The organism is Amycolatopsis sp. lyj-84 (assembly GCF_046549075.1).
Lineage (GTDB): Bacteria > Actinomycetota > Actinomycetes > Mycobacteriales > Pseudonocardiaceae > Amycolatopsis.
Window position 1 is genome coordinate 276,985 of record NZ_JAJPWO010000001.1, and the last position, 819,276, is coordinate 1,096,260.

An 819,276-nucleotide genomic window follows, 5' to 3' on the forward strand; every position below is an offset into this window, starting at 1 on the left:
CTCGAGGGTTCGCCGCCCGCCGGTAGCTGGCTGCCGTTCGGCGGCGGCGCGCGGCGGTGTCTCGGCGCGGGGTTCTCCCTGATGGAGGCCACGATCGTGCTGCGGGAGCTGTTCGGCCGGTTCACCGTCGCCCCGGAACACGCGCGCCCGGAACGGACCCGGTCGCGGCCGATCACCCTGGAACCGGCGCGGGGCGCCAGGATCAAGGTGACCGGCCGCTGAGCTACCGCTTCCTGGTCCGCAGGTAGTCGCCGACCACCGCGGCACCGAGTCCGTCGAGGTCGGGAGCGACGACCCGGCCGCCGGAGCGGCGCGCGATGAGGTCGACGAACTCCGTCAGCCGCGGATCGTCCCCCAGCCGGAACACCGTGACCGACGCGCCCAGTTTCGCCATCCGGTCCACTTCGGACAGTGTCTTGAGCAGCGTCCTCGGCTGAGGCGGGTAGTCGAATTCCGCCGTTCCGTCGGGTTCCAGGTGCGCCGTCGGCTCGCCGTCGGTGACCATCAGGACCACCGGCTGCGCGTCGGGATGCCGCCGCAGATGCCGTCCGGCGAGCAACAGGGCGTGATGGGCGTTGGTGCCCTGCTCCCAGGCGCCTTCCAGGCCGACCAGCTCGGCCAGTTCGACCGACGTGGCATAGCGACCGAAGGTGATCAGCTGGAGCGCGTCGTTACGGAACCGGGTGCTGATCAGCTGGTGCAGCGCGAGCGCCGTCCGCTTCATCGGCAGCCAGCGGCCCTCCTGCACCATCGACCACGAGGTGTCCACGAGCAGCGCGACCGCCGCGCGCGACCGGTGCTCGGTCTCGATCACCTCGACGTCGGAGACGTCCATCCGGACGGACCGTTCGCCCACCGAGACCGAGCGCAGTACCGCGTTGCGGACCGTCCTGGAGACGTCCCACGGCTGCATGTCCCCGAACCGCCACGGCCTGGTCGCACCGGTCGGCTCGCCCGCCGCGCCCGCCGATTCGGTCTCCCGCTGACCCGCCTTGCCGCGCAACGCGGCCACGACGTCGGCGAGCGCCGTCTCCCCCAGCCGTCGCAAAGCCTTGGGAGACAGCCGGAGCGTGCCGTCGGGCGCGCGTTCGAAGAGACCTTGCCGCCGCAGTTCGCGTTCCAGTTCGGACAGCCGCCGCGCGTCGACTCCGGCGTCCGGTCCGAGCTGACGTTCGAGGGCGTCGACGTCGATGTCCTCGAGCCTCGCGCCGGGGTAGGACTGGCCGAGCTGTTCGGCCAGTGCGTCCAGTTCGGCGAGGTCGGACATCGCCCGGGCGCCCTCGCCGAGACCGAGTGGATCGTTGCCCCGGAAGCGTTCCGACGACGTCCAGTCCTCGCCGGGCCGCAGCGCCTTCAGTTGGGAATCCAAAGTGGACAGCTGCTGCGCGAGCCGGGGATCGCCGAACGCCTGCTGTGACAACTCGGCCAGTTCGGCGCGCTGCTCCGGCGTCATCGAGTTGAGCATCCGCTGCGCGGCCGCGGCGCGAGCGGCGAGGACGTCGATCAGTTCCTCGACGCTCTTCGGGTTCTCCGGGAAGAACTCGCCGTGCTCGCGCATGAACTCCGCGAACCGCTCGGGGACGTCCTCACGACCCTGAGCGTGCGCGGCCAGCAGGCTGTTGAGGTCGGCGAGCATCCGGTTGGCGCGCTCGACGTCCTCCGGCCCGGCGTTCTGGAGTGCTTCCTTCATCCCCTCGAAGCGGGAATCCAGCAGCTCGCGCCCGAGCAGGTCGCGGATCTTCTCGTAGTTCTCCCGGCCCTGCTGAGAGCGCCAGTCGTACTGCCCGAGTTCGCGGACGGCCGCCGCCGTTCCCGGCGGAAGCGCGTCCAGCTGCGCCTCGCGGAAGCGGGCGTCGTCGTCCGGGTCGGGGAACAGCTCGCGCCGCTCGGCCTCCAGCGCCTCGTCCAGCAGCCGCTGGACCTCCTGGAGCGTGCCGTCCAGCCGGTGCCGCCGCTGGATCTCCGACCGTCGCTGCCAGAGCCGCCTGGTCAGCTCGTCCAGCCCGGCGGTGCGCGGGGTGCCGCGCCGCAACAGTTCTTCCAGCGCGGACCGGGGCGAGGCGCCCGCCATGACGTCCCGGCCGATCTCGTCGAGCGCGTCCCGCAGGTCGGCGGGCGGCGCCAGCGGATCCGGGCCGTCGTGCCACGGCCCGTACGAATACCCCTCCGGGACGGTGCTCATCGGCCGTAGACGGTCGTCGTGTCGTCCGAATCCTTGGCGAGTTTCCTCGACAGGAACAGGGATTCCAGCGCCAGTTCGACCGCGGCCGCGATCCGGCCCGCCGGTTCGTCCGGGCCGACGCCCGCCCGCGCGGCGACGTCGTGGAGCACCGGAAGTTCGGGCAGGGCGGCGAGGACGTCCTTGCCGGGTACGCGTTCCCCGGTGGCCACCAGATGCCCGCTCTCGACGGCGTCGGCCAGCGGCACGAGATCCAGTCCGGCGAACCGCGCGCGGGCCGTCTCCGCGACCGCCCGGCGCAGCAGGTGCACGAGGTGCTCGGTCTCGCGTCCCTCCTCCCCCGGCTCGAATTCGAGCTTGCCGCGCAGCACGGCGGGCACCGCGTCGAGGTCGACCGGCCGCGCCACGGCGGGCTCCTCACCGGTGAGCGCGGACCGGCGCAGCGCCGCCGCGCCCACGGTTTCCGCCGCCGCGACGGCGAACCGGGCCGAGACACCGGACCGCTGGTCGATGGCGGGCGATTCGCGCAGGTTCCGCACGAACCGGGCGAGCACCTCCAGCAGCGGCTCGCCGACCTCGGCGACCAGATGCGCCTCCTGCCGCACGACCGCGATCTCGGACTCGACGTCGAGCGGGTAGTGCGTCCGGATCTCCGCACCGAAGCGGTCCTTGAGCGGGGTGATGATGCGGCCGCGGTTGGTGTAGTCCTCCGGGTTGGCCGTCGACACCAGCAGCACGTCCAGTGGCAGGCGCAGGGTGTACCCGCGGACCTGGATGTCGCGTTCCTCCATCACGTTCAGCAGCGCGACCTGGATGCGCTCGGCGAGGTCGGGCAGCTCGTTGATCGCCACGATGCCGCGGTGGGCGCGCGGGACGAGTCCGAAGTGGATGGTCTCGGGGTCGCCGAGGCTGCGGCCTTCGGCGACCTTCACCGGGTCGACGTCGCCGATCAGGTCACCGACCGAAGTGTCCGGGGTGGCCAGCTTCTCCGTGTAGCGCTCGTCGCGGTGGCGCCAGGTCACCGGCAGGGCGTCGCCGAGTTCGGCGGCACGGCGGCGCGATGCCGGGGTGATCGGGTCGAGCGGGTGTTCGGCCAGTTCGGCGCCCTCGATGACGGGCGTCCACTCGTCGAGGAGTCCCGCGAGGGTACGCAGCAGCCGGGTCTTGCCCTGGCCGCGTTCACCGAGGAGGACGACATCGTGCCCGGCCAACAGCGCGCGCTCCAGCTGGGGCAGCACGGTGCGCGAGAACCCGACGATCCCGGGCCACGGGTCTTCCCCGGCGCGGAGCTTGGCGAGAAGGTTGTCGTGCAGTTCTTGTTTGATCGAACGCGGCAGGTGGCCGGCCGCGCGAAGGTCCCCGGCGGTCCGGGGCAGAGTTGCGGGAACATCGTTCACCCGTTCGACGCTACGTCGCGATCATGGCCCCTGTCGACGTGAAGCAACTCCAGCTCTGGATCAACCGAACGGTGGAGGGAACCTCAAGAGGTCGGTTGATGTGGGAGCGGGCGGCCGCGCAGCAGACTGGACCCGTGCCCCGGCGGTGGGCCGCACGCTGATGAAGGAGGTGGTGGATGAGCGTCGAGCCGGAGGCAAGCCCGGTAGTGACGGTGCTGTCGTTCGTACTCTTGGCGATCCTCACTGCTTTCACGTTCGTGGCCGACGGACCCCTGGTGAAGGAGCTCGTCCTGTGCGGGGTCGCCGCCGGCTGGATGCTCGGCATGCTCGTGGCACCCCGGTCGTGGCGATCGAGCCTGCCGGTGACGGCCGTCTTCCTCGGCGTGCTGACCGCGATCACGCTGGTCCTCGTGGTCGAAGCGCCCTGGTTCGGTTGCTTCACGCCCGTGCTGTACGTGTACGCGTTCCGGCTCCTGCCGTGGCCCTGGCTGGTACCCGGCGTCGCCGCGGCGGCGGTGGTCGCCGGGACCGCGCAGGCCTACGGCGTGGACAAGACCACGGTCGCCGGGGTGCTGAGCTACCTCGCCGTCCTCGCCGCCAACATCGGGCCGATGTGCGCCTTCGCCTGGTTCGCCTGGCGCGGCGACGAACGGAACCGGCAACGGGAGGAGGCCTTGCGGGAGCTGGCCGAAGCCAACTTGAGGCTGGAGGCGAGCCTGGCCGAGAACGCCGCCCTACACGAGCAACTGCTCGCCCGTGCGCGCGAAACCGCCGTGCACGGCGAGCGCGAACGGATGGCCAGGGAAATCCACGACACGCTGGCGCAGGGTCTCACCGGGATCATCACGCAGTTGCAGGCGGCCGAGCACGATCCGGACTCCTGGCGGCGGCGCACCACGGCGGCGACGGCGCTGGCGAGGGAAAGCCTGACCGAAGCCCGGCGTTCGGTGCACGCGCTCCGGCCCGAACCCCTGCGGACGTCGCGGCTGGGCGAGGCGCTGGACGGTGTCGCGGAACGATGGTCGGCGCTGCACGGCGTCGCGGTGCGGGTCACCACGACCGGGACCGCGGTGCCGCTGTCCCCCGAGACCGAGGTCGCGTTGCTGCGGACCGCGCAGGAGGCACTGGCGAACGTCGCCAACCACGCCCGCGCGACCCGCGCCGGCGTGACGCTGTCGTACTTGGAAGGTGAGGTGGCCGTGGACGTCCGGGACGACGGCAGGGGGTTCGATCCGCTGAGCCCCCGGGGCGACACCACCGGGACCGGCTTCGGCCTCACCTCGATGCGGCAACGGATCGAAAGTCTCGCGGGAACGCTGCGGATCGAGTCGGAACCGGGCGGGGGCACCGGGATCTCCGCGTGCGTCCCGCTGGGAGGAGCCCATGCCTGAGTCACCGATCCGGCTGCTCATCGCCGACGATCACCCCGTCGTCCGCGATGGTCTGAGCAGCATGTTCGCCCGCGATCCGGGCTTCGAGGTCGTCGGCGAAGCCACCGACGGCGCCGAAGCGGTCCGGCTCGCCGAGAACCTGCGCCCGGACGTCGTCCTGATGGATCTGCGAATGCCGGGAACGGACGGCGTCACCGCGATCGGCGAGCTGGCCGAGAGGGGAAATCCGGCGCGAGTACTCGTCCTGACCACCTACGACGCCGACACGCATGTGCTGCCCGCCATCGAAGCCGGTGCGACGGGCTACCTGCTCAAGGACGCGCCCCGTGACGAACTGCTCCGAGCCGTCCGCGCGGCCGCCCGGGGCGAGGCCGTGCTCGCGCCGTCGGTCGCGGCCACGCTGATGGACCGGATGCGCACGCCCGCGCCGGGGCCGCTCAGCGAGCGGGAACTGGAGGTGCTGCGGCTGGTGGCGGCCGGGAACACCAACCGGGAGGCCGCCGCGGGGTTGTTCATCACCGAAGCGACCGTGAAGTCCCATTTGCTGAACATCTACGGAAAGCTGGGCGTCGGTGACCGGGCCGCCGCGGTGGCGGAGGCCTTCCACCTGAGGCTGCTGAAACCGAAGGGTCCGTGAGGAAAGGGCGACCGTGCGTGTTCGGGCGGGATGGGCGTTCACGGGTGATCGGGCGGCGATCACACGAGTTCGCCGTCCGAGCACGCGAGATCCGTGTCCAATCACGCGAGTCTCGCGCTCGCTCACCTTGGGTTCAGCCACAACGCCACCTTTGCCTTACCCCTCACTAAGCCGAATCGCCACTCACGACCCCCTCGGGCGGACCGGCGCGATGGCAGGCCACCAAGCCCGCGCCCGTGCACGACACCTCTGCTTCACCCCTCGATAACGTGCCCATTTCCCGGTTTCGTAGAAAGCACGACTAAAATCAACGCGGTGTGCCGTCCTAGTGCGACCCTCGCGGTCTGGTCTTCGGCGTGGCTGAACGGAGCCGCCGCCTCCGACGACGTCCTTGACGCCCTTCAGGTCTGGGGCGAAGCCCACGACGTCGTCGCCGCGGATGCCGCGGCCGCCGAGGCGTTCGACCTGCCGCTGGCGTTCAACCGCGCGGCGACTCCGGTCCAGTTGCTCCTCGCCCTGCGCTCGCAGGGCGCGAAGAGCCTCCACCTGCTCCTCCCGGTGCCCGGCGACGTCCGCGGCCTCGGCGGTGGCGGCCCGTTCACCGAGGCCGCGCTGCGGACCGGCGAGGCCGTCGTCCTGCCGGATCTCGGCTACGGGCTCGTCCCCGAGGCGATCGCCGAGGGGTTGATGCGGTGGACCGTCTATTCGGTGCCGACGCCGGGTGTCCTCGAGTACCGGCCGCTCGGCGAGTCGGAACACGGCCTGACCGACGCGATCCGCGCGAGCGCCGGCGCGCTGCAGTCACTCGACGTCGCCCGCGACCGGCCGGGTGTCCGTGCGGAACTCTCGGCGCGGCTGCGGTCGGCCACCGACGCGCCCTGGCCCGCCGGGATGCCCAGCCGATCGCTGCGGGTGCTTCAGCGGGCGGAAGAGATCGCGGCGATCCTCGCGATCGCCGAGTCCGACGATCCGGGCGGCGCGCTGTCGGCATCGGCGGCGCTGCGGCGGGCCGAGGCGTTGCGGCCGCTGGCCGATGCCGTCAGGGGTGCCCGGTACGCGGCGATCAACGAAGCGGTGCGGGTGTTCGCGGACCAGGCGGACCGCCACCCGTAGCCAGAACTTTCCCGGCATATCGGACGGACCACAGCGAAAGCCCGCCGATGACGGCGATGAGCAAGACCACGCTCACCCCGTTCATCACGTCGGCCGACAAGGTGTAGACCAGCGGCACCCGCACCACGGCCTCCACGAGCAGGGCCACTCCCCACACCGCGGACATCCGGGTGAACGCGCGACGGAAGCCGGGCACCTCGCCGGCGAGCCGGTCGATCTCGGCGCGTTTGGCCACGCTCGACCCGGCACGCACGGCGATGAGCACCATCGGAGTGCGGCTGAAACAGCTCACCAGCAGCACGATCCCCGCGGTCGCGGTACCGAAGGACTCTTTCAGCAACAAGAATCTCGCGTCACCGGTGAACAGCGAAAGGACGAGCCCGACGCCGAGGACTCCGGCCAGCAACGCGGCGAAGCCGTCGAACGAGCGGTCCCGGACAGCGACCCAGACGATCCGGAAAGCGGCAATCGCGGCCCCCGCCAGCAGCGAGACCTGCTCGCTCTGTCCGGCGAGCCGAAGCCCGTAGTAGGCGGCCAAGGGCAGCGCGACATCCCAGAGCAGGAGCACGAGCGTCGGATTCCGGCCACCGCGCGCGGTCACGACGGCGCGTTTCCGATGGCTTCGCAGTCGGCCAGGAAAGTCAGCACACGCGCATTGACCTCCGCCGCCGCTTCCCCCGCGATGGCATGGGTCGCCGACGGCCATAGTTCGACCTCTCCCCGCGGCAGCAGGTCCCGGGCGCGCGCGGCCGCACGCGCCGGGTGGTGGATGACGCTGCGCCCGGCCACCAGGGCCAGCACGGGCATACGCAGCGAACGCAGCTGATCGTCGGTGATCAACCGGGGCAACGGCAGGGCGATGCGGTAGGTCCGCATTCCCTCGTCGATCACCCGCGCGACCGGATCCGTGGCGTCGACCTCCGCACCCCCGGAAATCCATCGGAGGAACGACGGGCGGGCCCATCGGTCGACGACGGGGATCGCGGAAAGCGTGGCACGGACGACCAATCCCACGGTCAGTCCGCCGAACGTCAGTACGGGATCGATGAGCGTGACCGACTTCAGCCGTCCCGGCGCTCGCGCGGCGAAGTTGGCCGCGAGCCAGCCACCGAACGAGTACCCCATCAGGTGCACGGCCGTCAGATCGAGTTCCGCGAGCACCGTCCCGAGCCAGGCGGCCTGATCCGCGCCATCGCGGATGGGAACCGTCTGTTCGCTGCGCCCGGGTTCGCCGATGAGGTCCACGGCGTACACCTCGCCGTGCCGGAGCAGCGCCTCGAGATTGGGTGCCCACATCACCGCGGTACCCGCGCGTCCGGGCAGCAGCACGATCGGCGTGCCGCCCGGCCGCCCGAACCGGTACACCCGCGCCACCCCGAACGCCGTCGGGACGTCGTGGATCCCGGCCGGAGCGGGCAAAGCCGCCAGACCTCGTTCGTAGACGGCCTCGTACTCGGCTCGCGCCTCCGGCGTGGAAAAACCGCCCACCTTCATTCGCACCCCTCCTCGTTACGGTACGATCGGATTGTAAAGCGGTTGGTGACAAGTTTGCAATCCGATCGGACCGCAAAGGAGGCGGGGTTGCCCAAACGAGTCGATCACGAGGAACGGCGTCGGCAGATCGCCGCGGCCGTCCGCCGCATCGCGGCCGACCGGGGACTCGAAGCGGTCAGCCTGAACGAGGTCGCGGCCGAAGCCGGCATCTCGAAGGGGTTCGTCCAGCACTACTTCGCGTCGAGGGACGACATGCTGCGTTACGCGGCGACGACCTTGCGAGGCGGAGTCGAGGAGCGCATCGCCACGGCCGGCGAACCCGGCGTCCGGGATCTGCTCGTCGCACTGCTCCCCCTCGACGACGCCGCCCGGAACGGCGCGCTGGTGGCCAACGCCTTCCTGGTGCGCGCGCTCAAGGACCCGGAGATCGCCGGTCACTTCCGGACCGGCCACGGCCAGCTCCGCGACGCGGTGGCGGCCATGCTCTCAGCCGCACGGGACGACGGTGCCCTCGTGTCCACTGTGGACCCGCGCGCCGAGGCCGTCTCACTCCTGGCCTTGGTGTCCGGACTGGGAGACGCGGTGTTGCTGGGCTACCAGACCGGCGAAGAGGCCATCGCCCTGATCGACCTGCACCTGTCACGGATCACCGCCACGCGAAGGAAAGCCCGATGAACCGCCGCGCCGCACCGGCCCTCGCCGCCGCGTCGATCGCCCTGCTCAGCGCATGCGGGCCGCGATACGACGAAGCCAGTACGGAACCCGTCCCCCACCTCGGCGGCCGACTACGGGGAACTCCGCGCGAACTCGCGAACAAAGTCCAGTACGAGATCAAGGGACGGGCGGAGGACATGATCGGTGGGCCGAATCCCGGCCTCACCCTCCAGTGCGGTGAGTTCTCCGGCAGTTCCTTGAGCATCGCCTCGTGAGTGGTACGGGCGGTTAGGGCGGACCGGTGTTTGCCTACCCACGCGTGACCAGGGCGAAGGTGACGTGGCGGCGGCGGCACAGTCGAGCGTGAAGGAATCGGGACGTTGAGTGTCCCAAATCCTTCATCGTCGAGGAGTGTTCCGGCCTCGAAACTTGATCAACGGAAGATCGGGGACACTCAACGTCCCCAAACCTCCGTTGATCAAGCCCGGACACTCCAGCACAAGCTCACCAAGACGACATCAGCAGCCAGCGGGCAGGCAAATACGGGACCACCAGAACCGTCCTCACCACTCACGAGGGGCGACCGACTACGGACGCGCGGGGCGCTTCGCAGGCTCGCAGCAGCCCACAGCGCAGGGCGCGCCGTTCACCGTGCACCCGGCGGCCGGGAACGGTGACAACTTCCGCGCCGGAACCCCCTCCGTGTGCTCACGGACCAGCTCGACGACCAGCTCAGCGAAGCGCGGATCCGTGTCCGGAGTCGCCGCCCGCGCGAAGCCCATGCCGTGTTCGGCGGCCCGTTCGGCGGCCTCGTTGTCGAGGTCCCAGATCACTTCGAGGTGGTCGGACACGAAGCCCACCGGGCAGACCACCACCGAAGTGACGCCGTCCGCGTGCAACGCGTCGATGTGGTCGACGATGTCCGGCTCCAGCCACGGCACCTGCGGCGGGCCGGAGCGCGACTGCCAGACGACGTCGTAGGTCTCGATCCCCGCCTCGGCCGCGACGAGACGGGCGGCCTCGGCGATCTGGCGCGAGTAGCGGTGGCCGCCTTCCGAGGGCGGCCCGGCCGCGGCGTCGGCCGAGTCCGGCACCGAGTGGGCGCAGAAGACCGTCCTGGTTCCGGGCAGGTTCCCCAGTTTCGCGTGCGCGGCGCGAACGGCGTCGGCGAAAGCGGCGATGAACAGCGGGTGGTCGAAGAACTGCCGCAGCTTCACCAGTTCCGGCGCACCGTCGCCGACCGACGCGCGGGCGCGCTCGATGTCCTCGTCGTACTGACGGCAGGCGGAGTAGCCGCCGTACGCGCTCGTGGGGAACACCAGGACACGCTGAGCGCCCGCTTTGGTGATCTCCGCCAGCGTCTCCTCGACCATCGGCCGCCAGTTGCGGTTGCCGAAGTGGACGGGCAGGTCGATCCCCGCCGTGGCGAGCTGTTTCTCCACCGCGGAGATCGCGTCCCGGTTCAGGCGGTTGATCGGCGAAACCCCGCCGAAGTGCTGATAGTGCTCGGAGACCTCGAGCAGCCGTTCCCTCGGGACCCCCCGGCCCCGCGTGACGTTCTCCAGGAACGGCATCACTTCATCGGGCCCCTCGGGACCACCGAACGAAAGCCAAAGCAGCGCGTCATAACCCACCCTGTCATCTTGCCGCTGTGGCGCCCCGCACGCTGACTCGGCCCGTTTTGAACTGAGCGATCCAAAACCTGGTACGGTCGTTCCCATGGCCAGGCCGAAGGAATTCGACGAGCGCGCCGCGGTCGGGCGCGCCATGGACGCGTTCTGGGTTCGCGGCTACGAGGGCACGTCGACCCAGGCCCTCTGCGAAGCCACCGGCCTGGGCCGCAGCAGCATCTACAACACCTTCAGCAGCAAGCACGAACTGTTCATGCGCGCGCTCGATCACTACGCGGAGCGCGGGATCGCGGCCAGGACGGCACTGCTGGAGGACGCCATGACCGGCGTCGAGCGGTTCCGGTCGCTGTTCTCGTACACGATCGACGAGGAAGTCGCCCACCAAGGCCGGGGCTGCCTCGTGGTCAACACCGTGGCCGAGTTCGGTGACCGTGATCCCGAGATCAAAGCGCGGATCGACGCCGACACCGAACGACACCTCGTCCTTCTCTCGGCCTGCGCCAGAGAAGGGCAGATCGACGGGACCGTCGACGGCTCCCGCAAGCCGGAAGACCTCGCCGAGTTCGCGCACAGCACCGTGGCCGGGCTCCGGCTGATGTCCCGGCGCGGCGCCGACCGGACGGCGATGGAAGCGGTCGCGGGCATCGCACTGGACGCGATCGCCGCGAAGTAACCGAAACAAGCCCCGTGCGCAACGCTGCCCACATTTTGGACTGATCAATACAAAACTGGAGGGAAGACCCTTGCCTTTGGCAGTCTGCGTACTCGGACTGAGCGTGTTCGCGCTCGGCACGTCCGAGTTCATGATCACCGGCCTGCTGCCGGGGATGGCGGCCGATCTGAACGTCGGCATCCCGGAGGCCGGGCTGCTCATCTCCGCCTTCGCGATCGGCATGGTCGTCGGCGCTCCCCTGCTCGCGATCGCGACGTTGAGGGTGCCGAGGCGCGCCACCCTGATGACCCTGCTCGTCGTCTTCGGGCTCTCGCACGTCGTCGGCGCGCTGGGCACGGGATACGCCCTGCTCTTCGCGACCCGCGTCGTCAGCGCCGTCGCCTGCGCCGGTTTCTGGGCGGTCGCGGCGGCCACCGCGGTCGCGCTGGTTCCGGTTGAACGCCGTGGCCGCGCGCTGGCCATCCTGGTCGGAGGGCTCACCATCGCGAACATCGCCGGCGTGCCCGCCGGGACCTTCCTCGGCCAGCACGCGGGCTGGCGGGCGGCGTTCTGGGCGGTCACGGCACTGACCGTCGTCGCGTTGATCGGCGTCTTCGCCCTCGTCCCGGAAACCCAGAACGGCGACGACAAAACCGACGTCGCGACCGAGCTCCGCCTGTACCGCGGCGGCCGGTTCTGGCTGGCACTCGGCGTGATCGCCTTCGCCCAGGCGATGATCTTCGCGACCTTCAGCTACCTCGCTCCCCTGCTGACCGAAGTCGCCGGACTGCCGGAAAGCTGGGTGCCGGGAGTGCTCTCCCTGTTCGGGCTCGGCGCGCTGATCGGCATCACCGTCGGCGGGCGGCACGCCGACGCGAGGCCTTTCGCCACCCTCTACGGCGGCCTCGCCCTCGCCCTGCTCGCCCTGGTCCTGCTCGCGCTCTCCGGCCCGGCGACCCCGGTCGCGATCTTCGCCGTCTTCCTGTTCGGCGTCGCGGGCTTCGGGGTCAACCCCGCTTTGAACGTCCGCGCCTTCGCCGTGGCGGGCAACGCGCCCACCCTCGTCGGCGCGAGCACGACAGCCGCGTTCAACGTCGGCAACACCGTCGGCCCGTGGCTCGGCGGCGAGTCGATCGACGCCGGACTCGGCTATCCCAGCGTCGCGTGGGTGAGCGTCGGGCTCGGGGTCGCCACAGTGCTCACGCTCACCTTCGCCGCCGGTGTCCAGCGCACCGACGACACCCGACTGCTCCGCGAACCCGTTACCCAGTAAGGAGAAATCATGACCGACCGAACACGATCCACTTTGGACGAGTTCTTCCGCCGGATGTCCACAGGGGACACCGATGGCGCGGCGGACCTCTTCGCCGACACCGTCGAGTGGGACATCCCCGGCGCGACCGAGCTGGTCCCGTGGATCGGCCCGCGCCGGAACCCGGCGGAGATCCGCGAGTTCTACGACCTGCTCGACAAGGGCCTCATCAAGGACCGGTTCGACATCGAACGCGTACTCGTCGACGGGCCGCACGCGGTCGCGATCGGCCGCCTGCGCTCGATCATCCGCAGCACCGGCAAGGTCATCGACTCCGCCTTCACCATCCAATTCGAGGTGAACGACGACGGCGCGATCACCAAGTACCTGCTGCTCGAAGACTCCTGGCACGTCGCGAACGCCGTCCTCCCCTGAAACGCGTGAAGGCCCCCTTCCCTCGGTTCAGCCGAGGGAAGGGGGCCTTCACGCGCGAATAAGGACCTCAGAAACCGGTCGCGTGCAGACCGCCGTCGACCATGATCATCGAGCCGGTGGTCGCGGGCAGCCAGTCCGACAGCAGGGCGCAGACCGACTTCGCGGTCGGGTCCGGGTCGGAGCTGTCCCAGCCGAGCGGGGCGCGGTCGCCCCAGCCGTTCTCCAGGTCGGCGAACCCGGGGATCGACTTCGCGGCCATGGTCTTCATCGGGCCGGCGCTGACCAGGTTGACCCGGATGCCCTGCGGGCCCAGGTCACGGGCCAGATACCGGTTGACCGACTCCAGCGCCGCCTTCGCCACGCCCATCCAGTTGTAGGCGGGCCACGCGACGCGCGCATCGAAGTCCATACCGACGATCGACGAGCCACGCGAAAGCAGCGGCAGGGTCGCGACCGCGAGGGACTTGAAGGAGAACGCCGAGACGTCGACAGCCACCTTCACGTCTTCACTCGGTGCGTCCAGGAACGGCGCGCCGAGGCAGGACGGCGGGGCGAACCCGATCGAGTGCAGCACGCCGTCGAGCCCGTCGACGTGCTCACGGACCCGGTCGGCGAGCGAGTCGAGGTGCTCCTGGTTGGTGACGTCCAGCTCCAGCACCGGCGCCTCCTCGGGGAGACGCTTGGCGATGCGCTCGACGAGCGACAGCCTGCCGAAGCCGGTGAGCACGACCTTCGCGCCCTCCTGCTGCGCGATCTTGGCCGCGTGGAACGCGAGCGAGGCGTCGGTGATGACGCCGGTGATCAGCAGGCGCTTGCCTTCGAGCAGTCCTGGCACGGGACCTCCAGTCCGGAATGATGCGGTCGGTAAGGGAAAACGGGGGACGTCAGTGGCCCATGCCGAGGCCGCCGTCGACCGGCAGCACCGCGCCGTTGACGTAACCGGCCTCTTCGGAGGCGAGGTAGCGGACGGCGGCGGCGATCTCCGACGGCTCGGCGTACCGGCCGGAGGGAATCTGGGCGAGGATCTCCTTCTTGCGGTCCTCGCCGAGCTCGTCGGTCATGTCCGTGGCGACGAACCCGGGGGCGATGACGTTCGAGGTGATGTTGCGCGAGCCCAGCTCACGCGCGAGCGAACGGGCGAGACCGACGAGACCGGCCTTGCTCGCGGCGTAGTTGACCTGGCCTGCCGACCCGGTGAGGCCGACGACGGACGAGATGAAGATGTAGCGGCCCCACTTCCCGCGCAGCATGCCGCGGGAGGCGCGCTTGGCGACCCGGTACGCGCCGGTGAGGTTGGCGTCCACCACGCGGGTGAACTGCTCCTCGCTCATGCGCATGAGCAGGGTGTCGTCGGTCATGCCCGCGTTGGCGACGAGGACCTCGACCGGACCCTGGTGCTCCTCGACGAGCTTGAAGGCGGCGTCGATCTGCTCGGCGTCGGTGACGTCGGCCTGCACCCCGAAGAGGCCTTCGGGCGCGCCGGAACCGCGGTGCGTGATCGCGACCTGGTGTCCCTGCGCCGCGAGGTCCTTCGCGATCGCCAAACCGATGCCGCGGTTGCCGCCGGTGACCAGTACCGACCGTCCCACAGAGCTCTCCTCGCCTCGTCTTCGTCCCGCTGACGCCCTGAGGTTATCGGCTCACCCGGGACCGGCCGGAGCCGCGCCACCCCTACCTCCGGGTAACCGCGACCGTCCTAAGCGGATGTTAGGAACCGGGCCGGGACCTTGCCCCGTCGTCACGGATTGTTCACCGTGAGCCGGAACACAGGAGGTCAAAGATGACAACCCGGATCGGTGAAACGTCGCCGCCCGTAAGCGAGAGGCGAGTCGTCGGCAACGTGCTGCGCGGCTCGATCGGCAACCTGGTCGAGTGGTACGACTGGTACGCCTACGCCGCCTTCACCACGTACTTCGCGAAGTCCTTCTTCCCCACCAAGGACACGACGGCGGCCTTCCTCGGCACCGCGGCGGTGTTCGCCGTCGGATTCCTCATGCGGCCGCTCGGCGGGTGGATGCTGGGCCGGTTCGCCGACCGGTTCGGGCGACGAAGCGCACTCGTGCTTTCCGTCACGTTGATGGCGGCCGGGTCGCTGATGATCGCGCTGACCCCGACCTACGCCACGATCGGCATCGCCGCGCCGATCCTGCTTCTGGTCGCACGGCTCATCCAGGGCCTCTCGGTCGGCGGTGAGTATTCGACCTCCGCGACCTATCTGTCCGAAGTGGCCACTCCCGGCAAACGCGGGTTCTACTCCAGCTTCCAGTACGTGACGCTGTACGGCGGCCAACTGCTGGCGCTCGGCCTCCAGCTGCTGCTGCAGGCCGTCCTCACCGAGCAGCAGCTGACCTCGTGGGGCTGGCGGATCGCGTTCGTCGTCGGCGCGCTGGCCGCGGTCGTGGTGATGTTCCTGCGCCGCGGGATGGACGAATCGGCCAGCTTCGAGGAGGCCAAGGCGTCCGGCACCGGCAAGGACGCGGGTGACAAGGGCACGCTGCGCGCGCTGATCAAGTACCCCAAGGAGATCGCCCTCGTCGTCGGCCTCACCCTCGGCGGCACGGTCTCCTTCTACACCTTCGCCACCTACAGCCAGAAGTTCATGGAGAACACCGCGGGCATCCCGCGCCGGACGGTCACGCTGATCCTGTTCTGCGCGATCCTCGTCGCCGCGATCCTGCAGCCGTTCGCGGGCAAGCTCTCCGACCGCATCGGCCGCCGTCCGCTGCTGATGTTCTTCGGGATCGCGGGCACGCTGCTGACCGTCCCGATCATGACGCTGATGGGCGGGACCAAAGAGCCGGTGCTCGCCTTCCTGCTGATGCTCGCCGGCCTGGTGATCGTCACCGGGTACACCTCGATCAACGCGATCGTGAAGGCCGAGCTGTTCCCGACGAAGATCCGCGCCATCGGCGTCGGCCTCCCCTACGCGCTCACGGTGGCGATCTTCGGTGGCACCGCCGAGCTCATCGCGCAGGCGTTGAAGGGGGCGGGCCACGAATCGGTGTTCTTCTTCTACGTCGCGGGCTGTGTCCTGGTGTCGCTCATCGTCTACGGCACAATGCGGGAAACCTCGAAGACCTCGGAGCTCGAGAAGAAGCCGGAGCCCGAGCTGGTTTCCGGCCGAGAAGGCTAGGCGGAAGGGTATGGCCGTGCGGGTGCTGCTCGTCGAAGACGACACCAGTGTCGCCGACGCGCTCGCCGAGACACTGCAGACGCGCGGCCACACCGTCTCCCACGCGATCCGGGGCTGCGACGCGCTGCACCGGCACCGCGAAGCCGACGTGATCCTGCTGGACCTCGGCCTGCCCGACATGGACGGGCTCGACGTCCTCAGGAAGGTGCGTCAGGTGTCGCTGGTGCCGGTGCTGGTCCTCACCGCGCGCGGGGACGAGCGGTCCGTGGTGCGCGGGCTGCGGCTCGGCGCCGACGACTACCTGACCAAACCCGTCCGCCTCGCCGAACTGCTGGCGAGGATGGACGCGGTCGTGCGCCGCGCCGCCGTCTCGTCCGCGCCGCAGGACGACGTCGTCCGCGTCGAGGACGTCGAAATCGATCTCGCGGCACGGCGGGTGCTGGTCGGCGGGAACGACATCGGGCTCACCACGAAGGAGTTCGCCGTCCTGGCGGTGCTCGCCGCGCGGCCCGGCACCGCGGTGAGCAGGCAGCAGCTGATGGACGAGGTCTGGGGCGACGCGTACCTCGCCGTCTCCCGCTCGCTCGACGTGCACCTGACCCAGCTGCGCGCGAAACTCGACCGGCCGGGGCTGCTGACCACGATCCGGGGTTTCGGCTACCGCTTCGGCCGGGACTGACCGGTGCGCGCCCGGCTGCTGGTCGTCCTCGTCGCGCTCGCGCTGACCGTGGTCGCCGCGTTCGCGATCCCGCTGTTCGGCTCGACCGCCGCGCAGCGGACCCAGCAGCTGGTCATCGCCCGCAACGCCGACGTCGACCGGTTCGTCATCCTCGCCCAGCAGGCCGTAGACGCCGGTGACCCGACCGCGCTGGGGGTCGACGCCGCGCGGTATTCGTCGTTATACGGCGAAGCCGTCGTGGTGGTCGACGCGCGCGGGATGCCGCTGGTGGAAACCGGTGGGATGACCGCCGCGGAGCCGGTGGTCCGCTCGCTCGTCGAGTCCGCGCTTCGCAACCAGCCCGCGAAAGGCCCCGAACAGCTGAGCCCGTGGTCGGTGGATCCGGTCTGTTTCGCCCGTCCGGTCGGCACCGGGACCCGGGTGGCCGGGGTGGTCGTGCTGCGCGCGTCGGTGACCACGGCGGCGGCCGACGTCGCCACCCGCTGGGCCGCGATCGTCGCGGGCGCGGTGCTGGTCGCGGCGGTGTTCGTGCTGCTCGCGGTCCTGCTGGCGCGGTGGATGGTGCGGCCGCTGCACGAACTGGAGACCGGCGTGCGGGCGGTGACCGGCGGGCACCGCGCGCAGGTTCCCGACAAAGCCGGGCCGAGGGAGCTGCGCTCGCTCGCGACGTCGTTCAACCGGATGTCCGACGCCGTCGTCGAAGCGTCCGAACAGCAGCGGCGGCTCGTCGCGGACGCGTCGCACCAGCTGCGGAATCCCATGGCGGCCTTGCGGTTGCGCGTGGACTCACTGGCCGCGCAGATCGACGGCGACGGCCAGCGGACCTACCGGGCGACCGTCGCGGAGGTCGAACGCCTGGAGTCCCTGCTCGACGGGCTGCTCGCGCTGGCGCTCGCCGAAAGCGCCGCGACCAGGCTCGCCGCGGGCGAAGCCGACGACGAACCCTGCGATCTCCCTTCCGTGCTCGCCGAACGGGTCGACGCGTGGCGTCCGTCGGCCGACGACGCCGGAGTCGGCCTCCCCGCCGCCGAGGGCCACCACACGCCGGTTCCGGTGCGGTGCACGGAAGGCGATCTCGCCCAGGTGCTGGATGTCCTGCTGGACAACGCGGTGCACTACGCGGGCCGGGGCGCGACCATCACCACCGGCTACGAGACCGGCGACACGACCGCCACGGTCTTCGTGTCCGACAACGGCCCTGGACTGTCCACAGAGGACCGTGAACGCGCGACCGAGCGGTTCTGGCGTGCCGGTGGCGACGGAGCGCCGCGGGGAACGGGGCTCGGGCTCGCGATCGCGAACCAGCACGTGCTCGCCCGCGGCGGGAAACTCGAGCTACGGGCAGCGGAACCGCACGGGCTCGAAGTCCGCGTCGAACTTCCCCTCGCCACCGGGGAGACGCCATGACCGTCACCAGGCGTACCGCGCTCCTCGCCGGGCTCGCCACGCTCGCGGGCTGCTCGACGGCGGGCTACCAGGGCCCGGAACGAGAGGTCGTCATCGCGGCGGGCGAGAGCGGCGGTTTCTATCTCGCCTTCGCGGAGCTGCTGGCCCAGCAGCTGAACAGGGCGGAATCGCGGCTGCGCGCCACGGCCGTCGCGACCGAGGCCAGCGTCGAGAACCTGCGACGGCTGCGGGACGGCCGGGCCGACCTCGGTCTCGTCCTCGGTGACGTCGCCGAATCCGCCTTCGCCGGGGCGGAGCCGTTCTCCGTCCCGATCGCGTTCTCGGCCATCGGCCGCGTCTACGAGAACTACCACCAGCTCGTGGTCCGCGCGGACGGCGGCGTGCGCTCACTCGCCGACCTGGCCGGGCGGCCGGTCGCGATGGGCGCGAGCGGATCCGGGGTCGCGGTGTTCAGCACCCGGCTGTTCGCCCGCGCCGAAGTCCCGGTGAACGCGAAGAACCTCCTGCTCGGGGAGGCGATCAACGCACTGGTGGCGCACGAGGTCGACGCGCTGTTCTGGTCCGGCGGGATCCCCACGCCCGCGCTCACCGAGTTGAACCGGACCACCCCGATCACCCTTCTCCCGCTCGATGCGCACCTTCCCGCTCTGCGCGCGGGCTACGGCCCGGTGTACGACCTGGTCCACGTCCCGGCACAGGCCTATCAGGGAGTCGGCGAACTGCGGACGATCGGCGTCGCGAACCTCCTCCTGGCGGCTCCTTCCCTGCCCGACGACGTCGCGGCCGCCGTCGCGCGGGTGCTGGCCGCGCACGCCGCCGACCTCGTCCCGGCACCTGCCGTCGGGACCCAGTTCCTCGACGTCCGGACGCTGATCGGGACCGGCAAGGTGCCGCTGCACCCTGGTGCCGCGTCGGCCTACCGTGCCCTGCACGGGTGATCAGGGCTCCACCTCCAGAGGGATGCGCGTCACCCGGTGGCGCTGCCATGGTCGGAAGGGAGGCGGTCGTCGGACCGCCCCGATCCGGAAGGACTCCAGCAGTGTCATCGAGACACACCAGGGTGGTGCGGGGTTCGGCACTCGTCGCGGGCCTCGCGCTCGCGGGCGGGCTCGCCACCACCGCCCCCGCCGTCGCGGCGGAGCAGGTCAAACTCACCGCACCCGCCCTCACCGGCCAGTACGAGGTCGGCACCACCGACCTCCACCTCGTCGACCGGTCCCGGCCCGATCCTTGGAAACCGGACCGGCGCCGGGAGGTCATGGCCACCGTCACCTATCCGGCGGACCGGTTCGCCCACGGCCCGCAGGCACCGTGGCTGACGCCGGGTATGAGCGCCGTCATCGACCAGGCTCTGGCGAACCCGAACGACCTCGATGTCCCGGTCGGCTCCGTCGACTGGACGTCGTCGAAGCGGCGGGCCGAGATCGGCGTCCCGGCCGCGCCCGGCGCGCCGAAGCCGGTCGTGCTCTTCTCCCCCGGCTTCGGGGGACCTCGGGAGACGTACTCGGCGATCGTCGACGACCTCGCGAGCCGCGGCTACGTGGTCGTCTCGCTCTCGCACACCTACGAGAGCGCCGCGGTCGAGTTCCCCGGCGGGCGACTCGAAACGGCGCTCCCGCCGGGCGAGGGTCCCGAATTCATGAAGAAGGCGCTCGACGCGCGAGTCGGCGACAGCCGGTTCGTCCTCGACCAGCTCACGAAGATCACGCGGGGACAGAACCCGGACGCGGAGAACCGGCAGCTCCCCCGCGGCCTCGGCTGGTCGCTCGACCTGTCGAAGGTCGGTGCCTACGGGCATTCCTACGGCGGGTTCACGGCGGGCGAGACGATGGTCCACGACCGCCGGGTCGACGCCGGGATCAACCTGGACGGCGCGATGGCGACGGCGTTCGGCTACCCGCCGGGAAGCGCCTACATCCCCGGAGAGGTGACGAAGCGCGGTCTGGACCGGCCGTTCCTGCTGATGGGCGCCGAGGGTGTCGGTCCGGACGGGAAGCCGCTCGAGCACACGCACCGCACCCCGGAATTCGACCGCAGCTGGGCGGATTTCTGGGCCAACCAGCGAGGCTGGAAGCGGGACCTGCTCCTGCGCGGCGGCAGCACGCACATGTCCTACAGCGATCTGCAGGTCGTCGTGCCGCAGCTCGGCGCGCTGGTGACGCCGGAGAAGCGGAAGGCGTCCATCGGCACCATCGATCCCCGTCGTTCGCTCGCCGCGCAGCGGGACTACATCGGGGCGTTCTTCGATCTGCACCTGAAGGGCCGTAACCGGCACCTGTTCGACGGGGAATCCCCGCGGCACCCGAATATCGACTTCATCGAGTAGGGCTGAAGGGGACTTTCCCCGCATGCCATCGGGCGAAGGGCGCTTTCACCGCATGCGATGCGGTGAAAGCGTCCTTCAGCTCCTACATTGGCAGGGTGACCGAGCCACGGAAACCGATCGTCGAAATGCCGCTTCGCGTGCGCTACCACGAGTGCGACGGACAGGGCATCGTCTTCAACGCGAACTACCTCGCCTACGTGGACATGGCCATGTTCGAGGTGGAAAGAACCCTCTACGGCTCCCACGAAGCGGCGCTGGCCCTCGGTGTCGACGTCGTCGTCGCCGAATCGAACCTCCGCTACCGCGCGCCTTGCCGCTACGACGACGAACTGGTGGTCTCGGCGTTCCTGAACCATCTCGGAACCACGTCGCTGATCATCGACTTCGAGATCGGCCGCGACGGCACGGTGTGCACCGAAGCGACCAACCGCTACGTCTTCGTCGATCCGGCGACGCTCAAGAAGGCGGCGCCACCCGCGGTCGTGCGCGAGGTGTACGCCGCCCTCCTGCCCGCTCAGGCGGACTGAACGCCGGGGCGCCGGTCCTCGACGACGTAGCTGGCCCGCGTGCTGATCGGCGCGCCGGGGGTGTTGACGAACGGCACCACCCGGAAGTCGCTGCGCCAGCGCTGCCGGTTGACGTTGACCCGGACGTACCCGCGCTGGTTGTTGAAGAACTTCATGTGCGGGTTGGCCTTCAGCAGGTTCTCACCGGCGGGCGTCATGTCGGCGCCGTTGCCGCCGCTGGTGATCGACGTCCCGACGAACTCGCTCGCCACGGTGGGCGAACCGGGGTCGCCGAAGTCGCGTTTGAGGTCCCAGGCGTAGTTCTGGTGCCTGTCACCGGTGATGACCACCAGGTTCCGCACGCCCCGGTCCTGCGCCGCGGCGAGCACGCGGTCGCGGTCGGCGACGTAGCCGTCCCACGGGTCGAGGTAGACGTTGGTGGCGGCGCCCGCGTCGGTGTCGGTCTGGCCCATCGGCGCCTGGTTGCCCAGGATCTGCCAGCGAGCGCGGGACCGGGAGAAACCGTCGAGCAGCCAACGCCGCTGCTCCGAACCGAGCAGGGTGCGGTCCTCGTCGAAGCGCTCGGTGCAGTTCGCCGACTGGCCGTCGCCGCACGGCTGGTCGTCGCGGTACTGGCGGGTGTCGAGCATGGTGAAGTCGGCGAGCGTGCCGTAGCTCAGGCGCCGGTGGAGACGCGCGTCCGGCCCCTTCGGCAGCTGGGCGATGCGGTACGGCAGGTGCTCGTACATCGCCTGGAAGGCCTGGGCGCGCCGCTGGCGGAACACCGCCGGGTCCTGGTCGGGCTCGTTGTCGGCCTGGGAGAGGTCACCCGCCCAGTTGTTCTCCACCTCGTGGTCGTCGTTGACGTGGATCCACGGGAAGGCGGCGTGCGCGGCCATCAGCGGCGCTTCGGACTTGTAGAGCGCGTACTGGAGCCGGTAGCGGGCCAGGTCGAAGGTCTCGCCCTTGAACTGCGGACCCACCGGCGTCCCGCGCCCGACGCCGGTCACGCCGCTTTCGTAGAGGTAGTCGCCCAGGTGCACGACCAGGTCGAGATCCTCGGCCGCCATGTGGTCGTACGCGGTGAAGTGTCCCGCCTCCCAGCTCTGGCAGGACGCGAACGCGAAGTTCAGCTCGCGCGGCGACGACCACGCGACCGGCGCCGTCCGAGTACGGCCGACCGGCGAGATCTCGCCGCCCGCGCGGAAACGGTAGAAGTACTGGTGATCCGGCGCGAGGCCGTGGATCTCGGGGTGAACTGAGTGACCGAGCTCGGGAGTGGCGACCACGGAGCCGCGACGGATCACGGCGCGGAAGCGCTCGTCCAGCGAGACCTCGTACTCGACGCGAACGGGCTTGCGCGGCATCCCGCCGAGGCCATCGGCCTCGTAGGGCTTCGGCGCGAGCCTGGTCCAGAGCACGACACCGCCGGGCAACGGGTCACCCGAGGCGACGCCCAGGGTGAAGGGGTTTCCGGAGCCGCTCGCGAGCGGCATCGCGCCGGCGGCGTTCCAGGCGCCGGTCCCCAGCAGGACGGCGGCCGCGCCTGCGGAGCCATAACCGAGGAAGCGACGCCGCGACAGGGGGTGAGGGAGCGAAGGCATGAAGCCCTCCTGTGGTGGGATGGTCACGGGCGGCCTCATGCTCGTCCGCGTATATGGCCTCCCGGCCGCCCTCAGGCGAAGCGCCCGTGAACGAAAGACGATCAACCCTCGTGTTCCGCATCCTGTTCTACCGCCCGGAAATCCCGCCCAACACGGGCAACGCGATCCGCTTGACCGCGAACACCGGCTGCGAGCTCCACCTGGTGGAGCCGCTCGGTTTCACGCTGGAGGACAAGCAGCTGCGCCGCGCCGGCCTCGACTACCACGACCTCGCGCGCGTCCACGTCCACGCGGACCTCGACGCGGCCTGGGCGGCTCTGCTGCCCGCCCGGGTCTTCGCGTTCAGCGCCTCCGCGACGCGGCTGCACACCGACGTCGCGTACGAGCCCGGTGACGTGCTGATGTTCGGGCCGGAGTCGGCGGGGCTGCCCCTCGACGTCCAGGAGTCCTCCCAGGTGACCGACCGGGTGCGGCTGCCGATGCTGCCGTCGAGCCGGTCGCTGAACCTTGCGAACACCGCGGCGATCAGCGTTTACGAGGCTTGGCGGCAGAACGGCTTCGCGACTCCCTGACCGCTTCCCCCAATGCTATGAATGGCCCGTTACTTGCAAATTTTGCAAGTAACGGGCCTTTCATAGCGCGCTCGGGCGCAGGATCTACGGCAGTCGTTGCCCCAAGAAGAGCGAAGCGGCGGCGCCGATCATCAGCACCAGCGTCCCGAGGATCACCCAAGGACGACTCGCGTCGGCGTCCTTCAGCTCGTACCCGATCTGCTCACCGAGATCGTCGTACACGCGTTTCAGCTCGTCCGCGCTCGCCGCCTTGTAGAAGTCGCCGCCCGAGAGCCGCGCGATCTCCTCCAGCGATTCGTCGTCGACCTTCACGTCCTGCGGTTTGCCGTCGATGTCGACCGAGCCGTGCGTGGTCCCGAACGAGATCGACGAGATCGGCACCTGAGCCTGCTTCGCCGCCTGCGCGGCCGTGTAGCCGCCTCGAGGTGCGTACAGATCGTCCGGGACGGTCTGCTTGCCGTCACTCATCAGGACGATGCGGGCGGGCGGCGGGCCTTCCGCGCCACCGACGATCGCCGAGAAGCTCTCGATCGACTGCAGCGCGGCGAAGATCCCTTCACCGGTGGCGGTCGACTGCGCCAGCTTGAGGTTGTCGATCGCCTTCACGACACCGCCGCGATCAGTGGTCGGCGCGACCAGCACGGTCGCCGTCCCCGCGAAGGAGATCAGCCCGAGGTTCACCCCGGGCGTCATGTTCTGCGCGAACGAGCGCGCCGACTCCTGGGCCGCCTTCAGCCGGGTCGGGGCGACGTCGGTGGCTTCCATCGACAGCGAGGTGTCGATCACCAGCACCACAGTGGCCCGGTTACGGGGCACCTTCTGCTCGGCCGTCGGCCCGGCGAGCGCGACGGTGAGCACCAGCAGCGAGAGCACGATCAGGATGGCGGGAACGTGCCGCACCCAGCCCTGGCTCTTCGGCGCGACCTTGTCCAGCAGTTCCAGGTTGGCGAACCGCATGGTGCGCTTGCGCCGCACGCGCTGGGAAAGCACGTAGCCCACGGCCACCGCGGCGACCGCGAGCAGCAGCAGGAACCACCACGGCGAGGCGAATCCGGTCAGGCTCACGCGACACCACCGGACCAGCGGCGCTTGCGGGCCACCACGAACCGGACCATGTCCGCGATCCAGTCCGAATCGGTGCGCAGCACCAGATGCGCGGCACCGGCCCGCCGCAGCGCGGCCGCGACCTCCTGCCGGTGAGCATGCGCCGCGGCGCCAAATTCCTTGCGCAGCAAGGCCGAAGCGTGCACTTCGCGCTGTTTCCCTGTCTCCGGGTCGGCCAGCACGACGGTGCCCACGTCGGGCAGGTCGATGTCGCGCGGGTCGAGGACTTCGATGGCGATGAGGTCGTGGTGCCCGCCGAGCGCGCGCAACGGGCGCTGCCATTCGGTGTCACCGAGGAAGTCGGAGATCACGACGGCGAGCCCGCGACGGCGGGGCGGACGGCGCAGCTTCTCCAGTGCCGCGGCGAGATCCCCGCGGACACCTTCCTCGGCACGAGGGGTCTCGGCGAGCTTGCGGACCAGCCCCCGCGCGTGCGGGATCCCACCGCGCGCCGGGATCCGCGTGATGCTGCCCGCCCCGTTGGAGACGAGCGCGCCGATCCGGTTGCCGCCTCCGCCGGTCAGATGGGCGACCGCGGCCGTCGCGCAGACGACCAGGTCGCGCTTCTCGCACAGCGCGGTCCCGAAGTCGAGGCTCGCGGACACGTCCGCGACCAGCCATGTCTCCAGCTCGCGGTCGGCGACGGTCTCCCGGATGTGCGGGCTCGTCGTCCGCGCGGTGACCGCCCAGTCCATCCGGCGGACGTCGTCACCGGGCTGGTACGGCCGGGCCTCCCCCGGTTCCGAACCCGGACCCGGCACCAGGCCGAGATGGTTTCCCTGCAGCAGACCGTCGAGACGGCGGCGCACGTCGAGTTCGAGCGTGCGCAGGCCCGCCTCCATCCGCTCCCCGCGGAGTACCGGCGGTGCCCAGGAAGGACGTTCGCCCTTCTCGTTCTTCACGCGGATTCCTTACCTGACCGGTGCGCCGGCCGGGACCGGGCCGCCCTGCCCGGTGCCGCCCTGCGGACGGGCCGAGACCTGCGGCAGCGGCACGGTCTGGAGCACCCGCGTGATGATGTGGTCGATGGGGACGCCGTCGGCCAGCGCGTCGTAGGACAGCACGAGCCGGTGACGCAGCACGTCGGGAACGACGTCGACGACGTCCTGCGGCAGCACGTAGTCCCGGCCGCGGACCAGCGCCAGCGCCCGGGAGGCGGCGATGATGCCGAGGCTCGCACGTGGCGAAGCGCCATAGGACACCCAGCCCGCGACGTCGGCGAGACCGTGGTCGTTCGGCGTACGGGTGGTGAGCACGAGGCGGACGACGTAGTCGACCAGCGCGTGGTGCACGAAGACCTGCGAGGCGACGTTCTGCAGCCGGACCAGCTCGCCGGGGCTCAGCACCTCCTGCGGGGTGGGCGCGGTGACGCCCATCCGGTAGATGATCTCCCGCTCTTCCTCGGCGGTCGGGTACTCGACGACGATCTTGAACAGGAAGCGGTCGCGCTGCGCCTCGGGCAGCGGGTACACACCCTCGTTCTCGATCGGGTTCTGCGTGGCGAGCACGAGGAACGGGTCGGGCATCGGGAACGTCTGGCCGCCGATCGACACGTGCCGCTCGGCCATCACCTCGAGCATCGCCGACTGCACCTTCGCGGGCGCGCGGTTGATCTCGTCGGCGAGCACGAAGTTCGCCACCACCGGGCCGAGTTCGACGTCGAACCGCTCGGCGCCCTGGCGGTAGATCCGGGTGCCGAGGATGTCGGCGGGGACCAGGTCCGGGGTGAACTGCACCCGCGAGAACGAGCCGCCGACCACTCGCGCGAAGGTCTCGACGGCGAGGGTCTTCGCGACACCGGGAACACCTTCGAGCAGGAGATGGCCCCTGGCCAGCAAGCCGACCAGCATCCGCTCGACCAGTCTGTCCTGGCCGACGATGATCCGCTTGACCTCGAACACGGTCCGCTCCAGCAACTGGGCGTCCCGCGCCGGCGTTCCGGGCTGCTGCTGCGCGCCGTCGGCGTAGCCGGGCTCGGTCACTCGTGCCTCCTGTGTTCCCCGCTTGCGTTCTTGCGTCCGGATGTGACCGTAGTGGTCGGTGGCACAGCCGTTCGTGAAGGTAGCCAACCCGACCACCGGTATGACGGCTGTGAAGGGCCCCGGTCTACTCTCCCGAACCCCGCCCCTTCCGGAATTCCACCAGGTCGTCCCACGCCTGCCGTGGGTGCATGGCCATCCGCTGCCGGACGACGGCGAGCCGGTGCAACCCGGGGCTCAGCCGGTCACCGGTCAGCGTGTCGTCGAAGACTTCCAGCACCGTCGCGCAGAACAGCACGAAACAGCCGCTGTGCCATCGCAGATCGCTGATCGGCGCGGCGGTGTCCTCTTCGGTCCGCACCAGGCGGCCGGCGATCTCGGCCAGTTCCTCCGGTGCGTCGGTTCCCGGGATACCGAGCAGATCCGTGGTCAGCGCGACCAGTTCCGGCGACCGTTCCAGGGTGGCCGCGGTGGCGGTGAAGGCCCGGGTCTTGCCGGTCAGTTCCCCGGCGACGAGGCTCCGCGCGACGACCTCCAAGGACGGCTGGTAGATCTCGCTCGCGAGATCCGCCATTTCGACGGCGCAGCGTTTGAGGTCGCGCGGCAAGCCGCCCGAAAGACAGTGCGCCAGATAGCAGAACTGCTCGGAGACCCCCCGCAACCGCAAGGCGATCCAGAGCCTGCTTTCGTCCAAAGTGAACGGTTCGAGCCGCACCATCTCCGAGAACGCGCTGTCGAAGACGTCACGGACGCCGAGCCCGCGCTGTTCGAAGCCGAGAACGGCGTCGTCCGAAACGGACACGAAGAACAGGCATCCTGGGACGTCGAAGACACCTTTCACGTCGTTGATGAACTGGTGCGCCTTGTCGGGCTCCCCGATCTTGTCCAGTTCGTCGATCGCGATCACGACCCGCCCAGCGAGGTTCACCGCGGCGAGTTCGGCGAACTCCCGGAACTTGTCCACGACCTCCGGATGGGTGAGTTGCTGCTCGGCGCGCTGAGTCGACCACGTCCGGCCGGCTTCCCCCTTCAGCGGCATGCTGAGCTTCCCGGACCATCCGGTCGTGTAGGTCTGCAAGAACCGGATCCGATCGAGCTGCTGTTCGGTGACGCGCCGGAAGCCCGCCAGGCGGACATCGCGGCGGCGCGCGATCAGCAGGCGCGTGACCGTGACACCGGCGGCCAGTACACCGATCACGAGCCGCAGCAGGAACATCGACACCAACCCGAGCGCGATGAGCCGTGCTGTCGGCTGCCCTGTCCACAGCTGCTGAAGCGTCACACGTCCGTTCACGACCTCGACCGCCAACGTCCCGAGGTCCTGCGCCGCCGTCCCGCCCCACAGGAGCCGGACGGCGACCGCCACCACTCCCCAGAACACCAGGAACGCCAACGACGTCCGGAGCAACCGCCCGAACGCCGCCCGCCGCCGAAGACGGCCGGGCACGGCTCGCGATCCCTTCGAGATCTTCGCCAGCACCGCCTTGCAGAGCAGCGCGTGCAGGTGCAGCACGAAGTCCCGTGCCTCGTACGCGGCGGGCGCGGAGGCGACCACGACCAGCGGTGCCGCCTGATCGGATCGGCTCAGCAAACCCTGTTCCAGCGACCGGATCGACGTGGTCTTGCCGGTCCCCCGGTGCCCGGCCAGTGCGACGGCCACCGACTCCGCCCGGTCGACGATCCGGCGAAGCCGCTTCACCGCGGCGGTCCGGACGAGACCCGCTTCCAGCTCCGCCGAGGCGTCGGGATCTTCGAAGACGAGGTTCACCCGGTCACGGATCCGCCGGTGATCGCGGATGTGGTCACGCAGCTCCGGCAGGACGATTTCGTGCAACACGAACTCCCACCGGTCACCCAGCCCGATCATCTCGGGATGGGCCCGGTCCGTCCCGCGTTCCCTGCCTTCGGTGACGAACAGACCGGGGATCCGGCGGCTGATGACCAGGACGGCCATCCCGATCACCGCCCCGAGTCCCAGTACCCCGACCAGCTGAAAACCCAGAGGCATCGCCTGCCACGACAGCTGCAGGATCCGGAGGTAGCCCACCAGCAGCGCGCAGGTCACGGCCAGCCATCCTGCCTCCCGGAGGGTCATTTGCCGGAGCGGGAGCCGCCGGGGACGGTCGAAGACCACACCCGCCCGTTCCCGTTCCATCCGGATCCGTGCGAGAGCGGTGGCGCTGCCGAGGACGGCGTTCCTCGCGTCGTCGGCACGCAGACCTTCCCGATGGAGACCGGCGGCGATCTCCGGCTCGCCGAGCGCCTCGTCGAGTACGTCCTCCAGCGCGAGCAACGACAACCAGGTGTCGAAATCCTCGATGAATCCTTCGCCGTCACGCAGGACGTCCGACTCGGTTTCGTCAAGATGGTGGTCGCTCACCGGCTTATGATGCCGAACCGCGTCAACGCGTTCCCGGGAACGCTAGGAGAACCGGTCCAGATCCTCCGGGGTGTCGATGTCGTCGCTCTCCCCCGGTTCCTCGGCCACTTCGACGAGCTCCAGCCCGCCCAGCGCCCGCCGCAGCGACGCGTTCTCCACCTTCTCGGGCAAGGCGCCACGCAGCGCTTCCGTGCGCCAAGCGCCCAGCAACCACTGCCGCTCCCCCGCGGCGTCGACCAGAACCGCACCGGGAGCAGACCCGAGCGCGGCCACCAGCCGTTCCACAGTGGACTTCCGGACGCCGGCGAGATCCCCGGCCAGCACCACGACGACCTCCGTGCGCACCAGGGCGAGTCCCGCCGCCACCGCGGCCACCGGCCCCGTTCCCGGCGAAGACTCCCGCGTCCAGAGGACGTCGCCGAAGCCCGGTCGTTCCGGGCCGACGACGATCACCGGATCCGCGTCGGCGAGAGCCGCGAGAGCCTTGGCGAGCAACGGTTTCCCGCCGACGGTCAGCGCGGGTTTGTCCACACCGGACAGACGGCGCGCGGCGCCGCCCGCCAGCACGATCCCCGCGTAGGCCACGCCTAGCCGATCAGGCGGGCCGCGTACGGCATGATGCCGCCGTAGCGCACCGGCGCGATCCGGACCCGCAGACCCGATTGCGGAGCTTCGACCATCTGCCCGTTCCCGAGGTACATCGCGACGTGGTGGATACCCCGCGCGCTACCGCCCCAGAAGAGCATGTCGCCGCGGCGCATCTGCGAAAGCGGCACCTTCCGCCCGGCGTTGTACTGATAGCCGCTGTAGTGCGGGAGCGACCGCACCCCGGCGAACGCGTAGATCATCAGCCCGGAGCAGTCGAAGCCGATCTTCATGTAGTCGCCGTAGCGATCCGCCGTGCCGCCGTCGCGGATACCGCGTGTCGGCCCGGAGCCGTTGCCGCCGCCCCACGCGTACGGAAGTCCCAGCTGCGACAAAGCCCGCTGGACGACGGCCTCGACACTCGAACCGGCGGGAGCCGACTGGGCGGGCCTGCCGCTCGACGGACGGCCACCGCCACCCTGGCCGGGGCTGGGCCGAGACGCGGCGAGAGCGGCCTGGCGAGCGCGTTCCTCGTCCTCGCGGGCCTTCTGCGCCTTCCAGTCCTCGTAGCGCTGTCGCTGCCCCTGAAGACCGCTGACCTTCTGCTGTGCTTCGAAGAGCTGCTTCTCGACGTTCGTCTTGTCGGCTTCCAGCAGGCCGTTCTGCGTGGCCTGGGTGTCCTGCGCGTGCTGCGCGGCGCTTTGGGCGTTGTCGGCCTCGTGCTTGGCCGCCTCGGCCGCTCGCTTGCGCTCCTGCGCGATTTCCAGCTTCTTGCGCGCTGTCGCGTCCTTGTTGGACTTCTCCGTCTGCGCGCGCTTCATCGTGTCGAGCGCGTTGAGCCTGCTGCCGCCGACCGCGTCGAGCATCTGGGCGCGGCCGAGGAGTTCCTTGGGGCTGTCGGCGGTCAGATACGCCGACACCGAACCGACCGTGCTCCCCTGCTGGAAGCTGGCGGCGGCGAACTTGTCGAGGTCCGCGCGCGCCTTGTCGATGGTGGCCTGCGCGGCGTCGGACTCCGTGCGCGCCGACTGCGCGTCGCGGTCGGCCTGCGCGGCTTCGTCCTGCGCGGTGTCCGCGTCGACCCGGGCCTTGTTGGCCTCTTCCATCTTCAGCTCGACCTCGTCGTTGAGCTGAGAGAGCTTCGACTCGGCCTGGGCCAGCTGATTGGTGAGCCTGCCGACATCGCCCGCCTTGGCGTTGGCGTCGGCCTTGCTCGAATTGATTTCGGAGTCGCTGGGGTTCGGCGGGGGCGGCGGGACCGCGAGGCCCGTGCCGGTCACCCCGAGCAACAAGGCGACGCCGAGCGCCCCGATGGTCATGCCTCGGCGGGCACTGGTCCCGGACCCGGTCTCACCACGCACGATCCGCCCACCTCCTGATCTTGTAACAACGAGCTCACTGTGCCACTGCTGCAACAGCATTACCAGAAGCACCACCAGGAACTTACACACCGTAGGCACCATTTCCCCTCAACGGGGGACGAACAGACGAACGTTTCGTCACTCGAATGGCCGCAGGTCGGTGAGACGTTCCCTACGCGCGTGTCGGCTTGCAAGCCAAAAAGGACAGGCGTACTGTTTGTGGAGACGAACGAGGTGTGCCATCCCGGGTCCGGACCTACGGTGGGGGTGCGCAACACTCGCTCCTGGTCGACCCGAACGACCTGGAGAACACACCGAACTGACCCGCCACTGGAGTTAGAAGTGACTGCACCTGCCAGCAAGGACAGCTTCGGCGCCAAGGACACGCTGAAGGTGGGCGACGCCTCCTACGAGGTGTTCCGCCTGAACAAGGTCGAGGGCTCTGAGCGCCTTCCCTACAGCCTGAAGATCCTGCTCGAGAACCTGCTGCGGACCGAGGACGGCGCGAACATCACCGCCGACCACATCCGCGCGCTCGGCAACTGGGACGCCAAAGCCGACCCGTCGATCGAGATCCAGTTCACGCCCGCCCGCGTGATCATGCAGGACTTCACCGGCGTCCCCTGCGTCGTCGACCTCGCCACCATGCGCGAGGCCGTCACCGACCTCGGCGGCGACCCGGACAAGGTCAACCCGCTCGCGCCCGCCGAACTGGTCATCGACCACTCGGTCATCATCGACGTCTTCGGCCGCGCCGACGCCTTCGAGCGCAACGTCGAGATCGAGTACGAGCGCAACCGCGAGCGCTACCAGTTCCTGCGCTGGGGCCAGGGCGCCTTCGACGAGTTCAAGGTCGTCCCGCCGGGCACCGGCATCGTGCACCAGGTCAACATCGAGCACCTCGCGCGCACGGTGATGTCCCGCAACGGCCAGGCGTACCCCGACTCCTGCGTCGGCACCGACTCGCACACCACGATGGTCAACGGCCTCGGCGTGCTGGGCTGGGGCGTCGGCGGCATCGAGGCCGAGGCGGCCATGCTCGGCCAGCCGGTCTCGATGCTCATCCCGCGCGTCGTGGGCTTCAAGCTCACCGGCGAGATCCCTACCGGCGTCACCGCCACCGACGTCGTGCTCACCATCACCGAGATGCTGCGCAAGCACGGTGTGGTCAGCAAGTTCGTCGAGTTCTACGGCGAGAGCGTCGGCGCGGTGCCGCTGGCCAACCGCGCCACCATCGGCAACATGAGCCCGGAATTCGGCTCCACCGCGGCGATCTTCCCGATCGACGAGGAGACCGTCCGCTACCTCAAGCTCACCGGCCGGTCCGAGGAGCAGGTCGCGCTCGTCGAGGCCTACGCCAAGGAGCAGGGCCTCTGGCACGACGCGTCGCACGAGCCGGAGTACTCCGAGTACATCGAGCTCGACCTCTCGACGGTCGTCCCGTCGATCGCCGGCCCGAAGCGCCCGCAGGACCGCATCGAGCTGACCGACGCGAAGAACTCGTTCCGCAAGTCGATCCACGACTACGTCGGCGGCGAGCAGCCCCCCCACACCAACGTCGACGAAGCCGTCGAGGAGTCCTTCCCGGCCAGCGACCCGGCCGCCCTCTCCTTCAAGGACGAGGGCGCGGTCGACATCCAGTCGGCGGCGAACGGCCACAGCGGCCGCCCGACCAACCCGGTCGAGGTCAGCACGTCGGACCGCGGCGAGTTCATCCTCGACCACGGCGCCGTGGTGATCGCCTCGATCACCTCGTGCACCAACACCTCCAACCCGTCGGTCATGCTCGGCGCGGCGCTCCTCGCGCGGAACGCGGTCGACAAGGGCCTCGCGGTCAAGCCGTGGGTCAAGACCTCGATGGCGCCGGGTTCGCAGGTCGTCACCGACTACTACAACAAGGCCGGTCTCTGGCCGTACCTCGAGAAGCTGGGCTACCACCTGGTCGGCTACGGCTGCACCACCTGCATCGGCAACTCGGGCCCGCTGTCGGACGAGATCTCCGCGGCGATCCAGGAGAACGACCTCACCGCGGTTTCGGTGCTCTCGGGCAACCGGAACTTCGAAGGCCGGATCAACCCCGACGTGAAGATGAACTACCTCGCGTCGCCGCCGCTGGTCATCGCGTACGCACTCGCCGGCACGATGGACTTCGACTTCGAGAACCAGCCGCTCGGCCAGGACACCGAAGGCAACGACGTCTTCCTGAAGGACATCTGGCCCGCGGCCAAGGAGATCCAGGAGACCATCGACTACGCGATCACGCAGGAGATGTTCACCAAGGACTACGCCGACGTCTTCGACGGTGGCGAGCGGTGGAAGTCGCTGCCGACCCCCGAGGGCAAGACCTTCGACTGGGACGCGGAGTCCACCTACGTCCGGAAGCCCCCGTACTTCGACGGCATGAAGGCGGAGCCGTCGGCGGTCACCGACATCTCGGGCGCGCGTGTGCTGGCGAAGCTGGGCGACTCGGTCACCACCGACCACATCTCCCCCGCCGGCGCGATCAAGCCGGGCACCCCGGCCGCGCAGTACCTGACCGAGCACGGCGTGGAGAAGAAGGACTTCAACTCCTACGGCTCGCGTCGCGGTAACCACGAGGTCATGATCCGCGGCACCTTCGCGAACATCCGGCTGCGCAACCAGCTCCTGGACGACGTGCAGGGCGGCTACACCCGCGACTTCACCCAGGACGACGCCCCGCAGTCGTTCATCTACGACGCGGCGCAGAACTACGCGGCGCAGAACATCCCGCTGGTGGTCCTGGGCGGCAAGGAGTACGGCTCCGGCTCGTCGCGTGACTGGGCGGCCAAGGGCACCTCGCTGCTGGGCGTGCGCGCGGTGATCACCGAGTCGTTCGAGCGGATCCACCGGTCGAACCTGATCGGCATGGGCGTCATCCCGCTGCAGTTCCCGGCGGGCGAGTCGGCCTCGTCGCTCGGCCTCGACGGCACCGAGACGTTCGACATCTCGGGCATCACGAAGCTGAACGACGGCGAAACCCCCCGCACGGTCCACGTCACCGCGACGAAGACCGACGGCACCAAGGTGGAGTTCGACGCGGACGTCCGCATCGACACCCCGGGTGAGGCGGACTACTACCGCAACGGCGGCATCCTGCAGTACGTCCTGCGGAAGATGACCCAGGTGTAAGCACCACACGCGAAGGCCCCTTTCCCCGCACTTTGGGGAAGGGGGCCTTTCGCGATTTTCGGTACCGTGACGGGTATGCCCAGCGGGAGAATTCCGGTCGAGAACGGCGAACTGGCGTACGAGCTCCGGGGTGAGGGTGATCCCGTCATCCTGCTGCACGGCGGGATGCTCGACTCCCGGATGTGGGACGCCGAGATGACGGCGCTCGAAGGCCGCTACACGGCCATCCGCTACGACGCGCGGGGACACGGCGAGTCGTCCACGCCGACAGAACGGTTCAAGCACTACGAAGATCTCCGCGCGCTGATGACCGCACTGGAACGCCCCCGCGCTTCGCTGGTCGGGCTGTCCGGCGGCGGCCGGATCGCGGTCGACTTCGCGCTGACGTATCCGGACCTCGTCGAGAACCTCGTCCTCGTGGCCACCGGCCTCAGCGCGATGACGACGAAGGACCCCTTTGTCCTGGAGCAGAACAAGAAACTCGAAGAAGCGGGTGCCAGAGGCGATCTTCCGGCCGCCATCGAATGTGTTCTGCGAACGTGGGTGGACGGCCCCCGGCGCGCACCGGCGGACGTCGATCCGGAAATCCGCCGCCGGTGCCAGGAGATGTACACGCACACGATCACCCGGCACCGCGGCAGCGGCTTCATACTGATGGACGAACTACGGGCCATCGAACGCGTCGGCGAGCTGAGCCCGCGCACCTTGACGCTGGTGGGCGACCTGGATTCCTCGGACATCCTCGACATCGCCGACCAGATCGAACGCGAGGCGCACGACGCCCGGGAAATCGTGGTTCCCGGGGTCGCGCACATGGTCAATCTGGAGAAACCCGCGGAGTTTTCCCGGATCCTGCTGGATTTCCTGGACTGCTGACCGCCAAGCGCTCAGGGACGTTGGTTTCTCTGGTCTCTCAGCGGTTCATGTTCCCAATGTCGCATTTGAGACGCTCAGTGACTCAAATGCGACATTGGGAACATGAACCGGGAATCCCGCCGGGAGACGCCGCTTTCCGGCCCCTGCATCTCGTCAAGCCGTTTCGCGCTCTTCCTGCTCCGAGCACTCTTCCCGGTTCTCGGGGCGACGGTCCAGCACGTGGCCGAGCGGGCGCAACAGCACGTTGACTCCGACGATCACCGCGGTCCCGGCGAGCGCGACGACGTAAAGTCCCGCTCCCGCAAGGGATCCGACGGCCGCCGAGCACCACAGCGTGGCGGCGGTGTTGAGCCCGCGCACGTTCAGCCCGTCCCTGAGGATCACGCCGGCGCCGAGGAACCCGATTCCGGAGACGATCTGGGCGGCCACCCGCGTGGGGTCGGCGTCACCACTGGTGTTCAGCCCGCCGAAACCGTGGGCGGACAACAGGACGAAAAGGGTGGCGCCGACGGCGACGAGCGCGTTGGTGCGGAGTCCGGCCATCCGGGCGCGGTACTGGCGCTCGATGCCGATGACGGCGCCCAGTCCGACGCCGGTGCCGACCCTGAGCAGCATTTCGAAGGTGTTCATGATTCCGGCTCTTTTCTGGCGTGCGTACACAAGGCCAGACAGGAAAAGGCGACCGGAAAGGTCAGCGCACCGCGCACACGGGTGAACGGCGACCGCTTCCGGTCGTTCCAGAACTGTCTTCCGGCATGTGCCGCTCACCTCGCTTTCGTACTCGAACGGTGTTGATCAACCTTCGGGACTGTACCACCGGACCGCCGTCCGGCCACCCTCACGTGGAAGGGCTCACACACGCCTCGGGAGCAGAAGGCGTCGGTCAAGGTGGTCGTGAGTGGCGATTCGGGCTAGAGCGGACCGGTATTTGCTTACCTGGGCGAAGGTGAAGTGTCCGAGATGACACGGTCGAACGTGGAGCGGGGAAGATTTGAGACGGTCAACGTCCCAAATCCTCCCCACTCACCCACATCAGCATCCAGAACAAGCTCACCAAGATGACATGAGGATCCAGTGGGTAGGCAAATACGGGTCCACCAGAACCCGAATCGCCACTCCGCGACACCTGGACCGACACGGTCCGATACTCGCGGCGGGCCAGGTGAGTGGACAGGATTTCCGTTAGGACAGCGCGTCGCGGATCGTTTCGCGCAGCCAGCGCTGGGCCGGATCGGCGTCGAGCCGGGCGTGCCACAGCAGGCTCACCTCGATCTCCGGGAGGTCCGCGGGGATCGGGAACCAGCGGATGCCGAGTGCCCGGCCGTACTGTTCGGCGAGCCGCTGGGGCGCGAGTCCGATGTAGTCACTAGACGCGACGAGGAACGCGGCGACGGCGGACGTCGGAACGGTCGCCGCGACCCGGCGATGGAGACCGGCGGCTTCGAGCACGTCGTCGAGCGGTCCCCTGACCCGGCCGCGCCGGGAAGCGGAAACGTGGGGGTGGCGGCAAAGCTGCGCCAGCGTCGGGTGGCGGATCCGGCCGAGCGGACCGTCGGCGCGGACGATCCCGACCACTCGCTCGTGGTACAGCAGCATCGAACGGATGTCGGGGGACGCGATGTCGCCGGCGCCGATGTCCAGATCGACCGAACCGTCTCGCAGTGCCTCGGCGCTCTCGGCACCTTCCCCGACGAAGCGCAGGACCACACCCGGCGCGACGGCGGCGGTCGCCTCCACGGCCGCCGTCGCCAGTGTCGCGGCCACGCCGTCGTTGATGCGGATGGTGAAAGTGCGCTCGAGAGTGCCGATCGCGAGCTCTCGATCGGCACTGATCAGGGCCGACGCCTCGTCGAGCAGTGACCGCACGCGCGGCGCGGTCCGGAGCGCGAACGGGGTCGGCACCATCCCGCGGCCGGCACGGACCAGGATCGGATCCCCCATCGCCCGCCGCAACCGGCCCAGCGCCCGGCTCGCCGCCGGGATCGACAGGTGCAGGCGCTCGGCCGCCGCCGTCACACTCCCGTCCTGCATCAGCGCGTCGAACACCCGGAGCAGGTTCAAGTCCAGCTGGTCGGCCATAGTTGCATCGTACGCAACTAGTCGTTGCCAATGTTGCGTGGCACGAAGTACCCGCTGGTCCATACCGTCATGGACATGCCACTCCGACTCACCATCCGCGACGAATCCCAGGCTGCTGCGAGCCGCCCGGTATCGGGGCGCGGCCTGCTGACCGTCATGTGCGCCTCCGTCGTGCTCGTCGTCGGAATGGTCGCCTCGATCAACCTCGCGGTCCCGATGCTGGCCGCGGGCGACCTGCGGCCGTCCGCGTCGGCGCTGATCTGGATCGTCGATACCTACGTCGTTTTCTTCGCCTGTCTCGTGATTCCCGGCGGCGCCGCGGGCGATCGCTTCGGCCGCAAGGGGGTCCTGCTCGCCGGCCTGGTGCTGTTCGCCGTCGGCGCGCTGCTGTCGGCGGTCGCGCCGAACGTGCCCGTGCTGCTGGCGGGCCGGGCGATCACGGGGATCGGGGCCGCCGCGGTGCTGCCCAACACCCTCGCCGTCCTGCTGCACGCCGTACCCGCCGAGCGCAAGGGCGTGACCATCGCGACCTGGGCTTCGATGACCGGGATCGGCGGTGTCGTCGGCAACGTCGGCGGCGGCGCGGTGCTGTCCGGCGGGTCGTGGCGCTGGCTGTTCGCGGCCGCGGTCCCGCTCGCCCTGGTGCTCGCCGCGGCCGTCGCCCGGATCGCGCCGGTGTCACAGCGTCACGACCGCCCCCTCAGTCTTCTCGGCGCCGCCCTGCTCGTCGGTGCGACTGTCGCGCTGCTGCTGGGCATCGTCGAAGGACCCGAAGCGGGCTGGAGCAGCCCGATCGTCCTGACCGGGTTCGCCGGCGCGGTCGTGCTGTTCGCCCTGTGGACGTTCGTGGAACTGAAGGCCGAGCATCCACTGCTCGATCCCCGGTTGTTCCGTGTCCCCGCGCTGCGCAGCGCCTGCCTGGGCATGACGGCGATCTTCTTCGGGATGTTCGCGCTGTTCTACGTCAACGCGTCCTTTCTGCAGTACGGCAAGGGATTCAGCGTGCTGATGACCGGGCTGGGGATCATCCCGATGACCGTTCCGGTGATCGTCGGCGCGCGGCACGTGGGGCGGCTGGTCCAGCGCATCGGCGTCGACGCCACCATCGCCGTCGCGTTCGCCTTCAGCGGCTGCGGCCTCATCGGACTGTCCACAAGCGACGCTTCGACGCCGTATCTCGTCTACGCGGCCTGGCTCGTGGTGACCGGTAGCGGGGTCACGCTGGCCCTTCCGACGCTGTCCGCCGCCATCTCCGGTTCGCTGCCCCCGGCACAAGCCGGTGTCGGCGCCGGGCTGCAGGCCACCACCCGCGAGTTCGGCAGCGCCCTCGGCGTCGCGGTCATCGGCACCGTCCTCACCGGACGGTTCGTCGACGCGCTGCCGCCGGACATCCGCGCGAACCACGATCCGCACACCGTGGCGCAGGCCCTCGCCGTCACGACGCCCGGCCGCGCCCCCGAAGTGATCTCCGCGTTCGTCGCCGGCACGAGCACCGCCTTGCGGGTGATCGGCGTCAGCGTGCTCGTCCTCGGGGCGCTCGTCGTCCTGCAATCACGACTTTCCCGCACCCGCGGGAATCAGTAGAAGGAGCAGTTCCATGCATGTTTTCGTCACCGGAGCCACCGGCTGGATCGGCTCGGCCATCGTGGACGAGTTGCTCGACGCCGGTCACGAGGTCACCGGTCTCGCCCGCTCGGACGCTTCCGCCGCCACCCTGGAGCGGAAGGGCGCCCGCGTACGCCGCGGTGACCTCGACGATCTCGACGGCATCCGTGCCGGCGCCGACGAGGCCGACGGCGTCATCCACCTGGCGAACAAGCACGACTGGGGCAACCTGGCCATGTCCAACCGGACCGAGCGGGCCGCCGTCGAGACCATCGCCGGCGCGCTGACCGGAACCGGACAGCCCTTCGTGCTCGCCTCTGCCCTCTCGGGTCTGGCCAAGGGCCGCCCTGCCACCGAAGCCGACCCCTCCCCCGCCTTCGGACCCGATTCCATGCGCGGCGGAAGTGAAAACCTCGCCCTCGAATACGCCGAGAAGGGCATGCGGGTCATCAGCGCCCGTTTCGCGCCCTCGGTGCACGGCGTGGGCGACCACGGTTTCGTCTCCTCCCTCGTCGCGGCCGCCCGCAAGCACGGCGTCTCGGCCTACATCGGCGAAGGCACCGCGTCCTGGGCGGCCGTGCACCGCACCGACGCGGCCCGGCTCGTCCGGCTGGGGCTCGAAGGCGCGCCCACCGGCTCGCTGCTCCACGTCGTCGACGAAGAAGCCATCACGACCCGCGAAATCGCCGAAGCCGTCGGACGGACGCTCGGCGTCCCGGTGACGTCCGTCGCACCGGAAGACGCCGGTGAGCACTTCGGCTTCGTCGGCAGGTTCTTCGCACTGGACATGTCCGCGTCGAGCACGCGCACCCGCGAACTCCTCGACTGGGCCCCGTTCGGACCGAGCCTCGTCGAGGACATCGAAGCCGGCGCTTACGCCTGACCCAAAGGAAACACCATGTCAGAAACCACCGAAGTGACCGCCTTCATGCTGGTGAAGACCACACCCGAATGGCTCGGCCTCACCGTCGAGCAGCGTGTGGAGGCCTTCACGACCGAAATCCTCCCGGCGATCGAGAACAAGGTGAAGGGAGTCCGGTCCCGGTTCTTCGACACCGAGTTCTACTCCGCGCGAGTGACCGACGTCTGGGTGTGGGAGGCGCGCGATCACCACTCGTACCAGCTTCTCATCGAGGTGCTGCGCGAGACGCCGTTCTGGGACCGGTACTTCGAGATCCTCGACCTTCTGGTCGGGGTCGAGAACGCGTACGCCACGAACTACGGGCTGAACGCCTACGCGAGCATCGACGCGTGAGCTAGCGAGGAGCGGCTCGGCCACCGCACACGGACCTCTTCCCGCGTCCGGAGACGAACGCCGTGAAGGCCACCTTCAGGACGGTGATAGTCCCGAAGGTGGCCTTCACGATTACGTGCCCGAGGTTCAGGCGGTGGTTTCGAACGGCTGCACGTTCGGCTGGAACACCTGACCGTTGGCCGGAACCTTCAGATCGATCAGGTAGTCGGCCGTCACCTTGTCCACGCCGAGCGAGTCACCCAGGATGCAGTGCCCGAAGGCGTCGACCGACAGCAGCCGGGCGTTGCCCAGCTGGTTGGCCATCCGCTTCGAGAACAGGTACTGGGTGGCCGGGTCGTAGTAGTTGCCGACGACCAGCACCGGGGTGTCGGTCTTGGCCTGCCACGGGCCGCGGTAGACGTCCGGCTTCTTCGCGGGCCACACCGGGCAGCCGGCGACGTCGGAGAAGGCCTGGTAGCGACCGAAAGTGGGCGATTCCTTTTCCCACTTCGCGGCGATCTCGGGGACCTTGTCCTGCTTGATCGTGATCTTCTTGTCCGAGCAGTTCACGGCGAAGTACGAGTCGTCACCGACGTACGGGCTGTCCGGATCCGCGTCCGCACGGCCGTTCGCGCCCGACCGCAGCACCTTCAGCTCGACGGCCTGAGCCGTCTGCGTCTGCGCCGACGGCGGGTGGACGACGTTGTACAGCGCCTGCAGGTCGTCGGCCAGCGGCGGGAACGACGTCGGCGAGTACAGCACCCCGGACACCGTGCTGGTGAACGCGTTGATGTCGTAGCTGCTCCCGTCCGGCAGCTTGATCGGCTGCTGGCGCAGGTAGGTGCGGATCTCGTCGAACTTCTCCCGCGGCGTGCCCGAGCTGAACGAGCACTTCGGCCCGACCTGGCCGCACTTGCGCAGGAAGGCGTCCAAGGCGATCTCGAACCCGCGAGCGCGCTCACGGTCGTACTGCACGCCGTCGCTGGTGCGCAGCGCCGGGTCGACGTTGCCGTCGATGACGATCGCGCGGCTCTGCTTCGGGAACATCGACGTGTACGTCGACCCGATCAGGGTCCCGTACGAGAAGCCGACGAAGGTCAGCTTCTGGTCGCCGACACCCGCCCGCATCTTGTCGAGGTCACGCACCACGTCCTTGGTGGACATGTGGTTCAGGAGCGCACCCGCGTTGTTCTTGCAGAGCTGCCCGTAGTCGCGGTACGACGCCAGCGTGCCGGAGATCTCCTGCCGCGACAGCGGGACGGGGATCTGCGCGGCGAAGACGTCGTTCGCGTCCTCCTGCGTGGTGAAGCATTTGAGCGGGTTGCTGGCCCCGACCCCGCGCGGGTCGAAACCGATCAGGTCGAACCGGTCCAGCACCTGCGGCTGGAAGTAGTTCGCCGCACCGATCGGCATCCGGAACCCGGAGCCCCCGGGACCGCCCGGGTTGAGGAACAGCGAGCCGACCTTCTTGTCGGGCGTCTTCGCCGCCCGCTTCAGCATCGCGATGTCGATGGTGCCGAGCGCCGCGTTGTCGTGGTCGATCGGCACGCGATACCGCGCGCAGCTGTAGAACTTGGCCTGGTCGGCGGGAACGCCGCGGATCTGGTCCGCCGTGCAGGCGCCCCAGTTCACCGCCGCCGTGGCCCCGACCTGGGCGGCGGCTGTCCCGCCGTCCTGGGCCGCGACCGCGGTACCGGACGAAAGCCCGGTCAGCGCGGCACCGGCCACGAGTGCCCCCACCAGTGCGAGCCCGCGCACCGGCCTCCTTGTGGAACTCGGCAAAACGACTCCTCCCTCGGCTGACGACGTGACAGGACACGTCGCTCGGCGCGCCGTAGCCATCACGGCGCGTAACACCAAGCGAGCCTCGCACAAGCCGGTTACCCAGTCACCGGCCGAAAGGATGGCATGAACCTATCGAGTGGTGGTCTTTAATTCGAAAATCGGTAACACACGGCGAGCGGCTTTCTCCTCCATGGAGTAGCCCGGCCAGAAGTCCAGGAGGAGCTTCCACATCGCGTCGTACTCGTCGCCGAGGACCTCCCTGGCCCGGACCGGGATCTCCTTGCCGGCCAGCGCGACGACCGCGTCGGGATGCGAGCGCAGGTTGTGTGTCCACGCGGGATCGTTCGGCCTCCCCCAATTGGAGCCGACGAGCACGAAATCCCCCTCGTGCGGGAAGTACAGCAGGTTGGTGCTGCGGGGCAGCCCGCTCTTGCGGCCGGTCGTGGTCAGCCGCAGGGAAGGGAGCCCGGCCAGTGCGACCAGGCTCACCTTCCCCTTGAACAGCCGGTGGAGCCTTTTGTCCACCCAGATGATCCCGCCCGCGAGCCCCATCAGCCACGGTTTCGTGCCGAGCGCGCGAGCGAGGAGCGTAAGAGGGTTAGCCACGGACAGATCTTGCCAGGCTCACCCCGAACCGCGATTCGGAGTCCGTCCACCATTTCTCCACCGAGAAACCGGCTTCGGCCAGTTCCTCTGCGATGCCCTCCCGCCGGAACTTCGCGGAGATCTCGGTGCGCACGTATTCGCCCTCGGCGAACTTCACCTGCAGATCGGCGCCCGGGATGTCGACCGTCAGCGGCTCACGGGCACGCAGCCGCATTTCGATCCATTCGTTCTCTTCGTCCCAATACGAAACGTGGTCGAAGGCGGCCGGGTCGAAGTTCGCGCCGAGACCGTTGTTGATCACGTGGAGCATGTTGCGGTTGAACTCGGCCGTGACCCCGGCCGCGTCGTCATAGGCACGCTCCAGCGTTTCCCGGTCCTTCACCAGATCCGTCCCGAGCAGGAGCCACTCCCCCTCGTCGAGCACTTCGCGGACCGAACGCAGGAACGTCGCCCGGTCCTCGGGGAGGAAGTTGCCGATCGTGCCGCCGAGGAAGACCACCAGGCGGGGACGGTCACCGGGCAGCAGGTCCAAATGCTGGGTGAAGTCACCGACGACGCCACGGACTTCTAGAGACGGATAGTCGGCCGTGATGGCTTCGGCGGCTTCGGCGAGCGCGGTTTCGGAGACGTCGAGTGGCACGAACTCCTTCAACGTGCCGTGGCTCGTGAGCGCGTCGAGCAGGAGCCGGGTCTTCTCGCTCGATCCGGAACCGAGCTCGACGAGGGTGTGCGCGCCGGAGCTTTCCGCGATCTCGCCGCCGCGTCCGCCGAGCACCTCCCGTTCGCTGCGGGTCGGGTAGTACTCGGGAAGGGCGGTGATCTTCTCGAACAGTTCGCTGCCGCGCGCGTCGTAGAACCATTTGGGCGACAACCATTTCTGGTCCGCCGCCAGGCCGGCGCGGACGTCCGCGCGCAGCTGCTCGGTGATGTCCGACTCGCTGTGGTGTACGTCGAGATCCACTTCGGTCATCGTGCCTCAGGGCTCCGATCGGCTTCGAGGGGGAGGATTCGCACGCCTTCGCCGGTGACCCGGACGGCGTGGTGGTCGGGAACGGGGATCCAGCCGGGGTCGCCGTCGCACGGTTCCGACGCGACGAGCACACCTCCGCCGGTGTCCCGATAGGACAGGGAATGCGTCCACGCGGTACCGATGAGGGTCCGGCCGTCGGTCAGCAGGAGGTTGAGCCTCGAACCCGGCCCAGCCTCCTCGACCGCACTGGTCAGCCACGTGACGGCGGCCAGCGGGTCTTCGCCCGCTTCGAGCCGCTCACGCAGCAACGCCCACAGCAGTACCGAATCCGTGGTCGCCTCCAGCGTCAGCAGGCGGGTGATCGGCAGTTTGGCGGCGAGCTCGGCCATCGAAGCCGGCCAGCCCTTCACCATTCCGTTGTGGCTGAAGAGATAGCCGCCGCCGGTGAACGGCGCGTTCGCCGCCTCGACCACCGGCATCCCGGTCGTGCCGTTGCGGACCGCCGCCATGAAGGCGTGCGACCGCACCGACCCGGCCAGCGCGGGCAGGTCCCCGTCCGTCCACAAGGGAGCGGACCGGCGCAGCCGCAACGGATCGGGACCTTCGGCGTACCAGCCGAGGCCGTACCCGTCCGCGTTGACCGAGCCGCCGCCCCGCATGTCCGCCGGGGCGTAGGACTGCACGAGCAGGGAATGCGGGGCATGGAAGAGCATCTCGGCGGGCGAACGCGGCTCGCCGAGATACGCGAGGTGACGGCACATGCCGGTCAGGCCACCTCGCCCGGCCGCGCGTCCCGGGCACAGCGGAACCCGGAGAAGATCTGCCGCCGGATCGGGTGATCCCAGTTGCGGAACGTGCCGCGGATGGCCGCCGCGTCCGTGCCGAACGAACCACCGCGCAGGATCCGGTAGTCCCCGCCGAAGAACACCTCCGAGTACTCCTTGTACGGGAACGCCGCGAAGCCCGGGTACGCCTCGAACCCGCTGCTGGTCCACTCCCAGACGTCGCCGATCAGCTGGTGCACGCCCAACGGCGACGCACCAGCCGGATAAGCGCCCACCTCCGCGGGCCGCAGGTGCCGCTGCCCGAGATTGGCGTGTTCGGGGGCGGGTTCCTCGTCACCCCAAGGGAACCGGCGCGAACGCCCGGTCGCGGGGTCGAACCGGGCGGCCTTCTCCCATTCCCGCTCGGTCGGCAGGCGCCGCCCGGCCCATGCCGCGTACGCCTCGGCCTCGTAGAAGGAAACGTGGACGACGGGCTCCGCGGCGGGCACCTTCTCGTAGACGCCGAACCGCGTCCGCCACCAGCCGTCCTGCTCCCGCTTCCAGAAGCGCGGCGCGTCGATGCCGTGCTCACTGCGGTACGCCCAGCCTCGCTCGCTCCACCACTTCGGATCCCGGTAACCGCCGGAGTCGAGGAACTCCCCATAGGCTCCGCAGGTGACCGGGGTGGTGTCGATGAAGAACGCCTCGACCTCGACCTCGTGCGCCGGGCGCTCGTTGTCCAGCGCCCACGGCTCGGCGGAAGTGCCCATGGTGAAGGCGCCGCCGGGAACGAACACCTCCGCGGGCAGCCGTCCGGACCGTGACGGCGGAGGGGACGGCGCGTGCAGCACCGGATCACCCTTGCGGAGCTGGTGGGTGGCCAGCATCGTCTCGTCGTGCTGCTGCTCGTGCTGGGTGATCATGCCGAAGGCGAAGGCGTCCTCGGTGAGCCGCCTGCCCTGCAGCGGAACGTTTTCCAGGATGTCGAAGGACTTCTCCCGGACTTCGCGGACGTACTTGCGCGTCTCCTCCGGGCCCAGCAACGGCAGCTCCGGACGGGACGCGCGGGCGTGCTGGAACGCGTCGTAGATGTCGTCGATGTCCGGGCGCAGGGCCTCGCGGCCGCCGACGTCGCGAACCAGCCAGAGTTCCTCCTGGCTGCCGATGTGCGCCAGGTCCCAGACCAGCGGCGACATCAGTTTCGAATGCTGACGGACCAGTTCTTCGTCGTCGATGTCGGTCAGCGCGACACTGCGCTCGCGGGCCCTGGTGAGCGCCTCGGCCGCGTGAGCCCGCAGGTCTTGCGGGCTCAGCGCGCGAAGCGGGTTGGTCTCGGTGCTTTCCACGCTCATGACTGGTGGCTCCTCGAACCGTGCACGAGGGACTGCACACCCTCGCTGATCTCGCTGATGGTCTCCGGCGGCAGACCGGTCATGCCGAGTTCGGCACAGCCGAGGTCCACCACCTCGCTCGCGACGGCGGCGATCGCCCGGTCGGCGAGGCCGAACCGGGCCGCGCACTCCCACCTGCCCACGACCGGTTCGCACAGCCCGAGCACCTTGTCCACTGTGGACGGGCGTGCGAGCAGCGCGGTCAGCAGGGCGACCGGATGCAGCCACCTGGCGGCGGGCTGCGCGTCCAGATAGCGGATCTCCAGGTAGCCCTGTGGCCGGACCGGGGTGAACATGGTCGTCAGGTGGTAGGCCAGGTCGTCTTCCGTCGGCCTGCCCAGGCCCGTTTCGCGCCCCTCGATCCAGTCCGCGAAGGTCAGCGCCGGCGGCGCGTCCCAGGAACCGTCCTGCCGGGGAAGGACCATCAAGGGGGTGTCCAGGATCCGCCGGGCCCAATCGCCAGCGGGGTCCCGCTCGGACTCGGCCGAACGGGTGCGGGCCCTTTCCGTGTTCATGACGGCCAGCCAGCGCGCGGACGCGTGACCCGTGTCGCGTCCGGCGTGGATCCGGGAGTTGGCGAAGGTGGCCAGCAAGGGCGGGCCGAGCGCGTGGACGGCGGCCCAGCGGTGGGGCAGGTCGTCCACCTCGCCCGCGTCCACACAGATCTGCAGGCCGGCGGTGTTGCACATCATCGTCGCGCCCCCATCGCCCATCGGGGCGAAGCGGCGTTCCATCGCGGCGTAGCGGGGCGTGCCCAGTTTGCGGACAGGGGCACGATGCCCGTCTATCCCGGTGTCACCCAGGTACAGGCCTTGGGCGGAGAGAAGGCTTTCGAGGTGGGCCAGATCGGCCGAGACGACGGCGTCCAGGTGGCGCAGCGTGGTCTGTGGTTGAGCGGAGATCTCCACCTGGCATCCGGGCTCGAGGCTCAGCGGTGAACCTGCCGGAAGCGGGAGGGCGGGGCTGTCTGGGCGCAATGTCCGCGGGGTGTGCGGGCCGAGCGCGGTGGCGAGATCGTCGGGGTCGAGAGGCCGGGCGGGCTCGTCGGCGTAGTGCACGGTGAATTCCAGCTCTACGCCGAGAAGTCTCGGTGGCCCGTGCTTGAAGCACACGGAAGCCACATACGCCTCACCTTCGGCGCGGTCCGACAGGACCTTCGCCGTCGCGTTCGACGCGCTCCCGGACTTCTCGGGGAAATCATGAACAGTTGTCATCTTCCCGCCGTCCAGTCGGTAGTCCGATCAATGAGAAACCTTGACTTCGGACGCTACACGCGGGGTCCGACAAATTCAGGTGCGTTCCTACCGGGCTGGATCTGCGGACCACCTTTTAGGACGGGACGAATCAGGGCAAAGCGGGCTCGGTACCCAGTCCCAGCGCAGCTGCCGCGTTGCGCACGGCCTCGATCACCAGCTGCAGGGCGGGCCGCCGCGACGACGTCGTCCGGTAAGCGATCGAAACCGTTCGGAGCAACGGTGTGGTCAACGCGACGACGTCGATCCCCGGTGGACGGAGGCCGAGCCCGAGGTCGGACACGAGGGTCACCCCCAGCCCCGCGCGGACCATCGCCATCGCCGTCGACTGCTCTTCGACCTCGTGGTTGATCTTGGGGTCGAACCCGTTCCGGTGACACGCCGTGCGCACCGCGCGGCCGAAGTGGCTCTTCGGGCTGGCGAGGATCCACGGATGCTCGGCCAGTTCGAGCAACGACGCGCTTCCGGCGGGCACGGCGCCGGCGGGCACCGCGGCGTGCAGCCGTTCGACCGCGATCACCGCACGCTCCAGGCCCGCGTCCCACGGCATCGGCGCGTCGGAGTAGTCGATCACGAACGACAGGTCCAGCTCGCCGTCACGCACGGCGTCGGCGGTGTCCTCGGGCGCGAGTTCCCGCGTCCGGACCTGGATCCCCGGATGCTCTCCCGCGAGCACGGCCAGCGCGTTCGGCAACAGCCCCGAAGCGACGGAGGCCCAGACACCGGCCATGAGCCGGACCGAGACCGTCTCCTGCGCCTCCTCCAGCGCCAGTGTCGCCCGTTCGACCGACCCCAGGATCTCCTCGGCGTGCTCGGTCAGCAGCAACCCCAGTTCGGTCAGCTGCACCCGTCTGCCGAATCGTTCGAACAACTTCGCGCCCACGTCCCGCTCCAGCTGAGCCAGCTGCTGTGACACCGCCGAAGCGGTGTAGTGCAGCGAAGCGGCGGCCGCCGTGACTGTGCCGCGCCTGCTCAGCTCGCGGAGCATCCGCAGGCGGTGCAACGAAAGCTCCATGTCTCCAACGTAATCGGGCGCGGTCGCGGATGCCGGATGGCGCGTTACACCAGTTTCTCTGCACGTCATCGTTCAGATTCGGTAAATAGACGCCCGTGCCCGGTGGGGCGCACCCTCGGAAGTGGCGCAGCACGACCCGAATCCCGAAGGAGGTGGCCGCATGGCCGCGAGGAACGCCGAACCGCTGATGAGGCTCATCTGGACCGACCCCGTCACCGGTGCCACCGGCTACCTCGTAGTGCACAGCCTGGTCTCCGGTATCGCGACCGGCGGGACCAGGATGCGCGCGGGCTGCACGATGTCCGAGGTCGAGGACCTGGCGAGGGGGATGGCGAACAAGACCGCGACCTTCGGCCTGCCGGTCGGCGGGGCCAAGGGCGGTATCGACTTCGATCCGAAGGACGAGCGGGCTTTCGGTGTGCTGGAACGGTTCTGCTCGTTCCTGCGGCCGTGGATCGACAACCACTGGGTGACCGCCGAGGACCTCGGCGTGCCGCAGCATCTGATCGACGAGGTGTTCGCGAAGCTGGGGCTCGAGCAGTCGTACCACGCCGCGATCCGCCGTTCGGCCGATCCGTCGCAGACCCTTCGCCGCGTGCAGGCCGGTTTGACCACCCCGGTCCCCGGCGGGCTCCTGCTCGGCGACGTCATCGGCGGCTACGGCGTCGCACAGGCCTGTCTCGGCGTCGCCGACGCGTGGGAGTGGCAGGCCGGCAAGACCACGGTCGCCGTGCAGGGCATCGGCACCATGGGCGGCGGCGCGGCCTGGTACCTGCACGAAGCGGGCATGCGGGTCGTCGCGGTCGCCGACGCGGCCGGGACGCTGTACCGGCCCGAAGGCCTCGACATCCCGGCGCTGCTGGAACTGCGTGACGCGTACGGCGAGATCGACCGGAGCAGGCTCCCAGCGGACGTCCAACTGCTCCCCCGCGACGAGATCGTGGCGACGGAGGCCGACATCTTCGTCCCGGCGGCCATCTCCTACGCGCTGCGCGCCGCGAACCAGGGCTCGGTCAAGGCGAAGGTCGTCATCGAGGCGGCCAACGCGGCGACCACGCCCGACGCCGAAGCGGGCCTGGAGGCCCGTGGCATCCCGGTGATCCCGGACTTCGTCGCCAACGCCGGTGCCGCCGCGTGGGCCTGGTGGCTCCTGCTCGGCCAGGTCGGCGCCGACCCCGCCGATTCCTTCCTGCGACTCCGGACCGAGATGCGGGCGAAGGTGGCGCTGCTGCTGAGTTCGTGGAACCTGGACCGGATCGCTCCGCGCACCACCGGCCTGCGACTCGCCGAAACCACCCGTTCGGACGCCGCCACCGCACCCGAAACCGCCCCCGTTCTCGTCATTCCCTGACCGTGCGCGTGAAAGCCCCCTTCCCTCGGCTCAGCTGAGGGAAGGGGGCCTTCATGCGGACTCAGGAAGCGAAGCGGTCGGTGGCGCCGATGAGGACCTCACGCATCGGCTCGTCCTGCGTGCTGTGGCCGACCTCGTCGATGACGACCAGTTCACTGCCCGGCCAGGCGTGCGCGAGCTCCCACGGGGTACCGATGAGGTTGCCCAGGTCGAGGCTTCCTTCGGCGAGCACGGCGGGGATGTGGGCCAGCTTCTCGGCCTCCCGCAGGACCACGCCTTCGTCCAAAAAGGACCCTTGGCTCCAGTAGTGCGTGACCAGCCTGGCGAAGGCGAGCCGGAACTTCGGCGTCTCGAAACTCTTGTACGGCGGCGAAGTCGGGATGATCGCGTCCTCCCAGGCACACCATGCGGCCGCCGCCTTCTCGTGCACCGCAGGGTCCGGGTCCATCAGCAACTCGAGGTACGCCGCCGCCAGGTCGCCGTCTCGGTCCGCCTCGGGAACACCGTCACGGAACGTGGCCCACGCCTCGGGGAAGACGCCACCGAGGCCGCGCGTGAGCAGGTCGGTCTCGCTCCGGCGCCCGGTGGCCAGGCCCATCAGGACCATCTCCGAGACATGGTCCGGATACCGCTCGGCGTAGACCAGCGCGAGCACGGAACCCCAGGATCCGCCGAAGATCAGCCACTTCTCGATCCCGAGGTGCTCACGCAGTTTCTCCATGTCGGCGAGCAGGTGGTCGGTGGTGTTGGCGGAAAGATCCGCCTCGGGCTCGCCCGCGTGCGGCGTGCTCCGGCCGCAACCCCGCTGGTCGAACAGCACGACGCGGTACTTGGCCGGGTCGAAGTAGCGGCGCAGGCCCGCGCTGCAGCCGGTTCCCGGACCGCCGTGCAGCGTGACGGCCGGTTTGCCGTCGGGGTTCCCGCAGACCTCCCAGTACACGAGGTGCCCGTCGCCGACGTCGAGCATCCCGTGGTCGTACGGTTCGATCTCCGGATACAGCCGTGTCATGTCCTCGTCCTCCCAGACCCGCCAGAAATACAACAGCGCTGTCACAATAGCCCGGAACGAAGACTCGATGCGCGCGGTTTCTTTGACCCGAGTACGTGAAGGCCCCCTTCCCTGCGCTAGACGCAATGAAGGGGGCCTTCACGTACTTGCCGGTCGCTAGCCGCCCAGAGTGCTGGAAACGTGCCGAAGCGCGTCCGCCAGCTCCGGAGGTCCGGCGGGTCCGATGTGGACCACCGCGTCGTTGCCTTGCCCGGTCGTGTAGCTGAGGTACCGGCCCCAGTCGGTGTCGGCGAAGTGGAGCGGATCTTCCACAGCCACGTGCCTGCCGACTTCGTCCCGCTTGCCGACGTAGAGCTCGCCGCTCCCCTCGACCGGCCGCTGCACGAGGCTGACGATGTCCGCGATCACCGGCGGCAGTGAATGCGTGTCCGGGCCACGCCGCGCCGCCTCTTCGAGCTCGTACGCCCGGACCGTGCGAAGCCTGCCACCGCCCGCGGGAACGGGCGGCAACTGTTCGATCAGCGTTTCGGGCAGCCGTCGCCGGTCGATCTCCTGCAGCCCGACCCAGTCGCCGGACGCCACCGCCAGCACCGCCTGCATGCCCAGCGACGCGGCGAGGACGCCGTAGGTCTGGCCGCCGGCGTTCACCCAGCCGTAGTACTCGATGGCCGGTTTCGTGAGCACCGGAAGCCAGTCCAGGAAGTCGACCGACGCGCGGCCGCTCGAGTCCAGCAGCCCGGCTTGCGCCAAGGCGGCTTCCACTCGCTTGTCCGCCTCCGCGCGGGCCGTCCTGGACAGCCAGCGCGGTTCGGGACGCAGCGTGATGTGCAGGTCGCCGACGCGTTCGCGTTCGGCGAGCACCGCCAAGGCTTCGACCGGGACGTCCACCCGGCCTGTTCTGACGGTCATCCGCTACTCGCCGATGACCGGCGGGCTGGTCCGCTGGTCGGTGCCGAAGATCGCGTCGGGGTCGGCCTCGATCAGGTAGTCGGGACGCTGGTGCTCGTCGTCCTCGTCGCCTTCGGCACGCCTGCCGCCCGCGCCCATCGGTCCCATCTGACCGCCGCCGCGGCCCGCTCCTCCACGGCCACCCGCCAGGTCGGCGCCACCCATACCGCCGCCGAGGCCGCCCATACCGGAGCCCCTGCCCGAGCCGAGGCCACCGGAACCGGGTCCACCCGGCCCACCGGGACCGCCCGCGCGGCCACCGGTGCCACCTTCGCCGCCGAGAAGCCTGCCCGCGGCCGTGTTGGGCCCGGGAAGGTTGCGTCCACCGCCGGTTCCGGGCTGGTTGGGCCCGCCGCCACCGGGGCCGTAGTTCTGGTTGAGGCCGTTGGTCAGGCCGAGGACGTCTTCCGGGTCGCCGGTGCCGCGCCCGGGATTCCGGCCCGGGATCTCCGTGGTCCCGCCGCCGGGCTTGCCCTTGCCGCCACCGGACGGGAGCGTCGTGTCGCCAGGACCGGGCTTCCGGGTCGGCGTCGTGATCTCCGGACCTGGCCGGTCCTTCGATCCTCCGGGACGGTCCTCGCCGGTGCCCGGTTTGTTCTGGTTCTGATTCTGGTTCTGGTCGTTGCCGCCGGTGTGATTCCGGTCGGTGCCGTTGCTGTCCGTGCCGCTGGTGTCGGTGCCGTCGTTCTCGTCACCACCGCCGCGCTTCGTGGGGCGCTTCGGCGGGATGTAGGGCGGCGGATCGATCGGGCCGGGCCCATCGCCGACCTTCACACTCACGTTCGCACCGTCGTTCTTCAGCACGCCGTAGTCGGTCGGCAGGCTCGCGCTCGTGCTGCTGGTGACCGAGTCGTACTGGTCCATCACCCGGACGTTGTTCTGGTTCGCCGCCTCGTGCTTCGCGACGCCCTCTTGGTAGTTCTTGATGTCGTTGTTGACCATGAACGGCCCGGCGATCGGGATCGCGCCCTTGAGGCCGGTGGTCCAAGGGTTGGGCTTGTCCGGCTTCGGCGGAACGGGGACGACCGTCTGCCCGGAGTCGTCGAAGCTGTCGGCCTGCGTCATGACCGAGGCCTTGGTGGTGAACAGCGGGTCCGCCGTCTCCTTGAAGGCCTGCTCGAGAGGGCCGGCACCGGCGTTGGCCGCGTCGGCGGCCGAACCCGTCCAGGACGCCGACATCCGCGACTGCAGCGACTTGATGGCCATGCCACGCTCGACGTAGGCGTCCGAGAGTTCTGCGACGCGGTCGGCCGCGGTGCGCAGGTTGCGGGTGTCGCCCTGGGTGAAGTTTTCGTAGATCTGTTTGCCGTCCACCCTCATGCCCCCTTGAGTGTCTTGATCACGGCCGACGCGAGTTTCTGCGCCTTCCCACACGAATCCTGCTCGTTGTCGTAGCCCTTGGCGAGGGTGCTGATCGACAGATCGTCGGCGACGCCCACCGCGAGGTCGCAGTTGCCACCCGCTCGCCGATCCTGGATTCCGTAGTAGACGGTCGGATAGCCGTCGACGTCCGGACCTGGCTCCAGGAACCTCAGCTGCCCGGCTTTCTTGGCCTTGTGCAGTCCGGCCAGGCCACCCATGCCCTTTTCACGGTTGCCGCTGCCGAGGATGATCAGCAGGCTGTCGGCCTTGCCGCGAATCTGCCAGCTGCAACCGGGATTGCTGCCTTCGCCCTTCGACTCACCGGGCGCGGTGAACCCCAGTTCCGCGGCCGCGGCAGGCGGGAGCAGCTTGCAGACGTCACCGACGTACGCCGAAGCGTCCAGCGGATTCGCCACCTTCGGCACGTCCGGGTCCTCCGGCGCGGCGGACGACCCCGACGACGGAGAGGTTCCCTGAGTAGGCGTAGCCGTCCCGGGAGTCTCGCCGGTACAGCCGGCGACCACGACGGAAACGAGCACGAGCGCCGCCACCGCGGCGCGATTCCTCAACACGTTCGGCATCCTCAGGTCGTGCGCAGGGTGTTGGCCTGGTCGGTGGCCATGATCTTCGTCCGGGCGATCTCGAGCTTCGCGATGTAACCCTCGATGTAGGCCCTCATCGATTCGTTCTGCTTCTGCAGGCCGAGTAAGGATTCGACACCGGAGTCGACGTAGCTGGAGCTGGCCTCGTCCTGACCCGGCGGCATCAGGTCACCGACGATGAGGTCGATCTTGTCGCCGTCGTCGACGACCTTCTTCAGCTCGTCTTCCCACAGCCCGATGACGGTCTTCAGCTCCTCGGGGCTCATCTCGAACCCGCCGCCTCCGCCGCCCCCACCGCCGTAAACGGTCGGTTCCTTCGGCGTGGTCAGGTCACCCCAGACGGCCTTGATCGCGCTCGCGGCGTCGCCGATGATGTTCACGCCCGCACCTTCCCCTCAGCACTCACTCACCGTGATGGACAAAGAGTAGCCAAGTGGCCGACGGCGTGTCAGCCGATCCGGCCGAGTGTTCGGACGTGTTTCGCGGCCGCAAGGTTCCCGGACGGATCAATCATCCCGCGAACTGGTCACAGTACGTACGTACGGATTGCATTAACCGGGTCCCCGGTGACAGGATTCCAGGATGCCACGGGTCAGCCAGGATCACCTCGACGCACGCCGGCGCCAGATCCTCGACGGTTCCCGCGTGTGCTTCGCACGTTACGGCTACGAGGGTGCCACTGTACGGCGGCTCGAGGAGGCCACCGGCCTTTCCCGCGGCGCGATCTTCCACCACTTCCGTGACAAAGAGTCCCTCTTCCTGGCCTTGGCCGAGGACGACGCGGTCCGCATGGCCGACGTCGTCGCCGAGCAGGGCCTCGTCCAGGTGATGCGCGACCTGCTGTCGAACCGCAGCGAGCACCCCGCCGACTGGCTCGGCACGCGCCTGGAGGTCTCCCGGCGGCTGCGCACCGATCCCGAGTTCCGGGCCCGCTGGGCCGAGCGGTCCCAGCAGCTGACCGCCGCGACCCGCCGCCGCCTGCTGCGCCAGCGCGACGCCGGGATCCTGCGCGACGATGTCGACGTCGACGTCCTGACCGCATACCTCGAACTCGTCCTCGAAGGGCTCGTCTCGCACCTCGCGATGGGCCAGCCGGGCGACGATCTCGGCCCCGTCCTCGACCTGGTCGAGGAGAGCGTGCGGCGGCACCGCGCCCGCGCGGCCGGGGGAACGCGTTAAGATTGTCCTATCGCCGCAGTACAGCGGCGGTGTCTGTTGATCCCGATTGAGGAGTGACTCTTTTCGTGCGCGACGCGCAGTCACCTGGTGACAGTATCGAGCCGGGTGGCACACCCGGCTGTTCCAAGGACCTTCCTGCCGACCCCGTCCCCGCCGGCAGGAAATGATGGAAATCCTGTTCGCCGTTCTCGGCATTCTCCTGTTCCTCCTGCTGACCGTCGGCACCGGCCTCGCCGTCGCCGCCGAGTTCTCCCTCACCGCGCTCGAGCGCAGCACGGTCGACGCGAACGTCCGCCAGGTCGGCGACAAGCGCGCACACACCGTGCAGAAGGCGCACCGCACACTCTCGTTCCAGCTCTCCGGCGCGCAGGTGGCGATCACCATCACCACCCTGATCACCGGTTACCTCGCGGAACCGGTGATCGGTGACCTGCTGCACCCGCTGTTCACCGCCATCGGGTTCTCCGAAGGCGTCGCGAACGGCGTGTCGCTGGCGGTCGCGCTGATCCTGGCGACGTCGCTGTCGATGATCCTCGGCGAGATGATGCCGAAGAACCTCGCGATCGCGCGGCCGCTGCAGACCGCGCGCGCCGTCGCGGGGTACCACTCGCGGTTCTCGTCGCTCTTCCGCTGGCTCATCACCCTGATGAACAACAGCGCCAACTTCCTGGTCCGCAAGTTCGGTGTCGAACCGCAGGAAGAACTGCGTTCGGCCCGGTCGCCGCAGGAACTCGGCTCGATCGTGCGTTCCAGCGCCGAAAGCGGCACGCTCGACACGTCGACGGCCGAACTGCTGGACAAGTCGCTCCGCTTCGGCGAGCGGACGGCCGACGAGCTGATGACGCCGCGCGTCCAGTTCGAATCGCTGACCGTGGACGACACGATCTCCGACCTCATCGAGATCTCGCGCCGCACCGGCTTTTCGCGTTTCCCGGTCTACACCGAGGACCTCGACGACGTGCAGGGCGCGGTGCACATCAAGCAGGCGTTCACCGTCCCGGCCGCGCAACGCGCCACGGTGCGGATCGGCTCGGTCATGCGGCCGATCCCGACCGTGCCCGAATCACTGCCGGGCGACTCACTGCTCAACCGGCTGCGCGATTCCCGGTTCCAGCTCGCGATCGTCGTCGACGAGTACGGCGGCACCGCGGGACTGGTGACGCTGGAGGACGTCGTCGAGGAGATCATCGGTGACGTCCGCGACGAGCACGACGACCGGGAAGCGCCCTCCTCCCAGCAGGTCGGCGCCGACAACTGGCTCGTTTCCGGGCAGCTTCGCGCCGACGAAGTCACCGACGAGACCGGCTTCCGGATGCCCGACGGCGACTACGAGACCATCGCCGGGCTGATCCTCGAGCGGCTCGGGCGGATCCCCTCCCCCGGCGACGCCACCGACCTCGACGCCTGGCGGCTCACGGTGACCAAAATGGACCGTCTCCGCATCGCCGAGGTCGAAGTCCGCCGGGTCAGCGAGACCGCCACTTCCGCCGAGCAGGAGCCCGCCCGATGAGCGACTGGTTCAACATCTTCCTCGTCGTGGTCCTGTTGCTGGCCAACGCGTTCTTCGTCGGCGCCGAGTTCGCGCTGATCTCGTCGCGGCGCGACAGGCTGGAGGCCTTGCTGGAGCAAGGAAAGACCCGCGCCAAGATCGTGATCAACGCGAGCAAGAACGTCTCGCTGATGCTCGCGGGCGCGCAGCTCGGCATCACGATCTGTTCGCTGCTGCTGGGACGGCTGGGCGAGCCAGCCATCGCGCATCAGCTGGCCGGCTTCTTCGAGCTGCTCGGGATCCCCGAGGTCCTGCTGCATCCGATCTCGTTCGCGATCGCGCTGGCGTTCATCACCATCCTGCACGTCCTCATCGGCGAGATGGTGCCGAAGAACCTCGCGATCGCCGAGCCGGAGCGGCTGGCCCTGTGGCTGGTCCCGGTGCACGTGGCCTGGGTGAAGATCGCCAATCCTTTCATCTGGCTGCTGAACTTCGTGGCGAACTCCCTGCTGCGGTTGTTCAAGGTGGAGCCGAAGGACGAGCTCGAGACCGCCTACACCTCCGACGAGCTCGCCGAACTGCTCAGCGAGTCGCGGCGTGAGGGGCTGCTGGAGCACTCCGAGCACCAGCGGCTCAGCAAGACGCTGTCGTCGGTGGAGAAGACGGTGGCCGACGTCCTGGTCCCGACGGCGCAGCTCACCACACTGCCCTGCTCGCCCACGCTGGGCGACGTCGAGCGCGCGGTGTCCTCGACCGGGTTCTCGCGCTTCCCGGTGTGCACCGACGACGGGACGCTGACCGGATACATCCACGTCAAGGACATCCTCGACCTCGTGGGCGAGGACCCGACGACCGTGGTCCCGTCGGACAAGACGCGTGCGCTGACCGAACTGCACGCCGATGCCCGGCTGGACGAAGCGTTGTCGGCGATGCGCAAGGAAGGCAGTCACCTGGCGCGGGCGCTGAGCCCGGCGGGAGCGGCCGTCGGCGTCGTCGCGCTGGAGGACCTCGTCGAGGAATACGTGGGAACTGTCCGCGACGGTACCCACGTCATGTCATGACCGGCCTGATCGTCCTTCCCGAGTCCGTCTGGCGGGCTCGGGAGGACGACCACGTCACCCGGATGCGGCGCTGGACGACACCGCACCAGCGCCGCCGCTCGCGGGGCGAGAAGCATCCGGTGCTCGACTTCCTCTTCAGCTACTACTCGCACCGTCCCGGACACGTCGAACGCTGGCAGCCGGGGCCGGGCTTCGCGCTCGAAGGCCGGTCCGCACACCGGTTCCTGGAGCGGAAGAGCTACGTCGAGACGCCGGACGGTGTCGTGCTCGATCCGGCGGGTTTCACCGAGGGCCGGGCCAAGACCGCCGAATTCGTCCTCGGCCTGCTTTCCGCGACCGCGTCCCGTGCGCCGAGGCTCAGTTGTTTCGGGCTTCATGAATGGGCAATGGTTTACCGGGAATCGGCGAATGAGGTTCGTCACTCACAACTTCCGCTCCGGCTCGGTTCGGCCGGAACGGACGGCGTCGTCGAGTCGCTGGAGATCCGGTGCGGACATTTCGACGCGTTCCGGTTCTTCACCGAGCCCGCCCGGCCGCGCAACACGCTGCGGCCGGAGCGGGAGAACCAGATCGAGTTCGAGCAGCCGGGCTGCCTCCACGCCAACATGGACCTCTTCAAGTGGGCCTACAAACTCGACCCGTTCGTCCCCGCCGAGCTGGTCGGGGACTGCTTCGAGCTGGCGGCGGACATCCGGGAGCTGGACATGCGGGCGAGCCCCTACGACCTCGCGGCGTTCGGGTACTCGCCGGTGCCGATCGAGAGCCCGGAAGGCCGGGCCGAGTACGCTCGCGCCCAGGCCGGTTTCGCCCGCCGGGCCGCGCCGCTGCGTGAGCACCTGATAGCGCATTGCCAACGACTGCTCACCGAGCTAAAGAAGGCGCCCGCGACACGCGGAAAACAACTGTGAGTCGTCGCATTCCCCGTAACATCCTCCCCTGTTAGAGTGATAACGGTTTGATTGCATACGCAGCGCGAGCGCGCACGTTTCGAAAGGACAACGATGGGGCGACACAGCGTGGCCGAGGAGCCGGTGCCGCACCCCCTCGACCCGCCGAAGCGGCTCGAGGGACGCGGCGAGGCGACCGGTTCGCACCGGATCGTCGGGAAAAAGGCCCCGCGACGCCGCATCGCCAAATGGCCCATCGCCTGCCTGGTCCTCCTGGTCCTGGTCGCGGTCGGCGTGTTCGGCTGGAACTGGGCGGACGGGGAGCTCAACACCCGCGCCGAAGCCCAGGCCAAGGCCTGCAGCGCCGGTGACACCCCGATGCGGGTCGTCGTCACCCCCAGCATCGAGAAGCCCCTCCGGGCGGCGGCCGAGCGGTGGAACAACGCCGCGACCGTGGTCCGCGACCACTGCGTGATCATCCAGATCGACGCGCTGTCCTCCGCTTCCGTCCTCGACGGCCTCGTCGGGCGGACGAACCTGGACTCCATCGGCGGTCTCCCCGCAGCCTGGATCCCCGAGTCCTCGTACTGGGTGACCGAGCTGAACACCGCCAAGCCCGAGCTGGTCGGTTCGCCTGCCCAGTCGGTCGCGACCGCTCGGTCCGCCGACTACCCGCTCGTCGGGCTCGCGGGCAAGAACATCGACGAGGTCCAGATGCGCGCCTCGCAGACGTTCCGGCAGTACCTGCAGCAGCCCGCCCAGCAGGCCGACTTCGCCGCCGCGGGCATCAAGGCCACCTGAGCTCACGGAATACGGGAAAGGCCCCTTCACCGCTCGGGAAGGGGCCTTTCCCGTACCTGGGAGTGTCACGAAAGGCTCGTGAGTGGCGAGGACGGTTAGGCCGACAACTTGTTTATGACACACCAGGTTTGTGACTGTCCGTGTCATGACCCGGACAGTCATTACACAGGCAATCATCTACCTACGGCTCTCTGACCTGCGGCAGGAGGATCTGAACGAGGACGGCACTGGCCGGACGTTCGGCGATCGGGAGCGGAGGCTTCGCGAACTCGCTGACCGGTGGGGCTGGCAGGTCGTGAAGGTCGTGGTCGAGAACGACGTCGACCCCCGGACCGGCAAAGCCCGACCGGCCTCAGCGTTCAAGCGCCGCAAGGTCACCCTTCCCGACGGCTCTACTGTGATGCGCGTCATTCGGCCCGGTTACAGGGGCATCCTGCGGGATCTGAAGTCGGGTGTCGCGAGTGGCCTGCTGGCCGAGGACCTGGATCGGGTGCTGCGTGATCCGCGGGATCTCGAAGACCTGATCGACGTGGCCGAGGCCAAGAAGATCAACGTCAGGTCCCTTACGGGGAGCTTGACCCTCACCGACGGCGGAACTGACGCCGAGATCACGCTCGCCCGCGCCATGGTGGCGTTCGCGAACAAGTCGTCGCGGGACACCTCCCGTCGCGTCTCTCTCGGCCGGGAGCGGAAGGCCATCGCGGGCGAGCACGGCGGCGGAATCCGGCCCTTCGGGTTCGAGCAGGACGGAGTCACCCCGCTTGAGGTCGAGTCCGACTTCCTGGCGTATGCCTCGACGCGCGTGCTTCAGCTGAACAAGAAGACGAGGAAGCCGTGGACCCTGGCCTCGCTGGCGGCCGAGGCGCGAGACGCCGGAGTGCTGACGAGTACAGGGCTGCCGATGACGGCGGAGGCGCTGCGTCAACTGCTGTTGCGTCGACGGAACATGGGCGTCCTCGTCTACAACGGGGAGGAAGTCGGCAAGCTCCCTGGCGAGCCGATCGTGGACCCGGAGGTGTTCCGGGCCGTGGTCCGGTTGCTCACCGATCCGTCCCGTCGCTGCAATCCACAGGGACCGGCCCCGCGCTGGCTCGGGTCGGGCATCTACGGGTGCGGCATCCATCTGGACGGCACGACGTGCAACGTCGGCATCGGCGACCGCTCGCCCCGGTACAAGTGCAAGGCCAGTTCCCACTTGACGCGGAACGCCGCGCACCTCGACGCCCTCGTGCAGGCGACGCTTCTTCAACGGATCGCCAGGGATCGCGGGCTTGTCGAGCAGTTCGTCTTCGAGGCCGACAAGGTACCCGTCGTGGATCTGGGTGCGCTTCGGGCGGAGGCGGACGCTATTCGGATCGAGTTGGATGGACTTGCCGAAGACCGGATTCGCGGCCAGATCACACGATCTCAGATGTTGAGAGGGACTGAATTGGGCCTGCTTCGACTGGAGGCGATCGACCAGCAGATTCGGGACGCCGCCGCTGTGGAATCCCCTCTCGTTCAGTTTATCGAAGTGAGAGACGTGGCTAAGCTGTGGAATTCGCAGCCGTTGAGCGTCAAGCGATTTGTTCTCGACACTTTGATGGCGGTGACGATCATGCCGGTCGGCCGCACCGGTCACGCGTTCGATCCCACGGGCGTCGAGCTGCGGTTCAAGTCGCCTGGTGAGCTACCGGTGGCGGCGTGACCATGCGGCCGATCGGGTGATCCGCTCCGCACACCCGATCTGAGTACAACTGCTCCATTCGGAGTACCTGCGAGAAAGTAAGTGGCGCGGCGGCCGATCTCCCCCAAGGCCGTCGCGCCGCTTACTCTCCAGATACAGAATCTGGACGTTTATCACCCGATCGTGTAACGGCACTTCATTCGGTTGCCGGGTTGATCATCACCTTGTAAAACTCCCATTACCCCTCGCAACGCAATGGAACAACACAATGAGTGAATCCCCGACAGGGAGTGTTGCCTCACATGGTGACCCGCCAGAGAACGCTGATCGTCTTCATGAACGAAGACGACGACCAGCGCTCATCCCCCGGCGGCCCCACGGCCGCCACGATGTACGAAGTGGATCTCGACGCGGACGAGGCAGGGGTGGTCTGCCGCCTCCTCCGCGATCGAGGGAAAGGAGAGCCGCACGAAGCGGACGACGCCACGATCAGGGCGTGGGCGCTACGGCGGAAGCTGCCAGTCAGCGCCCGCGGGCGCGTTCCCGCGCAGATCCGCCGGCAATACGACCAGGAACATTCCGATCCACCTGGTCCGGACACAGTGGCCGATGTCGCCACCGACCAGGGCGATCCGGAGAACGTGGTCCAGCTGAAGCGCCGCCAAGACGGCGCCGAGACGTAGCCGGGAGAGAGATGGCACAGAAGATCGAAACCATCGTCAGCTATGTCGATGACGTGGACTCCTCGTGTGAGGCGACCACGGCCCGGACGTTCGAGGTGGGCGCCCGGTCCTACGTCATCGACCTTGGCGACGAGAACGCCGCGAGGATCGACAGGGACTTCGCGGAGTGGACGACAGGCTGGCGGAAGCGCACCTTCGCCTACGGTCGCAAGACCTACACGCGGTGGCTGCGGCCGGACGAGGTCGAGCGCTTCGACACGGTGATGGCCTTCTGGACGAAGGCTGCCCGGCGGCTGAAAGAGGACGAGACCAGCCAAGATGGACAGCCGGTGGCCGACGGCCGCTCCGGCGGGCCGCTGCCGGTCATTACGCCGGTTCCCGCGCAAGGTCAGCAGTGGTGGATGGATCCGCCGCGTCCCTTGAGCAGGGAAACCACCCGGCGGTTCTCAGAGGCTCGCCGGGCTGTCCGGGAGTGGGCCAGGGACAACGGCTGGGACGACCTCGGTACTCGAGGCGTAGTTCCCAGGTCCGCCTACGAGCGCTGGTTCAACGAGGTCTGGTCCACGATGGCCGATCCGTCGTGGGAGAACCTGGCACACCTCCCCGTGCCAGGGACCGCGAAGACCGGCAAGTCACGGCGGCGGACGAAATGAGCCGAGCACAACCGCGATTGGACACCATGGCATCGCACGATGACGAGCAGGTCACCGACCCAGACGAGTACCTGCGCAGCAATCCGACGTTCGCGAAATGCCGCAAGGGGCACGCCTTCCCGCACGAGGACGACGTTCCACTGCTTGAGGCCTACAGCGACCCGGAGGCGACACACGAGAAGACATTCGTGTGCAGCCGGTGCAAGGCCAAGAAACGGGAACGGTTCCTCATCGGCCTGCGGCGTGGCCGGGTCGTCAGCTACGTCAGGCTGGACAACCGTTCCGACTACAAGAACGCGGAAGGCTACCTCGCGAAGGGGGTGCGGATCAGCCGCGCCTACGCGACCGAGGTCTCCATCCGTGCCGAACTGGAGGACCCGGCATCGAGCGCGTCGACGGTTCGCGCTCATCGCCGTAAGAAGGCGACACCTCCCGCAGTGCCGAAGCAACGGCAGGCGGGCAGGAAGGCCGCCGTCGCCTGAGAGGCAGGAAGGCGTTCGGCATCTGAGACGCACCTCCAGCCCAGGTTGACGCGGGTAGAGGTGTCGGGGTCGCGAGTGCTGTAGGGGGCATCGGCGGGATCTCTGATTCGGCCCGGACAGAGGTTAGAAAGATTCCGTCGTTTCTCGCGGTTCTGTTTGGGGGTCCGGCAAGTCACCGGTGACGGCGGCTTGCCGGACTCCCGAGGTGATGCCGGCGCCGGTTCGGCCAAGGCGCATGGGTACAGCGAATCCCATTGGCGGATCAACCGCGACAGGTCATCGAGCGATCCTCACGCCGAGCATCGCTGAGACGCAGGTTTCGCGTCAGAGGACGGACGCGCTAGAGTGTTCTCTGTCGGATCCTGGTGAATGACCTTGTCCGGGCCATTTGTGTATGGGTTGCGGCAGACGGCCCCCGTGTGCACGCCCGGGGGCCGTCCCCATTTCACGGTCAGAGCAGTCGGCCCCCGTCCGGACATTCGGGTTGCGGTTGTTGTCCGTTTTGCGATGGCGCACCTACGATTAAGAGGTGCCCATACGGTGGGCGCAAGGCCCGGACAGCCTTCACAACCATGCTTTTCGTTGGCATACCGCATAACCACGCTTGCCGCATCGTGCCCGCACAACGGCCTGCGTGATTGCTGTGGTGTGTTCATCGTGTGGTCGTGAGGGTCCTCGTTACCCATACACAGAACAGGACCCGGACAATTATGACTTGCACTGACAGCACGGCAATCGCCGTGCTAGCAACCGTGTTCATCGATATAGAGGAACAAACGGACACTCCGCGCTTCCAGGCGTATCTGCGTGAACCGTGGGGCATCGGCGAGAACATCGAGCCGTTGTTCCCCAAGGCGATCGCCGAGCAGGTCGTGGCCTGGATGAACGGGATCACCGAGAACGACGATGAGTCCCCGATTTGCGAGTGGTCGCCTGAGGGCTACGTGCTCGTGTTCGTTCCGGAGATGCCGCACGAACCCTTTGCTGTGATCCAGCCCGACGACGACGGGTTGTACGCGTTCGGCCTCGGCTGGGCGTGGCAGGTCGAGGAGGTCTTCCAGTGAACGAACTCCGTGGCCTCGTGGTCACTCCCGACGGCGCCGTGAAAGAACAGCGGTTCCCTGCTACCAGCGACCATCTGTTGGAAGCGCTTAGCGCGGTAATCAACTGCGACAACGTGGACGTCGTACGCCTGGGACCCGAAGGCAACAGCGCCGCGATGTACGTCGATGAAAACGGAATGAACATCGATCTGCCGATGGTCAATGAGTACGCCACCATCCTCGTGTACGGCCTCAACCTGAGGCTGAATCAGTTTTACTACGGGACGGCAGTGTTCCTCGGCGGGGTGGACGACGGAGGAGACGACACTTCGTTGTCCGACGAATCGGTCGAGCGAATCCGCGATCTCATGGACAGGGTCAAGCGCGGCGAAATCAACATCGACGCTCTCAAGAGGGGGTTGGGCTGATGCCGCAGGTGCCGAATCAGATTCCGGGCGAGTCGTACGCGTTCGAGATCGGAACAATGAGCCTGACCGGGTCCGTGCTCGATCGTGGCGACGGCTTGTGCACGGTGCGCGGCCGGTTCGAGGACGCGGCGACCGTCAACGATCAAGGATTCGAGATCCGTTCCGTTCCTCGGCAACAGCTCGCTGACCTGTTCCGTTCGTTCGCGGACAACATCGCGCCTGTCCACGACGGCGTGTACAGCTTCTGGTGCGACCTGCACGTGGCCGAGCTGGAAGGCGAGCCAGTCTTCGTCTTCGCCGAGGACAGCGAGACATGGACGGTCATCCTGGATCGGATGAAGTGCAGTCACGCCAACGAGAAACAGTCGTGCCGTCCGACGTGGCGTATGGGCTCGGTCGCCCTCGATGGAGGCGCACAGTGAGCCACGAGGACCTGGTAGCGCGGCTTGTGCAACACCAGTTCGCGTTCTCATGGCCTGCTCAGGCCAGCCAGTACCCATCCGCCGGTGATCACGGCATCAGGTACTTCAAGGGCGTGCTGCCCAAGGAAGAGTTCGGCAGCGGAGCCTACGTGAACTGCCTGCTCTTTCGGGACGAAAGTGGTGTTCTCACAGGGATTCTGAACCACTATCCCCAAGACATGGTGCCCTACGTGCTCGCAGGGGAGATCGCGATCCAGGTCCGCCCCGACCAACGCCGCGCGGGGATCGCCACGCGGCTACTACGGGAAGCTCTCACGCGATGGACGATCGACCTGCACGCCCAGCGGACCACTCCGGACGGTCAAGTGTTCCTGGAGAGCTTCCTGGCGGGGGAAAACACCAGGCTCCATCGAGGAGGCCGCCGTGGTTGACGAACCCTGCCAGGTCGAATCCTTCTTCTGGGAGAAGAAAAGGCCGTGCGGCAAGGAGGCCACCTACTGGGTCGCGGACATCGACAACGACGAAGGAGGGGTGTACAGCTGCCGGTCCCACCTTCACGGCGCCATCGTCGAGGTGCTGGGTGATCCGGACACGAGCAGGCGTATGGACGCCGTGGTGAGCCGGGTCCGCAAGCGGTCCTGATTCGTTCCGCGTGGATTCCGCCGTCTGCCTCTCCCCGGAGAGGCAGACGTGCGGTGTCCACAGGGGACTGTGGACGGCCCGGACAGGTCACGAAAGGAATCACATGCATCCGGCACTACCACCCGCGCTAGCGGCGCGACCCATCGATCCGCAGAGGCGATTGCCCGTCCCGTGGATGAACGAGCACGACCAGGGTGACAGCTCTGTACACGTGGACTTCACCCTCGTCAGCGACATACGGGCAATCGAGAGCGCCCAAAGCGGACTGTGCGGCCTCTGCGCCAACGAACTCGATCCCGAGGTCGCGTTCCTCGGCGGCCTCCAGTCGATGTTCCTGCGCACCTACGGCGATCCGCCCATGCACGAAGCCTGCGCGATCGCGGCATTGACGCTCTGCCCGCACCTCGCGATACAGCGGCACAATCGGCCGCCACGGGACAGCGTGTACCGCAAAGTCCTGTATGGCCCCAAATTCTGGACCGACCAGAAGCCGGACCAATGGTTCCTCGGCGTCACCCGCGACTTCCGTCTCTTCCGGATCAACGGGTATGCGGTGTTCCTGGCGTTCCCATTCGATCGCGTCCGGACCTTCGGCTACGACGAACAAGGCCATGTGACCGAGCAGTGGGCAGAACAAGCACCGGAGAAAGGCGACGACATGGACGAGGCTCGGCGGTCGATCAAGGAAACCCGCATGGCAGAAGCGGATCCCCAGGTGATCCGGGACCAGCTAGGGGCGGCGCTGCGGACCGAGATCTCCGCACGCAACCTCATCGGCATGGAGGACGGCCTGATGTTCCACTTCGGTCCCGCCGGCACGAAGCTCCGCAAGATGTTCATCAAGCTCAACGGACTTGACCTCTACGAAGTCGAGGTCGGATACACCTCGCGGAGCACCGGAGAGTGGACCGTCGTCGGGCAGGAGTCCGATGTGCACGTCGAGGCCCTGCGTGCCAGCGTCCGAAAGCTCGCCGCGAAGGGAGTCGACGCGTGACGGCCCGCGCTGGCCACGGCAGCTCACTGGAGCCGAACCCGATCAAGACCGCGCTCCGGTTGGCGGACCTGCCGCTGATCGAGGACTGCGTCACGGGTCTGGCCGACCATGAGTTGAAGGTCCTGGCGGCCATCTTGGACAACGTGGTGGTCCGGGTCCGTGCCGAGCAGGACGCTCGGCGGCGAGGCCGGTCCGGTCACGGCCTCGCCCGCCTCGGCGCACGCACGACGTGCGTGTTCTGCCGAGGGGTGTACGTGGTCGAGGTCCTGCCCGGTCACCTCCTGCTCAACCACGGCCGTGAGCTGCGGAGGTGGTGGACCACCCAGGCCGTCTAGACGAGACCGAACACAGGAAGGAACCCCCGGTGCCGAGGCATGGCGCCGGGGGTTCCTGCTGTCGAGCGAGTGGCCGCCTAAACCGTCGCTGCCCGCTCGGCGAGGTTCGCGGCGACGTCGGCGATCTGGATCTGGCTCTGTTCGCCGGACTCCATGTCCCGCACGGTCACGGTCTTGGTGTCCTGTTCATCCGGACCGTAGAGCAGGACCCAGCGGGCGTGCTGGTCGTTGGCCCATTTCATCTGCTTCGCGAGCTTGCCCGACGAGCCCAGGTAGACACCCGTTCGTAGCCCGCGGGCACGCAGCCGCCCGGCGAGGCGCACGATCTCCTCTTCCGCGCCGAGTACGGTCAGCGCGACGTCGAGTCCTCGTGCTGCCGGCGCTTCGGCTTCCTGGATCGCGAGGATGCGTTCCAAGCCGATCGAGCCGCCGCAGGCGGGCATGTCCGGGCCGCCGAGCTTGGCGACCAGCTGGTCATAACGGCCTCCCGAGGCGATCGAGCCGGGGAAGCCTTCGGCGGAGACTTCCCAGATGGGGCCGGTGTAGTAGTCCAGCCCGCGCACCATGCGCGGGGTAAACCAGACCGCCCCTCCGAAAGGTCAGCGGTGAGGGCGAGCAGACGGTCCACCTCGGCTAGACCAGCCCGGTCACGCTCGGTCGCGGCCAGCCGTGTCCGGACCTGCGCGCCGTCGAGGGTGGTTACGTCAACGACCGGAGCCTCGGCGACAGTCGTGGAGAGGCCCCGGTCGGCTAGCTCGGCCACCACAACCTCGGGAGTCACTTTGTTCAGCTTGTCCAGGACCCGAGCACCTGCGCGCCGTGGTCGTCCGAGGTTACGAAAAGCGCTGTTGACCAGGACTCTGGGCTCGTTAAAGGTTGAACACGAGCGGCCAGGGCAGCTCGGCCGCCGATACGGGAGCGTTGCGCTGTACCGTTGAAATATGGACCTGCGACTCGAACACTGAGAGTGAGCAGATATGGAAACGCTGGGTAGTACAATCGGGGAGCGCATCCGCACTCTGCGGGACGGGTGGATGTCTCAGCAGGAACTGGCGGCAGCTGCGGGAGTGAGCGTCGACCTGATCCGCAAGCTGGAGCAGGGACAGCGCCACGCCGCCCAGATCGGCAGCCTTCATCGGATCGCCCGCGCCCTTGATCGAGAGGTGGCAGATCTTCTCGGCCGCGAAGCGTTTCCAGAGGCAGGAGAGGACGCGGGGGTCCTAGCCCTGCGTAGGGCAGTAACGGATATTAGCGACCTGCTAGGAACATTCGAAGGCGAGCCCGTTCCGGTCGGCGATGCTGAGCGGACTGCGAAGTATCTATGGGGCTCGTACTGGTCCGGAAAATACGACGTGCTCACCAGCCTGATCCCGGTTGCACTGACGGATTTACAGGCCACTTTGCATGACGCCGATGACGAGGGGCGCCCAAAAGTAGCCGATGCACTTGCACGTACATTCTGGGTAGCCGCGTGCACACTGGCTCATCTGCATCAGCCCGACGCCGCATTTATCGCTGGCCGCCGTTCGATCGAATTTTCCGGTAGTGCTGGCGACGAACTATTAACGGCGACACTGCGTGGGTCGATTTCATGGCAGCTTCTTGTTTCGGGAAGGTACAAGGAGGCTGTAAGCCTCGCCACGAAGACCGCAGAATCCATTGAACCTACTGGAAAAGTTACGGCTCCACATCTGTCGACCTATGGATCCCTGATTACTACTGCCGCTACGGCCGCAGCGCGTAATGGTCGAGCTGTGGCCGCCACCGATCTACTCGCCGAGGCCGACGAGGTTGCACGACGAATCGGCCATGACCGAGATGACTACCAAACGGCATTCGGACCTTCTCAGGTTGCAATGCAAACCGTGGACGTTCACGTCGTCACCGAGGACTACGGTGCCGCGTTACGGGCAGCTAAGAAAATGCCGCAGAATACCGGATTGCCGCTCGCCGCCCAGGCAAGGCACATGACCGACCGTGCCCTTGCACACACGCGAATGGGGCATGACAACAAGGCCCTGCAAATCTTGCTGGCTACCGAGGATATGGCGCCGGACTGGATGCAGCACCAAAGTCTTGCCAAGCAGGTAACCCGAGAATTGCAGGTTAGGGAAACGCGGAAGTCAAATAAGCTTCGCGACCTCGCGATACGAATCGGCGTAGGTCGGGAAATCCCACGCGGCTAGCTATTCACACGGACGGGGGTAGGACACGGTGTCCTACCCCCGTCCGTGTAGTAGGACACGGTGTCCTACCCTGACCAACCTGGAGATTCTTAGGTTGGTTTGGTGATTGATCTTCAAACACCAACCTTTGTGCTCATGGTCATGGCTGCCGTGGTCACCGTGCCACTAATTTCCGCCGCGTGTACCTGGGCTAGACGTCGCATCCAGCTTCGCGCACTCAGCAACAGTTCCCTCGTTCCGACTGTTGGACATGCTTTACGGCAGGACGGCGCCGGCATTGGGTCGACTGCCATGATCCCCAGGGTTCCGAGCCGAGTCGCCTTGGTGGCACGTCGAGCTGCTCAGCATGGCCTCGGGCGTGATCGGCGATGACCATTGCGCCGGTATCTCCGCTCGCCCCTATCTGGGATTCGCCCGCGTTCGAACACTTGGCGGCATTGGTGTCTCGTGGCTGGCTGTTCTCGCCGTCCTTCGACGACGAAGGCTGTCTAGACCGTGTCCTGGGGGCCTACACCTGGATTGCCGAAGGTGCCGTCGATGCGATCCGGATCAAGGGGCCGGACGACTCAGGTGCGTTGCGTTGCGACCACGCCAACGGCTTGCTGTGGGAGCGAGAAGGCTCTCTGACGTACGTACTCGAAGAACTGCTCGTTCTCCCCTGTCCGAGTGACCCGCTTGCGCCGAGGCTCGTTCTGGCTGCTGCTCCGCGGTTGTGGACTCCGTGATGCGATTCCGGCGGCGCCGTCGAGCGCGGCGGAGGGTGGCGCTCGGGCTCGCCCGATCTGGGCTGGCGAACCTTCCGCGCTCGTACCGGTCTAGCGCCGACGAAGGACACCGCCTTGGGCTCAGATGGTCAGTGCACCGGCTGGGATAATGATCGTTCTGGGTAGCGAAGGGGTGTTCCGTGTCGCGTGGTGTTCCGTTGCGGTCGGTGGAGCGTGAGTTGATCGCGTTCGGGTTGAGGCAGGGGAAGTCGTTTCGGGAGATCGGGGCTTGGATTGGACGGGATCATTCGGTGGTGTCCCGCGAGGTTGACCGCAACGGTGGACGGGAGGCGTATTCGCCGTTGGTTGCGCAGCGCCGGGCTGATCGACTACGGAAGCGTCCGAAGGAACGCAAGGTGCTGAAATCGCCGTTTCTGACTCGCGTGGTGCATGAGGGGTTGCGGAGGAAGTGGTCACCGATGCAGATCGCGTACAGGTTGCGGCTCGACCATCCGATGGATCATTCTCGCTGGGTGTCACATGAAGCGATTTATCAGGCGTTGTTCGTGCAGGCGAAGGGGACGTTGCGGGCAGAGGTGGCCGAGGGGTTGCGCCAAGGCAGGATCAAGCGACGGGCCCGGTCGCGAGGGGCGGAGCTGCGGGGCAAGATCAAGGACATGGTCCTGATCAGCGAGCGGCCGGCCGAGGCCGAGGACCGTGCCGTGCCGGGCTTCTGGGAAGGCGATCTGATCGTCGGCGCGAACAATCAATCGCAGATCGCGACCTTGGTCGAACGGCGCACTCGATTCGTCATGCTGGTGCGTATTCCTCACGATCGCACGGCCGAGAACGTTGCCCCGCGGCTGGCCGCCAAGATGAACACCTTGCCTGACGTTTTCAAGAACAGCGTCACCTGGGATCAGGGCGGCGAGATGGGCGGCCACAGGAAGTTCACCATGGCCACCGGCATGCCGGTGTATTTTTGTGATCCGCGCTCGCCCTGGCAACGTGGCAGCAACGAGAACACCAATGGGTTGCTGCGCCAGTACCTTCCCAAAGGAACCGACCTATCCGGATATTCACAGGACGAACTCGATGCCATCGCAGACGAACTCAACGACCGGCCGCGACAGACACTGGGTTGGCTTAAGCCGATCGAAGCGTTCAGCAAAGTGTTGCTAGACTAGAGGTGGTGCACTCACCAGTTGAAACCACCCGCCAGCTGATCGCGATCCGAACCTCTGTTCGCGAGGCACTTCGCGTGACCCGGCGGAGGTCAGCGGTAGGCCGCCTACTTCACGAAGCAGATCGATGGCTGTCGCATTGGTTGCGCCTGGTCGAAGGAGAGGACGCAGGGGCTACCCCTGCGCACATGGCGGGAATGTACCAGCAGATGGTTGAGCATCTTCTGTCCTTATCGGACCGGCTGGCCGGGACGGACAGCGGGATCACAACCCCTTTTCAGCAAGACTTGCCGCCTGAGCGCGGATCTGCCTAGCGAAAATATGACCTGTCTCGTCCGCCAAGCCCCCCGAGCGGTCGAGATAGTGCCCCGCCCGTTGCTCATTGAACCCACCTTTGAACGACGGGCGGGGTTTCCATAACTCATCGGAGATGATGGTCTCATGACATCCACAGTGCCGAAGTTTGACCTTGATTGGGCATTGAAGAACCTGTCTCCCAGCGAGGTTCGAGCGCACCACATCCATGGCCCAGAGTTACGAAAACGCATTACGCAGGCGTATGAATGCAACCAAGGTCTTGGAACTGAAGCTCTCGCCGAAGCTTACAACTGCTCGCCGCACTGGATAAAGAAGGTGATCAGAGAATCCGATGTTGCGATTCGCCCCGTAGGCAGAAGGCGCGGACCGCGTCCGTACACTGATGCGCAATTGCGACAAGAATATGTCGACAACAAAAGGTCGGTGCAGAGTATTTCTGTGAAGTACTCCGCAAATCCATCTGGCATCTATCGTGATATTACACGACTGCGAATAGAGCTGCGCAGCATTAAAGAACAGTTCGAATTGGATCGATTGAATCATGGCGCAACGAGCAAGCCTTTCGAGTATTGAGCGAACGGTACTGATGGTGCTGGCGCGAACGAAGTTCGGCCTGACTTGCCGACAGATTGCACACCTGGAACGTCTGCCCGTAGACGATGTTTATCACGGTCTGGCTGGACTCAGCCGAAAAGGATTCACCGTGAAGCACACTCTAATCACCCTCTCCGGAGGGATTGCATTGGTGCATTCCTGTACGACGCAGGGAAAGGATCGCCTTATGACTCGTTTGCAGCTGGAGTACAAAGATGCGCTCGTCGGCTTCGATTCCATACGGGAGGCGTTGTGAAGCAGTTCTTGGGCTTGCCATGGGATTCGTTTAAGGAAGTCAACGACTTCTACATGACTCAGCGAGGGTGGCGGTTGAATCACTCACCCCGCGGCAATGTTCAGGAGTTCGATTTTCCGGAAAGCTTTCAAGGGGCCTTGGCGCGCCACGAGGTGATCACACTAGGAACAACTCTTGTGGCAAAGCTTGCGTGCTATTTCACGCGAACACCTGGCGGTCTGCGTGTGAGAGTGAATACCTGCGGTGTGCTCGATGGCTGCCGGGAGCACAGGAGCGTTTCGTTCAGGTTTGCGGTGCCGCAGATCCATTCATTGCGCCGCTTCTTGGAGTCCTTGGAGAGGCGGGCGACGACGCGGATGCCGATCGAAGCGGCCTATTGCCTGGTGTTCGGAGAATGCGGCGAGCGCGTGTCAGTTGAACTGGAGGCCGCAGCGACCCGGCATGAGACGGAGCGGGTCTAGGTTGTGGGGCTGGAGGCTGGGATCGATGGACTGGTTTCAGTCTCCATCTGAGCGAACGGTGCCGTTCTGGCCGGTCGGGCGTATTCCAGAGCCAGACGTGAGCTATTTGTACCCGTCCCCGAGCGCCAAGCGATTGCATACATGGCAACGCGATCAACAATGGCCTGTCGAAGACCCAGACGCCCCGCCTACAGCTGAAGCTCTGCGGCATAAGAGTGCCAGGGAAAGACCATTCATCTATCCGGGACCAGCTGTGTCCGGCCCGGCCAACAGCGGGATTATCGTGAGTTCATCCAGGAAGAATCATAGAGAGTCCACCTTGGACAACCGCCGCATGGCATGGGGCGTTCAGGCTGAGAAGGAAGGCAACCGGTGACGACCGACGCTGTTCTTCCCGACCGAGTGTCTGCATCAGATGTGGAGCCCAAGCCGAAGGAAGGCGACATCAGGGCGGCGTTCACCGAGGCATGGTTCGACTTGGAGCTATCAATCGTTGAAATCAAGGAATTGTTCGGTTTCGGTGACACAAGCATGTACCGGCACGTCTTCGTGTTCGGCCTTCCTAAAAGGCCTCTCCTGCAACCAGCCGGGAAGCGGAAGCTCCGTCAACTGCTCTGTAAGGATGAGAAGACCGTAGCGGAGATCGCGGAAGTACTGGGGCATAGGAAGATCGCGGTCACACGGGCTCTCCGATTCCATGGTCTCCTGCCTGAAGGTGACCAAGCCGGGAGCGACGGTGGGGCACTGCCGGATTCGATGACCGCGTTCACCGACGGGTCCATGACTGTAGAGCAAGCCCTCGGTCGGGAGTTGCGGGATTTGAGGCAGCGCCGGGGATGGACTCGGAAGATGCTACTTGCACACATGGAGTCCGACGTGTCGCTGCAAACGCTCGCCACGTATGAGCTGGGCACCCGGAAGTGTTCGGTGACGCGCCTGTTCGAGCTGTGTTTGGCGTTGGACGCCCGTCCCGTGGATGTGATCGCGGCTGTTCAGGGTCGGGTACTCGTGGACGATCCGTGGCGAATCTCCCTGGACCTTCGAGAGGTCGTCGCCGACTTGCGACCGGAGCTAACTCCGCTGCACCGCTGGGCCGAGAACATTCTCAGTCAGAAGGACGCTCCCGATCACTTCATGCTGGAGGGATCAGCGTTGCCTCAGCTCGCCAACCTATGCGGAATACCGGTGGACGACCTCGAATCGATGCTCCGAACGATGTCTACTCACCTTGCCTTGTAGACAACCCCATGCCGGTGGGCCAGCCATCCTTTGGCCCACCTCGGTGACGTCCCGGCTTCCCCCTTCTCGCCTCCGCCGGGGCGTCACCACCCGAACGATTGTGAACCTCGACAAGGAAAAGCTATGTGTCTCAAGTGGCTGGTCCCCTCATACGATCCCGCTTCGCTCGGCCACGCGTGGTCTCGGGATGAACTCGCCGGCATGTCGGCGGCGCTGTGCGGGTTCGAGTGTCACGAGCGGCATCTTGAGTCCTTCCGCCACAAGCGGCTCTGTCAGCGTTGTGTCGAGGCCGCCCGCGGGGCCGGGTACCGCGATCCCCTTATCCAGCGGGCCGGGCACGCCGTCCAGTTCGCCGCCGTTCTCTTCATCCTCATCGCCACCATCACTATCCTGATACTGAGCTAGGAACCCGAATGAAGAAGAAGAATCTCACGGTATCGATGTGGGAGGCCGCACTGTTCGCTGTCGGGCACGGCTGGCCCGTCACGCCCGCCACTTTCCCGGACCCTGGTATCCCCGACCACGTCGACGGCGGGTTCTGCAAGTGGTCAGGATTCCCAGCGGCCACGCGCCTTCAACCTGTGCTCGCCACCTGGTGGCGGAAGCCATTGTGGACACCGGACGATGTTGATGCGTGCTGGGCGACCTCGCCGTTCGGGACGCTGCTCGTCTGCGGCCACGGGGTCGACGCTCTTGACCTTCCGGTCGAGGTCTTCGATCACCTCGATGCCACCATGCCGGAGACCTTGCGGACGTATCCTTCCATCGCTCTGCCTCGTGAACGACGAATCGTTCTTACCTCGGGCACTTCTGCCGTCCTCCATGACGTGATGCTGCCGCCGGAGTGCCGTTGGCTGGCGGGCGCGCGGTGGGTTCCGCTTCCTCCGACTCTTGTCTCCCGGTCCGTGTCGGCGACGTGGGCGAACCCGCCGGATGGGCAACTTCGACTTCCCGAGCCTGACGTGCTCGTCGAGGCGATCGTCGCGGACTACAAGCAAGGACATTTCATGCCGAAGGGCGATCCGGGCACCGCGAAGGCCAGGGTTTAACCACGGCATTCTGCGCTTGTGTTTTGTTCGGACACAGCAGAATGCCCCCTCGCTGCCACCTGATCCAGGTGGCAGCGAGGGGGCCGAACGTCCTACATCATCGATGCCAAGTGGAAGGTGTTCTCATCGTGCCCACACCAATTCCAGACTACCAATTCGTGCTCATGGCGGCGGCGCTCGCTTCGCCACGCCGGTTACGGATGCTGGATCTGCTGCGAAACCTCGACAAGCTGCCAGCCTCGAATAGCGAGATCAGCGAGCACGGCCTCAATCAGAGGGGCATGATCCGCCTCTGCCCAGATATCAACGCGACGGCCTCGGTACGACACCTGAACACGCTTACCGCCGCAGGGTTGCTCATCAGGACTAGCGCCTTCCACCTCGGATACCGGCGAACCTTCTACCGACGCAACGACGAGGCGATTATCGCGTTCGCGTACACGACGGCCCGTCGGCTTTGCCAGGCGGGTTAGCGCTTCTTGGTGAGGGTTTCGATGCAGAGTCCGTACGGGAACTCGGACTTGACGAAGACCGTGAACTGATCCACTCCGGACGGGGCCTCGATCGCGGGCCGGGTGGCGTCGTGGGCGACGTTGGTCCAGGTCTTGTCGACCGGGTACCCGGCTTTGGTGCCGCTGGAGATGGCCATGAGCCGGACGGACTCGGCCGGGCCGATGGCGGCCTTGAACGACAGCCAGGCGCGTTCCACGACGGCGCTGACGGATCCGACGGGGATCGGGAGGACGTGGCAACGTTCGTGGAGCTTGCCGTTCGCGTCGCGGCCGGTGCCGTCGAAGGTGTACGGGATGGCGGGCATGTCGTCCTCCTCGGACAGTGACGGGCTGTTGGTGTCGAGCCGGAGCGCGGCGAGGTCGTCTGTCCAGTTCAGGTCGACGTCGCCGGTGATGCCGGCAATCCGGCCGACGCTGGTGTACTGGTGCAGGTCGACGCGTCCCCGGTAGTGGGTGATGGCGTTGCGGCGGCCGTTGTTCGGCCCGTACTCCGCGCACCAGGTGCGGTCCCACGGGTACGGCCAGGTGTCCGGTTTCAGGGACGCGAGCCAGGACCCGGAGGCGTAGAGGACGACGACCGGGTATGCCTCCCGCACGGTTTCCAGGAATCGCCTGGCGAAGCCCGCGCGGGCGGTGAGCGGGATTTCGCCGGACTCCAGGTCCAGCGCGGGCGCGAGCTGCCCGCCCAGTCGCCGGTACTGGGCGAGGAAGGTCCGGGCCTGGGCTACGGGGTCTCCGGCCTGGGCGAAGTGGTAGCCGCCGTGCGGGATGCCGTTGTTGCGGCACCCGGTCACGTAGGTGTCGGCCGGGACCTGGGCGCCGCCGGTCCCGTCGCTGTATTTGATGTAGGCGCCGGACACCGCGCCGGACAGGGCTTTCCAGTCGGTGACGCGGTTCCAGCGCTGGTAGAGGTCAACCAGGAGGGGCACGGTCTCACTTCCCTGGGTTGGCGCAGTCGCGCGGGGCGTAGGCGGTGCTGATGTAGCGGCGGAACTGCTCGATCTGCTGTGCCCGCTCGGGAGTCTGGTTCTCCGGGTCCTTGGTGACCTGGTCCAGGACGTAGGCCCACAGGGACACCGACACCGCGCGGGCGGCGTTCCCGGCCTCGCACGAGGAGACCTGTGCGCGCCGGTTCTGCTCGGCCAGCGAGGTGGCCTGGGCCGCTTCTACGGCGACGACCGCGACGACGACCGAGAGAACGACGTCGAGGAGCAAGGAGACAGCGAGGCCGACAATCCAGGCCCTGTCACGTTTGCTGCGCTGGTTCAGGGCGGCGATGTCGGTGCGGAGCGCGGACATGCCGTCTTCCAAGCTTGCGGCGGCACGCAGGGTCTCACGGGGATCGGGGTCAGGCGTCGTCATCGGGGTATGCCTCTCGCAGCATGGTCGACATTCGGTTCACCACGGCGTCCAGCTCCTCCAGGATCAGATCGGCCCGTGTGGCCAGCTCGGTCACGTCGCTGTCCTGAGTGGCCGGTCGACGTGCTTCACGCCGGCGACCTGTCCACGGGATCTTCATTGGCCTTCTCCTTCGGAGCTGGCGGACAGGAGCTTGCGGGCCATCTCGTCCATGACCTCGTGCAGCTCGTCGAGGAGGTCGGCGGCGCGACTGGTCAGGACGTCGACGTCGTCGGCGCTGTACTCAGGTGGTGTGTCGCCGCGGGCTTCGGGCGGAGGATCGGGCTGTGGGCGCCGGAAGATGTTCAACGTGCTCTCCCGTCCTGGCGATCTCGTGCAGAAGGGGCACCATCTGCTGGAGTTGCTGGATCTCTTGCAAGATCGGCATCAGCGCTTTGGTGGTGGTGATGAAGTCGCTGACGACGGGAAGAAGGCGGTCCTGGAGGACTTGGGCCATGGCGTCCCGCTGCGCCTCGGCGCGGTCCTTCTCAGCTATGGCTCTCTGCTTCTCCTCGGTCAGCCGGTCGACGCTCGGGCGGGTCCAGAGCCAGCCGGTGAGCAGGGAGACGACGAGCAGACCGAGGACGCCGAAGTTCAGGTAGGCGGTCGGGTCGAACTGCGCCTGCGCCAGGGATTCCGCGTGCGCGGTCATGGGCTACGACGCCGGGATCGGCGGGGCGCCCGCGATGGTGTCCCAGACCGAATTGACCGTGTACTGGATATCGGAGTCGCTGGAGGCGAGCGTGATCACGGGGTTGGTCGCCACGGCCCACGCGAACCGGCTGCCGTAGTCGAGGGGGTTGGCGAAGACGTTGGTCGCCAGCGCGCGGCGGAGCTGGGTCCTGTTGGGGAAGTTCGGGTCCTCGGCTTCGCTGCCGACGGCTACGGCCGCGATGGACACGGCCGCCAGGACCCGGCGGGTGAAGGTGGGGAACGCGGCGATTTCGGCGCTGTCGGCGAGAGTGGAGGCCATGACTTGTTCGTCCTTCCTATGCGGTTTTCCCGAGCACCAGCCACGCGCCGGGCACGGTGGCGTCGATGTGCACGACGTCCCCGGCGGTAGGGGTGTAGCTGGCGAGGCGGGGAAGTTCGAGCGATCCGCCTTGGACGGACACGATGACCCGGTTGCCCGACATTCCCGTGACGGTGCCGACTTTCCTGCGGGCGGTCAGCGCCTCGTCCACGAGGCGGGCGACGGCGTCGGCGATGTTCAACGGCCGGTCCTCCTCGGTCAGGTCTCGGCAGGCAGCTCGTCCGAGCGGGTGGCGATGGACTGGGTGCCGTCCGGGGTGAGGGGGATGGAGAGTTTGTCGATGATGTGGCGGGTTTCCCCGGTCTCCGGATCGAGCAGGAGCAGGACGTCTCCAGCGTCGAGGGCCGGATTCACCAGGGCCTCGATCTCGACCTGCGCGCCGAGGCCGCGCGTGCGGGCCAGCAGGGCGTCCGCTGTGGCCTGGCATTGCGCCGTGGTGGTCAGCAGTTCCGAAGTGTAGAAGCGGTTCTTCCTCCCGAACGGCCCGCCGTAGTAGGCGGGGCTCGTGGTGTCGGTCGCGGTGGCGTAGACCGCGGGCACGCCGTCGGTGCGCTGCCCGGACGCGACGACGCGGTTGTAAACCTGCTCGCGGCCGCGTTTGTCCTTAGCGGTGAGCAGGCTTCCCCGGTTCCCGGTCCGGATTGTCCAGACGGGGCTCCGGGACAGTGTCGGTTGTGGCCGGATGACCAGGCGCCCGAGCGGGTCGAAGAACGGCTCGGACGCCAGGAAATCGCCCAGTTTCTCGACGACGTCCCAGCGCTCCCGTTCGATGACGATGACCGAGGCGACCGCGCCGGACCCGGTCTCGTCGACGACGTCCAGCTGCGGGCCGAGGGTGGCCTTGACCAGGCGCGTGATCTCGCTGACGGCGGGAGCGTTGGCGATGGTCTGCGCGGGCACGTCGAGCCGGTCTTCGGCAACCCGCTGGGACGGGTCTGCGACCTTGACGGTGATATCGCCGGAGCCGGTCACCGGCCTAGTCCGGGAGGTCTCGTCCAGGTGCCCGGTCATGAGCGGGATCCACTCGGTGGCGCCGCTGGGCAGGACGATGCCGTAGTCCACCTGGCACGTCGAGCCGTACGGGGCGAGCAGGTCCGTCGGCGAGCGCGGCCACCAGCGCGGATCGGCCTGGAGGCTGGCGGTGCGGCGGACCTTGCTGGTGGCGTCCACCTCGACCGAGCCCCCGGAGATCGGCAGGGTCAGCACCCCGTAGGTCGGACTGGACACAATGGCCCGAGCCCGCACGGAATGCGACTGCGCGAGCGCGATCCGGGCTTCGGTGGACAGCGGCCACATCGGCGCCCACCTCCACCTCAGACGGCGAGTTCGCTGGGTGCTTCGACCTCGTGGAATGGCGCGGTGAGGATGCGGGTCTGCTGGTAGGCGCGGCGGTTCCCGGCGTCCTCGGTGAGGTCGCCGAGCGCGAGCCACATCCCCGCCCCGTACCCGAACTCGGCCGGGGTGCGCAGATACACGGGCTGGAGATCGGCGAACAGGTCCAGCAGGTGATCGCGTTCGCGGAAGGACAGGGCGCCGATCGTGAGGTCGCCGGTCGCGGCGCGTCGTTGCGCGGAGGACACGATGATCGGGTGGGTCGCTCCGACGGGGTAGAAGATCCCGCGCGCGGCCTCGCGGGTACGGGACGGGACCGAGCCCACGTGGACGGTGACCGGCTTGCCGGGCCGCGACGGGTGCGTCAGCCAGGTCCGGCCCAGGCTAAGCAGGGTCGCGCTCTGGCTGGTCATCGTGCCGCCGGTGGGCGCGGGGTTGACCAGCCGGTACCGGATCGGGACGTCGAGAGGACATTCGGCGTCGTCCAGCACGAGCAGCGGAGCCACTGTGGACTCCGACAGGCCGGCGGATCCGACCCACGTTCCGCCGTAGACCGCGCCATCGAAGAACGCCCCCGCCGTCCTTTGTGTCTCCACGGTGATCCCGTCGAGCCCGAGGACCGCGCCCGCGGGCAATCCGTCCGCGAGGACTTTCATCGTCGGCGTGACCGCTCCCGCTGGAGGGGTGAGCGTGACGACGTGGCGGGCGAACTGCCCGATCGAAGCGTTGACCTGGTCGGCGGTGAGGTCCGCGCTAGCCGGGGGAAGTGCCACGCCTCCGGCGGTCGTCCAGGTCACCTGGATGGTGACCGACGCCGGTCGGTGCGAGATCCGCAGGTCCAGGCCGATCGTCACCTCAGGCCCGTACGGGACCGAAGTGGGCACGGTGACCCCGGCGGCCCCCGCCTCGGCGATGGTGGCTGTCAGGTACGCCCCTCCTCGAGGAGCGGCCGGGCCGGTCACCCGCGCCAGGACCGGGTTCCCAGCGTCGGGGACGTAGCCGTGCAACCCGACCTCGACCGAGGGGTTGGTCGCGTGGTTGTACCGGGTGGGTTCGCTGACTCCCAGCGGGTTCCCGCCGCGCACAGGCCACAGTGTCCCGTCGGGGTGCTGGCGGATGAGCTGCACGACCGAGGCGTTCGGCCACCACGCCGTCACCCGCATCACGCCGTCCTGCGGGACGGGCAGGATCGAGATCCCGCCGCCGGGATACGGGAGCGGGAACACGCTCCCGGCCCAGGCGCGGGACGCGTAGGCGGGCATCGGGTTCGGGGCGTAGGTCCACTTCGCCGTGCCGCCGGGAATCGGCGGCGGGAGTTCCTGTTCCCCTGGCAGGGAACCGGACTCCGGGCCGACGCCCGAGGCGAACGGATTGCGGGCGTAGCCGCCCCGAGCCCACGACATGACCAGTCCCCGTCCCGTCAGGCCCGGCTACCTCGGGCGATCGCGGTACCGGTGGCTTGGTCGTGCTGCTCGATCCGGCCGTCCACGAACACGGTGAGGCCGTCGTCCGAGATGGACAGTTCACCGGTCAGCCGCACGGGTTCGGTGTTGCCGGCGAGAGCGCCGATGACGTTCTTCGCCGTGTCGTGCGGAAGGACCAGCTCCGGCTTGCCGGTGCCGTTGTAGACCGGGGTGAAACCGGGCTGCAACCAGCCACCTTGGTCATACCAGTGGTGGGCTTCCCAGAACGATTTCGCGCCGAGCGGGTTGCCGTAGCGGCTGGAGATGTACCGCAGTCCCCACTCGGCTTGCCCAGCGGCGGTCGGTTCGACCGGACCGTGCACGCTCTCCATCTTCTGGAACAGACCGCGGGCGCTCGACCTCGGGTTCGCCGCTGCCGGGTTCCAACTGGACTCGTGCCCGATCAGCCAATCCAGCGCGTTCCACTGTGGCCCGGTGCCCCAGCCGTAACGACTGGCGACCGCGCGAACAGCAGCGACCACATCGGCCGATCCGCCCGCCGTGGTGGTGGCCAGCAGCTCGGAGATCCGGTCGACGGCGAACCTCTTCGCCCCGTCCGCCGCCTGCCTCGCAACCCCTTGGCCGTGGTGGGCGGCGATGCTGCCGGGGAAGACGCGACCGGCATCCGCGATCAGGCGGTACGTGTCGGCGAACGCCCCGTCGACCAGGGCGGCCGGGTCGAACCCGGACCCGCCGGACACGAACTGTCCGCCGAGTTCGGCGATGTGGAAGTGCATCGGGAACTGGCGGTGGTCCGCCCCGGCCGAGGGCGGCCCGAACGCGACATAACCATGGGCCCCGCCGGACTCGGCGTTGATGCCCGCGACGGTCCCGGCGGTGTGACCGGGGTTCCCGTGGGTCACACCGATCGCGAACGTCCCGTCGATCCCCGGTACGAACCCTGGTGGCGGGCTGCCCGCGCTGACACCGCCGGTGGACCACTCCCGCCGCGCGTACGGCTTCTGGTCCAGCGCGGCCCGCTTCAGCATGGCTTGCCAGCCGGAGCAGTCCGTCCCCTCTGTCGAGGACCCGCCCCACACGTAGGGGCGCCCGCTCATCGACCGGCCGAAGGTCACGACGCGGGCGATGGCGGCGTCCATCGCCGAGCCGGTGTCAGCGACGAGCCCACCGGCCCGGTAGCCCGGCACGACCTGTGCGCGGCGCAGGTCGTCCCCGAGCAGCCCTTCCAACCCCCGGAAGTTGCCGTGCAGGGCGGCCATGTGCGCGGCCCGGATGTTCCCGACACCCCAGGTCTGCACGACCTGTTTGGGGAGGACGTATTCGCCGGGGGTGAGCATCGCCGGGACTTTGTCGGTGTTCCCGGCGCCCGGAACCGACCCGCCGGAGGCGAACCCGATGGGTACGGGACCGATCGCCTTTCCCAGCGAGAAGTCCGAGTTCAGCTTGTTCCAGGCCGCGACAAGCCCGGAGTTCACCGGCCACTGCAAGATCCAGCGAACAGGATTGCCCGCGTGCGCCTGCATCTCCGCGAACCGGTCTCGCACCCACCCGGCGGTGAACGCGACGGCGTTCCTCAGCGCGGCCAGGCCGTTGCCGAGGGCGGTGAAGGCGGTGTTCTGCGCGGTCGCGGACGCCCAGACGACCGCGGAGATCCCCGCCCACGACGCGGACAAGTCGGCTTGGAGGCGGAGTTGCCGCGCGGTGATCTCGCCCGCGCGCAGGACACTGTGGCCGGTGATCGCCGTCCACACGGCGACCGAGGTTGCTTGCAGGGCAAGCAGACTCGCCACCGCGATCCCGTGCGCCTGCGGCAGCAGCAGCGACGTGTGCCGCTCCAGCTCGGCCAACGCCGGCAACAGCACCGTCGTGACCGTATCGGCGAGCAGCGCCGAGGCAGCGGTGAGCGCGTCGGTAGCCACAGTGGACGCGGCCGGATCCGGCGTGGTCGCCGTGACCGCCGTCGCGGTCGTGGCGGTGCCGACGATCCCGCCGCCCGCGAACCGCCCGACCAGGCCACCCCGCGAGTACGAGGCGCGGCCCTGCATGGCGGCGGCGTTCGCGGCGAGGATGGCGGCCGGTCCGATCGCGCGCACCAGCTCCGGCACCAGCACGGCCTCACCCGGCGACAGCAGCGCGGGCACGGTGTCTCGCCCCGGCGCGTAACCGGGTAGGACCCCGCCGCGCGCGAGCCGCAGTTCCGGCAGCTCGTCCACACCGGGGATCAGCGCGGCGGCCGAGTTGTAGACCTTGCGCAAGCCGTCGTTCCAGATGACGTCGATCACGAACTGGACCGGGGTCTTGATGAACCCGGCGATCGTGTCGAACACGCGCTTCGTGGTGTCGGCCAGCAGCTCGAACCCGCGCTTGGCGTCGGCGAGCCGATCAGCGAACCAGCCGAAGACCGGCTTGATCACATGGTCATAGACCCACGACAGCGTGCCCGAGATCGCGTCGAACGCGGGCTTAAAGGCTTTCGCGTAGAGCCACGAGGCCGCGTCTCCGACCAGCCGGAACGCGAGCACCCAGCCGTCGAAGTACGGCTTCAGCAGCGTTCCCCAGAGCCAGCCGAAGAAATCGCCCAGCGCTCGGAAGGTCGGGCCGAGGGCGTTGACCCACAGCCAGGTCGCGACGTCGGCGACCAGCCGGAACGCGAACACCCACGCGTCGAAGTACGGGCGCAGCAGCGTGTTCCACAGCCAGCCGACAAACGCGCCCAGCGCGGAGAAGGTCGGCTCCAGCACGGTCGACCACAGCCAGGTCGCCACGGCGGCCAGCGCCCGGAACGCCAGAACGGTTGGTCCGATCAGGACGGTCAGCAGGATCGGCGCGAGGAACGCGGCGGCTTTGCCGATGAAGCCGAAGACGGGTTCGAGGATGGTGGACCACAGCCAGCCCGCGATCTGGCCGAGAAACCGCAGCGCCGCAACGATTCCGTCGAAGGCGGGACGCAAGACGTTCTGCCACGCCCACAGCGCGGCGGTCTTGATCGCGTCCCACAAGCCGATCCAGAAATCGCGGAACCCGGCCGAGTGGTTCCACAGGTACATGAACCCGGCGACGAGCGCGACGACCGCGGTAATGATCAGCCCGATGACGTTCGCGCGCATCGCCGCGTTCAACCCGTGCTGCGCCGTGGTCAGCGCTTGGACGACGCTGACCACAGTGGACGCGAACATCATCGCCCGCATAGCCAGGGACCAGGCGCGCATGGCGAGGACACCCGCGCCGAAGGCCGCCAGCAGCGGACCGAGCGCGGGTGCGAGGAACTGGATTCCCGACACCAGAAGGGGAATCAGGTCAGCGGCGAGGTAGGCGGCGTCGACCAGCAGCGGCGCCACCGCGACCGCGACGGCGGAAAAGGCGTTGGCCAGTGGCGGCAAGGTCGGGCCGAGGGCGATCACGCCCTGGGCAAGGGCACCTAGGACAGCGTGCAGACCGGGTGAGAGCCCAACGACTACGTCGTGCACGGCGGTGAAGAACGCGATCAGCGCGCCCGCGCCCTCAGGTGTTTTCAGGAACGTCGCCAGCTCGCCGGACAGGTAGACGAGGGTGTCCAGTAAGGACCCGCCCGAGGTGTTCGCGGCCCCGAAGACCGACCCGAGGATTGAACCGATGCTGCCCGCGACGGCGGCGATATCGCCGAGCAGCGACAGGCCGTTGACCATGATCTGCTGGAGCTGCCCGGATTCGCGCAGTCGCGCGATCATGTCGCTGAACGCGCGCGCGGCCTCGGCCGCGCCGCCGGTGAGGTTCGGGAGCAGCTGCGCGCCCACGGCTGAGATGTCGCGCAGCGCGGGCAGCAGGTTCACCGCCGCCAGACCGAGTTCCCGCATGGCGATGCCGGAGTCGCCGAGCATCGCGTTCACGTCATCGACGGTGCGGGCCTGCCGGGTGAACGCGATCGCTTGCAGGGCAGCCGCGTTGTACCCGGCGGCCAGGAACGTCAGCTGCCGGTTGGCCACGGGAAGGTACTGGTTCGCCAGCGGGCGCAGTTCGGCGGACACACCCTCGAACAGCTTCTGCTGGACCGCGTCCTGCATGGCGGAGAACTGGGGCTTCAAGGCCGCCATCTCGCGCACCAGCGCGGCGGCCGACGGCGCCATGCCGGACAGGGCCTCGTTGAGCTTCTTGGCGTCCCCTTCGGCGACGGCCTTCATCGCGTCGCCCATGCCCTGGACGCCGAGCACGAGCGTGCCCACGGCCGCCACCCCGGCGAACGCAGCACCGGGCAGGACGAGCGCGGCACCGGAGGCGGTGGCGATCGCGCTGGCCATGCCGCCGATCCCGAGCGCGGCGTGGCCGAGCAGGGACACCGCAACGGCGGCGCTGTAGGCCCCGGCCCCGAACCCGATCATCGACTTGTGCGCACGGCGCAGGTTGACGTCGTCGACCTTGCCCAGGGCGCCGCCGAGCTTGTCCATCGTGGCCGACGCGTCGTCACCGGAGAGCCGCATGGACTCGGTGGCTTCGGTGGCGTTGCGCTGTGCCCGCTCGTAGTCGGTGGTCACGGTGGTGACCCGCTCCTGCACGCGCGTGTGGTTGCGCTGTGCGGTGGCGAGGCGTTCTTCGGCGGCGGCCACTTGGGACGCCCGAGTCCCGCTCTTGGCGCGAACCTCGGCGAGCTGCTGTTCGGCGACCCGGACCCGTCCGGCCGAGTCAGCTTCCTTGTCGCGGGCGGCCTTGAGCTGGTCGCCGATCTTCTTGACCTCGGCCTCGGCGGCGGCCATGGCATCGGCCAGGTTCTTGCCGGCAGTCCGCCCGGCCTTCGCCGAGGCGCTATCGAGTTCCTTCGACAGCTGGTCGCCCGCGCGCGCTTGCCCGCGCCACTGGCCTCTTTGGCCAGCATGGTTCCCCAGCGCCGTGCCGAGGGAAGGACCTCGACCCAGTACACCTCGCCGGACTCGGCCACTGTGGACACCTCCCCGCGGGTGTCTCAGCCAGCGGCGGCGGACCGATCCGGTTTGAAGGTGTCGAGGTAGGCGATGACGTCTTCGGCGCTGCGTCCGGCCCGGTCACCGATCCGGCCTTTGTGCTCGTCGCCGGGGCGGGGAACGGGTTTCGGCCGGTGCAGGCCCTTCATCTGAGCGCCGCGCCCAGTCACGAACGTGCCTTCGGCGACCCGGTCGGCGATGACCGCGAGCAGGTATTCGACGTCGGACCACGCATGCCCGTGCACCGTGCGATGGAACGCGGAATCGGGCGGCAGGTGCTCGATCAAGACCCGGAGATGGCGCAGGGTGATGTCCCCGCGCCAGAACTCCGCGATCGGATTACGCGGCGCGTAGGTCGCGCACAGTGCGGCCTCTATCGCTTCCGGCGCTTCGGCGAGGAGGTCCGCCGCCGTGTAGGGCGCCCGTCCTCCTGTTCCTGCCGCATCGTCTGCATGTAGGAGTTGATGGCCAGGATCACGTATCCGGCCCGGCCACCCTCCTTCACAAACGTCTTGTACTGATCGGAACCGAGGTAGTACTCGGCTACCTCGACGTCGGTGTCCAGATCGAGCAAGCCGTCTTTCCAGTCGTCGTCGGCGGTGATCGGGTCCATGCAGACCCAGTCCTTGCCCTTGAACACGAACTTGAAACGGTCGGCGGATCCGGTGGCTTCCTCGCGCTGGGCGAGGATCGCGTCCATGTCAATGGTGGACACTCGGGTTCTCCATCCGGTGAGCGTTGGTGAGCAAGAGAAAGGGAGCCGATGTGGACCGCTCACCAGTTGTCCACATCGGCCCCCGCTGGAGAGGGGTCACGACGGCGTGGGAAGTTCCCAGCCCTCCTTGAAGACCCGCAGTGCGGAGTAGCCGTCAGAGCCGGGGTAGGCGGTGATCGTGACCTCGTAGCCGATCAGGGTGTCGGACTTGTAGGTGAGTTCGCCGCGCTCGGTCACCTCGGCCAGGGGCAGGAAGACCCGGCGGTGGTAGGCGCCGTCGATGACGTCGATCCCGAAGCACCGCAGATCCCGCTTCGGCTTTCCCTTGTCCATGAAGGAAATGACCGCGTCGGCACCTGTGCCGGTCTGTGTCATGTCCTCCTGGCCGACCCGGTAGTACAGCGAGATCGTGTCGAACTTGCTCTCCCAGAGCGTGGCCTGATACGTCTGCGTCGCCTTGGTGATCTCCGAGCGGATCGGAGTCGCGCTCTGCCACGGCACGAACTCCTCCTTGTCCTCATCGACGCCCTCGACGATGCCGTCATCGCTGATATAGCCGAGGTCGCGCATCGCGGGCGCCCACGGCCCGAGGGTGGTCGCGCTCGGCGCCGTCGTCCCCACCGCGCCGACGTAGAGCGCTCCGGTCACACCCAGGCGCGCGAGGGTGCTGTTCAATGCCACGGGTTTCTCCCTTGTGGTTGCGGAGTCCCCTGGCGTACGAAAGAGCGGGGCGGTTCTTGGCGGGCTAGTCGGCCCGGAGAGTGAGTTCGACGGTCAGCCCACATCGGCGGACCGCCGTGTTGTAGTCGGGTCGCCACGCCGGACCAGCCGGTTCGGCTACGGCGGAAACGTGCCCCCACGGGCTGCCCTGCCCGGTCAGCTCGTGCAAGTGCCCGGCCACAGTGGACGCCAAGTCGAACGCGGCGGCTCGGGACGTGGCGAACACGTCGACGTCCACACGCGGGCGCCACAGCAGCGGATGCCGGTGGTTCCACGGGCGCGTGTCCTTCGGTCCCGGCAGGGCGGTGACCTGGACTACCGGGAGGTGCCGTTCGAACTCGGCGGGCAGCTCGGCGACGACGCGGGTTCCGTCGAGGCGCCCGGCGAGCCAGCTCACGACCAGGGCCTCGACGTCGCTCACTTCTCGCCGATGGCCTTGGGCGCGGGCTTGCGGACGGCGTTGATCTGAACAGCCTCGTCACTGTCGTCTGCGAAGCGGGCGCGGCCTTCGGCGACCATGGTCACGGCCTGGTCGTCGTCCACGGTCACGGTCTTGCCGACCTGGGTGTGGTCGTGGTGGAACGCGATGATCACTCGGGCCACGGGAACCTCCTTCTACTTGCCGCCGATCGCACGGCCGAGCGCGCGATGGCGGGGAACGTCTTTCGTGCCGAACTCGCCGAACGGGTCGTCGTGGATCACGCGTGCGTAGCTGCGTCCCCTCGGCCGGATGCCTTCCTCCACGGTCACCTCGGCGTCGACCCTGGCGGCGGCGAGGTTCGCGCGGGTCCGAGCGGCGACTCCGTCGGCGACGCCGCGCAGTCGGGCGCGCAGCCCAGGAAGGCGCATGAGTGCGCGGAACTCGCGGTTTGTAAGAGCCATCAGCCAGTCACCTTCTCGATGTCGACTTCGCAGTGGTGCACCGCGCCGGGGCGGATCGGATGGGGCCAACGGGCGATTTCGCCGACAACCTCGCAGGTCCGGCCCGCCCATGCGATCCGGTCGACCGGGGTCACGTCGAGGTCCAAGCCCGCCGGGGTGTAGATCCGCCACCCCGTGGTGACCATCGAGCGGGCGTCGCTTGTGTCCCGTGAGGCGCTGGTGGCCTCCGTGGACGAACGCGGCTGGACGCACACCCCCGTCACGACCGTGCGAGTGCCGGCGTCGTAGTCCAGGACGTCGGAGCCGTACCGGTCCCGGCCGATCGCGGGACGGATGATCGTGATGGTGTCGCCGAAGATCACGGCAGGTCCCCGCGGTGGAGCTGGTACCGGTCCACCGCCCGTGTCCAGGCCAGTGGCATCGTCGCGGCCGGGCTGGCGAACGCCACGGACTCGCCGCCCACGGTCATCGAGGTCACGCCCGGTTGGACGGTGAGCAGGTAGCGGGCTTCGCCGATGACCGCCTCCGAAATGTCCTCCGGGATGGGCTCGTACCCATGGGTGTAGACGACGCGGACGGAGTCCAATTCGTCCGGCCAACCGTGCCTGCGGCGCAGCAGCCCGACTCGTGACCAGGCGAAATCCGTGACACGGGTTCCCTGGACCTCGACCAGGCTCACCGCCACGACGGGGGCGGCGGGCAGTGCCAGCACGGTGCCGCCGTGCCCGTCGAGCCGTACCTCGTCATCGGCCACACGCGACACGGGATGACGCACCTCGCCCCGGAACCGTGCTGACGCGGCGGTCAGTGCGTCCCGTACAGCGTGGTCATCGGCGGGCCGGTTCATCCAGCGGGCCAGGACCTCGACGTCGGCAAGCGGCGGAAGAGGCATCGTCGTCCTCCTCCATGCCAGGTGCGCGTGGTACGTCGAGGCCAAAGAACATCGGCAGGAAGCGGCGAATAGCTACTGCCGGCGGAAGTCCCGGCCACGTCGCAGGTCTCGATGAACCGCGGGATCATGAGCAGGTCGTCCACGAGCGGCTGTTCATCCAGCACTCGTGCGGCGGCGGCCACACAGGACACCCGCGTCTGCTGCGCTGCGGTAAGCGAGTCCATCCCGGCTACTCGCCATCCTTGTTCCGGATCGCGCGAGCCTTGTTCGGCGGGTCGGCGCGCTGCTTGGCTCCGGGTTCGGCCTCGGGCTCAGGGCTGGGGTCGGGGTCGAGGAGGACGCCGCCGAGCCGGGTGGCGTCCTCCTCGGTCAGATTCATGACGGTCGGGTGGCCGTTGACGGTCACTCGGTACTCGCGTAGCTCTGCCATGGCTGGCGCCTCTCCTGTTCGCTCATCTACGCCGGTGGTCGACGTGGTTGTCCCGCAAGAGAAGTCGCGGCTTCCGCAGACGGGACAACCGACGTCGCCGAGCATCAGACGAGGGTGACCTTGCAGAACGCGGACGGCTGGACGATGCCGAACGCTGCGCGCATCTCAGCCAAGATGGCCGCGAGGTTGCGGACGAAGAAGTCCGCGTGGCTGTCAGTCACGGTCACCGACGCCTGCTGGCGGTCCCACAAGATGGCCTTGCGGAAGTCACCGACCCACGCCTGTCCCGGTGTGGCGGCTTCGGACTCGATGACCGGCAGGCCCCACAACGGCGAGGTGCCGTTCGTCCCTGCTGGGCCGCCGAAGTAGAACCTTCCGTCCATGTCCGAGATCTCGTCCATGGCTTCGAGGTCCAGCGGGTGGATGACGACGCCGTTGGCGACTGAGCGGCCCGCGATCCGGACCTTCGTCTTCGCGCGCCGGACCGCGAGGAGCTTGCCGAACCCCGGAGGCTTCCCGGCCGGGTCGGCGACGGCGGGCTGTGTCTGGGTACCGGACACATGGGCCAGTCCCTCGAAGTCCTCGCCGACGCCCGTTCCGGCGATCATCTGGTCTTCCAGTTCTTCCTCAAGCCCTACCTCGAGGAAGTTGTCGATGAGGGTCCGGACCTGCGCGGCGTCGGACAGAGCCCTCTTGGTGACGGGCATCCAGTGGGCGATGGTCCGCACGGGCGTGGTGACCCGGACCGTGGAGAACCCCGACTCGGGTTTCACCCCTGCCTGGGCGGGTGTGACCGCCGGGTCGCCCGAGCCCACGGGGGCCGAGGTGGTGGCCTCCGGGACCGGGGCGGCCCTGTTGGACCAGCCGGTGATGCGGGCGTACTCGACCTGGTCGGAGGTCGTGGTACCGCCGGTGACGAGCTGTCGCAGTGTCAAGGGCCGGAAGAACTGCTCGGGACCGACCAGGACACCCCGGTAGTCCTCGGTGCGGAGCGCGCCGCCCGAGGTGGGGCTCAGGCCGGTGACGAGCTCCTTGACCCCGAGCGGGCGGCTCTGGACGCGCATGTCCTTGGCGAACATTCCGTTCGGCGCGGACCGGAGCATGTCCTTGTATTGCTCGGAGGTGACGAACGTTTCGCCGATGCTGGTCCGGGTGCCCGTGTAGCCGTCGCGGGCGGCCTGCTCGCGGCGGGTCTTCTCCTCGGCTTGCGCGTCGGCCAGGCCCACGGCGTCGCCGAGATCCTGGATGGCGTCGCGGACCGCGTTGTCGGCCTTCGCGGCGTCCAGCGCTCGCTTGGCGTCCTGGGCCTTGCTCATCGCGGCTGTGACCGCGGTCCGCTCGTCATCGGTGAAGTCGCGCGATTCCTCTTCGGCTTTCGCCGCGAGGGTCTTCGCGTCGTTCAGGTGCTTCTTCAGCTCGTCGGTGAGCTGGGAAATCTTGTCACTCAAGGGAAGTCCTCAGTTCGTGCGCACGCGCAGACGAAGAGAGGCGGTTCCCGTGCCGAGCTGGCGCTCACCGTCGAGACGACGGGAGCGCGGGCGGGGTCGGGCGTGGCCGTGGTACGTCAGGCTTTTCGGATGGGTGGGGCGGTGAGCGGCTACGACTCGGCGTCCAGCAGAGCCAGCGAGGCCCGCAAGCGGACCGAGCTGGCCTCCGTGGACGGTGCCGCGTCGGCTGGTGCCGGCGGATCGGGCCGGGAGACCTCAATGGAGGTCGCGGTCTTGTCGTCCTCGTCCTCGTCGTCGCTGTCCAAGCTGGACAGCACTGATTCGAGGGCGGCGGCCCCGTCGGCGATCTTCGCCAGGGCCGCACGGAGGTCGGTCGTGTTCTTCTTCGACAGTGCCAGATCCGCCTTCGCGGGTAGGGCGTCGGGCTGGGCCGGGGCGGGCGGGGTCTTCACGGTCAGCAGCTCGGTGTCCTGGTTCGCGCCGATCAGGGTGGGGCCGACCTCGTAGAGCTTGAGTTTGCGTAGTTCGTAGTAGCTTTCGTCGCCGTCCTCGTCGCTGGTCTTGTCGATCCAGCCGCCCTCTTGAATGTCGTAGGCGAACGAGAACTGCCGGACCCGGCGGCCTTTCAGCAGGCGGTAGATCTTGCCCGCCTTCGGCTCGTCGAGGTCGATACGGGCGCGGACCCACAGGCCCTCTTCCCGTTCCTCGGCGTCCTCGACGTAGCCGATGTGGTAGTCCGGGTCGTGGGACATGTGCGACCACAGGACGGGGATCGGGTCCCCGGAGGCTTTCCACTCGGCGAGGGTGTCGGCGAACGCTCCGGGCACGATCTTGTCCCCGACGCTGTCCACGTTGTAGGCGGCCACAATGGCCTCGAAAACGCCGTCTTCGGTGCCGTCTTGTTCTCCGGCCGCCTTGATCCGGACCGGGCAGGTCTTCGTCTTCTTCATTACGCGGCGCCCTCCTGGAGTCTCGTGGCAGCGGCGAGCACGGCTTTGGGTTCGGGTGCGCTGTCGGTCGGCGAGGATTGGCCGCCGGTCAGCACGTTCAGCGGGGTGACCAGCTCGTCGCCGCCCTCGACCTGAGGGAGGTTCACGCGGGCGCGAGCCTCGTTGCGGGTCATCCACGGCGCTCCGACGCTGGTCTGGAGCTGGGCTGCCTGTTCCTCGAACGAGCCACGTAACTTCTCGGCGAGGTTGAATTCGAGGTAGAGGTCTTGGGATTCCGGGAAATCCGGGAGAAGTTGCAGGCCGAATTCTTCGGTGATCATGGTCAGCCACGGTCCGAGCGTGTCCTGATACAGGTTCCGGTGCTGTTCCTGGATGTTGCTGTAGGTCGCGTGGTCCAGGATTCCGACCATAGGTAGCGGGATGTGGTACGCGCTGGCTACCTCTTCCCGCGTGAGTTTGCGGGCTTCGATGTACTGCGCGGCTTCCGGTGTCACCGACGCGGACACCCATTCCATGCCGTCCTCAAGGATCGGTGTGCCGCCCGCCCTCGCCCCGCCGCCGGTGTACTGCTCCTGCCACGACCGGCGAAACCGCTCGCGGGCGTTCTCGCCCCAGTCCGGCGCGTCCAGCGGCCTTCTGAGGTAGCCAGCGAGCCGGGCGCCGTTGCGCCAGAGCTGTTCGCGGTACCGGGCGGCCTCGAACTCCTCGCTCAGGATCCGCCGCAGGGTCTCCATCGGCGAGCAGCCCCAGCGAATGTCGACCGGGTTGTATCCCCGGAAGTGAACGACCTGGGAGGCGGGAATGTCGCGGTGTCCCGTGGTTCCCCGGTACCGGTAGGTCTCGACCGCGAATTGGCTGCTGGAGATCGGGGTGACGAACCGCGGATCCAGCCGGACGAGCCCGACGCCGTCCACTTTGGCCAGAATCGCGTTGTCGTAGATCGCGAGGTCCGACACTAGGGCCTCGATCAGCCGGTACCGAGTGGTGAACGAGTTCGGGCGGGACAGCAAGGTCGCGATCGGATGGTCGGTCACCCGCGTGCGGTCCACCTCGGACTGCCGGCGGAACACGTGCAGGCCGAGTTGGGAGATGTTGCGCGCCAGGAACGAGACGACGGTCCGCACTTGCGGCTGCGTCTTCCAGATCGTGGCGTAGTCCTGCGCGAGACCGTCGGCGAGGGACACAGCGCCACCGACGGGGATCGTCGCGGTCTGGTACTGGTGGACCGATTCGAGAATCCCTTGGGACACCACGAAAGCCATCAGGACCCCGCGATCTGGACCCAGTTGATCCGGTCGCGTTCGATCACCACGTCACCGTCCATCCGGACGGGCTCCCGGCCAGGCTGGACGAGCGAGGCGGACCGCAGGACGACGAGCCGCCGGTGAGTGAGCCACAGGACACCCGTGACGGCCTGGTCGTCCACCAAGTTCACCACGACCCGGCGACGAGACAGTGTGCAACGGGTCCGGATTTCCTCGACGCCATACCAGATCACGACCGCCACGAGGACAGCGACGATTGAGGAGAGGACCACCACCAGCAGCGGCATTGACCCGACCCCCTACACGATTTCGAGGTCGCCGTCGTCGTAGGCGCTGCGGCGGGGCGGGGTGTAATGGACGGCGCGGTCGAGGGCCATGATCGCTGCAACAACGCCGTCGATCTTGTCGCCGGAGTTTCGCTTGCTGGGCTTGACGTTTCCGGCCGCGTCCATCTCGACGGCGAGGTTGTCGACTTGCCAGCGGAGCGCGGGGTTCCCGCCGTGCCGGAGCCGGGGCACGTCGGCGGTTCCTTCGAGGGCGAGGCGCTGGAATTCCTTGGTGGGGCTGGACATAGTGGCGAAGCCCTGGCGCATCTTCGCCATGGGCACGCCGTCGCCGAGGAGGTCGGTCACCAGCTGGGAGGCGTTCCAGGGGTCGTAGGCGATCTCGCGGACGAGGAACGTTTCGCGGTCGGCGTTGATCTGGGCGCGGATGTAGTCGTAGTCGGCGACGTCGCCGGGGGTCACGGTGAGCAGGCCACGTTGAGCCCATGCGGACGCCTGTCCCGCTGTGCGGCGGTCCAGGGCTTCCAGGGCTCGTTCTGGGCACCACAGGCGCCAGATCAGGTCGTGGCCGCCGGTGCCGTCGGGGAAGCACCAGCACAGGGCGCACAGGTCGCTGGTGGAGGCGAGGTCGAGCCCGCCGTAGCAGCTGCCCCCGGCGAGGCGCTGTTCGTCCACGATGGAGGCGTTGCGGTCCCAGACGTCGAGGTCGAGGTAGCGGGTCTGCTGGCGGGTGCGGATTCCCAGGTGCAGGCGCAGGAACTTCGCGAGGTCGACCGGGGAGTTGCGGGCCTCTTTAGCGGCATTCTCCAGGTAGGACTTCGACGGCGAGATGCCGTATCCGGGGTTGGCCTTCTTCCAGGTGGACTCGGCGAACGGGTCGTCGTCCACATCGGCCGCCCACACGACCCCGTACATCGACGGGTCGCGCAGGGCTCCGCGTGCGATCTGCTCGACGTAGTGCCGGCGGCGGGCGTAGATGGTGGTCGTCCGGCCGTCGTCGGCGGTGGTGATGGTGAAGACGAGCGGCTGTGTCCGGGAGCCGGTTCCGGTCTCGACGGCTTCCACGAGGTCCGCGGTCTTGTGGACGTGAAGCTCGTCGATGATCGCGCCGTGCACGTTCGCGCCGTGGAGCAGATCGGCCATCTTGGACACGACGGCGAAGTAGGAGCCGGTGGGCTGGTGAATGATCCGGCTCTGCAACGCCTTCACATACGGCGAGAGCGCCGGGGACTTCTGGGCGAGCTGGCGGACCGGGTCGAAGCAGAACCGGGCCTGGTCCCTGCCGGACGCGACGGCGTAGACCTGTGCGCCCTGCTCGTGGTCGGCGCAGGTGAGGTAGGTGGCGAAGCCGCCGGAGAGCGTGGTCTTGCCGTTCTTGCGGGGGACGTCGACGTACACGCGGCGGGTGACGCGAACCCAGTCGCCGTCGGAGTCGCGGTACACCCAGCCGAACACGGGGGCCAGGACGTAGGCGACCTGCCACGGGTCGGGGCGGAGCGGCTGTCCGGCCCACTTCCCTTGCGTGTGGCGCAGCCGGGAGAAGACGTCGAGCACCCGGTCCACACGGGCCGGATCGAACCGGGCGCCGCGCCGGACACTGCCCTCCGGGGTCTTGATGGTGGGCGGGCAGTCCGGGAGCGGGATACCTCGCGAGTGCAGGTACCAGCCGACCTCTGGGGAGATCCGGAGGCGGTCCAACGTGGCTCGGCTTGGTGCGCGCTTAGCCCGCGCCCGCGAACGGGTTGCCTGCGTCGCCACTGCCGGCCCCGTCCTTCTGCTCGATCCGGGTCCGCGCGGACGGGGTGAGCCCGAACTCCTGCGCGAAAGCCCTGATCACGTGCGCAGAATCCCGCTGGATGATCAGCGCGGGGTTACGCACGAAGCCGCCGTGGAGTCCTTTCTGCAGGACGCCGCTTTTGGCCACGAGCGCCGAGGCGCGGCGGTGCGCGACCACGGCTTCGCAGTAGACGAGCAGGGTGTCCCGGTCGCAGGGGTGGGCGATGCCCATCGCGTCCAGCTCGGACACCGTGTAGTCCCAGATCTCCCGGACCGCGTCGGCCACATCGTCCGGACACTCCGGACGCCCCGAGCGCGGGATGGGCTCGTGGTGGTTGTACCGCTCGGTGTGCTTGTCGCCTTCGATGATGCGCAGGGCGGTCGGCTTGGGCGGTACTCCGCGTCGGCCCACGTGATCAGCCTCCCCGGTGCATCTCCCAGAGCTGGTCGCGCAGCTCGGCGTCCGTGGCGAAGCGGCCGGTCAGGCTGGTGGTCACCATCGACGCGCCCTGCTTGCGGATGCCGCGTTGTGTCATGCATCCGTGCTCGGCGCGAACCAAGCACGCAGAGCCCTCGGTCTTGAGGTGCGCGTCGAGGGCATCGGTGATTTGCCAGGTCAGCTGTTCCTGGACCTGGAGCCGGTGGGCGAACGCGTCGAGCAGGCGCGGGAGTTTCGAGAGCCCGACGACCGGCGCGCCCGCGACCGGCAGGTACGCGATCGTCGCGGTGCCGGTGAAGGGCATCAGGTGGTGGGCGCAGACCGAGGTGAACGAGACTCCGGTGACGGCGATCAGGCCGTCGGCCCGGTCGACGGGGAACGTCCGTGCCAGCAGCTCGGCCGGGTCGTGCCCGTAGCCGGAAGTGAGTTCGTTCCAGGCGCGCGCGACCCGCGCGGGGGTGTCGGCCAGGTTCGGGTCATCGGGATCAAGCCCGCGGTCGCTCAGCCACGAGCGGATACCGGAGATCAGGGCGTCGGTGCTCATCGTCGTCTTTCCTTCCCCCACAGCAGGGCGTGCAGCCGGGTACCGACGTTGAAGCCGTGATCGATCGCGGGTTCGGCCACAGCCTTGCCGTGGAACACGACCTGATCGATCTCGGTGCCCTCCGGCGAGATCCACACCGACGTGGGCGGGATGCCGTAGCTGTGGGCCAGCTCGGCAGCTTCGTCCACATCGGCCGCCGTCGTGCACACGAACTTGAAGACCGCGCGTCCCGACGCGACCAGGGCGGCGAGCGCTTCCGGGCGGATCCGCTTCTCCATAGGGTCACCGGAGTGCGTCAGCTTCGGGGAGCAGTTGAACCGTGCGCCGGAGGCGAGAGTGTCGGCGGTGGGCGCGATCGTGCCGTTGGTCTCGACCTCGATATCGGCCCCGGCGTCCGTGAGCGTGTCGAGCAGGACTGTCCATCCGGGCTGGTGCTGGTGCATCAGCGGCTCACCACCGGAGATGATGACCAGGCCGGGACTGCCGGCGAGAGCCCGCGCGGCGATCGCGTCGACGGGCAGGCGCCGCAGCTCGGCGCGCAAGTCGTAGCGGGAGCTGTCCCAGGTGTAGGCGGTGTCGCACCACGAGCAGGAGAGGTTGCAGCCCCCGAGCCGGACGAAGCTCGCGCGGCGACCGGTGGTCGGGCCTTCTCCCTGGATGGTGGGGCCGAACACCTCGGAGACCACGAGTGTGTCCGTTGTGGCCGGTGCCTCGGTGTACGTCATGACGCTGCCCTCCATCCGGCCCGGTTCACGTGGGTTTCGCGGACGTCGACGGCGGTCACGCGGGTCCCGGCAGCGTGCGGGACGTCGGCCAGCAGGGCCACGGTGATCTCGGCGAGGTGGTGGGCGACGGCTTCGACGGTCGGCCAGCCGGGCATCACGTAGACTTTGCAGCCCTCTGTCCGGAGTGGCTGGACGAGCGGGTCGTCCGGCCCGAGGAGGACGCCGTGGTCGAAGTGCTGATCGATCCAGCCGCGCACGGCCTTCTTGAACTGGCCGAACTCGACCACCATCCCGGCCTCGTCCAGGGCGGGCGCGGAGACCGTGATCTCGGCCCACCACGAATGCCCGTGCAGCGAGACACATTTGCCGGGCAGGTGCGGGAGCCGGTGAGCGGTCTCGAAGTTGTGGTCGATCGTCACGGTGGCGGTGCCGCTGTCCATTCAGTCCACCGCCGTCAGGGCCGCGCCGGACTCGCCGTCCTCGGACACCTCGATCCGCACGGGGCTCAGCTGATAGCCGTCTTCCAGGACGTTCCATAGGTCCTGGGCGAGGTCTTCACAGCTCGCGGAACCACACTCACGGGCACCCGCCCCCCACCACGCCCGGATGACGTCTTGCAGGTCGTGGAACTCGAGGTACCGGTCGTTGTGCTCGACGGCGACGTGCGCGGTGATGTGGAACAGGTGCCGGTGCCGGTCGGCCAGATAGGACCGGAGCCCGGTAGCGGCGGGCCAGCGGTGGAAACCGGGGGCGGTCACGGTGGTCCACACGGTCACGGTCTCGGTCACGACGGCATCAGCTCGCCTTCACTGGGGTTGCGTTCGGGGTGCGCCGGGGCGCCGAGTTCGGTGTGCAAGGCGTCGAGTGCCTGCCAGACCTGGTTGGTGTGGTCCATGACGTCGGCGTGCATCTGGCACGCCTCGTCCCGGTTTCCGCCCGGCCCGTAGAGGAAGCGGTGGCCCATCTCGCCGAGGCGCCGGAGCGCGGCGGACTCGGTGCGCACCGACGGGTACCGGAGGCTGTTCAGCCAGGACGACGAGTCGCAGGAGTCCGGCGGGCACGGCAGGCACCATTCGCAGGCGGACAGCCCGAGCACGTGAACCCACAGGTCCGGGTACTGGCGACGTCGTTCCCACATCGTGTGCAGCAGCCGGATACGCGTCGGGTGGTTGGCCTGGACGATGTTGCCGAAGCACAGGCGGTCGTAACCGCGGGCGAGGTCATCGAAGTAGTCCCACCCGTCATTGAGCGGGTGGTAGACCGGGATGGGGTTCAACCCGAGGCCGTGGAGTCGTTGGCGGGTGCGGATCTTGTTGGCCCGGCCGCCCTGGTCCAGCTCGATGTAGCCCCAGAGCCGGTCTTCGTACCGTGTGGCCAGTTCGACGTACCGGTCGAAAAGCCGGTCGAATCCGGTGATCTCGTTTGGCGGTAGCGACAGTGCCTCGTCCATCGTGCAGCCGGTGGCGCGCTTGTGCTCGTTGGTGAGGTTGAAGATCCCGCTGTCGAGCAGGATCACGTGTCCCTCGTCCAGCAGCCGGACCATGCGCTGTTCCTGGGAACGGTGATAGAGGTCGTTGACCGCGAGCAGCAGATGACGCGGGTACGCCGAGGAATCCCCGGCGGCAAAGTAGATCGGCGCGGCACTGCGGTCGAACGTTCCGCCGGCAGTACGGATCACGCCGCACGCCCCGAAGCCACAGTGGACACCAGCACCGGTTCCTCCCCAGAGATCCGCTTCCACTTCGTCAGCAGCCACCCCGCCAGGTACGGCAACGGCTGCACCATCACCACGCGGTGCGCGTCGGCCTTGTCCGTGAACGGCGCCAGCATCGTCGGATAGGGCCAGAACAGGTCGCCTTCGCCGAGAAGCGGTGTCCACAGTGGCCAGCTCTTGTGGACGTCGGCGACGACGAGGACGTGGCGGCCGACGTTCCAGACCTGCCCTTTCTCGGTGTCGTAGTCGGGCTCGCCCACGGTCACTCCGGCCAGTCGGAGCGCGTCTCCCTTGTCCAAGGGTGCTTCTCCCGCGCCGTCTCCGTCGTCGTCGGGGTCTGCGGTCAGCGCGTCTTCCAGCGCTGCGAGGTCGTCGGCCTCGTAGCCGGTGAGGTCCAGCATTTGCGCTTCGCCGAGATCGTGCAGCATCTCCGCGAGCAGGTGGTCATCCCAGCCGCCTTTGACGGTCAGCTGGTTCGACGCGATCAGGTACGCCTCGGCGTCATCGTCCGAACGCGACGCCCATCCCCGGATGACCGGCATCAGCCAGCGGCCGTCCTCATCAACCCGCACGCCTTCCGGAGCGTCGCGTCCTTCCTCGGCCCACTCGCGCAGCTGGAGATACCGGCCGTGCCCGGCGACCAGACGGCCGGTGCGCTCGTCGATGAGCGGCAGCTCGGCGAGTCCAAAGTGGCCGATGCTGCGGGCGATACCTACGGTGTCGTGCTGCTTGGCGTTGCGGGCAGCCGGAACGACGTCATCGACCGCCACGTATTCCACGTAACGCTCGCTCACCGGTCGCCACCCCCGCTCCAGCACTGAATGCCGATCATCGGACTCCTGACTGTGAACGCTCGAATGGATCAATGATTTCTCGGCGACGTCGCTTGTCTTGCTCGCGCGCAACAGTCGAATGTTGTTAGCAGCGGGGGGCACACAGGCCCACCACCTACACCACCAGGGAGAAACACCATGGCTACCAACACCAACACCACCAAGGCCACCACCAGCAAGACCGCCCTCAAGGCGGCCCCCAAGCCCACCGCGCCCGCCCCCAAGGCGGCCACCACCCCGGCCCCGGCCACCCCTGCGACCGAGGCGGCCAAGGTGACCACCAACGGGAACGGCGACCTGTACAGCAAGCTGGCCTTGGGTGCCACTAAGGCCGAGGCGATGCCGTTGCCCACCAAGGGGAACCGCAAGCCCAACCCGCTGGCCGACTTGGTCCAGCAGAGCTACGACGAGAAGACCCCGTTCGCGCTGCCCCCCATGGAGAACGACCAGAAGCTCGTGGACTCGGTGAAGGCCGCCGTGCGCCGTGCGGCCGGTAGCCGTGACCTCGGCGTGAACGTCACCCAGCAGGTGCAGGGAGACGGGCAGGTCATCGTCTTTCTTCAGGGCAAGGAAAAGACCGTCCGCTAAGTAGCTGGTCAAGGATCCCCCACGGGCACACCGTGGGGGATTCCCTTTGCGTGCAAGTAGATCGCACCGTCGGTGGCGTGGCCTACGGAACACGATTGGAACCGAAGATCGCTGGTCTGATCGCGCCCGGAGAGCTGATCCTGATATCAGCAACGAAGACCCGGACAGGAGATCAGGGCCATGAACATTCAGTGGGAGCAGGAAATCCCCGCCGAGGACGGCACCGAAGCGTGGACCATTTCGACCGACTACGACGACCACGCCGAGGAATTCTGGGCCGAGATCGTCGGCAGCGGCCCGTACACGTGGGAGGTCGGCGAGTGCTTCCCCGGCGGGCGCGTGCTGGAGACCGGCGAGGCGACCACCCTGGAGCAGGCACAGCAGCAGGCCGAGCAGGCGTTCTCGCGGGCGGTGAACCAGTGACGAGCCGGGACCTCGAATTCGGGTGGTGGAAGGACATCGATTCCGACGAGGGCACCGACGTGTGGTTCCTCATGGCGGAAAGCGACTACCTCGCCGAGAACTACTGGGCAAAGGTCGTCGACGGTGGTGCCTACACGTGGGAGGTCGGCATGGGCTTCCCCGAGGGCAAGGTCTTGGCGAACGGTGAGTCCGACACGCTAGAGCAGGCCCAGCAGCAAGCCGAGCGGGCATGGACCCGAGTGGTGAACCAGTAGCCTCCACACACGTCACCCCCACGGCACGCCGTGGGGGTTTCCTTTTGCCCGAAGCGAAGAATGATCTGCTGGCCTATCTGAGGCCCATGTCCTCAACCCAGAACGCCCGCTTGTTCGCCGCGTTGACGTCGCCCGCCGCACCGGCGGCAAGGATCGTCAGCACGGTGCCGCCCGACGCCGCACCCGATTGGGCGGTGCATCCGAGCTGATAGGTGCCGTCTGCGGGCACGGTGAAGATCGTCTCCACGACGATCCCCGGACTGGTGTACACCTGGTTCACGATGCCTTGCGACCGGATCGCCGGGTCGTTGATCGAGACCGTCGCCCCGACGGCGCTGAGCCGGATGTTCGCGGTGCCGTTCGGCGGGTTGACCGCTCCGGTGGCGTTCGTGTTGAACGACCACGTCGCCTTGTAGTAGCGGGTCGTGCGCATCCCCGGAATCGTCAGCGTCTCGAACAGTCCGTCCACCTGGGACGAATTCTGGTCCTGCACGTTCCGCTTGATCAGGCCGAGGATCCCTTTGCCTGCCTCCGGTGCCCAACCGCCAGGGGTGCCCCACTGGAGAACCTGCTGTGTGTCCTGGAGAAGCACACGCAACCCGGCGTGCGGATCGGCTGGCAGCGACGCCGCGTTCGGCACCGGCAGCACCGCGTCCCGCAACGTTGGTGCGCAGGCCCACAGAGTCGATGCTGGCCACGCTCGTGCTGTCGATCCTTCGCGGCCGCGCACCACGGTCACAGTGTTGGAGCCACCCGCGTGCGCGGTTGCCCACACGATCTCGAAGACCTTGTTCGCCGGATCCTGAAGCGTGATCGGCAGATACGTCGTCGTACTCAGGCCCGATTGCAGGGCAGCGAAATCGGTCGACGTCAGCGAGGTGTCGGAGATCGCCGCCGCGTTGGTCAGCTGGCCGAACGCATAGTTCGTCGGAACCCGGAGCTCGTACACGATCACCCCTCGAAGTCTTTGCGCCAGAAGGGAAGCGATCGCCGGAAGAGCACGCGCTCGGAACCTGATTGGAATCCGCGGTCGCTGGTCTGAACCCGCCGCACGAGCTGATCCTTAAATCAGCAACAACGGCCCGGACAGCCACAGCAGCAAAGGAACCGAACATGAACAGCAGCAACGGAAACCCCGCCGCCTACGACGAGGACGAGGTCGTAGAGGCCGTGAACGGTCCCATCTGGGAACTCGACTTGCCCGACTGGAACGGCGCCAACGTGTGGATCATGTCGACCGACTACACCGATCAGATCAGCGAGTACCACGCGATGGTCACCGGTGAAGGTCCCTTCGCGTGGCGAGTCAGCGAAGCCACCGGCGAGGATGCCGACCTCGCATTTGGCGAGTGCTCGACGCTGGAGGAAGCCCAGCAAGACGCCGAAGCAGTTTGCAGGTACCTGATCGAAGCCGCGCACGCAATCCCGGACGCTTCCTGCACAGGTGCCATCGACGGCGACGTGTGGGAAGTCTCCCGGTTCGGACGGCTGCTCCTGATCACCGAGACCGGCGAGGACAGCGAGATCCAGGTCTGGGAAAGCGGTGAAGCCGCACGCACCCAGTTCGGCACGATCCTCGCGGGCTACCTCTCGCGGTTCACCCTGTAGCACGACGTAACCGAACGCGAAGCCCTCACGGCATAGTCGTGAGGGCTTCGACGTGCACGGCGGCCACCTCGACTCTTTCGAGGCGCTCTTGAGTCCAGGTTGGCCGCGACGTACGTTATCGAACATGGGTTCGAAACGACGTGGACGATGGACGCCACGACCAGCCATGGACGGCGAGGCGAAATGGGACTCCAACCTGCGGAGATGGAGCACACCTGCCGCCTGCCGTGAGGGGCATCCACTCGACCTCAGCATGAGGACTAGTCAGATTGACTGGTTGGAGTACCGGTGCCGTCGTTGCGCCGAGGATGGAGTGGCCGACCCTTTCCTCCGGCTGTCGAAGCCGCTCGGCGGCTTGACGAGCACCCCATAGCGGACGTGCGCGCCCGCTCACCGAGTTCGGGAAAGGTGGGGCGCCACGTGCGGCACCACCGGCGCGGTCTGGGGGCCGCCACCCTCTGGTGATCCCGACCCCCTTACCCCTTCATGACCTGCGGGAACACTCCCGCAAGTCGATCTCCGAGGTAGCCTCTCGTCGGACGACGCTCTGGGGAGGGCACGTGGGACCGCTGCAAGAGATCGCCGCTGGCGTGCGAACAGCACTCGCCAAGATGAAGGCGGCCACGGCGGCGCTCAAGCTCGCTGGTCAGGAGCTTGAAGCCGCAGGTGCGAAGTGGGCGGAGGTCGCGACCGGCACCTCGGATCCCGAGGTGCAGCGCCTGCCGGGTCTGGCCGAAGAGGTGAAGGGCTCGTCGGAGACGATCTCCGGCCTGATTGGCCAGTCCTCGGACCTGCTCGACGGGTATCTCCTCAGCTTGGGAGTGCCGGCGGAGTCCACTTCGACTGGAGCTTCTGGACAGACCCATCCTTCTGGTCCGGCCACTTCGTCCAGTGATCGAGACAGGGACGAAGAGGACGAAGACACCCTGATCGAGCGGTTACGGCGTGAGCTGCCGCCGGGACCGACGCCCGGCATTCGCGGGGTGAAGACTCAGGGCCAATGGTTTGCACCTGGCAAGAAGGCCGAGTCCATCACCAGCGGACTGGATGACCGCACGGACCGGGTGGACGAGATCCTGAAGGAGTCAGGGTGCACCATGAGACCGGTGACGGCGGCCGCGGACGTTGAGCTGAAGCTCGCTGCCGAGATGCGGGACAGCGGTATCACAGAGGCGTCGGTGGTCTTAAATAATGAGCCGTGCACGGGTAAGACGAGCTGTGACGGCCTGCTGGGGATCATCTTGCCGAAGGGCAGCACGCTAACGGTTTACGGGACCAACGGGTTTAAGAAGACTTACGAGGGAGGCAAGACGTGGCAGTGGTGAAAGCCTGGTACGACCCAGGCCAGCGGGAGCCGTTCGATCTGGCTGACGCGGCCCAGGTGGATGCTCTGCTGGACCGGATGCTGGTCGAGGCGACGGCGGCGCCGGTGGGCGTGATCGCCGAGCTTGCCTGGGAGGGCGAGGATCACAGGTCGATCCTCCAGTTCGGGGTACGCACGGATCAGGTCGGGTTCGTTGGCTACATGGGCCGGGGCGAGACGAGCGTCATCAGCACGTCGGGCGCGACGTCGCCGGAGCCGGTGGCCTATGACTACCAGTCGCATGAACGCGCGGTGCCGAGCAACGCGGAGATCTCGTGGTCCGTCGTGCGTAAGGCAGTCCATGACTACGTCGCTTCCGGAGGCGCACGGCCCTCTGCGGTGACATGGCGGGTCGTGGAGGGCTGACCGAAGTGGCGAACTTCCGCACGACCTATGTAGAGTACGGCCTATGCGAGTTACCAACGCGCTAGTCCAGGTCGCGGCAGCCATCATGGCCGACCGCGAGAGTCGACTGTGGGGCTATGGGCTCAGTCGTACGTCTGGGGTCCGTTCAGGGGTGCTGTATCCGATTCTTCGTCGCATGCTGGAAGAAGGATGGCTCACTGACGGCTGGGAGTCGCAGGACGAGGCCGTCGGACGCCCGCCGCGCCGGTACTACCTGGTGACAGACAAAGGTATCGCGGAATTAGGTGCGGTTCTAAGGCGAGCACAGGCTGACATTCGCTTTCGCGGCTTGGATCTGGGGTTCGCCTGATGGATGAATACCTAAACTCTGCCACTGCCCTGAGTTTGCTGCTGCCAGCTTTGCTAGTCTACGGTTTCGCCCCCGGTTTCGTCCTTCGCCTGACCATACTGCTGTACCCCAAAGGGCATGCGCGGCGAGACGAGTTGATTGGTGAGCTATATGCAATTCCGCGTCTTCAACGCCCAATGTGGGTGATGGAGCAGATTGAAACAGCACTCTTCGAGGGCACAGGTCAACGCTTTAGGCGATGGCGAATTGCGCAAAGGATCAGGCGAGGTGAAAAATTTCATCACCTTCGAGATCTGGAAATGCGCAGCCCTATGCTGGACACGGTGGATTACAGTCAAGAGCTGATCATATCGTATCTCTACGATCTTGCCGACATGAATGAACTATCCGGCCACTTTAAAGTATCCAAGAGGAAGGTTGTACGCGAACTGGCGCAAGTCTTCGATGACCTAGAATCTAAGATGCAAAGGCGGATTTGATGATCCAGGTCGCCTGGGCGATCTTCGCGGCACTTATCTTACTGGTCACTCTCGCCACTGTTGCGCCAGCTTTAATTCTTCGACTGCTACTAATTGCCTATCCTCGCGGCCACGAGCAACGAGACGAGTTAATTGCAGAGTTGAGTGCAGTTCGTTTTTGGGATCGTCCAACCTGGGTTCTGGAGCAGTTTGAGACCGCGCTTTCGGAGGGAATTTCCGAGCGTAGGCTGGCCGCTCGTCGCAGGCGTGCCGACAAGAACGCACCCAAGCTCATGCAGGATGAACCCTCATTCGAAGAAGAGTCTTGGCCAATCAGGCCGTCTGACACGGAGTCTCTGATCGGAGATCTAGCTGTCGAAGTGGAAAAGATCAACATAAGGGAACTATTAAAAGCAGACAAAGCAACTAGATTTATTCATCCGGATGGCGTAACGCCTCCGTTTGACTTTATGGGCCCTGTCGACGAAGGCATTCATGTCAAGTATCTACCTGGCGATTCCAGCCACCTGTAGAAGTGAGCCCGGTGTGCCGGTCGTGACACGGCTTGCAGAGCGGCCGTAGCCGGTACCAGGCGTCGGGGTCAGCCACCCCGCGGGCGACGAGGGAGCGTCGGGTTTCGGGGTGGTGGTCGGCCACTGTGGCCGGTTGCCGGCACTGCGCGCAGAGTCGGTGTTCGCAGAGGTAGGCGGCGCGGTTTTTCTGCCAGTCTCTGCCGTAGCCGCGTTCGGCGGCGGTGCCTCGGGCTTGGTCGGTGTCGCGGCGTTGTTCGCGTCGGCAGGTCGGGCAGGGTCCGGCGGGGACGGTGCGTCGGCAGGTCGGGCAGACGCGGCCTGGCTGGCTCGGCATGTCTTCGCCGGTCAGGTGTCTGGTCCGGGCCGTGGTCGGCGGTGCGCCCGGTCGGCGTCGGTGTCGGCCTGCCAGTCGCTCCAGCGGCGTCCGTTCTGGAGGCGGGTGAAGCGCGGGATGTGGTTCGCGGGGATACCGACGGGCGCGGGCCCGAGGACGGCGAGCAGGTCGGATTCGGCTTGGGAGTGCCATCCGGCGTCCTGAATGGCCTGTTCGTCGGGGAAGACGTCGGCGACCCTGTCTCGCTCGGGGTCGAGGTCGCCGTCTTGGGTGCCGCCGTAGGAGTAGACCCAGCGGAAGTTCGGAGGCGGGTCGGGCTCGACGTGCTCGCGAAAGAGGGCGAGTTCCTTTGTGTAGCAGTAGAAACCGGTCTCAGGCGTGGATCGCGCGATGTCGAGCCAGGCCAAAAGGTAGGCCGCGCTGTGGAAATCACCGCTGTCGTGGACGCGGACCCAGGCGCCGGTGAACTTGGGGTGGTCGAGTTCGTCGAGCATGGCGGCTTTCCAGCCGTTGAGGTCGTCGAGGGTGTGCCGGAGGTTCGCTTCGTGCCGCGCTAGGACTGCCGGGATGCGGTAGGTGCCGTTTCGGGCGTAGCAGGTTTTGGCGCAGATGCCGGCGCTGGGGCAGGCGTTGTAGGTGCGGCCGTCTTCGAAGCGTCCGGCCCAGGCGGGCAGGCTCCAGTTCCAGATGCCGTGCTGTTTGAGCCGGTTGTTCTGCCGGAGCAGGGGCATGACACCCCCGCGCGTGCTCGGCGTTGGCCGCTGGCGCGGAAGGGTGGCTTGGTCTCGCTGGGCTACTCATCCCGTAACACGAACGTCGGCATCGTGGATATCAACCAAGCGGCAACTTGCCACCTCGAATGCGCGACAGGAGCGGAAGATGCAGACAGTACTGATCAGTGCACTGACTGCTGCAATGGTGACGCTGCTTATTGAGTACGTCGCGAAACCGCGACTTGAGACGCGTAAGGACCGCATTGTGGAGGCGGCGCGAGTGCGGCGCGATGTGCGAGCGAGAATGTTGGCACTCAGCTACAAGATTTCCTTGTTTCAGATCTATATCGAAGACGACCGCGCCCTTGAGATTGAGGTAGTCAAGGCTGCGAGAGCCGAAGCTCAGGGGCTCGCTGACGACACGATGAAGCTCGAAAGGGCACTTGGTGGACGCTGGATGGTTGTCGTTCAACCGCTTGTTTCCGTGCAGTACCGACTAGGAGCCTTGCTTGAAATTCTCGATCGCGCATCGAAAGACGGGGCAGCCGGTTCACGCGACGTCATTGACGAACTAATAAAGCAAGCAATGACGGCCAAAATTAAGCTCCTGCGAGCCTATGCCCTCTTTATCGTTCCGCGCTGGCGGGTAACTACCTGGAAGCGTGCAGCTTCGAAGGCGGAGTCCGAAGCTGACTCTCTGCCTGAGGACCCAGTCCAAGTCTAAATCGTGGCGCGGGCACACTGGTGCTTGCTGTGCAGAGTAGTACAGTCGCGCGCCGCCGCGCCACTGGGGCGGTCATGAATCCTTTGTCATATCAGGTTTTACGGCTGCTTGGGCGCGTCGGCGTCGTCGTCCGGCGTGGTAGTCGAGGACGTCGGCGACGCGGTAGCGGAGACCGTCCGGGGTGTCCTGTGTGGCCAGTCCTCGGCGGCGCCATTGCCGGATGGTGCTGGGCTGCACGTCGCACATCTCGGCGACCTCCTCGGCGCTGAGAAGGTCGTCGGGGCCGAACGTGAGCGGCTTCGGCACGACCCAGGTCTGTCCCAGGTCGCGGCATTGGGCGTCGAGGTCGACGCAGGTGTCCGGCGCGGCGATCATGAGCGCTTCCCGGTAGGTGCGGGCGATGCGGCGTGCACGGTCGAGGGGGTTGTCTCCGCGCCAGGGCCACGGGTCTCGCCGGTTCACGCGATGGCCTGGTGCTCGTCGGCGAGCAGGGTGCATTGCCGCTGGTATTCGTCCCAGGTGTAGGTGTTCCGACAGACGCCGCAGGTGATGGTGGCGGACCCGTCGGGGCGTTGGAGGGCGACACGGTCGCAGCGGGGGCACGGGGCGGCGAGGCGGTTGATGAGCCGCCGTTGGCCGGTGACGGATTCGACGCGGTGGTGGAGGCCGAGCAAGACGTCCGCGCTGTCGAGGCCGTCCCGGTCGAGCGTGGTCCACTCGCCGTCGATCCAGCCTGTGTGGACGACGCCGCGCAGGGCGAGCAGGACACTGACGGAGTTCTCCAGCAGGTGGGCGGCTCGCTCGAGTACAGGGCCGGGACGGCTGTCGCGGGCGGCCTGGGTGTCCCACCGGACGCCGAGGACTTCGGCGGTGGACTCGGCCCAGCACTGCGCTTCGTGCACCAGCTCGGCCTGGAGGGCGGCGATGGTCAGCGACAAGGGCACGGGCAGGTCGCGGGTTCCGCTGACGAGCTGACGGAGCCCATCGCGGGTTCCGCCGAGGACGGCTTCGAGGTCGAGGTAGTCCTGCGGCATGTCCACGATGGCCTGGCGCAGGTGGCGGGTGCAGGCGTCGCAGAGTCCTTCGGCCGCGTTGATCGGCGCGCCGCGCTTGATGGCCGGGTGGTCGGGATCGGGTTCGCGGTGGGCGCATCGTGCCCCGCGGTAGCAGCGGTGGAAGTCGAGCATGGTGGGTCTCCTGGGTCATCGGCCTTTGTGGCCGGTCACGGTGTCGGCGACGGCGTAACAGCAGGTCTGGGCGGTGCGACGTCAGAGGGTGAGGAGGTCGCGCGGCATGGACAGGATTCGGGAGCGGCGGGAACGACGGCGTCGCCTGGAGGGGATGTTGCTGGCGTGGAGCGCGGACGTTCGGTCCGTGCCACTGCCGGCGTTCGACGCGGCCCGAGTGGACGAAGTCGTCCGCTGGCTGCGGGCTGCCGACCGTCCGAAGGCCGGGTAGGTCGTCACGGACCTTCCTCGCGGTCGCAGGCGGCGAGCAGCGTGAGGGCGAGGTCGCGGGCGTCACAGGTGTTGAGGGCGATCATCGTGGATTCGCAGCCGACGCCGATGCGCGGGGGAACCCCGCCACGGCGCGGGAGCCACAGGACGTCGAGCGGACCGGCGACGTTCCAGGCAGCGGAACCGGCGCCTTGGAAGTCGGTTTCGGTGGGCTCGGGCAGTTCGTCGCTGGAGACGATCACGGTCACGGGTGGAAGCCTTCCTCGGTGGGGCGCGCGGAGCCGTGTCCGGCGGCGTGCAGCAGAGGGACCAGGTCGGCGAGCATCGTCCGGACGGGAACGTTCAGGTGTGGCTCGGGAACGGTGAGCACGTCAGGGTTCCTGGCGGCTTCGGCGAGGGCCAGGAGGTCGCCCGCGGTCATCCAGGTCCACCATCGGCCGGGGTCGGCCGCGCCGTTGCGGCGCTGGATGACGACGGCGAGGTCGGCGCCGCTGGCGACAGCCTGGTTCGCTGTGGCGGCGAGGACGCGCAGGACACGGGTGTCGGTGAAGTCTTCGACGGAGGTCTTGACCTGCCAGCAGATTCCGGGGGTCCCGTCGATATCGCCTCGGTCGCGGGAGTGGTGCTCGCCGGATTTCCATCCGGTGCGGACGGTCCGCTGCGCGTCGGGCCAGCCGTTTTCGCGGAGGTAGCGGGCGACGGCTTGTTCGGCGTCTTTGCCCTTGCGGTTGGCGGCACGGCCGATCTCCCTGCGGCTGTGGCGGTCCAGAGGAGTCTTCATGCTGGTCCCCATTCCTGGTCTGCGGCGAGGTCGGCGCGGTGCTCGGCCTGCTGAAGTTCGGCCCAGGCGCGGTTGTCTGCGTCGGTGTCCTGTGTGGCCAGTCCGATGGCGAAGCCGGGGATACCGAGCCCGAAGTCCGGGTCGGCGGAGGCTGGGCGCAGCGGGGCGCGGAGTTCGGTTTCGTCGATCGACACGCAGGGCCGGTCCGGGAGGAGTCCGGCGGGTGCGCCGATCCAGCGGAACTGTTCGCCGCACTGGCCACAGTGGACGAGCACTTCGGCGGTGTAGGCGAGGGCGGGGCCGTCGTCGGTGGCGGTGAGCCGGTGGACGTTGACGTCGGCGACGAATTCGTCGTGCGGGCAGGGACGGTCGAGGTCGAGGGTGGTCATGATGGCTCCTGGTTGGTGGCCCAGCCCATGGTCTGGTTGAGCAGTTGCCGTCCGCGCTGGGCGCGGTCTTCGGCGTCGGGGTCGTGGTTGCACAGGGCGGTGCCCCGGTAGCCGTGGTCGTCGCACATCGGGCAGTCCGCGATGGCGCGGCGTTTGTCGGCGGTGGTGGCGCGCAGCTCGGCGCGGCGGGTCTCGACTCGGTGTTCGTGGTCGGCTTGCTCGGCCTGGTGGCGTGCGCGGGCGCAGGCGCCGCAGCGGGGCGGGTCGTCGTCGTGCTCGTGCTCGACGCACCGGGCGTCGCGCGGCGACGACGGCGGCGGTGTGCGGATGCGATTCAGTGAGGGCTCACGGCCTCGCGCGTGTTGGACGGAGTCGACAGACACACCCCCTCCGAAGGAGGGTGTGTCTGTCTCCGTTCCCTTCTCCGTTTCCTTTCCTGACGTGAGTGCTCCGTGAGGACGACGTGACGGCTCACTGAATCGGCCATTGTGGCCGTGACCTGGAGAATCGCCGGAATCGATTCCCGGAGTGGTTCGTGAGGGCTCAGTGAGCGCTCCAGGAGGGTTCTGGTCCCGCCAGCACCGCGCGCAGTGCCGGTTTTCTCCCGGTTCGGGCACCCGGATCGAGCCTGGCGGCGGGGCCGGGAAGAGGGTCTTGCCGGGCCGGTTCACGCTCTGGTGGAAGTGCCAGGACGTCACCGCGAGCAGGCGCTGATCGTCGCGGCGGTAGCGCACGATCCGCTTGTGCTTGGCCAGCTCGGCGAGGTCGTCTTCGACGTCCTGAAAGGACAGCTCGTCCAGCGGCCACACGGCGGCCTTGATCAGACGGGTGTTGTCCTTCCCGCGCCCGTGGTCGTCGCAGTAAGTCCATAGCCCGATCCAGGTCAGCCGTGCCCGGAACGACAGCGGCGTCACGTCGTCGCTGCTGAAGAATCCGGGTTTGATGCTGCGGATGCGCGCCATGGCTCACGCGTCCAGTTCGGCGAGGACCGCTTCGAGGGTCCGTGCGGGGTCTTCGCTGTCGAGGACGTGGGCGAGGATGTCGATCGCCTGGGACGCCTCGTTTTTCGTCATCTCGCTGGAGGAGCCGAGCTTCCGCCGGACGAGGATGCTGACGGTCGTGAGCTTGTCGGCCCGGTCGGTCACCTGGAGGTCGCCGAGCTGGGCGTGGAGCTTGTCCAGCTGGGTCCGCGAGACCGTCTCGGCGTCGTCGTCCTCGTCGGTCTCGTCCTCGTCGTCGCCGGGGAGCGGCGGTGGAGTTGCCGGCGGATCGGGCGGCGTCTCCTCGGCGTCCCCGCGGGCGTTCTCGGACGCGGTGGACGGGCGCGGTGGTTCCTCGGCGGGGGCAGCCTTTTTCGGCCCTGTACGGCGCCGTGCGGTGCGTTTCGCGGGCGGGGTTGCCTCGGGCGTGGCGGGGCCGGGCGGGCCGGTCTGAGGGGCGCTGGTGGTGTCCGGGTAGTCCCCGTCTTCCAGTTCCTCGACGGTGAGGGCGATCCCACCCACGACGTCGGCGAACTTGCGCCTGCACAGCCGGGTGGTCGCGCGCGCGTACAGCTTGTCCTCGGGGTAGCCGCCGAGGTCGATTTTCGCCCGGCGGGCCTGGTCTGCGGTGAAGGTGACGCGGGTCCAGACTTCTTCGTTGCTGCGGCGGCCTTCCAGGATGACGCGGGTGTCGTTGACCTCGACGTCGCGGAGGTGGTGCCCGGCGGCCAGGACCATGCCGCGCATGATTTCCGCGCTCTTGCCGGGTTTTCCCTTGACGATGTGGATGTGCTGGAGGCTGGTGAGCGGGCCGAGTCCCATCTCGCGGCCGGTGAGGATGGCGGCGGTGACGGCGGCCGGGTTCCCGCGATAGGAGTCGGGAACGAATGGGGTGTCGGCGATCTGAGCTGCCAGCCTGGCCACATCGCGCACGACCAGCACCCATTGATCGATCTCGGTCGGGGCGTGGAAGTCGGGCCGGGTGGCCACCTCGGAGCCGGTGGGGTCGTGTCGTTGAAGTTCTCCGCTCACGCGGTCACCTCCAGCGCGGGCGGGAGCAGAGCCTCGCCCACGTAGTCGCGGGACCGGTCGCACGCTCGGGAAACCTCGCGGATGTAGCGGAATTCCCTCAGTTGCTCCGGTCCGGCCTGCATCGGGTAGAGGTCGAATCCGTCCGCGCGGACGTGGATGACGGCGCACCCGTCGACCTCGATCATGGGCTGTTCCTCGCCCTGGTCGTCTACGTAGGCGTCGGCGAACCGGTAGGCCGCGAGCTGCCAGGCGGTTTCGCCGAACACACCGGACCGTGAGGTCTTGATGTCGCACAGCAGGCGCTGCCCGAGCGTCGGGAAATCCGCGATCAGGTCGCCGGTTCCTGCCCAGCCGTAGGAATGGGAGACCACGACGAACTCGGTCAGGACGGGTTCGACGCGGTAGCGGTCCAGGAAGTCCACATAGGCTTCGACATGCCCGGCCAGCTGCTCGGGGACCTCGACCTCGTGGCCGGACACCAGCTGCTCGGCGAGACCGTGGACCTCGGTCCCGCGCTTCGCGGCGGCGTCCCGGTCGGCGAACCGCGCGCGGGACAGCTCTTTCAGCCGTGCGGTCGGCGGGAGTTCGGCGAGCCGGTCCCAATGGTCGATCGCGTAGTCCGCGGTCGTGTTCGCGGCCCAGCCGATCAGCGCGGGCTTGGGGACACCACCGGACAGGATCGTCGTGACGCCAGGGACTTTCGCGCCGTTGGCGTCTACGTAGCTGTGTCCCTTGCCGTGGTTGCGCCGCCGGATCGGCGGGGTGAAGTCGTTCACGCGGCGGCCCCGTGCCTCCCGGTCCGCCGCGCGCGGGCGCGGACGATGCCGGGAGCGCAGAAGATCCGGTCGCCGTGGTTGACGTAGCGGCCGGGCGAGAACCACAAGACCGGGAATCCGCACCACTCGCAGGTGATGGAGGACGGCGTCCGGTACGCCCGGCCCTCGTGGACGGTGCGGGCCTGTCGAGGTGGCGGGGTGCTCATCGCTGGGTGTCCGGGTCGTCCTGAGACGCCGAGCCGCCGCCGGCATCCGGGGTGGAGGGCCGTAGCGCGTCGATGGCCTCTTCCAGTTCGAGCGGGAGTTCGACCTTGCCGGTTCGGCGCTCGTGCTGACGTCGCAGCAGCCGGTGCAGGGTCGCGGCGTCCGCCGTGGTCCCGGTGAACGCCTCGGCCGCCAGGATCTCGGCCGTGGGCACGACGTCGCCGGTCCGGGCGTTGGTGCGGATCTCCTTGGTCCGGACAAGCAGGACGGCGACGTGCACGTCATCGGGGCGGTCGGTCAGCGCCGGGGCGATCGACGCCATCCCGTTGCGGTCATCGGCGGGGAACGCGGGCGAAAGTTTCACGGACACGGCAGTTCCTCCTTCGTCGGGAGTGCGGGCACGCGGGTCACGCTGAGAGGGCGTTCCGGAGCTGTTTGAGACGCCGCTCGGCGCTCTGGGCGCGGGCCTTCCACTCATCGCGGTCGGCCGTGATCGCGTCCAGCTGGTCCAGGCGCTTGAGCAGGTCCGTCAACGGCAGGTTGAGCGCGCCCGCCTTGTCCTGTGTGGCTCCGGCTCGGCGCGGGCCGTTGTGCTTGCCCAGGTGCGGGCGGATGCTGCGCGGGTTCGCGCTGGTGTAGTCGCAGTGGGCGCAGCCGTAGACAACCGAGCCGTTGGCGAGGGTGAGGACGCGGGTCTGCGGCTGGTAGATCGGGTTCCCGGACCGGTCCGGGAACGGGGCGGTGCTCGGCTGGTCGTCCACCACGGCCACGCCGTCGACGTCAGTGGCGGTCACTGGTGTTGTCCTTTGTGGCCGGTGCGCGGTCGGGCGCGCGATCGAGGTAGATGGTGTAGGCGAGGACGAGGTCGAACACGACGAGCAGCCATCCCCAGCTGTCGTCGGCGCGGGTGAGGTCCAGGACCAGGAGCCGGAACACGAGCAGGTAGGCCAGGATGCGGAGGCTGAGGGTCATGCGGACGGCCTTTGCTGGTCATCGGGGTTGCGGGTGCGGCGGCGGGGGAACTTGAGGCGTTCACGGCGTCGTTTCGCCGGGTACTGCTGCCACAGCTCGGGGCGTTCCTGGCGCAGCCGGGGAAGGTCGAGGCCGTTGCGGATCTCGACGTCGCGGACGACGACCGGCTCTCCGTCGATGGTCCCGACGTCGTTGTTGCCGAGCAGGGCGAGGAGTTCGGCTTCGAGCTTGTCCACCTCGGCTCGCGCGAGGCCGGCAGTGGTCCGCGCCTGCTTCCAGCGGCGAACGAGGTCAGCGGAGGCGTCGAGCGGTATCTGTCGCTTCGGGCCGGTTCCGCGCGGGGAAGCCCGCGGGCGATCTGAATCCTGTGGTGATGGCGAGGTTTCGTGTGGCTTCACTGTTCAACTCCGGTACGCGCGGCACGGTGAATACGGGGCCGGTGGGGACCGGGAGTCCTACGTGGACGCGTCGGCAGACGGATCGGCGTCGTCGGGCTCGTGCCCGGACTCGGCTGCCGGGGCGGCCGTGGTGTTCGGCGGCCAGCCGGTGCACACGTCGGTGAGCACGTCCGCGTCGTACTCGGCGAGCAGCTTGGTGAAGATCGGGGTGTCGCGATCGTCCTGGGAAAGGATCTCGGCGAGGTCGAGGTCTTCGGCGAGGTCGGACATGGACTGTCCTTTCTGGATCAGGTGAGCAGAGTGATCAGGACTGTCGCGAGCACCAGGACCAGCGAGGTCACGGCGGCCACGAACGCGGCGAGATGGCGCTGGGCGGGATCGGAGTCGCGGTAGGCGTCGAGGTAGCGGGCGGCCTTCTCACCCGTCGCCGCGAGAGCAGTGCTGGTCGTGTTCGCGGCTCGCCACAGCAGCCACAGGGGTACCTCGATCACGGCGGGACGGATCGTGAGGGCGTGAGTCGGCCGTTCGGCCATAGTGGATTGCCTGCCTTTCGCGTCGAAGGAATGGAAGGCGTGCCCGCCCCAGGGGAAGGGGGTCTCCTGGACCGGGGCGGGCACGCCAGCGCGGCCTGGCGCTAGGCCGCGCGTTCCGCTCGCCGACGCGGCGGACGTCTCCGCGCGCTCGGGGTGCCAGCGGGCGGCGCCTGAGGAAGCTTGATCGGCTGCACGACGGCCGCGATCTGCTCGGCGACGTCGTCGGGTACGGGCGGGGCGGTACTCACCGCCTGCTCGATGGTCGTCCATTCGGGATCGAGCAAGGTCAGTCCCCGTTCGGCGTAGAACGCCTCTGTCCACGCGCGATCCAGACCGGCGGTCATGCCGCGTCCCGGCGGGTGTAGGGGCTGACGAGGTCGACGTCGGTGAAGACGAACAGGGTGCCCCGGTCGACACCGAGCGCGTCTTCGACGCGAGCGGCGGTATCGACCCGGACGGTGTCACGCCTGCCCTGCAAGAGCAGGTTGATCGCGGTGGCGCTCATCCCGATCTTGCGGGCTAGTTCTCGTTGAGTGCCTTGGGTATTCACCAGTTCTACGAGCGCAGGCAGGCTGCGCACGCACACGGAGACCGTCATGCGAGTGACCTTTCGTCTCACTCAAGCGCAACGGTCGGCAGGTGTCTGGGCGTCTGCGTGAAGCGCGTGGTCCGTTGAATGTGGACGCCACCGTAAGCATGATCGACTTTCCCCGTCAACACGGGAAAAACTGTCCCGAGCGTTTGCGGAAAGCTGGCATGGCCTAGCGGATCGGTCTCTCTCCGTAAAGTACTTCGCCCGAGTGACAAAGCCTTAGTTTCGCCTAGGAGCTGACTTCTCCGAGGCGTAGCGGCATTTTTCGGGAGCCTTACTTTCCCGCGTGTGCCGCAGATTCTCGCTCAGTACGGAGGTAAGGCAGGTTTGTGCCCCCTTTGAGGGAACGGCGCACGGAGAACGAGCCAGGTCCGGTGTGGTGGTTGTCATCCCCGCGTAACCCCCGGACCACCTCGTCGGCGCACGACAGAGCCCCCGGTCACCTAGTGACCGGGGGCTCTGTCCTCTATAGATTAACGCTTGCTGATCAGCTTCCACGCCAGGTTCGCCATCGCCACGACGGGCATGGTGACGAACTTGTCGCGGAAGGTCGGGTGAGCCGCGATCTTCGGGTGATCGTAGACGGCGACGATCGCGTTGGCGGTCTGCACGTCGACGACCGTCCCGTCGATCTTCACCATCGCGAAGTCCGCGACGGCCTTCCGCAGGATCGTGATCCGGTCCGGCTCCGTCTCGGTCGCCTCCGGCAGGCTGTCCACGATCTCGGCCATCTCCGCGTGTTCCCGCCAGTGCTCAGTGTCCCGGCAGCGATCGCAGGTGACCTCCCGCGGATCACCGGACAGGATCGGCTCGGTCAACCTGGTCGTACAGGCCGTCTTCTCCGGGTTGCCCGGCGAGAGGAAGTGGATGGTGCCGCCGCTCTCGACGTACGCCGCCCTCCACCCCTCCTGGAAGGCCAGCATGATCGAGGCCGCGCCGGTGCCGACCTCCATGTCCTTGATGGCCTCGCGCACGGCCGGGTTCAGCGCGGGAGCACCGTGCTCGCCAGCGAGGAACGCCTGTCGGCCCACCTCAAAGAAAGTCGCGAGCTCACTCTTCACCGTTCCTCCTTCACTGGGGTGCACTTCGAGAATCCGTTCCCGGTTGACCTTGTGCGGCCACGGGAACCCCGCCTCCACGCCTACCGTGACCCGGTTGACTTTGAGCAGCCGATACCAGCCGTCGTCGGTACGTACCGCCTTGGCGGCCTTCAACTCCTCCTCGGTGTACGGGACCGGCACCGCCCTTCGTAGCCTGGTCACCCGCGCGAGGCGACCTCGATAGGTCTGGTCCGCGCTCTGGAATTCGTTGTACGCGTCCAGATCCAGTTCCATCTTCCGGTCGGCGCGCTGCCGCTGCGTCCCAGTCGTCCGCCGTCGGATACCGGACACAATGGCCGGATCGGTCTCGAACTCCGAACGCGGCGCCGTGCGCCTGTCGAACTTCTCCTCCAGGCGGTCCCGTTTCTCCTTCGCGGTCTTCATCGCCGCCTCGGCGACCTGCAAGACCTCGGCGTAGCTGTCGACCGTGACGTTGGTGTGCAAAGTGACCATCAGGCACCACCCCTCGGCATCGTGAGGTCGTGCAAGGAGACAGGCAGGACATGCCCGAACAGCTCGAACCACTCCCGACCGCAAGCGAAATGCACGACATAGGCTCCGCTTGCCGCATACGCGGTGTGGCCCGAAGGCGGGTCGTTCGCGGGTCGAACCGCCAGATCCCCGGCCCTGGTCTCCTTCAGTAACACCAGCGGGAAGCCCTCGCGGACAGGCTGGGCCTTCGGCACATCATCGCCGACGATGAACACTTCGCCGACCGTAGGATCGCTGCTGATCACCCTGCTGTGATCCGGTCGGGGAAAAGTGAGCGGGCGAAGGACCGTGGCTCGCAACCCGTACAGAACTGGCCGGTCCTCACGTTTCCTGCCCCATCGCTTGGATCCATGGCTCTGGATCGCGTGGGAGACAGCGTTGGTCACCATCCACCGACGTTCGGCATCGGTCACGAGTTCTCCGATATCGGCCTGGCCAACGTGGAGATCGCGTGGCAGCCCCGGCGGGCGCCACTCGACACCTGTGAACTCCTCCGAGCCGATCAGCATCCCCGCGCGGTCGTATACCTCGGCGACCAGCATGAGGAAGACGAGGCGCTTCGCCAGGAACTCGTGCTGGTCGTGGGCCGTGTACTTGCCCACTTCGAACGTCAGCGGTGACACAGTCTGGTCAATCACGTCCGGCCTGATCGTGACAGTCCAGCCCTCGCCAACCCGCAAGTCCCACTCCGCCAGCACCTCGGGCGGCACGACCTTCTCGCCGTCCTGAAGCTCTCCTCGGATCACGACCGCACCTCCCAGCTCAGCGCGGGAGAAGCCTGGAGCTCATCGTCCACAAGCTCCGCACGGAAGCGCGTGACGACGTGACCGGGCGCGATGATCCGCCCCAGCCGAATGCCGGCAATCCACCCCGCTTCATCCGATGTGGACGCGTTCGGCCACGTCCCCACGAGATGCTGCCGACGGTCAAACTCGGTAGACCGGTCGTCTATTACGCGGCACACCTCTGCCGCCTGATCTTGAAAGACCAATTCCTCGGGTCCTTTCACTCCTGTCCGGGCCTAGCCCAGGGAGACCCCTGGGGCGGAAAGGAGTGTCCCGCGAAACCGCCTTTTAGCCTCTCTATCAGGTAAAACGTCCCTCGGGAGCGATCAAGGAAATGATGGTTGCCGGACAACGCCAGGCGAGCACCGCTTCAATCCGGGTGGACGGAGCGAAAGCCCAATCTTGCTTGACCACCAAGACCCCATTAACCTACCCTTCAAGGGGGACTTAGAGTCTTCAAGAGGAGCGCGGGATGTCAAACACAAAGTGGGTCAACTTCACAGCAACAGTGCCGGAATGGGCTGTTACCGCGATGGCCGAACACGCCCTTCGATACACCGAAGAAGCGGTCAAACAAGACGCCTCTAAGGGGGAGGTCAGCGATGTAGCCGCGCTGGCGGCGAAGGCGTACCGGACCGGCAAGAGCCCGCATCGGCGGGCGCTGCTCAAGCTGCTGGCGCATGCGGGGATGGCGTCGCCGCCGCGCTGGGTGTCCTGGCAAGAGATCTGCGACGGGCTGAACATCAACGGGTCGACGGCGTCCGGCGTGCTCGGCGCACTGACTCGGGACCTGAAGGGCCATCTACCGTTCGAGCGCGAGAACGTCAACGGCATAGCGTCACTGCGGATGCACCCGAAGATGGCGAACGAGATCCTGAAGCTGGTCGAGGCCGACGCCGAGGCGACGCTGAGGGCGGCCGGGGAGTAGCGAGGAAAGCGGCGAGACGAACTTGGCCTGCTCGCCGCCTTGCCTCGTCCATTTCATGCGCTTGAACTGGCCAAACCCGCCCCGCTAGGCCACATGGGTGCTTGTGTGTCCTAATCCCGGTTTGGTTAGAACCGTCCTCGCCACTCACGAGTCCTCAGACCAGGTCGAAGGTGTCCGGGTCGGGGCCGGTGCGGGTCCCGTCGTCGAACTCGGCGAGCGCGGCGAGATCGTCTTCGGCGAGTTCGAAGTCGAAGACGTCGAAGTTCTCGCGGATCCGGGACGGGGTCACGGATTTCGGGATGGCCACGGTGCCGAGCTGCAGATGCCAGCGCAGCACCAGCTGCGCCGGGCTCTTGCCGTATTTGGCCGCGAGGGCGGTCAGGGTCGCGTCCGAAAGCAGCGATCCCTGCGCGAGCGGGCTCCACGCCTCGGTGACGATCCCGTGCTCGGCGTGGAACTCCCGCAGCGCCTTCTGCTGGAGCCGGGGGTGCAGCTCGACCTGGTTGACCGCGGGCACGATCCCCGTCTCGCCGAACAGCCGCCGCAGATGCGGGACGTGGAAGTTCGACACCCCGATGGCGCGCACGCGGCCGTCGGCGTAGAGCTTTTCCAGCGCCCGCCAGGTTTCGACGTACTTGCCGCGCGTCGGCATCGGCCAGTGGATCAGATAGAGGTCGACGTGCTCGAGGCCGAGTTCCGCGAGACTCGCGTCGAACGCCCGGAGCGCTTCGTCGTACCCGTGGCCCGGATTCGGCAGTTTCGTGGTGATGAACAGTTCGTCGCGCGGCACGCCCGCCGAGCGGATCGCCTCGCCGACACCGGCTTCGTTCCGGTACGACGCGGCGGTGTCGATGCTGCGGTACCCGGTTTCGATGGCGGTACGGACGACTTTGGCCGTGTCGCCCGCGGGCACCTGCCAGACGCCGAAACCGAGTTGGGGGATGGCTACCTCGTTGTTCAGGACGACGGAAGGCACGGCCATGGAAGGGAAATCCTCACTGGAGTCGGTGGCTGGGCTTCTTGCCCGGCATCATCCCACCCCGCGCCCGGCGTACGCGCGCAAGTACTCCGCCGTGGCCGTGTCGGCCGGGAAGAACGACTCGATCATCAGCTCGGCGACCGTGATGTCCAACGGCGTCCCGAAGGTGGAGACCGTGCTGAAGAACGTGAGATCCACGCCCTCGTGCCGCAGTCGCAGCGGGACGAAGATGTCGCCAGGGCCGGGAACCTCCACCTCGGGGACGGGATCATCGCACGGATAGGTGAGCAGTTCCTCCAGCAGCTCCGTCAGCGCCGGGTCCGCCGTCTGGGTGACCTGGCGCCGCAGCCTGCCGAGCAGGTGGGCACGCCACTCCCCCAGGTTGAGCACGTAAGGCGCCATGCCTTCCGGATGCAGTGTCAGCCGGAGGACGTTGGCGGGCGGGGCCATCAAGGTGGGTGAGACCAGGTCGGTCATGATCGACACACTCGCGTTGGCGTCGACCAGGTTCCAGCCGCGATCGACGACGGCGGCCGGATAGGGCTCGTGACTCGTCATCAACTGCCGGACAGCCTTGCGGACCGCCGCCATTTCCGGGTCGCCGAGCCCGCTCTCGGAGTACGCGGGCGCGTAGCCCGCCGCCAGCAGCAGCTGATTGCGTTCCCTCAAGGGCACCTCCAGATGCTCGCCGAGCCTCAGCACCATGTCGCGGCTGGGCTTGGACCGCCCGGTCTCCACGAAGCTCAGGTGCCTGGTCGAGATCTCCGCCGAGATGGCGAGGTCGAGCTGGCTGATCCGGCGGCGATCACGCCATTCCCGCAGCAGTTCGCCGACGGATCGGCCGGCGCGGCTCGCGATCACTGTGGTCGTCACGATCACGAACTTACGGCCACGTGCGCCGGGCCGCCATTACCTCCCGCGTAATCGACGTGACCCACCTTCGACGGACAGAGTTGCGGCATCGGTTACCCCACAACGAAAGAGGACACCATGTCGGACATCCAGCGCGTCGCCGAGCAGTACATCGCCGTGTGGAACGAGACCGACGCGGACCAGCGCCGTGCGCTCATCGCCGAAGTGTTCACCGAGGACGCCGCCTACACCGACCCGCTCGGCGCGGTCACCGGTCACGACGGTGTCGACGGCTTCATCGCCGGCGCGCAGGCCCAGTTCGCCGGTCTGAAGTTCAGCCTGCCCGCGGCCCCCGACGCGCACCACGACATCGCGCGGTTCCAGTGGTACCTCGGCCCCGACGGCGCGGCGGAACCGCTGGCGATCGGCTTCGACGTCATCACCGTCGAGGACGGGCGGATCAAGCAGGTGCTGGGCTTTCTGGACAAGATGCCCGGCTGACGATCAGGCGAAGGCCTCCGGAGGCGGGCAGGAGCAGACGAGGTTGCGGTCACCCGCGGCCCCGTCGATCCGCCGCACCGGAGGCCAGATCTTCGACGCCGTGAACCCGGCCGGGAAGACCGCGATCTCCCTGCTGTACGGGCGATCCCACTCGCCCGCGAGGCAGCGCGCGGTGTGCGGGGCGTTCCGCAGCGGGCTCTCGGCCACCGGCCACTCCCCCGCCGCGACCTTCTCGATCTCGCCGCGGATCGCGATCATCGCGTCGCAGAACCGGTCGAGTTCGCCGAGGTCCTCGCTCTCGGTGGGCTCGACCATGAGCGTGCCCGCGACCGGGAAGGACATCGTCGGCGCGTGGAGGCCGTAGTCGGCCAGCCGCTTGGCGACGTCGTCGACGGTGACGCCGGTCCGCTTGGTGAGCGCGCGGAGGTCGAGGATGCATTCGTGCGCGACCAGACCGTCGTGGCCGGAGTACAGCACCGGGTAGTGCTCCGCGAGGCGTTTGGCGACGTAGTTGGCGTTCGCGACCGCGGTCATCGTCGCGCGCCTCAGGCCTCCGGCACCCATCATCCGGACATAAGCCCAGGAAATCGGCAGGATCGACGCGCTTCCCCACGGGGCGGCGCTGATCGGGCCCACGCCGGTGGCCGGGCCCGCGTCCGGCTGCAGCGGGTGGTTCGGCAGGTACGGCGCCAGGTGCGCGCGGACGCCGATCGGGCCGATACCCGGTCCGCCGCCGCCGTGCGGGATGCAGAAGGTCTTGTGCAGGTTGAGATGGGAGACATCGGCGCCGAACCGGCCGTACTGCGCCACCCCGATCAGCGCGTTCAGGTTCGCTCCGTCGACGTACACCTGGCCGCCCGCGTCGTGCACCAGCGCGCAGACCTCGCGGACGGTGTCCTCGTACACGCCGTGCGTGGAGGGATAGGTGATCATGATCGCGGCCAGGTCGTCCGCGTGCTCGTCCACTGTGGACTTGAGGTGGGCGAGGTCGATGTTCCCCTCGTCGTCGCATTTCACGACGACCACCCGCATCCCCGCCATGATCGCGCTGGCCGCGTTGGTCCCGTGGGCGCTCGACGGGATCAGGCAGACGTCCCTCGCCGCGTTCCCGCGTTCGCGATGGTAGGCCCGGATCGCCAGCAATCCGGCGAACTCGCCCTGGCTTCCGGCGTTCGGCTGCAAGGAAACCGCGTCGTAGCCGGTGATCCCGGCCAGCCACTGTTCCAGATCCTTGACGATGGACAGCAGACCGGCCGCGTCCTCGGCGGGCGCGAACGGGTGCAGGCCGGCGAACTCGGGCCAGGTGATCGGCTCCATTTCGGCCGTGGCGTTGAGTTTCATCGTGCACGAGCCGAGCGGGATCATGCTCCGGTCGAGCGCGACGTCCTTGTCGGACAACGCCCTCAGGTACCGCAGCAGTGCCGTTTCCGAGCGGTGCGTGTGGAAGACGGGATGCGTCAGGTAGTCGCTGGTGCGGCGCAGGTCCGGCGGGAAACCGTCGGCGGTGTCCGCGTCGAGTGAGTCCACATCGGACACCGCGACACCGAACGCTTTCCACACCAAGGAAAGATGCTCGCGGGTGGTCGTCTCGTCACAGGCGACGGCGACGTGGTCCGCGTCGACCTGCCGGAGGTTGACACCGAGTTCCCTCGCGGTGCCGACGACGCCGGTCGCGCGGCCGGGGACGGAGACCATGACGGTGTCGAAGAACTCGCAGTGCACGACGTCCACGCCGCTTTCGGCGAGCCCCGCCGCGAGCACGGTGGCCATCCGGTGCGCGCGGTTGGCGATGGCGCGCAGGCCTTCGGGACCGTGGTACACCGCGTACATCGAAGCGATGACGGCCAGGAGCACCTGTGCGGTGCAGATGTTGCTGGTCGCCTTCTCCCGGCGGATGTGCTGCTCACGGGTCTGCAGGGCGAGCCGGTACGCGGGGGCGCCGTCGGCGTCCTTCGACACTCCGACGAGCCGGCCGGGCAACTGACGTTCGAGCCCCTGCCGGACGGCGAGGTACGCGGCGTGCGGGCCGCCGAAACCCATCGGGACACCGAATCGCTGCGTCGATCCGACCGCGACGTCGGCGCCGAGCTCGCCCGGCGACCGCAGCAGGGTCAAGGCCAGCGGATCCGCGGCCATCACCACGGCCGCGCCCAGCGCCTTGGCCTCGGCGATGGTGTGGTCCCATTCGCGGACGACACCGGACGCGCCGGGATAGGACAGCAGCACTCCGTAGAAGTCGCCGCCGAGACCGAGTCCGGTGATGCCCTGCGACAGGTCGGCGGTCACCAGCTCGATGCCGAGCGGTTCAGCACGGGTGCGCAGGACCTCGATCGTCTGCGGCAGCGTGTCTTCGTCGACCACGAACCGGTTCGATTTCGCCTTGCCCGCCCTGCGGACCAGCGTCATCGCCTCCGCCGCGGCGGTCGCCTCGTCCAGCATGGAAGCGTTCGCGATCGGCAGGCCGGTCAGGTCGGCCACCATGGTCTGGAAGTTGAGCAGCGCTTCGAGGCGGCCTTGCGAGATCTCCGGCTGATACGGCGTGTACGCGGTGTACCAGGCCGGGCTTTCCAGCACGTTCCGGCGGATGACCGGCGGGGTGACGGTGTCGTGGTAGCCGAGGCCGATCATCTGGACCATCGGCCGGTTGCGCGCGGCGAGCGCGCGGAGCTCGGCGAGCGCGGCCGTCTCGGTGGCGGGCGGAGGCAGCTCCAGCGGAGTCGCGGATTCCCGGAGCGACGCGGGGACGGCGCGCTCGGCCAGTTCGTCGAGGGAACCGACGCCGACGACGTCGAGGATGCGCGCGAGTTCCTCCGCGCCGGGACCGATGTGCCGGTCCGCGAAGGGGGTTCCGGATTCGAGCGCGGCCAGTGAATCAGGCTCCATCGGGGACCTCCCAAGACGCGGGGGTGGGGCCGGGACGGATTGTCCCTGGCCCTCCCCACTCTGTCCGTACCCCCGTGGGGGCGCCTGAGAGTTTCGCCCGTGGGTTGAGTCGGGCTTGCACCGTCGGCGGAGCCGCCAGGTGGTGACCTGACGATTCACTTTCCAGAGGCGTCTAGTCCGCGCGGTCCAGGGTGCCTGAGAGGTTCCGGGGAGGACTTGCTCCTTCGGCGCCGGGCCGTTATCGGCTCGGTCTCTCCCGCGCGGATTCGTCGACCGCGGAAGTGAGCCTACCCTGCCGCTCGCGCGGCTTCATGATCAGCCGGTGCGACGTGCGTTACGGCGCTGCGTGAGCTCGTCGGGCGTGACGGTTTCGATCACGCCGCCGTCGGCCCGCTCGGCCGGGAACTCGTGGATGGTCCCGCTGATCTCCTGCATCGCCCCGCTGACCGCGATGCCGAAAACGCCCTGCCCGCCCTGGAGTAAATCGACGATCTCTTCGGGCGAAGTGCACTCGTAGACGGTGGTGCCGTCGGAGAACAGGGTGACCTTGGCCAGATCGCGGACACCGCGCAAGCGCAGGTGGTCGACGGCGACCCTGATGTTCTGCAACGAGACACCTGTGTCCAGCAGCCGCTTGACGACCTTCAGGACGAGGATGTCCTTGAACGAGTAGAGCCGCTGCGAACCGGATCCGTGCGCCGTGCGGATGCTCGGTGCGACCAGCTTCGTGCGGGCCCAGTAGTCGAGCTGCCGGTACGTGATCCCGGCGATCTGACAGGCGGCGGGACCGCGGTAGCCGACGAGTTCGTCCGGGAGGGAAGAGTCGGGGAACAGCTCGCCCTGCTCACCGTCAGCAACCGGAACGAGCGACTCTTGAGGGCTACCAGCCTCGACCACGCCATGCCTCCCCTCGCCCGACCTGGCGGCCGGCGAACAAAGCCGCGCGGACCCACGTGAGTCCGCACCGGAGTTCATCGTCAAGACGGATGCCCCAGACATCCGAATCACACCTTGGCGATTTACCTCCATTGACGGTAAGCGCGTCCGGCAAGGCGGTCAACGCGACGCGCGGTCAACCTCAAGCTCTTCTTGAGGCTTGTCGGAAACAGTCCCCCGTTCGGCCGCGCGCTTGTCAGTTTTACTCAGCCGTGTTAATTTTTACTCATGCAAGTAAATCCTTCCACCCAAAGCGCCATGCAAGAGGTGCAGGCGGAGCTCGGGCTGTCGGTCACCGAAGCCGCCCGGCGGGCCCAGATCGTCGGCGCCACGATCGCGACGATCTCCGATCTCGGCTACCACAAGACGTCGTTCGCGAAGATCAAGGAGCGGGCAGGGCTGTCCAGCACCCGGATCATCTCGTACCACTTCACCAACAAGGCCGGCCTGATGCAGGCCGTGGTCACCACCGCGACCGGGATGAAGGACAAGTTCCTCGAGGAGCGGATCCAGGGCACGACCGACCGGGCCGGGCTGCTGCGCGGCTACATCGAAGCGGAGATCGAGTTCCTCGGCTCGTACCCGGAGCTGGTGCGGGTCATGGTCGAGATGGCTTCGAGCGGATCGGACGCCGAAGGCTGGTTCATGTCGGCGCCGATCGTCGAAGAGTTCCGCACCGGCCGGCTCGAGCGTCAGCTGCGACAGGGACAGCAAGAAGGCGCTTTCGGCGACTTCGCGCCGGACGTGATGGCGCTGTCGATCGCCCAGGCCATCGACGGCGTCGCCGCGAAGTTCGCGGCCGACCCGAAGCTGGACCTGGAGCGGTACGGGCGGGAACTGGCGGACCTGTTCACGCGGGCCACCGCCGCACCAAAGTGACCCGCCTGACGCAGCACCACGAAGGTGACCGAGGTCTTTTGATCTTTTGAAGTCGCGCGCCTTTTGGCCGACAGGCCCCGGGATCGCGATGGCAGGGCGCCCTTCGGGAGAACGCGAGTTCACCTGCCAAGGCGCGCCCTGGCAGCGCGATCCCGGTTAGCGCGATTAAGTGTCCGCGCCGCGGAAGTCCTCCGGCGAGACGGAGTCGAGGAACTCGCGGAACTTCTCGACCTCGTCCTCCTGCTCGTCGGGAATGATGAGGCCCGCCTCCTCCAGCACCGCGTCCACGGCGTGGATCGGAACCCCCACCCGCAGCGCCAGGGCGACCGAATCGCTCGGCCGCGCCGAAACCCGGATGTCCCCGTCGAAGACCAGTTCCGCGAAGAACGTGCCTTCCTTCAAGTCGGTGATGACGACCTGCTCCAGCTCACGGCCCAGCGCCCCGATGACCTCCTTGAGCAGGTCATGGGTGAGCGGACGGGCCGGGCGGACTCCCTGCTGCTCCAAGGCGATGGCGGTGGCCTCGACCGAGCCGATCCAGATCGGCAGGTAACGCTCGCCTTCGGTTTCCCGTAGCAACAAGATCGGCTGATTCGCGGGTAGCTCCACCCGCACGCCGACGACGCGCATCTCGCTCATCGGGCTTCGCCTCCCTCTCGTGCGCACGGGCTGCAACGCTTGTCTCGACGATCAAGCGACGGTGATCCCGACGCTACCCGTCTTCCGAGCGCTGTGCTCGCTGTCCTGACATTCTCGGTTCGCCCGTGGCAAACCCGACTCTCACGGTACGGCATAGGGTGCCGAACATTCAGTCATTGACAAGTGGCCTCACAAGGGTTCCTGTGTCCCCGGAGCCGCTCAGCCGCCCGTGACGGCGCGTATTCCGGCCTTCACCAAGAGCGTATGTAACGCCACGGTCAGTGCGGCGAGCTCGCGGACGACCTCGTCGCCCCTCGCTTGGGCGTCCTCGTCACGGTGCCGATACACCGGGGTCACGATCTGCTCCAGCAGGCCGACTTCGCGGTCGGCCGCGGCCCGGAAGGCACGCAGATGTCTCGGCTCGATACCGAATTCGGTCATCGCTTTCACGGTCTTCGCCACGAGGACCGAGTCGGGGTCGTAGAACCCCGCCGCGCCTGGGCGGACGAGACCGTATTGCCGCAGCTCAGCCAGGGTGGCGGCGTCGATGCCGGCCTGGCGGAGCAGATCTTCCTCGGTCAGCCTGATCTCGCGATCGGTCTCGAAGTCCCCGGGGGACGGCAGTCCGCCGTTTTCCCCCGGGGACTCGAGCGAAACGAGTTTCCGCGGCGGTTTGGGAGCCGCCGCCGAAGGCGCGGCACCCTGATCCGCCGCGTCGAGCTGTTCCTTGATGACCTTCAGCGGAAGGTAGTGATCCCGCTGGGCGGACAGGACGAATCGCAAGCGCTCCACGTCCGCCGGAGCGAACTGCCTGTACCCCGACGGGGTCCGGCCCGGCTGGACCAGACCTTCCGCTTCGAGGAACCGGATCTTGGAGATGGTGACGTCGGGGAAGTCGCCGCGCAGTTGTGCCAGCACGGCCCCGATGCTCAACCCATCGCGCTGCGACGCATCCCGATCAGGCCGCCCGGCCGCCGTCACCGTGCCCCCTGGCCCCCGGAACCCGGGCCGGTCAGGAAGACCAGGCGGAACTTGCCGATCTGCACCTCGTCGCCACCGGCGAGGACGGCCTGGTCGACCGGCTCGCGGTTGACGTAGGTGCCGTTGAGGCTGCCGACGTCGATGACGACGAACTCGCCACCCTCACGGCGGAACTCGGCGTGCCGCCGGGAAACCGTGACGTCGTCGAGGAAGATGTCGCTGTCCGGGTGCCGTCCCGCACTGGTGGTGTCGCGGTCCAGCAGGAAGCGCGAACCCGCGTTCGGGCCGCGCTTGACGACCAGCAGCGCGGAACCCGCGGGCAGCGCGTCCACACCCTGGACGGGGGCCTCGGCAGCCGGAGGAGCCTCAGTGCCTTCGACGTCGGCCAGGAAGTCGGCCCGGAAGACAGAAGTCCGCTCCGGAGACTGCTCCGGGGGAACGCCGGGCCCGTCGTTCGTGCTCACCTGAGCTCTCCTAACGCATGTGTGTTGCCACTACTCAAGAACGTGCAGAGGTCAAACGTACCGTGCCTGATCGAATCTCCGGTCCGCGGCTCCCCCTACTCTCGCGGGAGGGCCGCGGCCTGCGGCTATTCCTTGATCAGCGCCTGGTACGCCTCGGCCTCGAGCAGCGAATCGACCGAGCTCGCGTCGTCGAGACGGAGCTCGACCAGCCAGCCCTCACCATAGGGGTCGCTGTTGATCAGTTCGGGCGACTCGGCCACCGCGTCGTTGACCGCGACCACCTCGCCGTCGAGCGGGGCGAACAGCTCCGAAACGCTCTTGGTCGACTCGACCTCGCCGAAGGCGTCGCCGGAGCCGACCTGCTTGCCGACCTCGGGGAGGTCGACGAACACCACGTCACCGAGCTGGTCCTGGGCGTACTCCGTGATGCCCACGCGCACGAGCCCTCCGTCGCGTACGGAGACCCACTCGTGCTCCTCGGTGTAGCGCAGTTCTTCTGGAGTGGACAACGCCGCTCCCCTTTCTCATGCCCTCGCTCGAAACCGACGCGCGCAGTTTCGCATCCCGCCGGGGCACGCGCCCGGCGCCTCCCGCTAGCTAGCCGCGATCGGCGGATCGCAGGGCCCGCACCGTCTGGACGACGTACAACACGCCCGAATAGACGTACAGGACCGCACCCCACGCCGTGAAGGCGTACCCGATCGGACGCGCGAACGCGGCGATGTCGGATCCGCCTTGGGTGAGCAGCAGGAACGGGAAGGCGTACATCAGCACGAAGGTGGCGCCCTTGCCGATGTAGGTGACCTCCGGCGGGGCGAACCCGCGATGCCGCAGCAGCAGCACGCAGACCCCCAGCACCGCCTCGCGGGCGACCAGCGGGACCACCACCCACCACGGGACGATGTCGCGGATCAGGAAGGCGATGAGGGTCGCGAGGATGTAGAGCCTGTCCGCGGCGGGGTCGAGCAGTTGACCGAGCCGCGACATCTGGTTGAGCCAGCGGGCGAGTTTGCCGTCGAGCCAGTCGGTGAGCGCGCTGAACACGAGCAGCGCGAACGCCCAGCCGTCCTCCTTCGGGCCGAGGAGCAGCCACAGGAAGACCGGCACCCCGGCGAGCCGGAGGATCGAAAGCATGTTGGGAACGTTCAGGGCCTGCCGCAGCAAAGACGGCTCTTCGCTGGTCACGCTCGGTTCGGGGGGCGTACTCACCCGCTCAGCCTATCCAGCGGCGGCAGGTCCTCCCGCGTCAGCTGGCCCGGGTGTGGCTCCAGCCGCGGCGTTGCAGGTCCGCGCTGGTCAGCGCCACGGGCCTGCCCCGGTAGTCGGTACCCATCCAGCGGGTGTGCCCGGAGGAACTTTCCAGGACGTACGGGCGGCCGCCGCACCAGACGACGGTGCACGGTGCCGTGGGTGGCAGCTCCGTGCTCGCCGGCGCGGTGGCCTCGAATGACGCGGGGTCGTTCTGTTCGTCGGTCTTCATCGCTCTCACGGTTTCGGTGACGGGGACTGGGACACGCCGGAGCGCTACCTTTGTTTTCGGCAGAACAGGGCCCGGCGTTAACGCCCGGGCGCCGGATTCGTCCGATCGGTTCGCGACGACAGCAGGGTGTTGTCACGGTGTGAACGGCATGTTAATTGTCCACAATGGACAGTGATTGGGCGGTCCTCGCGTACCGTCGCGCCGTCGGCGCGATAACCTCCCGCGAATCGAACGTGGCTCAATGCCACGGCATCGGGCTCGCCCAGGTCAGAATGGGCAGGCCAGGAACGGCCGACGAAAGGATCGCCTTGCCCGTCTCGACGACCACGGGAACGTGGCGGCGCCTGATCGCGGTCTGTGCCGCCACGGGAACGCTCGCCGCCTGTTCGGGCGAAGATCCGCCACCGCCTGTCACCTCCATGTCGGTCTCACCGCCCGCGCCCGTTTCGAACGTCTCCAGCGCTCCGGTACCGCCGATCCCGTCTCAGACCGCGCCGAGTTCGTCCGCTGCCCCGAATCCCGCTCCCAAGCCGAAACCCGCTGAACCGGTACAGGGTTCGTGTGGCACGGTCACCGCGGCGAGCGGGCTGACCCTTCAGGTGCTCAACGGACCGGGCGTCTCGTGTGCGGACGCGACCGGGATCGTCGGCTCGTTCCACAAGGCGATCGCCGGCCGCCAGTCCGCGGGTTCGGACGAGCCCGTGAGCGAGACCGTCGACGGGTGGCTGTGCGTCTCCGGCGCACCTGCCGCCCAGGGCGGCACCAGTTGCAGCAAGGGCGACCACAACGTGTTCGCCGCCGTCGTCCCCGTCGAATGAACCATCCCCGAGAAGAAGGGCCCATGAAGAGCCTCGCCGTACTTCCCGCCGCGCTCGCCGTCGTCCTGCTGAGCGGCTGCGGCGCCGATCCCGCCCCGTCGGCCGCACAGGCCCCGTCCTCCCCCGCCGTCACACCGGCACCGCCCGGAACACCGTGCGGCGAGGTCGCCGGGCTCCAGGGCGCGAAGAACAAGGTCGTCGCCCACGGGAAGACCGACTGCGCCGAAGCGACACAGGTGCTCACGGACTACTTCACCAAGCTGACCCCCGCCGAAGCCGCTTCGCCGCAGGGCCCCGGGCCGGTGGTGATCGGCGCTTGGACGTGCGGGAGCGGGCCGAACGATCCAGTGACGAGCTGTTCGACCGAAGACGAGCGGCAGATCGAAGCGACGCGGGTCTGAGCGTCGGGCGGCGTCAGTCCTCCTGACGCCGCCGGACCGCGTCCAGCCGGTACAGGACGCCGAGGCCGATCGCCAGGCCCAGCAGCACCACGCCGAACAGGCCGACCATCGACATCCTCCAGATCAGCGCGGACTTCGACCGGTAGACGAATCCGTCCCCGGCGAAGATCCTGTCGCCCTCCGCGGCCTTGTCGCCCTCGATGCGCCCGCGACCGGTGCTCCCGTCGTCGAACCGCCACTCCCCCGAACAGTAGGGAATCTGACCGCTCATCGGCGCCCCCTCCTCGGTACACCCCGAGATCCCGGTGACCGCGACTTCCTCACCGGTGTTCACTTCACGTACGTGGTTACCGAAGTATCCCCAGGCGACACACAGCAGGAAGACGTACGGGACCCCGGCCAGCAGCGCCCGAAAGAGAACTTGGGAATTCTGCGGTTTGCCCGGCACTAAATTCCTTCCTCGAGTCACTGGAGTGTCAGCAGGACTTCCCGGTCGAGTTCTCCGACGACAAGGTACTTCGGCTGATATCCGGACGGGACCACGAAACAGACGAGACCCGCGGTGCCGTCGAAAGCACCGGGAGCGCCCGCGCAGTCCTTGACCCGCCGCGGGGCGCCATGTTCGTCGGCCGACAGCTCCAGCGCCGTGTCTCCCAGGCGGGACGCCTCGACTCGCAAGACGAGGACGTGGAATCCGCCCAGCCATGCCTCGGCGCCTTCGGGCGGCTCGGCTCGACTGTCGAGCACACGCACGGTCGAGTCCCCCGACACCGCGGCCTGTCCCTTGCCGATCACCGGCGGCGGACCCCAGGCCTCGCGGCGGTATTCCCACAGGTTCGGAACGGGATCGGCCGCCTCGCGGTACGCCGTCCAGCCGAAACCGAGCGGCGCCAGCACGACATACGCGCCGAAGACGAACCCTGCCAGGAAAGACAGCGACTTCCGCACGGTCACCGGTCTCGTCACCGAGAACGCCACGGCGACGCCGAGCACCAAGACCACTCCGCCGATCGACATCGCCGTGATCTTCTCCCACGGGTGGTGGGCCTCCACGACTTCGTCGGCCCCGCGCACGGACAACACCCGGTCCGTCAGTGAAGAAAGCCGGACGACCACCGGCTCCGCGAGACCGAACGCTTCCCCCGTCGGCAGTTCGACGGCGCGGCCGTTTTCGGCGACGGCGACGATCTCGTGAGTGGTGTGCGGGCCATTCTGCCCTTCGGTGGTCGTGGAATCCGCTACCGAGATCACCGCGCGCAAGTCGTACGTACCGGCCATTCCCTCGGCGGTCCACCGCCCGGCGAAAGCCGCGATGAACCCCAGGACGATTCCGGTCACGAGCAGAACGGCCACCCACTGGTTTTTTTGCGACTCTTCCGGAAAGGTCACCACCCCCTGTTCGACCACTCAAGTCTATTCTTCGAAGCGGTCGAACCGCACGGGATTTGTACCTACACCACCATTTCCGTATTCAATTCGTTCCTCGACCGTCGAGGACGAGCGCGCAGCACCCCCTTGCCAGCCGAGGTAAGAGTCGTCTAGACTCAAACCATGCTCACCAGGGACGACGCCGTGACGACGATCGAGAACGCGGTCGACGCGGCCACTCTGTTCGCCCACCACCGCTACCGCGAATTGGCGGCCGTACTCCATCCCGACCGGAATCCCGGCGACCCTCGGGCCCATAAGGCGGCCGCCACCCTCAATCGCCTCCATGCCGACTGGAAGCAATCCCGGCGCCAAACGGTCACCACCGCCACGGCGGCTTACACGCTCACCACTCCGCACGCCGTGGGCAGTGTCGCGACCACCTATCGCACCACCGGCCCCCATCTGGTCAAAATCGTGCGCGACCCGGCGCTCAACCCGCTGATCCACGCCGAGTGGGCGGCGCTGCGCACGCTCGACGGCTTCACCGAACGGCACCGCTGGCTTCGCCCGTACTACCCGCGGCTGCTCGACACCTCGGGCCCGGTGGCGCGGGGCGACCGCGCGTTCAGCGTCCTCGATCCGCTCGTCGACGGGTTCACCACCCTCGCCGACATCGGGAAAGCCTTCCCGGCCGGTCTCGACGGCCGCGACTACGCCTGGATGCACCGGCGCCTGCTGCGCGCCGTGGCTGGCGCGCATCGCGCGGGTGTCGTCCATGGCCATCTCACCGCGGACAACGTGCTGGTCCACCCCGGGCAGCACGGCATCGTCCTGGCCGGCTGGTCCTTCGCCGTCGAGGACGGTGTGCTCCCGCTGGCGGCGGACAAGTCCGTCGGCTACCCGCCCGAAGTCCACAAGGGACTGCCGATGACCGCGGCCACCGACGTCCACATGCTGCACAAGTTGATGCTTTCGCTGCTGTCACCAACGGAAACCTGCCAGCGCGAGTTCGCCACGTGGTGCACCCAGGAGATCCCGGGACAGCGACCCGAAGCCGCCGACCTGCTCGACGAGTACGACGACCTGCTCGGCGAGTTGTACGGCCCCCGCACCTTCCGACCGTTCATCATCCCCGAGACAGGAGCTTGATCATGGGACACGGACACTGGGACGACAACGCCTACGCCGCCGCGAAGACCTTCCGCGCGGCCAAGGGCGAGGACGATTTCGGCTACAGCGCCGGTCTCCGCAAGAAGCCCGCTTCCGCGTGGAAGGCCGCGGCCGCGCTCGACCCGAAGAACGCCGTCCGGGAGTGCCGGGATTCGGCCGACCACGCCGATTCGACGCCGATCGCGGTGTTGTTCGACGTCACCGGCTCGATGCGCCGGGTGCCGCGGATCATGCAGGGCAAGCTCGGCAAACTGCACGGCCTGCTGAAGCGCCGGGGCTATCTGACCGACCCGCAGGTCCTGTTCGGCGCGATCGGCGACGCCGACAGCGACCGGGTGCCCCTGCAGATCGGGCAGTTCGAATCGGACAACCGGATGGACGAGCAGCTGCGCACGATCTTCCTCGAAGGCGGCGGCGGCGGACAGAAGAGCGAGTCCTACGAGCTGGCCGCCTACTTCATGGCCAGGCACGTGGTCACCGACGCGTGGCAGAACCGCGGCCGCAAGGGATATCTGTTCCTCATCGGCGACGAGCTGAACAAGCCCGCGCTGGAGGCCCGCCACATCCGCCGGGTGATCGGCGACGACGTGCGGGAGGACATCGATCCCGCGTCGGTGTACCGGGAGCTGGCCCGCAAGTGGAACGTCTACTTCGTCCTGCCGAACCAGTCGTCGTACTACAACGACCCGGAGATCGGCGAGCACTGGAGCGGCTTGCTGGGCCAGCACTTCCTCAAACTCGACGACCCCGGCGCGGTGTGCGAACTGATCGCGGCCACGATCGGGCTGGAGGAGCAGGTCGTCGACGTGGACCGGGCGCTGGCCGACCTCGCGGACGTCGGTTCGGCCGCCGAAAGCGCGGCGGTGGGCAAGGCTCTCGCGAGGCTGGGCACCAAAACGGTCGTCACCTCGGCGGTCCCCGACCCGGGCGGCCCGAGCGACGTGGTGCTGCGATGAGCCTCCTGGACGGGCACGTGGTGGTGGTCGGGCTCGGCTTCGGCGACGAAGGCAAGGGAGCCGTGGTCGACGCGCTCTGCGCCGACCGGCCGACCACCGCCGTCGTCCGCTTCAACGGAGGCGCGCAGGCCGCGCACAACGTCGTCGCGGACGGGCGGCACCACACGTTCAGCCAGTTCGGGGCGGGCACGTTCGCCGGCGTGCCCACCCACTTGTCGCGGTTCGTCCTGGTCGAGCCGTTCGCGCTGGCGGCGGAGGCCCGGCAGCTCGAAACCGACGGCGTCCGGAATCCGCTCTCGCTGCTGAGCGTGGACGGCCGGGCCCTGCTCACGACCCCGTTCCACATTTACGCCAACCGGGCGCGGGAACAGGCTCGCGGCGCCGGCCGGCACGGCTCGTGCGGAAAGGGCATCGGCGAGACCGTCTGGTACTCGCTGCTGTCCGGGGCGAGCCCGGGCGAGGTGGTGGAGAGCCAGGAGGTGATCGGGACACCGGGTGACGCGCCGACGGTCGCCGACTGCGCCCGGCCGTCGGTGCTGCGGCGCAAGCTCGACGCGCTCGCCCGGTTCTACGCCCCGCTCGCCGCCCCGTCACACGACGTGGACGCCTTGGTGACGCTGTACCGCGACTTCGCGGACGCGGTGCGGATCACCGACGGGGACGAGACCGGACGGCTCGCGGACTCCGGACGGCTGGTTTTCGAGGGAGCGCAGGGGGCTCTCCTCGACCAGCACCACGGGTTCCACCCGCATACGACCTGGTCCACCACCACCCCGCACAACGCCCGTGAACTGCTGGGCGGCCGCCGTCACGCCGTTCTGGGTGTCACGCGGACCTACCTCACCAGGCACGGCGCGGGGCCGCTTCCCACCGAGTCCGCCTCGATGCTCGCCCGCTTTCCCGAGGCGCACAACGACACCGGCGAATACCAGGGCGCGTGGCGGGCGGGCGATCTCGACGAGGCGCTGCTGGACTACGCGATCGCGGCCTGCGACGGCGTGGACGCGCTCGCGGTGACCCATCTCGACGCGACGGGATTGCGGGTCGTGCCCGCTGACGGCTCCCCCGCAGTCGGGCTGCCGGACCCTTTGGCGTGGTTCGGTGCCCGGCTGCCGGTGGCCGTGACCGGATACGGCCCCGACAGGGCCGGTTACCGGGTCGCGGGGGCAAGGTCGACAATCAACGCGTGATCGAGTCGACGCCGGTGTCCGTGGACGTGCTCGTGGTGAGGTTCGCTCCCGGCACGCGGACCGTGCTGCTGGGAATCGCGCCGCGGGGCGCCGAACCGTTCGAAGGGGAGCTCGCGCTGCCCGGGGTCTTGCTCGGGCGCGGGGAGCGGTTGCGGGACGCGGCGAGCCGGGCGGTGGTCACCAAACTCGGACTGCCGGCGGACGCGCTCTCGGCGACGGGGCAGCTCACCACGTTCGACGAGCCGAACCGTGATCCCCGGGGGCCCACGCTCTCCATCGCCTTGTGGGCCACCACGGATCCCGCGCTCGACGAGCCGGGGAACGTGCTGTGGACCCCGCTGGACGCGGTCCCGCCGCTGGCGTTCGACCACGACCGGATCGTGGCGGACTGCCGTCCGCTGCTGGCCGAGCGGCTGTGGCGGGACGTCGCCTTCACCGCCGGGCTGCTGGGACCGCTCTTCACCACGGCACAAGCGCTGGACGCGACCGAAGCGCTGACCGGGGACCGCCCCTATCCGGCGAATCTCGGCCGGACCATGGAGCGGGTCCCCGGGCTGCGGCGGACCACCGAACACGCGGCCGCCCTCCCCAAGGGAGGACGGCCGCCGTCGTTGTGGCGCTGGGAGTGACGGATCAGATCCCGCAGGAGGACGCCGACCAGAACCGGTTGGACCGGTGCGCCACGTGGGTGTGATCGCTGTGGCCCGGGTAGCCCGGGCCGAGGATCTCACTGAACCCGTGGTTGCGGGCCTGCTGTGCCAGCGCGCAGAAGCCCTGCGCGCCCGCGCCGAGGTCGACCGCGTCGCCGTAGAGATGACGGCTGGCGGCCGCCCCGCCGACCGCGTTGTTGCAGGGGACGCTGCGGAAGCCGCCGTTGACGGCGATCGGCCGGTCGCCCATGGCGTGCCGCATCGCCTGCAGCTTCCACATCGAGACCAGCGCGTTGGCCTTTGCCGTCGCGGCCGAGACGTTGCCGCCCGACCAGTCGGAGTTGCACCGGTTCAGCTCGGCGTAGGTGAAGTTGACCGGCGTGCAGTCGTCGTCCTGCAACGCGTAGATCTTCGTGAAGGTGGCCGACCCGGCGACGCCGTCCGCGCCCAGCCCGTACGCCTGCTGGAACCGGGTGACCGCGGCCTTGGTGCCCGCGCCGAACTGGCCGTCGATGGCCAGCACGCCGCCGAAACCGGGATAACCGGCCACGCGGATCTGCAGCTGACGGACGTCCTCACCGGACGCGCCCTCGGACAGCGTGCGTCCCCAGGAGTAACAGGCGTCGGCGACGGACACGTCTCCCGCCGTCACCGGGCCGGGATCGGCGGCGGCCGGAGCGGCCACCGCGGTACCGAGGCCGGCCACGAGGGCGAGCATCGGCAGTAAAAGACGAATGCGCATGACAGGAACACCTTTCGAGGCAGGGAAGGTGAGAGACCCGTGACCCCCACGGGTTGTCAACGATTCACTGCCTCGGATGCTAACGCGGTTCCGGGTACCGCGCTGTGGGTCGTTCGACCCACACGGCCCGCCCAGGTGGTCGTGAGTGGTAAGGACGGTTAGAACCGTCCTTACCACTCACGAGAGCCGGGCCGTCAGCCTTTCAGCTGCGGGAAGTCTTCCTCGCGGAACTCCCCCGCCGGCCGCTCGGCCGCGTCGTTCTCGCGTCCCCGCAGTTCGACCCGCCGGATCTTCCCGGAGATCGTCTTCGGCAGCTCAGCGAACTCCAGTCGCCGGATCCGCTTGTACGGCGCGAGATGCTCCCGGCAGAAGGCCAGGATGGACACCGCGGTCTCGGCGGTGGGCTCGTGACCGTTCGTGAGGACGACGTACGCCTTGGGCACCGCGAGCCGGATCGGGTCAGGAGCCGGGACCACGGCCGCTTCGGCGACCGCGTCGTGTTCCAGCAGGACACTTTCCAGCTCGAACGGCGAGATCCGGTAGTCCGACGCCTTGAAGACGTCGTCCGTGCGGCCCACGTAGGTGATGTAGCCGCGTTCGTCGACCGAGCCGACGTCACCGGTGTGGTAGAAGCCGTTCGCGAAGGCCGCGGCGGAGCGCTCGTCGTCGTCCGCGTAGCCGGTCATCAGGCCGACTGGGCGCTTGTCGAGGTCGAGGCAGATCTCGCCCTCCTGCGCGCGTTCACCGGTGACGGGATCCACGAGCGCGACGGTGAAGCCGGGCAGCGGGCGGCCCATCGACCCCGGCACGACGTCCTGTCCGGGGGTGTTGGCGATCTGGACGCTGCTCTCGGTCTGCCCGAAACCGTCGCGAATCGTGACGCCCCAAGTCTTTTCGACCTGGTCGATCACTTCGGGATTGAGCGGTTCGCCGGCGCCGACGACCTTGGACGGCGGCGTCTTCAGCACGGTCAGATCCGCCTGGATGAGCATCCGCCACACCGTCGGCGGGGCGCAGAAGCTGGTGATGCCACACCGCTCCATCTGCGCCATCAGGGAGACCGCGTCGAAGCGCGCGTAGTTGTAGAGGAACACCGTCGCCTCGGCGTTCCACGGCGCGAAAACGTTGCTCCACGCGTGCTTCGCCCAGCCCGGCGAGGAGATGTTCAGGTGGACATCTCCGGGTTCGAGGCCGATCCAGTACATTGTGGACAGATGGCCGACCGGATACGAGACCTGGGTGTGCTGCACCAGTTTCGGCTTCGCGGTGGTACCCGAAGTGAAGTACAGCAAGAGCGGGTCGTCCGCCGCCGTCGGTCCGTCGGGCGTGAAGGCATCCGCTTCCTCGTAGGCGTCCACGAAGGACTGCCAGCCCTCGACCGGTTCGCCCACGGCGATCCGGGTGTAGTCGCCGTCGACGTTCTCGAACTTGTGCGCGTCGGCGGAGCGGATCACCACGTGTTTCGCCGCGCCCCGCTCGACCCGGTCGGTGAGGTCCGCCGGACCGAGCAGGGTCGAGGCCGGGATGATGACCGCGCCCAGTTTGATCGCGGCGAGGATGGTCTGCCACAGCTCGCCCTGGTTGCCCAGCATGAGGATCAGCCGGTCGCCCCTGGCCACGCCGAGCGAACGCAGCCAGTTCGCGACCTGGTTGGACCGGCGCGCCATCTCCGGGTAGGTCCAGCGGTTCTCGATGCCGGTCTCTTCGACGATCCACAGCGCGTACCGGTCCTGATTGGCCGGATCGGCCGCGACGACGTCGAACCAGTCCAGCGCCCAGTTGAACTCGGCGGGCCGGGGCCAGGTGAAGTCGCGATACGCGGTTTCGTAGTCCTCGCGATGGGTCTGCAGGTAGTCCCGTGCCTCGCGGAACGTGCGGTGTGCCTCCGAAGCGCTCACGATCGTCCTCCTGGTCCGCTGGTTGGCCGCCGGTTCTTTCTACTCTCCCTTGAACTCGGGCGCGCGGCGCTCGAGGAAGGCCTGCACGGCCTCGCCGAGGTCCTTGCTGGGCAGGAACGCCGCGTTCCAGGCCGAGACGTAGCGCAGGCCGTCGGCGACCTGGCGTTCGGTGTTGGCCGAGAGGACGTTCTTGGTGCCCTGCACGACCAGCGGCGGGTTCGTGGCGATCTCCCCCGCCAGCTTGCGTGCCTCGGCCAGCAGCGCGTCCTGATCCGCGTGGACGTCGTTGACCAGGCCGATCTTCTCCGCGCGGGCCGCGTCGATGTCCTTGCCGGTCAACGCCAGTTCGCGCAGGTGTCCTTCGCCGATGATCGGCGCGAGCCGCTGCAGGCTGCCGAGGTCGGCCACGATCGCGACCTTGACCTCGCGCACGCTGAACTTGGCGTCCGCGCTCGCCAGGCGGATGTCGGCGGCCGCGATGACGTCGACGCCGCCGCCGATGCACCAGCCGGAAATAGCCGCGATGACCGGTTTGCGGCATTCGGCGATCGACGACACGCTCGCCTGGAGGGTCTTGACCTCGTCGAGGAACTTCGTCCGGGGGCCCGCGAGCGCGTCGCCGCCGAGCATTTCGCCCCAGCTCGGCATCATCGCGGGCAGGTCGAGCCCGTAGGAGAAATGCTTGCCGCTGCCGGTCAGCACGACCGCCCTGACCTGCGGGTCCACGTCGAGGGCGCGGAAAACGATCGGCAGCTCACGCCAGAAATCGGGGCCCATCGCGTTGCCCTTGGACGGACCGAGCAGCGTCACTTCGGCGACGTGCCCGTCGATCTCCACCTTGAGCGAAACGAGATCGGGAAGACTGTCAGCTGTAGCGGTCATGAGGTCATCTTGACTCATGTGGTTGACAGCCTGCCAACGGCCACTGTGCCACGGTGGCCACGAGATGCTTTCCTGGTACTACCGGTGAGTACCGACGATCGACGAAGGACGGTGGGATATGAGCCCGGCCAGCAGCGCCGCCGCGGTCGCCGACCTGCCCGCACTGATCCCCGGACGGCGGGAGCGGGAACGGTCCTCGCGGCCGATCGAACTCTCGGGATCCTTCACCCACGAAGGGCATCGGCTCGCGTACACCGAGTTCGGCTCCGGCGACCGGGTGGTCGTCCTCAGCCACGGGATCATGCTGACCAGGCGGATGCACGCCCCGCTCGCGCGCAAGCTGGCGCGTGCCGGTTTCCGGGCCGTGACGCTCGACCTGCTCGGCCACGGTGACTCGGACCGGCCCACCGACTCGTGGCTGTACTCCATGCCCGCGTTCGCCGAGCAGACCATCGCGCTGCTCGACCACCTGGACATCGACGCCGCCGTCATCGGCGGGACGTCGCTGGGCGCGAACGTCGCGCTCGAAGTCGGTGTCGCCGCTCCCGAACGCGCGCTCGGGCTGATCGTCGAGATGCCCGTGCTGGACAACGCGATCGTCTCCGGGCTGATCACGTTCGCGCCGCTGCTCATGGCCGCCCGGTTCCTGCCGGTGACCGTGCAGGGCGTGGCGCTGGCGGCGCGGCTCGTCCCGCACGGCAACCAATGGATCGACGTGGTCACCGACACGCTGTCCCAGCAGCCCGCGCCGATGGCCGCGCTCCTGCACGGCGTGCTCTTCGGCCGGATCGCGCCGCCCAAGTCGATCCGGCGGAAGATCGCGACGCCGGCCCTGGTCATCGGGCACGAACGCGACCCGATCCACCCCTTCGGCGATGCCGACACGCTCGCCGCGGACATGCCGGAGGCCGAGTTCGTCCAGGCCCGCAGCCCGGTCGAACTGCGTTTCGACCCGAGCCGCCTGACCGAGGCCATCACCGACTTCTCGGCGCGCTGTCATGACCGTTGAACCGGCGCCGACCCGGGACACGGGCGCGGAGGAGATGCGGACCGGACGGCTGGTCCTGCGCCGTCCCGCGCCGGAAGACCTCGACGCGATCTTCGCCCTCCACACCGATCCGGAGGCCTGCGCGCACAACCCCTCGGACCTGCTGGAGACGCGCAAGGAGGCGGAACTGCTGCTGCTCCGCTGGTCGCACCAGTGGGACCGGTACGGGTTCGGGTACTGGACGATCCTGCGGCAGGACTCACCGGAACCGCTGGGGTTCTGCGGGGTGAAGATCGTCGGTTACCGGCGACGGGCCGTTCTGAACCTCTTCTACCGGCTCTTCCCGTCCGCCTGGGGTGCCGGGTACGCCAGCGAGGCCGCCGCCGCGGCGGTGGACTGGGCGCGCACCCACCGGCCGGACGACCTCGTGATCGCCCGCGTCCGGCCGGAGAACATCGCGTCGCAGCGGGTGGCCCAGCGGGCAGGCCTCGTCCGGGCGGAGGAATTCGACATCCCCGGCGACGACGGGGCCGACTGGTTCTACACCTCGGACGGCTGAGCCAGCCCCGCCACCGGACCGAAGACGATCACCGCGGGCGGCCGCACCCCGGCCGCCGCGGCGTCCTCGACCACAGTGTCCAAAGTGGAGCGAAGAACCCGCTGCGTGCGCATCGTGCCGTCCTCGACGATCGCCACCGGCGTGTCCCCGGGCCGCCCCTCCAGCAGCGCCTTCGTGAACAGCGGCAAGCGTTCGACACCCATCATCAGCACGATCGTGCCGCGCATCTTCGCCAGTAGGTCCCAGTCCACCAGCGACTTCTCGTCGCCCGGCGCGACATGGCCGGACACCACCACGACCTCGTGGGCGACACCGCGGTGGGTCACCGGGACGTCCGCGGCGGCGGGCACGGAGAACGCGCTCGTGATGCCGGGGACCATCGTCACCGGGATGCCCGCCTCGGCGCAGGCGAGGACTTCCTCGAACCCGCGGCCGAACAGGTACGGATCGCCGCCTTTGAGCCGCACGACGAACTTGCCGGCCTTGGCCCGGTCGATCAGGGTCGAGTTGATCACGTCCTGGCTGGCCGCGCGGCCGTACGGGATCTTCGCGGCGTCGACGATCTCGACGTGAGGCGAGAGTTCGTCGAGCAGCTCTCGCGGGGCCAGCCGGTCGGCGACGACGACGTCGGCCCTGGCGAGGAGGCGACGGCCGCGGACGGTGATCAGCTCCGGGTCGCCGGGGCCACCGCCCACCAGCGCGACGCCGGGGAGCTCGTCACGAGCGTCGGGCACGCGGCCGTCGGCCACGGTGCCGGCGCGAAGGCCGTCGAGGATGCTGTCCCGGACCGTGGCCGACCGCAGCGGCTCGCCGCCGGAGAGGACGCCGACCAGCAGCCCGCCGTGCCTGCCCGAGGCCGGGGTGACCGCGCTGCCGCGTTCTCCGTCGTCGGCGCGGACGCAGAACACCCGCGCCCGTTCGGCCTCGGCACAGATGGCGGCGTTGACCTCGGGGTCGTTCGTGCACGCCAGCGCGTACCAGGCGTCGGTGAGGTCGCCGTCGGTGTAGCGGCGCTCGTGCCAGACGATCTCCCCGGCGTCGGCCATCGCGCTCACCGAAGGCGTGGTGTGCGGCGAGACCAGTTCGACCCGCGCGCCGGCGCCGATCAACCGCGGCAGACGGCGCTGGGCGACCGTCCCGCCGCCGATCATCACGACACGACGGCCTGCCAGGTCGAGGCCGGAGAGGTAATGCGGGTCATCCATGCGGGGCAGTGTAAAGAGACAGCCGCCCGAACCGCGATCCGAGTGAGAACCGCCTCAGCTCTCGAGCAGCGCCAGCAGTTCGGCGTTGCCGAACATCTTGGCCGCGTCGATCGCCGACGGCTCCCCCGCCCTCGGGTCCGCACCGCCCTCGAGAAGAGCCTTCACGACCTCGGGCACGTTCTTGAACACCGCGCCGGCGAGCGGGCTCTGCCCCTTGTCGTTCTCACGGTTCGGATCGGCGCCGCGCTCGATCAGCGCGGCGACGGTCTCGGCGTGCCCGTGGTACGCGGCGAGCATGACCAGCGTGTCGCCCCGGTCGTTGGTCAGGTTCGCCGAGATGCCCGCGTCGACGTACGCGGTGAGCTCGGCCGTCGCGCCGGAACGGGCGAAGCCGAACACCTTCGCCCACAGCTCCAGCAGTTCGGGATCGAATTCCTCGGCCTGTCCGGGGTTCTCCGTCATGCGGCCGATTCTTCCACAGGAACAGCGGTCCGGGCGGCTTGTCGCACCGCCCGGACCGGTGGCGTCAGCGGCCCGCGTTGGGGTAGGGCAGCAACGCCATCTCACGGGCGTTCTTGATCGCCGTGGCGACCTGCTTCTGCTGCTGGGGCGTCAGCCCGGTGACCCGGCGGGCGCGGATCTTGCCGCGGTCGGAGATGAACTTCCGCAGCAGGTCGGCGTCCTTCCAGTCGACCTCGGTGATCTTGTTGGCGTGCAACAGGTTCGTCTTACGCTTGACGGGGCGGTCCCGGTTCGGCTTCACCAGCTCGACTTCGTGACGCCGGGCAGTTCGCCGTTGTGCGCCATCTGCCGCATCCGGACCCGCGAGAGCCCGAACTTCCGCAGGTAGCCGCGCGGGCGGCCGTCGGCGGTGTCGCGGTTGCGGATCCGGGTCGCGCTGGCGTCGCGCGGCATCGCCTGCAGGGCCGACACCGCGGCCGCCTTCTCCTCGGACGACGCGGACGGCGAAGCGATGGTGGCCTTCAGCTCACGGCGGCGTTCGACGTAGCGCGCCGCGATCACCTTGCGCTGCTCGTTCTTGGCGATCTTCGACTTCTTGGCCATCAGCGCTCCTCCTTGAATTCGACGTGCTTGCGCGCGACCGGGTCGTACTTGCGCAGCACCATGCGGTCCGGGTCGTTCCGGCGGTTCTTCTTCGTGACGTACGTGTAGCCGGTGCCCGCGGTCGAACGGAGCTTGATGATCGGCCGGATGTCGGTGCTCTTGGCCATCAGAGCTTCACCCCTTTCGCACGGAGCTCGGCCACGACGGCCTCGATCCCCCGCTTGTCGATGGTCTTCATGCCCTTCACCGAAACCCGCAGCCGGACCCAGCGCCCTTCGCTCGGCACGAAGTACCGCTTGGCCTGCAGGTTCGGCTCCCAGCGCCGGGACGTGCGCCGATGCGAATGCGACACCTGCTTCCCGTAGCCCGGTTTGCGGCCGGTGACCTGGCACACGGCGGACATACACCCTCCCAAGTTGATATCGGTTGTCGTTTTCATTTACTCTACACAACCGAACCACAACGCCCTCGACGCCCCGGAGCTTCAGTGACCGACAACCCCCGCGTGCCCCTCGTCCTGATCAGTGGCCTCGCACCGGGACCGAACGCCGACCTCGCCGAGCGGCTGCGCCTCGCCGAGCCCGGCACCGCCGTCGTGCACCACGACCTGAGGCAGATCCACTCCGGCGTGGTCCGACGGCGGATCCGGCTCGGCGACCGCGACCAGCTGACGGTCCTCGAACTCGCCCACGGCTGCGTCTCCTGCACGCTGCGCGAAGACCTCCTGCCGTTGCTGCGCAAGCTTTCGCAGATGCCGCAGGTGCGGCGCATCGTGGTCCGGCTCGACGAGGCCATGGAGCCCGAACCGGTCAGCTGGGCGCTGCGCAACGTCCTCGTCGGCGAGCGGCCGGTGATCGAGGACGTCGACCTCCAGGCCGTACTGGCCGTCGTCGACTGCGCCGGCTGGCTGGCCGACAGCACCGGAGACGACACGCTGGCCGAGCGGAACCTGCTGGCGAGCCCGGAGGACGAGCGCACCGTCGCCCAGGTCGCGCTGGCCCAGGTCGAGTTCGCCGACCTGCTCGTGCTGGCGGGCGCGGCGACCGACGCCTGGTCCGCGGCGAAGGCGTCGGCCGTGCTCGACCGGGTCGCCCCGTCGATCCCCCGCGTCGAACTGTCCGCCGTGGACGGCAAGACCGTGCTCGACGCCGTCCCGGCCGGAGCCCGGCGCGGCGAGGTCACCGACATGCACGGCCCGCTGCTGCGCGGCGAACCGCCGGTGCACACCGACTGCGGGATCGGGCTGCTCACCTTCACCTCGCAGCGCCCGTTCCACCCGGAGCGCCTCCACGACGCGATCGACGTCCTGCTCGACGGCGTCGTCCGGAGCCGGGGCCGGCTCTGGGTGGCGAGCCAGCCGGACATGGCGCTCTGGATCGAGTCGGCGGGCGGTGGTCTCGGGATCGGGCACGCCGGGGCGTGGCTCGCCGCTCCCGACGGGCCGGACTGGGCCGACGTCTCCCCGGAACGCCGCACGCTCGCCTCCCTGCGCTGGGACCCGCTGTTCGGCGACCGCGCGCAGGAACTGGTCGTCGTCACCGACCAGGCCACGCCCGACGAGGTCGAAGCCGCCCTCAACGGCGCGCTGCTGACCGACGAAGAACTCGCCGCCGGGGAACAGGAGTGGCTCCGCTACCCGGATCCGTTCGGCGAGTGGCACGAAGAACCGTGTGAGGACACGGAAACCGACCCTGAGAAGCACGACGTGAACGTGTCGAACCGAAAGGACGAAACGCAGTGAAACCGGGAATCCACCCCGACTACCACCCCGTGGTGTTCAAGGACCTCTCCACCGGGGACGCCTTCCTGACGCGCTCCACCGCGACGTCGGAGCAGACCATCGAGTGGAGCGACGGCAACACCTATCCGGTGGTGAACGTCGAGATCAGCTCGTGGTCGCATCCGTTCTGGACCGGCAACCAGCGGATCATGGACAGCGCGGGCCAGGTCGAGAAGTTCCACCGTCGCTACGGCCGCCGCGGAGGTGCGAAGTAATGGCCGTCCCGAAGCGGAAGATGTCACGCAGCAACACCCGGTCCCGGCGCTCGCAGTGGAAGGCGGCCGTGCCCGATCTGGTGCCGATCAAGGTGAACGGGGAGACGAAACTCGTGCCGCGCAAGCTGATGAAACACTTCCACGAGGGTGGGAAGTGACGACGCCGGTCACGGTGCTTTCCGGGTTCCTCGGCGCGGGCAAGACGACCGTGCTCAACCACGTCCTCGCCAACCGTGAAGGACTGCGGGTGGCGGTGATCGTCAACGACATGAGCGAGGTCAACATCGACGCCGCGCTGGTGCGGGACGGGAACAGCCTGTCCCGCACCGAGGAGCGGCTCGTCGAGATGACGAACGGGTGCATCTGCTGCACCCTGCGCGACGACCTGCTGGAAGAGGTGTCGCGGCTCTGCGCGGACGGCCGGTTCGACTACCTGCTCATCGAATCGAGCGGGATCTCCGAGCCGATGCCCGTGGCGGCGACGTTCTCCTTCCTGGATTCCGCGCGGCTGGACACGATGGTGACCGTGGTCGACGCGGTGAACTTCGAGCGGGAACTTGCGGCCGGGGACGCGCTGACCGAACGCGGGCTGGACCAGTACGAGGACGACGGGCGGACGGTCAGCGACCTGCTGATGGACCAGATCGAGTTCGCGGACGTCCTCTTGCTGAACAAGGCGGATCTCGTACCGGCCGTCTCCCTCGAACGGCTGACGGCGGTGCTGCGGCGACTCAACCCGGCGGCCGAAGTCATCGTCTCGACACACGGCCGGGTCCCTCTCGGCAGGGTGCTCGGCACCGGGAGTTACGACGTCGAGCGGGCGCAGGAAGCACCCGGCTGGGTGGCGGAGCTCAACGGCGATCACGTTCCGGAGACCGAGGAGTACGGGATCTCCAGCGTGGTCTTCCGCGCCGGACGGGCGTTCGATCCGGAACGGCTGTGGGACTTCCTCGGCAGGCTCGACTCCGGGGAGTTCGGGACCGTTCTGCGGTCGAAGGGGTTCTTCTCGCTGGCGTCGCGGCCCGGGGTGACCGGGCTGTGGTCGCAGGCCGGTTCGGTCGCCCGATTCGAGCCGCAGGGTGTCGAGGAGGTGCCGCGGCAGGAACTCGTGTTCATCGGGGTGGGACTGGAGAAGGACGCTCTGCTGGACTCGCTTCGGGGTTGTTTGTCCGATGTGGACGCTTTGGCGGGTGCGGATCCGTTTCCGGAGTGGGAAGCGGTGCACGTTCACTGAGGTGCCGGGTCAGGGTGGCGATGGGGTGAAGGGCCATCCACCCCGGCTTGCCACTCGACGTAGCTGGTGAGCACGAGAGGTCGCCCGGAGTGTGGGGTGTGTGGAAATAGGGACGTTGAACGTCCCTATTTCCACACACCCCACACAACTCCCGTTACCACTGGACCAGTCAGGCGGGGCCGTGTGGATTTCTGGTCGTCCAACGCACCAAAATCCACACGGTCGGCGTCATGCTGCTGGACACGGCGTAATCTACTCCGCCGGATGCTTCGTCCCACCCAGTTGCCGATGCCCACGTGCCGTGTCCATGTACTCGCGTACGCGGTGGATCCGGTCTTGACGCAGCACGAAAACGAAGCAGTAGTCGTTGTGATACCTGCCGCCGTCCGCCAGCGTCGCGGTCATGGTCTCCTCGACCACCACCGTGTCGCCCGCCGGATGGAAGCCGTGGAACTCGATGGCGACGTCCGAGACGAACACCTTCCGGAAGTCCTCCGCCAGGAACCGGACGATCGCCTGCCTGCCGACCAGGTGACCGGAACCCGCCAAGGCGACGGCGGTCGCGTTGCCCGGCGGGGCCAGCCACTCGGCGTCCTCGGTGAACACTCCGGCGATACGTTCCGGATCGTAGGTACCGAAAGTCTTCCAGGCGTTCTGGACGATCCGCAGGCTGTCCGTTGTCATGCCCGCCAGTCAACCGGGCCGTCCGTCCGATTACTGGCGACTTCGCGACGTCATCCCGAGCAGCAGCCGCCCGCGGGCGCGGCCCCCTCGTAGGCGTCGTGCCAGTTCCACCACTCGTAAGGCGGAGTCTGCGGATACCCCTCCGGCGAGTCCTCCCACTCCTCCTGCCGCCCCAGCGCGGTGATGTCGAGGTAACTCCACGTGCCTCCCATCACCTCGTCACCGCGATCGTTGACGAAGTACGTGCGGAACACCTGGTCACCTTCGCGGATGAAGGCGTTGGTGCCGTGCCATTCGCCGACGCCGTGATCGACGTCGAAGTCGCCGGTGATCGTGTACCACGGCATCGTCCAGCCCATCCGCGCCTTCAGCCGCGAGATGTCCGGTTGCGTGCCCCGCGAAGCGAAGGCCAGCGTGGTGTCGCGAGCGTTCAGGTGTGCGACGTGCGCGACCTGATCGGCCACCAGCGAGCAGCCTTTGCAGGCGTGGTCGGGGAAACCCTCCACGCCGGGATCGAAGAAGGCCCGGTAGACGATCAGCTGCCGCCGCCCTTCGAACAGGTCGAGCAGCGTCACCTTGCCGGACGGGCCATCGAACTCGTACGGCTTTTCGACCGCGACCCATGGCATCCGCCGCCGCTCGGCCGCCAGGGCGTCGCGCGCGCGGGTCAGCTCTTTTTCCTTGACCAGCAGACGAAGCCGCGCTTCTTCCCACTCCGCCGGCGAGACGATGGTCATCCCGCCAGCTCCGCGGGCAGGACGCTTCGCCGGTTCGGCTGCCCCTCACCGGTCGTGATCAGCTCGCGCAGGCTGGTGCCGACGTAGAAGGTCCATGCCTTGTGGCAGACGTCGAAGCATTCGTACTCCGGGACCAGCCCGTGGTGGGTGAAGCGCGCTTCGGTCTTGCCGTCCTTCTCGGTGATCTCGAACGTGATCGTGGTGCCGACCCACTCCGTCTTGTCACGGGTGAAGCCGAAGTGGTTCTCGAGGACCAGCCAGGAGACCTTGCGGCCCGGCACGGACTCCGTGATCCGCATCCGGCAGCGGTGGAGCTCCTCGTGGTGGTACTCGAACTCGTCGCCAGCGTGCACGACCTCCTCCGACCACCACCCGCGGACGTCGGTGAACGCGTCGAAGACCTGTTGTGGCGTCTGTTCCACGGTAAAACTCGTCGTAAAGCTCATGATGAACCCTCCAGGTGCTCTTTCAGAGCCGCGAGCGGCCCGTCCCAATCTCGGGCGAGCGCGGCGAGGAACTGCTGGGCGACCTGCATCGGGGCCGAGCGTAGCCGGTATCGGACGCGGCGCCGCTCCCCTTGCTCCGGGGTCACCAGCCCGGCTTCGGTGAGCAGCGCGAGATGCTTGGCGATGGCCTGCCGCGTGATGGGCAGCCGATCGGCCAGATCCGTCGCCGTCGCGGCGCCGCCCGAGGCGAGGGTGGCGAGGATGCTCCGCCTGCTCGGGTCGGCCAGTGCGACGAAGACCTGTTCGGCGATCGCTTCGGTGTCAGGCGGCATCGAGGTATTCGATCAGTTCGCCCAACTCGGCCGCCCACCCCTTCGTGTTCCCTTCGAACGCGACGCTGTGGGCATCGTCCGGAAGCTGGGAGAAGCCGGACTCGACGACGGTGAGCCGCGTGCCCGCATCGACCGGTTCGAGGGTGAACTCGACATAGGTGCGACGAGGATCGTCGTCGGGCAGACCGTAGATGTTCCAAGTGAAGCCGAAGATCTCCGGCTCTTCGACGCGCTCCACACGCATGTGCGCCTTGTGCCCCTCATCCCATTTCATCTCGGCGTCACCACCGGGCCTCAGGTCGATGCTCGCCTGGTTCCCGAACCAGGTGCCCAGCCCTTCGGCCGTGGTCAGCGCGGCCCAGACCTTCGCGGGCGGATGGGCGATCTCGACGGTGCGTTCGATGCGGTCGGGGAATCCCATGACGGCCTCCTCAAGTAGCAATCAGTCGGTTGCTATAACTTTGTATAGCAACCGACTGATTGCGTCAAGGCCGGATCAGGAAGCCGTGTACAGCGCGCCGAGGAACTCCAGCAGGAGCCGTTCCCGCAGCGGACCGGGTGCCGTGGCCAGCAAGGCGTTGATCTCCGCCATCCGGGTGGGCAGTCCCGCGTCGCCGCCGAGCCCCGCGGCCGCCAGCAGCCCGGCGAACTGCTCCGGCGTCAAGGTCGCGGGGGCCAGCGCGGCGACGAACTCCGCCACCTGTGGGTCGACGACGACCGGTCCGGACTCCTTGGCGGCCACGACCGAAGCGGCGAGGCTGTCCAGGAACTCCTTTTCGATGCCCCGGTTCGCCGCGGTCACGGTCAGGTGCAGGTTCGCGGGCGACGACTCGTGGGCGAACTGGGGCTGGACGTACCAGCCGCGCTCGCGCATCTCGTCCGCGACGGTGAACAGGTCGAACCCCGCGCCGGGCTCCACGGTGAACGCGAGCAGGGTCGACACCGGATCGCCGAGGACACGCAATCCGTCCAGCGCCTCGATTCCGGCGCGGATTTCGACGGCCGCCGCACGCGCGGCCGAAGCCAGCTTCACGTAGCCCTCGTCGCCGACATGGCGCACGACCGCCCACGCCGCGGCGAGCGGACCACCCGAACGGGTGCTCTGCAACGTGGTGTTCAGCATCGTGTAGCCGGGCCAATCGGCGCTGGCGAAGTACTGCGGCCGGCGCAGTCCCGCGTCGGCGTGCAGGAGAACCGACACGCCCTTCGGGCAGTAGGCGTACTTGTGCAGATCCACCGACACACTGGTGACACCGGGAACGTCGAAGCCGAACGGACCGGGCTCCAGGTACGGCAGCACCCAGCCGCCGATGCAGGCGTCGACGTGGAACCGGACGCCGTCCAGCAGCGCGGCGATCTCCGGGATCGGGTCGAGGACGCCGTGCGCGTACGACGGCGCGCTCGCCACGACGAGCACCGTGGTGTCGTCGACGGCCGCGGCCATCGCTTCGGGCACGGCGCGGAAGGTCACCGGATCGACCGGCACCGCCACCACGCGGACCCCGAAGAAGTGCGCCGCCTTGTGGAACGCGGCGTGCGCGGTCGTGGGCAGCACGATGCTCGGCGACGCCACGTCCGGACGCGCGTCGCGGGCGGCCAGGACGGCGAGCATGCACGACTCCGTGCCGCCCGAGGTCACCGAACCGACCGTCTCCGCCGTTCCGCCGAGCAGGCGCGCGGCGGTGCCGACGAGGTCGTTCTCCATCCGCAGCAGGCTGGGAAAGGCTGTCGGATCGAGGCCGTTGGCCGACGACGCCAGCGCGTGCGCCGCGGCGCCGAGTTCGTCCACTTCGGACAGACCGCTGTCGTAGACATAGGCGAGTGTCCGGCCACCGTGTGTCGGCAGGTCCCCCGCGCGCAGTTCCCGCAGCTCCCGGAGGATGTCCTCGGCGGTCACGACCGGCGCTCCAGCACCGACTTGCGCAGCAGCGGGATGCCGAGCGCGATCAGCACGGCGGGCAGGATCGACGCGCCGAACAGGATCGCCGTGAGCGCGCTGTCCGGCTGCACGGCGTCCGCGCCGAGGCCGGACTGATAGCCACCGAACTGCAGCACCAGGCCCCAGATCCCCGGCCCGAGCGCGAGTCCGAGCGTCTCCGACGCCGTCCAGACACCGGCGGCGACCCCGGCCCTGGTCTCACCGGTCCGCTCCTCCTCGTCGCTGATCAGGTCCGGCAGGATCGCCAGCGGGAACACCGAGATCCCCGCGTACCCGACACCGCAGAAGGCGACGAACACCATCGTGACGGGGATCGTGAACACCTTGGCGCCGAGCAGGCCGAGGAGCCCGATGGCGAACGCGGTGGTGGCGAGCCGGAACCCGGTCAGCTTCCCCACGGTCGCGCCGAGTTTGGGCCACAGCGGCATGGTCAGGAGTGCCGGGCCGACGAAACCGACGAACAGGAGCGTCGAGTAGCCGGAGCTGCCGAGGATCCGCTCGGCGAAGAACGGGATCGCGGCCAGCACGGTGCCGATGCCGAGCGCCTGGATGAAGTAGACGCTCAGCAACCAGCGGAACGGCCGCCACTGCGCGAGCGTCCGGAACAGCTCACGCGGGCTGACGGTGTTCGGCCGCAGCGCGCCGACCGGCGCGTCCTTCAGCCCGAAGTACACGCCGAGCGTCGCGAGCAGGATGATCACGGCGATGAACACGCCCATCACCCGGTAGCCCGCGATCCCGCCGACGAGTTCGGTGATCGCCGGGGCCCCGCCGCCGCAGATCAGGATGGCGACCGCGAGGAACCCGATCCGGATGCTGGTCAGTTTCGTCCGCTCGTCCGCCGAGTCCGTCAGCTCGGCGGGCAGCGCGTTGAACGGCACCTGGAAGAACGCGTACGCGGTGGCGCACAACAGGAACACGACGACGACGTAGATCGCGTCGGGCACCGGGCCGCCGAAGCCCGGATGCGCGAAGAGGGCCGCGAAGAGGATCGAGACGCCGATGCCGCCGAAGAGCAGGAACCGGCGGCGACTGCCGGTGCGGACCATGTCCGCGTCCGACAGCCTGCCCGCGATCGGGTTGAAGAGCACGTCCCATGCCTTGGGAACGAACACGATCAGGCCGGCCACGCCCGCCGCGACGCCCATCGTGTCGGTGAGGTACTTCAGGAGGAGCAAGCCGGGAACCGTCCCGAACGGGCCGGTGACGAACGAGCCGAGCGAGTAGCGATACCTCGTCCGTGCTGGCAGGGCTGCCAATGATCCTCCTCGAGGCGATTCTCCCGATGAAGGCCTCAGTATTGGATCTTGGCCACCACCGGGTAGTGGTCGGAGGGAATCGTGCCACCGTCGTAATGCACGAGCTGTACCGGGCCGACAGCGGCGAGTGGGCGGCCGCCCGCCTGCACGGCTCCGACGTAGTCGAGCGAGTCCCGGTAAGTCGCCGGAACGGACTTCGCGGCGTTCGGGTTCGTCGCGGCGTCGAAGGTGTACGCGCCTGCGCCGGCCGTGCGGAGGACGCCGCCGAGGAAGGCTTCGCCCTGCTGGACCTGGGTCCGGCCTTGCGCGTCCTTGCGCGCCTGTCCCGCCCAGTACTCGATGTTCAGATCGCCGGCGATCACGACCGGCTCGCCGACAGGCGCGTATTTCGTGACCAGGTCCCTGATCTCGCCCAGTTGGGCCATCCGGATGTCGTGCGCCTTCGGCAGCGTCTCCGGTCCCTCGTCGGCCTGCATGTGGGTGCCCGCGATCCAGAGCGGCTTCCCGTTCACGACCAGCCGCGCGAGCGCGGCGCCCTTGTTGGACAGGTAGTCCGCCGTGCCCGAGTAGGAATTGCGGAAGACCAGCTGGTGCTGTTCGGTCACCGGCGCCTTGCTCAGCACGGTGACCCCGCCGTTGACCACGATGGGTGAATTCGAGCAGTTGCCGTTGACCGTGGTCCAGCCCGGCGACGTCTTGCAGTACTGGCCGACGAGCGGGGTCTGGTGCGGCCAGACGTCCTTCAGCCGGTTCCGCATCTCCTCCGCCTGCGCGCTGAACGCCTCGTCCAGGACGACGACGTCGGCGTCGTTCGCGCGGATGACGGCCTCGGCCGCGCGGGCCCTCGCCTGCTTGTCCGAGGTGTTCGGGCTGGCGATCCACGGCAGCTGCCAGATGTTGAACGCCATGACCTTCACCGAGACCGCGGCTTGGGCGGGGACGGCGGTTCCGGCGAACATGGCGGCGGCGATGGCGAGCACGGCGAGCTTCCGCACGAATGACCCTTCCGATGTCAGGAGACGACGAACGTCCGGGAAGTCCCGCTGAACGCGGAGATCGCCCCGTTCCAGCCGTTCTTCCAGTTGCCGAAGTGGACCACGCGGTATTTGCCGATCGGGGCGTTCGCGGGGATCTTCCAGTGGACGACGGCTTTCGATTCGGCGACGAAAGTCCTCGCCCAGTGGTACTTCGTGTCCCAGTCGCCGTCGTCGGCGTGCCGGGTCCACTTGCCGTCCACCAGCCGCTGGATCTCCAGGAACGTGCCGCCGCGCCGGAGGTCGTTCTTCGGATGGCCGGTGACGAACTCGACGGCGACCTGCTCGCCGCGCGCGTAGGTGCTCTTCGCGTCGCTAAGGACGTCGCCGAAGGACTTGAACACGGGCGCGCTGTCGAAGACGACGCCTGGCTGGAAGTTGATCAGCTTGCCGCGCAGGTCGCGCGGCGTCGGCCCGTGCGGCACGGTCCGGCCCGTCTTCATCGCGGCCGCGAGTTTGGCGAATTCCTGCTGGTAGGCGGGAAGCGTGTACCGGCCGTAGAGGGTCGACGCGCCTTCGTACTGCTGCGAGTCGTATTCCTCGGGCGTGGTGACGTACTGGCTGTAGGCGTTGGAGTAACCCTGGACGAGCACGTTCTCCAGGGGGACGCCGAGTTCCGCGGCGACGGTCCGGCGCAGGCGCAGCCCGGACACGATCGTCAGTTCGGCGGGCACGGCCACGAGGTGCAGCTGTCCGATCCGGACGATCTGCAGCGGCAGGACCTCCGGCGTCCACGGGTACGGCTTCATCGCGCCGAACGGGACGGCGACCACCTTCGGCGCCTGCGCGTCGGCGAGCGCCTGCGGGATCGGCGCGTCGATGCCGCCGAGCCAGTCGATGAACGGGTTCTTCACGCCTTCGGGGAGCGGCAGGCCGGGGCCGTCTTCACGGCTCCCCGCCAGCATCGAGACCCCGATCGCGGCCGTGCAGGTGTGCTGCGGCCGCCCGTTCGGCGTGTACTTCGCGTCGACCGCGACGTCGGACATGTCGACGTAGCACATCCGGTGATCGACACCGCCCGTCACGGCTTCGGCGGCCGCGTCGAAGGCGCTCTTCGCCGCGCGGAACTGGAGGTCGCCGATGGTGCGGGTGTTCTCGAACTCCGTCTCCGGCGTCCCCGGCGAGAGATTCAGGTTCGGGCTCATGTCGCCGGTGTTGGTCTGCGGGAACGCGGCGACGAACCGCGGATTCCCGTCGAGGTAGCGCACGCCGGCGTGGTCGTGCTCCCACTCGTAGGCGGCGTACCCCTTGTTGTCGCCGCTGATCAGGTGGTTGCCGTTGCTCATCGACGTGCCGTGCGTGGCGAACCAGCTGATCGCGCCGACGTCGGCGCCGTTCTGACTGAACCGCAGCACCGTGACGGCCGGGTCGATCGCCAGCGGGAAATGGTCCTTGTCCGCCTGCGGGTTCAGGTCGAAGGCCTTGCGGGAGCGGTTGACGCTCGCCTTGGTCAGTTCCGCGCGGCCGAGCCGGATCGACCCGGGTGCGAGGTTCGCGTGCGCCCGGCTGATCGCCTCGAAGATCCCGTCGACGACGGCGTCGTAGACCTCTTGCTGGAACCCGAGGATCGCCAGATCGTAGGCGGCGTAGTGGGAATCGCCGCCGCACGCGGAGTGGGTGTGCGTCGCGTTGAGGAGCACGTTCTGCTCGGTGTAGAGCTCGCCGTAGGCGGCTTTGAGCTTGCGCATCACGCCCTGGTGGACGGACTGGAACAGGGCGCCGAGGTCGGCCGTGACGAACGCGATCCGCTTGGCGCCGTCGTCGACCACGAAGGCCCTGGCCCGGGTGCGGAGGTGGATGCCGGCGGTCTGCTGTTGCGGCATCGAGTAGCCCATCATGCCGTTCTCGGCCGCCGGGCCGGTGACATCGGAGATGCCGACGCCGACGCGGAAACCCTGCTGCCGCGGCGTTTCCGCCCGCGCGCTCTGGGCACCGAGCACGCCCGCCGCGACCGGCAAGGCCGCCGCACCCGCAAGAACCCGCCTCCGGCTCACCGCCATGAGATGCACCTCCCGGCCACGAACATGAACCGACTTCATGTTCGTGGCGGGGACGCTACGTGATGGGCCTCACGGTCGCAACCCACGAACGGCCGGGGGCTGAAGGGCGCTTTCCCCGCATGCGACGCGGCGAAGGACGCTTTCCCCGCATGGGATGCGGGGAAAGCGTCCTTCAGCTCCAGCTAAGAGAGGGTGTCGGCGACCTTCGCGAGCGTGGCGGCATCGCCCCTCAGCAGCAAGGTGGTCACCACGGTTTCCTCCCAAGCGGCCAGTTCGTCGCGGATCTTCTCCGCGGGCCCGATCAGCGAGGTGTCCTCGACCAGCGACGTCGGGATCGCGGCGATCGCTTCGTCCTTGCGCCCGGCCAGATACAGCTCCTGGACCTTGTCGGCGACGTCCTCGTACCCCATCCGGGCGAAGACGTCGTGGTGGAAGTTGACCGATTTCGCCCCCATGCCACCGATGTAGAGCGCCAGCGACGGCTTGATCCAGCTCGCGGCCTCCTCGACGTCGTCGTGGACGAGCACCGGGACGGACGCCGCGACCTCGAAGTCGTCGAAACCGTGCCTGGCTTCCGGGCGCGAGAAGCCCTCTTGCAGCGCCGTCCGGTAGAAGGCGTCGCTCTTGGGCGAGAAGAACAGCGGGAGCCAGCCGTCACAGATCTCCGCCGACAGCGCCACGTTCTTCGGCCCCTCGGCGGCGAGGAAGATCGGGATCTCCTTGCGGAACGGGTGCACTGTGGACTTCAATGCCTTGCCGAGCCCGGTTCCGCCCTGCAGCGGCAACTGGAAATGCTGCCCGTCGTGGGTCACCGGCGCCTCACGCGCGACGACCTTCCGCACGATGTCGACGTACTCGCGGGTTCGGGCCAGCGGCTTCGGATAGGGCTGCCCGTACCAGCCTTCGACCACCTGCGGCCCGGACGCGCCGAGCCCGAGCACGAACCGGCCGCCGGACAGATGGTCCAGGGTCAGCGCGTGCATGGCCGTCGCGGTCGGGGTGCGCGCCGACATCTGGACGATGTTGGTGCCGAGCTTGATCCGGCTGGTCGACGCGCCCCACCAGGCGAGCGGGGTGAAGGCGTCCGAACCGTAGCCCTCGGCGGTCCACACGGAATCGAAGCCGAGTTCTTCGGCCTTCAGCACCGCGTCCAGCGCGCCCTCGGGCGGACCGGAGGACCAGTAACCGAGGTGGTAACCCAGCTTCATCGAGGCTCCTAATCAGACGTTCGGCGAGTAGTGCTCGGGTTTGCCCCGCTCCGAAAGCGGCGGAAGGTTCCTCGCGGGAGTCTCGACCAACGGCGCGTCCGTGGCCAGTTCGCCACGCTCCCGGCGCCAGCCCGCCCTGGCGCGAGGGTGGTAGCGACGATCCCGCGGGACCAGCCTGAACGCCGCGTTGATCAGTTTCCCGGTCCGCCGGTGCCGTCGTTCGTCGCGTTCGGTCCAGGTGTACCCGAGCCGTTCGCGGATCGGCGGGTCGTACAAGCCGACGGTCAGCCAGACGAAGTTGCGCGCGACCTGCCCGCGCACGAGCTTCCACGCGAAATCCGGCAGCCACGGCAGGAAATGCGGTTTCGGGAGCTCTTTGATGTCGAGGACGTCGCGCGTGGCCTTGTTGTCCTCCAGGACGTCCTCGCACATGCGCTTCCAGTACAGCTGGAAGTCCTCCCACGACTCCGGCACCGGCCGCATGCTCATGCCGTACATCTCGTACCACTGGACATGCTCGTCGAACAGCTTCCGCTTCTCGGCCTCGCCGATACCGCCGACGAAGTTGTCGGCGATGAGGATCGCGCTCATGAAGAACGTCGAATGCGCCCAATAGAAGGTGTCCGGGTTGAGCGCGTGATAGCGGCGCCCGTGTTTGTCGATGCCCTTGATCCGATCGTGGTAACCGCGCACTTCCAGCGCGGTCTGCCGGGCGCGCGGGCCGTCGTAGATCACTCCCCCGATCGGGTACAGCGAGCGGAACAGCCGTTGCCAGCGCTCCTCGAAGAACCGCGAATGCTCCTCGACGCCCGCGCCCAGCTCGGGGTGCATGTTCTGCATGGATCCGGCCCAGAGCGCGATGAGCAGCCCACGCCAGTCGCCGAAGTACTTCCAGGTCAGCGAATCCGGTCCCAGCGGCCGCGGCTGCGTCATCCCCGGTCTCCTCAATGAGCTGGTTAAATTGACCACAACTGTTGTCAGGTTAAAGTTGACAACGGCCGTAGTCAACATCGCATTCAGGACGAGGAGCCGATCATGGCCGGCCGCAGCTGGGCAGGCACGACCCTGGACGACCGCAAGGCCGCGCGGCGGGGACAGCTCGTCGACGCGGGCCTCGACCTGCTCGGCACCCAGGGCAGCGCCGGGGTGAGCGTCCGCGCGGTGTGCCGTCACGCCAAGCTGACCGAGCGGTACTTCTACGAGAGCTTCACCGATCGCGAGGAACTGGTCGTCGCGGTCTACGAGCACATCGCCGAGCAGGCGCGACAGGCCCTCGTCGACGCCGTCAGCGACACGGCCGAACCCGCGGAACGGGCGAAGGCCGCTGTTCGCGCGTTCGTCGGATTGATGCTCGACGACCCGCGCAAGGGCCGAGTGCTCCTCCTCGCGCCGATCACCGATCCCGCGCTGACCACGCGCGGGGTCGCGCTCCTCCCCTCGTTCGCGGAACTGGTCAGCGGGCAGTTGTCCCACGGTGACGCGGCCGAACGACAGATGATCTCGATCGGGCTGGTCGGCGCGCTGAGCAACGTGTTCATCGCCTATCTCGACGGCTCGCTCAAGGTGAGCCGCGAGCGCCTGATCGACCATTGCGTCCGCCTCGTGCTCGGCGCCGACGCTCAGCCCTGATCCCGCTCGGCGGCCAGTTGCAGGGCGATGTCGATGATCATGTCCTCCTGCCCGCCCACGTACTTCGCGGCACCGACGCGGTAAAGGATTTCGTGCGCCGGGACGTCGTACCGCTCGGCGGCGCGCTCCGCGTGCAGCAGGAAACTCGAGTACACCCCCGCGAAGCCCTGCACGATCGACGACCGGTCCATCACCGGCAGCCGCGTGATGTAGGGCTTCACGACGTTCTCGGCCGCGTCCATCAGCACGTCCTTGTCGACGCCGGTGCGGATCCCGAGCCGTTCGAACGTCGCCGCGAGGACCTCGGTCGGCGAGTTCCCCGCGCCTGCGCCGAGCGCCACGAGCGAGCCGTCGATCTGCCGGGCGCCCGCGCGGTAGGCGAGCACCGAGTTCGCGACGCCGAAGCTCAGGTTCTGGTGCCCGTGGTAGCCGACCTGCGCCTGGTCCCCGAATTCCGCCACCAGCGCGGCGACCCGGTCGCCCGCGTCCTCCAGGATCAGCGTGCCCGCGGAGTCGACGACGTACACGCACTGGCAACCGGCGTCGACCATGATCCGGCCCTGTTTCGCCAGCGCCTCCGGCGTGGACATATGGGACAGCATCAGGAAACCGACCGTCTCCAGCCCGAGGTCCCGTGCCGCGCCGAAGTGCTGGACGGAGACGTCGGCCTCGGTGCAGTGGGTCGCGATCCGGACCGCGCCCGCGCCGAGGTCGGCCGCCGCCCGCAGGTCCCCGACCGTGCCGAGTCCCGGCAGGAGCAGCACCGCGATCTTCGCGTGACGTGCTTCGTCGACCGCGGCGGCGATCAGCTTCCGTTCGTCGACCAGGGAAAAGCCGTAGTTGAACGTCGAGCCGCCGAGCCCGTCGCCGTGGCTGACCTCGATCAGCGAGATCCCGGCGTCGTCCAGTGCCCGGACGGTGTCGCGCACGTTCTTCTCGGTGAACTGGTGCGCCATCGCGTGGCTGCCGTCGCGCAGGCTCGTGTCGACCAGCCGGACCGCGCGATCGATCTCGTCCCACTTCACGCCGCCACCCCCTGAGTGGCCAGCAGGTCGCCGACGCGGGCGGCCGCGGCGGTCATGATGTCGAGGTTCCCGGCGTACTTCGGCAGGAAGTCCCCGTTGCCGGCGACCTCCAGGAAGACCGCGACCCGTGCCTGCCCGCTCCAGCCCTGCCGGGGTGGGTCGTACTGGGGATCCGCCTTGAGCGTGTAGCCCGGCACGTATCCCTGGACGGTCTCGACCATCCGGTGGACGGATTCGGTCACCGCGTCGAAGTCCGCGTCGGGGTCGATCGCGCAGAACACCGTGTCGCGCATGATCATCGGCGGTTCGACGGGGTTGATGATGATGATCGCCTTGCCCCGGCTCGCTCCCCCGACGAGCTCGATCCCGCGCGCGGTCGTCGCGGTGAACTCGTCGATGTTCGCCCGGGTGCCGGGCCCGGCCGAGCGGGACGAAACGGACGCGACGATCTCGGCGTAGGGCACCGGCGTCACCCGGGACACCGCTTGCACGATCGGGATGGTGGCCTGGCCGCCACAGGTGATGAGGTTGACGTTCGGCACGTCCAGCCGTTCGGGCAGGCCCACGGCGGGGCAGGTGAACGGGCCGACCGCGGCCGGGGTCAGGTCGATCGCGCGGATCCCGGCGGTGGCGTAGCGCGGCGCGTTCGCCAGGTGCGCCTTCGCCGAGGTCGCTTCGAACACCAGGTCCGGCAGTTCGTCGCGGGACAGCAGCCAGTCGACGCCCCCGGCGGACGTCTCCAAACCCAGTTCGGCGGCCTTCGCCAGCCCGTCCGAGTCCGGGTCGACGCCGACCATGTACCGCACCTCGACGTGGTCGCTGCGCCTCAGCTTCGCGAGCAGGTCGGTTCCGATGTTCCCGGGACCGACGATCGCGGCCACCGCTTTCCGTTGCGCCATGTCAGGTGACGCTTCCCGAGCGGATAGGGCACACTCAACCCATGCGTGCCGCTGGGCGGAACGACGACCCGGAACGAACCGGAGCGGACGGCCTCGTCGCCGCCCGTGTCACCGCGCTGCTCTCGGCCTTCCGGCCCGGCGACGACGCCCTCGGCGTTTCCGAGCTGGCGCGGCGGACCGGACTGGCGAAGTCGACCGTCCACCGGCTCACCGGTCACCTGGTCGCGACCGGGCTGCTCGAACGCGAGGACTCGGCGCTGCGGCTCGGGCTGAAGCTGTTCGAGATAGGCCAACTGGCGGTACGGCGCCGTGGGCTGGTCGAGGCGGCACGCCCGTACCTCGCCGATCTTCGCGAGGCGACCCGGAACACCGTGCATCTCGCGGTCCTGGAAGGCACCGAGGTCGTCTATCTCGACATCCTGCGCGGACCGGACGCACCGTCGCTGCCGTCCAGGATCGGCGGCCGTTTTCCCGCGCACGCCACCGGCGTCGGGAAAGCGATCCTCGCGTTCTCTCCGGAATCCGTTGTGGCACAAGTGATCGATGCTGGATTGCCCCGCGTCAGCGTCCGGACGATCACCGCCGCCGGCCTTCTGCGCCGTCAGCTCGCCAAGGTGCGCGGCGACGGGATCGCGTTCGAACGGGAGGAGTCCGGCGTCGGCGTCGTCTGCGCCGCGAGCCCGTTGCTCGACGCGAAAGGCGTTGCGGTGGCGGCGTTGTCGATCTCCGGCTGGGCGAATCGCATGCACACCAACCGCGTCGCGCCCGCCGTCCGCACGGCCGCGTTGGCGCTGTCCCGTACTTTGTAAGAAATTCTCCACGGCCGCAAGGTTTTCGCGCCCGGATGGAGCAGTCGCGAACCCTTACCGGAGCGGGATTCCGGGACTACGCTTTCGCGGGTGGCCCAGCACCGGGGGGACGCGCCACCGGGCCGAGCCCCCGCCAGTATCGACGGCCGTCGCCGGGTGGAGACGGCCGCCAGGCGCCTGCTGTCCATCGACGTCGTCCTCACCCTCCTCGTGGTCACCGGCGGCGTGCGCGTCCTCGATCTGGCGTCGACGGCACCTGCTCCTGCCACCGAACCGGCGACCGTCGCCCACGTCTTCGCCCTGAGCCACCTCACTTCCTTCACCGGCACCGGCGGCACCGGGACGTCACCGTTCGGCTGGGCGCAGCTCGCCGGGTACGCGCTGGTGTCGCGAGCGTTCGAGCGGAACCTCGTCCCGGTCACGGCGGTCCGCGAGACGATGGTCGTCGCGGCCGTGCTGTGCGCGGTCCTGCTGTGGATCCTCGCGCGGCGGCTGGGCCTGCCGTTCTGGGCGGCGACCACGGCCGTCGTGCTGATGGCGGTGTCTCCGCTCGCGATCGGGCTGCAGCGGGTGGCGATCGTCGAGCATCTCGCCGTCACCTGGGTGCTGGCCGCCCTCGTCCTCGCCGCGACACCCCGCGAGCGAGCACGGCCATGGCATGACGTCCTGGCCGCGTTGTGCCTGCTCGCGGCCGTGCTCACGGCACCGCTGGCCTTGCTGGCGCTGCCCGCGGCGGGCTGGCTGCTGGTCCGGCGGCGCGAGGACTCGCGGGTCGCGTTCACCGCCGTGGTGTTCACGCTCGGTCTCGGCATCGCTTTCGGCCCGGCGGGCCCGGCGCTGCGCCCGGAACTACCCGAACCAGGGCCGCCGGGGATCGCCGCCTGGGTCGCGCTGGATCCGGTGTTCGTCGTGCTGTCGATGGTCGCGATCGTCGCCGGGATGGTCCTGCCCCGCACCCGTCCGCTCGCCGTGTCGGCGCTGCTGATCGCCGCTGTCCTCGCCTTGCCCGCGATCCCCGTCGAACTCCCTCTCGCACTCCTGGTCCCGCTGACCCCGCTGCTCATCGCCGAGGTCGCGGCCACGGTCGCGGTGGGCAGGCGGCCAGCCGGGCACCGCCTGGTCCCGATGCGCCATCCCGTGTCCGCTCTCGTGCTGGCCGCGGTGCTGACCCTCGTTTCGGTCGCCGGCTGGGTGCACGGTTTCGGCAGGCTGAGCTCGGCGCCGTCCGGCGGGGTCGCGCTCACGCAGGCACGGGATTGGTTGTGGGACAATGCTTCCGGCGCCGTCGTCCTGGTCGACGACGCGAGCTGGACCGAACTCGCCGCACACGGCTGGCCGACCGGTTCCCTGATCACGATCGGCTCCTGCGCGGCGACCTGCGCGACCCCGGAGTGGGCCGTGCTGACTCCCTCCGGGCAACGCGACGGACCGCGTTTCCCGGCAGCGTCGGCGTTTCTCGCCGGTACCGCCAAGGTCGCCGTCTTCGGCTCGGGACCGGACGCGGTCACCGTCTCCCGCGTCGGCGAATCCGCGGATCCGCTCGGCGAGACCGAGGAGTCCGGAGCGCGCACCCGCGCCGGTGCGGCCTTGGCGTCGTCGAAACAGGTTCAGTGCGAGGGGCGCACTCGCGACGCGCTGAGCGCGGGCCAGGTCGACCCCCGGCTCATCGCCACCGTGGCCGCCCTCGCCACGTTCCAGCCCGTCCGCCTGGTCGACTTCCCTTCCGCCACCGGCGAAGTCGCCGCAGGTCAGCCGCTGCGCCGTCTGGTCGTCTCCGGTAACGACGAAGCCGCCATCGCCGACTTCTACACAGGCCAGCGCGCCACCTTCGAACCCGCGTCCGTCACCCGGGTGCCGGGCGGGGTGCTCGTGACGTACCCGCTGTTCCCGCCGCCCGGGCTGCTCACGCCGTTCTCCGCGCCCTGATCCCGGCAACGAAAGGTCCCCGCCATGCGTCCCCTCACGGCTTTGCTGAGACCCGCCGGCGTGCTCGCCGCAGCCCTGCTGCTGCTCGGCGGTGTGCCGCTCACGGCGAACGCCGCCCCCGGTCCGGGTGTCGGCTGGATCCGCGTCGGGCACCTCTCCCCCAAGGTCCCGCCGGTCGACGTCTACTTCGCCGCTTTCGGGAAGCCGGAGAAGGTCGTCGTCCGCAAGGCGGGCTACGGCGCGGTGACGCCGTACTCCTCGGTGGCTCCCGGCGCGTACACCGTTTCGATGCGGCCCGCCGACGCGGCCGCGTCCTCTCCGCCCGCGCTGAGCGCGACGATCGAGATCAAGGAAGCGAGCGCGTACTCCCTGCTGGTGTTCGCGAACGGACCCGGCGGCGGTCTGAAGGGCGATCTGGTCCAGGACGACCTGACCGCGCCCGCGGCGGGCAGCGGGCGGGTGCGCGTCGTCCAGGGTTCGGCCGCGCTGACCCCGGTGAGCATCGCCGGGCCGGACGGGAAAACCGTGGCGAGCGAGGCCGCGTACGGTGTCACGACGCCCTACATCGACCTCCCCGAAGGACGCTGGCCGCTGAAGCTGACCTCCAACAGCGCTACGTCGGAGTCCACAGTGGACGTCAAGGCCGGGTCGACCACCAGCCTGCTGGTGACGGAGAACGGAACCGGACTGAAGACCCAGCCGATCGCCGACGGCGCCACCCTGCCGGACCCGCCGAAGCTCGGCGTCGAGACCGGTGGCGGCGGGACGTCCTCGGATTCCTTGCCATGGTGGGCTTTCGCGGCGCTCCCGGTGCTGGCCGCGCTGGCTCTCCTGGCGATCCGGCGGCGCCCGGCGCATGATCGCTGACCGTGTCGTATTCGTCCTCTTAGGACTCGCCTCGCTCACCGCTTGCGCGCCCGCCGCGGCCCCTCCGCCCCCGGCGGCGACGGTCGCGCCCGCGGTGTCCGGCCCGCTTCCGCTCCCAGCGAGGGCCGAGGTGTCGCCGGTCCGGCTGACCATCCCGGCGATCGGGTTCGACCAGACCGGGCTGATCCCGCTCGCGCTCGGCGCCGCGGGCGAACTCCAGGCGCCCGAACGGTTCTCCGACGTCGGCTGGTACGAGGACGGTCCGGTGCCGGGCGACCCCGGCCCCGCCGTCCTCGCCGCGCACGTCGACTCGCGCACGGGACCGGCGCCGTTCTTCCGCCTGCGCGAACTGCACTCCGGCGACGAAGTGCGGGTCTCGCGGTCCGACGGAGGCGACGTCGTGTTCCGGGTCGACTCGGTCCAGCGCTACCCGAAGAACGAGTTCCCGACGCAGGCCGTCTACGGGCCCGCGCCGGGGAGCGCACTCCGGTTGATCACCTGTGGTGGAAGCTTCGACGCGGCGAAACGGTCCTATCGGGACAACGTCGTCGTGTACGCCTCACAGCGCTGGGACTAGTCCCCTGCGCACCAACTCGGGCCGGACGCCCTCGCCGAACCAGTACGCCTCCTCCAGGTGCGGGTATCCGGAGAGGACGAACTCCTCGATGCCGTGGGCGTGGTACTCCTCGATGAGATCGGCGACCTCACGGTGACTGCCGACCAGCGCCGTACCCGCGCCGCCACGCACCAGACCGATCCCGGCCCACAGGTTCGGGTGGATCTCCAGCCCGCGGACGCCGCCGTCGGTGTTCCCCTTGTTCAACGCCGCCATGCGCTGCTGACCGACGGACTCACTGGCGGACAGCTGTTTCTGGGTGTGGGCGATCCGCTCGGGGTCGATCGCGTCCAGCAGTTTGCCCGCCTCGGCCCAGGCCTCCGCCGACGTGTCACGGGAAAGCGTGTGCAGCCGGATGCCGAAGCGGAGCTTCCGGCCCTGTTCCTCGGCGAGCTCACGGACCTTCGCGATCTTCTCGGCGACCTGCGCGGGCGGCTCGCCCCAGGTCAGGTAGACGTCGGCGTGCCTGGCCGCGATCGGCAGCGCCGCTGCGGACGAGCCCCCGAAGTAGATCGGCGGAACCGGGTCCGGGGCCGCGCGCGAGGTCGCGCCCTCGACTTTCAGGTGCTCGCCGTCGAAGTCGAACGGCTTGCCGCTCCACACTCCTCGCACGATCTCGAGGAACTCGCCGGTGCGGGCGTAGCGCTGGTCGTGGTCGTGCCAGTCGCCGAAGCGGCGCTGCTCGACCGCGTCGCCGCCGGTGACGACGTTGAGCAGCACGCGGCCCTGCGAGATCCGCTGGAACGTCCCGGCCATCTGCGCGGCGAGCGTCGGCGAGACCGTCCCTGGTCGGAACGCGACCAGGAACTTGAGGGTTCTCGTCTCGCGGATCAGCGCCGCGGTCGTCAGCCAGGCGTCCTCGCACCAGGTCCCGGTCGGGGTCAGGACCCCTTCGAAACCGTTGGCTTCGGCGGCGCGGGCGACCTGGGCGAGGTACTCGAGACTCGGCTCGCGGGCCGCGGTCGCGCCGGCGTCGCGACTGGCGTGGAAGTGCTCCACGATCGTCCGGCCGTCCCCGGTGGTGGGCAGGAACCAATGCAGCTTGAGCGTCACGGTTCCGAGCTTCGGCTTCCGGGGCGGGCCGGGTCAATCGGCGGGCCTCGCGTCCCGCGATCTGGACGCCCGCCGCCCCGCCTCGCTCAGCCGCCGAACATCCGCCGCCATTCGTCCGGAGACTTCGGCTGGAACACGAAGTTCGTGTCCTTCACTCGTGAAAGGTTCGCCGACGGTTCGGCCGAGTACTGGTGTCCCGGGTAGACGACCGGATCCCCGTCCAGTCCGGCGAGCCACTGCAGGCTCCGGTAGATCGCTTCCGCATCACCGCCGGGGAAGTCGGTCCGTCCGCAGCCTTCGAGGAACAACGTGTCACCCGAGACGAGCCGGCCGTCGACGAGGAAGCACTGGCTGCCGGGCGTGTGTCCCGGCGTGTGCAACAGGCGGATCGGCACCGCGCCGACCTCGAGGACCTCGTCGTGTTCGTGCGAGCGCAGATCGGCTCCGGAGACGCCGGTGGTGCGGCGGACCCATTCGGCTTCCGCGCCGTTGACGTGGATCGGCACCTGGACCCGCTCCAGCAGTTCGGCGATCCCGGGCAGTGAGAAGCCCATCATCTCGCCGCCGACGTGGTCGGGGTGGTGATGCGTGGCGAGGACGCCGGTGAGCCGCATGCCGTCGGATTCCAGCAGGTCGAGCAGATCACCCACGGCGTACGCCGGGTCGACGACGACGGCCTCGTTCGTCTCTCTGTCGCCGATCAGGTAAGCGAAGTTGACCATCTGCGTCGCGACCGGATCCCCCACCGCGAAGTCACGGCCCGCGAGCAACTGCCGGAAGTACAGCCTGTCAGCCATGCGCACACCTTACGGCGCTATTCGCCGACCGTGCCGTCGGCCAGCTCCCGCAAGACGTCCAGGTGCCCGACGTGCCGCGCGGTCTCCTGCAGGACGTGCGCGAGCACCCATCGGACGGTGAACTTCCCCGACCGGCGCGCCCGCTCGTCCGGCGAGACCCCGGCCAGCGACGACTCCGAAAACGCCCACTCGGCCCGGTAGGCCTCGACGACCGAGCGCGGGTCGTCCGCGTCGGTCAGGTCCCAGCTCGGATCCGGTGAGCCTTCCCACAGCGACGGCAGGTCTGCGCCGCCCGCCTCGATCGAAAGCCACCAGCGCTCCACCGCGGTCAGGTGTTTGAGCACTCCCAGCGCGCTCGTCCTCGGGGACGCGGGCAACGGCGTCGCGGCCGCCTGTTCCCTGGTCAGCCCCGCGACCTTGTTCACCGCGGTGGCGCGGAGGAAGCGCAGGAAGTCCCACTGGATCCCGGCCTCGTCTTCGGCGATGGCGTCCGGCCAGGACCGATCCACCGGCCCGGCGACACTCGAACTCGTGTTCGACATCCGACCACCTTACACATCGGACAGGACTAGGCTGACTCTCCATGTGGTGGGGACTTGTCTGCGCGTTCTTCGCGGCCTGTGCGTACGGCGTCGCTTCGGTGATGCAGGCGATAGCCGCGAAGGCGACTTCCGGTGACGAAGATCGTGTCGACCCCAAGCTCCTCGTCCGCGTGCTGCGGCAATGGAAGTTCGTCGCGGGCCTCGCGCTGGACGTCGTCGGTTTCGTCGCGCAGCTCGCCGCCCTGCGCGTGCTGCCGCTGTTCGTGGTCCAAGCCGCGCTGGCGGGAAGCCTCGCCGTGACGGCGGTCGCGGCGCGGACGCTCGGTGTCCGATTGGGACGTCGCGAGTGGACGGCGGTGGCGGTCGTCTGCGCCGGGCTCGCGCTGCTCGGCATGTCGGCGGAGAGCGAGGGCTCGGCGGCGACCGGGCTGGGCTTCCGGCTCGTGCTGGTGGGCGCGGTGATCGTGCTCGGCACCGCCGGGATGCTCGCCGGCCGCGCGCCGCGGCGGATCCGGACACCGGCGCTGGGCCTGATCGCCGGGCTGTGCTTCGGCGTGGTCGCCCTTTCCGGCCGCGTGCTCACCAGCCTCGCCCCGCTGGACCTGCTGACCGACCCGGCCACCTACACGCTCGCCGTGGCGGGCGCGCTGGCGATGTTGTTCTACGCCACCGCGCTGCAGCGGGGCAGTGTCACCACCTCGACCGCGATGATGGTGATCGGCGAGACCGTCTTCCCTTCCCTGGTCGGCGTGATCGTGCTGGGCGACACCACGAGGCCCGGCTTCGCGGCCGTGGCGGTGGTCGGGTTCGCCCTCGCGGTTTCGGCGGCGCTGGCGCTCGCCCGCTTCGGCGAACCCGCGCCGATCGAGCCGGTCAGCGCGCAGACCGGCTGACCCCGCGCCGGGACACCAGCAGCCAGGCCAGGTACAGCCCGCCGATCGCCCCGGTCACGAGACCGACGGGCAGCCCGGCGAACAACTGCTGGGTGATCAGGTCGCTCATCACCAGCAGGAGCATGCCCATCAGCGCGGCCGCGGCGAGCCCGGGTCCGGACGAGCGCGTGAGCCGTTTCGCCAGCTGAGGCGCGGCGAGGGCCAGGAACGCGATCGGACCGGCGGCCGCCGTCGCGATCGAACACAGCCCGACGCTGACACCGAGGAGCACCAGCCTGCTCCGTTCGACCGGCACGCCGAGCCCCTTGGCCGAGTCGTCGCCCATCTCCAGCAGGGAAAGCCTTCTGCCGTAGACGAAGGCGGGCGGGAGCAGGACGGCGATCGCGATCGCCACCGGGACGACGTGCTCCCAGCCGCGTCCGTTCAGCCCGCCGACCAGCCAGGCCTGCGCCGCCAGGCCGTCCTGCTGGGCGGCCCGGGTGATCAGGTAGGAGTTGAACGCGATGAGCATCGCGTTCACGCCGATCCCGACGAGGATCAGCCGGAAGGCGTGCACGCCGCGTTTGAACGCGAGCAGCGCGATCAGCGCCGCTGTCACCACTCCGCCGACCAGCGCGCCGAAAGAGACTTGGAGCATCCCGCCGTGCACCACGACGATCGTCAGCAGCGCGCCGGCTGCGGCGCCTTCGGTGAAGCCGATGAAATCGGGGCTGCCCAAGGGATTCCCGGAAAGACTCTGCAGGATCGCGCCACTGACCGCGAGCGCGCCGCCGACCAGCAGCGCGGTCAGCAGCCGCGGCAGCCGCAGGGTGGTCACGATGAACTCGGTGCTCCGGTCGCCGAAACCGAACAGCGTCTGGATGACCTCGCCGACGGACAGCGGGTAGTCGCCGGTGGTCATGCTGACCGCGCCGACGAAGAACACGGCGACGGCCAGCACGACGACGACGATCGCCGCCCTCGGGGTGACCCGCAGGGAAAGTCCGCCGCCCGGGGTGCGCAGGACGCGGGTGCTCATCGGTGGGTGCTCCTTGATCGCGGTCACAGCCGGGCCAGCTTCCTGCGTCGGCAGAGCGCGATGAACACCGGCGCCCCGAGGAACGCGACCACGATGCCCGCCTGCAGTTCCTCCGGTGGGTTCAGCACGCGGCCGACGACGTCGGCGCCGATCAGCGCGATCGGCGCGAGCAGCATCGAGTACGGCAGGACCCAGCGCTGATCCGGGCCGACCAGCAGCCGCGCGGCGTGCGGCACGGCGAGACCGAGGAACAGGACCGGCCCGATGGCCGCGGTACCCGCGCCGCAGAGCAGCATCACCACGATCGCACCGAGCACGCGGGTGCGGCCGACGTGGGCGCCGAGGGCCTTGCCGGTCTGGTCTCCGAGCGCGAGGACGTTGAGCGGCCGGGCGAGCAGCAGCGCGATGATCGCGCCGACCACGACGAACGGCGAGATCTGCCAGAACACGTCCCATTTCCGGCCGCTGAGCGAGCCGACGTTCCAGAACCGGAACTGGTTGAACGTCTCGGGCATCAGCAACAGGACACCGACGATGTAGGCCTGGAGCACCGCCATCACGGCCGACCCGGCGAGCACGAGGCGATCCGGGGTGGCGCTGCGCCCGGCCGAGCCGAGGACGTACACCAGGACCGAGGCGAGCGCCGCGCCCGCGAAGGCGAACCAGATGTAGCCGAGCACGCTGGTGACACCGACGAAAGCGATCCCCGAGACGACCGCGGCCGCGGCGCCGGTGTTGACCCCGAGCAGGCCGGGGTCGGCGAGCGGGTTCCGGGTGAGCGCCTGCATCACCGCGCCCGCCAGGCCGAACGCCGCGCCGACGACGACCCCCAGCAGGGTTCGCGGGATGCGGAGGTCGTGGATGATCACCGCGTCGGTCGAGCCGTCGTTGTGCCACAGCACCGACCAGGTGGAGGTGAACGGGATGCTCTTCGACCCCACCCAGATGCTGAGCAGGAACACGAGCGCCAGCAGGGCGAGCCCGAGCACCAGACCGCCCGCGCGGAACGTCCGCGCCGCCGTGCCCGGCGGGGACGCCGCCGCGGGCGCGCGTTCGGTGACGACCACGGAACCTCCTTCGAACGAGGCGAGCTGACCGAACGCCGGAGTCCACCTCAACGAGCTACCTACTTAGACTAGCCTTACCTACCCCTGGGCCAGTTGGCGGAGCCGGGGCAGGTTCACCCACTGACGAAAGAGAACGGAGGCGCCGGTGCCCGCAACGGCCACCACCAGCCGGAGCGTTCTGCGCCAGGCGATTTCCGGGCAGCGACGGCAAGTCACCCTCGCATCCGTGCTCGCCGCCTGCCATCAAGGCGGTGAAGCACTCGTCCCGGTGATCATCGGCGTGGTCATCGACCAGGCCGTCGCCGGCGGTTCGGCGGGCACGCTCGTGTTCTGGCTCGCCGTACTCGGCGTGGTCTTCGCGGGACTGTCCTATAGCTACCGGTTCGCCGCGCGCGCGGCCGAAGGCGCCTCGCTCCGGGCGGCACACGACATCCGTCTCGCGATCAGCAGGCGCGTCCTGCATCCCGGTGGCGGCGCCGAAAGCGGCAAGCTGGCGGGCGAACTGGTCAACATCGGCACCAGCGACGCGCAACGGGTCGGGGTCGTGAACGCGGCGCTGCCGTTCGGGATCGCCGCGCTCGCCGGTGTCCTGGTCAGCGCCGTCGCCCTGCTGCGCATCTCGCTGCCGCTGGGCCTCCTGGTCCTTCTGGGCACACCTCCGTTGCTGTACCTCGCGCATCTGATCGGCAAGCCGCTGGAACGTCGCAGCGAAGCCGAACAGGAGCGGTCGGCGCACGCTTCGGGGGTCGCCACGGATCTGGTCTCCGGCCTGCGGGTCCTCAAAGGCATCGGGGCCGAACCGGCCGCCGTCGCCCGCTATCGCGAAACGAGCCAGAACTCGCTCCAGGCGACCTTGCGCGCCGCGCGGGCCAAGGCCTGGCACGACGGCGCGGTGCTCGCGCTGACCGGGATCTTCATCGCGATCGTCGCCCTGGTCGGCGGGAACCTCGCGTCGTCGGGGTCGATCAGCGTCGGCGACCTCGTCGCCGCTGTCGGGCTCGCCCAGTTCCTGCTCACCCCGTTCCTGATCTTCGGATGGGTCAACGGCGAACTGGCCCAGGGCCGCGCCTCGGCGTCCCGGGTCGCCGACCTCCTGACCACGCCGACCGCGGTCGAGGCCGGTGACGGCGAACTCCCCTCGCCCGCCACCGGGAACGTCCGCTTCACCGAGGTCTCGTACGGCAGCCTCCGCGGTGTCGACCTCGAAATCCCCGCCGGTCAGCTGATCGGCGTCGTCGCCACCGACCCGGCCACCGCGACCGACCTGCTCGACTGCCTCGGCCGCGCGGGCGATCCCGCCGAGGGCAAGGTCCACGTCGACGGCGTCGACCTGTCCACTGTGGACCCCGAGCGCGTCCGGGAAGTCGTCCTGGTCGCCGCGCACGACGCGGACCTGTTCGAAGGAACGCTGGCGGAGAACGTCCACGCCGGCGGCGTCTCTTCCGACGAGGCCTTGGCCGCGTCGGCGGCGGACGAGGTCGCGGCGGCGTTGCCGGACGGCACCGCGACCGCGGTCACCGAACGCGGGCGCTCCCTTTCCGGCGGCCAGCGGCAGCGCGTCGCCCTCGCCCGCGCGCTCGCCGCGGACGCGCCGGTGCTCGTCGTCCACGACCCGACCACGGCGGTGGACACGGTGACCGAGGCGAAGATCGCCACCGGGCTCGCCCGGCTACGACAAGGACGGACCACGATCCTGGTGACCACGAGTCCCGCCCTCCTCGCCGTCACCGACCGCGTCGTCGTCCTCGACGGCGGCCGGGTCACGGGTGAGGGCGGCCACGCCGACCTCGCCCGCGATCGCGCCGACTACCGCGCGGCGGTGCTGTCATGACCCGCGAGCTCCTCCCCACCGCCGACGGCAAGCGGATCCGCGCCGTCCTCGGCGAACTGCTCCGCACCTCGAAGGGCCGTGCCGCCGGCGCGCTCACGATGCTCGTCGGCGCGACCGCGATCGGGCTGCTCACCGCCCGCCTGCTCGGCCAGATCGTCGATCTCGTCGTCGAGAAGCGCCCCGCGACCGAGCTGACCACCCCGGTGGTCGCGCTCGTCCTGGTCGCCGTCGCGCAGGCGATCGCGACGGCGGTGGGTGTCTCGCTGACCGCGAGGCTCGGCGAAACCCTGTTGGCGGAACTGCGCGAGCGGTTCGTCGACAGGGCCTTGAGCCTGCCTCTTGAGCAGGTCGAACGCGCGGGCTCCGGCGACCTGACCGCGCGGGTCACCAACGACGTCATGGTGGTCGCGAGGGCGGTCCGCGACGCCTTGCCCGAGCTCGGCCGCTCGGCGCTCACCATCGTACTGACGCTCGGCGCCCTCGCCGTCCTCGACTGGCGATTCCTCCTGGCCGCGCTGCTGGCGACGCCGATCCAGCTGCACACCGTGCGCTGGTACGTCCGCAACGCCGTCCCGTTGTACGCGAAGCAGCGGATCGCGACGGGATCGCAGCAGCAGCAACTGCTCGACACGATCGGCGGCGCGAAGACCGTCCGCGCGTTCCGGCTCGCCGACGCCCACGTGGAGCGGGTCCGGCAGCGATCCGAGGGCGCGATGGAGCTGATGCTGCGCGGCGTCCGGCTGATGACGACGTTCTTCGCCCGGCTGAACCTCGCCGAGTTCGTCGGCCTCTCGGCGGTGCTCGCGGCCGGTTTCCTGCTGGTGGGCGCCGACGCGGTGACCATCGGCGCGGCGACGGCGGCGGCGTTGTACTTCCACAGCCTGTTCGGGCCGATCAACACCGCGCTGGCGCTGGTGGACGACGCGCAGGCGGCCGCCGCGAGCCTCGCCCGGCTGATCGGCGTCGCCGACCTGCCTGCCCCGCGCGAGCCCGAACGGCCCGCGAAACCCCTTGACGCGTCGGTGAAGGCGGCCGGGGTCTCCCATTCCTATGTGGACGGACACCCGGTACTGCGCGACGTCGACCTGAGCCTCGCCCCCGGCGAGCGGGTCGCGCTGGTCGGCGCGAGCGGAGCCGGGAAGACGACGCTGGCCAAACTGATCGCCGGGATCCACACCCCGGGGTCGGGCACGGTCTCCGTCGGCGGGGTCCCGCTCGACGAACTCGGGCCGTCCTCCACCCGGCAGGCCGTCGCGCTGATCAGCCAGGAGGTGCACGTCTTCGCCGGTTCGCTGTCGGACGATCTCCGCCTGGCCAAGCCCGGCGCGTCGGACGCGGAACTGCTGGCGGCACTGGAAAAGGTCGGCGCGCGCGGATGGGCCGAGGCGTTGGGCGACGGTCTCGCGACCGTGGTCGGCGAAGGCGGGCATCAGTTGACCGTCACCCAATCCCAGCAGCTGGCGCTGGCCAGGCTGGTCCTCGCGGACCCGCCGATCGCGATCCTCGACGAGGCCACCGCCGAAGCCGGAAGCGCGGGCGCGAAAACCCTCGAAGCCGCCGCGGCCGCCGCACTCGAAGGCCGGACCGGTCTCGTCGTCGCGCACCGGCTGACCCAAGCGGCGGCCTCGGACCGCGTCGTCGTGCTCGACGCGGGCGTGGTCGTCGAAAGCGGGACGCACGACGAGCTCGTGGCCTCCGGTGGTCAGTACGCAACGCTGTGGGCGGCCTGGTCGGACAACCGTTCACGGACGTGACCCGGGACGCAGCGTCGCCGGTTGCAATCGGCCGTTCGGCGTCTTAGGTTAGCCAAACCTGAATTTCGATTAATCCGGCATTTCGCCGGGTCACCGATCAAGAAGGACGGACGATGGCCCGAATCTCCACCCTCTCCGCTGCGCGGGGGCGCCTGAAGACCGCCGGCGTGCTGGCGTCCACCCTGGTGCTGGCCGCCACGCTCACCGCATGCGGAGGTGGCGGAGAGTCGGCCACCCCGGCCGCGCAGAACTCCGCGGGCGGCGCCGTCGACGCGAACGCGTTCCCGACCACGATCGAGCACAAGTACGGCAGCACCACCATCACCCAGGAGCCCAAACGCGTCGTCACGGTCGGCCTGACCGAGCAGGACGCGCTGCTCGCCCTCGGCGTGGTCCCGGTCGGGGTCACGGAGTGGCTCGGCAAGTTCCCCGGCACCATCGCCCCGTGGGCGACCGACAAGCTCGGCGGCGCCGCGCTGCCCGAGGTCCTCAAGGACGTCGACGGACCGCAGTACGAGAAGATCGCCGCGCTCAAGCCGGATCTGATCATCGCGCTGTACTCGGGGCTCACCAAGGAGCAGTACGACAAACTGGGCCAGATCGGCGTCCCGGTCGTCGCGCAGCCCAAGGAGTACAACGACTACGGCATCCCGTGGCAGGAAGCGACCAAGAAGGTCGGCCAGGCCGTCGGACGCTCGACCAAGGCGAACGAACTGGTCAAGGGCGTCGAGGACAAGTTCGCCCAGGTCCGCAAGGAGCACCCGGAGTTCGCGGACAAGTCGGGCTTGATGGCCTCGACCTACGAGGGCTACTTCGTCTACGGCAGCCAGGACCCGCGCTCGCGCATCCTCGAATCACTCGGCTTCAAGCTGCCCGCCGACCTCGACGCCGCGATCGGCGACAAGTTCGGCAAGGCCATCAGCGCCGAGCGGACCGACCTGCTCGACCGCGACGCGCTCGTGTGGCTCATCGACACCCCGGCCAAGGCGCAGGAGATCTTCGGCAAGGACGCGCTCTACACCGGCCTGAAGGTGGCGAAGGAAAAGCGTGAGATCCTGATCGAGAACGAAGGCACCTACGGCAGCGCCGTCTCCTTCGTGACCGTGCTGAGCCTGCCTTACGTGGTCGACCGGATCGTCCCGCAGCTCGCCGCCGCTGTCGACGGCGATCCGAAGACCGAAGTGAAACCCGCTTCCTGAGCCGTTTTGGGTAGGAACAGGGCCGCGAGCTTTCCGCTCGCGGCCCTGTTTCGTGCTGTGGGTCTTTGTCGAGCCCGCATTTAGTCCTCTAAATGCGGGGGTGGCGGGGCTGAGGAGTCGGTACAGGTGGTCGTGAGTGGCGATTCGGGTTAGAACCGAAGGGGTCTTAGGTACCTGCTGTTGTGGCTGGAGTTGGTCGCAGGTCCGTGAAGGCCTCCTTGCCTACCCTGAAGGTAGTGAAGGAGGCCTTCACGGACTACGTGATCTCCCTCCACAGTCTCAGCGACACCCGCCAGCCCAGCAGTCACGGGCGGCGGCGCGCAAAGGACCCCTTCCCCGAGTACATGAAGGCCCCCTTCCTGTACCTAGGCGCAAGGAAGGGGGCCTTCATGTACTGCGGGGGCGAGCCAGAGCGGCAGTGGCGTGGTGGGTCGAGTCTCGTGAGGGCCACGCCAGCCAGTCCGGGTGTCGCGAACTTGCGAACACTCGCACGCAAAATCCAGTAGGCACCTAGGGCACCCTTGGCTGGAACCCGAATCGCCACTCACGACCAGCCCGACAGAAGCGGGTCAGGACTCCATGGCCTTGACGAGCGAAGCGGGCCGCAGGTCGGTCCAGTTGGTCTCGACGTACTCGAGGCACTCCGGACGCGAGGCCGGGCCGAACTTCGTGGTCCAGCCCGCCGGGACCTCGACGAACTCGGGCCACAGGCTGTGCTGTCCCTCGTCGTTGACCAGCACCAGATACGTGCCGTCGGGGTTCTCGAACGGATTCGTCATGCCTTGTTCTCCTCGTGTGTATCCGGTGAATCAGCCCCGGCCGGGTCAGGCGGGCCCGATGCCGCTCACCGCGTACTCGGGCCGGGACGCGTCGGCGGTGCGCCGGTCCACAATGGACTCCAGGATCTCGCCGACCCGGACGGCGGTGTTGGACAGCAGCGACGACGTGATGCCGTGCGAGTGTTCGGTGCCGCCCTGCAGGTAGATCCCGCCGTCCAGCGGCGGTTCGGTGACGATCCGGTAGTCGCGTTCGATCCGGAGCCTGCCCTCGTCGTCACGCAGGCACGCGGAGGCGAGCTCGCCGAGCAACGGGGTCGGATCCGCCGGGCTGTACCCGGTGGCGTACACGACGAAATCGGCGTCCAGCCGGGTCCGTTCCCCGGTCTCCAGCGCCTCGATGGTGACCCGGACCTCGGATCCGGTGTCGGTGACTTCGGTGGGGCGGGAGACGTTGATCAGCTTCAGCCGCTCGATCCCCTGCACCTTCTCGCGGTAGACACGGCGGTACAGGTCGTCGATCAGGTCGATGTCCACGGCCGAATAGTTGGTCGCGCCGTGGTAGCGCATCAGGCGCTCCTTGACCGCTTCCGGCGCCGCGTAGAACCGCCCGACCGCCTCGGGGTCGAAGATCCGGTTGGCGAACGCGCTGTCGTCGGCCGGGCTGTAGCCGTAGCGCGCGAACACCGCGCACACCTCGGCCCGGGGGAAGCGGTCGTGCAGCAGCGCGCTGACCTCCGCCGCGCTCTGGCCGGCGCCGACGACGACGAACCGGCGCGGTTCTTCGGCGGCCATGCCTTCGAGGCGGTGCAGCATCTCGCTGTTGTGCCAGATCCGAGTGCCCGGCGTCACACCTTCGGGGAGGTTCGGCCGCAGCCCGGTGCCCATCACCAGGTTGCGGGCGCGCAGGTTCACCAGTTCACCGTCGGTGCGCGCGTGGACGTCGAAGAACACGATCTCGTCGCCGTCGAAGACCGGCGTGACCGAAAGCACTTCGGTGCCATAGGAAACCAGGTCGTCGACCTTCTCCGCCGCCCATTCGAAGTAGTCGTGGAACTCGATCCGCAACGGGAACAGGTTCTTGTGGTTGATGAAGTCGACCAGCCGGTCCTTGCTGTGCAGGTACGACAGGAAACTGAAGGAACTCGTCGGGTTCCGCATCGTCGCCAGGTCCTTGAGGAAGGAGACCTGCATGGTGGCGTTGTCGATCAACATCCCGCGGTGCCAGCCGAAACGCGCCTGACGCTCGAGGAAGTGAGCCGTGACGGTCTCCGCTCCCGGCGTGGCGTTGTGTTCGGTGACGGCGATGGCGAGCGCCAGGTTCGACGGCCCGAACCCGACTCCGACCACGTCGTAGACCGGAACCCGTTCGCCGACCACTGCTCGTGCCATCGTGAACCCCTTGCGCGGCTCAGCCGCATCTCGTTAGCTCGCTATGAAGACCAGGGAACCCTAACCTAAGTTAGGTGAGGCTCAACTAGTACTTTCAGTGGTGATGTTCATCCCTCGACCAGGAGGAGGCCGGTCCCATGCGGGTCGCCATGTTCGGATACCAGACCTGGGGACACCGCACCCTGCGGGCGTTGATCGACGCGGGCCACGATGTCGCCCTCGTCGTCACCCACCCGAAGAGTGACCACGCCTACGAGAAGATCTGGTCCGACTCCGTCGCGGATCTCGCCGAGGCCAACGGGATCCGCGCGCTGCTGCGACAGCGCCCCGACGACGCGGAACTGCTGGCGGAGCTGAAAGAAGCCGATCTCGACCTGATCGTGGCCAACAACTGGCGCACCTGGCTGCCGCCCGAGATCTTCGAGATGCCGCGCCACGGCACGCTGAACGTCCACGACTCGCTGCTGCCCGCCTACGCCGGCTTCTCGCCGCTGATCTGGGCGCTCATCAACGGCGAGCCGGAAGTGGGTCTCACCGCCCACATGATGGACGCGGACCTCGACGCGGGCGACATCGTGCTGCAGCGGTCCGTCCCGGTCGGACCGAAGGACACGACGACGGATCTCTTCCACCGGACGGTCGATCTCATCGCGCCGATCACCACCGACGCCATCGAGATCATCGCGAAGGGGGACTTCACGCCGGTCAAACAGGACAGGTCGAAGGCCAGCTTCTTCCATAAGCGCGCCCTCGAAGACAGTCTCATCGACTGGTCCTGGCCCGCCGAGGAGATCGAGCGGCTGGTGCGCGCGCAGTCCGACCCCTATCCCAACGCCTTCACCCACCACCGCGGCAAGCAGCTGCGCGTCGTCCGTTCCTCGGTTTCCGTGGGCTGCTACGGCGGAACCCCCGGCCGGATCTTCATCCGCGAGGGTGAAGGTGTCGTGATCGTCGCAGGCCCCGAATCGCGCCGCGGCCGGTCGCACGGGCTCGTCATCGAACGGGTCCGGACCGAGGACGGCACCGAGCTGGCCGCCGACGAGTACTTCCGCACCATGGGCGGATATCTCACCAACCGGCCCTGACCTGCGGACTCATCGGTCCCGCGAAAAAAGTCATCGCGGGACCGATGAGTCCGGCCGGAGGGCGCCGTTACATCGGGTAAGAACACTCGATGGGAGGCGCCATGACCGAAACGATCGCCGCGGCGAAGGCAGGGGACGAATCCGCCTTCGCCGTGCTCACCGAACGGCACCGGCGGGAACTGCACGTCCACTGCTACCGGATGCTCGGCTCGTTCGACGAGGCGGAAGACGTCGTCCAGGACGCGCTGCTCAACGCCTGGCGCGGGCTGGACACGTTCGACGGCGGGAACTTCCGCGCGTGGCTGTACCGGATCGCGACCAACGCGTGCCTCGACGCGATCCGCAAGAGCGAGCGGCGGGTGCCGTCACTGCGCTCGTTCGCCGAAGTCCCCTGGATCCAGCCGTATCCGGACAGGCTGCTCGACGAGATCGCCCCGCCCGAAGCCGGACCGGACGCGCTCGCCGTCGCCAGGGAGACCATCGAACTCGCCTTCCTCGCGGTCCTGCAGATGCTGCCGCCACAGCAGCGCGCGGTGCTGATCCTGCGCGACGTGCTCGGCTGGCAGGCCAGTGAAACCGCCACCCTGCTGGACCTCTCGGTGCCCGCCGCGAACAGCGCGCTGCAGCGCGGCCGGGCGACCCTGCGCGAACGCCTTCCGCAGCAGCGCGGCGACTGGTCCGCCTCGGCACCGTCCGAAGAGGAACGGGCGCTGGTCCGGCGCCTCATCGAAGCCCACGACAGCGGCGATTTCTCCACACTGAGCAGCCTGGTCCGCGACGACGTCCGCGTCACCATGCCGCCGGAGCCGAACTGCTACATCGGGCTCGAACACCTCGCCAGGCACGGCAGGATCGCCGAATCGATGGGCGAATGGCGCGCCGTCGCGGTCGACGCCAACCGGATGCCCGCGTTCGCCTCGTACCTGCGCCGCCCCGGCGACACCGAGTTCCGCGCCTTCAAACTCGACCTCGTCCGTGTCGTGGACGGCAAAGCGGCGGAGTTCACCACGTTCGACAGCCACCTGTTCCCGGCCTTCGGCCTGGACACGATCCTGAAGGGATGAAGCAATGCCGGAGAAGATGACCGACGAGCAGCGCCGCGCCTTTCTCGCCGAAGGCACTCGCACAGCCGTCTTCGCGACGGTCCGCCCGGACGGCAGACCGCACGCGGTCCCGGTCTGGTTCGCCCTGGACGGGGACGACATCCTGGTCAATCTGGGCGCGGACACCGTCAAAGGCAAGGCGCTCAAGGAGAATCCGCGCGTGTCGGTGGTCGCCGACGACCCGCTTCCGCCGTACTCGTTCGTGAGCGTCGAGGGTGTCGCGGAGATCGTTTCTGATCCCGACGGGGTGCGTCGCGGTTCGGAGCTGATCGCGCGGCGGTACCTCGGGGAGGCCGGACAGGACGCGATGGAGGGCTGGCTGGCCTACGCGACCTCACCGGGGAAGGTGCTCGTGCGGGTGCGGCCGGAGCATTTCGTGGCGATCGCGAAGGTCGGCGGCTGACAACGTCCGGTCCCGTCTCGTGAGTGGTAAGGACGGTTTTTGAGGGGTAAGGCAAAGGTGCCTTCGCCGGTCCGATGCCGAGCGGCGTGCTTTCGCGACGCCCCGGAAAGGCTGGTGCGACCCTGAACCCAACGTGAGCGAGGGCGTGACTCGCGTGCTTGGAGCCGGATCTCGCGTGATCAGACCCGGAACTCCGTGATCACCACCCGATCACGCGAGGTCCGGCTCCAAGCACACGTGATCCGTCTCTGATCACGGGTGATCGCCACCCGATCACACGCGAACGCCCATCCCGCTCCACACGGTCTGAACCTTCAACCCCGGCCAAGAACGGCGTCACCCAGGACAACACGAGCGCGCCACGCTTGCCCTTCTCCTCGATAGAACCGTCCTTACCACTCACGAGACCCACCGCCCGATGTACCGCTAAGCGGAAGCCGCCTGGCCCCTGTCACCATTCGGCACCAAGATGGCCTCGTGGCCGAGATCGTTTTCGACGAGAGCACCCGTTCCTGGCTCATCCGCACCGCGGCGACGAGCTACGCGCTCAGGCTGACCGAGGACGACACGCCCGCCCACGTCTATTGGGGTCCGGCGCTCACCTCCGACCAGCTCGCCGACGTCCTCCCCCGGACCAAAGCGCGCTGGGACGCCTTCAACGATCCCAACGAGGGACTGGACGAACTCGCCGCCGACGGCGGGACCCGATACTGGACCCCCGCCCTCCAAGTCAGGTTCGCCGACGGCACCCGAGCCCTCGAATGGCGGTACCTCTCCCACGACATCGACGGCGGAGTGCTGCGCGTCCACTTCCGCGATCGCCACTATCCCCTGCGCATCATGCTCGGCTATCGCGTCCCGGCGGGCACCGACGTCATCGAGCGCTGGACCGAACTCACCCACGACGGCACGGAAGACCCGATCGAGGTCATCCGGGCCGACTCCGCGACCTGGGTCGTGCCGGTCCGGCCGGACTACCGGATCAGTCATGTCACCGGCCGTTGGGCCGCCGAGAGCCAATTGCTCCGGGAGGCGGTGCCCCACGGCGAGACCACGTTCGGCAGCAGGCGCGGGATCACCGGTCATCATGCCAATCCGTGGGTGATGCTCGACGACGGCGAAGCGACCGAGCGCCACGGCGAGGTCTACAGCGCCGCGCTCGCGTGGAGCGGTTCGTGGCGGATCACCACCACCCGCTCGTCCACCGGCCGCCTCACCGTGACCGGAGGCTTCGGCCAGGACGGCGTCGTCCCCCGGCTCTCCCCCGGCGACACGCTGACCACGCCTGTCTTCGCCGGGCTCTACGCCGAAGGCGGATTCGGCGCCACGAGCCGCGCCTGGCACGCGTACACGATCGGCCACGTCCTCCCGCACCCCGGCGAACTCCGGCCCGTGCTCTACAACTCTTGGGAGGCAACGGGTTTCGACGTCACCGAAGCAGGCCAGCGCGCACTGGCGGAACAGGCGGCCGCCCTCGGCGTCGAACTGTTCGTGATGGACGACGGCTGGTTCGGCGCGCGGGACAACGACCACGCCGGACTCGGCGACTGGCACGTCAACCGCGACAAGTTCCCCGACGGCCTCGGGCCGCTCATCGGCGAGGTGCACCGGCTCGGCATGAAGTTCGGGCTCTGGGTCGAACCCGAGATGGTCAACCCGGACAGCGACCTCTATCGCACGCATCCGGACTGGGTCCTGCACTATCCACAAAGGACACGCTCGGAACTGCGGCAGCAGCTGGTCCTCAACTTCGCCCGTCCGGACGTGGCCGAGTGGGCGTTCGGCAGCCTCGACTCCCTGGTCGGCGAGCACGGGATCGACTTCCTGAAATGGGACATGAACCGTCCGTTCAGCGAAGCGGGCTGGCCCGCCGACGACGACCCGGACCGGCTGTGGGTGGAGCACACCCGCGCGGTCTACCGGATCATGGCCCGGCTGCGGGCCGGGCATCCCGGCCTGCGGATCGAGGCCTGCAGCGGCGGTGGCGGGCGGATCGATCTCGGGATCATGGCCAGGACGGACCAGGTCTGGACCTCCGACAACACCGACGCGCTCGACAGGCTCGTCATCCAGCACGGCTACGGCCAGGTGTACCCGGCACGCGCGATGGCGGCCTGGGTCACCGACGACCCCAACTTCGTCACCCACCGCTCCACCCCGCTGCGGTTCCGGTTCCACGTCGCGATGGCGGGAGTGCTCGGCATCGGCGGCGACATCGTCAGGTGGCCCGCGGACGACCTCGCCTACGCCCGCGAACAGATCGCGCTGTACAAGGAGATCCGGCCGGTCGTCCAGCACGGCAGGCTGTACCGGCTCGTTCCCCCGTCCACCGACGGGGTTTCCGCCTTGCAGTACGTCGCGGCCGACGGCGGGCGCGCGGTCGTGTTCGTGTTCCGGCAAGCGGCACATTTCCCCACTCCCGAACGACCGGTCCGGCTCGACGGTCTCGACCCCGCCGCCCGCTACCGCGACGAGGACACCGGGAAGGTGTGGCACGGCGCCGCGCTCCTGGCACACGGCCTGATGGCGGGCCTGCCGGAGGGCGATTTCGCCAGCGCGGTGATCCGGCTGAGCAAGCTCTGAGCACGCCGATAGATCAGATGTATCGCCCGTTTCGGGTGCCAGAAGGCGCATCAAGCCGCTTGACATCGCCCTAGACATCCGATCGAATGCCGTCGCAGATGAGACGCCGTGCATCGCCGCGAGAAGGGTGACTGGGGCATGAAAAGGTCCTTCGCGTTGGGAGCGGCGCTACTCGTCGCCGCGAGCCTCACCGGCTGCGCGGTCGGCGGCGGGACGGGGACTTCCGGCGGCGAGATCTCCTTCCTGACGTTCGAAACACCGAACCTGCCGCCGTCCTACTGGGACGCCGCCATCAAACGCGTGACGGACCGGAATCCCGGTCTCACCGTGAAAAAGCTGGTCGCCCCGTCGACCGATCGCACCGGGTACGCCAAGCAACTGCTGCAGTCCGGGCAGTTCCCCGACGTCGCCATCGCCGTCGACTCGGCCGGTTTCGCCGAATCGGGCAACCTCTACGCGTGGACGCCCGAGGAGCTCAAGGACTTCCAGTTCCCGGCCGCCAACCCGATCAAGGGCGGGCACCACCAGTTGCCCGCCAACACTCAGACCATCCCGCCGATCTACTACAACAAGAAGCTCTTCGCCGACGCCGGGATCGCGTCGGCGCCGAAGACCTGGGGTGAACTCCTTGCCGCGTCCGAAAAACTGAAGGCGAAGGGCATCACGCCGTTCACCATCGGCGGCGGCAAGGAGGGGTTCCCGTCCGCGATGCTGCTGGACGGACTGGTCAGTGTCGAGGTCTATGGCAAGACCCCGGACTGGCTTTCCCAGCGGCGGGCCGACAAGGTCAAGTTCACCGACCCGGCCTTCCAGCAGGCGTTCGGCAAGTTCGCCGATCTGGTGGCCAAGGGCTACGTCGACAAGACGCAGGTCTCGCGGGACTACTCGGCGACCGAAACGGCCTTCCTCGACGGCGAAGGCGCGATGTACCCGATGGGCAACTGGTTCGCCGCCAGCGCCGACGCCAAGAAACCGTCGTTCGACATCGGCGTCTTCAACTTCCCCTCCGAGAACGGGAAACTCGTCGTGCCCGCCTACACCGGCGGCGGCATCGTCGTGAACGCCAAGTCCCCGAACCTCGACGCGGCGAGGAAGTTCGCGCTCGCATTCCAGCTCGACAAGGAGCAGATCGACGCCTCGGTCAAGGCCGACGGCCTGTTCCCCGCGATCAAGGGTTACACGCCACCGTCCGACGCGGGCCCGGTTTTCAAGGCGGGCTACGAGCTCTACCGGGAGGCCGTGGCGAAGAACGCTGTCGTGAACGCCTTCAGCTGGGAGACCGCGGACGACGGTCTCCTGCCGGGGATGAAGGACAAGGTCTACCAGGCCGCCCAGGACGTCATCACCGGCCGCAAGACGGTGGCCGACGTGTGCGCGTTCCTGGACGCCGAGTGGGCGAAAGCACGCTGACGCCACGATGCGGAGAAAACCGATCCTGCCGCGGGTGTGGCACTTCGCCTCGTTCGGCGCACCCGGCGTCCTCATCTATCTCTGCTTCGTCATGGCACCGATCCTCATCAGCTTCGGCTACAGCCTGACGAACCACAACCCGTTCAACCCGCCTTCGGAGTTCGTGGGCTTGGAGAACTACAAGCTGCTGTTCCAGGACGAGCAATTCCTGACCGCGCTCTGGGTCACGACGATCCTGACCGTGATCGTGGTGGTCGTGCCGAACGTGCTCGGCCTCGGCGTCGCGTTGCTGCTCGACCGGAAAGGCTGGCTGTACAACGCTTTGCGGAGCGTGTTCTTCACACCCGTGATCCTCAGCTCAGTCGTGGTCAGCATCATCTGGACGAAACTGCTCGACGACCGGGGCCCGGTCAACGACTTCCTGCGCGCGATCGGTGTCGACCATCCGCCGGGCTGGTTGTCGGATCCGGATCTCGCGCTGTACTCGGTCGCGTCGATCGTGTGCTGGCAGATGCTGGGGTTCTGCGTGGTCGTGTACCTCGCGGGCCTGCAAGGCGTCCCGGCCGAACTGCTGGAGGCGGCGGAGATCGACGGCGCCGGGCCGGTCCGGCGGTTCCGCGCGGTGACCTGGCCGCTGCTCGCGCCGTCGTTGACGATCAACACGGTCGTCCTGCTGATCTCGGCGTTCAAGACCTACGACTACGTCAAGGTCGTCACCAACGGCGGGCCGGGCTCGGGGACCACAGCCACCATCGCGTTCAACGTCCTCGCCACCGGCCTCGACGCGAACCACGTCGGCTACGCGTCCGCGATGGCCGTGGTGATGCTGGTGATCGTGGCGACGCTGACCACGATCGTGCTGCGATTCCTGAGGCGGCGGGAGGTCGACCTGTGACCACAGTGGACGGTTCACGGCGTTCCTGGCTGCGGCCGACCGTGGCGATACTGGTGAGCGCGATCTTCTTCGTGCCGCTGTACTACGTGCTCGTCAACGTCTTCAAACCCGGCGATCGGATCGCCCAGGAGCCGGCGTCGGTCCCGCTGCCACCGACGCTGACCAACATCCACGCCGTGCTCACCCGGCCCGACGGCCTGTTCTGGGTGAGCCTGGCGAACAGCATGCTCGTCACGCTGCTCTCGATCATCGTGCTGACGGTGCTTTCGGCCATGCTCGGGCACTACCTGGCACGGTCCACCAAGCGATGGACCAAGGTGCTCGCGCTGATCCTGCTGGCGGGTTTGATGATCCCGCCGCAGGTGATCCTGATCCCGGTCACCGAAGTGCTCCGGCTGACCGGGATGATGGCGACGCTGCAAGGCCTGGTGCTGTTCAACGTCGGGTACTACGTGCCGTTCGGGGTCTTCGTGTTCACCGGGTTCATCCGCGGGGTGCCGGTCGAACTCGAGGAGGCCGCCCTGCTCGACGGTGCGAACCGGATGCAGGTGTTCTGGCGGATCGTGTTCCCGCTGCTGCGCCCGGCCACGGCGAGCGTCCTGATCTTCCTCGGGGTGTGGATCTGGAACGACTTCATCGACCCGCTGATCATCCTCGGCCCCAGCCAGGGGACCACGGTCACCACCGGGATCTACCGCTCGATCGGCCAGTACCAGGCCGATCTCGGCAGTGTGTTCGCGCTGATGTTCCTGGCGACCCTGCCGGTGCTGATCTTCTACCTGGCGTTGCAGAAGCAGTTCGTGAAGGGACTCACCGGCGGCGCGACCAAGGGCTGACCGAGGTAGACCGCGTTTAGTCCTCCGGTTGCGGTAGTACGTGATGCCGACTACCGCAACCAGTCCTCTAGATGCTCAGAGTTCGGTGACCTTCCCGTCGGCCACTTCCAGCCGCCGCGTCGTCGCGACCGCGTCCAGCATCCGCCGGTCGTGTGTCACCAGCAGCAGTGTCCCCGGGTACTCCGCCAGCGCCGACTCCAACTGCTCGATCGCGGGCAGGTCGAGGTGGTTGGTCGGCTCGTCGAGCACGAGCAGGTTGACGCCGCGCGCCTGCAGCAGCGCCAGCGCCGACCGGGTCCGCTCCCCCGGCGACAATGTGGCCGCCGGCCGCAGGACGTGCGCGGCCTTCAAGCCGAACTTCGCCAGCAGGGTCCGCACGTCCGCGTCGGCGAGCTCCGGGACCTCGCGGGCGAAGGCCTCGACGAGCGGCAGGTCACCGAGGAACAGTTTCCGCGCCTGGTCGACCTCGCCGACCACGACACCGGAGCCGAGCGACGCGGCGCCCTCGTCGACCGCGATCCGGCCGAGCAGGGCGGCGAGCAGGGTCGACTTCCCGGCGCCGTTGGCCCCGGTGATCGCGACCTTGTCCGCCCAGTCGATCTGCAGGTCCACCGGACCGAGGGTGAACCCGTCCCGCCGCACCGTCGCGCCGCGCAGGGTCGCCACGACCGCACCCGCCCTGGGCGCCGCGGCGATCTCCATCCGCAGTTCCCATTCCTTGCGCGGTTCCTCGACGACGTCCAGCCGTTCGATCATGCGGTCCGTCTGGCGGGCCTTCGACGCCTGCTTCTCCGTCGCCTCGCTCCGGAACTTGCGGCCGACCTTGTCGTTGTCGGTGGCCTTGCGCCGGGCGTTCTTGACGCCCTTCTCCATCCACGAACGCTGCATCGCGCCACGGGCCTCGAGCGAGGACCTGGTGTTCGCGTACTCGTCGTACTCCTCGCGGGCGTGCCGCCGCGCGACGGCGCGTTCCTCCAAATAGGACTCGTAACCGCCGCCGTAGGTCCGCACCTGTTGCTGGGCGAAGTCGAGTTCGACGACGCGGTCCACCGTGCGCGCGAGGAATTCCCGGTCGTGGCTGACCAGCACGGTCCCGGCGCGCAGCCCGGTGACGAACCGCTCGAGCCGCTCCAGCCCGTCGAGGTCGAGGTCGTTCGTCGGCTCGTCGAGCAGGAAGATGTCGTAGCGGCTCAGCAGCAGCGAGGCCATCCCCGCCCGCGCCGCCTGCCCGCCGGACAGTGACAACATCGGCTGGTCGAGGTTGACCGTGAGCCCGAGGTCCGCGACGACCTCGGCCGCCCGGTCGTCCAGGTCGGCCCCGCCGAGCGCGAGCCAGCGATCGAGGGCGATCCCGTAGGCGTCGTCCGATCCGGGTTCGCCCGCGGTCAGCGCCTCGGTGGCGGCGTCGAGCGCGGCTTGCGCGGCGGTGACACCGGTACGGCGCGAGAGGAACGCGCGAACGGATTCCCCTTCACGGCGTTCCGGCTCCTGTGGGAGGTGACCGACGGTGGCCGTCGGCGGGTTCAGCCGGACGCTTCCCTCTTCCGGCGGTACGAGGCCGCCGAGAGTCTTCAGCAGGGTCGACTTGCCCGCGCCGTTCACACCGACGAGACCGATCACTTCGCCCGGGGCGACGACCAGGTCGAGACCGGAGAACAGAACACGGTCGCCGTGGCCGGCGGCGAGATCCTTGGCAACGAGTGTGGCGCTCATGAGATCAGTAAGTCTACGGGGACCGATTGAACGACTCGTGGTCCCTCGGAAGAGTGGCAAGTATCCAAGCGATCACGGAACGTGGGTAACCTGGTTGTTCTTCTGGACCCGAACGAATCCCCGAGTATTGAGGTCGGTGACAGCAAATGGCGGACTCCGCCACCCCGGTCCCCGTCGTCCACCAGCAGAAAGGCGGTGCCCGAAGGCCGACGATGAGCAGGCGGCGGGAAGTCAGTCATGCCAGCGCGCGGTCGCTGCTGATGACGATCCTCGGCGAGTACGTCCTGCCGCGTGACCAGGCGATCTGGACGTCCACGCTGGTCGAAGCGCTGCGCGTGCTCGACATCGAAGAGAAGTCCGCGCGGCAGGCGCTGGCCCGATCCTCCGCCGAGGGCTGGGTCGTCTCCGAACGTGTCGGCCGAAGAGTGCGCTGGTCTCTCACCCCACCAGGCAGACGCCTCATGACCGAGGGCGCGGAACGGATCTACGCCTTCGGCAACGAAGAAAAGGCCTGGGACGGCCGCTGGCTGATGTTGATCGTCTCGGTCCCCGAAGCGAAGCGGGATCTCCGGCACCGGCTCCGCACCCGCCTGACGTGGGCCGGGTTCGGTTCGCCGGTGGCGGGCGTCTGGGTCAGCCCGGATCTGAGCCGCCAGCGGGAGGCCCAGCAGATCGTGCAGGAACTCGGCCTCGACGCGCAGGCGATGTCGTTCACCGCCGCGTACGGCGACGTCGGCGATCAAGAGACGATGGTCGCGCGGTCCTGGGATCTCAGCGACCTCAAAGACCGTTACGAGGACTTCATCGACCGCTTCACCGGCACCCACCCCTCCGGTGAACACGGCATCCTGCGCGCGCAGACCGAACTCGTCCACGAATGGCGCAGCTTCCCGTTCCTCGATCCCCGTCTTCCGCTAAAACTGCTCCCCGACGGTTGGAGCGGCGTGCGCGCGGCGGACCTTTTCCACCGGCAGCACGTCGAATGGCGACCAGAAGCACAGGCCCAATGGGACGAACTCGCGGACGCCTCCGGCTAGGGTCACGGAAAACGATCTACGGAGGGACCCCGTTTTGGCCACCTCGATCCGCCTCGACCGCGAGGACGACGTCGCCGTCCTGACCATCGCTTCGCCGCCGCTGAACCTCTACACCGCGGTACTCCAGCAGGAATTGGGCGAGGCGATCGGCGATCTGGAGGCCACCCCGCCGCGAGCGGCGATCATCCGGGCCGAGGGCAAGATCGTCAGCGGCGGAGTCGATGTCTCCCTGTTCGACGCCCAGTCCTCCGCGGCCGAGGCGAAGGTGCTCTTCGACGAGATGCTGGCGATCCCCGACCGGATCGCCGCACTCCCGTTCCCCACCGTGTTCGCCGCCCACGGCCTGTGCCTGACCTGGGCCTTCGAGGTCGCGGTCGCCTGCGACATCATCCTCGCGACCGAGAAGGCCAAGTTCGGGCTCGTCGAACGGGTCGTCGGCCTGACGCCGACCATGGGCGGAACCCAGCGGCTCGCCGCCCGCGCCGGTGTCGGCCGCGCGAAAGAGTTCGTGATGACCGGCGCGACCTACGACGCCACGACCCTCGAACGCTGGAACGTGGTGAACCGCGTGCTCCCGGCGGACGGTTTCGAAGAGGCCGTCCGCGCTTTCACGAACGACCTCGCGCAGGGGCCGACCAGGGCGCACGCGGCCACCAAGAAGGTCCTCGAACACTACGAGCACGGCGGCGTCGCCGAGGCGAACGAGCACATCACGACGATCGCCGCCGGGCTCTTCGACACCGAGGACCTGCGCGGCGCGGTGAAGTCGTTCCTCGCCGACGGACCCGGCAAGGCGACCTTCACCGGCCGCTGATCCGCTACGGCCGCTGACCGACCGCGTCCACCACGCCGGACGCGGTCGCGGCGGTCGAATTCGTGCCCAGGTACTGGAAAGTGTCCGCGGCGAAGACGATCACGACCGGTTTCGCCACCTTGGGGTCGTCATGCGGCCCGAGCGGCCAGGTGATGCCGACACCGGGCCTGCCCGCCGCGTCCTTGGTGTGGTCGACGGCGCGCAGGCCTGACACCTTGGCCGCCGCGCCGTACAGGGCCGCCCGGACCGCGGGCGGAAGGTGGTTTTCGTTCGCCAGCGCGAGGACGTCCTTGCCCAGCGCGTTGTAGTCGCCCTTCTCGCCGCTGTGGTCGGCGTTGAGGTAGGCGAACATCGCGTCCGCGTCGGTGGGGAGATCCACCCGGTAGCCGGGCCGTGGCGTGCATGGCTCCGTGACACCCTTCAGCGGCTCCTTGCCCTTGTACGCCTGCGCCTGCCCGTTCCGGCAGCCCGGAAGCGGGAAGGAACTTCCGTCCGCCCTCTTGATCATCCCGTCGCGGGTACCGTCCGCCGAAATCCACGATTCCCGTTCACCGTCGGGCTGCTTGGTCTTCGTGTAGATGAACTGGTCCGGTTTCGGCGGTGTGTCCGGTGTCTTCAGCGCGGCCGCGGCGGCACTGCGCAGCACGGCCTCGGGGTCCGCCGTGGCCGCGGGCGGTTCCAGGCCGGCCGGGGTGAGCGCCACGACGGCGGTGATGGCCGCGGCCAGACCTGACGCTCCCACTCCGGTCCAGACCCAGCGCCGCCGTTTCTTCAGCGGCACCACGTTTTCCGTCTGGACGGCGCCGATCTCGGCCATCAATCGCGCGCGGGCCGGGCCGAGTACGCCGGATTCCGCCAGGGGTACCGAGTCCGTCCGCTCGGCGATCAGCTTCAGCTCATCCATGGTTGGCGATCTCCTTCGAAGTCGTGATGTCCGGACGCCCCAGTGCTTCCCGGACCTTCCGGCGCGCGCGATTCAGCCGCGAGCGGACGGTGCCGAGCGGGATGTCCAGCGCGGCGGCCACCTCCTCGTAACTCAGGCCTTCCCCCGCGAACAGCGTGAGCGTGTCCCGGTCGCCGTCCGCGAGTTCCGCCAGCGCGGAGTCCAGCAGTTTCCCCATCGCCTCGGCCGTCACCTGATCCGCGACACGCTCGGCGTGCCCTTCCTCGTCGGGCGGCGGGCCGAGAGCCTCCCGGAGCTTCAGCTCCCTGACCTCGTCACGACGCCGCTGCGCCACGAGGTTGGTCGCGATCCCGTAGAGCCAAGGCCGGGCCTCGCGGCGCTCGGTGTCGTACCCCTCGCGTTTGCGGAACGCCACCAGGAACGTCTCCCCCAGCGCGTCCTCCGCGGCGGCCGGGCCGACGCGTCTGACCAGGTAGCGGTGGATGTGCGCGGCATGCCGGTCGAAGATCGCGGAGAACCACTCAGGCGCGGTCACCGACCTCGCGATCAGTTCCGCGTCGTCCCAGTCCCCCGGATCCGCCCCAGATGAACTCATGAACCGCCCTTCGCCGTCCGTCAGTGTCACTTGTTGTCCGCATCCGGGGCCGAACAGGTTCACGACCGACGAATCGGTCTAGACCTTTTATGCGAGCCGCGCTACATTCAAGTGTGGTCTAGACCACACGCGCCAGTTTCAGCACAGGTCAGTCTCGCCGCCTCTTTTGGAGAGAACCGCCATGAGACGCACCAGAAAACGACTACTCAGCGCACTCACCGTGACACTCCTCGCAGCCGGGCTCCTCGTGGCCGCGGGTACTCCGGCGATGGCGGCGGGCCGCCTCCGCGCCGCCTTCACCCTGACCGGGACCACCGGTGAGTACACCGTCACGAACCCCAGCAGCGAAACCGTCGCCGACTGGTCCATCACCTTCACTGTCCCCGCCGGCGTGACCGCCACGAGCGGTTCCAACGCCACGGTTTCCCAATCGGGCAATCAGGTCACCCTCGTCCCGGCGTACTACATCAAATCCCTCGCGCCGGGCCGTTCGACCTACCCGTACAGCCCGTCGTTCCGGCTCAGCACGGCGGTCAACCCGACCACGTGCCGGATCGACGACGCCAACTGTGACGGTTCGGGCGACGCCCCGCCGTCGACCCCGGCCAACCTGCGCCTCGTGGCCAAGACGACCACGACCGCCGCGCTGGCCTGGAACGCCGCGGCACCGGGTTCGCTGCCCGTCACCGGCTACGACGTCTACCAGGGCACCACGCTGGCGGCGTCGGTCACCGGCACCGAAGCACGGATCACCGGGCTGACGCCGAACACGGCCTACAGCTTCACCGTCGTCGCCAAGGACCGGAAGGACGCCAAGTCCCCGCCCACCCCGGCGCTCGCGGTGACCACCAACAACCCGGGCGACGACACCCAGGCACCGACGGCGCCGTCGAACCTCCGCTCGACCGCGGTCACGTCGAGCTCGGTCTCCCTGGCGTGGAACGCGTCCACCGACAACACCGGCGTCGTCTCCTACGACGTCTACCGCGGCGCGGACCTCGTCACCACGGTGGCCGGGACGACCGCGACGGTGAGCGGGCTTTCACCGTCCACTTCGTACTCTTTCACGGTCAAAGCCCGTGACGGGTACGACAACGTCTCCGCGGCGAGCGCCGCCGTCAGCGCTCGCACCGGCGACATCGTGAACGGGTACGCCCGGGTCGGCTACTTCGTCCAGTGGGGTATCTACGGCCGCCAGTTCTTCGTCAAGAACCTGGTGACCAACGGATCCGCGAGCAAGCTGACGCATCTGCTGTACGCGTTCGGCAACATCGACCCGGTCAACCACACCTGCCTTTCGGGTGTCACCAAGGGAACGACGTCCAATCCCCAGGACCCGAACCAGGGTGATGGCGCGGGCGACGCGGAAGCCGACTACTCACGGCCGATGTCCGCCGCCCAGTCCGTCGACGGCGTCGGCGACACCGGCTGGGAAACGTTGCGCGGCAACTTCAACCAGCTCAAGAAGCTCAAGGTCAAGAACCCGAATCTGAAGATTCTCATCTCCTTGGGCGGCTGGACCTACTCGAAGTACTTCTCCGACGTCGCGGCCACCGCCGCGTCGCGGCAGAAGTTCGTCGCGTCGTGCATCGACACCTACCTGAAGGGGAACATCAAGGCGTACGGCGGGGCCGGCGGGCCGGGAACGGCCGCGGGCATCTTCGACGGCATCGACATCGACTGGGAGTGGCCGGGCAGTCCGGACGGGCATCCCGGAAACCACTGGAGCGCCAACGACAAGACGAATCTGACGGCCCTGCTGGCCGAGTTCCGCACGCAGATGGACGCCTACGGCGCCACCACCGGCAAGCGGTACGAACTGCAGGCGTTCACCCCCGCCGACCCGGCGAAGGTGAGCGGTGGCTGGGAGATCCCGAAGATCTTCGACTACCTCGACGTCGCCAACGTGCAGGGCTACGACTTCCACGGCTCGGGCAGCGACAACTCGTGGGAGCCGAACCGCACCGGCCATCAGGGGAACCTCTACGCCGACGCGGACGACCCGTACAACTTCAAGTTCAGTGTGGAGTCGGCGATCAACGCCTACACCAACGCCGGGGCCAATCCACGGAAACTGACCCTCGGGCTCGCCTTCTACGGGCGAGGATGGCAAGGGGTCGCGGACGGCGGCAAGAAGGGCGAATGGCAGAGCGCGACCGGAGCCGCGCCGGGCCAGTTCCCCGAGGAAGCAGGTACTCGTGGCTACGCGAATCTCTTGGCCAGTGTCCCGAACTGCACTGTCCAGCACGACACCGCGGCCGTGGCCACGGCGTGCTATACGGGCAACGGCGGGCAATGGTGGACCTTCGACGACGCCTGGTCCATCCAGCAGAAGGTCGCCTGGCTCAAGACCAGAGGACTGCTCGGAGTCATGGCATGGGAGATGTCGGGTGACACCGGATCCCTCATGACCACAGTGGACAACTCGCTGAAGTAAAGGTTCCCGGGGTGCCGGTGTTCCGTCACCGGCACCCCGGGCTCCTTGGTCGCGGACCAGCCGCCGGCCGAGCGCGACCAAAGCTCCCTTGCTCGCCGCATACACGGGCCTCTCGGGCAACCCGATCAGGGCCACCGCGGCGAGCTGAGACCATTTATGTCGCACGGCCGTGGTGCGCAGCGCAAAGGGACTACACGGTGCTTCTTTGAGCGTATTCTCCTCTCGTGGAGGAGTTCCCGGATCCGTCTGGTCCGCCTTACCGCTACGAGTACCCGCTACCCGAGCAGGTCAAGGCGGAGCATCGGCGCGCCGAGCAGCACTTCGGGCGGAAGCTCGATTACTGGAGGAGCCTCCAGACGGCTCCTGCCCAGATATGTGTGTTACTCGCCGGAGCATGGGTGGCCACTGAGGACGATTACCTGTCGGGGTCGGCGCTGGTCATCTTGCTAGTCGTCTGTGGCTTGTTGCAGCTGGCCCTGGGCTACCGGGTCATGGTGTTGTCCAGCGCGAAGAACAAGCACTCGAACCTGCTGAAGGCCTATGGTGTTCTGGCTCCTGGCACCGAAAGAGCGGCGCTGGTCGCGGAGTCCAAGGACTTCGACAGGATGCACGAGGTACTCGGCAAACCGCTTTCCCCCGAAGAGGCGGCACCTCAGCCGACACCGCGAAAACCAGACCAGAGCCTCTACGGCGAAACGCCCCTGAACGGGAATCCGTACAGCGGGGTGATCCGGCTCCGCTCGCCTCGGCCGCTCCGCGAACTCGATCAATAAGAAAGCTCCGAACGCGGACCGTGAAGTCGAGCGCAATGCCTGCCCTGCCCCGACAGGATGCATCCAAGATCAACTTCACGACCGACCTTGGTCATGAAGAAGGCCCGTGAGCAGTGGGTATGCTGCTCACGGGCCTTGCGTCTTCCGGTCGGGCTGACAGGATTCGAACCTGCGACCCCTTGACCCCCAGCGGAACACTGGGTTTCCGCAGCGGTCTTGCTGAGTTCAATCCGTAGGTCAGCGTCCAGAAGAAGTCCAGGTCAGGGCCTCCAATACGGCTCCGTCCCACCAGTCCGTGAGACAGGTGTGAGACGGAGCCCGGTACCGGAGGTCCACAATGGAGTCCCAATATCCCCGCAAATCTCACAGCAACGTCCCGCCGCTGCACCATGAGCCGCGTCGGATCCGTCCGCCCTTCGACGCTGGTGGCTACGACCTGAGCGGAGACCAGCGAGCGGAGGAGCCTTCCAACGAGTGGCGCGAGCGTCGGCAGCAGGAGAGGGTTGCTGCGCTCACGGAGGCGCTCGACGGCGTCGAGTTGGGAGACCACGACCGCCGGATCGTCGCCTGGCTTGCTGGCTGGGATGTCCCGACGGTCGGCACCGTTGCCAGCCTGTTCTACCGCGCTCGTGAGGCGGGTGGCCAGCAGCGACCATCCGAGGGTGTTCGCCGCGGAACGGCGGTGCAGCATGAGCATTGAGGCAATTCACTGGGCGCTCAACGCCGCGCCGATTCCCCGCGAGCGCCGCGACGCGTCGAGCCTGGCTGCGGTTCTGGTCGGGTTGTCGAACCACGCCGATCCGGATGGCCGCAACGCGTTCCCCTCGCTGGCGAGGCTGGCGCGGTACACGCGGCTGTCCGAACGATCGGTTCGCTACGCCTTGCGAGGGTTGCAGGAACTCGACCTGATCCGCCCCTCGGACCCAGGCATCGTGGCCGCGTACGTGAAGCGTGCAGACCGGCGGCCCAACGGGTACGACCTCGCAATCGATCGGGTCGAAGTGCTTGTGGACAACTCGGTCGACGAGGGGCAGAGTCTGCCGCCCGCTGAGCGGCACGAGGGGCAAACTCGGTCGGCACGAGGGGCAAACAGCGACACGACGGGGGGGGCAGTGCTTGCCCCCGAACCGTCCTTAACCGTCCTGGGAACCGTCCAGTGCGGGAGCGCGCGCCCGAGGCGCGCTCGCCAATCCCGCCGCCATGCGGGCAGTGTGATGCCCGGCCCACTGATCCGGTCTCGGCTCGCGTGGTGTGGCTGGATGCCGATCACGTTCGCTCGGTCCGTTGTCCGCGCTGTCACCCTGCCGTCGACGGCTCGACGGGAGGTGCCCGATGACGGTGACCAACGGAAACCTGGTGACCCAGATCCGGCAGGCGCTCGACGCGGCGCGCGAAACTGGCCAGCCGTCGCCAGGGCGGCCGACGCTGGTGAGATTGACCGGGGCGACCGATCACGCGGTCCGCAAGGTGCTGGCGGAGCTGGCGACCGAGAACGCCAACGCTGGTGAGCCCGGCAGCCAGCAGCCGAGCGAAGGAGGCGTGTGGCCAGTCGACGCACGCGGTGCCTACGCCGACCAGCAGACCGACATTGGGGACCTGCCCACGGGTTTCACCAGTCCTGGCGACCGTGGTGATGGGGTGGCGTCAGATGTTGACCGGCCCGGCAGCGCTGACGACGACGCGTCGACTCCGGCCACGGCGGGAGGTCGGTTCGTCGCATGGGCGGGGTTCGTGTTCGGCTCGGTGATGTCGATCGCGGCGAACGTGCTGCACGTCTGGCTGCCTGCTCCGCATGAACCACCCGGTTGGGTGCCGGGGATCGCGCCCCAGGTCGGGGCGGCCGTGTGGCCGGTCGGGCTAATGCTGGCTGTGGAGGCGTTGTCCCGGATTCCGTGGCCCAAGGGGATGTTGTGGGGCCTGGCCCGGTACGGCGGAGCCGGTGCCGTCGCGGTCGGCTCGGCGGTCATCTCCTACGGGCACCTGCGAGGCCTGATGCTCGCGTGGCAGTACGACCCGGTGGCGGCCGCTGTCGGCCCGCTGGTGCTCGACGGCTTGATGGTGGTGTGCGGCTTCGCCCTGCTGGCGATGAGTCGCACCAGCCCTGGCGAGGCTGGCGGTGAACGCCGATGACCATCACTCACGGAGTCGGTCACACCGGCGCGCTCGAGCAGCCCGCTGAAGCCGAGGATTCCCCAGCGGTCACCAACGCTGGCGAACTGGAGAAGGCTGGTCCGGTCCTGGAGAGCGAACTGCTGACCGACGACCAGTACCGCCGGGCGCGACGGCTGGCGGAGGCGGCTATGTCGCGGCTACCCGCTCGATGGCACGACCGCGACCAAGTCAGCCGACTGCGCACCGAACTCGTCCGCCAGGTCGTCCTGGCTCCGGTCCGCTATCCGGCCGCGGTAACACGGGGAGTACCGATCGCGGTGCGCGCCTGGTGGTCCTGGGTGTCGGTGAAGGACTTCTACGACGCGGCGAAGCAAGCACAGCAGCTAGCGAACCGGTACGAGGAGATCCACCGTTTCCGGGTACGACGCCGCTGGTGGATGCTCGCCACCACGGTGGGGGGTGGTGGCGGCCTCACGATCGCGAGCCTGGTGGAAGGCCCAATCGTCTGGTGGGGCGCTGGTGCCGTCATGTCTGCTGGGCTGGCGGTCGCCGGACGCCGTAAGGACAAGTCCGGTCGGTCGGCGGTGATCCGGCCGCGCAGCATCGCGTGGGCAATGGACGGCAACAACCTCGTCACCGCCTTCCGCGAGGCCAAGCTCATTGACAAGGACGAAGGGCTCGCCTTCGTTCAGCTGCCGAAGCGCGACAGCGCGGGCTGGGCCGTCGTCGTGGACCTGCCCGCCAGCCGCAAGGCCAGCACCGCGATCGCGAAGCGCGAAGACCTCGCCTCCGCGCTGGCTGTCGACGAAGTTCAGCTCATCGCTGAGCGTGTCCGAGGTAAGGGCGGGCACGCGGGTCGGCTCTCGCTGTGGATCGCCGATTACGACCCATACGCGGCGAAGCCGGTCGACTCTCCCCTGGGGGAGGTCGAGAGCTGGGACTTCTGGCAGCCCACCTCCTTCGGCACGACCGCCCGCGGCCAGGTCGTGCACCTGCCTCTGGTGTGGACGTCGCTGCTGGTCGGCGCGATCCCGCGCATGGGCAAGACCTATGCTGCCCGGATCCCGGTCACGTCCGCCGCCTTGGACCCACACGTCCGGCTGATCGTGGCCGACGGGAAGGGCGGTAAGGACTGGAAGGCGTTCGAGCTGGTGGCCCACCGGTTCATCCCCAACGCTCGCGCCGAGTCGATCGTGCGGCTGATCGCCGTGCTCGAAGAGGTCGCGGCCGACGTCGAGAACAGGTTCGGACAGCTCGCCGAGATGGACGACGAACTCTGCCCGGAGTCGAAGGTCACCCCGGAAATCACCCGCAACCCGGTCTACGGCATGCCGCTGACAGTGATCGCCATCGACGAAATCCAGAACTACTTGGAGGACGAAACACCCCTCGACCCGAACCAGCCCAAGGGCAAAAAGCGCGGCCAACGGGTCCTGGAGCTGCTGACATTCATCGCCAAGACCGGCCCCGCCGCCGGGTTCGTACTGATCCTGGCAACGCAGAAGCCAGACTCGCAGGTCATCCCCGACAAGCTACGTGGCCAACTCGGCACCCGCTTCGCACTCAAGGTCATGACCTACCAGGCCAGCGAGACGATCCTCGGCGCCGGAACATACAAGGCCGGAATGGACGCCTCCAAGCTGCTCAAGTCCCACCGCGGCGTGGGGCTCCTCCTTGGCGCGGACGGCGAAACCGACCTCGACGCCGGCGAGGCGCTCACCGTGCGAACCCACCTGCTGCACATCAAGACCATCCGAGCGGCCTGCCATCGTGGCCGTGCGTTGCGTGAGCTGGCCGGGACGTTGACCGGTGACGCGGTCGGCGAGCGGCAGATCCGGGAGCTCCCGGACGAGGTAGCGCAGCGCATCCAGCAGTCTGCGGCCGTCAACGAACCGTCCGTTTCGCCGGAGGACTTGGAGGTTCCTGAGCTTCCTGAGGTGCTGGGTCTCCTGGTCGACGCCATCGATGACGCTGAGACCGGTCTGGTGGCGACAGCGGATCTCTCGGCTCGGATCGGCTGGGACGCCAAGCCACTCGGCGAAGCACTGCGCAGGCACGGTGTGCCACCACCAACGCCGTCTCGTCAGCGGATCAACGGGTCGCTCCACCCAGTATCGGTCGTCGACTTGAGCGCCATCCGCGCTGTGGTCGGCAACATCGAACGATGAGTTTTGAGTTGGGTCCGCACAGCAGTGTGCGGACCCAACTGTCACCGTCGTGCGGACCGAAGCACCGCCTTCGTGCGTGCAGCCAGGCTCGATAGCTGGCTGTGCGGGTCGAGCCGACCTAAGCTGCCAAGCTCAAACGTCCGCACAGGTCTGCACAAACTCGTCCAGATTGCTGTGTAAGCGAAGATCTTCGCCAAACAAGACCACGTGGGCCTGTTCGCTGAACGAAACGGGCCAGATTCCGGGAGTTGCCTTTGGCGGGCAGGGTGAGCCGCTTTCGTGGTTCTGTTGGTCAGATGCGACCGCGTTTCTCCGTGGCAACCGGCCGCATCCGGTTTGGAGGAAAGGCTTGTATTCGCGAAGCTCGACCGCGCCCCGGTTAGCGGCTCGCGTGACAGGCACACGTCATCTTTCCACGATGCCTGCCATACTTCCCCCTGTTGCGTAAGATGCAGGCTCAGGTGCTCTCCTTGACCCACCCATGACGGGATCACAAAGCATACAGATCAACGGCGACGACAAACTGAACGTCCGGACGCGCTGAGAAGTGTCCCGCTATTAAAGCGTGTGGCGGTGCCTGCCCCTGCGCGAGCCGGTGACTCTACGCCGTTCTCTGTGAACTCCAGTCGCTCTGAGGCCCGAGTCAGCACACGTTGCACCTGCCACCAACTGTTCCCAGGTCACCGCAGCCACCCGAAGCACATAATCTAACGGGCGCTACTAGGAGCCGAATCTGTCACCCCCGGGGTCGTAGTAGACCAGGCGCCCCTCATTGTCAATCTCGTCAAGCGCAAAAGGGGGTGTCGAACTGTAAACTAGGCGTGTGAATTCTACATCTCGAACCGAACCTATATAGTCCGCAATATCGCGTTCTGGACAAGCGGACTGAGCACTTTCGCTAATTACGAGGATATGAAGACGCGTTTCTCTAATGTTTGCGGTTTGCTCATTGTAGTCACGCCACTCAATGCGTCGTTCTATCGCTTTGGCGTCCAGCGACTCCAGGGGAGTGTAGATAAAGTCTACAAACATAACATCGTGGCCGATTGTGGTCATATAATTCAAGCCATGAAAGTCATGTGGCGTCTCAAGAATGGGGTGTATATAGATTTCTCGACTGTAGCGTTCCTGCAAGTATCTTGGAATAAGGAGCTCTATGATATCAGTATGCTGCAGCGAGCCGGCAATCCGAGTCAGGGTGCCTATTTCGCCTTCGTCCAGAATTTGGCTGCTCGGGACTTTGACAGTCCACCCATTTGTGCCGCGAGTGATATTGGATTCGGTAATCTGAACCCAGAATACTTCGTCAGTTTGCGGATTGCAGAGGCAAACAATTACGGGAAGAGAGTGGCTAAGCCAATATGAGAGATGTTTCTCCTGGCCGCGGTAGAGCCACCCTCCCTCAATCTCTTCGTCGAACCATGAGAGGCCACATTTGATCTGAAGTGCAAGCAACCTGCCGGTCCCCTTCCCGGCCTGGACGATCTCGACCTGAGCATCGATGCCGAGGTCAACACGGAACTGCTCCCGGAAGATCCATCCCAGCTTGTCGCCAATCGCAGCATCAACCATACGTACGCCCTTGTCAGACGTCTTGGCCTGTGCCGTATAGCGCGGTCGGGACGTCGGCTCGCCTGTCATGCATCCATTGTCGCAGTACTGCGAGCTCGCTCATCGAGCGACTGCTCGGACAGCGACCCGAAGAAGAGTCGAGGGCAATGGCCGAGAACGCTACCAGCGTCTATACCAAGCCCCAGTGTTCCGTCCTTCTCGCGGTGCTGATAACGGAGCCTTGTCGACGACTTAGTCGCAAGACGCACTCCCTGTCGGTTGCCGCCAGCCAGGAGTAGGTCGGATCGTCCTGGCCGCGTGGACGGGGTTGTCACGAGAAGCACTCTCAAGCCGCGTAGCGATCGTTCACTGGCCCAGCGTTCACAGATCGCCAGCGCGATAGTTTGTTCCACTCCACACTCTTGTCGGCAGCTCACAGCCAGCAAGGCGGTAGTCCATTGACAGACACGCGACAAAGGTAGAGTCCCCGAAGCGGAGCTACGAAAGGCGGTCGGCGAGTGAAAGAGTTGATCAGTACGAGCACTCGTGGCCTGTTCCGTGACCTGATGACAGATAGCACCGTTGGTGCCATCACTTCAGCGTTCCAGGACGAAGGTTTCGCTCCAAACCCGGACTGCCGCTACGACGACACCAGTGTCCGACGTACTGCTGCCCAGGAACGCCTCGAATCCGTCGACTGGACTGACTCCGGCCATGTCGCCCGCGCCTGCCGGGTCTTCGAGCGATTGCTGATCGACTGGGAAGACGGCCCGTATCTCGACCGCTTCTACAACTCCCTGCGCAGGGACGGCTGCTCAGTCGACTATCCCGGCACAGGCCTGATCACTCCGCCCACCGCCTCCGGTCACTTACGACCGATTCGGTCACTGGCTACGCTCACCGACCCTTCCGCGATCCAGGAACAGCTCGACCGGATCCAGCGAGCGATCATCGACGACCCTGCCCTGGCCATCGGCAGCGCTAAAGAACTGGTCGAAAGTACCGCCAAGGTCGTACTCATCGAACGTGGTCGGCCAGTCAACGACAAGGATGATCTCCCCGCACTGGCCCGAGCAGCCCAGGGAGCTCTCAGCCTGCACCCCTCGTCGAGTGCGCCCGGCCCCGATGGCAGCGACGCGGTCAAGAAGATCCTCGGCGCGGTCACCACCATCACCGCCGGGCTAGGTGAACTCCGCAACCGCGGCTACGGCACCGGACACGGACCAGCCGCCACGCGAATCGGGCTTCGCCCACGGCACGCACATCTCGCTGTCAACGCCGCGGTCACGTGGTGCCAGCTGCTGCTCGACACTCTCGCCGACCCCGACGCGCCCTGGCGCAAGACATCCTGACTACGTAGAGACAAGATCGGCGACGGCCAGAAAACAGCCAGCGACTTCCTAGTGCTACGACGCCCCCGGCACTGCGGGAAGGGACACCACGAGGCGACTGTGGCGTTTGTCGACGATGCGCGCGGAGCCAAGCTGATCATCGGGAGTGTCGGCTGGGTACGCCGTGATGACAGGGCCGGTCGTCCGCGCGGAACCCCAGGCACGGATCTGGTCGGACAGCCGCTCAGCCAGGTCGGCCCCAGCAGGCCCGTGGCCGATCGCGCCCAGCTCCGACCGCCGCCCACCGGCGTCGTCAATACGGCGGAAGGTGAAGTACGCCAGCGAGCCCTTCTCGACAAGGGCAGGACTGCGGGACGGGATGGCGGGAGTAGCGAGTCCGGCCTCGACAGCGGCCGGATCGGCTGCAATGCGGCAGGTTCCCGGCTCGGTGCCGGTCATCCGCAGCCAGACTCCGTCGAACGGCTCGGTGTTGCCGACGGTCACCCCAGACCACACCGCGGTCTTCGGAGTGGCGAGGATCCCGTCGAGCCGATCAAGGCTGATGTCCTGGTCGCCGTCCCAGTAGAGAGTGACGAGACCTTCAGGGTCCAGGTGGCCGGACAGCTCACTATCCTGGCCAATCATCGGAACGAAGCCACACAGCTGGACAGAGTCCGACCGGAGTCGGTTGCCTTCCCAGACGAACGCGACGCTGCGCGTCTGCCCCCGCCAGCGCAGCGGCACGACCAGACGTCCACCGGGCCCAAGCTGCCTCCACCACGCCGGCGGGAGGTCGAACGCGCCAACGGTCAGGATGATGCGGTCGTAGGGAGCGTGCTCCTGTGCGCCGAGCGAGCCGTCGCGCGTGATGACCCGAACATGAGGGAAACCGTTCCCGTCCAACGCTTCCCGCGCACCGGAGGTCACCTCGTCGTCGATATCAACGGTAGTGACCTCTCCTCCCGGCCCGGTCAACCGGGCCAGCAGGGCGGCGTTGTAGCCGGTTCCGGCGCCGATCTCCAGGACACGGTTGCCTGGTTGGACGTCGAGTTGGTCAAGCTGCATCGCGACCACGGTGGGCACGGACGCGCAGCTGAGCGCGGAGCCGTCGCCGGCGCGTTTGGTGATGACCGCCTTGTTGGCGTAGGCGTCTTCGGCTGTGGCGGCGGGCACGAAACGATGGCGCGGAATCTCGCGCAGAGCTTCTTCGACAGCCTGATTGCGGGCGTGACCGGCCTGTTTGACATGGTCGACCATGGACGCGCGCAGCGCCTCGGGCGAGGTGCCGGTGGTGGTGTTGTTCATCGTGTCCTTCCATGCGGGCGGTGCGGATGCTATCCCGGTGCGGTCAGAGACTCTCGGGAGTTCGGCGGGTGTCAGGCCTCCAATAGCAGGCAGGCATCCCATCGAGTGATAGGCGCGGCGTTCGTGGCCAGTTGCACCAGCTGTATCCCGGTCCGGCCCTCGAGCAGCCCCTTCCCGACGGGTGGTCCGTGCTGGTGCAGGTGGTCGAACAGACGAGCTTCGAGACCAGGCAGTAACTGAGCGAGGCTGCCGCCCGGCGGGACATCCGCGGCGACCCGCCTGGTGGCGTGGATCAATCCGGCCCAGCCGTGGCACACCGACGCATCCCTTAGCAAGTTGAGCTGGCGCTCATCGCGAAGGCATCCGGTGAGAGCGTCTTCGGCAGTTTGCTGACGTCGGGTGTCTGCCAGGGCCAGCGCGGCGAGTTGCTGGGCGCGGACGAGGCCCGGAGTGCCGTAACACCATGACGGCCGCTGCGGGCCGGACTGGCGAACTGTCGCGGCGCGCCATTCCGCGCGCGAGATGACGCCCGGCCACCACACACGGCCATCGCTGCCATGACGCCACTCGTCCAGCCACACGGTGATCCGCTCGATTGCCTCGACCTGCCCTGGAACGGTGATGCCACGTCTCAACGCCGTCGCGAGCAGTGCCAGCGGTCCGCTGATGCCGTGAGCGATCCCCAGGTTGGCATGCCCTCCCCGCCACGCGTTCGTGGTCTGGCCGCGAGGGCCGGTACGGCACCACCATCCAGGAAGCAGGTCGCCGTCATGGCGCACGGGGTCGGTCAACCGCACGAGGTAGCCGAGGACCTGCACCAGCAGCGTGCTGTGACCGTGACGGCGCAGCAGACCGGCACCGATGCCGGTCAATCCACTGATCAGATCGAATTCTCGGAGCACAGGAAGTTCAGCCCGATCTATCCGTTCATGAGCATTGGCCAACCGAGTCTGGGCGAGTACGGCAATGTGCTCGTCGAAGTTGCGCAGTGCGGTCCCATAGCCAGGGTGACCGGCCGCGTGCAACGCGAACGCGATGGCCGGAACTCCGCGGTAGAGACCGGCCGCGTCGGGGCGTGCGGTCACGGGGCCACGGGTCATCGCGGCGAACCATTGGCGGGCGAGTCCTTCAGGTCCGGTACCGGTGCGAGCGTTCTCCCAGTGCAGCAGCGCGATGCCGGGCGCACCGTCTGCCAGCGACTGACTCCATCCTGGCGTGGGCTCCACCACCGGCGGGATGGTCGCCTCGAAGACGGTCATTGGCGGTTGTCCTGGTAGCGGGCATGCCAGGCCAATGCGGCGTGGCGGGCCAAGCGGCGGCAGCCGTTCTCGCCGTCGCGGTCGATTCCGATCGCCCGGTTGTGATGCATGTGGAGCAGGGCTTCCAGCACCGCGTCGGTGTCGGCAGCGGGATCAAGTCGCGCACGATAGGCCGCCAGGGCGGCGGCGCGGGCTCGCCAATGCCCGGCGACGTGGTCAGCCCAGCCTGGCACGCCTTCCAGCCCGTCGGTCCGGGTGAGCCCGATCACTTCGTTAAGAACGGCCCGGTCGACGGCGGCAGATTCCGGTGCGGGGTGGTTGCGTAACCAGTTCATTGCCGCGGCACGAGTGCCGAGAAACCCGGCGGCGGTGTCCACGATGCCCAGTGCGACGAACCCTGCCGACCCGGCAATCCCGGCGGACAGGTGACGGAGCTGAGCCGCCACGACGGCAGAGTCTGCGACGAACACCGCCTCGGCCGCGTCCATCGCCGTGCGGTGCCCATACCGGCCGGTTTCCGGTAGGTACGTACCGATGGTCAGTTGCCGGATCGCGCCGTCGCGGCGCAGCCCAGTCGCCCAGTCACCGAGCGCGGCCAAGGTTCGTGCGTAGGACGCGCTGTCCGGGGTTCGCAGCCGGAGGCGGAGGTGATCTGTCTCGTGCGGGCTGCGGTAGCGCACGAACCAGAACTCCGGTGACGGGTCGAGCTCACCGAGCAACTGGGGAAGCTGATCGGCGATGATCTCATCGATCCGTTCAGGGTGAGTGAAAACGCAGGCATGCAGCCACTTGGCGCCCTCGTTACCCGGCAGCTGCCCGTGGCCGCTGTTGGTTACTACTGGGCTCCCTGCGACGCGCGGGGATGGTGTCGGCGGTCGAGTGGTGAATAGCGGTACGGCGATCTCATGGACATGACCGTTGGCCCAGCCGAGCGCGGCCTCGTCGGGTGTCTCGCCAAGGACAGCATGACCGTGACGGGCCAGGTGAGCGTGCAGGATCGCCCGATGCGCGGGCTCGGCTAGGTCGAGTGGCAGAGACCGGTCAGCGTCGCGCAGTTCAACTGCGGACGGACACTGCCATCGGTCCGCCCAGGCCGACAGGGCCACGATCCATGGGCTGTCGTTGGATCCTGCGGCCGGAAGATCGGTGGTATCGAGACGCCAGCGCGCCGAGGACAGGATCGCGCGCCGGTAGCGCACGCGAGGCAGGAACGGCAGTCTCTGCACGGCCGGGCCCCAGTCGAACTGGTGCCAGGTGGCGCCCAGAGCGCGGGAGAGGTGGGCGAGAAACCGGGCCAGCGGTGGTGGTTGCTTCTCCAACGCGAGTGCGTGCACTACCTGCGGTTCAAGCACCTGCGCTCGGGAGAGGCTGACCAGGTGAAGTCCGCTGCGGGTCGCGGTGACCGCCAGATCGTCCAGCCCGATGAGCGCACTTTCGGCGCCGAGCTGGCTGGCCATGAGCGCTAAGTCGCGATGTTCGCCGAGGGGTAGCAGGTCCGGCAGGTACTGCGGGACGCGGCAGACGTTCTCGCCGTTTGGGTAGACCGGCGGGAACGACAGCTGCACCGGCACCCCTCCTTCGACCGTCGTGGGCAGGTCTGCGAATACCCGTTCCAGCCCGGCGTCGGGCGCGAGCGTGGTGAAGCGGGAGGTGAACGTGCCTGCCGAACGTCCCGGCGCCACCGTGACCGTGAAGTCACCGCGGTTCAGCTGTTCGACGCTGCCGCACTGGATGCGGCCAGCGAGCTCCACGTGTGGCGGTAGGTTTCGCTCGATGGCCGGGTCGCCGACGGTCAGCGAGCTGATCGTGTCCTCTGTCAGGACGATCTCGCCGCTCCGATCGGCCAGAGCTGTGAACGCCAGCGCGAGCAAGATCTCGTCCCGCTCCGAAACACCCGCGTGCGGTGCGGGCAGAACACTGCCGGGATAGCCGTTGGGCAGGCCCAACCCACTGTCGGGGTCGACCACGTCGGCTAAGGGGACCAGGGTGCCAGTTCCGTAGCGTTCGCAGAACGCCACGTAGAAGCCCCGCCAGTGGGCGTGCCCGGTCGGCTGCCGAGTCAGGCGTATCAGCGCCGTCGCTGCCCACTCCATTTCCCGGACCACCGTCTCGGGTAGCACCACATCGACGTCCAGCCGCAGATCCAGTGCCACCGGGATTCGCCCGGCTGACGACAGCGTCCGCATCCGCCCGGTCAGCTCGTTCCGCAGGCGACGTTGCTCAGCGCGGCCGATGCCGGGCCGGTTGTGGCGACGCAAAGCCGCCATGATGGCCTCAAGCTCTGCGAGCGTCATCGCGGCCGTTGCGACGGTGTCCACGCCAGCGGCGTGCAACCGGGCGATCAGGTACGCCAGCGGATCGGTGACAGTGCATGGGGCTCGCAGGCTTGTGACCAGGAATCCCTTTTTGACAAGGGATGTGAGCATGGCGCTAATGGTTCCTGACGCCACGCTCGGGAAGCTCTCGGCGAGCGTGGCGGCCAAGTCGGCGAAGCAGATCGGCGAAACTGCGGCGGCCCGGACCGCACACACCGCGCTGGTGTGCCGGACGCTCACTCGATTCGGGCCGTGCGGTACTTCCAGCCGCTGGCCACGAAGTGTGGCCAGGTTGGAGAACACCACCTGTAGCCGCCCAAGCAACTCCGGGTCCGATTCCAAGCGGTCTATGACATCGGCAACCCACTGCGTATCGGCGCGGGCGGCGGGGTGATGCTCACGGCCCCACCGTGACTTCGCGACCGATCCGATCGACGCTGGGGCGACCCCGGCGAACAGCCCGAACGGCGTGTGACGGCCGGAGGCGCGCAGGAGATACCGCATGGTCGCGACGGTCGCACGGCGTACCTGCTTCGCCGTCACCTCGGCATCGCCGAGAACATTCTCGATGCGCAGGGCGAGACCAGAGCTGGCGACGCTAATGGCGTCGGCGATCTCGGGTCGTGCCCACGCCGTAGCCAGCCAGGCGCGAGACGCCTCGATGTCGTCGAGGTCGGGCCACGTCTCGGGGTTTGAGCTCACGGGAGCGGCCGCCGCGCGGAGCAACGCGGCTCCACGATGGCAGTAGAGCGGGGCAGGCATTAGTCCTCCAGCACAGCCGTCGGGGTGGGCCGGGCAACAAACCGCTGCCCGGCCCCGCTGTCACCGGTCAGGTCATGCGTTGCTGGCGCAAGACGACGCGCAGGTGGGGTCACACCCGTCATCGGTGCCACAAGGTGCGGCCACGCCGGGGTCGACGTCGGTGAGGATGGTGAAATCCAGGTCGAACTCCGCGTCAATAGCGGCGGCCGGGACTGCTGTGGCGGTCATGAATTACTCCTAAGTGGACAGTTGTTACAAGGGATTTGACGCAGAAGACGGTTGAGCTGGTCTATGCACGACACGGCGGGGATCGGCCTCGCGCCTCGCTACCAGCCGTACCAACGTGTGCGCGCAACTTCTCCTCCTTTCCCGCAGGTGAGCGGTCATCGGCACGGGCTCGGTGAGGTCTAGGAAGCGGTGAGCAGATGGCGGTGCGTGATGTTCCATACCGAGCAGGGATGCCGCCGAGGGCGCAGCCAACCTGAGCACTGTTTGCAGCGGCCTCGCTCGTCGGATGAGTGCTCAGCCAGCAGCGCGCGGAACGCATAGGTCAACCGGACGATCTTCGTGTCGGCGAGCGCAGCCTTGCTCAGCTGGTCGCTCTCGCCAGCGAGCTGGTCGAGGTAATCGAGGTAATCGAGGTAATCGAACACGGCATCCCGCAGCGCGGCAGTCAGCACTTCGTCCATGATTACGTTTCCTCACTCGAAAGCCGGACCGGACGGCCACACAGGCGAGACCGGCTGCGCAGACGACGGCCAGAGGCGGGGATGCAGGTCCAGGGGTACGACGTCGCCGACGCGCAGCCGGGCGGCGTGCACGCGGGAGGCCGCGTCGTCGAAGACCGCGCACGGCCAGAACCTGCCCGCACACGTCGGGCAGAAGTCCGGCTCACCGGGATCGGGCAGGTGCCTGGTCAGATCATTGATGGCCTCGGCGGCCCGTCCTGTCGGGCTGCCCGCGGCGACAAGGATGACCTCCATCGGCCGGACTACTGCCTCCGCCACTGGTTACACCGTCCTGTCCGGGCCCGTGGGCGTCTGCAACACGGGTAGCCGACGATGCCCGAGCTGCAGATCCGTGACCAGATCGTCGTAGGCGGCGCCCAACTCGCCGAGCTGCGCCGAGGCGAGCCGAACTCGTGGATCGCTCGCGCCGACGTAGGAATCGGCAAGCTTCTAACCACGCATCCAGACCGTCACCATCCGCTCGATCAGTTGCCCGAGCGATTCGGTGTGCAGAACCCCTGCCCGGCCTTCAGTGAACTCGATTGCGGCCCACCGATCGATGCGGTCGATCAGAACCGCGCAGGCAGCGTCCCGCGCACATGCGGTCCGGGCTGCGGCAGCTACCAATGGATCGTCGGCCCGAGGATCGCCGACGATGGCGTCGACGCCGACGCGCAGCCGGTGCTCGATGGCCAGCTCCGCCGCCACGACCAGCACAGGATGGAGGTCGTCGTCAGGAGAGGTGGCGAACGCGCGGACCACCTCGGCGGCGCGCGGCAGTTGTGGGCCGGTCGCCGACGCGGTTATCGGAGCAGCGGTCAGGATATTCACGAGGCCAACCCATTCGGCCGGTCAAGAACAGGAACAGGACGTCCGGACGTCTCCCACCAAGTGAAGTGGACAACGATGCGGTCCCACAGCCCCGAGGCGCCGACTTCGGCACAGTGCATCCGGAGGCGGTGGCTGCGGTCGTCCCAGCAGGCCAAGATCCGCACACCAGTCCGGGCAGGAACGTCGAGGAAGAGATGCTCGTCGATGCGGCGATGCAGAGTGCAGCGCTGGTACTCCACAGTCGGAAGACCAGCCTGCACGATCGCGGCGGCAGCCTGATGCTCGATGCCTGGCACGACCACGGCTGGCGCTAGCCGGGTTGTCCGAAGCTCGGCGATCAAGTCGGCACGCCGCTCTTCGCGGCCGCCTACTTGCACTGACGCGTCGACGAGGTCAGACAAGGTCGTCTTCAAAGAAACCAAGGTCGTGGCCGTCAAGCGAACGCTCCTTCGCAAGTGGGCGGCGGATACCTGAGCTGGTGGGGAAGCAACGTCAGGACCGGCTGCGGGCAGGAGAACCCGCAGGTGAGTTCGACGGCAGGCGACGCCGAAGCACCGCTGCACGGAGAAAGCGCACGCCCCCGGTACCGTGTTCAGAATCGGAGTGACGTGGGTCATGATGACGACAGTACATCTGACGATCGTCAAAATGGATACTCCGATCGTGTGCGCTCGCGCATGCGAAACTCCGACAAGCGCGAGGGCGCTACCGGGAAGAGAGGAGCAGTGCGTGGCCACGACTAGCCCGACTGCGCTGAGGTGGTGGTTCGCCGTCGCGATGCGACGCCTGCGTGAAGCAGCCGGCGTCAGCCGCGAGGCCGCCGCCCGAGAAATCCAAGGCAGCGTCTCGGCGATCGCGCACATCGAGAACGGTCGATCGCTCCCGAAACCCCTGGAGCTGAAGAGCCTGCTGGCGCTCTACGGCGTCGCCGAGCAGAACGAGAAGTTCCAGAGCCTGCGAGAGCGCGCCCGCAAGGGTAAGGACTGGTTCATCGGCTTCGACCAGAACGAAGTTCCCGCCGACTTCGGCCTGTTCCTCGGCATGGAATCCTCAGCCAGCCAGCTCGAAAGCTGGGACGCTCAGGTCATCCCAGGCTTGCTGCAAACCCGCGCCTACGCCGAGGCGATTATCCGCGGCAGCGACGCCGAGCTACCTGACGACGAGGTCGCCAGCCGCGTAGAGCTGCGCATGGCACGTCAGCGCATGGTCTTCGAGGAAGGCGAACGCCCACTCGTCTGGCGGGTGATCGCCAGGCCGGCGCTGGACTGGCTCGTCGGCGGAGTCGAGGTCATGCGCGAGCAACTGGAACACCTGGCCGTCCTCGCCACACGGCCCGGGATCAAATTACAGGTACTCCCCACGTCGGTCGGCGCGCACACTGGTGTCGAAGGCACCTTCACTATCCTGTCCGCGCCGCCGGAACTCGAGGACTACCACGGCTGCGTGTACGTGGAGACACTGGTCGAGCCCTACTACTACGAGGAGCTGAGGAAGATCAGGGCCTACCGCAATGCCTTGGCCGAACTCCGGGTCAAGGCCAGCAAGCCGGAGACGACACCGGCGCTGTTCCGCCAGCTAGCAAAGGAACTGTGAGCACGATGAACAACGAGGACGCCGTTGCCGCACTCGCCGCCACGACCAACTGGCGCAAGGCCTCCTACAGCAAGGAGAACGGCGGCTGCGTCGAGGTCGGGTCGATCCCCGGAGCAGTCGGGGTCCGCGACACCAAGCTCGGTGCCGCGAGCCCGATCCTGGCGTTTGCGCCCGCCGAGTGGGAGGCGTTCATCCGGGGCGTCAAGGACGGCGAGTTCGACATCTGACCAGCATCGACTGACGGTGTGAGACTGCCCTGGGCGCCCAGCTCGGCCGGGGCACTCTCCGTCCTCAGGCTTCTTGCGTCGAGGCCAGCTCAACGAGAGAGTAGTTCTTCCGTTCCGTTCCAGTTACGAGAGAACGAATCGTGGTGACGTCGAAGGTCGCTTCGACGCGACGCGTGTAGTACCGCCCGAGCTCGGGCACAAGTTCCTCAACGACTCTCGCCCGGATGACAGCACCACCGACCTGCTCCAGTTCGACGCTGTTGCGGATGTCGCTGACACCAACAAGCCTGCCCTCGATGGATAGCTGCAGCGGGAGGTCGATCAGAGCCGACCAACCGTTACAGGGCGGTACCGACCAGCAGGCTTGTGCATAGCGACCTGGACCATCACCACTGACCAGCGCGGCCAGCCAGTTCGGTGGCACGGACGACATGGGTCCCGGAAGGCTGTTATCGCGGCACTGCCGGACCGGAGGCGCTGACGATCTCGACACTCCCACACACGGAAACTGACCGGATTGGACTCGACAACAGCGGCCCGCCCCCGTTGTCCGGGCTGCCTTCCTGTAACGCACTGTTCGCGATGTACGACTCCGAGAAATGACCGACGAGCAACGTGATGTCACGGCGTCCTTGCCTGCGCACGAGCAGCTCGTCATGCCGCCTGGCGGCGGGTTCCGGTTTGCGGTCGGAGTGCCTGACGGCCCGAAGTCCACTGAGTACAAGGTCTTCTCGGCCAAAAACTCCAGCGACCTCTATCTCGTGATCATTCCGACCGCGGAGACCATGAAAATCAGCTTCCACGAGTCCGGCGACTGGCAGCATTCCTTCCTGTCCCAGGTGGCCATGCAATATGTCGACCGCAACGCCGACCGGCACGTCGACCGCTGGACACGGCACGAGCCTTTTAGCCCGGGATGGCGCCGCGCCTACGTGATCACCATCCCTCGTAGCGAGCTTCGGCGAACCGACTCCCATGAGCGTGACAACGTCCGGTGGATAAGCGATCCTGGCGCCGGATACTGGATCAACATCCACATCTTGTTTCGCGACGCCGGTTCCGACACGGCACTCCAACTACGGGGAGCAGCGCTGGTCGGAGAACTCTCCCTCGTCGACGGCCGACGTGCTGTCGTGCTGGCGAACGCGTTCAAGCCCCAGCCGGACCACGCCAGGAACATCGCCCGCGACCGCGACATGATCCTGCGTAACGCCGAAATGCGATCACAGATCGCGGACGCTAATCATCCCGTCGTCGGACTCCATGGTCACGACCACTCGGGCGTCCGCGGCACGACGGAACTGTCTCTGACTCCGCCACCCGTCGGGTTCACCGAGATCTGCACCGGCGACTACGCATCCCTCGACGACGCCGGCCTGACGTTCCGTCGACACAGGGGCGAGTAGCCGCCTGCCAGTTACCTACGTGGGCTTCAGGCCCGTACCAGCCGTTGCTGAGCTACCAGTGAGAAGAAGGACTACGCGGTTAGCCCGCGCAATAGTCAACTCGGAGCGATACGAGCAATCGAAAGACACCATCGGGCCACGTAACTCCAGCCTGACGTAAATATGTCCGCGAGTTTCTACCGCACTTGTTCGTGGATTCTGACCGCACATGTTGATCAGCTGTCATGATTAAAGTCGCCGAGTTTCGAGCGCACTATGGCATTACTTGTGATCAAGTCTGGCCGCCACCTGACGCCTCTTCAGATCGTTCGTCCTCCGCTTCGCGCCGGGCGTTTCACCTGTCGTTTCCTCATTGCAGGGCCACCAGGTCGCCAGTCGTGGGGCGACCGACGGCAGTGCGGAAGTGGAACGGGTCACCGCGCTGGCGGCTGGCGAACGCCGCCTTCGCGAACGACCGGTAAGCGGCTATGAGAGTGTGCGTTGAGGGCAACTTGCGTTACAGATTGAGGCGGAGGTTCACCCGATTGGGTGTCGTAGATCTGTTGCGACCTGCGTGCTTTCTTCTTCACGGTAATAGTGCGGGGCGGTGCTGCGACTGAGTGGAGCAGGTAGCCCGTGGCCGGGACTACAGCCGGGGTGTCGGGTTGTACCTGCGCACCAACGGGGAGGGGGTCAGTCGTGACCGAGACCGACGTCTTCTCGGTGGTGATACCAGACGTCCCCTTAGTGGACGTGGTGTTCCTGCACGGTCTGGGTGGGGATGCACGCAAGACATGGGCTGCCGGCGAGGCCTTCTGGCCGGACTGGCTGGGCCAGGACGTAGCGGGCGTCGCGGTGTGGTCGGTGGACTATGCGGCCTCGCCGTCGGGGTGGCTCGGACGGGCAATGCCGATCCAAGGCCGGGCGGTCAACATTCTGGCGGCGCTGCAGAACGCGGGTGTGGGTGAACGTCCACTGGTCTTCGTGACCCACAGCATGGGTGGGCTGCTGGCCAAGCAAATGCTGCGGCACGCCGACAGCAGCCCCACGTACGCATCGTTCGCCACGGCCGCGCGGGGCGTGGTGTTCCTGGCCACCCCGCACATCGGTGCCGACATGGCCAAGGTTCTGAACAGGTTGAAAACCGTGCTACGCACAACCGCGGCCGGCAAAGACCTGCAACGCAACGCCGCACATTTACGGGATCTCAATCTGTGGTACCGGAACTGGGCACTCAAAACCAGCATCCGGAACCTCGTGTTCTACGAGGCCTACCCGACCTTCGGCGTGCACATCGTGGACGCCGGCTCGGCCGACCCCGGCCTCGCCGGCGCCGACCCGATCCCGATCGACGCCGACCACTCCACCATCTGCAAACCCACCAGCCGCACCACGCTGGTCTACGGCCAAGTACAACGCTTCCTGACCAGCATCCGCGACACAATCCCGACGGCTGATCCGGACACCACGCTGCCATCCACCCGCGACGCCGTGAGTCGCACCGCGGACAAGGCGTCCGGGAGCTGGCCGGTCCCACCGCGAGGTGCCGGGTACCGGTTCGAGGCCTTCGGCCGCCCCGTCCCGCGCCCCGCGTCCTACCAGCACGCCCCCAGCTACCTGCTCGACTCCAGGTATGAAGTGGTCCCCTTCCGCGACCGCGGTGAGCGCCAGGTGTTGGAGGACTGGCTCGACGACCCCGCCCCACGCACGTCCGTGCAGCTAGTGCACGGCGAGGGCGGCCTGGGCAAGACCCGACTGGCGATGCAGGTCGCCCGGCGCGCCGCTGAAAGCGGCTGGCACGTCATCCAGGCATTTGAACGGGCAGGCTCGGCCGTGCCACGCGGGGAGCGCGCCGTGGCGGGGCGACTCCTCGTAGTCGTGGACTACGCCGAGCGGTGGACGGTGGACGTTCTAGAGCGGATGGTGCTGGACCTGGCGGACCACGCCGGAGTGCGGTGCCTGCGGGTACTGCTGCTGACCAGGTTGGACTATGGGCTGTGGGACCTGATCACGTCGACGATGGACCGGCAGGTCGACCACCTCGCGGTTCCCGTCCGCCTGGGCCGGTTCACCACCAGCGCACCGGAGCTGACCACCGCATTCAACTCGGCGGTCGCCGCCTTCCAGTCCGCGATGCAGCTCCAGCCGGTGGAGCTGGTGGCCCCCCGCACGTGGCAAGGTACGGGCCGCTCGCCGCTCGGCCTGCACATGGCAGCACTCGCCGCGGTGTGGGCGCACGAGAACCGGCGCGCGGTCCCGTCAGACGCCGACCTGTCGGAGTTCCTGCTGACGCACGAGCGGAAGTACTGGTCAGCCGGCTTGGCCGTCGGCCTGCCTGCGTTAGAGGCATCAGCGCAGGTCAACCTGGTGTCGAGGACGGTGTTAGTCGCGACGCTGTTCGGCTCCCTCACTAACTCGGCGGACGCGCGGCAGCTGCTGCGAGCTGCGCACCTCGCCGACAGCGCTGCGGACGCCCAGTCCCTGATTGACCGGCACGCCCAGCTCTACCCCGCCGAGCCTGTAAGCACGACCCGGGGCCGGGCGGTCAGCCCGCACCTGCGGCCGCTGCACCCCGACCGCTTCGCCGAGGACTTCGTGGCCTGGTGCGTGCGCCGCCCCGCCGATCGTGCCCTCACCCTCGACCTCATACGCGAGGTCACGTCCAGCGGCACGGAGAAACTCCAGAGACGCGCTCTCGCCTTCTTGGCCACAACCGCGGCTCGACACCCCGACGTCGACGAACTGCTGGATGAGCTCCTCGGCACGTTGGACGCGTACGTCCACGTCAACTCACGAGGAGTCGCGTACTACCTGCACCGCACCGAGGTGACTCTGCGCGGTGGCAAGCCCCAGACCATCTACTTCTTTGCGAAAGTCCGTGTGAACGCCCAAGGAGAACCGACCGCACTTCCGAAGGATCGCATTGTCCGGGAAAACCCGAGGAATGGGTTCCTCACGATCTCGAAGAAGAAAGACGATCCGCCAGAGAAGGAGGACGTGGCCGCCACGGTTTAGCTTGAGTCTAATAATCGAGAGCTAGGCGGCCCACCCCTGTTGATCATGGGTGTAGCCCAATGGTGCCATCAACGGTCCAAGTCCACGCATCCGATCATCGGCAAGACAGTGCTTTAGGTGTCAGGTTGCGGACGCCATGTACGCCGCCAGAATGTAGTTCGGATGCCGGTCGAGATTCTTACGAGCGCGGTCGTAGCGCATGGTCGTACGTGGGTCGCATGGCGAGTTGCGATCTGGACGTCGCGTAGGTCGACGCCCGCGTCGAGCATTGTGGTGACGAAGGTGTGGTGGAGCATGTGCGGGTGCATCCGCGGCAGCCGCTCCACCGAGGCCTCGGCCAGCCGGCGTAGTCGGCGGGCTGCGCAGTGCCGGTCCATGCGGACGCCTCGTCGCTTGAGCAGGATCGGACCGTGATCGCGGTCGCCAACGGCTCGGTCGATAGCCCGTCCGACCGCCGGCGGTAGGGGCACCAGCACGGCCTTGCTGCCCTTGCCGACCACCCGCAGCACCCGGTGTCCGTGTTCCTCGCCGAGGTCGCCGATGTCTGCGCCGCAGGCCTCGAATACCCGAAGTCCGAGTAGGCCGAGCATCGCGACCAGCGCGAAGTCGAACGGGTTGACCGATTTCCGGGCAGCGGTCAGTAGGGCCTCGAACTGCAGGTGTGACAGGCCGAGGGTCGGTGACTCGCTGGGCACCATGGGGCGTCGGACGTACTCCGCTGGCGAGTGCTCGAGCACGGTGTCGATGACGCAGGTGCGGTAGAAGCCGGTGACCACTGACATTCTGCGCGAGACCGTGGAGGGCTTGAACCGTCGCACCTCCTGCATCCAGCGCACGTACAGCGCAATCTGCGCCCGGCGCGCTGCCAGCGGAGCGAGGTCGCGTTCGCCGCACCAAGTGAAGAAGATCCGCAGGTCCGACTCCGAATGCGTCCGCGAGACACCCGAGTAGCGTCCGAGGTACGCCGTAGCCGCCAGTCGTAACACAGTTTCGTCCAGGTCTGAGGGCTCCATGACATCCGATGGTGGGAGGAATCGCTCCTTACACAAGACCGGGGAACGCTCCACCCGCGGCATGAGAGCGCGTCGTGGATCGAGCCTGGTCACGTGGAATTTCACGATCGGCCGACGGTCGGGTGTGAGCTTCGCCAGGCGAGCTGGAATACTTCACGGACCGATCCGGGGGATGTGGATGATGATCGAACTCACCGTCGACTCTGTGAACGCCGAAGACGACCTAGTCTCTCTTGCGCATTGGCTGCAGGTAGAACGCGATCTCGTGGGACGCGTCAACCTGGTGCGAGGGGCGATCCGCGAGTACCAGCTAGGTGGCGCCTTCGAGCTCATTACGGTGGCTCTGGGGTCTGGCGGCATCGGCAGCGTGCTCGCGAGCTCAGTCACCTCATGGCTGCAGAACCGTCCGAAGACGACTATCAAGATCACCCGTGATGGCACGAGCATCGAGATCGACGCGAACAGCTTGAAGCGAGTGCCTGAGCTCGTGGAGAAACTCTTGGCCGACACCAAAAGTCCGGACGCGTAGTGCCCGATTTCGCCGAGTCGCGCGCTGTACTCATCGGCGTCTCCCGCTACGACGACATCGAGATGCCAGATGTACCGTCGGCGGCGAACAGCCTCCGGGACATGTACGGTCTCCTGACCGACCCGGACCTCTGCGGCTGGCCGGAGGACCGTGTTGTCCCGTTCAGAGATCCGGCAAGTGGAAGCGATCTCGCACAAGACCTGCGCGAGATCGCGAGAGAAACCTCCGACACGCTGCTGGTCTACTTTGTCGGCCATGGAATGCTCTCCGACTCCGCTGAGCTGTGCCTCACGGTCAGCCGAACCGTTCCCGCCCATCCCGACCTCACCGGTCTCGAGTATCGGTACCTCAGGGACGCCGTGCGCAGAAGCCCGGCCAAGTCCAAGATCGTCATCCTGGACTGCTGCTATTCCGGACGGGCCATCACGGCCCTCTCAGCCACAGGCCTCTCGTTGAGGGATGCCGCCGACATCTCCGGCGCCTACGTGCTCACTGCGTCGGACGCAGTGGCCCACACCCCGGTTGCGACTCCTGACGAGCAGCTCCGGACTTCTTTTACCGATACGTTCATCGACGTGGTTCGGCGCGGTGTTTCTGACGCCGAGGAATTGCTCGAACTCGGGGAGATCTACGAGGAACTCGTCCGCCGTCTGCGCTCCAAAGGGTTGCCTCGACCGAATCAGAACGGGAACGGGAACATCTTGAGGTTTCCGTTCTCGCGCAACGTCGCGAATCGCACGCGACCCGGCGAGGCGGTCACCCGCTACGCCTTGAGCGTCGCGGACGACACACTCCGCTTCGAGTTCGCCGAGATCAACCGCCAGGTCATGAGGCTACTGCGTGAACGGCCAAGTATTCCGCTGCGCGGTGACCAGGTAAGCACCCTGCAGAATCTACCTGGCATCTACCAACTGTCAGTCCAGCAAGGCGAGTCGGAGGAAGTCGTCTACGTCGGTGCAGCCGACCAGAACCTCCCGAGCAGACTGTCCATGCACTTGATGAAGCTTTCCGGACGACAGTTCATCTCCTCGAACAGCGTCTGCTTCCGTTACCTACACTCCGAAGCGGACGTTGGAAGGTTCATTGATCTCAGGCGGTCCGCCGAACGACCACCGGCGTGGAATATGAATGGGTTCGGCAACAAGGACCCAGGCCGCCAACGCGATAGAACAGTCCTGCGCCGCAATCATTTTGATGCGCTACATCCCATCGATCTCGACTACTGGATCGGGCCTCTGCCCTGCGGCCCGCAGCCGCTGAACCGCATACTTAAGGAGGCCAAGGCCACGCTGCCCTACGTCTTCAGGTACGACCACTACGTGTCGGAGTTCGACGGGGTCTCCATCGTGATGCCGGATGGCGTCATCACGGCTGACGAGCTGTTTCGCCAGATCGCCGAGGCGGCAGGCGATCGCTGGCAGCTCACGGCGATGCTCGGCTACATCATCCTCTACCGAGAGAATGCGGAGTACCGCTCTGCATTGCGGGTGTACCGCGGGACCACAGTTGCGGACCGTCGTCCGGAAACGGTGTCGGACCCGTTCGATGACGACGGGCACTAAGCGCTCAGTGTCGAGACCACCCTCGCGGACTCGGTCATCTCCGTGACCCTCTGCTGTGGTCCCGGCCTCCGCGAAGTGGCGAAGGGGGCTGGGGCCGCAGACTGCGGATAGCGGGCTGTCGCAGGCCGCCGCCACGTCCAGCGCCACCTCCTCCAACGACGCCACCCGCCCCTCTCGTGGAAGCAGACGCAGTGTCGCAAGAGCGCGGGCACGGTGCGAGGGTCGCCTACAGACCTGGAGCACAACGACACCCGGCCGACACGGCTGCCGGGCGGTGAATATCCGGGTCGTCGGATCAGGCTAACGTCCCGTTGCGACGTCCGTCTGGGCAACCATAAGGGCCGCAGCCGCACAACCTCCTGGGAAGCGTCTCACGACACCCGTGACCCGGCGCGTCGTTGCCCGTGATGATTGGCGTCGGTAGAGAGCGACGCAGGGAACAGCAACCTCCCAACGTCCTCAACTCAGCATGAGCGGACGTCGGGACGGCTCGATCAGCGGCAGGGGCCGAAGTAATACCGACTGATGTCGATCATCGAATCGTTCGTGAACACCCGGCCGCCTGCGGGGGGGCGAAACCTGCACATTCTGTGTCAGAAACTCTAGTTGCGAGGCATCCACCCAGTGTGTTCCCACGTCGGCCGCAGCGGCCGACGCTGGATGCCGTGTCGCTCGAACACCTCGTTGAGCACTCTTTCGGAGACAAAAACCATCCAGCCACCGATGAGCATCGCCAGAGCCGTGGCACCTATCGTGGTCACCACAGCGGCCGAACCCGGCCAGGCGCGCACCACCTGCCAAGTCGCAACACCCAAGAGAACCCCTGCTGCGCACTGGCCGACAAGTTGCCACAGCAGTCCGCTGATACGACGCCGAATCTGGTCGTCGCCGGCGAACAGTTCGCGGCGCAACCGCGTGATCGTGTTCAGGTAGGCGCCTCCACCGAGGCCGATGAAGATCGTCATGACTACCCACCACGCGGTCCAGCGTTCCATCAGGAAGGCGGGCACGATCTCACCCACGCCGAGGAGCAACGGGACGACGGTGTCCCGGAACGTTGGCACCCACCGCATGAGTGTGGTGAACCACAAGTACTCGTACGCGACGACCACAATCGTGACAAAGGCAAGCAGGGCCTGCGCGAAAGTCGCGACCACGGCCGCGGTACCGCGGCCTCCGTCGATGACGAGTGGCACCGTTTCAGCCAGCAGTACGCTCAGGGCCACGCCCTGAATGATGCTGATGATCGTGAGGTAGCCCGCAGGGAAGATGTCTACTGCACGGCGCACGAGCACGCTTCGGTCGAGCGGTTCCAGCGCGACGGTCAATTTTTCCGCGACGGCAGGCTGTTGCTCGTGTGGTTCCGGCAGGCGAGTGGTCGGCCGCTCACGCATGACAACTATCCCTAGACATACCGCTACAAAGAGGACTTCCCACCAGCCCTGCCCGCGCGAACGAGCTGCCATGTCGCCTCGTTTCCTCGATACCGCCGGAGTGGCACAATTACAGTGAGAGTCCGCGTCAGGGAGATCGAAGTTGCAGAGTGCAGCAGAATTCACCTTATCGATATCGGCAGCCAACCACTTGCTGCCGCTCGAACGTCGGTTCTGACAAGCTGCTGAACGTGGCGAGGCGGGTCTCGATCGCGAAGGGCATCTCTCACCTGAGTTCTCCGCTGCGCGAGGCAATCTCATCGGCATTGCCGGGCCGCGGTCGCCATCGCCATGATCGGTCCGCACAGCAGATCTGGAACACGTTCTCTTGACAGATCGCCTGCCGTTGATGGTTCTACCGGCCGGCAACGCGGTGATCCCGCAACCGCTGGCAAACGGGACCTGCTCGGTTCGCAGCAGCCAAGAGTGGAAGGGAACGCGAAGTGACGGAGTGCCCGTCTCACAAGCCAGGGATCAAGTGCGGTTGGGCCTCACGAACACAAGTCTCCCCACCGAAACCTGTGCGGTCGGTCGTCACGGAGAAACATGGTCGCATCTCGCGAACAAACCAAGCCTGATGACCTGTGGTGATGTGATTCCTGCCTATCGAGATCGACTTTTAGGTGCTGCGGCTTGGGCTGGGGTGTGCGTTGCGGCCCGACGCAGAGGTTTAGTCGTCGTCCGAGCGGGGTCTGTTGAGCGCACGTTTGCAATTGTGTTGTTGATCTTTCGTCCGGACTCGGCTTCGACAGCGGGATGACCATACAGTTCATTCCACGCATCGGCGATCTGCCTCCGGGCGACGATCCGAACGTGATGTTGCTCGGCGAAGTAGTCCAACGCCTTGATGATTCCGTAGAGCAGCAGTACGACGGCGGCCAGCATCAGTGGGGTCGGGGTGTTGCACTTGGCCGCCACTCGGACAGCATCGAGGAGCAACGGTGCGACGACACCCGGCTGTCGGTAGCCGCGTGGGCGTTGGGCGGCGCGGGCGAGTTGGTCGTGTACGCGGTGCAGTTGCGCCGGTGGGTTTTCGAAATGGATCAGTACCGCGGCGAGGTCAGCGGTGTGTTCGACGGCCTGGTACCAGCGAGCGGGTTCGGTGGAGTCGGCGAGGTTCTGGTGCAGCTCGGTCTCCGCGTCGGTGAGCTGCCTGCGAAGAAATCGCCAGTTGTTTTGACGAGCGTTGTCGACGAACCTGGTCGTGGGTATCTCGCCGGTCCACGCAGGTACAGCAAAGTGGTCCCAGGCCCCCGGCGGGGCCTCCCATCGAGCGCGGAGCCGAGGCAGGGACAGATCGCGGCGCAGGCTGGACCCTGCCAGCCAAAGGCGCTCGGAACCGTCTCCTCGATCGAGGGCGACTTTGTAGCCCGTGACCTGGCCGCCGGAGATGTGCGGCGCGTACAACACTCTCGCGTCATCGACTCTTGTCTGGTCTAGCAGGGCGACGAACTGAGCTTCGTTGATCGCTTCGGCCATAGCGTTGCTGACTGCTTGGGTGAGCAGCTCCCGGTCGGTTGCGCCTGCTGTGGTCGCGCGTTTGAGTTCGGGGCGTGACGTGGCTTTGCGGCCTTCTCCGGCGGGCGCGGTGCGGGTGATGTCGAGGCGTTCCTCGACGGCGTTGCACCAGGTGCGCCATCGGGGCCAGTCGCGGTAGGTGTTGGCGATCCGGCCGTCGCCGCGGACGAGGTTGACGACCAGGTGTACGTGATCGTTGCCTTCGGTCGAGATTCCATGGTGGACCGCGACCCAACGGCATCCGCCCCTCCCGTCCGAATCCGGGCCGAAGCCCATGTGAGCGACCGCGTCCTCAGCCAGCTCACGCCAGAGCGCGTCACCGAAGAACCCGGTCGCTGTATTGCTGTCGGCGGGCGGAACGGACAGCGCGACGTGGTACACGTGACCGCCGTCCACTTCGACCTCATGTCCGGTCATCGCCGCGTCGATGTCCCGGCCGAGTTTGGCCAACCAGCCGTGCTGCCCGATCTGTTCGGCGAACACACCATCGGCCAGCCATTCCGGATCCCACGACGCAACCAGATGCGGATGGGTGTGTTCGTTCGCCTTGCCGGGGCCGAGCAGGTACCGCAGCAACCCTCCTGTGTTCGTCCCGCGCTTGCCGTTCGCCGGAGCTTTGGCGATCACGCCCGCGGCCGACGTTCGGAATCGGACGGATCGATCGCGTCGAGGATCTCTTCGTACCGCTGCACCGCCGCGCGAAGGTAGCCAAGCGCGCCAGCCAGGCCGGGGTCCACGTCACCGGTCGCGTTGGCCACAGTGGCGATCTGGTTGAGGTTGACCCCGATCCGGATCAGCCGTGTCTCCACCACATCGAGCCGTTCAGTCCACCACCGTTGCTGCCGCAGGCTCCACTGCCCGGCCTCATCCCGCAGCCCCGACTCGATCAGATACCGCGGCACGCTCAACCCAGCGGCTTCGGCGCGCTCCTCCAGCCGTCGATAAGTGGGCTCGATGGTTCGGCAGTTGATCCGCTTCTGCGACCCGCCCGGCACTCGCCGCTGCCGTCGCTGAGCACGATCCGTCATGACGCATTCCCCCTGAAGCGTCAGCGTGGGCCGCCCCCACGGCCCACTCCTGATCGCGACCCTACGTGACAGAAGTCGGTGACGCTACGTGGTGTGCGGCCGAAGGCTGCACACCACGTAGCGTCTGGTCAGGACACCGTCAGGTGCCCTGACCTCTAACTTGCTGTGTAGTGGCTGACTCCGTCCGACGTGGAGCGTTGAACGCGTACAGCCCAAAGACTGGCAAGGATTCTGGGTTTGCAAGCCCGTACGTACAGTCGTTGACGCTACCGACGGGCATGCCGCCGCCAGCGTCGGGTGGGTGTTGTTCCTGGCCTACTGTCGGCGGTGAATCGCAGGGTTCACCTCGTGACGCGGGCTCGGCGGTCTGCCGGATTGGGACGCTGGACGTTGAGGCGGTTCCAGTGGTCGTACACAGCCAAGGTCCGCCAGTTCCGCGATCGCGGCGCGGACAGCATCGACGTCCTTCGCCCACTCCTGGCCGCCTAACGCGCGGCGAGCACCGCGCACCGTGAACGTCTCGATGTGCTTTCGTCGGAGCCAGTTCAGCACTGCTTGGGCGTGGTTCATCCTGCTGTACCGGCCTGACATCACACCAAACGCTCGCTCGGCGTGGGCGACGAAGTAGGGACTGAGGCTGATAGCTTCCTCGAGCCAGCACTCGTCGACGGTGTGGATGTCCGGCTCATCGAATAAGGCGAGCAAAGCTGCGACACGTACGAGTTGACCGGGCAGCTTTGCAGCCCAGTCGGCGATTTCTGCGAGGCTGCCGAACTCCTGATGTAGGTGCGGTTCCAGCTCTTCTCGGTAGTCGTTGAGACGCTTGATGGCTCCCTCGGACAGGGACACCTCGACGACTTCGTTAGGCCAGGCGGTGTTCGCGAGGCTCTTGACCGCAGCGACGTAGTTCTCGCGCACGTCGTCCGGGATGGGCGTGGTGTCGATGCTGCGAGCGCCCACCAGGGACTTTGGCAACGCGTAGAAGAAGCGGCCGAGGAAGCCGCTGTGGCGGAGTTGCCGGGTCTCAGCGAGGCCTTCGAGAGTCTCCGGTTGTACTGTCAAACCGATCGTGAGGTGCGGATTGGCGATGCTCAGGTCGCCACGGGAGACCCGGCCGCTATCCCAGTGATCCCCGGACCACGCCTTGAGCGCCAGGTCCAGGTTCGGCATGCCGCTGCTGTATCGCCCGCTCAGCGTGCCGAAGATCCCGCCTTCTGCGGAGAACAAGCTGAACCGGCCCTCCTGCTCAGCCATGGTCATCCCGAGATACTCCGGCGTGACGTCGTCGCCGATGAGCTTGGGAACCGCAGTGACAATGGCGGCGTCCAGCTCTGCAACGGCGGAGTCCAGATCGGCCAACTTGGTTTCGGAGGTGTCCGTCGACTGCTTGAGCTCCGCCACCTTGTTTGTCAGTACCTCATGTCGGGCTTCCTGTTGTTTACGCTTCACGCCGGCGGCGAGGCGTATTTCGTCCTGGACTTCGTAGAGCGGCGCAGTGATGGCCTTGAACACCGGAGACTTCCGGGTTCCTGGTGGGAGAGCAGTGACGGTGTACATCGAGGTCTGCTCCGTCCAGTCAGGACTGACTCGAATGATTCGGCGTCCTCCACAACACGCTGACAGAATTGACAGAACCAGGAGGAACGGCAGATCACGCGGCACCTGGTACGACTCCGCCACGGCGTCGACCATCGCCCACAACGCAGTTGGGCGGCATTCGGACGATGGTTGCAGCGGCATTGCGTCAATATCGTCAATGGTTTCGAGGGTTGGCCACGATGGTGCGCGCTCGTGAGGTGGCAGATCCGGCGGCGCGGTGGGCGCCGCCGGATCTGGTTGGACACTCACAGCTCCGCGCCCTCGGAGAGAACCTGGATGATCGAGGCGGTCACGACCCGCAGGCGATGACCTACCCGGAGCACTTTGGCTGGGAACTCTTCATGCTTGATCAGTGCGTAGGCCTGGCTGCGCGAGATCCCGAACGCGGTCGCTGCCGTCGGCACGCCGACGCTCGCCGGCCAGCGCCGAACCTCGGCCAGCGTCGGAGGCCTCGTCTTGTCATGGCCAGTGTTACTGGGCATGGCCGCGGCCTCCGTGCTCGATGAGCCGAGATAGGAAGCGGTGGTACGCGACGATGTTGCGGCCGCGAGGTAACCGATTCCCTACTTCCCACCTGTGCACCGTGGACGCTGCGACCTCACAGTCGTGTCCGGCGGCAGCCTGGCTCAGACCAGCGGCTACGCGCAGTTGGCGGGCTTGGCCTGTACCAATCCATTCGTGAAGCTGAGCGACGCGGTCGGCCAGCGTTTGTCCCCCATGTGTCATGTCATAGACGATACATGCAATGGCATTGCACTGTCATGGGCGAAGCTCTAGTCTTGAAATGGAAAGGAGAACGTCGCTTACATGAGGAGGGTTTATGGCATCGACATCTCACGTGTTGCCACGTCAATGTCGTGGCACGTATCGTCTCGACGTGCCTCGCCAGCCTAAGAACTTCGAGATCGCCTGGGTGTCCATCGAACCGCGCGGGGAAGGGGGATACTTGCGCACGGGGCCTGACACTGCTGTGCCGACGCGCTTCGGTGCCTCTTTCGCGCTCGTCGTTCCGAACGCGGCCGTTCAGGTCGAGGTCTTCGTCGGTTCGGATCTCCGTCCGCGCGTGATGGAACTGACGCTCAGGTCGAACGTCCAGACCCCGATCACCACGACCGTCCTCCGGCAGGTCCTTGTTGACCAGCTCCTGCGCGAAGCCCTAAGCAAGGCAACCGTGGCGTGGGCCGACGTCCCGAAGGCGGTTCGGGAGGAGGCGGTGGGGTTCGCACCTCCTGCGGACGAGGCCTTGCGCGAGAACGCCGAGGAACATGCTCGAACGGCTGCGCGGATCTACTCGGACGCGGTGACCGGGGGGAGTAAGGCTCCAGCGATGGCGGTTGCCCATGCGATGAATCGCTCCCGTGCCCAGGTTGCCCGCTACATCCGCAAAGCCCGCGAGCTGGGCTTGTTGCCGTCTCTGGACTCGTCGCCGGGCGGTGCGGGTAACCAGGAGGGGACGGAAGCCCGGTGAGTGACCCGATCAAGAAGATCACTCTGAAGGACGGGGCGGTCAGGTACCGCTTCGTGGTGGACATCGGCCGTGAGCCGAAGACAGGCAAGCGCAAGCAGTTGACCAAGACGTTCGACACAAAGAAGGAGGCAAGAGCGGAGTACGCCCGGATCAGGCATCAGACTGACGAGGGGACGTTCGTATCGCCCGACAAGATCACTGTCGCGACCTGGCTCGACACCTGGCTGAAGTCGGCGACGATCCACGTCGAGAAGGCCACGGCCCGGAACTACGCGGACGCCATACGTCCGGCCCACGAACGCCTCGGGGACAAGCGGCTTCAACTGCTCACCGAGGAGGACGTCGACGACCTGGTGGAGTGGATGCTCGCTTCCGGCCGTAAACGCGGGGGCAAGCCAGGTACGGGGTTGAGTGCTCGATCCGTACAGCTCACCCTCGGGCGGCTCCGGTCGGCGCTCACCGTGGCGGTACGACGGAAGCTCGTGGTGCGCAACGTTGCCCAGTACACGGAGATACCGCGGGAGGCGCGTAAGCAGGCGCGTGCGGCCAAGGCTCAGCGCAAGCCGTGGGATGCGGAGGAAGTCAAGACCTTCCTCGCGCACCTGGCCGACCACCGGCTGGAAGCGGGCATGCTGCTGACGTTGATCGGGCTGGGACCCGCTGAGGTCTGTGGGCTGAAGTGGGATGAGCACGTCGACCTCGACGCAAAGTCTCCGACCATCAAGGCCGGCGAGAACACCCGGACGCTCGTCTGGGGCGAAAACGGCGGTGAGGTCGAGGAGAAGGGTGGGAAGACCGAGAACCGTCCACGGAAGCTACCGCTTCCGTCGCCTGTCGCAGAGGCGCTGCGTCGCGCCAAGGCACGGCAGGCTCGGGAGAGGCTGGCCGCTGGCGAAGCCTACGGGAACTCCGGCTATGTCCTCGTTGACGAGCTGGGCCGGTCGTGCCGTACTGACTGGCTGCGTCGCAGAGCATACGAGCTGATGGAGGGCGCTGGTGTGAGACGCGTGAGGTTGTACGACGCCCGACATGCTTGCCTGACCTACCTGCGGATGGCGGGAGTGCCTGGCCCCATCGTGTCCGCCTGGGCGGGCCACGGGGACCTGACGATCGCAGATCGGGTCTACGTCCATCCGGATGTCGCCCACCCCGAAACCGCAGCTAAGCATCTCGGCGCGTTGCTTAGCTGACAAGCAGTACAACCGTTCGTGTGAAAATGTGAGACAACAGGCCCCAAACGCAACTCAAGGCCTTGTCTCACCGAAGTGATCCAAGGCCCTGACCTGGGCTTCTTACTGCTCTTCCGGTCGGGCTGACAGGATTCGAACCTGCGACCCCTTGACCCCCAGTCAAGTGCGCTACCAAACTGCGCCACAGCCCGGACCCGCACTCCGTGGAGTGCGATATGAGTACTTTAGCGGGTCCCGAACAGGGCCTTGCAACCAGGGGTCACTGTGTGTCTGAGCTGGGAAAACGGACCGTGAGGGCCACCCTGCCGCAATCGGGCGGCCCTCACGGAGTCACTGTGGGTTGTCGCCGTGCGTGAGGGTCTGCCAGGAGACGAACAGGCTGTTGGTGCCCGCCGGGCGCTGGCGGAGGGTGAGGGCCTCGGTGTTGCTCATGGTGTGTCCGAGGCGCGCGTGGAGGTGGTTGTAGCCGACCTCGGTGATCGGGCCGAGGCCGAGCTTCAGGCTGCCGCCACAGAGCCACGACGGGACGGCGGCGCCCATCTGGTACTTCGCGTGGAAGCCGAGACCTTCGCGGAGGCGGTCGGCGATCTCGGGATAGAGGTCCTGGCCCTGGATGCGGCTGGTCTCGGCGAAGTTCGCGATGGCGGCGAGGCCGTAGCCGGTGTGGGTGAAGTCGCGACAGGTCTCCTGCGAGAGGCCGTTGACGAACGTCGTCTGGCCTTGCCAGTACTTCACGATCTTGTCGCGGGTGTCCAGGCCGCTGCCGGGCGCGGTCTTCGGGAGCGCGCCGTCGCTGGTCAGGTAGAGGTAGGCGGGGACGCGGGTGCGGAACTTCGCGACGGCCTTGTCGTAGCTCGCCTTGTCGTCGAGGAACACCGAGATGCCGATCGCGGCCTCGGCCATGCTGAGTTCCCAGTTTCCGTTGCTGTGACTGCCGTTGATCACCTCGGGCAGGTACACGGTCCGGAGCATGGTGCCGAAGCGGCCGGAATTCGGCCAGCTGGTGTAGGTGTGCTTGATGATCTCCGCCGCACGTGGCCACGAGGAGGCCGACCACGCTGATTGCAGGGGCGCGTTGCTGTTCGTGTGGTCCTTCAAGACCGCGGACCAGGCGTCCATGATCTCGATCGCCTTCGTCGCGTATTTCGCGTCGCGCGTGATGTACCAGGCGAGGGAAAGGGAATACGCCGCGATCGCGTCTTGCCGTTCATCGGTACAGCCGAGATTCGGATTCGAATAGGGGCCGCATTCGACGACGGCGCGCGGTTTCGGTGACCGGGACAATGAGGCGTACGAGCTCGACATCATCGCGTCGTAAGCCTGTTTCCACGGTTGCGCGCCGGCCTGGACCTTGGTGCGCACGAAGTCCAGTTGCGGGCGGCTGACCAGTACGCCTGGGTGGGTGAACGTGGCCGGTGCTGCTTGCGCAGGGGCACTGAGAAGGCCCAGTGCCAACGGGACGAGCGTGGTCAGGGCGAGCAGTTTCCTCGGTAGGGACATGGTTCTCCTCGGGCGGGTGTGAGCCAGGTCACCGGCGGCGCGTGATTCAGTGTCATGGTCTGAACCAGTTGCGTCAAGACCTTAGTTCGCCCTCAAAAGAAAGGAGGTCCCGCTGATCGGAATCAGTGCCGCCAAGGGCCGACGAATGCCGGGCTTCCGATCGGATAGCTGCCGATCAAGCGCCAGGTCGCGAGTTCGTAGGCTTGGACCACGTGTTCACTCTGCGACGCGACATAACAATGCTCGCCGACGACGGAGAAATGTCGTGGCCATTCGCCGGTCCCGTGATCGGCGACGGCCTTCGGGAGGACACCGTCGAAAGCGAACTCCGTGATCGTTTCGGGGCCACGGTTCGACAGGAAGAGCCGATCGCCGTGCAGGACGAGCTGTCCTGGGAGGTTCTCGCCGCCGGGCTCGAGCGTCGCGGGAGTCGAGTTCTCCACGGAGAACGTGCCTGGCGGTTCTTCGCGCACTGTCACCAACGAGGCGGCCAGTTCACCGACGACGTATGCGTGGTTCGTGCCCGGGCGCCGGACCAGCTGCCGGGGACCGGTCCCGGCGGGCAGCGCCGACACCGAGACGGGGATCAGTTCGCCTTCTTCGCCGAGGCGGTAGCTGCGGATCTCGTCGGTGCCCAGGTCGACCGCGCTGACCAGCGTCCCGGTCTCGTCGACCACGGCCATGTGCACGTGTGCGGCTTCCTGCCGCTCCGTGTTGGGTCCGGTGCCCTCGTGCTGGACCAGCGCTGTGCGCACGGTGGGAACGCCGTCGAGCCCCAGTGCGAACACGGCCAGGCTGCCGCCGCTGTAGTTCGCGCACACCAGGAACCGGCCATCGGGAGTGATCCCCAGATGGCACGGATCGGCCCCGCCGGTCGGGAGCGAGTTCAGGGCCTCGAGGGTGCCGTCCTCGCCGACCGCCACGGCGGTGATCGCGCCTTCGGCCGTTTCGTTCGCGGCGTAGAGCACCGGCAGCGTCGGGTGCGGGGTCAGCCAGCTCGGCGAATCCAGTTCGAGCGAGCCCGCCGGGGTCAGTCGCCCGGTCCGCCCGTCGCGCCAGAAGGTGCCGATGCCTTCGCCGTCGCCGTTGCTCGCGGCGGTGTAGGAGCCGACGATGAGCAGTGTCCGGTCGTCGTTCGCAGGAGTCACCAGGCACACTGTGCAGCAACCCGAGGTGGAGGTGAATCCCTTTTGACCACATCCTGTGCGATCGTTTCGGGAGCGGCGTCCGTCGCCCACCTGGCAGCGGCCGGCCTCGCCGGGCGGACCTGCGCCGGAGCGACTCAGAAACTTCCCTGTGCCATCCCGGACAGCGGCCCGGCAACTCCGGACTACAGGTCGAACTCCCCCGGCGCGAGGCTGCGTGCCAGGCAGAACTCGTTTCCTTCCGGGTCGGCAAGTACCACCCAGGGCCGACCGTCTCCCTGTCCCACATCCGTCTTGGACGCGCCGAGCGCGAGCAACCGCTCGAGTTCGGTCTGCTGGTCACTGTCGATCGGGCAGACCTCGAAATGCAGCCGGTTCTTGGCGATGGTCTTGGCCTCGGGAACACGGACGAAGACCATGCTCGGCACAGCGGGCCCGCCACGCAACGCGGCCAACCGCTGTTCGTCCGGCTCCTCCGGATCGGGCCCGATCTCGACCGCGGCGCCGTTCTTGTCCTGATAAATGACATAGCCCAGTACGCCGCACCAGAAATCCGCCAATCGCCGCGGATCCACGCTGTCGATGGCCACCCATTCGAACCGACTCGTCATACACAATGCCTTTCCATTTCGGAGCTACCGAGCCCCGACGGTGACCGACGGCGACGAAGCCAGGGGAACCAGCAGCCGCGCCCCTCCGGTGCCGTCGGCCGGCACGGACCAGATGTCGCTTTCCTTGCCGCTCCCCCGTGGCAGGCTGTAGGCGATCGTGTCCTTGTCGAGCCAGACCACCTGGTCGTCCACGCTGCGCGTCTCCGCGAGCGGGGTCTCCCGCATCGTAGCCAGGTCCAGCACGTGCTCCCGCCAAGGCCGGGCATCGCCGTCCGCCACGCGCTTCTTGAACGCGAGTTTCGTGCCGTCCGGCGACAGCGACGGGCATTCCGCGTTCTCCCGCAGGGTGCGCGCCTTCCACGCCTCGTTGTCGCCCTGCACCAGGAATGTCCGCCCGCCGGTGGCGACCGTGGCGAAGAACGTCCGCTCGTCGGGGGCGAAGGTGACACCCCAGTAGTTGACGTCCTCGCCGCGGTGCTGCTCGTCTCCGATCCGCAGCGGGATGCCCTCGATGTTGCTCGACAGCTCGTTCCGCTCGCGGTCCATGATGGCCGTCCGGGTCGAGAAGGTGCCGGGTTTCGAGTAGGAGTCGCCGGTGACGAAGGTGGTCCAGCTGCCCATCCGGCCGCCGGGCGAAAGCTTGGCGCGGTTGGGGATTCCGGGGACGTCCACCCGCTTGACCTCGCCGAGCGCGGCGTCGACGAACCGGGCGACCGCGCCGGCCATCGGCGTGGGTTCTTTCGCCAGGCACAGGCCACCGTCCGCCGCGGTGTAGAACCGCTCGCAAGCGAGCGAACTGATTCGTCGCGGGCTCCCTGGTTCGAAGACGGGGACCGAGGCGACGTTGCCGTATCCCGGCCCCGGAGCACCGTTGCGGAACAGCAGCCTCCCCGGCTCCCCCAGCGAAACGGGTTGTGCGGAATCCACCTCGATCGCCACGTCTGACGTCTGCCGCTCGGGGCTGTTCGCCTTGGCCTGCATCACGTACACCACCGAGGCGGCGGCGAGTGCGACGACACCCGCCAGCGCCACGACGAACTTCACCGGAAGCTTCACGCCGTCTCCTTCCCCGTCACCGGCAGCGGTACGGGCCTGCTTTGTCGAGCAGTTCCCCGTTGGTGCCGATGATCTCCCAGGAATAGGTCTTTCCCTTGAGCACCAGCTTCATCACCCCGTGTTTGCCCAAGATCTTCTCGACGCCCTCCCGGGCCTTGTAGTCGAGGTACAGGCTGTCGCCGCCGATCCCGGCGATGACCGACCGCACGCCGTTGGCCTCGTCGACGTGCCCGTTGGCGTCCAGGGGCTTCGTCCGCTCGTAGTGGTGATCGTGCCCGGCGAAGACGACGTCCGCCTTCGCTTTGGCCAGCTCGTTCCACAGCGGCGCGATGCTCTTCGCGTCTCCGGCGTTCCCGGAATTGAACCGCGGATGATGCCAATATCCGACGACACAGGACTTCTTGGTCCTCGCGAGGTCCTTGCGCAACCACGCCACCTGTTCGGCGCCGCCGCCGTTGTACACCGGGTCCGAATCCAGCGCGACGAAGTGGAAGGCGCCGACGTCGAAGCTGTAGTACGGCTTTCCCTTGGGTGTCGCGATCTTCCCGAAGTACTGCTTGTATCCCGCCAGGTCGTTGTTCCACTCGTGGTTGCCCGGCGTCGGTTTGGTGATCCTCTTGAACTTGCCCCAGGTCTTGTCGTAGTAGGACCGGAACTCTTCGATGGTGCCGTCGACGTACTGATTGTCGCCGACCGTCAGCACGTACCGGGGTTTGATCTTGCCCACCAGCTCCGCCGTCCGCTGGTGCTCCGACGGCAGCTCCGCTTTCGCGATGTCGCCGGCGAGGGCGATGACGATGCCATCGGACGCCGACGGCCGGGTCGACGCCTTCACCGGCGAGGTCGATCCGGACAAATTCCCCGCCGCGTCCCGCGCCCGCACCGCGTACTGGAAGTCGAAACCCGACGCCAGCGACGTATCGGTGTAGGAGGTCGTCGCCGACCGGCCGATGACGTTGCCGTTGCGCAGCACCTCGTACTCGACGACGCCGACGTTGTCGTTCGCCGGGTTCCAGCCGAGCGTGATGCTCTCGGTGGTGGACGACTTCTGCCGGAGCCCGGTCGGCACCGACGGCGGCTGGATGTCGCCGTCGCCGGTCCGGACGCCGTAGACCTCCAGTTCCCACAGCGAGTACCCGTACTCGGTCGCCCGTGCGGTACCGAAGATCCGGACGTGCCTCGCGGAGGTGTTCAGGCCGGCGAACTCGTCGAGGCCGCCGTCGCTGGCCACGACGGTCTTGACGTCTCGCCAGGTCTGGCCGTCGTCGGATGCCTGGATCTGATAGTCCTTCGCGTGGGCCGATTCCCAGAAGATCTTGACCCGGCTGATGTCCGCGGGACCGCCGAGGTCGACCGCGATCCACTGTGGATCGCCCTCCAGGCTCGCCCAGCGGGTCGTCGAGTCACCGTCGACGGCGAGCGCGCCGCCGAAACTCTCGTTCTCGACCGTGGACGTGGTGGTGCGTTTGTTGACCGACAGCAGTGATTCCACCGGTCCGGCCGTGGCGCTGGACGCGGTCACGGGCTGAGCGAGCAGGACGATCGCCGCGATCGCGGCGATGCCCGGCTTCACCATTCGATTCACCTGTACTCCTGGATGGGCCTACGTCGTCGTGGACAGCAAGCCGGGTCCGGTGCCGCGCATGGCACCGGACCGCGGCCGTCAGCGGCAGGTGTACGGACCTGCCTTGTCGAGCACCTTCCCTGCGGTGTCGTAGATCTCCCAGGAATACGACTTTCCGTTCAGCACCAGCTTCATCACGCCGTGCTTGGCGAGGATCTTCTCGACACCTTCGCGCGCCTTGTAGTCGGTGTAGAGGTAGTCGCCGCCGATGCCGGCGATCACCGACCGCACGCCGTTCGCCTCGTCGACGTGCCCGTTGACGTCCAGCGGCTTCGTCCGCTCGTAATGATGGTCGTGCCCGGTGAACACCACGTCCGCCTTCGCCTTGGCCATCTCGTTCCACAGCGGCGCCATCTGCTTCTTGTCACCGGAGTTCCCCGAGTTGAAGCGCGGGTGGTGCCAGTACCCGATGACGCAGGACTTGGTGTTCTTCGCCAGGTCGTCGCGCAGCCAGGCCACCTGTTCGGAACCACCGCCGGTGTAGATCGGGTTCGAGTCCATCGCGACGAAGTGGAAGTCACCGATGTCGTAGCTGTAGTACGGCAAGCCCTTCGGGTACGCGATCGCGCCGAAGTACTCCTTGTATCCCCTGAGCTGGTCGTCCCACTCGTGGTTGCCCGTCGTGGGTTTGGTGATGCTCTTGAACTTGCCCCACGTCTTGTCGTAGTGGGCGCGGTACTCGGAGATGGTGCCCTTGTGGTACTGGTTGTCGCCCACGGTCAGCACGTACTGCGGGTTGATCTTGGCGACCTGGTTCGCCGTTCCCTGGTGTGTGGAGAAGAGTTCGGGGTTGGCGATGTCACCCGCCAGTGCGATGGTGACGGCGCCGGTGCCCCCGGGTTTGGTCGCGGCCCTGATCACCGGACTCGCCGCGGAGACGTTGCCCGCCGCGTCCCGTGCTCGCACGGAGTAGCCGAACTCCGCTCCGGACGCCAGCCCGCTGTCGGCGTAGGTGGTCGTCGCCGTGGTTCCGACGACGTTCCCGTCGCGGAGCACCTCGTACTCGGCGACCCCGACGTTGTCGGTCGACGCGGTCCAGCCGAGGGTGACGCTGTCCGCGGTGGTCGCCGTCGCGGCGAGGCCCGTGGGCACCGTCGGCGCCTGCGTGTCGCCGCCGCCGACGCGGTCGCCGTAGACCTCCAGCTCCCACAACGAGTAACCGTAGGTCGTGCCGCGAGCCGTACCGTGGACGCGGAGGTGGCGTGCGGAGGCGTTGAGGCCCGGGTGTTCGTCGACGGCGCCGTCACCGCCGGTGACCGACTTGATGTCGGTCCAGGTCCTGCCGTCGGCCGAGCCCTGGATCTTGTAGGTCTTGGCGTAGGCGGCTTCCCAGGTCAGTTTGACCTTGGTGACGGTCGCGGCGCTGCCGAGGTCCACGGCGATCCACTGCGGATCGACCGCCTCCTCGCTCGCCCACCTGGTCGTGGCGCTCCCGTCGACGGCGTTGGCGCCCTCGAAGCCGGAGCCCTCGACCGACGAGGTCGTGGTCGGTTTGCCCGCGGACAGCAGAGATTCCGCTTGTGCGGCGGTGCCCGAAGAGATCAGTGTCTGCCCCAGCAGGGCCAGGGTCGCCACCGCGACACCGGCCAGGGGTGTTCTCCGTTTCATGCGAACTCCTCGACGTTGCGGAGTCGCGAGTACCGGCGTGGGCGGCGTCGGGTCGGCCGGAGTCGCTTCGTTAAGTAAGTTTCCTAACGATCGCAGTGTAAAAGGTTCTTAAACTCCCAGTCAACGGGTGACCGCGCGGTGCCCTGCACCATTCGGTGGCAAGGTCACCGCGCGATCCCCTGGGTCATGCCCGGTCAGCAGTTGACGTTGTAGAACCAGGTCGGGTTGTACAGCCGGATCCACTCACCGGGCTTGTAGGACTCGCCGCGGAAGATGATCTTGCACTTGACCGACCTGACGCAGTCGGTGTCCTTCCAGTAGTTGTTCGAGTCATCGCCGGACTTGAGCGTCCGCCGGTGGTCGCCGGACAGGTTGTCGCAGTTCCAGTGGGACTTGGCGTCCCGTTCGATCTGCAGGTCCTTCCCGGTGCGGTTGTGCGCCCGCCCGCAGAGCGGCATGGTGCAGCTCGTGCCGTACGTCTGCACGGGTGCCGCGGTGGCGTCCCCCGGCGCCGCTTCCTCGACCGCGATCACGGTCGGCGTCGCTTCCGCCGGGGTCGCCTGTGCCATCCCGGTGAAGCCCATCAGCAGGCCGGTCGCGGTCGTCGCCGCGACCAGCCCGATCCGTTTCGTCAAGGCCTGTCGTCGCATGGTGCTCCCCTCGTCATCGCGGCGCCCCGATCGGCCGCCGCCCCGGAAGTACCGTCTCTGGACGGCGGGCCCGGATCAAGGACTTCGCGTCCCGACCCTGGATGGGACGCCGTTTCACCCTCTGACCTGCGGATCCACCCCGACCTTGAGACGGCCTGCCGCTTCCCGCGATTCCTCGGTCGCGGGACAGGCGTTTCGCTAGCATTCGTCCGGGGAGGGCGGCAGGTGGACATGGAACCGCAGGACGACATCGCAGGGCTGCTGTCGCAGTTGAAGCGTCGCAGCGGTCTCAGCTATGCCGAGCTCGGCACGCGACTGTATGTGAGCAGGTCGAGCCTGCACCGGTACTGCACCGGACGGGGCGGGCCGCCGAACTACCGGCTCCTCGTCGGCATCGCCGAGGAGTGCGGCGCGACCGAGGAGGAGCTGAACGAACTGCTGCGCAGGTGGCGCCGCCGCGAGAAAGGCGCCCCTGCGGCCGAGCCGCGACCGGAAGTCCCCGCGACGGAGTCCGGCTCCCCACGAGTACGGCTGGTCGCTGTCGCGCTCGTCCTGCTCATGGTTTTCGCCGCGACATCCAGCGCCCCGGACGGTGTCGGTGCCGACGCGAGCGCCGCGGCGGGCGCGGAGATCACCGCACCGCCCTGGCAGGCACAACCGGTCCCGGTGTCACCCGAGTTGTTCGGCGTGACCATCAACAGCGCCAGCGGAACCATGCCGGCGTTCCAGACGGGCAGCGTGCGCTTCTGGGACAGCCAGACCCGCTGGGCGAACCTGCAGCCCGCTCGCGACCGGTTCGACTGGGCCACGCTCGACCGGCTGGTCGGCGGCGCGGAGAAGGCCGGTCTGCCCACGCTGTTCGTGCTGGGCGGCACACCCGGGTGGGCGGCACCGAACTCGCCGAAGGGCGCCTACACCGACGGTTCACGAACCGGTGCGCCCGAGAACCTCGCCGACTGGGACCGCTTCGTTCAAGCTCTCGCGTCCCGCTACCGGGGCAGGATCGATGCCTACGAACTGTGGGTGCAGGCCACGCACCACATGTACTTCTCCGGGTCGGTCGAGCAGCTGGTCGAGATGACCGAGCGGGCCGCGAAGATCGTGCGGTCCAGCGATCCGGACGCCACGCTGGTCTGCCCCTCGATGGGGCAGCTCTGGCAACCGGAGGCGCGGGAGATCCTGAAGCGGTTCGCCGATCTCGGCGGCTACCACCACTGCGATGCCGCGGGCGTGAAGCTGTACCAGCGGAACGCTGCCGACCCACCGGAAACCCTGGTGCGGCTCCTGGGCGAGATCGACGCGACGATGCACGCGGCGGGCGTCCACCCACCGTTGTGGAACACGGGCACGGTCTACGACGTCCCGCTACGGGAGCCGCTAACCCCGGCGCGTTCCGTCGACTACGCGCTCCGGTTCTACCTCGCCGGCCTCTACGGCAGGGAGTTCAATCTGCGGCGGATGTACTTCTACAACTGGGGCTCCGGCAAGCTTCCGCTGGTGCTGCAGGTCGAAGGAAGCCCGCCGACAGACGCCGCCCTCGCCGTCGAGACGCTTCAGCGCTGGCTGGCCGGTTCCCGGTTGCGAGGCTGCGGGCAGGGGCTCCCCGCGGGGCTGCCCGCCAATGTCTGGCAGTGCGAATTCCTCGACGGGGCCGATCGGCTGAGGGTGATCCGCTGGACTCACTCGGGAACCGCGTTCACGGCGACCGGCCCCGGAGCCGAGTCCCACGTACGGATCGACGGCGAAACCACGGCGGTGCGCCCCGGCGAATCCCTCCGGATCACGGAAACCCCGTCTTTGATCACCTATGCGGCCCGCACCGGGCCGGGTTGATCCGCGCGACCGACAGCGGGATGCCGAACCGGAGGGTCCAGCCCGCGAACCTGGATCGTGAGTGACGATTCGCTGCCTGATAAGGCAGGAGTCGCCGCCCCTAAGCCGCCATTCAGGACGTTTCGCACCGCCCGTCGAAATGTAAATTCGGCTCGTACTCCGAATCACTGCGAACAGGGGGCTGACAAGAATGCCGAAACATCAGAGGACCCGAAGGCTGGTCGGACGATTGCTGGCGACCGCCGCGGCACTGACGCTACTGACGTCCCTCGGCACCGGGACCGCGCACGCCGGAGTGATGCAGTTCCAGGACGGCTTCGAAGTCGATCCAGCGGCGAAATGGGCCATCTTCGGCAGCCAGTCGCCTGCCGGTGGCTTCAACATCAACATGCCTGCCAACGCTCGCAGCGGCAACAACTCCGGCTGGCTCGGCGCCCAGCCGGGCGGCTGGTCGGTCCAGCAGATCGAGGTCCGCACCGGCTCGGTTTCGGGCATGCCCGAAACGAGCTGCGCGGCCGCCGTCTGGATACAACCGCTGGTCATTCGCCAAGAAGTGGCGATCGAGATCTGGGACCTCTTCGGGAACATGCTCTACCGGAAATCGGCCATGTACGCGGGGAGCCAGAATTACCAGCAGCTGTACACGGATCGATGGAATCTGAACGGCAGGACCTCGGTGCTCGTCCGAACCGTCGATTACGGCACCACGGGACAGGGTGGAACGATCCGGCTGGACGATCTGCTCTTCCAGTGCTATTTCAACGGCTGAATTCCGCTCGAGTGAGCCGGGCGAAGAAAGGCGATCAGGTGCTTGTCCGGCCATCCACTGTCACACTGGATGGCCGGACGCCGAGGGGGACAAAACCTGATGACCGCCGATCTTCCGCCGTGGGCCCGGCGCATGCGCACCCTGCGCGAGGCACGCGAATGGACGCCAGCCGACGTCGCTCGGCGAATGCGCGAGCACATCGGCGCCCCGTTGCCGGAAAACGACGACCTCTGCCGACGCTGGGAGGCATGGGAACAAGGCGACGACATGCCCGACGCCTCCCACCAGCCGATGATCGCGGCGACGCTCGGCACTGTGACAGCAGCCCTGTTCCCGCCACCCGGACGTCCGACCGCAACCTTCGATACCGGCATGGACACGCTGGAGGTCGTTAGCCGGCTTCAAGCGTCCGAAGTCAACGAAGCCACTCTCGAAGCTGTCCGGATCGTCGTCGACAAGCTGTGTTCCGAGTACTCCCGACGCCCGCCGGCCGAGCTGATTCCCGAAGGTCGCCGGTGGCTTCGTCGGCTGATCGGGATGCAGAGACTGCCCCTTCGGCAGCAACGGAACGTGCAGGAACTGGCCGGCTGGCTCGCGCTGCTGGTCGGATGCCTCGAGTACGACCTCGGCGACCGGGCCTCGGCGGAAGCCAGCCGCAACACCGCCCTCGGTCTGGGGAAGGCTTCCGGCAGCGGCGGAATCATGGGCTGGGCTCATGAGATGCGCGCCTGGTTCTCGTTGACGCGAGGCGACTACCTCGACGTCACGATCGCGGCGGAAGCCGGTCAAGCTGTCGCTGGCAAGCACAGTGTGTCGGTCCAGTTGGCAGCACAAGAAGCGAAAGCCTGGGCTCGCATGGGCCGCGGGGAGGAGATGCAAGTCGCTTTGGAGAAGGGGCGCACCCTTCTTGAGGCGATGCCGTACCCGGACAGTATCGACAACCACTTCGTGGTGGATCCGAGCAAGTACCGATTTCGACCGCTGGCCGATGAGAGTCTCCGAAGCTCAGATCACCCTCGGTGTCGTCGCGGCTCGCGAAGGAGACCTCGACGAGGCGATCGGACGCGGTCAACGTGCGCTCGACGGAGAGCGCACGTCGCTCCCCTCTCTCCTCCTCGTGGCCCGCGATCTCTCCGGGATCCTGCGAGAGAGGTTCGCCGGTGAGTCGGAGGCCGCGTCATTCCTCGACCGCCTTCACACCATCGAGCGGCAGATGTAGCCCGACCGGGTCAGCCGCCCAGCGCCGGCCCGATCCAGCGACGGACGAGCGCGCGCAACTCCTCATCGGTGTGCGCGGGCTCCGAGGGGTACTGCAGGAACGAGAGGAACAGCCGCATCAGCATCTCGGCGAGCCCTTCGAAGTCCTCATCGGACTCGACGCCCGCCGCGGCCCAATCGACCGGCACGTTCCGCAGGATCCTCGCGCCGAGAGAGAAGGACTGTGACGACGTCACCGCCACGGTGAAGACGTCGGCTTCGCCCGCCTTCAGCAGCAGTCCCAGGTACGGCTCGGCGGGAACCACCCGTACGCCGAACACCACGGATTCCACGGCGACCTCAACGGCGGTGCCGAATGTGGCCAGGTGCCGCTCCATCCGCCCGGCGAACTCCTCGACGCGGTCCAGCGCGACCGCGCCGAGGATGTCGGCCAGGCTCGCGAAGTAGCGGTAGACGGTCTGCCGGGTGATGCCGGCCTCCGCGGCGACGTCGGAGAGGCTGGTCTTGGCGAGGCCGACGCGGTCGATGCAGGCCGTCGCCGCTTCGACGATCCGGCGGCGTGCCTCGCGCTCGGTTCCGGGCGGGTTGCCCTGCCATCCGTGGTGCCCCATGACCCCATCTTCCCCGAAGGAGAAGCTCAGACGGCGGCAGGTGCCTCGCGCCGCACGCGGTACAGCGCGGCGAGCATCAGCCCGGCGCCGAGGAAGCAGGCGAGCGCGTAGAGGCCGCTGCCGATCGGGGTGCCGGCTTCGGTGATGCCGCCCTCGGCGGCGAGGAAGGAAGGCAGTGCGCCGAGCCAGAACACGGCCATGACGCCCAGGTAGACGGCGGGATAGAACCTGGCGAAGGCGGGCAGGGGGAGGCCGGGGCCTCGGTGCCGGACGAAGATCCACGTGCCTGCCAGCCACAGCAAGGCCAGTTCGGCGCCGAGCACCCAGGCCTGCGCGGTGGTGTTCCCGGCGAACAGGCTCGACGGGAGTCCGGCGATCGCCATGGTCAGCGGGGTGAGCACACCGGCCAGCAGGATGCGTGCCGCGAGGGACCATCCGCGTCGTGTGCCGGTCAGGCGTACGACGAGGTAGGTCATCGCCCCCATGGAGACGGAGGCGAAGAGCAGCATGCTGTTCATGGGCACCGCGTCCAGCGCGGGCTGGTTGACGATCCGGTTGTTCCCGTTCCAGGCCCACCATTTCAGCTGGGGCCCGAGGTGATCGAAGACCTCGTAGAACACCTGACAGGCGAAAGCGACGGCCACCGATCCGATCAGCGCGCCGCGGGCGCGGAAGATCCCGAGTGACCGTACGAGCTCGTAGGCGAGCTGGCTGATCATCGGATAGAACGCCACGATGTAGAGCGGCAGCCGATCCGCCATGAACTGCACGCTGAACCGGTTGTGGGCGAAGATGAATCCGTACTGCCGCTCGAGGCCGAACCACTCCGGGAAGTACAGCGGCGGCTCGATGACGAAGAGGTAGACCAGGGAGGCGCACCACAGCGCCAGGTTGACCGGATCGCCCGCGCGGTGACGGCGGATCGCATGCACCAGCGCGAAGACGGCGCCGCCGATGACGAGCAGTTCCAGCAGCGGCATCGTCCAGTGCGCGGCTTCCCCAGGAGGGCGGATCGAAAGCCAGGGGGAAACGTCGTGGCAGTCGAACCCGAGACCGCGGGTGACGGCCTCCGCGTCCGGCCCGCAGACGGCGCTCATCGCGAAGCCGCCGGCGAGTAGTCCGTGACCGGCGGCTCGGCACGGGCATCGAAGTCGAAGGGAACCCGGTGCCGCCCCAGCGCGGCGCGGATCCGGTAGCGCAGGAGCCCCGCGAGCACCCGAGGATTGGTCATCATGTCGCGCAGTGACTCGTCGAGGTTGAACACCTTCGCGAAGTGCTCGTCCACCACGTCGTCCTCGCGGGACGCGCCGACGATGAGCCGGAACGCCGGGCCGGACACCGCCGCGAGGAGACGCCGCTTCCACTCCCCCGCTTTTTCGGTACCCACCGCGCAGGCATATCCCTGATCCCTCGCCATCGCCAAGCTCCAGGGCACGGCGAGCAGTTTCCGTTGCGCGGCCAGGAAACGGGCGGAGAATCGGGTGTCGAGACGGTCGGCACCCGCGAGGTGCCCTCGCAGCAGCAGCGCCGAACCGGCGGCGGAACTGATTCCCTGTGCGTAGAACGGGTTGAACGCGCAGATCGAGTCACCGACGAACGCCAGGCGCCCCGGCGGGGTGCGGAGACGGTCGTAGCGGCGCCATTTGTTGCCGGTCGACCGGGTCAGGTGCACCTCCGACGTCGGGGTGGACCGGTCCATCGCGGCCGCGAACAGCGGCGCCCGCACCCGGCGGGCCGACTCGACGAACGCCTCGGTGGTACGCGGCATTTCGAGTCCCCACGAGCCCATGCACGCGATGACGCGGTTCTCTTCGATGGGGAAGAAGTTGACCAGGAACTCGTGCTCGGCGGGATGCTGGCCCTTGTCGGGGGTCGGCATGATCACCAGGTGCCGCCACCACCAGGACGCGGGCCGCTCGTCGCGGGACGGCAGGTCGTACCAGCGCGAGGTGTAAGTGACCTTGGCGTCGAGGGTCCGCACCTCGGGCTCGGGCCACCCGGCGGCCGCCAGCCAGGCGCCGACCGAGGAGCCGCGGCCCATCGCGTCCACCACGAAATCGGCGTCGACGTGCTCGTCGCCGTCGCGTGTGGAGAACCCGACCCCGGTGACGTCGCCGTCCCGGGTGGTCAGGCCGCTCACCGCCACGCCTTCGCGGATCACGACCCCGGGCAGGGCACGGACCTTGTCGCGCAGCACGCGCTCGATGAGGATCCTCGAGCTGTAGATCATCGTCATCGCGCTGCGTTTCCGCGCCGACCAGCCCGCCCCGTCGAGATAGGCGGCGTCCATGGACGGCATGAGATGCAGTCCCCCGGCGGCGATGAGGTCGTCCTCGAACCCGGGGAACAGCTCGCCGATCGCGCGGCGGCCGGAGTTCAGCAGGAAGTGCGGGTGTTTGCTCTGCGGCACTCCGCGCCGGTGTTCGGCCTCGGCGGGCAGTTCGTCCCGTTCGAGCACCAGGACCTGGTCGAAGTAGGGGGCGAGTGCGCCCGCGGTGCAGAGGCCGGCGGCACTGCCACCGAGGACGACGGCGGTCTTGCCGAGTCGCATGAGGATCAGCTCCCAGCGTCATTCATACAAAGTGACAACGCCTGCATGAATGTATGAACGACGCCGGGAGCTGTCAAGAGCTCGAACTCAGTAGTCACGCTCCTCGTCGAACCACGACAGCGCGAGTTCCTCGGTGACGCCGAACGGCTCGCCGTCGACCAGGAGGGCGACCGCTTCACCGAGGTCTTCCCGTTCGATCGTGTCGATGTCGGGCCGGGTGTTGAACGCCCGGACGAAGTCGCGAACGACTTCCGCCGTCTCCGCCACAGACTTCGCGTTCTTGATGCCAAGCGCGGCGGCGCGGTAGGTCTTGGTGGCGAACCGGCCTGTCTTGGCGGGCCATTCGGAAAACGGCAACCCGTACTCCGTGACGAACCAGGCAGGGGCACGTAATTGCGACACTCCACTGTGTTCCCAGGTCCGGCCGGAACTCTTGGTCAGCCCGCGCAACTCGGATCGCAGGCGCTTTCCGGCTTCCTCCTCCACGTTCCAGGCCATGAACTGGTGCAGGTTCGGGAACTCTTCCAAAGCCGGAAAGGACGACAGATCGGGGCTGTCGGACAAGCGGAGGCTCTCCAGGTTTCTCAGCAGGGCCAACTGCTTCCAGGTTCACGAGGCGGCCGCTCAAACTCACCGACCTGGCGCCGGCGAACTGCGCCAACCCAGCGCAATCGAAGGCCTGACGCAGCGACGCACAGCTGACACTGACATTCGTCGCGGCCGCCAAGGCCGGGAAGTCCGGCAACCGCACCGGTTCACCGGCCAGGCCAGGCCGGATCGTGGGAGAGAAGGCCACCGACCCTGGCCCTGGATCCGAAGACGTCTTGGACGTGATGGCGCTGAGGAGCGAAAGGTCCCCTGCCACCGCGAACTCGTGGCGGCCGTCCGGTGACCGAGGTACGGCCACCTCCACCGGCGCCGTACCCAAACGAATCGTGAACACCGAGATCTTGGCCTGGCCCGCATCGACGGCGGCCGCGGTCATCGGAGCCCAATCGAACCGCTCGATCCGCCGGGTGCGGGCCCACTCCAGGAAACCCGTGTCATCGCCCCGGTAGGTGAAGTACCGGGGCCAGGGGTGGCCGACGGGCCCCGTGAAGTGATCGAAGACCGACCAATCGATCCGATCCCGAGGATCGACGATCGCGTCGGGCCGTCCACCGTCGCCGGTGGACGGCCCGATCACCAGGTTTCCCTGGCCCGGGGCGAGTTTTATCACGTGACTGTCCGGCCCCGTGAGTGACAGGACCAAGCGTTCGGCGTTCGGCACCGCTCCATGATGGCGAACAGCACCGACAAAACCCGCCACGCCGATCTCGGGCGGTCAGCGGATGTCGCGGACGAGGTCACCGATGGCGACGTCGACGTCCTGCCACTTGTACTCGTCCGTGTTGATCAGGAAGGTCACGGACCGCTGGCCGTCCTCGGTGACGGCGTTCCTGAACTCGTGGCCGCTCGGCATCCCGCCGCTGTGCCCCCAGGTCACGAGACCCGGCGTGAGCTCGTAGCGCTCGACGCCCAGGCCGTAGCCCTCGCCCGAGCCGTCGTCGACGGTCTTCTTCATCTCGGCGAGCTGGGCGGGCGCCAGCAGTTTCCCGGTCAGCAGCGCGTTCCAGAAGACGGTCGCGTCGGCGCCGGTCGAGATCAGCGCTCCCGACGCGTCGGGAGCGGACGTGTTCCATTCCGTCCTGTCCGCCAAGGCCCCGTTCCTGACCACGTAGCTCCGCAGTTCAGGCTTGGGGAGCGTGGTCCGGTCGCCGGGCCAGCTGGTGCCGCACAGGCCGAGGGGCCTGATGATCCGCTGGGTGATCTCGGTGCCGATGCTGCGGCCGGTCACCTTCGTGACGATCATGCCAGCCAGGTTGTAGTTGGTGTTGGAGTAGGCGAAGCCCGACGGGGCCCGGTCGTCGGGCGGGGGCAGGGCCAGCGCCTGCCGGACCGTCTGCAGGGGCTCGATGTGATCCCAGCGGTGCGCTTCCTCGTCTTCCCAGAACGGCGCGTCGAGGAAGTCGGGCAGGCCGCTCGTCTGCTGGAGGAGCTGCCGGACCGTGATCTTGCGCCCGTCGTAGTCCTTGGTGCGGATGAGTTTCGGGAAGAAATCCTCGACGGTGTCGTCGAGATCGATCCTGCCTTCGCCGACGAGCTGGAGGACGACCGTGGCCGTCCAGGTCTTGGTGTTGCTGCCGATCCGGCTGTGTTCGCCGCCGGTGACCTTGCGGCCCGTCGCCCGGTCGGCGACACCGACGCCGCCGGTCCACACGCCGCAGCGCGGGCTTTTCACCGTCACGGAGACCCCGGGGATACCGGCTTTCTTCAGTAATCCCAACGCGGTCTGGATGGGTTGGGGGTCGCATCGTGGCACCGCGGACGACGAGACGGGCACCGCCACCAAAGAAGCCGTGACCGCCAAGGTTGCGGCGACAGTGGTCCAACCTCGCATGATGTCTCCTTTCACTGTGGGTACAACTTCCGTGTCGTGACGGCGTAGCGATCGAGCACCGCCGGTAGCACGGTCGCTCCGCTGCCCGGACCGTCCGGAACGGACAGTGAGCCGCCGTCGAGCCGGAACGCTTCGGTGAGATCCTCGGCGTAGTAGCGGCTGGAGGCGGAGATGTCGTTCGGCAGCACGAATCCGGGCAGCGCGGCGAGCGCCAGGTTCTGCGCGCGACCGATCCCGGTTTCGAGCATTCCGCCACACCAGACGGGGATCCCCTGCGCCACACAGACATCGTGGATCCGGCGGGCCTCGAGGTAGCCCCCGACCCGGCTGGGCTTGATGTTGACGATGCGGCAGGCGCCCAGCGCGATCGCGGTGGCGGCGTCGCGCGCGGAGTGGATCGACTCGTCGAGGCAGAGGGGTGTGCGCAACAGCTTCGCCAGCTCGGCGTGGCCGCGCAAATCGTCCTCCGCGAGCGGTTGTTCGATCTGGACCAGGCCGAAGTCGTCGAGGCGGCGCAGGTGTTCGGCGTCGGTGAGCGAGTAGGCGGTGTTCGCGTCGACCTGCAACGCGGTGCCGTCACCGAACTCTCGGCGGACGGCGCGGACGGGCTCGAGGTCCCAGCCCGGTTCGATCTTGAGTTTGATCCGGACGTAGCCCTGCTCCAGATAGCCGGACACCGTTTCCAGCAGGTCCGCGATCGTGTCCGTGATCCCCACGGACACCCCCGCGGCGACGCGGTCGCGCACCCCGCCGAGGTAGGTCGCCAGCGGCATCTCGTGCGCGCGGCATTCGGCGTCGAGGATCGCCGTTTCGAGCAGTGCCTTGGCCATGGGGTTGCCTTTGACCGGGACCATCGCGCCGGCGATCCGGGCGGCGGTCGGCCGGTCCAGCGCGGTGACCCTCGGCACGAGATGATCGGTGAGGACACGTTCGGCCCCGGCGGCGAACTCCGCGCTGTACATCGGTTCGGGGTCTCCCCCGAACTCCGCCCAGCCTTCGGCGGCGTCGGTCACCACGTGCAGCAGCAGGGTGCGCCGCTCGGTGTCGATCCCGCACGAAGTCCTGAAAGGACGGACGAGGGGAAGGCGGACCTCGACGAGTTCGACGAGCTCGATCTTCACGGCTGCTCCGTTCTGGTCAGGCGGTACCAGCCGGCCCTGCTGAAGCCGGTCACGGTGAAACCCGCGTCGAAGGCCGGGAGCAGGACACCGCGGACCGCTTCCCGCCATGCGGCCGCGAGTTCCCTGTCCTCGCGGCGGGTGGCGACGATGTCGGCGGGAATCCGGCACCAGTGACCGTTTTCGTCCCGGGCGCTGAGCGCCCTGCCGTCCGGCGCGCGGGCCGCGTCGACCTCCGCGCTCCCGAAGTCGGGTCCGACGACGTGATCCGGTCGCGGCTCGGCGAGTGACCAGACGGCGGTGAGCCGATCGGTCTCGTCGTGCCCGTTGACACCGTCGTCGATGTGGCCGAAGAAGTTCACCCGGTACTCACCGGCGGTCGCGCCGAGTTTGGCCAGGTTGAAGTGGGCGTTGCGGCTCACCAGCGGATCGAAGGTCCAGATCATGGAGGTCGCGCCGTGGTCGAGCGCCCACACCCGCTGTGCCTGCTTGAGGGCGAAACCCACTCCGCGATCACTCGTGCGTGCGGCGGCGATCATCGAGTAGACGGCTCGGGAAGCAGGTCGGCAGAACAACAGCACGGAGGCCGCGATGACCTCGTCCCCGTCGCTGGAGTAGTGCACGGCGCCGCCGGCGTGCGCGAAGGCGCGCAACGCGTCGACTCCGAGCGGTGGCTGGTGTTCGGGTGTCTGCCATACCCCGGCGAGGAAACGCGAAACCGCCTCGACCGTGACGAGGTCTTCGGCCAGCCGGATCCGGACACCCGCACGGGCCGCGGCACGCGCGGCGACTTCGACGGCACTCGCCCGGGCCGCCGTGGGTACTGTCGTCGGGGCGGCCCGCGGCGCCCTGCCTGGAAGGTGCATGCTGACAGCCTCACGTCCACACTGGCCACCCGCCTACGAGTGCCGGTCCAGAGAATTCGTGAATGTTTTGTGCGACCGGCTAAAGAGGTGAACATGCTCGACACTGAGGAACCGGACCTCGGACAGGTCCTCGACGCACTGGGCGCTTCCCTGGTCCGGCCGTTGACCGCGCTGCCGGACCGGCCGGTCCCGGTCTCGAGCGTGCTCATCCACGAGCGACGTTCCCCGCTGCCTCCGGTGAAGGGCGCGATCCTGCTCGCCGTCGGGGTGGGCACGGCCGAGTCCCAGGCGAAAGACCTTGTCGAAGCCGCGGCCGAGGCCGGTCACGCGTGCGTGGTGGTGAAGAGTTTCGGCGAGCCGGTCGCGGAACTGGCCGAAGCCGCACAGCGGTCCGGTCTCGTTCTGCTCGCCGCCGACGAAGCCGTGGCCTGGCACCATCTCGACGCCATGATCTCCTCGGCCCTCGCCTCCGCGGCGCGGGCCACGCAGGGCACCGGCAGCCCGGCCGTCGGCGATCTTTTCGCACTGGCCAACGCGATCGCGGGCATGGTCGGCGGGGCGACCACGATCGAGGATCCGTACCGGCGCATCCTTTCCTACTCGACGCTGCCCGGTCAGGGCATCGACGAGGGCCGCCGCCAGGGCATTCTCGGCCTCCAGGTGCCGGACGCCCCGGACCATTACGACGAGCAGTACCAGGCGCTCACCCAGGCTCGGCGCACCTGCCGGTTCCCGGCCATTCCCGGCGGTCTCCCCCGCCTCGGCGTCGCGGTTCGCGCCGGGAACGAGGTACTCGGGTCGATCTGGGTCGTCGACGCGGAGAACGGTCTCGATCAGGCGGCCGATCAGGCCCTCTTCGACGCCGCGGACATCGCCGCGCTGCATCTGCTCGCGGCCCGGACCGCGGACGACGCCGTCCGGCGCCGTCGCGCGGACCTGGTGCGGCGGCTGCTCGCCGACCCGGGCAGTGTCACCGCCGTGGCCCCGCAACTCGGCCTGGACCCGAACGCCGGGGTGGCGGTGGCCGCGTTCGCGATCGGTCCCGAAGACGCCGACGAGGTGCTCGCGGTCCACGCGGCCACCCGGCTCGCCGACCTGGTGAGCCTGCACTGCGAGGCCCACTACGGCAAACACGGCTGCGCGCTGATCGACGGCACGGTCTACGCGCTGTTGCCGGGCGGGCCGGCGCCGAACGCGCACCGCGATCTCGTCGCCGGGATCGCCCGGCGAGCACACGGCGCGCTGCGGGTGCGCGTCCAAGCGGGTCTCGGTTCGCTGGTCCCCGACCTCCGCTCGATCGCGAACTCGCGCGCCGACGCGGACCTGGTCCTCCGCGCGCTCACCGAACGGCCGGGCGAGCCGGAGGCCTGTCAGGTGGCCTCGATCGACGAGGTGTGGGCAGGCGCGACGCTGTCCGCCCTGGCCCAGATCCTCGTCGCGCACGAGGCGCTGCCCCGCAGGCTCGGGCCGTCGATCCGCGCGCACGACCTCGAGCACGGCACGACCTACGCGTCCACCCTCCTCGCCTACCTGGACTCCAACAGCGACACCGCGGCCGCGTCCAGCCTGCTTTCCGTGCACCCGAACACGATCCGGTACCGGCTGTCCCGCGCCGAGGAGATCTTCGGCTTCGATCTCGCCGACCCGGACGAGCGCCTGGTGCTGTGGCTGCGGTTGCGGCTGGGCGATCAGCTCGGCTGGTGAGCGTCACCGGCGCCGTCGGAGCGCCCGTCCGGCGAGTGTCCCGGTCGGCTTGCCGTCCTGGAACGCGATACGGCCGTTGACCAGGACGTGACGCATGCCGTCGGCGTACCGGTGCGGCTCGAGGTAGGTGGCGTTGTCCTGGACCTCTTCGGGCACGAAGACTGTCAGATCCGCGAAGGCGCCGGGACGGACCACGCCGCGATCGGCCAGCCTGAGGTTCTCCGCGGGCAGGCTCGTCATGCACCGCACGGCTTGTTCGAGGGTCAGCACTCCCTCACGGACGTAGCGTCCGGCCACGCGGGCGAAGGCGCCGTACGTGCGGGGATGGATGGAGGTGTCGGTGAACGGCGGCTCCGCGGCGAGGGCCTCCGAGTCCGTGCACACCGACACCCACGGGAACCGGAGCGCGCGCAGGACGTGTGCCTCGGACGAGGTGAACTCGGCCACCAGGAGCTTCGGATGCGCGGCGACGATGTCGAGCAGGGTGTCGAGAGGGTCGCTGTCGCCCCAGGTGGCGCTGACCTCGGCGAGTGTCCTGCCTTTGAGTTCTCCGTCGCCGAGCAGGAGGATCCCGTCCGCGCCGCCCGATCCGAGGTACAGGTTGTCCCAGTCCGTCCCGGGACTGCCGATGGCCGTCTTGATCGCGGCCCTGGTCTCCCCGTCCGCGATCCGGGCGGCCAGTTCACCGTGACCGCCCTCGTGGAACTTCGGCGGGATGAACGCCGAAAGGAACGTGGAACCCGCCTCGTACGGGTAGACGTCCGCGGTCACCTGGATCCCGGCCGCTCTCGCCTGCTCCACCCGTTCGTACACGCTGTTCATCGCGGGCCAGTTCTCGCGGCCGGAAGCCTTCAGGTGGTAGATCTCCGCCCGGGCGGTGGACTCCCTCGCGATCCGGATGAGTTCGTCGACGGACTCCAGGAGCCTCTCGGACTCACCCCTGATGTGGGAGATGTAGAGCGCGTCGTGCCGGGCGAGGACCCGCGCGTACGCGATCAGTTCCTCGGTGGAGGCATAGCTTCCCGGCGAATAGATCAACGCGGATCCCACGCCGAGGGCACCGTCGGCGAGCTCGGCGTCGAGCAGCTCGCAGGCGGCGGCCAGTTCGTCGTCGGTCAACGGCCGGTCCTCGTTGCCGGCGAAGGGCATCCGCAGGTTCTCCGCGCCGACGAAGCTGCCGACGTTCAGGCCGACCCCGGCCTTCTCGAGGTAGCCGAGAAAGTCACCGAGACGAGGCCAGCTCGTCCGGACGCCGTACTGCTGCGGCTCGCCGCCGACGATGTCGGCCATCTTGCCGGTGACCGGTCCCAGCGACCGTCCCTCGCCGAAGATCTCCGTGGTGATCCCCTGGTACAGATCGGAAAGGCCCCGGGGGTCCAGTTGCAGGGTTTCGTAGCCGTGGCTGAGGACGTTGATGAACCCCGGCGCGACCACGCAGCCCTCGGCGTCCAGCACCGGGCAGCCGGAGTCGGGAAGTTCTCCGACGGCTTCGACGCGGTCCCCGGAGATCGCAACGTCGGCCCGACGGGCGGGGGCTCCCGTGCCGTCGACGACCGAACCTCCCCGGATGACGAGTTCTGGAGGCACTGTGTGTCCTTTCTCGAGTGGGCCTCGTGAGTGGTAAGGACGGTTAGAACCGCCCTTACCACTCACGAGATCAGGCGTGCAGGCAAGCGACTTCGTGGCCGGAATCCGCGTCCCCCGGTCCGGCCCGCAGTGCCGGATCCGAGACCTCGCAGTCGTTTTCGCCGACCGGGCAGCGGGAACGGAACCGGCATCCCGGCGGGATGTCGACCGGATCCGGGGTCTCGCCGGTGAGCAACCGCGGCTTCGTCCGCTCCCCCGGCTCCCGTTTGGGCACGGCGGACAGCAATGCCTTGGTGTAGGGATGTTTGGGGTGGTGGACCACGTCGTGGGCGCGTCCCTGTTCGACGATCCTGCCGAGGTACATCACGACGATCCGGTCGGCGAAATGCGCGGCCGTGGACAGGTCGTGGGTGATCATCAGGATCCCCGTGTCCCGGTCCTTGCGGAGGGTGTCCAGCAAGGTGAGCACCCCGGCGCGGACGGAGACGTCCAGCATCGAAACCGGTTCGTCGGCCAGCAGGACGTCGGGATCGAGGACGAGTGCGGCGGCAATGGCGACCCGTTGCCGCTGGCCACCGGAGAGCTCGTGCGGGTAGCGGTCGAGGAATGCCTTGGCAGGCGCGAGTCCACTGCGTTCGAGGGACTCCTCGATCAAGGTGGCGCGCGCCTCCTTGGAATCACCGATGCCGTGGATCAGCATCGGTTCCTCCAGGATGTCCCGGACCCGGCACAACGGATCCAGTGACTCGTACGGATCCTGGTAGATCATCTGGACCCGGCGGCGAACGGGTCGTTTCGCGCGCTCGGAAAGCCCGCTGATCTCCGCGCCGTCGAGCCGGACCGATCCGGCCGTCGGCCGGACGAGCCCGCAGATCGCCGAGGCGGTGGTGGACTTCCCGCAGCCGGACTCGCCGACGACGGCGACCATCTCGCCGCGGCCGAGGCGGAAACTGACGCCGTCCACCGCGTGCACGACGCTTCGGGGACGTCTGGCCAGCGCCTGGACGACGCCGCGCCGCACCGGGTAGTGGATCGCGAGGTCCTCGACCTCGAGCAGGGCCTGATTCATCGTGACTCCACCGGTTCTTCGTTGCGGAAACAGGCGGCGCGATGGCCGGGCCCGGCGGTGCGCAGCAACGGATGCTCGCCGCCACAGCGGTCCATCGGCACGTCGCACCGGGGCCGGAAGGCGCAGCCGGTGATCTCGGCGTCCAGCCTCGGCGGCGCGCCGGGAATGGAGACGAGCGGTTCCCGCCCGTACAGATCCGGCGTGGCCGCGAACAGCAGCCGGGTGTACGGATGCCGGGAGGCCGACGTGAGCTCGTCCGCCGGACCGTCCTCGACCATCTTCCCGGCGTACATCACCGCGGCCCGGTGACAGAACTGCGTCACCACCGGCAGGTCGTGGGTGACCAGGACCAGCGCCATGCCGAGTTCGTCGGTCAGCCGGGTGAGCAGTTCGAGGATCTGCGCCTGGACCATCACGTCCAGCGCCGTCGTCGGTTCGTCGGCGAGCAGGATCTTCGGCTCGCAGGCCAGCGCCATCGCGATGGAGAGCCGCTGGCGCATGCCACCGGAGAACTCGTGCGGATAGCGGTTCGCGGCCGCGGCGGGGATGCCGACGAGTTCGAGCAGCTCCCGGACCCGTTCGCGGGCCCGCTTCCCGCGGGCGACGCCGTGGTGGGCCATCGGTTCGGCGATCTGCCAGCCCACCGTCTTGACCGGGTTGAGCGCGTTCATCGCGCCCTGGAACACCATCGCGATGTCCCGCCAGCGGTGGCCGCGGACCGAGTCCTCGCCGTCGGCCAGGATGTCCGTGCCGTCGATCCGGACCTGGCCGGAGACCGACGCGGTCGCCGGGAGCAGTCCCATCAACGCGAGGATGGTGGTGGTCTTCCCGCAGCCGGACTCTCCGACGAGGCCGAACCGCTCGCTGGGCTCTAGTGCGAAACTCACGCCGTCGACCGGGTGGACCTGGCCGCCGTGCGGCAGATCGAACCAGACGTGCAGATCGCTGACTTCCAACACGCTCATCGGGCGTTCGCCCCCTTCGCGACGAGGGCGCGCAGACGCCAGCGCCGCCCCGAGAGATGCGAGACCTTGAGCCGGGGGTTCAGCGCGTCTTCGATGGCCCGCCCGAGCAGGAAGCACCCGATGCTCACCGCGGCGATGACGAAGCCGTCGGGCACGATCGCCCACCAGGCACCGGAACTGATCGCGGTCCGCGCGAACGCGTGTTCCAGGATCGTGCCCCAGGTCGTGACGCTGGGATCCTGCAGGCCGAGGAAGGCCAGCGCGGTCTCCAGGTAGATCGCCGCCGAAACGGTCAGCACGGTGTTGGCGATCAGCAGCGGTCCGACGTGGGGAAGGATGTGCCGGACGATCACCCGGCCGTTGCTCGCGCCGAGTCCTCTCGCGCGTTTGACATAAGCCCGTTCGCGCAACGACATCACCTCGGCGCGGACGATCCGGGCGGTGGAAGTCCATTGCAGCAGGCCGATCACCAGGATCACGTGGAACAGGCTCGGCCCCCACACCGCGGCGATCACCATCGCCAGCACCAGATCCGGCAGGACCAGCAGGACGTCGGTGACGCGCATCAGGACGGTGTCGGGCCAGCCCCCGAAGTAGCCCGCCACGATGGCGACCGTGCCGCCGATCGCCATCGAGACCAGGGTCGCGGTGAACGCGACGACGAGCGAGGTCTGCCCGCCGTGCATGAGCAGGGAAACCATGTCGACGCCGCCGTCGTCACAGCCGAGCCAATGCCGCGCGGACGGGGGTTCGAAGACGGCGCAACTGCTCTCGACAGCGCTGTGCGGCGAAAGATAGGGCGCGAGAATCGAGACCAGCACAAAAAGCGCGATGAGCGCCAGCCCGACCGCCGCGGACTTGTGGTCGCGCAGCACTTTGCGGAAGATCCCGGCCCGGCCGTCGGCCCCGGTGTCACCGATGCGGACGCTCATGCGCTCACCCTTCGATCGAGTCGGAAACAGACCAGATCGGCGACGAAGTTCAGCAGGATCACCGAGACGGTCAGGATCAGGAAGGCGCCCTGGATCATCGGGTAGTCCCGCTGGCCGATCGCGGTGAAGGTGGCCATGCCGAGGCCCGGCCAGCTGAAGATCACCTCGACCAGCACCGCGCCGCCCACCACGTAGCCGAGGTCGAGCGCGACCATGGTGACGATCGGCAGCAGGGCGTTGCGGACGGCGTGACGCCAGACCACCCGGCGGGCGGGGATCCCCTTCGCCCGCGCTGTCAGTACGTAGTCCTCGCCGAGTGTCTCCAGCACCGAGGACCGGACGACCAGCGTGTAGCCGCCGTACGCGGTGAGGATCATGGTCGCCGCGGGCAGGACCAGGTGACCGCCCACGTCCGCCGCGTGCTGCCAGAACGGCGGGCTGTCGAACAGGAACTGGTCCGACATCCCGCCCGCCGGCAGGACCCCGGCGAAGAGGATCAGCAGGACGAGGCCGAGCCACTGTGCGGGGAACGAATAGACCAGGGTCGCCACGCCGGTGTTGAGGTGGTCGAGCGGAGAGGATCGTCGCCAGGCGGACATGACGCCGGAGAGGATCCCGATGAAGATCGCTCCCAGCGTGCCGACACCGGCCAGCACCACCGTGTTCTCGAGGTCGTCCAGCAACAGATGACTCACGGATTCCTGGTAGGTGAAGGAAACCCCGAGATCACCGTGCAGCAGGTTCTTCAGGTAGATGAGGTACTGGTCCCATTTGGACTTGTCCAGGCCGAACCGGACCATCAGGGCGTGCTGCAGCTCCGGGGTGGAATGGGGCACCTTGGCCAGATTGCTCACCGCGTCGCCGGGCAGCACCCGGAACAGGAAGAAATTGCCGGTGATCGCGAGGAAGATCGTCACCAGGGAGAAGATCCCCCGGCGCAGTACGTACTCCAGGACGCGCATGGCTCAGCCCGCCCGTCGCACGGAAAGAAGCGGGATCTTCGACTCCGAGGAGAACGAGTTGCCGCCCACCTGCGGGAGATCGACCCACTCCCGCGAATGCGCTTCGATCGAATCGGGATAGGCGATCACCAGCAGTACCCGTTCGCGGGCGGCGAGCCGCTGCATCTCGTCGACGATCCCGTGCCGTTCGGCGGGCGTCATCGCGGCGCCTTGCCGCGCGTACAGGTCGTCCCATTCCTCGCTGCAGTACCCGGTGTCGTTGAGGATCCCCCAGCTTTGACAGGTCAGGTAGTTGAGCGTGTCGTCGGGATCGCCCGTCCCGCCGCTCCAGCCCCACATGGTCATCGCGAAGTCCTGGGACTCGTTGGCCATCACCGCCTCGTTGGCCGCCGCGTTGTCCAGCAGCTTCGCGGTGAGGCGCACGCCGATCTTCGCGAAGTCGGACCGGATGATCTGGAACGAGCGCAGGCCCGCGCCGCCGTAGGTGTCCTCCGGCAGGATGACCGGGTAGTCCATCGGGTGGCCGTTCGCGATCCGGGTCCCGTCCGGGCCCCGCCGGTAGCCGGCCTGGTCGAGCAGCCGGTTCGCGGCGCCGAGGTCGAACGGGGTCGGCTGGAGCGAGCGGTCGGCCCAGTTCGCGGTACCCGGCGGGATGATCGACGCCCCGGGGCGGCCGTGTCCGAGCAACGAGGTCTCGACGATCTGCGCGCGGTTGATCGTGTGGTCGAAGGCCTGGCGCAGCAACGGGTCGGCCAGCTCCCGGTGCTCGGGTCGCTGCTTCGGGTTCGCGTTGACGGTGATGCTCTCGAATCTCAGTCCCGGCGAGGAGATGACCTCGAACCCCGCGGACTCGAGGTTGGCGACCGAAGTGGACGGTACCGTCCGGACGGCGTCGAGCTGGCGGCTCTTCAGCGCCGTGATCATCGCGTCGTCGGAGCTGAAGAACTGGATCCCGAAACCCGCGATATGCGGTTTCGGTCCGTAATAGGCCGGATTGCGTTTGAACAAGGCGACCTGCTTGGGTACGTGCCGGACGAGGACGAACGGACCACCGGAGACGACCGGGGCGTTGTTCGGGAAGGTGGTCAGTGCCTCCCCGTCGCCGCCGGCGTACTCGCGCCAGACGTGCTCGGGCAGGATCGGCACGCTCATGAGCCGGTTGAGCACGTTCGCGACGGGACGGGAATACCGCAGTACCAAGGTGTTCGGGTCAGGCGTGCTCGCTTCGTCCAAATCGGACACATAGTTGGCGAGGCCCGCGGTAGGCCCGTCCTTGAACGCGGCGATCGTGTTCAAGGTCCACGCCGCGTCGGCTGCCGTGAGCGGCTTGCCGTCCGACCAGGTGGCACCGGGATGCGTGCGGAAGGTCCAGGTCCGCCCGTCCTCCGAGGTGGTCCAGGTGCTCGCGAACTCGGCGACGAACCTGCCTTCCGGATCCAGCTGGACCAGCGTCGGATAGATCTGCTCGTACACCGCGAACGCCGTCGTCACCACGGAGACGAACGGGTTCATCGAGTCGATGGCCTGATCGGAGCCGAGGCGGTAGATGTCACCGTCGGCGGTTTGACTTCCGGCACGGGCGCAGGCGCTCAGGCCACTGCAGGCCAGGAGCACCGCGGCGAGTGCCGCTAACGCTTTTCTCATCGATTCCACCTACGGGGTGAACGTGCGGTACAAGGGACATCCGGAGTAGTCGGCGCGGATCGCGGCCCCGTCGATGACGACGTCGAAACGCAGCCGCTCGGGCGACCGCTCGTCGGATCCGACGCGGAAGGCACCGTCCGGCAAGGGAACGAGCTGTTCCGGCTCGCCGCCGCAGACCGAGACCCACAGCTTGTCCCCGGATGCGTGGACGTGGAGATTCGACAGCCAGGGGTTGTGGCAGCGGTAATGCCCGACCAAGGCCGCCCATCGCTCCGGCGGGTTCTCCGCGGCTGGCGGTGGAGCAGGTTTCTTCAGCGGCGGCGTGAACTCGGGCGACGGCACACCGTCACGCTCCGCCCGCTCGGCCGCGACCAGGTGCACGGCCAAGTCCAGCCACGGTCCGACACCGTTGGCCAGGACGGCGGCGCCGATCCCCGCGTCGAGGTCGCAGGCGATCGCCGCGTGGTAGCCGATCATCCCGCCGGTGTGCCAGGTGTGCGGACGGCCGTCGAGGTCACCGACCTGCATGCCGAGCCCGTACGCGCAGCCCGGGTAGTCCTCCTCGTCGAGGATGGCGGGCGTGAGCATCTCCCTCACCTGCCCCGTGTCCCTGCCGATCAGGAGCCGCAGCCAGGCCGTCATGTCTCTCGCCGTCGCCGCGACACAGCCGTCCGCGGTGGCGTTCTCGATCCAGGTCGCGGGGACGACGCCGTCTTCCCGGACGGGGTGACGGTCGTCGTAGCGCGGTTCGTACCCCACCGCCAGGCGCGACCGGAGGTCATGGGTGACCGCGGGTGCGGAGGCGTGCATCCCGAGTGAGGCGAGCAGCTCGCCGAGAAGCTCGTGATACGGCCGCCGGTGGACGGCCTCCAGCACGAGGCCGAGCGCCTTGTACCCGGCGTTCGAATAGTGGAACCAGGTTCCCGGCGGCGTCGTCGCCTCCGTGTCCCGCAGCGCCCACACCTCGAAGGTGGCGTCCGGGGAGACGTCCGGACCGGCGATGATCCCCGCCGTATGGGTCATCAGGTGGCGGAGCGTGATCGGCTCGTGGCTCGATCGCACGGAGAACCACGGCAGGTAGGCCGTGACCGGGGAGTCCAGGTCGACGAGGCCCGCGTCGCGGGCACGCAACAGCAGGACGCAGGTCATCCCCTTGGTGATCGACCCGATCTCGAAGAGCGTGTCCCCGGTGACCGGCGAACCGGCGGCCTGGTCGGCGTGCCCGAACACTCCGGACGAGACGACTTCCTCGCGGTCGGTGACCGCCACGGACAGGCCCGTGGCGAACGACCGATCGCACAATGTCTTTCGGCAAACTTCGTCCGGCACGAAGGACGCGGCTGCGCTCATGCTGACTGGAACCTCCGGGACCTCGGCGTCCGATGGGGCGCCAGTATGTGTCCCGGCCGAAACAGAGCACTTTGGACGAGCCGCCAGAGATTCGGGCACGGCCTTGTGGGCCCGGCCATAGCAGCGTCGGACCGTCTACTGTGGACCGCGCCATGGCGGGGATGGAAGATCCCGAACAGGAGGAGGACTTCGCCGACAGGATGCGGCAGGACGACAAGGTCGCCGAACCGTGAAGGCCTCCTTGCCTACCTTGAGGGTAGGGAAGGAGGCCTTCACGGACGTTCAGCGCTTCGACTTACTCCGCTGGAGGCTGGTAGTTCGGGTTCTCCCAGACGAAGTTGATCTTATTGCCTTCCGGATCCGCGACATCGGACAACTTGATGAAGTCGTAGTCCTGGATGGGGCCGCATTTCACGCCCTGGACGGCGAGAGTGCCGACGGTTTCATCGATGTCCTCGACACCGATGACCACGGAACCCTTCCCGGCGGCCTCCGGCGCATGGGCGACCTGGATCCACGCGTTTTCGACGAGTTGCCACTCCGCGACGCCGTCCATGGGCTCGGCATCGGGGCCACGCCCGATCCACTGCTTGTACCAAGCTACCGCGGCGGCATGGTCGGAGACCGGGAGTACAGCGAGAACATTCTTGAACCTCGGCACGAAAGGTGATCCTTTCAGTAGTTTCGGATTGCTCGTCACGCCACTGGCAGGCACTGTTCACGGGTCGCGACCACTGTATAGCGGCCGGTCGATCCCGCAAGCGCGTCATGATCGCAGTCCGGCGCTAGGACGAAGTCCTGAACGAAAGATCCATCGGAGTTCTGCACACCATCCGACTTGAAGACGAAATTGATCCGGGTGGCGATTCGGGTCCGCGCAGTCCGTGAAGGACGCCTTGAGGGACCCTGGGTCCCTCGAAGTTCCCCTCACGCGCCCCGGCCGCGCGAAGGCCCCCTTCCTGTACCAAGGCGCAAGGAAGGGGGCCTTCACGTACTTCGGATGACCACCTGTACCGACGCCTCACCGCGCCCCGAACTCGCCGTGGCTTTACAAGGCCACCTTTACTCTGCAGTCCGTGCCCGGCGGAAAGACAGCGACGACGGCCGCGCGGCTTCTCGCCGTGCTGGCCGTGCTCACCGCTGTCGCCCTGCTGCAGAGCGCGCTGTGCAGCGACGGCGCCGCGGCGGCGGGCTCACCCTGCGCTCCCCTGTTCGCAGCCGAAGCGACCCACGCCACGAACCCGGCGAGCGAATGCGACCCGGCCACGTCCCACCTGAGCGCCGACCACGCCGCCTGGCTGGTCCCGGCCGAACCGCCGCACAACCACCTCGACGACGTCACGGGGATCGGCGCGGCGCTGCTGGCCGCTCTCCTCGTGCTCGTCCGGCGCAGCCGGCCCGCGACAGCGGGCGTGCCGCCGGGCACCCGGGCGTTCAAACGTCCGACGGCGACACCTCTTCTCGTCCAGCTCTGCGTTTCCCGCACCTGATCGGCAGCCCCGGTCGTGACCGGTCCGCCCTCGCATCGAGGGCGGACCGGTCATGCCCCACGCCTTCAGTTGCCCGGATCCGAGCTAAGGACTCAGCAGAATGACCAAGAACGCCAAGGTTTCCCTGACGGTCGTGGCCGTCGTGATCGCGGTGGTGGCCGCGTTGCTCGTCTTCACCAGGCTGGGCGAGGACGCCCCGACAGCGCAGGCAGGCGGCGACGGCGCGCCTCCCGCGGTACCCGCGTCGATCCTGGTCCGGCCGGACAGCCATCGCCTGTCCGATCCGGCCGGTGCCAAGGTGACCGTCGTGGAGTTCCTCGACCTGGAGTGCGAAGCGTGCGGCGCCGCGTATCCCGGCGTCGAGCGGCTGCGTGCCGAGTACGGCGACCGCGTCACCTTCGTGATGCGCTACTTCCCCATTCCCAGCCACCAGAACGCCGAGCTCGCCGCGCGGACCGTGGAGGCCGCGGGCAAGCAGGGCAAGCTCGAACCGATGTACCGCCTGATGTTCGAGAGGCAGTCGCAATGGGGCGACCAGCGGGTCTCCCACCGCGAGACCTTCCTCGGCTTCGCACGCGAGCTCGGCCTGGACCTGCCCGCCTTCGAGGCCGCACTGGACGATCCCGTCACGCTCGGCCGGGTCGTGGCCGACCGCACCGACGGTGCGAACATCGGCGTCGAGGGCACGCCGACCTTCTTCGTCAACGGCGTCAGGTTCTCGGGGTCGCCGTCCTATCAGGCTCTCAAGGCCGTCATCGACGAGGAACTGGCGAAATGACGCCCTTCGCCACCCGCGTGACGCCGTGGGTGCTGCTGGTCGGCGGCGCCGTCGGCCTGGTGGCGGCGTTCGTGCTCACCATCGAGAAGATCAAGCTGCTCAAGGATTTTTCCTACATCCCGACCTGCAGTATCAATCCGGTCCTCAGCTGCGGATCGATCATGAAGACCCCGCAGGCGGACCTGTTCGGCTTTCCCAATCCGTTGCTGGGGATCGCCGGGTTCAGTGTGGTCGTGACGACCGGTGTCGCGGTGCTGGCCGGCGCACGGCTCCCTCGTTGGTACTGGCTGGGCCTGCAAGCGGGTTCGTTGCTCGGCGTCGTCTTCGTGCATTGGCTGATGGTCCAGAGTCTCTACGTCATCGGCGCGCTCTGCCCGTACTGCATGGTCGTCTGGGCGGTCACCATCGCCGTCTTCTGGTACACGACCCTGCACAATCTCCACAAAGGACGGATGGTCGTCCGCTACCACAGCGTGGTCCTCGTGGTCTGGTACGCGGTCGTCGGCGCAGCGGTCCTGCAGGCCTTCTGGAACTACTGGAAGACGCTCGTCTGACACCGTCGCGAAGGCCACCGGCGTCCGGTGGCCTTCGCGACGGCACTACACCGAGACCAGACGCCTGCCCCGGTCGAGAGCACGCAGCCCCACCGCACAGGCGACACCGAGCACCGTCAAAGCGAGCCAGGGGATCTCCGGCCAGCCCGCCCGGCGCGCGAGGTCGAAAACGGTACCGGTGAAGAGATTCCCGAGCAGGATGCCCACGCCGACGATCGTGTTGTAGAAGCCGTAGTGCGTGGCGACCAGCCGGTCACCCGACAGCCGGACGACGGTGTCCATCTCGAACGGGAAGACGACGACCGTGCCGACGGCCAGCAGCGCGGCGGAGACGAGCAACCCCGCCCCGGCCGTGACCGGACCCGCCCTGGCGACCGTCAGCGGCGCGACGAACGCCGCGGCCATGAACACCATCCCCAAGGCGAGACACGTGCCGGGCGACCACCGGTTCTTGAACCAGGCGGTGATCTTGAGCTGACCGGCGATCGCGAGACCGCCCGAGATCACGAACAGCCCGGCGATGAGCGCGGTGGCCGACGTCTCCGAGCCCGTGATCCGGCGCGCCTCCATCGGAAGTGCCAGATAGGTCTGGAAGGAGAGCACGTACGAGCCGATCATGACCAGCGCGAAGAGCAGGAAGGCTCGGTTCCCGGCGACGACCCGCCAGTCCGCCCAGATCGACGACCGTTCCCCCTCGCTTTCGTGCGCGGGCAGCGCCCGCACCTGCACCACGGTCAGGACACCGAAGACCGCGGCGGCGACCAGGCAGGTCAGCCGGAAGTCGACGGCCGTCAACGCCAGCCCGACCACCGGGCCCGCGAGGATCCCGCCCTGGTAGAACACGTTGAACACCGAGAAGGCCTCCAGCCGCCGCTCCCCCGCGTCCACCGCCAGATAGGCGCGGACAGCCGGGTTGAACAGGGCTCCGGCGAAACCGGTGGCCGCGGACGCGACGATCAGCGACGGCAGCGAGGACGTCACGCTCAACAACGCGAAACCCGCCGTCCGCAGCACGCATCCGGCGACGATGAGCGGTTTGTAGCCGAACCGGTCGGCGAGGGTGCCCCCGACCAGGAACATGCCCTGCTGCGAGAAGTTGCGGATGCCCAGCACCAGGCCCACGGCCCAGCCCGCCAGTCCCAGCGGGCCGGCGAGATAGCCGGCGAGGTACGGCATCAGCATGTAGAAGCCGACGTTGATGGTGAACTGGTTGACCATCAGCACTTTGCTCGGCCGGTCGAAGGACCGGAACCGCGCCGGAAATCCCGTCACAGCGCGGGATCCACGATCGTGCGGCACCGGGTCCAGCGTTCCACCACCCGCTCGCCGGGATGGCCGACGACGTCCGGTTCCCCGGCCGGGACGACGTCGAGCAGGCCGTGTCCCGCGCAGTAGTCGTCGTTGTAGACGGTGTCGAAGTAGCGCTGCGGGCCGTCCGGGAAGATCGCGGCGATCCGCACGTCCGGATCGTGCGTACGGGCCAGCCAGGCCGCGACGAGGGCGACCGCGCCGACACTCCAGCCGCCGGTCGCGTACTGGGCGGCGGCGAGACGGCGGCAGGTCCAGACCGCTTCGGCGGGCGCCACCCAGTGGATCTCCTCGAAAGCGTCGTAATCGACGTTGCGCGGATGGATGCTCGACCCGAGCCCGCGCATCAGCCGCGAGGTGGCGGGTTGCCCGAAGATCGTCGACCCGACGGTGTCCACGCCGACCAGGCGCAGATGCGGGAAGTACCGCCGCAGCGCGCGGAAGGTCCCTGCCGAATGCCCGCCGGTGCCGACCGAGCACACCAGGACGTCGATCCGGCCCAGTTGCGCGGCCAGTTCGTCGGCCAAGGTCGCGTACGCGGCCACGTTGTCCGGGTTGTGGTACTGATCGGGGCACCAGGAGCCGGGCCGCTCCTCGAGCACCCGCTGGACGCGGTCCCGGCGCGCTTGCTGCCAGCCGCCCGCCGGATGGGGCTCGGTGACGAGGTCGACCCGGGTGCCGTGCGCGGTGAGCATGCGCCGCACGATGGGCTCCATCCCCGGATCGGTGACCAGGGTGACCGGATGGCCGTGGACGATCCCGGCCAGCGCCAGCCCGAGCCCGAGCGTCCCGCTGGTCGACTCGACGATCATCGCGCCGTCCGCCAGGTCGCCGCGGGCCTTGGCCGCTCCCACCATGTGCAACGCGGGGCGATCCTTCATGCCGCCGGGGTTGAAACCCTCCAGCTTGGCCCAGAAGCCCTTGCCGGAACCGGTGAGCCGTTCGTCGATCCACAGCACGGGCGTATTGCCGACGGCCAGCGCCGGGGACACGCAGCGCGCGGCGGTACTGAGGAGGCGGGAAGGCGCGAGAGGTTCATGAGGGAGGACAGCGTTCATCGAGGATTCGTCTTTCTGTGCTGTGCGAACAGGACCGGACCGGCGCGGGAACGGTCACGTCCGGGAGACGCACAGCTCGGTGAGTATCCGGGGGCCACTCCGGTCGAACGCGATCGACCGGGGGCGCTCCCTCACCGGGAACGAAAGGACGGGTGACGAGGCGAGCGGAGGCAGAGAATCCGGGGTGGACGGCGAGGCGTCGCTTCGCACCGCGACCGCGGCGAGCGGTCGGGAGTGCAGGTGTCCCTCGCTCGGCGGGCACGACGAATCGTGCGAGGCCGCCGCGACGACGGCCGTTTCGCCGGGCCCGTCGAGGCAGCCGTACGCCTGCGTTCCCGCCACGACCAGCAGCAGCAACGCCACCACGAGCCGACGAAGAGTAGCCGGAGAGACACTCACGGTTCCCACCGTAGCAAAGATCGACTCGAACTCCCATGACGGCTAGTACTAACTGATCTAGTAGGACTTCACCGGGCGCTCACACCGGTCCCCGTACTACTAAGCGCGATAGTTGAACCTGTGCGACAGGAGATTCGGCACCCGTGACACCCCACCGGCGTTCGCCGCGGCACCCCCTCGCCGCCACCGCCGCCCTCGTGATCCTCGGCTTCGGCGCGCTCCCCGCGAGCGCGCAACCGGCACCGCCGCCGGACGGCCAGGACCCGATGCGGCGCTACCAGGAACTCGGCGCGCAGGCGGCCAAGGCCGACGAGGATCTGCTGGAATCACAAGACCGATTGAAGGCCCGCGAGACCGAACGCGACCAGGCGACGACCGCCCTGGGCAGGGCCGACGGCGATCTCACGCGGGCGCAGTCGGCCATCGACCGCTTCCGGCCGCAGGTCGAGGCGATCGCCCGGTCCGCGATGAACGGCCACCAGCTCGGCAACGCCGTCCTCCTGCTCGACAGCGGCAGCAGGCAGGAGTTCCTCGACCGCTCGTCCGCGCTGTCGGTCCTGGCCGAAGAGAAGGCCAAGGCGTTGAACGGCCTGCGCGACGCGCTCGGTTCCGCGCAGGCCGCCCGCACCACCGCGGCGAACGCGCGGGAGACGGCCCAGCTCGCGGCGAACGACGCGACCGTGGCACTGGACCAGGTCCGCACCCGCAAAGAGGACCTCGACAGCCGGATCGTCGAGGTCAGGAACGCGCTCGGTGACCTGCCCGCGTCGGACAAGGCGAAACTCGGCAAGGTCCAGGACAAGGGCTCCTATCTCGGCCCGCCCGGCGCCGCGAACGACGCGCTCCAGGCGGCACTGTCCAAACGAGGCTCGGAATACCAGTGGGGCGCCACCGGACCGGGCGAGTTCGACTGCTCCGGCCTGACGTCGTGGGCGTACAAGCAGGCGGGCGTCTCGCTCCCGCGCACCAGCCGTCAGCAGTACACCGCGGGAAAGGCCGTCCCGCTGGACCGGCTCGTCCCCGGCGACCTCGTCTTCTACGACGACGGCACCGGCGATCCGGGAGCGATCCATCACGTCGGCATGTACGTCGGCAACGGCAAGATGGTCGACGCGCCGACCGAGGGCCAGCTGGTCGACGTCCGGTCGGTCAAGGGCGACGGGCATCTGATGGGCGCGCGGCGCATCGTCGGGTGACCGCGGCGCACGCAGTATCCTTCCGTGCGGAGGTGTCATGCAACGGCTGGGCGAGCTCGAAGCGTCGGTGATGGACGTGCTCTGGAATTCGGCGGAACCCTTGCGGGTCCGCCAGGTGCTCGAGGCGATCAACCGGGATCGCGAACTCGCCTACACCACGGTGATGACGGTGCTGGACAATCTGCACCGCAAGGAATGGGTCGTGCGCGAAATGGAGAATCGCGCCTACCGCTATCGCGCCGTGGCGACCCGTGAGGAAGCCACCGCGCAAAGCCTGCGCGAACTCCTCGACTCCTCGGAGGACCGCGAATCGGTGCTGCTGCATTTCGCGCGCTCGGTCACCGAAGAGGAGTCCGACATCCTGCGACGGGCGCTGCGACGGAAACCCAAGCGATGATCCTGGCGGCGGTGCTCCTGTTCGGCGTCGCGGTGATCGGCTGGTTCTCGCCCCGGTTGCTCGGCAGGCTGACCGCCGGCGGGATCAGTCCCGGTACGGCGCTCGCGTGGTGGCTGCTGACCGCCCTCGGCGTGCTCGCCGGCACTCTCGGCGCCGTCCTTCTCCTCGTATTGCCGGACCACGGTCCCGCAGCGGCGATCACCCGGTTCCTCCACGATTGCTGGGCGGCGGTCGGGCACAGCGGCCTGCCCGGTCTCGATCCCCTCGTCGGCGTTTTCGCCGGGGCGGTCGTCGTGGTCGCCGCCACCCGGCTCACCGTGACCTGGGCCCGGCGCAGGAAACGCAGCACCCTGCTGCACCGGCGTCACCGGGACGCGCTCAGGCTGACAGGCACCCGTGACGAGCGGCCGATCGCGACGCTGTGGGTTCCCGACGAGCGGCCGATCGCCTACAGCCTCGGCGGCCGCGACGGCCTGATCGTCGCCAGCCGGGGCCTGGCGGGCAGGCTCACCTCCCGGGAACTGAACGCGGTACTGGAGCACGAACGCGCGCATCTGCGCGGAAGGCATCACCTGCTGGCCGGATGCGCCGAAACACTCGGTCGCACGTTGCGGTTCGTCCCGCTCATGCGCGAACTCCCCGGCGCGGTCCGCCTCCTCGTCGAACTGGCCGCCGACCGGGCGGCCGCGGCCGGGCACGGACCGGAAACCGTGCGATCGGCCCTGCTGTCGATCCACGCCCCGGAAGGCGGCGACACCGCGCTCCGGTTGCGATGGCTCGCGCGGCACCCCTGCGGTCCGTCACGGTTGCCGGACCGGGTGCGGGCCGTCGCGGGCGGAACCCTCGCGTTGTTCGCCCCGCCCGCGCTCACCGTCGGCCTGATGTTCACGGCGGGACTCCTTTCCTGCTGGTGAACGAAAGAGACGCGTTCGTCACCAAGGAGAGCGAACGGGTTCAGCGCCGGACACAATCAGGTGATACGCCGTTTCTCGACGTTCGCCCCTTTTCCCGAACGGGTGGCCGAGCGTCGCTTATTGTCGTGTGCGACTGGACGAACCGGGGACGGCAATTCGGGCAAGCTCCACTCACAAGAGTGAGCAATGCCGGGAAATCCCCGTTCCATTGAGCCGGTAAGGCGAATTGCCGGTGCAACTCAAATGGCGGCATTCGGCCGATAGCCCGTTGTCGTAACGTCGGACGAGAGGCGCTTCTCAGTACACACCCCGCAACGAATTCCGCAATCCCATGGAGGTTTTCGTGATCCGACGTCCTCTGCGCACCATGACCGCGGTGATAGGTGCCGCGGCAGCCGTCACCGCCTTCGCGACCCCGGCTTCGGCGGCGACACCGGTGCTGAACGAAACGGCGGGTCCGGCCACGCTGGCCGCCTCGCAGCAGAAGATCGGCGCTTCGCTCGGCGCCGCGTTCGCCGGCTCCTGGCTGGACACGACGACCGGTGAACTCGTCGTCGGCACCGCCGACGCGAGCCGCTCGGCCGCGATCCGTTCGGCGGGCGCGATCCCGAAGGTGATGAAGCACAGTTCCGCCGAACTGAAGAAGATCCAGTCCACATTGGACGACAGAACCGCCGGCCTTCCCGGCTCGGTCGCCGGCTGGTACGTCGACGCGCCCGCGAACGAGGTCGTGGTCGAGGTGGTCGGCGGCGACTCCGCGGGCCGGGCCTGGGCGGCGGCCGCCGGTGTCCCGGTCCGGGTGGACCAGGTGAAGAGCGCGCCACGGCCGTTGTGGAGCGTGGTCGGCGGACAGGGTCTCTACTTCAACGGCGGCGCCTGTTCGGTCGGGTTCAACGCCCATGACGACGACGATCATTACGTGATCACCGCGGGCCACTGCACCGAACTCGGCGGCACCGTGCACGGCGTCGACGGCACGATCGGCCCTGTCTCGAAGTCGTCCTTCCCCGGTAACGACTACGGGACCGTCAAGGTGACCCACTCCGACGTCTCGACCCCGCCCCGGGTCGACCGGTACGGGGACGGTACCGACGTGCGGATCGAGGGCTCCGAGGTCGTCGCCGTCGGCGGCCGCGTCTGCCGGTCCGGGATCACCACCAAGTGGCAGTGCGGGCGGGTCGAAGCGCTGGACCAGACGGTGAACTACGGCAACGGCAACATCGTGCGGGGCCTCACCCAGACCAGCGCCTGCGCCGAACCGGGCGACTCCGGCGGCTCGTACGTCAGCCGTCCCTCGTCGGGTTCCGGGACGAAGCTGGTGCAGGCACAGGGTATGACCTCGGGCGGCTCCGGCGATTGCAACGAAGGCGGCACCACCTTCTTCCAGCCCGTCAAGGAGGTGCTCAACCGCTACGACCTGACTCTCGAGAAGGACTGATCGCCGAAGAGGGGCGGCCGGTGCGACGGCCGCCCCTTGATCTCCCCGGCGAGTTCGCGTGCTTCGCCGACCAGCGTCTCGATCTCGGTCCATCGGCGGCAGACCCGCTCGTGATCGATGACCAGCGTGCCGGAAACCATGCCCAGGAACAGGTTCGCGTCCGCCCCGATCTCCGCGAGCCGCAGGAAGGGACGGCGGTCCGCCGCTGTTCCCGCGCCGTGCGCCGCCGCCCATTCCCGGGCCCGCAGCCCGGCGTCGTGACAGGTGTCGACGAGGAAGGAACGGATCTCCTCCGGCCGGTCCCCCGGGCTCGCGGGCGGTTTCCCCATCAGCGGGAAAATGTTCCAAGCCACCGAGAGCAGGCAGTCGGCCACGTCATCCATCGACTCCACGTCCACCCGGGGAGTGTTCAGGCCCGCGCCTCCTGCCAGGCGGAATGACTCGCGTGAACGACAGGGTCGACCCGATCAGGTGAGTGGCGGTGTGGGGCCACCGCGCACGTCGACGGCAGGCTCCCGGTCCGGGCTCTCGATCTCGCGCAGGTCGACGATCGCCAGTCCGGCGACCAGTCCGGACAGTCCTTTGTGGCCCAGAGGCCGGATCGCGAGGATGCCGCTGACGAAGAACAACAGGTTCGCCAAGGGCTCGAATCCGCTGTTGACCGCGGACGCCAGGGTGAGCAGCGTGAAGTAGCCGCCGGACCCGGCCAGGAATCGCACGATCATCCGCCACAGGGCGGGCTTCCCGCCGTCCGGCCCGGCGGGCCGCAGCAGCACGATCCGCTGGCCGAAGCTGGCGCCGTTGCCCGCGACGGGGATGACGAACAACAGGAGCACGGCGGGCAGCAGGGTGCTGGTCAGCGCCGCGACCACGGTGTTCGGTTCGCCCGCCACCAGGGTCGTCACGATCCCGATGGTGGTGCCGAGCAGCACGACCGAGACGAAGTCGACGGCCATCCCGAGCAGACGGCGGCGCGCGGTGACCGGTCGCGGCGTTCCGGGCGGTGCGGACGGCTCGTTGCCCGGCAGCAGCCGCAGCAACGGGGCGAGGCCGAAGCCGACGGCGGCGCCGAGGGTGTTGGTCAGCAGGTCGTCGACGTCGGCGAGCCGGTACGGGCAGTCGAACAGGAACCAGACCCCGGTGAGCTGGGTGCACTCGATGAACAGGGAGACCGCGAACCCGAGGGCGACGGTGACCGCGAAACCGCGCCGGAAGAGGTGCCGGACGAACATGCCCAGCGGCACGAACAAGGCGACGTTGAAGACCGCCTGCTGGACCGCGGGATTGCGCAGGAACGCGCGCAGGCCCGCCCCGCTCTGTTCGCGGCGGATGTCGGCGACGAACTGGAACGGGCGCAGTTGCAGGTGACTCGTCGCGTGCTCGGCGCACCACGCCGCCGTCGTCTGCGGGATGGGGAGCAACGTGTACGTCCACAGTGACATGGCGTAGACCAGGAACCCGAACACCAGCAGGACCCGCCACAGCCCGAGTTCGCCGCGGCGCCGGTAGCTCGCCGCGATGTACGGGACGGCCAGGATGCCCGCGAGCACGAAACCCGCGAACACCGCGATGACCGCGGAGACGGTCGGATCAGTCACTCGCGGAAGCTAACAACGCTCGCTCCGGCGCACCCGGTACGCCACCTGGCCGGGTGACGGACTCGGCCGGAGCGAGAGCTCGCTGGTGCGCGAGCGCGGCGATGGCGAAGGTCAGGTGGACGACGACCCAGTTGCGGTCTTCGTGGTGGATCCGCTGCAACAGGTCGAGAGTGGCGTCGCCGGGACTGCGGCCCTGACGGCAGGCGTCGATGTACGCCTGGGTCAGCTCGTCGACGTTCCGCCGGAACTCCGCGAAGGGGTCGGCGGAGTGGCTGTCGGTGCAGAAATCCACGGTCACGTCACTCAGCGTTCCACAACGCGACACAAAGTTACGACTTGACGGTTCCGGAATCACTCACGTGAGGTAGTCCCGGGCTGATCTCTGTGCTCTGCGTCACGCCGACGCGAGCGAGGCGGGCATCCGGGGTTCCCGTTCGGCCGTCTTCACCCGGCGGGTGACCGGGAAGCGCTGGTCGAGTTCGACGAGCAGCGGGGTCGCCGCCATCAGCGCCAGCAGCGCGAGCCCGGCGTATGCGCCCAAAGTCGCGATGATCGTCATTTCGGCCTCCTCGATCCCCGTACCGCCTGTTCCGGCGGCCTGGAACCAGGATCGCTTCCCGGCGGGGTGCGGCGGATCGGTCATCCGGCGGAGGTGCCTCGACCGGTCGGCCTTTTCGGCACTGGCCGCATCCCCGATCCCGGACGGCGATGCAGCAGATCGAACCGCGACCACATGGCTTCGGCCGCCTCGATGGATTCGCCGGTGCGGACGGGATCGACGGCGGCGAGCTGCGCGACGATGGCCTGCACCAGGCTCATCCCCGCGGTCAGCGACGGGAAGAAGGTCACGCCTTCGGCCGGCACCATCAGTACCTGCTCGACGGCGCCCGCCAGCGCGGGACTGGCCGCGTCGGTGATGGCGAACGCGCGCGCTCCCCTCGCCTTCGCCTCGTCCGCGGCGAGCACCGTACTTTCGTACAGGCGCCAGAAACTGATCGCGATGAGCACGTCGTCGGCGGTGAGTTTGGCCGTGGCGTTGGCGAGTTCGGCGTCGCCCGCGGTGATCGCGTGGACGTCGTATCCGGCGAGCCGGGCGTTGTGCGCGAACGCGATCCCGACGGCGGCATAGCTGCCGTCGGCGATGACGAGCGTGCGGCGCGCGGCGGCGACGGCCTCGGCGACGTTGCGGATCTCGTCCTCGGTGACCCGCCGGTTGAGCAGGGCGAGGCTGTCGAGGTCGCGGCGCAGCGACGCCGAGCCCGGCGAGTCCACGTCCCGGTGTTCCTCGGCCACCTGCGGCGCGCTCAGCGACGACATGTACCGCGCCCGCAACTCCTGTTGCAGCGCGGGCCAGCCGGCGAAACCGAGCGCCTGCGCGGTGCGGGTGACGGTGGCGACGTTGACCCCGGCGAGCTGGGCGAGCTCGGCCGTCGATCCGAACGACGCCCGGCGCGGTTGCGAGACCAGCACTTCGAGCACGGCGGCCGACTTCGGCCGCAGGCCGCGTTCCGGCGTCCGATCCCGAAGCCACGCCTCGAAACCGTCACCGGTTTCCGTCTCTGTCACGCACACCCTCCCTCGACCGCGCCACGGTAACGCATCGTGCCCGTCGAACCACCTGCAACAACCATTGCAGTTTTACGGAAACGCAGTATACGTTGTCCGCACTCCTCGTCGCCCGAACCACGGAAGGCGTTCCCCATGACGCTTCTGGCTCGACTGGACCGGCTCCCGCTGAGCCGTCCCCACTATCTGCTCCTGCTCATCGGCGGGCTCGGTTACACCTTCGACGGCATGGACTCCGCCGTGGTCGCCTTCCTCCTGCCGAGCGCGAAAGCGGTCTGGGGTCTCGACAACGGGCAGCTCGGGCTGATCGGTTCGGCGACGCCGTTCGGCTTCCTCTTCGGCGCGATCGCCGCGGGCCTGCTGGGCGACCGCATCGGCCGCAAGAAGGTCATGATGTACGCGCTGGCCTTCTACGCGGTGTTCTCGGTGCTCGCCGCCTTCTCCCCGAACTACGAGATCTTCCTGGGCGCCCGGGTGCTGGCCGGGGCGGGTGCGGGTGCCGAAAGCGCGATCATCGCGCCGTTCCTGTCCGAATTCGTCCCCGCGAAGCGACGCGGCTGGTTCGTCGGCGCGCTCGCCGGGTTCTTCTCGTTCGGCTTCGTGATGGCCGCGCTGATCGGGCGGTTCGTCGTGCCGACGGTGCCGGAGGGCTGGCGGGTCGCCCAGCTGATCACCGCGCTGCCCATCGTCATGCTGTTGTGGTGGCGCCGGTCCCTGCCGGAATCGCCGAGGTTCCTCGTCGCGAACGGGCGTCACGCCGAGGCGGAGAAGATCGTCGCGAAACTCGAGCGGGACGTCGAAAAGGCGACCGGGCAACCACTTCCGGCCGTGGCCGAGACCGATGTCCAGCCCGCGAAGGAAACCCCCAAGGTCAACCTCTTCAGCGCGCTGAAGTTCCTGTGGAGCCCGGCGATGGCACGCCGGACCGCGGTGATCTGGACCGTCTGGTTCGTGATCACGTTCTCCTACTACGGCTTCTTCTCCTGGATCCCGACGCTGCTCGTCGAACGCGGGATCACCGTCACCAAGAGCTTCGAGTTCTCGATCATCATCTACCTGGCGCAGATCCCCGGGTACTTCTCCGCGGCCTGGCTGTCGGAACGGCTCGACCGCAAGCACACCATCGCGTTGTACCTCGCGGGCTCGGCGGTGAGCGCGTTCTGGCTGAGCCAGATGGACGCGCCGTGGTCGATCACCCTCGCCGGGGCGGTGCTGTCGTTCTTCCTCAACGGCACCTACGCCGGTGTGTACTCCTACACCCCCGAGGTGTTCCCGACCTGGATCCGCGCCAGCGGCACCGGCCTGTCCAGCGCGTTCGGCAGGCTCGGCAGCATCCTGGCCCCGACGATCATCGGCCTGTCCGCCGCGAGCCTCGGCTTCGCCGGCGTCTTCGGCCTGACCACCGCCGTCCTGGCGGCCGGGGTGGTGTGCGTGGTCGTGTTCGGCCTGTCCACCGCCGGCCGTTCCCTGGAAGAACTGACCGAACACGGCGCGCCCGTGGAAACCGCCAAGGAGATGACGAAGTGACCGTGTCGCTGTCCATTGTGGAGGACAAGACCCGAGCGACGATCGGCGTGAGGCTGTTCACCGTGCTGGCCTGGGTGCCCGAACGGCGGGCGCTGCGCCGCGTGCACAGCAGCCACCCGGCGGAGTACCCGGTCGGCGGCGAAAAGACCGTCGAGGTGGCGGCGGGCTGGCTGGAGCGGTGCATCACCGGACAGGAACCCTATTTCGGGCCCGACAGCGCGGCGGTGCGGGAGATCTTCGCCGACCACGAACTCATCGACCGGCTCGGCTGCGGCGCGGTGATCAACGTGCCGGTGGTGGACGACGGGCGCACTCTCGGCGTCCTCAACATCCTCGACGCCGAAGGCAGCTACGACGACGATTCCGTCACCGCCGCCCGATCTCTGGCACCGTTGGCGGTGCCCGCCCTGCGCGAAATCCTGGAGGCCCGATGAACGGCTCACTGCTGCTGCGCAACGCCCGTCTGCTCGACCCGGTCACGGGCGAGTACACCGAGGGCGATCTCCGGTGCGCCGACGGCCGGATCGTCGAGACCGGCACGGGTCTCGCCGCCGGCGACGTCCGGACCGAGGACCTGCGCGGCGCGTTCGTGCTGCCCGGCCTCGTCGACGCGCACGTGCACGTGACCGCTTCGACAGCGGACCTGGGGTCGCTCCCCGCGTCGTCACCGTCCTATGTGACCGCGCACAGCGCCCGCACCATGAGCCTGATGCTGGACCGGGGCTTCACCACGGTCCGGGACGCCTCGGGCGCCGACTACGGTCTCGCCGACGCGCAGGCCGAGGGCTTGTTCCGCGGTCCCCGCCTGCTGTTCTGCGGGCGCGCGCTGAGTCAGACCGGCGGCCACGGCGACAGCCGGACCCGCGGCGCCAACGCCAGCGACGACCACCCGTGCTGCGCGGGGCTCGGCCGCGTCGCCGACGGTGTCGACGCCGTCCGCGCCGCGGCGCGCGACGAACTGCGCAAGGGAGCGCACCACATCAAGGTGATGGCCTCCGGCGGCGTCGCCTCCCCCACCGACCGGGTCGACTCGACGCAGTACTCCGCCGAGGAACTGCGCGCGATCGTCGAGGAGGCGGAGGCGGCCAACCGCTATGTCGCCGCCCATGCCTACACCGCCCGTGCGGTGAACCGCGCGCTGGAGCTGGGCGTGCGGTCGATCGAGCACGGCAACCTGATCGACGACCTCAGTGTCGAGCTGTTCCTCCGGCACGACGCGTACCTCGTGCCCACGTTGGTCACGTACTGGGCGCTGAAGGAGGAAGGACGCGAGCACGGGCTGCCGGAATCCAGCTGGCGCAAGGTCGACGACGTCCTCGGCGCGGGTATGGCCGCGCTCGAAAAGGCCGACCGGGGCGGGGTGAAACTGGTGTACGGCAGCGATCTCCTCGGCGGGATGCACCGGCACCAGAACCACGAATTCCGGCTGCGCGGCGAGGTCCAGCCCGCGGTGGACGTGATCCGCTCCGCGACGTCGACGGCGGCCGACCTGCTGAACCTGACCGGCGAGATCGGCACGCTGGCCCCCGGCGCGCACGCGGATCTGCTCGTCGTCGACCGGGATCCGCTGGAGGACATCGGCGTCCTGGCCGAGCCGAAGGGCTTCCGGCACGTCATCCAGGGCGGGACGGTGGTCTCCGCCTGACGCGTTTCGTGGGCAGGTCAGCGGCCTTACCCTAGGACGCCGACCGGGGCGAAGGACCCCTTCGGCCTTTGTCAGGCGCGGGGTCGCGGACCAGCAGGTGCCCCCAATGCCGCATCGGGGACGTTGAGCGTCTCCAATGCGGCATTGGGGGCACCGAACGCGAAGCGATCGCGTGAATCGGGGCGTCTCCGTTTGCGGGGTGGTCCCGGTGTCCTGAAGGCCACCTTTGCCTGACGCGTTTCGTCCTCTGGTCGCGGTAGTAGCGCGTGCAGGTAGCGCAACCAGAGGACGAAACGCGGGGTCAGGAAAAGCGTTGCGGGACGCCCCAGGGGTTGTCGTCCCGCAGCGGTTCGGGCAGCAGATGCGAAGGCCAGTCCTGATAGGACACCGGCCGCAGGAAGCGGTCCACCGCCGCCGTCCCGACCGACGTCGACGCCGGTGAGGTCGTCGCCGGGTACGGGCCGCCGTGCTGCATCGCGGCGGTCACCGCGACCCCGGTCGGCCAGCCGCCCCAAAGGATCCGCCCACTGCGGTCGGCCAGCACCGGACGCAGCGCCTCGACGTCGCCCGCCTCCGAGTCCAAGGCGTGCACGGTCGTCGTGAGCTGACCAGGCAGCGCCGCCAAAATCGGCACGACGTCGGAGAACCGCGAGTACCGCACGATCACGCCCAGCGGGCCGAAACACTCCTCCGCAACGTCGGGGACGAAATCGGCCAGGTCGATTTCGAGCAGCCGGGCCCCGGCTCCCCCGACGATCTCGCGCATCCCCGGAATCGCGGCCAGCCGCTCCGCGACGGTCTCGAAACCGGAGGCGATGCGATCGTTCAAGAAAGACCCCACCGTCACCGCTCGCAAGCGTTCGGCGACGAGATCCACGAACGGCCCCGAGGACGGCGCGAACACCAGGCCGGGGTTCGTGCAGAACTGGCCATTGCCCAGCGTCAGCGAACCCGCGTAACCCGTCGCCAGTTCTTCGGCACGCGTCTCGGCGGCACCGGGCAGGACGATCACCGGATTCACGCTGCCGAGCTCGCCGTGGAACGGGATCGGAACCGGCCGGTCGGCCGCGATCCGCGCCAGGGCGAGCCCGCCCGCCACCGATCCGGTGAAGGCCGCGGCCGCGACAGCCGGATGCCGCAGCGCCTCCACTCCGGCGGTTTCCCCCTCGACAAGACCGAGAAGCGCACCCCACCGCTCGAGCGCCTCGACGACGATCGACGCCGTCCGGCGGGAAAGCTCCGGATGCCCCGGATGCGCCTTGACCACCACCGGGCATCCGGCCGCCCATGCCGCCGCGGTGTCCCCGCCCGCCACGCTGAACGCGAAGGGGAAGTTGCTCGCGGCGAACACCAGGACCGGTCCCACCGCCGTGCGATACCGGCGCAGATCCGGCCGGGGGCCGGGTGGCCACGACGGATCGGCGCGATCGATCCGGACGTCGTAGGACGAACCGCTCTCGGCCGCGAGCAGGCGCAGCTGGAACGTCGTGCGGGCCAGCTCACCGGTCAGCCGTTTCGTCCCCAGCCGGGTTTCGGCGTCGGCGATCGCGATCAGCGCCGGGCCCGCCGCGTCCAGCGCGTCGGCCACGCCGGTGATCACCGCCGCGCGCGTCTTCGGGTCGGTGGCGGCCCACGCACCGGCGATCTCCGCCGCCTGGACGATTTCCTTCATTGGTCCCTTCCTCTCCGGGGGCTGAAGGGGCCTTTCCCCGCGTCGCATGCGGCGAAGGGCGCTTTCCCTGCGTGGCATGCGGCGAAGGGCGCTTTCCCTGCGTGGCATGCGGGGAAAGGCCCCTTCAGCTCAGAGCACGAAGCCCGCCGGGAACGGATCGTCCGGGTCGAGCAGGTAGGTGGCGTTGCCGGTGATCCACGCGCGCCCGGAGAACTCCGGCACCACGGCCGGGACACCCCCGACGGTGGTCTCGGCGACCAGCTCACCGGTGAACGTGGTGCCGATGAACGAGCTGTTCTCGAACGGCGTGTGCAGCGCCAGCTCGCCGCGGGCGTGCAGCTGGGCCATCCGGGCCGACGTGCCGGTGCCGCACGGCGACCGGTCGAACCAGCCGGGGTGGATGGCCATCGCGTTCCGCGACGCGCGGGCGTCCGAACCCGGGGCGAGGAACTGGACGTGCTTGCAGCCGCCGATCAGCGGATCGGCCGGATGCTTGGGCGGGCGCTGGTCGTTGATCGCCGCCATGATGTCCAGTCCCGCCGCGAGGATCCGGTCCTTCTCCGAGCGCTCGAACGGGATGTCCACTCGGGACAGTTCGAGGATGGCGTAGAAGTTGCCTCCGTAGGCCAGGTCGTAGCGCACCTCGCCGAGCCCGGGCACCTCGACCGACGCGTCCCGCTCGGCGAGGAAGGACGCGACGTTGCGCAGCTTGACCCGTTCGGCCCGGCCGCCCCGGACGTCGACCTCGGCGTGCACGAGCCCGGCCGGGGTGTCCAGGCGCACCACGGTCTTCGGTTCGGTCACCTCGACCATGCCGGTCTCCACCAGCACCGTCGCCACGCCGATCGTGCCGTGCCCGCACATCGGCAGGCACCCCGACACCTCGATGTACACCACGCCCCAGTCGGCGTCCGGCCTGGTCGGCGGCTGCAGGATCGCGCCGCTCATGGCCGAATGGCCGCGCGGCTCGTTCATCAGGAACCGCCGCAGGTGGTCCAGGTGCTCCATGAAGTACCGGCGGCGCTCGGCCATGGTGTCACCGGGGATGACGCCGACCCCGCCGGTCACCACCCGGGTCGGCATGCCCTCGGTATGCGAGTCGACGGCGGTGATCGACCGGATCGACCGCACCTACTCCACCCCCAGCGAGGCGAGCGCGCGGCGCATGTCGGCGGTGACCTGCTCGCGGTGCTCGTCGGTCAGCGGTCCGCGCGGCGGACGGCAGGGTCCGCCGTAGCGGCCGACGAGGTCCATGCCGAGTTTGATGGCCTGGACGAACTCGGTGCGCGAGTCCCAGCGGAACGCGGCCACCAGCGGTTCGTACAGCGCCCTGGCCTCCTCGAGTTTCCCCGCCCTCGCCAGCTCGAACAGGCGCACCGACTCGGCCGGGAACACGTTCGGGAAACCGGCGAACCAGCCTGTCGCGCCCATCAGCAGGCTTTCCAGCACGACGTCGTCGGCGCCGCTGATCACGTCCAGGCCCGGCGCCTGCTCGCGGATCTCCAGCACCCGCCGGACGTCACCGGAGAATTCCTTGACCGCCACCACGTTGTCGATCGCCGCGATCTCGGCCAATAGCGCGGGAGTGAGATCGACCTTGGTGTCGATGGGGTTGTTGTAGACCATCACCGGCAGGCCGACCGACGCCACCGCCTCGAAGTGGGCGAGGACTTCACCGCGGTTCGCGCGGTACATCGTGGGCGGCAGGCACAGCAGGCCGCCGGCACCGTCTTCGGCGGCGATGTCGGCCCAGTGCCTGGCCTGATGCGACCCGGGACCGTGGACGCCGACGACGACGATGCCGTCCTTCCCCACGGTTTCGATCGCGGTACGGGCCGCGCGGCGGCGTTCGTCGTCGGTGAGCGACGAATACTCGCCGAGGGAGCCGTTCGGGCCGACGCCCCGGCAGCCGTTGTCGATCAGCCACCGGCAGTGCGCGGCGTAGGCGTCGTAATCCACGGCCAGCCCGGCGGGTGCCGATGCGTCCGCCCGGTACGGGAGGGCGGTCGCGACGACGACGCCACCGAGGTCGGGGGTGCTCATTCAGGTTCTCCTTCGGTTCGGGCGGCGAGTTCACCGAGCCGGATCGGCTGGGCGATCGGGCGGTGGTGCCGTTCGGTACCACCGCAGAGTTCGGATACGGCCGGACCGCACATCCGGCCCTGGCACGGGCCGAGGCCCGCCCGGGTGCCGAGTTTCAGCGCGTGCGGGCCGGGGCAGGCCGGGTCGGCGGTCGCGCGGACGAGCTCGCCGTAGGTGGTTTCCTCGCACCGGCAGACGATCGTGTCCTCGCGAAGCCAGCGTCGCCAGGCCGGGCCGATCGGATGCGCCGTGGCGAGGCGCTCGGCGAACGTGTGGGCGCGGTCGCGGGCACGGATCAAGGCCGGGCCGGGCGTTTCCCCCGCGGCGACACGGCCCGCCACCGCGCCCTCGGCCGCGGCGGTGACCGCGCCACCGATACCGGTGATCTCGCCCGCGGCGAAAACACCATCCACTGTGGTGCGTTGGCCGCCGTCGACCCGCACGAACCCACCACCCAGGACGCAGCCCGCGGCGACGGCCAGTTCGGGTTGCGGGACGAATCCGTGGCCGACGCAGACCGCGTCGACCTCGTACGTCCGCTCGGTGCCGGGGACGACCGACCAGTCCGCGCGGACCTCGGCGGTCACCACCTCGCGGACGCTGTCCGCGCCCCGCGCTTCGATCACGGCCCGGCCGAACCGGTACGGGACACGATGGCGGGCCAGCGTCGCGGCGTAGCGGGCCAGTTCGCCCGCCTTGCCCGCGTGGGCGGCCAACCGCCACGGTCGCGCCGACCATCCTTTCCGGACGGTCGTGAACGGGTTCGCCTCCAGGACCGCGACCACCTCGGCCCCGGCGTCCAGCAGCGATTCCGCGACCGGCAGCAGGAACGGCCCCGCCCCGGCGACGAGTACCCGCCCGCCGATCGCGACCCGCTCCCCTTTCGCCAGCGCTTGCGCCGCGCCCGCGGTGTACACGCCGGGCAGTTCCCAGCCGGGGAACGGCAGGGTGCGGTCGTGCGCACCGGTCGCCAGGATCAGCGCGTCGGGAACCAACGTGAGCCGCTGTCGTCCGCCACCGTCGGACTGTCCTCGCAGGACGTGCACCCGGTTCTCCGCGCGGTCGAACGCCCAGACGGTGGCACCGGGCCACCACTGGCACCTCGGATGCGCGAGCAGACGGCGGCGCCGGGTGAACTCCGGTCCGCCGTGTTGTGCCGCGTAGGCCTCCGGCGACATGCGGTAGTACTGGCCGCCTGGCGATTCCGCCTGGTCCAGCACCGTGACGCGGGCACCGGCCCGCAAGGCGTGCTCGACGGCCGCGAGTCCGGCGGGCCCGGCGCCGACGATCACCACATGCCGGCTCACGCGTTCTCCTCCCGTGACTGGGTGCGGATCTCGTCGCCGTCGGCGGCCGGACGGCGGCACGCGCGGACGTCGGGCACATCGTTGACCGTGAGCACGCAGTCGAAGCAGGCGCCGATGCCGCAGAACACACCGCGCGGCGCACCGGAACGCGTGGTGCGCCAGGAGATCCGGCCCGCGGCGAGCAGCACTCCCGCCACGCTCTGGCCCGCGATCCCGGTCAGGGCTTCGCCGTCGACAGTGATCCGGATCGGACGGCCGCTCACGCGGCCACCCCGGCCAGTACCGCGGGACGATCCACGGTGAATTCTCCGACGGGCATCGCAGGCTCCGCCCCGGTGAGCAGTTCGCGCAGCAGGCGCGCGGTGCCGACGCTCAGCCCGATTCCGGCGCCTTCGTGCCCGGTGGCGTGCCACAGGTTTCCCAGCCGCGGGTCCTCTCCTAGCACCGGGAGGTGATCGTCCACGTAGGGCCGGAAACCGCCGTACGCCCGCATGATCGCGGCGTCGGCGAGCGACGGGAACAGCCTCAGGGCCTTGACCGCGATGGCGCTCAGCACGTCGGGGCGGATGGCGTCGTCGAACTCCACCCGGCGGCGGGACGAGCCGATCAGCACGGTGCCGCCCCAGGTCGACTCGACGACGGCGGAGGTCTGCAACTCCACCGAGTCCGCGCCGACAGCGCCGACGTAATCGGCGTCGTAGACCTTGTGCCGGACGACGCCGGGCATCGGGGTGGTCACCAGCACCTCGCCCCGGCGGGGGCGGATCGCGATCGGGGCGCCGAGGCGCGCCGACACCTGACCGGCCCACGGACCCGCGGCGTTCACGACGACGTCGGCCTCGATGACCTCGCCGGGTACGCGGACACCGGTGATCCGTCCACTTCGGACGGACGCGCCGAGGACCTCGGTGTCGGACCGCAGCCGGGCGCCGTGGCGCAGCGCGGAGCCCAGCAGGGCCAGCGCCGCGCCCGCTGGCTGGACCTGAGCGTCCTCCGGGTAGAGGAACGCGGCGGTCACCTCGCGGGTCAGCGCGGGCTCGGCGTCGGCCAGTTCCTTGGGAGACAACGGTTCCGCGCGGACCCCGAGTTGCGTCCCGGCGAACGACGTGAGGGCGCGGGCGCCGTCCTCGGTGGTGGCGACCACGATGCCGCCCTTGGGGTCGTACTCGATCGCGGCGGCGGCCCGCGCGTCCTCGTCGGCGATCTCGGCGACGACACGCGGCCACATTAGGGCCGAAAGCTTCGCGAGTTCGAGTTCGGCGCCCGGTCCCTTGTCGGAGACGAGGATGTTGCCTTCACCGTGCGAAGTGGTGCCCCCGGCGGCACGGCCGCGATCCACGACCACGACGTCGAAGCCTGCCAGGCTCAGCTCACGGGCACACGCGGCGCCGACGATACCCGCGCCGAGTACGGCCACACGCGTTCGGTTCATCGACCCTCCAGCGTTCGGTAAAGCGAACGATCGGAGAGTAGGTTCCCTCCCGGAGAGGTGTCAATACCTGGGGAGCGGTCAGCCCTTCAGCACGGGATGCGGCCTGCCGTCGAGCCGTTCGTCGGCGCGATACTGCAGCAGCAGGACCGAGTGCACCGGCCCGTCCGGCGCGGTGTAGCAATGTGGCTCGCGGGCATCGAAGGCCACGTAGTCACCAGGGCCGACCTCGACGGTCTTGCCCGCCACCTCGACCCGCAGCGAGCCGGACTGCACGACGGTGTGCTCGATCCCGACGTGCCCCTGCGACCGCTGCGGCGCGTCGCCGCGCACCACCTGGTCGTACACCTCGAAGACGCCGTCACCGGTCTCGATCCGGCGCAGCGGCCGGAGATCCACTCCCTCGCCGCTGAGCACCTCGACGTCGGCGCCGCGCACCACGGTGAGCGCGCCGCCCGCGCGATGGTCGAGCAGATCGGAGATCGCCACCTCCAGCACCCTGGACAGGCTGAACACGGTCTCGATGGTCGGATTGCCGCCGCCGGACTCCAGCTGCGACAGCGTCGCCTTGCCGATCCCCGACCTGCGGGACAGCTCCGAAAGCGAAAGGCCCCTCGCCGCCCTGGCCGCGCGCAGGTTGACCGCCAGCATGTCCCGGATCGAGGGCGTCTCGTCCTCCACCGCTTCTCCCCTGTCGTTCGTCAAACCGTACGACCCGACGGCGAATCGTTCGCTTTGCCGATCGAGTTCGCGGACATCATGACACGCCTTCCGACGGGGAGGGCATAGCCGCGGCCGATGGGGCGACGCGATGGTGGGCCGTGGCGGCCGCGATGAAACTCCTTCACCAACCGGTGTGTCACCGTCGACACAGGGTCACGGGCCACACCGCCCTATCTCCGTATCCCTCGAGCGAGGAGATCCCCGTGCAGCTGATCCGTAGATCCTCATCGGCCGGAAGACGGCTTCGCGCGTTCGGCGCGGTGCTCGTCACCGCTCTCGGACTGACCGCGGCAGTGACCACCGCACCGGCCACTGCCGCCGCGAACGCCTGTCTCACCGGCACACTCGCCTTCGACCATCTCGACGCGGAGGCCGGCCCGAGCAAACCCGTGCGCACGCAGGTGGCGCGGAACGCGAACTGGGAGCTGTGGGGCCGCACCGGCTCCGGCGCGGCGACCCGGCTCTCCAGCGGCATCACCGGCGCGTCCGACGGCCGGTTCTCCGCCTGCCACCCGGCTTCCCTCACCGAGGCGTACGTCAGGTTCCGGTCGAGCAGCACCTCGATGTGGCGAGTGGTCAAGGCCACGAACAACACCACCGACTACACGTTCGACTCGGCACGCCGCACGAACCTGTCCGGCACCCAGGACCTCGGCACGGTAAAGGTGCCCTCCGGCCTGCAGCGGGCGTGGAAGGTGGTCGACACGCTCAACGTCCTCTATTGGAAACGCGCCAACCCCAGCTCGTCCTGCTGGACGAGCCGCCAGTCAGACGGGCGCTGCGACCAGATCACCTTCGTCTGGGATCCGAAGGTCGCCGACGGCGGCTATTGGGACTACCCGAACACGAACTACGTCTTCCTCGGCAACACGATGCCGGATTCGAAGCACCTCGTGCTCCACGAAGCCGGGCACTGGCTGCAATGGCAGCTCTACGGGCGCGGCTTCCCGGTGGTCGAGGACTGCAACCCGCACTACATCGAGAAGCACAGTTCGGAGTCGTGCGCGTGGACCGAAGGCTTCGCGGACGCCGTCGCCGCCTACGCCCTCGGCGACTATCGCTACGTCTACGACAACGGCAACTCCTCCAGCTTCCAGAACGACGCCTCGACGCCGGGCTGGGACCGTGGTGACACCGTGCAGGGCCGGGTCGGCTCCTCCCTGCTGGACCTGTGGGCCGCGAACGGGCCGGACGGCGGGAACTGGAACCGCACGATCGCGCTGATGACCCGCGACTTCAGCCAGGACTTCCGTGAGTACTTCACCGAGGACAGGCCCGCCGCCGGCCTGTCCACGACCGGTACGGCGCGGCGGATCCTCGCCGGGCACACCATTTCGTACTGAGCTGAAGGGGACTTTCCCCGCATGCCATGCGGGGAAAGTCCCCTTCACCGCGTGAGACGCGGGGAAAGCGTCCTTCAGCTCCTGGCCGCCCGGACCCAGGCGGAGATCTCGTCGGCGGTCGACGGGAAACCGCCGGAGAGCAGGTCGTGCCCTGATCCGGTGACCACGACGTTGTCCTCGATGCGGACGCCGAGGCCACGCAGTTCGGGCGGCACGGTGCGGTCGCCGGCGTGGAAGTACAGGCCGGGCTCCACCGCCAGCGCCATCCCCTCCGCCAGCGTGCCCTCGCGATAGCCGGAGGGATGGGCGGCGGCGCAGTCATGGACGTCCAGGCCGAGGAAATGGCCGGTACCGCAGACGATGTAGCGCCGGTGCTGCTGCCCGTCCGGCGACAGCGCTTCGTCCACCGACACCGGGAGGAGGCCCCAATCGTGCAGCCCCGCCGCGAGCACCCCCAGCGCCGTCGTCTGGAAGGCGGCGAAGTCCTGACCGGGGCGCACTTCCGCCAGGGCCGCGACCTGCGCCTTGTGCACCAGGTCGTAGACGTCGCGCTGAGCCGTCGTGAACTCCCCGCAGACCGGGAAGGTGCGGGTGATGTCGGCCGTGTACAGGGACTCCAGTTCGACTCCGGCGTCGAGCAGCAGCAGGCTGTCCTCGGTCACCTCGCCGTCGCAGCGCGTCCAGTGCAGGATCGGCGCGTGCGGCCCGGCGGCGACGATCGAGGTGTAGCCGGGACCGGTGCCCTCGGTGCGGGCACGCCGGTCGAAAGTGCCCTGCAGCCAGCGCTCCCCGCCGCCGCGGACCGCCTCGGGCAACGCGGCCAGCACGTCGGCGAACCCGAGGGCGGTCGCGTCGACGGCGTCGCGCAACTGGCCGATCTCCCAGTCGTCCTTGATACGGCGCAGGTCCGCGAGAACCGTCCGGAGCTGTTCGCTGTGGCCGAAGCCGAACGCGTCGAGCGCCGGGTCGACCCCGGCACCGACCAGGACGCCCGGGTTCCGCCCGCGCAAGCCGTGCGGGAGGTCCTCCAGCGGACGGCAGTCGATGCCGAGCGCCCGCCCGTACGCGGCGGGCCCGGCGGCGGTGCCGACCCACAGCGGGCTGGTATCGGCGTCGCCCACGAAGTCGGGCTCGTCCGCCTCGGCGGGCCGAGGGACGTACAGCGTGGCGTGGTGGCTGTCCCCGGCCGGGGTCAGCACCAGGATCGCGCCCTCACGCTGGCAGCCGGTGAGCCAGACGAAGTCGCTGTCGGCACGGAAGCCGTGGAAGGTGTCGTTGGAGCGCACCACGGCCCGGCCAGCCGCGAGTGCGATCCGTCGTCCGGGCAACTCCGCGGACAGCCTGCCGCGATGAGCGGCGGCGGCCTCGGCGGTGCCGGGCGGCACCTCGACCACGTCGTCGGCGGGCTCCCAGCCGTCACTGATCCAGTTCCGGAACCCCTTGGCGGCCAGCAGCGCGCGCAGATCCGGCCGGGTTCGGTCGCCGGTCATCGGCTCCCCCTTCAGGTAGTCGGACTTCTGCCCGCACCCTCACACCGCGAACGGTCCGGCCGTAATGACCGGCGGCGATAGACTCCGCCTATGGCCCTGGAGATCCGGCACCTGCGGGCGATCTGCGCCATCGCCGAAGCGGGCAGCCTCTCGCAGGCGGCCGCCGCGCTGGGCATGTCCCAGCCGTCGCTGACCTCGCTGCTCCAGCGGCTCGAACGGCAGATCGGCGCGCCGCTGTTCGTGCGGAGCCATACCGGCGTGACCCCGACCCCGGTGGGCGAGCAGACGCTGCGCCGCGCGCTGACCCTGCTCGTGGAGTTCGACCGCTTCGAGAGCGACCTCCTCGGCGCGCTCGGCGACGGCCCCGTCCGGCTCGGATCGTCCCAAATGGACTGTCTGCCCACCTTCGTCGAACGGCTGGACGACGCGCTGCCGGGGCTGGACGTGACCGTCCATGTGGAACCGTCCAGCGCGGTACTGGCCCAAGCACTGGCCCGCGCGACCCTCGACATCGCCGTCATCGCCATGTCCGACGACCAGGAAGTGCCGCTGGCGAAGCATCTGGGACACCGGGTGCTGTTCTCGTGGCTGCCCGTTTTCGTCGGCCTTCCCGCCCGGCACCGGCTCGCCGACGGCTTCGAGGTCGACCTGGCCGACCTCGCCGACGAAGCGTGGATCGGGCCGCCGGGTCCCGAAGACGGCTCGCTGACGTCGCTGCGCGCGGCGACCCACCGCGCCGGGTTCACGCCTCGGATCCGCTTCGAATGCCCCAACGGCGGCGGACGGCACCTGATCGCCGCCGGGCAGGCGGTGCAACTCGTGGAACCGACCGCGCCCGAACTGCCGGGCATGGTCGTCCGTCCGCTGAAGGGCGACCCCATGCGGATGCGGCTCGTGCTCGCGTGGCGCAAGGAGCGGATGACGTGGGACCAGGCGGAGAACGTGTACCGCGCGGTGATGACGTCGTACACGCGGCACGCGATGGCGTCGACGCCGTTCCGGACGTGGTGGGAGCGGCGGCGGAGTTCGCAGTCCTGGGACGGGCTGGTGGACTTCTTCCGGGTGACCGGTACTTGACGCCCACCGCCAGGAAACCACCGCTTTCGAACAGGCTGTAACCACATGCCGCCTCGTTGCGATTGACCCGGTACCTGCGAACGGAGACGGGGGATGATGGCGCAACGGCTCTGGCTGGGCCTGGCGGTCGTCTACACGTGCACCGCCCTGATCCAGCTCTACCTTCTCGCCAGCACCGGCGCCGTCTGGGCCGGGACACTCACCGCGCTCGGCTTCGTGGCGGCACTCCTGTGCACGCTCGCCTCATGGCGGGCCTCGAAGCGAGAACGGGACGACACCAGGGAAATCGACTCGCACCATTCCTAGCGATCGGGGTACGGGGCCGCCCACGACTCCTCCTCCAGACCGATGCCGTTGGCCACGTAGGCGATCGTCCGGTACCAGCCCGCGAGCACGAGGAGTTCCAGGAGCTGCTTCTCCGGATAGTGCCCGGCGAGCGCGGCCCACGCGTCGCCGGAAACCGTTGCCGTGTCGTGGAGTTCATCGACGGCGGCGATCAGGGCGCGATGCCGGACCGACCAAGCCGGATGCGCGGGATCGCCGGAGACGGTCGCTTCGACCTGTTCCGGTGTCAGCCCGACCACCGGTGCGAAAACCGCCGCGTGGACACCCCATTCGTAGCGGCATCCGCAGCGTGCGGTCACCCGCGCGATGACGATTTCCCTGTCCAGCGCGGGTAATTCCCCGTGCGCGAGCAGGCCGGCGCCCAGGACACGCATTCGCGAGGCAAGCTCCGAGTGGTGTTGCAGCAACCTGAACAGCGCCAACGGTTCCTGCGCCACACCGGGCGGCATCCATTTGCGAAGTGCCTTTTCGACGTCCGCCTCGTAGGGCGGGATGAGCGGCGCGATCCGTGCCATGACCACCTCGAGTGCTTCGACTTTCGAACCACTATGCTGCTTCGAAAGTCGAAGCACAAGGGGGTGTGATGCCCGAAGACCCGATCCCGCGCCCCGGACGACCGGTCCGGGGCTCCGAAACCGGCCGCCCGCTCATGGCCGCCCTCGACCTGCTGGGACGCCGGTGGACGCTGCGGGTGATCTGGGAGCTACGCCAGGGCCAGGTCGGATTCCGCGAACTCCAGCGGCGCTGCGAACGCATGTCGTCGAGCGTGCTCACCACCCGGCTCGGCGAGCTCACCGAAGCCCGCATCGTCACCATCGGTGAGGACGGCTACACGCTGACACCATTGGGCGAACAACTCCTCGACGCGTTGCACCCGCTGGAAAAGTGGGGTCTCACCTGGGAAAAGGCCTTGCGCGAGTGACCATGCGCGAGGGTGAATGCCCGTTGTTCACCCGGCGCGGTCTTGCCAGGTGCGGTGAGCAGCGTACGGTGACAGGTACGTGAGGTTGAGTCCACCAGCCCGCGCGAACGACCCGCACGTCCGCGGCCCAGCTCTTTCACAGGGCGACGCGGCGGCGAGTTGACTTGCGCAGCCGTTGTGCAGGCTTACCCGTTGTCCGTCTCGTCCCGGCTATCCGGGAGACCAGCATCATGACCGACCGAATTCCGTCCACGCGGGGCAGCCGCGACGGTCCCGCCCTGAAGACCGTCGTCCACGCGACCGTTCCTCAACCGCGCCCGTCGGACGACCACCTGTTGCGGGTCCGGCGCACCCGATGGAGTGAAAACCTGCTCGTCGTCTCCGCCGCGGGCGAAATCGACCTCGCCACCGCCGGACGGCTCGAGCACGCCCTGCGGGGCGATCTGCCCGCCGCCACCGTGCTGGACCTCACCGAGGTCACCTTCCTCGGCGTCGCCGGGCTGCGGGTCATCGAAACGGCCGCCGCCCGCGGTCACGCCGAACACCGCACGACCGGTGTCGTCGCCAGCACCCGGCCGGTACTGCGGCTGCTGCAGTTGTTCGGCGTCGACGCCCACATCCCCGTGTACCGCCACCTCGCCACCGCACTCCGCGAAGTGCCGAAAGCCCTGCCCGCGCACGGAATCTGAGCCGCGAGGGCGCTCAGGATCCGGCGAGTGGCAGCAAAGTGGAGAGGCCCGTCTTCAGCGCCAGTCGCCGGATCGTCGGCGACGGCAGGAAACTCAGGTCGACACCTTGGGTGGTGCACCGGTCGTTGATCCGGACCAAAGTCGCCAGCCCGGTGGAATCGCAGAAATCGACGTCTTCCAGGTCGACGACGAGGCGGCCGGGCACCGGTTCCAGCGCCTCCTCGAAGCTCTCCTTGAGATCTTCGGACGTCGTGAGGTCGATTTCCCCCGCCACCGCCATGACGACCTGAGCGCCATCCGGCCTGGCGACGGTCACCGAGAACGGCACCTCCCGGCTGTCGCCGTCTCCGCCCGTCACCGTCACACTCCCTCACGATAGGCACCCCGCCAGTCCCGAAGATATCGGATGGCGGCCCCCGCCCGCGCGGCACTCGCACCCCGATCCCGGCGGTGCCTTAGCCTTGACGGTAGATCCGGCGGTCGTGGACCGCGGCGGACGAGGAGGAGAAGCTCCGTGATGCCGATCGACGAGCCGGTGCGGCACAGCACCGACGAGCTGGTCCTCCAGGTCGCCGCAGTCCCCGCCCAGGCCGCCGCGTTGCGGGACGTCCTGGCGAACTGGGCCCTCGAACGGGGCCTCCCCCGTGAGCTGGCCGAGGATCTCAAACTCACCGCCTACGAGGCGATGACCAACGTCGTCAAGCACGCCTATCCGGACGGCACCGACGACAACCTCATGACGATCACCGCCGCGTACGCCGACGGGCACGTCAAGATCACCGTCGCCGACGAGGGCCGCTGGCGCGACGGACGCCGCCCGGACGGCGGACGCGGCCTGCCGATCATCCGCGCCTTCGCACCGGAGGCCTCGGTGACGAGCACGCCCACCGGGACGATCGTCCGGCTCGCCTGGCCCTGCCCGTCCCTCTGACCCGTTCGCCCGGTCAGCTCACCGGAGGGTCGGCGAGGATTCCGTTGACCCAGCTGCCCGGATGCGTGGCGGCGTCCTGCCGCAGCACCGGCAGGCCGGACGGCCAGTCCGCGCTCAGCGCCTCGGTCTGACCGGGCGGGATGGTCACCAGCTTCGCCGGCGTCCAAGAGGTCGAACCCCCGCTGCCGACCGAACCCGGTTCCGGCGTCAGGACGGTGACCGTCGCGGTCGCCGTCGAACCCGCGGGCACCTCGTTGACCCGCACGCCGTTGTCCACGCGCGGCAGGTGGTAGACGGGTCCGTTCGGGTCGTCCGGGCCGACCAGGTCGACGCCGGGCACCCCGTGCAGGCCGCAGGTGTGCGACGAGATGTTCTTGAAGGTCACCGGAACGTCGTACTGGCCTGTCGCCTCTTCGAGCTGCTTCGGCTCACCCAGGGAGACCGCGAGGTCCGCCGTCGCGCACCGCGGCGTGGCGGCTTCCGCCTGACCGGCCACCGTCAGCGCGAGCGTTCCGGTCAGCACGGCGACACCCAGGGAACAACGCTTGATCTGCTTGCTGGACATGGTTTCCTCCCTCGATCGGCGAAAGTCAGGCGGTGACGGCGGTGACCTGGACGGTGGCACCCTTCAGCGGCTCCCCGGCAGGCCAGTCCGCGACGACGGGAACGCCACCCGGCCCGGTCGGCAGGTCGAAGGTGATCGTCGTCGGTGTGCGCGGGTTCGATGCCGCGGCCGAGGCCTGCACGATGCGCGACACGGCCGGGCGCCCCTCACGCAGGTTCACCGGCGCCGCGTTCGCCGCTGTCGCGTCCGGCACGGCGGCGACGTCGTCGATCAGCTGCCCGTCGGCGACGAACGTCAGCGCGGTGGGCGCGCCCTGCAGCTTGCAGTTCGTGGTCGGCGAAGCCGCGGTGTAGGTGAGGACGTAAGCCTCGTGGCCCGCCGCGTGCGACGGGTCCGGTGTCACGGACACCTCGACGTCGGAGGCACCGCAGAGCTTGTCGCTCGGCATCGCCCCGGCGACGCCGCCCGCGACCAGGAGCCCGCCCGCGACCAGTCCCCCGACGGTCATCGCCGTGGCGGCCTTCTTCACCTGGACGTTCATGACATCTCCTCCCGCTCGGTGGTCGATTCACGTTGATCGAACTCACTGGGAAAGATGCCCACGTAGCCCGGGAAGATGCGTGAAGATGATGTTGATCCCCCGAAAGCAACCCCGAGGAGTGACGGGCGTCTTTAAGAACGTCGGGTCGCGTGCGCGGCTGGCGGCCGTGTCGCGAAAGCCACTTTCGGGACGTCTGATGTCCCGAAAGTGGCTTTCGCGACACCGGGAACGGCTGACGTGGCCGCACCCCTGACTGTCCACTCGGGACACTTCAGGTAGGTGAATGTCTGGTTGACCGCTTTGCGACGGGGTGGTCGTGAGTGGCGATCACGAAGGTAGTGAAGGCCTCCATCACTACTCTCAAGGTAGGCAAGGGGCCCTTCACGGCCCGCCCCCCGTGAACGACCGCAGCCAGAAGCCGGTAGACACCCTCGGCCCTAACCCGAATCGCCACTCACGACCCAGTCGTATCGCGCCATCAGAAGGTCTTCACAGCCCGGCAGGCCGAGACCGCCGGCAAGATCACCGGACGACGTCGTAGACCAGCTTCTGGACACCGTTGCCGTACGCCTCGCTCTCGACGAGCTTGAGGCTCTGCTTGTCCTTGTCCGTGTCGCTGAACAGCTTCTTGCCCGCGCCGAGCAGGACCGGGAACAGCAGCAGGTGGTAGCGGTCGATCAGGCCCGCGTCGGCGAGGTTCCGGTTCAGCTCCGCGCTGCCGTGGACGATGATCGGCCCACCCTCGGTCTCCTTGAGCTCGGCGACGTCGTCCAGCGAACGCAGGATCGTGGTCTCACCCCAGTTGTCGACCAGCTCGTCTTCGCGAAGCGTGCTCGAGACGACGTACTTCGGCATCGCGTTGTAGCCGGCGAACTCCACGGTCATGTCCGGCCACACCGGCGAGAACGCCTGGTAGCTGACCCGGCCCATCATCATCGCCGTGGCCTCGCCCTGCTCACGGCCCTTGAGTTCGTAGGCCGCTTCGTCGAACTCGATGCCGTTGAAGGTCCAGCCGGAGTTGCGGTAGCCCGGCTCCCCGCCGGGCCCCTCGACGACGCCGTCGAGCGAGACGAACGCGGTGGCGATCAGGGTGCGCATCTGGTTTCTCCTTGGTCGATCCGAACTGCTTTCGACACTACGTCGACCGGGAACCGGCGGATTCGACACGGCACTCGAAAAAGTTTTCAGCCCTCGGCGTCGCGGACCAGCAGGGCGATCTGGACCCGGTTCTCGACGCCGAGTTTGGCGAGCATGCTGCTCGTGTGGGCCTTCACCGTCGCGACGGTGATGTCCAGTCTCCGCGCGACGTCGGTGTTGGACAGTCCGTCGGCGATGGCGGCCGCGGTCTCGCGTTCGCGGTCGGTCAAGGTGGCCAGCAGATCGCGGGCGGTGCCGCGGGACGCCCGGCGCGCGTCGGACGAATGCGGTCCGGTGGCCGCGGCGATCAGCCGGGCCGTGGCCGCGGGCGAGAGCGCGGGTTCCCCGGTGGCGACCGTCCTGACGGCGGCCAGGATCCGCGGCGGCGGGGTGTCCTTGAGGACGAACCCGAGCGCGCCGACGCGCAGCGCGCCCAGCACCATCTCGTCCGAGTCGAACGTGGTGAGCACCAGGACCCGCGGCGGCTCCGGGAGCTTGAGGATCTCCTCGGTCGCGCTGAGCCCGTCGCGACCGGGCATCCGGACGTCCATCAGGACGACGTCGGGCCGCTGCTCCCCCACCACGGCCACCGCGGCGTCGCCGTCGGCCGCCTCGCCGACCACGACGAGGTCGGGTTCGCCGTCGACGATGAGCCGCAACGCCATCCGCACCAGATTTTCGTCGTCGACCAGCACGACCCGGATCCGCTCGCTGTCCATTCACTCGCTCCCTTCGCGGACCGGCCACGGTAGCCGCGCGGCGAGGACGAACCCGCCGCCGGGCTCCGCGTGGTGGTCCAGTTCGCCGCCTGCCAGCTCGACTCGCTCGGAGAGGCCGAGCAGGCCGAATCCCGAGACGGGCGGGCCCGTGGCCTTCCGCGAGGCACCGGAATCCCGGACCGTCGCCCGCAAACCGTCGCCCGCCGTCCCCTCGACGGTGACCGACACCCTGGCTCCCGGCGCGTGTTTCCCCGCGTTGGTCAGGCCTTCCTGCACGATCCGGTAGACGGTCCTCGCGATCGCGGCAGGCGGTTCGCCTGTCGTCGTGGCCGTCAACGTGACGTCCAGGCCCAGCGACCGCGCGTTCGCGACGAGCGCCGGGAGGTCCTCGAGCGAGGGTTGCGGTGGTTCCAGGCCGTCCGGGCTCGCCCGCAGCACACCGAGGACGTCCCGCAGTTCCTCCAGAGCCTGATGGGAACCCTCGGCGATGCCGCGGGCCAGTTCCGCGACCTGATCGGCGGGCAGGTCCGGGCGGTGCCCCAGCACTCCGGCCTGCATGGCGACCAGCGAGACCCGGTGCGCGAGGACGTCGTGCATCTCGCGGGCGATCCGGTGCCGCTCCATGATCCGCGCCTCGGCGGCTCGGGCGGCCTGCTCCCGTTCCGCGCTCGCGACCTGTTCCCGCAGGGAGCGCACCTCCTCCCGCCGCGCGCCGATCGCGGCGCCCACGGCCACCACGATGCCCACCATCAAGGTGGGGAGACTGATCACCAGCCACAGCGGTCCCGTCGACTCGCGGTGCGGGTAGAAGTCGGCGGTCAGCACCGCGGTGATCACGGACAACACGGCCGCGACCACCGTCTCCGCCGGTCGCCGCCGGGTGGCGAGCGAACAGAGCGCCAGCAACGACGCGCCGCCCGCCAGGACCGAAACCGTCGAGGCGAGGATGACCGAGAGCGTGATCGTGACGGGGAACCGGCGACGCCACAGCAGCGCGATCAGGCAGGCGAGGGCGATCAGCGGATCACCGGTGATCATCCAGTCGATTCTCGGTCCCGTCGCTCCCACCGGCAGTTGCGACGCCGTGACGATCCAGATCAGCACGCCCATCGCGGCCGCGGCCAGCAGGCGCCAGGCCTGTTCCCACAGCCGGACGGGCGGCGCGGTGGCGGGGTCGGTGATCACCGGCCCATCATGGTCGACCCGGCCGCCGCGGCGCATGAGGGCACAGGACGATCCCGGCTCCGACCTCGGTCGCGGCCGGGATCGACTTTGGTCGGACAAGGCGCGCGACGCGGCGCCGATGTGCCGGCCGCCCATCCCGGCGATGCTGGGCCCTGACCGTGAAACAGGAGGTAGGGAGCATGACCAAGGGCGGCTATCTGGGGCTGCAGATTCTCGGGATGGTGGCCGTCGCCGCCTTCGCGCAGGCCGCCATCCGCAGTCTCTTCGATCATTCGGCGGCCCAGTTGTGGGGAGCGTTCGAGTGGGTACCCGGTGGGTGGGGCGGCAGGCTGATCGTGTTCCTGCTGCTCGCGGCTGCCGGAGTGGTACTGGCGGGCTGGGCGCACGACCGCGGCAAGCAAGTGTCCCGCTAGGGGAACGCCGGTCCGCTAGGATCCGCAGCCGGGCGACTTCCGTCTACATCGGACGGAAGTCGCGGGGCTCGTCGATCGCGGGAGAGTGCATGGCGGACGGAGTTGGCTCGCTTTCGGGGTGGTCGGGCGATCCCACCGAAGTGACCAGCTACGTGGGCCGCGACGTCGAGACCGGCGAAGCGCGGCGCCTGCTGGAGGTCTCTTCGCTGGTCACGCTGACCGGACCGGGCGGCGTGGGCAAGACCAGGCTGGCGTGGCGGATCGCGGCGGCCCACCGTGAGGCGACCGCCGACGAGGTCGCGTTCGTGTCGCTGGCCGAGCTGCGGGAACCCGCGTTGCTGGTGCCGACCGTGGCGAACGTGCTCGGCTTCGGCGACCGTTCGGCGAAACCGGCCATCGAGGTCGTCGTGGAGGCGCTGCGGGCGAGCCGCTTGCTGCTGGTACTCGACAACTGTGAGCATCTGGTCGACAGCTGTGCCTGGTTCGCCGACACCATCGTCCGGGAATGCCCGCAGGTGACGGTGCTGGCCACGAGCAGGCAGTCCCTCGGCGTGGCGGGCGAGCGGGTCCTGCCCGTGCCGCCGCTGGCGGTGCCGGAGCAGGGCGACTCCTTCGAACGCGTGGTGAGCGACGAGTCCGTGAGGCTGTTCGTGGATCGCGCGACCGCGGTGGCGCCGTCGTTCCGGCTCACCGAAGACGACGTCGAACCGCTGATCAGGCTGTGCCGCAGGCTCGACGGGCTGCCGCTGGCCATCGAACTGGCCGCCGTCCGCGCGCGGGCGTTGTCCCTGCGTCAGCTGGCCGACCGGCTCGACCGGCAGTTCTCCGTGCTCACCAAGGACCGGCGGGGCCGGCCGGAACGGCACGAGACCATGCGGGCGCTGATCGACTGGAGCCACGACCTGTGCACCGGTCCCGAACGCCTGCTGTGGGCGCGCGCGTCGGTGTTCTCCGGCAGCTTCGACCTCGACGCCGCCGAACAGGTCTGTTCCGGCGGCGAGCTGCCCAGCGAACGCGTTCTCGAAGTCGTCGACGGGTTGCTCGACAAGTCCATCCTGCTGCGCGAGGAGTACCCGGGCGGCGTGCGGTACCGCATGCTGGAGTCGGTGCGCGAGTACGGCGTCGACAGGCTGAGCGAGGCGGGCGGGACGGCGGAGCGCCGGAAACGGCACCGTGACTGGTTCGCCGAACTCTCCGGCCGGTACGCCGCCGAGTGGCTGGAGACCGATCAGCTCGGCTGGATCGGCAGGCTGCGGCGCGAACACGCGAACCTGCGCGTCGCACTCGACTTCTGCACCGGCGGTCCCGAGGACGCGGTCATCGGGTTGCGGATGTTGCGCGACGTCAAGGAGTTCTGGATCGTCCGCGGGCTGAACACCGAGGGCCGGATGTGGGTCAGGCGGCTCGACGAGGCCGCGGCGGCGGATGTCCCGGAGCGGGCACACGTGCTGTGGCTGTCCGGTTTCCTGGCGCTGGTGCAGGGCGACATGCCCGCCTATCGGTGCATGGTGGACAGGGCGGCCGTCGAGGCCGAGGCCGGCGGTGACGAGCTCGCCGCCGCGTACGTGCTCCACGTCCGCGCCTACGCCGCGCTGATCGGCAACGACATGCCCCAGGCGTCGCGTCTGTTCGGCACGGCCATCGACCTCTTCCGCGCCCACGGCGACGAGGGCGCGGACCTCTGGGCGAGCTACAACCACGGGCTGGCCATCTGGCTGGACGGCGACATCGACCGCGGCCGGGCGGTGCTCGCCGAATCCGTCGAGCGCTGCGAGCGGCGGGGCGAGGTCTTCTGGCGGGGCTGGGCGCTGTGGTCGCGTGCCGCCGCCGAGTACCTCCAGGGCGATCTCTCCGTGGCGAGCCGCTGCTGCGAGCAGATCCTGCGCCTGCATCCCCGGGTGGACGACCGGGTCGTCGTCGGGTTCACGCTCACCGTTCTGGCGGGCTGCGCGGCCCGCACCGGACGTCCCAACCGGGCCGCGATCCTGCAGGGCGCCGCGATGAACGTCTGGCGCACGGTGGGCGCGTGGCCGACGCGGTACGAGGCGTTCACCGAACCTCTCCAGGCCGACACCGACGCCGTGACGGCGGCGCTGGGCTGGGAGGTCGCGATCAAGGAGTTCGCCGACGGCGCCGCGATGCCCACCGGCGACGCCATCGCGTACGCCCTCGAAGAGCGCTCCCTCGCGCCGCGGAAACAGGCCGCGCAGGTGCTCACCAAACGCGAGACCGAGATCGCGCACGTGGTCGCTGAGGGGCTGACGAACCAGGAGATCGCCGACCGGCTCGGCATCGCCCGCCGCACGGTCGACACCCACATCGACCACATCCTCACCAAACTCGGCTATTCCAACCGCGTCCAGGTCGCCACGTGGGTGACCCGGTCCGCGGACTCGGCCTGAGGCTCACGCCGCCCTGATCGGGGTGGCCGGCCGGGCCGGTTCGGAAGCGAGCAGATCGGCCCGCAAGGCGATCCGCAGGTCCAGTCGCTCCTCGGGATCGTCGAGCCGGGCACCGAACAGGACACGGAGACGGCGGAGGCGGTTGCGGACCGTCTGCGGGTGGACGCCGAGGTTGTTCGCGATCTCGGGCGCCCCGCCGCGGGCGGCGAGCATGGCTTCGAGGGTTTCGGCGAGCTTGGTGCGCTCGTTCGGCGGCAGATCGGCGATCGGCGCCAGGCTGCGCGTGACGAGCGCGCCGGTGAGCACCTCGTCGGCGAACAGCCAGTGCGTGGTCAGGTGATCCGACCAGCGCACGAGAGGGCCGTCCTCGATCACCTCCCGCCGGACCAGTTCCAGCGTCCGGCGGGCCCACCGCAGGGAGGCCGCGGCCTCGGCGGGCGCCACCGCGGGCCCGACCGCCGCCCGTGTCCCCGCCAGGATGCCGCCGATCTCGACGTCGTCGGGCACCAGGAGGTGCGGATATTCGCCGGTGAGGTCGGCCAGTACCTCCGGGCCGAACGAGGCGCGGATCGCGCCGGGCTCCGCGGCGATCGCGACCACCCGGGCGGGCGGGACCCAGCCCGCCTCGGCCGCGAGGGCGACCCACTTCGCGGGCGGTCGGCCGCTCAAGATCTCCTTCAGCAGGTCGCGGCGCAATTCGGCCACCGAAGGCGTGTGCGCGGCGCGGTAGGCGGTGGTGGAAAGCCGGATCAGGACGTCGGCGCAGCGGAGCAGGGCCTCCACTCCGGTGTCCATCAGGGCCGATCCGGCCCCGGGCTGCCGTGACAACGAGGCCAGCACGGGCAAAGCGCCCCGTCCCGCCGAGTGGTAGGCCCGCGACAGCCGGTCCAAGCCCTTGCCCGCCGCGTATTCGGCAACCCCGAGCTCCCTGAAGGCGTCCGCACCGGCAGCGATGCCCAGCGCGGAGTCCATCGCGTCGTACTCCAGGACCAGCGCGACGAACTCCGTGGCGCGCGTGTCGAACAGGGGCGCGTGCTCGGGAAGGGAATGCCGGATGCCGTCGACGACCGCGCGGGCGATCACGAGGGCTGCGGAGCGGGCCGGGGTGGCGCGGACGGGAGCGGAGACAGGGCGGACTGGAGCGTGGGACGCGGTCATCGTCGACCTCCGGGGCAGCGGGAATCGTCGGGCCGCCGAGTCTGCTACCGCGGAGTAGCGGGGCACATCGGGTGAATTACGTACTCGCGCCCATTCGGCCTATGGATCACCCGTTCGTGGTGGTCAGGCCCGGGAGCTGAAGGGGCCTTTCCCCACATTGGATGCGACGAAGGGGCCCTTCACCGCGTCGCATGCGGTGAAGGGCCCCTTCAGCCCGGCGTCAGGCGTTCGGATCGAACGGGATCCCGGCGGGCTTCGCCTTGGCGAGTTCGCCGTTGAACGACGAGTCCCGGATCCCGAGCTGGGCGCTGCCGAAGTCGTGCCCCGTCAGCTTGTCGCGCAGGCCCGGGCGGGTAGCCGTCCCAGCCGACCAGCGGCGGATACTGCCACTGCTTCTTGTGGTTCTCCGGCTCCTCGCCGAAGCCCGCGTGCCGGAAGCAGTGCGTGCCGATCCCGTCCTTGTGGTAGATCACCTTGGGGTGCTTGCCCGTCTCGTCCCACGGGACCTGGTCGCGATGCCTGGTCGTGTACTTGCCGTGGGCCGACGTGGACACGTACCTGCCCCAGTCGCCTTGCACCCACACGACGACGTGCTCCCAGTCGTGCCGGTGACCGGCACTCCCGGGGCCCAGCGCGGCCTGGTCCTTTTCGAAGTAGAGCGCGTACAGGTAAGCGCACCAGCCGTTGTTGCACTTCACCCGCGAGTACGCGTTGGTGTTGTCCAAATCGGACAGGTCGCGGCACTGGCCGTTGACGTCACCGCCCAGCGCGAGTCCTGGCGCGAGAGTGCCGTCACGGCCGATCCCCGGGGTCGGGTAACAACCGTCGCCGTCGTAATCGAAGGCTGGTTCGTAGATCCGGTCGGGCCAGGGCGCCGACCAGTCGAGTGCCTGTGGCGGCGCGGCGAAGGCCGTGCCGGTCACGAGAAGGAGGGAAGCGAGCGTGCCAAGGAGGACCGTGGTGAACCGTCGCATACCGTTATTAATTCACGACTTGATTCAACACGGAACCTTCCTTGGTCGGCTTACTCGCAAACGGCCCCGTGCGCGGCACTCTGGACGACCTTGGCGTACTTGCCGAGCACTCCGCGCGTGTACGCCGGAGGCTTGGGCGCCCAGCCCTCACGGCGTGCCTCGATGTCGGCGATCTCGACTTCGAGGGTCCGGTTCGCGACGTCGAGCGTGATCGGGTCCCCGTCGCGCACGAACGCGATCGGCCCGGCGTCGACGGCTTCCGGCGCGATGTGGCCGACGCAGAGGCCGGTCGTGCCGCCGCTGAACCGGCCGTCGGTGATGAGCAGGACGTCCTTCCCGAGTCCGGCGCCCTTGATCGCGCCGGTGATGGCGAGCATCTCGCGCATGCCCGGCCCGCCCTTGGGACCTTCGTACCGGATGACGACGACGTCGCCGGCGACGATCCTGCCCTCGGTGAGCGCGTCGAGTGCGGCTCGTTCGCCGTCGAACACCCGCGCGGTGCCGGTGAACGTCGATTCGTCGAAACCCGCCGACTTCACGACCGCGCCTTCCGGCGCCAGCGATCCTTTGAGGATGGTCAGCCCGCCCGTCTTGTGGATCGGGCGGTCGAGCGGGCGGATGATCTCGCCGTCGAGACCGTCGGGTGCGATGCCCTCGAGGTTCTCGGCCATCGTCTTGCCGGTCACGGTGAGCACGTCGCCGTGCATGAGCCCGGCGTCGAGCAGCGCCTTCATCACCACGGGGATGCCGCCGACCTTGTCGACGTCGTTCATCACGTACTTCCCGAACGGCTTGAGGTCGCCGAGGTGCGGGACCTTGTCGCCGATGCGGTTGAAATCGTCGATGCGCAGATCGACCTCGGCCTCGCGCGCGATCGCGAGCAGGTGCAGGACGGCGTTGGTCGAACCGCCCAGCGCCATCACGACGGCGATGGCGTTCTCGAACGCCTCCATCGTCATGATCTGCCGCGCGGTGATGCCCTGGCGGAGCATGCCGACGACGGCTTCCCCCGACCGGTGGGCAAAACCGTCACGGCGCCTGTCGACGGCGGGAGGGGCGGCCGATCCGGGCAGCGACATGCCGAGTGCCTCGGCCACCGACGCCATCGTGTTGGCGGTGTACATGCCACCGCAGGCACCCTCGCCGGGGCAGATCGCGCGTTCGATCCGGTCCACTTCGGCGCGGGTGATCTTGCCCGCCAGGCAGGCGCCGACGGCCTCGAACGCGTCGATGATCGTGACGTCCCGGCCGTCGACCTGACCGGGCATGATCGAGCCGGCGTAAAGGAAAACGGAGGCGAGGTCGAGCCGGGCAGCGGCCATCAGCATCCCCGGCAGCGACTTGTCGCAGCCCGCCAGCAGCACGGAGCCGTCCAGCCGCTCGGCCATCATCACCGTCTCGACGGAGTCGGCGATCACCTCGCGCGAAACCAGCGAGAAGTGCATGCCCTCGTGGCCCATGGAAATACCGTCGGACACCGAGATCGTGCCGAATTCGAGCGGGTAGCCCCCGCCCGCGTGCACGCCGTTCTTGACCGCCTTGGCGAGCCTGTCCAGCGACAGGTTGCACGGGGTGATCTCGTTCCACGAGGACGCCACCCCGATCTGCGGTTTGGCGAAGTCGTCGTCGCCCATCCCGACCGCGCGGAGCATGCCGCGGGCCGCCGCGCGCTCCAGGCCGTCGGTCACGTCGCGTGAACGAGGCTTCAAATCGGGCTGGTCTTCCGGCATCGGGACACCTTTCTCCGTGGTGGGACACCGGGCACGCTGCCAACCGGAGGCGCCCGGCGCAACTCACCGCTCCGCATTCGCTCCACGATGCAGCGCCACGCGCGTGATCGCGTGATGCTCGACGCCGAGCACCTCGGCCGTCCAGCCGGAGACCACCACCCGGTCGCCCGGCTTCTCCGGGATCCGGCCCAGGATCACCAGGATCAGCCCCGCGATCGTCGCGTACTCCCCCGGCGGCGTGTCGCCCAGCTCGACCCCGACGTCGACGAGGTCGTGCACCGGGAACGTGCCGGGCAGCACCAGCGAACCGTCCTTGCCGTCGCGGACGGCGAGCACGTCACGGTCGGTCTCGTCGTAGATCTCGCCGACGATCTCCTCCAGCAGGTCCTCCAGCGTGACCATGCCCGCGACGGCGCCGTGCTCGTCGACGACCAGCGCCATCTGCTCCCGCTCGGCCTTGAAGCTGCGCAGCGCGTCCGAGACCCGCAGCGAATCGGGGAACACCACGGCGGGCCGGACCACTTCGGCGAGATCGTCGCGGTCTTCGAGCAGATCGCGCAGGCTCACCACGCCGACGACGTCGTCCAGATGCCCGCCGCGGGCGACCGGCGCCCGGGAGTGGCCCGACTCGGCCAGCTGCCGCCGCGCCGACTCGAGGTCCAGCTCGGCCGCGAGTGTGAACACCGCGCGGCGGGGAACGAGCACTTCCCGCAGCCGTCGTTCGTGGATCTCCAGTGCGCCGTTGATGATCATGCGCTGCTCGGCGTTCAGACCGCGTTGCGCCGAGACCAGTTCCCGGAGTTCCTCGGGCGACATCTGGTCCGGATCGGCTTCCGCCCGTCCGCCCAGCGCGCGCACGACGAAGTTCGTCGACGCGCTCAGTGCCCACACCACGGGCCTCGAGATCGTCGACAACAGGTTCAGCGGACGCGCCACCAGCAGCGCCCACCGCAGCGCGTTCTGCATGGCCAGCCGCTTCGACGCCAGCTCGCCGAGCACCAGGGTCAGGAAGGTGAGGACCATGGTCACCAGCGCGACGGCGACCGCTCCGGCGGCGTCGCCGAGGAAGCTCAACAGCGGAACCACGGGTTCGGAGAGGGACACCGCCGCTGTCGCCGAGGCCAGGAACCCGGCGAGCGTGATGCCGATCTGGATCGTGGCCAGGAAGCGATTCGGGTCGCGCGCCAGCCGCGCCAGCGTCCGGGCGGACGCGCGGCCGTCCCGCTCCAAGGCCCGCAATTGGCCCTCGCGCAACGAGATCAGCGCCATCTCGCTGCCCGCGAACACCGCGTTGACCACCACCAGCACCGCGACCAGCGCGATGTCGAACCCGTAGCCGCCCACACGCACTCCCCCGGCCCGCCGGAAGTGCAGAACATTACCGAGGGAAACCCCGGCCCGCAGATGTCGGGCCACTCGCTACTGACACGTCGTTCCGATACCTTCGAAGGACCCGCACGGACGGAGTCCTGATGTTCGCACTCGAGACCGCTCCCGCCCGGAACCTCCGGCGCCGGGCGGAGGAGATAGCCAAACCGGTCACCCGCTGGAGCATCGGCCACGCGATCCCCCGGTTGGCCCTGCGGGCCGCGGCGCGCCGGGGCGATCTCCAGGGCAGGCTGTCGGTCGAGGCGAGCGGCGGAACGGACCTGACCGGGTTGTTCGACGAGATCCGCTCGCACGGCGCCATCGCCACCACCCGGGTCGGGCACGTGACCACGCGGCATTCGGCCTGCAAGGAAATCCTCACCAGCGACGCGTTCAAGACCGTCCGATTCGTTCCGGACAACCCGCTGCTCAACCGGCTCGTCGCCTGGTCGGCGTCCGGGCTGATCCATCCGATCGAACCGCCGTCGCTGCTCGCCAGCGAGCCGCCCGACCACACGCGCTACCGCAAACTCGTCACGCGCGTCTTCACCGCCCGCGCGGTCGAGCAGCTGCGGCACCGCACGCAGGCCATCGCCGACGAACTGCTCGACGGCCTCGACCCGGACGGCCCCGTCGACCTCGTCGAGCAGTACTGCGGGCTCCTGCCGGTCACCGTCATCAGCCAAATCCTCGGTGTCCCGCCCGAAGAACGGGACAAGGTGCTCGCGCTGGGCGGCGCCGCGGCCCCGAGCCTCGACCTCGGGCTGCCATGGAAGACCTTCCGGACGGTCGAAGCCACGCTGGCCGAATTCGACTCGTGGCTCACCCTGCACCTGGAGAAACTGCGGGCGAATCCCGGCGACAACCTGCTCAGCCAGCTGATCGCCGCCCGCGAGGACGGCGTCGGCCTGACCGAGCGGGAACTCAAGGCCACCGCGGGACTGGTGCTGGCGGCCGGGTTCGAGACGACCGTCAATCTCCTCGGCAACGGCATCGCCCTGCTCACCCGGCATCCGGATCAGCTGGGGAAACTGCGCGGGAACCCGGAGCTGTGGAGCAACGCGACCGACGAGATCCTCCGCTACGACCCTCCCGTCCTGCTCACCGGTCGGCTGAGCGCCCGCGACACCGAGATCGGCGGAAAGCCCATCGGCCGCGGGGCGATCGTCAGCACCGTGCTCGCGGGCGCGAACCGCGATCCGGAGATCTTCGACGACCCCTCCACCTTCGACGTCACGCGGGCGAACGCGCGGGACCACGTGTCCTTCGGCGCCGGACGGCACTATTGCCTCGGCGCGTCGCTGGCGAGGATGGAAGGCGAGATCGGGCTGCGGTCGATCTTCGAGCGCTTCCCCGACCTGCGGCTCCAGGGTGGGGCGCGGCGGCGGCAGACCCGGATCCTGCGCGGCTTCGAAACACTTCCCGCGACCCTCTCGTGAGTGGTAAGGACGGTTGGAACCGTCCTTACCACTCACGAGAAAGTACCGAATGACCTCCGCCACGCTCCCGGCTCTCTCGGTCCTGGACACCTCCCCCATCGTCCAGGGCTCGATGCCGCGCCAGGCCCTGCTCAACACCGTCGACCTCGCGTGCCTCGCCGAAGACCTGGGCTACCACCGCTACTGGGTTCCCGAGCACCACGGGATGCGCGGCGTCGCGAGTTCCGCGCCGGCGGTCCTCATCGCCCACCTCGCGAACGCCACCCGACGGCTGCGACTCGGTGCGGGCGGGGTGCTCCTGCCGAATCACGCGCCGCTCGTGGTAGCCGAGCAGTTCGGCACCCTCGCCGCCTTGCATCCCGGCAGGATCGACCTCGGCATCGGACGCGCGCCGGGCGGATCGAAGGCGGCTTCCGCGGCCTTACGTCCACAAAGGACAAAGGACTTCGGCGTGCAACTCGACGAACTCCGGGGATTCCTGAATCCACCCGAGGACGCCGAAGTGAAGGCGATCCCCGTCCTCGGCGGCAACATCCCGGAACTGTGGCTGCTCGGCCGCTCCCCCGAAAGCGCCGCGCTCGCCGCCGAACGTGGCATCAAGTACGCCTTCGCGCACCACCTGGCACCGGACGCACCGGCCAGGGCGGATCTGGTCAGCGTCTCCGTCATCGCCGCCGAGGACGACGAACGCGCCGAATGGCTCGCCGGGTCCACGCGCCTGAAGGTGCTCAGCCGACTCCGCGGCAACCGCATCCGGTTGCCCAGCCCCGAGGAGGCCGCAGCATTCCCTTACACCGCCGATGATCGCGCGGAAATCGCGAAACGGTCCGGCGCCGTGCTCACCGGGAGCCCCGAAACACTCGTCCCGAAACTGCAACGGATTCTCGACGAGACCGGCACCGCGGAAATCATGGTGACCACGCCGCTCTTCCACCACGCCGACCGCCGCCGGTCCTACGAACTGCTCGCCTCGCTACCCGGGCGGCTCACGGCGCGTTCGAACATGTCCTCCAGTTCGGCCAGCGTCTTCGCGCTCTGCTGCTCGAACCAGCTCCGCGCGGCTTCGGCGTCCCTCGACGCCGTGGCGATCTGGCCGATCGCGATGATCTCGGACGGCCGCTCCGTGAAGTAGAACACGAAGCCCTCGATCAGGGCGCGCAGTGCGGCGGCGTAGCTCTCGGCACGCGCGCTCAGCGGAATGAACGCGAACAGGCCGACCACCTCGCCCGCCTGTTACGTGTTTTCGACTCGGCGGGCCTGCGGGGCGCGCACGCGTACACGTTCATCGCGCCCAACCTGCCGCATTATCCGTCACAACCGGAGCACGACTACGACATGGCGTCGTTCAGCCTCGTGAAGACGCTGCGGGAGCAGCATCACGACGAACAGTCGCCGTACCGGTTCGAGCGCAAGCGGTCTTTCGACGCACTGGCCCGGCACAACCGCGGTTATTGAGCAGAAGGGTGAACGTGGCGTGCTCGTGCGTTTTCGGTGTCGGGTGACGCCGTTCCTGGCTGGGACTGAAGGTTCAGACCGTGTGGGCCCAGCCACAAAGCGTACACATGAGTCTAAATCAGACATTTTCCCGGTCAGAAGTGTCCGATGTGGACAGCCGGAGTGCGGTCGCCCCTCGTCGGCCAGTCCAGATCCGACCCGACCGCGAAACAGGACATGGTCGCCTTTCCCCTCACTAACGAAGGCCCCCGGGATCGGCGTCGAGCGCTTCGAGCACGGCGTCACCGTTCGCCCTCGCCCACTCGGTCAGGATGTGGATCGGGTCGATCAGTGTCGCGCCGAGAGGGGTGAGTTCGTACTCGACGCGGGGCGGCGCCTCGGCATACGCGTGACGGCGGACGAGTCCGTGCGCTTCGAGTCGTCGAAGCGTTTGGGTGAGCACCTTGCGGGAGATGCCGCCGATCAGGTCGACCAGCTCGCCGTGGCGCACCGGGCCCTCGCTGAGTCCGGCGAGCACGACCACCGTCCACTTGTCGGCGATCACTTCGACCGCCAGACGTGCCGGGCAGTCGGCGAGGAAGAGATCACCGGAACCGAAATCGCTCACGGCGTCAAAGGTACCTGTGGGTTCCTATCGGAAACCTAGCTTGGCGTCATGCGAGTCATCACCCAGCAGAAACTCGGCGGTCCCGAAGTGCTCACCTTCGTGGACGCGCCCCAGCCCCGGCCACTTCCGACCGAGGTTCTCGTCCGGGTCAAGGCGATCGGGCTGAACCCGCTGGAGGCGCGCTTGCGCGCAGGCGAATTCCCCCTGCTCGGCGAGCCGCCGTTCGTCCTCGGCTGGGACATCAGCGGTGTGGTCGACGAGGCGCCGCGGACCTGGCGGTTCAGGCCCGGCGACGAAGTGTTCGGAATGCCGCTGTTCCCGAGGGCGGCCAACGCGTACGCCGAATTCGTGTCGGCGCCGGCCTTGCACCTGGTACGCAAGCCGGCGTCGCTCTCGCACGTCGAGGCGTCGGCGCTGCCGGTCGTCGGGCTGACGGCGTGGCAGGGCCTCGTCGACCTCGCCGACGTGAGCGAGGGCGACCGCGTCCTGATCCACGGCGGCGGTGGCGGGGTCGGTCACGTCGCGATCCAGATCGCGAAAGCGCTCGGCGCGCACGTGATCACGACCGCCAGTGGAAGCAAGCGGGAGTTCGTCGAGGAGTTCGGCGCCGACGAGGTGATCGACTACACGGCGGTCGACTTCGCCGAGGCGGTCCGTGACATCGACGTCGTGTTCGACACGATCGGCGGCGACACCGTCGAGCGGTCGCTCGACGTGCTCCGCCCGGGTGGTCACCTGGTGACGGCGGTCGCCGAGGAGGATTCGGAACTCGCCGCCAAGTACGGGGCGGCCGGTGTGCACTTCAGCGGCGTCGCGGTCGACCCCGATCCGGTCGCCCTGCGAGGTCTCGTCGAGCTCGCCGAGCAGGGCAAGCTCCGGGTCCATGTGCAGGAGACGTTCCCGTTCGAGCGCGTCGCCGACGCGCACCGGCTGCTCGACGGCGGGCACCTCCGGGGCAAGCTCGTCCTCACCGTCTGACCCGCCAAGCGGGGATTTTTACCGGACCGGCCGGGAAAACCGGTCAGTAACGTCTCGCCGGTGACGACGGACCGCGAAGGCAAGGAAGCGCCGGAGTTGCCCGTCTTCACCGGGTTCGGGTGCCTGATGGGCTTCTTCATGACCGTGCTGGCCCTGATCGGCCCGGCCCTGCTGTGGATCAGCACTCGCTTCGCGCCCGGCGATGACGACGGCCTGGTCGTCCTCGCCATGGGCATCGTGTTCACGATCGGCGGCCTGGCGACCGTCGGCTCTCAGCTCTGGCAGAACGCCAAGGCCCGCGAGACCCACCGCACGCTCGACCGGACTGGCGTCCGCGCGACCGCCGAAGTCGTTTCCAGCAAGCGGATCTGGGTCGGCGAGGTGAGCACTCCGGCGGACGACGTCGATCTCGTCGTCACCGGTCCCGGGGTGACTCCGTTCAGCGCACGGGTGCTCACCGAGGAGGTCGGCCGCTACGAAACGGGCACGGTGGTACCCGTCGACGTCGACCCGAGGACTCTCCTGTTCCGCCTCGCCGACTGACCTCGCGGCGATCATTGCCCGGCAGCATCGTATCGCTTATCGTATATGAAATTCACCCCCCGATGCTGCGAGGTGACCTCGTGACCACCGCCACCGCCGACCCGACCACGACCATGGTCGCGCGAGATTTCACTGATTTCCGCACGGTGGTGTCGCACTCCTTCGTGCCGCTGCACGTGACGAGCGAGCACCGTGACCACTTCCGCGGCCGCATCCGCTCGTGCGGCGCCGACGACGTCCAGCTGACCGAGGTGACCGCGTCCGCGCACGTGGTCGAGCGGACGCCCGAGCTCATAGCCAGGGCGGACAGGCACTATTACAAACTGAGCCTGATCCTGTCCGGGACCGGGCTGCTGGTGCAGGACAACCGCGAGGCGATGCTGCGCCCCGGTGACGTGGCGTTGTACGACACACACCGACCGTATTCCCTGGCGTTCGAAGAGGATTTCCGCACGCTCGTGGTGATGTTCCCGCAGCGCCTCATCGATCTCCCCCGCGACCTGGTCGGCCAGCTGACCGCGGTCCCGATGTCGGGCAAGCGGGGTATGGGCAACGTCGTGGTGCCCTTCCTCGCGCAACTCGGCAGCAACCTCGACCAGCTCGGCGGCCCGGCGGGCGTCCGGCTCGCGCATACGGCGGTCGATCTGCTCGCCACACTGTTCGCGAGCGAGCTCGACCTCGCCCGCGCGACGGCCGGACCGCACCACGAACTGATGCGCCGCGTCCTCGCCTTCATCGACACGAACCTCTCCTCCACCGACCTCGGCCCGGCGCAGATCGCCGCCGAGCACTACATCTCCACCCGGCATCTGCACGGCCTCTTCCACGAACAGGGGACGACCGTCTCGGGCTGGATCCGCACCCGTCGCCTCGAACACTGCCGCCGCGAATTACTGGACCCCGTGCACGCTTCACGGCCCGTCGCCGCCATCGCGGCGAAGTGGGGTTTCGTCGACGCGCCGCATTTCAGCCGGGTGTTCAAGACGGAATTCGGCTGCTCGCCGAGCGAACTGCGCCGCGGCTTGACCGTGAGCGATCGGTTGTTGCCGCCCAGCGCGTGACAGCTGGCCCCGCCGGGGCGGTCGCCTCGACGATGACCGCATGCCCGAAGCACCCGAGGAACAGTGGCGCACCTATGACGAGTTCGCCGCCGGAATAGCCACCTATCGCCTGCCGAACGCGGACCTGTCGGGACGCGAGCTCACCGTCACCCTCGACGACGGGACGGCGCTCGCGCTGCGGTTCGAGGACGCGGAAACCGTCACCTGCAACGGCATCAAGGATCCGTACGACGCGGTCGCCGTCCGGGAAGACGTTTTCTTCGTTAATCTCCCCCATGCCAGCGTGGAAGGTGAAGCACTCACCGTCGTCTTCTCCACGACGACACATCGCGCGCTCGCCGTGCGTTCGGTGATCGGCACCGAAGACGTCGAGGGTGTTCCCCGTGTCTCCCAGACGTTCTGGTCCGGCACCACCGACGCGGGCACGCCGACCGGCGAGCAGCCGGGGCCGTCGCGCGACCTGATCGGCAAGCGCAACATCTACCGCTACAGCCCGGAGCACCTCTACGAGCACGTGTACGTGTCCTCGCAACGCTATGCCTGGCAATGCCTCGAAGGCGTGCAGCGCGGCCACGGGGACATGGACCTCTCGACGGTCTGGAAGTTCCAGGACGGTCTCTACCTGTTCTGCTTCCGCGAATTCCGCATCGCCGTGGCCAGTGTGTGGCTGCACGACCTCGGCTACGCGCTGAAGACCACCGGCGTCTTCCTCGGCCTGACCGGCGACGGCCGGTCGGAACACTCCCGCGGGGGCGGGCACATCTACCCACTCGGCGCCGTCGCCTACCCCGACGCGCAACCGGTCTAAGGAGCTTCAAGTGTCCAATTTAGACATCATCGCCGCGCACTACGCCGCGAGCGACCGAGGCGATCTGGCGGGCATGCTGGCCCCGCTCGGTCCCGAAACCACCTGGACGGAGGCGGCCGGCTTCCCTTACGCCGGTACCTACACCGGTCCGGAAAAGGTGCGGGACAACGTCTTCGGCGCGATCGCCCGTGACTGGGACGGCTACGGTTTCGCTCTCGGCGAGCTCGCCGACGCGGGTGACACGGTGATCGGCATCGGCACCTACCAGGGCAAGCACCGCGAGACCGGCCGCTCGTTCACCGCCCGCGTCGCGCACGTGTGGAAGTTCGAGAGCGGCAAGGTCGTCTCGTTCGAGCAGATCGTCGACTCGGTGCCCGTCGTCGAAGCCATGGAGAACCAGTGAAACCCGCGCGGCGCCTCGTCGCCCTCGCCGCCGCCGTCCTGCTCGCGACGGCGGGCTGTGCCGGGGCCGAAAGCGGTGCGAGCGGCCCGATCAAGGTCGGCTCGGTCAACGCGCTGAGCGGCGCGGCCACGTTCCCCGAAGCCTCCCAGGCGGCCAAGGCCGTCTTCGACGCGGCCAACGCGAGCGGTGGCGTGAACGGGAGACAGATCGAGTACAAGGCGCTCGACGACAAGGGTGACCCGGCGGCCGCCGCGGCCGCGGCCCGTGAGGTCGTCGGCCGCGACGAGGCGGTCGCGCTGGTCGGCTCGTCCAGCCTCATCGAGTGCGAGATCAACAACAAGTACTACGAACAGCAGAAGATCCTGTCCATCCAGGGCATCGGCGTCGACCCGGCGTGCTTCTCCAGCCCCAACATCGCCCCGGCCAACGTCGGCCCTTACCACGACATGACGCTGACGCTGCTCTACGGCTCGGAAACGCTGAAGCTGAACGACATCTGCGCTTTGCTGGAGATCGCGGGCAACACGCTGCCCTCGTACCAGGCGGCGATCGACGAGTGGTCGGCCATCACCGGCAAGAAGCTCAAGTACCTCGACGCGACCGTGCCCTACGGCGGTTCCGACTACACCTCCTACATCGTCAAGGCCCGCAACGCCGGGTGCAAGGCGATCACGGTGAACCCGGTCGAGCCGGACTCCATCGGGCAGCTCAAGGCCGCCGCCGCACAGGGCTGGAACGACGTCACCTGGCTGCTGCTGACCAGTGTCTACAGCGAGAACTACGCCAAGGCCGTCACCAACGCGGGCGCCGGGGTGTACGTGCCCGCCGAGTTCTACCCGTTCACCGACACGGCCAGCCCGCAGAACAAGGACTGGCACGACCTAATGACCAAGAACAACATCCCGCTGACGTCGTTCAGCCAGGGCGGTTACCTGGCGGCGAAGTACTTCCTCGAAGTCGTCCGCGGGATCAGTGGTGACGTCACCCGCGAGTCGGTGACCAAGGCGCTGCGCGAGATGAAGCCGATCACCGATCCGATGGTCGGCACGCCGTATGTCTTCGGACCGGGCCAGACACACCACGACAACACCGCGGGCTGGCCGATCAAGCTCGCCTCCGGCACCGGCAAATGGGAGCTCGTGGCGAACGACTGGCTGCGGATTCCCAAGAAGTAACTGGAGGAAACGATGCTGCAGGGAGCGCTGGCCGGCCTGGCCGCCGGCGGACTGTACGCGGTACTGGCGGTGTGCCTGACGCTGATGTCGCGGTTGGTGCGGGTGGTCAACTTCGCCCAGTCGGCCACCGGGATGTTCGGCTGCTACGTGGCGGTGTTCCTGTCCGTCGACTGGGGACTGCCGATGTGGCTCGCCACGATCGCGGGGATCCTGCTCGGCGGGCTGCTCAGCGCACTGCTCGGCTGGATCGTGTCCACCTGGCTCGCCGAGGCGGACACCGGCACCCGCTCGGCGGTCACCGTGGCCGTGCTGCTCCTGCTGATCTCGTTGTCGTTCATCCTGTTCGGCAACAAACCGCAGCCGTTCCATCCGATCCTGGACGGGCCGGCGGTCACCGTCGGCGGGGTGGTGATCAGCCAGGTCACCGTGGTCACCGTCGCGCTGGCGGTGCTGGTCGCGGTGGCCAGCCGGATCGTGCTGAGCCGGACCCCGGCGGGGGTCCAGCTCAGGGCGCTGTCCGAACGCCCGACGACGGCGGAGCTGCTGGGCATCCCGGCGAAACGGCTCAGCATCGCGGTCTGGGCGGTCACCGGCGTGGTCAGCACGCTGGTCATCTCGATCGTCGCGCCGTCGCAGTCGAACGACGCGACGTCGCTGGCGATGCTGGTGGTCCCGGCCTCCGCGGCGGCCCTGCTCGGCGGGTTCCGCCGTCTCGACCTCGCTGTCGCGGGCGGGCTGGGCCTCGGCCTGATCCAGGGTGCGGCCGCGCAGGTCGACGGCCTTTCGGTGGTGCGGTATTTCCTGCCGTTCGCAGTGATCGTCGCGCTGCTGCTCTGGTCGCAGCGCAAGGAGGTGTGGGATGCGGCTCGCTGAACGCGGGATACGCACCGGGGTTCCGTTCGTGGTCGCTCTGGTGGCGATCGCGGTGGGCTACGGACTGAGTGTCGGGCTCGACGGGTACTTCGTCTATCTGGGCATGAGCGCCGTCGTCGCCGGGATCTCGTTGCTCGGGCTCGGCGTGGTCACCGGCAGCGCGGGGATGATCTCGCTGTGCCAGCTGACCTTCGGCGCCGTCGGTGCCTGGACGGTGTCCGCGCTGAACGAGGCGCAGGCACCCGGCGGGTTCCTCGTCTGGCTGCTGCTCGGCGGGCTCGCCGCAGGAGTGGTCGGGATCCTCGTCGGGCTCCCGGCGTTGCGGCTGCGCGGGATCAACCTCGCCGTCGTCACGCTGGGGCTCGCCGCCGCGGCCGACCTCGCGCTGGTCCAGCTCCAGTTCCCCGGTGTTTCCGGCGGGATCTCGGTGGAGCGGCCGGACGCCTTCTCCGACGACCGGTCCTACTTCCAGCTCGCCGTCGTGGTGCTGGTGCTGTGCTGCCTGGCCGTGTACTTCCTCCGCCGCGGGCGCTGGGGCAGCGCCTGGCAGGCGGTGGCGTTCTCCGAGCGCGGGACGGCGGCCGCGGGCACGAGCGTGCGGACGTCGAAGCTGACCGCGTTCGCGGTGAGCGCCACCCTCGGCGGGATCAGCGGCGGTCTGCTCACCGGGCAGGTCGGATTGGCCTTCCCGGCCAGTTTCACCGCGATCCAGTCGCTGGCGCTGTACGTGCTGGCGATCATGTCGGGCGCGCATCTGATCGACATGGCCGTGTTCGGCGCGGTGCTCTGGGTCGGAGTGCCGGAACTGCTGAAACGCTGGGGAATCCCGCAGGACTGGGGCTTCGTGGTGTTCGGCGTGCTCGGTGTCCAGGCGCTGGCCAGTGGCGGGAACCTGGGCACCACGGTGCGGCAGGTCTGGTACCGGCGGTCCAAAAAGGAACCGGCGAAACTCGATCTCGCCGCCGGGGCCGTGGAAATCGAGTCCAAGGCCCCTGGTCCGCCGGTGCTCACCGTGCGCGGGCTGAGCGTGAACTTCGGGCACGTGGCCGCACTGTCCTCGGTGGACATAGCCGTGCCGGAACACGGGGTGCTCGGCGTGATCGGGCCCAACGGCGCGGGGAAGTCGACGCTGGTGGACGCGATCAGCGGGTTCCTGCCGAATGCCGACGGCTCGGTGGAACTGGGCGGCAAGCCGCTGACCGGGTCGCCGTCGAACCGGGCCCGTGCCGGCCTGCGGCGGACGTTCCAGCAGGACCGGGTCCCGCCGGGACTGACGGTCGGCGCCTACCTCAAGTTCCTCGCCAGGCGACGGCTCACCGCCGACGAGATCGGCGACGCCCTGGGCTTCTTCGGCTGTCCGGCCGCCCGCACGCCGCTGTCGCAAGTGGACGTCGGCGCCCGGAGGCTGGTCGAGGTCGTCGGGCATCTGCTGGCGCGGCCCCGGGTTCTGCTGCTCGACGAGCCGGCCGCGGGTCTCCCGCACGAAGAGCACGTCGCGTTCGGGGAGCGGCTGAGGCAGGTTCCCGCGCGGTTCGGGGTGTCCGTGCTGCTCATCGAGCACGACCTCGATCTGGTGCGCTCGGTCTGCGACACGATCACCGTCCTCGACTTCGGCCGCGTGCTGGCCTCGGGCCCCCAGGCCGAAGTGCTCGCCGATCCGGCCGTGCTCAAGGCGTACATGGGTGAAACGGAGCTGCTGTGAACGCATTGCGGATAGCGGGGCTGACCGTCACCCGCGGCGCGGGCCCGGTGATCCGGGACGTCGACCTCACCCTCGAGCCGGGCCGGATCACCGCGCTCGTCGGGCCGAACGGCGCCGGGAAGACCAGTCTGCTGGAGGCCGTCTCCGGCGTCGTGCCCGCCTCGGCGGGGACCGTCCACATCGGATCCGACGAGATCACCAAGCAGTCGCGGGTCAACCGCGCGCGGCGGGGCCTGGCGCATATCGAGCAGGGACGCGCGGTGTTCGGTGGCCTGACCGTGCTGGAGAACCTGATGCTCACCGCACGCACCCGCGCGCGGGCCGATGAACTGTTCGAATTGTTCCCCGAACTGGAGAAACGCCGGGACTCGCCGGCGGCGCTGCTGAGCGGTGGCGAGCAGCAGATGGTGGTGCTGGCCCGCGCTTTCGCCGCGCGGCCGTCGTTCCTGCTGATCGACGAGATGTCGCTCGGCCTCGCGCCGGTGGTGTTCACGCGGTTGCTGCCGATGGTGACGCGGTTCGCCGAGGAAGGTGCCGCGATCTTGCTCGTCGAGCAGTTCACGCACCTCGCCCTCGGCGTGGCGAGCGATGCGCTGGTGGTGTCTTCGGGGCGTGTCACCTATACGGGTTCCGCGCAGGGCCTGCTGGACTCCCCCGGCACCCTGCACTCGGCCTACCTGGGCGAGTCCTGAGCCCGGCACCAATCGTGTGGGTGACGTAGTGAAGGCCTCCTTGCCTACTTTGAGAGTAGGCAAGGAGGCCTTCGCGGACTGCTGCCCGCCTGCACTCTGGGCATGCCTATCACCTACCGGGCCCGCTCAGCTGTCGTGAAAGCCACCTTCAGGACACGGGACAACGCTTCGTGATCACTCCCTCCAGCGAGCAGGCGTTCCCAATGTCGCATTTGGGACGGTCAGCGCCTCAAATGCGACATTGGGAACGCGACTCGGCAGAGCCACCTAACGGCTAAGAGCCCATGCCCGCCCGTTCGAAGGCCAGCGTCGGGAGGTCGACGGCGTGCGCGCCGCCGTCGGCGACGATCACCGCGCCGGTGATGTACGACGACTCCGAGGAGCCCAGGAACCTCACGATCGACGCGATCTCCTCCGGCTCGGCGGGACGGCGCAACGGGACTTCAGCGGTGACCCGGCGGTAGCCCTCGGCGTGCCCGCCGGTGAAGCCCGCGGCCTCGGCGAACTGGTCCATCTCGCCGTCCGCCATCGGGGTGCGCACCCAGCCGGGGCAGACGGCGTTCGCGCGGACGCCCTTCGGCCCGTAGTCGCGGGCGATCGAGCGGGTCAGCCCGATCAGGGCATGCTTCGCAACGGTGTACCCGGCGACGTTGGGCCCGGCGAACAACCCGGCCAGCGACGACACGATGACCACCTGCCCACCGGTTTCGACCAGCGAGGGCAGCGTGGCCCGGCAGAAGACGAAGGCGCTGGACAGGTTCGAGCGCAGCGCCAGCTCCCATTCCTCGTCACCGGTGTCAACCACCGAAGACAGGCCGTGCCCGCCCGCGTTGGCCACCACGACGTCCAGCCTGCCGAACTTGCCGACGATCTCCGCTACGGCACTCTCGGCCGCTTCGCGTTCGCTGGCGTCACAGGTGACGACGTACGCGCCGGTTTCGGCCGCCACCTTCTCCAGCGGCTCGCGCCGACGTCCGAGGACCACCACCTGGGCGCCCTCGTCGGCGTACCGGCGGGCGACCGCCGCGCCGATACCGGTACCGCCACCCGTGATCGCGACAACCTTCTTCACTCGCATGAGTCCTTTCTAAGCGGGAAAACCCGAACGGGCCGAGACGCCGAAGTCGGCGAGCACGGCCTGGCCGTTGATCGTCCGCGAACGCGCGGACGCGAGATAGAGCACCTGGTCGGCGACGTCTTCAGGAGCCTGCACCGGGAAGGCGGGATCGTCGAGAGCCTCGCCGAGATCGCCGCGCGCCATCGGGGTGTCGACCACCGACGGGCAGACGCAGTTGACCCGGACGCCGGGCAGATCGACCGCGAGCGCCCTGGTCATCGCGACCACGGCACCCTTCGAGGCGCAGTAGGGCACCATGCCGGGCGCGCTGGTGAACGCCGAGTCGCTGGCCAGCAGGACGACCGAGCCGTTCGCCGCGGTGAGCCACGGCGCGGCGTGTTTGACCAGCAGGAACTGGCCGGTGACGTTGACCGCCATCAGCTCGGTGAAGTCCGCCGCCGAGGTTTCGGCGACCGGTGTCCCCACCGGGCCGGAGATCCCGGCGCAGCCGACGACGACGTCGATCCCGCCGAACCGGGTGGCCACGGCGTCGACCGCGGCGGCCACCGACCGCTCGTCGGTCACGTCGGCGTGGACCGCCAGGAGGCCGTCGGCCAGGGTGGGCACGGGTGCCCGGTCGAGGGCGCCGACCCGCGCGCCTTCGGCCAGGAACGCCTGGACGCAGGCAAGGCCGATACCGGACGCCGCGCCGGTCACCAGCACGGCCTTGCCCGCGAGATCCAGTCGCATGGCGCCATCCTGCGGTCCGGGCCGCTCGCGGAGGTTGGCCGTCAGTGCATCCTTCTTGTCCGCAGCCGCACGACGGCCGCGCGGTCTTTTCAGTCGGGGGCGGACCGGCAAGACTGCGAAGTATGACCAGGCCGCATCCTCTCGACCCGCTGACCGCCGACGAACTCTCCGCAGGCCGCGAGATCCTGGCCGCCGAGGGCCTGCTCACCGCGACCACGCGGTTCCCGGCGGTACTGCCGGTCGAGCCGGACAAAGCCGACGCCGGTGCCGATCGGCGCGTCCAGTACACGCTCCTGGACACCGCGACCGGGCAGGCCCGCGACGTCGTCGTCTCGCTGACCAAGAGCGCGCTCGTCTCGTCCGAGGACTGCGGCGACGGTCAGCCCGCGTACCTGTTCGAGGAGTACGACCTCGCCGCGTCGATCACCAAGGCGTCGCCGGAATGGCAGGCCGCGATGGAGCGGCGTGGGCTCGCCGACCGGATCGAGCACGCCTTCTGCGCTCCCCTGGCGCCCGGTTTCTTCGGCAGGCCTGACGAAACCGGGCGGGTCATCCGGTCGCTGACGTTCCTGCGCGACGACGAGTCAGACAGCCCGTGGGCGCATCCGGTCGAGGGCCTGATCGTGCACATCAACCTGACCGAGCAGCGCGTGCTCCGGGTCGAGGACGAGGGCGACGTGCCCGTCCCGCCCGAGCACGGCCGCTACGGCGGTGTCCCGGCCCGCACCACCCTCAAGCCGATCGAGATCACCCAGCCCGAGGGCCCGAGTTTCACCGTCGACGGCCACGAGGTCACCTGGGAGGGCTGGAAACTCCGCGTCGGCTTCAACGCCCGCGAAGGCCTGACGCTGCACGAAATCAGCTTCCAGGACCGGTCGGTACTGCACCGCGCGTCGGTACCGGAGATGGTGGTGCCCTACGGCGACACCGCGCCCGGCCGGTTCTGGATCAGTTACTTCGACGCGGGCGAGTACCTGCTCGGCAAGAACGGCAACGACCTGCGGCTCGGCTGCGACTGCCTCGGCGTCATCCACTACTTCCCCGCGTTCGTCGCCGACGACCACGGCCGCCCGGTCGAGATCCCGCGCGCGATCTGCATGCACGAGGAGGACTACGGGATCCTGTGGAAGCACACGGATCTCGACGGCCGCGCCGAGGTGCGCCGCTCGCGGCGGCTGGTGATCTCGTCCATCTCCACCATCGGCAACTACGACTACGGTTTCTTCTGGTACCTCTACCTCGACGGCACCGTCGAACTGGAGGCGAAGGCCACCGGGATCGTGTTCGCCGGCGCCGCGCACTCCGGCACGAAACACCCGCACGCCAACGAGATCGCGCCCGGCCTGTTCGCGCCGGTGCACCAGCACCTGTTCTGCGCGCGGCTGGACGTGGCGATCGACGGCGAACGCAACTCGCTCGTCGAGATCGACGTCGAGCGGGTGCCGATGGGCGAGCAGAACCCGTACGGGAACGCCTTCACCTGGAAGGAAACCCCGCTGCGGACCGAACGGGAAGCGCAGCGCCACGCGGATCCGGCCAAGGCCCGTGTCTGGGAGATCCGCAGCTCGGAGCGGACCAACCGGCTCGGCTCCCCCACGGCGTATCAGCTCGTGCCCCGGCCCTCCGCGACGCTGATGGCGCAGCCGGAATCGAGTGTCCACCAGCGGGCGACCTTCGCCACCCGTCACCTGTGGGCGACGCCGTACCGCGCGGACGAGCGCTTCCCGGCGGGCGACCGGCCGAACGCGCATCCGGGCGGGGCTGGCCTGCCCGCCTGGACCGCCGCCGACCGGGACCTCACCGACACCGACCTCGTGCTGTGGCACGTCTTCGGCCCGACCCACATCCCGCGTCCGGAGGACTGGCCGGTCATGCCGGTCGACTACTCCGGTTTCACCTTGCGCCCCTACGGCTTCCTGGACCGAAACCCGGCCCTCGACCTGCCTTCCGGTGCAGCCGACGATCACTGTTCCGCCCACGAGCACTAGGACCTCGAATGCCCGAACTGACCCTGTCCGACACGTCCACCTGGCTGCCTCTGGACGGCCTCGCCCCCGGTTTCGACGCGAACAAGGCCCCCACGGTCGGCGACCTGCACGGCCGCACCTTCGAACTCGCCTGCGAAGACGGCACCAGGTTCACCGCGGGCTTCTCCGGCACCCGGATCGAGTGGACCTACCGCGGCACCGGCACCGACCGCTGCGAGACGTTCCTGGTCGACGACGACCTGTACTACGTCCAGTTCCACCCGCAGGCACGGCAGGAAGAGGCGTTCACCCTGCTGCTCGACCTGCGCCGCGGCCGCGCGCTCCTCGTGCTGAGCAAGATCGGTGACACCGCGCCCCGGGTCACGCAGACCTTCGTGGCCGCCACGATCGGCGGCATCGAGCCCAGCGGCGAATCGCTCGCCCCGACCACGTCGCTGGTCGGGCGCCGGGTGCTGTGGGTGTACAGCACCGCGCACGCTTACGAGCACGTGTACCTCAGCCCGCACTGGTACACCTGGCAGTGCCTGGCCGGGCCCGAGAAGGGACTCGCGGACACCGACGAGAACTCGGTCTACGAACTGCGGCCGGGTATCTACGTCTTCGCCTGGCGGGAGAAGGTGATCCCGTGCGCCTCCGTGACCGTCGCCGATCACCGCGACGCGAAGCGGCTGCGCTCGCACGGTGTCCTTTTCGGACTGGACGCCACCGGGAACACGCCCACCCACTTCACCTTCGGCGCGCACGGCAAGCTGCTGAGCACCACCGTGCACCCCGAGGCTTACGACCCCGCCGGGAGCTGAGCCTTGACCGCCGACCTCATCCTCACCAACGCCAAGGTGTACACAGTGGACGGTGCCCGGCCCTGGGCGTCGTCACTGGCGATCAAGGACGGCCGGGTGCTGTCCCTGGAGGACATCGAACGAGGCCCGAACACCGAGGTCGTCGACCTCGACGGCGCGTTCGTGATGCCCGGTCTGGTCGACGTGCACAACCATCACGCCCTCGCCGGGCGCTCGGCCCTGTTCGAGCTGAACTTCGGCCTCGACGCGGGCCTGGACGACATCCTCGCGGCGGTCCGCGCGCGGGCGGCCGGACTCGGCCCGGACGAGTGGGTGGTCGGCGGTGCCTGGGCGTCCACCCTGGTCAGCACCCTCTCGCGGTCTTCGGCCCGTCTCGCGCTCGACGAGGCCGCGGGCGGACGGCCGGTCATGCTCTCCGACGACAGCAGGCACAACCGCTGGGTGAGCAGCCGGGCACTGGAGCTGGCGGACGTCACCGCTTCGACGCCCGATCCGGCGGGCGGGGAGATCGTCCGCGACCCTTCGACCGGCGAACCCGTCGGCGTCCTGCTCGAGGCGGCGGGTGTGCCCGTCGAGCGGGCGCTCAGCGAGACGCGGACCCTCACCGCGGAGCAGCACGTCGCGGCGTCGCGGCACGGGATCGGCACCCTGCATTCGTACGGGGTCACCGCGTTCCAGGACGCCGGGGTCTCCGCGGACATCCTGGGCGCACTGAAATCCCTCGACGACGCGGGCGAACTGCGCGCGTGGGTCGTGTCGTCGCTGCTGATCAACGACCCGATCTTCGGTTTCGACCCGATCGGCGCGCCGCTGCTGGAGGTCGCCGGGCAGTACCGCAGCGAACACCACCGGCCGGACTTCGTGAAGATCTTCCTCGACGGTGTCCCGCCGACGCGGACCGCCGCCTTCCTGGAGCCGTACCTTCCGGACGACGCCCACGGCGCCTGTCATCACGGCGCCACCACCATGCCGGGCGACGAGCTCGTGGGCTGGCTGCGCACCGCGGCCGCGGCGGGGCTCTCGGCCAAGGTCCACTGCACCGGGGACGCGTCGGTGCGCGCGACGCTGGACGCCGTCGAGAAGGTCCGCGCCGAGGGCTTCACCGAGGCGCGGTTCCAGGTCGCGCACGGCCAGTTCGTCCACCCCGACGACCTGCCGCGCTTCGCCGCGCTGGGGGTCGCCGCGGACATCTCGCCGTTCCTGTGGGTCCCCGGGGTCATCCCGGCGGCCATCGCCGAGGTCCTGCCCGGCGAGCGGGCGGGACGGATGCAGCCGAACCGGTCGCTGCTGGACGAGGGCGCGCTGGTCGCGGGCGGTTCGGACTGGCCGGTCAGCGAGTCCCCGAACGCGTGGGAGGGCATCCACGGCCTGGTGACCCGCCGGGACCCGACCGGCGCCTTCCCCGGGGCGCTGTGGCCGGAGCAGGCGATCACGCTGGCCGAAGCGGTCGAGGTCTTCACCCTCGCCGCCGCCCGCGCGATGGGACTGGGCGACGTCACGGGTTCGCTGGTCCCCGGGAAGTCGGCCGATTTCGTCGTCCTGGACCGCGATCCGTTCCAAACCGATCCTTCCGCGCTCGTCAAGACAAAGGTGACGCAAACGTGGTTCGCCGGGCACCGCGTGTATCACCGCGCCTGATCTCCTACACTGGTAGAAGAACCAGTGTGGGAGGTCTGCCGATGCCGAAGATCATCGACCACGACGAGCGGCGAAGTCACATCGTCGACGTCACCTGGGATTTGATCACCCAGGGCGGGATCGAGGCCGCCACCATGCGCGAGATCGCGGCCGCGGCCGGCTTCGCCAACGGTGCGCTCAAGCTGTACTTCCCCAGCAAGGAAGACATCATCCAGGCCACCTACGAACGCGCGCTCGGCATGATGCGCGAGTACGTGGAACTGGACGAACTGCGCGGGCTGGTCGCGCTCCGGGAGCTGTGCGTCTCGTCGATGCCGATCGACGAGGACCGCATCGCCGCGGGGCGCGTCCTGCTCACCTTCTGGCAGCTTTCGCTGACGAACCCGAAGCTGCAGGACAAGTATCTGGAGCACATCCGCTCGTGGCGGGGCCTGCTGCACCGGTATCTGGCCGAGGGCCGGGAGGACGGCGACATCGTCACCGAGACGCCCGACGAGCAGCTGGTCGACGAGGTCGTCCTGATCAACGCCGGGGCGAACGTGATGAGCCTGGTCGCCGGGGAGTTCTCGACGATCGCTTTGCAGGGGCAGCACCTCGAGTCGTTCTTCGCGCGCCTGGCCCGCCCCTGAGCTGAAGGGGACTTTCCCCGCATCCGACGCGACGAAGGGCGCTTTCCCCGCATCACATGCGGGGAAAGCGCCCTTCAGCTCTTACTGGTCGCGGCCGAACACCCGGGTCAGGAAGCTCGCCACGTGCGCGTGCGAGCGCGGCGAAGCCGGGAGATCGGTGTACAGGCCGTAGAAACCGTGGATCTGCCCCGAATACCTGGTCATCTCCACCCGTGTCCCGGCGTCGGTCAGGCGCCGCGCGAACTCCTCCCCCTCGTCCCGCAGGACGTCGTACTCGGCGGTCAGCACCAGCGCCGGCGGGAGCCCCGTCAGGTCCGAGGCCCGCAGCGGCAGCAGGTACGGATCGTTCAGCTGCCCGGGATCCGACACGTACTGATCGAAGAAGAACCGCATCGCCCCGGCCGTCATGCCGAACCCCTCGGCGAAGTCCGTGTAGGACCGGAAGCCGTCGTCCGGGTGACCGTAGACCGGGCAGATCAGCACCTGCGCGGCCAGCGGCGGGCCGCTTCGGTCGCGGGACATCATCGAGACCACCGTCGACAGGTTGCCGCCGGCGCTCTCCCCGCCGATCGCGATCCGCCCGGCGTCCACCGCGTCCCCGGCGCCGCCCGAAGCGAGCCATTCGACGACGGCGTAGCAGTCGTCCGGGGCCGCCGGGAACGGGTGCTCGGGCGCGAGCCGGTAGTCCACCGCCACGACGGCGACCTTCGCCGCGTTGCACACCGCGCGCGACGCGACCTCGTTCTCGTCGATCGAGCCGATCGTCCACCCGCCGCCGTGGATCCACACGAAAGCCGGGACCGCCCCGGCGGCGTCAGGCAGGTAAAGCCGCACCCGGACGCCTGAGGGCAGGACGTGATCGGTGACCGAGGCGACCTCTTCGACCGTTTCGGGAGCCTGCCACGAAGCGGCGAAAGCGGCACGCAACTCGGCGGCCGTCGGTGGAAAGGCGGGCGCTTCGGGCGGCTCGCTGCGGGCGAGCAGCTCCTTGACGGCGGGATCGAGGGTCACGGTCACACCGCTTCCGCGACGAGCACCCGCGGGCTGCCCGGCAGCGCGAGCCGGTCGGTGACCCGCCAGCCCGCCTCCGTCAGCCATTCCCGGACCTCGGCCTCCGGGTAGACGACCGTCCCGTCGATCACCAGGTACTCCCCCGCGTGCAGCGCGTCGATCGGGCGCTGGTGCTCGTCGTCGTCGAGGAAGAAGTCGAGCAGCAGCAGACTCGCCCCCGGCGCCGCGGCCGCGCGGGCGTTGCGCAGGATCTCCGCGTTCTGCTTCGCGTCGAAGCGATGCACGACGTGGTTGACCATCACCAGGTCGAACTCGCCCTCGGGACGCGCGGTGGGCGTCTCCGCCCCGACGACGGTCGCCCGGTCCGCGAGACCCGCCAGGGCCGCCGCGGTGGTGACCGACTCGGTGAAGCCCGGGTCGAAGACGAACGTCGTGCGCAGTTCTTCGTTGGCCTTCATGGCTTCGACCGCGAACGCGCTCGACAGGCCGCCGAGGTCGAGCAGCTTCCGGTGGGGACCGAAATCGAACGCGCCGGCCAGCATCTTGGCGTGCAGGGCGTTGTAGGTCATCACGCCGGACATGAACGTGCCCCAGCGCGCGTCGTCCATTTCCAGTTTCCCGGGCTCGCCGCTGTCGGCCGTGTGACCGAACTGCAACCAATGCGGGTAGCTGATCGTGTCCAGGAAGGTCAGGAACGGCGCCAGATCGAGCTCACCGCCGCCGAGGTACTCCGCCGCGTCGGCGGCCAGCTCGTACCGTCCGTCCACACGGGACAACAGGCCGAGTGATGACATGGCGTCACCGAGGATGCGCGTGATCTTCTCCGGTTTGCCGGTCTTCCCGGCCAGCTCGGACGCCGTCAACGGCCCGGCGGCGAGCGCGGTGAACAGGCCGATCCGGCTCGCCGCGAAGAGTTGCTTGGCCGCCATGTACCCCACGGCGATGTCCACGATCCGCTCGGGACCGGCAGTCTTGGTCGACCCGCTCACGGGTGCCCTCCTTAGCTCGTTTCCGCCGAGAGTCTACAGATGTAGACAAAAGAATCCAGCGCAAGTTTTCGCCCACTGCCAGGCAAAACCTGCCGGATATCAACTTCCTACATTCGTAGAATATACCCATTGACAGTGCCGTCCCCCAGTGTCAACATGCGTAGAACTACCCCCGCCGGAGGCCCGTTCCCCGGCTGTGCGGTCCGCTTCGGGCGGGCTCGGGAAAGGGGATTCATGACCCTGCTCGAATTACGAGAACTGACCGTCGGTGTGATCGCCGACGAAACCGAACGCGAACTGGTCCGCGAACTTTCGTTCGACCTCGAACAAGGCCGGACACTCTGCGTGGTCGGCGAATCCGGCAGCGGTAAAACGGTGACGGCCTTGTCGATCATCCGGTTGCTGGAGTTCGTCGCGCCGGTGTTCACCCGCGGTGAGATCACCGTCGACGGCGTGGATCTCACGCGCCTCTCCGCCGACGAAATGCGCGCCTACCGCGGCCCGCGGATCGGGATGATCTTCCAGGAGGCACTGGATTCGCTCAATCCGAGCCAACGGGTCGGCAAGCAGCTGATCGAGGCCTACCGCAAGCCCGGTTCCTTGCCGCGACAGGCCGCGCGCAAGGGCACGCCGTTGCACCGCGAGGCCGAAGCGAAGGCGCGCGGACTGCTGCAGGAGGTCGGGCTCACCGACACCGACCGGGTGCTTTCCCTGTACCCGCACCAGATGTCGGGCGGGATGCAGCAGCGCGTGATGATCGCGCTGGCCCTGATGGCCGACCCCGGCCTGCTCATCGCCGACGAGCCGACCACGGCCTTGGACGTGACCACGCAGGCGGAGATCCTCACCCTGTTCGACCGCGTCCGCCGCGACCACGGCACCGCGTGCGTCTTCATCACGCACGACATGGGCGTCGCCGCGCAGGTGGCGGACCGGATCGCGGTGATGTACCGCGGCGAACTGGTCGAGCTCGGGTCCAAAGAGGACATTCTGCACGCGCCGAAGCATCCCTACACCAAGGCGCTGCTCGACTGCGTCCCGAAGCTCGGGGTGAGCAGGCGCGACGGCTTCCCCACCATCTCCGAAGCACTGCTCGAAGCCGCGATGAACGGCGATTCGGCGGTCGCGACCGAGACCCGGCCCCTGAACCGCGCCAAGGCGGACAACGCGGGTGAAGGCACCGCGCTCGTGATCGACTCGGTGTCCAAAGTGTACGGACGCCGCAGCCGGTTCTCCCTGAGCCGCGAATCCGAGGTGCACGCGGTCAAGGACGTCTCGCTGGAGATCGCGCCCGGCGAGTTCTTCGGCCTGGTCGGGGAATCAGGTTCGGGCAAGACGACACTCGGCCGCCTGGTGAGCGCGCTGGAGACCCCGACCGAAGGCACCATCACCTTCGGCGAGCACCGGTGCACCCAGTCCGGGCTCGACGGCGACGAGCGCTCCTTCCGCCGCCGCGCGCAGCTCATCTTCCAGGACCCGCAGAGTTCGCTCGATCCCCGGCACACCGCCGCCCGGATCATCGCCGAACCGCTGCGGGAGCTCACCGGCCTGCGCGGCGCCGAACTCGACCGCCGGGTGACCGAGCTGATCGACGAGGTCGGTCTCCCCTCGGACACCGCGAAGAAACTGCCCTCGCAGCTCTCCGGCGGACAACGGCAGCGTGTCTCGATCGCCCGCGCGATCGCCGCCGAACCCGACCTCATCGTCGCCGACGAGCCCACCTCCGCGCTCGACGTCTCGGTGCAGGGCCAGGTGATGAACCTGCTGCTCGAACTGCGGCGAACCCGTGCGCTCAGCTTCCTGTTCATCACGCACAACCTCAGCCTGGTGCTCTCGGTCGCCGACCGCGTCGGCGTGATGTACCGGGGCGAACTGATCGAAATCGGTGACCCGGACGAGATCCGGCTTCGCGCCCGCCACGACTACACCCGCCGTCTCCTCGCGGCGAACCCCGAACTGCCCGCCCACCCCCACACTGGAGTGCGGAACCCATGAGACGAACCCTGACCTCGGCCGCCCTCGGCTTGGCGACCGTCCTGCTGCTCAGCTCGTGTATGGGAGGGCAGGCAGGCGGTGGCGCCGCCGACGGTCCCCCGAAGCCCGGCGGCAACCTGAACGTCGCGGTGCCGACCGACCCGCAGTCGCTCGACATGGTCGCGAACCCCGGCCAGGTGACCGCCCACATCGGCAACATGATGTACGAGAAGCTGTTCGAAGTGGACCGCGGCTTCACCGCCCGGCCCATGCTGGTCGAGGACTTCACCACCAGCCCGGACAGGCTCACCTACACCTTCAAGCTGCGCCAGGGCGTCACCTTCCACGACGGGAACGCGCTGACGTCCGAGGACGTCGTGGCGAGTCTCAAGCGCTGGCAGCAGGTGCACCGCACCGGCCAGCTGGTCACCCCGGACATCGAGGCGATCACGCCGACCGACCCGGCGACGGTGACCATCAAGCTCAAGCAGCCGCGCTACCCGCTGATCAACGAGCTCGCAGGCGCGGGCACGGAGATCTACGAGGCGAAGAACCTCACGGGCGTCGCGCCGACCGGTTTCGCCCAGGACAAGGCGATCGGCACCGGGCCGTACAAGCTGAAGAGCTGGGACATCGGCCGTGAACTGGTGCTGGAGCGGTACTCCGGCTACAAGTCCCGGACCGAGGAGGACTGGGGCGGCCAGGCGGGCGCCAAGCACGCGTACCTGGACACCGTGACCTACAAGGTGGTCTCCGACCAGGACGCGCTGATCAACGGCCTGCAGACCGGGCAGTGGGACCACATCATGCCCACCAACGACCAGTACGAGACGCTGCGCAACAACCCGGCCGTGGTCGTGCACAACCTCCCCGGCGGCAATGACAACGTCGTGATCCCGAACTTCAACACCGGTTCGAAGTTCGCCGACCCCCGGGCCCGCGAGGCGCTGAACCTGTTGCTGGACAAGCCCGCGATCAACGCGGCCACCGGCGGCAGCAAGGACCTCACCCTCGAGACCGGGGCCTTCGCCTCGCCGGACAACAAGCAGTTCTATTCCACCGCCGGCGAAGAGGTCTACAAGAAGCACGACCCGGAGAAGGCCAAGCAGCTGCTGGCCGAGGTCGGCATCACCGCGGGCGCGACGATCCGCATCGTCACCACGAACTCGTACCCGGAGTTCGGCAAGTGGGCCGTGCTGATCCAGGACAGCCTGTCGAAGATCGGCATCAACACCAAGATCGACACCTTCGACTTCGCCACCATGCTCGGCACGCTGACCAAGGAACCGGGCGGCTGGGACATCACCACGCTGTTCTTCGACTCGGCGCTGACCTCGCCCGCGCAGATGCCCGCGCTCACCCTGGGCACGCTGAACGGTTCGTCCTCGCCCGAGCTCGACGGGCTCATGGCGGAGTTCAACGCCTCGACGACGCCCGAGCAGGCGAAAGCGGTGGTGGACAAGCTCCAGGGGTTCACCTGGAAGCAGCTGTCGGTGATCACCTTGAGCCAGTCCAAGCTGTACGCGGCCTACTCCCCCAAGCTCAAGGGCTACGGCGACTTCTACCGCGTCTTCTGGAACACCTGGCTGGCATCATGACCGGTCTGCTGCTGCGCAGGCTGCGCGATCTGGTGATCATCCTGGTGATCGTCGGGACGATGATGTTCTTCGTCATCCGGCTGATCCCCGGCGACCCGGCGCAGGCCATCCTCGGCCCGACCGCACGACCGTCCGATGTGGACGCCCTGCGGGAGAGCATGGGGCTGAACGGACCACTGTGGGAGCAATACCTCAGCTGGGCCGGGAACGTGCTGCACGGCGACTTCGGGACGTCGATCACCTATCACGCGCCGGTGCTCGGCGTGGTCGCCGACCACATCCTGCCGACGCTTACCCTCGCCGTGCTGTCGACGGTGATCAGCTTCTTCCTCTCCGTCGCGATCACGTCCTGGCAGGCGGTGTCGCCGCGCAACCCGGTGGCGCGGGCGCTGGACCGGCTCTCCGCGCTCGGCATGGCGATGCCGGACTTCTGGATCTCGCTGATGCTCGTGCTGGTGTTCTCAGTGACGCTGCGCTGGTTCCCCTCCAGCGGTTACGAAAACCTGTTCACCGACCCGGCGACGGCGGTGCCCGCGCTGGTGCTCCCGCTGACCGTGCTGGTCATCGGGCAGACCGCGTTGTTCGTGCTGACGCTGCGCGAGAGCCTGCTCGGCGAGCTGCCGCTGGCGTACCTGCGCACCGCGAGGGTCAAGGGGCTGTCCGAGCGGCAGGTGATGACCAAGCACGTCCTGCCGAACGCGCTGATGCCGCTGATCACCCAGCTGGGCAGCAACTTCGCCATGCTGGTCGGCGGGATCGTGATCATCGAATCCATCTTCGTCGTGCCGGGGCTGGGCCATCTGCTGATGGGTGCGGTGTCCACTCGCGACTTCCCGTTGATCCAGGGTGTGACGCTGTTCGTCGCGGTGCTGTTCGTGTTGGTCAACCTCCTGGTGGACCTGTCGTACGCGCTGCTCGATCCGAAGGTGCGTGTCTCGTGAGCGTGGCTCTGGTGGAAAAGACGTCCCCGGTGCGTGAAGCGCCCTCGGCCGGTCGCGCGGCCAAGCTGTTCCGGCGCAACCGGATGCTGGTCATCACCACCGCGCTGCTGGCGCTGATCGTCCTGACCGTGATCGTGCTGCCGTTCTTCCTGCCGAGCGTCAGCGCGACCGACCCGGTCAACCGGCTGCTGCCGCCGTCGTCCGCGCATCTGCTCGGCACGGACTCGTTCGGGCGCGACGTGCTCGCCCGGCTGGTGTCCGGTGGCCGGGCGTCGCTCGGGCTGTCCGCCTTGATCACCCTCTGCGCGGCCTTCACCGGCCTGGTGATCGGGCTGATCAGCGGGTTCTTCCGTGCGGCCGACGCGGTGCTGATGCGCTTGATGGACGCCTGGATGTCGTTCCCGGCGATCATCCTCGCGATGGCGCTGGCGATCTCGCTCGGCGCGAGCATCTGGACCGAGTTGATCGCGCTGACGGTGATCTTCACGCCGTTCACCGCCCGGGTCATCCGCAGCCGGGTGCTCGGGATCGCGGGCCGTGCCTACATCGGCGCGGCGCGGGTCTCGGGGATGAGCAAGTGGAAGATCCTCGTCGTCCACGTGTTCCCGAACGTGCTGCCGCTGGCGCTGGTGCAGGTGGTCATCCTGTCCGCGGCGGCGATGCTGGTGGACGGCGCGATGAGCTTCCTCGGCCTCGGTATCGCTCCCCCGACCCCGACCTGGGGCAACATGATCGCCGAGGGCCGGTCGTACCTGGTGCAGGCGCCCTGGCTGGTGATCGCGCCCGGCGTGACGATCATGGTGTGCGTCTTCCTGCTGAACCTCATCGGATCGTCGCTGCGCATCGCCGTCGACGCCCGCGCGCGGACGCTGAGCGAAATGCAGCGTCTGCGCACCCGACGTCCCTCCGGCAGCTGAGAAAGGATTCCCTTTGTCTGCCACTACTTCTCTGGCCGTGCGCCGGTTCGTTCCGCAAACCGTCTCGGGACCGCCGGTCCTGCTGGTGCACGGATTCGCCTCCGACGGGCACACCGACTGGATCACCACGGGATGGCCCGCCGCACTCACCGCCGCGGGCCGCGAGGTGCTCGTTCCCGACCTTCCCGGGCACGGCTCCAGCCCCGCTCCCGCGGGCTCGCTGGGTGCCGTCGCGATCACCGGCGAACTGACCCGGCTCGTCTCGGGTCTGTCCGAAGTGGACGTCGTCGGCTATTCGCTCGGTGCCCGGCTGGCTTGGGAACTGCCAGCGCAGGCGCCGGTCCGGCGGCTGGTGCTGGCCGGAGTGAGCCCGTTCGAACCGTTCGGTGCCGTCGACGTCGCGGCGGCGCTGGCGTTCGCCGACGGCGGGAAGGCGCCCGCGGATCCGCTGACGGGAATGATCGCGCACATGATCACCGCGCCGGGACGCAATCCGGCCGCGCTCGCCCGGTGCATCGAAGACCTGCGTGCCGAGCCTTTCTCGCCGGTGGCGGGTGCGGTCTCGGTGCCGACGCGGTTCGTGGCGGGTACCGACGATCCGATCAGCCAGGGCATCGAGACTCTCGCCGAGCTGGTGCCCGGGGCTTCGCTGGTGCGGGTGCCCGGGGATCACGGCGGCGCTTTGCGGGGGCCGGAGTTCAAGGCGGCCGTGCTGGAGTTCCTCGGCTGACGCTCCGCTCGCGCGCGCTATGAAAGGCCCGTTACTTGCAAATTTTGCAAGTAACGGGCCTTTCATAGCACCACCGACAGCCCTCAGAAGGTCCCATCGGCGGCGACCGAGCGGTCCAGCCAGAGATCTTCGAGAGCCGCCCGCACCTCCGCACCGTGCGCGGAAGCCAACTCGACAGCGCCCAAGTTGTCCTCCAGTTGCGCCAGCCGGCTCACGCCGAACAGCACGTTCGCCACCGGCTCGTAGGCGAGACAAAACGCGAGAGACAGCTGCGAAGGACTCACCCCGAAGTCCCCGGCCACCTCGGCGACACGCGAGGCGGCGTCCCGGATCGACTCCCGGATCCCGCCCGGATCCGCGCCGATCTTGCGCTCCGGGGTCTTGCCGAGCAGCACGCCGCCCTCGAAGATGTCCGACGCCTGCAAGGTCAGCCGTCCGGACTCGAAATGCGCGCCATAGAACGGACCTTCGGCCATGGAACGCCGCGCGACGCTGTACTTCAGCTGCGCGAACGAGGGTGCCGGAAGTCCTTCGCGAGAGGCGAATTCCAGCGCGCGATCGAGATCCGACGCGAGCCAGTTGTTCACGCCCCAGACGTCGAAGCGACCGACGCGGATCTGCTCCGCGACCTCGGTGACGATCCGCGGGATGTCCTGGTCCCCGAAGTAGTCGCCGACCACGACGGCTTCCGCGTGGACGACGCCGATCCGGTCGAACGAGGTCGCGAGCTGCTCGGCGAATCCGGTGTTCGGGTAGTCCCAGAGCCAGAGTTTCCCGCACAGCTGGTACTCGTCGCGGTGGATCCCGGCGGCCCGGATCGCCTCGCCGAAGAGGATGTCCGTGCGCGACTGTTCGGAATGCGGTCCCATGTTGTAGTGGGCCACGTCGAACAGCGTGACCCCCGCGTCGATCGCGCGCCGGATCAGGCGCACGGCGTCGTCGAAGTCCATGCGGTCCCAGGTGTTCCAGGAGCCGAGGCCCAGCGCCGAAGTGGCGAAGCCCAGTCCGTTCTGTTTCTCGTGCACGAGTTTTCCTTTCGCTGGCAACGGAAACAAGTTTTAGTCTACGATTGTAGAATGAACAAGAGACTCGTAGTGGTGACCGGCGGTGCCAGTGGCATCGGCCGCGGTGTCGCCGAAGCCTTCCAGTCCGCGGGCGACCGCGTGGTCATCGCCGACGTCGACGCGCGCGCGGCCCACGACCTGGCGGATGAGCTCGGCGCGGAGCACGTCGAACTCGACATCTCCGATCCGGGATCGGTCGACGCGGCGCTGGCGCTGATCACCGGACGGTTCGGCGCGGTGGACGTCCTGGTCAACAACGCAGGCCTCGCCGGCGGCGGCGGCCCGTTGGTGGGACTGGACATCGGCGTCTTCGATCTGTGCATGCGGGTGAATTTCCGCGGCACCTTCCTGATGACCCGCGCGGTCGGCGCGCACATGCTCGAGGCGGGCACCCGCGGTTCCATCGTCAACATCACCTCCATCGGCGCCCGGCAGCCGACCCCCGGGCTCGGCCATTACGAGGCCACCAAGGCCGCTGTCGAGGCCCTCACCCGCTCGGCGGCGCTCGAACTGGCCCCGCACGGCATCCGGGTCAACGCCGTCGCGCCCGGCCCGGTGCTCACGCCGATGACCGCCGGTTTCGCCTCGGACACCGCGGCCCGCGCGGCGTGGGAAGCGAGGATCCCGTTGGGGACCATCGCTTCCGTCGCCGACGTGGTGCCGTCAGTCCTGTTCCTCGCCTCCGCCGACGCCGGCCATCTCACCGGGGTGAGCCTCCAGGTCGACGGCGGGCAACTGCTCACCTGAGTACACGACGCGGCCGCCGGACACGGTGAGTTCGACACCGACGTCCGGCAGGTCCGCGAACGCGACCTCGAGCGGATTCGCCGCCAGCACGCAGAAGTCGGCGACCCGGCCCACGGTCAGCGATCCCTTCCAGTCCGCCGCCCCGTCCTGCTCGGCGGCCGCGACCGTGTAGCAGCGCAGCAGCCGGGCCATCAGCGTGGGGTCCACATCGGACACTTCCAGCATCCGGGCGGCCGCGGCGATGTGCACCCGCCAGTCCGGGGTGACCACCGGCGCGTCACTGCTCAGGGTCAGCGGGACGCCGGAGTCCAGCATCTCCGCCAGCGGCCAGGCGCGGGCACCGACTTCCGCGCCGAGTGCGTCCGACAGCATTCCGCGCATCGCCACCGCGATCGCGGGCTGCGTGGTCAGGCCGACCCCTTCGGAAGCCATCCGCGCCAGCTGATCCACCGTCACCAGGTCCCCGTGCACCAGGTGGTCACCCCGGCGGAGCGAGCCGAGCGCGGCTTCGATGCTCCGGTCGCCCGTGGCGTGCACGGCGACCACCATCCCGGCTTCGTGGGCGAGGCGAATCATCGCGACGAGGTTGCCCGCGCGCCCCGGGTCGTCATCGCCGTCGACGAGCAGCACGCCGTGGGAACCGTCGGCGTAGCAGTGATGCGTCCACGCGGACCGCATCGGCGGGATGCCGTCGGCGAAGATCTTCACGCCGGGCACGTTGAGCCACAACGGATCCGCGGACGGCGACGGCGTGGCCAGCCCGCGTTCGAAGTCCGTCAGGGAGCTCGCTCCGTCGAGCAGGCCGAACAGCCGCAGCGCGGTCACCCTCGCCCGCAGAAGTCCTTCCCGGGCGAGCGCCGCGTATTCCTCCAGCACCTCGGCGCCGAAGCAACCCGTTTCGCCGGGACCCAGACCGGGCTCGGTGTAGCTGGTGATGCCGAGTGACGCGCACAGGTCACCCGCGCGGAGGATGGCGGCCCGTCGTTCGGCCGCACTGCGCACCGTTTTCTCTTCTCCCCCGGTGAATCCCGCACCACCGATGAGCGTGTCCGGCCACCGGGCACCCAGCCAGGTCGCATGGAGGTGCGCGTCGTTGATACCCGGCAAAACGGTTCTGCCCGCCAGGTCGATCACCTCGGTCTCCGGACCGACGTGATCCAGGGAGACATCGCCGAGGGCGACGATCCGGTCGTCGCGGACCGCCATCGCCGACACGACGGTGCCCGCCGGGTCGAAAGTGAGCACGGGACCGCCGCGAACCACGAGCGATGCGGGACGAATACGTTGCGACGGCATGCTTTCCTCCAGGATCTGGACTTTTTCTCCTACGACTGTAGACTAAAAAGATGGTCAACAGAACCGAAGCGGCGGTGCTCACCGAACACGGCTCCGCGCTCACCTTGCGGGAACTACCGCTGCCGGAAGAGCCGGAACCGGGCGCCGCGCTGGTCCGGATCACCTGCACCACCCTGTGCGGCACCGACGTGCACATCTGGTCCGGCCAGATGACCTTCCCCGGCATGCTCCCGATGGTGCTGGGACACGAAATGGTCGGCGAGGTGGTGGCCGCCGGACCGGGCACCACCGACACCCTCGGCCGCGAGATCACCGAGGGCGCCCGCATCGGCTGGTCCGAATCGACCTGCGGAAAGTGTTACGGCTGCACGATCCTGCGCGAACCGGTCGCCTGCGAGAAGCGCGGCTACGGCTTCCTCCAGCGTTCCGACGTCTTCCCGTACGCCACGGGCGGTCTCGTCCGGTACTGCTACGTGACCCCCGGCGCGGCCAAGCTCCTGCTCCCGGACGACGTCAAGGACACCTGGGCCTCGATGTCGGGCTGCGCGGGCAAGACCGTGCTGCGGGCCGTCTCGCGCTCGGGCGGGATCCGTCCCGGTGCGACGGTCGTCGTCCAGGGCGCCGGCGCGCTGGGCGTGTTCGCCACCGCCGTCGCCCGGATCTCCGGCGCGGGTGACGTCATCACCATCGGCGGGCCCGCCGACCGGCTGGAGACCGCCGAACGCTTCGGGGCGACAGCGACGATCCCGGTCGACGGCAGCGCAGAAGAGCGCGTCGAGCGGGTCAAGGAACTCACCGGCGGCCGGGGCGCCGACCACGTCTTCGACTTCGCGGGCGGGCCCACTATCGGCGAGGAGGCCGTCGCGTTCGCGGCGCAGCGCGGGACGATCGCGATCGTCGGTTCCACCGGCCCCGTACCCTCCCCCGTGGCGCTGGGCACCGTGATGGGCAAGGAACTCACGGTCGTCGGCTCCCTCAACGGCGACATCGCCGATTACCACCGCTCGGTGGACTTCTTCCGCACCTTCGCCGATCGGCTGCCCTGGGACGACCTGTTCAGCGCACCAGTCGGCCTTTCCGAAGCGTCCAAGAGCGTCGAGTCGATGTCGCGGCTCGGCGAACTCAAAGCCGTCATCGATCCCCGTCTTCCCTAGGAGACCCCATGCCTGTCATCCCCCAGCGCCGCATCGGCCGCGACGGCCCGCTCACCGGCGTGCTCTCGCTCGGCTCCTGGCACACCTACGACCGGATGGACTTCCGCGAGGCGGTGACCCTGGTCCGCACCGCGGTCGATTCCGGGATCACGCTCTTCGACGTCGGTGTCTACGGTTTCCCCGGCGCCACCCCGGTCTACACCGACGTGCTGTTCTCCGCCATGGTCCGCGCGGCCGGGATCAAGCGCGAGGACTACCTGCTTTCGGCCAAGCTCTGGCTGGAGGGCTACCCGGAGTACAACCTTCGCGACCAACTGGACAACGCGCTGTTCCGCGCGGGCGTCGAGCACGCGGATCTGGTGGTGCTGGGCGATCTCCGGCGCGAAGACACCGATCTGCACCGGCTCGTCCTGGATCTGAACGAACTCCGCGAGGCCGGGCTCATCCGGCAGTGGGGCGTGAACAACTGGTCCGCCGGCGCGATCAAGGCCCTCCACGACTTCGCGGCGGCGGAGAACGTGCCCGGCCCCGCCATCGCGCAACTGAAATACAGCGTCGCCCGGCGGTCCATTCCGGACGGTGAACCCTTCAAGCAGATCTTCGGCGAACTCGGGGTCACGCTGCAGTCCTCGGACATCTTCGAAGGCGGGATCCTGCTGGGCAAGAACAGCGGCGCGCGGCAGGTCGGCCGCGACCCCGGCGACATCCGCGAGCGCATCGCCGCCTCCGCCCCGGAACTCGCGAAGATCGCGACCGAACTGGGGACGACACCGGCGCAGCTGTGCCTGGCCTTCACCCTCACCCACCCCGCCAACACGACGACGCTCTTCGGCGCGACCAGCACCGCGCAGCTCGAAGACAACCTGGGCGCTGTCGACCTCGTCGAACGCGTGGGCGCAGAAGAACTTCGCGGACTCGTCGAGCCGTACTGGGCCGACCGCGACATCGTCGACCCGGAGGGACCGTGACAGCCTTCGATCCCGAACTCGCCGAAGCGCTCGTCGGCGTGCCGTCCGGACCGCCGCTGAGCGCCGAGTCCCTGGCGGGAATGCGGCAAGCCATGGCCGAGATGAACCTGAGTTGCGCCGAGGCGATCGGGGACCGGGATCTCGTCTGGGAAGACCGCACCGTGCCCGGCACCGACGTGGTCGTGACCGTCGTCAAACCGCGGAATGCCCAGGGCGCACCGGGGTTCTACAACATCCACGGCGGCGGCATGGTGCTGGACAACCGGTTCGCCGACCTGCCCCGCATGGTCGCGCTGGTCGAGGAATTCGGCTTCGTCGCGGTGACCGTGGACTACCGGCTCGCCCCCGAGCATCCGCATCCGGCGCCCATCGAGGACTGCTACGCGGGCTTGACCTGGATGGTCGAGAACGCCGCCGAACTCGGCTTCGATCCCGCGCGGCTGATCGTCGGCGGCGGGAGCGCGGGCGGCGGGCTAAGTGCCGGAATCGCCCTACTGGCAAGGGATCGTGGCGGACCGGCACTGGCAGGGCAGCTGCTGCTGTGCCCGATGATCGACAGCCGCAACGACTCCGCGTCCACGAAGGAATTCGCGGAACGCGGGGTCTGGAGCCGGGAAGCCAACGAGTTCGGCTGGCGATCACTCCTGAATGGACAGACATCGCCGTACGCGGTCCCCTCGACCGCGACCGATCTCACCGGGCTCCCGCCCGCTTTCATCGAGGTCGGTGCGGCCGAGATCTTCCGCGACGAGGACGTCGACTACGCGCGCCGCCTCTGGCGAGCGGGTGTGCCCACCGAACTGCACGTCTGGGCGGGCGCGTACCACGGTTTCGACCGGTTCGCCCCGGACAGCGAAGTGGCCCGGGCGGCGCGCGCCACCCGGGCCTCCTGGCTGCGCCGCACTATCGGCCGAGCATGAACCGAGCGGCCTGCTCGCCGACCAGCACCGCCGGCGCGTTGGTGTTGCCCGTGGTCACCCGCGGCAGCACCGACGCGTCGGCGATCCGGAGCCCGCTCAGTCCGTGCACGGCGAGTTCCGGATCGACCACGGACTCCGCGTCGGTCCCCATCCGGCAGGTCCCGACCTGGTGGTGGTAGGTGATGGCGGTCCGCCGGACGTACTCGCGGACGTCGGTGTCGGGCCCGGGGTACAGCTCGCGGGCACCCCACTCTTCCGCCAGGGCGGCCGCCCGGCCGATCTCCCGGCACTGTTCCACCGACGCGACCAGGCTCTCGAAGTCGGCCGGGTCTTCCAGCGCGGCGAGGTCGATCAGCGGCTCGTCGAGCGGGCTCGGCCCCGAAAGCCGGAGACTGCCCCGGCTGCGCGGCGTCACCAGGCCCGCCATCAGCGAGAACCCGGTTTCCGGGCCGGTCATCCACGATTCGTACATCGGCACGCTGAAGTGGATCGGCTGGGTGTCGGGCACCGCCAGCCCGGGACGGCTGCGCCAGAACAGATGGGTCTGCGTGACCGAGCGGCCGGGCGCGGGCGGCTCGACCTCACGCCGGTCGGTCGCGAAGATGACCGGGGACAGCAGGTGGTCGTGCAGATTCTTCCCGACTCCGGGTAGCTCGGCGACGACGTCGATGGCGTGCACCTCCAACTCGTCCACGGGGCCGATACCGCTGCGGAGCAGGATCGCGGGCGAGGCCAGGGCCCCGGCGGCGAGTACGACCTCGTCGGCGAAGACCTTCCGCAGTTCGCCGTCGATCTCCGCCAGCACCCCGGTCACCTTGGTGCCCTCGATCAGCAGCCGGTGCACCAGCGCTCCCGTGTGGACGGTCATCCGCTCGGCCGCGGGCTGCCCGTACGCGAGCCAGGTGTTGAGCCGCTTGCCGTCCCGCGTGGTGACACGCTGCACCGAGACCCCGTCGAGCTCGTCGCCGTTGTAGTCCGGGTTGAACGGGAGACCGGCCTGCACCGCCGCGTCCACAATGGACTGCTGGATCGGGTGCAGCGGCTCGTTCGGGACGACGTCGAGCAGATCCTTCTCGATCCGCTCGAACACCGGGCGCACGTCGTCCCACCGCCAGCCGGGCAGGTCCCAGCCGTCGTAGTCGGCGGGGGCGCCGCGTACCCAGATCATCGCGTTGAGCGCGTGCGACCCGCCGAGCACCTTGCCGCGCGGCAGGTGCAGCCGCCGGTTCGCCGCGTGCGGCTGCGGCACCGTGTAGTAGTCCCAGTCCTCCGGACCGTGCCACAGCTCTCCGGCCCGCGAAGGGTCGTGAATGGCCGGGTTGGTGTCCGGCCCGCCCGCTTCGAGCAGGGTGACCCACGCCCCGGAGTCGGCCAGTCTCCTGGCGACCACCGAACCGGCCGAACCCGCTCCTACCACGATGACGTCCATGTCCCCCACCCTCGCAAGTCGGGACCCGGTGCGGCGGATTCGGTTCGCTGGCCGACAATCGGCGTGCCCTGGCGGGCAAGACCGAAGAGCGCGTGGCGCCCGATACTCGATCACACACCGGTCGAGGAGGAGCTAGCCATGGCCACACGCCTGTTCATCGACGGACAGTGGACCGCCGCCGGAGGCGGATCCCTGCCGACGTACGATCCGGCCACCGGCCAGGTGATCGAGGACGTCGGCACCGCGTCGGCCGCCGACGTCGACGCCGCCGTCGGTGCCGCCCGCAAGGCATTGGACGACCCCGCCTGGGCGGGGCTGCTGCCCGTCCAGCGAGCCGCGCTGCTGTTCAAGCTGGCGGCACTGGTCGACACGCACCACGAAGAGCTGGCCGCGCTCGAAACGCGCGACCAGGGCCAGCCGATCGGCATCTCCCGCCAGGTCAGCGTCACCGGCGCGGCCGAGCACCTGCGGTACTTCGCGGGCTGGGTGACCAAGATCCAGGGCACCACCAACCCGGTGTCCTTCCCGGACACCCTGCACTACACCCGCCGCGAGCCGGTCGGGGTCAACGCGCTGATCACGCCGTGGAACTTCCCGCTGATGATCCTGGTGTGGAAGCTGGCGCCCGCACTGGCCACCGGCAACACCGTGGTGATCAAGCCCAGCGAGGTCACGCCGCTGACCAGCATCCGGCTGGTGGAACTGGTGGACGAGGCCGGGTTCCCGCCGGGCGTGGTCAACCTGGTCACCGGCGACGGCGCGGTGGGCGCGCTCCTGAGCGGGCACGGCGATGTCGACCACCTGTCCTACACCGGGTCGACCGCGGTCGGGAAGCTGATCACGGCGGCGAGCGCGGAGTCCAACCTCAAACGGCTCACCCTCGAACTCGGCGGGAAGGCGCCCAGCATCATCGCGGGCGACGCCGACATCGACGCCGCCGTCGCGGGCAACCTCGCGGGCGCGACACTGAACAGCGGTCAGGTCTGCGCCGCGTACACCCGGTTCTTCGTGGACCGCAAACGCGAGCAGGAGTTCGTCGCGAAACTGGCCGCCGGGCTCGAGGGGCTCAAGCTGGGGCCAGGTCTCGACGAGTCCACCCAGCTCGGGCCCCTGGTGTCCGCGAAGCACCGCGAGCACGTGGACTTCCTCGTCTCGACCGGCCGTGAGCAGGGCGCGGAGCTGGTCACCGGCGGCCAGGCCGTCGACCGTGAAGGCTACTTCTACTCGCCGACGCTCTTCGCCGGTGTCGCCGACGACATGACGATCATGCGCGAAGAGATCTTCGGGCCGGTCCTCGCCGTCACCGCCTACGACGATCAGGACGAACTGCTGGCGCGCGCGAACGACACCGAGTACGGGCTCGCGGCCACCGTGTGGACCCGCGACCTCGGCGTCGCGCACCGGTTCGCCAACGGCATCCGGGCGGGCGCGGTGTTCGTCAACATGCCGCCTATCCCCGACATGGCCGCGCCGTGGGGCGGGTACAAGGCGTCGGGCTGGGGGCGTGAGATGGGTCCGTGGGCGATCGACGCGTACACGGAGATCAAATCCGTCTGGCTGCACTACTCGTGACCGCAGGCGACGCGGTGAACTCGACCGCGATGAGCAAGTCGCAGATCGCCTATCACTGGATCAAGGCGCGGATCGACGACGGCACCTTCTCCCCCGGCTACCGCCTCGTGTTCGGGCAGATCGCGCAGGAACTCGGGGTCAGCACCGTGCCCGTGCGCGAGGCGGTCCGGCGACTGGAGGCCGAGGGGCTGGTGACCTACGAGCACAACATCGGCGCGCAGGTCGCGATGGCCGACGAGAGCGACTACCAGCACACCATGCAGACGCTCGCGCTGGTCGAGGGCTACGCCGCCGCCTTGGCCGCGCCGTCCTTGCCCGGCAAGGCACTCGACGAGGCCAAGGGGATCAACGCGGAACTGACCGCCTGCCTCGACAACTTCGAGCCGTCGCGGTTCACCGCGCTGAACCGCGACTTCCACCGCGTCCTGTTCGGCACCTGTCCCAACCCCCAGGTGCTCGACCTGGTCAACCGCGGTTGGAACCGGCTGGCCGGGCTGCGCACCTCGACGTTCAGCTTCGTGCCCGGTCGCGCGCACGAATCCGTGCAGGAGCACCAGAACATCCTCGACCTGTTCGACCGGAGCGCACCGGCCGGGGAGATCGAACTGGCCGTGCGCGAGCACCGATTGACCACGTTGGAGACGTTCATGGCCTGGAGGCATCCCTAGGACGGCACGGTCTCCGGCGGCGGGAATGCGTAGAAGCGCACGGAAAGCTCCTTCTCGCCCGCCGCCGGACGCCGCCGCCGGTGGCAGTACCGGTTGATCAGCTCGCGGTATTCCGTGTCCAGTTCGCGGAACTCCTCTTCGGTCAGCCGCGCCGAGGTCCGCTGAGCCGTCGACCACGGGCCGAACTCGTCGCGGTGCTCGGCGGCCCAGGACAGCAGCGCGACCTCGTTCGCGTACTTCGCGTCGAGGAACGCGGTGACCCGCTCCCGGTCGGCGCCTTCGTAGTCGTCCGGCTTCGGCTCGCGCAGGTCCTGCGGGATCGCGATCCAGTTCCCTTTCCGGTCACGGCGCACGAAGCCGTTGTCCTGCAACGTCTTCAGGCATTCCGCGACATCGGCTCGCTCGAGGCCCGTCCTGCGCGCCACCTCGTCGGTGCCGGCGGGAAGCTCGCGGGTGACCTGCTGGTATCGCCGGTCCTCCCGCATCGCGATGTCGCTCAACGTCACCGATCGTCGCGGCATCGCCTCGCTCAGCAGCCGTCGCGCGGCGAGGGCCAGCACCACGGCGACCGGGATCTCGACGAAGACGGCGAGAGCGACACTGGCCCACCGCTCGGCCGACGTCCAGCCGAGCATGACGTCGAACCACGCGTCGCAGCACAGCATCGCGGCCGTCGCCGAAAGCAGCGGGACGGCCGCCCGGCGGCGGCGCAAGCCCAGCCAGGCCCCGGCGGCGAAGCAGAGCAAGAGGGCGACGTCGAATCCGACCCAGGCCGCGCGCCACTGGCCGGTGTCGTACCGGTCGGGCAGCGTGTGGGCGAGGTAGACGGTCCAGGGCACGAGGCAGACCGCCGTGCCGGCGAGGAGGGCCAGCAGCATGCGTCGGATCATGATCATGAGGTTAGGGGCGGGCGTCTTCGGGGACATCCGGGCTTTCCCCGGGTCCGGTCTCAGGGTCGCCCGACCGGACCAACTTGGCGGAAACGCCGACTTCTTCGCTCGAGCCTGGTCAGAATCGGTCCATGCGATCGAAAACGCTCGTCCTCGCCGCGATCGTCGCACTGTCGGCCGGTCTCGCCGGACCGGCCACCGCCTCGGCCTCCGGGCCGCGGCTGGAGGATTCCCGGGCCTGCCCGCACGACGCGCGATTCACCTGTTCGACGTTGACCGTGCCGCTCGACCATCGCGGCCGCACACCCGGCACGCTGAAACTCCAGGTCGCCACCGCGAACAACACGAACGCGCCCAAGGGGGTGCTGCTGTTCCTCACCGGCGGCCCCGGGCAGCCCGGCGTGCCCTTCAGCACGAGGGTGTCAGACCGGATGCCGGAGGTGTTCAAGGACCACCGCCTGGTGATGATCGACCAGCGCGGCACCGGCGCGAACGCCCTCGACTGCCCGGAACTGCAGGCCCAGGTCGGCAGCTCGGACATCGAACCGCCGACCCGCGCGGCCGTCGACGGCTGTGCCGCCGTGCTCGGCACCAAGGCCCGGTTCTACGGCAGCGACTCGACGATCGCCGACCTCGACCTGCTCCGCCGGGCCCTGGGTGCGCGGAAAATGGTGGTGGACGGCGTCTCCTACGGTTCGCTGACCGCGGCGCGGTACGCCGTCGCGCATCCGCGCAACGTCGCGAAGGTGATCCTCGATTCGGTTCTCCCCCACCACGCGACGGTCGGCCAGTCGCTGTACCTCCAAGCGCTGAAGGCGACCGCGCGGGTGCTGCGCAGTGCGTGCGCCAAGCCGCCCGCGTGCGGATCCGATCCGGCCGAGGACCTCGCGTGGCTCGTCCGGAACCGGGACACCGCGGCCGGTGTCGCGCTGTTCGACATGATCGTCACCTACGAATTCGTCGATCCGAGCTATCGGGACCCCTCGGTGATGGGGACCGACCTGATCACCGCGCTGCGCACCGCGCGCGGTGGTGACACCGCGAAACTCGACTCGCTGCTGCGGAACCTCGCCTCCGGCGGCGACCCGCTCGCCTCCTTCAGCTCCGGACTGCACGCGGCGACGCTGTGCGCCGACATGCGGTTCCCCTGGGGCGACGCCGGAACGCAGGGCTTCGTCCGCGAGCCGCTGCTGAAACTGGCCGAGAAACGCTTGAGCGCGCGGGAAACGTGGCCGTTCAGCCCAGCCGTCGCGACCGGACAGGGATTCATCCAGACCTGCCTGCCTTGGCCAGTCGAGCCGCCGAGCTCGAACCCTGGCGGGAAACTCCCGGACGTCCCGGTGCTGCTGCTCAACGGCGACCACGACCTGTCCACGCCGATGGAGTGGGCGTACGAGGAGGCGAAGGTCGCTCCACGCGGGAAGGTCGTGATCGTCGAGGGAGCGGCGCATTCGATCCAGAACCGCGAGCCGGGTGACGCGGGGCGGAAGGCCGTGGCGGAGTTCCTCGCCGGGTGAGCCGTGCTCGCTCTCGTGAGTGGTGAGGACGGTTCTGGTGGACCCGTATTTGCCTGCCCACTGGCTCCTGATGTCATCTCGGTGAGCTTGCGCTGGAGTGTCCGGGCTTGATCAACGGAGGTTTGGGGACATTGAGTGTCCCCGATCTTCCGTCGATCAAGCTCCGAGACCGGAACACTCCTCGACGATGAAGGATTTGGGACACTCAACGTCCCGATTCCTTCACGCTCGACCGTGCCGCCGCCGCCACGTCACCTTCGCCCTGGTCACGTGTGGGTAGGCAAACACCGGTCCGCCCTAACCGCCCTTACCACTCACGAGGACTTGAGTCTCCACCCACTGGAGCCTTTAGCGTCTCTTCCATGACGATCAAGGTTCTCGACACCTACCCGGCGATGCGCGGGATCCTGCGCGCGCCGCGGGCGGACCGCGCCGCGCTGCTCAAGGCGATGGTCGAACCCGCCGCCGGGATGTACCGCTACTTCCCCGGCGACGTCGACCTCGTCGCGATGCACGCGATGAGCTCCGGCTTCCCGCTCGACCGTGACGAAGAGCGCTGCCTGGAGGCCCTCGAAGCGCTGCACGAGGCCGACGCCTGGAACCGGATCCGGCGGGCGCTCGACGACGCCGTCACCGCGCAGGTCGCGGCGACGCCGGGGCTCGCGGTACCGGACATCACCGTCCTCACCGTTCTGGGTGACCCTGGCGACGCGCACTTCATGGGGCCGAACCTGGGGATGTCGGCGAACGGCAGTATGTCCGGCTACATCTACCTCAACTTCTGGCCGTATCCGGAGAACCTGGCGCGGCTGGAGGCCACGGCGGTCCACGAGCTCAACCACAACCTCCGCTACAGCCCCGGCGGGGTGATCTGGGATCCGACGACGGTCACCGTCGGCGAGCAGATCGTGTCCGAGGGGCTGGCCGACGCGTTCGCCCGCCAGTTGTACGGCGACGAACTCGGCTACGCCCGCATCGGCGTGCCGCATCTGCACGACGACGCGGTGTTCGCGAAGGTCGTCTCCGGGCTGGAGATCACCGGTATGCAGAACTTCGTGGCCTGGGTGCACGGTGACGAGAGCGCCGTCCGCTACGGCGGCACGCCTGTCGGACTGCCGACCGGTGCCGGATACGCGGTCGGCAACCGTCTCGTCGACGCCTACTTAGCGGCGACGGGCCGCACCGCCGCGGAGGCCCTGCTGGCGGACCGCCGCGACATCATCGACACCGCGCTCGCCTAGGACTCGCGGCGCCTCGACCGGAGGGTGATCGCCACCAGCGCGCCACCGAGCAGCAGCAGGAACAGGCCGGGAACCAGCAGGCCGCGGATCTCGCTGCCGGTCGAGGCCAGCGGGCCGCTGTCGGACGGCCCGCCGCCCGGCGTGGTCGCTCCCGGCTGCCCGGGTGTGGTGCTCGCCGTGACGCCGGGTCCCGGCGTGGTGCTCGACGTACTGCTGCTGGTGGTCGGCGAAGTGCTGCTGGACGAGCTCGACGACGGCGTGCTGCTGGAACTCGTCGGGCTCGACGACGTGATGCTGCTGCTCGAACTGGTCGGGCTCGACGAGGTCGTGCTGCTGCTGGACGTGGTGCTGGAACTCGTCGGGCTCGAAGAGGTAGTCGAAGACGAGGTGGTCGAGGACGAAGTCGTCGAAGACGAAGTGCTCGACGATGAGGTAGTCGAAGACGAGGACGTGGTGGTCGACGACGAGGTCGTCGTAGAACTGCTGCTCGTCGGCGAACTGCTGGTCGTGGTCGGGCTCGTCGAGGTCGAAGACGATGACGACGTGGAGGTCGAACTGCTCGGCGTCGTGGTCGGTGTGGTGCCGCAGTCGGGCAGATCGCCGTTGAACGGGTAGGCGTGGAACTCCTGCCCGCCACCGCCGGTGGCCTCGGAGGAGTGCACCAGCGTGCCGGTGGTGAAGAAACGGCCGTTCATCCCGGACGCGGTGACCGTCGCGGTGCTTCCCGGATCGCCGATCAGCACGCTTCCCTGGAACTGGGCGCCACCGGCGATCTTCACCTTGGTGGCGTCCGGGAAGTTCCACAGCAGGCGTTCCCGCAGCTTGTTGATCGGGTCGGTGTCGCCGGGATCGCCGGTGAAGGTGTTGATCGTCCTGGCCGCCCCCACCATGTTGACCAGAATCGTCGCCCCGGCCGGGATGCCTTCGAACTCGATGCCCTGCATACCGCCGTTGGCCGCGGTCACGTCGAAGTCCACGGTGAACACCTGCAACGCGGATTTCCCGTCCCCGGTGAACAGGGTGCGGTATCCCTCGTTGCGCGCCGTGCCCGTGGCAGGCCGCGGCGTGGTGCCTTCACGTGCGTAGCACTGGCTCGCCACCCGAAGATCCTCGCGCAGGCCGACATAGGGCTTCGCCGCGTCGGCATCCTTGGTGAGCGTTCCGTCCACCGTCCCGGTGACGGTCCCCGCGTGCCGGACGACACCGTCGTCGGCGACCAGCCGTTGCGGCGAGGCGACACTCACGTTCCCGCCGGTGGTCAGGAAGTCCGCGCCGTCGGAGGGCGGGACCCGCGAGCCGACGCCGGCGATGCCGACGTTGTAGATGGCGGACACGCCCTCTCGTTTCGCCATGTCGAAATTGCCGAGGACGACGACTCGGCCTTCGGCTTCCGCCGCCGCTTCGCGTACCTGGAATTCACCGCCGACGAAGACATTGATGCCGTTGTCCCGGCCCGCGTAGTCCTCGTTGTTCACCGGCGGGTACTTGCCGGGGCAGGCTGCACCGACGCACGGTCCCAGACCGCCCGGTAACGGGGCGGCGACCGCGCCGTCGGCGACCACGAGGGCCGCCACGCACACCGCCGCGGCGGCACCGGCAGAAATAGAGGCGAACCGCCTTGCACGCATGGGGTGATTCTTGTGCCCATCGACCGGATGAACACAATCGAAATCCGGAAATACCCCCGACCGGGCGAGGTGGGTAACCCGACCCATTCGTGTTATCCGGACAACTAAATTGCTGGTGAAACGCCGAATCCGGCGGTGGACGACGTGGTCAGGTCCAGCTCCACCGGATTCCGTACTGGCCAGGGAGCGGATCGAGCGTGATGAACTGGAAAGTGCCGGTTTCCCGGTCGAAGGACGCCTCACCGCGTTCTTCCGGCGGAGAAGCGGTGCGCGGCTGGAAGAACGCGGTGCAGTGCCGGGGCAGGCACGCCGGATCGAAGGAGATCTGCAGGACCATGTCCCTGGCGGGCCGGTAGATGGCCATCTGGGCGTGCTCTCCGTTCTGTCCCGGCGGGAACCGGACGCCGAACTCCACGACGGCCAGCTCCCCCGCGGCCAGTGTCCGGTCCAGCGCGAATTCGAACGCGCAGGTGGACGACGGCACGTCCGCGCGGAACCGCGCCGGACTGCAGCCCTCGGTGAACAGCACCACCGGCTCCCTGGTGAGACTGGAACACCGGATCACGAAGAGAAAGCGGGACGTCCCGTCGTGATCGGCGCGGACCAGCCGCCGCACCCGCATCGACTCCTCGTGCCCGGATTCGTCGACACGGAACGACACGTACTGCGAGAGCCGGTGCGGGGTATCGAGTTCCTCCGGCGTCGCGTCCACTTTGGCCAGTGCGCGCGCGATCGTCTCGGGACGGCGCCACACCTGGTCGTAAGCCACCATGCGATGGTTCGACCTGCCGCGCGGTCTTCGCGGTCCCAACAGTCCGGTGAGCGTTTCCGGCCGCTGACCGAGAATGGTTTCCAGCGCGGTGACGGCGGCGAGCGAACTCGCCCGTTCGGGCCGGTTCTCCCCGTTCTGCCAGTAACTGAGCGCGCTGATGCTGACCGGCGTCTCCCTGGCTCGCAGACGACGGCTGATCTCGTTGAGACTCAGCCCGCTGCGCTCGATGGCGGTGCGCAGCGCTGGTCCGAATTCCGCCGGAACGGTGCTCGTCATGAAAGCGCAGAGTACCGCCCGGAACGCCCGACTTTCGTCGGGTGAACCGGGCCCCGTTCAGAGTTGTCCAGCGTCTCGCACGGCTTTTCGTTGACGGGGAACCGACCGTGATTAGGGTCGGAAGAATCCCGGATTTCCCTGCCCCGTTCCCGAATTTCTCATCCCCCTGCCTAGCCGGAAGAGGATTCTCATGCGCTCAGCGACACGACAGCGACGATGGCACCGCCGGACGCTCGCCATCGCGACCTCCGCACTGGCGGCCGGCGCCTTCCTGGTCGCCGCACAGTCTTCGGCGGGCGGAGCCGCGCCCGCCGTACCCGAAGTGGCCGATCAGGTTCCGCAACTGACCGAGGCGGGCGTCACCGGCGGCCCCGCGTCGGTGACCGGTGGCGCGTCTTCGCAAGCCTCCTCCGCTCGCTCCGTCTGCGCTCCCGGCGCGCAGTGGCTCCGCGTCCGGTTCACCGAGCTTGCGTTACGCGGCCACGACTCCGTGACACTCACCGGCAGCGGCTCCGGCTCGTTCACGCTCACCGCGCGGAACTGGCCGGGCAAGGCGTTCCACACCCGTGCCTTCGAGGGCGACTGCGTGCGGGTCTCGGCGGCGCTGGCCGACCCCGCCAGCCGGTTCGCCATCGACTCCTACCAGGCGGGTGACCGGGCGCTCGCCGCGGCGACCTCGACCGTCGCCGCCGTCGGCGACGTGTGCGGCGCCTCGTGCAACCAGACGGCGCCGCTGGTGAAGAACATGAACCCGCAGGCGCTGATCCTGGCCGGGGACAACGCCTACAGCTCGGGCACGCTGTCCGAGTACAACAGCAACTACCACCCCTACTACGGACAGTTCAGATCCATCACCTACCCGACACCGGGCAACCACGAGTACAACACCTCCGGCGCGGCAGGCTACTTCGACTACTTCGGCAAGCAGGCGGGCGAACGCGGTACGGGTTATTACAGCTTCGACGTCGGTGACTGGCATTTCGTCGCGCTCAACTCCAACATCACCCGCACGGCGGGTTCGGCGCAGGTGACCTGGCTGAAGAACGACCTCGCGGCGAGCACCAAACCGTGCACGGCGGCGTTCTTCCACCATCCGCGGTTCAGCCGCGGCACCCACGGTGACGACACGTCGGTGACACCGTTCTTCCAGACGCTCTACGACGCGAAGGCGGATCTGGTCGTCGTCGGCCACGACCACAACTACCAGCGGTTCGCGCAGTCGCGGCCCGACGGGAAACGTGACGACGTCAACGGCGTCCGCCAGCTGCTCATCGGCACCGGCGGCCGGGGTTACTACTCCTTCGACCAGTCGTCGGCCGCCGAGCAGGAAGTGGGTAACACCAACACCTTCGGCGTGAGCAAACTGACGCTGACCGCGACCGGCTACCGCAGCGACTTCGTGCCGGTGTCGGGCCGCACCTTCACCGATTCCACGACCGGCAAATGCAAGAAGGCCGCCTCCTCCCCCGCCTTCTCCGTCGGCACCAGCCCCTCGTCGGTGTCGGTGAAACCGGGCGGGACCGCGTCGGTGTCGGTGACCGTCGCCAGCACCGGCGGCTTCACCTCCGCGACCGCGCTTTCGGTGTCGGGCCTGCCCTCGGGGGTGACCGGGACGATCTCGCCGTCGTCGGTCACCCCTCCGGCCAACGGCACCGCGACCGCGACGCTGACCTTGACCGCCTCGGCCGGGGCGACCGGTTCGGCAACCGCCACGCTCACCGGATCCTCAGGTTCGGTCAGCCAGACCGCGACCGTGGCGGTCAGTGTGGGCTCCGGTGGTGGTGAAGCGTTCTCCGACGACTTCGAGACCGACAAGGGCTGGCGGGTCGACGCGGCCGGTTCGGACACCGCCACCTCGGGCAAATGGGAACGCGGTGATCCCGAGGAGACCACCTCGACCTACAGCGACCAGGTCAAGCAACGCGGTGACACGACCAGTGGCGCGAACTGCCTGGTCACCGGTCGGCTGGCCGGATCGGAGTACGGGGCCAACGACCTCGACGGCGGCGCCTCGTCGATGACCTCGCCGTCGTTCACCGTGCCCTCGGGCGGGAAGCTGACCTTCTCCTACACCTTCGCGCACGGCGACAACGCGACGTCGGCCGACTACCTGCGGATCCGCGTCCTCGACGGCACCACACCGACGACGGTCTTCGAGAAACTCGGCTCCGCGACCGAGGTCGCCGGAGCCTGGCAGACCGCCGCCGCCGACCTGTCGTCGTTCGCCGGACGGAGTGTCCGCCTGCTGGTCGAAGCCGCGGACGCGAGCACGGCGTCGCTGTGGGAATCAGCGGTCGACGACCTCCGCGTCACCGCGTAGCGCGGGAAGGCCGGACATGTACGTCTCCAGCGTCCGCTCCACCGGTCCAGCCCTGCCCGGCGGCCGTGCGAAGCACGCCGTGCCCGCCACCGTGGTCGGTCTGGGCGTGGTCAGCCTGATCACGGACATGTCCGCCGAGATGGTCACCGCCGTGCTCCCCCTCTATCTCGTCTACGGGCTCGGCGTCGGCTACCTGCAACTGGGCGCGATCGACGGGCTCTACACGGGCGCGACGGCGTTGTTACGGCTGGCGGGCGGCTACTTCGCCGACCGCCTCGGCCGCCCGAAGGCCGTCGCCCTGGTGGGCTACGGCCTCTCGGCGGCGACCAAACTCGCGTTCCCTGCCGCGGGGTCCTCGCTCGGCGCGATCGGCCTGGTGATCGGTGCCGATCGCGCCGGCAAGGGCATCCGCACCGCGCCGCGGGACGCGATGATCACCCTCGCCACCCCCGACGGCGGGCTGGGCCGCGCGTTCGGCGTCCACCGCGCGATGGACACCGCGGGCGCGCTGCTCGGGCCGATCATCGCGTTCGGCCTGCTGACCGTCCTCGTCGGCGACTACCCGGCGGTGTTCGGGGTGAGCTTCTGCCTCGCCGTGATCGCGGTGATCGTGCTGGCGGTGTTCGTCCGTGCGCCCGCCGGGGCGGTCGAGCGGTCGCGGGTACGGCTGCGGGCGGGTTTCGCCCTTCTGCGGCAGCCCGGCCTGCGCGGAACGTGCCTGGCCGCCGCCGCGCTCGGTGTCTGCACGGTCGGCGACATGTTCCTCTTCGTCGGCGTGCAGCAGTCCGCCGGGCTGCCGCCGGGGGCGCTTCCCTTGCTGCCGCTGGCGACGGCGCTGGCGTTCATGGCGCTGGCGTCGCCGATCGGGCGGCTCGCCGACCGGGTCGGCCGGTGGAAGGTGTTCCTCGCGGGTCACGTCGTGCTGCTCGCCGCGTACGTCGTCTTGGCGGCTTCGGCCGTCGGATGGGCCGTCGCGGCCGTCGTCCTGGCGGCACACGGCGTGTTCTACGCGTGCACGGACGGCGTCCTCATGGCGCACGCGTCGCCGCTGGTGCCGGAGTCGTTGCGCGCCACCGGCCTGGCCTTCGTCCAAACGGGACAGTCGCTGGCCAGGGCGGCGGGCGCGGTGGTGTTCGGCGCGCTCGCGGCCGGGACGGCGTTGCGGCCCGCGTTCGCACTCTTCGCCGTCGTGCTGCTGGTGTCGGTGCTGGCCGGAACGAGGGTGAAATGAGACGGACCTGGGCAGGAATCGCCGCGGTCGTGATCACGGTGGCGGCAGGGGCGGTCTTCGTCGGCTCTCGCACCGGCGGCGCGGTGGCGGAACAGCCACTCGACCTGGCCCGCGGCGGATTGCTGTCCGTGGACGAGTCGGGCCGGGTCCGGCAGGACGACCGTGTCGGGCCGTCCTGTCAGCGCGTGGACGTCGCGGCGGGGACGCTGGCGTGTCTGCGCGCGACGGCGGTGCCCGACCAGGCCGAGCTGGTCGTCACGAAACCGGGCGCCGGACCGCGGACGATCTCCGAATGGGGAACGCCGTCGCGGGTCCGGGTCTCGCCCTCCGGACGGCTGGTGGGCTGGACGGTGTTCCGTTCCGGTGATTCCTATCTGGGCGGAGCTGGCACGTTCTCCACCACCGCCGGGATCTTCGATCTGGACACCGGAAGCCACTACGGCTCCCTTGAGGACTTCGCGCTCACGGTGGACGGAAAGCCGTACCCGGCGGAGGATCTGAACTACTGGGGAGTGACCTTCGCCCGGGACGACCGGACGTTCTACGCCACCGTCAGATCGGCGGGCGGCACCTGGCTGGTGCGGGGTGACCTCCGCGGCCGCACGCTGACCGCGCTGCGGCGCAACGTCGAATGCCCGTCGCTCTCGCCGGACGGCACGCGCGTCGCCTACAAGTTCCTTGAAGGCGATCGCTGGCGGCTGCACGTGCTTTCCCTGGCCGACGGCCGTGACGTCCCGCTCGCCGACCCCGCGCATCTCGACGACCAGCCACAGTGGCTGGACGATCGGACCGTCGCCTACGGCCGCGACAAGGCGATCCACGCGGTGCCCGCCGACGGGACCGGCGCGCCCGTCGTCGTCCGGCCCGCCGCCTCCTCCCCCGCGGTGGTGCGGTGACCCTTTGCCTGCTTGACTGCTGCCCGTGCCGTCAGATCGTGAGACCTCCGTAGAAGCGGAGTTCTTGACGGTGGTCGGCCGGTTCGCCGGCCCGGCACGGGGCGCCGGGCTGCTGGTGATCAGCGTTTTCGGGGTGCTCGCGACACCGACGGGCGCGCTCCCGCTCGGCTTCGGCCTGCTCGCGCTCGCACTGGTCACCGCCGTGGCCGAGCATCTGGCTGGCAAGACGGGCCGGGGCAGGCCGGTGGCGTTCGCGCTGACCTTGGTGCGCGCGGCGGCGATCTGCGGAACCCAGTTCCTGACCGCGCCCGAGGCGGGCGAGCTGAACCAGTGGGCGCTCAACGTCCTCACCGTCACCGCGATCACCCTGCAATGGGAATGGCCGCCGAAGATCACCGTGCCCGCCGTCGCCTGCCTGCTCGCGATAGAGGTGGTGCCGCTCGGCTTCGAGGACGGTCTCTCGGTGGTGCTGCGAGTGCTGCTCGAAGCCACACTCGCGCGGGGCGCCTTCCTCCTGCTGTCCCGCACGACGCGCCGGATCGACCGTCTCCGCGCTCGCAGGGCCCGGCTGGCGCGCGAGGAATCCCTTGCCGTGGAACGACGACGTCAGGAACGGGAGTATCTGGCCGTCCTGCACGACACGGCGGCGGCCACTTTTCTCACCGTGGCCCAGCGCGGGGAGACCGCGGGACCGGCCGAGGTCGCCGAGTACGCCCGCCGGGATCTCGCGATCCTCACCGGCGAATCCGGTCGCGGCGGCGAGGTCGACCTCGAGACCTCGTTGCGCGGCGTGCTCGCGCACAGCCCGGTGAAGGTCGAGTCGCACTGGGCGCCGGTCCCGCCGATACCCGCGGCGGCCGCGCTCGCGCTGGTCCGGGCCGTGCGGGAGGCGCTGGTGAACGTCGAGAGGCACGCGGGCGTCGGCGAGGCCCGGCTGACGGTCGACGCCGGTGTGCGCGTGACGGTCCGGGACGAGGGCCGCGGTTTCGATCCGTCGCGGACCCCGGCGCACCGGCGAGGTGTCCGGGGATCGCTCGTCGAGCGCATGGCCGCGGCGGGCGGCCGGGCCGACGTGACTTCCGCGCCCGGGGCCGGAACCACGGTGGAATTGGTGTGGCCCGATGGGTGAGACGGCGGACAGGGTCCTCGGCGGCTGCCGGATCGCGCTGCTGATCGTGACCGCGGTGATCCAGGTCGGCCTCAGCCTGCCCTTGGTGAGCGGCACCGCGAGCGGATCCGCCTTCGCGGCGCTGGGGGCGGTGCTGGTGGTCGCGGCGTTCTGGGTACTGCGCGGCCGGGCGGTCCCCTGGCCCGCGGCGATGCCGATGGCCGTGGTGGTGCTGGCGGCTTCGGCGATCGCGACCTGGGCGGTGCCGTCCGGCGAACTGTTCGGCGAGCGGCACTGGGTCTTCGGCCTGGCCGGCTGGCATCTGCTGGTCCTGCTGCTGGACCGTCCGGTGGCCGCCGTCGTCGCCCTCGGCGCGCAACTCGCGCTCACCCTCGCCCGGCTCGTGGCGTCCGCGCCCACCGACCGGTTCGAGATCGGCGGTGTCGTGATCGTCGGGCTCAGCGTGATCACCTTCCAGGTCGCGACGCTGGCACTGGTCCGGGTCGTCAACCGGCGGGCGGGCGAAGCCACGGAGGCCTTGCTCGAACGGGACCGGCTGGCCCACCGCAAGGCGCTCGCCGAGCAGCAGGAAGCCGACCAGAAGAGCCGGTTCGCCGGTCAGCTCGGCGCCACGCTGCCGCTACTGGCCGGACTGGCCGACCGCACTTTGGACCCGCGTGACGAAGTGGTCCGGCAACGGTGCGCGCTCGCCGCCACACAGCTGCGGCGGCTGTTCGCGGAGAACGACGACGTGCCCGACCCGCTGATGCACGAGGTGTCGGCGTGCGTCGATCTCGCCGAGCGGCGGGGCCTGACGGTGACGGTGGCGGTCAGCGGCGAACCGGCGCCCGTGCCGACGGCGGTCCGGCGCGAACTGACCGGCCCGCTGATGACCGCGCTCGTCGCCGCCCGGTCGCAGGCGCGCGTCAGCGTGCTCCGCACCGGCGACGAAATCCGGGTCGCGGCGATCACGGACGGTGAACCGGACGCGCGGCCGAACGGATCGGGCGCCGTCGACGTCGAATGGCACGCACTGGGAGAACGATCGTGGATGGAGGCGAAATGGCGTTCGCGACCGAACTGACCGCGGTGGTCGTCGACGATCATCCGGCCGTGCGGGCCGGGGTCGTGCACTGGCTGTCCTCGGGCACCCCGCCGGTCACCGTCGTGGCCGAGGGCGAGGACGTGCGGGCCGCCTGGATCGGCGAAGGCGCGCAGGCCGACGTCGTCATCCTCGACCTGCACCTGAACAGCACCACCCCGGCGATGGGCGATCTGCGCCGGCTCACCGAGGCGGGCCGGCGCGTCGTCGTCTATTCGATGCGGGCGGACGACGAGACCGTCCTGCAGTGCCTCGAACTCGGCGCGCTCAGCTACCTCACCAAGGCCGAGGGCGCCGAACATCTCCTCGAAGCCGTGCGCGCGGCGGCCGCCGACCGGTCGTACACGCCGCCGTCGCTGGCGGGCGCGCTCGCCGGGGACCGCTCGGAGCGGCGTCCCGCCCTCTCGGCGCGGGAAACGGAAGTGCTCATCGAGTGGTTCCAGTCCGAGTCGAAGGACTTCGTCGCGCACCGGCTGGGGATCTCGCCGAACACGGTCAATTCGCATCTCGAGCGGATCCGGGTCAAGTACGCCCAGATCGGCAGGGACGCCCCGACCAAGGCCGCGCTCGTCGCGCGGGCGATCCAGGACGGGCTGATCGGCGTGAGCGATTTGTGATCGCTTGTGGTGTGAACGGGCCACACCGGCGGACCTCCTCGACGATTACGGTGCGTGGCGGGTGCAAGGACAGCCCGGTCAGCTGGACGAAGTGACCACCGCTGGGCTGATCAGCGCAACCGATTCGTGATCGTTTGTGGTGCTAACGGCCCACACCGCACTGCTCCCGTGTCGATTACGGTGCGTGGCGAGCACGCCTGAGCCGAATTCGGCGAGAAGTCCGAGGAGATCCATGAAGTCCCACCGCATCGCCCTGTTCGCCACCGGCTGCGCCGCCGTGCTGCTGCTTTCCGCGTGCGGCGGCAAAGAGGAACCGGGCAACGCGAGCCCCGCACCTTCGCCCGCTCCGACGTCGGCTCCCGCGTCCTCGCCCGCGACCAGCGGCACCGTCCCGGTCTCGAACGCGGACGCCACCGCGCCCGGCAGCGAACTCAAGGTCGGCGACCGCGCCGTCGTCCCGTTCAAGTACGGCACCGACAAGACCGGCACCGTCGCGATCACCGTCAAGTCGATCGAATTGGGCGCGAAGGAAGACCTCGCCGCCTACGGCGAGAAGGCCAAGGGCATGACGCCGGTGTACATCCGGATGTCGGTGGAGAACGTCGGCGGCACGGACCTCACCTACAGCACGGTGCGGCTGCGCGCGGTGGGCCCGAACAACAAGAGCACCGGCGTGATCATCACCGGCGAGACCCCGCAGTGCCAGTCCGAAACGGCGAAGAAGGACTTCAAGGCGGCCGGCGCGACCTACGAAACCTGTGAACTCCAGGCCATCCGCGACGGCGGCGAGGTCGGCGGCGCGACCTACACCGACAGCGACGGCTACAAGGACAAGCCGGTCATCTGGAAGAAGTAGGGAAACATCTCTCCGTGAAGGCCCCCTTCACTGCCTCGAGCGCAGTGAAGGGGGCCTTCACCTACTTCCGGCCACTCTGCGGGTCGCGGTGCCCCTGAGTACCGTTGCCGGATGGTCCACGTGCACCGGACGATCACCGTCCGAACCCCTGTCCAGACCGTCGTCGACTATCTGAGGGACTTCGCGCACGCCGAGGCCTGGGACCCCGGCACCGTGTCCTGCACCCGGTCCGGCACCGGCCCGATCGCCGTCGGGGCGCAGTGGCACAACGTGTCCGAGTTCCGCGGCAAGAAGACCGAGCTGACCTACCGTCTCGACCGGCTCGAACCGGGACGGATCGTGTTCGTCGGCTCGAACAAGACCGCCACGTCCACCGACGATCTGACGGTGACCGAAGAAGGCGGCACGACGACCGTCAGCTACCACGCCACCATCAAGTTCCACGGGCTGGCGAAACTCGCGGACCCCTTGCTGAAGCGGGAATTCGAGAAGATGGGCGACGAGCTGGTGCCGGCGATGAAGGCGACGCTGGAAGCTCTCTAAACCCGAGGCGACTCGAGAGACCGCCGCCTCGGGTTGCTGAGCCGCCGCACCGCGTTCGCGCAGGCGAGCGACTCCAGCAGCGGCACCGTCCGTTCCCAGCCGAGGCACGCGTCCGTGATGCTCAGGTCGGGCCGGGGCGGCACGGACCCGACGTCCTGTCTGCCGTCGGAGAGGTACGACTCGATCATCACGCCCGCCAGCGCGTCGTTGCCCGCCGAGATCTGGTCCGCCAGATCCGCGACGACCACGGGCTGGCGGTTGTGGTCCTTGCCGCTGTTGCCGTGCGAGGCGTCGACGACGAGACGGTGCGGCAGGCCGGCGGCGGTCAGCGCGTCGAGGGCGTCCGCGACGGCGTGGGCGTGGTGGTTCGGTTTCGGGCCGCCGCGCAGGACGATGTGGGCGTCCGGGTTCCCGGTACTGCGCAGGATCCGCGGGTGCCCGTCGGCCGCGGAGCCGGGGAACACGTGCGACAGCCCGGCCGCCCGCACAGCGGCGACGGCCGTGTCCAGCCGCCCGGAGACGCAGTTCTTCATGCCCACCGGCATCGGCAGCCACGACGCCAGGTGCCGGTGCGGCTGGCTGGCCACGGTCCGCGCGCCGATCGCGCCCCAGCTGATGGTGTCCGCGAAATAGGGCGCCAGGAACGGGTCGACGAACTCGTACGCCAGCGGCAGCCCGGTCGCGGCGGCGTCGACCAGGAACCGCCGTCCGATCCGCACGCCGGACGCGAGATCGCCCTTGCCGTCCAGGGTGGGGTCGGGCACCAGGCCGGTCCAGCCCGCGATCGTCCGCGGTTTCTCCAGGTAGGCGCGCAGGACCACGACGAGGTCGTCGTCGAAGCGCCGGGCCGCCTCGGCGAGCCGGTGCGCGTACTCGAGAGCACCGCCGGCGTCGTGCACCGAACACGGGCCCACGACGACGAGCAGCCGGGAGTCGCGCCGGGCGAGGACGTCCGCGACGGTTTCGCGGTGCCGCGCCACGTCGTCCGGCACGACTCCGCTCATGGCCACCTCGGCCGGGCTGGGCAGGGTGTCCTGGTCAGGCATCCGCGTGACCTCTCTTCTTGTCGGGGGCGGCCACCCCGGCCCGGGGCAGCCGCGTCGCACCGGCGACCGCCACGACGGCGAGGCCGAGAACACACCAGAAGGCGTCGGCGAAGGCTCCGGCGACGTCCTGGCCGCGCGCGGCCAGGCGGGCCTGCAGCACCACGGCCAGCACCGCGGTGCCGATCGATCCGCCGAGCGTGTTGAGCAGGTTCAGCGCCCCGGCCGCACGGGGCAGCCGGGCGGGTTCGACCCGGCGGTAGACGATCGTCATCACCGGCGCGCCGATCAGCGCCGCGCCGAAACCGCGCAGCAGCAGGGAAACCACGATCACCCAGTCCGGGAAGCCCGGGCCGAGCTGGGTGAAGGGAGCGGTGCCCGCCGCGACCAGCGCGATCCCGCTCAGCACCAGGGTGCGCGGCGAGATCCGGTCGACGAGCCGGTTCACCAGAACCGACCCGGCCGCCGCGCCGATGCCCTGGGGCACCAGCAGCAGGCCGGTGTCCCAAGTGGACAGTCCGGCGCCACGCTGGAGGTAGAGCGGGAGCAGGAACATCGTGCCGAACACCGACGCGCCGAGCAGGACCAGCGCCAGCGCGGCGACCCCGAACGGCGGTTTGGCGAACAGCCGCGGGTCGAGCAGCGGCGCTTCGGCCCGCAGTCCGTGCCGGACGAACGCCGCGAGCATCACCACGCCCGCCGCGACGGCGAGCCCGGCGAGCACCGGGCTCCCCCGCTCGAACCAGGTGAGCCCGAACACCAGCACCGCGAGACCCGGCGAAAGCAGCAGCGCGCCCCGGAAATCGAACCGGTCACCCCGGCCGCCCGGTTCGCCCGCCGGGACCCAGCGCCGTGCCAGCAGCACGGCGACCACACCGACCGGGAGATTGACGTAGAACAGCCACGGCCAGTCCGCGACCGCGAGGATCGTGCCGCTCGCCAGCGGGCCGAGCACCGGTGACAACAGCGGCACCAGGCCGACGACGCTGATCACGCGGCCGATCCGGTCCGGTCCGGCGGCCCGTGCCAGCAGCGCCTGCCCGGTCGGCGGCAACAGACCGCCCGCGAGCCCTTGCAGGACACGGAAGGCGATGAGCGCGGGCAGGGTCGGTGCCAGCGCGCACAACAGGGACGCCAGCAGGAACACGACGACCGCGGTGAGCCAGACGCGACGGCCGCCGAACCGGTCGGCGAGCCAGCCCGACGCAGGCACAGCGGTGACCACGGCCAGCAGATACGCCGTCGTCACCCACTGGACGCCGGTGACCGGCGCGCCGAACTCCTCGGCGAGCGTGTCGACGCCGACCGAGACGATCGTGCTGTCCAGGGTCGCCATGAAGGTGCCGAGCACCAGCACGGCGGCAGTCCGCCACAGCGCGGCGTCGACCGGGCGCGCGGTCATCGCTTCCCCGCGAATCCGGCGGCGTCGCCGTCCAGCCACGACGGCAGCTCCCGGAGGAACCGGACCAGTTCGTCGGCCAGCGGCCGGGCGTCCCGCGCGTACAGGACGCCGTCCCAGCCGTCCTGGCCGGGAACGACGGTGACGCTCACCGGATGGTGGGTCCGTTCACGGAACCGGGTGCCGGTGACGGTCAGGCCGGGCGCCGGTTCGCGCAGCTTCGCCGGATCCACCGGGTAGTTCTCGAAGACGAGCAAGCTGTCGAACAGCCGCTCGCGTCCGGCGAGCGACGCGAGTTCCGGCAGGCCGATCCGGTGATGCCCGGCCATCGCCTGCTGCCGTGCCTGCAGATCGGCCAGCGCTTCGGCGACCGTTCCAGTGAACCTGGCCCGGACCGGCACGCTGTTCGCCAGCAGGCCGATGATCTCCTCGACACCGTCCACTTCGGACGTCCGGTTCGAGGTCATCACCCCGAAGCTGACGTCCGGGCGCCCGGCGCGCGCCGCGAGCACGGCCGCCCACGCACCCTGCAGCAGCGTGTTGACCGTGAGCCCGCGTGCCGCACCCAGCCGGGTCAGTTCCGCGACCAGCGGAGCGTCCACAGTGAACAGTGCGGGCTCGGCCTGGCCATCGGTACGCGGCAGGTGGTCGCCTTCGGGAAGGCCGTCGAGTTCCGCCCGCCAGGCCCGGACGTCGGCCGAGTGGTCGGCCGCGGTGAGCAGGCGGGTGTACCGGGACGGCGGAACCGGCTCCGGCAACGGCTTGCCCGCGTAGAGCGCGAACAACTCGCCGAGGATGCGCGGCGCGGACCAGCCGTCCGACAGCAGGTGGTGACTGGTCAGCACCAAGGTCTGAAGACCAGGCCCTTGCCGCAGCACCGTGACCCGCCACAGCGGTCCGTTCGCCAGATCGAACGGTTCCGCGAGCTCCTCGTCCAGCGCTGGGTCCACTTCGGACACTTCGGCAATGTCACGGACACGGAACCCCGCCTCCGGAGCCGCCGGGATCACCTGGACCTCGTGCGACCGCGGGAACACGGCGCCCAGGTTCGGCTGCCGCCGCACCAGTGCGGTCGCCGCCGCCCGCAGTGCCTCGACGTCGAGGTCACCGGACAGCGTGAACGCGGCTTGCACCGGGTACGGATCCGCGTCACCCGCCGCCCGCGACTCGCGCAGGATCACCTCCTGCAACGGCGTCAGCGGCATGATCTCGCCGGGTCCCGGCACGTCGGCGGCGAGTTCGTCCAGCTCGCGGCGGAAGTGCTCGCCCAGCACGGTGATCTCGTCGGCGGTGAACAGCGCGGACGGCCAGGTGAAACGGACGCCGAGCGTACCGCCGTCGGGGACCATCGCGTTCACCGTCAGCGCGTACGGCAGCGGCAGGTCCGCGCCGCCGCCCGAACCGAGCGGATCGGCGTCCGGCGGGCGCTGCCACGGCGTTTCCGCGACCGGGGCCGCGGGGAACCGGCCGAGATAGTTCCAGGCGACCTCGGGCCGCGGCCCTTCGACACCGAGGATCCCATGGCCGAGGCCGTCGCCCGCCGCCCGCAAGTGGTCGCGCACCGCCCGCAGCGCGGACGGCAGCGATCCGGCGGGCGGGGCGATCCTGGCCGGATGCACGGCGGTGAACCAGCCCGAGGTCTGCGCCAGGTCGACGGTGCCCGCGAAGTCCGGGGTGTGTCCCGGCCGGCCGTGGCTCTCGACGGCGACGAGCAGATCGGCCCCGGTCCCCCGCCACGCGGCGACCGCGCGGGCGAGCGCGGTCAGCAGCACGGTGTCCGGGCCGGTGCGGTAGGCCGCGGGCAGCGCGGTGAGCACGGCGTGGGTGGTGTCCGCGCCGATGTCGATCCGGTGATGCCGCGCGGTGGCCACGGTGTCGCGCGCCGGATCGAGCCCGGCGCGGCCGAGCCTGGTCACCGGCGCGGCGGCGATCCCTTGCCAGTAGGGCAGTTCGTCCCGCCGGTGCGGTGCGGCGGCACGCAGCGAGCGCGCCCAGCCCAGGAAAGACTGCCCGCGCCGGTGCAGGGTGTTGCCGTGGAAGGCCTGTTCGACGTCGTCGAGCAGCACCCGCCAGGTCACCGCGTCGGCGACCAGATGGTGTGCCACCAGGAGCAACCGTCCCGGCCGCTCCTCGCCCGCGTCCACCAGCACCGCCCGGAGCAGCGGCCCCGTGCGCGGGTCCATCCGGGACACGATCTGCTCGACCTCCGCGTTCAGCACGGCGCGCGGATCGCCGGACACCCGGAAGGTGGTGAGCACCGAGTCGGCGGTCACGGCCCCGACGTCCGGGATGCGCAGCGCGTCCTCGGCGAGGTGCGCGCGCAGGACGTCGTGGCGGGCGAGGACGGCGTCGAGCACCGAGCGCCACCTCGCGACATCTCCTGCCGAGGGCACGCAGATCTCGACCCACTGGCAGAACCCGTCGGCCGCCTTTTCCGCGCGCAGCAGCAAATCGCGCATGACCGGCGTGAGCGGTGCGTCGCCGACCGCGGGCGCTTCCTCGGCCCGCTCGGGTTCGCCGCAGCGCGCCGCGATCCCGGCGACCGTGCCGCCTTCGAGGACGTCGCGCGCGGTCAGGTGCAGTCCTTCACGGCGGGCGCGGGAGACCACGCGCAGCGACGCGATGCTGTCCCCGCCCGCTTCCAGGAAGCCGTCGTCCAGGCCGACACCGGGACCGAGCAGGTCGCGGACCACCCGCAGCAGCACGGCTTCCGCCGGTGTGGCGGGCTCCCGCCCCTCCGCGGACCGGGCTTCCGGTGCCGGCAACGCCGCCCGGTCGAGTTTGCCGCTCGGGCCGAGCGGCAACCGGTCCAGCGGCACGAACGCGGTGGGCACCATGTACGCGGGCAGGTCCGCGGCGAGGTGTTCGCGCAGTGCGGCCGGGTCGGGTTCGGCGCCGTCCACCGGGACGACGTAGGCGACCAGCCGGTCTTCGCGGACGATCACCGCGGAGGCGCGCACGTCGTCGTGCGCGGTCAGCGCGGTCTCGATCTCGCCGAGTTCGATCCGGAACCCGCGCAGTTTGACCTGGTGGTCGGCGCGGCCGAGGAAGACGATCTGCCCGTCCGGCCGCCAGCGGACCAGGTCACCGGTGCGGTACATCCTCCCACCCGTCACCCGACCACCACCCCCCACGGAGGCGCTACGCGCCGCGGTGTTTTCGGGCGGCCCGAACGGGTCGGCCACGAACCGTTCGGCGGTCAGTGCCGCCCTGCCGACATAGCCCTGCGCGAGCTTCGGCCCGGCCAGGTAGAGCTCGCCGGTGACGTTCGTCCCGACCGGGAGCAGCCCTCCGTCGAGGACGTACGCGCGGACTTCGGGGTCCGGGCGGCCGATCGGCAGCGGACCGGGATCGGCCGGGTCGTAGTGCCAGGTGACCGAGTTGATGGTGACCTCGGTCGGGCCGTAGGCGTTGAACAGCGCCCGCCGGTTCCCCCAGCGCCGGGCCAGTTCCGGGTCGAGCCGCTCGGCGCCGACGACGAAGAACACGTCCGGGTCGACGGTCGCGTCGTCGGGCATCGCGGAGAGGAACGAGGGCAGCAGGTTGAGCCCGGTGACGCGGTGTTCGGCGGCGTAGGCGAGCAGGTCGTCGCCGGAGACGCGCACCTCCTCCGGGGCGATGACCGAGGTGCCGCCGGACAGCAGCGGAAGCATGAACTGCCAGAAGGCGACGTCGAAACTGGTCGAAGCGAAGTGCAGGTACCGCTCGGCGGTCCCGATGCCGACGATGTCCTCCTGCAGCGCGATCAGGCTCGGGATCCCGCGGTGCGGCACCGCGACACCCTTGGGCTTGCCGGTGGTGCCGGAGGTGTAGATGACGTACGCGAGCGAATCGTCGGTGACCGGCACGGACGGATCGGTGTCCACAAGGGACAGTTCGCCCGGATCGATCACCGGGAGCCCGTCGACGTCCGCAGTGGACACGGCGGCGGCGGGCCGGATGTCGCCGAGCATGTAGGCGAGCCGGTCGGCCGGGTAGTCCGGATCCATCGGCACGTGGACCGCCCCGGCCTTGAACACGCCGAACAGCGCGACCACCAGGTCGACGTCGCGGCGCAGCAGGACCGCGACCGGGTCCTGCGGTTTCACCCCGGCGTCGATCAGGCTGTGCGCGAGCCGGTTGGCCCGGCGGTCCAGTTCGGCGTAGGTCAGGCTCCGGTCGCGGCAGACCACGGCCTCGGCGTCCGGGGTTTCCCGCACCCAGCGGCCGAACTCGGCCAAGGCGCCGCCGCGCTCCCGTTTCGGTTCCGGCCCTTCCCCGAGGCGCAGCATCGCGCGTTCCTCGTCGGCGCCGAGTGCCCGCAGCCGGGCGACCGGCCGCGCGGGATCGGTGACGATCTCGTGCAGGACGGCTCGCAGCCAGCGGCCGTAGGACTCGGCCTCGTCGCGCGTGAAGGCCTGCGGCTGGTAGCCGAGCCCGACGGTGAACTCGTCGCCGGGCAGCACGATCACCGTGAGCGGGTAGTGCGTGGCGTCGGTGATGTCGACCCCGACGAGGTCCAGCCCCGGCGCCAAAGTGGTGCGGGCGCGACTGGAGAGCGGGAAGTTCTCCATCACCAGCATCGTGTCGAACAGGTCGCCGACACCGGCCGCGCGCTGGATGTCCGGCAGCCCGGCGTGATGGTGATCGGTGAGCCGGACGCTTTCGGTGTGCACGTGCTCCAGCACGGTGACCGCGGTGTCGGCCGGGTCGAAGCGCACCCGCACCGGGATCGTGCTGCCGAGTTGCCCGATCATCCGCTCGACGCCGGGGACATCGGCCGGGCGGCCGGACACCGGGCAGCCGAAGACGACGTCGCGGCGGCCGGTCAGCCTGGCGAGCAGCACTCCCCACGCGGTCTGGAACACCGTCGTCGGTGTGATCCCGCGTTCGCGGGCGAAGGCGCGCAGCCGTTCGCTGAACTCCCCGCCCAGTTCCACGGTGACCCGCTCCGGACGCTCCACAGTGGACTCCAGGCTCGCGGGTGCGAGCCGGGTGCCCTCGTCAAGTCCGGCCAATGCCTCGCGCCATGCCTCCAGTGCGGCGTCCGGGTCGCGTTCGCCGAGCACCCGGTGGTACTCCGAAAGCGGCGGGGCGACCGGGGCCGCCGGGCCGCCGCCGAGTTCGGCGTAGGTGGCCAAGAGCGTCCGGCCGACCAGCGGCATCGACCAGCCGTCGAGCAGCGCGTGATGGTTGGTGAGCACCAGACGGTGCTCGGCCGGGCCGAGCGTCAGCAGCAGGAACCGGATCAGCGGCGGGGTCGCCGGGTCGAACGGGCGGGCCAGTTCGACCCGGCATTCGGCCGCGACCTCCTCGGGCGTCGCGGCCGAGTGCCGCCAGTCCAGCGAAACCGCTTCCGGCACCACCTGGACGACCTCGCCCGCGTCGGTGGTGTGCAGGTGGACGCGCAGCGCGGGATGCCGCCGCAGTACTTCCGCCGCGGCCTCGCGCATCAGGCCGGCGTCGAGCGCCCCGCTGAGCAGGGTGACGGCCTGCACCACGTAGACGTCGGTGTCGTCGGCGCCGCGCGCCAGCGTGTGGAACGAAAGCCCGGTCTGCAGCGGGGTCGCGGGCAGGACGTCCTCGATGCGGCCCCGGCGTTCGAGCGCGTCGATGTCGGCCTGGCCGAGACCGACCAGCGGCAGATCCGACGGCGTGAGACCGCCGCCGTCCGGACCGATCCGGGCGACGTGCGCGGCCATCGCTTCCAGCGCTCTCGACCATGCTTCCTGAAGCGCCTCGACACTGTCCGGCGGCAGGATCGCACTCGCGGCGGTCCACTCGACGGCCAGTCGCGGACGTCCGTCCTCACGGACGAAGCAATTCAGCGCCAGCACTTGTTCCAGCGACTTGGCGTCCGGTTCGGTGACCGCGAACGGGTCTTCTTCCGGCAGTTTCCAGCCGGTGCCGGGCAGGGCCGCGAACCGGCCGAGGTAGTTCAGGACGACGTCCGGCGGCGGGACGGCGGCGAGTTCGTCCCGGGTGAGCGGGTCGAGGTGGCGCAGGACGCCGAAGCCGACACCGCTGTCCGGCACGGCGCGTTTGGCCTCTTTGGCTGCCCGCAGCAGCTTTCCCGCCGCGTCACCGCCCGCGAGCGCGCTCTCGAAATCCGACGTCGTGGCCACCGCTGTGGCGGGGACGCGCAGCGGATGCTCGGCGGTGAACCAGCCGACGGTGCGCGACAGGTCCAAGCCGTCCTGGTCCCGGCCGTGTCCTTCGAGGGACACGGTTTCGGCCGTGACCGGAGCGGCCCGCCACGACCGGAGGGCGAGCACGAGCGCGGCGAGCAGGACGTCGTCCGGCCCGGCCCGGTAGGCCGCGGGCAGCCCGGTGAGCACCGCGTCGGTCTGCTCCGGCGAGGCGAGAGTGACCGAGCGCCGCGCGGTGGCGACCGTGTCGGCGGTCCGGTTGAGCGGACGGTGACCGAGGCGCGGCCCGTCGAGCGCGTCGCGCCAGTGGCCGAGTTCGCCGCGCCGGGCACCGGAAGTCCCCTGTTCGGCGAGGCGGAGCGCGTGCCGCCGCCACGACGTCCCGGCCGGTTCGAGCTTCTGGCCCGCGCAGGCGGCGCGCAGGTCCGGCAGGAGGATCCGCCACGAAACGCCGTCGATCGCCAAGTGGTGGATCACGATGACGAGATGGTCCGGGAGCAGCGCGACCCTGAGCACTCCGGTCCGGAGATCGAGTGAGTCCGCGAGATCCTGGGCGACGTCCTTCGGATCACCCGTCGTTTCGACGACGATGTCGGCGGCGTGCACGGAACCGCGTTCGCGGACCCGCATTTCGTCCTCTAGATGCAGCCGGAGGGCGTCGTGGTGGTCCAGCAACGTTTGCACGCCCTCGATCAGCAGGTACGGCGGCAGGTCCTCGTCGAGCCGGATCGCGGTCCATTGCGTGTACCCGTCGACCACCCTGACGTCAGGATGCGGGTCGAGCAGCGCGCGGACGATCGGCGGGGCGGGCACCTCGCCGACGGGCTCGTCCGGCGCTTCCGCCGGGCCGCCGATCTCCGCGCTCGCCGCCGCCAGCGCCTCGAAACTGCGCCGGGCCAGCAGATCGCGCGGACGCAGGTCGAGGCCGTGCGCGCGCAGCCTGCTGCTGACGCTGATCGCGGTGATGCTGTCGCCGCCGAGTGCGAAGAAGTCGTCGTCGACGGCAACCTCGTCGACGCCGATGACCTCGGCGATGGTCGCGCACAGCAGCCGCTCGCGGTCGGTGGCCGCGGTCCGGCCCGCCGCCGCGCGCGGGGCGGGCAGCGCCACCCGGTCGATCTTCCCGTTGGAGGTCAACGGAAGCGTGTCGAGGACGACCACAGCGGCGGGAACGAGATGCTCCGGCACGCGCGTGGCGAGTTCCGCGCGGACGTCGTCCGGGACGACCTCGCCGACGACGTAGCCGACGAGCCGCGGTCCCCGCACCGCCGCGGCGGCCGCGCGCACCCCGGGGACGGTGGCCAGCGCCGCCTCGACCTCGCCCAGTTCGACGCGGTGGCCGCGCACCTTCACCTGGCCGTCACGGCGGCCCAGGTACTCCAGCCCGCGGCCCGGCACCCAGCGGGCGAGGTCGCCGGTGCGGTACATCCGGTCGCCGGGCGCGCCGTAGGGATCGGCGACGAACCGTTCGGCTGTCGCGGCGGGACGCCCGAGATAGCCGCGCGCCAGATGCGGTCCGGCGAGGTACAGCTCGCCCGGCGTTCCCGCGGGCGCCGGGCGCAGCGCGGCGTCGAGCACCCGGACGGCCGTGCCCGGCACCGCGGTCCCGATCGTCGGTTCCCCGTCGTCCAGCCAGGATCCGGCACCGTCCACAGTGGCCTCGGTCGGGCCGTACATGTTGCGGGCACGGACACCCGACTCCGCGACGCGGCGCCACAGCGCGGGCGGGGTCGCCTCGCCGCCGAGGACGAGCAGCGCGGGCGGGGTCGGTCCGCCGAGCAGTCCGGCCTCGATCAGGGGCGCGGCCATCGACGGTGTGGTGTCGACGACGTCGATCCGGTCGCGGGCGAACGCGGCCAGCAGTTCGTCGGCGTCCCGGGCGACGTCGGTGCCGTAGACGTGCAGTTCGTGGCCGAACAGCAGCCACATCAGCTGGTCGAGCGCGGAGTCGAAGGCGAACGAGTAGGTGTGCGCGACCCGGAGCCGCCTGCCCGCGGCGGCGCGTTCGGTTTCGGCGACCGTGGTCGCGCGGTGATGGCGCAGCAGCGTCGCCAGCCCGCCGACCCGGCCGAGCACGCCCTTGGGACGGCCTGTCGAGCCGGACGTGAAGATGACGTACGCGAGATGTTCGGGGTGACGCGGAATCGACAGCGGCGATCCGGCCAGTGTGGACAGATCGGTTTCGCCGAGCAGAAGGTGCGGTCCCGGCACGATCTCCGCATCGTGGGTCACCGTGAGGACAGCACCGGCTTCGGCGGCCAGCTCTCGCAACCGCTCGACCGGATGGGCGAGATCCAGCGGCAAGAAGGCGGCACCGGCGTCGAGTACTGCCAGCAGGGCGACGACGATATCCGCCGAGCGCGGCAAGGCCAGTGCGACGACGTCGTCGGCCCCGACGCCGCGTGCCCGCAGCGCCCGCGCGAGCCGGTGGACCTTCGCGACGAGTTCGCCGGCGGTCAGCCGCTCGTCACCGGACACCAAAGCGGTCTGCCCGGGATCGAGTTCGGCGAGAAGTTCCGGTACGCCAAGGAGTTCAGCGGCGGGAGCGGGGGTGGACCACGCGTCCAGGAGTGTGTCCCGCTCCCCCTGCGGGACCAGGTCGGCTCCCCCGACGGCCGGGCCGTCCGGGTCGGTCAGCGCGGTGATCAGGCAGCGCAGCGCGGTCAGCTTCGCGTCGACGGCGGCCTGGTCGTGGGTGCGCGCGTCGACTTCGAAGCCGAGCAGCAGCCCGCCGTCCGAGGTCGGGAGCACGGACAGGCCCATGTCCTCGGGCGGTCCGCCCGCGACGTTGCGCATGGTGCCGTGCGAGCCCGCGAAGTCGAGCTTCAGGTCGAACGCCTTGAGATTGATGCCCCGGCCGTGCAGCAGCGCGCCGGCGCCCGGCACCGCCAGATCCTGCGGCAGATCCTCGCCGCGGTAACGCTGGTGCGCGCGCATCTCCTTCAGCGCGACCGCGACCCGCGCGGTCAGGTCCGCGGCCGAGTCGTCCGGACGCACCGTGACCCGCAGCGGCAGCACGTTGACCGCCATCGCCGGAGTCCGCAGCGCCGTTCCCTCACGGCACATCAACGGCAGCGCGAACACGACGTCGGTCCGGCCGAGGACGCGGTGCAGGAAGGCCGCGTAGCAGGCGATCAGCGCGTCGCCCCAGGTCGTCCCGGCGCGTTTGCCCAGCTCGCGCAGCCGCGCCAGATCCGACGCGGGCAGGACCGACCGGGCGGTCACCGTGCTCTCGGGAGGCCCCGAGGATGCGCTGCCGTCGTCGACATCCGGCAACGGCGTGAACCGCTCTCGCCAGTACTCCCGGTCCCGCTCGAACCGTTCGCTCTCCCGGTAGGCGCGATCCGCCTCGACCAGGTCGGCGAACGGAGCGAACGCAGAGGGCGGCACGTCCTTCCCCGCCACGGCGGCGGTGTAGCGGGCCGCGCTGCGCCGCGCGAGCATCGCGGCGGTGTACCCGTCGAACACGAGGTGGTGCCCGAGCTGGGTGAACCACACCTCCGAGTCCGAGAGCCGCAGCACGAGATGACCGAACAGCGGCCTGCCGACCATGTCGCGGCACGCCTCGGCGACGCGGCGGCGTTCGGCCTCCACCCGCTCGTGCGCCGCGGCCACCGGATCGGCCGCGTCGCGCAGGTCCAGCACCTCCGGCGTCGGCACGGGATCGGCCGACACCTGCTGGCGCGGGCCGTCCGGCGTCTCGAAGACCCGCAGCCGCAGGCTGTCGGCCTCCTCGACGGTCGCCCGGATCGCCTCGGCCAGTGCGGCGACGTCGACCGGACGCTTCCCGCGGACCTCCACCACGTCGCCGACGACGTAGTAGGGCGAGTCGGGTTCCAAGCGCTGCGCGGTCCAGATGCCCAGCTGGGCTCCGGTGAGGCTCAGCATGACGGCACCACCATCGGGGTTCCGGTCACCGGATCGGGCACGACGACACAAGGGAGATCGAAGACCTCCTTGATGAGCTCGGCGTCGACGATCTCGGCGGGCGCGCCTTCGGCGACGATCCGGCCGTCTCGCAGTGCGACGAGGTGGTCGGCGTAGCGGCAGGCCTGGTTGATGTCGTGCAGGACGGCGATCACCGTGCGCCCTTCGTCCCGCAGGCGCGCCAGCAACCCCAGCAACTGGTACTGGTGCGCGATGTCGAGGAACGACGTCGGTTCGTCGAGCAGCAGATACGGCGTCTTCTGGGCCAGCACCAGCGCCACCCAGACACGTTGCCGCTGCCCGCCGGAGAGCTCCTGGACCGGCCGGTCGGCCAGTCCCGCCACCCCGGCCGCGGTCATCGCGTCGAGCACCGCGCGTTCGTCCTCTTCGGACCACGACGCGAACAACGACTGGTGCGGGAACCGGCCGCGCGCGATCAGCTGCCGGACCCGGACGTCCTCCGGCGCGACCGGATCCTGCGGCAGGAACCCGAGTTCCCGTGCCAGACCCTTGCCGGGGAAGGAACCGACGTCCTTGCCGTCGAGGAGGACCTCGCCCTCGGCCGGGCGCATCAGCCGGACGAACGCGCGCAACAACGTCGACTTGCCGCAGGCGTTCGGTCCGACGACCGCGGTGAACGCGGCGTCGGGCACGTCGAGGTTCAGCCGGGTCGACACGACCCGGTCGCCGTAGCGCAGGGTCAGATCCCGGGCGGTCAAGCGAGCACTCATGAGCGCCGCACCTCCTTGGTGAGCAGCCAGATCAGGTAGCCGCCGCCGATCACGGTGCTGACCACGCCGACAGGCAATGAGACGGGCGCCAGCAGCATCTGGGCGGCCAGGTCGGCGCCCGTCAGCAGCACGGCGCCGGTGAGCGCGGCGGGAAGCAGGCCGATACCGGGGGTGCGGGCCAGCCGCCTCCCGATCTGCGGCGCCGCCAGCGCGATGAACGCGATCGGCCCGGCGACGGCGGTGACCGTGGCCGTGCAGCCGACCCCGATCAGCACCAGCAGCAGCCGCAGGCGGTCCCAGCGGACACCGGTGGTGACCGCCAGCGCGCCGCCGAGCGCGGCCTGGTGCAGCGCGGGCGCCCTGGTGAACAGCACGACGAACAGCACCGCGAGCACACCGAACGGGATCGCGACGTCGTCCCAGCCGACCCCGTTGAGCGAACCGGCGTGCCAGCCGACGGCCGCGATCGCGACCTCCAGTTCGGCACGCAGGACGATCCACGAGTTGAGCGCGGTCAGCATCGCGTTCACCGCGATGCCGATGACGATCAGCCGCAGTCCGGACAGCCCGCCGCCGAGCGACAGCGCGTACACGACGGCCGCCGTGATCACGCCGCCGAGCACCGAACCGATCGTCAGCTGCGTCGAAGTCCCCGAAAGCACGGTGATCGCGAACAGCGCGCCGGTGTAGGCGCCGGAGTCGAGGCCGATCACGTCCGGGCTGCCGAGCGGATTACGGGTGATGTTCTGGAAGATCGCGCCCGCCAGGCCGAGCGCGGCGCCGAACACCAGCCCGGCCAGGACCCGGGGCAGGCGCCATTCGCGGATGACCACTCCCGGGCCGCCGCCGGAACCGGTGAGCGCGGCGAACACGCGGGCGGGACTCGCCCACGCCGCGCCGTAACAGAGCCCGAGCAGCGTCAGCCCGGCGATGACCACGGCCATCACCACGAGGAACCAGAGGGTGCGGCGTTCCAGCCGGGCGGAGAACCGCCCGCGCCGCAGGACGAATGCGGCGTTCACAGCGGCGCCGCCCCGTACTTGCGGACGGCCCAGATCAGCACCGGGCCGCCGAGGAACGCGGTCACGATGGCGACCGGCACCTCACCGGTCGGCAGCAGGACCCGGGATCCGACGTCCGCGGCCAGCATCAGGACCGGTCCGAGCAGGACGGCGAACGCGATCAGCCACGGGATCGACGCGCCGGCCACCCGCCGCGCCAGATGCGGCACGATCAGCCCGACGAACAGGATCGGCCCGGCCAGCGCGGTGGCCGCGCCCGCCATCAGCGTGATCAGCAGCAGGGTGAACGCCCGGACACGCGCGACGTTGGCGCCGAGCGTGTGCGCGACCGTCTCGCCGAGCGCGATGGCGTTCAGCTGACGGCTCACCGCGAACGCGCCCAGCAGCGAAAGGCCGATGACGATCAGCGGGATCGTGGTCGGCGCCTGTTCGCGGCCGGCGAGGGAACCCACCGACCAGAACCGGTAGACGTCGAAGGTGTCCGGGAACAGCAGCCTCAGGCCGAGTGTGAGGCCCAGCAGCACGGCGCTCAGCGCGGTGCCGGCGAGCACCAGCCGCAGCGGCGACCGGCTGCCGACCGCGTAGACCAGCGCCACGGCGCCGACCGCGCCCACCACCGCCAGGCCGACTTCGGCGGGAGCCGACGCGGTGAGCCCGAAGGCCGACCCCACCGCGATGGCGAATCCGGCGCCCGCGGTCACGCCGAGCACGCCGGGTTCGGCCAAAGCGTTGCGGGACAAGGCCTGCACGAGCACCCCGCCGACGGCGAGTGCCGCGCCGACACCGACCGCGAGCACCGCCCTCGGCATCCGGATGTCCAGGACGACCGCCCGGTCACTCGGATTCCCTTCGCCCAGCAGGGCGCGCACGACCTCGCCGGGGGCGATGGCGTGCGCGCCGATGCCGACGCTCAGCACGGCGACCACGACGAGCCCGAGCAGTGCGGCGCCGAGCAGCGCGGACCGCCCGGTGGTGGTCACTTCGTGAGCAGCGGCGCGAACGCCTGGTCGATGGCGTCCAAAGTGGACGTCGCGGCCCGGTAGGTGGCGGCCTCGGTGTAGCGGAACGGGTAGACCTTGCCCGCCTTCACCGCGGGAAGTTCCTTCCACAGCGGCGAGTCGAGGACGTACTTGACCGGCGCCGGGACGGCACCGTCCGGGCCGACGGAGTAGGTGATCGCGTCGGCCTCGGCGAACGCCGTCGAGAGCTCTTCGATCGACGGGTACTCGCTGACGTCCTTGGAACCGCCGCCCTTGACCTTGACCTGGCCGTAGTAGGTGGCGCCGAGGTCCTGCGCGATGTTGGTACCCCAGGAGCCGTTGAACTCGCGCTGGAAGTTGCCCTTCGCGACCTCGCCGTAGGCACCGACGTGGCCGAGCTTCAGCTGCGGCACCACGGCCTTGTACTTGTCGGCCAGGCCCTTGGCCTTGGTGTCGTACGCGGTCTTGATCGCGTCGAACCCGGCGGCCGCACCGGCGGCGTCGGCCTGCTTGCGGGACAGTTCACGCCACATCGACGGCACCGACGGGCCGATCGCCACGACCGGGGCGATCGCCTCGAGGCGCTTGAGGTCGATGTCGGCGAGCACCGGCTTCGGCACACCGATGACGATGAGGTCCGGATCCGCCTGCGCGATCGCCTCGTAGTTCGTCTCCGAGGCCGCCTCGCCGGCGACCTTCGCCAGCTCGTCGTACTTCTTGCGCTCCTGCTCGTTGAACAGCGGGATACCGCGCTTCCAGCTGGACACCCCGACCAGCGGCGCGCCCGCTTCGAGCAGGGCGGGCACGGCGTAGCCGGTGGCGATGACCCGCTTCGGCGAGACCGGGATGGTGATCTGGCCGTTGTCGGCGGCGAACACCCGGGTCTGGCCGCCTCCGGCCTGCCCGGCGTCGTCGCCGGAGCCGCAGGCGGTGGCCGCGGTCGCGACCGTCAACGCGAGGGCGATCGCTCCGGCGAAACGGCGGGTTCTGGTGGTGCTCATGGGTTTTCCTCGGTTTTCTTGGTGGGGATCAGTGGTCGTGCTCGTCGTCGAAGTCCGCGACGCCGCGCTTCCAGTAGCCGGTCACGTCGTGGTCGTCCTTGCCGAGCCCGAGGTCGTTCTTGAGCCAGCGGCGCAGGGGCTTGAGCTGCCCGGCCTCCCCGGCGACCCAGGCGTAGAGCCGTTCACCGGCGGGGACTTCGATCGTCTGCACCGCGCGGGCGAGGACGTCGGAGTCACCCGCCGCGACGTCACCTCGATGCAGCCAGTGCACCTCGACGTCTTCGGGCGCGGACAGCTCGATCTCCTCGCTCGCGTCGGTGACCTCGATGAACGCCCAGCCCGCGGCGGTGCGGGGCAGCTCTTCGAGCCAGCGCGCGATCGCGGGCAGCGCGGTGATGTCCCCGGCGAGCAGGTAGCGGTCGTAGGTGTGCGGCACGATCAGCCCGCCGGGCGGACCGGCGACGTGCACCGGCGTTCCGGGGGTCACCTTCTCCGCCCATCCGGAACCGAGTCCGCCTTCGTGCAGCGCGACGTCGAGATCGAGTTCGCCGGTGGCCGGGTCGTAGCGGCGGACCGTGTACTCGCGCGACGTCGGCGACGGCTTCGGCCAGCGCAGCATGTCGCCGTCCTGCACCGGCAGCTTCGGCTCGGCGTCGAGCTCCGGGAACAGCAGCTTCACGTGCTCGTCGGGCGAATGCGCCTCGAACCCCGCCGTGCCGGACCCGCCGAGAGTGACGCGGAGCAGTCCGGAGCCGATCATCTCGGTGCGGACGACTTCGGCCTGCCGGACGCGGATCGGGTACGGCACCTTCTCCGCGTGCTGACCGGCGCGGACCTCGGCGATGCGTTCGAGGTGCCGGTGGCGGTGGTCGGCGCGGCTCACGCGGCGTTCCCGGTGAGGAGCTTCGTCCAGTGGCCGAGGTTCGGCTGCTCGGCAAGATCGGCGAACTCCAGGTTCTCCGCTCCCTCGGAGCGCCACTGCTCGACCAGGCCCATGATCCGCATCGAGTCGAGGCCGAGGTCGGTGAGATCGGTTTCGGGCTTCAGCTCGGCCACGTCGCAGCCGAGCAGTTCCGCGACGTCCGCGTGGATCTTTCCGGTGGTGAGGCTCATCGGGGTACTCCGGCGTGGATCGGGGCCATCGCGGCGAGCGCGGCGGCGGTGGTGGTCAGGGCGCCACAGCGCTGAGCGACGTACTCGCAGGCCTGGTCGTGGCGTTCCCGGGAGAAGTCCGCGACCGCGTCGCCGACCAGGAACGGCTGGATGTCACGCATGAAGGCCTCGACGGCGGTGGCCTGGCAGCCGATGTGCGCGTAGACGCCGGTGATCAGCAGCTGGTCCCGGCCGGCTTCGGCGAGCTGTTCGGTGAAGGTGCTGCGCTGGAACGCGCTGTAGCGCCACTTCGTCAGCACGATGTCCCCTGGCTGCGGGGCGAGTTCGTCCACGACGTCGGCGGCGGCGGGGTCCTCGTCGATGACCGCGCCGATGCCGTCGCCCCAGAACTCGGTGAGCAGGCCGCGGTCCTCGGCGGCCTGGTGGCCGGGCTGGGCGGTGTAGAACACCGGAACGCCCGCCGCCCGGGCTGCTTCGGTCAGCGCGGCGATGTTCGCGACCATCTCCGGCACCGGGGAGCCCTCGTACGGCGCGAGGAAGTACCGCTGCGCGTCGTGCACCAGCAGCGCGGCGCGGGCGGAGTCGGGTTTCCAGCCGACCCGCCCGGCGGGCAACTCGGCCTCCGTCGGCAACGAGTAGGACCGGATTTCGGGTAGTGACACGACTTTCATCCCTCCTTCGCCAGGGCGGCCAAGGCCGCCCGGAGCTCACGTTTGCTGGTCTTGCCGACGCCGGTCACCGGGAACTCCGGCACGACCTGGACCAGATCGGGCACCTTGAACGCCGCGACCCCGCGCTCGCGCACGAACCGCCGCAGTTCCGCCGCGGCGGGCTCGGCACCGGCCGCGGGGACGACGTAGGCGCAGGTGCGCTCGCCCAGATACGGGTCGGGCACCGCGACGACGGCGGCGTCGAGCACGCCGGGGTGGGCCATCAGGTGGTTCTCGACCTCTTCCGCGGCCACCTTCTCGCCGCCGCGGTTGATCTGTTCCTTGGCCCGGCCGACCACTTCGAGGTGTCCCGACGGGTGCTGCCGCACGAGGTCACCGGTGCGGTAGAAACCGTCCTCGGTGAAGGCGGTCTTGTTGTGCTCGGTGGCGCGGTAGTAGCCGCGGATCGTGTACGGCCCGCGGGTCAGCAGCGCGCCGATCTCCCCCGGCGCGACGACATCGTCCGAAGTGGACAGTGGGTCGTCCGGGTTCACCACCCGGATCTCGTCGTCCGGCGAGATCGGCCGCCCCTGCGTGGCGAGGACGTACTCGTCCGGGTCGTCGAGCCGGGTGTAGCAGACCAGTCCCTCGGCCATGCCGAACACCTGCTGGAGGCGGCAGCCCAGCGCGGGCCCGATCTTCTCGGCCAGTTCGCGGGCGCATTTGGCGCCGCCGACGAGCAGGACGTCCAAAGAGGACAGATCGCGGGTGGTCCTCGCGGCCGCTTGCGCCCACGCGGCGGCCAGCGGCGGTACGAGCCCGGTGATCGTCACGCCTTCGGCCTCGATCAGCCGGAAGGCGGTGTCGGCGTCCGGACGCGGCGCGAACACCGTGGCCGCGCCCGCGTGCAGCGCCCCGAGCAGGCCGGGTGAGCTGAGCGGGAAGTTGTGCGCGGCGGGCAAGGCGGCCAGGTACACGCTTTCCGGGCGCAGGCCGCAGATCCGGGCGCTTTCCCGGACGCTGTAGAGGTAGTCGTCGTGCGTGCGCGGGATCAGCTTGGGCAAACCGGTGCTGCCGCCGGACAGCTGCAGGAACGCGACCCCGGCGGGATCCGGATCCGGCAGCGCTCGCGGCGTGGTCGCTTCGAGCGTGGCGAACTCGTCCGTGCCGACGACGAAGACCTCCCGCACCGAAGGGATTTCTGCCGCGACCGAACGCGCCATGGCGGCGTGGTCGAACCGTTCGTGCTCGCCGACGGTCAGGATCGCCGCGGCTTCGCTCTGTTCGGCGAAGTGCCGCAGTTCGCTGGCCCGGTGCGCGGGCAGCGCGAACACCGGCAACGCTCCCGCCCGCCACAGCCCGAAGACGACGGACGCGAACTCCGGCACGTTCGGCAGCTGCACGACGACCCGGTCGCCCGCCTGGATCCCGGCACCGGCGAACCCCGCCGCGAGACGGTGCGCCCGCTCGTCGAGTTCGGCGAAGGTCCAGCGGGCGGTTTCGCCGATCACGGCGAGACGTTCGGCGTACGCCTCGGCGAGGCCGGTGAGCAGCTTGCCGAAGGTCTGGCCGCGCCAGTGGCCCGAGGCCCGGTAGCGCGCGGCGGTCTCGGGCGGCCAGGGCACGTGGTCGGGGTTCACGCCGCTCCCTCCAGGCCGAGCGCCCGAAGCAGGGTGCCGAACTTCGCGCCGGTCTCGGCGAGTTCGGCCTCCGGGTCCGAGCCCGCCACCACACCCGCTCCGGCGAACAGCCGCACGGTCCGGTCACGGACCTCGGCGCAGCGGATGGTGACGACCCATTCACCGTCACCGTCCTGATCGGTCCAGCCGACGAGCCCCGCGTAGTAGCCGCGATCCTCGGGTTCGAGCGCGGCGATGGTGTCGCGGGCGAGGCCGGTCGGGACGCCGCAGACGGCGGGCGTCGGATGCAGGGCTTCGGCCAGCGCGAGGGCGGACGAACCGGCGTCGCCCGCGTCGGCGAGCCGTCCGCTGATCCTGGTCGAGAGGTGCCACATCGTGGGAGTGCCGATCACCTCGGGTTCGGCGGGGACGTCGAGGTCGACGCAGAACCGGCCCAGCACCTCGGCCACCTGCGCCGCGACGTGGGCGTGTTCGGCACGATCCTTTTCGGACGCCAGCAGATCGGCGATCCGCCGGGCGTTCTCGGCCTCGTCGGCGACCCGCGGCCGCGATCCGGCCAGCGGGTTGGCGGTCACGATCCGCCCGCGGCGGGAGACCAGCAGTTCCGGGCTCGCGCCGATCAGGGTGCGCGGCGCGGGATCCCCGGGCGCGCTGACGTCGACGGCGAAGGCGTGGGCCGTCGGGTCTGCGTGGACGAGACGGGCCAGCAGCCGCGGCACGGCGATGGGGTCGCCACCGGTGACGTCGAGGCAGCGGGCCAGCACGATCTTGCGCAGGTCACCGTCGCGGATCTCGTCCAGCGCCTTCGCCACGGCGGTGGTGTAGACCTCAGGCGCGGGCCGGGGAGACACCGACCAGCTCCCGCCACCGAGCGGAGCCACCGGCCTGCCCGCCCCCGGTGCGCCGGCCCGGCGCACCACCGCGGGCACCACCAAGCTGCTCGGGGCATCCGGCCGGAAGCCGATCGCTCCCGCCACCACGGGCTCGGTCACGCCCGCCACGAGGGCGGCGTCGAGGACCTCGGCGGCGGCACGGGCACGCCTGCCCGGCGCCGCGTGGACCGGGGAGTACACCCCGTCGGCGAGCAGCGATCCTCGAGCGGACGAGAAGTAGAACGATCCGGGCAGGTACGCCGCCAGCAGATCGGCCGCCTGGTGGACCGGCCTTGGTCGGGCCGGTGCAGGTGAGGACACGACAGGATTCCCTTTCGCAAATACCACTGATCAGGCAGGTAATATTCGGTTAGCCTAACCTAATCACACCACTCCGAGAAGTCTTCGTTGCGTCATCGAGATCACGCCCGGAGCGTGGCGCCGCCGTCGACGTAGAGGTTCTGCATCGTGATGTGCCGCGCTCGATCAGAGGCCAGAAACAGGACGGCGTCGGCGATATCGGCGGGTTCGGCTATCCGGCCCAGCGGTATGCCGACGCGGTATTGCTCCGGATTTCCCGCGATGACACGGTCCGCGCCGTTTTCGTCCGTCCACAGTAGACGCTGCATCTCGGTGTCGGTCGAACCGGGCGAGACGATGTTGCAGCGGATGCCGGAACCGGCGAGTTCGAGGCCGAGACAGCGGGTCAGCATCGTCGCGGCGGCCTTCGAAGCGGCGTAGGCGGCCATCCCGGTCCTCGGGACACCCGCGGCGTTCGACCCGACCGTCACCAGCACCCCGCTCCGGCGGGGCAGCATCCGGCGGGAGATCTCGCGGAGCACGGTGAAGACGCCGGTGGAGTTGACCGCGAAGGTCGCCGCCCAGTCCTCGTCGCTCGTCTCGCAGACGGACCCCGGCTTCAGCACACCCGCGACGGACGCCCCGATCCCGATCGGCCCGAGTTCGCGTTCGACCTCGCCGACCACTCGCGCCACAGCCGCGGGGTCGCCGACGTCCGCGACGAACGAGGTCACCCCGGTCCGGGACGGCCCTTCCGTCAGGTCCACCGCCGCCACGATCGCACCCGCTTCGGCGAGCCCGTCCACGACGGCCGCCCCGATTCCGCGCGCGCCTCCGGTGACGAGCGCGACCTTGCCCTCGATCCCTTCCACGCCACAACCACCCCACGTCCCATTGCTTAGCCTTGCCTAAGCTAGCTGGCGAATCCGGACAAAGCGAGGGAACGACACCGGTGATTCGGGCCACTCCTAACCCGGCAGCGGGCAGGACAGCGGCCCGCGTTGTGTTCCTCCGCCCCGCAAGGTGATCTGCGCGGCTCCGCCGAGCGAGTCCCTGGCGGTGCAAACGATCTGGTCGACGGCCCTCGCCGACAGCCCGGCGACGTCGACCGAAAGGGTCAGCGTCACCCCGTTCGGTCCCGCCGTCTGGTCGAGAACAACGGTGCCCGGCGGGACTTCGCTGGTGTAGCGCTGTTCCCGCTCGCTCTCGTCCGGTCCGGCGGCGAGCAGGTCGACGGGGCTGGCCGGGGGCAGTTCCCCGGCGATCGGGCGCAGCACCCTGGCAGGCTGCCCGCCGGACACGAAGTAGAGCACCGCGCCGTTGGCCGGGCCCACCGGCGCGGGCGCGCCGGGGATCACGCCACTGGGCCGGACGCCGCAACCGGTGACCACCGACACGATCAGGAGCAGGACGAACCAGGTCTTCCTCACGCCGTCACCACCTGACGGGGCAGACGCAGCGTGAACACCGCGCCACCGTCCACGCCGTTCTCGGCGATCAAGGTCCCCTTGTGCAGACGGGCGTTCTCCCAGGCGATCGCGAGGCCGAGCCCGCTCCCGCCGGAACGCGCCCTGGCCGAATCCGCCTTGTAGAACCGGTCGAACACGTGCGGCAGCACCTCCGGCGCGAGCCCCGGCCCGCGGTCCGCGACCTCCAGCGTGATCCACTCCCCCGCTTCGGAAAGCCGGAGCGAAACGGGCTTTTCCCCGTGCCGCAACGCGTTCCCGACCAGATTCGCCACGATGACGTCCACCCGCCGCGGATCCAGCCCGGCGAAGATCCCGGCGGGCAGGTCGCCCTCCACTTCGGCGGTCCAGCCGCGGATGCGCAGGCTCGCCGCGACCACTTCGGCGACGTCGACCTCCTCGGGCGCGAGGGCCGCGGCCTTGGCGTCGAACCGGGACACCTCGATGAGGTCGTTCACCAGCCGGGTCAAGTGGTGCGTCTCGTCGATGCTCAGCCGCGCCGCACGGCCGGCGTCGCCCGGCAGTTGTGACGCTTCCTGCTCCAGCACGTCCGCGACCGCGGTCATCGCGGCCAGCGGAGTGCGCAGTTCGTGCGAGACGTCCGCGACGAACCGCCGCGCGTCGGCCTCCATCCGTTCCAGCTCACCGACGTGACGTTCCAGTGCTTCGGCCGTCTCGTTGAACGTGCGCGCGACTCCGGCCAGTTCGTCCGAGCCGCGGACGCTGATCCGCGCCCGCAGGTCACCCGAACCCAGCCGGTGGGCCGCTTCGCCCAGTTCCCGCACCGGCCGCAGGACGCCGCGGGCGGCCAGCAGCGCCAGACCGATGGCGAAGACCAGCGCCGCCCCGCCGATCAGCCAGGCACGGGTGGCGAGTTCGGCGATGCTCTCTTCCTCCGAAGCCATGCTGCGTGCGATGTAGGCCTCGATACCCGAAGCCTGCCGCTTCCCGCCCGGAAGCTCGACGGTGAACCTGGTGCCCACCACCAGCATCGGGACACCCTTGGTGACGACACGTTGCCACGCGACATTTCCCGACCCGACCTCTTCGCGAAGCTCGGGCGAGATCAGCGATCGGAGCTGCTCGTTCCCGCTCGACTGGTCCTCGTACAGGACCAGGGAACTCAGGTCACGGTCGGACAGCTCGCCGCTGATCCGGTCCAGCGTCCCGCCCGCCGGCGGCAGCGGGCCGAGCGGGTACAGCGCGGTGGCCTTGTCGACCAGGACGCGGGCGGTGGCGTCCTGCGCCTGCTGGAGGATCACCGTGCGGGACTGGACATAGGCACCACCGGCGACCGTCGCCGCGGTGATCACGACCAGCAGGCTGAACGCCAGCAACAGCCGGGTACGCAGACCCCAAAGCTTCACAGTGGCCCGAACCGGTAGCCGAACCCGCGGACCGTCTGCACGAACACCGGCGCGGAAGAGTCGTCCTCGATCTTCGCACGCAGCCGTTGCACACAGGCGTCGACGACCCGGGAGTCACCGAAATAGCCGTGCTCCCACACGTTTTCCAGCAGGTACTGGCGGCTGAGCACCCGGCCGGGCACCTGGGTGAGTTCCAGCAGCAGCCGCAGTTCGGTCGGGGCGAGGGCGACGGGCTTGCCGCCCTTGGTCACCGTCAGCGCGGCGCGGTCGACGCCGAGGTCGCCGTGCTGTTCGATCTCGGGCTGCGCGGGCACGGAGGGCGGCGTCTGCCCGCTGCGGCGCAGCACCGCGCGGATCCGCGCCTCGAGTACCTGCGCCCTGGCGGGTTTGACCACGTAATCGTCCGCGCCGGCGGCGAGCCCGGCCACCACGTCGATGTCCTCGTTGCGCGCGGTGAGCATGATGATCGGCAGATCACCCGTGGCCCGGATGCGGCGGCAGACCTCGAAGCCGTCCAGTCCCGGCAGCATCAGGTCCAGCACGACGATGTCCGGCGGCCTCGACGCGAGCCGCGCGAGACCTTCCTCTCCGGTGGCCACCGCGTCGACCGCGTGACCCCGTCCGCCCAACGCCATGCTCAACCCCTCACGCACGGCTTGGTCGTCCTCGATGAGCAGCACCCTGGGCATGCCGACGACTATCGCAGCGCCGGACGGAATCCGCTCGTCCATGACACGCCATGGTGCCCGCCCGGCTTCCACGGAGCGTCCGCGGAATGTCTTCGTTCTGTCACAGCGTGGTCCGTGCGGAACGGTGACATTTTCGTCGGCGTCCGCGCACGCCGTCGCGATCGGCCTCGGACAAGCGCCGTCGACTGTGGACGGTATGAAGGAATTCGTTCTCGCGGTGATCACCCGCGTCCTCGCGGTCTTGCTGCTGATCCCGGCGTGGCTGCGCTCCCCCGGCCACGCCAAGCGGCTCGCCTGCGGATGGGCGCTGTCGCTGCGGTTCCCCGCCGAAGACCTGGCCGGGCTCACCGGCGGAACCCTCGCCGCGTTCACCGCAGCCAGGACCGAAGCCTTCTGGCGGCACCGGACGCTGCTCGGCCTCACATCGGGTCACCGCGATGCCGCCGAGCAGCATCGCCTGTTCCTCGACGAGGCCAGGCGGGACGGGAAACGCGTCCTGCCGCCGCAGGATTCGGCGCACGTCCGGGGTACCGCGCTGGACGTCCGGCCGCGTGAAGGCGCGCAGTGGCTGGAAGACCACGGCGCCCGCTTCGCGCTCTACCGGATCTACGACAACGAGTGGTGGCATTTCGAGCACCGGCCCGGGGAAGCCCCGCCCGCCCGGCTGCCGTATCCCGGCTGGCAGGTGGGAGTCACGCGGTGACGGTCACCCGGGGAGCCAGCGCCGCCAGGAAGTCCGCCGCGTCGAAGACCTCTCCCGCCGAGACGACGCCGGTCGCCTTGGTCCGCCCGTCGAGCACCCGCTGCACCGCCTCCACCACCAGCGGCGCGGTGATCGCGTAGATGTCCTGGCCCTGGGCGACGATCCGCCGTTCCGCACCACCGGACCGCACGACGACGTCGACCACGAACGTCTGCGCGGACGGGCCGTCCGCCGCGGGCGCCGGGGTCTCGGGCGTCATCACCTCACTGGCCGCGTTCACCGTCATGTACGTGGTCACTTCGGGGATGGCGAGGTGGCTCGGGACGGTGACGACGTCGGCCATCGTGAACTCGCCGAGCACGGCGCGGGTCCCGAGCGGCGCGGGGAAATCCCAGTCCAGGGCGGGCAGCGCGTCGTCACGGTGTTCGATCCGGCCGCCGGAGAAGCGGATCCGCCGACCGTTGCGGCGCTCCCGCGAGACCTTGCCCGCCGCGCGGGTCCCCTCCGTCGGATGCCAGCTGCTCAGCGCGTAGGCGATGTGCGCTTCGTCGGCCGACGTCCAGTCGCCCATCGCGGCGGTGACCAGCAGGTCGCCGAGCCCGCCGAAGAACGCCATCGCCGGGATCACCGTCGCCCCCTCGGCCCGGTCGCCGAACTTCGCGAAGGTGTCGATGTTCGCTTCGAGCTCCGCGGCCACGTCCAGGTACGGGACGCCCGCCCGCAGCGCCGCTTCGATCACCGGAGCGGCGGTGTCGGCGAACGGCCCGGCGGCGTTGATCACCGCGTCCGCGTCCTCGAAGGCACGGTCGAGCGAAGCCGGGTCGTAGACCGAGGCCTGCCGGATCTCCAGGTCCGGCCAAGGAAGGCCGCGCAGTTTCGCTTCGTCGCGGCCGACCGCCAGCACCCCGAAGCCCCGCTCGCGCAGCTCCGCCACCACGAACCGGCCGGTGTGCCCGTAGGCCCCGAACACCGCGACGTCATACCCCGTACCCATGGGTTTCTCCTGCCCTCGGCTGATCCACTGTGGACCATCCTGCCGACGGGAACCGCCCGTCGACAGTGTCCGGAACGCCATCATGCGTACACTTTCGGACATGAGCACGGTCGCCCTCGCCGCCACCGACGGCATGCTGCAGTTCGAGCTCGCCATCGCCCAGGAGGTCTTCGGTTCGGGCCTGCCGGGCTACGACGGCTCCTGGTACGAGCTCACCGTCTGCGGTCCGGCCCCGGTGAAGGTCGGCCGGTTCCTCCTCGAACCGGATCACGGCCTCGACAGGCTCGTGAGCGCCGACACCGTCATCGTTCCCGGTTGGGCCGACATCGACGTCGACCCGCCCGCCGACCTCGTCGACGCCGTCCGAGCCGCCCACGAAGCGGGCGCACGGGTGGCGTCCCTCTGCACCGGTGCCTTCGTCCTGGCGGCCGCCGGTCTCCTCGACGGCCGCCGCGCGACGACGCACTGGGCGCACACCGACGTCCTCGCCGCCCGCCATCCGCTGGTGGAGGTCGATCCGGACGTCCTCTACGTCGACAACGGCAGCGTGCTGACCTCGGCGGGCAAGGCCGCGGCGATGGACCTGTGCCTGCATCTGGTCCGCTCCGACCACGGTTCGGCGGTCGCGAACACCGTCGCCCGCCGCCTGGTCGTCCCACCGCACCGCGCGGGCGGGCAGGCCCAGTTCGTCACCGCCCCGGTTCCCGAGCAGGACGACCATCCGCTCGGCGGCCTGCTGCCCTGGGTGACCGAACGGCTGGACCGGCCGCTGACCGTCGAAGACCTCGCCCGGCACGCCAACATGAGTTCCCGCAACCTCGCGCGGCACTTCCGGTCGGCGACCGGGACGACCCCGTTGCGCTGGCTGCTGATCCAGCGCATCCGCCGCGCGCAGGAACTCCTGGAGCGGACCGACGACAGCGTCGACCTCATCGCGGAGGCCACCGGGATGGGCACAGCCACGACACTCCGACGGCATTTCAACCGGACCGTCGGAGTGCCGCCGGACAGCTACCGCCGCACCTTCCGGGCTCAGGCGGCTAGCGGAGCCGTGCGGTGATCAGGTCCGCGACGGCCACCATCCCGGCCTCGTTCGGGTGGTAGGGAACGCGTCCCGGTGCGGTCGCGTACCGCTCCATCCAGGGAGTCGCGGCGCAGCCGTCGTGGTGCGCGCTCGCGGCGGCCGCCGGGACCAGGGTGGCCCGCTCGGTGCGCGCCGCCCGCCGGGTCGCCGCCGCGAGCCTGTCCGCGACCTCGCGTTCGAAGACCAGTTGTGCCGGGGTGAGCGGCACTCCGTCGCAGGCGGGAGGGGTGCGCGGCACGATCGTCAGGTAGTCGACGACCAGCACCCGGGCCCGCGGCGCGCGCTGGTGGACCGCGGCGACGACGGCGCCGATCTTCTCGTGCACCGTGGCGAGCGCCGCGCGGACGGCGTCCTGGTCGACCTGGCCGCAGTTCGCGCCGCCGGTGTTCTGGCAGGCGTAGGTGAACAGGCTGCCGACGTAGCCGACGTCGTTGCCGCCGATGGTGACCGTCACGAGCCGGGTGTCCGGTGTGACGGCCTCGATCTGCGGCGGCTGGCCAGCCTGCCCGGCGGTGAGGATGTTCGCGGTGGTCGCGCCGCTGCAGGTGACGTCGGTGAGGGCGAATCCGCGCTCCTCGGCCACGAGACTCGCGTAGTTCTTCGTCGACCGTCCGCACGCCGTCGGCGTCCCCGGCCGCTGCGGCGGGATTCCCGGCCCCGCCGCGAAAGAACTGCCCATCGCGACATAGCGGGCGGCGCCGGCGGCTTGGGCGGGTGGAGCGATCAGGAGGGCGAGCGCGACCGCGGTGAGCACCGCGACGGGTATCCGCTTGAACATTCCGAACCCCTTGTCTCACGAAGGCTGTACGACCGGGTCAACCACGGAGTGCCCGCTTGAGGACCTTGCCCATCTCGTTGCGCGGCAAGGCTTCCAGGTAACGGACCACCCGCGGCCGTTTGTGCGGCGAGAGCAGACCGGCGACGTGGTCGGCGAGTTCGCCCGCCGTCGGCCTGACCCCGTCGGGGACGATCCAGGCGACGATGCGCTCGCCGAGGTCCTCGTCCGGTTCCCCGGTGACGGCCGCCTCGGCCACCCCGGGATGCTCCAGCAGCGCGTTCTCGATCTCCCCCGCGCCGATCTTGTAACCGCCGCTCTTGATCAGGTCGGTGGCACGGCGGCCCACGATCCGCACGTAGCCGTCCGGATCGCGCACCGCCATGTCACCGGTACGGAACCAGCCGTCGTGCAGCGCGGCTTCGGTGGCCTCCGGCCGGTTCAGATAGCCGAGGAACAGGTTCGGGCCGCGGACCTCGATCTCCCCCACTGTGTCACCGTAGAGCGGTTCTCCGGAATCGTCGACGAGACGCAGTTCGACGCCGGGCACCGGCGGGCCGACCGAACCGGGCCGACGATCGCCCGTGGCGTGGACGCCGCAGTTCATCAGCGTCTCGGTCATGCCGTAGCGCTCGGCCACGCGCTGCCCGGTCGCGGCGGCGATCCGCTCGTGATCGGACGCGGGCAGGGCCGCGGAACCCGAAACGAGCAGCCGCGCCGCGCCCACTCCCGCGGCCAGCGCGGGATCGGCTTCGCAATCGGCCGCCAGCCGGTGGTACATCGTCGGGACACCGAAGAGCATCGTGCCCGGACCGGCGAGTTCCTTCGCGGCCGCTTCACTGCTGAACCGGCCGAGATGATGCAGTGAGCCACCCCGCCGCAGCGGGCCGACCACGCCCAGGATCAGGCCGTGCACATGGAAGAGCGGGAGGGCGTGCACGAGGACGTCGGCGTCGGTCCAGCCCCAGATCCCGGCGAGCGCGTCGAGATTCGACGCCACCGCCCGTCGCGGGAGCAGGACTCCCTTCGGCGGCCCGGTGGTCCCCGAGGTGTAGATGACGAACGCGGGCGTCTCCGGATCCGGCTCGTCGCCTTGCCACGGCGTGCCCGAAGCGTCCAGCTCGACCGAACGCCGAGGCAGCGCCCCGAGTTCCGCGGGCAGCACGGCGTCCGGCGCGGCCAGCACCAGGTCGGGCTCGCTGTCGGCGACGATATGCGCGAGTTCGCGCGATCCGGCCTTCGGGTTGATCGGCACCACCGGCACCCCGGCGGTCAGCGCGGCGACGATCGCGACGCAGGTCCGCAGCGTCGGTGTCGCCCATACGGCGACCCGCTCACGACCGGCCAGCCCGGCGGCGACCGATCCCGAGACGGCCGCGAGTTCGCCGTAGGTCAGGGATTCCGCACCGAACCGCAGGGCGACGCGATCGTTCCCGGCAAACAGTCCTGACAGCATCGATCTCCTCCTCAGCCCCAGTTGGGCACGACGAACACGAGCCAGGCGATCAGCGGCACGACGGCCACCACGAGCGCCCCGTAGACCAGCAGCTGTTTGAAGAACTTGTCCCGGTCGACGTCCTTCGCGTTGGCGAGGACGAGCGCGCCGTTGGTGGAGAACGGGCTGACGTCCACCATCGTCGCCGAGACCGCGAGCGCGGCGATCATGCCGACCGGCCCGATCGTGCCCTGGGCCAGGAACGGCACGGCGAGCGGGATGAGCGCGCCCATCAGCCCGACCGAGGACGCGAACGCGGAGACGACACCGCCGATGTAGCAGAGCAGAAGCGCGGCGAGCAGCGGGATCCCCACGGTGGTGACCGCGTTGCCCACGTAGTCGATGGTGCCGATCTCCTTCAGCACGGCCACATAGGTCAGCACGCCGCAGATCAGCAGCACGGTCGGCCAGGTGATCTCGGAGACGGCGGAACGGCTGGTCTTGGGCCACACGACGCTCAGCAGGACGGCGACGGTGATGGCGGTCAGGCCCGGATCGAGGTCGAACACGAGGGTGCCGACCACGAGCGCGATCAGCCCGGTCAGCGTGACGATCTTGGGGCCGTCCAAGGGAATCCGCTGCTCGTGCGGCAACGGTTCCTCGTCGGTCTCCGTCGCCGCGCCGCCCGCGGTCACGACCTGGCGGCGCCGCAGTCTGGTCCCGCCGAGCACGACGAAGAGGACGGCCGCGATGGCGAGGTTCATGCCCAGGCTCGCGAAGAACAGCACCACGGGGCTGCCCGCGAGGTTGTTGCGTTCGACGATCCCGTTGACGATCGAGCCGTAGACGCTGATCGGCGAAAACCCGCCGCCCTGCGCTCCGTGCACCACCATCGCGCCCATGAGCAGCGGGCTGATCCGGTAGCGGGCGGCGAAACCGAGGGCGATCGGCGCGACGATCGCACAGGCCGCCGGGCTGACCGCGCCGATCGCGGTCAGCGCGCCGGTGACCACGAACATCACCCACGGGATGAGCGCGATACGGCCGCCGACGAGCCGGACGGCCGCGGCCACCAGCCAGTCGGTGGTGCCGTTGGCCCGCGCGATGGCGAACAGGTAGGTGACCCCCACCAGCACCACGAAGATGTCGCCGGGGAAACCGGCGAAGATGCCGTCGGTGTCCAGCCCGCCGGCGAGGGTGCCGACGAGGAACGCGCCGGCGAAGGCGAGCGCCCCCATGTTGATCGAGCGGGTCGTGGCGAGGGCGAAGATCACCACGAGGACGAGGATCGAGATCAGCTGGGCGGACATGACCGTCCTCCTTGACGGCGGGAGCCCTGGCGGCGGCCAAAAGAACCGGCGGCTCAGTGGACTAGTGGCTCAGCCACTTTCCCTGTGACGTCGACCACCTGTCAACCCGTGAGTGGTAAATTGGCTGAGCCACTTGTCCAGTGCGAGCTAGGGGGGCCAGTGCCGGAGGCGTTGAGCCGGTTGAACCGGGCGAAGCTCTACGAGCAGGTCGTCGAGCGGATCAAGGCGCACGTCGAGGAATCCGGTCTGCACGCGGGCGACAAGCTCCCGAGCGAACGCGACCTCGCCGAGCGGCTCGGCGTCAGCCGCGCGTCGGTCAAACAGGCCATCGTCGTCCTGGAGGTGCAGGGACTGCTCGAGTCCCGCCACGGCGGGGGCACCTACCTGCGCAACGACCTTCTGGACGTCGAGCCGGTCGACGTCCTCGTCGCCCGGCGCAGCAGGCTTCCGGAGGTACTCGAAGCCCGCGAAGCGATGGAGACCAAGCTCGCGGAACTCGCCGCGCTGCGGCGGACCGACGCGGACCTCGCCGCCATCGACGCCGCGCTGGCCTTCATGACGACCGAGATCGACGAGGGCGGGCACGGTGCCGAAGGCGATCGCCGGTTCCACGAAGCGATCACCGCCGCCGCGAACAACGGTCTCCTCGCCGAATTCATGCGCTCGATCGACGCACAGATCGCGGAAAGCCGCACCGAGTCCCTGCGTCAGCCCGGCAGGCCGTCGCGATCGCTCGGCCAGCACCGGAAGATCGCCGACGCCATCCGCGACGGCGATCCGAAGGCGGCCGCGAGCGCGATGCGCCGGCACGTCCAGACGGTCAGCAAGGTCCGGCTGCTGTCCTGGGACCCGCAGAGCGATTAGCTCCCCTAGGCTCGGTCTCGTGCCTCTCGTGGAAATCACCTACTCGCCCCATCTTCCCGAAGCCAAGCTGCATGAGCTGGGTTCGGTTCTGCCGCACCTCGTGTCCCTCGCGGTGGAGTGCCCCGAGGAGCCCTACGACGGCGATCTGCAACCGGGCGACGTCGAACTGCGCTTCCGTCGGCCGGGACCGTTCGACCGCTTCGGGCTCGACCTCCTGGTCGAGGTCCGGTCCAAGTGGTTCCCGAGCCGGGCGGACAACCGCCAGGAACGGGTGGACCTGCTCCGCACGAGCATCGAAGCCGCGACCGGGATCGACGACGTCGGCGTGTACCTCTCCCTGCCCGTCGCCGCCTGGTCCCAGTCGGACTAGCGCTCCCCGAACACGTTCCGCCGGACGAACGGGGTCCGGAACTTGCCGTCCGGGTCGAGTTCGACGGCCAGCGCCCGGAAATCGGCCAGCTTCGGGTAGTCCGCCGCCTGATGGAAGAGCTTCCCCCAGTGCGGCCGGACCCCGAAGGGCGCCAAGCGTTCCTCCATCACCGGGAGCAGGGCGCGAACCGCGTCCTCGTCCGGCTGCCAGGTGAAGTGCAGTGCCACCCGGTCGCCGCCGTGGAACGGGCTGAGCCACAGGTCGTCCCCCGCGACCGTGCGGATCTCCGAGGTGAGCAGGACGGGCGCCAGCCGGTGCCCGATCCCGCGCATCGCCTCCATCGCGGCGACGGCGTGCCGGACGGGCACGAAGTACTCGGTCTGCAGCTCGTTCCCGACGCTGGGCGTGAAGTCCAGGCGGAAATGCGGGATCCGTTCGTGCCACGGCCCCGCCACCCCGAGCTGCCGCGTGCAGTTGTCCGCCCGGATGCCGGCCGCGTGCGCCGGATGCCGCGGCCCGTCCGCCGCCTTCGCACCGAAGAAGTCGGCGCCCGGCCGTCCCGGACCCTTGACCCAGACCTGGTCGATCTCCTCGCGGGCCCAGTTCGTGAACAGGCTGACGCTGTACCCCGCGTCCTGGATCTCTTCGAAATGCTCGTAGGCCGACTCCCAGGGCAGACCGTCGAAGACGTCCTGGCGGAGGTCGAAGGACGGCACCAGGTCGAGGGTCAGCCGGGTCACCACGCCCAGCGCGCCGAGCCCGACGACCACGCCGTCGTGCCCTTGGTAGGTCCGCAGGTCGCCGTTCGCGGTGACCAGCTCCAAACCGGACACTGCCGACGCGAGGCTCTGGTTACGCCGTCCGGATCCATGGGTCGCCGTCGCGACGGTGCCCGCCACCGTGCAATGAGGCAGTGAGGCGAGGTTGGCCAGCGCGAATCCGGCCGCGTGCACCTGAACGGCGATGTCGCCATAGCGCGCCGCGGCGGGCACCGAGATCGTCGCGGACTCCGCGTCGAGTACCGCCTCGGTGTCGAGCGCGGACAGGTCGAGCTGGACACCGCCCGGACAGTCCGCGAGGTCGTTGAAGCAGTGCCTGCTGCCGAGCGCCTTGATCGCTGTAGCTCCGGCGACCGCGTCCTGGACCTGTTCGACCGTGCGCGGACGAAGGATCCGTTCCGCGGTGAAGGTCAGATTTCCCGCCCAGTTCGTCTCGCGCACCCTGCCCAGCCTAGATTGCCGAAGTCGGCTTCACACCGAGGAGGTTCGCACTGACAGGCATTCCCGGCGAGATGGTGTCCATCGCGCTCCTGCTGGTCGTCCTGGCCTTCGCGGTGATCCGGCCACGCGGTCTGCCGGAGGCCGTCGCCGCCGTTCCCGCCGCCGTGATCGTGCTGGCGGTCGGGGCGATCTCGGTTCCCGACGCCCTCGACGAGGTGGCCAGACTCGCCCCTGTCGTCGGTTTCCTCGCCGCGGTGCTCGTTCTGGCCCGCTTGTGCGACGACGAAGGGCTGTTCCAAGCGGCCGGGACGCTCATGGCCCGGTTCAGCCGGGGAAAGCCGCGGCGGCTGCTGCCCGCGGTGTTCGTCGTGGCGGCGGCCGTCACCGTCGTGCTCAGTCTCGACGCCACCGTCGTCCTGCTGACCCCGGTCGTGTTCGCCACCGCCGCGCGGATGGGCGCGCGGGCCAAACCGCACGCCTACGCCTGCACGCATCTGGCGAACTCGGCTTCGTTGCTGCTGCCGGTGTCCAATCTGACCAATCTGCTCGCCGTCGCCGCGACCGGTATCTCGTTCCTCCGGTTCACCGCGCTGATGACCTTGCCCTGGCTCGCGGCGGTCCTCACCGAGTACCTGGTGTTCCGCCGGTTCTTCGCCGCCGACCTCGCGGCGAAGCCTCGCGGAGGAAAAGAGGTCCCGGCCGGGAAGGTCCCCACGTTCGTCCTGGTCGTCCTCGGCCTCACGCTGGCCGGGTTCGTGGTCACGTCGCTGCTGGATCTCAGCCCCGCTTGGGCCGCGTTCGCCGGTGCCGCCGTCCTGGCCTGCCGCGCCCTCGCGCAACGGCGGACCTCCCCCGCCGCGATCGTGCGCTCGGCGAGCATCCCCTTCCTCGCGTTCGTGCTCGCACTGGCGATCGTGGTCCGCGCCGTCGTCGACAATGGACTGGACGAGGCGCTCAGCCACCTCGTGCCGACGTCCAGCACCTTCCTCGGGCTGCTCGGCGCCGCCGCGGTGGCGGCCGTGCTCGCCAACCTGATCAATAACCTGCCCGCGGTGCTCGTGCTGCTGCCGCTCGCCGCCGTGGGCGGGACGCCGGTGGTGCTGGCCGTGCTGATCGGGGTCAACCTCGGCCCGAACCTCACCTACGTCGGCTCGCTGGCCACGCTGTTGTGGCGGCGGATCCTGCACCGGCACGACACCCGGGCCGATCTGGGCGAGTTCACCCGGCTCGGGCTGCTCACCGTCCCGGCGTCCATCGTGCTCGCCGTCGCCGGGCTTTGGGTCGGGCTGGCTCTCCTGCCCTGATTCCGCTCAGTGAGAGAATGACCGGATGCCTGGGAACCTCTCCACGCCGGGAGCCAGTGTCACCTCGCGGGCGTTCGCGCTGCTCGGCGCCTTCGACGTCGACCACCGCGAGCTGTCCCTGACCGAACTCGCGAACCGCGCCGGTCTGCCGTTGCCCACCGCGCACCGGCTCGCCCGCGAACTCGTGGGCCTGGACGCGCTGGAACGGCGCGAGGATCGCTACGCCATCGGCAGACGGCTGTGGAATCTCGGCCTGCTCGCCCCCGTCCAGTTCGAACTGCGGCAGGTCGCGGCCCCCTTCCTCCAGGATCTCTACGGCGCGACCGGTGCCACCGTGCATCTCGGCGAGCGGGACGGCGGTCAGGTGCTCTACCTCGACCGGCTGTCCGGGAACGCGTCGGTGCCGGTGGTCAGCCGGATCGGCGGGCGGCTGCCGCTGCACGCCACCGGGGTCGGGAAGGTCCTGCTGGCCTGGGCTCCGGAGGACGTCCAGCGGCAGGTGCTCGCCTCGCTGACCCGCATCACGCCGTACACCATCACACAGCCCGGGCGGCTGCGTGAGCAGTTGCGGCGCATCCGCCGCGAGGGCTACGCGCAGACCGTCGAGGAGATGAGCCAGGGTGCTTGCTCGGTCGCCGTCCCGATCCGGCCGTCCACCGGCGGCGACGTCGTCGCGGCGCTCGGCCTGGTCATCCCGGATCTGAGCCGCGGCCGGGCACGGCTGGTATCCGCGCTCCAGGTGGCGGCCGCCGGCATCGGCCGGAGCCTACGAGTTTCACTGAGCGGAAGCGAACGCTAGGAGTTCGTCGGCCACGCGACCACACTCCGGTCATGCGCACCCCAGTCGCCATCGTCGGTGCCGGCCCCGCCGGCCTGCTCCTGTCGCATCTGCTCGATCTGGCGGGTGTCGAGTCGGTGATCGTGGAGACCCGCTCGCGCGAGTACGTCGAGGCGCGGATCCGGGCGGGCATCCTCGAACAGTCCACAGTGGACCTCCTCCGCGAGGCCGGGCTCGCCGACCGGCTCGACCGCGAGGGCGACGAACACCGCGGCATCTACCTGCAATGGCCGGAGGAACGGCACCATCTCGACTTCGTGGACCTCGTCGGGCGAAGTGTCACCGTGTACGGCCAGACCGAGGTGACCAAGGACCTCGGCAAGGCACGCGCGGCTGCCGGGCAGCAGATTTACTACGAGGTCACCGACACAGCCGTGCACGACCTCGAAACGGACAAGCCCTACGTCACCTTCACCGGCCCGGACGGCACACCGGAGAGGCTGGACGCCGACGTCGTCGTCGGCTGCGACGGCTCCTTCGGGCCCTGCCGCACCGCGATTCCCGACGCCGCGAAGCAGACTTGGGAGCGCACCTACCCGTACTCGTGGCTCGGCGTCCTCGCCGAGGTCGCCCCATCGACCGACGAGCTGATCTACGCCTGGCATCCCGACGGTTTCGCCATGCACTCGATGCGCTCGGCCACCGTCAGCAGGCTTTATCTGCAGGTGCCCAACGGTACCGACATCGGCACCTGGTCCGACGAACGGATCTGGGAGGCACTCGCGACCCGGCTCGGCCACGGCCAGGACGGCTGGACCCTCACGCCCGGGCCGATCACCGACAAGAGTGTGCTGCCCATGCGCAGTTTCGTGCAGCAACCCCTGCGCCACGGCCGCCTGTTCCTCGCCGGGGACGCCGCGCACATCGTGCCGCCCACCGGCGCCAAGGGCCTCAACCTCGCCGTCGCCGACGTCGCCCTCCTCGCCCCCGCGCTGACGGCTTTGCTGCGGGACAAGGACTCCACGCTCGCCGACGCTTACTCCGACACCGCACTGCGCCGGGTCTGGCGGTGTACGCACTTCTCCTGGTGGATGACGACGATGCTGCACCGATCGGACGACCCGTTCGACCGGCAGTTGCAGCTATCGCAACTGCGCTGGCTGGCGCGGAGTGAGGCGGGCCGGGCGGGGCTGGCGGAGAACTACGCGGGGCTGCCCATCGGGTTCTGAACCTGGCGGGCCCGGGTTCCGAACGCGGGCTGGTCCTGGAGGGCGCGCGGCTGGTCTCGGATGGGGGGATGTTGCCGTTCCGCGGCGACGACCAAAGAACCGGAATCCAAGTTTCGCCACTTGGTGGCAACACGCCACCCGCACTGCGTGAACCAACCGCAGCTTTTCCGTTTCGCGCAGCCCACAACGCCGAGCTTGAACCCGGCGGCGGCCAAGGTTGCGTCAGCCACCCAACGCGCCTCAGGCAAGTCGCGCGCACGTAGCCGTTTCGCGGCAACGCACTCACCCGTGCGGCAGAGGAACCCCAGCACGCTCGAAACGCGAAAACCCGCCTTCAACGTTGCCGTTCCGCGGCAACAGCTCAACAGCCAGCAGCATCCAGCACTCGATTCGCCGCACAGCGGCAACGGCTCAGAACGGCGGCCGTCCCTGCCGTGGTTCGTGCAGCGGCGGGGGTGTGCTGGTGTGGGTGTGTCCGGTCGGGGTGGTGACGGTGAGGCTGCCATCGGGGTCGAGACGGTAGATCCAGCCGGGTTCGTCCTTCAGCCGGTGGTCACGGGTGCAGTAGCTGACCAGGTCGGCGACGTTCGTCTCACCCTGGAACTGCCAGGGAATCGAGTGGTCGAGTTCGCAGGAGTGGGCGGCCCGGTCGCAGCCGGGTCTTCGGCATTCGCGATCCCGCACGCGCACGAACTCGGCCGTTGCCGCGTCGGGGCGATACCGCGTTCTGCCGAGGTCTTGGGCCTGGCCGCTGAGCGGGTCGGTGATGATGCGCCGGAGCACGGTGTTCGGCCCGCCGGCGATGTGGCGGCCCAGCTCCGCGGGGAGGTAGCCGTGCCCGGCCATCTTCACCGGATCGTCGTTCATGCCCAGATAAGTGGCGAGGTCCATGTACAGGAACACCTCGGTGCGCTCGGAGACCCCGCCCTGACCACCCAGAAGCAGGTCCAAGGCGATGTCGGCCCGGAGCTGGTCCATCGTCCTCGTGTCACCCTGATTCCGCAGCGCGCGGGCCTCCCGGTGGATTCGCTTGTGGGCGGCGGTGACCTTCTCGACCGGACCGTCCACCACCTCGATCGACGCGACTCCGGCCTCACCTTGCGACACGGACAGGCGACGGCCTTTCCTGCGCTCGGTCGCGTGCCTGTCGGCACCGGATCGGTCGGCCTTCATCGCCGCGTAGCTCGCCGCCTTGCGGACCTGCTCGCTGTTCTTCTCCGGCAGCCTCGACTCCAGCATCGCGTCCGCAAGCAAGGAGTCCTCATCGGACAGCCACGCGGTCGCCTCGGCCACCTTCTGCGCGGCGAAACCACCTACCTTTCCCTGATCCATCAAGGACAACGTCCGCGGCAACCGTGACGTCAGCGCGACTCCCGTCGCCACCAGGGAGCCGGCGAAACCGTCCACGAGGAACAGGTTCATCGCCACTTCCTGCACCACACTCCGCGCGCCGCCACGCAGCTCGCTCAACCGCGACAAAGCCCGGAACCGGACAGCCTCAAGACGCGCGAGAGCGGCACTGACCTCTTTCGCGACCTGCACGGAATCCTTGTCGTCCAAGGAACCCACTAAAGCATTGATCTCCTCCAAACGGTCCGGACCGGTCATTTCCTCGAATATCGCCGAAAGTTCGGCATGGGAAGTAGCCACGGACGGAACCTACAACCGGCCACCGACAAAACTAGCGCGCCAGACTCAGTCGTCGTTCCCGATGCGCCGTCATGTAGACGGGCGTGTTCACGACGCCGTACCCGCGATACCCGCCGATCCGTTGCACCACCTCGAAAAACACCCGCGACCCGACCAGCTCGGTACAGAAATGCAGGAACTCACCGGACGGGTCGCGGTCGTACAGCACCGAGTTCTCCCGCAATTCGGCGGCGAAAGGCAGGTCGAACCGGGCATCGAGATCGTCGTAGTAGTTCCCGGGAATCTCCAGCAAAGGCGCACCAGACTCTCTCATGGCGCGCGCGGCGGCGAGAGCGTCCTCGCAGGCGAAAGCGATGTGCTGCGGCGAAGGCACTCCCGGCGCCCACTCTCCTCGCCGCACCAGGGCGCTGTCCAACGTCAGACGAACGCCCTGATCGCCGACCGACCGGCTGCGCACGAGCCCGAACGGCGCCGCGAACTCCGAGACCGCGTCAGGCCTCAGCCCCAGCACCGAACGGTAGAACAGCGTCGCCTCGTCGAAGTGATCGAAGGGTTGCGTCAGGGCGACGTGGTCGATGCCGGTGATTCCCATGCCCGCCGAAGCCGTCTCGGCCGGAACGAAGTCGCGAAGCCATTCATCGTTGTCGCAGAAGACGATTTCGGTTCCGTCCGGCGCGGCGACGGCGGGCCGGGGCGACACGGGCGCGAGCAACGCCTCCGCTCGCCGCGCGGATCCGGCCGGGTCCGAACTCACCAAGCCAAGAGCGCTGATAGCGCCGTCCGCGGTAGTCTCGTTCACCAATACCCGCGCCGATCCCTGCTGCCACAGCTGAACCGGCTTCGTGCGGTGTGTTCCGGTATGCGTGAAACCGAGAGTCGTGAGCACCGTTCCCGGAACGGAGAGTTCCGGGAACGCGTGCCCGTCCAAGCGAGGCGCCTCGGGAACCTCGAGCATGCCAACGGATTCCCGCAAGGCGATCAGGGAACGCATGGCATCGACGGCCGCAGGACGCGGATCCGCCTGCCGGAAGACGTCGTTGAAGACCTCCAGCGAAAGCGGCCCTTGATAGCCCGCTGCCAGCACATGACCGGTGAACGCGGCCAGGTCGAACGCGCCCTGGCCCGGGAAGAGCCGGTGATGCCTGCTCCAGTGCAGCACGTCCATGTCCAGCAAGGGCGCGTCGGCCAGCTGCAGGAAGAAGATCTTCTCCCCCGGGATCGTCCGGATCGCGCGGGGATCACTGCGTCGCGAAAGGATGTGGAAACTGTCGAGGCAGACCCCCAGGGCCGCGTGATCGGCCCGCCGGACGATGCGCCACGCGTGCTCGTAGGTGTTCACGAACCGGCCCCACGCGAGCGCTTCGTAGGCGACGCGGATTCCGCGCTCCCCTGCCGCTTCGGCGAGCTCATGCAACTGCGAAGCGGCGAGGTCGTCGTCATCGACGGCGTCGGGCGAGACCGACGAACAGACCAGGACGGTGTCCGCCCCGAGTTCGGCCATGAGGTCGAACTTCCGTCGCGCCCGGCGGAGATTCGCCCGGAGCACGTCCGGCGGCACCGCCTCGAAATCGCGGAAAGGCTGGTAGAGATCGATCCTGAGCCCGAGATCGGCACAGAGCCGCCGGATCTCCGACGGCGACCGCCGTGACGCGATCAGGTCGTTTTCGAAGATCTCGACACCGCCGAACCCGGCCGCGGCGGCCGCGGCGAGTTTGTCCTCGAGGGTGCCGGACAGGCAGACGGTCGCGATGGCGGTGTCACCGGACATGGGCGGGTTTCCCTTCCAGCGCTTCGAAATGCCGGAGCATCCGGTCGGCGTCCGGCTCCGCGCCGGTGAACAGGCGGAACGAGTCCGCCGCCTGGAAGACCACCATGCCGCCGCCGTGCAACGTCCGGCATCCGCGCTCCCGCGCCTGTTTCAGCAACGTCGTCTCCAGCGGCCGGTACACGATGTCGGCGACCCACATCCCCGGGCGCAGCGACTCGACGGGAACCGGCGATCCCGGATACGCGGCCATCCCGGTCGGGGTCGCGTGGACGAGACCGTCGGCGGCCCGGATGTCGTCCAGGGAGCCGGAAAGTGCCCTGTCGTCACCGAAACGCTTCCGCAGTCCGGCCACCAGGGTCCCGGCACGCGCGGAGTCGACGTCGTGGACGATCAGCCGCCCGGTCCCCAGCGAGAGCAGGGCGTGGGCCACGGCGGCGCCCGCACCACCCGCGCCGAGGAGGACGACCGTGTCCATGTCGGCGTCGGGCAGCCCTTGGGTGAGGTTGCGGGCGAACCCGGTCGCGTCGGTGTTGTGCCCGGTCGCCAGCCCCTCGCGGAACACCACCGTGTTCACCGCGCCGAGCGCCGCGGCGTCGGGCGCGATCTCGTCGAGGTACGGCAGCACCCGCTGCTTCACCGGATGCGTGATGTTGAGCCCGTCGAAACCCGTGGCCCGCGCGGCGGCCAGCACCTCGCCGATCGGCATCCTCAGCACGTCGAGGTCGAGCCGCCGGTAGAGATAGCGCAGCCCGAGTTCATCGGCTTCCCGTTCGTGCAGCGCGGGGCTCAGCGACGGCCCGATGCCGGTGCCGACCAAGCCGATGAGATGACTGGTCACCAAGATCCTCCCTTAATGTACGAACTAGTGAGTTCACTGTAGCTCGAACGGGCCGACGCGAGAAGGGCTGCGCTAGAGTGGGGCCCCACCAGCGGTTCGAAGGGAGTCAGGTGGCCGCACCGTCGTCCGAGGTCGAGCGCCAGCGCGACAAGGAACGCACCCGCGCCGAAATCCTCGCGGTGGCCACCAGGGAGTTCGCCGACAAGGGTTACGCCGGCGCGAGGGTCGACGAGATCGCCGCGCGCACGAGCACCACGAAGCGGATGATCTACTACTACTTCGGCGGCAAGGAACAGCTTTACGTCGCCGCGCTCGAGCGGGCGTATGCCACCATCCGCGCCCTCGAACAGGACCTGGACGTCGATCACCTCGAACCCGAGGACGCGATCCGCCAGCTGGCCGAGCTCACCTTCGATCACCACGAGGCGAACCCGGACTTCATCCGCCTCGTCAGCATCGAGAACATCCACCACGGCGAGCACATCGCACGCTCGGAAGCCTTGTCCGGCATGGCGAATCCCGCACTCGACGTCCTCGCCCGCATCCTCGGCCGCGGCCGTGAAGCCGGCCGGTTCCGCGACGACGTCGACGCGCTCGACGTGCACATGGTGATCAGCTCGTTCTGCGTGTTCCGCCTCGCGAACCGGCACACCTTCTCCGCGATCTTCGGCCGCGACATGCTCGACCCCGCGCGCCGCGATCACTATCGCCTGATGCTGGGCGACCTGGTGATCGAGTACCTGACGGCCTGAAGCCCCGGCTCTTGACAACCAGGGCACCGTCTCGCACGCTGTATTAACTAACTAGATCGTACATAAACTCAGGAGCGCCGACGTGGTCCCTCCCTCCCCTGTCACGCAAGGCATGCCCCGCAAGGCCGCACTCGCCGCCTGGATCGGCAGTGCGCTGGAGTACTACGACTTCTTCATCTACGGAACCGCCGCCGCGCTGGTGTTCAACAAGGTCTTCTTCCCGGCTTCCTCCCCCGCCACCGGAACACTGCTCGCGCTGGCGACCTTCGGCGTCGGGTACCTCGCCCGCCCGGTCGGCGCGTTCGTGCTCGGGCACGTCGGCGACCGGCTCGGCCGCAAGAAGGTCCTGGTGTTCACGCTGTTGCTGATGGGCGCCACGACGTTCCTCGTCGGCTGCCTGCCGACGTACGCCTCGATCGGCGTCCTCGCCCCGGTCCTGCTGGTGGTTCTCCGCCTGCTGCAAGGACTTTCGGCCGCGGGCGAGCAGGCCGGTGCCAACTCGATGTCGATGGAGCACGCGCCGCCCCACCGCCGCGGCTACTACACGAGTTTCACCCTCAGCGGCACGCAGGCGGGCCAGATCCTCGCCACCGCCGTCTTCCTGCCGATCGCCGCACTCCCCCAGGAGCAGTTGCTCACCTGGGGCTGGCGGATCCCGTTCTGGTGCAGCGCGGTCGTGGTGGTGGTCGGGTTCGTGATCCGCCGCAAGATCGACGAGACCCCGGTGTTCGAACAGAACAGGTCCGACGTCGCCAAGCTGCCGGTCGCCGTGCTCTTCCGGACACACTGGAGGGACGTGCTCCGCGTCGTCGCCGCGGCCACGATCGCCTCCGTCAGCACCATCTTCACCGTCTACGCGCTGAGCTACGCGGTCAACACGATCGGACTGGAACGCGGGCCGATCCTGTGGGTCGGCGTACTGGCCAACGTCGCCGCGTTGCTCGCGATCCCCTTCCTGGCGGGGCTTTCCGACCGGATCGGACGCAAACCGGTGTTCATCGCCGGCTGTCTCGCCTGCGCGGTGCTGATCTTCCCGTACCTGTGGTCGATTTCGGACGGTGCGTATCCGCTGATCTTCACCGTCGGCATCCTGCTGTTCGGGGTGGCCTACAGTGCCGTCAACGGGGTGTGGCCGTCGTTCTACGGCGAGATGTTCAGTGCCAAGGTCCGCCTCTCGGGGATGGCGATCGGCACCCAGATCGGGTTCGCCATCGCCGGATTCGCCCCGAGTGTGGTGGCCGCGATCGGCTCGGGGAAGGACGACTGGCTCGGCGTCGCCGTCTTCACCGCCGCGGTCTGCCTGCTCAGCGCGGCCGCCGCGGTCACCGCGCGCGAGACGCACGACGTCCCGACCGAGGACCTCGGCACGGCGCACGTCCGGCGGGTGAAAGAGCCCGCTTCCGCGACGCGTGGCGGATGAAACCGGGCGGCCGGGGCGGCCACACTCGGTGGCAGAACCTCATGCCACGTCAGGAGTGCGACCGATGACCTACGCGTTCGATCCGGAAATCGCCCCGGCCGTCCCGCTGCTGCCCAAGGTGTCCCTCGACGACATCCCGGCCGCCCGCGAACTGCTCAAGACCGTGTTCGCCGAGATGCGGGGCGAGGTGGACACGACGGGAGTCGCCGTCCGCGACGAACTGATTCCCGGCCCCGAGGGTGCTCCTGACGTCCGGGTGCGGATCTACACCCCCGACCGGATCGCCGCGCCCGCCGCGATCCTCGACGTCCACGGCGGCGGATTCATCGTCGGCGACCTCGAGATCGACCACTCGAACAACGTCCGGTTCGCCCGGGAACTCGGTGTCGTGGTGGTGGCGGTCGACTACCGGCTCGCACCGGAAGCGCCCTACCCCGCACCGCTCGAAGACTGCTACGCGGCGCTCACCTGGGTCGCGAAGAACGCTGCCGAACTCGGTGTCGACCCGGCCCGGATCGCGATCCACGGCATCAGTGCCGGTGGCGGGCTGTGCGCGGCCCTCGCACTGCTGGCCCGCGACCGGGGCGGCCCGGCGATCCTGTTCCAGTACCTCGGGGTGCCGGAACTCGACGACAGGCTGGAGACGCCGAGCATGCGGGCGTTCGTCGACACTCCACAGTGGAACCGGCCGCGGGCCGAGGTCAGCTGGGACTCCTACCTCGGCAAAGGGGTCCGCGGCGGCGCGGACGTCCCGGTCTACGCGGCGCCCGCCAGGGCGGTGGACCTGAGCGGTCTGCCGCCCGCGTACGTCTCGGTGATGGAGTTCGACCCGCTGCGCGACGAAGGGATCGCCTACGCCCAAGCGCTGCTGGCGTCCGGGGTCACCACCGAACTGCACCTGTTCCCCGGCACGTTCCACGGTTCGTCCGCGGTGGAGCACGCCACCGTGAGCAAACGCGAGGCCGCCGAAGCACTCGCCGTGCTCGCGCGCGCCCTCGACGTCTAGCCTCGCTGGGCAAGGCGGCGGGCGAGCAACGCGAGGCGGGCGCGGAAGCGGTCGCCGGGTTCGTCCAGCCGCCAGCCCAGCGCGTCCTCGACGTGGGCCAGGCGCGCCGACACCGAACTGTGGTGGCGGTGCAGCGCGACGGCCGCCTGCCGTAGCGATCCCGTGCGGCAGAACGCTTCCAGCGCCGCGACATCGGCCGCCCCGGTCGGTGTCGCGGCGAGCGTGTCCAGGGCCCGGACGTCGTCCTGCTCGCGTAACCGTGCCACCGAAACCTCGGCGAGCAGGGTGAGCGAACCCAGGTCACCGTGCACCACAACCGGCTCCACCGCGGGGACGGCGAAGCGTTCGGCCAGCCGGGCCTGCAGCCACGACCGGCGGGCTTCGAGGCCGGGCACCGCGTCCCCGACACCGACCCGCACACCACCGGAGGTGTCGCGTTCGCGTGCCCGGTCGGCGAGCGCGGACCGCAGCGAGGCGACCGCCGAGTCGTCGCGCGGTTGCATCAGGACCGCGGCGACCTCTCCGACGGCCGCGACGTGCAGCCGGGGCAACGAACCGCCCCGGGCCAGGAGCCCGACCGCGGCCACCCCGGGATCACGCTCGTCTTCGGTGCCGACGGCCACCACCCGGACCGGCCGCCCGGCGTCCAGTCCGAGCAGCCGGAGCGCCCTGGCGCGGTCTTCCTCGGCGGCTCGCTCCCCCAGCAGCAACTCGACCAGCGCGGGATCCGCCAGCTGCGGCGCACTCCCGCCGGGTTCGGCACGGCCGAGGACACGGGCGGCCATCGCGAACCGTTCCAGCACGAGATCGTCGAGCGGTCCCGGCGAACCGGCCCGCTCCAGCCAGGCCTTCCCCAGTGGCTCACCGAGATCGGCCGACGCGGGTTCGGCCACCGCGTCGGCGGCGCGCTCGCCGTCCGGGGTGAATCGCAGTGGCGCCGGGAGCCCGTCCCGGCTCAGCCCGGCCACACAGTCCGCGAGCGACGCGGTGGCACGCACCAGATCGGACAGGCGGGCCTGCCGGGCCACGAGTTCGTCGAAATAGGCGATGACCCGGACCGCGGCTTCCGCGTCGGCGTCCACCGCGGACAGTCGCAAAAGCAGACCCTTCATCTCGCCAGGCTAGCCGCTCAGAACCCCGGCCAGCCCCTCCTCAGAAAGACGAAGGCGGCGTCCAGCGCCACGGCCGGAGCGGGCTCCGTGCCCGCCAGGTCCGGGATCTCCAGGACATAGCGGGCCAGCAGCCGGACGGAGAAGTCGTCCTGGCCCGACTCTTCGGCGATGACCTTCGCGAGCGAGTCCTCGCAGCCAGTCCACAGTGTCCTGGCATAGGCGCGCAACGCCGGTGTGGCGATCACCAGATCCGCGACCCGGCGCGACAGCGGGTCGGGAGCCGGGTCGAACGGGCCGCGCGTCGCGAGAAAGTCCCGCAACGCCTGCAGGATCGAGACGCCCTCGGCGCGGTCGCGCACCGCCGTGGCCAGCGCCGCTTCCCGTTCCTGCCCGTGGCCGAGGATCAGCGCCTCCTTGCCACCCGGGAAGTGCGCGAACAGCGTCGACACGGCGGTGTCCGCGGCATCGGCGATCTCCGCGACGGTGACGTTGTCGAAGCCCCTCTCCAGGAAGAGTTCTCGCGCCGCAACGGAGAGGGCCTGACGGGTCGCCGCCTTCTTGCGTTCACGCCTGCCCGGCTCGGTCTGTCCCATGCGACCCACAATACATCGAACCCACTCCGAACTCGGAGCGTGTGTATATTCGGAATGACTTCGACTTTGAACAGGGGCCAGCATGACACACTGGGACGTCCACCACCTGCCTCGCGCCGACGGCAAGACCTTCCTGGTCACCGGCGGCAACGCGGGGATCGGCTATTTCGTCGCCGAACAGCTCGCCGGAACCGGCGCCACCGTCCTCCTGGGCTCCCGGAACGCCGCCAAGGCCGACGCCGCGATGGCGTCGATCCGTTCCCAGGTGCCGGACGCGAAACTCGGGCACCTGCGGCTGGATCTCTCGGATCTTTCGTCCATCAAATCCTCTGTGGACACTTTGACTGCCGAGCGGCTCGACGCCGTCGTCTGCAACGCGGGCGTGCTCCTGGAGGAGCAGCCCAGGCAAGAGACCGCCGAGGGCCACGAAATGACGTTCGCCACCAACCATCTCGGGCATTTCGTCCTGGTGCACCACCTGATGCCGTTGCTCGAAGCGGCGGAGGCGGGCCGCGTCGTCACCACGGGCAGTTTCGTGGGCAAGTCCGCCGAACTCGACCTGGACGACCTCCAGACCAAGCGGGACTACCAGCCCAAACGCACCTACGCGCGCTCGAAGCTGGCACAGATGCTGTTCGCCTTCGAACTCGACCGGCGGCTGCGCGCGGCCGGGAGCACGGTGCTCAGCGTCGTCGACCATCCCGGCGGCGCGCTCGACTCCCTGACCCCGTCGAGGCCGGTGCACCCGGCGCCGGGCGGGCGGAAGTTCCCGGCCGGGCTTCTGTTGCAGGGCAAGGAAGCCGGGGCGTGGCCCGCCGTCAGGGCGGTGCTCGACCCGGCCGTGCGCGGCGGGGAGATGTTCGGCCCCCGCGTGTTCGGGCTGCGCGGCGAACCCCGGCTGGAACCCGTTCGCGGGAGGCTGGCCGACACCGCGCTCGCCGCCCGGTCGTGGGCGGCGAGCGTCGGTCTCACCGGCGTCGAGGTCACACGGTGACGTCGGTGGTGTCCGGTTTGGACCGGCGGCCGGACCGCAGGCCCAGCAGCAGGTCGATCACCAGGAACGCCAGCAGGCTGATGCCGAACAACGGCACGAACCAGCCGATCGCGGCGGCGAGGACGACGAGTCCCACCACCAGCGCGGGCGGCGCCTTCCGCCATTGCCCGCGCGGGATGGGCCGCCCGAAGGTCAGCCCGGTGGCCCGGGTCGGCCTGCGCTGCCACCACATCCGGTAGCCGAGGACGACCAGCGTGACCAGACCGGCGCCGAGCAGGAGCAACGCGATCTGGTTGGGCCAGCCGAAAAGCACGCCCATATGCGCGTCGATCCCCCAGCGGGCGAGCTTCGCCATCAGCGGGTAGTCGTCGAACCGCACCTCGCCGAGGATCTGGCCGGTGGTGCCGTCGACCGCGACGGCGTCGACCTGTGTCGGCCAGCCGCGTTCGACTTCCGCCACCTGCCAGGGAGAGCCGGGTTTCGTGGGCAGCCCGATCTCGACCGAGGCCGCGTCGATCCCGGCGGCGCGGGCGGAGGCCAGCATCGCGTCCACGCTCTCGGGCCGCGCCGGGACGGGCGCGGAGGGCGCTTCCCCGTGCCCCGAGTGACCGGCGTGCTCATCGGTGCCCGTCACCTTCAACGCGGGAGTGGACCAGCCGAGGGATTCACGCAGCGAAGAGACGTTCTCGCCCGCGTACGTCGACCACGTCAATCCCGTCGCGGACAGGAACAACGCGCCGAGCAGCACCCACAGGCCGACGGATCCGTGACGGCGCACGGACTTCCCGCGCGGAGACTCCGCTTTCGCGGCCTTTTCGGCGCGGCGGGTCCGACGGCGGCTCACCCACAGCACGAGACCGCCCAACGCGACCACCCACAGCCAGGACGCGGCGAGTTCGCTGTAGAGCCGTCCCGGTTCGCCGAGCAGCAGGTTGCGGTGCAACTGGTCGAGCGTGGTCCGGAGCGGCAAGGCGCCGCTCGAGCCGTACGCGACGAGATCACCGCGTACTTGCGCGGTGGCGGGGTCGACGAAGACCGCGCGTCGTTCGGACTCGCCGAGTCCTTCCTCGGCGAACAGCACGCGGGTCGTGTCGCCCGGTTCGGGGGCGGGGCGGACCGCGACCAGATCACCGCCGGGGTTGGCCGCTTGTGCCGCTTTGACCTGATCGGCGAGCGAGACCTGGTTCAGCCCGACGGGTGCCCGTAGCTGGTCCGAGTAGACCCAGGACTCCATCTGAGGGGTGGCCGCGTACAGGACACCGGTGAGTGCGGCGATGAGGACGAACGGGCCGACGAGAACGCCGGCGTAGAAGTGGAGCCGGAGGAACAGTCCGCGCCAGGCTGACGCGCGCGGTGGGCTCGTGGTCGGTTCGGTTTGTGTTGCCATGGGGGAACTCCTGAGGCGTCGGTGGGGAGGCGTGCGCCTGCGCCGCGCGCCGGGGTCGTCACGGCACGCGTGCTGAGCCCTGCCTGGACGGGGGTCTCGGCAGGGTTTCGGGGATCAGGCGAACGACACCGGCGGGCCGCGCCGAGAAAGCACGTCCCGCAGGAGTGCCTCGGTCGCGGGGTACTTCACCGCGAGCGGGACGTGGATGCGCAACGGCGCTGTCGCGGGCCGCGGCGTCAGGCGGCGTGGGAGGACCGACGCGATCAGCGTCATCAGGGCGAACAGCATGCGCTCGGCGCCGGCCAGCACCGTGACCACCACGAGGGTCGCGGCGGCGTGCCCGGCCGTCATGAGCAGGCCGTTGTCCGGGGTTTCGGCGTGGTGCGTATGCGATTCCCAGGTCAGGAAGGCGAGAGAGACGTGCATCGCCGCCTGCCCGCCCGCCACCAGGCAGAGGATGGCGAGCGGACCGCGCTGCCGTCCCGCGAACGCGTACGCCACCCAGCTCAGCAGGGCGACGAGCAGCACGATCACGCCCAGGTCGGGGACGCGGCCGCTGGTGCCGAAGTGGGCACCGGTCGCCAAGATGCCGGTCAGCACCCCCACGGCCCCGCCCCGGAGGCGCCGGACCGGGCCTCGGGCCGGGGTCAGCATGCGCACGGGAGGCAGAGTAGAGCGCGACCGGGCCCTCTGTCGCGCATCGATGACGCCCCGGGCATATCCGGTACTACGGACTGGGATCGGTCGCGGATCACCGCGTTATCTGTTCGTTATCCTTTCGGCTCGCTCCCCGGTAGCGGACGGAGAGACGGCCGTCCTGGTCAGGGCCGATTTCGGCGTCCACTTCGAATACTTCGCGCAGCGAAGACGCGGTGAGGACGTCCTTGGCCGGGCCGTCCGCGACGATCGTTCCGGCACTCATCAAGACCAGACGATCGCAGTATCGCGCGGCCAGTGTGAGGTCGTGCAGAACGATCACGACGGTCTGCCCGGTCCCGGCGACGAGATCCATCAACTCCAGCTGATGGCGGACGTCGAGATGGTTGGTCGGCTCGTCGAGCAGCAGCGCCCAGGGACGTTGCGCGAGCGCCCGCGCCAGATGGGCGCGCTGGCGCTCCCCGCCGGAGAGCTGTTTCCACGGCCGGTCGGCCAGCGCTCCGAGGTCGAGCCGCTCCAGCGCCGCCGTGACGATCGCCCGGTCCGTCGCGTCCGGCGCCCGCCACCGGGACCGGAAGGCCGTCCGGCCGAGCATCACGACCTCGGCGACGCACAGGTCGTTGTCGGTCTCGGCGCTCTGCTCGACGAACGCCGTGTGCCGCGCCCTCGTCCGCGCCGACCAGGTGGAGATGTCGGCCCCGTCGTAGCGGATCGCGCCCGCCGTCGGGGCCCGCAGTCCCGCGAGACAACGCAGCAGTGACGACTTGCCGGAGCCGTTCGGCCCGATCATGCCGACGGTCTCCCCCGCCTCGACGACGAGATCGACGTCGCGCACGATCGCCTTGCCGGGCACACCCCAGGCGACCCCGCGGGCTTCGATCCTCACAGTTCTCCTCGTTTCCGCAGCACCAGCAGGAACAACGGAACGCCGACCAGCGCGGTGAACACCCCGACCGGCACTTCCAGCGGCGTGAACAGGACTCGCGCCACCGCGTCGGTCCACACCAGGAACACCGCCCCGGCCATCGCCGAAAGCGGCAGCAGCAGCCGGTGCGACGGCCCGGCCAGGAACCGGACCCCGTGCGGGACGATCAGCCCGACGAACCCGATGGCACCCACCGCGGCCACGGCGACCGCGGTCAGCAGGGACGTCGTCACCAGCAGCACGGTCCGGGTCGTACGGACGTCGATACCCAGCGACGCGGCGGTGTCCGAGCCGAACGCGAAGCCGTCCAGCGCCGCCGAGCACGACCAGATCACCAGCAGCCCGATCGCGGCGGCGACGGCGCAGACGACGACCGACTGCCACCGGGCGGGCGCCAGCGAACCGAGGAGCCAGTGGGCCAGCGCCCTCGTGCTGTCCGCGTCACCGGAGGACATGATCACCAGCGAGGTCAGCGCGGCGAACAGTTCGGCGACCACGACCCCGGTCAGCACGATCCGCATCGAGTCGACGCCCCGGCGGCGCAACAGGAGCATGAGCAGCCCGAACGAGATCAGCGCCCCGGCGAACGCGCCACCGGTGACGCCCAGCTGGGACCCGGCGAACCCGAGCACGACCACGACGACCGCGCCGGTGGACGCGCCCGAGGAGACGCCCAGCAGGTACGGATCCGCGAGCGCGTTGCGGGTGACGCTCTGCAGGGCCGCGCCGCAGACCGCCAGCACCGCTCCGACCAACGCCGCCAGCAGCACCCTCGGCACCCGGAGATCCCAGATCAGCGAATCGGCCAGCCGGGGCAGTGGCTGGACGGGAAGACCGAGCCGTACGCCGGCGGCCCGGCCGAGTTCCGCCCAGCCGATGCCGCTCCCCAGTCCGGCGCGCGTCGCGACGACCAGCGACACGATCAGCAGGACCAGCCAGGCCGCGAAAAGCAGTCCGTGACGCCGCGCCTTCGCCGGTGCGGCGGGACGGTCCTCGACGACCGGATCGACGGCGGGGTCGAGCAGCGCCGGGTCAGCCATGACCGAGGGCGTCGAGCCCGGAGCCGAAGGCGCGCAAGGCGTTGACCGTCCGGACGGAGGCGTCGAGTTCGATCCCCGGCAGCTTGATGATCTTGCCGTCGCGCACCGCGGGCAGGTTCGAGAGGACCGGATGCGCGCGCATCATCGCGAGCTTTTCGTCGGCGGTGTCACCGGGGTTGCCCCGTTCGGACAGATCACCGATCACGACGACGTCGGGGGCGCGGTCGGCGATCGCCTCCCACGAGACCTCCGGCCATTCCTGGTCGATGTCGTCGAAGACGTTGGTGACGCCGGAAATCCGGCTCATCTCGCTCGGCATCCCGGTCCGCCCGGCGACGTAGGGAACGTCCTTGAACACCGAGTAGACCCACGCGACTTTGAGGCCCTGCGGTCGTTTCGCGGCCTTCCCCCGGGCTTCGGCGAGCAGTGCGCGCTGAGCGGTCGCCAGCTCACCGGCGCGATCGGCGACGCCGAGGGCCTTGCCGAGGTTCTCGTAGTCGCGGAACAGCCGCTCGAACGCGCCGGTGGTGCCGTCGGGACAGTTGACCGCGCTGACATAGGTGGGAACGCCGAGGGCCTCCAGTTCGTCACGGGTGCCCGCGCGGTCGGCGGTGAAGAGCTCCTTGAAGGAGGCCGTCACGAAGTCGGGATTCGCCGCACGCAACGGTTCTGCGGTGAGGACCTTCGGCGAGAGCACCGGGATCTTCGCGTACTCCGCGGCGTGCTCCGGCGAAACCTTCGTCTTCAAGTTGGCCGTCCCGGCCATCTTGGCGCCCGCGCCCAAGGCCAGCAGGGTCTCGGTCGAGGACTGGTCCAAGGCGACGACGCGGTTCGGCACGGCGGCGAACGTCGAGCGTTTGCCGCAGCTTTCGATCGCGCCCGGTGCGGCGGCGCCTGGCGCGCCCTGATCAGATGTGCCGGTGGCGCAGCCCGCGACCAACGCCATGACGACGGACGCGGTCGCCAGCCGTACGGGAAATGCCATGGTTCCTCCAGCCTTCGAGTGTCACCCGATAGGCTTACCGACAACGATTACCGATTTCAAGTGAGTTGAGGTGCGATCCGCGTGACCGACGACACCGTGCAGACCCGGACCCCGGTGTTCCGCAGCCTGTCGTTCGTACGGCTCTGGACCGGGAACACCGCCTCCGGGCTGGCGACCTGGGCGCTGCCGTTCATCCTCGGACTGGCAGTGCTCGAACGGTCGCTTTCGGCCGTCGACCTCGGCATCGTGCTGGCCGCGCGCACCGCGGGATTCCTCGTGGCCGTACCCGTGGCAGGGGTGCTCGCGGACCGGCATTCCCGCCGTCAGGTCGTGCTCTGGGCAGGCCTCATCGCGGGTCTCGCCACTCCCCTGATCGCGGTCGGCATGGGCCGGTCCGTTCTGCTGATGGCCGCCTCGGCCGCCGTCGTCGGCGTCGGCCAGGGCGCGTGCCGCCCGGCGTTCCAGGCGCTGACCGCCGAAGTGATCGCCGAGGATCAGCGCCAGCAGGCCAACGCCGCGATGACACTGGCCGTCCGGGTCACGACGCTGGTCGCCCCTGGTCTCACTGCTCTACTCGCCGCTTTCGCCTCGACGTCGGTCCTGGTGATCGGGACCGGGGCGCTCTGGCTGGGCGCGGCACTGATCCCGCCGCGAGGCACCTTCACGCCCACCCCGTCCGCGACCAAGACCCGCTTCTTCGGCGAGTTCGCCGACGGACTCCGCGAAGCCCGCCGTCACCCCTGGTTCCTGGCCGGGCTCGGCGCGCTGACCGCCGTGATCGCGACCGGCTACTCCGCGACCGGCGTCGTCCTGCCGCTGGTCAGCCGCGACCGCTACGACACCGAAGCCGTCCTGGCCGCCGGACTCACCGCGTACACGCTCGGCGCGCTCGCGGGCGCCGTCGTCATCGCGCGCTGGCGCCCGAAGCGGCAAGGCTGGGCGGCACTGATCGGACTCGGCTGTTACGGCTTCGCGCCACTGAGCCTGCTGTTCCCGGTGCACCCGGCCTTCGTCATCGCCGCCTACGCCGTCGCCGGTCTGGGCATCGAACTGTTCAACGTCCCGTGGTTCACCGCGACCCAGCGGGAGGTCGAGCCGGGGAAGCTCGCGCGGGTGTCCTCTTTGGACTTCCTGTTCTCCTACGGCCTGGCGCCCGCCGGGCTGGCGTTCATCGCGCCCGCGATCAGCCAGTTCGGGGCGGCGCCCGTGCTGGCGGTGTGCGCCGTGGTCTGTTTCGCCGCTCCGGCCGCCGCCGCGCTCGTTCCTTCTTCCCGGGATTTCCGGGTCGCGAAGGAGCCCACCGCACCGATCAAGAATGTCTAGGTCTTGCGTTCGCTTGCGGTAAAGTTTCACGCATGACGCGTCGTCTTGCCGAAGTAGCCCTCAAGGTCGGGGTCAGCGAAGCCACGGTCAGCCGGGTGCTCAACGGCCGGTCCGGGGTCTCCGCCAGTACCCGGGCCGCCGTCCTCACCGCACTGGACGTGATGGGTTACGAACGGCCGACCCAGCTGCGCGGCGACCGCGCGCGCCTGGTCGGGCTGGTCCTTCCCGAACTGCAGAATCCGATCTTCCCCGCGCTGGCCGAGATCATGGGCAACGCCCTCGCCCAGCAGGGTTTCACCCCGGTGCTGTGCACGCGGACGGCAGGCGGGGTCTCGGAGGCGGAGTACGTCGAACTGCTGCTGCAGCAACAGGTTTCCGGCGTCGTGTTCGCCGGCGGGCTGTACGCCCAGGCCGACGCGGTGCACTCCCACTACCACCATCTCGCCGAGCGCCGCCTGCCGACGGTGCTGATCAACGCCGCCGTCGACCACCTCGGGCTGCCGCAGATCTCGTGCGACGACGCCGTCGCCGTCGAGCAGGTCGTCGGGCACCTGAGCTCACTAGGGCACGAGAAGATCGGCCTCGTCCTCGGCCCGACCGATCACGTGCCCTCCCAGCGCAAACTCGAGGCGTTCCGCGCCTACGCCGGGAAACTCGGGCTCCCGGTCCTGGACGAACTCATCGAGCACGGCATGTTCTCCATCGAAGGCGGCCACGCCGCCGCGGCCCGGCTGTACCCGCGCGGTGCGACGGCCGTCCTGTGCGCGAGCGACCTGCTGGCGCTGGGCGCGATCCGCGCGGCCCGGCGGCAAGGACTGTCGGTGCCCGACGACATCTCGGTGGTCGGCTACGACGATTCGGCCCTGATGAACTGCACCGATCCGCCGCTGACCACCACCCGCCAGCCGATCGAGGCGATGGGTCGCGCCGTGGTGGAACTGCTGGTCAAGCGCATAAACGGCGGCGAGGTGGCAGCCGAGGAACTGCTGTTCGCGCCCGAACTCGTGGTGCGAGGGTCCACCGCCCGCCGGTAGGCCCACCCTTCGCGTGTGAAGGCCCCCTTCCCTCGGCTGAGCCCAAGGGAAGGGGGGCCTTCACGCGCTTGCGGTCGTCCAGCGAGAGTCATTGTCGGCAAGTTGCAAGTTCTCATCGAGTTATTGCGTAAATCTGGGCCTTCACTTTAGAGTGACCGCAATCACGTGACAGCCGTCGCGATCCCGAGATGAGGCTTGAAGATGAGCAGCACTTGGTCCCCTGCCGTGCGCCGCCGGATGTTCTGCCTGCTCCTTGCGGGTGGACTCACCCTGGGGGTCGCCGCCTGCGGTTCCGGTTCCGGCGAAAGCACCGGGGCCGGGGGCAAGGTCAAGATCACCGTCACCGGGCAGCCCCCGACCAGCCAGCCGTTCGAGCGCAGCGTGTTCGACGCCGACGTCAAGGAGTTCGAGGAGACCCATCCGGACATCGACATCGAGCCGCACGAAGGGTTCATGGATCCGAAGACGTTCTCCGCCAAGCTCGCCGGCGGTCAGCTCGAAGACGTCTACTACGTCTACTTCACCGACCCGGCGCAGATCATCGCGCGCCGCCAGGCCGCCGACATCACCGAAGCGGCCAAGGGCCTGAAGAACTTCGGCGACCTCAAGCCCGAGCTGCTGGACAACTTCCGCGGCGCCGACGGCAAGCTCTACGGCCTGCCGACGATGAACTACAGCATGGGCCTGCTCTACAGCCGCCCGCTGTTCCAGAAGGCCGGGCTCGACCCCAACAAACCGCCGCAGACCTGGGACGAGGTCCGCGAGGCCGCGAAGAAGATCGCCGCGCTGGGCAACGGCACCGTCGGGTACGCCGACTACAGCAAGAACAACCAGGGCGGCTGGCACCTGACCAGCTGGCTGTACTCGATGGGCAGCGAAGTCGCGCGCAAGGACGGCGACAAATGGGTCGCCGCCTTCAACAACGACAAGGGCAAGGCCGCGCTCAACCAGCTTCGCGCCATGCGCTGGGACGACGACACCATGGGCAGCAAGCAGCTGCTCGAAGCCCAGGACGTCCAGCGCATGATGGGCGCGGGCCAGCTCGGCATGTACATGGCCGCCCCGGACAACGTCCTGGTGCTGGTCAAGCAGTTCAACGGCAAGTACGAGGACTACGGCGTCGCCGGGATGCCGGGCGGGCAGGGCACGCTGCTGGGCGGCGAGGGCTACATGGTCAACCCCAAGGCCTCGCCGGAGAAGATCAAGGCCGGCCTGGAATGGGTCCGCTGGAAGTACCTCAACCCGGAGCGCTTCGAGAAGCACGTCCAGCAGTACGTCGACGGCAAGCAGCCGGTCGGCCTGCCCGCCGAGCCGACGCCGGACATCTGGCAGGGCGCCGTCCGCGATCAGCAGCTCGCGCTCAAGACCAAGCACGCCAACGTCCCCGCCGAGAACTTCCAGTCCTATGTGGACGCCAGTGCGCGGATCAAGGGCAGTATCGAACCGCCGAACGCGCAGCAGGTCTACGCCGTCCTCGACAGCGTGATGCAGGCGGTGCTCACCGATCGGAACGCGAACATCGACCAGCAGCTCGCGTCGGCCGAGTCGAAGGTCAACAGTGTCCTCGCCCAGGTCAAGTAGCCTCCTCGACTGGCCCGCGACGTCCTCGTCGCGGGCCGGTCGCCCGGTCGCGTCCGCGGCCGAACGCCGCCGGAACCGGTTGCGCCGCAAGCTCAAGGAGAACCTCACCGCATACGGCCTGCTGTGCGCCGCACTCGTGGTGTTCGCGCTGTTCTCCTGGTACCCCATCGTGCGCGGGGTCCTGCTGAGCTTCCAGCAGGTCGACTTCGTCAACCCGCCGTCGTGGGTCGGGTTCGACAACTTCACCCGCCTGTTCGAAGACCCCCTGTTCGGGGTCGCCTGGCGCAACACCCTGCTGTTCACCGTGCTCGCGCTGGTCTTCGGGTTCGTGGTGCCGTTCCTGACCGCCGTGCTGCTCAACGAACTGCGCCACGCCAAGGCGTTCTTCCGGCTCGCGGTCTACCTGCCGGTGATGCTGCCGCCGGTCGTCACCGCCCTGATGTGGAAGTGGTTCTACGACCCGGGTTCCGGTCTGTTCAACTCCGCGCTCGGCGCCGTCGGCCTGCCCGGCGGCCAATGGCTCGACTCGAGCGACACCTCGATGTTGTCGCTCGTGTTCGTCTCGACGTGGGCGAACATGGGCAGCACCACGCTGATCTACCTCGCCGCGCTCGGCACGATCCCCGGCGAGCTCTACGAAGCCGCGGAACTCGACGGCGCCGGACTGTGGAAACGCCTGATCCACGTCACTTTGCCGCAGACCCGGTTCGTCCTGCTGGTGCTCCTGTTGCTGCAGGTCGTCGCGACCATGCAGGTGTTCACCGAGCCGTATGTGATGACCGGCGGCGGACCGGACGACTCCACCGTCACCGTGCTCCTGCTGCTGTACCGCTACGCCTTCGTCTACAACGACTTCGGCTCGGCCAGCGCGCTGAGCCTGCTGCTGTTCGTCGCGCTCGGGGTGTTCTCCGCGCTGTACGTGCGCCTGACCAGGAAGGCGGATCAGTCGTGAGGACGCTCGTCTCCCCCGGCACGCTCCGGAGCCCCGGCGGCAAGATCGGGTACGCCGTCATCTTCGGCTGCACCCTGCTCCTGTTCGTCATCGCGTTCTTGTTCCCGCTGTACTGGGCGGTGACCGGGGCGATGAAGTCACCGCAGGAGCTCGCGCAGACGCCGGCGACGTTCATTCCGAACGAGTGGCATCCGGAGACCTTCGGCGACGCGTGGGACCAGCTCAGTCTCGGCAAGTACTTCCTCAACACGATCATCGTCGCGGGCGGCGCCTGGCTGGCCCAGCTCGCCATCGACGTCCCCGCGGCGTTCGCGTTGTCGAAGCTGCGGCCGAAATTCGGCAACGTCGTCCTGGGGCTCATGCTGGCGACGTTGATGCTGCCGGCGGCGGCGCTGCTGGTGCCGACCTACGTGACGATCACCGATCTGCCGCTGCTGCACGTCAACCTGATCAACTCACCGGCCGCGGTCTGGCTGCCCGCCGCCGCCAACGCGTTCAACATCTATCTGCTGAAACGGTTCTTCGACCAGATCCCGGACGAGCTGATCGAGGCCGCGCGGCTCGACGGCGCCGGGCCGGTGCGCACGCTGTGGCGCATCATCCTGCCGATCTCGCGGCCGATCCTGGCCGTGGTCTCGATCCTCGCGGTGGTGGCCGCGTGGAAGGACTTCATCTGGCCGCTGCTGGTGTTCCCGGACACCGAAAAGCAGACGCTGTCGGTGATGCTGCAGCGGGTGGCCATCGACATGCCGCTGAACGTGCTGGTCGCGGGCATGGTGCTGGCCAGCCTGCCGATGGTGGCGCTGTTCCTGGCCTTCCAGCGGCACATCCTCGCCGGGCTCACCGCCGGCAGTGTCAAAGGCTGATTTCCCGCCGCATTCGGGGTTTCCACAACGATCGAGGAGGGCATTTCCGTGACCGCATTGGGGCAGTCCGCCGGATGGTGGCGGAGCGCGGCGATCTACCAGGTCTACATCCGCAGTTTCGCCGACGGGAACGGCGACGGCGTCGGCGATCTCGCCGGGGTCCGCTCGCGGCTGGACTACCTGGCCGAACTCGGGATCGACGCGATCTGGTTCACCCCGTGGTATCCGTCGCCGATGGACGACGGCGGCTACGACGTCGCCGACTTCCGGGAGATCGACCCGCTCTTCGGCACCCTCGCCGAGGCGGAGGAGCTGATCGCCGCGGCCCACGCCAGGGGTATCCGCGTGATCATCGACATCGTGCCCAATCACTGCTCCGACGAGCATCGCTGGTTCCAGGATGCGCTCGCCTCGGAACCGGGATCACCTGAGCGGCAACGGTTCTGGTTCCGTCCCGGCCGCGGTCCGGACGGCTCCGAGCCCCCGAACAACTGGAAGTCGCGCTTCGGCGGCTCCGCCTGGACTCGGGTGCCGGACGGCGAGTGGTACCTGCATCTGTACAGCTCGCGCCAGCCGGACTTCAACTGGGACAACCAGGACATCCGCGCGGACTTCGAGGACGTCCTGCGGTTCTGGTTCGACCGCGGGGTCGACGGCTTCCGCATCGACGTCGCCGACGGGCTGGTGAAGGACCCCCGGCTGCCCGACGTCGATCCCGGCGACGAGACGCCGTTCTCCGATCAGGAGGGGCTGCACGAGATCTACCGGTCGTGGCGCAAGATCGCCGACAGCTACCCGGGTGACCGCGTGCTGGTCGGCGAGATGTGGCTGCCGGACATGTCGCGTGCCGCGCGGTACCTCCGCCGCGACGAACTGCACGCGGCGTTCAACTTCGACTTCCTGGTGTGCCCCTGGGATTCCGGGCGGTTCCGAGACGTCATCGAGCGGACGCTGACGGCGCACAAGGAGGTCGACGCGCCCGCGGCCTGGGTCCTGTCGAACCACGACGTCACCCGGCATGTGACCCGGTACGGGCGCGACGGTGATACCGGCTTCGCCTTCGCAGACCGGCTTCACGGCACTCCGGTGGACCGGGAACTCGGGACGCGGCGGGCGCGGGCGGCGGCGCTGCTCACCCTCGCGCTGCCCGGCGGTCTGTATGTCTACCAAGGGGAAGAGCTCGGCCTGTGGGAGATCGAGGACGTCCCGGACGAGCTCCGTCAGGATCCGGTGTGGGCCCGGACGAACGGCGCCGACCCCGGCCGTGACGGTTGCCGTGTCCCGCTCCCCTGGTCCGGCGTCGCTCCTCCGTTCGGTTTCGGCACCGGCGGAACGTGGCTGCCCCAGCCGGAGGAGTGGCGCTCCGATACCGCGGAAGCCCAAGCAGCCGATCCTGCGTCGATGCTCCGGCTCTACCGCACAGGTCTGCGCCTGAGGGCGGAACTTCCCGCGCTCGGACCCGGCGATCTGGAGTGGCTGCCGCTGGGCGACGGGGTACTCGCGTTCACCCGGGAGCCGGGGTTCACCTTCGTGCTGAACTTCTCGGACACGCCGGTGCCGCTTCCGCCGCATCTCGGCGTCCTCCTGGCCAGCGGCCCGGTCGAGACGGAACTCCCGACGGATACGGCGGTGTGGTTGCGCACCTGATCAGCGGGCGGCCGTGACCCGGCTGATCCGGCCGCGCATCCGCGCGCGGCCCGCCGGGTCACGCCACCGGAGGTGCCTGTCGAGCACCTCACGGAGCACGCCGCCGAGGACGAGGCCGTGGGTCGCGGCCTCGACACAGGGATGGTCGCGGAGCCAGTCGAACAGCTCCGACGACCGTCCTCCCGGCAGCACGGACCGGAGGAGGTCTTCGGTGGTGTGCTCCGCTTGCGCGCACACGTACAGCGCCCACCGGTGCGCCTCCGTCGGCGGATCACCGGCCAGGTGGGCGTAGACGGTGTCGATCACGTAGCGCGCCGCGTCCGCTCGGGGTGACCTGCTCACCTCGGCGGCGAGGGAAAGCGCGAACGGGTTGCCCGCCGCGAAGTCCACAATGGACTTCCGGAGGTCCGGATCGACGTCGCGGGCTTCGAGCAGCGCCGCGGACTCGGTTTCGCTCAAGGCTTCGAGTCTGCGCAGCCTGATCCGCCTCGACCAGGCCGGATCGACCAGCACCGTGGCGCCCGGAGCGTTCCGTCCCGCGATCACGACGGTGGCGGTTCCGGGCAGGCGGCGGAAGAAGGCGGCGGGATCTTCGACGTCCTCGAACCCGTCGACCACCCGGACGGGTCTGCCCAGGGCGGCCGCGTCGTCGGCGAGCCTCCGCAGCAGCGTCGACTTCCCGATGCCGGGGGCGCCGGTGAAGAACAGCACTTCGACGCCCTTGGCCGGATCCCTCGCGAGCAACCGCCGGAACTCGGCGCGTTCACGCTCGCGGCCGACGAACAACGCATCCGGCTCGCGGAGACCGGGCATCTGCTCGTCCTCGGCGCGAAGCACCTTCTCGTGGAGCGCCCGCAGTTTCGGTCCCGGACGGACTCCGAGTTCTTCGTCGAACAGGTCGTGGACCGCCCGGTAGAGCTCGAGCGCCTCGGCGCGGCGCCCGCCGCGATGGAGGGCGAGGAGATAGATCTCGTACAGCGGTTCCTCGAGACGGTTGCGCTCGATCAGCGCGGGTGCCTCGGCCATCACCTCGGCGTGGTCCCCGAGCTCCAGTCGCAGCCGGAGCAGCTCCTGGGTGGCGGTCAGCTTCAGCCGTTCCAGCCGCGAACGCTCGTGTTCGGCGGCCTCGCCGGGGACGCCGGCCAGCGCCGTTCCGGTCCAGAGCCCGAGCGCACGCTCCAGCAGGTTCGCCGCCGTCTCCACGTTGTGCGCCTGACGGGCGCTCTCGACCAGCCGGGCGAATTCGGTGGCGTCCACCTCGAACGAATTCTGGTCCAGCTTGTAGCCGCCGGACTGGGAGACGATCGCGGATCCCAGTCCCTGCAGGGAAAGAAGCCGCCGGAGACGGGAGATGTAGGTCCGGATGACGGCCTCGCCGGTCGCGGGTGCCCGCTCACCCCAGAGCCCGTCGATCAGCTCGCCGGTCCGGACGAAACTGCCAGGGTTCGCCAGCAGCAGCATCAAGACGGCCTGCTGCTGCGGCGAGCCGAGGTCGAGCCGGGTGCCGCCGCTCGTGAAGCCCGGCGGGCCGAGGACGGTGAAGCGGTACCGGACTTCCTGCGGCAGGTGGGACATGAGCGGAAAGGTAGGCGCGCCCGAGCGGCCCTCGCGACCGTCGGACGACGTCGTCGGCGTACGTCGTCCGACGATGACGTACAGAACTGACGTCGTCCGACGGTCGCCGCGATCCCGGCCGGATTCCTACGGTTGCGGCATGTCTGAAACCACGTACACCGCCGTCGCCACTTCGACCGCGGAAGGCCGCAACGGCGGCCGGGCGACCTCCGACGACGGCGCGCTCGACGTCGGCCTCGCCGTGCCGAAGGCCTTCGGCGGCGCCGGCGACGGCACGAACCCCGAGCAGCTGTTCGCCGCGGGCTGGGCGTCCTGCTTCGTCGGCGCCGTCCGCCGGGTCGCGGGCGTGAAGAAGGTGCCGCTGAACGACCTCGCGGTCGTCGCCGAGGTGACGCTGCACCACGACACCGACGCGGGCGAGTTCCGCCTGAGCGCCGCGCTGCACCTGGAAGCGACCGGCATCGACCAGGCCACCGCCGACGAACTGGTCCAGGGCGCGCACCAGGTGTGCCCGTACTCGAAGGCGACGTGGGGGAACGTCGAGGTCACGTTGGACGCCACCGTCGCCTGAACCCCGGCAAGTAGTCCTCTAGTCGCGGTGGTCGCGCGCGCAACTACCGCAACTAGAGGACTACTTGCGGCAGGGAACTCACGACATCTTTCAGTTCGGCCCGGGATTTGACGCCCAGTTTCGGGAAGATCCGGTGCAGATGCGTGCCGACCGTCCGGTGTGACAGGTAGAGCCGCTGCCCGATCTCCCGGTTCGTCAGGCCCTCCGCGGCCAGGTGCACGATGCTCAGCTCGTGCGGGGTCAGCTTCTCGCGCGCGTCCGGGCCGCGGTTCGGACTGGACTCCCCCGCGCTCCGCAGTTCGCGACGCGCGCGTTCGGCCCACGCGGTCATGCCGAGCGCGTCGAACGTCTCCCGCGCGGCGCGCAGATGCGCCCGCGAGTCCACGACGCGGCGCTGCCGCCGCAGCCATTCGCCGTAGGCCAGCCGCAGCCGCCCCCGTTCGGCGGGCCAACCGTCCAGCTCGGCCCGCAAGGCGGTCTCGAACAGTTCCTCGCTCGGATCGAGCACGGCACGGGCGTAGCGCAATCCGATGTGCAAGGCGGGTGCCGGGGTCGACAGCGCCAGTTCTTCCATCTCCGCGACGATCTCGCGCAGGGCTTCGACCTGGCCCGCCCGGATCGCGACCTCGGTGAGGTCCGCGACGAAGTAGACCCGCAGGGCCAGCTGGAAGGCGGGATCGGCGGGGTCGAACAACCGCCGCAGGTCGGCGAACGCGTCGTCGAACCGGCCCTCGCTCGACGCCGTGATGCCCCTCGCGAGCTGCACGGTCGCCAGTACCGGCCGGGCACCGGCGGCGAGCCCGGCCCGTTCGGCCTCGTCGGCCAGTGCCTTGGCCTGTTTGTGCTCGCCCCGCAGCGCGGCGATCTCGGCCTGGACCGCGGTGGCGAGGCCGTACATGAACGGCTGCCCGGTCTCCTTGGCGAATTTGGCCGCTTCCGCCGCGACCGGTACGGCCGCGGCGAGGTCGCCGAGCCGGACCCGGCTCCACGCCTGGACCGCCAGGGCGCGGGGCAGCAGTCCGAGCCTGCCCTGCGCACGCAGTCCCGGTGCCGCGGCCGCGGAGAACCGGGCGGCCAGGTCGACCGCGCCGACCTGAAGCGACGCACTGCCGAGAAAGCGGTCGACTTCGGGATCGGCTCCGGTGGTGGCGGCGAGTTTCCGTAGCTCGCCGAGTACGGACTCGGCCCGCTCGAACGGCGCCACGTACGCGGCGACGGCGACCAGGCGCGGATCGGAGTTCTCGATCGGGAGACTGTCCGCGACGGCGAGCAGCGTCCGCCGCGTTTCCGGGCCGGGTTCGGCCCAGAAACAGCGCATGGCGGCACCCCACAGGACGCGCATCGCCGGATCCGGGTGCCCCTCCTCCGCGACCGACTCGGCCAGCCGCGCCAGCTCCGTGACCCGGGAAAGATCCTCGCGGACGCCGTCCTCGAAGCCACTGAGCAACCAGCTCGCCATCGATCGTTGCCGCGGTGTGAGCTCTCCCGCGCGGGCATTCCGCACGAGCCGTTCCGCCGTCTCGCGGCCACCGGACTCGACGGCGAGCTCGGCCGCGCGCAGCAACCGGTCCGCGCGGCGTTCCGGAACGGCGCTCAAAAGGGCCGCCTGCTCCAGCGCGGCGACCGCGGCCGTCGCTCCGCCCCGATGCCGGGCGCGGTCGGCCGCGCTCTCCAGCGCGCCCGCCACGTCTTCGTCGGCGCCGGTCGCCGCGGCGGCCTGATGCCAGGCTCGGCGGTCCGGCTGCTCGCGCAGGATCTCGGCGAGGCTGAGGTGAGCGCGTCGCCGTTCCTCGGGCGGCGCCGACGCGGGGATGGCCGAACGCATCAGCGGATGCCGGAACGAGACCGTCCGGGGTTCGAGGTCGACGAGCCTCGCCTCGGCGGCGGGTGCCAGGGCCTCCGGCTCGACGTCTTCACCCAGCAGCGCCCCGGCCGCCGCGAGCGTCTCGGTGAGCGAACCGGTCTCGTTGAGCGCGGCGACCAGCAAGGTCGTGCGCGTGGGTTCCGGCAGGGCGGTGAACCGGGCGCCGAAGGTGCGCTCGAGCCGCTCGGTCAGCGGCAGCACGGAATCGGCCTGCCCGGTCACGGCCGACGGCAGTTCGGTCAGGGCGAGCGGATTCCCGGCGGCCTCGGCGAGCAGCCGGGACCGGACCGCGGACGGGAGCCCGGGGGCGACGGAGTCGAGCAGTTCGGCCGCGACCTCACCGGGCAGGCGTTCGAGGTCCATTGAGGACAGTCCCGCGTCACGCAGCGGCGACGGCTCGCCCTCCCGGAGGGTCGCGATCAGGACGATCGGTTCCGTCTCGACGCGCCTGGCGACGAACGCGAGGACGTCGGCGCTCTCGCGGTCCAGCCAGTGCACGTCCTCGGCGACGATCAGCAACGGCCTGGCCGCCGCCTCCTCCGAGAGCAACGTCAACGCGGCGAGGCCGACCAGGTACGCGCTGGGCTCCGCGGCCTCGGCGAGCCCCAGCGCCGTCCAGAGCGCGGACCGCTGCGGCGCGGGCAGGGTGTCGGCACCGGCCCGGAGCGGAAAGAGCAACTGGTGCAGGGCCGCGTAGGCGAAGTTCCGTTCGGCCTCGACCCCGGTCGTGCGCAGCACTCGCAGGCCCCCGACCGTCGCCGCGGCGACGGCCTCCGTGACGATGGCGGACTTGCCGACCCCGGGTTCGCCCTGGACGAGGACGCCACCGCAGCCCGCGGCTGGTCCGTCGACGAGCTCGCCCAGGTCCTTCAGCTCGGCTTCCCGTCCGAAAAGCGGCATGGTGCGGCATTCCTCCCCTCGGCCATGGCTGGCCGCCCGTCCGACGATACCCAAACCGTCCGGTTAGGACTCTCGAGCGGCGTCCACAGGATGTAGACGTCCTGTCAACACGATCGGCCTAGCTTCGGGAAAGTGATGAGACGCAAGAAGATGTTCCTCGCGGCGGCCCCACTGGCCGCCCTGCTGCCGCTGGTGCTGACCTCGGTCACCCAGACGGCGCCCGCCGAGGCGGCGACGTCGTCATCGTGTGCGGCAGTCCCCGTTCCGGCACCGGCGGGCGCGCGGATCGAATCGGTCCAGGCGGCGGCGAAACCCGCCAAAGCCGACGTGCCCGCCTACTGCGAAATCACCGTCACGCTGACCCACGGATCGGCGGGTGACCACGTCAAGGTCGCCGTCGCGCTGCCCCTGACCGGGTGGACCGGCAGGCTCCAGGCGGTCGGCGGCAGCGCCTACACCGCCGGCGACTTCGGCGCGCCGCTCGTCCAGGCGGTCAAGGACGGCTACAGCGGCGTGACGACCGACGCCGGTGTTCCCCTGACCTTCCTCGACACCTCATGGGCACTCACCGACAACGGCGAGATCAACAAGCCGCTGGTGACGAACTTCGCGACCCGTTCCGTGCACGAGGCCGCCGTCATCGGGAAGGACGTGACGCGGAAGTTCTACCAGCGAGCCGTCTCCTACTCGTACTGGAACGGCTGCTCGACCGGCGGTCGTCAGGGCTACTCCGAAGCGCAGCGGTATCCCGGGGACTTCGACGGCGTCCTGGCGAACGCGCCCGCCGTGCACTGGGCGGAGTTCGCGGTCGCGACCCTGTGGCCGCAGGTCGTGATGAACCAGGACAAGACCTTCCCCTCGGACTGTGTCTTCTCCGCCTTCCGGCAGGCCGCGATCGAGGCCTGCGACGGCCGGGACGGGGTCACCAACGGCATCGTCGACCGGCCCGACGAATGCGGCTACGACCCCCGTTCGCTCATCGGCACCAAGGTGCGCTGCGGCGACGAAGAGGTCGTCGTCACCGCGGCGGACGCCGAGGTGGTGCGCAAGATCTGGGCCGGTCCGACCGACGAACACGGACGGCGGCTCTGGCCGGGTCTCCCCAAGAGCGCGGAGTTCGGCCCGGTGACGAACGCCCCCGGTTTCCCGGTGGCGTTGGGCTGGGTGCGGACCTTCCTGAAGAAGCAGCCCGGGTTCGACGCCTCGAAGATCACCTATCGCCAGTTCGCCGAGCTGTTCCGCCAGTCGGTGCGGGAGTACGACGACGTCATCGGGACCTCGGACCCCGATCTGTCGGACTTCCGCCGGGCGGGCGGCAAGCTGATCACCTTCGTGGGCACCGACGACCAGCTGATCCCGCCGGGCGGCACGCTGCGGTACCGCCACGAGGTGGAGCGCGAACTGGGCGGCCCGAAGCGGGTCAACGAGTTCTACCGGCTGTTCTTCGCTCCGGGTGTCACGCACTGCGCCGGCGGCGCGGGTGCCGCGCCGACGAACGCGCTGGGCGCGCTCGTCGACTGGGTCGAACACGGCAAGGCGCCGTCGACCCTGCCCGCGGCGAACGGCGACAAGACCCTCACCCGCGATCTCTGCCCGTATCCGCAGATCTCGCGGTACCGGGGCCACGGTGATCCCGCGGTCGCCACGAGCTACCGCTGCGCCGCTCACTGAGGTCCGCCACACCCGTGTCCGTCGTGCCGGCGCCCCCTCCGGCACGACGGGCACTTCCTCACCCTGTGAGAAGTTCCGGCGCACCCTTTGCCCTACCCCTCAAAAGTACGGTATTGACGTCTGGAACACTGCGGCGAACCGAATCGGACACGACGGACATCCCGCGTTTCCCGGCGGCTGAAACCTTTGCGCGGCAACGGAATTACCGGCAGGATCACCATGCCGGACCGCCATATCACCCCACGCTCAAGCCGGGCGATATGACCCAAATGGTATGTACCAGTCACGTGATGCGCCTCGTACGGTCGGGAACGAATCTCCCTCCCCCGCCAGTTCGAGGAAAGCGTTGACATGAATAGAAAGATCCTCGCCGCCACAGCCGCGGCCATAACCGGGGCAGGCTTGATAACCGCCATCGCGCTCACCCCCAGCGCGAGTGCCGGTCAGCAAGCCACCCCGGCCGACCAGGCACAGTCCGAAATGCTCGCCGCCCTGTCGCGTGACCTGAAGATCAGCCCGGAGCAGGCCAAGCTCCGGCTCGCCAGCGAACAGCGCGCCGCGGTCACCGACAACACGCTGAAGAAGCAACTCGGCACGTCGTACGCCGGATCCTGGCTCGACGCCACCGGAACCACGCTCACCGTGGCGGTCACCGACGCCGCACAGGCCGACCTGGTCCGCGCCGCGGGCGCGACCCCGAAGACCTTCGCCCGCAGCGCCGCCGAACTCGACGCGGCGAAGCTGCGACTGGACGCCAAGTCCACCAAGGCACCGGCGACCGTGCCCGGCTGGTACACCGACGTCACCACCAACTCGATCGTCGTGCTCGCCAACGCCGGTGGCGAGGCCGCCGCGAAGTCCTGGGCGGCCGAGTCCGGCGTCAAGGCCGACCTGGTCCGCGTCGAAGGCAGCACGGAGGACCCGCGTCCGCTGATCGACATCATCGGTGGCAACGCCTACACCTTCGGCTCGGGCCGCTGCTCCATCGGTTTCGCGGTCGAAGGCGGCTTCGTGACCGCTGGCCACTGCGGTACCACCGGCACCCGCACCTCGAACCCGAGCGGATCCGTGGCCGGCTCCAGCTTCCCCGGCAACGACTACGCCTGGGTCCGCGCCGACGCGGGCAACACCCCGCGCGCGCTGGTCAACCGCTACCCCGGCACCGTGCCGGTCGCCGGTTCGACCGAGGCCCCGGTCAACTCGTCGGTGTGCCGCTCCGGCTCCACCACCGGCTGGCGCTGCGGCACCATCCTGCAGAAGAACACCTCGGTCACCTACCCCGAGGGCACCATCACCGGCCTGACCCGGACGAACGCCTGCGCCGAACCCGGCGACTCGGGCGGCTCGTGGATCACCGGCGACCAGGCGCAGGGCGTCACCTCCGGTGGCTCCGGCAACTGCACCTCCGGCGGCACCATCTACTTCCAGCCGATCACGGAGATCCTGAGCGTCTACAGCCTGCGCCTGACGGTCAGCGGGAACCCGCCGTCCAGCACCACCACGACGCCGACCACTCCCACCACGCCGACCAGCCCGACGACCTCGAACCCGCCGGGCGGTACCTGGGCGCCGTACACCTACTACGGCTCCGGCGCGACCACCACCTACGGCGGTAGCACCTACCGCGTGATCCAGCCGCACACCTCCATGCCCGGCTGGGAACCGCCGAACGTGCCCGCGCTTTGGGAACTCGCCTGACCTGGACCGCCCCCGGCGCACTCACCTCGCCGGGGGCGGCTCCTCCCCCTGACAAAGGCGCGCTGACGGCGGATCTCGAATCCCTCGTTCCCCGCGCCCGTCGCGGCGACCCCGCCGCGACCAACGAGTTGATGAGCATCGTCCAGCCGGTCGTCGCGAACTACTGCCGGAGCCGGATGGGCGGATCCGACGTACGCGTGATCGCCGCCGAGGACGTCGCACAGGAGACCTGTCTCGCCGTGCTCACCGCGCTGCCCACCGCCCGGGTCACCGGCGGCTCCTTCCTCGCCGCCGTCCTCGGGATCGCCGCCCGGAAGGTCGCCGCCGCCTTCCGGGGGCGAGCGCGGGACCGATCCGACCCCACGCCCGATCCGCCCGACCGGGCGACACCCGAGCCCAACGAGCCCGAGTGGCAGGCCCTCGCCGCCGACGGTCACGAACACCTGACCCGGTTGATGAGCGCCCTGCCCGACATCCAGCGGGAGATCCTCCGGCTGCGCATCACGGTCGGCATGTCCGCGCCCGAGACGGGCGCGGTCCTGCGGGTGAGCCCCGGCATGGTCCGGGTCGCCCAGCACCGCGCGCTGCACAAACTCCGCACGATCATCAGCGAGGACGACCGGTGATCAGTCCCCTGATCGGCCCCGGAGACGGCCATACTTGGCCGGTGGAAATCGACGTCCGGCATTTGCGCCTCCTCGACGCGATCGCGTCGGCGGGCAGCATCGCGAAGGCCGCGACCTCGCTCGGACTCTCCCAGCCCGCACTGAGCGCGCAGCTCCACCGGGTCGAGCGGGCGCTGGAACGGACGGTGTTCGAACGGGACCGCAACGGCGTGCGGCCCACCGCGCTGGGTGAGGTGCTGCTGAACCACGCGCGGCGGGTCCTGGCCGCGGCGGACGACCTCGACCTGGCGATCCGCCGGTTCCACCGCGCCCCGGCCGACGGCCTGCTCCGGATCGGCGCGCTCCCGACGGTCTTCGCCGAGACCCTGAGCGGCGTGGTCGCCTCGGCCACCCCCGGCCGTCCGGTCGAACTGCTCGCGCTGACCAGCAGGACGGCGTTGTTCTCCGCGTTGCTCGACGGCACCGTGGAACTGGCGCTGTACGTGGATCACCCCGGCCAGGAGCTCGTACCGCCGGACGGCGTCCACGTGCTCCCGGTCGGGACGGAACCGGTCTTCGTGATCGTGTCCCCGGAACATCCCGTCGCCGGTCGAGGCGAGGTGTCCCTGGCGGAGCTCGGCGGGTCGGCCTGGCTGGCGGTGGCGGGCGGGGACGACGAGTTCCACGACCATCTGACGGACCAGTGCGCCCGCGCCGGGCTCGGCACGATCACCGTGCAGGAACTGGAACCGATGGTGCTGCGGCAGACCGTCCAGCGGGATCCGCGCGCGGTGGCACTCGCCCAGTCCCTCGATTCCGGCTCCACGATGCCCGGTTCGGTGGTGGCCCTGCGAGGTGTGCCGCTGAGGACACGGCATCTCCTGCTGTGGCGCGACGGCTCAGCGATCGACGTCCCGGCCGTCCGGAGTGGACTGGTGCTCGCGATCACCGAGCTGGCCGCGATCCGGCACCGGCTCCCCGAGTGGGCGGCGGCCAACCCCGGCTGGCTCGGCACCTGACCGTGCTTCGCCGAACGAGTCCACAGTGGTCGTCCACTGTGGATTTCCGGCGAGCCAGGAACGGTACGGCTCCGGGGTTTCCATGACGGCGTGCTGTGCCCGGACGAGTTCTTCCCACAGCACACGGACGGCGTCATCGGACAGCGGGCCGCGTTTGTGCCAGTACAGCCGGGTGGTCATGCGCAGCGGGTTGCCGCGCAACGGGACGACCTCGATCCCACCGCGGCGCCGGGCGGCGGGCACCATGGGCAGGACGGCTTCGCCCAGCTCGCACAGCTGCGCGCAGACACTCGCCGGCAGGGTGCGGATCTCGGGGGTGAACCCGGCAGCCCGGCACACGTCGGCGAGATAGCCGGTGAACTCCGTGTCGGCGAGGTCCGCGGTGTCGGCGACGCTCAGCCAGCGTTCACCGGCGAGCTCCTCCAGCGCGATCTCGGTTCGGCCGGCGAGCCGGTGATGCTCGGCGACGGCCACGAACAGCGGTTCCATCGCGACCGTCGCCCGCCCGATCTCCGGCGGCGGATCGTGGGCGTGGCCGGGGAAGTCGACCACCACGAGCACCTCGAGCCGGTGATCGGCGAGCAGGTCCAGCGCCGCCGGGACACTCAGCGCGCCCCGCACCTCGACTCCGGCCGACAGCACCCGAGGCACGGCGATCGCCAGATTTCCCACCAGCTGCCCGGGGATCCCGCAGACCCGGACGGGATCGGGAAGCGTGCCGTACCGGTTCTCGTCCAAAGCGGATTCCAGTCTGGCCAGCGCGTCCAGCACGGTGCGCGCGTGGGCCAGCACCAGCTCGCCGAGCGGGGTGATCCGCGCGCCGCGCCGGTCGCGATGGAACAGCGGGCCGCCTGCGGCGCGTTCCGCCCGGCGCAGGCAGTCGGTGACGGCGGGCTGGGTCAGGCCGACGACGGCCGCGGCGGCGGACAGCGTCCCCGTCTCGGCGATGGCGCGGACCACCCGCAGCTGCCGGAACCCGAGTTCCATAGACGAACGCTATACAAAGCCGGGAGTTCTCCGGAAGCCCCGCCGCGGCGAGGGTGATTCCCACACATCCCCTTCAACGTCGAGGAGGACTCCCCTATGAGACTGCGTACCTTGCTGCGCGCCGCCCTGATCCCGCTGATCGCGGGTGCGGCGGCGCTGTCCGTGTCGTCGCCGGTGACGGCCCAGGAACCCGGGCAGGTCGGCCCGGCCATCGTCGGCGGCGGACAGGCCTCCGGCGACTTCCCGTGGATCGCTTCCCTTCAGGTCAACGGCAGCCACGGTTGCGGCGGTTCGCTGATCGCGCCGCAGTGGGTCGTGACCGCGGCGCACTGCATCCCGCAGCAGGCGCTGCGGCTGCGCATCGGCTCGAAGACCTGGCAGTCCGGCGGGGTCCTGACCTCGGCGTCGCGCATGATCAAGCATCCGAACTACAGCGGGCAAGCCGGGCCGTACGACATCGCGCTCGTGCGTCTCGCGCAGCCGGTGCAGAACACCCCGATCCGGATCGCCGGCAGCTCGCCCGCGGCCGGAACCGATGTCACGCTGTACGGCTGGGGTCAGACCTGCCCGCAGCGCGGTTGCGAGCCGAGGCCGCCGTCGAACCTCAAGCAGCTCGACACTCGCATCGATCCGGACAGCCGGTGCCAGGGCATCCAGGGTTCCAGCGAACTGTGTGTCTACAGCACGAACTACCAGACAGCCTGCTACGGCGACTCCGGCGGACCGCTGGTCGTCCAGGGCACGCTGGCCGGCGCGACGAGCCGCGCGGGGCACAACAGCCCGTCGTGCGGTACCGGCGACACGATCTACACCGATGTCGTCGCACACCGGCAGTGGATCGCCTCGGTCACCGGGGCGTGATCTTCCCGGTGCGGTGATCCGGTGATCCGCACCGGGAAGGGGAGCCGGGTGGGCGCGTCGCAGGGACGCCCACCCGGTTCCCGCTCAGCGCTGGATACAGTCGAGGCCCAGCCCGAAGCCCGTCATCACGTACTGGCAGATGTGTGTCGCGTGCACTTCGTCGGTTTCCAGGCAGCCCACCGGAACACCCAAGAGGTCGACGGCGCACGACGCATAGAACTTGTTCGGGCTGCCGGGCACCGGATCCGCGACGGCGGGCGACGCGGCGATGGCACCCGCGGAGACCAAGAGCGTGACAGTGGCCGCCACGGCGGCGATACGAGACTTCATCGTGCTCTCCCTTGCTTCCGCCCCCTGCTCGATGTCTCTGGTATTCCCCGGATCCCGCCGGTTCACCTGGACATCACCGGAACGTGTCACGGTGACGTACACCGATGACGTCGTCCGACGGGCGCCGCGCTCACCTTGGCCGTCTTAGCGTGATTTCATGCCCGTTCTCGGGAAGTTCGCCCTCGCAGCCGCCACCCGCGCTGGTCGTCGACGCGCCGTTGCCCGAGTGGTGCCCCCAATGTGGCATTGGAGACGCTGAGTGTCCCCGATGCCACATTGGGAGCACCTGCCGCGAGGAACGTGACCGTCGCCGTTTCGCGGCAACACGCCACCCCGATCCGCCAAAAACCTCGCGGTATAGGGCGTTATACGACGCCTAACCGCGAGGCCAGCCCCAAGGAGTGGCGCTCACCCGGTCGTGGATCGCGCGCAGCCAAGGCTGCCGGACGGCCGGAAGCCGCGCCAAGGTGTGCAGGAAGACGTCCGTCGAAGGCATGAAGAACCCACGCGGGTGCTTCGGCAGCGGATCGTCCCGCAGGACACCGTCCGGCATGGCCCCGGAGACGGGAGCGGTCACCGGGTCGTGGCCGAAAACGAGCCACGTCCACACTTCGGCCGCCACCGGCACCACGTCGGCGGCGCCGGAATGCGGCCACGGTCGCCCGGTCACCGGATGCCGCGGTATGAGCGCGACATCCTCGGCGTCCGGCAGACCCGGTCCCGCGAGGGTCAGCGTCCGGCGCGCCGGGCCGGACGTGAGCAGGGCGAGCGCCGGTTCGAAGATCGCGGCGACGAGGCCACCGCGGACGCCGATCGCCCCGCCGCCCGATACCGCGAGCAGATGCGCCAGCGCGTCCCCCGCGGCCGCCTCCCAATACGGGCTCCACGCTCCGCCGGGCTCGACCGGCGGCACGCCCTCGAACGTCCAGTCGAGTGCTTCCGGAGGCTCTCCGGCAGGGTCGAACCTCACGGCGTCCGGGACGAAGCGCACCACTTGCCAGTACGAGCAGTCGTCGATGCGGGTCCCCACCTCCAGACCGCATCGGGCACAGGCGAGGTTGGGGCCGTCCCGCCCGTCCACTCCGTAGCAGTAGCCACCGCATCGCTCCGGGATCAGCTCGGTTTCGCGGGTGTCGCCCGGCGCCAGCACGATCGATCCGGCGGGCCCGTCCGAAAGCAGGCCGTTCGGGGCGAAGATCCCGCGGGCTTCGGCTTCGGTCTCGTTCCACGGCCGCCTCGGCGCGCCGAACGGCTCGGGATCGACGGCGTAGGTTCCCGACGGCATGAGCGGCGGAAGCAGCATGTGCCCGTAGCGGTTGTGGGCGTGGACCGGGAGCGCCACCCGCGAGACCGGGACACTCAGCTCGGCGGCGCACCCCGCGCACGCGAACACGGTCACCGGCCTGCCCCCAGGAAGTCCCCCACGACCGCCGCGAACTCCTCCGGCTTCGAACCGTGTACCCGATGCCCGGCGTCCTCGATGGTCACCAGGCGGCAGTCGGCGATCAGCCCGTTCATCCGCTCCAGCGACTCGCGCGTGACGTGGCTGGAAGGTCCGCCGCTGACCAGCAGGGTCGGCGCCGTGATCGCGGCGAGGCGCTCCCACCAGCCGGGGTCGGGCGTGCGGAGTCCGGCCATGATCGGGTCGATCAGCCGCCAGTCGAACGGCAGCGGCTCGGGCGGCTCCGGCGTCGGAGGCAGCGGTTCCTTCACCGAGGCCGGAGGCGGCGGGGCGTCCTCGACGACCAGCCGCCGCACGCGTCCGGGCAGGCGCTGGGCCAGCAGTACGGCGACCCGCCCGCCCATCGAGTGGCCCACCAGGTCCGCCTGGTCCCCGAGGAGATCGGCCACGTCGTCGGCCATGGCTTCGAGCGAGTACTTCTCCGCCCACGGACTGTCGCCGTGTCCCGGCAGGTCGACGGCCAGGACACGGCGCCCCAGACGCGAGGCGAAATCGTCCCAAGTGCCGGATTTGCTGCCCAAGGCGTGCAGCAGGACCACGGGGACACCGGTTCGTGGACCGGTGGCCCGGAAGGCGAGTGTCACTTCGCCAGACTAGGCCCGCAGGTGAGCCCGGTCCGGCGCGACCGAGTGCTGAAGCGGCTGGCCGAGCACGAACCGCCGCAGCTCGCGCGCGACGAGCTCGCCCATCCGCGCGCGTTCCGCGCCCAGCGCGCCCGCCAGATGCGGGGTGAGGACGACGTTCGGCAGCGTGTACAGGGGCGAGTCCGGCGCGGGCGGTTCGGGCCAGGTGACGTCGAGTATCGCCGTGAGGTCCGGCCGCTCGCCCAGCACGGGGACGACCGACGGCTCGTCGACCACGGCGCCGCGGGCGGTGTTGATCAGGGTCGCCCCGATGCCCATCCTGGCCACCAGCTCCCCGTTCACCAGCCCCTCGGTCTCCGGCAGCAGCGGCGCGTGCAGGCTGACCACGGCGCTCGTGGCGAACAGCTCGTCCAGTTCCACCAGCCGCACGCCGAGTTCGGCGGCGGCCGCGGCGTCGACGACGGGGTCGCTCGCGAGCACTTCCACGTCGAAACTCCGCAAATGGGACGCGACGAGAGCACCGATCTCGCCGAGACCGAGGAGGCCGACCCGGGAGCGGTAGGCCCCGGCGACCCTCGGATCCGGCGGATAGGCCTTCCGTTCCCGGATCTCGCGGGAGATCCGGTGCACCTGCTTGAGTCCTAAGAGGACCTGGGCCAGGGTGAACTCGGCGACCGGGACGGCGTTCGCGGCCGCGGCGGACACGATCGGGAGCTCGCGAGCCCAGAACTCGGGCGTGGTCAGCGGCCGGACCGAGCCGGCGGCGACGAGGACGGCGCGCAGGTCCGGCGCGTGTCCCAACAGGACCGAGTCCAGCACCGGCGCTCCCCAGCCCGAGAGCAGGATTTCGACGCCTTCCATGGCCGCCGGATCCTCCGCCAGGCGCTCGCGGGTGAGCGGCTCACGCAGGTCCACCAGCGTCCCGATCTCCTTGCGCACCGCCTCGGGGTAAACGTCGTCGCGGCGGCGTTCCTCCATCACGAGAAGCGCCGTCGGGCGGTGTTGCAGCTCGGTCATCCCTACCTCCGTCGGCGACCATACATCGGATGCTTAAGCCGGTCCACGCGCGGCGAGTGCCACACAGAGGCGAACCCGGCCGATTGAAATTCGTAATCATCGGACCATTGACCAGACGCCGGGAAAGCGCTTACCGTCCCACTGGAGTAGACAGCGTGGTCCACAGTGAACAGGAGATGCGATGCGGAAATCGCGGTGGATCGGCGTGGGACTCACTGTCTCAGCGCTGGTCCTTTCGGGCTGCTCGGCAGGCCCCGCCGGAACGAACGTCGCGCAGGACACCAAGGCACCCTTGGAACTGTGGACCCGGACGACCCCCGGCGGCGCCGGCGAGCAGGCCACCAAGCGGCTCGCGGAAGCCTTCGAGAAGGCGACCGGTTTCAAGGTGCAGGTCACCGCGATCTTCGATGACTTCGAAACGAAGCTGGCCCAGCGCGCCGCCCAGCGCGACCTGCCGGACATCGTGATGAACGACGTCACGCAGGTCGGCACCCTCAAGAGCCAGGGCCTCGTCCGTGAGGTCGAGCCGGGCAAGATCAAGCACGCCTCGGAACTCACCGAGCAGGCGCTGAAGTCCAACCAGACCCCGGACGGCAAGCTGTACGGCCTGCCTTACAGCGCACAGGCTTCGGCGCTGCTGATCCGCAAGGACTGGCGGGAGAAGCTCGGCAAGGCCGTGCCGCAGAGCTGGGCCGAACTGGCGGATCTCGCCAAGGCCTTCACCACCGGCGATCCCGACGGCAACGGCAAGAACGACACCGCCGGGCTGACCGCGACGCTGTCGACCAAGCGGGGCTACGCCTCCTGGTACTTCTCCAACTTCCTGTGGGCGGGCGGCGGCGACTTCATCACCGAAACCGGTGGTGGCAAGTACAAGCCGTCGATGAGCACGCCCGAATCCGTGGCCGCGGTCCAGTGGTTCCGCGACCTCGGCTGCAAGGACAACGTGATCCAGCCCGGTTCGGTCACCATGCCCACCCCGGCGACCAACGAGACCTTCGAAGCGGGCAAGGCCGGGATGTACGTCGTCGGCCCGTATCTGCTGCCGCGGTTCGACAAGTCGCTCGGCAAGGACAAGTACGAGGTCGTCCCGATGCCGGCGGGCGCCAAGAACGCCGACGTTCTCGCCGAGGGCCTCTCGATCTACATGATGGCGGGCTCGCCGAACCAGGCCGGGCAGGACGCCTTCGGTGACTTCGCGATCTCGACCGATGGCCAGAAGATCGGCATGGAGGGCGAATCGGCCTTCATCGTGCAGCTCCCGGTGAACAAGAACGTCGACATCACCCAGGTCCGCTCGGACCCGCGCTGGAAGACCTACGCCGACATCTACGCCAAGTCCGGCCACTACGCGCCGTCCATCCCGAACTGGACGCCGGTCCGTCAGGACACCGCCGACACGGTCAGCGCGCTCGTCGCCGACTGCAAGCTCGACACCAAGGCGGAACTGTCCAAACTCGACACCAAGCTCACCGCGACCTTGCAGCAACAGGGGATCAGCGCGTCATGACCGTAGATCACGCCAAGCCGGCGGCCGTCGGCGCGGACCGTCCCGCCGTGAAGCGGACGCCCGCGCCGAAGGCCCGCAGGCGCAGCGACCGCGACGGGAAGTGGTGGACGCCGTGGTTTTTCCTGGCCCCCGCCCTGATCCTGTTCGTGTACTTCAAGTTCATCCCGATGATCACCGCGGTGACGATGTCCTTCCAGGACGTCCAGCCGTACCTGGGCAACCAGTGGGTCGGCGGGGAGAACTACAGCACCGTCCTCGGTGACGAGGCGTTCCACTCCGCGATCTGGCACACCGTCGTGATCGCGGTCGGGCAGACCGTGGGGTCGATGGTCATCGGCCTCGCGCTCGCCCTGCTGATGGAGGGCCAGAGCAAGCGGCTGAAGTTCCTGCGGTCGGCGGCGTTCCTGCCGGTGGTCGTGCCGATCGCGGTGGTCGCCGAACTCTGGCGGATCATGTACCACCCGACCGAGGACGGGATGCTCAACTCCATCCTCGGCATGGTTGGGCTGGGCCCCTCGGGCTTCATCAACGATCCCGACACCTCGATGATCTCGGTCATCATCACCGGGATCTGGCGCGGCGCCCCGTACGACATGATGATCTTCCTCGCGGGCCTGGCCGGGATCGACCGGGGGCTCTACGAAGCGGCCACTGTGGACGGTGCCTCCCGCTGGCGCAAGATCCTCCACGTGACGCTGCCGGGTCTGCGGTCGGTGTTCTCGATCCTGTTCGTCCTCGCGGCGATCCGCGGCCTGCGGGTGTTCACCGAGGTGTTCCTGCTGACCAACGGCGGGCCGAACGGCTCGACCGAGGTGGCGATGACCTTGATCTACAAACTCGGACTGGAACAGAACCGGCTGGGCGTCGGCGCGGCGGGAGCGGTCCTGCTGTTCCTCGCGACGCTCGTGCTGACCCTGTTCGTCCAGGTGCTCCGACGGAGGCGAGACGCATGACCGCGGCCAACGATTCGGCACTCGGCCTCGACGCCGTCAAGTCGCCGGGCGGACGGATCCTGAAGTACGCCGTGTACGCCCTGCTGCTGGTGGTGTTCGCCGGCCCGCTGCTGGCGCTGCTGGTCAGCGCGTTCAGCGACGTGTCCGACCCGACGGCGCTGAGCGTCATCCCGTCGAGCCCCACCCTGGACAACTTCGGCATCGCGTTCGACCACGGCGTCGGGCTGTACCTGCTCAACTCGTTCCTGGTGGTCGGCTTCGGCCTGCTGCTGCAGGTCGTCATCTCGGTGCTGGCCGGATACGCGCTGGCACGCAAGAAGTTCCGCTTCATGACGTTCGTGCTGGTCGCGATCCTGGCGACGCTGATGCTGCCGGAGGAGATCCTCGCGATCCCGCTGTCGCTGATCCTGTCGGATCTGCCGGTGGTGCACATCAACCTGATCGGCAGCCTCGCCGGGATGATCGTGCCGCTCGGCGCGTGGGCCTTCTCGATCCTGGTGATGACCGAGTTCATGAAGGACGTCCCCCGCGAGCTCGAAGAGGCCGCGCGGATCGACGGCGCCGGCGACCTGCGGATCTTCGCGCAGATCATCCTGCCGATGTGCAAGCCCGCGCTCGGCGTGATCGGGGTCTTCGGCTTCACGATGATCTGGGACCAGTACCTGCTGCCGATGCTGGTCTCGTCCGACGCCTCGACCTACACGCTGCCGCTGGCCCTGCGCACCCTGCGCATCGACGCGGACGTGACGCCCGGCGTGATCATGGCGGCGTCGCTGCTGGCACTGCTGCCCTCGGTCGCCGCGTTCCTGTTCTTCCAGCGTTCGTTCGTCCGCGGCCTCGCCTCGGGCGCACTGAAGGGCTGACCCACCGTTCTCGAGGAGAGATCCTGAAGTGAGTTCCACCGCCTGGTTCACCCACGACCGGTTCGGGATGTTCGTCCACTGGGGACTGTATTCGCTGGCCGCCCGGCACGAATGGGTGCAGAACCGCGAAAAGCTGACCGACGAGCAGTACCGCGTCTACTTCGACCACTTCGAGCCGGACAAGTACGACCCGCGCTCCTGGGCGCGGGCCGCGAAGGACGCGGGCATGACCTACGTCGTGCTCACCACCAAGCACCACGACGGTTTCTGCCTGTGGGACAGCGATCTCACCGACTTCAAGGTGACGAACACGCCCTACGGCAAGGATCTGCTCGGCCCGTTCGTCGACGCCTGCCGCGAAGAAGGCCTCAAGGTCGGCTTCTACCACTCGCTGATCGACTGGCACCACCCCGCGTTCCCCGTCGACGGCACCCATCCCCGCCGTGACGACGCGGAGTACATCGCCGCGCACCAGTACGCCGGCATCGCCGAGTACCGGCTCTATCTGCACGGTCAGATCCGCGAACTGCTCACCCGCTTCGGCACGATCGACTACCTGTTCTTCGACTTCTCGTACAAGGGCCGCAAGGAATGGTGGGGCGGCAAGGGACCGGACGACTGGGACTCCCCCGGCCTGCTCGACCTGGTCCGCGAACTGCAGCCCGGCATCCTGGTCAACGACCGCACCGGCATCCCCGGCGACTTCATCACCCCGGAGCAGTACCAGCCGTCCGGGCCGATGACCCGCGACGGCGTCCCGGTGGTGTGGGAGGCGTGCCAGACCCTCAACGGCAGCTGGGGTTACGACCGCGACAATCTCGACTACAAGAGCCCCGAGCTGCTCATCAGGATGCTCGTCGACGGCGTGTCCAAGGACGGCAACCTGCTGCTCAACGTCGGGCCGAACGGCCGGGGCGAGATCGACCCGCGGGCCTATGCCACCCTCGCCGAACTCGGCCGCTGGATGGACCGGCACGAACGCTCCATCCGCGGTTGCGGTCCTTCCGGGTTCACCGCCCCCGCGGACGGCCGCTACACCCAGCGCGGAGACCGGCTGTACCTGCACCTCTTCAGCTGGCCGATGAACCACGTCCACCTGCCGGGGATGGCCGGTCGGGTGCGCTACGCCCAGTTGCTCGACGACGCCTCGGAAATCCGGCAGGTGCACACCGATCCGGGGCAGACCGCGCAGAACACGCAGATGGGCGGGCAGCCGGAAGGCACGCTCACCCTCAAGCTCCCCATCCGGAAACCGGACACCCCGGTCCCGGTGATCGAGTTGTTCCTGAACACAGAGAGCCCCGCCGCCGCCACCCTCCCCACCGATTGAGCACGGAGGCATCATGGATCGCAGAAAGTTCCTCAGCGGCGCCACTCTCGGCGCCGCGCTGATCACCGTCCCCTGGGTCACCGCGGGAACGGCGTCGGCCAAACCGCAGGGGCTGTGCGCGCTGAACGTCAGCTCGCTGACCGAACTGCAGAACGCCATCAACTCGGCCGCCGCCGGTGCCGTCATCACCCTGAACAACGGCACGTACACCGTGCCCACGGGCAAGCCGATCAGCATCAAGGGCAGGCGTGGCACGAAGGACAACCCGATCACCATCGTCGCGCAGTCCCGCGGCGGCGTGACGCTGAACGGCGAGCAGAGCTTCGTCTTCGACGACTCCACCGGTGTCACGATCAGCGGGTTCAAGTTCCGTCAGAGCACCACGATCGAGATCCCGCCGAACTGTTCGGTGATCCGCCTGACCCGCAACGACTTCCAGCTGGCCGACATCGAAGGCCTGCACTGGGTGATGGTGCGCGCCGACAAGAGCAAGATCGACCGCAACCACTTCCACCACAAGACCACGCTCGGCGTCATGCTCTGCATCGAGGGCGCGGACGAAGACAAGATGGCGTCGGGCGTCGAGGTCTTCCGGAACTACTTCTCCGACCACACCTTCCCCGGCGACAACGGCGGCGAGCCGATCCGGCTCGGTGTCAGCCCGCGTGCGCTGAGCACCGCCGGCGCCAAGATCGAGTTCAACCTCTTCGAACGCGCGAACGGCGATCCGGAGGCGATCTCGGTCAAGTCGTCGGGCAACTTCATCCGCAACAACACCATCCGGAACAGCCTGGGCGGCATCGTGCTGCGCCACGGGAACAAGTCCGTCGTCGAATCCAACTTCATCCTCGGCGGCAAGGAAGGCATCCGGATCTACGGCAACGATCACAAGATCGTCAACAACTACATCGCGGGCCTCTCCAGCAGCGCGCTGGTCGTCGGCAGCGGCTCCGTCCGGGACCACTTCCCGGGTGAGTCGAAGGAATCGCGGCGCGGCAACGACGCGGCGGACCGCGTGCTCATCGCGCACAACACGCTGCTGAACAACAGCGGCACGCTCTCCGGCGAGACCAAACGGACGATCGAACCGCGCGACTGCACGATCTCGGACAACCTCTTCGTCGGCAGCAACGGCGATCTGGTCGCGATGAGCACCACGGGCAACTTCACCTGGTCCGGCAACATCCTGTGGGGTTCGGGCGGGGACGGCAACATCCCGGCGGGCACCTTCCGCCGGATCGACCCGAAGCTCGTGCAGGGCACGGACGGCGTCTCACGGCTCGCCTCGGGCAGCCCCGCGATCGACACGGCGACCCTCGCCACGGCACCGGTCACTTTGGACATCGACGGCCAGGCTCGCGGCAGCAAGCGTGACGTCGGTGCCGACGAGTACTCGACGGCGGCCATCGCCAACCGGCCGCTCACCACCGCGGACGTCGGCCCCGCCGCTCCGTAGCAAGCCCGGGCTCACGCCGGCGGCCGTCCTCGCCGGCGTGAGCCCGTACCACCCGAGGAGGAACCATGCCGCAGCGTGCCGCGGGTTCGGTCACCCTTGCCGACGTCGCCCGTGAGGCGGGAGTGTCGCTCGCGACGGCGTCGAGAGCGCTCAACGGCGGGACCAGACAGGTCAGCGGGGACCTGCGGGAATCGGTGCTGCGGGCCGCGGAACGGTTGCAGTACACGGCGAACGTGCCCGCGCAGGCGATGGCCCGCGGGCGCGGCAACGTCGTCGGGCTGCTGGTGCACGACATCGTCGACCCGTACTTCTCCTCGATCGCGTCCGGGGTCATGCGCGTGGCTGCCCGCCACGGGCTGACGGTCACCATCGCGAGCACGGAAAACCGCCCCGAGAAGGAGCTCGAGTACGTCACGACGCTGCGCGGGCAACGGGCGCGAGCGGTCATCCTCGCCGGGTCGCGCAACGAGGACAGTGCCCTGCAACGGAATCTGACCAAGGAACTCAAGGCTTTCGAGGCCGCGGACGGGCAGGTCGTGGTGATCGGCCAGCGGAAACTGCCGTTCGACACCGTCATGCTGGAGAACCGGGCCGGGGCGGCGGACCTGGCCGGGCAGCTCGCCGCGCTCGGGCATCGCGAGTTCCTCGTCCTCGCCGGGCCACCTGGCCTGATGACCTCGCGAGACCGGGTCCTCGGCTTCCGTGACGGCCTCGCCCGGCAAGGCATCCCGTTGCCCGAGAACCAGGTACTGCGCGCGGAGTTCACTCGCGACGGCGGTTACGCGGCGATGGTGAGGGCGATCGAGAACGACTTCCGCGGCTGCGTCTTCGCGGTCAACGACGTGATGGCCGTCGGCGCGATGGCCGCCTGTCGCGACCACGGCGTGCTCGTTCCCGCACATGTCGCGATCGCGGGATTCGACGACATCATCACCTTGCGCGACATCAGGCCTTCGCTGTCCACCGTGCGCGTCCCGATCGAGCGGATGGGCGAGCGGGCGCTCGACTTCATCCTCGACACTCGCGCCGACAACCCTCGCGTCCTGCCGATCACCGGCGAGGTCGTGCTGCGGGAAAGTACTCGACTGTTGGAGGGAAAATGATCCGCCCGGGACTGTGTTCGGTGACGCTGCGGCGGCTGGACGCCGACGAGGTCGCCCGCCGTGCCGAGGAGGCGGGGCTGCAGGTGATCGAGTGGGGTGCCGACGTCCATGTCCGCCCCGGCGACGACTGGGCGGCCGACCGCGCGTTCGAGGCCATGACACGGCACGGGCTGGCCTGCGATTCCTACGGATCCTACTTCCGCGCCACCCCGATGGAGGCCGGGAAGTTCGGCGACATCGCCGCCACCGCGGCCCGGCTCGGCGCCTCGCGAATCCGGGTATGGGCGGGCAAAGCGGGCTCCGCGGACGTCGACCCCGAAGAACGTGAGCAGGTCGTCGCCGGTCTCCGCGAGGCCGCCGACGTCGCGAACGAACACGGCCTGGAAGTCGCGCTGGAGTTCCACGGCGGCACACTGACCGACACCGCCGAATCGACGGTCCAACTGCTGGAGGAGGTCGGCCGCGACAACCTCGGCACCTACTGGCAGCCGCCGCAGGATCTTCCGGACGAGCAGGCGCTGGCGGGGCTGGAACTGGTCCTCGACCGGGTTCGCGCGGTGCACGTGTTCTCGTGGTGGCCCAGCAACGAACGGCACCCGCTGACCGCCAGGACGGAGCTGTGGACGCGCGCGTTCGGGCTGCTCGCGAAGACGGGACGGCCGCTCGACGCGCTGCTGGAGTTCGTCCCGGACAACGATCCGGACCTGATCCCCGGCGAGGCCGACTCCCTGCGCAAGCTGATCGAGGCGGGCTCGTGAGGTTCACCGAAGCCGATCGGCTGCTGTTCGCGGGCGATTCGATCACCGACTCCAGCCGCGACCGCGCCGATCCCGCGTCGCTGGGCAAGGGGTATGTCCGGCAGATCGCCGAGCTCCTGCCCGACGGCCCGGAAGTGCTGAACAAGGGACTCAACGGCAACCGGATCTACGATCTGGAAGCCCGCTGGACCACCGACGTCCTCGCGCTGCGCCCGACGGTGCTGACCGTGAAGATCGGCATCAACGACACGTGGCGGACCTTCGACCGCGACCTGCCGAGCCCGATCGGGAAGTTCCGGGGCGCCTACCGCAGGCTGCTGTCAGGCGCACGACAGCACCTTCCGGCCGAGTTGTACGTGATCACCCCGTTCCTGCTGCCGGTCGAACCGGAGCAACGCGACTGGGTGGCCGATCTGGCGCCCCGGATCGAGGTCGCGCTGGAGGTGGCGGCCGAGTTCGGTGCTCGTCTGGTCCGCGCGGATCTGTTCATGCCGCGGGCGGCCGAAGAACACGGAGCCGCGACGCTGGCCCCGGACGGCGTCCACCCCAGCCCGCTCGGCCATCGGCTGCTCGCCGAAGCCTGGCTCACGGCGGCCGGTGCGCCGGTCGAGGAGGCTCCACGCCCTAGCCGATAAAGTCGTCCCCGTGAACCGGACCGCCATCGGATCCGTGTTCGGCGCAAAGGGGGCGGCGTGACACGAGAAGGTGAGCTCGTCGCCGGACGCTACCGGCTGGAGCGCAAGGTCGGCCGGGGCGCGATGGGCGTCGTGTGGCGGGCGCGGGACGAACGGCTCGGCCGCACGGTCGCGGTCAAGCAACTGCTGCCGGACAACTCACCGGACGACGCCCCGTTCCGCTCGATCGTGCGCGCGATGCGGGAGGCCAGGGTCGCCGCGAGGCTCAAGCATCCGCACGCCGTCACCGTGTACGACGTCGCCGAGCAGGACGGAACCCCGTTCCTGGTCATGGAGTTCCTGCCGTCCCGGCCGCTGACGGACCTCCTCGCGGACGACGGTCCGCTCCCGGCGGGCCGGGTGGCGGAACTCGGCGCGCAGATCGCCTCGGCGCTGGCCGCGGCCCACGCGGACGGGATCCTGCACCGGGACGTCACGCCCAACAACGTCCTGATCACCGAGGACGGCCGGGCGAAGATCGCCGACTTCGGCCTGTCCCACGCCACCGGCGAAGGGACCATGACCGGCGGCGGCCTCGTCGTCGGCACTCCGGCGTTCCTCTCCCCCGAGGTCGCCGACGGCGAGGAGCCCGGCTACCCGTCGGACGTCTTTTCCCTCGGTGCCACGCTCTACACCGTGCTGGAAGGCGCGCCGCCGTTCGGCACCGACGGCAACCAGATCGCGCTCCTCAAACGGGTCGCCCGCGGCGAGATCACCGCGCCGCGGACCACCGGCCCGCTCACGGACGTCCTGCTGCGGCTGCTCCGGCGCGATCCCGCGGAGCGGCCGGACATGGCCGAAGCCGAGCGGATGCTCACCGCGGTCGCCGACGGCCGCCCGGCGATCCTGTCCGGCACGAAACGGCTTCCCGCCCCCACCCGCCGCTCACGGTTGCCGTTCGCCATCGCGGGCGGTGTGGTGGTGGCGGGTGGTGTCCTGGCGGGAATCCTCCTGTTCGACGGCGACACCCCCGAGGCTCCGGCGGCGGCCGCTCCACCCGCGAGCACGGTGGCGGAGAAGCCGGTGTGCGAAGCGAGCTACGAGGTGACCAACCGCTGGCCCGGCGGCTCGGAGATCCGGGTGTCCGTGCAGAACTCCCAGGACACACGGCTCACCGGCTGGGAGGTGAGCTGGACTCTGCCGCCCGGGACCCGCATCGCCAATCTGTGGAACGGTTCCCTGGCCCAGGAGGGCGACCGCGTGCGCGTGTCCGAACTCGACTGGAACGCGGTCCTGCCCGCCGGCGGGACGACCACCTTCGGCTTCATCTCGACCACCGGCGACGACGGCGGGGACGCGCCGGTCGCGGTGTGCCGGAGTTCCTGAGCCAAGGTCTCGGGACTTATCGCAACCAGAGGACTACTTGCGATTGGTGGATTCCCGCGCGTTCAGCCGCACGGGCACCTCGATCCGGCGCGGCCCACCCTCCGGTGTGCCGCCCTCGATGAGGTCCATCAACGCCGTCGCCGCGCGGCCGCCCACCTCACGCGGGTGGACGAACATCCCGGTCACCTGCGGCGAAGTGAGCCGCAGCGAACCGCTGTCCACCGCGCTGCAGATCCCGAGTTCACCCGGGACCGCGAGCTGACGGCGACGAGCCTCGTGGAGTACGCCGAGGGCGAGGTTCTCCGACGTCGTGAAAACGGCGTCCGGGCACACACGCCGGTCGAGCAGCCTGCCCAAGGCCTCGGCCGTGCCTTCGGTGGTCGGCGGTTCGTCGATCTCGGCCACCACCGGCTCCAGCCCCCGGTCTTCCGCCCAGCCGGTGTATCCCGCGACGAGGTCGGCCGCGTAGGAGCGGCTGGTGTCGGTGGTGATCATGGCCGGTCGCTCGTAACCGTTGTCCGCCAGGTGATCCAGCATCAGCCGGGCGGCCGCGACCAGGTCGTTGTCGACGACGACCGGTACCGGGCACGGCGCCGCCAGCGGGCGGCCGGTGGTGACCAGCGGCCGGTCGCGGCACCAGCCCGTGGCGAAGAACGGCTCGTCGCCGCGCGGGTCGACGAGGATGGCACCGTCGACGGCGAAGGCGTTCAGCCGGTCGAGATCGGCGTCCGGCGGCGTGAGAAGCAGGGCGTACGACCGTTTCGACGCGGTTTCGGCCGCCCCGTTGAGGACTTCGAGAAAGTAGTCCGAGTTCGGCACGAGCGCGCAAGCACTGCTCGCGTCGACCGAATTCGCGAGCTGGATCGCCAGGGTCCGGCTGCGCCGGGTGACCAACTGCTGTGCGTGGACGCTGGCCTGGTAGCCGAGTTCCGCCGCCGCCCGCGCGACGCGCCGCCGGGTATCCTCGGAGATCCGGCCCTGCCCGCTGAGCACGTGGGACACGGTGGTGATCGAGACCCCCGCCGCGGCGGCGACGTCACGGATGGTCGGCGACACTCAGGCCTCCACGGGCGGTCCCCAAACGCGGTTCGGCCGGTCGGTGTCCAGCCGATAGTCGGTGACGTGGGCGTCGCCCAGCCTACGTCCGAGGTCGGCCGCCGCCTCCAGCGGCCGCGCGGGATCGCGCTCGACCTCGCCCCGGCTGTTGCCGACGCCGACCACGATCCCGGCGAGGTCCTGGCGCAGGTACCGGGTGAGCTCCTGGAACTGGGCTTCGAGGCCGAGTGTCGCGCCGCGGTAGCTCTCCTCGCAGGAGATCAGCACCGCGGCGCGTTTACCCATCAGTCCCGGCACGACCTCGGCGGTGTGCGGCGAACTGCCGGACGTGTAACAGAAAAGCCGGTCGAAGAAGGACTTGAGCCGCCCGGTCATGCCGTACCAGTGCAGCGGCGTCGCGTACACGATCGCGTCCGCCGGGCGCACGTGGTCGAACAGCAGGCGCTCGTAGCCGTCGGCGATCCCGCAGGACCGGTCGCTCAGCCGGCAAGCGCGGCAGTCCCCCAGCGGCGACTCGACGAAATCGGAGAGGTGGGCGAAGCCGACCGTGTGCCCGGCTTCTTCCGCCCCCTTGGCCAGCGCCTGGGCGAGTGCCCAGGAATTGCCTTCACGACGCGGGCTCGAATCGAGCACCAAGACCTTCACGTGGTTCTCCCCGGAGAGGCTGCAAAAACGCTTTTGCAGTCTCTCCGGCGGAGGTTTCCCCTGTCAAGCGGCCGAGGTCAGGCGACCTTGGCGGCCGCCGCGAGGATGACCTCCGCGACGACGTCCGGCCGTGACACCGAGACGGCGTGCGAGGCCTCGACCCGGGTGACCTCCGAACCGGCGCGCTCGGACATGAACGCCTGCGCGGCGGCGGGGATCGCGTGGTCCTGCTCGGCGATCAACGCCCAGGACGGCACGTTCTTCCACGCCGGCTCGCCGTCGAACGGCGTGGCGAGCGCGCGCTCGGTGACCGGACGCTGGGTGACCGCCATGACGTCGGCGGTCTCCGCGGGGACGTCGGCCGCGAACACGTCCGAGAAGCTCTCGAGCTTGATCGAGAGCTCACCCTGCGAGGCGAGGACGTTCGTGGTGTCCGGGCCGAGCTTGCTTCCCTCGAACCGGCCGGACAGCTCGAACACGCTCTCCCCCGCGTCCGGCTGGAAGGCGGCGATGTAGACGAGCGCCTTCACGTTCGATGCGGCAGCGGCCGCACGGCTGATCACGACGCCGCCGTAGGAGTGCCCGGCCAGCACGACGGGGCCATCCACGCCGTTGACCACGTCGGCGACGTACTCCGCGTCGGACTCGATCCCGCGCAGCGGGTTCGACGCCGCCAGCACCCGGTAGCCCTGCTCGCGCAGCTTCGGGACGACGCCGTTCCAGCTGGACGAGTCGGCGAAAGCACCGTGGACCAGGACGACGGTGGGCTTCTGGTTGCTCATGGTGGCTCCTTCAGAGCTAGGGAGAATGATCGGTCTTTCTCCATGAACCATGCTCGCCGCGGATGCCTTCCGCAACGTGACGAAGGCGACCTGGTGGAATGACCGTTCTTTCTCTAAGGTGGGGCCATGCCGACTGTCGACCGGGACGTTCATCCGAAGGTCAGGCTGCTCGAGACCGCTTCACGCCTGTTCTACGCCGAGGGCATCCACGCCGTCGGGGTGGAGCGCCTGGTCTCCGAGGCGGCCGTCACCCGGGCGACCTTCTATCGCCACTACCCCACCAAGGACGACCTCGTCGCCGCGTACCTGAGCGCCACGAGCGAGCAGATCCGCGCGGGCGTCGGCGCGGTGACGCGCGGCAAACCCGCCCGCGAAGCGTTGCTCGCCGCACTGGGCATCGTCGGCGACCGGACGCTCGACGACGACTTCCGCGGCTGCCAGTTCCTCAACGCGGCCGCCGAGTACCCCGATCCCGCGCACCAGGTCCGCCAGGTCATCGACGACCACCGGGACTGGTTCTTCGGCGTGCTTCGCGACCTGGCGCGCGACGCGGGTCATGCCGACCCCGAGCACGCCGCCCGCGCACTCGTCCTCCTTCGCGACGGCGCGCTGCACGGCGGAAGCCTCGACGACGCCGAAACCGTGCGCGCGACCTTGCGCCGCGCGGTCATCGACGTCGTGAGCTGACCTTCCTCGCGGCCGCGTTCCGGACCCGCTTGGTCCGGCCGCGCTCGGCGAGGACGGCCAGCGCTTCCGCCGAGGCGGAGCTGTCGGAAACCTTGCGCTGCAGCCAATCCGTGGCTTCGGTCAGGTCTTCCGCCTGCCACGGGTCGCCGAGCGCGATCGCGCGGAACAGCGTCCACTCCCCCAGCCTGCGCACCAGGAACGGGCGATCTTCGATCAGCTCCGCGATCGTCTCCGACCAGGCCGGATACGACGGCAGAGGGTGCAGCGCGGCGGCCCTGGCATCGATGTGCCCGGCGATCGCCGCTTCCGCCATCACGCGGTCGGGATCGTCGAGCACGGCGCCCACCAAAGCGGCCTCGTCGTGCTCGGTCACCGCCGCCAAGGCGAGCCGATGGCGTTCGTAGCGCGCGTGTTCGGGCGGTTCGTCGTCCACAGGGGACATTCTGTTGTGAACGTTCGCGAACCGCTTGTAAAGCTTGTTACAGTCGATTTGTGGAGAAGATGTACGCGGGTGCCCGGCTGCGCCAGCTGCGCGAAGGCCGGTCCATGACGCAGTCCGAACTGGCCAGACTGCTGGAGATCTCGCCGAGTTACGTCAACCAGCTCGAACACAACGGCAGGCCCCTGACCATGCCGGTCCTGCTGAAGCTCACCGAGACCTTCGGCGTGGACACGGAGTTCTTCGCCGCCCGCGACACCGCCCGGCTGGTCGCCGACGTCCGCGAGGTGTTCGGCGACAACACCGTCAGCGGCGCGATCTCCGCGGGCGAGGTCGACGCGCTGACCACCACGCTGCCCGAGGTTGCGCGGACGCTCGTCGCGCTGCACCGTCGCTACCGCGAAGCCGTGGAGAACATCGCCACGCTGGTGACCGAGCAGGGACTCGACCGGTCGACCGCGCAGCAGCCGCACGAGGAGATCCGGGACTGGTTCTATCTGCGCCGCAACCACGTCACGGAACTGGACGCTCCCGCGGAGAAGCTGGCCGCCGAGTTGCGTCTCCACCCCGGTGAAGTCCGCAGTGGACTGGCCGCCGGACTGCTGGACCGTCACGGCGTCAAGGTGGTCTCCGAATCCCTCGGCGCCGATCAGCACCACTTCGACACGCGCGAGAAGACGCTGCGCCTCTCCCCCGCGCTGCGCCCCGGTCAGGCCGCGTTCCGGCTCGCGTCCGAGCTGGCGCTGCTGGAGGCAGGCGACGTGATCGACCGGCTCGTCGACGACGGGAAGTTCAGCGGCGACACCGCCCGGCGGCTCGCGCGGATCGGTCTGGCCAACTACTACGCGGGCGCGCTCGTGCTGCCGTATCGCGTTTTCCTCGGCGCGGCGGAACGCTACCGCTACGACATCACGCGCCTGTCCGACCACTTCGGCGTCGGCTTCGAGACGATCTGCCATCGGCTGTCCACTTTGCAGCGACCGGGCACCCGCGGCGTGCCGTTCTCCTTCGTACGGGTCGACCGTGCGGGCAACATCTCGAAACGTCAGTCCGCCACCGGGTTCCACTTTTCCCGCGTCGGCGGCTCGTGTCCACTGTGGATCGTCTACGAGGCGTTCAGCTCACCGGGACGGATCCTCACGCAGGTCGCCGAACTCCCGGACGGAAAGAAGTACTTCTGGCTGGCCCGTACCGTTTCCCGCGCGGCGGGCGGGCACGGCGATCCCGGCAAGACGTTCGCGATCGGGCTCGGCTGCGAACTCCGGCACGCGCGGCGGCTCGTGTACTCCGACGGGCTGGCGCTCGGCACCGGCGCGGCCGTCACCCCGATCGGAATGGGGTGCAAGGTCTGCGAACGGCCCGCGTGCCCGCAGCGCGCCTTCCCCGCGATCGGGAAACCGATGCGGGTCGACGAACATTCGTCCAGCCTGCTGCCCTACCCGCCACTCTCGTGAGTGGCGGTTTATCGAGGAGAAGGGCAACCTTGCGTGCTCGTGCCGTCTTTCGTTCGCAGGGTGGGCGTTGGCAAAGCCACTTTCGCAACGGTGAAGGTTGGGAAAGTGGCTTTCGCAACACCGCTGTCCCCGGGTGACCCCGTTCCTGGCCGGAGCTGAAGGTTCAGACCGTGTGAGGCGAGGTGGTCGTGAGTGGCGATTCGGCTTAGAACCCGAATCGCCACTCACGACCGAAGCCACTGATCCCGGCCACCGTGAAGGCCACGGCCGGCAGCCGGGCGGGGGATACCGCCCCTACCACTCACGAGACCCATCGCGTACCTGAGGCGTACGCCACACCCTTGTCCTCGACATAGTCGGACTTCCTACTTTATGGTGTCCACAGGTCTGCGGTGCAGGGAAGCCGGTGAAAATCCGGTGCGGTCCCGCCACTGTGACCGGGGAGCGGCGCTCCCGCAGAGAAGGCCACTGGCGCGAGCCGGGAAGGCCGGAGCCGCCGCGGATCCGGGAGCCAGGATACCGGCCGCAGACGTGTCGTGTTCGTCCACGAGGATGGAGCTGAACGCATGCGGATTCTTCCTGCCTGCGCGAAAGTCGCCGACCCGCCACCACCCCGGCGGTAAGTCGTCCGTACTCCCCTGCCCGGCCGCCGATCGTGGTCTTCGGGCGGCTTCGTCCTGCGTACTTTCGGAAAGGGCTTCCATGAGCACCGAACTCAGCCACTTCGTCGGCGGTAAGCCGGTATCGGGTACGTCCGGCCGGTTCGCCGACGTCTTCGACCCCAGCACCGGCGCCGTTCAGGCCCGCGTCCCGCTCGCTTCGGCCACTGAGGTCGCCGCCGTCGTCGCCGACGCGGCGCAGGCCCAGCTCGAATGGGCCCGCTGGAACCCGCAGAAGCGGGCCCGCGTGCTGATGAAGTTCGTCGACCTCGTCCGCGCGGAAGAGGACTCCCTCGCCCGCCTGCTCTCGTCCGAACACGGCAAGACCGTTCCCGACGCGCGCGGCGACATCCAGCGTGGCCTCGAAGTGGTCGAGTTCGCCATCGGTATCCCGCACCTGCTCAAGGGCGAGTACAGCGACAGCGCGGGCACCGGCATCGACGTCTACTCGATGCGGCAGCCCCTCGGCGTGGTCGCCGGCATCACGCCGTTCAACTTCCCCGCGATGATCCCGTTGTGGAAGGCCGCCCCGGCGATCGCCTGCGGCAACTCCTTCGTGCTCAAGCCGTCCGAACGCGACCCGTCGGTCCCGCTGCGGCTGGCCGAACTCTTCCTCGAAGCAGGCTTGCCGCCGGGCGTGTTCAACGTGGTCAACGGTGACAAGGAAGCCGTCGACGCGCTGCTCACCGACCCCCGCGTCGAGGCCGTCGGCTTCGTCGGCTCGTCGTCGATCGCCGAGTACATCTACACGACCGCGGCCGCGCACGGGAAGCGCGCGCAGTGCTTCGGCGGCGCCAAGAACCACATGATCGTGATGCCGGACGCCGACCTCGACCAGGTCGTCGACGCGCTGATCGGCGCCGGGTACGGCTCCGCGGGTGAACGCTGCATGGCGATCTCCGTGGCCGTCCCGGTCGGTGAAGCCACCGCAGACGCGCTGGCCGCCCGGCTGACCGAACGCGTCAAGACGCTGAAGATCGGTGCTTCGCTCGACGAGACGGCCGACTTCGGGCCGCTGGTCACCGCCGAAGCCGTCCAGCGCGTCCGCGACTACATCGACGTCGGCCTCGCCGAGGGCGCGAAACTGCTGGTCGACGGCCGCGAGACCACTGTGGACGGTCACGAGAACGGCTTCTTCCTCGGCGGCTGCCTGTTCGACCACGTCACCAGCGACATGCGGATCTACCGCGAGGAGATCTTCGGCCCGGTGCTGTCGATCGTGCGCGCGGCCGACTACGAGGAAGCGCTGCGGCTGCCCAGCGAGCACGAGTACGGCAACGGCGTCGCGATCTTCACCCGCGACGGCGACACCGCCCGCGACTTCACCTCGCGGGTGAACACCGGCATGGTCGGGGTCAACGTGCCCATCCCGGTCCCGATCGCCTACCACACCTTCGGCGGCTGGAAGCGCTCCGGTTTCGGCGATCTCAACCAGCACGGACCGGACTCGATCCGGTTCTACACCAAGACCAAGACGGTCACCTCGCGCTGGCCTTCGGGCACCAAGGAAGGCGCCAGCTTCGTCATCCCGACGATGAGCTGAGGCCACGATGAGACTGACGGACGAACAGCGGGCCCTGCGTGAGACCGCCGCGGAGTTCGCGGCGGAACACCTCGCCCCGCACGCGATCGAATGGGACCAGGCCAAACACTTCCCGGTCGACGTCCTCCGCAAGGCCGCCCAGCTGGGCATGGGCGGCATCTACCTGCCCGAAGACCTCGGCGGCTCCGCGCTCGGACGGCTCGACGGCGTCCTCGTGTTCGAGGCGCTCGCCGGCGGCTGCCCGTCGCTGGCCGCCTACATCTCGATCCACAACATGGTCGCGACCATGATCGACAAGTTCGGCGACGACGCCCAGCGGCACCGGTACCTCCCGCGCATGTCCACGATGGACGCGTTCGGCAGCTACTGCCTCACCGAGCCGGACGCGGGTTCCGACGCGGCGGCGCTCTCCACCCGTGCCCGCCGCGACGGCGACCACTACGTGCTCGACGGCGTCAAGCAGTTCATCTCCGGCGCGGGCACTTCGGACGTCCACGTCGTGCTCGCCCGCACCGGCGGTCCCGGCGCCCGGGGCATCTCGGCGTTCATCGTCGACCGGGACACGCCCGGGGTCTCCTTCGGCCCCAACGAGATCAAGATGGGCTGGAACGCCCAGCCCACCAGGCAGGTCATCTTCGAGGACGCCCGCGTCCCGGCGTCCGCGCTGCTCGGCGGCGAGGGCAACGGGTTCCGGGTCGCCATGTCCGCTTTGGACGGTGGCAGGCTCAATATCTCGGCCTGCTCCCTCGGCGGCGCCGAAGCCGCGCTCGGCATGGCCGTCCGGCATCTGTCGGAGCGCTCAGCGTTCGGCGAGAAGCTGTCCGAGAAGCAGGCATTGCAGTTCCGGCTGGCCGACATGCGGACCGATCTCGAAGCCGCGAGGACCTTGTTGTGGCGGGCGGCGGACGCGCTCGACCAGGGCGAGGACACCGCCACCCAGCTTTCGGCGATGGCCAAGCGGTTCTGCACCGACACCGGGTTCGAGGTGGCCAACCAGGCGCTGCAACTGCACGGAGGCTACGGCTACCTCGCCGAATACGGGCTGGAGAAGATCGTCCGCGACCTGCGGGTGCACCAGATCCTCGAAGGGACCAACGAAATCATGCGCGTGATCATCTCGCGCCGGATGCTGCAGGAGGCTTCGTGAACGACGTCCACTTCCTCGTCCACAGTGGAATCGGCCGGATCACGCTGAACCGGCCGCGTGCGCTGAACTCGCTGAACCACGACATGGTCCTCGCCATGCTCGAGCGCCTCGAAGCGTGGCGTTCCGATCCGGCGGTCCGCGCGGTGCTGATCGACGGCGCCGGCGACCGCGGGCTCTGCGCGGGCGGCGACATCCGCGCGATCTACGACGACGCCCGCACCGGTGGCACCGCGTCCCTGCGCTTCTGGGCCGACGAGTACCGGCTCAACGCCCTCATCTCGCGGTACCCGAAGCCGTACCTGGCGCTCATGGACGGTCTCGTCATGGGCGGCGGGGTCGGGGTCTCCGCGCACGGCAGCCACCGGATCGTCACCGAACGATCCCGGATCGGCATGCCCGAAACCGGCATCGGCTTCGTCCCGGACGTCGGCGGCACGTACCTGCTGTCCCGCGCCCCCGGTGAACTCGGCACGCATGTCGCGCTCACCGCCGGGTCGATCTCCGGCCCCGACGCGATCCACTGTGGACTCGCCGACCACTTCGTGTCGAGCGAACGGGTTCCGGACCTTCTCGACGCGCTCGCGTCGCGCACTCCGGACAACGCGCTGGAGCTGTTCGCCGAGGCCGCGCCGCCGAGTGTGCTGGCCAAGGACGCGGACTGGATCGACCAGTGCTACGCGGCCGACACCGTCGAGGAGATCCTCACCCGGCTCCACGCCGGAGGTGACGCGGCGGCCACCGCCGCCAAGGAGATCGAGGCGAAGTCCCCCACCGCGCTGAAGGTGACCCTGCGCGCGCTCCGCAGCGCCGCGGCGCTGCCCGATCTGGAGGCCGTGCTGGCGCAGGAGTTCCGGATCTCGACCCACGCGCTCTCCTCGGCCGAGTTCGTCGAGGGCATCCGGGCCCAGATCATCGACAAGGACCGCTCGCCGAAGTGGTCGCCTGCCACCTTGCCCGAGGTGGCGGACAAGCTCGTCGATGCCTACTTCGCCGATCTCGGCGACGCGGAGTGGAACGGGGTGGCCCGATGACGATCGCCTTCCTCGGTCTCGGCAACATGGGCGGCCCGATGGCCGCCAACCTGGTCGAGTCCGGTGAGACCGTCCACGGCTACGACCCGGCTCCCGCCGCCCGCTCCGGAGGCGTGGCCAGGTTCGACACCGCGAGCGCGGCCGTCGCGCGGGCCGACGTCGTCATCACGATGCTGCCGAGTGGCAAGCACGTCCTCGACTGCTATCGGGAGATCCTGCCGTCCGCGCGGCCCGGCACGATGTTCGTCGACTGCTCCACCATCGACGTCGCCGACGCCCGTCAGGCGGCCGAACTGGTCCTGGAGGCGGGGCACCGGGCGGTCGACGCGCCGGTTTCGGGCGGCGTGGTCGGCGCGGAGGCCGGAACGCTGACGTTCATGGTCGGCGGCGATCCGGAGGCGTTCGCCGCGGCCGGGCCCCTGCTCGGCGTCATGGGTGCCAGGGCGATCCACTGTGGAGCGTCGGGCGCCGGTCAGGCGGCGAAGATCTGCAACAACATGATCCTCGGCGTCTCGATGATCGCCGTCTCCGAGGCGTTCGCACTCGGCGAAGAACTCGGCCTCACCCACCAGGCGCTGTTCGACGTCGCCTCGACCGCGTCCGGCCAATGCTGGGCGCTGACCACCAACTGCCCGGTGCCCGGCCCTGTCCCGGCCAGCCCCGCCAACCGTGACTACAGCGGCGGATTCGCCAGCGGCCTGATGCTGAAAGACCTGAGGCTGGCCGAATCCGCCGCCCGGGACAACGACGTCGCCACCCTGCTCGGCACGAGGGCCGCGGAACTCTACGCGGCGTTCGTCGAACGGGACGGTCCCGGCCGGGACTTCTCCGCCATCATCACCGCCGTCCGCGACGGCCTTCTCGGCAAGGAAACCACCGCATGAGCGAGTACGAGACCATCACCGTCGAGCGGGCGGGCGACCGCGTCGCCCTGATCACCCTCAACCGCCCCAAGGCCCTCAACGCGCTGAACCTGCGAGCGATGCGGGAGATCACCGGGGCGGCGGGCGAACTCGGCCAGGATCCCGACGTCGGCGCCATCGTCCTCACCGGTTCCGCCAAGGCCTTCGCGGCGGGCGCGGACATCAAGGAGATGCAGCCGCAGTCGTTCAGCGACGTCTACGCGGCCGACTGGTTCGCCGGCTGGGACGCGCTGTCCCGCGTGCGCGTCCCGCTGATCGCCGCAGTCTCCGGCTACGCGCTCGGCGGCGGTTGCGAACTCGCCATGATGTGCGACGTCCTGATCGCGGCGGACAACGCCAAGTTCGGCCAGCCGGAGATCACCCTCGGCGTCATCCCCGGCATGGGCGGCTCGCAGCGGCTCACCCGCGCGATCGGCAAGGCCAAGGCGATGGACCTGTGCCTCACCGGCCGCATGATCGACGCGGCCGAAGCGGAGCGGTCGGGACTCGTCTCCCGTGTCGTCCCGGCGGAGAACCTGCTCGACGAGGCCCTCGCGGTCGCGGCGAAGGTCGCGAGCATGTCCCGCCCCGCGGCCATGATGGTCAAGGAGGCCGTCAACCAGGCCTTCGAGACCGGTCTCGCCGACGGGCTCCGGTTCGAACGGCGCCTGTTCCACGGCACCTTCGCCACCCAGGACCAGAAGGAGGGTATGGCCGCGTTCACCGAAAAGCGCGAGCCGAAGTTCCTTCACTCCTGACCGGTGAGCACCCGGTAGAGCGGTCGCAGCAGGGCGGTGACCGAGGTGCCGTCCACCGTGGCCTTGAGCGGCGGGACCTCGTCGAGCAGCCCCAACGGATCCCCGGCCGGGGGTCGTCGCGTGTTCGTGACGTCCCCGGCCGGGCCCCAGCCGAAGAAGTCGTCCATCACCTCGTCGAGGGCGGCCGTCTCGGTTTCCGCCGACGGCGCCGTGACCCGGGCGCCCGCCTGCCGTCCGATCTCTTCGAGCAGCGCCGTGCGGTCCCGTCCGCGGAGCGCGAAGATCGCGAACGGGTCCGTTTCGTCCGCGAGCGCGATCAGTCCGGCGACGAGGTGGTCGCACGGGACGCGGGTGCCCGGGCACGTGCAGTCCAGCGACAGTTCCCACGCCGCTTCGGGGAACAGCGGTACCTGCTCCGCGGCGAAGAAGCGGTCGATGTCGTCCGGGACCCGCCCGTCGAGCAGGGCCGTGGTCGTGGCCTCGTCCGCGACCACGGCGGCGATGACCGCCGTCCACACCTGCTTGCCGAACGTCGGCAGGCCGACGCGGACCTCGTAGAACCGTTGCCGTGTCACCCGCACCTGGGCGATGGCGGCGCCGGGGCCGATCGTCAGCGTGTCGACCCGGCAGGGCGGCACGAGTCCTTTGTGGACGCCGAGTTCTTCGAACGCCCGGCGGAATCCTTCAGTCATCGGCCGCCTCCCGTCCCAGCGCGAAGACCTCGCGCAGCGAAGCGGTGGACAGCTCCGTGAGCCAGTCCTCCCCGTCGGTGACGACGAGACCCGCCAGCGCTTCCTTCTTCGTGATGACGGCGTCGATCCGTTCCTCGATGGTGCCGGGGCAGACGAACTTCCGGACCTGGACACTCCGTCGCTGGCCGATGCGGAAGGCCCGGTCGGTGGCCTGCTCCTCGACCGCAGGATTCCACCACCGGTCGAGATGCAGGACGTGGGTGGCCGCGGTGAGCGTCAGCCCCGCTCCCCCGGTCTTCAGCGACGCGAGCAGGATCGGCGGGCCTTCGCCCGACTGGAAATGCTCGACGATCGAGTCGCGGCGGCGCTGCGACAACCCGCCGTGCAGAAAGGCGATCTTCGCGTTCAGCCGGTGCGAAAGATGCGGCACCAGCAGGTGACCGAACTCGGCGAACTGCGTGAAGCAGAGCACGCGGTCGCCCGACTCCAGGATCTCCGCGAGGAGTTCTTCGAGCCGGTTGACCTTGCCGGACCGGCTTCCGATCGGCGAACCGTCGTGCAGCAGATGCGCGGGGTGGTTGCAGATCTGCTTGAGTTTCGTGATCGCCGCGAGGATGTTGCCGCGCCGTTTGACCCCGGCGCTGTCGGCGATCTTGGTCATCATCTCGTCCACGGTCGCGCGATACAGCGTCACCTGTTCGCGGGTGAGGCGGTACTCCTGGAGGATCTCGATCTTCTCGGGCAGGTCGGCGAGTACGGTGGGGTCGGTTTTGAGGCGCCGCAACAGGAACGGCCGGGTCAGCCGGCGCAGCTCGGTGGCCGCGGCGAGATCGCCCCGGCGTTCGATCGCCACTTCGAACCGCTCACGGAACTCTTGCCTGCCACCGAGGACGCCGGGGTTGAGCAGATCCGAGAGCGACCACAGATCGGCGAGCCGGTTCTCCACCGGCGTCCCGGTCAGCGCGACCCGGTGGCCGGCGGGGATCCGGCGCAAGGCCTGGGCCGGTCCGGTGTTCTGGTTCTTGACCGCCTGCGCCTCGTCGAGGACGAGCCGGTGCCACCGGGTGCCCGCGAGTTCGTCGGCGTCGCGGGCGGCGGTCGAGTAGGTGGTGACGACGAGGTCCGCGCCCTCGATCCGCGCCGCCAGCCGCGCCCCGTGCTCACGATCGGCGCCGTGGTGAAGGTGGACGCGCAGTTCCGGCGCGAATCTGGCCGCTTCGCGTTGCCACGTCCCGAGCAACGACATCGGGCAGACGAGCAGCGTCGGCCCGGTGTTGTCGTCCTGTGCCCGTTCGATCGCTTCGAGCGCGAGAAGCTGGACCGTCTTGCCGAGCCCCATGTCGTCGGCGAGGCAGGCACCGAGCCCGATCGACGTCATGAAGGCGAGCCAGGCGACGCCCCGGCTCTGGTACGGCCGCAGCGTCGCCAGGAACGTCGGCGGCGGCTCGACCGGCTCGAGGGTGCGCTGGACACGCCCGGTGAGGAAGTCGTCGATCCAGCCGTCGGTCGTGACCTCGGTGACCGGCAGCGGCGCTTCGAAGCCTCCGCGGAGCAGGGCCAGCAGGTCCGCCGGGGTGGGCAGCGGCGGTTTCTCGCGATCCGGGTCGCGGCGCAGGTACTCGAGACCGGCGCGCAGCAGTTCGGGGTCCACGCTCACCCAGCGGCCGCGCAGCCGCACCAGTGACGACTTCGCGGCGGCGAGCCCGGCCAGTTCCTCGTCGGTCAGCGCGTCTTCCCCGACGGCGAGCGCCCAGCGGTAGGAGGCGAGCTGGTGGCGGCCGAGCCGGTGCACGGCGGCCTGGTCGACGGGCGCCCCGCGGACGGACAGCTTGAGCGCGAGCTTCCGCCTGCCGCCCCAGCTCGCCGGGAGCTGGACGTCGAAACCGGCCGCGACCAGCTGTTCCGCGCCACCGTCGAGGAACTCCACGGTTTCGGCGACGGTGAGATCGTAGATGCCCGGCTTCTCCACCCGGATCGCCGGATCGAGCAGCGGCAGCACTCCCGCCGCTCGTTCCAGTTCGGCGGCGAAAAGCCCTTCGGGGTCGGTGAACTTCGCGCCCGCGTCGCCGGACCAGACGTCCTCGGCCGGGAGCAGGAGGCTGGGATCGGCGGCGGAGCGCAGGAGGAAGTGCAACTGCCACTTGGTTCCGTCACCGGTCTGGTCGTCCGGATCGTCCGCCGGGCCATGCAGCGTGGGGACCTCGTCGAGCCGGAGGCAGACGGTGCCCTCGGTGAGGTCGGTGTCGCCGACGGCGTCCCAGGCCGCGATGCCCTCGGCGACGATCCCCATCCGTCCCGGTGCCTGGCCGATCCGGTCGTCGGCGCTCTTCAGCGCGTGCAGCCACGACCCGAACGGCCCTTCGCGTCCGTCGCTCTCCGAGGCGTGGCCCGCGGCTGCCAGACGATCGCGGACGGCGGCGTCGACCAGGGTGTGGAGCGCGTCGGTGACCAGCGCCGCCGGGCCGGGCCGGGTGTGTTCGGCCCGGCCGACCGGCGGGGTGGCCGCGATCAGTGCCCGGAGTGTGACGGCGTCGCCGCCCCGGGCCACCGGCCGCCACCGGGCTCGCGCCACGATCTCGTTCCGCACGAGCGTGGGCAGCACGCGGCCGCGGCGCACCAGGTCGTCGGCCAGCCGGACGACGGCGCGCAGGTGGCGGACCGAGGTGCCGTAGCTGACGGTGTCCGCCAGGTCTCCCAGCTCGGACGGGTCGATCAGGAGCGCCGGGACCGACCACGGCTCCAGCGACAGTTCTTGCTGTGGACGGCCGCGGGCGCCCAGCTCGGGCGAGGCGACCGGGCCGCCACGCCGTGACGGCAGCAGCAGGACGGCCGACGCCGGTTTCCCGGGGTGCAGCTCGGTCAGATCCGCGACCGACGCGGCGAACGGATGCGGCCGCGCGGCGCTCGACGGCCGCATCGACGTGGTCGCCGGGCGGTCTCCGTGTTCACCCCACAGCACGATTCCGCGGCCACGGGACCACAGGCCGTGCACGACGAGTGGCGACATGGTCTCCCTTCCGCGGTCTGGTTCCCTCCAGCATGCCCGGGGCCGATCAGCGTCCGGTCAGCGAGGGTCACACCATCGTGTAGCTAGGCGGACGCCGCCCGCTCTTCTAGCCTGATGTGCTCGTCCCCACACGGAAGCGATGCATTCGATGACCGACGGAGAAGCGCGCGCGGGCGTGCTGTCGAAACGCGCGCTGGTGATCGCTTCCCACGCCGTCGAACGGGCCGCGCTCGCCGAAGGCACCGACGAGAACATGGTCGTCCTCGCGCTCTTCCAGCGCCTGCCGTACTTCGAGCGGGAACGCGAGGTCTACGCCAGGATCGCCCGGCGCGCGGCCGTGACCGTCGTCGGCATGGTCGATTCCGGCCGCCCGGACCTGCCGCACGGCGTGACCCCGGTACTGCTGCGCGCCGACGAGAACCTCGCCCGCGAATGGTCGGTCGCGGTGCTCACCCCGACCTTCGGCGGCTCGGTCGTCGCCCAGGACCTCGACGACGTCGACCCCTCGGCGACGTCCGTCGAAGCGGCCCGCCGTTTCCAAGGCCGCTGGGGTTTCCGCCGCGACGAGGCCTACGCCGAAGTCGTCCGGTTGCGTGACGCGCTCGGCGATCGGCTGCCGCCCACCGCGCGGATCAAGATCGACGAGGTCCTGAACAGCGTGACGACCCCGGCGGCGGCGCCGGTGGAGAACCGCGCGGAAGCGGCTCTGCGTCACCTCGCCGCCCGGCTGGAGCGACGGCCGTCGCCGAAACCGGAGGAACCGGCCCTCGCGACCGATCCCGACACCGGCCTCGCGACCATGGCCGGGATCGCCGGCTGGCTGGGCGCGTCGACCGACACCGTCCCGCTCGGCCTGATCCTCATCACCGTCGACGACCTCACCGAGGTCGGGCGGCGCCATGGCGACCGGGTCAGGATGCACACCGAGCAGAACATCGCGGATCTGATCCGCGAGGACCTGCGCCCGCTCGACCAGGCCGTCCGGCTGGGCAGCGGCGAGTTCCTGCTCGTCCAGCCCGCGCTGGGGTCGGCCGACCTGACCGAACGCAGCCTGCGGCTCGAACGGCGGCTCGGCGCGCTCCACGCCACGTACCCGTTCGTGGACCTGCACCCGCGGACGACGACCATGCTCACGCGGAAACGGCCGCTGCCGGTGCATTCCCTGCGCGCGCAGCTGAAACAGGTGCCGACGGCGGCGTTGTGGCCGCCCAGTCACGGCATGCTCCCGTCGCCGAACGGCGGCGGTTCGACCTGGTTCCGCTGATACGGTCTCCCCGGTGAAAACCGTCCTGGACACGATTGATCCACGCGAGGCGCTGACGATCCTCGGCTGCTCGAAGGGCAAGACCCGGGGCGGTACTGAGCCCGAAACCGGCACTGTCTGGCCGGAGGAGATGCTTCGCGCGCGGGCCGAGGTCCTGGCGAGGTCCAAGGTCGACAGCGGCGGACTGCGGCCCGCGTGGCTCCGCTACAACGGGCACTTCTACCGGAACGTCGGCGGCGCGCTGGGCGAGGCCGTCGAACACGGACGGACGCTGATCCTCAGCGGTGGCTACGGAATCCTGCGCGCCGACGAGCCGATCTCCTACTACGACCGGAAGCTGAAGCTCAGCGACTGGCCGTCCGGTGTACTCGAAGACGCCGTCATCGGGGAAGCGCGCCGGATCGGAGCGACCAAGGTGGTCACGTTCGTGTCCGCCAGCGCCGACTACGCCAAGCTGATCCGGCGAATCCCCTGGGGTGACACGGAAATCGAAGCCGTGCTGGTGACGATCGACTTCCACGACGGCGGGGCGCAGATCGAGGTGCCGCGGCGGCTTGCCCAGGCTTTCAGCGCGTGGTGGCACCGGACGCCGTCCGGTTACCCGGCGGGGATGGTCACCGAGGTCCTGGCGTAGGCCCCCGGGTCACGGCCATCGCGCTTCGGAAAGCGCGAGCGCGGCGCGGAGGAACGCCTTGCGGTCGGCGGCGGGGAGCTGGTCGAGGAGCCGCTCCTCCTGCTCCTGGATCCGCGACTGGGCCGACCTTCGCGCGGCGCGGCCGTCTTCGGTGATCCCCAGCAGCCGGACCCGGCGATCCTTCGGGTCGGGCTCGCGGGTGATCAGGCCGCCTTCCTGGAGGGTGTCGAGGGTGCCGATGATCCGGGTCTTGTCCGCGCCGATCGCCTTGGCGAGCGCGGCCTGCGTGCGGACGGGCCCGTCGTCGAGGGCGCTGAGCACCACGTAGCCCCACATCGTCAACCCGTGCTCGGCCAGCACCGGCGTCTCGGCGGTCATCAGCCGTCGCATCAGCCCGCCGAGCATCGCCGCGAGATCCGGCCTCCTCTGCTCCGCCATGCGCAGACCATACCGACCGGACTCGCGAAACCGGTTGACGAACTCGTACGCACATGTAGATGATGTGCGTATGCCTATCGATGAACTCCGCATCCTCGACGCCATCGTGGTCCGGGCGAGCCTCGACCTCGTCTCCCAGATCACCCCCAGCGACCTGGAAAAACCGACCCCCTGCACCGCCTGGACCCTGCACGGCCTCCTCGCGCACATGGCGACCCAGCACTACGGCTTCGCCGCCTCGGCCGACGGCGAGAGCCACCTCGACTACTGGCGCCTGGTCCCGCTGGGCGAAGACCCCATCGCCACCTACCGCGACTCGGTCAAGCGGGTCCTGAACGCCTTCGTGCCCCACGACCTCGACGCCCGCAAGTTCGCGCTTCCCGAGTTCTCCACCGAAATCACCTTCACCGCGGAGCAGGCACTGGGCTTCCATTTCGTGGACTACCTGGTGCACTCCTGGGACGTGGCCAAGACCCTCGGCCTCCCGATCGAGTTCCAGCAGGAGGTGCTCGACGCCGGACTGAAGTTCGCCGAGTCGATTCCGAACGGGCAGAACCGGAAGGCACCGGGCGCCGCCTTCGGCCCGGCCGTCGACGGCTCGGGACCGTCCGATTTGGACACGATCGTCGCACTGCTGGGACGCTCCCCGTCATGGCCGGACGTCACGCCCCGGAACTGACCGGTGCGGCCTCGAGGATCCGGGCGGTGACGAGTCCGGGTTTCTCGAGGGACAGTCCGTGGGTGGTCTTGGGCACGACCTCGACGCGGAGGTGCGGGCTCAAGGATTCGAGCCGGGCCGCCACCGCGCGGGCATCGTGGATGACACTGCGTTCGGCGACGACGATCCGGGTGGGTACGTCGATGGCGTACAGCTCGTCGTCGCCGAACAGGTGCATCTCGGGGAGGTGCTGCTTGTACTTCAGAGCAGCGAAAAGCAGGGGTCGCATGGTGTGCCGCACGTCCGGATCCCCGGACGCCACCAGCCGGAGCAGCCATTTCGGCAGGAACCAGCGGAAGATCTCACGCAAGCTCCACCAGATGAAGCTCCGGCCGATCACGCCGAATCCCGAGGCTTCGAAGGTGACGACGCCGGCGATCCGGTCGGTCGTCCGGGACGCGAGATTCAAAGCGAGCCAGCCACCTCGCGACACTCCGGCGAGATAGACCTTGTCGTGGCCGGTTCCCGCGAGCACCCCGTCGACGACCTCGGCGAGCCAGCCCGCGCAGTCCTCTGTGGACTCGATCGGCGCGGTCTGGATCGACCGCCCCGGCTCTCCGATCGTGTCGACGGCGTGGATCCGGTGCCGCACGGCGAGTTCCGCGACATGCGGATACCAGGACAACGACGTTCCCATCCCGCCGGGAAGCAGGACGACCGGCGGGCCGTCTTCGGGACCGCAAGACCGAACGCGGGTCGGGCCGAATCTCGTCTCGACGTCCAGTTCCTCGGCGGGAACCGGCCACTTCCGCAGGATCGCGTCGTAGGTGGCGAAGAAGCGCTCTTCCGCCTTCTTGTCAGTGAACTCCCCCAGCATCGTGCCTCCTCGAAGTTTTTATGGTGCACTTGCACCATAACAGTCCGTGGCCGCTCCGGCCACCTCTCGACGACATGGCAGAGTGATCGCGTGCCGAAACGTGTCGACCACCAAGAGCGCAGGCGCGAGATCGCGGAGGCGCTCTTCCGGATCGCCGCCGCCCAAGGCCTGCAGGCGGTCACACTGCGTGCGGTCGCCGCGGAGGCGGGCATCTCGATGAACCTGGTCCAGTACTACTTCCCGACCAAGGAGGAGATGCTGCGGTTCGCTTGGCAGCGGATCGTCGAACTGACCGGCGAGATCGCCGGGAAGACGATCGGCAAGGCCATGGAGACCGGCGGCGAACGCGCCATCGTGCGCGCCTACCTCACCGGAGTCCTCCCCGAAGGCGAGCGCGGCCGCATACTGGCCGCCGTGCAGATCGCCTACTTCGCCGTCGACGTCACCCGCGGAAGTCAGGATCCCGACCAGGAACCGCTGCTGCCCCACTTGATCCGCGCGCTCGCGGATCTACTCGGGAAGGCGCAGGCGAAGGGTGCCATCTCAGCCGACGCCGACCCCCGCCTGGAAGCTTCCACCCTCGCGACGATGTCCGCCGGGCTCGTCACCGGCATCCTGGTCGGCGCCTACGACACGGCACAGGCCGCGGAACTCGTCGACTACCGGCTCGACCGGTTGTTCACCGGCTGACGATCAGCGCCTCGATGCCGTCCAGGATGCGGCCGAGGCCGAATTCGACGTCGCCGTCGTCGATGCCGTCTTCGCCGTAGGCCTCACCGGAGATCACCGCGGCGACGCGCGGGTAGCCCCGCTCCCGCAGGCGCGGCGCGAGGAACTCGGTCAGCGCCAGGGTCCGGTCGGGCGCGCTCGCGTTGACGTCACGCACCAGCGCCGCGGTGCTGCGCACCCAGCCGTCGACGAGCACCACGCAGCCCATCACGTCGCGGGTGCTCAAGCCCGTGTCCGCCATCGCTTCCAGGAAGTTCTCCAGCCAGCCCAGCAGGTTCGGCGTGGTCGGCGCGTTGCGCACCGGAAGGTCGATCAGCCACGGGTGACGACGGCAGCGTTCGAGGAGCGCGCGGGCCCAGGCGGTGACCGCGCCCCGCCAGTCGTCGTCCGACGACTCCGGCGGCGGCCCCCACGCCGATTCGGCGACGAGGACGAGCAGCTCTTCCTTGGAGCTCAGGTACCGGTAGAGCGCGTTCGCGGTGATGCCGAGGCGCTTGGCGATCGACGGCATGGACAGGGCCGCGTAACCCTCCGCGTCGGCCTGCGCGATGGCCGCGTCGACGATCTGCTCGAGGCTGTAGCCCGGTTTCGGTCCGCGCCGGGGCGCCGGGGTGTACCCCCACGCCGGCGCGGTGCCCGGCGGCAGCAACTCGATCTTGTCGTCGTCCATCGGGGCATTGTTGCACCCAAGACAGGTAAAGGCATACACTGTTCATGGCATACACAGTTTACTTCCGATTGTGGGGGATCGACCATGAACGAACCGAACAGGCGGAACGTGCTCCGGGGAGCGGCGGCACTGGCGATCGGCGGGGTGGCCGCGACCTACGGGAACAGCGGATCCGCCTTCGCCGCGCAAAGTCCGGCGAAGGCTCGCTACCCGTTCGTCGAGGGGGCCTTCGCGCCGGTCAAGGAGGAAGTGACCGCGTTCGGCCTGCCGGTCACCGGGCGCATCCCGAAAGACCTCTGCGGGCGGTACCTGCGCACTGGCCCGAACGTCCTCGGGCTCGAAGACCCGCGCGCTCATCACTGGATGCTGGGCGAGGGGATGGTGCACGGCGTCCGGCTGCGCGACGGGAAGGCCGAGTGGTATCGCAACCGCTGGGTGCGTTCTTCCGGTGTCGCGGCGAAACTCGGCGAGCGGTACCCGTGGCCCGTGCCCGAGCAGGACTTCGCGCCGAACACGCACGTGATCAGCCACCACGGCCGCATCCTCACCCTGCAGGAGTCCGGCGCCCCGCCGTACGAACTCGACGGCGAGCTGAACACGTTGGGCCCGTTCGATTTCAGCGGCTCACTGGAGGGTTCCTACACCGCGCACACCAAGTTCGACGCCCTCGCCGACGAACTGCACGCGGTGACCTACCACCCGACCTGGGACCACGTGCGGCATCTGATGGTCGACCGGACCGGCCGCGTGGTGCGGACGACCCGGATCCCGGTCACCGACAGTCCGATGATGCACGACTTCGGGCTCACGAAGAACTATGTGGTCGTCTTCGACGTGCCGGTCACCTTCGACCCGCAGCCCGGCAAGATCGTGCCCTACAAGTGGAACACGCATCATCCGGCCAGGGTCGGGGTGATGAAACGCGACGGCGGCCCGGTTCGCTGGTTCGGCGTGGATCCGGTGTTCTATTCGCATACGCTCAACGCCTACGAGCAGGGCTCCACGGTGGTGGTCGACCTGACGACGATGCCGGCGCCGTTCGAGGTGGCGGGCAAGCAGGGCTTCGGTGGTCCGTCGGCGTCGGGCCCGCCGGTGCTGGAGCGCTGGACGATCGACCTGGCACAGGGACGGGTGCGGCGCCGCGTCCTCGACGACCGGCCGCAGGAGTTCCCGCGAGTCAACGAAAGCCTGGTGTCACGACGGCACCGGTACGGCTACTCGGCCTCCCCCGGCGAGTTGTTCGACGTCTACCTCGACAAGCCGGCCGACACCTTCGGCAACGCGCTGATCAAGCACGACTTGTTCAGCGGGCGGTCCGAGGTGCACCGCTTCGGCCGGGGCGCCGACGCGAGCGAGGCGGTGTTCGTCCCGTCGTCGCGCGGCAAGTCCGAAGACGACGGTTACGCCCTGGCCTACGTGAACAACCCCGACCGCAACGCCTCGGACCTGGTGATCCTCTCGGCGCAGGACTTCACCGCGAAGCCGTTGGCCCGCATCCACCTGCCGAGGCCGGTACCGCTGGGCTTCCACGGCAGCTGGGTCGCGGACTGAGGGATCGGGTGGTCGGCCGGCTGTCCGGCCGACCACCCTCCGGCGTCATGCCCCGGTGAGCACCTCCTCCAGCGCCGCGGCGGTGTCCGGGTACTGGCCGAGCAGCGTCAAGCCCGTGGGCCCGACGCTCCCCCATGGCTCGTCGCAGCCCAGCAGATCCGCCACGGCGTCGCAGGTCGCCGGATGCGCGGCCAGCAACGCGAGGCCGCTTCCTCCGGCGTTCCTCGCCACCGCGACCGGCTCCGGCTCGTTCTTCCAGGGCGGAACCCATTCGTCGAGCGCCGCGAGCCTGCCGGGGAACAGCCGTCCGGCTTCGCGCACGAGGAGCGGCACGAGCTCCGCACCTCGTGACCGCAACGTCGTGATCAGGGTCGGCAGCCACGGCAGCAGCAACCTGTCCGGGAGCTCGGCGAAGGCGTTCGACACCGCCTCGACGACGAAGTCGGCCAGCCCCGGAGCCGGTTCCAGCGCGTGGACGAACCCGCTGAGGTAGCGCGGATAGGCCGGGAGCACCATCGGGTTGGCCAGCAGCCCGGCGCAGCGCTCACGCAGTTCCGCGCGCGAGAGATGCCCGAGCTGCACCTGCGCCGCCCACAGCAGCGCCACCTTCGACGGCTCCTGCGGATGCGATCCGGCGATCGCCAGCTCCAGCTGGGTGCGGTCGCAGCCCAGCGACAAGGCGAGCGCCTCCATGCTGAACAGGAAGCCCAGCATCGCGGCGACCTGCTCGACGCCGGCCTCCTCGTCGGTGAAGGCCGCCGGGAGAAGCGTGCAGTAGTGCGCGTACCCCGTCTTGACGAAGTCCTCGATCCACCGGGGCAGTACCGGCTCGCTGGTCCGGTAGTGCGCCAGCAGCCGCCGCACCCGGCGCAGGACCTCCGGCGCGCCGTCGACGGTGCGCTCGGTGGCCAGCACCTCCAGCGCACGCGTGCCCAGCTCTCCCGCCAGCCGGGCGCTGCGCAGGTAGAGCGTCGCGTCCTCGACGGTTCCGAGCACCTTCGCCGCGGTGGCCTGGGGGTGATAGGCCGCGCGCCGAAGACGTTGTTCCAGCACCTGTTCGATGCTGACGCCTTCATAGCCCAGCTCGATGAGGGCTCGCTGGTGGGTGCCCAGCGCCAGATCCCACGACTCCTGGATCGGGCGTTCGCCGAGCCGCCGCTCCCCCATGATCGGCCGCGCCGCGCCGTGCGGCATCAGGTAGCGCAGCATCCACAACAGATCGGAGCAGGGTTCCAGCTCCGGCCGCGAGGCGATGTCGAGCAGTGCCCGCTGCACACCTCGTTGCTGCAGCTTGAGATCCAGGGGTTCGAGCCTGTCGTGCACGTCGCGAGCCAGCGGCGGCAGCGCGTCGTAGCCGACCTGGCCGATCCGGTCGCCGCCCATCATGATCTCGACGATGCGGCGCACGTCGCGTCTGCCCGGTACGACGTCCTTCTCGATGCACGTGACCGCCGCGTCCTGGAAGTCGTACGGCGTGGGCTTCGCCCGGTCGCGCAGCCCGGCCAGCAGGATCGAGGTCTCGAACACCGCGATGGCGTCGGCCGTCGAGGACAGATAGCCGTTGCAGCGAGCCGCCCGCACGACCTCGACCGACCATCCCAGCAGTTCGGCCTCGTCCAGCTTGTCCAGCACCGGAGGCCGTTGCAGGAAACCGGAAAGCTGGTCCGACGCCACCGGATCCGGTGTGGGCGAGGGCAGCTCCGCGGCCTTCTTCCGCTTCGGGCCGCCCACCTGCCCGTCCAACTGAAACTGCTTGACCTTGGTGCGCTTGAGGTTCTTCGCCCACTCGTTCGCGGCGATCGAGACCGATCCCCCGGCGAGGCCGAACTGCGCCTCGATCGACGTGTGGCTCGACGGGATCAGCCCGTACTGCCAGGTGCTCGCGCTGCGCGGGCTGATCACGAACCCGTCCGTGCCCTCGACGCCGAACTCCGCGACCCGGCTGGCCGCGTGGAACGCGCCGCAGACGTAGAGGCAGTCCGCGGGATCGGCGCCCGAAGCCGCGAGGTGCTCACGCATCCGGGTCCACATGTAGCGCTCACGATCCTCGTCCACCCGCACGCGGCGGGTGTCCCCGGGAGCGAGACGGCGGAACAGGCTGCCGATCAGGAACATGACCTGGCGATAGGTGTCGTGGTCGCTGTCGCCGAGCGGCAGTTCGACGTACTGGTGCCACCACTCCGACCAGTGCCGGACCCGCCCGTGCCGCAGCAGGTGTTCCTCGAGTTCGGCGAACCGCGGCCGCAGATCACCGATCTCGACGCCGACCGCGTCACCGTGCAGCGCGGCCTCTTCCTCGGCGGGCGGCGCGTCCGGATCAGGGGACGGCTCACGCTCGTCCCACTGGAAGACGTGGTCGGCCGACCGGTCGACGAGGACGAGTTCGACGCCCGGGGTGTCGAGGGCGTACGCGATCGCCTGGTACTCCGCCGACGCCTCGGTGATCGGCGCGACCACCGACAGCGGCGCCCACTCGGCCGGGAAGCCCTTCACGTCCGTCGCGAAAGCCTGCACCGCCACGGGGAGACGGCAGTTGCGCAGCTCGGTCAGCAGCGGCGCCATGTCTTCGCACAGTTCGAGGTAGACCACCTTCGGCTGCTTTTCCCGCAACCGCCGCGCCATCGACACGGCCGAAGCCGGGGAATGGTGGCAGACCGGGAAGATCTCCAGGGGCTCCCGCACCGCGCGGTCGACGTCGTCGACGAGCCCGAGCAGGATGCCCTCCAACGCGCCGGGCCCGTCGGCGAAGGCGGCCGCGGCCTCCTGCAACTGGCCGCGCAGCGCCTCGAAGGCGCCGCTCACGAGAGGGTGGCGATCGCGTCGCGGCCGCCGTCGAGGAACTCCGGCCAGTCTCCGCCCTCGTCCTTGCTGCGCGGCTCGACGACGCCGTGCAGGTACTTGTTGAGGATCGCCAGGTCCTCTGGCTCACGACGAGCGAGTGAGCCGACGAGCGAAGACGCCAGCGCGCGGGCCGTCAGTGCGCGTTCCCCGAAGAAGTTGCTGTGCAGTACCGCGTCTTCGAGCACGCCGATCTGTTCGGCGGTCGACAACGCGGACTCCAGCTTCTCGTCGTCGCTGCCCGCCGACGCCGCCGCGGCGCGCAGGTCGCCGAAGCTGCGCAGCAGGACGTCCAGCAGCGTCGGTGGCACGTCCAGCTCGATCTGGTGGCGGCGCAGGAGTTCCTCGGTGCGGAAGCGGACGATCTCCGCCTCGCTCTTCTTGTTCGTCACCACCGGGATGCGGACGAAGTTGAACCGGCGCTTGAGCGCCGACGACAGGTCGTTCACGCCGCGGTCGCGGCTGTTGGCCGTGGCGATCACCGAGAAGCCCGGCTTGGCGAAGACGATGCCGTCGCTGTCCAGTTCCGGCACGGAGATGTACTTCTCCGACAGGATCGAGATCAGCGCGTCCTGGACGTCGCTGGTGGACCGGGTCAGCTCCTCGAACCGGCCGATCGAGCCCGCCTCCATCGCGGTCATGATCGGCGACGGGATCATCGAATCGCGGGACTGGCCCTTGGCGATGACCATGGAGACGTTCCACGAGTACTTGATGTGGTCTTCGGTGGTGCCCGCGGTCCCCTGCACGACGAGCGTGGAGTTCCGGGAGATCGCCGCGGCCAGCAGTTCGGCGAGCCAGCTCTTGCCGGTCCCGGGATCACCGATCAGCAGCAACCCCCGGTCGGAGGCGAGCGTGACGATGGCGCGCTCGACGATGCTCCGGTCGCCGAACCACTTCTGGGAGATCTCGCGGTCGAGACCGTCGGCGCGCTCGGCGCCCAGGACGAACAGGCGGACCATCTTCGGGGACAGGCGCCAGGCGAACGGTTTGGGGCTGTCGTCGACCGACTCCAGCCAGTCCAGCTCTTCGGCGTACTTGAGTTCGGCGGGGGCGCGCAAGACGTCGGACATGTCGTGCCTTTCGGGAAGTTCAGGAGGTGAGGAAGGTCTTGAGTTCGTGGACGAGCTTGGTGATGTGGCCGGAGATCACCGGGGTGCCGAGGTCCTTGAAGCGCTCGCGGAACCACGGGTTCACGCTGCCTCGTCCGGCACTGGTGACCGAGCCGACCGGGATGAACTTCGCCCCGGACCGGTGGATCGCGGCCATGCTCTCGAAAAGCTGCTCGACGCGGGTCTCGTAGAAGTCGGAGATCCACACCACCACGGTATTGGCGGGCTCGGCGATCTTCGGCTGGGTGAGACCCATCGCGACCATGCCGTCGTTGCCGCCGCCGAGGTTGGTGCGCAGCAGGGTTTCGAAGGGATCGTGCACCCACGGCGTGAGGTCGAGAGCCTGGGTGTCGTAGGCGATCAGGTGAACGTCCACTTTGGGCAGTCCGGCGAAGATCGAGGCCAGCACGGCGCAGTTGACCATCGAGTCGACCATGGAACCGGACTGGTCGACGACCGCGATGAGCCGCTGCGGTGTGGTCTTCTTCGCGGTCTGCTTGTAGTAGAGGCGATCGACGTAGAGCCGTTCCTCTTCCGGGCTCCAGTTGGTGAGGTTCTTCCAGATGGTGCGATCGAGATCGAGGTTGCGGAACACGCGCTTCGGCGGGACCGAGCGGTCCACCTTGCCGGTCGAGGCCTTCTCGACCTGGGTTCGCAGGACCTCGGCGATCTCGTCGACGTAGCGGCGGATCAGCGACTTGGCGTTGGCCAGCGCCACTCCGGACAGGTTGTCCTTGTCCCGCAACAACTGTTCGATGAGCGACATACTCGGGCTCAGCTTCGCCGCGAGCGCCGGATCGGCGAGGACCTCGCGCAGATGCATCCGTTTGACGAGGTCCGCCTCGATGCCACCGAGTTCCGGGCCGATCGCCGGGAGCAGCGTGCTCAGGTCGGGAGCGCCGCCCCCGCCGGTGCCGCCGAGCCCTGTCGGGGCTCCGCCCGGGCGTCCGCCACGCAGCTCGCCCGGACGGCAGCCCAGCGCGCGCTCGAACCAGCCCGCGTCGGCCTGCCAGCAGGACAACTGGCTGGCGGTCACCGTGTGGGGCGCCGGGGCGAAGACGTTGAGCAGCACTTTCGACACCAGTGCCGCGCGACGCACCTCCGCGGCCTTGTCCCGGCCGTCCTCGGCTTCGGGAACCATCAGCCCGTCGAACTCGGCGGCCAGCTCCGGATGGCGCTGGACGATCGAGTCGACGGCGACGTTCGGATCCAGCAATGCGGACGGCAGGCCGATGTCCTCGACCACGGCCACACTCGCCGACTCGAGCGCGGCCTGCTCGTCGTTGTCGAAGAGCCGGGCGAGCAGCCGCCAGTACAGGACCTGGCGGCGGTTGTCCTCGGAGTCGGTCATTTCCGCAACAGCCTTCCGGCACGCTCGCGCAGCACGGCCGCGGCGTCGGTGGCCGCCTTCTCGGCTTTCACCCCGGCTTTGTCCGTGGTGCCCCCGGCCCACGCTCCGGCGTGGACGGCCGTGGTCTTCTTGCGCACGGTGGTCTCCACGGCGAGCGGCTGGAGCCGGAAACCCCCGTCGTCCCACCGGATCAGGCCGATGCACGCGCTCGATCCCGCGACCGCCTTCGGGGTCAGGGGACCGGCGGCGGGGATCCGGTCGGTCTCGACAGTGAGATGACTTCCGGCGAACGTGAACCTGAGCGCGTCTTCGTCGCCTTCGGTGCCGTAACCCTCCAGGAAGACGGGAACTGAAATGCGCGCCGGATGCCGGTCCAGCGGCACGACCGACGCCGTGCCGGCCTTCGGCAGGATGACACGCGCGGTAGCGAAAGCGTCCGCGAGTTCACCGGGACGAGCGTGCTCGTCCCGCCAGAGAAGGTCGCCCTCGGCGGTCATCGGCATCTCCGCGAGGTCCATCGAGCGTCCCTCGCTGACCGCTGCGAGCAGGGACAGATGCGGCCGCAGCAGCTGCCAGATCCCGGCTCCGATGATCGTGTCCGGCTTCGGCACGGTCACACTCGCGCGCACGAGACGCGGCGCGGTGCCGTCCTCCGGTTCGAACACCGCATGGACCTGGGCCTGCGCGGCCGTCGAGTGTTCCAGCAGGTCCACCCCGAGCGGGAGCAGACGGCCGGTGACGGTGCCGATCGCAGGTGTCGCCACCACACTGGGCACGGTCAGCAGCATCCCGCGCGACCACAGGTCACCCCAGCGCCGGACAGGGATACGATCCTGCGCCGCACCAGGACAGGACGCCGCAAGCTCGGCCGCGAACCCGTCGAGCAGGACGGCCAGCCGTCGAAGGCCCGGTTCCGCGAGCAGCGCGGAAATCACCGGAGCCGAGGCCGAAACCAGATCGTGGTCGATCCCCTGCCAACCGGCCCGGGCCAGGTCCGACAGCCAGGAACGAGCCGCGGCCAGCAAGTTCGGCGACTCGGCACCAGCGGCGCCCGGAGCCGTGTCCTCATCGGACGTTCGGCCGGTCGCCTCGGCCACCCGGGCAGCTAGGGCGTCATGCACCGAGCCGAACACCGCGATCCTCGCCGCGGCAAGGGAAACGAAGTGTTCCTCCCCCGCAGCTCCGGCCGCGGTCTTCTCGGCCGCCTCGGCGACCCGCGTCGCCAGCGGTGACCCGGCGACGGCGTCCGCCAGCTCGGTCAATCCAGTGATCCGCTGAGGGCGCAGCAGCCCGGCGACGAGTACCTGATCGAAGGAATCGACGGTCGCCAACGCCTCGTCGAGACCGGCGATGGGGTCGGTGAGCAGGTCGGTACGCATCACACCACCGCCCTGGTCGGCGGGAACCACTGAAGTTCCGGCACGGGCGCCGTCGAGGGCTCGAATTCCAGGTACGCCAAGTGCCGCAGGAACTGGCTGAACACGGACGCGGCGGCGGTGTTGTCCCCCTGGGACGGCCGGGTCGCGCTCGTGGTCTGCGAGATGGCCTGCGCGGTCAATTCGTCAGGCTCCACACGCAAATAGCGCGCGACGCGCTCGGCGCCGTACTGAAGGGTGGCTTCGTTGAGCAAGGCGAGGATGTGGTTGCAGAACATCCCCCGCGCCCCGCCGCAAGGCCGGTTGTTGTTGGTACTGCAGGCGAATTCGTACGTACTCGCCGCGACCGACGAGACGTACACCCGCCCGATGTCCGATCCGCTGGACACCACGCCCTGCACCCGTCCGTCGGCCAGTTCGACGAACGGGACCTTCGCGAGCTTGCGCGGGCGAGCGGGCGCCAACACCCGTGCCGTGCTCGCTCTTTCCCAGTCTGACAACGCATCTTCTCCTTGCGGGGGTGCCTCGGTGGGGACTGGGATGAACCTAGCGGGAGGCACCGACAGTTCTGATCACGCGTGCCGTTCGCCGAGCTGAGCGGCCAGATCGAGGAGGTCGTCGGCGTAGAAGTCGAAGCGATCGGTCTCCGACGGAGGGTCCCCGACGGGCCTGGCGACGTAAGCGGTCCGCAGACCGACGCTCTGCGCACCCCGCAGGTCCCACGCGTGGGCGGCGACCATCAGCAGCCGCTCCGGTGGGGCGCCGGACACCTTGACGGCCAGTTCGTAGACCGCGGGGTCCGGCTTGTAGCTCCGCACCTCTTCGGCGGAGAGCGCTTGATGCCAGCGGAGGCCCGCGTGGGCGTTCATCCGGAGCAAGGTCGTCCGACTGGCGTTGGAGAGCCCGATCAGGGGGTAGCTCTCCGCCAGCCGGGCCAACCCTTCGACGGTGTCGGGCCAGGGCGGCATCCTGCGGCCCGCTGTCGCGAGCGCATCCGTTTCGGCGGCTTCGCGGTCGAGGACGTCGCTCGCGGCGTACGGCCTGTCCCCTGCGACGATGCGGCGCTGCTCGGTTTCAAGGTGGCCAAGCCATCGCTCGACCAACTCGTCCGCGTCGGCATACGGCTGGGCTTGCTGGACGGCCGCGCGAATCCCGGCCGGTTCGTCGACGAGCGTGCCGAGTATGTCGAACACCAAGGCGTCGATCTCCACGGACAACCTCCCGGTAAGGGTTAAAGTAGCGGTTAACCGTGAACGTACGAGAGGCTGGTAAGGGATGCAAGTAGCGTTAGACGATTACGTCTGGGCGGCGGGCATCGCTACCGAGCTGGTCAACACCGCTCCTGAGGTCTGGCACGGCGAAGAACACCTGCCCGACCTCGCCGCCTTCGCTGACCTTCACTCTCTACCCGCGCCCAGCCGCCCCGGTGAGCTGCGCGCTGTCCATCGGCTGCGCGCCACGGTGCGGGAACTGATCGATCAGCCGGATCGGGCGCGCCTCATCGCCGGAGCTTCCGCGCTCACTTCGCCGGCCGGTGCTGTCACCCTCGCCACCTCGTCTGGCCGTTCTCGGTGGGCTGTTTCCCCGCAACCGGGTGCGACGGTCGCCGACACGCTGTCCCTGATCTGCGGCGTCGGGATCCTCGGTGTCGTCCAAACCCTCGGCGCTGAACGGTTCCGCGCGTGTGGCGCCCCTACGTGCCAAGGCGCGTTCATCGACACGACACGGCCGGGGCGGCGTCTCTATTGCATGCCGGGGTTGTGCGGGAACCGCGTCAATGTGGCCAAACACCGCGCACGCATCAAGCGTCGCGACGCTTGAAGGCCGCCATCGACCAGGGCGATGTACGAGCCCATCACCAGCATCGCCCCGATCGGCGAGAACGTATGTGTCGTTCGTTCCCTGAGCCGAAGCGGGCATTGGGCCGAGGTCTGGACGGCGACTGATCCTACGGTTGTGAAGACCTATTTCGGGCAACTGCTGTAGAGATCCCAGCGATCCTTCACCTGTATCCGAACGCGAGCTTCCCCGATGAAGACCGGGTCCAAATCAGGATGGACCACGTCAGCCCGTTTCCACATTTCCTCGGCCAGGCCAGCGGCACCTCGGTCCACGGCAACATTGCCCATCCCGGTGTAAGCACGAGCCGTTTCGTAAGGGCTTCCGTAGGCTGTCGCTCGATCGCCGCGTCGCTATAGGCCTCGTTCGCGCGGTCTTGGTCTCCCGCGTGGAACCACGCCCAGGCCAGGCAGTTGAGGGCAACCACCGCATCGAGATCCAATCCTAGTTCACCGAAGACAACCGAAGCTTCTGCGACAAGGTCTGCGGCGTCGACGGCCTGCCAAAGCGCTGTCAGCACTAGAGCGATGCGGAGTGTGACGATCGCAGCGCAACGTCGATTGCCAATACGCAAGTAGTGAACATGCGCGCCGAAGGTCCCTCAGCGCATCCGCGTGCTCACCACAGCAGAAGCGGACCCACGCGCTGAGCGCCAGCGCGGCGTGCTCCCCATGATCGTCGCCGATTCGGCGATACAGTGCGATTGCCCCACCAAAGCAGCTGGACGCCTCATCGAGATCGCCACAATCGGCGAATGCCACGCCCAAGCTTGCCGTCACGGCAGCTAATACCCGGCTCTCACCGAGCGTTTCAGCCGACCTGCACGCCCAACGATGGCTAGGATCCACGGATCCCACAATTTTGCATGAAGAAGAAGCGGCAAAGTAGGTATGCGAGCTGCCAGCATCGCTCATGCTCACCACGTTCACGGGCAACTCTGCACAATTCGACCAAGCCCCTCCACTCGCATCGAAACCAAGCGAATGCCGCGTCCGCATCATCCAGTCGCACTATTTCTGGAACGGATTCACCGAATTCAATTTCGCACCGGAATCGATGCGGGAAAAGCAGACGGTCCGCCTGCGCCGCGCTTCGCACGGCGAAGTCAATCAACCGTCGGAATGCGATCCTGCGCTGCCGATCAGTCATGGCAGCGAGCACAGACTCGGCGGCGAACAGTCGCAGCAGGTCGTGGAAGCTGTACCGGCCCGCACTGGGTTGGGTAAGCAGATACACGTCATGGAGCCGGTCGAGCAGCCGATCGACCTCTCGAAACGGACGCGCGAGCAGGGCACTCGCACTGTAAACGTCGAAATCCTTACCTGGATGCAGCGCGAGCAAACCGAAGAGGCTGACGTCTTCGGAGCTGAGTTGTCGCATGGACAACTGGAAGGTCGCTTGCAGAGAGCGCTCGCCGTCATCGAGCTCGCTTAGCCGTGAGACTTCGGCGTCGAGCCGCCGATCCAGCTCGCGGATGTCCCAAGCCGGGTGAGCGCGAAGCCGTGCCGCGGCGATCCGGATCGCCAGCGGCAGCCCAGCGCAATGGTGAACCACTCTGGCGACAATTTCTCCTGGGGACATGCGGACGAGAGAGACGAACAGTTCAGCGGCCTCGGGCTCGTTCAGCCCGTCCAGGAACACGTGTCGAGCGTCATCCAGCGAAGTCAGCCTGGACCGGCTTGTGATCAAGACCCGACATTTCGATTCGGCGGGCAGCAGAGGCCGCACCTGCTCAGCGCTGACCACGTTGTCCAGGACAAGCAGCAGGCTACGTCCACGCAGGCAAGATCGGTACACCGCGGCGCGATCGTCCGGATCATCCGGGATCCGTTCTAGGGGAACGTCAAGTGCACGCAATATCCTGCTGTGCATGACGGTTGAACCGGCGATCGGTACGTCGACACCACACCCACGCAGATCAAGGAACAAGCATCCGTCGACGAATCCGGGCGCAAGGCGGTGTGCACAGCGGACGGCGAGCTCCGTCTTACCGATACCACCCATGCCGGATATCACGCAGACGCCACCGGCCACTTCAAGGGCATTACGGACCGCCCGCACCTCCGCGGTCCTACCAGCGAACACAGCAGCGGCAGCGGGCAGCTCGTACGGCCGAAGAGTCGAACGGCTCGCGCGGCAAGGCGAGCTCCTCGGCAGTAATGCGGTCAGCACCCCGACCGCCCCGAGTTCGGACTCGCACAACGCGGCGAGCGCGGGATTCGGTGTGGCGATCCCGGTTTCAACCTTACTGAGGTAGCCCTTGCTGTAGTGAGTGCGCTCAGCAAGCGTCGTCAGCGAGAGACCGGCCTCTTGACGGCGACGTCGCAACTCGGCTCCGAAGGTTGCTTGTTCGCTCATGTCAAGCCAATTCCGAAGCAGTCGAATGGATCTCGTCCAGCAATGTTCGCGCGGCCATCTTCCACGTACGCTTCTGCGCCATCAATCGCCGGATCTCTTGAGCCGCGGCGAACGCCACTTCCGGGTCGCTTAGCAATGTCGCGATGGCGTGACCCCATCGTTGGCGGTCCTTGAGGGGTTCTCCGGTGATCGGGATGGTGACCCGATGGGCCAGCGACCCGGGTAGTTCCTCGCATAACAATCGTCCCAAGCCGCTTGCTCGGCTGACCAACACCGGTGTTCCGGCGACGATCGCCTCCAACCCTGCCAACCCGAACCCTTCGGCACGTGAAGGCATGAGCAGTAGCAAAGCTCGTCGGAGATCGCCTCGGAGTGCCTCAGTAGAAGTCGAGTATCCGCGCGGGAGCACCCGCAGCCCTGGGCACCCAGCCCATTCCCGCACCCTAGCCTGCACTTCCAGCCCCTCTCCATCGGGTACGCCGCGCACGACAAGTTGCACCTCTTGATCGTCGGAGTCGCGCAACTCGAGTGCGAACCCAATCGCTTCAGCAGCCAGGTCCAGCCCCTTGATCGACATTTCCTGCTGACCCATCCGGCCTACCATCAGGATCTGCTCCGGCTCGCTGGGCTGGTATAACCGGTCGGCATCGTCATTCGGATCGAATCCCGGATCGAGCCGCAACGGCGGACTACCCGCGTTGCCGAGATATTGGCGTAACCACTCATGCAGTACAGGACCTACACCGACGGCGCGGAAGGCTCCCCCGGCAAAGGCCAACTCATCGACAGAACGTTCCTCCGCCAGGAGCATCGGGTCGCGGTCGTCCGCGATCTTCTGAAACTCCACCTCGTCGGAGACGACGTGGAGAAAGTGGATCCGTTTGGCGTCGTGATAGTGGTCTTCCACCAGTTGGACCGCGAAGTGACCGGTGATCCGGCCATGTCCGATCACGACATCCGGTACCACGCCGGTAGGCAAGACAGGGCGCCGTGTGAGCGGCTCGGACGAGACCCTGGTCATCGGCTGCTTGCCAACGACCAACGTGACACCCGCGGCCGCTGCTTCCTTCCGCTCCTGCTCCGAAGCATCCCGCACAAAGCAATAGACGTCGGCCCCCTCGTTGGCAAGGGCCGTACACAACAGCCGGTTGTAGGTGCTGAGTCCTCCGTGCCGGGACGACCACTCGTCATTGACCGCGAGCACACGAAGAGGCGGCTCGACGACGCGAAGGTCGCTTGTCCCGGGAGCAGGCTGTTCCTCAGCCTTCTTGTCGTCCCTCGGAGTCACCTGCTCGACTCGATAGGCATTGAGCCTGTCCGCGTCGGGTGCGCCGATCGCCTCGTAGAGAGACTGCGCGGCGGTCTTGTGCATCGCTGCTTCGTCATTGCGGCCAAGCGCCGCCGAGGCGCTGCCGAGCCCTTCCAGCGCCCACGCCTCTTCATAGAGCCCGCCTCCCTGCCGGGCGTACCCGATGGCGGCCCGGTAGTGATGCGCGGCGGTGGCGTACTGCTCGCTCTCGATCATCACGCGTCCGAGCTGCGAGTGGATCTGAGCGATGTCCACCGGCGGGAAGTCAAGCTCTATGAAAAGGTCGAGCGACTCTTGAAACCGCGCTGTCGCCGCCTTGAGCATCCCTAACTTGAGCTGGGCTCGTGCCATACAGTCGATGGCGATCGCGGCGTTGGATCGGCTCTTCGTCGACGCGTAGAATTCCAAGGCACGCTGACTCAGTGACAGAGCGTTGGCGAAGTTGCCCCGCGAGTACTCCAACCATGCGAGGTTGTGCACCGTGTTTGTCGCGCCATGAAGATCCTCTGCGTCTGTGAACGCCTTGTGCGCCAGGTCGTAGTACGCGCTTGCCGAACCCTTACGCCCGAGCTCATCTGAGGCCAGTCCGAGATTGATCAGGATGATCGCCTCCGCCCTGCGGTCGCCGAGCCTGCGGGTCGCGGTCAGCGCCACCTGGTAAGTCTTGATCCAGATGCCCCATTCCTTCGATACGAAAAAGTATCCCCGCAGGCAATATGCGAACTGCCAGCAGGTCTCTTCATGCCCAACCAAGTTCATTCCCTCAACCATGGGAAGGAAATTTTCAAGCTCATCGACCATCCATTTCGTCGCGGAGTCGCAATCGGAGAACTCGACTTCGAACTTCGGGTCGGATGACAGTGACAGGGAGATGCGGTAGCGATCCTTCGCGATGATCGAGTCAGCGACGGCCGCTGTGCGGAGGTAGTGATCGAACAGCGACCGTTGCACAACGATCCCTTGCCCTTCGGCCAGTGCCGAAGAACAAACCTGCCGAAGGTATGCCCTGATCAAATCGTGAAACCGGTATACACCGCGCGCACGACGCTCGACCATGGCCGCGCCGACCAGTGCGTCGACCGTACGCTCGGCAGCAGCCGGTGCCATACCGAGCATCGCGGCCACCCCGGCGGTGCTGATACGAGTACCCGGATGCAGCGCGATCAGTGACAAGGCATGCTTCAAGTCGGACGGCAGGGCGGCGTAGGAGGTAGCGAGTGCAGTAACCACGCTGCGGTCGCCGTCGTCGAGCTCTCGCAGTCGCGAATGCTCGTCGGCCAGCAGAACCACGGTGTCGTCCAGAGTCCGAGTCGTGTCGTCTTTCAACCGCGCGGCCGCGATGCGGATAGCGAGCGGTAATCGCCCACACAACTCGACGATCCGCCGCACCAGCACCAAGTCCCCGCGCTCAGACGAATCACGGGGAAGCCGGGCGACGTCATGGAAAAGCTCGACTGCGTCGTCCGACTCCAGGCTGTTCACGGATCGCCGGAAGGCGTCGTCCAGCGCCAGCAAGCGGTCGCGGCTGGTGATCACCACAGCCGAGCTGGCATTGGGCGGCAGCAAGTAGAGCACTTGCTCCAGGCTGCGGACGTTGTCCAGCAGCAACAGCATGCTTCGGCCGAACAACAGATCGCGGAACAGAGCCGCGCGCTCATCCAGTTCCGACGGCATGTGCTTCCCCGGGAAGCCCAGTCGACGGATGAGCCGGCCAAGGGCATCGTCCGGCATGAGTGGTCCACTGGTCGGGTTGTAACCGTGCAAGTCCAGGTAGAGACACCCATCGGGAAAATCGGTGCTAGCCCGCCGGACCACCTCGGTAGCGATCGCGGTCTTGCCCACTCCGGCCATGCCGTGCAAGACCGCGACGCCAGGCCCTTTCGAGGCGTCGCCGCCGGTGCGCAAGTACTCGAGAAGAGGCGCCACGTACTCATCCCGACCGATCAGCCGGGCGGGCCCCACAGGGGGGTCGAAGCGGGCCTCCACTTGCCTACGCCGATCCGCGGCGAGTTGCACCAGCTCACCAGTAGTGCCGAAGACCTGGTCACAGGCTGCTGCGAGCGCGGTCGTAGGTGCGGACTGCCCCGTCTCCACACGGCTGATCTGCGCCTTGCTGTAGAAGATGAGCTTGCTCAGCTCACCGATGGACACCCCCGCAGCAGTGCGGACCTGCCGCAGTTTAGTCCCGAAGGCGCCCTCGTCCACCACCCTCGCACCCCCTCGTAGTCGAACCTGTCCTCGGGTTTCTTAGTGTGACTGGCCCGGGACACGGCTTGGGCTGTTTGCCCCAGCTGAGTCGTTACGCGTTGAACTGGGAACGATGAGATCCTCCAGGAATCCTCACCGGAGTCGATGCTGTGTTCAGAGGGATTTGAGAGAGGATATTCGTGGCAGTTGTGACACCTCTGGTAAGCCGCAGCCGAGCGACCTACTCAGCCGAGCCTCGACACGACGTCTTTTTGTCGTTCGCAGGACCTGATAGGGAACCTGGGCGTGAGCTGGCCGAAAACTTGCGTGCGATCGGCCTGCGGGTCTTCTTGGACGAGGACGGGATCGGTCACTTCAGCGGCATCACCACCTCCATCGAGAGCGCGTTGGGCTCGTCCAAGTGTCTTGTCGCCTACTACTCCGCCACATACGCCGTTCGGCCGGCCTGCCAACTCGAGCTGATGGCGGCGTTCTTAGCAGGGCAGCGCGAAGGTGACGCGTCGCGTCGCATCCTGGTGATCAATCCTGAGCGTTCCACGGCCCATCTCCAACCTGTGGAGCTCGCCGACGCCAAGTATGCCGACCCGCCCATCACGGGAGACGACGCGAACGTCATCGCACACGAGATTCAGCGTCGGATCGGTTCTCTCGACGGCGTCATCGGTGAAGCGTCCCTGAAAGCGCGCCGTCGGTGGTTCGGCCGCCGTCTCGCCGGCGGCCTGGGCTTTTCCGGCAGGTACCGAGAACTGTGGTCGCTACACAGTTCCCTGCACTCCGCCGACTTTCCGTTGATCTTGGAGCCTTACTACGGGACGGCTGTCGCCGTCTATGGTTTGCCGGGAGCGGGCAAGACCGCCTTGGTCATGGCCTACGCGTGGCAGTTCGGCGCTGCCTATCCCGGCGGCGTCTACTGGCTCAGCCTTTCCGGAGTCACGGGATCACGGTCCGAAGTCGTTGAAGGCTACCGCCGCGAGGTCCGCCGGATCGCGCCGTTCGTCGGCGTCGACTCGGCTGGTGAGCACGAAGTTTTCGCCACCGTAGCGGACACCTTCGCACGTTGTCGGCAGAAGAGCCTGTGGATCATAGACGATCTGCCTACCGGCCTCGACCCGTCAGCGCTGGATAGCCTGCTCCTACCGGCAGGAGGCGATGTCCGGACCGTGCTCATCAGCCAGGAGGACGTGTTTAGCGCGGTCATGCCATCGGTAAGAGTCGGGCCGTTGACCGCCGACGATGCGCACGCCGTACTGGCACGGCGGCGACCATCCGAGAGTCACACCGAACGGGCGGCACGTGATCGCTTGGCCAGTGCTCTCGGTTACCACGCGGGCGCGATGGTCGCGATAGGCGATCACTTGCAGGATCGGCAGGGGTTGACGTCCTATTCGGAGTTCGAGGGAGACGTGTCGACGGGGAGAGCTCATCTCGCCGGGCTGGCCGAAGTGCGTGAGCTACTTGAGCGGCTATCCACGGATGAGCGGTTTCTTCTAAACCTGGCCGCAGCATGTCAGTCCGAAGTCCTGCCCACGAGCCTCTTGAAGCAGGTTTCGTCTTGCCACGACATCGACGTAGGAGCCGCCTTAACGGACCTTCGACGTCGCGCAATAGCGGAGCGTGAGGGTACGAGTTGGCGCATACACCCTTTGGCCGTGACGCTCCTGGCTGAGACCTGAGCAGTGAACTCACCATCGTGGGCAGGCATCGCCTCAGCCGCGAGGTGTGCCCTGAACATCTCCCAGTAGCCACCCGATAGCAGGCTGGTATACAGCGCACGCTAGGCAGGACAGCGCGGAGCCCTCCCCGGCAACCACCGAGAAGGGCTCCGCTCACACCAAAGGATCAGACGCCGGCGATCTGCTGGATCCAGGGCCGGTACCGCGTGATGTTCGTGTACGCGGTCGTCGTCTGGCGGTCACTGGTCGACGCGACGCCGACCTGGCGGCCGGAAGCGAACATCGGGCCACCCGAGTCTCCACCGGCGGTGATGCCGTCGCCGCGGCTCGCGCACACCGCGATGCCGCCGTTGTAGTCACGGCAGGCGACCGAGGTGACCCGGACGTTGGCGACCTTCAGGTAGCGCGACTGGCAGTTGATCTCCGAGCCGCACTGGCTGGTCGCGCCCCAGCCGTAGACCTGCACGGTCTGGCCGACGGAGACGTTGGCGGTGGTGCCCAGCGGCGAGTACGTGGCGGTCACCGGCGCGGTGAGCTTCACGATCGCGAGGTCCGCGCTGGCGTGGCGGGTCACGGTCGAGCCGGTGGCCATGGTGCCGCCGCTCTGCTGGTCGAGGCTGCCGATCCGGAAGGTGAACGTGCCGGCGCTGGCCACGCAGTGCTTCGCGGTCAGGATGTATTGCGGTGCGATGATCGTCGAGGTACACGTTTGCCGGCCGTTGGCGAAGAGTCTGGCTGCCCAGGGGCCGCTCGACGCGTTCTGGCCGCCGATGATCATCGGCTGGACATCGGAGGACGGTTCCGCGGCGGACGCCACGGGGGCGGTCACGCCGAGCATTGCCGCGAAGGCGGTGCCGGCGATCAGGGCGAATGAGCGCAGTCGCATGGTTCCGACTCATTTCTGCGGCGAGGGGCACTGCCGCGTGCCGAGGGAAGGATCGGCCGATTCTGTTACGCGGCAAAGGAAATCGGACACCTCCGAAAGTCGCGTAGAAGGTACCTATCTTTCCGTTTCGGCCACCGTTAGGTGTTTGGTCCAGGTATCCGGGCCATGCCGTCTACGCCGGCCGGGCGATGTATGGCCCGATCGGCGGCCACCTACGGAGACAGATGGCCGCATAACTCTAGGGACATAGCACCAAAATGAGTGGCCCAAGGCAATCCGCCTGCGACGTTCGCGCGGCGATGACCGATGCGACGTTCCGTCTTTGGAACGGGAAGATGGGCGACGAGGAGAACGGCTGAGGTGGCTCTGACCTGGCTGACGAGCTCGCCGAGCGCGCCGCCGACTGGTTCCCACGCCCGAAGAAACGGTACTGAGCACGACAAGGCTTCCGGAAAGCCCCGTCCACCACCACAATCGGGATCATGACCGCAGCACAGTGGACCCCGACCTATGGCGACCCCTTCGAGCCGGTGGCCTACCACCCCGCCCGCATGTCCGCGGACGAATCGCTGGCCACCGCCGCCGATCTGCGCCGCCGCATGGACACCCGCCGCACCGTGCGGATGTTCTCCACCGACCCGGTGCCCGAGCAGGTGCTGGTGGACGCCATCGCGGTGGCCTCCACCGCGCCCAGTGGGGCGCATCAGCAGCCGTGGACCTTCGCCCTCATCAAGGATCCCGCGACCAAACAGCGTATTCGCGAGGCCGCCGAGGAGGAGGAACGTGTCTCCTACGAGGGCAGGCTCGGCGAGGAGTGGCTGTCCGCCTTGCGGCCGCTGGGCACCGATGCCGTCAAGACCCACCTCACCGACGCCCCGTACCTCATCGTGGTCTTCCAGCAGCGCTACTTCCTCGACGAGGACGGCACCAAGCACAAGCACTACTACGTGGACGAGTCGGTAGGCATCGCGGTCGGGATGCTGCTCACGGCGTTGCACCTGTCCGGGCTGGCCGCGCTGACGCACACGCCGTCGCCGATGCGGTTCCTCGGCGAGCTTCTGGAGCGGCCGCAGAACGAGAAGGCGTTCGCCGTCATCCCGGTCGGTTACCCGGCGGACGACTGCGTGGTGCCGAACCTCGTGCGCAAGTCGATCGACCAGGTGCTGATCCGCCGCTGACCCCGCGCGTGACCCGGGTGCGTACGCGCACCCGGGTTGCGTGAAACATCCGATTCTACACAGTCAAACTGCGCATTAGTGCAGTTTACTGCTCACTTTGACGCATCTCTTGACATATCTGGCGGCGATTGGACACAGTCTGGGCACCGAAGGCGACACGAAGGAGTGTTCTTCATGGCGGACCTGCCCTCTGTTTCCCGGCGGACCCTGTTCGGTGGCGCGCTCGCCGCCGGAGCGCTCGCCGCGATCCCGGTGAGCGCCGACGCCGCAGAGACCACCGGTGCGGAAAGTTCACCTCGCCGCCCTGGTCAGCGCAGCATGATCGGGGTGCCGTTCGAGCGGCACCAGACCGTCCGGATCGGGCTCATCGGGCTCGGGAACCGCGGGATGTCCATGATCGGCGGGTGGAGCGCCGTACCGGGCGCGGTGGTCACCGCGGTCTGCGACATCCGCGCCGAGCGGGCGAAGGCCGCGGCGGACAAGCTCGCCGCCGACGGGCGACCGCGGCCGGCCGAGTACGGCGGTTCCGCCGACGCCTACAAGAAGATGCTTTCCCGCACCGACATCGACCTCGTCTACATCGCGACGCCGTGGGAGTTCCACTACCCGCAGGGCAAGGCCGCCCTGGTCTCCGGCAAGCACGTCGGGATCGAACTGCCCATCGCCACCGAGCTCGACCAGCTGTGGGATCTCGTCAACACCAGCGAGCAGACCCGCAAGCACCTGTTCCTCGCCGAGAACTGCAGCTACGGCCGCAACGAGCTGGCCATCCTCAAGATGGCGCACGAGGGTGTCTTCGGCGAGGTCACCAACGGGCACGGCGGCTACCTGCACGACCTGCGCGAGCTGCTGTTCTCCGACACGTATTACACCGACGCGTGGCGCCGCAAGTGGCACACCCGCAGCACCGCGAGTTTCTACCCGATGCACGGTCTCGCTCCCATTGCCGCCTGCATGGACGTCAACCGCGGCGACCGGTTCGCCACCCTGCGCGCCACAGCGACCGAGCCGAAGGGGCTCGCCGACTACCGGAAGCGGCACATGCCGCCGGGTCACCCGTCGTGGAAAGAGACCTATATCAACGGTGACCTGGTCAGCTGCTTGATCGAGACCGAGCAGGGGCGGATCATCCGCGCCGAGCACGACGTCAGCTCGCCGCGTCCGTACAGCCGCATCAACAGTCTCGCGGGCAGCCGCGGCATCGTGGAGGACTATCCCGCGCGTATCTACGTGGAGCCCGACCACAGCGGTCACGCGTGGAAGGACTTCGGGCCGTACCGCGAGCGCCACGATCACTGGCTCTGGAAGAAGCTCAAGGACGACCCGAACCTCGGCGGTCACGGCGGCATGGACTACGTCCTGCAGTGGCGGATCGTGCAGCAGATGCGCGCCGGGCTGGTGCCCGACATCGACGTCTACGACTCCGCGGCCTGGTGCTCGCCCGTACCGCTGAGCGTGGTCTCGCTGGCCCGCGGCGGCAAGCCGGTCGCGGTGCCGGACTTCACGCGCGGCGGCTGGTCGAAGCCCCGGGCGGGGCTGGATTCGCAGCCGTCGGACATGCCTAAGTAGCCGAATAGCGAGGTACGACGCGGTAGACCTGGAGATCCTTCGGGGTCCCCTTGGCACGGAAGTTCCGGCGCGGGCGCACGATGACGGCGTCCGCGTCGAGTTCTTCCACGACGCTTCCGCTGGCCAGCACCTCGTCGCCGTCCGCGGCCGCCATGATCCGGGCGGCGATGTTCACGTCGACGCCGAGGTAGTCGTTGCCGACCCGCTGTGGGTTGCCCCGATGCAGGCCCGCCCGCAGGTGCGGCAGGTAGCCCTCCGCCTTGATCACGCTCACGGCGGAACACGTCTCGTAGGCGGCGTTCACCGCCTCGCCCGGGTCGGCGAACACGGCCATAACGCCGTCGCCGAGCCCCTTGACGACGCTCCCCCGGTGCCCGGTGACGATCGACTCGGTGACGTCGGCGACCGCGCGGAGCAGCTCGAGGACGCGGTCGTCGCCGGCGTGCAGCGCCCAGGTCGAGAAGCCGACGAGGTCGGTGAACAGCACCGTGATGCCGTTGGCGGCCAGCGGCTGGTTCCCGGACCGGCGGACGGCCTGCCAGGCCTGCACCGCGGCCAGGCCCAGCTCACGGGTGGCGCTGGGGCGATCGGCTCCCGCCTCGGTGAGCAGCCGGGCGAGTCTGTCCGACGAACGGCCGGTCGACGGCGCCAGCGGGTCACCGGGCGCGTCTTCCCCCGGGACGAGCTTGCGGAGGAACCTCGCGCCGCGCACCAGTTCGCCACGCTGGTCCGTCGCCCGCAGGAACTTGCGGGTCCGGAGGTGCCATGGCTCGGGTCGGTCGGTCACGATCATGACCATAGCCGGTCACCTCGTGACCGGAGCACCTGTCACCGGGGTGACAAGAATCGCCGCCTCATTTCCCCTTTGCGCTTTCACGTGACAATTAACGTTCCAGCCATTCCGCATACGCGTGACAAGATCGGCACGTAAAGAAAATGCACGCGATCTTTCCCTTTCCTCGTTGGTGACTTTCCACCTAGATTCGGCGTCGAGCCCATTCAACGACGAAAGGACCTGACATGACGGAAACCCTCGTACGAAAGGGTGTTCGCCGGTTCTGCGCGGCCGGGATCGCGGCCGCGGTCGCCGGAACCGTAATGCTCACCGCGGCGGGAACCGCGGCCGCCGTCGAAAAGAATCTCACGTACAAGGGCGGCTTCCCCATCATCGGCGACCAGCAGGTGGCCGTGGTCGTCAAGGCGGAAATCCCGGCGACCGCCCAGGCCGGAACGCCGATTTCGGTGCCGTTCACCCTCGACGTCGATTCCGGGCAGGCCGCGGGCGACGGGCTCCGGCTGGTCGGGGCCAAGAAGCTCTCCGGCACGATCACCTCGAAGGTCAACATCGCGCTCGGCGAGCAGCAGGTGTCGATCCCCATCGAGCTGCCCATCCCGGACACCGAGGTGCCCGCCGAAGGACCGCTGAAGTTCACCGCGTCGGGCCAGGTCGACTTCACCATCCCGGCGGGGACCCCCGCCGGTGAGGCGACCAGCAGCGTGGACCCCGCGGCGACCTCGCACATCGTCACCGACAGCTCGCTCGGCGAGTTCGACGTCCAGCTCGCGCTCGACCCGCCCGACCAGGACGCCGTCCTCGGCAAGACGACCGTCAGCTGATCACCCGTCTTCCCCCGGCTCGCCGAGCCGGGGGAAGACGCGTCTTGACCTCCAGCGCGCTGGAGGTTGCACGCTGTCGATCATGTGGATTTGCGACAGGTGCGGTATCGAACATCCCGCCACCCCGGAGCCGCCCCGGTGCGTTCTCGACCGCGGCGAGGTCGGCATCGAGGAAGCCGGTGACCTCGGCGCGCACACCGGACGCTGGTGGACGCACGAGGAACTGATCTCCGCGCCGCACAAGACCTTGCACCGCGATCACGGCCGCGGCCTGCACAGCATCAAGCGAGAGCCGCATTTCGCCATCGGACATTGGTCGTTCGTCGCGGTGACCCCGGCGGGCGCTCTGCTCTGGGACCCGCCGTCCTGGTTGGACACCGAAGTGCTCGACCTCGTGCGCGGGCTCGGTGACGTCACCGCGATCGCCACCAGCCACCCGCACATGTTCGGCGCCCAGCTCGGCTGGAGCCGCGCGCTGGGCGGAGTCCCGGTGCTGGTCAACGAACGCAATCGCGAGTGGCTGCCCGCGCCCGATCCGGCGTTCGAGTTCTGGGACGAGCACGCCGAACCCTTGCCCGGCCTCGAACTCGTCCGGCTCGGCGGGCATATGCGGGGCAGCGCCGTGGCCAGGACGCCGGACGGCAGCATCCTGGCCGGCGACACGATCACCGGTGGGCTCGCGCCGGACTGGGTTTCGTTCCAGCGGAACTTCCCCAAGCACATACCGATGTCCGCCGCCGTCGTGCGCCGGATCGTCGACCGGCTCGACGAGTTCTCCTACGACCGGCTCTACACCCTCGGCGGCGACACCATCGACCGTGACGCGCGCGCTGTCGTGCGCCGAAGCGCCGAGACCCACATCCGGTGGGTCCGCGGCGACTTCGACCACCTCACTTGATCGCGTTCTGTTCCTTGCGGCGGAAGGACAACGCGATGAACCCCGCCATCGCCATGAAGAACGCGACGGCCCACATCCCGGCGCGGAAGCTGCCGGTCAGGCCCTGCAGCCAGCCGGTGAGATAGGGACCGACGAAGCCCGACAGGTTGCCGAACGAGTTGATCAGGCCGATCCCGGCGGCGGCGCCGACGCCGGTGAGGAAGGCGTTGGGCAGCTGCCAGAACACCGGGATCGCGGTGAACACTCCGATCGCACAGAGGGTCACCGCGATCATCACCAGCAGTGGCGAACCCAGGTACAGCGCGACGGCGATCGAGACCGAGCCGACGAACGCGGCGATGGCGACGTGCCCCGCCCGTTCGCCGGTGCGGTCGGAATGGCGCGCCCACAGCACCATCGCCACGGCGGCCACGGCGTAGGGAACCGCCGTGATGAGCCCGATCTCCACGACGCTGTACGTGGTCTGGAACTGCTGCTGGAAGCCCTTGATCACCTGTGGGAGGAAGAACGCGAGCACGTAGAGGCCGAAGATGATCCCGAAGTAGACGGCGCTCAGCGCGAGCACGCGCGGATCGGTCAGTGCCGATCGCGTGCTCACCTCCTTGCCGACCTCGCGGGTGTCCTCGGCGTCGATGGCCGACTGCAAGGACGTGCGCTGCACCGGAGTCAGCCATTTCGCGTCCTTCGGCCGGTTCGGCAGCAGGAAGAACACGGCCACGCCGAGCAGGATCGAAGGCACTCCTTCGGCGAAGAACATGAAGCGCCAGCCCGCGTCGAAGCCGAGGACGCCTTCGCCGTTCTGGATGAGCAGGGCGGAAACCGGACTGCCGATGACCGACGAGAGCGGCACCGCGAGGAAGAACAGTGCGACGATCTTGGCTCGTTGCTTACGCGGGAACCAGTAGGTCAGGTACAGGATGATGCCGGGGAAGAACCCGGCCTCGGCGATACCGAGCAGCACCCGGACGATGTAGAAGCTGACCTCGCCCTGGATGAACGCGGTGGCCGAGGCGACGATGCCCCAGGTGACCATGATCCGCGCGATCCAGATGCGGGCGCCGACCTTGTGCAGGATGACGTTGCTGGGTACCTCGAAGAAGAAGTACCCGACGAAGAACAGGCCGGCGCCGAGCCCGTAGGCGGCCGAGCTGATGCCGAGGTCGGCGTTCATCGTGAGCGCCGCGAACCCGACGTTGACCCGGTCCAGATAGTTGAGCAGATAGAGCAGCCCGAGGAACGGGACCAGCCGGATCATCGCTTTGCGGACCGCTTGAGAGGTGGACACCTCTGCCGTCTGTTCGTCCATCCGCGGGAGTGTAGAGGGCGGTCAGAACATCGGGGGCAGGAAGGCACCGAGGTTCCCGCCCGCGGCCCGATCGGCCGGGTCCGGATCGATCTGGACCGAGTCCGGATTTTGCGGGTCGTAGGTGACCTTCACCGTCGAACCGCGGGACGGGGCTTGCAACGGCGGCGTGATCATCGTCGAAATGACCGTCCGCTCCCCGGCGTCCGTCGGGAACCGGACCTGCACGGTGAACCTCGGATTCCCCATCACCCAGACGTTCGTGAACTCGACGCCGATGACCTGCCCCATCACCTGGACCCCGGACTGGGCCAGCGCCTGCGCGCGGTCGTCCGCCTCCGCCTTGGTGACGAACGCCCGCCCCAGCACCATGACCATCACCAGCGCGGTCACCCCGGCCACCGCCGGCACGAGATACGGCTCGTAGTAGACGACCCAGTCGACGTCGGTCCACGGTTCGGCCGCGCCGCCGCCGGACGGCAGCCGTTGCCCCACCGACTCGGGCGGTGTCCACGAGGGAATCGCGGCGCCGCTGCCCAGCGCCACCCCGACGGACGCGGCCAGGCTGCTCGCCCGGAAGCCGAGGCCCATCCCGCGCAGTGACATCCCGCCGCCCCACAGCATCGCGAACCCGAGCGACGAGGCGACCGTGATCGAGATGCTGAAGAGCAGGACGAGCGAAACCGCCGGGCCCGCGTCGGCCCCCCACGCGTCGACGCGGTTGAGCGACATCAGCCGGAAGCCGTCCAGCAGCCCGAGGGAGCCCGACCAGCCCGCGACCGCCCAGGCGAGCGTCGTGGGCACGCCGAGCAGCCACAGGCGCAGGCCGGGACGGCGGGCCTGCCGGGGGTCTCCCGGCAGGCCGAACTCGAAGGATCCGAACATCGTCGCCGCCTATCTGTTTGTTGGAACCCGCGACCGCGATCGACATCGGCAGGGCGCGGCATGGCAAAGCACGTCACGTGAGCAAAACGGCGCCCTGCCACCGCGATAGCGGGGCCTTCGGCCGGGCGGGTTCACGCGTCTGGTCACTTCTCCGAAGTTCTCTCAGCTCCGCCAACCGGCGCTAACCGATCGGGCCGAACACGGCGACCTTCGCCGGGTCGGCGGGGTCGACGCGGGCTTCGTGACGGGTGCCGGGCGCGTACTGCTGGATCGTCGCCAGCGGCGTGATCAGCTGGGCCACCGTCTGATACGTGGTGCCGTCGGCGCGGGTGACCTCGAGCGTCGCGGTGTACTGCGCCTGCCCGGCGATCCTCCGGCCGGTCGGCTCCAGCCCGCGGATCACCAGGGTGGCGGGCTCGCAGGTGTCGTAGAGCCGCCGCAGTTCGGTGCCGTAGGCCTGGAGTTCCTGCTGCTGGCGCAGCTGCTCGTCCATCGGCAGCGCCAGGAACGCCGCCATGTCCGGGTCCGCGTTCATGTTCCGGAACGCCTGCGCGGCCAGCTGCGGGGTCGGCAGCTGCGGGGTGATGTCGTGCCCCTGCGCGGCGGCGGCCTGCCGGAACTGCTCGGCGTGCCGCTGGAAGTCCTGCTCACCCCGCGCCATGCCCTGCTGCGTCGCGTCGTTGATCTTGTCGCGGATCTTCTTGAACATCGGGTCCCGCCTTTCGCTGTGTCGTTCTCGATGAACACAGCTTCGGCCGGGTGGACCGCTACCGAACCCAGGTTTTCCCGTCGTCGGTCGCGTCGAGGCAGGTCAGGGGCGCCCAGAAGACCGGAGAGTTCGCGGGTTCGGGCTCTTCGCGCCAGCGGGCGAGCCGGGACCGCTGCCAGGCGTTCAGCTCGGTGACCGGATCCTCACCGGCGAGCGCGGTGTCGACGGCGATGACCAGTTCGGACATCGGGTCCGAACCGGGCACGGCGGCCGAGGTCGGCAAGGCCCAGACCGTGGCCGCGACCAGCCCCGCTCCGGCCGCGACGGCGGCGAGGAGGACGCCGAACGGTTCGGCCAGGCCGAAATCGCTCGCGCTGGCGCAGCCGATCAGCGCGACCCGCGCGGGCATGGTGTCCACTTCGGACAGTGCCAGGTCGGCGGCGGTGTACGGCCGGTGCGGTCCGATCGGCGCGGCCGATCCGGGCAGGTCGGCCGGACAGGACAGGTGCAGCGCGGTCTGCGCGCCGTACTCGTCGCGCACGCGGCTGACGTGGCCCACGAACACCAGCCGTGAACAGGGTCGTGACAGGAGTTCTGCGAGCAGACGGCGGTCGGTGTCGGTGCGGCGTACCAGGTCGAGCCCGCGTGCGGCCTCGGGAAGGACCGGGCCGTCGGCGAGCCGCGCGTCCAGATGGCGGATCAGCGGCGACGTCGCGTCCTGCTTGCCGAGTACGGAACCCAGCTCGCCGAAGGCACTCTGACCGGGGATCCGGGGGTCGAGCAGGTAGACCGGCGGGCCGTCGGCGGCGGGCGGGCGGCGCGGGATCCCGGCCGGGGCGAGCAGCGAGACGTCGGCGACGTCGACGACGCGTTCGTCGCTGTCGAAACAGGTTCCGATCTCATCGATGTCGAGGACGTGGTCGGCCCGCCGGTCCGGCAGGGCCAGCAGCCCCCAGGGGACACCGGCGAGGCTCGGGGACGGCTGGATCCGCAGGAGCGGGCGGTTTCCTTCGGCCGCGGAACGCCGGAGCCGCCCGACCAGGTCGGCGGGCAGAAGATTCAGGGCGAGGACACGGGCCAGGCGTTGCTCACCGGCGAGGCTGCCGAAGGCCTCTTCGCCCAGTGAGCGCCGGACGGCGTCGGCCACGCTCTCGCCCTCATGCGGTGTCGGGGAGGCGGCGTCCAGGAACTCGCGAGCCGTCCCGACCAAGGCGAACTCGATCGGATGAGTGTGGACGGTGTCGAGATCTTCGGTGGTCCGCCAGGTCAGGAAGGTGTGCCCGGCGTCGGCGAAGCGCAGGAGGAACGTCTCACGCCCGGGCCGGGCGGCGGGCCAGGTCTCGACGGTTTCGACGGCGAGCCCCGGCAGGCGATACCGCTCGCCGGCGAGGCGGTGCCACCGATCCAGCTCCATGGGCGAGGACGGCGACCAGCGCAGGGCGGGTGGCGGAGCGAGCCGGAGCGGGAGCGAGGACGTGACGGAACCCAGTGCCGCCAGGGGAAGCCGATCGTCCTCAGTGGACGGGAGGACTTCCAGGGTCGGCAGCGTCCCGGTCAGGCCGAGCGACGGCCCCTCGACCCCCGTGTACGCGCCGACCGCACAGGTACGCTCGATCAGCTCGGCCGCGAGCCTCGGCTCCTTCAGCTGGGTCAGCAACGTCAGCGCCAGCCCCATCGTCGGAGCCGCGATGTCCCGCGCCCAGGCCGTGCGCGCCTGCGGCGAGACGAATTCGAACCGGTACTCCGCCGCCGCGAGCGCCAGCGGGAGCACCAGATCCAGCACCGCCCGCAGGTCTTCCCCGCGGGCGAACCCGATCGTGGCCGCCACGAAATCCGTGTGCAGGTGGTCGGCCCACTCCCCCGACTCCCGCGCCGATTCCCTGGCGCGGGTCGCGTAGTCCTCCGCCGTCGCCCAGTCGCCTTCCGCCGCCGCGCAACGGGCCAGTGCCGTGTCGACGAGGCGCAGGCCCTGGGCGTCACCGTTGGCCGTCCGGATCGTCTTCGCGTGCTCGAACTGTTCCCTCGCCTGCGCGACGTCGCCCGTGTACAGCAGCAACATTCCCAGCGCGTGGCTCGCCTCCGCGACGTCGCCGGTCAGGCCCGCCGCGGCGAGTTCGTCACGGGCGGCGACGATCGCGGCGACCGCGCCGGGGAAATCGCCCGCCAGGGCACGAGCCTCCGCCAGCCCGATGTCGGCCTTCGCGGCCACCGGGGCGCCCGCGTGCTGAGCGCTCAGTCTGAGCAGGTCGGCCCGCGCGTCCGCGTCCTCGCCACCCGCATGGCGGATCCGGGCACGTTCGGCCCTGGCCATGGCCTGCTGCTGGATGGTCCGCTCGCGGATCTCCTCGATCCCCGCCATCGCGTCCAGCGTCGTCAAGATCTCCTCGAGTGCCGTCCGCGCACCCGCCAGATCCCCGGCGGCGATCTGGACACGCACCTCGAAGATCCGCAGTTCCATCTCGTCGGAACCGTGGACGTCCAGCAACTCGGGCGGATACTGGTCCGGCCCCGCGTCCTTGCGGAACGCAGCCCGGCGGCGCTGCCCGGCGATCAGCTCGCGCGCCTCGGCGACGTCGCCCGCCTCCGTGGCCAGGGAGACGAGCACGCGCTCGGCGACCTCCCGTGAGCCTTCGATCATCCGCGCCTCGGCGAACTGTCCGAAGTGGACGATGGCGGCGGCGCTCACCTTGAAGACCTGGAGCACGGCCTCCGCGCATTGCCTCGCGTTGCGCAGGTCCCCCGCGGAGTAGCAGACATGGGCCAGATCGCTGACCGCGGCGAGTTCGAGGTCGGTCCGGTCGAGCTTCTGCGCGATCTCCCGCATCCGGGCGTACTTCCGGTGCGCGCCGGCGACGTTCCGCAACGCGGCGAGCTGCTTGGCCTGGTCCTGGACCTTGGCGGCCTCCATGAGCAGCTTGCGGTACTGGCGTTCGGACAGCGAGCATGCGGGCACCTCGCCGTACGGAGCCGGGTCGAGCTCGAAATGCCTTGCGACACAACGACAGTTGTAGCCGTGTGAAGTCGCGGGACTCAGTTCGGGCGGGAGCGGGCGGTCCGGCGGGGTCTGGGGCGGCGGCATGCCGACGAGCACGTCAGAACTCCTCTTCGGCGGAAGTGGCCGCCGCCCGTTCGGCGAGTGTCCGGTCTTCCGGCGGGCGAGCCCGCACGAGCGCGACCACGGCCGCCCGGTCCTCCGCCGTGGTCCCGGCGACCCCTTCCGCGGCAACACCGACGACGAGCCCGATACGTCCACTGTGGACGCTCGCCGCGAGACGGGACGCGGCGTCGTCCAGGTCCGCCGTCCCGGTGAACCGCCCGGCGCCGAGTGCCAAGGGAACCTCCGCGAACCGCTCGCCGTCATGGGTCGCGACAGCGGTGAGCGCGGCGTCGGCGAACGCCCCCGTGACGTCGACTTCGAGCCGGGTGGTGGCCGCGGCCGTGACGATCCGCCAGGTCACCGTGCCTTCGGCGGCATCCAGGACCCCGGGTGGAACCCGCGCCCAGTCGACGCTCGCGCGTCCGCTCGTCAGTAAGCCTTCGCCGGGAACGCCAGATTCGGCGCCCGCGGCCAGCGCGTACGCACGCTGCCCCGGTGCCACCGTTTCCAGACGCACCAGTACTTCCGCCGCGGCTTCGGCGCGCACGACGTCGTCCTGCTCGTCGAACCAGGCCGCGAGGCGGGTGCACAGGCTCCGGACGTCGGCGGCGACCGGCGGCGCGGCGGCGAGGAGAGCGCCGTCCGCGATCGCCGTGTCGAACAGTTCGGCGGGGGAAGCTTCGAAAGCGTCGAGGAGGCCTTCTGCCAGGTCCTCGACCGCTGCCGTCGCGACCGCCGTTTCGAGGTCCAGCAACGCCGGGTCGAGCGACGGGACTCCGAGCGAAGGACTGGCCGGCCACCATCGGCGCAGCCAAAGCAGCAGAGCGAGTCTGCCCAGTTCCGGGCTCGCGGGGAGATCCGACTGCCCCTGGCCGAGCACGGTGAGACTGGTTTCCGCGCCCACGAGCCGGGTCAGCCACGGTTCGGCGGCCCCGGCGTCGCTGAGTTCGATCCGCATCGAGGACGTCCGGCCGCCGAGCAGGTCCGCGAGGGCGAACCGGATCAGGGCGCCGTCCGCCGCGACGACGGGGTTGTGCACCGGATGCGTCACGACACGGCCTCCAGATCCGGCAGGCGGGCCACGAGCGCGCGGCGCACCTTCGTCCGCAGATCCAGCGAGGTCGACCGGACCACGCCGGTGACGAGGTCGCGGACGTCGGCGGCGTCGGCGGGCAGATCGCCGCGGACGTCGAACCCGTGCAGCCGGACCCACAGCCTGCTGAGGAACTGCTTGGCGAACTCACGCAGATCGCGCAGGAGTTCGGCGTCGGGCCGTGGGGTGAGCGGCGTGGCCCCGGCCAGGGCGCGGCGGGCGTGCAGCACGTAGCCCTCCCGCGCGACCTGGGCGTTGAGCTGCCGCGCGAATTCGGGGACGCCCGCGGGCGCGGCGCCGTCGAGCGGCCGGAGCGCGGGCGCGAGGACGACACCGAGCGCGAAACAGGCCGCCAGCGCGGGAAGGCCGAGCCCGAAACCGGCCGCGACCCGGGCCAGTTCGTCGTCGACGAGGTCGGCGACGGGAGCCCGCTCGTCCGGGGGAAGACGGCGCAAGGTCGCGCGGACCCGCCGTTCGACGCTGCGTTCGAGAAGTTCGGCGCCGGTTTCGTCACGCCGGTTCAACGGCGGGACGGCGGTGCGGTCCCCGCGCTGAAGGCCGAGGTCCGGCACGGGCAGCCCGGAGATCTCCTGAACGGCCGTGCGCAAGGTTTTCGCCCCGCCCGGCCTTCGCAGCGCGAGCCCGAGGGCGTGCCCGGTCTCCGAACCCGCGAGGGCTCGCCAGGTGGTGTCGGAAAGGCTCTCGACGAACGCCTGGAGCGCGGTGATGTCCTGCGGCACGACGGACTCGGCGTGCCAGCGGCGATGCAGTTCCGCGGTCAGATCGGCCGACAGCCGGGGATCCGCGAGGTAGCCGGTGAGCTGATCGACGCCCGCCACGCCGCCCTCACCGTGCAGATCGCGCAACGCCGCCTCGGCCGTCGCCGTCGCGTCCGGGCCCGGTGTGCCGAAACCGGTCGCCAGCTCGTACGCCAGCGGGAAGCACACGTCCTGGACGTTGCCCGCCGTGATGCGCAGGGCGCGGCGCTGCCGTTTCAGGTGGGTGAACCACGCGGCCGTCGCGCGCAACCTGTCCGCGTCGGCCAGCAGCAGTTCCGTCAGCTCCGCCGCGGCGGCCGGGTCCAGCACGGGACGGCCGAGCCGGGGACGCGCCGCCGTCCGGATCACCAGCGGGTCGATGATCTTCTTGATCGTCCGGGTGAGCGGGCCGCCGTCCGCCGACGACAGGACCTCCACCCCGGGGACGCTCGCCCATGCCTGCGCGAGAACGGCCGACCGCAGCCGGGACTCGCCCGATCCCGTCGTCAAACGCCCTCCCCTCGCTCTGACCGCACTCTAACCGAGCAGACGACGCGGACGGCTTCTCCCGGTCTTTACCCTGGGAGACCGGGGGCGGGAGGAGTGCCTGGATGCCGACGCCGGCGAACGATGCCGTACCCGTCGACTACGAGACCGATCCCGACCGCTTCGCCGCCAATGTCCTCTCGACGGCGCGGTTCTCCTCGTACGGCGACGTCCATCCGGAGATCGCTCGCCGTCTCGAAGACTGCTCCCTCGTGCTGGACGTCGGAGGCGGCACCGGGGCGCTCTCGCGGTTGCTCACCCGCAGGCGGGTTCCGACCGTGGTGGCCGACCTCTCGTCGCACGTGTCCCGGGCGCCGGGGTTCGCGGTGCGGGCGGATGTCGCCGGTCTCCCCTTCCACAGCGGGACCTTCGACGGCGCCGCGGCCCTGTGGATGCTGCACCACGTGCCCGAACCGGTCGAGGCGCTCGCCGAGGTGAGCCGGGTCCTCACCCCCGGTGGCCTCCTCGCCGTTTCGACGTCCAGCCGGTGGAACGACCCTGAGCTGGCATGGGCGCTCCCCCGCTGGGGACGGCCGTCGAGCTTCGACGCCGAGGTCGCGGAAACCCTTTTGGGCAAGGTGTTCGAGGTGGAATCGGTCCGGACGTGGGACGCCCCGCTCGTGACGCTCCCCGATCACGCCGCGGTCGCGTTGTTCCTGCGCGGCAGGGGTCTTCCGGAATCGACCGCGCGGCGGCTCGCCCGCGCGGTGGAGGTTCCGTTGTCTCTCACGAAAAGAGGGCTGGTGGCCTGGGCGCGGAAGCGTTGAGGCGCGGGGACGAGTGGGTCACCTCGCCTTGATCCGCCGAAGCCGCGCGTACACGTCCGCCGCTCTCGGCGCGCCGAGTTCGTTGAAGATCTTCAGTGCGTCCCCCCAGCAGCCCTTGGCCGAATCGACCTTGCCCTTCGCTTCCCAGAGTTGGCCGAGATGGTCCAGCGCCGCCGCTTCGCCATAGCGATCCCCCATCTCACGCCGGAGTTCCAGCGCCCGGTCCAGCTGTCCCGCCGACTCCCCGCTCCGGTTGATCTTCTGGAACACGAGCGCGAGCCCCACCAGCGTTTCCGCCTCACCGTAGCGGTAACCGATCCGATGGCGGATGTCCAAAGCCTGCCGAAGGTTCTCGTAGGCCTGATCGAACCGGCCCAGCTCGTGGTTCGTGAGACCGAGGAAGTGCAAGGTCTGCGCCGCTCCCCATTCGTCGCCGAGCGCGCGGAAGACCGAGAGCGCGTCGGCGTGGTGGTCGAGGGCCTCGGCGAACCGCCTCTGTTCGTGGTAAGCGATTCCCAGGCTGATCAAGGCCTGGCCCTGTCCCCAGGAGTCGCCGATCCGGCGCCGGATGGCGAGCGCCGACTCCAGGTACTCCAGCGCCTCTTCGAACCGGCACAGGTCCCGATGAGCGATCCCCAGTCCCGCCAGAAGGGACGCCTCGCTGAACTGGTCGGAACATCTCCGAGCCGCCTCCACCCCGGTCTTGTAGGTCGCGATCCAGTCGGCCCACGGTTTGCGCAGCGTGAAGAACGCCCACAGCGCGAGCGGTAACCGGCACGCGATCACCGGCCAGTCCGCGGCCAGCGCGGCGTGCACCGACGCGACCAGATTGGGTTGCTCGGCCTCGCACCAGGCGAGCGCGTCCCCGTAGGTGCCGAATTCGAGCCTGCCGGAGACGGCGGCGGAGAACTCTATTTCGGTGCGCCGTCGCATGGGGGTGAGTACGCGATCCGCGGAATCGGCGCAGGCGAGATACCACTCCAACAACCGTTTCGGCGCGTTCTCCCGCTCTTCGGCCGATTCCTCGGCTTCGACGCATTCCTTCGCGTAAACCCGCAGCAGGTCATGGAACCGGAACCGGTCGCGATCGACTTCGAACAACAGACATCCGCCGGTGAGATTGTCGAGCCTGCGCCGGACCTCGGCCGAGGGCATACCGGACAGCACGGTCGCGGTGGTCACGCTGATGGTCGGACCCGGATGAAGGCCGAGCAACCGGAAGACACGGGCGGTCTCGGGATCCAGCGACCGGTACGACCACGAGAACACGGGCCGCAGGGCGGACATTTCGTCGTCACCGGTTTCGAACGCGTCCAGCCTTCGCGCTTCCGAAGCGAGCTCGGCGAGGAGGTCGGCGACTCGCAGGTACGAATGGGCGGCCACGCGTTCGCCCGCGATCCGCAGCGCGAGGGGAAGGTGCCCGCACAGATCGGCGAGTTTCGCTGTCGCCCCGGGTTCCTCGTCCGCCCGGCCCGGCCCGATCGCCTTGCGCAGCAGGGCTTCGGATTCGGCCGGGGACAGCATGTCCAGGGTGATCCGCCGCGCGCCGTTGCGCACGACGAGACCGGACAGGCTGCTGCGGCTGGTCACCATCACGAAGCAGCCGGAAGTACTGGGCAACAGGGCCCGGACCTCGTCCGGCGAGGTGACGTTGTCCAGGACGATGACGAACCGGCGATCATTCACCATCGAACGGAAAAGCGCCGATTTCGCCTCGAGGCTCCGCGGAATCATCTTCCCGGGAACCTCGAGCGCCAGCAGAAACCCCGCAAGGACCTCGTGCGGCGTACTCGGCGGCCCGGGCGCGTAGCCGTGGAGATCGCAATAGAGATCTCCGTGGGGAAACCGGTCGCGCTGCCGGTGCGCCCATTGCACGGCCAGGGCGGTCTTTCCGGCGCCTGGCGCGCCGGCGACGATCGCGACCGCGACCGAGTGGCCGTCCTCGCCCCGGTCCGCGATGTCGCTGAGCGAAGCCAGTTCCGTCTCCCTCCCGACGAAGGTGGCGGTCACGGCGGGCAGCTGATGCGGCGTCAACGGAGAACGGGCCGCGGAGTCGTCGTCCCAACGATCCATATCCAAGAGTCGCCCGGGAAACGCCCACTGTCGCGGGTTGTCCCCGTTCCCACCTGAATGGCGCAAGCGCGTGGCCCACGTCACAGTGGACTCCCTTGACTGACCGTCGGTCAGTGGAACTAAGGTAACCCTAAATCAACTAGCGAAGGGGGTGCCGGTGGGACGCATCATGACGCTGGCGACCGGAGTACGCGGCTATCTCGCCGTCGGCGTTCTCCTGCGCGTCGCCGTGACTTGCACCTACATCGGCCAGGGGCTGCTGCTCGCCAGGGTCCTGGAGCAGATGCTGACCGGACACGGGATCGGCGAACAGATCCGGCCGCTGGCGGGCGTCGGGGCCGTCGCTCTGCTCCGATTCGGGCTGACGTGGATCGCGGAGATCGTCAGTCAGCTCACCGCGGCCGCGACCAAACAGGAACTGAGGACGCGGGCGTTCGCGAAACTGGCGGAACTCGGCCCCGGGCACACGTCCGGTGAACGCACCGGCGAGCTGAAAGGCGCGCTCGTCGAGGGCATCGAGTCCCTGGAGGCGTACTACGCCCGCTACGTGCCCTCACTCGTCGCGGTCGCGGTGACGCCGGTGATCGTGCTCGCGGTGCTGGCGGGACACGACCCGTGGTCCGCGGTGATCGTGGCGGCGTTCGTCGTCGCCGCGCTGATCCTGCCCAAGCTGTGGTCGCGGATGCTGAAGCGCCGCGGCGACGAACTGATGACGGCCTATCTCGGGATGGGCGCGACCGTGCTGGACACGCTCCAGGGTTTGGTCACGCTCAAGGCGTTCGGCGCGGCCGGGCGGCGCCGCGAGGAACTGTCGACCGTGTCGGGCAAGCTGATCACCGGCTGGAACCGGGTGATGGCGGTCGCGCTGATCGCGCAGATGATCTACACGCTGGCGATCGTCGGCGGGGTCGCGGTGACCGTCGCGGTCGCGTCCGTCCGGGCCGCGAGCGGATCACTGGACGTCGCCGCGTTGTTCGTCGTGCTGGTGCTTTCCGGTGAGGCATTGCGAGCGGTCGGCGTGCTGGCAACGTCGTTCCACGCCAGTTACGACGCCGCGAGCGCGGCCGACGTGCTGCACGGGTTGTTCGCCCGGCGGCCACCCGCTCCGGAGCGCCCGGGGGTCGTTCCGGCGGAGGGGGTGACGGCGTCGGTCGGCTTCGAAGACGTGTCCTTCGCCTACACGGAAGGCGAGACCGTCCTCAGAGGACTCTCCCTGCGTCTGGCGCCGGGCGAGACGGTCGCCGTCGTCGGCCCGTCGGGTGCGGGGAAGTCCACGCTCGTCGCGCTGCTGCAACGCTTCCTCGATCCCGGCGCCGGACGGGTGACACTGGGCGGGCACGACCTGCGCGATCTGCCGCTCGGGCAGATCCGGTCGATGATCGGGCTCGTCTCGCAGGACACCTATTTGTTCGGCGGCACCATCCGGGACAACATCGCGCTCGCCCGCCCGGACGCCTCGGACGAAGAGATCGCCGCCGCCGCGAAGGTGGCCGACATCCACGACTTCGTCACCGGCCTGCCGGACGGCTACGCCACCGAGGTCGGGGAACGGGGTCTGCTGCTCTCCGGCGGCCAGCGTCAACGGGTCGCGATCGCCAGGGCGGTCCTGCTGGACGCGCCGATCCTGGTGCTGGACGAGGCCACGGCCAGCGTCGACGCCGCCACCGAGGCGTCGATCCAAGCGGCACTGGGGAGACTGACCCGGAACCGCACCACGCTGGTGATCGCGCATCGGCTCTCCACCGTGCGCGACGCGGACCGCATCGTCGTGCTCGACGCGGGTGTGGTCCACGAAACGGGAACCCACGACGAACTCCTCGCCCGCTCCGGGCGCTACGCCGATCTCCTCTCCGCACAAGGAGCCTCATGAACGCCGTCGTCACCTCCCCGCTCCGCGCGACGCTGAATCGCGCGCGGCAAGGGAAAGCCACCCTGGTGCTCGCCTTGATCGGCGGCGTCGCCCAGCACGCCGGGGCCGTCGTCGCCGCGGCCGCCGGCGCCTGGCTGATCGCGACCGCCGTGACCGGCGCCGGACCCGGCGGCCTCTCCCCCGGCCTGATCGTTCTCGCCGCGGCCGTCGTCGTCGCGGGCGCCGGGACGTGGGCGGCCGCGCAATTCGGGCACGCCTTCGCCTTCCGGTACCAGGCCGATCTGCGGCTGGCGCTCTACGACGGCTTGGAACGAAGTGCGCCCCGCGAATTGCAGGGGCGGCGGACCGGCGAGGTCGCGGCGATCGCGATGGGCGACATCGAGCAGCTCGAACTGTTCTTCGCGCATCTGCTCCCTGGCGTCCTCAACGCGGTGACCATCGGCGTCGCGAGCGTCGCCGCCCTCGCCACGATCGACGTCCGGCTCGCGGCCGCGGCGGGGGCAGGCATGCTGCTGACCAGCCTGGTGCCGATCATCGTGGCGCGCCGGACCGAACGCGGCGGGCAACGGCTCCGGGAGGAGATCGGCGGCCTGAACGGCGACGTCGTCGACGGGGTGCAAGGAATCCGCGAGCTGCTGGCCTTCCGCCAGGTCGGCGCGTGGCAGGCCAAGCTCACCGCACGCACGTCGGCGATCCGAAGTCACCAGCTCGCGCACGGACGCGCCGTCGGCTTCCAGAACGGCGTGACCGACTTGCTTTCCTCGGCCACCACGATCACCGTGCTGATCACGGCGGTCGTCCTGAGCGCGTCGGGCGGGATCTCACTGGTGACCGTGACCGTCGCGGTCGGCCTGGTCATCGCCGCGGTCCGCCCGGTCACCGAAGTGGTCGAGATGGCGGGACAACTGTCGCCGCTGCGCGCCAGTGCCCGCCGGGTGGTCGAGCTGATCGACCAGCCGGCGCAGGTTCCGGACTCCGCGAACGCCACGCCGGCGGTGAGCTCCCCCTCCGTGCGCTTCGATCACGTGTCGTTCTCCTACGAACCCGGTCGTCCCGTGCTCGACGACGTCTCGTTCGAAGTCCCCGCGGGCTCGACCGTCGCGATCGTCGGGCACTCCGGAGCGGGCAAGTCGACCTGCGTCAATCTGCTGCTCCGGTTCTGGGATGTCGGCCGGGGCGCCATCACCCTCGGCGGCAACGATCTGCGGGACTTCCCGTTGGCGGGACTGCGGGACCACATCACGGTCATCCCCCAGGACGTCTACCTGTTCGACGCCACCATCGCCGACAATCTCCGCCTCGGGCGGCCCGGCGCGACCCTCGCCGAACTCGAAGCCGCCGCCCGTGCGGCCAACGCTCACGGCTTCATCGAAGCGCTGCCCGAGGGATACGACACGAAAGCGGGTGAACGGGGACTGCGGCTCTCCGGCGGTCAGCGGCAGCGCCTCGCCATCGCCCGCGCGCTCGTCTCGCCCGCGTCGGTCCTGGTCATGGACGAGGCCGCCTCGAACCTCGACACCGAAAACGAACGGGACATCCAGGCGGCGCTGCGGAATCTGCGCCGCGGGCACACCACGATCGTCATCGCGCACCGCCTGTCCACCATCCGCGGCGCCGACCGCATCGTCGTCCTCGACGCGGGCCGGGTCGCCGAAATCGGTACCCACGAAGACCTCCTGGCCAGGGGCGGTCCCTACGCCCGGCTCATCGCGGCGCAGCACGGCGGCGTCGTCGGAGCTTGAGCCGTCCTAAGCTGGGGGCATGAAGAGCACGGCACCCAGGACCAAGCCCTCGGACGAGCGCCGGACCGATCTGCTCGACGCGGCCGAGGAACTGGTCCAGAACCAGGGGGCCGAGCGGTTCACCGTCGAGGACGTCACCACGGGGGCAGGCGTCGCGAAGGGCACGTTCTATCTCCACTTCACCAGCAAGGGAGATCTGCTGGACGCGCTGCGGGACCGCTACGTACGCCGGTTCGCCGAGGTCCAGCTCTCCGCCGCCCGCGTGGAGGGCGGCGTCGCCGGGGTGCGGGCGTGGATGCGGGCGGGCGTCACGGAATACCTCCGCGACGTCCGCCTCCACGACGTCCTCTTCCACCCCTCGACACGCGGCGAGCGGGACACGCCGAACACGGTGGTCGACACGTTCGCGGAGTTCCTGGCGTCGCTGGACTCACCGCCCGCGGATCCGGAGACGACGGCTTTGATCCTGTACTCGGCGATGCACGGGGTGACCGAGCACATCGTGCACACGCCGGGGACGGATGACCGGCTGCTGGCGGGGCTGGACCGGCTCGTGGTCTCGGTGCTGGAGGTCTGACGGGTCGTGAGTGGCGATTCGGGTTCTGTTAAAGGGTAAGTCAATTGGGGCGTGACCAGCCTCTGTGGTGAAGGACCCCTTCGCTGGCCTCAAGGTTGGGAGGTGGCCTTCGTGGTGTGGTTCTGGACCGGTCTGCGGGCGCCAGTCGTTCCCTGAATGTCCCCTGTGGACAGTCAGGGTGCGACCGGTCCAGATCCTCGACACTGAAGGCTCCCTTCACCGCATCGGACGCAGCGAAGGGAGCCTTCAGCCCGGCACGACCCGTCACGTTCGAGCACCTTGGCCGCCTGGCAGTCCGTGAAGGCCTCCTTCCCTACCCTCACGGTAGGGAAGGAGGCCTTCACGGACCTGCGACCAGGCGCGGCGCGACCATTAGGACTAACTTTCGTCCGAGTTGTACACACTTTCGTTGACTTCGGACGAAAGTCCTCTTAGGTTCAGCGACGTCACAGAGGTGCTCCGCCGCCGACCCGAGGAGCAACGATGCTTCCGTCCGTCCGCAAGCGCTTCAACCGGTCCATCGTCGCCTCATTGGCGCTGGTCACGGGCCTGTCAGGGCTGGTCGCAGCCCCGGCCGAAGCGGCCATCCCACCCCAGCAACCAGGTGTCACGCTCCGCACGTACGACCTCCAGCGCGAGATCACCAAGCTCTGCGTGATCAAGTCCGGTCAGACGCCCAACGTCGACAAGCTGATGCCGACGATCAACTGGACCGGCACGGCCGACTTCGGGCTCAACGAGCAGTTCGTCTCCGAGGTCATCGCCAACGTCAACATCGCCACCGCGGGCCAGTACGAGTTCCGGCTCACCAGCGATGACGGCTCCCGGCTGCGCATCGACGGCCAGACGGTGATCAACCACGACGGCCTGCACTCGGGGACACCGGCGACCGGCTCGGTCCAGCTGGGCACGGGGTATCACGCGCTGCGGATCGACCACTTCGACAACACCGCCGACCAGCAGGTCACCCTCGAATGGCGGCCGCCGGGCGCGGCGGGCTTCGCGCTCGTGCCGAATTCGGTGCTCAGCACCGACGCCGACGTCGTCCGGGTGACCTCGCCGGGACGCAAGGAGTGCGAGGGCGCCGCGGATTCACCCGGTGACGGCCTGCCGCTCAACGCCGTCCACCCCGGCTTCACGCTGACCAACCTGCGCCCGAACGGTTTCCAGCCGCAGGTCACCGGGATGGACTGGCTGCCCGACGGGCGGCTCGCCATCGCCACCTGGGGCGGGTCCGACAAGGTCCTCGGCGAGGTCCACGTGCTGAGCAACGTCAGCGGCAACACGGACCCGAGCAAGGTCCAGACCAAGCGGGTCGCCAGCGGGTTGAAGGAACCGATGGGCGTCAAGTACGTCGACGGCAAGCTGTACGTGTCGGAGAAGACGCGGCTCGTCGAACTGAACGACACCAACGGCGACGAAGTAGCCGACAACTACCGCACGGTCGCCACCTGGCCGTTCGGCGGCAACTTCCACGAGTTCGCGTTCGGCCTGCTGTACAAGGACGGCTTCTTCTACGCCAACCTTTCCGTGTCCATCAACTACGGCGGCGCCACGACCGACCCGCAGCCCGCGCCCAACCGCGGCACGACGATCAAGGTCAACAAGGCCACCGGCCAGGTCTCCTACGTCGCCGGCGGGCTGCGCACGCCGCACGGTATCGGCTGGGGCCCGGAAGGCGACGTCTTCGTCACGGACAACCAGGGCGGCTGGCTGCCGGCGAACAAGCTCGTGCGGGTCAAGCAGGACCGCTTCTTCAACCACTACACCAATCCCCCCGGCCCGTTCGACTCGAAGCCGGTGACCGCGCCCGTGTTGTGGCTGCCGCACAACGAGATCGCGAACTCGCCGAGCAACATGGTCATGCTGTCGCAGGGCCCCTTCGCCGGGCAGATGGTGTACGGCGACGTCACCTACGGCGGGCTCCAGCGGGCCTTCCTGGAGAAGGTCAACGGCGAGTACCAGGGCGCCGTTTTCCGCCTCACCCAAGGACTCGAGTCTGGCGTCAGCCGGATCAGCCTCGGGCCGGACGGCGCGATCTACACCGGCGGGATCGACGGCGGAGGCAACTGGGGCCAGCCCGGCAAGCTCGCCTACGGCCTCCAGAAGGTGACGCCCAACAGCACGAACGCCTTCGACATCCGCGCGATGCGGGCCGTCGCGGGCGGATTCGAACTCGAGTACACCCAGCCCTTGTCGGCCGCCACCGCGCAGAACCTCGCGGCGAAGTACCAGGCGCAGCAGTGGCGCTACCAGCCCACCGCCGCGTACGGCGGACCGAAGGTCGACGAGCAGACCTTGTCCGTCACCTCCGCGAGCCTGTCCCCCGACCGCAAGAAGGTCACGCTGCAGGTGGCGGGGCTGAAGGCCGGGCACGTGGTGCACGTCCGGTCCCCGCGTCCGTTCGCCGCGGAATCCGGCGCGGCGCTGTGGAGCACGGAGGCTTGGTACACGCTGAACTCACTGGTCGGCGGCCCGCCGGCGAGCACGACCTACGAGGCGGAGCGGGCCGCGCTGAGCGGTGGCGCCGCGACCAACACGAACCACGCCGGCTACGCGGGCACCGGGTTCGTCGACGGATACTGGAATCAGGGCGCCGCGACGACGTTCACCGTGAACGCGCCGAAGGCCGGTGCGTACAACGCGGCGTTGCGCTACTCGAACGGCCCGGATCCGGCCCCGGGCACCAAATCCGTGACCGTCTACGTCAACGGCACCAAGGTCAAACAGGTCAGGCTCGCCGGCACCGGCAACTGGGACACCTGGAACTCCCAACCGGAAACCCTCACCCTCGCCGCCGGGAACAACACGATCTCCTACCGCTACGACAGCGGCGACGCGGGCAACGTCAACCTCGACAGCCTCACCGTCACCGAGTCCCAGCGCATCCAGCTGTTCAAGGGCACCGATCTGAACGCCTGGGAGAAACGCGCTGGTGGCGCCGCGACCTGGCCGGTGTCCGGCGGTGCGATGGAGTCGAACGGCGGCGACATCCGCACGAAGCAGCAGTTCGGCGACTTCCGGCTGCACGCCGAGTGGAACGAGCCGAACTATCCGCCGGAGGTCACCGGACAGCAGAGGGGCAACAGCGGGATCTACCTCCAGGAACGCTATGAACTGCAGGTGCTCGAATCCTTCGGGGACACCACGCTCGCCAACAACGAGGCAGGCTCGATCTACTCGAAGAAGGCGCCTGACCGGAACATGGCGTCGGCTCCCGGGACCTGGCAGACCTACGACGTCACCTTCCGCGCCGCCCGGTTCGACGGCGCCGGGAACAAGACCGACAACGCCCGGGTGACGGTGGTCTGGAACGGCGTCGTGGTCCACAACGACGTGGCGATCGACGGCGGCACGGGCGACAACATCCCGGAGAGCGCGGGCCCGGGGGCGATCCGCCTCCAGGACCACGGTGACCCGGGTGAGAACCCGAAGTTCCGCAACATCTGGATCGAGCCCATCGGCTAGCCCGGGCTGACCGCCTGTGCAACGCACGTGTCCACGCGTGCAACGCCGGTTCCCCCGGCGCGCACAGGCGGTCAAGCTCGTTCCATGACCAAGCTGACCCCGGAGCAGATCGCCCGGCACGCCTACGACGCCGGTTTCCGGGGTGACGGGCTGACCACGGCGGTGGCGGTCGCGCTCGCCGAGTCCGGCGGGAACACCCGCGCCCACAACGCCACCCCGCCCGACAACTCCTACGGGCTCTGGCAGATCAACATGCTGGGCGCGATGGGGCCGGAACGGCGCAGGCAGTTTGGCCTGGACTCGAACGCCGAACTGTTCGACGCCACCACCAACGCCAAGGCGGCCAACAAGATCTCCGGCGACGGCAAGTCGTGGACCCCGTGGTCGACTTACACGAACGGCGCCTACAAACGTCACCTGCCCGCGGCGCGCAAGGCGGCCGAGGCCGTGCGGAAACATTCCAGCGGACATTCGACCGGCACCGGCATGGGGCGGATCCGGGTCGACAAGCAGACCCTCGACGGCTTCGTGCGGCGCACCCGCCGGGTCGGCGACGCGCTCACCTCGGCCTCGGGAAACCAGGTCAAGGACGTCCGGTCGATCGCGGACGACAGCTTCGGCAAAATCGGCAAGGAGTCCGGGTTCGCCGACGCGCTCGGTGACTTCGGCGCCGCCCTGCAGAGCCAGGTCAAGGCGGTCGGCACGTCCGCCGACCGGCTCGCGGACGCCGCCGCCAAGGCCGGGAAGGCCTACCACGACCGCGATTCCTCGGCAGCCGCGCGCCTGGACCGGCTCGCCTGAAAGCGTTGGAGACTCCGATGGACACCCTCGCCACCGCCCGGCATTTCGCCGCCGACATCCTGGCGCACCGCAACAAGCTCGCGGGCAAGGCCGAAGACGCCGCACGCGTCCAGTTCGCCCTGCACCAGGTCTCGAAGACCCTGCACGACCAGCACGACCTGCACAAGAAGGAGACCGACGTCGTCCTGAGCCATTGGGACGGCAAGGCTTCGGAGGAGTTCGAGCGCACCACCATGCGGCTGCGCAAGGACATCCGCACCACCGCCGACGCGAGCACCGACGCCGAACGCGTCGTCGCCCGCGTCATGTCCACTGTGGATGGTGGGCACACCGCCGTCCAGCGGCTCGCCGACGAGTACATCGGCAAGGCCAAGAAGCTCCTCGACGACGCCGCCGGGGTGGGCTCGCGGGCCGCGATGGTCACCGCGATCGCCGCGGCCGCCGATCTCGCGCCGCGGTACACGAAGCAGTCGGCCGCGACGCTGCGGAAGGTCGACGGCGAACTCACCGACGCCGCGAAACGGCTGCGGGCGCTGCGCAAGGAACTCCGGCACGATGGCGTCGCCGACCGTGCGGTCGCGGACCACTCGTCCGGCCACGGGAAGACCGAAGCCGCCAAAGCGTCCACTCGCGGGCAGAAGGTCGTTTCCGCGGCACGCAAGGAGCTCGGCACGCGGGAGAACCCTCCGGGCAGCAATCGGAATCCCTACGGCCCGACGGCACCGTGGTGCGCGTCGTTCGCCACCGCGATGTGGCGCAAGGCCGGGGTGAAGATCCCGATCCTGCCCTTCACCGGCGACGTCTACCGCTGGGGTCAGCAGCACGACAAGGCATACGGCAAGAACTCGTTGAAGCAGGCCAAACCGGGCGACGTGCTGTTGTTCGGGACCGGGCCGCAGAGCCCGTCGACGAGCACCCACATCGGCATCGTGGAGAAGGTGGAAGGCGACAAGGTGACGATGATCGAGGGCAACTCGGGCGATTCCGTGCGCCGCAACACGCACACGTTGTCCAGCGCCACCTTCTACGGCGGAGTGCGCCCGTGACCACCGGAAGCGCGCGGGACCGCGTGATCACGGTCGAGGTCGAACCGGGCGGGGCTCTGCGGGATCTGCGGATCGAGGAGGGTGCGCTGCGGCTCAGCCCTCAGGAGCTCTCGAGGCGGATCCTCGGTCTCGTGGAGCGGGCGACGGCGCAGGCGAGCCGACGTCTCGACCTGGACGACGCGGACTCCCTGGGCCTCGGCACGAGCGCTGAACTGGCCGAAGCGATCGAAGAGACGACTCCGGAGACCTGGAGGGTGCAGTGATCGACGAACGCAGTGTCGAGCAGTTGCTCGAAGACGCCGAAACCCCGGACACCGACTACAGCGGACGACTGGCCGCGGTCACCGGCGAGGCCAGCAGCGACGGCGTCACCGTGACGGTCGACCTGTACGGGAAGCCGGTCGGGCTGCGGTTCGACCGGCTCGCGCTCACCTCGCGCGCGAGCGACCTGTCCGCGCTCGTGCTCCGGCTCGCCGCGACGGCCACCGTCATGGCACTCGACGCCGGTGAGTCCGTTGTGGATGGTCTCGCGTGGTCATGAGACGTCGTCGATCATCGACGTCAGGCGTCCGGCGAGCCAGTCCGCCTCGGCCGGGGTGACCATCACCCACGGCTCCCCGCCGACGTTCTCGTGGGTGACGGCGTAGCGGCCGGCCTCGGTGTCGAACCAGCTGAGCACCGGGCTCCGGCCGTGGCCGCCGGTGACCGCGAGTTGCCCGGCCCCGTACCGCGCCGACGTCACCATCGTCGCCAAGGGCCGCACGCTCCGCCCGGTGATCCCGGCTTCGGCCAAGGCGCGCTCGAAACCGTCGTAACCCGCTCTCGCGAAGCCGTCCATGGCCGCCGAGAAAGCGGCTCGCGGCAACCGGATCTGTTCTCCCGGCCCGGGCACGCCGTCACCGAGCATCCGGCCGACGGTGACGATCAGGTCGTTCGCCCGCAACGGTTCGAGGACCAGGTCCTTTTCGTCGAGCACCGCCAGCACGCCATGGGCACCCCGGACGGCCGCGAGCATCCGCCACGGCTGTTCGCCGAGCACGAGCGCGTCCACCGACAACGCGGGTGAGCCCAGAAGGACGAACAGGTCCTCGATCGCCGGGTCGACGTCATCGCCGCTGGTGAACCCTGCCTCGGCCAGCCCGGCGAAGACTTGTTCGCCCAGTTCGTCCCGTTCGTCCATGGTTTCGCCGTGCGAGGCCACTTCGAGCGGGTAGGGCAGCTCACCGTTTCCGAGGTCGGCCCACAGCAGGTCGAATTCCCGATGTGACAGGACGATGCCCGCCGAACTGCCCGAACGCCGCGCCATGGCCATCCCTCCCCTTTTCGCCGTCACTCGGCGGGCACGATACCGATCGAACGGTGAAGATGAACGCGCAATCCCGACGAATCCGCGAACGGTGCCCATGACCGAACCAGAAGTCGCGACCGGACAGCTGATCGTCCGCGCCTCCGGCGCCGCGGCGGCGCGTGCGGCCATCCTCGGCGACCGGAAGACCGGCCCGGACGGCATCCAGCTTCTCCTGCGGTGCACGGTTCCACGGGCTGTCGCCGAAGAGGGCGCGAAACTCGGCTTCGCGGGCTGTGTCCTGCACGTGCTGCCGGTCGGCGGACACGACGGCGAAGCGCCCGGCAGGCGTGGCGTCGTCATGCTGACCCTTCCGGCGGCGGAACTCTCGTTGTCCTTCACCGAATTGCGCCCGCTGATGTTCCGCCCCGTCGACGTCGACGCGCCGCTGCGAACGTTGTTCTCCAGCTCGATCGCCCATGTCCTCGCGGTCGGCTCGTCGCTCGATCCGCATGGCCTCGCGCACCATCTGCGCGGACTCGCGGAACTGGTGCTGCGCAGTGTGCTGCGGGCCGAGCTCAACCGCGCCGACGCTCTCGCAACCCGCCGACGCGAGGCCGTCCGGTACATGCGCGACCATCTCGCCGATCCCTCGTTGAGCGCGGATCAGGTGGCCGAGGCGCTCTACATCTCGCGACGTAGGCTCTACCAGCTGTTCGACGACGGTCAGGGCATCTCCGAACGGATCAAGGGGTTGCGGGTCGAGCGGGCGAAGACCCTGCTGGCGGATCCGGCGAAGGCCGCGCGGGGGATCGCCGAGATCGCCAAGGACTGCGGCTTCGCCAGCGCGGCCCACTTCTCGCGTTCCTTCCGGAAAGCTGTCGGGGAAACACCCCGGGAGTTCAGGGAACGCGCGCTGGAGCACTGAGGTCCACCCCCGCGACGAGGGTGCCCGCGAGCGCGGCGACGTCCAGCCAGCCGCGGCCACCGGGCGAGTGCAGGGTGAACACCGCGACGCGCGGGCGTTCCGGGTCGAGCACGACGGCCTGCAACTGAGCGCCCGGCCCGTCCACGGCGATGCGCTCGACGATCACCACCGGATATCCGCGAGCCGTCGTCGCGGTGCTGACCTCGCGAATCCCCGGCGTGGTGTCGGCGGCGAACCAGCTCAGTTCCGCGGCGGCCTCGACACCCAGCGGTCGTTCGACGGGGATCGACCCGGCGAGCAGCAACGCCGGGTCGGCGTCACGATGCTCGGCGATCGCCAGCAGTCCCGCGCGGTGCTCGTGGGCGCGTTCGGCGGCCTGGATCGCGGCGGACTCCAGCCCGAGGTCGCGTTCGGCGTCCGGGCCGCGGAGCCGGATGAGCAGCGCGTGCAGTTCGGCCGTCGTGCGTTCCACCGACGCCAGGGAGACCGGGGTGATTCCCGGGACCGCGGTGAGTTTCACCGGCCACCCAGGGAAACGGCCGCCGCGAAAGCACCGACCGCGCCGGACGGCGGGGTGAGGGCCGGACCGGGAGCGCGGGCCAGCGAGGCCGCGAGTTCTTTGCCCAGCGAGGAGAATCGTTCCATGCCACTGGTGACTTCCGCGAAAGACGCAGTGCCGTCCGGCGTCTCACCCAAGGCTGTTCCGGGCTCGCCGAGCGCCCTCAGCCGGCCTTCGACGCGCGACGCTTCGGCCCGGTGAGCCGCTTCCAGCGCACGGGCTTGCTCCAGGACGCGGTCCAGTTCACGCCGCACGTCCTCGTGTCGCGCTTTCGCCGCCGTGAGTTCGGCCTGTGCCACCGCGCCGCCGGCGGCGAACTGGACGGCCGTTTCCGCGATCTCGACGGCGTCCTCCGCGTCGGTGAGCGCGCGCCGCAGCGTCACGGCCCGCCGGTCGAGTTGCTCGGCGCGCCGTACTCCGGCGACGACCATGCCCGCCCATGCGGTGAGGATGTCCGCCGTGGCACGAAGGACGGCAGGCGCGGGTTCGAGCACCGTCCTCGCTGCGGCGGCACGGGCGGCGACGGTTCCGGAAGCGTCCCCCTCCCATTCACGCGGCATTTCGATCCGGATGACGGTCGCCGCGTCGAGTTTCGCGGCCGCCTCCGAACACCGCTGGGCAGCGGCCGCGACGGCGTCCGCGTCGCCCTGAACAGGGTCGAAACCGAGACCCCTGAACCCGGGCATCAGGGACCCCCGTCCGCACGCCGCAGTGCCCGGACGGCGTCGTCGTCGGTGTCCTCATAGGACTTCGCCGCGGTGAGGATCCCAGCCGCCGCACCGGCGAACTCGGCGTGTGCCGCGGCGAGGGAACCCGACCAAGGCCGGATCAGCCCGTCGAGGGCGGCCGCGATCCCGGGCGGGCCCAGATCGCCCGCGGCGACGCCTTCGGTCAGCCGCGCGGCGTCGCCCAGGTCCTCCGCGACGTCTTCGAACTGCCGCGCGAGCGCCCGCAGTCGCTCCGGCTCGGCACGGTAGCCGCTCATTCGCCGAACACCGGCGGATAGGCGGGCGGGAGATCGTCGAGGAGGTCGTATCCGCTGCCGTAGCGGTCGCGGTGTTCCTTGTCCTCTTCCCGCTGGCTGCCGGTCATCGGCGGGTACATGCCGAAACCCGCTCCCCCGGCGCCACCGCGGGCACCCGCGGCGCCCTGGCCGAATCCTCCGGCGGCCGGAGCGGCCGCGCCACCGAAACCGCCCGCGAAACCCGCGCCGGTCCCTCGGCCGCTCCTGGCGGCGTCCTCGACGGAGAGAACGCCACCTGGCAGGGAGGAGCCAGGCCCGCTCACCCCGGTCGTCCCTCCGGACGGGAGGTCCACGACTCCGGCCGAGGCCGCGTACGTGGCACTGTCGTCGGGGTTCACGACGTCCGGTCCCGAGGTCTCCGGTGAGGGAACCGGGACCGGGCGCGGCGGAACAGGCTCGGGCCGGGGCGGCACGGGCACGACAGGTGCGATGGGCCGAGCGGGAAGTGGCTGTGGCGCCTGGATTTCGGCCGCTTTCGGCGGGGCCTCGAACATCGGCGGCAACCGGTGCCGGACGCCCTGGCTGGCCTCTTCGTACTGGTCCATCACCCGGACGGCTTCGGCCTTGGCCCGGTCCGCCTCGCGTTTGGTCGGGAGCTTGTCGTCGAGGAGGTCGTCCATCATGTACGCGCCGTTGGGTCCGTCGAGCGCCTTCACCGCGTAGCCCTCGCGGAACCAGCGCTCGGCGTCGTAGTGCACCGGCTCCGGCATCTTCCGGCGCGCTTCGGTGATCGCCGAGGTGTACGCGTCGAGCCCGTCGCCGATCTGCCGGGAGTTCTGCGCGGCCTCGCTGGCCCAGGCGGTGAGACGGTGCGCGGACTCGGCGGCCTGCGCCGAAGACAGGCCGCGCCAGGAGAGCAACAGCTTCTGCACGATGGTGCGGACCTCGGCGGTCGCCGTGTCGACACCCTTGGCCAGCTCGCCCCAGCGATGCGCCTGCTCCCCCAGTTTCGGCGGCTCGGCGGATTTGATCATGTCCCACAGCTGGCGGTGCTCGTAGCACTCCCAGTTGATCTTCCCGAGCGCGCCTTCCTTCAGGTTGGCCTCGCGGCGGCGGACCACCCTCCGCCGCTTCGCCCGCGCCCGCGCGCTCAGCGGATGCTTGTCGGTGTAGTACTCACCGCCCATCGGTCCCCCTCGCCACGGTGTCGACGGCGGACGCGTTCGCTTCGTCGGTGCGGACGTGCTGCTCGGCGACCAGGCCGATCGCGGCACGGAACGCGGCGAGCTCGGCCAGATAGGACTCGAGCGCGACCTGCACGCCCCCTTCCTCCGCCCCGCCCCGGCGGGCGAACGACCGGCGCATCGGCACGGACACGGGACCTTTGCCGTCGGCCAGCGGGGTTCCCAGCTCGCGGGCGTCCGCCAGATGCGCCTCCAGCACCCGTTGGCGCTCGTCCAGCGCCTTCAACGCCTCCGCGATCTCCGCGTGGTCCAGTTCGATGCGGTCCGAGCCGTCGGCGACGATGGCCGCGGCACCCTCACCCGTCGGTTTCTCGACCTGACCGGCCTTGCCGACCGGACCGGACGGCCGCCGCTGCTCGCGCAGCTCTTCGCGGATCCGCTCGGCCTCCGCCTTGCCGTGCACCTTGACCATGTCGCGCGCTCCCTCTCGTCACCGACGCGGACATCCTCGCCGTTCCGGCGCGCCAAGACCAGTGCCGGATACACACCGGGACACGAACCCTGCACAGCCGGTCAACCGGCACGGTATGGCCTCAGGTCACCGGCAGCGGCCGATCCACCGCATCGCCCGTGAGGACGTCGCGGGCGACGAGCACCCCACCGACGAAGCCCATCGGCATCACGATCAGCGCGGCGAAAGGGATCAGGCACAGCAGCGACACGGGAAGCCCCAGCCCCAGGGCGAGCGCGCGGCGCTTGCGCAGCAGTCGCCGCCGCTCCTTCAAACCCATCCCCCGCCGGTAGAACGGCACGGCGATCAGTTCCAGCGCCAGGAACCACGCCGTGACCAGTGCCAGCAGGACCGGCACGACGGTCTGGCCCACCACGGGGATGAAGCCCGCGATCAAGAGCGGGATCGTGAACATCAGCGAGCGCAACACCAGCGACAGCCCGTCCTTCAGGCCCATCACCAGCAACCGCCACCCCGACAACTCCACCGCGCCGGGAACGCCGCCGAGATCGTCTTCGACCTTCTCCGCGATGTGCTCGTAGAACGGCCCGCCGATGGCGAGGGTGATCGCCGTGAACCCGATCATGGCGATGGCCAGCGCCACCCCGAACACCGCGGCACCCGCCGCCACCCGCACCGCGGTCCGCAAACCCTCGTCCCAGTCGTCCGCGAAGGGAGTGAGCAGCAGCGCAAGATCGTCGATCCAGAACGCCAGCGCGACGACTCCGCCGAGGAGCAGCAGCGTGGTCAGCACCGCGGGCAGCGCCCCGATCAGCAGCAGTCTCGGTGACCGCAGCAGGATGCCCAGGCCTTGCCCGAACATCCGGAAACCCTTGAAGAAATCCCGCATCGGACATTTCTACCAGGGGCCGTGATCACGACCGCCCTCACCGGCCGCGTCGGCATACCGCGGAGATAGGCGATTTTCACCGACGCGAGCGCGGGGGCGCCGCTGCGAGGTTGGTGGCGTGACGAACCGAGCAGCCGCCTTGACGCCGACGCGCCTGGCCCGCGGCACCGTGCTGGCGGCGGCGACGCTGACCATCATGGCCGCGGCGATCATCGCGCCCAGCCTGCCCGCCATGCGGGAGGTCTTCGCCGGTACGCCCGGCTCGGGACTTCTCGTGCGGCTGGCACTGACCGTGACCTCGCTCGCGATCGCGATCAGCGCGCCGCTGTCCGGGATCTTCGCCGACCGCGTCGGGCGCCGTCCGCTGCTCCTGACCGGGCTCGTGCTCTACGCGATCACCGGCACGGCCGGGTTCTTCGTGAGCGACCTCTCCCTGCTGCTGGTCACCCGGGCCGGGCTCGGGCTCGCCGTCGGCGGGATCATGACCGCGGTCAGCACCCTGATCACCGACTGGTTCGAAGGCCCCGGCCGCGCATCTTTCCTCGGGCTCCAGCAGGCGTTCGCGAGCCTGGGCGGTGTCGTCTTCCTGCCGCTGGCCGGGCTGCTGGCCACGGTGAACTGGCAGGCACCGTTCTGGATGTACTCGGCCTCGGCGATCGTGGCCGTCTTCGCGACCGTCTCCCTGCGTGAACCGCCGCGGAGCGATCCCACGGTGCGTGAAGACCAGCGAGCCCGGCTGCCCGGGCGCATCATCGGCGTGTACGTCCTGGCCCTGGTCGCGACGCTGGTCTTCTACATGGCGCCGACGCAGTTGCCGTTCCTGCTGGAAGGTTTCGGCAGCGGTCCCGCCGCCATCGGCGCCGTGGTCGCCGGGAGCACGCTGACCAGCGTCGCCGGCGCTCTCGCCTTCCCTCGCCTGCGCAAACGCCTGAACTCCACGGCGATCACCACCGTCAGCGTCGCGCTCCTGGGCGCGGGCTGGCTGGTCATCGGAACGGCGGGCACCGTCGTCCAGGTCGTGGCCGGACTGCTCGTCGGTGGTTTCGGCGTCGGCTTCGTCGTCCCGAACCTCAACCTGCGCCTGGCCGAGTTCGCCGGTCCCGCGCAACGCGGCCGGGTACTCAGTGGCCTGGTCACCGGGATCTTCCTCGGGCAGTTCCTGTCCCCGCTCGTCGTCCAGCCACTCATCCAGACCATCGGCATCGACGGTGCCTTCACCTCGACCGGCATCGCGATGGCGACCGGAGCGGCACTCGCCGCTCTTCTCTCGAAACGAAAGGAAGCACGATGATCTACCACGGCAACCGTTTCACCCTCCGGCCCGGCGCCTCGCCGGAACAGGTCGAGGAAGCCTTGGAAAGCCTCCGCAATCAGGGCCGGGTCATCCCCTCGGTGAAATCCTTCGTCGTCGGCCGCGATTTCGGCGGTGAGTACGAATGGGGCGCCGTCTTCGCGATCGAGGATCTCGAAGGCTACTGGGAATACCTCATCCACCCGGCGCACCGGAACACCGACCGGGTCGGACTGCCGCTGGTCGACAAGTTCGCGTCGTTCGACATCACCGACGACCCGGACCCCGAGATGGCCGCGAAGATCGCCGAACTGCACCAGCGCCGCTACGACAACGACGCCGAGCTGACCAAGCTGGTGTCCGATCTCGGCGAGTACTCCGGCAGCGCCGCGCCCGGAAAGCACGGTGACTGACGATGGCGGGCCAATTCGCGAAACTGGCCGAGTCCTGGGTGGCGATCTGGAACGGCGACCTGGCGCTGACCGAAACCACCGTGCCCGAGGACTTCACCTGGCACGCGGCCCCGCTCGACGGCGGGCCGGTGCGGGCGACCGTCGGCAGGGAGAACCTGAAGACCTGGGTGGGCGGCCTTCGCGCGGCGTTCCCGGATCTGCTCTTCACCGTCCACATCGGACCGATCGTCGACGGGGACGTCCTCGTGCTGCGCTGGCTGGCCGAAGGGACCTACCGAGGCGGGTTCCCCGGCGCGGACGAAGAGCAGGTGGGCCGCCGCGTTTCTTTCCACGGCACCGACATCCTGCGCGTGGCCGACGGGCTGATCGCGGAATACTGGATCAACGCGGACATCCTCTGGCTCTTCGAGCAGCTGGGAGTGCGTGAACTCCCCGTCAGGACACCGTGAACGCGCTCAGCACGGCCAGGTGGTCCGACGGCCAGCCCGACCCGCCGCCGAAGGTCCGGGTGCTCTTGGGCGTGATCGATCCGCCGCGGTAGAAGACGAAGTCGATCCGGTCCTGCGGCTCCGGCCTGCCCTGGTTGTCCTTGACCACCGGCGACCAGGTGTCGCCGGGATCGGCGACGGGGTCGGGCCGCAGCTTCCGGTACGAATCGGTGAAGCCGCGAGCGGTGAACGCCTTCGTCGTCGGCCAGGCCACCTCGTAGCCGCAGTGCCGGGACTTGGCGGCCGCGGTCCAGTCCTGATGGGACGGGCTGTTGAGGTCCCCGGCGACGATGCCGGGGCTGCTGCCCGTCCATTCCGCGATCTGCTCGGCCTGACGACGGCGGTTCGTCTCGTCGGCGAGGATCGTGCTGACGCCGTCCTTGTCGAAGCACGCGTTGTACGGGCCGTATTTCGTGTAGTCCAGGTGGATCGAGTAGACCCAGACCCCGGCGATCTTCGCCGTGATGGCCCGCGCGCCCGTGTCGTTCCACGATTTCCAGTCGGTGTCCTGGATCGGCAGCGCGCTGATCACGTCGATGTCCCAGCCGGGCTCGGTGTGCTGCCAGCCCAGCGCGTCGGCGATCGCTTCGGTGGCGCCGCCGCCGGTCTCCGAAAGCGCCACCACGTTCGCGCCCGAAGCCCGGATCTGGTTCACCACCGAGCCGATCCCGCCGTGCGAGCCCTGCAGCCAGATGTTGAAGCTCAGCACGGTCAGGTTCGTGGCGGCCGAGGCCGGAGCGGCGGTGCCGGCCATCGTGAGCAAGAGGACGGCGAGAACGCCCGCGAGGCGGCGTTTGGCAGAGGTCACGGGATCTTGGTCTACCGGCGGGACGGGGCGAAGTCCAGCCGTCAGACGAGTGTTCAACGACTGGACACTTCGGGTGAACGCGCCGCCGTCCGGCTGTGTCGTGAGTGGCGATTCGGGTTGTTGACGGGCAAGTCAAACGTGTCGCGAAAGCCACTTTCGGGACGTCTGATGTCCCGAAAGTGGCTTTCGCGACGCCAGGCATGGCGACCGCGCACAGCCCTGAGTCACACTCCGGCCAGGCGAGTCGTGAGCGGGTAAGGACGGTTGAGGGGAAGGGCAAGGGTGGCATGCCTGGTCGAGTTGGTCGTGAGTGGTGATTCGGGTTCTAACCCGAATCACCACACTCACGACCGCTAGCCACCGTCCGCGAGTGAGCCGCTCCCGCCGGGACCGGTCACGATGACGCGGCTGCTCACGACGTTCCCGAACGGGACGATCGTGACCTGCCAGGTCTGCGGCGAGCCGACGTCGATCGTAGTCGTCGCCCGCTTGACCAGGGCCGGGAGGCCGTCGACGGCCAGGGTGCGGAGGTCGAACCGCGGCACCTGGGCGTCGGTCGGCGCGAAGACCACGGTCAGCCGTCGCTCTTCGATCACCACGGTGACCACCTGCGAAACGTCCGCGGCCTCCGCCAGCGAGTCGATCGCCCGGCGCAACTCCCCCTCGCCCAGCAGCGATTGACCGACGGTGACGGTGGCCGAGCCCGACGAAGACGTGGTCACGCTGGACGACGTCGAGGACTGCGTCTCTTCCGACCCGGTACGCGACTCCGGGCCGAACAGCTCCGCGCGGAACAGGAACAGCACGAGCGCCGCCCCGAGCAGTAATCCGAAGAGCGTGAGCGCGCCGTACCCACAGCCCTCCGCCTGCTCTTGGACCAGACTGGTCTCCGGAGCGGACTCGATCACGGCGCCGGCGGCACGGCGCTCCCACTCCGGCGAAGGCCGGTCCACGATCTGCGCCTTCCACGGCCTGTTCGGCGGGTACTGGACGACGAGGATGCCGCCGGGCCGGTGGTTCGGGATGTCCACCAGGTTGACGCCGTGCTGGATCTTGACGCGGTACGTCGCCGCGCCGTCGGGGGCGACGGTGAGGACGAAGTCGACCGGGATGTCGCCCGTTTCCGTGCCACTGGCCCGCAGGCTCTCGATCTTGGCGAGCGCGACCACCGGGACGATCGCCGCCTCCCGGGCGCGTCGCGGCGCCCCGGCGAGGTAGAGCAGGATTCCGTAGACGACGGGCAGCCCCAGACCGGCGATGATCAGCGGGACGTACTCGATGATGATGCCGACCACGAAGGCACACAGTGTCGTCCCGATGACGATCCCGGACAGGAATCCGCGGACGAGGGCGAGCGGGCCGGGGCGGGTGGGTTCGGGGACAGCCGACATGAACGTGACTCCAGACTTTCAGGCCGCGGGCAGCCAGTCGCTGAGGGCGGGGCAGCGCCGGAGCGCCACGAAGATCTTCTTGTCATCGGCCGGTGACGCCGGATCGAACAGCACTTCGGCGGTGGCGATGGTGGTGTCCCGGGTCCGGCGGGTCACCCAGTGGCGGACCCCCGCGACGTCGACGAAGCACAGCGTGACGGTGGTGCCGACGACCCGGGTTCCCGATTCGTCCCCGCCGACGTGCACCTTCACGTCGACGATCCGGGCGGGCACCCGGCGGCCGTAGGCCAGCAGCCAGTCCCTGGTCCGGACCATCTCGGAGTACCGGCGCGAGACGCGGACGGCGTACCACAGCACGAGGAAGGTCAGGACGAGCATGAGCGCGGGCACCCACCGGTCCGCGTAGTACAGCAGCCATCCCCAGAATCCCCACTTCTCGTCCGTGTGGAAGACCGGGTCGACCGCGATGCCGACGGCGAGCGGCGGAAGCCACTCCCGCGACGATTCCCAGGTGCCGAGGGTACTCGCCGCGAACAGCAGGACGACCGGGAACACCGGCCCCGACGGGCGGCCCTGGTAGCGCGTCATGGCGACATTGGCGAGGCTCACCCCGGCGATACCGCCGAAGACGGCGAAGGTTCCCCACACCACGCCGTAGGGCGGGTCACCATCGGAGCGGTCGTCGAAAACGCTGTCGATCGCCATGGTCCGGAACACCTCGACGAAGGAGCCGAACCCGTGTCCGGCCACGAATCCGCTCACCAGGGCGACGGCCGAGGCCACGATCGCGCCGGCGAGCAGGCGCCGGTCTCCCCTCCAGCGCTCGATGCGGTCGCGCCGGGCCTGGGCCGGGTCCACTGTGTTCATCACGCTCACCTCCGTTCGGGCTGCGCCCAGCTTCCGTCAGGGCGGCCGCTACCGAACCCAGGTTTTGCCTTCCTAAACACATTAGGCAAATCCCGAATGGACTATGGTAGGCTGGCGAACATGGTGCGAGCAGGGCTGACCACGGAACGCGTGGTCACGGTGGGAGCGGAGATGGCCGACGAGGTCGGCTTCGAGCAGGTGACCCCGACGGAAGTCGCCAAGCGATGCGGCGTCAAGACGGCGAGCCTGTATTCGCACGTGAAGAGCGCCCACGAGCTGAAGACCGGGATCGCCCTGCTGGCCCTGGCCGAACTCGCCGACCTGGCCGCGACAGCGGTGGCAGGCTTGGCAGGCCGGGACGCGCTGATCGCGTTGGCGAACGTCCACCGCGATTACGCCCTCGCACACCCGGGCCGGTTCACCGCCGCGAGGTTCCGGCTCGCACCGGAACAGGCCGTCACCAGCGCGGGCGTCCGGCACGCCGAGTTGATGCGCGCGATCCTGCGCGGTTACGACCTGGCCGAACCGCACCAGACACACGCCGTACGGCTGCTGGGCAGTGTCTTCAGCGGCTTCGTCGGACTGGAGTCCGTCGGCGGCTTCAGTCACAGCACCCCCGGCTCACAGGAAAGCTGGATCGAAATCCTCGACGCGCTCGACGTCCTGCTGCGCGCTTGGCCCCGAAGGAAATGAACAAGGAAATGCTCACTACCCCGATCACCTCCGACCTCGTCCGCGGCGCCGTCGACCTGGAGCGCACGGAACGCGGCGTACTCCCCCACCGGTTGCCCGCGCGGGCCCGGCAGCAGATCCCCGACGGCCAGCTGGCCATGGCGGAATCGCAGCCGTCCGGTGTCCGGCTGGCCTTCCGCACCACGGCCACGCTCGTCGAACTGGACGTCATCGCCACCAAGCGGGTCTACGTCGGCGTGCCGCCCCGGCCCGACGGCGTCTACGAACTGCTCGTCGACGGGAGCCTCGCCGGACGAGCCAGCGTGGCCGAAGGCGACACGCTCACCATCGACATGACCGACGGCAGCATGCGAACCCAGCCCGGTCCCGTGCGCACCCTGCGCTTCGCCGGCCTGCCCGGTGACGAGAAGGACGTCGAGATCTGGTTGCCGCACGACGAAACCACTCAGCTGGTCGCCTTGCGCACCGACACGACCGTCCACAGTGCACAGAACGGCGGTCGCAAGACCTGGCTGCACCACGGCAGCTCCATCAGTCACGGCTCCAACGCGGCGACCCCGACCGGAACGTGGCCCGCCGTGGCCTCGGCCCTCGCCGGGGTGGAGCTGGTCAACCTGGGTTTCGGTGGCAGCGCGCTGCTCGACCCGTTCACCGCCCGCGCCATGCGGGACACGCCCGCCGACCTGATCAGCGTCAAGATCGGCATCAACCTCGTCAACTCCGACGCGATGCGCCTGCGCGCGTTCGTCCCGGCCGTGCACGGTTTCCTCGACACCATCCGGGAAGGGCACCCCACCACGCCGCTGCTGGTCGTCTCGCCGATCCACTGCGCGATTCACGAGCACACGCCGGGCCCCTGCGCCGTCGCGATGAGCGACGGAAAGCTGCGGTTCAAGGCCACCGGCGACCCCGCCGAGACCGCCGCGGGAAAGCTGACGCTCACCACGATCCGCGGCGAGCTCGCCCGCATCGTCAAGGAGCGAAGCGCGACCGATCCGAACCTGCGTTACCTCGATGGCCTCACCCTGTACGGCGAAGCGGACCAGGCCGCCATGCCACTGCCCGACGAACTCCATCCGGACGCGGCCACGCACCGGCTCATCGGGGAACGCTTCGCCCGGCTCGCCTTCGACGACTGATCCTGGACAAGGGAAACGCTCACGACCCCGTAGAGAACCCCGTATCCCCACACGGATCTGTGGTACGGAGAACGATCTCTAGGCCGGGCGTGTGATCACATCGGTGTTACGGCGCCGTTTGCTGTGCGCGAATAGGTCGGTAGGCCGATCGGTGCGATACCTATCTTTCTTCCTGTCCAACGAAAGTCGGTACCCCGCGCCGGTCGGCACGATCACCATGATCGAGACCGGATCACCGGTGCCGGGCCATCTTGGCCGTGCCCGGCCACCCACCGCGTCCAGCGCGGCCACCCTTCGCGCTGGATCCTCCCTCGCGAAAGTGAGTTCCCGGTATGCGCACAAACCCCTTAGCCCGTACCGCCACCACCATGGTGGCCGCAGCCGCGGTCATCGGCTTCCTGGCGCCATCAACGGCCACCGCCACCACCATCGAGGGCTACTCCCCCACCGTGCAGAGTGAAGCGGTGACGTCCCTCGCTTCGGACGCCGGGGTCAGCCAGGCCGCCGCCACGAACTTCCTGCGGGCGCAGACAGCAGCTGCCGAAACGGTGCAGAAGGTCACCGCCTCCCTCGGTTCCCGTGCCGCCGACGGCTACCTCGACGACTCCGCCCGGCCCGTGGTGAACGTGCTCGACCAGGCCGCCGCGGACCAGGTGACCGCGACCGGCGCGCAGGCCCGCGTGGTCAAGCACTCCAGCGCGGCGCTTTCGAGCGCGCAGAACGCCTTGCAGGCGCTGCCCACGGTCACGCACACGTCGATCGGCCTCGACCCGAAGACCAACCAGGTAGTACTGACCGTGTCCGACGCCGCCAAGGGCTCCGAGGCCCTCGTGAAGGCCGCCGAAGCGCTCGGCGACCGGGTCCGCGTGGAGCGGACCACCGGCGAGATGCACACCGCGATCTACAACGGTGAGGCCATCACCGGCGGCGGCACCCGCTGCTCGGTCGGGTTCAACACCAACAAGGGCGGCCAGAACTACATCCTCGACGCCGGCCACTGCACCCGCGCGGTCTCGCAGTGGAACGTCGGGCCGTCGCAGGGCGCCAGCTTCCCGACCAACGACTACGGCCTGATCCGCAACACCTCCGGCAGCGGCCCCGGCGCGGTCACCCTGTGGAACGGTTCGACCCAGAAGATCTCCTCCGCCGGTTCCGCGACCGTCGGGCAGCGGATCAGCAAGAGCGGCAGCACCACCCGCCTCACCTCGGGTTCGGTCCAGCGGCTCAACGTCACCGTGAACTACGCCGAAGGCTCGGTGTACCAGCTGATCCAGACCAACGCGCTGGTCAACCCCGGCGACTCGGGCGGCTGCCTGTTCTCCGGGAGCATCGGCCTGGGCATCACCTCCGGCAAGGGCGGCGGAAGCTCGTACTTCCAGCCGATCGGCGAGGCCCTGAGCGCCTACAGCGTCACGCTCAACCCGTAACACCTCCCGAAGCCGGGCCCTGGTCAGCGACCGGGCCCGGCTTCGGCCTGTGCGCGGAAGTGTTCGACGGTGTGCTCCCGAAAGCGCCGGGCGGCCGCGGAAAGGTACGTGTCCTCGCGCCACGCGACGCTGAGCACGCGACGGCATTCGGGGTCGTCGACCTCGAGCCACACCACCGTCGGGCTGGTGTCGGCCCGCAGGCCGAGGGAAGGCACGAGCGCGACGCCGAGACCCGCGTCGATGAGCTGGAAGAGCACGGCGGCTTCGTCGCCCTCGCAGACGATGTGGAGTTCGAGGCCGGCCTTCGCGAAGAGGTGATCCACGAGTGCGCGCTGCCAGTAACCGGGCCGCGTGGTGAGGAACGGCTCTCCTTCGAGGTCCGCGAGACCGACGCGGCCACGTCCGGCCAGCCGGTGACCGGACGGCACGCAGAGCATCACGACTTCGTCGAGCAACACCCGGCTTCGGATGTCGTCGCCGGACAACGGTTGCGACGTGATGCACAGATCGACGTCACCGGATCGGAGTCTTTCCGCCATCCCCTCCGCCGACGACTGGGACAGCCGCACGTCCACCAGCGGATGACCGGGAATGAAGGTGCGCAGCGGTTCGGTGAGGACGAGCAGGCTTTCGGCCGCGACGGTGACCGTGCCGCGTTCCAGCCCGGCGGCGTCGTCGAGTTCCTGCCGGGCGTCGTCGAGTTCGGCCAGCACCCGGTCGACGCGGCGGAGGAACGCGGCACCGAACCGGTTGAGCCGGATCCGGCGGCCGTGCCGGTCGAACAGGGGAACGCCGAGGTCGTTTTCCAGCCGGGCCAACGTCCGGCTGAGCGAGGGCTGCGCGATACGCAGCTTCTCGGCGGCACGGCCGACGTGTTCGAGCCGGGCGACCGTCTGGAAGTACCGGAGCGCCAGAAGATCCACTGCTGATGCCTCACCTGTTATGAACAGATAACCGATCTTGTCTTGGACAGCATAAGGCTTCGGCTCTTACGTTCGTTCGCGTGAGTGGAACCGTGACTACGCGAAGCCGGACGCTGGTGGTGAACAGGGTGCTCGTGAGCGCCCACGCCGTCGCGATCATCGGCCAGCCGGTGTTCGCCGGCGGCTATCTCGGCGGCGACTACGACATGCTCTGGCTGCACAAATGGGGCGCCGACGCCGTGTCGTACCTGGCCTACGCCCAGATTCTGGCGGCACTGGTGCTGTGGCTGGTCCGCGGTCCGCGCTGGCTGTTCTGGGTCAGCCTGCTGCTCGCGGCGGGCGAGACCGCGCAGTACCTCGCCGGGAAGGCGGGCGCGCTCGACCTGCACATCCCGCTCGGCGTCGCCCTCGTCACCGGAGTGGTGCTGACGACCATCGGGATCTGGCGGGTGGACCGATGAGCCGCGGGCTCCCCCGCCGGACGTTCCTCGGGCTCGCCGGCGGAGCGGGTGTCCTCCTCGCCGCGGGGCTCACCGCTCCCCGGCTGCTCGCGCAGGGTTCGCCGGGCACCGGCGAGTTGCTGCGCAGCGGGCTCCCCTTGCCGGAGCCGTTCCGGGTACCGCTGCCGATCCCGCCGGTCTTGCGTCCACAAAGGACAGCGGACGCCGATCACCACACGATCACCCAGCGCGCGGCGACGGCCGAGATCCTCCCGGGCGTCCGGACACCGATCTGGGGCTATGACGGGATCTTCCCCGGCCCGACGATCGAATCACGGCGGGACCGGACCGCCGTGGTCCACCATCGCAACGAACTTCCCGTCCCGACCGTCGTCCATCTGCACGGCGGGCACACGCCCGCCGACTCCGACGGCTACCCGACCGACCTCGTCCTGCCGCTGTCCGGCTGGAACGCCGGTCATGCCGGGCACGGCATGACCGATGCCCGCGCCCGGCTCTCGAACGGCTCGCGTGACTACGTTTTCCCGTTGCGGCAACGGGCCGCGACCCTCTGGTACCACGACCATCGCATGGACTTCACCGGTCCCGCCGTGTACCGGGGGCTCGCCGGTTTCCATCTGGTCCGCGACGACGAGGAAGAGTCACTGGGGCTGCCGTCCGGGGAGCGCGAACTGCCGCTGATGATCGCCGACCGCTCCTTCGACGAGCACGGCGCCTTCGCGTATCCGTCTCTCGATCGGACGCTGCGGACCACGCCGGGAGTGGAAAGTGCTTACGTGGAGGGCGTTTTCGGTGACGTCATCCTCGTCAACGGCGCGCCGTGGCCGGTGCACGAGGTGGCGGCCGTGCGATACCGGCTCCGGATCCTCAACGCCTCCAACGCCCGCCGCTACGACCTGGCGCTGGATCCGCCACCGCCCGGCGGGGGCGGTTTCGTCCAGATCGGCGCCGACCAAGGCCTCCTCGACACACCTCGCGAGCACGACCATCTGCCCATTGCGCCCGCGGAACGGTACGACCTCGTCGTCGACTTCGGCCGGTATCCGGTGGGGACCGAAGTCACCCTGGTGAACCGGCTCGGCACCGGCCCGACCGCTCGGGTCATGCGGTTCGTCGTCGCCCGCCGCGCGCCGGACGAAAGCCGGGTCCCGGCGAAACTCAGCGAAATCCCGCCGCTCACTCGCGAGCAGGCGACGACCACTCGCGAGTTCTCGTTCCGTGCCGGGACCGTCCACGGGCGAGAGGGCTGGGTGATCGGTGGGGAGCCGTTCTCACCGGATCTGATGTCGGCGAGCCCGCGCCTCGGCGAGGCGGAGATCTGGCGGTTCGTCGCCGACATCCATCACCCCGTGCATCTGCACCTGGTGGGGTTCCGGATCCTTTCGCGCGGCGGACGCCCGCCGGGACCGTTCGACGGTGGCATCAAGGACACCGTCGATCTGAGTCCCGGCGAGTCGGTCGAGGTCATCGCCCGCTTCGACGGCTACCGCGGCCGCTACGTCTTCCACTGCCACAACGCCGAACACGAGGACATGGCGATGATGGCGAACTTCGAAGTGGTCTGACGGAGGTCAGGAAAGGGGCTTTCAAGACGTTTTTCGTCCTGAAAGCCCCTTTCCTGACACGTCCGAGGGTCAGCCCACGCCGAGCAGCGTCGCGAGCGCCTGGACCAAGGACGCCGAGAGACCGGCGATGGTGCTGTCGAGGTACTCGGCGATCGGCGTCAGCTCCGCCGCGGAGGCCGAGCCACCGAAGACGGCGAGCATCGGCACCGCCAGCAGGCCGGCGGCCAGACCGCGCTTCGTCCACCGGCGGGTGGTGCTCCGGGTGTCGCTCATGGTGTTCATCCTCTCGGCTGGGGATGTGCGGACAGGGGACCGCACGCCGAGGAGGATGTCCTGATCATCGAAGGCCGGACAAGGCATGTCACCGCCATTTGATGATCATGAAACAGCTGTCGCTCGTTCGAGTGAAGTCCGTTAACCTCAACGACTACCCGCGAGTAACACGCAGTTCACGACACCCTCAGCGGAGCCTCGGCGAGTCGGTCGAAGACACTGCACGGAGGTCAAGGGCCGTGACCACCCGGACCGAGGTCTGGCCGGGTGGTCGCCAGAAGGTGCTGTTGAGAAAGAGGCTTTCGTAACAGCACCCTCCCGCGTGTCGCGAAAGCCACTTTCGCGACGTCTGATGTCCCGAAAGTGGCTTTCGCGACACGGCACCCGGAAGGTACCGAGACACCCGTGACCCTGATCGTCCTCACGACACCCTCAGCGGACCGGGTTGGTCAGCTCACCGATTCCCTCGATGGCCACGGTGACCTCGTCCCCCGGCTTCATCGGCCCAACGCCCGCGGGGCTGCCGGTGAGCACGACGTCGCCGGGGCGCAGGGTGAACCAGCGGGTCACCCACGCGAGGATCTCGGGCACGCCGAAGATCATCTCCCTGGTACTGGACCGCTGGACGATCCGGTCGTTGATCCGAGTGGTCACTTCGAGGTCTCCCTTCTCGATGTCGGTGGTGATCCAGGGCCCGAGCGGTAGGAACGTGTCGGCGCTCTTGGCCCGTGCCCACTGGCCGTCGGCCCGCCAGTCGTGCGCGGTCACGTCGTTGGCGCAGGTGTAGCCCAGGATGTGCGCACCGGCGTCGTCGGCGGTCAGGTTCTGCGCGGTCCTGCCGATGACGACGGCGAGTTCGCCCTCGTACTCCAGGCGTTCGACCTCGGGCGGGTGCAGGATCGGCTGCCCCGGGCCGGTGACGGCGTTGGGAGCCTTGAGGAACAGCGCCGGCTGTTCCGGCCGGGGACGGCCCTTTTCCTTCAGCTGGCAGGCGTAGTTGCTGCCGACGCAGACGATCGTGCGCGGATCGCACGGCGCGAGCAGCCGGACACCGGACAGCGGGCCGACGATCTCGCCGGGACCGGTGACCGGGTCGTAGGCGCGGACGACGTCGCCTTCGACGCACCCTGTCCGGGCGGTTCCCTCGGTATCGAAGCGAATCAGGCGCATCACGAACCACCTAGCGCTTCGCGGACGAGTTCGAGCGGGTGCCACGCCGTCCGGCCCGCTCCGTGGAAGATCTGCTGGCGGCACGAAACCCCGGTGGCCGCGACCAGCGTCTCCTCCGGTTCCTTGTCCAGCGCCGGGAAAAGCCGGTCACGGCCGACGGCCATCGACGTCTCGTAATGCTCGGCCTCGAAGCCGAACGAGCCCGCCATCCCGCAGCATCCGGAGTCGATCTCGGCGACCTCCAGCCCCGGGATACGGCGCAGGAGCGCCATCGTGGCGACAGTGCCGACCTCCGCCTTCTGATGGCAGTGGCCGTGGAAGACCACGCGTCGCCCGCTGAGCCACGATCGCTCCGGCAGCTTCAGCCTGCCGTCGTCGATGGCCTCGACGAGTAATTCCTCGACCTGGCGGACTCGCTCCTTGACCTGCCGCGCTTCGGGAAGTTCCGGCAGCAGCGCCAAAGTCTCGTCCCGCAGGGTGAACACGCACGACGGCTCGCATCCGACGATCGGCGATCCGGGTTCGGTGTCGCGGGCCAGCGACGTGACCAAGCCGGTGGCCTTCTTCTTGGCGTCGTCGAGCAGGCCCTTGGACAGGCTCGACCGCCCACAGCAGCCGCCGGAAGCGAGTTCCACCGCCCAGCCGGCGCTTTCGAGCAACTCGATGGCCGCCTTGCCGATCTGCGGTTCGGTGAAGGTGGTGAACGAGTCGGCCAGCCAGTTCACCGTGCCCGCCGTCCCCGCGGCAGTGGTACGACGGCGGTTCCAGCGCACGAGGTTGTCCCGGACGAACTTCGGCAGCGGACGCTCGGCCTTGATCCCGACGGTCCGCTCCATCACCTTGCGCAGCAAGCCGATCCGGCCGGGCACATTGGACAGTGGCGCGGTGGCCGAGCCCATCCGGTTGAGGAACCGGATCGAGCCGAAGATCCGCGACCGCAGCGGGGTGCCGTGCTCCTCGTGATGCTGGTACAGCGTCTCGGCCTTGAGCGACGCCATGTCGACACTCATCGGGCATTCGCTCTTGCATGCCTTGCACATCAGGCACAGATCGAGGATCTCATTGAGCCGCTCCCCGCCGAGCGCGGCCTTCGGGTCCGGCTCCGAGAGCGCCTTGACCAAGGCGTTGGCACGACCGCGCGTGGAATGCTCCTCCTGCAAGGTGACCTGGTAGGACGGGCACATCACGCCGGCGGTGGTCTTGCGGCACAGCCCGATGTTCATGCAACGGTCGGCGGCGCCCCGCATCCCGCCTCCGCCGATGACCTCGAACGACAGCATGGTCCGCAACGGCGGCGCGGGCGGCAGGGCGTCGCGGTCACGGAGGTTCTCGGTCATCGGGGGCGCATCGACGATCTTGCCGGGGTTCATCGTGCCCGCGGGGTCGAACAGCTTCTTGACCTGGCGCATGGCTTCGTAGAGTTCGTCACCGAAGATCTCGCGGTTGAACTCCGAGCGGGCCAGGCCGTCGCCGTGTTCGGACGAGTTCACACCGCCGAATTCGGCGACGAGGTCCTTGATCTTCTCCGCTACCACGCGCATCGTGTCGACCTGAGCGGGATCGGTGAGGTCGACGAACGGCCGGATGTGCAGGCAGCCGACCGAACAATGCCCGTAGAACCCGGCTTCGAGGCGGTGTTCGTCGAGGATCCCCTTGAACCGCGTGGTGTACTCCGCCAGGTGCTCGGGGTCGACGGCGGTGTCTTCGATGAACGCCAGCGGCCGTTTCGTGCCCTCGCCCGCCGCCATCAGCAAGCCGAGACTGGACTTGCGCACCTTGAGCAGCGCCGCCTGCTCGGCGGCCGTGACCAGCTTGAGCGTGTGATAGCCGTGCCCGTCGCGCTCCCAGAGTTCGGCGACCTCGTCGAGTTTCGCCGCCAGGACGGTCTCGTCGTCGCCGGAGAAGGACACGAACAGCAGCGCCGCCGGGTCGCCGACGAGATGGTTGCCGAGATCGGCGTACTCGATCTTCTCCCGCGACAGATCGAGGATGGTCTTGTCCATCAGCTCGACCTGATGCGGCTCGCAGCTGAGCGCGTCGAGCGTGGCCGAGATCGCGCCATGTGTGGTGTCGAAATGCCCGACCGCGTAGACGGTCTTCTTCGGCTTGGGCACCAGATCGACTTCGATCCGGGTGGCCAGCACGAGGGTGCCTTCGGCGCCGACCACGAATTTGGCCAGGTCGAAGGGATTGCCGTCGCCGTACCCGGAGAGGCGGTCGAGCCGGTAGCCGCAGGCGCGCCGCCAGAACACCGGCATGCCCTTGGCGATGGCGTCCTCGTTCGCGGTGACGAGTTCGGGCAGTTCGCGGTAGATACGGCCTTCGAGGGTGTCCGCCTCGGCACGACGCACGCGTTCGGTCTCGCTCACCGGTTCCAGGCGGGCGGTGGAACCGTCGGCGAGGACGACGTCCAGCGCGCGGATGTGGTCGATGGTCATGCCGAAGGTCAATGATCCGGAACCCGCCGAGTTGTTGCCGACCATCCCGCCGATGGTGGCGCGGTTGCTGGTGGAGGTGTCCGGCCCGAACATCAGCCCGTGGGCGGCCGCGGCCTTGTTCAGCTGGTCTTGGACGACACCGGGTTCGACGACGGCCGTGCGCGCCACGGGATCGAGATCGAGGATCCGGTTCATGTACCGGGAGAGGTCCAGCACCAGCCCGGGCCCGACGGTCTGCCCGGCGAGGCTGGTGCCCGCCCCGCGCGGGACGACGGGCACGCCGAACTCCGCCGCGGTGGCGACGGCCGCGGCGACGTCCTCGTGATCGAGGGGGAACACGACGCCGCGCGGCATGATCGAGTACATGCTCGCGTCGCGGGAGAACAGGTGGCGCGTGTAGTCGTCGAAGGCGACTTCCCCCTTGATCCGCGCGGACAGCGCGTCTTCGAGCGGGCCGGTACGGGTCAGTTCGGCTGTCATCGGCGGGTCCTCAGTCGTTCTGCAGCAGTTCGAGGGCGTCCTGCAGCCCGCGTGGGTCGGCGGGGACACCGGCGAGCGTGAGTCCCATTTGGACTCCCGCGAGGGTTCCGGCGAGTGTGAGGTCGTTGAACGCGCCGAGATGCCCGATCCGGAAGATCTTCCCGGCGAGTTTGCCCAGCCCCGCGCCCAAGGACATGTCGAACCGGTCGAGGATGATCGCGCGGACCTTGTCGGCGTCGACGTCTTCGGGGACCAGGACCGCGGTCAGTGATCCGGAATGTTCGCGCTCGTCCTGGCAGAGGACCTCCAGCCCCCAGCCGCGCACGGCGGCTCGCGTGGCGGCGGCGTGCCGGGCGTGGCGCGCGAAGACGTTCTCGAGACCCTCGTCGTAGAGCAGGCGCAAGGCCTCCCGCAGCCCGTACATGAGGTTGGTGTTGGGCGTGTAGGGGAAGAAGCCACGCTCGTTCGCGGTGAGCATCGGCCCCCAGTCCCAGAAGATCTTCGGCAGGCACGCGGTTTTGGCGGCGTTGAGGGCCTTGTCGCTGATCGCGTTGAAACTCATGCCCGGCGGGAGCATGAGGCCCTTCTGCGAGCCCGCGACGGTGACGTCGACCCCCCATTCGTCGTGCCGGTAGTCGATCGAGCCCAGCGAGGAGATGGTGTCGACCAGCAGCAACGCGGGGTGCCCGGCGGCGTCGATCGCGGCGCGGATCTCCGGGATCCGGCTGGCGACACCGGTGGAGGTCTCGTTGTGGACCACGCAGACGGCCTTGATCCGGTGCGCGGTGTCGGCGGCGAGCCGCTCGGCGACCACCTCGGGATCGGCGCCGTGCCGCCAGTCCCCCGGCACGAAGTCGACGTGCAGCCCGAGGCCCCGCGCCATTTCCTGCCACAGCGTGGCGAAGTGGCCGGTCTCGAAGGCGAGGACGGTGTCGCCGGGGCTGAGCGTGTTGGTCAGGGCCGCCTCCCACGCGCCGGTCCCGGTGGCGGGGTAGATGACCACCGGGTTCGTGGTGCCGAAGACGGGCTTGATGTCGTGCAGCAGCTGCTTGGCCAGCTCTTGGAACTCGGGTCCGCGGTGGTCGATGGTGGCCGCCGACATCGCCCGGAGCACCACGTCCGGGACGTTCGTCGGGCCCGGGATCTGCAGGAAGTGACGTCCGGCTGCGTATGTCATGTGCGCCTCCACGCTCGGCATCGAGATGTTCCACAAAGCGAAACCTTGGTCTCGCTGCTTGAAAGGTATACCGTGTACCGAACTCCGTCGAGGGGGTACCGGCACCAACTTCAAGTCCCTGGATGTGTCAGCGCCGACCGCAGAGGATTCAGATGTCCATACAACTCGTCACAGTCGTGGCGCTCGCCCTGGTGTTCCTGATCGCGACCGTGCTCCCCGTCCACATGGGAGCGCTGGCGTTCGTCGCGGCGTTCGTGATCGGCACGGCGTTCGTCGGGGAAAGCACCGACGACATCGTTTCGGGGTTCCCCGGCGATCTCTTCGTCATCCTGGTCGGGGTGACACTGCTGTTCGCGATAGCCAAAGGCAACGGCACCGTCGACCGGCTGGTGCACCTGGTGGTGCGCGCCGTCGGCGGGCGGATCGCCCTGATCCCCTGGGTGATGTTCGTGGTCACCGCGACCTTGACCGCGGTCGGCGCGGTGGTGCCCGCCGCGGTGGCGATCATCGCCCCGATCGGCATGGGTTTCGCCCGCCGCTACTCGATCAACCCGATGCTGATGGGCCTGCTGATCATCAACGGCGCCAGCGCGGGCGGCTTCTCCCCCATCAGCATCTTCGGCAGCATCGTCAACGGCGTCGTCGCGCGCGACAACCTGCCGAGCAATCCGGGACTGTTGTTCGCGTCTTCCTTCGTCTTCAACCTGCTGCTGAGTGTCATCGTGTTCTTCCTCTTCGGTGGCCGCGAACTGATCCGCCGGTCTTCGGCCGCCAAGACCGAGGTAGTCGCTCAGCCCGCCGCGGCGCTCGCGCTCAGCGGTGCTTCGGCCGGCGCGACCATGACCGAAGTCCCGGCGCCGTCGCCCACCAGCGGTGGAACCGACGAGCCCGAGGAGCGCCTTCCGCTCACTCGCGACCATGTGTTCACCCTGATCGGACTGGCGGCACTCGCGGTCGGCGCGCTGGTGTTCAAACTCGACGTCGGGTTCACCGCGCTGACCGTGGCGACGGTGCTGTCGCTGGTCTCGCCGGGTTCGGCGAAGGCGGCCGTCAGCGAGGTGGCGTGGCCGACGGTGCTGTTGATCTGCGGGATCGTCACGTTCGTCTCGCTGATGGAACGGGTCGGCACGATCGACTGGCTGGGCAACCTGGTGACGCGGATCGGTTCACCCCTGCTGGCCGCGATCCTCATCTGTGCGATCGGCGCGGTGGTTTCGGCGTTCGCGTCGACGACGGGGATCCTCGGCGCGCTCATCCCGCTCGCGGTGCCGTTCCTGCTGGCGGGCGAGGTCGGCGCGGTGAGCATGATCATCGCGCTGGCCATCTCGTCTTCGGTCGTCGACTCGTCGCCGTTCTCGACCAGCGGCGCCCTCGTCGTGGCCAACGCGCCGGCCGGTCAGAACGACAAGACGTTCCGGGGACTGATGATCTGGGGATTCAGTATGTGCGCGATCGCGCCCATCACGACCTGGCTGCTGTTCATCCTGCCCGGCTGGGGCTGAGGTCACTCCACATCGGACGGTCTGCCCAGACCGTCCGATGTGGACTCACTAGCGGGATCGGCGCTCGGCCAGCCACTGCTCGGATTCGGGACTGCCGCCGTCGAGCTGATCGACCACCGCGTCGAGGAAGCTGCCGTGCCCGTGGTCGGCCAGCGCCTTCAAGACCGCCTCGGGATCGCCCTCCTCGATGACGGCGAGCAGTTCGCGATGCCTTTCGACGTTCTGCATCAGCGATTCGCCGTCGCGGCGGGCACTGCGGTTGAGCGCCATGCACAGCTGCATCTGCAGGGAAAGGGCGCGATACGCCTCGGTGACACGCTCATGGCCTGCCAGCGCCACGATCGACTGATGGAAGTCGTACTTGCGCTGCGTGAAGACACCCTCGTCACCGTCGAGGCCGGCTTGCTCGAAGGCGGCCAAGGCGTTCCGGCAGGCTTGCAGCCGCTCCGGCGAACGGACCGGGATCCCGATCCGGACGGCGAAGGCTTCGAGTTCTTCGCGCAGGGTGATGATTTCGTACACGTCGTGCCGGGTCAGGGGGCGGACGATGACACCGCGCCGCGGATGGGGCACGACGAGCCCCTCGAAAGCCAAGACCTGCAACGCTTCGCGCAGCGGCGGGCGGGAAACGCCGAGCCGCTCGGTGAGCTTGGCCTCGACCAGCCGCGTGCCGGGTGGGAGTTCGCCGGAAAGGATCATCGCGCGCAGCGCCTGGGTGGCCAGATCGGCCATACTCGGTGGTGCGACGATCCGGCCGTCTTCGTGCCGCACCACGTCAGCCGAAGCCGCGGTCGTCGAACTCGTGGTCATCGAGACCCCTCCCTTTCCGTATACGGTATATCAATCACTTCCGACCTGCGTGAGCGGTACGTCACTTTTCGCTCGCTTGGACTTTTAGTCCAACACTTATACAGTCAGTCTCGTGACCAACGAGCATCCGTATCCCCCGGCCTTCCGCAGCGGTGACCTGGTTTCCGTGTCCGGACGGCTCGGCGTGACCGAGACCGGTGACCTGGTGCCCGGCGGATTCGACGCCGAATGCCCGCAGGCCTTCGCGAATCTCGACGCCGCGCTGCGTTCGGTGGGCGCGAGCCGGGCCGACGTGGTGAAGGTCGTCGTCTATCTGATCGACATCGTCGACCGCGACGGCCTCAACCGCGTCTACGAAGAGTTCTTCGCCGAGCCGCGGCCCGCCCGCACATGCGTCGGCGTCGCGTCGCTGCCCTACGGTGGCGCCGTCGAAGTCGAGGCCCTCGCCCGAGTACGCGATGTCTGAGCAGGACGCGATCCTCGACGCGCTCGCCCCGGTCGCCGACGGCATCGCGGCGACGCTGGGCTCGTTCTGCGAGGTCGTCGTCCACGACTTCCGGCGGCCGGAGAAGTCCGTGGTGGCGATCGCCGGCTCGGTCACCGATCGCAGCGTCGGCGGGTCGATGAGCGAGATCGGCATGGGCCTGCTCGCCCGCGGTGACGAGGCCGAAGACCAGCTGAACTACGTCACCCGGACGGCGTCCGGGAAGCTGGTGAAGTCTTCGACCATGCTGCTGCGCGACAGCGGCGGCTCCGTGTTCGGCGCGCTGTGCGTGAACCTCGACGTCACCGTGCTGGGCCAGCTGCGGACGCTGGTCGGCGAACTCGCCGACGTCGGCACCGCCACCGAAACACCGACGACCACCTTCGGCGACGACGTCGACGCGGTGGTGGCCGCGATCGTCGACGAGCATCAGCTGCGGCTGAACAAACCCTGGGCCGCGCTCAGCCGCGAAGAACGCCTCGACCTGTTCCGCAGCCTGCACGCGCGCGGCGCCTTCGCCGTGCGGCGGGCGGTGCCGCAGGTCGCGGCCCGGATCGGCATATCACGCGCGTCCGCTTACAACTACCTCTCCGAAATCCGTGATCAAGGAGCATCATGACCGCCCCCGTGACCATCGACGACATCCGTGACGCCGCCGCCCGCCTGGCAGGCGTCGCGCACCGGACCCCGGTCGTGCGTTCCCGTACCCTCGACGACCTCGTCGGCGCCGAGGTCTTCATCAAATGCGAGAACCTCCAGCGTGTCGGGGCCTTCAAGTTCCGCGGCGCGTACAACGCCGCCTCCCGGCTCTCGCCGGAACAGCTGGCCAAGGGCATCGCCGCCTACTCCTCGGGCAACCACGCCCAGGCCGTCGCGCTCGCCGCGCGGGAACTCGGGAGCAGCGCGGTCATCCTGATCCCGGAGGACACCCCGCAGTCCAAAAAGGACGCCACCGCGGGCTACGGCGCCGAGATCGTCACCTACGACCGCTACACCGGCGACCGCGTCGCGATCGGTGAAGCGCTGGCGGCCGAACGCGGCCTGGCGCTCATCCCGCCGTACGAGCACCCGCACGTGATCGCCGGACAGGGCACGGCGGCGCTGGAACTGCTGGAGGAGACCGGTTCGCTGGAGACCCTGGTCGTCCCGGTCGGCGGCGGTGGCCTGATCGCGGGCAGCTCGACCGCCGCGAAGGCCGTGCAGCCCGGTATCCGGGTCGTCGGTGTGGAACCCGAGGCGGGCGACGACACCAAACGCTCACTGGAAGCGGGCGAACGCGTCTCGATCCCGGTCCCCCGGACGATCGCCGACGGCCAGGCCGCCGAGATCCCCGGCGAGCTGACCTTCTCGATCAACCGGAAGCTCGTCGACGACATCGCGCTGGTCACCGACGACCAGGTCCGGGACGCGATGCGGTTCGCGTTCGAGCGGCTGAAGCTCGTCATGGAGCCGAGCGGGGCGACCGGTCTCGCCGCGCTGCTCAGCGGTCAGGTGCCCGTCTCGGGCCGGGTCGGGGTGATCATCAGCGGCGGGAACGTCAGCCCGGAACGCTTCGCGGAACTGATCGCGCGCTGAAACCCTCGTGAGCGGTAAGGACCGTTCTTGAGGGGTAAGTCAAAGGTGGCGGGCTCGGTGGCGGGGCAGGCTCCCCCGGAAGACCTGAGGAGCCTTGACTGTCCTTAAAGGACACATTTTATGATGCAGTTGCCCGGTTTGGGTGCTTTGCGTGCTTCGTGACAGGGGTCGTGAGTGACAAAGAGGGTTATTGAGGAGAAGGGCAAATGTGTCGTGTTCGCGGTCGGGTCGCGCCGAGCCCTCAGCGTCGAGAATCTGGCCGGCCGACGAGAGCCTCCCAGACCCCGACTGTACATAGTGGACACCTTCAAGCGGGCAAGTGTCCGATTGATGCCCATCTGAACGCTTTGCAACAGAGGTCGTGAGTGGTAATGCGCGTTCTAACGCTCTTTATCACTCACGACCCCCTCGAAAATCGCACATCCAGCCATCAACCGGACATGCGGCCGTCAGAAAGTGGTTCCTGTGGAACCTCGGGGAACGACTGGCGCCCGCCGACCGGTCCAGAACCACGCCGCGAAGGCCACCCTCGGCCTTGACACCAGCGAAGGGACCCCATCATCGCAGAGGCTCGATCACGCCACATTTGACTTACCCCCACTAGAACCGCCTTTACCACTCACGAGGCCCGGTCAGAGGCCGAGTCCGCCGGCCAGTACCGGCCAGGAGTTGCGCAACGCCCGTTGCCAGTAGGGCCAGCTGTGGGTCCCGTCGCCGTAGTAGTCGACGGTCACCGGAATCCCCTTGGCCTTCAGCCGATCCGTGAAGCTCACGGAAGACGTCAGCGCCGCCGGTTCGAAGAAGTCGGACTGCCCTGGCGGGTCGAGCGGGCCGGTCTTCCCGGTTCCGCACGAGACGTAGAGTGCCGTGCCGCGCAGGTCGTCGACGTGATCGAAGGGGTTGTTCGCCGTCCACAGCGGCCGCATCCCCCAGCTGTCACCCCAGAGTTCGAGGTAGTTGAAGATCCCCGCGCGGGCCAGGATTCCCTGGATGAACAGCGGTGCCCCTTGATTCAACGTGTTCGGCACACCGCTGTACGACGCCGCCGCGGCGAACATCCCCTTGTGCTTGAACGAATACGCGAGCGCGCCGTACCCGCCGATCGACAGTCCGGCGATCGCCCGGCGGGTGCCTGCCCGGTAACCGCGTTCGACGATCTGCCGTACTTCCAAGGTGTGGAAGGTGTCCCAATCCGGAGTGCTCTTGAGCCCGAAGTTCCACCACTTGGTGTACATCCCGGCGGGACCGCCGGTCGGCATGACGACGAGGGCGTCCTTGTCCGCGGTGAACGCCTTGGCGTCGGTGAACTGGTCCCACGACCGGTAGTCGACCGGTTCGCAGCAGCCGTGCAGCAGGTACAGCGTGGGCCAGGTCCGCGTGGGTTGCGCGGCCCAGCCCGTCGGGACGAACAGGCGGACCATGCCGGTGGTGCCGAGCGCGGGCGAGCTGATCTTGAGGTCGACCGTGCGCGCGTCCAGCCAGGTCTCCTCGACGACCTTCGCGCCGTTGTCCGCAGTGGCCCGCGTCGGGGCCGCGCTCGCGGGGATCGAGCTTCCCAGCACGGCGACCATGGACAACACCAGCAGCCCCCACCGCCACGTTCGGTTCATCGCTTCTCCTTGCTCACAAAGGGATGTTTCCGTGCTTCTTGGCCGGGAGGGTCTGCCGTTTGGTCCGCAGCGCGCGCAGCGCCCTGGACACTTGCAGGCGGGTCTCCGACGGCGCGATGACCTGGTCGACGTAGCCACGTTCCGCGGCGAGGTACGGGTTCGAATGCCGTTTGCGGTACGCCTCGGTGAGCCGCCGTTGTTCGACGGACCGCTGTTCCGGAGGCAGCGCGGCCAGTTCACGCCGGTGCAGGACCCGCACCGCGCCCTCGGCGCCCATCACCGCGATCTCCGCGGTGGGCCAGGCCAGGTTGACGTCCGCGCCGAGATGCTTCGAGCCCATCACCGCGTAGCCGCCGCCGTATGCCTTGCGGATCACCACGGTCACCTTCGGCACAGTCGCTTCCGCGTAGGCGTAGATCAGTTTCGCGCCGCGGCGGATGATGCCGTGCCGTTCCTGGTCCGCGCCGGGCAGATAGCCGGGGACGTCGGCGAGGGTCAGGATCGGGATGTTGAAAGCGTCGCAGAACCGCACGAACCGCGCGGCCTTCTCCGAGGCGTCGATGTCGATCACGCCCGCCTGATGTCGCGGCTGGTTGGCGACGACGCCGACCGTGCGGCCCTGCACCCGGCCGAACGCGCAGATCATGTTGGGCGCGAAGGCACTGTGCACCTCGGTGTACTCGCCGTCGTCGACGAGGCGCAGGATCACCTCGGCCATGTCGTAGGCCTGGTTCAGCGAATCGGGAATCAGCCTGTCGAGCTCGAGATCGGCGGCGGTGAGGTCGGGAGCGGTCTCGTCGGCGTAGTCCGGGACGGGGTCGAGGTTGTTGGACGGCAAATAGCCGAGCAAGGTCTGCACCCAGTCGATCGCGTCCTGCTCGCCGACCGCCCGGTGGTGAGCGTTCCCGGAGATCTCGCTGTTCACCGCGGCCCCGCCGAGCTGCTGGGCGGTGACCCGCTCGCCGCTGACGGCGTGCACGACGTCCGGCCCGGTGACGAACATGTGCGCGGTCTCGTCGACCATCACCGTGAAGTCGGTGATCGCCGGCGAGTAGACCGCGCCACCGGCGCAGGGGCCCATGATCAGCGAGATCTGCGGGATGACGCCGGAGGCCAGCGCGTTGCGCCTGCCGAGTTCGGCGTAGTAGGCCAGTGAGACGACGCCTTCCTGAATCCGGGCGCCGCCGGAATCGTTGATCCCGACCACCGGGCAGCCCAGCGTCATCGCCAGGTCCATCACCTTGAGGACCTTCTCGCCGAAGACCTCGCCCATGCTGCCGCCGAACACGGTGAAGTCCTGCGAGAACACACAGATCTGCCTGCCGTCGACGGTGCCGTGCCCGGTCACCACGCCGTCGCCGTAGGGCCGGTTGGCGTCCATCCCGAATTCGGTGCACCGGTGCCGGGCGAACTGGTCGAGTTCGACGAAGGAACCCGGGTCCAGCAACAGGTCGATGCGTTCGCGCGCGGTCAGCTTGCCCTTGGCGTGCTGCCGGTCGACGGCTCGCTTCTCGGCGATCCGGACGGCCTCTTCCTGGCGGGCGGCGAGATCGGCGATCCGGAACGCCGTCGTCGGAGCGAACGGGACGTCGGTCATGGCCGCGCCGCCCTCGGTGCCGCGAGCCGGGCCGCGAGCGCCGCGGCGACCACCTCGACGTGCGGCGGGTCGATCATCGACAGGTGGTCGCCCGGGACCCGCACGACCTCGAGGTCGGCGCAGAAAGCGTCCCAGCCGAGGGTGTCGTCGGTGCGCAGGTAGCGCGGGTCGAGGGTGGTGGTCAGCGGATGCGGCTCCTGCGCGCGCATCAGCAGCACCGGCCCGGCGTACGGTTCCGGGTCGTAGCGTTCGGCCACCCGTGCGTCCACATAGGACTCGTACTGGTGCCGCAGCACTCCCTGCCCCATCCCGGGCACCCGCGTGGCCAGCCTGTTGATCACCAGCCGGATCTGGTCGTCGTCGCCGAGCTGGACGAGCTCTTCGCGCGGGATGTCCAACGGGACGCCGTAGGTTTTCTCGACGTGCTCGGCGAACCGGTCGAATCGCTCCAGCAGGATCTCGTGCGCCGGTTTCCCCGGCGCGGGCAGCGGCAGGATGCTGTCGATCATGAACACGACGTCGACCCGCTCCCCCGCCGCGGTCAGCCGCCGGGCCGTCTCGTAGGCCAGGCAACCGCCGAACGACCAGCCGCCCAGCCGGTACGGGCCCCGTGGCTGGATTTCGCGGATCAACTCGAGATAGCACTCCGCCTTGCCCTCGATGGTGTCCTCGTCGTCGATCCGTTCGAGGCCGTAGACGGGCCTGCCCTCCGGCAGCAGCCGGACGAGCCCGTCGTAGACGCTGGTCGGTCCCCCGGCCGGATGGAACAGGAACACCGGATCGGTACCGCCTTCGCGCAGCGGACGGACCGGGCAGCCTCCGCGTCCCTCGATCCGGTCACGCAGCAGGTCCGCCATCGCGGCGATGGTGGGCGTGGCGAAAAGCCGGTCGGGGACGGCTCCGAGCTGCCCGGCGAACACCGCGCGCAGCCGCTCGGCGGCGTCGGTGTCGCCACCCGCGTCGAAGAAGTCTTCGTGGACACCGGGTTCCGCGCCGCCCAGCTCGGCCTGCCAGTGCCGGGCGACCCAGCGTTCGGCCGGATCACGGGGCCCGATCGCCACGTTCGGGGCGGCGGACCGCGGAGCCGCCCCGAACCCGGCCTCTTCGGCGAGATGGTCGGCGAGTTCGGCGAGGCTGGCGCCGCGCAACAGCAGCGGAATCGGCAGCGGCAGGCCGAAATCGCGTTCCACGACGCCCCTCGCGCGCATGGCGGTGAGGGAATCCAAACCGAGCCGGGTGAGCGAGACGTGCCTGTCGATCTCGTCCGCGGCGAGGCCGAGCATTCCGGCGACGAGCCCGGCCAGGTAGTCGGCGAGCATCTCGCGGGCGGCTTCCGGCAGGACCGCCCGCAACGCGTCCAATCCGTCCCAAGTGGACGGTCCGGCGGCCGGTTCCTCGCCGGGTACCAGGATTTCGAAGAACGGCCGTCCGGCCAGCCGCGGGAACAAGGCCAGTACGGTTCCAGCGTCCACGCGGGCGATCCCGGTCACCCCGCGATCACGCGCCAGCACGGCGTCCATCGCCGCCAGCGCCTCCTCCGTACCGAGCGGTTCGAGCACCGGGTTGCGGCTGCCGACGGCCGCTCCCGCCTCACCCCAGGCTCCCCAGCCGATGGTCGCCGCCGGGAGCCCGGCGGCCCGTCTCCACTCGACGAGCGCGTCGACCCAGGCGTTCGCGGTGGCGTAGGCGGCCTGACCCGGCGACCCGAACAGCGCGGCCGCCGACGAGTACGCCAGCCACCAGTCGAGTTCGTGTCCGGCGGTCGCCTCGTGCAACCGCCACGCTCCCAGCGCTTTCGCCCGCCAGACCGCTTCGACGGCCTCGGTCCCGAGGGTGATGGCGGCGCCGTCGGACAGCACGCCGGCCGCGTGCAGCACACCGCGCAGGGGCAGACCGCCTTCCGTGGCCGCCTCGACCAGCGCCTCGGCCGTCCCCGGTTCGGCGATGTCGCCCGCGACGACGCGGATGTCGGCGCCCAGGTCACGCAGGTCCGCCAGCATCGGTTCGACGTCGGCGCTCGCGCCGCGGCGTCCGGAGAGGACCAGCCTGCTCGCGCCGTGTTTTGCCAGCCACTCCGCCGCGACCAGGCCGAGGCCTCCCAGACCGCCGGTGATCACGTAGGCACCGTCACGCACCACGGTTTCGCGACCGGGTTCGCCGAGTTCCGGGCGGGCCAGCTGCCGCGTGTAGCGGACGCCTTCGCGCCAGGAGATCTCGTCGTCCGGCGCGTCCGCGCGGATCTCCGCCACCAGCCTGCCGATCCACAGCCGGGCGGGATCGGGCTCGGCGTCGAAGTCGACCTGGCTCGCGCGCAGCTCGGGATGTTCGAAGGCGAGGACCCGGACGAGGCCGCGCAGGCATGCCTGGCCGGGGTCACCGCGCTCGCCGGGTTCGACGGCCGACGCGCCCGCGCCGACCAGCCACAAACGCGGGGCGGACGCCACTTCGGCCAGTTCGGCGAGGACACCGGAGAGCGTGGCGACCGCACGCGCGGCGCTCATCGGATCAGGGCCGTCCGTGGTGGGGACGCACGCGAGGACGCCCGTCACCTCGTGGGATCGCAGGAGTCCCGCCAGCGCGGCGCGGTCTCCGAGCGGGGCTGTCACCAGCTCGTCCCCGAACTCGGCGAGCTTGTCGCGCAGCGCCGTCAGCCAGGGAACGTCGTCGTGCAGGACGAGCCAGCTGCGCGTGCCCGGTTCCGCCGCCAGCAGCTCGGCCTGTCTCCAGACCGTCTCGAACAGCAGGTCCGCCATCGGTACCGGCAGCGCCGAACGCTGGAACCGGCGGCAATAGACCTCGCGGAACTCGACCAGCACGACGTCGTCGGCGTCGACCAGCTGGACGCTGCCGACCAGGCCGTCACCGGCCGGATCGAGCGAGTCGAGGACGGCGTCGACGCGGACACCGCGGCGTGGGTCACCGGCGAGGACGACCTCGCCCAAGGTCAGCGGCAGGAAGACGCCGTCGGCTTCGCGCAGCGTGTCCCCTCCGGCCGCGGCCAGCGCGTGCAGGCAGGCGTCGGCGATCACCGGGTGCAGGACGTAGGCCGGGTGGTCGGCGGGCATGGCGATCGACGCCGAAGCCCGGCCTGGCGCCGCCAGAACCCCGCGCAGCCCTCGGAAGGCGGGACCGTAGCTCTGCCCCATCCCGGCGAGCACCTGGTAGAGGTCGACAGGACGGGCATCGTCCGCGACAGCCCCGAACGGCACCACCGCGGTCTCCCCGTCACGGACGCGGGCGGTGGCGTGCCGGATCCAGCCGCCGTGCGCGGATCGGGCATAGATGTCCACTTCGGACTGTCCGGAGCCGGTGCCGAGGCTGGTCGTCACCTCGGTGTGCGCGGCGAGCGGGAGCACCCGGTGCAGTTCGAGGCCGCCGACGCGAAGCTGCCCGCCGGGCCTCAGGACCGCCTTGGCCGCCGCGAGCGCCAGCTCCAGGAAACCGGCGGCGGGGAACAACGGGACCCCCATCGCCGCGTGGTCGGCCAGCCACGGCAGCGCCGCGGTCCCGAGGTCGGCGTGCCACAGGTGCCCGCCGCCGGTCGGCTGTTCGATGTGGACGCCCAGCAACGGATGCGCGCCACCGGATCCGGACCGGGAGGCCGGGCGCCGGGGCCAGAACCGCTGGTGACGCCAGCGCGGGCCGGGCAGCGCCACCGGTACCGGACGGGGGCCGCGGGCGTCGAGCACGCCGGGCAGTCCGAGTGTGTGGAGGCGGGCGAGCGTGGTCAGGAACGCCTTCCGCTCGTCGACTTTGCGGCTCGCCGAAGGCAGTGCCAGCGCCCCGGTGCTCTGCTCGATCGCGGCCAGTGCCACCGGATGCGGCGAGATCTCGACGAACACGCCGTAGCCGTCGGCGGTCGCGGCCGCGAGTGCCTGGCTGAACCGCACCGGACGGCGCAGGTTCGCCGTCCAGTACTCGACGTCGAACACCGGTGTCCGCTGCGGATCGTCGAGAACGCTGCTGTAGCAAGGGATTTCAGCAGGCCGTGGCGAGAGCCCGCCGAGATCGGCACGGAACCGGCCGAGGACGGCGTCGACGGCTTCCGAATGGCCCGCGCCCCCGACCGGCAGCCGCTTCGCCAGCCTGCCGAGGCTCTCGACGTGCGAGACCAGCGCCTCGACCTGCTCCGCGCCGCCGCTGACGGTGCACTGGACCGGCGAGGCGTAGACCGCGACGGTGATCCCGGGGAACTCCGCTTCCAGGTCGGCCAGTTCGGCCGGGGACAGCTCGACCACGGCCATCGCCCCGTCGCCGGTCGCGTCGACCTCCGCGAGCAACCGGGCCCGCGTGGTCATCACGCGCAGGCCGTCGGCGACGTCCAGGGCACCCGCGACGACGGCGGCCGCGACCTCGCCCATCGAATGCCCGAGCACCGCGGCCGGGGTGACGCCGTGCGCACGCCAGAGTCCGGCCAGGGCGAGTTGCATGCCGAACAACGCGAGTTGTGTCGCGCAGAGATCCGGGAGGTCGCGCTCGCCGGAGAGCACCTCGCGCAGGGAGAACCCGGCCTCGACCTGGAAGACGGGATCGAGTGCCTCCACCTCCGCGCGGAAAGCGGGTTCGGTGCTCAGCAGGCGGCGGCCCATCCCCGGCCACTGGGAGCCGTAGCCGGAGAAGACGAACACGACGCCGGGCACGGGCCCGGTCTCCACGGCGGTCATGTCCCGCAGCGCGGCGGCGACCTGGCCGCGTTCCCCGGCGACCACCGCGCCGCGCACCGGCAGATGGTCCCGGCTCCGTGCCAGCGTCGCGGCGACCGTGTCCAGCGGCACCGCGACGTTGGCCGGGTCCTCGAGCCAGTCCGCCAGGTCGGCGGCCCGGGCACGGAGCGTTTCGGGCGACCCTGCCGACAGCGCGAACACCCTCGGGCCTGCGGTTTCGGTCCCGCGGGCGGCGAACGACGCGGCCGGCCACTCTTCGAGGACGACATGCGCGTTGGTGCCGCCGAAGCCGAAAGCGGAGATCCCGGCGCGCGCGACACCGGAGTATCGCGGCCAGTCCGTGCCGGTGCCGACCACTCGCAGGCCGAGACCGGCGAAGTCGATGTGCGGGCTGGGTTCGCGATGGTGCGGGGTCGGCGGCAGCCGCCGGTGGACCATGGCGAGGACGACCTTGATCAGCCCGGCGATCCCCGCCGCGCCTTCGAGATGCCCCAGGTTGCCCTTCACCGAACCGATCAGGAGCGGGCGGCCGGGTTCGCGGCCGGCTCCGAGCACCTCGCCGAGCGCGACGGCTTCGATCGGATCCCCCAGCTCGGTGCCGGTCCCGTGCGCCTCCACATAGTCCACAGAGGACGGTTCGACGCCCGCCGCGGCGTAGGCGTCCCGCAACAACGCGGCCTGCGCGCCGGGGCTGGGCGCGACGAGACCATTGGACCGGCCGTCGGAGTTCACCGCGCTGCCGCGGATCACCGCGAGCACCCGGTCCCCCGCGCGGCGCGCGGCCTTCAGCGGTTTGAGCACGACGACGCCGCAGCCCTCGCCGCGGGCGATGCCGTCGGCGGCGGCGTCGAACGGTTTGCAATGACCGTCGGGCGCGAGGACCCCGGCGCGCTGGAAAGTCGCGGTGACGGCGGGTGAGAGCAACAGGTTCACCCCGGCGGCGAGCGCAGTCCCGCATTCGCCGCGACGCAGGCTCTGCACCGCCTGATGCACCGCCACCAGCGAAGACGAGCAGGCGGTGTCGAGCGTGAGACTGGGCCCGCGCAGGTCGAACAGGTACGAAAGCCGGTTGGCGGCGATGCTCGTCGCGGCTCCGGTGGCGGACCAGACGTCGACGGCGGTGGCGTCGGCCATCGTCAGGTGGCCGTACTCACCGGCCGAGAGCCCGACGAACACCCCGGTCCGGGTCCCGCGCAGGCTCGACGGCGGGATCCCGGCGTGTTCCAGCGCCGCCCAGGCGACCTCTAGCAGCATCCGCTGCTGGGGGTCCATCGCTTCGGCCTCACCCGGCGTGATGCCGAAGAACCCGGCGTCGAAACCGGCGATGTCGTCGAGGAATCCCCCTCGGCCGGGCACCCAGTCGAAGTCGTCGCCGAACGCCTCCCACCGGTCTTCGGGGACGTCGCGGATGCCGTCGCGCCCGGCGTCGAGGAAGTGCCAGTACCGCTCCGGGGATCCGGCCCCGCCGGGCAGACGGCAGCCGACCCCGACGATGGCGATCGGCTCCTCTTCCCGGCCTTCCGCGGTCGTCACGGCATCACCGTCCGCTGTGGACAGACGCTCGGCGAGAGCGGCGATCGTCGGGTACTGCCACACCAGGGTCGGCGCCAGCGGACGGCCGAGGTACCGGCCCAGATCCGCGGCCAGCTCCATCGACTCCCGTGAGGAAAGCCCGCTTTCGTGCAGCGGCCGGTCCGGGTCGACCTGGTGCGCGGCCAGGCCGGTCCGCTCCGCCACCCGCGCGACGAGCCAGGCGCGGATCTCCGCGGTCACCCGAGCCGCCGTGCGGTGAGCGCACCGTCCAGATAGGACTTCCGGCACAACGCCCGGCTGATCTTGCCGCTGGAGGTGCGCGGGACTTCGCCCGGGGAGAGGAAGACGACGTCGTGCGGACGCAGCCCGTGCGCGGCCGCGACCGCCCTCCGGATCTCCCCTGCCGCCACCGCGACGTCGGCGTCGATCGCCTTGGCCCGTTCCACCACCACGACCGCCGCCTCGCCGTCTCCGTGCTCGATCGCGAAGACCGCGGCGGAATGCGGCCGGACCGCGGGATGCGTCTCGACGGTCTGTTCGAGGTCCTGCGGGTAGTGGTTGCGGCCGTCGACGATGACGAGGTCCTTCAACCTGCCGGTCATGAACAGCTCACCGCCGTGGCGCACGCCGAGATCCCCGGTCGCCAGCCAGCCCGCGCCGGACTCGGGATCGATCGGCGGCAGGCCGAAGACGACGGCGGACTCGCCGGGCCGTCCCCAGTAGCCCGCGCCGATGTTCGGGCCGTTGACCTGGATCTCCCCCACCCTGCCCGGTTCGACGAGCGCGCCGGTGACCGGATCGGCGATGCGGACCCGCTGGCCCGCCGGGAATCCGCAGGAGACGAGCGTGGTGGACGCCGCGCCGGGGGCGGCGGGGATCGCGATCCCGGCGGCGAGCCGCTCGCGGTCGAAGGTGACCTGCCGCGGTGCCTTGCCCGCCTCGGTGACGGCGACGAGCACGGTGGCCTCGGCCAGCCCGTAGGAGGAACGGTGCACTTCGGGACGCAGCCCGCAGTCCTCGAAGGCGTCGTGGAATTTCGCGATGGTCGCGGGCAGCACCGGCTCGCTTCCGTTGATCAGCGAGACGACCCGGCTCAGTTCGAGGTAGCTCTTCTCGTCCTCGGTCACGCGGGAAGCGCTGTAGGCGTAGGCGAAGTTGGGCGCCGCGCTGATCGCGCCGGGGCTGGCGGTGAGCGCGCGCAGCCACCGTGACGGGCGTTCGAGGAACGCGAGCGGATCCATCAGCACCGAAGCGGCGCCCGCGGCCATCGGCGCGCCGATGCCGAGGATCAGGCCCATGTCGTGGAAGAGCGGCAGCCAGCTGACGGTGGACGTCGTCCCGGTTTCGATCGCGTAGGCGTCGCAGGCCTGGCGGGCGTTCGTGAGCGCGTTGCGGTGGGTCAGCATCACGCCCGCCGGGGTGCGCGTCGAACCGGACGTGTACTGCAGGTACGCCAGTCCGTCCGGTTCCGGTCGCGGCCAGGAACGTTCACCGGCCGCGACCGGAGATGGGGTGTCGACGGCGAGCACCGCGGGGCGCTCGATGTCCGTCGAGGAGAGGAAACCGGAGACGTCGTCGATGCCGTCGGCGGTCGTGAGCACGATCCGGGGCGCGCAGTCGGCGAGCACGGCGGCCAGCCTGCCCGCGTGCCCCGGGAGGTCCGGGGCGAACAACGGGACCGCGACCAGCCCGGCCCGGATCGCGCCGAGGAACGCGACGACGTAGTCCGCGGACTGCCGCGCCAGGATCGCCGCCCGCTCACCCGGGGCGGCGAAGACGGCCAGCCGGGTGGCGAGGACGTCCACCCGGTCGTCGAGTTCGCGCCACGAGAGACTGATCGCGCGGCCGTCCGCGCCGGCACGGTGGTCGAGATAGGTCACGGCGATCTCGTCGCCGAGCCGCCGCGCCCAGTACTCCAGCAGGGTCGCGAACGACTCCCCGCCGGGAGCGTGGTCCCGCCCGTGGGCGGCGACGACCGTTTCCGAAATGGTTTCCATAGCCCCTCGTTTGACGACGTGAGCAGGAGCAGGTGAATTCTGAACGGCACCGTTGCCGAAAGCGGATTCCATTCCGGAGACCGTTCTTGAACTGCCCGGAACTGTATGGATCACCCGGGAAGGGTGTCAATGAAAGGAGCGGGAAACGCCGACGGCGCCGCGGCCATGCTCACCGGGAAGAGAGAAACGTGGCACCCCGCTTGTCACTTCGGGACGGACTTTGGCCGGCCCGGTCGTTCAGCAGCCGGAGCGCGAGCAGCGCGCCGAGGAGTTCCAGCCCCGCCGCGGTCAGCAGGCCCGCCGTGTAGCCACTCGCCAGCGCGGACGCCGTGCCGTCGCCGAGATTCGCCGTGCGCACCACCGCCAAAACCGTCCCGATCAGCGCGACACCCAGTGCGCTCGACAGTTCCCGGGACGCGGTGAGCAGGCCGGAGGCGGTGCCCGCGTGCCGCTCGGCCACGATTTCCAGGGCGTACGAGGTCAGCGGCGTCGTCAGGGCCGATCCGGCTCCGATCAGCACCAGCCCGGGGATCCTCGGCGGCACTTCCGGCAGATGGTTGACCGCGGCGAGGACCAGCAGTCCGGCGGCCACCGTGGCCAGCCCCGCCGCGACAGTCCGATGTGGACCGAATCGCGGTACCGCCCAGGGCACCAGCGGTGTCGCCGCGACGACCGCGACCGCCACCACGACCAGCGGCAATCCGGCGAGCACCGGCCCGAGTCCGAGGGATTCCTGGTGCAGCAACGGCGTGAAGAAGAAGACGCCCGAAACCCCCAAACCCCACAGCAGTTGCACGGTGAGCGCGCCGACGAAGACCCGCTGACCGGTCAGTTCCGCCGGTACCAGGCGCTCGCGCGCGCGTCTTTCCCTGAGCACGAACCAGATCGCGAAGCCCGTTCCCGCCGCGCCGAGCACCGCGGGCAGCAGCGCACCACCCTCGCCCAGTTCCACCACGGCGGCGGTGACCAGGACCATCCCGGTCGTCACCACCAGCATCGAGAGCACGGCAGGTTTGCCTGTCGCCGGATCGCGACCGGCGGCGGCGACCCGGCGCAGCAGGAACAGCATCGCCGCCACGAAAGGGAGATTGACGAAGAAGATCCAGCCCCAGCCCAGGTATTCGCTCAGCACGCCGCCGAGTGTCGGGCCGAGCGCCAGCGCGGCCGCGAGACAGGCCGTCCACACCGTCGCTCCGACAGCCCGTCTTCGCGCGTCGAGATTGGTGCGCAGCAGGCTGAGCAGGGCAGGTACGAGGAACGCGGCGGCGGCGCCCTGCAGTACCCGGGCGGAGATCACGAGCCACGCCGTCGTGGCCAGCCCGCCCGCGATCGCGCCGGCGCCGAACGCGAGCAGCCCGGCCCTCAGGGTCGCGGCCTGTCCCCAGCGGTCCACCAGGGTGCCCGCCACCGGCAGCAATCCGGCGAACGGGAGCATGTAGCCGATACTCACCCATTGCAGGGCGGGCAGATCCAGGCCGAGGTCACGGGCGATCGAAGGCGCGCCCGCCGCGACGATCGTGTTGTCGAGGGTGGTGACGAACGCCCCGAGCGCGATCATGACCAGCGTCGGAATCATTTCTCACCTCGTGAGTGGTAATGACGGTTAGAACCGTCTTTACCACTCACGAAACGCGACCCCTGTCCCAAGTGACAATTTCCGCCGTCCTTCTTGGTACCGGCGACATAAACCCCCTACGGCGGTTGCCAACTTCCTCACCCGTGTGAGTACATGTCGTGCGCGTACGTCGTCGTGCGGCAAGGAGTAGCCATGACCCGAACGGCCACGAATCCCGGACGGGATCTCGTCCCGCGGCCCCGAGGAGCGGGGCAGGCACAACTGCTCTGGTGCTCACTGCCCGCCGAGGTGGCCCGGCGTTTCCGGCCGCACGCCGATCCGCTCGCGCGGCGGATCCTGGAAGAGATCCAAGAGGCCGTCCCCGAGTACGGGAAACCACTGGACGGTGAGTTCGGCAAGATCATCGTGCGGGCGATCGAGCAGGCGGTGGTCAGCTGCATCGACAGCATCGGAGGGCTCGGTTCGCCCCCGGACGACTGGGTGCGGCTGTTCGTCGAAGTCGGCAAGCGCGTGCATCGCGACGGCGGAAGCCTGAACACGCTGCAGGCCGCTTATCGCGCCGGAGGTCGCGCCGCGCTTCGCTACGTGGCGAAGTTCGGCCAGGCACATCGTCTTCCCCCGGCCGTCCTCTGTATCGGCGCGGAGGCGATTTTCGCTTACGTGGACGAGATCTCGTCCCATTCGGTGGAGGGCTACACCCTCGCGCAGGCGACCGCGACAGGCACACTCGAACGGCGGCGGAGACGGCTGCTCGAACTGCTCCTCGCCACTCCTCCGTCCTCCCCCTCGACCATCGCGACGATGGCGAAGGCCGCGCAGTGGGAGATGCCGGAATGGATCTGCGTCGTCGCGCTCGACCCGCGCGCCGAACAACACCAGATCCCCGCTCCGCGCGTCCCCGACGACGTCCTGCTCGATCTGGAGGGCAACGAACCCTGTTTGCTCACCCCGAATCCGGGTCGCGATCTGCGCGGCCTCGACGGCAGGCTGCCGGGCTGGCGTGCCGCCGTCGGCCCGCGGGTCCACCCCGCCGACGCCGCGAACTCACTGCGCTGGGCCAGAAGCACCCTCGACCTGGTGAGCCAAGGTGTGCTCGAAGACCGGCCGGTGACCCGCACTTCGGACCACCTCGCCACCCATTGGCTCCTGCTCGACCGCTTCCTGCTCGACGAGGTGTCGAACAAGGTGCTCGCGCCGTTCTCCGGTTTGACGGTGAAACAGCAGATCCGGCTCGCGGAGACGTTGCTGGCCTGGCTGGAGCACAACGGGAGCACGCCGGACATCGCGCAGGCGCTCGGCATCCACCCGCAGACGGTGCGCTACCGGGTCAGCCAGCTGAGCGACCTGTTCGGCGACCGCCTCGCGGATCCCGCGCAGCGCCTGGAGATCCAGATGACCCTGCGGGCACACCAGCTCTTGGGCACGCGCCCACCGGAAGAGTCCACTTCGGACGATCAGAGCCAGCGCTGACGCGACGCCTGCGCGCCGAGCTGGAACCGGGTCTGCGCGCCCAGTAGTTGCTGCAGCCGGCTGATCCGCCGGAGCACCGTGCGTTCGCTGATGCCGAGCTCGCGGGCGATCGCCTCGTCGGTCATGCCCCCGCTCAGCAAGGCGAGCAGACGGCGGGTGGCGAGCGTCGGTTCCTGTGCCGCCTCCGCGTCGTCCGGACCGCCCGCCCGGACCGGTACGGCCATCCGCCAGAAGGATTCGAACAGTTCGATCAACGCGCTCAGCAGCATCGACGGGTGGATCAGCAGCGCCAGCACGTCACCGGCGTCGGAGTTCGGGACGGCGATCAGCGCGCGGTTGCTGTCGGCGATGACCAGCTTCAGGGGCAGTCTGGGGAAGACCCTCGCCTGCTCCCCCAGGGCGATACTCGACTGCACCTGGGCGAAGCCGTCGTCGTCTTGGAGCACGGACGAGTCGTAGACGACGCGGTAGCCGATGCCGCGCGCCATCGATCCCGGCTGCACCGTGCTCACCTCGGGTTTCGGGCTCATGTACGACCCGGGGTCCAGCGCGACGATGTCCACGCCCGACTGCGTCTGCATGGCCTCGAAGGTGGCGATCACCTCGTCCCGGCTGCGGAGCACCTCGACGAAGTCCGCGTCCCTGCCCGTCCTCAACGAGTACGCGGCACCGAGTACCTCGGCCGCTTCCCGTGCGCGGATGGCCGCGGCCTCGTGCTGTGCGGCGAACGCCGACAGCGCCGCCCTCGGCGGGCACACCTCGACCCCGGCCGCACCGGCTCGAACCAGGCCGAACCGCTCGAGCTCGGCCAGCTCGGCGCCGGGCGTGATCGGGCGCCCGTCCAGCATGGCCCGATACAGCTGCTCGGCCTCCATCGACAGGCCCCGCGACTCGGCGAGCATGACGCTTCTCCTCCCCCACCCCAGGACTCAACCGCTTGACATCGATGTCAAGCCTCGCGGAACCACTGTTTCCGCTCACTGTTCTTGAGGGGGAAAGCGCCGGGTTCGTGCGCCTGAACCGGTAACGAAAGGATCACAGATCCACGCCGAAGAGACTCCCGCGAACCAGTACGGCTCGCGGGAGCCTCGTTCAGCGCCTTCGGGGACTAGCTGTTGGCGGGCATCCCCTTCTCGTCGGCCTCCGGTGTGGCGGTGCCTTCGAGCAGTTCACGGACGATCTCGTTCGCCTTGCGCACCTGGGGCGTGATCATCTTGATCTTGATCTTCCCGTCGTGCCCGAGGTTGCCGCCGACCTCGACCGTCTTGTCCTCACCCGGCAGGGGCAGGCCCTGGCAGCCGGTGAACTTCTTCTTCGGCGTGAGGCCGGTCTGGAAGTAGGCGACGATCGGGTCGTCGACGCAGTCGGTGTTGTACGGGAAGATCCCGTGGCTGCCTTCGTTGTCGACGCTGATCATCTTGGCGCCCGGCAGGCCGTTCGCGGTGGCGAGCGCACCCTCGTACGGCGTGGCCGCGTCCAGTTCGGTCTGCGCGATCAGCAGCTTCGGGAACGTCTTCGCGTCCGGGGCAGGCTTGGCGTTGGTGGTCTGCCAGAACGCGCAGAGCGGGGCGCCCGACTGAGCCATGATCGGCGCGATGAAGGGCGCGTTCACGGTCAGGTCGGCCTGCCAGAAATTCCAGTAGTGCAGGTTCTGGTTCCACTGGCCGTCCTGGCAGCGGATCGCCTCGAACGCGGCGTCCCAGGTCTCGACTTCGGCGCCGCCCTGGTAGGAGGCCTTGCGCTCGACCGAGTCCTTCTTCGCGATGGCCTCCAGCGCGTTGCCCTTGGCCTTGTTCAGGAACGCCTTGTTCGCGTCGGTCAGGCCGGGCGTGGTCAGCGCCTCGGCGACGACCCGCTCGAGCTTCTCCGCGTCGGTTCCGGTGGTCGCGGGCTTCTTGGCCAGCGCGGCGACCATCGAAGCGGCCGACGGGTACTGCGTGGTGTCGTACATCGCCGGGATGATGAACCAGGCGGCGTAGAGCATGCCCGCGAACTCCCGGGTGCCACCGGCCTTCTCCCAGTTTCGGCGGATCTCGAGCGGGTCGGTGCCCGTCTTGTACTTGGCGTCGTTGCGCGCCATGTACGGCAGCAGGGCCTCCTGGAACTGGCGGTCACGGCTGCGCGGCTGCAGGTCCCAGGTCTTCTCGAGCGTCGAGCGGCTCGCGTCGGTCGACGAGTCGAGCAGGAACCGGTGCGCCTTGCTCGGGAACGTGGTGGCGTACCAGGTGCCGAGCCACGTGCCGTACGAGTAACCGATGTAGCTGGTCTTCTTCTCGTTGAGCAGCACACGGATGAAGTCCATGTCGTACGCGGTCTGCTCGGTGGTGATGAACTTCGTCAGCGGGTTCTTCAGGCAGCCGTCGACCTTCGCCCGGCTGATCACGTTCTGATCCGTACTGTCCGGGACGGTGTAGGTACAGGTCAGCGGGGTGCTCTGACCGACGCCGCGCGGGTCGAAGCCGACGAAGTCGTACTGCGAGGCCAGCACCGGGCTGCGCATCGCCATCGCGGCACCCCACGGCAGGCCCTCGCCGCCGGGTCCACCCGGGTTGACCAGCGCGATGCCCTGGCGGCCCGTGCCGGGGTACGCGGTCGCGGTCTTCGAGACACGGACGCCGATGGTGTTGCCGTCCTGCGGGTTGTGCCAGTCACGCGGCACCTGGACGGTGGCGCAGGCCAGCCCCTTGACCTTCTTCAGCGCGGCTTCCGTCGCCGGGGCGACCGAGGGGAACGAGCACTCGCCCCAGGCCACGGCCTGCTTGGTCAGCGCGCCCGCGAGCGCCGCGGTGTCCGGGTCGGCGGGAGCCGCACCCGCCGCGGGAGCCAGCACCAGGCCCGAAGCCAGGAAGGCGCCGGCGATCACCGCCACCGTGCCTCTCCGCGTCTTTCTCGTACTACTGATCACCATGATCCCTTTCCACAGGAGCCCCCGACGTCCGTACGTGAAGTAAAGACCGGTGATCAGCTTTCCTACACGGCCCGGAGATGGCGGATACCCGACATGGCAGGATCTCGACACCTCCGGTTCACCCGGGATTGGACCAGCCGTGTCGCCAATATCCGGCGAAGGAGATGTCCGCTTTAGCCGCGCCGCGCTCGGACACCAGGTGGCGGCGCACCGCTGTCGCGAGGCGGGACTCCCCCGCGACCCACGTGTAGAACCGGCCGGGCGGCAGCGACGCCTGCTGGACCGCCTCGAGCGCGAGACTTCCCGGACGCCGTCCCGGATCGTCCCGGCCGAGCCAATGGATCCGGACGCCGTCGGTGCTCTCGTACCGGCGGATGTCGGCGGCGGTGGGCACTTCCAGGAAGACTTCCGCGGCAAGGGATTCCGGGGCGTCGTCGAGAATCGCCAACGCGGCGGGAAGAGCACTCTCGTCGGCGACGATCAGCTGCCTGCCGACGTCGTCCGGCGGCCGGTAGGTCGTGCCCATGTCGAAGATGCCGGCCGGATCCCCTGGCCTCACCCGCCGTACCCAGTCGCTCATCGGCGAACTGCCGTGGAGGGCGAACTCGATGTCGACCTCGTCGTCGGCGGGCCTCGCCCGGCGGATGGTGAGGGTGCGCACCCAGGGCCGGACCGACTTGGGCAGCAGCAACAGCTGCGGCATCCAGGCCTCGTTCGAGAAGGTGGGCATCCGCAGGCGGTGCTGACCTTCGCGAGGGAAGAACAGCCGCACCGTCTGATCCGCGCCGGTCACGACGAGGTCCTTCAAGGCCGGGCCGCCGAGGGTGACCGACGCGAAGTTCGGGCTCAGGCTGACGCGCTTCTTCACTTCGAGCGTGATCATCTTGCGCGAGGTCGGGGCCTGGAGGCGCGGGATCACTTCGTGCCCCAGATGTTTTCGCAGGTCATGACACTATTATGAGCATTTCCTCAGTTCTTGGGTACTCGCTTTCACCGGCGCGCGGGAGGTGTCCGGACCAGGGCTTGCGCGGCTGGCGGGGGCGGGTTGCTCACGTTTGCCGGGCGACCGGGGTGGCGGTGAGGCGTGGGTCGGGACCGTGGTCCGTAGACAGCAGCGCGGCGCCGGAGGGCACTGGGTCGGGGTGGTCGTGAGTGGCGATTCGGGTTGGAGCGGGCCGGTGTTTGCCTACCTACGCGTGCCCAGGGCGAAGGTGTGGTGCGGTAGTCGAGGGGGTCGCTCCGGTCTCGGAGTTCGACGACACCGGAATCTCATCGCGGCAGGTTCGAGTGTGGAGCTCACGCGTGTGCCGGGCGTTGACGATGAAGGAATTGAGACGTTGAACGTCCCAATTCCTTCATCGTCGAGGGGTCGCTCTGGTCTTGGTACTTGATCAACGGAGGATCGGGGACACTCAACGTCCCCGATCCTCCGTCGATCAAGACCGTGCCACCCCCGCAACCTCGCGGACGGCAGCCGAGTGGGGAGGATTTGGGACGTTGAACGTCTCAAATCCTCCCCACTCGCCCACATCGGCATCCAGAACAAGGTTTACAAGCTCACCGAGATGACATCAGGATCCAGTGGGTAGGCAATGCAGGTCCACCAGAACCCGAATCGCCACTCACGACCACCTGGACCCACGCCTCACCGGACGCACAGCGCGGCCTACGGAGACTCGTCCGATTCCGGATGCAGGCCCGGCCCGTGATCGGGGCCCTCCAGCCGCGCGATCGGAGTCGGACTGAGCGACGCTTCGTCCTCCCCCTCCTCCAGGAGGGTCGCCGCGGCGCCGACCACCTTCAGATCCGGCTCGCCGACGGTGTCCTTGTCCTTGTCGGCGTAGTCGACGCGCGCGAGCACGCTGCGCATCGCCTCGACGCGCGCGCGTTTCTTGTCGTTGCTCTTGACCACCGTCCACGGCGCGATCTCCGTGTCGGTGGAACGGAACATCGCGACCTTCGCCTCGGTGTAGGCGTCCCAGTGGTCCAGCGATTCGACGTCGTTGGCACTCAGCTTCCACTGGCGCACCGGGTCGACCTGCCGGATCAGGAACCGGGTGCGCTGCTCGGATTTCGACACCGAGAACCACAGTTTCACCAGGATGATCCCGTCGTCGACGAGCATCCGCTCGAAGGTCGGCGCCTGCCGCATGAACCGTTCGTACTGGTCGTCCGCGCAGTACCCCATCACCCGTTCGACGCCGGCGCGGTTGTACCAGGACCGGTCGAACAGCACGATCTCGCCCTCGGTGGGCAGATGGTTCGCGTACCGCTGGAAATACCACTCACCCTGTTCGCGCTCGGAGGGTTTGCTCAGCGCCACCACCCTCGCGCCGCGCGGGTTGAGATGTTCGGTGAACCGCTTGATGGTGCCGCCCTTGCCCGCCGCGTCCCGTCCTTCGAACAGGATCACCATGCGGCCGCCGGTGGCCTTGATCCAGTACTGCAGCTTCAGCAGTTCGATCTGCAAAGACCGTTTCACCACGTCGTATTCCTCGCGCGACATCCGCGCCGGGTGCGGATAGTTCTCCCGCCACGTGTCGATCGGGGAACCGTCCGGGCGGCGCAGCACCGGGTCGTCGGCGTCCTCGTAATCGACGACGAGGTGTTGGTCCCTCAGTTCCGGGAAGTGCGCGGCGAGATCAGGCGATGGGTCGAGCACATGCCGCTGATACCCGTGTCCGGCGGCGCGCAAACGTGGCGATCAACCGCCGAGGCTCTCGGCAAAGCGCCGCGCCGCTTCGAGATCGTCCGAGCCAGGGCGGTTCTTGCTGATCCCGCCGACGAGTTCGAACGGGAGCCAGGTGTCGAAACCCCGGCACGAAAAGGTGCCCACCACGTCGAACCCCTTCCGGCCGAGGAGCCGCGACAGACGCCCGGTGTAGCGCCGGAACCGCGGCTCCGGAAGACCGCTCGTGCTGAACACGAACGCCTTATGTCCCAGCTTCTCCGGCATCTCCCGCACGAACCGGCTCAGCCGCGGATGGAAGTCCATGCCGAAGATCCCCGAGCCGAAACCCACGAGGTCGCAAGAATCGAGGTCGGCGAGGTCGACCTCCTCGGGACTGACGACGCGGGCGCCGAGTACCTCCGCCATGACCTCGGCGACCCTCTCCGTATTGCCGTGGGACACCGAAACACACACGATGACGACCTTCATCCGATCCTCCACTTCGCGGTCCTTTCCTTGTGGACCGGACAGAGGCCGAGACCGTGACACCCAGTGCCGTGTCGTGCGTCACCTCACCCCGCGCGCAGGTGGTCGCGCAGAGCCCGCGCCACGCGGGCCATCAGCACCTCGGCCTCCGGCTGGATCGCCGCGGGCACCCGGGATTCGGTCAGCGCGGCGATCGCGTAGATGCCGCCGTCGGCGTGTTCGACCACCCCGACCTCGTGCCGCAGGTTCAGCAGCGTGCCCGTCTTCGACGACCATTTCGTGGCGTCGGAGACGAAGTCGGGACTCAGCCGTTGACGCAACAGGTTGAGCCCCATCAGTTCACGCACCCTCGACGCCACCTCGTCGTCCACTTTGGACGGTGTCCACAGCGCTTCGAGCAGGCCCGTGAACGCGCGGGCCGAGCCGGAACTCGCGCGCGTGACGTCGAGCTGCGGAACGGGATGTCCTTGCCCCGCGGTGCCCGCGTTGATCGCGAGGGCGTGCGCGAGGTGGACGTCCGTGGGGTCGAAGCGTTCCGCGGGCGTGTCGCTGAGGTCCGCGACCGAATGCCGCGCGGTGATCCCGGGAACTCCCCAGTCGCGCGTCATCCTGGTGACTTCGGCGGGCGACGTCAGCGCGAAGAGGGTGTCGGCCGCGGTTTCGTCGCTGATGGCCATGCTGAGGTAGAGCAGGTCATCGATCGCCACCCTGGCCGGATGCCGGAACCGGGTCAGCCCGGTCGGCCCGGGCGCGGTGGCGCGGCCCGGCTGGACGTCGATCGGCGCCGAACCGTCGAGTTCGCCCCGGCGGATCCGCTCCAGGGTCGCCGCGGCGAGTGGGATCTTCACCAGCGAGGCGCTCGGGAACTCCAGGTCGGGGTCGATGCCGATCTCGTACCCGGTCCGCAGGTCTCGTACCAGGAAAGAGCCCCGCAGCCCGCCGTCGTCCAGTTCGGCGCGCAACCGCGAAAGCAGCGTTTCCGCGTTCATGTCGTCTCCTCGGTTTCGTCCGCGCCGAGACACCGGGCGATGTCGGACCACAATCGTGCACGGAGCCGCTGCGCGTCCTCGCCGAGCCCCGCCGTGATCTCGAAACCGCGGGCGAGCCGGATCTCCCCGATGGGCTGCCAGGCCAGGCCGAGTTCGACGGCCTGGGCCGTCGAACACAGCAGCAGATCGTCCGAGCCGTACACGGCCGCCGCGGCAGCGGTGAGCGAATCGGCGACGGCGACCTGCGCCGGCCGCAACCCCACCGAGTCGCGAATCCGGAACAAGCGGTCGCGGAGATGCGGGACGTCGTCCTCCGGCTGGATCCAGACCCGCCGGGGCGTCCGGCCGGACCGGCCGACACGCAGTGTTTCCAGGTGGAACGAACCCGTTCGCGGCCTGCCTCCACCGGCGACACCGAGAGGGACGCGCCACACGCCCTCTTCGGCGGGAACGGCGGTGAGAGCCGCGCGGACCTCTTGGGTGCGCACGAGTTCGGCCCGTTCCCGCGGCGGGGCCTGCCGGAATTCCAGGAAGACGTCCAGCGCCCGCGCCGCCGCGTCGAGTTCCGCGAGTTCGCGGGTGGGGCAGGTTTCCGGCATCGCGAGCCGCAGCGGGCGCAGTTTGGCGCGTTGCGCGTCGTGCTCCATGGCGTCGGCCAAAGTCACCAGCCGTTTCGCCGACGGCAGCATGTCCCTGCCGAACGGGGTGAGCCGGGCGCGCCGGGTGGAGCGGTCGAACAGCCGCTCGCCGAAATGCCGTTCCAGCGCGGCGATCCGACGGCTCGCCACCGGTTGGGGGATGCGGGCGATCGCGGCTCCCGCGGTGAAGGTCCCGGCCTCACTCACGCTCACGAACGCCCGGCAGCTGCCGATCAAGTCCACGACCACATACTATGCGGCTTTCGCATGGAACAGGTCATTCATGTCTTGGACAGCATGAACGGTGATGGCCAGACTGCGGACATCGAACGATCTTGAAAGGAATCACCGTGTCCGTCACTTCTCGCCGGTGGACAGGCCGAGCCGCGCTCCTGGTGCTCTCGGTCGTGTCACTCGCCGCGTGTTCCACTCCCGCTCCCGCGCAGCCGCCTGCCGCCCCCGCCGCCACCCCGGTCGCCGCGGACGGGCGAGCCGACTTCGAGCAGCTGGAACGCGCCTTCACCGCCAGGCTCGGGGTGTACGCGGTGGACACGGCGACCGGCCGCGAGGTCGCCTTCCGCTCCGAGGAGCGGTTCGCCTACGCCTCGACGCACAAGGTGTTCACCGCGGGCGGTGTCCTGCAGCGGACGCCACTCGCCGATCTGGACCGGACGGTCACCTACAGCCAAAAGGACCTGGTTTCCAACTCGCCGGTGACCGAGAAGCACGTCGCGACCGGTATGCCGCTGCGCGCCGTCATCGACGCCACCCTTCGCTACAGCGACAACACCGGTGGCAACCTGCTCTTCCGCGAACTCGGCGGCCCCGAGGGCCTCAACGCGGTGCTGCGCGGGATCGGCGACACCACGAGCCACGCCGACCGGATCGAACCCTTGCTCAACGACACCGCTCCGGGTGATCTCCGGGACACGAGCACTCCTCGCGCCCTCGCCGTGAGCTTGCGCGCCTTCGCCCTCGGCGACGCGCTTCCCGAGGACAAACGCAAGGTTCTCGTCGACATCATGCGCGCCAACACCACCGGCGACACGAACATCCGCGCCGGGGTCCCCGGCTGGCCGGTCGCCGACAAGACCGGCACGGCGGGCTACGGAACACGCAACGACATCGGTGTCGTGTGGCCGCCGGACCGGGCCCCGATCGTCATCTCGGTCCTGACCGACCGGGCCACCGCGGACGCCAAGATCGACAACAAGCTCCTCGCGGAGGCCACGGCGGCGGCGGTCAAGGCGCTTTCCTGACGCACCGGCCGGGGCGGACAGAATTCCTGTCCGCCCCGGCCGGCTTCACCGGATCAGCGGCGGCAAGGGTTGCCCGCCGGATGCGCGGCGGTGCCGTGCACGTCGGCCTGGGATTCCGCGAGCACGATCTTCGTGAGCACGGTTTCCAGCGCGACGGCCTGCTGCTTCACGACGCCGTTCGCCACGGTCTGGCCGTTGAGCTTCAACGAACCGATGACCAGAGGGATGGTCAACGGGGCCGAGCCCACCGTGATCGCCTGACCGTTGATCTTCAGCGAGGCGACGTTCGAACTGCCCGCCAGGACCGGGGCGAGACCGCCCGGCGCCGGCTGACAGGTCGCCGTGGCCTGCGACTGGATCACGCCGAGTTCGACGGTCAGCCCGAGCGTGCTGATCACCGTCTTGTCGATCTTGGCCGACGCCAGCGCGCGATCGCCCACGGCCGGGGCCACCGACTGGTTGTCCGGCGTGAGATCGGTCGACGCGGTCAGCACCTGGGTGTCCACCTTGATCAGACCCGCGTTGAGCGTCGCGGCCGCGACGGTGCGGGAGTCGTCGGCACAAGGCAGGTTCGCCGGGTTCGCCTGGGCCACGATCACGCCGAGCACGTTCGCCGCCGTTCCCGTGCAGGAGAAGACGCCGTCACGATCGTCGTCGAGGATCGTGCCCACACCGATCGGATCGACGAGGCCCGCACCCGACGGGGCCGAAAGGTTCACCGTGAACGTCTCGTTCGGCTCGTCGACGGTGTCCGGGACGACCTGGACGGTCACCGGTTTGGTCGTCTCGCCGGGTGCGAAGGTCACCGTGCCACTCGCCGTCGAGTAGTCGGCGGGCGCGGTCGCGGTGCCGTTGGCCGTCGAGTACTGGACCGTCACCGGGTTCGGGCTCGGGCCACCGAGCAGCGAGACCGTGAAGGTCGCCGGGACCGGCGCTCCACCCGAGCCTTCGTTGACCGTCACGTCGTTGATGCTCAAGCCGAACACGCGCACGGTCGTGGTCTCGATGTACCCGCGCGAAATGCCGTCGACCTGGTAGTCGACCACACAGTGGTAGGTGCCGGGAGCGGCGCTCGCCGACGCCGCGATCGTCTCGGTGAACGTGGCGACGTCGCCGCTGGTCACCTTGACGCTGCTGGGGACGTTCGTGACGGTGAGCTCCGGATCGCAGCTGGTCACCGTCGGGGTCACCGTGACCTCGATGGACTTGATGCCGTCCAGGATGGCCTGGGAAACCTGGCCCGCGGGGACGTTGTTCAGCAGCACGCCACCCGTGGCCGAGGTGATGGCGCTGGCCTGCCCGGTGGCGTCGAGGCCGCCGACGTTGACGGCGACCACGCGGATCTTCGCCGCCTGCAGTGCCGCGATGGTCTGCGCCAGGGTGTGCCCGCCGCTCGGATCGTGCGACGGCGCGTCGCCGAACCACGCGATGATGCGGGTGCCGTCCGGCCGGAAGGTGACCGCGCCGGTGGCCAGCTGGAACAGGGCGTTCAGGTTTGCTTCCGGCGTGTCGCCGCCGCCCGACGCCGCCCACTGGTTGATGCCGGTTTGGACCGCAGCGGTGTTCCCGGTGATGCCCTGATTGACCTTGAACGGCACCGAGTCGGTGAAGTCCTTGTACTCGGCGACGCCGAATTGCGCGGTCGGCTGCGCGGCGAGCACGTCACCGGTGATGGCGTTGGCGTTCGCCCGCACGTTGCCGATCGGGCCGCCCATGCTGCCCGTGGTGTCCGCGAGCAGGACCAGGTCGGGGTTCGGCGGCACCGCCGAGGTCGTCACGTTCTTGGTCACGGTCGTGCTCTGCCCCGCGTTGAGGGTGAGATCGACCGTGGCCGGGTCCACCCCCGGTGGGGCCGCGGTGGCGACCGCGGTGGAGGCGAGCATCGCCGTCACGGCGGTCAAAACGACGAGCAGTGGTCTTCGCGTCATGGACTTCCCTTTCGAGAACCGGCGGCGGCCGGATTTCCTGTGGGTTGCCTGAGAAAGACGGAATACCCGGCTTTTCGTTAGCGCCTGACCCGGATGTCACCCGGAGCGCCGTATGTCAAGGCGCTCAACGAGTCATCGGCGTGAACGCGGGCTACGCAGACCATGTCCGCACTGCGCCGTCCTGTTGAAGGACTTTCGGCGCCTCTCACTCTTTGGTGTGAGAGGCGCCGGATACTTCTGCGTTTTCCGTGATCACCTCGCCGGACGAAAATCGCGTTCGTCCGGAGTTCACCGGCGAGTATTCACCGAATGTCGCAACGCCGTCCGCCCGCCGATATCTCAGCGAGACACGATTTCGACGCGGTCACTGTCCTTATCGGAGAGAAACGACGCCAGTTCCTGTCCCTGATCCGCGATCGCGGCGCGGTCGGCGCGGGCGAGCTCCCGCAACGGGGTGACGACCACAGTGCCGTCCACGACCGTCCACTTCGCGGCGACCCGGCCGTCGACCAGGACGACGCGTTCACCGGCGACCGACAGCCCGCGGTGGACGTCGTCGATGATCCGGCCGCGGTCGTGGTAGCCGAGGATCGCGTTGTCGAACGCGGGCAGGAACCGCACCGGGGCGGGGATATCGGCGCCGGGACGTGGCGCGCCGGGCAGATCCAGCAGCTCCCGGCCGCGCTCGTCGCGGAAGGACACCAGCTCTTCCCGCATCGCCGCCACGGCGGCGGGCAACCCGGCCACGCCGCACCAGGCACGCAGATCGGCCGAGGCGGCGGGACCGAACGCGGCCAGATAACGCCGGACCAACGCCTGGCCCACCGGATCGGAACCGTCCGAAAAGGCCTGGTCGACGTCGCGCCCCAACCAGGAGGACACCATGGCGTTGCGGACTCCCGCCTTCGTCCGCCACAGTCCGCGCGGCGGCAGCTGCACCATCGGGACGAGCGCGGCGACCAGTACCTCCCCCAGTGCCCGCGTCCCCGGCTCCGGCCAGCGTTCGGCCACCGCCCGCGCGAGTTCGCTCATCGACCGGGGCTCGCCGTCGGCCAGCACCACGCGGCCCGCTTCCGCGAGCTCGTCGAGGTCCACCCCGTCGAGCTCGCGGCGATAGACCCCGAGAACCCGCTGAAGGAGCATGGGATCGTGGCGAGCACGCCAGGCGAGGACGTCCTCCGCGGTCAGGAGGTGAACGGTGCGGCGCATGAGATGGGTCCGCACCACCCGCCGACCGGTCAGCAGGTCCGAGAGCGCCGCCGGGTCGAACGCGCGCAGCCGCGACCAGAGCCCGACGAACGGTTCCTGCGGCTCCTGCGCTTGCAGACCGCACAGGTGCGCGACGGCGTCGAGGACCGGCATGTCGGCGCGATCGAGCAGCAGCTGCCGGGCCAGCGTCGCCCGGTTGAGCGCCCGGGTGTCCAATACGGTCATCGGGTCACGAATTCCTCACCGTCGAAGGGGTTGCGACAAACTATCGCAGGAGAAGCGGTCAGTTCGTGTCCGCTTCTCCGGGCCATACGCGGTCAGCACGCCGACGCCCGCCGAAACCACCGCCAGCACCGCGAATCCCCAGGGCGGCAGCAGCGTCGCCCCGTCGGGGTGGGTGCTCACGACGAGCCACGTCGAGACGGCGGCCGCGACCGCGATACGCGGGACCGTCCACGCGGCCGCCGCCCCGAGCACCAACGGCCAGGCGAAGTACCAGGGAAAGACCACCGGCGCCAGCACTACCGTCGCCAGCAGCGCCAGCGCGGCTCCTCGGACCGCCGCCGCACCGCCCGCCCGTGAACGCCACCACAGCCACGTCACCAAAACGGTGAGGGCGACCCAGCCCGCGATCCGGCACGCCGCGACGGCGTCCACGGAGCCGGGCAGCACCGCCCTGCCGAGCTTGCCGAACGCGGTCGGGATCGACAGCCAGGGTTCCAGCCGCGAATTCCCGCTCAGCGCCCGGATCCAGCCGAGATCGACCCCGGCGACGACGGTGCACAACCCGAACGTGGCGACCACAATGGACACCGCAGCCGCGCACACGACGAAGAAACCGCGCGGCGAAACCGGTCCGCCTGATCGCCTTGCCGCCCATACCCACACCAGGAACGGCAACGCCACAGCCGCGGGAACCTTCACCGCCGCGGCCAGCGCGGCCGCCGCGAACCCGGCCACCGGCGCATGAGAAAGCACGAACGCCGTGCCTGCCGCGAGCAGTCCGGCCATCAGCAAGTCGTTGTGCCCGCCCGAAACCACGCAAAGCACCAGCAGCGGATTCGCCACCGTCAGCCACAGCGCATTTTCCGGCCGGGCACCGAGATGCCGGCACAGGACAGGCACCGCGAAACAGAGCAAGGCCAACCCTGCCGCCATCGCCAGCCGGGTCAGGAAAGCACCGAGGACCAGGTTCTCCCCGGTCACGGCGAGCACGCTCTTCACGATCAGGAGGTGCAGCGGCCCGTACGGCGACGAAATGTACGACCAATCGCCGGTGGCGTTGGCGGTGATCGGACCGGGCACCTCGGCGGGAACGTGCGTGTACGGATCGAGGCCGGCGTGTGCCACCGCACCCTGCGCGAGATAGGTGTACAGATCGGTGCTGAACAACGGCGGCGCGCACAACAGCGGGACGCACCACAGCCAGGCCGTCCGCACGACCTCACGAGCGCTCGTCCGGCCCGCGCGTGTCGAGTGTCCTAACCGGACCCATGTCACCAGCAGCACGACGAGACCGAGGTACAGCACGGCGGTGGCGAGAGTCCGGACGTGCCCGGACAGCACGGGACCGTGCCGCAAGGTCGCACCAGCCCCGAACGCACCGAGCGAGATCAGCACGGACCCGGCCGTCCCCACGCTCTTTCCGTCGAAGATCATGCGGCAGGTCTAGCCAGCCGGTGATCCCGGGCCGTTAAGATCGGCTTTTATCGGGCCTTTATCCGTCCGGCCTTCTACTGAGGCACGTGGGGCATGGTTGATGCGCGTACTCGTGGCCGAAGACGAACGGATGCTGGCGGACTCGATCACCGAAGGTCTGCGGCACCTGGGCATGGCGGTGGACGTCTGCTACGACGGCGATGCCGCGCTCGAACGCGTCGCGGTCCACCGGTACGACGTCGTGCTGCTCGACCGCGACCTCCCGCTGGTGCACGGCGACGAGGTCTGCCGGAAGATCGCCGGAGGCGACGGGGAGACACGCGTGCTGATGCTCACGGCCGCGGCGGGCATCCGTGACCGCGTCGACGGGCTCGGCCTCGGCGCGGACGACTACCTCACCAAGCCGTTCGCCTTCGCCGAACTCGTCGCCCGGGTGCACGCGCTGGCCCGGCGAGCCCGTCCGGCGCTGCCGCCGGTGCTGGACCGGGCCGGCGTCGAACTGGACCCGGCGAAACGGTTCGCGTCCCGGGACGGGCGGCCCTTGCCGTTGTCTCCCAAGGAGTTCGCCGTCCTGGAAGTGTTGCTGCGGGCCGAGGGACGGGCTGTCAGCGCGGAAGAGCTGCTGGAGAAGGCATGGGACGAACACGCCGACCCGTTCACGAACACGGTGCGGGTCACGGTGATGACGTTGCGGAAGAAACTCGGCGCACCACAGGTGATCCACACGGTGCCCGGCGCGGGCTACCGGCTGGGTACCTGAGGCGGGCACGGGCGTCGATACGAGGCCGAGTCGAACTGGTTTTCCTCGGTGCCCTGCTCGCGCTCCTGCTGCTGGGCTACCCGCTCGCCAAGTCGGCGGGCATGGTGCTCGGGACCTTTGCGGACCACGACTTCTGCCCGCGGGACACCGGCTGCGCCGATGTGGCGGGCGGGCTCTTGTGGAGCCTGCCGCTCGTCGCGACGGCCGTGCTCCTGATCTGGCTACGGCGTCCGGTGGCGTCGTGGGTGCTGCGGCCGTTACCCGAGCTCACCGCCACCGTCGAGCTGCTGGGGCCGCAGAACCTCGGCCAGCGCATGCGGCTGGAGCAGACCGACGGCGAAGTACGGGCGCTGGCGGACGCGGTGAACAGGATGCTCGACCGGGTGGCGGCCGGTTTCGAAGGACAGCGCCGATTCGCGGCGAACGCGTCGCACGAGCTGCGTACACCGCTCGCGGTGCAGAGGACGCTCGCCGAGGTCGCGATGGTCACCGGCGGGGGCGACGACGTCCAGCGGCTGGCGGCGCAACTTCTGGTGGTCAACGAACGCAACGAGCGGCTGATCGAAGGACTGCTCGTGCTGGCCGAGGCGGACCGCGGGCTGCCCGGCAGCGTGCCGGTGCGGCTGGACGAACTGGTGGACTCGGTACTCACGCAGTTCGACGAGCGGCTGGCCGAGCACGAGCTCACCCTGCGCCGCGAGATCGCCGAGCGCATCGTGTCCGGTGAGGCCGTCCTGCTGGAACGGCTGATCGCCAACCTGGTGCACAACGCGATCAAGTACAACCGGCCGGGCGGCCGGGTCGAGGTGGTCGTCGGGGACGAGCCCGCGCTGAGCGTGCGCAACTCCGGCGAGCGCGTGCCCGCCGAAGCGGTCGGCTCGCTCTTCCAGCCCTTCCGCCGCCTCACCGCCGATCGCACGAACCACCGCGACGGAGCAGGCCTCGGACTGTCCATCGTGCGCTCGATCGCCACCGCGCACCACGGCCGGGTGACCGCTGTCCCCGGCGAGGACGGCGGCCTGCGGGTCGACGTGGTTCTGCCCTGATTCCCCGTCAGGCGGCGAAAACGGTACGGACGACGGACTCGAGGTCGCGGAGCCGATCTGCGAGCAGATTGGTCGCGATGCCGGGGAGTCCGTCGATCAGGTCCCGGTACCGCGCGTGCACCGGGCGTGCGTGACAAGCTCGAATTTACCGGAAGGCCGAGCCAAGAGGGGGCCCGTCATGGCCGATAGCGCGCGACCCTCCTGGGTCGACGACAGCCTGTTCCCGTTCAAGAGCCGCTTCGTTGATATCGACGGGCACACCGTGCATTACGTCGACGAGGGTTCGGGTCCGACTTTGCTGCTCCTGCACGGCAATCCGACCTGGTCGTTCCTCTGGCGCGACGTGATCAGTGCGCTGCGCGACGACTTTCGTTGCGTCGCTCTCGACTATCCGGGCTTCGGGTTGTCGACGCCGAAACCCGGCTACCGATATCTGCCCGAGGAGCACGCCGACGTGGTCACCGGGTTCGTCGACGCGCTCGGCGTCGACGGGGTCACCCTGGTCGGGCAGGACTGGGGCGGCCCGATCGGCCTGGCCGCAGCGCGGCGACGGCCGGATGCCTTCGACCGGCTGGTGCTCGCCAACAGCTGGGCCTGGCCGGTCAACGGGATCCTCCATTTCGAATCCTTCTCCCGCATCGCCGGCGGACCTCCGATCCGTTTCCTGGCCCGGCGGTTCAACCTCGTGGTCAAAGCGTTCGTCCCCCTGGGCCACCGAAGGCGCAAGGTGACCGCGGCCGAGATGGCCCACTACCGCCGGGCGATGGACACCCCCGGGCGGCGTCAGGCCTCGGCCGTACTTCCCGGCCGGATGATCGGCAGCCGGGCCTTCTTCACCGAGGTCGAGGCCGGTCTCGCCGACCTCGCCCACCTGCCGACCCTCATCGTGTGGAGTGCCGCCCAAGTCGGGTTCCGCACCCAGGAACGTGAGCGCCTGGAAGCGTCCTTCCCTGAGCACAAGACCGTGATCGTCGAAGGTGCCGGCCTCTACGTGGAGTCCGACGCACCCGAGGAGTTCGTCGCCGCGATCCGCGACTGGACGGCGGCACTGCCCGGGTCGTGACTACCCGTGTGGGCGGAGACCGTCGACGAGGATCGACAGCAACCGCGGCCCTCGCGCGTCGAGCTCGGCGTCGTCCAACCGCGACAACCAGCTGATGAGCACGATGACATCGCGGGCTTCGGCGTCGTCGCGGACACTGCCCGCCGAGCGCCCGGCGGCCAGCAGCAGTTCGATCGCCTCACCGATCGGGCCGAGGCTGTGGGCGGCGAGGTCACGCCACGTCGCCGCCTCGACGGCGGCGAACACGTCACGCTTGACCCTGGCGTAAGCGGCTACCCGGTCGAACCATGCCGCCAACGCGTCCACCGGCTTGTGAGCGGCCAGCAGACGCGGAGCCGCGGCGACCAGGTCGTCCACTTCGCGGCGGTACACCTCGACGAGAAGGTCCTCGCGGGTCGGGAAATGCCGGTACAGCGTGCCCTGTCCGATGCCGCAGGCCTTCGCGACCGCGTTGAGCTTCAGCTCCCCTGGTTCCCGCACGAGTTCGTGCGCCGCTCGCAGGATCCGTTCTCGGTTGCGCTGCGCGTCCGCACGCAGCGGACCGCCGCCCTTGACTGAAGCGGACACGTGTCCGCTAGGCTCGCCGGGGTAATCGGACATGTGTCCATTCTAAGCGGAGGATCCCTCGTGACCATTCACGGCAAGGTCGTGGCCATCACCGGCGCCAGCAGCGGGATCGGTGAAGCGACGGCTCGCCACCTCGCCTCACTCGGCGCGGCCGTCGTCGTCGGCGCCCGCCGCACCGACCGGCTGGACCGGCTGGTCGCCGAAATCGAAGCCGCCGGTGGCAAGGCGGCCGCCATCCGCGTGGACGTCACCGATCCCGGCGATCTCAAGGCGCTGGTCGACGTCGCCGTCGAGCGCTTCGGCCGCCTGGACGTCTTGGTGGGCAACGCGGGGATCAGCAAGATCAGCACGATCGCCGACCTGGACGTCGAAGGCTGGTCGGCGATGGTCGACGTGAACGTCAAAGGGATCTTGCACGGCATCGCCGCGGCCCTGCCGGTGTTCCGACGTCAAGGCAGTGGCCACCTCGTCACCGTCGTCTCGACCTCCGGGCTGAAGATCGTCCCCACCCAAGCGGTGTACGCCGGGACGAAGAACGCCGTGCGCACTCTCTTGGAGGGCCTGCGCCAGGAGAGCACCGACGGCGTTCTCCGGACGACGTCGATCTCCCCTGGCTACGTCCGCACCGAGCTCGTCGACAACGCCGTCGAGGATCCGGCCGTGCGCGAACAGGTCCGGCAGAGCATGGCCGATCTCGGGATCGACCCCACGGCGGTGGCGCGGGCGATCGCCTTCGCGATCGACCAGCCCGAGGACGTCGAAATCGGGGACCTGACCATTCGACCGGCTCGCCAAGGCTGAGCATTCCGCTTGTCGGCATACGAGGACGTGCGATGCTCGGATCATGTCCGGCCGCGGCGATGACCTTCCTGTGCTCATTATCGACGGAGCCCGCTTCTCCGACTTCGACGGATTCACCCGCGAGTTCTCCCGGCTGCTGAGTCACCACTCCTGGCGCGGGAACCTGGACGCCTTCAACGACCTGCTCCGAGGTGGCTTCGGAACGCCGGAGAACGGATGGGTCCTGCGCTGGGTCAACTCCGAGTCGTCCCGGTCCGCACTCGGTCACGCCGAGACGGCCCGACAGCTGGAACGACTCGTTCTCACCTGTCACCCGTCGAACCGTCCTGGCATCGAGGCCAGAATCGACAACGCGCGGCGCGGGGAAGGACCGACGCTGTTCGACGAAATCGTCGATATCGTCCGTGAACACGGCCCCAGTGGTGACGAGGCGGAGGACGGCGTCGTCCTGGAGTTGTCCTAGGTGACCATGACGCGGCACCGGGGAGGCTGCATGGTGACTGCCGAATTGCGCGACCTGACCGTCCACATCGACACCAGCCGGTGGAGTGAGACTGTTCTCGACGCGGTCGACCTTGCCTTGCCAGAAGGCCGGATCACCGCTCTCCTGGGCAAATCCGGGTCCGGCAAATCCATGATCGCCGACGAACCCGCCGCCTCTCTGGACACAGGCCTCGCGTACGAGGTGTGGCGCGCCCTGCGCGAGTACGCGAACTCCGGTCCCGCGGTACTCGCCATCACGCAGAAGGTGCCCTTGCTGACCGCCACCGATGTCGCCGACAGCATGGTGTTCCTGCGCAACGCGCCGGATTACCGTCGCCGGGCCCACGACAAAGATCCGCTGTCTCACCGATCCGTACGTACAAGGCTTCTTCCGCGAGTTCGGGCGATAACCCCATCGGCATGAACTGCAGATGGATGACTCTAACTTTCCGATTCTCTCGCCCAGTCGAACGGAGGAGGTGTGCCCGGTGTTATCACGAAGTTCCCGGGGTAGGTGGCACCGCAGACTCCGCACTGCGCACGAAGATCGTTCATCCGGGTCCACGGGCTGCCGTGCTCGTCCGGAATCGCGGGCATCGAATAGCCGTTTTGCACTGTGACCAGCGACGGCCACCGCGGATCGCAACGACATCCTTTTCGCTTCAGCCGCCTGATGGCCATCCCCGCCCCCTTGCCGACAGTCGCCGCCACGGCGCGTTCCTGGAGCGTATTGCGGGATAAGGCAAAGGGGTCGTTGGGGTGCCCGGGAACTCGCCGCCGAAGCTGACCCCAGGACGCGGGGTGCAGTCAAGGACGCGACCTCAGCGGCATGACCGGACAGCCACTCGGTGGACCGGGCGAGTGCGGGGTGAGTGTCTCGGTCCTCGCGACGTTTTTCGCTTGGCGTCCTGTTATCCGGCCGCGCGTCCATAGGCTGCGGGTACGGCTGAACACGGCAACGCTTGATCGAACGTGACGAGCCCGGACGCCTGGTCTCGTCCCGGGAATGGCCGGGCTTCTCCGCGTCTTCTGTGTGGACGGCGTGAGGCTGCCTGGTTGTCGTGGCTCATCTCGGTCGCGTCTGTTCGGTCCGTTCCGCGGCGAGCACGGCGTCCACCAAGCCTGGGTAGAGCTCGTCGAGGTCCTCGCGGCGTAGCGACAGGTACCGTTCCCGGCCACGCACCCGGGTGTATGTCCAGCCGGCCTGGCGCAGGATCCGGCAGTGGTAGCTGCCGGTGGCCCGGGTCACCGGCAGGTTCATCTCCGCGGCCGTCACTTCACCGCGTTCGGCCAGTACCGCGAGCATGTGCCTGCGGATCGGGTCGGCCGTGGCCTGCAGTACGGCGTCGAGCCTGATCTCGTCGATGTCCGGCTGATCCGCGTCCGCTGCGGCCGCGCGGTGCGCCCCTGTGTCCCGCATCATTTAGAGAACCTTCTAACTATTTGATACTGTCGCGACAGTTCGATAATCCTCTACCAATGCCTGCGTGGCAAGCGAAGGGAGCGGCATGTCCACATCCGGTCAGCTGCGTGTCCTGTTCCGTCTCTGGGTGACCCGCGAGTTCTACGCCGCCCCGGCTGACGAGCAGACCCGGGTCATCGAGGCGCTCCCGCCGGCGTTCGACCGGCTCGGCGAACGCTTCGGCATCACCGTGCTCGGAACCCTCGACGAGGACCTCCTCCAGGTCGGCACCGGCGCGCGTGAGCCCGTCTCCTATGTCCTCGCCGACGCACCCGACCTGACCGCCGTGCAGGCCGTCTGCGGGATCGTGCGCACCGAGCGGGTCGACGGGTTCCCGCTGTGGCGCTACCTCGAGATCGACGCGCGCATCGGCCACGACCTGTTCTTCGCCACCCACTAGCACCGGGAACACCACATGAACATCCTCGACCTCTCCGGCAGGACGGCCATGGTCACCGGGGCCGCCCACGGCCTCGGTGCCGCCATCGCCGACGCCCTGCACACCCACGGCGCGCAGGTGGCACTGCTCGACCACGACGCACCGGCCAACCGCGACACCGCCGCACATCTCGGCTCCCGCGCGGTCGCGATCACTGCGGACCTGGCCGACCTCGACCGGCTCGACAACGCCTGCGCCGAGGCCGTACAGCAGCTCGGACCGGTCGACATCCTCGTCAACAACGCCGCCATGGCGCCCATGCGCGGACTATGGGACATCGACCCCACCGAATGGGACGCCGTATTCGCGGTCAACGTCCGCGCCGCCTTCTTCCTCACCCGCACCATCGCCGCAGGCATGCGAGCACGCGGGTTCGGCCGCATCGTCAACATCGCCTCACTGTCCGGCCAGCAAGCCCGCCCCACCGGCGCACACTACGGCGTGTCCAAAGCCGCGCTGATCGCCATGACCCGCAGCTTCGCCACTGAACTCGCGCCCGATGGCGTCACCGTGAACGCCGTCGCACCCGGCATGATCGAAACCCCCATGGTGCACACCATCGGCACGGACAAGAAGGCGGAACTCACCGCCCAGGTCCCGGTCGGACGCATCGCAGCGCCCGCCGAGATCGCCGGGCTCGTCACCTACCTGGCCTCCGACGCCGCGGGCTTCATCACCGGCGCCACCTACGACATCAACGGCGGCGTCCTCATGCGCTGACCCGCCACGCGAGGTGAAGCAGGACCACGAGGCACTCGCGTCTCACCGAAAGAGACTCACCGCCGACCGTCGGGATGTGGTCCGTACCGAGGGCCGTGGCACCTGCGCGCAGGGTCCCGGTCAGAGGTCGATGATGAGCTTCAGGACCAGCTCTGAGGCGTTGCGCATGAAGTTGTGCGTGGTGTCCCAGGCATGCACGGTGACTTGTTCGTCGGCGCGTGCTTTCGCCGTCACCGTCGCGAGCGGGGATTCGCCAGGCCACGCTGTTGCTTCGACATAGTGCTTGACAGGTACGCGGCGCCACGCCCCCGTGAGTTTCGAGGCTTGCATCAGTGTGGCCAGCGGGTGCGGGCGTGCACGCTTATCGAAAAACGGCAAGGGATCAACGAAAGCTCCGGTACGGGCCGACCCGTCGACGTACCAGGAATGTTCCTCGTCGTTGGTCATCGACCAGCTGGAATCCCCATTTTCGGGCATCAGAGCGTCCAAATAGACCAGTGCTCGGATTCGGTCGCATTCGGCGTCCGCGACACCGCTGATGATGCTTCCGCCGTAGCTATGGCCGACGAGGACTGCATCGCGCTCGCCGTCCGCCTCCGCCGGAACTGCCCGCAGTGCCTGGATGGCCTGGTGCACATGGTCGTCCAGGGTGATCACCCGTGATGGCGGGTTCGCGTCCGGATCCAGGCCCAAGGGAGTGAGCGCGATGACCGTGTGCCCGGCCTCCCTGAGAGCAGGGACCACGGGGTCGTACCACCAGCCGCCGTGCCAGGCGCCGGGTACAAGCAGATAAGTGGTCACGGGTGGATCTCCTTCCGGCGCGGGCCAGCGATCATGATAGACACGCTGCCAGTACGCGCGTCCGTACCGGACACTCAGCCAAGCGAATTCTCGGATAACCGCGGGGCCGGCCCACGCGCCTTCGGACGGCATGACACCCAGCATCCCTTGCCGCCGAGAACCTCAAATTCCGTAACACTCGCTCAGCGGCAGAAGAGTGCGTTGGTTCTAGTCGGCGAGCCTCTGGATGATCGTCGGGGCGCCGCACTCATCCCGCACCACCAACCAACAGCCGGTATGAGCCCAGGTGGCGATGCGACTGGCCATGGGTCTCCAGTCCACTATGGACGGTGCAGGTGTCGAGCAGGAGGCGGCCAGCCCGTCGGAGACCACCAGCTCAGGGACAGTCCCGCATCCACCGAGGACCAGGCGCCCGACCATCGGTCGTGACCTGACGGCGAACCGTCTCCAGGTGACGAAGCAACGCCCACCGCTATATATCGGCTTGTGATATATATGGACTCATGGCGGATCGAAGTATGTCCGAGCAGACGTTCCTGGTGCTGATCGCGCTGGCGGACGAGCCGCGGCATGGCTATGGAGTCGTCCAGCGGGTGCAGGAGCTGTCCGAGGAGCGGGTGCGCCTGCGGGTCGGCACGCTCTACGGCGTGCTGGACAGGCTGGTCGCCGACGGCTGGGCCGAGCACGACCGGGAGGAGATCCACCAGGGCAGGCTCCGGCGCTACTACCGGTTGACCGGAGCGGGTGACGCGGCGCTGGCCGATCAGACCCGCAGGCTGGCCGCGAACGTCGAGGCCGCCAGCACGGTGTTGCGGGCCCGCGGCCAGTGGCCGCAGGCGGCGGAGCTGCGGGCATGATCGGCGCCGAGGCCCAGTACCGCACGCTGGTGCGGGTACTCCCGGTCTGGTATCGCGCCGAACGCGGCGACGAGATGGTCGGCACCCTGCTCGACCTGCACGGAGAGCGGGCGCGCGCGGCACTGTGGAGCGAGCTTTGGGCCCTGCTGGCCTTGGGTGTGCGGACACGGCTCGCGGGCCGGGCGGCACCCGCCCGCACGGTCGCGCTGGGTGACCTGACGCGGGTGGGTGTGCTCCTCGGCCTGCTCTGGGGCGTGCTCAGATCCGCGGGCTACGCGGGCGACCGGCTCTGGCTCGTGCTCGCGCATCCCGGCGGGGACCTGTCCCCGTTCATGCACTCCGCACTGAGGTCCGACCTGATCAGGCATCTCGTCCTGCTGGCGGCCGCCCTGGTCCCGCTCGCCCTGCTGGTGGACGGGTGGCGCCGCGCGGCACGGATCGCCGCCGTCGCGATTCTGGCGGCCGGGGCGCTCTGGGGCCTGACCAGGTACTCACTCAGCCTCGGCCCGGATCTGGTCGTGAACTACGCCCCGCAGTGGCTTCCGCTGGTGCTGTTGCTGCTGGCCTTCCATGCCGACGCCCCGCTGCCGCCGGCGCGCCCGTGGTGGTGGGCCATCGGCGGAAGCCTGGTCGCCGCCGTGACAGCCGGGTACCTCTTCGCGGACGACCTCAGCGGGCTCGCCGGGCTGTCCCCGCTCGTCTGGCTGTGCGCGCTCTCGGGTACCGGATACCTGCTTCTCCGGCGCCGCATCGACCAGCGCGCGGCGGCGTGGACGCTGGCGCTGGCCGTGTGTCTCGCGCTGGTGGTGGCGCAGACCCTGGTGCTGAAGCGCGGGATCATCACTTTCGACCTGCTTACGATCGCCCAAGTCAGCCTGGCCGGGCTGGTCGTGGCGGCTCTGACCGTCACCGGAATCCGTGACTACCGCCGGACCGTCGTGAATCGCTGAGCTTTCTCGGTATCTTTTTCTTCTCACGCAAGGATTTTGTTCTTATGAGCACCATTCCTGTGGCGCCCTCTCACGCCCGATTGCAGTCACTCGATCTACCACGATCGCGGGCGCTCCCGCTCGCGAACGGGCCACGACGAGTGGCCACGGCGGTGTTCGTGGTCGTGTTGCTGCTCGCGGGCTACACCGGCTTCCGATCGCCTTCGGACTGGGCCGTCACGCTCGAATCCGTTTCGCTGACCGACGGGTTTCACCGCCGGTTTCTCGTCGGCACCGTGCTGCGGCCGTTCGCGGCACTGTTCGGGTACCACTACGTGGTGTACGCCGTCGCGGGCTTCGCCGTGCTGCTGATGGTGCTGGCGGCACTGGTGGTCGCGTTCTTCCGCGCTTCTTCGGTGAGCAGGCGATTCCTCGTGATCGGCTGGCTGCTGCTGCCGACCGGCGGCTACCTGTTCCACGAGGTCGGTTACCTCGACCAGGTGGTGTACCTGTTGCTGTTCGCCGCTTTGTGGGCGCTGCACCGCAAGCGGCCGCTATCCGCCGGTGCCTTGCTGGTGGCTTCCGTGCTGACGCACGAAATCGCGTTGCTCACGGTGGTTCCGGTCTTCGGCTTCGTGGCACTGCGGAAGCTCCCCTTCCGGAAAGCCTGCGCGGTTCTCGCGCCGTCCGTGGCCGCCGGGCTGGTGGTGCTGGCGGTGCCGCCTGCCGAGGCGGGTGCGGTGCAGAAGTTCCAGCAGGTACTGGCGAACGCGGGTTTCCCTTACCGCGCCGACGCGCTCGAACTGTTCGACCGCACCCAGGCGCAGAGCTGGCAGCTCTACTCGATCACCGGCGTCCTGCTCTACCTGCTGCCGATCCTGCTGGTGGTGGTGGCCGGTTTCCTGATGCTGCACCGGCCTTCGGCGGCGACCCTGCTGTCGCTCGCCGCGGTGGTGGCGCCGGTGCTGCTCGCCTTCGGCGGATGGGACGAGGCCCGCTGGGGATTCCTGCTCATCACGAACTTCGTCCTCGTGCTGTGGCTCCGGTTGGGCAGCCGGGAACTCGACCTGCCGCGGTTCGGTGCGCTGGCCGTGATCCTGCTGATCCTCACCCACCCGCCGATGCCCTACTTCGACGGCTACCGGCCCCGCGACGTCACGCTGGTGGGCCCTCCGCACGCCGGTGGGAACGTCAGCTGATGAAACCCGCCGACTTGAGCCAGTCGCGGGCGACCGTGGCGGCCTTCTGGCCGTCGACGCTGACCTTCTTGTTCAGGTCCGTGAGCGTCGCGGTGTCGAGCTTCGCGGCGATCGGCGTGAAGACCTGTTCCAGCTGCGGGTATTTCTGAGCGATCGGCGTGGCGATCGTGATCGCGGGGTTGTACGTCGGGAAGAAGTGCTTGTCGTCTTCGAGAACGGTGAGGTTCTGCGCGGCCACGCGTCCGTCGGTGGAGGCGACCGAGCCGAAGCCGCAGGGGTCCCCCTTGCCGATGCTCGGGTAGACGACGGCGTCGTTGAGCAGGTGCACCTGCGGGTCGGGCAGGGTGAACCCGTAGGTCTTCGCCAGGCCGGGGAACCCGTCGTCCCGGCTCTTGAACTCCGGGCCCATACAGGTCGCGGCCGCGGCCGGGTCCCGCTTCACCAGGGCCGCGTAGTCGGACAGCGTCTTGACGCCGGTCCGGGCCACTGTCGCCGGGTTCCCGGCGAGGGCGTAGGTGTCGTTGGCCGGCGAGCGTGCCCACCAGGTGACGCCGTTGGCGGTGTCGGCCTGTTTGACCGCGTCGTACTGCGCCTGCGGATCACTGATCGGCTTGGTCTGGTTGAGGTAGCTGATCCAGGCGGTGCCGGTGTATTCCCAGTACAGGTCGACAGCGCCGCTGGTGAGTGCCTGTCGGACGTTGCTCGAGCCGGTGATGTTGGTCTTGTCCTCCGGGCTCGCCCCGGCCGCCTGCAGTGCGACGAGGGCGATCTGGCCGAGCAGCAACTGCTCGTCGAACTCCTTGGAGCTGACGCGGATCTTGGCGCCGTTCAGCGCGTCGATCTTCTGGATGGATCCCGCGCCCACCTGGGCGCCGGTCTCGTCCTTGCCGATCGTGCAGCCTGCCGTGAGCGCCGTTGTCACGACGAGCGCGAGCACGGCGGCGGTCGTGCGCTGGAGCATCCGCATGGGTTGGTCCTCCTTGAAGTCGGTCGAGCTACATGCCGCGCGGGTGCAGGACCTCCTCGGCGACCAGCCCCAGCCAGTCGACGAAGAGCGCCAGTGCGGCGACGATGATGCCGAAGGTCAGGCTCAGGATCGGGCGGTACAGCCCGATCCCGGCGACGAGCCCGCCGCCGAGACCGCCGGCGCCGATGAACGTCGCCAGCGTCGCGCTCGCGACGGTGAGCACCAGCGCGGTCCGGACACCGGCGAGAATCACCGGGACGGCCAGCGGCAGTTCGATCCGCCACAGGATGGCCGCCTTGCCCATGCCCATGCCGCGCGCGGCGTCGACGAGGGTCGGGTCGACACCGTCGAGCCCGACGATCGTGTTGCGCAGCACCGGCAAGGTCGCGTAGACGACGAGCGCCGCCACCGCCGTCGCGGTGCCCGTGCCGATCCAGAGCGCGAGCAGCACGACGAGCCCGATCGACGGGATCGCCTGGCCGAGGTTGCCCAGCCCCAGGCCGATGGGCCGGGCCCAGCGGGCGCCGGCGCGGGTGAGCAGGATGCCGAGCGGGAGGGCGATGGCGATGGTGCACACCGTCGAGATCAAGGTGAGCTGCAGGTGCGCGCTCAGTTCGGTGAAGATCTCGCCGGGGTTGAGAAAGCGCTGTTCGATCGAGTCGAGCGGTTGCGCACGCACGATCAGGAAGAGCGCCAGTAAGGCGAGGGCCAGCAGGACCGGGCGCACCAGCAGGCCGAGCCGTCGTCGGCGAGGCCGCGCGGGCACCGTCGTGTCCGGCCCGGGCGCCTCCACCGCGTCAGGGATCGCGGGCGCGGGCGCCTCTTCGGTGGGTCTGAGCGCCGCGACGAGACGCGGCACATCGCACACCCCCTGCGCGGTGCCGTCCTCGGTGACCACGACCGCGGTGCTGCCGGTCCGCACCATCACGTCCAGCACGTCCCGCAGGGTGTCATCGGGGCGGACAGAAGGCAGGCCGTCCGGCTCGGCCGACGGCTGGAGGTCCAGATCACCCACCCGGATCAGCGCGAGCCGTTTCAGGTTCCGCTTCGAGCCGACGAAGCTCGCGACGTAGTCGTCCGCCGGCGCGGCGAGGATCGCCTGGGGCGTGTCGTACTGAGCGATCACCGACCGCGGCCGCAGCACGGCGATCCGGTCGCCGACCTTCAGCGCCTCGTCGAAGTCGTGCGTGACGAACACGATCGTCTTGCGTACTTCCCTTTGCAGGCGAAGGAATTCGTCCTGCAACCGGGCACGCGTGATCGGGTCGGTGGAGCCGAACGGCTCGTCCATCAGCATGACCGGCGGGTCCGCGGCCATTGCCCGCGCCACCCCGACGCGCTGCTGCTGACCGCCGGAAAGCTCACGCGGGTACCGGACGCCGTGCTCGCGGGTCAGGCCGACGACGTCGAGCAACTCGCGCACACGGTCGGAGACGCGGCGTCGAGTCCAGCCGAGCAGCCGTGGCACCACGCCGATGTTGGCGTCCACTCGCAGGTGCGGGAAGAGCCCGATCTGCTGGATGACGTAGCCGGTGTTGCGCCGGTGTTCGTCGAGGTCGAGCGCCGACACGTCGGTGCCGCCGATCGTGACGACGCCCGCGGTGGGCTCGACGAGCCGGTTGATCATCCGCATGGTCGTCGTCTTCCCGCACCCCGACGGCCCGGTCAGCACGACGATTTCGCCCGCGGGGATGCGCATCGTCAGGCTTTCGACCGCCGGTACCGCTCGTCCGGGGTAGAGCTTGCCGACGTCCCGCAGCTCGATCGTCTCACCGCCCTTTCCGGCCACTCCCCCCGGCGCAGCCGAAGCCGGCGCTCTCAGGGCACGGGGACGTCGCCGGGTGGTCAGCTTGCCGACCATCACGAAGGCCAGGTCGAACAGCAGCGCCAGCACCATGATCCCGAGCGTTCCGGTGAGTACCTGGTTCAGCGAGTTGACCGAGCCGAACCGGCCGAGCCCGTCGAAGATCTCGTTGCCGAGGCCGGGGCCTTTGACATAGGCGCCGATGGCCGCGATCCCGATCGTGATCTGCGTCGAGACCCGGATACCGGACAGAATCACCGGCCAGGCGAGCGGCAGCCGCACGCGGAACAGCAGCCGCGTGCGGCCGAACCCCATCCCGCGTGCCGCGTCCACCACGGCCGGGTCGACGCCACGCAGCCCGACGATCGTGTTGCGCGTGATCGGCAGAAGCGCGTAGAGCACCAGTGCGAACAGGACATTCGTCAGCCCCAGCCCGAACGGGCCGATCAGGATGCCCAGCAGCGCGATCGACGGGATGGTCAGGAACGCCGCCGTCGTCGTGGTCGCCATCGCGCCGAGCCACTGCCGCCGGTAGGTGAGCAGGCCGATCGTCATGCCGACCAGCACGGCCAGCGCCATCGCCGCCAGGGTGAGATCCACGTGCAGGATCGCGTCGTTCACGACGTCGATCCAGTTCTCTCGGAGGTACTCCCACAGGCTCAGGGCGCCGCTCCTCGACATCGCAGGGCAGAAAACAACCGATCAGGCCGGGTTCGGCCGGGTCTCAGCCCAACACGTCCGCGGGGCTCCTGTCCACAGCCCGGCGTAAACCGCACGTGAGCGGCCGGTCACCTTCGGCCGAATCACGCCGTGATCGCCAGGGTGACTTTCAGGACGTCGATGCCGACCGGGGTGCGGTGGGTGTCCAGGTCGGCGATCCGCCAAGTGCGGGCCAGCAGGGCTTCGAGGGCGATGCGGACTTCCATCCGGGAGAGATGGGCGCCCAAGCAGAAGTGGATGCCGTGACCGAAGGACAGGTGAGGGTTGGGTGTCCGGCCGGGATCGAAGGTGTGCGGGTCGGTGAAGACCCCGGGGTCACGGTTGGCCGCCGTGATCATCGCGACGACTCTCTGGCCCGGTTGGAGTTCCCGACCGCCGAGGGTGGTGGGCCGGGTGACGAACCGGTCCGTCCCGCCCGTGGGCGGCGAGTAGCGGAGGACCTCCTCGACGGCCGAGCGGACGTCGGCCGGTTTCGGTTGGGCGGCAAGGCAAAGGACGGCGTTCACGAGCAGGGTCTTGGTCGTCTCGTGGCCGTTGATCAGCAGCAACGCGCAGAAGTCGATCAGCTCGCGCTCGGTGAGATCCGACGCCATCAGGGTCGCGATGATGCCGGCCGGGCGTTCGAACTCTTCTCGGAAGTAGTCGCCCATTTCCGTCAGTGCCTCGTGGAAGGCGGTCCGGCGGGCCTCGTCTTCGGTGAACCTGCCGAAGTACGACGTGATGGCTTCGGTCCACCGGACGAAATCGGGCCATCGCGACGGCCGCACGCCGAGCAGACCCGCGATCGTGTGCACCGACAACGGGTTGGCCAGCTCTCCGATCAGGTCGAAACTCGGCCCGGCCGCAGCGAGCAGGGCGTCGACCCTCGCCGTGATCGACGGCTCCAGCGACGACACGGCCCGGGGAGTGAAGACCCGGCTCACGATCCGGCGCAACACATGGTGCCGGGGCGGATCGATCGCCTGCAGTCCTCGCGACAACGGGTTCGAGCCGTGCGGGACCGGCCGGGCGCTGTAGCGCAGCTCGTCGGACGAGAACACCTCGTGCTCGGTGAGCACTCTGTCCACGTCCGCGTACCGGGTGACCACCCAGCCGCTGAAGGGCTCGGCGAACCGCACCGGACCCACCTCTTGTGTGTGGAAAGCGAAGATCTCCTCAAGGGACATCCGCACAGAGTGCTATCCGCCCGCGGCCGCGGCTTGGAAGAAACGAACACACGACGCCCAGTCCGGGACCGAAGACGACCGGGCCAGCGCCATCGCCCGATGCAACCGGACGACTCGCGCGTAGGCCTTGGGGCTCAACCCGACGGCCACCAGGAATCGCCGCCGCAACTGCCGCTCGGACAACCCGGCCGCGACCGCACCTCCGTCAACGGCTCGGTCAGGCTCCCGGTTCTGGCTTCCGTCTCCGGCCCGGCCAACCACAGCGACCCGTCCGCGAACACGAGCAGGTCCACGGACGGCTGCGGCAACGCGGGCGGCAGTTCCCCGCTGCGCCGCCACATTCGGCTGACGCGGTCAGCCAGGTCGGCGGGTACGAGGTAGGTGTGGACGGGAGAGACGCTCATAGGCCATCACCACCACTCCGGCATGCGGCCAAGGGCGCCTGATCGGCGAAGCGGTCACATCCTATTTCCGTGGCCGAAGCGCTCACTCCACCAGTTCGGTCCGCACGGACCGCCACTGCTCCCAGCATCGCTCAGGGTCGAGGTCGGTGTAGCCGCGCTGTTCAGCCATCGCCTCGGACAGAGACTTCGGCGAGCGGATACATGTTGCCCCGTCACGGATTTCGATGACCTCCTCCTCCGTGAGGGGTCCTCCCTTCGAGCGCTCCGCGGCCAGCAGCAGCGCGATCAAAGGCGGCACGAATTCGATGACGAGGTCGTCTTCCCCAGCCCTGTCCATGTCCGGATGCTAGACGTCCCGGGGTGGTTGCCGGGTCTCGGGCGCCCAGCCTCTCGGGATGATCCGCGCCAGTTCGTCCAAGTGGGATCTGGCTTCCTGCGCGCGTGCGGTGTCGGCGGTGTCGAACAGCCTCTCGAGTTCGAGGAGTGCGGCTTCCGCGAGTTGCGTGGGCGACGGTGGCGTCCCCGACTCGTCGGAGCTCGCCCATTGCTCTCCCCAGAGTGCCGACCCTTCCTGGCTGATCGCCGACCGGAAGATCATTTGCTCCACCGTGTCCACGGTCAGGTCGAGCTTCTCCGACCACGACCCCAGCAACGCGACATACTTTTCGTAGACGGCCGGCCGCCATGCGTCGATGTCCAGGCGCAGGCCTGCGTGAGTGGCGAGCCAGCGACGGACGACGGCGTCCAGGATCGGGGCGCCGGCGTCGGCGGGAGCCAGCGCGGTGGTGACGAACCGGAGATACTTGGTACCGAAGGCGACACCGAGATACCGCAGCGGCCGGGCCGCCAGATCGTGGAACGCGGCGACACCGCCGCGATCTCGAGCGACGAGGGCCACCTCCGCCAGCCGATCGACCGCGTGCGGGTTCTCGGCCAGCACGCGCGCGGTGCGCCAGGCGCCGTAGCCGACCGATCCGTATCCCCAGATCATCGCGACCAGGAAGGCCCCTTCGGCGCCCTCCGGTGTGGTGGCGCGCTCGGCGTACCGCGTCGCTTCGGCCCGATCGATGTGCTCCGGCAGGGCGTCGAGGAACGAATGATGCTCCGGGAACCGCTTGAGCCAGGAACCGCGGGACCAGCGGGAAGCCGGCTGCGACGGTTCGCCGTGGTCCCGCCATCGCCGGACGGCATGGGTCAACGCGGACGGTATCGGCGTCTCACACGGTTCGGCTGTCACACGTTCCTCCTGGCAAAGAGGGTCGGCCTAGGCGAGGTCGGCCGGCCTCGTCCGCAGCTTGGCGGCGATCCGGGCCAGCGCCTGCTGATCCTCGGCGGTCAAGGGGTCGAGCACGAGGTCCCGCACGGACCGGACGTGCGTGGGTGCCGCGGCCACCACCACGTCGTAACCGTCGTCGGTGAGCGCGGCGAGAGTGTACCGGCCGTCGTCGGGGTCGGGCGAGCGCTCCACCCACCCCCGCTGCTCGAAGCGTTTGACCACATTGGACAGACGCGAGAGCGAACCGTTGGCGAGATAGGCCAGCTCGCTCATCCGCAGACGCCGTTCCGGAGCCTCCGAAATATGACTGAGGGTCAGGTATTCGAACAGTGTCAGCCCCGCGTCGTGCTGCAGTGGCGACTCCAGCTTCCCCGGCAGCAGGAGGACCAGCGAGACCAGCCCGGTCCAAGCCTCCTTTTCGGCAGGGTTCAGCCACAACGCGTCGTCCTGGTCGGAGGTGGCCATGGCGGAACCTTACCCAGGATCGCGCAACTTCACACGTGAAGTCATTCCGTGCTACGTTGACTTCAAGGATGAAGTCAACGAAAGGATCCACCATGACCGAGCCGGAGTTCTTCGCCACCCCCGGATACGGCGACCGGCAGCTGGCCGAGATGCGCTACAGCCAAGCGGTGCGCGTCGGCGATCGCGTCGAGATCTCGGGACAGGGCGGCTGGGACGACGACCTCACCTTCCCGGAATCACTGGAGGACGAGATCGTCCGGGCCTTCGAGAACGTCGAACGGACCCTCGCCACCGCGGGCGCCACCTGGCGCGACGTCATCGCCGTGAACTCGTACCACGTCCCGGAATCCCCCGGTTTCATCGGCGAGACCCACAACCGAGTCATGGTCGAACAGTTCCGCGAGCACCTGGGCGACCGGGCGCCGATCTGGACCGAGATCGGCGTTCCCGCCCTCGGCGCCCCGAAGATGCGAGTGGAGATCCGGGTCACCGCGATCGCCGATCCCGCCCGCGTGTGAACCCCGTCCTCCTTGGGTACTCCCCCACTGCGCCCATGCTCTTGGCCCAGCTGGGAAACCCGCTAAGGAGACACGCGTGGGTACAACCGGAACAAGGCAAGCTTACGAATTCCCCAGTGGTGTCGCCCCGCCGCTGGGAAAGGTCCGGGCCTGGCTGCGAGATCAGCTGAACGGCGTCGGGCGAATCACCATGGCGGACACCGAACTCCTGACCACGGAACTGCTCACCAACGCGCACGAACACGCGGACGGCGTCGCCGAGCTGAGGGTGTCCGTCCCCTCCGGCCGCGACGTGGTCCGCGTCGAAGTCGACGACCGTCGCCCGCGGCTGAAGCCACGCCGCGTGACGAAACAGGATCCGGCGAGCCCCCACGGGCGAGGGCTCGCGCTGGTCGAGGCGATCAGCACCACCTGGGGTGTGGACACCGGCGCCGGGTACAAAACGGTGTGGGCGGAGATCCCGGTGCTCTGACACGATCATCGGGTGACAGGCTCGCGAAGCACCGAACGCCGCGTCCTGGTGGCACCGATGCTGCGGCCGGGTGATCGCGTTCGCCTCGTGTCCCCCGCCAGCTTTCCGAGCCGTGAGCTGCTCGCCGAGTCCGCGGCGGTCCTGGAGGGCTGGGGCCTGGTGGCCGAAGTCGGCGCGCACGCGCTCGACCAGTGGGGGTACCTGGCGGGCCGGGACCAAGACCGCCTGTCCGATCTCGACGACGCGTTCCGCGATCCCGGTGTCCGCGCGGTGATCGCCACCCGCGGCGGCGCGGGCGCGTACCGCATCGCCGACGAGATCGACTTCGCCGCGGTCCGGGCCGACCCCAAGCCGATGGTCGGTTTCAGTGACATCACCGCCTTGCACCTCGCGCTCTGGCGGCAGTGCGGACTGGCCGGAATCCATGGCTTCCTGGCAGGCTCCCGGTCCGCGAACGCGACCCGGCGGTTGCTGATGAGCAGCGAACCCACCACCTTGCACCGCGACCCGCGCGCCATGACCGTCGCCGCCGAAGTACCCGGCATCGCCGCCGGCAACCTTGTCGGCGGCAACCTCGGCACCCTCGCCCACGCCGTCGGCGTCGGATTGCCTTCCCTGGCGGGAACCATCCTGTTCCTCGAAGCCGAGCGCGCCATCGGCCTCGGACACGTCGACCGGCAGCTCACCCAGTTGATCCGATCCGGCTCACTCCAAGGCGTGCGGGGTGTCGCCCTCGGCCGGTTTCCCGGTTTCGAGGGCTATGTCGATCGCGAGTGGACTCTCGTCGACGTCTTCAAGGACCGGCTGGGCTCACTGGGGGTGCCGGTGCTCGGCGGGCTCGACGTCGGACACGGCCCGGACCCGCTTTCCCTCCCCCTGGGACCGGCCGCCGTCCTGGACACGAAGTCGGGAACGCTCACCGTTGAACCGGCGGTGCGCTGAGATCTATTGAGGGGTAAGCCAAAGGTGACTTGTGGGTCCGGTTGGTCGTGAGTGGCGTTTCGGGTTAGAACCCGAAACGCCACTCACGACCAACCCGACCCACCCGGTACCGGTGCCCTGGTCGCTTGAAGTACGTGGCTGGCGATGCCACTGGGGCTAAAGGTGCTGCTCGAGACAGCCGCCGAAAATCGGTAGGACGGCTTCTTACGCTAGTGGCATGGAGATCATCGGGCCGGACGACGCCCTTCCCGTGCGGCGGATCCGGCGGGCCGCGGTGGCGGGTCCCGCCGGATCCGGGAAGTCGACACTGGCGCGGACCCTGTGCGAGCGCATGGGATTGCCGTATGTCGAGTTCGAGTCCTTTTTCCACGGACCGAATTGGACAGTGCGGGAGACCTGGCAGGCAGACGTCCTGAAGTTCCTCGACGGCGATGAGTGGGCCATCGAGTGGCAGGGCGAGGAGGTCCGGGAGCGGATGACCGAACGGCTGGACGTACTGGTCTGGCTCGATCATCCGCGGGTGATGACCATCGTCCGGACACTGAAGCGCAAGGTCGGGCGCGGCTCGAAGATCGCGGGCGGCAACGTCGAGGGGCCGCTGCACACGTTCTTCACCGACCCGGACCACATCGTCAAGCTCGCCTGGCGCTACCACCCGATGATCCGGGCCCGCGTGCACAAGGTCATCGAGGAGAACCGGTATCCGGGCCTCGTCATCGTCCGCCTGCGCGGCCAGCGCCAGGTCGACCGCTGGCTCGACGGGGCCTTCGCCCGGAACCTCCGCTAGCGAAGACTCCGGACGCGCCACACCACACCGAGCCCGGGGTCCCCTGTGGAACTCGGCTCGATCCCATCCACGGTGAAACCCTCGCGCTCGTAGAAGGCGCCCGCGCGCTCGTTGGCCACGAAATGCTCGATGTACAGCCGCTCGGCGTCCGAGGGCAACTGTCCGATGAGGACGTCGAGCAGCCGGACACCCAGCCCGCCGCCGCGATGAGACGGGTGCACGTAGAGCTTGTAGATCACGTGGTCGTCGCCGTCGAGACCGCGCTGCCCGACACCGGCCAGGTTCCCGCCGTCGTCCGCGACCACCACCGACCCGCGAGCCACTGCCCCGGCGATATTCGTCTCGTGCCACCACATCCGGACTTGCCGGGCTGCGGCTTCCTCACCGATCAACGGCGCGTAGTGGGCTCGGACGTGCTCCTCGCCGAAGTGGCAGATGGCCATCACGTCGTCCCTGCGGGCAGGCCGCACGACCGGTCCGCTTCCCATCAGGTCCCCCTTTACGTACCAGAGCCCCGCACCTCGATCGGTACGGGGCTCCGGTGGCCGTCATTCCTCCGGTTCGTCCTTCGGCGGTTTTTCGTTCGCCGCGGGCGGGATGCCCTTCGTCAACTCGACGATGGTCTTCCCCGCCATGCCCGAGGCACCGTAGGTCGGGTCGCTCAGGATCTTGGTGACCTTTTCGATGTTTTCCGCCGTGGTCTTGCCGAGCCTCTTGGTCAACTCGGGCATCGGCATGCTGGACCAGTAGTCGAACCGATCCATCAGCTTCTTCGTCGCGGCCTCGGACAGCTCGCCCTTGGCCCGCAGTTCCTTCAACAGCTTTTCGCGCACGATCCAGCCTGCCTGGTCGCCGAGCTTGTCCGGTTTGGGCTTGGCCAGCGGGTCGGGTTTCACGTCCTCGATCCGCGGAGCCCCGGGCGGGGCGGCTTCTGGTGGCGGCTTCTTGCCGCCGCCCACCGGGACCTTGATCTTGTCGATGTTGCCGCTGAGCTTCATCTTGACGACGTCGTCGGCCGCCCCGCGCGTCTTGGCCAGGATCTTGAGCATCTCGGCGAGCCGCTTGGCGATGTCGGCGATCTGCTTGGCGATCTTCGCGATCGCCACGCCGACCGTGGCCATGATTGATGTGATCGCCGCGATGATCGAGGCGCCGAAGGTGACGGGCGCCAACGCGACAGCCACGATCGCGGCCTTGAGGATGCCTGCCAGGGTCATGGCGATGATGTCGCGGACGATGCCGCGGACGGCGCCGATGATCGCGCCCGCGATGCCCATCTGCTTGCCGGCGAGGTTGATGTAGCCGGCGAGCGCGTCGAGCTGCTCGGCGACACCCTCCATGTCGGACCGGAACGCTTCGGCGGCGTCGCCTTTCCAGGTCTCCAAGAGCTTGCTGGCGGACTGCTTGTGGTCTTCCGACCACTGCTTGACCGTCTTGCCCTCTTCGTAGATCGCCTCTTTGGCCGCCTCGATGCCCTTCGGGTCCCCCAATAGGAAGTCCAGCGGCCAGCGGAAGATGACGACGTGCTCCATCAGCCAGCCGATCCCGGCGGTGAGCAACGACCCGATCGGGTCGAGGACCATGCCGAGGATCTCGATCCCCATCCCGATCGAGGCCATCGTGATGGAGAGGGCGTCACCTTCGTTGGTCGCCCGTTTCAGCGCGAACGCCGAATCGAAGAAGCCCGCGCCCGCGGTGTCACCACTGCCCGCGAGGAAGTTGTTCTTCTCGTCCTTGAAGTCTTCGGCGCTGACGCCGCTGTTGCTCCCGAAATCGTTCCGGTGGTACTCGCTCACTTGACCTTCACCTCGTCGATCCCGTCGCCGGCGGCGGTGATCAGCTTCTCCGAGTCCTGCTCGTTGGACTCGTACAGCTTCGCGGCCTCGTGCATCTTGTCGGAGAACTTCTGCATGTTCTCCGCGTACTTGTTCAGCTGGTCGCGTGCCTCGCCACAGTGCATGCTCGCGCCCGCGCCGTAGGCCTGGCCGCCGAAGATGCCGAAGAGGCCCGGGTCGGCGACACAACTGCCCACCATGTCGGCGCTCTTCTGCAGCGATTCCTCGAGCCGGTCGAGGTGCTTGGCGAATTCCCTCAGCGCCGCTGTCGTTACCTCGCGTCCAGCACTCACCACGGGCTCATTTCGTCGTCGTCGGGAGTGGACGGCCGCCGGGTGCGCGGCGGCGGCGCCGGCGGGTTCGGGGGCCGCACGGGGCGGCCCGGCTGCGGCGGCATCGGGGGACCGGCCTGCGGCCTGGCGCCACCCGGCTGCTGCGGCGGCGTCCACCGGCCCGGCTGCGGCGGCCGGTCCTCGTGGTGCGCCTCCGGCGCCCACTTCTCCTGTTCGGGGCCGTCCTGCGCGCCGCCCTCTTCGTCCTCGACCTTCGGCATGAAGGTGCGGACCAGTTCCGCGGCCTCGTCGTTGCCGTTGATCTCGGTGTAGGACTCCGTGACCTTCTCGACGGTCCTGCGCTGGGCCTCGCGCACGGTCTGCATGACGAGTGAGGAGAGTCTGGCCGGTCCCAGCGTGAGCGCCCGGTTGCTGAACTCGATGGAACTCAGCGAGCCGTTGGCCTCGACCTTCACCGTCACCGAGCCGTCCGCCGACTGCGCGGTGGAGGCGGACGCGGCGAACGCGGCGGTCAGCGCGCTGGCTTTTTCTTCGAGTTTCTTGGCTTCCCGCTCCAGGAGGAGGGCGAAATCCTCACCGGCGTCGAAGTTGGGTTGCATGGGCCGCCTTGCTCGCTCTGGACAGGGTCACCACCGGGGGCACGGCTCGACGACGCGGACAGCCGTCAGGCCGTTCACCACGCCTCAAGCCGAAAAAGAGCATAAAACACCGTTCCTGCAAAGGCATCCTAGGCAGCACCGCGGATCCCCCGGAGCACCGGGCGCAAGGCTTGCCCGTACGAACAAGCCTCACTGCCCGAGAACGCAAACCGGCCGCTCAGCGGCGGACCCGGCGGCGCGCGTACCGCAGCATCCAGGCGCCTGCCAGCAGCGCGGCGAAGGCCAGCGCCAGCAGGTCGGCGGTGTGCGATCCGGTGGAGGCCAGCGGCCCCGTACCGGGTGGCCGGACCGGATCGCCGGGCGCCGCCGGATCGGGCTTGACCGGATCAGGATGGGCCGGATCGGGCGGTGTCGGCGGCTCGCCGGGGGTGACCGGTGTTTCGGTCGAGCAGCCGGGTTCGGCCGGGGTGAGGCAGTTCGCGCCGGGGGTGGTGGAGGTGACCGCGTTGCGCAGCTTTCCTTCCCCGGATCCGGCGGTGACCGAGTACGTCACGACGACTTTCTGTCCGACTGCGAGTTTGCCCTGCCAGCGGAGCAGTTTTCCGATCAGCGCGACCGATCCGCTCGTCGCCTTCGCGTCACCGTTGTACGTCGCTCCACTGAGGACTCCGGCCAGGTCGTCGGTCACGGCGGCGTCGTCATAGATGCCGGTGCCGGTGTTGGTGATCGAGAGCGTGTACGTGACCTTGCCGCCCGGCGCGACGTCGGAAACCGGCGACGCCGTCTTGGCGATGACCATCGACAGCACCGGGGTACGGGTGGAACAGACAGGGTCCGCCTGTCCTGACGGCGGGCAGTTGGTCCCCTCGTCGCCCGTGACGGCGTTGTCCAGAAAGTGGTCCCCTCGAACGGGTTTCGCCACGGTGACCGAGTAGGTGATGGTCGCCGCGGCGCCGGGCGCGACCGTGCCCGTCCAGGTCAGCTTCGGCGCCTTGTACGCCACGGTGCCCGCGGTGGCCCGCGCGTCGTCGTTGTAGGTCGCGTCGTCGAGGACCTTGGTCAGGTCGTCGGCGAAAGCGGCGCCGGGATACGGAGCTTGACTGGTGTTGCGCACCATCACCGTGTAGGTCACCTTGCCGCCCGGTGCGGCCACCGCCGGGGCGGCCGACTTCGTGATGCGCAACGCGGGGGTGGGCAGTTCGTTGCGGCAGTCGGGGTCTTCGGAGCCCTCTTCGCAGTTGGAGCCCGTGCCGGTGACCACGTTGACCAGGCGTTTGTCGCCCTTGTTGGTCACGACGACGGAATAGGTGACGGTGGCCTTGTCGCCGGGGGCGAGAGAACCGCTCCAGGTCAGGGACGGCTTCACGACGGCGACGGTCACCGTGCCCTTGTCCGCCTTCGCGTCACCGTTGTAGGTGGCGTCGTCCAGCACACCGGTGAGGTCGTCGGTGAACGACGCGGCGGGATCCGTTGCCGCGCCGACGTTTTCGACGGTGACGGTGTAGGTGATCGTGTCGCCGGTCTTGACCTCCTGCGGGGTGGCCGTCTTGCGGATCTCCAGCGACGGCACCGGCGTGACCGTCCCGCAGTCCGGATCCGCCGAACCCGGCGGGCAGTTGCCGTCCGGGGTGCCGGTGACGGCGTTGGAGAGCTTCTTGTCGCCGCCGGGCGGGCTGTTCACGGTGACCGAATAGGTGATGGTCACGGTGGCACCGGAGGCGACATCGCCGGTCCAGGTCACCACCGGGGCCTCGTAGCCGGTGGTGCCGCCGGTCGCCGCGGCGTCGTCGTTGTAGGTCGCGTCGTCGAGGACCCCGGTCAGGTCGTCGGTGATCCGGGCTCCCGGGTAGGCCGCGGTGCCGGTGTTCTGGACGCGCACCGTGTAGGTGACCCGCTCGCCGGGCCGGGGCGTGGCGGGGGCGGCGGTCTTGACGACCCGCAGGGCCGCGACCGGGGTGACGGTGGAGCAGTCCGGGTCCGTCGAGCCGGGCGGGCAGGTCGAGTCTTCGGTGCCGGTCACGGAGTTGCGCAGCGTCCGGTCCCCGGCGGGCGGTTTGTTCACGGTCACCGAATAGGTGATAGTCACCGTGGTGCCCGCCGGAAGGTCCGCCGTCCAGGTCAGCTTCGGCTCCGCGTACGTCACGGTGCCCGCGGTGGCCCGCGCGTCCTGGTTGTAGGTCGCGTCGTCCAGGGCCCCGCTCAGATCGTCGGTGAACCGGGCGCCGCGATAGACGCCGGTTCCGGGATTGCTCGCGGTCACGGTGTAGGTGACGACCTGACCCGGCTTCGCGGTCGCCGGTGCCGCGGTCTTCGCCAGCACCAGGACCCCGATCGGGGTTTCGGTCGCGCAGTCGGGATCCCCTCCGCCGTCCGGGCAGGTGGAGCCGTCCGGTCCGACGACGACGTTGGTCAGCCTGCGGTCCCCGGCGGGCGGTTTGCCGACGGTGACCGAGTAGGTGACCGTGACCGTGCTCCCCGCGGCGACGTCACCGGTCCAGGTGAGTTTCCGGCCCGGCTCGTCGAACGTGGCCGCACCCGAGGTGGCGGAGGCGTCACCGTTGTAGGCGGCGTCGTCGAGGACGCCGGTCAAGTCGTCGGTGAACGAGGCACCCGGGTACGCCGCCGTACCGACGTTGCTGACCTTCACGGTGTAGGTGACCTTGTCGCCGGGCATGGCCGAGGCCGGGCTCGCCGTCTTCTTGATCTCCAGTGCGCCGATCGGGGTCACCGTGCCGCAGGCCGGGTCCGTGCTTCCCGGCGGGCACGACGAGCCGTCCGGACCGGTGACCGCGTTGCGCAACACCTTGTCCCCGCCCGGTGGCGTGCCGACCTTCACCGAATAGGTGATGGTGACGGTCTTCCCGGCGGGGACGTCGCCGGTCCACGTCAACGTCGTGGTCGCGCTGTCGTAGCCGGGTTGCGCCGGGGTGGGCACGCCATCGGCGGTGGCGGCGGCATCACCGTTGTAGGCGGCGTCGTCGACGACGCCCGACAGATCGTCGGTGAGCGTGACACCGGCTGCGGCCGAACCGTCGAGGGTCCGCGCGGTCAAGGTGTAGGTCACGACGTCGCCGGGTTTGGCCGTGGCCGGAGCGGCCGATTTCGTGATCACGAGTCCGCTGATCGGCTCGTCGGTGCCGCAATCCGGGTCCTTGCCGCCTTCGGGGCAGGTGGAGCCGTCCGGGCCGACGACCGCGTTGGTCAGCCGCTTGTTCCCGCCCGGTGGGTTCGCCACCGTCACCGAATAGGTGATCGTGACGGTGCCGCCCTTCCCGACGGTGCCGGCCCAGCGCAGGGTGCTGTCACCCTCCAGATAGGTCACGATGCCGCCGGTCGCGGTGGCGTCGCCGTTGTACGCCGCGTCGTCGAGCACATCGGACAGATCGTCGACGGCGGTGGCGTCCGTCCAGTCGGCCGTGCCGTCATTGGTGAGCTTGACCGTGTAGGTGACCTTCTGGCCCGGCATGGGCTTCTTCGGCGCGCTGGTCTTGACGATCTTCAACGTCGCCACGGTGACGAGCGCGGCGCAGTCCGGGTCCTTCCCGCCCTCGGCGCAGTTGCTGCCCGGCACGGTCACGACGTTCTCGAGCTTCTTGTCGCCGCCCGGCGGGCTGTTCACGGTGACGGAATAGGTGATCGTCACGGTCGCGCCGGCCGGGATCTCACCGGTCCAGGTCAGGCGCTTTCCCGCGGCGTCGTACTGGGGTTTCGCCAGCTCGGAGCCGCCCGAAAGGGCTTTCGCGTCGTCGTTGTACGCGGCGTCGTCCACCACGCCCGACAGGTCGTCGGTGACGACCGTCCCGGGTGCCGCCGCCGTTCCCTCGTTGGCGACGGTGACGGTGTAGGTGACCTTTTCGCCCGGTTTCGCGTCGGCCTTGTCCGCCTTCTTGGCGACCACGATCCGTTTCGTCAGATCCGGGGCGATCGAGCAGCTGGCCAGGTCGGTGATGGGCCAGGTCCCGCCGGATTCGGAGGTGATCCGGCCGACCTGGTTGGAGTGCGCGTTGCCGCCGGGGACCTGCTGGGACACGCCGGTGCGCGGATCGACCTTGTACAGCGCGCCGCCGTAGTAGCCGAGATAGATCGAGCCGTTCAGGAAGGCCATGCCGTAGTTGTTGAAGCCGTTGGACGAGCCGGGTCCGGTGACCTTCACCGCCTGGGTGGTCTCGCCGGTGTCGGGATCGAACCGGTAGACGTAGCTCTGCCCGCCGTAGACGATCCCGTAGTACACGCCGCCGGAGGAATCGACGAACAGGTCGGGCACGAGCGATCCCCCGGCGAACACGGGGTCGTTCGCCGGAACGGGCTTCAGCGTGGATCCCCGGGAGAAGGTCTTCGTCTCGCCACCGGCGAGATCCATCGCGAACAGCACCGGCGCCCCGCCGTTCTGCGCGCCGTAAAGCATCCCGGTGGCGGGATCGGCGCCGAGCCCGCCCCAGTTGACCCCGGCGGGAAGCTTGCGGGGCGCTCCCCCGGCGATCTCGTCGGTGACCGTGTTCGTTCCCGACACATGCTTGTAGAGCGTGAGATTCCCGGTGGTGTAGCTGGAGTAGAACGCCGCCACCCGGCCGGTGTCCGGATCCTTGCCCAGCGCCATGTTCGTCGACCAGTAGTCCGGCGGGGCCGCGCCCGCCCGCTTGCTGATCACCGTGTTCTGGATCTCCGCGTCACCCGAGGCGCCGGTGCGGAACTGCATACCGGACCGGAAGTTGCTGTAGTACAGGTGATCGCAGTCGAACGTCGACGGATCGTTCTCGCCCTGCACCGGCCACGTCGCCGCCTGCGCCGCCCCCGTCGGGACCAGGGCGCCGAAGAGGAGGGCCGCCACTGCGCCGAACGACAAAACCCGTCGTGACAACGGTTTCAGTACACGGCGCCGGCACTGTGCGACGACCACGAAGAGCCTCCCGGTGACGAGCGAACTCAGCCCGACGCTACAAGCCGCGCCACCACACTCAACTCGAAAGTCCGGGCATCACCTGAACGTGTTCGATCATGGGTGAGACGAAGTCGGTTCCGCTCCGGCCGTCACTGTGCTTTCGTTCGGATCATGACTGAGCGGGTGAACATCTCCTCCGGTGGGGACTTCGAGCAGATTTTCGGCTACAGCCGGGCGGTGCGCGTCGGCGAGCACATCCACGTTTCCGGTACGACGGCGCGTGAGCCGTTCCGGTCGGGCGACGCGTACGAGCAGGCGTCGGCCGTGCTTTCGATCATCGAGACCGCGCTGCGGGAGGCCGGTTCGAGTCTCGCCGCGGTGGTGCGCACGGTCACCTACGTGACCGACATCAAGGACGCCGACCTGGTGGCGCGGGCCCACCGCGAGGCCTTCGGCGACGTACTGCCCGCGGCCACCATGGTCGAGGTCTCGGCGTTGCTCGACCCGAAGATGAAGGTCGAGATCGAGGCCTACGCCATCGAGAAGTAACCGAGCCCAGGTCAGGCCTCGTGAGTGGTAAGGACGGCTAGATGGTCGCAGGTCCGTGAAGGCCTTTCCCCAAGTACATGAAGGCCCCCTTCCTTGCGCCTGGCGCAAGGAAGGGGGCCTTCATGTACTGCAGGGACGAGGTCACCTCCCGAACGACCCGACCAGTGCTTCGGGAGCCTCACGCGTCGCGTAGAGCTTCCAGAAAGCGTCGGCGAAGACATCCGGGTGGATCACCTCGGGTTCGAAGTCCAGCGGGCTCGAGGTGAGCACCCGATGCGGGACGCTGCCCTCGATCAGCGCCCCGATGTTGACGGCTCCGGCGTAGACGCCCTTCTCGGCGAGCACCGCGTTCAGGTTGTGGAAGTAGTTCCGCAACGCCGCCTGCGCCATGCCCGCGTTGCCGAGGAACGGCGCCGGGTGCAGGCCGGATTGGCCCGCGGTGAACAGGATCGCGCCGTCGCCGCGCTCGGTCATGGCGGGCAGGACCGCCCGCACCAGCGCCACCGCCGACACCAGGAACCGGTCCAGGATCAGCCGCAGGTTCTCCGGGTCGACGTCGAGCACCGGCGCGATGCCCTCGCCCATGCCCCCGCCGCCGGGGTTGAACGCGACCGCGTCGATCCGGCCGATGGCGGTGACAGCGGCCTCGATCTGGGCCGGTTCGTAGACGTCGGCGACGTGTCCGCTCGCTTCGATGCCGTCGCCGTCCAGTTCGGCGACGAGCGCGTCGAGGTTCTCGGTGGTGCGCGCGACGAGGGCGATCCGGAAGCCTTCGCGGCCGAAGCGCCGGGCGAGCGACAGTCCCAGCACCGGTCCGGCGCCGAAGATCGCGAGCGTCTTGGTCATATGTCCTCCCAGAAGCTTAAGTTGAGGATGCCCTCAACTTATTCGAAGGTACACACAACTTGAGGCCACCTTCAACTTGACTACCATGTCGTCATGAGAAAGGACGCCCAGCGCAACCGCGACCTGCTGATCGAGGCCGCCAGGGGGCTCTACGCGGCGCGCGGCCTCGACGTCGCGCTCGAAGAGATCGCCAAGACCGCCGGCGTCAGCATCGGCACCCTGTACAACCACTTCCCCCAGCGCGCGGATCTGGTGAACGCCGTGTTCGCCGACCGGACCGAAACCGTCGCGAAACTGGCCGAGCACGCGCTGTCCCTCGACGACGCCTGGGCCGGGTTGACCTCCTTCTTCGAACGGATCTGCGAACTGCAGGCCGCCGATCGCGGCTACAACGAACTGGCCTCGACGCGGCCGCCCTTGGCCGAGGATCTCGAACGCGGATACGAACTCATGACCCGCGTCGTCGAGCGCGCAAAGGAGAGCGGAGCCCTGCGCGCCGATCTCACCCTCGAGGACATGGCCTTCGTGACGTGGGGGATCGCGCGCACCGTGGAGGCGACCGCGGCCGTCCGGCCGGAGGTCTGGCGACGCCATCTCGCCCTGCTGTTCGACGGGATGCGAGCGCCCGCCGCGACCCCGTTGCCGGAACCGCCGATGCTGCCCACGGAGCTGGCGCGGATCATGGGCGACTGCGGCTGAAGCCCTCAGGCAACCCCCGGCCCCTCCGGAACGTGTTCACCCCGGAGGGGAGATCCGATGAAGACGAAAATTCTGCTCGTTTCCCTGGTGGGGGCCCTGTTCGCGACGGCGGCGTGTTCCGGGGAGCCGCCACCGGCGCCCGTGACGGTCACCGCCACCCCGTCGTCCACGGTGCCCGCGCCGCCCGCCGGGCCGGATGCCAAGACCGTCGCGTGGCTCGACGGGGTCTGCGGCGCGGTGTACGGCTTCATGAAGGCCCACGACGAATACTCGCGCAAGCAACAGTCCGGGGTCGAAGTGACCCGCAACGCGCTGAAGGAAGAACTCGGGATCCGAGCGGGATTCGCGGGCAAGACGGTCGACGACCTGAACGCGCTGCCCGCATCGCCGATCCCCGGCGGTGACGCGGTAAGGAAGTCCCTTGTGGACCAGTACACCGCGGCACGGGACGCGGCGGCCGCCGGGAAGCAGCGTTTGGAGAAGTCCGGGAACGAAGCCGCCATGGACGCGGCGATCAAGGCGATGGACGCCGTCCAGAAACCGGTCACGGACACTCCCGATCTCATGCCCGCACTCAAGATCGAGACGCAGGAGCTGATGGCCGCGGCGGCCGCGGCCAAGAACTGCGCGTCTCCCCACTAGCCGGAGCGTCACCCGCGAACGGAGTCCCATGAAGCCGAAAACCCTGCTTGTTCCACTGGTAGGGGCCCTGTTCGCGGTGACAGCCTGTTCGGGAGAGGCACCGTCCGCTCCGCCGAAGGTCACCGTCACGCCGACGTCCACCGCGTCCGAACCGGACGTCCGGACGGTGGCCTGGCTGGACGGGATGTGCGGCGCGATCTACGGCTTCGTGAAGGCCAGCAACGAGCACGCGAGCAGGCAGAGTTCCGGCGTCGAGGTGACGCGGCCCTGGCTCAGCGACAACCTCGGGGTCCGCGCTCAGCTGGCGGGCAAGGTCGTCGAGGAACTGAACGCGCTGCCCGCGTCACCGATACCCGGCGGGGACACGGCGAAGAAGTCCCTTGTGGACAGTTACACGACGGCGCGGGACGCGGCGGCGGAAGGGAAACGGAAGCTGGACTCCTCCCAGAGCCAGACCGCGCTGGACGCCGCGCTCAAGGCCCTGGAGTCGGCGCAGAAGCCGCTCTTGGAGACCACCGACCCGTTCGCGTCGGTCAAGATGGAGACACCGGATCTGCTGGCCGCCGTGGCCGCCGCCAAGAAGTGCGTGCCCGGCGCCTCGTGAGCTGCTCCGCCTCCGCTCGATTGTCGCGCGACCGCGAGGTTCCCCATGTCGCATTTGAGTCGCTGAGCGTCTCGAATGCGACATCGGGAACCTCAGCCGGGCGAACCTCAGCTGGGCGGGGTGGCTCCGGGCGGCGTGACCATCGGCCGTCCGGTGTTCAGGCCGCCGTCGACGAGGACGGAAGTCCCGGTCAGGTAGGCGAAATCCGGTGACGCCAGGGCGAGAACGGCCGAAGCGATCTCCGCGGCCTCACCCATCCGCGGCAGACCGTGGACGTTCAGCGGACCCCAGGCCTGTTTGAACTGCGCCCACAGGTCGTCCGGGATGCCCGGCGGGCGTACCAGCCGGGTGTCGGTCGTGCCCGGGTCGATCGAAAGCACCCTGATCCCCTTCGCGCCGTAGTCCAGCGCGGCCGCGCGCACCAGACCCTGCACGGCGCGTTTGCTCGAGGTGTAGGCGGCGTGCCCCGGACGGGTCTGCTCGGCCTGCGCCGACGCGGTGCAGACGATCACCCCGCCGCCCGCTTTCAGCAGGTGCGGAACCTCGTACTTGATCGAGAGGAAAACGCCGCGCGCGTTGGTGCGCTGCACGTCCTCCCACTCGTCGACGGAGATCTCGTGCAACGGTTTGCCGAGGTGGATTCCGGCGTTGTTGAACGCGATGTCGAGCCTGCCGTACCGGCGGACGACACCGTCCACGAACGCCTGGACCTGTTCGGGGACCCGGACGTCCGCCCGGAGATAGGCCGCCTCCCCGCCCGCGCGCCGGATCTCCCGTTCGACCTCGCGGCCGAGTTCTTCCCGCCTGCCACAGAAACCGACCTTGGCACCGGCCGCGGCGAAGGCGATGGCCGCCGCCCTGCCGATGCCCGACGTCGCCCCCGTGACGATCACGACTTTGCCCGAGAACCGCCGGCGGTTCTCCTGTGCCGTGGCGGTGTTCCCGGCCAGCATCGCGACACCGGCCGCCGCCGCGCCCCCGAGCACGGCGCGTCTGCCCACTGCTTCGCCCATAGTCCCTCCAGATGGATAGCTCTACTTCCCAAAACAGAAAGTAGAGCTATCCATCTGAGAGGATTCTCAAGAAGTGATCTCCGGCGTGACCCCACCCGCCGCCGCGAGCGCGCGATGCAGCGCGAGCTCCGCCGTCGGCCCTTCGGCCAGCACGATCCCCGTACACGACCGCTGATCCGCGAGGTGCCGGATCTCGTCACCGGGGCTCGCCGTCGGGTACCACTCCGGCGCGCCGGGCAGGCCGGACAGGCGGTCGAGCCCGGACCAGCCGGTCAGCACGCCTTCCACGGCCGGGTACGCCAGGACGAACGCGACGCCCGGTCCCCCACCGATCTCCCGCGTGAGCAAGGCGGGTTCCTCGCCCAGCGCCATCGAGATCATCGCGGAATAGACGTTGGTGTCCAGCGACCGGCACAAGGCCTCGCCGAGCATCGCCCCGCCGATCCGGATGTTGATCTCGACGACCTCCGGCCCCTCGGCGGTGAGGACGAACTCGGTGTGCGCGAAGCCCTGCTCGTGTCCGGCGGCCTTGAGCACTTGGCCGATCCAGTCGGCCAGTCCGGCGTACTCGGTCTCGGGGAAGGCCACCGGGAACGCGGCGGCTTCCTCGCGCCGCACGGGTTCGGGCGAAAGCTGACGGGAGAGGATCCCGAGCAGCCGCGTCCTTCCTTGCCAGGTGACGGTTTCCGCGCTGTAGAGCGGACCGGCGAAATACGGTTCGGCGATCAGGTGCCCCTTGAGCGGCGTGTCCTTCGCCTCCCGCCTGGCCTGCTCGAGTTCGGCCGCGTCACGGACGAGCCACACCCCGCGCGACGACGTCCCCGATGAATCCTTGACCACCAAAGGGAATCCGAGCTCCTCGGCGATCATGACGGGTACCGGGCGGCCGCGGGTGAGCCCGTGGTCGTACAGCAGATCGCGCACCGCACCCTTGTCCCGCAGCACACGGACGGCCGCAGCGTCCGGACCGGGCAGGCCGAGCCTGGCGGTGAGTTCCGCGCCCGGCAATGCCCAGGTGTCGGTCGAGTTGATGATCCCGGCGAGGTCCGGGATGGCACGCAACGCCGCTTCGCAGGCCGCGATGTCGGTGGTGTCGATGTCGACGACCTCGACCCTGTCCGGCCCGAGGGTGCCGAGTTCGTAGCGGTAGATGTCGCGGTTTCCGGTGAACAGCACCAGTTTCCGCCCGGCTTCCGCCGCCGCGTCGGCCAGCCTGCCGAGGCCGAAGGTGAGTGCTTCCAACAGGACGACGGTCATGACACCCGCTCCTTCCGGTACGACAGCTGCGAAGGTATCCCGAATTTGCGGCGGCGCCACTCCATCGCCGCCCACGGCAGGGCGAGGTCGTCGAGTGAGGCGATCTCCCGTGGCGCGAGCCCCGCCGGGTCGACGGCTTCCCGGTGCCGGGCGAAAACCCTTGCCGTGTAACGGTGCCCGGTGTCGGCGCCGATGACGACATGCGTCCGGTCCGGATTCCGCGCCGCCTCCCAGCCCGCGACGAGGTACGCGGCGCCGGTGGAAAGCCCGGCGAAGACGGCGTGGTCGCGCATCAGGCCGACGGTCGCGGCCATGGCGTGCACGAAGTCCAGCCAGTGGATCCGGTCGTACAGTTCGTGATCGACGTTGCCGAACGGGATGGCGGAGCCGATGCCCGCGATGATCGCGTCCGGATCGGTGAACCGTTCACTGCCGAAGGTGACGCTCCCGAACGGCTGGACCCCGGTCAGGCGGACGTCCGGATCGCGTTCGCGCAGCGACCGGGCGATCCCGCCGGTCGACGCGCCGGTGCCCACGCTGCCGACGACGGTCAGCGGCCCGGACGGCAGCGCGCGGGCGACGAGATCGGCGACCTCGCCGTAGCCGAGGTAGTGCACGGGATCGTGATACTGGCGCATCCAGTGCATGTCCGGATGGCGCTCCAGCAGCTCGTGCACGCGCGCGACCCGGCGCCGCTGGTCGAGCCGGAGGTCTTCGGACGGCGGCATCTGGTCCACCGTCGCGCCCAGGATCTCCAGTTGCGAACGCATGGTGAGGTCGACGGTGGTGGACGCGACGATATGGCAGCGCAGACCGTAGCGGTGACAGGCCATCGCCAGCGCGAGCGCGTAGATCCCGCTGGAACTGTCGATCAACGTCTGTCCTTTTCGGACGGTGCCGTCGGCGAGCAGCGACCGGACGGCGCCGAGCGCCGCGTAGACCTTCAGGGTTTCGAAGCGGATCAGCACGACGTTCGGCGTGAGCCGGATCAGCGCCGGTGTCTTGATCGCGTCGGTGACGTGCTCGTGGACCAGAGGGGCGGTCTCGACGGGCATCGCGTTCACCGGCCGATCGATCGGAGGTACGCGGCCAGGGACTCGGCGCCCGCGGCGTTACGCGGTCCGCTCACGAGGTCCCCGTAGGAAACGACGTGGAACCGGTTGTCGCGCACGGCGGGCGTGTTCTTCAGCTGTGGCGCGGATTTGATGAACGCGATCTTGTCCTGCGCGGGCTGGTCGGCGTAGTCCACCACGACGATCACCTCGGGTTCGGTCTTCACCACCGCCTCCCAGCCGACGCTGCCCCAGCCTTCCTGGAGGTCGCGGAAGACGTTGGTCCCGCCCGCGGCGTCGATGATGTCGTTGGGAGCGGCGTGTTTCCCGGAAGTGAAGGGTTGGTCGGTGCCGGAATCGTAGACGAACACCTTGGCGGGCGGGGTCTTCGGCGCTCCGGCGCGGACCTTGTCGAAGCGTCCTTTGAGTTCCGTGACCAGTTCGTCGGCCCGCTGGCGGACGCCGAAGATGTCGCCGAGGTTGCGCAGGTCGGTGTAGAGCGCCTCCAGTGGTGTCACCTCGGCCTTCGCGGTGGGATACTCCCAGCAGGTCTCGGTGTGCAGATAGCTGCGGATGCCGACCTGGTCGAGCAGCTTCGGGGTGATCCCGCGCTCCTCGCTGAAGCCGGAGTTCCAGCCGGCGATCACCCAGTCCGCCTTGGCGTTGACCAGGATCTCGCGGGTGACCCGGGAAGTGCCGAGCCGTTCGACCTTGGCGTAGTCGTCCTTCCACGGCGAACCGGCGATCGACGGGTCGCCGAGCGAGTTCATGACGTAGCCGCGCATCCGGCCGGCGAGCCCGAGCGCGAACATCTTCTCCGCGCCGGAAACGTCGTAGGCCACCGGACGCTGCGGCGCCGGGAAGGTGACCTGCGCGCCGCAGTTGGTCACTGTGGCCTGTGCCGGTGCGGCCGGTCCGGCCTCGACCTGGGCGCCACAGGCGCTCAGGAGCAGCGCCGCGGTGAAGAGCGCGATCACCCTGGACGGCTTCATCGTGAGATCCCCTCGGTTTCTTCGGCGGGAAGGTCGTAGAGCAGCTGGAGGGCGCCGGTCACGGGATGGGTCACCTGGGTGACCTCCACGCCGAACACCGCGCGGACCGTTTCGGGCGTGAGCACTTCGGCGGGGGTGCCGCAGGCGGCGAGCGATCCGCCGCGCAGCAAGGCGATCCGGTGGCAGACGGCGGCGGCGAGGTTGAGATCGTGCAGGGCGACGAGCACGGTGAGCCCGCAGTCGCGCAGGAACTTCAGCAGTTCCACCTGGTGACGGACGTCGAGGTGGTTGGTCGGCTCGTCGAGGACCAGCACCTCGGGTTCCTGCACGAGCGCCCTCGCCACCAGGACCCGCTGCCGTTCGCCGCCCGAAAGCGTCAGCACACTGCGCTGGGCGAGATGAGTGATGTCCAAGCGCCGCAACGCTTCCCGGCACAACGCGCGTTCGCGGGCCGACAACCGGAGGTTGCCGCGCTGATGCGGCGACCGGCCGAGCGCGACGACCTCCTCGACGGTGAAGTCCAGATCCGCTCGGCTGTCCTGGGTGAGCGCGGCGATCCGGCGGGCGGTGTCGCGCAGGCTCTGCTCCGCGAGATCGGTGCCGTCGAGCAGGACGGCGCCGCCGGACGGCGTCAGCGCCCGGTAGACACAGCGCAACGCCGTCGACTTACCGCTTCCGTTGGGACCGAGGAGGCCGACGACCTCGCCCGCGCCGACGTCCAGCCGCAGCTCGCGGATCAGCGTCGATCCGGCGACCTCGACGGAAAGGTCCTTCAGGGACAACATCAGCGGCCCCCGAACGCGTAACCGCGGCGCCGCATCACCACGAGGAAGACCGGGACGCCGATCAGCGCGGTGATCACGCCGAGCGGCAGCTCCTCGGGCGCGACGAGGGTGCGGGCGAGCAGGTCGACCCACACCAGGAAGACCGCGCCCACCAGCGGCGCGAGCGCCAGCACACGGCGATGTCCCGAACCGGCGACCATCCGCACCACGTGCGGCAGGACGAGCCCGACGAACCCGATCGAGCCGCTCACCGCCACCAGCAGGCCGGTGACGACCGCGGTGAGCAGGAAGAGCCAGCGGCGCAACACGGCCGCGTCGGTGCCGAGGCTCATCGCGGTTTCGTCGCCCATGGACAGGACGTCGAGCGCGGTGCCGTAGCGCAGCAGGACCACGATCGCGACGGCCACCCCGAGCGCGGCCAGCGGCAGTGATGCCCAGGTCGCCGCGCCGAGGCTGCCGAGCAGCCAGAACAGCACGGTCTGCGCGGCCTGGCCGTTCGGCGAGAGGTAGACGAGCACGCTCATCACGGCCTGGAAGGCGTAGGTGAGCGCGACCCCGGTGAGCACCAGGCGCAACGGCGTCAGGCCGAATTTGCTGCGGGCGGCCAGATAGACGAGCGCCGTCGCGCCCAGCGCCCCGAGGAAGGCGGCGGTCGACAACGCCAGCACGCCGAGCCCGGCGAACAGGCCGAACACCACGACGGCGGCGGCGCCGACCGAGGCGCCCGAGGAGATCCCGAGGACGAACGGATCGGCGAGGGCGTTGCGGACCAGGGCCTGTACCGCGACCCCGACCACCGCGAGTCCCGCGCCGACCACGGCCGCGAGCAGCACGCGCGGGGTGCGGACCTGCCAGACGATCGAGTACCCGGTGACCTCGTCGCCGGTGATGGTCCCGCCGGTGATCGCCTTTCCCAGGTAACGCAGGACATCCGGGAGGGCGACCGTGGTCGGGCCGAGCGCGATGCCCGCGATCAGCGAGATCAGGAGTGCCGCCGACAGCAGGATCACCGGTCCGGTGAGCCGCAGCGGGCGGGCGGTTCCTTCGTCGGGCTCCGCGAACAGGCGGAGTGTTTCAGCCGGCACGTTCACCACGCACGATCAGGCGGCGCGCGTGGTTGTCGTAAGGCGAGCCGTCGAAATCGCCGAAGCACTCGACGTCCGTGAACCCCACCGTCTCGAACAGCGCCTTCAGTTCCGCCGCGCTGTACAGGAAGGACAGGATCGACGCCTGCTTCGCTTCACCACCGCGGACCAGGGTCCAGTCGGTCTTGAGCCGGGACCAGTCGTCGAGGATGGTGTCGCGCATGAACACCGTGCCGCCGTCGATGTCGACCGCCTTCGGGCGGCCGACCCACCCGGCCAGCACCTCCTTGCCGAGCACGTCGATCAGCAGCCTGCCACCGGGCGCGAGGCTGGCGTGGGCGTTGCGCAGCACGGTGAGGTTGTCGCCGGGCTCGGTGAAGTAGCCGAACGACGTGTACATGTTGACGATCAGGTCGTACGCGCCGGGCTCGACGTACTCGAGCATGTCGGCCTGGATCAGTTTCGCGGCGACACCCGCGTTTTCGCAGGCCTCGCGCGCGCGTTCGAGCATGGCCGGGCTGAGGTCGACGCCGGTCACGTCGGCGCCTTTCCTGGCCAGCGGCACGACGTGGATCGCCGGGCCGCAGGCCAGGTCCAGCACCTTCGTCTCTTCGGTGACCGCGAGCAGCGGCGACGTGGCCGTCAAGCGTTCGGCCTCTTCGGACCGGCTGGGCGGGAACATCACGTCCGCGAAGCCGACCCACAGGTCGTCGTCCTCGTACCAGTGCATCTCTCTCCGCTCGCCGGGCCGCACGATTCAGCCCCACAAGTCGTCGGGAAGCCGTCCCTGGTTCCCGGCTTTCCCAGCTTTCTCGTGGAGTGATCACGGAGGTACGGATCGGCACGCTTGGTTAAGATGCGAGTGGTCTGGACCGGTCAAGGGGGCGGGATCAGGTCGATGAGGAACAACTGGTCGGGCGCGCCGGAGCAGCGTTCCCGGACGACTTCGGTCCCCGCGGCGGTGTCCTGGTCACGCAGGCCGAGACACTGGCTGGTCCCGACGGGGCTGATGACGTATTGGGCCGCCTCGGGCGGGCCTGCCGGTCCGATGGTGAACAACTGGTCCGCACTGTCGTCGCCACAGTCGTCGCGGGGTTCGATCAGGTCGTGTCCCATTCCCTCGTTGACGACCGTGAGGCAGCCGACCCCGGTGTCCGGATGGTGCCACTGGATCTGCACGGCGTTCACGTCCCCGACGGGGTCGATGAACACGCGGGGCGAGGTGGCCTCCCCACAGGGTTGCTGGGCGACGACGGTTCCCGAGTAGAGCTGGGTCCGGTCCTTTCCCTCGGCGAGACAGAACTCGGGCGAGCGGGCGGGCCGGATCTGCGCCCAGCTGCCTATCTCGCGGAGGGCGAGCCCCGGCACCGTGGCCTCGGCGACCTTGTTCTTCGAGGACGTGTTGAAGGGCCAGGTCAGATATCCCAGCGCGCCGACGAGGACGATGCCCACGATCGCGACCACGATCAACGGCGCGCGCCAGCGCTGCCAGCGCCGCGGTTCCGGCCGCGCGACGGCGCTCACCACCTCGTCGCCGGCGATCCGTTCCTCGACACGCGGCGGGCTTCCCAGCGCGATGCGTGTCCTGGCGTCGAGCCACCGCCGCACCTGCTCGTCACTGAGTCCGCACGCGCGCGTGAACGCTTCGACGAAGGATTCGCGAGGCAATGTGGTGCGGCCGAGAGTGGTCGCGATCGTGCTCGCCGGAAGCGCTCCCCCGAGTTCTGTCGCCTTTCCGGACAACTGCCGATAAGTCAGTCCGGACCATGTTCTCAATACGCGCAGTGCCGCTGTGAACTCAGCCGGTGAAGTGGCCGGGTCCGGTGGCGGAACTTCTGTCGGCGACTCCCCGTCGTCGCCCCCCTCTTCAACGATCATCGCTCTAGATTGACTGAGGCCGTCTCGGCCGCGATACCGCCAATCAGCGGCGCCGGAATCTGCTGTTCGGGCGCGCTCGAACGGTTTCGAACAAGCCCGAACTGGCCGAAGGTTGCCCACGCGCTGGTCAGGAAGTCAGGCTGACCTCTGTTGGTCCCACATCGACCGCACCGGGGGAGGCGCGGAAATGGCTGGGCTCCGAAAGTGAGCAATCGAAAAGAACCGGCGGGATCATCGTCAGTGCCGACGGGAAACTCGACGGAAACACCAGGGTTACCTCGGAAGGCATCCACGGGAATTCCCGCTTTGAAGACCGGGTGACGCTCGTCGCCACCCGCATGGGGGAAGCGATCAGGCCTGCTCGGAGGGTGAACGAGCGCTCGTCCGCTCGATCCCGGCGGCGGATCGACAGTTCGCAGACATCGGTGTCCCGAATAACTACGCCGAATCGGTGACAGTGAGCCGATAACGGTGAGTGCGGACACCGTCACTCAGCATGCCTGCCGGCGGCCCGGCTCGAAATCGGTCGATCAAAAATGGCGAACACCGGATTACCTGGAGCGTTGTTGATGCACAGCGGGCAAAGTGATGTGACCGAGAGGCAGGTCGTCATTGTCGGAGCGGGTAATGCCGGTCTCTGTGCGGGTATAGCCGCACTACAGGCGGGCGCCACCTCCGTCACCGTCCTCGAAGCCGCACCGAAGGAACTGCGCGGCGGGAACAGTTCCTTGACCAGGACCATGCGTTTCTCTTGGCAAGGAAGATCATTCATCTCCGGCCTGCTCCGGGAGGCCGACAAAGACCGGGCCGAAGAGATACTGGCCGGCCGATCGGAATACACGGACGAGCAGTATCTCGGCGACTGGTTGCGGGTATCCGGAAGTCAGGTGGACGTCGCGCTGATCGAATCGATCATTCGCCGTTCGACGGAAACGATCACCTGGATGCGCGATTTCGGCCAGCGCTGGGCACCGAGGCCGACTCCCCTTCCCGGCGATGTGCCGATCGTTCTCGACGGCGGCGGCCAGAGCCTCCAGGACCGGAACTTCGCCCGGTTCGACCAGCTCGGCGGAACGGTCTTGTACGACAGCGCCGTCACCGGCTTCGAGAAGACCGACGGCGACCGGTATCTGCTCCACGGATCGGGGCCCGCTTTCCCGATACTCGCCGACGCGCTGATCCTGGCGTCGGCCGGCTTCGAGGCGAACACGCGGTTGCGTGAACTCCACCTCGGAGAGGACTGGCGGGACGTCAAGCTGCGGGGTGTCCCGTTCAACGAAGGCGCTCCGCTGGCGGCGGCCGTCGAACTCGGCGCAGACACCGCGGGCAACTGGGAAAAGTGCCACACCACGCCGCAGGGCGTGAAACTGCCCGACTACATGCTGCCGGGGCAGATGCACAAATCCCACGGCCTGGCCAGGTACGCCTTCCCGCTGGGCGTCGTGGTCAACCGGGAAGGGCATCGGTTCTTCGACGAGTCCGGCTACAGCAACCTCACCTACGTCACGCTGGGACAGAAGATCCAGGAGCAGCCGGGGAAGATCGCGTTCCAGATCTTCGACGACCAGGTCGTCGCGGCGGGCGCGCTCCCGGACGGCTACCTCGGTGACCCGGCGGCGGTGAGTGTCTCCTCGATCGAGGAAGGCGCCCGGCGGCTCGGTATCGACGCCGCGACCCTGACCGCCGAAATCCGGCGCCTGAACTCCGATCGAACGCCGAAACGCCTCGACACGCCTCCGTTCCTGTTCGTTCCGGTGGTCTGCGGCCTGACTTTCACCTACGGCGGGCTGTCCGTGACCGCCGACGCCGAAGTCCGTGGCGGCGGCGAACCGATCAGCGGCCTCTACGCGGCGGGCGTGATCGCCGGTGGCCTTTACGACCAGGGATATCCGGGCGGCACCGGGTTGATGGCGGGAGCCGTGCTGGGCCGGGCGGCCGGTACGTCCGCCGCGGGCCACGCCCTTCGGTCGAGGGGAGGCAAAGCCCATGCGGTCACCGTCGCCGACTGAACGGGAGATCGTGATCGTCGGACTCGGCAAGATCGGGTCGCTGTATGCCGCGTGGTACGGCGAAGCGGGTCACCGGATCCGCACCGTCGATACCGGGAACAGCGCCGACTGGGACCGGGTGGCCCGCGTGCCCGATCCCTCGGGCGTCGATGCCTGGGTGGTCGCCACACCGACCGCCACCCATCTTTCCGTCGTCGGAGAAATCCTGCGGATACAGCCGGATGCCCGCATCCTGCTCGAGAAACCCGCCTGCTACCCGGAAGACCTCGCCGGTCTCCAGCTCGTGATCCGGCGGAATCCCCGTGCCCGGATCATCGTCAACGACGTCTACTCCCACAGCGAGGCCGTGCGGCACTTCGCGGAGTCGGTACGGAACCTCGGCGAAGCCGATCCAATCAAGAAGATCACCGTGGAGTTCACCAAGAACCGGGAGCTCGACGTCGCGAACGGCAGGTTCGTCGACACCCAGTACGGCGAAGCCGGCTACGAGGGTTTCCACATGTTGAGCATTCTGCGCGCGATCCTTCCGGCCGAGCAGTATCGGACGTATCTGCGCACGGTGCCGATGTCGGTGACCGCCGAAATGCGGGTACGGACCTTGGCCGCGGGCCTGCCGGAAATCGAGCTCTACACGTCATCGACCGGCACCATCGCCTTCGCCGGTCTGGCTGGATTCGCGTTCTCCGAGGGCGTTTCGAGGAGTTACCTCACCCCCGCCGTCATTCCGTACGGGTCCGAGTTCCGATATCGCTTCGCCGACGTGGAACTCGCTTCCGGCGAACACGTCACCCTGGTTTTCGAGCCGTTCTTCGACTCGGAGCCCGACTACAAGAACCTGCACGTCGTCCACGTCCGGAACGCCACGCGGCGTTCCGTGATCGCCGTCAACCATTTCAAGGAGGCATTGCTGGCCCAGCTGGAACTCTTGCACCGCATCGACGAGGGCACCACGGCGATACGGCCTGCCGAGCACCGGTTCCTCGCGGCGCTGGGTTCGGCCATGTTCACCGGAACCTTTCCCCGCACCACGGAAACCGATCACCAGGAAAACGAAGAGAAGTTCGCACGAATTGGGAGCGAAGCATGACGCAGATCATCGAAGACCTTTCGACGCTGTTGCGACCGGCCAAGGACATGCTGGCCGAAGTATCGGACAGGGAAGCGGCAGTGGCCCAGGTGACGAGCCAGATCAAGAACGACGACGCGGCCCGCGCGTTGTTCGCGCAGGTGTGCCGTTTCGAAGCTCCCTTCACCGCGAGCTGGGTCCACGGACCCGGTGACGATTCCCCTTACCTGTCCTTGGAGCTGGCCGCGGCGTCGCTGGACGACGACCGGTATCGCGCCCAGCTCGCCGACATCGTGCTGTCGACGTCGACCTCCATTCCTTTCGACTACCGGGCTCTGGCGGCGGAGAAGCTCGTCCAGGTCGGAGCGGGCGAGTTCACCGGCGCCCTCAAGGAGGTCGTGGACTCGTACGAGCCGCTGCCCGTCCGCGGCCTGCAGGCGAAGATCGCCGTCCCCACCGACGGCATCGACCACCTTTTCGACATCCCGGACACGGTGACCGGCAGGCTCAACATCCTGATCGCGGCCAGCAGGGCGAAAACGCTGGAGAGCCGGTACCTGCTCGCCGGGCGGGTCCTCGGGAACGGGGTCGCGGAGACGGCGCCGGCGGGTGAGCCGGAACGGCTGATCCTCGAGGACGTCGGGACGACCATGGTGTCCCCTTTGGACTACCTGGTGCCGTGGGACCAGGAGTTCCCCGGTGAGAACGGCAGCAACCTCACGCTCGCGGAGTTGATGCGCATCACGCTGATGTGCGGGGAATTCCAGCTTCCGGACACGACCGTGCGGCCGATCCTGGTCGACTTCTACCGCTCGGTGCTGCGGACCGGCGGCCGCTCGATCATCGGCCTCGCGGCCGGTGTGTTCCATGTGGAGCACGGCACTCTCGCCACGCCCTCCTACTACTACCAAGGCCGCGACGCGATCCTCGGCAAGGGCTGCGTGATCGACTGCGTCGGCGGGGCGGTCCTGCAGGCCGGTTCGTTCCTCGGCGGGGGCTACATGCCCATCCTGATCCACACCCACAAGCACATCCGCAAGAGCAACCAGGCCGCCGCCTCGGAGCGGAAGCAGATCCTTCCGTGCATCTTCGCGGCCGAGGCGGGCGCTCGCTATCCGATGGACGCGATCGGGCTGTTCGAAACGGTGGACTACCTCGGCAGGGAAACCCCCTACGAAGGCATCCGCGCGATCCCGCACGCGAAGTAACGCGTCCGAACACGAAGTCCGCATCTCTCGATGCCACCGGGCAGGACGGCTCCGTCCTGCCCGGTGGCATCGAAAACAGGAGGGTCAAAGGGAATGAGTGCAATGTTCGGGACCAAGGTCGCCGTGATCGGCGCCGGTTATGTCGGGTTGACCACAGCCGCCTGCCTTTCGTCACTGGGACATCAGGTCGTGTGCGCGGATGTCGACCGGGAAAAGGTCGACGCCTTGAGCCGCGGTGAGGCGACCATCCGGGAGCCGGGTATCTGCGAGCTGGTGGTGGACGGGCTGGCGTCCGGCAGGCTGGGATTCGTCCTCGGCGCGAGCGCGGCGGTGTCCGAGGCGAGCATCGTGATCCTGTGCGTGCCGACACCGATGAGCGCCACCGGTGCGGCGGATCTGACGACGCTGGAGTTCGTCGTGGCCGAGGTGCGGGAGCTGCTGGCGCCCGGATGCGTCGTGGTGAACAAGTCGACGGTTCCCGTCGGCACGGCGGCCCGTGTCGCGGAACTGATCGATCGGGCGGACGTGGCCGTCGTGTCCAATCCCGAGTTCCTCCGCGAAGGGTCCGCGGTCCACGACTTCCTGAACCCCGACCGGATCGTGGTCGGTTCGGCCGATCGTGACCCGGTCTCCGCCCAGCGTGTCGCCGACCTGTACGGGAAGCTCGACACTTCCGTGCTGGTGACCGATTCCGCGAGCGCCGAGATGATCAAATACGCGTCCAACTGCTACCTGGCGACCCGTCTGTCCTTTGTGAACACCGTCGCCGAGTTGTGCGAGTACCTCGACGCGAATATCGACGACGTGACACTGGGAATGGGGTACGACGAACGGATCGGCAAGTCCTTCCTGCGGCCGGGTCCGGGCTGGGGTGGTTCCTGCCTGCCGAAGGACACTTTCGCGCTCCTGCACACCGCGGAGTCGGCCGGCAGCGATTTCGCCCTGCTGCGGGCGGCGATCGAAACCAACCTGAAGCAGCAGGAACTGGTGGTCGACAAGGTGCGCAAGGCCGTCGGCGGCGATCTGGCCGGCGCCCGGATCGGCCTGCTGGGCTTGACGTTCAAGGCCGGGACGGACGATTTGCGGGACTCCCCGGCGCTGGCGGTCGCCGGGCGGCTGGCCGCCGAAGGCGCGGAACTGTTCGGCTACGACCCCAGCGTCCACGCCCCGGTGCCGGGGGTGACGGACGGTGTGCGGATCACGGGAACCGCCTATCACGCGGCGAACGGCGCGGCGGCGATCGTGCTGCTGACCGAGTGGCCGGAGTTTCGCGCTCTCGACTGGGCGCGGATCGCCGACCGGCTGGACGGCCGGGCCGTCATCGACACCCGGAACCTCCTCGACCCGCTCATCGTGGCCGGGACGGGCCTTTCCTATCAGGGCATCGGCCGCCCGGCGGTCGTGCCACGCGCCGGTGACATCGTCCGGCAGGCAGGCTGACCGGGGGTGGACGGCGAGCGACCCGCCCCCGGGCCTCACTCGTCGTCCCCTCGCCGTCGAGGACGGGACGACCGATGACGAAGCGAGTCAAGCCCTGGTCCGCGCTTTTCGCGCTGTGCCTGGGTTTCTTCATGGTCATGCTGGACATGACCATCGTGAACACCGCGGTGCCGTCGATGGTGCGCGAACTCGGTACCGAACTGACCGCGGTGATCTGGGTGACCAGCGTGTACCTGCTCGCCTACGCCGTTCCGATCCTGCCCGCCAGCAGGCTGGGTGACCGGCTCGGTCCGAAACGCGTCTTCGTCGCCGGGCTCGTGGTGTTCACCGGGGCGTCCTTGTGGTGCGGGCTTTCCGGTGACGTGGAAACCCTGATCGCCGCCCGCGCGGTACAGGGTCTCGGCGCCGCGCTGATGACGCCGCAGACGACGGCCTTCATCACGCATCTGTTCCCGCCGGACGAACGCGGCCCGGCACTGGGAGCCTGGGGCAGTGTCGCGGGCGTCGCCATGATCACCGGTCCGGTGCTCGGCGGTGTGCTCGTCGACCGGTTCGGCTGGGAATGGATCTTCTTCGCGAACGTTCCGATCGGGCTGCTCGCCCTGGCGCTCACCGCCGTCCACGTGCCCGACTGGAGACCGGGGAACTCGCACCGCTTCGACGTTCCCGGCATCCTGCTCTTCGGCGCGGGTCTCGTCTGCCTCGTCTTCGGAATCCAAAATGGACGGACTCACGGATGGGGGTACGCCGGGGCGGGAGTGCTCCTGCTGGGCGCTTTCGTCCTGTGGCAACGGGTCAACCGCCGCGAACCGCTGCTGCCGTTGCGGATCTTCCGCAACCGCGACTTTTCCCTGGGGGCCGCGACAGCGGTGCTGGTCGGGTTCGCGATGACCAGCACGCTCCTGGTGCTGGCCATCTACCTGCAGTCGGTGCTCGGCATGTCCCCGACCGGCGCGGGCCTGCTCACCGCGCCGCTGGCCCTGATGTCCGGCGCCGTCGCGCCGTTCGCGGGACGGTTGTCGGACCGGACGCACCCCAAGTACCCGCTGATGTTCGGCCTGTTCTCGCTGTGCGGCGGCCTGTGCGTCCTCTCGCTGGTGATCATCCCGGCGAGTTCGCCCGCGGCGCTGATCCCCGGGCTGCTGTGGTGCGGTCTCGGTGTCGGCTTCATCTTCTCCCCGATGAGCAACGTGACCATCAACTCGGTCGAGCGGTCGCTGGTCGGCAGCGCGTCGGGCATCTTCAACACGGCGCGGCAGATCGGCGGGGTCCTCGGCGGCGCGGCCGTCGGTTTGGTGCTGCAGGCACGGACCAGTGCCCCGATGGCGGGCAGGGCGAACGAGGCCGCGGACGCGGTCAAGACCGCCTTCCTGCTCCCGATGGGCGTGCTGATCCTCGGGCTGCTGTGCTCGGCCGCCCTGCGCCGTTCCCGGCGGGAACCGCGGCCGATCGGGCAGGACGGATCGCCCGATCGGATGACCGCGGCCCCGTGATCACCGGCTCCGTCCTGGCTACCGTCGTCTCATGACCCTCGTACCGACGATCGACCTGAGCGGCTGGGACGACGGAGACCGCGCGGAGCTCGCGCACACCGTCGACGAGGCTTTGACGCGTGTCGGGTTCCTGCAGCTCGTCGGGCACGGCATCCCGCGGGCGACGATCGACGGGATGCGCGAAGCGACAGCCGCTTTCTTCGCTCTCCCTGTCGAGGAGAAGCTCCGCTCCGCGCCTGCCGACCGCGCCTCGGATCGCGGGTACGCGGCCGAAGGCACCGAAGGGCTGGCGTACAGCCTCGGCGAGACGACGCCGCCCGACCTGTCGGAGTCGTTCGTGATCGGCGCGGAAGACATCGACGGTGAGGACCCGTACGGCTTCTTCGTGCCCAACATCTGGCCCGGTCTGCCGGAACGCCTGCGGCCGGCGCTCACCGCCTACGAGGCGGAAGCGCACCGCGTCGCGAAGGTCCTGCTGGAGATCTTCGAGCAGGCGCTCGGGCTCCCCGGCGGCTACCTGGGGGCGTACACCCGGCATCCGACGCGCACCTTGCGGGTGAATCACTTCGAACGCCGCGCCGGGGCGCCCGAACCGCTTCCCGGGCAGATGCGGCTCGGCGCGCACACCGACTACGGCATCGTCACCGTCCTGTACGCCGATCCCGTCCCCGGCCTGCAGATCCACGGTCCCGACGGCGCCTGGCACGACGTCGTCCCCGCCGAAGACGCGCTGGTGGTGAACCTCGGCGACCTCACCGCGCAGTGGACCAACGACCGCTGGCGCTCCACGCTGCACCGGGTCGTGCCGCCGTCCGGGCCCGGGCCCTCGCGGCGCCGAAGCGTGGCGTTCTTCTTCGACGGTGATCACGACGCGCTGTTCGAATGCCTCCCGACCTGCCACTCTCCCGGGAATCCGCCGAAATATCCGCCGGTCCTCGGCGGGGCGCACCTCTACGCCAAGATCACCGGCGGGCGGACCCTCGAACCGGCCGACGCGATGAACACCGCCGCCGACCGCGGCTGAGGGAGAATTCCCGGCGAACGATGTCCGGTCCTGTCCGGCGGCTCCGACGTCTCCGGCAGAAGGCACCGAAACGGTGCCCGCCGAGAGGAGACAACCGTGAAGTACATGATCATGATGTTCGGGTCGCAGCAGGATCTCGACGGCATCGGCGGCAAGTGGAGCGCGGACGAGGTCACCGCCCTGCACGAGTTCATGGCCAAGTGGAACAACGACCTGGTCGAGTCCGGGGAGTTCGTCGACGCGCAGGGCCTTTCCCAGCCGGCGCACGCCCGCCGCGTCTCCCTGCGTGACGGCGCGCCCGTGGTGACCGACGGGCCGTACGCCGAGACGCAGGAGGTCCTGGTCGGCTACACGACCGTCGACTGCGCGAGCTACGACCGCGCGACCGAGATCGCGGCCAAACTGGCGGCCACCCCGCATCCGGAAGGCACCGACTTCGGCCGCGAGTGGTACGTCGACATCCGGCCGTGCGCCGACAGCTTCGAAGAACTGGAGCTCTAGGTGCCGGACAGCGGCGTCGAGGACCTGCTGCGCACGCTTTCGCCGCAGGTCCTCGGCGCCGTCGTCCGCCGCTATGGTCACTTCGACCTGGCGGAGGACGCGACACAGGAGGCGCTTCTCGCGGCCGCGGCGCAATGGCCCGCGGAAGGGCGGCCCGATGATCCGCGCGCGTGGCTCATCACGGTCGCCTCGCGGCGGCTGACCGATCTGCTCCGAGCCGAGCAGGCGCGGCGCCGTCGCGAGGACACCGTCGTCCAGCGGACGTTGCCCGAGGAACACCTCGCGCCCGCGGCGGACCGGCGGGCGGCCGACTCCGACGACACGCTCATCCTGCTTTTCCTGTGCTGCCACCCGTCCCTGTCACCGGCGTCGCAGATCGCGCTGACGCTCCGGGCCGTCGGCGGCCTCACCACGGCGGAGATCGCCCGCGCGTTCCTGGTCCCCGAAGCGACGATGACCCGGCGGATCAGCCGCGCGAAAACGGGAGTCAAGACCAGCGGAGTCCCGTTCGGCATGCCACCGGAAGCCGCGCGGGCGGCACGGCTGGACGCGGTCCTCCACGTGCTGTACCTGATCTTCAACGAGGGTTACGCCAGCACGTCCGGCCCCGACCTGACGCGGAGTGAGCTGTCCACCGAAGCCATCCGGCTGACCAGGATCGTCCACCGGCTCCTGCCGGAGGACAGCGAGGTCACCGGACTGCTGGCGCTGATGCTGCTCACCGACGCCCGCCGCCCGGCGAGGACGGCGCCGGACGGTGCGCCGATCCCGATGTCCGAACAGGACCGGAGCCGCTGGAATTCCGGGTACGTCACCGAAGGGATCGCGCTGCTGTCCGAGGCGTTGCCGCACGGGCCGACCGGGCAGTTCCAGATCCAGGCCGCGATCGCCGCGCTGCACGACGAGGCGCCGACTGCCGAAGAGACCGATTGGCCGCAGATCGAGGCCCTCTATGACCTTCTGCTGCGGCTCTCCGACAATCCCGTGGTGGCGCTGAACCACGCCGTCGCGGTCGGGATGGCCCGAGGTCCGCGAGAAGGGTTGACGGCCTTGGAAAAGCTCGGCGACCGGGTCTCCGGTGACCATCGGTTCCACGCCGCCCGCGCGCATCTGCTCGAACTGGCCGGGGACCCCGCGGGCGCCGTCGAGTCCTATGTGGAGGCCGCCCGGCGTGCGACGAACCTGCCGCATCAGCGCTATCTCCACGCTCGCGCCGCCCGCCTGCGCTGAGGAGGGGTCGCTCTCAGGGCGGGTGTTGCGAAAGCCACCTTCGCAACGCTGAAGGTTGGGAACAAGGCTTTCGCAACACCGTCGCCCTCCGTAAAACGTCACCCCATCACACGAGATCCGGCTCCAATCACACGCGATCGCTACCCGATCACGCGTGAACGCCCATCCCGCCCGGACACGCCACCTCTCGACAAGTACGTGAAGGCCCCCTTCCTTGCGCTAGACGCAAGGAAGGGGGCCTTCACGTACTTGCCTAGCAGCTGAGCAGGAGCCCGGTGATCGCGGTGCAGGTCGACGACGCGGTGTTGTTGGCCGCGTTCGGGTCGGCGACGGAACTCTGCGTGATCTTCGCGGTCGTCTTGACCGGTCCGATGGTCAGCAGTCCGGCGGCCACCGTGAACTTGGCCGTGCCGCTGGTGCCGGTCGCGAGCGACGAGAAGTCGCAGTTGACGACCTTCGAGCCGCTCGGGTTCGAGCAGGTGGACGAGCCGGTGAAGCGCAGCCCGTTGCCCAGTGTCGACGCCACCCGGATACCGGACGCCGCGCCCGGACCCGCGTTGGTGACCTTGACCGTGTACTCGATCGACGACGTCAGGATCCCGCGCGGGGACGCGGTCAGCGTGACACCGAGGTCCGCGGCGCTCTGCGCGCCGGTGACGGTCAGCACGGGGCCGTCGAGGATCTCGAAGCTGTAGTTGTCACCGACGAACTGGTGCTGCAGGGTGACGCTGCCCAGCGGGGCGTCGTCCTTGACCCGGAAGGTGAACAGCACGGTCTTGCTCTGGCCGGGGGTCACAGTGCCGACCCCGCCGCGGATGCTGCCGCCGAGCATGTCGCAGGCGAACGCGCCGGGACAGGACACCAGGTCGACGATCCCCGGAAGCGAGGATTCCTTGCCGTAGAGCGTCGCCTTGCCGCCCTCGATGGTCGAGGTCGCGTCGGCGTTGTAGACGGTTTGCGAGACGGTGAACGTCTGTCCACGTTGGACAGTGGTCGGCGAAACCTCCACCGCGCTGGTCGGCGGTGCCGCGAGGGCGGAGGCGGGCGCCACGAGCATGATCGTGGCCACCGCGGCCACCAAAGACAGAACTGAGGCTCTTCGAAGCTTCATCGGTTCTCACAATTCCGGTCGGGGGCGTCGCGCCGATCGGTGCGGACAACGATCAGTCGCCCAGGAACGGACATTCGTTACCGGTGTCTCCCGCCGGGTGGCCCGGAGTTCTCACCCGCTCGGAGTAACCCCGCCGCGTGTTCCCAGGTCCGGAAGACGCGGGTTCGATCAACACCGGCATCGCCTCGTTTCCAAGCTGTGACAGAACGGGCCGTTCACGGGGACGGCGTTCCCGCTCCGCGGAGCGCCGGGAGCAGATTCGCCTCTTCGTAGGCGAAGTGTTCCTCGAGTCCATTCGCGACCCGCTCGAACTCCTCACGCAGTGCGGCGGTTTCGAGTTCCCCCTTACCCTGCAGCAACCCGTCAAGATCGAGCAACGCGCGGGACACGGTTTCGTGCTCTTGGCGCAGCCGGGTCAGGGCCGGCGCGAGTCCGGAATACGCCTTTTCGATCGCCGTGAACGCCCCGTCCTCGCGAAGATGGTGCATCCGCAGGCCGTTGCAGAAAGTGACACAATGACCGAGCAGCTCGCGCCGCACTCCCGGCCGCCCCCGCACCGGCTCGCCGTCGAGTTCGGCCCGCGCTTCCGCCAGCGCCTTCCGGAGCTCGTCGTGGTGGACGAGCAACTGATCGGCGATCGCCCGCCCGCGGGCGGCATCGACTTCCAGCAGATGCAGCACGAAACCCTGCTCCCCGCCTTCGAGCGGCACGGCATACGCGGCATGCGGAACCCCGCCGATCCCGAGTGTCGCTTGTGGACTGACGAGAAGGTCGCGATACCAAGGAGAATCGGCGTCCGGCGCGTACGCCAGATACCGGCTCCCGTGACTGCGACAGGCGACGGAGGTCGTGCGGGGACGCCCCGTCCCGGCGTCCATGGTGGTCATCGACAGCGATTCCACGGTACTCCCCAGGTAGCATCGTCCTGAAAGCCATTTTGCTTTGCAAGCAAAGCCTCTTTGCTTGCAAAGCTATCCAGGAGGGTGCCCGGTGTCAACCGAGGACATGGAAGCCGACGATGCCGTGCGCGCCTTGCTGCTGCTCATGCCGCGGATGGTCGGCCGCGCGAAGCGGATCAAGATCCCCGACGAACTCCAGTCGCTGTCGCTGGCTCCGCGTCACTTGTCGCTGCTGTCGTACCTGCTCTTCGACGGTCCGATGACGGTGAACGAGCTGGCCGAACGGCTCGAGGTCGCCCCGACCACGGTGAGCCTGATGGTCGGCGAACTGAGCAAGAAGGACGTTCTGGACCGGCGTGAGGACGAGGCCGACCGGCGTCGGCGGATCGTCGCCATCACCGAGCGCATGCGTCCCGCGATCGACGGCTGGCTCGCGCAGGGCGCCCGCGCCTGGCAGAAGGCGCTCGCCCCGCTGACACCGGCGCAGCGCCGCCTGTTCATCGACACGCTTCGGGCCTACGAGGACGGGCTCACGGACTAGGCCGCGTCCTGCAAGTCTTGTTCGCGGTCTCCGCGCCCAGGCGGTCCCTGACGGCACGGGCGGACGCGGCCGAGTACGACCCGGTACGAGGCCGATCCGCCCGCACCGTCAGGAACCACCTGGATCACGAAGCCCATCGAACAGACTCACAGGACACGACCTAGGAGAACCGGTGCGATACCTGCTCATGCTCTGCGGGGACGTCGGCGACGAAACGCCCGGCACGGACATCACCGAGCCCTGCCGCGCCTGGCGCGAAGAGCTGACGCGGCGCGGGATGCGCGTCGACGGGATGGGCCTGCACGCGCCGGAGTCGGCGACGACCGTTCGCGTCCGCGACGGCAAGGCGCTGCTCACGGACGGCCCGTTCGCCGAGACGAAGGAACAGATCGGCGGCATCACCGTCCTCGACTGCGAAAGCCGGGAACAGGCCGTCGAGGCGGCGAAAAGTCATCCCTGGGCCGCGATCGGGACGATCGAAGTCCGCGAAATGCTCTAGCCGGTGATCCGGACGGTGACCTGGTTGTCGGCGTAGGTGTAGGCCACGTATTCGAATTCGGTGCCGGTGCGTTCGACGTATTCCAGCCACGCCCGGTGTTCGTGCCGCTGCCAGCCGGGGTAATTGAAGAACTCGTCGAAGTGCACGATGCTGCCCGGCCGCAGACGCGGGCCCGCCAGGTCGAGTACGGTTTTCGCCGAGCTGTACAGATCACCGTCCACGTGAAGGAAATCGACGGCACCTTCGTGCCGCTCGAGAAAACCGGGAAGCGTGTCGGCGAAAAGACCGACGACGAGTTCGGCGCCGGGGACGTCCGGCAGATCTTCGCGCGCGAACGAACCGGCGGGCATCCCGTTGAGCCAGTTCTCCGGCAGACCCTGGAACCAATCGAATCCGTAGGTTTCGGCACCGCCGCGCGCCTTGGCGATCACGCGCAGCGTGTTCCCGCTCGCGACACCGAATTCGAGGGCCATTCCCCCTGACGGGGCAAGGGAAAGTGCGTACGCGAGCGTCTCTTGTGGACGGGCGAAGTGGCGGGTCCCGGTCAGGTGCTCACGGGCGAAGCGGTTGCTGTCCCGCGCCGCGTCCTGATCACCGGCGTAGATGATGTCGCGACGGCTCCGGATTTCGAACTCGATGACGCGATCGAAACAGCGATCTCCTTGCCGGACGATCTCCGCGCGCAGTTCCCCGGCGACCCGGTTCAGCTCCTCGGTATAAGGATCATGGAATCGCCGGGCGAGCCGGTGCAGGCCCCGGCCGAGAGTGCCGCGGGCCGATCGGCCCAACGTGTACAGGGCTGAATGGGGTACCAGGTGACGCATTCCGGGACGATACACCAGCACCATTCGGGTGAACGGACTCAGAACATCGAGGGGCCGGTTTCGTTGCGGTAACCGAGGGGCCCGCTCCTACCATCGCGTTCGCCGCCGGTGATCAGGTACCGGCACGGGAAAAGGAGCGCGATGAGCAAGCTCGTCATCTTCGGGGCAGGCGGACGTGGAGGACGCCGGGCCGTCGCCGAAGCCGTGAATCGCGGGCACCGGGTGACCGCCGCCGTCCGGGATCCCCGCCGTCACGCGGATCTCGCCGGTGACGCCGTCACCTTGATCGCCGCCGACGTCACGGTGTCCGACGACGTCGCGAAGGCGGCCGCCGGGCACGACGCCGCGATCAGTTCCATCTACCGCGCGGATCTCCCCGCGCGGGAGTACTACCCGGCCGCCGCGCACGCGCTGATCGACGGCCTCGGCCAGGCAGGTGTCACGAGGCTGGTCGTCGTCGGCGTCGGGTCGGCGTTGGAGATCGCGCCGGGCGTCGCGTTCCACGACCAGCCGGGCTGGCCGCCGGAACACCGCGAATTCTCACTCGGGCACACGGCGGAGCTGGAGGTCCTCCGTGCGTCCGGCGGCGCGCTGGACTGGGTGGTCGTCGCGCCACCGCCCGCGATCATCGACGAACACGCCGAGCGGACGGGCGAGTACCGCAGCGGGGACCACCGCGTATTGCCGCGCGCGGAAGACGCGGGGCCGTTCTCGTACGCGGATCTCGCGGTCGCGCTGGTCGACGAGATCGAACGGCCAGGGCATTCGAGGGAAATGGTCGCCATCGACCACTGACCGGGCAACCTTCCGCACGGGTGGTTCGTAAGGAGTTCACAGCACTCCCTGCGACAACTGGAAGGGTCCCAGATGCAAGGCGTAGCAAGACGATCCACGCTGACCGTGTCCGGTCTGGTCCTCGGCCTGTCCGGCCTGCTCACGAGTACGGCGTCGGCGAGCGAGGGCTGGCGGCTGGAACAACCGCTGGACAGCACGGTGAACCGGATCTACTACGGCGTCACGGCCACCGGCGTGAACGACGCCTGGACCGTCGGGAGCACCTGGACCGGCAGCGCCGAAGTCCCGGTCGCGGTCCGCTGGGACGGCACGAAGTGGGCCGACACCACCCCGGCCCCGATCACCGGCACCAGCGCCCGGTTCACCCAGGTCTCCGCCTCGGCACCGGACAACGTCTGGGCCGCCGGTGACCGCACGGTCGAGGTCGGCACCCGGCAGGTCGCGGATCCACGACGGCCGCGTCCCGCCCGCGTGGCGGCGACCGGCTCGTCGACGCTGGTCCAGCGATGGGACGGCAAGACCTGGACCGACATCGAACGCCCGAAGCCGCCGGCGGGCATGGAGGGCTTCACCAGCGACATCGCCGCTTTCTCGCCGAAATCGGTGTGGCTGGTCTCCTACGACTACGACTTCAAGACGAACAAGTCCGTGGACCATCTCGAACACTGGACCGGGAAGACGTGGGAGCAGGTCGAGATCCCGCAGACCGGCGCCCGCCCGCTCCGGCCGTCCCGGGTCGGCGGCACCGGTGACGACGACCTGTGGGTCTCCGCGTCGTCGGTGGCGGCCGACGGGAAGGAGACCCCGTTCCTGCTGCACTGGAACGGCGCGGGCTGGCGGCAGATCGAGGTTCCCGTGCCGTCGGACTACCGCACCGGGTGGCTGGTCAACCACGTCGTCCCCGACGGCCGCGGCTCGGCCTACGTCGTCGGCAGGGTGAACGAATGGAACGCGACCGGCATCCCCGCGTTCGTCACCCGCTGGGACGGGCAGAAGTGGAGCTCCCTGCCGTCCGGCCCGTTCGACGAGATCAACGCGGCCGCGCTCGACGGCTCCGGGAAGCTGTGGACCGCGGGCTGGGTGCCCGGTGACGCCCACGTCCTGATGTCCGTGTGGAACGGGACCGAATGGCGGAAGGACGCGCTTCCGCCGGAGGTGGCCAAGACGGCCGACGGCAGTTCGATCCTCGGGTTCGCCGCCGTCCCCGGGACGCCGGGCGTGCTGACCTCCGGGGTCGGCAGCTCGGGCGGGCTGGAGAGCACTTGGGGCGTGCTCGCTTCACTCGACCTGCCCTGATCCGCCTCGTGAGTGGTAAGGACGGTTAGAACCGTCCTTACCACTCACGACCAGGGCGAAGGTGAGGCACGGTAGTCGAGGGGGTCGCTCCGGTCTCGGAGCGCCAGAAGTCCGTGAAGGCCTCCTTGCCTACTTTGAGGGTAGGGAAGGAGGCCTTCACGGCGATTCGGGACAACCGAACCGCTCAGCGCTCCGGGGTGTCGCCACCGTTCTGCTCGGCGAGGAACCGCTCGAACTGGCTACCCAGCTCCTCCGCGGTCGGCATGTGCTCCACCGACTCCGCGAGCAGGCTTTCCTTGCTGGACGCCTCCATGAAGGTGTCGTACTGCTGCTCCAGCGCGCGCACGACGTCGGCGACCTTCTCCGACCCGGCGACCTGGCGCGCGATCTCGGCCTCCGCCTCCTGCGAGGCCTCCCGCAGATCGCCGTCCGGCAGGTTCAGCCCGGTCGACTCGGCGACGGCCTCCAGCAGGTGCAGCGCGGCGCTCGGGTACGTCGAGTCCGCCAGGTAGTGCGGCACGTGCGCGGCGAATCCGGACGCGTCGTGCCCCCACTCGCCGAAGCGGAACTCCAGCAGCCCGGCGACGCTGCCCGGCACCTGCATCCGGTTGGGCAGCGGCCGGTGTTCGCCGACCAGCTCGTCCCGCGTCGCGTGCGCTGTCACACCCAGCGGGCGGGTGTGCGGCGCGCCCATCGGGATGCCGTGGAAACCGGTGGTGAGCCGGACGTCCCAGCGTTCGACCAGCGCCCGCACGGCCGCGCAGAACCGCTCCCAGTCGTGGTCCGGTTCCGGGCCCGTGAGCAGCAGGAACGGCACGCCGTCGGCGTCGTGCAGCAGGTGGACGACCAGTTCGGGGGCGTCGTAGGCCTCCCAGTGGTCGATGGAGTAGGTCATCGTCGGGCGGCGCGAGCGGTAGTCGATGAGGCGGTCGACGTCGAACCGCGCGATCACGCGGCGTTCGGGCGAGTTCAGGAGGTGCTCGGCGACGAGTTTGCCGGCCGACCCCGCGTCCATGAACCCGTCGAAGTAGTGCAGGAGCACGGCCCCGCCGAGGTCAGGGACGTCCGAGTCCACCTCGTACAGGTCTTCCGGGTCCAGCGCCACCAGATCCTCCAGGTTTCGTGCGTACAACCGTCTACGGGTGGCAACGCCCCGATAGGGGGCATCCATTCCGCCGATGGTGGCCGAGATCCTATCGGTCCGTGACAGGTGTCGTGGGCGGTCCGTGCCGGGGTGGTGCACGCTGAAGAGGTGACAGAAGAGACAGCACCGCCCGAGCGGCTCACCCTGCGCCCACCCGCCAACCGGGTCAGCCGTCGTGCCATCGGGTACTGGACGGTGTGGGCCGCGGTCGGCTGGGCGGTGCTCATCGGCGTGCAGGCGGTGTTCGTGCTCACGAGCGACGACCCGCCGACGTGGCTCACGGTCACGCTGACGATCTCGTGCGTGCTCGGCCCCCTGCATCTCCTGGTCATGCCGCAGTGGCGCTACCGGATCCACCGCTGGGAGGTCACCGGCGAGGCCGTGTACACCCAGGAAGGCTGGCTCAAACAGGACTGGCGGATCGCGCCGATCTCGCGGATCCAGACCGTCGACATCGAACGCGACCCGGTCGAGCAGTTGTTCAAACTGGCGAAGATCACCGTGACGACGGCGTCGGCCGCGGGCCCGGTCAAGATCGCCGGTCTCGACCACGCCGACGCGCTGGCACTCGCCGCGGAACTCACGAAGACCACGCAGGCCACCCCCGGTGACGCGACATGAGCACCGAGGCACCACCCGGCGCCGCCATCGATCAGTGGCACCGCCTCGACCGCCGGATGCTGCTGATCCGGCCGGTGCTCGACGTCGTCAAATCGCTGCCGGTGCTGATCGGGACGGTGCTCCTCGGCCAGGGCAACGGCTGGGAGTGGATCGGGCTGGGCGTCACCGCGCTGACCGTGCTCGTCGGCATCTCGCACGTGCTCACGTCGCGCTATCGCATCGCCGACGGACAGGTGGAATGGACCACCGGACTGTTGTTGCGCAAACATCGCGCGATCCCGCTCGACCGCGTCCGCACGGTCGACGTCACCTCGGAGCCGAAGCACCGCTTGTTCTCCCTCAGCGCCGTGCGCATCGGCACCGGACGGCATTCGGCCGTCCAGGGCGCGGGCAGCGACCAGCTCGTCCTCGACGCCGTCAGCGCGACCGAGGCACATCGGCTGCGCACGGTTCTCTTGCACCGCAAGGAAGTCGCCGCCGAAGCCGAGTCCGCGCCGCCGCCGGAGCAGATCGTGGCGGAGGTCGACCGGAAGTGGGTGCGGTACGCGCCGTTCACGCTGTCCGGGCTCGCCGTGGTGGGCGCGGTGTTCGCCGCGGTCTGGCATTTCGCGCACCAGCTGAACATCGACCCGGAGAACGTCGGTCCGCTGCGGGACCTGATGGACGATCTGGCGAACACCGCGGTGTGGCTGATCGTCGTCGTCGCGGCGGTCGCCCTGCTGGTGCTCGTCTCGCTGCTTTCCGTCGGCGGCTACGTGCTGTCGTTCTGGAACTTCAAGCTCACCCGGGAGACGGAAGGCACCCTGCACGTCCGGCGCGGGCTGATCACCACACGTTCGGTGTCCATCGAAGAGGACAGGCTTCGCGGCGTCGAGGTGAAGGAACCATTGCCGCTGCGGATCGCGGGCGGGGCGCGGCTCACCGCGATCGCGGGCGGGCTGCGCGAGGGCAAAGGCGGGGACAAGGGCGGCGGGCTCCTGCTGCCGCCCGCGCCCGTCGGCCGGGTCCACGAGGTCGCGGCCGAGGTACTGCGGGAGAACTTCGACCCGGCCACCGTGCCGCTGAACCGGCATCCGCGGCGCGCGCTCACCAGGCGGCTCACCCGGGCCGTCGTCGGCGTGCTGTTCCTGGCGGCGGCGCTGTTCGGCCTGGCGTGGATCGATTTCCTGCCGGACTGGATGTGGCAGGTCGCGCTCGGGCTGCTGCCGTTCGCCGTGCTCGTCGGCTGGGACGGCTACCGCAACCTCGGCCACGCGATCGTCGGGCGGTATCTGGTCAGCCGCTCCGGTTCACTGGCGCGGGCGACGGTGGCGATCCGGCGCGAGGGGCTCACCGGGATCGTCATCAGCCGCTCGTTCTTCCAGCGCCGCGGCGGGTTGATCACCGTGACCGCCCCGATCGCGGCGGGCCGGGGCGGCTATCAGGTGGTCGACGTCGGCGAATCGGCCGGGCTGGCGATGGCGGAGCAGGCCGCGCCCGGCCTGCTCACGCCGTTCCTGCGGCGGGAGGCTCAGCGGTAGCCGGTGACGTCCGCCGGTTTGCCCGGATCCTGGACCTCGACGAGATAACGCCAGCAGTCGGGGCGGCTGCCGTCGAGGTCGGTGAATCCGTAATCCTTCGCCAATTCGCCGCTGGACACCGATTTCCCGTTCCAGCGGGCGACTTCCGCGTCACCGGCCAGCGCCGCGATCGCCCTGCCGACGAACGCCGGGCTTTCAGAAATGGCGAAATGCGGCTGCACCTTCGTCGCGTCCCGCCAATTCTCTTCGGTGACCTGATAAGCGTCGAGCATCGCTTCCGAACGAAGCCAGCCCGGCGTGACCGCCACCGCGGTACCGCCATGCGGTTCCAATTCGTGGGCGAGGGCGAACGCCATCCGGTTCACCGCGGTCTTGGCGAGGTCGTAGAAGAACGAAACGCGGTAGTTCCCCGAGTTGTACGCGGTGGTCCCGTCGTTGACCTCGATGACCAGCGACCCCGGTTTCCTGATCATGAGCGGGAGCGCGAAATGGCTGGTGATGGCATGGGTGTCGATGGCGAGGCGCAGCGTCCGCAGTCCGGTGTCCAAAGTGGACTCCCAGACCGTTTTGCCCCATTCGATGGGTGCGCCGTAGATGTCGTTGACCAGGACGTCCAGCGCTCCCTGCTCGGCGTCGATCCGTTCCACCAGCTCGCGGACCTCGTCGGCCTCCAAATGGTCTACGCCGATCGCGATGCCGCGCCCGCCCGCCTCGTCGACGAGTGCCGCGGTCTCCTCGATCGTCTCCGGGCGGTTCATTTCGGATCTCCGGGAACCGGTGCTGCGACCGGTCACGTAAACGGTCGCGCCCGCGGCCCCCAGCTGGACCGCTATTCCCCGCCCGGCTCCGCGGGTCGCCCCCGCGACCAACGCGATCTTGCCCGCCAATGGCTTTTCCATGGTCCGAACCTAGCAAGAAGTCCGTTTGTTCGTGGACCAAAGTCCCTGGTCCGCAATTCACACAATGTGCTACTTTCTTGACTCTTTGTGATTGCCCCGGCGAGAGGTCGAGATGACGCCTGCCGCACGATCCCTGGACACCACCGCTCCCCCGAAACGCACCCCCGGCGCCAGCAGCTCACGCAAAGTCCTGCAGCTGCTGCTCTCCTTTTCCGAACGCCGCTGGGACGCGAGCGTCGCCGAACTCGCCGCGAGGATCGGCACCCCGGTCGCCACGACGTATCGCTATGTCGCACTGCTGAAGGAACTCCAGCTGCTGGAGGAGGGCAAGACCGGGCGCTATCACGTGACGAGCCAGGTGATGCCGCTCGCGCGGGCCGCGCAACTCGCCAACGACCTCGCCCGGCTGGCGCGCCCGGCGATGGAAGAGGCCGCTCGCGACCTCGGTGAGACGGTCCTGCTGTTCCAGCATTTCGGCGATTCCGCGGTCTGCGCGGACCGCGTCGAATGCGAACGCGCGATGCGCTTCACCTTCCAGCCGGGCCATTCCGTCCCGCTCGGCGCCGGCGCGTCGGGCAAGATGCTGCTCGCCATGCTGCCGGAAGGCGAACGGGAACGGCGGCTTTCGTCGATCGTCCAGCGTCGCGGGCCGACCGTGCGGGAAGAGGTCAAACGCGCGGGCATCAACCGGTATTCGGTCAGCTGGGGCGAACTGGACGACGGCGTCTGGTCGTGTTCGGTGCCGATCCCGAGCACCGGGCACCGGCCCGCGGTGCTGAGCCTCGCCGCCCCCGCGACCCGGATCAGCGACGACGCGAAACGGGCCGCCATCGTCGCGCTCCAGTCGTACGCGAGCAGGATCCACCGGGCCGTTTCGTCGTTTTCCCTCTGACGCGGCGGTAATTCGCGCGCGCCCGCCCCGGCGCCGGGGTAGAACTCGACCCGTGATCCGACCAGCCGTACCCGAAGACCTGCCCAGGCTCCAGGACATCGAGCGCGCCGCGGGCGAGCCGTTCCGCGCCCTCGACATGGCCGCGATCGCCGACGACGATCCGCCGTCGCTCGAGGACCTCGCGGCCTATCAGCGCGCGGGCCGCGCCTGGGTCTGCGACACCGGCGACGGCCCGATGGCGTACCTGCTCGCCGAGGTCGTCGACGGCTACGGCCACATCGAGCAGGTGTCCGTCCATCCGGACCACGCGCGACAGGGTCTCGGACGGCGGCTGATCGAGCACGCCGCGGAGTGGGCCTCGCGCGAGGGGCTCGCGGGACTCACGCTGACGACGTACGCCGAGGTGCCGTGGAACGCGCCGTACTACGCCCGGCTCGGCTTCGCGACGCTCGGCGAGGAAGACCTCACCGATGGCCTGCGAGCGATCCGGGAGCACGAAATCGCCCGTGGACTGGACGTGTGGCCGAGGGTGACCATGCGGCGATGACCCGCGCGGGGGGTTCGGTTGGCCACGTCTATCGAACGTGTGTTCTACTGTCCGCGCCGGCCCCGGAGGGGGAAGCTCCGCGGGCCGGCACCGGAGCAGAGGAGACACGGATGGCGGTCAAGATCACCCATCTCACCAACGGCCAGCAGGTGCGCTTCGCCAACGCGGACGGCGCCCGCCGCTACGCCGAGATCATCGGCGGCGGGGTCGACAAATGGCGGTTCACCGTGGTCAGTGGGTATGAGCTCCCGGAAATGTCGGGACGGGTGGTCCATGTGCCGGTATGGCGGATGACCTCCAGGTGACACCCGGACCGTTCGCCTGGATCACCACCGCGGACAACGGGGGCGACGAACTCCGCCTCTGCTGAGGCGGGCCCTTCATGACCGAGCGCGAGCCCTCGTGCACGTCGCGAGGCGTGACATGAAGGGGACTTTCATAGCGAATTTTGCTATGAAAGTCCCCTTCATTGCGCTAGACGCAGTGAAGGGGCCTTCACGCGGCATCGTCGTGGCGGGTGAGCCTCCGGATCTGGTGAGGGGACCTTGAGGGACCCTGGGTCCCTCAAGGAGTCCTTCACGGACTTGCGCGGCCCCACCTCAGGCCTCCGGCAGGATCCCCCGCCGGAAGGGCTCGACCCCGACGACGTGCCGAACCCGGTCCGGCTCGACCAGGATCTTGACCCGCCGTTCCCCCGGAATCCGCCATTCGTAGTGATCGGTTCCGACGTACTTCTTCGCCAGCCGGTCCATGCAGCGGTCCGCCTCGTCACCCTCGACGAACTCGACGGCCCGGCCGTGGATCACGACCCGGTCGTAGGGATTCTCCGCGTCCACGCACGACAGCGACACGCGCGGATCGCGGCGCAGGTTCTCTTCCTTCACCCGGCCGACGGCGGTGTTGAACACGATGTGGTCGCCTTCGACGTCGATCCACATGGGCGACACCTGGGGCGAACCGTCCCGGTTCACCGTGGCCAGATGCCAGAAGTTCGGCGCCGCGACCCGGTCACGGACCTGCTCGCTCAACTCGGCCATACGGCCCTCCCGGTGAAGTCGCGTGCCTAGACGAGCCGGTCCAGCGCGCGTGGCAGAGCCGTGGTGAGCAGGTCCAGTTCGGCTTCCCCGGCGATCAGCGGCGGCGAGACCGCGATCCCCTTGGCCAGGTTCCGCACGAGGACGCCCTCGTCTCGCGCAGTCCTCTGCAACCGGTTCGGCGCGCCGGCGTCGGACGCGAGGAAGTCGGCCTTGAGCTCCACCGCGCCGAGGAACCCCAGCCCGGCCCGGACCTCCGCGACCAGCGGATGCGAAGCCAGCCCGGAAAGCGCGTCCGCCAGCGGCTTCTCCAGCTCCCGCCCGCGCGGGATGAGCCCGTCGCGCTCGTAGATGTCCAGTGTCGCGTTTCCCGCGGCGCAGGCGACCGGATGCCCCGCGTAGGTCGCACCGTGCCGCAGCACCGGCGCGCCCGGTTTCCCGGTGAAGAACGGCTCGGCCACCCGCGGCGCGACGATCAGCGCGCCCAGCGGGATCGTCCCGCCGGTGATGCCCTTCGCGGTGGTGATCATGTCGGGCTTCACGTCCCACCGGTCGATCCCGAACCAGGTCCCCAGCCGCCCGAACGCGGCGATCACACAGTCGGCGACGAACAGCACGCCGTGCTTGCGGCAGATCCCGGCGACCGCCTCGATGTACCCGTCCGGCGGCAGCAGAACCCCGCCCGCGCCGATCACCGGTTCGCAGAAGAACGCCGCGACCCGCTCCGGCCCGACGCGCTGGATCTCCGCTTCGAGTGCTTCCGCGCTGTCGTAGGGCACGTGCGAGATGTCGCCCGGCAACGGCCCGAAGTTCGTGGCGTTGGCCGCGATGCCGCCGACGGCCGTACCGAAGCCGTGCGTGCCGTGATATCCCTGCACCCGCCCGATGACGTGCACCTTCTCCGGGCGGCCGGTATGCGCGAAATGCGCCCGGGCGATCTTGACCGCGGTGTCGATGACATCGCCGCCGCCCGAACCGAAGAACACCTTCGAGCCCGGTTCCGGCGCCAGTGCGGAGACGCGCTCGGCGAGCCTCAGCGCGGGCTCGTTGGCGTTGTAGCCGAACAGGTTGTACGAATCGAGCGTCCGCAGCTGGTCCGCGACGGCCACCGCGATCTCCTCGCGTCCGTGGCCGAAGTTCGCGTACCAGAGCGACGCTGTCGCGTCGAAGTAGCGCTTCCCCTCGTCGTCCCAGACATAGGAACCCTCACCGCGGGCGATGACCAGCCGGTCGCCGTCGACCGCTCCCATGTCCGCGAAGGGATGCCACAGCGGATTGTGCGCGGATGCCGACGACACCATGATCTTCCTCCTCGAGTCCGTGCCCCCATCCTCACCCGGATCCGGCCGCGACGCGAACACTCCATCGTGCACAGTTCGCGCCGCGGACCTGTCCGGTCTGTCGCCGCAACCTCCGGTGAATTTCCGACACCATCCCAACGGCTCTTGACCAGCGCTGGCCGATCCTGTTGTTTGATGAGTGAGTTTGTTCAAAGTTGAGCATTCTGGGAGGAACTTATGGGTCGTCTCGCTGGCGCGCTCGTCGCCGCCTGCACGCTCACCGCCCTCTGCGCCGTTCCGGTGGCGGCCGTCGAAAGCCCGCCACCGGTCACGACACCGCCGATGGGCTGGAACAGCTGGAACAAGTTCGGCTGCGACATCACCGAACAGCTGATCCGGGAAACCGCCGACGCGATGGTGACGTCGGGGATGAAGGCCGCCGGCTACCAGTACGTCAACCTCGACGACTGCTGGGCCGAGAAGAACCGCACCCCCGACGGGAAGTACGAACCGCATCGGACCCGGTTTCCCAGCGGCATCAAGGCGCTGGCCGACTACGTGCACGGCAAGGGCCTGAAGCTCGGCATCTACACCAGCGCGGGCACGGAAACCTGCGCGCGGACCATGCCAGGCTCGCTCGATCACGAAGAGGTCGACGCGCGGACGTTCGCGGACTGGGGAGTCGACTACCTCAAATACGACAACTGCCACAACCAGGGCCGTCCCGCGCTGGAGCGGTACACGAAAATGGGCGAGGCACTGAAGAAGACCGGCCGCCCGATCGTCTACGCCCTCTGCGAATGGGGCGAGAACAAGCCCTGGGAATGGGGCAAGGACGCGGGGGCGCAACTGTGGCGCACCACCGGCGACATCAGTGACACCTGGTCGAGCATGACGAACCTCCTCGACCAGCAGGTCGGCCTGGAAGGCTATGCCGGGCCCGGTGGCTGGAACGACCCGGACATGCTCGAAGTCGGCAACGGCGGCATGACCGACACGGAATATCGCTCCCACTTCGCACTCTGGTCGCTGCTCAACGCCCCGCTGCTGGCGGGCAACGACCTGCGTTCGATGTCCGGCGCGACCAAGAAGATCCTGCTGAACAAGGACCTACTCGCGGTCAACCAGGATTGGGGCGGCAAGCAGGGACGCAAGGTCCGCGACGACGGCGACACCGAGGTCTGGGCCAAACCGATGTCCGACGGCTCGAACGTCGTCGTCCTGTTCAATCGCGGCGGCGCGCCGTCGACCCTGTCCGCCACCGCCAAGGAGATCGGCGCCCCGGCCTCGTCCGGCTACCGGGTCCGGGACCTGTGGACCGGCGACGAGACCGAGTCCGCCGGAATTCTGCGGGCGGGGCTGCCCAGTCACGGTTCCGCGGTCTTCCGGGTCTGGCCGTCGAGCCGTCCGAAGGCCGCTCCGCATACGACACTTTCCTTGCGGTCGCCCGAATACGCCGCCACCGACAAGCCGTTCACCACGACACTGCAGGTGTTCAACGACGGCAGGACGCCGCTGAGCGAGGGCAGGGTGAAGCTCACCGTCGGCGCGGGCTGGAAGCCGGACGGCGGCACCGAAGTTCGGATTCCCGCTGTCGCACCGGGAAAGTCGTGGGAGCGCACCTGGACCGTGCGCCCGTCGTCTCCCGCCGGTGACCACGTCGAGGTCTCCGGGCGGATCGACTATCGGACGTCATCAGGGGCGCGATCGTTGTCCACGACCGGCAGCGCTCCCCTTGTGAAACCCCCTGCCGCCGGGACGAACGCGCTCTCGAAGGCGGCGTTCATGACGGCGGACAACGGCTACGGACCGGTGGAGCGCGGGACCAGCAACGGCGAATCGAGTGCCGGTGACGGCCACAAGATGAGCATCGGCGGGGTGACCTACGACGACGGACTGGGCGTCCACGCGCCGTCCAAGGTCCGGCTCTACCTCGGCGGCGGCTGCGCGTCGTTCGCTTCGTCCGTCGGCGTCGACGACGAGAAGGCCGGGGGCAGTGTGGCGTTCGAGGTCCTCGGTGACAGCAAGCGGCTGGCGAACACCGGCGTGCTCAAGCGCGGCCAGGCGGCGCAGACGCTTTCCGTACCCTTGAGCGGGGTGCAGGTGCTCGATCTGGTCGTCACCGATGGCGGCGACGGGGTCGATTCCGATCACGCCGACTGGGCCGGTGCCGCTCTGAACTGCTGACGCGCGTGCAATGAAAGTCCCCTTCATTGCAAATTTTGCAATGAAGGGGACTTTCATTGCACCCCCCGAGGCTCAACCCCGCCGGTCATAAGCGGCCAGAAGCTGCTTCTCCGCATCCCGCAGGTACTTCTCCAGCGCCGTCTCCGCGGGCCCGAACCGCCCTCGCTCCAGATCCCGCAGGATCCGCTCGTGCCGCTCCAGGAACGGCTCGAAGAACGCGCGCGTGTTCTCGGCCAGCACGAAGAAGAGCCGCGTCTCCGCCAGCACTTGCCGCATCGTCGTACTGACCCGCTCGCTGCCGGCCAGATCACCGAGCGCCTGATGGAACGCGATGCTCGCGGTCCCGACGGCCTGCCAGTCGCCTTCGCCGGCCGCGGCACGGCCTTCGCGCACCGCGAGGGCGACGGCGGAGAGATCCACAGTGGACAGTTCGGACGCGCGCCGCAGCGAGCCGCATTCGGTGACCCGCCGCATGACGTAGAGATCCGAGATGTCCTGCGCGGTCAGTTCCCGCACGAACACGCCGCGGTTGAGTTCGTGCACCGCCAGCCGTTCGTGCGCCAGCAGCTGGAACGACTCCCGCAGGGTGTTGCGCGAAACGCCCAGCGCGGCGCTGATCGACGGTTCGGAAAGCCTCGACCCCGGCGGGAAGACGCCTTCGGTGATGCGCTGGCGGAGGATCTCGGCGACCCGTTCCGCTGTCCCGCTTCGTTCGAGCAGTGGCCTGTCGCGGGCAAGTGTCTCCTCGGCATCCACGGTGGACACGGCGTTACCTGACGCCGAGTTCGAAGTCGAGACTGTACCGGTTGCCCGGCATGGCACCGGCGGCCTTGGCGCCGTCGATCGGGAGCGCGACCCCGTTGATGAACCTCGATTCGTCGCTCGCCAGGAAGACGACCGCCTTCGCGACCTCCCACGCCTCGCCGACCCGCCCGGCGGGCGTGCTCGCGGTCAACTGGTGTTGTTTCGCCTCGAAATCTTCCGGTGACGCGAGCGTGCCGCGCAGCATGTCGGTGTCGATCGCGCCCGGGTTGACCGTGTTCGCACGGATCCCCTGGTGCGCGTGCGCGACGGCGATCGACTTCGTCAGACCGACCAGCGCGTGCTTGGTCGCGTTGTACACCGGGTCGCCGGGGCGGCCCATCACGCCGCCGTTGGACGACGTCGTGATGATGCTGCCCGCCTTGCCCGCGATCATGTGCGGCAGCACCGCCCGGATGCCGAGGAAGGCGGCCCGCACGTTCAGCGCGAAGATGTTGTCGAATTCCGCCAGCGTGGTGTCGGACAGGGGCTTCCCGAGGTGGATGCCGACGTTGTTGAACAGCACGTCGATCCGGCCGGTTTCGGCCAGCACCCCGCGCACGAACTCGTCGACCTGTCCCTCGTCGGTGGCGTCCACAAGGGAGTGCCCGGCGCCTTCGACGGCCTCGGCGGGCTCGCGGATGTCACTGGAGAACACGGTCGCCCCCTCGGCGACGAACTCCTTCACGGTGGCGAGACCGATGCCCCTCGCGCCGCCGAAGACCACCGCGACCTTGCCGGCCAGCCGACCCATGCTCATCTCTTCCCTCTCGACGAAACCGCTGTGTAGTCCTCCGGAAGCCGCACCAAAGCCCCCGGTTCCCCGTGATACGTCACCTCGACGCCGTACAGTTCGCGCGCCGCTTCCACCGAGACGTAACCATCGACGACGTCGGCGAGTACCGCCTCCGGCTCCCGTTCGCACGGGTCGCCGTATCCGCCGCCGCCGGGCAGGATCACGTCCACGACGTCGTCCGGCCGCAGGTTCACCCGGCTCTTCGACGGCAGGTCCGCGCCACCGGAAAGGGTGAACCGGCCGACGGCCCCCTCGTGTCCCGAGTCCACACCGGACGCCGGTCGGCGCACCCGGTCGATGTTCCCGTTGACACTCCAGGAAATCTCGCCGCGCGCCGCCATCGACGTGCGCTGGCCGAGGCCGCCGCGCCGCCGTCCGGCGCCTCCGGAGTCCACTCGCAGCACTCGTTCGCGCTGGACCAGCGGCGCCATCGTCTCGATGACCTCCGTCGGCGTGGACCGCAGCCCGCTCGGGAATCCCGTCGTGCTGAGGCCGTCCTTTGTGGACCTCGCGCCGATCCCGCCGGTCTGGAAGACGTTGAGCATGAACTCGCCGCCCCCGGCTTCGGTCCCGCGCCAGATCGTCATCCACAGCGCGTCCGCGCTGTGCGCCAAAGTGTTGCCCGGCAACGCCTCGTGCAGCGCGGTGATCAGCAGTGACGGCAGGAAGTGCCCGATCAGATGCCGGGACGCGACCGGCGCGGGCGGCGCGCAGTTGAGCACCGAACCCTCGGGAGCGGTGACGTGCACCGGACGGAACGAGCCCGCGTTGTGCGGCACCTCGGGGGAAATGGCCGCCTTGACCGCGAACGAGGCGTACGCACGGGTGTAGTTGAGGACGACGTTGATCCCGCGACGACTCTGCGGCGAGGATCCTCCGAAGTCGAGGTGGATCTCGTCGCCGTCGATGGTCACGGTGACCTTGAGGACGACCTCTTCGTCGTCGAATCCGTCGGTCACCAGTTCGCTGGTGTACCTGCCGTCCGGCAGTTTCGCCAGCGCGTCCCGCAACGCCCGCTCGGAGCGGTTCATGATCTCGGCGGCGACGTCGTCGAGCGAGTCCAGCTCGAATTCTTCCAGCAGCCGCACCAGACTGGCGGCGCCGACCTCGTTCCCGGTGACCTGGGCGTACAGATCGCCGAGGGTCTCCTCCGGGGTGCGGACGTTCGCGCGGATCAGCAGTTCGAGATCCGCGTTGACCTCGCCCGCGCGGAGGAACTTCATGATCGGCAGCCGGAGGCCCTCTTCGAAGACCTCGTTGGCCTCGGCCGAAACCAGCCGTCCGCCGATGTCCGGGGCATGGCAGCAGGAAGCGAACCACGCGACCAGCCGTCCCCGCAGGAACACCGGTGTGGCGACGGTGATGTCGTTGATCTGCCCCGCCGTCTGCCACGGGTCGTTGGTGAGCAGGACGTCGCCTGGCGCGAGGGTCTCCGGCGGGTACGCGGCGACGAAATGGTGCATCCCGGTCGCCATCGCGTTGATGTGGCCGGGGGTCCCGCCGACGGACTGGCCGATCATCTCGCCGCGCGAGTCGAACACCGCGCAGGCGAGATCGAGCGATTCCCGCACCACGGAGGAGAACGCGGTGTTGACGAGCGCGTTCTGCTGCTCCGCGAGGATCGAATGCAGCCGGTTTCCCAGCACTCCCACGAGGATCGGGTCGACGCTCATACCGTCACCACCAGGCTGGCGTCTTCGCCGACCACGCAGTGAGCGCCGGGCGGAACGACCACGGTGGACTCGCGCTCCTCGACGATGGCCGGGCCCTCGACACGGTCACCCGGCTTGAGCCGGTACCGGTCGAACACCGCCGTGTCGACAAATCCACCTTCGGCGGGAAAGTACGCCGGACGACTCCCCTTGCGCGCGTCGCCTTCGGCCACCGCACCCGCGAGTTTCAAGGCGACCTCGGGTACCGGACCGCTGGAAACGACCCGCCAGTTGAGCACCTCGATCGCGACGTCCGGCCCGGTCCGCCGGTACAGCGTCCGATAGGTCCCGGTGAACGCGTCGACCAGCGACTCCGGCCAGTTCCCCGGTTCGACCGGCACGCGGATCTCGTAGCCCTGCCCGGAATACCGCATCTCGGCGATCCTGCGATGCGTCACCTTCGCACCGTCCACACCGGACTTCTCCAGCAGTTCCCCGCCCTCGGTCTCCATCTCGGCGAACAGCTCGTCGACCTGTTCCCATGAGAGATCGAGGACCGCCGAGCGCGCCGAGCGCACGAAGTCGAAGGCCAGCGGCGCGGTCAGGAATCCCGCCGCGCTCAGCACTCCGGCGGCGGGCGGGGCGACCACCTCGGGCGCGCCGAGCGCCCGCGCCACGCCGACGCCGTGCACCGGCCCGGCGCCACCGAAAGTGAACATCGGCAGCTTCGCCGGATCCTTGCCACGCTCGACGGCGTGGACGCGGGCGGCGTTGGCCATGTCCTCGTTGACGCTCGTGTGAATACCCCAGGCGGCCTCTTCGACACTGACGCCGAGCGGTCCGGCGATCTTCGAACGGATCGCCTCGCGCGCGCCCTCGGCGTCCAAAGTCATTCCGCCACCGAGGAAGTAGCCGGGATCCAGATAGCCGAGCACGAGGTCGGCGTCGGTCACGGTCGGTTCGGTGCCGCCTCGCCCGTAGCAGACCGGGCCGGGTTCGGACCCCGCCGAATCCGGGCCGACGGTCAGCAGGCCGAGTGCGTCGATGCGGGCGATCGAGCCGCCGCCGACCCCGATTTCGATCATGTCGGTGACCGGGACCCTGACCGGCAGCCCCGACCCCGGCAGCAGCCGGTACTTCCGGTCGACCTCGAACTCGTGCGTCACCAACGGCGAGCCGCCGGAGATCATGCACAGTTTCGCCGTCGTGCCGCCCATGTCGAAGGCCAGCAGATCCTCGACACCGGCCGCGGAACCGATCGCGGACGCGGCCAGCGCCCCACCGGCCGGGCCGGATTCGAGGATGCGGATCGGATAGCGCGCGGCCGTGTCGACGGTCGCGATCCCGCCGTTGGACAGCATGATGTGCGGCGACGGCCGGACCCCGGCCGCGTGCAGGCGCCGTTCCAGATCACGCAGATAGCGTTCGGTGAGGTCCTGGACGTACACGTTCGCGACCGTGGTGGACGCGCGTTCGAACTCGCGGATCTCCGGGACGACCTCGCTGGACAACGCGACCCGCAGCCTCGGCGCGACGTCCTGGAGTATCTCGGCGGCCCGCCGTTCGTGCGCGGGATTCGTGAAGGCGTGCAGGAAACAGATCGCGACCGCGTCGATCCCGCGGGCGTCGAGCTCGCGGCCGAGGCGGGCGACGTACTCCTCGTCCAGTCCTGTGTGGACGGTTCCGTCGGCGAGGATCCGCTCGGGGACGTCGAACCGCAGGTGTCGCGGGACCAGCGGGTCGGGGAGCTCGATGAGCAGGTCGTACAGTTCGTACCGATGTTCGCGCCGCATCTCCAGCACGTCACGGAAACCGGCGGTCGCCAGCAGCGCGGTCCGCGATCCCTTGCGTTCGATCAGCGCGTTCGTGACCAGCGTGGTGCCGTGCACGAACTGCTCGACGTCGGCCGCCTCCAGCCCCGCGTCGGCGAGTGTCCTCCTCAGACCTTCCTCGACGGCACGAGCGGGCTCGTCGTGCGTCGTCAGGACCTTGCCGACGGCGACGACACCGGTTTCGTCGAGCACGCAGAGATCGGTGAACGTGCCGCCGATGTCCACGCCGACGCGAAGCCCGGTCACGAAGAACCCTTGCGATACCAACGCGGAGACGTGTTGAGCGGCGGCGCCATCTTCGCGCGGACGACCAGCACGTTCGGCTCGTCGGACTCGACGAACTCGCCGAGCAACCGGCGGAACGCGCGCCCGAACCCGGAGACGCGGTCCGCGTGCACCCCGAAGGACCGGGCGAGACCGACGAAATCGGGGCTGTCCCAGTCGACGCCCCGGCGCGGCAGGCCCGCGCGATCCTGGTCGTAGCGGAGCATTCCGTACCCGCCGTCGTCGACGATGATCACCGTGACCGGCAACTGTTCCTGCGCCAGCGTGGCGAGGTCACCGCAGCCGAACAGGAATCCGCCGTCACCGCTGACGCAGATCGCGCGGCCGGTGCCCGCGGCACCGGCGCCGAGCGCGGCGGGGAAGCCGTAGCCGAGGGTGCCCCAGCCCATCGGATACGCGAGCTTGCGCGGGGCGCGGACGCGGTGGAATCCGCCGATCCAGTACCCGGCGACGCACATGTCCGCGACCACGACGGCGTCCTGCGGCAGCACTTCGTCCAAAGTGGACAGAAGGTCCGCGGCCTGCGGCTCTTCTTCCTTGATCCGCCGCCGGACCCGGGCGGAGACCTTGGCTAGCCTGCCGACGAGCGCCGCGATACCCGGCCGTTCCTCGACTTTCAGCGCCTCGGTGAGCACCCGGGCGTCGCCGACCAGCGTGATGTCCGGCTGGTAGTTCTTGGCCGCGTCGTCCGGGTCGACGTTGATCGCGATGAGCTTCTTCGGCTGCGGCATCAGCCAGTTCTGCGTCATCAGCCCGTCGAAGTCGGTGCCGATGGCGAGGACGACGTCGGCCTCGTCCCACAGCGCGCCGACCTCGGGCGCGTGCACCGGGTTCGGGGCGAGACAGGGGTGGTCGACCGACAGGAGCCCGCGAGCGCCGAAGGTGGTGAGCACCGGAGCGGCCAGCCTCTCGGCGAGTTTGCCGATCGCCTCACCGGCCCCGGCGCGCAGCGCGCCGCCTCCCGCCCAGATCAGCGGCCGGGCGGCGGTGGCCAACAGGGCCTCGGCCTCGGAGAGATCCGGGATCTCGGACGGCCGGGCGTGCGACCTCGGCGGACGGCGGGCGGGCGTCCGCTCGGACAGGAAGTCGGTGGGGATGCCGAGGTAGACCGGACCGCTCTGCGGCTGGAGCGCGAGGCGGGCCGCGCGGTGCAGGGTGGCGGCGACCTGGTCGGCGCTCGTGACGGTGAACCCGGCCTTGGTGACCGGCGCGAACATCGCCTGCTGATCCGACGTCTCGTGCAACACGCCGCGGACCACGCCGGGCCGCCGCAGCGTGGACGGGATGTCGGTCGCGATGACGAGCATCGGCGCGGCCGACGCCATGGCCTCGCCGACGGCGGCGAGCGTGTTCGCCGCGCCGGGTCCCGTGGTCACCATGGCGACGCCCAGTTTCCCGGTCGCGCGGGCGTACCCGTCGGCCGCGTACCCGGCCGTCTGCTCGTGCCGGACCCCGATGAGCCGGATGTCCGAATCGGCCAGCGCCTCCCATAACGGCAGGTTGTGCACCCCGGGGAGACCGAAGACGACTTCGGTCCCCAGAGCGGTCAGCGCGTCGGCGAGATGCTGGGCTCCGGTGGGTGCAGGCACCCCGCCGATAGTGCCAGATCGTTCAACGATCCAGCAACCGTGACCTCCTGCCTCGTGAGCGGCACGGACGGTTAGAACCATCCTTACCACTCACGAGGTCAGTACAGACCGGCCGAGTACTTGCTCGGCTCGTAGTACGCCTCGAGCTCGGCGATGCTGTCCTCCGGCCGCTCGAAGGTCTTCGAGATGACCGCCCTCGACGGCATCGCGCCGGGTGTCCAGCTCTCGGGCGACCAGAGCTTCGACCGCATGAACGCCTTCTGGCAGTGGTGGAAGATCTCGTCGATGTCGACCACCAGCGCGAGCCGCGGCCGGTTGCCCCGCACGATCATGTCGTCGAAGAACGGCGCCTCCCGCACCAGGCGCGCCCGGCCATTGATCCGCAGCGTGTCGCCGCGGCCGGGGATCAGGTAGATCAGCCCGACGTGCGGGTTCGACAGCACGTTGCGGAACCCGTCCGCGCGGCGGTTGCCGGGACGCTCCGGGATCGCGATCCGCGTGTCGTCCAGTACCAGTGTGAACCCGGCGGGGTCGCCCTTCGGCGAGACGTCGCAGGTGCCGTCCGCCGCCGACGTCGCGATCAGCACGAACGGCGACTCCGCCAGCCATCGCCGGTCCATCTCGTGGAGCGCGGGCCGCGCCTTGTTCGCCGTCCGCTCCAGCGGCGGCGGCAGGATCTCCCGCAGCTCCGCCTCGCTGGTGACCTCGATGAACCCGTCAGACAATGTTGTGCTCCCTCGTCGCGGCCCGGTCGCCGGCGAACCGGCGGACGTCGAGCCCGGTGATGTCGATGGCCGGGACCCGCCCCAGGTAGAGGTCCCGCACGAGCTCCCCCACGGCCGGGCCCATCTGGAACCCGTGTCCCGAAAATCCGGTCGCGTAGAAGAACCGCGATACCTGGACGCTTTCCCCCACGATCTGGTTGCGGTCGGGGGTGACCTCGTACAGGCCGGCCCAGCCGCTGCGGATCCCCGCTTCGAGCACGGCCGGCACCCGCCTCGCGGCGATCTCGGCGAGCTTCGGCAACCAGTCGCCCGGCTGATACCGGGTGTCGAAACCGGGGTCGCCGTCACCGTCGCAGAAGGACATCGCCAGCCCGAGCCCCTCGCGGTGGAAGTAGAAGGCCGACGGCATCTCGATGGTCAGCGGCACGGATTCGGGCAGGCCCGCGACCGGGCCGGTGAACACCACCTGCCGCCGGAACGGCCGCACCGGGAGCTCGACACCGGCGAACTCGCCGATCCGTCCCGACCACGCGCCCGCCGCGCAGACCACCGCGTCCGTCCGGACGAGACCGTCGCCGGTCCGGACACCGGTGATCTCGTCCCCGTCGCGTTCGATCCCGACGACCTCGACACCGGTCTTCAGCACCGCGCCGTGCCCGCGGGCCGCCCGCGCGTAGCCCTGGACCGCGGAGTCCGGCGTGGCCTTGGCGTCGTCCGGCGACCACAGCGCCGCGATCACGCCTTCGGTGTCGATCATCGGGGAGAACCGTCGCGCTTCGGCCGGCTCGACGAGACGGCTTCGGACGCCGTAGGAGTTCTGCAGTTCGGCGCAGCGTTCGAACTCGGGCAGATCCGCGGGATCGGTGACCAGGTACAGGTAGCCGTCGCGGCGGAAGTCGATCTCGGCGCCGTACGTCTCGGCGAACGAGGCGTACTCGGCCAGCCCGCGCAGCCCGATCTCGATGTTGACGTGCGTGGTGAACGACGACCGGATCCCGCCCGCCGCCTTCCCCGTCGAGCCCGCGCCCAGGCTGTCGCGTTCGAGGAGCAGCACCGAGACCCCGGCCGCGGCGAGCCGGTACGCGCAGCTGACCCCGATGATGCCGCCGCCGATCACGACGACGTCGGTACGTTCAGGAAGTGACTCCATCCGTGGCCTCGATCCGTTCGTCCTCGGGCGGCGGTCCCGGCGGCGTGCCGTCGCCGAACGGGCGCCCGCCCAGCTGCTCCCGGTGATGCGGGGTCGTCCAGCCGGACAGGTCCGGTCCCATCGGGACGATCCGCGTCGGGTTCACCTGCTCGTGCACCCCGTAGTAGTGCCGCTTGATGTGGTCGAAATCGACGGTGTCACCGAAGCCCGGTGTTTGGAAGAGGTCGCGGGCATAGGCCCACAGCACCGGCAGTTCGGTCAGTTTGTCCCGGTTGCACTTGAAATGCCCGTGATAGACCGGATCGAAGCGGACGAGCGTGGTGAACAACCGGATGTCCGCTTCGGTGATCGTGTCGCCGACGAGGTAACGCTGGTTTTCGAGCCGCTCGGAAAGCGCGTCCAGCATGGCGAAGAGCCGGGTGTACGCGTCCTCGTACGCACGCTGCCTGGTCGCGAAACCGGCCTGGTAGACGGCGGCGTTGACGTCGGCGAAGACCCCTACGTTGACGTCGTCGATCTCGTCGCGCAGCCGCTCGGGATAGAGGTCGGGCGCGCCGGGCCGGTGGAGACTGGTCCATTCGGTGGAAAGATCGAGCGTGATCCGCGGATAGTCGTTGCTCACCAGCCGCCTGCTCGGAATGTCCACAATGGCCGGAACGCTGATCCCGCCCATGTAGTGCGGATCGGCCGCGTGATAGGCCTCGGCCAGGTACTCGATGCCCAGCACCGGGTCCCGGTCATCGGGATCGAGGGTGAACCGCCAGCTCTTGTCGTCCTGGATCGGATCGGCGACGGCGACGCTCAGCGCGGACTCGAGGCCGAGCAGCCGCCGGACGACCAGTCCCCGGCTCGCCCAGGGACAGGCCCGGCTGACCACCAGCCGGTACCTCCCCGCCTCCACCGGCCAGCCGTCGCGGCCGTCCGCGGTGACTCGCGCGTCGAAATGGTTGGCGGACCGACGGAACTCACCCGTCTTCGGATCGGTCGGGATCGTCATGTGAGCCACCCTAAAGCGTGAGAGGGTGGTTTCGGTGTGCGTAGACTCTGGCACCCGGCGTGCTCGCACGCCGCCGCGCGGAAGGTGGTCCCGACGATGCCGTTCATGCCCGTGACCGACTCGATGTTCCTTCTCGTGGAAACGCGCGAACATCCGATGCACGTCGGCGGACTTCAGCTGTTCAAGAAACCCGAGGACGCCGGACCCGACTACCTGCGTGACATCCGCCGGAAACTGCTCGATTCCGACAACATGCGCTCGGTGTTCCGGCGGCGTCCCGCCCGGCCGGTCAACACCGCCGGGCACATCGCCTGGGCGACGGACGTCGACCTCGAACTCGATTACCACTTCCGGCATTCGGCGCTGCCCCAGCCCGGCCGGATCCGCGAGCTGCTGGAACTGACCGGGCGCTGGCACAGCACCCTGCTCGACCGGCACCGGCCGCTGTGGGAGATCCACCTGGTCGAGGGCCTGCAGGACGGCCGGTTCGCGATCTACAGCAAGATCCACCACGCGCTGATGGACGGCGTTTCGGCGCTGAGGCATCTGCAGGGCACGCTGTCGGACGACCCGAACGACCTCGACTGCCCGCCGCCGTGGGGCCGCCGGGCCAAACCGGACGACGGGCGCAACGGCAAGGCGTCACCCTCGGTGCTCCAGACCATGGGGAAGACGTTCAACCAGCTCGCCGGCATCGCGCCCGCCGCGATGAAGGTGGCGCGGGAGGCGTTCCAGGAGCACACGCTCACGCTGCCGGCGCAGGCGCCGAAGACGATGCTGAACGTCCCGATCGGCGGGGCACGGCGATTCGCCGCGCAGTCGTGGTCGCTGGACCGCGTGCGCAAGGTCGCGACCGCCGCCGGGGTGTCACGCAACGACGTCGTCCTCGCGATGTGCTCGGGCGCGCTGCGGGACTACCTGATGGAACAGAACGCATTGCCCGACGCCCCGCTGACCGCGATGGTCCCGGTTTCCTTGCGGCGCAAGGACAGTGGGGACGCGGCGGGGAACAACATCGGCGCGCTGCTGTGCAACCTCGCCACCGACCTGGCCGACCCCGCCGCGCGGCTCACGGCGATCAACGCGTCCATGCGCAACGGGAAGAAGCTGTTCTCGGAGCTGACCCCGCTGCAGACGCTCCTGCTGTCCGGGATCAACGTCGCCCAGCTCGGCGTGTCCCCGATCCCCGGCATCGTGAACAACACGAAACCGCCGTTCAACCTGGTGATCTCCAATGTGCCGGGGCCGCGCAAGCAGATGTACTGGAACGGCGCGTCGCTCGACGGCATCTACCCGGCGTCGGTGCTGCTCGACGGGCAGGCGCTGAACATCACGCTGACCAGCAACGGGGACAACCTGGACTTCGGCATCACCGGTTGCCGTCGCAGCGTCCCGCATCTGCAGCGCATCCTGACGCACCTGGACACCGCGCTCGCGGAACTAGAGCACGCGGCGTCCGTCGGGCGCAGCTGACTCCCGCGTTTAGTCCTCTGGTTGCGGTTGTCCACCGCAACCAGAGGACTAAACGCGCCGGCGCTAGCTGCCGTCGGAGACGTAGATGGCGCCCGGTGTGATCGTGTAGAGCTGGCCGTCGGGTCCGGCGGTGGCGTCACGGGTGCGGCCGAGGTTGGTCCAGAGCTTGCCGCCGTTGCCGTTCAGGTCGAGCTTGTACGTGCCGCCCTTGAGGGAGGCCATGTACAGCGAGCCCTTGTAGGCCGCCAGCCCGCTCGGCGTCGCCGAAGCCGTCGGCCAGGCCTTGACCGGGTTGGTCATCCCCGCCGTGTTGCACGGGCCCTCGCAGGTCGGCCAGCCGTAGTTCTTCCCGGGGTCGATCTTGTTCAGCTCGTCGAGCTTGTTGTTGCCGATGTCGGAGATGTACAGCTGCCCGTTCGCCCAGGTCAGGCCCTGGACGTTGCGGTGGCCGTAGGAGTAGACGCGGCTGTTGAACGGGTTACCGGGTGCGGCGGCGCCGTCGGTGGTGACGCGAAGGACCTTGCCGCCGAGCGAGTTCTTGTTCTGCGCGTTGGCGCCGTTCTGGCCGTCGCCGGTACCCGCGTAGAGGTAACCGTCGGGGCCGAACCTGATCCGCCCGCCGTGGTGATACTGCGAGCCACGCGGGATACCGGTGACGATCGGTGTCGGCGCCTGGCCCAGCTTCAGCTTGGCGATGCGGTTGTCGGAACTGGTCGTGTAGTAGATGAAGACCGTCTCGTCCGTGGCGTACTTCGGCGAGACCGCGATGCCGAGCAGGCCTGCCTCCGCGGTGACGCTCACCCCGGGGATGGTCTGGACCGTGGTGACCTTGCCCGCCTTGTCGATCCGGCTGATCGTCTTGGCGTCCTTCTGCGTGAAAAGACCCGTGCCGTCGGGCAGGAAGTCGATCGACCAGGCCTGGTTGAGACCACCGGCGAGCTGTCTGATCGCCTGGATGGACGGCACTTCGGCGGCGGCCGCCGGGACTGCCGCGATCGACACGGCCGTCGCGGCCGCGAACGTGGCGGCGAGAGTACGACGTAAGGACATGGGACGCCTCCTTCAGCTACACCCCTGGAGCTCGGATGGCGGCGGTCGGCGGGTGGCCGGGGTTCACCCGTCGAGTTGGATACAAACACACCACGGGACGAAACGGACACCACTGGACGGGGTATCGGAAGCCCTTCCCGTTAACCGTTGTGTGCGCCGAGCGTGACGATCGGGGCGGCTCGATCGGCCATAGGTAGGAAACTTTACAAAACGGCTTCGGAACTTGGTCCTTACGTCTGGTCAGAATCGGCGGCCCGCTTCTAGGGTGGCGGGGCTCGGCCCGGTTCGTTCCCATGTGGACGTTCCGGGGATCAAGGTCAGCGATCCGAGGAGTGAGAAAATGATCGAAGCCATCGAGGTATGGACCACACCCGACTTCGTCGAGTACGAAACTCCCATGGAGGTCACCGCTTACGCGGCCCGCATGGAGGACTGATTTCCCACCCGGTGGTGGGGGCCGTCCCCCACCACCGTGCCGCCGTCCCGATCAGCGAGCCGTTGGAGGCAGCATCGTGTCTCTTCCTCTTTCCGCCGAGCCGATGTCGTCGGCGGAATTCATCGCGGCCTTGCGCGGGCTTTCCCACCGCTACTGGGGCACGCATCCGTTCCACCACCGGATGCACGGCGGCGAACTGTCCGAGCACGAACTGAAGATCTGGGCCGCGAACCGCTGGTACTACCAATGCGTGCTCCCGCAGAAGGACGCGGCGATCATCAGCAATTGCCCCTTGCCCGAGATCCGCCGTGAATGGCTCGATCGCATCGTCTACCACGACGGGACGAAAGCCGGGGACGGCGGAACCGAGCGGTGGCTCCGTTTGTGCACCGCGGTCGGGCTCGACCGCGAAGAGGTTCTCGATCAGCGGCACGTCGCCCCCGGCGTCCGGTTCGCCGTCGACGCCTACGTGAATTTCGCCCGAACGAAACCTTGGCTGGAAGCGGTCGCTTCGGGGCTGACCGAAATGTTCGCGGGGCACCTCATGCAGCGACGCGTCGCCGACATGCTGGCGAACTACTCGTGGATCGCGCGGGAGGACCTCGCCTACTTCACCAATCGCATCGACAAGGTCTCGGGCGAGGGCAAAGGAACACTCGACATCGTCGTGCGGCACGCCGTCACCCGCGAACAGCAGGAGAAGGCGATCGCCGCGCTGTCGTTCAAGACCGACGTGCTCTGGTCCGTGCTCGACGCCATCGAGCGCGCCGCGGCCAAGGAGTAGCGATGACCACCATCACCACCGGTTCCGTGCCGCGGCTGCGGCGCGGCGTCCGGCTGAGTTATGACCGGACAAGGGAAACTCACGTCCTCCTGTTCCCCGAAGGCGTGCTCGTCCCGAATCCGACCGCCGCCGCCGTGCTCGGGCTCTGCGACGGCGCGGCGGACGTCGCCGCGATCGCGGCCGCGCTGCGCGAGCGCTATACCGGTGTGCGCGAGCAAGAGATCCTGGACGTCCTGACCAGGCTGGGAGATCGGCGGATCGTCGAATGGACCTGAACACCTCCACCGCGGCGCCGCCCTTGGGCATGCTCGCCGAGCTGACCCATCGCTGCCCGCTGCACTGCCCGTACTGCTCGAACCCGGTCGAAATGATCGCCCGCGACGGCGAACTGTCCACAGAGGAATGGCTTTCCGTGCTCTCACAGGCCCGGGAACTCGGCGTGCTCCAGGTGCACATGTCCGGCGGCGAACCGCTCGCCAGGCCGGACCTGCCCATCCTGGTCGAGCACGCCACGAAACTCGGCTGCTACGTCAACCTGGTGACGTCCGGACTCGGGCTGACCGAGCCCAGATTGGACGATCTCGTCGAACGCGGCATCGCGCACATCCAGTTGTCCGTCCAGGGCGCGACCGCCGAACGCGCGGACCGGCTCGCGGGTGCCCGGGCCCACGACCGGAAACTGGTCGTCGCCGGGCTGATCAAGACAGCCGGTCTGCCGCTTTCGGTGAACGTCGTCCTGCACCGGCAGAACCACGACCAGCTCGCCGGGATCATCGACCTGGCCGAGCAGATGGGCGCGGACCGGCTCGAACTGGCCAACACGCAGTACTACGGCTGGGCGTTGCGGAACCGCGACGCCCTGATGCCGACCAGGCGCCAACTCGACGAAGCGGAGCCGATCGTGCGCGCGGCGACCGAACGGTTGCGCGGCAGCATGGAAATCATCTACGTCGTCGCCGACTACTACGAGCAGTACCCGAAGCCGTGCATGTACGGCTGGGGCGCGCGGCAGCTGACCGTGGCGCCCGACGGGAACGTGCTGCCGTGCCCTGCGTCGACCGCGATCGAGACCCTGACGTTCGACAACGTGCGGGACAAGCCGCTGGCGTGGATCTGGTACGAATCCGGTTCCTTCAACGCCTATCGCGGCGAGGACTGGATGCCGGACACCTGCGGCACCTGCGACAGGCGCTCGATCGACTTCGGCGGCTGCCGGTGTCAAGCGTTCCAGTTGACCGGCGACGCGGCGGCGACGGATCCGGTGTGCTCGCGTTCGCCGCGTCGCGACGTCGTCGATCTCATCCTCGCCACACCCCCGAAAACGGACGAGCTCGTGATGAGGGCGCCGCGATGAGGGTGATCCTGCTCGGCACCGCGGCGGGAGGCGGCTTCCCGCAGTGGAACTGCGCCTGCGCACTGTGCACTTCGGACGCACCGCCCCGGACCCAGGACTGTGTCGCGGTGAGCGCGGACGGTGAAAGTTGGTATCTGCTCAACGCGTCTCCGGACATCCGCGCGCAGATTCTCGCCACGCCGCCGCTCCGCGCCGGTCCAGGGCCGAGGGAGATCCCGCTGCGCGGCGTGCTGCTCACCGATGCCGAGCTCGATCATTCGCTCGGCCTGCTCCTGCTGCGGGAAGCCGGCGGGCTGCCGGTGTGGGCACCGGAAGCGGTACTCGGCGCGCTGTCGGAGCAGTTCCCCGCGAGGTCGATCATCGACGGCTACGGCGGCGGTGACTGGCTGCCGAACTCGGAGATCGCCATCGACGGACTCCGCGTGAGCGCGCTTCCCGTCAGTGACAAGAGGCCGAAGTACGCGCGTTCGTCCACTGAGGACGGTCCGTGGGTGGTGGCGTACCGGATCGAAGACGTCCAGACCGGCGGGGTGTTCGTGTACGCGCCTTGCCTGAAGAGCTGGCCGGACGGGTTCGACGCCTTCACCGAGGGCGCGAGCCTGGTTCTCCTGGACGGGACCTTTTACGCGCCGGACGAGATGTCGGGCGCCACGGCGGCCGAGGTCGGCGACGGTGCCCAGCTGGCGATGGGGCATCTGCCGATCACCGGCAGTCTCGCGAAGCTCCGGCCCGGTCCCCGGTGGGCGTACACCCATCTGAACAACACGAACCCCGTCGTCGACCCGTCTTCGCCGGAGCACGCCGCCGTCCTGGACGGCGGCGCCTCGCTTCCCTTGGACGGTACTGAGTTCGAGCTCTAGGCGACGCCCTCGGGACTGGCGCCCGAAACGGGAACGGCGTCGGCGGTGAGGCGGTCGATCTCCGCGAGCTCGTCCGCGGTCAGGTCGATGTCGGCCGCGGCGAGACTGGCTTCGATGTTGGCCGCCTTGCGCGCGCCGACGATCGCGACGTGCACGCCCGGTTGGGCGAGCGTCCACGCGATCGCGAGCTGGCTGACCGAGATCCCCTTGTCCGCGGCGAATTCCTCGAGCTTGTCGACGATGGCGAGGTTGCGCCGGAAGGTCTCCCCGGTGAACGCCGACGAGCGCGAGCGCCAGTCGGTCTTCTCGAACGTCGTCTCCGGCGTGAAGGATCCGGTCAGCAGGCCGCTGCCCAGCGGGCTGTACACGAGCACGCCGATGTCGTTCTCTCGCGCGTACGGCAGAGGATCGGTCTCGATGTCGCGGCGGAACAGGTGGTACGGAGGCTGGAGGGTTTCGATCGGACGGGTCTTGTCGAAGTCGGCCAGACCGGCGGCGTCGTAGTTCGAGACACCGATGTGCCGGATCTTCCCCGCGTCGACGAACTCCTGCAGGATCCCCGCGGTCTCCTCGGCGGGCGCGTCGGAATCGGGCCAGTGGATCTGGTAGAGATCGATGTGGTCGACGTCGAGGAAGCGGAGACTGTCCTCGATTCCTTGCGTCAGCCACTCGCGCCGGGAGTCGCGCGGACGGTCGGATCGCGGCTTGATGCCGCCTTTCGTGGCGATGACGAGGCTGTCGCGGTCGCGCTTGAGTTCCTCGCGCAACGCCTTCCCGAGCATGGCCTCGGACTTCCCGAAACCGTAGGCCTGAGCGGTGTCGAAGAAATCGACCCCGAGTTCGCGGGCGTGGTGGATCGCGGCGATCGCCGCGTCCTCGTCGAACGATCCCCAGTCCCCGCCGAGCTGCCAGGTGCCGAAGGCGATCCTCGAAACCTCGAGGCCGCTCCTGCCCAATGTCGTCGTACGCATACCTCCAGCAGAGCACAGACATCGGACCATCGCACCGGATCTCCCGGCCAACGAAACCCCCAAATAACTGTTTGACGGTTGGCGTCCCGGCAGTCGATACTCACCCTCATGTCCGAGTCCCCCAGCCTCGACGGGCTGCGCGTGCTGGCCCATCCCGTGCGGCTGCGCATTCTGTCGCTTTTGACCGGTGTCGCGATGAGTGCGGCCGAAGCCGCGCGCGAACTCGGTGAGACACAAGCAAATATCAGCTATCACCTGCGGCGGCTGCACGAGGCCGGACTGCTCGACGTCGCCGAGGAGGTCCGGATCCGGGGCGGGCTGGCGAAACGCTACCGGCACGATCCGGAGTCCGGCGGTCGGTTCGCGTCGACGAATCCGCAGGAGGACCAGATCCTCATCGCGGCGATGGCCGAAGAACTCAAGCGGCGCGGCGAATTCCGCGTCGCCGGACAACGGGGTTCGACGACCGACGCGGAGATCTGGGTCGACCGCGAGACCTGGGAAAAGGCGGTCGAACACGCTCACGAGCTGAGCAAGCTCCTCCACTCGGCCGCGCGACCGCCTCGTACCCGGGGCACGATCCCGGTCAGCGCGACGGTTTCGCTGTTCGAAATGACGCGATCGTGACGTCACTGCGCGAGCCCTTGCGCCATCACAACTTCCGCTGGCTGATCGGCGGCCGCACGTTCGGGGAGTTCGGCAACGCCGTCGCCCCGCTCGCGCTGGCGTTCGCGGTGATCGACCTGACCGGTTCGGCCGTCGACATCGGCATCGTCGTGGGCGCGCGGTCGGTGGCCAGCGTCGTGTTGCTGCTGTTCGGCGGGGTATTGGCCGACAGGTTGCCGCGATCGGTGATCCTGCAGGGCACCGAACTCGCGGCCACGCTGACCCAGGCGACCATCGCCGCGAGTGTCCTTTGTGGATTCGCGTCGATCCCGCTGCTGGTCGGACTGAGCGTGGTCAACGGCGCGGTGACCGCGATCTCCGCGCCGGCCTCGGCGTCGCTCACCCCGCTGACCGTGCCCGCCACCCTGCTGGCACAGGCCAACGCGCTGGGCAGGCTGCTTTCGAACTCCGGCCGGATCGCCGGTGCCGGGCTCGGCGGCGTCCTGGTCACCGCCGTCGGCCCCGGCTGGGCGCTCGGCGGGAACGCGCTGCTGTTCCTGGGCTCCGCCCTGTCCTATCGGCGGATCCGCCTCAGCCGCCGGGAACGGGTCCCCGGCAGCCGTCCGCTGGCGGAACTCGCCGAAGGCTGGCGAGAGTTCCGGTCACGGACCTGGGTGTGGGTCGTGGTCGTGCAGTTCATGGTGGTGAACGCCGTCATCGCCGGCGGGATCGCGGTGCTCGGCCCCCTGGTCGCCGACGGCACCTTCGGGCGCTCCGGCTGGGGATTCGCCATCGCGGCGCAGACGATCGGCTCGCTCGTCGGCGGGATCCTCGTGGCCCGATGGCAGCCGCGGCGCGCGCTGTTCGTCGGTGTCGCGGTGATCCTTTTCGAAGCGCCGCCGTTGATCCTTCTCGGTCAGGCACCGTGGTTGCCGCTGTTGCTGGCGGCCATGTTCGTCTCCGGCATGGCGATCGAGCAGTTCGTGGTGGCCTGGGACGTCTCGCTGCAGGAGAACGTGCCCGAGGACAAACTCGCGCGCGTCTACTCCTACGACATGCTCGGTTCCTTCATCGCCTTGCCACTCGGCCAGATGGCGGCGGGACCGGCGGCGCTGCACTTCGGGGTCAGCACGACCCTGATCGCCTGCGCCGCGCTGGTCGTGGCCGCCACCTGCCTCGCGCTGTGCAGTGGCCAGGTGCGCGGCCTGGTGCGGAAGACCCACGCCGCGCAACCCTGAACCTCACCGGCGATAGCAAAGGTCCCTTGCTCTCTTTCCGCTGGTCACGGCCAGGGACGGACCTCTTCGAGGAGTTTCGCGACCGCGAGCACCAGGTCGTCGGAGTGCCGCGGGCCGATGATCTGCAGGCCGACCGGGAGACCACGAGAGGTGCGACCGGCCGGCACGCTGATGGCGGGCTGCTGGGTCATGTTGAACGGGTAGGTGAACGGCGTCCAGTCCGGCCAGCCGCTCAGTCCGCTGCCCGGCGGCACCTCGTGCCCGGCCTCGAAGGCGGCGATCGGGAGGGTCGGCGTGATGAGCACGTCGTACCGCGTGTGGAACTCGCCCATCAGGATGCCCAGCGCGGCCCGCTCGGCGTTGGCGCCGAGGTAGTCGCTCGCCGAGAAGGTCTTGCCGAGTTCCCACACCTTCCGCAGCCCCGGATCGACCATCGTGTCCGAACCGGCGGGGAAGGTGTCCAGCCACTTGGCCGCGCCCGTCGACCACAGGATGTCGAAGGCGGGCTTGGGGTCGCTGAAGCCGGGATCGGTCTCCTCGATGTGCAGGCCCGCGTCGCTCAGCGACTGAACCGCCGACTTGACGATCGCCGCGACCTCCGGGTCGACGTCGACATAGCCGAGCGTCGGCGAGTAGGCGGCGTTCAGCCCGCGCACGTCCCGGCGCACCGCTTCGCGGAAGGTCGAGACGGGCGGGGCGAGCGCGGCCGGATCGCGGTGATCGGGCAAGGCGAGGACGTCGAGGAGCAGCGCGGTGTCGTCCACCGACCGCGCCATCGGACCCGCGTGCGACAGCGGGCCGAACGGGCTCGCCGGGAACAGCGGGATCCGGCCGTGTGTCGGCTTGAGGCCGACGATTCCGCAGAACGAAGCCGGAATCCGGATCGAGCCACCGCCGTCGGTACCGACGGAGAGTTCGCCCATCCCGGCCGCGACGGCCGCGGCACTCCCGCCGCTGGACCCACCCGCCGTCGTCGACGGATCGTGCGGGTTGCGGGTGATCCCGGTCAGCGTGTTGTCGGTGACACCCTTCCAAGCGAGTTCCGGCGTCGTGGTCTTTCCCAGCAGCACCAAGCCGTTTTCCCGCAGTCGCGCGGTGACCGGGCTGTCGACGTCCCACGGCTGGTCCGGATCGATGCACCGCGAACCGCGCAACGTCGGCCAGCCCTGCGTCAGGAACATGTCCTTGATCGAGGCCGGGACACCGTCGAGCCAGCCGATCGGGTTACCGTCCCGCCAGCGGATCTCGGAGGCTTTCGCCTGTTCGAGCGCGCCATCGGCGTCGACGAGGCAGTAGGCGTTGGTCTCACCGTCGCGTTCTTCGATGACGCGCAACGCGTTCTGGGTGGCCTCGACCGGTGAAAGCTCTCCGGTGGCATAAGCGGCGACGAGCTCGCTCGCGGTCAACTTGGTGTCGTTCATCCGGCCCCTAACCCTTGACGAAGCGTCTCCGACGGCACGTATCCGAGCTGCTTGTCCACGACATTGCGCAGTGGCTCCCCCGTGCGCCAGCGACGGAAGTTGTCCGCGAACACCTCTACCAGAGTAGTGCGCCAGCCGACGAAGTCGCCCGACATATGCGGCGAGATCAGCACGTTCTCCATACTCCACAAAGGACTTTCAGCGGGCAGCGGCTCGGTGTCGAAGACGTCGAGAGCCGCACCGCCGAGCGGGCCGTCCCGCAGCGCGCCGACCAGGTCGGAGGTGACGACCAGCTCCCCGCGGCCGACGTTGACGAACCGCGCGCCGGGCTTCATCGCGGCGAAGGCCTCGGCGTCGAACATGCCCTTCGTCTGCTCGGTCAGCGGGGCGACCGCGACGACGTAGTCCGCCTCGGGGAGATGACGGGCCAGGCCCGAGGAGGAGAACACGTCCCCGAAATCGGGATCGTCTTCACGGGGGCGACGGCCGACGCCGGCCACCGACATCCCGGCCGCCCGCAGCGACCGCGCGATCGACCGGCCGATCGGCCCGGTGCCGACCACCAGGACACGGCGTCCGGAGATCCGCTCACTCTCACGGTGCTTCCACTGCTTCCGCCGCTGCAGGTCCCACGACCGGACGAAGTCCTTGGCGAACGCGAGGACGACCCCGAGGACGTACTCGGCTATCGCCCCGTCGAACACCCCGCGCGAGTTGGTGAGCACGACGTCGCTCGCCTGCAGCCCAGGGAAGAGCACCGGGTCGACACCCGCGCTGGCGATGTGCAGCCAGCGCAGCCCGTCGGCCGCATGCCAGGCACCGGGCACGGCGGTCGAAAGGAAGTCGTAGACGAAGAGGGCGTCGGCTCCGGATAACGCATCGGCCAGCCCGGCCTCGTCGGTGTAACGAACCACCGCTTCGGCTTCGATAGCGCGCATGTCCGGTGGGCGTGCGTCTCCGCAGAGCACCGCCAGCACAGGGGTCTCCGAGGGTTTCACGTTGACACCGTAAAAGTGGCTCGTATGATTGTCAACAATCCGAGGAACGACCCCCGGAGCACCGGACCTGTGGCAGCAGAAGTTCTCCGGAGGCTGAAACTTGGATTTCGACTTGTTGGAGTTCGAAGGCCCGTTGGCGCAGCGCGGCATCGGCGTGATCGCTCCCTTCGACCTCGCCCTTGAACGCGAGCTGTGGCGCTGGGTGCCCATGGAGGTCTCCCTCCATCTGGCGCGGACGCCGTACGAACCCGTGCCCGTCAGCATGGAGATGGCCCAGCTCGTCAGCGACAGCAGGCATCTCGCCGCCGCCACGAGAGACGTGCTCCACGTGGAGCCCGAAGTCGTCGCCTATCTGTGCACCTCCGGAAGTTTCGTCAACGGTGTGGACTACGAACGCTCCTTGACCAAGGCCATCTGCGACGCGGGCGCGCCGGACGCCGTCACCACCTCCGGGGCGCTGGCCGAGGTCCTGCACCAGCTCGACCTCCACCGGGTCTCGGTGCTGACGCCCTACGACGGCGACCTGACCGGGAAGCTGCACGACTTCCTGGCCGAACTCCACGTGCGCACCGTCTCGAGCGACCACCTCGGCCTGGGCGGCGGCATCTGGAAGGTCAGTTACCGGACCATCGCCGAGCGCATCCTCGCCGCCGACCACGCCGACGCGGACGCCATCTTCGTCAGTTGCACCAACCTCCCCACCTACGATCTGATCGAGCCGCTCGAAAGCGCGCTCGGCAAACCCGTCCTCACCGCGAACCAGCTCACGATGTGGGCCTGCCTCCGGCGGATGAACCTGCCGATCGTCGGCCCCGGCAAGTGGCTCCGCGAGGTCGATTGACCTCTTCCCCTACGATTGTCGACAATCTGCCTCCGGAGGTCCCGTGTCCATCTCGCCGCTCACCCCACCTGAGCCGCCGTCCGAGACGACCACGATCGGATTCATCTACCCCGATCACGCGGCCGAGGACGACTACCCACTCGCGGAACAGCTCCTCGGCGGGGACATGGCCGGGATCAAGTTGCCGGTCGAGCACATCTACGGGACCGATCTGCACGCCGTACCCGAGCTGCTGGACCTCGGCAGCGAGAGCCGGCTCGCCGACGGTGCCGCGCTGCTGGCCAAACACGAACCGGACGCGGTGGTGTGGGCATGCACCAGCGGCAGCTTCGTCTACGGCTGGGAAGGCGCCCGCGACCAGGCCGACCGGCTGGCCGCCGTCGCCGGCGTCCCGGCGTCGAGCACCTCCTTCGCCTTCGTCCACGCCGCCCAGGCCCTCGGCGTCCGGCGGGTCGCCGTCGCCGCCAGCTATCCGGACGACGTCGCCCAGCTGTTCGTCGAGTTCCTCGGCGCCGGCGGGATCGAAGTGGTCTCGATGGGCAGCGCCGACATCGACACCGCCGCCGAGGTCGGGGAACTCAGCCCGGAAGCCGTCGTCGAACTCGCGGTGAGCCGCGACCATCCGGCCGCTGACGCACTGCTGGTCCCCGACACCGCCATGCGGACGCTCGGCGAGATCAACACACTCGAGATCAGGCTCCGCAAGCCGGTGCTGACCGCCAACCAGGTCACCGTCTGGGAGGGCCTGCGGCTCACCGGGAAGTCCCCGCTCGTCCGCACACTGGGCGCGCTGTTCGGCAAGAGAGGCAACTGAACCATGTCCTTGCCGGATATCGAGCCGGTCAGCCGGGAATCGACCGCCGGGATCATCGCGCGCCAGCTGCGGGACGCGATCATGACCGGCGCCCTCCCTCCCGGCACCCAGCTCGGTGAAACCGACCTGGCCTCCCGGTTCCAAGTCTCGCGGGGGCCGCTGCGAGAGGCGATGCAGCATCTCGTCTCCGAGGGGCTCCTGCGCAGCGAGCGCCACCGCGGCCTGTTCGTGATCGACCTCGAACCCGGCGACGTCTACGACATCTACTCGGCACGCTCGGCCATCGAGCGCGCCGCGATGCTGCGAGCCCTGCGCGGTGACCGGGAGAAGGTCGCCACCGAACTCGAACAGGCCGTGGGCGCCATGGCCGTCGCCGCCGACGACGACGATCCGACCGCGCTCTCCTGGGCTGACCTCCGTTTCCACGAGGCGCTGATCGCCGCTTCCGGCAGCAAGCGGCTCGTCCGTATGGCCCGGACACTGCTGATCGAGACCCGGATGTGCCTCACCGCACTGCAGGGGACCTATCAGCGAGTCGAAGAGCGGGTCACCGAGCACACGCGGATCATCGAGGCTCTGCGCGCGGGCGACGAAGAGACCGCGCTTTCGCTGCTGGAAGCCCACATGGAGGACGCGGTGCAACGGCTGGCCCCGGGGACAAGCCTGCGAGAGGGCGAAGCTCCCGCGGTGCCTTAGGAATTCAGCCACGACCCCGCGCCCCCAGCACCGGCTGCCCGCCCGTCCCGCCGCGAAAATCCCTGTCCCACGGCCAATTGCCGTGCTCGTCCTCGTAAACCAGTTGTAGGGCACGGAAGTCGGCTCCGTACAAGAGGACGGCGGTGAGCAGGTGCGCCGACGGCGAGCTCAGCGGAACGACCTCGAGCGCGGGCCATCCCAGCGCCGCGGGCAGCACCTCACCGGAATCCGGCGGCCCCGACCGGACCACCTGCTGGGCGAAATAGTTCAGCAGCTGCCCCGATCTTCGCTCCCGCAAGCCGGTGACGACGAGCTCCGGCAGCCCGGCGTCGGTGAGCCCGACCGTATACGCGAAGCCCGGTTGAGCGGCTCCCCGCTCGACGGTCTGCACCATCCAGCCGTACTTCCGGATCAGCGGGCGGACCTCCTCGGTGAGGTAGTCGTCGCGAGTCTTCCCGGGGTTGTCGCAATGCCAGCACATCGGCGCTCCTCCAGTCGTCGAATCCGATGATCGACACCGTGCACCGGGGCACCGACAAAAACTCGCGACTCGGGTGAGTGCCCGTGCGACGCGGAGGCCTTTCCGTCTTGGTTTTCCGTTGCGAGGCAGAGAACTTCGCGAATTTTGGCGTTCTGGCCGACTTGAATCTCCCAGGCAAAGGTGTCGCGTTCGAGCGCGGTGCCCGTCACCGGCCCCACCCCCGCCCGACGGCCACTGCTCCCAATGTCACATTGGAGACGCTGAGCGTCTCCAATGTGACATTGGGGGCATCGGTCCCGCAGCGTGGAGCAACGTCTCGACCGACCTGAGCCCCGGGCTGCCATCACGACACCTTTGCCTTACCTCCCGATAAGTACGTGAAGGCCCCCTTCACTGCGCCTAGCGCAAGGAAGGGGGCCTTCACGTACTTCACATCGCGTCGCTCAGGCGAGCGAATCACCCCGTGATGTCATGAACGGACCGTTCATGACATCACGGACTTGACACGCCTCTATGCGGATGGTTCAAGATAGAGCGGCGACCACCGCGGACCCGAGTTCGGCGGTGGTGGACTTACCGCCGAGGTCAGGGGTTTGCACGGTCCCCTCCTCGAGAACCTTCTCCACCGCAGCGTGAACGTCTTGTGCCGCAGCGGTTTCCCCGAGATGGTCGAGCAGCATCGCACCCGCCAGGATCTGCGCCACCGGATTCGCGATGCCCTGTCCGGCGATGTCGGGAGCGCTGCCGTGCACCGCTTCGAACATGGAAGGGAACTCGCCGGTTGGATTGATGTTGCCCGAAGGCGCCATTCCGAGCCCGCCCGTCACGGCCGCCGCCAGGTCGCTCAGAATGTCGCCGAAGAGATTGGAAGCGACCACGACGTCGAGCCGGTCCGGTGCTTGGACCATCCGCGCGGCGAGCGCGTCGACATGGCACTGTTCGGCTCGCACGTCCGGATAGTCCGAAGCGATTTCGAAGAAGATCTCGTCCCAGAACGGCATCGAGTGAATGAGCCCGTTGGATTTCGTGGCCGAGCAAACCCGGCCCGTCCGCGTCTTCGCCAGCTCGAAGGCGTAGCGGATGATCCGCTCCACCCCGACCCGCGTGAACACGGATTCCTGCAAGACGAACTCGTTCGGCAGACCACGGTTGTGTCTGCCGCCGATCTCCGAGTATTCACCCTCGGAGTTCTCCCGGACGATCACCATCTCCAGCTCTTCTGCGCTCCGGCCCGCCAGCGCCGACGTCGTCCCCGGCAGCAACCGGACCGGCCGGAGGTTGACGTACTGGGTGAACGCGCGCCGCACCGGAATGAGGAGGCCCCACAACGACACATGATCCGGGACACCCGGGAAACCGACAGCGCCGAGGAAGATCCCGTCGAACCGGGAAAGCTGCTCGATGCCGTCGTCCGGCATCATCGCGCCGGTTTTGGTGTACCGCTCACAACTCCAGTCGAATTCCTTCCAGGACAAGGAGAAACCGTGTGACTCCGCCGCACGGTCGAGCACCTTGCGGGCCTCGATCGTGACATCGACGCCGATCCCGTCGCCGGGGATGCTGGCGATCCGATAGGAGTTCCCCGCTTGAGAGGTCACCGCTCGAGAAATCACAGAGCCACCGCGATGTACTTGGTCTCGAGGAACTCGTCGATGCCGACGGTGCCGCCTTCACGGCCGAGTCCGGACTGCTTGATCCCGCCGAACGGCGCCGCCGGGTTCGAGACCAAGCCCTGGTTGAGGCCGATCATGCCGGCTTCCAACCGTTCCGAAACCCGCAACGCCCGTTTGAGATCGGAGGTGTACACATAGGAAACCAGACCGAATTCGGTGTCGTTCGCCGCCGCGATGGCCTCGTCCTCGCTGTCGAACGCGGTGATCGGGGCGACCGGCCCGAAGATCTCTTCCGAGGCGAGCCTGGCGTCCTTGGGCACGTCGGTGAGCACCGTGGCCTGATAGAAGTTACCTGGACCGTCCACAGTAGACCCGCCGGTGAGGACGCGTGCTCCTCGCCCGGTGGCGTCGGAGACCAGGCTGCTCACCTTCTCGACGGCGGCTTTGTCGATGAGCGGGCCGACGACGACACCTTCCTCGGTGCCTCGCCCCATGGGCAGGGCCTCCATGCGCTCGGTGAGGCGCCGGGAGAACTCGTCGACGATGCCTCGCTGGACGTAGAAGCGGTTGGCGGCCGTGCAGGCCTCACCGATGTTGCGCATCTTCGCGGTCATCGCGCCGTCGATCGCCGCGTCGAGGTCGGCGTCTTCGAAGACCAGGAAGGGGGCGTTGCCGCCGAGTTCCATCGAGGTGCGGAGCACCTTGTCCGCGCACTGTTCCAGCAGCTTCCGCCCGACACCGGTCGAGCCGGTGAAGGACAGCTTCCGGGCACGGCCGTCCCGGATCAGCGGCTCCATCACGCCGCCGGAGTCCGACGTCGTGAGCACGTTCAGCACGCCTTCCGGCAATCCCGCTTCGGCGAGGATCGCCGCGAGGGCCAGCATCGAAAGGGGGGTCTGAGCAGCGGGCTTGATGATCATCGTGCAGCCTGCCGCGACCGCGGGCCCGATCTTGCGGGTGCCCATCGCCATGGGGAAGTTCCACGGCGTGATCAGCAGGCACGGTCCGACGGGCTGCTTCGTCACCAGGAACCGGCCCGCCCCGTTGGGCGCGACGGCGTAGCCACCGTCGATCCGGACGGCCTCCTCCGCGAACCAGCGGAAGAACTCGGCCGCGTAGGTGATCTCGCCCTTGGACTCCGCGAGCGGCTTGCCCATCTCGAGGGTCATCAGCAGCGCGAGTTCGTCGGCGCGCTTGATGAGCAGGTCGTACGCGCGGCGCAGGATCTCGCCGCGTTCGCGCGGGGCGACGGTCGCCCAGTCGGCCTGCGCGGCGACGGCGGCGTCGAGGGCGCTGACGCCGTCCGCCGGTGACGCGTCGGCCACCTCGCACAGGGCTTCGCCTGTCGAGGGGTCGAGAACGGGGAAGGTCTTCCCGCCCGCGGCGGGCACCCACTTGCCGCCGATGAACAGTTCCTTGTCGACCGCCTTGACTACGCCGGCCTCACTGATCGAGCTCATCCCAACGCTCCTCCATGTTGTCCCGAACGCCATGCTATGGATATTGTCAACAATCGACAACAGCTCAGCCGACCTAGGAGCGCAGCCCATGGCCCAGCTATCACCGCTGCTCAAGCAGGCAACGCCGGTCGTGGTCGACCACGGTGAAGGGGTGTACCTCTACGACACCGATGGCAAACGTCACCTGGACTTCACCGCCGGTATCGGCGTGACCAGCACCGGCCACTGTCACCCGCACGTGGTGAGCGCCGCGCGGGAGCAGATCGGCAAACTCATCCACGGGCAGTACACGACGGTCATGCACAAGCCGATGCTGGAACTGACCGAGAAGCTGGGCGGCGTCCTCCCGGAAGGACTGAATTCCCTCTTCTACTCGAACTCGGGCAGCGAGGCGGTCGAAGCGGCGCTCCGGCTGTCGAGGCAGGCGACCAAGCGGCCCAACGTCATCGTCTTCCAGGGCGGCTTCCACGGCCGGACCGTCGCGGCGGCGACCATGACGACGTCGGGGACCCGGTTCAGCGCCGGGATCTCGCCGCTCATGTCCGGTGTGCACGTCGCACCCTTCCCCTACGCGTTCCACTACGGCTGGGACGAGGAGACCGCGACGAAGTTCGCCCTCCGCGAGCTCGACTACCTGTTCGCGACGGTCTGCGCGCCGAACGAGACGGCCGCGTTCTTCATCGAGCCGGTGCTCGGCGAAGGCGGCTACGTCCCGGCGAACCCCGAGTTCCTGGCCGGGCTGCGGGAGCGCGCCGACAGGCACGGGATCCTGCTGGTGATGGACGAGATCCAGACCGGCTTCGGCCGGACGGGCAAGTTCTGGGGGCACGACCACTTCGGGGTGAGCCCGGACATCGTGCTCATCGCGAAGGGACTCGCCAGCGGGTTCCCGATCTCGGGCATCGCCGCGTCGGAAGAGTTGATGGCGAAGGCGCTCCCCGGTTCGCAGGGCGGGACTTACGGCGGAAACGCGGTGGCCTGTGCGGCGGCGGTGGCCACGCTCGAAGTGATCGAGCGGGAGGGCCTGGTCGAGAACGCCGCCGAACGCGGACGCCAGCTGCTCGAAGGCGTGCGGGTGATCGCGGACAAGTCGCCGTCGATCGGCGACGTCCGCGGGCTGGGGCTGCTGGTCGGTTCCGAGTTCACCACGCCGGACGGCGAGCCGGACACCGCGAAGGCACAGGCGGCCCAGAAAGCCGCTTCCGCCAACGGGTTGCTGTTGTTGACCTGTGGGGCGTACATGAACGTCGTCCGGATGGTTCCGCCGCTGGTCGTCGACACCGAACAGGTCGACGAAGCGCTGCGGATCTGGGGTGACGTCGTGGCGGGGGTCGAGTGATGGCCCGCTACATCACGATCACCCTCGACAAGCGCGGGGTGTCCTGCCGCGCCCGGCTGCTCGACGCCGAAGCCCCTCGGACCTGCCGCGCGGTGTGGGACGCGTTGCCGCAGAGCGGTTCGGCCTACCACGCGAAGTACGCGCGCAACGAGGTCTACACCCTCGTTCCGCCGTTCGCCGAACCGAAGCCGGGCCGCGAAAACCCCACGGTGACCCCGATTCCGGGGGATGTCGTGTACTTCGGGTTCGAGGCGTGGGAGATCGGCAACCCGGCGTACGGCTACGACGAAGACAGTGAGGCCCACAGCGACCAGGGCGCGACGGATCTCGCGATCTTCTACGGCCGCAACAACCTGCTGATCAACGGCGACGCGGGCTGGGTGCCCGGCAACGTGTTCGCGACGATCGAAGAGGGGCTGGCCGAGATGGCCGAAGCGGCGCAAGACCTTTGGCTGCGAGGTGTCGAGGGCGAGACGCTTTCGTTCGCACGCGCGTGAAAAACCCGTGGGCGACGAGGGTTCCCCACCCTCGCCGCCCACGGGCCGGCACCCCTCCCTGGCTTACTGCCGTTCGGCCGCGAGCCGGTATTCGACGCCACCGACCTCTTCGCCGCGCTGGTCGACCTGGGTCACGTGGACGGTGTACTGCCCACCGGCCGCCTCGGCACCGGCGGTGAAGCTCAGCCGTGCGTCGATCTGTTCTCCCGCCTTGAACGCCAGCCCGCTGATCCGGGCCCGCTGCGGGTTCACGATGGCCAGTTCGGTCTCGCCGACCCGTTCGATGCCCTCACCCTTCGCGCCGCCTGCCCGCCACCGCGCGGCGAGGTCGGGGCCGAGGTCGATGGTGATCCGTCCGGGGCCGGTGAACGGCTTGCCGGGCTGGGTGAAGACGATGTCACCGACCGCCGTGGGGTCGGGACCGTGCCAGCCGAACACGATCGGCCGGATCACCGGCACCTTGATCTTGAACGGGACCGCGTTCACGTTGTGCCAGGCGATGTTGTTGTTCTTCCGTGTGTTGAGGGAAGTGCTGACACCTTCCGTCGGCAGGTCGGTCGGCGAGAGCCACCGGGCCAGCAGGCAGAAGTGCGAGCCGATCGGGACCTTCCACGGGATGACGACCGTCTTGGTGCCGTAGGGCACGTCCACGTCGAGCTTCGAGCCGATGTAGTTCCACTGGTTCGGCCACTGGGCCACGGTGCCCTGCTTGGTGTACCAGACCTGCAGGTTTCCCTTCTCGTATGCGTCACCGTACGGGCCGGGGCGGTTCAGCGTGACGTGGATGAAGGCGTTGCCACCCTGGACGATCGGGTCATCGGTGGCGCAGAGGACCGTCGCCGAGAAACACACCCGGATGTCGGGGCTGGAGTAGAGCGAGCCGGACGAGTCCTCGTAACCGTAATCGGATCCGTTGTCCCGGATGAAGACGTCACTGCGTGCCTCCGGTGCGGCCTGCACCGCCGGTGCCACACCTGCGAACAAGGTCGCGACGGCCACTGCGGCCGCGGCGATCAAGGTTCGACGGCGTCGCGGGTTCCTGCTGATCATGTTTCCCTCCTTGGGCGAAACATTCGACCCGTTGACCGTCGGTCAGGCCGGTTGTGGAGGGGTTGTAGAGATCGTGTGCCCTAATTGGCCGATTTCGGTGAGTCTCCGCCCGGATACGCTCACCGAGATCACATGCCGGAGGGAGCAGCGTGCCCGGGCCAGGGGAATTACGGGTGCTGGGCGCGGTCGAAGCGATCGGCCCCACCGGGCGGGCGGAGTTGCACGGCGCCCGCCAGCGAGCCGTACTCGGCGTGCTCGCGCTGCACGCGGGCTCGGTGGTCCCGATCCCCCGGCTGGTCGACGTGCTCTGGGGTGAGGATCCGCCCCGCACCGCGGTGAAGACCCTGCACAGCCACGTCGCCAGGATCCGGCAGGCGCTGGAGGACTGTGGCTTCCCGCCGGTCCTGCTGACCCGCAAACCCGGGTACGTCCTGACGGTCGCACCGTCCTCAGTCGACGCTCTCCGCTTCGAAGAAGAGCTTCGTGCCGCCAAACGGAGCAACCCCGGCCAGGCGGTGGCGGCCTTGCGCGAGGCGTTGCGGCTCTGGCGCGGCGAAGCCTTCGCGGACGCCGAACTAGACGGCTGGGGGCCGCGCGAGGTCGAGCGGCTCCAGGAATTGCGGCTGTCCGCCTGGGAAGAACTCTGGGACGCCGAGCTCGAACTCGGGGAACACGAGGAGGTCCTCCGGGAACTTCCGCGGCTGCGGGCCGGGCAGCCGTACCGCGAACGGCTCGCCGCGCTGCACATGCTCGCCTTGCACCGCTGCGGAAGGCACGCCGAAGCCTTGGAGACGTTCCAGGCCGTACGCCGGGGACTGGCCGACGAGTTCGGTGTCGACCCCGGCCCGGAACTGGTCGAACTGCATACCGCGATCCTGCGCCGCGCGCCCGAACTCGACGCGCCCGCGCGGGGTACGGCACCCGCGCAACTCCCCGCCCGTGTCGGGCACTTCACCGGACGGCAGCAGGAACTCGCCTCTTTGGACCTGCTCCTCGAAGAACCCGAGCCGCCGGTCGTGGTCATCTCCGGTGCGGCCGGGATGGGCAAGTCCGCGCTCGCCGTGCAGTGGGCGCACCGCATCGCGGACCGCTTCCCCGACGGCCAGCTCTTCCTCGACCTCGCCGGGCACGACCCGCACGAAGCGGTGTCACCGGGCGACGCGCTCGCCCATCTGTCGCGCGGGCTCGGCCTCCCCGACGACCGGCTGCCCGACGCGACGGCCGAACGCGCGGCGCTCTACCGCTCGCTGCTGCACGGCAGGCGTTGCCTGATCGTCGCCGACAACGCGGGCAGCGTCGACCAGATCCTTCCGCTCGTTCCGGGGACGACGAAAGCGATGCTGATCGTGACCAGCAGGCAGACCCTGGCCGCGCTCGGCAGCAGGCACGCCGTCCGCGTGTTCGCTCTCGACGCGCTGGCCGACCCGGAATCGATGGCCCTGCTCACCCGGGTGCTGGGCGCCGATCGGGTCAGCCGCGAACCCGGGCAGGCGGCGCGGCTGGCGCGGCTCTGCGACGGGATGCCGCTGGCACTGCGGATCGCCGCCGCGCGCCTGACCGGTGAACCGAACCGTCCGATCGCGGAGCTCACCCGCGAGCTCACCGGCGTCGGACGACTGGAAACCCTTGCGGTGCAAGGTGATTCCCGGACCGTCAAAACCGTCCTCGCGAGCGCCTACCTGCCGTTGGACCACGCCGCGGCACAACTGTTCCGGCTGTCGGGAACGACTCCGGGGACGTCGTTCAGCTCGGCGCTCGGGAGCGCGCTGTGCGGGGTGCCCGCCGAAGCGGGCCGGACCGCGGTCGCCGCGCTGTCCGCCGCGCATCTGATCACCCCGGCGGGCCCGGATCGCTATCGCCTCCACGATCTGATCCGCGAATTCGCCGTCGCGTGCGCCCGCGCCGACGAGACGACGGCGAGCCGCGCCGAGGCGGCGGACCGGCTGATCGACTGGTACCTGCACGTCGCCGCGGAGGCGAACCGGATCATCGACCCGAACCGCGATCTGGTCACCCCGGCACTGCGTCACCCTCCCCCGGAGCGGCCGTTCCCGGCCGAAAGACGTGCGGCGCTCGCCTTCCTGGGCGCAGAACGAGCGAATCTGCTGCCGGTGGTGCGGTTCGCGCGTGAACACGGCCGCAACACCGCCGCCTGGCAGCTCACCTACCTGCTCACCAGCTTCTACGACACCACCGGTGGCTGGAACGAGCGGATCGGGCTCTGCCGTGAGGGGGCGGCCGCGGCCGCCGAACTCGACGATCCCTTGGCCGAGGCGGAAATGCTGCGCGCGCTGGGCGCGGCCTACTTCATGACCCGCAGGCTCACCGACGCGCTCGAAACCAACGCCCGCGCGTTGAAGGCCGCCCGTGCGGCGGGTGATCTCGAAGGCGAAGGCCATATCTACAACAACACCGCCAATGCCTACGCCGCCTTGCGCCGGTTCGACGAGGCGATCACCGCGTATCAGCTGGCGGTGGAGCGGTGCACGTCGGTGGGCAACCGGCTCGGGCGAGCGCTGTCGCAGCGCAACCTCGGTCACGCCTACATCCGCCGCGGCCAGCCGATGGACGGTCTCAGCCCGCTGACGGCCGCGCTGGAAACGTTCCGTGAACTGGGCAACGCCCGGCTGGAGGCCGCCACGCTGGACACGCTCGGCGAGGCCTACGAGGAACTCGGCGATCACGAAGTCGCGCTGGAGCATCTCGGCAAGGCGCTGGCGGCGTCGCGGGCGATCGGCGACCGGTGGCAGGAGTGGGAATCGCTGCTGCACGCCGGCCAGGTCCATCTCGCCCGCCGCGACTACCCGGCCGCCCGCGACGATTTCGACCAGGCGCTGCTGATCAGCCGGGACGTCGGGAACCGGCACAGTGAGGCGGCGGCGCTCGACCGGCTCGGCCGCGCCCACCTGGGGCTCGGCGACCTGGTCGCGGCGCGGGAGAACCTCGAGCGCGGCCTCGCGGTCCGGGCGGGGGTCCCGGATCCGTACGAGGAGGCTCACCTGCACCGCGACCTCGGTGACCTCGAAGCGAGGTGCGGCGACACGGCCGCCGCGGCCGCCCACTGGGCTCGAGCGATCGAGCTGTACCGGCGGGCGAACGCGACGGCCGACGCCGACCTCGTCACCGGGCGGGGGTGATCACCACGGTCGAGGTCGCGTACACGAGCCTGCCCTGCGACGGCTCGAAGAACTCGACCCGCGCCTTCCCCGGTTGACCGGGCAGGAGCGTGAATTCGGCGTATCCCCTCGTCTCACCGCGCTGGAAGGTGACGACACCGTCCTTCACCGGGACGTGGCCGGAGCCCTCGGTGCGATAGCGGACCGTGAGCGGCCCGGCCCACGGCCGGGAGAGCACGAGCGGGACCTTGCAGGTGGTTCCCTGCGAGAAGTTGGGCGGGATCGACCAGCAGATCTCACCCTCCTGGGTCGTCCCCACCGGCGACGTCTTGGCCGCGTCGTCGTCGGCCACCCAGGCGACGCCGACGCTGTGCCCGATCCGCAGGCCCTTCTCGCCGTAGAGCCGGAGGGAGAACATTTCGTCGTTCTCGACGAGTGAATCGGCGCGGACCTTGACCGCGACGGTCTGCGGATCCGTCCTCCCGGACCAGGTCAGCGTGCCGGTGACCGGCTGGTAGTCGACGCCCTCCTTGGCGGTGAACGCCGGATCGACCGGCGAGCCGTTGCCCTCGATCGTCCGGTAGTCGACCGAGCCTTGCGGCGCGCAGCCGCCGTCGTCGAGGGAAACGGTGAAGAGAAGGGTGGTGTACCCGGCGCTCGTTCCCTCGGCCTGGCTGACGCCGCTGACGTTCACCACGGGTGCCGTACAGCCCGCTTCCCCGCCTTCGGCCACCGGTGCCGCGAACCCGAACGTGATCGCGAACGCCGCCCCCAGCGTCGCGATCCGTTTCATCCTTGGTCCCATCGAGCGTCCACCCCTTCCGGCGGGCCGCCGCGGCCCGTTGCGACATGGGTAACGGAGTGAGGTTGTCGTGAGGTTGTGGCGACCGGACGGCAAACATGAAAATGATTCATGGCCATCGCCGCCCGCGACGTACTACGCTTCGGTAACCAGGCAAAGACGCGTGAGGAAGGGCAGTCGATGGGCGATGTTGCGGCACGGTTCGCCGAGATCGTCGGGGACACGAATTTGCTGGCAGGCGAAGCGATCCCCGAGGACTACGCACACGACGAGGCATTGACCACCTCTCCGCGGCAGCCCGCCTTCCTGGCGAAACCGGGGACCGCCGAGGAGGTCGCGGAGCTGCTCAAGGCTGCGGGTGAACACGGTGTGCCGGTCACCGCGAGAGGATCGGGCACCGGGCTTTCGGGCGGTGCCACACCGCGCGAAGACAGTCTGGTGATCTCTTTCGAACGCATGAACGCGGTACTGGAGATCGACACGGAGAACCACGTCGCCGTCGTCCAGCCGGGTGTCACGTTGTCCGATTTGGACGAAAAGACCACGGCGGCCGGACTCGGCTACACCGTTTACCCCGGCGAACTGAGCGCGAGCGTCGGCGGCAACGTCGGCACGAACGCGGGCGGGATGCGCGCGGTCAAGTACGGCGTCACGCGGCACAACGTCGTGGGCCTGCAGGCCGTGCTGCCGACCGGCGAGATCATCCGGACCGGCGGCAAGACCTCGAAGGTGTCGACCGGGTACGACCTGACCCAGCTGATCATCGGCTCGGAAGGCACCCTCGCGATCGCGACCGAGGTCATCGTGAAGCTGTACCCGCGCCTGCCGCACGGTGCCACGGTGTTCGCCCCGTTCGAGACCTTCGACGAGGTGATGACCGTCGTCCCGAAGATCATCTCCAGCGGGCTCGCGCCGCACATCCTCGAATACATCGACAACCTGACGCTCGCCGCGATCAGCTACAACGAGAAGCTCAGCCTCGGCGTTCCGGACGCCATCCGTGACTCCGCGCAGGCGTATCTCGTGGTGGCGCTGGAAAACCGCGACAACGACCGGCTGCACGCCGACATCGAAGAGCTCGGCGGGCTGCTGGCCGACGTCGGGGCGATGGACGTCTACGTGCTCGAGGGCAATTCGGCGCGCAAGCTCATCGAGGCCCGCGAGAAGGCGTTCTGGACAGCCAAGGCGGCCGGGGCCGACGACGTCATCGACGTGGTGGTCCCGAGGTCCGCGATGCCCGAGTTCCTGCGCAGGGCCAGGGAAATGGCGCTGTCGCGCGAGGCGGGCGCACTCGGCTGCGGGCACGCCGGCGACGGCAACGTCCACCTCGCCATCTTCTGCAAGGACCCCGAGAAGCGGAAGCAACTGCTGACCGACATCTTCGCGCTCGGCATGGAACTCGGCGGCGCGATCTCCGGCGAGCACGGCCTCGGGCAGGCCAAGTCCGGCTACTTCCTCGACCTGGAGGACCCGGCGAAGATCGCGCTGATGCGCCGGATCAAGGAAAGCTTCGACCCGGCCGGGATCCTCAACCCCGGTGTTCTTTTCGCTGAGAGGGCTTGAAAGTGAGTGAAATGAACGGCGCCCAGTCCCTGATCCGCACGCTCGTCGACAGTGGCGTCGATGTGTGCTTTTCGAATCCGGGCACCTCGGAGATGCACTTCGTGGCCGCGCTCGACACCGTGCCCGAGATGCGCGGCGTGCTCGGCCTGTTCGAAGGCGTCGTCACCGGCGCCGCGGACGGGTACGCGCGCATCGCCGACAAACCGGCCGCGACGCTGCTGCACCTCGGCCCCGGCCTCGGCAACGGGCTGGCGAACCTGCACAACGCGCGCCGCGCGCACACCCCGATCGTCAACGTGATCGGCGATCACGCGACCTACCACAAGCAGTACGACGCCCCGCTCGAATCGGACATCGAAGCCGTCGCCGGTTCCCTCGAAGGCTGGGTCCGCCGCTCCGAGCACACGAAGGACGTCGGCGCCGACGCCGCCGCGGCCGTCGCGGCCTCGCAGGACGCCCCCGGGCAGATCGCGACCCTGATCCTCCCGGCCGACGCGTCGTGGGGTGAGGGCGGCGAACCGGTCGCACCCATCCCTCCGCGGATCCCGCAGGCCGTCGACGCGACGACGGTGAAGAACATCGCCGAGATCCTGGCGAGCGGTGAACCGGTCGCGCTGCTCGTCGGCGGCAGCGGCTGCCGCGAGGCCGGACTGCTCGCGACCAGCAGGATCGCCACCGCGACCGGGGTGAAGGCGTTCGTCGAGACGTTCCCCTCCCGGCTCGAGCGCGGCGAAGGCCTGCCGACGATCGAGCGGCTGGGCTACCTCGCCGAGCAGGTCGCGTACCAGCTCGACGGGATCAAGCACGTGATCGTCGCCGGGACGAAGGCGCCGGTGTCGTTCTTCGCCTATCCCGGCAAGGCGAGCAACCTGGTGCCCGAAGGCGCGCAGGTCCATGTGCTCGCCGAAGTCGGGCAGGACGTCCCGCGCGCGTTGAACGACGTCGCGGCCTTGGTCGCCGCCGAGACGGAGCCGGTGCTGCAGGAAGCCGCCCGGCCCGCACTGCCGTCCGGACCGCTGACGCCGCAGAACTGGGTCGAGGTGATCGGCGCGCTGCTGCCGGAGCGCGCGATCATCGCGGACGAGGCGAACACCTCCGGCCTGCTGCTGCCCGCCGCCACCGCCGGTGCGCCGCGGCACGACGTGCTGACCCTGACCGGTGGAGCGATCGGCTACGGCATGCCCGTCGCGACCGGGGCGGCCGTCGCCGCGCCGGACCGTCCGGTGATCAACCTGCAGTCCGACGGCAGCGCGCTGTACACGATTTCGGCGTTGTGGACGCAGGCGCGGGAGAACCTCAACGTCACCACGGTCCTGCTGAACAACCGCGCGTACGCGATCCTGCGGCTGGAGTTGCAGCGCGTCGGCGCTGACGCCAGCGGTCCCAAGGCGAACGAACTGCTCGACCTTTCGCGGCCGGACATGGACTTCGTCAAGATCGCCGAGGGCCTGGGTGTCCCGGCGACCCGGGCGACGACCGCGGAGGAGCTGGCCGAGCAGTTCCAGCGCGCGCTCGCCGAGCCGGGGCCGCACCTGATCGACGCGATCGTTCCGACCCTGTTCTGAGGGTGTGCAAGGAAAGTCCCCTTCATGGCGAAATTCGCCATGAAGGGGACTTTCCTTGCAAATTGGGGCTAGTGGACCGAGGCGACCAGCGGTTCGGGTTGGCGTTGCTTCGGGACGAAGGCGGTCAAGGCGAGACCCAGGAGCGCGGCACCGGCGGCGACCGCGAAGCTCAGCCGGAACCCGGTCGCGGACGGAACGGAAACCCCGCCGACGGTGATCGCCAGCGACGCGAGCATGGTCGCCATCACCGCGCTGGACGTCGACGTGCCGACGGATCGCATCAGCGAGTTCAAGCCGTTCGCGGACGCGGTTTCGGTGACCGGGACCGAGCCCATGATCAGCGCGGGCATGGCCGCGTAGGCGATGCCGACGCCGCCACCGATGATGATCGACGCCGTGATCAGCTCGAAAGCGTTGTCCATCAACACGGTCGCGAAGATGTACCCGATCGCGATGGTGACGGCGCCGGTCATCAGCGTCGTCCGCGGGCCGTAGCGCTCGATGAGCCGGGCCGAAACCGGCGAAAGCATGAACATGACCAGCCCGTTCGGCGCCAGGCAGAGCCCTGCCTGCACCATCGTCAAGCCGAGGCCGTAGCCGGTCGAGGCGGGCGCCTGCAGCAACTGCGGGAACGACAACGCCATCGAGTACAGCGCGAACCCGATCATGATCGACGCGAGGTTGGTGAACAGCACCGGACGCCGCGCGGAGACCCGCAGGTCCACCAGCGGATCGCGGCGCCGCAGCTGATAGGCGCCCCAGACCAGCAGGATCGCGACCGCGGTTCCGGCGAAGCCGAGCGTGCGGCCGCTGCCCCAGCCCCATTCGCCGCCCTTGACGATCGGCAGTAGCAGGCAGACCAGCCCGGCTGTCAGCCCCAGAGCGCCGAGGTAGTCGAACGGCGCGGGTGTCTTCACCGGCGACTCCGGCACCACGAACAGGATCAGCAGGCCACAGACGAGCCCGAGCCCCGCCGACGCCCAGAAGAGGACGTGCCAGTCCGCGTTCTGCGCGACCAGCGCCGATACGGGAAGCCCGATGGCGCCGCCGACGCCCAGCGTCGAACTCATCACCGAGATCGCCGCGCCGACGCGTTCGGGGGCGAGTTCGTCGCGCATGATGCTGATCCCCAGCGGGATCGCGCCCATCGCGCAGCCCTGCAGCCCACGGCCGACGACCATCAGCGCGAGCGAGCTGGTCAGCGCGGAGACCACCGAACCGGCGACCAGGAAGCCCAGGCTGATCAGCAGCAACCGGCGTTTGCCGTAGAGATCGCCGAGCCTTCCGCTCACCGGCATCACCACGGCACCGGCGACCAGGGTCACCGTCACCACCCACGACGCGTCGGACGGGGTCGCGTTGAGCAGCCGGGGAAACGACGGGATCAGCGGGACGACGAGCGTCTGCATGAACGAGGCCACCAGCCCGCAGGTGGCGAGCACGACGACGAAGACCCGGGGCGAAGGTGCCCGGCCGGCCGGTTTCACCATTCGCATCCCATGATCCGACCTTACACAGCACCTCCCTCTGTCGTGAATGGTTGACCGACGGGATCACAACCAGGTGCGGACCCCACCGTGCCCGGAACAGGTTCCGCGGCGATTCTGGCTGTAGCTATAGGAACCGTCCTTGCACAGGGCCGTCGCGCCGTCGGCCGCTCCCGGTCCGGTCGCCGGCCGGTGGACGCAGACGCCGTCGGTGTTGCGGTAGTAGTCGCTTCCGCACGCCGCCAGGTTCGGCGCTTTCGCCGTGGGTGTCGTCTTCGGGCGCGCCTTCGACGGCGGCGGTTCGACCTGCTTCGGGACCTCGACCGCGGCCGTCGTCGGCGGGACGAACTGCTGGGGCGTCGGTGTCGGTGTCGGTGTCGGCACAGCCGTGCTCGTGGTCGTGGGCGGCGCCCAGCTGCTGGTCGGCGTCGGCGGCATCGAGAACGTCGAGGATGTCGACACCGAGCCGGTCTTCGGCGTGACCCGCCCGGCGGGCACGGTCTCCACCCCACAGCCCCCGGCGACCAGAAGCCCGATCGCCAGTGCCATGCCCAGTTTCGTCGTTCTCTTCGGCATAACGGCCTCCCTGGCACGTGGTGGTGCCGCGTAGTCGGGAGATCGTTCGCCGGTGTTACCGCCGAAGAGAGGTCAGTCGACCATCGTGCCGCAACTGATGTTCAGTGCCGTCGCCGTCATGCCGCGCGCGTGGTCCGAAGCGGCGAAGGCGGCGACCCGGGCGACATCCTCCAAGGACGCCGTCCGGACCGGGCTTTCGAAGTCCGCCAACGACATCTCGACCAGTGGCGTGTTCGTCGATGGCCGCTTCGTCGAGCGCGTCGAACTGCGCGGTCCCGGCTTTCCCGCCCGCCGACCGGATTCCGCCGGCCACCCCGTAGACGATCGCGTTCCGGCCTTCGAGCAACATCGGATCCTCCTACTTCCCGTCCAGCGCGATGAGTCCTTCGGGCATTCCGTCCAGGTGGACGTCGACCCAGATCGGGAGCCACATGTCGACCTCGTGGAACCGGCGCAGCTCGGCCAAGCCGCTGAGCCAGCCCATCCAAGAGCCATACGGCGGCTTCTCGCCAGAGAATCCACTTTGGACGAACGTCAGCCTGGTACCACCGCCGGAGTCCTCGAGTTCCCAGGACGTCACGATGCCTTCCTCGTACGCGAGCGTCATCCTCTCGTCGGGTACCAGATCAACGATCTTCGCCGGGTCCGGATCCAGTTCCAGCGAGCCCATCGCCCAGCGTCCGCCGACGTGCATCTCGGCTTCGATCCGCGCGCCGAACCAGCGCGTGAACGCGGCGGGGTCGGTGATCGAGCGGTAGACCTCCGGTCGCGCCGCACCGATGCGCACTTCTTCCCGCATCACCGGGGAAGTGAGATCGCAGCGGGCGGTGATCGGACGTCCCTCGACGTGATCGACCAGGTTCGCGACCGCCAGCGCCCAGAACGTGTGCATCATGCCGAGCGGCGAGTCCGAGTCCGCCATCAGCTCGGCGAAGTCCGGCAGGCCGGTCTGGCTGTACGACAAAGAGGTCCCGTCTCCGTCTTCGGCCAGCTCGAGTTCGACGATCGTCTCCGTACCGTCGACGGTCCACGCGAACCGCAGGACGTTGTCCTCGGCCAGTAACAGCCGCTGACGCGGGACTTCGCCGTCCGGCGTGTACCGGCCCCAGAACTCGTAGCGGGACGGCAGGTCGACTTCCGCGTGTTCGGAAAACCACGTTCGCAACGCTCCGGGGTCGATCAGCGCGTGCCAGACGTCGTCGATCGGCGCGCGCACGCGCACCTGGAAGCTCGCCGGTTCAGTCACGAGCCTCTCCTTTCGGGTAACAGGCCACGGCGAGTTTGAAGGCGTCGCCTTCCGCTCCGCCGTAGCGGGTGAACAGATCCTGCAAAGTCGTCTTCAGTTCGTCGAGGAACTCCTGGCGGCGCTCCGGTTCCACCCGGATCTCGCCGGAGACGCCGATCGACGGCAGTTCCGGCGCGGCCCGGTCGAGCACGGCGACGTCCGCCTGGACCTCCTCCATGAGGTCCACCAGATAGCCGAGGCTCAGTTCGTCCCGCACCGCTCGCGGGCCGATCCGGCCGACCAGGCCCGGTGACAACCAGTACGAACGCGCGCTCGCCTGATACACGCCCTCGCTGATGCCTCGCACCCTGCGTTCCGACACCTGCGTCACGAGATCGGCTTCCACCAGCTTTTTCACGTGGTAGTAGACCCGTTGCGGAGTCTGGCCAAGCACCGCCGCCACCTCGGTGCAGGATCGCGGCTCCGCCAGTTGCCGCAGGACGTCCACACGCTGGGGCTTCAGCAACGCCTCCGCCTGATCCAGCCGCTCCAGGTACGCCACATCCTTCATCACGAAAATCATCTTGAACGTAAAAATCTATTTTGTCAATCGAACCGCATCGCGCTACTCTCGTGGTGTGGCGATCCTGCGGCGGTACACGGCGGAACTCGCGATCACCGTGGCGGTGCTCGCGAGTTCCGTCGCGGTCTCCCTCGGCGCGAGCGCGGAACAGCCACGCAACGCCGTGATCGGCTGGATATGCGTGGTACTCGCCTGCGCCGCGCTGTTCCTGCGCCGCCGCCACCCGCTCCCCGTCGCGATCTTCACCGCGGTGTGCTGCGCGATCTACTACCCGTACACCGATCCCGACGGGTTCGTGCTGCTCGCGTTCGCCTTCGCGCTGTACAACAACGCCTCGACCGGGCGGATCCGCAGCGCGGCGGTCGTCGCGGCGGCCTCGATGGGCGGCGTCGCGTTCGGCGAGGCGAGGGCCGGCGCCTCGCGACAGGTGGACAACTTCGCGTTCCTGCTGATGGCGGGCTGGTTCATCGCGCTGGTCGCGGTCGGAGCGGTGACGTACTACCGCCGCGAAGCCGAGCGCACCAAGGAGTCCGAAGCACAGCGAAGGGCCACCGGCGAACGTCTCCGGATCGCGCGTGAACTGCACGACGTCCTCGGGCACAACCTCGCGCTCATCAACGTCCAGGCCGGTGCCGCGCTGCACGGCAAGGATCCGGCGAAATCCGAGGAAGCGCTGGTCACGATCAAACAGACCAGCAAGGACGCGTTGCGCGAGCTCCGCTCCACCCTCGGCATGCTGAGGCAGGTGGATACGCCGAGTCTGGCGAGGGTCGCCGAACTGGCCGAGTCGGCGGGCGCGCACGGGCTGACCGTCCGCACCGAGATCGACGGCACGGCAAGGGATCTGCCGCCCGACGTCGAGCACGCCGCCTTCCGCGTCGTCCAGGAGGCGCTGACCAACGTCGCGCGGCACGCCGCGGCGGACACCGTCGTGGTCCGGATCGGCTACACCGACCATGATGTGTCCGTGCAGATCGACGATGACGGCCGGGGTGGTGCCGCGAAACCCGGCAACGGGATCCGCGGGATGGCCGAACGAGCCGAAGCGCTCGGCGGCGAATTCGCCGCGGCCGCGCGCGAGGACGGCGGCTTCCGCGTCCGCGCCCGGCTCCCCCTGCGGGCGGCGCGATGATCCGGGTCCTGCTCGTCGACGACCAGCGGCTGGTCCGCGCCGGGTTCAAGTCCATTTTGGACGGCGAGGCCGACATCACGGTCGTCGCGGAAGCCGCCGACGGACGGGAGTCCCTCGAAGCCGCGCGCGAGCACAAGCCGGACGTGGTCCTGATGGACATCCGCATGCCGGTGATGGACGGGCTCACCGCGACCCGGCATCTGCTCGAAGATCCGGCGCTGGCCGGGGTCAAGGTCGTCATCCTCACCACCTTCGACCTCGACGAGGACGTGTACGGCGCCCTGCGCGCCGGCGCCAGCGGATTCCTGGTCAAGGACACCGAACCGGAGGAACTGATCCACGGCGTCCGGGTGGTCGCGAGGGGCGACGCACTGCTCGCGCCGTCGATCACCCGCCGCCTGATCTCCGAGTTCGCGGGCCGGGTGGCGCGGCCAGGGCCGTCGCCGGTGCTGAACCGGCTCACCGAACGCGAACGCGAGGTGATGAGCCTGGTCGCGGCCGGTCTGTCCAACGACGAGATCGCGAAGGAACTCGTGCTCAGCCCCGCCACGGCGAAAACGCATGTCAGCCGGATCATGACCAAGGTGGACGTCCGCGATCGCGCGCAACTCGTCGTGCTCGCCTACGAATCGGGCATGATCACCCCTCGCTGGTTGACCCCGTGAACACAACTCCGGTAGTACGGGAAGCGCCTTAGGGGTACCCAGAAGTTGTGGCCGGAGTGCCCGCCGGAGCCCGACGCCCTGCGGCGCGGAAAAGCCGATGCTTTCCGCCATGGACACCATTACGCTTTCCGAAAGGCGGCCTGGGGGCGGCCTTTCGAGGCTGGCGGGCTGGTCACAGCGCCATCGCTGGCTCGCCGTTTCGCTCTGGCTGCTCACCCTTCTCGGCGTCACCCTGGGCTCACAGGTGGCGGGCAGCGCCTACCACGACGACCATTCCCTGCCGGGCACCGAATCCCAGCAGATCATGGACCTGTTCGAGGCACAGGCTCCCGCCCGGACCGGCGCGACGGCCGAAATCGTCTTCAAGACCGGCGCCGGACTGGCCACCGCACGCGGCCCGATCGACTCGATGCTCGCCGAGGTGCGGAACCAGCCCCACGTCAAAGCCGTGACGAGTCCGTTCGACGACCCGTCCGCGATCTCGCGCGAGGGAACGATCGGTTACGCCGCCATCGCTTTCGACCTGGAGTCGAACGACCTGCCGTACGACGACATCGTGCGCGTCACCGACACCGCGAAGAAAGCGGAATCGGCCGGACTCCAGGTCGAACTCGGCGGTGAGCCGATCGAACGGACCAATGAGAGCGGCGGGCCGTCCGAGGGCGTCGGCTTGCTGGCCGCGCTGGTGGTCCTCGTCTTCCTGTTCCGCTCGATCCTCGCCGCCGGGCTCCCGGTGATCACGGCGATCTTCGCCGTCGGCAGCACGCTCGGCGTGATCGTGCTGGTCAGCCGGTTCGTCGACATCGCCGGCTACACGGCGCCGCTGATGATGCTGGTCGGGTTCGGTGTCGGCGTCGACTACGCGCTGCTGATCTTTTCCCGCTACCGCAGCGAAATACTCGGCGGTCTCGACCGCGAACAAGCGGCGCGGCGCGCACTCGACACCGCCGGCCGGTCGGTGCTGTTCGCCGGCGGAACGGTGATCATCGCCCTGCTCGGCCTGCTCGCGCTCGGTCTCGGTTCCCTGCGGGGAGTCGCTCTCGCGGTGGCGCTGACCGTCCTGGTGACGATGCTCGCGTCGGTCACCCTGTTGCCCGCGTTGCTCTCACTTTTCGGCCGGCGACTGGAAAAGGGCATTCGCAAGCACGCCGCGAAACGGGAACACGGCAAGACCTGGGGCAAACTCGGTGACGCGGTCCAGCGGCGGCCGATGGTCCCGCTCGCGATCGGGCTGCTCGTCCTCATCGGACTTTCGCTGCCGGCACTCGGCATGCGCCTCGGATTCGCCGACGCGGGCACGAATCCCGAGACTTCGACCACCCGCAAGGCTTACGACCTGATGTCGGAAGGCTTCGGCCCGGGCTTCAGCGAACCGCTGATCATCGTCACGGAGAACGGCGACGGCGTCGCGCTGCGACGGAAACTCGAGGCCACCCCCGGTATCGCCAAGGCGACGCCGCCGATGGGGCAGGGTGTCATGACGGTCCTCGCGTTCCCCACGTCCTCGCCGCAGGACGAGGCGACCGGTGAACTGGTCGAGCGGCTGCGGACCGAGGTGCTGCCGAGCCTGCCCGGCAAGTACCTCGTCGGCGGCTCGGTCGCGGCGGCGGTGGACTTCGCGGACGCCGTCGGCGACCGGTTGCCGCTGTTCGTGCTGGTGGTCGTGGGGTTGTCGGCACTGCTGCTGATGGTGGTCTTCCGGTCGATCCTGATCCCGCTCAAGGCGGCCGTACTGAACCTGCTGAGCATCGGCGCCGCGCTCGGCGTGATGACGGCGGTGTTCGGCGACGGCCTGTTCGGAGCGCAGCCGGGGCCGATCGAGGCGTTCGTGCCGGTGCTGATCTTCGCGATCGTGTTCGGGCTTTCCATGGACTACGAGGTGTTCCTGGTGTCCCGGATGCACGAGGAATGGCGGCGCACCGGCGACGCGCGGCACGCCGTCCGCGAAGGGCTCGCTTCCACCGGAGGGGTGATCACGGCGGCGGCGGTGATCATGATCCTGGTGTTCGGCGCGTTCCTGCTCAACCCCGACCGGATGCTGGCGCAGTTCGGCCTCGGGCTGGCGGTGGCGGTGCTGGTGGACGCGTTCGTGATCCGCTGTCTCGTGGTGCCCGCGGTGATGCGGCTGCTCGGGGAGCGCGCCTGGTGGCTGCCGCGGTGGCTGGACCGGCGGCTGCCCCACGTGGCGCTCGAACCTTCGTCGCGCTGACCCCGGACGCTAGGAAAGGCCCGTTCCTTGCAAAATTTGCAAGGAACGGGCCTTTCATTGCACTCAGCCGAGACGGCGAAGCGCCCTGCCGAAGACCCGGTCCACGGGAAAGTACCCGTGGTGCCGCGAATCCGCGCTGAGCGCCCGGTTGTCGCCCAGCACCACCAGATGCCGCGGCGGCACGACCGCACCGGCCTCGACCCGGCCCGCCGCTTCCTCGGGGACCGTGTCCCCGCCGACCGCGACCACTCGTTTGACGGTCCATCGCACCGGCAGCGGACCCGATCCGGGATTCTCGAGCACGACGACGTCCCCCACCGCGATGGCCTTGGGGCGCTGCCGCGCCAGTACCCGGTCACCCTCGTGGAACGTCGGCGTCATGCTGGAACCCGTCACGGCGATCACCGCCCAACGGCGCTTCACCCAGCGCAGCACCAGCAGACCGGAAGCCGCCGAAGCCAGCAGGGCCAGGATCTTCACGAGACTTCCTGAACGTATCCGTTGGCCTGCAACCGGAAGAGCCGCGAATAGGTGCCGTCCAACGACACCAGTTCGTCGTGGGTGCCCAGCTCCGCGACCCGGCCGTCGACGAGCACGGCGATCCGGTCGGCCGCCCGGACGGACCCGAGCCGATGGGAGATGAGCACACTCGTGCGGCCGGCCCGATGCTCGGCGAGCGAAGTGTGGATTTCGTGTTCGGCTTCGGCGTCGAGCCCCGACGTGGGCTCGTCCAGGATGAGCAGATCCCGCTGGTCCCGCAGGAACGCCCGCGCGAGCGCGACCCGCTGCCATTGCCCGCCCGAAAGCAGGACACCGGTTTCCGGATCGTCTTTGTCCTCCTCGCTGACAAAACTCCGGGAAAGAAGTGTCCGGTAACCGCGAGGCAGATTCGCGAGCGTGTCGTGGATTCCCGCCCGCTCGGCCGCGGCCGTGAGCCGCTCGTCGACGGGGCCCAGTTCGTCCGCACCGTCGACGTCGCCGAGCGCGATGTTCTCCGCCGCGCTCATCTCGTAGGTCATGAAATCCTGGAACACCGCGCCGAGTCTGCGTCGCAGTTCGTCGACCGGCAGGTCGCGCAGGTCGGCACCGTCCCAGAGGACGGCTCCACGGGTCGGATCGTAGAACCGGCACAACAGCTTCACCATCGTGCTCTTCCCCGTCCCGTTGTGCCCGACCAGCGCCATCGACTCTCCACGGGGGATGAACAGGTTCACCCCGCGCAGCACCCACGGATGCCCCGGCCCATAGCGGAACCAGACATCGCGGAACTCGATCCCCTGCCGCAGCGGCGAAACCGTTCCCGGCTCCGGCGGCACGGGGAGATCGGAGCCTTCCGTCGTCACGGTGCGGTAGTGCTCGAACAACAGCAGGGCGTTGTGCGCCGCACCGATCCGGCCGATCAGGTTGGCGAGTGAACCCTGCACGCCGGCGACGGCCGCGGTGAAGACCGCGATGTCGCCGACGGTCAGCTGACCCCGGCCTGCGGCCAGCACCGCCCAGACCAGCCCGGCACCGGCGACGACGGCGCTGAGCGCGCCCAGTATCCCCTGGACGCGCAACTCACGAAGATCGGCAAGGCGTCGTTGCGTGTTGGCCTTGCCGAGCTCGGCCAGCATCCGGCCCCGGAACAGCCTGCCGAGCCCGAGCAACCGGATCTCCTTGGCGGCGTCGAGGCCGGTCATCAACTGCATGTAAAAGAACTCACGCCGCTCGGTGGGGCTGAGACCGGTCAGCACCTGCGCACGGCGCTTGCTCAGTTTCAGTTCCGCGATGAGCGTCGGGACCGCGGCGACCATCACGACCGCGGTGACCGGGAGGCTGACCGCCGCCAGCGACACCAGGAACCCGACCGTGGTCAGCACGGCCTGGACGCCGCCCACGACCGAATCCAGGATCACGCCGGGACCGGAGTAGCTGTGCTGCTGGGCCAGGTGCAACCGGTCACGGTAGGCGGGCTGTTCGAGGCGGGCGAGGCCGGCCAGCCGTCCCGTCGCGAGATACAGCCGGTCCCTGGTGAGCAGGGTGACCCGGCGGGTGAGCTCACCCGAGAGGTACCGCCCGGCCTCGCCGAGCAACGCGACCGACACTCCCGCGACCGCGAGACCCACGGCGAGCAAGGTCAGCTCGTCCAGCCGGACCTCGGCGGCGACCACCCGGTCGAGAACCAGCTTGGTCAACCACGCGACGATCACCGGCAGCACACCCGTCAGCACGCTGATCGCGAGACTGCCCAGCAGGATCAGCGGCGCGGCGGTCCAGGCGACACCCAGTGCGACGACGGCCGACCGCGGGCCCGGAGAGTTCACCTGACCGCCAGGCGCGGCAGCACTTCCGGCTGGAAGCCGGCGGCCACGACCCGTCCACCGGGGCCGAGCATCGCCACCACGGGCGTTCCGCGTACCTCGAAGGCCTTGCTGACCACGCCCCCGACCGGCTCGACGACGACACGGGCCACCGGTGCCAGCCTGGCGACGAACTCGGCCGCGCCGTCGGCGTCTCCCTGGACCACGGCGAGAACGTGATCCCGGGGATGGTCTTTCGCGTGCTCGACGAAGTCAGGAAGCTTCTCGATACACGTATCGCACTCGACGGCGAAGAACCCCGCGAGCGTCTGCTCGGTGAAGCTGGACCGCGACACTTCGACACCATCGACAGTCCGCGCGGTGAAGTCCGCGACCAGATTCCCTTCGGCCACCATGACCGGCCCTGCGGGAACGCGGTTCTCGAGCGCCTTGCCGATCAGCTCGGAGTGGGTGCGCAGCCTCTTGATCACCCCGAACGTCAGCACCAGATCGAGCACGAGCAGAGCGCCGACCAGGACGAGAACGGCGATCAGGATCCCCATACCTACTCCTTGACGAGTTCCGGGACGTCCCGGAAAAGTTCCACGATGTCGTCGAAGCGCACGGCGACGAAGCCGACGACGAGACCGGCGCAAATCGCGACAGCCGTTCCCGGCAGGGCTCCGTGCGGTGCTTCGACGAGGGAAGCCACCGAGCCGGTCAGCGCGATGCCCAGCAACAAACCGTTGCGCACCACCTGGGGTACGCCGAGTGGCGCCGCGCTCCTGCCGAAGCAGTGACACGGCGCGCGTTCTCCGCGCGACAGCGACAGCGTGATCGCCGCGGTGAACACCGCGAGAAGCGCCGCCGCACCGGTGAATACCGGGAAGAGGGCACTCCACGACCGGACGGCCGAACCGGTGATCAACGCCGCCACGATGAAGAATTCAACCGCGACGACCATTCTCGCGACAATGGCGCGTCGCGCGCGCGGAATCAGCCTCAGTGGCCCCGCGGACGCCACAAAGGAACGAAATCCTTCGCCGCCGAATTTACCGGCGGCAGAGATACCGAATACGAGAGCAAGCGCGGCGGCGCAGGCGATCGACAAGTACATGCGTTCTCCCCATGCCGGGAAAGGGAAGACGGCGGCCGGAGCCGCCGTCTTCCGGCACTTCTCAGCAGCGGGTGCTGACCTGGTAACAGAGGCAGCTCACGCAGTCCTTGTAGAAATGCCACCTGCGCCCGGCCTCGTCGGGCCAGCACCCACAGAATTCGTGCGCCGCCGCCGGAACTTCGGGCACCACTTTGCCCAGTAGCCGATCACCGAGTTTCTGAACCAATTCGAGCATGACAAATACCACCTTCCCCAGTTCCAGTGAATTTGACGTGCATCAGCGGGAGAATAGACAGACAAAGGAGTTCGCGAAGACAGACCCTAAGCCAAGGAAATCATTACTCCAACCCCCAGTCGGCCGGCCCCCACCGATTCGGTCACGATAGCGGGAGAAATACGGCAAGGCAACAGGCTGCGGGCGCGCCACCCCTTTGCCGTACAGAAGGGGCCGTTCAGGACGATGTCTGTCCTGAACGGCCCCTTCGTGTCACGCCTGGCCGGGAAGTGGCCTACTCGTAGATCTCGCCCTTCGCGGCCTTCTCGACCAGCGAAGCGGGCGGGGTGAAGTGGTCGCCGTAGCGCTCGGCCAGCTGGCGCGAGCGGTCGACGAAGCCCTGCAGGCCACCCTCGTACTGGTTGATGTACTGGATGACACCGCCGGTCCACGCCGGGAAACCGATGCCGAAGATCGAACCGATGTTGGCGTCGGCGATGGTGGTCAGCACACCCTCGTCGAAGCACTTCACGGTCTCGAGCGCCTCGGCGAACAGCATGCGCTCCTTGAGGTCCTCGAAGGGAACCTCGGCGCTGCCCGACTTGAACGCGTCGCGCAGGCCCGGCCAGAGACCGGTCCGCTTGCCCGCCTCGTCGTAGTCGTAGAAGCCCGAGCCGGTGGAGCGGCCCTTGCGGTCGAATTCCTCCACCATCCGGTCGATGACACCCTCGGACGCGTGCCCGTTCCAGGTGCCGCCGGCTGCCTCGATCGCTTCGCGCGTCTCCTTGCGGATCTTGCGCGGCAGCGTCAGGGTCAGTTCGTCCATCAGCTGCAGCGGCGGCGCCGGGTACCCGGCCTGCGCACCGGCCTGCTCGATCGACGCGGGCTCAACACCCTCGCCCAGCGCGGCGACGGCCTCGTTGATGAACGTGCCGATGACGCGCGAGGTGAAGAAGCCGCGGCTGTCGTTGACGACGATCGGGGTCTTCTTGATCTGCAGCGTGTAGTCGAAGACCTTCGCCAGCGTGGCGGGCGAGGTCTTCTCACCGCAGATGATCTCGACCAGCGGCATCTTGTCCACCGGCGAGAAGAAGTGGATCCCGATGAAGTCCTCGGTCCGCTGGACGCCCTCGGCGAGCGAGGTGATCGGCAGCGTGGAGGTGTTCGAGCCCAGCACGGCGTCCGGGTTGACGAAGCCCTCGATCTCCTTGAAGACCTTGTGCTTCAGCTCGACGCTCTCGAAGACGGCCTCGATCACGAAGTCGACGCCGGCGAAGTCCTCCGCCTTGTCGGTCGGCTTGATCTTGGCCAGCAGCGCGTCGGACTTCTCCTGCGTGGTCTTGCCGCGGGAGAGAGCCTTCTCCTCGAGCTTGACCGCGTAGCCCTTGCCCTTTTCGGCGCCTTCGAGGGTGACGTCCTTGAGCACGACGTCGATACCGGCCTTCGCCGAGACGTACGCGATCGCGGCGCCCATCATGCCCGCGCCGACGACGCCGACCTTCTTGGCCGTGTACTTCTCGAAGCCGTCCGGCCGCGAACCGCCGGAGTTGATGCTCTGGAGGTCGAAGAAGAACGCCTTCGTCATGTTCTTCGAGACCTGGCCGGTGGCGAGGCTGATGAAGTAGCGGGTCTCGACGGTGATCGCGGTGTCGAAGTCGACCGTCGAACCCTCGATGGCCGCGGCCAGGATCGCCCGCGGGGCGGGCATGTTCGCGCCCTTGATCTGCTTGCGCAGGTTCGCCGGGAACGCGGGCAGGTTCGCCGCGAAGCCCGGGTTCGACGGGGTGCCGCCCGGGATCTTGTAGCCCTTGACGTCCCACGGCTGCACGCCGCCCTCGGGGTTGGCCTTGATCCACGCCTTCGCGGCCGGGACCAGTTCCTCGACGGTGCCGACGAGCTCGTGCACGAGGCCGAGTTCCTTGGCCTTGGCCGGGCGGTGCCGCTGGCCCTGCAGCAGGACGTTCAGCAGCGCGCTCTGGATGCCCAGCAGGCGCACGGTGCGGACCACGCCACCGCCGCCGGGGAGCAGGCCGAGGGTGACCTCGGGGAGACCGATCTGGCTGCCCTTGACGTCGGCTGCGATGCGGTGGTGCGTCGCGAGCGCGATTTCGAGGCCACCGCCGAGCGCGGCGCCGTTGATGGCGGCCACGACCGGCTTGCCCAGCTGTTCGAGCCGTCGCATCTGGCCCTTCATCAGGGCGCTGCTCTCGGTGATCTCGGCCGCGTTCTCCGGCTTGGCCTTGATCAGGTCGTTGAGGTCACCACCGGCGAAGAAGGTCTTCTTGGCCGAGGTGAGGACGACACCGGTGATGCCGTCCTTCTCCGCCTCAAGGCGGTCCACGACTACGCCGAGCGACTCGCGGAAGTCGGCGTTCATCGTGTTGGCGGACTGCTTCGGGTCGTCCAGGGTGAGCACGACGATGCCGTCGGCGTCCTGCTCCCAGCGGATGGTCTTCGCTTCAGTCATTGTCTCTTCCTCAGACCCGCTCGATGATGGTCGCGACGCCCATGCCGCCGCCGATGCACAGGGTGACCAGGGCGCGGCGCGCCTGACGACGCTCCAGCTCGTCCACGACGGTGCCGACCAGCATCGCGCCGGTGGCGCCCAGCGGGTGCCCCATCGCGATGGCGCCGCCGTTGACGTTGACCTTCTCCTCGTCGAGGTGCAGATCCTTGATCCACTTGAGGACGACCGAGGCGAAGGCCTCGTTCAGCTCCCACAGGTCGATGTCGTCCGGGGTGAGACCGGCGATCTTGAGGACCTTCTCGGTGGCCGGGGTCGGGCCGGTGAGCATGATCGTGGGCTCGGAGCCGACGGTCGCGGTCGCCACGATGCGGGCGCGCGGGGTCAGGCCGAAGTCCTTGCCGATCTGCTCGTTGCCGACCAGCACCACCGCGGCACCGTCCACGATGCCGGACGAGTTTCCGCCGGTGTGGACGTGGTCGATGCGCTCGACCGAGTGGTACTTCTGCAGCGCGACAGCGTCGAAGCCGCCCAGCTCACCGATTCCGGCGAAGGCGGGCTTGAGCTTGCCGAGGCCCTCGACGGTGGTGCCCGGGCGACGGTGCTCGTCGTGGTCGAGGATCGTGACGCCGTTGATGTCCTTCACCGGGACGACGGACTTCGCGAAGTAGCCGCCGGACCAGGCCGCTTCGGCCTTCTCCTGCGAACGCACGGCCCACGCGTCGACGTCCTCGCGGGAGAAGCCCTCGATGGTCGCGATCAGGTCGGCGCCGGTGCCCTGCGGGACGATGTAGTTGTCGTACGCGGTGGCGGGGTCCATGAACAGCGCGCCGCCGTCGGAGCCCATCGGCACGCGCGACATCGACTCGACGCCACCGGCGATGATCAGCTGGTCCCAGCCGGAGCGCACCTTCTGCGCGGCGGTGTTGGTGGCTTCGAGGCCGGAGGCGCAGAAGCGGTTCAGCTGTACGCCCGCGACCGTTTCGGGAAGGCCCGCGTTCAGCGCGGCGGTGCGCGCGATCACGGCGCCCTGCTCGCCGACCGGGGACACCACGCCGAGGACGATGTCGTCGATCACGGCGGGGTCGAGGTTCGGGTGCCGGACCTTCAGTTCCTCGATGAGGCCGACCACGAGATCGACCGGCTTGGTGCCGTGGAGGGCACCGCCCTTGTTCTTGCCGCGAGGCGTACGGATCGCCTCGTAGATGTAGGCCTCACTCACAGAAAAACTCCTCCGCGTACGGCGCTGTATCAAGGATGAACACAGCCGGATCGTACCGGCCAGTAGCCATGCTAATGGTCATTAACATAAACCGCGATAACCCCATGGTGTCAATGGGTTGCGATGCACGCAACCCACGCTATCGTGGGTTCACCTATGGATCACCCGACCGAGCGTTCAGCCCGACCGCGCGACCGCAAGGCCCAGCTGGCCGGCCTCGCCGCGGAGCTGTTTCGCGCCCGCGGGTTCCACGGCGTCGGCATCAACGACATCGCCGCCGCGGCCGGGATCACCGGGCCCGCGCTGTACCGCCATTTCGCGGACAAGCAGGCGGTGCTGTCCTACGTCGTGTTGTCCGGCATCGACGACATGGAGGCGGCCACCCTCGAGACACTCGCCGACCTCGACACACCGGTCCCCGCCCAGGTCAACGCCCTTTTGGGCACCCTCGCCGCGCAGGCCGTGGAGCGGCGTGAGGTCGCCGCGCTGTGGCGTTGGGAGGGCAGGCATCTGCCGAAAGAAGGCCGCCGGGAGATCCGCCGCCGGTCGGGCGCGGTGCTCGCGGCGTGGTCCAAGGCGCTGCTCGCGCTGCGGCCCGAACTGACCGAGGACGACGCCGAACTGTTGTGCTGGGCGGGGCTGAGCGTCTTCGGCAGTGTGTCCGTCCATCACACGTCCGTGGCGAAGAAACGCTTCGCGCAGATCCTGGTGCAGCTGGCGGAATCGGTGCTGCATGTCACACTGCCCGAGCCCGCCGAGCCGTCCCCCGAGACGCCGTCGATCGCGCTCGGCGAGCCGTCCCGCCGCGAGCAGATCCTCGCGGCCGCGACCGAGCTGTTCGGGCAACGCGGCTTCCGCGCGGTCAGCATGGAGGAGATCGGCGCGGCCGCCGGTATCGCCGGGCCCAGCGTGTACCGGCACTTCCCCAGCAAGGCCGCGCTGATGGTGGCGATCGGGCATCGCGCGGCCGACAGGCTGGCGCTCGCCGCGGAACGCGCGCTGCGGACCGACGACGAACGCGACGCGCTGCGCAGGCTGGCGGCGTCCTATGTGCACACCCTGCTGCACACCCCCGAGCTGCTGGTGTCGTTCTCCGGCAGCCCCATGGAGTTGCCGGAACGCGACAAGGCGGACCTGCTCCGGGTCCAGCGGGACTATGTCGCGCGCTGGATCGCGCTGGCTTCGGAAGTCCGTCCGGAACTGAGCCTGCGCGAAGTGAAGATCACCGTTCACGCCGCGCTGACCATCGCGAACGACCTCGCGCGCACCCGCCGGGTCAACGGCCGCCCGAACATCGAGGCCGAGCTGACGACGCTGATGCACGCGGTTCTCGGCGTCTGAAAGTCAGCTCTGAGCAAACTCGCGTGTACTGCAAAGGAGTGAAGGGCACGATGTGCGCGTGCCCTTGCATCTGGTGACCCGGGACGAAGACCACAAGGTCTCCCCGCTGGAGCTCTTCTTCGATCTGGTCTTCGTCTACGCCATCACCCAGACCACGCAGCTGATGGCCGATCACCTCAGCCCGCTCGGCATCGGGCAGGGGGTGGCCATGATCGCCGTCCTGTGGTGGTGCTGGTGCGCCTACGCCTGGCTGGCCAACACCCTGCACGTCGACCGGGGCATCGCCCAGCTGGCGATGTTCGCCGCGATGGGGACGATGTTCCTCGTCTCGCTGACCATCCCGGAGGCGTTCACCGATCTGCCCGGCGGCCTGTACGCGCCGCTGATGTTCGTCGGCTGCTACTTCGTCGTGCGGCTGCTGCACCTGGTCGCGTACTTCGGCGCCGCCCGGACGGATCCGGGCCTGCGCAAGGTGGTCCTGAAGATGTTCGTCGGCCTGCTGCCGAGCGTGGCGTTGCTGGCCGTCGCGGCGTTCTTCTCCGGCTGGGTCCAGCTCGGCATCTGGGCCGTCGCGATGCTGGCCGACTACGTCAATGTCTTCCGGACGCGCTCCTCGGACTGGCGGCTGCACCAGCCGGGCCACTTCGCCGAGCGGTTCGGGCTGATCGTGATCATCGCGCTCGGCGAGTCGATCGTGGCGATCGGCATCGGGATCAGCTCGTACCCGATGTCCTGGCCGATCACGCTCGCCGCCGTTTTCGGGCTGACGCTGGCATCGGCGATGTGGTGGATGTACTTCGCCGTCGTCGCGCACGTTTCCGAGCACAACCTCAAACGCGCGGAAGGCGTGGAACGGGTGCGGATCGGAACGGACACCTACACGTTCCTGCACCTCCCGCTCATCGCCGGGATCGTGCTCGTGGCGCTGGGACTGAAGAAGTCGCTGCTGTACGTGTCCGACACGGAGCACCACAGCCTTTCCGACGGCCTGCACGGGACGCCGATCTGGGCGCTCACCGGCGGGCTCGCGCTGTACCTGATCGCGCTGAGCGGGCTGCGGCGGCGGAACCTCGGTTCCTGGAACGTGCGGCGGCTGGTGCTCGCGGTCGTCCTGCTGGCGGCGACGCCGTTGCTGGAACTGGTGCCGGCGATCGCGCTCGTGGGTGTCGTGGCCGCGGCGGCGGTGGGGCTGGTCCTGTTCGAGCGGGCGGGCGCGGCTCGGGTGCGGCTGATGGCTGAGGCGCCGAACCTGGGCTGAAGGGGCCCTTCGCCGAGTGCGACGCGACGAAGGCGCCCTTCACCGAGCGGGATGCGGGGAAAGTCCCCTTCACGTACTTCAGGGCGACCACGGCGCTGGGTGGGCCGGGTGGGTCGTGAGTGGCGATTCGGGTTGGGCCGAGGGTGTCTTGGTCACCTGCCGGCCTCTGGCTGCGGTCGTTCACGGGGGGCGGGCCGTGAAGGGCCCCTTGCCTACCTTGACCGTAGTGATGGAGGCCTTCACTACCTTCGTGATCGCCACAGCCGCCCCACCCGCACCAGTGGGCGAGCGAAGGCCCCCTTCCTTGCGTCTAGCGCAAGGAAGGGGGCCATCACGTACTTCCGGGTGACCACGGCGCCGGGTGGTTCGTGAGGGGCACTCACGTCCACACCCCTTCCCCTCGTGAGCAATCCGGGCGCCCTCACCACCCAAATCACTCACGAGCGTGACGTTCGACTCCCCCCTAGTAGCGCATCGGCCCCAAGGGAGTTAACCTACTCGCGAGTAGGTAAGCGAGGCAGGGAGACTCACCGTGGGTGCGCCTAGGAAACGAGACGCGATGGGCTTCGGCCTGTCCGCGCTCACCCGGCTGGCCGGGAGCAAGGTCATTGAACGGGCCGGACTTCGGAAGCCCGTGCAGAACCTGGTCAGTGCCGGGACGCGCAACGGCTTCCGGGTCGCGGGCGCGGCGGGACGGACGTTCAAGTCCGCCCAGAAGCTCGGCAAGCCCGCGCGGCTCGCGCCGGCCGAGGACACGGGACTGTTCGACCTCACCCCGAGTGAGGACCAGCAGCTCATCGTCGAGACCGTGACGGAGTTCGCGGCCGAACAGCTGCGGCCCGCCGCGGCCGACGCCGACGCGAAGCTCCAGGCCCCCGAAGGCCTGCTGAGCCGCGCCGCCGAACTCGGGATTTCGCTCGTCGGCATCCCCGAGGAGCTGGGCGGCATCGGCACCGAACGGTCGGTCGTCACGAACGCGCTGGTCGCCGAGGCCCTCGCGCACGGCGACCTCGGACTGGCGGTCGCGGTACTCGCGCCGTCCGCGGTCAGCACCGCGCTGGTGTCCTACGGCGACGAGCAGCAGCAGGCGGACTACCTGCCCGCGTTCGTCGGCGAGAACGTCCCGGCCGCGGCGCTCGCGCTGCAGGAGCGGACGGCCTTGTTCGACCCGTTCAAGCCCGCCACCAAGGCCCGCCGCACTCCGAAGGGCTACCAGCTCGACGGCGTGAAGTCGCTGGTCCCGCGTGCCGCGGACGCCGAGCTGTTCATCGTCTCGGCCGACCTCGAAGGCCGCGGTCCGGCGCTGTTCCTCGTGGAGTCGTCCAATGCGGGCGTGACCATCGAGACCGAACCGGCGATGGGCCTGCGCGGCGCGGCGACCGGGAAGCTGCACCTGGAGAAGGTCGCCCTGCCCGCCGGAGCACTGCTCGGCGGCGGTAAGGCCGAGGTCTTCACCGAGGTCGTCCGGCTCTCGCGGCTCGGCTGGGCCGCGCTGGCCGCCGGTACCGCGAAGGCCGTCCTCGACTACGTGGTGCCTTACGTCAACGAGCGCAAGGCGTTCGGCGAACCGGTGAGTCACCGGCAGGCCGTCGCGTTCTCGGTGGCCGACATCGCCATCGAGCTGGAAGGACTGCGGCTGGTCGCGCTCCGCGCCGCCGCTCGCGCCGAACAGGGCAAGCCGTACGCCCGCGAGGTCGCGCTGGCCCGGAAACTGGCCGCCGACAAGGGAATGCAGATCGGCAGCGCCGGAGTACAGCTGCTCGGCGGGCACGGCTTCGTCAAGGAGCACCCCGTCGAACGCTGGTACCGCGACCTCCGCGCGATCGGCGTGATGGAAGGCGCCGTCCTCCTCTAGGACTTTCGAAAGGCAATCATGATCAACCTTGAGGTTCCGAAGAAGGCCGGCACCCTGATCAACCAGGCGTACCAGGCCGCGGCCGAGGTGTTCCGGCCGATCTCGCGCAAGTACGACCGCGCCGAGCACACCTATCCCGCCGAGCTCGACATGTTCGCCGCGCTGCTGGACGGGCTGAACTCCTCCGGCGAGGGCGGCGCGGGCGCGGCGGGTGTCCGCCGGTCCGAAAAGAACGAGAAGCCGGGCAACCGCAACGGGTCCAACCTGAACATCGTGCTCGGCACGATCGAGATGTGCTGGGGCGACGTCGGTCTGCTCCTGTCGATGCCGCGTCAGGGCCTCGGGAACGCCGCGATCGGCTCGGTCGCCACGGACGAACAGCTCAAGAAGTTCTCCGGGCTGTGGGCCGCGATGGCGATCACCGAACCGGACTGCGGCTCGGACTCGGCCGCGATCACCGCCACCGCGCGCCTCGACGGCGACGAGTACGTGATCAACGGAGAGAAGATCTTCGTGACCGCGGGCGAGCGCGCCGACGCCGTCGTCGTCTGGGCCACTCTGGACAAGACGAAGGGCCGCGCGGCGATCAAGTCGTTCGTCGTCGAGAAGGGAACGCCCGGTTTCGAGGTGGTGCGCGTCGAGCACAAACTCGGCATCCGCGCCTCCGACACCGCCGTGCTGCGCTTCGAGAACGTCCGCGTGCCCGTGGAAAACCTCCTCGGCACGCCGGAGATCGACACCGCCAAGGGTTTCGCCGGGGTCATGCAGACCTTCGACAACACCCGCCCGCTGGTCGCCGCCATGGCCATCGGCGTCGCCCGCGCGGCGCTGGAGGAGACCCGGAAGATCCTCACGGACGCCGGGGTGACCATCGACTACGACAAGCCCGTCCACAGCCAGCACGCGGCCGCGGCCACGTTCCTGCAACTGGAAGCCGACTACGAAGCGGCGTACCTGCTGACCATGGAATCGGCGTGGATGGCCGACAACCGCAAGCCGAACTCGCTGCAGGCCTCGATGGCCAAGGCGAAGGCGGGCCGCTCGGTCGTCGAGATCACGCTGAAGTGTGTCGAGCTCGCCGGAACCTTGGGCTACACCGAGGAATCGTTGCTGGAGAAGTGGAGCCGGGACGCGAAGATCCTGGACATCTTCGAGGGTACGCAGCAGATCCAGCAGCTGATCGTGGCTCGCCGGATCTTGGGCAAGACGAGCTCCGAGCTCAAGTAGCGCCCGAAGTGCCGTGAAGGGGCCCGTGCAGCTGCACGGGCCCCTTTCCTGTTTATTCCCAACAAACTCCATCATCACGACAACACCATCAAGTGAACCGCCCCGACGTCCGGGCGGAGGTACTCTCGTACCTTCCCCGCCCGCCAAGGCCGGAGTCGCGATGAGACTCGCCGCTCGACAGTTCCCCCCTGCCGCACAGTGGTGCCTCATCGTCCTCGGCGTCACGATCTGCTACTTCGCGACCGGCCAGATCGGCATCCAGTGGGCGATCGTGCGGGAGCAGATCTCACCGCTGTGGCCGGCGGCCGGGGTCGCGCTGGCGGTGCCGATGTTGCTGGGGCCGCGGTTCTGGCCGGGGATCTTCCTCGGCGCCCTCCTGACGAACATCGCCATCGGGCCTTCACTCGCCACCGTCATCGCGATCTCGGCGGGCAACACGATCGGCCCGATGCTGGCCTACGCGGTGATGCGGCGGCTGGGTTTCCGCACCCAGCTCGACCGGCTTCCCGATGCCGTCCTCCTGGTGACGATCGGGGCGATCGGAGGCACGGCCGTCAGCGCCGTGCTGGGCACCGGCGTGCTGGTCCTCGACGGCGCGCTGGTCTCCGGGGACTTCTGGTCCACGGCGCTCGTGTGGTGGACCGGCGACGCGATGGGCGTCCTGACGGTCACTCCCCTGTTGCTCCTGGTGCCGAGGTTCCGGCTGCCGACACGAGTCTCCCCGGCGCGCTGGGGCGAAGCGATCGCGTTGGCGATCGTGGGCACCGGCACGGCGCTCCTCTCGTCCACCACCCCGGCCAAGCTGTTCCTGGTCTTCCCGGTGCTCGTCTGGGCCGCGCTGCGTTTCCGGCAGGCAGGGGCGATGCTGTGCTCCTTGTGCGTCTGCACTCTCACGATCTTCGCCGCCGTGCGCGGGCTCGGCCCCTACGGTTCGTACGCGCTCGTCCCCCGCATGCTGCACGTACAGGCCTTCGACGCCACTGTCGGGATGACGGCGCTGGTGCTGTCCACGATCGTCCTGCAACGCGACCGCGCGACCGCCGAGATCACCGAAGCCTGGCTCCAGATCACCGAGATGGTCGATATGATCGCGCCACGCCAGTCGTTGCGCAGCGCCATGAACCAGCGCAGGAGCGAAGACCTCGCCGACTGAGGTTCAGCCGGCCTGTTCGTCGAGGAAGCGGTCGAGATAGCGCCACGTGGTCCCGCGGGCCTTCCGGCCGGTGAGGACGCCCAGGTGCCCGCCTGGCGCGGTCTTGAAGGTCACCGAAGGCGAGTTGTCCAGGAGGCCGGTGAGCCGTTCGACGGCCGCGCGAGGGGCGATCGTGTCGTTCTGCCCGGCGATGACCAGGGTCGGCACCTTGACGCCGGACAGCGCGATGATGCGGCCGTTGAGGTCGACGGTGCCCTCGGCGAGGTCGTTGGCGCGGAAGAACCGGTGGTAGATCTGGCCGAACGTGCGCCCGGGGTAGGCGATCATGTTGTCCATGAAGTGGTCGACGGCCTCGATCTGCGCCAGGTAGTCCCGGTCATCGAGATTCTTCAGGATGGCCAGCGGCTTGGTGATCTCCTTGCTGATCCCGGTCGCGCGGAAGACCCGGCTGACCAAATAGGACGGTGCGCCGCCGAGCACGCGGTAGATCGGGGTCAGCAGGTGGCCGCCGGTGAGGTCCACCAGCGGGCGGAACGGGGCGATCAGCGGGATCGCGGTGAAGTCGAACGGCGACGCGATGGTCGCGATCGACTCGATCGGCAGGTCGGGCTGGTCGGCCGCGGTCAGCAAGGAGAAGATCCCGCCGAGGCACCAGGCGATGACGTGGACGGGCTGGCCGCCGGCGTCCTCGCTGACCTTGCGGATCGCGCGCGGGAGGACCTCGTCGATCCAGTGCTCGATGCCCAGGCGCCGGTCGGAGAACGCGACGTTGCCGTAATCGACCAGGTAGGTGTTGCGGCCTTCGTCGACCAAGTGCTCGGCGAGGCTGCAGCCGCGCCGCAGGTCGAAGCACAGCGCGGGCGCGGCGAGCGGCGGCACCAGCAACACGGGCGGGCCGGACGCCGGGGCCTTGCCGTTCGTCAGCCGGTACACCGAACGGTTGGGGCCCTGGTCGATCAGGACCCGCGGCACCGGGCGGAGATCGGCGACACCACCGTTCAGCACCTTCCCGACGACGTTCGACGCGGCGGCGGCGAGCCGTGCCGGGGGTGTTGCCATGAGGTGCCTCCTGGAGGGATGAACGCGGTAATGGGCAATCTTGCCGCGTACGGGCGCACGACTCAACACCGTCGCCGCCCCAAGCCGTCCACTTCGGACGGTTGTTAGGCCGTCCGAGCTAAGAACCGGCACCCTTTTCGGCCGCCGGGGCACTCCTCGCGGCACGCGATTCGTACTCCGCGCGAGCACTGGAATGCGTTGCGGAGGACAAAATCTTGTCGCCACCCAGGGCACGGAGCAGCCCTTCGCCGAAGCGGCGCGGGAGCAGTCGTGTGATCCTGCCCATGGCGTCCAGCGATGCGGGAACGAAGACGTCGAATTTGGGACGTCGCAAGGCATCGACAATGGCGTACGCCACATCTTCCGGCTGGACCGATTTGAAGAACTTCGCCTCGCCGAGCCCGCTGGCCAGCTCCGTGCGCACCACGGCGGGCATCACGCACGAGACCAGCACACCCGTTCCGTGCAGTTCCAGATGCACCGATTCCGACAAACCGACGACGGCGTGTTTCGTGGCGCAGTAGGTGGCGGCGCCGGGGAATCCGGCCTTACCGGCCATCGAAGCGATGTTGACGATGTGGCCGGTGCCACGCGGGCGCATGCGCTTGACCGCTTCCCGGGTGCCGTGGATGACGGCGTGCAGGTTGATCTCGAGCAGCCGCCGGGTGGCCGCGTCGTCCTCTTCGTCGAGCGGCGCGAGCGGCATGATGCCCGCGTTGTTGATCAGCACGTCGATCGGGCCGACGCGCCGCTCGACCTCGTCGAGGAACTCGGTGAAGCCCTTCGTGTCGGTGACGTCGAGCGGCAGCGCCTCCGCGCCCAGCCCGGCCGCGGTCTTCTCCGCGAGGACCTGGTCCAGGTCACCGATGACCACCTTGGCGCCGAGCCCGGCCAGCGCCTTCGCGGTACTCGCCCCGATGCCCTGCGCCGCTCCGGTGATCACGACGACCTTGCCTGCGAGGGAACGTTCACGCTTGGCCATGGGGGCTCCTCTGCGACTCCGCTGTCCGGGGCACTGTTGGCAATGTGTCAACTATGGTGCACCCGAAGCCGCGAAGAAGCCAGACCTAGGGACGCTGCTCGAAGACCTGGCCGATCCAGCCGTTGACGTCGAAGCGCTCGGTCGGCTTGAAACCTTGGCTCTCGTAGTAACGCTGCAGGTCACCGTCGCCACCGGCCCAGCAGTCGACCCGCACCAGGCCGGTCCCGCGCTCCCGCGCCTCGGCCAGCGCGAACTCGACGAGCCGCGAGCCGACCCGGTGACCGGCGAACCGGCGCGAGGTCAGCAGCAGGCCGACGTAGATCTCGGGTTCGTCGACCGGCGGGACGTGCGGGAACCGGTCACCGAGGACGATCGCCCCGGCCGCTTCGCCGCCGACCTCGGCGATGTGCAGGCCTGGCCCGTCGGCGATCCCGCGCACCCGTTCGATCCGCTTCGGGATCGTGGACCACGGCTCGGTCCCCCACTGGCCCTCACTGCCCCGTCCGACCAGCCACGCGACGGCCTCGTCGAACATGTCCAGCAACGCTGGGAAGTCCCCAGAACCACCCTGCCGGATGATGAAATCGTTCATCCTTCCGTTCTACAACATCGTGAGGACGCGCGTGGCTGGTGTCAGGGATCGTCAGGCGACGCCGAGGTGCCGCGCGATCAGCATCCGCTGCACCTCCGAGGTCCCTTCACCGATCTCCAGGATCTTCGCGTCCCGGTAGAACCTGCTCACCGGGAACTCGTTCATGAAGCCGTACCCGCCGAAGATCTGCGTCGCCTCGCGCGCGTTGTCCATGGCGGCGTTCGACGCGACGAGCTTCGCGATCGACGCCTCCTTCTTGAACGGCTCACCGCGCAGCATCTTCGACGCCGCCGCGTAGTACGCCAGCCGCGCGGTGTGCGTGCGCACCTCCATGTCGGCGACCTTGAACTGGATCGCCTGGTACTCGCCGATCTTGTGCCCGAACGCCTCGCGCTCCTTGACGTACCGCAGGCATTCGTCGACACAGCCCTGCGCGAGCCCGACGCTCAGCGCGGCGATCGCGACCCGGCCTTCGTCCAAAATGGACAGGAACTGGGCGTACCCGCGGCCGCGTTCGCCGACGAGGTTCTCGGCCGGGACGCGGACGTCGTCGAACGAGAGCTCGTGGGTGTCCGAGCAGTTCCAGCCGACCTTGGAGTACTTCGGCGCCACCGCGAAGCCCGGGGTGCCGGACGGGACGATGATCGCCGAGATCTCCTTGCGCCCGTTCTCCTTCACGTCGGTGACGGCGGTGACCGTGACCAGTTTCGTGATGTCGGTGCCGGAGTTGGTGATGAACGACTTGCTGCCGTTGATCACCCAGGTGTCGCCGTCGAGTTTCGCGCGCGTGCGGGTGGCGCCCGCGTCCGAGCCGCCACCGGGTTCGGTGAGCCCGAAAGCGCCGAGCGCGGTGCCGGCGCACAGCTCCGGGAGCCACTTTTCCTTCTGTTCCCGGGTGCCGAACCGGTAGATCGGCATGGCGCCCAGCGAGACCCCGGCCTCGACGGTGATCGCGACCGACGAGTCGACGCGCGCCAGTTCTTCCAGCGTCAGGCACAGCGCGAAGTAGTCGCCGCCCATGCCGCCGTACTCCTCGGGGAAGGGCAGCCCGAACAGGCCCATCTCGGCCATCTTCGCGACGATCTCGTACGGGAACTCCTCCCGTTCGTACAGGTCGCCGATGACCGGGGCGACCTCGGAGCGCGCGAATTCCTCGACCGTCTTGCGCAGCGCCTCGTACTCGTCATCCAGCCGAAAGTCGATCATTGGCCATCCTTTTGGGGTGTCACAACGGCTACCGTTTCGTCCAGCGCGACCTGTTGGCCTGCCCGGACGGGGAGTTCGCTGACCACGCCGTCGATCGGCGCGGTGATCGTGTGCTCCATCTTCATCGCCTCGACGACCACGAGCGGCGTTCCCGCGCTCACGACGTCGCCCGCGGCGACCTTGACCACGAGCACGGTGCCGGGCATCGGGCTGGTGACCGGTCCGGCGCCGCCCGCGGCACCGGCGGCCGCCCGCAGCCTTTCCCGCTCACCGATCGCGAAGCTGTGGCCGTCCCGCGCGAGCCAGACGGTCTTCCCGCGGCCGGCGGCGTGCCGGTAGCGGTGGAAACCGGTGGGGTGCCGGACTTCCAGCAGGTCGCCCTCGCGCCGCGCGGAGACCCGCACGGCCTCGGCGCCGTCGACGCTGACGAGCGCGTTCGCCGGGGTGCCCTGCACCCGGACGACGGCTTCGGAACTTCCCGACTTCAAAGTGAAGTCGATCCCGCCGGACGCGCCGAGCCGCCAGCCGTCGGGAACGTCCCAGGGATCGATGACCGATCCCTGCGGCTGCAAGGAAAGCAGCCTGTCGAGCGCGGCGGCCACGAAGAACTCCGGCGGCACCTCTTCGGAGACCAAAGTGGACAGTTGCCGGTCGACGAGGCCGGTGTCGAGCTTGCCGTCGCGGACGTCGCCGTCGGCGAGGAGCCCGCGCAGGAACGCGACGTTCGTGCCGAGGCCGAGCAGTGCGGTGTCGGCGAGCGCCAGATCGAGCCGGTGCAGCGCGGCCGCGCGGTCCGGTCCCCAGGCGATGACCTTGGCCAGCATCGGGTCGTAGTTCGAGCCGATGACCGCGCCCTCGCTCATCCACGAGTCGACGCGCACGCCCTCACCGGACGGTTCGTGGACCGCGAGCACGGTCCCGCCGGTGGGAATGAAACCTCGAGCGGGATCCTCTGCGTAGACGCGGGCTTCGATGGCGTGGCCGTCCAGCCGGACGTCGTCCTGCGACACGGTGAGCACGTCGCCCGCGGCGATCTTGACCTGCCATTCGACGAGATCGAGCCCGGTCACCAGCTCGGTCACCGGATGCTCGACCTGCAGCCGCGTGTTCATCTCCATGAAGAAGAACTCGTCGGGTGCCTTGGCCGACACGATGAACTCGACCGTTCCCGCGCCGACGTAGCCGACAGACCGGGCGGCCTCGACAGCGGACGCGCCCATCTTCGCGCGCGTCGCCTCGTCCAGCAGGACCGACGGGGCTTCTTCGATGATCTTCTGGTGCCGCCGCTGCAGGCTGCACTCGCGCTCGCCGAGGTGGATCACGTTGCCGTGGGTGTCGGCGAGCACCTGGATCTCGATGTGGCGCGGCGTGGTGACGAACCGCTCGATCAGCAGGGTGTCGTCACCGAAGGAACCCTTGGCCTCACGGCGAGCGGACTCCACGGCGGCGTCCAGTTCGGACGTCGCGTTCACCAGCCGCATGCCCTTGCCGCCACCACCGGCGGACGGCTTGATCAGCAGGGGGTAGCCGACCTTCTCCGCGGCGGCGGTGAAACCGCCCTCGGGAATGTCCACATCGGACGCACCCGGCACGACCGGGACGCCCGCCTTGGACACCGTCGCCTTGGCGCGGATCTTGTCGCCCATGGCGTCGATGGCCTCGACCGGCGGGCCGATGAAGACCAGCCCGGCTTTCGCGCAAGCACGGGCGAACTCCGCGTTTTCCGCGAGGAAACCGTAGCCGGGGTGCACCGCCTGCGCGCCCGTGTCGAGCGCCGCCTGGACGATCGCCGGGATGGACAGATAGCTTTTCGCCGCTTCGCCCGCGCCGATGCGGACCGCGGTGTGTGCCTCGCGGACGTGCTTGGCATCGGCGTCGGCGTCGCTGTACACCGCGACCGAACGGATGCCGAGACCCCGCAGTGAACGGATCACGCGGACGGCGATCTCCCCGCGGTTGGCGACCAGAACCGTGTCGAACATGCTCACATCCGGAAAACGCCGTAGTTGACATCGGACAAGGGCGCGTTGGCCGTCGCGGACAGCGCGAGGCCGAGCACCGTGCGGGTGTCCGCCGGGTCGATCACGCCGTCGTCCCACAGCCGCGCCGTCGAGTAGTAGGGGCTGCCCTGCGCCTCGTACTGCTCGCGGATCGGGTCCTTGAAGGCCTCTTCGTCCTCCGTGGACCATTCGCCGCCGCGGGACTCGATGGCGTCACGGCGGACGGTCGAAAGCACCGACGCCGCCTGCTCACCGCCCATCACCGAGATCCGCGCGTTCGGCCACATCCACAGGAACCGGGGCGAGTACGCGCGGCCGCACATCGAATAGTTGCCCGCGCCGAACGAGCCGCCGATGACGACGGTCAGCTTCGGCACCCGCGCGCAGGCCACCGCGGTGACCATCTTCGCGCCGTGCTTGGCGATGCCGCCCGCCTCGTAGGCCTTGCCGACCATGAAACCGGTGATGTTCTGCAGGAACAGCAGCGGGATCGAGCGTTTGTCGCACAGCTCGATGAAGTGCGCGCCCTTCATCGCGGACTCGGCGAACAGCACGCCGTTGTTCGCGATGATGCCGACGGGGTGGCCGTGGATCCGGGCGAACCCGGTGACCAGCGTCGAGCCGTACTCCTTCTTGAACTCGCCGAACCGGCTGCCGTCGACGATCCGCGCGATGACCTCGCGGACGTCGTAGGGCACGCGCGGATCGGTCGGGACGACGCCGTACAGCTCGTTCGGGTCGGCGACCGGGGCCTCGGTCGGGAGGACGTCCCACGGGCGCGGCGCGCGCGGCCCCAAAGTAGACACGATCGAGCGAACGATGCGCAGGGCGTCCGCGTCGTCCTCGGCCAGATGGTCGGTGACGCCGGACTGACGCGAGTGGACGTCGCCGCCGCCGAGTTCCTCGGCCGTGACGACCTCGCCGGTCGCGGCCTTCACCAGCGGCGGGCCGCCGAGGAAGATCGTGCCCTGGTTCCGCACGATGACCGCTTCGTCGCTCATCGCCGGGACGTACGCGCCACCCGCGGTGCACGAGCCGAGCACCGCCGCGATCTGCGGGATCCCGCGCGCGGACATGGTCGCCTGGTTGAAGAAGATCCGGCCGAAGTGTTCACGATCCGGGAAGACCTCGTCCTGCCTCGGCAGGAACGCGCCGCCGGAGTCCACCAGGTAGACGCACGGCAGGTTGTTGTGCAGCGCGACCTCTTGGGCGCGCAGGTGCTTCTTGACGGTCATCGGGTAGTAGGTGCCGCCCTTGACCGTGGCGTCGTTGGCGACGATCACGCATTCGCGGCCCGAGACCCGCCCGATCCCGGTGATGATCCCGGCCGACGGCGCCTCGTCGTCGTACAGTCCGGTGGCGGCCAGCGGGGACAGTTCCAGGAACGGCGACCCCGGGTCGAGGAGGGTGTCGACCCGGTCGCGCGGCAGGAGTTTCCCCCGTTCGACGTGCCGGGTGCGGGACTTCTCCGGGCCTCCGAGCCGGGCCGCGTCGAGACGCTTGTGCAGATCCTCGACCAGTTCGGCGTGGGAGGTGACGCTGCGGGCGTATTCGTCGCTGCCGGGGTCGGCGGAAGTGCTCAGTACGGGTGTGTCCATGGCTCCTCGTCGCCAAGTTAGCCGTCGTTAACTCGCCCTCGTAGGTTAACGGCCACTAACCTCACTTGTCCACCGCACCCGGTATGCGCGTGAAGGCCCCCTTCCCGCGGCCCTGGTTTTAGATGACCAGCCGAGGGAAGGGGGCCTTCACGCGCAAAACGTCAGCCGATCGCGGAGACCAGCGGGTTGTAGTAGCCACCGCGCTGACCGGTGGCCGTCGGGTGGTACGAGTTCACGATCGGCCAGGTGAGGCTGTGCAGGTAGTCGTTGGCCGACGAGCAGATGTTGTGCCCGGTGAAGGCACCCCGCACGTCGACGAACTTCGCACCGTGCGCGGAGGCACGGGCCGAGAGCACCGACGCCAGCGCGTCGGAGCCCGAGTTGATCGCGGAGCGCTTGGTGTCGCTCAGCCCCACCGAGCACGAACCCGGCACCGTGTAGAAGCGCGGGTACCCGAGGACGACCAGCTTCGCGCCGGGCGCCTTCGACTTGATCGTGCTGTAGACGTTGTTCAACAGCCCCGGCAGCGTGTTGTTGACGTAGTTCTTCGCGGTGTTGACCCGGTTGATGCAGGTCTGGTCGCTGCCGGTGGTGCAGGTGGTCATGACGTCGGCGAACCCGGCGTCGTTGCCGCCGACCGACACCGTGACCAGCGTGGTGCTGGAGGTGACGTTCGCGGCCTGGCTCAGCACGTCGCCGGTGCGCGCCCCCGAGCACGCGACGAACTTGAACGAGGTCCCGGCATGGGCGTTGGCCCACAGCTGGGGGTAGGAGTTGGCACTGCGCATGCAGTCGCCCGAGTTCCCGTAACTGCCGGCACCGACGCCGGACGAGTACGAGTCACCGAGCGCCACGTAGTTGGTCGCCGCTTGAGCGGTACCGGCGAGCCCGAACGTGGCAAGGACAGCGACCCCCAGGGCCGCAACCGATCGAGTGAAGGAAAGCGCTTTGATCCGAGCAGGGACGGCCATGGTCACTCCTTCGTGACAAGTTAACGAGACACAGCATTACCAGGTGGTAGCTCGACACAAAAGGGTCATTTCCCCAGGTAACCCGCTTGGCCCAGGCTGGAAGTACGGCCGCGTGTTAGCGCTCGCTAACACGCGGCCTTAATATGGCCAGATGCCGGCGAACCCCACCCCACTCGTGAACGGCGAGAAGGCGAACAGGCGCGAACAGATCATGGCCGCCGCCGCCGAGCTCTTCGCCCACCACGGTTTCCACGGTGTCGGCATCGATGACATCGGCGCCGCGGTCGGCATCTCCGGCCCGGCCCTGTACCGGCATTTCCGCAGCAAGGACGCCATTCTCGGCGAGATGCTGAACTCGATCAGCCGCTACCTCCTCGACGGTGGGACGGCCAGGGCGAGCCAGCGGGACGAGCCGGGTGAGGTTCTCGAAGCACTGGTGAATTTTCACGTGGACTTCGCGCTCGCGCATCCCGCGTTGATCACCGTCCAGGAGCGGAATCTCGCCAATCTCACCGACAGTGACCGCAAACAGGTCCGCGCCATGCAGCGTCAGTACGTCGAGGTCTGGGTGCGCGCGATCAGCGACGCCGTCCCCGGGATCGGCGAGCGCCAGGCGCGCTCCGCGGCGCACGCGGTCTTCGGGTTGATCAACTCGACGCCGTACAACCGCCATCTCGGTGACAGCGAACTGGCCGAAATGCTCTGTCGTCTCGCGCTGGGTGCACTGCACGCCGCGAAGTGACCACGTCCGGGTTTCGGTCTATCCCCACTTTTCCGTCCTCTGGTGTTTGATAGGCACGTGGAGCCGGACAGGAGCGAGTACGAGCGGAGGCTCGTCGAAAAGGCGCAGCGTGCGCTCGTGGCGATCAGCCTCGGGGAGGACGCCGAGGCGCTCGACGAGCTCGCGCCGACTGCCGTCGAGCCGCAAGCCCGGTCCGAAGAGACCAAAGAGCTCGTGATGATGCTCTTCGGCGAATGCAGCGCCATGGTGTCGACACTGGGTGATGGAGGAAGTGCGCCGGTCAAGGTGCAGGTGTTCGACGAGGACGGTGAAGAGGTCTCGATCGATCAGGCGGATCCTCCCGTGCGGACCGCCGTGCGCACCCTGCTGGCCGAGGTGCACGGCAACAGCGAGGCCGCGCAGGAACAGGTCGAGATCGCGCTCGCCAACGCCGCGCCGGACGAGGTCGACAGCCTGGTGCTGCAGGCGCTGCGCTGGACGATCCGGCTGTCGGCGGAATGCCTGGACCGGGATCTGCCGGTAGCGCCCTGGATCTCCGACGCCGTGGCGGACTAGACGTCGGCCAGGTCGGTTGACTGTCCACTCGGGACACTTTGAAGCGACCAAATATCTGATTGATGCCTATATGCGCGCTTTGCGACGGGGTCGTGAGTGGCGATGTGGGTTCTATTGAGGAGAAGGGCAAACGTGGCGTGCTCGTGCCGTTTTCGGCGTCGGGCGTGGGGCAGGTGTTGTGCTGGGTGGCCCTGTTCCTGGCCGGGGCTGAAGGTTCAGGCCGTGTGGGTCGGGTTGGTCGTGAGCGCCACATCAGCCTCCCGGGACGTCGCGAAAGCCACTTTCGCGACGTCTGATGTCCCGAAAGTGGCTTTCGCGACACGGCCACTCGGCACCGGACGAGGCAAAGGACACCTTCATCCCACCGCCAGCCTCGCCCACGAACACGCCACCGTTGACTCACCCCTCAATAGATGAGCTTCGTGACCCAGGTGCCTAGCCGAGAAGCAGCTTCACCAGCCGGGCGATCTGCTCGGTTTCGATCAGGAACGAGTCGTGCCCGTAGGGCGAGCCGATGACGGCGAACTCCGCCCCGGCGACACCGTCCGCGATCGCCTGCGACTGGTACAGCGGGTAAAGCCGGTCGCTGTCCACCCCCGCGGCGACCGTGCGCGCGGTGATCCGGCCGAGCGCGTTCTCGACGCCGCCCCGCCCGCGGCCGACGTCGTGGGTGTTCATCGATTCGGTGAGCACGACGTAGCTGCCGGCGTCGAACCGGCGGGACAGTTTCCCCGCGTGATGGTCCAAATAGGACTCGACGGCGAACCGGCCGCCGCGCAACGGGTCCTCGTCGTCCTGATGGCGGCGGCCGAACCGTTGCGACAGCTCGCCTTCGCTGCGATAGGTGACGTGCGCGATCCGGCGGGCGATGCCGAGGCCTGCGTGGGGGCCGCCACCAGGGACGTCGTGGTAGTCGCCGCCGCGCCAGCCCGGATCGGACCGGATGGCGTGCAGTTGCGGCGCGGCCCAGGCGATCTGGTCCGCCGAAGCCCGCGCCGTCGACGCGAGGACGAGCAGCGACGCGACCCTGTCCGGCTCGCTCACCGCCCATTCCAGCGCGCGCATCCCGCCCATGGAACCACCGAGCACCGCGGCCCACCGGCCGATGCCCAGCGCGTCGGCGAGGACGGCCTCGGCGGCCACCTGGTCCCGGACGGTCACGGCGGGAAACCTGCTGCCCCAAGGACTTCCGTCCGGATGCGGCGAAGACGGGCCGGTCGAGCCCTGGCAGCCGCCGAGCACGTTCGGGACCACGACGAAGAAGGCGTCCGTGTCGACGGCCTTGCCGGGACCGATCAAGCCGTCCCACCAGCCCGGGCTGACGTGGCCGTCCTCCGCCGGGCCGACGGCGTGGCTGTCCCCGGTGAGCGCGTGCTCGACCAGGATCGCGTTGGAGGCGCCGGAATTCAGCGTCCCCCAAGTCTCGTAGGCGAGGGTGAACGGGATCTCCGGCCCGGTTTCGAGCGGCTGGACACCGGTGACGAACCGGCGGCGGCCGGGTGGATCCCCCTCCCGCCACGCACCGGTGGCGGGAGGGAGATCCGGAGCCTGGGTCACAGAGCCGCCTTGGCCGCCCGGAATCCGGCCTCGAGGTCGGCCTTGAGGTCCTCGATCCCTTCCAGGCCGACGGCGAGCCGCACGAGGCCCGGCGTCACCCCGCTGGAGACCTGCTCCTCGGGCGTGAGCTGGCTGTGCGTCGTCGAAGCGGGATGCACGATCAGGCTGCGCACGTCGCCGATGTTGACCAGCTGGCTGTGCAGTTCCGTACCGTCCACAAAGGCCCGCCCGGCGTCGACACCGCCCCGCAGGTCGAACGAAAGCACCGCGCCGGCGCCCTTCGGCAGGTACTTCTTCGCGGCCTCGTGGAACGGGCTCGACGGCAGGCCCGCGTAGTACACCTTTTCGACCTCGTCGCGCTGTTCCAGCCATTCGGCCAGCGCCTGCGCGTTGGAGACGTGCCGCTCCAGCCGCAGCGACAGCGTCTCGATCCCTTGCAGGATCAGGAAACTGTTCAGCGGCGCGATCGCGGCACCGGTGTCGCGCAGGATCTGGACGCGGGCCTTGGCGGCGTACGCGCCGGGGCCGAGCGCCTCCCAGTACTTGAGACCGTGGTAGCTCGGGTCGGCCTCGTTGAAACCGGGGAACCGCGCCGGGTCCTTGCCGAAGTCGAAGGTGCCGCCGTCGACCAGCACACCGGCGACCGTGGTGCCGTGACCGCCGAGGTACTTGGTCGCCGAGTGGACCACGATGTCGGCGCCGTGTTCGATCGGGCGGACGAGGTACGGGGTCGGCACGGTGTTGTCCACGACCAGCGGGACACCGGCGTCGTGCGCGGCGTCGGCGACCTTCCGGATGTCGAGGACGTTGCTGCCGGGGTTGGCCAGCGTCTCGGCGAAGAACAGCTTGGTGTTGGGCCGGACCGCCGCCTTCCACTGCTCGATGTCGTCCTGGTCCTCGACGAACGAAACCTCGATGCCCAGCTTCGGCAGCGTGTAGTGGAAGAGGTTGTAGGTACCGCCGTAGAGCGACGGGCTGGAGACGAAGTGGTCGCCCGCGTTCGCGAGGTTGAGGATGGCCGCCGTCGTCGCCGCGGTCCCGGAGGCGAACGCCAGCGCCGCGACACCGCCTTCGAGCGCGGCGAGCCGCTGCTCCAGGACGTCCTGCGTGGGGTTGTTGATCCGCGTGTAGATGTTGCCGGGCTCGGCGAGACTGAAGAGATCGGCGCCGTGCTGGCTGTCACGGAACACGTACGAGGTGGTCTGGTAGATCGGGGTCGCCCGCGCGCCGGTGGCGGTGTCCGGCGCCGCACCCGCGTGGATCTGCTTGGTCTCGAACGACCATCCGTCCGCGCTCATCGCGATTCTCCTAGCGGTTCAAGGGTTTCGGCTGTGGTCACCGAAGCTAGCTCCGCCGAACGGAGCACCCAACCATTCTCAGGAGGTGGGATTCCGCTCCTGAAGAGCGAACCTGTTGCCCTCCGAATCGGTGAACATCGCCCACCAGCCCCAGGGCTGCTTCTCCGGACGCGCCGGGAACTCGACGCCCTTCGCCGTGAGCTCCTCGCAGGTCTTTTCGATGTCGTCGGCGTAAAAGAAGAAGTTGGCCGTCGGGAGTTCGTCCCGCACCGCGAAGCGTTCGAGGTCCTCCGGGGCGGTGCTCAGGACCAGTGCCGTCACACGATCGGGGGAAGTGACCTCGACCCACCTGTTCCCCTTGTCGTCGTACGGCACGTCAGTGGTGATCTCGAAGCCGACGACCTCGGACCAGAACTTCTTCGCCCGTTCCTGATCCCGTACCCCGACGACGATCTTGTGGACACCTTGAATCGGCATGCCCGGCTCCCTTTGTATCCATCATGGATATAACGATATCGGAGTGTATGCTTCCCGGATGGCCGACGGCAACCCGCAGCTCACCCCCGCGGCGTTCCAGACCCTGCTGGCACTCGCGAACGGCAAAGGCGGCCGCGCGCACGGCTACGCGATCATGGGTTTCGTCGACGAGTTGAGCGGCGGGACCGCTCAACTCGGGCCCGGCACGCTGTACCGGACACTGGCCCGGCTCGTCGCCGACGGCCTGGTCGAAGAGGCTCCGGACGCGAGCGAGGACCAGCCGCACGACTCGCGCCGCCGCTACTACCGGCTGACTCGCGACGGCCGGGAAGTCGCCGCCCGGGAGGCGGAGTTTCTGAGCAGGCTCGTCGCGGTGGCGGGCCAGGCTGGACTACTGAAGCGCGCGGAGTCGGCGTGAGCCGGGCGCTCGGCCTGGTGCCGCATCTGTTCGTCAAGCACGTCGACACGTCGATCTCTTTCTACGGCAAGGTGTTCGGCGCCGTGGAACTGTTCCGCAACGTACTGCCGGACGGGGTCGTGCTGTTCGTGGAACTCGCCGTCGGTGACGCGCGGCTGCTGGTGAGCCAGGAGATCCCGGCGCTGGACGCCCTCGCGCCGTCGACCCTCGGCGGCACGCCGATGCTGCTGACCTTGGAGACCGACGATCCCGACGACCTCGTCCGGCGCGCGGTGTTCGCGGGTGCCCGGGTGGAGGCGCCGGTCGAGGAAATGTTCTTCGGCGAACGCTACGGCCGGATCGTCGATCCCGACGGGCATCGCTGGGCGCTGACGACCAAACGGGAGCGGTTCACTCCCGAGGACATCGACGCCAGGACCCCACCCGAGGTCTGAGTAGGTGCGACAGGTGACCGGCGGACGTCTCCTCGGGCAGCGCGTCAGCGCGATGAAGGGGCACCCTCGGCGCTCGGCGTGAGTGATCTTCGAGACGGCCCCTTCGGCGTGTTTTCGTCAGCGGGCGCAAAATAGGGCATGGTTTCCGTACGCAGTGTCGTCGACCGGGTCGGGCCGACACTGCTGCACGCTCTTCAGGTCCCCGACGAGTCCCCCGCCGTCGGCGACGTCGTCATCGCCGAACCCGGCAACACCCTCGCCGCAGGGGACCTCGTCCTCGGCGTCGCGATCACCGAAACGTCCGAAGCCGCGGAACTCGTCAAGCACAGCGCGGCCAAAGGCGCCGCCGCCGTCCTGCTGAAACCGCCGCTCGCGGCGAAACCCTCGGTCAAGCGGGCGGCGAAAACGGCGGACATCGCGTTGATCGAAGTGCGCCCGGCGACATCGTGGGCCCAGCTCGTCTGGCTGCTCAGGACCGTCCTCGACGCGCTGGCCGACGAGTCCGACGCCCTGGAGGACGGTGGCGGACCCGGGTCCGGTGACCTGTTCCGGCTCGCGGACGCCGTCGCTTCGGTGGTCGACGCGCCCGTGACCATCGAGGACACCAACTCGCGGGTGCTCGCCTACTCGGCGAGGCAGGATCTGACCGACTCGGCGCGCGTGTCCACGATCATGGGCCGCCGCATCCCCGACGACGTGCTCGCGCGATTCCGGTCACGAGGGGTGTTCCGCGAGCTTTCCCGTGGGCGGCAAACGATCTTCGTGCCCGCGCAGCGCGACGGCACGCTGCCCCGGCTCATCGTGCCGATCCGGATGGGCGGTGAACTGCTGGGGTCGATGTGGGCGGTCGTCGCGGGCCCGGTCTCCGACGAACGCGCGGCCGCCTTCGCCGACGCGGCGCCCGTCGTCGCCCTGCACCTGCTGCGCCGTCGCGCGCACACCGATTCCCAGCGCCGGGTCTCGGCCGAGCTCCTGCGCGCCGTGCTCGAAGGGAAGGCCAGCCCGCGCAAGGCGATCGCGGAACTCGACCTGTCCGAGGAGCCGCATCGCGTCGTCGTCATCGAGGTTTCCGGCGGCGACGGCCGCGACGACGAGGGGCTGCGGCTCGCCCTCCTCGAACGGATCTCGCAGGGCGTCGGCAGGCGGCCGGTGGCCACCGAACTCGGCGGCGTGCTCTACGCCGTCGTCCCGGACGGCGACGGCTGGGGCGAACTCCGGGCCGCGCTGGAAGCCCTGCCCGCGTCGAGGAAGGGCGGGACACCGCGGGCGGCCGCGGGGTCCGCCTGCGAAATCGGCGAACTCGCGACGTCCCGCGTCCAAGCCGACGAGGCGTTGGGCCTGCTGCGCGCGAAGCTCGTACCCGGTCGCGTCGTGGTCTTCGACGAGGCGTGGAAGGAGCTTTCGCTGCACCGGGGAGCGACCGCGGCCAGCACGGCGAAGGTCGCCGAACTGGGCCCGCTCGGCTTGTTGCGCGCGCACGACGAAGCCCACGAGAGCGGCTACGTCGACACGCTCTACCAGTGGCTCAGGCATCCCGGCGACCCGCGCGCGGCCGCGAAGGAACTTCGAATTCATCCGAACACCCTGCGGTATCGCCTGCGGCGGCTGCTCGATCTCGTCCCGCTGGATCTCGACGACCCCGACGTCCGGCTGGCGTTGATCACGCAGCTCGTTTCCCTGCGCTGGAGCTGATCGGCATTCGACTAAAGAACGTTCACTAACGAACACTTTGTAGTGCGACAAAATCTTGAGCAGACGTCATGAAAGGGTCTTTCAGGACGCGCTTTGATCAGCGCTGTCGTCTTGAAAGACCCTTTCCTGACATCCGGACGGCTAGTGCGCGCTGGCGCGATATCCGTCCTCAATGGTCTGCCGCACCGCGGCGAGCAGATCCGCACCGGGGTAAAGCGGCAGAAGCACACCGGGGCCACCGTCGACCCGCAGGGCGGCTTCGTAGCCATGCCCGGGAGTTTCGACCAGACCCACGATGACATCAGCCGGATTGCCTTCGGTGTCGACGGTGCGGACACGCCGCTCCCGCCGCCAGTCCTGATTTGTCATGCGCAACAGAATGGCAGCTTACCGGCCAGTAAGATCAACATCTTGACTCGATCGTGCTGCATTTACCGTTTCGCAGGTTGCACGGCCGCGCCCACCCCCAGCGAACGCGGCCGTACGTCATACCCGATAACCGAGGTCGTCGGCGGCGAATCGCTTCGGCACCATCCGGACCCAGACGGTCCCTTTCACCTCGGGATCATCGTGCAGGTAAGAACGAAATCGCGCATCCCATTTGCACTCGTCGGCCCCGAGATACCGGCTCAGCAGCCGCCGTCCACGTGGGACGTCGAACGGCAGCACCTCCGCTTCGCCGCGCGCGAGAACTTGCCGTACCGGCCGGTGCCGACATCGCAGACGTCGACGGTCAACGCGATCGACGGTGACTCGCGCACGAGTCCGGCCAGCCGCGCCCACGGTCCGGTGAGGATCCAGAAGGCCCGGTTCTCCCAGAGATACCAGGTCGGGCGCACGGTCGGCCCCGCCGTGGCGACCCTGGCGGTCAGCGGACCGGCGAGGAATGCGTCGACGTCGAACATCAGACCTCGAGCAACGTCTTGCCGAGAGCGCCACGCGACTGCATCACCGCGTGCGCGTCCACCGCCCGTTCGAGGGGGAACCGTTGACCGATCAGGGGTTCCAGCCGCCCGGCGGCGGCCTCGGCGAGCGCGGACCCGGTGAACGCCCGCATCTCCGCCTGGCCGCCGATGTCCCGGATCACCGTGACCCCGCGCGCGGCCGCGTCCTCTTCGGACACCTCGGTCCACGAACCACTCGAGAGCCCGTAGATCAGCATCCGGCCGCCGGGCTTCAGCAGTCCGAACGACGTCTTCCCGACCTCTCCGCCGACACCGTCGAACACGACGTCGACCTCGCCGGCCTTCGCCGCCCAGTCCGGCTCGCGGTAGTCGACCGCCAGATCGGCGCCGCGTTCCCGGACGTGCTCGGTCTTCGCCGGGCCACCGGCCGCGCCGACGACCTCCGCCCCCGCGGCCTTCGCGAGCTGGACGACCAGTCCACCGACCCCGCCCGCCGCGGCTTCGACCAGCACGCGCTCCCCCGGCCGGACGCGCGCGGCGGTCACCAGCGCCGTCGCCGTGCGGCCGTCGGCGAGGATCGCCACCGCGGCGTCGAGGGCCAGCCCGTCCGGCACCTCGAAGACGGAATCGGCGGCGACCGCGACCCGCTGCGCGTACGCCCCGGAGCCCCCGGTCGAGGTCACGACCCGCTTCCCGACCAGACCGAGGTCGACTCCTTCACCGACGGCGCTGATCACACCGCCGACGCCGTTGCCCGGGATCATCGGCAACTCGGCGCGGAACGGCCCGCCTCCGCCGGCGCGGAACTGGGTCTCGACGAACGTGATGTTGGCGAACGCCACCTCGACCAGGGCCTGGCCCGCTGCGGGCACCGGATCCGGGGCGTCACCCGCGACGAGCACTTCGGGCCCGCCGAACTCTCTCAACCACACGGCTCTCATGTGACCCAAGGTGCAAGCTCCAGTTCACTGGAGGTCAAGTGGTTGTTCCCGGAAAACCATGATCGGTGCTCAACCTTGTCCCGCGCGCACGATGACACCGCCGTCCGGGTGGCTCACCGTGAGTGGCAGCACCTTTGTTCTCGAACCCGCCGCAGGAGGCAGTCCCGTGCGTATCGCCGTCCCCCGTGAAATCAAGAGGCATGAGTACCGCGTGGCGCTCACCCCGGCGGGCGTGCACGAACTGACCGGGCGCGGCCACGACGTCTTCGTCGAAACCGGCGCCGGCCTCGGCTCGTCCATCACCGACGAGGAGTACCTCGCCGCGGGCGCGAAGATCCTCGCGACGGCGGAAGAGACCTGGTCCGAGGGCGAACTCGTGCTCAAGGTCAAGGAGCCGATCGCCGAGGAGTACCCGCGGCTGCGCGCCGACCAGGTGCTGTTCACCTACCTGCACATCGCCGCGGACCGGCCGCTGACCGACGCGCTGCTGGCCGCAGGCACCACCGCGATCGCGTACGAGACGGTGCAGACCCCGAACCGCGCGCTGCCGCTGCTCGCGCCGATGTCCGAGGTCGCCGGACGACTGGCGCCGCAGGTGGGCGCGTTCTCGCTGATGAAGCCGAGCGGTGGCCGCGGCGTGCTGCCCGGCGGCATCCCCGGTGTCCACCCGGCGCGCGTGGTCGTGATCGGCGGCGGTGTCGCCGGGATCAACGCGGCGCGGGTCGCGCTCGGCCTCGGCTCGGACGTCGAGATCCTCGACACCAACGTCGACCGTCTCCGCCAGATCGACAACGACTTCGGCGGCCGCATCCGCACGGTGACCTCGAACGCGCTGTCGGTCGAGCAGTCCGTGCTCGAGGCCGACATGGTCATCGGCGCGGTGCTCGTGCCCGGCGCGAAGGCGCCGAAGCTGGTCTCGAACGACCTCGTTTCGCGGATGCGCCCGGGCAGTGTGCTGGTGGACATCGCGATCGACCAGGGCGGCTGCTTCGCCGACTCGCGGCCGACCACGCACGACGAGCCGACCTACAAGGTCCACGAGTCGGTGTTCTACTGCGTCGCGAACATGCCGGGAGCCGTCCCGCGCACGTCGACCTATGGGCTGACCAACGTGACGCTGCCGTACGCCGTCCAGCTGGCGGAGTTCGGCTGGCAGAAGGCGCTGCAGGCGGACGCTTCGCTCGCGAAGGGCCTCAACACGCACGCGGGCGCCCTGACGAACGCCCCGGTCGCGGCCGCGCACGGCCTGCCCGCCACGGATCTGGCCGCCGTCCTGGCCTGACCCCCAAGCCACACTCCCACGCGAGGGACCTTTGTCACCCCAGTGCAAAGGTCCCTCGCTCCTTTTCGAAGTACATGAAGGCCCCCTTCCTTGCGCCTAGCGACAGGAAGGGGGCCTTCATGTACTTCGGAGAACCTCGGGACCCAGACATAACGGCGGCCCGCTCAACCAACCTGGGGGTCATTGGGAGCGGGCCGCCTCCTACATCGTAGGTAATAAGTCGCCGTCGCGCTGCATGGGGTTGCCAAGTCTTCGGAAATATTTCTTCACGAACCGCCCCAACGGTCGGTGAATTTCCGCGCCCTGGACCGCATAACCGGTAGTCAGCGGCCATTCGGCCCAGCGGCGGGTGCGCTGGGGGACGGAGTCGTCACCGCACCGAACGTGACGAAGGTCGCTTTCGGCGGATTGACCCCTTCCGCGGGTGCGGACTCACCGGGTGAGGCAGGATGTCGCGTGATCGGCCTTCGTCAACAAAAGGGGACGGTATGCACGACGGCAGTGGCCGCATCGCGGTGCAGAATTTGAGCAAGCAGTTCGGTGCGGTCAACGCGGTCCAGAATCTGAGCTTCACGGTGGAGCCGGGTTCGGTGACCGGGTTCCTGGGACCCAACGGGGCCGGGAAGACCACGACGCTCCGGATGCTGCTCGGGCTGGTGACGCCCACGAACGGCACGGCGACCATCAACGGGCGCCCGCACGACCAGCTGGGCAATCCGGCACGGGTCGTCGGTTCGGTGCTGGAGAACGAGGGCTTCCACCCGGGACGCACGGCGCGGAATCACCTGCGCGTGTACTCGGCGGCGATCGGGATGCCGGATCAGCGGGTGGACGAGGTGCTGGGCCTGGTCGGCCTGTCGTCGGCGGCGGACCGCAAGGCGGGCGGGTTCTCGCTCGGCATGCGGCAGCGGCTGGCGCTGGCGACGGCGCTGCTGGGGAACCCGCAGGTGCTGGTGCTGGACGAGCCGACGAACGGTCTCGACCCCGAAGGCATCCTCTGGCTCCGGAACTTCCTGCGCGCGTACGCGCGTGAGGGGCGCACGGTGCTGGTCTCGAGCCACCTCCTGAACGAGGTGGAGCAGACGATCGACCAGGTCGTGATCATCAGCCAGGGCATGACGCGCTACAACGGCTCGCTGGACCAGTTGCGCAAGAGCAACCAGTCCCGCGTGCTGGTGCAGTCCGCCGACGCGAACGGCCTCGTCGCCGCGCTGCAGGAAGCGGGCATCACGCAGGTCTCGCCGATGCCGGACGGCCGGGTCGCGGTCTCCGGTGCGACGGTGCAGCAGATCGGTGACATCTCCGCCAAGGCGAGCATCGCGGTCTACGGCATGCAGGAGGAGACCGCGGATCTCGAGCGGATGTTCTTCCAGCTGACCCAGGGCCAGTACGCGGCGCCGCAGCCCGGTTTCCAGCAGGGCCCGCCGCCGGGCTACCAGGGTCCGCCTCCGGGTTACCAGGGCCCGCCGCCCGGGTATCAGGGGCCGCCGCCCGGCTACGCGCCGCAGAACACGCCGCCGCCCGGTTTCGCGCCGCCGAACACCCCGGCTCCCGGATTCGCACCGCCGCAGCAGCAGTTCCAGCAGCAGGGTCAGCCGCCGCAGCAACAGCAGTACCAGCAGGCGCCGCCTCAGCAGCAGGCGCAGCAGCAGGGCCAGAACGAGGGCTGGGGAGGCCAGGGCTGATGGGCAACCTGATCAAGGCGGAGTTCCGCAAGACGCTCACGCTCAAGGCGTGGTGGGCGCTGATGATCCCCGCGGTGGTCTTCGCTTTCGCGTTCGCCCTGTTCTGGGGCATGGTCACGAACGACTTCAGCGACTTCCTCGGTCGCTCGGACACTCGTGAACTGACCGAAGCGCTCGGCATCTCGACCGGCGAACTGCCCGTCGGCCTGCTCGCCCTCGGGCACGGCATCAACATCGGCACGATGATCCCGATCATCTTCGGTGTCTTCGCCCTCGCCGGCGAGTACACGAAGAAGACGATCACCACGACGTTCCTCACCGCCCCGAACCGGGTTTCGGCGTTGAGCGCGAAGATGATCACCTACGTCGCCTGGGGCGCGATCTACGGCGTGATCATCGTGGGCGCGGCGAGCCTCGGCACCGTGATCACGGTCGACAGCGCGCGCCTGCCGACGGCGGGCCAGTGGCTGGGCGTGCTCGGCGCCGGTGTCCTCGCGACGATCCTGGCGACCCTGTTCGGCATCGGGGTCGGCGCGGTCTGGCGCAGCGTGATCGGCAGCATCATCACGCTGACCATCTGGATGCTCGTGGTCGAGAACGTCCTGGTGTTCGTGTCCTTCGGTGCCTGGGACATCACGTGGCTCGGCGGGGTCCTGCCGAACGGCACGGTCAACGGCATCGTGGGCGCCATCGGCGCGGAGGCCTTCGGCGCCGCCGGCGTGAAGGTGCCCGGCCTGCAGGACGAGACGGCGTGGGCGCTGCAGTACGCGGCCGGCGCCCCCGGCGCCTTCTCGTGGTGGGCCTCGGCGCTCATCTTCTTCGGCTGGACGATGGTCTTCTTCCTCGCCGGCTGGGCCGTGAACCAGAAGAAGGACATCACGTAGGTCTTCACCAAAGCGCGACATGAAAGGCCCGTTACTTGCAAATTTTGCAAGTAACGGGCCTTTCATGTCACCAGGCTCTCCCCAGAACCGGCCGATCCTGTCGGTCGCGCCGCATAGGCTGGCGGGGTGACTACTGCTCCACCTCGCCCGCGTCAAGCCAGTCCGGTACGTGAGACGGCCCCGGTGTCCACCGGAGGCTGGATCCGACGCCTGGCCGCTTCGTGCTGGAAACACCCTTGGCTCGTCGTCCTGTCGCTGGGCGCGGCGATCATCGGCGTCGGGCTGCAGGCCGCCGGTCCGCTGCTGATCCGGGAGGCGCTCGACGGCGCCGTCGCGGGCGACACCTCCCGTCTCGGCGTGCTCGCCGCCGTCATGGCGGTGCTGCAGGTGCTGACCTTCGGCAACGCCTTCGCCCGCCGGTACGTCGGCGGGCGGCTGGCGCTCGACGTCCAGCACGATCTGCGCCGCCAGGTGTTCAACGCGGTCTCCCGGCTCGACGGCGGCAAGCAGGACGCGTTGCGCACCGGGCAGGTCGCCTCGCGCGCGATCTCGGATCTGCAGCTGGTCACGTCGGTCCTGATGCAGGTGCCGCTCTCGGCGGGTTCGGTGATCTTCGCGCTGTTGTCCCTCGGCGCGATGCTGTGGATGTCGCCGACGCTGACCCTCATCGCGATGGTGGTCGCCCCGGCGATCGCGATCATCATGGCGGTGAGCCGGAAGCGGCTCTTCCCCGCGACCTGGGCGGCCCAGCAGCGCGCGGCCGACGTCGCGCAGCAGGTCGAGGAGACCGTCACCGGCGTGCGCGTCGTGAAGGGCTTCGGCCAGGAGGCGCGCGAAGTCGCGAAGCTGGAGAAGACGGCGAAGAAGCTCTTCGCCGAACGCATGCGCGCCGCGCGGCTTTCCGCATTGCCGACGGCCACGACGGCGGCGCTGCCCGCGGCGGGTCAGGTCGCGGTGCTGGCGGTCGGTGGCGTCCTCGCGTTGAAGGGCGAGGTCAGCCTGGGCACGTTCCTGGCGTTCGCGACCTACCTCTCCATCCTGATCGGGCCGGCGAGGATGATCTCGAGCCTCGTCGTCCAGGCCCAGCTGACCAGGGCGGGCGCGGAACGGGTCAACGAACTGATCGACGCGCAGCCGGACGTCGTCGACAGCCCGGACGCGCGGCCGCTCCCCGAAGGTCCCGTCGGCGTGCGGCTGGACGACGTCTCGTTCGGCTACACGCGGTCGGATCCCGTGCTCGACGGCCTCACTCTGGAAGCCCTTCCCGGCGAAACACTCGCGCTGGTCGGCACCGCCGGTTCGGGCAAGTCGACGATCTCCCTGCTGCTGCCCCGGTTCTACGACGTGCACAGCGGTTCGGTCCAGGTCGGCGGCCTCGACGTCCGCGACGTCCGGCAGCACGACCTGCGCAGCACGATCGGCGTGGTCTTCGAGGAGGCGTTCCTCTTCTCCTCGTCGGTGCGCGACAACATCGCCTACGGCAGGCCGGACGCGAGCGACGAGGAGATCCGCGCGGCCGCTCGGGCGGCGGAAGCGGACGAGTTCATCCAGCGCCTCCCCGAGGGCTACGAAACGCTCGTCGGCGAGCGCGGCCTCACGTTGTCGGGCGGGCAGCGGCAACGGCTCGGTCTCGCCAGGGCGCTGATGACCGATCCGCGCGTACTGGTCCTCGACGACGCGACCTCCGCCATCGACACGGTCACCGAAGCGGCGATCCACGACACCCTGCGCTCGGTCACCGCGAGCCGCACGACCCTGCTGATCGCGCACCGCCGCTCCACCCTCGCCCTCGCCGACCGGATCGCCGTCCTGGACAAGGGCCGCGTCGTCGACATCGGCACCGAGGAAGAACTGCTGGCGCGCTGCCCGCTGTTCCGCGAGCTCGTCGCGGGGCCTGGTGACGACGTCGAGGAACCGCATCGCTGCGAGGGCCTCGACTGCGGCCCCGCGGGAATCACCCCCGCCCTGTGGCCGGAGCAGGACAAGTCCGACGAACTGGCGGGCGAGCGCAAGGCCACCGGCGGCGAGTGGGACGTCGACCTGCCGCCGACCGGCGAGCTCCTCGAAGGCGTCCGGAAACTGCCGCCCGCCACGGACGTCCCCCGGCTGCCTGGCACCGACGTCACCGCGCCCGAGCCGAGGTTCCGCCTCGGCCGCCTGCTGAAACCGGTGCGCGGTCCGCTCGCCGTGGTGATCGGGCTGGTCGCGGCGGACGCGCTGGCCACCATCGCGATGCCCGCGCTGTACCAGCAAGGCATCGACAACGGGGTGCGCGCCGGAGCGGAGGCGGTGATCTGGCTGACCGCCGGGATCGGCGCGCTGGTGATCCTCGCGGACTGGCTGGTGATCTACCTCCAGACCAAGATGACCGCGCGGGTCGGCGAAACGGTGCTGTACTCGCTGCGCGTGCGCAGTTACGCCCATCTCCAACGACTCGGACTCGACTTCTACGAACGCGAACTGTCCGGGAAGATCATGACCCGGATGACGACCGACGTCGACGCGCTCTCGACATTCCTGCAAACCGGTGTCGCACAGGCCGTGGTGAGCGCGCTGACGCTGGTCGGGATCGCAGCGGCGCTGATGATCACCGACATCGGGCTGGCGGCGTACGCGCTCGCGGTGCTGCCGATCCTCGTCGTGGCGACGGTGTTCTTCCGCCGCGCCTCGTCCAAGGCGTACACCGAAGCGCGGGAACGCGTCAGCGTCGTCAACGCGGACATGCAGGAGAACGTGAACGGGCTGCGGGTCGCGCAGGCGTACACGCGCGAAGAGCGCACGGCGGAGAAGTTCGCTTCCCGCAGCGACGAGTACCGGCGTTCGCGGCTGCGCGCCCAGCGCCTCGTCGCGACCTACTTCCCTTTCGCCGCGATGCTTTCCGGGCTGGCGGAGGTGGTCGTGCTGATCGTCGGCGCGAACCGGGTCGCGGCGGGCACGCTGTCGGCCGGTGTACTGGTGGCGTTCCTCTTGTACCTGGGCCAGTTCTTCTCGCCGATCCAGCAACTTTCTTCGGTGTTCGACGGCTACCAGCAGGCGCGGGTCGGGCTGTCACGCATCGGCGATCTGCTGCGCACGCCGACTTCCGTTCCGGAGGCGGAGAAACCGGTCGCGGTCCCGGAGCGGCTGCGGGGCGAGGTCTCTTTCAAGGACGTCGATTTCGCTTACACGGCAACGGATGAGCCCGCCCTGACGCAGCTTTCGCTGGAGGTCTCGCCCGGCGAGACCGTCGCACTGGTCGGGGCGACGGGTGCCGGGAAATCGACGGCCGTGAAGCTCGTCGCGCGGTTCTACGACGCGACGGGCGGCGTGGTCCGGATCGACGGCACCGACATCCGCGAGTACGACCTGGCCGCGCTGCGCACGCGAATGGGCGTGGTACCCCAGGAAGCGCATCTGTTCTCGGGAACCGTCGCGGACAATGTGCGCTACGGCAGGCCTTCCGCGACGGACGCGGAGGTCGAGGAAGCGGTCCGGTCCGTCGGCGCGCTCGACGGTGTCGCCGCGCTCCCCGCCGGTTTCCATCAGCCCGTCGGTGAACGCGGTCGGTCGCTTTCGGCCGGACAACGGCAACTCGTCGCCCTCGCCCGCGCCGAACTCGTGGACCCGGACGTCCTCCTGCTCGACGAGGCGACCGCGGCTCTCGACCCGTCCACCGAAGCCGCCGTCCTGCGCGCGACCGAACAACTCGCGCGCCGCCGTACGACGTTCGTGGTCGCGCACCGCCTCGCCACCGCCGCCAAGGCGGACCGGATCGTCGTCCTGGACCACGGCCGGATCGTCGAGCAGGGCACGCATCCGGAGCTGGTCGCGGCGGGCGGCCACTACGCGCGCCTGTGGGCCCTGGGCTGAGTTCTCGTGAGTGGTAAGGACGGTTCTAACCGTCCTTACCACTCACGAGCTACCCGACCGAACGGATGAGTGGCCAGTGCTCCCAATCGTGGAGTGGCCGCGTGAGCATCGGAGCGCGTCGGTTGCGGAGTGGCCCCGTTGTCTTGAAGGCCACCTTGAGACGGTGACCGTCTCAAAGGTGGCCTTCAAGACAACTGAGTGGAGTTGCGACCGGCCCGGTGGATCGAGCGCACCGCGCCACCTTCGTCCTTACCACTCACGAGCCTTACGCGGCAGCCAGATCCAGCTGGAACTGCGCCCCGGGAGCCCCCGGTTCCCACCCACGCTCCAGCGCCAGCCGAATGGCCCGTTCGACATCCGAAGGCAGCACCGCTTTCGACGGCACTCCCAGGTAGTTCGACGGGTGCCCGTGATCCGTCCGGACCAGCAGCACCGCACCCCGGGCGTCTTCGAGTTCCACCGCGTACGACAGGAAACAACCGTCTTCTTGCGAAAAAGTCGGCTTCCGCCGGATGTTCCACCGATAGGCGGTCTCGTCGACCACGATCCGTCGCGACCCCTTGCGCAGCAATGCCGCACGCATCCCCGACGGCAAGGGAATTTCGGTCGCGCGCGAACAACGACGTCTGTCACCATCACGGCAAATGAACGAAGAAATCCCGGCGCGGCAGATCCGCGCCGTCCACACCGAAACCACGATCCGCGTCTATCAGGCGTATTCACCGGCCATCGCGGACGCCGCCCTCGAGGCGGGCACCTTCGTGCCGCCGTTCAAACGCGAACGGATGACCTGGATCAAGCCGTCCTTCCTGTGGATGGCGTACCGCTGCGGCTGGGCGGCCAAGCCCGGCCAGGAACGCGTGCTCGCCCTCGACCTCACTCGCGAGGGCTTCGCCTGGGCGCTCGGGCACGCGGCGCTCAGCCACTACGACCGGGACGTCCATCCCGATCGGGAGACCTGGCAGCGCGAGGTCAAGGCCAGCCCGGTCCGCGTCCAGTGGGACCCGGAACGCGGCATCCGCCTCGGCCCGCTGAAGCACCGTTCGCTCCAGATGGGGTTGAGCGGCGAGGCCGTCGATCGCTATGTCGACAAATGGATCACCGCGGTCACCGACGTCACCTCGACCATGCGCGAGATCGGCGCCCTCGTCGCGGCGAATCGCATCGACGACGCCGAAGCGCTGCTACCGGCGGAGCGCCCGTACCCCGCCTAGGCGTGCCAGGCGAGGCCGCTCATCCCGGCGACCTCCAGGTCCCGTTCCGAGGCCCACCGGAAGGTCCCGGGCCGGACGTGCACCCCGGCCGTCACCGCCCAGTCCGGCTCGTCGGGTTCGACGTGCTCCATCTCCTTGAAGTCGGAGAGCGTCGGCCACACCGCGGAGCACGAGTCGCACATCAGCACGACCTTGCCGGACTCGGTGACCAACGGGCGCACACGTCCCTCGTCCCAGAACGACGGACACTCGTCCAGCCACATCGCCTGCCACCACCCTCGTGGGCGATCGGCGGCCGGCACGACACCGGCCGCATCCTCCGCCCAGCAAAACCCGCCGACGTGAACTCCAGGCTGTCCCGGCACGACTACCTCACCAACCTTTACCGACCAAACAGTGACCTGACCTGCACAGACGGTGAAGCGACACCAAAGGTCCCCCGCTCCCCCGAACGGCCGCGACCCGGTCGGCCGAGTGCTTCGGTTTCGATCTCTTGATCGAGACAGTGACCCATCGCCTAGTGCGCCACGCCTCACACAGGCCAGTTCCATCACACGACCGCCACCGAGGGGGTTAGCCTGGTAGGCGCATCAGCGGTGTTCAAGATCTCGAGACGGATAGAGGCGAGTCCAAGCCGTGTCCAGCAGCAGCCCTGCGTCACAATTCGGCCCCAACGAGTGGGTTGTCGAGGAAATGTACGACCAGTTCCTCGCCGACCCCACCTCAGTCGATGCCGCCTGGCACGACTTCTTCGCGGACTTCAAGCCAACGCAGGCCGCGCAGACGAAGGCTGACGACGTCCGTCAGACCTCCGCGGAGACCGCCAAGGACGGCTCGGGCACCAACGGCCAGGCCTCCGCGCCGTCGCCGCAGACGGTCCGCAACGCCGAGTCCACCGCGAAGCAGACCGCCCCGGCGAAGACGGCTCCGAAGACCGAGGCGAAGCCGGCCGCGAAGCCCGCTCCGAAGGCCGCGGCTCCCAAGGCCGCCGCGAAGGCGCCCGCCAAGCCCGCCGAGAAGGACGCCGAGCCGGAGTCGAAGCAGCTCCGCGGCGCCGCGGCGGCCATCGCGAAGAACATGGACGCCTCGCTGTCCGTGCCGACGGCGACGAGTGTGCGCGCCGTCCCGGCGAAGCTGATGGCGGACAACCGCATCGTCATCAACAACCACCTCAAGCGCACGCGCGGCGGCAAGATCTCCTTCACGCACCTCATCGGTTACGCGATGGTCCGTGCGCTGAAGAACTTCCCGAACCTGAACCGGCACTACCAGCTGATCGACGGGAAGCCGTTCGCGATCACGCCGGAGCACGTGAACTTCGGTCTCGCGATCGACATGAAGGGCAAGGAAGGCTCCCGCACGCTCGTCGTGGCCTCCATCAAGGCCACCGAGAACATGACCTTCATGCAGTTCTGGCAGGCCTACGAGGAGATCGTCAAGAAGGCCCGCAACGGCAAGCTGACGGCCGACGACTTCGCCGGCACCACGATCTCGCTGACCAACCCCGGCGGCATCGGCACCAACCACTCGGTGCCGCGGCTGCAGGCGGGCCAGGGCGCGATCATCGGCGTCGGCGCCATGCAGTACCCGGCGCACTTCGAGGGCACCAGCGAGAAGGCCCTGGTCGACCTCGGCGTGTCCAAGATCATGACGCTGACCTCGACCTACGACCACCGCATCATCCAGGGCGCGGAGTCCGGCGAGTTCCTCAAGCGCATCCACGAGCTGCTGCTCGGCGAAGACGGCTTCTACGACGACGTCTTCACCAGCCTGCGCCTGCCGTACGAGCCGATCCGCTGGGTCGCCGACATCCCGGACGGCCCGGTCGACAAGACCGCGCGCGTGATCGAGCTGATCGACGCCTTCCGCATGCGCGGTCACCTGATGGCCGACACCGACCCGCTGAACTACCGGCAGCGCAGCCACGCCGACCTCGACGTCCTCTCCCACGGCCTGACCCTGTGGGACCTGGACCGCGAGTTCCCGGTCGGCGGTTTCGCCGGCCAGGAGCGGATGAAGCTGCGCGACATCCTCGGCGTCCTGCGCAACTCCTACTGCCGCACCGTCGGCATCGAGTACACGCACATCCTCGACCCCGAGGAGCGCCGCTGGATCCAGGACCGCGTCGAGGTCCCGCACGAGAAGCCGGACCCCGCGGTCCAGAAGTACGTGCTCTCGAAGCTCAACGCCGCCGAGGCGTTCGAGACCTTCCTGCAGACCAAGTACGTCGGCCAGAAGCGCTTCTCCCTCGAAGGCGGCGAGACGGCGATCCCGCTGCTCGACACGCTGCTGGACAAGGCCGCCGAGCACGAGCTCGACGAGGTCGTCATCGGCATGCCGCACCGCGGCCGCCTGAACGTGCTCGCCAACATCGTCGGCAAGCCGATCGCGCAGATCTTCCAGGAGTTCGAGGGCAACCTCGACCCGGGCCAGGCGCACGGCTCCGGTGACGTGAAGTACCACCTCGGCGCCGAGGGCAAGTACTTCCGCATGTTCGGCGACGGCGAGACCAGGGTGTCGCTGACCGCGAACCCGTCGCACCTGGAGACCGTCGACCCGGTCCTCGAGGGCATCGTCCGCGCGAAGCAGGACATCCTCGACAAGGGTGGCGAGGGCTTCACCGTCCTCCCGGTCCTCATGCACGGCGACGCGGCCTTCGCGGGCCAGGGTGTCGTGGCCGAGACGCTGAACCTGGCGCTGCTGCGCGGCTACCGCACCGGCGGCACCGTGCACGTCATCGTCAACAACCAGGTCGGCTTCACCACCGCGCCCGAGCACTCGCGTTCGAGCGAGTACGCCACCGACGTCGCGAAGATGATCGGTTCGCCGATCTTCCACGTGAACGGTGACGACCCCGAAGCCGCGCACTGGGTGGCCAAGCTGGCCGTCGAATACCGCCAGGCGTTCCACAAGGACGTCGTGATCGACCTGATCTGCTACCGCCGCCGCGGGCACAACGAGGGCGACGACCCTTCGATGACCCAGCCGGCGATGTACGACATCATCGACACGAAGCGTTCGGTCCGGAAGACCTACACCGAATCGCTGATCGGCCGCGGCGACATCTCCGTCGAAGAGGCCGAGGCCGCGTTGCGCGACTTCTCCAGCCAGCTGGAGCACGTGTTCAACGAGGTCCGCGAGCTCGAGAAGCACGTGGCGAAGGCCAGCCCCTCGGTCGAGGAGGAGCAGCAGGTCCCGGCCAAGGTGCCCACCGCGACCACCAGCGAGGTCATCGAGCACATCGGCGACGCGTTCCTCAACGTCCCCGAGGGCTTCACCCCGCACCCGCGGGTCAAGCCGGTCATGGAGCGCCGTCACAAGATGTCCCGCGAAGGCGGCATCGACTGGGCCTTCGGTGAGCTGCTCGCCTTCGGTTCGCTGGCCATGGAAGGCCGCCTGGTGCGGCTGTCCGGCCAGGACTCCCGCCGCGGCACCTTCACCCAGCGCCACTCGGTGCTGATCGACCGCAAGAACGGCCAGGAGTACTCGCCGCTGGCCAGCCTGGCCGACGGCCAGGGCCGCGTCATGATCTACGACTCGGCGCTGTCCGAGTACGCGGCGGTCGGCTTCGAATACGGCTACTCCGTGGCCAACTCCGAAGCGCTGGTCATGTGGGAAGCGCAGTTCGGTGACTTCGTCAACGGCGCGCAGACCGTCATCGACGAGTACATCTCCTCCGGCGAGGCCAAGTGGGGCCAGCTCTCCGACGTCGTGCTGCTGCTGCCGCACGGCCACGAGGGCCAGGGACCGGACCACACCTCCGGCCGCATCGAGCGTTTCCTCTCGCTGTGCGCCGAAGGCTCGATGACCGTCTCGGTCCCGTCCACCCCGGCGAACTACTTCCACCTCCTCCGCCGTCACGCCCTCGACGGAGTCAACCGGCCGCTGGTGGTCTTCACCCCCAAGTCGATGCTGCGCAACAAGGCCGCGACCTCGCAGGTCGAGGACTTCACCGGCCAGACGAAGTTCATGTCGGTCATCGACGACGCCGTCGTCGACCCGGCGAAGGTGCGCAAGGTCCTGCTGACCTCGGGCAAGCTGTACTGGGAGCTGGTGGCGGAGCGGACCAAGCGCGAGGCGAACGACATCGCGATCGTGCGCGTCGAGCAGTACTACCCGCTGCCGAAGAAGAAGCTGCTGGCGGCGCTCGAGCGCTACAACGGCGCTCCCGCGGTCTGGGTCCAGGAGGAGCCGGAGAACCAGGGTGCGTGGCCGTTCTTCGGCCTGAACCTGCCGCGGAAGCTCCCGGAGGTGTTCTCCAGCCTGGACGTCGTGTCGCGCCGTCCGATGGCCGCGCCGTCGGCCGGTTCGTCCAAGGTGCACGAGGTCGAGCAGAAGGCGCTCATCGCGCGGGCCTTCGACTGATTCGAGTGAAGGGGCCCTTCACCGCATCTCATGCGGTGAAGGGCCCCTTCGCTGCGTCTTACGCGGGGAAAGCGTCCTTCAGCTGCCGATCGCCTCGGAGGTCGCCTTCGCGACCTTCAGCGCGTTCTCCTTGCACAGCTTCTGGTCGATCGGTTTGCTGGGCTCGGCGCCACTCACGATGATCTGTGCTTCGACGTTCCCTTGATAGAACTTGATCGAGCACTGCCCGTCGGACCGGATCTCGTTGTAACCGGCCTTGGTCGCGTTCGCCATGCTGGGGATCACTTCCCCGCCGTCGTCCATGGCGTTGTCGTACCCCGCCTTGGCCCATGCCTCACCGGCGCCCGTGCCCGGCTCCTTCGACTTCGACAGGTACATCGTCACTAAAGCCGACGGAGCACCGTATTCACGCCAGGAACACGAAGACGCCGTGTAGACGATGTCCTGGGCCGACGTGCTCGCCGGTTCCTCGCCCTTCGGCGGTTCGAGCGGGGGCAGGTTCCTCACCCTGTCGCCGATCTTCTGGCATCCGGGCATCGAGGTGTACTTGTCCGGCGGCCCGGTCTTCTTGGACGAAGTCGGCGCCGCGGACGAAGACGAACCGGAGTCGCCGGAGAGCAGCAGGAAGGCCGCGACCCCGCCACCGCCGAGCAGCACCACCGCGCCGACGGCGATCCCGACGATGAGGCCGGTGTTGGACTTCTTGGGCGGGGGCGGTCCGTACCCGGGCTGCGGGTATCCGGGATATCCCTGCTGCGGGTAACCCTGCTGATACGGCTGCTGTGGCCCCTGCTGATAGGGCGGTCCGGGCTGCATGCGCAGAGATTAAAGCCTCATGAAGGTCCTTAGTGGACGAACGCCGCAACTGGGCGCCGAATCACCCTCCGGAGACGGGAAGGCCCCCTTCCCAGCAGGAGGAAGGGGGCCTTCACGTACTCCAGGGGTGGATCAGAGGGTCAGCGACCAGCTATTGAGCGTGCCGGTGTCGACCCGGTACACGTCCTGCACCTTCAGCTTCCAGGCGCCGTTCGCGGCCTCGGCCGCGGCGTTGACGGTGTACGTGGTGTTGATGTTGTCGGACGAGTCGTTGCTCGAACCCTTCAGGCGGTACGAGGTGCCGTCCGGCGCGACCAGGTCGATGACCAGGTCACCGACGTAGGTGTGCGTGATGTTCACCGCGACCTTGGTGGTGGCCGAGGCGTTGCGGGCGCAGTTCGCGACGGTGACCGTGCTGGTCACCGCGGCACCGGCGTCGGGGATGGCGACGGCGCCGCTGCTGGTCTGCGTGCCACAGGGCGTGGGCTCGGGGCCGGGGCCACCGCCGGTACCGGTGTAGAGCAGCACGTTCGGCGAACCGGTGCCCGGGCTGGTCACCTTGCCCTTGGTGCCGGCGTTGACGAGCGCGTCACGGACCTGGGCGGGCGTGGCGGTCGGGTTGGCCGAGGCGTACAGCGCGGCCGCGCCGACGACGTGCGGGGTCGCCATCGAGGTGCCGCTGATGGTGTTGGTGCCGTTGTTCAGCCACGTCGACGTGATGCCGCTGCCCGGCGCGAAGATGTCGAGGCAGGTGCCGATGTTGGAGAAGTCGGACTTGGCGTCGGTGTTCGTGGTCGAGCCGACGGTGATCGCCTCGGGCGTGCGGGCCGGGGAGGTGTTGCACGCGTTGGCGCCGTAGTCGTTACCGGCCGCGACACCGTAGGTGACGCCCGCCGCGATCGACCGCTGGACGGCCTGGTCGAGGGTCGCCGAAGCGCCACCGCCGAGGCTCATGTTCGCGACGGCGGGCTTGACGGCGTTCGCGGTGACCCAGTCGACACCGGCGATGACACCGGCGGTCGTCCCGGAACCGGAGCAGTTCAGCACGCGGACGGCGACGAGCTTGACGCCCTTGGCCAGACCGTGTGCGGTGCCGCCGATGGTGCCCGCGACGTGGGTGCCGTGGCCCTGGCAGTCCGTGGCGTCGTTGTCGTTGTCGACGGTGTCACGACCGTGGGTCGCGCGTCCGCCGAAGTCGGGGTGCGTGGTGAGGATGCCGGTGTCGACGACGTACGCGGTGACGTTCGACGCGGTGGTGCTGTAGCTGTACTTCTGGTCCAGCGGAAGGCTTTGCTGGTCGACCCGGTCCAGGCCCCACGAGGGCGGGTTCAGCTGGTCCGCCGAGATCGAGACGGTCTGGTTCTGCTCCACGTAGGCCACCGCGGGGTCGGCGGCGACACGCTTCGCCTGCTTTTCGGTCAGCGCGCCGGAAAAACCGCGGACCGACGACGCGAAGGTCTTCTCGACCGTTCCGCCGTGACGGTTCGTCAGGTTCTTGGCCGCGGCTTCGACCGAGGAGCCGTCCTTCAGCACGACGATGTAGCTGTCCTTGATCGCCTTGGCGCTACCCGCGTTGACGATCGAACCCTCGGCCGCCGACGCGGCGGTGGTACCGCCGAGCGCCGTGAGCACGGCGACGGCCGCAGTGACACCGAAGACAGGCAGGCGTCTTTTCAAGGTTCCCAGGGAATTGTTCAAGATATTCCTCCCAGGCAGGGTCGACCCACGGGCATGAAAATCCCGCCGGATCGTTGGGGGTGAATCAGAGGTGAAGCGCGTTCCACTAGGAGCGCAGGCTGAGACTAAATCGCGGATTCACCCCAAGGAAGACCTTGCATTACGGACATCTCGGTAGTAATGGGCGGACTTCCGGCGCAGGTCGGGCACCGTTCAGCCCCCGCCTTTAGTCGCGTTTTGCGCCCGTACGGCCCACGAAGAATGGGGAATCCGCACACCTTGTGGTCGCTTTCCCGCCCACCGGACGTTTCAGCGGAGTGAAAGTACACACGGATGGCCGCCTACTAAAGTCGCGACCTCGCCGGGCGGAAATCGATTTCCATCCTACCTTCGGATGGAGCACACTCGGGCCCATGCAGCTCCGACAGGAAATCCCGGCCGACAGCGAGGCGATCCACGCCGTCCACCTGGCCGCGTTCGCGAAACACAGTGTCCCGGTGGTCGAGGCGAAACTCGTCGACGAACTCAGGGAGGACGGCGATCTGATCGGCGCACTGTCCATCGTGGCCGAACGCGACGGGAAGGTCGTCGGACACGTCTGCTGCAGCCCGTCCCGCCTCGGCTCCGACGAGAAGTCGACGGTCGGCCTCGGCCCGCTCGGCGTCCTGCCCGAGTACCACGCCTCCGGCATCGGCTCCGCGCTCGTGCACGCGGTGCTCGGCGCGGCGGACGCGCTCGGCTACGGCGCGGTGGTCCTGCTCGGCGACCCGAACTATTACTCCCGCTTCGGCTTCGTCCTCGCCGGACAGCACGGGATCACGCCACCGGTCGCGGAATGGGCGCCGCACTTCCAGGTCCGCACCCTTCGCGCGTACACCCCCGGGCTCCGGGGCGAGTTCCGCTACTCGCCCGCGTTCGACCGCCTCTAGCCCTTCCCGCGTTTCGTCCTCTAGTTGCGGTACTTGCACGCGCGACTACCGCAACTAGAGGACGAAACGCGGCAGTCAGGAGGGCGCGAGGAGGTTGTTCCGGCGCAGGAACTCCTCGGCGACGTCGAGCGGGTTGCGCTTCTCCTCGCTGAACTGGACGTTCAATTCGGTCAGCTGATCGGTCGTGAGCACCGCCGAAACCCGGTTCAGCGCTTCGACCTCCTTCGGCGACAGCGTCCCCTTCGCGACAAGAGGGACGATGTTCTGCGCGGGGAACATGTTCTTGTCGTCCACCAGCGGGACGAACCCGTTCGCGGCGATCGTCGACGACGTGCTGAACAGGTCCGCGACCTGGATGTCGCCGGACTTCAGCGCGGCGACCGTGACCGGGCCGCCGGTGTCGGTCGTGCGGATCTCGGCGAACTCGCAGCCGTAGAGCGCCTTGATCTTGTCCTTCCACCGGCTGCTCCACTGGCCGGGACCACCGAAGACGAGTTCCTTGCACCGCTTGCCGAGATCGGAGAAGGTCTTGATCCCGGAATCGGCGAGTTCCTTGCGCACCACCAGAAGGTCCTTGTCCTCGGCGGGCGCCTGGTCGAGCACCTCGAACCCGGACGGCACCTTCTGCTTCAACTGCGCGTAGACCTCCTGCGGGGTGGTCGCCTGCGTCTCCTTGTCGAAGTAGCGCAACAGGTTCCCGCTGTAGTCCGGCACCACCGAAAGCGACTTGTCCTGCAGTGCCTTGACGACGACCTCGCGGCTGCCGACCGGCGGGCGCACGGTCACGTTCTCCGCACCCGCGTTGCGCAGCGCGCCCGCGTAGATCTGGGCCAGCAGAAGACTTTCCCCGACGTCGGACGCGCCGATGATGATGTCACCGGTCGTACCGCCTTCGGCGCCGCCGGCGAGCGGATTGCCACAGCCCGCCGCCAGCAGCGCGATCCCGGCGAACAGCGCCGTCACCGTCCGCTTCATACCTTCGCCTTCTTCCCGCTCGCGGCCTGCGCCAGCCGGACTCCCTTGGGCACCAGCGCTCGCTGGACACCCGCCAGGACGAGATCCAGCAGCACGGCGAGCAAGGTCGTCAGGATCGCGCCCGCGACCACCTGGGGATAGTCCAAAATGGCCAGTCCGTCGAGGAGGAACCGGCCGAGTCCGCCGAGCCCGACGTAGGCCGCGACGGCGGCCGTCGCCACCAGTTGCAGCACCGAGTTCCGCACCCCGCCGAGCACCAGCGGCAGCGAGATGGGCACCTCGACCTTCCACAACCGTTGCCAGCCGGTCATTCCGATGCCCTGCGCCGCGTCGACGACGCCGTGATCGGTCGCCTGCAGGCCCGCGTAGGTCCCGGCGAGGATCGGCGGGATGGCGAGCACCACGAGCCCGATGATCGTCGAGATCTCGCTTTCGGTGAAGAGCAGGAACAGGAAGGTCACCAGCCCCAGCGTCGGCAGTGCGCGGATCGCGTTGCCGCCGCTCACCAGCAGCACCGCGCCGCGGCCGGTGTGCCCGACGTAGAGCCCGAGCGGGATCGCGATGATCAGCGCGAAGACCAGTGCCAGCAAGGTGTAGCCGAGATGCTGCAACAGCCGGTTGAGAATGCCCTCCGCGCCCTGCCAGTGGGCAGGGTCGCCGAACCAGTTCAGAACGTCGCCGATCATTTCGCCCCCGCCGTGGTCGCCACCCGGTCCCAGGGTGTGAGGAGATTGCGGAGCTGGACCAGCACCAGATCGACGATCAGCGCGAGCAGCAGTGTCGCGACGATCCCGACGACGATCGGCGAGAAGTACTCACGCTGGAAGCCGTCGGTGAACAGCACGCCGAGCCCGCCGGTGCCGATCAGCGCGCCGACGCTGACCAGGCTGATGTTGCTGACCGAGGCCACCCGGACGCCCGCCGCGAGCACCGGCACCGAAAGCGGCAGTTCCACGCTGAGGAACCGGCGCGCGGGTTTGTAGCCGATCGCCGTGGCCGCGGCGACCACATGCGGTGGGACGGCGTCGAGCGCGTCGAGCACCGGGCGCACCAGCAGGGCGGCGGTGTAGACGGTGAGCGCGACGATGACGTTGACGCTGTCGAGGATCTTCGAGCCGATGATGCCCGGGATCACCACGAACAACGCGAGCGAAGGGATCGTGTACAGCAGGTTCGACACGACCAGCAGCACGGAACGCGCGGCGGCGAACCGATGGCCGAGCCAGCCGGCCAGTACCGCGATCACCAGCCCCAGCACCAGCGGGATCAGCGACAGGTAGACGTGGTCGAGCAGGTCGCCGAAGAACTGCGAGCGGTTGTTGGCGCTCGCGAGGTAGCGGCCGAGTTCCGCGAAGAAGTCCCCCATCAGGAACCCAGTGGCAGCGCTTCGATCACGTCGAGGACTTGCTTGGCTCTGACCACGCCGAGGACCTTGTTTTCGGCGTCGACCACGACACCGAGGCTCGCGGGCGACGAAAGCGCCGCGTCGAGCGCGCCGCGGATCGGCGAACCCTGCACGTACAGCGAACCGCCCGCGGCGAGATCGGTCTCGGCGAGCTCTCCGTCCACAGTGGACCCGGGGCGCAGCCAGCCGCGCGGCTGCCCGTCGGCGTTGACCGCGACCAGCCACTCGTCGGACGGCCCGGAGACCGGCTTGCCGACCTCGACCCGCTTGACCTCTTCGACGACGATGCCTTCCGCGGAAAGGAAGGAAAGGCCGCGATAGCCGCGGTCCTTGCCCACGAACGACGCGACGAAGTCGTCGACGGGATGCCGCAGCACGTCCGACGGCGTGCCGTACTGCGCGAGCACACCACCGACCCGGAGCACGGCGATCTTGTCGCCGAGCCGCACGGCCTCGTCGATGTCGTGGGTGACGAACACGATCGTCTTGCCCAGCTGCGACTGCAGGCGCAGCAGCTCGTCCTGCAGTTCCTCGCGGACGATCGGGTCGACGGCGGAGAACGGCTCGTCCATCAGCAGCACCGGCGAATCCGCCGCGAGCGCCCTGGCGACGCCGACCCGCTGCTGCTGGCCGCCGGAAAGCTGGGCGGGGTACCGCTTGCCGAGTTCCGCGGGCAGGCCGACGGTTTCGAGCAGCTCGGCCGCCCGCTTGCGCGCCTTGGCCTTGTCCCAGCCGGTCAGCAGCGGCACGGTGGCGACGTTGTCCAGGACTGTCCTGTGTGGAAAGAGGCCGGCGTGCTGGATGACGTAGCCGATGCCGCGGCGCAGCAGCGCCGGGTCGCCGTCGCTGACGTCCTTGCCGTCGAGCAGCACGGCGCCGGAGGTCGGCTCGACCATGCGGTTGATCATCCGGAGCGACGTGGTCTTGCCGCAACCGGACGGCCCGACGAAGACGGTGATGGTGCCGTCCTCCACGGTGAGGTTCAGGTCGTCGACAGCGACCGTCCCGTCCGGATACCGCTTGGTCACGCCACGGAACTCGATAGTCACGTGTCTCTCCCCATGTCTGGTCGAAAAACCGTAGCCCAGATCGGCCCTGTTGGCACGGTGTCCCAGGAGCCGGTTCACAGGACACGGCCTAGGCTGCAGGCCGTGAGTCCTTCCGTCGATGACGTCCTCGCGGCGCACGGTGTCCACGTGCGACCGCTCCATCAGGTGATTTCCCTGCTCCGGACGGATTGGCGTGACCTAGGCGAGCTGATCCGGATCAGCACCGCGCCGCGCCGGAGTGTCGAAGACGTCCTGAACGCGCTCGGCGACGACCTCGAGCGGAACGAGTCCCGCCTCCGGCTCGCCCCCGCCGCCCGCGAGAAGTACGCGCGCTTCGGGGCACAGGACCGGAAAACCGATCCCGACCTGCTGAAGACCATCACCAGCTACGTCGAGAACGTCCCGGCTCCGCTGGCCGCGCTCGACCACGTGCAGGCGACTCCGGAGACCGTGCTGAACCGCGCGCTGTGGCTGGACGAGCGCTACGACCTCGACACCGCGAAGCTGCTGTTCCTCGGCGACCACGACCTCACTTCACTGGCCGTCCGCGCGCTGCGGCCCGACGCGGACCTCACCGTCGTCGATCTCGACGATCGTGTGCTGGCCTACATCGACGAGCTCAGCGAGCGATCCATCCGCACCCTGCACACGGATCTGCGCGTCGGCCTGCCACCGTCGGTGACCGGGCGGATGGATCTCGTGTTCAGTGATCCGCCTTACACCCCCGAAGGAATGGGCCTTTTCGCGGCGCGTGGGGTCCAGGCGCTCAGCGAACCCTCGGACGGGCGTTTGCTGCTCGCTTACGGCTACAGTCCCCGCCACCCCGCCCTGGGCGCACAGGTGCAGCGGGCGCTCGCGACGCTCGGGCTGACCTTCGAAGCGATCCTGCCGGGCTTCAACCGGTACTTCGGCGCGCAGGCGATCGGGAGCGCGGCGGACCTCTACGTCTGCCAGCCGACCGCGAAGTCGAAGAAGAACCGCGGCGGCAAGGGGAAGGCCGCGATCTACACGCACGGACCGCAGTCGGTGGAGTCCGCGGGCGCGGCCAAGCCGTCGCTGCTGGACAAGCTGCACGAAATCGCCACCGAAGGCGGGCTGGCGCTGGAGTCGCGGCCGGTCGACTGGTCCGTTTCCGGACCGGAAGGCGACGCGGTCGCGATGGACCTCTCGGCCGACCCCGGCCCGTGGCTGCTGCGGACCCTGCTCGGCACCAACGCGCGGCGGCTGGCGCTGCTGGTCCCGAACTCGCATCCCGACCTGACGAACGCGGAGGCGCAGGGCGCGCTCAACCGGCTGGTCGGGGCGAAGTACAAGCTGCGGCTGCTGCGGAGCACCCCGGACAACCGGCACGCCATCGTCGTCGCGGACGCCGTCGAGCACCAGGAAGACCTGCTGACCCGGGCGCACGCGCGGCTGGCGAACGTGTCGCTGGACCTGCCGCCGGAGCTGACGGACGCGCGGCTGATCGACCTGCCACGGCACCGCCTGGCGGAACTGCTCGCCTGACGCTCCCGGCTGTCATCGGAACTTCATCGAGCCGTACCTAGGTTCGGCCCCATGAACGAACCGCGCGGCCTGCCGCTGACTGGTGTCGTGCCCGCCCCGCCGTACGGGTCCCCCTACCCTCCGCCGCGACCCACGACCAGCGGCCTGGCGATAGCCGCGCTCGTGCTGGGACTGACCGGCTGCCTGCCGCTGACGTTGCTGCCCGCGATCATCCTGGGCATCGTCGCGCTCGCCCAGACCGGTCCGGGGAAGCGGCCGGGCCGCGGTCTGGCGATCGGTGGCCTCGCGGCCGCCGGGGTCTGGACCGTCGGCTGGGTCGCCCTGCTCGGGAACACCATGGCGGACCCGGACCGCTACACCGCGAACCCACCGAGCGCGGGCTGCGCGACCCCTTCGCCCGGCTACGCCACTGTGTGCACCTTGAAGCCGGGCGAATGCTTCGAGCAGCCCGAGGTCAACGCCACCTACACCAGTGTCGAACTCACCACGTGCGGTGGCGCGCACAGCACCGAGACGATCGGGGCCTTCATCGCGCCGGACGGTCCGTGGCCCGGTAACGAGAAACTGAAAGCGGAGGCCTTGCCCCGGTGCGACCGGATCATGGCCAAGAACGTGGACCGCCCGCGGCTCGACGCGGCCGGAGTCGACGCCTACCTGAGCTACGCGGGACCCGATCGCGTCGGCTGGGAGCACGGCGTGCGCACCGTGCACTGCACGATCTACTCGCCCGGCTCACTGCTGACCGGCTCCGTACTCGCCTCCGGCGCCGATCTGGCCCTGCCGACCGGCTGAGACGCGCAACCCCCGGACGCTATGAAAGGCCCGTTACTTGCAAAATTTGCAAGTAACGGGCCTTTCATAGCACTTGAGAAAGCGTGAAAGGGACCGTCACACCACGCCGTCGGCCTCGGCGGCCTTCGCGACCGCGGCGGCCACCTCGGGCGCGACGCGCGGGTCCAGCGGGCTCGGGACGATGCGGTCCGGCCCGAGGTCGTCCTGCGCGACGGAGAAGATCGCGTCGGCCGCGGCCAGCTTCATGTTCTCGGTGATCGCCCGCGCGCCGGAGTCCAGCGCGCCGCGGAAGACGCCGGGGAACGCCAGCACGTTGTTGATCTGGTTCGGGAAGTCGCTGCGCCCGGTCGCCACGATCTTGGCGTACCGCGACGCCGCCACCGGGTGGACCTCCGGGTCCGGGTTCGACAGCGCGAACACGATCGCGTCGTCGGACATGCCGGCCAGCAGGGTCTCGTCGATGGTCGCCCCGGACAGGCCCAGGAAGACGTCGGCGCCCTTCAGCGCCTCACCGAGGCCGCCGCGCAGGCCGCTCGTGTTCGTCGTTTCGGCCAGCTTCTGCTTGATCGGGTTCAGGCCCTCACGGCCTTCGTGGATGATGCCGCGCGAGTCGAGCACGGTGACGTCCGCGACGCCGGCGTTCTGCAGGATCCTGGCGCAGGCCACACCCGCCGCACCCGCTCCCGAGACGACCACGCGCTGGCCGGAGATGTCCTTGCCGAGGACCTGGTTCGCCCCGCGCAGCGCGGCCAGCGTGACGATCGCCGTGCCGTGCTGGTCGTCGTGCATGACCGGGCAGTCGAGGGCCTCCTTGAGGCGGTCCTCCAGTTCGAAGCAGCGCGGCGCCGAGATGTCTTCCAGGTTCACCGCGCCGAACGACGGGCGCAGCCGGACCAGGGTCTCGATGATCTCGTCGACGTCGGTGGTGTCGAGCACCAGCGGGATGGAGTCGAGGCCGCCGAAGGTCTTGAACAGGACCGACTTGCCCTCCATGACCGGCAGCGACGCGCTCGCGCCGATGTCACCGAGGCCGAGCACCGCCGTACCGTCGCTGACCACCACGACCAGCCTGTCCGCCCACGTGTACCGCTTCGCCTTGGCCGCGTCCTCGGCGATGGCCAGGCTCACCTTCGCCACACCGGGCGTGTACGCGACCGAAAGGTCGCGGGGCGAGGAGATCGGGCGCGTCGCGGCCACGGAGAGCTTGCCGCCCTCGTGTCCTTCGAAGATCTCGGCGTCGGTCACTGGCGTGGTCATCGTGGTTCCCGTCATTGCTTCCGCCGTGTCTAAGGACGGCGAAGTCTCGATTCGAGCGAAGGTCATCGGGTTTCTCCTGGGACTGCGAGCGGGGGAACTGGCCGGTGAGCAGGCCGAACAGGGCATGGCCCAGCCACCTGGGGTAACTCGTCCTCCGACACGGCAGCCCAGCGCGGTAGCGCCGGCCTGTCGGCGAAGCGTCCATTCGGCCATCGGTGCCGTGGGTGTGGCGACGGCCGCGGACGCAGCGGTCAGATCATTGTGACAGGCATACGGACCAGTGTGCCCCTCTGGTGCGGTTGATGTCACAAAGAGGCCCGGCTTTCCGCAGCTCAGGAGAGGTTTCCCAAGACGTCCGTCCGGCTTGGGAATGGCTCGTTAGCATTGAGGCCATGCAAGCCAGGCGCCTCAGCATCCCCGACTGTTTCGAATTCACCCCTCGCGTATTCCCCGATCACCGCGGTCTGTTCGTGGCGCCGTTCCAGGAGGAGGCGTTCGCCGAAGCGGTCGGACATCGGCTTCGCCTGGCACAGACCAACACCAGCGTTTCCCGGCGCGGCGCCGTCCGCGGCCTGCACTTCGCGGACACCCCGCCCGGGCAGGCGAAATACGTGTACTGCCCGAGCGGTTCGCTGCTGGACATCATCGTCGACCTCCGCGTCGGCTCGCCCACCTTCGGCGAATGGACGTCCGTGCTGCTCGACAGCGCCGAGTACAAAGCGGTCTACATCGCCGAAGGCCTCGGTCACGCTTTCATGGCGCTCGAAGACAAAACGGTGATGGCCTACCTCTGTTCCGAGCCGTACAACCCGGCCGGCGAACACGGTGTCAACCCGATGGACGCCGATCTCGCGCTGCCGTGGCCGCAGGATGTCGAGCCGGTGGTGTCCGAAAAGGACACCTCGGCGCCCTATCTGAAGGAAGCCTTGGAGCAGGGGTTGCTGCCGAAGTACGACGAATGCGTCGCGTACTACGAAAAGCTGCGGGCCGAGGGCTGAGTCAGCGCGACAGGTCCTCCCGCAGCACCCGATCCACGTTCCGCTCCGCCAGCGCGGTGATCGTCACGAAGGGGTTCACCCCGGTGCTGCCCGGGATCAGCGACCCGTCGGTCACGTAGAGGTTCCGATAGCCCTTCACCCGGCCGTACAGGTCGGTGGCCTTGCCCAGCACCAGCCCGCCCAGCGGGTGATAGGTGAACCGGTTCTCGAACGACCGCGTGTCCCCGAACAGATCGCTCCGGTAGACCGTGCGGTTCGCCCGGTTGATCTTGTCGAACAAGGACTTCGCCGCGTCGATCGACGGCTGCCCCTGCGCGGCGTTCCACCGGAGTCGCGCGGAGTCGCTGGCGGCGTCGTAGGTGAAGTGGCCGCGTTCGGGGTTCTTCGTGATCGCCAGGTACAGGCTCAGCCACGTCTCGATCCCGGCGGGGACCGGCGCGACCTCGGCGAAGACCGGGTTCACCGGGTCGTCCCACGCGTCGATGCCGAGCGCGGGCATCCCCGACTGCAGCGAGCCGCCGAGGTCCCACGCGTGGTTGGCGCGGCCCAGCATCACGTTGCCGTTGGTGCCCCAGCCGCGGCCGACCTCGTCGTTCAGGTCGGGCAGCGTCCCGGTTTCCCTTGCCCGCACGAGCAATTCCGTCGAACCGAGGCTGCCGGCGCCGAGGAAGAGGTACTTCGCGCCGAGTTGTTTCCTCGCCACGACCGCGCCGTCCTCGGACGTTTCGTGCACGGTGAGGACGTACGTGCCGTCGGTCTGCCGGGTGATCCCGCGGACCTGGTGCAGCGTCTTGATGGTCACCTTCCCGGTGCCCAGCGCGGCCGCGAGGTAGGTCTTGTCGAGGGAACGCTTGCCGTGGTTGTTGCCGTAGATGACTTCCGAGGCGAGCGCCGACCGTGGCACCGTGCCCGCTTCCTCCCGCTTCATGTACTCGAAGTCGTAGACGCTGGGCACGAACACCGTCTTGAGCCCCGCCCGCGCCGCCGCTTTCCGGGAAACCCGCGCGTAGCGGTAGGAACGACAGGTTTCGAACCAGTCCTGGTCGATGTGGTTCACCCCGAGCTCCTGGTTGGCCCGGGGGAAGTAGGTCCCGTACATCTCGTCCGCGTCGACGGCGGGCAGGATCTCCTCGAAGTACGACCGCTTCGGCGTCACGGCCATCGCGCCGTTGACCAGCGAACCGCCGCCGACGCCTCGTCCGACGTACACGGACATGTCACCGTGATTCACCCTGTCGAGGACACCGGGGTACCGCTTGATGTCCCGGTTGGCCAGGTCCAGCCAAAGGAACGACGCGAGCGGCGCCTGCGTGCGGTCCTTGAACCACATGGCCCGCCTGTCCGGCTTGAGCATGTCGCAGAAGACGTTGCCGCCGGGACCGGGCTCGTTCCACAGTTTGCCCATCTCGAGCATGACGGTGGGAATCCCGGCTTCGCCGAGGCGCAGCGCGGTGACCGCGGCGCCGTAGCCGGTGCCGACGACCACGGCCGTCGAGAAGCCCGGGGCCGTTTCTTCGGCCCGCGCGGTGGAAATCGTGGTGAGCCCGAGAGCGGCGGCGGAGTTGAGTGCGGTGAACCCGAGGAACCTGCGGCGCGACAATGGGGACATGGGCCGATGATCACCCGCTGCTCGCGGCGCCTTCAAGACCGAATCCGAAATGGATTCGCGTCAGCTGGGTAAACACCGTTAAGTTTCACTCGAACGTGGTGATTTCCGGGATCCCCTGGGGGTCTTCCCCGATGTGACCCAGACCGCGACGGACCACTCTTTCGAGTCATGAGACGCCTTCTCGCCGCGGCCGCGGCCGCACTCTCCGCCGCCGCCCTCGTCGTCCTGCCCGGCCACGCCTCCGCGGCGTCGTCCCCCTTGCCCGAGTTCGACTTCTCCGCCTGCCCCGCCCCGCCCGCCAACGCCGACCCCGGCACCTGGCGCTGCGAAGCCTTTGTCTCCCAAGGAGTCCTGACCATCGGCGACCGGGAGATCCCGCTCGGGGAGATGCGGCTGACGTTCTCCGAAGGCAAGGTGGGCGGGAAGTTCGCGCAGGTGTTCGGCGAACTGCGTCACGCTCCCGCACGGATCAGCGGCGCTTTCGGGGCGAGTATGCAGCTGAAGTACGGCGGCTACTCGGACTTCCTCTCGAACGACGAACGCCGCGGCGAACTGGACCTGTCCGCGGCCCTGCGGCATCCGTTGCTGCCCAAGGGATGCACGATCGGCACGCTCGACGCGCCGCTCCACTCGGTGGTCAAGGACGATCCCGCGGTGCCCTTCGAGGTGATCTCGAAGAACCCGCAGACGGTGAAGTTCGGCGTCGTAGACACCCAGCTCGCCCTTCCGCGCACGACCGGCTGCGGACCCTTGACGCAAGTAGCCGACCACTTGCTCGGCCTGCCGTCGCCGAGCGGGTCGAACACCTTCAAGCAGGTGACCTACGTCCAGTTCAAGCCCCTCTGATCTCCCGCGATCAGTCCTCTGGTCCCGGTAATTGCACGCGCAAGGACCGCAACCAGAGGACGAAACGCGGAGCGAGGTGGGCGCCTACTTCTTCTTGGTCACCCAGATGGTGATGGTCGCGGTCACGACGGGCTTGCCGTTCGTGTCCGTGATCGTCACCGGCACCGGGAGCTCGAATCCCTCGTCGCCGAATTCCGGCAGCTCGGGCAGTTCGGCGACGGCCCGCAGGCCGGTCTCGGCCTTCGCCACGTAGGAGACCGTCATCCCCTTGGGCAGCCAGCGATGCGTCGTCGGGACGGTCGCCTCGGCGAGCATGCCCATGGCGATCTCGGCGAGGTTGCACGCCGCGATCGCGTGAAAGGTCTTGATGTGGTTGTAAACACCCCACCACTTCGGGGACGTCACCTCGCACCGGCCGGGCCGCAGTTCGCGCACCGACGGGAGCACCGTCCGGAAGTACGGCACACGCAGGCACATCGCCGCCGAGAACAGCTGTTTGCCGACCGGCTTCCCGGCCAGCCGGTTCCACATCGCGTAGGTCGGATTCTGCGCCATCACGGTCTCCTCATCATGTTACTCACCAGTAGCATAACCGGACCGCAGGCTATATTCGCAACCGTGGCTAATCGGCTCTTCCTTCTCCGGCACGGTCAGACCGAGTGGTCCGTCAACGGACGGCACACCGGGCGCACCGACATCCCGCTCACGGCCGCGGGCGAAGGGCAGGCCCGCGCGGCGGGCAGCACCCTGCGCGCGGTGCTCGGCGGCAGCCCCGCCCTCGTCCTTTCCAGTCCCCGCACCCGCGCGCTGCGGACGGCCGAGCTGGCAGGCCTGCGCGTCGACGAGGTCACCGAAGAGCTGTCGGAATGGGATTACGGCGACTACGAGGGCATCACCACCCCGGCGATCCGCGAAACCGTTCCCGGCTGGACGGTCTGGTCGCATCCGATCCCCGGCGGCGAAAGCGCGGAAGACGTCAACGCCCGCGCGGACAAGCTGATCGACCGTGTCCGCGAGCCGCTCGGCAAGGGTGACGTGATCCTGGTCGGCCACGGGCACTTCAGCCGTGTCCTGGTCGCGCGCTGGGTCGGGCTGCCTTCGACGGCGGGCGTCCACTTCGGACTCGACCCGGCCGGCGTCGCGGTGCTCGGCGACGAACGCGGCGAGCCCCAGATCGAACACCTCAACCTGCTCCCCACCACCGAGGACTGAAATGGGCGACGACCGCATCCGACGGATCCGCGAAGAAGACATCGACGCCGTGGTCCGGCTGGTCTACGACCTCGCCGAGTTCGAACGAGCGCCGGACGAATGCCACCTCACGCCCGAGCAGCTGCGCGTCGCGCTGTTCGGCGAGGCTCCGGGCCTGTTCGGGCACGTCGCCGAGGTCGACGGCGAGATCGTCGGCTACGCGCTGTGGTTCCTGAACTTCTCCACGTGGCGCGGCGTGCACGGTATCTACCTCGAGGACCTCTACGTCCGCCCCGAGCAGCGCGGCTCCGGCCTCGGCAAGGCACTGCTGGCCACGCTCGCGGCGGTCTGTGTCGAGCGCGGTTACGCCCGCCTCGAATGGTCGGTGCTGAACTGGAACCCGGCTCAGGGGTTCTACAAGTCACTCGGCGCGGTGCCGATGGACGAGTGGACCGTGGACCGGCTCACCGACGAGCCGCTGAAGGCGCTCGCCGCCCAGGCCTAGTTCCTGGCCAGGGCCAGGCTACGACCACGCCACCTTCGACTCACCCCTCGATCAGGAGTCCCGCTCCTCGCGTTCGCGACGCGCCGCACGTCCCGCGGCGCCGTCGCGTTCGGCGGCTTCTTCCTCGGTCTCGCCCTCCCGCAGCCCGAGCGCCCACGCCCGCGACGGGCGGCGGAACAGCAGCACGATGACGGCGACGCCGATCAGGCCCAGCGGCACACCCCACAGCGGCTGCCCGGACGGCCCCGCGCCGTACCAGCCGACGCCGACCAGGATCAGCGCGACGACCACCCCGGGCGACCTCGCCCAGGTCTTCCCCAGCACCAGTCCGGCCGCGCAGGCCAGTGTTCCGGCGGCGAGGACGAGGTAATAGGCGACCTCGGCAAGCAGGTTCTCCGGTCCGGCCTGGCCGTTGACCAGGAGCAGGACCGCGAACACGATCAGGGCGAGCCCCGGCAGCGCGGTGACGACGCCGGCGAGGCGGACTTCACGGGGCGCGGGCGAGAACTTGTCGGCGATGGACACGGCGAAACAGCCTTCCAGGCTTTCGGACACGGCGCTCCACCAGGGCGGGTCACCGTACGTGAGCACTTTCGATCGTATGCCACCCGGTCGGCCGTTTTCGTCCGGCCGCCGACCGGAAAAAATGAAGGCGTCGTCGATGAGCGGGCGGTCGGCCCGGGTGCACTTGTCACGACGAGCAGGGGCCTGCTCCGGGTGTTTCGTGATGCCCGGAGCACTGAGCTTCGCGTCACCTGACGCTCCCCTCTTCGGGCGGACGTCACCTACCCTGCGGAAGTGCGTGCCATCCTCGTCGTGAATCCCCAGGCCACCTCGACCACCGCCGGTGGCCGTGACGTGCTGGCGCACGCACTGGCCAGCCAGGTCAAACTCGACGTGGTGGAAACCGGCTACCGCGGCCACGCGATGGCCGTGGCGCGGTCCGCCGCCCGTGACGGGATCGACCTGGTGGTCGCCCACGGAGGCGACGGCACGGTCAATGAAGTGGTCAATGGTCTGCTCGCGGATTCCGACGGCGCTCCGGGCGACATCGGCGACGTCCCCATGCTCGGGGTCGTGCCGGGTGGTTCGGCGAACGTCTTCGCCCGCGCGCTGGGGATCGCGCACGATCCGGTGGAGGCGACGCACCAGCTCCTCAACGCCATCGAGAACGACCGAAGCCGCAAAGTCGGACTGGGACTCGCGGACGGCCACTGGTTCACCTTCAACGCCGGAATGGGCTGGGACGCCGACGTCGTCGGCCGTGTGGCCAAGCGACGGGGCAAACAGACCACGGCGGGGCTCTACCTGAGGGCCGCGGTGGCGTCCCATCTGCGGCCTCCGCTCGGCCGTCCGGCCCTCACGGTCCGGATCCCGGGTGAAGAGCCCACCGAAGTGCTGACCGCTTTCGTGTCGAACACCGATCCATGGAGTTACCTGGGGGACCGTCCCGTCCACCTGAACCCGGGCAGCTCATTCGACACCGGATTGGGCCTTTTCGCGTTGAGCGGTCTGCGATTGCCCACCGTGTTCAAGCATGTACGGCAGGCATTGCTCACGAAGAGCGACCAACGTGGACGACGTCTCCTTCGTCACGATGACCTGCCGATGATCCGCATCGACGCTGCTGAACCGGTAAACTTCCAGGTGGACGGCGACCTCGTCGGCCAGCGGAAGCGAGTGGAGTTCTTCAGCGTTCCGGGTGCACTGACAGTAACCGTCTGAGCACCGGACCACTGATCGCCTGCGGCAAAGTGCAACCTGCCGCTCATCGACGCAGAACCTCCGCTCACCGCATCGGCCTTCCCTTCGGAGGGCCGTTTCGGAACGAAACCGCAGGTCAGAAGCGTCGCTCGGCCGGGTGAGCTGACTCACCGATCTTCAGAAAACCCTTGTCGAAACGGGTGCTTCGTGAAAGCATTCACAAGCACCCAAAAAAACGACCGCCATGACGACTATGGCGCGGAGTACCGCGCCGTTATGAAGGAGCTCAGAAACATGGACTGGCGCCATGACGCGGCCTGCCGAGACGAGGACCCCGAGCTGTTCTTCCCGGTGGGAACCAGCGGTCCTGCTCTGTCGCAGGTAACTCAGGCGAAATCCGTGTGCCACCGCTGCACCGTCGCTTCCGACTGCCTGGCCTGGGCTTTGGCCAGCGGGCAGGACGCAGGCGTCTGGGGCGGGATGAGCGAGGACGAGCGACGGGCCCTGAAGCGCCGTCGTACGCACATCGGCACGCGTACCTCTGCCTGAGTTTTAAGAAGACTCAGCACGCTTCATCGAAGTAACCAAAATCGAGTAGCACCCCAAGCTTCGGGAATCCCGCGGCGCAGTGGCTGTATGGCCCTGCGTTGCGAGGTGACACCTACCCGACTTGAGCTTAACAAGCGAGGCCAACACGCCCCCACGGGGGTCCGGCTTCACCGGACTTTCTCCAAGTCCTCCCGCGGAACCGTTACAGGGCCGGCGCCATCTTTCTCTTCGGGCGCCGGCCCTAAAACGTGTCCGGGTAAGACAGTCCACAAAGGACGATCAAAGAGGACTGTCCACTACGGCCACTCAGAGCCGGCGGGAAAGCGGGATCCGCAAAGCCGCTTCGGTGCCGGCCCGGCGACCGCCGGGTTCCTCTGCCTCCCCGCGAAGTCCGCGAAGGGACAGCGATCCGCGCAGTTCCGATTCCACCAGCGTCCGCACGATCTGCAGGCCGAGGCCGTCGCTGCGTTCCAGTGAAAAACCCGACGGCAATCCGCGCCCGTTGTCGCGGATGACGACGTCGAGCCAGCGGGCCGACCGCTCCACCTCGAGTTCGACCTTGCCCGGCCGTCCGCCGGGGAACGCGTGCTCGATGGCGTTCTGGACCAGTTCGGCCAGCACCATCACCAACGGCGTCGCGATCTCGGCGACGACGACGCCGAACGAGCCCTTGCGCGAAAGCCCGACCTGGGACTCGGCCGTCGCGACCTCGCCGACCATCGGGAGCACGTTGTCGAGCAGCTTGTCGAGATCGACCCGCTCGTCCACCGAGATGGACAGCGCCTCGTGCACCATCGCGATCGACGAGACCCGGCGCACGGACTCGCCGAGCGCGAGCCGCGCCTCCTCGCTGGAGGTCCGGCGCGACTGGAGCCGCAGCAGTGCGGCCACGGTCTGCAGGTTGTTCTTCACCCGGTGGTGGATCTCGCGGATGGTCGCGTCCTTCGAAAGGAGGGCGCGGTCACGGCGCTTCACCTCGGTGACGTCGCGCACCAGCACGAGCGCGCCGGCGGGCTGCCCCGCCGGGCGCAGCGGAAGCGCACGGAACAGCACGACGGCACCGCGGCGGGAGTCCGCCTCGGTCCGGCTGCTGGGCTTGCCGTCGAGCGCCTCGATGATCCGGTGCGACACCTCGGTCGCGTCGAACGGGTCACGGATGAGCGACCTGGTCAGCGGCGCGAGACGCTGACCGACGAGGTCGGATTCGTGCCCCATCCGGTGGTAGGCCGACAGCCCGTTCGGGCTGGCGAAGACCACGGTGCCGGTCGGGTCGAGGCGGATCAGGCCGTCGCCGACGCGGGGGCTGGTGTGTGTGTCCGTCTGGTTCCCCGGGCTGGGGAAGGTGCCGTCGACGATCATCTGGCACAGGTCGCCGGCGCTGCCGAGATAGGCGATCTCGAGCGGGCTCGGCACCCGCGAGGCCGCCAGGTTGGTCTCGCGGCTGAGGACGGCGATCACCGTGCCGCCGAACACCACCGGGATGGCCTCGCGGCGCATCGGCAGGTCGCGGTACCAGTGCGGGTCCTCTTCTCGGCAGATCCGCACCTCGCGGCTCGCCTTGGCGAGCTGTGGATGCTCGTCCACGGTGAACCGGGAGCCGACGACGTCCTCGGGATGGGCCGTCGGCGCGGTCGTCGGGCGCGCGTGCGCGACGCAGACGTAGTCGCCGCCGTCGGGCTGGAGCTCCTCCGAGACGGCGACCCAGAGCAGGAAGTCGGCGAAGGACAGGTCGGCCAGCAGCTGCCATTCGGCGACCACGGTCTGGAGATGGTCCGCGGCTTCACCGGACATGCCGGTGTTCTCCGCGAGCAGATCGGAAAGGGTGGACACGTCCCCATCCAAGCAGGGTGAGGGCCGCATGACACACTGAACAGGTTGACCCTGGCCCAGCGGTGTCGTACCACCCCGCGAGGGCCACTCGGACGAGGAGTGAAACATGTCGAAGCGCGCCCGCAAGCGTCGCGACCGTAAGAAGAACGGCGCGAACCACGGCAAGAAGCCCAACTCCTGATCATCGATCAGACAGCGAAGGCCCCCGCACCGATCCGGTACGGGGGCCTTCGTGTGTCTTGAGCCGGGTTATTCGAAGGTCTGCTCGATCCGGACCTCGGTGCGCTCGATGGTGATCGCGCCCTTGGTCTGCACGGTCTGGCGGATCGAGGCCCGCAGCCGGGACTTCAGGTCGTCCGGCGCGTGGTCACCCCCGCACTTGCGGGCGAGCAGCTGCTTGATGTGCTCGTCGATGCCGTATTCCTCGAGGCACGGCGGGCAGTCTTCGATGTGCTTGCGCAGTGCCTCGTCGCGCTCGGCGCTGCACTCCTTGTCCAGCAGCAGGTAGATGTCGGCGAGGGCTTCCTCGCACTTGACCTTGTCGTCCGCGCCGGAGCAGTAGTCGTCGTTCATCGCCCCGCCACCTCCTGCCGGTTGCCCGCGCGGATGAAGCCCCGTTCGCGGGCGACGTCGGCGAGCAGGTCACGGAGCTGGGCGCGGCCGCGGTGCAGCCGGGACATCACGGTGCCGATGGGCGTGTCCATGATCTCGGCGATCTCCTTGTACGCGAAGCCTTCGACGTCGGCGAGGTAGACCGCGAGGCGGAACTCCTCGGGCAGCTTCTGCAGCGCTTCCTTGACGTCGGCGTCGGGCAGGTTGTCCATCGCCTCGACCTCGGCCGAGCGCAGCCCGCTGGAGGTGTGGCTCTCCGCCTTGGCGATCTGCCAGTCGGTGATCTCCTCGGTGGGCTGCTGCACCGGCTGGCGCTGACGCTTGCGATAGCCGTTGATGTAGGTGTTCGTGAGGATGCGGTACATCCACGCCTTGAGGTTCGTACCCGCCTTGAAGGACGCGAAGGCCGCGTACGCCTTCAAGTACGTCTCCTGGACGAGGTCCTCGGCATCGGCGGGATTCCGGGTCATCCGCATGGCGGCCGAGTACAGCTGGTCGAGCAGGGGCATCGCGTCCCGCTCGAAGCGCTCGGCCCGCGCGGCCGCCTCTTCGGCGTCCGTGCCCGTGTCCGGCGCGGGATTCTGCGTGCTCGGCAAACCGTTCCCTTCTCGATCGGCGTCGATGCGCTTGTGCGCATGAGACGACATCGAGTTTACGCGCGGACGGATCACCTGGCCGCCCGGCGTGCGCGGGATCAGGATTCGGGGAGCTTCCAGTGTGGTGGGCACGTGCGTTCCAACAGTGTTGCCCGGTCGGGCATTCCCGGCGCCCTCGTAGACTCCGGCCATGGCAGGCAAGGGAACCCCGGCGACGGCGCTGCTGGCGAAGCAGAAAGTGCCGCATGTCCTGCACGCCTACGACCACGATCCGAGGGCCGAGTCGTACGGCCTCGAGGCCGTCGAGGCGCTGGGGCTCGAACCCGCGCGGGTGTTCAAGACACTGGTCGCCGACGTCGACGGGAAGCTGACCGTCGGCGTGGTCCCGGTCACCGGCCAGCTGGATCTGAAGGCCCTCGCCGCCGCCTCGGGCGGGAAGAAGGCGAAGATGGCCGACCCCGCAGCCGCGCAGCGCGCGACGGGGTACGTGCTCGGCGGGATCTCGCCGCTCGGGCACCGGAGCCGGCTCCCGGTGGTGATCGACGCTTCGGCGGAGAAGTTCGAGACCGTGCACTGCTCGGCGGGGCGTCGCGGTCTGGAGGTCGAGCTCGCTCCGGGCGATCTGGTGCGCCTCACCGGGGCCACCGTCGCCCCCATCGCAGGCTGACCGCGGCGGCACTGGCCCAGATCGTCACCCAAGCCCCTGATCCCACACCCTCCCAGCCCCTCGCAAGTAGGTGACCGGTTGCGGTCCTTGCACACGCAAGGACCGCAACCAGAGGACGAAACGCGGGGTGGAGATTCACCCTCGCGGGGGAAGCACCTCGGTCCCTGGCGGGAAGATCACCGGCTCCGCCTGCGGAATCGTCGTCGGCAAGCGAACGACGATCCCTGGGGAGCGACTCCATGACCAAGACCGTGCCCGACGTGCCGAGGTGGGCGAACCTCGCCGCCCACGCCACGCTGCTGGCGACCCTGCCGTCCGGGCTGTGGCGGATCGCGATGGGTCTCGGCGTGCCGGTCGGGTTCACCGCGCAAGGGCTGACGGAATTCGGCATCCCCGGCTGGGGCACGGCCTACGTCTTCGGGCTGAGCCTCCTCGCCGAGGCACTCGCCTTCCTCACCCTCGGGCTCGTCCGGCCGTGGGGTGAGGTGTGGCCGCGCTGGATACCGGGGCTGCGGGGCAGGCGGATCCCGCCGCTCGCCGCGATCGTCCCGGCCGCCGCGGGCGCGATCGCCCTGACCCTGCTGAGCCTCCAGGCGTTGTCCGGCTGGAACGAGGCCGGGTCGTCGATGGCGCGGGGCAGCTGGGAGGACTCGCCGGTCTACGGCGTCGTCATGGCCGTCTGTTACGCGCCGCTGCTGCTCTGGGGTCCGCTGCTGGCCGCGGTCACCGTGCACTACGCCCGGCGGCGGTTCTCAGGCGAGCGGCCTCAGCACACGCTCGAGCCACTCGGAAGCCGCGCGTGACACGCCGTCGAGGTCGGCGCTGAGGTTGTGGTCACCCTTGAGCACCACGATCTCGTGATGCGGGCCCGCCTTGGGCAAGCCGAACGGGTCCCGCTCGCCCTGGACGACCAGGGTCGGGACCTCGACGGCGTCCAATTCACCCTGGCGGGTCTTCTCCGGCTTCCCCGGCGGATGTTCGGGGAAGGCCAGGCAGAGCACCGCCACCGCCTGCCCCACGGCGGCGGTCCGGCAGGCGACGCGGGCCCCGGAGGACCGGCCGCCGAACACGAGCGGGAGATCGTCGAACCGCTCGGAGATCTCGTCGGCCACGGTGAGCCAGGCGGTGTCGAGCTGGGTGGCGGGCGCGGGAGCCCGGCGGCCCGCCACCCGGTACGGCTGCTCGACGAGCGCGACGTGGACGCCGGCCGCCTGCGCCGCCCGCGTGACCGCGACCAGGTCCTTCGCCCCGATCCCGCCGCCCGCGCCGTGGCCGAGCATCAGCACCGCGACACCCTCCTCGGCGCAGTGCAACTCGGCCCGCGCGGGGCCGTAGGCGGTGTCGATCTCCAGTTTCGTCATGAGCTCGGCAGGTCGAAGAGCGCGCTGTCGGCGGCGGGTTCGACCCGGTCCAGCAGCTCCGGGCCGTTGTTGCGGACGTTGTTGACCAGGCTGGACACCGGCCGCAGCTCGATCGTGTCGACCAGCTCCGCCGAGGGCGGGACGAGCAGGTCGGTGACGTCGGGCAGGTCGGGGTCGAGCCAGGTGTCCCACTTCTCGCGCGGCATCAGCAGCGGCATGCGGTGGTGGATGTCGGCGAGCCTGCCGACCGAGTCCGTGGTGATCACGGAGAAGGTGATCAGCGGGTCGGCGTCCCGGTCGTCCTTCGGCCGCCAGGTCTCCCAGATCCCGGCGAACGCCAGCGATCCGTCACCGGGGCCGGTCATGAAGAAGGGCTGCTTCTCCTTGCCGTCGCGCCGCCACTCGTACCAGCCGTCGGCGGGGACGAGGCAGCGCCGCGCGGAGACCGCCTTCTTGAAGGACGGCTTCTCCTTGGCCGTCTCGGCACGCGTGTTGATCATCTTCGAGCCCACTCCGGGGTCCTTCGCCCAGAACGGGACCAGGCCCCAGCGCATCATCCGCAGCGACCGGACGGGCGGCTCGTCTTCGAGCACCGCGCCGTCGGCGTCACGCGGATGCCGCTGCACCACCGTCGGGACGTCCTTGGTCGGCGCCACGTTGTGATCGGTCCGGATCCGGCCCTCGGTCAGGTCCACCGCGGCGAATTCGTCGATCAGCGCCGCGGGGTCCTTGGTGGCGGCATAACGCCCGCACATGCGAAAACCTCCCTAATCGACAGTCATCGTTACACGCCGGGCAGACGATGGCGAGCAGCATGGGATCATTGTTCCGCGGTGTTCGAAGAGCAGGAGGCGGTTTGGCTGGCAAGGACTGGCGCAAGCTGGACGAATCCGATGTGCGGATCCGTCCCGGCAAGGGCACCAGGCCGCGCAGCAAACGTCGTCCCGAGCACGCCGACGCCTCCACGGCGATGGTCATCGGGAAGGACCGCGGGCGCTGGACCTGCGCGATCGACTCGGATCCGGAGCGCGTCGTCACCGCGATGCGCGCCAGGGAGATGGGCCGGGTCTCGGTGGTCGTCGGCGACACCGTCGGCATCGTCGGCGACGTGAGCGGCAAGCCCGACACCCTCGCCCGGATCATCCGGGTGGATGAACGCTCCAGCGTGCTCCGCCGGACCGCGGACGACACCGATCCGTTCGAACGGGTGGTCGTCGCCAACGCCGAGCAACTGCTGATCGTGACCGCGCTGGCCGATCCCCAGCCGCGCACGGGCTTCATCGACCGATGTCTCGTCGCCTGCTACGCGGGCGGCCTCGAGCCGGTCCTCTGCCTGACGAAGGCCGACCTCGCGAGCCCGGACGAGCTCCTCGCCGGTTACGCGGGCCTCGACATCCCCGCCGTGGTCACGCGGCACGACGAGTTCCCGGACGAACTGGTCGGACGGCTCAAGGACCGGGTCACCGCGCTGGTCGGGCATTCGGGGGTCGGGAAGTCCACCCTGGTCAACCGGCTGGTGCCGGACGCCGGGCTGGCGACCGGCGTGGTCAGCGCGGTCGGCAAGGGCAGGCACACGTCCGTCGCGGCCGTCGCGCTCTCGCTGCCCGGCGGCGGCTGGGTGGTCGACACCCCGGGCATCCGCTCGTTCGGTCTCGCGCACGTGACCGCCGACGACATCGTGCTCGCGTTCGAGGAGTTCGCCGCGGCGGCCGAGGAGTGTCCCTCCGGCTGCGGTCACCTCGGGCCGCCCTCGGATCCGGACTGCGCGCTCGACGACGTGGTCACCGAGGGTCACGCAAGTATGGACCGTTTGGAGTCTTTGCGCCGCCTTTTGGGCTCCCGAGCTGGACATGACGACGATCGGTAACTAATTTCGCCCGCGCGCGATAACCCGTTCGGATTAGATCAACTTTTCTGAGGGGTCCACTTGAAGCGCGTAACCATGCTCGCCGCCGTCACCACGGCCGCCGTCCTGGCGCTGTCCGCCTGCGGTGGCGAGAAGCAGTCCGGCGCGACTGCTCCCGTTCCTTCCGAAGCGAAGAGCTCGCTTTCGTCGCCGCTCGGCGACCCGATCCAGCTCGCGGCGCTGACCCGCGAGAGCACCAAGAAGGCCAAGTCGTCGAAGATGACGATGGAGGCCGTCTCGGGCACCGAGAAGAACACGGCGTCCGGCCAGGGGCTGTACGACGGCGAGAACAGCAAGCTCTCGATGATCATGGACGCCGACGGCAAGAAGCTCGACATGCTGTTCATCGACAACGCGCTGTTCTTCAAGCTCGACGCGGAAGACAAGGCCGAGCTGAAGACCGACAAGGCGTACGCGAAGATCGCGGCCGACGGCCAGGACCCGATCTCGCAGCTGCTCGGAAAGATGATGTCGAAGGCCGTCAAGGACAGCGACCCGTCCCGCATCCTCGAGCAGGTCTCGAAGGCGGGCAAGATCACGAAGTCGGACCAGGTCGAGCTGAACGGCGAGCAGACCAACCACTACGTCATCGAGATCGAGGCCGAGAAGGCCATCGCCCTCATCATGGGCGACATCGGCATCCCGCTGCCCGCAGAGGCGTTGAAGCAGCTCGACGCGAAGCTCAAGGGCAAGAACGTCACCATTCCCACCGAGCTGTGGCTCAACGCCGACCAACTGCCGGTGCAGGTCGTCTCGGACCAGACCGCGTTCGTGAAGGCCATGGGCGCCCCCGGCGACGGCGTCGCCAAGACCACGGTCAAGTACACCGACTGGGGCGTCCCGGTGAACATCACCGCGCCGCCCGCCGACCAGGTCGGCGACATGGCGGAGATCATGAAGAAGGCCGGCCAGTAAGCATGCGCCCGACTTTCAAGCTCGTCGCGGCGGCCGCGGCCCTGACCCTCGTGGTCACGGGCTGCGGCACCCGCCCGAGCGCGCCGGCCGAGAACAAAGGTGGCGAGCTCGCGCTGGCCACCCCGTTCACCGACGCGCTCGGCCTCGTCGAGGCCGCGAAGCAGGGGACGCGGAAAACCAAGTCCTCCAAAGCGACCATCGACTCCGCACGCGGAGACTCCAAGATCACGGGCACTTTGCTGGCCTACTACGACGGTCCCGCCTCGAAGATCGAGGCGAACCTGACCATCGACGGCGAACCCGGCATCCTGCGCCTGGTCGACCAGACCCTGTTCGTCAAACTCCCCCCGTCCGAGAAGGCACAGCTCAAGACGGACAAGAACTGGGGGAAGATCGATCTGAACAGCGAGGACCCCCAGACGAAGGCCATGGGGAAGGCGCTGCAGAAGTCGTTCGAGATGGGCGACCCGGCGAAGCTGCTGGAGATGGTCGAAAAGACCGGCCGCGTCCTCAAGTCGGAGCAGACCCAGCTCGACGGTGTCCCGGTGAACCACTACTTCGTCGAATTCGACGCCAAGAAGCAGTTCGACCTGTTCTTCGGTGACGACATCCCCGCCGACCAGCGGGCGAAGGTCGAGGAACGGCTCGCGGGCAAGGATCTGCGGATCCCGTCCGAACTGTGGCTCAACGCCGAACAGCTTCCGCTGAAGATGACCATGGACATGACCTCGCTGATGAAGTCGGTGGGAGGTCGCGAGACCGGCGAGATCAAGTCGACGTACACCTACAGCGACTGGGGAACGCCGGTGAACGTCGTTCCGCCTCCGGCCGCCGAGGTGGGCGACTACGCCGAAATGGCGAAGCAGGGAATCTAGGTCCCGCTCGCGCGCGAAGGCCCCCTTCCCTCGGTTCAGCCGCGGGAAGGGGGCCTTCACGCGCTCCCCGACAATCGGACGGTGGAAATTCACGCGCCAGGCACTACGGTGGTGGTACAGACCATTCACCCGAGGGAGTCCTATGCGTGCCACCGGATTCGCCGCCGTCTGTACCGCTCTCCTGCTGCTGGGAGGCTGTTCCGGCGAAGAGAAACCGGCGGCGCCACCGGTCAAGGACGCGGCGCAGCTGGCTTCGGCCGCCGCCGAGGGCACGCAGAAGGCCCGCTCGTCGAAGATCGCGCTGGAGACCACCGCCGAGGACGGCCGCAAGGTCGTGGTGACCAGTTCCGGGCTCTACGAGGGCCCGAACAGCAAGTTCTCCATGGTCGCCGAGGTCGCGGGCGAGAAACGGGACCTGATCTTCGCCGACGGTGTCCTCTACTACCACCTGTCCGACGCGCAGGTCCAGGAGCTCAAGACCGACAAGGAATGGGTCAAGATCACCGCCGACGGCAAGGACGCGCTGTCCGCGGCCAACGGCGAGCTGATGACGAACGTCGTCGAGACGCTGGATCCGACGCGCACGATCGACCGGATCTCGAAGTCCGGCAAGATCACCAAGTCCGAGCAGGCCGACCTGAACGGCACGGCCACCACGCACTACGTCCTCGACCTTGGCGGTTCCCCCGCCGAGGTGTGGCTGGACGCCGAGCAGCGTCCGGTGCAGGTCAACCTCGGCAAGACCACGGTCAAGTACGACAGCTGGGCGTCCGACGTGGTGATCATCGCGCCGCCGCCCGAGGCGATCGGCGACAGCCGCTGAGCCGTTCCCCCGTTCGGGGCGAGGTCCCCGGCTGTGTTTCGCTTGAGTGCCCGACTTTGAAAGCAGGTCCTCATGCGGAGAACGGCCCTGCCCGCCGTCGTCCTCGTCCTCGGTGCGCTGCTCGGTGCGTGTGACGGCGAAACCGTCTCCTTCACCGACGCCCGCGCGCTCGCCGACGGTGCCACCGCCGCCATCGACGGCAAGGCCGCGAAGTTCGCCACCGACGTCACCGCGGGCACGATGCGCTCGAAGAGCCAGGGGCAGGCCCGGGTCGCCGCGCTGGCCATGACCACGGACTTCCTCGGCGAACCGCTCGAACTCCGGCTGATCGACAAGACCGTCTTCGCCAAGGTCCCCGAGAGCGCCCGCGAGGACGTTCCCGGCGGGAAGCCCTGGGTCAAGGTCTCTAAGGACGGCACAGTCGGCGCCGACCCATTCTCCCAGGTCCTCGGCGGAAACATCGACCAGCTGGCGAAGCAGAACGATCCCGGCCGCGCGCTCGATCAGGCGCGGCGGGCCGGCACGCTCACCGAGTCCGGGCGTACCGAACTCGACGGTGTGTCCACCGAGCACTACCGGCTGGACATCGACATGGCCGCGCTGGGCGGTGATCTGCCCGCCGGGCTGTCGGCCGAGGCTCTCGGGGAACTGAACGGCAAGCTCGGGAAGATCCCGATGGAGATCTGGCTCGACGACGCGCGTCAGCCGGTGCAGGTCGTGCTCGACCTCGCCCCCGTCCTCGCCGCTTCGGGTGTCCCGGACGCCGCGATGGCCCGGATCGTCACGCGCTACAGCGAGTGGGGCACGCAGGCGGACATCCAGGCGCCGCCGCCGGAGGAGATCGGCGAAATCCCGGCGGGCTGACCCTGTCACGTTCCTCGCGCCCGTCTCGTCCAGAGGGGAAGGCGAACAGGAGGACGGACATGCGCGTGATGGTGATCGGGGCGACCGGGGTGCTGGGGCGGCCGCTGGTGCGGCGCCTGCTGGCCGAAGGCCACGAGGTGAGCGGGCTCGCCCGCGGTGAAGGCCGCGTCGCGGCCGTGAGCGCGACCGGCGCGAAGCCGGTGACGGGTTCGCTGTTCGACGTCGATTCCCTGGCCGGGGCGCTGCGCGGGCACGACGCGGTGGTGAACGTCGCGACCCGGATCCCGGGCGGGCGGAGCGCGATGACGTCGGCGGGCTGGGCGGAGAACGACCGGCTGCGGACCGACGGCACCCGGACGCTCGCGGCCGCCGCGCGCCGGGTCGGCGAACTGGGAATCGTGGTGCAGGAAGGGATTTCGTTCGTCTACGCCGACGGCGGCGACGGCGAACTGGACGAGGACGCGCCTCTCGCGCCCACGGGGCACATCGCGTCTTCGACGGTGGCGCACGCGAACATCGCGGAACTGGCGGACGAGGGACGCACCGCGATCAGGCTGCGGATCGGGCTGCTCGTCTCGGACGACCCGATGACCACCATGATGCTGACGGCCGCGCGGCGCGGTTCACCGCTGATCATCGGCCGCCGGACCGACTGGACCGCGGCGATCCACCCGGACGACGCGGCGGCGGGCGCGATCGCGGCGCTGCGGGCACCGGGCGGCGTCTACAACCTGGCCGCGGATCCGGTGCGGAAGCGGGAACTCGGCGAGGCGATGGCGGCCGCGGCCGGGGTCCGCCGGGCCCGCGCGCTGCCGAAGTGGCTGGCGAACCGGGTGGGTCCGATGGCGGTGCTGGCGCGTTCGCAGCGTGTCGTCTCGACGCGGCTCACCGAGGCAACCGGCTGGCGTCCCGAACGCCCGGTCCCCGGCCCGTCCTGGTTCTGACCACCCCGCGTTCAGTCCTCTGGTTGCGGTAGTTGCACGTGCAAGGACCGCAACCAGAGGACGAAACGCGTGGGTTACAGGAGTTCCAGCAGGAAAGGGAGTTCTTGGGGCGCGTACCAGGCGAGTTCGTGGTCTTCGGCGTCGCCGAGGGTGAACTCCGCGTCCGGGTCGCCGAGGTCGGCCTGGTCGATCACGGCGGCGGCGGCCTGCACGGACTCGGCCGCCTCGGCCGCGTCGACGTGGATCGCGGCGACGTCGGCGAGCTTCACCGGCCCGGCCAGCCGGACGACGGCGGCGTCGAGATCCGGGCGCAGGGTGACCTCGTCGAGGTCTGCCGAGATCACCACCCGCCGCGGCTCGGGCTTCTCCTCGGCCGCGATCAGCCGGAGCGACGCCCTGGCGGCGTCGAGCAGCGCGGCGTACTCGAGTTCTTCGTCGGATCCGCTGGCGTAGGACTCCCGCAACGCCGGGGTCAGCGCGAACCCCGTGCCGCTCCGCGCCCGGAACTCACCGGCGGTTTCGAGATCGCGCAGCATCGCGATCGTCCCGGGTAGATAGACCCTCACCAGTGCGCACCCTTCAGCTCTTCCAACGATTCCTCGATCATCCCGGCGAGCAGGTCCACATCGGACACGGCCTTGCGGTCGCCGTTCAGTCCGAAGTAGACACCGCCGTGATACGAGGTGACCCCGATCGCCAGCGCCTGATTGCGCACCAGCGGCATGACCGGGAACATCTCCACCATCTTCGCCTGTCCCGCGTAGAGCGGCACCTGCGGGCCCGGCGAATTCGTGATCAGCACATTGAAAATGCGCCCCGACATCGACCCGGCGGCCCGCGCGCCCAGCGAATGCAGGGTCGCCGGCGCGAAGCCGCCGACCGTCAGCAGCCCGCGCGCGGCGACCGAGCGGCCCGAATCGAGGTGATCCGCCATCGCGTGACCGATGTGCTGCAACCGCAGGACCGCGTTCGGCTCACCGACCGGGAGATCGACGAGATAGGCGTCGACCTGGTTCCCGACCAGCGCGGGCGTCGAAAACTCCGCCGTCTCGGCGTCGCGGACGGCCATCGGCACCAGCGCGCGCACGGTGGTCGTCGCGGTCAGGTTCGAGCCGCGGGAGAGCAGCCATTCCCGCAGCGCGCCGGAGATCGCCGCCAGCACGACGTCGTTCACCGTGCCGCCGTGCGCGGCGCGGACCTTGCGGAAGTCTTCCAGCCGCGTGCGGACCACGGCGAACATGCGGCCGCCGGAGGTGCGGACGTTGAGCGGCCCGGACGGCGCCGGATTCACCATGGTCTTCAACGCCGACGCGACATCCCCGACCGTTTCGGTGACCTTGCCCGCCATCGCGGTGGCGTCGTGGGCGATGGAGCGGACGTTCTCCACCAGTTCCGTCGGCCGCTGCACCGTCTCGGCGACCGCGTCGAGGATCAGCTGGGTGCGGCTCGGTTCCCGGCGCGGATGCCAGTTGTCGTCGAACGGTTCCGGCTCCTGCGGGGTGGCGTCGAGGATCAGCTGCCCGAGCTCGATCGTGCCGATCCCGTCCACAACGGACTGATGCGTCTTGGTCACCAGCGCGACGCGGTCCCCCGCGAGCCCCTCGACGAAGTACGCCTCCCAGAGCGGCCTTCCCGGATCGAGCCGCCGCGACATCAGCCGCGCCACGAGATCGAACAGCTGGCCGTCGGAACCCGGCTGCGGCAGTGCGGACCGGCGGACGTGGTAGTTGAGGTCGAAGTCGACGTCGTCGACCCACACCGGGCGGGCGAGATGACCCGGTACCTCCAGCACCCGCTGCCGGTAGCGCGGCAGGAACGCCAGGCGCTGCCCGATCAGGTCGAGCAGCTGCTCGTAGGTGAAGCCGTCGCGCGGTCGTTCGAAGATCGCCACGCCGCCGACGTGCATCGGGGTCGAGTGGTCTTCCACGTACAGGAACGAGGCGTCCAGCGCGGAGAGGCGGTCGGGCATGAGCCGATCCTTACATAGTGGGACACTCGCCGGTGTGGGTGATGACTCGGTGATCTCGCCGAAGGACCGGTTCCTGACGGTGTACGGCCGGAAACCGGTGCTCGAGGCATTGGACGACGCGGCGCTCGAGGTGGACAAGGTGATTCTCGCCGACACCGTGCGGGGACAGAACGCCGCCGAGATCGAGCGCGCCGCCAAGGCCGCCGGGGTGCCGGTGCAGCGGGCGAGCGCGCACCGCGTGAAGGTGCTGGCCGGGAACGGCAAGCAGGACCAGGGCGTCCTGGCCGACGTCGTCGCGCCGCGCATGCGGTCGCTGCACGCGGCGCTGTCCGGCGGCAGGCCGCCGTCACGGGTGCTGCTGCTCGACGGGATCACCACTCCGGCGAACGTCGGGATGATCCTGCGCACGGCGACCGCCGCCGGGCTGGAGGGTGTCGTGGTGCCGCGGCGCGGGGTCGCCGCCCTCGATCCGTTGGTGGTCAAGGCCTCGGCCGGGGTCGCGTTCCGCGCGCCGGTGCTGCGGTGCGGCAGCGCGCGCGAGGCGGCCGAGATGCTCACCGAAGCCGGGTACGGCATCTACGCGCTGGGCGCTTCGGCCCGCTCCTCGGTGTTCGACGTCGAACTGCCGCAGCGCGCGGCGTTCGTGCTGGGCGGGGAGACGAACGGCGTGGGCGCCGAGGTCGGCGAGCTGGTGACGGAGTGGGTTTCGATCCCGATGCCCGGCGAAGTCGAATCGCTCAACGTCTCGGCGGCCGCCGCGGTGCTCTCGTTCGAGCTGGTGCGCCGCGCTAAGGCGTCGGGAACAAGGCGCTGAGCTCGGTCAACGTCTCCTCGACCGACGTGTGGTGCACACCCGCCATCCCGGCCGCCACCGCGGCTCGGACGTTGTGGGCGGCGTCGTCGACGAACACGCACCTTTCGGCGGGCAGGTCGAGCAGCCCCGCGGTGAGAAGGTAGACCTCGCGCTCGGGTTTGGCCACGCCGACCTCGCCGGAGAAGACGAGCGCGTCGAAGAACGGATCCAGCGTCCGTTTGGCCTCGTCCGACGCGCCGGGGGCGTTCGAGAGCAAGGCCGTTTTGATGCCGCGCTCCCTGGCGGCCCGCAGGAAGGCGTACAGCTCGTCCGCACCGGCGTCCGTGAGCACTCCGACGTAGTCGATGACCAGCCCTTTCAGCACCGGCCCACCGTACACAAGCGATCACCGCCCGGTTCATCCTCTCGGGCGGTTCGTGTCGCGCCTCGGTCCACCGCCGGTCCCTTAGTTGCTGGGCGCGGCCGAGGGGGCCGCGGAGGGGGACGATCACATGACTTCGTACGTACTGAGACGACTGAAACCGTATGAACCACCCTGCCGTCCCGACGGCCGTCCGGAGCGGCGGCTGCACCGGGTACCGCAGCCGGACAACCAGCTCACGCTGGACCTGCCGCTGTCCGGCGAACGGTTCGAGGAAACGCCGCCGCCGGGACAGGGACCCGACACGCTGGACGGACGGCAGGTGGGCAGGCTGCTGACCACCATCCTGGAAGCCTGCGACGGGCGCCGTCCGGCGGTCCAGGTACGGCCGATCCTCGACCCGGCGCTCCACAGCGCGCTGCTCGACCGCGGCCGTCGCCGTCCGCCGGGCGGCTACCGGCCGAAGTCGATCCATCTGTGCCACCCGGCGGACGGCGTCATCGAGGCCTGCGCGACCGTCGAACAGAACGAGCGCTTCCTCGCCTTGGCCGCGCGCTTCGAGCGGACACCGGCAGGCTGGGTGTGCACCCGCTTCCACCTGTTGAAGCCCCCGCGACGCGTTTCCGCGCTACGGCTCGCCGCATGACGAAGGGGCCTTCGCCGCGTCTGTCTCGTGCGGCGAAGGCCCCCTTCTCGTTCACTGTCTCAGCGGCGCGGGCCCTTCTTGCCCTTCTTCTGGGAGGCGCGCTGCGCGGCACGACGCTCCCGGCGGGTTCCGCTCTGGTCACCGTCGTCGCCGGCACTGTCCGAATGCGACTCGACGCCGCCGTCCTCGGACGGGCCCGACATGGTCAGCCCGGACTGCGAACCGCCCCCGAGACCCTTGCCCCGCAAGGCGGACGGCACGGATTCGGTGTCGGTCGCCGGACCCTGCGGCGGCGTCGGACGGGCGTGCCGTCCGTCGCCGTTGGCGGCCTGGCCGTTCCCGGAGCCGACACCGGCGGGCAGCGCGGACGCGGACTCCGGCGACGGGGCGGCGGGCTCGGCCTGCTCGACCTGGAGGTTGAACAGGAAGCCGACGGCCTCCTCCTTCAACGACTCCAGCATCGCGCGGAACATGTCGTAGCCCTCGCGCTGGTACTCGATGACCGGGTCGCGCTGGGCCAGGGCCCGCATGCCGATGCCCTCCTTGAGATAGTCCATCTCGTAGAGGTGCTCACGCCACTTGCGGTCGAGCACGGTGAGCATGACCTGACGCTCCAGGCTGCGCATCGCGCCTTCGCCGACCTTGCCGTCGATCTCGACCTCGCGCTCGTCGTACGCGCGGTGGGCGTCTTCGAGCAGCGCCTCGCGCAGCCTTTCGGCGTCGAGGTCGTCATCCGCGGTGAGGTCGTCCCAGGTGACCTTGACCGGGTACAGCGTCTTGAGCGCCGTCCACAGCTTCTCGTGGTCCCAGTCCTCGGAGTAGCCCGAGGAGGTCTCCTCGGTGACGTACGCGTTGATGACGTCGACCAGCATGTGCTCGATCTGCTCGCGAAGATCTTCGCCCTCGAGGACGCGCAGGCGCTCGGCGTAGATCACCTTGCGCTGCTCGTTCATCACCTCGTCGTACTTGAGGACGTTCTTGCGGATCTCCATGTTCTGCTGCTCGACCTGCGTCTGCGCGCTCTTGATCGCCTTGGAGACCATCTTGTGCTCGATCGGCACGTCGTCCGGCAGCCGCATGGTGGTCATGACCCGCTCGACCATCGTCGCATTGAAGCGGCGCATGAGCTCGTCACCGAGCGACAGGTAGAACCGGGACTCGCCCGGGTCGCCCTGACGGCCGGAACGACCGCGGAGCTGGTTGTCGATCCGGCGGGACTCGTGCCGCTCGGTGCCGAGCACGTACAGCCCGCCCGCCTCGCGGACCTCGTCGGCCTCGGCCTTGGTCTCCGCCTGGATGTCTTCGAGCACCTTCGGCCACGCGGCCTCGTACTCCTCGGAGTGCTCCACCGGGTCGAGGCCGCGCTCGCGCAGCACCTCGTCGGCGATCAGGTCCGGGTTGCCGCCGAGCACGATGTCGGTACCGCGGCCCGCCATGTTGGTGGCGACCGTGACCGCGCCCTTGCGCCCCGCGCGGGCGACGATCAGCGCCTCCCGGTCGTGGTGCTTGGCGTTGAGGACCTCGTGCGGGACACCCAGCTTGAGCAGCAGCTTCGACAGGTGCTCGGACTTCTCGACACTCGTGGTGCCGACCAGCACCGGCTGACCGTTCTCGTGCCGCTCGGCGATGTCCTCGGCGACGGCCTCGAACTTGGCCTGCTCGGTCTTGTAGATGAGGTCGGCCTGGTCGGCGCGGACCATCGGCTTGTTGGTCGGGATCGGCACCACACCCAGCTTGTAGGTCTGGTGGAACTCGGCCGCCTCGGTCTCGGCGGTACCGGTCATGCCCGCCAGCTTGTCGTAGAGCCGGAAGTAGTTCTGCAGCGTGATCGTGGCGAGAGTCTGGTTCTCGGCCTTGATCTCGACGCCTTCCTTGGCCTCGATCGCCTGGTGCATGCCCTCGTTGTAGCGGCGGCCGTGCAGGATGCGGCCGGTGAACTCGTCGACGATGAGGACTTCGCCGTCACGGACGATGTAGTCCTTGTCGCGCTTGTAGAGCTCCTTGACCTTCAGCGCGTTGTTCAGGTAGCCGACCAGCGGCGTGTTCGCGGCCTCGTAGAGGTTGTCGATGCCGAGCTGGTCCTCGACGAACGCGACGCCCTTCTCGCTGACACCGACGGTGCGCTTGCGGATGTCCACTTCGTAGTGGATGTCCACCTTCATCAGCGGGGTCAGCCGCGCGAACTCGACGTACCAGCGCGAGGACTGGTCGGCCGGGCCGGAGATGATCAGCGGCGTCCGGGCCTCGTCGATGAGGATGGAGTCCACCTCGTCGACGATCGCGAAGTTGTGGCCGCGCTGCACGCAGTCCTCGAGGCTCCACGCCATGTTGTCGCGGAGGTAGTCGAAGCCGAACTCGTTGTTCGTGCCGTGCGTGATGTCGGCGGCGTACTGCTGGCGGCGGACCTCGGGGGCCTGGTCGGCCAGGATGATGCCGACCTCGAGGCCGAGGAAGCGGTGGATGCGGCCCATCCACTCGGCGTCACGTTTGGCGAGGTAGTCGTTCACCGTGATGACGTGCACGCCCTTGCCGGACAGCGCGTTCAGATAGGCGGGGAGCACCTGGGTCAGGGTCTTGCCCTCACCGGTCTTCATTTCGGAGACCTGGCCGAGGTGCAGCGCGGCGCCGCCCATCACCTGGACGTCGTAGGGCCGCTGGCCGAGCACACGCCAGGCCGCCTCCCTCGCCACCGCGAACGCCTCCGGCAGGAGGTCGTCGAGTGACTCGCCGTCCGCGTTCCGCTTACGGAACTCGTCGGTCTTGGCCCGCAGAGCGGTGTCCGAAAGTTCCTTGACGTCGTCTTCGAGAGTGTTGATGTGATCGGCGATGTTGCGCAGCCGCTTCACCATCTTGCCCTCGCCCGCGCGGAGCAGGCGGTTCAGCACCATCCGGTCGACCTCACTAGCTGATTGTGATCGCACCCGAGCCGATCCCGGGCAGTCTCGTATGCGGCGGCGCCGGGTTTCGCACCGCCGTCCGACCCCCATCGTAGGGAACACCTCGGTGTTCGCGCACGCACCGTCGGTCGGTACCTGACGAGACCGGGGCGGGCCCCGCCGGATCCGGACGAGACGGCGGCCCGCACGCCGAACGCGTGCGGGCCGCCGTCGTAGGCGTTTATGGGTGTCGGAGGGCCGGCTAACTCAGCCGGATGACGCCGTAGTCGAAGCCTCGCCTCCGGTAGACGACGCTCGGGCACCCGGCGTCGGAGTCGTTGAACAGGTAGAAGTCGTGACCGACCAGTTCCATCTCGTAGAGAGCCTGGTCGACCGTCATCGGAACCGCGTCATGCTTCTTCTCGCGGACGACGCGACCGGGCTGGTGTTCGGTCACCCCGTCATCCCAGCGCTGCTGCTGGGGCATCTCGAAGTCGTCACCGCTCTCGACAGCGAAACCGTTGGCCATGGGTTCGGCCTCGGGCGCTTCGAGTACAGCGGTACCCGCGAGATGTCGGGTGTCGGTGGTCATGCCACCGGCGGCCGCCATCGAAGTCGCCTCGGCGACGGATTCCGGGCGGCTGCGGCCATAGTGCACGCGCCGGCGGTCGTGTGTCTTCCGCAACCGGTTCTCGAGCTTGTTCAGTGCGGAATCCAGCGCTGCGTAGAAGTCGCCCGCACACGCTTCGGCGCGTACGGCGGGGCCCCTGCCCTTCCCGGTGATTTCGACGCGCTGGCAGTTCTTCGACTGCCGGCGATTGGGCTCATGGAAGAGCTCCACGTCGTATCGGATGACCTTCTTGTCGTAGCGCTCTAGCCGGGCCAGCTTTTCGCTGACGAGTGCCCGATAGTGGTCGGGCACCTCCACGTTGCGGCCCTTAACGACGATGTCCATACACGACCTCCCTCGCTGAAATGACTGCGAGCTGTAGATGTGTTCACTAGGGCGCCGGTAAAGCGGGGACGAAGCCCGGATCGCGGGCGATGAGAGAACTCGGCATGCGGCCACGACGTCTCGTGTCGGATGTCCGAGCGCGGACTCAGCGCGGCTCCGGCGCCAGGGACATGGGCTGGTCACCTCCCTGCCTGCCGGGATTGCTGATAGCGCTGCACGTTAGCTGCAACACGCCCCGAGCAACAGCCCCCGAGCCGGGGGATATCAGGACGTGAGACCCCGTCACCGCACGCGACGAAGGGACCGTGCCCAGCGGGACAATCCGGCCTGTCGGGCGTCGTCCCGGTGATTTGTTTTCACGCGGACGGCGCAAGCCTCCGGACAGGAAAAAGCCGAGGGTGACGCCACCAAGGGAATCCGCCGCCACCCCGGTGGAGTGGCGAGCCGTTGGAGTGTTCCCCGGAAGCTGCCTCATATCCCGTCAACGTCCTTGTACCCATTCCCGTTCCCGATCATTCATCACTCTTGTAGGTGACCCCGTGATCACCCGGCGGCGGCCAGCGCGACCACCGCGGAAACGTGAATTCCGCTTATGTCCAATAGGCGCGTACAAGCGGCGGCCGTCGCTCCGGTTGTGATCACGTCGTCAAGCAGAATGACCTCCGACGGGTGAACACCTTGGACGAGGCGGATGCGGCCGTCGAGGTTCACCGCCCGCTCGGCACGGGTGAGCCGCGCGGCGTCTCGAACCCCGGCCCCGAGTTCGAGCACCGGCGCGACCGTCGCCGGTTTTCCCTTGCTTGACAGCACTTTTACGCACTCCTCGGCCATCCGCCGGACGTGCGGGCCGCCTCGGACCCGCGAGGCGTGCCGTCTCGACGGGACCGGGACGAGGCAGCGTTCCGGCTCCGGCCCTGGCAGGTGGACCAGGGCTTCGGCGAGGGCCCGGCCCAAGGACGGGGCGAGGTCGCGGCGGCCGCGTTCCTTGTAGGCGAGGATCAGGCGGCGGGCCTCGTCGGCGTAGCGGGCCAAGGCGTAGACGGGCACGAGACCGGCCGTCGGGGCGCGGGTGATCTCGCTGAGCGAACCCCAAGCGGACTGACAGGTGGCGCAGCAAGGGGCGCCGGGAGCGCCGCAGGACGCGCAGCGGGCGGGGATGAGGAGATCCAGGAGTTTGGACATGGCATCGAGGGTGGCGGCGGGGACCGACAGTTCCGGGGGCCGATGTGTCGCGAGAGGTCCCTTTTGGACGCTTTCCGTCCTAAGGGGACCTGTCATGAGGGCAATCGAGGAGAAGGCCGCGGGGTTGGGACTCTCGGGCGGGTAGGCAGTCGAAGAGAAGGTCCGAAGATCCGTGAAGGCCTCCTTCCCTACCTTGAGCGTAGGGAAGGAGGCCTTCACGGACCTTCAGACCAGGATCGGTCGATTAGCGTCGCTAGGAAAGCTAGCGATACTAAAGGTCCCTTGCTCCCCCTCCGGAGAGGGCAAGGGCGCGCGGAGTACGACCAAAGGTGCCGGCCCGTGGCGGGTCTCGTGAGTGGTAAGGACGGTTAGAACCGTCCTTACCACTCACGAGGCCTGACCAGGATGCTCAGCCCGGGTAGAACGGATCCGCGTCGGTCACCGTGTGCGCCTGCGGCCGCCAGACCTCGCCCAGTTCGGACGCGACCCACAGCCCGCCCGCGTCCGCGACCAGGTTCTGCCTGCTCGGCGCCGCGGTGACGCCGTGGACCGGCGGGGTCAGGTTCGAGCTGTTGAAGGCGTCCATCCGCTGCCCGTCCAGCGGCACCTTGACCACCGGCAGCGTGCTCGACGACGTCGCGGCGATCAGGTGGTCCTGGGTCGCCCAGTCGACGTCGACGACGTCCTTGAGGTCGCGTTCCTGCAGCTTCCGCGGCGAGCGCAGCGCCACCGAGTCCGCCGTCCGCACGATCGAGGCGACCACCAGCTGCCCGTTGACCACGGCGGCCAGCCGGGATCCGTCACGCGAAAGGCGCAGTTCGGTGATCTGGCCGAGCCCGGTGAGCTGGGTCGCGTCGACGCCGGCCTTCACCCAGCGGCCGTCCGCGGCCAGGGTGACCCTGGCGACGGTGTTGTGGTCGACGACCGTCCAGACCTCGCCGGAAGCCCCGCCGCCCCGCGCGACCGGCCGCCAGGTGGGACGGCTCAGGCTGCCGCCGAACAGATCCACCGAAGCGAGATCCCGGTCCAGTTCACCGACCCGGAGCCACTGCCTGCCGTCGCGCTCTTCGACCACCGCGAGCCGTTTCCCGTCGACGGATTGCGCGGCGCTGACGACCTTGTACCCGCCGTTGCCCGCCGGCCCGCCGACCGGTGCCCCGTCGCCGAGCGACCGGACCCGCCCGTTCACGGTCATCAGCCCCTTCAGCTCCGAGTTGGGGGCGATCTCCGTGTTGTAGGGCAGCAGTTCGCTGGCCCGCCAGTATTCGTTGCCCGGCACCAGCGCGCTGCCGTCGGCGAGCAGCCGGATCCGGCTCAGCGTCACCGTCTGCAGGGAGAGGACGATCTGCGCGGCGATCAGGTTCCGGTCCGCGAGGCTGGCCCCGCCGATCCCGGTCAGGTTGATGTCCAGTGTCCCGTCGTCCGTGCTGCGCACGTTGGTCTCGGTGGCGACCTGGTCACCGAGCAGGTCCTGGACAGCGCCCTTCAGCCCTTCCGACGGGCCTTGCAGCACCAGGTCCATCACCCGGCCCGGCAGCCCGGCCTGCGGTTTCGCCGCGACGTACCGGAGATCGGGGACGAAGGTGCCGGAGTCGGCCGAGTAGAAGCTGATCGGCACCCGGAAGTAGTTGGTCGCGAAATCCTTGTCGGTGACGGCGAGCTCCTGCGGCGGGTCCACGATCCGCCACTGGCCGTTCTGCTGCTTCCGCAGCTTGAACTGCTGCGAGTACTCGGTCTTGAGCGGGATGAACGCGCTGTCGGGGCTCAGGTTGCCGAGTTTGAACCCGCGGACGTTCACCACCTGCTCGTCCGGGTCCCCCGTCGGCGACGAGGTGTCGTAAACGGTGCCGAAGGTGTTGTCGATGATCGTCAGCCCCGGCGACGGCTTCCAGTTGCGCCGGGCTTCGTCGTCCAGGTAGACCCGCGCGTCGGCGTTCGCCGTGCCCGGCGTCGCGGAGTTGCGGATGAACTGGCGGGTGACGGTCAGCGAGTCGATCCCGGCCGCGGGCTCGGGGACGTCCACCGGCGCCTGTCCGGGTTTGTCCCCGGGAACGACGACGGGCTGGGATTCGAGCGGGATGTTCGCGCAGCCGGCGATCAGCAGGAACACCGCGAGCAGGGTCAACAGCCGCTTCATCGGCCGACCTCCTCGGGTTCGGCGAGGATCGCGTCGGGTGCCGGGCGGACTTCGAGCAGTCCGGAGGACAAACCGTGCGTATCGGTCGGTTTGTGATCGGGCGGCGGCAGGACCAGCGGACTCTCCCCCATCGGCGTGTCCTGCTGGCGCGGCAGCACGAGCCGGAAACAGGCGCCGTGACCGGTCTCGCCCCACGCGTCGAGCACGCCGCCGTGCAGCCGGGCGTCTTCCTGGCTGATCGCCAGGCCGAGGCCGGTGCCGCCGGTGCGGCGGTTGCGGGACGGGTCGGCCCGCCAGAACCGGTTGAACACCAGTTCCGCTTCGCCGGGCCGGAGCCCGACGCCGCGGTCGCGCACGGTGATGGCGACCGCGGTCTCGTTGACCGCCAGTGTCAGCACCACCGGGTTCCCTTCGCTGTGATCGACCGCGTTGGCCAGCAGGTTGCGCAGGATCCGCTCGACGCGGCGCGCGTCGACCTCGGCGGCCGCCTCCTCGTCCGGAAGGATCAGCTCGACCGAACTGCCCGCGTTGCCCGCGATCACCCTGACCTGTTCGACGGCCCTGGTCGCGATCGGCCGGACGTCGATCAGCTCGGCCGAGAGCTCCTCGACACCCGCGTCGAGCCTGCTGATCTCCAGCAGGTCGCCGAGCAGTGCCTCGAAGCGGTCGAGCTCGTCGACCAGCAGTTCGGTGGAGCGGGCGAGCCCGGCCGGGAACTGCTCGCGCGACGCGTGCAGCACGTCGGCGGCCATCCGGACGGTGGTCAGCGGGGTGCGCAGTTCGTGCGAGACGTCGGAGGTGAACCGGCGCTGCAGCCCGCCGAAGTCCTCCAGCTGGCGGATCTGCCGCTGGATGCTCGCGGCCATCTCGTTGTAGGACACGGCGAGTTTGGCCAGATCGTCCTCGCCGAGCACGGCGAGCCGTTGATCGAGGTCACCGCCCGCGAATCCTTCGGCCGCCGCGGCGGCCTGCCGGACCGGCCGGACCACCTGCCTGGTGACCAGGTTCGTGATCCCGGCCAGCAGGAGCAGCAGGACGAGACCGCCGACGAGCAGCGTGTTCTGCACGGTCGAGACGGTGTTCTGCTCGCTGGTGAGCGGGTACAGCAGGTAGAGCTGGAGCGGGTTGATCATCGTGGTCACCGGGGCGCCGACGATCAGATACGTCGTCTTGCCGCCGTCCGGTTCGGTGACCGTGTGCATCAGGTAGCTGACCTGCTCGGTCTCCACGAACTGGCGCAGCCGGACGGGCACCCGGTCGTAGGGACCCGCGGAAGCCGGCGTGTTCGACTGGTCGCGGCCGCCCGCGACCAGCACCGGTTCGAAGGTGCCCGCGGCCGATCCGGCGCCGTCCTGCGACGTCGTCGTGCTGGAGATCTTCTTCAGCGCGTTCTTCAGCCGCGCCGTCATCGCTTCGGGCGACTCGGTGCCGACACCGACCAGCTCGCTGGCCGCGGTCTCGACGACCGCCCTGGTCTGCGCGATCGCCGCGTTCTGCTTGGTCTCGAGCAGCCTGTCGGTGATCTGGTTCTGCAGCACCATGCCCAGCACGAACACCACGGCCGACGACAGCGCCAGCGTGGACACCGTGACCCGGAACTGCAGCGAATGCCGCCACAGGTCGTTGAACAGGACGACCTTGCGGCGCACGAAAACCACGATGCGCCGGAGGTGGCGCATCGTGGTTTGGGCAAGCCTCGGCAAGCGTCCGCTCATGGGGTCGTCACGGCGGGCCGGCCTTGTACCCGACGCCGCGAACGGTCAACACCACCTCGGGGTGTTCCGGGTCCTTCTCGACCTTCGAGCGCAGACGCTGGACGTGCACGTTCACCAGGCGGGTGTCGGCGGCGTGGCGATAACCCCACACCTGCTCGAGGAGCACCTCGCGGGTGAACACCTGACGGGGCTTCCTGGCCAGCGCGACCAGGAGGTCGAACTCGAGCGGGGTCAGCGGGATGGCCTTGCCCTCCCGCGTCACCTCGTGGCCGGGGACGTCGATCGCGAGGTCGCCGATCGTCAGCGACTCGGCGGGCTCGGCCTCGGTGCGGCGCATCCGGGCGCGGACGCGGGCCACGAGCTCCTTCGGCTTGAAGGGCTTGACCACGTAGTCGTCGGCGCCCGACTCGAGCCCGAGGACGATGTCCACGGTGTCGCTCTTGGCGGTGAGCATGACGATCGGCACACCGGACTCGGCCCGGATCGCCTTGCAGACGTCGATGCCGTTCATCCCGGGCAGCATGAGGTCGAGGAGGACCAAGTCCGGTTTCAGCTCACGAAGCGCGGGCAGCGCCCGTGAGCCGTCGGCCACGACGGCTGTGTCGAACCCCTCCCCACGCAGCACGATGGTGAGCATCTCCGCGAGAGCAGGGTCGTCGTCGACGACCAGAACGCGTGCCTTCATAAACCTATGTTCGCACTAGTTTCCCCGCGCGAGCGCGCGACCCGGCGATGTGACCACCAGAAAGATCATCGAATCGGGCAAATTGCTCCATCCGAGTAGGGTCTTCTGCCCCTAGAGGGCCCGCCGGAGCTTGGTGAACGGGCGCGGGGAGTCGATCGCGAAGACGCCGGTCAGCGCGTCGCCGCGGTGATAGGTCGCGACAAAACGCTTCGAAGCGACGTCTCCTTCGGCGATCCGCACGTCTTCCGTGGCCACTCCGGCGAATTGGAGCCGCCGTCCGTACTGATCGGACCAAAAGTAACCGTGTCGTGCGAAATGCGTGACGGTCGAGCCGGCGAGCAGGTTCGCGACCGCGACGCCCGCCTGCTCGCAGGCGGCGGTCCAGTGTTCGGCGCGGACCCGCCCGCCGCGCAGCAGGCAGTGGTACCGCGCGACGTCACCCACCGCGATCACTCGGGGATTCGCTGTGACACAGCCGGAATCGACCAGCACCCCGTCGTCGACGGCGAGCCCGGAGCCGGTGAGCCATTCGGTGACCGGTCGCGCCCCCACTCCGGCGACGACGAGATCGGCGGGGATCTCCCGGCCGTCGGCGAGCCGCACGCCGGTGACGCGATCGGTCCCGGCGAATCCGGCGACGGGTACGCCCGCGATCAGGCGGACGTCGCTCGCCGCGTGCAATCCGGCGCACACCGTGCCCATTTCCGGGCCGACGACCGACGCGAGCGGAGCGGGCGTCGCCTCGATCACGGTGACGTCGTGCCCGAGCAGGCGGCAGGCGGACGCGACCTCCGCGCCGATGAAGCCCGCGCCGATGACGACCACCGGACCCGGCCCCGCCGCGAGTTCCCGTTTGAGCGACACGGCGTCATCGAGCGTCCGCAGCGTGTGAACGCCTTTCAGACACCTGACCGCACCAAGGGTTCTGGCGACAGCGCCGGTCGCGATGACGTAACCGTCCGCGACGATCGTGGTGCCGTCTTCGAGCGTCACTCCGTCGCGACCGAGTTTCTCGGCACGGACACCGAGACGCCATTCCGCGTCGAGATCGTCTTGCCCGGCGAGCGCGAGGTCGTCGGCGGAAACCTTGCCCAGCAAGAAGTCCTTCGACAGTGGTGGCCTGTCGTACGGCGGTTCGGCGCCGATCATCACCAGCCGTCCGTCGAAACCCTGCGCGCGCAACTCCTGCGCCGAACGGAGTCCCGCCAGAGAGGTCCCGACGACGGCGACGGTTCTCAAGCGACGTCCCGCTGAGCGCGGGTGTCCACGTAGATCACCCCGTCGGCGACGACGACCGGGTACGTGCGCACGGCGTTCTTGGCAGGCAGGCAATCCGGGACGCCGGTCCGCAGGTCGAACCGCGCGGCGTGCAGCGGGCATTCGACGAAACAGTCCTCGATCCAGCCGTCGGCGAGCGACGCGTCCTGGTGAGTGCAGGTGTCGTCCAGGGCGTAATAGCCGCCCTCGGCGTGGAAGACCGAGACGGGGACGGGGCCTTCGAGGCGAAGAGCTTCGCCCTCGGGCAGTTCGGAGACGGAGCAGGCACGGATCATCGGGGCCTCCGGGGAAAGGACCGACGGTTTGTTGATGTTGCGTATTACGAGACAGAACGTGCTCTGCGCAACAATCACCCCCGAGGGGCCGGTGCGTCAAGGGATTCGCCCACTCAGCCGAGCGGATCGGGGCGAAACGGCTACTGTTGCGTCATGCGGAACCAGGACGCGGGGAACGCAACGCCCAGTCAGGTACAGTCCGTCGATCGCGCGATCAGCGTGCTGGAACTGCTGGCGCGCAACGGGGAAACCGGGATCACCGAGATCGCGGGCGAACTCGGCGTGCACAAGTCGACCGCCTCCCGCCTGCTGAGCGTCCTGGAGAACCGCGGCCTCGTCGAGCAGCTCGGCGAACGCGGCAAATACGCGATCGGCTTCGGCGTCGTCCGGCTGGCAGGCGCGGCCACCGGCCGGATGGACCTGGCGAAACTGGGCAGGCAGACCTGCCAGGGCCTGGCGGAGACGCTCGGCGAGACGGTCAACATCGCGATCGCCGACGACGGCGTCGCGATCAACGTCAGCCAGGCCCGCGGGTCGGCCGCGATCAGCACGCAGAACTGGACCGGTCAGCGCACTCCCCTGCACGCGACCTCCAGCGGGAAGGTGCTGCTCGCGTACCTGGGGGACGTCGAGCGCAAACGTTTGCTCCGGCGGAAACTCGAACGGTTCACGCCGCGGACCACGGTCGATCCCGACGAGCTGACCGCGGAACTGGAGCGGGTCGCCGAGGACGGGTACGCGGCCTGTTTCGAGGAACTGGAGCTGGGGATGCACGCGGTCGCGGTGCCGGTGCTCGGCCCCGGCGGCGACGTCGTCGCGGCGATGAGCGCTTCCGGCCCGTCGTACCGGCTCTCGAAGCAGCGGGTGCGGCAGATCGTGCGGCCACTGGCGGAGGCTTCGGCGGATCTTTCGGCACAGCTGGGGTACTTCGCCGAGTGAGGTGACCGGCCCTTTCACGCCCTTCACCCGTGCAATGAAAGTCCCCTTCATTGCAAATTTTGCAATGAAGGGGACTTTCATTGCACGCGCGAGTTGAAGAGGGCGACCGCTTCGGGCTCTTGACAGCGCGGCGGCACGTGCCGCACTTTGTTGCTGAAGACGGAACAACGTGCCTCATCCGCAACAGCGCCTGTCACCCCGATGCCCGCGTGTCCTTTGTAGACTCACCGGGCAGGCAGGAGGTTCCCTCACCATGGCCCTCAGACCCCGTGTGGTCGTGATCGGCGCCGGCATCGTCGGCTGCGCGATCGCCGACGAACTGACCGAACGCGGCTGGACCGACCTCACCGTGCTGGAACAGGGCGACCTGTTCACCACCGGCGGGTCCAGTTCGCACGCGCCCGGCCTGGTCTTCCAGACCAACGCCTGCCGCACGATGACCGGATTCGCCCAGTACACCGTCGGCAAGTACGGCGCGCTCGACCTCGACGGGCAGCCGTGTTTCCGGCCGGTCGGCGGGCTGGAGGTGGCCACGACGCCGGAGCGGCTCGCCGATCTCAAGCGGCGGCACGGCTGGGCGACCGCGTCGGGCATCGAGAGCAGGCTGATCGACCCGGCCGAATGCGCCGCGCTGCATTCGCTGCTCGATCCGGCCAAGGTGCTCGGCGGGTTCCACATCCCCTCCGACGGGCTGGCCGCCCCACTGCCCGCGGCCGAGGCGCAGGCCCGCCGCGCGATCGGGCGTGGCGCGAAGTTCCTCGCGCGCCAGAAGGTCGTCGGCGTCGAAAGCGCGGGCGGGCGGGTCACCGGCGTCACCACCGAGACCGGGAGCTTCCGCGCGGACATCGTGCTCTCGTGCGCCGGCATGTGGGGCCCGGTGGTCGGTGAACTGGTGGGCCTCACGATCCCGCTGGTCCCGATGGCTCACCAGTACGCCCGCACCAGTCCTCTGCCGGGGCTCACCGGCACGACCCGGCCGATCCTGCGGCATCAGGACGCCGACCTCTACTTCCGTGAACACGGCGACCGGATCGGCATCGGCGCGTACGGGCACCGGCCGATGCCGTTGCCCGCCAAGGAGATCGGTGCCGGTGACGGCATGCCGTCCGAACTCGCGTTCACCCCGGCGGACTTCGAGGAGTCCTGGGCCGCCGCCGTCGGCCTGCTGCCGTCGCTGAGCGAGACCAAGGTCGAAGAGGGCATCAACGGCCTGTTCTCCTTCACCCCGGACGGGATGCCGCTGCTGGGCGAGCACCCGGACCTCGACGGATTCTGGGTGGCCGAAGCCGTCTGGATCACGCATTCGGCCGGTGTCGCGCGGGCGATGGCGCAGTGGCTGGTCGACGGGCAGGCCGAAGCGGATCTGCACGGTTGCGACCTCGCCCGGTTCGAGCGAGTCCAGCTGGCCCCGGACCACGTCATGGCGCGCAGTTGCCAGAGCTTCGCCGAGGTGTACGACATCGTCCATCCCTTACAGCCCATGGAAGAACCGCGGCCGCTGCGGACGAGCCCGTTCTACGAGCGGCAAGCCGGACTCGGCGCGTTCTTCCTCGAAGCGGGCGGCTGGGAGCGGCCGCACTGGTACGAGGCGAACGCGGACCTCCCCGAGGTGGAGAGCATCCCGGCGCGCAACGACTGGGCCGCGCGGTACTGGTCCCCGATCGGCGGCGCCGAAGCGCTGGTCGCGCGGCGGCGGGTCGCGATGTTCGACATGACGCCGCTGAAACGCGTCGAGGTCACCGGCCCGGGCGCGTTGCCGTTCCTGCAGACGATGACCACGAACCAGCTCGACAAGAAACCCGGCTCGGTCACCTACACGCTGCTGCTCGGCGAGGACGGCGGCGTGCGCAGCGACCTGACGGTGGCGAGACTCGGCACCGAGCGGTTCCAGGTGGGCGTCAACGGCAACATCGACCTCGACTGGCTGCGACGGCATCTGCCCGGCGACGGCGCCGCGCAGATCCACGAGACCACCCCGGGGACCTGTTGCATCGGCCTGTGGGGGCCGCTCGCCAGGGCGGTGCTGCAACCACTGTCCACAACGGACTTCTCACACCGGGCGATGGGCTACTTCAAGACGAAACAGGCGTACGTCGGCCTGGTGCCGGTGACCGCGATGCGACTGTCCTATGTGGGCGAACTCGGCTGGGAGCTGTACACCAGCGCCGATCTCGGCCGCGAACTGTGGGACACGCTCTCCGACGCCGGGCGGCGGCACGGGATCATCGCCGCCGGACGCGACGCGTTCTCCAGCATGCGGCTGGAGAAGGGGTACCGCCTGTGGGGCACGGACGTCACCGCCGAGCACGACCCGTACGAGGCGGGCCTCGGGTTCGCCGTCCGGATGGACAAGGGCTACTTCATCGGACGGGACGCGCTGGCGGGCCGCTCGGAGGAGACGGCCACCAGGAAACTGACCTGTCTCACCGTCGACGACCCGTATTCCGTCGTCCTCGGCAAGGAGCCGGTGTACGCCGACGGCCGTCCGGCCGGGTACGTCACCAGCGCCGCGTACGGCTACACCGTCGGCAAGAACATCGCGTACGCCTGGCTTCCCGCCGGACTGTCCGTACCGGGCAGACCGCTCGAGATCGAGTACTTCGGCGAGCGGATCCCCGCCGTCGTGGCCGGTGAACCGCTGTTCGACGCCGGGATGAGCCGGATCAGGAGCGCCGCATGAGTCCTTACGACGTCATCGTCATCGGCCTCGGCGGGATGGGCAGCGCGGCCGCGTACCGGCTCGCCCGGCGGGGGCAGCGGGTGCTGGGCATCGACCAGTTCGCGCCGGTGCACAACCTCGGGTCCAGCCACGGTGGCTCGCGGGTCACGCGGCAGGCGTACTTCGAGGATCCCGCGTACGTCCCGCTGCTGTTGCGGGCGCACGAACTGTGGGACGGGATCGAACGCGACTCCGGCCGGAAGATCTTCACCCGCTGCGGCGGGATCATGCTCGGCGGGCCTGACTCGCGGACGGTGTCGGGAAGCCTGGCCAGCGCACGGAAATGGGAGCTGCCGCACGAGATCCTGGACGCGCCCGAGATCCGGCGCCGGTTCCCGACGATGCGCCCGGCCGACCACGAGATCGCGCTGTACGAGGAGAACGCCGGTTTCGTGGTGCCGGAAGGCAGTGTGGCGGCACATCTCCAGCTCGCCGCGCGGGCCGGGGCGGATCTGCACCACGAGGAGAAGGTCCTTTCGTGGCACCAGACCTCCACCGGCGTCCGGGTCGGGACGGCGCAGAACTTCTACACGGCGGACCAGCTGGTGATCTGCCCCGGTGCCTGGGCTCCGCGGCTGCTCACCGAACTCGGCGTCGAGTTCACCGTCGAACGCCAGGTCCAGTACTGGTTCGCGCCGTCGGGCGGGGCGGAGCCGTTCCGTGCGGAACGGCATCCGATCTATGTCTGGGAAGGCGAGAACGGTCGCCAGTTCTACGGTTTCCCCTCGCACGACGACACCGGGAGCGTGAAGGTCGCGTTCTTCCGCGGCGGCGAGACCTGCACGCCGGAGACCATCGACCGGACGGTGCACGCCGAAGAGATCGACACGATCTCGGAGTTCGTCGGCCGGAAGCTGCCGTCGCTGCCCGGCGGGTTCCTGCGCGCGGCGACCTGTATGTACACGAACACCCCCGACGAGCACTTCGTCATCGCGCGCCATCCCACCCGCGATCGCGTCGTGGTCGCCTGCGGGTTCTCCGGGCACGGCTTCAAATTCGTCCCGGTGGTCGGCGAGGTGCTCGCCGACCTGGTGGTGGACGGCACCACCGCGCATCCGATCGCCCTGTTCGACCCCGCCCGGCTGACCGGGGTGGCCCGATGACCCGCGCCGAACCACTGATCCCGACCCTGGGCGGCCGGTACTACACCGATCCCGGGATCTTCGCGGCGGAGCAGGAAAAGATCTTCGAACTCGGATGGTTCTGCGCGGTGCGGGCGGCGGACCTGCCGTCTCCCGGGGACTTCCGGACCGTCCAGGTCGGACGGGAGAGCGTGATCGTCACCCGGGCGCGTGACGGCGGGCTGCGCGCGTTCCTCAACGTCTGCCGCCATCGTGGCGCCCGGCTGTGCACCGAGGAGAAGGGCACGGTGAGACGCGCGTTCCAGTGCCTGTACCACGCCTGGACCTACGGACTCGACGGGAAGCTGATCGCGGCGCCGAACCTGGCGAGCCTCCCGGACATCTCCCGCGCCGAGTACGGGCTGCACACCGTGCACCTGCGGGAATGGCTGGGCTACGCGTGGGTCTGCCTCGCCGCGGATCCGCCGTCGTTCGAGGCCGACGTCGAAGGCGCGGTGCGGGACAGGCTCGGCGAGCTGGAAGCGATCGAGCGGTACGGCCTCGACGGGCTCTCGGTCGGGCGGCGGATCACCTACGACGTCAAGGCGAACTGGAAACTGATCGTCGAGAACTTCATGGAGTGCTACCACTGCGCGACGATCCATCCCGAACTGACCGAGGTGCTGCCGGAGTTCGCCGGCGGGTACGCGGCGCAGTACTACGTCGGGCACGGCGCGGAGTTCGGCGAGGACGTCGACGGGTTCACCATCGACGGCGGTTCGGGCTTCGGGCGGCTCGACGGTGTCGCGAGCGAACAGGACAGGCGGTACTACGCGATCACCATCCGGCCGCAGGTGTTCGTGAACCTGGTGCCGGACCACGTGATCTTCCACCGGATGTACCCGCTCGCGCCGGACCGGACGGTCGTCGAATGCGATTGGCTCTATTCGCCGGAGGTCGTGGCGTCGGGCCGGGACGTGTCACGGTCGGTGGAGCTGTTCCACCGCGTCAACGAGCAGGACTTCGACGCGTGCGAACGCTGCCAGCCCGCGATGGCGTCCCGTGCCTACCGCGGCGGCGGGGTGCTGATGCCGTCCGAACACCACATCGGCGAGTTCCACGACTGGCTGCTCTCGCGACTAGAGGACTAATCGCGGAGCAGGCCGGTGGCCAGCGCGGGGGTGTCCACACCGGCGACGCCGTCGAGAACGTGCCAGGGCGCGAGCCAGCCCGTCGCGGCGAGTTCGTCGTAGACCACCGAGCATCGCTTCTGGAGCGCGTCGTCGGTCTCGAAGGAATCCCGCGCGCGGTCGGCGTCGCTCTCCGCGCGGCGCTGCGCGCGGTCGGCGGCGACGTCGGCGGTGACCCGCAGCAGCAGATGCGCGACGGGCACCGGAAGGCCGAAACGGTCGATCTCCAGTTCACGGAGCCATCGCACGAACTCGCCGTCCGCGCCCTGGTGGAGCCGGGCGGCGCCGTACGCGGCGTTCGACGCGACGTACCTGTCGAGCAGCACGACGTCGTGATCGCCGAGCCGGTCGCGGATCTCGTCGCCCGCGCCCCGCCGGTCGAGCGCGTAGAGCATCGCCATTCCGTAGACGGAGTCGGCGAGGTCGCCGTGCCCGCGGTGCAGCGCTTCCTTCACCAGGTCGGCGTGCACGCTTTCGCCGTAGCGCGGAAACGCGATGGACGTGACGCTCGCGCCGGCCGCGTTCAGCGCACCGGTCAGCGCGTCGGCGAGCGTGCGCTTGCCCGCGCCGTCCAGACCTTCGATCACCACGAGTCGTCCCACACGCACAGAATATGACCAGCACCGCGAAGCGGTTCGGTTGAGGGCGGCGGCGGGGGCATGGATGGACTAGGGCGCCGTGGTCGACCGGCGGGCCAGACGGGGTCAGCACACGTCCGGCCCACCGGTCCGCTAGGGGATGCGCCTCTTCGAGTGCAGGAAGAAGCCGGCGACACCGATGAGGAGCAGGCCGCCGAAGATCAGCAGCGGGACGAAGCCGGTGTCCTGCGCGTCGGGCGCGGGGCCGCCGTCGCCGCGGGGCATCACTTGGGCGTTGTAGCCGCCGGCCTTGCCTTCTTGGGCGTACGGCGAGTTCGCGAGCATCGCGCCGTACCGGCCGGAGACCGTCTTCTGGTACTCCGCGAGGGTCGCCGAAGCACCGGCCGCGTAACCGCTGGCGCCCGAGTCGAGCAGCGTCACCCGGCCGTCGCGCAGCGCGTACCAGGCGTCGACCTGGGGTTCGTGAAGCAGCGTGGCGCCTTCGGGCAACCGCCGGGCCAGTGCGCTTTCCCGGTCGCCCGACGCGATGTTGCCGACGCGCCAGGCACCGTCGTCGCCGCGGACCGACCAGACTGTCGCGGTCTGCCCGTCGGACGCCGTCACCGGGACGGCGACGTAAGCGAGCTGTCCGGCGACCGCGCCGTCACCGGCGACAAAATCCCTCGAAAGCTCGTAAACCGGGAAGGTTTTGTCGGCGACGTGGACAGCGCTGACCGACGGCGTGCGGCTCGAACCACCCGTCTGTGTGAAGAAGCGGCCGATTTCAGCACGCAGAGTGGGGTCGTCGGCCGCCGCCTTCGCTGCCGCGAGATCTTCACTCGACAGTTGGTCCGCGCGCGCTCCGGGCGCCGAGATCAGCAGGGTGACCGCGACCAGCCCGGCGAGCCCGAGGAACCGCCGCGCGCTCATCGCCGGATCCCGGTGAGAGTGTGCGTCCAGGTGAAGGACTTGTTGCCGGCGTAGAAGTCGTAGGTCGACCAGTTGTAGCGGTTACCGGTGGGCAGTGGATCCCCCCACGAGACCCACTTCCGGCCGGCGTCGGCGCCGTAGAGCACGTGCATGTGGCCGCCGCCCGAAGCCCAGCCGACCCGGGTCTGCACCGGCCGGTCCGCACCGGTCTGCGCCTGGACGTCGGCGTAGGAGATGCGGCTCTTGAGGTAGTTCCCCGGGGCCGAGAAGCCCAGCTTGCCGAAGGCGCGCCGGACGTCGCCCAGCGTTCCGGGGCGGTCGGCGCACTCCGGGCGGCGCTCGTCGTGAGCGATCCGGCAGAATTCGTTCTGGGCGACGGTCACACCGTGGTGTGCCGCGATGGTGTTGCCGGAAGCCACCCAGCACCACTGGGACTTCTGCTGCACCTGCATGGCGATGGGGTTCCGGTGGGCAGGCGGCTGGGGCAGGGCGCTCGCCGGGGACTGGACCGCGAGCCACGCCACGAGACTCGCGGCGCCCGCGGCGCAAACCCTCCTCGAGAACACAGGCACAACGGGCCTCCTGGTCACCATGGCGAACCAATGTGGTCACAACGGTGAACAGCAGGCTCACACAGAGCAAGATGGGCACTCGGTGGAACGGACCGTTCCGGGGCGTTTCCACACCCCGGAACGGTCACTCTTCCGGGGTCAACCACCCCGAACGGGGGACGTAGTGTTCACAGTGCGCTGCTAACGTGAACGTTCCGCGGTGTTCACGCTCAGCGCACACACTGGTCTGGTGAAGGGACGAGCGGTGACACGAGACGGGGACACCCCGACGATCATCGACGGCACGCGTCGTCAACCGCTCGAAACCCTGCCCAAGGAGCTCGTCGAGGCCTTGCGCAGCGGCGAATTCCACCACGCGCTGCGGCAGGCGATCGCCTATCGCGGCCTCTCGCTCGCCCGGCTCCGCGCCCATCTCGGACTCCGCGGCGTCCAAATCGGACAGTCGACCCTGAGCTACTGGCAACGCGGATTGCGCCAGCCGGAGGTACCCAAGGCGCTCCCGGCGGTCCGCGCGCTCGAATCGGTGCTGCAACTGCCCGCGGACGCGCTCGTCGTGCTGATCGGCCCGCGGACGGCGCGGGCGCGCGGGCACCAGATGGCCGCGTCGTTCCACGACATCCGGTCCGGCGACATGGGATCGATCGTCGATCAGCTGCTGGCGGAGCTGGGCGCGTACCCGTCGTCCAATCGGTACAACGCCGACCTCGAGATGCTTTCGGTGCACGACACGATCACCTTCGACGCCGCGCACCGGCAGATCGCCCTCCACACCCGGCTGGTGTGCCGCGCGCGGCGTCACGGCCCGGACCGGTACGTCACCGTCTACAACGGCGACCCCGGCTGCCACATCGGCGACGTCGACCTGATCACCGCCGAGGGCTGCCGCGTCGGCCGGATCCGGCGCAACGCCGAGGCCGAGACGATGGCGACCGAACTGCTCTTCGACCGGAAGCTCGCCGAGGGCGAGATCCACGTGTTCTGCTTCGAGGTCCGTGACGACTCCGGCACCGCGTCGCCCGGGTACTTCCGGATGCTGCGGGATCAGTGCGCGAGCTATCTGGTGCAGCTGAAGTTCGCGCTCGGCGCGCTGCCCGCCCGCTGCACACGGCAGTTCCGGACCCGCGACGACGCCGTCCCCGTCGAGTCGGAAGAACTGCCGCTCGACATGGGCGGGGTGACCAGCGGGTTCTTCAGCGACGCCGGGCCGGGGCTGGCCGGCATCGAGGTCGAGTGGCGCTAGCGAGTGCAATGAAGGGGACTTTCATTGCGAAATTTGCAATGAAAGTCCCCTTCATTGCAGCTCAGTACCGGTAGTGATCCGTCTTGAAGGGACCTTCGACGTCCACGTCGATGTACTCGGCCTGGTCCTTGGTCAGCTTCGTGAGCTCGCCGCCGAGAGCGTCGAGGTGGATCTTCGCGACCTTCTCGTCGAGCTTCTTCGGGAGGCGGAAGACCTCCTTGTCGTACTCCTCGTGCTTGGTGAACAGCTCGATCTGCGCGATCACCTGGTTGGAGAAGCTGTTCGACATCACGAACGACGGGTGCCCGGTCGCGTTGCCCAGGTTCAGCAGACGACCCTCGGACAGCACGATGATGCTCTTGCCGTCGGGGAACACCCACTCGTCGACCTGCGGCTTGATGTTGATGCGCCGGATGCCCGGGTAGCGCTGCAGGCCCGCCATGTCGAGCTCGTTGTCGAAGTGGCCGATGTTGCCGAGGATCGCCTGGTGCTTCATCCGGGCCATGTGCTCGATGAGCACGACGTCCTTGTTGCCGGTGGTCGTGATGATGAGGTCGGCCTCGCCGAGGACGTTCTCCAGCTTCTTGACCTGGTAGCCGTCCATCGCCGCCTGCAGCGCGCAGATCGGGTCGATCTCGGTGACGATCACCCGCGCGCCCTGGCCGCGCAGCGATTCCGCGGCGCCCTTGCCGACGTCGCCGTAACCGCAGACGACCGCGACCTTGCCGCCGATGAGGACGTCGGTGCCGCGGTTGATGCCGTCGATCAGCGAGTGCCGGATGCCGTAGCGGTTGTCGAACTTCGACTTGGTGACGGCGTCGTTCACGTTGATCGCCGGGAACAGCAGCTCACCGGCTGCGGCGAGCTGGTAGAGCCGCAGCACGCCGGTCGTGGTCTCCTCGGTGACACCGCGGATGCCTTCGCCGATCTTGGTCCATTTGCCGGTGTCGGCCGCGACGGAGGCGCTCAGCAGCTGAAGGAACACGCGGAACTCGTCCGAGGTGTTCTCGTCCGGGGAGGGGACGACGCCCGCCTTCTCGAACTCGGTTCCCTTGTGCACCAGCATGGTGGCGTCGCCGCCGTCGTCGAGGATCATATTGGGACCCTCACCGTCCCAGGTGAGCATCCGCTCGGTGCACCACCAGTACTCCTCCAGCGACTCGCCCTTCCAGGCGAACACCGGGACGCCCTTGGGCTCCTCGGCGGTGCCGTGCGGGCCGACGACGATCGCCGCGGCGGCGTGATCCTGCGTGGAAAAGATGTTGCAGGAGGCCCAGCGCACCTCGGCACCCAGTGCGACGAGGGTTTCGATCAGGACCGCGGTCTGTACCGTCATGTGCAGCGAGCCCGAAACCCGGGCTCCCCGCAGGGGATACACCTCGGCGTACTCGCGGCGCAGCGCCATCAGGCCCGGCATCTCGTGCTCGGCGAGGCGGATCTCCTTGCGGCCGAACTCGGCGGCCTCGAGATCGGCGACGGCGAACTCGATGCCGTTGCGGGTGTCGTGCCGCTTGGCAACGCTTTCGGGGGTCATATGCGCGCTTCCTCCAAGGTTGGATGACAACAGAACAGTACCGTTGTCGGCTCAAAGCCCACTGCACTGTTTGGAGGCCTTCACCGTGGTCATGCCGGGTCCCGATACCCGCGTCGTCGAAATACGCGTACCCGGGCTAGTGGGCACGAGCGGTGAAAGTCTGCTGGATTCGACGTCGGTGGTCGACGTCGCGGGCGACGGGATCGGCAGGCTGATCCGGCCGTCGGACCGGCTGCGCCGCCCCGCTCCCGGACCGGTGCTGCCCGCGCTCGGCCGTTCGATCCCGCGCATCCTCGAAGGCTACCTGTGGAGCGGGATGACCTCGGGGGGCGCGGCGAAGGCGACTTGGGCGCTGCTGTTCCCGTTCTCGCTGGCGAACGTCGCGCACTGGATGCTCCCGCCGGTCCCGGAGGGCAAACGCTTCGCGGCCGCGCTCGGCACGGCGTGCCGGGCGGTGCTGCGGGTGGCCTCGCTGCTGCTGACGATGCTGTTGATCAGCCAGCTCGCGGTGGTCTCGCTCGACCTGTTCGCCGCGCAATGCCTCGCCCCCGGCTCGACGTGCCTGGCGGGCGCGCCGTCGTTCCTGCGGGATTTCGCGCCGCTGCGGACGGCCATCGGGGTGGTGCCGCTGCTGGTGCTGATCTTCGTGCTCGACCGGATCCCGTCGTCGGACTGGCGGTCACGGAATCGGCTGCACCGCGCGCACAGTCCGGCCCCGTTGCAGCCACAGGACATGCCGCGGACGCCGGGCCTGCGCACGCTGCACACCGTCGCCGCGCTGACCTGCCTCGCGCTTCCGTTGCTCGGCGGGCCGTTCCGGCTGCCGACGGTGACGTTCGACCTCGTCGTGTGGATCTGCGCGATGGCGCTCGTCCTCGCCGCGCTGGTGGCCTCGACCGTCGGCTTCTCCGCCGGGCCGGTGGTCCGCGGCGGGATGATCGCGTTCGCCGTCGCGCTGGTCGGGATCGCCGTCGTCCGCCGGACGCCGCTGCCCGCCGGACTGCCGGGCGGCGGGCTGGGCGGGGCGGAAGGGACGGTCGAAGCGCTGGGCGCGGCGATGGTCGCGGTGACCGTGCTGTTCGCGCTGATGCTCATCCCGGCGGCCTTGTTCGGCCGTTCGACCTGGAAGCACCTGCCGCGCCGGTTGCGGCCCTGGCTCGGCGGCTGGGCCGCGGCGCCGGTCGTCGCGCTGGCGGGCCTGCTCGGCGGCGGCTTCGGCGCGGGGCTCGCGGTCGCGCTGCGGCAACTGGTCGGCGCGAGCGACCTCCGGCTCCCCGACACCTACGTCCTGGTGACCGTGCTGTGGGGCGCCGGGCTCGCGCTCGCCGTCGTACTCGGCTTGCTGGGCTTCGCGGTGGCCGTCCCGCTGCGGCGGCTGCGGCGAGGCGTCCCGAAGATCGTCGGGCTGATGGAGATCGGCAAGGCGCAGGAAGAGGAGGCCGCCCACGTCTGGGCGCGCGCCTCGTGGGAACGCAAGCATCTGCACCATCTCGCGCTCGCGGTGGCACTGGCGATGGCGGCGGGCGGCGGCGCGCTCCTGGTGCTGCGCTTCGGTTTCGGCCCGCTGGGCGAGTGGTCGAAACCGATTTCGGGGATCGGAGTGTTCGCGCTGGGCGCTCTGGCGGCAGGACTGCTGCGCGTCGTTTTCGCCGCGGCGACGACGCCCAAGCGCAGCCGTCACCTCGGCGCGCTGGCGGACCTCGTGTGCTTCTGGCCGCGGGCCGCCCATCCGATCGTTCCGCCGAGCTACGCGCTCAAGGTCGTCCCGGAACTCGCGGACCGGGTCAAGGAACATCTGGCCGATCCGGGCACGCGGGTCGTGCTCTCCGGCTACAACCTCGGCAGCCTGCTGACCGTGCTCGCCGCGGCGCGCGTGCTCGCCGACCTCCCGCCCGAGGACCGTGAGCGCGTCGGGCTGCTGACGGCGGGCTCACCGCTGCAATGGGGTTACCAGCGAGCCTTCCCCGCGATGCTGCCGCAGGCGCAGCTGGCAGGGCTGTACGAGGATCTCGACGGCCGCTGGCGGGCGCTGTGCCGCGGCACGGACATCTTCGGCGGCGGCGTCACGACGTGGCGGCACCGGGTGGTGTCCGGGAAACTGCTCGGCGACGGCTACCTGGCCACCGGCGGAACGGGTCCGCTCGCCGCCGAAGCCGACGAGCAGGGTGTCCTGGTGCTCGGCGGCGATCACTGGCTGCCGGACCCGATGCGCGGGCCGACCGGGCGGCACCGCTGGGCGCCCGGCGTCCTCAAGCACACGGATTACGTCGTCGACGCCGAATGGGACAACGCCGTCGCGATGGCCGCCGGGCTCGGCCGCCCCCGCCCGTCGAACCCTTGGGGCGAGCAGGGATCGCTGTTCGGGGACTTCCCGCAAATGCGCTGAAGGCCCCCTTCACGAGGAAGAGGGCCTTCAGGCATCAGCTAGTTTCAGTCGGCCTTGCGACGCACGCGCAGCAGGACCAGGACGCCGGCACCGGCCAGCACCAGCAGGCCACCGGCCCACAGCAGCCAGGCGTTGTCGAAACCGGTGTCCGCGAGACCGCCGCCGTTGCCACCGTTACCGCCCACGTTCGGGGCCGGGGCGGAGGTGCTGGTCGGGGTGTCGGACGGCTTCTCCGTGGTGGTCGGAGCGGTCGTCGGAGGCTTGGCCGTCGAGGTCTTCGTCGGCTCGGACGGCTTCGGCTGCTCGGTCGGCTTGGTCTTCTCGCCGCACGCGTACCACTTGTCGATGTTCGCCTTGCTGCCGTCGCGGTTGAACGGCGCGCGCAGCTCGGTCCACGGCGGGGTGTCGGAGAGCTTGCGCTTGCCGGGCTCGTAGACGTTGTAGCCGTCGTCGCCACCGAGGACGACGATCGCGGTCACCTTGACGCCCTCGCCGAGGCCGGTGATGTTGAGCCGCTTCTCACCGGCGCCACCGGTGAACTTGAAGTCCGCGTCGGACAGGGCCTTGCCGCCGGCCTTGACCTGCTCGCACTTGCTGATGTTGCCGGGGATCGGCTTGGCGCGGTCGTCATCGGAGTGACAGGCCAGCGCCGAACCGGCGGTACCGAGCAGGGCGGCGGTCGCCAGTGCGACGACGGTGACGGCGGAACGGACACGCCGTCCGGACATGATCTGCATTCAGAGCTCTCCTGTACCGATCGGGGGACAAACGAGCAAAGCGCGGTGCCTCATTCGAGGGATGAAGGTCAACTCGCGGTGCTTCTACACGAGTTCCGTTCACCCGACAGGGTGAGGCGAGAGACCGGACGCTATCGCACACCGATTTCACACCGAAACCGGGGCCCCCGACAAAGCGGCCCACCATCCACAGAGGAATGGTGGGCCGCCGAAACGAGAATGATCAGTCCGAAACGGACTCCGTCTTCTCGGCCTTGTTCTGCTTGCCGAGCACTGAATGGCGACGGCTGTAGACGAAGTAGACGACGACGCCCAGCACCATCCACGCGATGAACCGCAACCAGGTCAAAACGGTCAGGTTGAGCATCAGCCAGAGGCAGGCGGCGATCGCCAGGATCGGGATCAACGGCACCCACGGCACGCGGAAGGCGCGAGGGAGATCCGGTCGCTTCTTGCGCAGCACCATCACACCCGCCGAAACGAGAATGAAGGCGAACAGCGTGCCGACGTTGACCATTTCCTCGAGCTTGTCCGCCGGGAAGAACGTGGCGGCGACGGCGACCAGTGCGCCGACGACGATGGTCGCCCGCTTCGGCGTCCCGTTCGGGCCGGTCTTCGCCAGGCTGCGCGGCATGAGGCCGTCGCGCGACATCGCGAAGATGATCCGGATCTGGCCCAGCATCAGCACCATGACGACGGTCGTCAGACCGGCGAGGGCACCGACGGAGATGATGTTGGCCGCCCAGTCGACGCCGTTGACCGCGAACGCGGAAGCGAGGGTCTTCTTGCCGCCGTCACCCGCCGAGGTGGCGAGGTCCTTGTAGTTCACCATGCCGACGACCACGAGCGACACCGCGACGTACAGCACCGTGACGATGGCGAGCGAGCCGAAGATGCCGCGGGGCACGGCCTTCTGCGGGTTGCGGGTCTCCTCCGCGGTGGTCGCGACGATGTCGAAACCGATGAACGCGAAGAACACCAGCGACGCCGCGGCCAGCAGGCCGAAGACGCCGAACGAGCTACTGCTGCTGCCCGCGAACACCGAGAAGAGCGACTGGTCGACCCCGGTGGCCGACGACTCGGCGCCGGACTGGGCCTCCGGGATGAACGGCGTGTAGTTGGCGGCCTTGATGTAGAAGATGCCGAGCACGATCACGAACAGCACCACCGCGACCTTGATCCCGGTGATCACCATCGAGAACCGCGAAGACAGCTTCGTGCCGACAGCGAGCAGCGTCGCCAGCACCAGCACCACGATCAGGGCGCCCCAGTCGACGGGGACGCCGCCGATCTCGAACGTCGTTTTCGTGCCCTTGCCGAAGATGTAGGAGAGCACGGTTTCGAGATAGGCCGACCAGCCCTTCGACACCGCGGCCGCGCCGACCGCCAGCTCCAGGATCAGGTCCCAGCCGATGATCCACGCCATGAACTCGCCGAACGTGGCGTACGAGAACGTGTACGCGCTCCCGGCCACCGGGACGGTCGACGCGAATTCCGCGTAACAGAGAGCCGCCAGCGCACAGGCGATGGCAGCGAAGACGAACGAGAGCGAGACCGACGGCCCGGCGTAGTCGCCTGCCGTGCGCGCGGTGAGCGTGAAGATCCCGGCGCCGATGACGACGGCGACACCGAAGACGGTCAGGTCCCAAGCGCTCAGGTTCCGCCTGAGTTTGGTCCCCGGTTCGTCGGTGTCCGCGATGGATTGCTCAATGGATTTCGTACGCCACAGACCGTTTCCGGGCACCCTTGACCTCCTACACCTGACTGCGGTTCAAGGGACCCTATCGCCCGATCGTGGCGGCAGCGCGGTGGGAGAGCAACGAAGTACCCGAAGGTCGCGGCGGTGACCGGCGGAATACGGACAGTTGCCCCGCACGGTGATCACGGATCCCTCGCTTTCGCGCCCCCGGACGCCAGGAAAGGCCCGTTCCTTGCAAAATTTGCAAGGAACGGGCCTTTCCTGGCGCACTGGAGCCGGTTCGAGACCGGCTCACGCCAGCGAGCGGTCCAAGTCCGGCTCGAGGTAGATCAGCTTCGCCGTCGGCACCTTCGCGCGAACCCGCGCTTCGGCGTCGTCGATGGCCTGCGCGACTTCGGCGGTCTCCAGCCCGGGCACCAGCGCGAGCTTCGCGGCCACCAGCATCTCGTCCGGGCCGATGTACAGCGTCCGGATGTGGATGACCCGCTCGACCTTGCCCGCGGCGAGTTCGTCGACGATCGTGTCGAGGTCGGGCTCGGAGGCGCCCTCGCCGATCAGCAGGCTCTTCATCTCGATGATCAGGATGACCGCGATGACGCCGAGCAGCAGGCCGATCGTGACGGTGCCGATGCCGTCCCACACCGGGTCGCCGGTGGCGACCGAGAGCCCGACGCCCGCGAGCGCGAACACCAGGCCGAGCAGCGCGCCCGCGTCCTCCAGGAGGACCACCGGCAGTTCGGGGGTCTTGGCCTGGCGGATGAACGCCCACCAGCCCGCGTCGCCCTTGATCTTCTTCGACTCCTGGATCGCGGTGTAGAAGGAGTAGGACTCCAGTCCGATCGCGACCACGAGGATGCCGACGGCCACCCACGGCGAGGTCAGCGCCTCCGGCTCGCTGATCTTGTGGATGCCCTCGTACAGCGCGAACACCGAGCCGAGGCTGAACAGCATCAACGCGACGATGAACGAGTAGAAGTACCGGTCCCGTCCGAAGCCGAACGGGTGCGTGCGGGTCGCCGCGCGCTGCGAGGTCTTCTGGCCCAGCAGCAGGAGGCCCTGGTTCGAGGTGTCCGCGAGCGAGTGCACGGACTCCGCGAGCATCGAAGACGACCCCGTGATGAGGAAGCCGGTGAATTTGGCGGCCGCGATTCCGGCGTTCGCCACGAGCGCGGCGATGATCGCCTTGGTTCCGCCACCTGCAGACACGTGCAACTCCCCTGGTGTCCTGAAAAATGGTGTCCCGATATGCCGGGTTCGAAGGCTAGCAGTGCAGATGAGGCCCGTGGCGCCGGGCGGGACAGGTCACAGAATTGTCGGATCCCCTCGCTAGTCTCGCCCCTCTCATGACCTGGGAGGTGCCCGTGCCGCGATTCGGCGTGCTCGGACCGTTGACGATCGAGAGCCCACCCGGGCGGCGCACCGCGCCGCGCGGCGATCATCAGCGTGCCCTGCTGGCCGTCCTGCTGCTGAACGCGAACTCGTCCGTCCCGGTCGACGCCCTGGTCGAGACCCTCTGGCCGGAGACACCGCCGAAGTCGTACTCCTCGAATCTGCACACCTACGTCTCCCGTCTGCGGGCGCGGTTCGAGGGGCTGGCGATCGAGCGTGACCCGCTCGGGTACCGGCTGATCGTCGAGCCCGGCGACCTCGATCTGCTGTCCTTCCGCGAAGCCGCGGCGGCGGGAAAGGCGGCGGCGCGGGCGGGCGATCCGGCGTCGGCAGCCGGGCACTATCGCCGGGCGCTGGCGGAATGGCGCGGGCCGGTCCTGTCGGGACTGCATCTCCCCCGGCTCGACGCGGACGTCGCCCGGCTCGAGTCGGAACGCCTCGCCGCTTTCGAGGACTGTGTGGACGCCGAACTGTCCGACGGCAGGCACGGCGAGCTCACCGGCGAACTCCAGGCGATGATCACCGAGCATCCCCTGCGCGAGAGGCTGGCCGCGCAGCTGATGACCGCGCTGCACCGCGCCGGGCGGCAGGCCGATTCGCTGGCCGTCCACCGCGAGCTGCGCACCACCCTCGTCGAGGAACTCGGCGTGGAGCCCGGCGCCGAGGTCCGCCGCGTGCACGCCGCCGTGTTGCGCGGAGAGGATCCGGTGCCGCCCGCCAAGGCCGCGCCGGTCTTCCCGATCTGCCAGCTGCCCCCGGACATCGCGGATTTCGCGGGGCGCGAGGGCGAGGTCTCGAAGCTCTCCGGGCTGCTCGGCGCGAGCACGGGCGTCCCGGTCGTGGTGATCACCGGCGAACCCGGCGCGGGCAAGTCCACCCTCGCGGTCAGCACCGCGCACCGGCTCCGCCGGTCCTTTCCGGACGGGCAGCTGTTCATCCCGCTCGCGGGCGCCTCCAGCCCGCGAGACCTCGCCGACGTCCTCGGCGACCTATTGCGCGCGCTCGGTGTCACCGGCCCCGCCATCTCGGACGACGTCGAGGCCAGGGCGGCGGTCTATCGCGGCCGTCTCGCCGATCGGCGGGTCCTCGTGGTGCTCGACGACGCCGCGGGTCCCGATCAGGTCCGCGCGCTGCTGCCGGGAACACCGGGCAGCGCCGTCTTGATCACCAGCAGGCAGCGGCTTTCCGGGCTCGCCGGGGCGGATCGCCTCCCTCTCGCACCGCTGTCCGGCGCCGAGGCGATGACCCTGCTGGCACGGCTGGCCGGGCCGGATCGGGTGGGCGCCGAACGAGCGGACGCGGAGCGCATCGCCAAGGCCTGCGGCAATCTCCCGCTCGCGCTGCGGATCGCGGGCAGCAGGCTCGCCATGCGGCCGGGCCTGCCGCTCGGGAAACTCGCCGGGAAGCTGGAGGACGAGGTCTCGCGCCTCGACGAACTCCAGGTCAGCGATCTCCAGGTGCGCGGCAGCATCGCCTTGAGCCATCAGGCCTTGAGCCCGGCCGCGCGGCGCGCGTTCCGGTTGATCGGCCGCTCCCGCACGCTCGATCTGCCCGCGTGGGCGGTGTCGACCCTCATCGACTGCGCTGACAGCGCTGACAGCGAGGACGCCGACGAGGCCATCGACGAACTCGTCGAGGCGAGCCTGCTCGAGGCCACCGGTGTCGATCCGACCGGTGAGCAGCGGTTCCGCCTGCACGATCTCGTGCGCGTGTTCGCCACGGAACTCGGCCGGGAACTGGAGACCCACGACGAGCGGGTGGCCACCGTCGCGAAGGTGTCGGACGCGGCGCTGTGCCTCGCCGACACGGCGGCCCGCCGCCTGCCGAGGACGGTGCCGATGCCGTTGTCGGATCAGGACTTACCCGCGCAGCCGTTGCCGGCCGAACTGGTCGAGCGGCTGCTGCGCGATCCCGGGACGTGGTTCTCCGTGGAGCGGGCCAACCTGGTCACCGCCGTCTCGTCGCTGTGCGCCGTCGGCTGGCTGCGAAAAGCGTTGCGGATACTGGAAAGGCTGAGCACGTACCTGTACCTGCACAGCCACTACACCGACATGAGGACGGCGTACGAGACCTTGCGCGACGCCGCCCGAAAGGCGGGCGACAGGCACATCGTGGTCATCGCCGAGGCGAACCTGACGGTGTTGCTGCACGCTCGCGGCGAGTACGAACGCGCCGTCGAGGGGTATCGAGAATGTTCGAAGGAACTGGCGGAGCTGGGTGATCTGGCCACGCGAGCGTGGGTGGAGACCAATCTGGCGCACTGCCTCGTCGGGCTCGGCCGGGCCGGGGAATCGCTGCACGCCGCGACCCAGGCCCGCGAACTGTCCACTGTGGAGGATTCGGGAACCCATGCGCGGCGGGCGGAATCCGCCGCGCTGCACAGGCTGGGCAAGATCTCCGAAGCGCTGGAGATCGATCGCCGGATCCTCGCCGAGGCGAGGGAATCGGCCGACGACCGCCGGCTCGGCATCGCCCTGCAAGGGCTTTCGTGGTCGCTGATGCTCGACGGCCGCCCGGAAGAGGCGCTGGAGACGGTCGAGGAATCCGTCCTGGTCCTGCGCCGGACGACGGCGAAGTCGGCACTGGCGAAGTCCCTGCGCACGCAGGGCGCGATCCTCGCCGGCGCCGGACGGCGCGCCGACGCGGTGAAGGCGTACGAGAACGCGCGGCGCCTGGCAGGCGCGCTCGAAGAACGGCCGCGGGAGCTTTCCTGCACCCGCGCGATCGCGGCGAGCTGGATCGGCGACGGCCGCGCCGATCGCGCGATTCCCGTGCTGCGCCACTGCCTCGGCGAATTCCGTGCCATGGGCGGGAAACCCGCGACCGGCCTCACCCTGCACGTCCTGCGCAGGGCGTACGAGGCCGTCGGGGAAACGGAGGCGGCCGAGGCGGCGGGTGAAGAGGCGAAACGATTGGATGTCCCCCACGACGCCAACGCTTCGGCCCTTGTCCGGTTGCTGTTGTCGCTCACCGAACCCGCCCCGGCCTGACCGGGTGGTGCCCGACCCCTCAGACGAGCACCACCCGGAAGTCAGCCCACGGAGAGCCGCCGGCCCGTATCGGGACGAGCCGACGACAACCGCAGGGTCACCCCTTCGGATGATGATCGCGGAACCCGCCACACGGAACGCACACAGTTCGGGCCAAGGACGCATTCATCGAGGAGAAGGTCAAGCGTGTCGTGTTCGGGTGGGAAGGGCGTTCACGCGAGTCACGCCTTCGCTCACTCAACAGTCCTCTGGTTGCGGTCCTTGCACGTGCAAGGACCGCAACCAGAGGACGAAACGCGGAGAGGTCAGCAGGTGCCGGCGGTGGCGCGGAAGACCTGGGTGCGCTCACCGGAGAGCGGCCGGACGCGGACGGCGGGGTCGGCGGCCGGGAGCCACACCGACTGGCCGCGGCGGAGTTCGACCTGTTCGCCGTCGTCGGCGGTCACCAGGAGGCTGCCCGCGGTGCACAGCAGGATCTGCGGGCCGACGTCGTGGACGGCGACCTCGCCGTCGTCCCCGGCCTCCCACTCGATCCGCGACAACTCGAACTCGGGCGCGTCGGTGCGGTACACCGACAGGCGCTCCTCGCGCTCGCCGCTCTGGACCGGCATCTCGCCGCACGCGAAGTCGACGACGCGCAGCAGCTCCGGCACGTCGACGTGCTTGGGGGTCAGCCCGCAGCGCAGGATGTTGTCCGAGTTCGCCAGGATTTCGACGGCGGTGCCGTGCAGGTACAGGTGCAGGTTGCCGGCGGGCAGGTAGATCGCCTCGCCCGCGCTGAGGGTGAGGCGGTTGAGCAGCAGCGCCGCGAGCACGCCCGCGTCACGCGGATGCGACTCGCCGAGTTCCAGGATGGTCCGGCATTCGACGTCGAACTCGCCGCGTTCCTGGATGTGCTTCACGCACGAATCGAGGACCTCGGGCAGCAGTTCGTCGAGCGCGGCCTGCGGCAGGGTGATCCAGGTGGTGAACAGCGCGCGCAGCCCGGCCGGATCCGGCTGGGCGTCCAGCAGCACCGCGTACTTCGCCAGCCCCGGCGTCTCGATCGCCTTCAGCAGCGCGATCGTGCGTTCCGGGTCGCGGAAGCCCGCCAGCGCGTGGAACTCCGTCAGCGCGCAGACGAGTTCCGGTTTCGCCGTCGGATCCGGGTAGTTGCGGTTCGAGGCGTCGCGCGGGATGCCTGACGACTCCTCGCGCGCGTAGCCCTCCGCCGCCTGTGCGGCCGAGGGGTGCGCCTGCATCGAAAGCGGCTCTTCGGCGGCGAGGATCTTCAGCAGGAACGGCAGCCTGCCGCCCCAGCGCCCGGCACAGCCCTCGCCGAGCTGGCCGATCGGATCGGCTTCGACGAGCTCCAGCAGGCTCCGCTCGGTGCCGTCCGGGCCGATGACGTGGGACGGGTCGCCGGGGTGGGCGCCCATCCACAGTTCCGCCTCCGGATGCGGCGCCGGCACCGGACGCCCCAGCAGCTCGGGGATCGTCGTTCTCGACCCCCACGCGTAGGGCCGCACGGCATTGCGCAGCAGCTCCACTGTCACCTCAACTCCTCGCCGGGCACGGGTGGTGCCGGCCCTCATTTCCTACGTCGCACCCGGGGCTCACGCCGTTGCAGGCGTGTACCTCCCAGCGCCGCCGATGCTGCCGACGGCCAGCCCCAGATAGACCGCGGCCAGCTCGAAACGCAGCGCGAGAACGGCCGCACGCACGATCTCGTCCGTTTCGATCTCTTCGGCGGGGGCGATCACATCCGCACCGGGCAGCAGGTCTTCCGCCTGGTAGCGGGCCGCCTCCGTGGCCGGCCCCGTCCGAACCGAGAGGAGCAACACCCTCGGCACGACGCCGACCCCCTCCTCCGGGTCCGCGAAGATATCGCGCTCCACGCCCCCGGACAATGCCGCACGCCGCAAAGCGGGCCTTGCCAAGGCCTGGCGATAGTCCTCGACATCACAGACGAGGGCCGCGTGGGCGGCGAAAGCGTGGGCCGCGTGTTCGCCGACGGCGACCGCGACCGGGTCCAGCCCCCACAGGAGCGGCTGGCGGTCGGCCAGCTTCAGCGCCATCGCCTTGGCCGGGTTCGCGAACGAGTCCCTCGCCAGGTAGTCCTTCTCGGCTTCCGCGTCGAGGTGGTCGGCGAGCTGCTCCAGATCGGCCACCAGGAGGCCGAGCGCGTTCGCGGTCAGCAGCGCGGCGGCGAGCCCGCGCGGGAAGGCCATTTCCGGCGGGACCGGGAGCCTCGGCGCGAGGATCAGTCCCTTGCCCGCGACGGCGGCCGCGACCGGGCCCTCGCCGGGAGCGGACAGCACGACCGTCGCACCGAACCTGGCGGCACGCTCCAGCGAAGCGGCCAGCTCACGATCACCGGCGTCGTCGGTGTGCGCGAAGACGACGTCGAGGGCACCGATCCAGCTCGGCACGACCTCGGCGACGACCACCGGCACCGGGCAGGCCGGGGTCAGCAGCGCGGCGACCAGCCTGGTCAGCGTCCGGCTGACGCCGGGCCTGTCGATCAGCACGAGTGAGCGCGGGCGCCCGACGTCCAGGCGATCGCTCAGTTCGAGCTCGGCCGCGGCTTCGGCGGTCGCCCGGACCTGGGCGCCCGCCATCGCGGCGGCACGGAGCAGCCCCGCGGTGTCGGCCTCGGCCAATCGCGCGGGATCGTCGAGCAGGGAATCGTCAGGGACCGTCGGCATGGGCGCCATCCGGGGTCGTCGGCTCGGTGGCTTCGTCCAGCAACAGTACCGGGATTCCATCACGGACCGGATACACGCGACCGCACTCCGTGCAGGTCAGCGCGTCCGCCTCCGGGTCGGCCGTCGTCCCCGGCCGCAGCGGCGCGTGATCGGGGGACGGGCAGGCCAGGATCTCCAGCAACTGTGCGTCAAGCGTGACGGCCATGGTCTCTCCCTACCTGTGGGACATCTCTATGTGTGTTTTCACGACACATTCGTTACCCACGGACGATCGCCAATACGTCTTCGGTCAGCGCCCGGACGGCCTCGGCGTCGGCGGCCTCGACGTTCAGGCGGAGCAGCGGCTCGGTGTTGGACGGGCGCAGGTTGAACCAGCCACCGCCGGGAAGCTGCACGGTGAGCCCGTCCAGTTCGTCGATCTCGACGCCGTCGCGCGCGGCGAAGGTGTCCTTGACCGCCATCATGCGCGCGACCTGGTCGTCCACGGTGGAGTTGATCTCGCCGGAGGCCGCGTAGCGCGAGTACTCCGCCGTCAGCTCGGACAGCGGGCCCGTCTGCTCGCCGAGGGCGGCGAGGACGTGCAGCGCGGCCAGCATGCCGGTGTCGGCGCGCCAGAAGTCGCGGAAGTAGTAGTGCGCGGAGTGCTCGCCGCCGAAGATCGCGCCGGTCTTGGCCATTTCGGCCTTGATGAACGAGTGCCCGACCCGGGTGCGCACCGGCTTGCCGCCGTGCTCGGCGACGATCTCCGGTACCCCCTTCGACGTGATCAGGTTGTGGATGATGGTGCCGCCCGGCTCCTTCTCCAGCTCACGGATCGCGACCAGCGCGGTGATGGCGCTCGGCGACACGGGCTCGCCGCGCTCGTCGACGACGAAGCAGCGGTCGGCGTCGCCGTCGAACGCGAGACCCGCGTCGGCGCCTTCCTCTCGCACCTTCGCCTGGAGGTCGACGATGTTCTTCGGGTCGAGCGGGTTGGCCTCGTGGTTGGGGAAGTTGCCGTCGAGTTCGAAGTACATCGGCACGACGTCGAGGGGCAGGCCCGCGAAGACCGTCGGGACGGTGTGGCCGCCCATGCCGTTGCCTGCGTCGACGACGACCTTCAGCGGACGGCTTCCGGACAGGTCGACGAGCTTGCGCAGGTATGCCGCGTAGTCCGCGAGGACGTCCTTCTCGGTCACCGAGCCGCGCTGACCCGCGAAGGTGGGGACACCCTGCTCGACGGTGTCGCGGATCTCCGCGAGACCGGAGTCCTGGCCGACCGGGGCGGCGCCCGAACGGCACAGCTTGATGCCGTTGTACTGCGCCGGGTTGTGGCTGGCGGTGAACATGGCGCCCGGCAGGTTCAGCGACCCGGAGGCGAAGTACAGCTGGTCGGTGCTGGCGAGACCGATCGTCACGACGTCGAGACCCTGCGAGGTCACGCCGTCGGCGAACGCGGCGGACAGCTCGGGCGAGGAGTCGCGCATGTCGTGGCCGATGACGATCGCGTCCGACTCGGCTTTGATCAACAGGGCGAACGCCGAGCCGAGGTCACGGACGAGCGCCGCGTTCAGCTGTTCACCGACCACGCCGCGAATGTCGTAGGCCTTCACGATGCCCGAAAGGTCTGGCACGCCTGCTCCCCGCCAATAGTCTCGTTACAACGCCCTCTGGCGCCTCGAAAGCCTACCGGCGGGCCTTGGTGTCAGGCTCGGCCGGGCAGGACGCGCAGGTGGCCGCGCCTGCCGGAGGGACCCTCGGGTTCGGGGCCGGGCGCGGGCTTGTCGGAACGGCCCGCTTCGCGCACGGCCTCGGCCAGCGCGGTCAGCTCGTCGGCGGAGGGATCGGGAGCGGCGAAGGCCCCCTCGTGCCGGACGACTTCCCAGCCCTTGGGCACGGTGAGCCGGAGGGCGTGGGCCTCGCAGAGGTCATAGGAGTGCGGCTCGCTCGCGGTGGCCAGTGGCCCCACTACGGCTGTCGAGTCGCTGTAGGCATACGTGAGCGTGGCGACAGCGGGTTCGAGACAACCCGTTCGCGAACACTTTCGTACGCTCCGCACGATCGAGAACGATAGCGCGTCCCCGGCCAGGTGTACCGGCGACACGCGCTTTGATTCGCCGAGCGCGTACCCTTCGGATCGTGGCGACGGCTCGTGATTCCCGACAGCGACGGCGGATGCGCCGGGACCGGCACGGCCGGGGCCTGCGCGGAGCGCTGTATCCGTCGACCCTTCCCGCCGCCGCTAGCAGGGCAGAAAGGTTCGACGCGCTGGTTTTGGACGCGCTCGAACCGATCGAAGCGCGGTGGCGGCACGAGCTGACGAAGCTCGACGTGGCCGTCGACGACGTTCCCGAAGTTCGCTCGGATGGCGCACCGGCCGGAGTGGACGGCGTACTGCACGACGGCGCCGTCCCGCTCTCACGGCTCGTGCCCGCCGGCGTCGACCGGGCCGGACTGCCGACGCGCGCCCGCATCGTCCTCTACCGCCGCCCCCTCGAAGCACGCGCGAAGGACCCCGGCGAACTCGCCGAACTCGTCCACGACGTCCTCGTGGAACAAGTCGCGGGCTACCTGGGCGTCGAACCCGACGTCATCGAAGGCGACTGACTCTCCCACACCGCCCCGACCCCAGCCCCCGCCCTTCCCCGGGGGGCGTCCCCAGCCCAGCGTATCGCGAGGGACCGACGGGACCTGCGGAAACGATGCTGGAGCCCCGAGTTGTCCACAAGGGGACTGGCCTGTGGACAACTTGCTGTCGTGCAATGAACGGGCCTTTCCTTGCAAAATTTGCAAGGAAAGGCCCGTTCATTGCACGGGTCGCCGGGGTGGATGCCCCCAATGTGGCATTGGGGACGTTGAGTGTCCCCAATGCCACATTGGGGGCGTCCGCGTCAGGAGCCCAACGCCCCCGCACCTAACGAGAAGGCAAGCCCCGCCGCGTGGGCACGGCCGTCAGCAGCGTGAACAGCACCGCGGCGATCTGCGCCAGCAGCAGCAGGTTCCGCGTGGTGCCCTGGTGCTCCACCACCACCTCCGAAGGAGTGGGAGGCACCGAGACCGCCACCTGATGCCCCCAGGCCCGCACGATCGGCACGGCCTTGCCGTCCACGGTCGCCTGCCAGCCCGCCTCGAATTCCGCGGCCAGCACGAGCAGTCGTCCGGTCGGCCCTTCCGAGACGCGCACCCGCACGTCCGGCAGTCCGGCCTGCACCGGCGCCACCCCTGGCGACGCCCCCGGCGCGCCCTTCCCGGTCACGGCCGCCTGCGCCAGTTCCGGCGAGATGAGCGCCACCTGACCGCCCGCGGGCAGCAGCCGCAGCACCGGACGCCCGTCCGAGGTCGGCGCCGCCGAAACCACCAGATCCCGCGCGAGTTCGACGAAAGCCGAACCGTCCGCACCGGCGGGCAGCACGACGTACAGCACTCCCGAAGCCGCAGCGGCCGCGAAGGCCTGCTTGACCGCGTCCGGCGAACCGGTCAGCAGGTCGCGGCGCCACGAGGCCAGTCTGTCTGCGCTGCCGGGTGTCGGCGCGAGTTCGTCGTCGCCGTAGAGCGGCAACCGGCCCCCGGTCTGCCGAACGGGCTCACCCACGACCAGGACCGAGCGTCCGCTGGAGGCCAGGTCGTCGACGGCGAGCGAGGGACGCGCACCCGACTTCAGCGGGCCTTCCCGGCCGGCGGCGACCGCGCCGGTCACCAGCGTCAGCAGCACGAGCACCCCGGCCACGGCCGTGACCTTCGTCAGCCACGGCGCGGGCTCGACGGTCGTCCCGCCGCGCTGCCAGGTGGCCAGCACCGTCCACAGCAGCCCCGCGCCGATCACCAGCAGCGGCACCCCGGCGTACCCGGTCGCGTGCGCGCCGCCCGTCATCGGCGTCACCGCCACGAACCGCACCGCCACGAGCCCGAGCACACCCAGCACGACGACGGCGACACCGGCGCCCGCGCCCTTCGACGGCCGGACCACCAGCGCGACGATCGCGGCCGCGACCAGCGCCACCCCGATCGGCCAAGCGCCGGGACCGCCCGGATCCAGTCCGGCGAGGTCGGCACCGGACGCGGCCGTGGCGGCACCGCCGAGCCCGTGCAGCAGCAGTTCCGGATGCCGTAGCAGCACACTCGGCCACGGCAGCAGCAACGCCAGCGGCAGGAAGACCACGATGCCGACCGACGCGATCCGCCGCGCGAGCCCGGTCGGCGAGGGCAGCACCACGAACCCGACCACCAGCCCGACCAGCGCCAGCGCGTGCGCCAGCGGCGAGAAGGCGCCGATGAGCGCCAGCCCGATCGCGCTCAGCGCGGAAACGTGCAGCCATCGCGAGTCCGCGCGGACCAGCAGCCCGACGATGCCCGCGATCACCAACGGCAACAGCAGGTGCACGACGACGACGTCGAGCCGCCCCTGCGCGACCGAAGCCGTGGCGGCGGGCAGCACGCCGTACGCCGCCGCGACGACGGCACGAACCCAGCGACGCACGCGAAGGTGCCGAGTGGCCACGTAGGCGCTCAGGGCGGCGAGCGGGATGTCCCCGATCAGCAGGATCGCGACCAGCGCCGCGGGTCCGCCGATCGGTGTGAAGATCGCTCCGAGGGTGCCCAGCACCGGCAGTGTCGCGGGCGCGGGGCTCGCCGTACCGCCCGCGATCGCGTGCCACGGCGCGAGATACGACGACCAGATCTCGCCGAGTCCGCCGACAGGCAGCAGTTTTCCGCCGAAGAGGTCCAGTCCGAGCCGGGAACCGTTGACCACGAAAGCGAGCGCCGTCAGCACGACCAGCATGAGGACCGGCGGGGCGAACACGGTCGCGCCGAGCACCCGCTTGCGGTCGACCTCGACGAACACGAGTTCCGGCTCCGGCCGCCGCCCGCCGTCACGCGGCACCGGCGACGGTTTCGGCCTGCCCGCGGCGGGTTTCTCGGATACGTCTTCGGGGACCGCGACCGCGACGACCGCGCTGGGCCGCCGGAGTCCCGTCCCCCGCGAGCCGACCCCGCGCATCGCCCCGGCGGGCAGCGCCCCGGGGCCGACGGGGCGATCTTGCCCGGCCCGCAACGCCTCCGGCGGGATCCAGGCGCCTTCCTGGTCCGCGCTCTCAGGCACGGTCCCGAGGGCGAAGTCCCGTTCGACACCTCGCCGGACGAGGCCGACGACACCGGCGCGGACCGCGTTGCGCATCCGCGTCGCCCGTCCGGTGAACAGGCCGCGGACGTCACCGGGCCGGTCGGTCTTCCGGCGTTCGGCGCGGGCCGCGCGCAGTCCGCCGCGGCCGCGCAGCAGGTACCAGGTCGCCGCGAGTTCCGCGCCCGCCTCGCCGGTGCGGCGCAGCAGCAGGAACGCGAGCGCCCGGAAGAGCGCGAAGAACGGAATTCGAATCAGGCCGAACCAAAAGGACAACGGGGAGCAATTGACGAGGAACACCCGGAGCCCGTGCGCGCGGTTCGCCGTCGCGAGGGAAAGGCCGAGCGCGTCCGGTTCCCGTTGCCCGGTACTGAGCGCGCGGGCGTGCCGGAGCCTGGCGTCCGCCACCGAGAGCACGCGGCCGCCCGCGGCGTTGGCGCGCCAGCCGAAGTCGAGATCCTCGCGCAGCAAGGGAAACCCGGGGTCGTAGCCGCCGAGGTCGTGCCAGACTTCCCGCCGCACCAGTGATCCCGCGCTCGGCACGGCGAGCACCGCGGTGTCGGCCTCTTCGGGCGAGATCTGCTGCCGGTGGCCGATGGCGTCGGTCGACAGTCCGGCTTCGACGATCAGCCGCGGGTCGCTCCAGTCCACCGCGAGCGGACCGAGCACCGTCGCCTCGGGCTCGTTTTCGGCCGCTGCCAACAGATTTTCGAGACAGTCCGGTTCCGGCGCGCAGTCGTCGTGCAGCAGCCAGAGCCAGCCACCGGGATCTCCCCAGCGTTCGATCGCGTGCTCGACGGCCTCGCCGACCGCGGCACCGAAGCCGACATCATCCGAAAGTGTGAGAATCCCGTCCAGAACCGGAGTGGTGTCGGTACCGCCGACGACGCCTTCGGGCGCGGCCGCGTCGGCGAGGATCTTGGCCGTCCGGTCGGTGGAGCCGGTGTCCACGGCGAGCACGTGCCGGGGCCGGACACCGCTGCGCCGGAGCGCGGAAAGCGCCAGTGGCAACCAGTTCTCGCCGTTGTGACAGACCACAATGGCCAGTACGGGGACCGTGCGCAGCACAGGTGACGCGGCAGTGCGAGACAACGGGCACTCCAGATGTGGCGGCGAAGTCGAGTGCCGCCACCCTACGACGCGACCCTGTCACCCGTTGGTGGCCCCACTATGTGGATGCGGGGCAGGAAGCGATCTCCGGCGCACTGGAGGTGCCGGAGATCGCCGTCACACAGCTCGCTTTTTCAGTTTCCTACGCTCGCGTTCGGAGAGCCCGCCCCAAATACCGAACCGCTCGTCATGCGCGAGGGCGTACTCGAGGCACTCGTCCTTGACCTCGCAACCGAGGCAGATCCGCTTGGCTTCGCGGGTGGAGCCGCCCTTCTCGGGGAAGAACGCCTCCGGGTCCGTCTGCGCGCAGAGGGCCCGTTCCTGCCAGTCCTGCTCTTCCGCGGAGGCATCGTCGAAAAGCTCGGTGAGATCGCCCAGTTGCTGCTCCGGGACCTCACCCCAACCCACGACTTGCCCCCATTCCCTTCCATCTGCTTCCAACCGCACGTCCGCCTCCTCGCTGTCCACGCACTCCCCAGGCTGGCGGTGTTGAAACACCATCCGCCGCCCCCTTCCAGCGACGAATGACATCACTGTGATTACACCCGTGTAGTGCGGTCAGGTCAAGCGGAGTAGCGAGTTCGGGGGATACCCGCGCCCCATCGCGCAAGGGGACACGCCGGTAACTTCACATCGGGCATACGGAAGACTGGTGGAGTGCAGAGATCAGCAGTGCGGCCCAGCCCGATCTTCCTCGGCATCCTCGCGGTCACCGTCCTGGGCGGTGTACTGGCGGCTTTCGGTGATGCGACCACGATTTCCAGCCAGAAGTACGACCCGCTGATCATTGCCGGGGTGGTCCTTCTCGTCGCCGGCGGCTGGGTCGCGTCACTGACGCTGCACGAGTTCGGGCACGCCGTCGTGGCGTTCCGCGGCGGTGACCACAGCGTCGCCCACAAGGGTTATCTGACCATGGACGTCCGGAAATACACGGATCCGGTGCTGTCCATCATCCTGCCGTTGGTGTTCCTCATCATCGGCGGCATCCCGCTGCCGGGTGGCGCGGTGTGGATCGAACACGGGCGCCTGCGGTCGCGATCCGTCCAGTCGTGGGTGTCGCTCGCCGGGCCGCTGAGCAACCTCGCCGTCGGCGTGGTGCTGGCGCTCCTCGTCGCGCTGGTGCCGATGGCGAACGGGCTCGTGATCGGGCTCTCGTTCCTGGCGCTGCTTCAGATCGTCACGTTCCTGCTGAACATCCTGCCGATCCCCGGCCTCGACGGCTGGGGCGCGATCGAGCCGTACCTTTCGCCCGGTGCGCGCGAGTTCGGCGCGAAGGTCCGGCCGTGGGCGCCGATCGCGCTGTTCGCCGTGCTGTTCCTTCTGCCGGGAGCCAGCCCGCTGCTGTGGAAGGTGTCCTACGCGATCTTCGACACCGTCGGGGGTTTCAAACTCGCCGCCATGTACGGCCAGGACGCGTTCACGTTCTGGAACTGAGTTCGCCGTCGGGGTGTTCGACGAACCACTCGTGCGCCCGTTTCCAGACTCGTTTGAGGCCGGACCGCTCGCCGAGGTAGTCGCCCGCCATGCCGACGACCGGCAACTTCCCGAGCGCACGGTGGAAAAGGCGGCCACGAGGCCGCTTCTCCAGTTCTTCGACGATGCCCAGTAGTCCCCGGCCGAGTCGCCACAGCGTGCCCGCGGCCGCCTTCAGGGTGACCTTGCCGTGCTTCTTCTTCGCTTCGTCGAGTTCTTCGGTGAGCTTCGCCGCTTCGTCGTCTTCGGCGGCCTTGTCGTGTTCGGCGTGCTTGCCCGCCGCGACCACCGGATCGATGTCGCGTTCGAAGAGCACCCACGCGATCAGCCGGACGCGGGCGCCGACGTCGGTCACGCCGTACTCCCCCGCGATCGCGCACAGCAACACTCCTTGCGACGCCGAGCCGAGCGCGTCCTGCACGGGCAGCCTGTCGGCGAGCGCGCCGCCGAGGCCGGGGATCGCGGTGATCAACGCGGTGAACCGGCCGACCCGGTTAACCCACCAGTCGGTCCGCTGGTAGTTCGTCATCTCCGCCCAGGCCGCGGTGCCGGGCACCTTGACCGAGGTGATCCCGTCGAGCAGCTTGTCCTTCAGTTTCGGCTCGACGCCTTCCAGCGCGTCCTCACGCCGCCCCCTGGCCTGCAGGCCGAACGGATCCGCGTCGCGCAACGCGTCGACCATCGGACCGCAGGCGCGGACGAACGGCCGCAGCACCGCCACGACCTGGCGATCCGAAATCGCTTCACCCATCTTCGCCTCCCTTGGCGGCTTTCGCCGCCGTGCCCAGACCGCTGCCCAGCGCCAGCGCTCCCGGAAGGGCGCCGCCGCCGATCAGCAGCAGTGCCCGCCAGTCCTGTACCAGCACCAGATCACCACCGGGCCCGGTCACACCCATCCCGAGTACGACAAGTACCCAGACGAGCAGCGGAATCACCGAAAAGGAGGGCCGGACCACTTTCGCGGTCGTCCTCACCAACAGCGGCGTGGTGATCACCGCGAGGACCACGGTCACCGGGAACGGGGCGTCACCCAGCTTCGGCAGCACGATGCCGTCGAGCCGGAGCGGCAGGAAGAACAGTTCGAGCAGACCGAGCAGAAGCGCGGCGAAGGACAGCACCACCAGCATCAGGCGCCGTCCGGTCGAAAGCGGCTGTGACGGGACGGTCACTTCGCGAGTCCCCCGAACAGGTCGGCCGCGGCACCTTCGGCCGGTCCGTGGGCGAGGACGAAGTACTCGTCCGGGGTGATCGGCTGCGCGACGTCGTTGCTCAGCGCGAAATGGTCCGCGAGATGCGGCGCGGCGGGCACGCTGACCTGGGTCTCGTGCGCCCGCAACGCGGCGGCCTTCGAGGGGAGGTGCGCGCCGACATCGAGGACGGTCGTGATCGTCTCGTCCGGTGTCACCGGCAGTTCGCCGTCTTCGGGGACACGGAACGCCGAGCGCCCGCGCAGCGCGGCGAGCCCGGCGGTGACGGCGTCGCGGGAAGAAACGGTATGGAAAACCCGCTCGACCGAAGAGGCCTTCGGCGCGGCGGCCATCGTGATCTCGTGCGCGCGGATGTGGTCGGGATGCCCGTAACCCCCGAAAGCGTCATAAGTGACGACGACCTCGGGCCGGACCTCCTCGAGGATCTTCGCGAGCTGGGCCGCCTGCTCGTCGAGGTCGCCGCCGGAGAACGCGCGTGGATGCGCCGCGGACGGCGTCCCGGCCATCCCCGAGTCACGCCAGCGCCCGATGCCGCCGAGATACCGGTGCCGGGTGACGCCCAGCGCGGCACAGGCCGACGCCAGTTCGCCCGCGCGGTAGCCGCCGAGCTGATCGGAAGCCCACGAACCGAGCCCGGCGAGGGGTGGCGGGATGATCTCGCCTTCCTCACCGAGAGTGCACGTGACGACGGTCACGTCGGCGCCTTCGGCCGCGTAGCGCGCGATGGTGCCACCGGTGGTGATGCTCTCGTCGTCCGGATGGGCGTGCACGAGGAGCAATTTGGGCCGCGCGGAGATCACGGCTTGAAGACTAATTCGAACACGGCGCGCTTTCCTTTATAGGGTGTCGGGAACGGAAGCCCCGAGCACCGACCTTAGTCGGGCCACTCTCGGTTATCCTCGCGCGAGTCACGGGCTTTGCGCCGTGACCATATGTACCCCCACGAAGGGCATCTTGGTGAGCACTGAAGCAGCATCGTCGGACCTCGGCGGCGTGTCGGGTTCGGTTCTGTCCATCTCCGACCTGAGCGTCTCGTTCCCGACCGACGACGGCGTGGTCAACGCCGTCAAGGGCATCGGATTCGACGTCAAGCCTGGTGAAATCGTCGCGGTGGTCGGCGAGTCCGGTTCCGGCAAGTCGGTGACCTCGATGTCGGTGCTCGGGCTGCTCCCGAAGACGAGCCGGATCGCGGGCGAACTCCGCCTCGGCGACCGCAACCTCGCCGACCTCAAGGAGAAGGACCTCCAGAAGATCCGCGGCAACCAGGTCGCGATGATCTTCCAGGAACCGATGACCGCGCTGAACCCGGTCTACACCGTCGGCTGGCAGCTGCGCGAGGCGCTCCGCTCCCACCAGGACATCTCGAAGGAAGCCGCCGACAAGCGCGCCATCGAGCTGCTGGAGATGGTCGGCATCCCGAACCCGCCGCTGCGCTTCAAGCAGTACCCGCACCAGCTCTCGGGCGGTCTGCGCCAGCGTGTCGTCATCGCGATGGCGATCTCGTGCGACCCGAAGGTGATCATCGCCGACGAGCCGACCACGGCACTCGACGTCACCGTGCAGGCGGAGATCCTCGGCCTGCTGCGCAAGCTGCGCGACACCCTCAACACCGCCATCGTGCTGATCACGCACGACATGGGCGTCGTCGCCGACCTCGCCGACCGCGTGGTCGTGATGTACCAGGGCAACATCGTCGAAGAGGCGCCGGTGCGCGACCTGTTCGCGTCGCCGCGGGAGGAGTACACCCGCAAGCTGCTCGCCGCGGTGCCCGTGCTCGGCCAGCGCCCCGAAGGACGCCGCCTGCTCGACGACGCCGGCATCTCCGCCGACAGCGACGAGGCTTCGAAGATCGCCGAGGAGATCCGGCTCGAGGACAGCGAACTCGCGGCCGTGATCGAGGAGAACGCGCCCGCGCTCGAGATCAAGAACCTCGTGCTGGAGTACCCCGGCCGCCGCGGCCAGGCGAAGAACCGCGCGGTGGACGACGTCTCGCTGAGCATCGCCAAGGGCGAGATCGTGGGCCTGGTCGGCGAATCCGGTTCCGGCAAGTCGACCGTCGGCCGCTGCGCGATCCGCCTGCTGACCCCGACCGAGGGCACCGTCTCGATCGCGGGCAAGGACATCACGAACATGTCCAACAAGGATCTGCGCCCGCTGCGCCGCTACTTCTCGATCGTGTTCCAGGACCCGGCCTCCACGCTGGACCCGAAGATGACCATCGGCGAGTCGATCGCCGAGCCGATGGTGCTGCACAAGTTCCTGGCGGGCAAGGCGCTGAACGAGCGCGTGGCGTCCCTTTTGGACAAGGTCGAGCTCGGCGGCCACTACCGCAACCGGTACCCGCACGAGCTGTCCGGCGGCCAGCGCCAGCGCGTCGCCATCGCGCGGGCGCTCTCGCTCGACCCGGCGCTGCTGATCGCGGACGAGCCGACCTCGGCGCTGGACGTCTCGGTGCAGGCCCGGGTGCTGGACCTGTTCCTCGACCTGCAGCGCTCGCTGCAGTTCGCGTGCCTGTTCATCAGCCACGACCTCGCCGTCGTCGACCTGCTGGCCGACCGCGTCGCGGTGATGCAGCACGGCAAGCTCGTCGAGGTCGGCACCCGTGACCAGGTGCTGCACTCGCCGCGCGAGGAGTACACGCGCCGTCTGCTTTCGGCCGCTCCGGTGGCGGACCCGGTGCTGCAGGCCAAGCGGCGTGCGGCCTGGGAGGCGGGCAAGCTCGCTCCGGTCGCTGACTGACGCTTCGGAAGTACGTGAAGGCCCCCTTCATTGCGCTAGACGCAGTGAAGGGGGCCTTCGGCCATGGTCGGCACGGCGTCGTGAGTGGCGATTCGGGTAGGGCCGAGGGTGTCTTGGTCACCTACCGGCCTCTGGCTGCGGTCGTTCACAGGGGCGGGCCGTGAAGGGCCCCTTGCCTACCTTGAGCGTAGTGATGGAGGCCTTCACTACCTTCGTGATCGCCACAGCCGCCCCACCCGCACCAGTGGGCGAGCGAAGGCCCCCTTCCTTGCGTCTAGCGCAAGGAAGGGGGCCATCACGTACTTGGGTGCTGGAGCGGGGTGGGTCGCCTGAAGGCTCCCCTCCCCACATCCGGTACACGAAGAAGGCCCCCTTCCCGAGGGAAGAGGGCCTTCACGCGTTAAAGCAGGTGTTACGCCTTCATCCGGCGCTGCCGCGGGTCGAAAGCGTCCCGCAGGCCGTCACCGATGAAGTTGATCGTCAGCGAGATCAGCACCAGCACGACGAACGGGCCGAAGAACAGCGCCGGCCGGTTCTGCAGCTGCGAGTAGTTCTCGAGGATGACGCGGCCGAGCGAGGTGTCCGGCAGCTGCACCCCCAGCCCGATGAAGGACAGCGCCGCCTCGATCAGCACGGCCTGCGCGACCGCGAGGGTCGCGTTGACCGTGATGAGACCGACCATGTTCGGCACCAGGTGCTTGAACACGATGTGCATCGTCCCGGCGCCGGACGCGCGAGCGGCGTCCACGAACTCGCGCTGGGACAGGGACATCGACTCGGCCCTGGCGATACGGGCGATCGACATCCAGCCGAAGGCCGCCAGCACCATCGCGACGATGTACCAGGCACCACCGCCGAACACCTTCGCCAGGATCGCCGCCGCGGCGATCTGCGGGACGATCAGGAACAGGTCCGTCACCCGCGAGATCGCCGAATCGGTGAACCCGCGCAGATACCCCGCCATGGCCCCGAAAACGGTGCCGATGGTGGTGGCGACGATCGACACGATGAGCGCGATCAGGAGCGAGTACTGGGTACCGCGCAGGATCTGCGACACCATCTCCTTGCCGACCTGCGTCGTCCCGAGCGGGTAGTCCCCGCTGGGCTTCGCGAAGGACGGGAAGGAACTGTCCTCGTAGTCGTACGGCCAGAAGATCGGCATGATGATCACGGTCAGCACGAGGATCAGCAGGATCGCCGTACAGACCATGGCCAGCTTGTGCCGCAGGAACTTGCGCAGGACCAGCTTGCCCTGACTCCGGGGCTCGGGCAGCGCTTCCGGGGAAAGCTTGCCGTCGGCGGTGTCCGCCGTGATTAGGGAATTCAAGTCAGCCAACGCGAATCCTCGGGTCCAGGATGCCGTACATCAGGTCGGCGATCAGGTTGGCGATGATGATGCTCGTGGCGATGACCACCAGCCAGCCCATCATCACCTGGGGATCGCTCTTGGTCACGGCTTCTACGAGCAACTTACCCATGCCGTTCCAGTTGAACACCGACTCGGTGATGATCGCGCCCGAGAGCACGGCACCGAAGTTGACGGAGAACAACGTGGTCACCGGGATCAGGGCGTTCCGGAACGCGTGGCGGAAGATGACCCGCCCGTTGGCGAGGCCCTTGGCCCGCGCGGTCCGGACGTAGTCGGCGTTCAGCGTCTCCAGCATCGAGGCCCGCTGGAACCGGCTGTACGCGGCGAAGCTGATCGCCATGATGGACAGCGTCGGCAACAGGTAGGCGCCCACGTAACTGGCCAGGAACCCGCCCGGACCGTCGAAGTTCAACGATTCAGGGCTCGTGGTGCGAATCCAGGGATTACCGAGCACATCGGACAGTCCCAGGTCCCGGACCCAGCCGTTGAACTGGATCGCGTATCCCTTGAGGACGATCGCGACACAGAAGATCGGCATCGAGAACAGCAGGAACGCCAGCGTCGTCGCGATGTAGTCGATGATCGAGTACTGCTTGACAGCGGCGACGACACCGACGAGGACGCCGAGGACCAGCGCGAGCAGTTCCGCGCCGACGACGAGCTTGGCGGTGACCTCGAACGCGGCCATGACCTTCGGGAACACCGGGGCCAGCGCGTTGCCCTGGGCGATCGAAATGCCCCAGTCCCCGCTCACGAAGCTGCCGAGCCAGTCGAAGTACCGGAGAACGATGTTCTTGTCCAGACCGAGCTGACTCGCGATCTGGTTCAGGGTCTCCGGACTCATGGCGGGATTGCTTCTCAGCTCACCCAGCGGGTCGCCCGTGCCGGCGACCATGATGAAACACAGAAAAGTCCCGACCAGCAGGACGGGGATCGAGATCGCCAGACGGCGAAGGATGTAGATCACCAGGTTCAACGAACTGCTCCTCATCCGGGCCTGGCCGCCGAAGTACTGGACCGCTGCCCGGTTGTCCACCGTAGTGGCGGTAACCCTACGGTCAACAGCTACTTCCGGCGGGTACGGGGCCCGGCTTTTGACCGGGCCCCGTACCACCAGGATCGCGTAGGCGAATGGTGAGAAAAAGCGGGCCTAGACCCTACTTCTTCTGCTCCCACTCACCGACGTTCCACAGGACACCGTTGTACGACTGCATGTAAGTGCGGTCGATGCCCTTGAACGCCCACATGGACGGGGTCTGGAACAGCGGCAGAGTCGCGTACTCGTCCGCGATCGCCTGGTCCGCCTTCTGGTAGTTCTCCAGCTGCACGGCCTCGTCGGTGGCCTTCACGGCCGCCTCGAAGGAGGAGTCGATCGTCGGGTTGGACAGGCCCTGGTAGTTCTGGCTGCTGTCGTCGACCCGGGTGATGTAGATCGACTTCTGCTCGGCCTTGAACGGAGCGGCCGACCAGCCGAAGAGCGCGACGTCGTAGTCGCCGGCCGCGAGACGGCCACCCTTCAGGAAGTTGGCGTCGGTTTCGTCGGTGATCTCGATACCGGCGAGCTTGGCCTGCGAGATCACGATCTCGACGGTCTGCGTCCGGCGGGCGTTCTGGTTGTGCGAGATCTTGAACGAAGCGCGCTTGCCGTCCTTGGCGAAGATGCCGTCAGCGCCCTTGGCCCAGCCGGCCTCGGTCAGCGTCTTGGCGGCGGCCTCGGCGCCGAGACCGGCCTTGCTGCCGTACAGGTCCTTGAAGCCCTGCTCGCCCGGCATGAACACGATGCTGTTCAGCGGGGTCGCGTCGGCCTGGACTTCCTTGAGCAGCTTGTCGGTGATCTCCTGGCGGTTGACCACCTCGAAGAACGCCTTGCGCAGCGACTTGTCCGCGAAGATCTTCTTGTAGTTCAAGTCGAAGTGCTCGAAGGTCAGCTGCGAGCCCGAACCGTAGGTCACGCCCTGAGCCGAAAGGCTCTTGAGGGTGTTCGCCGCGGTGGCGTCCGGCTGGGTCGACGCCGCGACGTCGATCTCACCGTTCTGCAGCGCGGTCGCCATGGCCTTGGTGTCCTCCATCGCCCTCACGACGATCTTGGAGGGGCCACCCTTGCCACCGATCCACTTCGGGTTCTTCTCGAGCGTGACGGCCTTCTGGTTGGCGTCGAACGCGGTGATCTTGTACGGACCGGACGCCGGCATGTTCTCGGCCTTGAAGCCCTTGAAGTCGTTCGACCAGAACTTGCCGGCGGCGGTCAGCTGCGCCGCGTCGCCGGTCGGGGCCAGCTTGGTGATGTCGGGGATGTTCGTGTTCTTCTCGATGATGTGCGCGGGCATGATCGCGGTCGAGTTGAACAGGCCCTTGTAGTCCAGGTACGGCTCGGTGTACTTGGTCTCGAAGGTGAGGTCGTCCTTGCAGGTCGCCTCGTTGATCAGCGAGTAGCCGGTGGTCGAGGCCGCGAGGAAGGCCTGCTTGCCGTCCGCGGTCTTCGCCTTGCCGCTGTGCGCCAGCCACGACAGGTACATGTCGTCACAGTCGAACGCCGCGTCGTCGGACCACTTGACGTTCGGCTTGATCTTGTAAACGACGGTCTGCGGCTCCTTGGTGGTGACCTCCCAGGAGTCGAACACGTCGTTGTTCAGCAGCACCTTGTTGTTGCCGTCGAGCACGTCGGCACCGGCGAGCACGGCAGTCAAGATGTAGGTGTTGTACGACGAGTTGGTGTCAGGCGTGTCGTTGTTGTAGCCCGAGTACCCGTCATCGATGCCCACCGTGACGGTGCCTTCGTACCCCGGGGTGTCCGCGAGTTTGAAGTTTTCGCCGTTCTGCGCCTTGCCGACCGCCATGCTCTTGATGTCGGTCGACGACCCGTTCTGGTCGGTACTGCCGCTGTCGCCACCGCTGCATGCGCTCAGCACAAGCGCGGAGGCCGCGACGAGCGACCAGGCGGAGACTGCCTTGGACTTCCTCATGAAGTGTGCCCTCCTAGCACTGGGCTCCTGAGATCGGAACAGGACCCCACACCGCTCCGGTGAGATGGCCCGGAGCCTATGACACGCCAAGCAACACTCATTTGGCGCACTGCGGGTGCACGCTAGAAAGGAAATGCACGAACAGTCACCAGTTACGGGGGGATCGTGACCAAAGGGTAACTTGCGGCTGACATCGAGAAATACAGTGGTTACCTGGAGGAATCAGTCGGCCACTCGAACGTGCCGGGAAAGGTCACCCTCCAGGGGCGAACTTCGACTCGAATCGGCTACTTCGGACCGCGCGTCCAGTTCACGGCCGACCCGAAAGGGCCCACCATAGGAGGACCTGCGGTTACTCCGGAAATACCAGAGCCGATGGCCAGGGTATCGGCCAGCTGGAACAACGGAATGGCAACATTCCGACGCCACAATTCCGGTTCCAGGGTCGAAAGCGTGTCGGCGACCGGCGTGGTGCCGGTCAGCGCGGCGTCGATCGACGGCTGCAGGGCCGGGTCGCAGAAGCCCAGCGGGTTCCCCGGGACGACGGCCTTGGTCTTCTCGGTGAGCTGATCGGGGCGGCAGCCGAAGGTGGACGCCAGCGCCGACGCGACGTCCGCACCGCCGGTGACCTGGCCGATCACCGCGATGTCGATGCCGACGTTGCCCGCGCCCTCCGGCGTCGTCTGCTGGATCCCGTTGAGCACCGGCATGGCCAGCAGCGTCGAGAACAGCTCCCTCGGCTGTGGGGCGATCGCGTTGACTTCGATCCCCGCGGCCACCAGTTGCGCCGTCAGCTCCTTGGCGATCGTCGCGTACGGCTCCTGCTTGGCGGGTGAGGCGACGACCAGCGAAAGGTTCTTCCCGTTCTTGCGCCAGGTCCCGGCTTCCTTGGTGTACCCGGCGGATTTGAGCAGTTCCTCACCCCTGGCCGGATCGGCCGTCGACGGCGGGCCGGGCGCGGGGATGGTCGGCTGGAAGCCGGTGGCCGACGGGACGCGGACCTGGGCGTCGGCGCGGAGCTTGTCCGACGGGCCGCCCTCCGCCGCCTCGGTGATCAGCTTGCCCCGGTCGATCAGCGCGGTGACGCCTTCGCGCACCTTCGGATCCGACAGCGTCGGGCTCACCGGCCGCAGGAGGATCTGCGCGACCGTGGGGCGGGCGACCGTGTGCAGCTGGACCGCGGAACCGAGCTCGCCGAGCCGTTTGAGACCGGTGCCGTCGGTCCTGGTCATCACGAACTGGTCGTTGCCGCTGCGCAGAGCGGCCAGTGTGCCGTCCTGATCGGCCGCACGGAGCACGATCCGGTCCAGTGCGGAGGGTTTCTCCCAGTAGCGCTCGTTGCGCTCCAGGACGACCTCTCCGCGCGCCGTGTCGAGGCCCTTGATCGAGTACGGCCCGGCGACGGCCGGGAACGTGCTCGCCAGCGCGCCCTGCCAGCCGTTCGGGGCGTCCTTGAGCAGGTGCGCGGGCAGGAGGTTGTTGAAGAGCGTCTGCCAGCCCGGGTACGGCTTGCCGAAGGTGACCTCGACGCGCTTGCCGCCTTCACGCGACTGGATGTCGGAGATCAGCCGGTAGCCCGCGGCGCCGATGACGCCGGGCTGATCGCGCATCGCCTCGCGGAGGTAGGCGAAGTCCTCGGCGGCGATCGGCGCGCTGTCGGACCAGGAGGCGTCCGGCCGGATCGTGTAGGCGACCGTGAACGGCTGCTGCGAGACGACCTCGGCGGACTTCATCAGGTTCTTGTCCAGCTCGAAGCTGCCGTCGTCCTTCGGGCGGAACACCGACGGGAGCAGCAGCTGCGACAGCGCGGACGTCACCTGGGAGGCGTCGGCGAGGTTGTGCGGGTTGTAGCCGCCGAGAACGTCGTCGACACCCACGACGACCTGCGAAGGCGCCTTCGTGGTCGAGGTGCTCACAGGGGAGGCCGAGGAGCTGACCACGGGTGGGGGCGGGGTGTTGCTGCAGGCAGCGAGGAGCACGGCCGCGCACGCCAGTATGGGCGCCGCTGTGTTCACTACCCGCACGCCTGAATCCTCCTGGTTTGTCCCTCGCCCCGCCGCCATAGAGCTACCACGCCCGGCACGGCCCTGACAGCGAGATTCCCATATCGGCCCGGCCGTCGCCCGACCGGATGCCGCCCCTCCGGTGGACGTCCGGGACCCCCGGGAGGTTCCTGCCCGGACCGAAGGAAACTTTTCGGCCGGGGCGAACGGCCGCCGGAACGCGCCGGAAATCGGTTCCGCGAGCCCGGAACATTCCGGAACGCCCGCCGGAATGTTCGCCACCGGACGATTCATGGCAAAACGATCGTGATCACTTCCCCGGTGCCGTTCTCACGTCGTTTAGCGAAGGGAAGCTCTCCGACGAGTCCTCATCGGACGCATTTAGGATCCCCCGTTTTCACGGCGGCGTTCTCGGGACCGCACTCTCGCGGCCGGGGGAAGACCGTTCCGGCGTTGTGAACACCGTCCAAAAAGGAGAACGACTTCGCCCTCGGAATTGTCGGGAAAGGACTCCTTTTCACAAGAAACACCCGATCGAATACGGTGCGTGACCGCCGGAACCCCGGAATGACGAAGGGGCGCTTGCTCACGATGAGTGAGCAAGCGCCCCTTCGGCGCGTTTACGTCAGCGCGCGGAGATCAACCGCGGTTCTTGTTGCGGTTCCGCTCCTTGGCGCGCTGGTTGACGTCCAGCGTGACCTTGCGGATCCGGACGACGTCGGGGGCGACCTCGACGCATTCGTCGACGGAGCAGAACTCCAGGGCCTCTTCCAGGCCCATCTTGCGCGGGCGGGCCAGCGTCTCCATCACGTCGGCGGAGGACTGACGCATGTTCGTCAGCTTCTTCTCCTTGGTGATGTTGATGTCGAGGTCCTCGGCGCGCGGGTTCTCGCCCACGACCATGCCCTCGTACACCTCGGCGCCCGGCTCGACGAAGAAGGTGCCGCGGTCGGCCAGCTGGATCATCGCGTACGCGGTGATCGGGCCGGAGCGGTCGGCGACCAAGGAGCCGGAGTGGCGGGTGCGGATCTCGCCCGCCCACGGGAAGTAGCCCTCGAAGACGTGGTTCGCGATACCGGTGCCGCGGGTCTCGGTGAGGAAGTCGGTGCGGAAGCCGATCAGGCCGCGCGCCGGGAGGACGTAGTCGAGCTTGATCCGGCCCGAGCCGTGCCCGCCCATGTGCTCCATGCGGCCCTTGCGTGCGGCCAGCAGCTGCGTGATGCCGCCGAGGTGCTCCTCCGGGGAGTCGATCGACAGGCGCTCGAACGGCTCGTGCAGCTTGCCGTCGATCATCCGGGTGACCACCTGCGGCTTGCCGACGGTCAGCTCGAAGCCCTCGCGGCGCATCTGCTCGACGAGGATCGCCAGCGCCAGCTCGCCACGGCCCTGGACCTCCCAGGTGTCGGGACGCTCGGTCGGCAGCACCTTGATGCTGACGTTACCGATCAGCTCCTGGTCGAGGCGGGCCTTGACCAGACGGGCGGTGACCTTGTCGCCGCCGCTGCGGCCGGCCAGCGGCGAGGTGTTGACACCGATGGTCATCGAGATGGCGGGCTCGTCGACGGCGATCCGGGGCAGCGCCTCGGGGTTCTCGACGTCGGCCAGCGTGTCACCGATGGTGATCTCGGGGATGCCCGCGATGGCGACCAGTTCGCCCGCGCTGGCCTCGGTCGCCGGGACGCGGGTGAGCGCCTCGGTGACGAGCAGTTCGGAGATCCGGACGTTCTGGATGGTGCCGTCCTCGCGCATCCAGGCCACGGTCTGGCCCTTGCGCAGGTTGCCGGAGTGGATGCGGATCAGCGCGATCCGGCCGAGGAAGTTCGACGCGTCGAGGTTGGTGACCAGCGCGCGCAGCGGGCCTTCCCGGTCCGCGAAGGGCGGCGGCACGTGACGCAGCAGGGTCTCGAACAGCGGGTCGAGGTTCTCGCTCTCGGGCACCGCGCCGTCGGCGGGCTGCTCGAGGCTCGCCTTGCCCGCTCGCGCGGAGGCGAACACGACCGGCAGGTCGAGGATCGCGTCGAGGTCGGCGTCCTCGATGTCGCCCGCCAGGTCGAGAAGCAGGTCGTGGGTCTCCTCGACGACCTCGGAGATCCGGGCGTCGGGACGGTCGGTCTTGTTGACCACGAGGATCACCGGCAGGCCGGCTTCGAGGGTCTTGCGCAGGACGAACCGGGTCTGCGGGAGCGGCCCCTCACTGGCGTCGACCAGCAGGACGACGCCGTCGACCATGGCCAGTCCACGTTCGACCTCGCCGCCGAAGTCGGCGTGGCCGGGGGTGTCGATGACGTTGATGGTCACCGGGCCGTTCTCGGTCTCGCGGTGGATGGAGGTGTTCTTCGCGAGAATGGTGATGCCCTTTTCCCGCTCGAGTTCCCCGGAGTCCATCACGCGGTCGACGAGTTCGGCGCGCTCCTCGAAGGCGCCGGACTGCCGGAGCATGGCGTCGACGAGGGTCGTCTTGCCGTGGTCGACGTGTGCGACGATGGCGACGTTGCGCAGGTCGGGCCGGGTCTTGCCGGAATGGCGGCCGGCATCGACTGCGGTGGCGCTGGCTGCGGGCACGCGAAGGCTCCAAAGGTTTCAAGTTCGGGTGTGGTGCCCGCGCCGCCTCGAGTGCTCACTCACGCGATCGAGTAACGTCGGCCGACTTTGGCCATACGCAGACCACACCAGGGTACCTGTAGCCGAACTGTGAGCACCCCCACGCCCCAAGATCGGTTAGCCTCACCTAACGTGAAGGCGTCGCCGACGCAGTCCGACGAGGAGCTCGAGTGGGCAAGAAACTTCCCGACGACCCGCGCAAGCTCGTGCGCAAATGGATGAAGTCCGGCAAGGTCAAGAAGAAATGCTGCAGGTCGAAGTCACGGTGCGGAAAATGCCCCGTTCTCGCCCTGAAAAAGGCGAAGACGAAGATCGCGAAAGCGGCCTGACAGCGTCCTCGTGAAGATCGTCAGTGCACCACCGCCTCGTTGACCGCCCGCAGTTCCGGCGCGGTCCGGGTCGGCGAGAATTCGATCACCTCGTAGGCGGCCATGTGCTTGATCGAGAAGGGGTCGGTCGCGAGGATCGCGTCCAGCTTTCCCCTGGCCATGGGCCTGGTGATGATGACGCCGCCGACGCGGGGGTTCCGCCTGCCGGAGGCGAGGAAATTCCCGTGCTCGTACTGCTTGGTCAGCCAGTCGGCGTGATCCGGGAGCACGTAGTCGACTTCTTCGATAGGCGCGGTGTAGGTCAAGAGGACGACATACATGAGACGACGGTAGACCCGGATCGCCAATATGACGGGTGTACTGCCCCAGCCGATATGAAGTGTTGACGCGACGTGCCCGGAATGAGTGACGCGCGCCTTTCCTCCCCCGCAAGTAGTCCTCTCGATGCGGTAGTTAGATGCCGAACTACCGCATCGAGAGGACCACTTGCGGGACCTGGGTAGGATGACGGGCATGCGCGCGCAGAACGCCCAGTGGTGGCCGCCCTCCGGCGGCCCCGCAGTCCTGCGCTGAACCACACCAGCGCACCACCAGGCCGCCCCACCGGGCGGCCTTTTTCGTGCCCGGACCCCGGGGCGGCCCGAATCCGGAAGGAAGAAGGCAGATGATCAGGTTGTCCGGGATCACCCCGTCCGGCCACGTCCACGTCGGGAACCACCTGGGGGCCATTCGGCGCTGGGCGCACGAGGGCGGGCCGGACGACCTGTACTTCGTCTCCGACCTGCACGCGATGACGAACTCGCACAATCCGGCGAAGCTGCGCTCGATGGCTTCCGAACAGCTGGCCGTGCTGATCGCGGCCGGGATCGAGCCGGACCGCGTGTTCGTGCAGTCCGACATCGCCCGCGAGCTGGGCGCCCTCAACTGGGTCCTCGAGTGCACCTGCAACTACGGCGAGGCAGCCAGGATGATCCAGTTCAAGGAGAAGTCGAAGGGCCAGGCTGGCGTCCGGCTGTCCCTGCTGACCTATCCGGTGCTGATGGCGGCGGACATCCTGCTGCAGGGCGCGGGCGAGGTCCCGGTCGGCGAGGACCAGCGGCAGCACGTCGAACTGGCGAGAACGCTGGCGAAGCGGTTCAACTCCACCTACGGCGACGTGTTCACCATGCCGAAGGCGGTGCTGCCGCCCGCCGGCGCGCGGATCATGGACCTCGCCGTGCCGACGCGGAAGATGTCGAAATCGACGCGGGAGGAGGCCGGGGTCGTCTTCGTCCTCGACGAGGCCGACCAGGTCAGGCGGAAGGTGAAACGCGCGGTGACCGACGGCGGGTCCAAGCCCGCCTACGCGCCGGAATCCCGGCCGGGGATGGCGAACCTGCTGGACATCCTCGCGGCGTGCGTCAAGGAGAAGCCCGAGGTCCTCGCCGACCGGTACGACTCCTACGGCCAGGTGAAAGAGGCCGTCGCCGAGGCGCTCATCGAGGAACTGCGGCCGGTCCGGGAGGGCGCGCTGGCGCTGCTCTCCGACCCCGGTGAGCTGGAGCGGGTCCGCAAGGCGGGTGCCGTCCGGGCGGCGGAGCGGGGCGAGCACCGGCTCCAGTCCGCGCTGCGGCTCATCGGCGCGGGCTGAACGCGCCTGGATCCGGGTCGCGAGACGCTAGGAAAGGCCCGTTACTGGCAAATTTTGCCAGTAACGGGCCTTTCCTAGCGTCCGGCACCGGAGAGCAGGGCGTGCAGAGCCGGGAGCAGGACGCGGTCCGCGGGGAGCCAGTCGAGATCGTCGAGCTCGTGCGCGGAGACCCACCGGACGTCCTTGTGTTCCACCGCCCGCGGCTCGGCCCCGGCGGTGACCAGCGAAGCGGCGTAGATCCGCAGCACCTTCCCGTTCGGCAGCGGGACGTCGTCGCCGACCCGGCCCCCGACCGTCACGGCGGCGTCCAGCTCCTCCTGGCATTCACGCGCCAAGGCGGCCTCGTCGCTTTCGCCGTCCTCGACCCGCCCGCCCGGCAGTTCCCACTGCCCGGCGTGGTCGGCGGGCCAAGCCCGCTGCTGCGCCAGCAACTGTCCGTTCCGCACGATGGCGGCACCCACGATCACCACGCGCCACACCCTACTGAGGCCGCGCCGCCTGCCAGACGATCTGGAACCGCGCTCCGCCATCGGGTGATTCACCGACGCGCACCCGGCCCCCGCGCCGCCGGACGGCCTCCGCGACCATCGCCAGCCCCAGCCCGGTTCCGCCGGAGGACCGCGCCCGCGAATCGGAAACACGGTAGAAGCGGTCGAAGACCCGCTCCCGGTGCTCAGGCGCGATACCCGGCCCGTCGTCGTCGACCACCACCCGCACGGTGGACCGCGCCGCCAGCACCGACACCACGATCTGCCCCCGCGCGTACCGGCCCGCGTTGCGCAGCAGGTTGCTCAGCACCAGCTCGACCTCGGCGTGGGTGGCCAGCGCCCACGCCGTCCCGACAGTGCCGCTCACGCGGATCTCCGGCGCGTCCGCGGGCATCCGCGCGACGGCCGCCCGGATCTCGCTCACCAGCTCGACGGGTTCCGCGGGCGGTACCTCCCCCGCGTCCGACCTCGCCAGCGCCAGCAGCCCGTCGAGCAGCGCGGAGAGCCGCTCCGCCTCTTCGAGGACGTCGGAGAGCGTCTCCTGGGCGAGCTCGGGATCGGGATTGGTGACGGCGACCTCGGCCTGCACACGGATCGACGCGACCGGCGAGCGGAGCTCGTGCGCGGCGTCCCCGGTGAACCGCCGCAGCCGGTCGGCGCCTTCCTCTTGCCGCGCCAGCAGGGCGTTGAACTCCTCGGCCAGCGCGCGGAGTTCGTCATGCGAGTCCGGCAGCGGGAGCCGCGCTCCCGGCGGGAGCGCCCGCACCGACCCGCGCATCCGGGCCACCGGCCGCAGCGCGAACCGCACCAGCAGCCAGGTCGCGATCCCGGCCCCCACCGCGCCCACGGACGCGACCGCGAACAGCCACAGCCCACCGGAGTGCACAGCGGTCGCGAAGCCGACCAAGCCCGCGCCCACGACGACGATCCGTTGCTGCCCGTCGGGCGCGGTGACCACGGTGCCCGCCCAGCGCCAGCTGTGCTCACCGCCGGTCGTGACCGATTCCCCCGCCTTCAGCGCGCGAACTTCCGTGGGGCCGAGGTTCGCGGGTGGCAGGCCGTCCACCGGGCCGCCACCGGTGTCGAGGACACGGACGGTGACCGCCGAGGCCGTCGGCCGCCGCCCTGCCGAGACATCGGCCTTCGCGGTCTCGAGCTGGGCGCTCAGTTCGTCGTCGACCGAGCCGATGAGCAACGGCTGGAGATTGTCCCCGGCGACCGCCGCCAGCCCGAGCAGGAACCCGAGCGTGACCGCGGCCGTGAGCAGGGTGATCCGGACCTGGAGCGAACGGCGGCGCCACCAAGACGGCGAGCCGATCACCCCTGTCCCGCCGGAGCGATCACTTCGTCCAGCTGCGCGTCCGAGGCCAGATATCCGTGCCCCCGCACGGTCCGGACCAGGGCGCCCGCTCCGACGGCGTCGAGTTTGCGCCGCACGTAGCCGACGTAGACCTCGACGACGTTGCGGGTCGCGGCCTGTTCGTCACCCCAGACGGCGCGCAGCAGCTCGTCCTTGGTGACCACCGTTCCCGCGCGGCCCGCCAGTACCTCCAGCAGGGCGAACTCGCGCGGGCTGAACGCCACCTCGATGCCGTCGTAGCGGACCTGCCGCAGGCTCCGGTCGACTTCGAGCGCGCCGATCCGCAGCGGCCCGCGGATCGCGTCCGGTGTGGCCCGCCGCAGCACCGCGCGCACCTGCGCGACCAGGACGACGAACGAGAACGGCTTCACGAGGTAGCCGTCGGCGCCGAGGTCGAGGCCGTCGGCCTGGTCGACCTCGCCGTCCTTCGCCGAGATCATCAGCACCGGCGTGGTGACGCCGAGCGCCCGCAGCCGTTCGAGCACGCGGTAGCCGGAGAGACCCGGGAGCATGATGTCGAGCAGCACGACGTCGAAGGAACCCGTCTGCGCGAGCCGCAGGCCGCTGGGCCCGTCGGCCGCGGTGACCACGTCCATGTCCTCGGCGCGCAGCCCGCGCTGCAGTGCCTTGCGCACGCCGGGTTCGTCGTCGACCACCAGTACTCGAGGTTTCACGTCCTTCATCATTCACGCTTTCACCAGCTCACGCGCGAGCTCTCAGCGCCATCTCAGCTCCGACGGCGGAGTCTGAGTGGTATCTCAGCGTTTCCGGGGAAGCGTTGTCGCCAAGACCCGAGCACACTGGGGCCCGGGGAAACAGGGAGAGACAGCATGGATCCGAAGAGGAAGGCCATCACCGCGGCGGTGGTGGGAACGGCACTGGGCGTCGGCGGGCTCGCCGTCGTCGCGATGCCGGCCACCGCGGGTGACGCTCCGGTCTTGCCGCAGATCAGCGCCGAAGAGCTGGTGCAGTCCACGCTCAACGCGAAGCCCGCCGCGTTCGACGGGAAGGTCAAGGTCAACAACGACCTCGGCCTGCCGCAGATCGGCAGCACGCTGCCGGGGGCGTCCGCGCTGAGCATCGACTCGGCGCAGATCTCGACCGACGGCGCGGGCAAGAGCAAGGTGTCGCTCACCGAGGGCTCCAGCCAGCAGACCATCGTCCGGAACGGCCAGTCCGTCTGGGAGTACAACTCCAAGGACAACTCCGCGACCAAGGTGACCATCCCGGCCGGCCTGGCCAAGGAGCACCAGAACAAGGTCGAGGGCCAGGCCGTCGACCCGGCCACGGTGGCCTCGGAGCTGCTCGGCAAGGTGCGTGAGAGCAGCACGATCGCCGTCGACGGGACGTCCTCGGTGGCGAGCCGGTCGGCGTACGAGCTGGTGCTGACCCCGAAGCCGACCGAGCGGACGCTCCTGCGGGAGATCCGGGTCGCGATCGACGAGCAGACCCGGCTGCCGCTGCGGCTGACGGTGCTGGCCAACGGCACCTCCTCGCCGGCGTTCGAGGTTTCGTTCAGCGAGATCAACTTCGCGAACCAGCCCGCGTCGAACTTCGAGTTCACCCCGCCGAAGGGCGCGAAGGTGACCGAGAAGACCGCCGAGGTCGACCCGAAGAACCGTGAGCTGGCCGAGCAGGCGAAGTCCGAGGTCAAGGTCGTCGGCGACGGCTGGGACACCGCGATCACCGGCAAGATCCCGGCCGACGCGCTGGCCAAGGCCGGTTCCGCGAAGGACGAGGAAGGCCGTCAGGTCGACCCGAAGGCGCTGCTTTCGCGGTTCGCCAAGCCGGTCAGCGGCGCGTGGGGCAGCGGCTGGCTGGTGACCACCAAGGTCGGCACCGGCGTGCTGACCGACGACGGCCGCTACGCCATCGGCGCGGTGCCGGAGCAGGTTCTCTTCGAGGCATTGGCCGCGAAGTGACCACCACGTTCGAAGCCGGGACGGGCGTCTCTCAGGAGGCGTCCGCCCCGGCGGTACCCATGGCGGCCCGAACCAGGGGCCTGCGCAAGGTCTACGGCCGCACGGTGGCCGTGGACCACGTCGACCTCGACGTTCCCGAAGGCGCCGTGCTGGGGATGCTCGGCCCCAACGGTTCGGGCAAGACGACGACCATCCGGATGCTGCTCGGTCTGGTGCGCCCCACCGAGGGCGAGGTCGAACTCTTCGGCAAGAAGATGCCCGACGAGGCGGCGCACGCGCTGCCCGACGTCGGCGCGCTGGTCGAAGGACCGGGCTTCCACCCTTTTCTTTCCGGGCGGGAAAACCTGCTGCGCGTGGCCGCGGCCGAACCGAGGCTGGCCGCGGCCGGGATCCCCGGCGCGGTCGACGCGGCGCTCGAGCGCGTCGGCCTGACCGACGCCTCGAACCGGCGCTACAAGGGGTATTCGCTGGGGATGAAGCAGCGGATGGGGCTGGCGAGCGCGCTGCTCGTGCCGCGGCGGATGGTCGTGCTCGACGAACCGACCAACGGTCTCGATCCGGCCGGTACCAGGGAGATCCGCCGGATCATCGAGGAACTGCACGCCGACGGCGTCACCGTGCTGGTGTCTTCGCATCTGCTGGCCGAGGTCGAGGCGACCTGCACGCACGTCGCGGTGCTCCAGTCGGGGAACGTGATCGCCCAGGGCGAGCTCACGGAACTGCTGGAGTCGGGGAACGCGGCGCTGCTGGTGCGGACGCCGGACGCCGAGCTCGCGGTGGAAACGTTGCGGGAGAACAGGATCGGCAGCAGGCTCACGCCGGACGGCGTCCGCGTGGACCTCACCGCCGCCGAAGCTCCCGACGTGCTGCGTCACCTGGTGACGGCCGGGGTGGCCGTGCACGAGGCGGCGCGGGCGCGGACCGGACTGGAAGACCTGTTCGCCCGGCTGACCCAGCCGGAGTCCACTGTAGACGGTGAGGGGGAGTCGTGACCCACGCTCTGGCCGCGGCACCCGCGGCACGGACCGGCCAGGACAGTGTCGGCCTGCTCCGGTTGTACCGCGCCGAACTGCGCTGGATCTTCCGGCGGCCCCGCACGCTGGCCGTGCTGGGGCTGCTCGCGCTGATCCCGATCGTGATCGGGGTCGCGCTCACACTGGTCGACCCGGCGGAGGCGAACGGTGGTGGCGGCGGCGGGGACGGCGCGCTGCTCGCGTCCGCGATGAGCAACGGGTTCATCCTGCCGGTCGCGGCCTTGACGATGACGCTGGGGCTACTGCTCCCGCTCGCTTCGGCGATGGCCGGGGCGGACGCGATCGCGGGCGAAGCGGCGCACGGGACGCTGCGGGGCTGGCTGATCGCCCCGGTCGGCCGGGGCAGGCTGCTCGCGATCAAGGCGTTCGGCGTCGCGACGGTTTCGACGATCGCCGTACTGGCCATGACGTTCACCGGTTTCGTCACCGGGCTGATCATCAGCGGCGCCGACTCGATGTTCACCCTCACCGGCTCGACGCTGAGCGTCTGGGACGCGCTGGGCCGCATCCTCCTCGTGGCCGCGTGGGTGGTCCTGCAGCTCTGGGCGATCGGGGCGGTCGCGCTCGCGATCTCGGCGTTCACCGAACACCCGATGCTGGTCGTCGCCTCGGTGCTGGCCGGGACGATCGTGTTCACCATCCTCGGTTTCCTGGACGCGGTTTCGTGGCTGCATCCGTTCCTGCTCAACCAGGACTGGACGCAAGCACCGGCTTCGGTGCTGATGGATCCGATCGACACGACGATGCTCGGCGAAGGCGCGCTGCGCGCCGCTTGCTACATCGCCATCGGGCTCTCGATCGCCTACGCGCGCCTCACCACCCGCGACGGCTGAGAAGCGGCTGAAGGGGCCCTTCACCGCATGCGATGCGGTGAAGGGCCCCTTCGTCGCGTGAGATGAGGGGAAGGGCCCCTTCAGCGGCAGGCCGGGATCTCCGGCGTGACCGGGGCGGCGGCCGGGCCGACGGCGAGAACGAAGGACAAGATCGTCTTCAGGAGCATGGCGCCGAGGCTAGGGCGGGCGAGCCCGCCGGTCCCTGGGGAAACCCGCAAGGTTCATACGAACTACCGCAACTAGAGGACGACTCGCGGGAGCTGGGCGACGCCGTCGGGGTCCAGAGCCAGCCGCACGGTGTCCCCTGGGCGCAGATCGGCGGTCACCGGCGCGACGGCGTCCACAGTGGACAGGTCGCCGATCGTGACCACGAGCCGGACGTGCTCTCGCCGGTGCACCACGGCGGTGACCTCGGCCTCGACGCCTTCCGCGGCAACCCGCAGACCATGCGGCCGCAGCCCCAGCCGTACCGCGCCATCCTTGACGTCGGGCAGGACGACCTCGCCGAGCGCGCTCCGCACCGTCCCGCCGGCCGCCTCGCCGTCGACGAACGTGGTGACGCCGAGGAACCGCGCCACCCCCTCGTCCACCGGCTGCCGCCAGACCCGGCGCACCGCGCCCTCCTGCCGGATCTCGCCGTCGTCGAGGACGGCGACACGGTCCGCGAGGGTGAACGCCTCTTCCTGATCGTGCGTGACCAGCAACGCGGTGATCTTGCTGCGCCGCAACAAAGCCGCGAGATCGATCGCCAGCTGCTCGCGTAGTCCGGCGTCCAAACCGGACAGTGGTTCGTCCAGCAGCAGGAGCCGCGGTTCCGGCGCCAGCGCGCGGGCCAGCGCGACCCGTTGCGCCTGTCCGCCGGACAGTTCGGTGACCCTCCGCCGCTCGTAACCGGTGAGCCCGACCAGGTCGAGCAGCGCCCGGACGCGTTCCGCGTGTTCGGCGCGCGGGACGTCGTGCATCCGCAGGCCGAACGCGATGTTCGAGGCGACGTCCTTATGCGGGAACAGCTGCCCGTCCTGGAACACCAGCCCGAACCCCCGCCGGTGCACGGGGACGCCGGAGAGGTCCTCACCGTCCCACCGCACGGTCCCCGACGTCAGCGGCTCCAGACCGGTGATCGCCCGCAGCAGCGTCGACTTCCCCGAACCGGACGGGCCGAGCAGCGCCAGCACCTCGCCGTCGGCGATGTCCAGCCCGGCGTCCTTCACGGCCGGATGAGATCCATAGTGGACGGTCAAATCCCGTACCGACAGCGACACTAGAACTCCCCTACCGAATTCTGCCCGCGGACCGCGCCGAACCGGTCGATCAGCACCACCGCCACCACGGTCACGATCATGAGCAGCGCGCAGGCCGCGTAGGCCATCTGGTTGTTCAGCTCGCCCGGCCGAGAGATCAGCGTCGCGACGGCGACGGGCAGCGTCGGCGCGTCCGGCCTGGCCAGGAAGCTCGTCGCGCCGAACTCGCCGAGCGCGACCACGTATCCGAAACCGGCGGCCGCGACCAGCGAACGCGCCGTCAGCGGGAGATCGATCTCCCGCCACACCCGGCCGGGGCTCGCGCCGAGGGTCGAAGCGGCCTGCCGGAGCCGGACGTCGACCGACCGCAGCACCGGCAGCACCATCCGCACGATCAACGGGATGATCACCAGCGCCTGCGCGAGCGGGACCAGCAGTGGTGACGTCCGCAGGTCTCCCGGCAGCGCGTCGAGCGTGACGAGGTAGCCGAAACCGACGGTCACCGCGGACACGCCCAGCGGCAGCATCAGCGCCGCGTCCATCGTCTCGCCCATCCCCCGCGCCAGCCTGCCCGGTGTGCGGCGCAGCGCCACCAGCACGACCGAGGCCAGTACCCCGACGATCATCGCGAGCATGGTCGCGTCGAACGCCGTCCGCAGCGACATCGACGCCGCGTCCCAGCCCGAAACCTGCAGCGCGCCACGGGATCCCTGACCGGCGAGCGCTTCGTACCCGGCGAGGCTCCAACCATCCGAAGTGGACACGGACTCGAGGAGCAGCGCCACGATCGGCGTCATCAGGAGCGCGATCACCGCGAGACCGGCGGAGACGGCCCACCATTCGCCGCCCCTGGGCCGCCGCGCGGTCTCGCTCCGCGAACGCAGCCGGACCGCGTTCTCCCTGCGTCGTCTCGCCAGCGCCCCCACGACCAGCGCGGCGACGACGGCGGCGAACTGCACCAGCGACAGCGCGGCCGCGCCGGAGAGGTCGAGCAGGTCGACCGTGCGCAGGTAGATCTCGGTCTCCAGGGTCCGGAACTTCGACCCTCCGAGAATGAGCACGACCCCGAAACTGGTGGCGCAGAACAAGAACACCACCGCCGCCGAGGAAGCGATCGCCGGACCGAGCGCGGGTAGCGTCACCGACCGGAAGGCACGCCACGGCGACGCGCCCAGCGCCCGCGCCGCGTCCACGGTGCGCGGGTCGAGATGGCTCCACAGCCCGGAAACCGTACGCGCGACGACGGCGACGTTGAAGAAGGCGTTGGCCAGTACCAGCGGCAGCAGGCCGCCGTCGGGCCAGAGCGCGCGGAACGCCAGGCCGACCACGACGGTCGGCAGCACGAACGGCACCAGCACGAGGGTCCGGACCAGCGAGACACCCGGCAGCCGCACCCGCGCGAGCAGGAACGCGACCGGCAAACCCGCGAGCACCGCGACGATCGTCGAAACCCCGGCGCTGGCGACGGTGAACCCCGCGAGCTTCCAGGTCAGCGGGTCGCCGATGGCCGTACCGACCCCGCCGGAACCGAAACCCCGGCCGATGATCGCCGCGACCGGCCAGGCGAAGAACACCACGAGGAAACCGAGCGGCAGCACGGCGAGTGCGGCCAGCCCGGCGCCCCGATAAGTCAGCCTGGGCGCACTCAGCCTTCGAGTAGCGTGCGCCACTGGGCGATCCACTGCTCACGCCCGGCCTGGATCTTGGCCGGTTCGAGCGTCTTCGGCTGCTGCGGCAGCGGCGCGGCCTGCGCCCAGCCCTGCGGGAGTTCGACGCCCTGGCGTGCCGGGTACACGTACATGTTGGCCGCCACGGTCACCTGGAACTGCTGGGACAGCAGGAAGTCCACGACCTTGCGGGCCTTCTCGACCTGCTTGCCGCCCGCCAGCACACCCGCGTACTCGACTTGGCGGTAACAGGTGTCCAGCAGCGCCTTCGTGCGCGGCTTGCCGTCGTCGCCGAGTTCGGCGGCGGGCGAAGACGCGTAGGAGACGACGATCGGCCGCGGGCCCTTGCCCGAGGAACCGGAGAACTCCTTGGTGTAGGCCTCTTCCCAGCCGCTGACCGTCTTGAGACCGTTGGCCTTCAGCTGCGACCAGTACGCCTGCCAGCCCTGCTCGCCGAACTGGGCGACGGTGCCGAGCAGGAACGCCAGCCCAGGCGACGACGTCGCGGGGCTCTCGGCGACCATCAGGTCCTTGTACTTGGCGTCGGCGAGGTCCGCGAACGACTTCGGCTCGGGGATCCCCTTCTCCGTGAAGTACCGGGTGTCGACGTTGACGCAGACGTCGCCGAGGTCGACGGCGGAGAGCCGGTGCTCGGGGTCGACGGAGTAGCGCTGGGGGCCGCGATCGGCCTCCGGGCTGGTGTACTGCTCGAAAACGCCCTCGGTGAGCGCGCGGGAAGCGAACGTCGAGTCGACGCCGTACGCGACGTCACCGATCGGGTTCGCCTTGGTCAGCACCAGTTTGTTGGTCAGCGCGCCCGCGTCCCCCTGCTTGAGCACGGAGATCTTGATCCCGGACTGCCGCTCGAACGCGTCGAGGACCTCCTGCGGGGCGAGCCACGAGTCGTGCGTCACGAGCGTGACCGTCGCCGGTGCCTGCGCGTCGTTCCCCGTAGTCCCGGAGAGCGAGCAGCCCGCGGCGAGGGCGGCCACCGTGCCTGCCGCAACCAGCGTGCGGAGGGCGCGTTTCATCTAGCCTCCTGCGTTTTTTCAAGGGGGACCCGTGGCAAACGTGCAGCGTAGCCGACGGCGTACCACCATGGAGTCATGGCGGAAATCTTGAACGACAAGCAGACGGACGAGGCCGTGACGAAGCTCTCGGGCTGGACCCGCGACGGCGTCACCATTGAGCGGACGGCGAAGCTGGCGAGCTTCCCGAAAGCCATCGAAGCGGTGGACAAGATCGCCGAACTCGCGGAGGCGGCCGACCACCATCCCGACATCGACATCCGCTGGCGGACGGTGACGTTCCGGCTCAGCACGCACTCCGCCGGAGGGCTGACGGAGAAGGACTTCGCGCTCGCGTCGCAGATCGACGGGGTGCTCGCCGATATGTGACGTCCGTGACGACCGCGCCACGACTCCGCTTCCCGGGCGTCTACCCAGTACGACCGACGAGAAAAGGACGAGTGATGACACAGGCGATCGTGGTGGGGTTCTCCGCATTCGGCGCGATGGTGGCGGCCGCTGCCGGAGTGCTTTGGTACACGGCGCGAGATCGGCGTCACCAACACGATCAGTGATCTTCGCCACACTGGCGCGCGTGAAGTAACGCTGACCCTGATCAACGCGCTGTTCCCGGCGGACCTGTCGCTTCTCTCCCCGGGGAACCGCCGTGAACAACGCCTCCATCACCGCCGCCCAGCGCGTCTGGGTGACCGTCTTCGCCACCGCCGTCACGCTGCTGACGATCATCGTGCTCGGCCTTCTCGGCTAGCCCCTTTCAGCCCGGGTAGGCCTCGCGGGCGGCGACAAGCTCCGGAAGGTGCTTCGCCGCCCACTCGCGGCATGCCTCCATCGGCGCGAACAACGTCCGGCCGAGCGGAGTGAGTTCGTACTCCACTCGCGGCGGCGTCTCGTCGTACGCCGTCCGCGTGATCATGCCGTCGCGCTCCAGGGCCCTGAGGGTCTCCGTGAGGACCTTCGACGTGACGCCCCTCAGCGGCACCCTCAGTTCGGTGAACCGGCGCGGTCCCTCTTCCAGGCAGAGCACGACCAGGCCGGCCCACTTGTCGCCGATCCTGAACGGCGTGAGATTCGACGGGCACTCGGGCGCGAACATGTCCGCTTCCAGTGGCTTCACCCGTCCGAAGTTACCCGAGCGGTTTGGCCCAGCCCGCCAGCTCGGCCGCGGCGTCGTCGTAGGCGAGTGAGCCGGTGGACATCGCGATCACCAGGTCGTACGCGTCGTCTTCCGGCGCGTCGAGGTCGTGACCGTTGAGCCCGTAGAAGACGAACGTCGCCATCCAGGCCAGGCGCTTGTTGCCGTCGATGAGCGCGTGGTTGCGCACGACGGACTCCAGCAGTACCGCCGCTTTCTCGTGCAGCGTCGGATACGCGTCCCGGCCCATCAACGAGGCCTGCGGCCGGTGCGCGGCCGAGTCGAGCAGCCCGAGATCGCGGATCTTGGGCACCCGGAGATCTTCCGCGAGCGCCAGGAGGTCTTCGACGGTGAGATACTCGATCACTGGGCGAGACGGTCGAGCAGAGCGGCGTAGCGCTCCCGGCCGTCCTTGGACAGTGCCCGGACCCTGTCGTCACGGACACGACGGCCTGCCGCCTCGGTGATGGCGCGAACGGTGGCTTCGTGCTTGCTCACGCCGTCGGCCTCAGCCAGCAGGGCGAGAGCGCGCTCTTGCTCGTCGTTCAACCTCAGGGTCATGGCCATGGCCTGATGATACCACTCTGGTAGCACCCTCCTTCGCGTATTTTCACCGCGTGAGCATCGAGACCCTGGGCGACGCCGAGTACCGGCGCGTGTGGGACCGCTTCCGCGCGGAATTCGCCTTCCGGCCCAGTACCGACCGCTTCGAATGGCCGGGGATCGACGAGCCCGCGGGGGCGGTGACCTGGAGTCTGTCCGCCCTCGACGAAGACCCGGGATATCTGCTGCTGGACCGGATGGTCTCCGTGGTTCAGCGCGGGCTGGCCTCGTGTGCCGACGAGTTGTACGCGCTCGACTGGCAGCACGAGTCGTACCGGTTCGCGACCGCGGCGAAGGACTGGCCGCTCAGCCCGTTCCCCGACGGCGACTACTACCTCTACCTGACGCCGGACTTCCGGCTCGGCACCTTCGGGCACCCTTGGGAGTACACGATCTGCGTGTTCGGCGACGAACTGGTGTCCGCGATTTCGGCGGAAGTCACCTTGATCCTCGGCAAACCGCTACGCAGGTCTGCGTAGGCCCGATTGCCGCTTCCGGGCCGACGCCCCGAGCGGCTCCGAGCGGGACTCTTCAGTGGTCGAAAACCCAGTGAGGAGTCCCACCATGAACCGTTCCACCGCCGCCGTCGCCAACGCTTTCTTCCTCTTCGCCGGCGTCGCCGGGCTGATCATCCAGATCGTCTCGGGCGTCCCCGGATTCCCGGACATCCCGCCCGGCCCGTTCATCCTCGGCGTGACCGGGATCCTCGTGCTGACCCTGGCCGCCAAGTACCGCTGGATCCTGTTCCTCGGCGTCGCCGCGCCACTGTTCATCCTGGTCGGCGCCCTGCTCGAAGGCTCCTTCTGGGGACGGCTCGCCGACGTGGGCGATTTCGGCCCCTTCGTCGGGACCGTGCTGCTGATCGGCGGGCTGATCGGGGCCATCGCCTGCGGCGGCGTCGCGCTGGCCCAGGCCTACCGCCACACCACCGTGGGCTGAACCGGAAAAAGGGGACGATCGGAGGTTGCTCTGGCGGCCCGGCGACTATTGGCTACTCGAACGAAGGTCGTTCGAGAAGTGAGGGGTGTTCCATGGCAGGTCTGCGCAGGCGTGAGGTGCTCGCGGGTGCGGTGGCTCTGGCGGGCGCGGCGACGATCGGGTTGAACCCCGGCACCGCCGCCGCGGCCACGCAGCAGCGTCCGGGCGCGCAGTTCCCGCCGTCGCTGGACTTCGGCGACTACCCCGTGATCGCGCGGGTGCGGTCGCGGCGGGCGCTGGAGCACCTTCGGGTGCTCAGCGACAAGATCGGCCCCCGGATCGCCGGCACCGAAGGCGAACTGCGCGCCAAGGACTACATCGCGAAGGTGCTGCGAGAGCTGCGCTACCAGGTCACGCTGCAGCCGTTCCCGATCGCCGACAAGTTCCTGGGCGGCCTGTCGGTCGGACGTGACAGCTGGCAGACCGGCTCGTCGCCGCAGGGCGCGCAGGACGTCACGCGTGAGGCGGTCGTCGTCGACGCCGGTGACGGGACCACCCTTCCGGACGACCTGACCGGCAAGATCGTGCTGATCGCGGCCGTGACGAACAAGGCCGACGCGTACCTGACGGCCGCGCAGCGCGGCGCCGTCGCCGTGCTGATCGGCCGGATCGGCGCCGACCCGGCGCGCAAACTGTCCGCCTTCTCCCCGACGCTGGCCACCCCGGTCACCGTCCCGGTGCTCGGCCTGGCGCAGGTGCAGGTGGAGCGACTGCGCGAACGGCTCGCCAAGGGCTCGGTCAAGGTGAAGGCGACGGCCACCCACCACAAGAACCTGACGTCGTACAACGTCATCGCCGAGCGGCCCGCCACCTTCCCCGGCAAGGACAACGGCGTGGTCATGGTGACCGCGCACTACGACAGCGTCCCCGGCTCCCCCGGCGCGAACGACGACGGCAGCGGCACCGTGCTGTGCCTGGAACTGGCGCGTGTCCTCCGGTACCTGCCGACGAACAAGACACTGCGGTTCGCGCTGTGGGGCTCGGAGGAATACGGGCTGATCGGTTCGCGGCACTACGTCTCGAACCTGACCGACCCGGAAGCGAAGCGGATCGCGGGCTGCTTCCAGAACGACATGGTCGCCACCAGCTGGGACCCGGCGATCACCTACTGGCTGCTTTCGGTCGACGGTGCCGACAACGCCACGACCGCGGCCGTCAACGCCGCGGCCAAGCGGCTCGGTTACGACCCTCGGGTCAAGGGCCCGGTCGCGCGCGGTTCGAGCGACCACGTGCCGTTCTTCGAGCGCGGGATCGCGTCGGGCAACTTCAGCTGGCGTGGCGAAAGCGGCCCGGCGCTGTTGGAGCCGACCTATCACACGCCGGAAGACACCATCAAGGACAACGTTTCCCTTGAGCGGCTTCAGGTCTCGCTGGAGCTGATCGGATCGGCGGCTTACAACCTGCTGCGGAAGTAGTGGGGCTCGTGAGTGGTAAAGGCGGTTCTAACCGCCTTTACCACTCACGAGCGCCCTGCCGGGATGCCACTCTGATCCGGTGACGCCTTCACCTGACGAGCAGGACCCGCGGCCCGCCGCCTCACCGGTGACCATCACCCAGTATCAGATCCTCGCCACGCGACGGCAGGCCTTCGACACGCTGATGTGGCAGGTGCCCGCGCTTTCCCTGACCGCGCAGTCTTTTCTGCTGTCCCTCGCCCACGGAGCCCAATCGACGCCTTTCGCCGCGGCCGTCGCGGGACTGCTCTCGATGATCGTGTCGGCGATGTCGATCCAGCTGTTGCTCCGCCAGCGACAGAACGAAGTCACCGACTCGGTACTACTGCATCGCATCGAGCGGGAGCATGGCTGGCCGGAAATCTTCGCAACAGGTGAAGTCAGGGCGCTGAACGCCGGCCGGACACGCCGCCGCGTGATCCGGTTGCGGTCCTACCGGATCTGGACCGGCGGCTTGGCACTCTTCGGGATCGCAGGCTTCGTGGCTCTACTGCGGGCCCTTCTCTAGCCGCCAAGCCGACAACGGACTGCGCAGAGGCGGTCCACCCCGCGTCGATCACGGTCGCGACCTAGTAAAGCGGCATGTTCGGAATCGTCCTCGCCGCGATGTCGATCAAGGCTTCGACTTTCGCGATATCGGTCGTCACGTCCTCGCTGGTCACCGACGGAGCCTCCGAGGAGCGATAGGCGACTTCGTTCCGCCGGACCCGCATGCGGTTGAAAGGACGCAAAACCCGCCCAAGCGGAGGATCGAGCTGTGCGAAAACAGCTTCGTAGACGGCGATATGGCCACCGCGACTCGTGGCGCGCAGGCCCTGATTCTGCAAGAGCGCAGCCAAGGCGCGGCGCCCACCGTCGTATGCCAGCGTGTAGGCGCCTTCCGGATCCGAATCCAGCAACAGCCGCGCCGAAGTGAGGTGCGTGCGAGCCCTGTCGATCTCCGCCTCGGCGGCTTCTCGCGAAGCGGGGACACGCTCGATCGAACCGCTCGCTATGAGTGCGTCGATCGTTTCGCGCCCTTGATTCCACGGGGTCATCAAGTCTCCAAGCCGAGGTTCAGTTGAGCCAGCGGACGCTCACGAACGCTGACGAGGAACGGATCCGTCGTGCCCGACGCCCACGACTCGGATGAGATCCGATGAACGTTGATCTCGCGGCTCAGCCGCCGCGACACCCGCTCCGCCAAGTCGAAAAGCTCGTCCGGATCAGGCGAACCGACGACGAGGACGTCGACGTCGCCGGGAGGCGGCCCCGGTTCGCCGCTGTAGCGCGCGGCCCAAGAGCCGTAAATGTATGCCTCGCTGACGCCCGCGAGCCCGGACAAGGCCTCGGCGAGCAGCGGCATCGGCCCGAACGTGACCGCGATGAGATCACTCAACGGCCGGTAGAGCGGGGTGTCCGTTCGGGCTTTGACGATCCGGCTCCGGCCGACTCTCCGATCTTCCAGAATGCCGCCCTCGGTCAGCCGCTCGACTTCACGCAACGCCGCGGTGGTCGTGACACCACAGGCTTCGGCTAGCTCGGTGATGCTGTACTCGCGATCCGGATGCAGCAGAACGAGCGCGAGCAGCTCACCTTGCGTGCGCGACCGCAGCAGTGGCAGCAGACTCGGCGAAGGTTTCATTGGACGCAGTATATCCTGCGCCCAATGAAAGTAACAACCAGCGATAAGTCGTCACCGAAACGAACCTCGGGAGCGGACGTTCGTGCTGTGCGCAAGCCTGGCGACAAGCGAGTTCAACCTGTCTGCGAGAGCCCCCACGGTGTAAGCGGCGAGTGAGGAGAATGCAGGCATGACCAGCGAGCAGTCCGACAACACCGAGAATCTCGTGCTTCTGCGTGAGCACCCGTTGCGGTCAGCTCTGCCCGAGACTCGCAAGCTTGAGGACTGACACACTCGCTCTGCTTCGCCCGCTCAGTCGCGTCCGCCGTCAGACGTTGAAGCGGAACTCCACCACGTCGCCGTCCGACATGATGTAGTCCTTGCCCTCCATGCGCACCTTGCCCGCGGACCGGGCGGCGGCCATGGAACCGTTCTCGATCAGGTCGTCGTACGAGACGACCTCGGCCTTGATGAAACCGCGCTCGAAGTCGGTGTGGATCACGCCGGCGGCCTGCGGGGCGGTCGCGCCCTGCGGGATCGTCCAGGCGCGCGACTCCTTGGGGCCCGCGGTCAGGTAGGTCTGCAGGCCGAGGGTGTGGAAACCGGCGCGGGCGAGCGAGTACAGGCCTGGCTCGTGCTGGCCGACGGACTCCAGCAGCTCGCGCACGGAGTCCTCGTCGTCCAGTTCCAGCAGCTCGAACTCGACCTTCGCGTCGAGGAACACCGCGTCCGCGGGGGCGACCATCTTGGCCAGCTCTTCGCGACGAGCGTCGTCGGTGAGGATTCCCTCGTCGGCGTTGAAGACGTAGAGGAACGGCTTCGTGGTGAGCAGGCTCAGCTCGCGCAGAGCCTCGAAGTCGACCTCTTTCTGCGCCTGGAACAGGGTCCGGCCCGAGTCGAGGATTTCCTTGGCCTTGACCGCGTTGTCGAGAGCGGGCTTGGCTTCCTTCTTGGTTCGCGCTTCCTTCTCGAGCCGGTGCAGCGCCTTGTCGAGCGTCTGCAGGTCGGCGAGGATCAGCTCGGTGTTGATCGTCTCGATGTCGCTCGCCGGGTCGATCCGGTCGTCGACGTGGATCACGTCCGGGTCGTCGAAGACCCGCACGACCTGGCAGATCGCGTTCGCCTCGCGGATGTTCGCGAGGAACTTGTTGCCGAGCCCGGCCCCCTCGGAGGCGCCCTTCACGATGCCCGCGATGTCCACAAAGGACACAACAGCGGGCACGGTCCGCTCGGAGCCGAACACCTTGGCGAGTTCGTCCAGGCGCGGGTCCGGGAGCGGGACGACGCCGACGTTGGGCTCGATCGTCGCGAACGGGTAGTTCGCGGCGAGCACGTCGTTGCGGGTCAGCGCGTTGAACAGGGTGGACTTGCCGACGTTGGGCAGGCCGACGATGCCGAGGGTGAGACTCACGGGCCAGAAGTCTACGTGCCGCCCGCGACCCCATCCGCCGAGGCCCGGATCGCGGTGTCGGATTTCCGCCAGCCGACCCCGCGACCTGGTGGCACGATCGATGTCATGACCGAGCAGACCTTGGCCGAACGGGCCGTGTGGCGCGACACCGAACGGTGTTACCGCGCCGTCGCCGCCCGTGATTCCCGGTTCGACGGCCAGTTCATCATGGCGGTCCGCACCACCGGGATCTACTGCCGCCCGTCCTGCCCCGCGTCGACGCCGAAGCAGCAGAACGTCCGCTTCTACCCGACGTCGGCCGCGGCGCAGTCGAACGGCTTCCGTGCCTGCCGCCGCTGCCTCCCCGACGCCGTCCCCGGCTCGCCCGACTGGGACATCCGGGCCGACCTCGCCGCGCGGGCGATGCGGCTCATCTCGGACGGGACCGTCGAACGCGACGGTGTGCCGGGGCTCGCGCGACGGCTCGGCTATTCCGAACGTCAGCTCGGGCGTGTCCTCACCGCGGAACTCGGTGCCGGACCGCTCGCGCTGGCCAGGGCGCACCGGGCGCACTCGGCGCGGCTGCTGATCGAGATGTCCGGCCTTCCGCTGACCGACGTCGCGTTCGCGGCGGGTTTCTCCAGCGTCCGCCAGTTCAACGAGACGATCCGCGAGGTGTTCGCGACGACGCCTTCGCAGCTTCGCGCGGCGAGCCTGCGTCGCGGACGCCGCAAGGCCGACGAGACACCGACCGGGACCCGGTTGAGCCTGCGGCTGCCGTTCCGCAAGCCGTTCGACGCGGCCGGGGTGCTGGAGTTCCTGGCCGTCCGGGCCGTCCCCGGCGTCGAGCACGTGACGCGCGACGATTCCGGCGTGACCGCCTATGCCCGCACGCTGCGGCTCGCACACGGCGTCGGCGTGGTGCGGCTGACGACGAAGGACGACCACGTCCTTTGCGACCTGCGGCTCGCCGACCTGCGTGACCTGAGCAGCGCCGTGGCCAGGGTGCGGCGGCTGCTGGATCTCGACGCCGACCCCGAGGCGGTCACGCGGGTCCTCGGGGCCGACCCGGCGCTCGCGCCGCTGGTCGAGGCGATCCCCGGCATCCGGGTGCCGGGCGCGGTCGACGGGGACGAACTCGTGCTGCGCGCGCTGCTGTCCCCGGCCGAGGCGGCGTCGCTCGCCGACACCCTCGGCGAGCGTGTGCCCAACTGCGACGAATCGCTGGAAGGGGTGACCACGGTGTTCCCGACGGCGGCCGTGGTCGCCGAACACGGTCCGGAGCGGATCGCCGCCGTGGCCGCCGCGCTGGCGGACGGCGTTTCGGTCCACGTCGGCCGCGATCCCGAGGAGTTGCGGGAGGAACTGCTGGCACTCCCGGGAATCGGGCCCCGGACCGCGGACTACGTCCTGATGCGCGTCCTGGGCGCGCCGGACGTCCTGCTGACCGGTGATCCGGCGCTGCGCCGGGGAGCGGCCGCGCTGGGGATCGCCGACGACGAAAAGACGCTGGCCGAACGTGGACGGGCCTGGCAGCCCTGGTCCTCGTATGCCGGCATGTACCTGTGGCGCGCTTGAAAGGGAGACGATGAGCATCGCATACTGGTCCACAATGGACACAAAGATCGGGCCGTTCACCGCCGTGGTGGCGGAGGACGGGGCCGTACTCGCCTCGGGCTGGACCGGCGACGTCGGCGAACTGACACCGCTGATCTCGCCGTCGCTGGCCCCCGGCGAGGTGAAGCAGCGACAGGACCTGGGACCGGTGAGCGCCGCGATCCGCCGGTACCACGACGGCGACCTGGACGCGGTCGCCGACGTCGAGGTGCGGCAGCGGTCCGGCGCTTTCCGGGAGCACGCTTGGGAAATCCTGCGGAAGGTGCCCGCCGGTGAGCCGGTGAGCTATGCGGAGTACGCGACGCTGGCGGGCAATCCGGCGGCGGTGCGGGCGGCCGCGTCGGCGTGCGCGAAGAACGCCGCGGCGTTGTTCGTGCCGTGTCACCGCGTGGTGCGGACCGGCGGCGGCGTGGGGAACTTCCGGTGGGGTGTCCCGGCGAAGCAGTGGCTGCTGACCCACGAAGCCGCCTGAGTGCCCCTCTCGCGAATGCTATGAAAGGCCCGTTACTTGCAAAATTTGCAAGTAACGGGCCTTTCATAGCGCGCGCTGAGCGGGTCAGGCGGCGTGGATTTCGACCGAGGAGCCCGTACGCGCCTTCCGGATCCGCAGCCGGGTTGGGATCCGCTGCCGCAGTTCCTCCACGTGCGACACCAGCCCGACCACCCGGCCACCGGCGCGAAGCTCGTCGAGGATGTTCATGACGATGTCGAGCGTCTCGGCGTCCAGCGTGCCGAAACCCTCGTCGATGAACAGCGTGTCCAGCAGCGCCCCACCGGTCTCGGCGGCGACGACGTCGGCGAGGCCCAGCGCCAGTGAGAGCGACGCGAGGAAGGACTCGCCGCCGGAGAGCGTCTTCGCGGGCCGGACGGTGCCGGAGTAGTCGTCGAGCACGTCGAGCCCGAGCCCGCCGCGAGTGCCCCGGGCACCGGCCGCGTCGGAGTGCACGAAGGAATACCGGCCCTGGCTCATCGTCCGCAGGCGGGCGGTCGCCGCGACCGCGACCTCTTCCAGTCTCGCGGCGAGCACGTACGAGCGCAGCGACATCTTCCGCGCGTTCTGCCCGCGCCCGTTGACGACCTCGGCCAGCGCCTTCAGTTCGAGGTACCGCTCTTCGACCGGCGCCAGCCCCGCCATCAGGGACGCCATCCGCTCGGCCACGCCGGTCAGGTCGGTGTGCCGGGACGTGGCCGTGCGCAGCGCCGCGAAAGCCTGCTCGGCTTCGCCCTGGGTTTTCCGCGCCGCCTCTTCGGAGGCCACGACGTCGATCTCGTCCTCGGGCGAGATGCCGAAGAGTTCCGGCGCCGCCAACGCGCGCCGCTCGGACTCCTCCATCACCTTCGCGTCGGCGAGGCTGGTCTCCAGTTTCGTGATCTGCTCGTCCGGCCGTGACGCGGCCCGCATCGCGTCGAGATCCGCGAAACCCTTGGCCTGCAAGGCTTTCTCGACGAGTTTCGCCTGCTCGTCGCGACGCTCGCGGGCACCCACGACACCGAGCCGCGCTTCGGCGAGCGCGTCGAGGCGGGTCGCGAAACCGAGCAGGTGCCGCCGCCGGGCGGCGACGTCGGCGAACTCGCCGCGCGCGCTTTCCAGCCGTCGTTCCCGTTCGGCCAGCCGTTCCGTGAGACCCCGGACCTCGGTCGCGGCCTCGGCCGCCCGCTGCCCGGTCACGCGACGGCGTTCGGTCAGCTGCTCGGTCTTCCGTTCCAGTTCGAGGAGCTGCTTCTCCAGCACGGACTTGCGACGAGCCTTTTCCGACAGCGACGCGCCCAGCTCCCGCGCCTCGCCGAGTTCGGCCCGCAGCGCCTCGGCGGTGCGCTCGCGCAACCGCTCGACCAGCGTCTTAAGCCGTCCTTCGGCTTCCAGCAGCGAGGCTTTCGCCTTCTCCCGCCGATTGTCGGCCTGCTGCTCGGCGGCTTCGGCGCGGCGTTCGTCCTCGGGATCGACGAGGCCACCGGTGTGCGTGGCGGGCGCCGGATGCTCGGTCGCGCCGCACACCGGGCAGTCCTCACCCGCGGCCAGGCCGGCGGCGAGTTCGGCCGCCATCCCGTCGAGGCGGCGCTCACGCAGGTCCAGACGATGCTGCCGCGCCTGCTGGTGGGCGTCGACGGCGTCGCGGACCAGTCCACGAGCCTGCTCGACGGCCTGCTTCGCCCGAGGCACCTCATCGGCGTCCCGGACCAGTGCGGTCAACTCGTCGAAACGGGTGCGGACGCCTTCGAGTTTCGCCTCGGCTTCGGCGGCCGCGAGCGCCTCGGCACGCAACACCGTGACCTTCTCCGGCACGGATTCGAGTTCGGCGACGAGTTCCTCGGCCTGCTCCTCCGCCTCCTTCGCGACGGTGCTCAGCTGATCTCGGCGGACCAGATCCCGTTGCTGCTGCTCGCCTTCGGCCACGAGTTCGGCCAGCGCGCCCGCTTCTTCGCGCAGCCCGCCGGCACGGGCGCGGAGTTCGGCGGCGGAACTGTCCGCGGCGTCCGGCACTTCCCGGGTCCGGAGCGCTTCCGCGGCCTCCGCCTCGGCGAGCTGGTTCGAGCGGCGTTCGAGCTGATCGGCCTCAGCGGCGACGCCTGCCGCACGATGGGCCGCTTCGACCTCTTCCGCCCACTCCGCGCGCTGATCCGCCTGCTCGGCGATCGCCGAAAGACGCGTGTACGCGGTGCGCACCCGGCGGATGCGCTCGGCGGTGGACCGGTTCTCCTGCCACACGGCCTCGGCCGTCTTCGCGGCCTTACGCGCCTTCTCTTCCTGTCCTCGTGCCTGGGCCACAAGCTCGGCGGACTCCGCGAGGACCGCGTCGACCCACTCGGCCTGTCCCTCCTCGGGCGCCTCCTGCCGGGCGACCTGCGCGAACCGCGCGACCCACTCCCGCAGCGATTGCTGCCGCGCCTGCAGCTCACGGCCACGCTCGGCGCGCAGATCCGCGAACCAGTTTTCGACGTCGGAGAACCGCTCGGTGCCGAACAGCCGCTCCAGCAGTTCCTCGCGTTCGGCCGTGTTCGCCCGCAGGAACCGCGCGAACTCGCCCTGCGGCAGCAAGACCACCTGGAAGAACTGCTCGTGCGTCATGCCGATGAGCCGCTCGACGGTGCGCGCGACCTCGTCGATCCGCGTGATGCCTTCGGCCACGTGCCCGGCGGGCACCGTGCCGACCCAGCTCAGCACCGCCTTGGCCTGCTGGAGGGTCATCCCCTCGCCACGGCGCTTCGGCCGCTGGTACTCGGGGTTGCGCGCGATCCGCATCCGCTGGCCCTGCACGGTCAGTTCGAGGACGACCTCGGTGACCTGATCCGGCTCGGCGAGATCGCAGCGCAGCCGCTTGACCTCGCCGCGAGCACCGGGGACGGTGCCGAACAACGCGAACGCGATGGCGTCGAGCAGGGTCGTCTTGCCCGCGCCGGTGTCGCCGTGCAGCAGGAACAACCCGTCGGCGCCGAGCACGTCGAAGTCCACCACCTCGCGGCCCGCGTACGGGCCGAAAGCGGCGACCTCCAACCGGTGCAACCTCATACTTCGCGCTCCCTGCCCGCGGCGCCCAGCGCTGCCAGCACGAGCCGCTCCTCTCTCTCCGTCGGCGCGGACCCGCGGCAGTCCTCGAGGAAACCGCGCGTGATCTCGACGTCGGAACGCCCGCGGACGGCTTCGGCGTACTTCAGCGCGGCTCCGGCGTGACCGCCTTCCGGCTGCCAATCCAGGTGCACGGCGTAGGGGAAACGCTCGCGCAGTTTCCGCATCGCGTCGATCGGGCGGACCCGGTCGGTGATCGTGAAGGAGAGGAAATGATCGGTGAGGCCGTCGTGTTCCGGGTCCGACAGGAGATCCGCCAGCTCGCCGCTGAGCATCGCGAGCTGCCGCGGAACCGGCAGTTCGTGCCGCCGGACCTCGGCCAGCCCGTCGGCGCCGAGGTCGACCAGCCAGACGGATTTCCGTTGGCGCGTCTCGGAAAACGAATACGCCAGCGGACTGCCCGAATAGCGCAGGTGCTCGGCGAGGGTCTGCGGGCCGTGGAGGTGGCCGAGCGCGACGTAATCGACGCCGTCGAACACCGAACCCGGCACCTGCTCGACACCTCCGACCGCGATGGTCCGCTCGGATTCGGTCGGCTCGCCGCCGGTGACGAAGGCGTGCGCGAGCACCACCGACCGCGTTCCCTGCGGCCGTTCGGCGAGGTCGGCGCGGATCCGCCGCATCGCCTCGGTGAGGACGCCGGTGTGGCCGCGGGCTTCGGGAACGCCGAGGGCGTGGCGCGCGGGCTCCGGCTCGAGGTACGGGATGCCGTAGAGGGCGACGTCGCCGTGTTCGTCGGGCAGCAGCACCGGCTCGGCGATGCCGTCGATCGTGGCGCGCAGGTGCAGCCCGCCCGCCGCGGCGAATTCGGCGAACGCGCCCAGCCGCGGCGCGGAGTCGTGGTTGCCCGGCGTCATCACCAGCTGCGCCCCGGCCTGACGGAGCCTGCCGAGCGCGGTGGTGGCGACGCGGACGGCCTCCGCCGAGGGCACCGCGCGGTCGTAGATGTCGCCGGAAACGAGGACGACGTCGACCGACTCGGCGACCACGAGATCGGCGAGGTGACCGAGCACGGCTTCCTGCTCGGCGAGCAGATCGGCGCCGTGGAACGTGCGACCGATGTGCCAGTCGGACGTGTGCAGGAGCTTCACGCAGCCCAAGGTAGAGCCGCGCACCGGCCGAAGAGGGGAGGCGCGCCCTTGGCGGCACCGCGCTTTCCGACACGCCGGGGACGGCCCAGGTCAGATACGCCGCCCGGTTTTTGTCGGCGGGTTCCGCCATGATGTCCCGGACTCGGATCCGGAGGGGAGGTACCGGTGGCGACGGTGATCACCACCGCGGCCGTCGTGCTCGCGCTCCTGCTGCTCGTCGCCGTCGCGTTGCTGTGGCGGCTGTACAACGACGGCATGCGGCGGGCGGACGCGGCGGCGAAACTGGTCGACGCCGAACGGTCGAAGGCGGATCAGCAGCAACTCGCGCTACGCCGGTACGAGGTCGCTTTCGCGTCGATCAGCGGCCGCGGCGAGCTGGGCGAAAAGGTCCTCCTGGAGACCGCACGCGCGCTCGGGCTCCGCGAAGAACTGCATTTCACGCTGCAAACGGACCTGGCCGGCGGCGGCGCCGCGAAACCGGACATGGTGCTGCGGGTCGGCGGCGGGCGGACGGTGCCTGTCGACGCGAAGGCGAGCATGGCCTGCTGGGCCGAAGCCGTCGAGACCAACGACCCCGAAGAACGGCTCGACGCGCTGCGCGTCCACGTCCGGCAGCTCCGGTCGCGGGCGGCCGAACTGGCGGGCAAGGGCTACCAGCGCTGGGCCGACGCGATCTACGGGACGATCATGTTCGTCCCGTCCGACGCGGCCGTCGTGGCCGCGCTGGACACGGACCCGGAGCTGCTGCGCTGGATGCTGGACCGGCGGGTCTTCCTCTGCGGGCCGACCGGATTCGCCGTGCTGGCGTCCGCCGCGCTGTTCGCCGCGACCGAGCGGGCACTGGTCGAGGACGTCGAACAGGTCCGGGCGGGCGCCGCGGCCGCGCACCGGGCCGCGGGCAACGCGGTCGACGCGCTGAATCTGTCGAGCACCCACCTCCAGCGCTTCATCTCGGCCCGGCGCCGGGAACTGGAAGCGCTCGAGAGCTTCCGGAGCACGGTCTCCCCGCTGACGGACGCGGCGGGCAGCCCGGCGCCGGTGCCCCTGATCCGGAAGGCGGACGAGCTCCCGGCCTCGTGAGTGGTAAGGACGGTTATTGAGGGGGAGGGCAAACGTGGCGTGTTGGTGAGCGGGGCCGGTGACGGGATGAAGGTGTCCTTTGCCGCGTCCGATGCCGAGTGGCCGTGTCGCGAAAGCCACTTTCGGGACATCAGACGTCCCGAAAGTGGCTT

At 68.9% G+C, this 819,276-nt stretch carries 786 protein-coding genes, 1 tRNA gene, 4 pseudogenes and 2 riboswitches (1 of these 793 only partly in view); of the genes and pseudogenes, 353 read left to right on the forward strand and 438 right to left on the reverse strand.

The window, feature by feature from the left end; translation table 11 throughout:
- Nucleotides 1-222, forward strand: the end of a protein-coding gene (locus ACLJRM_RS01380) for a cytochrome P450 (protein ID WP_410661954.1). It extends 1,092 nt beyond the left edge of the window; the window shows 222 of its 1,314 coding nt (coding positions 1,093-1,314); its start codon lies off the left edge, out of view; it ends in the stop codon at nt 220-222.
- A gap of 1 nt (nt 223) precedes the next feature.
- Here the strand turns inward: ACLJRM_RS01380 and ACLJRM_RS01385 are convergent, their stop codons facing one another.
- Together ACLJRM_RS01385 and ACLJRM_RS01390 are read right to left on the reverse strand one after the other, a co-directional pair.
- Nucleotides 224-2,182: a vWA domain-containing protein gene (locus tag ACLJRM_RS01385; RefSeq protein ID WP_410661955.1), complete on the reverse strand. Its 1,959-nt coding sequence runs from the start codon at nt 2,180-2,182 to the stop codon at nt 224-226.
- On the reverse strand, nt 2,179-3,576 hold the full coding sequence (locus ACLJRM_RS01390; RefSeq protein ID WP_410661956.1) for a sigma 54-interacting transcriptional regulator: 1,398 nt from the start codon (nt 3,574-3,576) through the stop codon (nt 2,179-2,181). The genes ACLJRM_RS01385 and ACLJRM_RS01390 overlap by 4 nt, the downstream gene beginning before the upstream one ends.
- A 176-nt stretch (nt 3,577-3,752) precedes the next feature.
- On the opposite strand from ACLJRM_RS01390, the gene ACLJRM_RS01395 reads away from it, so the two are divergent.
- The 3 genes from ACLJRM_RS01395 to ACLJRM_RS01405 all read left to right on the forward strand — a co-directional run bounded on the left by ACLJRM_RS01395 (nt 3,753) and on the right by ACLJRM_RS01405 (nt 6,717).
- A complete protein-coding gene (locus ACLJRM_RS01395) occupies nt 3,753-4,967 on the forward strand; it encodes a sensor histidine kinase (RefSeq protein WP_410661957.1) in 1,215 nt (404 codons plus the stop codon).
- Nucleotides 4,960-5,604, forward strand: coding sequence for a response regulator (locus ACLJRM_RS01400; RefSeq protein WP_410661958.1), 645 nt, complete (start codon nt 4,960-4,962; stop codon nt 5,602-5,604). Before ACLJRM_RS01395 ends, ACLJRM_RS01400 begins: the two co-directional genes overlap by 8 nt.
- Before the next feature lie 315 nt (nt 5,605-5,919).
- Complete coding sequence (locus tag ACLJRM_RS01405; RefSeq protein WP_101607648.1) at nt 5,920-6,717, forward strand: hypothetical protein; 798 nt, start codon at nt 5,920-5,922, stop codon at nt 6,715-6,717.
- Here ACLJRM_RS01405 and ACLJRM_RS01410 read toward each other — a convergent pair.
- Together ACLJRM_RS01410 and ACLJRM_RS01415 are read right to left on the reverse strand one after the other, a co-directional pair.
- Entirely contained in the window at nt 6,668-7,318 is a 651-nt protein-coding gene (locus ACLJRM_RS01410) for a VC0807 family protein (protein ID WP_410661959.1), read from the reverse strand. The genes ACLJRM_RS01405 and ACLJRM_RS01410 overlap by 50 nt on opposite strands.
- Nucleotides 7,315-8,211 carry an alpha/beta fold hydrolase gene (locus ACLJRM_RS01415; RefSeq protein WP_101607646.1) on the reverse strand — a complete coding sequence of 299 codons (897 nt, stop codon included), beginning with the start codon at nt 8,209-8,211 and terminating at the stop codon, nt 7,315-7,317. Before ACLJRM_RS01415 ends, ACLJRM_RS01410 begins: the two co-directional genes overlap by 4 nt.
- Nucleotides 8,212-8,298: 87 nt before the next feature.
- Between ACLJRM_RS01415 and ACLJRM_RS01420 the strand changes: the two genes are divergently transcribed.
- On the forward strand, nt 8,299-8,886 hold the full coding sequence (locus tag ACLJRM_RS01420) for a TetR/AcrR family transcriptional regulator (protein WP_101607645.1): 588 nt from the start codon (nt 8,299-8,301) through the stop codon (nt 8,884-8,886).
- Nucleotides 8,883-9,140 (forward strand): hypothetical protein, encoded by a 258-nt coding sequence (locus tag ACLJRM_RS01425; protein ID WP_410661960.1) that lies wholly within the window; start codon nt 8,883-8,885, stop codon nt 9,138-9,140. The genes ACLJRM_RS01420 and ACLJRM_RS01425 overlap by 4 nt, the downstream gene beginning before the upstream one ends.
- A gap of 312 nt (nt 9,141-9,452) precedes the next feature.
- Here ACLJRM_RS01425 and ACLJRM_RS01430 read toward each other — a convergent pair whose 3' ends face one another.
- Nucleotides 9,453-10,499 carry a ferrochelatase gene (locus ACLJRM_RS01430; protein WP_101607644.1) on the reverse strand — a complete coding sequence of 349 codons (1,047 nt, stop codon included), beginning with the start codon at nt 10,497-10,499 and terminating at the stop codon, nt 9,453-9,455.
- An 85-nt stretch (nt 10,500-10,584) separates the two neighbouring features.
- Between ACLJRM_RS01430 and ACLJRM_RS01435 the strand changes: the two genes are divergently transcribed.
- The 3 genes from ACLJRM_RS01435 to ACLJRM_RS01445 all read left to right on the forward strand — a co-directional run bounded on the left by ACLJRM_RS01435 (nt 10,585) and on the right by ACLJRM_RS01445 (nt 12,835).
- Complete coding sequence (locus tag ACLJRM_RS01435; RefSeq protein ID WP_410661961.1) at nt 10,585-11,169, forward strand: TetR/AcrR family transcriptional regulator; 585 nt, start codon at nt 10,585-10,587, stop codon at nt 11,167-11,169.
- Nucleotides 11,170-11,239: 70 nt separating this feature from the next.
- Complete coding sequence (locus ACLJRM_RS01440; protein WP_410661962.1) at nt 11,240-12,421, forward strand: Cmx/CmrA family chloramphenicol efflux MFS transporter; 1,182 nt, start codon at nt 11,240-11,242, stop codon at nt 12,419-12,421.
- A 9-nt stretch (nt 12,422-12,430) separates the two neighbouring features.
- Entirely contained in the window at nt 12,431-12,835 is a 405-nt protein-coding gene (locus tag ACLJRM_RS01445) for a nuclear transport factor 2 family protein (protein ID WP_101607641.1), read from the forward strand.
- Between the two features lie 67 nt (nt 12,836-12,902).
- Here the strand turns inward: ACLJRM_RS01445 and fabI are convergent, their stop codons facing one another.
- Both fabI and fabG read right to left on the reverse strand, forming a co-directional pair.
- Complete coding sequence (gene fabI / locus ACLJRM_RS01450) at nt 12,903-13,670, reverse strand: enoyl-ACP reductase FabI (protein ID WP_101607640.1); 768 nt, start codon at nt 13,668-13,670, stop codon at nt 12,903-12,905.
- A 49-nt stretch (nt 13,671-13,719) separates the two neighbouring features.
- Entirely contained in the window at nt 13,720-14,424 is a 705-nt protein-coding gene (gene fabG / locus ACLJRM_RS01455; RefSeq protein ID WP_101607639.1) for a beta-ketoacyl-ACP reductase, read from the reverse strand.
- A 191-nt stretch (nt 14,425-14,615) separates the two neighbouring features.
- Here fabG and ACLJRM_RS01460 point away from each other — a divergent pair, with 191 nt between their 5' ends.
- The 6 genes from ACLJRM_RS01460 to ACLJRM_RS01485 all read left to right on the forward strand — a co-directional run bounded on the left by ACLJRM_RS01460 (nt 14,616) and on the right by ACLJRM_RS01485 (nt 20,907).
- On the forward strand, nt 14,616-15,968 hold the full coding sequence (locus ACLJRM_RS01460; protein ID WP_101607638.1) for an MFS transporter: 1,353 nt from the start codon (nt 14,616-14,618) through the stop codon (nt 15,966-15,968).
- Nucleotides 15,969-15,978: 10 nt separating this feature from the next.
- On the forward strand, nt 15,979-16,647 hold the full coding sequence (locus ACLJRM_RS01465) for a response regulator transcription factor (RefSeq protein ID WP_101607637.1): 669 nt from the start codon (nt 15,979-15,981) through the stop codon (nt 16,645-16,647).
- A 3-nt stretch (nt 16,648-16,650) separates the two neighbouring features.
- A complete protein-coding gene (locus ACLJRM_RS01470; protein ID WP_410661963.1) occupies nt 16,651-18,054 on the forward strand; it encodes a sensor histidine kinase in 1,404 nt (467 codons plus the stop codon).
- The gene (locus tag ACLJRM_RS01475; protein WP_101607635.1) at nt 18,051-18,992 is read left to right on the forward strand and encodes a TAXI family TRAP transporter solute-binding subunit; all 942 of its coding nucleotides are present in this window, start codon (nt 18,051-18,053) and stop codon (nt 18,990-18,992) included. Before ACLJRM_RS01470 ends, ACLJRM_RS01475 begins: the two co-directional genes overlap by 4 nt.
- Nucleotides 18,993-19,093: 101 nt before the next feature.
- Nucleotides 19,094-20,380: an alpha/beta hydrolase family protein gene (locus ACLJRM_RS01480; RefSeq protein WP_410661964.1), complete on the forward strand. Its 1,287-nt coding sequence runs from the start codon at nt 19,094-19,096 to the stop codon at nt 20,378-20,380.
- A gap of 95 nt (nt 20,381-20,475) precedes the next feature.
- Nucleotides 20,476-20,907: an acyl-CoA thioesterase gene (locus ACLJRM_RS01485; protein ID WP_101607634.1), complete on the forward strand. Its 432-nt coding sequence runs from the start codon at nt 20,476-20,478 to the stop codon at nt 20,905-20,907.
- Here the strand turns inward: ACLJRM_RS01485 and ACLJRM_RS01490 are convergent.
- The gene (locus tag ACLJRM_RS01490; RefSeq protein WP_410661965.1) at nt 20,895-22,490 is read right to left on the reverse strand and encodes an alkaline phosphatase D family protein; all 1,596 of its coding nucleotides are present in this window, start codon (nt 22,488-22,490) and stop codon (nt 20,895-20,897) included. The two genes, ACLJRM_RS01485 and ACLJRM_RS01490, sit on opposite strands and share 13 nt — an antisense overlap.
- A gap of 110 nt (nt 22,491-22,600) precedes the next feature.
- On the opposite strand from ACLJRM_RS01490, the gene ACLJRM_RS01495 reads away from it, so the two are divergent.
- The gene (locus ACLJRM_RS01495) at nt 22,601-23,062 is read left to right on the forward strand and encodes a tRNA (cytidine(34)-2'-O)-methyltransferase (RefSeq protein WP_101607632.1); all 462 of its coding nucleotides are present in this window, start codon (nt 22,601-22,603) and stop codon (nt 23,060-23,062) included.
- An 84-nt stretch (nt 23,063-23,146) separates the two neighbouring features.
- Here the strand turns inward: ACLJRM_RS01495 and ACLJRM_RS01500 are convergent, their stop codons facing one another.
- The 6 genes from ACLJRM_RS01500 to ACLJRM_RS01525 all read right to left on the reverse strand — a co-directional run bounded on the left by ACLJRM_RS01500 (nt 23,147) and on the right by ACLJRM_RS01525 (nt 30,471).
- The gene (locus tag ACLJRM_RS01500) at nt 23,147-24,127 is read right to left on the reverse strand and encodes a VWA domain-containing protein (RefSeq protein ID WP_410661966.1); all 981 of its coding nucleotides are present in this window, start codon (nt 24,125-24,127) and stop codon (nt 23,147-23,149) included.
- Nucleotides 24,124-25,008, reverse strand: coding sequence for a DUF58 domain-containing protein (locus ACLJRM_RS01505; protein ID WP_233223471.1), 885 nt, complete (start codon nt 25,006-25,008; stop codon nt 24,124-24,126). The genes ACLJRM_RS01500 and ACLJRM_RS01505 overlap by 4 nt, the downstream gene beginning before the upstream one ends.
- 69 nt (nt 25,009-25,077) lie before the next feature.
- A complete protein-coding gene (locus ACLJRM_RS01510; RefSeq protein WP_101607629.1) occupies nt 25,078-26,148 on the reverse strand; it encodes an AAA family ATPase in 1,071 nt (356 codons plus the stop codon).
- A 124-nt stretch (nt 26,149-26,272) separates the two neighbouring features.
- The gene (locus ACLJRM_RS01515; protein WP_410661967.1) at nt 26,273-28,525 is read right to left on the reverse strand and encodes a P-loop NTPase fold protein; all 2,253 of its coding nucleotides are present in this window, start codon (nt 28,523-28,525) and stop codon (nt 26,273-26,275) included.
- A 42-nt stretch (nt 28,526-28,567) separates the two neighbouring features.
- Nucleotides 28,568-29,110, reverse strand: a complete 543-nt coding sequence (locus ACLJRM_RS01520; RefSeq protein ID WP_410661968.1) for a molybdenum cofactor guanylyltransferase — start codon at nt 29,108-29,110, stop codon at nt 28,568-28,570.
- A gap of 2 nt (nt 29,111-29,112) precedes the next feature.
- Nucleotides 29,113-30,471, reverse strand: coding sequence for an NlpC/P60 family protein (locus ACLJRM_RS01525; RefSeq protein WP_410661969.1), 1,359 nt, complete (start codon nt 30,469-30,471; stop codon nt 29,113-29,115).
- Between the two features lie 342 nt (nt 30,472-30,813).
- Between ACLJRM_RS01525 and acnA the strand changes: the two genes are divergently transcribed.
- Nucleotides 30,814-33,621 carry an aconitate hydratase AcnA gene (gene acnA, locus ACLJRM_RS01530; RefSeq protein WP_410661970.1) on the forward strand — a complete coding sequence of 936 codons (2,808 nt, stop codon included), beginning with the start codon at nt 30,814-30,816 and terminating at the stop codon, nt 33,619-33,621.
- Between the two features lie 75 nt (nt 33,622-33,696).
- Nucleotides 33,697-34,497, forward strand: coding sequence for an alpha/beta fold hydrolase (locus ACLJRM_RS01535; protein ID WP_410661971.1), 801 nt, complete (start codon nt 33,697-33,699; stop codon nt 34,495-34,497).
- A 168-nt stretch (nt 34,498-34,665) separates the two neighbouring features.
- On the opposite strand, the pseudogene ACLJRM_RS01540 reads toward ACLJRM_RS01535, so the two are convergent.
- Both ACLJRM_RS01540 and ACLJRM_RS01545 read right to left on the reverse strand, forming a co-directional pair.
- Nucleotides 34,666-35,127 (reverse strand): annotated as a pseudogene (locus ACLJRM_RS01540) (MgtC/SapB family protein); the annotation flags it as partial.
- Between the two features lie 552 nt (nt 35,128-35,679).
- Nucleotides 35,680-36,576, reverse strand: a complete 897-nt coding sequence (locus ACLJRM_RS01545; protein ID WP_410661972.1) for a LysR family transcriptional regulator — start codon at nt 36,574-36,576, stop codon at nt 35,680-35,682.
- A gap of 156 nt (nt 36,577-36,732) precedes the next feature.
- On the opposite strand from ACLJRM_RS01545, the gene ACLJRM_RS01550 reads away from it, so the two are divergent.
- The 3 genes from ACLJRM_RS01550 to ACLJRM_RS01560 are packed head-to-tail and all read left to right on the forward strand — an operon-like array spanning nt 36,733 to nt 39,436.
- Nucleotides 36,733-38,160: an MFS transporter gene (locus tag ACLJRM_RS01550; RefSeq protein ID WP_410662429.1), complete on the forward strand. Its 1,428-nt coding sequence runs from the start codon at nt 36,733-36,735 to the stop codon at nt 38,158-38,160.
- Nucleotides 38,161-38,173: 13 nt separating this feature from the next.
- Nucleotides 38,174-39,064, forward strand: a complete 891-nt coding sequence (locus tag ACLJRM_RS01555; RefSeq protein ID WP_410661973.1) for an SDR family oxidoreductase — start codon at nt 38,174-38,176, stop codon at nt 39,062-39,064.
- A gap of 15 nt (nt 39,065-39,079) precedes the next feature.
- A complete protein-coding gene (locus ACLJRM_RS01560; RefSeq protein WP_410661974.1) occupies nt 39,080-39,436 on the forward strand; it encodes a darcynin family protein in 357 nt (118 codons plus the stop codon).
- A 126-nt stretch (nt 39,437-39,562) separates the two neighbouring features.
- Here ACLJRM_RS01560 and ACLJRM_RS01565 read toward each other — a convergent pair whose 3' ends face one another.
- The 7 genes from ACLJRM_RS01565 to ACLJRM_RS01595 all read right to left on the reverse strand — a co-directional run bounded on the left by ACLJRM_RS01565 (nt 39,563) and on the right by ACLJRM_RS01595 (nt 47,199).
- Nucleotides 39,563-41,173, reverse strand: a complete 1,611-nt coding sequence (locus tag ACLJRM_RS01565) for an alpha/beta hydrolase (RefSeq protein WP_101607619.1) — start codon at nt 41,171-41,173, stop codon at nt 39,563-39,565.
- Between the two features lie 156 nt (nt 41,174-41,329).
- Nucleotides 41,330-41,752, reverse strand: coding sequence for a nitroreductase family deazaflavin-dependent oxidoreductase (locus ACLJRM_RS01570; RefSeq protein ID WP_101607618.1), 423 nt, complete (start codon nt 41,750-41,752; stop codon nt 41,330-41,332).
- A gap of 46 nt (nt 41,753-41,798) precedes the next feature.
- Nucleotides 41,799-42,776 carry an L-histidine N(alpha)-methyltransferase gene (gene egtD, locus ACLJRM_RS01575; RefSeq protein ID WP_101607617.1) on the reverse strand — a complete coding sequence of 326 codons (978 nt, stop codon included), beginning with the start codon at nt 42,774-42,776 and terminating at the stop codon, nt 41,799-41,801.
- Nucleotides 42,773-43,537, reverse strand: a complete 765-nt coding sequence (egtC, locus tag ACLJRM_RS01580; protein ID WP_101607616.1) for an ergothioneine biosynthesis protein EgtC — start codon at nt 43,535-43,537, stop codon at nt 42,773-42,775. Before egtC ends, egtD begins: the two co-directional genes overlap by 4 nt.
- Nucleotides 43,538-43,542: 5 nt before the next feature.
- The gene (gene egtB, locus ACLJRM_RS01585; RefSeq protein ID WP_101607615.1) at nt 43,543-44,892 is read right to left on the reverse strand and encodes an ergothioneine biosynthesis protein EgtB; all 1,350 of its coding nucleotides are present in this window, start codon (nt 44,890-44,892) and stop codon (nt 43,543-43,545) included.
- A complete protein-coding gene (locus ACLJRM_RS01590) occupies nt 44,889-46,145 on the reverse strand; it encodes a glutamate-cysteine ligase family protein (RefSeq protein WP_410661975.1) in 1,257 nt (418 codons plus the stop codon). The genes egtB and ACLJRM_RS01590 overlap by 4 nt, the downstream gene beginning before the upstream one ends.
- Before the next feature lie 130 nt (nt 46,146-46,275).
- Nucleotides 46,276-47,199 carry a LysR family transcriptional regulator gene (locus ACLJRM_RS01595; protein WP_101607613.1) on the reverse strand — a complete coding sequence of 308 codons (924 nt, stop codon included), beginning with the start codon at nt 47,197-47,199 and terminating at the stop codon, nt 46,276-46,278.
- A 160-nt stretch (nt 47,200-47,359) separates the two neighbouring features.
- On the opposite strand from ACLJRM_RS01595, the gene ACLJRM_RS01600 reads away from it, so the two are divergent.
- Nucleotides 47,360-48,550: a Glu/Leu/Phe/Val dehydrogenase dimerization domain-containing protein gene (locus tag ACLJRM_RS01600; RefSeq protein WP_410661976.1), complete on the forward strand. Its 1,191-nt coding sequence runs from the start codon at nt 47,360-47,362 to the stop codon at nt 48,548-48,550.
- A 61-nt stretch (nt 48,551-48,611) separates the two neighbouring features.
- Here ACLJRM_RS01600 and pip read toward each other — a convergent pair whose 3' ends face one another.
- From pip to ACLJRM_RS01625, 5 genes are all read right to left on the reverse strand, one after another.
- Complete coding sequence (pip, locus tag ACLJRM_RS01605; RefSeq protein WP_410661977.1) at nt 48,612-49,559, reverse strand: prolyl aminopeptidase; 948 nt, start codon at nt 49,557-49,559, stop codon at nt 48,612-48,614.
- Nucleotides 49,560-49,715: 156 nt separating this feature from the next.
- Complete coding sequence (locus ACLJRM_RS01610) at nt 49,716-50,447, reverse strand: ESX secretion-associated protein EspG (RefSeq protein ID WP_101607610.1); 732 nt, start codon at nt 50,445-50,447, stop codon at nt 49,716-49,718.
- A 24-nt stretch (nt 50,448-50,471) separates the two neighbouring features.
- Nucleotides 50,472-51,827, reverse strand: coding sequence for a hypothetical protein (locus ACLJRM_RS01615; protein ID WP_410661978.1), 1,356 nt, complete (start codon nt 51,825-51,827; stop codon nt 50,472-50,474).
- Nucleotides 51,824-52,450 (reverse strand): DUF3558 domain-containing protein, encoded by a 627-nt coding sequence (locus tag ACLJRM_RS01620; protein WP_410661979.1) that lies wholly within the window; start codon nt 52,448-52,450, stop codon nt 51,824-51,826. Before ACLJRM_RS01620 ends, ACLJRM_RS01615 begins: the two co-directional genes overlap by 4 nt.
- 2 nt (nt 52,451-52,452) lie before the next feature.
- Nucleotides 52,453-52,851: a hypothetical protein gene (locus tag ACLJRM_RS01625; protein ID WP_410598834.1), complete on the reverse strand. Its 399-nt coding sequence runs from the start codon at nt 52,849-52,851 to the stop codon at nt 52,453-52,455.
- Between the two features lie 202 nt (nt 52,852-53,053).
- Here ACLJRM_RS01625 and ACLJRM_RS01630 point away from each other — a divergent pair, with 202 nt between their 5' ends.
- From ACLJRM_RS01630 to ACLJRM_RS01705, 16 genes are all read left to right on the forward strand, one after another.
- Entirely contained in the window at nt 53,054-53,650 is a 597-nt protein-coding gene (locus ACLJRM_RS01630; RefSeq protein ID WP_101607606.1) for a TetR/AcrR family transcriptional regulator, read from the forward strand.
- A gap of 163 nt (nt 53,651-53,813) precedes the next feature.
- A complete protein-coding gene (locus ACLJRM_RS01635) occupies nt 53,814-55,160 on the forward strand; it encodes a hemolysin family protein (protein ID WP_101607605.1) in 1,347 nt (448 codons plus the stop codon).
- Nucleotides 55,157-56,200 carry a hemolysin family protein gene (locus ACLJRM_RS01640; RefSeq protein ID WP_101607604.1) on the forward strand — a complete coding sequence of 348 codons (1,044 nt, stop codon included), beginning with the start codon at nt 55,157-55,159 and terminating at the stop codon, nt 56,198-56,200. The genes ACLJRM_RS01635 and ACLJRM_RS01640 overlap by 4 nt, the downstream gene beginning before the upstream one ends.
- Entirely contained in the window at nt 56,197-57,108 is a 912-nt protein-coding gene (locus tag ACLJRM_RS01645; RefSeq protein WP_410661980.1) for a 3-methyladenine DNA glycosylase, read from the forward strand. The genes ACLJRM_RS01640 and ACLJRM_RS01645 overlap by 4 nt, the downstream gene beginning before the upstream one ends.
- 93 nt (nt 57,109-57,201) lie before the next feature.
- Nucleotides 57,202-57,888: a hypothetical protein gene (locus ACLJRM_RS01650; RefSeq protein ID WP_233223452.1), complete on the forward strand. Its 687-nt coding sequence runs from the start codon at nt 57,202-57,204 to the stop codon at nt 57,886-57,888.
- Between the two features lie 145 nt (nt 57,889-58,033).
- Complete coding sequence (locus tag ACLJRM_RS01655; protein WP_410661981.1) at nt 58,034-59,575, forward strand: recombinase family protein; 1,542 nt, start codon at nt 58,034-58,036, stop codon at nt 59,573-59,575.
- A 281-nt stretch (nt 59,576-59,856) separates the two neighbouring features.
- Nucleotides 59,857-60,237: a histone-like nucleoid-structuring protein Lsr2 gene (locus ACLJRM_RS01660; RefSeq protein ID WP_410661982.1), complete on the forward strand. Its 381-nt coding sequence runs from the start codon at nt 59,857-59,859 to the stop codon at nt 60,235-60,237.
- 11 nt (nt 60,238-60,248) lie between these two features.
- A complete protein-coding gene (locus tag ACLJRM_RS01665; RefSeq protein WP_410661983.1) occupies nt 60,249-60,890 on the forward strand; it encodes a histone-like nucleoid-structuring protein Lsr2 in 642 nt (213 codons plus the stop codon).
- Between the two features lie 26 nt (nt 60,891-60,916).
- The gene (locus tag ACLJRM_RS01670; protein ID WP_410661984.1) at nt 60,917-61,372 is read left to right on the forward strand and encodes a hypothetical protein; all 456 of its coding nucleotides are present in this window, start codon (nt 60,917-60,919) and stop codon (nt 61,370-61,372) included.
- A 752-nt stretch (nt 61,373-62,124) separates the two neighbouring features.
- The gene (locus ACLJRM_RS01675) at nt 62,125-62,436 is read left to right on the forward strand and encodes a hypothetical protein (RefSeq protein ID WP_410661985.1); all 312 of its coding nucleotides are present in this window, start codon (nt 62,125-62,127) and stop codon (nt 62,434-62,436) included.
- Nucleotides 62,433-62,843: a DUF3846 domain-containing protein gene (locus tag ACLJRM_RS01680; protein WP_410661986.1), complete on the forward strand. Its 411-nt coding sequence runs from the start codon at nt 62,433-62,435 to the stop codon at nt 62,841-62,843. The genes ACLJRM_RS01675 and ACLJRM_RS01680 overlap by 4 nt, the downstream gene beginning before the upstream one ends.
- On the forward strand, nt 62,843-63,265 hold the full coding sequence (locus ACLJRM_RS01685) for a hypothetical protein (RefSeq protein ID WP_410661987.1): 423 nt from the start codon (nt 62,843-62,845) through the stop codon (nt 63,263-63,265). The genes ACLJRM_RS01680 and ACLJRM_RS01685 overlap by 1 nt, the downstream gene beginning before the upstream one ends.
- Nucleotides 63,262-63,696, forward strand: a complete 435-nt coding sequence (locus ACLJRM_RS01690) for a hypothetical protein (protein WP_410661988.1) — start codon at nt 63,262-63,264, stop codon at nt 63,694-63,696. The genes ACLJRM_RS01685 and ACLJRM_RS01690 overlap by 4 nt, the downstream gene beginning before the upstream one ends.
- Nucleotides 63,689-63,907, forward strand: a complete 219-nt coding sequence (locus ACLJRM_RS01695; protein ID WP_410661989.1) for a hypothetical protein — start codon at nt 63,689-63,691, stop codon at nt 63,905-63,907. Before ACLJRM_RS01690 ends, ACLJRM_RS01695 begins: the two co-directional genes overlap by 8 nt.
- A 175-nt stretch (nt 63,908-64,082) precedes the next feature.
- Nucleotides 64,083-64,901, forward strand: coding sequence for a hypothetical protein (locus ACLJRM_RS01700; RefSeq protein ID WP_410661990.1), 819 nt, complete (start codon nt 64,083-64,085; stop codon nt 64,899-64,901).
- On the forward strand, nt 64,898-65,236 hold the full coding sequence (locus ACLJRM_RS01705; protein WP_410661991.1) for a hypothetical protein: 339 nt from the start codon (nt 64,898-64,900) through the stop codon (nt 65,234-65,236). The genes ACLJRM_RS01700 and ACLJRM_RS01705 overlap by 4 nt, the downstream gene beginning before the upstream one ends.
- A 77-nt stretch (nt 65,237-65,313) precedes the next feature.
- Here ACLJRM_RS01705 and ACLJRM_RS01710 read toward each other — a convergent pair whose 3' ends face one another.
- The gene (locus ACLJRM_RS01710) at nt 65,314-65,802 is read right to left on the reverse strand and encodes a His/Gly/Thr/Pro-type tRNA ligase C-terminal domain-containing protein (protein ID WP_410661992.1); all 489 of its coding nucleotides are present in this window, start codon (nt 65,800-65,802) and stop codon (nt 65,314-65,316) included.
- 468 nt (nt 65,803-66,270) lie between these two features.
- On the opposite strand from ACLJRM_RS01710, the gene ACLJRM_RS01715 reads away from it, so the two are divergent.
- From ACLJRM_RS01715 to ACLJRM_RS01755, 9 genes are all read left to right on the forward strand, one after another.
- A complete protein-coding gene (locus ACLJRM_RS01715; protein WP_410661993.1) occupies nt 66,271-67,422 on the forward strand; it encodes a helix-turn-helix domain-containing protein in 1,152 nt (383 codons plus the stop codon).
- 368 nt (nt 67,423-67,790) lie between these two features.
- On the forward strand, nt 67,791-68,147 hold the full coding sequence (locus ACLJRM_RS01720; RefSeq protein ID WP_410661994.1) for a hypothetical protein: 357 nt from the start codon (nt 67,791-67,793) through the stop codon (nt 68,145-68,147).
- A gap of 197 nt (nt 68,148-68,344) precedes the next feature.
- Nucleotides 68,345-69,313, forward strand: coding sequence for an IS30 family transposase (locus tag ACLJRM_RS01725; protein WP_410661995.1), 969 nt, complete (start codon nt 68,345-68,347; stop codon nt 69,311-69,313).
- 438 nt (nt 69,314-69,751) lie between these two features.
- Nucleotides 69,752-70,201, forward strand: a complete 450-nt coding sequence (locus tag ACLJRM_RS01730) for a hypothetical protein (RefSeq protein ID WP_410661996.1) — start codon at nt 69,752-69,754, stop codon at nt 70,199-70,201.
- A gap of 273 nt (nt 70,202-70,474) precedes the next feature.
- The gene (locus ACLJRM_RS01735; RefSeq protein WP_410661997.1) at nt 70,475-70,939 is read left to right on the forward strand and encodes a hypothetical protein; all 465 of its coding nucleotides are present in this window, start codon (nt 70,475-70,477) and stop codon (nt 70,937-70,939) included.
- 372 nt (nt 70,940-71,311) lie between these two features.
- Nucleotides 71,312-72,178, forward strand: a complete 867-nt coding sequence (locus ACLJRM_RS01740) for a helix-turn-helix domain-containing protein (RefSeq protein WP_410661998.1) — start codon at nt 71,312-71,314, stop codon at nt 72,176-72,178.
- Nucleotides 72,179-72,379: 201 nt separating this feature from the next.
- Nucleotides 72,380-72,583 (forward strand): hypothetical protein, encoded by a 204-nt coding sequence (locus ACLJRM_RS01745; protein ID WP_410661999.1) that lies wholly within the window; start codon nt 72,380-72,382, stop codon nt 72,581-72,583.
- A gap of 176 nt (nt 72,584-72,759) precedes the next feature.
- Nucleotides 72,760-73,227, forward strand: a complete 468-nt coding sequence (locus ACLJRM_RS01750; protein ID WP_410662000.1) for a hypothetical protein — start codon at nt 72,760-72,762, stop codon at nt 73,225-73,227.
- A 128-nt stretch (nt 73,228-73,355) separates the two neighbouring features.
- Nucleotides 73,356-73,700 carry a hypothetical protein gene (locus ACLJRM_RS01755; protein WP_410662001.1) on the forward strand — a complete coding sequence of 115 codons (345 nt, stop codon included), beginning with the start codon at nt 73,356-73,358 and terminating at the stop codon, nt 73,698-73,700.
- On the opposite strand, the gene ACLJRM_RS01760 is transcribed toward ACLJRM_RS01755, so the two are convergent.
- The 30 genes from ACLJRM_RS01760 to ACLJRM_RS01905 form a co-directional block, all read right to left on the reverse strand.
- On the reverse strand, nt 73,697-74,668 hold the full coding sequence (locus tag ACLJRM_RS01760; RefSeq protein WP_410662002.1) for a glycoside hydrolase family 25 protein: 972 nt from the start codon (nt 74,666-74,668) through the stop codon (nt 73,697-73,699). The genes ACLJRM_RS01755 and ACLJRM_RS01760 overlap by 4 nt on opposite strands.
- 4 nt (nt 74,669-74,672) lie before the next feature.
- Nucleotides 74,673-75,101, reverse strand: coding sequence for a hypothetical protein (locus tag ACLJRM_RS01765; RefSeq protein WP_410662003.1), 429 nt, complete (start codon nt 75,099-75,101; stop codon nt 74,673-74,675).
- Nucleotides 75,088-75,258: a hypothetical protein gene (locus ACLJRM_RS01770; protein ID WP_410662004.1), complete on the reverse strand. Its 171-nt coding sequence runs from the start codon at nt 75,256-75,258 to the stop codon at nt 75,088-75,090. Before ACLJRM_RS01770 ends, ACLJRM_RS01765 begins: the two co-directional genes overlap by 14 nt.
- Nucleotides 75,259-75,381: 123 nt before the next feature.
- Nucleotides 75,382-75,789 carry a hypothetical protein gene (locus ACLJRM_RS01775; protein ID WP_410662005.1) on the reverse strand — a complete coding sequence of 136 codons (408 nt, stop codon included), beginning with the start codon at nt 75,787-75,789 and terminating at the stop codon, nt 75,382-75,384.
- A gap of 3 nt (nt 75,790-75,792) precedes the next feature.
- Nucleotides 75,793-76,110 (reverse strand): hypothetical protein, encoded by a 318-nt coding sequence (locus ACLJRM_RS01780; protein WP_410662006.1) that lies wholly within the window; start codon nt 76,108-76,110, stop codon nt 75,793-75,795.
- 16 nt (nt 76,111-76,126) lie between these two features.
- The gene (locus ACLJRM_RS01785; RefSeq protein WP_410662007.1) at nt 76,127-76,351 is read right to left on the reverse strand and encodes a hypothetical protein; all 225 of its coding nucleotides are present in this window, start codon (nt 76,349-76,351) and stop codon (nt 76,127-76,129) included.
- A 17-nt stretch (nt 76,352-76,368) separates the two neighbouring features.
- The gene (locus tag ACLJRM_RS01790; protein WP_410662008.1) at nt 76,369-77,466 is read right to left on the reverse strand and encodes a DUF5047 domain-containing protein; all 1,098 of its coding nucleotides are present in this window, start codon (nt 77,464-77,466) and stop codon (nt 76,369-76,371) included.
- Nucleotides 77,467-77,483: 17 nt separating this feature from the next.
- Nucleotides 77,484-78,905 (reverse strand): hypothetical protein, encoded by a 1,422-nt coding sequence (locus ACLJRM_RS01795; protein WP_410662009.1) that lies wholly within the window; start codon nt 78,903-78,905, stop codon nt 77,484-77,486.
- 17 nt (nt 78,906-78,922) lie between these two features.
- Nucleotides 78,923-83,653: a hypothetical protein gene (locus ACLJRM_RS01800; protein ID WP_410662010.1), complete on the reverse strand. Its 4,731-nt coding sequence runs from the start codon at nt 83,651-83,653 to the stop codon at nt 78,923-78,925.
- A 206-nt stretch (nt 83,654-83,859) separates the two neighbouring features.
- On the reverse strand, nt 83,860-84,144 hold the full coding sequence (locus ACLJRM_RS01805; RefSeq protein WP_410662011.1) for a hypothetical protein: 285 nt from the start codon (nt 84,142-84,144) through the stop codon (nt 83,860-83,862).
- A gap of 86 nt (nt 84,145-84,230) precedes the next feature.
- On the reverse strand, nt 84,231-84,572 hold the full coding sequence (locus tag ACLJRM_RS01810) for a hypothetical protein (protein ID WP_410662012.1): 342 nt from the start codon (nt 84,570-84,572) through the stop codon (nt 84,231-84,233).
- Between the two features lie 96 nt (nt 84,573-84,668).
- Nucleotides 84,669-85,253: a hypothetical protein gene (locus ACLJRM_RS01815; RefSeq protein ID WP_410662013.1), complete on the reverse strand. Its 585-nt coding sequence runs from the start codon at nt 85,251-85,253 to the stop codon at nt 84,669-84,671.
- 64 nt (nt 85,254-85,317) lie between these two features.
- Nucleotides 85,318-85,713, reverse strand: coding sequence for a hypothetical protein (locus ACLJRM_RS01820; protein WP_410662014.1), 396 nt, complete (start codon nt 85,711-85,713; stop codon nt 85,318-85,320).
- Entirely contained in the window at nt 85,710-85,895 is a 186-nt protein-coding gene (locus tag ACLJRM_RS01825; protein ID WP_410662015.1) for a hypothetical protein, read from the reverse strand. Before ACLJRM_RS01825 ends, ACLJRM_RS01820 begins: the two co-directional genes overlap by 4 nt.
- 12 nt (nt 85,896-85,907) lie before the next feature.
- On the reverse strand, nt 85,908-86,174 hold the full coding sequence (locus ACLJRM_RS01830; RefSeq protein WP_410662016.1) for a hypothetical protein: 267 nt from the start codon (nt 86,172-86,174) through the stop codon (nt 85,908-85,910).
- Nucleotides 86,174-86,536, reverse strand: a complete 363-nt coding sequence (locus ACLJRM_RS01835) for a hypothetical protein (protein WP_410662017.1) — start codon at nt 86,534-86,536, stop codon at nt 86,174-86,176. The genes ACLJRM_RS01830 and ACLJRM_RS01835 overlap by 1 nt, the downstream gene beginning before the upstream one ends.
- Nucleotides 86,533-87,066 carry a hypothetical protein gene (locus ACLJRM_RS01840; RefSeq protein WP_410662018.1) on the reverse strand — a complete coding sequence of 178 codons (534 nt, stop codon included), beginning with the start codon at nt 87,064-87,066 and terminating at the stop codon, nt 86,533-86,535. The genes ACLJRM_RS01835 and ACLJRM_RS01840 overlap by 4 nt, the downstream gene beginning before the upstream one ends.
- 229 nt (nt 87,067-87,295) lie before the next feature.
- A complete protein-coding gene (locus tag ACLJRM_RS01845) occupies nt 87,296-87,496 on the reverse strand; it encodes a hypothetical protein (protein ID WP_410662019.1) in 201 nt (66 codons plus the stop codon).
- A 104-nt stretch (nt 87,497-87,600) separates the two neighbouring features.
- The gene (locus tag ACLJRM_RS01850) at nt 87,601-88,944 is read right to left on the reverse strand and encodes a phage major capsid protein (protein WP_410662020.1); all 1,344 of its coding nucleotides are present in this window, start codon (nt 88,942-88,944) and stop codon (nt 87,601-87,603) included.
- A gap of 149 nt (nt 88,945-89,093) precedes the next feature.
- Nucleotides 89,094-89,894 (reverse strand): HK97 family phage prohead protease, encoded by an 801-nt coding sequence (locus tag ACLJRM_RS01855; protein WP_410662021.1) that lies wholly within the window; start codon nt 89,892-89,894, stop codon nt 89,094-89,096.
- Entirely contained in the window at nt 89,894-91,156 is a 1,263-nt protein-coding gene (locus tag ACLJRM_RS01860; protein ID WP_410662022.1) for a phage portal protein, read from the reverse strand. The genes ACLJRM_RS01855 and ACLJRM_RS01860 overlap by 1 nt, the downstream gene beginning before the upstream one ends.
- A complete protein-coding gene (locus ACLJRM_RS01865) occupies nt 91,156-91,446 on the reverse strand; it encodes a hypothetical protein (protein ID WP_410662023.1) in 291 nt (96 codons plus the stop codon). The genes ACLJRM_RS01860 and ACLJRM_RS01865 overlap by 1 nt, the downstream gene beginning before the upstream one ends.
- Nucleotides 91,447-91,458: 12 nt before the next feature.
- Entirely contained in the window at nt 91,459-93,141 is a 1,683-nt protein-coding gene (locus ACLJRM_RS01870) for a terminase large subunit (protein WP_410662024.1), read from the reverse strand.
- A gap of 22 nt (nt 93,142-93,163) precedes the next feature.
- Nucleotides 93,164-93,631, reverse strand: a complete 468-nt coding sequence (locus tag ACLJRM_RS01875; RefSeq protein WP_410662025.1) for a phage terminase small subunit P27 family — start codon at nt 93,629-93,631, stop codon at nt 93,164-93,166.
- 4 nt (nt 93,632-93,635) lie between these two features.
- Nucleotides 93,636-94,202, reverse strand: coding sequence for a GTP cyclohydrolase I (gene folE / locus ACLJRM_RS01880; RefSeq protein WP_410662026.1), 567 nt, complete (start codon nt 94,200-94,202; stop codon nt 93,636-93,638).
- Complete coding sequence (locus tag ACLJRM_RS01885; protein ID WP_410662027.1) at nt 94,199-94,927, reverse strand: 7-carboxy-7-deazaguanine synthase QueE; 729 nt, start codon at nt 94,925-94,927, stop codon at nt 94,199-94,201. The genes folE and ACLJRM_RS01885 overlap by 4 nt, the downstream gene beginning before the upstream one ends.
- Complete coding sequence (locus ACLJRM_RS01890) at nt 94,924-95,367, reverse strand: 6-pyruvoyl trahydropterin synthase family protein (protein WP_410662028.1); 444 nt, start codon at nt 95,365-95,367, stop codon at nt 94,924-94,926. Before ACLJRM_RS01890 ends, ACLJRM_RS01885 begins: the two co-directional genes overlap by 4 nt.
- Complete coding sequence (locus ACLJRM_RS01895; protein ID WP_410662029.1) at nt 95,368-95,715, reverse strand: hypothetical protein; 348 nt, start codon at nt 95,713-95,715, stop codon at nt 95,368-95,370.
- On the reverse strand, nt 95,712-96,605 hold the full coding sequence (locus tag ACLJRM_RS01900) for a hypothetical protein (RefSeq protein ID WP_410662030.1): 894 nt from the start codon (nt 96,603-96,605) through the stop codon (nt 95,712-95,714). The genes ACLJRM_RS01895 and ACLJRM_RS01900 overlap by 4 nt, the downstream gene beginning before the upstream one ends.
- The gene (locus tag ACLJRM_RS01905; protein ID WP_410662031.1) at nt 96,602-97,435 is read right to left on the reverse strand and encodes a hypothetical protein; all 834 of its coding nucleotides are present in this window, start codon (nt 97,433-97,435) and stop codon (nt 96,602-96,604) included. Before ACLJRM_RS01905 ends, ACLJRM_RS01900 begins: the two co-directional genes overlap by 4 nt.
- A gap of 177 nt (nt 97,436-97,612) precedes the next feature.
- Between ACLJRM_RS01905 and ACLJRM_RS01910 the strand changes: the two genes are divergently transcribed.
- From ACLJRM_RS01910 to ACLJRM_RS01920, 3 genes are all read left to right on the forward strand, one after another.
- On the forward strand, nt 97,613-98,062 hold the full coding sequence (locus tag ACLJRM_RS01910; RefSeq protein WP_410662032.1) for a hypothetical protein: 450 nt from the start codon (nt 97,613-97,615) through the stop codon (nt 98,060-98,062).
- Nucleotides 98,063-98,242: 180 nt separating this feature from the next.
- On the forward strand, nt 98,243-98,485 hold the full coding sequence (locus ACLJRM_RS01915; protein ID WP_410662033.1) for a hypothetical protein: 243 nt from the start codon (nt 98,243-98,245) through the stop codon (nt 98,483-98,485).
- A complete protein-coding gene (locus ACLJRM_RS01920; RefSeq protein ID WP_410662034.1) occupies nt 98,482-98,739 on the forward strand; it encodes a hypothetical protein in 258 nt (85 codons plus the stop codon). Before ACLJRM_RS01915 ends, ACLJRM_RS01920 begins: the two co-directional genes overlap by 4 nt.
- A gap of 73 nt (nt 98,740-98,812) precedes the next feature.
- Here the strand turns inward: ACLJRM_RS01920 and ACLJRM_RS01925 are convergent, their stop codons facing one another.
- Nucleotides 98,813-99,694, reverse strand: a complete 882-nt coding sequence (locus tag ACLJRM_RS01925) for a hypothetical protein (protein WP_410662035.1) — start codon at nt 99,692-99,694, stop codon at nt 98,813-98,815.
- Nucleotides 99,695-99,756: 62 nt separating this feature from the next.
- On the opposite strand from ACLJRM_RS01925, the gene ACLJRM_RS01930 reads away from it, so the two are divergent.
- From ACLJRM_RS01930 to ACLJRM_RS01955, 6 genes are all read left to right on the forward strand, one after another.
- Nucleotides 99,757-100,347 (forward strand): hypothetical protein, encoded by a 591-nt coding sequence (locus tag ACLJRM_RS01930; protein WP_410662036.1) that lies wholly within the window; start codon nt 99,757-99,759, stop codon nt 100,345-100,347.
- Between the two features lie 560 nt (nt 100,348-100,907).
- Nucleotides 100,908-101,672 carry a DddA-like double-stranded DNA deaminase toxin gene (locus tag ACLJRM_RS01935; protein WP_410662037.1) on the forward strand — a complete coding sequence of 255 codons (765 nt, stop codon included), beginning with the start codon at nt 100,908-100,910 and terminating at the stop codon, nt 101,670-101,672.
- Nucleotides 101,660-102,076, forward strand: coding sequence for an Imm1 family immunity protein (locus ACLJRM_RS01940; RefSeq protein WP_410662038.1), 417 nt, complete (start codon nt 101,660-101,662; stop codon nt 102,074-102,076). Before ACLJRM_RS01935 ends, ACLJRM_RS01940 begins: the two co-directional genes overlap by 13 nt.
- 85 nt (nt 102,077-102,161) lie before the next feature.
- The gene (locus ACLJRM_RS01945) at nt 102,162-102,425 is read left to right on the forward strand and encodes a PadR family transcriptional regulator (protein WP_410662430.1); all 264 of its coding nucleotides are present in this window, start codon (nt 102,162-102,164) and stop codon (nt 102,423-102,425) included.
- Nucleotides 102,425-102,904, forward strand: coding sequence for a hypothetical protein (locus tag ACLJRM_RS01950; RefSeq protein ID WP_410662039.1), 480 nt, complete (start codon nt 102,425-102,427; stop codon nt 102,902-102,904). Before ACLJRM_RS01945 ends, ACLJRM_RS01950 begins: the two co-directional genes overlap by 1 nt.
- Nucleotides 102,904-103,416 carry a hypothetical protein gene (locus ACLJRM_RS01955; RefSeq protein WP_410662040.1) on the forward strand — a complete coding sequence of 171 codons (513 nt, stop codon included), beginning with the start codon at nt 102,904-102,906 and terminating at the stop codon, nt 103,414-103,416. The genes ACLJRM_RS01950 and ACLJRM_RS01955 overlap by 1 nt, the downstream gene beginning before the upstream one ends.
- A gap of 345 nt (nt 103,417-103,761) precedes the next feature.
- On the opposite strand, the gene ACLJRM_RS01960 is transcribed toward ACLJRM_RS01955, so the two are convergent.
- Entirely contained in the window at nt 103,762-104,481 is a 720-nt protein-coding gene (locus ACLJRM_RS01960) for a GP88 family protein (protein ID WP_410662041.1), read from the reverse strand.
- 148 nt (nt 104,482-104,629) lie between these two features.
- On the opposite strand from ACLJRM_RS01960, the gene ACLJRM_RS01965 reads away from it, so the two are divergent.
- Nucleotides 104,630-105,187 (forward strand): hypothetical protein, encoded by a 558-nt coding sequence (locus ACLJRM_RS01965; protein ID WP_410662042.1) that lies wholly within the window; start codon nt 104,630-104,632, stop codon nt 105,185-105,187.
- A 72-nt stretch (nt 105,188-105,259) separates the two neighbouring features.
- On the opposite strand, the gene ACLJRM_RS01970 is transcribed toward ACLJRM_RS01965, so the two are convergent.
- Nucleotides 105,260-105,649, reverse strand: coding sequence for a MerR family transcriptional regulator (locus ACLJRM_RS01970; protein WP_410662043.1), 390 nt, complete (start codon nt 105,647-105,649; stop codon nt 105,260-105,262).
- Entirely contained in the window at nt 105,646-106,374 is a 729-nt protein-coding gene (locus ACLJRM_RS01975) for a hypothetical protein (RefSeq protein WP_410662044.1), read from the reverse strand. The genes ACLJRM_RS01970 and ACLJRM_RS01975 overlap by 4 nt, the downstream gene beginning before the upstream one ends.
- A 106-nt stretch (nt 106,375-106,480) precedes the next feature.
- Between ACLJRM_RS01975 and ACLJRM_RS01980 the strand changes: the two genes are divergently transcribed.
- The gene (locus ACLJRM_RS01980) at nt 106,481-106,645 is read left to right on the forward strand and encodes a hypothetical protein (RefSeq protein ID WP_410662045.1); all 165 of its coding nucleotides are present in this window, start codon (nt 106,481-106,483) and stop codon (nt 106,643-106,645) included.
- A 4-nt stretch (nt 106,646-106,649) separates the two neighbouring features.
- On the opposite strand, the gene ACLJRM_RS01985 is transcribed toward ACLJRM_RS01980, so the two are convergent.
- From ACLJRM_RS01985 to ACLJRM_RS02065, 17 genes are all read right to left on the reverse strand, one after another.
- Nucleotides 106,650-106,892 (reverse strand): hypothetical protein, encoded by a 243-nt coding sequence (locus tag ACLJRM_RS01985; protein ID WP_410662046.1) that lies wholly within the window; start codon nt 106,890-106,892, stop codon nt 106,650-106,652.
- On the reverse strand, nt 106,889-107,425 hold the full coding sequence (locus ACLJRM_RS01990) for a hypothetical protein (RefSeq protein WP_410662047.1): 537 nt from the start codon (nt 107,423-107,425) through the stop codon (nt 106,889-106,891). The genes ACLJRM_RS01985 and ACLJRM_RS01990 overlap by 4 nt, the downstream gene beginning before the upstream one ends.
- Nucleotides 107,422-107,814: a hypothetical protein gene (locus tag ACLJRM_RS01995; protein ID WP_410662048.1), complete on the reverse strand. Its 393-nt coding sequence runs from the start codon at nt 107,812-107,814 to the stop codon at nt 107,422-107,424. Before ACLJRM_RS01995 ends, ACLJRM_RS01990 begins: the two co-directional genes overlap by 4 nt.
- Entirely contained in the window at nt 107,811-108,776 is a 966-nt protein-coding gene (locus ACLJRM_RS02000; protein WP_410662049.1) for a hypothetical protein, read from the reverse strand. The genes ACLJRM_RS01995 and ACLJRM_RS02000 overlap by 4 nt, the downstream gene beginning before the upstream one ends.
- 3 nt (nt 108,777-108,779) lie before the next feature.
- Nucleotides 108,780-109,826 (reverse strand): hypothetical protein, encoded by a 1,047-nt coding sequence (locus ACLJRM_RS02005; protein WP_410662050.1) that lies wholly within the window; start codon nt 109,824-109,826, stop codon nt 108,780-108,782.
- Nucleotides 109,823-110,602, reverse strand: a complete 780-nt coding sequence (locus ACLJRM_RS02010) for a hypothetical protein (RefSeq protein ID WP_410662051.1) — start codon at nt 110,600-110,602, stop codon at nt 109,823-109,825. Before ACLJRM_RS02010 ends, ACLJRM_RS02005 begins: the two co-directional genes overlap by 4 nt.
- Nucleotides 110,599-110,808, reverse strand: coding sequence for a hypothetical protein (locus tag ACLJRM_RS02015; RefSeq protein WP_410662052.1), 210 nt, complete (start codon nt 110,806-110,808; stop codon nt 110,599-110,601). The genes ACLJRM_RS02010 and ACLJRM_RS02015 overlap by 4 nt, the downstream gene beginning before the upstream one ends.
- Nucleotides 110,805-111,176 (reverse strand): hypothetical protein, encoded by a 372-nt coding sequence (locus ACLJRM_RS02020; protein WP_410662053.1) that lies wholly within the window; start codon nt 111,174-111,176, stop codon nt 110,805-110,807. The genes ACLJRM_RS02015 and ACLJRM_RS02020 overlap by 4 nt, the downstream gene beginning before the upstream one ends.
- A 37-nt stretch (nt 111,177-111,213) precedes the next feature.
- On the reverse strand, nt 111,214-111,600 hold the full coding sequence (locus ACLJRM_RS02025; RefSeq protein ID WP_410662054.1) for a hypothetical protein: 387 nt from the start codon (nt 111,598-111,600) through the stop codon (nt 111,214-111,216).
- Nucleotides 111,587-111,778 (reverse strand): hypothetical protein, encoded by a 192-nt coding sequence (locus ACLJRM_RS02030; RefSeq protein ID WP_410662055.1) that lies wholly within the window; start codon nt 111,776-111,778, stop codon nt 111,587-111,589. Before ACLJRM_RS02030 ends, ACLJRM_RS02025 begins: the two co-directional genes overlap by 14 nt.
- The gene (locus ACLJRM_RS02035; protein ID WP_410662056.1) at nt 111,775-112,014 is read right to left on the reverse strand and encodes a hypothetical protein; all 240 of its coding nucleotides are present in this window, start codon (nt 112,012-112,014) and stop codon (nt 111,775-111,777) included. Before ACLJRM_RS02035 ends, ACLJRM_RS02030 begins: the two co-directional genes overlap by 4 nt.
- Before the next feature lie 219 nt (nt 112,015-112,233).
- On the reverse strand, nt 112,234-112,446 hold the full coding sequence (locus tag ACLJRM_RS02040) for a hypothetical protein (RefSeq protein ID WP_410662057.1): 213 nt from the start codon (nt 112,444-112,446) through the stop codon (nt 112,234-112,236).
- 17 nt (nt 112,447-112,463) lie between these two features.
- Nucleotides 112,464-112,667 carry a hypothetical protein gene (locus ACLJRM_RS02045; protein WP_410662058.1) on the reverse strand — a complete coding sequence of 68 codons (204 nt, stop codon included), beginning with the start codon at nt 112,665-112,667 and terminating at the stop codon, nt 112,464-112,466.
- A gap of 143 nt (nt 112,668-112,810) precedes the next feature.
- The gene (locus tag ACLJRM_RS02050) at nt 112,811-113,053 is read right to left on the reverse strand and encodes a hypothetical protein (RefSeq protein WP_410662059.1); all 243 of its coding nucleotides are present in this window, start codon (nt 113,051-113,053) and stop codon (nt 112,811-112,813) included.
- A complete protein-coding gene (locus ACLJRM_RS02055; RefSeq protein WP_378344170.1) occupies nt 113,050-113,307 on the reverse strand; it encodes a helix-turn-helix domain-containing protein in 258 nt (85 codons plus the stop codon). Before ACLJRM_RS02055 ends, ACLJRM_RS02050 begins: the two co-directional genes overlap by 4 nt.
- Nucleotides 113,308-113,774: 467 nt before the next feature.
- Entirely contained in the window at nt 113,775-114,854 is a 1,080-nt protein-coding gene (locus ACLJRM_RS02060; RefSeq protein WP_410662060.1) for a hypothetical protein, read from the reverse strand.
- Nucleotides 114,854-115,639 (reverse strand): hypothetical protein, encoded by a 786-nt coding sequence (locus tag ACLJRM_RS02065; protein ID WP_410662061.1) that lies wholly within the window; start codon nt 115,637-115,639, stop codon nt 114,854-114,856. The genes ACLJRM_RS02060 and ACLJRM_RS02065 overlap by 1 nt, the downstream gene beginning before the upstream one ends.
- A 511-nt stretch (nt 115,640-116,150) precedes the next feature.
- On the opposite strand from ACLJRM_RS02065, the gene ACLJRM_RS02070 reads away from it, so the two are divergent.
- Nucleotides 116,151-116,606 carry a hypothetical protein gene (locus ACLJRM_RS02070; RefSeq protein ID WP_410662062.1) on the forward strand — a complete coding sequence of 152 codons (456 nt, stop codon included), beginning with the start codon at nt 116,151-116,153 and terminating at the stop codon, nt 116,604-116,606.
- 154 nt (nt 116,607-116,760) lie between these two features.
- Here the strand turns inward: ACLJRM_RS02070 and ACLJRM_RS02075 are convergent, their stop codons facing one another.
- Both ACLJRM_RS02075 and ACLJRM_RS02080 read right to left on the reverse strand, forming a co-directional pair.
- Nucleotides 116,761-117,588, reverse strand: a complete 828-nt coding sequence (locus ACLJRM_RS02075; RefSeq protein ID WP_101607601.1) for an aldo/keto reductase — start codon at nt 117,586-117,588, stop codon at nt 116,761-116,763.
- 48 nt (nt 117,589-117,636) lie between these two features.
- On the reverse strand, nt 117,637-118,464 hold the full coding sequence (locus tag ACLJRM_RS02080; RefSeq protein ID WP_168214314.1) for a helix-turn-helix domain-containing protein: 828 nt from the start codon (nt 118,462-118,464) through the stop codon (nt 117,637-117,639).
- A gap of 111 nt (nt 118,465-118,575) precedes the next feature.
- Between ACLJRM_RS02080 and ACLJRM_RS02085 the strand changes: the two genes are divergently transcribed.
- Nucleotides 118,576-118,938, forward strand: a complete 363-nt coding sequence (locus ACLJRM_RS02085; RefSeq protein WP_101607600.1) for a nuclear transport factor 2 family protein — start codon at nt 118,576-118,578, stop codon at nt 118,936-118,938.
- Nucleotides 118,939-118,941: 3 nt separating this feature from the next.
- Here the strand turns inward: ACLJRM_RS02085 and gcvP are convergent, their stop codons facing one another.
- Nucleotides 118,942-121,821, reverse strand: a complete 2,880-nt coding sequence (gcvP, locus tag ACLJRM_RS02090) for an aminomethyl-transferring glycine dehydrogenase (RefSeq protein WP_410662063.1) — start codon at nt 121,819-121,821, stop codon at nt 118,942-118,944.
- 172 nt (nt 121,822-121,993) lie between these two features.
- Nucleotides 121,994-122,090, reverse strand: a riboswitch (glycine riboswitch).
- Nucleotides 122,091-122,136: 46 nt separating this feature from the next.
- Nucleotides 122,137-122,718: a MerR family transcriptional regulator gene (locus ACLJRM_RS02095; RefSeq protein ID WP_410662064.1), complete on the reverse strand. Its 582-nt coding sequence runs from the start codon at nt 122,716-122,718 to the stop codon at nt 122,137-122,139.
- A 297-nt stretch (nt 122,719-123,015) separates the two neighbouring features.
- Here ACLJRM_RS02095 and ACLJRM_RS02100 point away from each other — a divergent pair, with 297 nt between their 5' ends.
- Nucleotides 123,016-123,636, forward strand: a complete 621-nt coding sequence (locus ACLJRM_RS02100; protein WP_410662065.1) for a TetR/AcrR family transcriptional regulator — start codon at nt 123,016-123,018, stop codon at nt 123,634-123,636.
- A 165-nt stretch (nt 123,637-123,801) separates the two neighbouring features.
- On the opposite strand, the gene ACLJRM_RS02105 is transcribed toward ACLJRM_RS02100, so the two are convergent.
- The 7 genes from ACLJRM_RS02105 to ACLJRM_RS02135 all read right to left on the reverse strand — a co-directional run bounded on the left by ACLJRM_RS02105 (nt 123,802) and on the right by ACLJRM_RS02135 (nt 127,621).
- The gene (locus ACLJRM_RS02105) at nt 123,802-124,275 is read right to left on the reverse strand and encodes a bifunctional nuclease family protein (RefSeq protein ID WP_005150031.1); all 474 of its coding nucleotides are present in this window, start codon (nt 124,273-124,275) and stop codon (nt 123,802-123,804) included.
- Nucleotides 124,276-124,494: 219 nt separating this feature from the next.
- Nucleotides 124,495-125,256 carry a MerR family transcriptional regulator gene (locus tag ACLJRM_RS02110; RefSeq protein ID WP_168214313.1) on the reverse strand — a complete coding sequence of 254 codons (762 nt, stop codon included), beginning with the start codon at nt 125,254-125,256 and terminating at the stop codon, nt 124,495-124,497.
- Nucleotides 125,253-125,720 carry a glycogen accumulation regulator GarA gene (garA, locus tag ACLJRM_RS02115; protein WP_016334077.1) on the reverse strand — a complete coding sequence of 156 codons (468 nt, stop codon included), beginning with the start codon at nt 125,718-125,720 and terminating at the stop codon, nt 125,253-125,255. The genes ACLJRM_RS02110 and garA overlap by 4 nt, the downstream gene beginning before the upstream one ends.
- Before the next feature lie 125 nt (nt 125,721-125,845).
- The gene (gcvH, locus tag ACLJRM_RS02120; protein WP_101607596.1) at nt 125,846-126,229 is read right to left on the reverse strand and encodes a glycine cleavage system protein GcvH; all 384 of its coding nucleotides are present in this window, start codon (nt 126,227-126,229) and stop codon (nt 125,846-125,848) included.
- Nucleotides 126,230-126,317: 88 nt separating this feature from the next.
- On the reverse strand, nt 126,318-126,929 hold the full coding sequence (locus ACLJRM_RS02125) for a CDP-alcohol phosphatidyltransferase family protein (protein WP_101607595.1): 612 nt from the start codon (nt 126,927-126,929) through the stop codon (nt 126,318-126,320).
- A 37-nt stretch (nt 126,930-126,966) separates the two neighbouring features.
- Nucleotides 126,967-127,200 (reverse strand): hypothetical protein, encoded by a 234-nt coding sequence (locus ACLJRM_RS02130; protein ID WP_168214312.1) that lies wholly within the window; start codon nt 127,198-127,200, stop codon nt 126,967-126,969.
- A gap of 238 nt (nt 127,201-127,438) precedes the next feature.
- Nucleotides 127,439-127,621, reverse strand: coding sequence for a hypothetical protein (locus ACLJRM_RS02135; protein WP_101607594.1), 183 nt, complete (start codon nt 127,619-127,621; stop codon nt 127,439-127,441).
- Here ACLJRM_RS02135 and ACLJRM_RS02140 point away from each other — a divergent pair.
- Both ACLJRM_RS02140 and ACLJRM_RS02145 read left to right on the forward strand, forming a co-directional pair.
- The gene (locus ACLJRM_RS02140) at nt 127,620-128,018 is read left to right on the forward strand and encodes a hypothetical protein (protein WP_410662066.1); all 399 of its coding nucleotides are present in this window, start codon (nt 127,620-127,622) and stop codon (nt 128,016-128,018) included. The genes ACLJRM_RS02135 and ACLJRM_RS02140 overlap by 2 nt on opposite strands.
- 23 nt (nt 128,019-128,041) lie before the next feature.
- Nucleotides 128,042-128,419 (forward strand): hypothetical protein, encoded by a 378-nt coding sequence (locus ACLJRM_RS02145; RefSeq protein ID WP_410662067.1) that lies wholly within the window; start codon nt 128,042-128,044, stop codon nt 128,417-128,419.
- A 13-nt stretch (nt 128,420-128,432) separates the two neighbouring features.
- Here the strand turns inward: ACLJRM_RS02145 and ACLJRM_RS02150 are convergent, their stop codons facing one another.
- Both ACLJRM_RS02150 and ACLJRM_RS02155 read right to left on the reverse strand, forming a co-directional pair.
- Nucleotides 128,433-128,690, reverse strand: a complete 258-nt coding sequence (locus ACLJRM_RS02150) for a hypothetical protein (RefSeq protein ID WP_410662068.1) — start codon at nt 128,688-128,690, stop codon at nt 128,433-128,435.
- 194 nt (nt 128,691-128,884) lie between these two features.
- A complete protein-coding gene (locus ACLJRM_RS02155; RefSeq protein ID WP_410662069.1) occupies nt 128,885-129,772 on the reverse strand; it encodes a hypothetical protein in 888 nt (295 codons plus the stop codon).
- Between the two features lie 198 nt (nt 129,773-129,970).
- Here ACLJRM_RS02155 and ACLJRM_RS02160 point away from each other — a divergent pair, with 198 nt between their 5' ends.
- From ACLJRM_RS02160 to ACLJRM_RS02175, 4 genes are read left to right on the forward strand one after another with little or no spacing between them, the layout of a single operon-like run.
- Nucleotides 129,971-130,939 (forward strand): adenylate cyclase, encoded by a 969-nt coding sequence (locus tag ACLJRM_RS02160; RefSeq protein ID WP_410662070.1) that lies wholly within the window; start codon nt 129,971-129,973, stop codon nt 130,937-130,939.
- A 2-nt stretch (nt 130,940-130,941) separates the two neighbouring features.
- Nucleotides 130,942-131,916, forward strand: coding sequence for a hypothetical protein (locus tag ACLJRM_RS02165; protein ID WP_101607589.1), 975 nt, complete (start codon nt 130,942-130,944; stop codon nt 131,914-131,916).
- Nucleotides 131,913-133,106 (forward strand): adenylosuccinate synthetase, encoded by a 1,194-nt coding sequence (locus tag ACLJRM_RS02170; protein ID WP_410662071.1) that lies wholly within the window; start codon nt 131,913-131,915, stop codon nt 133,104-133,106. The genes ACLJRM_RS02165 and ACLJRM_RS02170 overlap by 4 nt, the downstream gene beginning before the upstream one ends.
- Nucleotides 133,103-133,735 carry an NUDIX domain-containing protein gene (locus ACLJRM_RS02175; RefSeq protein WP_101607587.1) on the forward strand — a complete coding sequence of 211 codons (633 nt, stop codon included), beginning with the start codon at nt 133,103-133,105 and terminating at the stop codon, nt 133,733-133,735. The genes ACLJRM_RS02170 and ACLJRM_RS02175 overlap by 4 nt, the downstream gene beginning before the upstream one ends.
- A 4-nt stretch (nt 133,736-133,739) precedes the next feature.
- On the opposite strand, the gene ACLJRM_RS02180 is transcribed toward ACLJRM_RS02175, so the two are convergent.
- The 3 genes from ACLJRM_RS02180 to ACLJRM_RS02190 form a co-directional block, all read right to left on the reverse strand.
- Nucleotides 133,740-134,498 carry a D-Ala-D-Ala carboxypeptidase family metallohydrolase gene (locus ACLJRM_RS02180; RefSeq protein WP_101607586.1) on the reverse strand — a complete coding sequence of 253 codons (759 nt, stop codon included), beginning with the start codon at nt 134,496-134,498 and terminating at the stop codon, nt 133,740-133,742.
- A gap of 194 nt (nt 134,499-134,692) precedes the next feature.
- Nucleotides 134,693-136,396, reverse strand: coding sequence for an AMP-binding protein (locus ACLJRM_RS02185; protein ID WP_410662072.1), 1,704 nt, complete (start codon nt 136,394-136,396; stop codon nt 134,693-134,695).
- A 39-nt stretch (nt 136,397-136,435) separates the two neighbouring features.
- Complete coding sequence (locus tag ACLJRM_RS02190; protein WP_410662073.1) at nt 136,436-137,278, reverse strand: crotonase/enoyl-CoA hydratase family protein; 843 nt, start codon at nt 137,276-137,278, stop codon at nt 136,436-136,438.
- A 118-nt stretch (nt 137,279-137,396) separates the two neighbouring features.
- On the opposite strand from ACLJRM_RS02190, the gene ACLJRM_RS02195 reads away from it, so the two are divergent.
- Together ACLJRM_RS02195 and ACLJRM_RS02200 are read left to right on the forward strand one after the other, a co-directional pair.
- Nucleotides 137,397-138,287, forward strand: a complete 891-nt coding sequence (locus ACLJRM_RS02195; RefSeq protein ID WP_168214311.1) for an alpha/beta fold hydrolase — start codon at nt 137,397-137,399, stop codon at nt 138,285-138,287.
- Nucleotides 138,277-138,825, forward strand: a complete 549-nt coding sequence (locus ACLJRM_RS02200; RefSeq protein ID WP_410662074.1) for a GNAT family N-acetyltransferase — start codon at nt 138,277-138,279, stop codon at nt 138,823-138,825. The genes ACLJRM_RS02195 and ACLJRM_RS02200 overlap by 11 nt, the downstream gene beginning before the upstream one ends.
- On the opposite strand, the gene cobA is transcribed toward ACLJRM_RS02200, so the two are convergent.
- The 6 genes from cobA to rpmB all read right to left on the reverse strand — a co-directional run bounded on the left by cobA (nt 138,807) and on the right by rpmB (nt 141,498).
- Entirely contained in the window at nt 138,807-140,030 is a 1,224-nt protein-coding gene (cobA, locus tag ACLJRM_RS02205) for a uroporphyrinogen-III C-methyltransferase (protein ID WP_101607582.1), read from the reverse strand. The genes ACLJRM_RS02200 and cobA overlap by 19 nt on opposite strands.
- Before the next feature lie 54 nt (nt 140,031-140,084).
- Complete coding sequence (locus ACLJRM_RS02210) at nt 140,085-140,492, reverse strand: ankyrin repeat domain-containing protein (RefSeq protein ID WP_410662075.1); 408 nt, start codon at nt 140,490-140,492, stop codon at nt 140,085-140,087.
- A 64-nt stretch (nt 140,493-140,556) separates the two neighbouring features.
- Nucleotides 140,557-140,796 carry a 30S ribosomal protein S18 gene (rpsR, locus tag ACLJRM_RS02215; RefSeq protein WP_101607580.1) on the reverse strand — a complete coding sequence of 80 codons (240 nt, stop codon included), beginning with the start codon at nt 140,794-140,796 and terminating at the stop codon, nt 140,557-140,559.
- Entirely contained in the window at nt 140,790-141,095 is a 306-nt protein-coding gene (gene rpsN / locus ACLJRM_RS02220; protein ID WP_101607579.1) for a 30S ribosomal protein S14, read from the reverse strand. The genes rpsR and rpsN overlap by 7 nt, the downstream gene beginning before the upstream one ends.
- A complete protein-coding gene (rpmG, locus tag ACLJRM_RS02225) occupies nt 141,095-141,262 on the reverse strand; it encodes a 50S ribosomal protein L33 (protein ID WP_005149953.1) in 168 nt (55 codons plus the stop codon). Before rpmG ends, rpsN begins: the two co-directional genes overlap by 1 nt.
- Entirely contained in the window at nt 141,262-141,498 is a 237-nt protein-coding gene (gene rpmB, locus ACLJRM_RS02230; protein ID WP_005149951.1) for a 50S ribosomal protein L28, read from the reverse strand. The genes rpmG and rpmB overlap by 1 nt, the downstream gene beginning before the upstream one ends.
- An 84-nt stretch (nt 141,499-141,582) precedes the next feature.
- Between rpmB and mrf the strand changes: the two genes are divergently transcribed.
- From mrf to ACLJRM_RS02250, 4 genes are read left to right on the forward strand one after another with little or no spacing between them, the layout of a single operon-like run.
- On the forward strand, nt 141,583-142,836 hold the full coding sequence (gene mrf / locus ACLJRM_RS02235; RefSeq protein ID WP_410662076.1) for a ribosome hibernation factor-recruiting GTPase MRF: 1,254 nt from the start codon (nt 141,583-141,585) through the stop codon (nt 142,834-142,836).
- Complete coding sequence (locus ACLJRM_RS02240) at nt 142,833-143,090, forward strand: type B 50S ribosomal protein L31 (RefSeq protein ID WP_101607577.1); 258 nt, start codon at nt 142,833-142,835, stop codon at nt 143,088-143,090. Before mrf ends, ACLJRM_RS02240 begins: the two co-directional genes overlap by 4 nt.
- Nucleotides 143,090-143,248: a 50S ribosomal protein L32 gene (gene rpmF / locus ACLJRM_RS02245; protein WP_016334054.1), complete on the forward strand. Its 159-nt coding sequence runs from the start codon at nt 143,090-143,092 to the stop codon at nt 143,246-143,248. The genes ACLJRM_RS02240 and rpmF overlap by 1 nt, the downstream gene beginning before the upstream one ends.
- A complete protein-coding gene (locus ACLJRM_RS02250) occupies nt 143,245-144,324 on the forward strand; it encodes a GTP-binding protein (RefSeq protein ID WP_101607576.1) in 1,080 nt (359 codons plus the stop codon). Before rpmF ends, ACLJRM_RS02250 begins: the two co-directional genes overlap by 4 nt.
- Before the next feature lie 252 nt (nt 144,325-144,576).
- Here the strand turns inward: ACLJRM_RS02250 and ACLJRM_RS02255 are convergent, their stop codons facing one another.
- The 11 genes from ACLJRM_RS02255 to ACLJRM_RS02305 all read right to left on the reverse strand — a co-directional run bounded on the left by ACLJRM_RS02255 (nt 144,577) and on the right by ACLJRM_RS02305 (nt 154,896).
- The gene (locus ACLJRM_RS02255) at nt 144,577-145,008 is read right to left on the reverse strand and encodes a nuclear transport factor 2 family protein (protein WP_410662077.1); all 432 of its coding nucleotides are present in this window, start codon (nt 145,006-145,008) and stop codon (nt 144,577-144,579) included.
- Between the two features lie 50 nt (nt 145,009-145,058).
- Nucleotides 145,059-145,745, reverse strand: a complete 687-nt coding sequence (locus ACLJRM_RS02260; protein WP_410662078.1) for a DUF899 domain-containing protein — start codon at nt 145,743-145,745, stop codon at nt 145,059-145,061.
- Nucleotides 145,742-146,167, reverse strand: coding sequence for an SRPBCC family protein (locus ACLJRM_RS02265; RefSeq protein WP_410662079.1), 426 nt, complete (start codon nt 146,165-146,167; stop codon nt 145,742-145,744). Before ACLJRM_RS02265 ends, ACLJRM_RS02260 begins: the two co-directional genes overlap by 4 nt.
- A gap of 20 nt (nt 146,168-146,187) precedes the next feature.
- Nucleotides 146,188-146,523: an ArsR/SmtB family transcription factor gene (locus ACLJRM_RS02270; RefSeq protein WP_101607572.1), complete on the reverse strand. Its 336-nt coding sequence runs from the start codon at nt 146,521-146,523 to the stop codon at nt 146,188-146,190.
- A complete protein-coding gene (locus ACLJRM_RS02275) occupies nt 146,513-146,944 on the reverse strand; it encodes an SRPBCC domain-containing protein (RefSeq protein WP_101607571.1) in 432 nt (143 codons plus the stop codon). Before ACLJRM_RS02275 ends, ACLJRM_RS02270 begins: the two co-directional genes overlap by 11 nt.
- Before the next feature lie 75 nt (nt 146,945-147,019).
- Nucleotides 147,020-148,420: a pyridoxal phosphate-dependent decarboxylase family protein gene (locus tag ACLJRM_RS02280; RefSeq protein ID WP_410662080.1), complete on the reverse strand. Its 1,401-nt coding sequence runs from the start codon at nt 148,418-148,420 to the stop codon at nt 147,020-147,022.
- Nucleotides 148,417-149,721, reverse strand: a complete 1,305-nt coding sequence (locus ACLJRM_RS02285; protein ID WP_101607569.1) for an MFS transporter — start codon at nt 149,719-149,721, stop codon at nt 148,417-148,419. The genes ACLJRM_RS02280 and ACLJRM_RS02285 overlap by 4 nt, the downstream gene beginning before the upstream one ends.
- A 35-nt stretch (nt 149,722-149,756) precedes the next feature.
- Nucleotides 149,757-150,716, reverse strand: a complete 960-nt coding sequence (locus tag ACLJRM_RS02290) for a sphingomyelin phosphodiesterase (protein ID WP_101607568.1) — start codon at nt 150,714-150,716, stop codon at nt 149,757-149,759.
- 17 nt (nt 150,717-150,733) lie between these two features.
- Nucleotides 150,734-152,755: a neutral/alkaline ceramidase gene (locus ACLJRM_RS02295; RefSeq protein ID WP_410662081.1), complete on the reverse strand. Its 2,022-nt coding sequence runs from the start codon at nt 152,753-152,755 to the stop codon at nt 150,734-150,736.
- A 182-nt stretch (nt 152,756-152,937) separates the two neighbouring features.
- Complete coding sequence (locus ACLJRM_RS02300; RefSeq protein ID WP_101607566.1) at nt 152,938-153,963, reverse strand: LLM class F420-dependent oxidoreductase; 1,026 nt, start codon at nt 153,961-153,963, stop codon at nt 152,938-152,940.
- Nucleotides 153,964-153,975: 12 nt separating this feature from the next.
- Complete coding sequence (locus ACLJRM_RS02305; protein ID WP_410662082.1) at nt 153,976-154,896, reverse strand: oxygenase MpaB family protein; 921 nt, start codon at nt 154,894-154,896, stop codon at nt 153,976-153,978.
- 102 nt (nt 154,897-154,998) lie between these two features.
- Between ACLJRM_RS02305 and ACLJRM_RS02310 the strand changes: the two genes are divergently transcribed.
- Entirely contained in the window at nt 154,999-155,592 is a 594-nt protein-coding gene (locus ACLJRM_RS02310) for a TetR/AcrR family transcriptional regulator (protein WP_410662083.1), read from the forward strand.
- Here the strand turns inward: ACLJRM_RS02310 and dmpG are convergent.
- Nucleotides 155,583-156,617, reverse strand: a complete 1,035-nt coding sequence (gene dmpG / locus ACLJRM_RS02315; protein WP_410662084.1) for a 4-hydroxy-2-oxovalerate aldolase — start codon at nt 156,615-156,617, stop codon at nt 155,583-155,585. The two genes, ACLJRM_RS02310 and dmpG, sit on opposite strands and share 10 nt — an antisense overlap.
- On the reverse strand, nt 156,614-157,516 hold the full coding sequence (locus ACLJRM_RS02320) for an acetaldehyde dehydrogenase (acetylating) (protein ID WP_101607562.1): 903 nt from the start codon (nt 157,514-157,516) through the stop codon (nt 156,614-156,616). Before ACLJRM_RS02320 ends, dmpG begins: the two co-directional genes overlap by 4 nt.
- Before the next feature lie 41 nt (nt 157,517-157,557).
- On the opposite strand from ACLJRM_RS02320, the gene ACLJRM_RS02325 reads away from it, so the two are divergent.
- From ACLJRM_RS02325 to ACLJRM_RS02340, 4 genes are all read left to right on the forward strand, one after another.
- Nucleotides 157,558-158,325, forward strand: a complete 768-nt coding sequence (locus tag ACLJRM_RS02325; RefSeq protein ID WP_410662085.1) for an IclR family transcriptional regulator — start codon at nt 157,558-157,560, stop codon at nt 158,323-158,325.
- 90 nt (nt 158,326-158,415) lie between these two features.
- Nucleotides 158,416-160,251 (forward strand): glycosyl transferase, encoded by a 1,836-nt coding sequence (locus tag ACLJRM_RS02330; RefSeq protein WP_410662086.1) that lies wholly within the window; start codon nt 158,416-158,418, stop codon nt 160,249-160,251.
- 24 nt (nt 160,252-160,275) lie between these two features.
- Entirely contained in the window at nt 160,276-161,118 is an 843-nt protein-coding gene (locus ACLJRM_RS02335; protein ID WP_410662087.1) for a DUF4397 domain-containing protein, read from the forward strand.
- Nucleotides 161,108-161,695, forward strand: coding sequence for a class F sortase (locus ACLJRM_RS02340; protein WP_410662088.1), 588 nt, complete (start codon nt 161,108-161,110; stop codon nt 161,693-161,695). The genes ACLJRM_RS02335 and ACLJRM_RS02340 overlap by 11 nt, the downstream gene beginning before the upstream one ends.
- On the opposite strand, the gene ACLJRM_RS02345 is transcribed toward ACLJRM_RS02340, so the two are convergent.
- From ACLJRM_RS02345 to ACLJRM_RS02355, 3 genes are all read right to left on the reverse strand, one after another.
- Nucleotides 161,678-162,787 (reverse strand): LLM class flavin-dependent oxidoreductase, encoded by a 1,110-nt coding sequence (locus ACLJRM_RS02345; protein ID WP_410662089.1) that lies wholly within the window; start codon nt 162,785-162,787, stop codon nt 161,678-161,680. The genes ACLJRM_RS02340 and ACLJRM_RS02345 overlap by 18 nt on opposite strands.
- An 86-nt stretch (nt 162,788-162,873) precedes the next feature.
- Nucleotides 162,874-163,584 (reverse strand): MBL fold metallo-hydrolase, encoded by a 711-nt coding sequence (locus ACLJRM_RS02350; RefSeq protein ID WP_410662090.1) that lies wholly within the window; start codon nt 163,582-163,584, stop codon nt 162,874-162,876.
- Between the two features lie 17 nt (nt 163,585-163,601).
- Nucleotides 163,602-164,126 carry a DinB family protein gene (locus ACLJRM_RS02355; protein ID WP_410662091.1) on the reverse strand — a complete coding sequence of 175 codons (525 nt, stop codon included), beginning with the start codon at nt 164,124-164,126 and terminating at the stop codon, nt 163,602-163,604.
- 41 nt (nt 164,127-164,167) lie between these two features.
- Here ACLJRM_RS02355 and ACLJRM_RS02360 point away from each other — a divergent pair, with 41 nt between their 5' ends.
- Nucleotides 164,168-165,019: a DMT family transporter gene (locus ACLJRM_RS02360; protein ID WP_101607555.1), complete on the forward strand. Its 852-nt coding sequence runs from the start codon at nt 164,168-164,170 to the stop codon at nt 165,017-165,019.
- On the opposite strand, the gene ACLJRM_RS02365 is transcribed toward ACLJRM_RS02360, so the two are convergent.
- Together ACLJRM_RS02365 and ACLJRM_RS02370 are read right to left on the reverse strand one after the other, a co-directional pair.
- Nucleotides 165,000-166,037, reverse strand: coding sequence for a FecCD family ABC transporter permease (locus ACLJRM_RS02365; protein ID WP_101613174.1), 1,038 nt, complete (start codon nt 166,035-166,037; stop codon nt 165,000-165,002). The genes ACLJRM_RS02360 and ACLJRM_RS02365 overlap by 20 nt on opposite strands.
- A 23-nt stretch (nt 166,038-166,060) precedes the next feature.
- Nucleotides 166,061-167,104 (reverse strand): FecCD family ABC transporter permease, encoded by a 1,044-nt coding sequence (locus ACLJRM_RS02370; RefSeq protein ID WP_101613173.1) that lies wholly within the window; start codon nt 167,102-167,104, stop codon nt 166,061-166,063.
- A gap of 145 nt (nt 167,105-167,249) precedes the next feature.
- On the opposite strand from ACLJRM_RS02370, the gene ACLJRM_RS02375 reads away from it, so the two are divergent.
- The 3 genes from ACLJRM_RS02375 to ACLJRM_RS02385 all read left to right on the forward strand — a co-directional run bounded on the left by ACLJRM_RS02375 (nt 167,250) and on the right by ACLJRM_RS02385 (nt 171,888).
- Nucleotides 167,250-168,935 (forward strand): ABC transporter ATP-binding protein, encoded by a 1,686-nt coding sequence (locus tag ACLJRM_RS02375; RefSeq protein WP_410662092.1) that lies wholly within the window; start codon nt 167,250-167,252, stop codon nt 168,933-168,935.
- Nucleotides 168,932-170,689: an ABC transporter ATP-binding protein gene (locus ACLJRM_RS02380; RefSeq protein ID WP_410662093.1), complete on the forward strand. Its 1,758-nt coding sequence runs from the start codon at nt 168,932-168,934 to the stop codon at nt 170,687-170,689. The genes ACLJRM_RS02375 and ACLJRM_RS02380 overlap by 4 nt, the downstream gene beginning before the upstream one ends.
- Nucleotides 170,690-170,802: 113 nt before the next feature.
- Nucleotides 170,803-171,888, forward strand: coding sequence for an ABC transporter substrate-binding protein (locus tag ACLJRM_RS02385; protein ID WP_410662094.1), 1,086 nt, complete (start codon nt 170,803-170,805; stop codon nt 171,886-171,888).
- Between the two features lie 569 nt (nt 171,889-172,457).
- Here the strand turns inward: ACLJRM_RS02385 and ACLJRM_RS02390 are convergent.
- Both ACLJRM_RS02390 and ACLJRM_RS02395 read right to left on the reverse strand, forming a co-directional pair.
- Nucleotides 172,458-172,667: an MbtH family protein gene (locus ACLJRM_RS02390; protein ID WP_007029404.1), complete on the reverse strand. Its 210-nt coding sequence runs from the start codon at nt 172,665-172,667 to the stop codon at nt 172,458-172,460.
- 45 nt (nt 172,668-172,712) lie between these two features.
- Nucleotides 172,713-174,056 (reverse strand): lysine N(6)-hydroxylase/L-ornithine N(5)-oxygenase family protein, encoded by a 1,344-nt coding sequence (locus tag ACLJRM_RS02395; protein ID WP_101607551.1) that lies wholly within the window; start codon nt 174,054-174,056, stop codon nt 172,713-172,715.
- A gap of 137 nt (nt 174,057-174,193) precedes the next feature.
- Here ACLJRM_RS02395 and ACLJRM_RS02400 point away from each other — a divergent pair, with 137 nt between their 5' ends.
- The 7 genes from ACLJRM_RS02400 (at nt 174,194) to ACLJRM_RS02430 (ending at nt 182,371) form a co-directional block, all read left to right on the forward strand.
- Nucleotides 174,194-175,141: a methionyl-tRNA formyltransferase gene (locus ACLJRM_RS02400; protein WP_101607550.1), complete on the forward strand. Its 948-nt coding sequence runs from the start codon at nt 174,194-174,196 to the stop codon at nt 175,139-175,141.
- 101 nt (nt 175,142-175,242) lie between these two features.
- Nucleotides 175,243-176,205 carry an RNA polymerase subunit sigma-70 gene (locus ACLJRM_RS02405; RefSeq protein WP_410662095.1) on the forward strand — a complete coding sequence of 321 codons (963 nt, stop codon included), beginning with the start codon at nt 175,243-175,245 and terminating at the stop codon, nt 176,203-176,205.
- A gap of 4 nt (nt 176,206-176,209) precedes the next feature.
- Nucleotides 176,210-176,647 (forward strand): PPOX class F420-dependent oxidoreductase, encoded by a 438-nt coding sequence (locus ACLJRM_RS02410; RefSeq protein WP_101607549.1) that lies wholly within the window; start codon nt 176,210-176,212, stop codon nt 176,645-176,647.
- A gap of 477 nt (nt 176,648-177,124) precedes the next feature.
- On the forward strand, nt 177,125-179,230 hold the full coding sequence (locus ACLJRM_RS02415; RefSeq protein ID WP_410662096.1) for an alpha-galactosidase: 2,106 nt from the start codon (nt 177,125-177,127) through the stop codon (nt 179,228-179,230).
- Nucleotides 179,231-179,368: 138 nt separating this feature from the next.
- On the forward strand, nt 179,369-180,640 hold the full coding sequence (locus ACLJRM_RS02420; RefSeq protein WP_410662097.1) for an extracellular solute-binding protein: 1,272 nt from the start codon (nt 179,369-179,371) through the stop codon (nt 180,638-180,640).
- Between the two features lie 7 nt (nt 180,641-180,647).
- Nucleotides 180,648-181,535 (forward strand): carbohydrate ABC transporter permease, encoded by an 888-nt coding sequence (locus ACLJRM_RS02425; RefSeq protein WP_410662098.1) that lies wholly within the window; start codon nt 180,648-180,650, stop codon nt 181,533-181,535.
- Nucleotides 181,532-182,371 carry a carbohydrate ABC transporter permease gene (locus ACLJRM_RS02430; RefSeq protein WP_410662099.1) on the forward strand — a complete coding sequence of 280 codons (840 nt, stop codon included), beginning with the start codon at nt 181,532-181,534 and terminating at the stop codon, nt 182,369-182,371. The genes ACLJRM_RS02425 and ACLJRM_RS02430 overlap by 4 nt, the downstream gene beginning before the upstream one ends.
- Nucleotides 182,372-182,446: 75 nt before the next feature.
- Here the strand turns inward: ACLJRM_RS02430 and ACLJRM_RS02435 are convergent, their stop codons facing one another.
- Complete coding sequence (locus ACLJRM_RS02435; RefSeq protein ID WP_101607546.1) at nt 182,447-184,084, reverse strand: ABC-F family ATP-binding cassette domain-containing protein; 1,638 nt, start codon at nt 184,082-184,084, stop codon at nt 182,447-182,449.
- A gap of 146 nt (nt 184,085-184,230) precedes the next feature.
- On the opposite strand from ACLJRM_RS02435, the gene ACLJRM_RS02440 reads away from it, so the two are divergent.
- Nucleotides 184,231-185,121 (forward strand): PaaX family transcriptional regulator C-terminal domain-containing protein, encoded by an 891-nt coding sequence (locus ACLJRM_RS02440; protein ID WP_174720409.1) that lies wholly within the window; start codon nt 184,231-184,233, stop codon nt 185,119-185,121.
- Nucleotides 185,122-185,155: 34 nt separating this feature from the next.
- Nucleotides 185,156-185,935, forward strand: coding sequence for an enoyl-CoA hydratase/isomerase family protein (locus tag ACLJRM_RS02445; RefSeq protein WP_410662100.1), 780 nt, complete (start codon nt 185,156-185,158; stop codon nt 185,933-185,935).
- A 4-nt stretch (nt 185,936-185,939) separates the two neighbouring features.
- Here the strand turns inward: ACLJRM_RS02445 and ACLJRM_RS02450 are convergent, their stop codons facing one another.
- Together ACLJRM_RS02450 and ACLJRM_RS02455 are read right to left on the reverse strand one after the other, a co-directional pair.
- Nucleotides 185,940-186,839 (reverse strand): CU044_5270 family protein, encoded by a 900-nt coding sequence (locus ACLJRM_RS02450; protein ID WP_410662101.1) that lies wholly within the window; start codon nt 186,837-186,839, stop codon nt 185,940-185,942.
- Nucleotides 186,832-187,434, reverse strand: coding sequence for an RNA polymerase sigma factor (locus ACLJRM_RS02455; RefSeq protein WP_410662102.1), 603 nt, complete (start codon nt 187,432-187,434; stop codon nt 186,832-186,834). The genes ACLJRM_RS02450 and ACLJRM_RS02455 overlap by 8 nt, the downstream gene beginning before the upstream one ends.
- Nucleotides 187,435-187,702: 268 nt before the next feature.
- Between ACLJRM_RS02455 and ACLJRM_RS02460 the strand changes: the two genes are divergently transcribed.
- From ACLJRM_RS02460 to ACLJRM_RS02485, 6 genes and pseudogenes are all read left to right on the forward strand, one after another.
- Nucleotides 187,703-189,871, forward strand: coding sequence for a glycosyl hydrolase family 18 protein (locus tag ACLJRM_RS02460; RefSeq protein WP_101613168.1), 2,169 nt, complete (start codon nt 187,703-187,705; stop codon nt 189,869-189,871).
- A 224-nt stretch (nt 189,872-190,095) separates the two neighbouring features.
- Complete coding sequence (locus ACLJRM_RS02465) at nt 190,096-190,644, forward strand: hypothetical protein (RefSeq protein ID WP_410662103.1); 549 nt, start codon at nt 190,096-190,098, stop codon at nt 190,642-190,644.
- Nucleotides 190,645-190,981: 337 nt separating this feature from the next.
- Nucleotides 190,982-191,344 carry a hypothetical protein gene (locus tag ACLJRM_RS02470; protein ID WP_410662104.1) on the forward strand — a complete coding sequence of 121 codons (363 nt, stop codon included), beginning with the start codon at nt 190,982-190,984 and terminating at the stop codon, nt 191,342-191,344.
- Nucleotides 191,334-191,495 (forward strand): annotated as a pseudogene (locus ACLJRM_RS02475) (helix-turn-helix domain-containing protein); the annotation flags it as partial. The gene ACLJRM_RS02470 and the pseudogene ACLJRM_RS02475, both read left to right, overlap by 11 nt.
- Nucleotides 191,496-191,976: 481 nt before the next feature.
- Nucleotides 191,977-192,774 carry a DUF2637 domain-containing protein gene (locus ACLJRM_RS02480; protein ID WP_410662431.1) on the forward strand — a complete coding sequence of 266 codons (798 nt, stop codon included), beginning with the start codon at nt 191,977-191,979 and terminating at the stop codon, nt 192,772-192,774.
- On the forward strand, nt 192,771-194,924 hold the full coding sequence (locus ACLJRM_RS02485; RefSeq protein WP_410662105.1) for a cell division protein FtsK: 2,154 nt from the start codon (nt 192,771-192,773) through the stop codon (nt 194,922-194,924). Before ACLJRM_RS02480 ends, ACLJRM_RS02485 begins: the two co-directional genes overlap by 4 nt.
- A 720-nt stretch (nt 194,925-195,644) precedes the next feature.
- Here the strand turns inward: ACLJRM_RS02485 and ACLJRM_RS02490 are convergent.
- A complete protein-coding gene (locus ACLJRM_RS02490) occupies nt 195,645-196,565 on the reverse strand; it encodes a DUF4365 domain-containing protein (protein WP_410662106.1) in 921 nt (306 codons plus the stop codon).
- Nucleotides 196,566-196,993: 428 nt separating this feature from the next.
- Between ACLJRM_RS02490 and ACLJRM_RS02495 the strand changes: the two genes are divergently transcribed.
- A complete protein-coding gene (locus ACLJRM_RS02495) occupies nt 196,994-197,827 on the forward strand; it encodes an abortive infection family protein (RefSeq protein ID WP_410662107.1) in 834 nt (277 codons plus the stop codon).
- A 54-nt stretch (nt 197,828-197,881) separates the two neighbouring features.
- On the opposite strand, the gene fxlM is transcribed toward ACLJRM_RS02495, so the two are convergent.
- The 8 genes from fxlM to ACLJRM_RS02535 all read right to left on the reverse strand — a co-directional run bounded on the left by fxlM (nt 197,882) and on the right by ACLJRM_RS02535 (nt 205,443).
- Nucleotides 197,882-199,111 carry a methyltransferase, FxLD system gene (fxlM, locus tag ACLJRM_RS02500; RefSeq protein ID WP_410662108.1) on the reverse strand — a complete coding sequence of 410 codons (1,230 nt, stop codon included), beginning with the start codon at nt 199,109-199,111 and terminating at the stop codon, nt 197,882-197,884.
- A 71-nt stretch (nt 199,112-199,182) separates the two neighbouring features.
- Nucleotides 199,183-200,370 (reverse strand): lanthionine synthetase C family protein, encoded by a 1,188-nt coding sequence (locus ACLJRM_RS02505; RefSeq protein ID WP_410662109.1) that lies wholly within the window; start codon nt 200,368-200,370, stop codon nt 199,183-199,185.
- Complete coding sequence (locus tag ACLJRM_RS02510; RefSeq protein WP_410662110.1) at nt 200,367-203,411, reverse strand: lantibiotic dehydratase; 3,045 nt, start codon at nt 203,409-203,411, stop codon at nt 200,367-200,369. Before ACLJRM_RS02510 ends, ACLJRM_RS02505 begins: the two co-directional genes overlap by 4 nt.
- Nucleotides 203,412-203,519: 108 nt before the next feature.
- Nucleotides 203,520-203,675, reverse strand: coding sequence for an FxLD family lanthipeptide (locus tag ACLJRM_RS02515; RefSeq protein ID WP_192741629.1), 156 nt, complete (start codon nt 203,673-203,675; stop codon nt 203,520-203,522).
- Between the two features lie 179 nt (nt 203,676-203,854).
- Complete coding sequence (locus ACLJRM_RS02520) at nt 203,855-204,136, reverse strand: hypothetical protein (protein ID WP_410662111.1); 282 nt, start codon at nt 204,134-204,136, stop codon at nt 203,855-203,857.
- 12 nt (nt 204,137-204,148) lie between these two features.
- Entirely contained in the window at nt 204,149-204,454 is a 306-nt protein-coding gene (locus ACLJRM_RS02525) for a hypothetical protein (RefSeq protein WP_410662112.1), read from the reverse strand.
- A gap of 171 nt (nt 204,455-204,625) precedes the next feature.
- On the reverse strand, nt 204,626-205,006 hold the full coding sequence (locus ACLJRM_RS02530; protein WP_410662113.1) for a hypothetical protein: 381 nt from the start codon (nt 205,004-205,006) through the stop codon (nt 204,626-204,628).
- Complete coding sequence (locus tag ACLJRM_RS02535; protein ID WP_410662114.1) at nt 205,003-205,443, reverse strand: hypothetical protein; 441 nt, start codon at nt 205,441-205,443, stop codon at nt 205,003-205,005. The genes ACLJRM_RS02530 and ACLJRM_RS02535 overlap by 4 nt, the downstream gene beginning before the upstream one ends.
- 292 nt (nt 205,444-205,735) lie before the next feature.
- Here ACLJRM_RS02535 and ACLJRM_RS02540 point away from each other — a divergent pair, with 292 nt between their 5' ends.
- Nucleotides 205,736-206,599, forward strand: coding sequence for a helix-turn-helix domain-containing protein (locus ACLJRM_RS02540; protein ID WP_410662115.1), 864 nt, complete (start codon nt 205,736-205,738; stop codon nt 206,597-206,599).
- Nucleotides 206,600-206,604: 5 nt separating this feature from the next.
- Nucleotides 206,605-206,826: a DUF397 domain-containing protein gene (locus ACLJRM_RS02545; RefSeq protein WP_410662116.1), complete on the forward strand. Its 222-nt coding sequence runs from the start codon at nt 206,605-206,607 to the stop codon at nt 206,824-206,826.
- Nucleotides 206,827-206,890: 64 nt separating this feature from the next.
- Here ACLJRM_RS02545 and ACLJRM_RS02550 read toward each other — a convergent pair whose 3' ends face one another.
- Entirely contained in the window at nt 206,891-207,259 is a 369-nt protein-coding gene (locus ACLJRM_RS02550) for a hypothetical protein (protein WP_410662117.1), read from the reverse strand.
- 166 nt (nt 207,260-207,425) lie between these two features.
- On the opposite strand from ACLJRM_RS02550, the gene ACLJRM_RS02555 reads away from it, so the two are divergent.
- Together ACLJRM_RS02555 and ACLJRM_RS02560 are read left to right on the forward strand one after the other, a co-directional pair.
- The gene (locus tag ACLJRM_RS02555) at nt 207,426-208,232 is read left to right on the forward strand and encodes a hypothetical protein (RefSeq protein ID WP_410662118.1); all 807 of its coding nucleotides are present in this window, start codon (nt 207,426-207,428) and stop codon (nt 208,230-208,232) included.
- Nucleotides 208,233-208,910: 678 nt separating this feature from the next.
- Complete coding sequence (locus tag ACLJRM_RS02560) at nt 208,911-211,226, forward strand: hypothetical protein (protein WP_410662119.1); 2,316 nt, start codon at nt 208,911-208,913, stop codon at nt 211,224-211,226.
- 113 nt (nt 211,227-211,339) lie between these two features.
- On the opposite strand, the gene ACLJRM_RS02565 is transcribed toward ACLJRM_RS02560, so the two are convergent.
- Nucleotides 211,340-212,239, reverse strand: coding sequence for a tyrosine-type recombinase/integrase (locus tag ACLJRM_RS02565; RefSeq protein WP_410662120.1), 900 nt, complete (start codon nt 212,237-212,239; stop codon nt 211,340-211,342).
- Nucleotides 212,240-212,417: 178 nt separating this feature from the next.
- Here ACLJRM_RS02565 and ACLJRM_RS02570 point away from each other — a divergent pair, with 178 nt between their 5' ends.
- Nucleotides 212,418-212,768 (forward strand): effector-associated constant component EACC1, encoded by a 351-nt coding sequence (locus ACLJRM_RS02570; protein WP_378273529.1) that lies wholly within the window; start codon nt 212,418-212,420, stop codon nt 212,766-212,768.
- Entirely contained in the window at nt 212,768-214,330 is a 1,563-nt protein-coding gene (locus ACLJRM_RS02575; protein WP_410662121.1) for a caspase domain-containing protein, read from the forward strand. The genes ACLJRM_RS02570 and ACLJRM_RS02575 overlap by 1 nt, the downstream gene beginning before the upstream one ends.
- A gap of 602 nt (nt 214,331-214,932) precedes the next feature.
- Here ACLJRM_RS02575 and ACLJRM_RS02580 read toward each other — a convergent pair.
- The 6 genes from ACLJRM_RS02580 to ACLJRM_RS02605 form a co-directional block, all read right to left on the reverse strand.
- Nucleotides 214,933-215,724 (reverse strand): hypothetical protein, encoded by a 792-nt coding sequence (locus ACLJRM_RS02580; protein WP_410662122.1) that lies wholly within the window; start codon nt 215,722-215,724, stop codon nt 214,933-214,935.
- 642 nt (nt 215,725-216,366) lie between these two features.
- Entirely contained in the window at nt 216,367-217,908 is a 1,542-nt protein-coding gene (locus ACLJRM_RS02585) for a relaxase/mobilization nuclease domain-containing protein (RefSeq protein ID WP_410662123.1), read from the reverse strand.
- Nucleotides 217,905-218,309: a plasmid mobilization protein gene (locus ACLJRM_RS02590; protein ID WP_410662124.1), complete on the reverse strand. Its 405-nt coding sequence runs from the start codon at nt 218,307-218,309 to the stop codon at nt 217,905-217,907. The genes ACLJRM_RS02585 and ACLJRM_RS02590 overlap by 4 nt, the downstream gene beginning before the upstream one ends.
- A 315-nt stretch (nt 218,310-218,624) precedes the next feature.
- Nucleotides 218,625-220,049, reverse strand: coding sequence for a YfjI family protein (locus tag ACLJRM_RS02595; protein ID WP_410662125.1), 1,425 nt, complete (start codon nt 220,047-220,049; stop codon nt 218,625-218,627).
- Nucleotides 220,050-220,153: 104 nt separating this feature from the next.
- A complete protein-coding gene (locus ACLJRM_RS02600) occupies nt 220,154-220,390 on the reverse strand; it encodes an AlpA family phage regulatory protein (protein ID WP_410662126.1) in 237 nt (78 codons plus the stop codon).
- Nucleotides 220,380-220,634: a helix-turn-helix domain-containing protein gene (locus tag ACLJRM_RS02605; protein ID WP_410662127.1), complete on the reverse strand. Its 255-nt coding sequence runs from the start codon at nt 220,632-220,634 to the stop codon at nt 220,380-220,382. Before ACLJRM_RS02605 ends, ACLJRM_RS02600 begins: the two co-directional genes overlap by 11 nt.
- Nucleotides 220,635-220,785: 151 nt before the next feature.
- On the opposite strand from ACLJRM_RS02605, the gene ACLJRM_RS02610 reads away from it, so the two are divergent.
- Together ACLJRM_RS02610 and ACLJRM_RS02615 are read left to right on the forward strand one after the other, a co-directional pair.
- On the forward strand, nt 220,786-221,376 hold the full coding sequence (locus ACLJRM_RS02610) for a hypothetical protein (RefSeq protein WP_410662128.1): 591 nt from the start codon (nt 220,786-220,788) through the stop codon (nt 221,374-221,376).
- Nucleotides 221,373-222,566 (forward strand): Arm DNA-binding domain-containing protein, encoded by a 1,194-nt coding sequence (locus ACLJRM_RS02615; RefSeq protein WP_410662129.1) that lies wholly within the window; start codon nt 221,373-221,375, stop codon nt 222,564-222,566. Before ACLJRM_RS02610 ends, ACLJRM_RS02615 begins: the two co-directional genes overlap by 4 nt.
- A 117-nt stretch (nt 222,567-222,683) precedes the next feature.
- Here ACLJRM_RS02615 and ACLJRM_RS02620 read toward each other — a convergent pair.
- The 8 genes from ACLJRM_RS02620 to ACLJRM_RS02655 form a co-directional block, all read right to left on the reverse strand.
- Nucleotides 222,684-222,757: transfer RNA gene (locus tag ACLJRM_RS02620), tRNA-Pro, on the reverse strand.
- A 139-nt stretch (nt 222,758-222,896) separates the two neighbouring features.
- On the reverse strand, nt 222,897-224,066 hold the full coding sequence (locus ACLJRM_RS02625) for an alginate lyase family protein (protein ID WP_410662130.1): 1,170 nt from the start codon (nt 224,064-224,066) through the stop codon (nt 222,897-222,899).
- 122 nt (nt 224,067-224,188) lie between these two features.
- A complete protein-coding gene (locus ACLJRM_RS02630; protein WP_410662131.1) occupies nt 224,189-225,214 on the reverse strand; it encodes a lactonase family protein in 1,026 nt (341 codons plus the stop codon).
- Between the two features lie 182 nt (nt 225,215-225,396).
- Nucleotides 225,397-225,822 (reverse strand): VOC family protein, encoded by a 426-nt coding sequence (locus ACLJRM_RS02635; RefSeq protein WP_410662132.1) that lies wholly within the window; start codon nt 225,820-225,822, stop codon nt 225,397-225,399.
- A 24-nt stretch (nt 225,823-225,846) separates the two neighbouring features.
- On the reverse strand, nt 225,847-226,878 hold the full coding sequence (locus tag ACLJRM_RS02640) for a hypothetical protein (RefSeq protein WP_410662133.1): 1,032 nt from the start codon (nt 226,876-226,878) through the stop codon (nt 225,847-225,849).
- Between the two features lie 16 nt (nt 226,879-226,894).
- Entirely contained in the window at nt 226,895-228,454 is a 1,560-nt protein-coding gene (locus ACLJRM_RS02645; protein ID WP_410662432.1) for a discoidin domain-containing protein, read from the reverse strand.
- Between the two features lie 87 nt (nt 228,455-228,541).
- The gene (locus ACLJRM_RS02650) at nt 228,542-230,110 is read right to left on the reverse strand and encodes a discoidin domain-containing protein (protein ID WP_101607537.1); all 1,569 of its coding nucleotides are present in this window, start codon (nt 230,108-230,110) and stop codon (nt 228,542-228,544) included.
- Between the two features lie 194 nt (nt 230,111-230,304).
- The gene (locus ACLJRM_RS02655) at nt 230,305-230,760 is read right to left on the reverse strand and encodes a hypothetical protein (protein WP_410662134.1); all 456 of its coding nucleotides are present in this window, start codon (nt 230,758-230,760) and stop codon (nt 230,305-230,307) included.
- Nucleotides 230,761-230,991: 231 nt separating this feature from the next.
- Between ACLJRM_RS02655 and ACLJRM_RS02660 the strand changes: the two genes are divergently transcribed.
- The 3 genes from ACLJRM_RS02660 to ACLJRM_RS02670 all read left to right on the forward strand — a co-directional run bounded on the left by ACLJRM_RS02660 (nt 230,992) and on the right by ACLJRM_RS02670 (nt 234,526).
- A complete protein-coding gene (locus ACLJRM_RS02660; protein ID WP_410662433.1) occupies nt 230,992-232,593 on the forward strand; it encodes a helix-turn-helix domain-containing protein in 1,602 nt (533 codons plus the stop codon).
- 190 nt (nt 232,594-232,783) lie between these two features.
- A complete protein-coding gene (locus tag ACLJRM_RS02665; RefSeq protein ID WP_101607535.1) occupies nt 232,784-233,362 on the forward strand; it encodes a hypothetical protein in 579 nt (192 codons plus the stop codon).
- A 99-nt stretch (nt 233,363-233,461) separates the two neighbouring features.
- Nucleotides 233,462-234,526: an XRE family transcriptional regulator gene (locus tag ACLJRM_RS02670; protein ID WP_410662135.1), complete on the forward strand. Its 1,065-nt coding sequence runs from the start codon at nt 233,462-233,464 to the stop codon at nt 234,524-234,526.
- A 65-nt stretch (nt 234,527-234,591) separates the two neighbouring features.
- Here ACLJRM_RS02670 and ACLJRM_RS02675 read toward each other — a convergent pair whose 3' ends face one another.
- The 7 genes from ACLJRM_RS02675 to ACLJRM_RS02705 form a co-directional block, all read right to left on the reverse strand.
- Nucleotides 234,592-235,191, reverse strand: coding sequence for a TetR/AcrR family transcriptional regulator (locus ACLJRM_RS02675; RefSeq protein ID WP_410662136.1), 600 nt, complete (start codon nt 235,189-235,191; stop codon nt 234,592-234,594).
- A 26-nt stretch (nt 235,192-235,217) separates the two neighbouring features.
- Nucleotides 235,218-236,288, reverse strand: coding sequence for a hypothetical protein (locus tag ACLJRM_RS02680; protein ID WP_410662137.1), 1,071 nt, complete (start codon nt 236,286-236,288; stop codon nt 235,218-235,220).
- Complete coding sequence (locus ACLJRM_RS02685; protein ID WP_410662138.1) at nt 236,285-237,742, reverse strand: FAD-dependent oxidoreductase; 1,458 nt, start codon at nt 237,740-237,742, stop codon at nt 236,285-236,287. The genes ACLJRM_RS02680 and ACLJRM_RS02685 overlap by 4 nt, the downstream gene beginning before the upstream one ends.
- Before the next feature lie 87 nt (nt 237,743-237,829).
- On the reverse strand, nt 237,830-238,339 hold the full coding sequence (locus ACLJRM_RS02690) for a hypothetical protein (protein WP_410662139.1): 510 nt from the start codon (nt 238,337-238,339) through the stop codon (nt 237,830-237,832).
- A gap of 727 nt (nt 238,340-239,066) precedes the next feature.
- Nucleotides 239,067-240,182, reverse strand: a complete 1,116-nt coding sequence (locus ACLJRM_RS02695; RefSeq protein ID WP_410662140.1) for a serine hydrolase domain-containing protein — start codon at nt 240,180-240,182, stop codon at nt 239,067-239,069.
- A gap of 11 nt (nt 240,183-240,193) precedes the next feature.
- Entirely contained in the window at nt 240,194-241,303 is a 1,110-nt protein-coding gene (gene menC, locus ACLJRM_RS02700; RefSeq protein ID WP_410662141.1) for an o-succinylbenzoate synthase, read from the reverse strand.
- The gene (locus tag ACLJRM_RS02705) at nt 241,300-242,166 is read right to left on the reverse strand and encodes a hypothetical protein (protein WP_410662142.1); all 867 of its coding nucleotides are present in this window, start codon (nt 242,164-242,166) and stop codon (nt 241,300-241,302) included. The genes menC and ACLJRM_RS02705 overlap by 4 nt, the downstream gene beginning before the upstream one ends.
- A 93-nt stretch (nt 242,167-242,259) precedes the next feature.
- Between ACLJRM_RS02705 and ACLJRM_RS02710 the strand changes: the two genes are divergently transcribed.
- Nucleotides 242,260-243,870, forward strand: a complete 1,611-nt coding sequence (locus ACLJRM_RS02710; protein WP_410662143.1) for a helix-turn-helix domain-containing protein — start codon at nt 242,260-242,262, stop codon at nt 243,868-243,870.
- A gap of 3 nt (nt 243,871-243,873) precedes the next feature.
- Here ACLJRM_RS02710 and ACLJRM_RS02715 read toward each other — a convergent pair whose 3' ends face one another.
- From ACLJRM_RS02715 to ACLJRM_RS02750, 8 genes are all read right to left on the reverse strand, one after another.
- Nucleotides 243,874-245,457, reverse strand: a complete 1,584-nt coding sequence (locus ACLJRM_RS02715) for an N-acyl-D-amino-acid deacylase family protein (protein WP_410662144.1) — start codon at nt 245,455-245,457, stop codon at nt 243,874-243,876.
- 70 nt (nt 245,458-245,527) lie between these two features.
- Nucleotides 245,528-246,526, reverse strand: a complete 999-nt coding sequence (locus ACLJRM_RS02720) for an ABC transporter ATP-binding protein (RefSeq protein ID WP_410662145.1) — start codon at nt 246,524-246,526, stop codon at nt 245,528-245,530.
- Nucleotides 246,523-247,491, reverse strand: a complete 969-nt coding sequence (locus ACLJRM_RS02725) for an ABC transporter ATP-binding protein (protein ID WP_101607523.1) — start codon at nt 247,489-247,491, stop codon at nt 246,523-246,525. The genes ACLJRM_RS02720 and ACLJRM_RS02725 overlap by 4 nt, the downstream gene beginning before the upstream one ends.
- Nucleotides 247,488-248,423: an ABC transporter permease gene (locus ACLJRM_RS02730; protein ID WP_410662146.1), complete on the reverse strand. Its 936-nt coding sequence runs from the start codon at nt 248,421-248,423 to the stop codon at nt 247,488-247,490. The genes ACLJRM_RS02725 and ACLJRM_RS02730 overlap by 4 nt, the downstream gene beginning before the upstream one ends.
- Nucleotides 248,420-249,385, reverse strand: a complete 966-nt coding sequence (locus tag ACLJRM_RS02735) for an ABC transporter permease (protein ID WP_101607521.1) — start codon at nt 249,383-249,385, stop codon at nt 248,420-248,422. Before ACLJRM_RS02735 ends, ACLJRM_RS02730 begins: the two co-directional genes overlap by 4 nt.
- A gap of 3 nt (nt 249,386-249,388) precedes the next feature.
- Nucleotides 249,389-251,029 (reverse strand): ABC transporter substrate-binding protein, encoded by a 1,641-nt coding sequence (locus ACLJRM_RS02740; protein ID WP_101607520.1) that lies wholly within the window; start codon nt 251,027-251,029, stop codon nt 249,389-249,391.
- A gap of 9 nt (nt 251,030-251,038) precedes the next feature.
- Nucleotides 251,039-252,379, reverse strand: a complete 1,341-nt coding sequence (locus ACLJRM_RS02745) for a serine hydrolase domain-containing protein (protein ID WP_410662147.1) — start codon at nt 252,377-252,379, stop codon at nt 251,039-251,041.
- A gap of 295 nt (nt 252,380-252,674) precedes the next feature.
- Nucleotides 252,675-253,040, reverse strand: coding sequence for a VOC family protein (locus tag ACLJRM_RS02750; protein WP_101613166.1), 366 nt, complete (start codon nt 253,038-253,040; stop codon nt 252,675-252,677).
- 415 nt (nt 253,041-253,455) lie between these two features.
- Here ACLJRM_RS02750 and ACLJRM_RS02755 point away from each other — a divergent pair, with 415 nt between their 5' ends.
- The 3 genes from ACLJRM_RS02755 (at nt 253,456) to ACLJRM_RS02765 (ending at nt 255,201) form a co-directional block, all read left to right on the forward strand.
- Nucleotides 253,456-253,869 (forward strand): hypothetical protein, encoded by a 414-nt coding sequence (locus ACLJRM_RS02755; RefSeq protein WP_410662148.1) that lies wholly within the window; start codon nt 253,456-253,458, stop codon nt 253,867-253,869.
- A 100-nt stretch (nt 253,870-253,969) separates the two neighbouring features.
- Nucleotides 253,970-254,647, forward strand: coding sequence for a DsbA family protein (locus ACLJRM_RS02760; RefSeq protein WP_410662149.1), 678 nt, complete (start codon nt 253,970-253,972; stop codon nt 254,645-254,647).
- Nucleotides 254,644-255,201, forward strand: a complete 558-nt coding sequence (locus ACLJRM_RS02765) for a vitamin K epoxide reductase family protein (protein WP_101607516.1) — start codon at nt 254,644-254,646, stop codon at nt 255,199-255,201. The genes ACLJRM_RS02760 and ACLJRM_RS02765 overlap by 4 nt, the downstream gene beginning before the upstream one ends.
- A gap of 45 nt (nt 255,202-255,246) precedes the next feature.
- Here the strand turns inward: ACLJRM_RS02765 and ACLJRM_RS02770 are convergent, their stop codons facing one another.
- The 3 genes from ACLJRM_RS02770 to ACLJRM_RS02780 are packed head-to-tail and all read right to left on the reverse strand — an operon-like array spanning nt 255,247 to nt 257,966.
- Nucleotides 255,247-256,473, reverse strand: coding sequence for an MDR family MFS transporter (locus ACLJRM_RS02770; protein ID WP_410662150.1), 1,227 nt, complete (start codon nt 256,471-256,473; stop codon nt 255,247-255,249).
- A complete protein-coding gene (locus ACLJRM_RS02775) occupies nt 256,470-257,567 on the reverse strand; it encodes a PLP-dependent cysteine synthase family protein (protein ID WP_101607514.1) in 1,098 nt (365 codons plus the stop codon). The genes ACLJRM_RS02770 and ACLJRM_RS02775 overlap by 4 nt, the downstream gene beginning before the upstream one ends.
- A gap of 54 nt (nt 257,568-257,621) precedes the next feature.
- A complete protein-coding gene (locus tag ACLJRM_RS02780) occupies nt 257,622-257,966 on the reverse strand; it encodes a hypothetical protein (RefSeq protein WP_233224165.1) in 345 nt (114 codons plus the stop codon).
- Nucleotides 257,967-258,109: 143 nt separating this feature from the next.
- Here ACLJRM_RS02780 and ACLJRM_RS02785 point away from each other — a divergent pair, with 143 nt between their 5' ends.
- From ACLJRM_RS02785 to ACLJRM_RS02800, 4 genes are all read left to right on the forward strand, one after another.
- Nucleotides 258,110-259,162: an NlpC/P60 family protein gene (locus ACLJRM_RS02785; RefSeq protein ID WP_410662151.1), complete on the forward strand. Its 1,053-nt coding sequence runs from the start codon at nt 258,110-258,112 to the stop codon at nt 259,160-259,162.
- A 37-nt stretch (nt 259,163-259,199) separates the two neighbouring features.
- Entirely contained in the window at nt 259,200-259,559 is a 360-nt protein-coding gene (locus tag ACLJRM_RS02790) for a BlaI/MecI/CopY family transcriptional regulator (protein ID WP_101607512.1), read from the forward strand.
- The gene (locus ACLJRM_RS02795) at nt 259,556-260,473 is read left to right on the forward strand and encodes a M56 family metallopeptidase (protein ID WP_410662152.1); all 918 of its coding nucleotides are present in this window, start codon (nt 259,556-259,558) and stop codon (nt 260,471-260,473) included. The genes ACLJRM_RS02790 and ACLJRM_RS02795 overlap by 4 nt, the downstream gene beginning before the upstream one ends.
- 343 nt (nt 260,474-260,816) lie before the next feature.
- The gene (locus ACLJRM_RS02800) at nt 260,817-261,911 is read left to right on the forward strand and encodes a S1 family peptidase (RefSeq protein ID WP_101613164.1); all 1,095 of its coding nucleotides are present in this window, start codon (nt 260,817-260,819) and stop codon (nt 261,909-261,911) included.
- Here ACLJRM_RS02800 and ACLJRM_RS02805 read toward each other — a convergent pair.
- The 5 genes from ACLJRM_RS02805 to ACLJRM_RS02825 all read right to left on the reverse strand — a co-directional run bounded on the left by ACLJRM_RS02805 (nt 261,884) and on the right by ACLJRM_RS02825 (nt 265,075).
- Nucleotides 261,884-262,294 carry a hypothetical protein gene (locus ACLJRM_RS02805; protein ID WP_410662153.1) on the reverse strand — a complete coding sequence of 137 codons (411 nt, stop codon included), beginning with the start codon at nt 262,292-262,294 and terminating at the stop codon, nt 261,884-261,886. The genes ACLJRM_RS02800 and ACLJRM_RS02805 overlap by 28 nt on opposite strands.
- 84 nt (nt 262,295-262,378) lie before the next feature.
- Nucleotides 262,379-263,509 (reverse strand): VanZ family protein, encoded by a 1,131-nt coding sequence (locus ACLJRM_RS02810; RefSeq protein WP_410662154.1) that lies wholly within the window; start codon nt 263,507-263,509, stop codon nt 262,379-262,381.
- A complete protein-coding gene (locus tag ACLJRM_RS02815) occupies nt 263,502-263,807 on the reverse strand; it encodes a hypothetical protein (RefSeq protein ID WP_410662155.1) in 306 nt (101 codons plus the stop codon). Before ACLJRM_RS02815 ends, ACLJRM_RS02810 begins: the two co-directional genes overlap by 8 nt.
- A gap of 96 nt (nt 263,808-263,903) precedes the next feature.
- Entirely contained in the window at nt 263,904-264,152 is a 249-nt protein-coding gene (locus ACLJRM_RS02820; RefSeq protein ID WP_410662156.1) for a hypothetical protein, read from the reverse strand.
- Entirely contained in the window at nt 264,149-265,075 is a 927-nt protein-coding gene (locus tag ACLJRM_RS02825) for a MurR/RpiR family transcriptional regulator (RefSeq protein WP_101607506.1), read from the reverse strand. The genes ACLJRM_RS02820 and ACLJRM_RS02825 overlap by 4 nt, the downstream gene beginning before the upstream one ends.
- A 135-nt stretch (nt 265,076-265,210) precedes the next feature.
- On the opposite strand from ACLJRM_RS02825, the gene ACLJRM_RS02830 reads away from it, so the two are divergent.
- The 3 genes from ACLJRM_RS02830 to ACLJRM_RS02840 are packed head-to-tail and all read left to right on the forward strand — an operon-like array spanning nt 265,211 to nt 268,247.
- Nucleotides 265,211-266,602 carry an MFS transporter gene (locus ACLJRM_RS02830; protein WP_101607505.1) on the forward strand — a complete coding sequence of 464 codons (1,392 nt, stop codon included), beginning with the start codon at nt 265,211-265,213 and terminating at the stop codon, nt 266,600-266,602.
- Nucleotides 266,599-267,036 carry a GAF domain-containing protein gene (locus ACLJRM_RS02835; RefSeq protein WP_101607504.1) on the forward strand — a complete coding sequence of 146 codons (438 nt, stop codon included), beginning with the start codon at nt 266,599-266,601 and terminating at the stop codon, nt 267,034-267,036. Before ACLJRM_RS02830 ends, ACLJRM_RS02835 begins: the two co-directional genes overlap by 4 nt.
- On the forward strand, nt 267,033-268,247 hold the full coding sequence (locus ACLJRM_RS02840; protein WP_410662157.1) for an amidohydrolase family protein: 1,215 nt from the start codon (nt 267,033-267,035) through the stop codon (nt 268,245-268,247). The genes ACLJRM_RS02835 and ACLJRM_RS02840 overlap by 4 nt, the downstream gene beginning before the upstream one ends.
- 301 nt (nt 268,248-268,548) lie before the next feature.
- On the opposite strand, the gene ACLJRM_RS02845 is transcribed toward ACLJRM_RS02840, so the two are convergent.
- The 7 genes from ACLJRM_RS02845 to ACLJRM_RS02875 form a co-directional block, all read right to left on the reverse strand.
- A complete protein-coding gene (locus tag ACLJRM_RS02845) occupies nt 268,549-269,919 on the reverse strand; it encodes an aldehyde dehydrogenase (NADP(+)) (protein WP_410662158.1) in 1,371 nt (456 codons plus the stop codon).
- Nucleotides 269,920-270,048: 129 nt separating this feature from the next.
- Nucleotides 270,049-271,050 (reverse strand): proline racemase family protein, encoded by a 1,002-nt coding sequence (locus tag ACLJRM_RS02850; protein ID WP_410662159.1) that lies wholly within the window; start codon nt 271,048-271,050, stop codon nt 270,049-270,051.
- The gene (locus tag ACLJRM_RS02855) at nt 271,051-271,962 is read right to left on the reverse strand and encodes a dihydrodipicolinate synthase family protein (RefSeq protein WP_410662160.1); all 912 of its coding nucleotides are present in this window, start codon (nt 271,960-271,962) and stop codon (nt 271,051-271,053) included.
- The gene (locus ACLJRM_RS02860) at nt 271,959-273,308 is read right to left on the reverse strand and encodes an FAD-dependent oxidoreductase (protein WP_410662161.1); all 1,350 of its coding nucleotides are present in this window, start codon (nt 273,306-273,308) and stop codon (nt 271,959-271,961) included. Before ACLJRM_RS02860 ends, ACLJRM_RS02855 begins: the two co-directional genes overlap by 4 nt.
- On the reverse strand, nt 273,305-273,571 hold the full coding sequence (locus tag ACLJRM_RS02865; protein ID WP_101607498.1) for a (2Fe-2S)-binding protein: 267 nt from the start codon (nt 273,569-273,571) through the stop codon (nt 273,305-273,307). Before ACLJRM_RS02865 ends, ACLJRM_RS02860 begins: the two co-directional genes overlap by 4 nt.
- Nucleotides 273,568-274,740, reverse strand: a complete 1,173-nt coding sequence (locus ACLJRM_RS02870; protein WP_410662162.1) for an NAD(P)/FAD-dependent oxidoreductase — start codon at nt 274,738-274,740, stop codon at nt 273,568-273,570. The genes ACLJRM_RS02865 and ACLJRM_RS02870 overlap by 4 nt, the downstream gene beginning before the upstream one ends.
- Before the next feature lie 78 nt (nt 274,741-274,818).
- Nucleotides 274,819-275,418, reverse strand: coding sequence for a helix-turn-helix domain-containing protein (locus tag ACLJRM_RS02875; RefSeq protein ID WP_168214308.1), 600 nt, complete (start codon nt 275,416-275,418; stop codon nt 274,819-274,821).
- Nucleotides 275,419-275,663: 245 nt separating this feature from the next.
- On the opposite strand from ACLJRM_RS02875, the gene ACLJRM_RS02880 reads away from it, so the two are divergent.
- Nucleotides 275,664-276,803 carry a metalloprotease gene (locus tag ACLJRM_RS02880; protein ID WP_410662163.1) on the forward strand — a complete coding sequence of 380 codons (1,140 nt, stop codon included), beginning with the start codon at nt 275,664-275,666 and terminating at the stop codon, nt 276,801-276,803.
- 74 nt (nt 276,804-276,877) lie between these two features.
- Here ACLJRM_RS02880 and ACLJRM_RS02885 read toward each other — a convergent pair whose 3' ends face one another.
- Nucleotides 276,878-278,293: an aminopeptidase P family protein gene (locus ACLJRM_RS02885; RefSeq protein WP_410662164.1), complete on the reverse strand. Its 1,416-nt coding sequence runs from the start codon at nt 278,291-278,293 to the stop codon at nt 276,878-276,880.
- Nucleotides 278,294-278,383: 90 nt separating this feature from the next.
- Here ACLJRM_RS02885 and ACLJRM_RS02890 point away from each other — a divergent pair, with 90 nt between their 5' ends.
- Both ACLJRM_RS02890 and ACLJRM_RS02895 read left to right on the forward strand, forming a co-directional pair.
- A complete protein-coding gene (locus tag ACLJRM_RS02890; protein WP_410662165.1) occupies nt 278,384-279,370 on the forward strand; it encodes a LysR family transcriptional regulator in 987 nt (328 codons plus the stop codon).
- Nucleotides 279,371-279,463: 93 nt separating this feature from the next.
- Complete coding sequence (locus ACLJRM_RS02895) at nt 279,464-279,676, forward strand: hypothetical protein (protein ID WP_101607493.1); 213 nt, start codon at nt 279,464-279,466, stop codon at nt 279,674-279,676.
- Here ACLJRM_RS02895 and ACLJRM_RS02900 read toward each other — a convergent pair.
- Nucleotides 279,673-280,230 carry a carboxymuconolactone decarboxylase family protein gene (locus tag ACLJRM_RS02900; RefSeq protein ID WP_410662166.1) on the reverse strand — a complete coding sequence of 186 codons (558 nt, stop codon included), beginning with the start codon at nt 280,228-280,230 and terminating at the stop codon, nt 279,673-279,675. The genes ACLJRM_RS02895 and ACLJRM_RS02900 overlap by 4 nt on opposite strands.
- Nucleotides 280,231-280,298: 68 nt before the next feature.
- On the opposite strand from ACLJRM_RS02900, the gene ACLJRM_RS02905 reads away from it, so the two are divergent.
- On the forward strand, nt 280,299-280,637 hold the full coding sequence (locus ACLJRM_RS02905) for a winged helix-turn-helix transcriptional regulator (RefSeq protein WP_101607492.1): 339 nt from the start codon (nt 280,299-280,301) through the stop codon (nt 280,635-280,637).
- Between the two features lie 230 nt (nt 280,638-280,867).
- Nucleotides 280,868-281,326, forward strand: coding sequence for an STAS domain-containing protein (locus ACLJRM_RS02910; protein ID WP_101607491.1), 459 nt, complete (start codon nt 280,868-280,870; stop codon nt 281,324-281,326).
- Nucleotides 281,327-281,339: 13 nt separating this feature from the next.
- On the opposite strand, the gene ACLJRM_RS02915 is transcribed toward ACLJRM_RS02910, so the two are convergent.
- On the reverse strand, nt 281,340-281,684 hold the full coding sequence (locus ACLJRM_RS02915; protein WP_410662167.1) for an STAS domain-containing protein: 345 nt from the start codon (nt 281,682-281,684) through the stop codon (nt 281,340-281,342).
- Nucleotides 281,685-281,843: 159 nt separating this feature from the next.
- Between ACLJRM_RS02915 and ACLJRM_RS02920 the strand changes: the two genes are divergently transcribed.
- Nucleotides 281,844-282,257 carry an ATP-binding protein gene (locus ACLJRM_RS02920; protein WP_101607489.1) on the forward strand — a complete coding sequence of 138 codons (414 nt, stop codon included), beginning with the start codon at nt 281,844-281,846 and terminating at the stop codon, nt 282,255-282,257.
- 13 nt (nt 282,258-282,270) lie between these two features.
- Here ACLJRM_RS02920 and ACLJRM_RS02925 read toward each other — a convergent pair whose 3' ends face one another.
- The 5 genes from ACLJRM_RS02925 to ACLJRM_RS02945 all read right to left on the reverse strand — a co-directional run bounded on the left by ACLJRM_RS02925 (nt 282,271) and on the right by ACLJRM_RS02945 (nt 286,404).
- The gene (locus ACLJRM_RS02925) at nt 282,271-282,822 is read right to left on the reverse strand and encodes a DUF4232 domain-containing protein (RefSeq protein ID WP_101607488.1); all 552 of its coding nucleotides are present in this window, start codon (nt 282,820-282,822) and stop codon (nt 282,271-282,273) included.
- 25 nt (nt 282,823-282,847) lie between these two features.
- The gene (locus ACLJRM_RS02930) at nt 282,848-283,363 is read right to left on the reverse strand and encodes a DUF4232 domain-containing protein (protein WP_410662168.1); all 516 of its coding nucleotides are present in this window, start codon (nt 283,361-283,363) and stop codon (nt 282,848-282,850) included.
- 522 nt (nt 283,364-283,885) lie between these two features.
- Entirely contained in the window at nt 283,886-284,461 is a 576-nt protein-coding gene (locus ACLJRM_RS02935; RefSeq protein WP_410662169.1) for a dihydrofolate reductase family protein, read from the reverse strand.
- 86 nt (nt 284,462-284,547) lie between these two features.
- On the reverse strand, nt 284,548-285,219 hold the full coding sequence (locus ACLJRM_RS02940; RefSeq protein WP_410662170.1) for a response regulator: 672 nt from the start codon (nt 285,217-285,219) through the stop codon (nt 284,548-284,550).
- Nucleotides 285,220-286,404 (reverse strand): sensor histidine kinase, encoded by a 1,185-nt coding sequence (locus ACLJRM_RS02945; protein WP_410662171.1) that lies wholly within the window; start codon nt 286,402-286,404, stop codon nt 285,220-285,222. It abuts the gene before it with no gap.
- 179 nt (nt 286,405-286,583) lie between these two features.
- On the opposite strand from ACLJRM_RS02945, the gene ACLJRM_RS02950 reads away from it, so the two are divergent.
- Nucleotides 286,584-286,817 (forward strand): hypothetical protein, encoded by a 234-nt coding sequence (locus tag ACLJRM_RS02950; protein WP_101607483.1) that lies wholly within the window; start codon nt 286,584-286,586, stop codon nt 286,815-286,817.
- 89 nt (nt 286,818-286,906) lie between these two features.
- A complete protein-coding gene (locus ACLJRM_RS02955; RefSeq protein ID WP_410662172.1) occupies nt 286,907-289,219 on the forward strand; it encodes an ATP-binding protein in 2,313 nt (770 codons plus the stop codon).
- A gap of 3 nt (nt 289,220-289,222) precedes the next feature.
- On the opposite strand, the gene ACLJRM_RS02960 is transcribed toward ACLJRM_RS02955, so the two are convergent.
- The 4 genes and pseudogenes from ACLJRM_RS02960 to ACLJRM_RS02975 form a co-directional block, all read right to left on the reverse strand.
- On the reverse strand, nt 289,223-290,377 hold the full coding sequence (locus tag ACLJRM_RS02960) for a helix-turn-helix domain-containing protein (RefSeq protein WP_410662173.1): 1,155 nt from the start codon (nt 290,375-290,377) through the stop codon (nt 289,223-289,225).
- 220 nt (nt 290,378-290,597) lie between these two features.
- A pseudogene (locus ACLJRM_RS02965) lies at nt 290,598-291,351 on the reverse strand (NPP1 family protein).
- Nucleotides 291,352-291,401: 50 nt separating this feature from the next.
- Nucleotides 291,402-293,081 carry a dihydroxy-acid dehydratase gene (gene ilvD, locus ACLJRM_RS02970; RefSeq protein ID WP_410598704.1) on the reverse strand — a complete coding sequence of 560 codons (1,680 nt, stop codon included), beginning with the start codon at nt 293,079-293,081 and terminating at the stop codon, nt 291,402-291,404.
- A 63-nt stretch (nt 293,082-293,144) separates the two neighbouring features.
- The gene (locus ACLJRM_RS02975) at nt 293,145-294,425 is read right to left on the reverse strand and encodes a hemolysin family protein (RefSeq protein ID WP_410662174.1); all 1,281 of its coding nucleotides are present in this window, start codon (nt 294,423-294,425) and stop codon (nt 293,145-293,147) included.
- Nucleotides 294,426-294,553: 128 nt separating this feature from the next.
- Between ACLJRM_RS02975 and ACLJRM_RS02980 the strand changes: the two genes are divergently transcribed.
- Both ACLJRM_RS02980 and ACLJRM_RS02985 read left to right on the forward strand, forming a co-directional pair.
- Nucleotides 294,554-295,888, forward strand: a complete 1,335-nt coding sequence (locus tag ACLJRM_RS02980; protein ID WP_101607475.1) for a cytochrome P450 — start codon at nt 294,554-294,556, stop codon at nt 295,886-295,888.
- Between the two features lie 49 nt (nt 295,889-295,937).
- A complete protein-coding gene (locus tag ACLJRM_RS02985; protein ID WP_410662175.1) occupies nt 295,938-297,020 on the forward strand; it encodes an LLM class flavin-dependent oxidoreductase in 1,083 nt (360 codons plus the stop codon).
- A gap of 558 nt (nt 297,021-297,578) precedes the next feature.
- On the opposite strand, the gene ACLJRM_RS02990 is transcribed toward ACLJRM_RS02985, so the two are convergent.
- Nucleotides 297,579-297,950 carry a winged helix-turn-helix transcriptional regulator gene (locus ACLJRM_RS02990; RefSeq protein ID WP_410662176.1) on the reverse strand — a complete coding sequence of 124 codons (372 nt, stop codon included), beginning with the start codon at nt 297,948-297,950 and terminating at the stop codon, nt 297,579-297,581.
- 48 nt (nt 297,951-297,998) lie between these two features.
- On the opposite strand from ACLJRM_RS02990, the gene ACLJRM_RS02995 reads away from it, so the two are divergent.
- The 9 genes from ACLJRM_RS02995 (at nt 297,999) to ACLJRM_RS03035 (ending at nt 306,185) form a co-directional block, all read left to right on the forward strand.
- Nucleotides 297,999-298,928 carry an NADP-dependent oxidoreductase gene (locus ACLJRM_RS02995; protein ID WP_410662177.1) on the forward strand — a complete coding sequence of 310 codons (930 nt, stop codon included), beginning with the start codon at nt 297,999-298,001 and terminating at the stop codon, nt 298,926-298,928.
- A gap of 60 nt (nt 298,929-298,988) precedes the next feature.
- Nucleotides 298,989-299,471 (forward strand): hypothetical protein, encoded by a 483-nt coding sequence (locus ACLJRM_RS03000; protein WP_101607469.1) that lies wholly within the window; start codon nt 298,989-298,991, stop codon nt 299,469-299,471.
- Nucleotides 299,472-299,533: 62 nt separating this feature from the next.
- Complete coding sequence (locus tag ACLJRM_RS03005) at nt 299,534-300,532, forward strand: helix-turn-helix domain-containing protein (RefSeq protein ID WP_101607468.1); 999 nt, start codon at nt 299,534-299,536, stop codon at nt 300,530-300,532.
- Nucleotides 300,533-300,572: 40 nt separating this feature from the next.
- Nucleotides 300,573-301,340 carry a MoaF C-terminal domain-containing protein gene (locus ACLJRM_RS03010; protein WP_101607467.1) on the forward strand — a complete coding sequence of 256 codons (768 nt, stop codon included), beginning with the start codon at nt 300,573-300,575 and terminating at the stop codon, nt 301,338-301,340.
- A 10-nt stretch (nt 301,341-301,350) separates the two neighbouring features.
- Nucleotides 301,351-301,743, forward strand: a complete 393-nt coding sequence (locus ACLJRM_RS03015) for a nuclear transport factor 2 family protein (RefSeq protein WP_410662178.1) — start codon at nt 301,351-301,353, stop codon at nt 301,741-301,743.
- Nucleotides 301,740-302,918: an ABC transporter substrate-binding protein gene (locus tag ACLJRM_RS03020; protein ID WP_101607465.1), complete on the forward strand. Its 1,179-nt coding sequence runs from the start codon at nt 301,740-301,742 to the stop codon at nt 302,916-302,918. The genes ACLJRM_RS03015 and ACLJRM_RS03020 overlap by 4 nt, the downstream gene beginning before the upstream one ends.
- A 12-nt stretch (nt 302,919-302,930) precedes the next feature.
- A complete protein-coding gene (locus ACLJRM_RS03025) occupies nt 302,931-303,791 on the forward strand; it encodes a branched-chain amino acid ABC transporter permease (RefSeq protein ID WP_101607464.1) in 861 nt (286 codons plus the stop codon).
- Nucleotides 303,778-305,493 carry an ABC transporter permease subunit gene (locus tag ACLJRM_RS03030; RefSeq protein WP_410662179.1) on the forward strand — a complete coding sequence of 572 codons (1,716 nt, stop codon included), beginning with the start codon at nt 303,778-303,780 and terminating at the stop codon, nt 305,491-305,493. The genes ACLJRM_RS03025 and ACLJRM_RS03030 overlap by 14 nt, the downstream gene beginning before the upstream one ends.
- Entirely contained in the window at nt 305,490-306,185 is a 696-nt protein-coding gene (locus tag ACLJRM_RS03035; protein ID WP_410662180.1) for an ABC transporter ATP-binding protein, read from the forward strand. The genes ACLJRM_RS03030 and ACLJRM_RS03035 overlap by 4 nt, the downstream gene beginning before the upstream one ends.
- A 274-nt stretch (nt 306,186-306,459) precedes the next feature.
- Here ACLJRM_RS03035 and ACLJRM_RS03040 read toward each other — a convergent pair whose 3' ends face one another.
- Nucleotides 306,460-307,257, reverse strand: a complete 798-nt coding sequence (locus tag ACLJRM_RS03040) for an SDR family NAD(P)-dependent oxidoreductase (RefSeq protein ID WP_101608216.1) — start codon at nt 307,255-307,257, stop codon at nt 306,460-306,462.
- A gap of 15 nt (nt 307,258-307,272) precedes the next feature.
- Nucleotides 307,273-307,992 carry an SDR family NAD(P)-dependent oxidoreductase gene (locus tag ACLJRM_RS03045; protein ID WP_101608217.1) on the reverse strand — a complete coding sequence of 240 codons (720 nt, stop codon included), beginning with the start codon at nt 307,990-307,992 and terminating at the stop codon, nt 307,273-307,275.
- 122 nt (nt 307,993-308,114) lie between these two features.
- Here ACLJRM_RS03045 and ACLJRM_RS03050 point away from each other — a divergent pair, with 122 nt between their 5' ends.
- Genes ACLJRM_RS03050 through ACLJRM_RS03065 form a run of 4 tightly spaced genes read left to right on the forward strand, consistent with a single transcriptional unit; the run spans nt 308,115 to nt 313,047 of the window.
- The gene (locus ACLJRM_RS03050; protein ID WP_410662181.1) at nt 308,115-309,980 is read left to right on the forward strand and encodes a primary-amine oxidase; all 1,866 of its coding nucleotides are present in this window, start codon (nt 308,115-308,117) and stop codon (nt 309,978-309,980) included.
- Nucleotides 309,981-309,988: 8 nt separating this feature from the next.
- Nucleotides 309,989-310,780, forward strand: coding sequence for a molybdenum cofactor biosynthesis F family protein (locus ACLJRM_RS03055; protein ID WP_410662182.1), 792 nt, complete (start codon nt 309,989-309,991; stop codon nt 310,778-310,780).
- A gap of 3 nt (nt 310,781-310,783) precedes the next feature.
- Entirely contained in the window at nt 310,784-312,418 is a 1,635-nt protein-coding gene (locus ACLJRM_RS03060) for an amidohydrolase (protein WP_410662183.1), read from the forward strand.
- A 41-nt stretch (nt 312,419-312,459) separates the two neighbouring features.
- Nucleotides 312,460-313,047, forward strand: coding sequence for a TetR/AcrR family transcriptional regulator (locus ACLJRM_RS03065; RefSeq protein WP_410598685.1), 588 nt, complete (start codon nt 312,460-312,462; stop codon nt 313,045-313,047).
- Nucleotides 313,048-313,128: 81 nt separating this feature from the next.
- Here the strand turns inward: ACLJRM_RS03065 and ACLJRM_RS03070 are convergent, their stop codons facing one another.
- Nucleotides 313,129-314,064, reverse strand: a complete 936-nt coding sequence (locus ACLJRM_RS03070; RefSeq protein WP_410662184.1) for an alpha/beta hydrolase — start codon at nt 314,062-314,064, stop codon at nt 313,129-313,131.
- Nucleotides 314,061-315,047 carry a methyltransferase gene (locus tag ACLJRM_RS03075; protein WP_410662185.1) on the reverse strand — a complete coding sequence of 329 codons (987 nt, stop codon included), beginning with the start codon at nt 315,045-315,047 and terminating at the stop codon, nt 314,061-314,063. Before ACLJRM_RS03075 ends, ACLJRM_RS03070 begins: the two co-directional genes overlap by 4 nt.
- Before the next feature lie 234 nt (nt 315,048-315,281).
- On the opposite strand from ACLJRM_RS03075, the gene ACLJRM_RS03080 reads away from it, so the two are divergent.
- From ACLJRM_RS03080 to ACLJRM_RS03100, 5 genes are read left to right on the forward strand one after another with little or no spacing between them, the layout of a single operon-like run.
- Nucleotides 315,282-317,042: a dipeptide ABC transporter ATP-binding protein gene (locus tag ACLJRM_RS03080; RefSeq protein WP_410662186.1), complete on the forward strand. Its 1,761-nt coding sequence runs from the start codon at nt 315,282-315,284 to the stop codon at nt 317,040-317,042.
- Nucleotides 317,039-318,619: an ABC transporter substrate-binding protein gene (locus ACLJRM_RS03085; protein ID WP_410662187.1), complete on the forward strand. Its 1,581-nt coding sequence runs from the start codon at nt 317,039-317,041 to the stop codon at nt 318,617-318,619. The genes ACLJRM_RS03080 and ACLJRM_RS03085 overlap by 4 nt, the downstream gene beginning before the upstream one ends.
- On the forward strand, nt 318,616-319,560 hold the full coding sequence (locus tag ACLJRM_RS03090) for an ABC transporter permease (protein ID WP_020636398.1): 945 nt from the start codon (nt 318,616-318,618) through the stop codon (nt 319,558-319,560). The genes ACLJRM_RS03085 and ACLJRM_RS03090 overlap by 4 nt, the downstream gene beginning before the upstream one ends.
- Nucleotides 319,557-320,477 carry an ABC transporter permease gene (locus ACLJRM_RS03095; protein ID WP_101608227.1) on the forward strand — a complete coding sequence of 307 codons (921 nt, stop codon included), beginning with the start codon at nt 319,557-319,559 and terminating at the stop codon, nt 320,475-320,477. Before ACLJRM_RS03090 ends, ACLJRM_RS03095 begins: the two co-directional genes overlap by 4 nt.
- A gap of 31 nt (nt 320,478-320,508) precedes the next feature.
- A complete protein-coding gene (locus ACLJRM_RS03100) occupies nt 320,509-321,207 on the forward strand; it encodes an alpha/beta fold hydrolase (protein WP_101613224.1) in 699 nt (232 codons plus the stop codon).
- 83 nt (nt 321,208-321,290) lie between these two features.
- Here the strand turns inward: ACLJRM_RS03100 and ACLJRM_RS03105 are convergent, their stop codons facing one another.
- A complete protein-coding gene (locus tag ACLJRM_RS03105; protein ID WP_410662188.1) occupies nt 321,291-322,232 on the reverse strand; it encodes an aldo/keto reductase in 942 nt (313 codons plus the stop codon).
- Between the two features lie 69 nt (nt 322,233-322,301).
- Between ACLJRM_RS03105 and ACLJRM_RS03110 the strand changes: the two genes are divergently transcribed.
- Nucleotides 322,302-323,018: an SDR family NAD(P)-dependent oxidoreductase gene (locus tag ACLJRM_RS03110; protein ID WP_101608229.1), complete on the forward strand. Its 717-nt coding sequence runs from the start codon at nt 322,302-322,304 to the stop codon at nt 323,016-323,018.
- Here ACLJRM_RS03110 and ACLJRM_RS03115 read toward each other — a convergent pair.
- Nucleotides 322,935-324,314, reverse strand: coding sequence for an amidohydrolase (locus tag ACLJRM_RS03115; RefSeq protein ID WP_410662189.1), 1,380 nt, complete (start codon nt 324,312-324,314; stop codon nt 322,935-322,937). The two genes, ACLJRM_RS03110 and ACLJRM_RS03115, sit on opposite strands and share 84 nt — an antisense overlap.
- A gap of 50 nt (nt 324,315-324,364) precedes the next feature.
- On the opposite strand from ACLJRM_RS03115, the gene ACLJRM_RS03120 reads away from it, so the two are divergent.
- Genes ACLJRM_RS03120 through ACLJRM_RS03130 form a run of 3 tightly spaced genes read left to right on the forward strand, consistent with a single transcriptional unit; the run spans nt 324,365 to nt 327,356 of the window.
- Nucleotides 324,365-325,468, forward strand: a complete 1,104-nt coding sequence (locus tag ACLJRM_RS03120) for a zinc-binding dehydrogenase (RefSeq protein ID WP_410662190.1) — start codon at nt 324,365-324,367, stop codon at nt 325,466-325,468.
- An 8-nt stretch (nt 325,469-325,476) separates the two neighbouring features.
- A complete protein-coding gene (locus ACLJRM_RS03125; protein WP_410662191.1) occupies nt 325,477-326,436 on the forward strand; it encodes an aldo/keto reductase in 960 nt (319 codons plus the stop codon).
- Nucleotides 326,433-327,356 carry an alpha/beta hydrolase gene (locus ACLJRM_RS03130; RefSeq protein WP_410662192.1) on the forward strand — a complete coding sequence of 308 codons (924 nt, stop codon included), beginning with the start codon at nt 326,433-326,435 and terminating at the stop codon, nt 327,354-327,356. The genes ACLJRM_RS03125 and ACLJRM_RS03130 overlap by 4 nt, the downstream gene beginning before the upstream one ends.
- Here the strand turns inward: ACLJRM_RS03130 and ACLJRM_RS03135 are convergent.
- Nucleotides 327,340-328,785, reverse strand: coding sequence for a GMC family oxidoreductase (locus tag ACLJRM_RS03135; protein ID WP_410662193.1), 1,446 nt, complete (start codon nt 328,783-328,785; stop codon nt 327,340-327,342). The two genes, ACLJRM_RS03130 and ACLJRM_RS03135, sit on opposite strands and share 17 nt — an antisense overlap.
- Nucleotides 328,786-328,923: 138 nt before the next feature.
- On the opposite strand from ACLJRM_RS03135, the gene ACLJRM_RS03140 reads away from it, so the two are divergent.
- Nucleotides 328,924-330,357 (forward strand): aldehyde dehydrogenase family protein, encoded by a 1,434-nt coding sequence (locus ACLJRM_RS03140; RefSeq protein WP_101608235.1) that lies wholly within the window; start codon nt 328,924-328,926, stop codon nt 330,355-330,357.
- A complete protein-coding gene (locus ACLJRM_RS03145) occupies nt 330,354-331,025 on the forward strand; it encodes a GntR family transcriptional regulator (protein ID WP_410662194.1) in 672 nt (223 codons plus the stop codon). Before ACLJRM_RS03140 ends, ACLJRM_RS03145 begins: the two co-directional genes overlap by 4 nt.
- Here ACLJRM_RS03145 and ACLJRM_RS03150 read toward each other — a convergent pair.
- The gene (locus tag ACLJRM_RS03150; RefSeq protein ID WP_233223147.1) at nt 331,022-331,915 is read right to left on the reverse strand and encodes a helix-turn-helix domain-containing protein; all 894 of its coding nucleotides are present in this window, start codon (nt 331,913-331,915) and stop codon (nt 331,022-331,024) included. The genes ACLJRM_RS03145 and ACLJRM_RS03150 overlap by 4 nt on opposite strands.
- Nucleotides 331,916-332,046: 131 nt before the next feature.
- Here ACLJRM_RS03150 and ACLJRM_RS03155 point away from each other — a divergent pair, with 131 nt between their 5' ends.
- Together ACLJRM_RS03155 and ACLJRM_RS03160 are read left to right on the forward strand one after the other, a co-directional pair.
- Nucleotides 332,047-333,432 (forward strand): alpha/beta fold hydrolase, encoded by a 1,386-nt coding sequence (locus ACLJRM_RS03155; RefSeq protein WP_410662195.1) that lies wholly within the window; start codon nt 332,047-332,049, stop codon nt 333,430-333,432.
- Nucleotides 333,433-333,794: 362 nt separating this feature from the next.
- Nucleotides 333,795-334,673, forward strand: coding sequence for a DUF2268 domain-containing protein (locus ACLJRM_RS03160; RefSeq protein WP_410662196.1), 879 nt, complete (start codon nt 333,795-333,797; stop codon nt 334,671-334,673).
- Here ACLJRM_RS03160 and ACLJRM_RS03165 read toward each other — a convergent pair.
- Both ACLJRM_RS03165 and ACLJRM_RS03170 read right to left on the reverse strand, forming a co-directional pair.
- Complete coding sequence (locus ACLJRM_RS03165) at nt 334,670-336,247, reverse strand: choice-of-anchor A family protein (protein WP_410662197.1); 1,578 nt, start codon at nt 336,245-336,247, stop codon at nt 334,670-334,672. The genes ACLJRM_RS03160 and ACLJRM_RS03165 overlap by 4 nt on opposite strands.
- A gap of 202 nt (nt 336,248-336,449) precedes the next feature.
- Nucleotides 336,450-337,349 carry a helix-turn-helix transcriptional regulator gene (locus ACLJRM_RS03170; RefSeq protein WP_101608241.1) on the reverse strand — a complete coding sequence of 300 codons (900 nt, stop codon included), beginning with the start codon at nt 337,347-337,349 and terminating at the stop codon, nt 336,450-336,452.
- 190 nt (nt 337,350-337,539) lie between these two features.
- Between ACLJRM_RS03170 and ACLJRM_RS03175 the strand changes: the two genes are divergently transcribed.
- From ACLJRM_RS03175 to ACLJRM_RS03210, 8 genes are all read left to right on the forward strand, one after another.
- The gene (locus ACLJRM_RS03175) at nt 337,540-339,669 is read left to right on the forward strand and encodes a metallophosphoesterase (RefSeq protein ID WP_410662198.1); all 2,130 of its coding nucleotides are present in this window, start codon (nt 337,540-337,542) and stop codon (nt 339,667-339,669) included.
- Nucleotides 339,670-339,685: 16 nt separating this feature from the next.
- Complete coding sequence (locus ACLJRM_RS03180) at nt 339,686-340,900, forward strand: MFS transporter (protein WP_101608243.1); 1,215 nt, start codon at nt 339,686-339,688, stop codon at nt 340,898-340,900.
- On the forward strand, nt 340,897-341,796 hold the full coding sequence (locus ACLJRM_RS03185; RefSeq protein WP_410662199.1) for a TolB family protein: 900 nt from the start codon (nt 340,897-340,899) through the stop codon (nt 341,794-341,796). The genes ACLJRM_RS03180 and ACLJRM_RS03185 overlap by 4 nt, the downstream gene beginning before the upstream one ends.
- Before the next feature lie 25 nt (nt 341,797-341,821).
- Nucleotides 341,822-342,925: a sensor histidine kinase gene (locus ACLJRM_RS03190; RefSeq protein ID WP_101608245.1), complete on the forward strand. Its 1,104-nt coding sequence runs from the start codon at nt 341,822-341,824 to the stop codon at nt 342,923-342,925.
- Nucleotides 342,918-343,988 (forward strand): histidine kinase, encoded by a 1,071-nt coding sequence (locus ACLJRM_RS03195; protein WP_410662200.1) that lies wholly within the window; start codon nt 342,918-342,920, stop codon nt 343,986-343,988. Before ACLJRM_RS03190 ends, ACLJRM_RS03195 begins: the two co-directional genes overlap by 8 nt.
- A complete protein-coding gene (locus ACLJRM_RS03200; protein WP_410598659.1) occupies nt 343,967-344,623 on the forward strand; it encodes a response regulator in 657 nt (218 codons plus the stop codon). The genes ACLJRM_RS03195 and ACLJRM_RS03200 overlap by 22 nt, the downstream gene beginning before the upstream one ends.
- Before the next feature lie 232 nt (nt 344,624-344,855).
- Complete coding sequence (locus ACLJRM_RS03205) at nt 344,856-345,479, forward strand: hypothetical protein (protein ID WP_101608248.1); 624 nt, start codon at nt 344,856-344,858, stop codon at nt 345,477-345,479.
- Between the two features lie 111 nt (nt 345,480-345,590).
- A complete protein-coding gene (locus ACLJRM_RS03210) occupies nt 345,591-346,022 on the forward strand; it encodes an SRPBCC family protein (RefSeq protein WP_101608249.1) in 432 nt (143 codons plus the stop codon).
- Here the strand turns inward: ACLJRM_RS03210 and ACLJRM_RS03215 are convergent.
- The 16 genes from ACLJRM_RS03215 to ACLJRM_RS03290 form a co-directional block, all read right to left on the reverse strand.
- The gene (locus ACLJRM_RS03215; protein WP_410662201.1) at nt 346,019-347,068 is read right to left on the reverse strand and encodes a 3-deoxy-7-phosphoheptulonate synthase; all 1,050 of its coding nucleotides are present in this window, start codon (nt 347,066-347,068) and stop codon (nt 346,019-346,021) included. The genes ACLJRM_RS03210 and ACLJRM_RS03215 overlap by 4 nt on opposite strands.
- Nucleotides 347,061-348,467 (reverse strand): DHA2 family efflux MFS transporter permease subunit, encoded by a 1,407-nt coding sequence (locus ACLJRM_RS03220; RefSeq protein WP_410662202.1) that lies wholly within the window; start codon nt 348,465-348,467, stop codon nt 347,061-347,063. The genes ACLJRM_RS03215 and ACLJRM_RS03220 overlap by 8 nt, the downstream gene beginning before the upstream one ends.
- Nucleotides 348,464-358,480, reverse strand: a complete 10,017-nt coding sequence (locus tag ACLJRM_RS03225; RefSeq protein WP_410662203.1) for an amino acid adenylation domain-containing protein — start codon at nt 358,478-358,480, stop codon at nt 348,464-348,466. Before ACLJRM_RS03225 ends, ACLJRM_RS03220 begins: the two co-directional genes overlap by 4 nt.
- Nucleotides 358,474-359,250, reverse strand: coding sequence for an ABC transporter ATP-binding protein (locus tag ACLJRM_RS03230; protein WP_101608253.1), 777 nt, complete (start codon nt 359,248-359,250; stop codon nt 358,474-358,476). Before ACLJRM_RS03230 ends, ACLJRM_RS03225 begins: the two co-directional genes overlap by 7 nt.
- A complete protein-coding gene (locus ACLJRM_RS03235; RefSeq protein ID WP_410662204.1) occupies nt 359,247-360,272 on the reverse strand; it encodes a FecCD family ABC transporter permease in 1,026 nt (341 codons plus the stop codon). Before ACLJRM_RS03235 ends, ACLJRM_RS03230 begins: the two co-directional genes overlap by 4 nt.
- Complete coding sequence (locus ACLJRM_RS03240) at nt 360,269-361,252, reverse strand: FecCD family ABC transporter permease (protein WP_101608254.1); 984 nt, start codon at nt 361,250-361,252, stop codon at nt 360,269-360,271. Before ACLJRM_RS03240 ends, ACLJRM_RS03235 begins: the two co-directional genes overlap by 4 nt.
- The gene (locus ACLJRM_RS03245) at nt 361,249-362,253 is read right to left on the reverse strand and encodes an ABC transporter substrate-binding protein (protein WP_101608255.1); all 1,005 of its coding nucleotides are present in this window, start codon (nt 362,251-362,253) and stop codon (nt 361,249-361,251) included. Before ACLJRM_RS03245 ends, ACLJRM_RS03240 begins: the two co-directional genes overlap by 4 nt.
- Before the next feature lie 28 nt (nt 362,254-362,281).
- Nucleotides 362,282-363,136 carry a siderophore-interacting protein gene (locus tag ACLJRM_RS03250; RefSeq protein ID WP_410662205.1) on the reverse strand — a complete coding sequence of 285 codons (855 nt, stop codon included), beginning with the start codon at nt 363,134-363,136 and terminating at the stop codon, nt 362,282-362,284.
- A complete protein-coding gene (locus ACLJRM_RS03255) occupies nt 363,133-363,366 on the reverse strand; it encodes a phosphopantetheine-binding protein (protein ID WP_101608257.1) in 234 nt (77 codons plus the stop codon). Before ACLJRM_RS03255 ends, ACLJRM_RS03250 begins: the two co-directional genes overlap by 4 nt.
- Entirely contained in the window at nt 363,363-364,037 is a 675-nt protein-coding gene (locus ACLJRM_RS03260; RefSeq protein ID WP_101608258.1) for an isochorismatase family protein, read from the reverse strand. The genes ACLJRM_RS03255 and ACLJRM_RS03260 overlap by 4 nt, the downstream gene beginning before the upstream one ends.
- Nucleotides 364,034-365,656: a (2,3-dihydroxybenzoyl)adenylate synthase gene (locus tag ACLJRM_RS03265; RefSeq protein WP_410662206.1), complete on the reverse strand. Its 1,623-nt coding sequence runs from the start codon at nt 365,654-365,656 to the stop codon at nt 364,034-364,036. The genes ACLJRM_RS03260 and ACLJRM_RS03265 overlap by 4 nt, the downstream gene beginning before the upstream one ends.
- Entirely contained in the window at nt 365,653-366,849 is a 1,197-nt protein-coding gene (locus ACLJRM_RS03270; protein WP_101608260.1) for an isochorismate synthase, read from the reverse strand. Before ACLJRM_RS03270 ends, ACLJRM_RS03265 begins: the two co-directional genes overlap by 4 nt.
- Nucleotides 366,850-366,950: 101 nt before the next feature.
- A complete protein-coding gene (gene dhbA / locus ACLJRM_RS03275) occupies nt 366,951-367,700 on the reverse strand; it encodes a 2,3-dihydro-2,3-dihydroxybenzoate dehydrogenase (protein WP_410662207.1) in 750 nt (249 codons plus the stop codon).
- A 96-nt stretch (nt 367,701-367,796) separates the two neighbouring features.
- Entirely contained in the window at nt 367,797-368,258 is a 462-nt protein-coding gene (locus tag ACLJRM_RS03280) for a GerMN domain-containing protein (protein WP_410662208.1), read from the reverse strand.
- Complete coding sequence (locus ACLJRM_RS03285; protein WP_101608263.1) at nt 368,255-369,661, reverse strand: ATP-binding protein; 1,407 nt, start codon at nt 369,659-369,661, stop codon at nt 368,255-368,257. Before ACLJRM_RS03285 ends, ACLJRM_RS03280 begins: the two co-directional genes overlap by 4 nt.
- Nucleotides 369,658-370,392, reverse strand: coding sequence for a response regulator transcription factor (locus tag ACLJRM_RS03290; protein WP_101608264.1), 735 nt, complete (start codon nt 370,390-370,392; stop codon nt 369,658-369,660). The genes ACLJRM_RS03285 and ACLJRM_RS03290 overlap by 4 nt, the downstream gene beginning before the upstream one ends.
- A gap of 154 nt (nt 370,393-370,546) precedes the next feature.
- On the opposite strand from ACLJRM_RS03290, the gene ACLJRM_RS03295 reads away from it, so the two are divergent.
- Nucleotides 370,547-371,053 (forward strand): M15 family metallopeptidase, encoded by a 507-nt coding sequence (locus ACLJRM_RS03295; RefSeq protein ID WP_101608265.1) that lies wholly within the window; start codon nt 370,547-370,549, stop codon nt 371,051-371,053.
- On the opposite strand, the gene ACLJRM_RS03300 is transcribed toward ACLJRM_RS03295, so the two are convergent.
- Nucleotides 371,043-372,047, reverse strand: coding sequence for a saccharopine dehydrogenase family protein (locus ACLJRM_RS03300; RefSeq protein ID WP_101608266.1), 1,005 nt, complete (start codon nt 372,045-372,047; stop codon nt 371,043-371,045). The genes ACLJRM_RS03295 and ACLJRM_RS03300 overlap by 11 nt on opposite strands.
- 100 nt (nt 372,048-372,147) lie before the next feature.
- Between ACLJRM_RS03300 and ACLJRM_RS03305 the strand changes: the two genes are divergently transcribed.
- Nucleotides 372,148-373,107: a helix-turn-helix domain-containing protein gene (locus ACLJRM_RS03305; protein WP_410598644.1), complete on the forward strand. Its 960-nt coding sequence runs from the start codon at nt 372,148-372,150 to the stop codon at nt 373,105-373,107.
- Here ACLJRM_RS03305 and ACLJRM_RS03310 read toward each other — a convergent pair.
- From ACLJRM_RS03310 to ACLJRM_RS03320, 3 genes are read right to left on the reverse strand one after another with little or no spacing between them, the layout of a single operon-like run.
- Nucleotides 373,088-373,909, reverse strand: coding sequence for an SGNH/GDSL hydrolase family protein (locus ACLJRM_RS03310; protein ID WP_410662209.1), 822 nt, complete (start codon nt 373,907-373,909; stop codon nt 373,088-373,090). The two genes, ACLJRM_RS03305 and ACLJRM_RS03310, sit on opposite strands and share 20 nt — an antisense overlap.
- 37 nt (nt 373,910-373,946) lie before the next feature.
- A complete protein-coding gene (locus ACLJRM_RS03315) occupies nt 373,947-375,362 on the reverse strand; it encodes an acyl-CoA synthetase (RefSeq protein WP_101608268.1) in 1,416 nt (471 codons plus the stop codon).
- Between the two features lie 11 nt (nt 375,363-375,373).
- Nucleotides 375,374-376,651 carry an SLC13 family permease gene (locus ACLJRM_RS03320; RefSeq protein ID WP_410662210.1) on the reverse strand — a complete coding sequence of 426 codons (1,278 nt, stop codon included), beginning with the start codon at nt 376,649-376,651 and terminating at the stop codon, nt 375,374-375,376.
- 159 nt (nt 376,652-376,810) lie between these two features.
- Between ACLJRM_RS03320 and ACLJRM_RS03325 the strand changes: the two genes are divergently transcribed.
- Nucleotides 376,811-377,515 carry a FadR/GntR family transcriptional regulator gene (locus ACLJRM_RS03325; protein WP_101608270.1) on the forward strand — a complete coding sequence of 235 codons (705 nt, stop codon included), beginning with the start codon at nt 376,811-376,813 and terminating at the stop codon, nt 377,513-377,515.
- Nucleotides 377,516-377,534: 19 nt separating this feature from the next.
- Entirely contained in the window at nt 377,535-377,885 is a 351-nt protein-coding gene (locus tag ACLJRM_RS03330; RefSeq protein WP_101608271.1) for a hypothetical protein, read from the forward strand.
- On the opposite strand, the gene ACLJRM_RS03335 is transcribed toward ACLJRM_RS03330, so the two are convergent.
- The gene (locus ACLJRM_RS03335) at nt 377,882-379,105 is read right to left on the reverse strand and encodes an FAD-binding protein (protein WP_410662211.1); all 1,224 of its coding nucleotides are present in this window, start codon (nt 379,103-379,105) and stop codon (nt 377,882-377,884) included. The genes ACLJRM_RS03330 and ACLJRM_RS03335 overlap by 4 nt on opposite strands.
- Before the next feature lie 71 nt (nt 379,106-379,176).
- On the opposite strand from ACLJRM_RS03335, the gene ACLJRM_RS03340 reads away from it, so the two are divergent.
- From ACLJRM_RS03340 to ACLJRM_RS03350, 3 genes are read left to right on the forward strand one after another with little or no spacing between them, the layout of a single operon-like run.
- Nucleotides 379,177-380,409, forward strand: coding sequence for an SLC13 family permease (locus ACLJRM_RS03340; RefSeq protein ID WP_101608273.1), 1,233 nt, complete (start codon nt 379,177-379,179; stop codon nt 380,407-380,409).
- Nucleotides 380,410-380,434: 25 nt separating this feature from the next.
- On the forward strand, nt 380,435-381,208 hold the full coding sequence (locus ACLJRM_RS03345; protein WP_101608274.1) for an IclR family transcriptional regulator: 774 nt from the start codon (nt 380,435-380,437) through the stop codon (nt 381,206-381,208).
- Nucleotides 381,209-381,240: 32 nt separating this feature from the next.
- Entirely contained in the window at nt 381,241-382,416 is a 1,176-nt protein-coding gene (locus ACLJRM_RS03350) for a 4-hydroxybenzoate 3-monooxygenase (RefSeq protein ID WP_410662212.1), read from the forward strand.
- 411 nt (nt 382,417-382,827) lie between these two features.
- Here ACLJRM_RS03350 and ACLJRM_RS03355 read toward each other — a convergent pair whose 3' ends face one another.
- From ACLJRM_RS03355 to ACLJRM_RS03365, 3 genes are all read right to left on the reverse strand, one after another.
- Nucleotides 382,828-384,024: a DUF222 domain-containing protein gene (locus ACLJRM_RS03355; protein ID WP_410662213.1), complete on the reverse strand. Its 1,197-nt coding sequence runs from the start codon at nt 384,022-384,024 to the stop codon at nt 382,828-382,830.
- A 73-nt stretch (nt 384,025-384,097) separates the two neighbouring features.
- Complete coding sequence (locus tag ACLJRM_RS03360) at nt 384,098-385,834, reverse strand: bifunctional sugar phosphate isomerase/epimerase/4-hydroxyphenylpyruvate dioxygenase family protein (RefSeq protein WP_410662214.1); 1,737 nt, start codon at nt 385,832-385,834, stop codon at nt 384,098-384,100.
- Entirely contained in the window at nt 385,824-386,672 is an 849-nt protein-coding gene (locus tag ACLJRM_RS03365; RefSeq protein WP_410662215.1) for a shikimate dehydrogenase, read from the reverse strand. Before ACLJRM_RS03365 ends, ACLJRM_RS03360 begins: the two co-directional genes overlap by 11 nt.
- Before the next feature lie 110 nt (nt 386,673-386,782).
- Between ACLJRM_RS03365 and ACLJRM_RS03370 the strand changes: the two genes are divergently transcribed.
- The 3 genes from ACLJRM_RS03370 to ACLJRM_RS03380 all read left to right on the forward strand — a co-directional run bounded on the left by ACLJRM_RS03370 (nt 386,783) and on the right by ACLJRM_RS03380 (nt 389,850).
- Entirely contained in the window at nt 386,783-387,424 is a 642-nt protein-coding gene (locus ACLJRM_RS03370) for a TetR/AcrR family transcriptional regulator (RefSeq protein WP_101608279.1), read from the forward strand.
- Nucleotides 387,425-387,536: 112 nt separating this feature from the next.
- On the forward strand, nt 387,537-388,844 hold the full coding sequence (locus tag ACLJRM_RS03375) for an MFS transporter (RefSeq protein ID WP_410662434.1): 1,308 nt from the start codon (nt 387,537-387,539) through the stop codon (nt 388,842-388,844).
- 64 nt (nt 388,845-388,908) lie between these two features.
- On the forward strand, nt 388,909-389,850 hold the full coding sequence (locus ACLJRM_RS03380) for an alpha/beta hydrolase (RefSeq protein ID WP_410662216.1): 942 nt from the start codon (nt 388,909-388,911) through the stop codon (nt 389,848-389,850).
- On the opposite strand, the gene ACLJRM_RS03385 is transcribed toward ACLJRM_RS03380, so the two are convergent.
- Both ACLJRM_RS03385 and ACLJRM_RS03390 read right to left on the reverse strand, forming a co-directional pair.
- Entirely contained in the window at nt 389,847-390,962 is a 1,116-nt protein-coding gene (locus ACLJRM_RS03385; RefSeq protein ID WP_410662217.1) for a helix-turn-helix domain-containing protein, read from the reverse strand. The genes ACLJRM_RS03380 and ACLJRM_RS03385 overlap by 4 nt on opposite strands.
- Nucleotides 390,963-390,979: 17 nt before the next feature.
- Nucleotides 390,980-391,555, reverse strand: a complete 576-nt coding sequence (locus tag ACLJRM_RS03390; RefSeq protein WP_410662218.1) for a TetR/AcrR family transcriptional regulator — start codon at nt 391,553-391,555, stop codon at nt 390,980-390,982.
- Between the two features lie 82 nt (nt 391,556-391,637).
- Between ACLJRM_RS03390 and ACLJRM_RS03395 the strand changes: the two genes are divergently transcribed.
- Nucleotides 391,638-392,549, forward strand: coding sequence for an SDR family NAD(P)-dependent oxidoreductase (locus ACLJRM_RS03395; protein ID WP_410662219.1), 912 nt, complete (start codon nt 391,638-391,640; stop codon nt 392,547-392,549).
- Here the strand turns inward: ACLJRM_RS03395 and ACLJRM_RS03400 are convergent.
- The 5 genes from ACLJRM_RS03400 to ACLJRM_RS03420 all read right to left on the reverse strand — a co-directional run bounded on the left by ACLJRM_RS03400 (nt 392,539) and on the right by ACLJRM_RS03420 (nt 397,543).
- The gene (locus ACLJRM_RS03400; RefSeq protein ID WP_101608285.1) at nt 392,539-393,936 is read right to left on the reverse strand and encodes a PepSY-associated TM helix domain-containing protein; all 1,398 of its coding nucleotides are present in this window, start codon (nt 393,934-393,936) and stop codon (nt 392,539-392,541) included. The genes ACLJRM_RS03395 and ACLJRM_RS03400 overlap by 11 nt on opposite strands.
- 114 nt (nt 393,937-394,050) lie before the next feature.
- Nucleotides 394,051-394,590, reverse strand: a complete 540-nt coding sequence (locus ACLJRM_RS03405; protein WP_410662435.1) for a hypothetical protein — start codon at nt 394,588-394,590, stop codon at nt 394,051-394,053.
- A 97-nt stretch (nt 394,591-394,687) separates the two neighbouring features.
- Nucleotides 394,688-395,479 carry an ABC transporter ATP-binding protein gene (locus ACLJRM_RS03410; RefSeq protein ID WP_410662220.1) on the reverse strand — a complete coding sequence of 264 codons (792 nt, stop codon included), beginning with the start codon at nt 395,477-395,479 and terminating at the stop codon, nt 394,688-394,690.
- Nucleotides 395,476-396,558 carry a FecCD family ABC transporter permease gene (locus ACLJRM_RS03415; protein WP_410662221.1) on the reverse strand — a complete coding sequence of 361 codons (1,083 nt, stop codon included), beginning with the start codon at nt 396,556-396,558 and terminating at the stop codon, nt 395,476-395,478. The genes ACLJRM_RS03410 and ACLJRM_RS03415 overlap by 4 nt, the downstream gene beginning before the upstream one ends.
- Nucleotides 396,551-397,543: an ABC transporter substrate-binding protein gene (locus tag ACLJRM_RS03420; RefSeq protein ID WP_410662222.1), complete on the reverse strand. Its 993-nt coding sequence runs from the start codon at nt 397,541-397,543 to the stop codon at nt 396,551-396,553. The genes ACLJRM_RS03415 and ACLJRM_RS03420 overlap by 8 nt, the downstream gene beginning before the upstream one ends.
- A gap of 114 nt (nt 397,544-397,657) precedes the next feature.
- Here ACLJRM_RS03420 and ACLJRM_RS03425 point away from each other — a divergent pair, with 114 nt between their 5' ends.
- The 6 genes from ACLJRM_RS03425 to ACLJRM_RS03450 all read left to right on the forward strand — a co-directional run bounded on the left by ACLJRM_RS03425 (nt 397,658) and on the right by ACLJRM_RS03450 (nt 404,946).
- On the forward strand, nt 397,658-398,866 hold the full coding sequence (locus ACLJRM_RS03425; RefSeq protein ID WP_410662436.1) for an MFS transporter: 1,209 nt from the start codon (nt 397,658-397,660) through the stop codon (nt 398,864-398,866).
- A gap of 32 nt (nt 398,867-398,898) precedes the next feature.
- Nucleotides 398,899-399,900 carry a LacI family DNA-binding transcriptional regulator gene (locus ACLJRM_RS03430; protein WP_101608290.1) on the forward strand — a complete coding sequence of 334 codons (1,002 nt, stop codon included), beginning with the start codon at nt 398,899-398,901 and terminating at the stop codon, nt 399,898-399,900.
- 201 nt (nt 399,901-400,101) lie between these two features.
- Nucleotides 400,102-401,481, forward strand: coding sequence for an ABC transporter substrate-binding protein (locus ACLJRM_RS03435; protein ID WP_410662223.1), 1,380 nt, complete (start codon nt 400,102-400,104; stop codon nt 401,479-401,481).
- Nucleotides 401,459-402,433: a carbohydrate ABC transporter permease gene (locus ACLJRM_RS03440; RefSeq protein WP_101608292.1), complete on the forward strand. Its 975-nt coding sequence runs from the start codon at nt 401,459-401,461 to the stop codon at nt 402,431-402,433. Before ACLJRM_RS03435 ends, ACLJRM_RS03440 begins: the two co-directional genes overlap by 23 nt.
- Nucleotides 402,430-403,299 (forward strand): carbohydrate ABC transporter permease, encoded by an 870-nt coding sequence (locus ACLJRM_RS03445; protein WP_101608293.1) that lies wholly within the window; start codon nt 402,430-402,432, stop codon nt 403,297-403,299. The genes ACLJRM_RS03440 and ACLJRM_RS03445 overlap by 4 nt, the downstream gene beginning before the upstream one ends.
- A gap of 48 nt (nt 403,300-403,347) precedes the next feature.
- Nucleotides 403,348-404,946: a glycoside hydrolase family 13 protein gene (locus ACLJRM_RS03450; protein ID WP_410662224.1), complete on the forward strand. Its 1,599-nt coding sequence runs from the start codon at nt 403,348-403,350 to the stop codon at nt 404,944-404,946.
- On the opposite strand, the gene ACLJRM_RS03455 is transcribed toward ACLJRM_RS03450, so the two are convergent.
- Complete coding sequence (locus ACLJRM_RS03455; RefSeq protein WP_410662225.1) at nt 404,947-406,521, reverse strand: BTAD domain-containing putative transcriptional regulator; 1,575 nt, start codon at nt 406,519-406,521, stop codon at nt 404,947-404,949.
- 139 nt (nt 406,522-406,660) lie between these two features.
- Here ACLJRM_RS03455 and ACLJRM_RS03460 point away from each other — a divergent pair, with 139 nt between their 5' ends.
- Nucleotides 406,661-407,092 carry an organic hydroperoxide resistance protein gene (locus ACLJRM_RS03460; RefSeq protein WP_410662226.1) on the forward strand — a complete coding sequence of 144 codons (432 nt, stop codon included), beginning with the start codon at nt 406,661-406,663 and terminating at the stop codon, nt 407,090-407,092.
- A 52-nt stretch (nt 407,093-407,144) separates the two neighbouring features.
- On the opposite strand, the gene ACLJRM_RS03465 is transcribed toward ACLJRM_RS03460, so the two are convergent.
- A complete protein-coding gene (locus tag ACLJRM_RS03465; protein WP_410662227.1) occupies nt 407,145-409,856 on the reverse strand; it encodes a helix-turn-helix transcriptional regulator in 2,712 nt (903 codons plus the stop codon).
- A gap of 135 nt (nt 409,857-409,991) precedes the next feature.
- Between ACLJRM_RS03465 and ACLJRM_RS03470 the strand changes: the two genes are divergently transcribed.
- The 4 genes from ACLJRM_RS03470 to ACLJRM_RS03485 all read left to right on the forward strand — a co-directional run bounded on the left by ACLJRM_RS03470 (nt 409,992) and on the right by ACLJRM_RS03485 (nt 414,849).
- Entirely contained in the window at nt 409,992-411,527 is a 1,536-nt protein-coding gene (locus ACLJRM_RS03470) for a tannase/feruloyl esterase family alpha/beta hydrolase (protein WP_410662437.1), read from the forward strand.
- 351 nt (nt 411,528-411,878) lie between these two features.
- Entirely contained in the window at nt 411,879-413,225 is a 1,347-nt protein-coding gene (locus ACLJRM_RS03475) for an alpha-lytic protease prodomain-containing protein (protein WP_101608299.1), read from the forward strand.
- Nucleotides 413,210-413,851, forward strand: a complete 642-nt coding sequence (locus tag ACLJRM_RS03480; protein WP_410662228.1) for a sigma-70 family RNA polymerase sigma factor — start codon at nt 413,210-413,212, stop codon at nt 413,849-413,851. Before ACLJRM_RS03475 ends, ACLJRM_RS03480 begins: the two co-directional genes overlap by 16 nt.
- A gap of 41 nt (nt 413,852-413,892) precedes the next feature.
- Entirely contained in the window at nt 413,893-414,849 is a 957-nt protein-coding gene (locus tag ACLJRM_RS03485; protein ID WP_410662229.1) for a LysR family transcriptional regulator, read from the forward strand.
- On the opposite strand, the gene ACLJRM_RS03490 is transcribed toward ACLJRM_RS03485, so the two are convergent.
- On the reverse strand, nt 414,730-415,836 hold the full coding sequence (locus tag ACLJRM_RS03490; RefSeq protein WP_410662230.1) for a LysR substrate-binding domain-containing protein: 1,107 nt from the start codon (nt 415,834-415,836) through the stop codon (nt 414,730-414,732). The genes ACLJRM_RS03485 and ACLJRM_RS03490 overlap by 120 nt on opposite strands.
- 96 nt (nt 415,837-415,932) lie before the next feature.
- Here ACLJRM_RS03490 and ACLJRM_RS03495 point away from each other — a divergent pair, with 96 nt between their 5' ends.
- A complete protein-coding gene (locus ACLJRM_RS03495; protein WP_410662231.1) occupies nt 415,933-416,697 on the forward strand; it encodes a S1 family peptidase in 765 nt (254 codons plus the stop codon).
- 84 nt (nt 416,698-416,781) lie between these two features.
- Here ACLJRM_RS03495 and ACLJRM_RS03500 read toward each other — a convergent pair whose 3' ends face one another.
- The 4 genes from ACLJRM_RS03500 to ACLJRM_RS03515 all read right to left on the reverse strand — a co-directional run bounded on the left by ACLJRM_RS03500 (nt 416,782) and on the right by ACLJRM_RS03515 (nt 420,090).
- Nucleotides 416,782-417,027 (reverse strand): hypothetical protein, encoded by a 246-nt coding sequence (locus tag ACLJRM_RS03500; protein WP_101608302.1) that lies wholly within the window; start codon nt 417,025-417,027, stop codon nt 416,782-416,784.
- 376 nt (nt 417,028-417,403) lie between these two features.
- Nucleotides 417,404-418,426, reverse strand: coding sequence for a hypothetical protein (locus ACLJRM_RS03505; protein WP_410662232.1), 1,023 nt, complete (start codon nt 418,424-418,426; stop codon nt 417,404-417,406).
- Entirely contained in the window at nt 418,423-419,073 is a 651-nt protein-coding gene (locus ACLJRM_RS03510; protein WP_410662233.1) for an alpha/beta fold hydrolase, read from the reverse strand. The genes ACLJRM_RS03505 and ACLJRM_RS03510 overlap by 4 nt, the downstream gene beginning before the upstream one ends.
- Before the next feature lie 9 nt (nt 419,074-419,082).
- A complete protein-coding gene (locus tag ACLJRM_RS03515; RefSeq protein WP_410662234.1) occupies nt 419,083-420,090 on the reverse strand; it encodes a hydroxyacid dehydrogenase in 1,008 nt (335 codons plus the stop codon).
- A 181-nt stretch (nt 420,091-420,271) separates the two neighbouring features.
- On the opposite strand from ACLJRM_RS03515, the gene ACLJRM_RS03520 reads away from it, so the two are divergent.
- The 9 genes from ACLJRM_RS03520 (at nt 420,272) to ACLJRM_RS03560 (ending at nt 430,063) form a co-directional block, all read left to right on the forward strand.
- Nucleotides 420,272-421,600, forward strand: coding sequence for an ABC transporter substrate-binding protein (locus ACLJRM_RS03520; protein WP_101608306.1), 1,329 nt, complete (start codon nt 420,272-420,274; stop codon nt 421,598-421,600).
- Nucleotides 421,597-422,553, forward strand: a complete 957-nt coding sequence (locus ACLJRM_RS03525) for a carbohydrate ABC transporter permease (protein ID WP_410662235.1) — start codon at nt 421,597-421,599, stop codon at nt 422,551-422,553. Before ACLJRM_RS03520 ends, ACLJRM_RS03525 begins: the two co-directional genes overlap by 4 nt.
- The gene (locus tag ACLJRM_RS03530; RefSeq protein ID WP_410662236.1) at nt 422,550-423,416 is read left to right on the forward strand and encodes a carbohydrate ABC transporter permease; all 867 of its coding nucleotides are present in this window, start codon (nt 422,550-422,552) and stop codon (nt 423,414-423,416) included. The genes ACLJRM_RS03525 and ACLJRM_RS03530 overlap by 4 nt, the downstream gene beginning before the upstream one ends.
- A gap of 28 nt (nt 423,417-423,444) precedes the next feature.
- The gene (locus tag ACLJRM_RS03535; protein ID WP_410662237.1) at nt 423,445-424,746 is read left to right on the forward strand and encodes an alpha-L-fucosidase; all 1,302 of its coding nucleotides are present in this window, start codon (nt 423,445-423,447) and stop codon (nt 424,744-424,746) included.
- Nucleotides 424,747-424,759: 13 nt separating this feature from the next.
- Complete coding sequence (locus tag ACLJRM_RS03540; RefSeq protein ID WP_101608310.1) at nt 424,760-426,202, forward strand: polysaccharide lyase 6 family protein; 1,443 nt, start codon at nt 424,760-424,762, stop codon at nt 426,200-426,202.
- A gap of 65 nt (nt 426,203-426,267) precedes the next feature.
- Nucleotides 426,268-427,305, forward strand: coding sequence for a LacI family DNA-binding transcriptional regulator (locus tag ACLJRM_RS03545; RefSeq protein WP_410662238.1), 1,038 nt, complete (start codon nt 426,268-426,270; stop codon nt 427,303-427,305).
- Nucleotides 427,302-428,063 carry a sugar phosphate isomerase/epimerase family protein gene (locus ACLJRM_RS03550; protein ID WP_174720419.1) on the forward strand — a complete coding sequence of 254 codons (762 nt, stop codon included), beginning with the start codon at nt 427,302-427,304 and terminating at the stop codon, nt 428,061-428,063. The genes ACLJRM_RS03545 and ACLJRM_RS03550 overlap by 4 nt, the downstream gene beginning before the upstream one ends.
- Complete coding sequence (locus ACLJRM_RS03555; RefSeq protein ID WP_410662239.1) at nt 428,060-428,698, forward strand: SGNH/GDSL hydrolase family protein; 639 nt, start codon at nt 428,060-428,062, stop codon at nt 428,696-428,698. Before ACLJRM_RS03550 ends, ACLJRM_RS03555 begins: the two co-directional genes overlap by 4 nt.
- Before the next feature lie 57 nt (nt 428,699-428,755).
- Nucleotides 428,756-430,063 (forward strand): protein kinase domain-containing protein, encoded by a 1,308-nt coding sequence (locus tag ACLJRM_RS03560; RefSeq protein WP_410662240.1) that lies wholly within the window; start codon nt 428,756-428,758, stop codon nt 430,061-430,063.
- A 33-nt stretch (nt 430,064-430,096) separates the two neighbouring features.
- Here the strand turns inward: ACLJRM_RS03560 and ACLJRM_RS03565 are convergent, their stop codons facing one another.
- The 3 genes from ACLJRM_RS03565 to ACLJRM_RS03575 all read right to left on the reverse strand — a co-directional run bounded on the left by ACLJRM_RS03565 (nt 430,097) and on the right by ACLJRM_RS03575 (nt 432,546).
- A complete protein-coding gene (locus tag ACLJRM_RS03565) occupies nt 430,097-431,119 on the reverse strand; it encodes a LacI family DNA-binding transcriptional regulator (RefSeq protein ID WP_410662241.1) in 1,023 nt (340 codons plus the stop codon).
- Nucleotides 431,120-431,764, reverse strand: a complete 645-nt coding sequence (locus ACLJRM_RS03570; protein ID WP_410662242.1) for a flavodoxin family protein — start codon at nt 431,762-431,764, stop codon at nt 431,120-431,122. It lies immediately after the preceding gene.
- Between the two features lie 77 nt (nt 431,765-431,841).
- Complete coding sequence (locus ACLJRM_RS03575) at nt 431,842-432,546, reverse strand: alpha/beta fold hydrolase (protein ID WP_410662243.1); 705 nt, start codon at nt 432,544-432,546, stop codon at nt 431,842-431,844.
- A gap of 126 nt (nt 432,547-432,672) precedes the next feature.
- On the opposite strand from ACLJRM_RS03575, the gene ACLJRM_RS03580 reads away from it, so the two are divergent.
- Entirely contained in the window at nt 432,673-433,233 is a 561-nt protein-coding gene (locus ACLJRM_RS03580) for a TetR/AcrR family transcriptional regulator (protein ID WP_101608317.1), read from the forward strand.
- On the opposite strand, the gene ACLJRM_RS03585 is transcribed toward ACLJRM_RS03580, so the two are convergent.
- Nucleotides 433,214-433,666 (reverse strand): hypothetical protein, encoded by a 453-nt coding sequence (locus ACLJRM_RS03585; protein ID WP_199192985.1) that lies wholly within the window; start codon nt 433,664-433,666, stop codon nt 433,214-433,216. The two genes, ACLJRM_RS03580 and ACLJRM_RS03585, sit on opposite strands and share 20 nt — an antisense overlap.
- Nucleotides 433,667-433,725: 59 nt before the next feature.
- Between ACLJRM_RS03585 and ACLJRM_RS03590 the strand changes: the two genes are divergently transcribed.
- The 6 genes from ACLJRM_RS03590 to ACLJRM_RS03615 all read left to right on the forward strand — a co-directional run bounded on the left by ACLJRM_RS03590 (nt 433,726) and on the right by ACLJRM_RS03615 (nt 441,166).
- Nucleotides 433,726-435,126: a short-chain fatty acyl-CoA regulator family protein gene (locus tag ACLJRM_RS03590; protein ID WP_101608330.1), complete on the forward strand. Its 1,401-nt coding sequence runs from the start codon at nt 433,726-433,728 to the stop codon at nt 435,124-435,126.
- A 356-nt stretch (nt 435,127-435,482) separates the two neighbouring features.
- A riboswitch (cobalamin riboswitch) is annotated at nt 435,483-435,669 on the forward strand.
- A 159-nt stretch (nt 435,670-435,828) separates the two neighbouring features.
- Entirely contained in the window at nt 435,829-437,328 is a 1,500-nt protein-coding gene (locus ACLJRM_RS03595) for a CoA-acylating methylmalonate-semialdehyde dehydrogenase (protein ID WP_101608331.1), read from the forward strand.
- A 7-nt stretch (nt 437,329-437,335) separates the two neighbouring features.
- A complete protein-coding gene (locus tag ACLJRM_RS03600) occupies nt 437,336-438,475 on the forward strand; it encodes an acyl-CoA dehydrogenase family protein (RefSeq protein ID WP_410598588.1) in 1,140 nt (379 codons plus the stop codon).
- The gene (locus tag ACLJRM_RS03605) at nt 438,472-439,506 is read left to right on the forward strand and encodes an enoyl-CoA hydratase/isomerase family protein (RefSeq protein WP_410662244.1); all 1,035 of its coding nucleotides are present in this window, start codon (nt 438,472-438,474) and stop codon (nt 439,504-439,506) included. The genes ACLJRM_RS03600 and ACLJRM_RS03605 overlap by 4 nt, the downstream gene beginning before the upstream one ends.
- Nucleotides 439,503-440,390 carry a 3-hydroxyisobutyrate dehydrogenase gene (gene mmsB / locus ACLJRM_RS03610; protein ID WP_410662245.1) on the forward strand — a complete coding sequence of 296 codons (888 nt, stop codon included), beginning with the start codon at nt 439,503-439,505 and terminating at the stop codon, nt 440,388-440,390. The genes ACLJRM_RS03605 and mmsB overlap by 4 nt, the downstream gene beginning before the upstream one ends.
- Complete coding sequence (locus ACLJRM_RS03615; protein WP_410662246.1) at nt 440,387-441,166, forward strand: enoyl-CoA hydratase; 780 nt, start codon at nt 440,387-440,389, stop codon at nt 441,164-441,166. Before mmsB ends, ACLJRM_RS03615 begins: the two co-directional genes overlap by 4 nt.
- Here ACLJRM_RS03615 and ACLJRM_RS03620 read toward each other — a convergent pair.
- On the reverse strand, nt 441,157-441,858 hold the full coding sequence (locus ACLJRM_RS03620) for a hypothetical protein (protein WP_410662247.1): 702 nt from the start codon (nt 441,856-441,858) through the stop codon (nt 441,157-441,159). The genes ACLJRM_RS03615 and ACLJRM_RS03620 overlap by 10 nt on opposite strands.
- Complete coding sequence (locus ACLJRM_RS03625) at nt 441,851-444,865, reverse strand: DEAD/DEAH box helicase (protein ID WP_410662248.1); 3,015 nt, start codon at nt 444,863-444,865, stop codon at nt 441,851-441,853. The genes ACLJRM_RS03620 and ACLJRM_RS03625 overlap by 8 nt, the downstream gene beginning before the upstream one ends.
- A 148-nt stretch (nt 444,866-445,013) precedes the next feature.
- On the opposite strand from ACLJRM_RS03625, the gene ACLJRM_RS03630 reads away from it, so the two are divergent.
- Together ACLJRM_RS03630 and ACLJRM_RS03635 are read left to right on the forward strand one after the other, a co-directional pair.
- Nucleotides 445,014-446,129: a DICT sensory domain-containing protein gene (locus tag ACLJRM_RS03630; RefSeq protein WP_410662249.1), complete on the forward strand. Its 1,116-nt coding sequence runs from the start codon at nt 445,014-445,016 to the stop codon at nt 446,127-446,129.
- A 13-nt stretch (nt 446,130-446,142) separates the two neighbouring features.
- A complete protein-coding gene (locus tag ACLJRM_RS03635; protein ID WP_410662250.1) occupies nt 446,143-446,763 on the forward strand; it encodes a hypothetical protein in 621 nt (206 codons plus the stop codon).
- A gap of 9 nt (nt 446,764-446,772) precedes the next feature.
- Here the strand turns inward: ACLJRM_RS03635 and ACLJRM_RS03640 are convergent, their stop codons facing one another.
- Nucleotides 446,773-447,201 carry a MarR family winged helix-turn-helix transcriptional regulator gene (locus ACLJRM_RS03640; RefSeq protein ID WP_410662251.1) on the reverse strand — a complete coding sequence of 143 codons (429 nt, stop codon included), beginning with the start codon at nt 447,199-447,201 and terminating at the stop codon, nt 446,773-446,775.
- 70 nt (nt 447,202-447,271) lie between these two features.
- Here ACLJRM_RS03640 and ACLJRM_RS03645 point away from each other — a divergent pair, with 70 nt between their 5' ends.
- A complete protein-coding gene (locus tag ACLJRM_RS03645) occupies nt 447,272-447,880 on the forward strand; it encodes a TIGR03086 family metal-binding protein (protein WP_101608340.1) in 609 nt (202 codons plus the stop codon).
- Here ACLJRM_RS03645 and ACLJRM_RS03650 read toward each other — a convergent pair.
- Complete coding sequence (locus tag ACLJRM_RS03650) at nt 447,864-448,736, reverse strand: alpha/beta fold hydrolase (protein WP_410662252.1); 873 nt, start codon at nt 448,734-448,736, stop codon at nt 447,864-447,866. The genes ACLJRM_RS03645 and ACLJRM_RS03650 overlap by 17 nt on opposite strands.
- A 90-nt stretch (nt 448,737-448,826) precedes the next feature.
- Here ACLJRM_RS03650 and ACLJRM_RS03655 point away from each other — a divergent pair, with 90 nt between their 5' ends.
- Nucleotides 448,827-449,426: a TetR/AcrR family transcriptional regulator gene (locus ACLJRM_RS03655; protein ID WP_410662253.1), complete on the forward strand. Its 600-nt coding sequence runs from the start codon at nt 448,827-448,829 to the stop codon at nt 449,424-449,426.
- Here the strand turns inward: ACLJRM_RS03655 and ACLJRM_RS03660 are convergent.
- Nucleotides 449,416-450,135: a TetR/AcrR family transcriptional regulator gene (locus tag ACLJRM_RS03660; protein WP_410662254.1), complete on the reverse strand. Its 720-nt coding sequence runs from the start codon at nt 450,133-450,135 to the stop codon at nt 449,416-449,418. The two genes, ACLJRM_RS03655 and ACLJRM_RS03660, sit on opposite strands and share 11 nt — an antisense overlap.
- Before the next feature lie 84 nt (nt 450,136-450,219).
- On the opposite strand from ACLJRM_RS03660, the gene ACLJRM_RS03665 reads away from it, so the two are divergent.
- Nucleotides 450,220-451,686, forward strand: a complete 1,467-nt coding sequence (locus ACLJRM_RS03665; RefSeq protein WP_101608344.1) for a carotenoid oxygenase family protein — start codon at nt 450,220-450,222, stop codon at nt 451,684-451,686.
- A 45-nt stretch (nt 451,687-451,731) separates the two neighbouring features.
- On the opposite strand, the gene ACLJRM_RS03670 is transcribed toward ACLJRM_RS03665, so the two are convergent.
- From ACLJRM_RS03670 to ACLJRM_RS03695, 6 genes are all read right to left on the reverse strand, one after another.
- Nucleotides 451,732-454,488 carry a DUF5682 family protein gene (locus tag ACLJRM_RS03670; protein WP_410662255.1) on the reverse strand — a complete coding sequence of 919 codons (2,757 nt, stop codon included), beginning with the start codon at nt 454,486-454,488 and terminating at the stop codon, nt 451,732-451,734.
- Nucleotides 454,485-455,597, reverse strand: coding sequence for an ATP-binding protein (locus tag ACLJRM_RS03675; RefSeq protein ID WP_101608346.1), 1,113 nt, complete (start codon nt 455,595-455,597; stop codon nt 454,485-454,487). The genes ACLJRM_RS03670 and ACLJRM_RS03675 overlap by 4 nt, the downstream gene beginning before the upstream one ends.
- A 19-nt stretch (nt 455,598-455,616) precedes the next feature.
- Entirely contained in the window at nt 455,617-456,987 is a 1,371-nt protein-coding gene (locus ACLJRM_RS03680) for a VWA domain-containing protein (protein ID WP_410662256.1), read from the reverse strand.
- Nucleotides 456,984-458,366 (reverse strand): hypothetical protein, encoded by a 1,383-nt coding sequence (locus ACLJRM_RS03685; RefSeq protein WP_410662257.1) that lies wholly within the window; start codon nt 458,364-458,366, stop codon nt 456,984-456,986. The genes ACLJRM_RS03680 and ACLJRM_RS03685 overlap by 4 nt, the downstream gene beginning before the upstream one ends.
- On the reverse strand, nt 458,366-458,863 hold the full coding sequence (locus ACLJRM_RS03690) for a hypothetical protein (protein WP_410662258.1): 498 nt from the start codon (nt 458,861-458,863) through the stop codon (nt 458,366-458,368). The genes ACLJRM_RS03685 and ACLJRM_RS03690 overlap by 1 nt, the downstream gene beginning before the upstream one ends.
- Before the next feature lie 72 nt (nt 458,864-458,935).
- The gene (locus ACLJRM_RS03695; protein ID WP_410662259.1) at nt 458,936-459,574 is read right to left on the reverse strand and encodes a haloacid dehalogenase type II; all 639 of its coding nucleotides are present in this window, start codon (nt 459,572-459,574) and stop codon (nt 458,936-458,938) included.
- A 64-nt stretch (nt 459,575-459,638) separates the two neighbouring features.
- Here ACLJRM_RS03695 and ACLJRM_RS03700 point away from each other — a divergent pair, with 64 nt between their 5' ends.
- Nucleotides 459,639-460,184, forward strand: coding sequence for a CGNR zinc finger domain-containing protein (locus tag ACLJRM_RS03700; protein ID WP_410662260.1), 546 nt, complete (start codon nt 459,639-459,641; stop codon nt 460,182-460,184).
- Nucleotides 460,185-461,039: 855 nt separating this feature from the next.
- On the opposite strand, the gene ACLJRM_RS03705 is transcribed toward ACLJRM_RS03700, so the two are convergent.
- On the reverse strand, nt 461,040-462,560 hold the full coding sequence (locus ACLJRM_RS03705; protein WP_410662261.1) for an ATP-binding protein: 1,521 nt from the start codon (nt 462,558-462,560) through the stop codon (nt 461,040-461,042).
- Between the two features lies 1 nt (nt 462,561).
- On the reverse strand, nt 462,562-466,077 hold the full coding sequence (locus tag ACLJRM_RS03710; RefSeq protein WP_410662262.1) for an NB-ARC domain-containing protein: 3,516 nt from the start codon (nt 466,075-466,077) through the stop codon (nt 462,562-462,564).
- A 179-nt stretch (nt 466,078-466,256) separates the two neighbouring features.
- On the opposite strand from ACLJRM_RS03710, the gene ACLJRM_RS03715 reads away from it, so the two are divergent.
- The gene (locus ACLJRM_RS03715; protein ID WP_410662263.1) at nt 466,257-467,750 is read left to right on the forward strand and encodes a TIR domain-containing protein; all 1,494 of its coding nucleotides are present in this window, start codon (nt 466,257-466,259) and stop codon (nt 467,748-467,750) included.
- Between the two features lie 166 nt (nt 467,751-467,916).
- On the opposite strand, the gene ACLJRM_RS03720 is transcribed toward ACLJRM_RS03715, so the two are convergent.
- Nucleotides 467,917-468,636 carry a S1 family peptidase gene (locus ACLJRM_RS03720; RefSeq protein WP_101608353.1) on the reverse strand — a complete coding sequence of 240 codons (720 nt, stop codon included), beginning with the start codon at nt 468,634-468,636 and terminating at the stop codon, nt 467,917-467,919.
- Nucleotides 468,637-469,118: 482 nt separating this feature from the next.
- Between ACLJRM_RS03720 and ACLJRM_RS03725 the strand changes: the two genes are divergently transcribed.
- Both ACLJRM_RS03725 and ACLJRM_RS03730 read left to right on the forward strand, forming a co-directional pair.
- Nucleotides 469,119-469,814: a nitroreductase family protein gene (locus ACLJRM_RS03725; RefSeq protein ID WP_101608354.1), complete on the forward strand. Its 696-nt coding sequence runs from the start codon at nt 469,119-469,121 to the stop codon at nt 469,812-469,814.
- 174 nt (nt 469,815-469,988) lie between these two features.
- Nucleotides 469,989-471,383, forward strand: coding sequence for a Gfo/Idh/MocA family protein (locus ACLJRM_RS03730; protein ID WP_101613231.1), 1,395 nt, complete (start codon nt 469,989-469,991; stop codon nt 471,381-471,383).
- Here the strand turns inward: ACLJRM_RS03730 and ACLJRM_RS03735 are convergent.
- Nucleotides 471,376-472,176: an adenylate/guanylate cyclase domain-containing protein gene (locus tag ACLJRM_RS03735; RefSeq protein WP_101613232.1), complete on the reverse strand. Its 801-nt coding sequence runs from the start codon at nt 472,174-472,176 to the stop codon at nt 471,376-471,378. The genes ACLJRM_RS03730 and ACLJRM_RS03735 overlap by 8 nt on opposite strands.
- Nucleotides 472,177-472,403: 227 nt before the next feature.
- Between ACLJRM_RS03735 and ACLJRM_RS03740 the strand changes: the two genes are divergently transcribed.
- On the forward strand, nt 472,404-473,000 hold the full coding sequence (locus ACLJRM_RS03740) for a DUF6801 domain-containing protein (protein WP_101608355.1): 597 nt from the start codon (nt 472,404-472,406) through the stop codon (nt 472,998-473,000).
- 82 nt (nt 473,001-473,082) lie between these two features.
- Entirely contained in the window at nt 473,083-473,898 is an 816-nt protein-coding gene (locus ACLJRM_RS03745) for a hydrolase (RefSeq protein WP_410662264.1), read from the forward strand.
- Here ACLJRM_RS03745 and ACLJRM_RS03750 read toward each other — a convergent pair.
- The 6 genes from ACLJRM_RS03750 to ACLJRM_RS03775 form a co-directional block, all read right to left on the reverse strand.
- Nucleotides 473,891-475,204, reverse strand: coding sequence for an MFS transporter (locus ACLJRM_RS03750; RefSeq protein ID WP_101608356.1), 1,314 nt, complete (start codon nt 475,202-475,204; stop codon nt 473,891-473,893). The genes ACLJRM_RS03745 and ACLJRM_RS03750 overlap by 8 nt on opposite strands.
- A gap of 21 nt (nt 475,205-475,225) precedes the next feature.
- On the reverse strand, nt 475,226-476,086 hold the full coding sequence (locus ACLJRM_RS03755; protein ID WP_101608357.1) for a DUF3592 domain-containing protein: 861 nt from the start codon (nt 476,084-476,086) through the stop codon (nt 475,226-475,228).
- A gap of 181 nt (nt 476,087-476,267) precedes the next feature.
- Complete coding sequence (locus ACLJRM_RS03760; RefSeq protein ID WP_101608358.1) at nt 476,268-476,795, reverse strand: hypothetical protein; 528 nt, start codon at nt 476,793-476,795, stop codon at nt 476,268-476,270.
- 58 nt (nt 476,796-476,853) lie between these two features.
- A complete protein-coding gene (locus ACLJRM_RS03765) occupies nt 476,854-479,886 on the reverse strand; it encodes a hypothetical protein (RefSeq protein ID WP_410662265.1) in 3,033 nt (1,010 codons plus the stop codon).
- A 1-nt stretch (nt 479,887) separates the two neighbouring features.
- Nucleotides 479,888-480,943 (reverse strand): hypothetical protein, encoded by a 1,056-nt coding sequence (locus ACLJRM_RS03770; RefSeq protein ID WP_410662266.1) that lies wholly within the window; start codon nt 480,941-480,943, stop codon nt 479,888-479,890.
- A complete protein-coding gene (locus ACLJRM_RS03775) occupies nt 480,940-482,253 on the reverse strand; it encodes a hypothetical protein (protein WP_410662267.1) in 1,314 nt (437 codons plus the stop codon). Before ACLJRM_RS03775 ends, ACLJRM_RS03770 begins: the two co-directional genes overlap by 4 nt.
- Before the next feature lie 101 nt (nt 482,254-482,354).
- Here ACLJRM_RS03775 and ACLJRM_RS03780 point away from each other — a divergent pair, with 101 nt between their 5' ends.
- On the forward strand, nt 482,355-483,056 hold the full coding sequence (locus ACLJRM_RS03780; RefSeq protein ID WP_101608362.1) for a class I SAM-dependent methyltransferase: 702 nt from the start codon (nt 482,355-482,357) through the stop codon (nt 483,054-483,056).
- Nucleotides 483,057-483,074: 18 nt separating this feature from the next.
- Here ACLJRM_RS03780 and ACLJRM_RS03785 read toward each other — a convergent pair whose 3' ends face one another.
- Entirely contained in the window at nt 483,075-485,129 is a 2,055-nt protein-coding gene (locus ACLJRM_RS03785; RefSeq protein ID WP_410662268.1) for an ATP-binding protein, read from the reverse strand.
- Between the two features lie 157 nt (nt 485,130-485,286).
- Between ACLJRM_RS03785 and ACLJRM_RS03790 the strand changes: the two genes are divergently transcribed.
- The 8 genes from ACLJRM_RS03790 (at nt 485,287) to ACLJRM_RS03825 (ending at nt 495,174) form a co-directional block, all read left to right on the forward strand.
- On the forward strand, nt 485,287-486,999 hold the full coding sequence (locus tag ACLJRM_RS03790; protein ID WP_101608364.1) for an ABC transporter ATP-binding protein: 1,713 nt from the start codon (nt 485,287-485,289) through the stop codon (nt 486,997-486,999).
- A complete protein-coding gene (locus tag ACLJRM_RS03795) occupies nt 486,996-488,741 on the forward strand; it encodes an ABC transporter ATP-binding protein (RefSeq protein WP_410662269.1) in 1,746 nt (581 codons plus the stop codon). Before ACLJRM_RS03790 ends, ACLJRM_RS03795 begins: the two co-directional genes overlap by 4 nt.
- A 19-nt stretch (nt 488,742-488,760) precedes the next feature.
- Entirely contained in the window at nt 488,761-489,318 is a 558-nt protein-coding gene (locus ACLJRM_RS03800) for a TetR/AcrR family transcriptional regulator (protein WP_410662270.1), read from the forward strand.
- Between the two features lie 483 nt (nt 489,319-489,801).
- Nucleotides 489,802-492,786, forward strand: a complete 2,985-nt coding sequence (locus ACLJRM_RS03805) for a family 16 glycoside hydrolase (protein ID WP_410662271.1) — start codon at nt 489,802-489,804, stop codon at nt 492,784-492,786.
- Nucleotides 492,787-492,870: 84 nt separating this feature from the next.
- Nucleotides 492,871-493,587 (forward strand): transglycosylase SLT domain-containing protein, encoded by a 717-nt coding sequence (locus ACLJRM_RS03810; RefSeq protein WP_101608368.1) that lies wholly within the window; start codon nt 492,871-492,873, stop codon nt 493,585-493,587.
- Between the two features lie 17 nt (nt 493,588-493,604).
- Nucleotides 493,605-494,633: a CHAP domain-containing protein gene (locus ACLJRM_RS03815; protein WP_410662272.1), complete on the forward strand. Its 1,029-nt coding sequence runs from the start codon at nt 493,605-493,607 to the stop codon at nt 494,631-494,633.
- A complete protein-coding gene (locus ACLJRM_RS03820) occupies nt 494,630-494,896 on the forward strand; it encodes a YbaB/EbfC family DNA-binding protein (RefSeq protein WP_410662273.1) in 267 nt (88 codons plus the stop codon). Before ACLJRM_RS03815 ends, ACLJRM_RS03820 begins: the two co-directional genes overlap by 4 nt.
- Nucleotides 494,893-495,174, forward strand: a complete 282-nt coding sequence (locus tag ACLJRM_RS03825; protein ID WP_410662274.1) for a hypothetical protein — start codon at nt 494,893-494,895, stop codon at nt 495,172-495,174. Before ACLJRM_RS03820 ends, ACLJRM_RS03825 begins: the two co-directional genes overlap by 4 nt.
- On the opposite strand, the gene ACLJRM_RS03830 is transcribed toward ACLJRM_RS03825, so the two are convergent.
- Nucleotides 495,169-495,939, reverse strand: coding sequence for an ESX secretion-associated protein EspG (locus ACLJRM_RS03830; RefSeq protein WP_410662275.1), 771 nt, complete (start codon nt 495,937-495,939; stop codon nt 495,169-495,171). The genes ACLJRM_RS03825 and ACLJRM_RS03830 overlap by 6 nt on opposite strands.
- A gap of 97 nt (nt 495,940-496,036) precedes the next feature.
- On the opposite strand from ACLJRM_RS03830, the gene ACLJRM_RS03835 reads away from it, so the two are divergent.
- Nucleotides 496,037-496,846 (forward strand): helix-turn-helix transcriptional regulator, encoded by an 810-nt coding sequence (locus ACLJRM_RS03835; protein WP_410662276.1) that lies wholly within the window; start codon nt 496,037-496,039, stop codon nt 496,844-496,846.
- Here the strand turns inward: ACLJRM_RS03835 and ACLJRM_RS03840 are convergent.
- The 6 genes from ACLJRM_RS03840 to ACLJRM_RS03865 form a co-directional block, all read right to left on the reverse strand.
- Nucleotides 496,821-497,366: a hypothetical protein gene (locus ACLJRM_RS03840; RefSeq protein WP_410662277.1), complete on the reverse strand. Its 546-nt coding sequence runs from the start codon at nt 497,364-497,366 to the stop codon at nt 496,821-496,823. The genes ACLJRM_RS03835 and ACLJRM_RS03840 overlap by 26 nt on opposite strands.
- Nucleotides 497,363-498,091, reverse strand: a complete 729-nt coding sequence (locus ACLJRM_RS03845) for a hypothetical protein (protein ID WP_410662278.1) — start codon at nt 498,089-498,091, stop codon at nt 497,363-497,365. Before ACLJRM_RS03845 ends, ACLJRM_RS03840 begins: the two co-directional genes overlap by 4 nt.
- Nucleotides 498,091-498,390: a hypothetical protein gene (locus ACLJRM_RS03850; RefSeq protein WP_410662279.1), complete on the reverse strand. Its 300-nt coding sequence runs from the start codon at nt 498,388-498,390 to the stop codon at nt 498,091-498,093. Before ACLJRM_RS03850 ends, ACLJRM_RS03845 begins: the two co-directional genes overlap by 1 nt.
- Nucleotides 498,387-499,556 (reverse strand): PPE domain-containing protein, encoded by a 1,170-nt coding sequence (locus ACLJRM_RS03855; RefSeq protein WP_410662280.1) that lies wholly within the window; start codon nt 499,554-499,556, stop codon nt 498,387-498,389. The genes ACLJRM_RS03850 and ACLJRM_RS03855 overlap by 4 nt, the downstream gene beginning before the upstream one ends.
- Entirely contained in the window at nt 499,546-500,025 is a 480-nt protein-coding gene (locus tag ACLJRM_RS03860; protein ID WP_410662281.1) for a hypothetical protein, read from the reverse strand. Before ACLJRM_RS03860 ends, ACLJRM_RS03855 begins: the two co-directional genes overlap by 11 nt.
- 121 nt (nt 500,026-500,146) lie before the next feature.
- A complete protein-coding gene (locus tag ACLJRM_RS03865; protein WP_101608379.1) occupies nt 500,147-500,914 on the reverse strand; it encodes an EI24 domain-containing protein in 768 nt (255 codons plus the stop codon).
- Between the two features lie 118 nt (nt 500,915-501,032).
- Here ACLJRM_RS03865 and ACLJRM_RS03870 point away from each other — a divergent pair, with 118 nt between their 5' ends.
- From ACLJRM_RS03870 to ACLJRM_RS03880, 3 genes are read left to right on the forward strand one after another with little or no spacing between them, the layout of a single operon-like run.
- Complete coding sequence (locus ACLJRM_RS03870) at nt 501,033-502,205, forward strand: MFS transporter (protein ID WP_410662282.1); 1,173 nt, start codon at nt 501,033-501,035, stop codon at nt 502,203-502,205.
- Complete coding sequence (locus tag ACLJRM_RS03875; RefSeq protein ID WP_410662283.1) at nt 502,202-502,618, forward strand: Dabb family protein; 417 nt, start codon at nt 502,202-502,204, stop codon at nt 502,616-502,618. The genes ACLJRM_RS03870 and ACLJRM_RS03875 overlap by 4 nt, the downstream gene beginning before the upstream one ends.
- A gap of 2 nt (nt 502,619-502,620) precedes the next feature.
- Nucleotides 502,621-503,067 (forward strand): ester cyclase, encoded by a 447-nt coding sequence (locus ACLJRM_RS03880; RefSeq protein WP_101608382.1) that lies wholly within the window; start codon nt 502,621-502,623, stop codon nt 503,065-503,067.
- On the opposite strand, the gene ACLJRM_RS03885 is transcribed toward ACLJRM_RS03880, so the two are convergent.
- From ACLJRM_RS03885 to ACLJRM_RS03895, 3 genes are all read right to left on the reverse strand, one after another.
- Nucleotides 503,054-503,914 (reverse strand): endonuclease/exonuclease/phosphatase family protein, encoded by an 861-nt coding sequence (locus ACLJRM_RS03885; RefSeq protein ID WP_101608383.1) that lies wholly within the window; start codon nt 503,912-503,914, stop codon nt 503,054-503,056. The genes ACLJRM_RS03880 and ACLJRM_RS03885 overlap by 14 nt on opposite strands.
- Before the next feature lie 353 nt (nt 503,915-504,267).
- On the reverse strand, nt 504,268-505,305 hold the full coding sequence (locus tag ACLJRM_RS03890) for a hypothetical protein (protein WP_101608384.1): 1,038 nt from the start codon (nt 505,303-505,305) through the stop codon (nt 504,268-504,270).
- A gap of 18 nt (nt 505,306-505,323) precedes the next feature.
- Nucleotides 505,324-506,172: a hypothetical protein gene (locus ACLJRM_RS03895; RefSeq protein ID WP_410662284.1), complete on the reverse strand. Its 849-nt coding sequence runs from the start codon at nt 506,170-506,172 to the stop codon at nt 505,324-505,326.
- A 120-nt stretch (nt 506,173-506,292) separates the two neighbouring features.
- Between ACLJRM_RS03895 and ACLJRM_RS03900 the strand changes: the two genes are divergently transcribed.
- The 3 genes from ACLJRM_RS03900 to ACLJRM_RS03910 all read left to right on the forward strand — a co-directional run bounded on the left by ACLJRM_RS03900 (nt 506,293) and on the right by ACLJRM_RS03910 (nt 509,431).
- A complete protein-coding gene (locus tag ACLJRM_RS03900; protein WP_410662285.1) occupies nt 506,293-506,865 on the forward strand; it encodes a TetR/AcrR family transcriptional regulator in 573 nt (190 codons plus the stop codon).
- An 8-nt stretch (nt 506,866-506,873) separates the two neighbouring features.
- Nucleotides 506,874-508,004 carry an SGNH/GDSL hydrolase family protein gene (locus tag ACLJRM_RS03905; protein WP_410662286.1) on the forward strand — a complete coding sequence of 377 codons (1,131 nt, stop codon included), beginning with the start codon at nt 506,874-506,876 and terminating at the stop codon, nt 508,002-508,004.
- A 368-nt stretch (nt 508,005-508,372) separates the two neighbouring features.
- On the forward strand, nt 508,373-509,431 hold the full coding sequence (locus ACLJRM_RS03910) for a S1 family peptidase (RefSeq protein WP_233223141.1): 1,059 nt from the start codon (nt 508,373-508,375) through the stop codon (nt 509,429-509,431).
- A gap of 23 nt (nt 509,432-509,454) precedes the next feature.
- On the opposite strand, the gene ACLJRM_RS03915 is transcribed toward ACLJRM_RS03910, so the two are convergent.
- Complete coding sequence (locus tag ACLJRM_RS03915) at nt 509,455-510,354, reverse strand: LysR family transcriptional regulator (RefSeq protein WP_410662287.1); 900 nt, start codon at nt 510,352-510,354, stop codon at nt 509,455-509,457.
- 80 nt (nt 510,355-510,434) lie between these two features.
- Between ACLJRM_RS03915 and ACLJRM_RS03920 the strand changes: the two genes are divergently transcribed.
- Together ACLJRM_RS03920 and ACLJRM_RS03925 are read left to right on the forward strand one after the other, a co-directional pair.
- Nucleotides 510,435-510,815: a hypothetical protein gene (locus ACLJRM_RS03920; protein WP_410662288.1), complete on the forward strand. Its 381-nt coding sequence runs from the start codon at nt 510,435-510,437 to the stop codon at nt 510,813-510,815.
- Entirely contained in the window at nt 510,812-512,380 is a 1,569-nt protein-coding gene (locus ACLJRM_RS03925) for a multicopper oxidase family protein (protein ID WP_410662289.1), read from the forward strand. Before ACLJRM_RS03920 ends, ACLJRM_RS03925 begins: the two co-directional genes overlap by 4 nt.
- Nucleotides 512,381-512,449: 69 nt before the next feature.
- Here ACLJRM_RS03925 and ACLJRM_RS03930 read toward each other — a convergent pair whose 3' ends face one another.
- From ACLJRM_RS03930 to ACLJRM_RS03945, 4 genes are all read right to left on the reverse strand, one after another.
- Nucleotides 512,450-512,653, reverse strand: a complete 204-nt coding sequence (locus tag ACLJRM_RS03930; RefSeq protein ID WP_101613235.1) for a hypothetical protein — start codon at nt 512,651-512,653, stop codon at nt 512,450-512,452.
- Nucleotides 512,654-513,085: 432 nt separating this feature from the next.
- The gene (locus tag ACLJRM_RS03935) at nt 513,086-513,823 is read right to left on the reverse strand and encodes a fumarylacetoacetate hydrolase family protein (protein WP_410662290.1); all 738 of its coding nucleotides are present in this window, start codon (nt 513,821-513,823) and stop codon (nt 513,086-513,088) included.
- Nucleotides 513,823-516,741: an FAD-binding and (Fe-S)-binding domain-containing protein gene (locus tag ACLJRM_RS03940; RefSeq protein ID WP_410662291.1), complete on the reverse strand. Its 2,919-nt coding sequence runs from the start codon at nt 516,739-516,741 to the stop codon at nt 513,823-513,825. Before ACLJRM_RS03940 ends, ACLJRM_RS03935 begins: the two co-directional genes overlap by 1 nt.
- Nucleotides 516,742-516,751: 10 nt before the next feature.
- Nucleotides 516,752-517,918, reverse strand: a complete 1,167-nt coding sequence (locus ACLJRM_RS03945; RefSeq protein WP_101608393.1) for a pyridoxal-phosphate-dependent aminotransferase family protein — start codon at nt 517,916-517,918, stop codon at nt 516,752-516,754.
- Nucleotides 517,919-518,070: 152 nt separating this feature from the next.
- On the opposite strand from ACLJRM_RS03945, the gene ACLJRM_RS03950 reads away from it, so the two are divergent.
- Nucleotides 518,071-519,420, forward strand: coding sequence for an SLC13 family permease (locus tag ACLJRM_RS03950; RefSeq protein ID WP_410662292.1), 1,350 nt, complete (start codon nt 518,071-518,073; stop codon nt 519,418-519,420).
- A 48-nt stretch (nt 519,421-519,468) separates the two neighbouring features.
- Here the strand turns inward: ACLJRM_RS03950 and ACLJRM_RS03955 are convergent, their stop codons facing one another.
- Complete coding sequence (locus ACLJRM_RS03955) at nt 519,469-520,230, reverse strand: GntR family transcriptional regulator (RefSeq protein WP_101608395.1); 762 nt, start codon at nt 520,228-520,230, stop codon at nt 519,469-519,471.
- A gap of 112 nt (nt 520,231-520,342) precedes the next feature.
- On the opposite strand from ACLJRM_RS03955, the gene ACLJRM_RS03960 reads away from it, so the two are divergent.
- The 3 genes from ACLJRM_RS03960 to ACLJRM_RS03970 are packed head-to-tail and all read left to right on the forward strand — an operon-like array spanning nt 520,343 to nt 522,289.
- Entirely contained in the window at nt 520,343-520,696 is a 354-nt protein-coding gene (locus ACLJRM_RS03960; RefSeq protein ID WP_410598527.1) for a RidA family protein, read from the forward strand.
- Nucleotides 520,689-521,333 carry a transcriptional regulator gene (locus ACLJRM_RS03965; RefSeq protein WP_410662293.1) on the forward strand — a complete coding sequence of 215 codons (645 nt, stop codon included), beginning with the start codon at nt 520,689-520,691 and terminating at the stop codon, nt 521,331-521,333. Before ACLJRM_RS03960 ends, ACLJRM_RS03965 begins: the two co-directional genes overlap by 8 nt.
- Nucleotides 521,330-522,289, forward strand: a complete 960-nt coding sequence (locus ACLJRM_RS03970; RefSeq protein WP_410662294.1) for a pyridoxal-phosphate dependent enzyme — start codon at nt 521,330-521,332, stop codon at nt 522,287-522,289. Before ACLJRM_RS03965 ends, ACLJRM_RS03970 begins: the two co-directional genes overlap by 4 nt.
- Nucleotides 522,290-522,921: 632 nt before the next feature.
- Here the strand turns inward: ACLJRM_RS03970 and ACLJRM_RS03975 are convergent.
- The 5 genes from ACLJRM_RS03975 to ACLJRM_RS03995 all read right to left on the reverse strand — a co-directional run bounded on the left by ACLJRM_RS03975 (nt 522,922) and on the right by ACLJRM_RS03995 (nt 535,266).
- Nucleotides 522,922-523,899: an alpha/beta hydrolase gene (locus ACLJRM_RS03975; protein ID WP_410662295.1), complete on the reverse strand. Its 978-nt coding sequence runs from the start codon at nt 523,897-523,899 to the stop codon at nt 522,922-522,924.
- Nucleotides 523,900-523,912: 13 nt separating this feature from the next.
- The gene (locus tag ACLJRM_RS03980; protein ID WP_410662296.1) at nt 523,913-525,496 is read right to left on the reverse strand and encodes an acyl-CoA carboxylase subunit beta; all 1,584 of its coding nucleotides are present in this window, start codon (nt 525,494-525,496) and stop codon (nt 523,913-523,915) included.
- On the reverse strand, nt 525,493-531,933 hold the full coding sequence (locus ACLJRM_RS03985; protein WP_410662297.1) for an SDR family NAD(P)-dependent oxidoreductase: 6,441 nt from the start codon (nt 531,931-531,933) through the stop codon (nt 525,493-525,495). Before ACLJRM_RS03985 ends, ACLJRM_RS03980 begins: the two co-directional genes overlap by 4 nt.
- Nucleotides 531,930-533,690 carry a fatty acyl-AMP ligase gene (locus ACLJRM_RS03990; protein WP_410662298.1) on the reverse strand — a complete coding sequence of 587 codons (1,761 nt, stop codon included), beginning with the start codon at nt 533,688-533,690 and terminating at the stop codon, nt 531,930-531,932. Before ACLJRM_RS03990 ends, ACLJRM_RS03985 begins: the two co-directional genes overlap by 4 nt.
- 169 nt (nt 533,691-533,859) lie before the next feature.
- A complete protein-coding gene (locus tag ACLJRM_RS03995; protein WP_410662299.1) occupies nt 533,860-535,266 on the reverse strand; it encodes an MFS transporter in 1,407 nt (468 codons plus the stop codon).
- Nucleotides 535,267-535,458: 192 nt separating this feature from the next.
- Between ACLJRM_RS03995 and ACLJRM_RS04000 the strand changes: the two genes are divergently transcribed.
- The gene (locus ACLJRM_RS04000) at nt 535,459-536,736 is read left to right on the forward strand and encodes a helix-turn-helix domain-containing protein (protein ID WP_410662300.1); all 1,278 of its coding nucleotides are present in this window, start codon (nt 535,459-535,461) and stop codon (nt 536,734-536,736) included.
- Here the strand turns inward: ACLJRM_RS04000 and ACLJRM_RS04005 are convergent.
- The 7 genes from ACLJRM_RS04005 to ACLJRM_RS04035 form a co-directional block, all read right to left on the reverse strand.
- Nucleotides 536,721-537,638, reverse strand: coding sequence for a helix-turn-helix domain-containing protein (locus tag ACLJRM_RS04005; RefSeq protein ID WP_410662301.1), 918 nt, complete (start codon nt 537,636-537,638; stop codon nt 536,721-536,723). The genes ACLJRM_RS04000 and ACLJRM_RS04005 overlap by 16 nt on opposite strands.
- Before the next feature lie 206 nt (nt 537,639-537,844).
- Nucleotides 537,845-539,605: an alpha/beta hydrolase gene (locus ACLJRM_RS04010; RefSeq protein WP_410662302.1), complete on the reverse strand. Its 1,761-nt coding sequence runs from the start codon at nt 539,603-539,605 to the stop codon at nt 537,845-537,847.
- 157 nt (nt 539,606-539,762) lie between these two features.
- The gene (locus ACLJRM_RS04015; RefSeq protein ID WP_410662303.1) at nt 539,763-540,563 is read right to left on the reverse strand and encodes a siderophore-interacting protein; all 801 of its coding nucleotides are present in this window, start codon (nt 540,561-540,563) and stop codon (nt 539,763-539,765) included.
- 747 nt (nt 540,564-541,310) lie between these two features.
- Entirely contained in the window at nt 541,311-542,306 is a 996-nt protein-coding gene (gene ppk2 / locus ACLJRM_RS04020) for a polyphosphate kinase 2 (protein ID WP_410662304.1), read from the reverse strand.
- Nucleotides 542,307-542,348: 42 nt separating this feature from the next.
- Complete coding sequence (locus ACLJRM_RS04025; protein WP_410662305.1) at nt 542,349-542,804, reverse strand: flavodoxin family protein; 456 nt, start codon at nt 542,802-542,804, stop codon at nt 542,349-542,351.
- An 83-nt stretch (nt 542,805-542,887) separates the two neighbouring features.
- Complete coding sequence (locus ACLJRM_RS04030; protein ID WP_101608408.1) at nt 542,888-543,790, reverse strand: serine hydrolase; 903 nt, start codon at nt 543,788-543,790, stop codon at nt 542,888-542,890.
- Nucleotides 543,787-544,677 (reverse strand): LysR family transcriptional regulator, encoded by an 891-nt coding sequence (locus ACLJRM_RS04035; protein ID WP_410662306.1) that lies wholly within the window; start codon nt 544,675-544,677, stop codon nt 543,787-543,789. Before ACLJRM_RS04035 ends, ACLJRM_RS04030 begins: the two co-directional genes overlap by 4 nt.
- Before the next feature lie 95 nt (nt 544,678-544,772).
- Between ACLJRM_RS04035 and bla the strand changes: the two genes are divergently transcribed.
- Complete coding sequence (gene bla / locus ACLJRM_RS04040; RefSeq protein ID WP_410662438.1) at nt 544,773-545,687, forward strand: class A beta-lactamase; 915 nt, start codon at nt 544,773-544,775, stop codon at nt 545,685-545,687.
- Between the two features lie 53 nt (nt 545,688-545,740).
- Here the strand turns inward: bla and ACLJRM_RS04045 are convergent, their stop codons facing one another.
- The 3 genes from ACLJRM_RS04045 to mptB form a co-directional block, all read right to left on the reverse strand.
- Nucleotides 545,741-547,615, reverse strand: a complete 1,875-nt coding sequence (locus ACLJRM_RS04045) for a Calx-beta domain-containing protein (protein ID WP_410662307.1) — start codon at nt 547,613-547,615, stop codon at nt 545,741-545,743.
- Nucleotides 547,616-547,954: 339 nt separating this feature from the next.
- Complete coding sequence (locus ACLJRM_RS04050) at nt 547,955-549,049, reverse strand: winged helix DNA-binding domain-containing protein (protein ID WP_410662308.1); 1,095 nt, start codon at nt 549,047-549,049, stop codon at nt 547,955-547,957.
- 15 nt (nt 549,050-549,064) lie between these two features.
- Nucleotides 549,065-550,483, reverse strand: coding sequence for a polyprenol phosphomannose-dependent alpha 1,6 mannosyltransferase MptB (mptB, locus tag ACLJRM_RS04055; RefSeq protein WP_410662309.1), 1,419 nt, complete (start codon nt 550,481-550,483; stop codon nt 549,065-549,067).
- 100 nt (nt 550,484-550,583) lie between these two features.
- Here mptB and ACLJRM_RS04060 point away from each other — a divergent pair, with 100 nt between their 5' ends.
- The 3 genes from ACLJRM_RS04060 (at nt 550,584) to ACLJRM_RS04070 (ending at nt 553,352) form a co-directional block, all read left to right on the forward strand.
- Nucleotides 550,584-551,243: a response regulator transcription factor gene (locus ACLJRM_RS04060; protein WP_410662310.1), complete on the forward strand. Its 660-nt coding sequence runs from the start codon at nt 550,584-550,586 to the stop codon at nt 551,241-551,243.
- Nucleotides 551,244-551,344: 101 nt separating this feature from the next.
- Nucleotides 551,345-552,289, forward strand: a complete 945-nt coding sequence (locus ACLJRM_RS04065) for a sensor histidine kinase (RefSeq protein WP_410662311.1) — start codon at nt 551,345-551,347, stop codon at nt 552,287-552,289.
- Between the two features lie 178 nt (nt 552,290-552,467).
- Entirely contained in the window at nt 552,468-553,352 is an 885-nt protein-coding gene (locus ACLJRM_RS04070; RefSeq protein ID WP_410662312.1) for an alpha/beta fold hydrolase, read from the forward strand.
- Here the strand turns inward: ACLJRM_RS04070 and ACLJRM_RS04075 are convergent, their stop codons facing one another.
- Nucleotides 553,353-553,919, reverse strand: coding sequence for a TetR/AcrR family transcriptional regulator (locus tag ACLJRM_RS04075; protein WP_410662313.1), 567 nt, complete (start codon nt 553,917-553,919; stop codon nt 553,353-553,355).
- A 60-nt stretch (nt 553,920-553,979) separates the two neighbouring features.
- Here ACLJRM_RS04075 and ACLJRM_RS04080 point away from each other — a divergent pair, with 60 nt between their 5' ends.
- Genes ACLJRM_RS04080 through ACLJRM_RS04090 form a run of 3 tightly spaced genes read left to right on the forward strand, consistent with a single transcriptional unit; the run spans nt 553,980 to nt 555,627 of the window.
- Nucleotides 553,980-554,720: an SDR family oxidoreductase gene (locus ACLJRM_RS04080; protein WP_410662314.1), complete on the forward strand. Its 741-nt coding sequence runs from the start codon at nt 553,980-553,982 to the stop codon at nt 554,718-554,720.
- A gap of 43 nt (nt 554,721-554,763) precedes the next feature.
- Nucleotides 554,764-555,183, forward strand: a complete 420-nt coding sequence (locus ACLJRM_RS04085) for a barstar family protein (RefSeq protein WP_410662315.1) — start codon at nt 554,764-554,766, stop codon at nt 555,181-555,183.
- 30 nt (nt 555,184-555,213) lie between these two features.
- On the forward strand, nt 555,214-555,627 hold the full coding sequence (locus tag ACLJRM_RS04090) for a hypothetical protein (protein ID WP_410662316.1): 414 nt from the start codon (nt 555,214-555,216) through the stop codon (nt 555,625-555,627).
- Between the two features lie 642 nt (nt 555,628-556,269).
- Here the strand turns inward: ACLJRM_RS04090 and ACLJRM_RS04095 are convergent.
- Entirely contained in the window at nt 556,270-556,626 is a 357-nt protein-coding gene (locus tag ACLJRM_RS04095; RefSeq protein ID WP_410662317.1) for an ArsR/SmtB family transcription factor, read from the reverse strand.
- Nucleotides 556,627-556,711: 85 nt separating this feature from the next.
- On the opposite strand from ACLJRM_RS04095, the gene ACLJRM_RS04100 reads away from it, so the two are divergent.
- The gene (locus tag ACLJRM_RS04100) at nt 556,712-557,065 is read left to right on the forward strand and encodes a hypothetical protein (protein ID WP_101608416.1); all 354 of its coding nucleotides are present in this window, start codon (nt 556,712-556,714) and stop codon (nt 557,063-557,065) included.
- 15 nt (nt 557,066-557,080) lie between these two features.
- The gene (locus ACLJRM_RS04105; RefSeq protein WP_410662318.1) at nt 557,081-557,824 is read left to right on the forward strand and encodes an SDR family NAD(P)-dependent oxidoreductase; all 744 of its coding nucleotides are present in this window, start codon (nt 557,081-557,083) and stop codon (nt 557,822-557,824) included.
- A 120-nt stretch (nt 557,825-557,944) separates the two neighbouring features.
- Here ACLJRM_RS04105 and ACLJRM_RS04110 read toward each other — a convergent pair whose 3' ends face one another.
- Nucleotides 557,945-558,625: an alpha/beta fold hydrolase gene (locus ACLJRM_RS04110; RefSeq protein ID WP_410662319.1), complete on the reverse strand. Its 681-nt coding sequence runs from the start codon at nt 558,623-558,625 to the stop codon at nt 557,945-557,947.
- 518 nt (nt 558,626-559,143) lie between these two features.
- On the opposite strand from ACLJRM_RS04110, the gene ACLJRM_RS04115 reads away from it, so the two are divergent.
- From ACLJRM_RS04115 to ACLJRM_RS04125, 3 genes are all read left to right on the forward strand, one after another.
- Nucleotides 559,144-559,482 (forward strand): PadR family transcriptional regulator, encoded by a 339-nt coding sequence (locus tag ACLJRM_RS04115; protein ID WP_410598500.1) that lies wholly within the window; start codon nt 559,144-559,146, stop codon nt 559,480-559,482.
- The gene (locus ACLJRM_RS04120) at nt 559,479-560,432 is read left to right on the forward strand and encodes a hypothetical protein (protein WP_410662320.1); all 954 of its coding nucleotides are present in this window, start codon (nt 559,479-559,481) and stop codon (nt 560,430-560,432) included. The genes ACLJRM_RS04115 and ACLJRM_RS04120 overlap by 4 nt, the downstream gene beginning before the upstream one ends.
- Before the next feature lie 140 nt (nt 560,433-560,572).
- The gene (locus ACLJRM_RS04125; RefSeq protein WP_410662321.1) at nt 560,573-561,610 is read left to right on the forward strand and encodes a hypothetical protein; all 1,038 of its coding nucleotides are present in this window, start codon (nt 560,573-560,575) and stop codon (nt 561,608-561,610) included.
- On the opposite strand, the gene ACLJRM_RS04130 is transcribed toward ACLJRM_RS04125, so the two are convergent.
- The 8 genes from ACLJRM_RS04130 to ACLJRM_RS04165 form a co-directional block, all read right to left on the reverse strand.
- Nucleotides 561,603-562,577, reverse strand: coding sequence for a glycine betaine ABC transporter substrate-binding protein (locus tag ACLJRM_RS04130; protein ID WP_410662322.1), 975 nt, complete (start codon nt 562,575-562,577; stop codon nt 561,603-561,605). The two genes, ACLJRM_RS04125 and ACLJRM_RS04130, sit on opposite strands and share 8 nt — an antisense overlap.
- A gap of 28 nt (nt 562,578-562,605) precedes the next feature.
- Complete coding sequence (locus tag ACLJRM_RS04135; RefSeq protein ID WP_410662323.1) at nt 562,606-565,062, reverse strand: ABC transporter permease subunit; 2,457 nt, start codon at nt 565,060-565,062, stop codon at nt 562,606-562,608.
- Between the two features lie 122 nt (nt 565,063-565,184).
- Nucleotides 565,185-566,267: a cytochrome P450 gene (locus ACLJRM_RS04140; RefSeq protein ID WP_410662324.1), complete on the reverse strand. Its 1,083-nt coding sequence runs from the start codon at nt 566,265-566,267 to the stop codon at nt 565,185-565,187.
- 12 nt (nt 566,268-566,279) lie between these two features.
- The gene (locus ACLJRM_RS04145; protein ID WP_410662325.1) at nt 566,280-566,417 is read right to left on the reverse strand and encodes a hypothetical protein; all 138 of its coding nucleotides are present in this window, start codon (nt 566,415-566,417) and stop codon (nt 566,280-566,282) included.
- Entirely contained in the window at nt 566,402-566,671 is a 270-nt protein-coding gene (locus ACLJRM_RS04150; protein ID WP_410662326.1) for a hypothetical protein, read from the reverse strand. The genes ACLJRM_RS04145 and ACLJRM_RS04150 overlap by 16 nt, the downstream gene beginning before the upstream one ends.
- Nucleotides 566,672-566,753: 82 nt before the next feature.
- Nucleotides 566,754-567,008 (reverse strand): hypothetical protein, encoded by a 255-nt coding sequence (locus ACLJRM_RS04155; protein ID WP_101608426.1) that lies wholly within the window; start codon nt 567,006-567,008, stop codon nt 566,754-566,756.
- A 9-nt stretch (nt 567,009-567,017) separates the two neighbouring features.
- Complete coding sequence (locus ACLJRM_RS04160; protein WP_410662327.1) at nt 567,018-567,908, reverse strand: hypothetical protein; 891 nt, start codon at nt 567,906-567,908, stop codon at nt 567,018-567,020.
- A gap of 27 nt (nt 567,909-567,935) precedes the next feature.
- Entirely contained in the window at nt 567,936-568,412 is a 477-nt protein-coding gene (locus ACLJRM_RS04165; RefSeq protein WP_101608428.1) for a MarR family winged helix-turn-helix transcriptional regulator, read from the reverse strand.
- 92 nt (nt 568,413-568,504) lie between these two features.
- On the opposite strand from ACLJRM_RS04165, the gene ACLJRM_RS04170 reads away from it, so the two are divergent.
- From ACLJRM_RS04170 to ACLJRM_RS04185, 4 genes are all read left to right on the forward strand, one after another.
- Nucleotides 568,505-568,930, forward strand: a complete 426-nt coding sequence (locus ACLJRM_RS04170) for a Rid family hydrolase (RefSeq protein WP_101608429.1) — start codon at nt 568,505-568,507, stop codon at nt 568,928-568,930.
- A 76-nt stretch (nt 568,931-569,006) separates the two neighbouring features.
- A complete protein-coding gene (locus ACLJRM_RS04175; protein WP_101608430.1) occupies nt 569,007-569,402 on the forward strand; it encodes an ATP-binding protein in 396 nt (131 codons plus the stop codon).
- Nucleotides 569,403-569,414: 12 nt separating this feature from the next.
- Nucleotides 569,415-570,344: an LD-carboxypeptidase gene (locus tag ACLJRM_RS04180; RefSeq protein WP_410662328.1), complete on the forward strand. Its 930-nt coding sequence runs from the start codon at nt 569,415-569,417 to the stop codon at nt 570,342-570,344.
- 217 nt (nt 570,345-570,561) lie between these two features.
- Entirely contained in the window at nt 570,562-571,131 is a 570-nt protein-coding gene (locus ACLJRM_RS04185) for an adenylate kinase (protein ID WP_410662329.1), read from the forward strand.
- Here ACLJRM_RS04185 and ACLJRM_RS04190 read toward each other — a convergent pair.
- The 5 genes from ACLJRM_RS04190 to ACLJRM_RS04210 form a co-directional block, all read right to left on the reverse strand.
- On the reverse strand, nt 571,128-571,619 hold the full coding sequence (locus ACLJRM_RS04190) for a GNAT family N-acetyltransferase (protein WP_410662330.1): 492 nt from the start codon (nt 571,617-571,619) through the stop codon (nt 571,128-571,130). The two genes, ACLJRM_RS04185 and ACLJRM_RS04190, sit on opposite strands and share 4 nt — an antisense overlap.
- Before the next feature lie 60 nt (nt 571,620-571,679).
- A complete protein-coding gene (locus ACLJRM_RS04195; protein WP_410662331.1) occupies nt 571,680-572,927 on the reverse strand; it encodes a WXG100 family type VII secretion target in 1,248 nt (415 codons plus the stop codon).
- Entirely contained in the window at nt 572,924-573,259 is a 336-nt protein-coding gene (locus ACLJRM_RS04200) for a type VII secretion target (RefSeq protein ID WP_410600701.1), read from the reverse strand. The genes ACLJRM_RS04195 and ACLJRM_RS04200 overlap by 4 nt, the downstream gene beginning before the upstream one ends.
- Nucleotides 573,256-573,858 carry a YbaB/EbfC family nucleoid-associated protein gene (locus ACLJRM_RS04205; RefSeq protein WP_410600700.1) on the reverse strand — a complete coding sequence of 201 codons (603 nt, stop codon included), beginning with the start codon at nt 573,856-573,858 and terminating at the stop codon, nt 573,256-573,258. The genes ACLJRM_RS04200 and ACLJRM_RS04205 overlap by 4 nt, the downstream gene beginning before the upstream one ends.
- Before the next feature lie 217 nt (nt 573,859-574,075).
- Entirely contained in the window at nt 574,076-578,686 is a 4,611-nt protein-coding gene (locus ACLJRM_RS04210) for an isopeptide-forming domain-containing fimbrial protein (RefSeq protein ID WP_410662332.1), read from the reverse strand.
- A 222-nt stretch (nt 578,687-578,908) separates the two neighbouring features.
- Between ACLJRM_RS04210 and ACLJRM_RS04215 the strand changes: the two genes are divergently transcribed.
- Nucleotides 578,909-579,286: a RidA family protein gene (locus ACLJRM_RS04215; RefSeq protein WP_410662333.1), complete on the forward strand. Its 378-nt coding sequence runs from the start codon at nt 578,909-578,911 to the stop codon at nt 579,284-579,286.
- Nucleotides 579,287-579,427: 141 nt separating this feature from the next.
- On the opposite strand, the gene ACLJRM_RS04220 is transcribed toward ACLJRM_RS04215, so the two are convergent.
- Nucleotides 579,428-580,132: an SDR family NAD(P)-dependent oxidoreductase gene (locus tag ACLJRM_RS04220; protein WP_410662334.1), complete on the reverse strand. Its 705-nt coding sequence runs from the start codon at nt 580,130-580,132 to the stop codon at nt 579,428-579,430.
- A 93-nt stretch (nt 580,133-580,225) separates the two neighbouring features.
- Here ACLJRM_RS04220 and ACLJRM_RS04225 point away from each other — a divergent pair, with 93 nt between their 5' ends.
- From ACLJRM_RS04225 to ACLJRM_RS04235, 3 genes are read left to right on the forward strand one after another with little or no spacing between them, the layout of a single operon-like run.
- Nucleotides 580,226-580,831 carry a TetR/AcrR family transcriptional regulator gene (locus ACLJRM_RS04225; RefSeq protein WP_410662335.1) on the forward strand — a complete coding sequence of 202 codons (606 nt, stop codon included), beginning with the start codon at nt 580,226-580,228 and terminating at the stop codon, nt 580,829-580,831.
- A 57-nt stretch (nt 580,832-580,888) separates the two neighbouring features.
- Nucleotides 580,889-581,473 carry a hypothetical protein gene (locus ACLJRM_RS04230; RefSeq protein WP_101610292.1) on the forward strand — a complete coding sequence of 195 codons (585 nt, stop codon included), beginning with the start codon at nt 580,889-580,891 and terminating at the stop codon, nt 581,471-581,473.
- Nucleotides 581,474-581,501: 28 nt separating this feature from the next.
- Nucleotides 581,502-582,077 (forward strand): hypothetical protein, encoded by a 576-nt coding sequence (locus ACLJRM_RS04235; protein ID WP_410662336.1) that lies wholly within the window; start codon nt 581,502-581,504, stop codon nt 582,075-582,077.
- A 107-nt stretch (nt 582,078-582,184) separates the two neighbouring features.
- Here the strand turns inward: ACLJRM_RS04235 and ACLJRM_RS04240 are convergent, their stop codons facing one another.
- From ACLJRM_RS04240 to ACLJRM_RS04275, 8 genes are all read right to left on the reverse strand, one after another.
- Complete coding sequence (locus ACLJRM_RS04240; protein ID WP_410662337.1) at nt 582,185-583,090, reverse strand: SDR family NAD(P)-dependent oxidoreductase; 906 nt, start codon at nt 583,088-583,090, stop codon at nt 582,185-582,187.
- A gap of 66 nt (nt 583,091-583,156) precedes the next feature.
- On the reverse strand, nt 583,157-584,347 hold the full coding sequence (locus ACLJRM_RS04245) for an ATP-grasp domain-containing protein (protein WP_410662338.1): 1,191 nt from the start codon (nt 584,345-584,347) through the stop codon (nt 583,157-583,159).
- Nucleotides 584,344-585,402 carry a cysteine synthase family protein gene (locus ACLJRM_RS04250; protein WP_101613476.1) on the reverse strand — a complete coding sequence of 353 codons (1,059 nt, stop codon included), beginning with the start codon at nt 585,400-585,402 and terminating at the stop codon, nt 584,344-584,346. The genes ACLJRM_RS04245 and ACLJRM_RS04250 overlap by 4 nt, the downstream gene beginning before the upstream one ends.
- 5 nt (nt 585,403-585,407) lie before the next feature.
- On the reverse strand, nt 585,408-586,391 hold the full coding sequence (locus ACLJRM_RS04255; protein WP_410662339.1) for an ABC transporter substrate-binding protein: 984 nt from the start codon (nt 586,389-586,391) through the stop codon (nt 585,408-585,410).
- Entirely contained in the window at nt 586,388-587,176 is a 789-nt protein-coding gene (locus ACLJRM_RS04260; protein ID WP_410600692.1) for an ABC transporter ATP-binding protein, read from the reverse strand. Before ACLJRM_RS04260 ends, ACLJRM_RS04255 begins: the two co-directional genes overlap by 4 nt.
- Nucleotides 587,176-588,270 carry a FecCD family ABC transporter permease gene (locus tag ACLJRM_RS04265; RefSeq protein ID WP_101610298.1) on the reverse strand — a complete coding sequence of 365 codons (1,095 nt, stop codon included), beginning with the start codon at nt 588,268-588,270 and terminating at the stop codon, nt 587,176-587,178. The genes ACLJRM_RS04260 and ACLJRM_RS04265 overlap by 1 nt, the downstream gene beginning before the upstream one ends.
- Nucleotides 588,251-588,991, reverse strand: a complete 741-nt coding sequence (locus ACLJRM_RS04270) for a class I SAM-dependent methyltransferase (RefSeq protein ID WP_410662340.1) — start codon at nt 588,989-588,991, stop codon at nt 588,251-588,253. The genes ACLJRM_RS04265 and ACLJRM_RS04270 overlap by 20 nt, the downstream gene beginning before the upstream one ends.
- A 146-nt stretch (nt 588,992-589,137) precedes the next feature.
- Nucleotides 589,138-590,139 carry a helix-turn-helix domain-containing protein gene (locus tag ACLJRM_RS04275; protein ID WP_410662341.1) on the reverse strand — a complete coding sequence of 334 codons (1,002 nt, stop codon included), beginning with the start codon at nt 590,137-590,139 and terminating at the stop codon, nt 589,138-589,140.
- A 590-nt stretch (nt 590,140-590,729) separates the two neighbouring features.
- On the opposite strand from ACLJRM_RS04275, the gene ACLJRM_RS04280 reads away from it, so the two are divergent.
- The 8 genes from ACLJRM_RS04280 (at nt 590,730) to ACLJRM_RS04315 (ending at nt 600,110) form a co-directional block, all read left to right on the forward strand.
- Nucleotides 590,730-592,148, forward strand: coding sequence for an FAD-dependent oxidoreductase (locus tag ACLJRM_RS04280; protein ID WP_410662342.1), 1,419 nt, complete (start codon nt 590,730-590,732; stop codon nt 592,146-592,148).
- Nucleotides 592,126-593,235: a hypothetical protein gene (locus ACLJRM_RS04285; RefSeq protein WP_410662343.1), complete on the forward strand. Its 1,110-nt coding sequence runs from the start codon at nt 592,126-592,128 to the stop codon at nt 593,233-593,235. Before ACLJRM_RS04280 ends, ACLJRM_RS04285 begins: the two co-directional genes overlap by 23 nt.
- Nucleotides 593,232-594,422 carry a hypothetical protein gene (locus ACLJRM_RS04290; protein WP_101610302.1) on the forward strand — a complete coding sequence of 397 codons (1,191 nt, stop codon included), beginning with the start codon at nt 593,232-593,234 and terminating at the stop codon, nt 594,420-594,422. Before ACLJRM_RS04285 ends, ACLJRM_RS04290 begins: the two co-directional genes overlap by 4 nt.
- Nucleotides 594,423-594,524: 102 nt before the next feature.
- Nucleotides 594,525-595,862, forward strand: a complete 1,338-nt coding sequence (locus ACLJRM_RS04295) for a UDP-glucose dehydrogenase family protein (protein ID WP_101610303.1) — start codon at nt 594,525-594,527, stop codon at nt 595,860-595,862.
- A 74-nt stretch (nt 595,863-595,936) separates the two neighbouring features.
- Nucleotides 595,937-597,355, forward strand: a complete 1,419-nt coding sequence (locus ACLJRM_RS04300; RefSeq protein ID WP_410662344.1) for an MFS transporter — start codon at nt 595,937-595,939, stop codon at nt 597,353-597,355.
- Nucleotides 597,356-597,386: 31 nt separating this feature from the next.
- Complete coding sequence (locus ACLJRM_RS04305; RefSeq protein WP_410662345.1) at nt 597,387-598,379, forward strand: isopenicillin N synthase family dioxygenase; 993 nt, start codon at nt 597,387-597,389, stop codon at nt 598,377-598,379.
- Nucleotides 598,380-598,475: 96 nt separating this feature from the next.
- Nucleotides 598,476-598,880, forward strand: coding sequence for a YciI family protein (locus ACLJRM_RS04310; protein ID WP_101610306.1), 405 nt, complete (start codon nt 598,476-598,478; stop codon nt 598,878-598,880).
- Nucleotides 598,881-600,110, forward strand: coding sequence for an RNA polymerase sigma factor (locus tag ACLJRM_RS04315; RefSeq protein WP_410662346.1), 1,230 nt, complete (start codon nt 598,881-598,883; stop codon nt 600,108-600,110). It begins immediately after the preceding gene.
- A 253-nt stretch (nt 600,111-600,363) separates the two neighbouring features.
- Here the strand turns inward: ACLJRM_RS04315 and ACLJRM_RS04320 are convergent, their stop codons facing one another.
- Together ACLJRM_RS04320 and ACLJRM_RS04325 are read right to left on the reverse strand one after the other, a co-directional pair.
- Nucleotides 600,364-601,179, reverse strand: coding sequence for a DUF11 domain-containing protein (locus ACLJRM_RS04320; RefSeq protein WP_101613478.1), 816 nt, complete (start codon nt 601,177-601,179; stop codon nt 600,364-600,366).
- Between the two features lie 257 nt (nt 601,180-601,436).
- Nucleotides 601,437-602,123 carry a nitroreductase/quinone reductase family protein gene (locus tag ACLJRM_RS04325; RefSeq protein WP_410662347.1) on the reverse strand — a complete coding sequence of 229 codons (687 nt, stop codon included), beginning with the start codon at nt 602,121-602,123 and terminating at the stop codon, nt 601,437-601,439.
- A 103-nt stretch (nt 602,124-602,226) separates the two neighbouring features.
- Between ACLJRM_RS04325 and ACLJRM_RS04330 the strand changes: the two genes are divergently transcribed.
- Both ACLJRM_RS04330 and ACLJRM_RS04335 read left to right on the forward strand, forming a co-directional pair.
- A complete protein-coding gene (locus ACLJRM_RS04330; RefSeq protein ID WP_101610308.1) occupies nt 602,227-602,661 on the forward strand; it encodes a MarR family winged helix-turn-helix transcriptional regulator in 435 nt (144 codons plus the stop codon).
- A gap of 172 nt (nt 602,662-602,833) precedes the next feature.
- Nucleotides 602,834-603,160, forward strand: a complete 327-nt coding sequence (locus ACLJRM_RS04335) for a YciI family protein (RefSeq protein WP_410662348.1) — start codon at nt 602,834-602,836, stop codon at nt 603,158-603,160.
- Here the strand turns inward: ACLJRM_RS04335 and ACLJRM_RS04340 are convergent.
- A complete protein-coding gene (locus ACLJRM_RS04340; RefSeq protein ID WP_410662349.1) occupies nt 603,157-603,984 on the reverse strand; it encodes a class I SAM-dependent methyltransferase in 828 nt (275 codons plus the stop codon). The genes ACLJRM_RS04335 and ACLJRM_RS04340 overlap by 4 nt on opposite strands.
- Before the next feature lie 141 nt (nt 603,985-604,125).
- Here ACLJRM_RS04340 and ACLJRM_RS04345 point away from each other — a divergent pair, with 141 nt between their 5' ends.
- Both ACLJRM_RS04345 and ACLJRM_RS04350 read left to right on the forward strand, forming a co-directional pair.
- Entirely contained in the window at nt 604,126-604,779 is a 654-nt protein-coding gene (locus tag ACLJRM_RS04345; protein WP_410662350.1) for an NAD(P)-dependent oxidoreductase, read from the forward strand.
- Between the two features lie 72 nt (nt 604,780-604,851).
- Nucleotides 604,852-606,075 (forward strand): hypothetical protein, encoded by a 1,224-nt coding sequence (locus tag ACLJRM_RS04350; RefSeq protein ID WP_410662351.1) that lies wholly within the window; start codon nt 604,852-604,854, stop codon nt 606,073-606,075.
- 184 nt (nt 606,076-606,259) lie between these two features.
- Here ACLJRM_RS04350 and ACLJRM_RS04355 read toward each other — a convergent pair whose 3' ends face one another.
- Nucleotides 606,260-607,180 carry a proteasome assembly chaperone family protein gene (locus ACLJRM_RS04355; RefSeq protein WP_101610312.1) on the reverse strand — a complete coding sequence of 307 codons (921 nt, stop codon included), beginning with the start codon at nt 607,178-607,180 and terminating at the stop codon, nt 606,260-606,262.
- A 105-nt stretch (nt 607,181-607,285) separates the two neighbouring features.
- On the opposite strand from ACLJRM_RS04355, the gene ACLJRM_RS04360 reads away from it, so the two are divergent.
- Together ACLJRM_RS04360 and ACLJRM_RS04365 are read left to right on the forward strand one after the other, a co-directional pair.
- The gene (locus ACLJRM_RS04360; RefSeq protein ID WP_410662352.1) at nt 607,286-607,840 is read left to right on the forward strand and encodes a PH domain-containing protein; all 555 of its coding nucleotides are present in this window, start codon (nt 607,286-607,288) and stop codon (nt 607,838-607,840) included.
- Nucleotides 607,837-609,360 (forward strand): PH domain-containing protein, encoded by a 1,524-nt coding sequence (locus ACLJRM_RS04365; protein ID WP_410662353.1) that lies wholly within the window; start codon nt 607,837-607,839, stop codon nt 609,358-609,360. Before ACLJRM_RS04360 ends, ACLJRM_RS04365 begins: the two co-directional genes overlap by 4 nt.
- Here the strand turns inward: ACLJRM_RS04365 and ACLJRM_RS04370 are convergent.
- Complete coding sequence (locus tag ACLJRM_RS04370; protein WP_410662354.1) at nt 609,351-610,259, reverse strand: SDR family oxidoreductase; 909 nt, start codon at nt 610,257-610,259, stop codon at nt 609,351-609,353. The two genes, ACLJRM_RS04365 and ACLJRM_RS04370, sit on opposite strands and share 10 nt — an antisense overlap.
- 112 nt (nt 610,260-610,371) lie before the next feature.
- Here ACLJRM_RS04370 and ACLJRM_RS04375 point away from each other — a divergent pair, with 112 nt between their 5' ends.
- The 3 genes from ACLJRM_RS04375 to ACLJRM_RS04385 all read left to right on the forward strand — a co-directional run bounded on the left by ACLJRM_RS04375 (nt 610,372) and on the right by ACLJRM_RS04385 (nt 612,003).
- Nucleotides 610,372-611,151, forward strand: a complete 780-nt coding sequence (locus tag ACLJRM_RS04375; RefSeq protein ID WP_101610315.1) for an IclR family transcriptional regulator — start codon at nt 610,372-610,374, stop codon at nt 611,149-611,151.
- A gap of 52 nt (nt 611,152-611,203) precedes the next feature.
- Nucleotides 611,204-611,698 carry a GNAT family N-acetyltransferase gene (locus tag ACLJRM_RS04380; RefSeq protein ID WP_101610316.1) on the forward strand — a complete coding sequence of 165 codons (495 nt, stop codon included), beginning with the start codon at nt 611,204-611,206 and terminating at the stop codon, nt 611,696-611,698.
- Nucleotides 611,699-611,808: 110 nt separating this feature from the next.
- The gene (locus ACLJRM_RS04385) at nt 611,809-612,003 is read left to right on the forward strand and encodes a hypothetical protein (RefSeq protein WP_101610317.1); all 195 of its coding nucleotides are present in this window, start codon (nt 611,809-611,811) and stop codon (nt 612,001-612,003) included.
- Between the two features lie 294 nt (nt 612,004-612,297).
- Here ACLJRM_RS04385 and ACLJRM_RS04390 read toward each other — a convergent pair whose 3' ends face one another.
- Complete coding sequence (locus ACLJRM_RS04390) at nt 612,298-612,735, reverse strand: PPOX class F420-dependent oxidoreductase (protein ID WP_101610318.1); 438 nt, start codon at nt 612,733-612,735, stop codon at nt 612,298-612,300.
- A gap of 26 nt (nt 612,736-612,761) precedes the next feature.
- Nucleotides 612,762-614,033 carry an aspartate aminotransferase family protein gene (locus ACLJRM_RS04395; protein ID WP_410662355.1) on the reverse strand — a complete coding sequence of 424 codons (1,272 nt, stop codon included), beginning with the start codon at nt 614,031-614,033 and terminating at the stop codon, nt 612,762-612,764.
- Between the two features lie 216 nt (nt 614,034-614,249).
- Between ACLJRM_RS04395 and ACLJRM_RS04400 the strand changes: the two genes are divergently transcribed.
- Nucleotides 614,250-616,199: an NPCBM/NEW2 domain-containing protein gene (locus ACLJRM_RS04400; protein ID WP_410662356.1), complete on the forward strand. Its 1,950-nt coding sequence runs from the start codon at nt 614,250-614,252 to the stop codon at nt 616,197-616,199.
- A gap of 72 nt (nt 616,200-616,271) precedes the next feature.
- Here the strand turns inward: ACLJRM_RS04400 and ACLJRM_RS04405 are convergent, their stop codons facing one another.
- The 8 genes from ACLJRM_RS04405 to ACLJRM_RS04440 form a co-directional block, all read right to left on the reverse strand.
- Nucleotides 616,272-616,964 carry a GntR family transcriptional regulator gene (locus tag ACLJRM_RS04405; protein ID WP_101610320.1) on the reverse strand — a complete coding sequence of 231 codons (693 nt, stop codon included), beginning with the start codon at nt 616,962-616,964 and terminating at the stop codon, nt 616,272-616,274.
- A 4-nt stretch (nt 616,965-616,968) separates the two neighbouring features.
- Entirely contained in the window at nt 616,969-617,754 is a 786-nt protein-coding gene (locus tag ACLJRM_RS04410) for an SDR family NAD(P)-dependent oxidoreductase (RefSeq protein ID WP_168214397.1), read from the reverse strand.
- Between the two features lie 2 nt (nt 617,755-617,756).
- Nucleotides 617,757-619,469 carry a hydantoinase B/oxoprolinase family protein gene (locus ACLJRM_RS04415; RefSeq protein ID WP_410662357.1) on the reverse strand — a complete coding sequence of 571 codons (1,713 nt, stop codon included), beginning with the start codon at nt 619,467-619,469 and terminating at the stop codon, nt 617,757-617,759.
- Complete coding sequence (locus ACLJRM_RS04420) at nt 619,466-621,526, reverse strand: hydantoinase/oxoprolinase family protein (RefSeq protein WP_410662358.1); 2,061 nt, start codon at nt 621,524-621,526, stop codon at nt 619,466-619,468. The genes ACLJRM_RS04415 and ACLJRM_RS04420 overlap by 4 nt, the downstream gene beginning before the upstream one ends.
- The gene (locus tag ACLJRM_RS04425) at nt 621,523-623,154 is read right to left on the reverse strand and encodes a thiamine pyrophosphate-binding protein (protein WP_101610324.1); all 1,632 of its coding nucleotides are present in this window, start codon (nt 623,152-623,154) and stop codon (nt 621,523-621,525) included. The genes ACLJRM_RS04420 and ACLJRM_RS04425 overlap by 4 nt, the downstream gene beginning before the upstream one ends.
- Nucleotides 623,155-623,252: 98 nt before the next feature.
- Nucleotides 623,253-623,879, reverse strand: a complete 627-nt coding sequence (locus ACLJRM_RS04430; protein ID WP_101610325.1) for a pyridoxamine 5'-phosphate oxidase family protein — start codon at nt 623,877-623,879, stop codon at nt 623,253-623,255.
- On the reverse strand, nt 623,872-625,029 hold the full coding sequence (locus ACLJRM_RS04435; RefSeq protein ID WP_101610326.1) for an NAD(P)/FAD-dependent oxidoreductase: 1,158 nt from the start codon (nt 625,027-625,029) through the stop codon (nt 623,872-623,874). Before ACLJRM_RS04435 ends, ACLJRM_RS04430 begins: the two co-directional genes overlap by 8 nt.
- On the reverse strand, nt 625,013-626,026 hold the full coding sequence (locus ACLJRM_RS04440; RefSeq protein WP_410662359.1) for a glutathione S-transferase family protein: 1,014 nt from the start codon (nt 626,024-626,026) through the stop codon (nt 625,013-625,015). The genes ACLJRM_RS04435 and ACLJRM_RS04440 overlap by 17 nt, the downstream gene beginning before the upstream one ends.
- Nucleotides 626,027-626,122: 96 nt before the next feature.
- Here ACLJRM_RS04440 and ACLJRM_RS04445 point away from each other — a divergent pair, with 96 nt between their 5' ends.
- A complete protein-coding gene (locus tag ACLJRM_RS04445) occupies nt 626,123-627,499 on the forward strand; it encodes a WS/DGAT/MGAT family O-acyltransferase (RefSeq protein ID WP_410662439.1) in 1,377 nt (458 codons plus the stop codon).
- A gap of 63 nt (nt 627,500-627,562) precedes the next feature.
- Here ACLJRM_RS04445 and ACLJRM_RS04450 read toward each other — a convergent pair whose 3' ends face one another.
- Nucleotides 627,563-628,549 (reverse strand): PQQ-dependent sugar dehydrogenase, encoded by a 987-nt coding sequence (locus ACLJRM_RS04450; RefSeq protein ID WP_101610329.1) that lies wholly within the window; start codon nt 628,547-628,549, stop codon nt 627,563-627,565.
- Between the two features lie 340 nt (nt 628,550-628,889).
- Between ACLJRM_RS04450 and pqqA the strand changes: the two genes are divergently transcribed.
- The 5 genes from pqqA (at nt 628,890) to pqqB (ending at nt 631,983) form a co-directional block, all read left to right on the forward strand.
- Entirely contained in the window at nt 628,890-628,985 is a 96-nt protein-coding gene (gene pqqA / locus ACLJRM_RS04455; RefSeq protein WP_101613483.1) for a pyrroloquinoline quinone precursor peptide PqqA, read from the forward strand.
- Between the two features lie 103 nt (nt 628,986-629,088).
- Entirely contained in the window at nt 629,089-629,769 is a 681-nt protein-coding gene (gene pqqC, locus ACLJRM_RS04460) for a pyrroloquinoline-quinone synthase PqqC (protein WP_410662440.1), read from the forward strand.
- Nucleotides 629,770-629,771: 2 nt separating this feature from the next.
- Nucleotides 629,772-630,044 (forward strand): pyrroloquinoline quinone biosynthesis peptide chaperone PqqD, encoded by a 273-nt coding sequence (gene pqqD / locus ACLJRM_RS04465; RefSeq protein ID WP_101610331.1) that lies wholly within the window; start codon nt 629,772-629,774, stop codon nt 630,042-630,044.
- Nucleotides 630,035-631,123, forward strand: a complete 1,089-nt coding sequence (pqqE, locus tag ACLJRM_RS04470) for a pyrroloquinoline quinone biosynthesis protein PqqE (RefSeq protein WP_410662360.1) — start codon at nt 630,035-630,037, stop codon at nt 631,121-631,123. Before pqqD ends, pqqE begins: the two co-directional genes overlap by 10 nt.
- Complete coding sequence (gene pqqB, locus ACLJRM_RS04475) at nt 631,120-631,983, forward strand: pyrroloquinoline quinone biosynthesis protein PqqB (protein ID WP_410662361.1); 864 nt, start codon at nt 631,120-631,122, stop codon at nt 631,981-631,983. The genes pqqE and pqqB overlap by 4 nt, the downstream gene beginning before the upstream one ends.
- Here pqqB and ACLJRM_RS04480 read toward each other — a convergent pair.
- Complete coding sequence (locus ACLJRM_RS04480) at nt 631,980-632,954, reverse strand: aldo/keto reductase (protein WP_410662362.1); 975 nt, start codon at nt 632,952-632,954, stop codon at nt 631,980-631,982. The genes pqqB and ACLJRM_RS04480 overlap by 4 nt on opposite strands.
- 108 nt (nt 632,955-633,062) lie before the next feature.
- Between ACLJRM_RS04480 and ACLJRM_RS04485 the strand changes: the two genes are divergently transcribed.
- On the forward strand, nt 633,063-633,581 hold the full coding sequence (locus ACLJRM_RS04485) for a winged helix-turn-helix domain-containing protein (RefSeq protein WP_101613484.1): 519 nt from the start codon (nt 633,063-633,065) through the stop codon (nt 633,579-633,581).
- Nucleotides 633,578-634,798 (forward strand): MFS transporter, encoded by a 1,221-nt coding sequence (locus ACLJRM_RS04490; protein ID WP_101610335.1) that lies wholly within the window; start codon nt 633,578-633,580, stop codon nt 634,796-634,798. The genes ACLJRM_RS04485 and ACLJRM_RS04490 overlap by 4 nt, the downstream gene beginning before the upstream one ends.
- Nucleotides 634,799-634,842: 44 nt before the next feature.
- On the opposite strand, the gene ACLJRM_RS04495 is transcribed toward ACLJRM_RS04490, so the two are convergent.
- A complete protein-coding gene (locus ACLJRM_RS04495; RefSeq protein ID WP_410662363.1) occupies nt 634,843-636,219 on the reverse strand; it encodes an amidase in 1,377 nt (458 codons plus the stop codon).
- Complete coding sequence (locus ACLJRM_RS04500) at nt 636,216-637,157, reverse strand: D-2-hydroxyacid dehydrogenase (RefSeq protein ID WP_410662441.1); 942 nt, start codon at nt 637,155-637,157, stop codon at nt 636,216-636,218. Before ACLJRM_RS04500 ends, ACLJRM_RS04495 begins: the two co-directional genes overlap by 4 nt.
- A gap of 160 nt (nt 637,158-637,317) precedes the next feature.
- Here ACLJRM_RS04500 and ACLJRM_RS04505 point away from each other — a divergent pair, with 160 nt between their 5' ends.
- The 3 genes from ACLJRM_RS04505 to ACLJRM_RS04515 are packed head-to-tail and all read left to right on the forward strand — an operon-like array spanning nt 637,318 to nt 639,568.
- A complete protein-coding gene (locus tag ACLJRM_RS04505; RefSeq protein WP_101610338.1) occupies nt 637,318-638,058 on the forward strand; it encodes an Asp/Glu/hydantoin racemase in 741 nt (246 codons plus the stop codon).
- A 43-nt stretch (nt 638,059-638,101) separates the two neighbouring features.
- Nucleotides 638,102-638,872 carry a maleate cis-trans isomerase gene (locus tag ACLJRM_RS04510; protein ID WP_410662364.1) on the forward strand — a complete coding sequence of 257 codons (771 nt, stop codon included), beginning with the start codon at nt 638,102-638,104 and terminating at the stop codon, nt 638,870-638,872.
- Between the two features lie 3 nt (nt 638,873-638,875).
- On the forward strand, nt 638,876-639,568 hold the full coding sequence (locus tag ACLJRM_RS04515; RefSeq protein WP_101610340.1) for a GntR family transcriptional regulator: 693 nt from the start codon (nt 638,876-638,878) through the stop codon (nt 639,566-639,568).
- 4 nt (nt 639,569-639,572) lie between these two features.
- Here the strand turns inward: ACLJRM_RS04515 and ACLJRM_RS04520 are convergent, their stop codons facing one another.
- The 3 genes from ACLJRM_RS04520 to ACLJRM_RS04530 form a co-directional block, all read right to left on the reverse strand.
- Nucleotides 639,573-640,049: a DUF4262 domain-containing protein gene (locus tag ACLJRM_RS04520; RefSeq protein WP_101610341.1), complete on the reverse strand. Its 477-nt coding sequence runs from the start codon at nt 640,047-640,049 to the stop codon at nt 639,573-639,575.
- 524 nt (nt 640,050-640,573) lie between these two features.
- Nucleotides 640,574-641,647 carry a tartrate dehydrogenase gene (locus ACLJRM_RS04525; RefSeq protein ID WP_410662365.1) on the reverse strand — a complete coding sequence of 358 codons (1,074 nt, stop codon included), beginning with the start codon at nt 641,645-641,647 and terminating at the stop codon, nt 640,574-640,576.
- 11 nt (nt 641,648-641,658) lie between these two features.
- Nucleotides 641,659-643,122 (reverse strand): NAD-dependent succinate-semialdehyde dehydrogenase, encoded by a 1,464-nt coding sequence (locus ACLJRM_RS04530; protein WP_101610343.1) that lies wholly within the window; start codon nt 643,120-643,122, stop codon nt 641,659-641,661.
- Nucleotides 643,123-643,210: 88 nt separating this feature from the next.
- Here ACLJRM_RS04530 and ACLJRM_RS04535 point away from each other — a divergent pair, with 88 nt between their 5' ends.
- Entirely contained in the window at nt 643,211-644,461 is a 1,251-nt protein-coding gene (locus ACLJRM_RS04535; RefSeq protein WP_101610344.1) for an aspartate aminotransferase family protein, read from the forward strand.
- Entirely contained in the window at nt 644,461-644,958 is a 498-nt protein-coding gene (locus ACLJRM_RS04540) for a DUF3830 family protein (protein WP_038508763.1), read from the forward strand. Before ACLJRM_RS04535 ends, ACLJRM_RS04540 begins: the two co-directional genes overlap by 1 nt.
- Nucleotides 644,959-645,021: 63 nt before the next feature.
- Here the strand turns inward: ACLJRM_RS04540 and ACLJRM_RS04545 are convergent, their stop codons facing one another.
- The gene (locus ACLJRM_RS04545; RefSeq protein ID WP_101610345.1) at nt 645,022-646,008 is read right to left on the reverse strand and encodes a hypothetical protein; all 987 of its coding nucleotides are present in this window, start codon (nt 646,006-646,008) and stop codon (nt 645,022-645,024) included.
- Between the two features lie 173 nt (nt 646,009-646,181).
- On the opposite strand from ACLJRM_RS04545, the gene ACLJRM_RS04550 reads away from it, so the two are divergent.
- Complete coding sequence (locus ACLJRM_RS04550; RefSeq protein ID WP_410662442.1) at nt 646,182-649,145, forward strand: BTAD domain-containing putative transcriptional regulator; 2,964 nt, start codon at nt 646,182-646,184, stop codon at nt 649,143-649,145.
- Here the strand turns inward: ACLJRM_RS04550 and ACLJRM_RS04555 are convergent.
- Nucleotides 649,129-649,917, reverse strand: a complete 789-nt coding sequence (locus ACLJRM_RS04555) for a Calx-beta domain-containing protein (RefSeq protein WP_101610347.1) — start codon at nt 649,915-649,917, stop codon at nt 649,129-649,131. The two genes, ACLJRM_RS04550 and ACLJRM_RS04555, sit on opposite strands and share 17 nt — an antisense overlap.
- A gap of 189 nt (nt 649,918-650,106) precedes the next feature.
- On the opposite strand from ACLJRM_RS04555, the gene ACLJRM_RS04560 reads away from it, so the two are divergent.
- On the forward strand, nt 650,107-651,489 hold the full coding sequence (locus ACLJRM_RS04560; protein ID WP_101613485.1) for an FAD-binding oxidoreductase: 1,383 nt from the start codon (nt 650,107-650,109) through the stop codon (nt 651,487-651,489).
- An 11-nt stretch (nt 651,490-651,500) separates the two neighbouring features.
- Nucleotides 651,501-653,054, forward strand: coding sequence for an acetolactate synthase large subunit (locus ACLJRM_RS04565; protein ID WP_410662366.1), 1,554 nt, complete (start codon nt 651,501-651,503; stop codon nt 653,052-653,054).
- A gap of 68 nt (nt 653,055-653,122) precedes the next feature.
- Here the strand turns inward: ACLJRM_RS04565 and ACLJRM_RS04570 are convergent, their stop codons facing one another.
- The 5 genes from ACLJRM_RS04570 to ACLJRM_RS04590 form a co-directional block, all read right to left on the reverse strand.
- The gene (locus ACLJRM_RS04570; RefSeq protein WP_101610349.1) at nt 653,123-654,550 is read right to left on the reverse strand and encodes an MFS transporter; all 1,428 of its coding nucleotides are present in this window, start codon (nt 654,548-654,550) and stop codon (nt 653,123-653,125) included.
- Between the two features lie 57 nt (nt 654,551-654,607).
- Nucleotides 654,608-655,117, reverse strand: a complete 510-nt coding sequence (locus ACLJRM_RS04575) for a DUF3761 domain-containing protein (protein ID WP_410662367.1) — start codon at nt 655,115-655,117, stop codon at nt 654,608-654,610.
- Nucleotides 655,118-655,189: 72 nt separating this feature from the next.
- The gene (locus tag ACLJRM_RS04580; protein ID WP_233222972.1) at nt 655,190-655,333 is read right to left on the reverse strand and encodes an SDR family oxidoreductase; all 144 of its coding nucleotides are present in this window, start codon (nt 655,331-655,333) and stop codon (nt 655,190-655,192) included.
- A 142-nt stretch (nt 655,334-655,475) separates the two neighbouring features.
- Nucleotides 655,476-656,363: an SRPBCC family protein gene (locus ACLJRM_RS04585; protein WP_410662368.1), complete on the reverse strand. Its 888-nt coding sequence runs from the start codon at nt 656,361-656,363 to the stop codon at nt 655,476-655,478.
- Nucleotides 656,356-656,913: an ArsR/SmtB family transcription factor gene (locus ACLJRM_RS04590; protein ID WP_101613487.1), complete on the reverse strand. Its 558-nt coding sequence runs from the start codon at nt 656,911-656,913 to the stop codon at nt 656,356-656,358. The genes ACLJRM_RS04585 and ACLJRM_RS04590 overlap by 8 nt, the downstream gene beginning before the upstream one ends.
- 67 nt (nt 656,914-656,980) lie before the next feature.
- Here ACLJRM_RS04590 and ACLJRM_RS04595 point away from each other — a divergent pair, with 67 nt between their 5' ends.
- The 3 genes from ACLJRM_RS04595 (at nt 656,981) to ACLJRM_RS04605 (ending at nt 660,931) form a co-directional block, all read left to right on the forward strand.
- A complete protein-coding gene (locus tag ACLJRM_RS04595; protein ID WP_101610351.1) occupies nt 656,981-658,057 on the forward strand; it encodes a sensor histidine kinase in 1,077 nt (358 codons plus the stop codon).
- Nucleotides 658,054-658,722, forward strand: a complete 669-nt coding sequence (locus ACLJRM_RS04600; protein WP_410662369.1) for a response regulator — start codon at nt 658,054-658,056, stop codon at nt 658,720-658,722. The genes ACLJRM_RS04595 and ACLJRM_RS04600 overlap by 4 nt, the downstream gene beginning before the upstream one ends.
- Nucleotides 658,723-658,831: 109 nt before the next feature.
- Entirely contained in the window at nt 658,832-660,931 is a 2,100-nt protein-coding gene (locus ACLJRM_RS04605; RefSeq protein WP_410662370.1) for an MMPL family transporter, read from the forward strand.
- A 63-nt stretch (nt 660,932-660,994) separates the two neighbouring features.
- Here ACLJRM_RS04605 and ACLJRM_RS04610 read toward each other — a convergent pair whose 3' ends face one another.
- The 7 genes from ACLJRM_RS04610 to ACLJRM_RS04640 all read right to left on the reverse strand — a co-directional run bounded on the left by ACLJRM_RS04610 (nt 660,995) and on the right by ACLJRM_RS04640 (nt 668,230).
- Nucleotides 660,995-661,411 (reverse strand): S26 family signal peptidase, encoded by a 417-nt coding sequence (locus tag ACLJRM_RS04610; RefSeq protein ID WP_168214399.1) that lies wholly within the window; start codon nt 661,409-661,411, stop codon nt 660,995-660,997.
- Nucleotides 661,408-663,237: an ABC transporter ATP-binding protein gene (locus ACLJRM_RS04615; protein WP_410662371.1), complete on the reverse strand. Its 1,830-nt coding sequence runs from the start codon at nt 663,235-663,237 to the stop codon at nt 661,408-661,410. Before ACLJRM_RS04615 ends, ACLJRM_RS04610 begins: the two co-directional genes overlap by 4 nt.
- The gene (locus tag ACLJRM_RS04620; RefSeq protein WP_101610354.1) at nt 663,234-663,776 is read right to left on the reverse strand and encodes a TlpA family protein disulfide reductase; all 543 of its coding nucleotides are present in this window, start codon (nt 663,774-663,776) and stop codon (nt 663,234-663,236) included. Before ACLJRM_RS04620 ends, ACLJRM_RS04615 begins: the two co-directional genes overlap by 4 nt.
- A gap of 2 nt (nt 663,777-663,778) precedes the next feature.
- Nucleotides 663,779-664,330 carry a MauE/DoxX family redox-associated membrane protein gene (locus ACLJRM_RS04625; protein WP_410662372.1) on the reverse strand — a complete coding sequence of 184 codons (552 nt, stop codon included), beginning with the start codon at nt 664,328-664,330 and terminating at the stop codon, nt 663,779-663,781.
- A 61-nt stretch (nt 664,331-664,391) separates the two neighbouring features.
- Entirely contained in the window at nt 664,392-664,565 is a 174-nt protein-coding gene (locus ACLJRM_RS04630; RefSeq protein ID WP_158255732.1) for a hypothetical protein, read from the reverse strand.
- Between the two features lie 274 nt (nt 664,566-664,839).
- Nucleotides 664,840-667,011, reverse strand: coding sequence for a 3-hydroxyacyl-CoA dehydrogenase NAD-binding domain-containing protein (locus tag ACLJRM_RS04635; RefSeq protein WP_410662373.1), 2,172 nt, complete (start codon nt 667,009-667,011; stop codon nt 664,840-664,842).
- Nucleotides 667,012-667,021: 10 nt separating this feature from the next.
- Nucleotides 667,022-668,230, reverse strand: coding sequence for an acetyl-CoA C-acetyltransferase (locus ACLJRM_RS04640; RefSeq protein WP_410662374.1), 1,209 nt, complete (start codon nt 668,228-668,230; stop codon nt 667,022-667,024).
- A 156-nt stretch (nt 668,231-668,386) separates the two neighbouring features.
- Here ACLJRM_RS04640 and ACLJRM_RS04645 point away from each other — a divergent pair, with 156 nt between their 5' ends.
- The 5 genes from ACLJRM_RS04645 to ACLJRM_RS04665 all read left to right on the forward strand — a co-directional run bounded on the left by ACLJRM_RS04645 (nt 668,387) and on the right by ACLJRM_RS04665 (nt 675,064).
- A complete protein-coding gene (locus tag ACLJRM_RS04645; protein ID WP_101610358.1) occupies nt 668,387-669,571 on the forward strand; it encodes a TetR/AcrR family transcriptional regulator in 1,185 nt (394 codons plus the stop codon).
- A 52-nt stretch (nt 669,572-669,623) separates the two neighbouring features.
- Nucleotides 669,624-670,829, forward strand: coding sequence for a low temperature requirement protein A (locus tag ACLJRM_RS04650; RefSeq protein WP_410662375.1), 1,206 nt, complete (start codon nt 669,624-669,626; stop codon nt 670,827-670,829).
- A gap of 559 nt (nt 670,830-671,388) precedes the next feature.
- Nucleotides 671,389-672,684, forward strand: coding sequence for an acyl-CoA dehydrogenase family protein (locus tag ACLJRM_RS04655; protein WP_101610360.1), 1,296 nt, complete (start codon nt 671,389-671,391; stop codon nt 672,682-672,684).
- An 18-nt stretch (nt 672,685-672,702) separates the two neighbouring features.
- Nucleotides 672,703-673,911 (forward strand): acyl-CoA dehydrogenase family protein, encoded by a 1,209-nt coding sequence (locus ACLJRM_RS04660; protein ID WP_101610361.1) that lies wholly within the window; start codon nt 672,703-672,705, stop codon nt 673,909-673,911.
- Between the two features lie 160 nt (nt 673,912-674,071).
- Entirely contained in the window at nt 674,072-675,064 is a 993-nt protein-coding gene (locus ACLJRM_RS04665) for an MASE1 domain-containing protein (RefSeq protein WP_410662376.1), read from the forward strand.
- A gap of 3 nt (nt 675,065-675,067) precedes the next feature.
- Here the strand turns inward: ACLJRM_RS04665 and ACLJRM_RS04670 are convergent, their stop codons facing one another.
- The 7 genes from ACLJRM_RS04670 to ACLJRM_RS04700 all read right to left on the reverse strand — a co-directional run bounded on the left by ACLJRM_RS04670 (nt 675,068) and on the right by ACLJRM_RS04700 (nt 683,472).
- Entirely contained in the window at nt 675,068-676,123 is a 1,056-nt protein-coding gene (locus ACLJRM_RS04670) for an alpha/beta fold hydrolase (RefSeq protein ID WP_410600636.1), read from the reverse strand.
- A gap of 118 nt (nt 676,124-676,241) precedes the next feature.
- On the reverse strand, nt 676,242-677,105 hold the full coding sequence (locus tag ACLJRM_RS04675) for an SDR family oxidoreductase (RefSeq protein ID WP_101610364.1): 864 nt from the start codon (nt 677,103-677,105) through the stop codon (nt 676,242-676,244).
- Nucleotides 677,106-677,190: 85 nt separating this feature from the next.
- The gene (locus ACLJRM_RS04680) at nt 677,191-677,697 is read right to left on the reverse strand and encodes a GNAT family N-acetyltransferase (protein WP_410662377.1); all 507 of its coding nucleotides are present in this window, start codon (nt 677,695-677,697) and stop codon (nt 677,191-677,193) included.
- A gap of 51 nt (nt 677,698-677,748) precedes the next feature.
- Nucleotides 677,749-678,903 (reverse strand): acyl-CoA dehydrogenase family protein, encoded by a 1,155-nt coding sequence (locus tag ACLJRM_RS04685; protein ID WP_410662378.1) that lies wholly within the window; start codon nt 678,901-678,903, stop codon nt 677,749-677,751.
- On the reverse strand, nt 678,900-680,885 hold the full coding sequence (locus tag ACLJRM_RS04690) for a biotin carboxylase N-terminal domain-containing protein (RefSeq protein ID WP_410662379.1): 1,986 nt from the start codon (nt 680,883-680,885) through the stop codon (nt 678,900-678,902). Before ACLJRM_RS04690 ends, ACLJRM_RS04685 begins: the two co-directional genes overlap by 4 nt.
- Nucleotides 680,886-680,887: 2 nt before the next feature.
- Nucleotides 680,888-682,501 (reverse strand): carboxyl transferase domain-containing protein, encoded by a 1,614-nt coding sequence (locus tag ACLJRM_RS04695; RefSeq protein ID WP_410600631.1) that lies wholly within the window; start codon nt 682,499-682,501, stop codon nt 680,888-680,890.
- 161 nt (nt 682,502-682,662) lie between these two features.
- Nucleotides 682,663-683,472 (reverse strand): SGNH/GDSL hydrolase family protein, encoded by an 810-nt coding sequence (locus tag ACLJRM_RS04700; protein ID WP_101610369.1) that lies wholly within the window; start codon nt 683,470-683,472, stop codon nt 682,663-682,665.
- A gap of 151 nt (nt 683,473-683,623) precedes the next feature.
- Between ACLJRM_RS04700 and ACLJRM_RS04705 the strand changes: the two genes are divergently transcribed.
- Nucleotides 683,624-684,214, forward strand: a complete 591-nt coding sequence (locus ACLJRM_RS04705) for a TetR/AcrR family transcriptional regulator (protein WP_167406015.1) — start codon at nt 683,624-683,626, stop codon at nt 684,212-684,214.
- A 57-nt stretch (nt 684,215-684,271) separates the two neighbouring features.
- Entirely contained in the window at nt 684,272-684,769 is a 498-nt protein-coding gene (locus tag ACLJRM_RS04710; protein WP_101610370.1) for a hypothetical protein, read from the forward strand.
- Nucleotides 684,770-685,204: 435 nt separating this feature from the next.
- Here ACLJRM_RS04710 and ACLJRM_RS04715 read toward each other — a convergent pair whose 3' ends face one another.
- The 3 genes from ACLJRM_RS04715 to ACLJRM_RS04725 all read right to left on the reverse strand — a co-directional run bounded on the left by ACLJRM_RS04715 (nt 685,205) and on the right by ACLJRM_RS04725 (nt 688,101).
- On the reverse strand, nt 685,205-686,326 hold the full coding sequence (locus ACLJRM_RS04715; protein ID WP_410662380.1) for a homoserine O-acetyltransferase: 1,122 nt from the start codon (nt 686,324-686,326) through the stop codon (nt 685,205-685,207).
- Nucleotides 686,323-687,624, reverse strand: coding sequence for a bifunctional o-acetylhomoserine/o-acetylserine sulfhydrylase (locus ACLJRM_RS04720; protein ID WP_101610372.1), 1,302 nt, complete (start codon nt 687,622-687,624; stop codon nt 686,323-686,325). The genes ACLJRM_RS04715 and ACLJRM_RS04720 overlap by 4 nt, the downstream gene beginning before the upstream one ends.
- 78 nt (nt 687,625-687,702) lie before the next feature.
- Complete coding sequence (locus tag ACLJRM_RS04725; protein WP_410600629.1) at nt 687,703-688,101, reverse strand: VOC family protein; 399 nt, start codon at nt 688,099-688,101, stop codon at nt 687,703-687,705.
- 58 nt (nt 688,102-688,159) lie between these two features.
- On the opposite strand from ACLJRM_RS04725, the gene ACLJRM_RS04730 reads away from it, so the two are divergent.
- The 3 genes from ACLJRM_RS04730 (at nt 688,160) to ACLJRM_RS04740 (ending at nt 690,645) form a co-directional block, all read left to right on the forward strand.
- On the forward strand, nt 688,160-688,519 hold the full coding sequence (locus tag ACLJRM_RS04730) for a PadR family transcriptional regulator (RefSeq protein ID WP_410662381.1): 360 nt from the start codon (nt 688,160-688,162) through the stop codon (nt 688,517-688,519).
- Complete coding sequence (locus tag ACLJRM_RS04735; RefSeq protein ID WP_101610375.1) at nt 688,516-688,953, forward strand: VOC family protein; 438 nt, start codon at nt 688,516-688,518, stop codon at nt 688,951-688,953. Before ACLJRM_RS04730 ends, ACLJRM_RS04735 begins: the two co-directional genes overlap by 4 nt.
- 138 nt (nt 688,954-689,091) lie before the next feature.
- Nucleotides 689,092-690,645, forward strand: a complete 1,554-nt coding sequence (locus ACLJRM_RS04740) for a PucR family transcriptional regulator (protein WP_101610376.1) — start codon at nt 689,092-689,094, stop codon at nt 690,643-690,645.
- A gap of 141 nt (nt 690,646-690,786) precedes the next feature.
- Here ACLJRM_RS04740 and ACLJRM_RS04745 read toward each other — a convergent pair whose 3' ends face one another.
- From ACLJRM_RS04745 to ACLJRM_RS04755, 3 genes and pseudogenes are all read right to left on the reverse strand, one after another.
- Nucleotides 690,787-691,014 carry a hypothetical protein gene (locus ACLJRM_RS04745; protein ID WP_007033850.1) on the reverse strand — a complete coding sequence of 76 codons (228 nt, stop codon included), beginning with the start codon at nt 691,012-691,014 and terminating at the stop codon, nt 690,787-690,789.
- Nucleotides 691,015-691,131: 117 nt separating this feature from the next.
- Nucleotides 691,132-691,550 (reverse strand): annotated as a pseudogene (locus ACLJRM_RS04750) (pyridoxamine 5'-phosphate oxidase family protein).
- Nucleotides 691,550-692,491 (reverse strand): zinc-binding dehydrogenase, encoded by a 942-nt coding sequence (locus ACLJRM_RS04755; RefSeq protein ID WP_410662382.1) that lies wholly within the window; start codon nt 692,489-692,491, stop codon nt 691,550-691,552. The pseudogene ACLJRM_RS04750 and the gene ACLJRM_RS04755 overlap by 1 nt, the downstream one beginning before the upstream one ends.
- A 166-nt stretch (nt 692,492-692,657) precedes the next feature.
- Here ACLJRM_RS04755 and ald point away from each other — a divergent pair, with 166 nt between their 5' ends.
- The 4 genes from ald (at nt 692,658) to ACLJRM_RS04775 (ending at nt 700,191) form a co-directional block, all read left to right on the forward strand.
- Nucleotides 692,658-693,773, forward strand: coding sequence for an alanine dehydrogenase (ald, locus tag ACLJRM_RS04760; RefSeq protein ID WP_101610379.1), 1,116 nt, complete (start codon nt 692,658-692,660; stop codon nt 693,771-693,773).
- A gap of 488 nt (nt 693,774-694,261) precedes the next feature.
- Nucleotides 694,262-695,458 carry an ABC transporter ATP-binding protein gene (locus ACLJRM_RS04765; protein ID WP_101610380.1) on the forward strand — a complete coding sequence of 399 codons (1,197 nt, stop codon included), beginning with the start codon at nt 694,262-694,264 and terminating at the stop codon, nt 695,456-695,458.
- Nucleotides 695,458-696,342, forward strand: a complete 885-nt coding sequence (locus ACLJRM_RS04770) for an ABC transporter permease subunit (RefSeq protein ID WP_101610381.1) — start codon at nt 695,458-695,460, stop codon at nt 696,340-696,342. The genes ACLJRM_RS04765 and ACLJRM_RS04770 overlap by 1 nt, the downstream gene beginning before the upstream one ends.
- A 183-nt stretch (nt 696,343-696,525) precedes the next feature.
- The gene (locus ACLJRM_RS04775) at nt 696,526-700,191 is read left to right on the forward strand and encodes an ABC transporter ATP-binding protein (protein ID WP_410662383.1); all 3,666 of its coding nucleotides are present in this window, start codon (nt 696,526-696,528) and stop codon (nt 700,189-700,191) included.
- A gap of 265 nt (nt 700,192-700,456) precedes the next feature.
- Here the strand turns inward: ACLJRM_RS04775 and ACLJRM_RS04780 are convergent, their stop codons facing one another.
- Entirely contained in the window at nt 700,457-700,774 is a 318-nt protein-coding gene (locus ACLJRM_RS04780; protein WP_410662384.1) for a hypothetical protein, read from the reverse strand.
- Nucleotides 700,775-700,835: 61 nt separating this feature from the next.
- Here ACLJRM_RS04780 and ACLJRM_RS04785 point away from each other — a divergent pair, with 61 nt between their 5' ends.
- Complete coding sequence (locus tag ACLJRM_RS04785; RefSeq protein ID WP_410662385.1) at nt 700,836-701,405, forward strand: DUF4291 domain-containing protein; 570 nt, start codon at nt 700,836-700,838, stop codon at nt 701,403-701,405.
- Here ACLJRM_RS04785 and ACLJRM_RS04790 read toward each other — a convergent pair.
- Complete coding sequence (locus ACLJRM_RS04790) at nt 701,402-701,668, reverse strand: hypothetical protein (protein ID WP_101610384.1); 267 nt, start codon at nt 701,666-701,668, stop codon at nt 701,402-701,404. The two genes, ACLJRM_RS04785 and ACLJRM_RS04790, sit on opposite strands and share 4 nt — an antisense overlap.
- Before the next feature lie 373 nt (nt 701,669-702,041).
- Between ACLJRM_RS04790 and ACLJRM_RS04795 the strand changes: the two genes are divergently transcribed.
- Nucleotides 702,042-705,770 (forward strand): multifunctional oxoglutarate decarboxylase/oxoglutarate dehydrogenase thiamine pyrophosphate-binding subunit/dihydrolipoyllysine-residue succinyltransferase subunit, encoded by a 3,729-nt coding sequence (locus tag ACLJRM_RS04795; RefSeq protein WP_410662386.1) that lies wholly within the window; start codon nt 702,042-702,044, stop codon nt 705,768-705,770.
- Nucleotides 705,771-705,848: 78 nt separating this feature from the next.
- On the opposite strand, the gene ACLJRM_RS04800 is transcribed toward ACLJRM_RS04795, so the two are convergent.
- Nucleotides 705,849-706,586, reverse strand: a complete 738-nt coding sequence (locus ACLJRM_RS04800) for a hypothetical protein (RefSeq protein WP_410662387.1) — start codon at nt 706,584-706,586, stop codon at nt 705,849-705,851.
- A 132-nt stretch (nt 706,587-706,718) separates the two neighbouring features.
- Entirely contained in the window at nt 706,719-708,284 is a 1,566-nt protein-coding gene (locus tag ACLJRM_RS04805; protein WP_101610388.1) for a S8 family peptidase, read from the reverse strand.
- 392 nt (nt 708,285-708,676) lie between these two features.
- Here ACLJRM_RS04805 and ACLJRM_RS04810 point away from each other — a divergent pair, with 392 nt between their 5' ends.
- Nucleotides 708,677-709,192, forward strand: coding sequence for a GNAT family N-acetyltransferase (locus ACLJRM_RS04810; protein WP_101610389.1), 516 nt, complete (start codon nt 708,677-708,679; stop codon nt 709,190-709,192).
- Between the two features lie 75 nt (nt 709,193-709,267).
- Here the strand turns inward: ACLJRM_RS04810 and ACLJRM_RS04815 are convergent, their stop codons facing one another.
- The 4 genes from ACLJRM_RS04815 to ACLJRM_RS04830 are packed head-to-tail and all read right to left on the reverse strand — an operon-like array spanning nt 709,268 to nt 712,621.
- A complete protein-coding gene (locus ACLJRM_RS04815; protein ID WP_101610390.1) occupies nt 709,268-710,167 on the reverse strand; it encodes an ABC transporter substrate-binding protein in 900 nt (299 codons plus the stop codon).
- Complete coding sequence (locus ACLJRM_RS04820; protein WP_101610391.1) at nt 710,164-710,853, reverse strand: ABC transporter permease; 690 nt, start codon at nt 710,851-710,853, stop codon at nt 710,164-710,166. The genes ACLJRM_RS04815 and ACLJRM_RS04820 overlap by 4 nt, the downstream gene beginning before the upstream one ends.
- The gene (locus ACLJRM_RS04825; protein ID WP_101610392.1) at nt 710,850-711,533 is read right to left on the reverse strand and encodes an ABC transporter permease; all 684 of its coding nucleotides are present in this window, start codon (nt 711,531-711,533) and stop codon (nt 710,850-710,852) included. The genes ACLJRM_RS04820 and ACLJRM_RS04825 overlap by 4 nt, the downstream gene beginning before the upstream one ends.
- The gene (locus ACLJRM_RS04830; protein ID WP_410662388.1) at nt 711,533-712,621 is read right to left on the reverse strand and encodes an ABC transporter ATP-binding protein; all 1,089 of its coding nucleotides are present in this window, start codon (nt 712,619-712,621) and stop codon (nt 711,533-711,535) included. Before ACLJRM_RS04830 ends, ACLJRM_RS04825 begins: the two co-directional genes overlap by 1 nt.
- A gap of 102 nt (nt 712,622-712,723) precedes the next feature.
- Between ACLJRM_RS04830 and ACLJRM_RS04835 the strand changes: the two genes are divergently transcribed.
- Together ACLJRM_RS04835 and ACLJRM_RS04840 are read left to right on the forward strand one after the other, a co-directional pair.
- Nucleotides 712,724-714,127 carry a bis-aminopropyl spermidine synthase family protein gene (locus ACLJRM_RS04835; protein ID WP_410662389.1) on the forward strand — a complete coding sequence of 468 codons (1,404 nt, stop codon included), beginning with the start codon at nt 712,724-712,726 and terminating at the stop codon, nt 714,125-714,127.
- A gap of 51 nt (nt 714,128-714,178) precedes the next feature.
- Nucleotides 714,179-714,919, forward strand: coding sequence for a DUF4190 domain-containing protein (locus ACLJRM_RS04840; protein WP_410662390.1), 741 nt, complete (start codon nt 714,179-714,181; stop codon nt 714,917-714,919).
- A gap of 96 nt (nt 714,920-715,015) precedes the next feature.
- On the opposite strand, the gene ACLJRM_RS04845 is transcribed toward ACLJRM_RS04840, so the two are convergent.
- Complete coding sequence (locus ACLJRM_RS04845; RefSeq protein WP_410662391.1) at nt 715,016-716,191, reverse strand: NADP-dependent malic enzyme; 1,176 nt, start codon at nt 716,189-716,191, stop codon at nt 715,016-715,018.
- A 377-nt stretch (nt 716,192-716,568) separates the two neighbouring features.
- Here ACLJRM_RS04845 and rfbC point away from each other — a divergent pair, with 377 nt between their 5' ends.
- Nucleotides 716,569-717,174 carry a dTDP-4-dehydrorhamnose 3,5-epimerase gene (gene rfbC / locus ACLJRM_RS04850; RefSeq protein ID WP_410662392.1) on the forward strand — a complete coding sequence of 202 codons (606 nt, stop codon included), beginning with the start codon at nt 716,569-716,571 and terminating at the stop codon, nt 717,172-717,174.
- A gap of 1 nt (nt 717,175) precedes the next feature.
- Here the strand turns inward: rfbC and ACLJRM_RS04855 are convergent, their stop codons facing one another.
- Nucleotides 717,176-718,783 (reverse strand): GMC oxidoreductase, encoded by a 1,608-nt coding sequence (locus tag ACLJRM_RS04855; RefSeq protein ID WP_410662393.1) that lies wholly within the window; start codon nt 718,781-718,783, stop codon nt 717,176-717,178.
- Between the two features lie 168 nt (nt 718,784-718,951).
- Here ACLJRM_RS04855 and ACLJRM_RS04860 point away from each other — a divergent pair, with 168 nt between their 5' ends.
- Entirely contained in the window at nt 718,952-719,629 is a 678-nt protein-coding gene (locus ACLJRM_RS04860) for a hypothetical protein (RefSeq protein WP_410662394.1), read from the forward strand.
- Nucleotides 719,630-719,713: 84 nt separating this feature from the next.
- Here ACLJRM_RS04860 and ACLJRM_RS04865 read toward each other — a convergent pair whose 3' ends face one another.
- Nucleotides 719,714-720,184, reverse strand: coding sequence for a hotdog fold domain-containing protein (locus tag ACLJRM_RS04865; RefSeq protein ID WP_101610400.1), 471 nt, complete (start codon nt 720,182-720,184; stop codon nt 719,714-719,716).
- 63 nt (nt 720,185-720,247) lie between these two features.
- Between ACLJRM_RS04865 and ACLJRM_RS04870 the strand changes: the two genes are divergently transcribed.
- Together ACLJRM_RS04870 and ACLJRM_RS04875 are read left to right on the forward strand one after the other, a co-directional pair.
- Nucleotides 720,248-720,841: an acid phosphatase gene (locus ACLJRM_RS04870; RefSeq protein WP_410662395.1), complete on the forward strand. Its 594-nt coding sequence runs from the start codon at nt 720,248-720,250 to the stop codon at nt 720,839-720,841.
- Between the two features lies 1 nt (nt 720,842).
- Nucleotides 720,843-721,325, forward strand: coding sequence for a GNAT family N-acetyltransferase (locus ACLJRM_RS04875; protein WP_101610402.1), 483 nt, complete (start codon nt 720,843-720,845; stop codon nt 721,323-721,325).
- 51 nt (nt 721,326-721,376) lie between these two features.
- Here the strand turns inward: ACLJRM_RS04875 and ACLJRM_RS04880 are convergent, their stop codons facing one another.
- On the reverse strand, nt 721,377-721,880 hold the full coding sequence (locus tag ACLJRM_RS04880; protein ID WP_410662396.1) for a hypothetical protein: 504 nt from the start codon (nt 721,878-721,880) through the stop codon (nt 721,377-721,379).
- 243 nt (nt 721,881-722,123) lie between these two features.
- Between ACLJRM_RS04880 and ACLJRM_RS04885 the strand changes: the two genes are divergently transcribed.
- Together ACLJRM_RS04885 and ACLJRM_RS04890 are read left to right on the forward strand one after the other, a co-directional pair.
- Nucleotides 722,124-723,050, forward strand: a complete 927-nt coding sequence (locus ACLJRM_RS04885; protein WP_410662397.1) for a diacylglycerol/lipid kinase family protein — start codon at nt 722,124-722,126, stop codon at nt 723,048-723,050.
- Nucleotides 723,051-723,323: 273 nt separating this feature from the next.
- The gene (locus ACLJRM_RS04890) at nt 723,324-723,578 is read left to right on the forward strand and encodes a WhiB family transcriptional regulator (protein ID WP_026466945.1); all 255 of its coding nucleotides are present in this window, start codon (nt 723,324-723,326) and stop codon (nt 723,576-723,578) included.
- Nucleotides 723,579-723,884: 306 nt separating this feature from the next.
- On the opposite strand, the gene ACLJRM_RS04895 is transcribed toward ACLJRM_RS04890, so the two are convergent.
- Nucleotides 723,885-725,408, reverse strand: a complete 1,524-nt coding sequence (locus tag ACLJRM_RS04895; protein ID WP_101610406.1) for a sensor histidine kinase — start codon at nt 725,406-725,408, stop codon at nt 723,885-723,887.
- A gap of 106 nt (nt 725,409-725,514) precedes the next feature.
- Here ACLJRM_RS04895 and ACLJRM_RS04900 point away from each other — a divergent pair, with 106 nt between their 5' ends.
- On the forward strand, nt 725,515-725,589 hold the full coding sequence (locus ACLJRM_RS04900) for a 50S ribosomal protein bL37 (protein WP_369299112.1): 75 nt from the start codon (nt 725,515-725,517) through the stop codon (nt 725,587-725,589).
- Nucleotides 725,590-725,657: 68 nt separating this feature from the next.
- Here the strand turns inward: ACLJRM_RS04900 and rsrA are convergent, their stop codons facing one another.
- Together rsrA and ACLJRM_RS04910 are read right to left on the reverse strand one after the other, a co-directional pair.
- On the reverse strand, nt 725,658-725,981 hold the full coding sequence (gene rsrA / locus ACLJRM_RS04905; protein ID WP_101610408.1) for a mycothiol system anti-sigma-R factor: 324 nt from the start codon (nt 725,979-725,981) through the stop codon (nt 725,658-725,660).
- A complete protein-coding gene (locus ACLJRM_RS04910; protein WP_101613491.1) occupies nt 725,978-726,616 on the reverse strand; it encodes a sigma-70 family RNA polymerase sigma factor in 639 nt (212 codons plus the stop codon). Before ACLJRM_RS04910 ends, rsrA begins: the two co-directional genes overlap by 4 nt.
- Before the next feature lie 190 nt (nt 726,617-726,806).
- Between ACLJRM_RS04910 and ybaK the strand changes: the two genes are divergently transcribed.
- A complete protein-coding gene (gene ybaK / locus ACLJRM_RS04915; RefSeq protein ID WP_410662398.1) occupies nt 726,807-727,283 on the forward strand; it encodes a Cys-tRNA(Pro) deacylase in 477 nt (158 codons plus the stop codon).
- A gap of 239 nt (nt 727,284-727,522) precedes the next feature.
- On the forward strand, nt 727,523-728,086 hold the full coding sequence (locus ACLJRM_RS04920) for a hypothetical protein (RefSeq protein WP_101610410.1): 564 nt from the start codon (nt 727,523-727,525) through the stop codon (nt 728,084-728,086).
- On the opposite strand, the gene ACLJRM_RS04925 is transcribed toward ACLJRM_RS04920, so the two are convergent.
- Nucleotides 728,036-728,644: an alpha/beta family hydrolase gene (locus tag ACLJRM_RS04925; protein ID WP_101610412.1), complete on the reverse strand. Its 609-nt coding sequence runs from the start codon at nt 728,642-728,644 to the stop codon at nt 728,036-728,038. The two genes, ACLJRM_RS04920 and ACLJRM_RS04925, sit on opposite strands and share 51 nt — an antisense overlap.
- Nucleotides 728,641-729,399 (reverse strand): SOS response-associated peptidase, encoded by a 759-nt coding sequence (locus ACLJRM_RS04930; protein ID WP_101610413.1) that lies wholly within the window; start codon nt 729,397-729,399, stop codon nt 728,641-728,643. Before ACLJRM_RS04930 ends, ACLJRM_RS04925 begins: the two co-directional genes overlap by 4 nt.
- Before the next feature lie 101 nt (nt 729,400-729,500).
- Between ACLJRM_RS04930 and rsgA the strand changes: the two genes are divergently transcribed.
- The 6 genes from rsgA to ACLJRM_RS04960 all read left to right on the forward strand — a co-directional run bounded on the left by rsgA (nt 729,501) and on the right by ACLJRM_RS04960 (nt 734,971).
- Nucleotides 729,501-730,511 (forward strand): ribosome small subunit-dependent GTPase A, encoded by a 1,011-nt coding sequence (gene rsgA, locus ACLJRM_RS04935; RefSeq protein WP_410600604.1) that lies wholly within the window; start codon nt 729,501-729,503, stop codon nt 730,509-730,511.
- 60 nt (nt 730,512-730,571) lie between these two features.
- Nucleotides 730,572-731,465: a hypothetical protein gene (locus ACLJRM_RS04940; RefSeq protein WP_410662399.1), complete on the forward strand. Its 894-nt coding sequence runs from the start codon at nt 730,572-730,574 to the stop codon at nt 731,463-731,465.
- 2 nt (nt 731,466-731,467) lie between these two features.
- Nucleotides 731,468-732,340: a hypothetical protein gene (locus ACLJRM_RS04945; protein WP_101610418.1), complete on the forward strand. Its 873-nt coding sequence runs from the start codon at nt 731,468-731,470 to the stop codon at nt 732,338-732,340.
- Nucleotides 732,341-732,482: 142 nt separating this feature from the next.
- Nucleotides 732,483-733,163 carry a hypothetical protein gene (locus ACLJRM_RS04950; RefSeq protein WP_410662400.1) on the forward strand — a complete coding sequence of 227 codons (681 nt, stop codon included), beginning with the start codon at nt 732,483-732,485 and terminating at the stop codon, nt 733,161-733,163.
- 72 nt (nt 733,164-733,235) lie between these two features.
- A complete protein-coding gene (locus tag ACLJRM_RS04955; RefSeq protein WP_410662401.1) occupies nt 733,236-734,027 on the forward strand; it encodes a hypothetical protein in 792 nt (263 codons plus the stop codon).
- A gap of 59 nt (nt 734,028-734,086) precedes the next feature.
- Nucleotides 734,087-734,971 carry an NAD-dependent epimerase/dehydratase family protein gene (locus ACLJRM_RS04960; protein WP_101610423.1) on the forward strand — a complete coding sequence of 295 codons (885 nt, stop codon included), beginning with the start codon at nt 734,087-734,089 and terminating at the stop codon, nt 734,969-734,971.
- Nucleotides 734,972-735,045: 74 nt separating this feature from the next.
- Here the strand turns inward: ACLJRM_RS04960 and ACLJRM_RS04965 are convergent, their stop codons facing one another.
- Both ACLJRM_RS04965 and ACLJRM_RS04970 read right to left on the reverse strand, forming a co-directional pair.
- A complete protein-coding gene (locus tag ACLJRM_RS04965) occupies nt 735,046-735,537 on the reverse strand; it encodes a DUF6912 family protein (protein WP_101610425.1) in 492 nt (163 codons plus the stop codon).
- Nucleotides 735,534-736,940 carry a WS/DGAT/MGAT family O-acyltransferase gene (locus ACLJRM_RS04970; RefSeq protein ID WP_101610427.1) on the reverse strand — a complete coding sequence of 469 codons (1,407 nt, stop codon included), beginning with the start codon at nt 736,938-736,940 and terminating at the stop codon, nt 735,534-735,536. The genes ACLJRM_RS04965 and ACLJRM_RS04970 overlap by 4 nt, the downstream gene beginning before the upstream one ends.
- A gap of 34 nt (nt 736,941-736,974) precedes the next feature.
- On the opposite strand from ACLJRM_RS04970, the gene ACLJRM_RS04975 reads away from it, so the two are divergent.
- Nucleotides 736,975-737,754: a TrmH family RNA methyltransferase gene (locus ACLJRM_RS04975; RefSeq protein ID WP_410662402.1), complete on the forward strand. Its 780-nt coding sequence runs from the start codon at nt 736,975-736,977 to the stop codon at nt 737,752-737,754.
- On the opposite strand, the gene ACLJRM_RS04980 is transcribed toward ACLJRM_RS04975, so the two are convergent.
- Nucleotides 737,729-738,133 (reverse strand): HAD family hydrolase, encoded by a 405-nt coding sequence (locus ACLJRM_RS04980; protein WP_410662403.1) that lies wholly within the window; start codon nt 738,131-738,133, stop codon nt 737,729-737,731. The genes ACLJRM_RS04975 and ACLJRM_RS04980 overlap by 26 nt on opposite strands.
- 112 nt (nt 738,134-738,245) lie before the next feature.
- On the opposite strand from ACLJRM_RS04980, the gene ACLJRM_RS04985 reads away from it, so the two are divergent.
- The gene (locus ACLJRM_RS04985; protein WP_101610432.1) at nt 738,246-738,761 is read left to right on the forward strand and encodes an Rv3235 family protein; all 516 of its coding nucleotides are present in this window, start codon (nt 738,246-738,248) and stop codon (nt 738,759-738,761) included.
- A 59-nt stretch (nt 738,762-738,820) separates the two neighbouring features.
- Here the strand turns inward: ACLJRM_RS04985 and secA are convergent, their stop codons facing one another.
- The 8 genes from secA to ACLJRM_RS05025 all read right to left on the reverse strand — a co-directional run bounded on the left by secA (nt 738,821) and on the right by ACLJRM_RS05025 (nt 749,864).
- Entirely contained in the window at nt 738,821-741,649 is a 2,829-nt protein-coding gene (gene secA, locus ACLJRM_RS04990; RefSeq protein ID WP_101610433.1) for a preprotein translocase subunit SecA, read from the reverse strand.
- A 250-nt stretch (nt 741,650-741,899) separates the two neighbouring features.
- Nucleotides 741,900-742,592: a ribosome hibernation-promoting factor, HPF/YfiA family gene (gene hpf, locus ACLJRM_RS04995; RefSeq protein WP_101610435.1), complete on the reverse strand. Its 693-nt coding sequence runs from the start codon at nt 742,590-742,592 to the stop codon at nt 741,900-741,902.
- Between the two features lie 543 nt (nt 742,593-743,135).
- Nucleotides 743,136-743,774 carry a ComF family protein gene (locus ACLJRM_RS05000; protein WP_410662404.1) on the reverse strand — a complete coding sequence of 213 codons (639 nt, stop codon included), beginning with the start codon at nt 743,772-743,774 and terminating at the stop codon, nt 743,136-743,138.
- 409 nt (nt 743,775-744,183) lie between these two features.
- Nucleotides 744,184-745,911 carry an LpqB family beta-propeller domain-containing protein gene (locus ACLJRM_RS05005; RefSeq protein ID WP_410662405.1) on the reverse strand — a complete coding sequence of 576 codons (1,728 nt, stop codon included), beginning with the start codon at nt 745,909-745,911 and terminating at the stop codon, nt 744,184-744,186.
- Nucleotides 745,908-747,590 (reverse strand): MtrAB system histidine kinase MtrB, encoded by a 1,683-nt coding sequence (mtrB, locus tag ACLJRM_RS05010; RefSeq protein WP_410662406.1) that lies wholly within the window; start codon nt 747,588-747,590, stop codon nt 745,908-745,910. Before mtrB ends, ACLJRM_RS05005 begins: the two co-directional genes overlap by 4 nt.
- A gap of 43 nt (nt 747,591-747,633) precedes the next feature.
- Nucleotides 747,634-748,311: an MtrAB system response regulator MtrA gene (mtrA, locus tag ACLJRM_RS05015; RefSeq protein ID WP_005150760.1), complete on the reverse strand. Its 678-nt coding sequence runs from the start codon at nt 748,309-748,311 to the stop codon at nt 747,634-747,636.
- Nucleotides 748,312-748,422: 111 nt separating this feature from the next.
- Nucleotides 748,423-749,550, reverse strand: coding sequence for an NAD(P)/FAD-dependent oxidoreductase (locus tag ACLJRM_RS05020; RefSeq protein WP_410662407.1), 1,128 nt, complete (start codon nt 749,548-749,550; stop codon nt 748,423-748,425).
- Nucleotides 749,547-749,864: a bifunctional 3-phenylpropionate/cinnamic acid dioxygenase ferredoxin subunit gene (locus ACLJRM_RS05025; protein ID WP_101610440.1), complete on the reverse strand. Its 318-nt coding sequence runs from the start codon at nt 749,862-749,864 to the stop codon at nt 749,547-749,549. The genes ACLJRM_RS05020 and ACLJRM_RS05025 overlap by 4 nt, the downstream gene beginning before the upstream one ends.
- 153 nt (nt 749,865-750,017) lie before the next feature.
- Between ACLJRM_RS05025 and ACLJRM_RS05030 the strand changes: the two genes are divergently transcribed.
- The 4 genes from ACLJRM_RS05030 (at nt 750,018) to ACLJRM_RS05045 (ending at nt 755,734) form a co-directional block, all read left to right on the forward strand.
- The gene (locus ACLJRM_RS05030) at nt 750,018-750,803 is read left to right on the forward strand and encodes an IclR family transcriptional regulator (RefSeq protein ID WP_410662408.1); all 786 of its coding nucleotides are present in this window, start codon (nt 750,018-750,020) and stop codon (nt 750,801-750,803) included.
- 253 nt (nt 750,804-751,056) lie between these two features.
- Nucleotides 751,057-753,483 carry a GcvT family protein gene (locus ACLJRM_RS05035; protein ID WP_410662409.1) on the forward strand — a complete coding sequence of 809 codons (2,427 nt, stop codon included), beginning with the start codon at nt 751,057-751,059 and terminating at the stop codon, nt 753,481-753,483.
- Entirely contained in the window at nt 753,480-754,625 is a 1,146-nt protein-coding gene (solA, locus tag ACLJRM_RS05040) for an N-methyl-L-tryptophan oxidase (RefSeq protein WP_101610443.1), read from the forward strand. Before ACLJRM_RS05035 ends, solA begins: the two co-directional genes overlap by 4 nt.
- Nucleotides 754,622-755,734, forward strand: a complete 1,113-nt coding sequence (locus ACLJRM_RS05045; RefSeq protein ID WP_410662410.1) for an aromatic ring-hydroxylating oxygenase subunit alpha — start codon at nt 754,622-754,624, stop codon at nt 755,732-755,734. The genes solA and ACLJRM_RS05045 overlap by 4 nt, the downstream gene beginning before the upstream one ends.
- Here ACLJRM_RS05045 and ACLJRM_RS05050 read toward each other — a convergent pair.
- The 3 genes from ACLJRM_RS05050 to ACLJRM_RS05060 all read right to left on the reverse strand — a co-directional run bounded on the left by ACLJRM_RS05050 (nt 755,731) and on the right by ACLJRM_RS05060 (nt 757,847).
- Nucleotides 755,731-756,363, reverse strand: a complete 633-nt coding sequence (locus ACLJRM_RS05050) for a dTMP kinase (protein WP_174720560.1) — start codon at nt 756,361-756,363, stop codon at nt 755,731-755,733. The genes ACLJRM_RS05045 and ACLJRM_RS05050 overlap by 4 nt on opposite strands.
- A gap of 141 nt (nt 756,364-756,504) precedes the next feature.
- Nucleotides 756,505-757,281, reverse strand: coding sequence for a hypothetical protein (locus ACLJRM_RS05055; RefSeq protein WP_410662411.1), 777 nt, complete (start codon nt 757,279-757,281; stop codon nt 756,505-756,507).
- Nucleotides 757,278-757,847 (reverse strand): papain-like cysteine protease family protein, encoded by a 570-nt coding sequence (locus ACLJRM_RS05060; protein WP_101610447.1) that lies wholly within the window; start codon nt 757,845-757,847, stop codon nt 757,278-757,280. The genes ACLJRM_RS05055 and ACLJRM_RS05060 overlap by 4 nt, the downstream gene beginning before the upstream one ends.
- 250 nt (nt 757,848-758,097) lie before the next feature.
- Here ACLJRM_RS05060 and ACLJRM_RS05065 point away from each other — a divergent pair, with 250 nt between their 5' ends.
- Nucleotides 758,098-759,093 carry a hypothetical protein gene (locus ACLJRM_RS05065; protein WP_101610448.1) on the forward strand — a complete coding sequence of 332 codons (996 nt, stop codon included), beginning with the start codon at nt 758,098-758,100 and terminating at the stop codon, nt 759,091-759,093.
- A gap of 61 nt (nt 759,094-759,154) precedes the next feature.
- Here the strand turns inward: ACLJRM_RS05065 and ahcY are convergent, their stop codons facing one another.
- Nucleotides 759,155-760,627, reverse strand: a complete 1,473-nt coding sequence (gene ahcY, locus ACLJRM_RS05070) for an adenosylhomocysteinase (protein WP_101610449.1) — start codon at nt 760,625-760,627, stop codon at nt 759,155-759,157.
- Between the two features lie 91 nt (nt 760,628-760,718).
- Here ahcY and ACLJRM_RS05075 point away from each other — a divergent pair, with 91 nt between their 5' ends.
- Nucleotides 760,719-763,013: a hypothetical protein gene (locus ACLJRM_RS05075; protein ID WP_168214401.1), complete on the forward strand. Its 2,295-nt coding sequence runs from the start codon at nt 760,719-760,721 to the stop codon at nt 763,011-763,013.
- A 44-nt stretch (nt 763,014-763,057) separates the two neighbouring features.
- Here ACLJRM_RS05075 and ACLJRM_RS05080 read toward each other — a convergent pair whose 3' ends face one another.
- The 3 genes from ACLJRM_RS05080 to ACLJRM_RS05090 all read right to left on the reverse strand — a co-directional run bounded on the left by ACLJRM_RS05080 (nt 763,058) and on the right by ACLJRM_RS05090 (nt 766,655).
- Nucleotides 763,058-763,750, reverse strand: a complete 693-nt coding sequence (locus ACLJRM_RS05080) for an LPXTG cell wall anchor domain-containing protein (protein ID WP_410662412.1) — start codon at nt 763,748-763,750, stop codon at nt 763,058-763,060.
- Nucleotides 763,751-763,973: 223 nt separating this feature from the next.
- A complete protein-coding gene (locus ACLJRM_RS05085) occupies nt 763,974-765,494 on the reverse strand; it encodes an amino acid permease (RefSeq protein WP_101610452.1) in 1,521 nt (506 codons plus the stop codon).
- A gap of 246 nt (nt 765,495-765,740) precedes the next feature.
- Nucleotides 765,741-766,655 carry a cation diffusion facilitator family transporter gene (locus ACLJRM_RS05090; RefSeq protein ID WP_101610453.1) on the reverse strand — a complete coding sequence of 305 codons (915 nt, stop codon included), beginning with the start codon at nt 766,653-766,655 and terminating at the stop codon, nt 765,741-765,743.
- A gap of 155 nt (nt 766,656-766,810) precedes the next feature.
- Here ACLJRM_RS05090 and ACLJRM_RS05095 point away from each other — a divergent pair, with 155 nt between their 5' ends.
- Nucleotides 766,811-769,828, forward strand: a complete 3,018-nt coding sequence (locus ACLJRM_RS05095) for a BTAD domain-containing putative transcriptional regulator (protein ID WP_410662443.1) — start codon at nt 766,811-766,813, stop codon at nt 769,826-769,828.
- 305 nt (nt 769,829-770,133) lie between these two features.
- Here the strand turns inward: ACLJRM_RS05095 and manA are convergent, their stop codons facing one another.
- The 5 genes from manA to ACLJRM_RS05120 form a co-directional block, all read right to left on the reverse strand.
- Nucleotides 770,134-771,357: a mannose-6-phosphate isomerase, class I gene (gene manA, locus ACLJRM_RS05100; RefSeq protein WP_101610454.1), complete on the reverse strand. Its 1,224-nt coding sequence runs from the start codon at nt 771,355-771,357 to the stop codon at nt 770,134-770,136.
- Between the two features lie 66 nt (nt 771,358-771,423).
- A complete protein-coding gene (locus tag ACLJRM_RS05105; RefSeq protein WP_101610455.1) occupies nt 771,424-772,515 on the reverse strand; it encodes a hypothetical protein in 1,092 nt (363 codons plus the stop codon).
- Nucleotides 772,499-772,720, reverse strand: a complete 222-nt coding sequence (locus ACLJRM_RS05110) for a Trm112 family protein (RefSeq protein WP_101610456.1) — start codon at nt 772,718-772,720, stop codon at nt 772,499-772,501. Before ACLJRM_RS05110 ends, ACLJRM_RS05105 begins: the two co-directional genes overlap by 17 nt.
- A gap of 52 nt (nt 772,721-772,772) precedes the next feature.
- Entirely contained in the window at nt 772,773-774,128 is a 1,356-nt protein-coding gene (locus ACLJRM_RS05115) for a phosphomannomutase/phosphoglucomutase (protein WP_101610457.1), read from the reverse strand.
- Nucleotides 774,129-774,199: 71 nt separating this feature from the next.
- Nucleotides 774,200-774,553, reverse strand: a complete 354-nt coding sequence (locus ACLJRM_RS05120) for a DUF3499 domain-containing protein (RefSeq protein WP_083255246.1) — start codon at nt 774,551-774,553, stop codon at nt 774,200-774,202.
- Between the two features lie 116 nt (nt 774,554-774,669).
- Here ACLJRM_RS05120 and ACLJRM_RS05125 point away from each other — a divergent pair, with 116 nt between their 5' ends.
- Nucleotides 774,670-775,101: a metallopeptidase family protein gene (locus tag ACLJRM_RS05125; RefSeq protein WP_005150818.1), complete on the forward strand. Its 432-nt coding sequence runs from the start codon at nt 774,670-774,672 to the stop codon at nt 775,099-775,101.
- Between the two features lie 307 nt (nt 775,102-775,408).
- Here ACLJRM_RS05125 and ACLJRM_RS05130 read toward each other — a convergent pair whose 3' ends face one another.
- A complete protein-coding gene (locus ACLJRM_RS05130) occupies nt 775,409-778,705 on the reverse strand; it encodes a glycosyltransferase (RefSeq protein ID WP_410662413.1) in 3,297 nt (1,098 codons plus the stop codon).
- A gap of 135 nt (nt 778,706-778,840) precedes the next feature.
- Nucleotides 778,841-779,224 (reverse strand): WhiB family transcriptional regulator, encoded by a 384-nt coding sequence (locus ACLJRM_RS05135; protein ID WP_007028952.1) that lies wholly within the window; start codon nt 779,222-779,224, stop codon nt 778,841-778,843.
- Nucleotides 779,225-779,395: 171 nt separating this feature from the next.
- On the opposite strand from ACLJRM_RS05135, the gene ACLJRM_RS05140 reads away from it, so the two are divergent.
- Nucleotides 779,396-780,157 (forward strand): site-2 protease family protein, encoded by a 762-nt coding sequence (locus ACLJRM_RS05140; protein WP_101610459.1) that lies wholly within the window; start codon nt 779,396-779,398, stop codon nt 780,155-780,157.
- Here the strand turns inward: ACLJRM_RS05140 and ACLJRM_RS05145 are convergent.
- From ACLJRM_RS05145 to mshB, 3 genes are read right to left on the reverse strand one after another with little or no spacing between them, the layout of a single operon-like run.
- Entirely contained in the window at nt 780,141-780,947 is an 807-nt protein-coding gene (locus ACLJRM_RS05145; protein ID WP_101610460.1) for a hypothetical protein, read from the reverse strand. The genes ACLJRM_RS05140 and ACLJRM_RS05145 overlap by 17 nt on opposite strands.
- Nucleotides 780,940-781,365, reverse strand: coding sequence for a hypothetical protein (locus tag ACLJRM_RS05150; protein ID WP_410662414.1), 426 nt, complete (start codon nt 781,363-781,365; stop codon nt 780,940-780,942). The genes ACLJRM_RS05145 and ACLJRM_RS05150 overlap by 8 nt, the downstream gene beginning before the upstream one ends.
- On the reverse strand, nt 781,362-782,204 hold the full coding sequence (gene mshB, locus ACLJRM_RS05155; RefSeq protein ID WP_410662415.1) for an N-acetyl-1-D-myo-inositol-2-amino-2-deoxy-alpha-D-glucopyranoside deacetylase: 843 nt from the start codon (nt 782,202-782,204) through the stop codon (nt 781,362-781,364). The genes ACLJRM_RS05150 and mshB overlap by 4 nt, the downstream gene beginning before the upstream one ends.
- Before the next feature lie 157 nt (nt 782,205-782,361).
- Between mshB and ACLJRM_RS05160 the strand changes: the two genes are divergently transcribed.
- Entirely contained in the window at nt 782,362-784,143 is a 1,782-nt protein-coding gene (locus tag ACLJRM_RS05160; protein ID WP_168214404.1) for an ABC transporter ATP-binding protein, read from the forward strand.
- A gap of 412 nt (nt 784,144-784,555) precedes the next feature.
- Here ACLJRM_RS05160 and ACLJRM_RS05165 read toward each other — a convergent pair whose 3' ends face one another.
- The 5 genes from ACLJRM_RS05165 to typA all read right to left on the reverse strand — a co-directional run bounded on the left by ACLJRM_RS05165 (nt 784,556) and on the right by typA (nt 793,040).
- The gene (locus ACLJRM_RS05165) at nt 784,556-785,470 is read right to left on the reverse strand and encodes an ABC transporter permease (protein WP_410662444.1); all 915 of its coding nucleotides are present in this window, start codon (nt 785,468-785,470) and stop codon (nt 784,556-784,558) included.
- A gap of 1 nt (nt 785,471) precedes the next feature.
- Entirely contained in the window at nt 785,472-786,488 is a 1,017-nt protein-coding gene (locus tag ACLJRM_RS05170; protein ID WP_101613496.1) for an ABC transporter permease, read from the reverse strand.
- Between the two features lie 181 nt (nt 786,489-786,669).
- A complete protein-coding gene (locus tag ACLJRM_RS05175; RefSeq protein WP_101610465.1) occupies nt 786,670-788,475 on the reverse strand; it encodes an ABC transporter family substrate-binding protein in 1,806 nt (601 codons plus the stop codon).
- A 287-nt stretch (nt 788,476-788,762) separates the two neighbouring features.
- On the reverse strand, nt 788,763-790,472 hold the full coding sequence (locus ACLJRM_RS05180) for an ABC transporter family substrate-binding protein (protein WP_410662445.1): 1,710 nt from the start codon (nt 790,470-790,472) through the stop codon (nt 788,763-788,765).
- Between the two features lie 645 nt (nt 790,473-791,117).
- Nucleotides 791,118-793,040, reverse strand: coding sequence for a translational GTPase TypA (typA, locus tag ACLJRM_RS05185; protein WP_101610467.1), 1,923 nt, complete (start codon nt 793,038-793,040; stop codon nt 791,118-791,120).
- A 209-nt stretch (nt 793,041-793,249) separates the two neighbouring features.
- Here typA and ACLJRM_RS05190 point away from each other — a divergent pair, with 209 nt between their 5' ends.
- A complete protein-coding gene (locus ACLJRM_RS05190; protein ID WP_168214406.1) occupies nt 793,250-793,408 on the forward strand; it encodes a hypothetical protein in 159 nt (52 codons plus the stop codon).
- Between the two features lie 20 nt (nt 793,409-793,428).
- On the opposite strand, the gene ACLJRM_RS05195 is transcribed toward ACLJRM_RS05190, so the two are convergent.
- Nucleotides 793,429-793,728 (reverse strand): YciI family protein, encoded by a 300-nt coding sequence (locus ACLJRM_RS05195; protein WP_101613497.1) that lies wholly within the window; start codon nt 793,726-793,728, stop codon nt 793,429-793,431.
- 344 nt (nt 793,729-794,072) lie between these two features.
- Here ACLJRM_RS05195 and trpS point away from each other — a divergent pair, with 344 nt between their 5' ends.
- A complete protein-coding gene (trpS, locus tag ACLJRM_RS05200; protein WP_410662416.1) occupies nt 794,073-795,038 on the forward strand; it encodes a tryptophan--tRNA ligase in 966 nt (321 codons plus the stop codon).
- Nucleotides 795,039-795,112: 74 nt separating this feature from the next.
- Here trpS and ACLJRM_RS05205 read toward each other — a convergent pair whose 3' ends face one another.
- Genes ACLJRM_RS05205 through ACLJRM_RS05215 form a run of 3 tightly spaced genes read right to left on the reverse strand, consistent with a single transcriptional unit; the run spans nt 795,113 to nt 797,572 of the window.
- Nucleotides 795,113-795,508 (reverse strand): (deoxy)nucleoside triphosphate pyrophosphohydrolase, encoded by a 396-nt coding sequence (locus ACLJRM_RS05205; protein WP_410662417.1) that lies wholly within the window; start codon nt 795,506-795,508, stop codon nt 795,113-795,115.
- 10 nt (nt 795,509-795,518) lie between these two features.
- A complete protein-coding gene (locus ACLJRM_RS05210; RefSeq protein ID WP_410662418.1) occupies nt 795,519-796,847 on the reverse strand; it encodes an ATP-binding protein in 1,329 nt (442 codons plus the stop codon).
- Nucleotides 796,844-797,572, reverse strand: coding sequence for a response regulator transcription factor (locus tag ACLJRM_RS05215; protein WP_101610470.1), 729 nt, complete (start codon nt 797,570-797,572; stop codon nt 796,844-796,846). The genes ACLJRM_RS05210 and ACLJRM_RS05215 overlap by 4 nt, the downstream gene beginning before the upstream one ends.
- Nucleotides 797,573-797,716: 144 nt before the next feature.
- Here ACLJRM_RS05215 and ACLJRM_RS05220 point away from each other — a divergent pair, with 144 nt between their 5' ends.
- From ACLJRM_RS05220 to ACLJRM_RS05230, 3 genes are read left to right on the forward strand one after another with little or no spacing between them, the layout of a single operon-like run.
- Nucleotides 797,717-798,808: a LolA family protein gene (locus ACLJRM_RS05220; protein ID WP_101610471.1), complete on the forward strand. Its 1,092-nt coding sequence runs from the start codon at nt 797,717-797,719 to the stop codon at nt 798,806-798,808.
- Complete coding sequence (locus tag ACLJRM_RS05225; RefSeq protein ID WP_101610472.1) at nt 798,805-799,800, forward strand: ABC transporter ATP-binding protein; 996 nt, start codon at nt 798,805-798,807, stop codon at nt 799,798-799,800. The genes ACLJRM_RS05220 and ACLJRM_RS05225 overlap by 4 nt, the downstream gene beginning before the upstream one ends.
- Entirely contained in the window at nt 799,797-800,675 is an 879-nt protein-coding gene (locus ACLJRM_RS05230; RefSeq protein ID WP_101610473.1) for an ABC transporter permease, read from the forward strand. The genes ACLJRM_RS05225 and ACLJRM_RS05230 overlap by 4 nt, the downstream gene beginning before the upstream one ends.
- Before the next feature lie 80 nt (nt 800,676-800,755).
- On the opposite strand, the gene ACLJRM_RS05235 is transcribed toward ACLJRM_RS05230, so the two are convergent.
- From ACLJRM_RS05235 to ACLJRM_RS05250, 4 genes are read right to left on the reverse strand one after another with little or no spacing between them, the layout of a single operon-like run.
- Complete coding sequence (locus ACLJRM_RS05235) at nt 800,756-800,893, reverse strand: hypothetical protein (protein WP_410662419.1); 138 nt, start codon at nt 800,891-800,893, stop codon at nt 800,756-800,758.
- A 21-nt stretch (nt 800,894-800,914) separates the two neighbouring features.
- On the reverse strand, nt 800,915-801,937 hold the full coding sequence (locus ACLJRM_RS05240) for an ABC transporter ATP-binding protein (protein WP_101610474.1): 1,023 nt from the start codon (nt 801,935-801,937) through the stop codon (nt 800,915-800,917).
- Nucleotides 801,937-803,514: an ABC transporter permease gene (locus ACLJRM_RS05245; RefSeq protein ID WP_410662446.1), complete on the reverse strand. Its 1,578-nt coding sequence runs from the start codon at nt 803,512-803,514 to the stop codon at nt 801,937-801,939. Before ACLJRM_RS05245 ends, ACLJRM_RS05240 begins: the two co-directional genes overlap by 1 nt.
- Nucleotides 803,515-803,561: 47 nt before the next feature.
- A complete protein-coding gene (locus tag ACLJRM_RS05250; protein WP_410662420.1) occupies nt 803,562-804,614 on the reverse strand; it encodes a thiamine ABC transporter substrate binding subunit in 1,053 nt (350 codons plus the stop codon).
- A gap of 75 nt (nt 804,615-804,689) precedes the next feature.
- Between ACLJRM_RS05250 and ACLJRM_RS05255 the strand changes: the two genes are divergently transcribed.
- Nucleotides 804,690-804,980, forward strand: a complete 291-nt coding sequence (locus tag ACLJRM_RS05255) for a 4a-hydroxytetrahydrobiopterin dehydratase (protein ID WP_410662421.1) — start codon at nt 804,690-804,692, stop codon at nt 804,978-804,980.
- Nucleotides 804,981-805,365: 385 nt separating this feature from the next.
- On the opposite strand, the gene ACLJRM_RS05260 is transcribed toward ACLJRM_RS05255, so the two are convergent.
- From ACLJRM_RS05260 to ACLJRM_RS05270, 3 genes are read right to left on the reverse strand one after another with little or no spacing between them, the layout of a single operon-like run.
- Nucleotides 805,366-805,704, reverse strand: a complete 339-nt coding sequence (locus ACLJRM_RS05260; RefSeq protein WP_410600749.1) for a winged helix-turn-helix transcriptional regulator — start codon at nt 805,702-805,704, stop codon at nt 805,366-805,368.
- Between the two features lie 31 nt (nt 805,705-805,735).
- A complete protein-coding gene (locus ACLJRM_RS05265; RefSeq protein ID WP_101610478.1) occupies nt 805,736-806,110 on the reverse strand; it encodes a type II toxin-antitoxin system death-on-curing family toxin in 375 nt (124 codons plus the stop codon).
- On the reverse strand, nt 806,107-806,310 hold the full coding sequence (locus ACLJRM_RS05270) for a hypothetical protein (protein WP_037306526.1): 204 nt from the start codon (nt 806,308-806,310) through the stop codon (nt 806,107-806,109). The genes ACLJRM_RS05265 and ACLJRM_RS05270 overlap by 4 nt, the downstream gene beginning before the upstream one ends.
- Nucleotides 806,311-806,360: 50 nt before the next feature.
- On the opposite strand from ACLJRM_RS05270, the gene ACLJRM_RS05275 reads away from it, so the two are divergent.
- From ACLJRM_RS05275 to ACLJRM_RS05290, 4 genes are all read left to right on the forward strand, one after another.
- On the forward strand, nt 806,361-806,825 hold the full coding sequence (locus tag ACLJRM_RS05275; RefSeq protein WP_101610480.1) for a DUF2716 domain-containing protein: 465 nt from the start codon (nt 806,361-806,363) through the stop codon (nt 806,823-806,825).
- 85 nt (nt 806,826-806,910) lie between these two features.
- On the forward strand, nt 806,911-807,285 hold the full coding sequence (locus ACLJRM_RS05280; protein ID WP_410662422.1) for a hypothetical protein: 375 nt from the start codon (nt 806,911-806,913) through the stop codon (nt 807,283-807,285).
- A gap of 92 nt (nt 807,286-807,377) precedes the next feature.
- Nucleotides 807,378-808,739, forward strand: a complete 1,362-nt coding sequence (locus ACLJRM_RS05285; RefSeq protein ID WP_410662423.1) for a M20/M25/M40 family metallo-hydrolase — start codon at nt 807,378-807,380, stop codon at nt 808,737-808,739.
- A 79-nt stretch (nt 808,740-808,818) separates the two neighbouring features.
- Nucleotides 808,819-809,286, forward strand: a complete 468-nt coding sequence (locus ACLJRM_RS05290; protein WP_410600567.1) for a hypothetical protein — start codon at nt 808,819-808,821, stop codon at nt 809,284-809,286.
- A 61-nt stretch (nt 809,287-809,347) separates the two neighbouring features.
- Here the strand turns inward: ACLJRM_RS05290 and ACLJRM_RS05295 are convergent, their stop codons facing one another.
- The 3 genes from ACLJRM_RS05295 to ychF form a co-directional block, all read right to left on the reverse strand.
- On the reverse strand, nt 809,348-809,815 hold the full coding sequence (locus ACLJRM_RS05295; protein ID WP_410600566.1) for a hypothetical protein: 468 nt from the start codon (nt 809,813-809,815) through the stop codon (nt 809,348-809,350).
- Nucleotides 809,815-810,402 (reverse strand): ArsR family transcriptional regulator, encoded by a 588-nt coding sequence (locus ACLJRM_RS05300; RefSeq protein WP_410600565.1) that lies wholly within the window; start codon nt 810,400-810,402, stop codon nt 809,815-809,817. The genes ACLJRM_RS05295 and ACLJRM_RS05300 overlap by 1 nt, the downstream gene beginning before the upstream one ends.
- A 307-nt stretch (nt 810,403-810,709) precedes the next feature.
- Nucleotides 810,710-811,792, reverse strand: a complete 1,083-nt coding sequence (ychF, locus tag ACLJRM_RS05305; RefSeq protein ID WP_101610483.1) for a redox-regulated ATPase YchF — start codon at nt 811,790-811,792, stop codon at nt 810,710-810,712.
- A 105-nt stretch (nt 811,793-811,897) separates the two neighbouring features.
- Here ychF and ACLJRM_RS05310 point away from each other — a divergent pair, with 105 nt between their 5' ends.
- The gene (locus tag ACLJRM_RS05310) at nt 811,898-813,349 is read left to right on the forward strand and encodes a DNA-3-methyladenine glycosylase 2 family protein (protein ID WP_101610484.1); all 1,452 of its coding nucleotides are present in this window, start codon (nt 811,898-811,900) and stop codon (nt 813,347-813,349) included.
- A gap of 10 nt (nt 813,350-813,359) precedes the next feature.
- Nucleotides 813,360-813,860, forward strand: coding sequence for a methylated-DNA--[protein]-cysteine S-methyltransferase (locus ACLJRM_RS05315; RefSeq protein ID WP_101610485.1), 501 nt, complete (start codon nt 813,360-813,362; stop codon nt 813,858-813,860).
- 84 nt (nt 813,861-813,944) lie between these two features.
- Here ACLJRM_RS05315 and ACLJRM_RS05320 read toward each other — a convergent pair whose 3' ends face one another.
- Nucleotides 813,945-816,896 (reverse strand): AAA family ATPase, encoded by a 2,952-nt coding sequence (locus ACLJRM_RS05320; RefSeq protein ID WP_410662424.1) that lies wholly within the window; start codon nt 816,894-816,896, stop codon nt 813,945-813,947.
- Entirely contained in the window at nt 816,893-818,044 is a 1,152-nt protein-coding gene (locus ACLJRM_RS05325; protein WP_410662425.1) for an exonuclease SbcCD subunit D, read from the reverse strand. The genes ACLJRM_RS05320 and ACLJRM_RS05325 overlap by 4 nt, the downstream gene beginning before the upstream one ends.
- A gap of 165 nt (nt 818,045-818,209) precedes the next feature.
- On the opposite strand from ACLJRM_RS05325, the gene rmuC reads away from it, so the two are divergent.
- Complete coding sequence (gene rmuC / locus ACLJRM_RS05330) at nt 818,210-819,124, forward strand: DNA recombination protein RmuC (protein WP_101610488.1); 915 nt, start codon at nt 818,210-818,212, stop codon at nt 819,122-819,124.
- Nucleotides 819,125-819,276 lie beyond the last annotated feature (152 nt).

Bases quoted from the DNA above. Each gene is read 5' to 3' on its own strand.
- ACLJRM_RS01385 (WP_410661955.1), bottom strand. From the start codon at position 2,182: ATGAGCACCGTCCCGGAGGGGTATTCGTACGGGCCGTGGCACGACGGC.
- ACLJRM_RS01395 (WP_410661957.1), top strand. From the start codon at position 3,753: ATGAGCGTCGAGCCGGAGGCAAGCCCGGTAGTGACGGTGCTGTCGTTC.
- ACLJRM_RS01400 (WP_410661958.1), top strand. From the start codon at position 4,960: ATGCCTGAGTCACCGATCCGGCTGCTCATCGCCGACGATCACCCCGTC.
- ACLJRM_RS01415 (WP_101607646.1), bottom strand. From the start codon at position 8,211: ATGAAGGTGGGCGGTTTTTCCACGCCGGAGGCGCGAGCCGAGTACGAG.
- ACLJRM_RS01425 (WP_410661960.1), top strand. From the start codon at position 8,883: ATGAACCGCCGCGCCGCACCGGCCCTCGCCGCCGCGTCGATCGCCCTG.
- ACLJRM_RS01435 (WP_410661961.1), top strand. From the start codon at position 10,585: ATGGCCAGGCCGAAGGAATTCGACGAGCGCGCCGCGGTCGGGCGCGCC.
- ACLJRM_RS01445 (WP_101607641.1), top strand. From the start codon at position 12,431: ATGACCGACCGAACACGATCCACTTTGGACGAGTTCTTCCGCCGGATG.
- ACLJRM_RS01460 (WP_101607638.1), top strand. From the start codon at position 14,616: ATGACAACCCGGATCGGTGAAACGTCGCCGCCCGTAAGCGAGAGGCGA.
- ACLJRM_RS01465 (WP_101607637.1), top strand. From the start codon at position 15,979: ATGGCCGTGCGGGTGCTGCTCGTCGAAGACGACACCAGTGTCGCCGAC.
- ACLJRM_RS01475 (WP_101607635.1), top strand. From the start codon at position 18,051: ATGACCGTCACCAGGCGTACCGCGCTCCTCGCCGGGCTCGCCACGCTC.
- ACLJRM_RS01490 (WP_410661965.1), bottom strand. From the start codon at position 22,490: ATGCCTTCGCTCCCTCACCCCCTGTCGCGGCGTCGCTTCCTCGGTTAT.
- ACLJRM_RS01505 (WP_233223471.1), bottom strand. From the start codon at position 25,008: ATGGAGGCGGGCCTGCGCACGCTCGAACTCGACGTGCGCCGCCGTCTC.
- ACLJRM_RS01535 (WP_410661971.1), top strand. From the start codon at position 33,697: ATGCCCAGCGGGAGAATTCCGGTCGAGAACGGCGAACTGGCGTACGAG.
- ACLJRM_RS01545 (WP_410661972.1), bottom strand. From the start codon at position 36,576: ATGGCCGACCAGCTGGACTTGAACCTGCTCCGGGTGTTCGACGCGCTG.
- ACLJRM_RS01550 (WP_410662429.1), top strand. From the start codon at position 36,733: ATGTGCGCCTCCGTCGTGCTCGTCGTCGGAATGGTCGCCTCGATCAAC.
- ACLJRM_RS01555 (WP_410661973.1), top strand. From the start codon at position 38,174: ATGCATGTTTTCGTCACCGGAGCCACCGGCTGGATCGGCTCGGCCATC.
- ACLJRM_RS01560 (WP_410661974.1), top strand. From the start codon at position 39,080: ATGTCAGAAACCACCGAAGTGACCGCCTTCATGCTGGTGAAGACCACA.
- ACLJRM_RS01570 (WP_101607618.1), bottom strand. From the start codon at position 41,752: ATGGGGCTCGCGGGCGGGATCATCTGGGTGGACAAAAGGCTCCACCGG.
- egtD (WP_101607617.1), bottom strand. From the start codon at position 42,776: ATGACCGAAGTGGATCTCGACGTACACCACAGCGAGTCGGACATCACC.
- egtC (WP_101607616.1), bottom strand. From the start codon at position 43,537: ATGTGCCGTCACCTCGCGTATCTCGGCGAGCCGCGTTCGCCCGCCGAG.
- egtB (WP_101607615.1), bottom strand. From the start codon at position 44,892: ATGAGCGTGGAAAGCACCGAGACCAACCCGCTTCGCGCGCTGAGCCCG.
- ACLJRM_RS01590 (WP_410661975.1), bottom strand. From the start codon at position 46,145: ATGACAACTGTTCATGATTTCCCCGAGAAGTCCGGGAGCGCGTCGAAC.
- ACLJRM_RS01595 (WP_101607613.1), bottom strand. From the start codon at position 47,199: ATGGAGCTTTCGTTGCACCGCCTGCGGATGCTCCGCGAGCTGAGCAGG.
- ACLJRM_RS01600 (WP_410661976.1), top strand. From the start codon at position 47,360: ATGGCCGCGAGGAACGCCGAACCGCTGATGAGGCTCATCTGGACCGAC.
- pip (WP_410661977.1), bottom strand. From the start codon at position 49,559: ATGACACGGCTGTATCCGGAGATCGAACCGTACGACCACGGGATGCTC.
- ACLJRM_RS01615 (WP_410661978.1), bottom strand. From the start codon at position 51,827: ATGAGGGTGGACGGCAAACAGATCTACGAAAACTTCACCCAGGGCGAC.
- ACLJRM_RS01620 (WP_410661979.1), bottom strand. From the start codon at position 52,450: ATGCCGAACGTGTTGAGGAATCGCGCCGCGGTGGCGGCGCTCGTGCTC.
- ACLJRM_RS01630 (WP_101607606.1), top strand. From the start codon at position 53,054: ATGCCACGGGTCAGCCAGGATCACCTCGACGCACGCCGGCGCCAGATC.
- ACLJRM_RS01635 (WP_101607605.1), top strand. From the start codon at position 53,814: ATGATGGAAATCCTGTTCGCCGTTCTCGGCATTCTCCTGTTCCTCCTG.
- ACLJRM_RS01640 (WP_101607604.1), top strand. From the start codon at position 55,157: ATGAGCGACTGGTTCAACATCTTCCTCGTCGTGGTCCTGTTGCTGGCC.
- ACLJRM_RS01645 (WP_410661980.1), top strand. From the start codon at position 56,197: ATGACCGGCCTGATCGTCCTTCCCGAGTCCGTCTGGCGGGCTCGGGAG.
- ACLJRM_RS01650 (WP_233223452.1), top strand. From the start codon at position 57,202: ATGGGGCGACACAGCGTGGCCGAGGAGCCGGTGCCGCACCCCCTCGAC.
- ACLJRM_RS01655 (WP_410661981.1), top strand. From the start codon at position 58,034: ATGACCCGGACAGTCATTACACAGGCAATCATCTACCTACGGCTCTCT.
- ACLJRM_RS01660 (WP_410661982.1), top strand. From the start codon at position 59,857: ATGGTGACCCGCCAGAGAACGCTGATCGTCTTCATGAACGAAGACGAC.
- ACLJRM_RS01665 (WP_410661983.1), top strand. From the start codon at position 60,249: ATGGCACAGAAGATCGAAACCATCGTCAGCTATGTCGATGACGTGGAC.
- ACLJRM_RS01670 (WP_410661984.1), top strand. From the start codon at position 60,917: ATGGCATCGCACGATGACGAGCAGGTCACCGACCCAGACGAGTACCTG.
- ACLJRM_RS01685 (WP_410661987.1), top strand. From the start codon at position 62,843: ATGCCGCAGGTGCCGAATCAGATTCCGGGCGAGTCGTACGCGTTCGAG.
- ACLJRM_RS01700 (WP_410661990.1), top strand. From the start codon at position 64,083: ATGAACGAGCACGACCAGGGTGACAGCTCTGTACACGTGGACTTCACC.
- ACLJRM_RS01710 (WP_410661992.1), bottom strand. From the start codon at position 65,802: ATGGTGCGCGGGCTGGACTACTACACCGGCCCCATCTGGGAAGTCTCC.
- ACLJRM_RS01715 (WP_410661993.1), top strand. From the start codon at position 66,271: ATGTCTCAGCAGGAACTGGCGGCAGCTGCGGGAGTGAGCGTCGACCTG.
- ACLJRM_RS01720 (WP_410661994.1), top strand. From the start codon at position 67,791: ATGACCATTGCGCCGGTATCTCCGCTCGCCCCTATCTGGGATTCGCCC.
- ACLJRM_RS01730 (WP_410661996.1), top strand. From the start codon at position 69,752: ATGACATCCACAGTGCCGAAGTTTGACCTTGATTGGGCATTGAAGAAC.
- ACLJRM_RS01745 (WP_410661999.1), top strand. From the start codon at position 72,380: ATGTCGGCGGCGCTGTGCGGGTTCGAGTGTCACGAGCGGCATCTTGAG.
- ACLJRM_RS01765 (WP_410662003.1), bottom strand. From the start codon at position 75,101: ATGACGACGCCTGACCCCGATCCCCGTGAGACCCTGCGTGCCGCCGCA.
- ACLJRM_RS01770 (WP_410662004.1), bottom strand. From the start codon at position 75,258: ATGAAGATCCCGTGGACAGGTCGCCGGCGTGAAGCACGTCGACCGGCC.
- ACLJRM_RS01775 (WP_410662005.1), bottom strand. From the start codon at position 75,789: ATGACCGCGCACGCGGAATCCCTGGCGCAGGCGCAGTTCGACCCGACC.
- ACLJRM_RS01780 (WP_410662006.1), bottom strand. From the start codon at position 76,110: ATGGCCTCCACTCTCGCCGACAGCGCCGAAATCGCCGCGTTCCCCACC.
- ACLJRM_RS01790 (WP_410662008.1), bottom strand. From the start codon at position 77,466: ATGTGGCCGCTGTCCACCGAAGCCCGGATCGCGCTCGCGCAGTCGCAT.
- ACLJRM_RS01795 (WP_410662009.1), bottom strand. From the start codon at position 78,905: ATGTCGTGGGCTCGGGGCGGCTACGCCCGCAATCCGTTCGCCTCGGGC.
- ACLJRM_RS01800 (WP_410662010.1), bottom strand. From the start codon at position 83,653: ATGGCCGCCGCCGAGGCCGAGGTCAAGAAGATCGGCGACCAGCTCAAG.
- ACLJRM_RS01830 (WP_410662016.1), bottom strand. From the start codon at position 86,174: ATGGCTCTTACAAACCGCGAGTTCCGCGCACTCATGCGCCTTCCTGGG.
- ACLJRM_RS01840 (WP_410662018.1), bottom strand. From the start codon at position 87,066: ATGCCTCTTCCGCCGCTTGCCGACGTCGAGGTCCTGGCCCGCTGGATG.
- ACLJRM_RS01845 (WP_410662019.1), bottom strand. From the start codon at position 87,496: ATGGCAGAGCTACGCGAGTACCGAGTGACCGTCAACGGCCACCCGACC.
- ACLJRM_RS01855 (WP_410662021.1), bottom strand. From the start codon at position 89,894: ATGAAGAAGACGAAGACCTGCCCGGTCCGGATCAAGGCGGCCGGAGAA.
- ACLJRM_RS01860 (WP_410662022.1), bottom strand. From the start codon at position 91,156: ATGGCTTTCGTGGTGTCCCAAGGGATTCTCGAATCGGTCCACCAGTAC.
- ACLJRM_RS01865 (WP_410662023.1), bottom strand. From the start codon at position 91,446: ATGCCGCTGCTGGTGGTGGTCCTCTCCTCAATCGTCGCTGTCCTCGTG.
- folE (WP_410662026.1), bottom strand. From the start codon at position 94,202: ATGAGCACCGACGCCCTGATCTCCGGTATCCGCTCGTGGCTGAGCGAC.
- ACLJRM_RS01885 (WP_410662027.1), bottom strand. From the start codon at position 94,927: ATGACGTACACCGAGGCACCGGCCACAACGGACACACTCGTGGTCTCC.
- ACLJRM_RS01890 (WP_410662028.1), bottom strand. From the start codon at position 95,367: ATGGACAGCGGCACCGCCACCGTGACGATCGACCACAACTTCGAGACC.
- ACLJRM_RS01910 (WP_410662032.1), top strand. From the start codon at position 97,613: ATGGCTACCAACACCAACACCACCAAGGCCACCACCAGCAAGACCGCC.
- ACLJRM_RS01915 (WP_410662033.1), top strand. From the start codon at position 98,243: ATGAACATTCAGTGGGAGCAGGAAATCCCCGCCGAGGACGGCACCGAA.
- ACLJRM_RS01945 (WP_410662430.1), top strand. From the start codon at position 102,162: ATGGCCGACCGCGAGAGTCGACTGTGGGGCTATGGGCTCAGTCGTACG.
- ACLJRM_RS01950 (WP_410662039.1), top strand. From the start codon at position 102,425: ATGGATGAATACCTAAACTCTGCCACTGCCCTGAGTTTGCTGCTGCCA.
- ACLJRM_RS01955 (WP_410662040.1), top strand. From the start codon at position 102,904: ATGATCCAGGTCGCCTGGGCGATCTTCGCGGCACTTATCTTACTGGTC.
- ACLJRM_RS01960 (WP_410662041.1), bottom strand. From the start codon at position 104,481: ATGCCCCTGCTCCGGCAGAACAACCGGCTCAAACAGCACGGCATCTGG.
- ACLJRM_RS01965 (WP_410662042.1), top strand. From the start codon at position 104,630: ATGCAGACAGTACTGATCAGTGCACTGACTGCTGCAATGGTGACGCTG.
- ACLJRM_RS01975 (WP_410662044.1), bottom strand. From the start codon at position 106,374: ATGCTCGACTTCCACCGCTGCTACCGCGGGGCACGATGCGCCCACCGC.
- ACLJRM_RS01980 (WP_410662045.1), top strand. From the start codon at position 106,481: ATGGACAGGATTCGGGAGCGGCGGGAACGACGGCGTCGCCTGGAGGGG.
- ACLJRM_RS01990 (WP_410662047.1), bottom strand. From the start codon at position 107,425: ATGAAGACTCCTCTGGACCGCCACAGCCGCAGGGAGATCGGCCGTGCC.
- ACLJRM_RS01995 (WP_410662048.1), bottom strand. From the start codon at position 107,814: ATGACCACCCTCGACCTCGACCGTCCCTGCCCGCACGACGAATTCGTC.
- ACLJRM_RS02000 (WP_410662049.1), bottom strand. From the start codon at position 108,776: ATGGCGCGCATCCGCAGCATCAAACCCGGATTCTTCAGCAGCGACGAC.
- ACLJRM_RS02015 (WP_410662052.1), bottom strand. From the start codon at position 110,808: ATGAGCACCCCGCCACCTCGACAGGCCCGCACCGTCCACGAGGGCCGG.
- ACLJRM_RS02030 (WP_410662055.1), bottom strand. From the start codon at position 111,778: ATGACCCTCAGCCTCCGCATCCTGGCCTACCTGCTCGTGTTCCGGCTC.
- ACLJRM_RS02040 (WP_410662057.1), bottom strand. From the start codon at position 112,446: ATGTCCGACCTCGCCGAAGACCTCGACCTCGCCGAGATCCTTTCCCAG.
- ACLJRM_RS02050 (WP_410662059.1), bottom strand. From the start codon at position 113,053: ATGACCGCCGGTCTGGATCGCGCGTGGACAGAGGCGTTCTACGCCGAA.
- ACLJRM_RS02055 (WP_378344170.1), bottom strand. From the start codon at position 113,307: ATGACGGTCTCCGTGTGCGTGCGCAGCCTGCCTGCGCTCGTAGAACTG.
- ACLJRM_RS02060 (WP_410662060.1), bottom strand. From the start codon at position 114,854: ATGGTCACTTTGCACACCAACGTCACGGTCGACAGCTACGCCGAGGTC.
- ACLJRM_RS02070 (WP_410662062.1), top strand. From the start codon at position 116,151: ATGTCAAACACAAAGTGGGTCAACTTCACAGCAACAGTGCCGGAATGG.
- ACLJRM_RS02075 (WP_101607601.1), bottom strand. From the start codon at position 117,588: ATGGCCGTGCCTTCCGTCGTCCTGAACAACGAGGTAGCCATCCCCCAA.
- ACLJRM_RS02085 (WP_101607600.1), top strand. From the start codon at position 118,576: ATGTCGGACATCCAGCGCGTCGCCGAGCAGTACATCGCCGTGTGGAAC.
- gcvP (WP_410662063.1), bottom strand. From the start codon at position 121,821: ATGGAGCCTGATTCACTGGCCGCGCTCGAATCCGGAACCCCCTTCGCG.
- ACLJRM_RS02100 (WP_410662065.1), top strand. From the start codon at position 123,016: ATGCAAGAGGTGCAGGCGGAGCTCGGGCTGTCGGTCACCGAAGCCGCC.
- ACLJRM_RS02105 (WP_005150031.1), bottom strand. From the start codon at position 124,275: ATGAGCGAGATGCGCGTCGTCGGCGTGCGGGTGGAGCTACCCGCGAAT.
- ACLJRM_RS02130 (WP_168214312.1), bottom strand. From the start codon at position 127,200: ATGAAGACCGACGAACAGAACGACCCCGCGTCATTCGAGGCCACCGCG.
- ACLJRM_RS02140 (WP_410662066.1), top strand. From the start codon at position 127,620: ATGTCGGTCTCACCGCCCGCGCCCGTTTCGAACGTCTCCAGCGCTCCG.
- ACLJRM_RS02135 (WP_101607594.1), bottom strand. From the start codon at position 127,621: ATGGAGGTGACAGGCGGTGGCGGATCTTCGCCCGAACAGGCGGCGAGC.
- ACLJRM_RS02145 (WP_410662067.1), top strand. From the start codon at position 128,042: ATGAAGAGCCTCGCCGTACTTCCCGCCGCGCTCGCCGTCGTCCTGCTG.
- ACLJRM_RS02150 (WP_410662068.1), bottom strand. From the start codon at position 128,690: ATGAGCGGTCAGATTCCCTACTGTTCGGGGGAGTGGCGGTTCGACGAC.
- ACLJRM_RS02160 (WP_410662070.1), top strand. From the start codon at position 129,971: ATGCTCACCAGGGACGACGCCGTGACGACGATCGAGAACGCGGTCGAC.
- ACLJRM_RS02165 (WP_101607589.1), top strand. From the start codon at position 130,942: ATGGGACACGGACACTGGGACGACAACGCCTACGCCGCCGCGAAGACC.
- ACLJRM_RS02170 (WP_410662071.1), top strand. From the start codon at position 131,913: ATGAGCCTCCTGGACGGGCACGTGGTGGTGGTCGGGCTCGGCTTCGGC.
- ACLJRM_RS02180 (WP_101607586.1), bottom strand. From the start codon at position 134,498: ATGCGCATTCGTCTTTTACTGCCGATGCTCGCCCTCGTGGCCGGCCTC.
- ACLJRM_RS02190 (WP_410662073.1), bottom strand. From the start codon at position 137,278: ATGACCGCTACAGCTGACAGTCTTCCCGATCTCGTTTCGCTCAAGGTG.
- ACLJRM_RS02195 (WP_168214311.1), top strand. From the start codon at position 137,397: ATGAGCCCGGCCAGCAGCGCCGCCGCGGTCGCCGACCTGCCCGCACTG.
- ACLJRM_RS02200 (WP_410662074.1), top strand. From the start codon at position 138,277: ATGACCGTTGAACCGGCGCCGACCCGGGACACGGGCGCGGAGGAGATG.
- cobA (WP_101607582.1), bottom strand. From the start codon at position 140,030: ATGGATGACCCGCATTACCTCTCCGGCCTCGACCTGGCAGGCCGTCGT.
- ACLJRM_RS02210 (WP_410662075.1), bottom strand. From the start codon at position 140,492: ATGACGGAGAACCCCGGACAGGCCGAGGAATTCGATCCCGAACTGCTG.
- rpsN (WP_101607579.1), bottom strand. From the start codon at position 141,095: ATGGCCAAGAAGTCGAAGATCGCCAAGAACGAGCAGCGCAAGGTGATC.
- rpmG (WP_005149953.1), bottom strand. From the start codon at position 141,262: ATGGCCAAGAGCACCGACATCCGGCCGATCATCAAGCTCCGTTCGACC.
- rpmB (WP_005149951.1), bottom strand. From the start codon at position 141,498: ATGTCCGCCGTGTGCCAGGTCACCGGCCGCAAACCGGGCTACGGGAAG.
- rpmF (WP_016334054.1), top strand. From the start codon at position 143,090: ATGGCCGTCCCGAAGCGGAAGATGTCACGCAGCAACACCCGGTCCCGG.
- ACLJRM_RS02255 (WP_410662077.1), bottom strand. From the start codon at position 145,008: ATGACAACGGACAGCCTGCGGATCGTCCAGAACGCCTGGAAGACTTTC.
- ACLJRM_RS02260 (WP_410662078.1), bottom strand. From the start codon at position 145,745: ATGACCATCGTCTCGCCGGCGGAGTGGGAAGAAGCGCGGCTTCGTCTG.
- ACLJRM_RS02270 (WP_101607572.1), bottom strand. From the start codon at position 146,523: ATGCCGCCTGACACCGAAGCGATCGCCGAACAGGTCTTCGTCGCACTG.
- ACLJRM_RS02275 (WP_101607571.1), bottom strand. From the start codon at position 146,944: ATGGGATTCCCCGACCGCATCGAACGCACCGTCGAGATCGCCCATCCG.
- ACLJRM_RS02295 (WP_410662081.1), bottom strand. From the start codon at position 152,755: ATGGCGGTGAGCCGGAGGCGGGTTCTTGCGGGTGCGGCGGCCTTGCCG.
- ACLJRM_RS02300 (WP_101607566.1), bottom strand. From the start codon at position 153,963: ATGAAGCTGGGTTACCACCTCGGTTACTGGTCCTCCGGTCCGCCCGAG.
- ACLJRM_RS02305 (WP_410662082.1), bottom strand. From the start codon at position 154,896: ATGACGCAGCCGCGGCCGCTGGGACCGGATTCGCTGACCTGGAAGTAC.
- ACLJRM_RS02310 (WP_410662083.1), top strand. From the start codon at position 154,999: ATGGCCGGCCGCAGCTGGGCAGGCACGACCCTGGACGACCGCAAGGCC.
- ACLJRM_RS02320 (WP_101607562.1), bottom strand. From the start codon at position 157,516: ATGGCGCAACGGAAAGCGGTGGCCGCGATCGTCGGTCCCGGGAACATC.
- ACLJRM_RS02325 (WP_410662085.1), top strand. From the start codon at position 157,558: ATGCGTGCCGCTGGGCGGAACGACGACCCGGAACGAACCGGAGCGGAC.
- ACLJRM_RS02335 (WP_410662087.1), top strand. From the start codon at position 160,276: ATGCGTCCCCTCACGGCTTTGCTGAGACCCGCCGGCGTGCTCGCCGCA.
- ACLJRM_RS02340 (WP_410662088.1), top strand. From the start codon at position 161,108: ATGATCGCTGACCGTGTCGTATTCGTCCTCTTAGGACTCGCCTCGCTC.
- ACLJRM_RS02350 (WP_410662090.1), bottom strand. From the start codon at position 163,584: ATGGCTGACAGGCTGTACTTCCGGCAGTTGCTCGCGGGCCGTGACTTC.
- ACLJRM_RS02355 (WP_410662091.1), bottom strand. From the start codon at position 164,126: ATGTCGAACACGAGTTCGAGTGTCGCCGGGCCGGTGGATCGGTCCTGG.
- ACLJRM_RS02360 (WP_101607555.1), top strand. From the start codon at position 164,168: ATGTGGTGGGGACTTGTCTGCGCGTTCTTCGCGGCCTGTGCGTACGGC.
- ACLJRM_RS02365 (WP_101613174.1), bottom strand. From the start codon at position 166,037: ATGAGCACCCGCGTCCTGCGCACCCCGGGCGGCGGACTTTCCCTGCGG.
- ACLJRM_RS02380 (WP_410662093.1), top strand. From the start codon at position 168,932: ATGACCCGCGAGCTCCTCCCCACCGCCGACGGCAAGCGGATCCGCGCC.
- ACLJRM_RS02385 (WP_410662094.1), top strand. From the start codon at position 170,803: ATGGCCCGAATCTCCACCCTCTCCGCTGCGCGGGGGCGCCTGAAGACC.
- ACLJRM_RS02390 (WP_007029404.1), bottom strand. From the start codon at position 172,667: ATGACGAATCCGTTCGAGAACCCCGACGGCACGTATCTGGTGCTGGTC.
- ACLJRM_RS02395 (WP_101607551.1), bottom strand. From the start codon at position 174,056: ATGGCACGAGCAGTGGTCGGCGAACGGGTTCCGGTCTACGACGTGGTC.
- ACLJRM_RS02400 (WP_101607550.1), top strand. From the start codon at position 174,194: ATGCGGGTCGCCATGTTCGGATACCAGACCTGGGGACACCGCACCCTG.
- ACLJRM_RS02405 (WP_410662095.1), top strand. From the start codon at position 175,243: ATGACCGAAACGATCGCCGCGGCGAAGGCAGGGGACGAATCCGCCTTC.
- ACLJRM_RS02410 (WP_101607549.1), top strand. From the start codon at position 176,210: ATGCCGGAGAAGATGACCGACGAGCAGCGCCGCGCCTTTCTCGCCGAA.
- ACLJRM_RS02420 (WP_410662097.1), top strand. From the start codon at position 179,369: ATGAAAAGGTCCTTCGCGTTGGGAGCGGCGCTACTCGTCGCCGCGAGC.
- ACLJRM_RS02425 (WP_410662098.1), top strand. From the start codon at position 180,648: ATGCGGAGAAAACCGATCCTGCCGCGGGTGTGGCACTTCGCCTCGTTC.
- ACLJRM_RS02435 (WP_101607546.1), bottom strand. From the start codon at position 184,084: ATGAGCGCCACACTCGTTGCCAAGGATCTCGCCGCCGGCCACGGCGAC.
- ACLJRM_RS02440 (WP_174720409.1), top strand. From the start codon at position 184,231: ATGGCGGACTCCGCCACCCCGGTCCCCGTCGTCCACCAGCAGAAAGGC.
- ACLJRM_RS02450 (WP_410662101.1), bottom strand. From the start codon at position 186,839: ATGGATGAGCTGAAGCTGATCGCCGAGCGGACGGACTCGGTACCCCTG.
- ACLJRM_RS02455 (WP_410662102.1), bottom strand. From the start codon at position 187,434: ATGAGTTCATCTGGGGCGGATCCGGGGGACTGGGACGACGCGGAACTG.
- ACLJRM_RS02460 (WP_101613168.1), top strand. From the start codon at position 187,703: ATGGCGGCGGGCCGCCTCCGCGCCGCCTTCACCCTGACCGGGACCACC.
- ACLJRM_RS02470 (WP_410662104.1), top strand. From the start codon at position 190,982: ATGGAGTCCCAATATCCCCGCAAATCTCACAGCAACGTCCCGCCGCTG.
- ACLJRM_RS02480 (WP_410662431.1), top strand. From the start codon at position 191,977: ATGACGGTGACCAACGGAAACCTGGTGACCCAGATCCGGCAGGCGCTC.
- ACLJRM_RS02485 (WP_410662105.1), top strand. From the start codon at position 192,771: ATGACCATCACTCACGGAGTCGGTCACACCGGCGCGCTCGAGCAGCCC.
- ACLJRM_RS02490 (WP_410662106.1), bottom strand. From the start codon at position 196,565: ATGACAGGCGAGCCGACGTCCCGACCGCGCTATACGGCACAGGCCAAG.
- fxlM (WP_410662108.1), bottom strand. From the start codon at position 199,111: ATGAACAACACCACCACCGGCACCTCGCCCGAGGCGCTGCGCGCGTCC.
- ACLJRM_RS02505 (WP_410662109.1), bottom strand. From the start codon at position 200,370: ATGACCGTCTTCGAGGCGACCATCCCGCCGGTGGTGGAGCCCACGCCA.
- ACLJRM_RS02515 (WP_192741629.1), bottom strand. From the start codon at position 203,675: ATGACCGCCACAGCAGTCCCGGCCGCCGCTATTGACGCGGAGTTCGAC.
- ACLJRM_RS02520 (WP_410662111.1), bottom strand. From the start codon at position 204,136: ATGGACGAAGTGCTGACTGCCGCGCTGCGGGATGCCGTGTTCGATTAC.
- ACLJRM_RS02545 (WP_410662116.1), top strand. From the start codon at position 206,605: ATGAACAACGAGGACGCCGTTGCCGCACTCGCCGCCACGACCAACTGG.
- ACLJRM_RS02550 (WP_410662117.1), bottom strand. From the start codon at position 207,259: ATGTCGTCCGTGCCACCGAACTGGCTGGCCGCGCTGGTCAGTGGTGAT.
- ACLJRM_RS02555 (WP_410662118.1), top strand. From the start codon at position 207,426: ATGACCGACGAGCAACGTGATGTCACGGCGTCCTTGCCTGCGCACGAG.
- ACLJRM_RS02565 (WP_410662120.1), bottom strand. From the start codon at position 212,239: ATGGAGCCCTCAGACCTGGACGAAACTGTGTTACGACTGGCGGCTACG.
- ACLJRM_RS02570 (WP_378273529.1), top strand. From the start codon at position 212,418: ATGATGATCGAACTCACCGTCGACTCTGTGAACGCCGAAGACGACCTA.
- ACLJRM_RS02580 (WP_410662122.1), bottom strand. From the start codon at position 215,724: ATGCGTGAGCGGCCGACCACTCGCCTGCCGGAACCACACGAGCAACAG.
- ACLJRM_RS02590 (WP_410662124.1), bottom strand. From the start codon at position 218,309: ATGACGGATCGTGCTCAGCGACGGCAGCGGCGAGTGCCGGGCGGGTCG.
- ACLJRM_RS02595 (WP_410662125.1), bottom strand. From the start codon at position 220,049: ATGCCGCTGCAACCATCGTCCGAATGCCGCCCAACTGCGTTGTGGGCG.
- ACLJRM_RS02600 (WP_410662126.1), bottom strand. From the start codon at position 220,390: ATGCCCAGTAACACTGGCCATGACAAGACGAGGCCTCCGACGCTGGCC.
- ACLJRM_RS02605 (WP_410662127.1), bottom strand. From the start codon at position 220,634: ATGACACATGGGGGACAAACGCTGGCCGACCGCGTCGCTCAGCTTCAC.
- ACLJRM_RS02625 (WP_410662130.1), bottom strand. From the start codon at position 224,066: ATGTCCCTACCGAGGAAACTGCTCGCCCTGACCACGCTCGTCCCGTTG.
- ACLJRM_RS02635 (WP_410662132.1), bottom strand. From the start codon at position 225,822: ATGACGAGTCGGTTCGAATGGGTGGCCATCGACAGCGTGGATCCGCGG.
- ACLJRM_RS02645 (WP_410662432.1), bottom strand. From the start codon at position 228,454: ATGGTGAAGCCGGGCATCGCCGCGATCGCGGCGATCGTCCTGCTCGCT.
- ACLJRM_RS02650 (WP_101607537.1), bottom strand. From the start codon at position 230,110: ATGAAACGGAGAACACCCCTGGCCGGTGTCGCGGTGGCGACCCTGGCC.
- ACLJRM_RS02655 (WP_410662134.1), bottom strand. From the start codon at position 230,760: ATGCGACGACAGGCCTTGACGAAACGGATCGGGCTGGTCGCGGCGACG.
- ACLJRM_RS02660 (WP_410662433.1), top strand. From the start codon at position 230,992: ATGGAACCGCAGGACGACATCGCAGGGCTGCTGTCGCAGTTGAAGCGT.
- ACLJRM_RS02665 (WP_101607535.1), top strand. From the start codon at position 232,784: ATGCCGAAACATCAGAGGACCCGAAGGCTGGTCGGACGATTGCTGGCG.
- ACLJRM_RS02670 (WP_410662135.1), top strand. From the start codon at position 233,462: ATGACCGCCGATCTTCCGCCGTGGGCCCGGCGCATGCGCACCCTGCGC.
- ACLJRM_RS02675 (WP_410662136.1), bottom strand. From the start codon at position 235,191: ATGGGGCACCACGGATGGCAGGGCAACCCGCCCGGAACCGAGCGCGAG.
- ACLJRM_RS02680 (WP_410662137.1), bottom strand. From the start codon at position 236,288: ATGAGCGCCGTCTGCGGGCCGGACGCGGAGGCCGTCACCCGCGGTCTC.
- ACLJRM_RS02685 (WP_410662138.1), bottom strand. From the start codon at position 237,742: ATGCGACTCGGCAAGACCGCCGTCGTCCTCGGTGGCAGTGCCGCCGGC.
- ACLJRM_RS02695 (WP_410662140.1), bottom strand. From the start codon at position 240,182: ATGCGAGGTTGGACCACTGTCGCCGCAACCTTGGCGGTCACGGCTTCT.
- ACLJRM_RS02705 (WP_410662142.1), bottom strand. From the start codon at position 242,166: ATGCACCTTCCAGGCAGGGCGCCGCGGGCCGCCCCGACGACAGTACCC.
- ACLJRM_RS02710 (WP_410662143.1), top strand. From the start codon at position 242,260: ATGCTCGACACTGAGGAACCGGACCTCGGACAGGTCCTCGACGCACTG.
- ACLJRM_RS02720 (WP_410662145.1), bottom strand. From the start codon at position 246,526: ATGAATCAGGCCCTGCTCGAGGTCGAGGACCTCGCGATCCACTACCCG.
- ACLJRM_RS02725 (WP_101607523.1), bottom strand. From the start codon at position 247,491: ATGAGCGTGTTGGAAGTCAGCGATCTGCACGTCTGGTTCGATCTGCCG.
- ACLJRM_RS02730 (WP_410662146.1), bottom strand. From the start codon at position 248,423: ATGAGCGTCCGCATCGGTGACACCGGGGCCGACGGCCGGGCCGGGATC.
- ACLJRM_RS02735 (WP_101607521.1), bottom strand. From the start codon at position 249,385: ATGCGCGTCCTGGAGTACGTACTGCGCCGGGGGATCTTCTCCCTGGTG.
- ACLJRM_RS02740 (WP_101607520.1), bottom strand. From the start codon at position 251,029: ATGAGAAAAGCGTTAGCGGCACTCGCCGCGGTGCTCCTGGCCTGCAGT.
- ACLJRM_RS02745 (WP_410662147.1), bottom strand. From the start codon at position 252,379: ATGAGCGCAGCCGCGTCCTTCGTGCCGGACGAAGTTTGCCGAAAGACA.
- ACLJRM_RS02760 (WP_410662149.1), top strand. From the start codon at position 253,970: ATGACCAAGAACGCCAAGGTTTCCCTGACGGTCGTGGCCGTCGTGATC.
- ACLJRM_RS02765 (WP_101607516.1), top strand. From the start codon at position 254,644: ATGACGCCCTTCGCCACCCGCGTGACGCCGTGGGTGCTGCTGGTCGGC.
- ACLJRM_RS02775 (WP_101607514.1), bottom strand. From the start codon at position 257,567: ATGAACGCTGTCCTCCCTCATGAACCTCTCGCGCCTTCCCGCCTCCTC.
- ACLJRM_RS02790 (WP_101607512.1), top strand. From the start codon at position 259,200: ATGCAACGGCTGGGCGAGCTCGAAGCGTCGGTGATGGACGTGCTCTGG.
- ACLJRM_RS02795 (WP_410662152.1), top strand. From the start codon at position 259,556: ATGATCCTGGCGGCGGTGCTCCTGTTCGGCGTCGCGGTGATCGGCTGG.
- ACLJRM_RS02805 (WP_410662153.1), bottom strand. From the start codon at position 262,294: ATGGATGACGTGGCCGACTGCCTGCTCTCGGTGGCTTGGAACATTTTC.
- ACLJRM_RS02820 (WP_410662156.1), bottom strand. From the start codon at position 264,152: ATGACCGATCCGCCGCACCCCGCCGGGAAGCGATCCTGGTTCCAGGCC.
- ACLJRM_RS02830 (WP_101607505.1), top strand. From the start codon at position 265,211: ATGACGCTTCTGGCTCGACTGGACCGGCTCCCGCTGAGCCGTCCCCAC.
- ACLJRM_RS02840 (WP_410662157.1), top strand. From the start codon at position 267,033: ATGAACGGCTCACTGCTGCTGCGCAACGCCCGTCTGCTCGACCCGGTC.
- ACLJRM_RS02845 (WP_410662158.1), bottom strand. From the start codon at position 269,919: ATGAAGGAAATCGTCCAGGCGGCGGAGATCGCCGGTGCGTGGGCCGCC.
- ACLJRM_RS02855 (WP_410662160.1), bottom strand. From the start codon at position 271,962: ATGAGCACCCCCGACCTCGGTGGCGTCGTCGTCGCGACCGCCCTCCCG.
- ACLJRM_RS02870 (WP_410662162.1), bottom strand. From the start codon at position 274,740: ATGAACCGAACGCGTGTGGCCGTACTCGGCGCGGGTATCGTCGGCGCC.
- ACLJRM_RS02885 (WP_410662164.1), bottom strand. From the start codon at position 278,293: ATGACCGGCGACCGAACCCGGCCGGATCTGCGCGCGCTGCTGGCCGCC.
- ACLJRM_RS02890 (WP_410662165.1), top strand. From the start codon at position 278,384: ATGGCCCTGGAGATCCGGCACCTGCGGGCGATCTGCGCCATCGCCGAA.
- ACLJRM_RS02895 (WP_101607493.1), top strand. From the start codon at position 279,464: ATGATGGCGCAACGGCTCTGGCTGGGCCTGGCGGTCGTCTACACGTGC.
- ACLJRM_RS02900 (WP_410662166.1), bottom strand. From the start codon at position 280,230: ATGGCACGGATCGCGCCGCTCATCCCGCCCTACGAGGCGGACGTCGAA.
- ACLJRM_RS02905 (WP_101607492.1), top strand. From the start codon at position 280,299: ATGCCCGAAGACCCGATCCCGCGCCCCGGACGACCGGTCCGGGGCTCC.
- ACLJRM_RS02910 (WP_101607491.1), top strand. From the start codon at position 280,868: ATGACCGACCGAATTCCGTCCACGCGGGGCAGCCGCGACGGTCCCGCC.
- ACLJRM_RS02920 (WP_101607489.1), top strand. From the start codon at position 281,844: ATGCCGATCGACGAGCCGGTGCGGCACAGCACCGACGAGCTGGTCCTC.
- ACLJRM_RS02925 (WP_101607488.1), bottom strand. From the start codon at position 282,822: ATGTCCAGCAAGCAGATCAAGCGTTGTTCCCTGGGTGTCGCCGTGCTG.
- ACLJRM_RS02930 (WP_410662168.1), bottom strand. From the start codon at position 283,363: ATGAACGTCCAGGTGAAGAAGGCCGCCACGGCGATGACCGTCGGGGGA.
- ACLJRM_RS02935 (WP_410662169.1), bottom strand. From the start codon at position 284,461: ATGCGCACCCTGATCGCCACCGCGTTCGTCTCGCTCGACGGCGTCGTC.
- ACLJRM_RS02940 (WP_410662170.1), bottom strand. From the start codon at position 285,219: ATGGACAGCGAGCGGATCCGGGTCGTGCTGGTCGACGACGAAAATCTG.
- ACLJRM_RS02950 (WP_101607483.1), top strand. From the start codon at position 286,584: ATGACCAAGGGCGGCTATCTGGGGCTGCAGATTCTCGGGATGGTGGCC.
- ACLJRM_RS02955 (WP_410662172.1), top strand. From the start codon at position 286,907: ATGGCGGACGGAGTTGGCTCGCTTTCGGGGTGGTCGGGCGATCCCACC.
- ACLJRM_RS02960 (WP_410662173.1), bottom strand. From the start codon at position 290,377: ATGACCGCGTCCCACGCTCCAGTCCGCCCTGTCTCCGCTCCCGTCCGC.
- ilvD (WP_410598704.1), bottom strand. From the start codon at position 293,081: ATGCCGGAAGACCAGCCCGATTTGAAGCCTCGTTCACGCGACGTGACC.
- ACLJRM_RS02980 (WP_101607475.1), top strand. From the start codon at position 294,554: ATGTTCGCACTCGAGACCGCTCCCGCCCGGAACCTCCGGCGCCGGGCG.
- ACLJRM_RS02985 (WP_410662175.1), top strand. From the start codon at position 295,938: ATGACCTCCGCCACGCTCCCGGCTCTCTCGGTCCTGGACACCTCCCCC.
- ACLJRM_RS02995 (WP_410662177.1), top strand. From the start codon at position 297,999: ATGCGAGTCATCACCCAGCAGAAACTCGGCGGTCCCGAAGTGCTCACC.
- ACLJRM_RS03005 (WP_101607468.1), top strand. From the start codon at position 299,534: ATGCTGCGAGGTGACCTCGTGACCACCGCCACCGCCGACCCGACCACG.
- ACLJRM_RS03010 (WP_101607467.1), top strand. From the start codon at position 300,573: ATGCCCGAAGCACCCGAGGAACAGTGGCGCACCTATGACGAGTTCGCC.
- ACLJRM_RS03025 (WP_101607464.1), top strand. From the start codon at position 302,931: ATGCTGCAGGGAGCGCTGGCCGGCCTGGCCGCCGGCGGACTGTACGCG.
- ACLJRM_RS03030 (WP_410662179.1), top strand. From the start codon at position 303,778: ATGCGGCTCGCTGAACGCGGGATACGCACCGGGGTTCCGTTCGTGGTC.
- ACLJRM_RS03045 (WP_101608217.1), bottom strand. From the start codon at position 307,992: ATGCGACTGGATCTCGCGGGCAAGGCCGTGCTGGTGACCGGCGCGGCG.
- ACLJRM_RS03050 (WP_410662181.1), top strand. From the start codon at position 308,115: ATGACCAGGCCGCATCCTCTCGACCCGCTGACCGCCGACGAACTCTCC.
- ACLJRM_RS03055 (WP_410662182.1), top strand. From the start codon at position 309,989: ATGCCCGAACTGACCCTGTCCGACACGTCCACCTGGCTGCCTCTGGAC.
- ACLJRM_RS03065 (WP_410598685.1), top strand. From the start codon at position 312,460: ATGCCGAAGATCATCGACCACGACGAGCGGCGAAGTCACATCGTCGAC.
- ACLJRM_RS03080 (WP_410662186.1), top strand. From the start codon at position 315,282: ATGACCCTGCTCGAATTACGAGAACTGACCGTCGGTGTGATCGCCGAC.
- ACLJRM_RS03085 (WP_410662187.1), top strand. From the start codon at position 317,039: ATGAGACGAACCCTGACCTCGGCCGCCCTCGGCTTGGCGACCGTCCTG.
- ACLJRM_RS03090 (WP_020636398.1), top strand. From the start codon at position 318,616: ATGACCGGTCTGCTGCTGCGCAGGCTGCGCGATCTGGTGATCATCCTG.
- ACLJRM_RS03115 (WP_410662189.1), bottom strand. From the start codon at position 324,314: ATGCCGTCGCAACGTATTCGTCCCGCATCGCTCGTGGTTCGCGGCGGT.
- ACLJRM_RS03120 (WP_410662190.1), top strand. From the start codon at position 324,365: ATGGTCAACAGAACCGAAGCGGCGGTGCTCACCGAACACGGCTCCGCG.
- ACLJRM_RS03125 (WP_410662191.1), top strand. From the start codon at position 325,477: ATGCCTGTCATCCCCCAGCGCCGCATCGGCCGCGACGGCCCGCTCACC.
- ACLJRM_RS03135 (WP_410662193.1), bottom strand. From the start codon at position 328,785: ATGGACGTCATCGTGGTAGGAGCGGGTTCGGCCGGTTCGGTGGTCGCC.
- ACLJRM_RS03140 (WP_101608235.1), top strand. From the start codon at position 328,924: ATGGCCACACGCCTGTTCATCGACGGACAGTGGACCGCCGCCGGAGGC.
- ACLJRM_RS03150 (WP_233223147.1), bottom strand. From the start codon at position 331,915: ATGATCCGACGCATGCTGCTGGCCCTCCTCGCCGGCACGGCGGTCTGC.
- ACLJRM_RS03155 (WP_410662195.1), top strand. From the start codon at position 332,047: ATGCGATCGAAAACGCTCGTCCTCGCCGCGATCGTCGCACTGTCGGCC.
- ACLJRM_RS03160 (WP_410662196.1), top strand. From the start codon at position 333,795: ATGACGATCAAGGTTCTCGACACCTACCCGGCGATGCGCGGGATCCTG.
- ACLJRM_RS03170 (WP_101608241.1), bottom strand. From the start codon at position 337,349: ATGACGAGCACCGTTCCGGCGGAATTCGGACCAGCGCTGCGCACCGCC.
- ACLJRM_RS03175 (WP_410662198.1), top strand. From the start codon at position 337,540: ATGCGCTCAGCGACACGACAGCGACGATGGCACCGCCGGACGCTCGCC.
- ACLJRM_RS03180 (WP_101608243.1), top strand. From the start codon at position 339,686: ATGTACGTCTCCAGCGTCCGCTCCACCGGTCCAGCCCTGCCCGGCGGC.
- ACLJRM_RS03185 (WP_410662199.1), top strand. From the start codon at position 340,897: ATGAGACGGACCTGGGCAGGAATCGCCGCGGTCGTGATCACGGTGGCG.
- ACLJRM_RS03195 (WP_410662200.1), top strand. From the start codon at position 342,918: ATGGGTGAGACGGCGGACAGGGTCCTCGGCGGCTGCCGGATCGCGCTG.
- ACLJRM_RS03200 (WP_410598659.1), top strand. From the start codon at position 343,967: ATGGCGTTCGCGACCGAACTGACCGCGGTGGTCGTCGACGATCATCCG.
- ACLJRM_RS03205 (WP_101608248.1), top strand. From the start codon at position 344,856: ATGAAGTCCCACCGCATCGCCCTGTTCGCCACCGGCTGCGCCGCCGTG.
- ACLJRM_RS03210 (WP_101608249.1), top strand. From the start codon at position 345,591: ATGGTCCACGTGCACCGGACGATCACCGTCCGAACCCCTGTCCAGACC.
- ACLJRM_RS03215 (WP_410662201.1), bottom strand. From the start codon at position 347,068: ATGCCTGACCAGGACACCCTGCCCAGCCCGGCCGAGGTGGCCATGAGC.
- ACLJRM_RS03220 (WP_410662202.1), bottom strand. From the start codon at position 348,467: ATGACCGCGCGCCCGGTCGACGCCGCGCTGTGGCGGACTGCCGCCGTG.
- ACLJRM_RS03225 (WP_410662203.1), bottom strand. From the start codon at position 358,480: ATGCTGAGCCTCACCGGAGCCCAGCTGGGCATCTGGACCGCGCAGCGC.
- ACLJRM_RS03230 (WP_101608253.1), bottom strand. From the start codon at position 359,250: ATGAGTGCTCGCTTGACCGCCCGGGATCTGACCCTGCGCTACGGCGAC.
- ACLJRM_RS03245 (WP_101608255.1), bottom strand. From the start codon at position 362,253: ATGAGCACCACCAGAACCCGCCGTTTCGCCGGAGCGATCGCCCTCGCG.
- ACLJRM_RS03255 (WP_101608257.1), bottom strand. From the start codon at position 363,366: ATGAGCCTCACCACCGGAAAGATCCACGCGGACGTCGCGGAACTGCTC.
- ACLJRM_RS03260 (WP_101608258.1), bottom strand. From the start codon at position 364,037: ATGAAAGTCGTGTCACTACCCGAAATCCGGTCCTACTCGTTGCCGACG.
- ACLJRM_RS03290 (WP_101608264.1), bottom strand. From the start codon at position 370,392: ATGGACGAGCGGATTCCGTCCGGCGCTGCGATAGTCGTCGGCATGCCC.
- ACLJRM_RS03295 (WP_101608265.1), top strand. From the start codon at position 370,547: ATGAAGGAATTCGTTCTCGCGGTGATCACCCGCGTCCTCGCGGTCTTG.
- ACLJRM_RS03300 (WP_101608266.1), bottom strand. From the start codon at position 372,047: ATGGGTACGGGGTATGACGTCGCGGTGTTCGGGGCCTACGGGCACACC.
- ACLJRM_RS03305 (WP_410598644.1), top strand. From the start codon at position 372,148: ATGAGCACGGTCGCCCTCGCCGCCACCGACGGCATGCTGCAGTTCGAG.
- ACLJRM_RS03310 (WP_410662209.1), bottom strand. From the start codon at position 373,909: ATGTTCAAGCGGATACCCGTCGCGGTGCTCACCGCGGTCGCGCTCGCC.
- ACLJRM_RS03315 (WP_101608268.1), bottom strand. From the start codon at position 375,362: ATGCTGTCAGGACTGTTTGCCGGGAACGATCGCGTCGCCCTGCGGTTC.
- ACLJRM_RS03320 (WP_410662210.1), bottom strand. From the start codon at position 376,651: ATGTCCGCCCAGCTGATCTCGATCCTCGTCCTCGTGGTGATCTTCGCC.
- ACLJRM_RS03340 (WP_101608273.1), top strand. From the start codon at position 379,177: ATGGTGTCCATCGCGCTCCTGCTGGTCGTCCTGGCCTTCGCGGTGATC.
- ACLJRM_RS03345 (WP_101608274.1), top strand. From the start codon at position 380,435: ATGCCTGGGAACCTCTCCACGCCGGGAGCCAGTGTCACCTCGCGGGCG.
- ACLJRM_RS03350 (WP_410662212.1), top strand. From the start codon at position 381,241: ATGCGCACCCCAGTCGCCATCGTCGGTGCCGGCCCCGCCGGCCTGCTC.
- ACLJRM_RS03355 (WP_410662213.1), bottom strand. From the start codon at position 384,024: ATGACCGGTCCGGACCGTTTGGAGGAGATCAATGCTTTAGTGGGTTCC.
- ACLJRM_RS03360 (WP_410662214.1), bottom strand. From the start codon at position 385,834: ATGTCCGGTGACACCGCCATCGCGACCGTCTGCCTGTCCGGCACCCTC.
- ACLJRM_RS03375 (WP_410662434.1), top strand. From the start codon at position 387,537: ATGCCCCGCAAGGCCGCACTCGCCGCCTGGATCGGCAGTGCGCTGGAG.
- ACLJRM_RS03380 (WP_410662216.1), top strand. From the start codon at position 388,909: ATGACCTACGCGTTCGATCCGGAAATCGCCCCGGCCGTCCCGCTGCTG.
- ACLJRM_RS03385 (WP_410662217.1), bottom strand. From the start codon at position 390,962: ATGAAGGGTCTGCTTTTGCGACTGTCCGCGGTGGACGCCGACGCGGAA.
- ACLJRM_RS03390 (WP_410662218.1), bottom strand. From the start codon at position 391,555: ATGGGACAGACCGAGCCGGGCAGGCGTGAACGCAAGAAGGCGGCGACC.
- ACLJRM_RS03395 (WP_410662219.1), top strand. From the start codon at position 391,638: ATGACACACTGGGACGTCCACCACCTGCCTCGCGCCGACGGCAAGACC.
- ACLJRM_RS03400 (WP_101608285.1), bottom strand. From the start codon at position 393,936: ATGGCAACACAAACCGAACCGACCACGAGCCCACCGCGCGCGTCAGCC.
- ACLJRM_RS03405 (WP_410662435.1), bottom strand. From the start codon at position 394,590: ATGCTGACCCCGGCCCGAGGCCCGGTCCGGCGCCTCCGGGGCGGGGCC.
- ACLJRM_RS03415 (WP_410662221.1), bottom strand. From the start codon at position 396,558: ATGGCTGACCCGGCGCTGCTCGACCCCGCCGTCGATCCGGTCGTCGAG.
- ACLJRM_RS03420 (WP_410662222.1), bottom strand. From the start codon at position 397,543: ATGGCATTTCCCGTACGGCTGGCGACCGCGTCCGTCGTCATGGCGTTG.
- ACLJRM_RS03430 (WP_101608290.1), top strand. From the start codon at position 398,899: ATGACGCGTCGTCTTGCCGAAGTAGCCCTCAAGGTCGGGGTCAGCGAA.
- ACLJRM_RS03435 (WP_410662223.1), top strand. From the start codon at position 400,102: ATGAGCAGCACTTGGTCCCCTGCCGTGCGCCGCCGGATGTTCTGCCTG.
- ACLJRM_RS03455 (WP_410662225.1), bottom strand. From the start codon at position 406,521: ATGTCCCACCTGCCGCAGGAAGTCCGGTACCGCTTCACCGTCCTCGGC.
- ACLJRM_RS03460 (WP_410662226.1), top strand. From the start codon at position 406,661: ATGTCTGAAACCACGTACACCGCCGTCGCCACTTCGACCGCGGAAGGC.
- ACLJRM_RS03465 (WP_410662227.1), bottom strand. From the start codon at position 409,856: ATGCCGCTTTTCGGACGGGAAGCCGAGCTGAAGGACCTGGGCGAGCTC.
- ACLJRM_RS03470 (WP_410662437.1), top strand. From the start codon at position 409,992: ATGAGACGCAAGAAGATGTTCCTCGCGGCGGCCCCACTGGCCGCCCTG.
- ACLJRM_RS03475 (WP_101608299.1), top strand. From the start codon at position 411,879: ATGAATAGAAAGATCCTCGCCGCCACAGCCGCGGCCATAACCGGGGCA.
- ACLJRM_RS03490 (WP_410662230.1), bottom strand. From the start codon at position 415,836: ATGGAACTCGGGTTCCGGCAGCTGCGGGTGGTCCGCGCCATCGCCGAG.
- ACLJRM_RS03495 (WP_410662231.1), top strand. From the start codon at position 415,933: ATGAGACTGCGTACCTTGCTGCGCGCCGCCCTGATCCCGCTGATCGCG.
- ACLJRM_RS03500 (WP_101608302.1), bottom strand. From the start codon at position 417,027: ATGAAGTCTCGTATCGCCGCCGTGGCGGCCACTGTCACGCTCTTGGTC.
- ACLJRM_RS03515 (WP_410662234.1), bottom strand. From the start codon at position 420,090: ATGACCGAGCTGCAACACCGCCCGACGGCGCTTCTCGTGATGGAGGAA.
- ACLJRM_RS03520 (WP_101608306.1), top strand. From the start codon at position 420,272: ATGCGGAAATCGCGGTGGATCGGCGTGGGACTCACTGTCTCAGCGCTG.
- ACLJRM_RS03525 (WP_410662235.1), top strand. From the start codon at position 421,597: ATGACCGTAGATCACGCCAAGCCGGCGGCCGTCGGCGCGGACCGTCCC.
- ACLJRM_RS03530 (WP_410662236.1), top strand. From the start codon at position 422,550: ATGACCGCGGCCAACGATTCGGCACTCGGCCTCGACGCCGTCAAGTCG.
- ACLJRM_RS03540 (WP_101608310.1), top strand. From the start codon at position 424,760: ATGGATCGCAGAAAGTTCCTCAGCGGCGCCACTCTCGGCGCCGCGCTG.
- ACLJRM_RS03545 (WP_410662238.1), top strand. From the start codon at position 426,268: ATGCCGCAGCGTGCCGCGGGTTCGGTCACCCTTGCCGACGTCGCCCGT.
- ACLJRM_RS03550 (WP_174720419.1), top strand. From the start codon at position 427,302: ATGATCCGCCCGGGACTGTGTTCGGTGACGCTGCGGCGGCTGGACGCC.
- ACLJRM_RS03575 (WP_410662243.1), bottom strand. From the start codon at position 432,546: ATGAGCAACCAGAAGCCCACCGTCGTCCTGGTCCACGGTGCTTTCGCC.
- ACLJRM_RS03580 (WP_101608317.1), top strand. From the start codon at position 432,673: ATGCCGACTGTCGACCGGGACGTTCATCCGAAGGTCAGGCTGCTCGAG.
- ACLJRM_RS03595 (WP_101608331.1), top strand. From the start codon at position 435,829: ATGAGCACCGAACTCAGCCACTTCGTCGGCGGTAAGCCGGTATCGGGT.
- ACLJRM_RS03600 (WP_410598588.1), top strand. From the start codon at position 437,336: ATGAGACTGACGGACGAACAGCGGGCCCTGCGTGAGACCGCCGCGGAG.
- mmsB (WP_410662245.1), top strand. From the start codon at position 439,503: ATGACGATCGCCTTCCTCGGTCTCGGCAACATGGGCGGCCCGATGGCC.
- ACLJRM_RS03615 (WP_410662246.1), top strand. From the start codon at position 440,387: ATGAGCGAGTACGAGACCATCACCGTCGAGCGGGCGGGCGACCGCGTC.
- ACLJRM_RS03620 (WP_410662247.1), bottom strand. From the start codon at position 441,858: ATGACTGAAGGATTCCGCCGGGCGTTCGAAGAACTCGGCGTCCACAAA.
- ACLJRM_RS03625 (WP_410662248.1), bottom strand. From the start codon at position 444,865: ATGTCGCCACTCGTCGTGCACGGCCTGTGGTCCCGTGGCCGCGGAATC.
- ACLJRM_RS03630 (WP_410662249.1), top strand. From the start codon at position 445,014: ATGACCGACGGAGAAGCGCGCGCGGGCGTGCTGTCGAAACGCGCGCTG.
- ACLJRM_RS03640 (WP_410662251.1), bottom strand. From the start codon at position 447,201: ATGGCGGAGCAGAGGAGGCCGGATCTCGCGGCGATGCTCGGCGGGCTG.
- ACLJRM_RS03645 (WP_101608340.1), top strand. From the start codon at position 447,272: ATGCCTATCGATGAACTCCGCATCCTCGACGCCATCGTGGTCCGGGCG.
- ACLJRM_RS03650 (WP_410662252.1), bottom strand. From the start codon at position 448,736: ATGCTGGGGGAGTTCACTGACAAGAAGGCGGAAGAGCGCTTCTTCGCC.
- ACLJRM_RS03660 (WP_410662254.1), bottom strand. From the start codon at position 450,135: ATGGACGACGACAAGATCGAGTTGCTGCCGCCGGGCACCGCGCCGGCG.
- ACLJRM_RS03665 (WP_101608344.1), top strand. From the start codon at position 450,220: ATGAACGAACCGAACAGGCGGAACGTGCTCCGGGGAGCGGCGGCACTG.
- ACLJRM_RS03675 (WP_101608346.1), bottom strand. From the start codon at position 455,597: ATGTCCGACGTCTTGCGCGCCCCCGCCGAACTCAAGTACGCCGAAGAG.
- ACLJRM_RS03680 (WP_410662256.1), bottom strand. From the start codon at position 456,987: ATGACCGACTCCGAGGACAACCGCCGCCAGGTCCTGTACTGGCGGCTG.
- ACLJRM_RS03685 (WP_410662257.1), bottom strand. From the start codon at position 458,366: ATGCGTACCGACCTGCTCACCGACCCCATCGCCGGTCTCGACGAGGCG.
- ACLJRM_RS03700 (WP_410662260.1), top strand. From the start codon at position 459,639: ATGCAAGTAGCGTTAGACGATTACGTCTGGGCGGCGGGCATCGCTACC.
- ACLJRM_RS03705 (WP_410662261.1), bottom strand. From the start codon at position 462,560: ATGAGCGAACAAGCAACCTTCGGAGCCGAGTTGCGACGTCGCCGTCAA.
- ACLJRM_RS03720 (WP_101608353.1), bottom strand. From the start codon at position 468,636: ATGCGACTGCGCTCATTCGCCCTGATCGCCGGCACCGCCTTCGCGGCA.
- ACLJRM_RS03725 (WP_101608354.1), top strand. From the start codon at position 469,119: ATGACCGCAGCACAGTGGACCCCGACCTATGGCGACCCCTTCGAGCCG.
- ACLJRM_RS03730 (WP_101613231.1), top strand. From the start codon at position 469,989: ATGGCGGACCTGCCCTCTGTTTCCCGGCGGACCCTGTTCGGTGGCGCG.
- ACLJRM_RS03735 (WP_101613232.1), bottom strand. From the start codon at position 472,176: ATGATCGTGACCGACCGACCCGAGCCATGGCACCTCCGGACCCGCAAG.
- ACLJRM_RS03740 (WP_101608355.1), top strand. From the start codon at position 472,404: ATGACGGAAACCCTCGTACGAAAGGGTGTTCGCCGGTTCTGCGCGGCC.
- ACLJRM_RS03745 (WP_410662264.1), top strand. From the start codon at position 473,083: ATGTGGATTTGCGACAGGTGCGGTATCGAACATCCCGCCACCCCGGAG.
- ACLJRM_RS03750 (WP_101608356.1), bottom strand. From the start codon at position 475,204: ATGGACGAACAGACGGCAGAGGTGTCCACCTCTCAAGCGGTCCGCAAA.
- ACLJRM_RS03755 (WP_101608357.1), bottom strand. From the start codon at position 476,086: ATGTTCGGATCCTTCGAGTTCGGCCTGCCGGGAGACCCCCGGCAGGCC.
- ACLJRM_RS03760 (WP_101608358.1), bottom strand. From the start codon at position 476,795: ATGTTCAAGAAGATCCGCGACAAGATCAACGACGCGACGCAGCAGGGC.
- ACLJRM_RS03780 (WP_101608362.1), top strand. From the start codon at position 482,355: ATGCCGACGCCGGCGAACGATGCCGTACCCGTCGACTACGAGACCGAT.
- ACLJRM_RS03785 (WP_410662268.1), bottom strand. From the start codon at position 485,129: ATGGATCGTTGGGACGACGACTCCGCGGCCCGTTCTCCGTTGACGCCG.
- ACLJRM_RS03795 (WP_410662269.1), top strand. From the start codon at position 486,996: ATGAACGCCGTCGTCACCTCCCCGCTCCGCGCGACGCTGAATCGCGCG.
- ACLJRM_RS03800 (WP_410662270.1), top strand. From the start codon at position 488,761: ATGAAGAGCACGGCACCCAGGACCAAGCCCTCGGACGAGCGCCGGACC.
- ACLJRM_RS03805 (WP_410662271.1), top strand. From the start codon at position 489,802: ATGCTTCCGTCCGTCCGCAAGCGCTTCAACCGGTCCATCGTCGCCTCA.
- ACLJRM_RS03810 (WP_101608368.1), top strand. From the start codon at position 492,871: ATGACCAAGCTGACCCCGGAGCAGATCGCCCGGCACGCCTACGACGCC.
- ACLJRM_RS03815 (WP_410662272.1), top strand. From the start codon at position 493,605: ATGGACACCCTCGCCACCGCCCGGCATTTCGCCGCCGACATCCTGGCG.
- ACLJRM_RS03830 (WP_410662275.1), bottom strand. From the start codon at position 495,939: ATGGCGCGGCGTTCGGGCAGTTCGGCGGGCATCGTCCTGTCACATCGG.
- ACLJRM_RS03835 (WP_410662276.1), top strand. From the start codon at position 496,037: ATGACCGAACCAGAAGTCGCGACCGGACAGCTGATCGTCCGCGCCTCC.
- ACLJRM_RS03845 (WP_410662278.1), bottom strand. From the start codon at position 498,091: ATGCCCGGGTTCAGGGGTCTCGGTTTCGACCCTGTTCAGGGCGACGCG.
- ACLJRM_RS03850 (WP_410662279.1), bottom strand. From the start codon at position 498,390: ATGAGCGGCTACCGTGCCGAGCCGGAGCGACTGCGGGCGCTCGCGCGG.
- ACLJRM_RS03855 (WP_410662280.1), bottom strand. From the start codon at position 499,556: ATGGGCGGTGAGTACTACACCGACAAGCATCCGCTGAGCGCGCGGGCG.
- ACLJRM_RS03860 (WP_410662281.1), bottom strand. From the start codon at position 500,025: ATGGTCAAGGTGCACGGCAAGGCGGAGGCCGAGCGGATCCGCGAAGAG.
- ACLJRM_RS03865 (WP_101608379.1), bottom strand. From the start codon at position 500,914: ATGCGGGATTTCTTCAAGGGTTTCCGGATGTTCGGGCAAGGCCTGGGC.
- ACLJRM_RS03875 (WP_410662283.1), top strand. From the start codon at position 502,202: ATGATCTACCACGGCAACCGTTTCACCCTCCGGCCCGGCGCCTCGCCG.
- ACLJRM_RS03880 (WP_101608382.1), top strand. From the start codon at position 502,621: ATGGCGGGCCAATTCGCGAAACTGGCCGAGTCCTGGGTGGCGATCTGG.
- ACLJRM_RS03890 (WP_101608384.1), bottom strand. From the start codon at position 505,305: ATGTCGGCTGTCCCCGAACCCACCCGCCCCGGCCCGCTCGCCCTCGTC.
- ACLJRM_RS03895 (WP_410662284.1), bottom strand. From the start codon at position 506,172: ATGAACACAGTGGACCCGGCCCAGGCCCGGCGCGACCGCATCGAGCGC.
- ACLJRM_RS03900 (WP_410662285.1), top strand. From the start codon at position 506,293: ATGGTGCGAGCAGGGCTGACCACGGAACGCGTGGTCACGGTGGGAGCG.
- ACLJRM_RS03905 (WP_410662286.1), top strand. From the start codon at position 506,874: ATGCTCACTACCCCGATCACCTCCGACCTCGTCCGCGGCGCCGTCGAC.
- ACLJRM_RS03910 (WP_233223141.1), top strand. From the start codon at position 508,373: ATGGTGGCCGCAGCCGCGGTCATCGGCTTCCTGGCGCCATCAACGGCC.
- ACLJRM_RS03925 (WP_410662289.1), top strand. From the start codon at position 510,812: ATGAGCCGCGGGCTCCCCCGCCGGACGTTCCTCGGGCTCGCCGGCGGA.
- ACLJRM_RS03930 (WP_101613235.1), bottom strand. From the start codon at position 512,653: ATGAGCGACACCCGGAGCACCACCCGCCGGTGGACGAAGCGCGGTCTG.
- ACLJRM_RS03935 (WP_410662290.1), bottom strand. From the start codon at position 513,823: ATGCGCCTGATTCGCTTCGATACCGAGGGAACCGCCCGGACAGGGTGC.
- ACLJRM_RS03940 (WP_410662291.1), bottom strand. From the start codon at position 516,741: ATGACAGCCGAACTGACCCGTACCGGCCCGCTCGAAGACGCGCTGTCC.
- ACLJRM_RS03945 (WP_101608393.1), bottom strand. From the start codon at position 517,918: ATGACATACGCAGCCGGACGTCACTTCCTGCAGATCCCGGGCCCGACG.
- ACLJRM_RS03950 (WP_410662292.1), top strand. From the start codon at position 518,071: ATGTCCATACAACTCGTCACAGTCGTGGCGCTCGCCCTGGTGTTCCTG.
- ACLJRM_RS03955 (WP_101608395.1), bottom strand. From the start codon at position 520,230: ATGACCACGAGTTCGACGACCGCGGCTTCGGCTGACGTGGTGCGGCAC.
- ACLJRM_RS03965 (WP_410662293.1), top strand. From the start codon at position 520,689: ATGTCTGAGCAGGACGCGATCCTCGACGCGCTCGCCCCGGTCGCCGAC.
- ACLJRM_RS03970 (WP_410662294.1), top strand. From the start codon at position 521,330: ATGACCGCCCCCGTGACCATCGACGACATCCGTGACGCCGCCGCCCGC.
- ACLJRM_RS03975 (WP_410662295.1), bottom strand. From the start codon at position 523,899: ATGAACCGAACGTGGCGGTGGGGGCTGCTGGTGTTGTCCATGGTCGCC.
- ACLJRM_RS03980 (WP_410662296.1), bottom strand. From the start codon at position 525,496: ATGACCGACGTCCCGTTCGCTCCGACGACGGCGTTCCGGATCGCCGAT.
- ACLJRM_RS03990 (WP_410662298.1), bottom strand. From the start codon at position 533,690: ATGGAAACCATTTCGGAAACGGTCGTCGCCGCCCACGGGCGGGACCAC.
- ACLJRM_RS03995 (WP_410662299.1), bottom strand. From the start codon at position 535,266: ATGATTCCGACGCTGGTCATGATCGCGCTCGGGGCGTTCGTCACCACC.
- ACLJRM_RS04000 (WP_410662300.1), top strand. From the start codon at position 535,459: ATGACCCGAACGGCCACGAATCCCGGACGGGATCTCGTCCCGCGGCCC.
- ACLJRM_RS04005 (WP_410662301.1), bottom strand. From the start codon at position 537,638: ATGCTCGCCGAGTCGCGGGGCCTGTCGATGGAGGCCGAGCAGCTGTAT.
- ACLJRM_RS04025 (WP_410662305.1), bottom strand. From the start codon at position 542,804: ATGAAGGTCGTCATCGTGTGTGTTTCGGTGTCCCACGGCAATACGGAG.
- ACLJRM_RS04030 (WP_101608408.1), bottom strand. From the start codon at position 543,790: ATGAACGCGGAAACGCTGCTTTCGCGGTTGCGCGCCGAACTGGACGAC.
- ACLJRM_RS04045 (WP_410662307.1), bottom strand. From the start codon at position 547,615: ATGACGCGAAGACCACTGCTCGTCGTTTTGACCGCCGTGACGGCGATG.
- ACLJRM_RS04050 (WP_410662308.1), bottom strand. From the start codon at position 549,049: ATGACCGTATTGGACACCCGGGCGCTCAACCGGGCGACGCTGGCCCGG.
- mptB (WP_410662309.1), bottom strand. From the start codon at position 550,483: ATGATCTTCGACGGAAAGAGCGTGGGGACGGCCGGGTCCGTGCTGATC.
- ACLJRM_RS04060 (WP_410662310.1), top strand. From the start codon at position 550,584: ATGCGCGTACTCGTGGCCGAAGACGAACGGATGCTGGCGGACTCGATC.
- ACLJRM_RS04065 (WP_410662311.1), top strand. From the start codon at position 551,345: ATGGTGCTCGGGACCTTTGCGGACCACGACTTCTGCCCGCGGGACACC.
- ACLJRM_RS04070 (WP_410662312.1), top strand. From the start codon at position 552,468: ATGGCCGATAGCGCGCGACCCTCCTGGGTCGACGACAGCCTGTTCCCG.
- ACLJRM_RS04085 (WP_410662315.1), top strand. From the start codon at position 554,764: ATGTCCGGCCGCGGCGATGACCTTCCTGTGCTCATTATCGACGGAGCC.
- ACLJRM_RS04090 (WP_410662316.1), top strand. From the start codon at position 555,214: ATGGTGACTGCCGAATTGCGCGACCTGACCGTCCACATCGACACCAGC.
- ACLJRM_RS04095 (WP_410662317.1), bottom strand. From the start codon at position 556,626: ATGATGCGGGACACAGGGGCGCACCGCGCGGCCGCAGCGGACGCGGAT.
- ACLJRM_RS04100 (WP_101608416.1), top strand. From the start codon at position 556,712: ATGTCCACATCCGGTCAGCTGCGTGTCCTGTTCCGTCTCTGGGTGACC.
- ACLJRM_RS04105 (WP_410662318.1), top strand. From the start codon at position 557,081: ATGAACATCCTCGACCTCTCCGGCAGGACGGCCATGGTCACCGGGGCC.
- ACLJRM_RS04115 (WP_410598500.1), top strand. From the start codon at position 559,144: ATGTCCGAGCAGACGTTCCTGGTGCTGATCGCGCTGGCGGACGAGCCG.
- ACLJRM_RS04120 (WP_410662320.1), top strand. From the start codon at position 559,479: ATGATCGGCGCCGAGGCCCAGTACCGCACGCTGGTGCGGGTACTCCCG.
- ACLJRM_RS04130 (WP_410662322.1), bottom strand. From the start codon at position 562,577: ATGCGGATGCTCCAGCGCACGACCGCCGCCGTGCTCGCGCTCGTCGTG.
- ACLJRM_RS04135 (WP_410662323.1), bottom strand. From the start codon at position 565,062: ATGTCGAGGAGCGGCGCCCTGAGCCTGTGGGAGTACCTCCGAGAGAAC.
- ACLJRM_RS04140 (WP_410662324.1), bottom strand. From the start codon at position 566,267: ATGTCCCTTGAGGAGATCTTCGCTTTCCACACACAAGAGGTGGGTCCG.
- ACLJRM_RS04150 (WP_410662326.1), bottom strand. From the start codon at position 566,671: ATGAGCGTCTCTCCCGTCCACACCTACCTCGTACCCGCCGACCTGGCT.
- ACLJRM_RS04155 (WP_101608426.1), bottom strand. From the start codon at position 567,008: ATGGACAGGGCTGGGGAAGACGACCTCGTCATCGAATTCGTGCCGCCT.
- ACLJRM_RS04165 (WP_101608428.1), bottom strand. From the start codon at position 568,412: ATGGCCACCTCCGACCAGGACGACGCGTTGTGGCTGAACCCTGCCGAA.
- ACLJRM_RS04170 (WP_101608429.1), top strand. From the start codon at position 568,505: ATGACCGAGCCGGAGTTCTTCGCCACCCCCGGATACGGCGACCGGCAG.
- ACLJRM_RS04185 (WP_410662329.1), top strand. From the start codon at position 570,562: ATGGAGATCATCGGGCCGGACGACGCCCTTCCCGTGCGGCGGATCCGG.
- ACLJRM_RS04190 (WP_410662330.1), bottom strand. From the start codon at position 571,619: ATGGGAAGCGGACCGGTCGTGCGGCCTGCCCGCAGGGACGACGTGATG.
- ACLJRM_RS04205 (WP_410600700.1), bottom strand. From the start codon at position 573,858: ATGCAACCCAACTTCGACGCCGGTGAGGATTTCGCCCTCCTCCTGGAG.
- ACLJRM_RS04215 (WP_410662333.1), top strand. From the start codon at position 578,909: ATGACTGAGCGGGTGAACATCTCCTCCGGTGGGGACTTCGAGCAGATT.
- ACLJRM_RS04220 (WP_410662334.1), bottom strand. From the start codon at position 580,132: ATGACCAAGACGCTCGCGATCTTCGGCGCCGGACCGGTGCTGGGACTG.
- ACLJRM_RS04225 (WP_410662335.1), top strand. From the start codon at position 580,226: ATGAGAAAGGACGCCCAGCGCAACCGCGACCTGCTGATCGAGGCCGCC.
- ACLJRM_RS04230 (WP_101610292.1), top strand. From the start codon at position 580,889: ATGAAGACGAAAATTCTGCTCGTTTCCCTGGTGGGGGCCCTGTTCGCG.
- ACLJRM_RS04235 (WP_410662336.1), top strand. From the start codon at position 581,502: ATGAAGCCGAAAACCCTGCTTGTTCCACTGGTAGGGGCCCTGTTCGCG.
- ACLJRM_RS04240 (WP_410662337.1), bottom strand. From the start codon at position 583,090: ATGGGCGAAGCAGTGGGCAGACGCGCCGTGCTCGGGGGCGCGGCGGCG.
- ACLJRM_RS04245 (WP_410662338.1), bottom strand. From the start codon at position 584,347: ATGACCGTCGTCCTGTTGGAAGCACTCACCTTCGGCCTCGGCAGGCTG.
- ACLJRM_RS04250 (WP_101613476.1), bottom strand. From the start codon at position 585,402: ATGCCCGTCGAGACCGCCCCTCTGGTCCACGAGCACGTCACCGACGCG.
- ACLJRM_RS04255 (WP_410662339.1), bottom strand. From the start codon at position 586,391: ATGAAGCCGTCCAGGGTGATCGCGCTCTTCACCGCGGCGCTGCTCCTG.
- ACLJRM_RS04260 (WP_410600692.1), bottom strand. From the start codon at position 587,176: ATGTTGTCCCTGAAGGACCTTTCCGTCGAGGTCGCCGGATCGACGCTG.
- ACLJRM_RS04270 (WP_410662340.1), bottom strand. From the start codon at position 588,991: ATGCACTGGTACGAGGACGACGACCTGTGGGTCGGCTTCGCGGACGTG.
- ACLJRM_RS04275 (WP_410662341.1), bottom strand. From the start codon at position 590,139: ATGATCGTTGAAGAGGGGGGCGACGACGGGGAGTCGCCGACAGAAGTT.
- ACLJRM_RS04285 (WP_410662343.1), top strand. From the start codon at position 592,126: ATGCGGTCACCGTCGCCGACTGAACGGGAGATCGTGATCGTCGGACTC.
- ACLJRM_RS04290 (WP_101610302.1), top strand. From the start codon at position 593,232: ATGACGCAGATCATCGAAGACCTTTCGACGCTGTTGCGACCGGCCAAG.
- ACLJRM_RS04295 (WP_101610303.1), top strand. From the start codon at position 594,525: ATGTTCGGGACCAAGGTCGCCGTGATCGGCGCCGGTTATGTCGGGTTG.
- ACLJRM_RS04300 (WP_410662344.1), top strand. From the start codon at position 595,937: ATGACGAAGCGAGTCAAGCCCTGGTCCGCGCTTTTCGCGCTGTGCCTG.
- ACLJRM_RS04305 (WP_410662345.1), top strand. From the start codon at position 597,387: ATGACCCTCGTACCGACGATCGACCTGAGCGGCTGGGACGACGGAGAC.
- ACLJRM_RS04330 (WP_101610308.1), top strand. From the start codon at position 602,227: ATGGAAGCCGACGATGCCGTGCGCGCCTTGCTGCTGCTCATGCCGCGG.
- ACLJRM_RS04340 (WP_410662349.1), bottom strand. From the start codon at position 603,984: ATGCGTCACCTGGTACCCCATTCAGCCCTGTACACGTTGGGCCGATCG.
- ACLJRM_RS04345 (WP_410662350.1), top strand. From the start codon at position 604,126: ATGAGCAAGCTCGTCATCTTCGGGGCAGGCGGACGTGGAGGACGCCGG.
- ACLJRM_RS04350 (WP_410662351.1), top strand. From the start codon at position 604,852: ATGCAAGGCGTAGCAAGACGATCCACGCTGACCGTGTCCGGTCTGGTC.
- ACLJRM_RS04365 (WP_410662353.1), top strand. From the start codon at position 607,837: ATGAGCACCGAGGCACCACCCGGCGCCGCCATCGATCAGTGGCACCGC.
- ACLJRM_RS04370 (WP_410662354.1), bottom strand. From the start codon at position 610,259: ATGGAAAAGCCATTGGCGGGCAAGATCGCGTTGGTCGCGGGGGCGACC.
- ACLJRM_RS04375 (WP_101610315.1), top strand. From the start codon at position 610,372: ATGACGCCTGCCGCACGATCCCTGGACACCACCGCTCCCCCGAAACGC.
- ACLJRM_RS04385 (WP_101610317.1), top strand. From the start codon at position 611,809: ATGGCGGTCAAGATCACCCATCTCACCAACGGCCAGCAGGTGCGCTTC.
- ACLJRM_RS04390 (WP_101610318.1), bottom strand. From the start codon at position 612,735: ATGGCCGAGTTGAGCGAGCAGGTCCGTGACCGGGTCGCGGCGCCGAAC.
- ACLJRM_RS04395 (WP_410662355.1), bottom strand. From the start codon at position 614,033: ATGGTGTCGTCGGCATCCGCGCACAATCCGCTGTGGCATCCCTTCGCG.
- ACLJRM_RS04400 (WP_410662356.1), top strand. From the start codon at position 614,250: ATGGGTCGTCTCGCTGGCGCGCTCGTCGCCGCCTGCACGCTCACCGCC.
- ACLJRM_RS04410 (WP_168214397.1), bottom strand. From the start codon at position 617,754: ATGGGTCGGCTGGCCGGCAAGGTCGCGGTGGTCTTCGGCGGCGCGAGG.
- ACLJRM_RS04415 (WP_410662357.1), bottom strand. From the start codon at position 619,469: ATGAGCGTCGACCCGATCCTCGTGGGAGTGCTGGGAAACCGGCTGCAT.
- ACLJRM_RS04435 (WP_101610326.1), bottom strand. From the start codon at position 625,029: ATGGAGTCACTTCCTGAACGTACCGACGTCGTCGTGATCGGCGGCGGC.
- ACLJRM_RS04440 (WP_410662359.1), bottom strand. From the start codon at position 626,026: ATGACGATCCCGACCGATCCGAAGACGGGTGAGTTCCGTCGGTCCGCC.
- ACLJRM_RS04445 (WP_410662439.1), top strand. From the start codon at position 626,123: ATGCCGTTCATGCCCGTGACCGACTCGATGTTCCTTCTCGTGGAAACG.
- ACLJRM_RS04450 (WP_101610329.1), bottom strand. From the start codon at position 628,549: ATGTCCTTACGTCGTACTCTCGCCGCCACGTTCGCGGCCGCGACGGCC.
- pqqA (WP_101613483.1), top strand. From the start codon at position 628,890: ATGATCGAAGCCATCGAGGTATGGACCACACCCGACTTCGTCGAGTAC.
- pqqC (WP_410662440.1), top strand. From the start codon at position 629,089: ATGTCGTCGGCGGAATTCATCGCGGCCTTGCGCGGGCTTTCCCACCGC.
- pqqD (WP_101610331.1), top strand. From the start codon at position 629,772: ATGACCACCATCACCACCGGTTCCGTGCCGCGGCTGCGGCGCGGCGTC.
- pqqE (WP_410662360.1), top strand. From the start codon at position 630,035: ATGGACCTGAACACCTCCACCGCGGCGCCGCCCTTGGGCATGCTCGCC.
- pqqB (WP_410662361.1), top strand. From the start codon at position 631,120: ATGAGGGTGATCCTGCTCGGCACCGCGGCGGGAGGCGGCTTCCCGCAG.
- ACLJRM_RS04480 (WP_410662362.1), bottom strand. From the start codon at position 632,954: ATGCGTACGACGACATTGGGCAGGAGCGGCCTCGAGGTTTCGAGGATC.
- ACLJRM_RS04485 (WP_101613484.1), top strand. From the start codon at position 633,063: ATGTCCGAGTCCCCCAGCCTCGACGGGCTGCGCGTGCTGGCCCATCCC.
- ACLJRM_RS04495 (WP_410662363.1), bottom strand. From the start codon at position 636,219: ATGAACGACACCAAGTTGACCGCGAGCGAGCTCGTCGCCGCTTATGCC.
- ACLJRM_RS04500 (WP_410662441.1), bottom strand. From the start codon at position 637,157: ATGCGCGCTATCGAAGCCGAAGCGGTGGTTCGTTACACCGACGAGGCC.
- ACLJRM_RS04515 (WP_101610340.1), top strand. From the start codon at position 638,876: ATGTCCTTGCCGGATATCGAGCCGGTCAGCCGGGAATCGACCGCCGGG.
- ACLJRM_RS04520 (WP_101610341.1), bottom strand. From the start codon at position 640,049: ATGTGCTGGCATTGCGACAACCCCGGGAAGACTCGCGACGACTACCTC.
- ACLJRM_RS04530 (WP_101610343.1), bottom strand. From the start codon at position 643,122: ATGAGCTCGATCAGTGAGGCCGGCGTAGTCAAGGCGGTCGACAAGGAA.
- ACLJRM_RS04535 (WP_101610344.1), top strand. From the start codon at position 643,211: ATGGCCCAGCTATCACCGCTGCTCAAGCAGGCAACGCCGGTCGTGGTC.
- ACLJRM_RS04540 (WP_038508763.1), top strand. From the start codon at position 644,461: ATGGCCCGCTACATCACGATCACCCTCGACAAGCGCGGGGTGTCCTGC.
- ACLJRM_RS04545 (WP_101610345.1), bottom strand. From the start codon at position 646,008: ATGATCAGCAGGAACCCGCGACGCCGTCGAACCTTGATCGCCGCGGCC.
- ACLJRM_RS04555 (WP_101610347.1), bottom strand. From the start codon at position 649,917: ATGAAACGGATCGCGACGCTGGGGGCGGCGTTCGCGATCACGTTCGGG.
- ACLJRM_RS04560 (WP_101613485.1), top strand. From the start codon at position 650,107: ATGGGCGATGTTGCGGCACGGTTCGCCGAGATCGTCGGGGACACGAAT.
- ACLJRM_RS04565 (WP_410662366.1), top strand. From the start codon at position 651,501: ATGAACGGCGCCCAGTCCCTGATCCGCACGCTCGTCGACAGTGGCGTC.
- ACLJRM_RS04570 (WP_101610349.1), bottom strand. From the start codon at position 654,550: ATGCGAATGGTGAAACCGGCCGGCCGGGCACCTTCGCCCCGGGTCTTC.
- ACLJRM_RS04575 (WP_410662367.1), bottom strand. From the start codon at position 655,117: ATGCCGAAGAGAACGACGAAACTGGGCATGGCACTGGCGATCGGGCTT.
- ACLJRM_RS04580 (WP_233222972.1), bottom strand. From the start codon at position 655,333: ATGTCGTTGGCGGACTTCGAAAGCCCGGTCCGGACGGCGTCCTTGGAG.
- ACLJRM_RS04590 (WP_101613487.1), bottom strand. From the start codon at position 656,913: ATGAAGGATGTGGCGTACCTGGAGCGGCTGGATCAGGCGGAGGCGTTG.
- ACLJRM_RS04600 (WP_410662369.1), top strand. From the start codon at position 658,054: ATGATCCGGGTCCTGCTCGTCGACGACCAGCGGCTGGTCCGCGCCGGG.
- ACLJRM_RS04605 (WP_410662370.1), top strand. From the start codon at position 658,832: ATGGACACCATTACGCTTTCCGAAAGGCGGCCTGGGGGCGGCCTTTCG.
- ACLJRM_RS04620 (WP_101610354.1), bottom strand. From the start codon at position 663,776: ATGGGGATCCTGATCGCCGTTCTCGTCCTGGTCGGCGCTCTGCTCGTG.
- ACLJRM_RS04625 (WP_410662372.1), bottom strand. From the start codon at position 664,330: ATGTACTTGTCGATCGCCTGCGCCGCCGCGCTTGCTCTCGTATTCGGT.
- ACLJRM_RS04630 (WP_158255732.1), bottom strand. From the start codon at position 664,565: ATGCTCGAATTGGTTCAGAAACTCGGTGATCGGCTACTGGGCAAAGTG.
- ACLJRM_RS04635 (WP_410662373.1), bottom strand. From the start codon at position 667,011: ATGACTGAAGCGAAGACCATCCGCTGGGAGCAGGACGCCGACGGCATC.
- ACLJRM_RS04645 (WP_101610358.1), top strand. From the start codon at position 668,387: ATGGATCACCCGACCGAGCGTTCAGCCCGACCGCGCGACCGCAAGGCC.
- ACLJRM_RS04655 (WP_101610360.1), top strand. From the start codon at position 671,389: ATGGGCTTCGGCCTGTCCGCGCTCACCCGGCTGGCCGGGAGCAAGGTC.
- ACLJRM_RS04660 (WP_101610361.1), top strand. From the start codon at position 672,703: ATGATCAACCTTGAGGTTCCGAAGAAGGCCGGCACCCTGATCAACCAG.
- ACLJRM_RS04665 (WP_410662376.1), top strand. From the start codon at position 674,072: ATGAGACTCGCCGCTCGACAGTTCCCCCCTGCCGCACAGTGGTGCCTC.
- ACLJRM_RS04670 (WP_410600636.1), bottom strand. From the start codon at position 676,123: ATGGCAACACCCCCGGCACGGCTCGCCGCCGCCGCGTCGAACGTCGTC.
- ACLJRM_RS04675 (WP_101610364.1), bottom strand. From the start codon at position 677,105: ATGGCCAAGCGTGAACGTTCCCTCGCAGGCAAGGTCGTCGTGATCACC.
- ACLJRM_RS04680 (WP_410662377.1), bottom strand. From the start codon at position 677,697: ATGAACGATTTCATCATCCGGCAGGGTGGTTCTGGGGACTTCCCAGCG.
- ACLJRM_RS04685 (WP_410662378.1), bottom strand. From the start codon at position 678,903: ATGATCGACTTTCGGCTGGATGACGAGTACGAGGCGCTGCGCAAGACG.
- ACLJRM_RS04690 (WP_410662379.1), bottom strand. From the start codon at position 680,885: ATGTTCGACACGGTTCTGGTCGCCAACCGCGGGGAGATCGCCGTCCGC.
- ACLJRM_RS04695 (WP_410600631.1), bottom strand. From the start codon at position 682,501: ATGGACACACCCGTACTGAGCACTTCCGCCGACCCCGGCAGCGACGAA.
- ACLJRM_RS04700 (WP_101610369.1), bottom strand. From the start codon at position 683,472: ATGGCCGTCCCTGCTCGGATCAAAGCGCTTTCCTTCACTCGATCGGTT.
- ACLJRM_RS04705 (WP_167406015.1), top strand. From the start codon at position 683,624: ATGCCGGCGAACCCCACCCCACTCGTGAACGGCGAGAAGGCGAACAGG.
- ACLJRM_RS04720 (WP_101610372.1), bottom strand. From the start codon at position 687,624: ATGAGCGCGGACGGATGGTCGTTCGAGACCAAGCAGATCCACGCGGGT.
- ACLJRM_RS04725 (WP_410600629.1), bottom strand. From the start codon at position 688,101: ATGCCGATTCAAGGTGTCCACAAGATCGTCGTCGGGGTACGGGATCAG.
- ACLJRM_RS04730 (WP_410662381.1), top strand. From the start codon at position 688,160: ATGGCCGACGGCAACCCGCAGCTCACCCCCGCGGCGTTCCAGACCCTG.
- ACLJRM_RS04740 (WP_101610376.1), top strand. From the start codon at position 689,092: ATGGTTTCCGTACGCAGTGTCGTCGACCGGGTCGGGCCGACACTGCTG.
- ACLJRM_RS04745 (WP_007033850.1), bottom strand. From the start codon at position 691,014: ATGACAAATCAGGACTGGCGGCGGGAGCGGCGTGTCCGCACCGTCGAC.
- ACLJRM_RS04755 (WP_410662382.1), bottom strand. From the start codon at position 692,491: ATGAGAGCCGTGTGGTTGAGAGAGTTCGGCGGGCCCGAAGTGCTCGTC.
- ACLJRM_RS04765 (WP_101610380.1), top strand. From the start codon at position 694,262: ATGCACGACGGCAGTGGCCGCATCGCGGTGCAGAATTTGAGCAAGCAG.
- ACLJRM_RS04770 (WP_101610381.1), top strand. From the start codon at position 695,458: ATGGGCAACCTGATCAAGGCGGAGTTCCGCAAGACGCTCACGCTCAAG.
- ACLJRM_RS04780 (WP_410662384.1), bottom strand. From the start codon at position 700,774: ATGCGTGCGGCATTGCTGCGCAAGGGGTCGCGACGGATCGTGGTCGAC.
- ACLJRM_RS04785 (WP_410662385.1), top strand. From the start codon at position 700,836: ATGAACGAAGAAATCCCGGCGCGGCAGATCCGCGCCGTCCACACCGAA.
- ACLJRM_RS04790 (WP_101610384.1), bottom strand. From the start codon at position 701,668: ATGTGGCTGGACGAGTGTCCGTCGTTCTGGGACGAGGGACGTGTGCGC.
- ACLJRM_RS04800 (WP_410662387.1), bottom strand. From the start codon at position 706,586: ATGCAGCCCGGACCGCCCTATCAGCAGGGGCCACAGCAGCCGTATCAG.
- ACLJRM_RS04810 (WP_101610389.1), top strand. From the start codon at position 708,677: ATGCAGCTCCGACAGGAAATCCCGGCCGACAGCGAGGCGATCCACGCC.
- ACLJRM_RS04815 (WP_101610390.1), bottom strand. From the start codon at position 710,167: ATGAAGCGGACGGTGACGGCGCTGTTCGCCGGGATCGCGCTGCTGGCG.
- ACLJRM_RS04820 (WP_101610391.1), bottom strand. From the start codon at position 710,853: ATGATCGGCGACGTTCTGAACTGGTTCGGCGACCCTGCCCACTGGCAG.
- ACLJRM_RS04825 (WP_101610392.1), bottom strand. From the start codon at position 711,533: ATGGGGGACTTCTTCGCGGAACTCGGCCGCTACCTCGCGAGCGCCAAC.
- ACLJRM_RS04840 (WP_410662390.1), top strand. From the start codon at position 714,179: ATGAACGAACCGCGCGGCCTGCCGCTGACTGGTGTCGTGCCCGCCCCG.
- ACLJRM_RS04845 (WP_410662391.1), bottom strand. From the start codon at position 716,191: ATGACGGGAACCACGATGACCACGCCAGTGACCGACGCCGAGATCTTC.
- rfbC (WP_410662392.1), top strand. From the start codon at position 716,569: ATGCAAGCCAGGCGCCTCAGCATCCCCGACTGTTTCGAATTCACCCCT.
- ACLJRM_RS04855 (WP_410662393.1), bottom strand. From the start codon at position 718,783: ATGTCCCCATTGTCGCGCCGCAGGTTCCTCGGGTTCACCGCACTCAAC.
- ACLJRM_RS04860 (WP_410662394.1), top strand. From the start codon at position 718,952: ATGAGACGCCTTCTCGCCGCGGCCGCGGCCGCACTCTCCGCCGCCGCC.
- ACLJRM_RS04865 (WP_101610400.1), bottom strand. From the start codon at position 720,184: ATGGCGCAGAATCCGACCTACGCGATGTGGAACCGGCTGGCCGGGAAG.
- ACLJRM_RS04875 (WP_101610402.1), top strand. From the start codon at position 720,843: ATGGGCGACGACCGCATCCGACGGATCCGCGAAGAAGACATCGACGCC.
- ACLJRM_RS04890 (WP_026466945.1), top strand. From the start codon at position 723,324: ATGGACTGGCGCCATGACGCGGCCTGCCGAGACGAGGACCCCGAGCTG.
- rsrA (WP_101610408.1), bottom strand. From the start codon at position 725,981: ATGAACGACGACTACTGCTCCGGCGCGGACGACAAGGTCAAGTGCGAG.
- ybaK (WP_410662398.1), top strand. From the start codon at position 726,807: ATGGCAGGCAAGGGAACCCCGGCGACGGCGCTGCTGGCGAAGCAGAAA.
- ACLJRM_RS04920 (WP_101610410.1), top strand. From the start codon at position 727,523: ATGACCAAGACCGTGCCCGACGTGCCGAGGTGGGCGAACCTCGCCGCC.
- ACLJRM_RS04925 (WP_101610412.1), bottom strand. From the start codon at position 728,644: ATGACGAAACTGGAGATCGACACCGCCTACGGCCCCGCGCGGGCCGAG.
- ACLJRM_RS04930 (WP_101610413.1), bottom strand. From the start codon at position 729,399: ATGTGCGGGCGTTATGCCGCCACCAAGGACCCCGCGGCGCTGATCGAC.
- ACLJRM_RS04945 (WP_101610418.1), top strand. From the start codon at position 731,468: ATGCGCCCGACTTTCAAGCTCGTCGCGGCGGCCGCGGCCCTGACCCTC.
- ACLJRM_RS04950 (WP_410662400.1), top strand. From the start codon at position 732,483: ATGCGTGCCACCGGATTCGCCGCCGTCTGTACCGCTCTCCTGCTGCTG.
- ACLJRM_RS04955 (WP_410662401.1), top strand. From the start codon at position 733,236: ATGCGGAGAACGGCCCTGCCCGCCGTCGTCCTCGTCCTCGGTGCGCTG.
- ACLJRM_RS04960 (WP_101610423.1), top strand. From the start codon at position 734,087: ATGCGCGTGATGGTGATCGGGGCGACCGGGGTGCTGGGGCGGCCGCTG.
- ACLJRM_RS04970 (WP_101610427.1), bottom strand. From the start codon at position 736,940: ATGCCCGACCGCCTCTCCGCGCTGGACGCCTCGTTCCTGTACGTGGAA.
- ACLJRM_RS04985 (WP_101610432.1), top strand. From the start codon at position 738,246: ATGACTTCGTACGTACTGAGACGACTGAAACCGTATGAACCACCCTGC.
- secA (WP_101610433.1), bottom strand. From the start codon at position 741,649: ATGGTGCTGAACCGCCTGCTCCGCGCGGGCGAGGGCAAGATGGTGAAG.
- hpf (WP_101610435.1), bottom strand. From the start codon at position 742,592: ATGGACATCGTCGTTAAGGGCCGCAACGTGGAGGTGCCCGACCACTAT.
- ACLJRM_RS05000 (WP_410662404.1), bottom strand. From the start codon at position 743,774: ATGTCCAAACTCCTGGATCTCCTCATCCCCGCCCGCTGCGCGTCCTGC.
- ACLJRM_RS05005 (WP_410662405.1), bottom strand. From the start codon at position 745,911: ATGAAGCGGCTGTTGACCCTGCTCGCGGTGTTCCTGCTGATCGCCGGC.
- mtrB (WP_410662406.1), bottom strand. From the start codon at position 747,590: ATGCGCCACCTCCGGCGCATCGTGGTTTTCGTGCGCCGCAAGGTCGTC.
- mtrA (WP_005150760.1), bottom strand. From the start codon at position 748,311: ATGAAGGCACGCGTTCTGGTCGTCGACGACGACCCTGCTCTCGCGGAG.
- ACLJRM_RS05025 (WP_101610440.1), bottom strand. From the start codon at position 749,864: ATGATCCGTGCCTGCTCCGTCTCCGAACTGCCCGAGGGCGAAGCTCTT.
- ACLJRM_RS05030 (WP_410662408.1), top strand. From the start codon at position 750,018: ATGCGGAACCAGGACGCGGGGAACGCAACGCCCAGTCAGGTACAGTCC.
- ACLJRM_RS05035 (WP_410662409.1), top strand. From the start codon at position 751,057: ATGGCCCTCAGACCCCGTGTGGTCGTGATCGGCGCCGGCATCGTCGGC.
- solA (WP_101610443.1), top strand. From the start codon at position 753,480: ATGAGTCCTTACGACGTCATCGTCATCGGCCTCGGCGGGATGGGCAGC.
- ACLJRM_RS05045 (WP_410662410.1), top strand. From the start codon at position 754,622: ATGACCCGCGCCGAACCACTGATCCCGACCCTGGGCGGCCGGTACTAC.
- ACLJRM_RS05055 (WP_410662411.1), bottom strand. From the start codon at position 757,281: ATGAGCGCGCGGCGGTTCCTCGGGCTCGCCGGGCTGGTCGCGGTCACC.
- ahcY (WP_101610449.1), bottom strand. From the start codon at position 760,627: ATGACCCCCGAAAGCGTTGCCAAGCGGCACGACACCCGCAACGGCATC.
- ACLJRM_RS05075 (WP_168214401.1), top strand. From the start codon at position 760,719: ATGCCGGGTCCCGATACCCGCGTCGTCGAAATACGCGTACCCGGGCTA.
- ACLJRM_RS05080 (WP_410662412.1), bottom strand. From the start codon at position 763,750: ATGCAGATCATGTCCGGACGGCGTGTCCGTTCCGCCGTCACCGTCGTC.
- ACLJRM_RS05105 (WP_101610455.1), bottom strand. From the start codon at position 772,515: ATGCCGACGGTCCCTGACGATTCCCTGCTCGACGATCCCGCGCGATTG.
- ACLJRM_RS05110 (WP_101610456.1), bottom strand. From the start codon at position 772,720: ATGGCCGTCACGCTTGACGCACAGTTGCTGGAGATCCTGGCCTGCCCG.
- ACLJRM_RS05125 (WP_005150818.1), top strand. From the start codon at position 774,670: ATGCGCCGGGACCGGCACGGCCGGGGCCTGCGCGGAGCGCTGTATCCG.
- ACLJRM_RS05135 (WP_007028952.1), bottom strand. From the start codon at position 779,224: ATGGTGTTTCAACACCGCCAGCCTGGGGAGTGCGTGGACAGCGAGGAG.
- ACLJRM_RS05145 (WP_101610460.1), bottom strand. From the start codon at position 780,947: ATGGGTGAAGCGATTTCGGATCGCCAGGTCGTGGCGGTGCTGCGGCCG.
- ACLJRM_RS05175 (WP_101610465.1), bottom strand. From the start codon at position 788,475: ATGAGGAAGTCCAAGGCAGTCTCCGCCTGGTCGCTCGTCGCGGCCTCC.
- ACLJRM_RS05195 (WP_101613497.1), bottom strand. From the start codon at position 793,728: ATGTATGTCGTCCTCTTGACCTACACCGCGCCTATCGAAGAAGTCGAC.
- trpS (WP_410662416.1), top strand. From the start codon at position 794,073: ATGATCAGGTTGTCCGGGATCACCCCGTCCGGCCACGTCCACGTCGGG.
- ACLJRM_RS05215 (WP_101610470.1), bottom strand. From the start codon at position 797,572: ATGATGAAGGACGTGAAACCTCGAGTACTGGTGGTCGACGACGAACCC.
- ACLJRM_RS05220 (WP_101610471.1), top strand. From the start codon at position 797,717: ATGGATCCGAAGAGGAAGGCCATCACCGCGGCGGTGGTGGGAACGGCA.
- ACLJRM_RS05250 (WP_410662420.1), bottom strand. From the start codon at position 804,614: ATGAAACGCGCCCTCCGCACGCTGGTTGCGGCAGGCACGGTGGCCGCC.
- ACLJRM_RS05255 (WP_410662421.1), top strand. From the start codon at position 804,690: ATGGCGGAAATCTTGAACGACAAGCAGACGGACGAGGCCGTGACGAAG.
- ACLJRM_RS05260 (WP_410600749.1), bottom strand. From the start codon at position 805,704: ATGTTCGCGCCCGAGTGCCCGTCGAATCTCACGCCGTTCAGGATCGGC.
- ACLJRM_RS05270 (WP_037306526.1), bottom strand. From the start codon at position 806,310: ATGGCCATGACCCTGAGGTTGAACGACGAGCAAGAGCGCGCTCTCGCC.
- ACLJRM_RS05280 (WP_410662422.1), top strand. From the start codon at position 806,911: ATGAACCGTTCCACCGCCGCCGTCGCCAACGCTTTCTTCCTCTTCGCC.
- ACLJRM_RS05285 (WP_410662423.1), top strand. From the start codon at position 807,378: ATGGCAGGTCTGCGCAGGCGTGAGGTGCTCGCGGGTGCGGTGGCTCTG.
- ACLJRM_RS05295 (WP_410600566.1), bottom strand. From the start codon at position 809,815: ATGACCCCGTGGAATCAAGGGCGCGAAACGATCGACGCACTCATAGCG.
- ACLJRM_RS05300 (WP_410600565.1), bottom strand. From the start codon at position 810,402: ATGAAACCTTCGCCGAGTCTGCTGCCACTGCTGCGGTCGCGCACGCAA.
- ACLJRM_RS05310 (WP_101610484.1), top strand. From the start codon at position 811,898: ATGACCGAGCAGACCTTGGCCGAACGGGCCGTGTGGCGCGACACCGAA.
- ACLJRM_RS05315 (WP_101610485.1), top strand. From the start codon at position 813,360: ATGAGCATCGCATACTGGTCCACAATGGACACAAAGATCGGGCCGTTC.
- ACLJRM_RS05320 (WP_410662424.1), bottom strand. From the start codon at position 816,896: ATGAGGTTGCACCGGTTGGAGGTCGCCGCTTTCGGCCCGTACGCGGGC.